The 922,746-nt window shown below is 51.0% G+C and carries 744 protein-coding genes, 12 tRNA genes, 3 rRNA genes, 1 other RNA gene, 7 pseudogenes, 1 riboswitch and 2 other annotated features (1 of these 770 cut by a window edge); of the genes and pseudogenes, 595 read left to right on the top strand and 172 right to left on the bottom strand.

From position 1 onward, the window contains the following. The 5 genes from PRIO_RS27130 to PRIO_RS27110 form a co-directional block, all read left to right on the top strand. Window positions 1–729: the 3' portion of an ROK family protein gene (locus tag PRIO_RS27130; protein ID WP_020426288.1), read on the top strand. It extends 204 nt beyond the left edge of the window; 729 of the gene's 933 nt are visible here — the last part of the coding sequence; its start codon lies off the left edge, out of view; its stop codon occupies window positions 727–729. Then, window positions 726–2,315: an FAD-dependent oxidoreductase gene (locus tag PRIO_RS27125; protein ID WP_020426289.1), complete on the top strand. Its 1,590-nt coding sequence runs from the start codon at window positions 726–728 to the stop codon at window positions 2,313–2,315. Before PRIO_RS27130 ends, PRIO_RS27125 begins: the two co-directional genes overlap by 4 nt. Before the next feature lie 196 nt (window positions 2,316–2,511). Next, entirely contained in the window at window positions 2,512–2,934 is a 423-nt protein-coding gene (locus PRIO_RS27120; protein ID WP_231869763.1) for an NfeD family protein, read from the top strand. Next, the gene (locus PRIO_RS27115; protein ID WP_020426291.1) at window positions 2,934–3,869 is read left to right on the top strand and encodes an SPFH domain-containing protein; all 936 of its coding nucleotides are present in this window, start codon (window positions 2,934–2,936) and stop codon (window positions 3,867–3,869) included. Before PRIO_RS27120 ends, PRIO_RS27115 begins: the two co-directional genes overlap by 1 nt. Before the next feature lie 181 nt (window positions 3,870–4,050). After that, entirely contained in the window at window positions 4,051–4,509 is a 459-nt protein-coding gene (locus PRIO_RS27110) for a cupin domain-containing protein (RefSeq protein WP_020426292.1), read from the top strand. Between the two features lie 140 nt (window positions 4,510–4,649). Here the strand turns inward: PRIO_RS27110 and PRIO_RS27105 are convergent, their stop codons facing one another. From PRIO_RS27105 to PRIO_RS27085, 5 genes are read right to left on the bottom strand one after another with little or no spacing between them, the layout of a single operon-like run. Then, a complete protein-coding gene (locus PRIO_RS27105; RefSeq protein WP_141639045.1) occupies window positions 4,650–5,291 on the bottom strand; it encodes a hypothetical protein in 642 nt (213 codons plus the stop codon). Then, the gene (locus PRIO_RS27100; protein WP_020426294.1) at window positions 5,221–6,477 is read right to left on the bottom strand and encodes an ABC transporter permease; all 1,257 of its coding nucleotides are present in this window, start codon (window positions 6,475–6,477) and stop codon (window positions 5,221–5,223) included. Before PRIO_RS27100 ends, PRIO_RS27105 begins: the two co-directional genes overlap by 71 nt. Then, window positions 6,474–7,193 carry an ABC transporter ATP-binding protein gene (locus PRIO_RS27095; protein ID WP_020426295.1) on the bottom strand — a complete coding sequence of 240 codons (720 nt, stop codon included), beginning with the start codon at window positions 7,191–7,193 and terminating at the stop codon, window positions 6,474–6,476. Before PRIO_RS27095 ends, PRIO_RS27100 begins: the two co-directional genes overlap by 4 nt. Before the next feature lie 13 nt (window positions 7,194–7,206). Then, window positions 7,207–7,473: a hypothetical protein gene (locus PRIO_RS27090; RefSeq protein ID WP_020426296.1), complete on the bottom strand. Its 267-nt coding sequence runs from the start codon at window positions 7,471–7,473 to the stop codon at window positions 7,207–7,209. Beyond that, window positions 7,463–8,011, bottom strand: coding sequence for an RNA polymerase sigma factor (locus PRIO_RS27085; RefSeq protein WP_046505563.1), 549 nt, complete (start codon window positions 8,009–8,011; stop codon window positions 7,463–7,465). Before PRIO_RS27085 ends, PRIO_RS27090 begins: the two co-directional genes overlap by 11 nt. A 233-nt stretch (window positions 8,012–8,244) precedes the next feature. On the opposite strand from PRIO_RS27085, the gene PRIO_RS27080 reads away from it, so the two are divergent. Then, a complete protein-coding gene (locus PRIO_RS27080; protein ID WP_039785650.1) occupies window positions 8,245–9,081 on the top strand; it encodes an aldo/keto reductase in 837 nt (278 codons plus the stop codon). A gap of 126 nt (window positions 9,082–9,207) precedes the next feature. Here PRIO_RS27080 and asnB read toward each other — a convergent pair whose 3' ends face one another. After that, the gene (asnB, locus tag PRIO_RS27075) at window positions 9,208–11,052 is read right to left on the bottom strand and encodes an asparagine synthase (glutamine-hydrolyzing) (protein WP_020426299.1); all 1,845 of its coding nucleotides are present in this window, start codon (window positions 11,050–11,052) and stop codon (window positions 9,208–9,210) included. A gap of 143 nt (window positions 11,053–11,195) precedes the next feature. Between asnB and PRIO_RS27070 the strand changes: the two genes are divergently transcribed. The 3 genes from PRIO_RS27070 to PRIO_RS37535 all read left to right on the top strand — a co-directional run bounded on the left by PRIO_RS27070 (window position 11,196) and on the right by PRIO_RS37535 (window position 12,174). Continuing rightward, a complete protein-coding gene (locus tag PRIO_RS27070) occupies window positions 11,196–11,552 on the top strand; it encodes a hypothetical protein (RefSeq protein ID WP_020426300.1) in 357 nt (118 codons plus the stop codon). Between the two features lie 226 nt (window positions 11,553–11,778). Then, a tRNA-Arg gene (locus PRIO_RS27065) sits at window positions 11,779–11,852 on the top strand. A gap of 229 nt (window positions 11,853–12,081) precedes the next feature. Beyond that, window positions 12,082–12,174, top strand: coding sequence for a putative holin-like toxin (locus tag PRIO_RS37535; RefSeq protein ID WP_407944471.1), 93 nt, complete (start codon window positions 12,082–12,084; stop codon window positions 12,172–12,174). Window positions 12,175–12,261: 87 nt separating this feature from the next. Here the strand turns inward: PRIO_RS37535 and ltrA (PRIO_RS27060) are convergent, their stop codons facing one another. The 3 genes from ltrA (PRIO_RS27060) to PRIO_RS27050 all read right to left on the bottom strand — a co-directional run bounded on the left by ltrA (PRIO_RS27060) (window position 12,262) and on the right by PRIO_RS27050 (window position 17,757). Next, window positions 12,262–14,058 (bottom strand): group II intron reverse transcriptase/maturase, encoded by a 1,797-nt coding sequence (gene ltrA, locus PRIO_RS27060; protein WP_046505559.1) that lies wholly within the window; start codon window positions 14,056–14,058, stop codon window positions 12,262–12,264. 1,006 nt (window positions 14,059–15,064) lie between these two features. Beyond that, the gene (locus PRIO_RS27055) at window positions 15,065–16,927 is read right to left on the bottom strand and encodes an arginine--tRNA ligase (RefSeq protein ID WP_020427179.1); all 1,863 of its coding nucleotides are present in this window, start codon (window positions 16,925–16,927) and stop codon (window positions 15,065–15,067) included. A 74-nt stretch (window positions 16,928–17,001) separates the two neighbouring features. Continuing rightward, window positions 17,002–17,222, bottom strand: a binding site (T-box leader). Between the two features lie 226 nt (window positions 17,223–17,448). Next, window positions 17,449–17,757 (bottom strand): hypothetical protein, encoded by a 309-nt coding sequence (locus PRIO_RS27050; protein WP_020427181.1) that lies wholly within the window; start codon window positions 17,755–17,757, stop codon window positions 17,449–17,451. 197 nt (window positions 17,758–17,954) lie between these two features. Here PRIO_RS27050 and PRIO_RS27045 point away from each other — a divergent pair, with 197 nt between their 5' ends. Further along, window positions 17,955–18,314, top strand: a complete 360-nt coding sequence (locus PRIO_RS27045; RefSeq protein ID WP_020427182.1) for a hypothetical protein — start codon at window positions 17,955–17,957, stop codon at window positions 18,312–18,314. A 169-nt stretch (window positions 18,315–18,483) separates the two neighbouring features. Here the strand turns inward: PRIO_RS27045 and PRIO_RS27040 are convergent, their stop codons facing one another. The 5 genes from PRIO_RS27040 to PRIO_RS27015 form a co-directional block, all read right to left on the bottom strand. Then, the gene (locus PRIO_RS27040) at window positions 18,484–21,837 is read right to left on the bottom strand and encodes a DEAD/DEAH box helicase (protein ID WP_020427183.1); all 3,354 of its coding nucleotides are present in this window, start codon (window positions 21,835–21,837) and stop codon (window positions 18,484–18,486) included. A 164-nt stretch (window positions 21,838–22,001) separates the two neighbouring features. Beyond that, window positions 22,002–26,021: a cadherin-like beta sandwich domain-containing protein gene (locus PRIO_RS35135; protein WP_020427184.1), complete on the bottom strand. Its 4,020-nt coding sequence runs from the start codon at window positions 26,019–26,021 to the stop codon at window positions 22,002–22,004. Window positions 26,022–26,211: 190 nt separating this feature from the next. Then, window positions 26,212–26,907, bottom strand: a complete 696-nt coding sequence (locus PRIO_RS27030) for a TetR/AcrR family transcriptional regulator (RefSeq protein ID WP_046505555.1) — start codon at window positions 26,905–26,907, stop codon at window positions 26,212–26,214. Window positions 26,908–27,177: 270 nt separating this feature from the next. Then, window positions 27,178–28,212 carry an ABC transporter permease gene (locus tag PRIO_RS27020; RefSeq protein ID WP_020427186.1) on the bottom strand — a complete coding sequence of 345 codons (1,035 nt, stop codon included), beginning with the start codon at window positions 28,210–28,212 and terminating at the stop codon, window positions 27,178–27,180. Then, on the bottom strand, window positions 28,209–28,940 hold the full coding sequence (locus PRIO_RS27015; RefSeq protein WP_020427187.1) for an ABC transporter ATP-binding protein: 732 nt from the start codon (window positions 28,938–28,940) through the stop codon (window positions 28,209–28,211). The genes PRIO_RS27020 and PRIO_RS27015 overlap by 4 nt, the downstream gene beginning before the upstream one ends. A gap of 431 nt (window positions 28,941–29,371) precedes the next feature. On the opposite strand from PRIO_RS27015, the gene PRIO_RS27010 reads away from it, so the two are divergent. From PRIO_RS27010 to PRIO_RS26985, 6 genes are all read left to right on the top strand, one after another. Next, on the top strand, window positions 29,372–29,815 hold the full coding sequence (locus tag PRIO_RS27010) for a hypothetical protein (protein WP_020427188.1): 444 nt from the start codon (window positions 29,372–29,374) through the stop codon (window positions 29,813–29,815). A gap of 213 nt (window positions 29,816–30,028) precedes the next feature. Continuing rightward, window positions 30,029–31,456 carry a stalk domain-containing protein gene (locus PRIO_RS27005; protein WP_020427189.1) on the top strand — a complete coding sequence of 476 codons (1,428 nt, stop codon included), beginning with the start codon at window positions 30,029–30,031 and terminating at the stop codon, window positions 31,454–31,456. 51 nt (window positions 31,457–31,507) lie between these two features. Then, the gene (locus tag PRIO_RS27000; RefSeq protein WP_020427190.1) at window positions 31,508–32,371 is read left to right on the top strand and encodes a phosphate ABC transporter substrate-binding protein; all 864 of its coding nucleotides are present in this window, start codon (window positions 31,508–31,510) and stop codon (window positions 32,369–32,371) included. A gap of 93 nt (window positions 32,372–32,464) precedes the next feature. Next, window positions 32,465–33,415, top strand: coding sequence for a phosphate ABC transporter permease subunit PstC (pstC, locus tag PRIO_RS26995; RefSeq protein ID WP_020427191.1), 951 nt, complete (start codon window positions 32,465–32,467; stop codon window positions 33,413–33,415). Next, window positions 33,412–34,287, top strand: a complete 876-nt coding sequence (gene pstA, locus PRIO_RS26990) for a phosphate ABC transporter permease PstA (protein ID WP_020427192.1) — start codon at window positions 33,412–33,414, stop codon at window positions 34,285–34,287. The genes pstC and pstA overlap by 4 nt, the downstream gene beginning before the upstream one ends. A 365-nt stretch (window positions 34,288–34,652) precedes the next feature. After that, the gene (locus PRIO_RS26985) at window positions 34,653–36,107 is read left to right on the top strand and encodes a transposase (RefSeq protein ID WP_046501121.1); all 1,455 of its coding nucleotides are present in this window, start codon (window positions 34,653–34,655) and stop codon (window positions 36,105–36,107) included. Window positions 36,108–36,452: 345 nt separating this feature from the next. Here the strand turns inward: PRIO_RS26985 and PRIO_RS26980 are convergent, their stop codons facing one another. Both PRIO_RS26980 and PRIO_RS26975 read right to left on the bottom strand, forming a co-directional pair. Further along, entirely contained in the window at window positions 36,453–36,947 is a 495-nt protein-coding gene (locus PRIO_RS26980; protein ID WP_046505548.1) for a hypothetical protein, read from the bottom strand. Between the two features lie 33 nt (window positions 36,948–36,980). Continuing rightward, window positions 36,981–37,054, bottom strand: a tRNA-Arg gene (locus PRIO_RS26975). A 110-nt stretch (window positions 37,055–37,164) separates the two neighbouring features. Here PRIO_RS26975 and PRIO_RS26970 point away from each other — a divergent pair. The 28 genes from PRIO_RS26970 to PRIO_RS36275 all read left to right on the top strand — a co-directional run bounded on the left by PRIO_RS26970 (window position 37,165) and on the right by PRIO_RS36275 (window position 70,818). Then, complete coding sequence (locus tag PRIO_RS26970) at window positions 37,165–38,121, top strand: hypothetical protein (protein ID WP_046505546.1); 957 nt, start codon at window positions 37,165–37,167, stop codon at window positions 38,119–38,121. A gap of 98 nt (window positions 38,122–38,219) precedes the next feature. Continuing rightward, window positions 38,220–39,560 (top strand): trigger factor, encoded by a 1,341-nt coding sequence (gene tig, locus PRIO_RS26965; RefSeq protein ID WP_020430251.1) that lies wholly within the window; start codon window positions 38,220–38,222, stop codon window positions 39,558–39,560. Window positions 39,561–39,849: 289 nt separating this feature from the next. Beyond that, on the top strand, window positions 39,850–40,440 hold the full coding sequence (clpP, locus tag PRIO_RS26960; RefSeq protein ID WP_039838062.1) for an ATP-dependent Clp endopeptidase proteolytic subunit ClpP: 591 nt from the start codon (window positions 39,850–39,852) through the stop codon (window positions 40,438–40,440). A 12-nt stretch (window positions 40,441–40,452) separates the two neighbouring features. After that, on the top strand, window positions 40,453–41,709 hold the full coding sequence (gene clpX / locus PRIO_RS26955; protein ID WP_020430248.1) for an ATP-dependent protease ATP-binding subunit ClpX: 1,257 nt from the start codon (window positions 40,453–40,455) through the stop codon (window positions 41,707–41,709). Between the two features lie 113 nt (window positions 41,710–41,822). Further along, on the top strand, window positions 41,823–42,962 hold the full coding sequence (gene ispG, locus PRIO_RS26950) for a flavodoxin-dependent (E)-4-hydroxy-3-methylbut-2-enyl-diphosphate synthase (RefSeq protein WP_039789803.1): 1,140 nt from the start codon (window positions 41,823–41,825) through the stop codon (window positions 42,960–42,962). A 309-nt stretch (window positions 42,963–43,271) separates the two neighbouring features. Then, window positions 43,272–44,981, top strand: coding sequence for an ATP-dependent protease LonB (lonB, locus tag PRIO_RS26945; RefSeq protein WP_046505542.1), 1,710 nt, complete (start codon window positions 43,272–43,274; stop codon window positions 44,979–44,981). Window positions 44,982–45,277: 296 nt separating this feature from the next. Further along, window positions 45,278–47,641 (top strand): endopeptidase La, encoded by a 2,364-nt coding sequence (gene lon / locus PRIO_RS26940; protein ID WP_046505538.1) that lies wholly within the window; start codon window positions 45,278–45,280, stop codon window positions 47,639–47,641. A gap of 12 nt (window positions 47,642–47,653) precedes the next feature. Next, window positions 47,654–48,319 (top strand): ribosome biogenesis GTP-binding protein YihA/YsxC, encoded by a 666-nt coding sequence (gene yihA, locus PRIO_RS26935; protein ID WP_020430241.1) that lies wholly within the window; start codon window positions 47,654–47,656, stop codon window positions 48,317–48,319. A 208-nt stretch (window positions 48,320–48,527) separates the two neighbouring features. Beyond that, complete coding sequence (locus PRIO_RS26930) at window positions 48,528–49,115, top strand: hypothetical protein (RefSeq protein WP_020430239.1); 588 nt, start codon at window positions 48,528–48,530, stop codon at window positions 49,113–49,115. Between the two features lie 105 nt (window positions 49,116–49,220). Next, window positions 49,221–50,003, top strand: coding sequence for a tyrosine-protein phosphatase (locus PRIO_RS26925; protein ID WP_039789794.1), 783 nt, complete (start codon window positions 49,221–49,223; stop codon window positions 50,001–50,003). A gap of 147 nt (window positions 50,004–50,150) precedes the next feature. After that, window positions 50,151–52,148: an S-layer homology domain-containing protein gene (locus PRIO_RS26920; RefSeq protein ID WP_231869762.1), complete on the top strand. Its 1,998-nt coding sequence runs from the start codon at window positions 50,151–50,153 to the stop codon at window positions 52,146–52,148. A gap of 159 nt (window positions 52,149–52,307) precedes the next feature. Continuing rightward, the gene (locus PRIO_RS26915; protein ID WP_020430234.1) at window positions 52,308–53,084 is read left to right on the top strand and encodes a YveK family protein; all 777 of its coding nucleotides are present in this window, start codon (window positions 52,308–52,310) and stop codon (window positions 53,082–53,084) included. Continuing rightward, entirely contained in the window at window positions 53,065–53,751 is a 687-nt protein-coding gene (locus tag PRIO_RS26910) for a CpsD/CapB family tyrosine-protein kinase (RefSeq protein ID WP_020430232.1), read from the top strand. The genes PRIO_RS26915 and PRIO_RS26910 overlap by 20 nt, the downstream gene beginning before the upstream one ends. 39 nt (window positions 53,752–53,790) lie before the next feature. Continuing rightward, entirely contained in the window at window positions 53,791–55,623 is a 1,833-nt protein-coding gene (locus PRIO_RS26905) for a polysaccharide biosynthesis protein (protein WP_020430231.1), read from the top strand. Between the two features lie 24 nt (window positions 55,624–55,647). Next, entirely contained in the window at window positions 55,648–56,412 is a 765-nt protein-coding gene (locus tag PRIO_RS34135) for a RodZ family helix-turn-helix domain-containing protein (RefSeq protein ID WP_020430230.1), read from the top strand. Window positions 56,413–56,414: 2 nt separating this feature from the next. Further along, a complete protein-coding gene (locus PRIO_RS26895; RefSeq protein ID WP_169316499.1) occupies window positions 56,415–57,458 on the top strand; it encodes a copper amine oxidase N-terminal domain-containing protein in 1,044 nt (347 codons plus the stop codon). 101 nt (window positions 57,459–57,559) lie between these two features. Beyond that, window positions 57,560–58,189: a sugar transferase gene (locus tag PRIO_RS26890; RefSeq protein ID WP_046505530.1), complete on the top strand. Its 630-nt coding sequence runs from the start codon at window positions 57,560–57,562 to the stop codon at window positions 58,187–58,189. Between the two features lies 1 nt (window position 58,190). Continuing rightward, window positions 58,191–59,054 (top strand): NAD-dependent epimerase/dehydratase family protein, encoded by an 864-nt coding sequence (locus tag PRIO_RS26885; RefSeq protein WP_046505527.1) that lies wholly within the window; start codon window positions 58,191–58,193, stop codon window positions 59,052–59,054. A 17-nt stretch (window positions 59,055–59,071) separates the two neighbouring features. Next, window positions 59,072–60,187 carry a glycosyltransferase family 4 protein gene (locus PRIO_RS26880; protein ID WP_046505524.1) on the top strand — a complete coding sequence of 372 codons (1,116 nt, stop codon included), beginning with the start codon at window positions 59,072–59,074 and terminating at the stop codon, window positions 60,185–60,187. 18 nt (window positions 60,188–60,205) lie between these two features. Further along, window positions 60,206–61,528 (top strand): UDP-glucose dehydrogenase family protein, encoded by a 1,323-nt coding sequence (locus PRIO_RS26875; RefSeq protein ID WP_046505521.1) that lies wholly within the window; start codon window positions 60,206–60,208, stop codon window positions 61,526–61,528. A gap of 2 nt (window positions 61,529–61,530) precedes the next feature. Next, window positions 61,531–62,535: an NAD-dependent epimerase gene (locus PRIO_RS26870; protein WP_046505517.1), complete on the top strand. Its 1,005-nt coding sequence runs from the start codon at window positions 61,531–61,533 to the stop codon at window positions 62,533–62,535. 39 nt (window positions 62,536–62,574) lie between these two features. Next, entirely contained in the window at window positions 62,575–63,777 is a 1,203-nt protein-coding gene (locus PRIO_RS26865; RefSeq protein ID WP_046505514.1) for a glycosyltransferase family protein, read from the top strand. Between the two features lie 28 nt (window positions 63,778–63,805). Beyond that, a complete protein-coding gene (locus tag PRIO_RS26860; protein ID WP_046505511.1) occupies window positions 63,806–64,876 on the top strand; it encodes a glycosyltransferase in 1,071 nt (356 codons plus the stop codon). A gap of 1,184 nt (window positions 64,877–66,060) precedes the next feature. After that, complete coding sequence (locus PRIO_RS26850; RefSeq protein WP_046507478.1) at window positions 66,061–67,245, top strand: glycosyltransferase family 4 protein; 1,185 nt, start codon at window positions 66,061–66,063, stop codon at window positions 67,243–67,245. Window positions 67,246–67,291: 46 nt separating this feature from the next. Beyond that, window positions 67,292–68,725 carry a flippase gene (locus tag PRIO_RS26845; protein ID WP_046505495.1) on the top strand — a complete coding sequence of 478 codons (1,434 nt, stop codon included), beginning with the start codon at window positions 67,292–67,294 and terminating at the stop codon, window positions 68,723–68,725. A 4-nt stretch (window positions 68,726–68,729) separates the two neighbouring features. Then, a complete protein-coding gene (glf, locus tag PRIO_RS26840) occupies window positions 68,730–69,851 on the top strand; it encodes a UDP-galactopyranose mutase (RefSeq protein WP_046505491.1) in 1,122 nt (373 codons plus the stop codon). Between the two features lie 27 nt (window positions 69,852–69,878). Next, a complete protein-coding gene (locus PRIO_RS26835) occupies window positions 69,879–70,475 on the top strand; it encodes a YdcF family protein (RefSeq protein ID WP_020427580.1) in 597 nt (198 codons plus the stop codon). Between the two features lie 193 nt (window positions 70,476–70,668). Continuing rightward, on the top strand, window positions 70,669–70,818 hold the full coding sequence (locus PRIO_RS36275; RefSeq protein ID WP_020427581.1) for a hypothetical protein: 150 nt from the start codon (window positions 70,669–70,671) through the stop codon (window positions 70,816–70,818). Window positions 70,819–70,880: 62 nt separating this feature from the next. On the opposite strand, the gene fliB is transcribed toward PRIO_RS36275, so the two are convergent. Together fliB and PRIO_RS34130 are read right to left on the bottom strand one after the other, a co-directional pair. Beyond that, the gene (gene fliB, locus PRIO_RS26830; RefSeq protein ID WP_231869980.1) at window positions 70,881–72,086 is read right to left on the bottom strand and encodes a flagellin lysine-N-methylase; all 1,206 of its coding nucleotides are present in this window, start codon (window positions 72,084–72,086) and stop codon (window positions 70,881–70,883) included. Between the two features lie 95 nt (window positions 72,087–72,181). Next, entirely contained in the window at window positions 72,182–73,291 is a 1,110-nt protein-coding gene (locus tag PRIO_RS34130) for an acyltransferase family protein (RefSeq protein WP_020427583.1), read from the bottom strand. 312 nt (window positions 73,292–73,603) lie between these two features. On the opposite strand from PRIO_RS34130, the gene PRIO_RS26820 reads away from it, so the two are divergent. The 9 genes from PRIO_RS26820 to PRIO_RS26780 all read left to right on the top strand — a co-directional run bounded on the left by PRIO_RS26820 (window position 73,604) and on the right by PRIO_RS26780 (window position 82,652). After that, window positions 73,604–74,704: a hypothetical protein gene (locus tag PRIO_RS26820; protein WP_020427584.1), complete on the top strand. Its 1,101-nt coding sequence runs from the start codon at window positions 73,604–73,606 to the stop codon at window positions 74,702–74,704. Continuing rightward, window positions 74,691–75,728 carry an acyltransferase family protein gene (locus tag PRIO_RS26815; RefSeq protein ID WP_020427585.1) on the top strand — a complete coding sequence of 346 codons (1,038 nt, stop codon included), beginning with the start codon at window positions 74,691–74,693 and terminating at the stop codon, window positions 75,726–75,728. Before PRIO_RS26820 ends, PRIO_RS26815 begins: the two co-directional genes overlap by 14 nt. Window positions 75,729–75,766: 38 nt before the next feature. After that, window positions 75,767–76,945, top strand: coding sequence for a WD40/YVTN/BNR-like repeat-containing protein (locus PRIO_RS26810; protein ID WP_020427586.1), 1,179 nt, complete (start codon window positions 75,767–75,769; stop codon window positions 76,943–76,945). Between the two features lie 162 nt (window positions 76,946–77,107). Next, on the top strand, window positions 77,108–77,695 hold the full coding sequence (locus PRIO_RS26805) for a CueP family metal-binding protein (protein ID WP_020427587.1): 588 nt from the start codon (window positions 77,108–77,110) through the stop codon (window positions 77,693–77,695). Window positions 77,696–77,964: 269 nt separating this feature from the next. Continuing rightward, a complete protein-coding gene (gene vanR, locus PRIO_RS26800) occupies window positions 77,965–78,660 on the top strand; it encodes a VanR-ABDEGLN family response regulator transcription factor (RefSeq protein WP_020427588.1) in 696 nt (231 codons plus the stop codon). 13 nt (window positions 78,661–78,673) lie between these two features. Further along, complete coding sequence (locus PRIO_RS26795; protein ID WP_063850491.1) at window positions 78,674–79,795, top strand: sensor histidine kinase; 1,122 nt, start codon at window positions 78,674–78,676, stop codon at window positions 79,793–79,795. A gap of 304 nt (window positions 79,796–80,099) precedes the next feature. Continuing rightward, window positions 80,100–80,348, top strand: a complete 249-nt coding sequence (locus PRIO_RS37530) for a VanZ family protein (protein WP_081487152.1) — start codon at window positions 80,100–80,102, stop codon at window positions 80,346–80,348. A gap of 157 nt (window positions 80,349–80,505) precedes the next feature. Next, complete coding sequence (locus PRIO_RS26785) at window positions 80,506–81,396, top strand: ABC transporter ATP-binding protein (RefSeq protein ID WP_020427592.1); 891 nt, start codon at window positions 80,506–80,508, stop codon at window positions 81,394–81,396. Beyond that, window positions 81,393–82,652: an ABC-2 family transporter permease gene (locus tag PRIO_RS26780; RefSeq protein WP_020427593.1), complete on the top strand. Its 1,260-nt coding sequence runs from the start codon at window positions 81,393–81,395 to the stop codon at window positions 82,650–82,652. The genes PRIO_RS26785 and PRIO_RS26780 overlap by 4 nt, the downstream gene beginning before the upstream one ends. Here PRIO_RS26780 and PRIO_RS26775 read toward each other — a convergent pair. Next, complete coding sequence (locus PRIO_RS26775; protein WP_020427594.1) at window positions 82,630–84,078, bottom strand: sensor histidine kinase; 1,449 nt, start codon at window positions 84,076–84,078, stop codon at window positions 82,630–82,632. The genes PRIO_RS26780 and PRIO_RS26775 overlap by 23 nt on opposite strands. Beyond that, window positions 84,078–84,785 (bottom strand): response regulator transcription factor, encoded by a 708-nt coding sequence (locus PRIO_RS26770; protein WP_020427595.1) that lies wholly within the window; start codon window positions 84,783–84,785, stop codon window positions 84,078–84,080. Before PRIO_RS26770 ends, PRIO_RS26775 begins: the two co-directional genes overlap by 1 nt. Window positions 84,786–84,955: 170 nt before the next feature. On the opposite strand from PRIO_RS26770, the gene PRIO_RS26765 reads away from it, so the two are divergent. From PRIO_RS26765 to PRIO_RS26710, 12 genes are all read left to right on the top strand, one after another. Continuing rightward, a complete protein-coding gene (locus tag PRIO_RS26765; RefSeq protein ID WP_020427596.1) occupies window positions 84,956–85,873 on the top strand; it encodes an ABC transporter ATP-binding protein in 918 nt (305 codons plus the stop codon). Beyond that, window positions 85,870–86,622 carry an ABC transporter permease gene (locus tag PRIO_RS26760; RefSeq protein WP_039787203.1) on the top strand — a complete coding sequence of 251 codons (753 nt, stop codon included), beginning with the start codon at window positions 85,870–85,872 and terminating at the stop codon, window positions 86,620–86,622. The genes PRIO_RS26765 and PRIO_RS26760 overlap by 4 nt, the downstream gene beginning before the upstream one ends. A 12-nt stretch (window positions 86,623–86,634) precedes the next feature. Continuing rightward, window positions 86,635–87,360 carry an ABC transporter permease gene (locus PRIO_RS26755; RefSeq protein WP_020427598.1) on the top strand — a complete coding sequence of 242 codons (726 nt, stop codon included), beginning with the start codon at window positions 86,635–86,637 and terminating at the stop codon, window positions 87,358–87,360. 772 nt (window positions 87,361–88,132) lie between these two features. Continuing rightward, window positions 88,133–89,746, top strand: coding sequence for a cache domain-containing sensor histidine kinase (locus tag PRIO_RS26750; protein WP_331709822.1), 1,614 nt, complete (start codon window positions 88,133–88,135; stop codon window positions 89,744–89,746). Further along, window positions 89,743–91,326 (top strand): response regulator transcription factor, encoded by a 1,584-nt coding sequence (locus tag PRIO_RS26745; protein ID WP_020427600.1) that lies wholly within the window; start codon window positions 89,743–89,745, stop codon window positions 91,324–91,326. The genes PRIO_RS26750 and PRIO_RS26745 overlap by 4 nt, the downstream gene beginning before the upstream one ends. Before the next feature lie 149 nt (window positions 91,327–91,475). Continuing rightward, entirely contained in the window at window positions 91,476–93,080 is a 1,605-nt protein-coding gene (locus tag PRIO_RS26740; RefSeq protein ID WP_020427601.1) for a type 2 periplasmic-binding domain-containing protein, read from the top strand. A gap of 201 nt (window positions 93,081–93,281) precedes the next feature. Continuing rightward, window positions 93,282–94,187: an ABC transporter permease gene (locus PRIO_RS26735; protein ID WP_020427602.1), complete on the top strand. Its 906-nt coding sequence runs from the start codon at window positions 93,282–93,284 to the stop codon at window positions 94,185–94,187. A 2-nt stretch (window positions 94,188–94,189) separates the two neighbouring features. After that, the gene (locus tag PRIO_RS26730; RefSeq protein ID WP_020427603.1) at window positions 94,190–95,059 is read left to right on the top strand and encodes a carbohydrate ABC transporter permease; all 870 of its coding nucleotides are present in this window, start codon (window positions 94,190–94,192) and stop codon (window positions 95,057–95,059) included. Window positions 95,060–95,111: 52 nt separating this feature from the next. After that, complete coding sequence (locus tag PRIO_RS26725; protein ID WP_020427604.1) at window positions 95,112–96,692, top strand: type 2 periplasmic-binding domain-containing protein; 1,581 nt, start codon at window positions 95,112–95,114, stop codon at window positions 96,690–96,692. A 54-nt stretch (window positions 96,693–96,746) separates the two neighbouring features. Then, window positions 96,747–99,410 carry a glycosylhydrolase-like jelly roll fold domain-containing protein gene (locus PRIO_RS26720; protein WP_020427605.1) on the top strand — a complete coding sequence of 888 codons (2,664 nt, stop codon included), beginning with the start codon at window positions 96,747–96,749 and terminating at the stop codon, window positions 99,408–99,410. A gap of 39 nt (window positions 99,411–99,449) precedes the next feature. Further along, a complete protein-coding gene (locus PRIO_RS26715) occupies window positions 99,450–101,039 on the top strand; it encodes a glycoside hydrolase family 43 protein (RefSeq protein ID WP_020427606.1) in 1,590 nt (529 codons plus the stop codon). 164 nt (window positions 101,040–101,203) lie between these two features. Then, window positions 101,204–102,859 (top strand): family 43 glycosylhydrolase, encoded by a 1,656-nt coding sequence (locus tag PRIO_RS26710; RefSeq protein ID WP_231869761.1) that lies wholly within the window; start codon window positions 101,204–101,206, stop codon window positions 102,857–102,859. A 71-nt stretch (window positions 102,860–102,930) separates the two neighbouring features. On the opposite strand, the gene PRIO_RS26705 is transcribed toward PRIO_RS26710, so the two are convergent. From PRIO_RS26705 to PRIO_RS26695, 3 genes are all read right to left on the bottom strand, one after another. Beyond that, window positions 102,931–105,357 (bottom strand): glycoside hydrolase family 2 TIM barrel-domain containing protein, encoded by a 2,427-nt coding sequence (locus PRIO_RS26705; protein WP_046505471.1) that lies wholly within the window; start codon window positions 105,355–105,357, stop codon window positions 102,931–102,933. Between the two features lie 120 nt (window positions 105,358–105,477). Further along, on the bottom strand, window positions 105,478–106,533 hold the full coding sequence (locus PRIO_RS26700) for an AraC family transcriptional regulator (RefSeq protein ID WP_046505468.1): 1,056 nt from the start codon (window positions 106,531–106,533) through the stop codon (window positions 105,478–105,480). A 12-nt stretch (window positions 106,534–106,545) separates the two neighbouring features. Next, on the bottom strand, window positions 106,546–107,526 hold the full coding sequence (locus PRIO_RS26695) for an AraC family transcriptional regulator (protein ID WP_020427611.1): 981 nt from the start codon (window positions 107,524–107,526) through the stop codon (window positions 106,546–106,548). 133 nt (window positions 107,527–107,659) lie between these two features. Between PRIO_RS26695 and PRIO_RS26690 the strand changes: the two genes are divergently transcribed. Together PRIO_RS26690 and PRIO_RS34120 are read left to right on the top strand one after the other, a co-directional pair. Beyond that, window positions 107,660–110,485: a family 78 glycoside hydrolase catalytic domain gene (locus PRIO_RS26690; protein ID WP_046505464.1), complete on the top strand. Its 2,826-nt coding sequence runs from the start codon at window positions 107,660–107,662 to the stop codon at window positions 110,483–110,485. A 16-nt stretch (window positions 110,486–110,501) separates the two neighbouring features. Beyond that, window positions 110,502–111,440 carry an alpha/beta hydrolase gene (locus PRIO_RS34120; protein ID WP_020427613.1) on the top strand — a complete coding sequence of 313 codons (939 nt, stop codon included), beginning with the start codon at window positions 110,502–110,504 and terminating at the stop codon, window positions 111,438–111,440. A 333-nt stretch (window positions 111,441–111,773) separates the two neighbouring features. On the opposite strand, the gene PRIO_RS26680 is transcribed toward PRIO_RS34120, so the two are convergent. Next, entirely contained in the window at window positions 111,774–112,991 is a 1,218-nt protein-coding gene (locus PRIO_RS26680) for a cytochrome P450 (protein WP_020427614.1), read from the bottom strand. A 151-nt stretch (window positions 112,992–113,142) separates the two neighbouring features. On the opposite strand from PRIO_RS26680, the gene PRIO_RS26675 reads away from it, so the two are divergent. Continuing rightward, window positions 113,143–113,673: a PadR family transcriptional regulator gene (locus tag PRIO_RS26675; protein ID WP_020427615.1), complete on the top strand. Its 531-nt coding sequence runs from the start codon at window positions 113,143–113,145 to the stop codon at window positions 113,671–113,673. Between the two features lie 107 nt (window positions 113,674–113,780). Here the strand turns inward: PRIO_RS26675 and PRIO_RS26670 are convergent, their stop codons facing one another. Then, complete coding sequence (locus PRIO_RS26670) at window positions 113,781–115,430, bottom strand: S-layer homology domain-containing protein (protein ID WP_020427616.1); 1,650 nt, start codon at window positions 115,428–115,430, stop codon at window positions 113,781–113,783. A 401-nt stretch (window positions 115,431–115,831) separates the two neighbouring features. Here PRIO_RS26670 and licT point away from each other — a divergent pair, with 401 nt between their 5' ends. The 3 genes from licT to ascB all read left to right on the top strand — a co-directional run bounded on the left by licT (window position 115,832) and on the right by ascB (window position 120,156). Continuing rightward, complete coding sequence (licT, locus tag PRIO_RS26665; RefSeq protein WP_046505460.1) at window positions 115,832–116,668, top strand: BglG family transcription antiterminator LicT; 837 nt, start codon at window positions 115,832–115,834, stop codon at window positions 116,666–116,668. 148 nt (window positions 116,669–116,816) lie between these two features. Beyond that, window positions 116,817–118,715, top strand: a complete 1,899-nt coding sequence (locus PRIO_RS26660; RefSeq protein ID WP_020433863.1) for a beta-glucoside-specific PTS transporter subunit IIABC — start codon at window positions 116,817–116,819, stop codon at window positions 118,713–118,715. Between the two features lie 28 nt (window positions 118,716–118,743). Beyond that, window positions 118,744–120,156 (top strand): 6-phospho-beta-glucosidase, encoded by a 1,413-nt coding sequence (gene ascB, locus PRIO_RS26655; protein ID WP_020433862.1) that lies wholly within the window; start codon window positions 118,744–118,746, stop codon window positions 120,154–120,156. A gap of 221 nt (window positions 120,157–120,377) precedes the next feature. Here ascB and PRIO_RS35115 read toward each other — a convergent pair. After that, window positions 120,378–120,773: pseudogene (locus PRIO_RS35115) on the bottom strand (transposase); the annotation flags it as partial. 129 nt (window positions 120,774–120,902) lie between these two features. Between PRIO_RS35115 and PRIO_RS26650 the strand changes: the two are divergent. The 4 genes from PRIO_RS26650 to PRIO_RS26635 all read left to right on the top strand — a co-directional run bounded on the left by PRIO_RS26650 (window position 120,903) and on the right by PRIO_RS26635 (window position 123,831). Then, window positions 120,903–121,325, top strand: a complete 423-nt coding sequence (locus PRIO_RS26650; protein ID WP_046505455.1) for a hypothetical protein — start codon at window positions 120,903–120,905, stop codon at window positions 121,323–121,325. A gap of 72 nt (window positions 121,326–121,397) precedes the next feature. Next, on the top strand, window positions 121,398–121,577 hold the full coding sequence (locus PRIO_RS26645; protein ID WP_046505452.1) for a hypothetical protein: 180 nt from the start codon (window positions 121,398–121,400) through the stop codon (window positions 121,575–121,577). 192 nt (window positions 121,578–121,769) lie between these two features. After that, window positions 121,770–122,009, top strand: a complete 240-nt coding sequence (locus PRIO_RS26640; protein WP_046505449.1) for a hypothetical protein — start codon at window positions 121,770–121,772, stop codon at window positions 122,007–122,009. Between the two features lie 775 nt (window positions 122,010–122,784). Next, on the top strand, window positions 122,785–123,831 hold the full coding sequence (locus PRIO_RS26635) for an HD-GYP domain-containing protein (protein WP_020426943.1): 1,047 nt from the start codon (window positions 122,785–122,787) through the stop codon (window positions 123,829–123,831). Here the strand turns inward: PRIO_RS26635 and hpt are convergent. The 3 genes from hpt to PRIO_RS26620 all read right to left on the bottom strand — a co-directional run bounded on the left by hpt (window position 123,828) and on the right by PRIO_RS26620 (window position 126,548). Further along, window positions 123,828–124,361 (bottom strand): hypoxanthine phosphoribosyltransferase, encoded by a 534-nt coding sequence (gene hpt, locus PRIO_RS26630; RefSeq protein WP_020426942.1) that lies wholly within the window; start codon window positions 124,359–124,361, stop codon window positions 123,828–123,830. The genes PRIO_RS26635 and hpt overlap by 4 nt on opposite strands. A 76-nt stretch (window positions 124,362–124,437) precedes the next feature. Then, window positions 124,438–125,952 carry an IMP dehydrogenase gene (locus PRIO_RS26625; protein WP_020426941.1) on the bottom strand — a complete coding sequence of 505 codons (1,515 nt, stop codon included), beginning with the start codon at window positions 125,950–125,952 and terminating at the stop codon, window positions 124,438–124,440. 35 nt (window positions 125,953–125,987) lie between these two features. Then, entirely contained in the window at window positions 125,988–126,548 is a 561-nt protein-coding gene (locus tag PRIO_RS26620; RefSeq protein ID WP_020426940.1) for a phosphoribosyltransferase, read from the bottom strand. A gap of 150 nt (window positions 126,549–126,698) precedes the next feature. After that, a riboswitch (purine riboswitch) is annotated at window positions 126,699–126,801 on the bottom strand. Window positions 126,802–126,972: 171 nt separating this feature from the next. Here PRIO_RS26620 and PRIO_RS36270 point away from each other — a divergent pair. From PRIO_RS36270 to PRIO_RS26575, 9 genes are all read left to right on the top strand, one after another. After that, window positions 126,973–127,146 carry a hypothetical protein gene (locus PRIO_RS36270; protein WP_020426939.1) on the top strand — a complete coding sequence of 58 codons (174 nt, stop codon included), beginning with the start codon at window positions 126,973–126,975 and terminating at the stop codon, window positions 127,144–127,146. A gap of 268 nt (window positions 127,147–127,414) precedes the next feature. Continuing rightward, window positions 127,415–128,806, top strand: a complete 1,392-nt coding sequence (hemA, locus tag PRIO_RS26610; protein WP_020426937.1) for a glutamyl-tRNA reductase — start codon at window positions 127,415–127,417, stop codon at window positions 128,804–128,806. A gap of 5 nt (window positions 128,807–128,811) precedes the next feature. After that, window positions 128,812–129,636, top strand: a complete 825-nt coding sequence (ccsA, locus tag PRIO_RS26605) for a cytochrome c biogenesis protein CcsA (RefSeq protein ID WP_039786443.1) — start codon at window positions 128,812–128,814, stop codon at window positions 129,634–129,636. 1,464 nt (window positions 129,637–131,100) lie between these two features. Continuing rightward, window positions 131,101–131,748, top strand: coding sequence for a precorrin-2 dehydrogenase/sirohydrochlorin ferrochelatase family protein (locus tag PRIO_RS26600; protein WP_020426935.1), 648 nt, complete (start codon window positions 131,101–131,103; stop codon window positions 131,746–131,748). A gap of 555 nt (window positions 131,749–132,303) precedes the next feature. Next, window positions 132,304–133,254, top strand: a complete 951-nt coding sequence (hemC, locus tag PRIO_RS26595) for a hydroxymethylbilane synthase (RefSeq protein WP_020426934.1) — start codon at window positions 132,304–132,306, stop codon at window positions 133,252–133,254. A 5-nt stretch (window positions 133,255–133,259) separates the two neighbouring features. Beyond that, window positions 133,260–134,807 (top strand): uroporphyrinogen-III C-methyltransferase, encoded by a 1,548-nt coding sequence (gene cobA / locus PRIO_RS26590; protein ID WP_020426933.1) that lies wholly within the window; start codon window positions 133,260–133,262, stop codon window positions 134,805–134,807. 95 nt (window positions 134,808–134,902) lie between these two features. Beyond that, window positions 134,903–135,901: a porphobilinogen synthase gene (hemB, locus tag PRIO_RS26585; RefSeq protein WP_020426932.1), complete on the top strand. Its 999-nt coding sequence runs from the start codon at window positions 134,903–134,905 to the stop codon at window positions 135,899–135,901. 147 nt (window positions 135,902–136,048) lie between these two features. After that, on the top strand, window positions 136,049–137,350 hold the full coding sequence (gene hemL, locus PRIO_RS26580; protein ID WP_020426931.1) for a glutamate-1-semialdehyde 2,1-aminomutase: 1,302 nt from the start codon (window positions 136,049–136,051) through the stop codon (window positions 137,348–137,350). A gap of 23 nt (window positions 137,351–137,373) precedes the next feature. Then, window positions 137,374–138,444, top strand: a complete 1,071-nt coding sequence (locus tag PRIO_RS26575) for an RluA family pseudouridine synthase (protein ID WP_020426930.1) — start codon at window positions 137,374–137,376, stop codon at window positions 138,442–138,444. 242 nt (window positions 138,445–138,686) lie between these two features. Here the strand turns inward: PRIO_RS26575 and PRIO_RS26570 are convergent, their stop codons facing one another. Further along, complete coding sequence (locus PRIO_RS26570) at window positions 138,687–138,920, bottom strand: hypothetical protein (RefSeq protein WP_020426929.1); 234 nt, start codon at window positions 138,918–138,920, stop codon at window positions 138,687–138,689. 433 nt (window positions 138,921–139,353) lie between these two features. On the opposite strand from PRIO_RS26570, the gene ypfJ reads away from it, so the two are divergent. Continuing rightward, window positions 139,354–140,202 (top strand): KPN_02809 family neutral zinc metallopeptidase, encoded by an 849-nt coding sequence (gene ypfJ, locus PRIO_RS26565; protein WP_020426928.1) that lies wholly within the window; start codon window positions 139,354–139,356, stop codon window positions 140,200–140,202. 770 nt (window positions 140,203–140,972) lie between these two features. Here ypfJ and PRIO_RS37240 read toward each other — a convergent pair. Both PRIO_RS37240 and PRIO_RS26560 read right to left on the bottom strand, forming a co-directional pair. Then, window positions 140,973–141,107, bottom strand: a complete 135-nt coding sequence (locus PRIO_RS37240; protein WP_269451277.1) for a hypothetical protein — start codon at window positions 141,105–141,107, stop codon at window positions 140,973–140,975. 78 nt (window positions 141,108–141,185) lie between these two features. Then, window positions 141,186–142,427, bottom strand: coding sequence for a GGDEF domain-containing protein (locus tag PRIO_RS26560; protein WP_020429327.1), 1,242 nt, complete (start codon window positions 142,425–142,427; stop codon window positions 141,186–141,188). A 163-nt stretch (window positions 142,428–142,590) separates the two neighbouring features. Between PRIO_RS26560 and PRIO_RS26555 the strand changes: the two genes are divergently transcribed. The 45 genes from PRIO_RS26555 to PRIO_RS26335 all read left to right on the top strand — a co-directional run bounded on the left by PRIO_RS26555 (window position 142,591) and on the right by PRIO_RS26335 (window position 187,796). Then, complete coding sequence (locus tag PRIO_RS26555) at window positions 142,591–144,006, top strand: glycosyltransferase family 4 protein (RefSeq protein ID WP_020429326.1); 1,416 nt, start codon at window positions 142,591–142,593, stop codon at window positions 144,004–144,006. A 142-nt stretch (window positions 144,007–144,148) separates the two neighbouring features. Then, window positions 144,149–145,528 carry a LysM peptidoglycan-binding domain-containing protein gene (locus PRIO_RS26550; protein WP_020429324.1) on the top strand — a complete coding sequence of 460 codons (1,380 nt, stop codon included), beginning with the start codon at window positions 144,149–144,151 and terminating at the stop codon, window positions 145,526–145,528. 401 nt (window positions 145,529–145,929) lie between these two features. Next, window positions 145,930–147,480, top strand: coding sequence for a right-handed parallel beta-helix repeat-containing protein (locus PRIO_RS26545; RefSeq protein WP_197545366.1), 1,551 nt, complete (start codon window positions 145,930–145,932; stop codon window positions 147,478–147,480). Window positions 147,481–147,949: 469 nt separating this feature from the next. Next, entirely contained in the window at window positions 147,950–150,634 is a 2,685-nt protein-coding gene (locus tag PRIO_RS26540; protein ID WP_046507471.1) for a valine--tRNA ligase, read from the top strand. Between the two features lie 6 nt (window positions 150,635–150,640). Then, window positions 150,641–152,017: a bifunctional folylpolyglutamate synthase/dihydrofolate synthase gene (locus PRIO_RS26535; protein WP_020429318.1), complete on the top strand. Its 1,377-nt coding sequence runs from the start codon at window positions 150,641–150,643 to the stop codon at window positions 152,015–152,017. 7 nt (window positions 152,018–152,024) lie between these two features. Then, on the top strand, window positions 152,025–153,401 hold the full coding sequence (gene murC / locus PRIO_RS26530) for a UDP-N-acetylmuramate--L-alanine ligase (protein WP_020429316.1): 1,377 nt from the start codon (window positions 152,025–152,027) through the stop codon (window positions 153,399–153,401). 259 nt (window positions 153,402–153,660) lie between these two features. After that, window positions 153,661–154,842: a glycosyltransferase family 4 protein gene (locus PRIO_RS34115; protein WP_020429315.1), complete on the top strand. Its 1,182-nt coding sequence runs from the start codon at window positions 153,661–153,663 to the stop codon at window positions 154,840–154,842. Between the two features lie 191 nt (window positions 154,843–155,033). Next, a complete protein-coding gene (locus PRIO_RS26520; protein ID WP_020429313.1) occupies window positions 155,034–156,209 on the top strand; it encodes a glycosyltransferase in 1,176 nt (391 codons plus the stop codon). Window positions 156,210–156,286: 77 nt separating this feature from the next. Continuing rightward, window positions 156,287–157,582 (top strand): SPOR domain-containing protein, encoded by a 1,296-nt coding sequence (locus tag PRIO_RS26515; RefSeq protein ID WP_141639125.1) that lies wholly within the window; start codon window positions 156,287–156,289, stop codon window positions 157,580–157,582. A gap of 288 nt (window positions 157,583–157,870) precedes the next feature. Further along, window positions 157,871–158,116, top strand: a complete 246-nt coding sequence (locus PRIO_RS26510; RefSeq protein WP_020429308.1) for a DUF4321 domain-containing protein — start codon at window positions 157,871–157,873, stop codon at window positions 158,114–158,116. A gap of 54 nt (window positions 158,117–158,170) precedes the next feature. Next, complete coding sequence (locus PRIO_RS26505) at window positions 158,171–158,764, top strand: Maf family protein (RefSeq protein ID WP_020429306.1); 594 nt, start codon at window positions 158,171–158,173, stop codon at window positions 158,762–158,764. Between the two features lie 15 nt (window positions 158,765–158,779). Then, window positions 158,780–159,469 carry a RadC family protein gene (gene radC / locus PRIO_RS26500; RefSeq protein ID WP_020429304.1) on the top strand — a complete coding sequence of 230 codons (690 nt, stop codon included), beginning with the start codon at window positions 158,780–158,782 and terminating at the stop codon, window positions 159,467–159,469. Window positions 159,470–159,510: 41 nt separating this feature from the next. Beyond that, window positions 159,511–160,545 carry a rod shape-determining protein gene (locus PRIO_RS26495; protein ID WP_020429302.1) on the top strand — a complete coding sequence of 345 codons (1,035 nt, stop codon included), beginning with the start codon at window positions 159,511–159,513 and terminating at the stop codon, window positions 160,543–160,545. A gap of 58 nt (window positions 160,546–160,603) precedes the next feature. Beyond that, window positions 160,604–161,482 carry a rod shape-determining protein MreC gene (mreC, locus tag PRIO_RS26490; protein ID WP_020429300.1) on the top strand — a complete coding sequence of 293 codons (879 nt, stop codon included), beginning with the start codon at window positions 160,604–160,606 and terminating at the stop codon, window positions 161,480–161,482. Then, window positions 161,482–162,012, top strand: coding sequence for a rod shape-determining protein MreD (mreD, locus tag PRIO_RS26485; RefSeq protein ID WP_020429298.1), 531 nt, complete (start codon window positions 161,482–161,484; stop codon window positions 162,010–162,012). Before mreC ends, mreD begins: the two co-directional genes overlap by 1 nt. An 81-nt stretch (window positions 162,013–162,093) precedes the next feature. Then, window positions 162,094–162,753 carry a septum site-determining protein MinC gene (minC, locus tag PRIO_RS26480; protein ID WP_020429297.1) on the top strand — a complete coding sequence of 220 codons (660 nt, stop codon included), beginning with the start codon at window positions 162,094–162,096 and terminating at the stop codon, window positions 162,751–162,753. A 5-nt stretch (window positions 162,754–162,758) separates the two neighbouring features. Further along, window positions 162,759–163,553, top strand: a complete 795-nt coding sequence (gene minD, locus PRIO_RS26475) for a septum site-determining protein MinD (protein ID WP_020429295.1) — start codon at window positions 162,759–162,761, stop codon at window positions 163,551–163,553. 243 nt (window positions 163,554–163,796) lie between these two features. After that, window positions 163,797–164,657, top strand: a complete 861-nt coding sequence (locus tag PRIO_RS26470) for a M23 family metallopeptidase (protein ID WP_020429293.1) — start codon at window positions 163,797–163,799, stop codon at window positions 164,655–164,657. Further along, window positions 164,650–165,492: a M50 family metallopeptidase gene (locus PRIO_RS26465; RefSeq protein ID WP_020429289.1), complete on the top strand. Its 843-nt coding sequence runs from the start codon at window positions 164,650–164,652 to the stop codon at window positions 165,490–165,492. Before PRIO_RS26470 ends, PRIO_RS26465 begins: the two co-directional genes overlap by 8 nt. Window positions 165,493–165,559: 67 nt before the next feature. Continuing rightward, entirely contained in the window at window positions 165,560–166,801 is a 1,242-nt protein-coding gene (locus PRIO_RS26460; protein WP_020429287.1) for an Rne/Rng family ribonuclease, read from the top strand. Between the two features lie 104 nt (window positions 166,802–166,905). Next, window positions 166,906–166,991, top strand: a sequence feature (ribosomal protein L21 leader region). A 14-nt stretch (window positions 166,992–167,005) separates the two neighbouring features. After that, window positions 167,006–167,317 (top strand): 50S ribosomal protein L21, encoded by a 312-nt coding sequence (rplU, locus tag PRIO_RS26455; RefSeq protein WP_020429286.1) that lies wholly within the window; start codon window positions 167,006–167,008, stop codon window positions 167,315–167,317. A 12-nt stretch (window positions 167,318–167,329) separates the two neighbouring features. Continuing rightward, on the top strand, window positions 167,330–167,665 hold the full coding sequence (locus tag PRIO_RS26450; protein WP_020429284.1) for a ribosomal-processing cysteine protease Prp: 336 nt from the start codon (window positions 167,330–167,332) through the stop codon (window positions 167,663–167,665). A gap of 18 nt (window positions 167,666–167,683) precedes the next feature. Next, window positions 167,684–167,995: a 50S ribosomal protein L27 gene (rpmA, locus tag PRIO_RS26445; RefSeq protein ID WP_020429282.1), complete on the top strand. Its 312-nt coding sequence runs from the start codon at window positions 167,684–167,686 to the stop codon at window positions 167,993–167,995. A gap of 233 nt (window positions 167,996–168,228) precedes the next feature. Beyond that, entirely contained in the window at window positions 168,229–168,969 is a 741-nt protein-coding gene (locus PRIO_RS26440; RefSeq protein WP_020429280.1) for a Spo0B domain-containing protein, read from the top strand. Window positions 168,970–168,984: 15 nt separating this feature from the next. After that, the gene (gene obgE / locus PRIO_RS26435) at window positions 168,985–170,295 is read left to right on the top strand and encodes a GTPase ObgE (RefSeq protein WP_020429278.1); all 1,311 of its coding nucleotides are present in this window, start codon (window positions 168,985–168,987) and stop codon (window positions 170,293–170,295) included. A gap of 189 nt (window positions 170,296–170,484) precedes the next feature. Further along, window positions 170,485–171,657: an SPFH domain-containing protein gene (locus PRIO_RS26430; protein WP_020429276.1), complete on the top strand. Its 1,173-nt coding sequence runs from the start codon at window positions 170,485–170,487 to the stop codon at window positions 171,655–171,657. Window positions 171,658–171,669: 12 nt separating this feature from the next. Beyond that, complete coding sequence (locus tag PRIO_RS26425; protein WP_020429274.1) at window positions 171,670–172,416, top strand: hypothetical protein; 747 nt, start codon at window positions 171,670–171,672, stop codon at window positions 172,414–172,416. A gap of 14 nt (window positions 172,417–172,430) precedes the next feature. Then, window positions 172,431–173,180 carry a hypothetical protein gene (locus PRIO_RS26420; RefSeq protein WP_020429273.1) on the top strand — a complete coding sequence of 250 codons (750 nt, stop codon included), beginning with the start codon at window positions 172,431–172,433 and terminating at the stop codon, window positions 173,178–173,180. Window positions 173,181–173,400: 220 nt separating this feature from the next. Continuing rightward, entirely contained in the window at window positions 173,401–173,838 is a 438-nt protein-coding gene (locus PRIO_RS26415) for an ACT domain-containing protein (RefSeq protein WP_020429271.1), read from the top strand. A gap of 142 nt (window positions 173,839–173,980) precedes the next feature. Further along, window positions 173,981–175,267 (top strand): homoserine dehydrogenase, encoded by a 1,287-nt coding sequence (locus PRIO_RS26410; RefSeq protein ID WP_020429270.1) that lies wholly within the window; start codon window positions 173,981–173,983, stop codon window positions 175,265–175,267. 56 nt (window positions 175,268–175,323) lie between these two features. Continuing rightward, window positions 175,324–176,304, top strand: a complete 981-nt coding sequence (thrB, locus tag PRIO_RS26405; RefSeq protein WP_020429268.1) for a homoserine kinase — start codon at window positions 175,324–175,326, stop codon at window positions 176,302–176,304. Beyond that, window positions 176,301–177,188 (top strand): prephenate dehydratase, encoded by an 888-nt coding sequence (gene pheA, locus PRIO_RS26400; protein ID WP_020429266.1) that lies wholly within the window; start codon window positions 176,301–176,303, stop codon window positions 177,186–177,188. The genes thrB and pheA overlap by 4 nt, the downstream gene beginning before the upstream one ends. A gap of 4 nt (window positions 177,189–177,192) precedes the next feature. Then, on the top strand, window positions 177,193–178,074 hold the full coding sequence (gene ilvE, locus PRIO_RS26395; RefSeq protein ID WP_020429264.1) for a branched-chain-amino-acid transaminase: 882 nt from the start codon (window positions 177,193–177,195) through the stop codon (window positions 178,072–178,074). Window positions 178,075–178,431: 357 nt separating this feature from the next. Next, window positions 178,432–180,117: a LysM peptidoglycan-binding domain-containing protein gene (locus PRIO_RS36460; protein WP_197545365.1), complete on the top strand. Its 1,686-nt coding sequence runs from the start codon at window positions 178,432–178,434 to the stop codon at window positions 180,115–180,117. A gap of 494 nt (window positions 180,118–180,611) precedes the next feature. Then, a 16S ribosomal RNA gene (locus PRIO_RS26385) occupies window positions 180,612–182,162 on the top strand. 338 nt (window positions 182,163–182,500) lie between these two features. Continuing rightward, a 23S ribosomal RNA gene (locus tag PRIO_RS26380) occupies window positions 182,501–185,428 on the top strand. Between the two features lie 149 nt (window positions 185,429–185,577). Further along, window positions 185,578–185,694: ribosomal RNA gene (gene rrf / locus PRIO_RS26375) — 5S ribosomal RNA — on the top strand. Together the 16S, 23S and 5S rRNA genes form the textbook arrangement of a ribosomal RNA operon. Window positions 185,695–186,123: 429 nt before the next feature. Further along, complete coding sequence (locus tag PRIO_RS26370) at window positions 186,124–186,723, top strand: AAA family ATPase (protein WP_020427265.1); 600 nt, start codon at window positions 186,124–186,126, stop codon at window positions 186,721–186,723. A gap of 93 nt (window positions 186,724–186,816) precedes the next feature. Continuing rightward, a tRNA-Glu gene (locus tag PRIO_RS26365) sits at window positions 186,817–186,891 on the top strand. A 189-nt stretch (window positions 186,892–187,080) separates the two neighbouring features. Continuing rightward, window positions 187,081–187,156, top strand: a tRNA-Val gene (locus tag PRIO_RS26360). Between the two features lie 29 nt (window positions 187,157–187,185). Beyond that, a tRNA-Met gene (locus PRIO_RS26355) sits at window positions 187,186–187,259 on the top strand. A gap of 30 nt (window positions 187,260–187,289) precedes the next feature. Further along, a tRNA-Asp gene (locus PRIO_RS26350) sits at window positions 187,290–187,367 on the top strand. A gap of 169 nt (window positions 187,368–187,536) precedes the next feature. Beyond that, a tRNA-Gly gene (locus PRIO_RS26345) sits at window positions 187,537–187,611 on the top strand. 6 nt (window positions 187,612–187,617) lie between these two features. Next, window positions 187,618–187,694: transfer RNA gene (locus PRIO_RS26340), tRNA-Arg, on the top strand. 23 nt (window positions 187,695–187,717) lie between these two features. After that, window positions 187,718–187,796 (top strand) — tRNA-Leu (locus tag PRIO_RS26335). Between the two features lie 785 nt (window positions 187,797–188,581). On the opposite strand, the gene PRIO_RS26330 is transcribed toward PRIO_RS26335, so the two are convergent. Then, window positions 188,582–189,529, bottom strand: coding sequence for an NAD(P)-dependent oxidoreductase (locus PRIO_RS26330; RefSeq protein WP_020426649.1), 948 nt, complete (start codon window positions 189,527–189,529; stop codon window positions 188,582–188,584). 90 nt (window positions 189,530–189,619) lie between these two features. On the opposite strand from PRIO_RS26330, the gene PRIO_RS26325 reads away from it, so the two are divergent. From PRIO_RS26325 to PRIO_RS26280, 10 genes are all read left to right on the top strand, one after another. After that, complete coding sequence (locus tag PRIO_RS26325; RefSeq protein ID WP_231869760.1) at window positions 189,620–190,594, top strand: LysR family transcriptional regulator; 975 nt, start codon at window positions 189,620–189,622, stop codon at window positions 190,592–190,594. 172 nt (window positions 190,595–190,766) lie between these two features. After that, window positions 190,767–192,026, top strand: a complete 1,260-nt coding sequence (locus PRIO_RS26320) for a HipA domain-containing protein (protein WP_020426647.1) — start codon at window positions 190,767–190,769, stop codon at window positions 192,024–192,026. Between the two features lie 268 nt (window positions 192,027–192,294). Then, on the top strand, window positions 192,295–194,994 hold the full coding sequence (locus tag PRIO_RS26315; protein ID WP_020426646.1) for a sensor histidine kinase: 2,700 nt from the start codon (window positions 192,295–192,297) through the stop codon (window positions 194,992–194,994). Next, a complete protein-coding gene (locus PRIO_RS26310; RefSeq protein WP_020426645.1) occupies window positions 194,987–195,694 on the top strand; it encodes a response regulator in 708 nt (235 codons plus the stop codon). Before PRIO_RS26315 ends, PRIO_RS26310 begins: the two co-directional genes overlap by 8 nt. 202 nt (window positions 195,695–195,896) lie before the next feature. Next, window positions 195,897–196,226: a hypothetical protein gene (locus tag PRIO_RS26305; protein WP_020426644.1), complete on the top strand. Its 330-nt coding sequence runs from the start codon at window positions 195,897–195,899 to the stop codon at window positions 196,224–196,226. A 130-nt stretch (window positions 196,227–196,356) separates the two neighbouring features. After that, window positions 196,357–196,437, top strand: a complete 81-nt coding sequence (kdpF, locus tag PRIO_RS37525) for a K(+)-transporting ATPase subunit F (protein WP_039786108.1) — start codon at window positions 196,357–196,359, stop codon at window positions 196,435–196,437. 32 nt (window positions 196,438–196,469) lie between these two features. Further along, entirely contained in the window at window positions 196,470–198,137 is a 1,668-nt protein-coding gene (gene kdpA / locus PRIO_RS26295; RefSeq protein ID WP_039786114.1) for a potassium-transporting ATPase subunit KdpA, read from the top strand. A gap of 23 nt (window positions 198,138–198,160) precedes the next feature. Continuing rightward, entirely contained in the window at window positions 198,161–200,188 is a 2,028-nt protein-coding gene (gene kdpB, locus PRIO_RS26290; RefSeq protein WP_020426641.1) for a potassium-transporting ATPase subunit KdpB, read from the top strand. 16 nt (window positions 200,189–200,204) lie between these two features. Then, entirely contained in the window at window positions 200,205–200,777 is a 573-nt protein-coding gene (gene kdpC / locus PRIO_RS26285; RefSeq protein WP_020426640.1) for a potassium-transporting ATPase subunit KdpC, read from the top strand. A gap of 24 nt (window positions 200,778–200,801) precedes the next feature. Further along, window positions 200,802–203,159: a histidine kinase gene (locus PRIO_RS26280; RefSeq protein WP_039786111.1), complete on the top strand. Its 2,358-nt coding sequence runs from the start codon at window positions 200,802–200,804 to the stop codon at window positions 203,157–203,159. On the opposite strand, the gene PRIO_RS26275 is transcribed toward PRIO_RS26280, so the two are convergent. Further along, on the bottom strand, window positions 203,119–204,357 hold the full coding sequence (locus tag PRIO_RS26275) for an MFS transporter (RefSeq protein ID WP_020426638.1): 1,239 nt from the start codon (window positions 204,355–204,357) through the stop codon (window positions 203,119–203,121). The genes PRIO_RS26280 and PRIO_RS26275 overlap by 41 nt on opposite strands. A 109-nt stretch (window positions 204,358–204,466) precedes the next feature. Between PRIO_RS26275 and PRIO_RS26270 the strand changes: the two genes are divergently transcribed. The 13 genes from PRIO_RS26270 (at window position 204,467) to PRIO_RS26210 (ending at window position 225,257) form a co-directional block, all read left to right on the top strand. After that, a complete protein-coding gene (locus PRIO_RS26270) occupies window positions 204,467–205,363 on the top strand; it encodes a helix-turn-helix domain-containing protein (protein WP_020426637.1) in 897 nt (298 codons plus the stop codon). 46 nt (window positions 205,364–205,409) lie between these two features. Then, a complete protein-coding gene (locus PRIO_RS26265) occupies window positions 205,410–206,108 on the top strand; it encodes a response regulator transcription factor (protein WP_020426636.1) in 699 nt (232 codons plus the stop codon). Window positions 206,109–206,111: 3 nt separating this feature from the next. Continuing rightward, window positions 206,112–207,125 (top strand): sensor histidine kinase, encoded by a 1,014-nt coding sequence (locus tag PRIO_RS26260; protein ID WP_046505424.1) that lies wholly within the window; start codon window positions 206,112–206,114, stop codon window positions 207,123–207,125. A gap of 99 nt (window positions 207,126–207,224) precedes the next feature. Then, on the top strand, window positions 207,225–207,992 hold the full coding sequence (locus PRIO_RS26255) for an ABC transporter ATP-binding protein (RefSeq protein WP_020426633.1): 768 nt from the start codon (window positions 207,225–207,227) through the stop codon (window positions 207,990–207,992). Continuing rightward, window positions 207,964–209,850 (top strand): FtsX-like permease family protein, encoded by a 1,887-nt coding sequence (locus PRIO_RS26250; RefSeq protein WP_046505420.1) that lies wholly within the window; start codon window positions 207,964–207,966, stop codon window positions 209,848–209,850. The genes PRIO_RS26255 and PRIO_RS26250 overlap by 29 nt, the downstream gene beginning before the upstream one ends. Window positions 209,851–210,000: 150 nt before the next feature. Further along, the gene (locus PRIO_RS26245) at window positions 210,001–211,788 is read left to right on the top strand and encodes a glycoside hydrolase family 36 protein (protein WP_167345669.1); all 1,788 of its coding nucleotides are present in this window, start codon (window positions 210,001–210,003) and stop codon (window positions 211,786–211,788) included. Window positions 211,789–211,864: 76 nt separating this feature from the next. Next, window positions 211,865–217,237 (top strand): sugar-binding protein, encoded by a 5,373-nt coding sequence (locus tag PRIO_RS26240; RefSeq protein ID WP_046505417.1) that lies wholly within the window; start codon window positions 211,865–211,867, stop codon window positions 217,235–217,237. 164 nt (window positions 217,238–217,401) lie between these two features. Beyond that, window positions 217,402–218,451, top strand: a complete 1,050-nt coding sequence (locus PRIO_RS26235) for a glycoside hydrolase family 88/105 protein (RefSeq protein ID WP_020426630.1) — start codon at window positions 217,402–217,404, stop codon at window positions 218,449–218,451. Window positions 218,452–218,917: 466 nt separating this feature from the next. Then, window positions 218,918–219,802 carry an ABC transporter permease gene (locus PRIO_RS26230; RefSeq protein ID WP_231869759.1) on the top strand — a complete coding sequence of 295 codons (885 nt, stop codon included), beginning with the start codon at window positions 218,918–218,920 and terminating at the stop codon, window positions 219,800–219,802. A 19-nt stretch (window positions 219,803–219,821) separates the two neighbouring features. Beyond that, on the top strand, window positions 219,822–220,697 hold the full coding sequence (locus PRIO_RS26225; RefSeq protein WP_020426628.1) for a carbohydrate ABC transporter permease: 876 nt from the start codon (window positions 219,822–219,824) through the stop codon (window positions 220,695–220,697). 92 nt (window positions 220,698–220,789) lie between these two features. Further along, complete coding sequence (locus PRIO_RS26220) at window positions 220,790–222,439, top strand: extracellular solute-binding protein (protein WP_020426627.1); 1,650 nt, start codon at window positions 220,790–220,792, stop codon at window positions 222,437–222,439. Between the two features lie 162 nt (window positions 222,440–222,601). Continuing rightward, window positions 222,602–224,458, top strand: coding sequence for a cache domain-containing sensor histidine kinase (locus PRIO_RS26215; protein ID WP_020426626.1), 1,857 nt, complete (start codon window positions 222,602–222,604; stop codon window positions 224,456–224,458). Continuing rightward, window positions 224,451–225,257, top strand: coding sequence for a response regulator transcription factor (locus PRIO_RS26210; protein ID WP_020426625.1), 807 nt, complete (start codon window positions 224,451–224,453; stop codon window positions 225,255–225,257). Before PRIO_RS26215 ends, PRIO_RS26210 begins: the two co-directional genes overlap by 8 nt. 93 nt (window positions 225,258–225,350) lie before the next feature. Here the strand turns inward: PRIO_RS26210 and fabV are convergent, their stop codons facing one another. Next, window positions 225,351–226,541, bottom strand: a complete 1,191-nt coding sequence (gene fabV / locus PRIO_RS26205; RefSeq protein WP_020426624.1) for an enoyl-ACP reductase FabV — start codon at window positions 226,539–226,541, stop codon at window positions 225,351–225,353. Between the two features lie 307 nt (window positions 226,542–226,848). Here fabV and PRIO_RS26200 point away from each other — a divergent pair, with 307 nt between their 5' ends. From PRIO_RS26200 to PRIO_RS34105, 15 genes are all read left to right on the top strand, one after another. Then, the gene (locus PRIO_RS26200; RefSeq protein WP_020426623.1) at window positions 226,849–228,018 is read left to right on the top strand and encodes a serpin family protein; all 1,170 of its coding nucleotides are present in this window, start codon (window positions 226,849–226,851) and stop codon (window positions 228,016–228,018) included. A gap of 108 nt (window positions 228,019–228,126) precedes the next feature. Further along, window positions 228,127–228,882, top strand: coding sequence for a BofC C-terminal domain-containing protein (locus PRIO_RS26195; RefSeq protein ID WP_167345668.1), 756 nt, complete (start codon window positions 228,127–228,129; stop codon window positions 228,880–228,882). A 372-nt stretch (window positions 228,883–229,254) separates the two neighbouring features. Further along, the gene (gene ruvC, locus PRIO_RS26190) at window positions 229,255–229,758 is read left to right on the top strand and encodes a crossover junction endodeoxyribonuclease RuvC (protein WP_020426620.1); all 504 of its coding nucleotides are present in this window, start codon (window positions 229,255–229,257) and stop codon (window positions 229,756–229,758) included. Further along, window positions 229,755–230,378: a Holliday junction branch migration protein RuvA gene (ruvA, locus tag PRIO_RS26185; RefSeq protein ID WP_020426619.1), complete on the top strand. Its 624-nt coding sequence runs from the start codon at window positions 229,755–229,757 to the stop codon at window positions 230,376–230,378. Before ruvC ends, ruvA begins: the two co-directional genes overlap by 4 nt. Window positions 230,379–230,406: 28 nt before the next feature. Further along, the gene (ruvB, locus tag PRIO_RS26180) at window positions 230,407–231,414 is read left to right on the top strand and encodes a Holliday junction branch migration DNA helicase RuvB (protein WP_020426618.1); all 1,008 of its coding nucleotides are present in this window, start codon (window positions 230,407–230,409) and stop codon (window positions 231,412–231,414) included. Between the two features lie 42 nt (window positions 231,415–231,456). Then, on the top strand, window positions 231,457–233,538 hold the full coding sequence (locus PRIO_RS26175; protein WP_046505411.1) for a SpoIID/LytB domain-containing protein: 2,082 nt from the start codon (window positions 231,457–231,459) through the stop codon (window positions 233,536–233,538). Between the two features lie 9 nt (window positions 233,539–233,547). Continuing rightward, complete coding sequence (gene queA / locus PRIO_RS26170; protein ID WP_020426616.1) at window positions 233,548–234,576, top strand: tRNA preQ1(34) S-adenosylmethionine ribosyltransferase-isomerase QueA; 1,029 nt, start codon at window positions 233,548–233,550, stop codon at window positions 234,574–234,576. Between the two features lie 21 nt (window positions 234,577–234,597). After that, window positions 234,598–235,734, top strand: a complete 1,137-nt coding sequence (tgt, locus tag PRIO_RS26165; RefSeq protein WP_046505407.1) for a tRNA guanosine(34) transglycosylase Tgt — start codon at window positions 234,598–234,600, stop codon at window positions 235,732–235,734. A gap of 44 nt (window positions 235,735–235,778) precedes the next feature. Beyond that, the gene (yajC, locus tag PRIO_RS26160; RefSeq protein ID WP_020426614.1) at window positions 235,779–236,093 is read left to right on the top strand and encodes a preprotein translocase subunit YajC; all 315 of its coding nucleotides are present in this window, start codon (window positions 235,779–235,781) and stop codon (window positions 236,091–236,093) included. Between the two features lie 441 nt (window positions 236,094–236,534). Next, entirely contained in the window at window positions 236,535–238,295 is a 1,761-nt protein-coding gene (locus tag PRIO_RS26155; RefSeq protein WP_046505404.1) for an ABC transporter ATP-binding protein, read from the top strand. 69 nt (window positions 238,296–238,364) lie between these two features. Continuing rightward, the gene (locus PRIO_RS37520) at window positions 238,365–238,559 is read left to right on the top strand and encodes a CLI_3235 family bacteriocin precursor (protein WP_081487258.1); all 195 of its coding nucleotides are present in this window, start codon (window positions 238,365–238,367) and stop codon (window positions 238,557–238,559) included. Between the two features lie 106 nt (window positions 238,560–238,665). Then, on the top strand, window positions 238,666–240,093 hold the full coding sequence (ccpM, locus tag PRIO_RS26150; RefSeq protein WP_052741522.1) for a Cys-rich peptide radical SAM maturase CcpM: 1,428 nt from the start codon (window positions 238,666–238,668) through the stop codon (window positions 240,091–240,093). 16 nt (window positions 240,094–240,109) lie between these two features. After that, the gene (locus PRIO_RS26145; RefSeq protein ID WP_046505402.1) at window positions 240,110–241,249 is read left to right on the top strand and encodes a TIGR04066 family peptide maturation system protein; all 1,140 of its coding nucleotides are present in this window, start codon (window positions 240,110–240,112) and stop codon (window positions 241,247–241,249) included. Window positions 241,250–241,297: 48 nt separating this feature from the next. Continuing rightward, window positions 241,298–241,594 (top strand): hypothetical protein, encoded by a 297-nt coding sequence (locus PRIO_RS26140; RefSeq protein WP_046505398.1) that lies wholly within the window; start codon window positions 241,298–241,300, stop codon window positions 241,592–241,594. A gap of 10 nt (window positions 241,595–241,604) precedes the next feature. Further along, entirely contained in the window at window positions 241,605–242,954 is a 1,350-nt protein-coding gene (locus tag PRIO_RS34105; RefSeq protein WP_052741521.1) for a S8 family serine peptidase, read from the top strand. Between the two features lie 54 nt (window positions 242,955–243,008). On the opposite strand, the gene PRIO_RS26130 is transcribed toward PRIO_RS34105, so the two are convergent. Beyond that, window positions 243,009–243,833, bottom strand: coding sequence for a phosphatase PAP2 family protein (locus tag PRIO_RS26130; RefSeq protein ID WP_020427890.1), 825 nt, complete (start codon window positions 243,831–243,833; stop codon window positions 243,009–243,011). Between the two features lie 105 nt (window positions 243,834–243,938). Further along, complete coding sequence (locus PRIO_RS26125; RefSeq protein ID WP_039787573.1) at window positions 243,939–244,331, bottom strand: TIGR04086 family membrane protein; 393 nt, start codon at window positions 244,329–244,331, stop codon at window positions 243,939–243,941. A 216-nt stretch (window positions 244,332–244,547) separates the two neighbouring features. Between PRIO_RS26125 and PRIO_RS26120 the strand changes: the two genes are divergently transcribed. After that, window positions 244,548–245,315 carry a YetF domain-containing protein gene (locus tag PRIO_RS26120; RefSeq protein WP_020427888.1) on the top strand — a complete coding sequence of 256 codons (768 nt, stop codon included), beginning with the start codon at window positions 244,548–244,550 and terminating at the stop codon, window positions 245,313–245,315. A gap of 4 nt (window positions 245,316–245,319) precedes the next feature. Here the strand turns inward: PRIO_RS26120 and spoVB are convergent, their stop codons facing one another. Continuing rightward, on the bottom strand, window positions 245,320–246,918 hold the full coding sequence (spoVB, locus tag PRIO_RS26115; protein ID WP_046505395.1) for a stage V sporulation protein B: 1,599 nt from the start codon (window positions 246,916–246,918) through the stop codon (window positions 245,320–245,322). 177 nt (window positions 246,919–247,095) lie between these two features. Here spoVB and PRIO_RS26110 point away from each other — a divergent pair, with 177 nt between their 5' ends. From PRIO_RS26110 to PRIO_RS26085, 6 genes are all read left to right on the top strand, one after another. Then, entirely contained in the window at window positions 247,096–247,350 is a 255-nt protein-coding gene (locus tag PRIO_RS26110) for a post-transcriptional regulator (protein ID WP_039835880.1), read from the top strand. A 216-nt stretch (window positions 247,351–247,566) separates the two neighbouring features. After that, on the top strand, window positions 247,567–248,820 hold the full coding sequence (secD, locus tag PRIO_RS26105; protein ID WP_020427884.1) for a protein translocase subunit SecD: 1,254 nt from the start codon (window positions 247,567–247,569) through the stop codon (window positions 248,818–248,820). Further along, a complete protein-coding gene (secF, locus tag PRIO_RS26100) occupies window positions 248,810–249,712 on the top strand; it encodes a protein translocase subunit SecF (protein ID WP_020427883.1) in 903 nt (300 codons plus the stop codon). Before secD ends, secF begins: the two co-directional genes overlap by 11 nt. A 119-nt stretch (window positions 249,713–249,831) precedes the next feature. Beyond that, on the top strand, window positions 249,832–250,794 hold the full coding sequence (locus PRIO_RS26095) for a cation diffusion facilitator family transporter (RefSeq protein ID WP_020427882.1): 963 nt from the start codon (window positions 249,832–249,834) through the stop codon (window positions 250,792–250,794). Window positions 250,795–250,823: 29 nt separating this feature from the next. Next, on the top strand, window positions 250,824–253,235 hold the full coding sequence (gene recJ / locus PRIO_RS26090) for a single-stranded-DNA-specific exonuclease RecJ (RefSeq protein WP_039787568.1): 2,412 nt from the start codon (window positions 250,824–250,826) through the stop codon (window positions 253,233–253,235). Window positions 253,236–253,439: 204 nt separating this feature from the next. Continuing rightward, complete coding sequence (locus PRIO_RS26085) at window positions 253,440–253,958, top strand: adenine phosphoribosyltransferase (protein ID WP_020427880.1); 519 nt, start codon at window positions 253,440–253,442, stop codon at window positions 253,956–253,958. 116 nt (window positions 253,959–254,074) lie between these two features. On the opposite strand, the gene uraA is transcribed toward PRIO_RS26085, so the two are convergent. Next, entirely contained in the window at window positions 254,075–255,379 is a 1,305-nt protein-coding gene (uraA, locus tag PRIO_RS26080) for a uracil permease (protein ID WP_020427879.1), read from the bottom strand. Window positions 255,380–255,679: 300 nt separating this feature from the next. Here uraA and PRIO_RS26075 point away from each other — a divergent pair, with 300 nt between their 5' ends. The 9 genes from PRIO_RS26075 (at window position 255,680) to PRIO_RS26040 (ending at window position 268,530) form a co-directional block, all read left to right on the top strand. After that, complete coding sequence (locus PRIO_RS26075) at window positions 255,680–257,860, top strand: RelA/SpoT family protein (RefSeq protein ID WP_039787570.1); 2,181 nt, start codon at window positions 255,680–255,682, stop codon at window positions 257,858–257,860. Between the two features lie 21 nt (window positions 257,861–257,881). Beyond that, entirely contained in the window at window positions 257,882–258,325 is a 444-nt protein-coding gene (dtd, locus tag PRIO_RS26070; RefSeq protein ID WP_046505388.1) for a D-aminoacyl-tRNA deacylase, read from the top strand. A gap of 225 nt (window positions 258,326–258,550) precedes the next feature. Continuing rightward, the gene (locus PRIO_RS36265) at window positions 258,551–258,706 is read left to right on the top strand and encodes a hypothetical protein (RefSeq protein ID WP_020427875.1); all 156 of its coding nucleotides are present in this window, start codon (window positions 258,551–258,553) and stop codon (window positions 258,704–258,706) included. A gap of 425 nt (window positions 258,707–259,131) precedes the next feature. Further along, window positions 259,132–259,578 (top strand): hypothetical protein, encoded by a 447-nt coding sequence (locus PRIO_RS34100; protein ID WP_020427874.1) that lies wholly within the window; start codon window positions 259,132–259,134, stop codon window positions 259,576–259,578. 1,308 nt (window positions 259,579–260,886) lie between these two features. After that, window positions 260,887–262,140, top strand: coding sequence for a histidine--tRNA ligase (gene hisS / locus PRIO_RS26060; RefSeq protein WP_020427873.1), 1,254 nt, complete (start codon window positions 260,887–260,889; stop codon window positions 262,138–262,140). 50 nt (window positions 262,141–262,190) lie between these two features. Continuing rightward, complete coding sequence (aspS, locus tag PRIO_RS26055; RefSeq protein WP_046505385.1) at window positions 262,191–263,969, top strand: aspartate--tRNA ligase; 1,779 nt, start codon at window positions 262,191–262,193, stop codon at window positions 263,967–263,969. Between the two features lie 25 nt (window positions 263,970–263,994). Beyond that, window positions 263,995–264,750 carry a tRNA threonylcarbamoyladenosine dehydratase gene (locus PRIO_RS26050; protein WP_020427871.1) on the top strand — a complete coding sequence of 252 codons (756 nt, stop codon included), beginning with the start codon at window positions 263,995–263,997 and terminating at the stop codon, window positions 264,748–264,750. A gap of 138 nt (window positions 264,751–264,888) precedes the next feature. Further along, entirely contained in the window at window positions 264,889–266,190 is a 1,302-nt protein-coding gene (locus PRIO_RS26045; protein ID WP_046505381.1) for an NCS2 family permease, read from the top strand. Between the two features lie 153 nt (window positions 266,191–266,343). Continuing rightward, window positions 266,344–268,530 (top strand): HelD family protein, encoded by a 2,187-nt coding sequence (locus PRIO_RS26040; protein WP_046505377.1) that lies wholly within the window; start codon window positions 266,344–266,346, stop codon window positions 268,528–268,530. Window positions 268,531–268,745: 215 nt separating this feature from the next. On the opposite strand, the gene PRIO_RS26035 is transcribed toward PRIO_RS26040, so the two are convergent. Together PRIO_RS26035 and PRIO_RS26030 are read right to left on the bottom strand one after the other, a co-directional pair. Then, entirely contained in the window at window positions 268,746–270,131 is a 1,386-nt protein-coding gene (locus PRIO_RS26035) for an IS4 family transposase (RefSeq protein WP_046505373.1), read from the bottom strand. Between the two features lie 991 nt (window positions 270,132–271,122). Then, window positions 271,123–273,141, bottom strand: a complete 2,019-nt coding sequence (locus tag PRIO_RS26030; RefSeq protein WP_046505370.1) for a methyl-accepting chemotaxis protein — start codon at window positions 273,139–273,141, stop codon at window positions 271,123–271,125. A 497-nt stretch (window positions 273,142–273,638) separates the two neighbouring features. On the opposite strand from PRIO_RS26030, the gene PRIO_RS26025 reads away from it, so the two are divergent. Both PRIO_RS26025 and PRIO_RS26020 read left to right on the top strand, forming a co-directional pair. After that, on the top strand, window positions 273,639–273,920 hold the full coding sequence (locus tag PRIO_RS26025; RefSeq protein WP_020427765.1) for a CD3324 family protein: 282 nt from the start codon (window positions 273,639–273,641) through the stop codon (window positions 273,918–273,920). A gap of 126 nt (window positions 273,921–274,046) precedes the next feature. Next, window positions 274,047–275,351 carry a replication-associated recombination protein A gene (locus PRIO_RS26020; protein WP_020427766.1) on the top strand — a complete coding sequence of 435 codons (1,305 nt, stop codon included), beginning with the start codon at window positions 274,047–274,049 and terminating at the stop codon, window positions 275,349–275,351. Here PRIO_RS26020 and PRIO_RS37515 read toward each other — a convergent pair. Next, complete coding sequence (locus PRIO_RS37515) at window positions 275,327–275,461, bottom strand: hypothetical protein (protein WP_407944506.1); 135 nt, start codon at window positions 275,459–275,461, stop codon at window positions 275,327–275,329. The genes PRIO_RS26020 and PRIO_RS37515 overlap by 25 nt on opposite strands. Before the next feature lie 667 nt (window positions 275,462–276,128). Between PRIO_RS37515 and PRIO_RS26015 the strand changes: the two genes are divergently transcribed. Both PRIO_RS26015 and PRIO_RS26010 read left to right on the top strand, forming a co-directional pair. After that, on the top strand, window positions 276,129–278,816 hold the full coding sequence (locus PRIO_RS26015) for a glycoside hydrolase family 9 protein (RefSeq protein WP_046507442.1): 2,688 nt from the start codon (window positions 276,129–276,131) through the stop codon (window positions 278,814–278,816). Between the two features lie 27 nt (window positions 278,817–278,843). Beyond that, window positions 278,844–281,825 carry a glycoside hydrolase family 48 protein gene (locus PRIO_RS26010; RefSeq protein ID WP_082118145.1) on the top strand — a complete coding sequence of 994 codons (2,982 nt, stop codon included), beginning with the start codon at window positions 278,844–278,846 and terminating at the stop codon, window positions 281,823–281,825. Between the two features lie 147 nt (window positions 281,826–281,972). Here PRIO_RS26010 and mnmA read toward each other — a convergent pair whose 3' ends face one another. Continuing rightward, window positions 281,973–283,094, bottom strand: coding sequence for a tRNA 2-thiouridine(34) synthase MnmA (gene mnmA, locus PRIO_RS26005; RefSeq protein WP_167345667.1), 1,122 nt, complete (start codon window positions 283,092–283,094; stop codon window positions 281,973–281,975). 303 nt (window positions 283,095–283,397) lie between these two features. Here mnmA and cymR point away from each other — a divergent pair, with 303 nt between their 5' ends. Continuing rightward, a complete protein-coding gene (gene cymR, locus PRIO_RS26000) occupies window positions 283,398–283,817 on the top strand; it encodes a cysteine metabolism transcriptional regulator CymR (protein WP_020427770.1) in 420 nt (139 codons plus the stop codon). A gap of 439 nt (window positions 283,818–284,256) precedes the next feature. Here cymR and PRIO_RS37065 read toward each other — a convergent pair whose 3' ends face one another. Genes PRIO_RS37065 through PRIO_RS37055 form a run of 3 tightly spaced genes read right to left on the bottom strand, consistent with a single transcriptional unit; the run spans window position 284,257 to window position 285,466 of the window. After that, window positions 284,257–284,781 (bottom strand): hypothetical protein, encoded by a 525-nt coding sequence (locus PRIO_RS37065; protein WP_231869758.1) that lies wholly within the window; start codon window positions 284,779–284,781, stop codon window positions 284,257–284,259. A gap of 17 nt (window positions 284,782–284,798) precedes the next feature. Further along, entirely contained in the window at window positions 284,799–285,134 is a 336-nt protein-coding gene (locus PRIO_RS37060) for a hypothetical protein (protein WP_231869757.1), read from the bottom strand. Further along, window positions 285,122–285,466, bottom strand: coding sequence for a hypothetical protein (locus tag PRIO_RS37055; protein WP_231869756.1), 345 nt, complete (start codon window positions 285,464–285,466; stop codon window positions 285,122–285,124). The genes PRIO_RS37060 and PRIO_RS37055 overlap by 13 nt, the downstream gene beginning before the upstream one ends. An 853-nt stretch (window positions 285,467–286,319) precedes the next feature. On the opposite strand from PRIO_RS37055, the gene PRIO_RS25990 reads away from it, so the two are divergent. Together PRIO_RS25990 and PRIO_RS37050 are read left to right on the top strand one after the other, a co-directional pair. Next, window positions 286,320–287,267, top strand: coding sequence for an IS110 family RNA-guided transposase (locus tag PRIO_RS25990; RefSeq protein ID WP_046501296.1), 948 nt, complete (start codon window positions 286,320–286,322; stop codon window positions 287,265–287,267). A gap of 62 nt (window positions 287,268–287,329) precedes the next feature. Next, complete coding sequence (locus PRIO_RS37050) at window positions 287,330–287,545, top strand: hypothetical protein (protein WP_052741404.1); 216 nt, start codon at window positions 287,330–287,332, stop codon at window positions 287,543–287,545. A 468-nt stretch (window positions 287,546–288,013) separates the two neighbouring features. Here the strand turns inward: PRIO_RS37050 and PRIO_RS25980 are convergent, their stop codons facing one another. After that, window positions 288,014–288,307 carry a hypothetical protein gene (locus PRIO_RS25980; RefSeq protein WP_046505366.1) on the bottom strand — a complete coding sequence of 98 codons (294 nt, stop codon included), beginning with the start codon at window positions 288,305–288,307 and terminating at the stop codon, window positions 288,014–288,016. 328 nt (window positions 288,308–288,635) lie between these two features. Beyond that, entirely contained in the window at window positions 288,636–289,319 is a 684-nt protein-coding gene (locus PRIO_RS25975; protein WP_020428073.1) for an SOS response-associated peptidase, read from the bottom strand. 85 nt (window positions 289,320–289,404) lie between these two features. Here PRIO_RS25975 and PRIO_RS25970 point away from each other — a divergent pair, with 85 nt between their 5' ends. From PRIO_RS25970 to PRIO_RS25930, 9 genes are all read left to right on the top strand, one after another. Next, window positions 289,405–289,884 (top strand): 2-thiouracil desulfurase family protein, encoded by a 480-nt coding sequence (locus PRIO_RS25970; RefSeq protein ID WP_020428074.1) that lies wholly within the window; start codon window positions 289,405–289,407, stop codon window positions 289,882–289,884. A 197-nt stretch (window positions 289,885–290,081) separates the two neighbouring features. Beyond that, window positions 290,082–291,227, top strand: coding sequence for a cysteine desulfurase family protein (locus PRIO_RS25965; RefSeq protein ID WP_020428075.1), 1,146 nt, complete (start codon window positions 290,082–290,084; stop codon window positions 291,225–291,227). 102 nt (window positions 291,228–291,329) lie between these two features. Beyond that, entirely contained in the window at window positions 291,330–291,851 is a 522-nt protein-coding gene (locus PRIO_RS25960; protein WP_020428076.1) for a PRC-barrel domain-containing protein, read from the top strand. Between the two features lie 14 nt (window positions 291,852–291,865). Further along, window positions 291,866–292,075 (top strand): hypothetical protein, encoded by a 210-nt coding sequence (locus PRIO_RS25955; RefSeq protein ID WP_020428077.1) that lies wholly within the window; start codon window positions 291,866–291,868, stop codon window positions 292,073–292,075. Between the two features lie 243 nt (window positions 292,076–292,318). Beyond that, window positions 292,319–292,621 carry a hypothetical protein gene (locus PRIO_RS25950; RefSeq protein ID WP_020428078.1) on the top strand — a complete coding sequence of 101 codons (303 nt, stop codon included), beginning with the start codon at window positions 292,319–292,321 and terminating at the stop codon, window positions 292,619–292,621. A gap of 133 nt (window positions 292,622–292,754) precedes the next feature. Then, window positions 292,755–294,143 carry a sugar ABC transporter substrate-binding protein gene (locus PRIO_RS25945; RefSeq protein ID WP_020428079.1) on the top strand — a complete coding sequence of 463 codons (1,389 nt, stop codon included), beginning with the start codon at window positions 292,755–292,757 and terminating at the stop codon, window positions 294,141–294,143. A gap of 74 nt (window positions 294,144–294,217) precedes the next feature. Further along, window positions 294,218–295,198, top strand: a complete 981-nt coding sequence (locus PRIO_RS25940) for a carbohydrate ABC transporter permease (RefSeq protein ID WP_020428080.1) — start codon at window positions 294,218–294,220, stop codon at window positions 295,196–295,198. After that, on the top strand, window positions 295,195–296,052 hold the full coding sequence (locus tag PRIO_RS25935) for a carbohydrate ABC transporter permease (RefSeq protein ID WP_020428081.1): 858 nt from the start codon (window positions 295,195–295,197) through the stop codon (window positions 296,050–296,052). Before PRIO_RS25940 ends, PRIO_RS25935 begins: the two co-directional genes overlap by 4 nt. A 28-nt stretch (window positions 296,053–296,080) precedes the next feature. Continuing rightward, window positions 296,081–299,053, top strand: a complete 2,973-nt coding sequence (locus PRIO_RS25930; protein ID WP_197545364.1) for a GH36-type glycosyl hydrolase domain-containing protein — start codon at window positions 296,081–296,083, stop codon at window positions 299,051–299,053. A 5-nt stretch (window positions 299,054–299,058) separates the two neighbouring features. On the opposite strand, the gene PRIO_RS25925 is transcribed toward PRIO_RS25930, so the two are convergent. Beyond that, entirely contained in the window at window positions 299,059–300,666 is a 1,608-nt protein-coding gene (locus tag PRIO_RS25925) for a response regulator (RefSeq protein ID WP_020428083.1), read from the bottom strand. Further along, the gene (locus PRIO_RS25920; RefSeq protein ID WP_020428084.1) at window positions 300,644–302,389 is read right to left on the bottom strand and encodes a sensor histidine kinase; all 1,746 of its coding nucleotides are present in this window, start codon (window positions 302,387–302,389) and stop codon (window positions 300,644–300,646) included. The genes PRIO_RS25925 and PRIO_RS25920 overlap by 23 nt, the downstream gene beginning before the upstream one ends. Window positions 302,390–302,506: 117 nt before the next feature. On the opposite strand from PRIO_RS25920, the gene PRIO_RS25915 reads away from it, so the two are divergent. Next, a complete protein-coding gene (locus PRIO_RS25915; protein WP_020428085.1) occupies window positions 302,507–304,087 on the top strand; it encodes an extracellular solute-binding protein in 1,581 nt (526 codons plus the stop codon). Window positions 304,088–304,425: 338 nt separating this feature from the next. On the opposite strand, the gene bglS is transcribed toward PRIO_RS25915, so the two are convergent. Further along, window positions 304,426–305,094, bottom strand: coding sequence for a beta-glucanase (gene bglS / locus PRIO_RS25910; protein WP_231869979.1), 669 nt, complete (start codon window positions 305,092–305,094; stop codon window positions 304,426–304,428). 252 nt (window positions 305,095–305,346) lie between these two features. Here bglS and PRIO_RS25905 point away from each other — a divergent pair, with 252 nt between their 5' ends. The 6 genes from PRIO_RS25905 (at window position 305,347) to leuS (ending at window position 312,387) form a co-directional block, all read left to right on the top strand. Further along, entirely contained in the window at window positions 305,347–306,414 is a 1,068-nt protein-coding gene (locus PRIO_RS25905) for an AI-2E family transporter (protein WP_020428088.1), read from the top strand. 48 nt (window positions 306,415–306,462) lie between these two features. Beyond that, window positions 306,463–307,467, top strand: a complete 1,005-nt coding sequence (locus tag PRIO_RS25900; RefSeq protein WP_020428089.1) for a helix-turn-helix transcriptional regulator — start codon at window positions 306,463–306,465, stop codon at window positions 307,465–307,467. A gap of 133 nt (window positions 307,468–307,600) precedes the next feature. After that, window positions 307,601–308,350 carry a CPBP family intramembrane glutamic endopeptidase gene (locus PRIO_RS25895; RefSeq protein WP_046505359.1) on the top strand — a complete coding sequence of 250 codons (750 nt, stop codon included), beginning with the start codon at window positions 307,601–307,603 and terminating at the stop codon, window positions 308,348–308,350. A gap of 725 nt (window positions 308,351–309,075) precedes the next feature. After that, on the top strand, window positions 309,076–309,369 hold the full coding sequence (locus tag PRIO_RS36455) for a hypothetical protein (RefSeq protein ID WP_046505352.1): 294 nt from the start codon (window positions 309,076–309,078) through the stop codon (window positions 309,367–309,369). Further along, window positions 309,357–309,599 (top strand): hypothetical protein, encoded by a 243-nt coding sequence (locus PRIO_RS36260; RefSeq protein ID WP_046505349.1) that lies wholly within the window; start codon window positions 309,357–309,359, stop codon window positions 309,597–309,599. Before PRIO_RS36455 ends, PRIO_RS36260 begins: the two co-directional genes overlap by 13 nt. A 340-nt stretch (window positions 309,600–309,939) precedes the next feature. Continuing rightward, window positions 309,940–312,387, top strand: coding sequence for a leucine--tRNA ligase (gene leuS, locus PRIO_RS25875; protein WP_020428093.1), 2,448 nt, complete (start codon window positions 309,940–309,942; stop codon window positions 312,385–312,387). Between the two features lie 93 nt (window positions 312,388–312,480). On the opposite strand, the gene comER is transcribed toward leuS, so the two are convergent. Then, a complete protein-coding gene (gene comER / locus PRIO_RS25870) occupies window positions 312,481–313,329 on the bottom strand; it encodes a late competence protein ComER (protein WP_020428094.1) in 849 nt (282 codons plus the stop codon). 141 nt (window positions 313,330–313,470) lie between these two features. Here comER and PRIO_RS25865 point away from each other — a divergent pair, with 141 nt between their 5' ends. From PRIO_RS25865 to PRIO_RS25855, 3 genes are all read left to right on the top strand, one after another. Beyond that, window positions 313,471–314,184, top strand: a complete 714-nt coding sequence (locus PRIO_RS25865; RefSeq protein ID WP_020428095.1) for a ComEA family DNA-binding protein — start codon at window positions 313,471–313,473, stop codon at window positions 314,182–314,184. Window positions 314,185–314,354: 170 nt separating this feature from the next. Beyond that, entirely contained in the window at window positions 314,355–314,873 is a 519-nt protein-coding gene (locus tag PRIO_RS25860) for a deoxycytidylate deaminase (RefSeq protein WP_020428096.1), read from the top strand. A 158-nt stretch (window positions 314,874–315,031) separates the two neighbouring features. Further along, window positions 315,032–317,677 carry a ComEC/Rec2 family competence protein gene (locus PRIO_RS25855; RefSeq protein ID WP_020428097.1) on the top strand — a complete coding sequence of 882 codons (2,646 nt, stop codon included), beginning with the start codon at window positions 315,032–315,034 and terminating at the stop codon, window positions 317,675–317,677. A 198-nt stretch (window positions 317,678–317,875) separates the two neighbouring features. On the opposite strand, the gene PRIO_RS25850 is transcribed toward PRIO_RS25855, so the two are convergent. Beyond that, on the bottom strand, window positions 317,876–318,475 hold the full coding sequence (locus PRIO_RS25850; RefSeq protein WP_046505345.1) for a TetR/AcrR family transcriptional regulator: 600 nt from the start codon (window positions 318,473–318,475) through the stop codon (window positions 317,876–317,878). A gap of 278 nt (window positions 318,476–318,753) precedes the next feature. Between PRIO_RS25850 and gap the strand changes: the two genes are divergently transcribed. Together gap and PRIO_RS25840 are read left to right on the top strand one after the other, a co-directional pair. Further along, window positions 318,754–319,764 (top strand): type I glyceraldehyde-3-phosphate dehydrogenase, encoded by a 1,011-nt coding sequence (gap, locus tag PRIO_RS25845; protein WP_020428099.1) that lies wholly within the window; start codon window positions 318,754–318,756, stop codon window positions 319,762–319,764. A gap of 40 nt (window positions 319,765–319,804) precedes the next feature. Then, complete coding sequence (locus tag PRIO_RS25840; protein WP_020428100.1) at window positions 319,805–320,101, top strand: hypothetical protein; 297 nt, start codon at window positions 319,805–319,807, stop codon at window positions 320,099–320,101. Window positions 320,102–320,201: 100 nt separating this feature from the next. Here the strand turns inward: PRIO_RS25840 and PRIO_RS25835 are convergent, their stop codons facing one another. The 4 genes from PRIO_RS25835 to PRIO_RS25820 form a co-directional block, all read right to left on the bottom strand. Beyond that, a complete protein-coding gene (locus PRIO_RS25835) occupies window positions 320,202–320,519 on the bottom strand; it encodes a hypothetical protein (RefSeq protein ID WP_020428101.1) in 318 nt (105 codons plus the stop codon). Window positions 320,520–320,674: 155 nt separating this feature from the next. Next, a complete protein-coding gene (locus PRIO_RS25830; protein WP_039787846.1) occupies window positions 320,675–322,477 on the bottom strand; it encodes an ABC transporter ATP-binding protein in 1,803 nt (600 codons plus the stop codon). Further along, entirely contained in the window at window positions 322,419–324,170 is a 1,752-nt protein-coding gene (locus PRIO_RS25825) for an ABC transporter ATP-binding protein (protein ID WP_046505339.1), read from the bottom strand. The genes PRIO_RS25830 and PRIO_RS25825 overlap by 59 nt, the downstream gene beginning before the upstream one ends. A 27-nt stretch (window positions 324,171–324,197) precedes the next feature. Next, a complete protein-coding gene (locus PRIO_RS25820) occupies window positions 324,198–325,220 on the bottom strand; it encodes a LacI family DNA-binding transcriptional regulator (RefSeq protein WP_020428105.1) in 1,023 nt (340 codons plus the stop codon). A gap of 376 nt (window positions 325,221–325,596) precedes the next feature. Between PRIO_RS25820 and PRIO_RS25815 the strand changes: the two genes are divergently transcribed. Continuing rightward, the gene (locus PRIO_RS25815) at window positions 325,597–326,622 is read left to right on the top strand and encodes a LacI family DNA-binding transcriptional regulator (protein ID WP_039787856.1); all 1,026 of its coding nucleotides are present in this window, start codon (window positions 325,597–325,599) and stop codon (window positions 326,620–326,622) included. A 117-nt stretch (window positions 326,623–326,739) separates the two neighbouring features. On the opposite strand, the gene PRIO_RS25810 is transcribed toward PRIO_RS25815, so the two are convergent. Further along, window positions 326,740–327,693, bottom strand: coding sequence for a sugar kinase (locus tag PRIO_RS25810; protein WP_020428107.1), 954 nt, complete (start codon window positions 327,691–327,693; stop codon window positions 326,740–326,742). Window positions 327,694–328,040: 347 nt separating this feature from the next. Here PRIO_RS25810 and PRIO_RS25805 point away from each other — a divergent pair, with 347 nt between their 5' ends. From PRIO_RS25805 to holA, 4 genes are all read left to right on the top strand, one after another. Beyond that, on the top strand, window positions 328,041–328,682 hold the full coding sequence (locus PRIO_RS25805; RefSeq protein ID WP_020428108.1) for a bifunctional 2-keto-4-hydroxyglutarate aldolase/2-keto-3-deoxy-6-phosphogluconate aldolase: 642 nt from the start codon (window positions 328,041–328,043) through the stop codon (window positions 328,680–328,682). Between the two features lie 258 nt (window positions 328,683–328,940). Beyond that, window positions 328,941–329,489: an RNA polymerase sigma factor gene (locus PRIO_RS25800; RefSeq protein WP_020428109.1), complete on the top strand. Its 549-nt coding sequence runs from the start codon at window positions 328,941–328,943 to the stop codon at window positions 329,487–329,489. Then, entirely contained in the window at window positions 329,486–330,733 is a 1,248-nt protein-coding gene (locus PRIO_RS25795) for an anti-sigma factor family protein (RefSeq protein ID WP_020428110.1), read from the top strand. Before PRIO_RS25800 ends, PRIO_RS25795 begins: the two co-directional genes overlap by 4 nt. 268 nt (window positions 330,734–331,001) lie before the next feature. After that, the gene (gene holA / locus PRIO_RS25790) at window positions 331,002–332,021 is read left to right on the top strand and encodes a DNA polymerase III subunit delta (protein WP_020428111.1); all 1,020 of its coding nucleotides are present in this window, start codon (window positions 331,002–331,004) and stop codon (window positions 332,019–332,021) included. A gap of 604 nt (window positions 332,022–332,625) precedes the next feature. On the opposite strand, the gene rpsT is transcribed toward holA, so the two are convergent. Then, window positions 332,626–332,898, bottom strand: a complete 273-nt coding sequence (gene rpsT / locus PRIO_RS25785) for a 30S ribosomal protein S20 (protein WP_020428112.1) — start codon at window positions 332,896–332,898, stop codon at window positions 332,626–332,628. Window positions 332,899–333,077: 179 nt separating this feature from the next. Here rpsT and gpr point away from each other — a divergent pair, with 179 nt between their 5' ends. From gpr to PRIO_RS25755, 6 genes are all read left to right on the top strand, one after another. After that, on the top strand, window positions 333,078–334,088 hold the full coding sequence (gene gpr / locus PRIO_RS25780) for a GPR endopeptidase (RefSeq protein ID WP_020428113.1): 1,011 nt from the start codon (window positions 333,078–333,080) through the stop codon (window positions 334,086–334,088). A gap of 280 nt (window positions 334,089–334,368) precedes the next feature. Then, entirely contained in the window at window positions 334,369–335,709 is a 1,341-nt protein-coding gene (locus PRIO_RS25775) for a stage II sporulation protein P (RefSeq protein WP_046505336.1), read from the top strand. Between the two features lie 27 nt (window positions 335,710–335,736). Beyond that, window positions 335,737–336,252: a hypothetical protein gene (locus PRIO_RS25770; RefSeq protein WP_046505333.1), complete on the top strand. Its 516-nt coding sequence runs from the start codon at window positions 335,737–335,739 to the stop codon at window positions 336,250–336,252. A 193-nt stretch (window positions 336,253–336,445) separates the two neighbouring features. After that, complete coding sequence (gene lepA, locus PRIO_RS25765) at window positions 336,446–338,260, top strand: translation elongation factor 4 (protein WP_020428117.1); 1,815 nt, start codon at window positions 336,446–336,448, stop codon at window positions 338,258–338,260. Between the two features lie 189 nt (window positions 338,261–338,449). Then, window positions 338,450–339,622, top strand: coding sequence for a radical SAM family heme chaperone HemW (hemW, locus tag PRIO_RS25760; RefSeq protein WP_020428118.1), 1,173 nt, complete (start codon window positions 338,450–338,452; stop codon window positions 339,620–339,622). A gap of 74 nt (window positions 339,623–339,696) precedes the next feature. After that, complete coding sequence (locus PRIO_RS25755) at window positions 339,697–340,206, top strand: N-acetyltransferase (protein ID WP_020428119.1); 510 nt, start codon at window positions 339,697–339,699, stop codon at window positions 340,204–340,206. A gap of 368 nt (window positions 340,207–340,574) precedes the next feature. Here the strand turns inward: PRIO_RS25755 and PRIO_RS25750 are convergent, their stop codons facing one another. Continuing rightward, a complete protein-coding gene (locus PRIO_RS25750; protein WP_020428120.1) occupies window positions 340,575–341,318 on the bottom strand; it encodes a hypothetical protein in 744 nt (247 codons plus the stop codon). Window positions 341,319–341,430: 112 nt separating this feature from the next. On the opposite strand from PRIO_RS25750, the gene PRIO_RS25745 reads away from it, so the two are divergent. The 5 genes from PRIO_RS25745 to dnaJ all read left to right on the top strand — a co-directional run bounded on the left by PRIO_RS25745 (window position 341,431) and on the right by dnaJ (window position 346,970). Then, window positions 341,431–341,970 carry an SDR family NAD(P)-dependent oxidoreductase gene (locus tag PRIO_RS25745; RefSeq protein WP_020428121.1) on the top strand — a complete coding sequence of 180 codons (540 nt, stop codon included), beginning with the start codon at window positions 341,431–341,433 and terminating at the stop codon, window positions 341,968–341,970. A 134-nt stretch (window positions 341,971–342,104) separates the two neighbouring features. Then, on the top strand, window positions 342,105–343,136 hold the full coding sequence (gene hrcA, locus PRIO_RS25740) for a heat-inducible transcriptional repressor HrcA (protein WP_020428122.1): 1,032 nt from the start codon (window positions 342,105–342,107) through the stop codon (window positions 343,134–343,136). Between the two features lie 48 nt (window positions 343,137–343,184). After that, window positions 343,185–343,775 (top strand): nucleotide exchange factor GrpE, encoded by a 591-nt coding sequence (gene grpE / locus PRIO_RS25735; protein WP_020428123.1) that lies wholly within the window; start codon window positions 343,185–343,187, stop codon window positions 343,773–343,775. Between the two features lie 100 nt (window positions 343,776–343,875). Continuing rightward, on the top strand, window positions 343,876–345,720 hold the full coding sequence (gene dnaK, locus PRIO_RS25730) for a molecular chaperone DnaK (RefSeq protein WP_039832751.1): 1,845 nt from the start codon (window positions 343,876–343,878) through the stop codon (window positions 345,718–345,720). A 128-nt stretch (window positions 345,721–345,848) separates the two neighbouring features. After that, on the top strand, window positions 345,849–346,970 hold the full coding sequence (gene dnaJ / locus PRIO_RS25725) for a molecular chaperone DnaJ (RefSeq protein WP_020428125.1): 1,122 nt from the start codon (window positions 345,849–345,851) through the stop codon (window positions 346,968–346,970). A gap of 205 nt (window positions 346,971–347,175) precedes the next feature. Here the strand turns inward: dnaJ and PRIO_RS37235 are convergent, their stop codons facing one another. Continuing rightward, on the bottom strand, window positions 347,176–351,291 hold the full coding sequence (locus PRIO_RS37235; protein ID WP_039787870.1) for a S8 family serine peptidase: 4,116 nt from the start codon (window positions 351,289–351,291) through the stop codon (window positions 347,176–347,178). Between the two features lie 656 nt (window positions 351,292–351,947). On the opposite strand from PRIO_RS37235, the gene PRIO_RS25715 reads away from it, so the two are divergent. From PRIO_RS25715 to PRIO_RS25695, 4 genes are all read left to right on the top strand, one after another. Further along, window positions 351,948–352,319: a hypothetical protein gene (locus PRIO_RS25715; RefSeq protein WP_020428127.1), complete on the top strand. Its 372-nt coding sequence runs from the start codon at window positions 351,948–351,950 to the stop codon at window positions 352,317–352,319. 50 nt (window positions 352,320–352,369) lie between these two features. Further along, entirely contained in the window at window positions 352,370–352,549 is a 180-nt protein-coding gene (locus PRIO_RS25710; protein WP_020428128.1) for a YfhD family protein, read from the top strand. A 237-nt stretch (window positions 352,550–352,786) separates the two neighbouring features. Next, window positions 352,787–353,161 (top strand): hypothetical protein, encoded by a 375-nt coding sequence (locus tag PRIO_RS25705; RefSeq protein ID WP_020428129.1) that lies wholly within the window; start codon window positions 352,787–352,789, stop codon window positions 353,159–353,161. Between the two features lie 514 nt (window positions 353,162–353,675). After that, window positions 353,676–354,491: a DUF2935 domain-containing protein gene (locus PRIO_RS25695; protein ID WP_020428130.1), complete on the top strand. Its 816-nt coding sequence runs from the start codon at window positions 353,676–353,678 to the stop codon at window positions 354,489–354,491. Between the two features lie 112 nt (window positions 354,492–354,603). Here PRIO_RS25695 and PRIO_RS25690 read toward each other — a convergent pair whose 3' ends face one another. Continuing rightward, window positions 354,604–356,682, bottom strand: a complete 2,079-nt coding sequence (locus PRIO_RS25690; protein ID WP_046505323.1) for an S-layer homology domain-containing protein — start codon at window positions 356,680–356,682, stop codon at window positions 354,604–354,606. 262 nt (window positions 356,683–356,944) lie between these two features. Here PRIO_RS25690 and PRIO_RS37230 point away from each other — a divergent pair, with 262 nt between their 5' ends. The 11 genes from PRIO_RS37230 (at window position 356,945) to ltrA (PRIO_RS25635) (ending at window position 370,400) form a co-directional block, all read left to right on the top strand. Beyond that, on the top strand, window positions 356,945–357,856 hold the full coding sequence (locus PRIO_RS37230; protein ID WP_020428132.1) for a methyl-accepting chemotaxis protein: 912 nt from the start codon (window positions 356,945–356,947) through the stop codon (window positions 357,854–357,856). Between the two features lie 167 nt (window positions 357,857–358,023). Beyond that, window positions 358,024–358,587 (top strand): RNA polymerase sigma factor, encoded by a 564-nt coding sequence (locus PRIO_RS25680; protein WP_020428133.1) that lies wholly within the window; start codon window positions 358,024–358,026, stop codon window positions 358,585–358,587. Then, window positions 358,547–360,205, top strand: a complete 1,659-nt coding sequence (locus tag PRIO_RS25675) for a DUF4179 domain-containing protein (RefSeq protein ID WP_020428134.1) — start codon at window positions 358,547–358,549, stop codon at window positions 360,203–360,205. Before PRIO_RS25680 ends, PRIO_RS25675 begins: the two co-directional genes overlap by 41 nt. 194 nt (window positions 360,206–360,399) lie before the next feature. Further along, entirely contained in the window at window positions 360,400–360,978 is a 579-nt protein-coding gene (locus tag PRIO_RS25670; protein WP_020428135.1) for a DNA-3-methyladenine glycosylase I, read from the top strand. An 84-nt stretch (window positions 360,979–361,062) separates the two neighbouring features. After that, complete coding sequence (gene prmA / locus PRIO_RS25665) at window positions 361,063–362,124, top strand: 50S ribosomal protein L11 methyltransferase (RefSeq protein WP_020428136.1); 1,062 nt, start codon at window positions 361,063–361,065, stop codon at window positions 362,122–362,124. 2 nt (window positions 362,125–362,126) lie between these two features. Beyond that, the gene (locus PRIO_RS25660) at window positions 362,127–362,819 is read left to right on the top strand and encodes a site-2 protease family protein (protein ID WP_039832739.1); all 693 of its coding nucleotides are present in this window, start codon (window positions 362,127–362,129) and stop codon (window positions 362,817–362,819) included. A 147-nt stretch (window positions 362,820–362,966) separates the two neighbouring features. After that, the gene (locus PRIO_RS25655) at window positions 362,967–363,746 is read left to right on the top strand and encodes an RsmE family RNA methyltransferase (protein WP_020428138.1); all 780 of its coding nucleotides are present in this window, start codon (window positions 362,967–362,969) and stop codon (window positions 363,744–363,746) included. Continuing rightward, window positions 363,734–365,077 carry a tRNA (N(6)-L-threonylcarbamoyladenosine(37)-C(2))-methylthiotransferase MtaB gene (gene mtaB / locus PRIO_RS25650; RefSeq protein ID WP_020428139.1) on the top strand — a complete coding sequence of 448 codons (1,344 nt, stop codon included), beginning with the start codon at window positions 363,734–363,736 and terminating at the stop codon, window positions 365,075–365,077. Before PRIO_RS25655 ends, mtaB begins: the two co-directional genes overlap by 13 nt. 185 nt (window positions 365,078–365,262) lie before the next feature. Continuing rightward, window positions 365,263–365,700, top strand: coding sequence for an NUDIX hydrolase (locus PRIO_RS25645; protein ID WP_020428140.1), 438 nt, complete (start codon window positions 365,263–365,265; stop codon window positions 365,698–365,700). 384 nt (window positions 365,701–366,084) lie between these two features. Beyond that, a complete protein-coding gene (locus PRIO_RS25640) occupies window positions 366,085–368,331 on the top strand; it encodes an Ig-like domain-containing protein (protein WP_020428141.1) in 2,247 nt (748 codons plus the stop codon). 776 nt (window positions 368,332–369,107) lie between these two features. Next, entirely contained in the window at window positions 369,108–370,400 is a 1,293-nt protein-coding gene (gene ltrA / locus PRIO_RS25635) for a group II intron reverse transcriptase/maturase (protein WP_020425999.1), read from the top strand. 794 nt (window positions 370,401–371,194) lie between these two features. Here the strand turns inward: ltrA (PRIO_RS25635) and PRIO_RS25630 are convergent. Then, window positions 371,195–372,184: a Na/Pi cotransporter family protein gene (locus tag PRIO_RS25630; RefSeq protein ID WP_020427197.1), complete on the bottom strand. Its 990-nt coding sequence runs from the start codon at window positions 372,182–372,184 to the stop codon at window positions 371,195–371,197. Between the two features lie 98 nt (window positions 372,185–372,282). On the opposite strand from PRIO_RS25630, the gene PRIO_RS25625 reads away from it, so the two are divergent. Continuing rightward, on the top strand, window positions 372,283–373,680 hold the full coding sequence (locus tag PRIO_RS25625) for a class I SAM-dependent rRNA methyltransferase (protein WP_020427198.1): 1,398 nt from the start codon (window positions 372,283–372,285) through the stop codon (window positions 373,678–373,680). Window positions 373,681–374,072: 392 nt separating this feature from the next. Here the strand turns inward: PRIO_RS25625 and PRIO_RS25620 are convergent, their stop codons facing one another. Further along, complete coding sequence (locus tag PRIO_RS25620) at window positions 374,073–375,527, bottom strand: transposase (RefSeq protein ID WP_046501121.1); 1,455 nt, start codon at window positions 375,525–375,527, stop codon at window positions 374,073–374,075. A gap of 744 nt (window positions 375,528–376,271) precedes the next feature. On the opposite strand from PRIO_RS25620, the gene addB reads away from it, so the two are divergent. Genes addB through PRIO_RS25600 form a run of 4 tightly spaced genes read left to right on the top strand, consistent with a single transcriptional unit; the run spans window position 376,272 to window position 388,778 of the window. Then, window positions 376,272–379,799 carry a helicase-exonuclease AddAB subunit AddB gene (gene addB / locus PRIO_RS25615; protein WP_046505317.1) on the top strand — a complete coding sequence of 1,176 codons (3,528 nt, stop codon included), beginning with the start codon at window positions 376,272–376,274 and terminating at the stop codon, window positions 379,797–379,799. Then, entirely contained in the window at window positions 379,796–383,878 is a 4,083-nt protein-coding gene (gene addA / locus PRIO_RS25610; RefSeq protein ID WP_020430254.1) for a helicase-exonuclease AddAB subunit AddA, read from the top strand. The genes addB and addA overlap by 4 nt, the downstream gene beginning before the upstream one ends. A 54-nt stretch (window positions 383,879–383,932) precedes the next feature. Then, the gene (locus PRIO_RS25605) at window positions 383,933–385,114 is read left to right on the top strand and encodes an exonuclease SbcCD subunit D (protein WP_020430253.1); all 1,182 of its coding nucleotides are present in this window, start codon (window positions 383,933–383,935) and stop codon (window positions 385,112–385,114) included. A 1-nt stretch (window position 385,115) separates the two neighbouring features. Continuing rightward, on the top strand, window positions 385,116–388,778 hold the full coding sequence (locus tag PRIO_RS25600) for an AAA family ATPase (protein ID WP_046505314.1): 3,663 nt from the start codon (window positions 385,116–385,118) through the stop codon (window positions 388,776–388,778). Between the two features lie 211 nt (window positions 388,779–388,989). Here PRIO_RS25600 and budA read toward each other — a convergent pair whose 3' ends face one another. Continuing rightward, window positions 388,990–389,706, bottom strand: coding sequence for an acetolactate decarboxylase (gene budA / locus PRIO_RS25595; protein ID WP_020426365.1), 717 nt, complete (start codon window positions 389,704–389,706; stop codon window positions 388,990–388,992). Between the two features lie 420 nt (window positions 389,707–390,126). Between budA and PRIO_RS25590 the strand changes: the two genes are divergently transcribed. The 25 genes from PRIO_RS25590 (at window position 390,127) to rnpB (ending at window position 413,735) form a co-directional block, all read left to right on the top strand. Beyond that, complete coding sequence (locus PRIO_RS25590; RefSeq protein ID WP_020426366.1) at window positions 390,127–390,486, top strand: histidine triad nucleotide-binding protein; 360 nt, start codon at window positions 390,127–390,129, stop codon at window positions 390,484–390,486. Between the two features lie 140 nt (window positions 390,487–390,626). Beyond that, entirely contained in the window at window positions 390,627–390,800 is a 174-nt protein-coding gene (gene rpsU, locus PRIO_RS25585) for a 30S ribosomal protein S21 (RefSeq protein ID WP_005547957.1), read from the top strand. A gap of 15 nt (window positions 390,801–390,815) precedes the next feature. Then, complete coding sequence (locus tag PRIO_RS25580; RefSeq protein ID WP_020426367.1) at window positions 390,816–391,259, top strand: GatB/YqeY domain-containing protein; 444 nt, start codon at window positions 390,816–390,818, stop codon at window positions 391,257–391,259. 317 nt (window positions 391,260–391,576) lie between these two features. Beyond that, window positions 391,577–392,893, top strand: a complete 1,317-nt coding sequence (locus tag PRIO_RS25575) for an NfeD family protein (protein ID WP_407944505.1) — start codon at window positions 391,577–391,579, stop codon at window positions 392,891–392,893. Window positions 392,894–392,932: 39 nt separating this feature from the next. Continuing rightward, window positions 392,933–393,934 carry a flotillin-like protein FloA gene (gene floA / locus PRIO_RS25570; RefSeq protein ID WP_020426369.1) on the top strand — a complete coding sequence of 334 codons (1,002 nt, stop codon included), beginning with the start codon at window positions 392,933–392,935 and terminating at the stop codon, window positions 393,932–393,934. Window positions 393,935–393,950: 16 nt separating this feature from the next. Beyond that, window positions 393,951–394,550: a hypothetical protein gene (locus PRIO_RS25565; protein WP_046505282.1), complete on the top strand. Its 600-nt coding sequence runs from the start codon at window positions 393,951–393,953 to the stop codon at window positions 394,548–394,550. A gap of 223 nt (window positions 394,551–394,773) precedes the next feature. Further along, a complete protein-coding gene (yqfC, locus tag PRIO_RS25560; protein ID WP_020426372.1) occupies window positions 394,774–395,067 on the top strand; it encodes a sporulation protein YqfC in 294 nt (97 codons plus the stop codon). Beyond that, on the top strand, window positions 395,064–396,245 hold the full coding sequence (yqfD, locus tag PRIO_RS25555) for a sporulation protein YqfD (RefSeq protein WP_020426373.1): 1,182 nt from the start codon (window positions 395,064–395,066) through the stop codon (window positions 396,243–396,245). Before yqfC ends, yqfD begins: the two co-directional genes overlap by 4 nt. Window positions 396,246–396,260: 15 nt before the next feature. Continuing rightward, entirely contained in the window at window positions 396,261–397,232 is a 972-nt protein-coding gene (locus tag PRIO_RS25550) for a PhoH family protein (protein WP_020426374.1), read from the top strand. Between the two features lie 17 nt (window positions 397,233–397,249). After that, window positions 397,250–399,505: an HD family phosphohydrolase gene (locus tag PRIO_RS25545; protein ID WP_020426375.1), complete on the top strand. Its 2,256-nt coding sequence runs from the start codon at window positions 397,250–397,252 to the stop codon at window positions 399,503–399,505. Beyond that, window positions 399,502–399,999, top strand: a complete 498-nt coding sequence (ybeY, locus tag PRIO_RS25540) for an rRNA maturation RNase YbeY (RefSeq protein WP_020426376.1) — start codon at window positions 399,502–399,504, stop codon at window positions 399,997–399,999. Before PRIO_RS25545 ends, ybeY begins: the two co-directional genes overlap by 4 nt. Next, window positions 399,999–400,394: a diacylglycerol kinase family protein gene (locus PRIO_RS25535; protein ID WP_020426377.1), complete on the top strand. Its 396-nt coding sequence runs from the start codon at window positions 399,999–400,001 to the stop codon at window positions 400,392–400,394. The genes ybeY and PRIO_RS25535 overlap by 1 nt, the downstream gene beginning before the upstream one ends. 251 nt (window positions 400,395–400,645) lie before the next feature. Next, the gene (gene cdd, locus PRIO_RS25530) at window positions 400,646–401,065 is read left to right on the top strand and encodes a cytidine deaminase (protein WP_020426378.1); all 420 of its coding nucleotides are present in this window, start codon (window positions 400,646–400,648) and stop codon (window positions 401,063–401,065) included. A 374-nt stretch (window positions 401,066–401,439) separates the two neighbouring features. Then, window positions 401,440–402,333, top strand: coding sequence for a GTPase Era (gene era, locus PRIO_RS25525; protein WP_020426379.1), 894 nt, complete (start codon window positions 401,440–401,442; stop codon window positions 402,331–402,333). A 107-nt stretch (window positions 402,334–402,440) separates the two neighbouring features. Beyond that, complete coding sequence (locus PRIO_RS35095; protein ID WP_020426380.1) at window positions 402,441–402,584, top strand: YqzL family protein; 144 nt, start codon at window positions 402,441–402,443, stop codon at window positions 402,582–402,584. Between the two features lie 36 nt (window positions 402,585–402,620). Continuing rightward, window positions 402,621–403,376, top strand: a complete 756-nt coding sequence (gene recO, locus PRIO_RS25520) for a DNA repair protein RecO (protein WP_020426381.1) — start codon at window positions 402,621–402,623, stop codon at window positions 403,374–403,376. A gap of 438 nt (window positions 403,377–403,814) precedes the next feature. Then, window positions 403,815–404,702: a glycine--tRNA ligase subunit alpha gene (gene glyQ / locus PRIO_RS25515; protein WP_020426382.1), complete on the top strand. Its 888-nt coding sequence runs from the start codon at window positions 403,815–403,817 to the stop codon at window positions 404,700–404,702. Next, window positions 404,695–406,773 carry a glycine--tRNA ligase subunit beta gene (gene glyS / locus PRIO_RS25510; RefSeq protein WP_020426383.1) on the top strand — a complete coding sequence of 693 codons (2,079 nt, stop codon included), beginning with the start codon at window positions 404,695–404,697 and terminating at the stop codon, window positions 406,771–406,773. Before glyQ ends, glyS begins: the two co-directional genes overlap by 8 nt. Before the next feature lie 195 nt (window positions 406,774–406,968). Further along, window positions 406,969–407,448 (top strand): YaiI/YqxD family protein, encoded by a 480-nt coding sequence (locus PRIO_RS25505; RefSeq protein ID WP_020426384.1) that lies wholly within the window; start codon window positions 406,969–406,971, stop codon window positions 407,446–407,448. Between the two features lie 39 nt (window positions 407,449–407,487). Continuing rightward, window positions 407,488–409,308 carry a DNA primase gene (gene dnaG / locus PRIO_RS25500; RefSeq protein ID WP_039785724.1) on the top strand — a complete coding sequence of 607 codons (1,821 nt, stop codon included), beginning with the start codon at window positions 407,488–407,490 and terminating at the stop codon, window positions 409,306–409,308. 40 nt (window positions 409,309–409,348) lie between these two features. Further along, window positions 409,349–410,482 carry an RNA polymerase sigma factor RpoD gene (gene rpoD / locus PRIO_RS25495; protein ID WP_020426386.1) on the top strand — a complete coding sequence of 378 codons (1,134 nt, stop codon included), beginning with the start codon at window positions 409,349–409,351 and terminating at the stop codon, window positions 410,480–410,482. Window positions 410,483–410,568: 86 nt separating this feature from the next. Beyond that, window positions 410,569–411,393 (top strand): hypothetical protein, encoded by an 825-nt coding sequence (locus PRIO_RS25490; RefSeq protein ID WP_020426387.1) that lies wholly within the window; start codon window positions 410,569–410,571, stop codon window positions 411,391–411,393. After that, window positions 411,390–412,166: a tRNA (adenine(22)-N(1))-methyltransferase gene (locus tag PRIO_RS25485; RefSeq protein ID WP_020426388.1), complete on the top strand. Its 777-nt coding sequence runs from the start codon at window positions 411,390–411,392 to the stop codon at window positions 412,164–412,166. The genes PRIO_RS25490 and PRIO_RS25485 overlap by 4 nt, the downstream gene beginning before the upstream one ends. Beyond that, complete coding sequence (locus PRIO_RS25480) at window positions 412,142–413,257, top strand: Nif3-like dinuclear metal center hexameric protein (RefSeq protein ID WP_046505275.1); 1,116 nt, start codon at window positions 412,142–412,144, stop codon at window positions 413,255–413,257. Before PRIO_RS25485 ends, PRIO_RS25480 begins: the two co-directional genes overlap by 25 nt. Before the next feature lie 62 nt (window positions 413,258–413,319). After that, window positions 413,320–413,735: RNase P RNA component class A (rnpB, locus tag PRIO_RS34295), an RNA gene on the top strand. A 93-nt stretch (window positions 413,736–413,828) separates the two neighbouring features. Here the strand turns inward: rnpB and PRIO_RS25475 are convergent. Beyond that, the gene (locus PRIO_RS25475; protein WP_020426390.1) at window positions 413,829–415,064 is read right to left on the bottom strand and encodes an aminotransferase-like domain-containing protein; all 1,236 of its coding nucleotides are present in this window, start codon (window positions 415,062–415,064) and stop codon (window positions 413,829–413,831) included. A 93-nt stretch (window positions 415,065–415,157) separates the two neighbouring features. On the opposite strand from PRIO_RS25475, the gene pdxR reads away from it, so the two are divergent. Then, complete coding sequence (pdxR, locus tag PRIO_RS25470) at window positions 415,158–416,600, top strand: MocR-like pyridoxine biosynthesis transcription factor PdxR (RefSeq protein ID WP_046505272.1); 1,443 nt, start codon at window positions 415,158–415,160, stop codon at window positions 416,598–416,600. On the opposite strand, the gene PRIO_RS25465 is transcribed toward pdxR, so the two are convergent. Further along, window positions 416,594–418,483: a S8 family peptidase gene (locus PRIO_RS25465; protein WP_020426393.1), complete on the bottom strand. Its 1,890-nt coding sequence runs from the start codon at window positions 418,481–418,483 to the stop codon at window positions 416,594–416,596. The two genes, pdxR and PRIO_RS25465, sit on opposite strands and share 7 nt — an antisense overlap. Before the next feature lie 208 nt (window positions 418,484–418,691). Here PRIO_RS25465 and PRIO_RS25460 point away from each other — a divergent pair, with 208 nt between their 5' ends. From PRIO_RS25460 to thiI, 6 genes are all read left to right on the top strand, one after another. Next, the gene (locus PRIO_RS25460; protein WP_020426394.1) at window positions 418,692–419,189 is read left to right on the top strand and encodes a YpuI family protein; all 498 of its coding nucleotides are present in this window, start codon (window positions 418,692–418,694) and stop codon (window positions 419,187–419,189) included. Between the two features lie 605 nt (window positions 419,190–419,794). Then, window positions 419,795–420,016: a DUF1540 domain-containing protein gene (locus tag PRIO_RS25455; protein ID WP_020426897.1), complete on the top strand. Its 222-nt coding sequence runs from the start codon at window positions 419,795–419,797 to the stop codon at window positions 420,014–420,016. A gap of 10 nt (window positions 420,017–420,026) precedes the next feature. Further along, window positions 420,027–420,428, top strand: coding sequence for a hypothetical protein (locus tag PRIO_RS25450; RefSeq protein WP_020426896.1), 402 nt, complete (start codon window positions 420,027–420,029; stop codon window positions 420,426–420,428). Between the two features lie 191 nt (window positions 420,429–420,619). After that, the gene (locus tag PRIO_RS25445) at window positions 420,620–421,330 is read left to right on the top strand and encodes a lytic transglycosylase domain-containing protein (RefSeq protein WP_020426895.1); all 711 of its coding nucleotides are present in this window, start codon (window positions 420,620–420,622) and stop codon (window positions 421,328–421,330) included. A 134-nt stretch (window positions 421,331–421,464) separates the two neighbouring features. After that, the gene (locus PRIO_RS25440; protein WP_020426894.1) at window positions 421,465–422,616 is read left to right on the top strand and encodes a cysteine desulfurase family protein; all 1,152 of its coding nucleotides are present in this window, start codon (window positions 421,465–421,467) and stop codon (window positions 422,614–422,616) included. Window positions 422,617–422,691: 75 nt separating this feature from the next. After that, on the top strand, window positions 422,692–423,918 hold the full coding sequence (thiI, locus tag PRIO_RS25435; RefSeq protein WP_051010609.1) for a tRNA uracil 4-sulfurtransferase ThiI: 1,227 nt from the start codon (window positions 422,692–422,694) through the stop codon (window positions 423,916–423,918). Between the two features lie 17 nt (window positions 423,919–423,935). Here thiI and PRIO_RS25430 read toward each other — a convergent pair whose 3' ends face one another. Continuing rightward, a complete protein-coding gene (locus PRIO_RS25430) occupies window positions 423,936–424,637 on the bottom strand; it encodes a TerC family protein (RefSeq protein ID WP_020426892.1) in 702 nt (233 codons plus the stop codon). Between the two features lie 161 nt (window positions 424,638–424,798). Between PRIO_RS25430 and PRIO_RS25425 the strand changes: the two genes are divergently transcribed. The 6 genes from PRIO_RS25425 (at window position 424,799) to PRIO_RS25400 (ending at window position 430,458) form a co-directional block, all read left to right on the top strand. Next, entirely contained in the window at window positions 424,799–425,458 is a 660-nt protein-coding gene (locus tag PRIO_RS25425; protein WP_020426891.1) for a TerC family protein, read from the top strand. Between the two features lie 202 nt (window positions 425,459–425,660). Next, window positions 425,661–426,173, top strand: coding sequence for a hypothetical protein (locus tag PRIO_RS25420; RefSeq protein ID WP_020426890.1), 513 nt, complete (start codon window positions 425,661–425,663; stop codon window positions 426,171–426,173). A gap of 251 nt (window positions 426,174–426,424) precedes the next feature. Continuing rightward, complete coding sequence (typA, locus tag PRIO_RS25415) at window positions 426,425–428,269, top strand: translational GTPase TypA (protein WP_020426889.1); 1,845 nt, start codon at window positions 426,425–426,427, stop codon at window positions 428,267–428,269. A 193-nt stretch (window positions 428,270–428,462) separates the two neighbouring features. Beyond that, window positions 428,463–428,759, top strand: a complete 297-nt coding sequence (locus PRIO_RS25410; RefSeq protein WP_020426888.1) for a YlaH-like family protein — start codon at window positions 428,463–428,465, stop codon at window positions 428,757–428,759. An 84-nt stretch (window positions 428,760–428,843) separates the two neighbouring features. Next, a complete protein-coding gene (locus tag PRIO_RS25405) occupies window positions 428,844–429,932 on the top strand; it encodes an LCP family protein (RefSeq protein WP_052741520.1) in 1,089 nt (362 codons plus the stop codon). 70 nt (window positions 429,933–430,002) lie between these two features. Further along, a complete protein-coding gene (locus PRIO_RS25400; RefSeq protein WP_020426886.1) occupies window positions 430,003–430,458 on the top strand; it encodes a PNPOx family protein in 456 nt (151 codons plus the stop codon). 135 nt (window positions 430,459–430,593) lie between these two features. Here the strand turns inward: PRIO_RS25400 and PRIO_RS25395 are convergent, their stop codons facing one another. Then, on the bottom strand, window positions 430,594–431,166 hold the full coding sequence (locus PRIO_RS25395; protein ID WP_020426885.1) for a YhcN/YlaJ family sporulation lipoprotein: 573 nt from the start codon (window positions 431,164–431,166) through the stop codon (window positions 430,594–430,596). A gap of 105 nt (window positions 431,167–431,271) precedes the next feature. On the opposite strand from PRIO_RS25395, the gene PRIO_RS25390 reads away from it, so the two are divergent. The 3 genes from PRIO_RS25390 to PRIO_RS25380 all read left to right on the top strand — a co-directional run bounded on the left by PRIO_RS25390 (window position 431,272) and on the right by PRIO_RS25380 (window position 436,252). After that, window positions 431,272–432,603 (top strand): PhoH family protein, encoded by a 1,332-nt coding sequence (locus PRIO_RS25390; RefSeq protein ID WP_020426884.1) that lies wholly within the window; start codon window positions 431,272–431,274, stop codon window positions 432,601–432,603. Between the two features lie 445 nt (window positions 432,604–433,048). After that, window positions 433,049–434,503, top strand: coding sequence for a transposase (locus tag PRIO_RS25385; protein WP_046501121.1), 1,455 nt, complete (start codon window positions 433,049–433,051; stop codon window positions 434,501–434,503). 516 nt (window positions 434,504–435,019) lie between these two features. After that, a complete protein-coding gene (locus PRIO_RS25380; protein WP_046505265.1) occupies window positions 435,020–436,252 on the top strand; it encodes an extracellular solute-binding protein in 1,233 nt (410 codons plus the stop codon). On the opposite strand, the gene PRIO_RS25375 is transcribed toward PRIO_RS25380, so the two are convergent. Further along, the gene (locus tag PRIO_RS25375; protein WP_020427862.1) at window positions 436,244–437,377 is read right to left on the bottom strand and encodes a coiled-coil domain-containing protein; all 1,134 of its coding nucleotides are present in this window, start codon (window positions 437,375–437,377) and stop codon (window positions 436,244–436,246) included. The two genes, PRIO_RS25380 and PRIO_RS25375, sit on opposite strands and share 9 nt — an antisense overlap. A gap of 168 nt (window positions 437,378–437,545) precedes the next feature. Continuing rightward, window positions 437,546–437,782: a DUF2626 domain-containing protein gene (locus tag PRIO_RS25370; RefSeq protein WP_020427861.1), complete on the bottom strand. Its 237-nt coding sequence runs from the start codon at window positions 437,780–437,782 to the stop codon at window positions 437,546–437,548. Window positions 437,783–438,125: 343 nt separating this feature from the next. Between PRIO_RS25370 and PRIO_RS25365 the strand changes: the two genes are divergently transcribed. The 39 genes and pseudogenes from PRIO_RS25365 (at window position 438,126) to PRIO_RS25170 (ending at window position 481,905) form a co-directional block, all read left to right on the top strand. Then, complete coding sequence (locus PRIO_RS25365; RefSeq protein WP_020427860.1) at window positions 438,126–438,776, top strand: RsfA family transcriptional regulator; 651 nt, start codon at window positions 438,126–438,128, stop codon at window positions 438,774–438,776. A 142-nt stretch (window positions 438,777–438,918) separates the two neighbouring features. Then, window positions 438,919–439,890 (top strand): ketopantoate reductase family protein, encoded by a 972-nt coding sequence (locus tag PRIO_RS25360; RefSeq protein ID WP_020427859.1) that lies wholly within the window; start codon window positions 438,919–438,921, stop codon window positions 439,888–439,890. 6 nt (window positions 439,891–439,896) lie between these two features. Then, entirely contained in the window at window positions 439,897–440,283 is a 387-nt protein-coding gene (locus PRIO_RS25355; RefSeq protein ID WP_020427858.1) for a DUF3397 domain-containing protein, read from the top strand. Between the two features lie 150 nt (window positions 440,284–440,433). Continuing rightward, complete coding sequence (locus PRIO_RS25350) at window positions 440,434–442,149, top strand: peptide ABC transporter substrate-binding protein (RefSeq protein WP_020427857.1); 1,716 nt, start codon at window positions 440,434–440,436, stop codon at window positions 442,147–442,149. A gap of 224 nt (window positions 442,150–442,373) precedes the next feature. Further along, complete coding sequence (locus PRIO_RS25345) at window positions 442,374–443,306, top strand: ABC transporter permease (protein WP_046507424.1); 933 nt, start codon at window positions 442,374–442,376, stop codon at window positions 443,304–443,306. Between the two features lie 3 nt (window positions 443,307–443,309). Further along, complete coding sequence (locus tag PRIO_RS25340) at window positions 443,310–444,257, top strand: ABC transporter permease (RefSeq protein ID WP_020427855.1); 948 nt, start codon at window positions 443,310–443,312, stop codon at window positions 444,255–444,257. 13 nt (window positions 444,258–444,270) lie between these two features. After that, complete coding sequence (locus PRIO_RS25335) at window positions 444,271–445,266, top strand: ABC transporter ATP-binding protein (protein WP_020427854.1); 996 nt, start codon at window positions 444,271–444,273, stop codon at window positions 445,264–445,266. Further along, window positions 445,263–446,183 carry an ABC transporter ATP-binding protein gene (locus PRIO_RS25330; RefSeq protein ID WP_020427853.1) on the top strand — a complete coding sequence of 307 codons (921 nt, stop codon included), beginning with the start codon at window positions 445,263–445,265 and terminating at the stop codon, window positions 446,181–446,183. The genes PRIO_RS25335 and PRIO_RS25330 overlap by 4 nt, the downstream gene beginning before the upstream one ends. A gap of 227 nt (window positions 446,184–446,410) precedes the next feature. Further along, a complete protein-coding gene (gene bshC / locus PRIO_RS25325; RefSeq protein WP_020427852.1) occupies window positions 446,411–448,042 on the top strand; it encodes a bacillithiol biosynthesis cysteine-adding enzyme BshC in 1,632 nt (543 codons plus the stop codon). 29 nt (window positions 448,043–448,071) lie between these two features. Continuing rightward, a complete protein-coding gene (locus PRIO_RS25320) occupies window positions 448,072–449,343 on the top strand; it encodes an adenosylhomocysteinase (protein ID WP_020427851.1) in 1,272 nt (423 codons plus the stop codon). Window positions 449,344–449,536: 193 nt separating this feature from the next. Next, on the top strand, window positions 449,537–449,974 hold the full coding sequence (gene mraZ / locus PRIO_RS25315; protein WP_020427850.1) for a division/cell wall cluster transcriptional repressor MraZ: 438 nt from the start codon (window positions 449,537–449,539) through the stop codon (window positions 449,972–449,974). A 39-nt stretch (window positions 449,975–450,013) separates the two neighbouring features. Continuing rightward, complete coding sequence (rsmH, locus tag PRIO_RS25310; protein WP_020427849.1) at window positions 450,014–450,967, top strand: 16S rRNA (cytosine(1402)-N(4))-methyltransferase RsmH; 954 nt, start codon at window positions 450,014–450,016, stop codon at window positions 450,965–450,967. A gap of 23 nt (window positions 450,968–450,990) precedes the next feature. After that, on the top strand, window positions 450,991–451,383 hold the full coding sequence (locus tag PRIO_RS25305; protein WP_020427848.1) for a hypothetical protein: 393 nt from the start codon (window positions 450,991–450,993) through the stop codon (window positions 451,381–451,383). Window positions 451,384–451,430: 47 nt separating this feature from the next. Further along, window positions 451,431–453,662, top strand: a complete 2,232-nt coding sequence (locus PRIO_RS25300; RefSeq protein WP_046505257.1) for a penicillin-binding transpeptidase domain-containing protein — start codon at window positions 451,431–451,433, stop codon at window positions 453,660–453,662. 94 nt (window positions 453,663–453,756) lie between these two features. After that, on the top strand, window positions 453,757–455,685 hold the full coding sequence (locus PRIO_RS25295) for a stage V sporulation protein D (protein WP_020427845.1): 1,929 nt from the start codon (window positions 453,757–453,759) through the stop codon (window positions 455,683–455,685). Between the two features lie 35 nt (window positions 455,686–455,720). After that, on the top strand, window positions 455,721–457,208 hold the full coding sequence (locus tag PRIO_RS25290) for a UDP-N-acetylmuramoyl-L-alanyl-D-glutamate--2,6-diaminopimelate ligase (protein WP_020427844.1): 1,488 nt from the start codon (window positions 455,721–455,723) through the stop codon (window positions 457,206–457,208). Then, the gene (locus tag PRIO_RS25285) at window positions 457,205–458,617 is read left to right on the top strand and encodes a UDP-N-acetylmuramoyl-tripeptide--D-alanyl-D-alanine ligase (protein ID WP_046505254.1); all 1,413 of its coding nucleotides are present in this window, start codon (window positions 457,205–457,207) and stop codon (window positions 458,615–458,617) included. Before PRIO_RS25290 ends, PRIO_RS25285 begins: the two co-directional genes overlap by 4 nt. 16 nt (window positions 458,618–458,633) lie before the next feature. Next, on the top strand, window positions 458,634–459,599 hold the full coding sequence (gene mraY, locus PRIO_RS25280) for a phospho-N-acetylmuramoyl-pentapeptide-transferase (protein WP_046505251.1): 966 nt from the start codon (window positions 458,634–458,636) through the stop codon (window positions 459,597–459,599). A 3-nt stretch (window positions 459,600–459,602) separates the two neighbouring features. Then, window positions 459,603–461,021: a UDP-N-acetylmuramoyl-L-alanine--D-glutamate ligase gene (gene murD / locus PRIO_RS25275; RefSeq protein ID WP_020427840.1), complete on the top strand. Its 1,419-nt coding sequence runs from the start codon at window positions 459,603–459,605 to the stop codon at window positions 461,019–461,021. A gap of 49 nt (window positions 461,022–461,070) precedes the next feature. Then, a complete protein-coding gene (gene spoVE, locus PRIO_RS25270; protein ID WP_020427839.1) occupies window positions 461,071–462,168 on the top strand; it encodes a stage V sporulation protein E in 1,098 nt (365 codons plus the stop codon). A gap of 5 nt (window positions 462,169–462,173) precedes the next feature. Further along, window positions 462,174–463,289, top strand: a complete 1,116-nt coding sequence (gene murG / locus PRIO_RS25265) for an undecaprenyldiphospho-muramoylpentapeptide beta-N-acetylglucosaminyltransferase (protein WP_020427838.1) — start codon at window positions 462,174–462,176, stop codon at window positions 463,287–463,289. Between the two features lie 221 nt (window positions 463,290–463,510). Beyond that, the gene (murA, locus tag PRIO_RS25260) at window positions 463,511–464,794 is read left to right on the top strand and encodes a UDP-N-acetylglucosamine 1-carboxyvinyltransferase (protein WP_020427837.1); all 1,284 of its coding nucleotides are present in this window, start codon (window positions 463,511–463,513) and stop codon (window positions 464,792–464,794) included. A gap of 64 nt (window positions 464,795–464,858) precedes the next feature. After that, window positions 464,859–465,623, top strand: coding sequence for a cell division protein FtsQ/DivIB (locus PRIO_RS25255; RefSeq protein ID WP_020427836.1), 765 nt, complete (start codon window positions 464,859–464,861; stop codon window positions 465,621–465,623). A gap of 176 nt (window positions 465,624–465,799) precedes the next feature. Further along, complete coding sequence (locus tag PRIO_RS25250) at window positions 465,800–465,982, top strand: hypothetical protein (RefSeq protein WP_020427835.1); 183 nt, start codon at window positions 465,800–465,802, stop codon at window positions 465,980–465,982. Further along, a complete protein-coding gene (gene ftsA, locus PRIO_RS25245) occupies window positions 465,969–467,234 on the top strand; it encodes a cell division protein FtsA (RefSeq protein WP_046505247.1) in 1,266 nt (421 codons plus the stop codon). Before PRIO_RS25250 ends, ftsA begins: the two co-directional genes overlap by 14 nt. Window positions 467,235–467,297: 63 nt before the next feature. Beyond that, the gene (gene ftsZ, locus PRIO_RS25240; protein ID WP_020427832.1) at window positions 467,298–468,413 is read left to right on the top strand and encodes a cell division protein FtsZ; all 1,116 of its coding nucleotides are present in this window, start codon (window positions 467,298–467,300) and stop codon (window positions 468,411–468,413) included. Window positions 468,414–468,529: 116 nt separating this feature from the next. After that, window positions 468,530–469,354, top strand: a pseudogene (locus tag PRIO_RS25235) (Rpn family recombination-promoting nuclease/putative transposase); the annotation flags it as partial. Between the two features lie 521 nt (window positions 469,355–469,875). Further along, window positions 469,876–470,823, top strand: coding sequence for a sigma-E processing peptidase SpoIIGA (gene spoIIGA, locus PRIO_RS25230; RefSeq protein WP_039787508.1), 948 nt, complete (start codon window positions 469,876–469,878; stop codon window positions 470,821–470,823). 61 nt (window positions 470,824–470,884) lie between these two features. After that, on the top strand, window positions 470,885–471,607 hold the full coding sequence (sigE, locus tag PRIO_RS25225) for an RNA polymerase sporulation sigma factor SigE (RefSeq protein ID WP_025707241.1): 723 nt from the start codon (window positions 470,885–470,887) through the stop codon (window positions 471,605–471,607). 78 nt (window positions 471,608–471,685) lie between these two features. Next, complete coding sequence (gene sigG, locus PRIO_RS25220; RefSeq protein WP_019909334.1) at window positions 471,686–472,468, top strand: RNA polymerase sporulation sigma factor SigG; 783 nt, start codon at window positions 471,686–471,688, stop codon at window positions 472,466–472,468. Between the two features lie 137 nt (window positions 472,469–472,605). Then, window positions 472,606–472,968: a YlmC/YmxH family sporulation protein gene (locus PRIO_RS25215; protein WP_231869754.1), complete on the top strand. Its 363-nt coding sequence runs from the start codon at window positions 472,606–472,608 to the stop codon at window positions 472,966–472,968. A gap of 94 nt (window positions 472,969–473,062) precedes the next feature. Beyond that, window positions 473,063–473,920 (top strand): peptidoglycan editing factor PgeF, encoded by an 858-nt coding sequence (gene pgeF / locus PRIO_RS25210; RefSeq protein ID WP_020427827.1) that lies wholly within the window; start codon window positions 473,063–473,065, stop codon window positions 473,918–473,920. A 3-nt stretch (window positions 473,921–473,923) separates the two neighbouring features. Next, entirely contained in the window at window positions 473,924–474,616 is a 693-nt protein-coding gene (locus tag PRIO_RS25205) for a YggS family pyridoxal phosphate-dependent enzyme (RefSeq protein WP_020427826.1), read from the top strand. After that, window positions 474,616–475,059: a cell division protein SepF gene (locus PRIO_RS25200; protein ID WP_020427825.1), complete on the top strand. Its 444-nt coding sequence runs from the start codon at window positions 474,616–474,618 to the stop codon at window positions 475,057–475,059. Before PRIO_RS25205 ends, PRIO_RS25200 begins: the two co-directional genes overlap by 1 nt. Before the next feature lie 7 nt (window positions 475,060–475,066). After that, window positions 475,067–475,333 carry a YggT family protein gene (locus PRIO_RS25195; protein WP_020427824.1) on the top strand — a complete coding sequence of 89 codons (267 nt, stop codon included), beginning with the start codon at window positions 475,067–475,069 and terminating at the stop codon, window positions 475,331–475,333. Between the two features lie 9 nt (window positions 475,334–475,342). Beyond that, window positions 475,343–476,125 carry a YlmH family RNA-binding protein gene (locus tag PRIO_RS25190; RefSeq protein WP_020427823.1) on the top strand — a complete coding sequence of 261 codons (783 nt, stop codon included), beginning with the start codon at window positions 475,343–475,345 and terminating at the stop codon, window positions 476,123–476,125. 321 nt (window positions 476,126–476,446) lie between these two features. Then, window positions 476,447–476,932 carry a DivIVA domain-containing protein gene (locus PRIO_RS25185; protein ID WP_025707246.1) on the top strand — a complete coding sequence of 162 codons (486 nt, stop codon included), beginning with the start codon at window positions 476,447–476,449 and terminating at the stop codon, window positions 476,930–476,932. A gap of 1,162 nt (window positions 476,933–478,094) precedes the next feature. Next, complete coding sequence (gene ileS / locus PRIO_RS25175; RefSeq protein ID WP_020427820.1) at window positions 478,095–481,187, top strand: isoleucine--tRNA ligase; 3,093 nt, start codon at window positions 478,095–478,097, stop codon at window positions 481,185–481,187. A 325-nt stretch (window positions 481,188–481,512) separates the two neighbouring features. Next, on the top strand, window positions 481,513–481,905 hold the full coding sequence (locus tag PRIO_RS25170) for a DUF5665 domain-containing protein (RefSeq protein ID WP_407944504.1): 393 nt from the start codon (window positions 481,513–481,515) through the stop codon (window positions 481,903–481,905). An 88-nt stretch (window positions 481,906–481,993) separates the two neighbouring features. Here the strand turns inward: PRIO_RS25170 and PRIO_RS25165 are convergent, their stop codons facing one another. Further along, the gene (locus tag PRIO_RS25165) at window positions 481,994–482,725 is read right to left on the bottom strand and encodes a TraR/DksA C4-type zinc finger protein (RefSeq protein ID WP_020427818.1); all 732 of its coding nucleotides are present in this window, start codon (window positions 482,723–482,725) and stop codon (window positions 481,994–481,996) included. A 240-nt stretch (window positions 482,726–482,965) separates the two neighbouring features. Between PRIO_RS25165 and lspA the strand changes: the two genes are divergently transcribed. From lspA to PRIO_RS25100, 14 genes are all read left to right on the top strand, one after another. Then, a complete protein-coding gene (gene lspA, locus PRIO_RS25160) occupies window positions 482,966–483,469 on the top strand; it encodes a signal peptidase II (protein WP_020427817.1) in 504 nt (167 codons plus the stop codon). After that, complete coding sequence (locus PRIO_RS25155) at window positions 483,462–484,436, top strand: RluA family pseudouridine synthase (protein WP_020427816.1); 975 nt, start codon at window positions 483,462–483,464, stop codon at window positions 484,434–484,436. The genes lspA and PRIO_RS25155 overlap by 8 nt, the downstream gene beginning before the upstream one ends. A 134-nt stretch (window positions 484,437–484,570) precedes the next feature. Then, on the top strand, window positions 484,571–485,824 hold the full coding sequence (locus PRIO_RS25150) for an LL-diaminopimelate aminotransferase (protein ID WP_020427815.1): 1,254 nt from the start codon (window positions 484,571–484,573) through the stop codon (window positions 485,822–485,824). A gap of 925 nt (window positions 485,825–486,749) precedes the next feature. Next, window positions 486,750–487,331 (top strand): bifunctional pyr operon transcriptional regulator/uracil phosphoribosyltransferase PyrR, encoded by a 582-nt coding sequence (gene pyrR, locus PRIO_RS25145; RefSeq protein ID WP_039787487.1) that lies wholly within the window; start codon window positions 486,750–486,752, stop codon window positions 487,329–487,331. 2 nt (window positions 487,332–487,333) lie between these two features. Then, window positions 487,334–488,242 (top strand): aspartate carbamoyltransferase catalytic subunit, encoded by a 909-nt coding sequence (locus tag PRIO_RS25140; protein WP_020427813.1) that lies wholly within the window; start codon window positions 487,334–487,336, stop codon window positions 488,240–488,242. Between the two features lie 103 nt (window positions 488,243–488,345). Next, entirely contained in the window at window positions 488,346–489,626 is a 1,281-nt protein-coding gene (locus tag PRIO_RS25135) for a dihydroorotase (RefSeq protein ID WP_046507419.1), read from the top strand. A 135-nt stretch (window positions 489,627–489,761) separates the two neighbouring features. Beyond that, entirely contained in the window at window positions 489,762–490,940 is a 1,179-nt protein-coding gene (gene carA, locus PRIO_RS25130; RefSeq protein WP_020427810.1) for a glutamine-hydrolyzing carbamoyl-phosphate synthase small subunit, read from the top strand. Between the two features lies 1 nt (window position 490,941). After that, window positions 490,942–494,163, top strand: a complete 3,222-nt coding sequence (gene carB, locus PRIO_RS25125; RefSeq protein ID WP_020427809.1) for a carbamoyl-phosphate synthase large subunit — start codon at window positions 490,942–490,944, stop codon at window positions 494,161–494,163. Between the two features lie 182 nt (window positions 494,164–494,345). Continuing rightward, the gene (pyrF, locus tag PRIO_RS25120; RefSeq protein ID WP_046507416.1) at window positions 494,346–495,125 is read left to right on the top strand and encodes an orotidine-5'-phosphate decarboxylase; all 780 of its coding nucleotides are present in this window, start codon (window positions 494,346–494,348) and stop codon (window positions 495,123–495,125) included. Further along, window positions 495,122–495,769, top strand: coding sequence for an orotate phosphoribosyltransferase (pyrE, locus tag PRIO_RS25115; protein WP_020427807.1), 648 nt, complete (start codon window positions 495,122–495,124; stop codon window positions 495,767–495,769). The genes pyrF and pyrE overlap by 4 nt, the downstream gene beginning before the upstream one ends. A 190-nt stretch (window positions 495,770–495,959) precedes the next feature. Further along, a complete protein-coding gene (locus tag PRIO_RS36255; RefSeq protein WP_019909365.1) occupies window positions 495,960–496,124 on the top strand; it encodes a hypothetical protein in 165 nt (54 codons plus the stop codon). Window positions 496,125–496,207: 83 nt separating this feature from the next. Beyond that, window positions 496,208–496,284: transfer RNA gene (locus PRIO_RS25110), tRNA-Met, on the top strand. A 46-nt stretch (window positions 496,285–496,330) separates the two neighbouring features. Next, window positions 496,331–496,404: transfer RNA gene (locus tag PRIO_RS25105), tRNA-Ile, on the top strand. 257 nt (window positions 496,405–496,661) lie between these two features. Then, window positions 496,662–496,955: a DUF3139 domain-containing protein gene (locus PRIO_RS25100; RefSeq protein WP_046505230.1), complete on the top strand. Its 294-nt coding sequence runs from the start codon at window positions 496,662–496,664 to the stop codon at window positions 496,953–496,955. A gap of 178 nt (window positions 496,956–497,133) precedes the next feature. Here the strand turns inward: PRIO_RS25100 and PRIO_RS25095 are convergent, their stop codons facing one another. The 4 genes from PRIO_RS25095 to PRIO_RS35090 all read right to left on the bottom strand — a co-directional run bounded on the left by PRIO_RS25095 (window position 497,134) and on the right by PRIO_RS35090 (window position 498,846). Next, window positions 497,134–497,523, bottom strand: coding sequence for a hypothetical protein (locus tag PRIO_RS25095; protein ID WP_020427806.1), 390 nt, complete (start codon window positions 497,521–497,523; stop codon window positions 497,134–497,136). Window positions 497,524–497,768: 245 nt separating this feature from the next. Beyond that, on the bottom strand, window positions 497,769–497,930 hold the full coding sequence (locus PRIO_RS36250) for a hypothetical protein (protein ID WP_020427805.1): 162 nt from the start codon (window positions 497,928–497,930) through the stop codon (window positions 497,769–497,771). A gap of 83 nt (window positions 497,931–498,013) precedes the next feature. Then, complete coding sequence (locus PRIO_RS25090; RefSeq protein ID WP_231869752.1) at window positions 498,014–498,538, bottom strand: ImmA/IrrE family metallo-endopeptidase; 525 nt, start codon at window positions 498,536–498,538, stop codon at window positions 498,014–498,016. A gap of 131 nt (window positions 498,539–498,669) precedes the next feature. Then, on the bottom strand, window positions 498,670–498,846 hold the full coding sequence (locus tag PRIO_RS35090; RefSeq protein WP_020427803.1) for a YjfB family protein: 177 nt from the start codon (window positions 498,844–498,846) through the stop codon (window positions 498,670–498,672). Between the two features lie 214 nt (window positions 498,847–499,060). On the opposite strand from PRIO_RS35090, the gene PRIO_RS36245 reads away from it, so the two are divergent. Next, a complete protein-coding gene (locus PRIO_RS36245; protein WP_157764361.1) occupies window positions 499,061–499,213 on the top strand; it encodes a hypothetical protein in 153 nt (50 codons plus the stop codon). A 48-nt stretch (window positions 499,214–499,261) separates the two neighbouring features. On the opposite strand, the gene PRIO_RS36240 is transcribed toward PRIO_RS36245, so the two are convergent. Together PRIO_RS36240 and PRIO_RS25080 are read right to left on the bottom strand one after the other, a co-directional pair. Continuing rightward, complete coding sequence (locus PRIO_RS36240) at window positions 499,262–499,399, bottom strand: hypothetical protein (protein WP_167345665.1); 138 nt, start codon at window positions 499,397–499,399, stop codon at window positions 499,262–499,264. A gap of 240 nt (window positions 499,400–499,639) precedes the next feature. Beyond that, complete coding sequence (locus PRIO_RS25080) at window positions 499,640–500,080, bottom strand: NucA/NucB deoxyribonuclease domain-containing protein (protein ID WP_020427800.1); 441 nt, start codon at window positions 500,078–500,080, stop codon at window positions 499,640–499,642. A gap of 265 nt (window positions 500,081–500,345) precedes the next feature. Between PRIO_RS25080 and PRIO_RS25075 the strand changes: the two genes are divergently transcribed. Beyond that, a complete protein-coding gene (locus PRIO_RS25075) occupies window positions 500,346–501,821 on the top strand; it encodes a glycosyl hydrolase (RefSeq protein ID WP_039787469.1) in 1,476 nt (491 codons plus the stop codon). A 17-nt stretch (window positions 501,822–501,838) separates the two neighbouring features. Here PRIO_RS25075 and PRIO_RS34095 read toward each other — a convergent pair whose 3' ends face one another. Beyond that, window positions 501,839–502,339 carry a zinc ribbon domain-containing protein gene (locus PRIO_RS34095; protein WP_020427798.1) on the bottom strand — a complete coding sequence of 167 codons (501 nt, stop codon included), beginning with the start codon at window positions 502,337–502,339 and terminating at the stop codon, window positions 501,839–501,841. Between the two features lie 204 nt (window positions 502,340–502,543). Between PRIO_RS34095 and PRIO_RS25065 the strand changes: the two genes are divergently transcribed. Beyond that, window positions 502,544–503,206: a hypothetical protein gene (locus PRIO_RS25065; RefSeq protein ID WP_020427797.1), complete on the top strand. Its 663-nt coding sequence runs from the start codon at window positions 502,544–502,546 to the stop codon at window positions 503,204–503,206. Between the two features lie 218 nt (window positions 503,207–503,424). Further along, window positions 503,425–503,760: a YolD-like family protein gene (locus tag PRIO_RS25060; protein ID WP_020427796.1), complete on the top strand. Its 336-nt coding sequence runs from the start codon at window positions 503,425–503,427 to the stop codon at window positions 503,758–503,760. Between the two features lie 522 nt (window positions 503,761–504,282). On the opposite strand, the gene PRIO_RS36235 is transcribed toward PRIO_RS25060, so the two are convergent. Next, window positions 504,283–504,444: a hypothetical protein gene (locus tag PRIO_RS36235; RefSeq protein WP_020430257.1), complete on the bottom strand. Its 162-nt coding sequence runs from the start codon at window positions 504,442–504,444 to the stop codon at window positions 504,283–504,285. Between the two features lie 178 nt (window positions 504,445–504,622). On the opposite strand from PRIO_RS36235, the gene PRIO_RS25055 reads away from it, so the two are divergent. From PRIO_RS25055 to PRIO_RS34090, 19 genes are all read left to right on the top strand, one after another. Further along, window positions 504,623–505,309: a M15 family metallopeptidase gene (locus PRIO_RS25055; RefSeq protein ID WP_020430258.1), complete on the top strand. Its 687-nt coding sequence runs from the start codon at window positions 504,623–504,625 to the stop codon at window positions 505,307–505,309. 71 nt (window positions 505,310–505,380) lie between these two features. After that, a complete protein-coding gene (locus PRIO_RS36450) occupies window positions 505,381–505,758 on the top strand; it encodes a WGxxGxxG family protein (RefSeq protein ID WP_020430259.1) in 378 nt (125 codons plus the stop codon). A 146-nt stretch (window positions 505,759–505,904) separates the two neighbouring features. Then, window positions 505,905–505,990 (top strand) — tRNA-Leu (locus PRIO_RS25045). 591 nt (window positions 505,991–506,581) lie between these two features. Then, complete coding sequence (locus PRIO_RS25040) at window positions 506,582–506,794, top strand: helix-turn-helix domain-containing protein (protein ID WP_046505225.1); 213 nt, start codon at window positions 506,582–506,584, stop codon at window positions 506,792–506,794. Window positions 506,795–507,461: 667 nt separating this feature from the next. Then, window positions 507,462–508,085: a restriction endonuclease gene (locus PRIO_RS25035; protein ID WP_046505223.1), complete on the top strand. Its 624-nt coding sequence runs from the start codon at window positions 507,462–507,464 to the stop codon at window positions 508,083–508,085. A 53-nt stretch (window positions 508,086–508,138) separates the two neighbouring features. Then, the gene (locus PRIO_RS35720; protein WP_144412134.1) at window positions 508,139–508,393 is read left to right on the top strand and encodes a metallophosphoesterase; all 255 of its coding nucleotides are present in this window, start codon (window positions 508,139–508,141) and stop codon (window positions 508,391–508,393) included. A 64-nt stretch (window positions 508,394–508,457) separates the two neighbouring features. Continuing rightward, complete coding sequence (locus PRIO_RS36445) at window positions 508,458–514,814, top strand: metallophosphoesterase family protein (RefSeq protein ID WP_197545363.1); 6,357 nt, start codon at window positions 508,458–508,460, stop codon at window positions 514,812–514,814. Window positions 514,815–515,314: 500 nt separating this feature from the next. Then, entirely contained in the window at window positions 515,315–515,566 is a 252-nt protein-coding gene (locus PRIO_RS37510; RefSeq protein WP_082118142.1) for a helix-turn-helix domain-containing protein, read from the top strand. A 223-nt stretch (window positions 515,567–515,789) separates the two neighbouring features. Beyond that, window positions 515,790–517,547 (top strand): sensor histidine kinase, encoded by a 1,758-nt coding sequence (locus PRIO_RS25015; protein ID WP_020430809.1) that lies wholly within the window; start codon window positions 515,790–515,792, stop codon window positions 517,545–517,547. Beyond that, window positions 517,547–519,124: a response regulator gene (locus PRIO_RS25010; RefSeq protein ID WP_020430810.1), complete on the top strand. Its 1,578-nt coding sequence runs from the start codon at window positions 517,547–517,549 to the stop codon at window positions 519,122–519,124. Before PRIO_RS25015 ends, PRIO_RS25010 begins: the two co-directional genes overlap by 1 nt. A 124-nt stretch (window positions 519,125–519,248) precedes the next feature. Then, window positions 519,249–520,550: an ABC transporter substrate-binding protein gene (locus PRIO_RS25005; protein ID WP_020430811.1), complete on the top strand. Its 1,302-nt coding sequence runs from the start codon at window positions 519,249–519,251 to the stop codon at window positions 520,548–520,550. Between the two features lie 86 nt (window positions 520,551–520,636). Continuing rightward, complete coding sequence (locus PRIO_RS25000) at window positions 520,637–521,578, top strand: carbohydrate ABC transporter permease (protein ID WP_020430812.1); 942 nt, start codon at window positions 520,637–520,639, stop codon at window positions 521,576–521,578. After that, complete coding sequence (locus tag PRIO_RS24995; protein ID WP_020430813.1) at window positions 521,578–522,411, top strand: carbohydrate ABC transporter permease; 834 nt, start codon at window positions 521,578–521,580, stop codon at window positions 522,409–522,411. Before PRIO_RS25000 ends, PRIO_RS24995 begins: the two co-directional genes overlap by 1 nt. A gap of 23 nt (window positions 522,412–522,434) precedes the next feature. Then, on the top strand, window positions 522,435–523,310 hold the full coding sequence (locus tag PRIO_RS24990; protein WP_020430814.1) for a glycoside hydrolase family 43 protein: 876 nt from the start codon (window positions 522,435–522,437) through the stop codon (window positions 523,308–523,310). Beyond that, window positions 523,307–524,590, top strand: coding sequence for a Gfo/Idh/MocA family protein (locus tag PRIO_RS24985; protein WP_046505215.1), 1,284 nt, complete (start codon window positions 523,307–523,309; stop codon window positions 524,588–524,590). Before PRIO_RS24990 ends, PRIO_RS24985 begins: the two co-directional genes overlap by 4 nt. Before the next feature lie 201 nt (window positions 524,591–524,791). Continuing rightward, on the top strand, window positions 524,792–527,239 hold the full coding sequence (locus PRIO_RS24980; RefSeq protein WP_046505212.1) for a GH39 family glycosyl hydrolase: 2,448 nt from the start codon (window positions 524,792–524,794) through the stop codon (window positions 527,237–527,239). A 195-nt stretch (window positions 527,240–527,434) separates the two neighbouring features. Beyond that, complete coding sequence (locus PRIO_RS24975; protein ID WP_020430817.1) at window positions 527,435–529,480, top strand: beta-glucosidase; 2,046 nt, start codon at window positions 527,435–527,437, stop codon at window positions 529,478–529,480. 38 nt (window positions 529,481–529,518) lie between these two features. Continuing rightward, entirely contained in the window at window positions 529,519–530,877 is a 1,359-nt protein-coding gene (locus PRIO_RS24970; RefSeq protein WP_046505209.1) for a glycoside-pentoside-hexuronide (GPH):cation symporter, read from the top strand. Next, on the top strand, window positions 530,837–531,823 hold the full coding sequence (locus tag PRIO_RS34090) for a helix-turn-helix domain-containing protein (protein WP_082118141.1): 987 nt from the start codon (window positions 530,837–530,839) through the stop codon (window positions 531,821–531,823). Before PRIO_RS24970 ends, PRIO_RS34090 begins: the two co-directional genes overlap by 41 nt. 303 nt (window positions 531,824–532,126) lie before the next feature. Here the strand turns inward: PRIO_RS34090 and PRIO_RS24960 are convergent, their stop codons facing one another. Then, window positions 532,127–532,471: a winged helix-turn-helix transcriptional regulator gene (locus tag PRIO_RS24960; RefSeq protein WP_046505206.1), complete on the bottom strand. Its 345-nt coding sequence runs from the start codon at window positions 532,469–532,471 to the stop codon at window positions 532,127–532,129. 259 nt (window positions 532,472–532,730) lie between these two features. Here PRIO_RS24960 and PRIO_RS24955 point away from each other — a divergent pair, with 259 nt between their 5' ends. Further along, window positions 532,731–533,615: an MBL fold metallo-hydrolase gene (locus PRIO_RS24955; RefSeq protein WP_046505203.1), complete on the top strand. Its 885-nt coding sequence runs from the start codon at window positions 532,731–532,733 to the stop codon at window positions 533,613–533,615. Window positions 533,616–533,646: 31 nt separating this feature from the next. Then, a complete protein-coding gene (locus PRIO_RS24950) occupies window positions 533,647–534,837 on the top strand; it encodes an MFS transporter (protein ID WP_231869974.1) in 1,191 nt (396 codons plus the stop codon). A 319-nt stretch (window positions 534,838–535,156) separates the two neighbouring features. Here PRIO_RS24950 and PRIO_RS24945 read toward each other — a convergent pair whose 3' ends face one another. Beyond that, window positions 535,157–535,741, bottom strand: coding sequence for a class I SAM-dependent methyltransferase (locus PRIO_RS24945; protein ID WP_020432790.1), 585 nt, complete (start codon window positions 535,739–535,741; stop codon window positions 535,157–535,159). Between the two features lie 230 nt (window positions 535,742–535,971). Here PRIO_RS24945 and PRIO_RS24940 point away from each other — a divergent pair, with 230 nt between their 5' ends. The 6 genes from PRIO_RS24940 (at window position 535,972) to PRIO_RS37225 (ending at window position 542,223) form a co-directional block, all read left to right on the top strand. Further along, on the top strand, window positions 535,972–536,946 hold the full coding sequence (locus PRIO_RS24940) for an ABC transporter permease (protein WP_020432789.1): 975 nt from the start codon (window positions 535,972–535,974) through the stop codon (window positions 536,944–536,946). Window positions 536,947–536,963: 17 nt separating this feature from the next. Beyond that, window positions 536,964–537,845, top strand: coding sequence for a carbohydrate ABC transporter permease (locus PRIO_RS24935; protein ID WP_020432788.1), 882 nt, complete (start codon window positions 536,964–536,966; stop codon window positions 537,843–537,845). A gap of 63 nt (window positions 537,846–537,908) precedes the next feature. Then, on the top strand, window positions 537,909–539,522 hold the full coding sequence (locus tag PRIO_RS24930; protein ID WP_020432787.1) for a type 2 periplasmic-binding domain-containing protein: 1,614 nt from the start codon (window positions 537,909–537,911) through the stop codon (window positions 539,520–539,522). Between the two features lie 100 nt (window positions 539,523–539,622). Then, window positions 539,623–541,368 carry a sensor histidine kinase gene (locus tag PRIO_RS24925; protein WP_020432786.1) on the top strand — a complete coding sequence of 582 codons (1,746 nt, stop codon included), beginning with the start codon at window positions 539,623–539,625 and terminating at the stop codon, window positions 541,366–541,368. After that, complete coding sequence (locus PRIO_RS24920; RefSeq protein WP_020432785.1) at window positions 541,365–542,117, top strand: response regulator transcription factor; 753 nt, start codon at window positions 541,365–541,367, stop codon at window positions 542,115–542,117. Before PRIO_RS24925 ends, PRIO_RS24920 begins: the two co-directional genes overlap by 4 nt. Further along, window positions 542,089–542,223 carry a hypothetical protein gene (locus PRIO_RS37225; RefSeq protein WP_269451276.1) on the top strand — a complete coding sequence of 45 codons (135 nt, stop codon included), beginning with the start codon at window positions 542,089–542,091 and terminating at the stop codon, window positions 542,221–542,223. Before PRIO_RS24920 ends, PRIO_RS37225 begins: the two co-directional genes overlap by 29 nt. A 2-nt stretch (window positions 542,224–542,225) precedes the next feature. Here PRIO_RS37225 and PRIO_RS37015 read toward each other — a convergent pair whose 3' ends face one another. Further along, window positions 542,226–542,450, bottom strand: coding sequence for a hypothetical protein (locus PRIO_RS37015; protein WP_144412132.1), 225 nt, complete (start codon window positions 542,448–542,450; stop codon window positions 542,226–542,228). Window positions 542,451–542,561: 111 nt separating this feature from the next. Beyond that, on the bottom strand, window positions 542,562–543,710 hold the full coding sequence (locus PRIO_RS24915) for a family 8 glycosyl hydrolase (protein ID WP_020432784.1): 1,149 nt from the start codon (window positions 543,708–543,710) through the stop codon (window positions 542,562–542,564). A 243-nt stretch (window positions 543,711–543,953) separates the two neighbouring features. Here PRIO_RS24915 and PRIO_RS24910 point away from each other — a divergent pair, with 243 nt between their 5' ends. Continuing rightward, window positions 543,954–545,381: a family 43 glycosylhydrolase gene (locus PRIO_RS24910; RefSeq protein ID WP_046507392.1), complete on the top strand. Its 1,428-nt coding sequence runs from the start codon at window positions 543,954–543,956 to the stop codon at window positions 545,379–545,381. A 74-nt stretch (window positions 545,382–545,455) separates the two neighbouring features. Here the strand turns inward: PRIO_RS24910 and PRIO_RS24905 are convergent, their stop codons facing one another. After that, window positions 545,456–546,349 carry an AraC family transcriptional regulator gene (locus tag PRIO_RS24905; RefSeq protein ID WP_020432781.1) on the bottom strand — a complete coding sequence of 298 codons (894 nt, stop codon included), beginning with the start codon at window positions 546,347–546,349 and terminating at the stop codon, window positions 545,456–545,458. Between the two features lie 119 nt (window positions 546,350–546,468). Between PRIO_RS24905 and PRIO_RS24900 the strand changes: the two genes are divergently transcribed. Next, a complete protein-coding gene (locus PRIO_RS24900) occupies window positions 546,469–548,895 on the top strand; it encodes a glycoside hydrolase family 31 protein (RefSeq protein ID WP_020432780.1) in 2,427 nt (808 codons plus the stop codon). 45 nt (window positions 548,896–548,940) lie between these two features. Here the strand turns inward: PRIO_RS24900 and PRIO_RS24895 are convergent, their stop codons facing one another. Continuing rightward, on the bottom strand, window positions 548,941–549,810 hold the full coding sequence (locus PRIO_RS24895) for an AraC family transcriptional regulator (RefSeq protein WP_020432779.1): 870 nt from the start codon (window positions 549,808–549,810) through the stop codon (window positions 548,941–548,943). 131 nt (window positions 549,811–549,941) lie between these two features. Here PRIO_RS24895 and PRIO_RS24890 point away from each other — a divergent pair, with 131 nt between their 5' ends. The 13 genes from PRIO_RS24890 (at window position 549,942) to PRIO_RS24820 (ending at window position 569,501) form a co-directional block, all read left to right on the top strand. After that, window positions 549,942–550,778, top strand: a complete 837-nt coding sequence (locus tag PRIO_RS24890) for an amidohydrolase family protein (protein WP_046505194.1) — start codon at window positions 549,942–549,944, stop codon at window positions 550,776–550,778. Window positions 550,779–551,011: 233 nt separating this feature from the next. Beyond that, window positions 551,012–551,971: an aldo/keto reductase gene (locus PRIO_RS24885; protein ID WP_020432777.1), complete on the top strand. Its 960-nt coding sequence runs from the start codon at window positions 551,012–551,014 to the stop codon at window positions 551,969–551,971. Next, window positions 551,971–552,990, top strand: a complete 1,020-nt coding sequence (locus PRIO_RS24880; protein ID WP_020432776.1) for a zinc-binding alcohol dehydrogenase family protein — start codon at window positions 551,971–551,973, stop codon at window positions 552,988–552,990. Before PRIO_RS24885 ends, PRIO_RS24880 begins: the two co-directional genes overlap by 1 nt. 21 nt (window positions 552,991–553,011) lie before the next feature. After that, window positions 553,012–555,258, top strand: coding sequence for a glycoside hydrolase family 95 protein (locus PRIO_RS24875; RefSeq protein ID WP_020432775.1), 2,247 nt, complete (start codon window positions 553,012–553,014; stop codon window positions 555,256–555,258). A gap of 1,380 nt (window positions 555,259–556,638) precedes the next feature. Beyond that, on the top strand, window positions 556,639–558,321 hold the full coding sequence (locus tag PRIO_RS24860) for a type 2 periplasmic-binding domain-containing protein (RefSeq protein WP_046505183.1): 1,683 nt from the start codon (window positions 556,639–556,641) through the stop codon (window positions 558,319–558,321). Window positions 558,322–558,432: 111 nt separating this feature from the next. Further along, a complete protein-coding gene (locus tag PRIO_RS24855; RefSeq protein WP_020427247.1) occupies window positions 558,433–559,419 on the top strand; it encodes an ABC transporter permease in 987 nt (328 codons plus the stop codon). Between the two features lie 14 nt (window positions 559,420–559,433). Then, window positions 559,434–560,345 carry a carbohydrate ABC transporter permease gene (locus PRIO_RS24850; RefSeq protein ID WP_020427246.1) on the top strand — a complete coding sequence of 304 codons (912 nt, stop codon included), beginning with the start codon at window positions 559,434–559,436 and terminating at the stop codon, window positions 560,343–560,345. Between the two features lie 28 nt (window positions 560,346–560,373). Next, a complete protein-coding gene (locus PRIO_RS24845; protein WP_081487127.1) occupies window positions 560,374–562,008 on the top strand; it encodes a response regulator transcription factor in 1,635 nt (544 codons plus the stop codon). Window positions 562,009–562,032: 24 nt separating this feature from the next. Further along, window positions 562,033–563,841, top strand: a complete 1,809-nt coding sequence (locus PRIO_RS24840; protein WP_046505180.1) for a sensor histidine kinase — start codon at window positions 562,033–562,035, stop codon at window positions 563,839–563,841. Next, on the top strand, window positions 563,834–565,348 hold the full coding sequence (locus PRIO_RS34085; RefSeq protein ID WP_052741518.1) for a response regulator: 1,515 nt from the start codon (window positions 563,834–563,836) through the stop codon (window positions 565,346–565,348). The genes PRIO_RS24840 and PRIO_RS34085 overlap by 8 nt, the downstream gene beginning before the upstream one ends. 126 nt (window positions 565,349–565,474) lie before the next feature. Further along, window positions 565,475–566,494, top strand: coding sequence for an endo-1,4-beta-xylanase (locus tag PRIO_RS24830; RefSeq protein WP_020427241.1), 1,020 nt, complete (start codon window positions 565,475–565,477; stop codon window positions 566,492–566,494). A gap of 43 nt (window positions 566,495–566,537) precedes the next feature. Continuing rightward, window positions 566,538–567,971 (top strand): glycoside hydrolase family 43 protein, encoded by a 1,434-nt coding sequence (locus PRIO_RS24825; RefSeq protein ID WP_020427240.1) that lies wholly within the window; start codon window positions 566,538–566,540, stop codon window positions 567,969–567,971. 18 nt (window positions 567,972–567,989) lie between these two features. After that, a complete protein-coding gene (locus PRIO_RS24820; RefSeq protein ID WP_046505176.1) occupies window positions 567,990–569,501 on the top strand; it encodes a glycoside hydrolase family 43 protein in 1,512 nt (503 codons plus the stop codon). Here the strand turns inward: PRIO_RS24820 and PRIO_RS24815 are convergent. Continuing rightward, window positions 569,486–570,388: an AraC family transcriptional regulator gene (locus tag PRIO_RS24815; RefSeq protein ID WP_039786780.1), complete on the bottom strand. Its 903-nt coding sequence runs from the start codon at window positions 570,386–570,388 to the stop codon at window positions 569,486–569,488. The genes PRIO_RS24820 and PRIO_RS24815 overlap by 16 nt on opposite strands. A gap of 125 nt (window positions 570,389–570,513) precedes the next feature. Here PRIO_RS24815 and PRIO_RS24810 point away from each other — a divergent pair, with 125 nt between their 5' ends. From PRIO_RS24810 to PRIO_RS24800, 3 genes are all read left to right on the top strand, one after another. Further along, the gene (locus tag PRIO_RS24810) at window positions 570,514–572,496 is read left to right on the top strand and encodes a glycoside hydrolase family 31 protein (RefSeq protein ID WP_046505172.1); all 1,983 of its coding nucleotides are present in this window, start codon (window positions 570,514–570,516) and stop codon (window positions 572,494–572,496) included. A 523-nt stretch (window positions 572,497–573,019) separates the two neighbouring features. After that, a complete protein-coding gene (locus tag PRIO_RS36225; RefSeq protein WP_039787625.1) occupies window positions 573,020–573,295 on the top strand; it encodes a hypothetical protein in 276 nt (91 codons plus the stop codon). Between the two features lie 43 nt (window positions 573,296–573,338). Beyond that, window positions 573,339–574,712 (top strand): hypothetical protein, encoded by a 1,374-nt coding sequence (locus PRIO_RS24800; RefSeq protein ID WP_046505166.1) that lies wholly within the window; start codon window positions 573,339–573,341, stop codon window positions 574,710–574,712. 36 nt (window positions 574,713–574,748) lie between these two features. Here PRIO_RS24800 and PRIO_RS24795 read toward each other — a convergent pair whose 3' ends face one another. From PRIO_RS24795 to PRIO_RS37005, 4 genes are read right to left on the bottom strand one after another with little or no spacing between them, the layout of a single operon-like run. Next, on the bottom strand, window positions 574,749–575,711 hold the full coding sequence (locus tag PRIO_RS24795) for a sugar ABC transporter substrate-binding protein (protein WP_063822381.1): 963 nt from the start codon (window positions 575,709–575,711) through the stop codon (window positions 574,749–574,751). Next, a complete protein-coding gene (locus tag PRIO_RS24790; RefSeq protein WP_020427929.1) occupies window positions 575,708–577,306 on the bottom strand; it encodes a response regulator transcription factor in 1,599 nt (532 codons plus the stop codon). The genes PRIO_RS24795 and PRIO_RS24790 overlap by 4 nt, the downstream gene beginning before the upstream one ends. A gap of 2 nt (window positions 577,307–577,308) precedes the next feature. After that, a complete protein-coding gene (locus tag PRIO_RS37010; protein WP_231869973.1) occupies window positions 577,309–578,103 on the bottom strand; it encodes a sensor histidine kinase in 795 nt (264 codons plus the stop codon). Further along, window positions 578,045–579,112: a cache domain-containing protein gene (locus PRIO_RS37005; protein WP_231869751.1), complete on the bottom strand. Its 1,068-nt coding sequence runs from the start codon at window positions 579,110–579,112 to the stop codon at window positions 578,045–578,047. Before PRIO_RS37005 ends, PRIO_RS37010 begins: the two co-directional genes overlap by 59 nt. Window positions 579,113–579,382: 270 nt before the next feature. On the opposite strand from PRIO_RS37005, the gene PRIO_RS24780 reads away from it, so the two are divergent. The 10 genes from PRIO_RS24780 (at window position 579,383) to PRIO_RS24735 (ending at window position 591,965) form a co-directional block, all read left to right on the top strand. Continuing rightward, window positions 579,383–580,423 (top strand): ABC transporter substrate-binding protein, encoded by a 1,041-nt coding sequence (locus PRIO_RS24780; RefSeq protein WP_020427925.1) that lies wholly within the window; start codon window positions 579,383–579,385, stop codon window positions 580,421–580,423. 72 nt (window positions 580,424–580,495) lie between these two features. Continuing rightward, window positions 580,496–582,019: a sugar ABC transporter ATP-binding protein gene (locus PRIO_RS24775; protein ID WP_331709821.1), complete on the top strand. Its 1,524-nt coding sequence runs from the start codon at window positions 580,496–580,498 to the stop codon at window positions 582,017–582,019. A gap of 7 nt (window positions 582,020–582,026) precedes the next feature. Then, complete coding sequence (locus tag PRIO_RS24770; protein ID WP_231869750.1) at window positions 582,027–583,067, top strand: ABC transporter permease; 1,041 nt, start codon at window positions 582,027–582,029, stop codon at window positions 583,065–583,067. Further along, entirely contained in the window at window positions 583,057–584,025 is a 969-nt protein-coding gene (yjfF, locus tag PRIO_RS24765; protein ID WP_020427922.1) for a galactofuranose ABC transporter, permease protein YjfF, read from the top strand. The genes PRIO_RS24770 and yjfF overlap by 11 nt, the downstream gene beginning before the upstream one ends. Before the next feature lie 89 nt (window positions 584,026–584,114). Beyond that, a complete protein-coding gene (locus tag PRIO_RS24760; RefSeq protein WP_231869749.1) occupies window positions 584,115–585,170 on the top strand; it encodes an ABC transporter substrate-binding protein in 1,056 nt (351 codons plus the stop codon). A gap of 205 nt (window positions 585,171–585,375) precedes the next feature. Next, window positions 585,376–587,295, top strand: a complete 1,920-nt coding sequence (locus PRIO_RS24755; RefSeq protein ID WP_020427920.1) for a carbohydrate-binding protein — start codon at window positions 585,376–585,378, stop codon at window positions 587,293–587,295. Between the two features lie 107 nt (window positions 587,296–587,402). Continuing rightward, window positions 587,403–588,296, top strand: a complete 894-nt coding sequence (locus PRIO_RS37355; RefSeq protein WP_331709820.1) for a glycoside hydrolase 43 family protein — start codon at window positions 587,403–587,405, stop codon at window positions 588,294–588,296. An 80-nt stretch (window positions 588,297–588,376) separates the two neighbouring features. Beyond that, window positions 588,377–588,985 (top strand): beta-xylosidase family glycoside hydrolase, encoded by a 609-nt coding sequence (locus tag PRIO_RS37350; protein ID WP_331709819.1) that lies wholly within the window; start codon window positions 588,377–588,379, stop codon window positions 588,983–588,985. Between the two features lie 39 nt (window positions 588,986–589,024). Then, on the top strand, window positions 589,025–590,107 hold the full coding sequence (locus PRIO_RS24745) for an endo-1,4-beta-xylanase (RefSeq protein ID WP_020427919.1): 1,083 nt from the start codon (window positions 589,025–589,027) through the stop codon (window positions 590,105–590,107). 1,177 nt (window positions 590,108–591,284) lie between these two features. Continuing rightward, entirely contained in the window at window positions 591,285–591,965 is a 681-nt protein-coding gene (locus tag PRIO_RS24735; protein WP_039786247.1) for a hypothetical protein, read from the top strand. Here the strand turns inward: PRIO_RS24735 and PRIO_RS35705 are convergent. From PRIO_RS35705 to PRIO_RS24725, 4 genes are all read right to left on the bottom strand, one after another. Beyond that, window positions 591,944–592,933 (bottom strand): hypothetical protein, encoded by a 990-nt coding sequence (locus PRIO_RS35705; RefSeq protein ID WP_144412130.1) that lies wholly within the window; start codon window positions 592,931–592,933, stop codon window positions 591,944–591,946. The genes PRIO_RS24735 and PRIO_RS35705 overlap by 22 nt on opposite strands. Before the next feature lie 53 nt (window positions 592,934–592,986). After that, entirely contained in the window at window positions 592,987–593,181 is a 195-nt protein-coding gene (locus PRIO_RS37000) for a helix-turn-helix domain-containing protein (protein ID WP_231869971.1), read from the bottom strand. Window positions 593,182–593,259: 78 nt separating this feature from the next. Further along, the gene (locus tag PRIO_RS36995) at window positions 593,260–593,475 is read right to left on the bottom strand and encodes an AraC family ligand binding domain-containing protein (RefSeq protein WP_231869970.1); all 216 of its coding nucleotides are present in this window, start codon (window positions 593,473–593,475) and stop codon (window positions 593,260–593,262) included. A 211-nt stretch (window positions 593,476–593,686) separates the two neighbouring features. Beyond that, the gene (locus tag PRIO_RS24725) at window positions 593,687–594,457 is read right to left on the bottom strand and encodes a helix-turn-helix transcriptional regulator (protein ID WP_020428068.1); all 771 of its coding nucleotides are present in this window, start codon (window positions 594,455–594,457) and stop codon (window positions 593,687–593,689) included. A 182-nt stretch (window positions 594,458–594,639) separates the two neighbouring features. Here PRIO_RS24725 and PRIO_RS24720 point away from each other — a divergent pair, with 182 nt between their 5' ends. From PRIO_RS24720 to PRIO_RS24710, 3 genes are all read left to right on the top strand, one after another. After that, complete coding sequence (locus PRIO_RS24720) at window positions 594,640–596,454, top strand: family 43 glycosylhydrolase (protein WP_039787799.1); 1,815 nt, start codon at window positions 594,640–594,642, stop codon at window positions 596,452–596,454. A gap of 29 nt (window positions 596,455–596,483) precedes the next feature. After that, window positions 596,484–597,470 (top strand): glycoside hydrolase family 43 protein, encoded by a 987-nt coding sequence (locus tag PRIO_RS24715; protein WP_020428066.1) that lies wholly within the window; start codon window positions 596,484–596,486, stop codon window positions 597,468–597,470. Window positions 597,471–597,591: 121 nt separating this feature from the next. Beyond that, window positions 597,592–598,419, top strand: coding sequence for an alpha/beta hydrolase (locus tag PRIO_RS24710; protein WP_231869748.1), 828 nt, complete (start codon window positions 597,592–597,594; stop codon window positions 598,417–598,419). Window positions 598,420–598,542: 123 nt separating this feature from the next. On the opposite strand, the gene PRIO_RS24705 is transcribed toward PRIO_RS24710, so the two are convergent. The 5 genes from PRIO_RS24705 to PRIO_RS34080 all read right to left on the bottom strand — a co-directional run bounded on the left by PRIO_RS24705 (window position 598,543) and on the right by PRIO_RS34080 (window position 605,732). Continuing rightward, entirely contained in the window at window positions 598,543–600,309 is a 1,767-nt protein-coding gene (locus PRIO_RS24705; protein ID WP_052741517.1) for a type 2 periplasmic-binding domain-containing protein, read from the bottom strand. A gap of 41 nt (window positions 600,310–600,350) precedes the next feature. Next, window positions 600,351–601,319 (bottom strand): carbohydrate ABC transporter permease, encoded by a 969-nt coding sequence (locus PRIO_RS24700; protein WP_020428064.1) that lies wholly within the window; start codon window positions 601,317–601,319, stop codon window positions 600,351–600,353. Beyond that, window positions 601,316–602,230, bottom strand: coding sequence for an ABC transporter permease subunit (locus PRIO_RS24695; RefSeq protein ID WP_020428063.1), 915 nt, complete (start codon window positions 602,228–602,230; stop codon window positions 601,316–601,318). Before PRIO_RS24695 ends, PRIO_RS24700 begins: the two co-directional genes overlap by 4 nt. Before the next feature lie 421 nt (window positions 602,231–602,651). Beyond that, the gene (locus PRIO_RS36990) at window positions 602,652–602,903 is read right to left on the bottom strand and encodes a helix-turn-helix domain-containing protein (protein WP_020428062.1); all 252 of its coding nucleotides are present in this window, start codon (window positions 602,901–602,903) and stop codon (window positions 602,652–602,654) included. Between the two features lie 378 nt (window positions 602,904–603,281). Next, complete coding sequence (locus PRIO_RS34080) at window positions 603,282–605,732, bottom strand: basic secretory protein-like protein (protein WP_020428061.1); 2,451 nt, start codon at window positions 605,730–605,732, stop codon at window positions 603,282–603,284. A 946-nt stretch (window positions 605,733–606,678) separates the two neighbouring features. On the opposite strand from PRIO_RS34080, the gene PRIO_RS24680 reads away from it, so the two are divergent. Both PRIO_RS24680 and PRIO_RS24675 read left to right on the top strand, forming a co-directional pair. Continuing rightward, window positions 606,679–607,839 carry a glycoside hydrolase family 27 protein gene (locus tag PRIO_RS24680; RefSeq protein WP_020428060.1) on the top strand — a complete coding sequence of 387 codons (1,161 nt, stop codon included), beginning with the start codon at window positions 606,679–606,681 and terminating at the stop codon, window positions 607,837–607,839. A 14-nt stretch (window positions 607,840–607,853) separates the two neighbouring features. Then, entirely contained in the window at window positions 607,854–608,051 is a 198-nt protein-coding gene (locus PRIO_RS24675; protein WP_197545486.1) for a hypothetical protein, read from the top strand. Here the strand turns inward: PRIO_RS24675 and PRIO_RS24670 are convergent. Continuing rightward, complete coding sequence (locus PRIO_RS24670) at window positions 608,048–608,836, bottom strand: AraC family transcriptional regulator (RefSeq protein WP_020428058.1); 789 nt, start codon at window positions 608,834–608,836, stop codon at window positions 608,048–608,050. The genes PRIO_RS24675 and PRIO_RS24670 overlap by 4 nt on opposite strands. 129 nt (window positions 608,837–608,965) lie before the next feature. Here PRIO_RS24670 and PRIO_RS24665 point away from each other — a divergent pair, with 129 nt between their 5' ends. Further along, window positions 608,966–610,537 (top strand): glycoside hydrolase family 43 protein, encoded by a 1,572-nt coding sequence (locus tag PRIO_RS24665; protein WP_020428057.1) that lies wholly within the window; start codon window positions 608,966–608,968, stop codon window positions 610,535–610,537. A 23-nt stretch (window positions 610,538–610,560) separates the two neighbouring features. On the opposite strand, the gene PRIO_RS24660 is transcribed toward PRIO_RS24665, so the two are convergent. Both PRIO_RS24660 and PRIO_RS24655 read right to left on the bottom strand, forming a co-directional pair. Continuing rightward, window positions 610,561–612,168 (bottom strand): response regulator transcription factor, encoded by a 1,608-nt coding sequence (locus PRIO_RS24660; protein ID WP_046505151.1) that lies wholly within the window; start codon window positions 612,166–612,168, stop codon window positions 610,561–610,563. Further along, window positions 612,169–613,956, bottom strand: coding sequence for a sensor histidine kinase (locus tag PRIO_RS24655; RefSeq protein ID WP_020428054.1), 1,788 nt, complete (start codon window positions 613,954–613,956; stop codon window positions 612,169–612,171). It abuts the gene before it with no gap. 188 nt (window positions 613,957–614,144) lie between these two features. Between PRIO_RS24655 and PRIO_RS24650 the strand changes: the two genes are divergently transcribed. The 10 genes from PRIO_RS24650 to PRIO_RS24605 all read left to right on the top strand — a co-directional run bounded on the left by PRIO_RS24650 (window position 614,145) and on the right by PRIO_RS24605 (window position 629,063). Beyond that, window positions 614,145–615,089, top strand: coding sequence for a carbohydrate ABC transporter permease (locus PRIO_RS24650; protein WP_020428053.1), 945 nt, complete (start codon window positions 614,145–614,147; stop codon window positions 615,087–615,089). Window positions 615,090–615,100: 11 nt separating this feature from the next. After that, the gene (locus tag PRIO_RS24645) at window positions 615,101–615,931 is read left to right on the top strand and encodes a carbohydrate ABC transporter permease (RefSeq protein ID WP_046505147.1); all 831 of its coding nucleotides are present in this window, start codon (window positions 615,101–615,103) and stop codon (window positions 615,929–615,931) included. A gap of 28 nt (window positions 615,932–615,959) precedes the next feature. Continuing rightward, window positions 615,960–617,303 carry an ABC transporter substrate-binding protein gene (locus tag PRIO_RS24640; protein WP_020428051.1) on the top strand — a complete coding sequence of 448 codons (1,344 nt, stop codon included), beginning with the start codon at window positions 615,960–615,962 and terminating at the stop codon, window positions 617,301–617,303. Window positions 617,304–617,337: 34 nt separating this feature from the next. Then, window positions 617,338–619,140 (top strand): beta-glucuronidase, encoded by a 1,803-nt coding sequence (gene uidA, locus PRIO_RS24635; protein WP_039787780.1) that lies wholly within the window; start codon window positions 617,338–617,340, stop codon window positions 619,138–619,140. Window positions 619,141–619,376: 236 nt separating this feature from the next. Next, window positions 619,377–620,702, top strand: a complete 1,326-nt coding sequence (locus PRIO_RS24630) for an ABC transporter substrate-binding protein (protein ID WP_020428049.1) — start codon at window positions 619,377–619,379, stop codon at window positions 620,700–620,702. Window positions 620,703–620,774: 72 nt separating this feature from the next. Then, the gene (locus PRIO_RS24625; protein ID WP_020428048.1) at window positions 620,775–622,847 is read left to right on the top strand and encodes an alpha-glucuronidase family glycosyl hydrolase; all 2,073 of its coding nucleotides are present in this window, start codon (window positions 620,775–620,777) and stop codon (window positions 622,845–622,847) included. A gap of 830 nt (window positions 622,848–623,677) precedes the next feature. Beyond that, window positions 623,678–624,640, top strand: coding sequence for a carbohydrate ABC transporter permease (locus PRIO_RS24620; RefSeq protein ID WP_039833200.1), 963 nt, complete (start codon window positions 623,678–623,680; stop codon window positions 624,638–624,640). Further along, the gene (locus PRIO_RS24615; RefSeq protein ID WP_020428046.1) at window positions 624,637–625,482 is read left to right on the top strand and encodes a carbohydrate ABC transporter permease; all 846 of its coding nucleotides are present in this window, start codon (window positions 624,637–624,639) and stop codon (window positions 625,480–625,482) included. Before PRIO_RS24620 ends, PRIO_RS24615 begins: the two co-directional genes overlap by 4 nt. Window positions 625,483–625,584: 102 nt before the next feature. Beyond that, entirely contained in the window at window positions 625,585–627,321 is a 1,737-nt protein-coding gene (locus tag PRIO_RS24610; RefSeq protein WP_020428045.1) for a sensor histidine kinase, read from the top strand. Between the two features lie 122 nt (window positions 627,322–627,443). Then, window positions 627,444–629,063, top strand: coding sequence for a response regulator transcription factor (locus tag PRIO_RS24605; protein ID WP_020428044.1), 1,620 nt, complete (start codon window positions 627,444–627,446; stop codon window positions 629,061–629,063). Window positions 629,064–629,184: 121 nt separating this feature from the next. On the opposite strand, the pseudogene PRIO_RS24600 reads toward PRIO_RS24605, so the two are convergent. Next, a pseudogene (locus PRIO_RS24600) lies at window positions 629,185–629,385 on the bottom strand (L-dopachrome tautomerase-related protein); the annotation flags it as partial. Between the two features lie 278 nt (window positions 629,386–629,663). Here PRIO_RS24600 and PRIO_RS24595 point away from each other — a divergent pair. After that, the gene (locus PRIO_RS24595) at window positions 629,664–631,133 is read left to right on the top strand and encodes an RNA-guided endonuclease InsQ/TnpB family protein (RefSeq protein WP_046505132.1); all 1,470 of its coding nucleotides are present in this window, start codon (window positions 629,664–629,666) and stop codon (window positions 631,131–631,133) included. A 202-nt stretch (window positions 631,134–631,335) separates the two neighbouring features. Here PRIO_RS24595 and PRIO_RS24590 read toward each other — a convergent pair whose 3' ends face one another. Further along, complete coding sequence (locus tag PRIO_RS24590) at window positions 631,336–631,617, bottom strand: hypothetical protein (RefSeq protein ID WP_020430146.1); 282 nt, start codon at window positions 631,615–631,617, stop codon at window positions 631,336–631,338. Window positions 631,618–631,829: 212 nt separating this feature from the next. Here PRIO_RS24590 and PRIO_RS24585 point away from each other — a divergent pair, with 212 nt between their 5' ends. The 5 genes from PRIO_RS24585 to PRIO_RS24565 are packed head-to-tail and all read left to right on the top strand — an operon-like array spanning window position 631,830 to window position 634,144. Further along, entirely contained in the window at window positions 631,830–632,072 is a 243-nt protein-coding gene (locus PRIO_RS24585; protein ID WP_039789735.1) for a hypothetical protein, read from the top strand. A gap of 12 nt (window positions 632,073–632,084) precedes the next feature. Then, window positions 632,085–632,471 carry a spore coat protein gene (locus PRIO_RS24580; RefSeq protein WP_020430144.1) on the top strand — a complete coding sequence of 129 codons (387 nt, stop codon included), beginning with the start codon at window positions 632,085–632,087 and terminating at the stop codon, window positions 632,469–632,471. Further along, window positions 632,468–633,604, top strand: a complete 1,137-nt coding sequence (locus PRIO_RS24575) for a zinc-dependent alcohol dehydrogenase (RefSeq protein ID WP_020430143.1) — start codon at window positions 632,468–632,470, stop codon at window positions 633,602–633,604. Before PRIO_RS24580 ends, PRIO_RS24575 begins: the two co-directional genes overlap by 4 nt. A gap of 31 nt (window positions 633,605–633,635) precedes the next feature. Continuing rightward, window positions 633,636–633,836, top strand: a complete 201-nt coding sequence (locus PRIO_RS24570; protein WP_020430142.1) for a hypothetical protein — start codon at window positions 633,636–633,638, stop codon at window positions 633,834–633,836. 11 nt (window positions 633,837–633,847) lie between these two features. Further along, window positions 633,848–634,144 carry a spore coat protein gene (locus tag PRIO_RS24565; RefSeq protein ID WP_020430140.1) on the top strand — a complete coding sequence of 99 codons (297 nt, stop codon included), beginning with the start codon at window positions 633,848–633,850 and terminating at the stop codon, window positions 634,142–634,144. A gap of 196 nt (window positions 634,145–634,340) precedes the next feature. Here PRIO_RS24565 and rarD read toward each other — a convergent pair whose 3' ends face one another. Beyond that, the gene (rarD, locus tag PRIO_RS24560) at window positions 634,341–635,219 is read right to left on the bottom strand and encodes an EamA family transporter RarD (RefSeq protein WP_020430133.1); all 879 of its coding nucleotides are present in this window, start codon (window positions 635,217–635,219) and stop codon (window positions 634,341–634,343) included. 129 nt (window positions 635,220–635,348) lie between these two features. Further along, window positions 635,349–636,191 (bottom strand): AraC family transcriptional regulator, encoded by an 843-nt coding sequence (locus tag PRIO_RS24555; RefSeq protein WP_046505128.1) that lies wholly within the window; start codon window positions 636,189–636,191, stop codon window positions 635,349–635,351. A 148-nt stretch (window positions 636,192–636,339) separates the two neighbouring features. On the opposite strand from PRIO_RS24555, the gene PRIO_RS24550 reads away from it, so the two are divergent. Beyond that, entirely contained in the window at window positions 636,340–638,316 is a 1,977-nt protein-coding gene (locus tag PRIO_RS24550) for a hypothetical protein (RefSeq protein WP_046505126.1), read from the top strand. Window positions 638,317–638,323: 7 nt separating this feature from the next. Here PRIO_RS24550 and PRIO_RS24545 read toward each other — a convergent pair whose 3' ends face one another. Next, complete coding sequence (locus tag PRIO_RS24545) at window positions 638,324–639,181, bottom strand: AraC family transcriptional regulator (RefSeq protein ID WP_020430130.1); 858 nt, start codon at window positions 639,179–639,181, stop codon at window positions 638,324–638,326. 233 nt (window positions 639,182–639,414) lie between these two features. Here PRIO_RS24545 and PRIO_RS24540 point away from each other — a divergent pair, with 233 nt between their 5' ends. The 7 genes from PRIO_RS24540 to PRIO_RS24510 all read left to right on the top strand — a co-directional run bounded on the left by PRIO_RS24540 (window position 639,415) and on the right by PRIO_RS24510 (window position 649,934). Then, on the top strand, window positions 639,415–640,752 hold the full coding sequence (locus PRIO_RS24540; RefSeq protein WP_046505123.1) for a glucuronoarabinoxylan endo-1,4-beta-xylanase XynC: 1,338 nt from the start codon (window positions 639,415–639,417) through the stop codon (window positions 640,750–640,752). A 235-nt stretch (window positions 640,753–640,987) separates the two neighbouring features. Beyond that, complete coding sequence (locus PRIO_RS24535; RefSeq protein WP_020430128.1) at window positions 640,988–642,544, top strand: response regulator transcription factor; 1,557 nt, start codon at window positions 640,988–640,990, stop codon at window positions 642,542–642,544. 12 nt (window positions 642,545–642,556) lie between these two features. After that, window positions 642,557–644,278, top strand: a complete 1,722-nt coding sequence (locus tag PRIO_RS24530) for a sensor histidine kinase (protein WP_046505120.1) — start codon at window positions 642,557–642,559, stop codon at window positions 644,276–644,278. Between the two features lie 137 nt (window positions 644,279–644,415). After that, a complete protein-coding gene (locus tag PRIO_RS24525; protein ID WP_020430124.1) occupies window positions 644,416–646,113 on the top strand; it encodes an ABC transporter substrate-binding protein in 1,698 nt (565 codons plus the stop codon). Between the two features lie 155 nt (window positions 646,114–646,268). Further along, window positions 646,269–647,186 (top strand): ABC transporter permease, encoded by a 918-nt coding sequence (locus PRIO_RS24520; RefSeq protein ID WP_081487240.1) that lies wholly within the window; start codon window positions 646,269–646,271, stop codon window positions 647,184–647,186. Window positions 647,187–647,201: 15 nt separating this feature from the next. Continuing rightward, the gene (locus PRIO_RS24515) at window positions 647,202–648,119 is read left to right on the top strand and encodes a carbohydrate ABC transporter permease (protein ID WP_020430120.1); all 918 of its coding nucleotides are present in this window, start codon (window positions 647,202–647,204) and stop codon (window positions 648,117–648,119) included. 300 nt (window positions 648,120–648,419) lie between these two features. Beyond that, the gene (locus tag PRIO_RS24510; RefSeq protein WP_046505116.1) at window positions 648,420–649,934 is read left to right on the top strand and encodes a carboxylesterase/lipase family protein; all 1,515 of its coding nucleotides are present in this window, start codon (window positions 648,420–648,422) and stop codon (window positions 649,932–649,934) included. A gap of 22 nt (window positions 649,935–649,956) precedes the next feature. Here the strand turns inward: PRIO_RS24510 and PRIO_RS24505 are convergent, their stop codons facing one another. Further along, entirely contained in the window at window positions 649,957–650,721 is a 765-nt protein-coding gene (locus tag PRIO_RS24505; RefSeq protein WP_020430115.1) for a helix-turn-helix transcriptional regulator, read from the bottom strand. A gap of 153 nt (window positions 650,722–650,874) precedes the next feature. Here PRIO_RS24505 and PRIO_RS24500 point away from each other — a divergent pair. Then, window positions 650,875–651,351, top strand: a pseudogene (locus tag PRIO_RS24500) (alpha/beta hydrolase fold domain-containing protein); the annotation flags it as partial. 255 nt (window positions 651,352–651,606) lie between these two features. On the opposite strand, the gene PRIO_RS24495 reads toward PRIO_RS24500, so the two are convergent. Then, window positions 651,607–653,967 (bottom strand): MMPL family transporter, encoded by a 2,361-nt coding sequence (locus tag PRIO_RS24495; RefSeq protein ID WP_046505113.1) that lies wholly within the window; start codon window positions 653,965–653,967, stop codon window positions 651,607–651,609. 28 nt (window positions 653,968–653,995) lie between these two features. Beyond that, window positions 653,996–654,613, bottom strand: coding sequence for a TetR/AcrR family transcriptional regulator (locus PRIO_RS24490; RefSeq protein WP_020433813.1), 618 nt, complete (start codon window positions 654,611–654,613; stop codon window positions 653,996–653,998). A gap of 193 nt (window positions 654,614–654,806) precedes the next feature. Between PRIO_RS24490 and PRIO_RS24485 the strand changes: the two genes are divergently transcribed. From PRIO_RS24485 to PRIO_RS24420, 14 genes are all read left to right on the top strand, one after another. Continuing rightward, a complete protein-coding gene (locus PRIO_RS24485) occupies window positions 654,807–655,472 on the top strand; it encodes a response regulator transcription factor (protein ID WP_020433814.1) in 666 nt (221 codons plus the stop codon). After that, window positions 655,469–656,818 (top strand): HAMP domain-containing sensor histidine kinase, encoded by a 1,350-nt coding sequence (locus tag PRIO_RS24480; RefSeq protein WP_020433816.1) that lies wholly within the window; start codon window positions 655,469–655,471, stop codon window positions 656,816–656,818. The genes PRIO_RS24485 and PRIO_RS24480 overlap by 4 nt, the downstream gene beginning before the upstream one ends. An 18-nt stretch (window positions 656,819–656,836) precedes the next feature. Then, entirely contained in the window at window positions 656,837–657,385 is a 549-nt protein-coding gene (locus PRIO_RS24475; protein ID WP_046505108.1) for a VanZ family protein, read from the top strand. Between the two features lie 260 nt (window positions 657,386–657,645). Then, on the top strand, window positions 657,646–658,557 hold the full coding sequence (gene murQ / locus PRIO_RS24470; RefSeq protein WP_020433180.1) for an N-acetylmuramic acid 6-phosphate etherase: 912 nt from the start codon (window positions 657,646–657,648) through the stop codon (window positions 658,555–658,557). A gap of 2 nt (window positions 658,558–658,559) precedes the next feature. Further along, window positions 658,560–660,029: a PTS transporter subunit EIIC gene (locus tag PRIO_RS24465; RefSeq protein WP_020433181.1), complete on the top strand. Its 1,470-nt coding sequence runs from the start codon at window positions 658,560–658,562 to the stop codon at window positions 660,027–660,029. Between the two features lie 39 nt (window positions 660,030–660,068). Beyond that, complete coding sequence (locus PRIO_RS24460; protein WP_020433182.1) at window positions 660,069–661,118, top strand: DUF871 domain-containing protein; 1,050 nt, start codon at window positions 660,069–660,071, stop codon at window positions 661,116–661,118. Between the two features lie 47 nt (window positions 661,119–661,165). Continuing rightward, window positions 661,166–662,035: a MurR/RpiR family transcriptional regulator gene (locus tag PRIO_RS24455; RefSeq protein ID WP_020433183.1), complete on the top strand. Its 870-nt coding sequence runs from the start codon at window positions 661,166–661,168 to the stop codon at window positions 662,033–662,035. Window positions 662,036–662,055: 20 nt separating this feature from the next. Further along, window positions 662,056–662,535: a PTS sugar transporter subunit IIA gene (locus PRIO_RS24450; protein WP_020433185.1), complete on the top strand. Its 480-nt coding sequence runs from the start codon at window positions 662,056–662,058 to the stop codon at window positions 662,533–662,535. Between the two features lie 352 nt (window positions 662,536–662,887). Further along, window positions 662,888–663,844, top strand: a complete 957-nt coding sequence (locus tag PRIO_RS24445) for a thiamine pyrophosphate-dependent dehydrogenase E1 component subunit alpha (RefSeq protein WP_046507369.1) — start codon at window positions 662,888–662,890, stop codon at window positions 663,842–663,844. Then, entirely contained in the window at window positions 663,841–664,812 is a 972-nt protein-coding gene (locus PRIO_RS24440; RefSeq protein ID WP_020433187.1) for an alpha-ketoacid dehydrogenase subunit beta, read from the top strand. Before PRIO_RS24445 ends, PRIO_RS24440 begins: the two co-directional genes overlap by 4 nt. Window positions 664,813–664,856: 44 nt before the next feature. Beyond that, complete coding sequence (locus PRIO_RS24435) at window positions 664,857–666,197, top strand: dihydrolipoamide acetyltransferase family protein (RefSeq protein ID WP_020433188.1); 1,341 nt, start codon at window positions 664,857–664,859, stop codon at window positions 666,195–666,197. A gap of 53 nt (window positions 666,198–666,250) precedes the next feature. After that, window positions 666,251–667,639, top strand: coding sequence for a dihydrolipoyl dehydrogenase (gene lpdA, locus PRIO_RS24430; protein WP_020433189.1), 1,389 nt, complete (start codon window positions 666,251–666,253; stop codon window positions 667,637–667,639). A 184-nt stretch (window positions 667,640–667,823) separates the two neighbouring features. Further along, on the top strand, window positions 667,824–669,098 hold the full coding sequence (rpoN, locus tag PRIO_RS24425; RefSeq protein WP_167345662.1) for an RNA polymerase factor sigma-54: 1,275 nt from the start codon (window positions 667,824–667,826) through the stop codon (window positions 669,096–669,098). Between the two features lie 31 nt (window positions 669,099–669,129). Further along, window positions 669,130–671,085, top strand: a complete 1,956-nt coding sequence (locus PRIO_RS24420; protein ID WP_020433193.1) for a sigma-54-dependent Fis family transcriptional regulator — start codon at window positions 669,130–669,132, stop codon at window positions 671,083–671,085. Between the two features lie 91 nt (window positions 671,086–671,176). Here the strand turns inward: PRIO_RS24420 and PRIO_RS24415 are convergent, their stop codons facing one another. Genes PRIO_RS24415 through PRIO_RS24395 form a run of 5 tightly spaced genes read right to left on the bottom strand, consistent with a single transcriptional unit; the run spans window position 671,177 to window position 674,794 of the window. Next, window positions 671,177–671,968 (bottom strand): energy-coupling factor transporter transmembrane component T family protein, encoded by a 792-nt coding sequence (locus PRIO_RS24415; RefSeq protein WP_046505103.1) that lies wholly within the window; start codon window positions 671,966–671,968, stop codon window positions 671,177–671,179. Window positions 671,969–672,011: 43 nt separating this feature from the next. Further along, window positions 672,012–672,887, bottom strand: coding sequence for an ATP-binding cassette domain-containing protein (locus tag PRIO_RS24410; RefSeq protein WP_046505100.1), 876 nt, complete (start codon window positions 672,885–672,887; stop codon window positions 672,012–672,014). Then, entirely contained in the window at window positions 672,872–673,714 is an 843-nt protein-coding gene (locus tag PRIO_RS24405; protein ID WP_020433201.1) for an ATP-binding cassette domain-containing protein, read from the bottom strand. The genes PRIO_RS24410 and PRIO_RS24405 overlap by 16 nt, the downstream gene beginning before the upstream one ends. Beyond that, complete coding sequence (locus tag PRIO_RS24400) at window positions 673,711–674,223, bottom strand: CD3072 family TudS-related putative desulfidase (protein ID WP_020433202.1); 513 nt, start codon at window positions 674,221–674,223, stop codon at window positions 673,711–673,713. Before PRIO_RS24400 ends, PRIO_RS24405 begins: the two co-directional genes overlap by 4 nt. Continuing rightward, a complete protein-coding gene (locus PRIO_RS24395; RefSeq protein WP_020433203.1) occupies window positions 674,213–674,794 on the bottom strand; it encodes a CD3073 family putative ECF transporter S component in 582 nt (193 codons plus the stop codon). Before PRIO_RS24395 ends, PRIO_RS24400 begins: the two co-directional genes overlap by 11 nt. Window positions 674,795–675,016: 222 nt before the next feature. Here PRIO_RS24395 and PRIO_RS37345 point away from each other — a divergent pair, with 222 nt between their 5' ends. The 8 genes from PRIO_RS37345 to PRIO_RS24360 all read left to right on the top strand — a co-directional run bounded on the left by PRIO_RS37345 (window position 675,017) and on the right by PRIO_RS24360 (window position 683,384). Beyond that, window positions 675,017–675,175: a helix-turn-helix domain-containing protein gene (locus PRIO_RS37345; RefSeq protein WP_331709818.1), complete on the top strand. Its 159-nt coding sequence runs from the start codon at window positions 675,017–675,019 to the stop codon at window positions 675,173–675,175. Then, the gene (locus PRIO_RS24390; protein WP_331709817.1) at window positions 675,172–676,422 is read left to right on the top strand and encodes a transcriptional regulator; all 1,251 of its coding nucleotides are present in this window, start codon (window positions 675,172–675,174) and stop codon (window positions 676,420–676,422) included. Before PRIO_RS37345 ends, PRIO_RS24390 begins: the two co-directional genes overlap by 4 nt. A gap of 1,107 nt (window positions 676,423–677,529) precedes the next feature. After that, window positions 677,530–678,468, top strand: a complete 939-nt coding sequence (gene nikB, locus PRIO_RS24385) for a nickel ABC transporter permease (protein WP_020427209.1) — start codon at window positions 677,530–677,532, stop codon at window positions 678,466–678,468. Window positions 678,469–678,508: 40 nt separating this feature from the next. Continuing rightward, window positions 678,509–679,315 (top strand): nickel transporter permease, encoded by an 807-nt coding sequence (nikC, locus tag PRIO_RS24380; RefSeq protein WP_020427208.1) that lies wholly within the window; start codon window positions 678,509–678,511, stop codon window positions 679,313–679,315. Between the two features lie 3 nt (window positions 679,316–679,318). Continuing rightward, window positions 679,319–680,104, top strand: a complete 786-nt coding sequence (locus PRIO_RS24375) for an ABC transporter ATP-binding protein (protein WP_020427207.1) — start codon at window positions 679,319–679,321, stop codon at window positions 680,102–680,104. A gap of 37 nt (window positions 680,105–680,141) precedes the next feature. After that, complete coding sequence (locus PRIO_RS24370; RefSeq protein WP_020427206.1) at window positions 680,142–680,957, top strand: ATP-binding cassette domain-containing protein; 816 nt, start codon at window positions 680,142–680,144, stop codon at window positions 680,955–680,957. Window positions 680,958–681,027: 70 nt separating this feature from the next. Further along, complete coding sequence (locus PRIO_RS24365) at window positions 681,028–682,632, top strand: nickel ABC transporter substrate-binding protein (protein ID WP_231869746.1); 1,605 nt, start codon at window positions 681,028–681,030, stop codon at window positions 682,630–682,632. After that, window positions 682,629–683,384, top strand: coding sequence for a class I SAM-dependent methyltransferase (locus PRIO_RS24360; RefSeq protein ID WP_039786722.1), 756 nt, complete (start codon window positions 682,629–682,631; stop codon window positions 683,382–683,384). Before PRIO_RS24365 ends, PRIO_RS24360 begins: the two co-directional genes overlap by 4 nt. Window positions 683,385–683,400: 16 nt before the next feature. Here PRIO_RS24360 and PRIO_RS24355 read toward each other — a convergent pair whose 3' ends face one another. The 3 genes from PRIO_RS24355 to PRIO_RS24345 are packed head-to-tail and all read right to left on the bottom strand — an operon-like array spanning window position 683,401 to window position 686,238. Continuing rightward, complete coding sequence (locus PRIO_RS24355) at window positions 683,401–684,072, bottom strand: LutC/YkgG family protein (protein ID WP_020427203.1); 672 nt, start codon at window positions 684,070–684,072, stop codon at window positions 683,401–683,403. Beyond that, window positions 684,069–685,496: a LutB/LldF family L-lactate oxidation iron-sulfur protein gene (locus PRIO_RS24350; RefSeq protein ID WP_046505093.1), complete on the bottom strand. Its 1,428-nt coding sequence runs from the start codon at window positions 685,494–685,496 to the stop codon at window positions 684,069–684,071. The genes PRIO_RS24355 and PRIO_RS24350 overlap by 4 nt, the downstream gene beginning before the upstream one ends. Next, window positions 685,477–686,238 carry a (Fe-S)-binding protein gene (locus tag PRIO_RS24345; RefSeq protein ID WP_020427200.1) on the bottom strand — a complete coding sequence of 254 codons (762 nt, stop codon included), beginning with the start codon at window positions 686,236–686,238 and terminating at the stop codon, window positions 685,477–685,479. Before PRIO_RS24345 ends, PRIO_RS24350 begins: the two co-directional genes overlap by 20 nt. 166 nt (window positions 686,239–686,404) lie before the next feature. Between PRIO_RS24345 and aldA the strand changes: the two genes are divergently transcribed. The 10 genes from aldA to PRIO_RS24295 all read left to right on the top strand — a co-directional run bounded on the left by aldA (window position 686,405) and on the right by PRIO_RS24295 (window position 698,338). Next, complete coding sequence (gene aldA, locus PRIO_RS24340; RefSeq protein WP_020427199.1) at window positions 686,405–687,850, top strand: aldehyde dehydrogenase; 1,446 nt, start codon at window positions 686,405–686,407, stop codon at window positions 687,848–687,850. Between the two features lie 779 nt (window positions 687,851–688,629). After that, window positions 688,630–689,577: an IS110 family RNA-guided transposase gene (locus tag PRIO_RS24335; protein ID WP_046502546.1), complete on the top strand. Its 948-nt coding sequence runs from the start codon at window positions 688,630–688,632 to the stop codon at window positions 689,575–689,577. A gap of 62 nt (window positions 689,578–689,639) precedes the next feature. Then, window positions 689,640–689,855, top strand: a complete 216-nt coding sequence (locus PRIO_RS36985; RefSeq protein WP_231869745.1) for a hypothetical protein — start codon at window positions 689,640–689,642, stop codon at window positions 689,853–689,855. Window positions 689,856–690,447: 592 nt separating this feature from the next. Next, window positions 690,448–691,524 carry a zinc-dependent alcohol dehydrogenase gene (locus tag PRIO_RS24325; protein ID WP_020429124.1) on the top strand — a complete coding sequence of 359 codons (1,077 nt, stop codon included), beginning with the start codon at window positions 690,448–690,450 and terminating at the stop codon, window positions 691,522–691,524. A 34-nt stretch (window positions 691,525–691,558) separates the two neighbouring features. Then, window positions 691,559–693,496 carry an alpha-amylase family protein gene (locus PRIO_RS24320; protein WP_046505089.1) on the top strand — a complete coding sequence of 646 codons (1,938 nt, stop codon included), beginning with the start codon at window positions 691,559–691,561 and terminating at the stop codon, window positions 693,494–693,496. 18 nt (window positions 693,497–693,514) lie between these two features. Then, on the top strand, window positions 693,515–694,660 hold the full coding sequence (locus tag PRIO_RS24315; RefSeq protein ID WP_020429122.1) for a sugar ABC transporter substrate-binding protein: 1,146 nt from the start codon (window positions 693,515–693,517) through the stop codon (window positions 694,658–694,660). 15 nt (window positions 694,661–694,675) lie between these two features. Further along, complete coding sequence (locus PRIO_RS24310; protein WP_020429121.1) at window positions 694,676–695,335, top strand: RibD family protein; 660 nt, start codon at window positions 694,676–694,678, stop codon at window positions 695,333–695,335. 21 nt (window positions 695,336–695,356) lie between these two features. Then, window positions 695,357–696,718 carry an MATE family efflux transporter gene (locus PRIO_RS24305; RefSeq protein WP_020429120.1) on the top strand — a complete coding sequence of 454 codons (1,362 nt, stop codon included), beginning with the start codon at window positions 695,357–695,359 and terminating at the stop codon, window positions 696,716–696,718. 179 nt (window positions 696,719–696,897) lie between these two features. Further along, window positions 696,898–697,431 carry a YceI family protein gene (locus PRIO_RS24300; RefSeq protein ID WP_020429119.1) on the top strand — a complete coding sequence of 178 codons (534 nt, stop codon included), beginning with the start codon at window positions 696,898–696,900 and terminating at the stop codon, window positions 697,429–697,431. Between the two features lie 130 nt (window positions 697,432–697,561). Next, window positions 697,562–698,338, top strand: coding sequence for a hypothetical protein (locus tag PRIO_RS24295; protein ID WP_020429118.1), 777 nt, complete (start codon window positions 697,562–697,564; stop codon window positions 698,336–698,338). Window positions 698,339–698,696: 358 nt separating this feature from the next. Here the strand turns inward: PRIO_RS24295 and PRIO_RS24285 are convergent, their stop codons facing one another. Further along, window positions 698,697–699,779 carry a hypothetical protein gene (locus PRIO_RS24285; RefSeq protein ID WP_020429117.1) on the bottom strand — a complete coding sequence of 361 codons (1,083 nt, stop codon included), beginning with the start codon at window positions 699,777–699,779 and terminating at the stop codon, window positions 698,697–698,699. 97 nt (window positions 699,780–699,876) lie between these two features. Between PRIO_RS24285 and PRIO_RS37505 the strand changes: the two genes are divergently transcribed. Continuing rightward, complete coding sequence (locus tag PRIO_RS37505) at window positions 699,877–700,143, top strand: leucine-rich repeat domain-containing protein (protein WP_167345661.1); 267 nt, start codon at window positions 699,877–699,879, stop codon at window positions 700,141–700,143. Window positions 700,144–700,173: 30 nt separating this feature from the next. Here PRIO_RS37505 and PRIO_RS24280 read toward each other — a convergent pair whose 3' ends face one another. Then, window positions 700,174–700,779, bottom strand: coding sequence for a TetR/AcrR family transcriptional regulator (locus PRIO_RS24280; RefSeq protein WP_046505083.1), 606 nt, complete (start codon window positions 700,777–700,779; stop codon window positions 700,174–700,176). A gap of 195 nt (window positions 700,780–700,974) precedes the next feature. Between PRIO_RS24280 and PRIO_RS24275 the strand changes: the two genes are divergently transcribed. From PRIO_RS24275 to PRIO_RS36215, 5 genes are all read left to right on the top strand, one after another. After that, window positions 700,975–701,754: a nuclear transport factor 2 family protein gene (locus PRIO_RS24275; protein ID WP_046505080.1), complete on the top strand. Its 780-nt coding sequence runs from the start codon at window positions 700,975–700,977 to the stop codon at window positions 701,752–701,754. Between the two features lie 13 nt (window positions 701,755–701,767). After that, window positions 701,768–702,925: a YhgE/Pip domain-containing protein gene (locus tag PRIO_RS24270; RefSeq protein ID WP_020429113.1), complete on the top strand. Its 1,158-nt coding sequence runs from the start codon at window positions 701,768–701,770 to the stop codon at window positions 702,923–702,925. A 103-nt stretch (window positions 702,926–703,028) separates the two neighbouring features. Further along, window positions 703,029–703,652 carry a TetR/AcrR family transcriptional regulator gene (locus PRIO_RS24265; RefSeq protein WP_020429112.1) on the top strand — a complete coding sequence of 208 codons (624 nt, stop codon included), beginning with the start codon at window positions 703,029–703,031 and terminating at the stop codon, window positions 703,650–703,652. Beyond that, a complete protein-coding gene (locus PRIO_RS24260) occupies window positions 703,652–703,990 on the top strand; it encodes a DUF1801 domain-containing protein (protein WP_039788762.1) in 339 nt (112 codons plus the stop codon). Before PRIO_RS24265 ends, PRIO_RS24260 begins: the two co-directional genes overlap by 1 nt. A 269-nt stretch (window positions 703,991–704,259) precedes the next feature. Continuing rightward, on the top strand, window positions 704,260–708,597 hold the full coding sequence (locus tag PRIO_RS36215) for an S-layer homology domain-containing protein (protein ID WP_167345660.1): 4,338 nt from the start codon (window positions 704,260–704,262) through the stop codon (window positions 708,595–708,597). Between the two features lie 769 nt (window positions 708,598–709,366). Here PRIO_RS36215 and PRIO_RS24250 read toward each other — a convergent pair. From PRIO_RS24250 to PRIO_RS24240, 3 genes are all read right to left on the bottom strand, one after another. Continuing rightward, a complete protein-coding gene (locus PRIO_RS24250) occupies window positions 709,367–710,821 on the bottom strand; it encodes a transposase (protein WP_046501121.1) in 1,455 nt (484 codons plus the stop codon). A 305-nt stretch (window positions 710,822–711,126) separates the two neighbouring features. Beyond that, complete coding sequence (locus tag PRIO_RS24245) at window positions 711,127–711,858, bottom strand: hypothetical protein (RefSeq protein ID WP_020426724.1); 732 nt, start codon at window positions 711,856–711,858, stop codon at window positions 711,127–711,129. Between the two features lie 186 nt (window positions 711,859–712,044). Beyond that, window positions 712,045–712,935: an ROK family protein gene (locus PRIO_RS24240; RefSeq protein WP_020426723.1), complete on the bottom strand. Its 891-nt coding sequence runs from the start codon at window positions 712,933–712,935 to the stop codon at window positions 712,045–712,047. Window positions 712,936–713,128: 193 nt separating this feature from the next. Between PRIO_RS24240 and PRIO_RS24235 the strand changes: the two genes are divergently transcribed. The 13 genes from PRIO_RS24235 to PRIO_RS24175 all read left to right on the top strand — a co-directional run bounded on the left by PRIO_RS24235 (window position 713,129) and on the right by PRIO_RS24175 (window position 728,880). Further along, window positions 713,129–714,592: a glycoside hydrolase family 32 protein gene (locus PRIO_RS24235; RefSeq protein ID WP_046505068.1), complete on the top strand. Its 1,464-nt coding sequence runs from the start codon at window positions 713,129–713,131 to the stop codon at window positions 714,590–714,592. A 51-nt stretch (window positions 714,593–714,643) separates the two neighbouring features. After that, window positions 714,644–715,978, top strand: a complete 1,335-nt coding sequence (locus PRIO_RS24230; RefSeq protein WP_020426721.1) for an ABC transporter substrate-binding protein — start codon at window positions 714,644–714,646, stop codon at window positions 715,976–715,978. A 91-nt stretch (window positions 715,979–716,069) separates the two neighbouring features. Beyond that, the gene (locus PRIO_RS24225; RefSeq protein WP_020426720.1) at window positions 716,070–716,945 is read left to right on the top strand and encodes a carbohydrate ABC transporter permease; all 876 of its coding nucleotides are present in this window, start codon (window positions 716,070–716,072) and stop codon (window positions 716,943–716,945) included. 1 nt (window position 716,946) lies between these two features. Further along, window positions 716,947–717,780 carry a carbohydrate ABC transporter permease gene (locus PRIO_RS24220; protein WP_020426719.1) on the top strand — a complete coding sequence of 278 codons (834 nt, stop codon included), beginning with the start codon at window positions 716,947–716,949 and terminating at the stop codon, window positions 717,778–717,780. 38 nt (window positions 717,781–717,818) lie between these two features. Continuing rightward, entirely contained in the window at window positions 717,819–718,907 is a 1,089-nt protein-coding gene (locus PRIO_RS24215; RefSeq protein ID WP_020426718.1) for a glycoside hydrolase family 172 protein, read from the top strand. A 43-nt stretch (window positions 718,908–718,950) separates the two neighbouring features. Further along, on the top strand, window positions 718,951–719,943 hold the full coding sequence (locus tag PRIO_RS24210) for a LacI family DNA-binding transcriptional regulator (RefSeq protein ID WP_020426717.1): 993 nt from the start codon (window positions 718,951–718,953) through the stop codon (window positions 719,941–719,943). A gap of 160 nt (window positions 719,944–720,103) precedes the next feature. After that, window positions 720,104–720,574: a hypothetical protein gene (locus PRIO_RS36210; RefSeq protein ID WP_046505059.1), complete on the top strand. Its 471-nt coding sequence runs from the start codon at window positions 720,104–720,106 to the stop codon at window positions 720,572–720,574. A 262-nt stretch (window positions 720,575–720,836) separates the two neighbouring features. Next, complete coding sequence (locus PRIO_RS24200) at window positions 720,837–722,444, top strand: response regulator (protein WP_020427967.1); 1,608 nt, start codon at window positions 720,837–720,839, stop codon at window positions 722,442–722,444. 8 nt (window positions 722,445–722,452) lie between these two features. Further along, window positions 722,453–724,240, top strand: a complete 1,788-nt coding sequence (locus tag PRIO_RS24195) for a cache domain-containing sensor histidine kinase (protein ID WP_020427966.1) — start codon at window positions 722,453–722,455, stop codon at window positions 724,238–724,240. Between the two features lie 172 nt (window positions 724,241–724,412). Continuing rightward, a complete protein-coding gene (locus tag PRIO_RS24190) occupies window positions 724,413–725,849 on the top strand; it encodes an ABC transporter substrate-binding protein (RefSeq protein ID WP_046505055.1) in 1,437 nt (478 codons plus the stop codon). 210 nt (window positions 725,850–726,059) lie between these two features. Next, complete coding sequence (locus tag PRIO_RS24185) at window positions 726,060–726,866, top strand: carbohydrate ABC transporter permease (protein WP_407944503.1); 807 nt, start codon at window positions 726,060–726,062, stop codon at window positions 726,864–726,866. Continuing rightward, window positions 726,863–727,696: a carbohydrate ABC transporter permease gene (locus tag PRIO_RS24180; protein WP_046505052.1), complete on the top strand. Its 834-nt coding sequence runs from the start codon at window positions 726,863–726,865 to the stop codon at window positions 727,694–727,696. The genes PRIO_RS24185 and PRIO_RS24180 overlap by 4 nt, the downstream gene beginning before the upstream one ends. Before the next feature lie 23 nt (window positions 727,697–727,719). Next, the gene (locus PRIO_RS24175; RefSeq protein ID WP_046505048.1) at window positions 727,720–728,880 is read left to right on the top strand and encodes a glycoside hydrolase family 172 protein; all 1,161 of its coding nucleotides are present in this window, start codon (window positions 727,720–727,722) and stop codon (window positions 728,878–728,880) included. Window positions 728,881–729,222: 342 nt separating this feature from the next. On the opposite strand, the gene PRIO_RS24170 is transcribed toward PRIO_RS24175, so the two are convergent. Next, window positions 729,223–731,499 carry a hypothetical protein gene (locus PRIO_RS24170; RefSeq protein WP_052741516.1) on the bottom strand — a complete coding sequence of 759 codons (2,277 nt, stop codon included), beginning with the start codon at window positions 731,497–731,499 and terminating at the stop codon, window positions 729,223–729,225. Window positions 731,500–731,753: 254 nt separating this feature from the next. On the opposite strand from PRIO_RS24170, the gene PRIO_RS24165 reads away from it, so the two are divergent. Further along, window positions 731,754–731,987, top strand: a complete 234-nt coding sequence (locus PRIO_RS24165; RefSeq protein WP_020428411.1) for a KGG domain-containing protein — start codon at window positions 731,754–731,756, stop codon at window positions 731,985–731,987. Between the two features lie 73 nt (window positions 731,988–732,060). Here the strand turns inward: PRIO_RS24165 and PRIO_RS24160 are convergent, their stop codons facing one another. The 4 genes and pseudogenes from PRIO_RS24160 to PRIO_RS24150 all read right to left on the bottom strand — a co-directional run bounded on the left by PRIO_RS24160 (window position 732,061) and on the right by PRIO_RS24150 (window position 734,925). Further along, entirely contained in the window at window positions 732,061–732,456 is a 396-nt protein-coding gene (locus PRIO_RS24160; protein WP_020428412.1) for a hypothetical protein, read from the bottom strand. 222 nt (window positions 732,457–732,678) lie between these two features. Continuing rightward, window positions 732,679–732,978, bottom strand: coding sequence for a fibronectin type III-like domain-contianing protein (locus PRIO_RS35695; protein WP_085981574.1), 300 nt, complete (start codon window positions 732,976–732,978; stop codon window positions 732,679–732,681). Window positions 732,979–732,982: 4 nt separating this feature from the next. Beyond that, window positions 732,983–733,503 (bottom strand): annotated as a pseudogene (locus PRIO_RS35690) (spore germination protein); the annotation flags it as partial. A 453-nt stretch (window positions 733,504–733,956) separates the two neighbouring features. Then, entirely contained in the window at window positions 733,957–734,925 is a 969-nt protein-coding gene (locus PRIO_RS24150; protein ID WP_020428416.1) for a bile acid:sodium symporter family protein, read from the bottom strand. Between the two features lie 458 nt (window positions 734,926–735,383). On the opposite strand from PRIO_RS24150, the gene PRIO_RS24145 reads away from it, so the two are divergent. The 4 genes from PRIO_RS24145 to PRIO_RS36975 all read left to right on the top strand — a co-directional run bounded on the left by PRIO_RS24145 (window position 735,384) and on the right by PRIO_RS36975 (window position 738,446). Beyond that, window positions 735,384–736,463 carry an LCP family protein gene (locus tag PRIO_RS24145; RefSeq protein WP_020428417.1) on the top strand — a complete coding sequence of 360 codons (1,080 nt, stop codon included), beginning with the start codon at window positions 735,384–735,386 and terminating at the stop codon, window positions 736,461–736,463. A gap of 451 nt (window positions 736,464–736,914) precedes the next feature. Continuing rightward, window positions 736,915–737,112: a hypothetical protein gene (locus PRIO_RS36980; RefSeq protein WP_046505033.1), complete on the top strand. Its 198-nt coding sequence runs from the start codon at window positions 736,915–736,917 to the stop codon at window positions 737,110–737,112. Window positions 737,113–737,220: 108 nt separating this feature from the next. Beyond that, entirely contained in the window at window positions 737,221–738,168 is a 948-nt protein-coding gene (locus tag PRIO_RS24130; RefSeq protein ID WP_046501296.1) for an IS110 family RNA-guided transposase, read from the top strand. A gap of 62 nt (window positions 738,169–738,230) precedes the next feature. Beyond that, window positions 738,231–738,446, top strand: a complete 216-nt coding sequence (locus tag PRIO_RS36975) for a hypothetical protein (protein ID WP_052741404.1) — start codon at window positions 738,231–738,233, stop codon at window positions 738,444–738,446. Between the two features lie 372 nt (window positions 738,447–738,818). On the opposite strand, the gene PRIO_RS24120 is transcribed toward PRIO_RS36975, so the two are convergent. Further along, window positions 738,819–739,529, bottom strand: coding sequence for a GntR family transcriptional regulator (locus PRIO_RS24120; protein WP_020427327.1), 711 nt, complete (start codon window positions 739,527–739,529; stop codon window positions 738,819–738,821). 369 nt (window positions 739,530–739,898) lie between these two features. Here PRIO_RS24120 and PRIO_RS24115 point away from each other — a divergent pair, with 369 nt between their 5' ends. From PRIO_RS24115 to PRIO_RS24095, 5 genes are all read left to right on the top strand, one after another. Beyond that, window positions 739,899–740,873 carry an SIS domain-containing protein gene (locus PRIO_RS24115; RefSeq protein ID WP_020427326.1) on the top strand — a complete coding sequence of 325 codons (975 nt, stop codon included), beginning with the start codon at window positions 739,899–739,901 and terminating at the stop codon, window positions 740,871–740,873. A gap of 39 nt (window positions 740,874–740,912) precedes the next feature. Then, window positions 740,913–741,779 (top strand): fructoselysine 6-kinase, encoded by an 867-nt coding sequence (locus PRIO_RS24110; RefSeq protein ID WP_020427325.1) that lies wholly within the window; start codon window positions 740,913–740,915, stop codon window positions 741,777–741,779. Between the two features lie 77 nt (window positions 741,780–741,856). Beyond that, window positions 741,857–743,176, top strand: coding sequence for an anaerobic C4-dicarboxylate transporter family protein (locus tag PRIO_RS24105; protein WP_046505030.1), 1,320 nt, complete (start codon window positions 741,857–741,859; stop codon window positions 743,174–743,176). 68 nt (window positions 743,177–743,244) lie between these two features. Beyond that, complete coding sequence (locus PRIO_RS24100) at window positions 743,245–744,075, top strand: sugar phosphate isomerase/epimerase family protein (protein WP_020427322.1); 831 nt, start codon at window positions 743,245–743,247, stop codon at window positions 744,073–744,075. A 52-nt stretch (window positions 744,076–744,127) separates the two neighbouring features. Beyond that, window positions 744,128–744,541 (top strand): hypothetical protein, encoded by a 414-nt coding sequence (locus PRIO_RS24095; protein WP_020427321.1) that lies wholly within the window; start codon window positions 744,128–744,130, stop codon window positions 744,539–744,541. A 171-nt stretch (window positions 744,542–744,712) separates the two neighbouring features. On the opposite strand, the gene PRIO_RS24090 is transcribed toward PRIO_RS24095, so the two are convergent. Next, window positions 744,713–744,940, bottom strand: coding sequence for a hypothetical protein (locus tag PRIO_RS24090; protein WP_020427320.1), 228 nt, complete (start codon window positions 744,938–744,940; stop codon window positions 744,713–744,715). Window positions 744,941–745,149: 209 nt separating this feature from the next. Between PRIO_RS24090 and PRIO_RS24085 the strand changes: the two genes are divergently transcribed. Continuing rightward, window positions 745,150–745,515: a hypothetical protein gene (locus PRIO_RS24085; protein ID WP_046505027.1), complete on the top strand. Its 366-nt coding sequence runs from the start codon at window positions 745,150–745,152 to the stop codon at window positions 745,513–745,515. A 12-nt stretch (window positions 745,516–745,527) separates the two neighbouring features. Then, on the top strand, window positions 745,528–745,701 hold the full coding sequence (locus PRIO_RS36205; protein WP_020427318.1) for a hypothetical protein: 174 nt from the start codon (window positions 745,528–745,530) through the stop codon (window positions 745,699–745,701). Here the strand turns inward: PRIO_RS36205 and PRIO_RS24080 are convergent. Further along, entirely contained in the window at window positions 745,688–745,996 is a 309-nt protein-coding gene (locus PRIO_RS24080; RefSeq protein WP_020427317.1) for a hypothetical protein, read from the bottom strand. The two genes, PRIO_RS36205 and PRIO_RS24080, sit on opposite strands and share 14 nt — an antisense overlap. 307 nt (window positions 745,997–746,303) lie before the next feature. Next, window positions 746,304–746,954 (bottom strand): GntR family transcriptional regulator, encoded by a 651-nt coding sequence (locus PRIO_RS24075; RefSeq protein WP_046505023.1) that lies wholly within the window; start codon window positions 746,952–746,954, stop codon window positions 746,304–746,306. Window positions 746,955–747,175: 221 nt separating this feature from the next. Between PRIO_RS24075 and uxuA the strand changes: the two genes are divergently transcribed. The 11 genes from uxuA (at window position 747,176) to PRIO_RS24015 (ending at window position 760,601) form a co-directional block, all read left to right on the top strand. Further along, window positions 747,176–748,252 carry a mannonate dehydratase gene (gene uxuA, locus PRIO_RS24065; protein ID WP_020427314.1) on the top strand — a complete coding sequence of 359 codons (1,077 nt, stop codon included), beginning with the start codon at window positions 747,176–747,178 and terminating at the stop codon, window positions 748,250–748,252. Further along, window positions 748,253–749,863: a mannitol dehydrogenase family protein gene (locus PRIO_RS24060; RefSeq protein WP_046505020.1), complete on the top strand. Its 1,611-nt coding sequence runs from the start codon at window positions 748,253–748,255 to the stop codon at window positions 749,861–749,863. Between the two features lie 76 nt (window positions 749,864–749,939). Then, a complete protein-coding gene (gene uxaC, locus PRIO_RS24055) occupies window positions 749,940–751,355 on the top strand; it encodes a glucuronate isomerase (protein ID WP_020427312.1) in 1,416 nt (471 codons plus the stop codon). Between the two features lie 369 nt (window positions 751,356–751,724). Continuing rightward, window positions 751,725–752,114 (top strand): YhfM domain-containing protein, encoded by a 390-nt coding sequence (locus tag PRIO_RS24050; RefSeq protein WP_046505016.1) that lies wholly within the window; start codon window positions 751,725–751,727, stop codon window positions 752,112–752,114. A gap of 178 nt (window positions 752,115–752,292) precedes the next feature. Beyond that, a complete protein-coding gene (locus PRIO_RS24045) occupies window positions 752,293–752,967 on the top strand; it encodes a response regulator transcription factor (RefSeq protein WP_020431092.1) in 675 nt (224 codons plus the stop codon). Further along, on the top strand, window positions 752,964–754,334 hold the full coding sequence (locus tag PRIO_RS24040; protein ID WP_020431094.1) for a sensor histidine kinase: 1,371 nt from the start codon (window positions 752,964–752,966) through the stop codon (window positions 754,332–754,334). The genes PRIO_RS24045 and PRIO_RS24040 overlap by 4 nt, the downstream gene beginning before the upstream one ends. Window positions 754,335–754,887: 553 nt before the next feature. Continuing rightward, on the top strand, window positions 754,888–755,856 hold the full coding sequence (locus tag PRIO_RS24035) for an SIS domain-containing protein (RefSeq protein ID WP_046505012.1): 969 nt from the start codon (window positions 754,888–754,890) through the stop codon (window positions 755,854–755,856). A gap of 15 nt (window positions 755,857–755,871) precedes the next feature. Then, on the top strand, window positions 755,872–756,684 hold the full coding sequence (locus tag PRIO_RS24030; RefSeq protein WP_020431099.1) for a fructoselysine 6-kinase: 813 nt from the start codon (window positions 755,872–755,874) through the stop codon (window positions 756,682–756,684). 96 nt (window positions 756,685–756,780) lie between these two features. Beyond that, window positions 756,781–757,494 (top strand): GntR family transcriptional regulator, encoded by a 714-nt coding sequence (locus PRIO_RS24025; protein ID WP_046505009.1) that lies wholly within the window; start codon window positions 756,781–756,783, stop codon window positions 757,492–757,494. Between the two features lie 90 nt (window positions 757,495–757,584). Then, complete coding sequence (locus PRIO_RS24020) at window positions 757,585–759,168, top strand: amidohydrolase (protein WP_020431107.1); 1,584 nt, start codon at window positions 757,585–757,587, stop codon at window positions 759,166–759,168. Between the two features lie 2 nt (window positions 759,169–759,170). Beyond that, window positions 759,171–760,601: a YfcC family protein gene (locus tag PRIO_RS24015; RefSeq protein WP_020431109.1), complete on the top strand. Its 1,431-nt coding sequence runs from the start codon at window positions 759,171–759,173 to the stop codon at window positions 760,599–760,601. A gap of 862 nt (window positions 760,602–761,463) precedes the next feature. On the opposite strand, the pseudogene PRIO_RS35050 reads toward PRIO_RS24015, so the two are convergent. Then, window positions 761,464–761,811: pseudogene (locus PRIO_RS35050) on the bottom strand (ABC transporter substrate-binding protein); the annotation flags it as partial. A 392-nt stretch (window positions 761,812–762,203) separates the two neighbouring features. Here PRIO_RS35050 and PRIO_RS24010 point away from each other — a divergent pair. From PRIO_RS24010 to PRIO_RS23980, 7 genes are all read left to right on the top strand, one after another. Next, complete coding sequence (locus PRIO_RS24010) at window positions 762,204–763,163, top strand: carbohydrate ABC transporter permease (RefSeq protein ID WP_020426109.1); 960 nt, start codon at window positions 762,204–762,206, stop codon at window positions 763,161–763,163. Beyond that, window positions 763,163–764,011, top strand: a complete 849-nt coding sequence (locus PRIO_RS24005) for a carbohydrate ABC transporter permease (RefSeq protein ID WP_020426110.1) — start codon at window positions 763,163–763,165, stop codon at window positions 764,009–764,011. Before PRIO_RS24010 ends, PRIO_RS24005 begins: the two co-directional genes overlap by 1 nt. A 98-nt stretch (window positions 764,012–764,109) precedes the next feature. Beyond that, on the top strand, window positions 764,110–765,867 hold the full coding sequence (locus PRIO_RS24000) for a sensor histidine kinase (protein ID WP_020426111.1): 1,758 nt from the start codon (window positions 764,110–764,112) through the stop codon (window positions 765,865–765,867). Then, window positions 765,842–767,140, top strand: coding sequence for a response regulator transcription factor (locus PRIO_RS23995; protein WP_020426112.1), 1,299 nt, complete (start codon window positions 765,842–765,844; stop codon window positions 767,138–767,140). The genes PRIO_RS24000 and PRIO_RS23995 overlap by 26 nt, the downstream gene beginning before the upstream one ends. Window positions 767,141–767,253: 113 nt before the next feature. Beyond that, window positions 767,254–768,612 (top strand): ABC transporter substrate-binding protein, encoded by a 1,359-nt coding sequence (locus PRIO_RS23990; RefSeq protein WP_020426113.1) that lies wholly within the window; start codon window positions 767,254–767,256, stop codon window positions 768,610–768,612. A gap of 673 nt (window positions 768,613–769,285) precedes the next feature. Further along, entirely contained in the window at window positions 769,286–774,505 is a 5,220-nt protein-coding gene (locus PRIO_RS34450) for an S-layer homology domain-containing protein (RefSeq protein WP_063850482.1), read from the top strand. A gap of 35 nt (window positions 774,506–774,540) precedes the next feature. Then, the gene (locus PRIO_RS23980; protein ID WP_039785486.1) at window positions 774,541–776,601 is read left to right on the top strand and encodes a glycosyl hydrolase 115 family protein; all 2,061 of its coding nucleotides are present in this window, start codon (window positions 774,541–774,543) and stop codon (window positions 776,599–776,601) included. 73 nt (window positions 776,602–776,674) lie between these two features. Here the strand turns inward: PRIO_RS23980 and PRIO_RS23975 are convergent, their stop codons facing one another. From PRIO_RS23975 to PRIO_RS23950, 6 genes are all read right to left on the bottom strand, one after another. Beyond that, complete coding sequence (locus PRIO_RS23975; protein ID WP_046505001.1) at window positions 776,675–778,426, bottom strand: ABC transporter substrate-binding protein; 1,752 nt, start codon at window positions 778,424–778,426, stop codon at window positions 776,675–776,677. Window positions 778,427–778,501: 75 nt separating this feature from the next. Further along, on the bottom strand, window positions 778,502–779,404 hold the full coding sequence (locus PRIO_RS23970; protein ID WP_020426117.1) for a carbohydrate ABC transporter permease: 903 nt from the start codon (window positions 779,402–779,404) through the stop codon (window positions 778,502–778,504). A 10-nt stretch (window positions 779,405–779,414) separates the two neighbouring features. Further along, window positions 779,415–780,371 carry an ABC transporter permease gene (locus PRIO_RS23965; RefSeq protein ID WP_020426118.1) on the bottom strand — a complete coding sequence of 319 codons (957 nt, stop codon included), beginning with the start codon at window positions 780,369–780,371 and terminating at the stop codon, window positions 779,415–779,417. 125 nt (window positions 780,372–780,496) lie between these two features. Next, the gene (locus PRIO_RS23960; protein WP_020426119.1) at window positions 780,497–782,056 is read right to left on the bottom strand and encodes a response regulator transcription factor; all 1,560 of its coding nucleotides are present in this window, start codon (window positions 782,054–782,056) and stop codon (window positions 780,497–780,499) included. Continuing rightward, window positions 782,049–783,836, bottom strand: a complete 1,788-nt coding sequence (locus PRIO_RS23955; RefSeq protein WP_020426120.1) for a sensor histidine kinase — start codon at window positions 783,834–783,836, stop codon at window positions 782,049–782,051. The genes PRIO_RS23960 and PRIO_RS23955 overlap by 8 nt, the downstream gene beginning before the upstream one ends. Window positions 783,837–784,516: 680 nt before the next feature. Beyond that, the gene (locus tag PRIO_RS23950; RefSeq protein WP_020429108.1) at window positions 784,517–785,431 is read right to left on the bottom strand and encodes a dihydrodipicolinate synthase family protein; all 915 of its coding nucleotides are present in this window, start codon (window positions 785,429–785,431) and stop codon (window positions 784,517–784,519) included. Window positions 785,432–785,589: 158 nt separating this feature from the next. Between PRIO_RS23950 and PRIO_RS23945 the strand changes: the two genes are divergently transcribed. From PRIO_RS23945 to PRIO_RS23935, 3 genes are read left to right on the top strand one after another with little or no spacing between them, the layout of a single operon-like run. Further along, window positions 785,590–786,348 carry an IclR family transcriptional regulator gene (locus tag PRIO_RS23945; RefSeq protein ID WP_020429106.1) on the top strand — a complete coding sequence of 253 codons (759 nt, stop codon included), beginning with the start codon at window positions 785,590–785,592 and terminating at the stop codon, window positions 786,346–786,348. Window positions 786,349–786,395: 47 nt separating this feature from the next. Then, the gene (locus tag PRIO_RS23940; protein ID WP_407944470.1) at window positions 786,396–788,372 is read left to right on the top strand and encodes a YjhG/YagF family D-xylonate dehydratase; all 1,977 of its coding nucleotides are present in this window, start codon (window positions 786,396–786,398) and stop codon (window positions 788,370–788,372) included. Continuing rightward, window positions 788,372–789,958: a glycoside hydrolase family 43 protein gene (locus PRIO_RS23935; RefSeq protein WP_020429099.1), complete on the top strand. Its 1,587-nt coding sequence runs from the start codon at window positions 788,372–788,374 to the stop codon at window positions 789,956–789,958. Before PRIO_RS23940 ends, PRIO_RS23935 begins: the two co-directional genes overlap by 1 nt. A gap of 41 nt (window positions 789,959–789,999) precedes the next feature. On the opposite strand, the gene PRIO_RS23930 is transcribed toward PRIO_RS23935, so the two are convergent. Then, entirely contained in the window at window positions 790,000–790,905 is a 906-nt protein-coding gene (locus PRIO_RS23930) for an AraC family transcriptional regulator (RefSeq protein ID WP_020429098.1), read from the bottom strand. A gap of 207 nt (window positions 790,906–791,112) precedes the next feature. Here PRIO_RS23930 and PRIO_RS23925 point away from each other — a divergent pair, with 207 nt between their 5' ends. The 18 genes from PRIO_RS23925 (at window position 791,113) to PRIO_RS23835 (ending at window position 813,892) form a co-directional block, all read left to right on the top strand. Next, window positions 791,113–793,344: a glycoside hydrolase family 52 protein gene (locus PRIO_RS23925; RefSeq protein WP_039788740.1), complete on the top strand. Its 2,232-nt coding sequence runs from the start codon at window positions 791,113–791,115 to the stop codon at window positions 793,342–793,344. Next, window positions 793,341–795,422 (top strand): alpha-glucuronidase family glycosyl hydrolase, encoded by a 2,082-nt coding sequence (locus PRIO_RS23920; protein WP_020429094.1) that lies wholly within the window; start codon window positions 793,341–793,343, stop codon window positions 795,420–795,422. Before PRIO_RS23925 ends, PRIO_RS23920 begins: the two co-directional genes overlap by 4 nt. A gap of 405 nt (window positions 795,423–795,827) precedes the next feature. After that, the gene (locus PRIO_RS23910) at window positions 795,828–796,622 is read left to right on the top strand and encodes a Nif3-like dinuclear metal center hexameric protein (protein ID WP_085981588.1); all 795 of its coding nucleotides are present in this window, start codon (window positions 795,828–795,830) and stop codon (window positions 796,620–796,622) included. Between the two features lie 190 nt (window positions 796,623–796,812). Then, window positions 796,813–799,101, top strand: coding sequence for an AraC family transcriptional regulator (locus PRIO_RS23905; protein WP_020429091.1), 2,289 nt, complete (start codon window positions 796,813–796,815; stop codon window positions 799,099–799,101). A gap of 155 nt (window positions 799,102–799,256) precedes the next feature. Then, entirely contained in the window at window positions 799,257–800,885 is a 1,629-nt protein-coding gene (locus PRIO_RS23900) for an extracellular solute-binding protein (RefSeq protein ID WP_231869744.1), read from the top strand. 84 nt (window positions 800,886–800,969) lie between these two features. Further along, the gene (locus PRIO_RS23895) at window positions 800,970–801,878 is read left to right on the top strand and encodes an ABC transporter permease (RefSeq protein WP_020429088.1); all 909 of its coding nucleotides are present in this window, start codon (window positions 800,970–800,972) and stop codon (window positions 801,876–801,878) included. A 13-nt stretch (window positions 801,879–801,891) separates the two neighbouring features. Next, a complete protein-coding gene (locus PRIO_RS23890; protein WP_020429087.1) occupies window positions 801,892–802,770 on the top strand; it encodes a carbohydrate ABC transporter permease in 879 nt (292 codons plus the stop codon). 35 nt (window positions 802,771–802,805) lie between these two features. Further along, on the top strand, window positions 802,806–806,294 hold the full coding sequence (locus PRIO_RS23885) for a glycoside hydrolase family 2 TIM barrel-domain containing protein (protein WP_046504993.1): 3,489 nt from the start codon (window positions 802,806–802,808) through the stop codon (window positions 806,292–806,294). Between the two features lie 172 nt (window positions 806,295–806,466). After that, the gene (locus PRIO_RS36200; protein ID WP_046504990.1) at window positions 806,467–806,739 is read left to right on the top strand and encodes a hypothetical protein; all 273 of its coding nucleotides are present in this window, start codon (window positions 806,467–806,469) and stop codon (window positions 806,737–806,739) included. A 323-nt stretch (window positions 806,740–807,062) separates the two neighbouring features. Next, window positions 807,063–807,404 carry a PadR family transcriptional regulator gene (locus PRIO_RS23875; RefSeq protein ID WP_020429079.1) on the top strand — a complete coding sequence of 114 codons (342 nt, stop codon included), beginning with the start codon at window positions 807,063–807,065 and terminating at the stop codon, window positions 807,402–807,404. Next, the gene (locus tag PRIO_RS23870; protein WP_020429076.1) at window positions 807,391–808,017 is read left to right on the top strand and encodes a DUF2812 domain-containing protein; all 627 of its coding nucleotides are present in this window, start codon (window positions 807,391–807,393) and stop codon (window positions 808,015–808,017) included. The genes PRIO_RS23875 and PRIO_RS23870 overlap by 14 nt, the downstream gene beginning before the upstream one ends. A 93-nt stretch (window positions 808,018–808,110) precedes the next feature. Next, a complete protein-coding gene (locus PRIO_RS23865) occupies window positions 808,111–808,716 on the top strand; it encodes a pentapeptide repeat-containing protein (protein ID WP_020429074.1) in 606 nt (201 codons plus the stop codon). Between the two features lie 145 nt (window positions 808,717–808,861). Beyond that, the gene (locus PRIO_RS23860; RefSeq protein WP_231869743.1) at window positions 808,862–809,338 is read left to right on the top strand and encodes a hypothetical protein; all 477 of its coding nucleotides are present in this window, start codon (window positions 808,862–808,864) and stop codon (window positions 809,336–809,338) included. Then, entirely contained in the window at window positions 809,338–809,871 is a 534-nt protein-coding gene (locus PRIO_RS23855; RefSeq protein WP_020429069.1) for a hypothetical protein, read from the top strand. Before PRIO_RS23860 ends, PRIO_RS23855 begins: the two co-directional genes overlap by 1 nt. A gap of 15 nt (window positions 809,872–809,886) precedes the next feature. Beyond that, complete coding sequence (locus PRIO_RS23850) at window positions 809,887–810,681, top strand: hypothetical protein (RefSeq protein WP_020429067.1); 795 nt, start codon at window positions 809,887–809,889, stop codon at window positions 810,679–810,681. A 102-nt stretch (window positions 810,682–810,783) separates the two neighbouring features. After that, the gene (locus PRIO_RS34070; protein ID WP_167345659.1) at window positions 810,784–811,131 is read left to right on the top strand and encodes a hypothetical protein; all 348 of its coding nucleotides are present in this window, start codon (window positions 810,784–810,786) and stop codon (window positions 811,129–811,131) included. Between the two features lie 29 nt (window positions 811,132–811,160). Continuing rightward, complete coding sequence (locus tag PRIO_RS23840) at window positions 811,161–812,669, top strand: spore germination protein (RefSeq protein WP_046504985.1); 1,509 nt, start codon at window positions 811,161–811,163, stop codon at window positions 812,667–812,669. Further along, window positions 812,666–813,892: a Ger(x)C family spore germination protein gene (locus PRIO_RS23835; RefSeq protein ID WP_020429061.1), complete on the top strand. Its 1,227-nt coding sequence runs from the start codon at window positions 812,666–812,668 to the stop codon at window positions 813,890–813,892. The genes PRIO_RS23840 and PRIO_RS23835 overlap by 4 nt, the downstream gene beginning before the upstream one ends. A 4-nt stretch (window positions 813,893–813,896) precedes the next feature. Here the strand turns inward: PRIO_RS23835 and PRIO_RS23830 are convergent, their stop codons facing one another. After that, window positions 813,897–814,982 (bottom strand): GerAB/ArcD/ProY family transporter, encoded by a 1,086-nt coding sequence (locus tag PRIO_RS23830; protein WP_020429060.1) that lies wholly within the window; start codon window positions 814,980–814,982, stop codon window positions 813,897–813,899. 121 nt (window positions 814,983–815,103) lie between these two features. Continuing rightward, on the bottom strand, window positions 815,104–815,994 hold the full coding sequence (locus PRIO_RS23825; RefSeq protein ID WP_020429059.1) for an AraC family transcriptional regulator: 891 nt from the start codon (window positions 815,992–815,994) through the stop codon (window positions 815,104–815,106). A 220-nt stretch (window positions 815,995–816,214) separates the two neighbouring features. Between PRIO_RS23825 and PRIO_RS23820 the strand changes: the two genes are divergently transcribed. From PRIO_RS23820 to PRIO_RS23740, 18 genes and pseudogenes are all read left to right on the top strand, one after another. Next, entirely contained in the window at window positions 816,215–817,573 is a 1,359-nt protein-coding gene (locus tag PRIO_RS23820; protein WP_020429058.1) for an ABC transporter substrate-binding protein, read from the top strand. Between the two features lie 103 nt (window positions 817,574–817,676). Continuing rightward, window positions 817,677–818,600 carry a carbohydrate ABC transporter permease gene (locus tag PRIO_RS23815; RefSeq protein ID WP_020429056.1) on the top strand — a complete coding sequence of 308 codons (924 nt, stop codon included), beginning with the start codon at window positions 817,677–817,679 and terminating at the stop codon, window positions 818,598–818,600. 3 nt (window positions 818,601–818,603) lie between these two features. Further along, window positions 818,604–819,461, top strand: a complete 858-nt coding sequence (locus tag PRIO_RS23810) for a carbohydrate ABC transporter permease (RefSeq protein WP_020429054.1) — start codon at window positions 818,604–818,606, stop codon at window positions 819,459–819,461. 50 nt (window positions 819,462–819,511) lie between these two features. Beyond that, window positions 819,512–821,473, top strand: coding sequence for a glycoside hydrolase family 127 protein (locus tag PRIO_RS23805; RefSeq protein WP_046504980.1), 1,962 nt, complete (start codon window positions 819,512–819,514; stop codon window positions 821,471–821,473). Between the two features lie 254 nt (window positions 821,474–821,727). Beyond that, a pseudogene (locus tag PRIO_RS36970) lies at window positions 821,728–825,558 on the top strand (DUF5695 domain-containing protein); the annotation flags it as partial. Between the two features lie 33 nt (window positions 825,559–825,591). Then, the gene (locus PRIO_RS36965; RefSeq protein ID WP_331709854.1) at window positions 825,592–828,147 is read left to right on the top strand and encodes an Ig-like domain-containing protein; all 2,556 of its coding nucleotides are present in this window, start codon (window positions 825,592–825,594) and stop codon (window positions 828,145–828,147) included. Between the two features lie 240 nt (window positions 828,148–828,387). Continuing rightward, window positions 828,388–829,818 carry an ABC transporter substrate-binding protein gene (locus tag PRIO_RS23795; protein ID WP_046504973.1) on the top strand — a complete coding sequence of 477 codons (1,431 nt, stop codon included), beginning with the start codon at window positions 828,388–828,390 and terminating at the stop codon, window positions 829,816–829,818. Beyond that, window positions 829,766–830,767 carry a carbohydrate ABC transporter permease gene (locus PRIO_RS23790; protein ID WP_231869742.1) on the top strand — a complete coding sequence of 334 codons (1,002 nt, stop codon included), beginning with the start codon at window positions 829,766–829,768 and terminating at the stop codon, window positions 830,765–830,767. Before PRIO_RS23795 ends, PRIO_RS23790 begins: the two co-directional genes overlap by 53 nt. Then, a complete protein-coding gene (locus PRIO_RS23785; protein ID WP_020429042.1) occupies window positions 830,764–831,597 on the top strand; it encodes a carbohydrate ABC transporter permease in 834 nt (277 codons plus the stop codon). The genes PRIO_RS23790 and PRIO_RS23785 overlap by 4 nt, the downstream gene beginning before the upstream one ends. A 15-nt stretch (window positions 831,598–831,612) precedes the next feature. Beyond that, the gene (locus PRIO_RS23780) at window positions 831,613–833,145 is read left to right on the top strand and encodes a response regulator (protein ID WP_020429040.1); all 1,533 of its coding nucleotides are present in this window, start codon (window positions 831,613–831,615) and stop codon (window positions 833,143–833,145) included. A gap of 29 nt (window positions 833,146–833,174) precedes the next feature. Further along, window positions 833,175–834,971 (top strand): sensor histidine kinase, encoded by a 1,797-nt coding sequence (locus tag PRIO_RS23775; protein WP_169316493.1) that lies wholly within the window; start codon window positions 833,175–833,177, stop codon window positions 834,969–834,971. A 592-nt stretch (window positions 834,972–835,563) separates the two neighbouring features. Next, window positions 835,564–839,037 (top strand): DUF5695 domain-containing protein, encoded by a 3,474-nt coding sequence (locus tag PRIO_RS23770; protein ID WP_020429035.1) that lies wholly within the window; start codon window positions 835,564–835,566, stop codon window positions 839,035–839,037. A 194-nt stretch (window positions 839,038–839,231) separates the two neighbouring features. Beyond that, window positions 839,232–840,845 carry a sensor domain-containing diguanylate cyclase gene (locus PRIO_RS23765; RefSeq protein ID WP_046504969.1) on the top strand — a complete coding sequence of 538 codons (1,614 nt, stop codon included), beginning with the start codon at window positions 839,232–839,234 and terminating at the stop codon, window positions 840,843–840,845. Window positions 840,846–841,345: 500 nt separating this feature from the next. Then, window positions 841,346–842,365: a LacI family DNA-binding transcriptional regulator gene (locus PRIO_RS23760; RefSeq protein ID WP_020429029.1), complete on the top strand. Its 1,020-nt coding sequence runs from the start codon at window positions 841,346–841,348 to the stop codon at window positions 842,363–842,365. A gap of 151 nt (window positions 842,366–842,516) precedes the next feature. Further along, window positions 842,517–843,479 (top strand): ABC transporter permease, encoded by a 963-nt coding sequence (locus tag PRIO_RS23755; RefSeq protein ID WP_231869968.1) that lies wholly within the window; start codon window positions 842,517–842,519, stop codon window positions 843,477–843,479. Between the two features lie 14 nt (window positions 843,480–843,493). Then, complete coding sequence (locus PRIO_RS23750) at window positions 843,494–844,381, top strand: carbohydrate ABC transporter permease (protein ID WP_020429027.1); 888 nt, start codon at window positions 843,494–843,496, stop codon at window positions 844,379–844,381. 115 nt (window positions 844,382–844,496) lie between these two features. Next, window positions 844,497–846,134 (top strand): type 2 periplasmic-binding domain-containing protein, encoded by a 1,638-nt coding sequence (locus PRIO_RS23745; RefSeq protein WP_046504965.1) that lies wholly within the window; start codon window positions 844,497–844,499, stop codon window positions 846,132–846,134. Window positions 846,135–846,398: 264 nt separating this feature from the next. Beyond that, entirely contained in the window at window positions 846,399–847,754 is a 1,356-nt protein-coding gene (locus PRIO_RS23740) for a glycoside hydrolase family 30 protein (RefSeq protein WP_144412129.1), read from the top strand. A gap of 112 nt (window positions 847,755–847,866) precedes the next feature. Here PRIO_RS23740 and PRIO_RS23735 read toward each other — a convergent pair whose 3' ends face one another. From PRIO_RS23735 to PRIO_RS23720, 4 genes are read right to left on the bottom strand one after another with little or no spacing between them, the layout of a single operon-like run. Continuing rightward, window positions 847,867–848,082, bottom strand: coding sequence for a helix-turn-helix domain-containing protein (locus PRIO_RS23735; RefSeq protein WP_020429023.1), 216 nt, complete (start codon window positions 848,080–848,082; stop codon window positions 847,867–847,869). A gap of 10 nt (window positions 848,083–848,092) precedes the next feature. Then, on the bottom strand, window positions 848,093–848,575 hold the full coding sequence (locus tag PRIO_RS23730) for a DUF2975 domain-containing protein (RefSeq protein ID WP_020429022.1): 483 nt from the start codon (window positions 848,573–848,575) through the stop codon (window positions 848,093–848,095). A gap of 55 nt (window positions 848,576–848,630) precedes the next feature. Further along, complete coding sequence (locus PRIO_RS23725; RefSeq protein ID WP_020429021.1) at window positions 848,631–850,265, bottom strand: response regulator; 1,635 nt, start codon at window positions 850,263–850,265, stop codon at window positions 848,631–848,633. A 14-nt stretch (window positions 850,266–850,279) separates the two neighbouring features. Next, complete coding sequence (locus PRIO_RS23720) at window positions 850,280–852,001, bottom strand: sensor histidine kinase (RefSeq protein WP_039788688.1); 1,722 nt, start codon at window positions 851,999–852,001, stop codon at window positions 850,280–850,282. Between the two features lie 315 nt (window positions 852,002–852,316). Here PRIO_RS23720 and PRIO_RS23715 point away from each other — a divergent pair, with 315 nt between their 5' ends. The 3 genes from PRIO_RS23715 to PRIO_RS23705 all read left to right on the top strand — a co-directional run bounded on the left by PRIO_RS23715 (window position 852,317) and on the right by PRIO_RS23705 (window position 855,896). Beyond that, the gene (locus PRIO_RS23715; RefSeq protein ID WP_020429019.1) at window positions 852,317–853,921 is read left to right on the top strand and encodes an extracellular solute-binding protein; all 1,605 of its coding nucleotides are present in this window, start codon (window positions 852,317–852,319) and stop codon (window positions 853,919–853,921) included. A 111-nt stretch (window positions 853,922–854,032) separates the two neighbouring features. Beyond that, window positions 854,033–854,956: an ABC transporter permease gene (locus tag PRIO_RS23710; protein ID WP_039834456.1), complete on the top strand. Its 924-nt coding sequence runs from the start codon at window positions 854,033–854,035 to the stop codon at window positions 854,954–854,956. Window positions 854,957–854,972: 16 nt separating this feature from the next. Beyond that, window positions 854,973–855,896 (top strand): carbohydrate ABC transporter permease, encoded by a 924-nt coding sequence (locus tag PRIO_RS23705; RefSeq protein ID WP_020429017.1) that lies wholly within the window; start codon window positions 854,973–854,975, stop codon window positions 855,894–855,896. 41 nt (window positions 855,897–855,937) lie between these two features. Here the strand turns inward: PRIO_RS23705 and PRIO_RS23700 are convergent, their stop codons facing one another. Then, a complete protein-coding gene (locus tag PRIO_RS23700; RefSeq protein ID WP_020429016.1) occupies window positions 855,938–856,219 on the bottom strand; it encodes a GNAT family N-acetyltransferase in 282 nt (93 codons plus the stop codon). A gap of 24 nt (window positions 856,220–856,243) precedes the next feature. Beyond that, the gene (locus tag PRIO_RS23695) at window positions 856,244–856,468 is read right to left on the bottom strand and encodes a (4Fe-4S)-binding protein (protein ID WP_020429015.1); all 225 of its coding nucleotides are present in this window, start codon (window positions 856,466–856,468) and stop codon (window positions 856,244–856,246) included. Between the two features lie 200 nt (window positions 856,469–856,668). On the opposite strand from PRIO_RS23695, the gene PRIO_RS34065 reads away from it, so the two are divergent. Next, window positions 856,669–857,190, top strand: coding sequence for a stalk domain-containing protein (locus PRIO_RS34065; RefSeq protein ID WP_020429014.1), 522 nt, complete (start codon window positions 856,669–856,671; stop codon window positions 857,188–857,190). 116 nt (window positions 857,191–857,306) lie between these two features. On the opposite strand, the gene PRIO_RS23685 is transcribed toward PRIO_RS34065, so the two are convergent. Beyond that, window positions 857,307–858,251, bottom strand: coding sequence for an AraC family transcriptional regulator (locus PRIO_RS23685; RefSeq protein WP_020429013.1), 945 nt, complete (start codon window positions 858,249–858,251; stop codon window positions 857,307–857,309). 153 nt (window positions 858,252–858,404) lie between these two features. Here PRIO_RS23685 and PRIO_RS23680 point away from each other — a divergent pair, with 153 nt between their 5' ends. From PRIO_RS23680 to PRIO_RS23665, 5 genes are all read left to right on the top strand, one after another. Further along, entirely contained in the window at window positions 858,405–860,387 is a 1,983-nt protein-coding gene (locus PRIO_RS23680) for a family 78 glycoside hydrolase catalytic domain (RefSeq protein ID WP_331709816.1), read from the top strand. Beyond that, window positions 860,291–861,067, top strand: a complete 777-nt coding sequence (locus PRIO_RS37340) for an alpha-L-rhamnosidase-related protein (RefSeq protein ID WP_331709853.1) — start codon at window positions 860,291–860,293, stop codon at window positions 861,065–861,067. The genes PRIO_RS23680 and PRIO_RS37340 overlap by 97 nt, the downstream gene beginning before the upstream one ends. 126 nt (window positions 861,068–861,193) lie before the next feature. Beyond that, window positions 861,194–861,592 (top strand): RrF2 family transcriptional regulator, encoded by a 399-nt coding sequence (locus tag PRIO_RS23675; protein ID WP_020429012.1) that lies wholly within the window; start codon window positions 861,194–861,196, stop codon window positions 861,590–861,592. A gap of 97 nt (window positions 861,593–861,689) precedes the next feature. Further along, window positions 861,690–862,595, top strand: coding sequence for a class I SAM-dependent methyltransferase (locus PRIO_RS23670; protein WP_046504959.1), 906 nt, complete (start codon window positions 861,690–861,692; stop codon window positions 862,593–862,595). Window positions 862,596–862,775: 180 nt separating this feature from the next. After that, window positions 862,776–863,228, top strand: coding sequence for a GreA/GreB family elongation factor (locus PRIO_RS23665; protein ID WP_020429010.1), 453 nt, complete (start codon window positions 862,776–862,778; stop codon window positions 863,226–863,228). Between the two features lie 286 nt (window positions 863,229–863,514). Here PRIO_RS23665 and PRIO_RS23660 read toward each other — a convergent pair whose 3' ends face one another. Further along, window positions 863,515–865,449 carry an NAD(+) synthase gene (locus PRIO_RS23660; RefSeq protein WP_020429008.1) on the bottom strand — a complete coding sequence of 645 codons (1,935 nt, stop codon included), beginning with the start codon at window positions 865,447–865,449 and terminating at the stop codon, window positions 863,515–863,517. A 164-nt stretch (window positions 865,450–865,613) separates the two neighbouring features. On the opposite strand from PRIO_RS23660, the gene PRIO_RS23655 reads away from it, so the two are divergent. Together PRIO_RS23655 and PRIO_RS23650 are read left to right on the top strand one after the other, a co-directional pair. Further along, entirely contained in the window at window positions 865,614–866,654 is a 1,041-nt protein-coding gene (locus PRIO_RS23655; RefSeq protein WP_020429006.1) for a LacI family DNA-binding transcriptional regulator, read from the top strand. Window positions 866,655–866,704: 50 nt separating this feature from the next. Next, on the top strand, window positions 866,705–870,025 hold the full coding sequence (locus PRIO_RS23650; protein WP_046504955.1) for an alpha-mannosidase: 3,321 nt from the start codon (window positions 866,705–866,707) through the stop codon (window positions 870,023–870,025). Between the two features lie 401 nt (window positions 870,026–870,426). On the opposite strand, the gene PRIO_RS23645 is transcribed toward PRIO_RS23650, so the two are convergent. From PRIO_RS23645 to PRIO_RS23610, 8 genes are all read right to left on the bottom strand, one after another. Further along, the gene (locus PRIO_RS23645; protein WP_020428999.1) at window positions 870,427–871,269 is read right to left on the bottom strand and encodes a sugar phosphate isomerase/epimerase family protein; all 843 of its coding nucleotides are present in this window, start codon (window positions 871,267–871,269) and stop codon (window positions 870,427–870,429) included. Between the two features lie 32 nt (window positions 871,270–871,301). Continuing rightward, a complete protein-coding gene (locus PRIO_RS23640) occupies window positions 871,302–872,030 on the bottom strand; it encodes a rhamnogalacturonan acetylesterase (RefSeq protein WP_020428997.1) in 729 nt (242 codons plus the stop codon). Between the two features lie 71 nt (window positions 872,031–872,101). Beyond that, window positions 872,102–873,526, bottom strand: a complete 1,425-nt coding sequence (gene uxaC, locus PRIO_RS23635; protein ID WP_020428995.1) for a glucuronate isomerase — start codon at window positions 873,524–873,526, stop codon at window positions 872,102–872,104. A 33-nt stretch (window positions 873,527–873,559) separates the two neighbouring features. Continuing rightward, complete coding sequence (locus PRIO_RS23630) at window positions 873,560–875,047, bottom strand: UxaA family hydrolase (protein ID WP_020428993.1); 1,488 nt, start codon at window positions 875,045–875,047, stop codon at window positions 873,560–873,562. A gap of 26 nt (window positions 875,048–875,073) precedes the next feature. Further along, on the bottom strand, window positions 875,074–876,495 hold the full coding sequence (locus tag PRIO_RS23625; RefSeq protein ID WP_020428992.1) for a tagaturonate reductase: 1,422 nt from the start codon (window positions 876,493–876,495) through the stop codon (window positions 875,074–875,076). A gap of 81 nt (window positions 876,496–876,576) precedes the next feature. Next, complete coding sequence (locus tag PRIO_RS23620; protein ID WP_020428990.1) at window positions 876,577–877,572, bottom strand: LacI family DNA-binding transcriptional regulator; 996 nt, start codon at window positions 877,570–877,572, stop codon at window positions 876,577–876,579. A gap of 562 nt (window positions 877,573–878,134) precedes the next feature. Beyond that, entirely contained in the window at window positions 878,135–878,344 is a 210-nt protein-coding gene (locus PRIO_RS23615) for a hypothetical protein (RefSeq protein ID WP_020428988.1), read from the bottom strand. 203 nt (window positions 878,345–878,547) lie between these two features. After that, window positions 878,548–878,766 carry a hypothetical protein gene (locus tag PRIO_RS23610; protein WP_020428986.1) on the bottom strand — a complete coding sequence of 73 codons (219 nt, stop codon included), beginning with the start codon at window positions 878,764–878,766 and terminating at the stop codon, window positions 878,548–878,550. Between the two features lie 276 nt (window positions 878,767–879,042). Between PRIO_RS23610 and PRIO_RS23605 the strand changes: the two genes are divergently transcribed. The 3 genes from PRIO_RS23605 to PRIO_RS23595 all read left to right on the top strand — a co-directional run bounded on the left by PRIO_RS23605 (window position 879,043) and on the right by PRIO_RS23595 (window position 881,466). Then, complete coding sequence (locus tag PRIO_RS23605) at window positions 879,043–879,669, top strand: hypothetical protein (RefSeq protein WP_197545362.1); 627 nt, start codon at window positions 879,043–879,045, stop codon at window positions 879,667–879,669. A 150-nt stretch (window positions 879,670–879,819) separates the two neighbouring features. Then, the gene (locus tag PRIO_RS23600) at window positions 879,820–880,218 is read left to right on the top strand and encodes a hypothetical protein (RefSeq protein ID WP_141639115.1); all 399 of its coding nucleotides are present in this window, start codon (window positions 879,820–879,822) and stop codon (window positions 880,216–880,218) included. 120 nt (window positions 880,219–880,338) lie between these two features. Continuing rightward, on the top strand, window positions 880,339–881,466 hold the full coding sequence (locus PRIO_RS23595; RefSeq protein ID WP_020428979.1) for a DNA alkylation repair protein: 1,128 nt from the start codon (window positions 880,339–880,341) through the stop codon (window positions 881,464–881,466). Window positions 881,467–882,306: 840 nt separating this feature from the next. Here the strand turns inward: PRIO_RS23595 and PRIO_RS23590 are convergent. Beyond that, on the bottom strand, window positions 882,307–883,209 hold the full coding sequence (locus PRIO_RS23590; protein ID WP_020427220.1) for a manganese catalase family protein: 903 nt from the start codon (window positions 883,207–883,209) through the stop codon (window positions 882,307–882,309). Between the two features lie 272 nt (window positions 883,210–883,481). Further along, window positions 883,482–884,045: a hypothetical protein gene (locus tag PRIO_RS23585; RefSeq protein ID WP_020427219.1), complete on the bottom strand. Its 564-nt coding sequence runs from the start codon at window positions 884,043–884,045 to the stop codon at window positions 883,482–883,484. A 76-nt stretch (window positions 884,046–884,121) separates the two neighbouring features. Here PRIO_RS23585 and PRIO_RS23580 point away from each other — a divergent pair, with 76 nt between their 5' ends. The 7 genes from PRIO_RS23580 to PRIO_RS36960 all read left to right on the top strand — a co-directional run bounded on the left by PRIO_RS23580 (window position 884,122) and on the right by PRIO_RS36960 (window position 888,562). Next, a complete protein-coding gene (locus tag PRIO_RS23580) occupies window positions 884,122–884,697 on the top strand; it encodes a TetR/AcrR family transcriptional regulator (RefSeq protein ID WP_046507329.1) in 576 nt (191 codons plus the stop codon). A gap of 153 nt (window positions 884,698–884,850) precedes the next feature. Then, the gene (rnhA, locus tag PRIO_RS23575; RefSeq protein WP_020427217.1) at window positions 884,851–885,513 is read left to right on the top strand and encodes a ribonuclease H; all 663 of its coding nucleotides are present in this window, start codon (window positions 884,851–884,853) and stop codon (window positions 885,511–885,513) included. A gap of 79 nt (window positions 885,514–885,592) precedes the next feature. Further along, the gene (locus PRIO_RS23570) at window positions 885,593–886,261 is read left to right on the top strand and encodes a uracil-DNA glycosylase (RefSeq protein ID WP_020427216.1); all 669 of its coding nucleotides are present in this window, start codon (window positions 885,593–885,595) and stop codon (window positions 886,259–886,261) included. Between the two features lie 31 nt (window positions 886,262–886,292). Further along, entirely contained in the window at window positions 886,293–886,697 is a 405-nt protein-coding gene (locus PRIO_RS23565) for a hypothetical protein (protein WP_020427215.1), read from the top strand. Window positions 886,698–887,030: 333 nt separating this feature from the next. Next, window positions 887,031–887,228: a hypothetical protein gene (locus PRIO_RS23560; RefSeq protein ID WP_046503097.1), complete on the top strand. Its 198-nt coding sequence runs from the start codon at window positions 887,031–887,033 to the stop codon at window positions 887,226–887,228. 108 nt (window positions 887,229–887,336) lie between these two features. Next, a complete protein-coding gene (locus PRIO_RS23555) occupies window positions 887,337–888,284 on the top strand; it encodes an IS110 family RNA-guided transposase (protein WP_046501296.1) in 948 nt (315 codons plus the stop codon). 62 nt (window positions 888,285–888,346) lie between these two features. After that, entirely contained in the window at window positions 888,347–888,562 is a 216-nt protein-coding gene (locus tag PRIO_RS36960; protein ID WP_052741404.1) for a hypothetical protein, read from the top strand. A gap of 332 nt (window positions 888,563–888,894) precedes the next feature. Here the strand turns inward: PRIO_RS36960 and PRIO_RS23545 are convergent, their stop codons facing one another. Next, complete coding sequence (locus PRIO_RS23545) at window positions 888,895–889,995, bottom strand: AI-2E family transporter (RefSeq protein WP_020431582.1); 1,101 nt, start codon at window positions 889,993–889,995, stop codon at window positions 888,895–888,897. 164 nt (window positions 889,996–890,159) lie between these two features. Here PRIO_RS23545 and PRIO_RS23540 point away from each other — a divergent pair, with 164 nt between their 5' ends. Next, window positions 890,160–890,633, top strand: coding sequence for a general stress protein (locus PRIO_RS23540; RefSeq protein ID WP_020431584.1), 474 nt, complete (start codon window positions 890,160–890,162; stop codon window positions 890,631–890,633). A gap of 18 nt (window positions 890,634–890,651) precedes the next feature. Here PRIO_RS23540 and PRIO_RS36955 read toward each other — a convergent pair whose 3' ends face one another. Continuing rightward, window positions 890,652–890,948, bottom strand: a complete 297-nt coding sequence (locus tag PRIO_RS36955) for a hypothetical protein (RefSeq protein WP_020431587.1) — start codon at window positions 890,946–890,948, stop codon at window positions 890,652–890,654. A 402-nt stretch (window positions 890,949–891,350) separates the two neighbouring features. On the opposite strand from PRIO_RS36955, the gene PRIO_RS23530 reads away from it, so the two are divergent. The 12 genes from PRIO_RS23530 (at window position 891,351) to PRIO_RS23475 (ending at window position 904,756) form a co-directional block, all read left to right on the top strand. Further along, window positions 891,351–892,112 (top strand): DeoR/GlpR family DNA-binding transcription regulator, encoded by a 762-nt coding sequence (locus tag PRIO_RS23530; protein WP_020431589.1) that lies wholly within the window; start codon window positions 891,351–891,353, stop codon window positions 892,110–892,112. 32 nt (window positions 892,113–892,144) lie between these two features. Beyond that, a complete protein-coding gene (gene pfkB / locus PRIO_RS23525; protein WP_020431591.1) occupies window positions 892,145–893,056 on the top strand; it encodes a 1-phosphofructokinase in 912 nt (303 codons plus the stop codon). A 39-nt stretch (window positions 893,057–893,095) separates the two neighbouring features. Then, on the top strand, window positions 893,096–895,036 hold the full coding sequence (locus PRIO_RS23520) for a PTS fructose transporter subunit IIABC (RefSeq protein ID WP_020431593.1): 1,941 nt from the start codon (window positions 893,096–893,098) through the stop codon (window positions 895,034–895,036). A 1,281-nt stretch (window positions 895,037–896,317) separates the two neighbouring features. Continuing rightward, on the top strand, window positions 896,318–897,163 hold the full coding sequence (locus PRIO_RS23515; RefSeq protein ID WP_046504945.1) for an STM4015 family protein: 846 nt from the start codon (window positions 896,318–896,320) through the stop codon (window positions 897,161–897,163). Further along, window positions 897,163–898,407, top strand: coding sequence for an STM4014 family protein (locus tag PRIO_RS23510; protein WP_046504942.1), 1,245 nt, complete (start codon window positions 897,163–897,165; stop codon window positions 898,405–898,407). The genes PRIO_RS23515 and PRIO_RS23510 overlap by 1 nt, the downstream gene beginning before the upstream one ends. Further along, entirely contained in the window at window positions 898,404–899,189 is a 786-nt protein-coding gene (locus PRIO_RS23505; protein ID WP_020431596.1) for an STM4013/SEN3800 family hydrolase, read from the top strand. The genes PRIO_RS23510 and PRIO_RS23505 overlap by 4 nt, the downstream gene beginning before the upstream one ends. A 36-nt stretch (window positions 899,190–899,225) precedes the next feature. After that, window positions 899,226–900,611, top strand: coding sequence for an STM4012 family radical SAM protein (locus PRIO_RS23500; protein WP_020431597.1), 1,386 nt, complete (start codon window positions 899,226–899,228; stop codon window positions 900,609–900,611). Then, window positions 900,608–901,480, top strand: coding sequence for an STM4011 family radical SAM protein (locus tag PRIO_RS23495; RefSeq protein WP_020431598.1), 873 nt, complete (start codon window positions 900,608–900,610; stop codon window positions 901,478–901,480). The genes PRIO_RS23500 and PRIO_RS23495 overlap by 4 nt, the downstream gene beginning before the upstream one ends. Then, window positions 901,477–902,010 carry an adenylyl-sulfate kinase gene (gene cysC / locus PRIO_RS23490; RefSeq protein WP_020431599.1) on the top strand — a complete coding sequence of 178 codons (534 nt, stop codon included), beginning with the start codon at window positions 901,477–901,479 and terminating at the stop codon, window positions 902,008–902,010. Before PRIO_RS23495 ends, cysC begins: the two co-directional genes overlap by 4 nt. 200 nt (window positions 902,011–902,210) lie before the next feature. After that, window positions 902,211–902,711, top strand: a complete 501-nt coding sequence (locus PRIO_RS23485; protein WP_020431600.1) for a Crp/Fnr family transcriptional regulator — start codon at window positions 902,211–902,213, stop codon at window positions 902,709–902,711. Window positions 902,712–903,062: 351 nt separating this feature from the next. Continuing rightward, complete coding sequence (locus tag PRIO_RS23480) at window positions 903,063–903,734, top strand: YitT family protein (RefSeq protein WP_039790603.1); 672 nt, start codon at window positions 903,063–903,065, stop codon at window positions 903,732–903,734. 230 nt (window positions 903,735–903,964) lie between these two features. After that, the gene (locus PRIO_RS23475) at window positions 903,965–904,756 is read left to right on the top strand and encodes a TIGR00266 family protein (RefSeq protein WP_020431611.1); all 792 of its coding nucleotides are present in this window, start codon (window positions 903,965–903,967) and stop codon (window positions 904,754–904,756) included. A gap of 362 nt (window positions 904,757–905,118) precedes the next feature. Here PRIO_RS23475 and PRIO_RS23470 read toward each other — a convergent pair whose 3' ends face one another. From PRIO_RS23470 to PRIO_RS23450, 5 genes are all read right to left on the bottom strand, one after another. After that, a complete protein-coding gene (locus tag PRIO_RS23470) occupies window positions 905,119–905,943 on the bottom strand; it encodes an NAD(P)-dependent oxidoreductase (RefSeq protein WP_020431612.1) in 825 nt (274 codons plus the stop codon). 66 nt (window positions 905,944–906,009) lie between these two features. Beyond that, the gene (locus tag PRIO_RS23465; protein ID WP_231869741.1) at window positions 906,010–906,399 is read right to left on the bottom strand and encodes a MerR family transcriptional regulator; all 390 of its coding nucleotides are present in this window, start codon (window positions 906,397–906,399) and stop codon (window positions 906,010–906,012) included. 167 nt (window positions 906,400–906,566) lie between these two features. Then, window positions 906,567–907,268, bottom strand: coding sequence for a hypothetical protein (locus PRIO_RS23460; RefSeq protein WP_046504936.1), 702 nt, complete (start codon window positions 907,266–907,268; stop codon window positions 906,567–906,569). Between the two features lie 33 nt (window positions 907,269–907,301). Further along, window positions 907,302–907,643, bottom strand: coding sequence for a hypothetical protein (locus PRIO_RS34060; RefSeq protein ID WP_052741514.1), 342 nt, complete (start codon window positions 907,641–907,643; stop codon window positions 907,302–907,304). Window positions 907,644–907,656: 13 nt separating this feature from the next. Continuing rightward, entirely contained in the window at window positions 907,657–908,391 is a 735-nt protein-coding gene (locus tag PRIO_RS23450) for a class I SAM-dependent methyltransferase (protein WP_020426541.1), read from the bottom strand. Between the two features lie 343 nt (window positions 908,392–908,734). Here PRIO_RS23450 and PRIO_RS23445 point away from each other — a divergent pair, with 343 nt between their 5' ends. Together PRIO_RS23445 and PRIO_RS23440 are read left to right on the top strand one after the other, a co-directional pair. Continuing rightward, the gene (locus tag PRIO_RS23445; protein ID WP_020426540.1) at window positions 908,735–909,433 is read left to right on the top strand and encodes a response regulator transcription factor; all 699 of its coding nucleotides are present in this window, start codon (window positions 908,735–908,737) and stop codon (window positions 909,431–909,433) included. Between the two features lies 1 nt (window position 909,434). Further along, window positions 909,435–910,409 carry a sensor histidine kinase gene (locus tag PRIO_RS23440; protein ID WP_020426539.1) on the top strand — a complete coding sequence of 325 codons (975 nt, stop codon included), beginning with the start codon at window positions 909,435–909,437 and terminating at the stop codon, window positions 910,407–910,409. Between the two features lie 47 nt (window positions 910,410–910,456). Here the strand turns inward: PRIO_RS23440 and PRIO_RS23435 are convergent, their stop codons facing one another. From PRIO_RS23435 to PRIO_RS23425, 3 genes are all read right to left on the bottom strand, one after another. Then, a complete protein-coding gene (locus tag PRIO_RS23435; RefSeq protein WP_231869967.1) occupies window positions 910,457–910,720 on the bottom strand; it encodes a PQ-loop domain-containing transporter in 264 nt (87 codons plus the stop codon). A 155-nt stretch (window positions 910,721–910,875) separates the two neighbouring features. After that, window positions 910,876–911,319: a MarR family winged helix-turn-helix transcriptional regulator gene (locus PRIO_RS23430; protein ID WP_020426537.1), complete on the bottom strand. Its 444-nt coding sequence runs from the start codon at window positions 911,317–911,319 to the stop codon at window positions 910,876–910,878. 122 nt (window positions 911,320–911,441) lie between these two features. Next, the gene (locus tag PRIO_RS23425) at window positions 911,442–912,479 is read right to left on the bottom strand and encodes an NADH:flavin oxidoreductase/NADH oxidase (RefSeq protein ID WP_039785928.1); all 1,038 of its coding nucleotides are present in this window, start codon (window positions 912,477–912,479) and stop codon (window positions 911,442–911,444) included. A gap of 219 nt (window positions 912,480–912,698) precedes the next feature. On the opposite strand from PRIO_RS23425, the gene PRIO_RS23420 reads away from it, so the two are divergent. The 6 genes from PRIO_RS23420 (at window position 912,699) to metE (ending at window position 920,762) form a co-directional block, all read left to right on the top strand. Beyond that, a complete protein-coding gene (locus PRIO_RS23420) occupies window positions 912,699–913,469 on the top strand; it encodes an ABC transporter ATP-binding protein (protein ID WP_020426535.1) in 771 nt (256 codons plus the stop codon). Continuing rightward, window positions 913,444–915,393: an ABC transporter permease gene (locus tag PRIO_RS23415; protein WP_020426534.1), complete on the top strand. Its 1,950-nt coding sequence runs from the start codon at window positions 913,444–913,446 to the stop codon at window positions 915,391–915,393. The genes PRIO_RS23420 and PRIO_RS23415 overlap by 26 nt, the downstream gene beginning before the upstream one ends. A 14-nt stretch (window positions 915,394–915,407) precedes the next feature. Then, complete coding sequence (locus PRIO_RS23410; protein ID WP_020426533.1) at window positions 915,408–916,031, top strand: DedA family protein; 624 nt, start codon at window positions 915,408–915,410, stop codon at window positions 916,029–916,031. Window positions 916,032–916,113: 82 nt separating this feature from the next. Further along, window positions 916,114–916,983, top strand: coding sequence for an undecaprenyl-diphosphate phosphatase (locus PRIO_RS23405; RefSeq protein WP_020426532.1), 870 nt, complete (start codon window positions 916,114–916,116; stop codon window positions 916,981–916,983). Window positions 916,984–917,070: 87 nt separating this feature from the next. Beyond that, a protein-coding gene (locus tag PRIO_RS35035) for an IS630 family transposase (RefSeq protein WP_197545359.1) occupies window positions 917,071–918,110 on the top strand; the annotation gives its coding sequence in 2 pieces (ribosomal slippage) (window positions 917,071–917,574 and window positions 917,577–918,110; 1,038 coding nt in all). A gap of 363 nt (window positions 918,111–918,473) precedes the next feature. Next, on the top strand, window positions 918,474–920,762 hold the full coding sequence (gene metE, locus PRIO_RS23390; RefSeq protein ID WP_046504930.1) for a 5-methyltetrahydropteroyltriglutamate--homocysteine S-methyltransferase: 2,289 nt from the start codon (window positions 918,474–918,476) through the stop codon (window positions 920,760–920,762). Between the two features lie 71 nt (window positions 920,763–920,833). Here metE and PRIO_RS35030 read toward each other — a convergent pair whose 3' ends face one another. Then, complete coding sequence (locus PRIO_RS35030; RefSeq protein WP_020429143.1) at window positions 920,834–920,986, bottom strand: DUF1540 domain-containing protein; 153 nt, start codon at window positions 920,984–920,986, stop codon at window positions 920,834–920,836. Window positions 920,987–921,334: 348 nt separating this feature from the next. Between PRIO_RS35030 and PRIO_RS23385 the strand changes: the two genes are divergently transcribed. Then, a complete protein-coding gene (locus tag PRIO_RS23385; RefSeq protein WP_046504927.1) occupies window positions 921,335–922,477 on the top strand; it encodes a DUF4349 domain-containing protein in 1,143 nt (380 codons plus the stop codon). The last annotated feature ends 269 nt before the right edge of the window (window positions 922,478–922,746 follow it).

Raw genomic sequence — 922,746 nt, 5'->3', positions numbered from 1 at the left:
GGGAGAGTGAATACGGATACGGGACAGGTGGTGTATGCCACCGATAATCTGCAGGGCTGGCAGGGGCTTCACCTTGCCGAGTGGGCAGCCGATGCCTTCAGGCTCCAGGCTGCCGCCGACAATGATGCCAATGCCGCGCTGCTGGGTGAAGCGTGGCTGGGAGCAGGGCGCGGACATCAGGACCTGGTTATGCTCACGCTGGGCACCGGTGTAGGCGGGGCTTATATGATACACGGTATTCTTGGCCGCGGCATCCATTGGAACGGCGGAGAATTCGGACACAGTGTTCTGGTTCCCGGCGGCCTCCCCTGCAATTGCGGCAAGCAGGGCTGTGTGGAGCAGTATGTCTCGGGTTCCGCCCTGCTGCGGCTCGGGCTGGAGCTGACAGGCCGGACCTATGGACATGGATCGGAGCTGATGGCCGATGCGCGGGCGGGGGATTCGGGCGCATTGCAGGTGCTGGAACGCTTCGCAGCAGATTTGGCGGTTGTGCTTGGCAATATCAGCGTCACATTTGATCCGGCACGCATCATCATTGGCGGAGGGGTTATCCATGAACGGGAAATATGGTGGCCGCTGCTGAAGAACAAGCTGCAGGATGAAGGTCTATCAGAGCTCCTTGCGGCGGCTGAACTCGGGAACCGGGCCGGTTGCTTTGGGGCGGCCAAGCTCGCGCTGGAACGCTTCGGGCAGCTGCCGGCCGGCTCCAGGAAGGAGGACACAGCATGACCTTTGAGCGCAGAAGACAAAGCGATGTGATCATCATCGGCGGCGGGCTTGGCGGAACGGCGGCGGCTCTCGCCGCAGCCAAAGCGGGGATGCGCGTAATTATGACCGAGGAAACCGATTGGCTCGGAGGCCAGCTTACCTCACAGGCGGTTCCGCCGGATGAGCACCGCTGGATCGAGAGCTCCGGCTGCACGGCATCTTACCGGGAGTTCCGCAGCAGGGTGAGAGATTATTACCGGCGGAATTATCCGCTTACGGAATCTGCCAGGAATAATCCGCTGCTCAATCCCGGAAACGGCTGGGTCAGCCGGCTTGCCCATGAGCCGAAGGTTGCGTTAAGCGTTCTGCACGAAATGCTGGCTCCCTATATAAATACGGGGCGGATTAAAGTGCTGTATCATACGGTGCCTGTCCATGCGGAGACGGCGGGAGATGAAGTGACGGAGGTGACGGTCCTGCATAAGGAGAGCGGGGCTGAAATCAAGCTGCATGGCGCATATTACCTGGATGCAACGGAATGCGGGGATTTGCTGCCGCTCGCCGGTGCAGAGCATGTGTGTGGTGCCGAATCACAGAAGGAGACCGGGGAGCCGCATGCGCTGGAACAAGCGGACCCGCTCGATATGCAGTCGATTACGCATGTGGCTGCTGTCGATTATGTGCCGGACGGCGATTTCACGATAGACCGCCCTGAGGATTATGACTATTGGCGGCAGTATGTTCCCTCCTTTTCCCGGTACCCGATCCTCAGCTGGTACGCCTCCGATGCAAGTGACACAACCAAGCTGAAGCAGTTCACCATGTTTCCCAATGAAGAGGGAATTATGTCCCTCTGGGATTACCGGCGGATTGTCGATCCTTCCATCTGGAGCCAGCCGCTGAATGACGGCGAAGTAACCCTGCTGAACTGGGCGCTGAACGATTATTACGCCGGTCCGCTGATCGGGGTATCTCCTGCAGAACGGGAGTCGCATCTGAAAGGGGCCAGACAGCTGACGCTGTCCCTCGTCTACTGGCTTCAGACGGAGGCTCCGCGCCTGGACGGCGGGAAGGGATACCCAGGGGTGAGGCTGCGCGGGGACGTGCTCGGGACAGAGGACGGGCTTGCGAAGTCCCCCTACATCCGTGAAGCAAGAAGAATCCGGGGGCTCTATACCGTTACCGAACAGGATGTAAGCAAAGAGCTGCGCGGCGCGTTAGGCCCTATGCGCTACGAAGACAGTGTCGGTGTCGGCAGCTATCATCTGGATCTTCATCCTACCACAGTGTCCCAGCGCACATTCTACATTCCGAATCACCCGTATGAAATTCCGCTGGGTTCGCTGATCCCTGTACGTATCACGAACCTGCTTCCGGCCTGCAAAAATATTTCGATGACCCAGATTGCGAACGGGTGCTACCGCTTGCACCCGACTGAATGGAACATCGGTGAGGCTGCCGGGCTGCTTGCCTCCTACGCCTGCACGCGGCGTGTCCTGCCCCGCGGGGTGTACGAGTCTGAAGCCCATCTAAAGGCGTATCAGCAGCTTTTAACAGAGCATGGTGTCCAGCTTCATTGGAGTGAAGCCGAACTTGAGATGCAATAGCGGATAGGATGATGAATAAGCTTGCAGCATGAGGCGATGCCTTCTCTGCGAGCTTTTTGTGTGGATTTTTAGCTGAAATATAATGGCTATGCCGTACTGTATCCGGATTTCCAAAAAAACTTATGCAACGTCATGCCGTTTTTTTCGTTATAGTAGTATATAGCGGAAGGTGGTGGGTTCACCGATGGTGGTCTGGGTGTTTTGGTTAATTGCAGCCGGTGTCCTGTTTGTCGTTGAAATGATGACGCTTACGTTTTATCTGCTCTGGTTAAGCATTGGCGCTCTGGCGGCTTGTCTGGTTTCGCTTTTGCTGCCGGATGCGATACTGCTGCAGGTTTTGGCAGGCTCGCTGGTTGCCCTGGTGTTGACGATTTTCTCAAAGCCGCTTGTGGCGAGATTCCGCAGTTCGAGGGGGTTCCAGGATACAGGCACGGATATTGTCGGCAGGCAGGGGTTGGTCGTAGCACCGATTGAGCCGGGACGGTATGGCCAGGTTAAGGTAGGCGGCGATACTTGGAGCGCAACCTCGATAGAGTCGCTGGGCAAGGATGAAGTGGTCAAAGTGGTCGGAAGAAGCTCCACAATTATTGAAGTAGTACGATGGGGGGATATGTACTGATGCAATGGGCTATTATTGGGATAATCGTTTTTGTTGTTGTCGTATTTGTGGCACTGACCGTCAAAATCGTACCGCAGCAGCGGGTAGGGGTTGTAGAGCGTCTTGGTAAATTCCACCGGCTGCTCACACCCGGTCTGAATGTTCTCATTCCGATCATCGACCAGGTGCGCACGTACCATGATTTGCGGATACAGCAGGCTAATGTGCCGCCGCAGACCGTGATTACCAAGGATAATGTGCAGGTGCAGATTGATACGATTATTTTCTATCAGGTAGTGGGACCGGAAGAAGCAACCTACGGCATTTCCGATTATGTATACGGGGTGCGCAACATCTCCACAGCCACCATGCGGCAGATTATCGGTAAGCTGGAGCTGGATGAAACCTTGTCCGGCCGGGAAAAGATTTCCTCGGATATCCGCCTGGCGCTGGATGAGGCGACGGAGAAGTGGGGCGTGCGGATAGAGCGCGTTGAGGTGATCGATATCAAGCCGCCGCTTGATATCCAGGAAGCGATGGATAAGCAGATGAAGGCCGAGCGCAGCAAGCGTGCGATTGTGCTGGAGGCGGAAGCCGCCAAGCAGGATATGATCCTGCGTGCTGAAGGTGACAAGCAGAGTAAGATCCTCAAGGCGGAAGGTGACAAGGAAGCGCGCATCCGGCAGGCGGAAGGCTTGCGGCAGGCACAGGAGCTGGAAGCGCTTGGGCAGGCCAAAGCGATCCAGGCGGTAGCGGAAGCCGAGAAATCGCGGATTGAACTGATCGGCAGTGCAGGGCTGGATGAACGGGTGCTGGCCTATCAATCCTTTGACGCACTGACCGAAATCTCCAAAGGCGCGGCCAACAAGGTGTTCCTGCCTACCAGCGCTGTTGAAACCCTGGGCACGCTGGGCGCCATGGCTGAGGTATTCAAGGCCAGCAAGGAAAGCAAGTAGGCTGGAGATTTTACAATTGCGGCACATTCCGTTAAAGTAAAAGCAAAACGAAGCGTAATGCTTACGAAGCAGTTTTGCCGCGCAAAACTTAAGCAAATGCTGACAACGCAAGTTTTGCGCGCATAACTTAAGCTTATGCTTACGATGCCAGTTTTGCTGCGCAAAACTTTAAGGAGAGAATATGGTGACGCAAAAAGAAATTTCGCCGCTGGTAGAAGCGCTGGGGCTGCAGCCTCACGTGGAAGGCGGCTGGTACAAACGGCTGTGGAACGCTCCCTTTGAAATCCCGCAGGAAACGCTGGGGGAGAGCTATTCCGGGCCAAGAGCCTCGGCCTCTTCCATTTATTTTTTGCTGCATGCGGATGAAGCCTCGGAGTGGCACACGGTGCTCTCCTCCGAAATCTGGCTGTGGCATTCCGGCAGCCCGATTGTTCTGAGCCTTGGGGGCACCGGCGACAAGCCGGAGAACGTGACCGAGGTGATTCTCGGCCTGGATGTTGCTGCCGGCCAGCAGCCGCAGGTTGTGATTCCGCCAGGGGTATGGCAGGCTGCCCGGCCGCTTGGGGAAGAACCGGTGCTGGTCTCCTGCATTGTATCCCCGGAGTTTCATTTCGATGATTTCAAGCTGATCGGGAAATAGACCTTTAAAAAACGGAAAAAACAGCAGAGCAGCGCTACTCACGTTTACTGAGAAGCGCTGCTCTGTGTTTTTGGGTCAGGGGCTGCTTGTTTTTTCTTTGTGGAAATCAGCGGATGAATCCATTTGATGTTCCTCTTACGCTATCTTACCTGCCTCACAATGGCCCTGTAGGCTGTACCGACGGCAAACAAGACTAGAGCCCCGCCCAAGAGCCAATATTTCTCATTCATACTCTCCTTGGACAGCGAAAATAAGTAGAAATTCCCCAGCTTCTCACCCGAAAACATATTCAGGATATAATACACTGTCGGCAGCATGTACCCCGCGACCAGGTTGTCCGACAACGAGTAGGCCAGGAACCCGAGGGAGCCCAAAAACAGGGCAGTGGCAAAGGTGCCAAGGATAAACGGCCCGGCTGCGAACTGGCAATGGTTCAACAGCATTACTCCAATAAAGCTGCTTACGAGGCATAGCAGGACCGTCAGAGCTAACATAAGCCTAATCAGGAGTACCCCTGTAAACGGGGTGTATTTAGACCCGATTAATTCTTTTACAGCATTGTCCTGCTCCGGGAAAAACAAGGGAGTACATAAAATAATTCCTGTAAACGTGAGAAAACGTTCCAATACGAAGCTGGAGGCCCTGCTGTCAAGATATTGTATGCCAAACAGGACGGGGGTTCCCAGGGCAAGCGCCAAGGCCAGCAAAAAATTAACCCAGAGTGTCAGCTTTAATTGGGCTTTTGCGATTTCTGAATATTTGGTGAAAATGGCCATAGACATCCAGCTTCCCCCTTCTCTTAAGCTCATACAGCACAATGGTTATACCTACCAGAAGCAGCGAAAACAGCACATAAAGGCTTCTGTTCAATATGAGGGCGGGTAATCCATCCAGCATGGCCTGCAAATTGTCCAACGTATTGTGGCGGATAGCTAACTGTGTACCGTAGTGTCCACCGTAAATATAGGAGCTGCCTGAGAGTAAATCCGTATAGCTCCAAAATAGCTGCACCGCTATGGCAATGGGGGTATCGGTCAGCGTTGTCAATACAAATGCTACCGCTGTGGTTGTCATCAGCGTGGGGAGCAGCCAGGCCAAAATGTATTTGGCAAAAGCCCATAAATCGACTGTGATATGGTGTCTGCTCCCATACAGAGCCAGCTGAGTCAGCGGAATGAGCGACAATAACAGGACGGGAAGCAGCAGCATCGTTACCAGTGCAAAATACCTCGCCAGAATAAAGCCTGCTGAACTGTATTTGCGGGAATAAAGCAGCTCCTTGACCCCGGCTTTTCGGTCTCTGATTAAGAAGGCCACGGGTACAAAAACAGAAAATAAAGAGATTACGATGCCCATATAATCACAAAATAGTCGGGCGTAGGCACCGGTTACCTGGTCAACTTGAATAAAATTATGGTATTCCGCCAGTTTTTCTTCGTAAGTAACAGGGGTGTTTCCATACTCTTGAAGTCTGCTTTCTTCGTATTTTGATCCTCCTCCCAGCAGGGTATCGAGCTCGGCCATTTTGACTTTAAACGATTCGTAAGTGATCAGAATGGGAAACTTGTCCTGCTTATTCATCAGATCTTCCGGACGTTGTCCTGTGATGTCTTTTACGATCGCAGCCACTTTCTCCTGTTGCTTCTGACTTAACTTCACATTCTTATAGAAGCCGACCGGATAGGTGGTGTATTGATTATTTGCATATTCGCTTAGCAATTGATTTAGGGCTGCCGGCATAACCTGTTCCGGAATTTCTGCTTCCCGGGACCCGTAATTATCAGCATCCGGCGGAGGCTTCATTAGAGGATTTTGGCTGTTGTACCCGGACGGGTTCTGCATTTCAGCGATATCACTTCCTGCAAAATCACTCAGTTGGGTGAAGTAGAACAGGAGCATGACGCCAATAAACACAAAGTAGATCATGCTTTTGGAGGTTTGCCGGCATTCTGTGAGAAATAGCTTCATCGTTGATGTTCTCCCATCTGTTTCATATAAGCTTCTTCCAGACCACGTTCATTTCCGATGAAATGCTGCAGTGCTCCCTGATAAATGATTTGGCCCTTGTCCAGAACAGCAATGTTCTGACAGGTCTTTTCAATGTCCTCTACAATATGGGTAGACAGGATAACGATTCTATTCTCTGCTATTTCACAGAGTAAATCGCGGAACCTTATCCGCTCTTCGGGGTCAAGCCCGGCGGTAGGTTCATCCACAATCAAGATTTGGGGATCATGCAGAATGGCCTGTGCAATGCCTAGCCGGCGTTTCATTCCTCCCGATAATGCTTTTACCTTGAGGTTCAGGCAATCTTCGAGGTTGACCCGTTTTAAGAGAGCGAATATCCGTTCTTTCCTTGCCGCTTTGGGTAACTCTGATAATATTCCCAGATAATTCATGGCCGCGTACACAGTCATACCGGGATAGATGGAGAAATCCTGAGGCAAATATCCGATGAGCTTCCTGACTTCCTTTGATTGTTCAATGGGAATGCCGCATACCGTAACCGATCCGCCTGATTTATGAAGCAGGGTCGCGAGTACCCTCATCAAGGTCGTTTTTCCGGCGCCGTTTCTGCCAAGGAGTCCGAACATGCCGGGTTGAATATGTAGTGAAACATCCCGTAGCGCTTCTCTTTTTCCAAAATTTTTAGATAGATGATCTATGATAATTTCAGGTTTCAAGGTTGTTCCTCCCTTATTTGATGAAGATTTTATATGAGAAGTCGTCCAATATGTAACCAAGCAGCAGATAAGCTCCGCAAATGCACGTTATAAATCCGGGGTTTGAGGGGAGCCAGAGGATTAGCAGCACAAATGTTACAAGCAAAGCGGTGTACATGATGATGTTTTTTTTCAGCAATCTCCGATTCCGTTCTCTTGCTTGTTTTTTTTGCAATTGTTCTGCTTCCGCAAGTTCAATGTTTCTCCACATACCGGCTAAAAAATCCTTTTCACTCCTCATTCACCATCAGCTCCTTATACTGAAGTTTGAATTTTTTGCGTGCTCTGTAGAGCAGGATTTTGATTTGGGGTACTGACTTTTTCATAATGCTGGCAATATCCTTATAACTGAAATCGGCTACAGCATACAGATACAAAGCTGTTTTATAATCGATCTGCAAATCGTCCAGTACCTCATAAATAAGTTTGGTGTTCTCGCGGCTGGCCAGGATTTCTTCGGGTGTAGTGTGGTCGCTGAGCTCAGGGACTGCTTCTGAGCTGAAGGACCGCGAGGCTTGTCTAGATCTTAAGTAATCAATGCAGCTGTTGCGGATAATGGTGAATAAATACGTATTAAAAGCATGGCTGGGCTGATAGGTTTCTCTATGGATATACACTTTTACGAAGCATTCCTGCACAATATCCTCGGCGGTATATAAATCACACACGAAGCTGTTTGCAAATGCGATAGCCTTAAGTCTGTGCTTCAGGACAAGCTCTTCGTACGCCCCTTTATCTCCAGCTTGCACCCGAGCCATAAGTTCATTGTCTTCATACAATCCTCTCCACCTCCTTCAGGCCCTTCTTACACGAAAAATAAAGATACAAGTTACACCTTAAAGCAAAAAAAGCCGGTGCACTGTGATTAACAGACCAGCTAACGCCTGCTTTTATAGAATTTTGGTAAGTTGTCAACGTTTTGCTATACTAAAAGCATTGTTATGTGCTTCTTATGCATCTTTTTCGGTTAAGGAAGAGTGATGAATTTAACCTATGGCTTGGAGGGAAAACGATGAGTCAATTGAACGGACCATTTACTGGAGGACCTACGTTAAACGATGGGGCAACCATGCCTTGGCTGGGGCTTGGCGTGTGGCAGGCGAAGGAAGGCGACGAAGTGATTCATGCTGTGAAGACGGCATTGGAGACAGGCTACCGCAGTATTGATACGGCTGCCGGATACAAGAATGAAGAGGGTGTCGGACAGGCTATCCGTGAATCCGGTGTGCCCCGGGAAGAATTGTTCATTACGACCAAGCTGTGGAACGGGGATCAGGGTTATGAGTCGGCACTGAAGGCTTTTGAGGTCAGCCGCAAGAAGCTTGGACTGGATGTTCTTGATCTGTATCTGATCCATTGGCCGGTGGCCGGCAAGTACCGTGAATCCTGGAAGGCACTGGTGCATCTGCAAAAGGAGGGGCTCGTCAAATCCATTGGCGTGAGCAACTTCCAGCCGCATCATCTGCAGGATATCATCGATGATACCGGAGTGGTGCCAGCCGTGGATCAGGTTGAGTTCCACCCGCTGCTGACCCAGCGCGAGCTGCTGAAGTATGCGAAGGCACATGACATTCAGGTAGAAGCCTGGAGCCCGCTGATGCAGGGCAATCTGGATCTGCCGGTGCTGAAAGAGCTGGCTGGTAAATACGGCAAAACCCCGGCGCAAATCGTGCTCCGCTGGGATCTGCAGCAGGGCGTCATCACGATTCCGAAATCCGTGCACGCCGAACGCATTGTGGAAAATGCCGGATTCTTCGATTTCACGCTCAGCGATGAGGACGTCAAGGTGCTTGAGGATCTGAATCAGAATCACCGCTTCGGCCCGGACCCGGATAATTTCAACTTTTAAGCTGCCGGACGGTATAGACAGCATGCAGAAAGCCAAAGAACAGGTCTCCCTCGCGTGACCTGTTCTTTGGCTTGAGTTTTTTAGGAGTAAAGGGCAGGTAGTAGCAGGAATCTGCCCAGCGCTATTTTACCCGATTGAAACGTTATATTTGCGCAGCCATAGGTTAACTTGGGCCAGGTAAGCAAACAGCTGCGGGCCGGACATCAGCTGACCGAACCAGGGCAGATTGCTGGACGATTCCGGGGATGCGGCGATCTCACGGATTTTGGCGGCGTCTATTAATGGAAGAATCGGCGACGATGAATCATCCAGGATGTTAAGCATCTGTGTCCGTACTGCGTTTAAGTAGGCTGGATTATGCGTTTTGGGGTACGGGCTTTTTTTGCGGTAGAGCACATCGTCCGGCAGAATGCCTTCCAGCGCTTTGCGGAGGATGCCTTTTTCCCGGTTGCCTACGGTTTTAATTTCCCAGGGAATGTTGAAGACATATTGCACCAGCCGGTGGTCGCAGTAAGGCACGCGGACCTCCAGGCCAACCCCCATGCTCATCCGGTCTTTGCGGTCCAGCAGGGTAGGCATAAACCGGGTAATGTTCAGGTAGGACATCACGCGCATTTGCGCCTGTTTGCCGGTCTCGCCGTCAAGCTTTGGCACCTCTGCTACCGCGTCGCTGTACCGGTCACCCAAATACTCCAGCGGGCGAATCCATTCCCGGATTTCCGGGGACAGCAGCTCTGCGCGCATTTTGGGAGCGACTGACCAGGGGAAGGTGCCGGAAGACAGCATTTCCTCACGGTGGAACCAGGGATATCCGCCAAAAATCTCATCAGCCGCTTCACCGGAAATAGCGACCGTGGCGTTCTTTTTGATCTCCCGGCAAAACAAATACAGCGAAGAATCCACATCGGTCATCCCCGGCAAATCGCGGGAGTAGAGGGCGTTATCCAGCGCCGTTACCAGCTCGGGGGTATCGAACGCCACATAATGGTGATTCGTCTTCAGCTCATCGACCATCCGCTTAATCCAGGGGCCGTCTGCGCCGGGCTGGAAGGAATGGCTTTTGAAATGTTTGTCGTTATCGATATAATCGACGGAATAGGTGTTGACCTGGCCCTGGCCGGTACGGTTGTAATAGTCCACGGCGAGTGCGGTCAGCGCGCTGGAATCCAGGCCCCCGGAGAGCAGCGAGCAGACCGGAACATCCGACACCAGCTGGCGCTCCAGTGTATCCTGCAGCAGGTCCCGGACCTTGGCCGCCGTTTCATCCACGTTGTCGGTGTGATTGTAGCTCTCCAGCTCCCAATAAGCATACTTGCGGATTCCATTCCGGCTATAAATCATGGCATGACCTGGACGAAGCTCGAATATATCTTTATATACCCCATGTCCCGGTGTACGGGCCGGACCGATGATGAAAACTTCCGCCAGGCCTTCCGGTCCGACATTCGGCTTCACCTTGGGATGCTGCAGCAGCGCTTTGGGCTCAGAGCCAAAGACAAATACGTCGTCCACCTGGCTGTAGAACAGCGGCTTCACGCCAAGACGGTCCCGTGCCAAAAACACCTGATCGCGCAAGCTGTCCCAGACGGCAAACGCAAAAATGCCGTTCAGCTTTTCCGTACAATCCGGTCCCCATTCGATATAGGCATGGAGCAGAACCTCCGTATCGCATTCCGTGAGAAAATAATGCCCGCGCTGCTGGAGTTCAACTTTGAGCTCAGGGGCATTATATAATTCACCGTTATACACAATTGCGTACACCTTGTCGTCATGGCGGGCGATCATCGGCTGTGCCCCGTTCTCAGGATCGATGACGCTAAGTCTCCGGTGTCCGAAGGCGCAGGGGCCGGAGATCCACGTTCCAGCCGCATCCGGTCCGCGGGTCTCCAGGGTTTCAGTCATTTTTACGAGCAGTTGCGAGTGCTGTGTGAGGTCGCCGCGCCACTGGATAAATCCGGTTATTCCGCACATGATGCTTCATCCTCTCTTTTGTGCGATTGTTGTCCTTTCTTTTTTGCCAAGTAATACAGATATATGCCGAAGGAAGGCATAAAATGTATGTCCTTATCCGAACACTAAGGGAGAGGGAAATTTGCCAGGAGGGATGATGACCAGTGTATTACATTAAAGACGCCAAAATCCGCAGAATGACCGAATTTGACGGGGCACCATGCGCAGAAGTTGGCGTATTGCCCGGGGCTGTAGGCGATTCCGCACTTTTGGTGTACATTGTTGAGGACCAGCGCGAGGAAGGTTATGAAATTGTGCGCATTCTGACGAATGATGCCGATACTGCCACAGACTGGTTTGACAACAATTTGCATGATGCGTTTCAGGATGTGACGGTCAGCGCGTTCACGGGAAGCGCCATTATGACTCCGGAGGACGAACGTTCGAAGTTCCAGCAGGAGCTGCTCATTTTTGGAGATTTGAAAAAACAGCTGGAGGCGCATTTTCATAAGCTGCCCTAACGGGCAGGTTAATGAACGGCAGGAGCGCTGCCGGATCTGCCCCGGCGGCGGAAGCTGGAGGAAGGGGGGCCTGGACTTCCTCTGCTTCCGCTCCGGGGGCAGAAATGCCGGAGTGGGGCGGACAGGCAAATTTTTGAGCAGCCCCTTGAAAAATTTGCCGAATACGTTATAATAAATAACGTTGCATTAATACATATGCTTTATGAGTCTTCTATTTTTCACATGTGTCCCGGTAGCTCAGCTGGATAGAGCATGCGCCTTCTAAGCGCACGGTCAGGGGTTCGAATCCCTTCCGGGACGTCACAAAACAGCCTTCCTTCGGGAAGGCTGTTTGTGCGTCCGGAGGATGAGAACACCTGAAAGGGGGGCGTTGGAGCATAGGCATCGGGAGGAATACTTCGCAATGTGAGTTGATTGGAAGCAGAATGTACATATGGTACATCTATCCATGCGGCTTAAAGCCATGATATAATAACTGGACAATAGAAGGCTTGCAAGGGCGGCTGGCTAATCTCCCGGAGGGGAGGTGATGCCTGTGGAAGTATACCAAGCATTGACGCTAATGATTTCATTTGCGACTCTGGTTGTGTTAATCCTGTCTTTCCACAATAGGAATAGGTAAGGCTTTGATGTGATCGCTACCTTTTCCCCTCCTCCACACCGTACGTGCGACTTTCACCGCATACGGCGTTCCATCTTCTTATAATTGTTAATCAATAAGTTCCAAATTACACCTTTTGCGGTACTGGTTTATCGTCATGATCATTTTGTCGGTTAAGTTCAGACGTTTACGTAGTTCCATGATCGTATGTTTTGCGGAGGCATGGATTAATTTATGGACATCTCTATGGAGGATGCGAAGGTTTTTAAACTGGTCGTTTCCTTTTAAATGGGTCGGCAGATAATGATGACAATGTACATTTTCTGCGTGCAAAAACAAACCTGTTATCTCGCATTTGCCCATTTTCATGCTGTATCTGCTAAGACGATTGTCCATATACTCAAGACTACGATCAGGTAGTCTGGACTTCATAAGCTTTGCTACTTCCCATTGAATGTCCGGTTTCATTCTTTCGATTATCAACTTTCGCCCTTCTTCTGTAAATGGGGTTATGCTCTGATTAATATTCATTGCAATATTCATCTTAACATTGGCCAAGGGGAAGAGATAAACATTGGCGATTTTGAATGTTTTGTAGTTAGAGCTATAAAATTTGTGGTAAACCGGTGGTGGGTTGCTGGGATGCTCATATTTGCCGACTTGTTTCAGACGATTGTAGAAGAACACGCGCAGTTCTCGGGCAAGACGGGAGAATTCGAGACTTACATGTGTCGCTCGGTTAAAGTAATTATGTAGAGCTAAGACATAGCTGTTGAACAGAAGGGCGTTTTGAGCGGTAGGCGATTGGCGGATCTTTCGAATCCGCTTCTTCGCTTCCTTCTTGATTTGCTGCTTCTTTTTGTTGTTGATCCCTGTGTGGGTGACTCGCTTATGCCCCTTTTTTGCGGCTCGGATCGTAAATCCGAGAAATTCGGAGCATCTCTTTCGAAGATTCAGAATCTGCGATTTTTCTGGCGAGATGTCCAATTTCAGACGCTCTTGAAGGTAGGATCTGACGGCATGGTACCACTTTTGGGCTGTCTTCCAATCTCGACACAAGATTTTGAAGTCATCAGCATATCGGACGATGTAGCCTTCTTTCAAATGGCTTTTCTTGAGGGCCATGTACTTATTATCATCTCTGTCATACTTGTGCGTGGTCGTAAAGTCCGCCCATTGTCCGGCAACCCATTGATCCAAGTCGTTTAGAACGATGTTGGAGAGCAAGGGAGACAGAATTCCCCCTTGCGGAGTTCCTTTGGTGGGTCTGCCTTCACCCTCAATTTCGGCTTTCAGCATTTTGCTGATAATCCGAAGAACCTTCCTGTCACGAATCCCCATGTTCCATAACTGTTTTATCAGTCTAGTGTGATTTACATTGTCGAAAAAGCCCTTGATGTCAATATCCACAATATAGTGGAGACGGTTAAAGTTGATTAAGTGCTGCACCCGTGCAATAGCGTGATGAGTAGCTCGCATAGGTCTAAAACCGTAGCTGTGTTTATAGAAGTGGGCTTCAGCAATGGGTTCAAGCACTTGTTTGAAACATTGCTGGACAATCCGATCTAAAATACAAGGTATGCCTAGAGGTCTTTGTTTGCCGTTTGGTTTCGGGATGAAAACACGTCTTACCTTTTTTGGTCTATAATTCAACAGCTTTTGTCTGATAAGATTTACAATTGCTTCATCAGTTTCGACTTTGATATCCTCAATGGTTTTGCCGTCTGTTCCGGCTGTGCGGGAACCTTTATTGGATTTGATGGTTCGATAAGCCAGGAGGATGTTTTCCCGAGATGTAACAATGTCGTTGAGTTTCGAGAATTTCCCCTTATTTTTGGCTCTTTCGTACAGCTCCGTGAAGGTTCCGGTCATGTTGTAGTAGTCCCAGTATCGTAGTGCCGACATTGTGGTATCCCCCTCTCTCTTTTTTTTTTTTTTTTTTAGAGAGAAAGATATTCCCCACATTCTTACCCGATCTTTGCCGTTCATTTTGGAAAATTGAATTCGTTTTCAAGAAGACTCGGGGCTGTTCCTTCATGCCCATTACAGGCATTTCATTGGTTGTTCCCCTACTCTCACAAGGATAAGTGCATTTCGGCGTATGCCTTATAGCAGCCGTCTAAGTTGACAGACTTTGTTCCGACGTTCCTTGCTTTCCTTGTTCCTTGTGCCCTAGCTATACATTCAAGCCTTAGGTGCTGCCTTTGAGCCTGTGGAGGGATACCGCCGTTGTCCGGTATAGCGAGGTTCCTATCTTCTATATCGTACTTTTCGCCGTCCACCTAGCCTACGCTAGCCCATTGGTTTCCCGATGGTCCTACTCTAGACCCGTACATTCGGCAGTTCGTCAGTCCGGTGGGACATTCTCACCATAGCCTGTTTTTCAGCCGTCCGGCATATCAGTTGGCATACCTTCTCGACCGAGTGGCTCCAGCTTTCCTTCTGCCGCCTTCACCTGGCTTCATACTCTATACGCTGTCCGGATAGAGCATGCAGGAGTATTATCGAGACCGTTTCGGGATACATGGTTCCATCATTCCGATCTTCGGATACAAAGTTAAATGCTTTCGCATTCTTGCTTTTCCTGCCGCAAGACAGTTATAGCAAAACAAGTCGCACAAAAGAAATAGGCCGCCCTCTGTCCAGGATTGCGGCCTATTTCTGTGGGTAGTACCTGTCTGAGCCTCCGCCCTTAAAAGCGGCTATTGCAAGGGAGTCGTGTTAGCCGCACGACTCTTTTTGCATTGTACGGCTTTTCTGACTCAAATATACCACATTTTATTTAATAAAGTAAAAATAAAAGTATTTATGCAAGCATCAATATAAGTACTTATGCAAGCATTAATAGTTCTACCTCAAGAGACAGGTTGTGCATCTGCTTCTGTATCGCTTTACAAGTGAGAAGAACAAGCTACATCCGCTCCGGCTTCGGCAGTCCGAGCAGCTCCAAGACCTCGCCGAGAGTGCTCTGGAAGCGCAAGGTGAGCCAGAGGCGGAAGCGGATGGAACTCTCCTCTCCCTTGAGAATCGGACAGGAGGAATAAAAGTTATTGAACAGCGATGCCAGGGTATGAGCGTAGCTGCAAATGGTATTTGGCGTCAGTTCGCGGCCCGCCGTGTATAGGGTATCCTCCCAGGTGCTCAGCTGTCTCAATAGAGCCAGCTCGGCGGTGTCCAGCTGTGCCGGGAACCGGGGGACTGCTGTTAGCTCGGCCGGGTCCTCCGCTTTGCTGAGCACACGGCCGGCACGCGCGTAGGTGTACATCAGATAGACCCCGGTATTGCCGGAAATCTCTGTAGCCTGCTTGAAGTCGAACACAATCTCCGTGCCCAGATTGAAACGCAGCAGGTAGTAACGGATTGCGGCGGTGGCGATGAGCCGGCTGGAGAGGCCGGTAACGTCGGAGCGGGCGGCTTCGATGCTGCTTTCCATAAGCTGGACGAGATCCGCCACCTTGACGCCGATCCCCTGACGGCCGGACATGGCGTAGGAGCTTTTGCCATCCGAGGTATCAATGCCAAGCCCGGCAGCAGAAGCCGGACTGAGTGAAACTACACCATAGCTGACATGATGCAGCTTCTCTGCCTGCGCAGTGAAACCAAGGACCTCCAATGCCTGCTTTACCATGGCCTGCGGATACTCCTGCCGGTAATCGATGACATTGACCACTCTGTCAGCCTTACCGAAGGATTTCGGTGCTCCGGTCAACCCGGTGGTCCACAGGCCTGCGTTAAATTCGCTGTAGGTGAAATCTTTATCCAGCAGTCCGAATTTCCAGAGATGATAGGCGATATCCTTAGCAGTGTAGGTCAAAATCCCGTTCGAACGCACCAGCACCTTGTCCTTCTGATGATCCTCCGAGCCGTTCTCCATCCCTTCAGCCGCCGGTTGTTTTAGTATCCAGCAGCCTGCCAGCTTGCCTTCCGTCTCCTGGACAAACATGTCGGTCTCTTTAAGCAGACCGGAAGCAGAGGACCAGAATCCCGCTTGTACAATACTGCTCTCCCAGACCAGCAGATCGTACTCTATGCCGAAGCTTCTCATTTCCGCGACATGCTCTCTAACGATCCGTTCAGCGGCGAGCTGGCCGAGCCAGGCTGTATTGCCGTGCCCCTCCTCAAGTTCATGGAGAATTTCTGTCCGTTGACGGATCATCTCAGGCTGCTCGGCATATTTCTTGTTAACCGCGGCATAAATATCCCAGCAGTAATCCCCGAAGCGGACATGCTCCCCGGCCAGCGGTACACGAAGCAGGCCGACCACCGTATCCGCCAGCTGGTTGCCGAGATCATCCACATAATTGTGGACTTCAACGTTGTGCCCTGTTTTCCGCAAAATCCGTACAAGCGCATCCCCAATGCAGGAGTTTCTCAGATGCCCGATATGAAGCGATTTGTTTGGGTTCACGCTTGTATGCTCGATGATGACTTTTTCCCCGCTGCCCGGAGGCAGCTTAAAGGTCTGTCCGGCCCATTCCTGCCAATTGATGTACAGATTGATGAACCCCGGATTGGCAATTTCGATCCGCTGCACAATCCCGCCTGCAGCTCCTATCCGCTGAAATTCTGCGGTGATCAGCCCGGCGACGGCCATGGGGGTTTTGCGCAGTTTTTTGGCCAATTGCATTGCGATATTACTGGAGTAATCACCGAAATCGGCATTCGGGGGCTGCTCCAATAAGACTGTAGCGGGTTCTGCAGAGGCCTCGCCGAGGCTGTTGATTACGTTAGCTGCACATTGTTCCAGCTGGTTTTTGATCCATTGGCTTAACATTGTATACTCCTCCTTAAAAATACAGCACAGCCGCCCATACAAGCGTCCCGGTAAACACAAAAAACCCCGTCTCTAAAAGAGACGAGGACATAAGCGCTCGCGGTACCACTCTCGTTGCCGAACACAGGGTTCGGCCACCTCACAGGTTAACGGCCTTCAGCCGGGGCTTCCTACTGTCAGTTCAGAAGTCCATCTCCCGGGTGCGCTTCATGACTGGATCTGTACCGGCTCACACTCTCCCGGCTCGCTGGGGACTAGGGTCCAAGGTCACTACTTTCCCGTTCATCGAATGTAGATTGATTTTTATTAGTATAGCGAATTTTTGGCAGAAAGCAATAGGGTTGTTGCAGATTAACCGATTAATCTGCGGTTGGCGCACCCGTCAGATTCTTAATGTCTGTCGAACCGTAAATCAGCAGGGCAATTACAATTACGAGCAGAATCCCCCCGGCAAATTCCTCTCCGTCAAAGCTGTCCATCTGTCAACGCGCCTCCCTTTTCATTTGTTTTCTCCCGGGCTTTTAGGAACTGTCGGCTTTTTTCTTCAGGGCGGTCATGATTTCGTTCAAGGTCAGGTTGCTGTTCTCGTCGAGAAAGCTGACCAGTTTATCCACGTTGCTGTTTGAATTTAAATCGCTCAAAGATTTATATTTACCAACCAAACTGACGAAGAGGGAAGCGTCTCTGTACATTTGGACAGAATCGACTCTTAGCTTGCCGGTTAACAGCAGAGCAGCTACTGTATACTCCAGACCTTTAGGGATTTGCGTTTTGGAATTGGCTGTTTTTTTTCTTGCACCAGTGTTCTTTCCTTTACCAGGAGGGGGCATGGTACTCCCTTCTTCCGTAAAACGATCTATGAATACACTTTATGCACCCCTGATGATATTGGTGATTGAAGCCTGTCTTCTGTCCACACCGTTAACAGTGCGCTCGAATATTAGTATAGTGTGCGATCAAGGTTCCACGAGCTAGAGTCTGAGCTTCATAGATTGGAAATGCAGGTGAAAAGGAGGAATGGGACAAGATGGCTATATTATCAACGGGACCGATAGAAAACAATGCGGTGCTCGGGGTCAGACCCACACAGCTGTTGACGGTAAAAGTGTTATGCCGGAATACAGTGGATGCTGTCTCCGTGACGATTCAGGGTTATGTGCTTGACGCGACAAGAACGCTGTATGTCAATGAAGTGCTTCATATCGCCCCTAATGAAGTAGTGACCAGGAATTATTTTGCTGATTTGGACGGCTTTGAATTTATATTTGCAACCGGTCCTGCAGCGGCGGAAGCCGTAGGCATCTCATTGTGGGGCAAACAATCATCCGGTCAGCTGGTGGATGCGCACCGGGTAGTCGAGCACGAGAACACTAGTCAGGATGCATAACTATAGGAAAAGCGGCTTTTTGCTTTCACAGATCAAATAGTAACAGGGATCTCTCTGGACTTAGGCTAAGGAGATCCCTGTTCTTTGTGCTATTATAACGGCTGAGTTGTCCAGTGAGGCCAAGGGGGTGAGTATATACTTTTGCTGTCCCTTGTCTATCTTCACAGGGTCAAATCATCAGAATCTCGCGGATATCCTGTTCGCTTAAGGCTGACAAGGCTTCCTGGCCCGGCTCTATAACTTCATCAATCAGGTTCTTTTTCTTCTGCTGCAGTTCGTACATCTTATCTTCTACCGTACCTTGGGCAATCAGCCGGATCACCTGGACCACCTTTTTTTGTCCAATCCGGTGTGCGCGGTCGGCAGCCTGCTGTTCAACGGCCGGATTCCACCACAGGTCATAGAGGATAACGGTGTCTGCTCCGGTCAGATTCAGCCCCGTTCCCCCGGCTTTGAGCGAGATCAGGAACAGGTCCCGCTCCCCTTCGTTGAACCGTCCGCAGAGCTCCACCCGTTTGAAGGAGGGGGTATGGCCATCCAGATAGAAATGCGGAACCGCCAGTAACCCGAGCTCGCGGCTGATCATGCCAAGCATCTCGGTGAATTGCGAGAAAATCAGCACCCGTTTGCCGGAGCTGCGGCATTCCCCGATGATCTCCAGCAATTGCTCGAATTTGCCGGAGCCTCCGGCATAGCCGTCAACAAAAAGCGCAGGATGGCAGCACAGCTGGCGCAGGCGGGTAAGCCCGGCGAGCACCTTAATCCGTCCTTTGCCGAAGCCGTCGCTGTCCAGATGCTTCAGCGCCTCCTTCCGCAGTCTGGCAAGATAGGCAACGTACAGCTTCTTCTGTTCCGGCAGCAGCTCAGAGGCCTGAAGAGTTTCAATCTTATCCGGCAGCTCTTTGAGCACATCGCTTTTCAGGCGGCGCAGCAGAAACGGCCGGATCCGCTTGGCCACGGTTTCTCTGGGCAGATCGTGGAAGGCTTTTTTGCCCGGGAACAGTCCGGGGAATACGACGCCGTAAATCGACCAAAGATCCTCCAGCGCATTTTCCACCGGCGTGCCGGTAAGGGCGAAGCGGTAGCGTGCCTGGAGTGCTTTTACCGCCTGCGCGGTCTGGGTAGCATGGTTCTTGATCATCTGCGCTTCGTCCAGAATGAGGGTATGGAAAGAACGTTTGACATACAGCTCCACATCCCGGCGCAGCAGCGGATAGGAGGTAATGAGGACATCACAGCCTGCGGCATTCCGCACGGTTTTGCTGCGCACAGCCAGGTTTCCGTCTACGATAGCTGCACTGATCTGCGGCGCGAAGCGCTTCAGCTCGTTCTGCCAATTGTAGAGCAGGGAGGCGGGGGCAACAATTAACGCAGGTTGTCCGGTCTGGCGGATATCCTCCAGCTCGGAGAGCAAAAAGGCGATGCTTTGCAGCGTTTTGCCCAGCCCCATATCGTCTGCCAGGATGCCGCCGAAGCGGTAATGGGCCAGGGTTTTCATCCACTGGAAGCCATACTGCTGGTAATCCCGCAGCACGGGGGCGAGTGTCTCCGGCACGGGAAAATCCAGATTCTCCGGACTATGCATATTGGCCAGCAGCCGGCGGAAGGAACGGCCAATGCTGACAGCATCGGTCCCCCCTTTGCCAGCTTCAGCGTTCATATGCAGTCCCCTGACCAAAGGCAGGGAGAATTCCGGGCTTTTGATATCCGCAGCATGGACCCCCAGCTCGTTCATCAGAGCGATGATTTCCTGAAGCTCGGCGGTTTCCAGCGGCAGCAGCGCTCCATCCGGCAGGCGGTAGTATTTGCGCTTTTCCTGCAGGGACTTCAGCACCAGCACAATTTCTGACTCCGGAATGCCGTCCATGGCAAATTTGAAATCAAGCCAGTCGGTTTTTTCATTCCAGGTTAAGCTGGCTTTGGGGGTATACATGCCGGTTACCAGCCTCTCCTTGACGGCAGTGGTGGCATAGACCTGCAGCAAAGGCTCCAGCAATGGAATCGTATGATACAGGAAGTCGTATTCCCCTTCTTCATCGCTCATGATATAGCCGCTTTCCGTTCTGGCAAAAGATTCATGCGCCATCAGCTCCAGAATCCGCCGCTCGGCTTCACCGTCCCGCATCAGAATGACTTCGTGCCCGCGTTCACGCGCCTGCTCGTCCAGCGGATTGATCACAATGGTCCCATACTGGAATTCCAGTCCGGCCAGCAGCCGGTCCCTTACCCGGTCCAGATAGAGCCGGGCTTGCAGCTGCGTCTGCACAATCCGGTCAGCGATTGAATCGGCGATATGAACCTGTCCCAGCTTTTTGAGGCCGGGAATCACCTTATCCATAAAAGGCTCCATCTGACCCGGCGCGATATCGATCCCGCTGGTTCTGGATTTGGCCAGCATCTTCTTCAGCTCCGAGAGACGCCTGCATTCCTGTACCGGCAGCTTCATCAGCCTGCCTTCAGACAGCACGAGCCCGTAATCCTCCATGACCGTAATCTGCGCCAGCCCCTGAATGTCCAGGTGGTAGCCGTCACTATCAGCCTGATCAAACTGGAAACTCAGCGGCAGCAGCTCGTCGGCAATCTGAATGCCTGGGGTGAGCGTGTCGCCAATCTGCAAATAGACAGAAGGGGATGCGGCGAGCGCAGGGAGAAGAGATTCCCAGAAAAAAGGCGGAATGGCCAGCAGCCGCTCCCCGCCCAGGTTTATTGAATATGACGAGTAGGGGCCGATGTTGTCACGGTACACCCGTTCGTTCAGAAGAATCTCAATCAGCTTCAGCAGCACCGCATTATCTTCCTTCGTGAAGCTGTGGAGGGCAGGATCATAGACGAAATGCTTGGAGAATTCAAAGGGCTCCCCACGGTGGACACGTTCCAGGAACGCTCTTATTTTCTGGACGATGTAGAGGCGTTTCGGGCCAACCTTCAGTTCAATGCCGAGCAGCCGGCTGCCAAAGTTATAGGAAAAGGGTCTGCAGATGACTTCCACCTGCAGCGGCGTTCTTATGTCTACGTAAGCTCCTGCACCGCTGGGGCGTTGGCGCGGGTTCTCGAACAACCCCAGCATGCTGCTTACCAGATGGCGGCTGCTTGGACCGGCAGTGGCCCCAGACGTGTTCCTGTCCGGTAAATCGCGGGGGAACAGTACGCCCGTCTTTCCGGTAAAGACCTCAGGCTTGTTCCGGCCGGCAGTTGTCCCTTGTGCCGATAATGGCCCGTCTCCGTCTTCCTCGTACAGAATAGCCACCAGAACGGCGGCAATATGCTTGCAGAACGGTCCCCCGTTACGGTACGCCGGACAGGAGCATTTCCCGTTAACATCCCCGTCGCTGTCTATCGTAAGCGTGATATCGTAAGGTTCCCGCCCGTAGACGGTCGCCTGATATTTGGAATATTCCAATCCTTCATAATTTTCTACCGCAGCCAGCCGGACTTTTCCCGCTTCGTAATCCTCGGAGCCCCGTTCAAAAGCAGCCTTGCCGCACAGCAGCCGGATTACCCGTTCCGGCACATAAAAACTCAACGCTGATCACTTCCTTATACATTTCCTTAAGTCCTAAGTTCGTATAGTACCCATATTAGCAGAACATGCGTACGCCTACAAAGCGGGAATAAAAAAGCCACCTCCACACCGCATATCTGCGGATAGGGGATGGCTGAAGGCGGGGTGAGCAGGAAGAATCCTTATCAGATGAGTCCGGATTTCTGCAGCAGTCTTTGCAGCAAGACGGCCACTTCGGCTCTTGTCACATGCGACTGGGGAGCAAGCCCGGTTCCGCTGCGGCCGGTGATGAGCCCTGCCTGCAGGCTGGCCGCAATGCTGTCCAGCGCCCAGGCGGAAGCCTGATCCGCATCCGTAAATTTCTTCATAAGATCAGCGGGGGGGCTGCTGACTTCCGAAGCAAGTCCGGTAAGCTGCATCGCCTGTGCAAGCATAGTCACCGCCTGCTCCCGGGTGATGGCATCATCGGGCCGGAAGCTGCCGTCTTCGAAGCCCGTGATCAGCTGGTGGCGGGAGGCGGTTTGGACTGCGCTGCTGTACCAGTCAGAGCTGCTCACATCCGTGAATGGAGAAGTGCCGCCGGTGGCTTGCAGGCCAAGTCCACGTACCAGAACCGCCGCAAATTCGGCGCGGGTGATCCCGCGGTCGGGCAAGAAAAGTCCGTTCCCGCTTCCGTTTACAACCAATCTTGTCCCCAGGTCATCTACGGCAGCTTGTGCCCAATGTCCAGCCATATCCTTGAACTCCACAGGATGGGAGACAATAGCATAGGTGCTATTGGTTAGACTGCTGATGACCGCAGCATATTCCCCATTTTGCAATACAAATCTGGTGGGAACATGACGCACGGTTCCGTCCGGCTCCATCACAATACCGGTAGCACGGCTTGTATCGGTTCCGGCTGGGAGAGAAAAGCTCCGTTGCACATAAGCGCTGAAACCGGCCAGGCCGGAGGTTTGACTGCCGCTAACGATTTTTACCGAGAAATCGAGCGGCCCGGCAAGGAATGTGACCCCGCCTTCGGCCGCAGCGGTGCGGGCGGTGCCGGCCAGGCTTGCATCCGGAGCTGCAATTTCAATCTGAATGCGCACATCCGCTGCGGATGCGTTTGTTCCGGGCTGTCCGGCTGCCGTATCCCAACGGATTAACTGTAAGGGAATGGTATACGCGGCTTTGGGAGTATGGACGGATATAGCCGCCTGCTTTTGCTGTAAATGCTGGAGCAGCAGTCCGTTAAGCTCTACCGTCTGTACTTCCGAAAGGTTATTGAATTCAACCGAGATCTTGGCGCCGGGTTGATGTTCCGCCAATATCCGGTCGAGTTTGCCCTGGTCCAGTGTGACGATGGAGTGCCGTCTGTTATCGGCCAGTACCGTGGACATAGCGCCCAAATCTTCGATTTTGCCGTTCACATATGTCAATACTTCCGGGGCCGGGTCCTCTTTTGCCGGAGCCGCCGGGACCCTTGAAATCACCGGCGGTGCGGGTTCTGCAGGATATCCTTCACCACTGGCCGGTGCCATAGGAATTACCGCGTTGGAAGGACCAGATGCGGGACCCGTACCTGCTCCGTTTTTGGCTTTTACAGTAAAAGTATAGGCTGTTCCGTTCACCAACCCGGTTACTGTAACCGGGCTGGCAGAGGCCGTGGTAACACTGCCTCCGGGTGATGCTGTAATTTCATAGGAGGTAACAGAACTTCCGCCGTTGTCCGCAGGAGCCGCGAAGGCAACGGTCACTTGGCCGTCCCCCGCAGTAGTGCTGAGAATAGCCGGTGCGGCGGGAACCGTCCTTGGCGTGGCGCTGACTTCATTGGATAGAGCGCTGCCGCCGCCAGGATTAGCCGCTTTGACAGTAAAATAATACGTGGTTCCATTGATCAGGCCTGCTGCGTTATAGCTGTATACCGATCCGGCAACTGTACCTGCTGGTTGATCATAATTTCCCGGCACCGTACTTTGGTAGACGGTATATCCCGAGGCACCGGCTGCCGGTTCCCAGTTCAGGCTCACCGTTCCATTGCCGGGAACGGCGGTCTGCAGCACCGGTGCACCCGGCGCAGGAACCTGAGGGGTGGCGCTGACTTCGGCGGAGGCCGCGCTGTCGCCGCCTCCGTTCACGGCTTTGACGACGAAATAATAGGTCGTCCCGTTAGTCAGGCCTACAGCATCGTAGCTGTAGACCGCAGCGGCAACCGTACCGGCAGCGGCTCCGTACTCGCCGGAGGTTGTGCTTGTATAGACGTTATATCCGGTGGCTCCGCTCACCGGAGCCCATACCAGGTGCACCTGACCGTTGCCTGCGGTCACGGCCTGGACAACCGGCGCACCCGGCGCAGGAACCTGCGGTGTGGCGCTGACTTCGGCGGAGGCTGCGCTGTCGCCGCCTCCGTTCACGGCCTTGACGACGAAGTAATACGTCGTCCCGTTCGTGAGGCCGGCTGCCGAATAGCTATCGGCAGCCGCGCCCAGGGTCGCCAGTGCGGTTCCGTAGGTCCCCGGCACCGTACTGGCGAAGACCTTGTACCCGGTCGCCCCGCTGACCGGGGTCCAAGTGAGCGTAACCGCCGCATCTCCGGCGGTTGGCGCGGCCAGAACCGGCGGTGTCGTGTCCTTCACCGCCACCGTGAACAGTGGATGGCTGCCCGCATCCATGACCAGCTCAAATTCATGCTCGCCTACCGCCAGGGTGGACAAGTATTCCTTGTGAAGAGCTAAGGTGCTGCCGGACAAAGTATAGGCGGCATTGTCCAGAACTGCCGTCCCCAGCTTCAGGCCGGTCAGCAGGTTGCCGTTCAGGTTAAGCACGGTTGCAACATCATGGTAATGGCCTGCTGCTGTATTCAAGGCATATTTGTCAAAAGTGCCGGAGACAGGAGAGAGTGTGCTATCCTGTACTCTTTTAACCGTAAGATGGTATACGTTGGTATAGCCGGTGTCCTCGGCGGACACTTTTACATGAATGGTGTGGGTTCCGGCGGCCAGCGGCACAGTGGCGTCCTGCCCATTAGATACAGGTGCATAACTCCCGTTATTAACGCTGATCTGCACCGAACCCTTAGTATCCGCCAGCGTTGGCGTTACCGTCAGGCTGTCTGTGGTGATATCTGCCAGAGTATAAGTGAACACATGGCTGTCGAAGCTCTCATTCAGACCGCCCGGCAGGACAGCGAGCTGGGACAGGAACGCATTGTCGCTTTTCCGGTACACACTCAGGCTGTAGAGCTTCTCGGTGATTCCGTCCTGGGCGGTTACCTTAATCACAATAGTATTGTCTCCCGGGCTTAATGACAGGGGAGCACTAAGAGAGCCGCTGGGTATAGGATCGTAGCCGCCTTGGCTGTTTTGAATGCTTATTGCTGCTGTTGAGTCGGAAGCGGTAGGGGTTACGGCGATCGTGCCGGTGTCATAACCAACATCCTGTAAGGCATAACTCGTCACACCGGATTGAAAAGCAGAAGAGAGGCTATTCCCGGGGACCGACAAGGCGCTTAAATCGGCATTGGTTGAGGGCAAAGCACGGGTGACGGTAATCCTATAGGTTTGGGTGACTGAAGCGTTATATGATTTGACCGCGATATAAACCATATTGCTTCCCACATTAAGCGGGACAGAAGAAGAGATACCGCCTTGGGCACTGCTCCCGGCAATACTAACAGCAGCTGCAAGATCATTCGCTAATGCATTTACATCCAGACTGCTTGTTGTATAAGGAACGTTTAGGGTGTATGCGGTAGTTGAAGGGTTAAAGGCAGGACTGATGCTGCCCGAACTTACGCTCAAATCCCAAAGGTTTGCATCATTCGTCTGCGGATAATAGACTTGAACGGTGTAGATTTTGCTTGTGGAGTTATCGGATGAAGTAACTTTGAACTGAAAGGTATTGTTACCGCGCTGGGTTGGAAGATATCCGGTCGAGGCGTAGTTGCCAATGGGGGTCCAAGGGCCTCCATTCATCGAATAGGCCAGAGCCGCGTCTGCATTGGACGGAATGGCTGCAGTATAATAGCCGAGTTCCGAACTGCGCATATGTACTGTGTATTCTGTAATTTCCGGGGAAAATGCAGGCGAAAGGGCCCCGGCTCCCTGATAAAAGTATATCAGCGTAGCATCTGAATTCGATACATCCGCCTTGGCAATCCAAGGCAGAATGACTACCAGTAGGGACGTAGCAAGAAAAGCTGCTGCCAGTCTCATGATTCTCATTTAAAAACCCTCCATATGTATAATATTGAAATCCGCTATGATTTTTATCATTATAGCATAGAGGGATTTTGAGAGGATTATATTTTTACAGAATTTTCTGTGCAGGTACAGTTCTTATTCCTTTCATATTATAAAAGCAGCGGCAGTCCGCCTTCTCCCTTAGGAAAATGCAAAACTCCCGCTGCTCCCTTTACTCCTCCCGCCGCAGTGCCGGACCTGCAATTCCATGCAGCATAAAGTCTAGAGTCAGGTTGATTTCCGCTGCATCGTCCCAGTCCTTATCCGGCAGCAGCAGCAGCCGCGCCAGCAGATACCCGATTACAGAGGAGATGGTGAAGCGTATAATCGAAGGCGTGGGCGCATCGATAACCTCGCCCTTTGCTTTGAAATGTTCAGTGATCGCAGTTACCCGCTCCAGCACCTTGCCAATAACATTTTCAATGAATTGTTCCCGGAGCGCTGGCTGGAAGGGGATTTCCTGCACGAAGATCCTCAGAATTTTGAAGTTCTTCCGGGCGAATTCCAGACGGTTCACCATAAAGGCCCGCATGAACGCTTCATAGCTGTCAAAAGGAACATCCAGCACCCCGTCAAAATTGCGCAGCACGAAAGGCGCGATCATCTTGGTCATCGCCGGGCTGACGATCGACAGCAGCAGGTCCTTTTTGGTCTTGTAGTAGCGGAATATTGTACCTTCTGCCACTCCCGCCCTCTGGGCGATTTCACTGGTGGCGGCAGCAGCGTACCCCTTTTCGGAAAAAACCTCAATTCCCGCCTGGAGAATGGCCAGCTGTTTGGGCGTCATTTTTTCTTCTTCGCTGATGGCCAGCAGTTCGGAGATCCACTCCTCTTGCCCCTGCTGCCCATCCGCATTATTCTTCTCCATCTACTTGTCCTCCCAAATCTTTTCCTTCCTTGTATATAGAGTGAACTTAAGCTCTTTACATAAGGGACTTCGTCGGGACTCCGGAGAATGTTTGGACTTCCGGCCGCTGTTGTCTGCAGATTTCTTGATTGTTACCGCTGTTCGTGGTGGAAATCCGCAGATAAAGGCGGACGCTACCGCTCCTCCAGTTCCAAACTTCTCCTCCATCCCTCCTCCCTTTGTTACTTTTTCAAGTTCGCTTTATATAGTTTACCATAGGGTGCCTGATGTTTACATTTTACGGTGCTTGCGCAGAGCCAGCACATTCAGCAGCATGAACAGCAGGGAGAAGCCGATCAGCGCATAGACATCCAGTGCGATGGCGCTCCAGCCTTTGCCGCGGATCATAATATTCATCAGCGCTTCGGAGCCATAGTAGATCGGGGTTGCCAGACCGACACGCTGCAGCCACAAAGGAAGGGTATCCAGCGGGAACAGCCCGCTCAAAAAGATCTGGGGCACGATAACCAGCGGAATGAACTGGATCATCTGCAGCTCATTGGAGGCATATGCCGAGAGCAGTGTGCCCAGCGTCAGCGCCGACATGGAGAGCAGCAGGGTCATCAGCAGCACGTAGCCAAAGCTTCCGGCCATCATAATGCCGAGCACCTGGATGGAGAACCAGGAAATCAGCAGCGCCTGGAACACGGTGAATATCCCGAAGCCGCACACATAGCCGAGCACAATCTCCCAGCGCTTCAGCGGGGTGGAGAGCAGGCGCTCCAGGGTTCCGGTGGTCCGCTCCCGCAGGAAGGAAACACCGGCAATCAGGAAAACAAAGAAAAAGACAAACACCCCGATCATAATCGGCCCGAAGCGGTCAATAGTCTTCATATCCTCCGCGCCGTACAGATAGCTGATCTTCGGCTGGATCTGGCCTTCTCCGCCAGCAGATTGCAGGTTCCGGGTTGCGGCAGTCAAGGCCAGCAGCACCGCGCGGTTTGCAGTCGGATTGCTGCCCTCAAGCATCACTTCGGGAGTCGTTCCGTTCAGTGTAATCAGCGCATCCAGCTCACTCTCTTGAAGGGCTGCTTTACCCTCGTCCGCTGACTCGTAAGCTATAACAGTGGCGTTCTGCGCTTCAAGCGCACGGGTGAAGGGGACGGCTCCGCCGGAGACGCCGATCTTCGGCTCATAGGCATCTCCATTGAACACCAGACTCATCAGGCTGAGTACGAGAAGCGGGGCAATGAACATCAGCGCCATCGTTCTTTTATCGTGAATGAATTGCTGCAGGATTCGCAGGGTAATCGCGCGTACTCTCATCGCCGGGCACCTCCATAATATAGAAAAGCCTCCTCCATCGAAGCTGCACCAGTGTTCTTAAGCAGATCAGCAGGGGTGTCCACGGCCAGCAGCTGCCCGTCCCGGATCATGGCCAGGCGGTCACATTTCTCCGCTTCATCCATCACGTGGGTCGTCAGGACGATGGTGGTTCCTTTCCCGTTTAGTGTCCGCAGCTCCTTCCAGATCGACTTGCGCAGCACCGGATCGATGCCAACGGTGGGTTCGTCAAGAATGAGCAGCGGAGGTTCATGCAAGAGAGCGATGGCCAGCGACAGCCGCCGCTTCATTCCCCCGGAATATTGGTCCACACGCTTGCGCAGATGCTCCTGCAGGTTAACTACCTCCATCACATCAGCGATCCGGCGGGTGCGGTTTCCATCTCTAAGACCATACAGGGACGCAAAGAACTCCAGATTTTCTTTGGCGCTAAGCTCGCTGTAAAGTGCATCCGACTGTGCCATATAGCCGATTTGCTGCAGCATGGAGAGTTTAGGCATTTGAACACCCAGCACCTCCACCTGGCCTGAGGTCGCTTCATCAATCCCGGTCAGCAGCTTTACAAGTGTAGTTTTCCCTGAGCCGGAAGGGCCAAGGATACCGAAAGTCTCTGCCTGCTCCACCTGGAGTGAAATATCCTTCAGTACCTCCTTTGTGCCAAATGCGCGGCGGACATGGGTTACAGCAATCACAGGATGTCCCTGATTCATGTCAATCTCCTCGATTCCATAATTATGAGTGAGTACTCACTCATTATATTAGATCAATTCCTTGCAGTTGTAAACCGCTTTTTCGGTAATGACGACTATATAGATTAAACTTGTGATTTTTCTATTTCGGGATTGGTCGTAACTCCAGAGAATGTTTGGACTTCCGGCCACTGTTGTCTGCAGATTTCTTGATTTGTACCGCTGTTCGCGGTGGAAATCCGCAGACAAAGGCGGACGCTACCGCTCCTACATTTCCAAACTTTTCTTCCGCCACGTTTCCCTGTTTGTATATTTTTAAGTTTAGTTTATATAAGTAAAGATTTTTTTAAAATTTTAGCAAATCGGGTTTTAATCCGTGGAAGTACAGGGTAATTATGGGTATGAACAAGTGTTCTGATTGTAATACAGACCATGGAGGAGGAGTTAGAAAGATGGCCGACAAGAAGGTTGCGCTTCCCCTGCTGGTGCTTGCGGCAGCCGTGGGGCTTAGTGCATGCGGCAATCCCGGAGGAGAAGCAGACGGTAGTCATTTCCGCACTTTGGCAGAAGAGAATGTGGACAAGCCGCAATATCTTCCCGGGGATTTGCCGATTCCAGCCGGTGCGGGGATTACGTTAACGGAAGGTAAGGCGGTGGACGGAAAGAAATCCTCCATGCTGGTCTATGAAACGCAGGAGAGCATGGATGCACTCGGGAGCACCTATCAGAAGTATGTAAACGACAAGGCTCTGAAACGCGGGACGCAGATTGTCGACAGGAACAACATGATTATTAACGGCAAAGTTCCAAACGCCTACTCCTATTCTATTATTGGCACCCGTTCGGATTCGAATCCAGGCAGTGCCGAAATTATCGTTACGTGGATTGAGAATTAACATTCCTCCGTTATTTTCCGCAATTCTAGCCCTCTTTTCATCTACAATTTACCTTGAGGCCGACTCTGATATTTCAGGGGCGGTCTTTTTTTGATGCAAGCTGTACGCCATTCATCATCAGTTAATATTTCCATAACATTCCTCTCGAACAGAATTGACATTCGTAGATGAAAATAGCATTAGCAGTTACCTATAGGAAAAGGGTGAGTCTAATTGAGAAATAGTAAATGGTTCAGCGCGGCTTTAGCTTCAGCAATTCTCGTTGCAGGAGGAGCGGGAAGTATTGCGGCAACAAGCAGCAGCGCTAATGCAGCCGCCGTAAATACTGCATCAGTCAAGGAAAGCAGCATGACCTGGTCTGTGAACGGAACGCCGGTTGCACTCAGTACCATTAACAGCGGCGGTTACAAGCTGTATTCGCTGAATCAGGTGGCCGGTGAGCTTGGAGCCAAGCTGATCTTAAGCAGCAGCGGTTTTGAACTGAACGACAGCAAAGGACTACATAATGTAATCATTAAGGCAGGTGCAAAAGGTTATCAAGTGGATGGTGCGGCACAGCAGTTCACCGTTGCTCCTGTAATTTATAATGGCAAGGCCTACGTAGAGCTGACCAAGCTGGTTACTGCCCTTGGCGGAGAACTACAGGCTGAAGACCAGACCATTCTGAGCTTTGCCCGTCCGGAAGGGCAGTTCGATACCCTTCATTGGAATGCAGACGGAAGCATCATTGCGAACAAAAGCGATTCCGAAACCGCCCAGCTTTTCAAATTCAACGCTTACCCTGGCGATTATGAAATTTTCTCTTCCAATAGCAGCGCATCGGATTTCGCGGTTTCTACCGATCAGAAATGGGGCGCGTTCACCGATGAGACAGGCCAGCTCAAGCTGATCAATCTCGCCAGTGGAGCCATCTCTTCCCTCGGGACCGACACCAGCGTGAAAACAGATCTGGTCTGGTCGGCGGACGGCAAGACAATCTACTTCATCCAGGGGGACAAGCAGGAGAAGATTGCTCAAATCTCCGTGGAGACCGGAGTCGTCAAAGCAGTGCTTGAAGACAAGGTAGAGAACAAATCAGAGCTGCGTCTGTCTTCCGATGCCAAAAGTGCCGTGTACATTGTGAACGTAACAGGCGTGGCTAAAAATGATGCCGACAGCACCGAAGATTCACTTACCGTAGACTTCAGCAAAGCTGGGGAGCAGATCTATAAGCTGGACCTTGCCGCCAAAGATGCGAAGCCTGCAGCCCTGACCACAGCACTGGACAACAAGCTGTATCCGGAAATTCTGGCGAATGGCAGCGTGGTGTACCTGAGCGCTGATCCGGACGGCAATGCAGCCAATACGCTAAAATCCATTGGGACGGACGGCACCATCAGCAGCATCGCCCTTGACGTTGAACCAACATGGGTTACTGGTATAGCTTCAGGCTTGATCGTTTCCGGTATCGCGGCAGACGGAAGCACATCTGTCTATTCCATCGACGGCAGCGGCGGTAAAACTGTGCTGTTCCACTCCACCGAAGATGTTTCGGAAGTAGCGGTATCGAAAGACGGCAGCAAGCTCGCTGTTATCAGCGACGGCAAGGTGCTGGCAATTCAGAGCGGCAAAGCTCTCCAGCTCTCGAGATCAACCGACTAAGGCATAACCTACACAATATAACGGCGCAATCGCCGAGAGGAGAAATTATTCATGAAGGTTTTCAAAAAATTAACAGTCACAGCATTGACCGCTGTCATCGCAGTAACTGCATCTTTTGCCGGAATCGCGGCCGCAGCTGACTCTCTAAAAGGTAAAATTACCGTCAACGGATCGACTGCACTGCTTCCGCTGACCCTGCAGGCCGCCAAGGAATTCCAGAAGCTGCACCCGAAAGTCAAAATCGCCGCTTCCGGTAAAGGTTCTGTAACCGGACCGCAGGCTGTGAAGAAGGGCATTGCCGACATCGGCGCATGCGACTGGGATGCCAGCATCGACGTTCCCGGTTTCAAAGCTTTTGACGGACAAGTGGCCAACAAGGTAGCCGTTATTCCTTTTGCCACCATCGTCAACAAAAATGTAGGTGTAGACAACCTGACCACAGAACAGCTGCAAGGTATTTACTCCGGTAAAATCACCAACTGGAAAGAAGTCGGCGGATCGGATGCCAGCATTGTAGTAGTTACCCGCGCCTTCGGTTCCGGTACCCGTGTCAACTACCAGGCCAAGGCCCTGGCTGGCGGAGATATCGTGAAGAAAGAGAAGAATTACAAGGAAACCGGCTCAAGCGGTGACATGAAAACAGCTGTTGCTACAACTCCTAACGCCATCGGCTACATTGACCTTGTCTATGTAAGCGGCAGCGACATCAAGGCTGTGAAATTCAACGGTGTGGCAGCAACTACAGATAATGTCATTAACGGTTCGTACAAGATTTGGGCTTACGGCTACTACATGACTAAAGGCCAGCCTACCGGCGCAACCAAGGAATTCATTGATTATGTGCAGAGCAAAAAGTTCCAGAACGGTTCTTTGAAGAAGCTTAAATTCATTCCGATTGCTGCAATGAAGGGTTAAGTGTAAGTCTCTAGGGATCATAAACATATATTGAACGGTAACAGCGGCCAGCTCCGATATCATGCGGGGGTGGCCGCTTACAGGAGGGAAAGTATGGGGGCACCGGTCCAGAACCTGGCATCGAGGGCACAGAAGGGCAGCCTTGCAGAAGGCGGCATAAGCGCCAAACGCCACAACAGGCACTTGTTCAGCAACACCATGTTTCGTTATTATTTTCTGTTCAGCATCCTTGCACTTTGTCTGGTGCTTGGACTTGTCATTGTATTCATCGGCAAAACGGCGCTGCTTCTATTCGACAACATCTCGCCGCTGGATTTCTTCTTCTCGTTCAACTGGAGCCCGGAAGAGGAAGCCTTTGGCGCCGCTGCCTTTATTGTAAATACATTATCGCTGACAGCCCTGACGCTGCTCATCGCGGTGCCAGTCTCGGTGGGAATGGCTGTGCTCTGTGCGGAGATCGCTCCGAAATGGCTCACTAGCTTTATCCGGCCGGTGCTCGATTTGCTGGTCGGCATTCCTTCTATTGTATACGGCTATCTGGGGCTGACCGTGTTATTGCCTTTTCTGCGCAGAGTCAGCGGTGAGGGGCTCGGGGATGGCCTGCTTGCTGCTGCGCTTGTGCTTGCCTTGATGGTGCTCCCGACCATTTGCCGGATCAGCGATGATGCCATCGTTGCCGTTCCGCGCAAATACCGCGATGCAGCCTATGCCCTCGGCTCCACCCGCCTGCAGGTTATTATGCGTGTTGTTCTGCCCGCGGCCAGCAGAGGCATTATCTCTGCAGTTATTCTGGGCATGACCCGTGCAGTCGGCGAGACGATGGCCGTGGTCATGGTGATCGGCAACACGCCGCAGCTGGCCAAGTCACTGTTCACACCATCTTCGGTGCTGACCAGCAACATCGTGATGCAAATCTCCAATGTCGAATTTGACTCCACCTGGAACTATGCGCTGCATATGATGGCCTTTCTGCTGCTGTTAATTTCGTTTGTGCTGATCCTCATCATCCGCATATTAGGCCGGAAAAGGAGGGATGCGGCATGAATTTCACCCGTACCCGCCATACGGCCCGTTCCCAGCGGAACAATAAAATCGCAAACATCGCTTTTTACACTTTGGGCGCTCTGGTCATGCTGCTGATTTTCTGGCTGCTCTTCACCATTCTGAGCAAAGGTCTGCCTTCGCTGAGACCGGACTTCCTGATCAAGCAGCCGGAGGAAATCGATGCCGGAGGCGGCATTGGCCCGGTGCTGTTCAACTCCTTCTATATTCTGTTCATCTCTCTGCTGATTTCGATTCCGATCGGTATCGGAGCCGGGATTTATATGGCGGAATATGCGCCGGACAACCGCTTTACCGGCGCGCTGCGCATCTGCGTAGAGTCGTTGTCCTCGGTTCCTTCTATTGTATTCGGGCTGCTCGGCCTCGCCATCTTCGCCGAATACTTCAACGTGGGACTGACCATTCTCGGCGGGGGAGTCAGCCTGGCGCTGCTCAACCTGCCTATGCTGGCCCGGGTCACGGAAGAAGCGGTGCGCGCCGTTCCCGGAGAGATCCGTGAGGCCGGCTATGCCCTCGGGATGACCAAGTTCCATGTCATCCGCAAGGTGGTGTTGCCGGTAGCCATGCCGGCGATTGTGACGGGTGTCTGTCTTGTGGCCGGACGCGCCTTCGGCGAGTCGGCTGTTATTATTCTGACGGCGGGTCTCAGCACCTCGGGAGAGATGTGGGATTTCAATCTGTTCTCGCCGGGTGAGACGCTGGCAGTGCATCTGTGGTATGTGCAGTCTGAGGCCATCGTGGAGGATGCGCGGCAGATTGCCGACAAATCTGCGGCTGTGCTGGTGTTTGTAGTGCTGCTGATCAATTTTATGTTCCGCTTCCCGCTGTGGCTCGGACGTCGCCGGGGACGCTGAACAGCTGAAGTTATCTGTTTTTCTTGAACCGGGTGCCGTCCTTGATAAAGGGGCGGCACCCGGTTTAGTTTACGGAAAATATACAATTGCTTAAAATTGTTGATAATACTAAAATGAAAGAATTCCATACATGCTACAAATTTCGACAGTTCTCTAGTGGATCTATTGCGCATGGAAGGGCGCATGCTCTCGGCATTGCCTTGTAGCCGCCCGGAAGGCGAATCTATTGCATTTTCGAGACAATTTCATAATTCAAAACCCTTGCTAGGATTGGTTTTTTTGAGCATAGAAAAGGGAGTACCTCCCCAAATCTCGAAGATATAGGTGACCAAACCAACATCCGAGAATGAAAAGAGGTAATCCCCATGTATTCTATTCGGCAAGAAGAGCTGTTTTCCTTTGAGGATTTGTTGCTGATGCGACCGGAAGATAAATACAGTCAGATCTTTGAACACTTAAATCTCGCTCCGGTCTTGCACGCGCTTGGAAAAAAGAACAACCGTGGGCGGCCGGAAGAACTAAACGTACCCGCGATGATCTACTCGCTGCTCATCGCAAAAATGGAGGGCATCGAGTTTGTATCCGCGTTGGTCCGGCGACTTCGATTCAGCGAGGAATTTCGGGTGCAGTGCCGGTTCACCGGTTCCAACCGCATCCCGAGCGAAGCCTCGTACTCCCGTTTGATTCATGTGCTTGAGCAAACGGGCATGCTCGAGGACCTTCAGGATACTCTGGTGCTGTCCGCCCTGGAGGAAGAGTTCGTTACGGGTATGCATCTCGCTTTGGATTCCTCTATCGTTGAGGCTTGGGATAGCCTATTTAGCGAAGCTGCATCCAAACGCCGCGCGGCCCGCCGTGCTAAAAAGCCAAGTGATGCTCCGGTGGCTCAGCAGCTGCAGCTAGAACTCACCGAGCCCGAGTCCGAGCCTGTGGACGAGCGGCCCAAAAAACCCGTCTACCCGCCTGGACGTCCTTCTGCTGAAGAAAAGGAACGTCGGCGCAAGGAACGGGAAGCTTATGAAGAGAGCCTAGGACCGTTTGAGAAAACCATTGAACAGATGCTGCCCTACACGTACGATGAATTGCTTGCAGCATTACCCCGGCATGCCGCGCGTTGTGACAAGAAAAATGCGAAAGGTAGACTTACCAGTTATTACGGGTTCAAGGCAAATCTGCTGGTCGATGCGGACTGTCAGTATATTCTTAGTGGCTTATGGAGTTCGGCGAATTTGAATGACCAGCGCATGGCGGTTATCCTTCTCAAAGGCCTGCTCCTGAAGTTTCCTAGGTTAAACGTAAAGCATGTCTTGGGAGACAAAGGGTACGACAGCGCAGCCATCTACCAGTTGATTCATTCGTTAGGCGCCTATCCTACGATTCCAATGATTCACCACAAAGAGCCGCCCAAGGGAATGAACTCGGACTACAATCCCGTATGCTCACAGGGGCATACCTACCGCTACGACAGTTTTGATGCCAAGTACGAAACGCTGAAGTATACCCAGCCGAGCCAGTGCAAAGACTGTCCACTTTCCGGTTCCGGCTGCCAAAAGGTGTTTAAAATCCGCATACAAACGGATTTACGCAAGCACACCTATCCCGCAAGAGGTAGCGAGAGCTTTACAGAGCTGTACAAGAAGCGTACGGCAGTGGAGCGAGTTTTTGCATATCTTAAAGAGTATTTTGGCATGAAACGTACGCGTCACCGCGGCGTCCGGGCAAGAGTTGATTTCCAGCTCAGTACACTAGCTTACAATCTCAGCAAGTTTGCGCTAGACAAGTTAAACCAGCGGTTACGCAACTCCCAGCAAGTGGCCTGATTTTTTAAAAAATGACCTTAGATTTTGGCCGAGTCTTGCTATTCAGCAAACTGAATTATGAAATTGACTCTTTTCTGCAATTGTTTGAGCTAAAAATCCGGCTTGTTTCATTTCTGCTGTATTATCTGCAATAGAAAAATACGTTTCGTCCATTTTGAAGCCGAATCGGTAATTTCTACTGTATGAAATACAATAGAATGCGCATCGAGCGTCAATTTGAACGATTCTATTGCAGAGAATGCAATAGAATTGTTTATAACCCATTGATCAGCGTCTTGTTGCCTCCGACGACAAACAGCCTCCCCGAGGGGAGGCTGTCAGGTGACGTCCCGGGAGGGATGCAGCCTACGGCTGATTGCGAAGCGGGCCCTCCCGAAGCGAATGCTCCAACGAACCCGCGCCCGGGTTCTCATCCCCCGGACGCACAAACAGCCTCCCCGAAGGGAGGCTGCCAGGTGACGTCCCGGGAGGGATGCAGCCCGCAAGCGGCTGATTGCGAAGCGGGCCCTCCCGAAGCGAATGCTCCAACGAACCCGCCCCCGGGTTCTCATCCCCCGGACGCACAAACAGCCTCCCCGAAGGGAGGCTGCCAGGTGACGTCCCGGGAGGGATGCAGCCGGCAAGCGGCTGATTGCGAAGCGGAAGCTCCCGAAGCGAATGCTCCAACGAACCCGCGCCCGGGTTCTCATCCCCCGGACGCACAAACAGCCTCCCCGAAGGGAGGCTGCCAGGTGACGTCCCGGGAGGGATGCAGCCGGCAAGCGGCTGATTGCGAAGCGGAAGCTCCCGAAGCGAATGCTCCAACGAACCCGCCCCCGGGTTCTCATCCCCCGGACGCACAAACAGCCTCCCCGAAGGGAGGCTGTCAGGTGACGTCCCGGGAGGGATTCGAACCCCCGACCGTGCGCTTAGAAGGCGCATGCTCTATCCAGCTGAGCTACCGGGACATAAGAGCATTACTGAAAAGCAAGCAAAAATTATGTTACCATATGTAGATAACTTTTTCAACCTGTTTTTTTGAAACCGCAGTGGGATATGCTATAATCTACAATTGATCATGGTTCGGAGAAAAGGAGGTGCCCTCATTAATCATTCGAATTCCCCCGCCAAAGAGAATATCGTGCTGTTTCCGAAGACGCTGGATTACTACCAGATCCAGTTAACGGTAATGCTGGAGAGTGAACGTTACGGGGAAGCGATGGAACTGCTGCGGTTTTTGCTGCAATGCCAGGGCCAGGACGAGCGGCACTATCAGGAATGGCAGTCGCTGCTGGACTGGCTGGAGGCTGCCTTCCCCTATGCATCCCGTGACGCGGAGGGAGACAGGGAACCCTCCGGGAGTGAGCAGGATCTGAAGGAAGAGGACATGGCCCGGATTTTGGCCAAGTCGAAGCTTGAAGAGGATGCGGATTATCCTGACAAGCTGCTGAAGAAGGTCATGAACGAGCCTTTATCAGAGTCGACGATACTCGCGCTTGAGCAGCTGTCCTATCTGGAAGGGGGACAAGTTGACGAGGCGCTTATAGGCTGGCTGGAGCAGGCAGCGGTTCACCCGCTTTTGCAGTTCCGCACGCTGCAGACACTCCGCCGCCGGGGAGCGCAGGGCACCATCGGACTTAAGCGCGGAGGGGAAGTCGCAGATGTCGAGATTGAGAAGGTGCCGCTGACGAATGAAGAATTTCCGCCGCAGGTGGGCCAGGTGCTGGAGCGGGTGGCCGAACAGGCGGAAGTGCATGAGCCGACGCTGTATTATTTTGCACAGGAGCTGTGGGGTCAGTTCATGATGTCGGTCTACGGCTCAGCGGAGTACCGCAAGCTTCTGGAGGGAGAGGACGAGCAGCTGGATATCTGGGCCGGTGCGCTGCACCAGATGGTGTCCGAGAGCCTGAACGGAACGCGGCAGGAAGAGGAAACGCGGGCCATGTACGGAATCACGGGCAGCATGCGCTTTCAATTCGAGGGGGCTTACCGCTCTCTCAAAGGATTTGTAAAGAGTTCTCTACTTGATAAATGAAGTAATGTTGTATATAATATAATGGTTATTCTGTGCGTGAATTACGTGAATTTTTTTAAAGAAAACATGTAACCTATTTTTGGAGGGAAAAGTATAATATGAAAGCAACCTGGGAAAAAATAGAGAAGAACCTTGGAGTTCTAGAAGTCGAAGTAGGAGCAGAACGCGTAGCTGCAGCGCTCGACAAAGCTTTTAATAAAGTAGTGAAGAAAGCCAACGTGCCTGGTTTCCGCAAAGGCAAAGTGCCGCGGCCGATTTTTGAATCCCGTTTTGGTGTGGAAAGCCTGTACCAGGATGCCATCGACATTCTTCTTCCGGAAGCTTACGGTGAAGCGGTTGAAGAAACCGATATCTTCCCTGTAGACCGTCCTGAAGTGGATATTGAGCAATTTGCCAAAGGCCAGCCATTCATCTTCAAAGCTAAGGTAACCGTTAAGCCTGAAGTGGTACTGGGCCAGTACAAAGGTCTCGAAGTTCCGGCTCAGAAGGCTGAAATTACGGAAGATGAGCTGAACGCTGAATTGAAGCGTCTGCAGGAGCGTCATGCTGAGCTTGTTGTGGTTGATGACGAGCCCGCAGCTAACGGCGACATTGCTGTGATTGACTTTGACGGATCTGTGGATGGCGTGCAATTCGAAGGCGGCCAGGCAGAACGCCACTCCCTGGAGCTGGGAAGCAATTCCTTCATTCCAGGTTTTGAAGAGCAGGTTGTGGGCATGTCTACAGGAGACTTCAAGGATGTTGAAGTGACTTTCCCAGAGGCTTACCATGCTGAGAACCTTGCCGGCAAAGCGGCAGTATTCAAAGTAAAAGTACACGAAATCAAACGCAAACAGCTTCCTGAGCTGGACGACGAATTTGCGAAGGATGTAAGTGAATTCGATACGCTTGAAGAATACAAAGCAGATCTGAAAGCACAGCTCGAATCCCGCAAGCAGGAAGAACTCAAAGGCGCACGTGAAACTGCGGTAGTTGACGCAGCGGCAGCTAATGCCGAAGTTGAAATTCCTGATGCCATGATCGCAAGTGAAGTAGCCAACATGGTTCGTGATTTCGATAACCGTCTGCGCCAGCAGGGTATGAACATGGATATGTTCCTGAGCTTCTCCGGCCAGACCCGTGAAGATCTGGAGCTTCAGATGAAGGGCGATGCTGAAAAACGCGTCCGCAACAATCTGGTTCTGGAAGTTATCGCAAAGGCAGAGAACATTGAGGTTTCCGAAGAAGAAGTGAATGCAGAACTCGCTTCTATGGCTGAATCCTTCAAACGTACTCCTGAAGAAATCCGCAGCATTCTGGCAGCCAACGGTTCCCTGAGCAGCTTGAACGATGAAATTTCGCTGCGCAAGACCATTGATTTCCTCGTGGAGAACAGTGTAGAAGTTGAAGCTCCAGCTACACAAGAAGAAGCTGCACCAGAAGAAGCAAGCGCTGAATAATCCTTTTCGGAGGCTGGACTCCATCTAGAACGGCCAGATAGGCGGCCTCCATAAACATAGATAAGGCACGTAATTTCTTTACGTGCCTTATTTTTTATCGACGGAGAACGAATACGATACATAGTCACAGTCAGAGTGATTGGCATTATCATGGGATTTGCGCTATAATGGCAGGCACATGTACAATGCGATACGGTGCAGAAGTGAAAAAATGACATCGCGCCTTGAACGTGTTAAAATATTTCTGAAACGGAAAGACTAATCTGTACAGAGAAAAGAGGTTGGTGGCATGAGTCTGGTACCAATGGTTGTAGAATCAACAAGTCGGGGAGAACGGTCATACGATATCTATTCCAGATTGCTCAAGGATCGCATCATCTTCCTAAGCAGTGCGATTGACGATGATGTCGCCAATCTGGTCATTGCCCAATTGCTGTTCCTGGCAGCAGATGACCCCGAAAAAGACATTCACCTGTACCTCAACTCGCCCGGTGGTTCTGTGACAGCCGGCATGGGTATATATGATACGATGCAATACATCAAGCCGGATGTCTCGACGATCTGTGTGGGCATGGCGGCAAGCATGGGATCGCTGTTGCTTACGGCAGGGGCTCCAGGCAAAAGATACGCACTCGCCAACAGTGAAGTGATGATTCACCAACCGCTCGGCGGCGTTCAGGGGCAGGCATCCGATATCTGGATTCATACCGACTGGATTCTGAAAACGAGACAGAAGCTGAATCAAATATATGTAGATCGCACAGGTCAGCCCCTTGAAAAAATCGAACGGGACACAGACCGCGATAACTTCATGAGCGCGGAAGAAGCGAAGGAATACGGGCTGATTGACCAGGTGCTCTCTTCACCGATCAAATCTTAAAGGGGTGGTAAGATGTTTAAATTTAATGATGAAAAAGGGCAGCTGAAATGTTCCTTTTGCGGCAAATCCCAAGAGCAGGTTCGCAAGCTTGTAGCAGGACCTGGCGTTTATATATGTGATGAATGCATCGAGCTGTGCACGGAAATCGTGGAAGAGGAGCTCGGCCATGAGGAAGAGCTGGATCTGAAGGATATTCCGAAGCCGAAGGAAATCCGCGACATCCTTGATCAATACGTCATCGGCCAGGAGCAAGCGAAGAAATCGCTTTCCGTAGCCGTATACAATCACTACAAACGTGTCAACAGCCAGAGCAAGATCGAAGATGTGGAGCTGACGAAGAGCAACATTCTGCTTCTCGGTCCAACCGGCTCCGGTAAAACACTCTTGGCGCAGACCATGGCGAAGATTATTAACGTTCCTTTTGCCATCGCAGATGCCACTTCCCTTACGGAAGCGGGGTATGTGGGTGAGGATGTAGAGAACATCCTGCTGAAGCTGATTCAGGCTGCTGATTATGATGTGGAAAAAGCAGAACGCGGCATTATCTATATTGATGAAATTGACAAAGTAGCCCGCAAATCCGAGAATCCGTCCATTACACGTGACGTTTCCGGTGAAGGCGTGCAGCAGGCTCTGCTGAAGATTCTTGAAGGCACTGTAGCTTCTGTACCTCCACAAGGCGGACGCAAGCATCCGCATCAGGAATTCATTCAGATCGACACCACGAATATTCTGTTTATCGTCGGCGGGGCTTTTGACGGCCTGGAACAAATGATCAAACGCCGTATCGGCAAAAAGGTCATCGGTTTCAATGCGGCAGTAGAAGGACAGAAGGACCTGAAGACTGGCGAATATCTGTCCATGGTATTGCCGGAAGACCTGCTCAAGTTCGGTCTGATCCCCGAGTTTGTCGGCCGTTTGCCGGTCATCTCGACACTGGAGCCGCTTGATGAGAATACGCTGGTCCGGATTCTGTCGGAACCGAAGAATGCACTCACCAAGCAGTATATCAAGCTGCTGGAAATGGACAATGTAGCGCTGAAGTTTGAGCCGCTCGCTCTTGAGGCCATTGCCAAGGAAGCCATCAAACGCAACACGGGTGCCCGTGGCTTGCGTGCCATTATTGAGAGCATTATGCTCGATGTAATGTATGAGGTGCCTTCACGTGATGACATCAAAGACTGTGTCATTACGGAACAGGTGGTGCAGGAGAAGTCCCTGCCTGAACTTAGCCTGAAGAAAGACAAGAAAAAAGAGGAAAGCGCCTAAGAGCCCTTTCCTTCACCATACAGTCATTAACAATACAAGTCATTGTCTCCACCTTACAACCGCCTGTATGGCGCGGGGAGGGTGGAGCTTTGATCGTTATGGGGGAGAAAACCATGTTCTTGAGACACCAGACCCGTCCCGTCAATGTTGGCGGGGTTATTATTGGGGGAAACAACGAGGTTGCTATTCAAAGCATGTGTACAACCAAAACAGCTGATGTCGAAGCAACGGTAGCCGAGATCCTGCGGCTGGAAGAAGCGGGCTGTCAGCTTGTACGCGTGACGGTCAACAATGAAGAAGCGGCAGCAGCTATTAAGGAGATTAAGGCGCGGATTCATATTCCGCTGGTGGCGGATATTCATTTTAATTATAAGCTGGCTTTGCTGGCGATAGAGAACGGCATCGACAAGGTGCGCATCAATCCGGGCAATATTGGGCGCCGGGACAAGGTGGAAGCAGTCGTCAAAGCCTGTAAGGAAAAAGGCATTCCGATCCGTATCGGCGTCAATGCCGGTTCTCTGGAGAGCCATCTCCTGGAGAAATACGGCTATCCGACCCCGGAAGCCATGGTAGAGAGCGCTCTGTACCATATCGGAATTTTGGAAGAACTCGATTTCCATGATATCATCGTATCCCTCAAAGCCTCTGATGTCCCTATGGCCATCGAAGCCTACCGCAAGGCCGCGGAAGTGATTCCCTACCCGCTGCACCTGGGGATTACCGAATCCGGCACGCTGTTTGCCGGTACAGTGAAGAGCTCGGCCGGGATCGGTGCGCTGCTCTCGATGGGCATCGGCAGCACCGTGCGGATCTCGCTCAGTGCGGATCCGGTGGAAGAGGTAAAGGTGGCCCGTGAGCTGCTGAAGACCTTCGGTCTGATTTCTAACGCGCCTACGCTGATTTCCTGCCCGACCTGCGGACGGCTGGATATTGACCTCTTCTCCATCGCTAATGAAGTGGAAGAGTATATCTCTAACCTGAAGGTGCCGATCAAGGTATCCGTGCTGGGCTGCGCGGTTAACGGCCCGGGTGAGGCGCGTGAAGCCGACATAGGTATTGCCGGTGCGCGCGGGGAAGGTCTGCTGTTCCGTTACGGCCAGATGATCCGCAAGGTGCCTGAAGCCGAACTTGTCTCCGAGCTGAAGAAGGAGATTGATGCGATCGTTGTTCATTTTGAAGCCACCGGCGAAATTCCGGGCCGCAAGCATGCAGGGCTGGCACCGGCGGTGCAATCAGGCAACACAGAGCAATAATTCCCGAGAGTGAAGCGGAATCCGGAGTTCTGTAAGCTATTATAAGATCTTAAGCGGACGTCCCGTCCTCCCGCCGGATAACCGGCAGGAGAGCGGGGCGTTTTATTTTATCATTTACCGGACAGCCCCCCAGCCCCCCTTGAGGTGTATCCGCCTGATTCAGCTCAGTCATAACGATGACTCTGTCTGCTAAGTATTTCCGTTTGCATAATTCTGTATGCAGGCGTTTACGAATGACCGAAAAGGCTATACTACCTAGTAGTAGCCAAATACAGGACAGGTAGACTGAAGCGAACAGGAGGATGACCTATGGAATTAAGTATATTGCTGATGATCGTGCAGCTCTTTTTCGCGCTGGTCATCGGCGTTTATTTTTGGAATCTGCTGCGGGGACAGAAGACCAATAAAACGGCGGTGGACCGGGAGTCGCGCAAGGAGCTGGACAAGCTGCGCAAAATGCGGATGATCTCCCTGACCAAGCCGCTGTCTGAGAAGACGCGTCCGGCTTCCATTGGAGATATCGTGGGGCAAAAGGACGGGCTGCGCGCCCTGAAAGCGGCACTGTGCAGTGCCAACCCGCAGCATGTCATTATTTACGGGCCGCCTGGTGTCGGCAAGACGGCGGCTGCGCGCGTGGTAATGGAGGAAGCCAAAAAAAATGGGCTCTCCCCCTTCAAAAGCGATGCGAAATTTACGGAGATTGATGCCACCACCGCCCGTTTTGACGAACGCGGCATTGCCGATCCGCTGATTGGCTCCGTGCATGACCCGATCTATCAGGGAGCAGGGGCAATGGGCGTGGCCGGTGTGCCGCAGCCGAAGCCGGGGGCGGTAACCAAGGCGCATGGCGGCATTCTTTTTCTGGACGAGATTGGAGAGCTGCATCCGATTCAGATGAATAAGCTGCTGAAGGTGCTGGAGGACCGTAAAGTGCTGCTGGAGAGTGCGTACTACAACTCCGAGGACAGCAATACACCTGCGTATATTCACGATATTTTTCAAAATGGCCTGCCGGCCGATTTCCGGCTGGTGGGTGCCACCACGCGTTCGCCGGAGGAAATTTCACCGGCACTGCGTTCCCGCTGTATGGAAATCTATTTCCGGCCGCTGCTGCCGGAGGAGATTGCCGTCATCGGGCGCGATGCGGTCCAGAAGATCGGGCTGAAGCCCAGTCCCGAAGCCATTGAAGTGGTGCAGCAATACGCTACCAATGGCCGCGAGGCAGTCAACATGATCCAATTGGCAGCGGGACTTGCATTAACTGAAGGACGGGATACCCTGAGTGCAGCTGAAGTCGAGTGGGTAGCCAGCAGCAGCCAGCTGCCCATGCGCACTGAGCGCAAGATTCCGTCTTCCCCGCAGATTGGCCTGGTCAATGGACTGGCCGTATATGGTCCGGGCATGGGGACGCTGCTTGAGATTGAGGTTTCTGCCGCACCTGCCAAAAGCGGGCAGGGAAGGCTTAATGTGACCGGAGTGGTGGACGAAGAAGAGACCCGCGGCGGCTCGCGAACGATTCGGCGCAAGAGCATGGCCAAAGGCTCGCTCGAAAATGTGCTGACAGTCCTCCGGGCCATGAACCTGGAGCCGGACCGCTATGATCTGCATGTGAACTTCCCGGGGGGAACGCCGATAGACGGCCCTTCCGCCGGGGTGGCAATGGCGGTGGCCATCGTCTCTGCCATCCGGCATCTGCCGGTGGATAACACCGTAGCCATTACCGGAGAGATCGGCATTCACGGACGGGTGAAGCCGGTAGGCGGCGTAATTGCCAAAGTGGAGGCAGCCTTCCAGGCAGGGGCCACCACGGTATTGATTCCCAAAGAGAACTGGCAGTCGCTGTTCGCCGATCTGGCCCCGCTGCAGGTGATTCCGATGGAAACGGTGGAGGAAGTGTTCCGGCATCTGTTCGGCGCTGAAACTGCAGATGTGCGCCTGCCGGCCGTATCCGGCGAGACCTTCTCGGCGGCTCCTTCGCTGCTGAAAGCGGATGCCAGCGGCGACAGCGCAACGGGTTGATTCAAGCTTGAAGGCGCTTAGCCATCTGCTGCTCCACGTTTCCTTTTATGATCAGCAGCTGTAATATCCCGGCAGGCTTCCGGCACACCATTTGGTTGTGTCTCGGAGGCCTGTTTTTGCATTAGGAGCGTGCAGACATATTCCGGGAATAAGCAGCGAATAATAAAACAGGTCTGGCAGAGCGGATTATATGGACTGAAAGCAGCAGGAGGGCTTGGCCTGTTGGTGTTTTGAAGCCGCTTTTGTTAGAATGAAGCATATGACACTACTTGAGAACCATGGGAGGTGCGAAAGCGATGATACAAAGCAAATCCAAAGGTCGTCGTTTTCCTTTATTGCCGCTTAGAGGTCTTCTTGTATATCCCAGCATGGTTCTTCACCTGGATGTGGGACGCGAGAAGTCAGTTCGGGCGCTGGAAAAAGCTATGGTTGAAGATAACCTGATTCTCCTCTGCTCCCAGTCGGAAGTGAATATCGAGGAGCCGGGACAAGAAGATATTTTTCGGGTCGGCACGGTCGCCAATGTGCGTCAGATGCTCAAGCTTCCCAACGGAACGATCCGTGTGCTTGTGGAAGGCGTGGAACGGGCCGAAATTATTAACTATACGGACAACGAGGAGTATTACGAGGTGATGGCGCGTGTGCTGCCTGAGGAAGAGGATGTGGACCAGCAGAGCGATGCCTTGATGCGCACCGTGCTGAACCAGTTCGAGCATTACATCAGCCTCTCCAAAAAAGTCACTCCCGAAACGCTCGCCGCCGTATCGGATATCGAGGAGCCGGGCCGGCTGGCCGACGTCATTACGAGCCATTTGGCGCTGAAGATCAAGGATAAGCAGGAGATCCTGGAGACCATCGATGTCAGCAAACGTCTGGAGAAGCTGCTGGATATCCTCAACAATGAGCGTGAGGTGCTGGAACTCGAACGCAAGATCAACCAGCGGGTGAAGAAGCAGATGGAGAAGACGCAGAAAGAGTATTATCTCCGTGAGCAAATGAAAGCGATCCAGAAGGAGCTTGGCGACAAGGAAGGCCGGGCCGGCGAAGCCGATGAGCTGCGCACCCTGATGGAAGAGAAGGAACTGCCTGAACGCGTAAAGGAAAAGATTGAGAAAGAGATCGACCGGCTCGAAAAAATGCCGGCAAGCTCGGCTGAAGGCGGCGTGATCCGCAATTATGTCGATATGCTGCTGAGTCTGCCGTGGACCGAGTCTACCGAAGATGACCTGGATATCCTGAAGGCAGAGCAGGTGCTGGATGCGGACCATTATGGTCTGGAGAAGCCCAAGGAGCGTGTGCTGGAGTATCTTGCAGTGCAGAAGCTGGTCAAGAAGCTGAAGGGGCCGATTCTCTGTCTGGTAGGTCCTCCGGGCGTCGGCAAAACCTCGCTCGCGCGCTCCATCGCCCGTTCGCTGAACCGCAAGTTCGTGCGTATCTCGCTGGGCGGCGTGCGTGACGAAGCTGAGATCCGCGGCCACCGCCGCACCTATGTAGGTGCTATGCCCGGCCGGATCATCCAGGGGATGAAGACCGCAGGGAGCATCAATCCGGTGTTCCTGCTGGATGAGATCGACAAGATGGCGGCGGATTTCCGGGGCGACCCGTCGGCTGCGCTGCTGGAAGTGCTGGACCCCGAACAGAACAACACGTTCAGCGACCATTTCGTCGAGCTGCCGTTTGACCTCTCGAACGTCATGTTCGTGACAACGGCAAATACCGTGCATAACATTCCGCGTCCCCTGTTGGACCGGATGGAGATGCTGTTCATTCCCGGCTATACGGAGCTGGAGAAGCTGCAGATTGCCAGCCGCTACCTGCTGCCGAAGCAGCGCAAGAACCACGGGCTGGAGGAAGGGCAGCTGTCCATTGAAGACGATACCCTGCTCAAAATTGTCCGCGAGTATACCCGGGAATCCGGGGTGCGCAATCTGGAACAGCAGATCGCGGCGCTGTGCCGCAAGGCCGCGAAGATTATCGTATCGGGCGAGAAGGAGCAGGTAAGTATCCTTCCCGCTGAGGTCAAGGATTACCTTGGCGCTTCGAAGTACCGCTACGGAATGGCGGAGCTGGAGGATCAGATCGGCACAGTTACCGGACTGGCCTGGACGGAAGTGGGCGGCGATACGCTGCTCATCGAAGTGACAGTGGTCCAGGGAACCGGCAAGCTGATCCTGACGGGTCAACTGGGCGACGTGATGAAGGAATCGGCACAGGCCGCCTTCAGCTATACCCGTTCGAAGGCCGAGGAACTGGGACTGGCACCCGATTTTTATGAAAAGAACGATATTCACATCCACATTCCCGAAGGCGCCATTCCAAAGGACGGACCGTCTGCAGGAATTACGATTGCAACTGCGCTGATCTCTGCACTTACGAAACGTTATGTCTCGAAGGATGTGGCGATGACCGGCGAGATAACGCTGCGCGGCCGGGTCCTGCCGATTGGCGGACTGAAGGAGAAGTCGCTTGCCGCCCACCGGGCCGGATACAAAAAAATCCTGCTGCCAAAGGACAACGAGCGCGACTTGAAGGACATCCCGGAGAGCGTCCGCAGCGATGTGGAGTTCGTGCCGGTTTCCCATATGGATCAGGTGCTGAAGCATGCACTGGTCGAACATCATAACGAAATCAGCAGTGAAGCGCCGAGTAGTGTGCATTAGAAAGGAAGTCCTATGAAAGTTAACAATGCCGAATTCATCATCAGCGCCGTAGGCCCTGATCAATACCCTGTTGACGCCTTGCCGGAGATTGCTCTGGCAGGGCGCTCCAACGTCGGGAAGTCTTCTCTGATCAACCGGATGATCAACCGCAAGAATCTGGCCCGTACCAGCTCCACACCGGGCAAAACGCAGCATATGAACTATTACCGGGTCAATGAAAGCATGTATTTTGTCGACTTCCCGGGCTACGGCTATGCGAAGGTGTCCAAAACCCAACGCGCCTCCTGGGGCAAAATGGTCGAGAAATATCTGGCCGAGCGCGATACTCTGAAGCTGGTCCTGCTCATTGTGGATCTCCGCCACCCGCCTACGGGCAATGACAAGATGATGTTCGACTGGCTGAAGCATTACGATCTGCCCCTGTGTGTTGTGGCTACCAAAGCGGACAAGATTCCCAAAACCCGCTGGCCGAAGCACATCAAGATTATGAAGCAGGAGCTGGGCGTGCTGCCGGGCGATAACTTCATTTCCTTTTCCTCCGAGATCGGTCTCGGCAGAGATGAATTATGGGAGCTGATTGAGCGTTATAATCAAGCTTCCGAAGAAGAGCCGGTCCTAGAGCCGGAGATTGAAGATGCTGGAAATAAAGCGCAGCCGGAAGATCCTTCCGAAGCTTAAATGGTAACCCGGTGATGCGTATTCCATAGGATCAGCGCGTATTACTCACAGAATAGTGAGGAATACATATGTATTCCGCAGCTCTTATCCTTTTCTCCCGTTATAAGATGAATTATCGGTCTATATCCTGTTCCCCCTGATGAGAAAACCTGCTGCTCTTCATTGTATAATCATGCTAAAGGCTGTTACAAAGAATTGAGGGATGGTCATGGCTCAGAGATTGGCAACAGAATATGTGAAGGCGACTTTGCAAATGACGGAATTTCAAATGAAACAGTTTCTGCTTACAGCCGATACCTGCTTTATCAGCCACCGGGTGAAAATTCTGGGCGGCGGGGAACAGGAAATCGTCCTGGAGGAAGCGGGAGGCGAGGAGGTTCATTTGTCCTTCCAGCAAAGAGGCAGCATCTACGTATGTACCTTGTCCTGCCGAATTGTGAACCCGCATCTGAATAACGCAATCCGCAAGCTGTTCGTCACCTACAAGGGAACCGGAACGGTAAATCGAATATATCAAGGCCTCACCATGGTGTATGTATACGAGAACGGCTCGGTCCGCAGAATCTCTGAGGTTACGCCGCTGGGCAGCAAGCTGGTCTATCAGCACAGGCATTCGCTTGCCGAAATGCTGCGTCTCTACAAGTCCGATGCGGTTGAGCAGGAGATTGAGAGCTTGCGTGTCAACATCGACCGTCTGCTTGATCAGCGTAACGGGGTATGCCGGAATGAGGAGATTCAAGAGATTGACAGGAGCCTTGCCGAGGTCACCCGGAAGCTGTTCGAGCTGGAAGCCTAGCAGGGCATACTATTTAAAAATTTAGCAATCATTTCCTAGCGAAATGGTTGTATTTTTTTTAGAAAATCTATAAATATACGCTAGAGAGGGACCGATAAAAAGCATATGATAGATATCCATAGTCACATTCTACCCTTCATGGACGACGGGGCTGCCGATTGGGACGCGGCTCTTGCTATGGCTCAGGCTGCCGGGAAGGATGGAATTTCCGCTGTTGTCGCCACACCTCATCATGCCAACGGAGTCTATTTGAACCCCGCTCCGAATATAGGACAAGCTGTGGAGCAGCTGAATCAGAGACTCCGGCAGGCCGGTCTTCCGCTGCAGGTGCTTCCCGGCCAGGAAATCCGCATTTATAGTGATCTGCTGAATGATCTGGAGCAGGGCCAGCTTCTGACGCTTGCAGGTTCACGGTATATTTTGCTGGAAATGCCTTCTTCCCGGGTACCGCGTTCAATGGAAGAGACCTGCCATGAACTGCTGATTCAAGGCTTTGTGCCCGTAATTGCCCATCCGGAGCGCAATGCCGAGGTAGCTGTCGATCCTTCCAAGTTGACAAGATTAATAGAGCTGGGCGCACTGGGCCAGCTTACTGCCCAGAGCCTGGCCGGAACATTCGGAAGCAAGCTGCAGAAGCTGTCACTGGACCTGTGCCGCAGGAATGCTGTACATGTGATTGCCTCGGACGCCCATGACAATCAGTATCGTCCTTTTGGTCTGAGTGAGGCATACGGGGTTTTGACCAAAGAATTAGGAACGACAGCATCCGATCTTTTTCGTCAAAATGCGCTAAGAATCGTTAATAATGAAGAGATTATTCGAGCAGATTATCTACAATCTCACAAAAAACTTCATAGATTGTTCGGATTTTTTTCTCGTAAAGGGTGACCTCGCGTCCTATTGATGGTAGAATGGGTATTACTGGTTTATTGTTATTTTTTATCAGAGTAGTGTAGTCATAGGGTTTCGGCTCTATCTATGCTAGAGTAGTACTAGAAATATAAATACATACAAAGAGGTGGATGAAAAGTGTCTTTGAAGAAAAAGTTAGCAGTATCAACATTAGCAGCAAGCATGACAGCAGCATCCTTTGCAGGTTTTCCGTTCAGCAGTACTGGTCTGGCTCAACATCTTGGACTGGTTGGAACCGCTGCAGCGGCTGAAGTTGGCCATCAGACCGTTAAGGACAAGATTACGACTATTTACAAAAACTTGACCGTAACAGAAGCAACATATTTGAAAAACTATTCAGATGAAGTTGCTGTACTTAGTCAACCGAAGTTCGAGGAAATCTTCCATCCGGTTCTTAAGAATATTAAACTGACTGATACAGAAAAAGCTACTTCTTTGAAATTGTTCAAAAGCGTTTCCAGTGTAGTATACGATGTGTATGCAAATGATTTCGATGTGCTTAAGGGTATCCGTTATGATGAGGCCAACGTTGCTTTGTTCAACTCTATTGCAGACCAGGCCAAAGTTCCAAATCTCAGCTTCGACGACATTCTGGATTTCTTCTTCGCTACTAACGGCGTGGAAGCAGAACTTCGCACTTTGCTGGCAAACAAATCCGGCGCAGACCTGGTCAACCTTGCTGATCCTGTTTACCAGAAGACTCTGGTGAAGGATGCTGTCTACAAGGTTCTCGATCGTAAGATTGGTACTGGCGCGTTAACTGTTAGTCAAGCATTTGCTAATTTGAACATTTCTGCTGATGATCTCGTACAGACCTTCGTTAATGTGAATACAGAAATTAAATCTTCCAGAAAAGCAGCACAATCACTTGCTTCGGCCTATCTTCGTGCTTATCCGTTGACTACTACTAACCCTGGAAGTGGTAGTGGTAGTGGTGGCGGCGGTGGCGGCACTGCTGTAGTAGTCACTAACCCAACTGCTACTCCTGGAATCTATGATGTTTCCAAATTGGTTAGCATTGTCGGCGACAAAGCAACCCTGAAGCTGGTTGACGCTGATGTGATCAAGGCATTTGACGCATTGCTGGCCGCGAACCCTGGCAAGACTGGTCTTACCCTTACTCTGAACTTGGGGACTGTCAACGCTAAGGTAATAGAAGTTCCACTGTCCAAAGTGATCATTGAAGCCGCCAAAGCAAAAGGCATTGCTAATATCGCAGTAACTTTCAACGGGCTGACAGTTACAATTCCGGTATCCCAGTTCAGTGATGCAGTAACACTGACAGTTACGAATGAAGATGACGCAACAGTAACTTCTCTGACAAGCCTGAAGCTGGCTTCGAAAGTGTACAGTTTCGATCTGACAGTAGGCGGCGTGAAGACATCAACCTTCAAACAGCCATTGACTATTAAGCTTCCTTTGGCTAATACAACAGGCCTGGATAAGGAATTGCTCTCCGTGTCGAAGGTGGTCTACAAAACTCTCGAATTCCATGGCGGCGTAGTTGATGGTGACTATATCGTTGAACCGCGCGATACCTTCTCAACTTATGCAGTCGTTGAGAACAAAGTGAACTTCAACGACGTTGCAAGCGTACAAGCATGGGCTGGAAGACAAATTCAAGTTGTAGCCGCTAAAGGCGCAATTGAAGGTGTTGGCGCAAGCAAGTTCGCTCCGAAGAGCAATGTTACCCGCGCTGAATTCTCCAAGATGCTGATCCGTGCGCTGAACCTGGAGAACAGCACAGCTACTGAAAGCTTCGGCGATGTTGCCTCCACAGCCTGGTACGCTCCTTATGTAGCCGTTGCTGCTGAGAAGGGCATCGTTACGGGCCGCAGTGCTTCCCAGTTCGATCCAAACGCAACCATCACCCGTGCTGAAATGGCAACGATGATTGCCCGTGCGGTTAAGACTGTTAACCCGCAAGCAACTGCAGGAGATGCTTCGTCGTTGACTAAATTCGCGGATGCTGCGAAAATCGCCGCTTCCCTGAAAGATGGAGTAGCCTTTGCAGCTAGCCATAACCTTGTTATCGGCAATGCCGGCAAGTTCAACCCGAACAACACAGCAACCCGTGCAGAAGCAGCTGTAATCATCTACCGTACCATCAACTTCAAGTAAAAGTTTTTATTATAAGCAAGTGGAGAGCCTCCTCTCGTCTCGGTGAGAGGAGGCACTTTTTTAGCTTATATACATTGAACTTGCGAACTCATATTCAAGATTCACGAGTTCACTGTGTATAGGATGAATATTACAGAAACAGCTTGGAGGGAAATTCACTTGTCAGCACAAGAATTGGATCTTCGCGATTATTTCCAGATCGTCAGGAAGAGACTGTGGATGATTGTAAGCATTGTGGTTGCGGTTTGTATTCTTGCCGGAGTATACAGCCTATATATTAAGAATCCGGTGTATGAAGCCTCCACCAAGATTATCGTTAATCAGACGCCTACACAGTCTACTGTGGCACAGCTTGACCTTAATCAGATCAATACCAATATTCAGTTAATTAATACGTACAAGGAAATTATCAAAACACCCGCTATTCTGGATGTCGTAGCCAAGAACTATCCGCAATTCAATCTTACTGCGGAAGATCTGCTCAAGAAGGTTAATGTGAGTTCTGTAAATAATACGCAGGTGATGACACTTGTCGTTCGAGATAATTCGTACCAGAGAGCTGCAGAAATCGTGAATGCCATTTCACTTGTGTTCAAGCAGGAGATTCCGTCCCTGTTCAATGTGCAGAACGTATCCATCCTGAATGAGGCTAAGGTTGATCCGCCGGTTGCGCCGGGACCTGTTGAGCCTAACGTTGTAATGAATCTGGCAATTGCTTTTATCGTTTCATTGATGATTGGTCTGGGCATCGCCTTCCTGCTGGAATACCTGGATGACACCTTGAAGACCGAAGAGGATATCGAGAAATATCTGGGTCTGCCTACGATCGCCATGATCACCAGACTGGGGCAAGAGGAAACGAAGTCCACAGAATTACAGGCCCAGAAGCTGACCAGAAAGGCAGGAGAACTCGAACATGTCACAGCAGCCAAGTAAACAACGCCATCTCATTACCGTGACCAATCCGCGTTCGCCTGTATCGGAAGCTTTTCGCGCTCTGCGGACGAACATTGATTTCTCTTCCGTAGACGAGCAGATCCAGATCATTATGGTTACCTCCTCCGGCCCTGAAGAAGGAAAGTCTACGGTTACGGCCAACCTTGCGGCAGCTTATGCCCAAGCGGACAAAAAAGTTTTGCTGATTGATGGGGATTTGCGCAAGCCTACAGCTCACAAAACATTTTCGTTAAGCAACCGTGCTGGACTGTCTTCGCTGCTGTCGCAGCAGGCTGATCTGGAGGATGTCGTTCAGGATTCAGGTGTAGCTAATCTCTCCATCATGACTTCAGGTCCAATTCCCCCAAATCCGGCAGAAATGATGGCCTCCAACCGGATGAGTGCTGTGCTGCAGGAGCTGCGCCAGCGCTACGATATGATTTTGTTCGATACTCCGCCCCTTTTGGCTGTCACAGATGCACAAATTATCGCCTCCAAGAGTGACGGAGTCATTATGGTGGTCAGCTATGGCAAAGTGAAGCGGGATATCGCAGCCAAGGCCAAGGCTAACCTTGACCGTGTTGGTGCGAAGATGCTGGGAGTCGTACTGAACAATGTGAAGCGCAAAGCCAGTGAAGGTTATTATTACTACTACTACGGGAATTAAGTTGTTTAGAGAAAAATGTTATTTTTGGAGGCACTGAAAATGACAGCGAAAACCAGAGTTTATTTATTATTCCTCATTGACCTTGCGATCATCTGGTTCAGTATCGTGACTTCTTATATGTTCCGGTTTTCCAAGGGCATACCTGACGAATATACGCTTCAGATGCTGGTGTTCGGTCTTATTGCGACAGTAACCTTTGGAGGCAGTCTGATCTATTTTGGCTTGTACCGCAGATTATGGCAGTATGCCAGCATTGATGAGATCATTTCTGTATTCAAAGCGATCGTTGTAGGAGCTGTTCTTTCCTTTGTGGCGGCATTTATCATTTTGCCGGAACGGGTCCCCCTCAGCATTGAGGTGCGCGCGATGGAAACGATCCTGCTCCTGGTGGGCGGAGTCCGCTTCTGCTGGAGAGTGTTCCGCAATGATCGTATTAACTCCAAGGATACAGAGACTCATACCCTGATTGTGGGTGCCGGTGACTGCGGAATACTGATCGCCCGGGAAATGATGGGTCCATCGTTTGCGCATACGCGAATTGTTGGCTTCATTGATGACAGTGCAGATAAATACCATCTGTCTATCTTGGGGGTACCCGTTCTCGGCAACCGTTATGATATTCCCCGGCTTGTGAAGGAACTCGAAATTCATGAGATTATTATCGCTATGCCTTCTGTATCCCGAACGGAAATCTCTGAGATTATTAACCTGGCGAAGGCCACCGGGGCCAAGCTGAAGATCATTCCTGCACTTAATGACTTGATTGCCGGCAAAATTTCGGTAAAAAAGCTGCGTGATGTCAGCGTAGAAGATTTGCTCGGACGCGAACCGATTGTGGCTGACATGAACAGCATTCTCGGGTATGTACATAACAAGACGGTATTAGTCACCGGAGCCGGAGGTTCGATTGGCTCTGAGCTATGCCGTCAGATCTCCCCTTTTGCCCCAGACAAGCTGTTAATTCTCGGACACGGCGAAAATAGCATTTACACGATAGAGATGGAATTGCGCAAGAGCTTCCCGGATCTGAACATTGTTACCGTAATTGCGGATGTTCAGGACCGCACGCGGATGATGGAAGTATTCCAGAGTCACAGCCCGCATGTAGTCTTTCATGCGGCAGCGCATAAGCACGTTCCTCTGATGGAACGTAATCCCTCCGAGGCCATTAAGAACAATGTCTTCGGGACCCGCAATGTAGCTGACTGTGCTGACAAATATGGAGCGGAACGGTTCGTGTTGATCTCCTCTGACAAAGCCGTAAATCCAACCAGTGTGATGGGAGCCACCAAACGTATCGCAGAAATGTATGTCCAGAGCCTCAATACCTCCAGCCCAACCAAATTCTCAGCAGTACGTTTCGGGAATGTCTTGGGCAGCCGGGGAAGCGTCATTCCCGCCTTCAAACAGCAGATCGCTGCGGGCGGACCGGTTACCGTAACCCATCCCGAGATGGTACGCTATTTTATGACGATTCCGGAAGCGGTCCAGCTGGTCATCCAATCCGGATCATTCGCAAATGGCGGAGAAGTCTTTGTACTGGATATGGGCCAACCAGTGAGGATTCTGACCTTAGCCGAGGACCTGATTACCTTGTCCGGCTATGAGCCTTACAAGGATATTGAGATTACCTTCTCCGGAATACGGGAAGGTGAGAAGCTGTACGAAGAACTGCTGACAGCCGAGGAGAATCTGGGTTCCACCCGGCATAACCGGATCTTCATCGGCAGACCCAACGTCCTTAGCCAGAATCAGCTGGAGCTGGAGTTCAAACGCCTGGAACGTGTATTATCCGAAGACGGAGACGCTATTCGTGAAGTCATTAACCAGATTGTGCCGATGCAGCCGGTAGCTCAAGCTGCGATTAGCTAATTCATTCCTATGGAGGTACCTGAAGTGTTCAACAAAAGATGGAAGAAAGTATTGTTCTGGACGCTGTCGGTGATTGTCGTGTTAGGAGTTGCGGGCCTGTTCGCTGCCAACTATGCAGTAGATAAGTTAATGAGTTCGATGGCTGACGGCTTCAACGTAGAAGCAGACGAGACTACCAGTAATGCAACCCAAGGAGAAATTGTTGAACCTCCTGTAGCTGCGGGGGACGCAACTGCGGAGCCAACGGCCTCAGCAGCACCAGGATCGAAAGTAGAGCCAACATCGAATGTAGAGCCAACAACCGCGGTATCACCTTCGAGTACTCCGGCTTCAGAGGGTGCCGGTGATAAAAAGGCGGATAATGATGGACAAACGGCTGCTAGTACAAAGAATCCAACAAGTGCTTCCGCTACTGATAAAGGACCTGCTAAAAACGGTTACACCGCCCAGGTTTCAACCGATAAAGCAAAGGAGATTCAAGAAAGTGTAACGGTTAAAGATAAGGCAGATGTGGCTGCAATTGTAATGGGCCAACTAAGCCTCTCAGATATCAAACGGCTTCAAGAGTTAGCCAAAGGTGGCTTAACAGTAGAAGAGAAACGAGAAGCCCGCAGTATTATTCTTAGTAAGGTTTCAGAAGAACAATATAATGAGCTTTCACAGGTCGCTAAAAAATATGGTGTTAGTCAAGGGAAAACACGTGACGAGATTCTTGCTTCAGAAGAAGCCAATGCCAAAGAAGAACAATTGAAAAATGAACAACAAGCTCAAAAGGAAGGAAGTGAATGATTGTGTCTAAAGCGAAATTTCCCGCTGTAGCATTGATGCTGCTGATGTTGATTGGGATAGCTCCACTAACTGCATCCGCTCCATTGTCTGCATCAGCATCTACAGTTACGGATTCGATCAAAGTTCCCACTATGAACGTGAAGATGGTCTTTGACGGAGTGACCATACAGCCGCCTGCCGGACAATATGTATTTATGTATAACAATACAACTTATGTACCTCTGCGCTTTATGTCCTACGCCTTGCAGAAGAGTGTGAGCTGGGACGCCAAGAATGTAAAAGTTACAGTGGCTGAACCAAGCAGTTCTGAATTGGTAGTGATCAAGGAGTACTTAATGAATGCCGGAAATGGGAGTGGCGCAGCTACTGCAAGCAAAAACATCGTACTCGGAAAAGTAAAAGCCAGCTACGTATTTAGTGGTTCCGCTAAGGCTGTTCCTTCCGGTCAAGGCAGCTATTTACTGAATGGATCGTTATACGTCCCCCTTCGCTTTTTATCGGAATCTGTAGGGAATTCCATTAGCTGGGATCAAAAAAATAAGACCATTACAGCTGCTTCCAAATCTTATCAAGAGCAATCGCCTGGGAGTGCTAATGGAACAGGCCAAGGTAATGTCTCTGCTCCAGGAGCAACAGCGAATCCTACAGCTACCTCTAAGCCAAATGCGACATCCACACCAGTTGCTTCGGCTGCACCCGGTGCTGCGGGAGGAGCCACAGGCGGTGGATCTTCCAATGGTAAGGTATCTTATGAGGCTATCACCAGTGAAACTGAAGATAGGTTGAATGCATTGAAATCCGAAGCCCAATCCTCACTCGGCGGTCTTGCTCTTGAATACTTTGCAGCAACAGATGATGCCACAAGGAATGCACTAAAAGCCAAAGGTAAGGAACAACTCGCCTCATTTACTTCCAGCTTTAATAGTATAGTAGCTGATGCTGAACAAAAACTAAACAATAATGGTTACAGCACAGCAATCATCGCTGAGTATAGAAAAGCATTTAATGACTCGGTTCAGCTAGGATTGTCGAAGCTTGGGGGATGAGTCACAATAGTTACCTTTGATTAATTACTGAAAATCCCATCACTTCATCTGGTAAGTGATGGGATTGCATAGTAAAGAGTTCATAAGGATTAGGTGAACAAATGAGACATTATATCGTAATAAAACAAATCGCAGATTTTATGATGGCTCTAATCGGAATATTCCTGTTATGGCCTTTTTTCTTGATTATCGCAGTGGTAATCAAGCTCACTTCAAAAGGACCAGTACTATTCAAACAAAAGCGGCTAGGGAAGAACAAGAGTGAATTTTATATTTTGAAGTTTAGGACCATGCGTACGGATACACCAAGTGATATGCCGACTCATTTACTGCAAGATCCTGACTTTTTCATCACTTCAGTCGGCAAATTTCTAAGGAAAACAAGCTTGGATGAACTTCCTCAGATTATAAATATACTTAAAGGCGAAATGAGTATCATTGGACCACGTCCAGCATTATGGAATCAGTATGATCTGATAGCTGAACGTGATAAGTACAGAGCGAATGATATTAAGCCCGGTTTGACCGGATGGGCACAGATTAATGGAAGAGATGAATTGCCTATTGAAGAGAAGGCCAAACTGGATGGTGAATATACTGTAAACATTACCTTTATTTTTGATTTAAAGGTTTTTGTAAGAACCGTATTAAGCGTTCTAAAGTCAGATGGTGTTAGAGAAGGTGCAGACGATCAAGATGTGACATCGAACACCAAAGGAGTTACTTTATAAGATGGATAAACGAAAAATATTAATAACTGGAAAAGGGAGTTATATAGGCACTAGTTTTATTAAATGGTTGCAGCAATGGCCAGAGCAATATGAAGTAGAAGAGATTTCTGTTAGAGGCGAAGAATGGAAGAAACATGATTTTTCGATTTATGATGTGGTGTTGCATGTAGCCGGGATAGCCCATGTATCTGCTGATCCGAGTAAGGAGTCAGAGTACTATAGAATTAATCGCGACTTGGCCATTGAGGTTGCAAATAAAGCTAAGCAGCAGAAGGTTAAGCAATTTATTTTTATGAGTAGCATGATTATATATGGTTCGGACGGTAAGATTGGTGAGACTAAGGTTGTCTCTAAAAATACAATCCCTAATCCAGTAGATTTCTACGGGAAAAGTAAACTAGAAGCTGATGTTGCGATCCAGAAATTAACTAATGCACAGTTCATGGCGGTTTCCGTAAGAATACCAATGGTGTATGGACCAAATTGTAAAGGTAATTTCCCTAGACTTAGATTGCTGGCTGAAAAATTACCTGTCTTTCCGGATATTCAAAATGAAAGAAGCATGATTTTTATAGATAATCTTTGCGAATTTTTTAGAGTAGTGATTGATAAAGAAGTCACAGGAATTTTCTTTCCACAGAATAAACAATATATTTGCACAACAGATATTATCAGAGTAATGGCTTCAACAATGAATAGGAGAATTAGATTGGTGAAATTTTTCAATCCATTACTGAAAATTATGTCTGGAAGAATCAACTTGATTAATAAGGTATTTGGAAACAAATCTTATGATCAAGAATTGATACCACCTTTTGATTATTGTGTTACTGATTTTGAAGAATCTATAAAAATAAGTATGTAACTAGGCGGAGAATATTAATGAAGAAGAAAGTTTTGTTACTCGGTAACCATGGATTTGTTATATATAATTTTAGAAAAGAACTTATACAAGAGTTATTAAGGCAAGACTATGAGGTGTACATTTCACTTCCTGCTGATGAAAAAGTAGATACAATGGTTGGCTGGGGATGTAAGTTTGTGGAAACAAAGGTGGATAGAAGGGGGACTAATCCATTTGCTGATTTCAAATTAATATTGCATTACATAAAAGTCATAAAGGAAATAAAACCTGACGTAGTACTTACCTATACAATTAAACCAAATCTTTATGGTGGATTAGCCTGCAGATTATTGAATATTCCTTGTATCAATAATATTACTGGATTAGGAAGTGGATTTGGGCATAATCCTCTGCTGAAACAATTTCTATCGTTGCTTTACAAAGTAAGTTTAAAACGATCTTATTGTGTTTTCTTTCAGAATACTGAAGATCAGAACACATTATTAAAAAGCGGAGTTATAAAAAGTAATCATGAGCTAATTCCTGGTTCAGGAGTTAATTTGAACGATTTTGATTTAAAGCCTTTCCCCCCAGAAGGGAATAATGTAACCTTTATTTTCATCGGGAGAATTATGCAGGACAAGGGAATTGATCAATATTTGGAAGCTTCCAAGAAAATTAAAGAGAAGTATCCTGAGACGATCTTTAATGTTATAGGTTTTATTGAAACAACTCACCCACACTACAATGAAATGATTGCAGAATACAGTAAGCAAGGAAACATACGCTATTTAGGATATCAATCGGATGTAAAGCCTTTTATAGAACAATCACATTGCATTATTCAAGCTTCTCATGGTGGAGAAGGTTTATCAAATGTCTTGCTGGAGACAGCAGCCACTGGTCGTGTTTTAATTGCTTCTGATATTCCTGGTTGCAGAGAAACTATCGATGTGGGAAGTAATGGATATACTTTTGGAGCTAGAAATACAGATGATTTAGTTGAGAAAATCGAGAGTTTCCTCCAACTATCTTATGGTGACAAAAAGCAGATGGGGATAAACGCACGATTAAAAGTGGAGAAAGAATTTGATAGAAAGATAGTCATAAAGGCATACATGGATAAAATTGAACAAATCTGTAATTATCAATAATGATATGGAGTGTATGAAATGTCCAAAATTGCTGTAGTAGGAACGGGATATGTAGGTCTAGTATCAGGAGCGATTCTTTCTGATTTTGGGCATACGATAACATGTGTAGATATTGATGAAACCAAGATTAATAATTTGAAGCAAGGGATTATTCCTATTTATGAGCCTGGCCTTGAAAATGTAGTTAAGAAGAATTACAAAAATAAGCGTCTTGATTTCACTACAAATATAAAAGAAGCAGTTGAGAATAATGATGTAATATTTATAGCTGTCGGTACTCCGCCAGCAGATGATGGTAGCGCAGATCTTCAATATGTCCTAGCTGTTGCCAAGAGTATAGCAGAGTACATGAATGGATATAAGGTTATTGTAGATAAATCAACAGTACCTATTGGAACCGGACAAAAAGTTAAAGCGATGATTCAAGAGACTCTTATAAGCAGAGGATTGGAATATGCATTTGATGTTGTTTCAAATCCTGAGTTTCTGAGAGAAGGATCAGCAGTTCAAGACTTCACTCATCCAGATCGTGTAGTAATTGGTGCAGAAAGTGATCGTGCTTTTGAAGTGATGAAAGAGGTATATAGAGTTCTATATATTAATGAGACTCCATTTGTTGAAACGAACATTGAGACAGCTGAAATGATAAAGTATGCCTCTAATGCGTTTCTAGCAATGAAAATCACCTTTATAAATGAAGTTGCAAATGTATGCGAACAAGTGGGAGCAGATGTTCAAAAAGTTGCAAAGGCTATGGGGCAAGACGGGCGAATTTCTCCTAAGTTTTTGCACGCTGGGCCCGGATATGGTGGGAGCTGCTTCCCTAAAGACACAATGGCATTAGCACGGATTGCCCAAGATGTGGGTGAACCAATCTCTCTTATTGAAACTACTGTCCAAGCAAATGAAAGACAAAAGAAGAGAATGGTGGATAAGATTGTGAGTGCGATGGAGGATGTTAATGGTAAGACTATTGCTGTACTAGGTATAACCTTCAAACCTAAAACGGACGATATGAGAGATGCTCCTTCATTAATAATTTTACCTGAACTTGTTAGTCGGGGTGCAAAACTGAAAATATATGATCCTGAAGGGAAAAAGGAAGGAACATGGAGGCTTAAAAACATTGAAGAGGCTATTGAATGGTCTGAAGACACCTACGATGCTATAAAAGATACAGAGGCAATTGTCCTGCTTACAGAATGGAATGAATTCAGAAATCTGGATTTTGATAAACTAAGAGACATAAATGGTGGGGAGTTTTTCTTTGATTTAAGAAATATTTACAATAAAGCTACAATGCTCGAAAAAGGCTTTAAATACTATGGAGTAGGGGTTTAACTATGCAACTAAAACCTATAGATAATACAAAAACATATTTAATTACAGGAGCAGCAGGATTTATTGGTATGCACCTATCATTGAGATTATTACGATTAGGTTGTAATGTTATAGGATTTGATAATATCAACGAATATTACGATGTAAATCTTAAATACGAACGTCTGAGCTTGTTGCAAAAATATGATAACTTTGTTTTCCATAAGGCTGATTTAATTGATAAAGAATATCTAGAGCAAATGTTCACGGATACCGAAATAGATATTGTAATTAATTTAGCAGCACAAGCAGGGGTTAGGTATAGTCTGGAAAACCCGGACACCTATATTCAATCTAACATAGTAGGTTTTTTAAATATACTTGAAATGTGTAGGCATCATAATGTAGAGCATCTTATATATGCATCGTCTAGCTCTGTTTATGGAGCCAATGAAAAAATTCCTTTTTCAACCGATGATATGGTGGATCGCCCAGTTAGTTTATATGCTGCTACCAAAAAATCTAGTGAATTAATGGCTCATACATATAGTCATTTATTTAGTATTCCTACTACAGGATTACGTTTTTTCACAGTATACGGACCTTATGGTCGTCCTGATATGGCGTACTTTTCTTTTACAAAAGCTATAATTGAAGGAGAACCTATAAAGATTTTTAATAACGGCGATATGTACCGAGACTTTACTTATATTGATGATATTATTGACGGCATACTACGTTTGGTTGACAATTCTCCTGCGTTGACTATGATACCACCTTATAAAATATACAATATCGGAAATAACAAACCGGAAAAATTAATGGACTTCATTGAAGTAATTGAAAAAGCAGTTGGTAAAGAAGCTGTTAAGGAATACTACCCTATGCAGCCTGGAGATGTGTATCAGACTTATGCAGATGTAAATGATCTTATTAATGATGTGGGATTTAAGCCAAATACTCCAATATTAGATGGGATTTTAAAATTTGTGGAATGGTACAAAAAAGAACTAACATTGAAATTATAAAATACAACAAAATGTTTTAGGGAATTAGGAGATTAAAACATGGAAGTGTTATTAGTAACAACAAGGAATATCTATCAATCTAGCGGTGAATATAAGTTGATAAAAAGAAGGGCAGAGGTACTTAATTCTGAATTTAGTATTAAAACAAAAGTGATTTCTTTTCAAAGAGAAATGCGTATTAAAAAAACTGATTTCTATAATTCGGAAGATTTTGAATATCTAATTAAGGTAGGTTTTAGAAAAAGGAGTTTTATAAAAGATTTACTTAACTTTAGAAAGGAATTGAGAGTGTATTTAAATGAGAATAAGCCTGAGAGAGTTATTGTTTCAGGACTTCACATTTTTTTTTATGATATTCTATTGAAGTATAAAAGCGAAAATGTATGTAAGCTGTTTATGGATGTTCATGGTTGCGATGAAGAATTAAGTGAATATGGAACATTATTGAAGAGAAGTATATTTAAGGTTATTGTCTATATTATAAAGAAAGAGACCAAGAACATAATTGTTAAGTGCGATGGTATATTGGTCGTCTCCGATGCTTTGAAAAATTATCTAATAGGAAATTATAATCTGGAGAATGATGTTTTTTTCCAAATACCATGCGGTAACTATGGATTAATTAAAAATTCGCAAGAAAGATTAATGCATAGAGAAGCATGGAGGAAGAAGCTTGGAATAAAAAAAGATGAAATAGTTTTTGTATATTCCGGAGGGATTTCTAAATGGCAAATGATAGATGAAACTCTAGGATTTTTAGAACGCATATTGAAAATCAATGAAAAATTTAGAGTTTGCATCTTTTCAACAAATATAGAATATATAAAAGATAGAATGATTGGTTCAGAGAAGATTATATTAAAGTCATTAAAGTCTGATGAGGTGCCTCTAGCGTTAACTGCTTGTGATGTCGGTGTTATACTAAGAGAGACTAACCTAACAAACAAAGTAGCGTTCCCAACTAAGTTTGCAGATTACTTAGAAGGTGGTCTTCACATAATTTTGTCAGGTGTGGATTCACAAATTGACATATTAAAAAAATATGACTTAGGAATAGATTTAGAAGATCTCGATAACTTATCAGGGGAAGAAATTTATGACCGATTAAATATTGTGGTGGAGAATAGAACGCAAAATTTTTTGAACTATTATGCTACTTGTGATATGTTAATCAACAATTTATTAGATTATAGAGAAAATATTGATATGTTTGGTAAAGAATTAATGAAGGATATTAAATGAAAACAAATAAATTATATGTGGTGATGAATTGAAAATATTACATATATTAGAGCCTTCGTCAATCGGGGGGGTAGAACGTATAGTATCTGATCTCTATAAAAATAATAGTTCAAATTTCGAGGTTTTTGTTGCAATACCTAAAAAATTCAAAAAGAGTTTTATGGAATCCTTTTTTCTTCAAGATTCAGTTAACCTAATAGAATTAGATTACGATAATCAAAGGAAGTTTAGTTTTAAAAGGATTTTATTTTATAGAAAAGTTGTTAGGGAAATTAAACCTGATATTATTCATACTCATTCTAGGAAAGCGTGTATAAATGTTGCTCTTTTCTTAAGAAACAGTATACATTTCAGGACTCAACACATGCAAGATAGGGATTCAATAGGTTTATTTGACAAGCTTATCTTAGCTAAAAACGTTGATCATTGGATATCAACCTCGAAAATTTTGAAAGAATATATTCAAGCGCAATATGGATATGTTTCGATTAATCATATTTATAATGGAGTTGAAATACCAAACGTAAAAAAAACAGACGTTAAAATCGAGGGTGTTACAAAAATAGGTTTTGTAGGAAGGTTGAATAAACAGAAGGGGTTAGATTTATTGATCCCCATCCTCAAGAGTATTGAACCACTCTTAATAAATAAATACAAATTTACTGTAATCGGTGAAGGTGAGGAAAAAATACATTTACTAGAATTAGTTAATAAACTTAAACTTAATGATTGTGTGGAATTTATTGGACCTAAATCTGACATTAACTCTGAGTTAATAAAGTTTGATTTTCTACTGCTACCTTCAAGAAAAGAAGGGTTACCACTAGTAATGCTAGAAGCAATGGCTTGTGGATTACCAGTAGTTGCCAATAACGTGGGTGCAATATACGAAGTTATACAAAATAAAGTGAATGGTTTTATTATTAATTCTGAATCTGATTGGTTAGATCTTTTGCCAAAATTAATTAACGGTAATATTGATTTAAATAAAATAAGTGTTAAGGCTACTAATTTGATTAGTAGTGAATTTTCAGTGAAAAGGATGTGTGACGAATATTGCAACTCATACCAAAGGCATAAAGCAACTAATTCTAAATGAAAAAGTGCTTTATTTAATATTTAACTTTATAGTTCTAACTCCATTTTTAAAAATAGGCTTTAATAATAGTTTTGTTGAATGTTTAGAATATCTTGTAATTCTATATTTGATAACATATATATTTGCGAATTTTAAACGCGTAAAGGTTACAAGTATATTTTTACATTATTTACTCATTTTAATCTTACTTTTAAATTTGTCGTATACTCAATATAATTTGGGTGATGCAATAAATGAAATAAGACAATTATTATTACCCTTTTTATTTTACTACTGTGTCCAATTTTCAGATAGGTATAATTTCAGTTACTTTTTACCTAAGATTGCTTTATTGATTTGCTATATAATGGGTACGATTCAGTTCCTTTTACCTAACTTAGTTAGAGGTTATTATCTTACATTTAGTGATCCGTATATTGTCAAAACAAATTTCGTGGTATTTTCTCAATACAATAGAATACTAGGAATTTATAATGATCCTAATGTATTCGGGTATTTTTTAGTAATGATACTTGCAATCAAAATTGCAAGTACTAGAAAGAAAACATGGTTATCATACGTCCTTATCTTTATTGATTTTCTTTTTATATTATTAAGTCAATCAAGATGGTGTATCCTTATTTCGGTAGTACTGCTAATATTCTATTTTGTGCAAATGAATAAGTTTTCTAAGGTGAGGTTTGCTGTTATAAGTATAATTTTGCTAATCAGTTTAATTTTTCTATATCCTAATATAGTGAATATAATTATAACAAGATTCAATAAAAATATTTCAGGAGATACAAATTTTACTGATCCTAGGTTTGTACATTGGGCGTACTATATTAATGATTTAAGGTCGGTTATTCCACATCTTCTATTTGGAAAGGGACTCGGAGCAACTGGTATGGGGAACAATTATATAATAATGGAGAACTCATATCTAGATATTATGTATAAGTTAGGTCTTATAGGGGTTTGCGTATATTATATAAATATTGGTATTTTATTTATTTATAAGTATAAAAGTAAGTTATACATAGTACCCTTGGTTGCATTTTGTGCGGGTTCTATAATGGCAGATTTACATCGTATACCTTCTATTACTATTATTTTATTTTCTTTCTATTCCATAAATAAAAAAATAAAGAATAATGAATGATGCCATAGGGGAAAATTGAGAGATTATGAAGGGTGAGTGTATTGTGAATTATATTGTATATTCTGGTGAATTAGACATAAGAAAGGGTGGACCAGCAGGTTATATTGCTAACTTGCAAAAAGGTTTGAACAATATTCAAGAGGACAAAATTAGGATTATTTCAAAAAAAAATTTAGGGAATGTGATTAGTGGTAAAAGTAGATTTGATTTTCTAAGAAGTATTATTGGGAAAAGTGATTTTATGGTTGAAATGCTATCAATGAAAAAATTCGTTCATAATAGAGACTCTAGTATAGCGAATGAACTAAATTTAATAGAATTCACTGAAAACGATGTAGTTCATGTTCATAGTGTCCTGGACTACCTTATTCTTAAAAAATATAATATTCGTGCCAATGTAATACTTACACCTCATACGCCTGAAAGTATCTCTGAAGAGTTAGTTGAAGCTGCAAAATTTAAATTCAGAAATACTAGATTAACTTTGGAAAAATATAAGCGGAAAATAAAATTAATTGAGGAGATGGCATTTGAAGAATGTGACCACTTTATTTTCCCCTCAAAAGAATCAATGGAAATATTCTCGACTTTTATTGAAGGATTCAATAAAAAAATGGAGAACAAAAATATCTATTTTAATCTTACGAGCTGTGACAAACTAACATATAATTTGAATAAAAATGAATTCAAAGAACAATTCAATATCACTGAAGATAAATTTATAATTTCTTATGTTGGTAGACATAATCGCATTAAGGGTTATGACTTATTCGTTGAAATGGCAAAAAAAGTTTATGAAATCGATGAAAATATTATTTTTATAGTTGGAGGAACAGGAGAAATAGAATCGGATAGTAGTAATATTATTGATATAGGTTGGACGAATGATCCTGGAAGTATTATTAATACTTCAGACATATTTGTACTGCCAAATAGGAATACATATTTTGACCTCATTCTATTAGAAGTCTTATCAATTGGGACCCCGGTTGTTGCTTCAAACACTGGTGGTAATAAAACGGTTAACTCAATGACAAATGGTGTAGCTTTGTTTGAAAATGGAAATGTAGAAGAATTGGTGTCTATTGTATTGGAGCTAAAATGTAAAAAAGATGTACTTATACAAATGAAAGAAGATAATCTCAACTGTTATCAGAATAATTTTACTTTAAATCATTTTGCTAGTAGATATAATGATATACTCTCTAAAATAAATGAGTTTAATTAATCAGGTGAATTAAAAAAACTATAATGCAATATATAAAAGGAAACTTATGAATAAGCTAATCTCTAACTATTTATTTAATTCAATATATCAGTTGCTGATTCTGATATTGCCATTTGTTACTATGCCATATGTTTCAAGAGCTTTGGGCCCAGAGGGTATTGGAATTAATGCATATTCATTTTCCATAATACAGATATTCATTTTATTTGCAGTCTTGGGAATACCGTTATATGGAAATAAAGAAATTGCTACGGTTAAAAATAGTGGGGTAAACAATATCTCAAAACAATTTTGGTCAATATATGTTATACAAGTTGTGAGTTCAATTATTATTTCAGTAGCATACTTTCTATTTGTTTATTTTTATATTGATGAAATGAGAATCATATATTACCTTCAATGGATTATGTTATTCGCTGCTATGCTCGATATATCATGGTTATTGATTGGTCTTGAGGAATTGAAAAAAGCAGTTTTGAGGAATATGATAATTAAACTACTTTCTGTGGTTTTAATATTTTCATTTATAAAAGATGAGAATGATCTAGTTAACTATATACTTATCATTTCCCTATCTAACTTAATTGGTCAATTGGCTATATGGACTCAAGCAGCAAAATATATAAAGAAAGTAAAAATTAATAAAAAGTTAATAAAAGCCCATTGTAAGCCAATGATGCTTGTTTTCGTTCCACAGGCTATTATTCAACTTTACATTATTTTAGATAGAGTAATCTTAGGAACGATGTCTACAGAAATAGAAGTTGCTTATTATGATCAAGCTTTGAAAATTGTAAAAGTAACTTTAGGACTTATTACTTCTATAAGTACGGTTATGTTACCAAGAATCGCATCAGAATATGCAGGTGGAAATCTGGACAAGATTAAGTCTTATAATACTTTAGTGCTTAAAATTGTTGTTTTTTTAACGTTGCCGATGGTATTTGGATTGGCAACAATATCATTAGGGTTTACGACATGGTTTTTCGGTTCGGGTTACGATAAAGTCGGAGTTCTTATATTGATATTAAGCCCTATAATATTCTTTATAGGCTTATCAAATGTTTTTGGAATGCAGATACTTTTGCCAACAAATCAACAAAAAAAGATGATTTTTTCTGTAAGTGCAGCTGCGGTTTTAAGCTTGTCTTTAAACATCATCTTAATTAATTATTTTGCTAGTATAGCAACTGCTTTTGCTACACTAATAGCTGAATTTACAGTTACATGCATTCAATTTGTATTTCTATATAAGTATTTGAATGTAAGAGATATGATGAGGAATATCTCTAAATATGGTTCAGTGTCAATTTTAATGGGTGGGATACTATTAATTGTAGGAAATTTATTTGATAATTCAATGTACTTAACCTTCATGCAAATAATTATTGGCATTATTCTATATTTAGGAGTGTTATTCTTATTTAAAGATAAATTAATATGGGATGTAATACTTAAACTTAAAAGAGGAAAAAGGTGATGTTATGTACGACTATTTAATTGTTGGAACTGGCCTTTTTGGAGCAATATTTGCACACGAAGCAATTAAGTGTGAAAAAAAGTGTCTTATAATTGATAAAAGAGATCATTTAGGTGGAAATATTTATACAGAAAATATTGAAGGAATCAATGTGCATAAGTACGGTGCGCATATATTTCATACTAGCGATGAAAGAATATGGAATTATTTAAATCAATTTGTTGAGTTTAATCGATACACTAACAGTCCAATTGCAAATTACAGAGGAGAAATCTATAATCTGCCTTTTAATATGAATACTTTTAATAAACTTTGGGGTGTGATAACACCCCAAGAGGCCAAGGAGAAAATCGAGCTTCAGAAAAAAAAAGCTGGGATAAAAGAACCGAGGAATCTGGAAGAACAAGCGATTTCATTGGTGGGAGTTGATATCTACCAAAAATTAATAAAGGGCTATACAGAAAAGCAATGGGGAAGAGCAGCTAAGGATCTGCCATCTTTCATTATAAATAGAATTCCAGTGCGCTTTAACTATGACAATAATTATTTTAATGATAAGTTCCAAGGTATCCCTATTGGAGGCTACAATCTAATAATAGAAAAAATGCTAGAGGGTTGCGAAGTCAGATTAAATACAGATTTTTTTTCCAATCGAAAAGAACTTGAAGGCCTCGCTCGTAAAACAGTATTTACTGGCATGATCGATCAGTTTTACGACTATAAATTTGGATTACTAGAATATAGAAGTTTAGACTTCCAAACTGAAGTAATTAAAGAAAATGATAACTACCAAGGTAATGCTGTAGTGAATTATACGGATAGAGAAACCCCCTATACAAGAATTATAGAACATAAGCATTTCGAATTTGGTACTCAAAAAGGAACAGTTATATCAAAAGAGTTCCCGTCTGAATGGAAAAATGGTTGTGAGCCCTACTATCCAATTAATGATCAACGAAATAATGAGCTCTATAGGCAATATAAAGTTTTGGCGGATAGTGAACAGAATGTTATCTTTGGCGGAAGGTTAGGGACTTACAAATACTATGATATGCATCAAGTAATAGCATCTGCTTTAGTTACCGTGGAGAAAGAACTGGGAGTCGAGATATTCAATGAGAAATAGAAAATGTTAAGAAGATATAGATTTACAATGTTTTTTTTATATTCATTAATTTTTTTTAGTATAATATTATTTTTCGGTGCAGGCCGATTGCTTCTCATCCATCAAGCTCCACGGCAAGCCGACATTATCATCGTTCTCAGCGGTGGAGCGGGAAGGAGTGAAAAGGGGGCAGAGTTATATAAGGAAGGCTACACTCAAAATATTCTCTTGTCTAACGCCAAAGAATCAGCAAGTAATTCCGGCGACATGCTCCAAACCGCCCTCGCTCTTGGAATCCCTAAAGATGCTATACTGACCGAAAAAGCGGCGCTAAGCACTTACCAAAACGCCAAGCTGACGCTTCCGATCATGAAGCAGCATGGCTTCACTTCGGCCATTGTTGTTTCTTCGGACTTTCATATGCGGCGGGCAAAGATACTTTTCGATCATGTCTATAAGCATTCCGGAATTGAACTTACGTATGTTGGCTCGGACTCCGGCTACAATGCCAAGCGTTGGTGGAGTGACCGGTACAGCCGGGAGACGACGTTTAACGAATATACCAAGATGATTGGCAATCTTTTTGGATATAACGGACCTGAGGCTAAAGATGCCTTGCAGCAGATCAAGCGCTGGTTCCGCTAGAATTCCATTATTACGGTTGCAATCTAACTTGACCATACAACTATATAGGATGAACTTGAACAATTATAAAAGGTAGTTTAGCCTATATACTAATAATTTTCCCATCCCCCCTCCCACAAACCGACAAACAAACTAGGTATCCCGGTCTATAATTAGGATTAAATCTATTTTGTTTCGGTAGGAGAGAGGTCTCATGCCAAATTATTATTTTAAGGAAATCTGGACGCCTTTGAGATGGGTACATATTTGGTTCTATCGGGATGATGCGAATCGGTTGTGGGTGAAGCGGGGATCGAAACGGCGGCGGCTGGTGGGGAAACAGGAAAGTGAAACGGAGGCCTAAGGGCCTCCGTTTTTTGGCTAACTCAAATTCTGATAATAACACTCCCGACTTGTATATCGTCGCTATTTTATCAATAAGGACATTCCCCCGAGGGTATAATATCCTTGATCTTTTATATCTTTCAGTATTGCGTTGAGGAATTTGTTGGAGAACTTGTAGTTTTTCGTATACGACTGGATAAGCTTGACGACCATATCGTCATTTAGCTCTTGTCTGTACGCTGCCATTCCAATGAGGTGAAGCCGAATGAAGGAATAATCTGCAACGAGCTTCACGAAGAAGTCGAATAGGCTGCCGCCTGCATAGATATCGGTCATGAAATTCTGGTACACATGATTAATCGCATAGTTCTCAAAAATGAACTCCTTCTCCCGGAGGTAGGGTTCATAGATTTCTTCGCGTACACTGCGGTAAGTATGTAACGATTCATTCAAGCTGCTCCCGTTGCTCTGTATGCCTTTGAGATATTCATTCTTGCATTCATTGTAGCGGGCATTCCATAAAAACTCACTTAGGTGCGCCATTAGGGTATTGTTCAGAACCTGGAATTGGATCTGATCATTTGAGGGAAATACGTCATAATCGCGCAGCTCCTCGTTAGTAACCAGCTCACCTCTGAATTCATCCACGAAAGAGAGAACATGATCATATGCCCCCGAACGCAGCAGCTCGTCAGTATTATCCAATAGTACTCCAATTATAATTAATCGGTGCTGAAGAGAGAACTGGCGATCGCTTAAAACCTCCAGCGTGATATCCCGCAAGTTCTGAATACATTGCTTTTTCTTGTTGGTGGCTCTGCCTAGTTGACTAATGCGCAGATTCGGTGTATGCAGTTCATTAGTCCGGGTAAAGCTCATGGCGTCTTCTGAGAGAAGCACCAAGCGGGCGATCTCTGGACAGGACAAGAGTGCAGACACTTCAATCTCATCGGCCTCATTCAGAATTCGCGGGTAGGTCGAGCAGGTCTGTGAGAGGAATGTTTCTCCTACCTTGGCTTGAATCGTGCAGAGGCCGTCACAGAGCATAGAACAGTTGCCGGTTTTTTGGTTCATTTTAAAAGAAGCGTATGACTCTATGCTTTTTTTATTACGCACAAGATTCTTGTTAATCTCTTCGTGAAGGCTCGCATCAGGAATCTGCTTGTATTTTTCATAGGTTGATCGGTCTATGGTTATTTCCCATAAAGAGCAGCAAGTGTCTTCGCAAACAGCCCCCGTACATTGGAATTGCCGTATATATTGAGGAGTCAGATACTCCTTCTGCATGACCTGCAAAAAAAAACCTCCTTGTGTCTCTGCTATAAGCAAGTGCATCACTTACTATATCGGGAAGAAGGAGGTAAATCTTTAATTGGCTAAGACTAGGAAGCGGCCCTCTCCATATAGCTCCTTCGAGGCGCAGCTTTCTTTCTTGTCCTCCCCAGCACAAAACCGAGCCCCGGCACCCGCTTCACCACCATACTCAGCAGCAGCGACCCTGCGACCGCAATAACTGTAGTCGGGAACCAGCTCAGGTAGCTGTCGAAGACGTAGCGTTCCACGAAGTTCAGCAGCAGGATGAAGATGCCGTAGTGGAAGATGAGGATGGCGAGTGATTCTTGGCCGATGTAGGTGAGGGTGGCGGCGAAGAATCTGGATGTGGAGAGAAGCTGGGTCATTTTGATGGCGAGCAGGCTTCCGGCGATTCCGGCGGTGTAGAAGAGAAATAGGTTGCCGTATTCTCTGTTGTTCATGTCGACATAGCTGTTGAAGTAGGCGGCTGTGAGGAAAAGCGCCATCCATACCAGGGTGCCCAGGTTGAAGACGCGGATCTTACGGAGCATTTGGCGCTGCTTGAGCTGGTAACCGATGAACACGAAGAGTTGGGCGACGAGCGCGACGTCGATGTTCCAGGGCAGGAAGACCACGGTGCTCAGAGCATAACCGGACAGGCTTAGGCCGAGCATGGCAGCAAGCTGCAGCAGCAGCGGGCCTCCGCTCAGATAACGCATGCTGAGGCAAAAGATGATCTGGGTCACGAACAGGCAGGTCAGAAACCAGATGGGAATATTCAGGAGCAGCCCCCCGGAATAGGTGCCGAGCGCAATAGCCTGCATAGGTTCATACCAGGCAATACCGGAATTGTGAGTGGGTTCAAGGGTGCGGAGAATGAGCCAGAGCAGGTAGCAGAGGAAACCGGCAGAAAGATAGGGAACCACGAGGGTAAGGATACGGGTACGAAGCAGTGCGGTAAAATTGTCAAAATATTTGGAGGCGCTGAACAGATAACCGGAGACGATAAAGAACAGCGGGAGCCGGAAATCTCTGAACATATCGTTCAGGACGACCGGGGTCAGACCGGCATGTCCCACAACGACGAGCAGAATGGTAATGCCTCTTACCATATCGATGACTTTGAGCCGCGGGGTCCTGGAGGCAGCGGAAACTGATTTCGCTGCAGTTGTCACTGAAGTCGTATCCGAAGCTTGCATGGCTTGGCGGCAGCCTCCTTCCATATAAGTTATCAATAGGTTATAGGAAATAATAGGCAAGAACAATGGTACAAACTAGTTATTTCAATTACTACCTTAGTTGATTGATAAACTTAGGTAATAGTTATATAAATAAGGGTAGTTTGTATGGCCCGGGCGGTGTAAATTGCATAATGATGCAGAATTCATGTGAAATCTTATACTTTAGAGGGGTGGGAGACCGCAGGATTCATTTTATAATCTATATACATAGAAAACACAGGTTTAATTTATATAGTGAAATCCATATGAACGGAAAGGAAAGTGAGGGGAATGAAGGAATATGACTATTCCTTGGATGCGATTAAGGGAATTAGCTGTATTTTGATGATCATGGCGCATATTCCGCTTTATTTTAACGGCAATGAACGGGTGTTCCAGATTGTTGCCGGTGTGGCCCCTGTACTATTCTTTGCGGTCTCAGGTGTGACTACCACCCTGCAGGTGAGAAGGCGCAGTTTCAGATCACTCCTTGGCTTCTATGTACTGTTCGCGGTCATCGGGTTTTCCTATAATCTGATGTGGAGGCCGGAGATCCAGGCGTTTCGGATCATGGACGTTCCCCAGATCATCGCGCTCGGAGTGCTTAGTGTATACCTCATAGAGAAATATCTCAAACCTCCACTCTATTTATATCTCCTGTTGTCGCTGCTAGTGTTTGCGGTACATTCGTTCATCGGCCACCGTCTGCCGGACTTCCCTCTTAAGTCTATATTGTTCACAGAAACGGTCGGGTTTACGTATTTCCCTTGGATGTTTGCGTTTGTTGCAGGAATCTTTGCCTACCGGTGCAGCAACCGGGTAAACCTCATGGCGGCTCTGGCTGCCGGGGTGCTGCTGGCTATCGTTAGTTTCGGAGGGGCGCGCGAGGCGGATTTTGTGAAATACAATATGTCTGTGCAATATCTGCTGCTGTCTCTGTTTGTGCTGTTCGGGGGCTTTTACCTCTTCAGAAGTAAAAAAAGCTACTCTCCCTCCAATCTGATGCTGTATTTCGGCAAACATTCGTTTTTATTTCTGTTTACCCATCTGTTCCTGATCCTTGCTTTTGACCGGCTGGGTCTGGGACGCCTGTATATTGTGTGGATGTGGGGGCTGGTTCTGGTCTGCACCTATGCGGGCATGAACGTTCTGCTGTGGCTTAACCGTTTCCTAGCACGTTACTTGGAACACCCGCTGCCTTGGGCGCTTGCCGTCATTGGTGTGGTTGCGGTTCCGCTGGTGATCCCAAACAGGGATCTGATTATTCTCGCGGAGGCTGCGCTGGGTATGCTGTTCGCGATGAATTACAAGCAGCTCTCCAGCCTGATGTCTGTCAAACCCTCTACCCGCCGCCAGCCGTCCCTTCCGGAGGTTGTCCATGAACAAGCTTAATTACAAAGCGATCAGCACGTACCGCACCCAGCTCATGGGACTGGCGATTCTGTGGGTGATGCTGTACCATTCGACGGTCGATTTTTCCTCTGTTCCGGTGCTGGGCACTTTGCAGGCCTATGGATACGGCGGGGTGGATATCTTCCTGCTGGTGTCGGGCTTGGGACTGTATTACGCCTATCGTAAAAATACTGGCACATTCACGTTCTACCAAAGAAGGCTGCAGCGGATTCTGCCCACGTACCTCCCGGTGGTGCTGATCTTTTGCCTGCTGTATTGGGGGATGGGGGAGATGCCCTTTACAGACATGCTTCTGAATCTGACTACGCTTAGCTTCTGGCTTGGGCTGGACAGCCGGTTTGACTGGTACGTTCCCGCCCTGCTGGTGCTGTATTTGCTTACGCCGCTGTTTATGTATTTTTTCAGGGAGAAGAACAAGCTTGTTACGGTTGCTGTGGCTAGCCTGATTGGACTTCTGCTAAGCGTGGTTCTATCTGGAACACCGCTGTCTTATTTGCTGATCTTTACGATAAGAATCCCGATATTCTTCGTTGGCGTGTGGGTAGGTTACCTGATCGACCAGAAACAGGCTGTCCCGCGGGTGAATGGGATGCTGTACCTGGGAATACTTCTGTCCGGTGCAGTGCTGCTGGCAGCAAGCCAGAAATATATGAGCGAATATGTGTGGAGCTATGGGCTGTGGTGGTATCCTTTTATCCTGATTACCTTGCCCTTATGTCTGCTTACGGCGGGTGGGCTGCACTGGGCGGCAGAGCGCAAATGGACCCGGTATCCCTTCCTTACGTTCTGTGGCACGCATAGTCTGGAAATTTACCTGATTCATGAACGGGTGTTGAAAATACTGGCGGATCTCCGGCGGAGCCTGGAACTGCCTGTGTACGATTTTGTCCTGAATGCGGCGGGCATTCTGCTTACCTTGGGAATGGCCTTTGTATTGAAAAAAACAGTCACCGGGTTCAGTGCCCGGATAAAACCCGGGACGACAGCGGCCGCCGCTTCGTGATTGCCGGGCAGGGTAAATATTCACTAGGAGGTGTCGTGATGAACTTTACTAGAAAATTACAGAAAAAAGCTCTAACCATTCTCTCAGCGGGCCTGCTCGCCTTTGCGGGCTGGGGAACTGCGGTGTCTCCGGCACAGGCGGCAGCGCCCGCCGTACCGGCATCGTCCTGCAGTACGGGAGATCACGGAATTCTGCAGGATTTGCAGAAGAATCAGACGGCTAAGGGGGCGGACCCGCTTACTTTTACCACCGTGGACTTTCTGAATGCAGATACGGGACGGGCGGCCGGCAACGGCTTTGTGATTGGGACTTCGGACGGCGGATGCCACTTCCAGGAGATTTATCAGGGACAGTGGAGCTTTCAGCAGATTGATTTTCCGGATAATGTGCATGGCTGGGCCCTCGCCTCTGTGAAGGGGGGGCAGGTCAAATATCTGATTCGTACCACGGATGGAGGTTCCACCTGGAAGCGGCTAAGCCAGAGTCCAGTGACCTTTGAACGTATAGAATTTGTAGACGGTACAACCGGATTTGGCTATAACCGCGCTTCTACCTATTATACAAAAGATGGCGGAAGCACCTGGACCCGGATTCCTACTCCGGCCAATACGCGCGGGGCGGACTTCACTACCCGCAGCAGCGGCTGGGCGGTCGTGGTTGCACAGGGCAGCGGCTACCAGATCATGAGAACCACTGATGGCGGGGCAAGCTGGAAGCAGCTGAAAAAGGTGGCCTATCCAAATCCGCAATACGCCCAGGTCTACGTTAACGCCTCTCAGGTATATACGGTGCTCTATGGCGGTTCGGGAATGTCGCAGACCTCGTACTCCCTTTATGGCAGCTCCGATGCAGGCGGCAGCTGGACCCAGATCATCGCCCAGGCAACAGCCGGCGGGGGTCCTGCTCCCGGAAGCGGACCAGCCAAACAGGAGAAGGGGCCGGCTTCAGGCAGTCCCGGAAATATGCAGGTGGTCGGCAAAACCACAGCCTTCCTGGTCGGCTATCAGCCCGCAGCCCAGATGGTCGGCACCGGCATGACTGAGAACAACGGCCGGACGTGGAGCAACTCCAAGACAGTCCTGGGCTTCGAAGGCGTGATCTCCTTCACCGATCGGAATCAGGGCTGGCTGGCGGTACGCAATATGAACAGCTCGACCCTGTATGCCACCAAAGACGGCGGCGCGAGCTGGAAGGCTAAGTTTTCTTTTGAGTTTTAGTGGCAGGGACCCTTAGGGTCCCTGTTTTTTTGTGGTTAAGGAAATTATGTGGAGTTGAACGGTGAATGAAGATTGCCTGGCCTATTTGTCACGCTTTCGTCTTGTCTACAATTGTGCTGACTCGATTATAATAGGGACATGAGACAGGAGGAGGATTCCCAAATGAAGAATAAAATGCTGGTAACCGCTGCCGGGGTGGTAGTTGTTATTGCCTTAGGAGCATACATGTTCGCGGGGAACGCAGACAAGAAAGAGCCGGGGCAAACGGATACACAAGCCGTCGGGGGGGATGTGCAAACTGCTGCAATGGATACGCCGGGCCTCAAGCAATTGGTGCATGATTTCAGCAGCCGCAGCAAAAAAGCGGAGTCCGCGTCCATTTCATCCACACAGCTGATTGTGAAGGAGAGCGATGGCAAGTCGGCAGCCTACGCATTGCCGGCCGATGAATTTTTTGTCTCTATCGCGCCTTACGTGGACCAAACCCATCCATGCGCAACCCACAGCCTGACCGGCTGCCAGGGCGAGATGACAGGGGAAGAGTTCAACATCTCGGTTACAGACTCGGACGGCACAGTAATCATGGACAACAAAACGGTGAAATCCCAGCCCAACGGCTTCATCGATCTGTGGCTGCCCCGGGACCGGACCTATCAAGTTACCATTGAACATGATGGCAAACAGGCGGAGTCCGAGCTTTCCACGTTTGAGAAGGACGATACTTGTGTGACTACAATGCAGTTGGGATGAAATCCAGACCCGGCAGTAATTGGAACAACGGTCCGTTTGCGGAGCAACCACATAAGTTCTGAAGTCCATCCTATTCAATCCAACGAGGGTTGTCCCAAGCCATTTCATGGCTACTGGGATAACCCTCGTTTTTATGGAACACTGCTGTAAGGGGAATTCAGGTTATCTTAGGATAATCTTAAGAATTTAACAAGAAAAATACCACATAAATTCCTGGGGTTTTCTGTTACAATGGCTATATTTCATGCAATAAAGGCAGGTGATACCACATGGTTGAAAATATCCTGGTGGTGGATGACGAGCAGGCCATCACCGATCTAATCGAAATCTACTTAAAAAATGAAAATTACAAAGTTACGAAGTTTTATAACGCGCAGGATGCCCTGAAGTATATTGAAAGCGCAAGGGTGGACTTAGCGATTCTGGATATTATGCTCCCGGATATGAACGGTTTTGCACTGTGCCGGCGTATCCGGGAAAACTACCATTTTCCTGTGATTATGCTTACGGCCAAGGATGAAGAAACCGACAAGATTACCGGCCTTACTATGGGGGCTGATGATTATATGACCAAACCGTTTCGTCCGCTTGAAATGGTTGCCCGGGTGAAGGCGCAGTTACGCAGATATAAAAAATATCAGACGATGCCAACACCAGATGAAGCGGTCATCTCTTATTCGGGGCTGGTTATGGATGTGAACACGCATGAGTGTTGGCTGAACGGGCAGCCTTTATCGCTCACGCCTACGGAATTCTCAATCTTAAGGGTTCTTTGTGAGAATAAGGGTAAAGTAATCAGCTCTGAACAGTTGTTCCATGCGGTATGGGGCAACGAATATTACAATAAAAATAACAATACCATCACTGTGCATATCAGGCATCTGCGGGAAAAAATGAATGACTCGGTAGATCAGCCGAAATGGATCCGGACGATATGGGGGGTGGGGTACAAAATTGAAAAGTAATAAACAGATCAATATGAATTATGCAAAGCTTAGAATGAAAGTATTCGTGCGAATGCTTAGCCTGATCCTCCTTGCTCTTATAGCGGTGGATGTACTGTATTCATTGGTTCGGGGGCGGCTGGGTGAGGCGGGGGTCCGGCTGTTGCAATATGTTTTTGGTTACGAATATGATCATGCGCTTTCCATTTATGAAAGTGTGCTGCGGGATCATTGGGAGATCATCATGCTGATAGCCATATCGGCATTTTTTCTTATATTCTTCTACTTTTCGTTATCGTGGTTCACCAAATATTTTAATGAAGTCAATGCAGGAATTGATGCCTTAATTACGGATGAAGCAGACATTAAGCTGTCGCCGGAGATGTCCTCGATGGAGCAGAAGCTGGTATTCGTTAAGCAAACCCTCCAAAAACGTGAGCTGGAGGTACAGCTGTCGGAGCAAAATAAAAGAGATTTGGTGATGTATCTGGCTCATGATATAAAAACGCCGCTTACCTCTGTCATTGGCTATTTGAGTTTACTTCACGAAGCCCCTGATATGCCTAATGAGCAAAAAGAGAATTATACGAAAATAACCTTAGAAAAGGCATATCATCTGGAGCGTCTGATCAATGATTTTTTTGAAGTCGAAAGATATAACCAGCAAACGATCCAGCTTAAGAAACAGAACGTTGATCTCTCCTATATGCTGATCCAAATGCCGGATGAATTTTACCCCTCTCTCACGCCTGCCGGAAAAAGGATGATTGTTAACGTGGAAGATACTATAACCGTGTATGGTGATTCCGAGAAGCTGGCGCGGGTTTTTAACAATATTCTCAAAAATGCAATTGCCTACAGTGATGATAACAGCACCATTGAGGTGTCGGCAAAAGTTCAGAAGGATATGGCAGCCGTTACCTGTACGAATACCGGAACAACGATACCGCTGGATAAGCATAATCAAATATTTGATAAGTTCTACCGGCTGAATGATGCCCGTTCAACAAACACGGGAGGTGCAGGTCTAGGCCTTGCCATTGCCAAGGAAATTGTAACTCTGCATGAAGGACAAATCGACATGCAGAGTGAAAACGGAAAAACCGTATTTAGTGTAAAGCTGCCGCTTATTTCACAAGGAGGTCACCATGGATGATTTAATGGGTTACTTTATTATAGGAGGCATTCTCATCGGAGCAGTCATTATATTGTATCTGCCGGTATTCTTTTTGCTGAAGGGACGGGTAAGTGTAATCCGGCAGTTGAGCATAGTATTGCTCGCTGCATGCAGCTGTATAGTGTTATATGCAACCATAATTTCAGCATGGGGACAAGACGCATTTCATCCGGCGCAGCATCACTTGAATCTGCTCCCTTTACGCATGTTAGATGAGTCCGGGGGGCATGTTAACGGATAAAATGGTGGTGCAGATTTTTGCCAATATTCTCATGTTTATCCCCTGCGGATTTTTGCTGCCCAGTGTATTTTCGCGGATGCGTTCCTTTGGGAGAACGGCATTAATGATTTTTTTGCAAGCTTTTCAATCGAATTTGTGCAATATTTTCTTGGAGCGGCTGCAGACATAGACGATGTTATCCTGAACCTTCTGGGAGGAATTCTGGGATATGTCCTATTTGCCGGGGGTTCCCGCTATTTGCAGCGTAAACAAGCACGGTTAAAGCTGTCAGGCGGTAATCACTACAGATAATAGAAAAACTTATTGCTTTCTTAGGATTTTCTAAATAAATAAACGGTTCAATCTTAAAGTTCAGTCTGCTTGCCAGCGGTAGAATAAATACCGGGCAGGCGGATTTTTTTGTATGCAATGGCAATGCGGATAGAGTACCAGAGAGGGAGGACGAGATATGGAATTAGTGCTGAATAAACTTACCAAACAATTTGGCCGCAAAACTGCGGTCGATCAAATGACAATTACGATGAAGCCGGGAGTGTATGGCTTGCTTGGTGCGAACGGGGCAGGAAAAACAACTTTAATGAGAATGGTCTGCGGGGTGCTGAATCCTACTGCGGGCGATGTTTATCTGGATGGAAAACGTGCCGCGGATTTAGGGGAAGAGTATCGCAGCCTCCTCGGGTATCTTCCGCAGGATTTTGGATATTATCCGGATTTCACAGCCGGGGAATTTATGCTCTACGTCGCTGCACTGAAAGGTATTTCACCGGAGAAGGCCAGAATCCGCAGCAAAGAGCTATTGGCGTTGGTCGGTCTAACTGAAGTGTCAGCGAAAAAAATCCGTACGTTCTCCGGCGGGATGAAGCAGAGGCTGGGCATTGCGCAAGCTGTTCTGAACGACCCCCGAATCTTGGTCCTGGACGAACCTACTGCCGGACTTGACCCGAAGGAGCGGGTCCATTTCCGCAATTTAATTGCAAACTTCTCCAAAGACAAGATTGTCATTCTTTCTACTCATATTGTATCCGACATAGAATATATATCCGACACGGTTCTAATGATCAAAGACGGCAAGCTGATTATCAACCGCCCAGCCGACAACATCGCGCACGAAATGGACGGTAAGGTGTGGAGATGTGTGGTTGCGAAGGAGGCGGCCCCTGCCATCAGCAGTTCCTTTTGCGTAGCCAATCTGCATCACGGAGACGATGATACCGTTATCCTTCGTGTTCTTAGTGATGAGCTCCCGATGGACGGCGCCATGAACGAGATACCTACGCTTGAGGATTTGTACTTGTACCATTTTCAGAATGACATTGCCGAATATAGGGGGACGAAATGAACAATTTATTCAAATATGAGTTTATGAAAATTGCCAAAAAGAGAATGAACATTGTTGTTGTTCTGGTCAGCTTGTTCTTAACCCTTCTGTTCTTTATCATGCCTGTCAAAAATTATATTGCGCTGGAGCGTGACGGCAGTCAGGTAAATGGTACGGCGGCAATCCGGCTTGAGAAAGAATACGCTAAAGAGCTTGAAGGAACGCTGACTGAGGAACGGGTTGCCAAAGATATTAAAGCCTATCAGGCATTGTTCTCTAATCCTGAGAATGTGGTGAAAGACGGGGATCAGGTGAATTTGAAGGATGACATTTATGCCCGTTCTGTATTGCCGCATTTCGCTTACTTTAAAATGATTGACGAAGCTTTTGTGAAGCCGCAGGTCACCGATAACGGACTTACCGCACTCAGAGATATGCGGCTCAACAAGGATACTGCGGGATTTTATCAGGCGCGCGCAGACAAAGTTAAGAGTTATTTGGATATGGACTATTCGGACTGGAAATATTCAGAGCAGGAAAAGCAATTCTGGAACACCCACAACAGCCAGGTTGAAACTCCGTATGAATACGGCTATCACGCCGGCTGGAAGAGCCTGTTCCAGTGTTTTGAATTGCTGATTGTTTCTATTATTGCCATCTGCATTTGTGTTGCTCCAGTATTCGCAGGAGAATATCAATCGGGTGCTGACAGTGTCATCCTGTCTACCCGGTACGGGAAATCAAAATTGATCCAGGCCAAAATATCAGCGGCCTTTCTGTTTGCACTGCTTGTCTTCACCGTAAATATTGTATTGGCTGTAGGCATTCAATTATATGCATTTGGGACCGGGGGCTGGAACCTGCCCCTGCAAATTTTGAATGTTACTGTTCCCTATAATCTATCCATGCTGGAAGCTGCAGTAGTATGTGTGTCCATCCTATATTTGGTTTTGCTGGGGATGGTCGCTGTAACCCTGCTTCTGTCCGCAAAAATGAAAACTGCATTTGTGGTGCTGGTGATTGATGTGCTAATCATATTGCTTCCTGTCTTTCTGGGGCTGAGCGGAACCAACGGCATCCTGAATCATATTCTGATGCTGCTTCCGTACATGGCAGTGCAGCCCGTTTTTCCAGCGGATTATACTTCATATTTTTCATACCCCCTTCCCGGCTTAACCTTGAGCATTATTACCGTGAGAATTGTCCTTTATGTGGTGATATGTTCAGTATGCCTGCCCTTTGTCGGGCGTGTATTTAAGCGTCACCAGGTGCAATAGGTCCAGGCCGGTGACGCCCCTGGCCCGCCGGGCCGGAGGAATCGGCTGGCCAAGCTGGAAACTGCAGGGTTGCATGCAGTCCTTGGGCGGTGCCGCTTTCCAGGATAAGCTTGCCCTTGTGGGCTTCGGCGATGCGGGCGACCATCGGGAGACCCAGTCCATGGCCCTGCCGGACCGGGTGTACCCGCCCTGCGCTATATGGCAGCAGAACCAGCTCGGGCAAGTGCTCTGGGGCAATTCCCGCCCCAGTGTCGGATACGGATAAGGAATAGCAGCAGTCTTCCGGACCGCGCGAGCTTCTGAGGACAATCCGGCAGCCGTCCGGGTTATGCTGAACGCTGTTCTGCACCAGGTTGCTTACCGCACGGTACAGCAATTTCTCATCGCCCATGACTTGCAGGCTCTCGTCGGTGATGCTGAGGTCTATAGGATAACGTTCATCCAAGCCGTTGTTGATGATGTCAGAAGCCACGGTTCTGGCCAGAGTGGATAAACGGACCGGCTTAAGCTGCAAGGGCTGCATGTCATACTCCAGCATAGAGACGAGGTTCAGGTCGCTGACCAGCGAACGGAGCTGTTCGCCCTGGCGGCGGATGATGGCGGCCTGCTGCCTTTGCTCCCCGGTCAGATTGACTTGTTCCTCCAGATTGCTGGCGTAGCCCAGGATCATCGAGAGGGGGGTGCGGATATCATGGGAAATCCCGGCGACCCAGTTGGAGCGTGCTTCATCCCTTGATTTAAGCGCAGTGTTCTTGGCCTGCAGCGTAGCGGAAGCCAAATTGATGCTCTCGGATAAGTCGCTGAAAATTCCTCCCGTCTCTACCCGCACCGGCTTGTCTTTCGCCAAAGCATGAATACCGTCGATCAGCGGACGGATGCCGCGGATCAGCCGGGTGCCAATGAACAGCGAGAGGGCAACAGCAAGTACAACGTTACATAATAATAGGAGCAGCACTCTTGAGGGAAGTGACTGCAGCCAATCCGTCAAGTATTCGAGCTGGTATTTTTCATATGAATGTTTGGGATAACCCACGACCAGCAGTCCTTCCGGATGCTCCCAGATATATACGGGATACCCCTGTAAATAGTAGCGTGAGAACTTCGCCACCTCCAAGATGCTGTACGAACGCGGAATCTCCGCCGGCAGTTGTTCACTCCACTGTACCTTGCCTTCCTGATTCAGCAGCATGGCCCAGGCCTGATGATGTTGAAGCAGCGCTGCAGCCTCGGGCTCTAGCGCATGCTTGCCGGCAGCCGTCTTTAGGCCGGCGGCAATTTCCCGCACAACCGTCTCCGGTGAGGTCTCTTGATGCGTTTCTTTGAAGATCAGGGAACCCAGCAGAATTAGGTTAAACAGCAGCAGCAGCAAAGAGACCATCAGGGTGGAGCCCACAAATTTGCGTAAAATCCGGACTGCGCTGTCCATTAGCGTGGCTCCTGCACAATGAGCTTGTAGCCGAGTCCCCTGACCGTCAGCAAATACGCCGGCTTGGACGGGTCTGCTTCAATCTTCTCGCGGATACGCCGCATATGCACCATTAAAGTATTCTCATATCCATAGCTGTCGTCCCCCCAGACAGCCTGGCACACCGCATCGCTGGTTACAATCCGGCCACGATCCTCATACAGCTTGATTAGAATGGCATGTTCCTTGGCCGTGAGCGGCAGCTCCCGGCCTTCTTTTTGCACAACTGCACCCTCCAGATCCACCACCTGCTCACCCAATCTGAAGACAGGAAGCCGCTCCGGTATTTGGGAGGCATACACCCGTTTCAGCACAGCCGTCAGCCGCAGCATCAGCTCTCTGGGCAGAAAAGGCTTGACGATGTAATCGTCGGCCCCCAGGCCCAGCCCCAGCAGCCGGTCCTCATCTTCGCCGCGTGCCGACAGAAAAAGCACCGGCATATCAGAGAAGGTCCGTATGGAAGACAGCAGCGAGAACCCGTCTCCGTCCGGCAGCATCACATCCAGAATGGCGACGTCCGGCTTCTCCAGACGGCAGAGTGCGAGGGCGGTCCTATAATCTCCAGCCGCGTATATGCGAAAGAAGCCTTCTTTTCGTAAGAACAGCTCGATCATTTCGCGGATTTTGGGTTCGTCTTCGACAATCATAACTTTTTTATTCTTCATCATATTCAATGTGTATCACCCGTAATTTAGTATACATGATCAAGCGGTAGACTTTTATAGGATTGGCCTTATTTAAGGCAGGCGTAAGGTTATCTTCAGCCCGGAGCAAGGGAAGCCCTCTATATTTAGAGGCAAGAGGCCAACTTGACAGAAACGGAGCTGAAGAGAAACCAATGAACGCTTACCCAATCATTGAGACACAGCATTTGACCAAATCCTATGGCGGTACGCCCAGAGTGGATCACATCAATCTGGCCGTTCAACAAGGAGAGATATTCGGCTTTCTCGGCCCGAACGGAGCCGGTAAAACCACAACGCTTAAGATGCTGCTGGGCCTGATCCAACCGACAAAAGGGTCGGTGAAGCTATTTGGAAAAGAGCTTAGGAACAACCGAGAGTCCATTCTGAACCAGACGGGTTCACTGATTGAATCGCCTTCCTATTACGGACATCTTACAGGCCTTGAGAACCTGCGGGTGATGCAGCGTCTGCGGAGCCTGCCTGCAAAGAATATCGATAAAGTCCTGCAGATCGTCCGTCTCGACAATCACAAGCACAAGCCCGCCCGGCAGTATTCCCTGGGGATGAAGCAGCGCCTGGGTCTGGCAATGGCTTTGCTGGCTTTTCCAAGCCTGCTGATTCTGGACGAGCCTACGAACGGTCTTGATCCGGCGGGAATTGGGGAGATCCGGGAGCTGATACAGTCGCTGCCTGCTCAGTACGGTATGACTATTCTGGTGTCCAGCCACCTGCTGTCTGAGATAGAACAGATCGCTACCTCCGTTGGCATTATCAGTGAGGGCAAGCTGCTGTTCCAGGGAACGATGGCCGCGCTTCAGGCGCAGAACCAGGCGGCGATACACTTCCAGACCCATGATCCCGCCATGGCGGTCAAAGTGCTGGCTGCGCACGGATACAGGCCCAGAATACAAGAGCGGCTGCTGGTGTTCGGCGCCATGCAGGATTCTGAAGTGGCCCGGATCAATGAAATTCTGGTGTCCAGCCGGATTTCAGTAAGCCGGATCGAGGCGTATAAAAAGAGCCTGGAGGATATCTTTCTTGACCTCACCGGAAAGGAGCGGAGCCTGTGATGAAAGCCTTGTCTTTGGAATATTATAAAATCCGCCGGAGAAAGGTATGGGCGATGCTTACGCTCTTTCTGGCCGCCGAGTTGGGATGGGCATCGATGTCCATGGGCATATCGATTTCGCGAAGTGCAGCCAATGCCACCTGGGAAGCGCTGATTTTCAGCCTCTCGTCCATGAACGGGCTGTTTTTGCCGATTCTCTCGGCCATTGTAGTGTCCAGAATTTGTGACATGGAGCACAAAGGAGACACCTGGAAAATGCTGCTGACTACGTCAGTCGGACGCAGCTCTATTTATGCCGCCAAATATATTTGTGCGGGCAGTCTGATGCTGTACGGCATTCTGGCCCAGGCCGTTTTTATTGTGGGCTTCGGCGTGCTGCACAAGCTGGACGGCCCGCTTCCGGTAGCACTGCTGCTGCAATTCGCTGCGGGTACGCTTTCTGCCAATCTGCTGATTACAGCGATGCAGCAATGGATTTCGCTGGCGGTGAAGAACCAGGCGTTTGCCCTGTGCCTTGGCATGCTGGGCGCGTTCCTGGGGACGACCGCCAGCCTGTTTCCTGCAGCTGTCCGGCATGTCATTGTCTGGTCCTATTATCTGGACCTCAGTCCGGTCACGTATGTCTATAAGGCTTCCTCCGGAACCTATATTACCGGGACAATGCCTCTCGTCCAGTTGAGTGTTGCTCTAGTACTGACGCTGCTTTTGTATGCTGCCGGGAATACTCATATCTCAAGACAAGAGATTTAAGGAGGGAATACAATGCTCAGAAGCGTTGCTGCCGAATGGCCCAAGCTGCGTCATTCCCGGATGGGGCTGGTGCTGGCCAGCCTGCCGGTGATCAGCCTGCTGATCGGCTGCTTTAACTTTTATTTTAATCAGGAGGCCTTGCAGAACGGCTGGTATAGCTTGTGGACACAGGTGAGCTTATTTTACGGAGAGTTTTTTTTACCGATTCTGATTGCGATCTGCTGCGCCTTTGTCTGCCGGCTGGAGCACGTGAACAGGAACTGGAATATGATTCTGGCTGCGCCCGTACCGATAACGAGTATCTTTTTGGCCAAGCTGGCCATTGTGGGCATACTGATCGCTGGAGCGCAGGTATCATTTCTAATCTTGTACTGGACCGCCGGGCAGATGCTGTCCATTATGGAGCCCTTTCCAATGGAAATCATCCTCTGGACCTTCCGCGGCTGGGTCGCTTCAATTACCATTGCCGCCTTGCAGCTCGGGCTATCCATACGCATCCGCAGTTTTGCCACACCGATTGGTATCAGCCTGTGTGCGGTTTTTATCGGACTGGGCCTGTATGTCCTGAAGCTGGGCCTGCTGTTCCCTTACTCACTGCTGACGATAGGTATGGGCGTACTCACTCAGCGCGGACTGACACTTGCAGAGAATCTGCTGTTCTTCATAATGAACGGGGTGTACATTGTGTTGCTGTCTGTCTGGTCTATCCGCCGGTTGAGGTATAGGGATGTGGGTTGAGGGGTGTTGGGGGATGCCTCATAGACGACAAAAGATCAAGATGCTTTGTGAGCGCATCAGCGATTGGTTTCAGGGATGCAGTCCAGTATCGGAAAAAATAAGCAACACCAACAAGAGCCGCACTCGATCCTGAGTGTAGGCTCTTTGCTATAACTCTCACGCCTCCCTTATCTTAAAATGTGACTAAATTGGTTTTGCTACATAAAATATAAAAAGATTGGAGGATGGATTGTGTGAAAAAGTAGCTCGCAAAGTTGGAAGTTGGTCAAATAGAAAGGTATGGTAAAATAATTTAGGAGTTTTATAAAGCGAAGCGGTGATGAAACAGAAGGGAAATAAACGGGCAGATACATTTGTCCGTTTTTTTGTGAGTGCTCGGGCCTACAGGCCAAAATTCATGTAAATGTCCTTAAAAAAAATTAAAAATGCCTATTTAATTATAATTTCCTTATAGTATATTTTGCATGTATATGACTGCAAATGGATCGTGTAATATAGATGGAATAACGATGAAGGTAGGTTAGCTATGGAGCAAAAACACTGGACACGAAGAATTGTTGTGAGAATAAGAAACATGAAGCTCCAAAATAAGTTAATGCTGGGTTATGTATTGGTATGCGTTATTCCGTTGTTATCTGTAAGCGCATTCATATTTCAGCAATCTGCTAAGGGGCTAGAGGACTCTTCCCAAGAATTCGCCTCTCTGTATACGTCGCAAATAAGGACGACTTTGAATGAATTTCTCAAAGAATATGAAGAGGTTACGAAATCAGTGTTGGTAGATAACGACATTATTTACAGCCTCGGTGAAGCTGAAAATTTGCCTTTTGACAAACTTATTGATCAAAGACTGGCTGTGCAGCGGCTGCTGATGCGGGTTGCCTTACTCAAATCAGAGATGAGCAGTGTGATGCTGGTCAGCAGAGATGACAGTGTGTATCAGTTCAGTACTTCCACCAATAAGGTAAATGAAAACGCATTATTGGCTCAAGAGTGGTACACAGGGCTCCGCGATTCTAATGAAACCTTCTTTATTACCGGGTTACATGACCGTTCCTACTACGAGGATAAAGGGGAGGGAGCGGTTGTAACGGCGGGAAGAGTGCTGTTTAGCTCAGACGGGGCATATGCGGGGATGCTGCTTATTGATCTGGACCCGTTTACTCTGCTGCAGCTTGATCATGAGTTCATTTTGGCGCGGGACAAGTACGGCATAAGTGTAGTTATCACTAATCGCCAGCAGCAAATTGTCTACCACTCCGATGCTGCCAGCGGACAGTTATCCTGGACGCAAGTGCTGGAGTCAGGCGAGGAATATATCCAGGATAAAGGAGACAAAGACCACATTGTTTTATTGGGAAGCACATCGCAAGGGGAGTTATTCATTAGGACGGATATTCCCCGCTCAAGGCTGCTGCAAAAAATTAATCAAATCAAGGTCATGACGGTCATCGTCATTTTGATGAGCTGTCTGATCATTACACTCTTCTCGTTTGGTCTAAGCTTTACGATTACCAGGCCTATAAAGGCGCTCCGTAGAAGTATGAAGCAGGCTGAGGTGGGTCAATATTTGGCTATAGAGAAGGAGCAGGCTAATGACGAAATCGGAAGCCTGGTACACAGCTACAACAAAATGATTACAACCATCCGTACTTTAATAGAGGACGTATATATCGGGGAAATCAAACAGCGCCAGGCCAAATTTATCGCTCTCCAGAACCAGATCAATCCCCATATGCTCTATAACACGTTAGAGTCCATCCGGATGAAGGCGCTGATAAAGGATGATTACGAAACTGCAGACATGATCAAAATTCTCGCACGCATGTTCCGGCTGGTATTAAATAAAGAAGGCAAGCAGCATTCCGTGAAGCATGAATTGGAGTATACAGCGAATTATCTGCAGCTTCAGAACATCCGTTTTGACAATATGTTCAAGCTTGAGATCAAGATTCCGGGTGAGATGCTGGAATGCAGTATTATCCCCCTGGTATTTCAGCCCATAGTTGAAAACAGCATTAACCATGGATTTGAGAACTACAGTCGTATAATGGACATCGTGATTGAGGGGAATTGGACGGAACAGGGAGAGATGTTATTCCGGATTACGGATAATGGGGTTGGTATGAGTCTGGATAAGCAGTCCGAGCTCCGCGCACTTTTGGATGGGGCGGATTCGCACAAATACAAATTGGAAAGCAATGGCGGATCAACAGAAAAAGGGCTGGGACTGCAAAATATTGCGGAACGCATAAAGCTTCACTATGGAGACAGGTATTATTTAACCATTGTTCCAATGGGTGCGCAAGGAGTGACAATTGAAATATTGATCCCAGGATTTGATGCCAGCGGCCATTTTAATGAGAACAGGAGGGGTTCGGAGTGAGACTTGTTTTAATAGATGATGAAAAAGGTATTGTGGAAGGGCTTAAAAAAATCATCGGCCGCTATCTTCCGGAATGCAAGGTTGTCGGTGAGGCTTATAACGGGCTTGAAGGATTCGAATTGATACAGAGGCTTCGTCCAGATATTGTAATAACGGATATCCGCATGCCCGTAGCAGATGGTCTCGATATGATCAAAATGCTGGAAGACAACAAGATTCAGACGAAATTTATTCTGTTAAGCGGATACGCAGATTTTGAATATGCCAGAAGAGGGATGAAGCTGGGCGTGCAGTTCTACATCAACAAGCCGGTTGAGGAAGAGGAATTGCACGACAGTGTCAACCGGGTCATGGAGACGATCCGTGCTGACAGGAGCAAATTACAGCGGTTAAACGAGTTAAAGCATGAAGTTCACAGCCGGATGCAGGAAGAGACCTTACGCGACATTCTTGATCTTGGGAATGAGCATACGAGTCTGGTGGAAGAACTGCTTCATAGCGCTCAAATTCCCACAGCAGGCACCTGGTTTAATTCTATAATCATCGAAATTGAAGGCAGTACCGAGCTGCTTAAGGAGATTGGCTTCCAGCCGCTGCTTCAGCATATAGATCAGACCTTGAGGAACTACTATAAAGTGTACCGGTTCCGGTATTTTGGCCCGCAAATTGCGATTGTGATTGCACATAACAGTAACATTGTATATGGGAGATTGCTCCATGTGATCCAAGGACTGAGACAGGCGGTGTACCAGAAGCTGAATCTGTCGATCAGCGTTGGCATAGGTACCGTGTATAAGCGGGGAACGGGAATTTGCCAGTCTTTTGAAGAAGCACGAAATGCACTTAGCTACAAGCTAATTAAGGAAGGAAACCCGGTGATCTCCTTTACCGAGATTAAAAAGATTACTGAACATAGTCATCCCGTCCCTGAAGAGTTGATTACCAGACTGGAAGATGGGCTCGATAACATGGACGAAGAGGAATGCGTAGCCGTTATCCGCGAAATGTTCCGGGGGATGGCAGCAGAATCGGGGATGAATCCGGCAGACCTGCAGCTGAGATGTTTAAACATCCTTCTGTCGAGTATCCGCAAGCTGTCTTTTCAGCAGCTGCAGCAGAATGAGCTGGTAGGCAGACATATTCTGTCTTTGGAGGGCTTCTCACGGTTCAGGACGCTTGAGTATCTGGAGGAATGGATGATCCAGGTCATCCGGGGAATTATCAACTTCAAGGTGGAGCATAATTTGTCCCAAAAAAAGGATATCATCTCAGAAATTAAGCTGTATGTGTCGAAGCATTTCAATGAACAGATTAGCCTTGCCGATTTGGCAGCCCGCTTTTTTATCAGCCCCTATTATTTAAGCCAGCTTTTTAAACGGAAGACGGGCGATAATTATTTGAATTTTTTGACACAGATGAGAATCGACAAGGCAAAGGAGCTGCTGGAAAATACAGATTTGAAAGTGTACGAGATCTGCCGGATGGTCGGGTATTTGGATGCGCAGCATTTTTCCCGGATGTTCGAAAAGCTTGCAGGATGTAAACCGAGAGAGTACCGTAAAAATCTGCCTAACAGCTAAACACACTTAGTCATTCCTTTGGGGATGGCTTTTAATTTATTGAATTTAGCCTGTTTATACTTAAAAATGCCTGATTGAGCGGCAGTGCAGCTGACGTTATATTTGTGATGTAAGCGGATTCAAAAAACAGGCGATTAAGGGGGAAAAGCATGAAATTCAAAAAGATTGGCCTATTATTAGCGACTAGTGCCCTTGCCATCACGATTGTTAACGGTTGTGGCGGCAATAACAACAACTCCGGGGATTCTATAGCCGCTAACCAGAACCACAGCCAAAATCAGAATCAGAACCAGACCGCCAGCGGGGACGAGATTGTCGATATTGAAGTCTGGGGCACAAACATCGGTTACAAGCCGATTACCAAGGGAAGCAAGCTGTACGAATTCTATAAGGAAAAGCTTGGCGTAGGAGTCATTCATCCGTATGTGGAATGGAACGGGGGAACGAACTATCTTAATCAGCTGAACCTGAAGATTGCCGCTAACGAAATGCCGGACTTGTTCCTGCCGCAGCAAGGACTTGAAGACAGCTTGGCGAGAAACGGTGCGCTTGCCGATCTGACAGAGCTGTTGCCTAAATATGCACCGAATTTATGGAATGCCATACCGCAGGATATGTGGGATATCGTTAAGGCAAATGATCCTACCGGCCAAGGCAAAATCTACTATATCCCTGGTATGGTGGACTACGGAAGATATGCCGGCATGATCCGCCAGGACTGGCTCGACAAGCTTGGCTTGCAAATGCCTACGACCCAGGAAGAGTACGTAAAAGTGCTGGAAGCCTTCCGGGATAATGACCCCAACGGCAATGGGCAAAAGGATGAGCTTCCTACAGGCGGTCGGGAGCAGGCACGCTGGATGGACCATTTGTTCGCGATGTATGGAGTAGCGATGTTTGAAGGCTATCCGGACTGGGACAATTATAACGGCGAGCTGACCTATGCCGCGGTAACTCCGAATATGAAAGCCTCGCTGGAGTTCCTGAACAAGCTGTATAAGGAGGGATTAATCGATAAGGAGTCTCTTCTGAATAGCAAAGACAAATGGGACGGCAAGATTCAATCGGATAAAGTGGGGAATTACTTCCATTGGGTGGAGTCGGGATATTTGCCATTAGAAAATTTATATAAAAATACCGGCGTGAAAGCTAATTTCACTGTGCTGCCTGTACCTAAAGTTGAGGGTTATGAAGGCTTCTACTCCTGGAAAAGATTCACGCCTCCTGCGTGGGTAGTGAAAAACAACAAGGATGAAAAGAAGCTGATGGCTACCCTGAAGCTGCTGAACAATATGTATGACGAGAAGGTATGGAAGGACTTGTATCTGGGTGTAGAAGGCATGCATTATACAGTGAAAGACGGCCAAGCAACCAGACTCCCGGATGACAAGAGTACACAGGAAAACCTGATCCTTGATCCATATTCCAAAATATCCACGCTTGATTTCATGATGGATCTCAACAAGAGTACAGCTTCAGAAGATAGAATGTGGGCGATTGATCAGGTTAACCGCAACATGCAGGAAGCCCAGAAATACGCCAAAGTCATTGCTGGAGACGGCATGCCGGCCAGTGTGTACGACGGCTTTCCGGACATTAACAACCGTACATTATACGTGGAGTACGCCTCCAAAATAATTCTTGGCCAATACCCGCTCAGTAAGTTTGACGAGTTCGTAGATAAATGGAACAAGTCAGGCGGTGAAGAGGTTACTAAGCGTGCCAGAGAATGGTATGCAAAAGTGAAGAAATAGGCAGGGAACGCCATTGGTCCGCCCGGCATGGTTTACAGTCGGGCGGATTTATTGTGTAAGACTTGTTGATGCAGTTGCTGCTCAGATGTTCCATTAAATGACCTGGTAGGAACTTAAAAATGACTGATTGAGCGATGTGCCTGCTAATAATATAGTTACAATGTAAACGAATTCAACAATGAGATATTGGGGGGGAAAACTTTGAAATCTATTGCATCTCATCAGATGAAGGTATATTGGCCGCTTTATGTGATGGCGATTCCGGGAATTATATTTCTCATCGTTTTTAAATTCATTCCGCTGGCCGGCGCTGTAATCGCCTTCAAAGACTATTCCGTGTTCCGGGGGTTTATTGATAGTCCCTGGGTAGGGTTCAAGCATTTTGAAACCCTGTTGCAGCATCCTGACTTCCTGCGTGTATTCAGTAACACGCTGCTGCTGGGGCTGTTCAAGCTTACGATTGTTTTTCCGATTCCTGTGCTGCTGGCGCTAATGATCAATGAGATCCGGAAATCGGCACTGAAGAAAGGAATTCAGACCGCACTGTATATTCCACACTTCTTATCCTGGGTTATCGTGGGCGGTATTCTCTTCGATTTCTTTTCATTAAGCGGCATGTTCAACATTATCCTTGGATGGTTCGGTGCCGAGCCTGTTCTGGCCATGCAAGAAAGCGCATACTTCAGGCCTGTTTACGTACTGGCCTCCATATGGAAGGATGCAGGCTGGGGAACCGTGGTCTACATGGCGGCGATCAGTGCGATCGACCCTCAGCTCTATGAATCGGCGATGATCGACGGTGCATCGAGATTCAGACAGATCCGGCATATTACCTTTCCGATTCTGCTGCCCACCGTGCTTGTTCTATTCCTGCTCGATATTGGGAATTTCCTGGATCTCGGATTCGACCAGGTCTATAACCTGCTGACTCCGATGACCTACAACGTTGGGGACATCCTGGACACGTATGTGTTCCGGACGGGTATACAGCAGGGGCAGTACAGTTTCGCAACAGCGGTAGGATTGTTCCAATCCGTCATCGGATTTATTATGGTCTACACCTTCAATAAGCTGTCCAATAAGGTTTCGGATGGGGGGCTCTGGTAGATATGCTTGCATCAAGAGGTGAAAAAGTATTCGTAGGAATCATTACCGGCTTGCTCATCCTGTTCTCTATCATAGCGCTCATACCGCTTGTGTCAGTAATTTCTACTTCCTTGAGCTCCAAAAGTGCCGTAGACATGAACCTGGTCACGCTGTGGCCGAAGCAATTTACATTAGACTCCTGGAAGTACATTGTCGACCGTCCAGATTTGTGGAAATCGTTCTTTTTGACGCTCAGCACGACGCTAATCGGCACTGTGCTGGCTCTTCTAATGACGGCCTTGTTCGCCTATCCACTGTCGAAGCCGGAGTTCCGCTGGGGCTCAGTCATTATGCTGGCTGTCGTCATTGCAATGATTTTTAAGGCGCCGATTGTGCCTTACTTCCTGACGGTACGCGGCATCGGTCTCTATGATAATCCGCTGGTCCTGATCGTGCCGCATATTCTGAATCCATTCAATCTGATCATTATGCGAACCTTCTTCAAGCAATTCTCCAAGGAGCTTGAGGAAGCCGCCTTTCTGGAGGGCTGCGGATACTTCCGGATGCTGTTCCAATTCGTGCTTCCGCTGTCCAAGGCCGTGCTGGCAACTCTTGCTTTGTTTTATGGTGTGGTGTTATGGAATCAGTTCCAGCATCCGCTGTTCTTCCTGCAGGATACCAACTGGTTCCCGCTGCAGATTAAAATCCGCCAATTCATTACCGACGATAGCGTCATTATGGCAGGTGCCGCATCTACAGCTCATCTGAACTATAATGAACGCACGTTAAGAGCAGCAACGGTAATCTTTGCAATTGTTCCGATTGTTGTGGTATATCCTTTCCTGCAGAAGTATTTCGTTAAGGGAGCTATGATCGGTTCGGTTAAAGGATAAGTTCTGGGCGGAGCAAGCTTTTCTAAACTTAAGAAATTCAGGAGGAGAATATATGAAAATAAAAAAAATGGGTTTATTGCTGGCGGCAAGCACGCTTGCCATTACCGCTGTAACCGGCTGCAGCGGAAACAAAAACAATGCCGAAGGTTTAGCGGCTGAAAATCAGAACCAGGCTTCCGGCGGAGATAAAGTTATTGATCTTGAAGTATGGGGGACGAACATCGGCTATCAGCCGGTCACCAAGGGTAGCAAGCTGTATGAATTATATAAGGAAAAGCTGGGTGTAGGCGTTATTAATCCTTATGTGGAATGGAACGGAGGGACCAATTACCTCAATCAACTGAACCTGAAGATTGCCGCTAATGAGATGCCGGATCTGTTCGTACCCCAACAGGGACTTGAAGACAGCTTGGCGAAGAACGGCGCCATTGCCGATCTGACGGAGCTGATTCCTGAATATGCGCCGAATGTATGGGCAGCCATACCGGAAGATATCTGGAAAGTCGTGAAGGCGAACGACCCCACGGGTCAGGGCAAAATTTATTATATTCCCAATGTGGTCGAATACGGCAGATACGCCGGTCTGATCCGTCAGGATTGGCTGGATAAGCTGGGACTGTCAATGCCTAAAACCCAAGATGAATATGTAAAGGTGCTTGAAGCTTTCCGCGATCAGGACCCTAACGGCAACGGCCAGAAGGATGAGATTCCAACCGGCGGCCGCGAGCAGGCGCGCTGGATGGACCATCTGTTCGCCATGTATGGTGTGGCGATGTTCGAAGGCTATCCGGAATGGGACATTTATGATGGCGAGCTGACTTATTCCGCAGTAACTCCGAATATGAAGGCAGCCCTGGAGTTCATCTCCAAGCTGTATAAGGAAGGGTTAATTGATAAAGAGTCGCTTTTGAACAGTAAGGATAAGTGGGACGGGAAAATTCAGTCGGATAAGGTAGGGAATTACTTCCACTGGGTAGAGCAGGGCAATCTGATTTTCGAAAATCTGTATAAGAACACAGGCGTAAAGGCCGAATTTTCCGTCCTGCCTATACCTGAGGTTGAAGGCTATAAGGGCTTCTACACGATGAAAAAAATCGCCTCCCCTCTTTGGGTCGTCAAAAACAATAAGGATGAAGAGAAGCTGATGGCTACGCTTAAGCTGCTTAACAATATGTACGATAAGAGCAATTGGAAAGATCTGTTCCTCGGTGTGGAAGGAATGCACTATACGATGAAGGACGGCAAAGCCGTCAAGCTTCCGGATGACAAGAGCACGCAAGAGAACCAGATTCTCAATCCGGCAACAAGCGTATCGACACTGGATTTCACAATAGATCTCTTCAACAGTACGGTCTCGGAAGACAGCAAGTGGGCCATTGATCAGGTTATCCGGAATATGCAGGAGGCCCAGCAGTATGCCAAAGTTATTGCCGGTGACGGGATGCCGGCCAGTGTATATGACGGCTACCCGGACATTAATAACCGGACGCTTTACGCCGAATATGCCTCCAAGATTATCATCGGGCAGTATCCGATCGAGAAATTTGATGAGTTTGTAGAGAAATGGAATAAATCGGGAGGCGAAGAGGTTACGAAGCGCGCCAGAGAATGGTACGACAAAGTGCAGCAGTAATCGTATGATCATCCGCCCGGTCCAGATAAGAATCAGCTTATACAGGAGGTAATTATGAGCAGTCGTGTAACGGAAGTGCTGCAAGGCCGGGAACACAATTATATTCTTCCTTTTCTCTGGCAGCATGGGGAGGAAGAAGCGGTGATCCGGGAAGAGATGGCCCGTGTCCATGAATCCGGAATCGGGGCGGTATGCATAGAGGCCCGGCCTCATCCTGATTTTCTCGGGCCGAAGTGGTGGCTGGATATGGATATTATTATGGATGAAGCCCGGAAGCGCGGGATGAAGGTATGGCTGCTTGATGACGATCATTTTCCGACGGGACATGCGGCAGGGAAGGTGAAGGAGGCACCTGAAGAGCTTCACCGCAGCTTTCTGGGCGAACGCTACATCGATACCATTGGTCCCGCCCAAGGGACCTCCCTGCTGGTGGACACCCTGCTGATGACCGGACTCCGGCCGACCATCTCCTTGAAAGACAATGCAAGCGGCAAAAACAAGCTGGTCTCCGTTACTGCGGTCCGCCGCGATCCATCCAGTGGAGCACTGCTTGGTGAATCCGTTGACCTCACTGAACTCGTACATGAAGGTGTCCTGTACTGGGACATCCCGGAAGGGTATTGGCGGGTATTTGTGATTTCGGAGGATAAGCAGGGCGGCAGCGAGAAGCAGGAGAATTATCTGAACCCGCTGGACCGTAATTCCGTCAGTATTCTGCTCGATACCGTTTATGAGGCCGTCTATGACCGCTACAAAGCAGATTTCGGGCATACCTTTGCCGGCTTCTTCTCCGACGAGCCCGGATTTTATAATGATACGACGACGTTTGACTTCAATTCCAGGCCCGGCAAAGCAGGAGTATCACTTCCGTGGAGCAGCGAAATGCCTGTCTTGCTTGAACAGGCCCTGGGGGGGGACTACCGTAAGCACCTGCCCCTCCTCTGGCATGATACAGGGGAACAGTCGGACCTTATCCGGTATACCTATATGAATATCGTCAGCAAGCTTTATGCGGAAAACTTCTGCAATCAAATCGGAGAGTGGTGCAGAGCCCGCGGGGTAGAATACATCGGACATGTACTTGAGGACAACAACGTGCATGCAAGACTCGGCTCTGGTGCCGGGCACTTCTTCCGCTCACTCTGGGGACAAGATATGTCCGGCCTTGATGTGGTGCTGTGGCAAATTGTTCCTGGTTTTGATCAATTATCTTTCCGCCAGCCAACAGGGGGAGAGACGGATAGTGAATTCTACCACTATGGCCTAGCTAAGCTTGGTGTGTCGCTCGGACACATTGATCCGAAAAAACAAGGCAGGACAATGTGCGAAGTGTATGGGGCCTATGGCTGGGCGGAAGGGTTAAAGCTGATGAAGTGGCTTACAGACCATATGCTTGTTCGCGGTGTGAACCATTTTGTCCCGCATGCCTTTACCCAAAAGGGGTTTCCGGACCCAGACTGTCCACCGCATATGTATGCGGGCGGGAAAAATCCGCAGTACCGCTACTATGGCTATTTAAACCGATATATCAACCGGATCAGTCATCTGATTTCAGGCGGAAGACATGTGGCGACCGCAGCTGTTCTGTACCACGCTGAAGCCGAGTGGTCCGGGGAATCGATGTATTTTCATAAACCTGTAAAGGCATTGATGCAGCATCAGATCGACTGTGAAGTACTTCCCGTTGATATTCTTCTGGAAGCGGCAAGTGTCAAGGACAACAAGCTGCAGGTTAACCGCGAGGATTACAGTTGCCTGATTGTGCCCTACGCGGAAGCACTACCGGCGGCAACGTTACAGCGGCTGCTCCAGTTCGCCGAGCAAGGTTTGCCCGTCCGGTTTGTTAACGGACTACCCAAGCGCTCAAGTGAAGGCATCGATGTCTCCGGGGCGTTATTGTCGCTTTCGGTGCATCCGAATGTGAAGACAAGCGGATTAGACAGGCTGGCGCAGGATCTGACTGCAGACGGCTATTATGAGGTCAAAGTGGACGGGTACGAGCCGCATCTGCGGAATTATCACTATGTTCATGAAGATGCAGAGGTGTTTATGTTTTTCAATGAAAGCCCTAATCAAATCATTACTACGAAAGTTGCTTTGCCGCTTGAGGGGGATGTGTATGCATATGACGCCTTCCTTAACAGAGTGACCAGAAAGGAAACAATTGGGGAGTCCGGTGCGGAAGTGGTGGAGCTTATGCTTCATCCGTATGAATCTGTCTTGCTGCTCCATGGTACTGCGCTTACAGATTATCCTGCCGGGCTGCAGTGGATTGCAGACGGAATCGGACTGGAATTAAAAGGAGAATGGACGGTCTCCATTGCAGATGCGGATCACTACCCTAATTTCGAAGCGCGGGGACAATTAACCTCTTTGAAAAATATGAGCGGGCGGGATGTATTGCCGGGCTTTTCCGGCACTTTCCGTTATGAAACGGAATTTGAATGGAATCATTCCTGTGACAAGGTACTGCTTGATCTGGGTGAAGTCTATGAAACGGCAGAAGTGTGGATTAACGGTCAACATGCAGGCTTAAACCTCTGCCCGCCGTACCGGATGGAAGTAACGGGCACAATCAGGAAAGGAACCAACCGCCTGGTTATTGAGGTTACGAACACGCTCGCTAAAGACCAGCGGGATTTCCTGTCCTCCTTCTCCCAGCAGGAACCAAGCGGGCTTATCGGTCCTGTGATCATTACTCCGGTGTCCGGCAGCTAAATATCATTAACGAGGGCTGAAGAGAAGGAGGTTTTAAGGATGAACACTATTGTTAATCCCGTTCTGCGCGGTTTTAACCCGGACCCTTCGATTGTCCGTGCAGGGGATGATTATTATATTGCTACTTCAACCTTTGAGTGGTTTCCCGGGGTGCAGATTCACCATTCCAGGGATCTCGTCCACTGGAGACTACTAAAGCGGCCGCTGGACCGGATATCGCAGCTGAACATGCAGGGGAACGGCGACTCTGACGGGGTATGGGCGCCCTGCCTGACTTATGATGACGGCCTGTTCTACCTAATCTACACCGATGTGAAATCCCATAAGGGAGCATTTAAGGATACCCATAACTATCTGGTGACGGCAGCCGATATCGAAGGACCGTGGTCGGAGCCGGTCTATCTGAACAGCAGCGGGTTCGATCCGTCCCTATTTCATGATGATGACGGCCGGAAATGGCTGCTCAACATGCGGTGGGATTTCCGTAAGGAGAAGAACAAATTCGGGGGCATTGTCATTCAGGAGTATTCGCAGACGGAAGGACGGTTGATTGGTCCGGTCACAACCATTTTTGAAGGCACCGGAATCGGCTTTACTGAAGGTCCGCACCTGTACAAACAGAACGGTTATTACTACTTGATTACAGCGGAAGGCGGAACGAGGTACAAGCATGCCGTTACTGTGGCACGTGCTGCCTTGCTTATGGGACCGTATGAGATTGACCCGCTCAATCCGATGCTGACCAGCAGCGGCAATCCGGCTCTGCTCCTTCAAAAAGCAGGGCATGCGTCTTTGGTGGAGACCCGGACTGGTGAATGGTATATGGCCCATTTATGCGCAAGACCCGTAGATGGATTTCATTGTACCTTGGGCAGAGAGACGGCTCTGCAGAAGTGTTACTGGGACGCGGAGGGCTGGCTCCGCCTCGAAGGGGGAGGGAACGCTCCGTCTGCTGCAGTGCAGGCACCGCAATTGCCGCCGCATCCCTTTGAGCCGGAACCGGAGCGGGATGATTTCGACGGACCCCTGCTGGGCAACCAGTGGAACACCCTGCGGATTCCTCCGGACCCTGACTGGCTTTCACTCAGTGAGAGGCAAGGTTTCCTGCGGTTAAAGGGAAGGGAATCTTTAAGCTCCTGCCACAGGCAGAGCTTGGTTGCCCGGCGGCAGCAGGTATTCAATATTGAAGCGGAGACGGTAATCGAATTTGAGCCTGAGAACTTTCAGCAACTGGCCGGTCTGATTTTGTATTATAACACAGAAGATTATGTGTACTTGAGGATTACCCATCTTGAGCAGCAGGGTAGAGTAATCGGAATTATCCAATCGGTGCATGGCATGTACGATGAGCTGCTTGCCGCTGATCTGCAGATCCCGGACTCCGGTCCGGTCCGCTTAAAGGCGGTTGTCAACCGGGATCGCCTGCAATTCTACTATGCTATTGAAGACAGCAGCTGGTGCCCGGTTGGTGAAGAGAGTCATATTTTGCATCTTTCGGACGAAGCCAAGGAGCCACTGCGTTTTACCGGAACCTTTGTTGGAATTTGTGCGCAGGATTTGAGCGGCACCCGCAAGCATGCCGATTTTGATTATTTTATCTACAGGGAAATGGAGTGGATTGAAGCTTGAACAATACACAATGTGAAGGGGAATAACTGGTGAAATATGTATGCAACCCCATGAATATTGAATATAAATATCAGTTTGTGAAATTAGAAAAGATGAGTATTTATAGAGAAGCAGCGGATCCATCGCTGATTATGTTTAAAGGGAAGTACTATCTTTTCCCATCTATGACGGCCGGATTTCTTACAAGTGATAATCTGGTAGATTGGGATTTTCATCCCCTAAAAGATGTACCGATTTATGATTATGCTCCAGATGTACGGGTAATCGGCGAATACATTTATTTTTCCGCATCATCCAAGAGTAAAAACTGCTCCTTTTTCAGGACAAAAGATCCAATACAAGAGGAGTTTGAAGAAATCCCCGGGGATTTTCCTTTTTGGGACCCGAATCTGTTCGTGGATGATGATGGCCGAATTTACTTCTACTGGGGCTGTTCCAACCTAACGCCGATTTATGGAGTGGAACTGAATCCTGAAGACATGAAACCGATAGGGATGCCGGTTGAACTTATTTTTGGCAAGCCGGCAGTGCATGGTTATGAAAGAAACGGTGAACATCATGTTTTCGGCAGAACTCCCGAACAAATTGAAGAAATGGTTCAAGCCTATGCGGAAAGCGGAAGCGTGCCCGAGGAAAAGTTGAAGCTGCTCAGGATTGCCCTCGGCAGTGATCCATACATCGAGGGAGCGTGGATGGACAAATATAACGGTAAGTATTATTTGCAGTATGCCAGTCCGGCAACGGAAGTGAATGTTTACTCAGATGGCGTTTACGTATCCGACAAACCGCTGGGACCGTTCGCTCTGGCCCGCAATAACCCTTACTCATACAAGCCGGGCGGATTTATACCCGGGGCCGGACATGGCTCCACGCTGGAAGATAAGCTTGGAAACCGGTGGCATGCCGCAAGTATGAGAGTCAGCGTCAATCACCCTTTTGAAAGACGTATGGGATTGTGGCCGGCAGGCTTTGACCAGGACGGGGAATTATTCTGCAATCAACGATATGGCGATTGGCCTATGAAGATCGAACAAGCAGCAATGAACCCGTGGAGCAATCCCGAGTGGATGCTGCTCTCCTATGGCAAGCCGGCGCGCGCTTCTTCCTATGAAGCAGGAAAAGAGGCTTCAAAAGCTACGGATGAAAGCATTCAGAGCTGGTGGAAAGCGGTGTCCAATCAGCCGGGCGAATGGCTTGAGGTTGATTTGAACCATGTATGTGATGTACATGCCGTACAAATTAATTTTGCCGATGACCAACTGAACCTTACTATTCCTGAAGGTGTAACTCCAATGGAAAACGGAGAATTGAGAAAAACAAAAAGATACATTGACGGACGGAAGCATGTTACCAGGTGGCTCCTGGAAGGATCGGTTGACGGAACAGATTATTTCGTAATTGAAGATAAATCAGGAGCAGATTCGGATTTGCCGCATGATCTGGTTGTAAAAGAAGCCGGAGTTACTGCGCGGTTTGTCAGATGCACCGTTAAGGAACTTCCCTATCATCAGAATGCTTGCATTTCCGGTCTGCGGGTGTTTGGGATAGGCGAAGGGAAACAGCCGGACAAAATAACCGGAGTCCAAACAAAACTCTTAAGCGAACTGGATCTTTCGGTATCATGGGCGAGTGTAAATGCTGTGGGATACAATGTGCTTTGGGGCTTCGCACCGGATAAACTGTATCATAGCTATATGGTTCTCGGTAAGAGTCAGGTTGATATTGGTGCATTGATCAAAGGCCAGTCCCTTTATGTTAGAGTGGATGCTTTTAATGAGAAAGGCATCACCGAAGGCGACGTATACAGGGTAATTGAATAATCAGCAAAGAAGCCGCATCTGATGTCGATGCGGCTTCGGTATGTTTTCCCATAGAATAGTGTTAAGAGTAACTATAGAGCTTCAATCTTAACGTTTTGAGCCGTACATCCTTCAGCTTCAATCAGCACGTTGATGATCCCGCTATTGGTGGGGCGGATAATGGCAAGTGCTCTTCCGTCGAAAGTCGTATGTTCCGTTTCAAAGAAATCTTCCTCACTCTTTGGATTGGCACTTCCAAAGCCCTGCAAGATTCCGGCACCCTCTACATGCACCGATACCTTGCGATCATCAAGCGGTCTTACAACACCATTATCGCCAACCAGCGATATGGTTACAAATGAAAGATCATTGTCATCCGACACAATCTGCGGGCGGTCGATTGCTACCTGCAGATTAACTCCGCCGACGGCGGTTAACAACGAAGTACGGCCTGATTCTTTCCCATTCGTGTAGGCGATGGCCACAAGTTCGCCGGGTGCATAAACGATATCAAACTCCGCCTTAAATTCATGAGCTTCACCAGCAGCGGCTCTGCCTGCCGTCTTACCATTGATCAACAGTTCAACTTCATCTGCCTCTGAATAGACTTCCACCTTCACAGGCTTGCCTTCATATCTGTCCCAGCTCCAACTTGCTATGGAATCACTCCAACTCCAAGGAGTCATGCCCGGTTTTTTACCATAATGTTCAGGACGCTGCACGGCGATAAAAGGCTGCTTGCGCAGACCGTATACGATTTCACGATAATAGGAGACCGGTCGACGGTAACCGGTGATGTCGATATCGCCACAGTATGCTGTTTTCCATGGATAGGATGCCGTTGCCCCTTGGGCTGCAGTTTCATCGTATACCGTTTTGCCGAGTCCAGCCTCTCCCAAATAATCCCATCCGGTCCAGGTGAAGTCGCCAATGACATGTCCGTTTTCTTTCACCAGCTTCCAGTTGTTGGCGATATCCCGGGGGAAGGTTTCACTGCCGCAGATCACGCGATTAGGAAACAATTCTTTATCGGTTTGGTATCGGTTATCGGCATAGTTATACCCTGCAATATCCACCGCCGCAAACGATTCCGCAGTGGAATGCGTAACGACATCCATGCCCATAATACCTTTTGTAAATGAGGAAAGATTTGCCATAAATGAATTGACATCGGTCCCCGTATCGCTGGAGTTGTTGTTTCCTTGAAACATCTCTTGCAGATGATTCATGACGGCTACCATTCCATTAATGGAATTCATCACATAACGAGTGCTATCCAGGCTGCGGATTTTCTCCGCTATTTTTCTACCCCAAGCCGTACCGTTTGCACTTCCAGTTTCGGGAATTTCATTTCCTATGGAGTACAAGATAACGCTTGGATGATTATAATCTTTATCTACCATCGCTTGGATGTCTTGCTCCCACCATGTCGGGAAATGAAGGGCGTAATCATAATCCGATTTATGATGGGTCCAAATATCGAAACTCTCATCCATCACCAGCATTCCTATGCGGTCGCATGCTTTTAGCAAGGCTTTGCTGGCCGGATGATGCGCGCTTCGAATGGCATTAAAGCCAGCCTGCTTTAAAATTTCGATCCGGCGCTCATCGGCACGCTCGATCGTAGAGGCGCCGATTACTCCATTGTCATGATGGATACACGCGCCACGCAGCTTAACGACCTCTCCGTTAATACGCAAACCGTCTTCCGCATCCAAGGAGAGCGTGCGGATACCAAATGTATGGGTTTCTTCATCCAGGACATGCTCTCCATCCATCACCTTGCTTATGCAAGTATAGAGATAAGGGGTCTCCACATTCCACAGTTTAGGTTCCCTTATATAAAGACGTTGGCGGGATGTCGCTTTTTCCCCGGCAAAGGCGGTAAAAGGCGCCGTATCCGAAGCTACGGAATTCCCATCCGCATCCACAATTTCAGTGACTATTCTTACGGTGCGCGGATTTATGCCTTCGTTTTCAACATCCGTAGCGACGACCACAACAGCATGCTTGCTTTCAATATCAGTAGCATTGATTTTCACGCCATCCACCGCAATATGCACGAGGTCAGCAACCATTATTTTAGTATTGCGGTAAATTCCCGTACCCGTGTACCAGCGGGAATCGTCATGACTTTTGGCTACCACTTTGATTTCATTTTCGGCGCCATATTTTAAGAACCGGTCCGCTTTGATATAAAAGTTGGTATAACCGAAGGGATGCTGTCCGGCAAAGTCGCCGTTGATGTACACCATCGCATGCATATACACCCCCTCGAATTCAAAGGTAACTCTTTTGTCTTTGTACTCTTCAGGCACATAAAATTTCTTTACATAATCGTAGGCCCCGTCTGAGAAATACCCTTTTTTGCTTCCGCTTACCGCTTGAGCGCTTCTTTTCTTTGCAATCATCGCATCGTGCGGCAAAGTAACCGCTTTGGGTTGTTCATTCGAATTCATGTTAAAAAAACCTGCAACAGGCCCAACCATCCAGCCTTGATTAAATGATTCTCTTATCATTTTCCATCCTGCCTTTCTTATTTTTAGTATGAATTATATAAAAAGCAGTCAGGGAGAAAAATTCCCCCTAACTGCTTGATTTTAAATTTCGGTTACCTAAACCGACTTTTAGCGTATTCATTAAATTTTGTGTCTGCTCCTGAACTCCTTAGGCGTAATGCCATAACGTTGCACGAATATTTTATAAAAATATCCTTTGTTCTGATAACCGACCTCATGGATGATTTGATGGACCGGAAGTTTGCTCGCCACAAGCATTTCTTCCGCTTTTGACAAACGTATGGTTTGCAGAAATTGCGAAAAAGACAGCTGCGTGTATTTCTTGATCAGCCGGTTAAAATAATCCGCATTGTAATGGTATTTTAATACCAATTCCTCAATGGTGACTTCCTTATATTTTTGATGCAGATACTTCTCTAATTCTTGAAATAATATCTCGTCCTTCCGCTGTTTTTCCAGCTTGGATAATTGAATTTGATAGGAATTGGCTAAGACATCCATAATTCGCATCATTAGCCCTTTGAGTAAATAATCGTATCCTTTTCTTTTTGACTCCGCTTCTTCAACGACCTGGCTGATTAAGTTATACATTTGATTGTTATCGCTTACAGGAGTGAAGCGCATAAACTGACGTATTCTTTTTTGCTTTTTCAAGCACATCCGGATGAACTCTTGGAGCGGCTCCTCTTGTAATTCGCTTAAGAAAATTTCATCAAAGAAAGTTTCCGACATGCAAAGAAACACCACGGCGCTATCTGTATTGGTTAAATCCTCCGAATGGATGCAATTCCGGTCGATAATAAATACTTCATCTCGTTGGAAAATATAGTGATTCCCTGAAATCTCCATAGGCAGTTGACCCTTGCAGACATAGGCCAATTCTACATAGTCATGCCTGTGTCGATCTTTGAACCTTCGGGTAGGATCGATATCCACTCGATAAGTTCTCTGCGCTAAATTTTCGATAACGAAACTGATACGCCCATTAGGGGTAACACGCCATAAAATAAATGAAAAGTTATCCTTAATATAATGAATATTACTATCCGAATCCTGAAGGTTATACAATTGCGTATTGTTCGGCATCTCAGGCATTTCCATTAATTCATCAAACGAATATACAGGAGTGCCCTGCATCTTTAACTCCATCTCGGCAATTCTCTCCATCAATTTCATAGTTCTCGTCACCTACTTGTTTGTTTTTCTGTACACCGATGGGGTCACGTCATGACGCTCTTTGAAATGATGATAAAAAAGCGTGATATTGGAGTACCCAACCTCGTAAGCGATTTCCCCAATTGGCATATTCGTAAACTTGAGCAGCATGGTCGCTTCTTTTATTTTTAAGTCTTGGACGATTTTCGTTAATCCGAAACCGAAATGACTTTTCAGCAGATTACTGAGATAGTTCGGATGATAGTTGAAATGAGAGGCTAAAGAATCCAGCGTGATAAATTTGAAGTTGTCATTAATGTACTGGACGATTTTGGTGATCGGCGCCCTGGATGTTGGACCTTTACGCTTAAATGCATTCGACTCTTTGTAGTCTCTCATGAGCTCGGTAAAGAGGAGAATGATATGGCAGTTAATCGCTTCTTCAGAACCGACCGCCGGATCGAAGGACTCACACAGAGAATGTTCCATACAAGTACGGGCATTGTGATTCGTTGAGGAGTGAAAAATCATATAATCGTTATGGTCTTGACTTCTATATATAGAGTTAATGAGGAACTCGGACATCAGGTCGTTTCCGGATAAGCGCTTCATAATGTCAATATCAAAGTACCGTTTACTCATTAACAGGTTAATGATGATATCGTTATCTCCCGGCTTCTCGATGGAATGGATCACGTTGGAGTCCATCATGCAAAATTCCCCGGCTGCCAGAATCACTGGTTTCCCGTTAATAACTTGCCTGCATTCGCCTGAATAAACAAAATTTATCTCTAAAAAATCGTGACGGTGTCCAGGGGCAGCGAGATAACGAGGATGTTTAAAAAAGGAAAAATGCTCTCCTGGCCGCAAAAAATGCTCGAGAATGGTACTGATTCCGTTCACTTCAATAATCGCTGCTTCATAACCTCCATAGATTTTCTCAGGTGACAGTAATGCCAGCGACTCAATTTCGTTACACTGCCGCAAATAGGCGTCAAGTTCACTGCGGTTCATCCTATGAATCGACCTCCCTTTCCTCTTCATTCTAACACCTTAAAAAACGATAAAAAAGTGCTTAAGTTTTGGGCTAAGAAAACAATCCTATCTATTGTAAATTTAATATGAAGGCGTTTACTAAAGGAGGGAAATGGTAATGTTAAGTACTTATGATTTAAAGACAGAACATTTGCGCAACCCCTTAGGATTGGATAACAAATCTCCCCGATTTTCTTGGAAAATCAATAGCGATGCCCGGAACATGACTCAAAATGCTTATCAAGTTCAAGCATCCGCCAGCGAGACGTTTGACTCTATCCTTTGGGATAGCGGTAAGGTAACGGGCCGAGCTCAGAGACTGGAATACAGCGGACCTGAATTGAAGTCAGCGGTGCGAATCTTCTGGAGGGTGAAAATCTGGGACAATGACGGGAACGAGTCAGCGTTTAGCGAGCCGGCGCTCTTCGAGATGGGACTGCTGAACGCTGCGGACTGGAAGGCGAAGTGGATCGAACCGGAGAGTGAGGTAGACCCGGACGCTTATAAGCCGGCGCCTTATATCCGTAAAGAATTCAACGTGAGAAGCGGGCTCGTTTCAGCTAGAGCTTACATGACGGCAAGAGGATTGTATAAGTTTTACATGAACGGCACGGAGGGCACGGACCATCTGTTTACGCCAGGTTTTACATCCTATTACGCTAGGCTGCAGTATCAGGTTTATGACATAACTCACCTTCTAAAGGAAGGCGCGAACGCCTGGGGAATCCTGCTCAGCGACGGATGGTGGAGAGGCTCTACAGGGGTTTTGCTGAAGAACAATTTCGGGTATAAAGTGGCCTTTTTGGGACAAGTGGTATTGAGCTATGACGATGGAAGCCGGGAGATCATTGCCAGCGACGGGTCGTTTACAACTTCGTCCGGTCCTCTGCTGAAGTCCGATTTGAAAGCGGGAGAAGTATATGATGCCCGTATCGACATCGAGGGGTGGAATACGGTCGGGTTCAATGATGCCGATTGGACGGCGGTACATGTTAAGGACTACGGGATAGATCATCTGGTAGCCTCAAGTCTTCCGGTTCGGACCAGGGAGGAGTTCACTCCCCGGATCATCGAAACGCCAAACGGAGAAACGGTGCTTGATTTCGGACAAAACATAGCCGGTTGGGTTGAAATGAAGCTGCAAGGCGATGCGGGGACGGAAGTCGTTTTGGTTCATGGCGAAACATTGGACAAAAACGGAAATTTTACGCTGTCTAACCTGGAACACACCGGACCGCTGAACGATTTCCAGGAAATTCATTACATTCTAAACGGACGAAGCGAGGAAGTATATCGGCCCTATTTTACTATATTCGGGTTCCGGTATGTCCTGTTGAAAAATGTTCCGGGTAAGCCGAAGCCCGATCATTTTACTGCCTTTGCCATTTACAGCGACATGGAGGAGGCCGGTGATTTTGCTTGTTCCAATCCGCTGATTAATCAGCTGGTTTCCAATTCCAGATGGAGCATGAAAAGCAACTTCATGGAAATCCCTACGGATTGTCCGACAAGAGAACGGGCGGGCTGGACCGGCGACGCTCAGCTATTCGCAAGGACGGCGGCGGATTTTATGAATGTGCATGCTTTCTATGAAAAGTGGCTGGCCGACCTGGCGGCCGAACAGTTTCCATCCGGCGCGGTAGGGTCTACGGTTCCTCAAGTACTGGGGTTCCACAGCGTGGATGAATATGAACGGGTCGTCAAAAACGCGAATGACCCGTTGCTGGCTATGCTCGCCTCCACCAAACCCGGAGAACCCGGTTATCTCGACGGTTCCGCGGGTTGGGGCGACGCGGCAGTAATCGCCCCGTGGACGATGTACTTGTGTTATGGAGACCAATCGATTCTGGAAAGACAATATGACTCTGCCAAAGCCTGGGTCGAATACATGAAAACGAATGCCGAAAACGACAGTGATCACTATAAAGATGCAGCCTACTACCATAACGATACGGATGGGGAACCGGATGCGAAGTTCATCTGGGATACGAAGTTTCACTATGGGGAATGGCTGGAAGCCGACATCGATCACAGTCCGGAACAAATGGGAGCTGAAATTCAAACGAGAATGTTCAAGGGCGATCCGCTAACGGCGACCGCCTATTATGGCTATTCCACCCGTTTGCTTTCCGAGATGGCCGCCGTCCTGGGAAAGCGGGAAGATGCGGAGCGGTACGCAAAGCTGCATGAAAAGATTAAGCGGGTTTACAACAAATATTTCATTCCGGAAAACGGCCTGATTCAGGAAGGCAGACAGGCTCCCCTTGTGCGTACTTTGGCTTTCGGCTTGGCCGGCGAAGACCGAAAACAAGCGATGGCCGATCGGCTGGCGGAACTTGTTATTGAGCAGGATTACCATTTAAATACGGGTTTCCTGTCCACGCCGTTCATTCTCCACGTCCTGGCCGATTACGGCTATCCGGATGTCGCTTATCGGCTCCTTGAACAGGATACATGTCCGTCCTGGTTGTACGCCGTGGCTAAAAGCGCAACAACTATTTGGGAAAGTTGGAACGGGATTTCGCCGGAGGGGGAACTGGCTTATTCGCTTAATCACTATTCCTACGGGGCGGTATGCAACTTCCTATTTGCCGGTGTGGCTGGTATTCGGCCTGTTCCCGAGCAGGCGGGATATGAGCATTTCATCATTAAGCCATGGATCGGCGGCACAATGACGCACGCATCCGCAACGCATGAATCTCCTTACGGCAAAATTGAATCCGGTTGGAGAAAGACCGAGGACGGAGTGGCCTATCGTTTTGTTGTACCTGCGAATACGACGGCCACCGTCATGTTGGAAGGAAGCGAGGAGGATGCGAAGCGCCTGTCGGCGGATTTCGAACAGGTTTCCTATAAAGACGGGCGCGTCACTTTGGAAGTGGGCAGCGGATCTTATCATATCAAGCCGGGTCAGCCGATTGGTTACGAGAATGTGTAAAAGGAGAGGTTAAACAATGATGATTTGTAAGAAGATTCCGATCTGTGAGAACAAGGAAGAAGTTTTTATGGAGGCCTATATTCTCCATAACTCAGTAGAATTCAACCATAATCTCAAACGTCCTGTCGCTCTGATTATCCCTGGTGGTGCTTATATATCGACATCTGACCGGGAGGCAGAGCAAGTTGCGTTGGCCTTCGCCACCCACGGATATCATGCTTTCGTGCTAAGATATTCAATTGGTAAAGAAGCTCTAATGCCGCAACCCATTTTGGAAGGATTTAAGGCAATATCCATCATAAGAGATCATGCGGATGAATGGTGTGTTGACGTAAATCGAATCGTTCCATGTGGATTTTCTGCAGGGGGACATTTGGCCGCAAGCCTTGCTACTATGTGGAATCTGCCGGAGTTTGCCAATGCGTTAGGCTGTTCTTCAGAGAGCATTAAACCCAATGCTGTAGTTTTATCCTATCCATGTGTAGTCGTACCTAATCATGCAGGCTCTCTCGATACTGGGATGCCAGCTGAAGCTTTGGAGGCCTTTAAGGCAAACCCAATGATGAGTGAATTAAATGAAGCGTTGGTCGTAAAGGACGGTACAATTCGACTAGATCTAATTGATGTCATGTATCGAAATATGACGGGGAAACCAGATTGGAAGGCGGAGGATCTACAATCGTATTCAACAGATTTGCTAGTTTCAGAGGATACGGTTCCTTCATTTGTTTGGGCGACTGAAAATGACATTCTCGTGCCCGTATCTGGGGCCATTCAATTTGTTCAGGCGATGCTTAAAAATGGAAGAAGGATAGAATTCCACCTATTTGCAGGTGGAGAACATGGTCTATCCTTAGCAAAGGCAACAACGGCAGGCTCACCTAATATGGTCAACGATGAAGTGGCCGTTTGGTTCAATATGGCAATAGCATTCCTTGCCAAAACCCTAGACTAGCCAAAAGGAAACTTAATTGGGTCATATTCCTTCGTCAAGAGCGAAATGAGCTGAATTAGTTAACCTTTTTCCACTTGGAATTACTGAAGGATCCATAAAGGAGCCTCCGGGCAACGCTAAACTGAAATTTAAAGCGGCTACGTTGCATGAAGGTCGGCGTAGCCATTTTGTTCTACCATAATATTTGTTTCCTCAATGATATGATTTTATGATCGGGATGCCACGGCAGCGCATATACATAATCCGAAACAAAAGCCGCCAGAGACTGTCCCTTACCAATGACTTTGGGATAGCCCCTGGCGGCTTTTGTAATCAATTGAAGCGCAATTTGTTTTATGCTGTCCCAATAGTAAGACTCTTCAAGGACTGACCCGTGGCCGAAGCGGTCAAATGCTCGTCAAGGTTGAACCCATCTGTCTGTTGAATATCAGGGAATCGTCTAACAAACGAGGCTAGTGCCATATTCGCTTCCAACCGCGCGAGCGGGGCGCCCAGGCAGAAATGCGGACCAGCTCCAAAGGTCATATGCTGCTGATTGCCGGGACGATGGATATCGAATACGTCTGCGCGGGTAAAGTGCGACTCGTCCCGGTTGGCGGCGCCAATCCAGGCCACAACGACTTGCCCCGCTTTCATCTCGGGCCCGAAGACGTTGGTGTCCTGGGCTACCTTCCGATCAATCGTCGCCCCGAAGCGGAAACGCAGCACTTCCTCGATCAGCTTGGGAACCAAGCTCAAATCGGCTCTTAGCTCTTGATAAACACCCGGTTGATCGAACAGCATGCAATAGAAAATGTTGGAGATCAGCGTCGTCGTTGTTTCGTTGCCTGCTCCGAGCAGCCCTATGGCTGACCTGACTACTTCTTCGTCCGTCAGCTTCTCGCCCTCCAGTTCGGCTTGGGTCAGGTCGGAGATGATGTCATCCGCCGGGTGCTTCCGTTTCTCCAAAACGATGGGATACAAAAACTCGGCGAACTCTTTCATGGCCCGGCCCTTTTGCTGTTCGATGTCGGTGTATGCTTTCTTATTATAAGGGAGAAAAAGGATGTCGGACCATGCTTTGATCTGCCCGCGAGCCCGGGAAGGGACCCCAAGCAGGTCCGCGATGACGGTAACCGGTAACGGAATCGCCAGCTTTTGCACGATATCGATGACCGGAGCGCCTTCCATATTTGTGATCAGTTCGTCGACGATCTCCTGGATCCGGGGCTCCCATTCTTTTAGGCTGCGGGGTGTAAAAGCCTGGGTGAGGAGCGCGCGCCGTTTGCGGTGTTCCGGCGGATCGACGAGATTGACGTTACTCCGGTTATCCAATTGGATGGGAGTCGGAATCAGGCTTCGTTCCTTTTTGTTGGAGAACAACTCATGGTCGAACAGCACGCGCTTGACGTGGTCATATGAAAATACGTTCCAAACATCCTGCTCGGCATCGTAGTAGACGGGATTACGGTCCCTCATGTCCTTGTACCAGGCATACGGTTCCCATTGCGCTTGTTTTGTTGCAAGCTTCGAAATTTCGTTCAGCAAGATCACTTGGCGATATGCGTTCATCATGTTCCCTCCCATACGGAATGATTTTGAGTGCTTCTAAATTAAAATAACTTATGTTAAATTAACCTATAAGAAATTTTAACACACAAAATACAAATTAAGTAAATTAAATTGAAACTATTCACAAAAAATTCACAGAAAGGTGATTTTAATGTATGCAGATATTTTGATTTTGGGGCAGCTTTTAAAAGGGCCTAAGCACGGTTATGAAATCAAAAAAAATATTCAGGAAGCGCTGGGGGAATCGTTCGAGATCAATAACAATTTATTGTACCCTGCGTTGCGGCGGTTTCAGGAAATGGGGGCTATGACGAAAGAGGTTGAGAAAGTGGACGGTAAGCCCGACCGCCATGTCTATCTGTTGACGGACACGGGAGAAGAAGTTTTTATTGAGCTCATTCGCGACTTTCCGCGGAAAGCGGCCGCCAATCCAATGGAGTTCCTGGTTCGCGTCGCGCTGTTCGACCGCTTGGAGCCCGAATTGCAGCTTGACATTTTGCAAAAGCGGCTGAGCGTGTTGGAAGAGGAGCTAAAGCACAGCCGCCAATACGATCTTGGCCAGTCGAGAAATCGGTTCATAACGGAAGTCATTCGTTTCAAAAAAACGCAAACCGAACATGAATGGGCATGGGTGAAGCAATTGATCGATGAAGTCCAGGGGACGGCTTCGGGTATGGAATAACTTAGCGAAGCGCAAGTAAAACCAAATACATGCGGGAATTTAGCAAAACAAAAAACCTGCAATTGTGCAGGTTTTTTGCAAGCTTCAATTGTATAATTACATTTTACTTATCTCATAGTAGCCAGCATTTCCGCAAACTTGGTTGCTTCCGCCCCGGTTACGAACCGATTCGGCGCAAAGCGGGTTGCGGAATCACCCTTCAGGATTCCAGCCGCAACGGAACGCGCAATCGCTTCGGAAGCCCAATGCCCGATTGGCACGTCGCTGAACTTTGCCGCGCTGGCTGAAGAGGAGGCATGCTCCAGTCCCGCATTCCGCACGATATTATCGGCGATCGCCGCGAGCTGCGCCCGCGTCACGGCCAATTTTGGGGCAAACCGGCTGCCGCCGATGCCTTTCATGATCCCGGCCGTCGTATTCTGACGAATAGCCAGATCCTGAGGCGAATTATCAGTATCCGTATAAATATCGGTGCCGATCACCTCGGCAAGGTTCAGCCGGTCCGCCAATAACGCGGCCAACTCCGCGCGTGTCACTTGAGCATCCTGCTGCAGCGAGACCGGTGTGTCAGCTGTTTTTTTCTGCTCAAACAACCAAGCCAACATGTTCTTATCGTTAAATACGGTTACCCAAGAACAGTGTCTAAAATCTCCATACAACTGTTGAGAGGCCATAAACGCATCGTCATAAATGCTCAGCTTGGCCTGCTTGTTGCCCAATCCGGTCAATGCCTCATACGCCAGCGTACTCGTCCGGCTATCCGTGATCGGGTCATTTTGTGCATGCACGAGCCATACCGGCACATCCGTCAGATCCTTCAGTTCCCGCTTAAACGTATCCACGGAACCGGTGTAATCGGCTACAGCGTCTTTCGCCGAAATGACAATGGAGCCGGCGAACAGCCCGGGATACTGCATCAGGAATCGAAGCGCGCCGCCTCCCCCGCTGGACACGCCTACGACATAAATCCGGTTCGGGTCCACCTTGCCGGAATCGACAAGCTCCCCGATTAGCTCCGCTTGCACCTCGAAATAATCCCGCATCAGCGAAAGTTCTTCGGGATTGTTATAGATTTTCCAGCCGTAGTTTTTGGGAAACTGTACGGCCAGTACGGAAGTATCGTAACCCGAGTCTATCCAGGCAACCGCGCCTTTGTTCTCGGTAAGCTGTTTCAGATTGTCCGTACCGACCTCCCCGCCGCCGTGCAGCCATACAATCAGAGGTTGCGGGGCCGCAGAATCGGTCAATTTTAACCGATAGTTCAACTTTTCCCCGTTAGTGCCCGTATATTTCCCTGCGACAAAATCGTCGACCGTACGCGTTTTCAACGCCGTTACGGCTGCCTGATTAAACGACAGCTCCGGGTAACGTCCGTTCGTCACGGCAAACTCGGACTTCGGTCCCCCTGGATATTTAAACGCCTTTACTTTAAGTGATAAAACGTTTTCATGCCAGCTCAATTCAACCCCGTCATCCGTATAATCCTCTTGCACTGTTTCGTTTTTCTCGTTCACCGGATATCCGTCGTAGTTGCCGGTAATCTCAAAATCGGTTGCTTTCAAATCGGCATATTCACTCGCGTTGCTTACTTTTAGATCAAACGATTCAACCATCCTTCCCGTATCGCCGATATACGTGTTTGCCGTAATTTGCGCAGGTGAAGCCGCTTCGGCTTTCGCAGGCAGCCCACCGGTCAGTATGGTGCCGATCGATAATACTAACGTTAGCATCAGACCTGTACCCTTTTTCAATTTCATCCTACGTACCTCCAGTTATAAATTTTGTTATGTTTTACATAGCGAGTCGGATTAAGCCGCTTAAAAAAAAACCTAACTCGAACCGACATGGGAAATCCAATGTCTGATTCGATTTAGGTTTTGCCCGGTTAAACGGTTACAATCCACATCGTATCTACATGAGAAATCATAAATACGAAAATTGTAAAAGTCAATATTTTTTTGCTTGAATATATATACATATTTTAGCATTATTTTTTTGTTGAAAACGTTATCTCCATCTTATATAATGAATTTACAATCAATATTAGGGTTGTTACTGCATTGCAGGCAAAGCCTAAACAAATCCGCGCTAAATTATATTTAGTTTTGGATTAGTTTAGGCTTATTTTGTTAGTAAAAAATAAAAAGTGGGCGAACTCATGAGGATAAAAAAAGTTTTTAACAATAATGTTGCACTGGTTGAAGGTCATAATCGATCTGAGATCATTGTTATTGGAAAGGGACTAGCCTATCAGAAAAATCCAGGTGAAGATATAGATCCATCAAGAATTGAGAAGACCTTCGTGATGGAGACTAAGGAATTATCTGAGCGGCTATCTACATTACTGAGTGAGATTCCTCCAAAGCATTTAGAATTAACAGATCAAATTATCCGTTATGCAGCAAAAGATCTAGGCACATCCTTTAGTAATAATATCTACCTGGCTCTGACAGATCATATCAGCTACGCAATTACGCGCTCCACACAGGGGTTGAATCTTAAAAATGCGCTGCTATGGGAGATACAGAAGTTCTATCCGAAGGAATATCACACGGCAACGCATGCATTACATTTAATTGAAAAGGAAACCGGTCTTAAACTGCCTGTAGACGAAGCTGCCTTTATCGCAATGCATTTCGTAAATGGTCAGCAGGATGGTCAGGAAATGGAACAGACCTTGCTGGTTACCCAGATGGTTCAGGGCATTCTTAATATAGTAACACTTCACTATGGGATTGAGCTGGATGAGAATTCACTGAATTACAGCCGCTTTTTGACCCATTTGAAATATTTTTCCTATCGTGCTATGCGTCATGAATCGATTCCTTCTGAGGATGATGAGCTTTACAAGCAAGTCGTTCTCAAGTATCCTGAAGCTTTTGCCTGCAGTGAGAAGGTAAGAGCCTATTTACGGGAAGAGTATCAAGTTGAGACAACCGAAGGCGAAATGGTCTATTTTATGCTCCATATTAGGCGTGTGACCAGCAGAGATTAGCCAATTACAATAAAGATCAGGGTTGTTACCATCAATTGGGCAAAGCCTGGATAAGTGATAAGTGTACTGTTACTCAGTGTACTTCATCGCCTATTCAGGCTTTTTTTATACCATATAACCAGAATGAGATCTAAAGGAGCGAGCACAAATGAAGTACGAAAGATTAGCCAAAGATATCGTGCAGAACATCGGTGGAGAAGAGAATGTTACCAATCTTGTCCACTGTGCAACAAGGTTAAGATTTAATCTCAAAGACAATCAGCTGCCTGACAAGGAGAAACTGAAAAGCTTAGAAGGGGTTTTGAGTGTCGTAGAAAGTGGCGGTCAATTCCAAGTGGTAGTCGGAAATGACGTTGCTCACGTATATCAAGAAATTATGAAAAACAGCAAACTAGGGGCAGGAAATTCTGCATCAGAGGATGCAAATCAACCTAAAGAGAAAATGATGTCCAGAATTTTTGCAGTGATTTCAGGAAGTCTTTCTCCCTTATTGCCTGCAATGGCCGGAGCAGGGATACTTAAAGCCTTTTTAACTTTATTTACAACTTTCGGTTGGATATCTGCAGAAAGCGGAACTTATCTCATTCTGGCTGCGGCAGCAAATGCCGTCTTTTATTTCCTGCCTATATTCCTGGGCGTCTCAGCATCGTTCAAGTTTGGCGCAAATCCCTATGTAGGTGGGGTCATTGGTGCAGCTTTAATGGAACCGAATTTTACGGGGTTATTAGCCAATGGAGATACTTCTTCTTTTCTTGGCATTCCAGTAGTCTTAATGGATTATTCATCAACCGTCTTTCCGGTATTCGTAGCAATTTGGATCTTCTCTTATGTAGAGAAATTTTTAAAGAAAATCATTCATAAAGAGCTCCAGACATTCATGGTTCCATTGCTGTCCTTAGTCATTATTGTACCGCTCACTGCGATGATCTTCGGCCCATTTGGAGTATATATCGGAAACGCGATTGCAGACGCGATTAATTATCTTATGGGAGTAAGCGGACTGTTAACAGGTGCTGTTATTGGTGGGCTGATCTTTTTCCTTGTGGTGTTTGGGCTTCACTGGGGTATTATTCCAATCGTACTGGCAAATTTGGCCAATGGAACCGATCCAATCCTTGCGATGTGGGCGGCTTCTAACTTTGCAATGGCAGGGGTGGCACTGGCTGTCTTCCTGAAATCCAAAGAGAAGTCTTTGAAATCAATTGCCGGTTCTTCTACGTTAAGTCTATTGTTAGCTGGTGTCTCTGAACCGACCGTTTATGGGATATTGCTGCGCCACAAGCGCACGATTCCATATGTTATTATTGCCGGAGCTGTCGGTGGGGCGATTAATGGCGGTTTCCATACGTATGCTACAGCATTTGTTTTCCAGAATATTTTCTCGATCGGTGCGTTTGAACCTGTGGGTTACTATTTAATCGGGATTGCTGCCGCTATGGGGATTGGTTTGATTCTGACGGTTCTGTTAGGATACCAAGACAAAAAAAAATCTGAAGCAGTAACAGAAATAAGTAATACCGCTCCTGCTGTAGAAAAAAAGGCTGTTCAACCGGGCGGAAGCACTCCCGCTTCTAATAAAGCATCAACCTCTAAGAAGGAAGTACTTCTGAGCCCCTTAACAGGAGAATTGAAATCTTTGACTCAAGTTCCCGATCCTGCTTTTGCAGAAGGGGCTATGGGGAAAGGCATTGCCATTATTCCGAGTGTTGGCCAAGCCGTATCTCCAGTGAACGGTACGGTTGGGACTATCCTCAAGTCAGGCCATGCTGTCATTCTGCTGTCCGAGAGCGGTGCGGAAATACTGATTCACATTGGGATCAATACTGTTCAATTAAAGGGGCAATATTTCACCCCTCGGGTTAAAGCAGGAGATCATGTACGCACAGGAGATGTACTGATTGAGTTTGAGCTTGAGAAGATCAAGGAAGCTGGATACAATCCGATCACTCCAATTATCATCTCGAATACCGGCGATTATCTGGATGTGATTGAAACAACAAACTCAACGGTTACCGCTCAAGATAAGTTGCTGACTCTTGTTGTCTAAGCAGAACTTTCCAGAAAGGAGACTCACTTTGCATTCCAACACACACAGTTTTCCGGAAAATTTCTTATGGGGCGGCGCAGTAGCGGCCAATCAGGTAGAGGGCGCTTTTTTAGAGGATGGAAAAGGTTTGTCCACAGCAGATGTATTGCCACGTGGCATTACAGGGCCGATCATGGAGATTCCTGAAGGTGAATATCCTTCTCATGAAGCTATCGATTTTTACCACCGGTATAAAGAAGACATCGCAATGTTCGCAGAAATGGGCTTTCGCTGTTTCCGGACTTCGATTGCCTGGACACGTATTTTTCCAGAGGGAGATGAAGAGATTCCTAACGAAGAGGGCATCCGCTTCTATGAACAGTTGATTGATGAGCTTCTCAAATACAATATAGAACCTGTCATTACAATCTCCCATTATGAAATGCCTTTGGGATTGGCAAAGAAATATGGGGGCTGGAGAAGCCGTAAGGTCATTGAATGCTATGAAAGGTATGCCAAGGTTTTATTTGAGAGATTTAAAGGGAAAGTAAAGTATTGGATGACTTTTAATGAAATTAATATTCTGGCCCATTATCCGTTCACAGGTGGTGGAATCATCCTCCGGAATGGAGAGAATCAGAAGCAGGTTCAATATCAGGCTGCACACCATCAGTTCGTAGCAAGTGCGCTCGCCGTAAAAGCTTGCCATGAAATTATACCTGACGCCCAAATCGGCTGTATGTTGGCTTATATTCCGGCATATCCGTTGACGAGTGCACCGGAGGATGTTTTTGCTGCTCTGCAAGGAGAAAGGGAAATCCTGATGTTCGGCGATGTACAGGCTATAGGGGGATATCCTTCATATGCAGCACAATTTTTTAAAGAGAATGATGTGGTGCTTGAAAAAGAATCCGGAGATGACCTTATTCTGAAAAGCTATCCTGTTGATTTTATTGGCTTCAGTTACTACATGAGCCGTGCCGTGAGTGCAAATCCGGAAGGGAAAGAGACTACGGCTGGTAATCTGTTCGGCGGTGTCAAAAATCCTTATTTGCCTTCATCGGAATGGGGCTGGCAGATTGATCCGCTGGGTCTGAGAATTGCTCTGAATCTATTATATGACCGTTATCAGAAGCCATTATTTATTGTGGAGAATGGTCTGGGTGCAGCAGACGTTCTGGAAGCAGACGACATAATTAATGATGATTACCGCATCAATTATTTGCGGGAGCATCTCTCGCAGGTATCGAAGGCTATTCAGGATGGTGTAGATCTGATCGGATACACCAGTTGGGGGCCAATTGACTTGATCAGTGCATCTACCGGAGAAATGAAAAAACGTTATGGATACATTTATGTCGATAAAAATAATGCGGGTGAAGGAACCCTAAGAAGAATAAAAAAGAAAAGCTTTGCCTGGTACAAGAAGGTAATTGCTTCAAACGGGTCTGACTTAGACTGAAGCTTGCACAGATAAAAGCCATCCTTTCATTAATAACGGGGTCCTTTTCGGGTGTGCAATTTGGTTAGATAATGGAATTGACCGTTAATTTAGTAGGGGATAACGAATAAAAGGACAGCCAATCGGCTGTCCTCAGATTGTCGAGAAACCCTGTACTTTTTTTTCAAAGTACGGGGTTTCTCATGTTCTAAGTGGGCGGTTCAAAGCGGAAATAGGGGAGATTACCCCCGTTTTCCTAGGCGATCCAGGTGGATCGTCATCTTCTTCATGTTCTGCACAGCTGCCCTCAACAGGGCCTGTTCCCTGACGTTTTGCAGTCCGCGCAAACGGCAATAGCGAAACCCATGGAGATATTTGGCATCCGCGAAGCTTCGCTCAATCGTTTATTTTCGTTTTCGGTAGAGATATTTCCCGGATCGACTCAACCGGTTGCCTCGCACCCACTCTTTGCTGTTCTCCCAGGCATAACGGGTCACCACCTTTCGGTGGTTGCGAGATCGTGTGCATTCGTTTAATAACGGGCAGTTCTTACAATGCTGTGGATCAGAAGCGTACTGCCGGTATCCCTCGCGGTTGGTCGTCTTATACTGTAATTCGTGCTTTGCCGGACAGGTGAATTTATAGTGATCCATCAGGACATCGTATTGCTGAGGATAAATATTGGAGCAAAGCAGACCAAAAGTTGATTGATAGATAAGTATACGGCTGAATTTAATAAAGCTTAGGCAGCAGGTAATACTGCTGCTATGCAAGCAGTACACGATAAAGCAATTGCAATAAGAGTAGCAAACGGTGCTGAAGTTATTGCAAGAACTGACTATTCGACTGGTACATCCATTTCCACAGGAAAAGGCGGAGTTCATGAGGATTTCGTTACAGAAGCTTTAACAGTTCCAGTATTAGCATTCGGAATTTATTCTTTGACGGCTACAACTACGTTAACAATAGGAACAGAAATATCGGGTTTAGGTACGGTTGTGGAGGCACCAGGGCAGACTATTACAAGTATTTCATCCCACGCTTTAAAAAGGGCAGCAGCACGTGGAGTAAACCAAGAATTAATGGAACAAACAGTTGCTAAGCCATTACTGGTACTAGAACAAGAGGTTACAGATACTTACTTTTATCTCTCAAAAGACGCAGTAGTAGTACTCAATAGGAGCTGGTAAGGTTGTAACAACTTATGGAAAGCAAAATTTTGATAAAGCTATTAAGGCTTTGTTGAAGGTGGTGAAGTAAATATGGAAGAGGATTATTATTGTCCTTTATTGAACAAGGTTATTCAACTAGGTCTTTGCATGGATATTAATTATGAGAGAACAAAGATTGCTAATTTCAACATACTGCCTGAACTTGGAATAAACAAAGAAGAAGCAGATCAGTGCTGTACAAAATGTCCACATCTTCCTTTTAAAAAATAGTATCATTAGCCACATGCGAGTGTAACAGCTCCATGTGGTTTTTTTGATAATTGTCCCCACCCAGATCTAAAGAATCGGGCGGCTGTGCCCAAAAGAATTTAACCCTCTTAAGTTACGTATGAACTTTTGCCTAAACATGAATGTACGGCACGAGTTTTAAAAATTCTGAATTTATAAAAGGAGAATAAAAGCATGCCGATTTCAAAATATGAATCTAAATTTCCACCTGTAGAAGTATTTCTGACAAGATTTTTTGATTTTGAAAGTGATATTCTGATCTTTGAACAAGAGACCAAAATCCCGATCCCAACAATCTCCAAGGGTGATATTATAGAATTATTTGAAGATGACTATGTGGTTAAAGAAAGAAAATTTGCATTTAATGAAGATGCTTTTTTTACTATATATCGTATAGAAATGTTGGATTTTTGAAAGTATGAAGTGCCAAAAGAACGTAGAAAGTCGCGTGGACGAATACGCAGCCGGGTTTAATGGTAGTCTTGACCGTTGGTAGAGCTTTATGGCATTATCTCTACACAGTAGACGGCTCGGCGTAGGGCCGCGGGCTACTTGCAACCTTAGAGCACTTGAATACTGCCTTTAAAAGACAGGTTCAGGTGCTTTTTGCATTTCATATAAAAATACATTCTATCTGCGCTGTATTATAAAATTGAAGTAGGATATTATTTCCAAAAATCAGAAAATGAAAAACAAAATGATCTTCAAAATTATCCAATTTATTATCTATACAATCAACTATGTCAAGAAACAGAAGTGGTTTGATGAGAACGTTAGGAAATAAGCAATGTACTTAATTAATTTTGTTGGATCCCTAAGCGATTCTAAGAATCATAAGCAAGCGGGACAAGCAACTAGTGGTGAATTCCCTTCCTAATTTTAAATCAATTCATGAAAAATTTGGCAATGTGAAAATATTTGTTGATAAAGCTGGAATGAAGCATGTATTAGAGAGACATACATTTAAATATTGGGCACGTATCGGTACAATATAAGATCATAGATATTATCCTCAACCTTAACAATTGAAATGGGTTATCCATATTATCCCAACTTTAAGAAAGCTTTCTTCAAAATGCGCTTTTAGTCATGTAGAATCAGCCAGAGAGGGGTGTTAAGAACTATTTATAAAACGTTGTGTTCTTACGATAGAATTATAAAGGCTTAATCCATTTCGGAGGGACACAAGGTGAGAATACATATTAAGAAATTGAAGATCGGCGATGTTCTGAAAACCGATATTTTTAACCGTCAGGGTCTTCATGTGCTGGCGAAAAAGACAAAAATCCGTCTTGAGGATATTGCGTTGCTGAATAAGCACAGCATTAAATTTGTGGATGTTGAGGGCAGTGTAGAAGATCGTATAGCCAGAGAGGTGTTTAATGGCACTGAACGTCCTCTGAGAGTCAAACCTAATTATGATAAGTCTCTTAGGGAATACCAAGCCTTTTTTCTGGAGGCTATAATCTCGGGAGAGATTGACCGGTCAAAAATAGAATGGACGCTGATGCCCTTGCTGGAACAGCTGGATGAGCAAAAAGACGTGCTTACCCTTCTGTTCAGTTTCCAAAAAGAAGATGAGACCATTTACAATCACTCGTTGCAGGTTGGTTTGTTGTCATACTATATTGCTGAGTGGCTAGGCTATCCGAAGAGCGAACGGTTTGAAATCTGCAGGGCAGGATACCTCCACGATATCGGGAAAAGCCGCGTCCGGTTATCCATCCGTAACCGGGTCGGCCACTTAAATGATGAGGAAGAAAAGGAGCTTCAGAAGCATACTTCGGCAGGTTATCAGATTATCCGCAATTCGTTGAAAGATGATACCGCTGCATTAGTGGCGCTGCAGCATCACGAACGGGAGGACGGAACAGGCTATCCGCTCGGAGTACATAAGGAAAAAATCCATCCCTATGCCCAGATTGTTGCTGTGGCCAATGAATTCATCAGCAAGACATTTGTTTCTGCAGAACAGCCAAAGCGAAACTTCTCAACAGTTTTGCAAGAAATGTATGAGCTTGGATTCGGTAAACTGAACGAGAAGCCCGTGCAAGCGCTAATACATAATCTGCTCCCTAATATGATCGGGAAGAAGGTACAGCTTAGCAATGGACACATAGGAGAAATTATATTGAACAATCCTATGGATTTTTTCAGACCCCTTGTGAAAGTAAAAGAGACATTCATAGATTTATCGAAAGAACGCGGTCTGGATATTCGGGAAATTATAGTTTAGTCCGCTTCCCCCGTCTTCACCACCCACACCTCCGGCAGGTTCCGGTATTGCTCGGCATAGTCCAGGCCATATCCGACGACAAATTCGTCGGGGATTTCGATGCCCGAATATTCAACTTCTACGTCGGCGAGGCGGCGGGAAGGCTTGTTGAGTATGGTGCAGATGCGCACACTGAGCGCGCCGCTGTTCAGGAAATGCTCCTTCAGATGCTTCAGCGTCAGGCCGGTGTCGATCAGATCCTCGACAAGCAGGATATGGCGGCCGCGGATATCGGTATCGATGTCTTTTTTGATAATGACCGCTCCTGAAGTGGTGGCCGCTGTGCCGTAGCTGGAGACGGCCATGAAATCAATGCCTACGGGGAAGCTGATTTCACGCATCAGGTCAGCCATGAACACGGCTGCTCCCTTAAGGATACCGATGAGGACCAGGTCCTTGCCTGCGTAATCACGGGAAATATCCGCGCCCAGCTCCCGGACTCTCTGCTGCAAAGCATCCTTATGAACAAGCACATTCTGTAATTCTGTCATCGTTTTTGCGCTCCTTAATCTGTCTGTTTCATCTCTAAGAAATAAGGCCGCGTACCCGGCGGCTTGCATTCCTCGCTCAGGAGGAGGATCTGTCCTTCTCCTTCAGCATAACATCATGTGCCCCTCCTTCGTAAATGGTGGTGGAGGAGACGAGGGTGATCTTCGCCTGCTGCTGCAGCTGCGGAATGGTCAGTGCGCCGCAGTTGCACATGGTGGATTTGATTTTGCTGATGCTGAGATCGAGGTTGTCTTTGAGGCGTCCGGCGTATGGAATGAAGGAATCCACACCTTCCTCGAACTCCAGCTTGCTCTCCTTGTCGGCGTTGCCGAAGTCGTACCGCTGCCAGTTGCGGGCCCGGCTGGAGCCTTCGCCCCAATATTCCTTGACGAAGTTGCCGCCGACCAGCAGCTTGCGGCCCGGACTCTCGTCGAATCGGGCGAAATAGCGGCCCAGCATAACAAAGTCGGCTCCCATCGCAAGGGCAAGCACGATATGGTAGTCATGCACGATGCCGCCGTCGGAGCAGATTGGGACGTAAATGCCCGTCTGTTCATAATATTCCTGGCGGGCTGCGGCAACTTCGATGACCGAGGAGGCCTGGCCGCGGCCGATGCCTTTTTGTTCACGGGTAATGCAGATCGAGCCGCCGCCAATGCCGACCTTGATGAAGTCCGCACCCGCTTCGACCAGGTAGAGGAAGCCTTCTTTGTCCACGACATTGCCTGCCCCAACCTTTACATTGTCCCCAAACGTTTCCTTAATATAGTGTATCGTTTCCGCCTGCCATTCGGAATAACCGTCCGAGGAATCGATGCAGAGCACATCCGCCCCTGCCTCCACAAGCGCCGGAACGCGTTCCTTATAATCTCTGGAGTTGATGCCTGCGCCGACGATCAGCTGCTTGTTGCTGTCATGCAGCTCCAGCGGGTACTCCTGGTGGCTGTCATAATCCTTGCGGAAGACGAGGTGTACCAGATTACCGCTGCTGTTCACAATCGGCAGACAGTTCAGCTTATGGTCCCAGATCATGTCATTGGCTTCGGTCAGGGTGATGCCTTCCCGGGCATAGATCAGCGAAGACAGTGGCGTCATGAACTCGGTGATCCTGCAATCCGGCGGAAGACGGTTCTCACGGTAATCACGGCTGGTCACGATGCCCATCAGCTGGCCTGTGGGCTCCCCGTTGTCAGTAATGGCGATGGTTGAATGGCCGCTGCGGGCTTTCAGCTCCAGCACATCCTTCAGCGTATCCTCCGGGCGCAGATTGGAGTCGCTGAGCACGAAGCCGGCCTTGAACTTTTTAACCCTGCGGACCATTTCGACCTGCTGTTCGACCGATTGCGAGCCATAGATGAAGGAGATGCCGCCGCTTTTGGCCAGGGCAATGGCCATGTTGTGGTCGGATACGGCCTGCATCACGGCAGAAGTTACAGGCAGGTTCATGGTTAGGGCGGGCGTTTCTCCCTTGCGGAATTTGGTCACCGGCGTTCGAAGATCCACATTTCCCGGAATGCATTCTTTGGTCGTTAGATTAGGTACCAGCAGGAACTCGCTGAATGTTCTGGACGGCTGATCATAATAGTAAGCCATTTGGGGTCACACCCTCTCTAGGTTTGTTTTTTTTGCTATACTTTGGATAAGAATCGTACGGGGACGCCAATGTCCGTTTGCAACTGTTTGTAATGATCGCCTTTAGCCAGGATCGCCTGAACGCCGGTAAGCTCAATTCCCATGCGGGCCATCTGCCGGGCGATGCAGCGGATCGTAGCGCCTGAGCTGATGACATCATCCAGAAGGAGCACCCGGTCTCCGGCAGTGAAACCGTCAAAATAAATATAGTTCTCATTATACGCCGTCTCGCGTTTAATGCTAACTTCATAGTTGTCGTATAATTCGGTGCTGAGACGCAGAATGTTCATCGGCTTCATCAGCTTGTAGGCGGCAAGCATACCCCAGGTATGTCCACCCGGCTCGGGAGATACGATATAATCAAAAGCAGGGAACTGTGCGGTGATGCTCTCAGCCAGGCTGTCTGTAATTTCGCTGATCAGCTCAGGATCGATATAGGTGCCCCGTTCACCGAAGGGATAGAGTTTGAAATCATAGGCAGTGTCCTTATCTTTATAAATTCTTACATTTTTGGCTTTGCTGATGGATTCGCTGAGCCTTGCATAGGATGCGCTCATGGTCCTCACTCCTTAAAAGTTTGGTTAGCCATACTTCTTTCCCCTGGCTGAATATACAAAAAAACCCGGGACACAAGAGACACCTGGAAGCTCAGCGGCATCACGGAAGAGCGCACATCAATCATGCGGACTCTGGCCTTGAAGATCCAGCTGCTTTGCGGTGCCTCCTGTAGCCTGGGGCAATTTACGGTTGCCTGTAGAAACGCTCAAACCAAATTAATGAGCTTATACAAGAGTTATACAATTAGGGGACATGGATGGAAAAGTAACATGTGGATGAGAGCTAACATGCTTTTGTTTAGTTTTATGTCAGGAACAATGACTTTAATCATTTGTTATATGCTATCACCCGCAATAAAGTGTGTCAATCCTTGAGTTATATGTTAGGTTTAATGACAATTGTGGCTTTGGGGAGGATAAAAAGATGCCAGAAGTTCCGTATTCGAAAATAGACACATATTCGCTTCAAGGTGACGGTGAGTGGAATAAGGATGCGCTGGTCATCCATGATGCAGCGTCTGTATATGGGGTTATAGATGGGGCGAGTTCCCTTTCGGCTTACCGGAATAAGACCTGTGTGGTGCTGCTCCTGGAGTAAGCGGAGTTCACGATGTGGACTGCTGATAAAAAATTTGAAATAACCGATCCTAACCATGTATTTAAGGACGACAAATCCGTGTTGCTTGATTATAATAATTATTATCTGGATTTCATAAATAGTTCAAAGGTTTTGTCAAATGCCGTATTTTCATGTGATATACTTAACACAGCGTTTATAGAACTTGTGAAAGTGGTACCGGTAAATTTACAGGTGAGCAGCAAGAGTACCTGCACCAATGAATAGAGATTAGGATGGTGAACAAACGATGCATATTGTCGTGGTTGGCCTGAATTACCGTACGGCGCCTGTAGAGGTCAGGGAACAGTTTGCTTTTGCCGAAAAGGATCTGCCTGCGGCGCTGCATCAGCTGATGCAGACCAAAAGTGTGCTGGAAGGCGTTGTCGTTGCCACCTGCAACCGGACGGAAATTTATGTGGTTGTGGACCGGCTGCATATGTGCGGGTATTTCATCCGCAGTTATATGGAGCAGTGGTTTGGAGTGAAAAGCGATGTATTTGCGCAGCATATGTATATATATGAAGACGAGCAGGCGATTGCCCACCTGTTCCGGGTAACCTGCGGTCTGGATTCGATGGTGATCGGCGAGACGCAGATCCTGGGGCAGGTGCGCAGTGCTTTTTTGACTGCCCAGGCGGAAGGCGTGACGGGCACCTGGTTCAACCGGCTGTTCAAGCAGGCGGTCACATTGGGCAAACGGGCGCACAGTGAAACGTCGATTGGCGAGAGTGCAGTGTCTGTCAGCTATGCGGCTGTGGAACTGGGCAAGCGGATTTTCGGCATGTTCACCGGCAAAAGAGTGCTGATTCTCGGCGCAGGCAAAATGAGCGAGCTGACGGTGAAGCATCTGTACAGCAGCGGTGCGGCTGAAGTGATTGTCGCCAACCGTACGCTGGCGCGGGCCGCAGAGCTGGCCGGGAAGTTCTCGGGCAAGCCAAGCACCATTGAGCACGCCCTGCAGCATCTCGACGAAGTGGATATTGTAATCAGCTCTACAGGTGCGGACGGCTATGTGCTGACAGCAGATCAAGTGGCCGATAACATGAAGCGCCGCCCGTCGCGGCCGCTGTTCATGATTGATATTGCCGTACCGCGTGACATTGATCCGGCGGCGGCAAGCTTGCCGGATGTGTTCCTGTATGACATTGACGATCTGGAAGGCATAGTGGAGACCAACCTGGAAATGCGCCGCAGCGAAGCCGCCAAGATTGAAGTCATGATTGAAGCGGAGCTGGAGGACTTCCAGATGTGGCTGAAGACGCTTGGTGTCCGGCCGGTCATCCGTGCGCTTCAGGACAAATCGAACGGGATTTATGAAGACACGATGGATAGCCTCTTTAACAAGCTGCCTGAACTGGACGAGCATCAGCGCAAGGTGATCCGCCGCCTGACCAAGAGTATTGTCAACCAGATGATGCATGATCCGATCAATGTGATCAAGGAGCTGTCCGGCGGCAAGCAGGGGAATGAAGCCCTGGAGTATTTCACACAAATCTTCGCGCTTCAGGAGCAGCTTGGCTCTGACCCTGACGGAACCAGCCCCGCGAAGCCGGAACGGGAGGAAGCTGAACGTCCCGCCGCCAGTGAGTTCACACTGCCGAAGTCGGTGTTCGCCCCGGCAGGCCTGCTGGGCGGGTGAACAAGATGCAACTGCTGAACGGAATATATGATGCCGCTCTGCTGCTATATGCCCTGAGCCTGCTGTTTGTTTTCTCGGATTGCCTTAAGCGGAGTCCGGGCGGGAAGCGGCTGGGCACAGGGCTTCTTGTTGTTGTCGGGATTTTGCAGGCTGCCGGGCTTGCGGTGCGCTTCTCCCAGGAGCAGGGATTGCCGATTTTTACGCCTTATGACTTCCTGTTCTGGTTCTCCTTCATCATTGTGCTGACCTCGCTTGCGGTTGCCTATACCCGCGGTGGAGAATTTACGATTCTGCTGCTCAGCATGGCAGGCTTCAGCGTTTTCCTGCTGAACCGGGTCTGGCTGACCGCCGAAGATCATACACTGCAGAGCTGGAGTGCGGTGCACGGATGGCTGGCGCTGCATATTATTTTGGCCAACCTGAGCTTTGCCGCACTGACACTGGGGACGGTGTTTGCGATAATGTATCTGTTCCTGCATACCCGGCTAAAGCACAAAAAATGGGATGACCGCATCCGCCGCCTGCCCAGTCTGGAGACGATGGACAAATACTCGTATACGGCAATTCTGGCCGGAGTTCCGCTGTTGCTGGCTTCGCTGGTGCTGGCCGGAATGTCGATTGTCGCTGAAGGGCGCACGCCGCTGTTCCAGGATACGAAGGTATTGACCACGCTGATCGGGCTTGCGGTATACATTATCTATATCCTCCTCAAGCGCTCCGCCCGCCGCAGCGGCACCTCCATGGCCCGCTGGGCCATTGCCGGCTATGGTTTTATTATCCTGAACTTCCTGCTGAACTCCTGGTCCGAGTTTCATGGCTGGGGTAGTTAGGGCAAGTTAGGTCAGGGTATGGTGCTGGACGTTGCTGGTGTAAGGCGGTATGAGAGTGAGTATGTGGAGTATAAAAAGCGGTTTTAGATGCAATTAAAGAAGCTGTATAAATTGCACTTGAAACCTCTAAGGGCAGTCATCGTTAGCGGAAAAAGGATCACTAATCGAACTCATTCGGCTTACGGAGTAACCTATGCGGGAAAAGGGTCACTAATCGAACTCATTCGGCTTACGGAGTAACCTATGTGGGAAAAAGGGTCACTAATCGAGCTCAATTCGGCTTACGGAGTATCCGATGTGGGAAAAAGGATCACTAATTCGGCCGAAAGCGGACGTATGGGATGATTATGCTTGAATTAGGTGTACAAAATCCCACTAAAGCCTTCAGCAGCCGGAATTTCAGCTCATTAGTTTTACTTTTTCCACTTAGCTACAGTTCCTGATTAACTTTATTGCTTCCCCTGCGCTTTCAAGTTCTCCAGTTTCATCTCATATAATCGGTAAAAGTAACTGTATGAGAATTTGTTAGGTGGAGTTTCAAAATAAATGGTAAAAATGGGTGTGGATAGATTTGTTGCGTGATGCTGCATAAGGAACGGAAAAAGTAAGTGTATATGGAGCTTGTCATGGGAAGTTGTATGAGAAGCGGAAAATGTAGGTGTAAATGGAGTTGTACGAGAGGTTGAATGAGCAGCTCAATAAAATGCTGTCGTTATGAGATGAGTTCGTGGGGACTGCAACTGTTTGTTTTTTTTAGGATAACCTCAGCAGACATGCATGCAAGAACAGATCTGGACTATAAATGTGAGACTGCTTCCCTTCGCTTCCGGTCAAGTCGCGTTGGTCCACTAACGGGAAGGTCAGGATTTGACAAAGGTGAATATCGGATTGGGGTAAGTATTAGATAGGATAGTACCGGACTGGAGTAAGTATCAGACGAAGCGAATTTCCCATAGAAGTTAAGTATAAAAAAGAGTGATAAGCTGAGGGGTTCTCTTCGGCGTTAACAGTAGTAAAATTGAGTTTGTGTTGACGGTATACTCGCTGGAGTGGCGCAGGAAATTGATGTACGGATGAGATAGAGATGGCGGTGGATTCCGGATGGAACGGTATAGTGAGAATGATGTGAGGTTGAGACAGAGTTTGCGGTGATCCGGCAGAAATGGTGTAGCGAGAATGATGCGAGTTGAGACAGAGTTTGCGGTGATCCTGGATGGAATGGTATAGCGAAAATGATGCGAGTTTGAGACAGAGTTTGCGGTGATCCGGCTGGAATGGTATAGCGAAAATGATGCGAGTTTGAGACAGAGTTCACGCTGATCCTGGATGGAACGGTATAGCGAGAATGATGCGAGGTTTAGACTGAGTTACGGTGATCCCGGCTGGAACTGGTTCGGGAGTTTAATGCAAGGATTACTCGTAGCTGAGTTTCCAGGTCAGTGGCAGGAGTGGGAGTGTGACTGCATGGTGAGGTATTTGCCTATTATGCTGGATGTGCAGGACCAGCGTGTGGTTGTCATTGGCGGCGGCGCGGTCGCGGAGCGCAAGGTGGGCGCCCTTGTCGAAGCCGGAGCGGCGGTGGTTCTGGTCAGCCCATTGCTGACAGAAGCGTTAGCTACACTGGCTGAAGCGGGGCGGCTGAGCTGGATCAGCCGCCCCTATGCCCCCGGAGACATACGGGGGGCATTCCTGGTCTACGCCGCCAGCAATGAGGCGGCGGTGAATGAGGCGGTGGCCCAGGAGGCGCGCAGCCTGGGCCTTCCGGTGAATGTGGCCAGCCGGTCCGAGGCTGGCAGCTTCATTACCCCTGGCGTGCTTCGCCGGGGGAGGCTGACGGTCGCCGTGTCCACTTCAGGCGCGGGACCGTCGGCAGCTGCGAGGATCACGGAGCAGCTGGCTGAGATATTGGGCGAGGAATACGAGCCCTACTTGGACTGGCTGCACGACCTGCGCACAGAAATCAAGCGCAGAGAGCTGTCGCCGGAGCTGCGCAGAAGCCTTCTGCGCAGGGTCGGAAATCTCGATGTGTTGAATGAGATGCGACGGGGCACCTTTATAGAGTGGAGCGCGGACGACATCGACAACTGGATCACCCGCAACCTTGAAGTGTAGATATGAGCTGCCCAGAGCCTGGGATAGTCTGGAAGTGTTGGCTACTTGAAAGGATAAGGATTTGTACCGACGTTACTGACAACTGTGTTGTGGAAGTGAACCGCCGATTTAGCTGGAACGGGTGAATCGAAGGTAGAAATACCTTTGAATGAGGCCTAAAGGCCTGAAGTAGCTAAATCAAAGGTAAAAATACCTTTGAATGTGGTCCAGAGGCCTGAAAGTAGCTGAATCAAAGGTAAAAATACCTTTGAAAAAGGCCTAAAGGCTGGAAGTGGCGAAATCAAGGGTAGAAATACCTTTGAATAAGGCCTAAAGGCTTGAAGTAGCTGAATCAAAGGTAAAAATACCTTTAAAAAAGGCCCGCAGGCCTGAAGTGGCTAAATCAAAGGTAAAAATACCTTTGAATAAGTTTCTAAAAGCTGACGCGTGCGAAACGTTGTATGGCCTGCAACTGGCCAGCACGCTGAAACAACGGCAGAAATGCCGTTGTATGGGCCGGAACCGGCCAGCACGCCTGAAACAGCGGCAAAGACAGGTTACCAGGAGGGGTGGAGGATGAGGAAGATTATAGTAGGCAGCAGACAAAGTGCGCTGGCGCTCACGCAGACGGGGCAAGTGATTGCGGAGCTGGAGTGGCTGAGTGGGGAGCATGGGTTTGGGTTTACTTTTGAGGTGCACAAGATTGTTACGAAGGGTGACCGGATTCTTGATGTAACGCTGTCCAAGGTGGGCGGCAAGGGATTGTTTGTGAAGGAAATTGAGCAGGCAATGCTGGCCCGTGAGATTGACATGGCTGTACATAGTATGAAGGATATGCCCTCCGAATTGCCGGAGGGCTTGATGAACGGTGCGGTTCCGAGGCGTGTGGACCCGCGGGACTGTCTGATTTCGAGCGGCGGACTTACGCTCGAAGAGCTGCCGCAAGGGGCGCGCGTAGGCACAAGCAGTCTGCGCCGCTCGAGTCAGCTTGCCGCGCTGCGGCCTGATCTGAAGATCGAGCCGGTGCGCGGCAATATCGACTCGCGGCTGCGCAAGCTGGAGAGCGGTGAATTTGACGCAATCCTGCTGGCGGTGGCAGGGTTATCGCGGATGGGCTGGGAGGACCGGGTGACGGCATATTTGCCGCCGGAGGTCTGCCTGCCCGCCGTGGGGCAAGGGGCGCTCGGGATCGAGTGCCGGGCTGATGACGACGAGCTGCGGAAGCTGCTGGCGTTATATAATGACGAGCAGACGGCGCTGACGGTGGCGGCGGAGCGGACTTTTCTCGGGGCGCTGAATGGCGGCTGCCAGGTGCCGATTGGCGCTTTTGCGGTACTGGACGCGGAAGCTGCGGAGCCTGCCTCCCCCAAGCTGATTACTTTGACAGGAATGGTGGGAACTCCGGACGGTTCGGTTGTACTGAAGGAAACCTGCAGTGGGCATGATCCGGTGCGGCTGGGTGCAGAGGTTGCGCAGAAACTTATTGCCAGAGGGGCAGAACAGATTTTGGCGGATGCAAGGGGATGAGGGGAATGACGGGGAAGGTTTATCTGGTAGGTGCGGGGCCTGGGGACGCGAAGCTGATTACGGTCAAAGGGCTGGAATGTGTCCAAAAAGCGGATGTGCTGGTGTACGACCGGCTGGCCAGTCCGCGGCTGCTGAAATGGATGAAGCCCGGCGGGCAAAAAATATACGTGGGCAAGCTTCCGGACCGCCACACGATGAAGCAGGAGGAAATCAATCAGCTGCTTGTGGATTTGGCGCTGGAGGGCAAGACGGTAGTGCGTTTGAAGGGCGGGGACCCGACGATTTTTGGCCGTGTGGGTGAAGAAGCAGAACTGCTGCGCAGACATGGCATCTTATATGAGATTGTGCCGGGTGTAACTTCGGCGATCAGTGTTCCGGCGTATGCCGGCATTCCGGTGACGCACCGGGATATGGCCTCATCGCTATCGATCATTACAGGGCATGAAAGTCCCGATAAGCTCGATCATTCTATTCACTGGGATAAAGTGACGAACGCCACCGGGACGCTGATATTCCTTATGGGCGTGGCTAAGATCGGCTACATCAGCGCCCAGCTGATCAAGCATGGGCGGCCGCCGGAGACACCGGTGGCGCTGGTCCGCTGGGGAACCCGTGCGGATCAGGAGACGCTGACGGGCACGCTGGCCGACATTGAGGCGAAGGTGAAAGCGGCGGATTTCCAGTCGCCGGCGGTCATTGTCGTCGGCGAGGTCGTGCTCCAGCGCGAGCAGCTCATGTGGGCAGAAGCGCTGCCGCTGTTCGGCAAGCGCATTGTGGTTACACGGGCCCGCAGCCAGGCGAGCGAGCTGGTGAACCGGATTGAGGAACTCGGCGGCGAGCCGTACGAGTTCCCGGTCATTGAGACGCGAATGCCCGAAGGCGACAGGCAGAGGGCTGACATTGCCGCCGCGCTGGCGGCGCTGGAAGAATACGATTACGTATTCTTTACGAGCGTGAACGGCGTGGAGTTTTTTTGGCGTCACCTGGCGGAGCTGAAGGTGGACGTCCGCAGGCTGCACCGCGCCTGTATCGGCGCGGTGGGCCCGGCCACAGCCGCGGCGCTGGCGCAGCGCGGGCTGATGGCTGAGGAACTGCCTGGACATTTCCAGGCAGAAGGGCTGCTTGAAGCCTTCGGACCCAGGCTGCAGCCTGGCCAGAAGGTGCTGCTCCCGCGCGGCGACCTGGCGCGCGAGTGGCTGGCGGACAAGCTGCGGGAGCTTGGCCTTGAAGTGACCGAGGTGGATACCTATGAGACTGTGGTGACTGGTGAGGACGATGTGGAGCTGCTGAAGCTGCTGGAAGAAAAGCGGATTCATGCGGTGACTTTTACCAGTTCTTCGACGGTGCGCAACTTCATCAGCATTCTGCGGCGTATGGGGCTTGAAGATCCGCTTCCGCTGCTGGCGGGCGTCAAGATTGCCTGCATCGGTCCGGTGACCGAACAAACTGCTGTAGAGGCCGGGCTGACACCGGGACTTCTTCCCGGGGAAGCGACGATAGAAGGGCTGGTGCAGGAGCTGTGCCGCTGGAACGAAAGCACAAGGCTGAGATAGATTCGGTTTGGTTTTTTATGACTGACGAAGATCGGTTGTTTTTGGGTTATCGTCCGATTTGTGTTTATGTATCTACTGTATAGGAGGATGAAAAGATGGGTTTTCCAATTACAAGACACCGCCGTTTGCGCGGGACAGCCGGAATCCGCGGCATGGTGCGGGAGACAATCCTGAATACGCTGGATTTCATCCAGCCGATATTTGTGACTTATGGAACAGGTGTAAAAAATGAAATCAGCTCCATGCCGGGGGTATACCATTTTTCGCTGGATACGCTGAAGGCGGAGGTAGACGAAATCGCAGCGCTGGGCATTCCGGCTGTACTGCTGTTCGGAATTCCCGAAACCAAGGATGCGGTCGGCTCCTCTGCCTTCGCTGAGGATGGCATCGTGCAGGAAGCCACTCGTTTGATCAAAAAATGGTACCCCGAGCTGCTCGTGGTTGCGGACACCTGTCTGTGTGAATTTACGGATCACGGCCATTGCGGGATGGTTCATACCCATACGGTGGACGGTGTCGTGCACGGCGATGTGATCAATGATGCTTCGCTGGACCTGTTGACCCGCACGGCGGTGTCGCAGGCCCGGGCGGGAGCGGATATTATCGCGCCATCGAATATGATGGACGGGTTCGTGCATGCGATCCGCGCCGGATTGGATGAGAACGGTTTTGAGCATGTGCCGATCATGTCGTATTCGGTAAAATATGCGTCGGCCTTCTACGGCCCGTTCCGTGAAGCCGCCGACTCCGCACCGCAGTTCGGAAACCGCAAAACCTACCAGATGGACCCCGCCAACCTGCGCGAAGCCATCCGTGAGGCGGATTCCGATGTGCTGGAAGGTGCGGATATGCTCATGGTAAAACCGGCGCTGGCCTATCTGGATGTCATCCGTACGATCCGCGACCAATTTGATCTGCCGCTGGTTGCCTATAATGTGAGCGGGGAATATTCGATGGTCAAGGCCGCAGCCCTGCAAGGCTGGATCGATGAAAAAGCTGTCGTGCTGGAGATGCTGACCGGGATGAAGCGCGCTGGTGCAGACATTATTATTACCTATTTTGCCAAAGATGCAGCCCGCTGGCTGCGCGGATAAAAGAGCTGGTCCTGCACCAGGCAGAAAACAGAACATGTTTCGAACTGGAGCGCAGCAGTCGTAATCAGCCGGAGAAGGATTGTGCCTGATCCGGTTCAGCAGTGCAAGTACAAGCCAAACCATACGAACAGAACAGGAGTGGTGACCATGAGCAATTTGCCTTTGGCGCGGCGGGAAGAGGCTTCCCGCAAGGCTTTTGAAGAAGCGAAGCAGTATATCCCCGGCGGGGTGAACAGTCCGGTCCGGGCGTTCAAATCCGTGGGTTTGACACCGGTGTACGCGGATCATGGCGCGGGTTCGCGCATTTACGATATCGACGGCAACAGCTTTATTGACTACGTCTGCTCATGGGGACCGCTGATTATGGGACATGCCCACCCTGAAGTGGTCAAGGCGCTGCAGGAGACGGCAGTCAAAGGGACGAGCTTCGGCGCGCCGACACTGCTGGAAACGGAAATGGCCAAAACCGTCGTCGGCCGCGTTCATTCGGTGGATATCGTGCGCATGGTTAATTCCGGTACGGAAGCTACGATGAGTGCAATCCGCCTGGCCCGGGGGTATACCGGACGCAGCAAAATCCTCAAGTTCGAAGGCTCCTACCACGGCCATGCCGACAGTCTGCTGATCAAGGCCGGTTCGGGTGTCGCTACGCTCGGACTGCCGGATAGTCCCGGCGTGCCTGAAGGTGTGGCTGTGAATACGATTACTGTGCCTTACAACGACCTGGAAGGGGTCAAAATCGCCTTCGAACGCTACGGCAACGAGATCGCCGCTGTGATTGTTGAGCCTATTGCCGGGAATATGGGGGTCGTACCGCCGCTGCCGGGATTTCTGGAGGGTCTGCGCAAGGTGACTACGGGGTATGGAGCGCTGCTCATTTTTGACGAGGTGATGACCGGGTTCCGGGTGAACCGGGGCTGTGCCCAAGGGCTGTTCGGCATAGAGCCGGACCTGACCTGCTTCGGCAAAGTGATCGGTGGAGGTCTTCCGGTTGGTGCCTATGGCGGCAAAAGAGAGCTTATGGAGCAGATCGCTCCAACCGGACCGATCTATCAGGCGGGAACACTCAGCGGCAATCCGCTGGCGATGGCTGCAGGGCTAACTACGCTGAAGCTCCTGACGCCTGAAGTGTATGACCGCCTGGAATCCCTCGGGGCGCGGCTGGAAGCAGGGCTTCGGCGTAACGCGGCGGATACGGGGATTCCGCTGACCATCAACCGGGTGGGCTCCATGGTCTGCCCATTCTTCACCGAAGGTCCGGTGACCAATTATGATACGGCCAAAGCCAGCAACTTAAACCATTTCCGTGCGTATTTTGGTAAAATGCTTGATCAGGGCATCAGTGTCCCGCCCTCACAGTTTGAAGGCATGTTCGTCTCTGCCGCACACAGCGAGCAGGATATAGATGATACGCTGGAGGCCCATTACCAGGCCTTGAAATCCCTGTGACGGCCTCGGAGGAGCCCCTCTCCGTGACCGGGGGCGGGGCCTGGACCCGCCGCGGGGAATGGCTGGAGGTTATGCCGGGCCGGGTGATTACCGCCGCCGGCGAGCCGGAAGCGGCCATTGACAAGTGGCTGCTGGCTACCGTAGGCATGCCTGTCAAACTCCATGAGCGCCTGCGCCGTGAAGGCGGTATCCAGTGGAAGGGAGACCGTTTGCGGCTGGCACTGTTCCCTTATCGTGAGGCGGGCATTGAGCCGGCATGGCAGGAGCTTGAGGTGCTGTTCGAGGATGATTTCTGCCTCGTTGTCCATAAGCCTGCGGGCATGGCGGTGCATCCGGATGGGAGCGGGACTGAGGTAACGCTGGATCATGTAGTTGCCGCCCATTATTCGGTTTCCGGCGGCGGGACCGCGGTGCGCCATCTCCACCGTCTGGACAAGGACACGACGGGTCCGGTGTTGTACGCGAAGAATGAGTATGCGCAGCTTGCACTCGACGAAGATATGCGCGCCAAAGCCGTCTCACGGCTGTATGCCGCAATCGTGGAAGGCGTCGTGCCGCCCGAGCTGAAGGTAATCGATGCTCCCATAGGCCGCGACCGCCATCATGCGGCACGCCGGCGGGTCTCGCCGGGCGGGCAGACTGCGGTTACGCGGATAATGGACCGCGAGGTCCTTCGAAGCGGCACCGTGCTGAAGGTGCAGCTGGAGACCGGGCGGACGCACCAGATCCGCGTCCACCTCAGCCACCTGGGCCATCCGCTGTATGGGGACACTTTATACGGCGGCCCGCCGTGGAGTGCTGCGGGCCAGCGTTCGCATTCCGGCGGCCCCACGATTAGTGAGTCCGCCTGGAGTACGGGCGTAGGACGCTTGGATCGGGAGAGCCCCGGCAGAACCGGGGGCGGGACCGGGGACAGTCCTGCCCGGCCCGGTACCGGTCCTGCCGGTTCCAGAGGTCCAGACCGCCAGGCATTGCATGGTGAGCTGCTGGCGTTCAGCCATCCATGGACCAGGGAACAGCTTGAAATAGCTGACCCATGGCCGGAGGATATGCTGCGTTTACGGATGCAGCTGGGTGAAGCGCCGCAGGCGTAATTCTGCTGATGGCGACATTTAGATAATCAGAAGCCGGGCTTCAGGCGGTTTCCATTCGCCTAGTCATTCCATAACAACACCCCCACAAGGCTGCGTTTCGGCACTGGCTTGTGGGGGTGTTTTTGGATAGGAAGCTATGCTTTCCTTTTGATATGGATAAAACGGCTGCACTGTCCAGTGGAGGACGGAGGCAGCCGTTTTATTCCTATGGGGTTGGCTTTGCCGGTTCGAACATACCCGGATTATGCCAGATCGCGCCGGGACACGTGCGAATTGGAACGAAGCCTGCGTTCATAGGCTTGGATATACTTTTGGCCCGACGGGGTCAGTCCGCCAGCGTCCGCATAGCCGGCCTCATGAATATGCTTAAGCACCGTCCTGAAATCTCTGGGGTCCATACCGATTTGCCGGAACTCCGGCCTTTGTTCTTGTTCCATCACTTTCAGAATTTCATACACTGGATCAATGCTGGTCATGTTACCGCATCCTTTCTCAAGGGAGTTCAATAAAGCAATGAGACAGTATATTCCCGCCAGTCCACATAGGTGACACCTTGAATTATAGGAACAAATAGGGAGTTCTGCCCGGACGGCAGGCGTAACCAAGGGCGTGTAAGAAACTGGATGCTGTGAAGACAAGCAAACTAAGAAATTTTGGGTATAACACTAATAGACTTTTAAAATGTTTTGCTAAAGGCCTATCTGCGTCATTGTAATTTTTTCAATAGATTGCTTAGATTGCTCATTGCACTGCTTGTAGCCGGCCTTTGCTCTATTGTATGCAATTGATTACTGGTACTTAGCTCCAAATAACTTTTCCGCTGGATTCTCTGTACTACGTGCATCGTGGCTTGGGATTATTGGCATTAATTGTTACATTTAAGTTGTAAAAATGACTGGGGGGTTACACATGAAGTGGCAGGGAAGAAGAGGCAGCTCGAATGTGGAGGACCGCCGGGGCATGGGCGGCGGCGGGAAGCTGGTTGGCGGCGGAATAAGCGGAATCATTATTGTGGTGATTGTTACGCTGTTGAGCGGCGGAAATATCGGAGATATTCTTGGGGGCATCACATCCGGCGGGACCCAGTCTTCGGCCCCATACGAACAGATGGCACAGGAGAAGGAACTGGCCGACTTTGTATCCGTCGTACTGGCGGATACGGAGGATGTGTGGTCTGAGGTTTTTCAGGAAGAGGGGATGACCTATCAGGACCCGACGCTTGTGCTCTATACCGGCAGTGTGGATTCGGCTTGCGGGACGGCGACGTCGGCGGTGGGGCCGTTTTATTGTCCGGGTGATGCCAAGCTGTACATCGATCTCAGCTTCTATGACGAGCTGCAGCAGCGCTTCCAGGCTCCGGGAGATTTCGCCATGGCCTATGTCGTTGCCCACGAGGTAGGGCATCACGTACAGACGCTGCTCGGCACCACAAAAAAACTGGATTCGCTCCGCCAAAGCCTGAGCGAAACCGAATACAACAAATACCAAGTACGCTTTGAGCTTCAGGCTGATTATCTGGCCGGGGTCTGGGCCAAACACGCCCAGGGGATGAATCTGCTGGAGGAGGGTGATTTGGAAGAGGCGCTGACGGCTGCGAGTGCGGTCGGCGATGATACGATCCAGAAGCAGGCGCAAGGATACGCGGTGCCGGACAGCTTCACCCACGGCACATCGGAGCAGCGTAAGCGCTGGTTCTACAAAGGCTTCAATTCCGGCACCATTGAAGGCGGAGATACCTTTAATGCAGCTGAACTTTAGACGAAGAAGACTATGCTTCTTCCCCGTACTCTATGTAGGAAGCTAAGTGGAAATAGTAGACTTAAATAGGCTCAAAGGCCTTCTATAGAGGAAATAGTGGGAAAAAGGACACTTAATTTAAGCGAATTCAGCTGTAAGTAGGCGAATCGGCCAGATTAGTTATACTTTTTCCAACTAGCAGCCATCGGAGAGCGGGAGCGGTACAATTTAAGTTTACTTTTTCCACTTAGACACTTGTGCTACGCACTCCCGCCGCACTCCCACCGCACTCCCGCTGCAGTCGACCGCAGTCCCGTTGCACTAAACCGCAGTTCTGCTGCACTCCGCCACACTCCGCCGAACTCCAATTGCACTCCCACTCCACCCCCACCGCAATCCATACGCATTCGGCCGATCCGCAAAGGACCGGGGGAAGCGCAGGGGTACCCGGCGGGCGGGACTACAGTGTTCCTGGCCTCTCTTAAACTTCAAAACGGCTGCGCTGTCCAGTGAAGGACGGTGCAGCCGTTTTGTTCTTGTATAGGAAATTATACAGTGTAAAAAAGTGTGGATCTCTTGGAAGCCTCAGAGGATATAAGCGATGCAGGAGGATGGGGCTCCGTCAGCGGACTGAAGCGGACTGAGGATCCCTTATTTTGCAAAAAATCTTAGTTTTTCAGTAGTTACGGACTCAGGAGCCGTTATATCGTTCGATGGAGCCTGGAATAAAGGAGAAAAGGACAAATAAAGGCATCTCTGTCCGCTGTCCTGCGGAATAGACGAATTTTCTATCAATAAGGGCTTTCCTGTCCGTAACGGCTGCGGATCGATCGCGAAGGAATAGGGCGATTCGTCTTCAGCATGCCCCCATTGATTTTGGAGCGGTTGGGAATCCCTGCGGCCATAGGCCCCGTGTTGCTAGTCACGCGTCAGTACCTGAATCAGCTTCCATGCAAAGGCCCCGCTTCGTGGGCGGATTTTAGCCACAGATATGTCTCGGCCCGCTATGCTTCCAGCTCATTTGTGGATGTGAGCCGGTTGCGGCCGAGTTTTTTGGATTCAAGCAGCAGCTGGTCGGCGTAGACATATGCTTTTTCCATAGAGGTCTTCTGTCCGGGGGCCGCTTGGTAATAATAGAGTCCAAAAGAAGCCGTATATTCAACATCGATCGTTTGATCCTCATACTCAGCGGTGACGCTGTGTCCGGCAATGGTGTCCAGGATTCCCTGGATCTGCGCACGGCAGTCTAAGAAGGATTTATGCCTCAGGAACATGGTGAATTCCTCGCCGCCGCTGCGGAACAAAATATCCTCATCCTGCATATGTGCCTGCAGCGTATGGGCAAAGTGGGTGATTACCCGGTCGCCGACGGCGTGGTTATAGGTATCGTTGATTTTTTTGAAGCGGTCGATGTCCGCTACAACGATGCCGATGTGCTCCCCGCTGTGATTCAGCTCCTGCATCATTTTGTCCATGTGGGCGCGGTTGAAGGTGCCGGTCAAAAAATCACGGTAGGCCATCTGCTCGAACTTGTCCCGTTCAAATTTATCCTGGGCGCTTTGAGATTTGGAGTAAAAGGAGATGCTGACGATGTAGTTCAGCAGGAAGAGCGCGATCAGCATTTCCCATTTTCCCATCTGCAGCAGGCGCAGGAGCAGGGCATTGGACAGGGCCACTTTACTGAAATCCAGAAGATTTCTGCTGCGCAGGAACATGTTCATGGCCTCTTTGCGGGTGGTAATATCACCGGACAGGGCACAGGTAATCGTCAGAAAACCCGATGACAGGAGCGTCGTCACACAGACTACAAGGAGAAACAGCAGCCAGTAGCCCAGCGGAAGCTGTGCGGCATAAGGATAGAGCAAGGTGTACAGGTAATACCCGGCAGAACCGCCTAGCGTAAAGGAACCAATATTGTAAAAGGTATCCAGGAATTCTCCGGGGTCCGATGTTTTCGTTTTCTTTTTATAGAAAAACACAGTGAACCGGTAGAGCACCTCGAACAAAAAAGTGCCCAGAGGTCCTGCAAATATACCAAAAGATGAAGTATAGCTGATCGCATAATCTATCGTGGAGTTGCCGCTTCGGGTGACAATGCGCAATTGAAAATAAAAACTGGAGAAAGCCCAGTAGAGAATCAGAGCTTTGAGATAAGTAGAGTCCAGCACCACAGCGTGCCTCGCGCCGAAGGCTATAGCCAGGGAGGCAACAAACAAAAATAGGTCAAATAGCCTTGCTTTGGACATCACAGTTGACTTCCTTTCAGGAGTTATCCCGATTATACCTGAAAATTTCAGGCCGTGATCAAAAGATATTTTGGAAAGTTTATCATTTATCCATGTCTGGCTGCGGCTTCTGTTCATATAATACTTTGTTCCATTTATTTTTCAGAGCCGGGGTGAGAGGTTGATGAAGATACTGCTGGTCACCTACTGGGGACTTACGAATATGGGCGGGATCTGGACGTATATGAAGCAGTTGGCTGACAAGCTGAGTGAGCAAGGGCATGAAGTGACGCTGATGGGTTCCCGTGCGGAAGATCATACGCTCTACCTGCTGGATCAAGGCATTTCCTTTGATAAAAAAGTCCTATACAACTCGCTGCTGCCTCAGTTCGATACCAGCCGGTTTCCGCATCTGTACCTGGAGCATGGGATTCTCAGCTTTGAGCTTGGCCGTTATGTCTTTGAGGGCGGGGCAGCAGTTCTCGGCCTGGAGAAGTATGATGTGATCCATGCGCAGGATCCGATCTCGGCCTATGCCATCCGGCGGATTATGAAGGTGCGGAAACCGCTGGTGGCAAGCTTTCACGGGGCGCTGGCTTACGAATCCTACTTCGAATATAAGGGGATTGAACCGGAGCTTACCCGAATAGATTATGAGAAACGGGCCATCTGGCGCTATTTCCGCCGCCTGGAGGGGCTGGGCGTCCGATCCTCCGACCTGATTTTGGTCTCTTCGAACTGGATTGGGCAGCTGGTGAACCGGGAAGGTGCAGGCAGAGCGGGGATTCACATACTGCCGTATGGAATGGATGTGAAGCAGTACGATGCCAAGGCCGCAATGCCTGCCCCGCTGAAGTTCGGAGACGGCCTCAAAGTGATTATGTACGCCGGACGTCTTGAATATATCAAAGGGGTGCATGTGCTGATAGGCGCTCTGGGAATTCTGCAGCACAGCCGCCGCGACTGGGTATGTGCGATTGCCGGAATTGGCAGTCTTACGGAAGAATTGCAGGAGCAGGCGCGGGAGCTGGGCATTCAGGACCGTGTGTTTTTTACCGGCAAAATAGACAATATTCCGGCGGCGCTGACCGCTGCCGACATTTATGTGCAGCCCAGCCTGCAGGATACACAGCCTTTTTCGGTGACGGAGGCCCAGCTTGCCGGAATTGCGCCGATTGTGGCCGGAACGGCAGGAATGCCGGAAATGGTGCAGCAGGGTGTGACGGGATTTGTCGTCCCGCCCGAGGACAACGCAGCTTTGGCGGCGCAGCTTGAACAGCTGCTGGGGGACGATGAGCTGCGGATGCGCACCGGGAAGCAGGCGCGAAGCTGGGCCGCGCAGAACCGTTCGCTGGATGGGATGGCAGCGGGCACACTGATGGCGTATCACAAAGCGGTCGCGCTGCAGAAGGGGCGGCGCGGCAATATCTCAGACAAAGGCTGGCGCAAAAGTGCAGTGTCCTCAAGACTGCCTGATGCCTTTCATCCTGCCGATGTGCTTGAGCTTATGAGGCCGGGAGATCCGCTGGCCCTTGCCTTGCGGGAGGGACTTCCACAGAATTATAGCATTCCCGATGCCCAAATGGTTATTGGTGAGTAAGCGCATAATCCCTTCAATTAAGCTGCGTCCAAAGTTGTCATGCCTTAGGGATTCAAGCATATACATGAGGGGAGTAACATTTTGGGCTTATGCTCTGGGCTTGTCTCAGGGTTAGATTATGCCAAGAAGGAGGACATTTCCCGTGTTTGACCAGTCCCACGGCTTGCGGTTTGATATTTATGAACGCATTCATCTGCCTGCTGAACTTCCGGGAATCGCTGAGCTGGAAGAGGTTGAGCTGATCCCGGATATTCAGGTAATTCAGCGGGAGGATCGTGCCGAGCTGTACGGTCAGCTGCTGCTTACCGGGCTTTACCGGGGAGAAGATGACCGGACCCAGCGTCTGGAGCATGCGATTCCCGTTGAAATCACAGTTCCGCTGACACGGGTCAGCTCGCTTGATGACATAGGGGTGGAGATCGAGAATTTCGATATTGACCTGCTTACGATGCGGACTGTCAATATCACCGGCGTGCTTTCGCTGCGCGGAATCGGCAGCGGTGAAACCCAGCCGGCCTGGCAGCAGGAGGAGTACACGGTAGCTTATTCTGCTGAAGAGGCAGGGCAGAGACAGGAAGCTCCAGCTGCCAAGCATGAGCATGAGAATGAAGCGCTCTATGAGAATTCACTGTGGACCTACGGTGAAGGAGCAACGGATATCACGGCCCATGAGCAGGTGGAGGCCAACTCTGTGGAATCTGCGGCTTCTCCGGTGAATCCGCTGTTTCCGGATGAAGCGGTATACACCGGGCCCGCTGCAACAGCCCAGCCGCCGCATAAGGACAATGAACCCAAGGCGCGGACCCACAGTTTTGATTCTCCAACCGGCTATGCTGCCGCTGAACCAACCGCACACCCGCAGAAGGCGGATAAGGCCCCCCAGGAACCGGTTGCCAGCCACGCTCTCACAGCAAACGACTTGAACCCTGCAGAAATCGCCCGGATTTCAGGCAGTACGGAAGCGCTGGGGGCGGAGTCCGGTGAGCCGGAAGCGGAAATCCATGCCGTGCATAAGGAAGAGCCGCAAGCTGTTGCGGAGGCTGTGGAGAACGCGGCAAATCCGCCTGCTGAAGCTGCTGCGGAAACCCTGCCAGCCAGTGAGAATGAGCTTATAACGGCGCCTGATGTCCAGCCGGTGCCCGAAGAGAAGCCTGATCTGAAGATCGCGCTCGGCAGCAAAAAAGAAGAGAAGGCTGAGGAACGGGAGCCTCTCACTTACTCTACGCTGCTCAGCTCCAGCAGAGCCCATAAGGAACAAGAGAATCAGCATGCCCAGGAGCAGGAGCCTGCGGTCCCGGCGGCAGCACCGGATGCCGGCAATGATACGGAATGGAAAAGCCGGTTCATCGGAGGCCGCGGCGGTACGGAGCTGTTCCGCAAGGTTCGGCTCTGCATTGTCCAGCGCGAAGAAACGCTGGATACGATTGCTGAGAAATACCAGCTAAGCGCAAGAGAATTAGTCATGTACAACCGCCTCTCCGGACAGAACGTGGAGGAAGGCCAGGTTCTGTACATTCCCTGACCGGTGGAGTGAGAAGTCCGGTGTGCCTCAAGCCACCAATCATACACAAACCAACAGATGTCCTGAGACCAGGACGTCTGTTGGTTTTTTGCTGCATAAGAAATTGTAAAAAAATGCGGATATCTTGGAAGCCTCCGGGGATATAAGCGATGCAGGAGGATTGGGCTCTATCCACGGACTGAAGTGGACAGAGGAGCCCTTATTTTGCCAAAAATCCTGTTTTTTCAGCAGTTACGGTAACGGCTGCGGATCGATCGTGAAGGGAGCTTATCGTGTGCGCAGAATGACCTACACCATACCGGAAGTGCCTGCCGCTGATCGATCTTCACTGCAGTTCCGGTTATAATGGGGCAAACGGGTATCATCCTGGTGAAGTTTATTTTTCAGGGAGCTGATGACTGGTGTTGAGGTTCGGGAGGACATTGATAGTAGGAGTAGGGTTAAGCCTGGCTGTGCTGGGTGCAGTAATCGGGGACATGAAGGCGCCTGCAGCTCATGCTGAGGGGCCTGACTATTATGTGGCGAGAACCGGCAGCGACACCAACCCGGGAACGAGCAGTGCGCCGTTCAAAACCTTGCAGCATGCTGCGGATGTTGCGGTGGCCGGAAGCACGGTTTATGTCCGTGGAGGCGTGTACCACCAGAAACTCAAAATTACCGGCTCAGGTTCGGCAGCGGCAGGACCGATTACGTTCACCAGCTACAATTCGGAGACTGCGGTTATTGATGGAACAGGACTGTCTGTAAGCGGGGCTGAAGGGATTGTAGACTTGACAGATGCGAATTACATTACCATTCAAGGCTTCGAAATCCGCAATTATACCACAGCCGCCAAGAATGTGATGCCGGCCGGCATATATGTCCACGGCTCCGGCAGTTACATTACGCTTGCTAATAACAAAATTCATGATATTAAGAATACCTCTACTCCGGCAGGCAGTGATCTGCAGGGACGGGATGCGCACGGCATCGCCGTATATGGCACTAAGGCGCCTGCTTCGATCAACAATGTCAGAATCAGCGGCAATGAGCTGTACAATCTGGTGCTCGGCTCCAGTGAATCGCTGGTTCTGAACGGCAATGTGGACACCTTTTCCGTGACGGATAATATCATCCATGACAATGACAATATCGGGATTGATATCATTGGTTATGAAGGCACAGCACCGAATCCTTCCTACGATCAGGCGCGCAATGGTCTGGTCAGCGGCAACCGGGTATACAATATTACTTCCAATCACAATCCTTCTTATGGTAAAAAGCTTCCTAACAACAGCAATTCAGCCGGTGGCATCTATGTCGATGGCGGCAAGGACAGTATCATTGAGCGGAACTACAGCTATAACAACGACATCGGCATTGAGATTGCCTCTGAGCATTCCGGCAAATCGACCAGCAACATCACCATCCGCAGCAACATGGTGTACGGCAACCGGCAGACAGGTATTGCCATGGGCGGATATGATAACCAGCGCGGCTCTACGGTTAATTGCACAATCGTCAACAACACGCTTTATAAGAATGACACCATTGGCGCTGGCGCCGGCCAGCTGTACGTGCAGTATGATACCAAAAACAATACGATCAAGAACAATATTTTCGCAGCCGGCTCCACTGATGTGCTAATCTACAACGAATACACGAAGAACTCGGGCAATGTCGTAGACTACAATCTGTACTATGCTCCAGGCGGCAGCTCCGGTGCGAATTGGACATGGAAAAATACCGGCTACACCGGCTTTACCGCTTATAAATCAGGAACCGGTAATGATGCACACTCACTGTTTGCCGATCCGAAGTTCGTGAACGTGAGCCTCAGTAATTTCCATTTGCAGACTGCATCTCCGGCGATTGATGCCGGTTCCGCGGATACCGCGGTTATCGGCACACTCGATATTGACGGACAAGCCCGCGTAAAGGGAGCTAAGGTGAATATCGGTGCAGACGAATAAGTGAATTCGGCTTTGCAAGGATAGAATTGAAATAGGGAAAGCCTTTTTGTTGACTAGGAATAGTACTAAATGTATTATGGGAATAAGTAAAAGCAAAAGACTGGGAACGGGAAGAGTAGGCGGTGAGCCCTTCAGAGAGCGGAATTTGTAATTGCTGTGAACTTCCGCAGGATGCAGCCCCCGAAGTCGCCCCGGAGTCGCCCCTCTAAGCCTGTATTCATCATATGAAAACCAGGGTAGGATGTGGCCGGACGCAGCCGTTATCTGCATGAGTGTCGCGTTAAGCTTCTGGAACCGTATGGGACCGGAGCGGAGGTTTATTTTGTATAGCGCGAAACAAAGGTGGTACCGCGAAAGAATGACCTTTCGTCCTTTGAGACGAAGGGTCTTTTTGTGTTTATAACATGTTATTCAATTGGAGGGTTCAACAATGGCTGATCACAAGAACAAAACGGCTGAACTGCCTGATATGCAGGATACGGTACAGGCTGATACGCCGGGCAGCAAACAGAACGACATGCCGACCACATATGATCCGAAGGCGGCAGAACAGAAATGGTACGCTTACTGGATGGAGCATGGCTTCTTTGAAGCCGGCAAACGGCCGGAAGCAGAACCTTATAGCATTGTCATCCCCCCGCCGAATGTAACGGGGATGCTGCACATTGGGCATGCGCTCGATTTCACGCTGCAGGATATTCTGATCCGCACGAAGCGGATGCAGGGTTTCGATACCCTTTGGCTGCCCGGAACCGATCATGCGGGCATTGCCACCCAGACGAAGGTGGAGCAGAAGCTGCGCCAGCAGGGGATTTCCCGGCATGATCTGGGACGCGAGAAATTCCTGGAGCAGGTGTGGGCCTGGAAGGACCAGTATGCCGAGACTATTCATGAGCAGTGGGCCAAGATGGGCCTGTCCCTTGACTATTCACGCGAGCGGTTCACCTTTGATGAGGGGATGGCAGCGGCGGTGCGCAAGGTATTTGTGGAACTGTACCAGAAGGGCCTGATCTACCGCGGCAAGCGGATCATCAACTGGGACCCGGCTGCGCGTACAGCTTTGTCGGATATTGAGGTGGAATACAAAGAGGTTAACGGCCATCTGTATCATCTTCGCTATCCGCTGAAGGACGGCAGCGGCTTCCTTACGGTTGCCACGACACGTCCGGAAACGATGCTGGGGGACACGGCGGTTGCGGTGCATCCTGAGGATGAACGCTATCGGAATCTGATTGGCAAAACCTTGATCCTGCCGATCATCGGCCGCGAGATTCCGGTGATTGCCGATGAATATGTCGAGAAGGATTTCGGCAGCGGTGCGGTTAAAATCACCCCGGCCCATGATCCGAACGACTTTGAAGTGGGCCTTCGCCACAACCTTCCGCAAATTAATGTCATGGACGAGAGCGGAACCATGAACGAGGAAGCCGGTCCGTATCAGGGCCAGGACCGCAGTGAATGCCGCAAGAATATTATCGCCGATCTTCAGGAGCAGGGGGTTCTGGTTTCCATTGAAGACCATGTGCACCAGGTGGGACACAGCGAGCGTTCCGGCGCTGTAGTCGAGCCTTATCTGTCCACACAGTGGTTTGTAAAGATGCAGCCTCTGGCCGAGAAGGCGATTGCCGCCCAAAAAGACGGCAGCGGCGTCAACTTCGTTCCGGAACGTTTTGAGAAAACCTATATGAACTGGATTGAGAACATCCGCGACTGGTGCATCTCCCGCCAGCTGTGGTGGGGCCACCGCATTCCGGCCTGGTACTCCGAATCCACAGGGGAAGTATTTGTTGCCGACAGTGAAGAGGAAGCCCGCAGAATCAGCGGTCTTGACGATCTGAGACAGGATGAGGACGTGCTGGACACCTGGTTCAGCTCCAACCTGTGGCCGTTTGCGACATTGGGCTGGCCGGATGAGAACAGCAGCGACTATCAGCGGTATTACCCGAACAATGTTCTGGTTACCGGATACGATATAATCTACTTCTGGGTGGCACGGATGATCTTCAGCGCACTTGAATTTACTGGGAAGAAGCCGTTCTCCGATGTGCTGATCCATGGTCTGGTCCGCGATGCCGAAGGACGCAAAATGTCCAAATCGCTCGGCAACGGGATTGATCCGCTGGATGTTATCGAGCAGTATGGCGCGGATGCCATGCGCTATATGATTTCCACAGGCATCACAGCCGGCCAGGACCTGCGTTTCCGCATCGAGAAGGTGGAGCAGGCGCGTAATTTTGCCAACAAAATATGGAATGCCTCACGCTTTGCCCTGATGAATTTGGAGGGCGTAAGCTTTGCAGATATTGACATTACCGGCGAGCTTTCGACAGCAGACCGCTGGATTTTACACCGCCTGAACGAAACTTCTCGCGATATTACGCGTCTAATTGACGCGTACGAGTATGGTGAGACTGGCCGCCTCCTGTACAATTTCATTTGGGATGATCTGTGCGACTGGTACATCGAGTTCTCCAAGCTTACGCTGTATGGCGAAGACGCTGCTGCCAAAGCCAAGACGCAATCCGTGCTGGCTTATGTGCTTGACCGTACGCTGCGCCTGATTCACCCGTTCATGCCGTTCATTACGGAGGAAATCTGGCAGCATCTGCCGCATGAGGGAGATACGATTACGCTGGCCGAGTGGCCGAAGTATGAAGCTGCACTGGAGCAGCCGCAGGCTGTGGCGGAAATGAATCTGCTGATGGATGTGATCCGTGCGGTCCGCAATGTCCGCGCTGAAGTCAATGTTCCAATGAGCAAAAAGGTGGAGCTGATCATTAAAGCCGCCAGTGATGAGACCCTGAACATTATTGCCAAAAACGATAATTACATCGGGCGCTTCTGCAACACCTCTTCCTTCGAAGCCGGACTTGAGCCGAACACGCCGGATAAGGTGATGTCCGCTGTGATTACCGGAGCTGAGCTGCTGCTGCCGCTGGCAGGGCTGATTGATATCGAACAGGAAATTATCCGTCTGGAAAAAGAAGTGCAGACACTGAATAGCGAAGTAGAGCGCGTTGAGAAAAAGCTTGGCAACCAGGGTTTTGTTGCCAAAGCGCCGGCTAAAGTCATCGAAGAGGAACGGGCGAAGCAGGCGGATTATTCCGCCAAGCGTGAAAAAGTGCTGGCCCGCATCGCAGAGCTGAGAGGATAAGGGACTATGGACGAGTGGATCGGGAGCGGCGGAACCGCTCCCTTAACTTCTTATACAGAAGCAGTGGATTGGATTAACGGCCTCATTCCTTTCGGCATCCGCCCGGGTCTCGAACGGATTGAACGGCTGATGGAGAAGCTGGGCCAGCCCCATCGCAGGCTCAAGTTCATTCATGTGGCGGGCACGAACGGCAAAGGCTCGACCTGCGCCTTTCTGACCAGTGTGCTGATCAGAAGCGGGTACAGCGTGGGGACTTTTACGTCTCCCTACATCACCAAATTCACAAACCGTTTTCAGTACAATGGAGTGGACATTCCTGAGAATGTCCTTACTGAACTTGCGAACAGGCTGCATCCGCTGGTTGAAGAAATGGCACAAACTGAGCTTGGCTCACCTACAATGTTCGAGGTTGCTACGGCTCTCGCCATACTCTATTATGCGGAAGTCTGCTACCCCGATGTTGTCGTATGGGAGACTGGTCTTGGGGGAAGGCTGGATGTAACAAATATCGTAACCCCGATTGTGTCTGTCATTACAAATGTCGGCCACGATCATACTGATGTTCTGGGCGATACGCTGGAGGCGATTGCCGGGGAAAAAGCCGGGATCATCAAGCCCGGTGTCCCGGCGGTTACCTGTGTAAGCCAGCCGGAGGCCATAGCGGTGCTTAAGGCCAAAGCGGCTGCCAGCAAATCCAAACTCTATCTTGCCGGAGAAGATTTCAGCTACGGCAGCGCCGTGGTCAGCGGCGGTCTTCAGACCTTCACCTTCAAGGGCCCTTTCCGTTCCCTTGAGCTTGGCATTGCCATGAAAGGCGAGCATCAGCTCAGTAATAGCGCTGCGGCGATGATGGCGCTGGAGGTCCTGCGTCAGTATATGGCTTTTATACTGGAGGACGAGGATGTGCTGGAAGGCTTCCGCAGCACCTTTTGGGCGGGACGTCTGGAGGAAGTGAGCACTTCTCCGCGGATTGTCCTGGACGGGGCGCATAATCCCGAAGGTGCAGAGAGCCTGGCCAAAAGCCTGCCTCAGTTTTACAAGTACGATAAATTAAATTTGCTCATGGGGATGCTGGCGAATAAGCATCATGAGTCATACTTCAAGCATATACTGCCTATAGTGGATACGCTCATCCTGACCGAACCGGATTTCCGGAAGAAAATGGACGCGGAAGATCTGCAGGCAATCGCAGAACGTCTGCGTGAGAAATATGCCAAAGAAAATTTGGTAATCAAAGTAGAACATGATTGGGGCCAAGCGCTGCAGCTTCTGCAGTCGATCACAGCGGAGCAGGACCTTGCGGTCGTCTCCGGAACGCTGTATTTGATTTCTGATGTGCGCAGTACGCTTTTGCGGCAACCCAATTCTGAAAAAGGCTGGTGACGAACTGTTGGATACTACTGAACGTGTGCATTTTATAGGGATCGGCGGCTATGGCATGAGCGCGATTGCCCGGGTAATGCTGGAAATGGGATATACGGTAACGGGCTCCGACGTGGCGGCTCAGGAATTAACCGAGAAACTAATAGCCAAAGGAGCCAAGGTGTATATCGGGCATACGGCTGAGCAGGTCAAAGGCGCAGACCTTGTCGTATACTCAACGGCTCTGGCAAGTGATAATGTGGAATGGGTAGAAGCGGAGCGGCTTAACATTCCGGTCTTGCACCGGTCTCAAATGCTTGCCCGGCTGCTGAATGAGCGCAAAGGTGTTGCGATTGCAGGCGCCCACGGCAAAACCACCACCTCTTCAATGATCGCGCTGATTATGGAAGAGTGTGGAGTGGACCCCACTTATATCATCGGCGGGGAAATTATGAATGTCGGCACGAATGCCAAGGCGGGACAAGGGGAGTACGTTGTAGCCGAAGCGGATGAGAGCGACGGCTCCTTCCTGCAATACCATCCTTGGCTGGGGATTGTGACGAATATTGAAGCCGATCACCTGGAGAATTACGGAGGCGATTTCGGACGCCTGAAGGCCGCCTACGTACAATTCATGAATCAGATGCAGGAGGACGGCACCGCAATTGTATGTGCGGATGATGAGACGGCTGCCTCACTTCTGCCTGAAGTCAAAGGCAACGTGATCACCTATGGCATTCATTCGCCGTCTGCGGATTACACGGCGACCGATATCGTGCTTGGCGACCGGCAGGTAGCCTACACCATGAACTTCGGCAGTGCAGTACTGGGGCGCATCGAGCTGTCCATCCCCGGCAAATACAATCTTTACAACTCGATGGCGGCAGTCATTGCCTGTCTGAAGGCCGGAATTCCCTTCCAGGGAATTGCGGAGTCCATCCTGAAATTCCACGGGGCAAAACGGCGGTTTCAAGTGCTTGGGGAGGCCAATGATATTCTGGTCATTGACGATTATGCGCATCATCCTACAGAAATCCAGGCTACGATCAGCGCAGCCAAGGCTACGGGCAAACGGATTATTGCCGTGTTCCAGCCGCAGCGCTATACGCGGACCTTTTTCCTGCTGGATGCTTTTAGCCGTGCCTTCAGTGAAGCCGATGAGGTGATTCTGACTGACATCTATTCCCCGGCCGGGGAGAAGCAGATCGAGGGTGTCAGCTCTGCCAAGCTGGTAGAGTTAATCGTGCAGAACAGCAATGCCAATGCAAGGCATCTGCCGACCAAAGACGCCGTATTAGCCGATTTGCAGGACCGGATTGCTCCAGGCGACCTTGTGATTACAATGGGCGCGGGAGACATCTGGAAGGTTGGGTATGCACTGGCTGAGGGACTGAAGAAGCACTGAGCCGGGGCCTGCAATCTAACAGAATTCACATCGAAATGGCACAGCACTCTTTGCATTAAAGAGTACTGTGCCATTTCTTCTTTTTATGTGATAAAGATTGATTAAGTTTAGAAACACGCTCTGGAAATACATTTTTTTGAAAATTATTTTTGGAAAATACATAAAACGACAAAACCGCAATGAAGTTTGGGGTAATATATGCTATGCACTTTACGACACAGCATAGACATAGACCATTTGAGATTAGGAGACGAAGACAATGAGGGAGAAATTGCTATTCATATCTGCGGAGAATCCTTTTCCACAGGATAGCGGAGGCAAGCTGAGAACTGGCAATATCCTGAATATTTTGTTGGGCAAATATGATATTGATCTGCTTACTTACCGCAATTCAAGGCCTGCAGATGACCAACATGAGGTGCCGGGGCTTGCAGTACACGAGGTCGAGCGAACGGTGAATTACCGCAAAGCCATGCTCCGCTCCTTATATAAAAGGCGCAACAGCTCCTACATGAGCCATGTGGATGTAGATATGCGCGGCAAGATCGGGGAACTGTGCCGCCAGAACAGCTACCGCCATGTTTTTATTTCCCACAGTCTGCTGGGAATCTGCATTGACATTGTGCGCGAGGTACTGCCGGGCACCGTGATCATCACGGATGCCCACAATTTTGAGAGCGGCTTGTCCGCACAACTGGCAGCCAAGAAAAAGGGCTTTGCCAAGCTGTTCTATTCCCTCAATGCGCGTTGGACGAAGAGGGACGAACTCAAGCTGATGGACAAGACGAATCTGCTGCTGACCACCTCGGAGCAGGACGGTCTGGCGTTCGAATCGCTGTCCATCCCGAATTCGCATAAAGTCCATGTGATCCCCAACTTTATCCGTATCGGAGATTATCCGGCAAATACGGGCATCCCCAAAGAGAATTGGATCATTTTACCGGGTAATATGAACTACTTTCCGAATATTAACGCAGCCTCCTACTTCTACCGCGAGATCTATCCGCTCATTAAGGCCAAGGTGCCGGAGATCAAGTGGTATATTGTGGGCCGGGATGTACACCCGGAGGTCGCTGCGCTGGCAGAAAAGGACCCCTCGATAGTGATCACCGGTTATGTGGACAGTGTTGCCGATTATGTGCGCAAAGCGAAGGTCGTCATTGCTCCCTTGCGGGAAGGAAGCGGAACCCGGCTGAAAATCCTGGAGGCCTGGGCGCTGAAAACACCTGTAGTCTCAAGCACGAAAGGAGCGGAAGGCCTGCTCTACGAGCATTCGCGGAACATACTGATTGCTGATGATCCTGTAACCTTTGCAGACAGTGTGATTCAGCTTCTTCATGATCACGAACGCGGAATAGTACTGGCGGACCGTGCTTATGAGACGCTAATGGGCAATTATGAGGCAGGAAGTGTACGTGAGAAACTGCTTGGTTTGGTCTAAATGGTTACGACTTTCAAAAAAGATTTATTTTATTCCATAAATCGACAGTCTTTAGGGTAGGAATAGGGTACTATTGATCTACATCTAAAGTTTCATAAAAAGCGGCGGGATGTGATCCGCTTGCTTTTTTTCTGCGTATATATGTGCATATCCCGTTTGATCTTTTCATAGAACACCAAGGAGACAGAGCCATGAGAGAAAGAATGCTGTTCCTTTCAGCCCAGAAAGAATGCAGTAAGGAAGAAGAACACCGGATAGAAAGTTTTCTTGAAATCCTATTGGAGAAATTTGATATTGACCTCATTGAATTCCGCCAAGGCGGGCGGGAACGGGCTGCGGATTCCGGTTATACGCTTACCGTTCACCGGGTAGAGCAGGCAGCGGCTTCCCGCAGTGCGCTGCTGCGGCCGCTGGACAAGCTGCGCTCCATAGCTGCCTTTGAAGACATCAGTAAAGATCTGCGGACTGAGATCAGGCGGCTCTGCAGCCGGCATACCTACAGTCATGTATTCATTTCCCACAGATTTCTCAACAACTGTATTGACATGATCTCTTCCCTGCTACCCGAAGCGGTCATTATTACGGATGCCCGCCGGACCTGGAGCAGGGCCGCGGAGAAGGGGGGGACTGTCCGGCGCAGGATCAAGTATCCTTACCACAAACTGAATGAAGCCCGGACCCGGCGGGATGAGCGGAGGCTGATGAATAAGACTGGCCTGCTGCTGACGGCTAACGAGCGGGATGCCCTGTCATTCAAGGCGCTGTCCTTTGCCGATGCCGGCAAGGTGCATGTCGTCCCGCCTTTTGTGGATCTTCAGCAATATCAGCATGACGAGCCGGTCTGCAAAGAGAACGGGATCATGCTTCACTGGGATATACATAACGTACAGGGCAGGAATGCAGCCTTATTATTTCATGCGAAGGTTTATCCGCTGATCCGGGCTGAGGTCCCGGAGGTTCAATGCTACATGGTGGGCAGCGCTGCAGATTCTTCAATCCAGGCCCTCTCCAAGACGGATTCCTCCGTGAAGATTATTGAGGATACCAGTCTTGCCGGGGAATACATACGCCGGGCCAAGGCGGTGATTGCTTGTCTGGATGAAGGCTGCGGGGGTCAGGAAAAGATTCTGGAAGCGTGGGCGCTCCGGACTCCGGTCGTAACCAGCCCGCGCGGCGCTGAGGCATTGATCTGCGAGAACGGCAGGGATATACTGCTGGCCGGAACGGCCATGGAGATTGCTGAACAGACGGTCATGCTGCTGCAGACCCCGGAGCTCGCCTCCCTCATATCTGACCGTGCTTACCGTACACTGCTTAACCATTATGAGGTGAAGAACGTGAAGGCCAAAGTGCTTAGTCTCGTGTAATTATATTAAAATAGCATATCTTTCTCTCGTCTATCATATATTGCTTATAGAATAGACGACAGTGAGGTGTCAGAGCGTTGAGTAACGGAAGAATGACTTTCAAGTTTGATACGGATACCGGGAATACAAGAACTGGGCCGCTCAACCGCAGATCAGGGTCCGGGCTGGGCACTGCCAGGGAATACGCGGAAGCAGAGCAGCGGCGGGAAGCGGAGCTGCTTCAGCAGCGCTACCCGGCGGACACCGGCATAGAGAGCACGCGCAAGGAGGTTTCTAAGGAACCGGAGGAGTATGATCCCGTCCTGCTATACCGGGAGGATCAGGAGGACCGGATCAGTACACAGGAGGATACAAGATCATTTTTCTTTCACACGGACCATCCGCCTGATTTATGGGACCAGCGCCCGCGTTATCCTCTTGCTCCTGCAGAGCAGGATGAAGATAGGCCGGAAGAACGCAGCTATGGTCCAGAGTGGTCCAATGAATACGGGCACTATGAAGATCCCCCGCTTCGTGGGGGCAGTTATGGCGGCGCCTACCATACCCGGCGTCCTTCCTATTGGTGGAAGCTCGCACTTTCCATCGCCGGAGCGCTCGGCACTGGCATCCTGCTTGGCTATGCGGCGCTGTCATTGATTGGCGGCGGAAGCCCCGCGGGAGGCAATAACACTCCAAATGTGGCCTCGCCGGCCGTACAGAGCGGAACGGACACTGCCGCTGCCCTGCCGCCGGACGCAGGCGGGGATGCAGGGGTGAACCGTATTCCGGTGAAGGTTGCAGCACAGACCTATTACCTGCTGCAGTACGGTGTATTCAGCACTCCTGCGGGGGCGGAGCAGGCCAGGCAGGAACTGCTTGCCGCCGGATTGGCCGCCGGACTGGATCCGGCGGACGGCAACCGGGTATACGCCGGCATGTCGCCTGACCGCGAACAGGCCAAGCTGCTCAGCAGCGGCCTCAAGAATCAGGGGATCGAGCTGTACGTCAGGGAGGTCTCGCTCCCTGCTGCGGAGCAGGCCGCCTTTGCAGGATCGGCTGAGACTATAGACAGCTACTTCACCGCCAGCGGGAAGCTGCTCGGCGAGCTCAGCAGGCTGTCCGCTTCGCAGTTGAGCGGGCAAGGAGGGGCCGCGGACAGCACTGCGGTCAGCGATCTCCATATGCAGTGGACCGAAGCTGTCCGGGCACTGGAGCCTGGCCTGCCGGCAGCAGCGCAGAAGCTCTGCGCCGGGCTGGAGAAATCCATGAGCCGGGGCATATCCGCGCTGAATGAGTATAATAAGAACCATGCCCAGGCCTTGCTGTGGGAGGTGCAGGAAGCGATGATGAGTTTTCTCACCACCCAGAAAAGCCTGATCTCTGCCTTGTCCTGAACGGGTCCATTCATAAATACTAGACACAGCAATCCCCCCGTTTTGGCTGTCTGCCGGGCAGGGGATTGCTGTTGTTTTTTAAGAGGTAAAATATTCATGGATGATCTGCTTCCGCTGCCTCCAAGCCCAGGTGGTGTAAGGACTCTGCAATTGCAGCAGGCTGGCTTTACCCCGGTCTATACTTGCCGGAGAGTGGTAATCATTTCCGTACCTGATTTTGCGTTTGTGTTGAACTCCGTTTCACCGTATAATAATTAGGGTGTCAAAAAATGGCGAGGGAAGACTTAGATGAAGAAGAAAAATGTGGGAATACTGCTGTTATTTCTTATTCTGGGCTGGCTGGCCGGGGCGTGGATCGCCAAACTGCTGGAACCTGTAAAAGGTCTGTCTTTTCTTACAGCCTCGACTGTACTTAAATGGTCGCCGCAAGCCGATTTGGACATCATAACCTATGACATCACTATTCATTTGAAACTGTGCTTGCTCAGTCTTGCCGGTATTATTACGGCCCTCTGGCTCTACCGCAGGCTGTAGCTTCGATGTTTGCTGAGAAGGGACGTTAATACAGTGGAGCATGACAACTCACGAATGATTATTCTTGCTTCGGGTTCTCCGCGCCGCCGGGAGCTGTTAGCTCTGCTGGGCTTGCCCTTCGAAGTCATCTCAAGCGATGCTGACGAGAGCACGCCGCCAGGCTTAGCGCCCGCAGAAATTGTGCGCCGCCTTGCGCTCCGCAAAGCGGAGGCTGTGCGGCCTTCTGTCGGAGAGCGTGGCGCCGTTATCGTCGGCAGCGATACGATCGTGGTGTTGGGGAACCAAGTGCTCGGCAAGCCGGCGGACAAGCAGGACAGCAGAAACATGCTTCAGCTCCTGCAGGGCCGGACACATCAGGTATACACCGGAGTAGCTTGCATAGGGCTGCCGGAAGGGAAGACCGTGGTGGAGCACCGGGTAACCTCTGTAACCATGAGAGCGATGAGCATGGATGAAATCTCCGCTTACATAGCGACCGGAGAGCCTGCCGACAAGGCTGGTTCCTATGCGATCCAAGGGCTGGGCGCCACCCTGGTGGAACGGATTGAGGGCTGTTATTTCAATGTGGTCGGATTGCCGTTGTCGCTGCTTGGGGAGATGCTGTCGGGTTTTGGCATCTCGGTGCTGGGCCGGCAGCGGAGCTATTAGGAAAGAGGGATAGGGATGGAGTCGCAAACATTTATGCTGCGGGACCTCCCCCATGAAGAACGACCACGAGAGCGCATGATGCATTATGGGGCGGAATCATTAAGCCAAGCGGAGCTGCTGGCCATTCTGCTGCGTACAGGTACGCGGGCGGAATCGGCTATTCATATTGCCCAGCGGATGCTGGGGGTGGCAGGCAGTCTTCGCGGGCTGGCGGACCTGAGCATTGAAGAACTGACGAATATCAAAGGCATCGGCCCTGCCAAGGCCGTGCAACTCAAAGCTGGCATAGAGCTGGGAAGACGAATGGCAAACTCCCGGCTGACCGAGCCGGTCATCATCCGCAGTCCCCAGGACGCGGCGGAGATATTGACCGAGCAGCTGCGTTACTTGCAGAAAGAGCATTTTGTCTGCCTTTTTCTGAATACGAAGAATCATGTTATTGCGCAGGAGACATTATCCATGGGCAGCCTCAACGCCTCCATCGTGCATCCCCGCGAGGTGTTCAGGGCAGCTATGAAATGCAGCAGCGCAGCAATCATATGCGCACATAATCATCCGAGCGGTGATCCTACGCCCAGTCCGGAAGACATCTCTTTAACTTCAAGACTGCTTCAGGCCGGGGAGATTGTCGGAATCGATGTGCTGGATCACCTGATCATTGGAGACAGCAGATTTATAAGTTTGAAGGAAAAAGGATTCATGTAATACAATGGGCTAGATATACAAGGGAAAAGGAGAATACAAGCATGTTAGGTGGTTTTACGAAAGATTTAGGAATTGACCTGGGGACAGCGAATACGCTCGTCTATGTACGCGGCAAGGGGATCGTTGTCAGAGAACCTTCCGTTGTGGCCATTAATACAGATACCAAGACAATTGAGGCGGTAGGCGAATCTGCCAAAAAAATGATCGGCCGCACGCCGGGAAATATCCGTGCCATTCGTCCAATGAAGGACGGAGTTATTGCCGATTTCGATACAACGGCGACTATGATTAAATATTTCATCCGTCAGGCCCAGAAGCAGCGCTCGATGTTCCAGCGCCATCCGAATGTAATGGTGTGCGTTCCATCCGGCATCACCGCCGTGGAACAGCGTGCTGTAGAGGATGCTACCAAGCAGGCAGGTGCACGTGAGGCTTATATTATCGAGGAGCCTTTTGCGGCTGCCATTGGTGCAGACCTGCCGGTATGGGAACCGACCGGCAGTATGGTCGTCGATATCGGCGGCGGTACGACCGAAGTAGCTGTTATTTCCCTGGGCGGTATCGTAACCAGCCGTTCGGTGCGGGTTGCCGGAGACGAGGCGGATGATTCCATCATTCAGTACATCAAACGGCAGTATAATCTCATGATCGGAGAACGCACCTCGGAGCAGCTCAAAATGGATGTGGGTTCCGCTCTGCCGCTGGAGAAGACGGAAACCATGGAGATCCGCGGGCGTGATCTTGTAACCGGACTGCCAAAGACCCTGACCATTACCTCAGATGAGATTTGTGAAGCGTTATCGGACACTGTTAATGCCATTGTGGAAGCTGTGAAGGTTACGCTGGAGAAATGCCCTCCGGAGCTGGCAGCCGACATTATGGACCGGGGCATTGTTCTTACCGGCGGCGGCGCCCTGCTGCGCAATTTGGATAAGCTGCTGGCCCGCGAGACCGGGATGCCTGTGATCGTCGCTGAGAATCCGCTGGATTGTGTTGTCATTGGAACAGGCAAAGCGCTGGAGAATATTCATCTCTTCAAAAGCCGCACCGGCTCCAGTCTCCGCTCCAAGCGTTAGAACCTGGCTTGTCTGTGAACGTCAACCCCTAATATGGGAGAAATACGTTTGTTAGAGGGTGTTGAAACTGTTTAAGCTGTTTAATAATAAACGTTTGTTCATATTATTGATTGCCTTGGTCATGTTTATTGTTGTCATGGGTTTTAGCCTGGGGACCAGGAAATCCTTGTCCTGGCCGGAGAATTTCCTGAGAGATACGACCGGTTTCGTGCAGAACCTGTTCTACAAGCCCGCTGGATATGTAGCGGGCTTGTTCCAAGATATCGGGAATTTGCATAAGCTGGCTGAAGAGAATAAGGAGCTCAAAATCCTCGCTGCCCAGTATGCGCGCGAAAAGGCCCAGTATAATTTCATCAAGGCACAGAACGATCAATATCAAATCGATCTTAAGTTTACGAATGCCCAGAAGAATTTGTACAAATATGACTACCGGATTGCAAATGTTGTCAGCTTGACGACGGAGCCAAGCAACAACACACTGGTTATTGACCTTGGAGCCAAGGACGGAATTAAGCTGAATATGTCCGTGACCTCTGTTGAGGGGCTGGTTGGCGTAATCAGCCAGGTAAGCAATTTCACTTCCACCGTGAAGCTGATGACCATGATGGATGTAAATGATCCGAACTCCCAGCCGCCCATTGCAGCGACCGCCTTCAATAAGGAAGGGAATACCTTCGGGATGATTGAATCCTACGACCAGCAATCCGGGATGCTGATGATGAATAAAATCCCTGTGGGAAATCCGGTAGCCAAAGGGGATACCATCATTTCCTCGGGAATTGGAGGGGTCTACCCGCGCGGGATGACCATCGGAACGGTTGAAAGTGTTAAGGTAGGGGAATACGGGTTGACTTCAACGGCAATCATCAAACCGGCGGCGGGTTTTCAGGACTGGAAGGAACTGTTCGTTGTCTTTACGGAGGAGCGTGCCGAATAGTGAAGATGCGCAGATCCGTCTTAGTACTGCTCTTATTTCTTTTATTCATCTTAGAAGGCACAATTATGCCCTGGCTGCTACCAAACGCCTGGGAGATGCGGATTATTCCGAATCTTGTTTTTATTGTGATTCTGTTTGTAACGGTATACCATCACCGCCATACAGCTCTGATCTTGGGCTTGACCTTCGGGATGCTGCATGATGTGGTGTTTTATGGCCGGATTCTCGGTGCCCATTCCTTCGCAATGGGAGTGTCAGCTTATTTGATCGGTTTGATATTCCAGCTGCCGCGTGCACCCTTGCCGCTGATGATGACGGTGGTCCTGCTGGGCAGTCTGCTTGAGGATAGTGTGCTATTTGCCATTTACAGCGTATTTAATTTAAGCCGGGTTTCTTATGATTGGGCATTGCTGCACCATATGCTGCCCACCATGTTATTTCATTTTGCTGTTGCCCTGCTCCTCTATGTGCCTCTCCGCAAGCAGATTGAACAGCTGAAGAAAGAGACACGCAAGGAAGAGGCTGCATAAAGCCGGACTGCATTTTCTTACATGGGAAAGAAGGAATTTGCCTGGCCCGGCACGAATGAATGAGAATGGGGGGACAGGCAAATGACAGTACAATCCAAGCATGTAAGGATCAAGGGCATCAAGGATGGCCTGGTATTCCTGCTAGACGACAAGTGCCCCTTTGAAGATCTCTTAAGCGAGCTTCGCTATAAGCTGGAGCACAGCCATCAGAATATATTAACCGGACCGATTGTGCATGTGGACATTAAGCTGGGCAACCGTTCGGTGTCCGAAGAAGAGAAGGAAGCTGTGCTGGACATTCTGAAGAGCCAGGGCAATCTGCTGGTCCGTTCCGTTGAAGCTTTGGAAGAGCCCGGCGGCAAGGATACTGATGCCTTGTTTATGGTCAGCGGAATGATTCGTTCCGGACAGGTCCTGCACCATGAAGGGAATCTTTTGTTCCTGGGCGATGTGAATCCCGGAGGGTCGATTACCTGCACGGGTGATATTTATATTCTTGGAGCACTGCGCGGTATGGCTCATGCCGGGGTGGGCGGCAATCAGGAATCTATTATTGCTGCATCCCTGCTGTCGCCAACACAATTGCGGATTGCTGACGTTATCAGCCGCCCGCCGGATGAATGGGGAACCCGGGAAAGCAGTATGGAATTTGCCTATCTATCGAGCGGTGCTATGCAAATCGACAAAATTCATAATATAGTCAAATTACGTCAGGGTTTAAATGTTTTTAAAGGGGTGTAGCCTCCATGGGAGAAGCGATTGTCGTAACCTCGGGCAAAGGCGGAGTTGGCAAAACAACCACTACGGCCAATATTGGCACCGCGCTTGCATTGCAGGGCAAAAAAGTATGTCTGGTCGATACCGACATTGGACTGCGGAATCTGGATGTGGTCATGGGGCTGGAGAACCGCATCATCTATGATCTGGTCGATGTTGCGGAAGGACGCTGCCGTCTGAATCAGGCGCTGGTCAAGGACAAGCGTTTTGATGAGCTGTACATGCTCCCTGCGGCCCAGACCAAAGACAAGACCTCCGTTACACCGGAGCAGGTGAAGGATATCATTCTTGAGCTCAAAAAGGAGTATGAATACATCCTGATCGATTGTCCGGCCGGGATTGAGCATGGCTTCCGCAATGCCATTGCCGGAGCAGACAAGGCGATTGTTGTGACTACGCCGGAGCATGCTGCCGTGCGGGATGCGGACCGGATTATCGGCCTTTTGGAGCAGTCGCACGTAGAATCGCCGAAGCTGGTAGTGAACCGGATTCGGCCTGGACTTATCAAAACAGGTGATATGCTGGATATTGAAGATATTCTGCAGGTGCTGAATATTGATTTGATTGGTATCGTTCCCGATGATGAGCTGGTGATCAAGGCAGCGAACAACGGGGAGCCTACCGTCATGAATCCCGATTCGGCAGCGGCAATCGCTTACCGCAATATCGCCCGGCGGATTTTGGGGGATGCAGTGCCATTGATGCAGCTGGACAAGAAGCCGGGGGCCTTCAAGAAGTTGAAGAAGTTCTTTGGTATGGGTTGAACGGACTCAAGGTTCTACCAGCATAGCAAACTACAGCACAAAGAGCCTGCCTGCAGATAGTCTGCAGCGGGCTCTTTGTGCTGTAGATCACTTGATTCGGATTCGTGCTGTAAAGCCACACCAAAGCGTATCTGAACCGTTCAGCTTTGTATGTTTCTGTTCTCTCTCCCGGCGGGGCTTGTTCTAAATCAGCCCCGGTCTTTCATAAAATAAAAGTAAAACAAGCCCGCCGGAGGGATCAACATGGAACAGAAATCAGGTATTAAAGGCCGCCGCAAGGAACGCATCCGCAGCCTGCTGGAGCTGGACGATTCTCCGCATACAGCTGTCCCGCCGCTGTATGCGCTGTCTGACCGGACAACAACGTTCAAGGAATGGGGAGAGGGAGCAGCCCATGATTATTCTACAGATCGCGAGCCTGACCCTGAGGCCCTATGGAAGCAGCGGCGCGGGGGCTGGGTGGATGAAGGGGGAGGGGACAAGCCGCGCTTTGCTTCGGGTTTTATGCGGAGAACCATCGCGAGCATTGTGGTGTTTGGCGCCGTATGGGGAATCTTTGCCATCCAGCAGCCCTGGGCGCTCAAAGTGCAGGCCTTCATTACCGATGCGCTCAGCAGGGATATGGATTTTGCCGCCGCGCAGGTCTGGTACGAGGAGCATTTCAGCGGAGCGCCGGCATTTATTCCGATCTTCGGCGGCGAAGATCAGCCGGCAGAGAAGGTAACCGCCGCGCATGGTCTGAGCACTCCGCTTGCAGGCAGTATTGTCCGGCCTTTTGCTGCTACAATGAATGGTGTGGAGATTATGCCTGCAGAAGCTTCTAACGGGACGCTAACAGTCAAAAGTGTAGATACGGGAAGGGTGCTGTCCGTTGCCAAAGAAGCGCAGGGCGGAATCCGGATCACCGTACGCCATACCGGGGATATAACGGCTGAATACGGGCATCTGAGCGGGACGAAGCTGGCAGCTGATGACTGGGTGCAAAGCGGGGATGCTGTGGGCTGGCTGGAGGAAACGGAGAATGCTTCAGTGCCGCTGCTTTTTTTTGCAATTATGAAAGACAAGACTTATATTGATCCCGCTGAAGTGGTATCGTTTGATTAGGATCAGGGGTATCCAGCTGGCGCTGCACCCGCTGTTTGTTCTGATCATGCTGCTCTCTGTGGTCACAGGCCAGTTTCTGGAACTGCTGACGCTGTTCACAATTGTGTTCATTCACGAAATGGGACATGTCTGTGCAGCGCTGCTCTGCGGGGTTCAGGTGAAATCGGTGCAGCTGCTGCCTTTCGGCGGGGTTGCCGTGATGGAGGATCATGGGCGTCTGACCGCTGTCCGGGAGATGGGCATCGCTATTGCCGGACCGCTGCAGAATGTGCTGCTGATCGTCATGGCCTACGGACTCCGGCAGACCGGATATGGCACCAGTGCGTTCCTGGATTATTTTATACAAGCCAATGCGATTATCGCGTTATTTAATCTTCTGCCTGTCCTCCCTCTGGATGGCGGTAAAATATTTCAGGCGATGCTTAGTCTGCTGCTTCCCTACTATGCTACTTTGCTATGGTGCGGCAGAGTGAGCATCGCGGCGAGTGTGCTGGTGGTCGGGTATGCAATGCTGCCATTGGGCACAGGGGGAGGGCTCCGGCTGAACCTGCTGATGATCGGGGCTTTTCTGCTCTATTCGAACCTTACGGACCAGCGTAATCTGCCTTACCGCTTTGTCTCCTTTTTGATGAACAGAGAAGCAGTATATGAACGATACCAGCAATCGGGAAGTGCCGCGCGTCCAATTGTTGCCTTTTCCGCGAAACCTTTGGATGATATATTGCGTCTATTTAAACGTAACCAGTATCATTTTATCTATGTGATGAATGAGGATAAGAGCATCGTGGCCGTTGTGCCGGAGCAGAAGCTGATCTCTTCTTATTTTGGAATGTAAAATATGGACTTGAACCATCCCGCTGATGGATGACGGAGAAAGATCGATTGAAACCAGAGGTGAAGCCATGAAGCAAATGATCGTTCATTGCATGCAGCATGTTACCCGGATGGCTCTTCTGGACAATGGGAGTCTGGTCGAATATGCAGCCGAACGTGATCAGCAGCAAGGGCTGGTCGGCAGTTATTACAAGGGGCGGGTCATGAATGTGTTGCCAGGCATGCAGGCCGCTTTTGTTGATATTGGACAGAAGAAGAATGCTTTTTTATATGTAGATGATGTGCTGCATCCCCATCTGGAAAGGCAGCCGGAGGTGAAGCCTTCCATTGAAACGCTGCTGCAGCCCGGCCAGGAAATTGTGGTCCAGGTGAGAAAAGAGCCGCGGGGCGGCAAGGGTGCGCGTGTAACGACCCACTATACGCTTCCGGGACGCTGGATGGTGTACATGCCCTTTGCGGATTATGTCGGCGTATCCAAAAAAATCAGCCGTGAATCCGAACGTGCCCGGCTGAAGGCCATCGGCGAGCGGCTGCGGCGGCAGGAAGAAGGAATTATTATGCGGACCGTCTCGGAGGATGAACCGGTGGAGGCCGTGGAAGGCGACCTTTCCTTCCTCCGGTCCCAATGGGAGATGATCACCCGCCGGGCGCAGGAGTGTGGGGCACCGGCTCTGCTTCACTCGGATCTCAGCATTGTCCAGCGATTCATCAGGGATGCCTTCAATCCGCAGCAGGATGAGCTGATGATTGACTCGGCGAAGGCGGTCCGGGAAGCGGAGGCTTTTCTGAATGATATGGCTCCGGGAAAGTACAAGCCCGTCCGCTTCTACCATGGACAGGAGTCGATCTTTACCGCGTACGGGGTGCAGGAGCAGCTGCACAAAAGCTTCGGGCGCAAAATCACCCTGGAAGGCGGGGCAACACTGATCTGGGATGAGACGGAGGCACTCACCGTCATTGATGTCAACACTGCACAATACACGGGCGGAACTTCACTGGAGGAGACGGTCACGCGCACGAATCTGCTGGCGGCGGAGGAAATCGGGCGTCTGATCCGCTTGCGGGATACGGGAGGCATTATTATCATTGATTTTATTGATATGCAGCGTGAAGAGCACCGGAAGATGGTTACGGAACGTCTGGAGAGGGTCATCAGCCGTGACCGCACACAGACGCATATTCTTGGATGGACCCATCTGGGACTGCTGGAGATGACCCGCAAGAAGGCGAGACATGACTCTGCAGGCTTCGCCCCGGCGATTTGCCAATGCTGCGGAGGCACGGGCAAAGTCGGCGCGTGGCTGGAATAGCTCCCGGTTTTACAGGAGCCCGGGTTTTAGTTTTTTTCTGCCATTGACTGAACGTAATATGTGTGATACTATCTTCAAGTATGTGTTTGGTTGTTCTAATCCTGCACATGCTGCAACCGCTCCGATCGGGTACATAAGCGCGGTTCCTCCGGGAATTTGCCACCTAGACTAGGCGAGTCTGAGACATGAGGAGGTGCAAGTACAATGTATGCAATTATCGAAACTGGCGGTAAACAATACAAAGTCCAAGAAGGCGACGTATTGTTCATTGAGAAGCTGGATGCTGAAGACGGCGCAAGCGTAACGTTTGACCGTGTATTGGCTGTTTCCAACGACGGCGGTCTGACTGCAGGAACTCCGCTGGTAAGCGGCGCGTCTGTAACAGCTAAAGTCGAGAAGCATGGTAAAGGTCAGAAGGTTGTAGTTTTCAAATACAAACCGAAGAAGAACTACCACAAGAAGCAAGGTCATCGTCAACCGTACACCAAAGTAACAATCGAGAAGATTCAAGCGTAAGAAGGTGCGTTAATGATTAACGTGCGGATTACACGGGCTTCTGCTCAAGGTGCGATTGTCGGTTTTGCTGTTAAAGGGCATGCGAAATACGCAGAGATCGGCAGGGATATCGTCTGCGCCGGTGTTTCCGCCGTCACGGTTGGAACGGTGAATTCGATTGAAAGTCTGACAGGCGTTGTTCTGGATACTTCGATGAAGGATGGTTTTCTAAGCGGAACCCTGGTTCCGGTGGACGATCCCGAAGTTTCCGCCAAGGTTCAGCTATTGCTGGAATCCATGGTGCTTATGCTCGGTGATATCGCAGATTCATACGGGAAGTATATTAAGATACAGGAAGTTATTATTTAAAGAAGGAGGTTGACCAACATGTTGAAATTGGATCTTCAATTGTTCGCATCGAAAAAGGGTGTAGGTTCCACCAAGAACGGACGTGATTCCCACTCCAAACGTCTTGGCGTGAAACGTGCTGACGGTCAGGCAGTTACCGGCGGCAACATCCTGGTTCGTCAACGCGGAACCAAAATCCACCCGGGCACAAACGTAGGCATCGGTAAAGATGACACCTTGTTCGCTCTGGTTGACGGTGTAGTGAAGTTCGAACGTTGGGGACGCGATCGCAAAAAAGTGAGCGTGTACCCGGTTGATGTCGCTCCGGTAGCAGCGGCACTGGAAGCGTAAGCTTTCGGAAATCGAATTGCAAGTAGAAGCCTCCGGCATGAGTGCCGGGGGCTTTTTTTCAAAATATAAGGATTTATATGGTTCACTCCACAAATCATCCTTATATTTCTCGCTTGGCTGAAATGCTGGTGATTGCCGGGAAAGCCTGTGTTATACTGGAAAATGGTAATTATCAGTGAAGAGGAACAGCTAAATATGCATGAATTTTGCGAACTGAGGGACGGGGAGAAAGAATGAAATCCTGGAAATGGTTGATCTGGGCAGTCATGTTATCCGTAATGCTTCCTTTAGGCCTCTTGTATTGGCATACTTCCCTTTTGACATGCCTGCTGCTTGCCGTATGGGTAGCTGCGGTGCTTGCTTACAGCTTTTTTTACAACCGGCGTCATTTTGAAGAGGAGCTGCGCCTACAGGAGAAGACTTTACAGCAGGCGGCGAACCGGACACTTAATCATCACCGGCATGACTGGATGAATGATCTGCAGGTGCTTTACGGATATATCCAGCTCGGCAAGCCTGATAAATCCTTGGAGTGTGTGGGAAGAATAAAGGAGCGGATTGCCTTGGACAGCCGTATCGCTAAGCTCGGCATTCCTTCGCTTGTGTTCTATTTGCAGTCCTTCCGCACCTTCAGAAGCAGCCTGGAGCTGGAAGTGCAGGTAGAAGAAGGACTGCAGCTGGAGAATAAGCTCAGCCCGGACACGGGGGAAGAGCTGACACAGGTGATCATGCAGACGGTGAGGGCTTATCAGTACAGCGGACTCGCCCCGGAGGGCGATACACGGAAGCTTCTGCTCGGTTTTGCACAGGATGGAGGAGACATTCTGATCTCTTTCGAAAGCGAGGGGGATCATGGCGATCCCGAGCTGCTGCAGGGGCAAATTTATAATATAGTACAAGGAAAAATTATCAAAGCAGAGCAGTCTGGAAGGGGTAAACCCAATGTAGAGCTTCGGCTGCCTCTGGGAATGTAAGGAAGGTGAACATGAATGTTCGTAGATAAAGCTAAGATTTATGTAAAAGGCGGCGACGGCGGCGACGGCCTGGTGGCTTTCCGCCGGGAGAAATATGTGCCGGAAGGCGGGCCGGCCGGCGGTGACGGCGGACGCGGAGGAGATGTGATCTTCCGTGTGGATGAAGGCTTGCGCACATTGATGGATTTCCGTTATCAACGCCATTTCAAGGCGGACCGCGGAGTAAAAGGGCGCAACAAAAGCCAGCACGGGGCGAACGCCGAGCATATGATCGTACGCATCCCTCCGGGAACCGTATTGATCGACGACGATACCAAGGAAGTTATTGCCGACATGACCCGCCACGGCCAGCAGGTAGTGGTTGCACGCGGCGGCCGGGGCGGCCGGGGGAATATCCGGTTCGCCACAGCGGCCAATCCGGCTCCTGAATTGGCGGAGAATGGGGAAGAAGGCCAGGAACGCTATATCGTGATGGAACTGAAGGTGATGGCGGATGTGGGGCTTGTGGGCTTTCCAAGCGTAGGCAAATCCACCCTGCTCTCCGTCGTTTCCGCTGCACAGCCGAAGATCGGTGCGTATCACTTCACGACCATTACTCCGAATTTAGGTGTGGTGGATGTAGGGGATGGCCGCAGCTTTGTCATGGCCGATCTGCCGGGACTGATTGAAGGAGCAAGCGAGGGTGTAGGTCTCGGACATGAATTCCTGCGGCATGTGGAACGCACCCGGATCATCATCCATGTTGTGGATATGTCCGGCTCCGAAGGGCGCGATCCCTTTGAGGATTGGGTGAAGATTAATGACGAACTGAGGCAGTACAACGCCGGTCTCATGGACCGTCCGCAGATCGTAGCAGCCAATAAGATGGATATGCCTGAATCGGAGGCGAATCTGGCTGCATTCCGCGAGCAGGTATCAGAGCTTCGGCCGGATCTGGAAATTATACCGATTTCTTCACTTACCCGTCAGGGAGTACAGGAGCTGCTCTACCGGGCGACGGATCTTCTCGACAGCATCCCGGTGGCTCCGGTTGTGGAAGAAGTAGCAGAGACCAAAGAACGCAAGGTCTACAAGCTCGAAGCGGAAGAGGACAACTCCTTCACTATTACGCGGGATAACGATGCCTTTGTGGTCAGCAGCCCGCGGATTGAGCGGATGCTGAAGCGGATGCAGCTCAGCACACATGATGCCATACTTAAGCTCGCGCGCACACTGCGCCACATGGGTGTGGATGCTGAGCTGCGCAAACGTGGAGCGGTGGAAGGGACTATTGTCCGGATCGCTGATTTCGAATTCGAGTTCGTAGAGAACAGCAGTTATTATTAAGCTGCTGCCGATTTGAGACTAAACCAAATGCCGACTGTGCTTTCCCGGATAAGGGAGGGCATGGCCGGCGTTTTTTTTGCAAAAAGAACCCAAATTATCCCTTTGTCGTATACAATAAAGTAGGGGAAATTTCCAAGTCAACAACCGATATATACTACATACCTATGATCAGGAAAGAAGGATAGGCAGATGGCAATCATTGAAGTTGTAAAATATGACGGGCCTCCTGGCGTATTTGCCTGGAAGTATCCGAACCAGGAACTGGGAACGTGGACGCAGCTGATCGTCAATGAATCCCAAGAAGCGATTTTGTTCAAGGGCGGTCAGGCGCTGGACTCATTTACCGCAGGGAGACACACGCTCAGCACAGCGAACATCCCGCTTCTCTCGAATCTGGTGAACCTTCCTTTCGGCGGCAAATCGCCGTTTACTGCGGAAATTTGGTACGTGAACAAGCTGAACTCCATGAACGTGAAATGGGGGACCAGCGCACCGCTGCAGCTTCAGGACCCGAAATATAAAATGATGATCGCTGTCCGCGCCTTTGGGCAGTTCGGTGTCAGAATCGAAGAACCGCGCAAGTTCTTGTTGAAGCTGGTCGGGACGCTGCCGCAGTTTGATCAGAGTACAATGCTTAGTTATTTCCGCGGGCTGCTGATGTCCAATATCAACGAGCTGATCTCTACCTACCTGGTCCACAAAAAAATCAGCATACTGGAGATTAATGCCTACGTATCGGAAATATCCAAGCATATTCAAGGCCGGCTGGCTTCAACCTTTCTGGAGAGCGGAATTGAGCTGAATAACTTTTATATTGATTCCATTAGCATTCCCGATGATGATCCGGCAACGGTCCGGCTGAAGGAAGCTTTGGCCAAAAAAGCGGAGATGGACATTATCGGCTTCACTTACCAACAGGAGCGCAGCTTCAATACCATGGAGGAGGCCGCCGGGAATCCGGGGAGTATCGGTGCCGGTATGGTGAATACAGGACTGGGTCTTGGGATGGGGCTAGGTTTTGCCGGTCCGGCCTCCGAGATGATGAACCGGATGACGAGAGGCATCATGGAAGGCGGGGCTTCTGCAGCGGGCAGCACAATCAAGACATGTCCAAGCTGCGGCGCAGGCAATTCCGCTGAGGCCCGTTTCTGCAGCGGCTGCGGCCGCAGCCTTCAGCAGCCGGAGCCGGAAGGCACTCCCGCTGACCGCACGGCTTGCCGGAATTGCGGGGAGCAGGTCGTGCCCGGCGCCAAGTTCTGTCCGCACTGCGGAACCAGCGTGATTATTCCATGTGCAGGTTGCGGGCATGTGCTGCAGCCGGGCCAGAAGTTTTGTCCGGAGTGTGGAACAAGGGCCGGATAAAAGGAGAGTCTCATGAAGAGAAACAGAAAATATGTTAGCTGGTTTACAGGGATTTACGCCGCAGTTGTCATTTTCACGTTAGGGTCTGTGGTTATGCTGGGTTTTGCGGATTCTGTATTCCGTACAGTGGTATCCATGATTGCTCTGCTTATTGCAGAAACAGCAGTGTATGCCTACAGCCTGTTCTGGCTGCGGACGGCCGGGACCGCCAAGCGGACCCCGCCAGTCCTCTTGAGCGGGGCTTTAATTATGGCCGTGTATACGGCAGTAGTCTTTTTTTCGACAATTGTGCTGGACTGGATGCTGGCGCTGCAGCCTTACTGGTATGCCGGGGAGCAGCTAATCGTGCTGATCCTGAGCGCCATAGCGCTGGGGGCGGTTGGGCTGTACGGGTGGAATGCCGGAGTACAGGAGCAGAGAACGGCTGATGCCAGCCGAAGTCTGCGCCTTCATCTGATGGAGATAACGGAGATTGCAGCTACCGCCCGAACCTGGAGTAACCCGGGTGCGGAAGAATTGAACCAGCTGCTCAAGGATCTGGAAGAACAATTCAAATACAGCGATCCCGTATCAGACCCGGCAATGTATGAGACGGAGGCTGTCATCAGCCAGCAGATTTCCCTGCTGCATGATCATGTAGCCCTGCTGCTTGTATTGCAGGACCCCCCGGCCGATTGGAAAAAAGAAACGGAAACATTGACCGAGAGTATTGCCAGTACGCTTCAGCGGCGAAACCGGGAGCTTGCGGCACTGAAATAGGAGGATTGCAGTTCATGAATATGTTGACCGGGCAAGAGGGCCAGAACACGCTCCGCTTGCCTAAATATGACCGGCCGGTGTTTGATTATGTGATTATCATTATAGGTTATCTTTTTATGCCGCTGGGGCTGATTCTTGCCTTGGTACGCTTTGCGGGCAGCCATTTCAAAAACTACCGTAAGCCGGCCAATATCAGCCTGCTGTACCACGTTTTCGTGGGCGGTTTTATGCAGATGATGGTATTTGTGATCTATATGGTGACTTCAGCGCCCATCGATACAGTTACCTTGATTACAATGCTGATATTGTTTACGGTGCTTCTGCTGCTGCCTGCTTCCGGCTTCGCTGCCAGTGCGGCTAAGGCCAGATTCAAATTTTCACAGCTGGCCCAAGCCTATGTGCAGCTGATCAATACTGGCGGCATACGCTACATCGGCAATCTTTCCGAACAAACCGGGCAAAGTGAAAGTGATGTGCGGCGGGATCTCCTGTATCTCCAAAGTCACGGGGTGTTATCTGCTGATCTGGTTATAAATGAGGGGCGTACCGCTGCAGCACCTCAGGAGCTTTTTCAGGAAGGCTTATCTTCGCTCCCGGGTTCAAGCGGCGGGCAGGCACAGCCTGTTCCACAGCCGGCAGCAGCACCGGCACCAACGCAATTGCCTAAATCTGTCCGCTGCCCGGGCTGTGGAGCGCAAAATACCGTTTCGCCCGGCCAGTCGAAGAATTGCGATTACTGTGGAACAACAATAGCTTATAGCTGAGCAGATAATGGTGTATTAAAGGAATTGCCCCCGGATATCCGGGGGTTTTGCTGCTTCTATACACAACGTCATCTATTCAGCTTGCAGCATGAGGAACGGATGTAAACGGGTTGAGATACGGCTTTGGCGGCTTTTAAATGAAAAGTTATTGCAATCTACAGCGGTCATCCCGTATAATGTCCACTATCTAAACACAAAAGTCTTTGGGGTGAGGACGTTCGTGAAAGAACGCTATTATTTGGTCCGTGAGGACATATTGCCTGACGCTGTGCTAAAGACCATGCAGGTCAAACAGCTGCTTGAGGCAGGTGATGCCAAGACGGTACATGAGGGTGTAGAACAGGTTGGGCTTAGCCGCAGTGCATTTTATAAATATAAGGATGGCATTCATTTAATCCATCAGCTGGAACGGGAGCGTATTGTTACGATCTCCATTGATCTGGAGCATGAATCGGGTATGCTGTCCAAGGTGTTGGGGTCAGTTGCTGTTCATGGCGCCAATGTGCTGACGATTCACCAGAGTATTCCCTTGCAGGGGCGGGCCAATGTGGTTATCTCTGTGGAAATTTCGCATTTGAACGAAGAATTAGGCGACATGCTGGACAGCCTGAAGGCAATACCCGGAGTGAAGCGGGCTTTGATTATCGGGCAGGGGTAATGCCGTTTCATGAAACTCAGGTGTATACTTTCAAAGTCATTTCAAGTAGTGTGCTCACACAACTTAAGTTTATGCTTTCGATGTAGTTTTGTTCGAAGCAATTCAGGGAAGTCATGCTCACAAAACTTTTAGGAGGATTCAAATGAAGCCGGTCAAAGTGGGGTTGCTGGGTCTGGGAACAGTGGGTACGGGTGTAGTCCGTATCGTGGAAGGGAATCAGGAGGATCTGAGCAGCCAGGTGGGCTCTCCGATTCTCATTGAGCGCATTGCCGTTAAGAATACTGACAAACCCCGGGATATCGAAGTGGATGCGGCTGCTATCACCGATGATCCCTGGGACGTTATCCGTGACCCGGAGATTGACGTCATCGTGGAAGTGATGGGGGGAATCGCGGGAACGAAGGAATACATTCTGGAGGCGCTGGAACGCGGCAAGCATATCGTGACGGCCAACAAGGACCTGATGGCGCTGCATGGCTCGGAGATTCTTGCGAAGGCGCAGGAGAAGCAATGCGATGTGTTTTATGAGGCCAGTGTGGCCGGAGGCATTCCGATTATCCGCACGCTTATCGAGGGCTTTTCCTCTGATAAAATCGTGAAGATTATGGGCATCGTAAACGGGACTACCAATTACATACTGAGCAAAATGAGCCAGGAAGGCGCGTCCTACCATGATGTGCTGAAGGAAGCACAAGAACTCGGATATGCTGAATCGGACCCGACCTCCGACGTCGAAGGCCTGGATGCTGCACGCAAAATGGCTATTCTTGGCACACTTGGCTTCCGGACCAATGTGGAGCTGAGTGATGTCAGTGTCAGCGGCATTTCCGGAGTGAGCAAGGAGGATATCGCTTTTGCCAAAAGGCTGGGGTACGAAATGAAGCTGCTGGGCATTGCCGAGAGTCATGAGGATGAATTCAGCATCAGCGTGCAGCCGACAATGATCCGGACCGGTCACCCGATCGCTTCCGTCAACGGCGTATATAATGCGGTATATGTATACGGTCAGGCTGTTGGAGAAACGATGTTTTACGGTGCAGGAGCAGGCGCTATGCCTACAGCTACATCCATCGTAGCGGATCTGGTCGCCGTTATTAAGAACCTGAAGCTGGGCGTTAACGGGCTGAAGCAGATTGTGCCGTACAAACAGAAGAAGCTCAAGAGTGACGAAGACATCTTCTATAAGAATTTTCTGCTGCTGCATGTAGATGACAAGGCCGGTGTACTGGCTAAAATTACACAGGTATTCGCGGAGTATGATGTCAGTCTTGATTCGGTGGTGCAGCAAGCCAATCCGAGTAATCCGGATGCGGAGATTATTATTGTGACGCACAATGCCAGCAAGGCGAGTATGAATAAAGTAATGCGGCATCTGGAGCAGCTTAAGGTCATTCACCGGATTAAGAGCCACTATCGGGTAGAAGGCTAAACCTTGAATTCGTGCTGACAGCTAGACGCAAAAATAATGAAGGAGATTTACCAGCTATGAGTATGTACGGAAGGTCTAGAGTTAAAGTACCCGCCAGCACTGCTAATCTGGGGCCGGGATTTGATACGCTGGGCATGGCGCTTTCATTATATGCCTGGATTGAAATGGAGGAATCTGCAGAGACCGAATTTCATCTTTACGGAGACGAGATGGCAGGTGTGGCCAAGGATAAAAGCAATTTGCTTTATCAGGTGGCACAAATGGTTTTTTCGGAAGCCGGGGTAGCCGTTCCGGAGCTTTCCATCACCATGTACTCGGATATCCCGCTTACCCGCGGACTGGGCAGCAGCGCTTCAGCGATTGTCGGCGGAATGGCGGCGGCCAATGCCATGATTGGTTCCCCCTTGAGTAACGCCAAACTGTTCGATATGGCCACAGCCTTGGAAAAGCATCCGGATAATGTGGGCGCCTCGCTCTTTGGCGGCATCATCACAGCCGTGTGGGACGGTGAACATGCGGATTACATCCGGATTGAGCCTCCCGAGGCGCTTGAGATTCTTGTAGTTATACCTGACTTCGAGCTTTCGACCACCAAAGCCCGCGGGGTGCTTCCATCTCAGATCACGGTGGGGGATGCTGTTCATAATATCAGCCGGACCTCGCTGTTAACGGCTGCCCTGGCGGCAGGCCGGCTTGATCTGATCGGCCGCGCCATGCAGGACCGCTTGCATCAGCCTTACCGGGCGCCATTAGTGCCCGGGATGGAGAAGCTGCTGGCCGAGGCGACAGGGCATGGAGCACTGGGCATTGCGCTGAGCGGTGCCGGGCCAACGCTGCTATGTATGGTTGACCGGCAGGAGAGCCGCAAGCCGGAGCTGGAGCTTTTTCTGAAGCAAACGATGGAGGAGCATGGTATCCCTGCGCGGACCTGCTGGCTGCCGCCTAGTTCATCCGGTGTGGCCGTAGAACAGATTGAACCAAACCAGATGCAAAACAGATCATTTTTGGATATGATAAAAGGAGAAAAACAGTTATGAAATCAATAGCAGTGTTGCCGCAGGGCTCGGTGTCGCATGAAGCGCTGCTGCATTTATTCGGTGATGAGCCTGTAAATATTGAGCATCATAAGCTAATCTCCAATGTTTTTCTGGCTACGGCCAATGGAGCGACGGACTACAGCGTGATTCCGATTGAGAATACTATTGAAGGTTCGGTAAGTCTGCATATAGACTGGCTCATCAATGAAGTGAACCTGCCTATGCAGGCGGAGTGGATTTTCCCTTCTATACAGAATCTTATCAGTAATCCCCAGGAATTTGTGGATGCTGAGGGCCATAAGGATTACAGTAAAGTGGTCAAAATCCTTTCTCATCCCGTTGCCATGGCGCAATGCCTGCAATTTATCCGCGATCACGCTCCCTGGGCCGAACTGGAGTCCGTCGGAAGCACATCTGAAGCCGTGGAGATTGTTTCGAACAATCCCGGCAAAGGCTGGGCTGCGATCGGCACAGCTCTTGGTGCGGCTACGCATGGGCTTGAGGTTGTAGAACGGCAGGTAACAGATCATAATAACAATTACACGCGGTTTGTGCTTGTTGGCCATCAGAAGCTGGAGCTTCCCCGGAAGAGCAGCGGTGACAAGACTAGCATCCTGGTGACCCTGCCGGAGGATTTTCCCGGAGCACTCCATCAGGTGCTGGCTGCATTTGCTTGGCGGCGGCTGAATTTATCACGTATAGAGTCACGGCCGACCAAGAAGAAATTAGGTACTTATTATTTTTATATTGATGTGATGGAACCGATCGAATCGGTCCTGCTGCCTGCGGCGATTGAAGAGATCAATGCCTTGGGCTGCCAGGTGCGGATTCTGGGCTCGTATCCCACATACACCTATGAGGAAGAGAAAGCGGAGGTGCAGTAAATTCATGGCTGAGCAATGGATCTATCTGGATGGACAACACGTAACGAAGGAAAATGCAAAGGTATCCGTGTTTGATCACGGATTTCTATACGGAGACGGTATATTCGAAGGCATCCGTATCTACAACGGCAATATTTTTAAATGCAAGGAGCATCTGGACAGACTCTATGATTCAGCCAAGTCCATTATGCTGGATATCCCGCTGACTTATGACGAAATGCTGGAAGCTATGGCTGAAACGATACGTCTCAATGACATGCGCAATGGATATATCCGCCTGATTGTTTCCCGCGGCCCCGGCAATTTGGGTCTGGACCCACGCCGCTGTCCCAAAGCCAGTGTCATCATTATTGTTGAACAGCTGGCCATTTATCCGGAGCAGGCCTATCTGAACGGACTTCGTGCAGTTTCCGTCTCCCAGCGCCGCAATATTCCGGATGCGCTCAACCCTAAGATCAAATCACTGAACTATCTCAACAACATCCTCGTCAAAATCCAGTCCAATCTGGCGGAAGCCGACGAAGCGATCATGATGAATGCCCAGGGGTATGTAACCGAGGGTTCAGGAGATAATATTTTTATTGTCAAAAGAGGCATAGTCTACACGCCGCCGTGCTACCTGGGCGCACTGGAAGGTATTACTCGTCTGGCAATCATCGAGCTATGCGGCAAGCTGGGACTGACTCTGAAAGAAGAGCCGTTTACTATGCATGACGTGTATATTGCAGATGAGGTTTTCTTCACCGGCACAGCTGCCGAAGTGATTGCGGCACGGGAAATCGACGGCCGCGTTATCGGTGCAGGGCATGCAGGCCCTATTACGCTGCAGCTGCTTGAAGAGTTCCGCAATGTTGTAGATAAGGACGGCTATAAAGTTTGGGAATGATCCTGGACTATGAGACAAGCTCAGGTTTACAAGCACAAATCCTTTCATGCTATGCATGAGAGGATTTTTTTTGTTTGAGGGATGTCAATCGCCCATAGCCTGCATAAGATGTAGTAACGAAGGAGGCGGCTGTACCGCATATCAAGATGCTGGAAGCAGGATAACCTGAGGAAGCTTTCGGCACCGGAGTTTGCAGCATAGCTGTACAGGATGCATGGCTTCAGGGGATTTAAGCCTATGCTTCTACCCAATTTTAGTACAACGCCGTTTACAAAAGTATAAGCCTACACCACTGGCGTATGCTTTCGAAGCAAGCTTTGAGGCTCACTAACAAAACTTTTAGGAGGTTATTGCTGCGTGAAAATACACATGGTCAAATCAGGCGATACGCTGTATGCCTTATCGCAAAAGTACGGGGTGCCGCTGCAAAAAATCATCGAGGCTAACCCGCAGATCAGCAATCCTGATGTGCTTGCCGTTGGGGATAAGGTGAAAATCCCTACGGCTACGGTACCCGTTCCGGAGAATAATGAGGTCTATTACAAACATACTGTCAAGCAAGGCGATACCTTGTGGAAGCTGTCCAAAGCATGGGGAATTAAACTGAAGGATATGATTGATGCCAATACACATTTAAAGAATCCAAATGCCCTCTTGGTTGGTGAAACTGTCAATATCCCCAAAAAGGGAGATCCTGTTGCTGTTGAGCCCCAATCCGCAGCCAATGCTATCATTGACAAAACAAAGCTGGGTGCTAAAGATTATACCGGAGTCAAAGAGCAGCCGCCTGCTGAGGTATCACCCGTTACAACCAATCTGCCGGCGCCTGCTCCAAACAAAGAGCCTGAAGTAGCTCCTATAATTAACAAAGAACCGGAAGTATCACCTGTCGTGAACAAAGTACCGGAAGTGTCACCTGTCGTGAACAAAGTACCGGAAGTGTCACCTGTCGTGAACAAAGTACCGGAAGTGTCGCCTATCGTGAACAAAGTACCGGAAGTATCACCTGTCGTGAACAAAGTACCGGAAGTGTCACCTGTCGTGAACAAAGTACCGGAAGTGTCACCTGTCGTGAACAAAGTACCGGAAGTGTCACCTGTCGCGAACAAAGCACCGGAAGTGTTGCCAGTTCATGAAATGATTCATGAATCCCAGAGTTTGTTTGTACAAATCTCAGTTCCGGCTCAGGAAGCGATGACCTATGAGATGCCTCCCCAGGGAAAATCCAAATCAGGGGTCGAGCCAGCTAATAAGCAGTCGTCCTGTGACAATTCATTCGGCTACCCGGGCTTAAGCACAAATCCATATTTCATGGATTCTCCAACGGCATATCCGTACTATGAACCCATGGCTGTAATGGGAATGAACCCGGCCCCGGGCTTTGTCCAGCCGGCGAGCTATATGCAGGATTATCCTTCCCCATATGGCCTGTATTCGGCAACGGAGTTCCCTGGAGCCTGGTACCCGAACACAGCGCCGGCTTATGAAAACATCAGTCCTGTCAGTGAAAATTCATCATATGTTATGCCTCAGTACAGCGAACCGTCCATGAATCTGCCATGGCCATCATGCGGTTGCGGTGCAGAGATGCCGGTACAATCAGTTCAACCGTATTCCTATGAGCAGCCCATGTTTAACAATTACCCCGGTTATATGCAGCCCATGCCAGGATTGAGCTCTCCATACGGAATAGATATGAGTCCGCAGGCGTATTCAGTGGCGCCAAGTACATTCGCAGCACCTATGGTTTCCAGTATTCCGGCGTATCCGGTGTACCCGGGAATGGAGAATCATGCGCATAACAGGGTGCCTGAAATTCAGGAGCCTGAATTTTTTCAGCAGGAGACAACTCCAGTGGCAGTGGCAGAACGTTCTGAACCTGCGGTGAGCAGTAAAGACAGCACCAAACCGCCTGCAGAAAAAGTTAAGACATCAGGTCTGCCCGCCAACACCAGCAGCAAAAGTTCTGCCAAACAGCGCACCAGCCAGAATACCCGTAAAAACAAAACGAAAAAAAGCAAAAATCCATGGATTTCGAACTGAATTATTTATAAGCTAGGCTCATCAAGCATGTAGTGACTGCATTAGTACAATGCAGTGCTGCATGCTTCTTGTAATTATTGGTGGGTAAATGGTCATGCAAAACTTAAGAGGGCATATGGCTCAGTTCATAATTGGTAATATTTGAGGTTGTATTTATCGGAAGATACGTGTTATATTATAAATCCGGTCGCAAACGTTATGTGAAAGTTTGTGGATGGGAATCATGGATATTTGGTTAATGAGCTAACTTGTTTTGAAAAAAAAGTTGCGATTGATCGATAAACATGGTATATTATAAAAGTTGCTGGTGACGAGATAATCATCGCCGACAACGAGTTTGATCTTTGAAAACTGAACAACGAGTGAGTGGGATTTCATGCAAGTGAGATCCAAAACAGATGAGTTTCACAGCGTGTTTCACGCTTTAGAAATTTCATCAGAGAATGCAAATTCTCGTCAGATGTTTCAAAATGAGCTATCGCTTTTTTCAATACCAATTGGAGAGTTTGATCCTGGCTCAGGACGAACGCTGGCGGCGTGCCTAATACATGCAAGTCGAGCGGAGTTTATCCTTCGGGATAAGCTTAGCGGCGGACGGGTGAGTAACACGTAGGCAACCTACCCTCTAGACTGGGATAACTACCGGAAACGGTAGCTAATACCGGATAATTCCTTGACCCACCTGGGATAAGGATGAAAGGCGGAGCAATCTGCTGCTAGAGGATGGGCCTGCGGCGCATTAGCTAGTTGGTGGGGTAACGGCCTACCAAGGCGACGATGCGTAGCCGACCTGAGAGGGTGAACGGCCACACTGGGACTGAGACACGGCCCAGACTCCTACGGGAGGCAGCAGTAGGGAATCTTCCGCAATGGGCGAAAGCCTGACGGAGCAACGCCGCGTGAGTGATGAAGGTTTTCGGATCGTAAAGCTCTGTTGCCAGGGAAGAACGTCCGGTAGAGTAACTGCTACCGGAGTGACGGTACCTGAGAAGAAAGCCCCGGCTAACTACGTGCCAGCAGCCGCGGTAATACGTAGGGGGCAAGCGTTGTCCGGAATTATTGGGCGTAAAGCGCGCGCAGGCGGCTGCTTAAGTCTGGTGTTTAAACCTTGGGCTCAACCTGGGGTCGCACTGGAAACTGGGCAGCTTGAGTACAGAAGAGGAAAGTGGAATTCCACGTGTAGCGGTGAAATGCGTAGAGATGTGGAGGAACACCAGTGGCGAAGGCGACTTTCTGGGCTGTAACTGACGCTGAGGCGCGAAAGCGTGGGGAGCAAACAGGATTAGATACCCTGGTAGTCCACGCCGTAAACGATGAGTGCTAGGTGTTAGGGGTTTCGATACCCTTGGTGCCGAAGTTAACACAGTAAGCACTCCGCCTGGGGAGTACGGTCGCAAGACTGAAACTCAAAGGAATTGACGGGGACCCGCACAAGCAGTGGAGTATGTGGTTTAATTCGAAGCAACGCGAAGAACCTTACCAGGTCTTGACATCCAACTAACGAAGCAGAGATGCATTAGGTGCCCTTCGGGGAAAGTTGAGACAGGTGGTGCATGGTTGTCGTCAGCTCGTGTCGTGAGATGTTGGGTTAAGTCCCGCAACGAGCGCAACCCTTGACTTTAGTTGCCAGCAGGTAAGGCTGGGCACTCTAGAGTGACTGCCGGTGACAAACCGGAGGAAGGTGGGGATGACGTCAAATCATCATGCCCCTTATGACCTGGGCTACACACGTACTACAATGGCCGGTACAACGGGAAGCGAAGCCGCGAGGTGGAGCCAATCCCAGCAAAGCCGGTCTCAGTTCGGATTGCAGGCTGCAACTCGCCTGCATGAAGTCGGAATTGCTAGTAATCGCGGATCAGCATGCCGCGGTGAATACGTTCCCGGGTCTTGTACACACCGCCCGTCACACCACGAGAGTTTACAACACCCGAAGTCGGTGGGGTAACCCGCAAGGGGGCCAGCCGCCGAAGGTGGGGTAGATGATTGGGGTGAAGTCGTAACAAGGTAGCCGTATCGGAAGGTGCGGCTGGATCACCTCCTTTCTATGGAGAATCGTTCTCTGCAATGAGAACATTCAAATCGGAAGTGTAAGCTTCCATTAGAACCCTTGGGTTCGAACACTCACTCGTTGCTCAGTTTTGAGAGTTTGAACTCTCAGTAACACTCTTGATCCTTGAAAACTGGATACCGAAACGAAAATGCGTTTTAGAACATCTTTTAGCTGAAACTTGTGTGAACAAGTTGAAATAGTTATTAGTATGCTGAGCGAAGATTTTCGATTGTGCAGCGACTTTTGAGTGGAGATCCCCTTGTGAATTGCGTAAGCAGTGAACAGGACCTACACTCAAGCGGAGCGAACAAGCGAAACGATCTACGCGATGGTTAAGCTAATAAGAGCACACGGAGGATGCCTAGGCGCCAGGAGCCGACGAAGGACGTGGCGAACAACGAAACTGCCTCGGGGAGCTGTAAGCAAGCTTTGATCCGGGGGTGTCCGAATGGGGAAACCCGGCTGTGGTAATTCGCAGTCACTCATACCTGAATACATAGGGTGTGAAGAGGCAGACCAGGGGAACTGAAACATCTAAGTACCCTGAGGAAGAGAAAACAATAGTGATTCCGTCAGTAGCGGCGAGCGAACGCGGAACAGCCTAAACCAAGGAGCTTGCTCCTTGGGGTTGTGGGACGTCTCACATGGAGTTACAAAAGGTTAGGTTAGGCGAAGAGGTCTGGAAAGGCCCGCGATAGAGGTAAAAGCCCTGTAGCCAAAAGTTTAACCCCTCCGAGACGGATCCCGAGTAGTGCGGGGCACGTGAAACCCCGTATGAATCCGGCAGGACCATCTGCTAAGGCTAAATACTACCTGGCGACCGATAGTGAAACAGTACCGTGAGGGAAAGGTGAAAAGCACCCCGGAAGGGGAGTGAAAGAGAACCTGAAACCGTGTGCTTACAAGAAGTCAGAGCCCATTTTAGGGGTGATGGCGTGCCTTTTGTAGAATGAACCGGCGAGTTACGTTTAACATGCAAGGTTAAGGTGAGAAGCCGGAGCCGCAGCGAAAGCGAGTCTGAATAGGGCGACTGAGTATGTGGACGTAGACCCGAAACCGTGTGATCTACCCCTGTCCAGGGTGAAGGTGCGGTAACACGCACTGGAGGCCCGAACCCACGTACGTTGAAAAGTGCGGGGATGAGGTGGGGGTAGCGGAGAAATTCCAATCGAACTCGGAGATAGCTGGTTCTCCCCGAAATAGCTTTAGGGCTAGCCTCGGTGAATGGAGTCGTGGAGGTAGAGCACTGATTGGGTGCGGGGCCCGCAAGGGTTACCAAGCTCAGTCAAACTCCGAATGCCATGGACTTCTTGCCGGGAGTCAGACAGTGAGTGCTAAGATCCATTGTCAAAAGGGAAACAGCCCAGACCATCAGCTAAGGTCCCCAAGTGTGTGTTAAGTGGGAAAGGATGTGGAGTTGCACAGACAACCAGGATGTTGGCTTAGAAGCAGCCACCATTGAAAGAGTGCGTAATAGCTCACTGGTCGAGTGACTCTGCGCCGAAAATGTAACGGGGCTAAACACACCACCGAAGCTATGGCTTGATGCTTTGCATCAGGGGTAGGGGAGCGTTGTATGTAGATTGAAGGTGTACCGGAAGGAGCGCTGGACTGCATACAAGTGAGAATGCCGGTATGAGTAACGAAAAGATCAGTGAGAATCTGATCCGCCGAAAGCCCAAGGTTTCCTGAGGAAGGCTCGTCCGCTCAGGGTAAGTCGGGACCTAAGGCGAGGCCGACAGGCGTAGTCGAAGGACAACAGTTTGAAATTACTGTACCACCGTAATCCGCTACGAGCGATGGGGTGACGCAGGAGGGTAGTGACGCGGACTGATGGATGTCCGTCCAAGCAGTGAGGCTGGTGTGTAGGCAAATCCGCACACCGTAAGGCTGGGCTGTGATGGGGAGCGAAAATTACAGTAGCGAAGGTCATGATCTCACACTGCCAAGAAAAGCCTCTAGCCAGGAGAAGGTGCCCGTACCGCAAACCGACACAGGTAGGCGAGAAGAGAATTCTAAGGCGCGCGGAAGAACTCTCGTTAAGGAACTCGGCAAAATGACCCCGTAACTTCGGGAGAAGGGGTGCCTCGGTAGGGTGAATAGCCCGAGGGGGCCGCAGTGAAAAGGCCCAAGCGACTGTTTAGCAAAAACACAGGTCTGTGCGAAGCCGCAAGGCGAAGTATACGGGCTGACGCCTGCCCGGTGCTGGAAGGTTAAGGGGAGCGGTTAGGAGGCAACTCCGAAGCTGTGAACCGAAGCCCCAGTAAACGGCGGCCGTAACTATAACGGTCCTAAGGTAGCGAAATTCCTTGTCAGGTAAATTCTGACCCGCACGAATGGCGTAACGACTTGGGCGCTGTCTCAACGAGAGATCCGGTGAAATTTTAATACCTGTGAAGATGCAGGTTACCCGCGACAAGACGGAAAGACCCCATGGAGCTTTACTGCAGCTTGATATTGAATTTGGGTACGATCTGTACAGGATAGGTGGGAGCCGTAGAAGCCGGAGCGCAAGCTTCGGTGGAGGCGCCGTTGGGATACCACCCTGATCGTATCTAGGTTCTAACCTGGTACCCTAAACGGGTACGGGGACCGTGTCAGGCGGGCAGTTTGACTGGGGCGGTCGCCTCCTAAAGAGTAACGGAGGCGTTCAAAGGTTCCCTCAGAATGGTTGGAAATCATTCGAAGAGTGCAAAGGCAGAAGGGAGCTTGACTGCGAGACCTACAAGTCGAGCAGGGACGAAAGTCGGACTTAGTGATCCGGTGGTACCGCATGGAAGGGCCATCGCTCAACGGATAAAAGCTACCCTGGGGATAACAGGCTTATCTCCCCCAAGAGTCCACATCGACGGGGAGGTTTGGCACCTCGATGTCGGCTCATCGCATCCTGGGGCTGAAGTAGGTCCCAAGGGTTGGGCTGTTCGCCCATTAAAGCGGTACGCGAGCTGGGTTCAGAACGTCGTGAGACAGTTCGGTCCCTATCTGTCGTGGGCGCAGGAAATTTGAGAGGAGCTGTCCTTAGTACGAGAGGACCGGGATGGACGTACCGCTGGTGCACCAGTTGTTCCGCCAGGAGCATGGCTGGGTAGCTACGTACGGACGGGATAAGCGCTGAAAGCATCTAAGCGTGAAGCCCCCCTCAAGATGAGATTTCCCAGCATGTAAGACCCCTTGAAGACGACGAGGTAGATAGGTTGGAGGTGGAAGTGCAGCAATGCATGGAGCTGACCAATACTAATCGGTCGAGGGCTTATCCAAAAAAACTAAAATGTAGATTTCGTTTCGGATTCAGTTTTCAGGAATCAAATTGGAAGTCATGAGGTCCAAGTGGCCGCATGATGTGACATTTGCTTTCAGCATTTGGCGATGCTGAGACCTGAATTATGCATTTGCACCGCAAGTGCCCGTTTGGTGGCGATAGCGGAGGGGTTCCACACGTACCCATCCCGAACACGACCGTTAAGCCCTCCAGCGCCGATGGTACTTGGACCGAAGGGTCCTGGGAGAGTAGGACGCCGCCAAGCACATGAAGCCATTGTTGAATAATCAACAGTGGCTTTTTTGTTTTGTGGGAAATCATGATATTCTAAAAAAGTGGAATTTGCCTGAATTGAAGGAAATCGTCAGCTGAGATATCTTTTCCTAACTGGTGCTTGCTCAACTGCTTTCTTGTAAGCGCTAGTTGGAAAAAGGGAACCTATTTCTCTGAAAAATCAATAATCGTGAGAAATAAGAGGAAAAAGGAATCTTAATTGGCAATATTACTATTCGAGAGGCGAAATGAGCTGAATTAGTTAACCTTTTTCCACTTGGAGCCGCCTAGGGGTTCATGGAGGGACCTTCAGCAACTCAACTGAAACCCCAAGCAGCTATGTTGACCAGAAGGGCGAGGGAGCTATTTTGTTTTTTTAGAATAGAGAGTAAGTAGAAGGCTAATCTTCGGAGGCGATGCCATGATTCTTTGGATAAATGGAGCTTTTGGTTCGGGAAAAACTCAAACGGCCTTTGAGCTAAATCGCAGAATCCCACATTCCTTTGTGTTCGACCCGGAAAATGCCGGCTACTACATACAGAAGAACATACCTTCAACACTGAAGAAAAATGATTTTCAAAATTACTCTCAGTGGCGTGAATTTAATTATTCCATGTTACGATATATTGCCTCCGAATTTGAGGGGATCATTATTGTTCCAATGACGATTGTCGAGCCTGATTACTTTAGGGAGATCGTTGGACGACTGAGAGAGGACGGGATCAAGGTGTATCACTACACCTTGTATGTATCGCGGGATCGGCTCCTGGCCCGGCTGAGAAGCCGTGGAGAAGGAAAACACTCATGGGCTGCCAATCAGATCGACAGATGCCTAAAAGGGCATCAGCACCCTATATTTGCCGAGCAACTGGTTACAGATAATATGAGTATTGAGCAGGTGGCAGAAGCCATAGCCGCCAAACTTCAGATTTCGCTGCTGCCCGCTGCACCAGGGAGGATGAGAAGATTTATTCAACGCTTAAAAGTGAAATATCAGCACATTCGTTTGCTTGACAGATGAAGCAGATCTCCCAACTTTTCTTAAGAAACTATTGCTATATACCTCTTTGTTTGATATAATATTTTTTGTTGTCAAATGTTAGTTCTACATTATGGCCCGTTGGTCAAGGGGTTAAGACACCTCCCTTTCACGGAGGTAACATGGGTTCGAATCCCATACGGGTCACCAATTACATCTTCGAATTTTGGGTTGAGAATCCATAGGGTTCGTTGAAGCTTACGCTTCGTAAGGAATACTTCGCAATCTCGAAACGGAGTGGAGAGTATCCCATACGGGTCATCATTTTATTCAACACACATTTTCACGACTTGCTTTTGTCAACTAACTGTGCTATGATCATTAAGTTGCTTCTTTCATGGAGGCTTAGCTCAGCTGGGAGAGCATCTGCCTTACAAGCAGAGGGTCGGGGGTTCGAACCCCTCAGCCTCCACCATGAGGCTCCAATTGAATATTTTTTACTGACGCGGGGTGGAGCAGCCCGGTAGCTCGTCGGGCTCATAACCCGAAGGCCGCAGGTTCAAATCCTGCCCCCGCAATTTAACCCCAAAAAGAGTAGTGCTTAATTTGGAACCGTGGTGTAGTTGGCCTAACATGCCTGCCTGTCACGCAGGAGATCGCGGGTTCGAATCCCGTCGGTTCCGCCATCAAAATTTGCTTCAGGGATGAGAATCCATCATAGGGTTCGTTGGAGCATAGACTTCGTAAGGATTACATCGCAATCTCGTAACGAAGTGAAGAGTATCCCGTCGGTTCCGCCATCAATAATTTGCTTCAGGGTTACAGCATAAGCATCAGCTGCTATACATACCGTGTGCGGACGTGGCTCAGCGGTAGAGCATCGCCTTGCCAAGGCGAGGGTCGCGGGTTCGATTCCCGTCGTCCGCTCCATAATTTGCGCCCTTAGCTCAGCTGGATAGAGCGTTTGACTACGAATCAAAAGGTCGGGAGTTCGAATCTCTCAGGGCGCGCCATTTTTATTCAATTATCAAATTTTGCCGGCGTGGCGGAATGGCAGACGCGCTCGACTCAAAATCGAGTGGGAAACCGTGGAGGTTCGAGTCCTCTCGCCGGTATCAAACAAAAGGCTCATGACATTGTACAAGATACAATGTCATGAGCTTTTTTTAAAAGATAAGAATTTATATGTTTTGGGGGAACTGACTTCCCCCTTATTTAACTGTAATCCAGTGTGAAAAAATGTGGATATCTTGGAAGTCACACAGGAATATACGCGATGCAGGAGGATAGGGTTCCATCCGCGGACTGATGCGGACCGAGGAGCCCTTATTTTGCCAAAAATTTTACTTTATCTACAGTTACGGACTCAGGAGCCGTTATCACGTTCGATGGAGCCTGGAATAAAGGGGAAAGGGAGAAATAAAGGCATCTCAGTCCGTAGTCCTGCGGAATAGCCGAATCTTCTATCCATAACGGCTCTCCTGTCCGTAACGGCTGCGGATCGATCGCAAAGGAATAGGGCGATCCGTCTTTACCGGCTTCTTCGCAGGTACTAGTTGGAAAAAGGGAACTTATTTTTCCGAAAATTAAGTAATCTTGAGATTGAAGTGGAAAAAGTAAACTTAATTGGGCTGCTTTTCTTGAAAAATGGGTAAATGAGCTGAATTAGTGTCCCTTTTTCCACTTTATCTGCCCGAGGGTAGGGTACTTCGGCAAATTAGTGTACCTTTTTCCACTTAAAAAGTTGCCGTAGGATTCATGGGGAGTCGTTCTCCAGGTAACGCTAGAACCAAGACGGCTGCGCTGTCCCGTGGAGGACGGCACAGCCGTTCTGGTTCTTGTTTGACTTCATCGTATGGAGCGTTTCTGCGCGTCGACTGCCATTTTTATTGCACCAAAACTATAATAGCTGATTGAGCTTGCTTTCAGGCTCTTCACCATTTTCTATACGTTTTATATTATTTATAAAGAAATCATATCTTTTTTTATGAAATTTTCGGCCATCAGGCATTCCTGCTGTATGGGGAGTAAGTATCACATTACCCAGATTCCGGAGCTCACTGTCAATAGGAAGCGGTTCAGATTCAAACACGTCCAGGCATGCGCCTGAAATATCCCCGTTTTTTAATGCATCAATCAAGTCTCTTTCGTTGACAATCCCGCCGCGGGCTGTATTGATAAAAAGAGTGGAATTTTTCATTTTCTTGAATACTGCTTTGTTGATCAACTGTTTGGTTTGCTGATTCAAGGGTATATGTACACTGATTATATCCGATGTGCTTAAAAGCGTATCGAAATCCGTCATTTTCACAAAACCGTCAGATTGTACAACGGCATTTCTCGCATAAGCCAGCACATTCATATCAAAAACCCTGCAAAACGCAGCTACCTTTTTTCCGATAGCGCCCAAACCGATAATCCCAATCGTTTTGCCCTTTAATTCACTCCCTGTATAGTCCAATTGGCTTTCATCCATCTTGTTTTTCATGAATGTATCAAGAAACGGTATGTTTTTATAATAAGACAATATCAGTGCCATTACGTGCTCGGCCACTGCCTGTGCATTCACTCCTGCTGCATTGGCCACCCAAATGCCGAGCTGTGTACAGGCAGGGACATCTACATTATCAAATCCTGCACCCGTCTGTACCAATTTTAATTTTTTTGCGATAGAAAGCAGGCTGTGATCCACTTTAATATGTTCAGGGATGATTACCTGGCAATCTTCAATATGATGCAGCATTTCTTGTCCGGGCGGGACAACTACAACGTTCCAGTCTTGCGGAAAATACCTTGCAATATTTGATTTTGAGGTTTCGTTAAAATAGCCAACGATGAGAATCTTCATTGCTAAACCACCTTTCATAACCTTTCCATTCTAGCGGCAATCAGGACGAGGACGCTCCAGTGAAAAACATTTGACCCCTCATCTTTATTAATGATAATTTTAAACATAAAGAATAATGTTGTAAAACTCAAATATTTTGTGAACTATATTAATTATTTCTATATATTGAGGAGATATTCTATGTATTTTCCTGGGATTGAAGCGTTTTTAGCTATCGTACGGACCGAGAGTATAAGCAAAGCGGCCGAATTGCTGCACCTGTCACAAGCTACGGTAAGCTATCGGTTAAAGACATTGGAGCAGGAAATGGGCGGCCTTTTGGTTGAGCGAAGAAAAGGGGCACCCAAAATCAGTCTGACCCCAAAAGGGGAAAACTTTTTTAGCATTGCGGAAAGATGGGAGGCTCTCTGGAGGGAAACACAAATCTTACAGGCTAGCGGTTCGCAGTTAAGTCTGGCAATAAGTGCTGCCGAAAGTATAAGCCACTTTGTTTTGCCTCCTGTATATAGAATGCTTAATCAGTATACCCCGTCAATCCGGCTGCAAATTCGTACGCAACATACTCAGGAAGCTTTTGATAGTATTGAGCGGCGCGAGATGGATGTGGCGTTTGTGGTGCGGGAAATCGTGTCGCCTAGTGTCACTGTTAAACCGTTTTTTACTGAAGAAATGGTGTTGTTGCGCCTGGCTGTGCCGGGGCGGCAGGCTGGAGATACTGTGGAAATGGAAGAATTGGCGGCAGAGCACGAAGTCTTCATAAATTGGAATAGAGAGTTTCAATTCAGACATGACCAGTGGTGGGACCCTCTTTGCCCGTCCCGTGTTCATCTGGACACAGCGGGACTCATCACTACTTTTTTGAAGGACGCCAGACAATGGACGATCGTTCCCGCTTCGATTGGCGCACATATGATACGGATGGGAGATTTTGTTCTTCAGAAACTATCCGTATCGGTGCCTCCTAGAACATGCTATAAGGTAACTCATAAGTTTCCAAACCAGGCTTTACACGAGCCCCTTCGTATTCTTGATAACTATCTGCAAGATATATTTGGAATACAATGATCTGACCTGTCGAGATATTAGTTGCATTTGATTATGGGCCTGCAAACTGAAACTTAAAAATGATTTCCCTTGCCAGGAAGTGGGAAATTCTGAAGTCTTCATGACGAAATCTTTGCAGGCTTGTTATAATAAAAGTAATGGAAGTAAGGAACTGAGAAATGGAGTGAACGGTATGGCGGATTCTTGGAATAAATCCTACACTCTCATGCACAAGAATGAACCCGTGGCTGAGATTGAACTGGATGAAGCAACAGTCTCCATTTCAGCAATTGGACAAGTGTATGCGAAGCAGCATGTACCCGTTGGGATACCTGTTAAGAAAGGTAAAATAGATCGTGCGGGATTGAATGAATGGTGGAGAGGCCGTGCAATTCCGGCTAGCCGGGACGGGATTAAAGAAGCGCTGCTTGAACTGAACTTGTCTGCGACACAAAAACTGCTGGATAAAAGCTATGGACTCAGCTTGTCCGATCAATATTGGATTCGCCCGTCTGCCCCGGAGTTAAAGTGGAACAACATTAACTTTTTCGGCAATCCCTTTTCGGAGGATGTGGGGAATGTGTTGTTCGGGAAAGTCTCGTCAGATGCTGTGAGCCTGGTGTCACCGGACAATACCTCAGATGGTTGGCTGAAAAAGAAATGGGCCATTATTAATGGCAAACGTTGTTTGATCAAAGGGGGAAGCGGGGCCACCCAGCAAGAACCATACAATGAGGTAATTGCCAGCAAGATCATGGAACGGCTCGGAATTCCCCATGTCCCCTATACCCTGATCGAGCAAGAAGATTACCCATATAGTGTGTGTGAAAACTTCATTACCCCTCAGACAGAACTTATTACCGCCTGGTATGTGATGCACACCCAGCAAAAGCCAAATCATGTTTCGGTGTATCAGCATTACGTGAGCTGCTGTGAGGAGCTGGGCATTCCCGGCATTGTTAAGGCGCTTGACCAGATGATGGTAGTGGACTACCTGGTTGCCAATGAGGATCGTCATCAGAACAATTTTGGTGTGATTCGCCATGCAGAGACGCTGGAGTGGATCGGGCCAGCGCCGATTTTTGATAGCGGTTCGTCGCTTTGGTTTTCCAAGCCGCTCGGCTTGATTCGTGCAGATGGTAAGCTGACCTGCAAGCCGTTCAAGCCGGATCATAATGAGCAGATCAAGCTGGTGACCTCTTTCGATTGGCTGGACTTGTCTGCACTGGACGGCATTGAAGAAGAGGTGCAAGATATTTTCCGTGATTCGCTTTTTGTGGATGAAGCTCGCTGTCATGCGATTTGCCAGGCTCTGCGCGGGCGAATTGAGCGATTGCAGGAAATCGTGCATTCCTGGCATTCGCAATCCTGGGTGGATGACCATAGTACCGATGTGAAAGAGAACATTGCATACAGTGGTCTGCAGGAGGAAGAAGATGAGTGGGAAAGATAGATATATGGTGGATTTTCGCTCCAAACCCTGAAGATAGGGGGAAGCAAGCGTACTGAATTCCGTTCCTTTGGAGCGGTTTTCTTTTTTCATAGCATGTCCCGCATTATCGGAGATTCAAGCTGTCAGTGTTGGTGTCCGGGGCTGAGCGGATCTTAATGCAATCTTAATGCGGCAGCCAAAGTCATAATACGATGCTGATTTTGCACATGTTATACTAAGTAGATGAAGGCGTGTACAACCAAAGTGATAAGCAGAAAGCGGGCATGGAATGGAGATCAATCAGACCGGTGACGGTTCCATACTTGAACAGTTAACAGGCATGAAGACAGGACAACGAAGAGGAAGGCTGAAAATTTTTATTGGATATGCGCCGGGCGCAGGAAAAACCTGTGCGATGCTGAAAGCGGCCCATGAGGAGCAAAAAGAGGGGACGGATGTGGTAGGCGGGTTTATAGAAACCCATGCCCGGCCGGATACCTTGGCTATGCTGGAAGGCCTGGAGCTTGTACCTCCAATAAAAATGTCCTATGAAGCTTCTGTCATTCCGGAGTTTGACCTGGACCGAGCACTCCAGCGCAGCCCTGAGCTTATTTTGCTGGACGATTTAGCTCATGCGAATACGGCCGGATGCCGCCACAAAAAAAGATATCAGGATGTGGAGGAGCTTCTCCGCGCGGGAATTCATGTCTATACGACGATTAATGTCCAGCAGATTGAGAGCCTGACGGACATTGTCTACTCTATTACCGGTATGACTGTTCAGGAACGCATTCCGGATAGCGTATTCGATAGTGCGGATCAGGTGGAATTGGTTGATATTGAACCTAATGACTTAATAGACCGTTTGCATAAAGGGAAAATATATCGTGACAATGCTGATGAACAGGCAATGGGGCAGTTGTTCACCAAGGAGAAGCTGACGGCGCTGCGTGAAATTGCTCTGCGCAATACGGCAAGCCAGCTAAACCGGATCGCCATACAAATTAGTGAACAGGCGAAAAAAAATGATTATGATACCAAAGATCATATTTTGGTCTGCCTATCCTCGGCCGCTTCCAATAAGAAAGTGATCAGGGCGGCTGCGAGAATGGCTGAAGCCTTCCATGGACAGTTTACGGCACTTTTTGTAGAAACACCGCAAACCCAAAAATTAACCCAAAAAAACAAAACCGAGCTGAGGGATAATTTAAGGCTGGCTGAGCAAATGGGGGCGAATATCGCGACGGTGTATGGAGAGGATGTCCCGGGACAGATCGCGGAATATGCCAAAACAAGCCGGGTTTCAAAAATTGTCCTCGGCCGCTCTCCCTTTAAAAAGAGAGGGTATGCTAAATCTAATCTCGTGGATAAGCTCACCACTCTGCTTCCCAATATTGAAATCTATATTATTCCCTATACTCAACCCTCTTTTTACAAAAGATTACCTTTATACGCGAGATATCCCAAGCTGTCGCTGGCAGATACCAACAAGACGATTGCCATTCTAGTGGTCTGCACCCTGATCGGCATCTGGTTCCGCTATCTCGGGTTTCTGGAATCCAATATTATTACTGTATATATTCTGGGGGTTCTGTTAAGCGCAATTGTAACCAAGGGAAGGGTGTACAGCGCCGTTTCGTCGGTGATGAGTGTGCTTGTGTTCAATTACTTTTTTACCGAGCCTTACTATTCTCTGAATGCGTATGAAGCAGGGTATCCGGTTACGTTTCTGGTGATGCTGGCGGCCTCGTTCATAACCAGTACACTGACCATGCGGGTAAGCGAGCAGGCCCGTCAATCCGCACAAAAAGCCTACCGGACGGAGGTTCTTCTGGAAACCAGCCGGAAGCTGCAGCAGGCGAAGGATTCCCCGGCGATCATTGATGAAATGGCCCGTCAGATGGTTAAGCTGCTGGACAGGACGGTTATTTTTTATTCGGTTCAGGAAGGGGCATTAAGCGCACCGCTGATTTTTCCAAAGGAAGGCTCTGAAGTTGATCCGCATACGTACACGGGCAGCAATGAACGTGCCGTTGCAGATTGGGTATTGAAAAACAACAAGCGTGCGGGAGCGACCACGGATACATTTTTTGGCGCAAATTGCCTGTACCATGCTGTGCGCGGAGGCGACACGGTTTTTGCAGTGGCCGCTATTGTGATGGAGCAGGAAGAGCCATTAGAGGTTTTTGAGAAGGGCCTGATGATTGCCATGCTGGGAGAATGTGCACTTGCGCTGGAAAAAGAAAAACTGAACGAAAAACAAAAAGAAATTTCCATGCAAATTCAGCAGGAGCATCTGCGTGCCAATCTGCTCCGCTCGATCTCTCATGATCTGCGGACCCCCCTTACCAGCATCTCGGGGAACGCAGGAATTCTGGTGGGAAATTCCGGGGTCCTTAGCGAGGAACAGAAAAAAGGACTGTACACGGATATTTATGATGACTCTATCTGGCTGATTCATTTGGTGGAAAATTTGCTGTCGATCAGCCGGATTGAAAATGGCACACTAAATCTTAATTTTCAGGCAGAATTAATGGAGGAGGTGATCTCCGAAGCACTCCTTCATGTGAACCGCAACAGTGAGAAGCATGTGATTCACACGAAACTCGATGATGAGCTGCTTATGGCCCGGATGGATTCCCGGCTGATTGTGCAGGTTCTGATCAATATTGTGGATAATGCCATAAAGTATACCCAGCAGGGTTCCCACATTACGGTTTCGGCCAGACAGGACGGGCATCGGGTCATTGTGGAAATCTCCGATGATGGTCCGGGTATTTCTGAGGAAGCCAAGGCCAGGCTGTTTGAGATGTTTTTTACGGCGGATAACATTCGCGGGGATGGCCGCCGTGGCCTGGGCCTGGGGCTGTCTCTGTGCAAGTCCATTGTGAATGCCCATGGAGGGACGATAGGCGTGAGGGATAATGTCCCCAAAGGTACGGTATTTTATTTCACCCTGCACGCTGAGGAGGTCAATGTTCATGAATAAGCCTTTAATTCTTGTCGTGGAGGACGACAAGCCGATCCGCAAGCTGATTACAACCACGCTGGAGACCCAAGGGTATAAATACCATACGGCTGAGACGGGCGAAGCCTCCATATTAGAAGCGGTATCCAGCCAGCCGGAGCTGATGATCCTCGACTTGGGGCTGCCGGATATGGATGGTGTGGACATCATCAAAAAGATCCGCACATGGTCGAATCTGCCGATTATCGTGGTCAGTGCACGCAGCGAAGACCGGGACAAAATAGAGGCGCTGGATGCGGGGGCGGATGATTATCTGACCAAGCCCTTCAGTGTGGAGGAACTGCTGGCCAGACTGCGGGTCAGTCTGCGGAGAATCCGGTATGACAGTGACAAGCTTCTCAAGGATGCATCCAGCTTCGTCAATGGAAACCTGAAGATTGATTATGCCGCCGGATGCGTATGGATCGGTGAAGAAGAAATCCATCTGACCCCAAGTGAATACAAGCTTCTGTGTCTGCTGGCCAAAAATGTCGGCAAGGTGCTGACCCATAATTATATCCTGCATGAAATTTGGGGCAGTCCTACCGTGGATATCCCTTCCTTGCGGGTATTTATGGCAACCTTAAGGAAAAAAATCGAAAAAACCCCCGTGCAGTTCAAGTATATTCAAACACATATCGGAATTGGCTACCGGATGCTTCAAGTCGGTGACGATAGCTGACCGGTTTTAATTTAACCTGCGTGATCAACCATGCTCTTTTGAGGGCATGGTTTTTTGGCGTTCCACTACCCATTTGAATCTTTAGATGATCTTAATACCTCCAAGAAAACCCTAACCCTAAACTTATGGCGGAAATGTTACTCTGAATCTCGGAAGCAAAAGCATAAGTCGGGCTGGCGGATCAGGAAAGAGGTGGTGGGGGATGGAAGGATTGTTAAGAAACACGGGGCTGATCTCAATTCTGCTGGTGGTGCTGTATTCGATAAAAAAACTATACGATGTTGCCGACATGCGGAAGGCGGGAGTTCAAGGCTGCTATGAAAATAAAGACATTTATAAAGCGGCCCGAAAGTTCGCCCAGGGAGCGCCCGAGGACGAGGTTAGAGAAATCCTGTCAGGCAGCTATGAGCTGGACGGCAGGCAAATCGAGCAGACGATGCTCTTGGCGCTGGCTTCCCGGCAGGATAGGGATGGAGGTTATGCAGCCTTCCTCAAGGCTGTGAACCAGGTGCTGGGCGAAGACAGATATTAGAGTTAAATAGAAGGAGGTCTATACACATGTTGGACATTTATATGATTGCCGCACTAATTATTCTCACCCTGCTCATGACCGGGCTGGCGCAATGGGCTTCCGGAACCATCGATAAAGGGAGTGACCAAGGATGATGTGGGTACTGGGAATAATCGTAGCAGCTCTCTTTGTGTACTTAACTTACGCGCTGATTAATCCGGAAAAATTCTAGTAACGATTTCAGGAGGGATTTAAGTGACCATGATTTCTTATATCGCAATTGCTATAACCTTATTGCTCTCCTTGCTGCTTGCCCGTCCTGCGGGACTGTATATGGCTCAAGTCTTCAATTATGAGCGAACAGGGCTGGACCGCTGGTTCGGCTGGCTGGAGAAACCGGTTTATGCGATTGGCGGAATACGTAAGGAGAACTATAACTGGAAGCAATACGCTCTGGCTGCGGTCCTCAGCAATGCAATGATGATGCTGCTGGTCTATCTGATTTTCAGGTTTCAGGGTGCGCTGCCGTTAAATCCAAGCGGGATTGCTTCGATGGAGCCGACACTTGCTTTTAATACGGTAATCAGCTTTATGGCAAATACTAATCTTCAGCATTACAGCGGCGAAAGCGGGCTATCCTATCTGTCGCAAATGCTGGCGATCGTATTTATGATGTTTACCTCCCCCGCTACCGGGCTTGCTGTGGGAATCGCCATTATCCGCGGTTTGACCGGGAAACCCCTGGGGAACTTCTTCGTGGATATGGTCCGGGCAATCACCCGGATTCTGCTGCCGGTCTGCTTTGTCCTGGCATTTGTTTTCGTGGCCCTTGGTGTGCCCCAAACGCTGGAGCCTACTGCTCTGGGCCATACGCTGGAAGGTGTGACACAAGAGATCGCGCGCGGTCCTGTAGCCTCTTTTCTGTCCATAAAAGAGCTGGGCAACAACGGCGGCGGATTTTTTGGTGTCAATTCGGCCCATCCTTTCGAGAATCCGGATGCGATCAGCAACCTGCTGCAAATTCTGCTCATGCTGCTGCTGGGTACGGGGCTTCCTTTTACCTACGGGAAAATGGTCGGCAATAAAAAACAGGGCCGGGTGCTGTTCGTATCGATGGCCATGATGTTCATAGTCTTCCTGGGGATTTCACTGGCCAGTGAAAATGCAGGAAATCCGGCCGTCAACGCTCTGGGTATTCAGCATCAGCAAGGCTCCATGGAAGGGAAGGAGGCCAGGTTCGGCGTTGCCCAGTCTGCCCTGTACTCGGTCGTTACGACAGCATCGGAGACAGGAGCGGTCAATACGATGCATGATACGCTGACGCCTATAGGCGGATTGATTACGATCGGCAATATGATGCTGAACACAGTATTTGGCGGTGTCGGGGTAGGATTTGTTAACGTGCTGATGTATACGATGATTGCGGTATTTCTATCGGGTCTGATGGTAGGACGAACACCGGAGTTTCTTGGTAAAAAAATAGAAGGTAAGGAAATGAAGCTGATTGCAGTCACGCTGATTATCAATCCGATGCTTATTCTGCTGCCTACGGCCCTGGCGCTGCTCACCCAGTCCGATACCCTTTCGAATCCCGGCTTTCACGGGCTGACACAGGCGCTGTATGAATTTACTTCCTCTGCTGCCAACAATGGCTCCGGCTTTGAGGGGCTTGGCGATGCGACGCCGTTCTGGAATATCTCCACCGGAATTGTGATGTTCCTTGGCCGGTATTTCTCCATCATTGCGATGCTGGCTGTAGCCGGTTCACTGGCAGCCAAGAAAACTGTACCGGAAACCTCAGGGACCTTCCGTACGGACAAGGCTCTGTTTGGTGCTGTTTTTCTGGGTACGGTACTGATTGTCGGAGCATTGACATTCTTCCCGGCGCTTGCCCTGGGACCGATTGCTGAATTCTTGACGCTGAAACCTTAGAGGTTATGGATGGAGGAAGAAAAATGAGTACAAAGAAAAGTGCAATCAATAAAGATATCGTCATTCAGGCTGCCAAGCAGGCGTTTATTAAGCTGGACCCGCGCGTTATGCTGCGCAATCCGATCATGTTTGTGGTGGAGATCGGCTTCATCATTACCTTATTTCTTGTATTTGTGCCTGATGCATTTGGCGGGGATGTCTCCACGGGCTTTAATCTTGCGGTAGCGTTCATTTTGCTGTTCACGGTACTCTTTGCCAATTTTGCGGAAGCACTGGCGGAAGGCCGGGGCAAGGCGCAAGCTGATTCCCTCAAAAAATCAAAAAAAGAGATCACCGCAAACAAGGTGAGCGGAAGCTCGGTCAAAGAAGTGCCTTCCACGGAACTGCGCAAAGGCGATGTGGTTATTGTGGCCCAGGGAGAAATGATTCCGGGTGACGGGGAAGTCATTGAAGGCCTGGCCTCGGTCGATGAATCGGCCATTACGGGCGAATCTGCTCCGGTGATCAAAGAGGCTGGCGGTGACTTCAGCTCTGTAACCGGAGGAACCAAGGTAATCAGCGACCGGATTAAGGTCCGCATTACCAGTGATCCCGGAGAGTCATTTCTGGACCGGATGATTTCTCTGGTGGAAGGGGCCAAACGTCAAAAAACGCCAAACGAGATTGCGCTAAATACCGTGCTGGTCAGTCTGACGATTATTTTCCTGATTGTAGTCATTACGCTGCCTTTCTTTGCCGATTATCTGGATATCCGCCTGGAAGTTCCTGTGCTGATTGCCCTGCTGGTCTGCCTGATCCCCACCACCATCGGAGGGCTGCTGTCAGCCATCGGTATTGCCGGAATGGACCGGGTCACACAGTTCAATGTATTGGCTATGTCCGGTAAAGCGGTGGAAGCATCGGGGGATATCAACACGATCATTCTCGATAAAACAGGAACCATCACTTACGGAAACCGCATGGCCAGTGAATTTATCCCGGTAGGCAAGCACTCCCGGCAGGATGTGGCGGCTTGGGCAGCCTTAAGTTCGGTTCGCGATGAGACGCCTGAGGGGCGGTCTGTGCTGGAGCTGCTGAAGAGTCAGAATCTGTCTTTTCAGGAGTCCGTTGCTGATGGTGCGGAATTCGTGGAGTTCAAGGCAGAGACCCGCATGAGCGGCATTGACCTGCCGGACGGGCGGCATATCCGCAAGGGGGCTGTAGATGCGGTAAAGCAATGGGTTGCCGGCCAGGGCGGGATCATCCCGGACGATTTGCAGGCTAACAGCAACGCGATTGCGTCGGCGGGGGGAACACCGCTCGCTGTCGCGGTCGATCAGACGATATACGGCCTCATTTACCTGAAGGATACTGTAAAACCAGGGATGCGGGAACGGTTCGAGCAGATGCGGAAGATGGGAATTAAGACCATTATGTGTACGGGGGACAATCCGCTGACAGCTGCCACCATCGCCGCTGAAGCCGGAGTGGATGATTTCATTGCTGAAAGTAAACCGGAGGATAAAATTGCTGTAATCCGCCGTGAACAAGCGGAAGGCAAGCTGGTAGCCATGACCGGTGACGGCACCAATGATGCCCCTGCCTTGGCCCAGGCCGATGTGGGGATTGCCATGAACAGCGGAACAGTTGCTGCCAAGGAAGCCGCCAACATGGTGGACCTTGACTCCGATCCTTCCAAAATTATTGAAGTGGTCTCTATCGGCAAGCAGCTGCTGATGACCCGCGGAGCATTAACTACATTCAGTATTGCGAATGATATCGCCAAATATTTTGCGATTATTCCAGCGATGTTCATGGTGGCGATTCCTGAAATGGAAGTCTTGAATGTGATGAGACTGCATTCCCCTCTGTCAGCCATCCTTTCGGCCTTGATCTTTAACGCGGTGATTATTCCGCTGCTGATTCCGCTGGCGATGAAAGGGGTAGCATATAAGCCGATGAGCTCGTCACAGCTTCTGAGCCGCAACCTGATTATTTATGGCTTGGGCGGTGTGATTGTCCCGTTTGCCGGCATTAAGCTGATAGACTTGGTTGTCCAATTCTGGGTATAGAGAGGATGAATGCGGTATGAAGACTATCGCTGTTTCAATAAGAACAACTGTCGCACTCATGATTATTATTCTGGCGTATCAGCTGGTTGTGACGGGAATTGCCCAGGCAGTCATGCCGGATAAGGCGGATGGAAGCCTGATCTATAATGATAAACATGAAGTCATTGGCTCCAAATGGATTGGACAGAATTTCACGTCCCCGGGTTACTTCCATGGCCGGATTTCTAGTATTGAATATAACGCGGTTTCCTCAGGTACGCCGAACTATGCGCCTTCCAATCCGGATATGCTTGAACGCACGAAGGCGTCAGTAGAGGCCTGGAAGTCGGAGAACCCCGGGATTCCCGTGTCTGAATTGCCGGTGGATCTGATCACCAATTCCGGCTCCGGCTTGGATCCGCACATCAGTGTGGAGGCGGCGCAGGTTCAAATCCCGCGCATCAGCAAGAGCACTGGCATATCTGAAGAACAATTGAAGGAACTGGTAGCTAAGCATACCCAAGAAAGAGAACTGGGAGTCTTGGGAGAGCGGGTTGTCAATGTGCTCCTGCTCAACATCGATGTGCAGAAGACGGTGAATGGAAAATAAATCGGAACGTGAGGAATGGACAAGGTGGAAAACTTCAAGCGGAAAAGTCCGGAGGAAATCTTGTTATCCATCTCCAAGCTGCATCGCGGACGGTTGAAAATTTTTATTGGTGCAGTAAGCGGGTCGGGCAAAACCTATCATATGCTGCGGGAAGGAACAGCGCTCCAGCAGCAGGGAATAGATGTCGTCATCTGTGCGGTATCCACGCTCCAGCGTCCTGAAACGATTGAACAAATCGGGCAGCTCGAACGGATCCCGAGCATTCATTGGGTCCACGACGGCACGGAAAAAAAGGATCTGAATGTGGAAGCCTTAATCCAGCGGAACCCGGAGGTGGTTCTGGTGGATGGCCTGGCGCACCGGAACCGTCCTGATGCAGTGCATAAGACCAGATTGGAAGATATCCACTTCCTGCTGGGTCACGGAATCAGTGTAATAACTACGGTAAACGTATATGAGCTGGAAGGCGTAAGGGAACTGGCCCAGAAATATATGGGGATTGAGGTGGAGGAGACGGTCTCTGCCCATACACTGGAGCTTGCAGATGAAATCCGTCTGATTGATGTAACGCCTGAAACGCTGCTCCAGCGTGTCTCGGAAGGGCATGTGCGCAACAGCAAAACCGCCGCACTGTTTCAGCGGGGAACGCTGGGGGTGCTGCGCGAGCTGGCTCTGCGGCTTGTGGCGGAAGGGGTGAATGACTCCCTGGAGAAGCACCGTGAGCAGATGGGAATGCTCGGTCCGTCCGGCGCGGCGGAACGCATCCTGGTCTCCACCCAATATCACTGGAACGGCTCGATTTATGTCCGGCGCGGCCAGCAGGTGGCGAAACGGCTGAACGGCGAACTCATTATCATTACTTTTACGAACCCAAAACGTCCGCTGACGAAAGAGCAGGCAGCTTTTAAGGAGTCGCTCGTTAAGCTTGTCCGGAAGGTCGGGGCAGCGTTCGAAGAACTGCCTTTCCATTCCCGGAGAAGATTGCCGGAGCGGCTGATCCAGTATGCGCTTGAACATAATGTTACCCGGATTATGCTGGGCCATTCCCGGCAGTCGAGGTGGCAGGAGTTCTGGCAAGGCTCTGTTGTCAATGACATCATCCGGAAGTCCAGGAATATGGATATCTTCATGGTTGCCGACCGGGCGGAGCACCAAGGGGAGCGGATTCTGCCCGCAAAACTGGCCGTTCCCGCAGATAACCCGCTGTATCACCGGTTAAGCTCACGGGAAGTAGACGAAAAAATCGGGCGGATCCGGCGGGGGCGGTTCAAGGTCTTTATTGGTGCGGCACCCGGAGTAGGCAAAACCTATACCATGCTGCGGGAAGGCAATCATCTGCTCAAGAAGGGAGTAGATGTTGTTATCGGTCTGCTGGAAACGCACGGCCGGCAGGAAACGGGCCAGCAGGTGGCTGAACTGCCGTTTATCGAACGGGCAAAAATCAAATATTCAGAAACTGTGCTGGAGGAAATGGATACCGGGGCCATCCTGAGGCGCAACCCGGAAGTGGTGCTGGTTGACGAACTGGCTCACACTAACGTTCCCGGGAGCAAGTACAAAAAGCGTTATGAAGATGTAATGGAAATTCTGAATGCCGGCATCTCGGTGATTTCAACCGTCAACGTGCAGCATCTGGAAAGCTTGAATGATGCGGTGGCCCAAATCACCGGGGTTCGGGTGAGGGAAACCGTCCCGGATTCCATTCTCCGCCTGGCGGATGAGGTGGAACTTATCGATGTGGCGCCACAGGCGCTGCAAGCCCGCATGAAGGACGGGAAGATTTATGCCCGGGAAAAAATCGATCAAGCGCTGGACAATTTTTTTAAAATCGGGAATTTGATTGCCTTGAGAGAGCTGTCGCTCCGGGAAATTGCCGATGACGTAGATGAACGGCTGGAGGCATGGGAGCGTGTCAGCTCTCTTCGCGGGCCCTGGAATAAGCAGGAGGTTATTTTTGTCTGTGTGAAGCTTAGCCAGAGTGCCGGGAAACTAATCCGCAGGGGATTCAGGACAGCTTTCCGGTTGAAGGCGGATTGGATTGTTGCTTATGTACATTCAGCGAAAGAACTGACCGAGGACGAGCTGAAAATGAAAGCAAGCATTGAGAACCTGACCCTTCGGCTGGGCGGAAAATTTGAAATGATCTCCTCATCAGGGCCTTCATCAAGGCTTGCAGAGGTCATTCAGGCAAAAGCTGACGAACACCATGCCACCCAGCTTATTATCGGCCAATGTGACCGCCCGGCATGGAAACGGTTATGGGAAGGCACGATCATCAAAAAACTGCTGCGCACCGCAAGGCATATGGATATTCTGATTGTCGCCAACTACGATCCTCACATCAAGCGTGATATTCTTCCAGAGGCTTCTGCGCATGAATAACTTTCCTATGCCTGGACTTGGCTAGGGCAATCAGCCCTGCACCGGTGATCGTGATGGCGCATAACAGGGCAAAGACGGGGAATCCGGCCTGTACTCCGAAATGGCCCAGCAGGCGGGTTCCAGCTAATGGCCCGGCGATGGTCCCCGCCTTGATCAATTCCGAGCAGCCGAAATACAGGCCTTTGACTTCTGTTGCGGCCAGCTCATCCACCAAGGCATCGAAGCGGGCGCCGATCAGCAGTTCTCCTACACTGAAGAGGACAATAAATGCAAGGAGCGGCAGCAAAGCAGGCGGTAAGATAAACGGCAAAAAGCTTAGGCCGATCAGCAAATTGCTGACAAGCACGACGGTAAAGGGATTCCAGCCGGAGATCCAGCGCAGCAGCACAAATTGGGCAGCGAGAATGATCAGGGCATTGGCAGATAGAAGGGTGGAGTACAGTTGAACACCATTCGTTAAAGCACTGGTGGTAGCCAGATACTGCGAGACGGTTGCATTCAGCTGGGAATAACCGAAGAAAGAGAAGCTCATGCCGGCCAACAGCAGAAGGAAAACATGATCTTTGCGGATTACGGTGAAGGCTCGCGGGCGGCGGAGCGGTAGGGGCGGCGAAGCTGGCGCTCCGGCCGGCATATCCCGGAAGAAAAACCGGGTCGATATCCCATATAGAATATACAGGATGCCTAGGATCACGTAAGGAAACAGTGTCAGCTTCATATTAAACAGCAAACTTAGGAGGGGGCCGATAAAAGCTCCCAGATTAATCGCGGAATACCTCAGGTTAAATACCAGCAGCCGGTTGTCCGGGGCGGTTTGGGCAGACAGCACTTTTTTGCTGGCAGGCTCAAAGATAGAATAGCACAAGCCGTTAAGGCCGCTAAGCAGAAGAAAATGCCAGAAGCTGCCGGCAAAATAGAACAGGATGAAGGCGGAACCCCAGACAAGCGGGATTCCGCCTATTATTTTTTTCAAGGAGAGCTTATCAGCAAGCCTCCCGCCAAAACTGCCGAACAACACATTGATGAGCGGGTTAATGCTGAGAATATAGCCGGTGTGGAGGAGGGAAATATCCTTTTGAGTCGTCAGAAATATGGCCAGAAAAGGTGTGCTCATAAAGAGTGCCGTTCTGGTAAAAAGCGTTCCAAGCAAGATATTCCATACTTTGCTGTTCAGCTTCCGGTTTGCCGGATTGTTCATACCGATCCTTCTTCCTGCATTGTATTTTTCATTGGCTCGAATGTAGCATACAATGGAAAATAGATAGAGAAATTGTGCTGTATACTCACATTTGCGGGAGTGAAGTGAAATGGGAAGGGTTCTGGGGGAGACGGTTAAGCGGATTCGAAAGTCTAAAGGGATGAATCAGTCGGATCTGGCAGGGGGAATTATGAGCCGCTCCAATCTGTCACGTTTTGAAGGAGGAAAGTATTTCCCCGGCTACGACAAGCTGATTCTGATTCTGGACAAGCTGGAAATGTCGCTGGAGGAGCTGTTATTCTTACATCATGACTATGCCCAGCCGGTCAAACGGACACTCCACCTGACCCTCGTTGAAGCGGGGAACCGCTACGAATTTGAGAAGGTCAGGGACGTCAGCTATGAATGCCATATGTTGTATAAGACTACGCGGACGGAAGCTTTTTACCATCTGTATTTGCTTGGACAGGGACTGCTGATTCAGTATGGCCACGGGGATCAAATCAGACAACTGAGTGAGATTGCCGATTACATCAAGCCCTATCTGCTTGGGGTAGATACCTGGTATCTGTATGAATTCAAGCTGCTTAACAACTTTTTGTTCACGCTGAACAGTGACGATGCCATCTTTTTTGGCCTGAGAGCTGTGCAGGAATTTAATAAATATCATTGCTTTGCCGAGAGCAGAACCATCCAGCAGCATTTGCTCCAGAACATCTCCAATATTTGCCTGGCGGAGCGGAATTATGAGAAAAGCCTGTTTTTTCTTACTAAGGCTCTGCCTTTGGCGGATAAAACCAATCTGCTCTACGACAAGATTGTGACCTTAGTGTTATATGAAATCACTGTAATCTGTCTGAAGCAAAGTCAGGACACGTCCAAACTATGCAGCTACTTGTCCATTCTGCAGCAGCTTGATTTCATGGACAGCTATCACGCGCTTATGGTTGTGTGCCGTAAGCATCTTTCTATGGGCCTGCCGCCAGTAAGCTTACATATGCTATAGTTTGTTATATATTTACACAGATGAACGAGACAAGGAGAGCGTGAATATGTTCAGAATCATGATTGTGGAAGATGATCCGAAGATTGCGGATCTCCTGCTGTCAGCGGTTAAAAAGTACGGATATGATGTGGTAAAGGTCGAGGATTTCACTCAGGTGCTCCAGGAATTTGAACAGATAAGACCGGAGCTGGTTCTGCTTGATGTGAATCTGCCCAGCTATGACGGCTATTACTGGTGCCGGCAAATCCGCAATATCTCTACTTGCCCTGTGCTGTTCATTTCCGCGCGTGACGGTGAGATGGACCAGATCATGGCGCTGGAAAACGGGGGGGATGATTATATCACCAAGCCGTTCCATTCAGGGATTGTGCTCGCCAAAATCCACAGCCATCTCCGCCGGGCTTACGGGGAGTATGCGGCCAAGCGTGAGGAGCTGATGCTGGAGAAGGAAGGGCTGGTCCTGTATCCTGAAAGGCTCGAATTGCTGTATGGGCAGGCGGTCGTGGCCCTCACCAGAAAGGAATCAGATCTTATAGAGAGTCTTATGGAGCGTTATCCGAGGGTGGCCAGCCGGGAGGCCCTGCTGGAGAAGCTGTGGGACCCGCAGGCTTTTGTGGATGAGAACACGCTTAATGTGAATATTGCACGGGTCCGGAAGAAATTTCAGGAGCTTGGGATTGAAGATGCCGTGCTTACTGTCAGAGGTTCGGGATACCGGCTGAACATCAGCTGGGCAGAGGGTTAAGCCATGAAGCTGTTTATCCGTGAGCATGCGCTGCTGTTGGCTGTTCAGATGGTGCAATTCGGCGCAATGTTGTCGATTTACTGGTTTGACGGCTATCGCAATCTTCCGACCGCGCTCTATTCAGTCTTTATTGGTTTCTTCTTTCTCAGCTGCTACATGATCTATCAATATATTAGCAGGCGCCGCTATTATCTTCGTCTCAGCAGACCTCTTGAGACGCTGGACGAATCCTTTCAGAAGATTGAGAATAACCCCGTTTCCAAAGCGCTGGAGCAGTTGCTGCACACACAATACCGCCACTATCAGCAGCAGCTGACTGCGGTGAAGCTGCAGCAGGAGCAGCACTTAACCTTTATTGACCAATGGGTGCATCAGATGAAAACTCCGCTGTCGGTGATTGAGCTGACTGTACAGAATATGGACGAGCCTGAGTTTGCCAGTATCCGCGAGGAGCTGGAGCGTATGCGCGGCGGTCTGCATACCGTTCTGTATATGGCCAGGCTGCGGGCTTTTGAAAAGGATTTTCACATCAAACCTGTCGTCCTGCCGAAGCTTATAGGCGAGGTCGTCCATGATCACAAACGGCTCTTCATCCGCAATCGTATCTTTCCCGAGGTAAAGGCCGCCTCTCCCGGAATTACCGCCCAGACCGATGAGAAATGGCTGTTCTTTATGCTGTCGCAAATTATTAACAATGCCATCAAATATTCGGCAGCGAAAAATACGGGGGGCGGACAGAAGATTACTGTATCCTGCTATCTCCGGGGACCGGATGCAGTCATTGAGGTTAAGGACCAGGGGATCGGCATCCAGAAGTCTGATCTCAAGCGGGTGTTCGACCCCTTTTTCACGGGCGACAACGGGCGCGGACTGCGGGAGTCTACGGGAATGGGGCTGTATTTGACGAAGGAGTCCGCCGACCGTCTCGGGCACCGGCTTGAGCTGGAATCGGAGGTTGGCGAGGGAACGGTGCTGCGGATTATTTTGGCGGCGAATCCTTTGCTTACAAGCGTGTAATAAAAGTGAAACCTAAATCGATAGTTGATGTGCTGCCGTCTCCGGTATATTGGTTACAGAACCAATGCTGTGCATACCAAGAAAGGGGCGTAAAGCCATATGCTTGAGGTAAGGCAGGTCAGTAAAATATATGAGGGAAACGTGGCTTACCGGGCTTTGACCGATATTGATCTAACCATAGAAGCCGGAGAATTCGTGGGCATTATGGGACCGTCCGGCAGCGGTAAAACAACCCTCCTGAATATGATTGCCACGGTTGACAGCCCGACTACCGGAAGTATTATGATCGATGGCAAGGACACCGGCAAGCTTGATAAAAACGAATTGGCGGTATTCCGCCGGCGGGAGCTGGGATTTGTCTTTCAGGATTTCAATCTGCTGAATACCTTGACTGTGGAGGAAAATATGGTCCTGCCGCTGACGCTGGATGGAACCCGGGTGAGTGAGATGAAGCAGAAGGCCCAGGAGATTGCCGGGAAGCTGGGGATCAGCGCCATTATGAAAAAACGCACCTATGAGATCTCCGGGGGACAAGCCCAGCGGACAGCGATCGCCAGAGCGATGATCCATTCCCCTAAGCTGCTGCTTGCGGATGAACCTACAGGCAATCTGGATTCCAAAGCAGCCAAGGATGTGATGGATCTGCTGGAAGCGATCAACCGGGAGCAGTCAACGACGATGTTGCTCGTGACACATGATGCTGTAGCGGCCAGCTATTGTCACCGTGTGGTGTTCATTAAGGATGGAAGATTCTATACAGAGATCCACAGCGGGAACAACCGCCAGAGTTTTTTTCAGAAGATTATCGATACACTTTCGCTGCTAGGAGGATACAGCAATGACGTTCCGCCAGTTCGCATTCCGTAACGTCACCCGGAACAAAAGGCTGTATACCGCTTATTTCCTCAGCAGCATGTTTACGGTGATGGTCTTCTTTACCTTTGCCATTTTTGCCTATCGTCCGGTGCTTAGCGCGGAAAACCTGCAATCGAGTGCGGTTTTAGGGCTTTCGGTCTCCAAGTGGATAATCTATGTGTTCTCCTTCTTCTTCGTGCTCTACTCCATGAGTGCATTTCTGCAATCGCGGAAAAGGGAGTTCGGGCTGATGATGATGCAGGGAATGACCACCCGGCAGCTGCGGGGGATGATTTTTTGGGAGAATATGCTGATCGGGTTAGGCGCAACTGCCGGCGGCATCGGTCTCGGGATGGTATTCGCGAAGGGGATTCTGCTTGCGGGGACAAATGCGCTTGCGCTTAAGGAGCCGCTGCAATTCTATTTTCCAATCAAGGCGATCCTGCTGACACTGATTTCGTTCATGCTGCTCTTCATTCTGATCTCCCTGTTTATTTCGGCGGTGCTCCGCAGCGGCAAGCTGATCACACTCATCAAGGCAAATAGTCAGCCCAAACAGGAGCCGAAGGCCTCGGTTCTGCTGTCTTTGCTGGTGGTATTGCTGCTGGGGACCAGCTACTTCCTGTCTCTTCGGGCGAGCGGTTTGAATGTGGTCATGCTGCTCGCTCCGGTTGCCGTTATGGTCATAATCGGCACCTATCTGCTGTTCACCCAGCTCAGCGTGTATCTGATCCGCAAGCTGAAGGGCCGGGAGCGTTTTTTCTGGCGCAGAACCAATATGCTGTTGCTCTCTGACCTTTCCTACCGGATGAAGGACAATGCACGTTCCTTTTTTCTGGTTGCCATCATCTCAACCGTTTCCTTCAGCGCGATAGGGGCTTTGTACGGGTTTCAGTCCATGCTGAACGGAGCGCTTACGCAGAAAAATCCCTATCTTTTTACGTATATGTCTGCGGACGGAGACAGCCAGGCCCAAGCCCATATACAGCTTATTGACCAGAGCCTCAGCAAAGCCGGGATTGCTGCCGAAAAAACGGGTTTGCAGCTTAACTATTACCAAGCTGCGGATAGCAGCCAGACACTAATTCTGGTGAAACAATCCGAATATAACCACGTCGCTAAGCTGATGGGGCTTAAGTCCATCCGGCTTACCGCAGGGAAAGCCGCAATTGTAGATTTCGGGCTGTCGCGCAAGGGGGAGGAGATGCTCCACCAGCCGGTGAAGCTGCAGCAAGGGATAGTCATCGAGGCGGATCAGGCCGTCGTGTCTCCGGCGGTACGGGCTTTCAGCGGTTATTACGTCGTCGCCGATGAACTGATTGACCGGCTTGCACAGCCGCTGAAAGTGAGCCGCTATTACGCTTGGCACGGGGCGATCGGACAGCAGGGAGTACAGAACGTGGGCGGCAAACTGACGAACGAGCTTCCCTATGATGAGCACTATAATTTCTATGCGCTGGAGTATCAGACCTCCAAGATTAATGAAAACTTTGGGCCGCTGATGTTCATGGGGTTTTTTATCGGGATCGTATTTTTTGTCTCGGCCGGCAGCTTTCTCTATTTCCGGCTGTACAGCGATCTGGATGAGGATAGACAAAAGTTCAAGGCTATTTCCAAGCTGGGGCTGAGTGACAAAGAGCTTGGCAAAATATTGAACCGCCAGATCGGCCTGCTTTTCTTCGCACCTATTGTGGTCGCGCTTGTGCATGGAGCCGTGGCCCTTACAGCGTTGTCACACATGTTCCAGTATTCTATGTTCCGGGAATCCCTGATTGTATTGGGCTTGTTCTTCTTCATTCAGGTCATCTACTTCTTCATTGTCCGCCTGTTCTATACCAGACAGATCCGATCGGCGCTGGCCGGATCATAAGGGGGATATTAATAAAACCTGTTACTCAAGTATTCCCCCCTGTAAAATATTCCTTATTTCCGGTTTTCACCTGTACCTCCATAAGGTAACCTTACTAGAGAAAGCCCTTTCATCGAAACGATGCGAGCGGATACATGGAGGGATACACGGATGCACCAACTACAGCAATCCGATCGTCATTATCAATTGAGCGGAGCAGGAGATGACTATCACGCGACAGTCACCTTGGAAACTCCCGAAGCTGGCATTGAGCTTGTTCATATTCGGCTGACCACGGAACGGCCGGCTGTTCCGCCGGTTATCCGGTTGGCTTGGGAGCAGCCGATAACCGATATCCATGGGGTATGGCATCCGAACGGCGGCAGGAACCGGGGGATCATTCCGGACTGGGGGGCCGGCTATGTCAGTAAGCTGACCGTCTCTTCACCGGTAGTCTGTCTGTTTAGCGGCGCTGGCCGGAACCGGATGACCTTCGCGTTCTCGGATACGCTGAACCCGGTTGAATGCAAAGCGGGTGTTCACGAGGAAACGGCGGTGTTTCACTGCTCGGTTACCTTATTTGAGGAACCGATGGCCCCGTTCAGCAGTTATGAAGCGACACTTCGGGTCGACTGCCGCGATTTGGCTTATTATGATAGCTTGAACCATGTACAAATGTGGTGGAGCGGATTGCCGGGTTTGTCACCTTCATCCGTTCCGGCGCCTGCCCGTGAACCGATGTATTCAACCTGGTACAGTTTTCATCAAAAGCTGGCTCCGGCAGAGGTAGAGGAGATGTGCCGCCTGGCGAAGGGAATTGGCTGCGAGTCGGTCATCATGGATGACGGCTGGCAAACCTCGGACAATTCGCGCGGCTATGCGTACTGTGGCGACTGGGAAGTATGCGTAGACAAAATACCGGATATGAAGGCTCATGTCCAGCGGGTTCACGGACTTGGAATGAAATATCTGTTATGGTACTCCGTTCCTTTCATAGGCATGAAAAGCAAGGCCTGGGGGGAGTTTGAGGACAAGATGCTGTATACGATTGAATCGCGCGGTTGGGGAATTGTTGACCCCCGCTTTCCCGAGATTAGGGAATATTTGATCGGTATTTATGAAACAGCTATGCGCAACTGGGACCTGGATGGCTTCAAGCTGGACTTTGTGGACAGCTTCAATCTCCCCAAGGAAGCTAAGCATGAATATGGGAATGGGCGGGACTATATCTCGGTGCCGGATGCGGTTGACCGGCTGATGACCGATATTCTAATGCGGCTTCGCAGGATCAAGCCGGATGTGATGATTGAATTCCGTCAGGCCTATGTAGGCCCGTATATGCGCAAATACGGCAATATGTTCCGGGCGGCGGATTGTCCGAATGATTCTGTCGAGAACCGGGTGCGGACTATCGATATCCGTCTCCTGTGCGGCAATACGGCAGCCCATGCGGACCCTATTATGTGGAATCCCGGGGATCCGGTGGAGTCTGCGGCGCTTCAATTGATCAGCGTGCTGTTTGCGGTTCCGCAAATTTCTGTGCGGCTTGACCTCCTTCCGGTCAAACACCGAGAAATGACCGCCTTTTGGCTGGACTTCTGGAAGGAGCACCGGGCTGTTCTGCTGGATGGACATCTGGAGCCTCATCATCCGGAGCTTTTGTACCCGCTTGTTGAGGCAAGCAATGAGGATACGCTGATCACCGCCGCCTATGAGCGAACAGTCGTTACGTTAAACCGGGAGCTGCCGGAAACGGTCATCCTTGTCAACGGCACGCGAACCGCCGGAATGGTTGTAGAACTGGATAGAAGCTCCGGGCAAAGGACCGTTGAGGTGTTGAACTGCACAGGTCAGGTTGTGGAACAGTTCACGCAGCATATGGAAGCGGGGATTCATCTTATATCTGTTCCACCGGGGGGTGTTGTCAGCCTGAGGGCAAGGAGGGCATTGTTCATGTGAAAACAAGTAAAAAAGTTGACTTACGGTATGAGAGGTACAAGACGAATTCAGGCAAGTACGAGGGGAGAATCCATTCATGAGTCACTCGTTCAAACGCTTGTCCACAGTCCTGCTTGCCATTCTTTTGCTTCCATGGTTTCCCGTTTATGCCGGAGCTGCTGAGCCTTCCCCGATGTTTGAGGACAGCTTCACAGGAGGATTGGACAACTGGGATTTATTCGGAAGCAACGCATGGTCCATAGGCGGGGCCGGAACAGAAGCGCAGCTGGAGGGCACTACATCCTTGACCTCTCCACAGCGTGCAGTGGTCAAGGCTTCCAAACTGCCCTACAGCTCCACCGATTACAACATGGAGTTCACCGCGCAGGGAGACCGGTTCCGGGTTATCTTCCGATATTTCTCCGGAACTGCCTATTATTTTCTGGAATTCAAAAGCACCAAGTCGGTTGAAATGTGGAAATACCCCAATTCCTCCACAACCGTCCAAGTGGGGACACCGGCCGATATCGGAGCGGCCATTCCCGGCTTCAGCCTGTCGAGTTGGCATCAATACCGGCTGGAGGTTAAAGGAAGCGCATTCAGTCTATATGTGGACGGAACACTGGTTACGACTTTCACGGACGCCACACTTTCTGCTGGGGGAGCCGGTTTCTCGTTGAAAAGCCTAAGCGCCAGCTCAAACGCAAATCTTAAGGTGAAGCAAGTCCGGGTTTCGCCTATTGAGGACCAGGCTGAATTCTCCATCGTTCACACACCGGCGGGAGAGATTCCTTACAATTCGGATCTTCCGCTTTCCTTTTCCGTTAAGGGTGGGGATTCTGTGCTTGACGCCTCGATTCACTATGCATACGGGGAAGCGGCTCCTGATCAGATCATTCAGGCGGCAGGAAGCGGGACAGGCCCCTATTCAGGTACCATTGCCGGGACGAACCAGTTCAGCAAGATCCGCTATTATTTGACCGCTCAGAATGATGAGGGAAGGACAGTGCGCTACCCGGAGTCGGGGGAAATTACGGTTCCTATCGGGGGAATCGTACCCTATATCAATGATTTTGAAGGAGAAACGCTGAATGTTGCCCCCGTTGGCTGGAACGTAGGCGGAAATACGAAGGTTATTCAGCTGCCGGACGGCAACAAGGTGTTCAATCTGAATGGGTCGGGGAGCGCCAGGCTGAATCTTCCGATGTACCTGAATGCGGACAATTTCACCGTCAAATTCAAGGTGAGATATGAACGAACGAGCGAAGCGGTTCAGAATACCTGGCGCTTTCGTTACCGGTCGGTAGACGATGGCAACAACAATGCCTTGGAATGGGCGACACACAACTCCAAATATTTTCTGATGCGAAAAACAACACTTGGCGGCAATTATTATTTAGCCAACTATGTCAAGTCGCTGCTTGATGAGTGGCATGATTACGAGCTTCGGGTAAGCGGAATTACGCACAAGCTGTTTATTGACGGAGTGGAAGTTGCCAGCGGAGACGATTCCGATCCACTGGCTCTGAAGAAAGGGTACTTTCAGTGGAACGTAGTCGGCGGCATTAACCTGATGATTGACGATTTTGCCATCGAGCCGATTCCGGTACCGCCTGTCATTGATCTGCAGCCGTCTGGCAATTATGCCGGTATCTATTCACTGGAGGAATCACCTGGATTCAAGCTTGCACTGGAAGCTGGAGCAGAAGCCCACAATTTTCAGATCGATTATACCGTGCGCCGAGCAGATGGGGACCAGGCGGTCGTTGCCTCCGGCACAAAGACGTACCAAATGGAGAAATATGCGAAGAATACCGATACCGTATTGTTTGACCCAAGGCTGAATACGATTGGAACCTATGAGGTAGCGGCTGATTTTAGGATTGATGGTGTCGCTCAGCCTGCCAAGTCCAAGAAGATGCGTCTGACTGTTATCAATGCGGCAGCCCCGGTCAGTCAGCCCGACCTGGATAATGAGAGTAAATTCGGCCTGAATACGCATTATGCCCTCAACTGGAACGATGATATTATCGACGGAGCCCGCAAGATGGGGGCGCGCCATCACCGCTCCGGCATCACCTGGGACAGCGTGGACAAGAATGTGAAGGATGCTTCGGGCAATACGGTCTACGATTACAGCGGAACAGATCCTCTGCTGACCAAGCTGTTCTCTTACGGCTTCAACCAGGTTACAGTATTAGGCATTGACAAGAATGCATTTTACCAGCAAGGCACCATCAATACGACCTCAGGTCTGAAGGCTATGGGCGACTTCGTAGCCAATACCGTCAGCAGGTACAAGGACCAGATCCGGCAGTGGGAAATGCCGAATGAGCCTGAGATTTTCTCCAAGCCCTATGTGCCCAGCGAGTTCGTGCAGCTGCAGAAGGTAGCTTATCTGAACATGAAGCAAGCGGACCAAAACGCCATGCTGCTGGCTGGTGATCATACCTCCAGTGTGCTCAGTGTTCTTCCGAAGGAGCTGGAGCTTGGTTCCTTTGACTATGCCGACGCTTATTCCTACCATCCATATGTGTACAATGCTATGCCGGACGACAATTTGCAGAACATTATAAATGGTGTGAAGGATCTTGTAAACGCATACGGCGGCTGGAAGGACTATTATTTGACGGAGGGAGGCTGGCCTACCGCCACGGCGGGTTATCCTTCCGTGTCGGAGGAAACGCAGCGGGACTACATCGTCCGCGCATTTCTGAATTACATGGTTACCGATCAGATAAAGGCGTATGAATATTACAATTACAAAAACGATGGTACGGATGACCGGTATTACGACATATTCTGGGGGCTAACGGATAATGACGGCCGGCCGAAGCTGGCTTACACCGCTGTCAATCAACTGATGACCACTCTGGATAAATCCCGGTATATCGGAACCTGGGATACCGGGAATCCGGACATTGCCATTCACGTGTTCCTGAACGATGGCGTACCCGTTATCACAGCCTGGAAAAAAGTAGACCACAAGGATGATCCGGCTGTCAAGCTTCCTGTCAGCACAATCACGCTACCCTTTAGATCAGAGGGTGTAAGCATCAAGGATATCAACGGTACTGCAGTGCCTGTAACACCGGCAGGCGGCGGAGACCTGCAGCTGGCTGTATCCGGATCGCCAGTTTACATCACGGGTGCATCAACCGATTTTGTGTATCAGTCGGCGGTCAAGCTTTTACAGGGCAAGCTGCAGGAAGCATCCACTAAGTTGGGCAAGGTGCAAACGGCAGGCAATGCTGCTCTTATCCAGGCTGATCTGACGGAGCTTTCACGCATAGAATCACTGATGGAGACAGCGTTGACGGGGGGGAGCCAGGCAGCAGGCGTAGAGCAGGGAATCAAGGATATTTACACGCTGATGGCAAAGATTGCTGGTCAAATCAAGAGCGGGTCTCTGGAGCAGGCTCCCGCTTATGTGGCGCTGGAGACGCTGTACAATATGGCGGAGAGCGCATCTGTGGCGTTGAGCTTCGCACTTGACGGCACAGATGCGAACAGTCTGGATTATGCCGTCTCCGTACAAGACGTAACAGCAGCGTTCAACGCCAAGAAAGGTGATTACAGCGTGATGCCAGTCGCCACATCGGCGGTGCTGCGCTTGAACAGGTACGGCAGGCTGGCGGATGCCGCCTACACACGGGGAAGATATGCGGACAGCTATGCCTATAATCTGCTGGCACGGGAGTTTGCTTCTGCGGCTGCCGCAATCTCGGATTCCGAGCCTGCGAAATTCATCGGAGTGATGGCCAATGCGGTGCCGACTCAGGCAAACGCAGAAGCGGGTTACGCTAATTCAATTACGCTCTCCCTCGTGAATAATACCAATATTCCTCAGCAGGTGACGGTGAAGCTTCATCTGCCGGATGGGTGGGAGTCATCACAAAATGTGCAACTGCTTGAGGCAGTGACTATCCCCGCCGGGAGCTCGATTGATCTGCCCTATTCGATTCTCGTACCGGAAAACACACTGAAAGGCCGCTACGATATCTCGTTTGAGATTTTGTACAATGGCGCGGTATTCGATACGAAGACGGTGCAGCTGACGGTGGAGGACGGTTTGGATGTGAAGCTGATTCCCGTCAAGAAGACCATTGAGGAACTGGATGTGCTGTCCGTGCAATTGACGGGAACCTCATCTTTTTCCAAGACGGGCAAGGTCATCGTGAAAGGCCCCGATGGAGTCCTTCTTGAGCCGTTAACCACAGACACCTTCAGCGGATTGCAAAAAGGCGGCAGCGTCCGTCTGGACTTCCTTTGGACTTACCATGACCGACTGCCATTTAATGAGTATACCCTTGATATGCAGATTGTAGAGACGGACAAGAACAAGCTTATTTACCATGATCCTTCCCTGCCCCTTGAGTTCAACCTGATCCAGCAGGCGCATGGTCTGACAATTGACGGAGACCTGAGTGATTGGGAGGATGCTTTTCCATTCCATCTCCGCAGCAAGTCCCAGCATGCAAGCGGTTACCGGGATCCCGGCAATTTGGAGGCGGCAGCATACGCCAAATGGAATGCTGAAGGAATGTATGTCGCCGTTTCGGTTCAGGATGACATTCACAAGCAGTCGGAGAATCCGGCGAACATGTGGAAGAACGACTCTGTGCAGGTCAGTCTGGATCCGCTGAACAACAGGGAGTCCCCTTATGGGCCGGATGACACGGAATGGGGCTTTGCACTGGCTAACGATGGAAGGCGGCTCATCAATATATTCAATTCGACGCAGCCCAATCCGAATGGGGATGTGAGCGGTCTAACACCGTTTGAGGCGGTCCGGGACGAGGCGGCGCACCGGACGATTTATGAGTTCCAGCTCCCTGCCTCCTATATCAAAGATCTGAAGCCGGAGCTTGAAGGCAGAATCGGATTAAACATCGCTGTTAACGATGCGGATCTTCAGAACGGGCGGGATGATTTTGTTCAATGGACCCAGGGGACGGCTGATTCTAAGAACACATCGCTGTATGATTCCTTTATTTTCATAGACTACACGCCTCCGGAGCCGTCTGCTGATTCGGAGTCTCCCACTTGGCCGGGGTATGCTGCAGTGACAGCATCGGATGTGACAACGAACAGTGTGACACTCAACTGGACGGAAGCTCAGGATAACACAGCTGTGACGGGATACCGGATCATCTGGGGGGACAGTGTATCTATGAGCGTGCACGGCAGTGTTACGGATGCGGTCTACGGTACAGTCACAGACAGCGTTTATGCCACAGCAACATCCGCCGTCATTACAGGCCTGAATGCGGATACGCCATATACATTCATCGTTTACGCCCGTGATGCTGCAGGCAACTGGAGTGTGAACGGTCTGGAGGTGAGGATGAGAACAGCGTCTATGCCTTCTGCAGCGGGTGTGATATGGACTCCATTTCAAGCGGATGCTGTTGCATCTCGGCAGGTGGCAAAATTCCGACCGGAGGAATACGGACATCATCAAACATAGGATATGTTCGAACGGGAGCCAAAGCCTTTCCCGGCTGCCGGATGGTGCAATAGACGTACATGGTCAACTGGATCCTAAGGAGAGCCAATAGATATGTTCCTGCTGATTTTACGCTGTGGCTTATGGAGTTGACCGGAATAACAATAGCCAAAGGAGTAGAAACCATGAAGCTGCAAACGGTTGCAAACAGGGTGTGGAAAGAAATGACCGGGAAACACGATAACAACTGGGGAATGAACATTGAGAATTGGGATTGGGTGCCGGGGGTCGGCGTTATCGCTCTGTTGGAGTACTATGAATCCAGCGGGGACCCGGAGGTGCTGGTCTTCCTGACGGAGTGGGTCGCCCGCAACAAGCACAAGGCGGAGGAAACCCGGGTCATCAACTCCATCGCTCCCTATGCAGTTTTTCCGGCGTTGTATCGCCTGACGGGGGACGAGTGGCTGAAGGAAGAGGCGGTTCGGATTGCGGATTGGCTTCTCAAGGAAGCGCCGAAGACCCGGGAGCAGGCCTTGGAGCATACGGTGACGGAGAAGGCGGATTTCTCGGAACAGGTCTGGGCAGACACTATCTTCATGGCTGTACTGTTTCTGGCCCGCACCGCGAAGCTCGTAGAGAACAAAAGCTATGCGGAAGAAGCGCTGAAGCAGGTACTGATTCATCTCCGTCTGCTAAATGACAAAGAACATCATGTGCTGTTCCATGGCTGGAACTGCAATTCCGGCGACCATATGTCGGGAGCACGCTGGACCCGGGCCAACGCTTGGATTGCAGCAGGCGTGCCGCTGATTGTGAAAGAAATTGCCCCCCTGATAGCGATCCCAGACGAGCTGGGCCAGCGGTATGGCTGCCTGTTGGCCGGTCTGGTCTCCTTCCAGCAGAAGGATGGCCTGTGGAGCACGGTAATGGATCAGCCGGGTTTCTACCGGGAAATCTCCGGAAGCGCAGGAATCGCCTATGGGTTGCAGATAGCGATGGAGCAAGGGCTGGTGGATGCCTCCCCAGTCTACGAAAGCGCTGCAGAGAGAGCACTGCAGGCTATCCTCCCTTATATTTCCGAGGCTGGAGTAGTGGACGGCGTATCCGGCGGAACGCCGGTAATGGATAGCGTGGAGGCCTACAACCGTATTCCGGTGTACCCGGCGCTGTATGGTCAAGGGCTGGTGCTTATGCTGCTTGCCAAGGCGCCGGGCCGAAAGGAGAGCCAGGAATAATGCTTGGAAATCGAGGCTTGATTTCCCGTGTGTAAGGCATCCTCTTTTTTTAAAATATAAGCGAATTTATATGTTTCCCGCTATAAATTATCCTTCTATTTCTCGCTGAAACGGTACCGTCCTTAAAAGGATGGTACCGTTTCTACTTGCGCCAGAAAGTATATATTGGGGTCCCCGCAAAGTACCTGAATCAGCTTCCATGCAAAGGCCCCACTTTGTGGGGTTATTTTGGGGCTGCTGCCCCGGGATTAGCTTGTCCGGGATGAGAAACGCGACTTTTCCCGGGTATTATTGTCCTTCGCTCCGGTTACCTGACCCGGTCATTTCAGCTAATATAGTAGATGTAAGCACTTACATGTTTTGAATAGACAGAGAGAGAAGATGACAGGAGGAGAGTTGGATGGGGATGGAAACTACTAGGATAGCTGAGAGAGTGGAACCGCAGTCCAGGTGGGAGTTTAGAAGGGTGTGGAAGTACAAGCTGCTATATATCCTGCTGCTTCCCGCATTTGCCTGGGTTTTTGTTTTTGATTATCTGCCCCTGAAAGGGATCAGCATAGCCTTTATGGACTATAACGTCATTCAGGGCTTTTCCGCAAGTGATTGGGTGGGGTTTAAGTATTTCCGCATGCTGTTTGAATCTGAAATGTTCCGTAATGCCTTCTTGAATACGCTGCTCATCAGCTTGTACAAAATGCTCAGCGGCTTTCTCAGCCCGATCGTGCTGGCGCTGGCATTGAATGAAATCCGCACAGTCTGGTTCAAGAAGACCCTGCAGACCGCGGTTTACTTGCCGAGATTCGTCTCCTGGGTGGTCTATGGCGGGATTATCTCCCTGCTGCTCTCTCCCGAGACCGGCGTGATCAGCTCAATTATTGAATTCTTTGGCGGAAAGCCTGCTTACCTGCTTGCTGAGCCTGCATACTTCCGGACCATTCTTGTGATCACGGATGCGCTCAAGGAGATGGGCTGGGCAGCCATTATCTATATAGCTGCTATTGCCGGGCTCAATCCGGAGGTTTACGAGGCAGCTACTATGGATGGAGCAACGCGCTTCAAGAAGATGCTGCATGTGACCCTTCCGGGCATTACGAGTACAATCATCGTTATCTTCATCCTCAGGGTGGGGACGGTCATGAGCGCCGGGCTGGACCAAGTGATTAATTTGTACAATCCCATGGTGTTTGAGGTAGGGGACATTCTCGACACCTACATTTACCGCATAGGTATTGAGCAGTTCAACCTCAGCCTGGCCGCGGCTGCTGACGTCATCAAGGGCTTGATCGGCTTCGTGCTGGTGCTCCTTACCAATCACATCGCTGCCAAAGTCAATGATTCAGGAATTTTCTGACAAGGGGGGAATAAAACCGATGAAAACGTCAAAAAGGGAGACTGGTTTTGCCGTTTCCAATTATATCATCCTCACCATCCTCACCCTGATTATCGTTCTGCCCTTCTGGTATGTGCTGTCCGTGTCCGTTACACCATATCAGATTTACAGCGAGAAGAACGGCCTGGTGCTGTTTCCTACCTCCTTCAGCCTCCAGTACTTTGATTATCTGCTGAAGGAAGGCTCTATGATTTATAATGCTTACGGCAATACCATCCGCAATACGGTGTGCGGTGTTGCGCTTGCCCTGGTGCTCACGGTTACGGCAGCTTATTCGCTGGCTGAGAAGAAGCTGCCTGGCAGAAGGGTAATCATGCTGTACTTTGTCTTTACTATGCTGTTCAAAGGCGGCATGATCCCGACCTATATCACAATCAAGCAGTTGGGCCTGCTGAATACCAATTATGTACTCATTCTGGTCATGGCATACAGTGCCTTTAATATGATCCTGATGAAATCTTTTTTTGAGGGCATACCGGAAAGCCTCAAGGAGTCCGCCTCTATCGACGGCGCCTCAGAGTTCAGGATTCTGTGGAGAATTGTACTTCCCCTGTCCATGCCGGTGATTGCCACAGTGAGCTTGCTCTACCTGGTTGTTTACTGGAATGATTTCTTCAACGCTCTGCTGTATACCAGCGAATGGTCCAAAGCGCCGGTGCAGCTAGTACTGCGGACGATCATTGCCAGTTCCAGCCTGCCGCCGGAGTTGCTTGAGACGGCCGGCTCCGCGCCGCCGCCGACAATCGGCATTCAGATGGCGGCGATTGTAATCGTAGCTCTGCCGATGATGATCATCTATCCGTTCGTCCAGCGGTTCTTTGAGCAGGGCATGCTGATTGGATCGGTTAAAGGCTAGAGGCCTGGCAACTCCAGGATGTCCTTCAACTTTGGTTTACTCTCTCAAGAGTAAATATACACACAGATTGATTCGAGGAGGTCTTATTGTTCATGCCTAAACAAAAAAGAATTTGGTCGTTTGGCGTACTTGCCGTCCTTCTGGCCGGAAGCGTAGCGCTTTCGGGCTGCGGCAAAAGCAATGAAGAAGGCAGTGCGTCATCCCTTACGTCACCATCCCCTGCGTCATCTGCACCGGGAACTGAACCGCTGGCTGCCGGGGAGCCTTATGTGCTCAATTGGATGAAGGCGCAGGACATTTCCAAGCCCTATGATCCAGCCAAAGACGTGGTCATGCATGCCATTGAGCAGAAGCTCAATATCAAGATTGTTCCTGAGATGGTGGACGTCCAGCAATATAAAACAAAGCTTAATCTGAAAATAGCCAGCGGCGCCATTCCCGATGTGGTCAGAATCGACTTTGCTGACGATTTTCAGAAATATGCGCAGCAAGGAGCCTTCGTGGATCTGACTGATCTGATCAATGAGCAGGATACGCCGAATATCATGCGGGAGGTTCCACAGGATGTATTCGAGAAGGCCAAGGTAAACGGCAAAATTTACGGTATTCCCTATCAGGGGGGACCGGGTGCCGGGTATCGCTGGAACTTGGATATGCGCAAGGATTATCTGGAAAAAGTAGGGGCGGACATACCCAAGACGCTCGATGAGTATTACAACCTGCTCAAGAAGATTAAGACGGAGATGCCGGATGTTATTCCGCTCGGCGGTTATACTGCCCAGATTGGCGAGCAGAAATACGCTAACAATTCCTTCGACCATATCTTTGGTGCTTTTGGCGTAACGCCGGGCTTTTTCACCGAGAAAGACGGCAAGTTCAGCAACTATGATATTGAGCCGCAAATGCGGGAAGCGCTGCTGTTCCTGCAAAAAATGTACGCGGAGGGCCTAATTGACAAGGAATTCCCCACGATCAAGGAGGAGCAGGAGCGGACGAAGCTATACAGTGGCAAGCTGTTCTCATGGATGGGCTGGTGGTCAACCCCCAATGGCTATGATACACAGATCGAAACAGGAGAGTTGATCAAGAGCGGCAGTCTGGCCAAGGATGGGACCTTGCCGGATCAGGCCAATGAGCCGTACAAATATTTGGCCTTGACCGATTCGCTTGTCGGTCCGGATGGAACGGCGGTTGCGCCAATGGGAGCCCCCTTCTCCCAGATGAATGCGATCAGTGTCAAAACAAAGGATCCGAAAAGAGTTTTGAAGATTATCGAGGACTCCCTGTCCCTGGAAAACCAGATGTTGACGGTATGGGGGATCGAAGGTGAGGATTACAAAATCGAGAACGGCGTGCTGAAGACCGTGACCGATCTGGTTGATCCGCAGACGATGAAGGACAAGGATGGCAACTACCGCGGCACGCAAAGTTATCTGTTCGCTCCTGGACTTACAGGCTGGCCCCGCTACCTGGAGTCGCTGCCGCTGCGCTTGTCCGAGTCGCTGGGCATTGCGATCAACAATAAGTTCCAGATTACCGATGCCTCCAACTATCTTGACTCGCCCACGAAGATCGCCAAGCTGGTAGAGCTCAACACCATGCGCGACTCCGTATTCACGCAAATAATTATGGGTGGAGACATTAAGAAATTCGATGAATTCGTCGAGAAATGGAAGGCTCAGGGCGGAGCGAAAATACTGCAGGAGCTGGAAGAGTCCTTCCAGAAGAAAGCGGGCAAGTAAAAGTTGTGCGTTCTGCTCCGAAATCTCCCGCCAGGGTACAATTCCCCGGCGGGGGATTTTTGAGCTGACAGGGAGCTGCCCCAAACCATGCTGACAAAGCGCCGGCGGTAGAGCATAATAATAGAGCCTAAACACTTAAGGATCAACGGAGGGGAGACAACGATGCGTATACGCAAATGGAAGGGCAGTTCCCGGCTATTATCCAGACTCAGCCTCCCGATTTTTGTCTTGATCGTTACGTTCATCGCCCTTTTTGCTACGGCTGCCAGCTACATTCTCATCCGGGTGCAGAACGATCACACGCTCAAACTGGCGGAGCAATCAATGAAATTTGTCTACATGAACGCGGGATACCAGTTTGACACGATGAACAATGTCGCCGCTTTTATTGCCACCAATCAATCCATTGAGAATTTGCTGGAGAGCACCTATCAGGAGCCCTTTGATGCTGTCGATGACTTTTACATCCTCCAGGCGAATCTGCAAAATCTGTCTCTGCTTTCCCTGCTGAACGATTTCCGGTCGCAAGAGGCTGTACAGCAATCCTATATCGTATCTGTGGCGCTGGAGCCAGGCAGCGGGTTATATGAAATGGCAACAAACCATTTTTATCCGGTGACGGGCATCTTCAAGTCGGATGATCTGAAGAACCAGCCCTGGTTTCGCAGCCTGAGCAGCAAGGAGCGGCAGACGGAGTGGTGGGGCGAGAGGACAGACCGGCCGGAAGGTGCCATGATCTATTCGGCGCGGCGGAAAACCAGCCTTAAGGATGGCCGGAGTATCGGCACGGTCATCGTTGGGGCCAGTATCAGGAGCATTCAGAGTGTATTCCGCAATGCGGAGCTGGAGCAGGGTTACCATTTGTTGCTTGATGAGGGCAACCGGGTCATTTTCAGTGAGCGGTACAGCTTTCTGGAATCTGCAGACGAATTGCCGGTTGTGCGCGCATTGGATGCCTCTAAGGAGTCGATGATCGCCAACATTGACGGAGAAAAGCAGCGGGTGATGTCCGAAACGTTCGAAAATGGCTGGCGGCTTTTAACCATCGTTCCGGAGAGCCATATCAGCCGGTACACCCTGGTCATATCGGCAATCGGTGCAGCGAGCGTCGCTGCAGCCTTGTTAATCGCCGGCTTTTGGCTGCGGAGAATTGTGGTGCGGGTGACCGTTCCGATCACCAGGCTGGTAACTACCATCCAACGCCTGGAGGTTAGCGGGTTTAAAGATACGCTTCCACAGCAGAAATCCGGCATCTATGAGGTTGATGAGCTCAGCCAGACGTTCGGCTCCATGCTGGTGACGCTGCATGGCCTGATTGAGAAATCCTTTGAGGAGGAGCTGGAACGGCGTGAGCTGCAGCTTGAGCTGCTGCATGCCCAGATCAATCCTCATTTTATCTACAACACATTGGATTTAATCAATTGCCGGGCTATTATGGCGGGTGATATGGAATCCAGCAAAATTGTCCGTTCGCTTGCTAATGTCTTTCGCTTCAGCCTTAACCGTGGGCAGACCCTGATCTCCCTGGAAGAAGAGATCAAACAGGTTGAAGCCTATCTGCACATTCAAAAAATGATGATGGATCATTTGCAGGTGATCATTCAAGTGCCGGTTGGGCTGCTGCAGGCGAGAATGGTCCACCTTACCTTGCAACCGCTTGCGGAGAATGCCATCGTTCATGGGTTTACCGACCGGCAGAGCGACTGCAGGATCACGATTACGGCCCGGCTTGAGGGCAGGCTGCTTCTGCTGCGCGTTGAGGACAACGGGACTGGCTGTGATGTGGAACGGATGAACGAGGCGCTTCAGGAGAAACCGGCCAGTGAACCGGGGATCAAGCTCCTCGAGCCGGGGAACGGATACGGTATGATGAATGTTCACCGCAGAATCCAGCTGCATTGCGGCAAAGCCTACGGCTTACGCTATTTGCCGGCTGCGAAGGGTACATGCGTTGAGGCTGTACTGCCTTTCTACTCAGATTCGATTCTGCCAGAAATGGAGGCTGTGCCCTATGTATAAGCTGCTGATAGCTGAGGATGTCAAAATGGTCCGCGATACGCTGAAGTACGCCATTGACTGGGACTCCTTGGACATCACTGTTCTGGGGGCCGTTGAGAACGGGGAGGAGGTGCTGGCGTGGCTGGAGCGGGAGGTACCGGATCTGATTTTAACGGATATTGGCATGCCCGTAATGAACGGCTTGCAGCTGATTGAAGCTGTAATGGCGAGCCATCCCGACATTCGCTGCATCATCCTGTCCGGGCTGAGTGAATTCGAGCATGCCCGCCAGGCGATCAAGCTGCATGTGCTTGACTATATACTCAAGCCTATCGATCCTGAAGAGATTGAGCGTGTGCTGGCCCATGCCGTGGGTGAGCTTAAGCTGCAGAGGGAGAAACAGCGTGGAATCTCCATGGCGGAGCAGGCCGTAAAAGAAAAGCTTCCGCATCTGGCAGATGTGTTTCCGGACGCAGGGTGGCCGGAAAACATCAAGAAGCGAAAGCTGGTTGAACAGGCGATCGGTTATATAAAGGAACAATTCACACGCCGGGATCTGTCCCTGGCGGAGGTGGCCGGGTCTGTCGGACTCAGCGACAAATATCTGAATCTGCTGGTTAAAGAGGTGACCGGGAATACCATCAACCAAATGATCATTTCCTTGCGGATGGAGGAGGCAGCCCGGCTGCTTAAGGACCCGTTGATCAAAATTTATGAAATCTGCGATCAGATCGGTTACGCGGACCAGGATCATTTCCGCGAGAGCTTCAAGAAGCAGTTCGGGCTGACGCCGACCAAATACCGAAATCTGTTCCTTTGATTACGCAAAAAGAGCGCACGCAAAGAAACCGCCCCTAGTTACTTCAAGGGGCGGCTTCTATATTATATTCAGGGCAGAATTACTACAAAAGCATTACACCTGATTCGGAATCTCTACCGCAGGATCGGTATCGGCTTCGTAATCCACACCTTCGGTTTGGAAGCCGAACAGGTGGAAGAAGTCTTCACGGTAGCCTTCCAGATCGGTAAGCTCAGGAACATTGCCGGTTTCGAGCTCGTTCCAGCGCCGTATAACTTCGATCTGCACATCCTCGCGCATTTCCCAGTCGTCGATACGGATCAGGTGGCTGCCGTCCGCAGACGCTTCACCGCCGTTATACAGATGATCCGTGAACAAACGGTACATTTGCTGGATGCAGTTTTCGTGCAGTTCCTTTTCCTTCATCACTTTATACAGAGTGGAAATGTACAGTGGAACTACCGGAATCGCGGAGCTCGACTGTGTAACAAGGGCTTTGTTGACTGAGACAAAAGCGCGTCCGCCCTTTGCACTCAGCTTCTCATGGAGCGCGATGGCGGTCTGCTCCAGATCATTTTTGGCCAGGCCAATCGTTCCATCCCGGTAGATCGGATGGGTGATTTTCGGTCCAACATAGGAGTAGGCTACGGTGGTTGCCCCGTCGGCCAGCACACCGGCCTCCTGCAGCTGGTCAATCCACATTGCCCAGTCTTCCCCGCCCATAACGGCGATCGTCTGGCGGACTTCATCCTCTGTTGCCGGCTCAATAGTGACCGTGGATACCTCTCCGGTATGGAAGTTCATTGTCTTATTCGTGTAGGCGGCGCCAACCGGCTTAATCACGGAGGAGAAGGTTTCTCCTGTTACGGGATGTGTGCGGCGCGGGGATGCGACGCTGTAGACCACAAGGTCAACGGTGCCGTATTCGGCTTTGATCAGGTCAATCGTTTTGGTCTTGATGGCATCGGAGAAAGCATCTCCAACAATGCTGTGAGATTTGAGGCCCTGCTGTGCAGCAGCCTTCTCGAATGCGGCCGAGTTGTACCAGCCTGCCGAAGCCGTCCGCGTACCTTCAGCGGCTTTGTCGAAGAAGACACCGATGGTATTGGCTCCTGCGCCGAAAGCGGCAGCAATCCGTGAAGCCAGCCCGTATCCGGTGGAAGCGCCGATAACAAGCACGTTCACTGGGCCGCTGAGCTTCTTTTGAGCTTTTACAAAATCAATTTGTTCCTGTATTTGTTTGGCGCACCCTTCCGGATGGGCGGTTGTGCAGATGAAGCCGCGTGTTTTTGGCTGAATGATCATCAAGGATTACCCCTTTATTTTAGTTTTTAACATTTTCGCTAATATAGAGTATAGCAAATGATGGCTTAGAAAGATAAGTATGAATGTATTTTTTATATTTTGAGGGCCAAGCACCGGCACGGGCTAGAGCATATGCAGTTAATTGAAACTTTTTCCAGACCTCTGCGTCAGTTACAGTACTTGCTGTGCTGTGCATATCATTCTGAGCGGATGATGAAGGGAGAAGTGTAACGATATGGTGAAAAGAATACCCGTGCTCCTGCTAGCTATCCTTCTGCTGTCAGGCTGCAGCCAAGGAGGGACTGTGATGAGCTATTCCGAAAGGCAAGCCGCTGCGTCCAAGCTGGATTTCCGGCTGGCGCAGCAGAGCAACCTGCTCGGGCTGAAGCTGTTCAGCCAATTGAGAGACAAGAGCGGAGGTAACCTGACGATTTCGCCCTACAGCATCGCCACCGCCCTGGCACTTGCTTATAATGGCAGCGCCGGGGAGACGGCGGAAGAATTGGGACAGCTGCTCGGCTATGCACCGGGAGAGCTCCAGAAACTGAACGCAAGCCATCAGGCACTGCTGCCGGTGATGCAGGATGCCGGGCCGGGGATTGAGCTGAAGCTGGCCAATTCCGTCTGGGGCACCTCCCGATTACCGCTGCGCGAAGATTACCTTAAGACCGGCAAAGCTTATTATAAGGCGGAGATCCGCACGATAGATCTTGCCGCACCGCGTTCAGTCACCGAAATTAACGGATGGGTATCCAAGCATACGGAGCATACGATTAAGGAGATGCTGGATCAGCCTCCAGGTCCCGATGCTGTGGCTGTACTTGTGAACGCGCTGTATTTCAAGGGCGGCTGGAAGGATGCTTTTCCTGAAGAAAATACCCGGCAGGCAGAATTTCATCTCCCGGCGGATGAGACGGTACAAGTGCCGATGATGAGTCGAACCGGGTATTTTCCGTACGCGGCGCATGAAGACTGGCAAGCCATACGTATCCCCTATGGAGATGAGCAGATGGATATGCTGGTTATTCTGCCAAGTGAGCGCTCTTCATTGGAGGATCTGGAAGCCAGGCTTGCGGGAGGGAGTTTTCCTGCTGAAGAGGATTTTGAGAACCGGCAGGGGACGGTAGGATTGCCGCGGTTTACCGCCAACTATGGAACGGATTTGAAGGACGCAGTACAAGCGCTGGGCGTGAAACAGGCTTTTGATCCGGCGAAAGGCGATTTCTCCAAGCTGGCCGATACTCCCGATCCCATCTATATCAGCAGGATCATTCATAAAACCTATGTCGATGTGAACGAAAAAGGGACCGAAGCGTCAGCCTCCACGCTTGTAGAAATGCTTGCAGGTGCTGCTCCTTCTGTGAAACTCCCCTTTCAAATGACAGTGGACCGGCCTTTTCTTTTTGTGATCGAAGACCGGCAGACAGGAGTCTGGTTGTTCCTCGGTGCGATTGAAAATCCGTTGTTGACTCATTAAAAACCGGGTCAATTCGTCAAATTTTCGGGGCTAAGCGCATAATTGATCCCTTTGCAGGTCACAATAGGAAAAAAGCAGAATGAAGGGATCAACGTGAATGCTTTTCGCTTGAAGAAACAATTGTGGCGGCGTTGGAGACGTTGGAAAAGAGCCCCCTGGGTGGGAGCGGCCTGTATAGCCTTGACGCTGCTTGCCTGGCGCGGTATGCAGGTCCCGGAGGAGCTCAGCGGCTTACTGAGTGATACGGCATGGAATGTGCCTGACCAACTGAGCGGGCTGCAGGAACAGGCCTCATCCGGTGATCCGGGTCGAAGCGTGCCGGCTGCAGCGGCTGCGTACAGCCAGGCTGAAGAAGAAGGGACTGAAGGGGCTTCAGCTCTGGATCGTAAGCAGCTGCTGGAGACCCTTAGTCAGGAACCGGTCAGCCGGACGGTTCACTTGAAGACAACCTATATTTCCGGGGAGGAGATCGTAACCCTTCCCGGGGACAAGCCCCTCGTCCAGCTCAAACAGGTCATCGCTGCACATCCGGGCTGGAACGGCTGGATCAGCGCAGACGGGGATCTCTGGCTGGAGCGTATGGTTAACGACTTATCGCCGCTGATTAAGAAGGACGCCTTTTTCGGTGTGGACGAGCAGGGCAATCTGACCTTGTTCAAAGGTCCGCCGGCGCAGGAGAAGGTGCTGAAAACCTTTTTTCAAATGGACATGGGCTCGATGAAGTCTTCGCTGCCGGATGAAATCTTAGAGCAGCTCCATGAAGGCATCCGCGTGCAAGATGTAGAAGAGTACAACAGCGTGCTGTCCACCTTCAGCGATTATGCGCGGGACTCGTCGGAACAGGTGATGCAAAGCGAAGAATAGCAATTTGGAATAGAGGCTGCCCCTTGAGCTGCTGTTATAGCCGGGGCGGCCTTTTTTGTGCTGTAGGGCGTGTGTCGGACACTCACTTTTATTGCGCTTGCAGAGGCCGGCCGGGAGGGGGAGCCGTGTTCTGAGACAGCAGTAATGAACGAGCAGGCCAGCTGTTGTGCTGTTCCGGACTCCAACCTCTGTCCGCAAGCCGGTGTTGAACCCGGAGATTCACCTTCTTTTCCCGGGCGGCAGCAAACTTTTATTCTCCCGGAAGAAGGTTTTTTGCTATAATGGTTAGAAGGAATACATATGTTCGCTTCACGGCAACGAAATGGATGAAACAGTAGGAATATGCTGCCTGCTTAAGAGGAGAGATTGGATTTGCGCATCCTGGGAATTGACCCGGGGCTGGCGATTGTCGGCTTCGGCTTCGTGGATAAGGTAGGAAACAAATTAACGCCGGTTCAGTACGGGTGCATCCAGACGGAGGCGCACACGCCGGAGGAGGAACGTCTGCTGCATGTCTACGAGGGTATGGTGCAGCTCATTGATAAATACCAGCCTGATGCGGTCGCGGTGGAGAAGCTGTTTTTCAGCCGCAATGTAACCACTGCACTGCCGGTGGCACAAGCAAGAGGTGTGCTGATCCTGGCTGCTGTCCAGCGCGGGCTTCCCGTCGCGGAGTATACTCCGATGATGGTGAAGCAGGCTGTGGTGGGCTATGGCAAGGCCGAGAAGAAGCAGGTGCAGGAGATGGTCAAGCTGCTGCTGAAGCTGGCGGCTGTGCCGAAGCCCGATGATGTGGCGGATGCGCTGGCGGTGGCGGTATGCCACGCCCATTCGGTGAGTCTTAATTCCAAATTAAATGAGGTATTGCGAAAATGATAGATTACTTAAGAGGTCCGGTTGTGCATTTGGAGCCGGAATATGTGGTGGTGGATGTCCAGGGCATAGGGTACCGGGTATTCTGCCCGAACCCGTATGCTTTTGCCAAGCTGGAGGGGCCGGTGACGATCTACATCCATTACCAGACACGCGAGGATGCTACCCTGCTCTTCGGGTTCCCGACAAGAGAAGAGCAGAAGCTGTTCCGCAAGCTGATTGAAGTATCCGGGATCGGCCCGCGCGTAGCTCTGGGGATTCTGACCGGCGGAACACCGGATCAGCTGATCTCGGCGATTTACCAGGAGAATATCACCTTCCTGACCAAGCTGCCGGGGATCGGCAAGAAGACGGCCCAGCGGATGATTCTGGATCTTCGGGACAAGCTGGACGGCCTGAGCGCGGTATCCATGCAGACCGGATTATTCGCTGTAGCGGCTGAAGCCCAGGCTGCGGCGGAGGCCCTGCCTTGGGAGGAAGCCCGCGACGGGCTGAGGGCGCTTGGTTATACCGAAGCCGAACTGGACCGGGTATGGCTGACCATGAAGAAGGAAGGTGCCGATTCAGGGCCGGTTGATGTGCTGATGAAGAAGGCGTTGGGGCTGCTGTATACAGCCAAATAGGCTGCTTGACAGAACGGAGTGATGGATAATGGATGACCGGATTATATCGGCAAACCTGATGATGGACGAGCAGGCTGTAGAATTAAGCCTGCGCCCCCGCTATCTGGGAGAGTATATCGGACAGAACCAGGTCAAAGAGAATCTGAAAATATATATAGAAGCTGCCAAAATGCGCAGTGAAGCGCTGGACCATGTGCTGCTGTACGGGCCTCCCGGTCTCGGCAAAACGACACTCGCGAATATTATCGCCAATGAGCTTGGTGTGAACCTCAGGACAACATCCGGGCCTGCCATTGAGCGGCCCGGCGATCTGGCCGCGCTGCTGACCAATCTCCAGCAGGGCGATGTGCTGTTCATTGACGAGATTCACCGGCTGCACCGGACGGTGGAAGAGGTGATGTATCCGGCGATGGAGGATTTCGCGCTGGATATTATGATCGGCAAGGGGCCGAGCGCCCGCTCGGTGCGCCTGGACCTGCCGCCCTTTACGCTAATCGGCGCCACTACCCGAGCCGGGCTGTTGTCTGCGCCGCTGCGCGACCGCTTCGGAGTGGTCAGCCGGCTGGAGTATTATACGATCGACGAGCTGAGCTTCATCGTGTCCCGCAATGCCGAACTGCTCGGCATTGAGATTCTGGGCGATGCTGCCGAAGAGATCGCCCTGCGGTCCCGGGGGACTCCGCGGATTGCCAACCGCCTGCTGAAGCGGGTTCGCGATTTCGCACAGGTGCGCGGCGACGGAATCATTACGCCGGAGATTGCCGGAGAATCGCTGAAGATGCTGCAGGTGGACCCGCGCGGGCTGGACAGCATCGACCACAAGATGCTTCATTCCATGATCAGTTCCTTCCGCGGCGGACCTGTCGGACTGGATACCATAGCTGCGACAATCGGAGAAGAGAGCCAGACCATTGAGGATGTATATGAGCCTTATTTGCTGCAGATTGGATTTCTGCAGCGGACGCCCCGGGGGAGAGTTGTGACTCCTGCCGCTTATCAGCATCTGGGCCTTCCGCTTCCTCCGCAGCCGCAATAAATCTTTTTTTGCTATCATCTCTATTAAATAGGAGGCATCAAGATGAATCTTGCCAGGTGGAAAAAGACAGGAATGAGCCTGCTTGCAGGCGCCCTGATGGCAGGCGGCCTGCTGCTTCCTGCCGCCGACAGCCATGCCGATCCGAACGCAACCATCCGGGTTGCGCTGTTTGCCGATATTGGCAGCAAATATAAATCTACCGTCCCTTTCGTGACGCTGAGTTCGACGACGGGCTTCAGCCTGATGTCCGGCAGTGCCCAGCTGCTGCCCATTCCGGCAAATAACAAAATCCGCGTCAGCCTCGACGGATACAAGGTTAAGGTGATGGACAGCCCTACATGGCAGGCGGCCGCAGAAGCCGCCAAAAAGCTTCAATCGACCTCCGATAAGCCGATGCTGTTTGTAGCTTCGCGGAATGGCGCGACGGTCTATCAGCTGTACACGGGTCCTTACACCAGCGAAAGTGCGGCGAAGGAAGGGCTGAACCGGGTAAGCAAAGCAGGCTTGACCCTTGCCGAGGGACAGGCTCCGGCCCTGGTTGGAAGCAAACATCTGTCCGCAGGCTCCTTTGCTACCCAGGAGGAAGCGGATGCTGTGGCCGGCACGATTACAGCGGCTGGTTTTGATGCCTGGAAGACGCTGGTAAGCGGATCAGACGGCAGCGCTCAAGTGGAAGTATGGGTCGGCGAAGCGGCAAACGACAGCGATCTTGCCGCGCTGCGGACTGCAGTTACGGCTGCGCTTCCGCAGCTTGCCGTATCCGCCGGAGCGGCTGCGACACCGGGGATGATGATCCGTACAGATGCGGGACTGGACTGGAGCAGCGAGAGCCAGGCGTTTCATTACCAGGTGTCTGGTACAGGAGCCAAATTCATAGTCTCCGGCAATTCCGCCGGGATTCAACTAGCTGAACGTTCCAAGCGCGTTTACCGCGGCAATCTGGAGCTCAGCGCACTCTCAGGATCACTGGCTGTCATTAACGAAGTTCCGCTGGAGCAGTACTTATATGCGGTTGTCGGCGGAGAGGTTTCTTCAGGCTGGCCCGAAGAAGCGCTTAAGGCCCAGGCTGTAGCGGCGCGGAGCTATGCGCTGTCGCAGGGCAACCGTTTTGATGTGGCGAATGTGGTGGATACCACACTCAGCCAGGTGTACTACGGTATTGGAGCTGAAGCACCTACAATTACAAAAGCAGTAGATGCTACCGCCGGCGAGGTGCTGATGAGCGGCGGCAAGATCGTGGAGGCAGTGTTCTCCTCCAACAGCGGCGGTGTGACCGCCGACCCTTCGGAGGTATGGGGCAACGGCGGTGCCACCTTTGTCAGTGTTGCCAGTGCTGAAGACTCCGCTGCAGCGGCATCGAAGAAATGGTATTACTTGCTGCTGGACAGCGGCGTCTCGGGTTATGCCCGGGAGGACAATATCCAATTGACCGGCGGCAAAACTGCGGCTGGCCTGGCTATAGCTACTGCGAGCACCAAAGATGTGAACATCCGCCCGCTGCCTGTCGTTGAGAGCAGTGCAAGTCCGCTTGGCAAGCTGAACCCCGGCGAAAATGCCGTAGTTCTGGATCAGTTCTATGAGAACGGAAGCTACAGCTGGGTTAAAGGGCCTTACACTTCAGCGGAGCTGCTCAAAAGCCTGTCAGGCAAGGTCAGCAATTCATTGCCCTCTTCCATCAGCAGTCTGCAGGTTTCGCAGCGCGGGCCTTCGGGCAGAGTCACGCAAGTAAAAGCCAACGGGGAGATTCTGCAGGTGAAATATCCCGATCTGTTCCGTTCGGCGTTCGGCGGATTACCGAGTACTTTGTTTGATATTGTACCTGCCGGCAGTTATACTGTATTAGGCGCTAACGGCTCTACGGCAGCGGTTAACAGCTCCCAGAGCGCTGGAATACTCTCTGCTTCCGGCAAAGGGACAGCGGGCGGCAGCGGTACCGTAGTTATGGGTGCAGATGCTTCGTCCAGAGTAGTCACGGCCAGCTCCGGATTCTATTTTATAGGCTGGGGCAACGGCCACGGGCTTGGCATGTCCCAATGGGGCGTGAAGGGCATGGCCGACAAAGGGTATGATTACAAGCGAATATTGCAACACTACTTTAATAACGTTACTATAAATAAGGAATGAAGACTGACCATGAATGTAGATGATTATGACTTCCATTTGCCGGAGGAGCTCATCGCCCAGACTCCGCTGTCCGACCGCAGTGCATCGCGGCTGCTGCTCGTGAACAAGGAGAATGGCCAACTGGAGCACCGGCATTTTACGGATATACTGGAGCAATTTCGGCCTGGTGATACGCTGGTTCTGAATGATACACGGGTGATTCCCGCCCGGCTCTTCGGCGTCAAGGAAGACACCGGTGCGAAAGCGGAGGTCCTGCTGCTGAAGAGTCTGGGCGAAGACCGCTGGGAAGCGCTGGTGAAGCCCGGCAAGAAGCTGAAGACCGGAGCTGTGATTATCTTCAGCGAGGAGCTCAAGGCAGTGATTGAAGACGAGGCTGACATGGGCGGGCGGACGCTCCGCTTCATCTATACAGGAATATTCCAGGAAATTCTGGACAGATTGGGAAGCATGCCGCTTCCGCCGTATATCAAGGAGACGCTGGATGACCGCGAGCGTTACCAGACGGTGTATGCCAAGCATGAAGGCTCGGCGGCCGCGCCGACCGCAGGCCTGCATTTCACCCGGGAGCTGCTGGAGCAGATCAAGGCAAAAGGTGTAACGATTGCCTATATTACGCTTCATGTCGGACTAGGCACCTTCCGTCCTATGTCAGTAGAGAAGGTGGAAGAGCATGTGATGCATGCCGAGTATTTCGTCTTGTCCCAGGAGACAGCGGATATGCTCAATGCTGCCAGAGCCCGGGGCGGACGGATCATAGCCGTGGGCACAACGTCCTGCCGGACACTGGAAACGGCCGGCAGACAGGCCGGAGGCGGTCCGATTCAAGAATGCAGCGGCTGGACGGATATTTTTATTTACCCGGGCTATACATTTACCGTTGTAAACGCACTGATTACCAATTTTCATCTGCCCAAGTCTACACTGGTGATGCTGGTGAGCGCTTTGGCCGGACGGGAGAATATACTTGCCGCCTATGAAGCTGCGATTCAGCAGCGTTACCGCTTTTTCAGCTTCGGCGATGCAATGTTTATCTATTAAGCAAGAGGAAGGGTTAAACCTATGGCAGCAATAACTTATGAACACATCAAGACCTGCAAACAATCCGGTGCGCGGCTCGGCCGGGTGCATACCCCGCATGGTGTAATTGAAACGCCTGCATTTATGCCTGTAGGTACACTCGCCACCGTCAAAACAATGAGTCCTGAAGAATTGAAGCAGATGGATGCGCATATTATTTTGAGCAATACATACCATCTGTTTCTCCGTCCGGGTCATGATATTATCCGCGAAGCCGGCGGCCTGCACAAATTCATGAACTGGGACCGGCCCATCTTAACAGACAGCGGCGGTTTTCAGGTTTTCTCGCTGAGTGACATGCGCAAAATTACCGAAGAAGGCGTGCATTTCCGTTCCCACTTGAATGGGGACAAGAAGTTCCTCTCGCCGGAGGTGGCGATGGAGGTCCAGAATGCGCTGGGCTCGGATATCATGATGGCTTTTGATGAATGCCCGCCGTATCCGGCAGAATATGATTACGTCAAAAAGTCACTGGAACGCACTACACGCTGGGCCGAAAGATGCCTCAAAAGCCATGCCCGTCCTGAAGACCAGGGACTGTTCGCCATCGTTCAGGGAGGCATGTATGAGGATTTGCGGCGCCAGAGTGCGGCTGATTTGACTTCCATGGATTTCCCGGGGTATGCTATTGGAGGGCTCAGCGTCGGAGAGTCCAAGCAGCTTATGTATGAAGTGCTGGATTATACGGTTCCGCTGCTGCCGCAAGGGAAACCGCGTTATTTAATGGGCGTAGGTTCACCGGATGCGCTGCTGGAAGGATCAATCCGTGGAGTGGACATGTTCGACTGTGTTCTGCCTACACGTATTGCCCGCAACGGGACAACGATGACCAGTCAGGGAAGACTTGTAGTCCGCAACGCGCAGTATGCACGCGACTTCGGGCCGCTTGATCCGGAGTGCGGCTGCTATACCTGCCGGAATTATTCCCGTGCTTATTTGCGCCATCTGATCAAAGCCGATGAAACCTTCGGCCTGCGGTTAACGACATACCATAATTTGTACTTCCTGCTGGAATTAATGCGTAAAATGCGTGAAGCCATCAGGGAAGATCGGCTGCTTGATTTTCGCGATGAGTTTTTTGCGCAATATGGATTATATGATAATCTAAAAGGATTTTAGGTAATGGGCAAGTGTTTCATTGTCTTTTGAAAGGGGGGAGAATTATGTTACAGTTTCAATATGCAGCAACAGCAGGGAGCGGCGGAAGCATCCTGGGTCTTGTAGGTCCTTTTGTGCTGATGTTTGTGGTGTTTTACTTCCTGCTCATCCGTCCGCAGCAGAAGAAGACCAAGACTCGCAACGCTATGCTGAAAGCTCTGAAAAAGGGCGATAAGGTAGTGACCATTGGAGGCCTTCACGGGACGATTATGGAAATTTCCGATGACATCGTAGTCCTGCGGGTAAACGATGTGACCAAACTGACCTTTGACCGGGGTTCCATCAGTCATTCGGTTGTGGATGTAGAAGATAAAGAGTAGCTATTTAGTACAGCCTTACATAAAAAGCGCCGTTTCTCACAAGAGAGACAGCGCTTTTTTCGTAGTAATAGGTCAGCCGTAAACTTCGGGTGGCCTATTTTTCTACGAAAAAATAGCGGGTTTTGTGCAATTTCCTGAAGTCCGAACCCGTGGGATAAAGAAATTTTCCGCTTTTGCAAATCCAGTATTTTACATATTTGCAAAAGCAAAAACACAGTAGTATATTGATTAATTGGATAAAAGAGGAATAAATTTAAATGTTCAACAATTATAGTTTAGTTTCCATAAATAAATATACTAAAAATTGAAATATAGTAAAAATATGTTTACAATTTATATCGAAAGATGTAGAATTGGCTTTGCAAGTGAAAGTTATTATAAAGTGTAAAAACATGAAATAACTAATTTATTGATTAAATATTACCATCAGAGGTATGGCTTATGAAATCCATAGTTAATACAAAGGATATTGGTTTGCTGAAAAGATGTTTGATGTATCTCTTTCCTTACAAATTGCGTATAATTACTACTTTTTTTTGTATTGTGTTTTGTCTGATTCTGCAAATTATTGAGCCATTGATATTAGGTAAGGTCATCGCGTTATTGTTCTCTAAGGAATTTGCAAAGCTCAGTGTAATGTTAATCTATCTGTTTATAACAGAACTTTTTGTAACCATTTTAAGTTTCTTTCAATCCTATTTATTTTCCTCATTAAGCGAAAATATTATTTATGACTTGAAAAGAGATATGTTTCAAAAGATCATTGAACTTCCTGTAAAGGCTTATGACCAAATGAAGGTGGGCGAATTTATATCCCGTTTGCAGGGAGACACTGCGACTGTTGCCAGCATCCTCACCAACCAATTGATTAATACTGCAATCGACATTCTTCGGGTGGTCATCATATGTATTGTTGTTTTTCAGATTAGTGTTCCACTATCTTTGGTGATTCTAATTAGCTTTCCGGTTACATTTTTTATTTTCACCTTCTCCGGCAAAAAAATAAGAAGGAGAAGTGAAGAGCTGGCTAAGTTAAATGACAACTATTTCAGTAATCTCCAACAGTCCATAACCGGGATCAGAGAAATAAAGAGTTTGGGCATCAAGAAGATAAAAATTAATCAATTTCTAAATCTGGCCAGCCTGCTTAGAGAAAAAAATATAAATATAAATGTTATAGGTACTGTGGCCCGGTCATTATCACAGTTCACTTCATTTCTCTCACAGCTTAGTGTTATGGCTATAGCAGGGTTTCTAATATATAAAGGACAGCTGAACATTGAATACTTTATTGCATTTACCTCTTACTCCAGCCAGCTCACGGGTTCATTAATGAACATTACCCAAATCAGCAGCAACATCCAGAAAGCGCTGACTTCGCTTGAGAGAATATTCAACCTGCTGGATGAATTTGGATATAAAAGAGAAAAGTTTGGGGACATGGCAATGCAGCACATTGAAGGGGAAATTAAGTTTTGTAATATTTCCTTCGGTTACGGAGACGATTTGCAGGTTGTTGACAACCTGAGCTTTACCATCGCAAAGAATAATACAACTGCAATTGTAGGCAGCAGCGGCGGCGGGAAAACTACAATTTTTAATCTGCTGCTCCATTTTTATGAGGCTGATACAGGAGCCATTCTGATTGATGGAATAGATATTAATCACTTTAATGAAGAAACACTGCGCCAGCATATATCGGTAGTGCACCAAACTCCATATTTATTTAATGCAACATTTGCTGAAAATATGCTCATCGCGAACCAAGCGGCAACTGAGGAAGAAATGATAGCCATTTGCAAACAGATAAAAATTCATGATTACATCATGAGTCTTCCGCATGGATATAAAACAGTCATTGAGGAGAATGGCGCGAATCTGTCAGGCGGCCAAAAACAAAGGATAGCCATCGCTAGAGCGATGTTGAAAAAATCCAAAATTATTTTATTCGATGAAGCAACCTCTTCACTGGATAATGAAACCCAGCAACTGGTCAAGGAATTAATAAGCTCCATTTCTCATGACCATACCGTTGTCGTGATTGCCCACAGGCTGTCAAGCATTATTGATTCAGATGAAATTCTGGTTATTGATGCCGGCAAACTGGTAGGCCAAGGAAGCCATAGAAATCTCTTGAATAACAATTTTACATATAAAAAGTTATATGAAAGCGAACTGGAATGCAGAGAACTGATTAGTTGATATACTTTTCGGAGTGCCTGTCACTCTGGAATTTATATAATCTATTACATACGAAGGGAGGCGAAATGAATGAGAAAATTAAATAAAAAGAATTTTTCGCAAATGCATACTGTTGAGGCTTATGCTGATTGTCATCTTTCTTGTGCATGTTATTGCGCCACTTGCAGCTGCTGGGGTCCTGATTTCTTGCATGTTAGCAATACTAGCGCTGATAGCGGATCGCAAAACTACACTCCGACTGCAACCGCTCAAGTGAGAGGTTAACCGAAAATGCTAGGGTTCTAAAGACAAAGCTACCTGTCAGCAGAGCCCTAGTCTTTTTATTCCTTAAGCAGAAGCATGACTACGAAACGGTAAAGGAGACAGTCCATTGTTGACCAAAGAAAATCCGTTGATCTATTCGTTCGAAAATATGGATAAGTATTATTTTTTTGATGTGAATAAAAATAAAATTATCAATGTCGATGAGGAAACTTATCAAATTATCAACGATCCTGACGCGGTACGTTCAAGCCAGCATCCGGTTATCCAAAAATTAAAGGATCAAGGCTATCTGTCAAACAACCGCGTAGAAGAAATAAAGCATAGCAATGGAAAAATGCTTGATGAGCTTTTAGGCTATAATTTAAAAAAAATCATTCTTCAAGTCACCCAAAATTGTAATTTCAGATGCAATTATTGTGTGTATTCCGGGTCTTATGTAAATCGGGTACATAGCAATAAACGGATGGATTTTGCCACTGCCCAAAAAGGAATAGATTTTCTGATCGAGCATTCTAAGGATGCCAAGGACATCGATATCAGTTTTTATGGCGGCGAGCCGCTGCTGGAGATGAACCTGATTATTCAATGCATGGACTACGCGATAAAAGCGGCAGAAGGGAAAAACGTTTCTTTTAGTCTGACCACAAACGGCAGCCTGCTCAATGAAACTAATGTGAAGAGATTGCTGGGCTACAATTTGAGAATTACCGTCAGTATGGATGGGCCTCAAGAAATTCATGATAAGCACCGTACGTTTGCCTCAACCGGTTGCGGAACCTTCAATGCTGTATATGATAACATCAAAAGAATTGTGGAAAAGTACCCGGACATCAAAAAAAATCTCTCCTTTTCTATGGTTATGGACCCAACAGCACAATTTAATTGTCTGGATGATTTCATCGCCAGTGAAGAAGAATTTTTCAATGAATCAGCGGTGATCGGAAGTTTTGTATCTAATAATTACCGGAATGACCGCGTTCAATTCAGCGAAAATTTTGTAGGGGAATGGGAATACAGCAAATTTAAATATTTGTTGTTTGTATTGGGCAAGGTTTCCAAAGCGAACAATTCACAATTAATCAGAGCCGCCTACCGGGAGCATTTTGAGTATATCAGCAACTCGCACCGGAATATTGCCCCATTAGCCAAACAGGATCACCATTCCGGACCTTGCGTACCGGGACAAATCCGGTTGTTTATGAGTACGGATGCCCACTTTTATCCATGTGAGAGGGTTAGTGAGACATCGGATATTATGAGAATCGGCAATATTGAAGAGGGGTTCTTTTTTGACAAAATAGAAAAATTATTGAATGTAGGACAACTTACGGAAGAAAGCTGTAAGGAGTGTTATGCATTCCGGAACTGCAGAGTATGTGCTTCATTGTCCGATGATGGAAATCAACTGAGCAAGGAAGCAAAACAAAAAGCCTGCCGGGATGTCCGCTACAATTTTGATGAAATGCTGAAGGACGTATGTACCCTAAAAGAATGCGGATTGAAAAAAGAAATGGTTCAGAAGATTACAGGATAATGATTTGGAGGGAAGTATGTTGAATAAAGAAAGTGTATTAATTTATCCTTACGACTCCCATTTTACTCCCTTGTTAAGAGACAAAGGTTTTGTTGACCATTATAGCGATATTCAGCTTTCCTCTTTACCGGGATGGGGGTTATGCGGCAAGGATGCCAGCTATGCTGATGGCGGCGGATTCCTTGGCATTACGGTGAGTCAGGAATTTGATCAGATTTTGGGTGGAATTGATACTGTAATCTTTGCTGAAGCCGACAATTCATATACGCTGGAAAAGAACATCTATCCCAAACTCTTGAGTGCAATTGAAGCAGGGAAAAACATTATTACCCTAATTCCATTGAATGAAAAATTAGAAGAAGTACAAGAAAAGTGCGGGAAGAAGGGCAGCTATTTTATAAATTATGGAGACGATCATCTGGGTCATGCAGATTTCTTAAATGATCTGGTGTTTGGACAAAAAGAAATTATAGATTGTACTACCCCGATCCTTGCAGTCGTTGGAATAGCCGAGAACACTCATAAGTTTCAATTGCAATTGGATCTAAAATCCGCCTTTGAAAATATGGGTTATAAAGTGAGTGTGGTTGGTTCCAGATCATATTGTGAATTTTTGGGGTTTCATTCGTTTCCGGGGTTCATGAAAGAATTAATCAGTGAGTCAGATAAAATCTTGTGCTATAACCGGTACATCAAACAGATTGAATCCACTGAGGAGCCTGACTTAATTATCGTAGCCGTACCTGGCGGCTTTATGCGCTATAACAACAAAATCACCAATGGCTTTGGAATTACGGCATATGAAATTTTTCAGGCGGTTGTTCCCGATGCTGTAGTAGTAAGTCTGTTTCACGAGAAGTATACAGCAGAATATTTGGATGGAATTATAAATTCTATCAAATATAAATTCGGCTTGGATATTGATGCCTTGAATATAACCAATAGGCAGATTGATTGGGTCGAAATGACGAACTCTAAGCCAAGTTCTGTAAACACATTAACGCTTAATCAAGATTTTATGCAAAAGAGTATTGAGGAATGCAGTGTTGTATCTTCAGTACCTGTATTTAATATTCTGGATAAAGGAGATACGGCGAAAATTGCCGGTTTAATTGTAGACAAATTATCGGAAGCTGAAATGGCAGTCAATTTCTAGAAGCTTAATTATTAGACATCGCAAACCGCCAGGAAAGGGATGGTACACTTGGGGATTATAAGCCAGGAAATCACTGTTAAAGAAATCGCAGAGTCGCTGGATAAAATATTAAAGAGCAAGCTGCTGATTGATACCGATTTATGGGGGCAAGACAAATATAACCGGAATTTTCTTGAACGGGACGTGAATATGAAAGCAAGGCATCTGCTTAAATTATATATTGAAATTGAAGAAAATTTCGGGATTTCTATTCCGGAAAAAGATATTGTTTCGGGCGGATTCAACACCATATCCAATATTTCTGCAATTATTCTTCGGGAAATGAAAAATAAAACTACTAGGTAGTGGTAGTGGGATGAAAGGGCACAATCCGATAGATGTCTGCCTCATTGATGACGGAGTAAATGAATACCCGTTTCAGATTGGCACTCTAAAATATAATAAAGAAATAAAAGGTAATTTAAAAATTATCGATCGAAAGCATTATGATAAGCATTTAAAAAGCCACGGTACGATTTGTGCAGGAATCATAAAAAAATATGCACCGACCGCCAGACTCTCCAGCGTTAAGATTTTAAATGAAAAAAATAACCGCAAAGGCACAACCAAACAATTGATCACAGCATTATACTGGTGTCTGGCTAACCATATCAAAATCGTCAACCTCAGTTTAGGGTCAACCTACTTTTTGGATTTTGCTGCCATTCGGGATTGTGTAAATGAAGTGGCGGAACAAGGCCTTATTATGGTAGCCGCATCTAATAATAACGGCCTCTTTACTTTGCCGGCCAGTTTAACCAATGTAATTGGAGTCAAAAGTTCTGACGACCTACACTCCAATCCATATGTTTTTGATCCTTATCCTTATGATGGAGTAGATGTGATTACAAGCGGTAAACATTCTATTCCATCAGAACAAGGTGAAGTTTTTGAGACGAACAGTTCCAACAGTTTCGCTGCTCCTTTTATAACCAGCAGAGTTCATGGGATACTCACTGAGAATCCCTTTTTTACTGTGGAAGATATCAAAAAAGAACTTTATACTCGTTCAACTGCAAATGAAAGCAGCTATAACCCTTACTTGATTATTAATACAGATTGTATGATGAAAAAAAAGGAATACAGTATAACTGCCGTAAAAGATGGTGTTCATGAAATAAGAATGCTTTCACCAGGGAACTTGAACGGGAGCGATCCAAAAGTTAGGCTATGGAGCAGTGAATTTTACGGAGCTTATATCCATAAGTTGCTGAAACAAATGAAAACGGTTGATCCTCCTGTTCCTGTAATATTAATTAGAGGTTACTTAAAAAAGGAATTCTCAATTATCCTTAATCATTTTTTCCATAAGGATAAATTTTACTCGGTGATTGTTTCAGATCATTCTCCCGATATCTTTGACGGGTTCGAATATTTATCTGAAGGTATCGGCTGCTCAGAATTTTTCGGATTCATTCACCAAAAATACAAATGTGATGTAATTATTTTTGCAAGTGAAGCCTCTGATTCAGAAGACGTTGAACATTACCAGTTTGATATTACAATTCATCTGTTGGAAAGAAATGCTTCGCATAAAAAACATTTTGTTTATGAATATAAACCACAAGAGGAAATTATGGATGTTTCGGTATATGCAGATCAGAAGTCATTAAGCAAAGACGTTAGAACCACTTATAAATCCATTCAAAAAGTATTAACAAGTTGAAGGAAAAAGGCCGGGAACCCATATATGGGCTCCCGGCCTTTTTCTATAAAGTAATCAGCGTGTATCCGTTGCCCGGCTGGGAATGGCCAGCCGTCCCTCGCTGCTGCGCAGCGTCAGCTTGGCGAGCTGCACGGCAACTGTGGTTGACAGCACGGCCAGCAGGGTGCCGCCAAGCATGTCAGTCAGCCAGTGAATGCCAAGATAGAAGATGCCGAACACTATAATGACTGCGGACACGGTCGTGATCGCTATCCAGCGGCGGTTGCCGGAGCGGAAGGCGAGCAGGGCGGTGGATACAGAGATTGCGGTGTGCAGGCTCGGGAAGCAATTGTCCAGACCTGAGAGAGGCCTGTACTCCTGCTCAAATCTCGGGAAGACATCCAGCATGGTAAACCGGACGCCTGCCGGCACATAGGACCATACTTCATTCACCGGGAAAAAGAGATAAAACGGAATAGCAATGGCATAGTTGAGGATAATCGCATAGCAGGTTGCGTAGAGCATGACGCGGTTCTTATCCAGCAGGTAGACCCCCAGAGAAGCAGCCAGCACGGCTTGAAGCATAAAAATGTAGAAGAATACAATGATTGGCGTCAGCCAGGGAGCAAAAAACAAATGCTGCAGATCCCTGACAAAATGGCCTTCAAGCCCAAAAACGAAAGACGTGTAATCAGAAGTAATATGAAGCTTCCGCTCAATTTGCAGTTCGTATTTATTCACGGCCAGCACACCGAACATTCCTGCTACAAGCAGCAGAAATTTATATGAGTGGATAAGTTCCTTTCCGATCTCCACAAAAGCCAGCAGAGGATTGCGACGGGCACCTAGCCACATCAATACAGCTACAATTACAACGGTGTACAGCACTACATAGTTCATAGATTGGTAAAGCAAAACAATCGAAGCCTCCTTGATCCCGCATGTAAAGTCAGATGAATCCAGTTTACCATATTTTCAGGAGCAGGATTCGATTATATTGAAATTTTAGGATTTATGTAAATTAACCCCGAATATTCCACCGAATGCAGCAATTCCCGCAGCTGCCAGAACCCACAAGCAATCGATGCCGGCAGGAGCACTGTCCAGCGCCAGAAAGCCAATCAGCAGAACAATAATACCGTATAACGCTCCCGTGATCCCCCCGTGATACCAGCCTTTGCCGGGGGCTCTCCGTCCTGCAGTCAATCCGCCGAAGGCAGCGGCAACACCGTGTACGATATAAGTGTACATAGTAAGATCCTGTTCTTCCAGTCCGCTTCCCCAGAGTAAAAGGGAGAGAACCATCGCCCCCAGCAGCATCCACAGAAAAGCGCGGCATAAGCCTGATAACACTGGACTCGATATCCTCCACGAGAATAGACGCCGGATTAAATACATGGTACGACCTCCTAAAAGTTTTTAGTACACAAGGAATGATTACTAACTATTGTATGGGGGGGCTTGCCCCAATAGTACACGAAAGGGGCTTTGAGCCCTTTTTACCATTAATTAATAAGCCGTCTGCCGAATGTTCCCTTGGTTGAGGGGCCAGAATAGGGGTACATTAATTTGCCCGCGGCGGCGGGTGACCACTGGAAGGAGAGCGAAGAGAATATGTTCCAGCATATTTCAGCCCATATCTTTTTGACTGTGCTGATGTATATCTTCATTTTCCTGTGCATGCGGATTATGGGCAAACGGGAAATCGGCAAGCTCTCGGTATTTGATTTGACGATCTCCATCATGATTGCCGAGATTGCCATATTTTCTATAGAAGATATTGAACGGCCGATTTATGATGGATTGGTGCCAATGGCAACATTGGTGCTGATTCAGGTCCTGGTGGCGCAGTTCAGCCTGAAGAGCAGAAAGCTGCGGCTCCTGATCGACGGCAAACCCAGCATTCTGATCTCCAATGGCAAGCTGCATCGCGGGGAAATGCGCAAGCAGCGGTATAATATTGACGATCTGCTGCTCCAGCTCCGCGGACAAAATATCGACAGTCCCGCCGATGTGGAGTTTGCAATCCTGGAAACCAGCGGACAGCTTACAGTTATTGAGAAGAACAAGGGGATATCCTCCAGCAATCAGAGCGGCAACAGCAGTTCAACTGCCGAAGCCAGAGATAAGGCCAAGCCTTCCGGCGGGGACGGCGAAGGTCGCGTTAAGCTTCCAAGCCATAAAATCAGATATGAAGGCCTGCCGATTCCGCTTATCATGGACGGCAAGGTTCAGGATCACAATCTGGAAATGATCGGCAAGACGCGATTCTGGCTGAGGACCCAGATTCGCCAAAAAGGCGTGTCGGACTTCAAGGATGTGTTTCTCTGCTCCATTAACCATAAGGGAGAAATTTATGTAGACCGTCTGGATATGCCTTGAAGCTTCAGCGCCGTTTTTTGATAAAAGGTACCCGGTCCAAATCCCGGATGGAGATTAGGCCCGATAGCAGGCAGATTCCGAAATAGAGCGCCATCCCGCTGCCGGCGGCGAACAGGAACTGGGCCCACTGCGCAGGGGCGATTGGCACAGAGGTATAGATATAAGACATTCCGGCAGCCATGATAATCATCGCAGCAAGTGTCTTGAGCAGATCGGCCAGCCTGATTGACAATGATATCAGCCGGACCAGGCTGTACCCATGAAGCATAGTCACCAGAATACTGTTGATGATAATTGCGATGATCGCCCCGTAGATGCCATACTCGGGCTGTGAGGCAAGCAGAAGGATAAGCACGATTTTGACGACCGCTCCAATCAGTGTGTTGACCAGTGCCCTGCCGGGGCGCTCCATAGCCTGCAAGGCAGCCTGCAAAGGTGCTTGGACATATAAAAACAATGCAAAAGGGGCCATCATCCGCAGCATCGGAGCCGTGTCGGCATTGCCGTACATCAGCGTACAGAGCGGTACGGCAAAAATGTACATAACCGCAGCAAACGGGGCGCCGGTTACCATAGCCAGGCGCAGCGCCTGGTGCATTCTTTTGTGAATCGTGGGCAGATCACGGCGCGCCGAAGCTTCCGACAAGGAAGGCACAAGCGATACCGCAAGCGAAGAGCTGAGCACCCCCGGCAGCAGCAGCAAAGGAATCACCATCCCCTGCAGTGACCCGTACTGTGCGGTAGCGGCTGCCGTGGCAATTCCGGCGAGGGCAAGACTGCGGGCGGTGATAATGGATTCCAGCAGATAAGAGAACGAACCCACCAGCCGTCCGGCAGTGACGGGCACGGAAATTCGGATCAGCCGCTTGAAGATGGAATGGCTTTTGGCAGAAGCGGCTGTTTTTTCCTCGTTTTCCGGCGCAGGGTCCGGTGTGCTTGCTGTAGGAGATAAGTCTGCTTTCTTGTCCCTTTTTACGATATAATAATATTGCCACAAGAGCGCCAGCATGCCGACAATCTCTCCAACCGTTACACCCAGCATGGCTCCTGCCGCCGCATAAGCAACCCCTCTGGGAAGCAGCAGCCAGGAGAACCACAGCATAAAAACAATCCGGATGACCGATTCCAGGACCGAGGACAGCGCCGAAGGAATCATGTTCTGTCTGCCTTGAAAATACCCCCTGTAGATCGCAGAAACGGCAACAATAGCAATCATCGGTGTCATGCTGACAAAGGTGTAATAGACACGGCTGTCTGTCAGAATCACATTGGAGACCCAGGAAGCGCTGAACAATGCGAGCAGCGTGAAAAAAACACCAAGTCCAAGACTAAGGGCCAGTCCGCTGTGCAGAATCCGCCGGGATTCCTCGGGGCGTCCTTCTCCTTCGGCTTCAGCGACCATTTTGGCAATGGCCAGCGGAATTCCGCCGGTGATGATCGTAATCAGCACAATGAAAAACGGATAGCCGAGCTGATACAGGCCTACCCCCTCGGCGCCGATCACACGCGGCAAAATAATTCGCGGAATAAAGCCGAGCATCCGGTTAATGATGCCTGCGGCCAGCAGTATCAAGGTTCCTTGAATAAAGCTCTGTTTCCTCAAAGGGCACTCCTTCTTCCCACAAGTAGTCTCTCTTACATTGATATGCGGATGATAGGCTTTTCCATGACAAGCTTTATCCGTGACAACTTTTCAGCCGGAAGAAGGAAACAAGGGAAGTCTGGTCGAATACCTATTTGTGAACATGCATAAGCGAGCGATCTTTGGAGGTGTCAACACGTGGAATCGGAAGAGTGGAGTTATGAACAGCTTAGTGATGAAATCGAAGCCATGTGCCGCAGCAAAGCGGAGGAATTTCGGCTCCTCGGCTATGAATATGTAACGGGCAAGGATATCTGGGACTGCGTCAGCCGCAATTATGACAAGGAAGGCAGACCCGCCCTGCATAAGCTGGTGAATGATATCTATTCACTCAAGGCTAATAGTTATATGAACTATTTGACTATTGCCGCTTATCGCGGTTTGAACGTATAAAAAGGAACGATTTACTTTTGCAAACAGGTTCAGGAAGCGTTAAAGTAAGAGAAGAGCATTCAGCATTTCCTATGATAAACGGATGGCATGCCGCTTGAGCAGAGCCGGCCGTTTCTTTGTGTGAGAACCGTAACGTCATTTCTGCCTGAATTGACGGTGATTTCGCACGTAGCTATAATAGGAATATTGAGTAATGAAAGGGGAACTAGCAAGAGCATGAAGAGAATGTTGAGCTTTATTATTACCGTGCTCGTATTAACCGGGGTTATGGTATTTACAACTCCCGGGCTGCTGGACAAGGTCCGTCTGGGGCTTGACCTGAAGGGCGGCTTCGAGATTCTGTATCACGCCGAGCCCATGGAGGCGGGAGCAGAGTTATCCCGTGCTTCGCTGCAGAAGACTGCAGAGAGCCTGGAAAAACGGGCGAACGCACTCGGAACAAGCGAGCCTGAGGTTACTACAGAAGGAACGGACCGCATCCGTCTGAAGATCGCGGGCGTTACCGATGAGGCCGAAGTCCGCAAGAAGATGAAAGAACCCGCAGTTTTGACCTTCCGCAGCGCTGCTCCGGGGGATCCGCAAGGCACCTTCAGCAAGATTGAGCTTGTAGGGAGTGACTTTGTTGAGGGAGCGGCGGAGGTTCAACGCAACAATCTGAATCAGCCTGAGATCAGCATCAAGATCAAAGACAAAGACAAATTTGCGGAAATTACCAAGCGTTTGCTTGGTAAAGAAATGGCTATCTATCTCGATGATCAGCTGTTAGGTAATCCGCCAGTCGTTAGAGCGGTATTAACAGACGGCACTGCTTCAATCTCCGGTAATTATACTATTGATGGAGCACGCGAACTGGCTGATACCATTAACCTTGGTGCTTTGCCGCTGAAGCTGACGGAGAAATATTCCCAAAGCGTTGGCGCAACCCTCGGTAAACAGTCTCTTGACCAGACCATCAAAGCCGGACTTGTAGGCTCTATAATTATTCTGATATTCATGATCGGCATGTACCGGTTGCCGGGTCTTCTGGCCAGCTTCGCGCTGATCCTTCATACCTGGCTGCTGATTGCGGTATTCGTCGTTGCCGACTTTACCTTGACTCTCCCCGGTATCGCCGCATTTATTCTCGGTATAGGGATGGCGGTCGATGCCAATATCATTACCAATGAACGGATAAGGGAAGAAATGCGCAACGGCAAGAGTATTTTGTCTTCTGTCAAGGCAGGGAACAAAACCTCTTTCCGCACAGTTATGGACGCGAACGTAACCACTATTATCGTTGCGGCCGTAATGTTCGCTTTTGGTACGGGTGCGGTTAAGGGCTTTGCCCTGATCCTGATCGTGGAAATTGTGCTTAGTATCGTGACGAACCTTTATTTTGCCCATTGGCTGCTTACCGTGCTGGTCAAAGCCGGCGCTCTGAAAAAGCCGAAGCAATTTGGGGTAAAGGAGAGTGACATCCGTGCGCTTTAAGAAAGAGCTTGATTTCGTACATCTGAGCAGATTTTTCTATATTTTCTCCATTGCAATTACGTTAGCCGGTCTGATCTTTCTGGCAACCATGGGTCTGAATTACAGCGTTGATTTCAAAGCAGGCTCCAATGTGGACGTGGCGCTGTCGAAGAACATCACGCTGGAGCAGCTTAAGCCGGCTCTGAAGGAACTGGGCATCTCCCATGAGCCGGACATTACCTTAGGTGAGAACCGGGTGAACATCCGTTATGATGAAGTGCTTGACAGTAATCAGGACGAGGCTTTGAAAGCTGCGGTAACCAAGCTGGATGACAAAGCTTCCTTCGAGATCAACACCGTCGATACGGAAATGGCCAAAGAGCTGGCGCGCAATGCCATCTATTCGGTTCTAATCTCTTGTCTCGGGATTATCATTTATGTAAGTATCCGTTTTGAATGGCGGTTTGCCTTGGCTGCGATCGTGGCGCTTGTGCATGATGCTTTTATCGTCGTAGCTGTCTTTTCGATCTTCCGCCTGGAGGTTGACCTGACCTTCATTGTCGCGGTGCTGACGATCATCGGTTATTCGATCAACGATACGATTGTTATCTTTGACCGGATTCGAGAGAATCTGCGTTTTGGCAAGCAGAAGACCTATGAGGATCTTAAGGTGCTGGTTAATAAAAGTGTGGCCCAGACGCTTATGCGCTCTCTGTACACAGCCTTTACGGTATTTATTGCCGCGTTCTTCCTGCTTGTTATGGGTGGAGAATCGATCAAAATGTTCTCGCTTGCTATGGTTATCGGTTTGCTCTTCGGAGCCTACTCATCGATCTTTATCGCAAGTCCGCTCTGGCTGCTGCTGAAGAAACGCCAGAAGCAGCCCGTGAAGAGCAATCCGGCGAAAGCCTAAAGCCGTCACACCCGAAAAGCCGCGTCAAAGACGACGCGGCTTTTCGAAATCTTTGGAGTGGGATGTCAGGGCGGAGCGGTCATCATGAGATACTTGCTAGTGGTAAGGAGGGCCTCGTAATGAATGACAAACAATCACCGCAAAGTGATAAAATGGTCTGGACGGGGGTTGCCAGTGATCTTGCGCTGGCTGCAGCCAAAGGAACCATGGGTTATCTTTCAGGCAGTAAGGCATTAATGGGCGATGCGTTATATTCAGGATCGGATGCAGCTGCCAAGCTGGCAGAGATTCTTCCGTTTCCGTGGCGCAGGGAACCAGAGAAGAAGAACAGGATAGCACCACGCAATCCCCAGAATAATAAAGGACCGATTATTGCCATACTTTTTTCCGTGCTGATTTTGATGGGGGGATTGCAAATTGCCTTCTCGGCGATTCGGGATCTGACCAGAGGACATCTGTCCGCACCAGGGCAGACAGCACTTATCACCGTTCTCATCTCTATTGTTGTGAAAGAGGCAGTTTTTCAGTACCAGTACCGTTATTTCAAAAAATTGGGCGATGGCAGTCATGCCGCATATGCAGATAACCACCGCTTCAGTCTATATACTTCTATCACTGTATTTATCGGGATATCACTGGCCATGGCCGGAGGGGCGTTCAACCTGCATCCGCTGCTGTACATGGACCCCATCGCAGCCCTGTTGACCGGATGTCTTATTATCCGCAAAGGCTATTCGCTTATAGCAACTTCTGTGTATGGCAAGAAGCTTCAGGAGCTTCCTTCCGAGGAGGCTGCAGGTTTCATTGAAACGGTACAGCGCGTACATGGTGTAATCCGTGTGGAATATCTGCAGGCTCTGGAGCAAGGGCGTTATGTAAATCTGCAGGTCAAAATCAGTGTGAATCCGCGCATCACAGTTATGGAGGCCCAGGACATTTCGGAATGTGCCAGAAAGCTCCTGCAGCACCGTTTTGTCCATGTGGGCGAGGTTCATATGGATGTTGTGCCGTATGATCCGGGTTATCCTTACAAAAGCAACCATGAGCTTGTAGATAATGAAATCCCTACGCTGCTTCAGTAGCCCGCTAAGGGAGAAAAAGGTGAAATCAATTGCTCCATTCAAAATCAAGATGGCAATCTCCGGAAGCCGATCCTGAAGTAGTCCGGAATTTGGCCCAGAGCCTTTCGGTTTCTCCACTCTTGTCGTCGCTGCTTGTCAAGAGAGGCATGGACACGCCTGACAAGGCGCTTCTGTTCATGGAGGGCGGGGAAGGCGAAGGGCATGACCCCTTCCTGCTTAAAGGGATGGCGGAAGCGGTTCCCCGAATCAGAAAGGCGCTGCAGGATGAAGAACATATTCTGGTATATGGCGATTATGATGCGGACGGAGTGTCCAGTACTGCGCTGATGATCTATTTGCTGCGCTACCTGGGCGCTTCTTTTGATATTTATATTCCACACCGAGCAAATGAAGGCTACGGGCTGCATAATCATGCTCTGGACTGGGCGAAGCAGCAAGGTGTATCGCTTATCATCACTGTAGATACCGGAATCAGTGCGTACCATCAGATTGCTTATGCAAATGGGCTGGGAATGGATGTGATCGTGACGGATCACCATGAACCGCCGGAGCTTCTGCCTGAAGCGTATGCCTTAATCAATCCTAAGCTGCCGGACTGCCCATACCCGTTCAAGGGATTAGCAGGAGTCGGAGTGGCATACAAGCTTGCTCAGGCGCTGCTTGGGGATAAGGTTCCGGTGGAATGGCACGAAATCGCTGCCATCGGCACGGTTGCTGACTTGATGCCGCTTCAGGACGAGAACCGGAGTATTGTGCGCAAAGGCCTCTCAAGCATGCGGAACTCCCCCTTCCCTGGTATCCGGGCCCTGCTTGGGGTGAGCGGAATCACGATGGAGACCGTAAGTGCGGTGAATATTGCTTTTGGCATGGCACCGCGCATCAATGCCAGCGGCCGTCTGGATCATGCCGGGCGGGCAGTTACTCTGCTGACTACGGAGAATCCGGATGAGGCTGAAGAGCTTGCCGGAGAGCTGGATTTGCTCAACAAGGAACGCCAGCTGGTCGTCGAAAGAATTGTAACGGAAGCTGCCGCCATGCTGGAGCTGCAGATTCAGCAGGATAAGCTGCCCGATATCATCGTGCTTGCCCAACAGGGCTGGAATGTCGGGGTAGTGGGCATCGTTGCCTCCAAGCTGCTGGAGCGTTATTACCGGCCGGTGATTATTCTGGATATTCACCCGGAGACAGGCATGTGCAAAGGGTCGGCCCGTTCCATTCCGGGTCTGGATATCTATGAGGCATTATCCTCATGCGCAGATTTAATGGATCATTTCGGCGGTCACCCGGCTGCTGCGGGCATGAGTCTCCATCAGGATAAGCTGGAAGAATTTGCAGCGGCATTAAATGACTATGCCGCTAAGGTACTGACGCCGGAGCATTTCCTCCCCGTGACGGAGGCTGACGAAGAGGCGGCCATTGCCGATTTGTCGCTGCAGGCCACGCTCGAAATGGATCGGCTGGCTCCATTCGGTATGGCTAATCCGGTACCAAAATTCATTGTCCGCGGCGCAGCTGTCAAAGAAACCCGCAAGATGGGGCAGGACGGCAAGCATTTGAAGCTTGTCCTCCAACAGGACAGCCATACGATTGAAGTGGTTGCCTTCGGCAAAGGAGGGCTTGCCGAACTGCTTCCGGGCGGAACGCTGATTGATATTCTGGCAGAGCTGTCGGTGAATGAATGGAACGGCTCGCGGAAGCCGCAGCTCATGCTGCAGGATTTGGCCGTGCCGAAGCCACAGCTCTTTGATCTGCGCGGTGCAGCGGATGCGGTGAAGCAGGCTGCACAGCTTCATGAGCTGCTCAAGCCTTATAGCGGTGTTAAGCCTCTCAGAACAGCGGCGGTCTTCCAGAACAGCCGTTTATCCCCTATGGGCGCTCTTCAGGGCATGTCCCTTTGGGTATATGATGAAGACGCTGGAATCTCCCCGGTTCGGCATCATCCGGCGGATTCAGAAGATGCACAGATATCTTTGCTCTGTCTGCTTGATATGCCCGAAACGCCGGAGCAGCTTGATGCGCTGCTTGCTGCGTTCCCGCAGGCGGACAACATTGCCCTGCTGCATTCGATCCGGGATGGCCGTGACCGGCTGCAGATGCCGACACGAGACCATTTCAAAGTACTTTATAAATCAATAGCCGCTCTAGCGACGGCTCCGGTTCCCGAGCATGAGCTGCTGCTGCGGCTTACCCGGCAATCTTCCATGGGGATGCGGATGCTGGCCAAAATGCTCGACGTGTTCGAGGAGCTTGAGTTCATAGACCGCAGCCGGGGGACGATTACGTTTGTTACGCAGCCCTCCGCTAAAAGCCTTACAGCTTCACAGCAGTTTGTGAGGCTGGGCAAAACTGCCGAAATGGAGCAGTATTTCATGGAGAGCAGCCGCAGTGAGCTGCAGGAGTGGATGTTATCCCGCCGCCTGGAGGTATCCCGGGTGGGATAATGCGGTATGCTTCCGATGCAAGTTTGTCCGAAGATCATTCAGTGAGGTAACGCTCACAAACTAAGCGTATGCTTTCGAAGCTAGTTTTGTACGAAGAAGATGCTGAGAAGCTATGCTAACAAAACTAAGCGTATGCTTCCGATGCAAGTTTGTCCGAAGATCATTCAGTGAGGTAACGCTCACAAACTTTTAGGAGATGACAATATGGATTTTAAAGACAATATTCGTGTGATTCCGGATTTCCCGCAGCCGGGCATCAGCTTCAAGGATATCACGACTTTGCTGAAGGATGGCGAAGCTTACCGCCGCGCCATTGATGAGCTGAAGGCTTTGGTAGCGCATCTGCAGATCGATGTGATTGCTGGACCTGAGGCCCGCGGATTTGTAGTGGGCGCACCTCTGGCATATGCGCTGGGTGTCGGTTTCGTGCCGATCCGCAAAAGCGGCAAACTGCCGTATGATACGATTGAGGTAGGTTATGATCTGGAATACGGCAAGGACACACTGGCTATCCACACGGATGCGGTCAAGCCTGGACAGAACGTACTTATTGCCGATGATTTACTGGCAACGGGAGGCACCATCGCCACTTCGGTCAGCCTGGTGAAACAGCTTGGCGGCAATGTGGTTGGAGCGGCCTTCCTGATCGAATTGACCCAGCTTGCCGGACGGAACAAGCTTTCCGGTATCGAGGTTCATTCGCTCCTTACTTACGAAGACTAAGCAGACCCGGTTATCTTTTCCCGGGAAATAAAAAGCGGACAGCTGTCGATTGTTGACAACTGTCCGCTTTTATATTGGAGCTTATAAATCAAATTAGCCTGTCGAAGTATTTATGGTTAATGTGCAGATTTTTCACTGTCCTGCTCGTTGGATAAGCCGAGAACCTCGATTAATTTGAAGAGCAGGGACAGAACCATTCCGACAATGGTGGCCAGCGCCATACCTTTAAGCTGGACACCGTAAATGGTGAGCGAGATGCCGCTGATGCCGACCACCAGCACCAAAGTAGCCAGGATCATGTTGGTCGCTTTGGAGAAATCAACCTTCTGCTCGACAAAGATGCGCAGACCGGATGCAGCGATTACACCGAACAGCAGGAGCGACACACCGCCCATAACCGGCTGGGGAATATTGGCTATAATCGAGGAGAAAGTTCCCGAGAACGAGAGCAGGATCGCAATTACTGCTGCACCGCCAATGACATAGACCGAATATACTTTGGTCAAGGCCATAACGCCGATATTTTCACCATAGGTGGTATTGGGTGTGGAACCGAAAAATCCGGAAAGAATAGTGGAAATCCCGTTGCCCATCAGCGAGCGGTCAAGTCCAGGCTCCTTGGTCAGGTCTTTGCCGACAATGTTGCTCGTAACAAGCAAATGGCCGATATGTTCAACAATGACAACAAGCGATACCGGAATAATGGTGAAGATAACCTGCCAGTCGAAGGAAGGAGTGATAATAGTGGGATGGGAAAAGAAGTGCGCGCTGGAAATCGCATCTGTGTTCACCACTTGCATAATATAAGCCAGAACATAACCGGTTACGATACCGATGAGGATATGAATGATTTTGGGAAAGCCGCGGAAGAGCACTGCACCAATAACAGTTACGCCCAGTGTTACCATGGAGAGGGTGATCGCTTTGCCATCCGGCGTCCAGTCGGTTGCGCCTTCAGGAGCAATGAGCCCCGACATGCGGGCTGCAACCGGCACCAGCTCCAGTCCTATGGTCGCTACGATAGCGCCCATAACCGCCGGAGGAAAAACAACATCAATCCAGCCGGTTCCGGCATAACGGACAATCAATGCGACAAGAATGAAGATCACGCCAGTTACGATAAAAGCGCCCAGAGCAAGCGAATATCCATGCTGATGATCACCCTGATGCTTTTCCAGCACGCCTAGCACCGGAGAGATAAAGGCAAAGCTTGAACCAAGATAGGCCGGAATTTTGCCGCGGCAGATCAGGATATAGAGCAGTGTGCCGATACCGTTCATCAACAGGATCATACCGGGGTCTACCCCGAACAGATTAGGAACAAGCACCGTGCTGCCGAACATGGCGAACAAATGCTGCAGACTCAGCAGAAAGCCCGGGCCCCAAGGGAGTTTCTCGTTAACTTGAATTTCGCGTTGCAATGGTGTTCACTTCTCTTTCGTCTCTATTTTAGGTGAGGTTCCAAAAAACCGCCTTTACTAGATTAAATAGAACGGCGTCTTTTTACAACAACATTTTTCAAGTGCCACGAAATTGTCTATTCTTGACACATTCTTTTCCCCTGGTGCCATGCTATGGCAAGTGTTGACGTAATCCATCGCAAGCGTCATAATTATAGACAACTTTAAATGCGCTAGCGCAGATTTGGACATATGGAACCTGCAAATTCTGCAATGCTTGCGGGTTCATTTTATTATAGAAAGGAAACGGATACGACGAGAATGGGCATAGAGCAATTAACCGAAAAGGCCGGCGCCTATATAAAAGAAAAAGATCTTCTCCGCATCCGGGAAGCTTATGAGTTTGCCGATCAGGCTCATCACGGGCAGGTTCGGAAATCGGGGGAGCCATACATCCTGCATCCGCTCGCGGTCGCAGATATTGTCGTCAATATGCAAATGGATGTCATCTCCATTATTGCTGCGCTTCTGCATGATGTCGTAGAGGATACCACTGTCTCCCTGGAGCAGATCCGCGAGAAATTTGGCGATACCTGCGCGATGCTGGTGGACGGTTTAACCAAGCTGGAACGCATTCGCTTCCGCTCCAAGGAAGAGCAGCAGAACGAGAACTACCGCAAAATGTTCATCGCCATGGCTCAGGATATCCGGGTGATTGTGATTAAGCTGGCGGACCGTTTGCATAATATGCGTACCCTGAAATATCAATCCGAAGAAAGCCAGCGCCGTATTTCTTATGAAACGCTGGAGATTTTTTGTCCCATTGCGGACCGGCTGGGGATTTCGGCAATCAAATGGGAGATGGAGGATATTGCCCTCCGCTATTTGAACCCGCAGCAGTATTACCGCATTGCCAACCTGGTCCACAAGAAGCGGGCGGAACGGGAGCAGTTCATCGATAGCGTGATCGGCCGCATCCGTGCCAAGCTGGACGAAATGGGGATCGAAGGGGATCTCTCGGGCCGTCCGAAGCATATTTACAGTGTCTATAACAAGATGAACACCAAGAACAAGCAGTTCAATGAAATCTACGATCTGCTTGCCATCCGCATTATCGTCGACAATATTAAGGATTGTTATGCCACACTCGGGATTATTCATACTCTTTGGAAGCCAATGCCTGGCCGTTTCAAGGATTATATTGCTATGCCCAAAGCGAACATGTACCAGTCTCTGCACACCACTGTGGTGGGTCCGGGCGGAGAGCCTACAGAAGTGCAGATCCGCACGTGGGAGATGCACCGGACTGCTGAGTTCGGGATTGCCGCCCACTGGGCTTACAAGGAAGGCAGCAGCAATAATGTCAATCCGGAGAACCGGATGCCGTTTTTCCGCGAGATTCTGGAGCTGCAGCATGAAGCCAAGGATGCCGAGGAATTTGTAGAGTCGCTGAAGATGGACTTTTTCTCCGATCTCGTGTTTGTTTTTACACCCAAAGGCGAGGTTGTGGAGCTTCCGGCAGGTTCTGTACCGCTCGACTTTGCTTTCCGGATTCATACTGAGGTAGGGAACCGGACGATCGGCTCCAAGGTGAACGGGCGGATCGTGCCGCTGGATCATAAGCTGAAGACCGGGGATATCGTGGAGATTCTGACCTCGAAGAACTCTTATGGCCCCAGCCGGGACTGGCTGAAGATTGCCCAATCTTCTCATGCCCGCAGCAAGATCAAGCAGTGGTTCAAGAAGGAGAAACGTGAGGAGAATGTTGAAAAAGGCCGGGAAGCGATCGAACGCGAGCTGAAGCGTCAGAACGTGGAGGTATCGGATTGGCTGACAGAGGATAAGTTGTCGGATGCGGCCAAGAAATTTGCTTTTAATGATGTCGAAGATATGCTCTCGGCCGTGGGCTTTGGCGGAATTACCGCCGCGCAAATCGCTTCCAAGCTTACAGAGAAGCTGCGCAAGGAACAGGAAGAAGCGGCAGGACATCTGGAGCTTACCACTCAAATGAAGGAGATCAAATCCAGCGGGGAGAAGCGCAATCAGCCGACCAACGGGGTTCGTGTAAAAGGCATCGACAATCTGCTTGTCCGCTTTGCCCGATGTTGCAATCCGGTGCCGGGCGATGATATTGTCGGCTATGTGACCCGCGGCCGCGGCGTTTCTGTCCATCGTGAAGACTGTCCGAATATTCCTGCAGATGGTGATGGGGAGGAGTCGGCACGGGTGATCGAAGTGGAATGGGAAGGCAGCATGGAGGCTAACTACAGCGTGGACATTGAGATTACCGGCCATGACCGCAACGGGCTGCTCAATGAGGTGCTGCAGGCAGTGTCGGAGAGCAAGACCAATATATCGGCCGTCACCGGACGAAGCGACAAGAACAAAATGGCGATGATTCATATGACGATTCTGATCCGCAACACCGATCATCTGCAATCTGTGGTTGATCGGGTGAAGCGGGTCAAGGATGTATACACCGTTAACCGCATTATGCAGTAAAGCAAGGAGCTGAAAGACGTAATGAGAGTAGTGGTGCAGCGCTGCAAGGAAGCCAGGGTAAGCGTAGAGGATACAGTGACCGGAGCGATCGGACAAGGATTGATGCTGCTGGTCGGCGTTACCCATGAAGATACAGAGCAGGACGCCAAGTATTTGGCTGATAAAATTACCGGACTCCGCATTTTTGAGGATGAAGTCGGCAAGATGAATTTCAGCGTCACCGATACAGGAGGCGCGATATTGTCCGTGTCACAGTTCACGCTGTATGGAGACTGCCGCAAAGGCCGGCGGCCGAACTTTATGGCTGCGGCTGCACCTGCCGAAGCAGAGCGGCTGTACGATTACTTCAATCAGGAATTGCGGAACGGCGGGCTTCAGGTGGAGACCGGTGTTTTTGGAGCGATGATGGATGTGTCCCTGACCAACTGGGGGCCGGTAACGCTTTTGCTGGACAGCCGTGGCTAACCCCTGTAGCCTTCAGCACGGACTTAACCAATCGATAGAACATATTTGCGATAAGAGTGTCATGCGAGATTCCTTGAGGGATCGGCAGAGGCACTCTTTTTTTGCTGTCCAGATAGCTCAGATCAGAAAGTTAAGGTCCCCTTCTCCGCATTTGTGCGGATAGGGCCACTACGGGGTGGGTAAACTACGGGGAGCGGGTATTTACGAATAACAGGGAGTCTGGGCATGAGACAATCAGAAAAAGCACGGAGCTGGAGCAGCATTCCGGCCTATAATGTTGGCTGCAGTTCAGAAGCGGTGAAGGCAGCGAAGGGTGCCGAAGACTATAAAGAGCTTCAAGTGTTAAAAGGAAACAGCCGCAGCCTTCTGCCGCGCACCTGAGAACTTTTGGGGATGGCGGCTTACTGTAAATAATGCCGGAGTTGTCCTTAAATCGTTAGAAAGCCTGTGAATGCGGGTAATAGAATGACGAAGACAGAATGTATCTATATAAGTTGAACTTGGAAAAATTCATAAAAAGGGTAGAAGTGCGGAGGGGAAGTTTGGAACTGGAAGAGCGGTAGCGTCCGCCTTTGTCACCGGATTTCAACCGCAAAAGGCGGTTCCAATCAAGAAATCTGGGGACAACAGCGGCTGGAAGTCCAAACATTCCCCGCAGTGACGACCATACCTCACAATGTGAAACTAAAGTTCAACTTATATTGAACAGAACCCGCAATAATGCGTGAGCTGCTCCAGGTGTTGTAATACATGATATCCAGGCTTAAGGATTCAATGATCTAACCATTCATAAGGAGGGAACGACCATGACTACAAGAATTCAGGCGTATTTCAGAACCGAAAGTGAAGCAGAAGGTGCGAAGACGGCTTTGATTCCTTACGGTGTGGAAGGCATTGAAGTATCCGAATTAACAGATCCTTTGGATAAAGGCGACCACCGGAGTCGTAATATCCTGCTGCCGTTTGTTCCTTACAACAATTCAGCCATGACGGGTGGTGCTTATGGCGTTGCAGGTGCAACAGGCACGGTCTCCGGAGCGGCCATTGTACCGGGCATCGGGGTAGACAATGATCTTGGCGACAATACCGACACAAGCCGTGCCGGAGATGTACGCAGTGCCACGGATGTGGATGACAGGGATTTGAGCGATGTACATTACGTCATGGACCTTAGAGTCCCTGAAGAGAAGCGCAATGAAGTCGTTGAGGTTCTGCGCGGCAAACAAGCTTTTGTGGAGATTTTTGAAGGGTAGTTAAGTCAATGTCAGGATAAGCAACAGTCCGCATATCTTGTCTATATAAGCACCGGATCAGTTTTGAGTGTGGTTATCAAAATTAAGCTCCAAGTAAACCTGGAAGGGTTTTCTTGGAGCTTTTTTGAATATAATGATTAAAAATTGTACTAAATTTCTGGACAGAGAATAATGTTGTAGTGTAAAGTGGTTTGTGGGCAGGAAACCGGGGAATGTCCCAAAAAATAAAACGCTTTCTTTTCTGTAATGTAACCGTAATAATTCATTCATGATTCCTTAATATAGCCTGTTTATAATAGAAGCATGACCCCCTTTTTTATAATATATGATGATGGACCTGCAGCAATCGGCTGCAGGTCATTTTTTTTGAAAAGATGAGAATTTATATGTTTTAGGGAAGCGACTTCCCCTTTATTTAACTGTAATACAGTGTAAAAAAGTGTGGATATCTTGGAAGCCTCCGGGGATATAAGCGATGCAGAAGGATGGGGCTCCATCAGCGGACTGAAGCGGACGGATCGTGAAGGAAGCTCATCGTGCCCGCAGAAGGACCCACACCATAATCATACGGTCCAGAATGCATGTCTTAACTGATTTCTGGACAGCATTGCACATGTGGTATAACAATAGGAGCTCTAAGCAAGCCAAAGGACACTAACAGAATTTATATGCAATAAATGTGCCTTCTATTTCTGGTGAATTGCTAGTTGGAGAGTAGGGTGCCCGAGTAAATTAGTGATCCTTTTTCCACTTGGAATTGCCGGAGGGTGCATAGAGTTATTTTCCAGGCGACGCTATCTAAAAGCCAAAGCGGCTACCTTATCCAGCCAAGGTTGGCGCAGCCGTTTGGTTCAAAGGATGGAATTTGCGGCTGTATTTTATTTTCATGCCTTGACTTTAGCGCAGTGGTTCAGTAGAATCTAACAGTATACGATATGTTATAGTGTTTTGATGACGGGACCAAGTAATCCGTAACCCATGACCCCAGAGAGGAATCCCACAGAACCGGCTGCACATCCAGTAGGGTGCGTGAACCGTTTCTGCCCAGGCTGTAAGGATTCTGTTAATGAACGGATGAATGACTTCCCCGAGAACGCACGGCGAAAGCAGGCAGCCGCAGGATTGCCCCAGTCAGTAGCCGGAGCGCGTAGGCGGGCGTTAACCGCTTAGAGCGGGTGTAGGGCAGTTGGCCTGAATCCGGAATGTGGGTGGTACCACGGGTGAATTATTGGTTATGATAATCCCTCGTCCCTGTTTGTGCACAAACAGGGTCGGGGGATTTTTTGTTATTTTCAGGAGGGATAGGCTGTGGCAAAGGAAAGATTCGAGAAACCTACGGGCACGCAGGATGTGCTGCCGGGTGCCGTGGAGAAATGGCTGGTTGTGGAGAGCAAGGCAAGAGATCTCTGCCGGCGTTTCAACTACCGTGAGATCCGCACACCGATGTTCGAGCACACAGGACTCTTCGAACGCGGCGTTGGGGAAACAACAGATATCGTGGAAGGCGAAATGTATACCTTCAAGGACAAGGGTGACCGCGATTTGGCGCTTCGTCCCGAAGGGACAGCAGGTGTAGTACGCGCCTACGTTCAGAACAAGCTTTATGGTGAACCCGATGTCAGCAAGCTGTATTATATCGGACCGATGTTCCGGTATGAACGCCCGCAGGCGGGAAGATACCGCCAGTTCCACCAGTTCGGGATTGAAGCTTTTGGAGCGGTAGATCCGGCCATTGATGCGGAAGTGGTTTCGATGGGATATCAGTTCTACAAGGATCTGGGGCTTAAGGACGTGAAGGTGGAACTGAATTCCGTAGGGAATGCGCCCAGCCGCGCGGCTTACCGGGAGAAGCTGCTGAATTTTCTGCGGCCGATGAGAGATACCTTGTGCAGCGACTGCCAGCGCAGAATGGAACGCAATCCGCTGCGTGTGCTGGACTGCAAAGTGGATCAGGACAAGTTTGGCGGTGCTCCGTCCATTCTGGACAGCTTGGACGAGGAATGCACTACGCATTTTGAGCAGGTCAAGGCCCACCTGGATGTTATGGGTGTGGAATACAGCATTAACCCCCGTCTTGTACGCGGACTAGATTATTACACGCACACCGCGTTTGAATATAAAGCGGCAGGCATCGGCTCCATCGACACGGTTGGCGGTGGCGGCCGGTACAATGGACTGGTGGAAGAAATCGGCGGACCCGATCAGCCGGGCATTGGCTTCGGAATTGGTCTGGAGCGGATTCTGCTGATTCTGGAGAATCAGGGTGTAGAGCTGGAGGCGGCCAAACCGCTGGATGTGTATTTTGTTGCTCTTGGAGAAGCTGCAGATAAGGAGATTACGAAGCAGCTGTTCACCCTGCGCAGTCTGGGGTACGCGGCGGAACGCGATTACCTCGGCCGCAAGATGAAGGCGCAGATGAAATCGGCGGACCGGATGAATGCACGGTATACGGCAATTCTGGGTGAAGATGAGCTGAACAGCGGCGTTATTGCCCTGAAATCCATGGCAACTGGCGAACAGCGGACGGTGAAGCTGGAAGACCTGGCTGCGTCGCTGAATTAGCATTTTTATGAGAAAATATGTATTTTAACCAAAAAGGGGTAGGATAAATAATGAGTAGAAGTCATAACTGTGGACAATTGACGCTGGGCCATATTGGCGAGACGGTAACGCTAAACGGTTGGGTCCAGACCCGCCGCGACCTGGGGGGCGTGCTGTTTATTGACCTGCGCGACCGTACCGGAATTGTGCAAGTTGTGTTCAACCCGGACTATTCCGGTGAAGCCCTGCAGATTGCTGACAAGGTGCGCAGTGAATACGTGTTGTCCGTTACGGGTAAAGTTGTAAAAAGAGATGAAGAAACCATTAACCGCAACCTGCCTACCGGTGAGATTGAAGTGCAGATTACAGAAATCGAAGTGCTGAATGCGGCTAAAACGCCTCCGTTCTTCATTGAAGATGGTGTGGAAGTTGATGAATCCCTGCGAATGAAATACCGTTACCTCGACTTGCGCCGGCCTGAAATGTACAAGACAATGCTGCTCCGTTCCAAGGCGGCTAAGATATTCCGTGACTTCCTGGACAGCGAAGGCTTTATCGAAATCGAAACGCCAATCCTGACCAAAAGCTCCCCGGAAGGCGCACGCGATTATCTGGTGCCAAGCCGTGTGCATGAAGGTGAATTCTTCGGGCTCCCGCAGTCGCCGCAGATTTACAAGCAGCTGCTGATGGTCGGCGGCATTGAGCGCTATTACCAGATGGCCCGATGCTTCCGCGATGAGGACCTGCGTGCTGACCGCCAGCCGGAATTCACCCAGTTCGATATCGAGACCTCGTTCATGCCTCAGGACGAACTGCTGTCTATGATGGAAACCCTCATGCAGCGCCTGCTGAAGGAAACCGTTGGCGTCGATGTGGCCGTTCCCTTCCAGCGCCTGACCTATGCCGAAGCCATGGGCAAATACGGCTCGGATAAACCGGACCTGCGCTTTGGTCTGGAACTGGTGGAAATGAACGATATCGTGGCCGCCAGCGGTGTGAAGGTGTTCGCCTCCGTCATTGAGAAGGGCGGAGAGGTGAAATGCCTGAACGCCAAAGGCTGCGGCACATGGACCCGCAAGGAAATCGATGACCTGGGACCTTACGCTGCACGCTACGGAGCGAAAGGCCTGGCCTGGATTCAAGTGAAGGACGGAGAATTCAAAGGTCCAATCGTGAAATTCTTTACGGAGGAAGAGATTGCAGCTGTGAAGGAGCGTACCGGCGCCGAAGAAGGCGACCTCTTGCTCTTCTCCGCTGACACTAAGAAGGTAGTGGCAGATGTGCTTGGGGCGCTGCGCCTTAAGATCGGCCGCCAGCTTGGCCTAATTGACGACAGTGTCTTCAAATTCGCCTGGGTGACTGAATTCCCGTTGCTCGGTTATGACGAAGACCAGAAGCGTTACGTGGCGGAACATCATCCGTTCACCCGTCCAATGGATGAAGACCTGCACCTGTTCGACACCGATCCTGGAGCCATCCGCGCACAAGCCTATGATATTGTGCTTAACGGCTATGAGGTGGGCGGCGGTTCCCAGCGTATATATAAACGTGAAATACAGGAGAAAATGTTCGATGCGCTCGGGTTCACAACGGAAGTGGCCTACGAGAAGTTCGGTTATCTGCTGGATGCCTTTGAATACGGCACTCCGCCGCATGGCGGGATCGCGTTTGGTTTCGACCGCCTGATTATGCTGCTTGCCGGCCGCACGAACCTGCGGGAAGCGATTGCCTTCCCAAAAACAGCAAGTGCAACCGACCTGCTGATGGACGCTCCGGCACCAGTCGATGCAATACAGCTGGAGCAGCTGCACATCAAGCTGGCGCCTAAGCCGGACAAAGAAAAGAAATAAATATATTTGTAGGAGGCTGTATATCATGCTGCATCAGTTCTCGCGTACAGAGCTGGCGATCGGACCGGAAGGTCTGGAGATAATGAAGAACAGCACCGTAGCAGTGCTCGGGATCGGCGGTGTGGGTGCCATGGCGGTTGAAGCTCTGGCCCGTACCGGAATCGGCCGCATTATCCTGATTGACAAAGATTCGGTGGATATCACCAATATCAACCGCCAGATTCATGCACTGACCACTACCATCGGCCAGAACAAAACGGATCTGATGGTCGAGCGAATCAAGCTGATTAACCCGGAATGCGAAGCAATTGCGCTGAACATGTTCTATACGGAGGAAACGTATGAGGAGCTGTTTAAGTACAAGCTGGATTACGTAATCGATGCTTCAGATACTATTATTTACAAAGTTCATATCATCAAGGAGTGTCTGGCTCGGGGGATCCCGATGATCTCAAGCATGGGTGCGGCTAACAAAATGGACCCGACCCGCTTTCAGGTTGCCGACATTTCCAAGACCAGCATGGACCCGATTGCCCGGGTCATCCGCCAGAAGCTGCGCAAGGAAGGCATCAAAAAGGGCGTAAAGGTGGTCTTCTCAACCGAAGAGCCGGTTAAGCCCCGTGAGGATGTTACAGAACAGATTGTCCCTGCCAATGCTCCGGACAGACGCAAGGCCAAACAGCCACCGGCAAGCAATTCATTTGTGCCGCCTGTAGTAGGACTTATTATGGTCAGCGTTGCCGTACGCGACCTCCTGGAGGCCGGCAGGATCAGCGAATAAATGAAGCGAATCAGATAAGCGGGAAATATAAATGAACAAAGGGCGTACAGCCGCCAGCCGGCGGTTTACGCCCTTTTATTGCGGCTTAGGAAACAGAGTGTCGTACCCGTGATTTCACTATGTAGTGGAGGTTTTTATATGAATTCGAAGGTGTGGCGAAACAGGGTAGGCCTGGAGCCGGGCGATAACTGGAAACGGGAACTCTCGGCAGGCATCCTGTCCTATTTTGCTTCTGTATATATTGTGATGGTTAATGCGGCGATTCTGCATGATGCGGGAATGCCGCTGCGGGCCGGAATGGTGGCAACGCTGCTGACGGCAGTGGCCGGGTGTCTGCTGATGGCTTTTGGCGGCAAAACACCGATTGTAGTGGTGCCGGGCATGGGAATTAATGCTTTTTTCACGTATACGCTTGTGCATTCCATGAAGCTGGACTGGCGTGAAGCACTTGCAGTAGTAGCCGTAACAGGTGTGCTGTTCGCCATTGTGGCGTTCACCTCGCTGTACCGGATTTTGAGCGACGCGATCCCGCATAATCTGCAGCATGCGATCACGGTCGGAATCGGCCTGTTTCTGACATTTATCGGACTGCAAAAAAGCGGGATTGTCATTGCCCACCGCACGACCTTCGTCGCCATTGGCCATTTCAGTGATCCGGCAGTCATCACCTCCTGTGTGACTTTGATTCTGGCACTGGTGCTGTTCATCCGCGGCACACGCGGAGGACTGCTGATCAGTATGCTGGCGGGCACAGGGATGGCCTATTTGCTGGGAGCGGCGCATGTACCGGAGAATACGGATTCCGGGCATATGTTCGCGGGTTACAGCGGTGTGTTTGCCGGCATGGATTGGGGCAGAGGCCTCAGCCTCGTCTTCTGGATTGCCGTGTTCCTGCTGCTGTTGATTGTGGTTTTTGAAAATATCGGTCTGATCTCGTCCCAGACGCTGATGGCGGGCCGGCCGGAACGCTTCAAAAGCAGCCTGCGCGCGCTATCCATTGCCAATATCGCAGCCGGGCTGTTCGGCAGCAGCCCCGTTGTCGCGGCTGCCGAATCCACAGCCGGGATCGCCGCAGGCGGGCGCTCCGGCCTAACCTCGCTGATCACCGGCCTGCTGTTCGGGGCCACGTTCCTGTTCATTCCGCTGCTGGCTTACGTGCCGGACAGCGCCATCGCGCCGATTCTGATCGTCATCGGCGGCCTGATGGTGCAGAATGTGCGTGAGATGGACCTCAGCGATTTGACCGAGCTGTTTCCGGCGTTCCTGATCATGGTGATGATTCCGTTCACCTACAGCATCGTGGACGGCATGGCTTTTGGCTTCATCACCTATCCGGTTGTCAAACTGGCCATGGGCAAAGGCAAGGAGGTTCCGCCCGCACTGTACGGCATTGCCGGCCTGTTCATAGCCAACTTTGTACTGCATGCTTTTATGGGATAAGCCTTCCAGTCACTATGTTATGGTATTCCAGAATCTGTTGTGATATGATAAATATCCTTTTTGTGTGACTGAAGCCAGTCTTGCACGAGGCAAATCAGGGTGCGCTTGGCAACACAGGCGTATGCCCGCATAACTTTTAGGAGGTAACTGAAATTGGAGGACAACTTTCAAAGTGCCTATCAAGAGGAAGAAGACAGGCTGAACAGCGCGCTTACGGAGATTGACACAGTTCTTGAGAGGCTGCGCGGCATTCCGGTGTACACAGGGCATGATTATACGGAGCAGGCGCTGGAGGTCTCAAGGGAACAGCGGCGCAAAGATCTTGCCAAGCTGCGGCAGGAGCCTTACTTTGGACGGCTTGATTTTCAGGGCAAGGATGAGGATGGGCGCAAGGCGCTCTATATCGGTAAAATCGGTGTAGACCGGGAACAGGTAAGCGACCGTCCGCTGGTCATTGACTGGCGGGCACCGGTGGCGAGCCTGTTCTATTCGTTTACTGGCGGCACGGAGCCGGCCTCCTACGAAGCCCCGGAGGGGCTGATCGAAGGGCTGGTCTATTTGAAGCGCAACGTGGTAATCCGCAAGCAGATCCTGGAGAGGGTGGCGGATACTTATAACCGCGACAGTGACGGGCCGGCTGTCTCGGATGAATTTCTCGTCTACCGGCTGGGGGAGAACAAGGACAACCGTCTTCGTGACATCGTCTCGACGATTCAGGAGGAGCAGGACAAAATTATCCGGGCGGCGAAGAACACCGCGCTGATTATCCAGGGCGTGGCAGGCAGTGGGAAAACCACGGTCGCGCTGCATCGTCTGGCTTTTCTGCTGTATCAATACAAGGAGCAGGTGTCAGCGGAGAAAATGATTATTTTCGCACCGAACCGGATGTTCCTCGATTATATTTCGGACGTGCTGCCCGAGCTGGGCGTCGGCAATATTGCCCAGAGCACCTTTCCCGACTGGGCTGCGGATGTGCTTGGGGTTGTGCTGCCGGAGCAGAATGCTGCAGAAACCATGAGTTATTGGTTCGAAAGAGAAGGCGGCATGCCGGAGATCACGGAAGAAACCCCGGGCCGCTTCAAGGGATCGACTGCACTGATGGGAATTATAGAATCGGTCATAGGCCTGCTGGAGAACGGTGCGGTGCCGGCAGGGGATTTTAGTCCATGGGAAGGCTCGGTGCTGCACCGCTCCATGATACTGCGCTGGCATAATGAGGAATACGCCCCATATCCGCCTGCCAAGCGCAAGGAGCGGGTGATGGCGCGGATTCACCGCTGGATCGAAATGGAGCTGAAGAAAAGCCCGTCGGCTGCGGCGATGAAGGACCGCAAGAAGAAAAGCGCTGCACGTGAGAAGGCCTACAGTGCCAAATGGCCGAAATATGACCCGCTGACGATATACAAGCAGATTTTCCGTGCAGTGAAGGTGCCTGAAGATTGGCCAGCGGAGGCCCCGGAGAGCATTCCGCCGGAAGTGCTGGCATCAACAGTCAAGGAGCTCAAAAAAGGCATTTTGCATGAAGAGGATCTGCCTCCGCTGCTCTATATTCATTATTTGCTGAACGGCAATGAAGGCGGCAGCGGCTTTGATCATATCGTGATCGATGAAGCCCAGGATTTCTCGCCTTTTCAGATAGCGGTGCTGGACCTGTATGTAAAAGGACATTCCTTTACCATCCTGGGCGATCTGTCACAGGGGATTCATGCCTATAAAGGCGTCCATGCCTGGGAAGAAATGCAGACCCTGTTCGCCCCGGAGCACACAGCTTACCACGCCCTGACGCGTAGCTACCGTTCAACGATGGAGATTATTGAATTTGCCAACGGCATTCTGTCTGCCGGAGTCGGCAGCAGCCTGCTCGCTGTGCCTGTCTTCCGCAGCGGAAATCCCGTGCGTCTGATATCCTACGGCCAGCCGCTCCCGGCGTCCGCTGCAGGCGGAGACCGCCGGATTCAGGCCGTTAGAACAGCGCTCGCATCGCTCTCGGGCCGGGAATACCGCACGTTGGCCGTATTAACCCGCAGCCTGCGGGAAGCCGCTGAGTTGTACACAGAGCTTGCTGGGCATTTCGAGGATATTCATCTGATCGACGGCAGCATGACTGAATACCGGGGAGGACTGTCCGTGCTTCCGGTTTATCTGTCCAAGGGGCTGGAGTTCGACGCCGTCATCCTCGCCGATGCCGATTCAGACCATTACGGCGGTGCAGCGTGGGATGCGAAGCTGATGTATGTAGGCTGTACCCGGGCCCTCCATGAGCTGTGGATACTGCACGGAGAAGGGCTTCCCCCATATTTGCAGAATGGAGAAGGAACCGTGCAGGGCTGGCCGGAGTAAGAAATCCCATGTACCGGATTAAGCTCTCATCTACAACAAGGACCGCCCCCGGTGAAGAGGGCGGTCTAAGTTATACATAATGCTATGGAATAATTGCATTTTGGACGAATTTGTAATGAACAACGGCAGAAATACCGTTGTTAGAGAGCCGAGGGCCGGCTAGCCCGGAAACAACGGCAGAAATACTAATCTTGTATCACCTAAATAGAAAAAAATTACATCAAATAATGGTAGGATTCATACACGTCCCGAAACCTTCGCAGACCTCTCCAAATCACTTTCGCGCCCGGGTCTCCGTCGCTCTTGCGTCCCAAAAATCCGCCGAGCTTAGCCAAAGCGAACACAACCTCTTTCAGCGTGGCTGGCTGCTGGGGCACGGTCTTGGTTCGATAGGCAATCCGGTACAGCACCTGCCATTCGTCTTCGCGGATGACTTCGGTCGCCGGGGCCTCCGGCTGCTCTCTGGACCGATACGTCAGATGCTGAATTTGTAGCGCAATGATCGAGTAGAACAAGATCAGCTTTTGGAGTCGATTAGCCTGATGTTCCTGCAGCTTTTCGACTTCGCATCCGTTCTTCAAAATGTAGTGGAACCGCTCAATTTTCCAGCGCTGCACGTACCACGCTACTTTTTCCGCCGCCTCGTCCGCATTCGTGGTCGAAACATTGGTGACCAGAAACCACTCGATGGGCGCTTGGTCCTCCAGCGGCGTCACTTCCACCACGTGGATGAGCGTACAGGATAGTGGCGAGTAATCGGCTCCTTTTTGTTGCAAATGAATGGGCACCTGGACCGTGCTGCTCGTAAACCGAAGGGCCAGTGTGGTCTCCCGTGCCGGTGTACCCCGGCGGGTATCCCGGGGGAGAGACACGCGGATTTCGCCCGCGGCGGGCTGGGCACGCACCTTGTCCCATAGGCGCTCGCCCCCATCCTCCGTGATCCGGTTTTGCATGGAACGAACGACATACGACTGCCCGTCTTGCTGCAGTTGGACCAAAAACTCAAAAAAATCGGCTTCCCGGTCGCCGATGTGAATCAGCTTCAGGGACGCTGGCACCGCAGCGGCGCTGACCTGTGCAGCTTCGGTCCAGCGGTAGTTTTCTTTTTCCTCATACGGACGGCTGACCTTGCGCTTCCCCTTCGCCTGAGGTTCCCGAGCCCAGATTTTCTGATACAGCAGTCCCAGCGGCAACCCGGTGGTGGTGAACACCACAGCGGAATGGGTCAGCAAGCCTTTGGTGTTAGACGTCGTGTATTGGCCCAGACCGGTGGTTTTGTCGCGTTGCCCGTAGCTGACTCCGGTGGTGTCCTGGACGCACAAAAACACCTGTTCTCCGGTCTCTTTCATCTGTCGAATCGTCTCTAGCCGATAGCAGTCCAACACATTTTCTTCCGTGATCGCTGCATTTTTGAGCAGACGGCCAATGGCTTGCCGCTCTGCATTGTCCGCACTGGCCGCAGAAATGGAGGAGCCAAGCCGAGTGGACAGCGTGGTCATGGTTTGAATCAACCGCTGTAAGAGAAGGGTATTGAACAGAAACATCCGTTTGAAAAATGAGAAATTCGGCGTCGCCAGAGAAGAAGCGTTCGACGTAGACATGAGAGAACCACCCTTTACACACAAGATTCTATTATTTTACTTCATGTCCCCATTTTCGGATACTCGCAAAAGAACATCCTTTAATTGGAATTTTGGTGATGCAAGAATAGCAGAAATACCGTTGTAGGAGAGCCGAGGGCCGGCTAGCCCGGAAACAACGGCAGAAATGCCGTTGCTAGAGAGCCGTCGGGGGGATTAGCCTGTCTAGATATCCTAATTCCAACCAGCACTCGCTTAACAGGCTTCTTCGCAGGCGCTAGTTGGAAAAAGGGAGCTTATTTTTCCGAAAATTAAGAAATCCTGAGGTTTAAGTGGAAAAAGTAAATCTAATTGGGCCACATTTCTTGAATAATGGCGAAATGAGCTGAATTAGTGTACCTTTTTCCACTTAGATCTGTCGAGGATGAGGATACTCTAGCAAATTAGCTAACCTTTTTCCACTTGGAGTCGCAATAGGATACCTTGGGGGGCATTCTCCAGGTAACGCTAGATCCAAAACGGTTGCACTATCTCGTGGAAGACGGCAAAGCTCTTTCCACTTGTCGTCGTTTAGGCAATAACGCCATACCCAAAAAACGTGGTCAACCTGGAAGTTTAGCATATAAGAAGCATGGGTTCCCCAGAGAGGGGGTAACCCCCGAACATCTTGCACGGAATACAACAAAGTGTGTCTTAAGCAGGCCGAATGGATGAATATCTTGCACGTTGTACAACAATCTGTGACCTAAGCACGCTAAATGGACAAAAATCTTGTAAATTGTACAACAATGTGAGCTTGACTGCACCAAATGGATGCTAATCCTGCATGTTGTACAACTAATGCGGACTTCGTAACCTCCAAGACCTTATTCACCCGCCAAGTGATTTTGTTCAAATATAAACTTGCTATGTTTCACTTTATTAATCATCCTTATATTTCTCACAGAAACGGCTGTCCCAAGCATTCATTTCATGCTTTGGGACAGCCGTTTCCACTTGAGTATGATGCTGTTTACTGGCCTTCGTGCTGTGCAGTGAACTGAAAGCGCTCCACCTGCTGCTGCATATCGGATGCCATCGCGGACAGCGCTGCGGAAGAGGAGGTGATCTCCTCCATGGAGGCAAGCTGCTCTTCCGTCGCCGCCGTAACGCTTTGGAAAGAATCCAGTGCCGCCTTCGCTATGTTGGCCATTTCCTGTACCGAAGCGGCTACCTCAGCGGAGCTGGCCGACATTTGTTCGGTAATCGCCGAGACCTCATGGATTTGCTCTCCCACGTGGCGGGTAGACTGCTCGATCTGGGTAAAAGCCTCACCGGCTTCAAGTGCCAGAGTCATGCCCTGCTCCACATCCGCAACCACTTGATGCCTCATTACATCGTAGACGCTCGCGATCAGACCGACCATCTCGGAGATGGTTTCCTGGATTTCTCCCGCGCTTACCTTGGAAGCTTCGGACAGCTTGCGCACTTCTCCGGCCACAACGGCAAATCCTCTGCCATGCTCTCCGGCCCGTGCAGCTTCAATCCCCGCATTCAGCGACAGCAGATTGGTCTGCTTGGCGATGGACGCAATAGCCGTGCTGGTCTCCGCAACCTTGGCGCTAAGCCCGTTCAGATCGGCGATCAGTCTGCTTGACTGCTGCACTGAGTGGTGGATCGTCTGCATCTGGTTCCCGACATGCTGCACCTTGGCGCTGCCGTTGTTGACATCCTTCTCTGTCAGGAGGGCCGCGCTGACAATGGACTGGGAGGCTGAAGCGATTTTGTGGATCGCTTCGGACATTTCATCCATCGTTGTGGCCACTTCGGCGGACGCGGAGGCCTGGGCCTCCACGCCCCGCGTGGAATCCTCTATCAGCTCGGTGACATACTCCACGGCCTTGCTGTTCTCTCCGGTGCTGGCGGTAAGCTGCTCACTGGCTGCCGCCAGATGCCCGGATGTCTCGGATACATCCTGCACCATGGTGCGAAGCGATTGCACCATGGCGTTATAATTCCCGGCAAGCTCGCCGATCTCATCCTTGCGGCGGGTCGTAACGGATTCATCGAGCTGGCCTTCACTTACCCGCTTGGCGGAACGGTTCAGCGCCTCCAGCGGTGCAGTGATCCGGCGGATTATAAGGAAGGTAACAGCAATCGCCACAATTAAGGCAACCGCCAGAACAATTGCCGATTTATACAGAATAGGATACACCGCCCGCGTGTATTCGTCTGCTGGAAGAACTCCAACTATTTTGAAGCCGGACAGTTCATTAGTCACGTAGTAGCCGGCCATTTGCATATCAGCCGTGGTGTCTTTGTACGACACCTTGCCCATGGGGGCAGCACTCAGGGCATCCAGCAAAGCCCCTGTGACGGGTGTGGCAACCTCCATCGCAGGATGGTAGATGACCTTGTTCTGGCTGTCCAGGATATACGCATAGCCGCTGGAGCCGAGGCTTACAGTCTTGGCCAGCTCCATAAGCCCGTTCATGCTGAGGCTGACGCTGATGGCACCCTTGCCGTCCGGGAAGGCCCGTGAGATCGGCATAATATAGGACCCCGTCACTTTGGAAAATATCGGGTCAATCACGGATGCGGACTCCGGAAATTTCAGTGCGTCGATGTACCAGTCCCGTACCCTGGGATCATAGTCCTTCTGATCGGATGTGGGGGACAGCATAAATTTGCCGTCAGTGTTGCCCAGGGAAACAATGTCGATTTCGGGATGCTCCGCCTTGAATTTGTCAATCAGCTTGCGGACCCTGGCGGAACCGCTTGTCACATCTGCTGCGGAAATCTGGTCAGCCAGCTCATTGACACTTGCACTTTCCAGCTGAATCAGCTGGGTCAGCGTTTTATCGAGGATATGGATGCTGGAGTTTGTGGTGTCCTCCATTTTGGAGCGCAGCTCTGTTTTGGAGGTTTCCGAGGAGATGACAGCCAGGGCAAGAGAAGGAATTACAATGGCGGTAATAATGAACAGCATCAACTCAGTTCTGAGTTTCTTGATGTGAAAAAAACGTGTTAAAGCGCTCCGGACAGCTGACATAGTAATTTCCCCCATATCTCAAAATAAATAGATAAATTATTATTTATTTCGACATTTATCGACTTATTATTTAGGGTTTCGTCAAAATATTCTTTTGCGCTTTGGTGGAAAACGATTATAACTATTCTTGAACTTGTAACTGTGGCTGGCCTATGGCTTAATAATAAGTGTCCGGCCGGGCAAGATTACTTCTGGAAGGAGGCTGATTGCAATGATTTCAGAATACGAGGTGGTTTCCGTCTAGTACGGAAGCCTGCATATGAGGAGGCCGCGAGGCCTCCTTATCATTTATGAACACAGGCACGGAGCTGGCGCTGGACAGAAGGGCCGCTGCCGTGAAATGACTTTGAATGTAGACGCTAACCACGGGTTTTTATATAATGAAATCACGGTTTTACCAAATATGAGGAGAAGAAAGGAGGCAGGTGACATGTTGCTGATGAACAGCGCAATGACCGGACTTAAGGGAACACACCTGTTGAAGGAGGAAACGTTAAGTGAGTTATGTAAATGGAAAGGATGTGCTCCCCCCGGGCCTGCTCGAAGAGCTGCAGGGATATATTCAGGGTGAGCTGCTCTACATCCCTAAGAAAACAGAGCAACGTGTAAAGTGGGGCGAAAACAGCGGCTCCCGGCAAGAGATTGCCAGCCGCAACGAGGAAATTTTCTGCAGTCACAGCAGCGGCTGCTCGGTGAACGAGCTGCAGAAGAGATACCATTTATCTGAGGAAAGCATCCGCAAAATTATCTCAAAAATGCGGCTGGCGATGAACCGCTAGTCTAAACTTTGAACAAAGAGCATGGCACCCGCCGGGAGGGCGAGGTCATGCTCTTTTTTAATGTGGTATGATAGAGAGCAGTAATGTCTGGTTTAGATTACAAGATTACAGCAAGGAAGTGGAATCATGGATTTATTTTCTTTCGGTGAGGATACGGCGGGAGGCCGTCTGCTGGCAGACCGGATGCGGCCGGAGAATCTCGATGAATATATCGGCCAGGAGCATATTGTTGGCCCGGGCAAGCTGCTGCGCCGCGCCATTGAAGCCGATCAGGTGTCTTCCATCCTGCTTTACGGCCCTCCCGGCTGCGGAAAGACAACCCTGGCCCATATCATTTCCCATCACACGCAGGGCGAGTTTGTGCGGCTGAATGCAGTGGAGGCCTCGGTCAAGGATGTGCGCGAGGTGATCGAGCGGGCCCAAAGCAATAAATCGCTGTACGGCTCGAAGACGATACTGTTCCTGGACGAAGTGCACCGTTTCAACAGCTCCCGCCAGGATGCGCTGCTGCCTGCGGTGGAGAAGGGCACGATTATTTTTATCGGCGCGACTACCGAGAATCCGTTCCACTATGTGAACGGGGCGCTTATGAGCCGCTCCACGCTGTTTCAGCTGGAATCCCTGACCAGTGAACACAGCCTGGTTGCGATGCGGAGAGCACTTGCCGACGAGAAGCGGGGGCTCGGATTCATGCAGCTGCAGGCCGATGAGGAAGCACTGCAGCATATAGCGGATATGGCGAACGGCGATATCCGGCGGGCGCTGAACGCGCTGGAGCTGGCGGCGATGACCACAGCGCCGGAGCCTGACGGCAGCGTGCATATTACGCTTGCGGTGGCGGAAGAGTCGATCCGCCGCCCGATTGTCAAAGCCGACGAGTCGACCCAGTATGACGTTCTGTCGGCTTTTCACAAAAGCATCCGCGGCTCCAGCGATGCCGCCCTGTTCTGGTTTCTCTATGCCGTAGAGAAGCTCGGCATGGACCCGATGACCTTCATCCGCCGCCTGATTGCGGCCAGCAGCGAAGATATCGGCCTGGCCAATCCGCAGGCGATGGTGCAGGCGGTCAGCGCGCTTGAGGCCTACCGCAACAATGGCTGGCCGGAGGCCAAGCTGAACATCGCCCAGGCGATCCTGTTCGCGGTCGAAAGTCCGAAGTCGAACGCCGTAGTTATGGCGATTTCCAGGGCGATGGACAGTATTGAGGAGCTGAAATCCGCCGAGGTGCCGCTGCATCTGCGCGATACACACTACAAAGGCTCGGCGGCGCTTGGGCATGAGGGATACCAGTATCCGCATAACTTTCCCGGCCATTATGTGAAGCAGGAATATTTGCCGAAGGCGATTAGCCGGAGGGAATTCTATCAGGCTACCGAGCAGGGGAATGAAGCCAAAATCCGCCATAATCAGGGCCTGCGGCGTGGACAGTAGCACTCAAAGAGAAGGAAAAAGCTATTGAAAAACCGCTTGTACTTAATAACCTGAAACCACGCGGTATCGGCCTCTGAATACTGTCGATATCCATTTTTGCCCTGTGATATTTCATGAATGGACCCGGTTTGCTTGTAATACCGTAAGGTGTGTGCGCTTAACCTGTCTCTTCAGCAGCTTGTTTGCTCGAAAATATCTTCTTCATACTTTGATTTATAGCATTGATATTGAGTTCACCCGATACTTTGGACGGTTCCTGGTGCTTGCCGGGGAATCGTCCTGTTTTATGTCCGGGAGACTCCGGGGTGTACTATCCTGCAAATTCATTTTCATGTTTATATTTGCGTCCTCTAGGATGCCGCGCGGCGGCATGAACGTTCTATTGGATCGGACATTAATGTTACAGATTTCAGGTTCAAGCTTCTATATAGAGCGAAAAATATGATCGAAATGGTAATTTTTTTACAAAAACTCCGGTTTCTTATATATTTTAGATGTAAATATATAGAATTAATTACCTGTATATGGTATTTATTGAGATGGGATGAGCTAATCCTGACATGACTATGGGAGGTGAAGGATGGATTTGGCGGTATTAGGAGGTAAAAGGTGGTAAAAGGCGGTAAAAGGTGTCCAAGCCTGAAATCTGGGGAGGTATCGGTACGTGATGATGTCGATGGAGCAGGAACGGAAGCAGGAAGATCAGATGGAGAAGGGAGCTGGGTGTGTATGAGTCCAAGGAAACGGAAGCAGGGCCTTATTTTATCCTTGAGTGTAATGTTAACGTGCACAATGTTCTCAGGAGCGGTATTTCACCCGTCTGTCGCCAAAGCGGAGGGAAGCGGATACAATTATGCAGAGGCACTGCAGAAATCTATCTATTTTTATGAAACCCAGCGGTCCGGCGAACTGCCGGATAACAACCGTGTGGAATGGCGGGGCGACTCCGGGCTGCAGGATGGTGCGGATGTCGGCCATGATCTGACCGGAGGCTGGTATGATGCGGGAGACCATGTCAAATTCGGGTTTCCTATGGCGTACACGGCGACAATGCTGGCCTGGTCGGTGTATGAGTACAAGGAGGGTTATGTGCAATCAGGACAGCTGGATGAGATTCTGGACAATATCCGCTGGGCAACAGACTATTTTATGAAAGCGCATACCGCACCCAATGAGCTGTGGGGACAGGTCGGCAACGGCACGGCGGATCATAACTGGTGGGGAGCCGCAGAGGTCATGCCGATGGCGCGCCCTTCGTATAAAATTGATGCGGCTCATCCCGGTTCTGATCTGGCGGCGGAAACTGCCGCTGCGCTGGCGTCGGCGGCGATCATTTTCAGGGATTCGGATGCCGCATATGCGGACAAGCTGCTGCTCCATGCCAAGCAATTATACAATTTTGCCGATACGTACCGGGGGGTATACTCCGAGAGCATCACAGATGCCACGCAGTATTACAAATCATGGAGCGGTTATGCCGACGAATTAAGCTGGGGCGGAGTCTGGCTGTATATGGCGACCGGCGACCAGACTTATCTGGACAAAGCCGTAACCGCGAGCAATTCGTGGAGCACCAATCAGTCGGGGCAATGGGGTTATCAATGGACACAATCCTGGGATGACAAGCATTACGGTGCCCAACTGCTGCTGTCGCGCATCACAGACGACCCCAAATTTATCCAATCCACGGAACGGAATATGCAGTTTTGGACCACCGGAGTGAACGGGACAACCGACAGGGTTGCTTATACTCCCGGGGGACTTGCACATTTGGACCAGTGGGGGGCGCTGCGCTATGCGGCCACTCAGGCATTTCTGGCTTTTGTCTATGCGGACTGGGTGGGCGACCCGGTGAAGCAGAATACAGCCCGGACATTTGCTGAACGGCAGATTACGTATATGCTGGGGGATAATCCGCGGAGCAGCAGTTATGTCATCGGCTTTGGCAGCAATGCGCTGCAGCATCCGCATCACCGGACCTCACATGGTTCCTGGAGCGACAGCCAGACGACCCCTGCCAACCACCGCCATGTGCTGTATGGTGCGCTGGTCGGAGGACCTTCCAAGACCGACAGCTATACAGATACGATCAGCGATTATGTTTCCAACGAAGTTGCAACCGATTACAATTCAGCCTTTACCGGCGCTTTGGCCAAAATGATGCTCCTTCACGGCCAGGGCCAGCAGCCGCTGGAGAATTTCCCTCCGGCCGAAACGCGTGAGGATGAGATGTTCACCGAGACTTCGGTAAATGCGAGCGGCAGCAATTTCGTGGAGATCCGCGCATTGCTCAATAACCGCTCGGGCTGGCCGGCACGTTCCAGCAGCCAGATGTCCTTTTATTACTATGTGGACCTTAGTGAAGCTGCCGCTGCCGGGTACGGGCCGGAGGATATCACGGTCAAGGCAGGGGGCTATAATCAGGGCGGAACCGTCTCGCAGCTGCTTCCCTTTGACGAGGCCAACCATATTTATTATACGAAAATTGACTTTACCGGGACACCGGTTTATCCTGGCGGGCAATCCGCCTACCGCAAGGAGATTCAATTCCGGATCAGTGCTCCGTTGAACACGGCCTTCTGGGATAACACGAATGATTTCTCCTTCAAGGGTGTGGCTTCCGGTGCCTCCTCTCCTGTGAAGAATCCGTACATTCCGGTGTTTGATGCAGGCGTCAAGGTGTATGGGGAACTGCCTTCCGGCGGCAATCCCGGTGAACCCCAGGTGCCGGGGCGTCCGTCCGGACTGCAGGCAACCGCCGGGAATGCCAGTGTCTCCTTGGCCTGGAATGCTGTCAGCGGTGCGACAGGCTACACGATCAAACGCTCGCTGGTAAACGGAGGGCCTTATGCCGCGATTGGGACAGTAACAGGAACGACCTACAGCGACAGCGGGCTGGTGAACGGAGTGGACTATTACTATGTTGTAACCGCTTCTAACAGTGTAGGGGAGGGTACCGCATCTGCACAGGCCGCGGCCCGGCCGCGTGAGACAACGCCGCCTGCCAAAGGAGATTTGCGTGTGCAGTACCGCACCAATGATACAAGCCCCGGTGACGCGCAGATCCGCAGCCAGTTCCGGATTGTGAACACGGGAAAAGAAGCGGTAGCGCTCAGCGGACTGAAGCTCCGTTACTATTACACCGTGGACGGGGACAAGCCGCAGGAATTTCATTGCGACTACGCGGTCCTTGGCAGCGGGAATCTGAGCGGAAGCTTTGTGAAGCTGGCTGCACCGGCCGCACTGGCGGATTCTTATGTGGAGATTTCTTTTGCCCCGGGTGCCGGAAATCTTGCTCCGGGCGCGGATACGGGAGAAATCCAGGTGCGCATCAACAAAACGGATTGGACGCCGTACAACGAGAGCAATGACTATTCCTACAGCGGAACTCAGCAGGCCTTCGCCGATTGGGACAAAGTCACACTTCACCGTGAGGGAACCTTGGTTTGGGGCTTGGAACCATAATTCATTCCAGAGAGGAAGCATGCCGAAATGAAGAAGCTAAGTTCAATCAAAAAACCTATTTCCTTAGCCATGGCTGCAGTCTTGACGCTCACCCTTGTAACCGGTATCTTTAATTTCAGACCCGCAACGGCACAGGCCGCTTCAGTCGAACAGACAAGGTTTCTGCAAATGTACAGCCAGCTGAAAGACCCGGCGAACGGCTATTTTTCGGCTGAAGGCGTTCCGTATCATTCGGTGGAGACCCTGCTCAGCGAAGCGCCTAATTATGGACATATGACTACCTCGGAGGCATACAGCTATTGGATGTGGCTGGAAGTGCTGTATGGCTATCATACGGGAGACTGGAGCAAGCTGGAGTCCGCCTGGGACAACATGGAGAAGTACATTATCCCGGTTAATGAAGGGGATGGTGTGCAGGAGCAGCCGACAATGAGCTATTACAACCCGAACAGCCCGGCGACCTATGCCTCCGAGTTCGGACAGCCGGATCAGTATCCAAGCCCGCTTAACGGCAAATACAGTCCCGGAAAAGATCCGCTGGATGCCGAGCTGAAGTCCGCTTACGGCAACAACCAGACCTATCTGATGCACTGGCTGGTGGACGTCGACAACTGGTACGGTTTCGGGAACCTGCTGAATCCTGCGCATACGGCTGCTTACGTGAATACTTTCCAGCGGGGCACCCAGGAATCTGTCTGGGAGGCTGTACCGCATCCTTCACAGGATGACAAATCGTTCGGCAAAACCAATGAAGGCTTCATGAGCCTGTTCACCAAAGAAAGCAATGTCCCTGCGGCACAGTGGCGGTATACCGATGCTACCGATGCCGACGCGCGTGCTGTACAAGCTATGTACTGGGCCAAAGAGCTTGGCTATAACAATACTGTATATCTGAACAAAGCCAAGAAAATGGGCGACTATCTGCGGTACGGCATGTATGACAAATATTTTCAAAAGATCGGCAGTGCCGCAGACGGCACACCGGAAGCCGGAACGGGCAAGGATGCCAGCCATTATCTGCTGGCCTGGTATACAGCATGGGGCGGCGGACTGGGCGCCAGCGGGAACTGGGCCTGGAGAATCGGCGCCAGCCATGCGCATCAGGGCTACCAGAACGTAGTCACAGCGTATGCCCTTTCGGATCCGGCCGGCGGACTGGTTCCGGCTTCGGCAACAGCAGGACAGGATTGGAGCAAATCATTAACCCGCCAGCTGGAATTCTACAATTGGCTGCAGTCCTCCGAAGGCGCTATAGCAGGCGGAGCCACGAACAGCTATAACGGGTCATACAGCGCTTATCCAGCCGGTACAAGCACTTTCTACGGCATGGCCTACGATGAAGCTCCCGTCTATACCGATCCTCCGTCCAACAATTGGTTCGGCATGCAGGCATGGAGTGTGGAGCGGGTAGCTGAGCTGTATTACATTCTGGCATCGGGCGGGGACACCACCTCGGCCAATTTCCAAATGGCCAAACGTGTGATAGAGAACTGGATAGACTGGTCCACCGATTATGCCTTTGCCGGCAGCCGTCCGCTCGCAGACGCCGAGGGCTACTATTTGAACAAGCAGGGACAACGGATTCTGGGCGGAGATGATCCCGAGGTGGCAACGGTATCCGCACCCGGCGAGTTCTGGATTCCAGGCAACGTCGAGTGGCAGGGACAGCCTGATACGTGGACCGGCTTCAGTACATTCAGCGGCAACAGCAATCTGAAGGCAGTTACCAAGAATCCGGGCCAGGATACAGGCGTGCTGGGCAGCTATATTAAGGCGCTTACGTTCTTTGCCGCAGGGAACAAGGCGGAGCACGGCAGCTATACTGCGCTTGGCGGAACGGCCTCGCAGCTGGCTAAATCACTGCTGGATACGGCATGGGGCTATAATGACGGGGTGGGCATCACCACAGTAGAGAAGCGCGGGGATTATTCCCGCTACTTCACCAAAGAAGTGTATTTCCCGGCAGGCTGGACCGGCACTTTTGGTCAGGGGAATACGATACCGGGCAGCACGACAGTGCCCTCAGATCCGGCAAAAGGCGGCAACGGAGTGTACGCAAGCTATACCGATGTGCTTCCGGCGATCAAAAATGATCCTAAGTGGAGTTATCTGCAAGGAAAATACAACAGCTCCTATAACCAAGCCACCCGAACCTGGGACAGTGGAGCACCTGAATTTACGTACCACCGTTTCTGGTCGCAGGTGGATATGGCAACGGCATATGCCGAATACGACCGTCTGATCAACACCCCCACCGAAGAACCGGCTGCCCCAAAAGCGCCTTCCAAGCCGGCAGCGGCTGCCGGAGATAAAGTGGTTGCGCTGAGCTGGAACAAGGTAAGGGGCGCGGACAGCTATACGGTTAAACGGGCCACAATCAGCGGCGGGCCATACACTGCATTAGGGAATGTCACGCAGGCCACCTACAGCGATACCAGAGTGGTCAATGATACGACCTACTATTACGTCGTAAGTGCCACTAACACAGCAGGGACCAGCCCGGACTCACCGGAAGTCTCAGCCAAGCCAACAGCTGTGCCCATACCAACGGTGGGTGATTTAGTGGTTCAATACCGCACAACGGATACGAACCCTGGCGACTCCCAGCTCCGGCCACAGCTGCGGATTGTTAATAATGGAACCACAGCGGTAGAACTCAGCAAGCTCAAGCTCCGTTATTATTATACCGTTGACGGGGACAAGGCGCAGCAGTTCAATGTGGATTATGCCACAGTGGGCAGCGGTAATGTGCTGGGCAGCTTTGTGAAGCTCGTTCCCGCTGCAACAGGAGCGGATTATTACGTGGAAATTTCATTCAGCCCGGCAGCCGGGAGCCTCGCACCAGGTGCGAACACCGGAGAGATCCAGCTGCGCATCAACAAAACGGACTGGAGCAATTACAATGAGACAGGGGATTATTCTTACAATCCGGCCAAAACCGCCTACACCGACTGGAGCCGGGTGCCCTTGTATTTGAACGGGGTGCTGGTATGGGGGCTTCAGCCTTAACTCAGCGGGTGGTCTGATACAGGCATGACCTAAGAGGCCCTGCATTTCCCAAGCCAAAGGATGAAAAAGAACCTTCAACTCCACTGTTTTTGTGGGTCTGAAGGTTCTTTGGTTTATTACCTATCGTCAGCTGCTGTAAAATGAAGTTTACAGCTGCGGCAGCGGGACAACTTTCTCGGCAGCCTCGATGGTTCCGCCGCCCAGGCATTGTTCGCCCAGATAGAATACTACGGCCTGGCCTGGGGTAATCGCCTTTTGCGGCACATCAAAGGCTACATGCACCGTTCCGTCTTCCTGCGCAGTCAAGGTCACGCCCTGATCCGGCTGGCGGTAGCGGAACTTCGCGGTGCATTTCAGGGGGGCAGTCCCAAGGGTGCCCTCTTCAATCCAGTTCACGCCCGAAGCGGTCAAGCTGGTGGAGTACAGGCTTGGATGCTTGTCGCCTTGAACCACATAGAGAATGTTGCGGTTTAGATCTTTTTCGGCCACGAACCAGGGCTCACCGGTGCCGGAGCCGCCGATGCCAAGACCCTGGCGCTGACCCAGCGTATAGTACATGAGGCCCTCATGCCGCCCTTTGACTTCGCCGGTGGCGATATCCACCATGTCACCGGATTGTGCCGGCAGGTACTGGCTCAGGAATTCCCGGAAGTTGCGCTCGCCGATGAAGCAGACGCCGGTGCTGTCCTTTTTCTTGGCGGTGTACAGTCCGGCTTCTTCGGCGATCCGGCGCACTTCAGGCTTCGGCAGATGTCCGATCGGGAACATGGCTTTGGAGAGCTGGTACTGGTTCAGCGCATTGAGGAAATAGGTCTGATCCTTGTTGCTGTCCACTCCGCGCAGCAGCTTGAAAACGTCGTCTTCTTCAATTACCCTTGCATAGTGGCCAGTGGCAACATAATCTGCGCCAAGCTGCAGCGCCTTATTCAGGAATTCCCCGAACTTGATCTCGCGGTTGCACATCACATCCGGATTAGGCGTCCGTCCGGCCTTATATTCATCGAGGAAATAGGAAAAGACTTTATCAAAGTATTCCTTCTCGAAATTAACGGTATAGTAAGGAATATCAATCTGCTCGCATACACGGCGGACATCCTCGGCGTCGGTCTCGGCTGTGCACACGCCGAACTCATCGGTATCGTCCCAGTTCTTCATGAAGATGCCGATGACGTCATAACCTTGCTGCTTAAGCAGCAGCGCTGTAACGGAGGAATCGACCCCTCCCGACATGCCGACAACGACACGTGTATCCTGATTTGCCTTTGTCATCGAAATCACCATTTTCTATGCAAAAAATACCGGTATCCTTGCAAAACACCCGGCTCATTGTGTATTATAACATACCTGTCTACCCCAGACTGCACACGACAGGGCAAATGGCAGCGGATCAGGCGGAAAATTTGACAATTTGTCCACCACTGGCGAACATTATTGCAAAAAGTTACAGTTTGCGCTCCAAATATGCCCAAGGATATGATAACATAAGCTGAGAGCAAACATCGGAATACGTTGATATGACATTTCTCATGTCAAGCCAGCGATACCAGCAACTAAACCGAAAGAGGTGCACCTTTGAAGATATCAACAAAAGGACGCTATGGATTAACCATTATGATGGAGCTCGCCCTGAAATTTGGCGAAGGTCCCACATCCCTTAAGAGTATTGCCGAGAAAAACGGGCTGTCCGAGCATTACCTGGAGCAGCTGATCGCCCCGCTGCGCAACGCAGGACTGGTGAAGAGTATCCGCGGAGCCTACGGCGGCTATATTTTGTCACGTGAAGCCGGTACGATTACCGCCGGAGACATCATCCGCGTGCTGGAAGGGCCGATTTCGCCTGTGGATTTCACCGAAGAGGACGACCCGGCTAAGCGCGACCTCTGGCTGCGCATCCGCGACAGCATCGCCGATGTCCTGGACTCCACCACTTTATCCGACCTGATCAACTTTAAAGAGGAGAGTCATGCGGATAATTACATGTTTTATATCTAGAGGGATTGTCGGGAACCCTTGGGGGACAAGGGCTTACGGCGGTTTGGGGGACTAGCGTTACCCGCACTTTACCCGCATTAGGTTAGTTATTGATTGCCCATTCAAAATCATCTGCCATAGACATCTGGCGTTGCTAAGCAACATGAAGATATATTTGCTCAGTGACTTTAGATCGTGTCTTATAACCGATCGGGCCTGAATAAGTTAAACGGCCTTCGTGGTAACACATGAGGGCCGTTGCTTTTCTTATTAAATAGAACAACGTTCCCGATATACCGGGAACGACGGTTGGTCTGCGGACTTCGCTGAACATAAAGGGCAGTGAAAACACTTGGAATCAAATTATTGCTGCACAGAAAGCTTCAACCACTACCGTAACCGTGGCCCATAGTTTGAACCAACATTTGAGTGCTACAGTTTGCTATGGAGTCGATAGTATCTACAAGTACTCTCCAATTTGAAGTTTGTATTGTTCTTTCTCTTTTTCATCTGCTTGGTGCCGATGCTGCCCAAACAGATCGACACATTTGATGACCGTACCTTCGTTATTGATTTTAGCAGATGATTCCAAACTTTGCAGGATGAAGTTAATCCCTTCTTTGCGCTTGTTATGTAAATAATAGGCTGCCAGTTCAACGAGGAATCGGGTGTGTTGGTCCGACATAACCTGCTGATTGTATTCGCCAAATTCTGTAGAATAGGTCCGGTAGGGGATATAGGCAGCAAACCGGTCCAGAATGTAATCAACATTCCAATCATAGCGGTTAGCCGATAAGATAATATTGTATAAAGCTATTAATATCTCATCTGTTCGGAGGGAGATATATTCGATATATTCAGAGAGCGCCTCATATTGTCCTGCCAACACCCGATAGAGCAGACTGTTCGCGGTGCCCCACTCCTGAAACTGGGCTACAGTTCGCTTCACTTCCTCATTGTTTTCCTGGATCCAGCTTCCATCCATATAGAGGGACACCCAATCTAATGCCGATTTGTAGTCTCCAAATTCATCACACACGGTTGAACGGATAATCTGCGCGTACAGAATATAGAAGTAAGGGTTTTCTCGGGGGGGTTCTCGTCACTCTCTCTACGGTCCGACTGGCGCTGTAGCTTATAGCGAATAGTTGCTAATCGCAGCATCTCCTTCGCTAGTTCATCCACCTTATGCCACCGATGCATTGAACCATAGACATGGGCCAAATGCTTCAAGCCATCCAACTGATCCGCTTCATCCAGCCGGTCCAGATAACATTCGAAGAGGAGAGCCGCCTGCAAATTCTGGGTCTGATCGTCGCCAAGGGCTATCCGGAACAAACGGAACTGGCCACTGCCAGCCGTTCGGAATTTTGATATTTCTCACTGGCGCTCACATTCTTATATAATAACGCTGCAGCCTGCCACAGCCCCTCCTGAAACAGCCCTTCCGCCACTTCGAACAGCATAGGGGCATACGTCAGATTCTCTAGCAGATTCTGAACGACCTGTTCAACGCAATCGAGACGTCCCAGCTCTGCCGACCGTAAAAGAAATGGCCGCAGACGCCGCCAAGTTGGTGACGAATAATAGAAGCATTCGTCCACATATAAGCTGTAGAAATGGTCCTCTGGAAGTTCCATCCCCTTGGTAATCCGCTCCAGGTGGTTCATGGCAATCGGCTGCTGGCCTTTAATTACCCGGCTGAGCGTACCTGATTAATTCCGTGGTCAATATTCAGATTAGTAGAAACAGCAAACTGGGGTAAGGGTTGCAATTAGTTCAGGAGGGAAGCCACAATGGTAACGACCTAATAAGGGCGGTGTAGCCGTTTCTACTTGAAAGAATTTATATGTTTTGGGGAAACTGACTTCCCCCTTTAACTGTAATATAGTGTGAAAAAATGTGGATATCTTGGAAGCCTCACAGGAATATACGCGATGGAGGAGGATAGGGCTCCATCCGCAGACTGAAGCGGACAGAGGAGCCCTTATTTTGCCAAAAATCTAACTTTATCTACAGTTACGGACTCAGGAGCCGTTATAACGTTCAATTGAGCCTGGAATAAAGGGGAAAGGGAGAAATAAAGGCATCTCAGTCCGTAATCCTGCGGAATAGCTGAATCTTCTATCCATAACGGCTCTCCTGTCCGTAACGGCTGCGGATCGATCGCGAAGGAATAGGGCGATCCGTCTTTACCGGCTTCTTCGCAGGTGCTAGTTGGAAAAAGGGAACTTATTTTTCCGGAAATTAAGAAATCCTGAGAGTGAAGTGGAAAAAGTAAACCTAATCACCCATGGCCTGGCGGCCACCGTCGGTCATGAAAATCAGGTGAAGTCAGAGTATATATTTGGTAAAATCGTGCTGTGGATCAGAGGTCGATTCAATATTGGTGAAACATCCCGTAACCTAATCTGACCAACTGCAACGACGAGGATCGCCGAGTGTTGCCACGAGCACGTGTATAAAATTTCACCTCTTTAGGTTGCATGATCCACGCATACTTTTAGCTTGGAGGTAGGGAATATGGATGCCATTCGTGAACGCTGTGCCGGGTTGGATATTCATCAGGAGACGGTGGTGGTTTGTCTACTGAGTGGCCCCCTGGAGAAGAAACCCAAGTCCGTGATCGAGACGTTTGGAACCACGACCCGCGAGCTTTTGAGATTACAGGAGTGGCTGGAGCAGCAGGGATGTACCGAGATTGCCATGGAAAGTACAGGGGTCTTTTGGAAACCCGTGTGGAACATTCTAGAAAGCACCTGTACGATCACGCTGGCCAACCCGCAACGCATCCGCAATATGCCCGGGAAGAAGACCGACGTCAAGGATGCCGAGTGGATCGCCAAGCTCCACCGCTGCGGCTTGATTGAGGGAAGCTTTGTCCCGGACGAGCCCATCCGCGATTTGCGTGACCTTACCCGGTATCTGCGCAAGCTTAAGCAAAACGCGACGCAAGAAAAGAACCGGATTCACAAAATTCTACAAGATGCCAACATTAAACTGACCACGTATGTCTCCGATCTTTTTGGCGTTTCCGGTCGTGCGCTACTGGACTCGATTGTGAATGGCGAAGTGCTGGAGGTGCATGAGGTCCGCAAGCTGGTGCATACCCGGCTGAAGATGAAGGTGCCTTCACTGGTCGAAGCGATGAACGGCCGACTACGTCTGCATCACCGGAAGATGATCCGGCGTCATTGGGATCATTTGCAGTATCTGGAGAGTGAAATGCAGACGTTGGAAGCTGAAATTGAGGAACTGGTGCAACCATACAGGAAGGAAATTGAACTGCTGGATACCATTCCAGGCGTGAGCACGGATGCCGCGGCGAGCATCGTGGCGGAACTGGGTACCGACGTGTCTCCTTTTCCAAGTGAAGCTCATCTGGCCTCTTGGGTCGGGGTGTGTCCAGCCAACCATGAGAGCGCCGGTAAAAAAAAAGTAAAAAGAACCAACGCGGGAACCGAGGTCTGAAAGCCGTACTCGTCCAGTGCGCTTGGGCAGCGAGCAAGTCCAAGAATAATCGGCTTTCCGCTATGTACAGTCGGATCGTGAAACGGGCAGGAAAACAGAAAGCCATCGTCGCTTTAGCCCATGCGATGATCCGAATCATGTATGTGATGCTTCGGGATAAAGTCCCCTATACCGAGCTGGGGACGGAATATCTGAACACCCCAGAGCAGACCGCAAATTACCTGATTAAAAAACTTCAAAAGCTAGGCTACCAAGTGGAACTGACACCTATTACATGATACCCACTTTTTAAAAAAATGAAGTTCCGATATAGGGGATCTTTAAAGCAAAATTTACTTTCGAGCTGTGAAGCGACAAAGTTATTTTCGTATAAATTGGGCCACATTTCTGGTCCAATGGCGAAATGAGCTGAATTAGTGTCCCTTTTTCCACTTCATCTGCCCGAGGGCAGGGTACTCCGGCAAATTAGTGTCCCTTTTTCCACTTAAAGAGTTGCCGTAGGATTCATGGGGAGCCGTTCTCCAGGTAACGCTAGAACCAAGACGGCTGCGCTGTCCCGTGGAGGAAGGCACAGCCGTTTTTGTTCTCTATGAATAGCCTCTTTGAAATTTCTAGTACATGTGGCGTAAAGTTCAACAGGTCCTTCTCCAAAAAATTTGGGGAGGACCTGTTTTTTTCGAGTAGATGTCACAGATTGTTATTGCTCCAGGATGAAGGATTCAAGGTGGATTGGAGTCCCTGCCTCATCAAATGAAAAATGGAAGCAAAAACAAAGAGGCAACGGAACCAAAGGGTATGCGTCTCGGAAAAAAGCGGCGTCTTGGGAAAAAACCTGGAAAGAATCCAAACTGTCTATAGGTAGATGCTTGCGCCGGCATTCCATTCATATGACCCATCATTTCGTTTGTGGGAATCGCGAGGGTAACATAATCCTGATCGACGTGTGCAATAAACCCATCGTGTGATTGACCATCAGTCGTAATTATTCCAACGTATTTATTCATGCAACTCCAACTGACTTGTTGATAATTTGTATCCATGGATAACCTCCTCAAATGATATCTCCACAACAGTCTATGGACTTCAACCCATTGTGTTCACGGCGAATGCCTATATTTCCAAGATATCGCCTGAGTCGATTAAAAAGAAAAAAGCCCCCGATTAAAGGAGGCCCATGAAGATTATAAAAGAGTCAAAGGTAATGCCTATTTTCTTTTATTGCGTTTTTTAATTCCTGACACATTACATCTTTAACAGTGCATTCATAAAAGTGTTGAGGAACCGGCACACAATGATGTTGTCTTATGATTTCAATCGGGTGAATCACTTGAACATAAGAAACCATTTATCATTGAAAATGACCACTTTTTAGCCAGCGCTTTCTTTCACCTCATCAACCAGTTCCTTAGCGTCATTCCGCACAGTGCCCACCGCTGACGACACAGGATACGCGCGCATCTGATCCGCAGAATAGGGCTGCAGCAGTTTCATCAGGTCGGGAACCTGACGGTTATTGCGGTCAAGCCACTCCGATTCTGCCTCGCGGCTGAGAATAACCGGCATCCGGTCATGGATATCCGCCATCAGACTGTTGGCCCCGGTGGTGATAATGGTGCAGGTGCTGAGCCTGTTGCCGCTGGCATCCATCCATATGTCGTACAGGCCGGCCATGGAAAAAAGCTCCCCGCTCTTCAGCGTAATCCGCATCGGCTGCTTCCTTCCGTTCTGCTGCTTCCATTCATAGAATCCGTCTGCCGGGATGATGCAGCGGCGCGTGCTGATCAGGTTTCTGAAGGCAGGCTTGTCCTGAAGCGATTCACTGCGTGCATTGATCATTTTGCTGCCGATTTTGTCTTCTTTGGCCCAGGAGGGCACAAGTCCCCAGCGCAGCTTTCCGAGCCTGTTCTGTTTGCCGTCATGAATGACCGCCGGGATAGACTGCATCGGGGCCGCGTTGTATTTCGGCGCATAATGGACAATCGTGGTGTCCTCAATTAAATACCACAGCATCAATTCTTCCATGCTTACGGTAATGGTATATCTTCCGCACATTTTGCAACACCCCCTTGTGTCTCTGAAGGTTATATTGTTTTATTATAAATGAAGTTATGGAATAAATGCGAAGGAGAGAAATTCCATGATCATCGTAAGCTCCTGCCTGGCAGGAATGAAGGTAAGGTACAACAGTACAGATTGCCTGGATGAGACCATTCACCAGCTGCTGGATAATAACCGGGCGGTGGCGGTATGCCCCGAGCTTCTTGGCGAGTTCTCCACTCCGAGAGAGCCGGCGGAAATTGTTGGCGGTGATGGGGGAGCCGTACTTGACGGAACTGCGAAGGTGATGGACCGGCTGGGTAACGATGTCTCCGAAATGTATATTCTAGGTGCCTATAAAGCGCTGGAGCAGGCACGGAACGCAGGAGCGTCGATTGTAGTTCTCAAAGAAAACAGCCCTTCCTGCGGGAGCTCCATGATCTACAATGGCGCATTTGCCGGCCAGAAAATTCCGGGTGAAGGTGTGACCGCTGCGCTGCTCAGACGAAATGGCATCGAGGTGATTTCTGAGGAACAGCTCCCTGCCAGATTGGGAGAACTGGGAGCCCTGGATAAATAACGGGCCGATTCGTACTAAAAGGCTGTTTCAGGTACACGTATACACGCAACAATTATTTGGATATTGCTCCCGGCAGCCCATGTCTACTTATTACAATATTGTGTTTATTGACAGGTGGTAAAAGAACTGGTTCGGCGTTATAATCGAGTAGTCCTGTATGAAAATCCTGAATAAAGAAGAAGCGGAGAACCATCGTCATGAAACCGATCTATTTGGACCACGCCGCCTCGACCCCGGTGCATCCGGAGGTGGCGAAGGTCATGTACAATATGCTGCTTGAGCAGTTTGGCAATGCGTCCAGTGTGCATACATACGGGCGTTCTGCCAAAAAGATGATCAATAGCGCGCGCGACACTATTGCGGGCTTTTTGGGCTGTGCGCCGGATGAATGGGTATTCACCAGCGGCGGCACCGAGAGTGATAATCTCGCCCTTTTCGGTGCGGCTTCGGCTTCGGCCCACAAAGGGAAGCATATCATTACGACAGCTGTAGAGCATCATGCGGTCCTGCACACCTGTGAAGCGCTGGAGAAGCAGGGCTTTTCGGTTACTTATCTGCCGGTCAATACGGAAGGGCGTGTATCTGCTGCCGATGTAGAAGCGGCTTTGCGCGAAGATACGGTGCTGATCAGTGTGATGTTTGCGAATAATGAGGTAGGAACTGTAGAACCTATACAAGAGATTGGCAGATTAGCCGCAGAGCGCGGCATCCTGTTCCATGTCGACGCCGTACAGGTGCTTGGTCTGCTGTCTATTGCTCTTCGCGAGCTTCCAGTGGATTATATGAGCTTCACCGCTCACAAAATCAACGGCCCTCAAGGGATCGGCGGTCTCTACGTCCGGCGCGGCGCTCCCTTGCAGCCCAGACAGCATGGCGGACTGCAGGAGCGCGGCAGACGGGCAGGGACCGAAAGCCTAGCAGGTGCTGCCGGATTTGCCAAAGCCGTAGAGCTTGCGGTTACGGGGCTGGAGCAGCGGAGGGAGAAGGCGTTAACGCTGAGGACAGTGCTGCTGCAGGAACTGGACCGCCGGATCGGCCGAGAGAGCTACGTCATCAACGGGGACAAGCAGCATTTTTTGCCGGGGATCCTGAATCTGAGTTTTCCTGGAGTGAGCACCGATGTAATGCTGATGAATCTGGATATGGAGGGGATTGCAGCCGCAAGCGGTTCGGCCTGTACTTCAGGCTCCCTGGAAATCTCGCATGTGCTTCGGGCGATGAAGCTTCCGGATGAACTTTTGAATTCGGCGATTCGTTTCAGCACAGGTATGGGTAATACTAATGAAGAAATGGAGTACGTGGCCCAAAAAGTTGAAACCATCCTGAAACGGCTGCGTAAGTAAGATTGGGCTGTTTTGCAGCCTTGTCGCCGGTTTAGGGTTTGAGTGTTCTTCAACTGTGAGGGAAACCGTAAGTACACTCAAAGTGAGGGGACATTAACAGCCATGAAACTTCAAGAAATGATCGGCTTGGCTGTATACGAGGTTGAAGAAGGTAACGAAATCGGCAAAATTGTCGACATATTACTGGATTCAAACTGGAATATTACGGGTATTGAACTGGAAAGCAAAGCTTTTTTCTCCAGTCATGTGAAAGTTGTGGCATGGGAAGATATTGTCGCTTACGGCGAGGATGCTGTCATGATCCGCAGTAAAGAGTCGATTGTCAAGGCCGATACTGACCATATACCCTATACATTCCTTCTGGGAAAAAAGAAATTGAAGGATCTTCAGGTGCTTACGGCATCCGGAACAATTCTTGGCCGGGTATCCGATGTTTATTTTGACCAGAAGTTGGGAAACACAATAGTAGCGCTGGAAATCAGTGACGGGTTAGTAACTGATTTGATCGAAGGCCGCAAATGGCTGCCTTGTTCTGAAGGAATGTCCATTGGGGAGAATTCGGTGCTGGTTCCCGCGATGAGCGAAGAACGGCTTCAAAAAGCCATTAATATTGTTAACGGATAGGTGGAATGTATTATATGAAGTGTCCAAACTGCAACTCCAAGGATATCGGCAAGATTGGTTCCCACCAGTTCTATTGCTGGGGCTGCTTCATCGAACTGACAGTCAACGGCGAGAAAATGTCGGTGTATCAGGTGGAAGAAGACGGTACACTCAGCTCGCTTGATGATCTGTTCTCCGGGGAAGAGATTGCCCAGGATTATCCGCAGATCCATGCATCTTCCTGATCCTTAGCCTGGTTCATGCTCCAAATGAGTTACATAGACTCATCGTGCCCAATTCCCGGGCGGCTGCTGCAGCCGCTTGAGGATTGGGCTTTTTGCTTTTTTTTTGCGAAAGTTGCATCTTTGTTATACGCCCTAAGGAATTGGTATGTTACCTGCAGGGAGCGGACCCTATACTGAAATCGACCGGCAGCAACGCCGGAATTCTATCAGGATCTTACCGTAAAGGAATATCCAAATTTCTAATTGCGGTTATGCTGCTGTCAGGGCTTCAGCTTCCGGAAACACGGGACCGGCACAAGCAGCAGCGGGGATGGACGGGTTTCCCGGATCAGCCGCAAGCGCAGGCGGCACTACTGCAGCCGGAACGGCAGCGTTTGCACGGACTACGCCGTTTATACCCTGGAATTTGACGTTACCGGAGGAAGCACATCCATCGGCCGTATTTCTTTCGAGCTGGGAAATATTGCGGACGGAGGCACAGGGCAGCTTGCGGTAGACGTTGATGATATTGTGCTGACGAACAACGGAACGGTGTCTGTACCTTGAGACAAGCTTTATAATTTGGTATCCAGGCTTGGGATTTGGTATTTAGACCGGCAAAAAACGCTTTTATAATCTAAATATGGAGGACGGGCGACCGTTCTCCGAGATCTTCAAACGACAATGGGGGAGATTTATTGTGAAAAAGACAGCAGTATCCATTAGTGCGCTGCTCCTGGCATTTTCAGTGGCTGTCAGCGGATGTGGGGGCAGCAATAATTCTGCTAACAACGGAGAAAAGAAAGAAAATTCCAGCGCAACTACGGCTTCTGCAGCTCCAAGCACAGAACCGGTTACCCTGAACGCCTGGGTGATGCCGAACAGTCCCAAACCGGATGCGGATTTCATGAAGACCCTTGATCCCTACCTGAAAGAGCATCCGAATGTCACCGTCAAGGTAACGGTGCTTGACTGGGGCTCCGCCTGGACTAAGATCACAACAGCGGCTACAAGCGGCGAAGGCCCGGACCTGCTTCAGCTTGGATCGACCTGGGTGCCGGCAATCGCCAGCATGGGCGGCATTGACAAAGTGACTGACAAAGTGGCCGATGTGGGCGGTGCTGAGGCCTTCTTGCCGGCGATCTGGAAAACAACATCCATCGCAGGCGACAGCGAGGTGTACGGAGTGCCTTGGTTCGTGGATGCGCGCGCCATTTACTACCGGACCGATGTATTCAAGCAAGCCGGGGTAAATCCGGAAACCGCGTTCAAGGATTGGGATTCCTTCAAAAGCGCGCTGGAAGCGGTCAACGGACAAACGGTCGACGGCAAGAAGATCGCTGCACTGGGACTTCCGGGCAAGAACGACTGGAACGTAGTGCATAATATTTTCCCTTGGATCTGGGCCGCAGGCGGCGATGTTCTCTCGGAAGACAACAAAAACGTAATCTTCAACGAAGAGAAAGGTCTTAAAGGCGTAATGTTCTACACAGGACTTGCACATGAAGGTCTCGTCGATAAGTCCTCGCTTGAAAAGAACTCGTCGCAGATCGAAAGTGATTTCGGCGACGGCAAATCGGCGGTGATTATCTCCGGACCGTGGCTGGCCAAAAACTTTGCTACACCGAAGGCAAACGGCGGCATGGACGACAAAAAGGCAGCGAAGAACTTCGCGGTGGCCCCGCTTCCAGCCGGTCCCGGCGGACAATCTACCTTTGTCGGCGGCAGCGAGCTGACGGTGTTCAGCGGCTCCAAAAACAAGGAAGCCACATGGGAGCTTATCAAATACCTGACCTCCGATGAAGCGCAGAAAACCTACGCCAATGTATCCGGCCAGCTCCCTACCAAGCTGTCCATTCTGGATGCGCCGGATCTCGATGCCAATATGAAAGCCTTCTCGGAAGCAACAAAATACGGAAAAACCTATCCATCCATTCCGCAATGGGGCCCAACGGAAACGGCACTGCAAAAGCATTTTGCTAACATTTGGGATATTGTCGCCGGTGTGAAAGGCAAATACAGCGAAGAAAGCGTCAAGCAAGAGCTGGACTCCGCAGCGTCTGAAGTCAAAGCGATTATTAATCAATAACTACTAAGATTCCGGGAGGCCGCCCCCTGAGTGGGCACGGCGGCCCCTTCCATTCATAAAGCGAGGGATAAGAGATGGGACTCCATACTGAGAATAACCTTCCCGCCAAAGCCCCATCCCGCAAGCGCGGGCTGTGGCGCAAACGGGTCAGAGATAACAAGTTCGCCTATATGCTGATGGTGCCGACCATCATCTTCATGATGCTGGTACATTTGCTACCGATGCTGCAGGGAATCTGGATGTCATTTTTGAAGCTGAACCAGTTTACGCTGGTCAAATATTTGAAGGCGCCGTTTGTCGGGCTGGACAACTATGTTGGCCTGTTGTTCAACTCCGATAATCCGGTCCGCCAGGGGTTGAATTTTGCAATCCGCAACACCGCGATTTATGCCGTCATCGTCACGATCGGGGTAATGATCATGGGGCTTATGATGGCCATGCTCCTGAACCGCGATTTCCCCGGCCGCGGCATAGCCCGTACGGCGATGCTGCTCCCCTGGGTCGTCCCGTCTTATGTTGTCGGCGTGCTTTGGGGCTTTATGTGGCAGCAGAATGGCATTATCAACTATATTCTGGTCGACGTTCTGCATCTCTTCGCGGAGAAGCCGTTCTGGCTGCTCGGAACGAATACCATCTGGGCGATCATTATCCCGACCATCTGGCGCGGCTGGCCGTTCCTGATGGTCATTTTCCTGGCTGGATTGCAGACCATTCCCGATGATATCTACGAAGCGGCTACCATTGACGGCGCGGGCAAGTTCCGCCAGTTCTGGAACATGACGCTGCCGATGCTCAAGCCGGTTATTGCGGTACAGCTTTTATTCCAAATCATCAACAATGTCTACTCTTACAATATCGTTTCCACGATGTTCGGCAACGGCGCCGGATATCCGGGGGAGTGGGGAGATCTGCTGATGACGGCCTTGACCCGCCAATCCTTCGGCTATTGGTCGTTTGGTTCCGGTTCTGCCGCTTCAATGATGCTGATGGTCGTAATGCTGATGGTAGTCGGCGTTTGGTACCGGGCCTTTAGAACGGAGTTGAATGCCCAATGAGTATACACCGCAAACGTTCTGTCACTTCGTTTCTGCTGACTTCGCTGACCTGGTTCATCGTTGTAGTGACCATCTTTCCGATTCTGTGGATGATTTTTACCTCCCTCCACTCGAACGACCAGATTTTGAACGGCATCACTACCTTCAGTTTGCCGAAGCCGCAGTGGGTCAATTATGTCAACATGTGGGACACGGTTAATTTCGCCATCTATTTCCGCAACAGCCTGCTGATCTGCGGCGCAACGACTCTGCTTGCCGGTGCTTTCGCCGTCCTGGCCGGATATGCGCTGGCGCGGTTTGATTTTCCGGGGTCGAAGCTGTTCAGCATGAGTATCATATCCACTCAGCTGATTCCGGGGATTATGTTCCTGTTCCCGATTTATCTGATGTTTCTGTGGATTAAGAATACGTTTGGTTTGCCGATGATCAACACGTACTGGGGAATGATTCTCGTCTATACGGCGTTCTATACCCCGATCAGTATCTGGATTATGCGCGGTTTCTTTGTCTCCATCCCAAGAGATCTGGAGGAGTCTGCGGTAATTGACGGCTGCTCGAAATTTCAGGCCTTCTACAAAATTATTCTGCCGCTGTCTGTGCCCGGCATTATTGCGACCGGCATCTTTATCTTCCTTACGGCGTGGGATGAGCTTCTCTTCGCCTGGGTATTGACGACCAGCTCTGATGTACAGACGATTCCAGTCGGCATCCGCCTGTTTGTCGGCCAGTACAACACCCGCTATGATCTGTTGATGGCGGCTTCCACAGTTGTAACTGTGCCGGTTATGGTGATATTTTTCATGACTCAGAAATACTTTATTAGCGGTATGACTGCGGGGGCCGTCAAGGGCTGATCCGTGAATGCCAGGAAAGGAGAAAGCAATGATGTTGAAATTTACTACCGCAAGAGAAGCAGCAGCATCGGCCGGAGATATCCTGAGACAAGCGTTTGCCGGCCGGATTGGCACGGGCACGCACGTTAGCGCCCTCTTTACCGATTCAGAACGCCGTGGAGCTGTAGGAATAGCAGGTTTGCCGCTTCGGCTGCCTGCCATTCAGGAGCTGCTCAAGCTGCCCGCCGTGGCCGCACTGCTGCCGGCTGAAGCCGGCGCATCCGCGCTGTTCACCGTTAACAGTGAGGGTACAGAACTGTCGCTCTATATCCGGCACGCCGGAAAAGAGGAACAGACCGCCCAAATCCCGGAGGCGGCTGTAAGCGAGGCTCTGGCACAGCTGCAAGCTGCACCGGGCTGGGCTGGGATACTTAACGCCGAGGGGGAGCATGTAATCGACCTGCGTTCACCCGTGCCGGGCCCGCATTTCGCGGTCAATCTGCTGCTCGGAAACCGCCTGCGGTTTCCACATCCGCTTCAGACCACGCCCAAGAGCGTTGTTGACCGCTTCGGCGGCGGCAGCTTCCGCTCGCACGCCGCAACCCAGGTGCTGGCCACCCGCTGGGATATGCGCCAGGAGGAGAACGGCTTCCCGGCCAACCGGCAATTTTACCTGTTTGAAGACGGCAAGCAGATTTTTTATTCCGCAGACCCCGGCGACGAAGGGATTGAATCGGCAGTCTGCACGCATTCGCAGAATGCAACCGTCATAAGCTACCGCACCCGCTGCGGACTGGAAATCACCCGTACCATCTTTATCCTGCCGCATGCCGAAGGTATGCCTCTGGCGACTGAAACGCAGCGGATTGAAATTGTGAACCGCGGAGACGCGGGCCGCCGTCTTCGGATAGTCTACACGGGGATGTTTGGTTCCGCCGCTCCGGGGGCGCTGTTCGAGGATGTGCTGTACAGCAACGTCATCATGCAGGGCGGCGTGCTTCAGGATGCTTCGGGAGCCGTAGCGGCCATCAGTCCCGATTATTATCCGGAAGGCGGCCGTCACGATCTGCGCTTCCACACGATGATCATACATGGGGAAGGCGGGCCGGTGCTGCCGCGCGAATACTGCGTCAGCTACAATGAATTCGTCGGTACAGGCTCCCTGCACCGGCCGGCTGGAGCGCTAAAGCTGAGCAGTATTCTGCACCGCAAGGGACCGGGCTTCTTCGCCGTAGCCGGAGAACTCCATATTCCTGCCGGAAGCTCGGCAGCGGTTGACCAGTTGACCGGACTTGTCTCCGATAAGAGCGGCGCGCCTTGGAACGACACGGTGCTGGCGGACGAAGTGGGCGCGCTGGTCGCCCGGTTCTCCGACCGCAAGGCGGCCGAATCGGCGCTGGCCGAATCGTCCGGCTTCGTGCGGGATTATGGCAAGTTCCTGCAGGTATTCACCGGTGACGAAAATTTTGATGTGTTTGTCAACCGCAATCTTCCGTTTCAGGTGTTCTACCAAACGTTCGTCTCCCGTTCCTTTTGCCAGACACAAAAAGGGTACAGGGAAATTGGTTTCCGCGAAATCCAGGATTTGTACGCTTCGATGTATTATTTTACCGGTATGGGACAAAGCGCTCTGGTGAAAAGCCTGCTTAAAGAATGGACCGGCATGGTGTTCGAACTGGGCTATGCTTATCATAATTTCTTCTGGGCCGGCAAGGAGCCGGGCAAATGGTCCGACGATGCGTTATGGCTTGTTCAAGCCGTCTACCGTTATGTCATGCTCACAGGAGATCTTGAATTCCTGGATGAGTCCTGCCCGGTGGCGGGACAAGAAACCAGCCGTCCGGTCTTCGAGACCTTGAAGGCGGTCATTGTCTATTCGGGGTGGATTTCGGTGGGCCGCCACGGCCTTCCGCTGCTGGACTACGCCGACTGGAACGACTGTCTGAAGCTGGATGACACGTATCTGAACGGACCGGCCAAGGAAGAGCGCTACCGGAAGCAGCTGCAAGCGGGCGGAGTCTTCGGTGATCCGCTGGACAGCGATTATTCCGAGAGCGTCATGAATGCTTTTCTGCTGAAGGTGGCGGTGGATGAACTGTCCATACTGGCCGCCCGGAAGGGAGAGCAGGACTATGCCGCGGAGCTGGACCGTTTCGGGGCAGAGCTGCGTGGACGTATTCAAGAGCATGCCTGGAAGGATAACTTCTTCGCACGCGTGCTGTTCAACCGGTATGCGGACGGCGAATACACATATTTGGGAGCCGCCGGGGACGGTCTGTCTTCAGATCCAGCCGCTGACGGTTCTTACTTCCTGAATTCTTTTAGCTGGAGCATCCTGTCCGGCTGCGCGGATGAAGCGCAGATCACTGTGATGCTGGATACCATGAAGTCGCATCTCATGACCCCTTACGGATTGAAGCTGGTCTCGCCTGTTGCACTGGGCCGGGTGTCCTCCCACACGGCTTCGGACGAATACTTTCCCGGCGACCGGGAGAACGGCGGCGTGTTCAAGCATGCCTGCATGATGGCCGCCGCAGCGATGTTCAAGGGGGCCAAGGAAGTGTCGGATGCGGGACTTGCCGCCGAACTGGGCCGTTTCGGCTACTGGCTGCTGGACCGGATCATGCCGTTTAAGACGATGGAAGATCCGTTCGCCATCTGCGGAAATCCGAGATTCTGCACCCAATACAATAACAGCGAGACCGGTGAGAACATTGGTCCGATGCTAAGCGGCACCTCGACCTGGCTCACCCTCTCGCTGATGGAAGCGCTTGGCATTGAATATACGGCGCAGGGCATTGCGCTCAATCCGATCCTGCGGGAAGAGCAGACGGAGCTCTCCTACACCCTGAAGCTCGGCGGCTCTTCGTATTGTATCCGGATCAGCAAGCCGGAGGGCTTCCGCCGGATGCAGAACGGCACAGCCCGTCTGACGCTGGATGGCCGGGCGCTTGAGAATGGTCTTGTCCCGACCCCGGATGACGGGCTTACCCATGAGGTGGAGCTGCATTTTGAAAATTAAGGACGTTACAAAGACCGATCACGGAACTCATGCGGGGTCATGCCGGAGTATTCCTTGAAGAGCTTAATAAAATAATGGGCGTTGGAGTAGCCAAGCTCGGCGGAAACTTCATAAATTTTCAGCGGCGTATGGATCAGCAGATACGCCGCTTTTTCCATCTTTGCCTGGCTGATATAGTCGCTGATCCGCTTGCCTGTCTCCAGCTTGTACATTTTGGACAGGTAGACCGGATGCATCTGGACATGATCGGCGATGGCCTGGAGTGAGACGTAGTGCAGATTGCTGTTGATATATTCATGAATGCTCCGAATCAGGACGGTCCGGCTGTCCCGGCGCTCTGACTCAAAATGCTCTCTCAGCAGAACGATGACCTCCAGCGCCCAATCCCGCAGCATGTCCGGCGTCTGAAAGGGAGCCTGCTCCAGCAGCGGATTGCCGACAATCTCGCTCAGCATTTTGTTGTTCTTGTGGGCAAAATAATAGAATGCCGTCTCCAGATGCAGGCGGGCTTCATGGATATGCTCCAGCGAGCGGTCCGGATTCCGGCCCAGCTCTGAAGCAATGGCATTGAGCTTATCTTCAATTCCCTGCCAGTTGTTCGCTTCGAACATATGAAAGAACAGCGGAGGCTCATAGAGCGGCTGAAGAATCTCCACAGGCTGGGAGCCGCTGTTGTCAGAAGCATCCAGATAGATGCCTGTTTCGCTGCCGATATGCTGGCGGATGGCCGAGATGGCGGATTGATAGAGCGTGTAGACCTGGTCTGGGAAGCCGCCCCAGCCTGTAGTCACCACGGAGAGGCCGCCTCCAATCAGCGTGCCGACATGGTTCTGCAGCTGATAGGCCGCCTGGGCGACATCATCCCCCGGATTGCCGCCGGCTTCAATGTCATCCCTGGGCTGCAGCAGAAATACGAGATAATCATGCACATCCTTGCAGGACCAGATGCGGAAACGGTTCTGGAACAGCTCCTGTGCGATATTGATGATCGCGTATTCGAACAGCAGCATGCTGTGCATGTCCTGGCGCCGGAAGAACTCCTCCGGTCTGACCACCGCAAGGCATACCGGCAGGGCGGTGGAGAGCGGCAGATCGAACTGGGCCAGCCGTTCCTCCAGCTGCGCCTTGGGCATCTTCCGTCCCTGCAGCAGCTCGCCGAGCAGGCGGTCCCGCAGGAGCGGAAGATGCTCGCGGAAGGTCTGCATCGTCCGCTGATAGGAAGACCATGCCTCCCATTCGCTGCGCAGCTCTTCCCGAAGCTTAACGATGACGGCGATCAGCTGGTCATTGGCAATCGGCTTAAGCAGGTAGGCGCTGGCTTGCTCCTCAATCGCCTTGCGGGCATATTCGAACTCGGCATAACCGGTCAGCATAACTACCCGGATATGCTTCCAGCGGCTGCGGATGGCGGCAATCAGTTCAATGCCCGAGATTTCCGGCATATTGATGTCAGTGACTACAATATCGATGGGATGACGCTGAAGCAGCTCCAGCGCCTCGTAACCGGAATAGGCTTTATGAACCTGTTCAAATCCCAGTTCTGCCCAAGGAAGCGAGATGGATAGGTCATCGACGACGTAGGGCTCGTCGTCAACCAGCAGAATTTGGTGCATAGGATTCCTCTTTCTTCTCCATGCGGAGAGTGATTTGTAGGCCGCCTTCAGATGAAGGGGCGATCAGAAGACCGGAAGAATCGCCATAATGCGTTTTGAGGCGCTGCTGGATATTCCATAGCCCGCAGCCTCCGTCCTCTCGCGTCGGTTCGGACATTCTCGCATGCAAAGAGGCAATGGCCTCACTGGTCATGCCCGCTCCATTGTCTTCAACGGTGACGGTGACCGTCTCTTGCGTCTGGCTGGCGGTGATCCGAATGAAGCCTTGGCCGATTTTTTTCTCAATGCCATGTATAATACTGTTCTCGACCAGGGGCTGAATCAGCAGCCGGGGAATGTGCAGACCCAGCAGATCATCGGCGATATCCATCTCGTAGCAGATGCGCTGCTTCCGCAAATTCTGAATTTCCAGATAGTTCTCCAGCAGCTTCAGCTCATCCTGAAGGGTGGTGAGGGAATGGTCGGCTTTGGTGATATACCGGTAATACTCGCCAAGATTAAGCGCCATGGCCTCCACTGAACCGGTGTCGCCAACAACAGCCTTGCTCTTGATAAAGAACAGGCAATTGTAAAGGAAATGAGGATTGATCTGCGATTGAAGCTGTTTCAAGTGGGCGTCCTTGGCCCGCAGCTGCTCCAGGTAGACCTGTTCAATCAGCGATTGAATCTTTTCCGCCATTTCATTGAACTCCTCGTTGAGCATCGTGAACTCAGGATTGGTCCTGGTATGGATGCGGGTAGACCAGCGTCCTTCCTTCATTCTGTTGAGGGAACGCAGCAGGAGGCTTACCGGACGCTGTACCTGACGATAGAGCTGCAGCGAGAACAGCAGGCTCATGGCCAAAAGGATGGCCGATCCCGTCAGGAAGGAATAACGGCTGCTCCGGATCGGCTGAAGAATCTGCTTTAGCGGCGAATAATGCACAACCTGCCAGTTAATGGCCGAAGATGGAACCGAGCTGACAAGAAAGCTGCCTTCCTTGAGGCTGAAAATATCCGAGCTCCCTTGCCCGGTTGAAGATGTCAGCGTTGCAACAATCCGCTCCGCCAATTCCCGGTCGGTATTGCGGGAGAGGATCACCCCGAATGCCGGGTGGAACAGGAAGGTGTCGCCCTTGTTTTGCGACTGGTAGGCATCGAACATCCGCTCAATATTGGATACGGGAAAATACATCGACATCAGCAGTCCCGCCTGGCGGGGATCATTCCTGCTCTCAATCGGGTCCGACAACAGCAGACGGAAGCCCGCTTCAGCGCTTCCCTTGTCCTCCGAAATATACTCCCAGCCCGCCGGTAAAGGCTTCCCAAGTATGGAGGAATTAAAGGAGAGAGAGGAATCCGACCCCAGGGTCTCGCCGCTGTGCGGCTTGTACAGGACAATCCGGTTCTCCCACGTGCTGGAGCTGGTCTGAAGGGAAAGCTTCTCCAGAACGGTCATAATGGTCTGGGCGGGATCGATGAGATGGCCCAATTGCCGGATCTGCTCATAGTCGCGGACGGTCGGATCTCTCTGCAGCGCATACATGCTGCCTGCCAATTGGTTGATATTATTGTCCATCTGCTGGGTCAGGAACTCAAGATGGTTCAAATCGGTCGTTTTGATCTGGCTCGTAATGACCCCGATATCCTTGCGGTAGGATAGTCCGTAGAATAAGAGCGTGACTGAAATAAGGGAAAGAAGAATCGCAACCATTTTAATAAACAGGTTCGGACGCCAGGCCATAAGATCATCCTTTTCAAAGACTTCGCTGTAATAGAAAAAAGTGTATCACACGATACTGAAGACGTTATGATACAATTTGTCCGATTCCCCAGAACTTTACGAAAAGCAGGTGGTTCCATGAAAATTCGATTATCGCTATTCATATTGCTCTTGACGTTGTCAGGCTGCGCGTTTCGCAGCACCGGCGAAAGTCTCCCGGCCGCCTCCCCGGAGAGCACAGCGCCTCATTTCGACGTCAAGACAGGCAAATATAATCCGCCTGTAGACCTGTATACGGTAGGCTCCGTGAACCCCAATCTGACCTTCAAAAAAGGCGAGAGCCTCGAACATAACGTGCATACAATCTGGGCCGAGAACCGGCTGGGCATCCGCATCCGTTATCTTTGGACCATCTCCGGCACCTCCGAGACCTACGCCAACAAGCTTAGGCTTGAGCTGGCCAAAGGCAATATGCCCGATGTCGTAACGACAAGGGATGCCAACGTCATCCAGGAGCTGATCGACTCCGGGCAATTCATGGAAGCTGGCAGTTTATTCGGGCAATTCGCTTCCAAGGTGTGGAAGCAGGCCGTGGCCGAAGATCCCTCGGCTTGGGACAGTTATGTGCGGGACGGGCACAAGTATGCGATTCCCATTATGGATTACGAGTACAACTCCGATCCGCTGCTCTGGATCCGCCAGGATTGGCTGGACAAGCTGCATCTGTCCGCGCCGCGGACTCTGGACGAGCTGGAACAGGTCATGGACGCCTTTGTCAACCGGGACCCGGACGGGAATGGTCTTAAGGACACCTACGGGCTTGCGGTTGGTTTCCGCAACGGTCCGAGTACCTGGATGGGGGACAGCAGCTGGATTTTTGGCGCGTTCGGCACGGTTCCCGAGCAATGGAACCGCCGGAGTGACGGAACACTGGAATACGGGTCCGTGCAGCCCGGCGCCCGCAAGGCTGTCGCGCTCATGAAGCAATGGGTGCAGCAAGGATACTTGTCCACCGACAGTGCGTGGCTTGATGAAGAGGGCGCCGCCAATCTGTTCGTCTCCGGCAAGGCCGGCATCATTGCCGGTCCGTACTGGATGGGCGGCTGGCCCTTGTCACATCTGACCAGCGCAGACCCGCAGGCGCGTATCAAGGCCGCCGCCATACCTGCCGGACCGGACGGTACGGTCATGAGAAGAGGCACCCTGCCTGTCAATGGCGCTATTCTGATCAACAAGAAAATGATGCATCCTGAAATCTTTTTTACCTATCAAAATTATTTGTTTGATTATTACGCCACCTCGACCGGCGAGTTCATCAATGGCCTTGCAAAAGACTATGATTGGACAATGGATGCCGGCCAGCCGACAATCAGGCCTTCCGCTCTGCCGCTGGGCGGCATCCGGGTCGCTTCCTATACGCTAACCTTCGATGGGGCAAGAATTCCCTCCAAAGTCATCAAGGAAATCCCAAAGGACATTGCCCCGGTGCTGCTTAGCCAGAAGGAGGCTTCCCGCAAGGAACAGTTCACGGGACCGCCAACCGCGACGATGAAGAGCGACGGCGAGCTGCTGAAGAAGCTGGAACAAAAAAGCTTTCAAAAAATAATCTTCGCGGACAGCGGCATCGGGGAATTCGATGAATTCGTCGACAAATGGAAAGCCTACGGCGGATTAACCGAAACCTCGGAAGTCAATGCCTGGGACCGCAGCCGCCGGTGAGTGCCGCAGGAACAAGAAACCGCCTCGATTAAGGCGGTTTCTTGTCGGAGAGGCGCCGGAATTTCTTGCTTGCCCGACGATTGCTCCGGAATATAGCGGAACTGGTCATAGTAAGCCTGGAGCGGGACTTTTCCGTTATACGGCTTCAGCCAGGAATCCTCGCCTGTCCCGTTCCAGATATTCATCATGATGCGGCCTGCGGACGCCTTGATTCATCTGCTGCGTATCCATTCTGTTCCTCCAGTGATGTCTTCTTTCTATTATCGTACTGAATGGCGGCGTCAGCCGCCATACCAATGTGTCAATTCAAATAACAAATTCTGAAGATAAACCCGCTTTTAGTTGCCTGTATATTTCAACCAGTCGTAATAGGCGTACAGCGGATTGGCGCCATTATATGAACCAAGCCAGGAGTCTACACCGGTTCCGTTCCAGAGGTTCATCATGATTTTGCCGGGCTCGGAGGGGATATTGCTGGTTGCCGTGTGCTTCAATACACCGTCCACATACCATTTAATGTAGCCCGGCTGCCAGTCGAAGGCGTACGTATGATAACCTGTGGAAGCGTCAAATCCAAGATTGACGACCTTCTCATGGCCGCCAACGCCGTTCGTAAAATAATTGAATTGGACCTTGGTGGTATCTTTGCCCAGAAACTCGATATCGATTTCATCCCAGGAGGTTCCTTCGGAAGGTCCGGTATAGGTGAAAAAGGAGGAGACGATTCCGCTGTTTTTGGCCGGCATCATGCTGACCTCATATTTGCCGTAGCCGTACTTGTACACAGACCGCATTTCTGCGCCGTCAAACTTATTGTAGCTGGAACTGGTCAGCGCCAGGCGGAGCTGTCCGCCGCCGGTAAACGAGATATTGTCGGCGCGCCAAGTACAGTTGAACATACCGCCATTGGAATAGCCGTCGGCTTTTTGCCAGGTTACGGGATTGAAGTAGGTCAGAGGCTCATAAAAGACGGTGGCTGCTGAAACAGACGGAATCCCTGCCAGCATTCCGGCAAGCAGCAGAGTCAGAGCAGCGCTGTACAATTTTTTCAGCATTCTCATAGAAAAACATTCCTCCTTAAAATGAAAGCGTTTTTATAATATGATTTTAGCCAGCGCCGGCTTCGTCCCGCCATACCATTTTCTGAACCTGGATAACAAAAAAACAACTTTTGTTTGAAAAAAAGGTTATTTCGCCACCCTCCCACACATACTGATATTGCATGCCTGTCTTAGGGTGAATACATCAGGAGGGATAATATGGAGGAGTGGTCCCACAGTAAATGGTTCCGCTGGATGATCGGAGTCTTGCTCGCCCTGATCATTTTATATTTTGTATGGCTGCTCCGTCCAATGCTGCAGGGAGTCTTCCAGTTTCTAAAAGCCATCCTTGCGCCGTTTCTGGCAGCTATGATCATTTCATATGTGCTGAACCCGGTGGTCAGTATGCTTGCCGGGCGCAAAATGCCGCGCAGTGTGGCCGTGCTGCTGATCTATGCTGTATTTCTGACCTCGCTGGCGGTTATCCTCATCAATCTGATTCCCATGTTCATCGAGCAGCTTGAAGAATTGAACGAGCATTTGCCGGAAATAACGCTACATGCGCAGGGCCTAATGCGGAACATGAATACCAGGCTGATTCCGCCGGGAGTCGGGATGGGTATGAATAATTGGTTCTTTCAGCTGGAAAACCGTCTAGCCGGCGGGATCTCCCATTTTCTCGATAACATTGGTTCGACTATCGGCGTGCTGTTTGACGCCTTTATCGTGCCTTTTCTGGTGTTCTATATTTTGAAGGATTTTGATGTCTTCGAACGGACCGTGGTCTCCTGTCTGCCGCGCTCGCGCCGTAAATTGATTGTTAAAATGCTGAGGGATATCGATGACGCGCTGGGCAACTATATCCGCGGACAGTTTCTGGTCTGCATCATCATCGGGGTGCTGGCCTATATCGGCTATGCGATCATCGGTATGCCCTATGCGCTGCTGTTCGCCTGTGTGGTGGCGGTGTTCAATATTGTTCCGTATATGGGCCCCTTTTTGGGGGCGGCGCCCGCGATTGTGATGGCTTCCACCCTATCGCTGCGCCTCGTGCTGCTGGTTGCCGTCGTGAATACCCTGTGCCAGATGCTGGAGAGCAATGTCATATCGCCGCAGGTGGTGGGGCGCAAGCTGCATCTGCATCCGCTGCTGATTATTTTTGCGCTGCTGGTGGGTGGAGAGGTGGCCGGGGTAATTGGTCTGATTCTGGCGGTGCCGGTTTTTGCGGCCGGAAAAGTCGTAATTCAGCACATAATGGCTTATTATATTAAGCGAAAGCCGGTTTAGGCGGAAAGGCCGAACGGTCATACGCTTTACCACAGAAGGGGAACACGTATGCAAACGTTGCAGTCCCTGCAGTACGAAGAGCTTCATTCCCATTACAACAGGTATTTATCTCCATTTCTCCCCTATAACTTAAAGGACCGGTACACCGACCGGATCATTCTGCCTGAAGCCATAGGAAACGGAAGCATCAGCCGGACACGACTGAGACCCGGCATGGAGGTTATCATGGCTGACTTCCAGATTACGGACGATCATATCATGCATCTCCACGGCAATCTTCCGATGGTCGATCTGACATTCTGGATTCAGGGCAATATAGAAATCTCTCATTCGGGAATACAGGAACAGATATCTGCAGGCCTGGGCCATCTGACGTTTGGGCAGGAGGAGCAAATCGAACTGAAGTATACCGCACATGAGGCCTTTGCGATCTGCGAAGTCCGTTTGGCCACAGCATTGTTTGACGCGTTTATGGATGAGCTTGGCCTTGCCCGGTATACCTACTCCGCGATTCTGGACGGCCGTCTGAATTGCATGTTTTCCCAATCCATCCTGCCAAAGGTGCAGACCATTCTGCAGGACATGCGCTCCCATCCTTTTGCCGGACCGCTGCGGAAAATGTTTCTGGAAGGAAAAACCCTGGAACTTCTTGCTCTCTGTTTCCAGCACACTTTGCTTGAAGACGAAGCGCCATCGCAGCGCCGCACAGGCCGGTTGCGCAAGGATGACATTGAGCGGGTGCGCGAGGCAGGCAGGATTCTGCAGCAGCGGATGGAGCAGCCCCCTTCTCTGCTGGAATTGTCCAGGCTGGCCGGAATCAGCGATTCCAAACTCAAATTCGGCTTCAGGGAACTGTATGGCACTACAGTCTTTGGATATTTAAAAGAGAAGCGGCTGGATAAGGCGAAGGAACTGCTCGAAACGGAACGCATCAACGTTTGTGATGCCGCGCTTATGGTGGGCTATTCCAATCCGAGCCATTTTGCCGCGATTTTCAAAGAAAGGTTCGGAAGCAACCCGCGTGAGTGGATTATAGAATCCAGAAGACTGTAAGCAGCGGACAGCAATAATCATTCATCAACCGTACACCGTTATCTATTGAACGTGCAGAGGCGGACACCCGCTATAAACGGATGATAGACTTAGTTTAACCGCGGTTAAATTATTATCATCCTGGAGGTCCGTCTTGAATACTCACCCGATCGACCAGTTAGAGACAGAGCAGCACTCACTTCTGAAAGCAGCAGCATTTCATCTTATCCCAGGTGCAGTCACATTTCTTTTTATTCTTTTTATTTCGCCATTATTACATAAAGCCGGTCTTACCATTGCACTTTCCATCAACATAGAAACGATAGTCTGGCTCACACCGGCCATGCTTGGGATTCTGTTCTATCAAGCCCGGAGGCAGACCGGCACATTTTCATTAAAGGGCATTATGCCATACCGTCAAAAGCTGCCTCTGCGGCACTATCTCATTCTCGTCCCCGTAGTGCTGGGCTGGGCAGTTTTGATTTTCTGGCTAATGGAACCGGTGAGCCGGTTTTTGCTGGAGCATGTCTTTTCCTTTTATCCGGACTGGTTCGATGCCGGTACGGATGATATGTCCCGGTATTCACATGGCATGCTGGCGGCGTCCTGGGCCAGTGATTTTATTCTGATCGGCTTGTTGGCGCCGGCCGTGGAGGAATTGTATTTTAGAGGATATCTCCTGCCCAGGCTGGGCAGATACCGGGGCTGGGGCGTAGTGATTAATGTGGTGTTATTTGTCGTGTATCATTTCTTCTCCCCCTGGATGATCATCACCCGGCTGATTGCAATCTTTCCCATGTACTACGTCGTATGGCGGACCAAAAACATTTACATCGGCATGGTTGCCCATGTACTGCTCAACCTGATTTCCGCTCTGTCGCTCTACAGCCTGTATTTCGGATAATTCCAACGTTGACTATAGTCAAAGCTTTTAGTTATAATGTTATGTAATATTACGATTAACATTTGAATAGTTGTTCGAAGAAGAGGATTATTAATTCGCGGAACGTTATGGCAGAGAGCCGGTGCTGTGGTGCAAGCCGGTTAACGGAACGGATGAACTCACCTCCGAGTAACGGCGCAAGCCGCAGGTCCCGCAAGGCAAATGATGCGGAACGGAAGCCAGCGCGTGAACTGTCGTCGCCTCACCCCCGTTACAGGGTGTCAAAGTGAGTGGCAGGTAAAGTATACCCGGCCGCTAACTAGGGTGGTACCACGGGAATTCAAACCTCTCGTCCCTAGCGATTATACGCTGGGGATGGGAGGTTTTTTTGAAATATAAGAATTTATATGCTTCACGCTATAAATTTTCCTTCTATTTCTCGCTGAAACGGTACCGTCCTTAAAAAGGACGGCAAAGCCGTTTCTACTTGCAAGAATTTATATGCTTTGGAGGAAGGCTTCCCCCTTATTTAATTGGAAACTGAGGTTTCCTATTGTGGGGAGAGCTAGGGAAGGTGAAGTGGAATTAGTACACTTAAATGAAACAAAAAAGCCCCTAAAAGAGGGAATGGTGGGAAAAAGTAAACTTAAAATGAACCAATTCCCGGGTAAGCGTGCGAATGGGGCAAATTAGTTGTCCTTTTTCCACTTAACATTAGCGGGGAAGCGGGATGGAGGGATTTAAGTTTGCTTTTTCCACTTGAATTAGTTACAGGCCCGGCCGGGAGAAGCGTGAGAGGAAATGTCTGGCATGGCGGATTGCGCTTCAACACCAGCAAAAATGCCGTTGTTGAAGCGGCGAAGGCCGGATGGCGCGGAAACAAGAGCAAAAATGCCGTTGTTGAAGCGGCGAAGGCCGGATGGCGCGGAAACAAGAGCAAAAATGCCGTTGTTGAAGCGGCGAAGGCCGGTTTGGACCAGGCCTCAGCCCCTGCCGGGGCTGAGATCGCGGGAGGTTACATGCCCGCATGGTCTGGCTGAGAAGATCGAGGGCAGACATCGCCAGCCGAGCAGCGAGTCCTGAGCTGATTCTTGGACTTTGCTGCCCGGCAGGCAAAACGGATAGGTATTTTAAATGTTTTGTAGAGATAAAGGAACGGAAAGAAATTTTGGAGCTGGAGCAACGAAGTGGCCGCCTGAAAGCTTTCCGCAGGAAAGCTCACATCGGAAGCATGCGCAATACTCGGATTTCAACCGCCTATACCAATTGAACTTGAAATATTACAATGATGGGAGAAGTGGCGGAGGAGAAGTTTGGAACTGCAGGAGCGGTAGTGTCCGCCTTTGTCTGCGGATTTCCACTGCGAACAACGGTATAGATTCAAGAAATCTGTAGACAACAGCGGCCGGAAGTCCAAACATTCTCTGGAGTCACGAACACTCCCGAAATCGAAGAATCACAAGTTCAGTTTATATAGTGTGAGATCAGAAATCCGGGTAAAACAGCGGGTGGAACCCCAGACATTTCTGGTAGTGACCCTCCTCTACAATATTTTTTTAAAAAATTAGCAGGTTTAACTAAGCAAGCAACACTCCAAGGAGGAGCATAAGATGAGCGACAACAACACACCAAACACAGCCGCAGGCTACCGTGCCCAAACCATCGAGCCTAAATGGCAGAAGTTCTGGGATGAGAACAAGACTTTTAAGACAGGTGAAGATGCAGGCAAACCGAAATTCTACGCACTGGATATGTTTCCGTATCCTTCAGGCGCAGGGCTGCATGTAGGACACCCGGAAGGCTACACGGCGACGGATATCGTCTCCCGCTACAAGCGGATGCGCGGCTACAACGTGCTGCACCCGATGGGCTGGGATGCCTTCGGCCTTCCGGCTGAGCAATATGCGATGGATACCGGGCAGCATCCGCGCGAGATTACTTTTAAGAACATCGATAATTTCCGCCGGCAGATCAAATCGCTGGGCTTCTCCTATGACTGGGACCGCGAGATCAGCACAACCGATCCGGAGTACTACAAATGGACACAGTGGATCTTTATTCAGCTGTATAACCGCGGACTGGCCTATGTGGCAGAGGTGTCGGTCAATTGGTGTGAGGCCCTGGGAACGGTGCTGGCAAATGAAGAGGTTATCGACGGCAAAAGCGAGCGCGGCGGCCATCCCGTGGTCCGCAGACCCATGCGCCAGTGGATTCTGAAAATTACAGAATACGCGGAACGCCTGCTGGAGGATCTGGAGGAGCTGGACTGGGAAGAAAGCATTAAGGATATGCAGCGCAATTGGATCGGCAAGTCAACCGGAGCTGAAGTGACCTTCGCCATTGCAGGCCATGATGCCAGCCTGGAGGTGTTCACCACCCGTCCGGACACCTTGTTCGGCGCAAGCTACTGTGTGCTGGCACCCGAGCATAAGCTGGTAGATCTCATCACTACAGAAGAGCAGAAGGCAGCAGTCGCAGAATACCGCGATAAGGCTTCACGCAAAAGTGACCTTGAGCGTACAGATCTGGCCAAGGAGAAATCCGGTGTCTTCACGGGTGCCTACGCGGTTAATCCGGTGAACGGCGCCCAGGTGCCGGTCTGGATTGCGGATTATGTGCTTGCCGGTTATGGAACGGGAGCCATTATGGCGGTGCCGGGACATGATTCCCGTGACTGGGAATTCGCCAAGCAGTTTGGCCTGAATATTCTTGAAGTGGTGCAGGGCGGCAATGTTGAGGAAGAAGCTTACAGCGGCGACGGCCCGCATGTGAATTCCGGCTTCCTGAATGGTCTCGATAACAAAGAGGCCATTGCGAAGATGATCGCCTGGCTCGAAGAAAAGGGCAGCGGCAAAGGAAAAGTAACCTACCGCCTGCGCGACTGGCTGTTCAGCCGCCAGCGCTATTGGGGCGAGCCGATTCCGATTCTGCACCTGGAAGACGGCACGATGAAGACAGTCCCTGTAGATCAGCTCCCGCTGCTGCTGCCGGAAGTAGATTCGATCCGGCCTTCAGGCACGGGAGAATCCCCGCTGGCCAATGTGACGGAGTGGGTTGAAACGATTGATCCGGAGACCGGCATGAAAGCCCGCCGCGAGACGAACACCATGCCGCAGTGGGCCGGCAGCTGCTGGTATTACCTGCGTTATATTGATCCCCGCAACGACAAGGAGCTGTGTTCGCCGGAGAAGCAGAAGGAATGGCTGCCCGTTGACCTGTATATCGGCGGAGCTGAGCATGCGGTATTGCATTTGCTCTATGCCCGTTTTTGGCATAAGGTGCTGTATGATATCGGTGTAGTGGATACGAAGGAGCCGTTCCACAAGCTGGTGAACCAGGGCATGATCCTGGGCAACAACAATGAAAAGATGAGTAAATCGCGCGGCAATGTCATCAATCCGGACGAAATTGTGGAAGCTTATGGCGCGGATACACTGCGTGTCTATGAGATGTTCATGGGGCCATTGGAAGCAACGAAGCCATGGAATGAAAAAGGCGTCGAAGGCATCCACCGCTTCCTCTCCCGCGTATGGCGTCTGTTCGTGAACGAGGACGGCAGCATCAGTGCGAAGATTACCCAAGGCGGCGGCACCGATGAGTTCAAACGGACCTGGCACAAGACGCTCAAGAAGGTTACCGAGGACTTCGAGCAGCTGCGCTTCAATACGGCGATCAGCCAGCTGATGATCTTCATCAATGATGCTTATAAGCAGGAGACCTTGTCCACCGAAGCGGCAGAGCATTTCGTGCAGATGCTGTCGCCGCTTGCACCGCATATTGCGGAGGAGCTGTGGCAGCTGCTGGGTCATGAAGGCAGTATCAGCTATGTGGCTTGGCCGGCTTATGATGAAGCCTGGACAGTGGATGCCGAAGTGGAAATCGTCGTTCAGGTGAATGGAAAAATCGTACAGCGCGCGCTGATCCCGCAGGACATGGGTCAGGAGGATATGCAGAACCATGCGCTGTCGCTTCCGAATGTGAAGACAGCTATAGAGGGCAAAACCGTACGCAAAATCATTGCGGTTCCCGGCAAGCTGGTCAATATTGTAGTGGGTTAAGCGAAGAACGCATTTTTGCCCGCAGCAACGGAGTCATCCGTGCTGCGGGCTTTCTTGGTTTGGGGCGTTTTACTCTATCCCCCTCGGTGGATTTTAGCGGTCCAGCGGAGCCTGAATGATGCCGCCACGGCCATATAATGCGTCCAGCTTTTCGACATCCTCATCATATTTATCATGTGTTGTGAGGATCAGCCGTTCAAAAACCCCCTCCAGACTGGTACGGAGATGGCTCAGCGCTTCCGCTGTAATGCCGCCGGGCACGGCGACCCTCTCCTGTAGCTCCTGCGGAGAGAATTCACCCTCCGTCAGCAGCTTGCCTGTGCCGAGCAGCATCTCTCCCGCCAGCCGGGTGATCAGCTCTTCATCAATGCCCGTAGCTTCTACTGCGGCTTCAATCCACCGCTCAAGAAAAAAACTGATGAATGCGGGACCGCAGCTGGAGAAATCAGAGGCAATCCGGGTATGCATCTCCTGAATTTCTATTGGCACGCCCATAAAAGACAGCAGCCGCTGCAGCAGGAGCCTGTCTTTTGTATTAAGCCTGCTGCCAAATATGCAAAGCGAAGTCCCGCTTTTGACACGGTGGGTGATACTGGGAATGACTTTGGCTATTTTGGATGGCAGAGCGGATTCCAGATGGTGGAGCATTACTGGGCTGGTGATAGACACGACAATCTGCTCGCTGCGTAAAGAAGACGAGATTTCATCCGTAAGTGTTTTGAATTCCAGCGGTTTTACACAGATGAAGACAATATCACTTCCTTGTGCAGTCTCTTGGTTGCTGCCGATGGAGATGCCAGGATGGCGCTGTTGAAGCTGCAGAAGCCTGTTCGGGCTGCGGTTGCTGGCCAGCACATCACATGGCTCAAGCGCACCCGAAGACAGAAAGGCGTCGATGAGCAGACTGCCCATGCTGCCTGTTCCGATAAATCCCACCTTCATCTAGGGTACCCTCCTTTCTGGTGTGGCTGTAGCCTTGCAGGAATACTCTTCGTTAAATGTATGCGCCGGAGTCTTGGACAAATGACAGGTTTCAATCATAACTTTGTATAAAATTCCAGTATGGTATAGGAGGACAGGTTCATGAATGTAAATAAGATAGCTACTATGATGGCTGCTGTACTGCTTGGCGGTGGATTGATCTGGGCGGCCGGCCGGGAAGAGGATAACGGAATTGCTGGCTGGGAGTCTTTGAACGTCAGTATGGCCCAGGCGCTGGGGGTGGCGGACAAGCCAAATACAACAGTAACCGCCGGGGTTGGAGGGGGAGAAGCAAGGAATCCGAAGGTAGCTGCCGTGGACAAGGACGCTGCCGTGGATAAGGACGCTGTCGTGGGCAAGGATACTGCCGTGGACAAGGGGGCTGCAGCTGGGGGAGGGGAGGCAGGCGACGGTTTGAAAGGAACATCCGGAGCAGCGGCGGCAGGGTCTGCGGGCGAGACTGTGAACGGAAATGCTGCTGGAGCCGCTGGGGGCGGCGGAGCAGTGTCAACCGCAGCAGGGAATGCGTCGCCACCCACAGCGGAGGCCGAAGACGCTACTGGAACCGTCTCCAGCAGCACGGCTTCCAGCAGCACAGCTTCTACCGGCCAGGCTTCTACGGACGGCAGAATCAACGTCAACACTGCGGATGCTGCAGCGCTGATGGATCTCCCTGGCATTGGCGGGAAGAAAGCGCAGGCGATAATAGATTACCGCAGCAGCAAAGGGGCTTTTCACAGCTTGTCGGATTTGGGTGAGGTGAAGGGGATCGGGCCGAAAATGCTGGAGAAGCTGAAGCCGCTGGTGAGTTTTTAAGCTGGATGGAGCAGCGCCCGGAGGGCAGCATTCATTCGTGAGGCTGCTAATGGATTAGCGTCATAAGCAGGTTTTCCATCTGTTTTTTTCCGTGCCGGATGTCCTAGTGAAAGCCTGCTGCAATATGCTACAATAATGAACAACTATTGAAGAGAAAGTGGAGAGTGCTGATGACTGTAGCCTACCGCAAGAATTGGGATACTTATTTCATGGATATTGCCTGCATGGTCTCCACACGCTCGCGCTGCCCCCGCCGGCATGTCGGCGCGGTCCTCGTACAGGGCAAGAAGCTGCTGGGCACGGCGTATAACGGTGCACCTATGGGTGTGCCGGATTGTTCTGAGGCGGGATGTATGGTTTCGGAGCAGTATGAACGGGAACTCGTTAACGGTGTGGAGACGATGGTGAAGAAGCAGCGCTGCATCCGCACCATTCACGCTGAGCAGAACCTGCTGCTGTTCACGGACCGGAGCGACCGGGAGGGCAGCACCGTCTATGTCACCGATGAACCCTGCTGGACCTGCGCCAATATGCTCGCCAACAGCGGGATTGTCGAGATCGTCTATCTGCGTCCTTACCGCAAGGACATGGAGAAGGTGGAAGCCATGCTGGCCTCCAAAGGCATTATTTTCCGTCAGTTGGAGAACTATGAACCGCCGAAGGAAACGATGATCACCGTATCGGAATAGCAGGCAGTCGCGTTAGCCGAAAGAATAAGCATCAAACTTCAGGGGAAGAACCTCTGCGCACACGACTTTTGTGTATGCAGGGGTTCTTTTTGCTGTATTCGGACTTTGGCCAATGAGCACTGTGTGAGATCGGCGGAATTAGGTAAGGAGGGGTATATATGAAAAAAAGGCCGTTGTTAAGCTTTACGGTGTGCTGGGTCATCGGGAGTGCGGCAGGCTGTCTGTTCTCAGGATATAAGCTGCTGATTTATACAGCGGGTTGTCTGCTGCTGCTTGCAATCTGTGCTGTCAGCGGGAGAAGCGGCTGGAAAATCTCAGTTATGCTGGGTCTGTCACTCGTTGCTGCCACCCTGTATTGGGAATGGAACGAAGGAAGAAATGTCAGCCTGCTTCCGTTGGCATTCGGGCAATCCACGGCTGAGCTGAACGAATCTTATGTAACGGCAGAAGGGCAAATTGTCTCTCCTGTGGAACGTGATGGGGACCGGGTGGATTTTACTGTGAAGCTGTCGCGGATGGGGCTGGACCGGAAAAAAGTTGAGGGCGAGCTCATCGCTGTACAAATCACGCTCCAGGCTGAGTCGGAAATCGCTGTTGCCGCCGGATGGAAGAGGGGAGACCGGGTGGCCGTCCAGGGAGAACTGAAGCAGCCGGGGGAAGCGCGAAACTTCGGCGGGTTTGATTACCGCGCATATCTGCTGACGCAAAGAATTCACTGGCTGCTCAAGGGGGAGGGGACGGCAAGCGTACAGGCTGTTCCGCCGGATTCCTGGGGTCTCTCCAGCATTCTGCGCTGGAATGACGACGTGCGGGCCGCGCTTGGAGCCGGGATGGACCGTCTGTTTCGTGAGCCGCATGCGGGGTACATGAAGGGGCTTGTCCTTGGCTTGCAGGATGATCTGGATGAAGAAACGTTCAAGCAGTTCTCGCAGCTGGGGCTGACGCATATACTGGCGATCTCGGGAATGCATGTGGCAGTGGTGGTCGGAGTGATTTTATTTATCCTCAGACGATTACACTTCACCAGAGAAACAGCACTGACTGTGACGATAGTATTGATACCTATATATGTGCTGCTGTCCGGTGCCGGGCCGTCCATTGTGCGGGCAGGAATTATGAGTATGATTGCCCTGCTCGCTGCGCGGTTTGGCATACTGAAGGACGGAATGAATATTCTCGCGGCCGCAGCGCTGATGATGCTGGTCTGGAATCCGTATCTGCTGCTCAGCGTAAGCTTTCAGCTGTCTTTTCTGGTGACCGCAGGACTCATGGTGTATGTTCCCCTGGTGAACCCGCTGCTGTGCAGGCTGCCCCGCTGGCTGAGCAGCACGGTTTCAGTCACACTGGTGGCGCAGCTTGTGTCCTTTCCGCTGACCGTCTATTATTTCAATCAGTTTTCCTTGCTTTCCTTCGCCGCTAATCTGCTGTTTGTGCCCTTTATTACCTTTCTGGTACTGCCGCTCGGGACGGCAGCCCTGCTGCTTGGCCGCTTTTGGCAGGCTGGTGCAGGTGTGCTTGCACATGCTGCGGAACTGATGAATGATGCTACATTTAGCGCGGTGGGATGGATGAACGGGTTTTCGGGCGGTGTGCTGATCTGGAGTTCACCCTCCTTGCTGTGGATCTGCAGCTATTATGGCTTGCTCTATGGAATACTCTATGCCATGAAGCGGCGTGCCGAGGCCCGGCTGGCCCCGCAGGTCATGGAGGATGAGACCAAACCGCTGACGAAGCTGGATCAACCGCAAGACAGCAGAGGGAGAAGAGTCCGGGATGCTGGGATATGGAGCGGAGCCGGAGGAAACCTGCAGCCTACCCCGTTTCAAATGCCAGAATCCATGCGCTGGAGCGGGCCGTCAGCTCTCCTATGTGCAGTTGGATTAGCACTGCTGCTGTACAGGGGTTATCACTCGGAGCAGCTTGGAGGTGCCGGAGCCATCAGCTACCTCGATGTGGGGCAGGGTGACAGTATTCTGATTACCACCCCCGGCGGAGCCCATATTCTGGTTGATGGCGGCGGCACGGTCAGCTTTGGCAAAAAGGAAGCGTGGCGCGTCCGCCGCAGTCCGTTTGAGGTCGGAGCCAAAACCCTGCTGCCGCTGCTGAAGCAGCGGGGCATTCACCGCCTGGACGCCATCATCCTGACCCATGGCGACCAGGACCATGCCGGGGGACTCCAGGCAGTATTGGAGGGAATGCCTGTTTCGGCGCTGCTGTTCAATGGAACGCTCGCCAAGGGAGATTCCTACAGCAAGCTGATGAATACAGCGCTCGCTGCAGGTGTCCGGCTGTATCCGGTGCAGCAGGGACAGGCGCTTGCTCCGGATGATAAGACGGAGCTGATGTTCCTGTGGCCGGACCCGCACAAGGCAGGGGAGGCCAAGCTACCGGAGGTGGAGGACCAGAATCACAAGTCGGTGGCCTTCCGGCTGGAGATGAACGGCCGGAGCTTTCTTTTTACAGGGGATATGGACAAGGCGGCGGAGGAAGCGATCCTGCTGGACGTGAAGAAGGCCGGAGCTATACAAGGTGGTCCGATAGATGTACTGAAAGTGGCCCATCACGGCAGCAAAACCGCAACAGGCGCAGACTGGCTGGAATTCTGGAACCCGGGCGCAGCCGTAATTTCGGCAGGCGTTAACAATCTGTATGGGCATCCCAATGGCGATGTGCTTAGGCGCCTGGCTGACAGCAGCACTGCTGTGTACCGGACCGATCTGCAGGGGGAGATTCAGATGGAGGTCCGGCGGGAGGGGATCGCGGTGCGTCATAAGCTGGAGCCGGAGACAGAGATGCAGGAATAAGACGGTGCAGTAAAGCAGCAAGCAATGTGGAAATGTGCAGTTACGCCAATTTAGTTGAAGGCGGTTTAACTAGTACCGACTTGGTGTAATAGTAAACTTATAAATCCAGTAAGGATAAGCTTGCAGCTTCACAAGCGCCGTGGGAAATTGAGCCCACAGGGCTATTGTTGACATGAAGTTGAGAAGCACAGCGGTAGATCAATGTACCTTTAGGCAACATTGCTGTAGGAAGGAAGAGAAACTGGCCATATTCATTTGCATGTGTCGGTTGCTGCCTTCCAACTTGCTCAGCAAAATGCCGCCTTCCAGCAAGGAAAGGGCAAACGAAGCCAAGGTGTCCGGATCCACATCTTCCTTGAATTCACCCGTTCGAATCCCCTCATAAATAATTTGCTTCATCATGTCCAAGGTGTTGTGCATTCCTCGTTGGGCCTTATCGCGCAATGAGGGATGAGTATCGTCACTTTCTGTGGCGGTGTTCTGCAAAGGGCATCCGCCGATGAACGGGGGGGTGTTCACAACATCTTCATAAACGTGGAAAAATGCGAGCAACCGGCCTGCCGCAGACTCCTCTTTATCGATCGCTTCGGAAAATCTTCCGTTAACCACATTGGCGGCGTAATTATAGGCTTCAAGCGCGATCTCGTCTTTACTGCCGAAATGGCGATAGATTCCGCCCTTCTTAATTCCGGTGGCGGCAATAATATCGTTAAGTGATGAACCGGCATATCCCCTCTGGTTAAAAAGTTCAGCCGATTTCATGATGATGTATTCCCGAGTTCTATCCCCTTTTTTCATGAGCCCTCCGTATGAACCTTATTCTGATAATCTATTATAACAAATTTTACGGTTGCGCCCTTGCCATTCGGTAGAATTATGTTAATATAAAAGATACCGATCGGTATCTTTTATATTATAAACAGCCAAGAGAGAGGCGGGATAGGAAATCAGGAGAGAGGGGATGTACGTACTGGGCGATGAGGCCTTTTTAATCGCTAGTGCAGGGGATTCAGTCAGAAGAGGTATTCACTTATTTCAAAATAAAATAAAAATACGGAATTATGGAGGACTATTCAATGAGTATAAAAGTAGGCATTAACGGTTTTGGACGTATCGGACGGCTCGCTTTCCGCCGTATTCAAAATGTGGAAGGTGTCGAGGTTGTAGCCATCAACGACCTTACTAACGCTAAAATGTTGGCCCATCTGCTCAAATATGATACAACGCAAGGCATTTTCAACGGAGACATTGAAGTTCATGACGGGTACTTCAAAGTTAACGGCAAAGAGGTTAAGGTTCTTATGAACCGCAACCCTGAAGAGCTCCCTTGGGGCGAGCTTGGCGTAGATATCATTCTCGAATGTACAGGCTTCCTCACCACGAAAGAAAAAGCCGAGCTTCACCTGAAAGGCGGGGCGAAGAAGGTCGTAATCTCGGCTCCTGCTACAGGCGACATCAAAACGATCGTATACAACGTGAACCATGAAACGCTAGACGGAACGGAAACCGTCATTTCCGGTGCTTCCTGTACAACGAATTGCCTGGCTCCTATGGCTAAAGCATTGCACGACAAGTTCGGTATCATATCCGGGCTGATGACGACAGTCCACGCTTACACGGGCAACCAAAACACATTAGACGCTCCGAATCCGAAAGGTGATTTCCGCGGTGCGCGCGCTGCTGCCGAGAATATCGTTCCGTACTCCACAGGTGCTGCAAAAGCGATCGGTCTGGTTCTTCCAGAGCTGAAAGGCAAACTGGATGGTGCCTCTCAACGTGTTCCTGTTCCAACAGGTTCTGTGACTGAACTCGTTTCAGTACTGAACACAAAGGTAACGGTTGATCAAGTCAACGCTGCCATGAAAGAGGCTTCCGATTCGGAAACTTACGGATACACTGAAGACGAAATCGTATCTTCCGATATCAAAGGCATCACATTCGGTTCTCTCTTCGATGCGACTCAGACTAAAGTTCTGACGGTCCAAGACCAGCAATTGGTGAAAACCGTAGCTTGGTACGACAACGAAATGTCTTACACATCCCAATTGGTCCGCACTCTGGAGTACTTTGCTAAGATCGCTAAGTAAAACCGGCATAAGAACAATGAATGGAAAGAAGGAAAATCCCGTGAAAGATGCGCTCAACAATACGATAGTCGAGAAAAACGAAGCGCTCCTTCTTCCCCATGAAGGCATCATTATTACGTTGCTGGGCATTACCGTTGTGTTGGTCACTATGAACACGGCCATGTTTAATTTGGCGTTAAACGATTTGAGCCATTATTTTAACTTGCTGCCGTCCACCGTTTCGTTGACGGTCACCGGTTATTCTATCGTGTTCGCTATCTTCTCGATCACCTACAGCCGGTTGTCTGATTTTGTTCCGTTGAACCGGTTATTCGCCATTAGTCTGGTTTTGCCGTGATCAGCAGCAGCGTCTCAAACGAAATTTCATGCATATTGCCGTCCTCCCAAATTGGTTCGGGCACGGGGTTGTTTCAACTGATCTGAATTTGTATCCGGCTTTAGACTTTGCGCACCCTGAGAAGATCCGGTTTGCTTTCTATGATTTCCAGCTGTTGCGGGGCGAGGCCGGGGGATTCATAGGAGACATGGATCACTTGATCCTTCGTTTGCTCCCATTCGCCCTTTATGATATCTGGAGCCTCACTGCGGCGGGGGACAAGTCTGGAGAAGGTTCCGTCCTGTCTGATTTCTATCTCTTCACGATCTTGGAAAGAAGCAAACGAATTGCCGGCTGGGCGATAGACTGCAATGCCATTGGCATCTTCCTCATAAGCATGCTGCCATGTACCAAACACCTCTAATGGGGGCTGTTCCATCTTCGTATCCTCCTCATAGGTTTAATAATGGATGGTCTAATCTGGCTTCGGAGCACTGCTGCTATAATCATCGCCTTTATTCATCCCTTCCGGACTGAAAAATATGCGGATTCCGGACCGGAAATTGACCTTCTATGGGGAGGCAATTTCTTCATTCACGAAGAATACACATGATCCCGGCTTTCCTGCAGCAGCTTCGCATAATACCCGCCGCGTTTCAGCAGTTCACGGGGATGACCGGATTCGGCGATTCTGCCGGCTTTCATCGCTATAATCAGGTCTGCACCTGTGATCGTAGACAGCCGGTGGGCGATAATTAAGGTCGTTCTTCCGCTCGCGGCATTGTCGATGGCCTGCTGGATCAGCTTTTCGGTGCGGGTATCGATGTTGGCGGTGGCTTCGTCGAGAACGAAGATGGCCGGATCATGGGCGATGGCACGGGCGAAGGAAATTAACTGCCTCTGGCCAGCGGATAAGGTGCTTCCCCGTTCGGTGACCGGTTCGTCGATTCCTTCGGGAGCGCTATGAACAAACGCCTCAGCGCAGGAAGCGCGCAGTGCGTCCAGTACAGTATCGTCGTCAATGTCGTCCCCAAGTGTGATATTGTCGCGGATCGTGCCCGAGAACAGGAATACATCCTGGAGCACAACGGAGATATTGCGCCGCAGATCATCCAGCCGGATATCGTTCACGTTGACACCATCAATGAGGATTTCTCCCTTCTGCACCTTGTAAAAGCCGTTGATCAAGCTGATGATCGTCGTTTTGCCGGCCCCGGTTTCCCCGATAAAAGCGGCAGTCTGCCCTTTTTCAATTACAAAGCTTACGTCCTTCAGCACCCAATCGGCCCCGTTATAGGAGAACCACACGCGGCGGAACTCGATCCTTCCGTTCAGGCGCTGCATGGGCAGACCGGCATCCGGCTCCTCCAGGTGCTCCTCCTCACGGATCAGCTCAAAGATACGTTCTGTGGACACGAATGCGGATTGAATGGAGGTATACTTGTCAGCCAGATCAGAGACCGGGGCAAAAAATTGCTTAATATAGGTCGTGAACGCATACAGCACACCAATCTGCAGGGTACCGCCGGCTATCCGGCCTACACTGTACCAGACAAGAATCGCAATCGCCAGGCTCTGAAACATATCTGAGGCCGGCTTCAGGATGCTGTTCAGGCGGACCTGAATCAGGGTTGTGTTGAAATACTCCCCGTTCAGCTTGAGGAACTGCTGCTCTTTTTCCTTTTCGGCGCGGAAGATCTGAATGACCCGCATTCCGGAGATGCTCTCGGCAATGAAGCCGTTGATCTGTCCGATGTAATGCTTCATATGGAAGAAGTTTTTTTTGATTTTGTTTTTGATAAAAAAAACGAGGAACACAATCACCGGAATTACGGTGAACGAGACCAGCGTAAGCTTGGGGCTGAGGACCAGCATGGCATATACAATGCCCGCCAGCAGCAGCACATCTTTTACCAAAGATATAATGACGTCGGTGTAGAGGTCGCTGATTTCAGAGGTATCGTTCGTCGCCCGGGTAATCAGCCTGCCGGAGGAGGTCCGGTCCAGGTAAGGCAGCGGAAGCCGCTCGATAATCGAAAAGACCCGGACCCGCAGCTCATGAATCAGGCTCTGTCCGGCTTTGCCGACAATCAGCGCCTGGAGATAGGAAAAAACCGCACTTGCCGCCGAAACCAGCAGGTAGAGCAGGGCCAGCCCGCCGATGGAATCAAGGCCGCGTTCCACGGCTCCGCCGATTAGAAAATGGTCGATTACGCGCTGCAGCAACAGCGGCTGAATCAGCAAAGCGCCATTGACAATGACTACGCACAGACAGGCGAGAATGAGCTGGAAGGTGTAAGGGGCGGATAAATGCAGCAGCAGTTTGACTGCGCCCGCCTCAGGCTTTTTTCGGATAGACTGACTGCCCGTCTTCATGCTGTTCGGTGTAGATATCATAATACAGGCCTCCTTCCTTGAGCAGCTGCGCATGAGTTCCTCTTTCAACGATCATTCCTTTGTCCAGCACAATAATCTCATCGGCTTCCATCACGGCGGAGACGCGGTGCGAGATCAGAATGTTGGTTTTGCCTTGGCGGGTCTGCCGCAGCCGTTCCAGAATCAGCCCTTCGGTGACAGCATCGACCGCAGACAGCGCATCGTCCAGGATGAGAATGGCGGGATCGCGGATCAACGCGCGGGCGATGGCGAGACGCTGCTTTTGTCCACCCGACAGATTGACGCCGCGTTCTCCCAGAATCGTATCATAGCCCTCAGGCAAGCCGCCGATACTGTCTGCGATCATGGAGAGCCTTGCGGCTTCACGCACCTCTTCCTCGCTGTACCCGTCTTTGAAAAAAACAATATTCTCTCTCACCGAAGCCGCGAAAATAAAGGTGTCCTGCGGCACATACCCGAGCCCTCCCCGCAGCGCCTCCAGCGTGTAGCCGTTAATGTCTCTCCCATTCAGCAAGATCCGCCCGGGTTCCACGTTGAAGAAGCGGAAAAGGAGGCTGGCGAGTGTGCTTTTGCCGGACCCGGTGTGGCCGATAATGCCCAGGGTATGCCCTTTTGGCAGCACAAGTGAGATGTCCTTAAGGGCAGGAGTCCCGGTTCCATCGTAATGGAACGTCAAATCCCGCAGCTCGACCGGACCCTCGGGTTGAATGTCTGCGGCTTGCGGGAGGTCCTGGATATCCGGCTGTATCCGCAGGATGTCATGCAGCCGCCCAAGGGAAGCCATGCCGCGCTGAAAAATCGTCACAATCCGCCCAATCGACACAATAGGGTTCACGATCAGACTCAAATAGCCGTTAAAAGCGACAAACATCCCAATGCTGATCTCCCCCCTCAGCACCATACGGCTGCCGAAAACCAGATTCAGCACAAAACAGATGGCGAACCCGAATTCGATCATGGCCGGAAGTGCAGCAGAGACGCGGATCAGATCCAGATTGGCCTGCTTCATGCGGCTGCTCAGTGCACTGAAGCGTTCCATTTCGGAACGTTCCTGCACATAAGCTTTAATAACGCGGATACCGGAGATATTCTCCTGCACCCGGTCAGACACGGCCCCGAATTGATTTTGTACAATGCGGAATCTGGTCTGGACCTTGCGGCCGGTGAACAGCATGAGCAGAATAATGAAGGGCAGCGGCGCTAAGGTAATCAGCGTAAGGCGGGCATCGACGGTGGCGAACATGAAGTAGACCGAGGAGAAGCAGATAACAATTCCGTTAAAAGACATCGCCGTCGCCGGACCAAAGGTCATGCGTACCGCTGAAATGTCGTTGATGGCATAGGCGATCAGGTCGCCGGTCTTGCGGGTATTGTAGAAGGCGGGGGACAGCTTCAAAAAATGCCGGACGAGCTCTTCGCGGAAATAGCATTCCAGGTTGCGCGCATTGGCGATAATAATATTTCTCCATAGAAAAGTGCAGGCGAAGACTGCGGCGGCGATCAGCGTCATCCACAGCACCTGGAACATGACCTGACGGACCGCAAATCCGCTCTCCTTCATCAGATCCACCGCACTTCCGAGCACCCTGGGAAACAGGGTCTGGATGAAAGAGGCGGCGAACATGAACGCAAACCCTGTCAGATAGCTGAATTTATGGGCTTTGAAAAAACGCAGCAATACCGAAAAATCCATGAATTCCCCACCTTTAAAAAGCGCTTATTAAAGTGTTCGTACAGACTCCCTCTCTACAAGGGTGCTTAATACCGCAATATTTTCCGCAGGTTTCCCCGGTTCGGCAATCCGCTTCAGCAGCGTGGAGACGACCGTACGGCAGGAGTATTCAATATTCAGATCCATTGTGGTGAGCGCGGGCAGCGAATAAGCCGAAACCTCCGTATTGCCGCTGCTGAGAATGGAAACATCCCCCGGAACTTTAAGACCGTGCCCCTGAAGCAGCCGGATCAGCTCCACCGCAGCGAAATCATGCTCACAAATAAAGGCGGTTGGCAGCAGCCCATCCGTGATTAACCCGGCCAGCCTTGCGGGGAAAGCTTCATTGCGCCCGAAAAAAAGAGCTTCATCCACAGTCAGGCCATGCTCTTCAAGGGCAGAGGTGATGCCTGTTTTCTTTTCCTTGTTCCGGTACGCACTGAGGTCGCCGAGGAACCCGATACGGCTATGCCCCCGGTCAATCAGATATTTGCACTGCTTGTAACCGGCATTCAGGAAGCTGAACCATACACTGTCGTAATCATAAGCAGGAGAATAGCCCACATAGAAGATTAGGCTCGGAATTTCCTGCTGAATGAAGGAGACATACTCCGGATTGAATCTGCCGATAAAAATCACACCATCGAACTTGAAGCCTTTACTTAAGCGGTAGGGCAGAATCAGCCGGCTCTGATTATCCTTATCCAGAAACTCTATGCTGTAGTCGGTATCGGCCTCCTGCAAGGCCTTCTCAATCCCTTGTACCATATAGCTGAAATTGCTGTTATCATGCTGATAAGGCTTCTGGTGCAGCACCAGAATACGGGCAGGCGTGTGCTTCCTTGGCTTGATATAGCCCATCTCTGCGGCCTTGTTCACAATCTTCGCCTTCAGCTCATCGCTGATTCCCGCCTGATTCGCCAGCGCCCTGCTGACGGATACCGGTGAGAGGCCCATAGCCTTGGCGATGTCCGTAATAGTTACCTTCTTCGTCTTCAGAACAATCCCCCGCTTTGCTGTGTCACACAGCATCTTATGGTTAACGGTTGTTATTATAGTCCTGTATTAAACATGAATCAACGAAAGAAAACGATAAAAATAACGATAAAAAATTATATTTTTTCGTAAATTTGCAGTAAGTCTATACATTTTACGAAAAAAATACATAGTTTAGCCCGCCACGAACGAATTACATAGAAACTCTTTCAATTCAATTATTCATACTGCGATTTTGGTGCAATGTCTAATCAATAGCCCATCCGCAACTTCTAATAATGATTACTAGATAATTTACTAAAAAAAAGCTATACTTTTTGATGAGTTCAGAAAGTATGGCTTTTCTGCGTAGTCGCTCTTGCCGGGCGGTTTGGGGGAGCCGGTGTTTTTTTATACAGAGTGGAGCGAAAAGATGAAGAAGCTGACGATTGAAGATGTCGCCCAAAAGGCGGGAGTGTCGAAAAGCACGGTCTCGCAATTTTTGAATAAACGGTTCAAATATATGAGTGAAGCGACCAAAAACCGCATCGCCGAGGTCATTGAAGAGCTGAATTATCAGCCGAACGGCCTCGCACGCAGCCTCAAGCAGAACCGCACACATATGGTTGGTATTATCGTGGCGAATATCGATTATTCGCTGTCGGTCCAGTGTATCCGGGCGATTGAGAATGAGCTGCAGCGCCATGGCATACAGGTGATTATCTGCAATAGCGACGAGAATGCGGACAAGGAGAACACTCACGTGGAGGCGCTGGTAGCCCGCCAGGTGGACGGGTTGATCATTTTTCCGGCCGGGGACAATCCGTCTCCCTATTCCCGTCTGATCGAAGCGGAGTATCCCCTTGTCTTTATGGACCGGCTGGTGGAGGGGATTACCACTCAGAGTCTGCTGCTCGATAACGAAATGGCCGTCAAAACAGCCATCAAAGAGCTGACGGGGAAGGGCCATGAGGCGATTGCTATTTTGTCGCTTCCCCTCGGCGAACATGCGATTACCCCCCGTAAGGAGCGGATGAGCGGCTACAAAAAGGCCATGGAGGAAGCGGGCCTCGCGATGAATGACCGGTACGTGCGCAGTGTGCCCAGAGAGGCGATTGCTTCCGCGCTGGACGAGCTGCTGATCCTGCCGCAGCCGCCGACGGCGCTGCTTGCAGCCAATGATCTGGTGCTGGGGGAAATCCTGAAATATGCGAACCGCCATTCCATAACGATTCCCGGCCAGTTGTCTGTGATCGGGATTGATGATGCCGAGTTTGCCCGGATCTACAATCCGGCGATCACAACGATCCGGCAGCCTGCCTATGAGATGGGGATGCAGGCTGCCAAAATCATGCTCTCCCTGATCGAGGCACAGGAAGCAGCTGTGCCGATTACCTACCGGTTTCCGCCTGCGCTGCAGCAGGGACAATCCGTGCAGGCTCCGCCGGGGACCAAGTAAAACCTATGTTTCAATGGCTCACAGTGCTCACCACAAACAAAAAGCCCTTCACAGTCTGGCTAAGACTGTGAAGGGCTTTTATCTGCCCCCATAAACAATGAGGGAGGTGTGGTTTGCTTATACGCTGGTCTTCATAAACTTTTCCAGGCTGTCCCGGTCTGGCAGTCCATCCATATCCCCAGGGGACATCACGGCGAGCGCGCCGATGGCGTTGCCGCGCTTCACGGCTTCCGCTACAGTCAGCTTCTCCAGCATAGCGCTGATCACGCCGACTGCGAATCCGTCTCCGGCTCCTACAGTATCGACTACAGTTTCAACCTTGAATCCGCTGACATACCCTTCTTCACCGGAGGAGGTTTTGTAATAAGCGCCCTCAGGTCCGAGCTTGATAACCACCAGGGATACGCCGCGTTCCAGATAATAGCCGGCAATTTCTTCGGGTGTATCCAGGCCGGTAAGAGTTTTGCCTTCGCTGTGGCCCGGCAGGAACCAGTCGCAGCGTGCTGCCAGATCGTTGATGGTGTTCACCATGGTTTCTGTATCCGGCCAGAGTACCGGGCGCAGATTCGGATCGAGAGAGACGGTTTTGCCGTTCTTTTTCATAAACTCCATAGCATGCAGGGAGAATTCATGGCAGGTCTTTGACAGTGCCGCAGAAATGCTGGTCACATGCAGATGCCCGGCGGAAGCGAAATAGGATTCATCAAAATCGGACAAGCTCAGCTTGGAGGCAGCAGAATTTTTGCGGAAATATTCAACCTTGGGATCTCCGGTAAGCACCTTGGATTTGATCAGCATACCTGTCGGGAATTCCTTGGTATAAGTGATGCTGTCGGTGTTAATCTGTTCTTTGTTCAGCGCACTGGCGATAAATTGGCCGAAGTTATCTTCGCCAAGCTTGGTTACATATCCGGTCTTGTGCCCCAGGCGGGATAATCCGGTTGCCACATTGCTCTCTGCCCCGGCCAGAGCTTTGGAAAAAGACGTCACCTCGTGCAGCGGGCCCGCCTCATTGGCATAAAACATCGCCATCGGTTCCCCGAACGTAACTGCATCCAGCTGTTTGCTCATGAATAGTTCCTCCTCAGGGTAAACATGCAACCCCTGTATAAATGAATTATGATTAGTAATTTGAAATTATCACATAAATCGGTTTTCTACAATAAGACATCCCTCATTCCGGTAAAATAAATTAGCCTTATGAAATCACGAGAAATGTGTTAATCCTTATTTTATAAGGGATATTTTATTTTTATGGAGATTCTACAGTCTGTTCACATAAATATATATTGACGGCAGGAGACATTGTTATTACTATTTTCTTAGAGGATTTTTGCTTGAGGTTAGTAAATTAGATAAAATAGTTTATCTAAATAAATATTCTTATTTCGGAGATTGACCAAGAAAGGGAGTTTATGATGAAGAAAATAAAAGTATTGCAGAACATTACATCCGTTGGTGTAGTAGCTGTAATCCGCGCCGACAATGCCGATGATGCTGTCAAGATGTCCGCTGCCTGTATTGAAGGCGGGCTGAACAACATTGAAGTTACGTTTACAACTCCGGATGCCGATGTGGCGATCAAACGCCTGGCAGCCGAATACGGAAGCCGTGCGGTGATCGGCGCAGGTACGGTACTTGATCCGCTTACTGCAAGAATCGCCATTCTGGCTGGTTCGGAATTTGTGGTCAGCCCTTCTTTTGAAGAAGAAACCGCCAAAATGTGCAATCTCTACGGTATCCCCTATATGCCGGGCTGCATGACATTAAATGAAATGAAGGAAGCGCTGAAGCTGGGCGTGGATGTGCTGAAGCTGTTCCCGGGAAGCGCCTTCGGACCGGATTATGTGAAGGCCGTCAAAGGGCCGATGCCGCATGTGAACATTATGCCTACCGGCGGTGTGGATCTGAACAACATGGAGAAATGGATTGCGAACGGCTGTATCGCTGTAGGCATCGGAGGCAACCTGACTGCTCCGGCCAAGGAAGGACGTTACGATCAGATCACCGAGCTGGCCGCCAAATATGTAGCGAAGTTCAAGGAAATCAAAGGTGCTTAAAATTCAGCTTAAGTGACAAAAGTTTTAAATGTTTGTTGAACAACAGCCGGTTTTCACCTGAAAAAGGTGCAATCGGCTGTTTTGCGTGCCATCTGATTTCATTATTGTAACCATCTTCACTAAAAGAGTATTTGAATGATTCGAGCTTCCCCTGTATGCTTAGTAAGGATTATGGATTAACAAAAATAATGATTACAGGCTTGCAACAATTTCGCAGTCTTGCGCGTCAGTAAGATTGCATAGAGAGGGGGAACCTTCGTGGTGGAGCAGGGACTCATCAGAGCCGCTCAATCGGGCGATCGCGACGCTCTAATCACCCTATTGCGAGAAATTGAAGGACATGTATATAAGACGGCCTTCTACATTCTTCATAATGAACAGGATGCTTTGGATGCTTCACAGGAGGCGCTTATCCGCGTGTATACCAAAATCGGTTCCTACGAGGAAAAAGCCCAGTTCAAAACATGGGTACAGCGGATTGTGACCAACATATGCATTGACAAGTTCAGAAGAACCAAACCTACAGTTTCCATTGATGAACATGAAATGGTGTTTCCGGATAAACATGATGTGGAACGTGAAGTGTTGTCCGGTTATCTGGCGGAGGATATACGAGAGGCGATTGACCAGCTTCCGGAACATCACCGGACAGTAATCGTTCTGCGGTATTTGCAGGACTTTTCTTACAACGAGATTGCAGACTCGCTGGATCTGCCTCTGAACACGGTAAAATCGTATTTGTTCCGGGCCAGGCAGCAGCTGCAGAACAGACTTCAGGAGTATCAGAAAGGTGGTGTATCAGGATGAAATGCGCGGAGGTGATGGAATGGATGCACCGCTATCTGGATCATGATTTGAGCCAAGAAGAAATAATTGAAATGTTCCGTCATATCGACAATTGTCCTTCATGCGCGGATGTCTATGACCGTCTGAGCACGCTCTCCCGGCAGCTTGAGCAGTTGCCGGACGTGAAGCCCCCTTTCAGTCTCGTTGACTCGATCATGCCACGGCTCGATGAGCTGGACCGCGGCGTTCAGGAACCGGTCATGACGGGCACCGATGAATCCAATGTCGTTCCGCTCTCTCGCAAAAGCAGCCATGGCAAAATCCCGAAGGGATCTTCAATGGCGGCACGGACAGGCATTGGCGCAGTGGCGGCGGCAATTATCCTGCTGATTGCTATTTTCAACATGCCTGAGAAGATGCCGGCGGCAGATGTCGAGCAGGCGCTTAATCAGAGTGCAGATACAGGTTCCTCTTTGCAAAAAAGTATAGGGTCCACTGAACCTTCCCAGGAGGCGGGGCAGGAGGGCAATGCGGACGGTGCGACAGGCTCCGCAGGTCAGGAAGGCCCGGCGCAGGACAACATGTTTTCAGCCGGCGGCAGCGGCGATAATACTTCCGGCGGGACTGAGGATCTGACTGCTCCATCCACGGCACCATCCCAGGATGCTCCGGCTGTGGCGCCTGAGACCACCAAGAAGCCGGACGCCTTGAAGAGACAGACGCAGAAGCCTGACAAGGCTGCGGCCACACCGGCGGCGACACCTGCGCCGCAGAATTCTGTAATTAGCAGTCCTGATGCCAACGGAGATACCAGTGCACAGGACAGCGCGCCCATGGAAGGCAAGATGAGGGCCGGTGATTCGAACTCCGGCAAGGATATCCAGCCTTCACCATCGGAATTCGGGATTATGAACATGATGCCCGCAATGGTTGCGGCTTCACCTGCAACATCGCCGGATGGACGTTTTGACGCCGAGCTTGCGGGGCAGCAGCTTGTAATCTATTCGATACCGGAGGGTGCTTCCAGAGACGACAGGAAGGCGCTGACGTCTCTCCCTCTGGAGGGGGAATGGGTTTCCGGTGAGTGGTCGGAGGACAGCCGTGAGTTCACCTATGTCACGACCCAAAACGGCAGTGAAATTAGAAAGACCTACACTGTGCCGGATTCAGCTGCGACCGGGGCTCCTTCTGCTTCGCAGACGGTTTCCCCTACTGCAACTACAACACCTGTGCCTACTCCGGACCCATCACCGTCTGCAAAATAATTGCAGAGTGGAACTTTTTATGCGGCAGTGGAATATGCTATGGTAAGAGGACAGGAGATACAGGGATCGTGAGAACCATCGGTATGACCGCCGGTCGGAAAGTTTCTAGAGCTTTTCCTTCCGTCGTTTATATAGATGCGCCGCGGGAACGGAGCAACTTTGGCCATAGCTGCCGGAGTTGCTCCGTTTTTGCGCAGAGATAAGACTTTGTATGCTTCACGCTTTTTGTTACAATAATCAGAGACGAAATGGAAAAGGAAGTGGCGGGATGGATGCCAAAGCGGCGGCCAAAGACATCAGACAAGGGAAAATTTCGCCGCTCTATGTGCTGTACGGGAGCGAGAAGTTCCGGATGAATGAATTTGCAGCCTTTCTGGAGGAGCACCTGATTGCCAAAGAGGACCGGGATTTTGCTGTCATTCCCTTTGATCTTTCCGAGACGCCGGTGCAGGCGGTCGTGGAGGAAGCGGAGACTGTACCGTTCATGGTGGAGCGGAAGCTGCTGCTGGTGCGTGATGCCTCTCTGTTCACCGCAGGAAAGGACAATGCCAAGATAGAACACCGGGTGGAGGTTCTCAGCGATTATATGCAGCATCCGGCGGAGTTTAGCGTGATCGTCTTCATGGTCAACAGCGACAAGCTGGATGAGCGCAAAAAAATCGTCAAGACGGTCAAAGCCGCAGGAACGGTGCTGGCGTTCAATCCGCTGGGAGCAGAGGAGCTGCTGCGCTGGGTTGAAAAGGGCGTGCGTGACCGCGGCTGCGAGCCGGCACAGGGAGCCGCTGCGGTTCTTGTAGCGAACGCCGGAACAGGACTGCAGGGGCTGTCGGCAGAGATGGACAAGCTGTGCCTGTTCGCCGGCAAGGGCGGAATTGTGGATGCCGCAGCCATAGAGAGCCTGGTGCACCGCGGGACGGAGCAGAATGTGTTCACACTGGTGGAGGATATCGCTAATCTGCGTCTCGACAAGGCGCTCAATACGCTCTATGAGCTGCTGAAGCAGCGGGAGGAGCCGATCAAGATTGCCGCGCTGATTGCCAGGCAGTTCCGGATTATTTTGCAGGTCAAGGATTTGTCTGCCCAGAGCTACTCGCAAGGCCAGATCGCTTCGCAGCTGGGGCTGCATCCGTACGCCGTCAAGCTGGCGGGGGAGCAGGCCCGCAAGTTTGAGAGCCAGCGCCTGCGGCAGATCCTCAGCTTCCTGGCCGATCTGGATTACCAGATGAAGACCGGCGCCATCGACAAGGTGCTGGGCCTGGAGATGTTCATGCTGCGTTTGGGTGCCTAGCAGCATCGTGATCTGTGTGAACAGCAAAGAGCCTGTCCGCAGCGTCGGTATGTGCTGCGGACAGGCTCTTTGATCTTTTCTATTATAGATAAGATGTATGTAAACTTAGGGGAATAGCATCGGCTAGTGTGTGCAGCGAAATAACGGCAGAATTGCCGTTGTTGGGGCGCCGGCGCAGAACAAAATCATCCTGGCGGGTAAATAGCAACACGGGGCTTATGCCCGCAGGGATTCCCCACCGCTCCAAAATCAGCGGGGTCATGCTGAAGACGGATCGCCCTATTCCTTCACGATCGATCCGCAGCCGTTACGGACCGGAAAGCCGTTATTGAAAGAAGATTCATCTATTCCGCAGGGACGGACTGAGATGCCTTTATTTGTCCCTTTTCCCTGTATTCCAGGCTCCAAGGTTTTTTACAAAATAAGGGTTCCTCTGTCCGCTTCAGTCTGCGGATGGAGCCCCATCCTTCTACATCGCTTATGTCCTGTGAGGCTTCTCCACATTTTTTTACACTGTATAATTTCCTATACAACAAAAAAACCTAACCGCATGCAGCATAACGGTCAGGTTCTTAAAGTGCGCATTATTAATGTCGCCCCTGGCTTAGGCTTGAGCCTTAAGAGCGTTCAATTTCTTCGCCAAGCGGGATTTTTTGCGGGCAGCCGCATTTTTATGAACCAGGCCTTTGGTTACAGCCTTGTCCAGCTTTTTGGAAGCAGCTTGGAAAGCAGCTTGAGCAGTTTCCACTTCTGTACCAGTCAGAGCTACATCAGCAGTTTTCACGGCTGTACGAAGCGCGGATTTCTGGGAAGCGTTCAGTGCACGGCGTTTTTCGGTCGTCTTGACGCGTTTTACCGCGGATTTGATATTTGGCATTGCATTCACCTCCTGAAAGACATTCGAAATCATCAAATGATTCACAACTTAAAATAGTTTAGCATGACCTCTCATAAAATGCAAGACTAAAGCTTTGAAATTTAACCTTTCCGGGCTGTATAAACCATGGCCTTCTCTCGCACACTATCACCAATATGCAAAAGGAGGCTGAACTTATAATGGAACTGGATCTTCAGCTGTATTCGGTACGCACAGATTTGGCGCTGGAAGCAAAGGAAATGGCTCAGGGACCGCAAAAAACGCCCATTCCCGGTGTGAACGAAGAGGTGGAAGAGGCGGATGGCATCAAGGTTACCCGTCTTGCCGTGGCTAATGATGCGGGTTCGCAGGCCATTGGGCGTGCCATCGGTAATTACGTAACCCTGGAGGTTCCCGCGCTGCGCGGCGGTGATACCGGACTGCAGCAGAAGGTGTCCGTGGTTTTTGCCCGTGAATTTGAGCAGTTCATGGACAGAATCGGCATTGGCCGCAACGCTTCTGTTCTGATTGTTGGTCTAGGCAACTGGAACGTGACTCCCGATTCACTGGGACCGCTCGTTGTGGAGAATTCGCTGATTACCCGCCAGTTCTACGAATTGGTTCCCGATCAGGTCTCCCCGGGCTACCGCAATGTAAGCGCGATTGCGCCGGGCGTGCTGGGTCTTACCGGTATTGAATCCAGCGAAGTGGTTCAGGGGATCATCGACCGTACCAAGCCGGATGTGATAATTGCCATAGATGCGTTGGCATCCCGCTCGCTGGAACGGATCAATACGACGATTCAAATCGCCGACATCGGCATCCATCCCGGTTCAGGAATCGGCAATAAACGCCGGGGGCTGACTAAAGAGATACTGGGTATCCCCTGCATCGCTATCGGCGTTCCTACCGTCTGCTATGCTTCGACCATTGTGAACAACGTGCTGGAGATGATGAGCAGGCATTTTGGGCAGGCTGGAGCCGGCGCCACGCAAACCAAAGAAATCATGGGCATGCTGGACGACATCTCTGAGCACGAACGGCTGTCGCTGGTCAAAGAGGTGCTGGAGCCGCTTGGACATGATCTCATCGTAACCCCAAAGGAAATTGATGAGTTCATTGAAGAAATCGCTAATATCGTAGCCAGCGGACTGAACGCTGCGCTGCATGAGGCTGTTGATCCGGGGAATGTAGGAGCGTATACCCACTAACCAGCCTAACGGTTCAGTCTTTCCTGCCCCCTGTTTGTCTTTTCCTGGGCCCCCTAACCGGGTCCGCAGTTCAAATCCGTCTGCCCCAGTCTGCCTATCCGCAGATTGAGGCGGGCTTTTTTACATATCAAAATGTATATATGTATATATTGGTTCCCCATCACATAGAGAGCGTCCGGCTCTTCTTTTTGTTCTCTCATTTCAGGTTCTAGCATTCCTTCTCCGCTCATAGATTGGGAGTATAAGAGATTACAGAGGGCTGGAGGAGGACATAACAATAATGAACAGAAAATGGTTTCAGCTATGGAATATCGGCCGGCTGCGGAGCAAGCTGCTGGATGTTCTGTCGCTGGGAAAAACGATGCTGCTGCTGGCCGGAGGTTCACTTGTATTTTTTATGCTGCTTGGCGCCGGCGGGTTGGCCGGACAGAAGCTGAACTCTTCGCCCGTTCCTTCAATGAAGGGTTTGGCGGCTTCCTTATCAAGCGGATTTTTTATGGAGCTGCTGGGCATGGAGGTTCCGCATCTGCCGAAAAGTGAAGAGCCGTCTGCATTTTCAGGCAGGAACGTAACCTCCTTCGTCTTTCGGATGCTGACCAGTGTCGACCCCGGGGACCCGAAAAGCCTGCTCTCCCGCGAGGTTCCGGGGCTGGCCGCCGATGATCCGTTTCTGCTGCGGCTCGGCTCGGGCGGTGCTAAAGATGCTCCTGCAGACTACCATCCGGGAACGGATGAACTGGCCGCCGGAGATTCAGAAGCCCATGGTACCGGAGACGATACGGCAGGAGGGGCCGGAACAGAACCTGCACATGGCGATGGGGTGGACGAGCCTGGCGGAGAAGAGACTGAACCGCAGCCTGAACCTACTGCAGCACCGGACGCGGCAGGCGGCAACGGCAGTGCAGCTACACCCGGCAGCAGCCAGGAGTCTGCGATGAAACGGATTTTAATCTATCATTCCCACCCCCGCGAGGCCTACAACCCGCTGCTGGGCGTAGAGAGTGACAACCCAAGTTCAGCTGTTCCTTCCAAAAATGTAATGCTGGTAGGCTCATATATTGCCAAAAGACTGGAGCAGCGCGGAATTGGTACGGTTCATGCGCAAGAGGATTACGCTACGACAGTGCCGGATTATAATTGGAACTTTTCCTATAAATATTCGCGCATGACTGTCAAGGCAGCGATGAGCACCCATCAGGAGATGACTGAAATGATTGATATTCACCGTGATTCACAGCGGCATGGCAAAACCACTGCCGTCATTAACGGAAAAAGTTACGCCCAGGTGTATTTTATCCTCGGACATGCGAATAAAAATTGGAAGAAAAACGAGGCGTTCGCCAATAAAATCCATCAGCTGCTGGAAAAAAGCTATCCCGGTGTTTCCCGCGGCATTTGGGGGAAATCTTCCGGCAACGGCAACAACGGGGAATACAATCAGACGCTTTCGCCTAACAGTGTATTAATTGAAGTGGGCGGAATCGACAATTCAGAGGATGAACTGAAACGGACAGCAGATATCCTGGCCGATGCCATTGCCGATGTCTACTGGAACAGCCATGATGCGGAAAAAGCGGCTGCGCCTGAGTCTGGTGCAGACACAGTGAAGCAGAGTAATTGATTATACGAGGCAAAGGGGGCGTCTGAAATGACGCGGTTCGGTAAAAATCTGGTTATGGTCGGCTTGTGGGCCGGCATCGGCATATTGATAGGCATGCAGTTCGGCAGCAGTGGAGGCGGCAGCGGCGGCGGAAGCGGAAGCCCCAGGGCTTCTACAGTTTTGCCGGGCTGGAGCAATGCAGCCGGGACGTCCCCGACTGCACCAGCCAGTCAGACGGCAGGTACCCGCACCGTTCCCCCGGCAGGCGGGGTACAAAGCGGGCAGGCTTATGTGTATGTTCCCGTGTCTGTAGATCCTGTAACAGGCGAATATACAATTGTGCCGGTGCAGCCGCAAGCCACGGCGGGACCTGCTGGGGGCGGGAGTCTGCCTCAGCAGGAGGTTGCGGACTACAGCAGGATGAGTCCCGAGCAGATTCTTATCCCTGAAGAGCAAAAGCCGACAGTAGACAAGCTGGCTGACAAAACAGCTGGGCTGCTGCAAGAGGCCTCGCAGAAGAGCATCCGTTGGGTGGTCTCGCTGTTCGACTCTGCTGAGAAATAAGCTGCTTACACCGTACTGCGCAGTAATTTTTGGAAAACAATTGGCGGCTGCGTCTCCCCCGGAGGGAGCAAGTCCGCTTTTTTTCTGTGCGCCGGACCTTTTCTTTACGTGTTCGGCGCAGGCGGGATTGATGGGTGAAGCGCGTACTGTTATAATAAGTGGATTAACATTAGGCTGTCTGTGGGGGTAAGGAATGACTGACGTTCAGAAAAGACAACAACAAATCCGCAATTTCTCGATTATTGCACATATAGACCATGGCAAATCGACACTGGCCGACCGCATTTTGGAATACACTGGTGCGCTTACTTCACGCGAAATGCAAGAGCAGGTGCTTGACCAGATGGACCTGGAGCGCGAACGCGGTATCACCATCAAGCTTCAGGCTGTGCGTCTGACTTATCGTGCTGACGACGGTCAGGAGTACTTGCTGAACCTGATTGATACACCGGGGCACGTCGACTTCACCTATGAGGTTTCCCGCAGCCTTGCCGCCTGTGAAGGCGCGCTGCTCGTAGTGGATGCAGCCCAGGGAATCGAAGCTCAGACACTGGCTAACGTATATCTGGCCTTGGATAACAATCTGGAAATTCTTCCGGTGATCAACAAAATCGATCTGCCGAGCGCTGACCCCGAACGGGTGAAGCAGGAGATTGAGGATGTGATCGGACTGGATGCCAGCGAAGCTGTGCTGGCTTCCGCCAAAGCAGGCATCGGGATTAAGGAGATACTGGAACAGGTAGTCAAGCAGGTTCCGGCGCCTTCCGGCACCTCCGACGCTCCGCTGAAGGCGCTGATTTTTGACTCCCACTATGATCCGTACAAAGGTGTTATCGTCTATGTCCGCGTTATCGACGGCAAGATCCGTGCCGGCTCGAAGATTAAGATGATGGCCACCGATAAGGTATTTGACGTTATTGAGGTGGGCGCATTTATGCCGCGCATGAGCATCGTGGAAGAGCTGAACATTGGGGATGTCGGCTTCATCGTAGCCGGCATCAAGCATGTCGGCGACACACGGGTCGGGGATACGGTAACGGATGCCAAGAATCCGACACCGGAGCCGCTGCCGGGCTACCGCAAGATTAACCCGATGGTGTACTGCGGGCTGTATCCGATCGAAACCTCGGACTACAACGATCTGCGCGAAGCGCTGGAGAAGCTGCAGCTGAACGATGCTTCGCTCAGCTTTGAACCTGAAAGCTCAAGCGCGCTGGGTTTTGGCTTCCGCTGCGGCTTTCTGGGACTGCTGCACATGGAGATCATTCAGGAGCGTATTGAACGTGAATTCAATCTGCCGCTGATCACTACCGCGCCAAGCGTTATTTACCGCATCAAGCTGACCAATGGCGAAACACTCCAGATTGACAATCCGTCACACTATCCGGAGATCGGAACCATTGATTATGTGGAGGAGCCATACGTCAAGGCCGGGATTATTGTCCCGAACGACTACGTAGGTACCGTAATGGAGCTGTGCCAGAACAAACGCGGCGAATTCGTCAATATGGAGTACCTGGATTCCAACCGGGTTACCATCACTTATCAGATCCCGCTGTCGGAGATTGTGTATGACTTCTTTGACCAGTTGAAATCGGGTACGAAGGGCTATGCGTCCTTTGATTATGAAATTTCCGGCTACCGGCAGTCCAATCTGGTGAAGATGGACATTCTCCTGAACGGAGAACAGGTTGATGCCTTGTCGTTCATCGTTCACCGTGACCGCGCCTATAACCGCGGCCGTATCATCTGTGAGAAGCTGCGCGGAATCATCCCCCGGCAGATGTTCGAGGTGCCGATCCAGGCTTCTGTCGGCACGAAGATTGTGGCCCGCGAGACCGTTAAGGCGATGCGCAAGAACGTGCTGGCCAAATGCTACGGCGGCGATATTTCGCGTAAGCGGAAGCTGCTGGAGAAGCAGAAGGAAGGCAAGAAGCGCATGAAGCAGGTCGGCAGCGTTGAGGTTCCGCAGGAAGCGTTTATGGCGGTGCTTAAGATTGATGAGTAAGTCAAGCTAAGCACCGGTGCGTAACGGCCGAATGCCGGAATGCCAGCTGTTAACATGCATGATGCAGATCTACCCATAAGCGAATGCCTATAAGGGAAGCCGCCAGGCTTCCCTTTTCCGGCTAGCTGTACCAGCACGGTCCAATTTGCAAATCTAAAGTTCAACTTATATAGAACAAAGGAGACAGCTATGACAAACCCGATTAATGGCCGTCCCCCTGAGGCCGTATACATTCACATTCCATTTTGCACGAATAAATGCTTCTATTGTGATTTCAACTCCTATGTCCTGAAGGATCAGCCAGTCATGGATTACCTGCGTGCGCTGGACCGGGAGATGGAAATGACGGTGAAGCACACAACGCCTGGTGTGATCAAGACGATTTTTGTCGGCGGGGGAACACCTACGGTGCTTAAGCCGGAGGAGATGGCTTATTTTCTGAAATCGGTCCGCACGCACTTTCCTCAGTGGGATGAGAATATAGAGTTCTCAATGGAGGCCAATCCCGGCACCACAGATAAGGATAAGCTCGCAGTTATGAAAGAAGGCGGCGTCAACCGGGTCAGCTTCGGCGTGCAGGCATTCCAGAATGAGCTGCTGAGCGGCATCGGACGCATCCACAATGTGGATGATGTCTACCGCAGTCTCGAGAATGCGCGCAGTGTCGGACTGCATAATCTGTCGGTGGATCTGATGTTCGGTCTGCCGAACCAGACTGTGGATATGCTGAGAGAGAGCGTCAGCAAAGCGCTGGAGCTTAATCTGCCGCACTATTCCATCTATAGTCTTAAGGTTGAAGAAAATACGCTGTTCCACACCCTGTTCAACAAGAACAAGCTTCCGCTGCCCAGTGAAGAGGATGAGCTGGAAATGTATCTCCTGCTGATGTCCACGATGGAGGCTGCAGGCTATGGGCAATACGAGATCAGCAATTTCGCCAAGCCGGGGATGGAGAGCCGTCACAATATTACGTACTGGCGCAATGAGGATTATTATGGCCTCGGTGCGGGAGCGCATGGATACGTGAAGCGGCAGCGGCATATGAATATCAAGGGTGTCAACCCGTATATCGAGGCTTCGCACAGCGGGCTGCCCCGTCTGGACACCTTCCGGATTTCCGAGCAGGAGGCGATGGAGGACTTCATGATGGTCGGGCTGCGGATGCGCGAGGGCGTGTCGGATCAGGCGTTCCGGGCACAGTTCGGGAAGTCTTTGCAGGATATTTTTGCGGGGTCGCTGAAAAAAATGCTGGCCGCCGGCCTGATTGAGCAGAACGGAGATGCCTACCGTCTAAGCAAGCAGGGCATCCTGTTCGGGAATGATGTGTTCGGTGAATTTGTCGGAGTTCTGACGGAAGTTTAATTTTAAAATACCTCTTGAATTGTAATTCACCCTGTTGTATATTTATTCATATTAACAACAAGGGGTGAGTCAAAGTGCTTGTCAAAACGGATGGGGTCCGCCAGCCAGCTCCTGCGGGAGACCATAAGGTGATATGCAGAAATGCTACAGTGGAGGATGTAGAGCCGCTGTATTTAATGATAGAGGAATACGCCCAGCGCGGTATTATGCTTCCCCGTTCCAGGCAAGCACTGACCCGCCAGATCGACCAGTTCGTGATCGCGGAATTGGACGGCAAATTCATCGGCTGCGGATCGCTGTTCAGACTGGGCGCTGATCTCGTAGAGGTGCGTTCCATTGGATTGCGTGATGAGGGCAAAGGCAAAGGCATAGGCTCGATGATTCTGGAGAAGCTGACGGAAGAGGCCAGACGCCAGAAGATTCCCAAGATCATGGCGCTGACCTATGCAGTGGATTTCTTCCTTAGAAACGGCTTTACCGTCGTGGAGAAGGAGATTTTCCCGGAGAAGGTCTGGACTGATTGTGTGAACTGCAAGAAGCAGCATGCCTGCGATGAGATCGCCGTGCTGAAGAAGCTGGATTAAGAACCGGAGCGGGCATCAGGCCTGCGGAATGGATGAAGCCTCCCAAATTAACGGATTTCGTGTCCGCATCAGCTGCGGATATCGGTCGTAAAGAGAGCTTATCGAGTCCGCAGAGAAACCCACGCAAAGTCGCCCAGTCAACCACGCATGTCTTAACCACGGTATATCGCCGAGAGTTAGGCATGCTGCAAAACAATGTGAACTCTAAGCAAATTAATAGACGCTAAAACAGCAACCACTTTTCAGCAGGGCATAAGCCCTTTGCGGAAAAGTGGTTTTTTTGAAAAGCTAAGGATAGCGGATCCATCTTCAGCATGCCCCTGTTGATTTTTGAGCGGTTGGGAATCCCTGCGGCCGTATGCCCCGTGTTATTGTGCATAAATCAGCTTGCGCTGCGCTTCCACCAGCCGGGCCAGCTCAGGTGTGGCATAGCCGGAAGGTTGGAACGCCGCAAACATCGCGTTGTAGACCATTCTTCTGCTCGAAGCGTCGTTCAGTTCCAATTCCAGCCAGTATTTATCTCCGACCCACTGTTTGGTTTCTTTGGCCAACTGGCGAAATGGAACATATTTCAGCTTAGGATATTCCCGGATGAATACGGCAGAGGCTTCCGGTGTAAAATCCTTCAGCGGACTCCCGTCCATGCCGCTGACAAAACGTACTGTTTTGATTTTTCCTTCAATATCCAGCAGATCGTTAAGGGTCCGGGCAGAGGGATTATCGGTAGCCTCATACAGCCTGTCCCCTGCCATCAGCAGGGCTGTGGCTTTGTAGCCCTTCACCTCGTAGAGCTGCGTACCCACTTCCAGCAGCGTGGCATCCCCATCCTGCATGGGATCACGCGGACAAGTATGGTCTGCTTTGCGGTAGCGGATTTTGCCGACCTTATCCCCAGTTTTCAACCCGCTGATATCTCCATCGCTATTATCCATATAGGTAATGCCGTTCCACCGGAGGACAGAGGCATAATCAACGTCCCCGTAATAGCACTTATATGGACCTGCTTTCTCCGGCATCCCGCCCGGCACCCCCTCCCGCATGGAGCCAGACAGCATAAGCACGGTCATCATTAGAATAGATGCAGCTAAGATCTGTTGCCTTAGTGACTTCATTGTACATCCCCCCTGAAAGAACAGACGAAGAAGCGGGGAATTGGTTGCATTATCCATCCGGGAAATATGGTTTTAGATTTACCACTATACATAAGAATAGGGGAGATAATGAATGGATCAGATTCAGCGGGTTGGAATCGTTACCGGGGGCGCTTCAGGGATTGGCAAGGCTTTGTGCAAGGAACTCCTTAAAAGAAGGGTGTACATTGTTATTGCTGATCTGAATGCAGAGGAAGGAGTTAAGACGGTGGCGGAGCTTGAGGGCTTGGGCGGAGCCTGCCGCTTTGTTCAGGTGGATGTCGCGGATGGTCCGGCGGTGGGGCTGACGGCCTCCCTTCACTATGAAGCTGAAGCTTATGGGGTTAAGGTAAGCTGCTTGTGTCCGGCGTTTGTCGACACTCCGATTTTTGACAGCGGCGAGGCGGTGCATATGGATAAGAAGAAGGTCCTTGCCCAGGTAAAAAAGCAAAAGCTGATGACTCCTGAACATTTTGCCGGTATTGCTTTTAAAGGAATAGAGAGGAATGAAGAGCTTGTCAATCCGATGCCGCTGCGCCGGACGATGGATGTTGTGTTCACCCTTTTTCCTTCTCTGCACCGTAAAGTGATGCGGCTGGTCTGCCGTACAACACGGGAAGCCCGCCTAAGCTGAAATGGGCGCAGCCAAGATACTGAACTGACTTGACAATGTCAAGGTCAGTTTGGTATTTTTGTATTAGTGGTTAGCACTCATCTAACCAGAGTGCTAACGAATCAGGAGCCGGAGCCGACAGGAGGGGATTTTGCATGTTAACCGAACGCCAGAAAATGATATTGAATGCCATCGTAGATGATTACATTACTTCTGCCGAGCCGGTTGGTTCGCGAAGCATTTCCAAACGGGGAGACGTGGGCTACAGTCCTGCAACGATCCGCAACGAAATGGCCGACTTGGAGGATTTGGGCTACCTGGAACAGCCGCATACTTCAGCAGGACGAATTCCTTCCCATAAGGGCTACCGCTATTATGTGGATCATCTGGTTCCGTGGAATTCCGCTGAATCGGCTGAATTGGACACGATCCGCGCCTTTTTTGCCGAGAAGCTTAATGCAACGGAGCAGGTTATCCAGCATGCGGCGATGATTCTTTCCAATATGACGAACTACACTTCCATCCTTTTGGGGCCGGAGGTTTTTCATACTTCATTGCGCCATTTCCAGCTGCTGCCGCTGGATGACAGAACCGCTGTGGCGATCATTGTTACCAGTACCGGCCAGGTAGAGAATAAGACCGTAAGCATCCCGCCGGAGATTTCTCTGTCCGAGATGGAGAAAGTGGTTAATCTGCTGAACAGCAAGCTGGTGAATGTACCGCTCTACAAGCTGAAGAGCCAGCTCTATTCCGAGCTTGGGGAGGAAATGCAGCGCCATATCTCCCACTACGAAGAATTAATGAAGGTGCTGGATACAGCACTGGAGAGTGACCATGAACAGCGCATCTATCTCAGCGGAGCGACCAATATGCTAACCCAGCCGGAGTTCAAGGACGTCGACAAGGTGAAGGATATTCTCGATTTGCTGGAAGAAACACCTACTTTGCTCAAAATGCTTGCTCCCGCATCCGGAGGAACCGGCATGCAGGTGCGTATCGGCATGGAGAATAAGCATGAGGCGTTTGCCAACTGCAGTCTGATTACAGCCACATATTCGCTGGACGGCAAGGCGCTTGGAAGCATTGGCATCCTGGGTCCGACCCGGATGGAATATGCACGCGTAATGGGTATACTAGGGATTCTGTCCCGGGATTTGACAGCGATGCTGGCACACTGGTATAAGTGAACAGAGCGTAAATGTTTTCGTGACTGATATTAAGGAGGTGAAGACAACTTGAAAGAGGAAGAGATTCAGGATTCCAATGAAATTAAAGATCAGGCAATACATGAGAATCAGGCAGCTGATGAGGCTGAAGCAGTCCGCGAGGACGGGGCGGCAGCTGCAGAAGAGGCCATCGGGGAGGCTTCAGGCAAAGGTGAAGAGGCCAAACGCCTGCAGGAGCTGGCAGATGAATATCAAGGGCGTGTGCTGCGTGTGCAGGCTGATTTTGACAACTTCCGCCGCCGTACCCAGAAGGAAAAAGAGGAACTGGCACAGTATGCCACCTCTAAGCTTGTAGGTGAGCTGCTTCCGGTACTGGACAACTTCGAACGTGCCATTGCCACAGTTCCGGCTACTCCGGAATTCGAAGCTTTTAACAAAGGCGTGAATATGATTTTCCAACAGCTGGAAGGGGTATTGAAGTCTGAAGGACTTGCAGCTATGGAAACGGTAGGACAGCCTTTCAACCCTGAATATCATCAGGCCATCATGCAGGTGGAGAGCGAGGAGCACGAGGAAGGCATCGTGACGGAAGAGGTCCAGAAGGGCTATCTCCTGAAGGATAAGGTGCTTCGTCCCGCCATGGTTAAAGTCAGCATGTAGTCCTGTCTATATATGCCGGATGTTAATGAAATGAACAAATTACTTAATCCAAAATCCAACTGGAGCCATGGCTCCATATCATTTTGAGGAGGCACTTACAGTGAGTAAAGTTATCGGTATTGACTTAGGAACCACCAACTCTTGCGTTGCCGTAATGGAAGGCGGCGAAGCTGTCGTTATTCCGAATCCGGAAGGCGCACGCACAACCCCTTCGGTTGTCGGCTTCAAGAAGGACGGCGAACGTATTGTCGGCGAAACAGCCAAACGCCAGGCGATTACGAACCCTGACCGCACCATCGCTTCGATTAAGCGCCATATGGGCACGAACCACAAAGAAAGCATCGACGGCAAAGACTACTCTGCACAAGAGATCTCGGCCATGATTCTGCAAAAGCTGAAATCCGATGCCGAAGCTTATCTGGGACAACCGGTTACGCAAGCGGTTATCACGGTTCCTGCGTATTTCAACGACAGCCAGCGTCAAGCTACCAAGGATGCGGGCAAAATTGCCGGTCTGGAAGTTCTGCGTATCGTCAACGAACCAACCGCAGCGGCGCTTGCTTACGGTCTGGAGAAATCCGAAGACCAAACGATCCTTGTCTATGACCTTGGCGGCGGTACGTTCGACGTATCCATCCTTGAGCTGGGCGACGGCTTCTTCGAAGTAAAAGCTACAAGCGGCGACAACCGTCTTGGCGGCGACGACTTCGACCAGGTAGTTATGGATTATCTCGTAGCCGAATTCAAAAAAGAGCAGGGCATCGACCTGAGCAAAGATAAAGCAGCAGTACAACGTCTGAAGGATGCTGCGGAAAAAGCGAAAAAGGAACTGTCCGGCGTACTGACCACGACAGTATCCCTTCCGTTCATCACGGTCGTTGACGGCGTGCCTCAGCACTTGGAAGTTAACCTGACCCGTGCCAAATTCGATGAGCTGACTGCAGGCCTGGTAGAACGCACGCTGGGACCTACCCGCCAAGCGTTGAGCGATGCAGGCATGACTCCGGCCGATCTGAACAGAATCGTGCTCGTGGGCGGTTCCACACGTATTCCAGCCGTACAGGATGCAATCAAGAAGCTTACCGGCAAAGAGCCTCACAAAGGCGTTAACCCGGATGAAGTGGTTGCCCTTGGTGCAGCCGTACAAGCGGGTGTATTGACCGGTGACGTAAAAGACGTGGTCTTGCTGGACGTAACTCCGCTGTCCCTGGGTATTGAAACTGCAGGCGGCGTGTTCACGAAGATGATCGAACGCAACACTACGATCCCTACAAGCAAATCACAGGTCTTCTCGACCTTTGCCGACAACCAGCCAAGCGTGGAAATTCACGTGCTGCAGGGTGAACGCCAGATGGCGAACGGCAACAAAACCCTGGGACGTTTCATGCTGAACGAGATCCCACCGGCACCGCGCGGTGTACCGCAAATCGAAGTAACCTTCGATATTGACGCCAACGGTATCGTAAATGTATCGGCAACCGATAAAGGCACTAACAAGAGCCAGAAGATCACCATCACTTCCTCCAGCGGCCTGAGCGACGCGGAAGTAGAACAGATGATGAAGGATGCCGAGCTGCATGCTGAGGAAGACCGCAAGCGCAAAGAATTGGTGGAAGCGAAAAACTCTGCAGACCAGCTCGTGTATTCTACAGACAAAGTAATCAAAGACCTGGGCGACAAAGCCGACGCTTCCGAAGTTGACAAAGCGAACGCTGCCAAGGATAAGCTGAAAGCAGCCCTGGAAACCGACAATCTGGAAGAAATCAACGCAGCTACAGAAGCGCTGACCGAGATTGTACAGCAATTGTCCGTGAAGCTGTATGAACAGGCTGCACAGGCAGAGCAAGGCGCAGAAGGCGGACAGGGAGCCGCTGAAGGCGCGAAGAAAGACAATGTCGTAGACGCTGACTACGAAGTTGTTGACGACGAGAAGAATCAAGGGTAACCTTAAACGATAAGTTTATTCTGTACAAAGGGAAGGTCAAGACCGGGGCATCCCGTGTTTTGACTTTCCTTTTAACATGTTACAGGGAAACCTGAGTATTAGAGTATTGATGTACGGAGGTGAAAGCAGTGGCAGAAAAACGCGATTATTATGAGATTCTAGGGCTTAGCAGAAATGCATCAGATGACGAAGTGAAGAAGGCATACCGCAAGCTGGCGCGCCAGTACCACCCGGACGTCAATAAGGCCAGCGATGCGGAGGAGAAATTCAAGGAAGTGAAGGAAGCCTACGATGTGCTCAGCGATGGCCAGCAGCGCGCGCGGTATGACCAGTATGGGCATATTGATCCTAACCAGGGTATGGGCGGCGGCTTTGGCGGCGGCGGAGACTTTGGCGGGCTTGGCGATATTTTCGATATGTTCTTCGGCGGCGGCGGACGCCGTGATCCGAACGCACCGCAGCGCGGCGGCGATTTGCAGTACACCATGACCATTGAGTTCAAGGAAGCGGTATTCGGCAAAGAGACCGATATCACCATTCCGCGCACCGAAACCTGCGACACCTGCTTTGGCTCCGGTGCCAAGCCTGGAACCAAACCGGAAACCTGTTCCGTATGCCACGGCAGCGGCCAACAGGAATTCGTGCAGAATACACCGCTTGGACAGATGCGCAACCGCAGACCTTGCTCCCATTGCTCCGGCACAGGCAAGATCATCAAGGAGAAATGCTCAACTTGCGGCGGTCAAGGGAAAGTCAAGAAGCAGCGCAAGATCCATGTGCGTATCCCGGCCGGAGTCGATGACGGCGCTCAGCTGCGCATGACCGGCGAAGGCGAAGGCGGTACACGAGGCGGCCCTCCTGGGGACCTGTACATTGTGATCCGTGTGAAGTCGCATGATTTCTTCGTCCGCGAGAACGATGATATTATGTGTGAGGTTCCTCTGACCTTTGCCCAGGCGGCACTTGGCGATGAGATCGAGATTCCGACACTGACGGAAAAAGTGAAGCTCAAGATTCCGGCAGGCACTCAGACCGGAACCTTCTTCCGGCTGAAAGGCAAAGGTGTTCCCCATCTTCGCGGCTCCGGAACAGGCGATCAGCATGTACGGGTGATTGTCGTGACGCCAAGCAAGCTCAGTGAGGAGCAGAAAGACCTGCTCCGCCAGTTTGCCTCTTATGACGGAGAGAATACACATGAGCAGGAGCAATCCTTCTTTGACCGCATGAAGCGTGCGTTCCGCGGAGACTGATGTGTGAGCCTAGGCTTATCCGGCAATAAATATAGATTACAGCCAAAAGGCTGTGCATCCTGTTTCAGGACGCACAGCCTTTTGGCTGGATATAATGATTCACCATAGGTCTTGAAGCCTTCGGATGCGCTTCAGGACTTTTTGTGTTGTATAGCGCCAGGGTTTCTCCGTTCAACCTGGAGAAACCCTGGGCTTATTTAACTTACTAGATCAACCCAACTTTGCTCAGCAATGAGAAGAGAGCGGCAGCTGCCGTCTCGCGTGTTGCCGGAGCAGTAGGATTGAAGGAGTTGCCCACATCACTGCCGATGACGCCAGCTTGGGACAGGGTTTGCAGGCTGTCCTTCGCATAAGGTGCTACTTTGGCACTGTCGGTGTACGTAGTGAATGAAGGGTTAGCAGCCTTCAGTTCTGTTCCTGTCAGCTTCAGGGCTCTGTCCAGAATGACAGCAAGCTCTTGACGGGTTACTTTTTGAGTTGGAGCAAATTTACCTTTACCAACGCCCAGGATCAGGCCTGCTTTGGAAGCAGCAGCAACGTCTTTGGCATACCAGTCAGATGATTTCACATCGGAGAAGGTTGCATTGGCATCGGTGCGCAGACCGAGTGCACGGGTCAACAGTGCTGTGAACTCAGCGCGTGTCAGATTGCTCTGCGGTGAGAATGTTGTGGCTGAAGTGCCTTGGATAATCAGCTTGTCGGCCAGAGTCTTAATGGCATCGGCCGATTTGGAAGAAGCGATATCCGTAAAGGCAGCAGCCGGCTTGCTCACTGCAGCGTATACTGAGAAGCCTGGACGGCTTACGGTAACGATTGTGGTTCCATCAGTCTGAGGTGTGAACACGGAACCAACCGGGGTAACCAGTCCATTGTCCTCAAATAGCACACCGGCAGTATTGTTTTGAATGGCACCAGGTACTGTAAAGGATCTCTTGATGAAAACATTATTTGGAACGTTCAAGTAAGTGCTGCTTGTAGCTGTAGACCATGAAGCTTCGAAGGATACTGGTGTTCCAATTACTTTTGAACCGGCAGTATTTGCCGTCAGCTTGCTTGCGGCGTCTGGCTCTTGCTTAATAACGAGCTTCAGGCTTTGGCCGGCAGGAGAAGCTGCCAGCAGGGATACCGGCAAGGATACTGCAGAACCGCTAATGCTTACAATGACCGAGCTGCCAGCTTGAATGCCGGCCAATAGTTTCACTTGATCTGCAGTCAGGCTCAGTTCAGCAGCTTTGTCAGTGATAGTGCCCACGGATATCACAACCGCTGTCTTGGAGGCAGCCGCTTTTGCCAGAGCGGTCTTCAGATCGCTGTCGCTAACGGTTACTGTTGTCACGCCATTCTTCGAGGAAGTTACAGGCGTTACAGTTACCTGCTGGGCTCCTGCTTCGACAAGGGATTTAACTGTGCTTGGGACCACAGGTGTGCTAGGCGTTACAACTGTACCGCCACCGCCACCGCCTCCACCGCCGCTGCCGCCACTGGAGACCGTTATATAGCGGAATGAGGTGTAGGTGCTGTAGTAAGTGTCATTGTTCAAATCAATCTTAATCGGCGTCTTCGTGTTGTCTTCTGCGGTGATACCGAGAATTTCAAGCTTGTAGACCCCGTCCGTAATGTTTGCTACTGCCGGGTTGCCGTTGGCATCAACGATAGGATCACCATTGAGGTCATAGGGATGGTAGGTGGCACCTATAACCGTGCTGTAGCTGCCCGGTGCAAAGAATTTATCCGGTGAACCCGTAGTGGATACCTGGAAGGAACCTCTCTTGACATCATCAAGACCAACCAGATTTACTTCATAGTAGTTAATATCTTTAGCTTTCAGTTGGTAGTTCAGAACAGCACTTGCATTGGAGTAGACGATCGGCTGGCTGATCACTGCCTCCTGTATGCCTGTGCCCCAATCCGGTTGTTCAGCCTTATCATTTACATGGACCGTAAATGGCAGATGCAGCGTCGGTTGTCCTTCGGCTGTCAGAATAACATTACCTTGATAAGGCTGTTCTGGATTAGCGTCGGGTGCAACAGCAACATTCAAATTGAATCCGGTTGTACCGTGTGCGGAAGCTGTCAGTGTTGTTTTATCCAATGCAGCAGTAACCTTTCCATCTCCATAGTTCCATTTAACGGAAGCGGTGTAAGCGACATCGCTGCTGCTGAGGTTCTTTAACTGCAGCGTTTTGCTGCTCTTCGAGCCTGGAGTCAACACCCCAAAACCTGTTGAAGGGTTGTAGTTGGTGACACTCTGGGCAACGTAATTTTTGTCCAGAATAGTAATTGGCTCAACAGCTTCGAGCAGAGCCGGCGTCAAAATTGCATTCTCAACATTGGCCCGTCCAGGACCTTGAATATACAGGTCTTCCGGAGCCTTATTGTACAAGATAGGATCTGCAGTGTTGGCCAGAACGGCACGAATGTCAAACGGTGTATATTCCGGATGTGCCTGCTTGATCAGCAAGGATAACCCTGCGACATGCGGAGTAGCCATGCTGGTACCGCTGCTGCGTTGATAAGCCTTGGAATAATCTCCGCCATAAGCAGGATAGGTGGACAGCACTCCGTCACCAGGAGCAACAATGTCCGGTTTGATGCTCAGATTGCCATCAACATTTGGACCCCAGGAGGAGAAGGTGCTCATTGTATCGCCTGTTGTCATTTCATGTTGATATTCTGAACCAAAAGTGAAATAAGTAGGTCTGTCTCCATTTGCAATAATCGCTCTGGCCAACTTACGGCCTTCCGAGCCTTTAATGTCGAACGTTGGAACATTCTGGTATCCATTTCCTAGATTAATTCCGATAAAACCGGAACGGTCTGTATAGCTCTCATCCAGAATAGCTTCACTCTTATTGTCCACCTTCCTGGCGTTACCGTTGAAGATTACGAGTGCCTTGACTCCATGTGCCTTGGCATTCGCTATCTTGTCCTGGAAGGTGAGATCACCACGTGATATTAGAACGATGGTCTTGCTGAGATCGCCTTCGGGATAATCTTCATCAGCTCCAAGGTTGGCATAAACGACCCGGACAGGATCGGTACCAATAATGTCGGCGCTAGCAAAATCGGATTTTTCCAGCTCATATGCCATTATGTGGAACGGAAAATAGGTATCATAAGTAACGGAGGTTACCGAGTTTGCAATTTCCGCCTTGAATTTGCCAGAGTAAGCATCGATAGGGCTGGTTACTGAACCTACAGAGATTGCCAGCTGGGAAGCCGCAGGGGAACCGAGCGAAAAATATCCGGCTTCCCCATTGTTGCCATTGGCAATAACGGCTGTTACGCCTGAAAGTACGGCATTATTAATGGCGATGGAATCCGGGGAGTTCACATCTTTTTCGGAATCAGAACCCAGGGACAGGTTGATAACATCCATGCCATCCTTGACCGCATGCTCGATGCCGTCAATAACTTGAGCGGATGAACCGGAGGATGTGCTTGGTTTATCAAGATTGCGTCCCAATACCTTGTAAACATAAAGATCCGCTCCGGGAGCCACACCCTTTTGAGCAGTATTCCCATTGGCGGCAAATTGTCCAATGATGGTGCCGGAAACATGTGTACCGTGAGAAGTTCCGCCATAGCCTACGCCATATGGGTCTTCTGCGGGGGTCAAAGGCTCTTCTTCATAAGGATCATTGTCCTGATAGAAGGAGTCATAGCCGCCTTTGTATGCCGCTGCGATGTCCGGATGCTTATAGTCTACACCGGTATCGATAACACCTACTTTCAGCCCGGCACCGTTAAATCCCTTAGCTTCGGCCCAATCCGCATGGATTTGCGTAAGTGGAGCGTTGTCGTTTCTGTAAGTGGTTTCGGTAACTGTCTGATCAGGGAGGGCGTACCAGGTGCTGTTAGGATAAATGGAAGTAACGCCGGAAATCTTAGCCAGCTCCGGAATCTTGTCCGCCGGAACAGTGACTTCGAAACCGTTCAGTATAGTGTCATACTTGTAGTTGACGGTCAGGTCAATGCCTTTGGCTTCTGCCTGGTCAAGCACATCAGCCTGTTGGCTCTTCACCGCAGCTTCGGTAGCTGTTTTGGCCAGAGCCGAGATTCCCTGCTTGGCGGCATATTTGCCCACAGCTGCAGGCTGGCCGCTTAATTGGACAATGACACGAACATTAATTGAGGATTTGGTGTTGATCTGTGGAGAAATAAAAGTCTGGTTTGATGGATTCAAAGATGCAAGATGATTGCTGGTTGATGGTGTCTGCAAGCTGCTGGCGGCAAATGCCGCTCCCGGAATCATACCGGCTGTCACGCCGAGTGACAATGCCAATATAGACAGCTTACGAGGTAGTCTTGTCCACTCCAAATGTAATCCCCTCCATGTTATGTTGTTGGTTCTGGCCACATCTCTCCTGCAACAGACAGCGGTTCGGATTCTCCTTTTCTATTGATCCATTTTATTTCCGTCTAATATACTAGGAAAAATATTAAGAAGATTTTACCACCGGTAAAATGTAAAATCTACATTAAATTTATAAAGTTTTTTGAGAGTGTTCTTTTTTTATGAAGCAAAATATGACATATAAATACGATATAGGACATTTGGGGGGCAGGAAAAACAAAGAAAAGCAAAAAAACAACAAATAAATTGCGACTTAAGTCATAAAATATGACATAAATTAGGGGTGTGAAATATTTGGAAAATGATATCGGGTGATACGGATTGAAGCTGTTTTCAGCGTTTATCATCTCCTTTGGCAGATTGAATGTCAGGGTAAAAATGTGGACTTCCCTGTTAAAAATTACATTTATTTTACAGTTTAGCGGCGGAATGTTATATACTACTTTTGTACCATATTAGGGCAGAATTGCAGCGGAAACCTGCTGGTCCAAGTCCTTTTGCAAACAAATTAAGATTTAGATGATGGCGCTTCATGGCCATGCGCATAATTTTCTCCCCGTGAATGCAAAATACAAAGACACATTTGTGTATGGTATTCCAGAAAGAAAGCAGGGGTAGAAATGTCCGAAAAAAGTATACTGGCTTATTTCAAAAGTCCCGAAGAAGCGGAGGCAGTATCCCGTAAGCTTCAGTCACTCCGGGTCATTGATATGTCGATTAACCGTTTCAGCAAATATCCGGGCAATGCTCAATATTCCGGCAATAATCCGCTGACGGGGGATATTCCCAGTCTGGCAACCATGACGCTTAATTCAACACCCGATACCCGCTCGGCCGGGATTCTGGCAGCTGCGGATGCGAGTGCCAGCGGCATGAGCCATGGCGGGGAGGGCGGACCCACGGGACGGGACATTTTGCTGACGGTTGTATTAGATTCGGGGGTTTTTGATCAGGCGTTATCGCTGATTGAAGAGGCTGGCGGGATGATCTGATGCCTGGAGTAAACTTCTCATATTAATAAAGCATGGAGGCTGGAGCTCAAATGGACAGAGAAAACTCAAAAATCTTCTCCAAAACTGACAAGATGAAAATGCTCTATGAAGCAAAAGCGGAGGATGTAGTCTACTCTGCCGCAGATGCGGACGAGGATGATCTCGAGGCACAGGACCGCTCACTGGAAGCGGACAAACGCCAGCTTCATGAAATTATGAAGAAGGAATAGCCTGAAGAGGCTTATCGATGCGTCAGGTTTGAATTTTTCCGGGTCAATGTAAAAGTGGATATAATGAAAGCGCCCCACGCCTGTGGGGTATTTTTGTGCTTAAGGCTGAGATTTCTGCCTATCAAAGTTCACCGCCGCCGAAGCCGTTCTTGATGGAGGAAAAAGAAGCTGAAGTTTCTGCTTGCCTGACGCTTGGGCGTGTATAATTGAGCAGAGAGGCTAAGTGGAGGGATAAATATGGATAACATGATGTTATGGGTCGGACTGGCGCTGGTTGTGGCGCTGCTCACTTTTTTGAACCAGAAGCAGGTGTACTCCCCGGGAGTCAAACGGGCGTATCGTGAGCTGCAGGAGCTTACGGGCAAGGTCCGCAGCGGGCAATCCGGGGACGCCGACGCGGACCGGTGGGAGAAGGCGCTTACTGAAATGAACAAGCATCCGAATGAATTCAATAAGCTGGAAGCGGAATTTGGCATTAGGCGGGCTTTTGTCACATATCTTGAGCAGCATTATCCGCAGGACCCGCGGCTTCCTGAACTCAGGGAAACGGCATCTTACCAGAAAGACTCTGTCTGGGGCATCAAAATCGGAGACTATAGCTCAAAAAAGTAAAGGAAATTCAGCCAAAGAGGACCGGCTGCCATGAGGGGCGGAGGGTCCTCTTTGTTACTGTATAGGAAATTATACAGTGCAAAAAAATGTGGATATATAAAGCGAACTTGAAAAAGTAAGAAAGGGAAAAGGGATGGAGGGGAAGTTTGGAACTGGAGGAGCGGTAGCGTCCGCCTTTGTCTGCGGATTTCCACCGCGAACAGCGGGTTATAATCAAGAAATCTGCAGACAACAGCGGCCGGAAGTCCAAACATTCTCCGGAGTCCCCCCGAAGTCCCTAATGTTAAGATCTTAAGTTCACTCTATATATTTTGAATGTCCGTTGTCCTGCTGAACTAGACGAATCTTCTATCAGTAACGGCTTTCCTGTCCGCAACGGCTGCGGATCGATCGTGAAGTAAGCTCATCGTGCCCGCAGAATCACCCACACAAGTAAGAGTAAAGATCATAGGGGACAAAAAGTATCCATATGCTTAGATGTAGGTGAATAAAATGCCCGCGGGGAGGGATTAAATTGAATGAATTTGTTGCCCGGTCGCTAGATGAAATACGCTTTTGGTCCAGGATCATGAAGGAGCATTCATTATTTTTGGGTCTGGGGTTTAGAGCGGAGGATACGCAGCTTAAGAATGAGGCTAACCAGTTTTACGCTATTTTTGAAGATATCGAGAGAAGAGCCTATGAATTTCAGCCCGATACTGACCCTCACATCATTCAGGCTTTTAACACAGAGGTTCGGGTTGCGGCTACTAACATTTGGGCATTCAAAAGAAAGGTGCTCGGCCTTATATTGCAATGCAAGCTTCCGGGACAAACCAACTTCCCTTTGCTGGTAGACCATGTGAGCCGGGAGGCTAATTATTTCCGTAACCGTTTGGAGGAACTTAACTCAGGAACACTCGAACCGCTGCCTGATGCCATTATTGACGAGAATGTCTTTTTCCTGAAGATCATGGCCGATCATGCCAAATTTATCAGTCATTTGCTTGACCCGTCGGAACGGAAACTGGTGGATCAAGCGCGGGAATTCAGCAATGACTTTGATAAGCTGGTGTTTCAGGCGGTGGATTTGAGCCACATGCGTCCTCAGTCCCAGACGGTTCCGCTTCTCAGCCAATTCGTGGACGAAAACCGGGTCTCTGTAAAATCGTTGCGTGACTTCAAGAAAACAGCACGTGACTTGATCGAGGAATGCCGGATAAAAAGCATCATCCATCCTTTGTTGGCGGACCACGTATTCCGCGAAGCCGAGCGTTTTCTCTTTATTCTTGATATGTTCGACCAATCCTTATCCGGGGTTAAAGTGAACAAGCGGGAAATTTTATTTTAGACATTCAGAAATTAATCAGATGAAGATCGGGGGAGCCCCATACGAGATGTTCAGACCCGTGGGACTCCCCCTGACTTTTGGTTTCTTTACGCTTGGAACCCTGGAGCTGTACTCAATTCGGAGAACCGGAAATTAAGGTAATATATTGCTCTTCCGAGAATACTTTGGCTGTTCCTGTTCCGTCAGCATCCGCTCTGTATTTAATCAAGTAAGTTCCAGCGGCGGGAATTTTCTTGCTTTGAAGCTCGAAGGAAATATCTGAAGTACCGGATGCGTTACCCGTGAAAGTGAGTGTGTGCCCGTCATTGCTGATCTGATCTGCGGTCGGATGAACCCAGCCGCTGATGTTATAGTAATCATTGGTGCTGAAGGTCAGCCCCTCCAAGGTTACTTCTATAATCGCATTGGTGAATTTTTCACTGCTGAAAAAATCGAAGCGGATCGTAGATGCTGTGCTTCCAGGTGTAAAATACTTCGTTTTGCTGCCACCGCCGCCATCAAATCCGTAGATTAGGGAAGGCAGGGTCGGAGCTGCCGATTTTTGCAGTGTGATTTCTATAACATGTTCCGCATCCTTCGCTGATTCGTTCCCGGACGCATCCGTGGCTGTAATCACAAAATGATAATTGCCTGCCGGAAGGTCACCGATGTTCGCTGCAGCCACAGAGCCATCTTCAGCGCTTGTGCCCACAGAAAGGGCAGCCCCTAATTCACCCTCGTCAACCTGACTGTTTTCGTTCACGTCATTCCAACTGTACACTTTCACTTCTGCGCCTTGTTCACTAATTGCGGCAGCGGCGCCGGTAAGCTGGTCCTGCGTCCCGTTATAGTTATCAACAGCCGTAAACTTGAGCACATCCACTTCAGGAGCGGTTATATCAGGTGCTTCATTTTTGGTCAATGAAAAGCTGAAAGCATGTTCCGCATCTTTGGAAGATTCATTTCCCTCTGAATCAGTAGCGGTAATTAGGACAGTATAGTATCCGGCTGATAGATCACCGATGTCCGCAGCAGGCACGGAGCCATCAGCAAGGCTAACACCCAGTGGCATGGCTGTGTAAAGCTCTTCCGCGTCAACCAGACCATTTTCGTTAAAGTCATTCCATGGATAAGCTTGGACCACTGCTCCTTCTTCACTTACGGCAGATTCAGCTCCGAATAATTGATCGAAGGTTCCGTTGTAGTTGTCAACGGCCGCGAATTTTGCTGCGTCAACTTCAGGCGCTGTTGTATCCGGCGTAGGAACAGGCGTCGGCTCCGGCGTAGGAACAGGTGTCGGCTCCGGTGTAGGAACAGGCGTCGGCTCTGGTGTAGGGACAGGCGTCGGCTCTGGCGTAGGAACAGGCGTCGGCTCTGGCGTAGGAACAGGCGTCGGCTCCGGCGTAGGAACAGGCGTCGGCTCTGGTGTAGGAACAGGCGTCGGCTCCGGCGAAGGAGTGGCGGTCTGCTCCGGATAATAAACAGATGTATACACTGTGGAAGGAGTGGCGGTCGGCTGTGGTGAAGCTGTAACGGTTGGTGTCGCAGTCACAGTAGGCGTAGCTTGGGGTGCAGGAGTTGCAGCCGCCTCTTTGACCTTAATGAACTTGGAGGCAACCAGGGCTACGCTTTGGCGGTCCGCATTTGCGGCCGGGTTGAATAAATTACCGCCCTCTCCCTGGATGAGGCCATATTCTAGTGCGGCAGCAACTGAAGCCTTGGCATAATCGGCGATTTTTGCGCTGTCGGCAAAGGGCAGGAAGGAGCTTTTGTCCGAAGCCTCAATACCCAGAGCCCTTACAAAAATTACGATCATATCCTGTCTGGACAGCGGGCTGCCGGCGGCGAACCGGCCATTTCCCGGACCATTAATCCATCCGGCCTGATAGACAGCCTCTACAGCATTGTAGGCATAACTGTTCTTAGGCACATCGGTGAATGTGGGAACGGAAGGTACAGTTGTGGTATCGAGGCTTAGCGCTTTTGCCAGAATAACCGCAAAATCCTGCCGTTTAAGCTGGCCTGCGGGATCAAACCTGTTGTCCCCAATTCCGCTGATGATGCCTTTATCAAGCAGCTCCAATATGGCTTCTTTTGCATAGGAGTTGTTGATATCAGAGAACAGGGCTGCGGCATTCGCCTTTGGCGATGCCAGAGGGGCCGCCAAAAGCGTGATGGCCAGCAAAGAACGTGCAATCTGTTGTTTGTTCAAAAAGCATCCTCCTCAGTAGTAGAAATAAAGTAGTAGAAATAAATTAGTAAGTGAAATCACTTTATCAGATGGCTCTAAACAAACTCTAAACAAATTTCGACAATGATAGACAAAAGTTTCGGCTGATCGGGTTTTAGTTAGAGAATATTCTTACTTTTGTAAACCAATCGGTCGAATTTACCGTTAATATGGAATATAGCCTGATGATGATAACAGGCGAACCGCAGTTATTTAAAATTGAGTTTACGGGGAGAAATCACAGATGGACAATGTATTAGCCCAGGAAGTTACAGATGCCCTCGTTGTAAAAGCCTTGGAGAAAAATCTGGCCCTGATCCGCTTCACTCTTGACCGCAGAGTGGCTTATGTCAATGAGGTGTTCGCCAGTACAATGAAATACAGATCAGAGGATATGTATGGGATGCAGCACCGGGATTTCTGTTTCCCGGCATTTGCGAACAGTCCGGACTATGAAATTTTCTGGCAGGACCTGCTTGCCGGCAAAAGCTTTCAGGATAAAATTGAGCGGATGGACTCGGAGGGCGGTTCGGTTTGGCTGGAAGCTACTTATATGCCTATTTTTGATGAGGCGGACAAGCAGATCATTGGTGTGACGAAGGTTGCTACCAATATTACCAACAGACAAACTAACATGAGCAATCTGGTGGAACGGATGCAGCAGATGGCCGACAGCCTGAATCAGCGCGCGGAACAAGGCATTGGCCGGAGCCGGGAGCTGCTGCTGAGCATTGACAAAATTGCCGGGGTCTCCAGTGAGAACAGCCTGACGCTGGCCAATCTGCAGAGTAAAGCCGGGGATATTCAAGGCGTGGTGCAAACGATCCGTGATATTGCCTCACAGACTCACCTGCTGGCTCTCAATGCTGCGATTGAAGCGGCTCACGCCGGAGAATTCGGCCGGGGATTTGATGTGGTGGCCAAGGAGGTCCGGAAGCTGTCGGCCATGGTGCAGGATTCCATCAGCGAGGTACGGGAGAGCGTCAAGGGGATCACAGAGGAGATCGGCAGAATGTCTACAGGAATGGACCAGGTCCAGGGTACAGTGGAAGAAAGCCAGCGGCAGATTGAAGTAGCTCTCCGCGAGTTTACAGAGATTGCCGCCTCCGCCCAGCAGCTGGACAATCAAGCGCGTGAAGTGCTGGATATCATCTGATGCTTCCGCAAAGTACTTAAATACGGGTTTTGAATCCTACATAGGCAGCGTGGGCCCTTTAACGAAAGGAGGCCATGCTGCTTTTTTCTTGAGCAAGACTTCTGAAATGAACCTTTTTCGAGCTTCAGTTGTTATATAGATACCTGAACAAGAGAGGAGGGCGACAATTGGAGAACAATCGGGAATTGTTCGAAACCTACAATAAGGATGTGTACCGGACCTGCTATTACATGGTGCATGATGCGGCGGATGCCGAGGATCTGTGCCAGGAAATTTTCATTACGGTTTTTCGCAGCAACTGGCAGAGTGTCGAATATCTCAAGTCCTGGATGATGAAGATCACGGTAAATACCTGTCTGAATCATTTGAAGCGGCGGCGGAGCCTGCAGCAGAAGGTGGCGGCGAATCTTCATTTTTTTCAAGGGAAAAGTGTGGTGAACACAGTGGAAGGATTAATTGAGCAAAAGGAAACCTCCCGGGAGTGGATGATCCATCTCTCGCGGCTCCCGGTGAAAATCCGGGCGGTGCTGACCTTAAGGTACATGCATGACTTCAGCCTGGCTGAAGTATCTGAGGCCCTGTCCATTCCGCTCGGAACGGCCAAATCAAGGCTGCATAAGGGTCTGAAGCTGATGAAGAATGTGCTGCTGGAAACTGGAATCCCGGAACAGGAATGGAAAGGAGAACACTATGAACAAGCTGGAGCATGCACTCAAGCATCAATTAAATGAAGATAAAGCTGTCAAATATCCCGATTTCGAGGAAATGTGGACACGCATAGAACAAGCAGAGCGCAGTTCTTCCGGGCTGCGGGGCAGCAGCACATCTGCGGGCTCCCGCCGGACCCGAAGCTGGAGCAAAATTGCTGCGGCTGCCTCGCTTAGTGTGCTGGTGGTTGCGGCTCCTGTATATGCAGCGATTCATTATAATTGGGGCAACCTTTTAAGCAGCAAAGAGGGAATTCAGACGGCATTGGACCAGAACCTGGGACAGAGGCTGGGTCAATCCATAACGAAGGACGGGGTAACGCTTACGCTTCAGACAGCCGTTGTGGATGAGAACCGCACGGTCATTCTTTATAGTCTGGATGTCGGAAAACATGTAAGCACCGATTTTTGGCATGTAAAAGGAATGACCTTACAGGGGACGAAGGAGACGGATAATGAGTATAACTATGAGCAATGGGATGAGGAGAACCAGCGTTACAACGGCTATTTCGAAAGTGACTGGGTACCCGGGCAGGATACAGAGCAGGTAACCTTGACAGCAGAAGCGGTGACAGCCACAAGCACGCAGGATCTGGAGATTCCGCTGGATATCGGGTCTCTGGAGATGCAGAGCTTTCCAATAGGCAAGGAAGGCATGAAAAAAGTGGAAATCCGGCCCTTTGCCCAAAGCAAAGACAAGCTGCTGCTCTCCTCGGCGGTTACATTCGATGATCCTATGAACCCGAAAGGGATATTTCCGCAGATTGTTGCCTACAACGGCACAACCAGGGTAAAAGATTTGTCTGGCGGCACTTTCGGTGAACCGGGAGAGCACGGGGAATACAAGATGAATCAGTATTTAAAGACAGACGATATTGCTGCTGGGCAGACGACCTTCAAGCTGGAGTACACTAAGCAGGAACAGAACATTTTCGGGCCATGGAACTTTGAGCTGGAATTAAGTAAAAAACAGATGGAAAGCGGAACGCATATACAGGCGCTGAAGCTTCCGCTGGAGACGGGCGACACTGATAACACCATTGAGAAATTGTCGGTTACTCCCACGCAAATCCGTCTCTCGATAAGAACTGAGGGCAAAAGCTTCAGACGGCAGATGCCGTATCAAAAATATTATTTAGAAGTAAGCGGCAAAACGCTTGAGGGGAGATACTTTGGATATTCCAAGGAGGACTCCAAGCTGCTTAATCTTCGTTTTGAGCGTCCTCCAGGATTGTTGGTTAACGAGAGCACGCCGATTACTTTTGTCGGCAAATATAAAGTCACGATTCATACCGAAGATAAAGCCCCGACACTTTTAACGAATATATCCACGGAGAAGCAGACCTTGATCCGCGAAGTTGGCGGTTATCCGGTGAAGTGGACGTATTACATGCAGGGAAAAGATCTGTACGTCGAAACGGGCAGTGAAGACCCTCATTTTGGCGGGATCAACCAGACCCATCTGGGCGAGAGCTACGACAATCTTCCCGGCAGACCTGTAACCCCCGGTTTCAGCGGGGACGGGAACAATAAATCCATTGATGTCTATAAGGACTTCAAAGACACAGAGGCTTCTGTCTATATGTACTATTACACGACTGACGATCCCGATAAAGAGACGCGGGTCCAGCTGCAGCCTTAAATTCTCAGTGAAGATTAGGATAAGGAAGAAACCGTTTTTTAAAAGCTTGGAGGTGTCCAGAACCCATGACGGGTGCGGACGCCTCTTTATTTTGCCACGAATCCCTGCTGCGTGCGTATGGTAAGGGAGGGTTTTGAACTGGTATTATTAATTTGATTCTGTGGCATATAGCTGAAAAAGGAGAGAGCCTAATTTTGCAGATTACACGCTGTGACTGGGTCAATGAAGACCCGCTGTATATTGCTTATCATGATGAGGAATGGGGCAAGCCCCTGTACGACGACCGAAAGCTGTTCGAGCTGCTGATGCTGGAGGGCATGCAGGCCGGGCTGAGCTGGTATACGGTTTTGAAAAAACGGGAGCACTTCCGTGAAGTGTTCGACGGATTCGACCCCGGGAAGATTGTGCTGTATGACGAAGCCAAAATCGAAGCTTTAATGCAGGACACGGGAATTATCCGCAACCGGCTGAAGATTCAAGCGGTCATTCAAAATGCTGTAGTGTTTCAGGAGATTAGCCGGGAAGCGGGCGGTTTTGCAAATTACCTCTGGAGTTTTACGGGCGGAAAGCCGGTGATTAACCAGTGGAAGACAAGATCCGAGGTTCCGGCTACAAGTCCGCAGTCTGACCAGATGAGCAAGGCGCTGAAGAAAAAGGGGATGAAGTTTGTCGGCTCCACCATATGCTATGCGTTTATGCAGGCGTCCGGCATGGTGGATGACCATACGGCGGATTGCTTTTGCCGCAGCAGTCAACAGGGTTCGGGGAACTGAGGGGCAGTTTGGCGCTACCCGGGCAAGAAATGGTATACTGTTAAATGTTCAATGGTTACAAAACTTTTAGGAGGACCCACACACATGTTATGGCACGAACTGACGGTACATACAACAGAAGAAGCACAGGAGATGATATCCAATCTGCTGTATGAAGCCGGAGCAGGCGGTGTTTCCATTGAGGAATCGGGGACGCTGAACAAAGCACGGGACACCCGTTACGGTGAATTATACGACGAACCGCTCAATGATATCCCTGAAGGGGAAGCTGTGATTAAAGGCTATTTTGCCGAAGCTGTCTCCATGGATGATATTATAGAAGAACTTGCTCCGAGAGTTGCAGAGCTGCGCGGGTTCGGGATTGATCCCGGCAAGGCGCTGATTTCCTGGAAAACGGTGGATGAGGAGGATTGGGCGCATGCCTGGAAGCAGTATTTCAAGCCGCTGCGTGTATCAGACAGGCTGACGATTAAGCCGACCTGGGAAGAATACACCCCTGTAGACGCTGCTGAAAAGATTATTGAACTTGATCCCGGCATGGCTTTCGGAACCGGAACCCATCCGACCACGGCGCTGTGCCTGCGCGCATTGGAGCAGCATATCGAAGGCGGCGAAGAGGTGATCGACGTTGGCACGGGCTCCGGCATCCTTGCCGTAGGTGCAGTTCTGCTGGGGGCAAAGTCGGTGCTGGCGCTGGATCTGGACCCGGTGGCAGTGAACAGTGCGCGCGAGAATGTGGCGCTGAACCGGCTGCAGGATAAGATTGCCGTTAAGGAAAGCGACCTTCTGTCGCTGCTGGGCGGCGGCGAACGGGCGCTGGATACGGCGGCCGGTGAGATGTGGCCTTCGGCCAGACCTGGCCATCCGGTGGATACCGGGGTGGATTCATCCGGTTTGGCGGGCGAAGCGGCGTATGGCGTTACTCTCCCGGTGAAGATTGTGGTCGCCAATATTTTAGCGGAGATTATTGTACTGTTCACGGATGATGTCTACCGTGCCCTGCAGCCGGGTGGAATCTATATTACCTCCGGTATTTATAAGGATAAGGAAGAGGTCGTGGCGAAAGCGCTGGTGTCTTCCGGTTTTGAGATTATGGAAGTATCCCGTGAAGAAGACTGGGTGGCGTTTACAGCCGGAAAGAGGTAAAGATGGATTCACTTGATCGAATTCTAGTATATCCCCTGCAGCAGCTTCCGTTTTTTCTGATTACGATTGTGATCGCATTTACTGTGCATGAGTTCGCCCACGCGTACTTTGCCAATAAGTTCGGCGATCCGACAGCTAGGCTGCTTGGCCGCATGACGCTGAACCCGGCCGTTCACTTTGATCTGTTCGGTATAATCCTGCTGCTCATTGCCGGATTCGGCTGGGCACGTCCGGTTCCGGTGAACCGCGACAACTTCAGCCGGCCCCGGCTGATGGGGGTTATTGTGTCCGCAGCCGGACCGCTCAGCAATTTTTTGCTGGGGATTATCGGTGCGCTGATCTATGCTGCACTTTATGCAACGGGGGTAATGGATTCCATTGCCAATGAACAATTGTTAAGAGCAGTTTACTGGTTCTTCGGCATGTTCATTCCGTTCAATTTCTTCTTGTTCTTGTTTAATCTGATTCCGCTGCCGCCTCTGGACGGCTACCGGATTGTAGAGGATATCGCACCGCGGCCGATCCGCGGCAAGCTGCAGCAGTATGAGCAGTGGACGGTCTTTATCTTTTTGCTTATTGTCTTTATTCCCGGATTAAGCGCTTATACGATCGGGCCATTGAATTCCTGGTCCCTGCAAATAGCAAATGATTTCATTAATATGTTTCTTAGCCTGTTTGGATATGGAAAGCTGTAACGGGGACTGTTCACAGCAAATCAAACGTTGTATGATGTAACGTGGTATTTTTAGCGGGGAATTGATGTGTGCAGAGCGGCGGCAGGGAACCTGGGAAGCAGGAACGCTGCCGCTTTAATGCTGAACAAGGGACAGGATGATGAGTAGATGCAGCGTTATTTTGTAACACCGGAGCAGTTTCATCCGGACACGGTAATGATCAGCGGGGAGGATGCCCGGCATATCGCCAAGGTTATGCGCGGCAAGGCCGGGGACAAGCTGATCGTCAGCGACGGAGTCTCCCGGGAGGCGCTGGTGGAGATTGCCGGGATTGAACCCGGTGAAGTGACCGTAAATATCCTGGAACTGCTGGATATGACGCATGAGCCGCGGATCAAAATCACAGTGGCCCAGAGTCTGCCCAAAGGAGACAAGCTGGAGACGGTGATTCAAAAATGTACCGAAATCGGCGCGGTAGCCTTCGTTCCTTTTCTCTCGGAGCGTACGATTGTGCAGTATGACGAGCGCAAGGAGAGCAAACGGCTGGAGCGCTGGCGCAAAATCTGCAAAGAGGCCGCCGAGCAGGCACACCGGAACATCGTTCCGGAAGTGCACTCGCCGCTCAGCTGGAAACTGCTGCTGAAGAGCTTCAGCGGGTATGACGCTGTGTATTTTTGTTATGAAAAAGAAGAAGGCCTGCAGCTCCGCAGCGCGGCTGCTCCCTGGTTGTCCGCCCTGCCGCCGCAGTCAACAGGGAAGGTTATGGTCGTAGTCGGCCCTGAGGGCGGCTTCAGTCCGGAGGAATGCCGTGCGGCTGAAGAGGCCGGGGCGGTGTCGGTCGGGCTTGGACGGCGCATTTTGCGCTGCGAGACGGCAGGCATGGTAGCCGCAGCCTGTATTTTATATGAATCCGGAGAAATGGGGGAGCTTGAACAATGCCATCCGTAGCATTTTATACTTTAGGTTGTAAAGTGAATTTCTACGACACTGAAGCCATCTGGCAGCTTTTCAAAAATGAAGGTTACGAGCAGGTTGACTTCGAAGGGCCCGCCGATGTCTATTTGATCAACACCTGTACAGTAACCAACACCGGCGACAAAAAAAGCCGCCAAATGATCCGCCGCGCCGTGCGCCGCAATCCGGAGGCGATTGTGGCTGTAACGGGCTGCTATGCACAGACCTCGCCTGGTGAGATTCTAGATATTCCGGGGGTTGACCTCGTGATCGGGAACCAGGACCGCGAGCATATCATGACCCATGTGAAGAACATCCAGGAATCCCGCCAGCCGGTGAATGCTGTCCGCAACATTATGAAGACACGGGAGTTTGAAGAGCTGGATGTGCCGGGCTTTGCCGACCGGACGCGGGCTTTTATGAAAATCCAGGATGGCTGCAACAACTTCTGCACCTTCTGCATCATTCCCTGGTCGCGCGGACTGTCGCGCAGCCGTGATCCGAAGTCGATTGTTGCCCAGGCGTATCAATTGGTGGAAGCCGGATACAAGGAATTTGTCCTGACCGGTATTCATACCGGAGGCTACGGGGATGATCTGGAGAATTACCGGCTTGCCGATCTGCTGTGGGAGCTGGATCAGGTAGACGGGCTGGAACGGGTGCGCATCAGCTCGATTGAAGCCAGCCAGATTGACGGGAAGCTGCTGGACGTGCTGAACCGCAGCTCCAAAATGTGCCGTCATCTGCATATTCCGCTGCAGGCCGGACATAACGAAGTGCTGAAGGCGATGCGCCGCAAATATACGACAGAAGAGTATTACGCCAAAATGGAGCTGATCCGGCAGGCGATGCCGGATGTAGGCATCACGACGGACGTTATTGTCGGTTTCCCGGGTGAAACCGAGGAAATGTTCCGCGCCGGCTACGATTTCATGAAGGCGGTCAACTACTCGGAGATGCATGTATTCCCGTATTCCAAGCGTACAGGGACTCCTGCAGCACGGATGCTGAACCAGGTGGATGAGGACATCAAGAATGCCCGCGTTCAGCAGCTGATTGACCTCTCCGAAGAAATGCAGCTGGCCTATGCCCGCAGGTTCGTTGGCAAAACGGTATCCGTCATTGCCGAGAGATCGGCCAAAAATGCTCCCGGCCGCAGCATACAGCACGGCTTCAGCGATAACTATCTGCAGGTATTCTTCAACGGCGATGACTCCCTGCAGGGAGAGCTCTGCCAGGTGAAGATTACGGAAGCGGGAGTGAACGAATGCCGTGGTGAGCTGGTCAGCGTGAACCGGAGCGGGCTCCGCCAGATTGTGCAGTAGGGCTTCGTCCACAATCTTTGGTATAACTTTTTCCACTTCGCTGCGTGGTTTTACGAAACGCCCCACATTGTGGGGCTATTTTGTTATTAGGGTAATATATTCAAGAAGAGCATAGGCTTACGAAGCAAGTTTTGCCCGAAGTAAATCAATGATGCAACACAGGCAAAACTTTTAGGAGGATGAAGATGGCATATAAGCAGATTTCAGCGGGCGGAGTGGTCTACCGGCAAGGGGCGGACGGTCTGGAGGTTCAGCTCATTGTAGACCGGTACGGCAGAATTGCGCTGCCCAAAGGCAAGATGGAGCAGGGGGAAACTGTGGAGGAAACCGCATTGCGCGAAATCCGTGAGGAGACAGGGACAGTCGGGGCAATCAAAGCGCCGATTGATGTGATTAAATATACGTTTCAGCATCCGGTTCACGGCTTAGTGAATAAGGAGGTTCATTATTTTCTGGTGGAGTCTGTAGGCGGTGAGACTAAGGCGCAGACCGAGGAGATAAACGCTGTGGAATGGCATGATCCGGCGGCTGCCTGGATACGGGGAACAGGCAACTCGTACTCGAATAATATCCAGGTTCTGCGCAAAGCTTTATCGCTGCTGGGAGTGAAGACGTCTATATAAAGCGAACTTGAAAAGCTAACAAAAGGGTAAAAGTGCGGAGGGGAAGTTTGGAACTGGAAGAGCGGTAGCGTCCGCCTGAAAGCTTTCCGTAGGAAAGCTCGCATCGGAAGCATAATCAGTCACCGGATTTCAACCGCAAAAGGCGGTTCCAATCAAGAAATCTGGGGACATACAGCGGCTGGAAGTCCAAACATTCCCCGCAGTTACGACCATACCCCACAATGTAAAACTAAAGTTCAACTTATATAGTTAGAAAGTCCCGAATTTGGCCGCTGCTGAAAAAAATTTGGAAATAGGGTAAACACTCAGGCCGTAATTGTCGATATAGGTGGAAGAGTGTGGAAAAATGAGCACCGACAATTTTAATGCCTAAGGAGAGAAACAATGACTGTGTACAGGAAAATGACGAAAATGATCCTCATTATGATATTGCTGACTTTTGCAGTTTTTCCGGTAAACGTCTTTGCAGCTACTGGCGACCTCAATTCCATTGAATTCGACAGCTCCGCAAAAGTAGAGCTTACCGTTGGACAGACACCCAAGCAGCTTAAGGTCTATGCCAGCCTGGAGGGGTCTTCTTCCAAAAGGGATATCACGGCTGCAGCCATCTGGACGTCTTCCAATACGAATGTTGTCAAAGTAGCCAACGGACTGCTAACAGCGGTAAACACTGGTACTGCGATGATTACAGCAACGTACAACAATGCGATCGCTACGCTTGAGGTATCCGTAACTCATCCCTTCAAGGAATTGACATTGGAGCGCAGCTCCGATGGCAACTATAAACTCGGCGACAGTGAAGAGTCTCTGCAGGTCAAAGCCAAAGTCGTTGGCGGAGAATCAGCCACTTCTGTAAAAGATGTGTCAGCCGATGCGGACTGGACCAGCTCCAATCCGAATGTACTTACGATTGAGGATGGCAAAATCACCCTTGTGGGTGAAGGGAAGTCGACAATTACAGCCAAATACAAAGGGTTGACTGCCACTTTCAAAGCCGTGGTGCAGCTCCCGTATTCAGCCATTGTGCTGAAGGATAAGGCGAAAGACACTGCCGTCAAGGAAATGGAACTGCTGGTCGGCGACTCACCTGTGCAATTGTCCGCAATGACCAAAGCAACCGAAAGCAGCCCGGAAAAGGATATTGCTGCGGATGCAAACTGGACAACCTCCAATGAGAGCATTGCCAAGGTAGATGCCGGTAAAATTACAATAGAAGGAACAGGCAAGGCTGTTATTACAGCGAGCTATCTCGGGGTTTCCAAATCAGTAGATATCTATGTGCGTGCGCCATATGAGGCGTTGCTGCTGAACCCTGAGGGCGATCAGACTCTTTTTCTTGGGGAAAGCCTTAGGGTTAAGTCTTTCGTCCGGGATGCCGTGAATTCGTCCCAAAATCAATCTGTACGTACGGTCTGGAGCTCTGACAATCAGCTGGCAGCGACAGTGACAGCCGATGCTGTGGCTTCAGAAGATGCCGCAGCTACCGTAATGGCCAAGGCAGTCGGGACTACAGTGATCAAAGGGGAGTATCTCGGTGTCAGCAAGTCATTCAAGCTTACGGTATTGCCGACCCTTACTGAATTAACTGCAGATAAAACCGAGCAGGAGCTCTTTACGGCGGACTCCGAGAGTCTGCCAAAAGTAACCGGAACAAAGTATGACGGCACCAAGCTTGAGATTAGTGATCAAATCGAGTGGACTTCCGCCGATGAAGAGATCGTCCGGATCAAGGACGGCAAGCTTGTCGGCGGCAAGGCAGGCACGGTTACCCTTACCGGTAAGATCAAGAATAGCACTGTTGCAGCATCCCCTTCGGCCATCCGCAGTAAAAGTGTGGAACTGAAAGTGACGGTTCTGAATAAAGTGCTTGTGTTGATCGGGCCTGAAGATCCGCAGAGTCTGGTCATTGGCGAAGAGAAGCCGCTGCCTGGGGTTAAGGCGGTGCTGGAGAACGGGGATGAGCTGGATGTCACCCCGACGATTAAATGGGAGTTCAGCGGCAGCAATGCAGTGGTCAAACAGACAGCCGCCGGCAAGACAATGAAGGGATTATCCAAAGGCTCGGCGACTCTGAAAGGTACGTATTCCAATAAGACCATCAGCATTCCGGTAACTATTGAGCAGAAGGTTGTGAAGCTGCTGGTAGAGCCAAGCGTGCTTGAAATGAACATTAAAGCCTCCAAATCGATCAAAGTGACAGGAACCTTCTCGAACGGCAGAACAGCGAATTTCTCCGGCGCTATGAACTGGGAGTCCTCCAATACAGCAGTGGCTACAGTTAGAGGAACTTCGGTAAAAGCGGTTGACGAAGGTACAGCGACACTGACGGGGTCCTACCAGGGAATTACGGCAACGGTCAAGATTACAGTTGTGCCTAAGCTGACCAAGCTTACGGTCAGCGAAACCAGACTGAAGCTGGCACCGGGCGCTTCGCAAGGGGTAGTGGTAACTGCTCTGTATGATACCGGCAATACAGCCACGGTCACAGGAAGCACGGTATGGACAAGCTCCAAGCCTTCCGTAGCCAAGATCAGCGCTTCCGGAATCATCACTGCTGTCGGTAAAGGCACAACCTCAATCAAGGGCAAATACAATAACAAAACGGTAACGGTATCTGTTACCGTGAAATAAACGGATTCTCCGTTCAATCGGTGAATCATTCACAAGAAATTTCGCAGACCCGCAGACCCGCCTTTAAGGGGGTGGCGGGTTTTTTCGTCGCTTACGTGCACCCGTCGATTTTGGAACGGTGAAGAAATTGCTGTGCTCATAAGCTCCGGGCTGTTATTCACCCGCCAGGGTGATTTTGTGCAAAGATAAGAATTTATATGTTTTGGGGGAAGCGAAGCTTACCCCTAATTTAATAGTATAGGGCGTGCCCAGAAAGCACGTATCTTCTAGCCGGTGAAAGTCCGGTCACGGGAGGGGCCAAGCCCCCGTGTAGCTGGGATGCCTGCGTACGGCGAAATCTGTGCGTAGAAGCGCATCGACAAAAGTCCGGTCAGAGACAGGGCGAGCAACCTGCTAGGCCGTAACATGAAGTGAATCCTGCCGCGTCGTCACAAAGGCCCCGCAAGGGGGGAGAGAGGAAGTCGAGCCTCGCCTATACGGGTGAAGACCACGGAAGCTGCAGAGAACTTGGAACGGCAGTGAAGAATCCTCCGGCGTATGGGGATCGGCATGGAAGGAAAGAAGACGCAGTGAACTGGGGAGACCCTCCCCCACACGGGAGGAATTTTTTTTTTAGAAACCCGTAAAGAGACGCTCTATAAGTCCAAAAGATGAAATGAACCGTCTGTGGGAAGGGAGTCCGAGGGGCTCATAATACCGAAGAACCTAAGGACAACATAACCTTAGGGAGGGAAGGAGCCCTGCTTTGTTTATGCTTTTGGAGGAGGTACGAGTGAGTGAATGCCAAAGGGCTAACGACACCAAAGGAAAAAGTTCAAGAACTCCAAGAAAAGCTAGGTCATGCGGCCAAGGAGAACAAGAAGCGTAAATTTCATGCGCTGTATGACAAGGTCTACCGCCCGGATGTGCTGTGTGAAGCCTGGAAACGGGTGAAAGCGAATAAGGGAGCAGCAGGAGTAGATGCCGTGACGCTCGCAGACATCGAGGAACGAGGAGAAACGAACTTCCTTAAGACCTGTGAGCGAGAATTGAAAGAAGGCAGCTACCATCCGCAGCCTGTGCGGCGGCACTATATCCCAAAGAAAGACGGGAAGCCAAGGCCGCTGGGCATACCCACCGTGCGCGACCGAGTCATACAGATGGCAACCAAACTCGTGATTGAGCCCATCTTCGAAGCAGACTTCGAAGAAGTATCCTTCGGATTTCGCCCGAAGCGAAGTGCGAAAGGAGCGCTGGAACGAATCCGGAAAGCCTGCAACCGCAAAGGAAATTGGGTAGTCGACGTCGATATCCAAGGTTACTTCGACAACATTAATCAAGAGAAGCTCATGAAACTGGTACAGATGCGTATCAATGACAGGAGAATCTTGAAGTTAATACGGAAATGGCTTCAGGCGGGAGTTATGGAAGAAGGAAACGTGAGGCGTTCCGATTTAGGGACACCACAAGGTGGCGTCATCTCACCGCTGTTGGCGAATATCTACTTGAACTACTTTGACCGGCTATGGGAGAAACACGGAAGTGGATTGGGGGAACTGACCAGGTATGCAGACGATTTCGTCGTAGTCTGTAAAACGAAAAAGGACGCCGAACATGCCTATGAGCTCATAAGCAGAATCATGGAACGTCTGGAGTTAACTCTACATCCGACCAAAACCCGCATTGTAGGCCTGTGGACAGGAGACGAAGGATTCGACTTTTTAGGAATGCACCATCGAAAAACGAAAGCAGAAACTTCCCAAGGGAAGGTATATTACACCACACAGCAATGGCTAACGAAAAAGGCAGAGGAGCGCATCCGAGGCGTGGTCAAAGAAAGATTAGCCCCTCCGAGCATGCGCTCAAGAACGTTGGCGGAACAGGTGGAATGGCTCAATCCAAAGATTCAAGGATGGAGAAATTATTACTACACGAACTACAGCCAAAAGAGATTAGCGAAACTGGATTGGTATATTTTGCAAAGATTAACCCGGTGGTACGCGAAGAAGAGACAACGCGGGAGATGGATGAGGTCCAGGTCAGAAGTTAAATATTTGACCATCCAATATGGACTAAAAACGCTATTGTAATCTGCATGCCCATGAATGACGAACATCGGAAAGCCGTATGAGGGAAAACCTCACGTACGGTTTGATGAGGAGGGGCTGGGTTGCACCAGCCCTTTACTCTAGAAACAATGATTACTTCCACATTGTGGATAAGAATATGCTTAAAGTTGTAGAATAAATACTTTGGCTGAATTTGTAACGAGCAACGGCAGAAATACCGTTGCTGAGACGGCGAAGGCTGAGTTCTGAGGGGGGGAGTCGGTCTAGATATCCTAATTCCAACTAGCACTTGCTTACCGGCTTCTTCGCGGATGCAAGTTGGAAAAAGGGAACTTATTTTTCCGAAACTTAAGAAATCCTGAGAGTGAAGTGGAAAAAGTAAACTTAATTGGGCCACATTTCTGGTCCAAAGGCGAAATGAGCTGAATTAGTGTCCCTTTTTCCACTTAGGACTATCGATGATAGGGTACTCCGGCAAATTAGTTAACCTTTTTCCACTTAAAGAGTTGCTGTAGGATTCATGGGGAGTCGTTCTCCAGGTAACCCAAGAACCAAGACGGTTGCACTGTCCCGTGGAGGACGGCACAGCCGTTTTTGTTCAAATATTTATATGCTTCATCCAATAAATTATCCTTCTATTTCTCGCTGAAACGGTACCGTCCCTTAAAAGACGGCGAAGGCGTTTCTGCTTGTTCCCCTGGCTGCTTCTCTGAATCAATCAGGGGAGGGGAGAATAGCATTAGTACTGCAGAGCGGATTGAAGTATAATGATACAGCATCATACAGCACCCGCATGCTGGCGGAAGCACAAGCAGTTACGGTTGCAGCCGTTCCTCCAGCCGGGTCCATACCGGCAGGTAGCACAGCGGCAGCACACCAAGGGAGCAGACGACATTGAAGATTGTCTGGGCATGGGCGAGCTGGGCGGCGGGACCGCCGCCCAGCCAGGCGGACAAGACCTGCAGCTGCTGAATAAAGGGCAGGAACAGCAGGGCGCCGCCGATATTAAGCGCTACATGCGACCCGGCGACGAATTTGCCGGAAGCCGAGCCGCCGATTGCGGCGATTACGGCTGTGACGCAGGTGCCGATGTTGGCGCCAAGCACAATGGCGATGCCAAGCCCGGGCGGCATGACACCGGAGCTGGCAAGGCCCATAGCCATGCCGATGACCGCCGCGCTGCTGTGCAGCATCGCCGTCAGGCAGGCTCCGGCAGCCAGCCCCCAGAGCGCGCTGGTTGCGGCATGGTCCAGGAACCAGCGGAAGAGGCCGCTGGCCTGCAGAGCTGGACCAATCGACTGCATGACCGCGATGCCCCAGAGGACAAGCGAAAAGCCGGCTGCGGCCAGGCTGATGAACTGCAGCGGTATGGACAGCTTGCGGCAGGAGGCGGCTATCCGTGTGCTTGGGGCAGGCAGCTCGCCGAGCAGGACGGCCGCCGCCCACAAGCACAGCGACAAGACCAGCAGCGGCGCGGCCATCCGGCTGATCTGCAGGCCGATCAGCTCTGTGGTCAGGCAGGTGCCGATGTTGCTGCCAAGGATAATGCCCAGTGTCCGGGCATACGTCAGCAGTCCGGCATTAACCATGCCGATGGTCAGCACCGTTACGGCGGTGCTGCTCTGCAGCAGTGCCGACAGCAGGCTGCTGGCGATCAGGCCTTTTAACGGTGTGGAGGTTGCTTTATGCAGGGTCCGCATGAGCAGGGGACCGGCGAGCTTCGCCAGCGCCGCTTCCATCAGCTTCATGCCGGCGAGGAAGATTACAAGACCATATATGACAGGGAACAGCACATCACGGATCATAAGGGCAGGCTCCTTTGAACGGGGTTGTACACCAATATATGAAAGCAGCGAAGTGGACATGTATAGAATCCATCAACAAGAACAGGGAGTTGAAAGTATTGGCATCAGTTATCTTGGAACGCAGCCGTAAAAAAAGACTGGAGCAGGGCCATCCTTGGGTTTACGCCAGCGAGGTAGCCTCTGTAGACGGAGATCCGCAGCCTGGCGGATTAGTGGATGTGCTTAATCATCAAGGGAGATATCTGGGGACGGGCTATTACAATCCCGCTTCGCAGATCCGGGTGAGAATTCTCGCCCGGAATCCGCTGGCGGCTATGGATACCGCTTTTTTTGCCGGGCGGTTGGCAAGCTGCCTGCGCCATAGACAGCGGTTTCTGCCGGGAGCGGATGCCTACCGCCTGGTATATGGCGAAGCGGATTTTCTGCCCGGCCTGATTATCGACCGGTTTGGCGAGGTCCTGGTAGTGCAGCTGTTGACGCTGGGAATGGACAAGTGCCGCGATCAGATTGTGCAGGCGCTGGTGGAAGTCGTTGCCCCGCGCGGCATATATGAGCGCAGCGATGTCAGCGTGCGCGAGCTGGAAGGGCTTGAACAGAGAACCGGAGTGCTGTACGGGGAGTGCCCGCGCCACATTACGGTGAGTGAGAATGGCCTCAAGGTGATCGTTGATATAGAAGAGGGGCAGAAGACAGGATACTTTTTTGACCAGCGCGAGAACCGGGCTTCCATTGCTCCGCTGATCCAAGGCTGGGGCGGGCGCAGCGGGATCACGCTGCAGGAGGTGGCGGCAGAGGATGGAACGGTTCAGACGCTTCCGGTCAACAAAAGCGGCAAGCCGGTTACCTTCCCTTATTGGGACGGTGCGACGGTGCTGGAATGCTTTGCGCATACCGGCAGCTTTACCCTCCATGCCTGCAAATATGGGGCCAAGAAGGTCACCTGCCTGGACGTTTCCGCACATGCCATCGAAAGCGCCAAAGCCAACGTAGAGTTGAACGGCTTCAGCGACCGGGTGGAGTTTGTGGTAGACGATGCGTTTGCCTTCCTGCGCAATCAGGTAAAAGGCCTCGAAGAGCGCTCCGAGCGGGCAACCGGAAAAACGGATGCCAAGCCAGGCGCCAAACCTGCTTCAAAAACAGATACCGCCAAGCCGATGACCGCCGGCGGCGGGCGCACCTGGGATGTTGTTATTCTTGACCCGCCTGCTTTTGCCAAGACCAAAAGTGCGGTGGCTGGAGCCTGCCGCGGCTACAAGGACATCAACCTGCACGGCATGAAGCTTGTCAATGAAGGCGGCTATCTCGTAACGGCAAGCTGCTCCTACCACATGCAGCCGCAGCTGTTCCTCGACACCATCGCCGAAGCGGCGAAGGATGCCGGCAAAGTGCTCCGCCTCATTGAGTGGCGGGCCGCCGGCAAAGACCACCCGCAAATTCTCGGTGTGGACGAAGGCCACTACCTGAAATTTGCCATTTTTGAGGTGCGCAGCAAATAAACGCCGTATTTTATATGAGTTCAACTGGAGAACCTGAAAGCTTGGGGAACGTGAGTGAGGCTCAGCAGGAACTAAATCTTAGTGGAAAAAGTAAAACTAATTCGCCGAAATTCGGGTGGAACCCGGAACCCGGGATCAGAACCTGTAATCCGGCCCACGGAACCGGAGCCCGATCCCCGGCCCACGAAACCCTATTCTACTGCACTTTCTGCAATAGATATCCTCCAAATCAGCCTAAAAACTGAATCTGTTGTAGTTTATACAGCAGATTTAAAGAAAAAGGTTCTTTTGACGCTAAATCCCCGAAATCTGTTGTATGAAAGAGTCAATTTCATAATTCAGTTTGCTGAATAGCAAGACTCGGCCAAAATCTAAGGTCATTTTTTAAAAAATCAGGCCACTTGCTGGGAGTTGCGTAACCGCTGGTTTAACTTGTCTAGCGCAAACTTGCTGAGATTGTAAGCTAGTGTACTGAGCTGGAAATCAACTCTTGCCCGGACGCCGCGGTGACGCGTACGTTTCATGCCAAAATACTCTTTAAGATATGCAAAAACTCGCTCCACTGCCGTACGCTTCTTGTACAGCTCTGTAAAGCTCTCGCTACCTCTTGCGGGATAGGTGTGCTTGCGTAAATCCGTTTGTATGCGGATTTTAAACACCTTTTGGCAGCCGGAACCGGAAAGTGGACAGTCTTTGCACTGGCTCGGCTGGGTATACTTCAGCGTTTCGTACTTGGCATCAAAACTGTCGTAGCGGTAGGTATGCCCCTGTGAGCATACGGGATTGTAGTCCGAGTTCATTCCCTTGGGCGGCTCTTTGTGGTGAATCATTGGAATCGTAGGATAGGCGCCTAACGAATGAATCAACTGGTAGATGGCTGCGCTGTCGTACCCTTTGTCTCCCAAGACATGCTTTACGTTTAACCTAGGAAACTTCAGGAGCAGGCCTTTGAGAAGGATAACCGCCATGCGCTGGTCATTCAAATTCGCCGAACTCCATAAGCCACTAAGAATATACTGACAGTCCGCATCGACCAGCAGATTTGCCTTGAACCCGTAATAACTGGTAAGTCTACCTTTCGCATTTTTCTTGTCACAACGCGCGGCATGCCGGGGTAATGCTGCAAGCAATTCATCGTACGTGTAGGGCAGCATCTGTTCAATGGTTTTCTCAAACGGTCCTAGGCTCTCTTCATAAGCTTCCCGTTCCTTGCGCCGACGTTCCTTTTCTTCAGCAGAAGGACGTCCAGGCGGGTAGACGGGTTTTTTGGGCCGCTCGTCCACAGGCTCGGACTCGGGCTCGGTGAGTTCTAGCTGCAGCTGCTGAGCCACCGGAGCATCACTTGGCTTTTTAGCACGGCGGGCCGCGCGGCGTTTGGATGCAGCTTCGCTAAATAGGCTATCCCAAGCCTCAACGATAGAGGAATCCAAAGCGAGATGCATACCCGTAACGAACTCTTCCTCCAGGGCGGACAGCACCAGAGTATCCTGAAGGTCCTCGAGCATGCCCGTTTGCTCAAGCACATGAATCAAACGGGAGTACGAGGCTTCGCTCGGGATGCGGTTGGAACCGGTGAACCGGCACTGCACCCGAAATTCCTCGCTGAATCGAAGTCGCCGGACCAACGCGGATACAAACTCGATGCCCTCCATTTTTGCGATGAGCAGCGAGTAGATCATCGCGGGTACGTTTAGTTCTTCCGGCCGCCCACGGTTGTTCTTTTTTCCAAGCGCGTGCAAGACCGGAGCGAGATTTAAGTGTTCAAAGATCTGACTGTATTTATCTTCCGGTCGCATCAGCAACAAATCCTCAAAGGAAAACAGCTCTTCTTGCCGAATAGAATACATGGGGATTACCTCTTTTCATTCTCGGATGTTGGTTTGGTCACCTATATCTTCGAGATTTGGGGAGGTACTCCCTTTTCTATGCTCAAAAAAACCAATCCTAGCAAGGGTTTTGAATTATGAAATTGTCTCTGAAATGCAGCAGAATATTATTTACTGCAGGATGCCAAGGAATTCTGTTGCAGATAATGCAATCAAGTCAGAACATCGGTGCAGTGAAAGCTTATTTATATCGACCGAGAAGATGAAATAACAGAGGAGGCCTGTGTTGATCATGGGGCTCTTCTTTTTTGACGCATATATGAAAAGAATGGCAAACATATGTTCTAGATGGAAGAGGTATGCTATACTATTGGGACGGATTCATATGATAATTTTCGAAATTAGACCAGCAATATATTAATATAGTATAAGTGTTCTACTTCTGAATGCAGAGGATTAGCAGGGGCGGGCAGCGGCGGAGGAATGAGCGGCAAATGTCGTTACATAGTCTCGAAGAAACTGCTGCGGTAAAAGCAAAAGCAGAAATATCGTTGAATAAACGAATAGACACATAGCACACATAACGGTGAGAGCAAATGTAAAAGTACCTTTACATTAAGTTGATAGGCGTGGCCGCCAAATACGGCCTCCTAAACTTGATTGTAGTTAAGATGCGCATATACCTACCTTACTCTCGTAAATAAATGCATAGTCATAGTAGGGTTAACCAAATCGATTGGATAATTTCGGAAGGAGTCTACTGTGATGACGGTACACTTTTTGATTGGCCGCTCGGGCAGCGGAAAGACTACGAAAATATGGAGGGAGGTAAACTCCGCTCTGGAGCGGGAGCCGCTGGGCCCCCCGATGATCATGCTTGTTCCGGAGCAGGGCTCCTTTGGTGCGGAGCAAGGGCTGCTGAAGACGGGAAAGAGTAGGGGCAGCATCCGTGCCCAGACGCTGAGCTTCTCGCGGCTGGCCTACCGGGTGAAGCAGGAGACTGGCGGCAGCGCCAGCCTGCCGATCAGCGAGGAAGGCAAGAAGATGCTGATCTACAAGATTATCAGCCGCCGCAAGGAAGAGCTGAAGCTGTTCGGGGCATCAAGCGACAGACCGGGTTTTGTGGAACGGCTTAGCCAGCTGCATACGGAGCTGAAGCGCTGCTGCCTCGGCGCAGCTGATCTGGAGGAACAGTTGTCGGGGATGCGCGATTCTACGCTGCGGAGTCCTATTCTTGCCAGCAAGCTCGATGATTTACATATCGTGTTCAGCGAGCTGGAACAGGAAATGTCCCAGCTGTATATTGATGAAGAGGACCGCCTCGCCGAGCTGGCTGAGCATATTAAGGATTCCTCATATATTCGTGGTTCGGAAATCTGGGTCGACGGCTTTCACGGGTTCACCACACAGGAATTTGCTGTGCTGCGGGAGCTGATGCAGTATGCCTCCAAGGTTACAATCTCACTGACACTGGACCGGATTTATCCTCCGGGATTGCAGCCGCATGATTTGGAGCTGTTCCATCCTGCCGCAGTAACCTTCATCAAGCTGCGCGGAATGGCTGAGGAAATGGGGCTGACGGTATGGGACGAGCTGCTGGCGCCGCCGGTGCTGCCGCGTTTTGCCGGGAGTCCGGTCCTTGCCCATTTAGAGCGGGGATTTGGACGCCGGGACCGCTGGACTGGTGCAGCTTCTGCCGTTGCAGAGGCCATTACCCTTACAGCGGCCGCTTCGCGCAGAGCCGAGGTAGAAGGAAGCCTGCGGGAAATGCTCCGGCTGGCCCGTGAGGAAGGGGCCAAATACGGGGAGATGGCTGTATTCATGCGCAATATTGCCGATTATGAGCAGCTTGCGGCCCCCCTGTTCCAGGATTACGGGATTCCTTTCTTCCTTGACCAAAAAATGAATGAGCTGCATCATCCGCTGGTGGAATTTATCCGCTCTGCCTTTGATGTGGTGCGCCGCCGGTGGCGGTATGAGGATGTGTTCCGCTGCGTGAAGACAGAGCTGCTGCTGCCATTGGACCGCAGTGTGACCCGTGCGGATATGGATGCGCTGGAGAATTACGTGCTGGCCTGCGGCATTCAGGGCTACCGCTGGACGGATGGCCGGTCCTGGAAAGGAATTCCAAGCCTTTCGCTGGAGGGCGCCCGAGTTGTGGATGAAGAGCTGCTGGCGAAAATGGAGGCGTGCCGTCGGGTTATTACGGGTCCGCTGCAGGCTTTTGAACAGCGGATCAAAAAAAGCCGCAGCGCTCTGGAGCTGTGCAAAGCGGTATATTTTTTATTGCAGGATATGGATGCCGCCCGCAAGCTGGAACAGATGAGTGCCCGGGCTTTGGAGCTTGGACAGCCTGAGGCAGCCCGGGAGCATACGCAGCTGTGGGGTGCGGTGCTGGACCTCCTGGATCAGATTGCGGAGATGATGGGCAATGAAAGAATGGAGTTTGAAGTTTTCGCCGGGGTGCTGGAGACAGGTCTGGCTGAACTGAAGATGGGGCTTGTTCCTCCCGCACTGGATCAGGTACTGGTTGGGAATATGGACCGCACCCGGGTATCGGGTGTCAAATATGCTTTTTTGCTGGGATTTAATGAAGGGGTTGTTCCTGCCCAGTTCAAGGAAGACGGCATTCTCTCGGAAGGGGAGCGTCTGCTGCTGGAGAATGCGGGAATGGAGCTTGCTCCCGGCTCTTCCCGCAAGCTGCTCGATGAGCGCTTTCTGATCTACAATACACTCACTACGGCGAGCCGCAAGCTCTGGATCAGTTACGCGACAGCGGATGAAGAGGGCAAGGCGCTGCTGCCATCGGAAATCATCCGCCAACTGCACGGCATGTTCCCTGGAGCACTGAAAGAGTCTTTCCTTTCCGGGTTTCCATCGTCTGCAGCTGGAGTCCCAGACGATGCAGAGACTTTAGAAGCGCTGCATCTGAGCTTTGTCAGCCAGCCGGAGCAGACGCTGCGCATGCTCATTATGCAGCTTCGGCAGTATCGCCAGGGTGTAGAAATTCCCGCGATTTGGTGGGATGTCTATAACTGGTTTATCACCGATGCGGAGTATGGACCGAAGCTGGAACGGCTGCTCGGCTCCCTGTTCTACCGCAATGAAGGAATCCGGTTGAAGCGGGAGACCAGTCTGCGCCTGTACGGCGGGACAACGCTACGCGGAAGTGTGTCACGCATGGAGAAGTTCGTGGCCTGCGCCTTCTCGCATTTCGCTTCGTACGGCCTGAGACTGAAGGAACGCCAGCTGTATAAGCTGAAGGCACCGGACATTGGACAACTGTTCCATGCCGCTCTCAGCGATATGGCTCTGCGGCTGCAGAAGCAGGGACGGAGCTGGGGAAGCATGTCCGCGGAGGAATGCCGCCGTGAAGCCGGCGAGACCGTGGACCGGCTCTCTCCGCTCCTGCAGGGCGAAATTCTTATGAGCAGCAAACGCTACGGATACATCTCCCGCAAGCTCAAAAACATTGTCGGCCGCGCCTCAGTCATCCTCGGTGAACACGCCAGAAGGGGCAGCTTTGAGCCGGTGGGGCTGGAGCTGGACTTTGGCCCGGGCAAGGATCTCCCGCCGCTGAGGATTACACTGCCGAACGGCTGTGTGATGGAGGTAGTGGGCCGGATCGACCGTGTGGATATGGCTGAAGGCGAACAGGGCATCCTGCTGCGGGTCATCGACTACAAATCAAGCCATAAGGATCTCAAACTGCATGAGGTCTATTACGGACTGTCCCTGCAGATGCTGACCTACCTCGATGTTCTGCTTACGTATTCGGAGCAGTGGCTCGGCCAAACCGCTCTGCCGGCCGGAACGCTTTATTTCCATGTGCATGATCCGCTGCTGACTTCAGCGAACGGCATGAACCGCGAGCAGGCAGAGCAGGAGCTGATGAAACGGTTCAAGATGAAGGGGCTGCTGACGGCGGACCGTGAAGTGGTTTCCCTGATGGATACCACTCTGGATAAGGGGCATTCCTCAATCGTGCCGGTGGCGCTGAAAAGCGACGGGAGCTTTTACAGCAGTGCTTCGGTGGCCACTCCCGAGCAATGGGGGCATTTGCTGTCCTCAGTGCGCAGCACCATTTCTGATATCGGGACACGCATTACTGAAGGGGATGTAGCGATCCAGCCCTACCGGATACAGCAGGAAACGGCTTGCACCTTCTGCTCTTTCCGGCCGGTATGCCAATTCGATGAGACCGTGGAAGGCAATGCCTACAACAATCTCGGCAAGCCGGGCAAGGAAGTCATCTGGGACCTGCTGTCCCGCGAAGGAGGAGAGAAGCCATGATACGGAGAGCGGAAATAGAACCCAAGCCGGAAGGCAGCCTATGGAGCGATGACCAGTGGCGCGCCATTGCCGAGAGCGGTGACGATATCCTGGTCGCGGCGGCGGCGGGCTCCGGCAAAACAGCGGTGCTGGTGGAGCGGATTATCCGTAAAATCAGCAATGAGGAGAACGGGTTCAGTGTGGACAGGCTGCTGGTAGCTACCTTCACCAAGGCAGCGGCTGCTGAAATGCGGCAACGCATCCGCGAGGCACTGGAACGGAAGCTGGAGGAAGAAAGCTCCGGGAAAGAGGAAGAAAGCCATGGCCATGAGCATCTGCGCCGTCAGCTTGCCCTGCTTGGCAGAGCTTCGATTACGACGCTGCATTCCTTTTGCCTGGAGGTGATCCGGCGTTATTACCAGCTCATCCCCATCGATCCGGGCTTCCGGATTCTGAATGAGCATGAGGCGGAGATGATGCGCCAGGAGCTGCTGGAAGAGCTGCTGGAAGAGAAATATGGAGAGGTTGCCGGAGACGGGGAGGATACGGTGTTTGTGCGGCTGGCTGACTGGTTCAGCGGCGAGCGCAGCGATGATGCGGTCCATTCCCTGGTGCAGCGGCTGCATGATTTTGCGCGCAGCCATCCCTGGCCGGCACAGTGGCTGCGGGACACCGCAGCGGATTTCTCGCTGCCGGATACGGAGGCCCTGAGCCGCACGCCATGGGTGCAGAGCATCCTGGCGGATGCGAAGCTCACGCTGGACGGCGCGGCGAGCCAGCTGCGCCAGGGCCGGGAAATTGCCCTGCAGCCCGGCGGCCCTGCTCCTTACGCAGACAATCTGGCTGCGGATCTGGAAATGGTGCAGGCGCTGCAGGAAGCGCTGGAATTCCGTCCGTGGGCCGAGCTGTATGATATTTTTATTGAAATATCGTTTGGGAAGCTGAAGGCCTGCAAAAAGGATTCGACCGACCCGGGGCTGCAGGAGCGGGTTAAGGAGCTGCGTGACAATGTGAAGAAAAGCTTGCTGGAGCTGCAAAAATCGCTTTTTGGCCGCCCCGCTGAAGCCTTTTTGGGTGAACTGCATGAGGCCGCTCCGCTGATGCGGGAGCTGGCTGAGACGGTCATCGAATTCGGGGAACGCTACCGGATCGAGAAGGCAGGCCGGGGAATGGTCGATTTCAGCGACCTGGAGCATTATTGCCTGCAAATCCTGCGGCATGCAGATTCAGAGCCCGGACATTCGCTGCCTTCGGATGCAGCGATGGAGTACCGGGACCAGTTCGACGAGGTACTGCTGGATGAATATCAGGATACGAACAGCGTGCAGGAGGAAATTGTGCGGCTGATTTCCCGGGAATCGCCGGGGAACCGTTTTATGGTCGGAGATATGAAGCAGAGCATTTACCGTTTCCGGCTGGCGGAGCCGGGATTGTTCCTGGATAAATATAAGAGCTTTGGTTCAGCCGCGGGCGGCGGCTCCGTAATTGATCTGGCCCGCAATTTCCGCAGCCGTCTGGAGGTCGTAAATGCCGTGAATATGATTTTCCGGCAGATTATGGACAGTACTGTTGCTGAAATAAGCTACGATGAGCGGGCGGAGCTGGTTTACGGAGCCCATTTTCCGGGTGCGGCAGAGAAGGGGCCGGACACTTATTTTGCCCCTGAGCTGCTGCTAATCGACCGGGGAACATCATCGTCTTCACGTACAGAAGAATCTGCTGAGGACGGGGAGCTTCCTCCGCAAGAAAATGAAGCAATGGAGAGTGAAACCGCACAGCTTGAAGCAAGAGCTATCGTCCGGCGCATCTCCCAGATGACCGGCATGAGCGGCGGTGAGCCGCTGATGATCTATGATAAAGCCTTGAAGATCATGCGTCCGGTTGTTTACGGGGACATTGTGATTCTGCTGCGGTCTGCCCGGATCTGGACTCCGCTGATGGTCGAAGAGCTGCGCCTGGAGGGCATTCCGGCATACGGGGATCAGAACAAAGGCTATTTTCAGGCTACCGAGGTGGAAATTGCCCTTTCACTGCTGCAGATTGTGGACAATCCCCGGCAGGATATTCCTCTGGCCGGCGTCCTGCGGTCGCCTGTGGTAAATCTGCGCGAGGAAGAACTGGCAGCGGTGCGTCTCTGCAGCGACGGTTCATTTTTGGATGCAGTGCTGGCGGCTGCCGGAGAGCAGACTGAGATAGGGGATGGGTCTGGCGGACATCATGCGTTCAAGTCAGACGCTTCCCGCGCTGCCGATCCGGCTGCACCTGATGAAGAAAGCCCGGCGGGAGACGTCCCGTCAGCAGACCATATGGCAGGAAAAGCGGCAATGCCGGAGATTTCCGGGAAGCTGCGGAAGAAGCTGCAAGTTTTCCTGAGGCAGCTTGAGGGCTGGAGAACTGCTGCCCACCAGGGAAGCCTCAGCACATTGATCTGGCGTATCTACACAGAGAGCGGTTATCTGGAATGGGTCGGCGGTCTGCCTGGCGGCTTCCAGCGCCAGAATAATCTTACAGCGCTGTATGACCGGGCTGTTCAGTTTGAGAATGATACCAATGCACGCGGCTTGTTCCGCTTCCTGGTATTCATTAACCGGCTGAGAGAAAACGGCGGCGACCTGGGTGCAGCGGGAGGAACCGGCGAGGAAGCCGGGGGGGTCCGCATTATGACCATCCACAAGTCCAAAGGTTTGGAGTTTCCCGTGGTCTTCCTGGCAGGAATGGCCAAGCCGTTCAACCGCCAGGATTTGCATTCTCCTTTCCTGATGCACAAAGAGCTTGGATTCGGGCCGCGTTTTGTAGAGCCCAAAACCCGGGTCACTTATCCAACACTGCCTTATCTGGCAATTAGCCGCCGTTCCCGTCTGGAATTGCTGGCCGAGGAAATGCGTGTACTCTATGTCGGATTAACCCGGCCGCGCGACAAAATGATCCTGGTCGGCACCGTGCGGGATTTGCCCCGCACCCTTGCAGGCTGGAGCAGTGTGCAGGGCCGGGAGCAAATGCTGCTGGAAGACCATATGCTGGCCCGGGGCCGCAGCTATTTGGATTGGGTGGGGCCGGCGCTGATCCGCCATCCCCGCGCGGCTATCCTGCGCAAGCTGGCAGGTGCCGATGGGCCTGTATCTGCGGTGCTCCATGGCGATGCTTCCAATTGGAGCATCTCTGCGGTGAACGCGCAGGAGCTCAGTTCCGGGTCAGCTCTGGCTGGGTCTGGTACTGCGGATCGTAATGAGGAACGGCAGGCTGTGCTTGAAGCCCTTCGGCACGGCCGCCGTGTTCCCAACGGGAGCGCTGCAAGAGAGGCCGAAGTAACCGGACGCTTGAAATGGGTGTATCCTTATGCAGCAGCATCCGGGATTCCCGCAAAAACCTCAGTCACCGAATTGAAATCGATGCTGTCCATGCAGGAGCAGCCGTCATACGATTTGCTGGAAGAATCCCTGCATGGTGATGCAGGGCTCAGCCTGACGCGCGGGGCGGCAGGGACGGACAGTCTGCATCTGCAGCGTCCGAAGTTTATGGAGAAGCGGGGCTTGTCGCCTTCAGAGCGGGGGACAGCCTATCATACCGTGATGCAGCATGTGCCGCTGGAGGGTGTGGTAGACCGGTCTGTTCTGGAAGCGACCATCGCGCGCCTTACGCGGCTGGCCATACTTACGGGCGAGCAGGCTGAGGCTGTAGAAATTAGTGATATTGAGGCGTTTTATTCAGGGGAAATGGGCCGCAGACTGATCGGAGCCTCCTGGAAAAGAAGAGAGCAGCCGTTCAGCTATATGGTACCGGCCGGCGAAGCCTATCATGGGCTTGAGTATCTGAATGAAGCGGCAGCGGGGCTTGAAGCTCCTGCAGGAAACGCGGCCTTTGGTGAATCTGTCCTGATTCAAGGCGTTATCGACTGCCTGTTCCGGGAAGAAGGGCGGCTGATTCTGCTGGATTATAAAACCGATGCTGTGCTGGAGCATCAGGGCGGATTGGAAACTCTCAAAGAGAAGTACCGTTTTCAGCTGGAGCTGTACAGCAAGGCGCTGCTGGACATTTTGGGGGAGCCGGTCTCCGAGATCTGGCTGTACTTTTTTGACGGCGGACATGCAGTGAAGCTATAAATCTATTTATTAATCTATCAAAGCCGCGTGACGGGCGGGGAAAAGAGGGCGTAAATGCGTATTTTGCATACGGGAGACTGGCATCTGGGGCGGACGCTGGAAGGAAGAAGCCGGCAGAAGGAGCAGGAGCAGTTCATCGATGAGCTGGTGGAGATTGCCGATGCAGCCCAGGCAGATCTTATCTTGATGGCGGGGGATGTCTATGATTCCGTGAATCCGCCGGCAGCGGCGGAGCAGCTGTTCTACGATGCAGCCGCCCGGCTGACTGCGGATGGCAGGCCGCTTGTGGTCATCTCCGGCAATCACGATCAGCCGGAGCGTGTCGCGTCCGTATCCCCGCTTGTCCGCAGACAAGGCATTGCACTGGTAGGCATGCCTACCTCCGAACCGGTGACGGTTCATGCCGCACGTACAGGCGAGGTTGCCAAAATCGCTGCGCTCCCTTACCCTTCCGAAGCACGGCTTGGCGAGCTCCTTGCCGGGGATGCGGGGGAAGATGAGCTTCGTCTTGCCTATAGTGCCCGGGTCGGCAGGCTGATGAATCTGCTGGGCCGGGAATTCACGCCCCAGACCGTTAATCTGGCGATGAGCCATATCTATGTGCTGGGCGGAGTGGAGAGTGACTCCGAGCGGCCTATTCAGGTCGGCGGAGCGTATACTGTAGATCCTTCAGCGTTGTCGTGCGGTGCACAGTATACAGCGCTTGGGCATCTGCACCGCGCCCAGCGCGTAAAAGGCGACAGCATGATCCGTTACAGCGGATCGCCGCTGGCCTACAGCTTCTCCGAAGCCGGCCAGGCGAAGTCCGTAGCATTGATAGAGGTTGCGCCCGGAGGCGAGCCCTCTTTCGAGGAAATTTATCTCCGCTGCGGCCGTCCTCTGGTGAACTGGAAGTCCTCCGGAGGCTTGCAGGAGGTCTACGGCTGGCTGGATGAAGGCCGGGACGCCACAGCTTTTATTGATCTGGAGCTCCGCCTCACGGAAGCGATGTCGCTGAATGATATCCAGCGGCTGCGCAAATCCCGCGAGGGGATTATACATATCCGCCCGGTTTATCCGCAGATGGAGCAGGAGCTTGAGGAGATGGCCCGCTCGCGCATGCCGGTGCAGGAGCTGTTCCGCAGATTTTATCAGCGGCAGACCGGCGGGGCAGAGCCTGAGGACAGCCTGATCGAGCTGTTCCTGGAGCTGGCGGAAGAAGAGCGGCGCGAGCCTGCGGAAGGGGAGGAGAACTGAAGTGAAACCAATTCTACTAAAAGTAGCCGGACTCCAAAGCTATAGAGAGCAGCAGGAGATTGATTTTGGAAGCCTGACGGAGACGGGGCTGTTCGGTATTTTCGGACCAACGGGAAGCGGCAAATCCAGCGTGCTGGACGCGATAACGCTGGCAATGTACGGAAAGGTGGAACGTGCGGTCAATGGGACCCAGGGTATCATGAACCATTCCGAGGACCAGCTAAGCGTTAGTTTTACTTTTGAGCTCACTTCCTCCTCAGGTCCCCGCCGTTACAGGGTCGAACGGAAATTCAAACGGACCGGAGACCAGTCAGTGAGCAATACGATCAGCCGTTTCATTGAAGTTGCCGCAGACGGTGATCATGTGCTGGCCGACAAGCTCGCGGATGTTACCCGGTGCGTGGAAGAGCATATCGGGCTCAAAATGGATGACTTCACCCGTGCCGTTGTACTGCCGCAGGGGAAATTTGCCGAATTTCTGTCGCTGCGCGGCGTGGACCGCAGACAAATGCTGCAGCGTCTTTTTCATCTGGAGCAGTATGGCGACGGGCTGGCGATGAAGCTCAGCCGCCGGGTCAAGGAGAATGAAGCCGCCCTGCGGGCGCTGGAAGCCGAGCAGCAGGGGCTGGGCAGTGCAGGCAAGGCGGATGTTGAGGCTGCCGCCGGACGGCTGCAGGAAGCGGTCCGGCAGGCGGCAGACTGCCGCAAGCGGCTGGATGAGGCGGTGCAGCGGGCGGAACGTTATGCCCGCATCCGCGAGCTGCAGGACGAGCGCGCCCGGCGCGAGGGGCAGCGCCAGGCTTTGCTCGCGCAGGAGGCGGACATTCTCCTGCTGGAGCAGAAGCTCGGCAAGTCTGACGAAGCCGAGAAAATGCTGCCCGCGCTGAAAGCCTGGCGCAGCGCGGAAGAGGCCTGGAAGAGCCGCCTGGCCCGCGCGGAGGGCCAGGAGGTGCAGGCCGCCGCCGCCGAGCGGAAGGCGGCGGAGCTGGCCGCAGCTGAAGCGGCCGCGCAGGCCGCGCTGGCTGCGGAGGAGCCCGCCCTCCGGCAGGGGGCGGATACGTACCGCCGCGCGCTCGAGCTGGAAGCTGAGCTCGGCGGGCTGCGGCGCGAGCGCGCGGCGGTGCTGGAGCGCCGCGACGAGGCCTCCCGCGGGCTGGCTGCCCGGCGGGAGAGCATGGCCCGGGAGCGTGAGCTTTTGGCCAAGGGCCAAAAGCGCCAGCACGAGCTGCAGCAGAGCCTGCAGCCGTTAGCGGTCCGCTCCCAGGAGCGGCAGTCGCTGCAGGAAGCCATGCAGCGGCTGCAAGGCCTGCGTTCCGCCTCCTCCCAGCGGGAGACGGCGGAACGTGAACGCGCCGAGCGCGCCGCGGTGCTCGCGGCGGCGGAGGCGCGGCTGGCCGCCGCCGGGGAGCGGCAGCGGTCGCTTGAGGCGCAGCGCGGCGGGGGAATCGCCGCCGCAGCGCTGCACCTGGAACAGCTGCGGGCCGGGGAGGCCGCAGCAGAGGCCGCCGCCGGTCAGCTGGAGCTTCATGGAAGTACGCTTGCGGCGGCGCTCAAAGGCCAAGAGCTGCACCGGCTCTCCCTGTCGCTCGCCAGTGAACTGCAGGACGGGCAGCCTTGTCCGGTCTGCGGCAGCCTCCACCACCCCGCGCCGGCGCTGGCAGAGGACAGCGCCGGGCGGGAAGAGCTGGAACGCCAGCTCGAACAGTCCCGGACCCTGGGCAGACGGGCGCTTGAAGCGCGGCATTGGTTCCGGAGCCTGCTGGAGCAAGACGTGGCCTGGCTGGAGCAGGTATACGGCGCAGAGGCGGCAGAATCCTTCGCAGCACCTGCGGCTGCAGGAATGGAGCAGCGCGGCGGTACCACGGCTTCTGCAGCCCTTTCCAGCCTTGCAGCTGCTCGGAACTCTTATGACCCATCGCGTTTAACGGCCCCTTCCAGTCATGAAGCTGCCCAGGACTCTCTTGACCCATCGCGTTCACCGGCCCCCTCCAGCCATGAAGCAGTCCAGGACTCTTTTGATCTATCGCGTCCGCCGGTCCATTCCAGCCTTGAAGCAGCCGAGGACTCGTTTGATCCATCGCAGGCTGCGGCTGCTTCGGGTCCCGATGCAGCTTCCGGTTCCCCCACAGTTCCTGATGAGCAGGCCCTGTCCCACTTGGAAGCTGAATTTTCTGCGCTGAAGTCCCGTTCCGGTGAATTGCGCCGGGTTGCAGCAGAGTGGCAGCGTTCCTTGCAGGAGCAGCAGCAGCTGAGCCACAAGGAAGCTGCGGCGGTGGAAGCCGAAGCAGTGTGGCTGCAAGGCCTGACAGCCAAGGCCGGAGAGCTGGACCGGCAGCTGGGAGAACTCCGGGAGGAATGGTCACGGCTGTTTCCGGAGCTGGCACCGGATGAAGCCGAACATGCCTACCGGGAAATGCTGAAGAAGGATGAGCAGGCTGAGGAAATCAGAGGGCGGCTGGAGATCAGTGTCAAGTTTCTGGATGACAAGAGCACTTCCGTGCAGGCGCTGCAGGAAGAGATTGCAGCTTTGGACAGAGACTTGGCCCAGTGGAACGCGCAGCTTGAAGGCAAAGAAGCACTGGAGCGGGAGAAGGAGCAGCGTCTGCTCCAGTGGACCGGCGGCCGGGCGGCCGCTGCATTGCTGGCAGAATGCGAGAAACGCCTGCAGGAGCTGCAGACAGGACTGGAGAGCAGCAGACAGGTTCACCGGTCGGCAGCAGAACAGGCACAGCATGCGGTGAAGGAAGCCGCTATCAGCCGTCAGGCGGCGGAGTCCGCCCGTGAGCATTCCGAGGCCGCAGTCTCGATTTGGCAGGATTGCCTCCAGACCTCAGCGTTTGAATCCGCCTCCGAGGTGGAGGGCGCAGCACTTGCGCCGGAGGAACGGGCAGAGGCTGCTGCCCGGGTGCGGGCCCACCGTGACGGTGAAGCTGAAGTTGCGCTCCAGCTGCGGAATATTGAAGAGAAGCTGGAAGGGGCTGTGCTCAGCACAGAAGAGTGGCAGGAAAGTCAGGAGACTCTGCGCAGATGCAAGGAAGACGATGAGACTGCACTGCAGGACCGGGCCCGGGCTGAACGCGATCTGGAAGATCTGCAGCACCGGCATATCCGCTGGATGGAGCTGGAAGGCGAGCGTGCGGAGCATGCGGCCCTTCAGGACCGGCTGTCCAAGCTGCAAACGGTGCTGCGCGGAAATGCTTTTGTGGAGTATATTGCCGAGGAGCAGCTGATGCAGGTCTGCCAGGCCGCTTCACAGCGGCTGCGTTTCCTGAGCAAGCAGCGTTATGCGCTTGAGGTTGATTCCGGGGGAGGGTTTGTGATTCGGGATGACGGGAATGGCGGAGTGCGGCGTCCTGTATCCACTTTGTCCGGCGGGGAGACCTTCCTGACCTCTTTGTCCCTGGCGCTGGCGCTTTCGGCGCAGATTCAGCTTCGCGGGCAGTACCCGCTGCAGTTCTTTTTTCTGGATGAAGGCTTCGGCACACTGGACCCGGATCTGCTCGATACTGTTATCACTTCGCTCGAAAGATTGCATAATGATCAGCTCTCTGTAGGCATTATCAGCCACGTTCCCGAACTAAGAGCACGTCTGCCCCGCAAGCTGGTTGTCATCCCGGCAGAGCAGGGAGGCGGGGGCTCGCGGATTATACTGGAAAAAATGTGATGTCCGGCATTTAGTGTGATAACTGTCACAGATACAGCATCATCCCGTTGTTATAATACAGCTAAGCCGACATCATTTGAAACACCTCGGCGGACGTATGACCGGGAGCATTTCTCCTTTTCATACGTCCGCCGCCGAATCAGCTTTCTAAGCTGAGCAGGGTGTTTCTTTTTTTTGTGCAAATAAACTTCGGGTTAAGCCATAAGCGTGCTTAGCGAGGGCCTTCGGCGGCTGCTATATCTTCATTTAGTGAAGCAGCAGCTAAATCGGCTTTTAAATAATCATCATTGTGCGGAAGCTTCAACCGGAGATCCTCACTGCTGCAAATCGATATCGTGCAGTGCTCCACTATAAAGTCGAGAACATGTCCTCCTCCGTTGCGGGCATCGTTAATATAATGCAAATGATATCCTGAGACTCCGATCCCCTGGGCAAACGCTGGCATCCAGAAGCCGGCGATCACTCCGTCTTCATTAGAGAAATGGAACGATGGCTCGTTCTCCGTCACTTCAACAAAGGGCTTGTAAGGCTTGTCTTGATGCGAAACAGTGCGTGTGTGCACCTCGCGGAAATGTCCGTCGATACGGATCGCATAAAATATATTTGGACTCGGCAGGAGCGTATGGATCACCTGTTCAAGCTCGCTCCGGGCCAGGGGGGTGTGCACCAGCAGCGTCTGATCCTGCTCAAAGAAGGTCACGGTAGAGAAGGGGGTGCTCTCTTCCAGACTTACTGGTCTGGCGCTGCCGTCCGGGTACAGATGGTAGAAGCCTCCGTCGAAGGCAATCATTTCACCGTCCAGCTGATGGAAGGTCCCGATGCCGAAATCTCCGTATTCTTTCAGTTTGCCAAAACTCACTGATCCGTCATACTGGCCGCTCAGCAGGGCAATCATTGTGGAAACCTGATAAATCACATGATTTTTCATGAGGGAAGAACTCCTTTTTGGAAGATGAAATCGGTTCATGGAATGAGGCAGCAGCTATTCACCGGGCTTGGTATTGTCCGAAAATAGCAGTATCTTCTGTTCCTGTACTCATTTCTAAACAACCCCCTTTATTTTATTACCATAAAAAGTAAAATCAACAGTTTTATTTTTAATTAACAAATGTAATAAATAACATATTATAGTTGATTTGAGGTCTTCAAATAATAATCCGGACGAATTATAGGCCCAGAAGTGACCTATACAGGGTATGTTCCCGGCGCCTTTCCCAATCGGGAATTATCCTGTATGATTATAGACATCAATTATGATGCCGCGACGAAAGCCATTCCCAAGCATAGCTTGCAGAGGCCAAATGTACTTGCTGGACTTTCACCAAAACTGACAGGAGGAAGCATTCCCATGGAAACTGTGTTTAGCAAAATTATTGAGGGTTCAATCCCTTCCAAAAAGGTCTTCGAGAATGAACGGATTCTGGCTTTCTATGATATAGAGCCTGCAGCCCCGGTTCATGTGCTGATCATTCCCAAGAAGTTCATTGCTTCCATGAATGATGTTGCACCGGAGGACCTGCCGCTGATCGGGGAGATTCACGCTGTAGCACAGCAAATTGCTGTAGAGCTCGGAATTGCGGACAGCGGGTACCGTCTGATTAACAATTGTGGACCGGACAGCGGACAGGCCGTGCCTCATCTCCATTATCACTTGCTTGGCGGTGCCAAATTAGGCGCGCTTGTCGGCAGCTCGACATCCCACGCCTGACAGAAATCAAATACGGAGCACCCGGCCCAAAAAAAGAATGACACGAAGGTTGACACCTTATTTCGCTTTGACCTATAATGAAATTTGATGAACCGTGTTGTTATGCTCTTGGACGGTCTGGTCGGAGGGAGGGAAAACTGGTGTCTGAAACGAAAGTTCGCAAAAACGAGACAATTGATGCTGCACTTCGTCGCTTTAAACGTTCCATTGCTAAGGATGGTGTCTTGGCTGAGGTGAAGAAACGCAAGCATTATGAAAAGCCAAGCGTAAAGCGCAAGAAGAAGTCTGAGGCTGCTCGTAAGAGAAAGTTTTAGGAGGATTACCCACGCATGAATCTTAGCGAACGATTGAACGAAGATATGAAGCAAGCGATGAAGAGTAAGGACAAGTTCACACTCTCCACGATTCGAATGGTTCGTTCTACAATAAAGTATCTTGAAATAGATTTGAAGAGAACATTAGACGACAACGAAGTGCTTGATATCCTTAGTCGTGAAATCAAACAGCGCAAAGATGCCCTCCAAGAATTTGAATCAGCGGGTCGCGACGAGCTTGCCGCGAGTACGAAGGCAGAAATCGAGATTATCATGAAATACCTTCCAGATCAGCTTTCCGAAGAAGAAATTAAAGTAATTGTACAGCAGACCATCCAGGAAACCGGTGCTTCTTCGAAAAGTGAAATGGGTAAGGTGATGAGCGCACTGATGCCTAAGGTCAAAGGTCGCGCCGATGGTAAACTCGTGAACCAGGCGGTTCTGCAATTTCTGCAATAATATAACGCTAGCACCCCTTTGATAAGGGGTGTTTTTCATTTTATTGAGAAATAACTTGGAAGCTTCAGATGAACATGAGATATTTATGGATATGTTTATCGGATTATTTTAGGGATACAGTATAGGATAGGCATATACTGTATCCCTTTTTCCGCTGTTCTGTCTGGTTTCGTTTATGAAACGCTTAGGCCTGCAGGGCGTACTATAGCATTATGGGCTGGAAATTGGGGAGGAAGGGAGAGGAGTCCTTGAACGGATTTCGAAAAATGGCTGCAGCGGGTATTTCCCTGCTTTTTCTGATGCTGTTTTTGTTGCCTATGGCGGGGAGGGTCAGCGCCGATAACACTGCACCCCGCGCACCGGGAACGGGTCCGGCAGAACCTAAGAGCGGTCCGGTATTTATCATACCGGTTGATCAGGAGATCGAGCGGGGGCTGCAGAGCTTTCTTGCGCGCGGGTTTCAGGAGGCGGCGAACTACGGAGCTGTCCTGATTCTGCTGGAAATTGATACCCCAGGGGGGCTGGTGAGCTCGGCCGAGCAGATCGGCATGATGGTGCGCGACAGTACAATTCCGACTGCTGCTTTCATTAACGGCGATGCGGCTTCAGCAGGCAGTTACATAGCACTGAATGCGGGCAGCATCATCATGAAGCCGGGCAGCATGATCGGTGCGGCTTCCCTGGTGGACGGCAAAGGCGGCAGTGTGGACGATGCCAAGCTGGTATCCTACTGGAAAGCAAAAATGGTCGGTGCCGCTGAGCTGAACGGGCGTGACCCGGAAATAGCCGCCGGAATGATGGATAAAAATATTGTGGTGAACAAGCCTGAGCTTGGTGTGAACAAGGCACATGGCCAGATTATCGCCCTTAGCAGCGATGAAGCGCTCAAAGCCGGTTACGCAGACAGCATCGCCAGTACACCTGAGGAGGCCATCACCTCGCTGGGCTATTCAACAGACGACATTTTTCGAGTAGAGCACACCGGTGCGGAAAAAATGTCGCATTTTCTGACAAATCCGATTGTGATGACGATTCTGCTCTTCGTCGGTATAGCGGGAATTGTCATCGAAATGCTGGTGCCGGGCTTCGGCGTTCCGGGGATCATTGGCACATTGGCTTTTGCGCTGTATTTCTTCGGCAACTATGTGGCAGGGTTTGCCGGTTCCGAAACCTGGCTGCTGTTCATTCTTGGACTTGTCATGCTGGTTCTGGAGCTGTTTGTGCCGAGCTTTGGCATACTTGGACTGCTTGGCTCAGTATTCCTCGTAGCAGGCGTAGTGAGGGCTGCTTACAACTATACGCATGCATTGTTCAGCCTGGGCATTGCTTTTGCCGCAGCGGCTGTGGTTATTGCGATAGTTGCAGTCACTTTTAAGGAGCGGGGGATCTGGAACAGGTTTATTTTACAGGACAGTCTTACCAAGGAGCAGGGATTTGTTCCCGTGCTGGAGAAGCTAAGTCTGGTCGGAGCCTCAGGCATCAGTATCACACCGCTCCGCCCGGCCGGCACAGCCAGTCTGAATGGTGAGCGGGTAGATGTGGTTACTGAGGGCTCTTTTATTGCCGCAGGAGCTTCCATTTCTGTGATCAAAGTCGAAGGCGGGCGTGTGGTCGTGAAGGAAGCAGCGGAGTAGGAGAACGGAATACAAATTGTAACGGAGGTCGGAAGAGGTATGATTGAAGCGTCAACAATTACTATTTTGCTGATCGCGGTTGTTGTGATTATCGTGCTGAGTGTGTTTTTCAGTTTTTTCCCGGTTATGCTGTGGGTTTCAGCTTGGGCTGCGGGTGTAAGAATCAGTATTATAACCCTGGTGGCGATGAGACTGCGGCGGGTTACGCCAAGCCGGATCGTCAATCCGCTGATCAAGGCCACCAAGGCGGGGCTGGGTGTGAACATCAATCAGCTTGAGAGCCATTATCTGGCGGGCGGTAACGTCGACCGGGTCGTCAATGCGCTGATCGCTGCACAGCGTGCCGATATTCCGCTGGAATTCACGCGAGCGGCTGCGATTGATCTGGCCGGACGCGATGTGCTGCTGGCTGTGCAGATGAGTGTTAATCCACGGGTTATTGAGACGCCGATTGTAGCCGCTGTTGCCAAAAACGGCATCGAGGTCAAGGTGAAGGCGAGAGTGACTGTACGGGCCAATATCGACCGTCTCGTCGGCGGTGCCGGTGAAGAAACGATTATCGCCCGTGTCGGCGAAGGGATTGTAACAACCGTAGGTTCGAGCAGCACCCATAAAGACGTGCTGGAGAATCCCGATTCCATCTCGCGGACGGTTTTGTCCAAAGGGCTTGATTCCGGAACCGCTTTTGAGATTCTTTCCATCGATATAGCTGACGTTGATGTGGGCAAAAATATCGGTGCTTACCTGCAAACGGAACAGGCTGAGGCAGACAAACGCATTGCCCAGGCCAAAGCTGAAGAGCGCAGAGCGATGGCGGTCGCGCATGAACAGGAAATGAAGGCCCGCGTCGTTGAGATGAAGGCGCTTGTCGTCGAATCCGAATCTCAGGTGCCGCTGGCAATGGCGGAAGCGCTGCGCTCCGGCAAGCTTGGGGTCATGGATTACATGAACCTCAAAAATATTGAAGCTGACACCCAAATGCGCGGTTCGCTCGGCAAACTAAATGATGGTGACGACAGCAGCCGTCCAACCAATAAATAAGGGGATGTGAGTTCCCATGGGCAGCCTGATCTACGTAGCCGCGATTATCATCATCGCAATCATTTCCAGCCTGAACAAGGCGGGTAAAAATAAAGGGGGGGCCGCTCCGCGCGGGGGAATGCCAACCTTCGGTGGAGGGGGCGGATATCCCCTGAATCCCGGCCGGCGTGCGAAGCGCGAGCCGGAATACGGGGACACCAATAAGCGCAGCGGATTCCCTGCTCCCGGAGGCAGTACCCCGTACCCGGGCCAGCCTGCCGCGTCCTGCGCTGAGGCGGATTATGACGCCTCTCCGGCTTGGCCGGAGTCTTCGGAGCGCCCCTCTCCCGACTATGAAACCGGCGAAGGCCTTTCGCTGGAGCAAGCCGGTGAAGAGGATGGGGTACAGGCCCGTGCCGAGCGGATGCAGCGTGAATTGGAGCGGCTGCATCTGCATTTTGACGGGGCTGCAGCCGGTGCGGACTCGGGAGAAAAAGGGGCCCGGCCTGATTCCAGTCCTGCCGGCAGCCGTGAATTTGCCGCTGACCGCAATGCGCTGCGGGAGGGGCTCATATGGGCGGAGATACTGGGTCCGCCACGTTCCCGGCAGCCCCGTTCTAACCGCAGGCAGATCTGACCGGCCTGATGAGAGTTTTGTGGTTCTAAAGCCCCGGTTGACTCCGGGGATAAGGTATCATTACAAGGGTGTCCCAAGCAGCTGTTTCTTGCCGCTGCTTGGGACACCTTTGTTGTTTTTGAACAAGGTTGCGATTTAAGTCACGAGTGTTCCCGCCTAATTCATAAACAATAGCGTTCCCGCATAAGGTGTACAGAAGGCAGGAAGGGGGAGAAGTCTACTTATGACCCGTATTGGCCGCAGGCTGCGGGGATGGACAAACGGGGTACTGGATCTTCCGCAGGATGTGCTGCAGGAGCTGCCCCGAATCACCCTGATCGGCAATAAAGAACTGTATATTGAGAACCACCGCGGCGTGCTGCATTTTTCTTCCGAGCAGCTGAGGCTTGCGTTAGTGAACGGCTCGCTGGAAATCTCCGGCGAGGGGCTTGTGATCCGGAATATTCTGGGCCAGGAGCTGGCAGTAGAGGGGATTATCGGGGAGATCAGATATAAGGGAAGCGAGGAGAACTCATGAAGCAGCCGCCTTTGGCATCACTGCGGGGGTTCGTTACACTGCATGTGACGGGACCGCAGGTGGAAAAGTTTATCAATGCTGTTACTGAAGCGGACATCGTCATCTGGGATGTGAGGCCTGCCGGGGACGGCGCTTCCCTGAACCTGCTGCTGGATGACTTTTTTGCCCTTCGGCCGCTCTTGAAAAAGACAGGCTGCCGCACCCGTGTCACGGCCAGAAACGGGCTGCCCTTTAATGCGGCCAAGCTGTGGAAACGGAAGTTTTTTGCTGCAGGATTGCTGTTGTTCGGCATTGGCCTGGTGCTGCTGTCTTCGATGATATGGACTGTCCAGATTGAAGGGAATGACCGGATTAACTCCGAGGATATTCTGCAGGCTGCACGCCATGAGGGGGTATATCCTTTCCAGTGGATTTGGCGCATGGATGATCCGGACAAGCTCTCCAAAAAGCTGACCTCAACGCTTCCGGGTGTCTCCTGGGTTGGGGTACAGCGGACGGGGACGAGCGTAAAAATCCATATTGTTGAATCCGACCAGCCGGAGAACAAGCCGCTGCTCAGCAAACGCCACCTGATCAGCAGGACGGATGCGGTGGTGACCGAAATCTACGCGGAGCAGGGCAGGCCGGTGGTAACCCGCAACACCCGGGTCAAAAAAGGGCAGATCCTGATCTCCGGTGCGATTGGGGATGAAGAAAATATGGAATATGTCGTTGCCAAAGGCGAGGTGAAAGGCCTGGTCTGGCACGAATACAATATAGAGGTGCCACTGAACCGGACAAGAAGCTCATATACAGGAGAGCGGAAGGACCGCACCTATCTGGTGCTGGGCAAATGGGCGGTCCAGTTATGGGGTTACGGTAAAGCAGACTTTGCGGAATCGCGTACACTGACGGAGCATGATCCGCTGACCTGGCGTTCTTTTCAGCTGCCGCTGGGGCTGCTGACCGAGAAGGAAATGGAGGTCCTGGATACTGCCGAAACATTGACGCCCGAGGCTGCACGCGAGGAAGGGATTACGCGGGCGAAGAATGATATTCTGGCCCGTTACGGCACAGACAGCGTTATTAAAAGTCAAAAAATTTTGCATGAGAAGAAAGAGAATGGTAAAGTTTATATGAAAGTGCTCTTTGAAGTGGAAGAGAGAATTACGCAAGAACTTCCAATAGTAAACAACTGAGGAGAATGAGGCTACTTGTCAGAACAGACTGCAAGCATTCGTATATCTTTGCAAAATGCGGGAGAAGCGCAATCCCTGTTCGGCCCGCAGGATGGTTTTCTAAAAATAATCGAAAGTGAGATTCCGGCTGTAATTGACTCGCGTGAAGCTGAAATTACGATTCGCGGTGCGGAGCGGGAAGTGGACATGCTGGGGCAGCTTTTTGGTGTGCTGCTCTCCCTGATCCGCAGCGGCTATATCCTCAGTGAGCGGGATATTCAGTATGCGGTGGAGCTGGCAAAGGATTTCCGGGCCGATCAGCTGCTTGATTTGTTCAAGGGTGAAATCACGACAACCTTCCGCGGCAAGCCCATCCGGGTCAAAACAATCGGCCAGAAGCATTATGTGACTACGATCAAAAAGCGGGACATCGTCTTCGGCATCGGGCCTGCCGGTACCGGCAAAACCTATCTTGCAGTGGTACTGGCCGTTACGGCGCTGAAGGAAGGGTCCGTGAAACGAATAGTGCTTACGCGTCCGGCAGTGGAGGCGGGAGAGAGCCTGGGCTTCCTCCCAGGGGATCTGCAGGAAAAGGTAGATCCATATCTCCGTCCGCTCTACGACGCTTTATACGACGTTATGGGCCCCGATCAGGTCGCCAAAGCGCTGGAGCGCGGGCTGATTGAGATTGCTCCGCTTGCATACATGCGCGGGCGCACGCTGGATGATTCTTTTATCATTCTCGATGAGGCCCAGAATACGACTCCGGAACAAATGAAAATGTTTTTGACCCGCCTAGGGTTCGGCTCCAAGATGGTGATTACGGGGGATGTGACCCAAATCGACCTGCCCCGCGGCAAAAAATCGGGATTGATTGAAGCCAAAACGATTTTATCCGGCATTGATGAGCTGGGCTTTGTCTATTTTGCAGAACAGGATGTAGTCCGGCATTCCCTCGTGCAGAAAATTATCGTCGCCTATGAACGCTCTGCCGAAAACCTCGAATAAAAAAGGGGACTGTCTTCATGGCCTCAAAGCAACCATCGAAATTAAGCGGATTTGTATACAATAGCAACGGGTGGAAGTATAGCGCGGTGACGCGCTATGCTCTTTTCCTGTTATTGGGGCTTGTTTTCTACTTCAGCCTGTCCTCGGACCTGGTACCCAAGAAGTATGACATCAAAGAGGGAACCCACAGTGCCAAGGAAATCACTGCACCCAAGCAAATCCTTGACACCAAAGCCAAGCTAAAAGCCCAGGAAGAAGCGGCTGAGAATGTGACCAACCGCTATGCGATTATTCCAATGAGAGCGGACACTCTTGTAACTTCTCTGCTGGACCGGATCGACCGCCTTAATCAGGATGACCTGATCTCGCAAAGTGACAAAACGGCGATTTACCGTGAGGAGATCCCGCAGCGGGCCAGTGATTTTATTCTGAATTTTGTAGCCTCCAGCCGGAATGCAGGCACCTATTCCGATACGCTGCTGGATGAGATGCAGTCCGTGATCAAGGATCAGACTTATGTTATTCCGGAAGAGACTTACATCAAAATTCCGCGTCTGACCTCGCAGGACATTATCGAGATGAAGCCGGTGGCCCGGGATATTGTCACCAAGCTGATGAACGACCAGATTACCGATGCCCAGTCCGCGCGCGCCAAGGTGGCCGAGCAGGTGAGCGTCAGTTCGCTGAGCCAGCGCACGGCCCGTGAGGTGGTGCAGGAACTGGTGCGGCTGGTGATTACGAGCAACAAGTTCTACGACGAGGAAGCAACCAAGGAAGCGAAAGTGCAGGCCCGCGAAAATACACCCGATGTGTTCATTGAGCAGGGGGATGTGCTTGTCGCGAAAGGGGAGCTGATCACTCCTGAGCTGTATACCCTTCTGGACGACAACGGACTGTTGAGCAACGAAGTCAACTACTGGCCGCAGTTCGGCCTGCTGATTTTATCTGCTTTGTTATCCTTTGGCCTGTTTACATTCATCCGGTATTCAGGCGGAGCTTCCGGCTTCAAGTATAATAACTCCCAGCTGCTTATGCTGGTGCTGGTATTTATAATTACGATTATTACGGTTAAGCTCGCTGCGTTTCTGCAGACGGATGCACGAGCATACGTCGGTTTCCTGGCGCCGGTAGCGATTGGCGCGATGCTGATCACCATGCTGCTGGATATGTCGCTGGCCTACTTCTGTTCCATTTTATTCAGCATTCTTGCCAGTATTATGCTCAATGTGCAGCAGAACACGATCTTTGATTTCACCTTCGGTTTCTTTGCGCTTATCGTTAGCTATGTCGCTATTTTTGCCACTCACCGTGCAGGGCAGCGCTCCACGCTCCTGAAAGGCGGAATCATGGTATCCCTGATTGGCAGCGTGACTGTATTTATGCTGAATGTGCTGGCCGGAGGTGTCTGGAACCAGACGCAGGCTTTATATGCGATTGGCTTCTCTTTTGCCAGCGGTCTGCTGACTGCAGTGCTGGTTATCGGTCTGATGCCTTTCTTCGAGGCTACCTTCGGTATCTTGTCGGCGCTGAAGCTGGTGGAGCTGTCGAATCCGAACCATCCCCTGCTGCGCAAGCTGCTTACGGAAACGCCGGGAACCTATCATCACAGCGTGATGGTCGGGAACCTGTCGGAAGCGGCGGCGGAGGCGATTGGCGCAGATGGATTGCTTTGCCGGGTAGGCTCTTATTATCACGATATCGGCAAGACCAAGCGGCCGTTTTATTTCATAGAGAACCAGAACAACATGGAGAATCCGCATGATTCGATTGAGCCGATGCTCAGTAAGTCGATCATTGTGGCGCATGCCCGGGACGGGGTGGAAATGCTGAAGGAGTACAAGCTGCCGAAGCCGATCCGGGATATTGCCGAACAGCATCACGGCACGACATTCCTGCATTATTTTTATCATAAAGCACTGAAGCTGGCTGAGGAAAAGGGTGTGGAGCCCGATTTCACCGAAGAGGACTTCAGATATCCGGGACCAAAAGCCCAGTCCAAGGAATCGGCCGTAGTCGGAATAGCCGACAGTGTGGAAGCAGCCGTCCGTTCGCTCCGCAAGCCTACAGTTGTACAGGTGGAGACGATGATTGAGAAAATCATCAAGAGCCGTCTGGACGATCATCAGTTTGATGAATGCGATCTGACGATCAAGGAGCTGGATATCATTGCGCGGACGCTGAAAGAAACGGTAATGGGGATTTTTCATTCACGGATCGAATATCCCGAGGATGTGAAAAAACCGAAAAAAGAGGAAGGGGCCGTAACAACATGAGCCTTGCAATCGTCTGGAATAACGAACAGGAAGAACACCCAATAAGCGATGAGCTGATTACTCTGCTGGAGAGTATTTTGCAAAAGGCCGGCGAAGCGGAAGGGATTGACGAAGGCGAAGTGGATCTTACTTTTGTCAATAACGAACGCATTCATGAATTGAATCTGGAATACCGGGGGATTGACCGTCCGACGGATGTGCTGTCTTTTGCCATGAACGAAACCGGGGAAGACGAGCCTGAAATTATATATGCTCTTGAAGAAGATGAAGAAGGAGAGGATGTTCCTTATGTATTGGGCGACATCATTATCTCCGTAACCCGGGCGCAGGAGCAGGCGCTGGAATATGGCCATTCGCTGGAACGGGAACTGGGCTTCCTGTTCGTCCACGGTTTCCTGCATCTGCTGGGCTATGATCATCAGGATGCGGTTTCGGAAGCCGAAATGATGTCCAAACAGGAAAAGGTGCTGGCTCAGGTTGGGTTGACACGCTAATGGTCAAGAATACGGCGGTAGGCCACAAAAAATTCTGGCACTCTTTTCGGTTTGCGGCGCACGGCATTGCCTCTGCGTTCAAGTCTGAGCTGAATATGAAGGTGCACAGCACTTTGGCTGTACTCGTGCTTGCTGCCGCCGTCATCCTCAGACTCCCCCCGTCAAGCTGGATGCTGCTGCTGCTCGCAATTACGCTCGTTCTGGCCGCTGAGCTGCTGAACACAGCTATTGAAGCGACAATCGATCTGGTCTCTCCGGAGATTCATCCCTTGGCCAAAAAAGCGAAAGACACCGCCGCAGGGGCCGTACTGCTCACGGCGGTCTTTGCCGCCATCGTGGGAATCTACGTATTTTATCATCCTGTGATGGACTGGATCACCGGACTTATGTCATAATCAGTTTACAACTTCAGCTTATGGGAGAGGCGGACCCGCGTTTTGCGCTCCGTCTTTCATTGTCTTCACTCTCGGTAAGCTTCACTCTATGGATTTACAAAACTTAAGCGTATGCTTCCGAAGAAAGTTTTGTAAGAAGCGATTCGGATGATGCATAGGCTCACAAAACTTAAGCGTATGCTTCCGAAGCGAGTTTTATTGCGTAGTAAAAACATGTAGCATAGCTTCATAAAACTTTTAGGAGGACAACAATGGAATCTGCTCTTCTTTTACAGGAAGCGATCAAAGCACGGGCCAATGCCTATATCCCCTATTCCCGTTTTGGTGTCGGGGCAGCCTTGCTGGACCAGGACGGCCATGTTCATCATGGCTGCAATGTCGAAAATGCCGCCTTCGGCCCGACGAATTGCGCAGAGCGGACCGCGCTTTTCCGCGCTATCGCCGACGGCCATAAGGCTGGAACGTTCAAGGCGATTGCGGTGATTGCCGATACTGACGGCCCGGTGTCTCCTTGCGGCGTGTGCCGCCAAGTCATGGTCGAGCTGTGCGCACCGGATATGAAGGTCATTCTCGGCAACCTGAGAGGCGATATTCAGGAGACTACCGTGCGGGACTTGCTCCCCGGCGCGTTTGGCCCCACTGATCTGGAACAGGGGCAGGCTCCCGAGTAATTCTGCGGTAAATTAATGGATTGAACCCATTAATGCTCTTAGTTCCTGTTAAAACACAGAAGCTCCATAAGTGCCTCTATTCTGGCAGAACTAACTGTGTTATATTGCGTGCTGTCTGGCTTAACTGCATATCGTACAGCTAAATAACGGATATTTGTGCTCCAAAAGACTATAATTGCAGTTAGTGCGGTTAAATTCGCTAAATGTAGGAAAAACAGCCTGTATTGGCAAAAATAATTGCGCGAAATACAGCTAAAATCGCAAAGTTGTAGTTATAGGCTGAAATAACTGCACAAAATACAATTAAGTTGTTGGAATAGCAGATGCTTTCAACTAATTTGGCTTTGCGCCAAGGAAGCAGGAAGGAAGATCATATGAAATTCAAATCAGGGTTTGTCGCCATTATCGGCAGACCAAACGTAGGCAAGTCGACCCTCATGAACCAGGTGATCGGACAGAAGATCGCCATCATGTCGGACAAGCCGCAGACCACCAGAAATAAAATTCACGGGGTATACACCGCGAACAATTCGCAGATTGTATTCCTGGACACACCGGGTATCCATAAAAGACAGTCCAAGCTGGGCGATTACATGAACCAGACGGCGATGAGCACATTGCATGAGGTGGAAGCCGTACTGTTCCTGGTGGATGCTTCTGAGGGCATGGGCGGAGGTGACCGCTATATTGCCGAGCAGCTCAAGGATGTCAAAACACCGGTCATTCTCGTAATGAACAAGATTGACAAAATCGAGCCGGAAGCCCTGCTTCCGCTGATTACCGAATACAATAAGCTGCATGAGTTCGCCGAAATCGTACCGATTTCCGCCAAGCTTGGCAGCAATGTAAATACACTGCTGGATCAGGTAGTGAAATACCTGCCTGAAGGCCCGCAGTATTATCCTGAAGATCAGATTACCGACCATCCGGAGCAGTTCGTCTGTGCAGAGCTGATCCGCGAGAAAATCCTGCATTTGACCCGCGAGGAGGTGCCGCATTCCATTGCGGTAGCCATCGAGGACATGCGTGTCGAATCCAATGGGGTTGTGCATGTGTCGGCCGTTATTTTTGTCGAGCGCGATTCCCAGAAGGGGATTATTATCGGCAAGCAGGGGGCGATGCTGAAGGAAGTCGGCAGACGGGCCCGTACCGATATCGAGAACCTGCTGGGTTCGAAGATTTTTCTGGAATTATGGGTAAAAGTGAAAAAAGACTGGCGCAATCAGGAACGCGTTCTGCGTGATTTGGGCTTCCACAAAGACCTTTAACCTCTGCATTTGCAGCTTTCTGGCAGGAATTGCAAGGATAGATCCTGGCCTATCGCACATCCTATTTCTGAAGAGACATCGTGTTTCCGAAGAAAGGATGAATACGAATGCGAGACTTTTCGTGGAAGTATTTTGCAATGACTGGGGATGTCGATGCATATCTGCTGTACAAACAAGCTGCAGATCCGCTTGAGGGCAGCCTGGAGCTGCCTGCGGAGGAAGAGAAGGTCCTGGATGAAGAAGCGCAATAAGGACTGGTTGCTTGCCGAATGGTTGGGGGAAGAGGCATGCTATACAGGGTGGAAGGGATCGTCATCCGCAGCATGGACTACGGCGAGGGGAACGCGATTATTACGCTTTGCACCGAAAACGCCGGCAAAGTAGGCGTCCTCGTACGCGGGGCCAAAAAGGTTAAAAGCCGCCATGCTGCCCTGATCCAGCTGTTCACTGCCGGGGAATATGTGTTTTTCCGCAACAACGGGGGGCTCGGAACACTGAATGCTGGTGAAATTACGAAGTCCCATCATCCGCTGCGGGAGGATCTGGTCAAAGCCGCTTATGCTTCATACGCCTGTGAGCTGCTTGACCGTGTGCTTCATGATGAGGAGACCGGCAGTTTTTGGTTCCGCCAGCTCACAGCCTGTCTCAATGCGCTAGAGGAAGACAAGGAGCCCGGCATCATTATAAATGTCTTTGAGATGAAAATTCTGCAGGCGGCAGGGTACGGTCCGCAGCTGGACAACTGCATTGTTTGCGGTCTGGACAAGCCGGATGAGGAACTGCGGGTAAGCCCCCGCCTCGGGGGCGTGCTCTGCCGCAGCTGCAGGCATAATGATCCTCCTGCAATGGAGATTTCTCCCCGCGCACTCAAGCTGCTGCGCTTGTTCGCTGCACTTGATCTCACACGGCTTGGCAATGTGAATGTGAAGGAAGGCACCCGTGCTGAACTCAAAAAGATCATGCGGGCCTTTATGGACCATCAGCTGGGGCTGAAGCTGAAGTCGCAGAATTTTCTCGACCAGCTTGATAAATACAATATTTGACGAAACGCCAAAAATCCGTTACTATAGGTTCAGTTTCTTGTTATAAATATGCCGTTATAGCTCCTAAGATGGAGAAACGTGCAGTGATCGGGAAAGTAATGAACAGTATTGCCCTTAAGCGAGCCGGGGAGAGTGGAAGCCTGGCAGGACAACGTTCATGAACATGGCACCCGGGAGTGCGAAAGCGGCGAATGAAAGTGGATTTCGTCATTTATTGATGAGATCAAGTAGGGTGGAACCGCGGGAGTATATTTCAGGCTCTCGTCCCTATGTCTGTATATCAGGCATGGGGGCGGGAGCTTTTTTGCCTTGTGGTCGGCAATAAGGATCTCATGTGAGACACCGCAAGGATAGAAGAGTGCCGCCTCCATCGACAGCAGGCAAGATGAACCATGGCAAGAGGCGCAGTTAAACTTGTGAAGCGAAGGAGTCGGTAGTATGAATTTTCAGCAGATGATTTTGACGCTGCAGCAGTTCTGGTCTGCCCAGAACTGTATTCTCGTTCAGCCGTATGACACGGAAAAAGGGGCAGGAACCATGAACCCCATGACCTTCCTGCGTTCGCTCGGACCGGAGCCGTGGAAGGTAGCTTATGTGGAGCCTTCACGCCGTCCCTCGGACGGACGTTACGGAGAGAACCCGAACCGCCTGTATCAGCATCACCAGTTCCAGGTGATTATCAAGCCATCGCCGGACAATATTCAAGAGCTGTATCTGGATAGTCTGAAGGCGCTTGGCGTAGATCCGCTTTTGCATGACATCCGTTTTGTTGAAGACAACTGGGAGAACCCTTCGCTGGGCTGCGCGGGCCTCGGCTGGGAAGTATGGCTGGATGGTATGGAAATCACACAATTTACGTATTTCCAGCAGGTCGGCGGCATTGAGACCAGTCCGGTGGCTGTCGAAATCACTTACGGCATGGAGCGTTTGGCCTCCTACATTCAGGAGAAGGAAAATGTGTTCGACCTGGAATGGGTGGGCGGCATGACCTACGGTGACGTATTCCATCAGCCGGAAGTAGAGCACTCAACCTATACATTCGAAGTCTCCGATGTCAAAATGCTGTTCACCCTCTTCAACACCTATGAAGAGGAAGCGCGCAGAGCGATGGAGCAGCATCTGGTGTTCCCGGCTTACGATTATGTGCTGAAATGCTCGCACACCTTCAACCTCCTGGATGCGCGGGGAGCCATTAGTGTGACCGAACGAACGGGCTTTATTACCCGAGTCCGCAACCTCGCCCGCACCGTAGCGGCGACCTATCTCGAGGAACGCGAGAAGCTCGGCTTCCCGCTGCTGAAGAAAGAAGGTGCTGACCTTGTCTAAGGATATATTGTTTGAGATCGGACTCGAAGAGGTTCCGGCCCGCTTCATCCGTGCTGCGATGGAGCAGCTTAAGGACAGAACCGTCAAATGGCTGGAAGCATCCCGCATTTCCCATAGCGGAGTCACCGCCTATGCCACACCGCGCCGTCTTGCCGTTCTGGTGAAGGATGCCGCCGAAAAACAAGAGGACATCAGTGAAGAAGTGAAGGGCCCCTCACGCAAAATCGCACTGGATGCCAGCGGCGAATGGAGCAAGGCTGCACTCGGTTTTGCCCGCAGCCAGGGGGTATCGCCGGAGCAGTTCACCTTTAAAGAGCTGGCAGGAGTGGAATATATTTATGCCACCAAAAACAGCGAGGGTGTAAACACCTCTTCGCTGTTGTCCGAAGGGCTTAGCGGCATTGTCAGCGCAATGACCTTCCCCAAGAACATGCGCTGGGGAGCCTATGATTTCAAATTCGTCCGTCCGATCCGCTGGCTGGTGGCCCTGTTCGGCCAAGAGGTGATTGATCTGGAAATCACCGGCGTCAAAGCCGGAAATGTAAGCCGGGGCCATCGTTTCCTGGGAACGGAAGCGGTTATTGCCGAGCCTGCGAAGTACGTGGAAACGATGCGCAGCCAGCATGTGCTGGTCGATGTGAAGGAACGCGAAGAGCTGATTCTGAGCCAGATCAACAAGCTGGCAGAAGAAAAGGGCTGGACGATTGCCATCAAAGACGATCTGCTGGAGGAAGTTTTGTTTCTCGTAGAAACGCCAACGGTGCTGTTCGGTACATTTGATGCAGCTTTCCTCAACATCCCGCAGGATGTGCTGATTACCTCGATGCGCGAGCATCAGCGCTACTTCCCGGTCTTTGACGCAGCGGGTGCGCTGCTGTCTTTCTTCGTCACAGTCCGCAACGGTAATGCGGAGTCGCTGGATGTCATCGCCAGAGGGAATGAGAAGGTGCTGCGTGCCCGCCTGTCGGACGCGAAGTTCTTTTATGAAGAGGATCAGAAGCTGCAGATCAGCGATGCGCTGGCCAAGCTTGAGAACATTGTGTATCACGAGGAACTGGGCAGCGTCGGGGACAAGGTCCGCCGGATTCGTGCGGTAGCTGACCGGTTAACGGTGAAGCTGGGGCTGTCCGCAAAGACAGCTGCTGAAGTCAGCCGGACGGCTGATATCTGCAAATTCGATCTGGTGACGCAAATGGTAAATGAGTTTTCCGAACTCCAGGGCACCATGGGTGAGGATTATGCCCGCAAAGCCGGTGAACCCGAAGCGGTTGCAAGAGGGATCTTCGAGCACTATCAGCCACGCTTTGCCGGAGACGCTGTTCCTGCTTCGGAAGTCGGCCTTGTGGTCAGCCTTGCGGATAAAATCGACACGATTGTCGGATGCTTTTCCATCGGCATTATTCCGACCGGTTCGCAGGACCCCTACGCCCTCCGCCGGCAGGCGGCAGGCATTGTGCAGATGGTCCTTGAGCATAAGCTGACGGTCTCTTTAGAGGAAATTTTTGATGCTGCCTTGGAGGTGCATGAAAATTTACGCACAGAGAAACCTTTTGCTCCTGACCTGCGTATAAACCTGTACGAGTTCTTCGGTCTGCGTGTAAAACGGCTGTTATCCGACAATGTCCGTTATGATGTTGTGGATGCGGTAATTGCTGCAGGCTTCGATGACATCGTGGCAGTAGTGGGAAGAAGCCGTGCGCTTATGGATACTGTAAACAGTCAGGCTGATTTCAAAATCACCGTAGATTCACTGACACGGGTCAGCAATCTGGCGGCTAAAGCCGCAGAAGGAACGGCCGTAGCGCCTTCTTTGCTGAAGGAAGAAGCGGAGCGCAAGCTATATGAGACTTGGCAGGCTATTCACTCACCGTACCAGGAAGCGCTCCGTGCCAGAAATGCGGAGGAAGCTCTGCGGATTCTGTCCGGCCTGAAGGATGCGGTTACCGGATTTTTCGATTCCGTAATGGTCATGGCCGAAGATGAGCAGATCCGTGCGAACCGCCTGGCGCTGCTGGCCGGCATCGATGCCGATTCCAAGGCGTTTGCCGATTTTGGCAAGCTGGTGTGGTAGTCTCTTTAGGAGATCCTGATGTCTGTATCCCCTAAAGTGTACGTTTTTGTACAGTTTATGGTATAGATCGATGGTTTAGGGTATAAATATACGGAACGGTGCCAATGCGTAAGTTGACATTCGTTCCGTATTTATGCTTTGTAAAGAAGGATTTCAGTTGGGCAAAGCGTATATATATTACACGGGAAATTGGTGATGAGCATGGAAAGATCACAGGAAAGGAAGATCGTGGTCGACGGGGATGCCTGCCCGGTGAAGGCAGAAATCATTGCCGTGGCCCGGAGCTTCGGCATCCCGGTAATCATGGTCTCTTCATACGATCATGTGCTGAGGGGTGAGGAAGGCGTCTCAATCGTTCAAGTGGATCGTGGGGCTGACAGTGCCGATCTGTACATTGCCAATCACATTACTGCAGGCGATATTGTCGTCACGCAGGATTACGGCCTGGCCGCGCTGGCGCTGGGCAAACGCTGCAGGGTTTTGTCTAACCGCGGACAGGAATATGATGATTTGGGCATGGATTTTATGCTGGAAAGCAGGCATGCCAGAGCCGTGGAGCGCAGGCGCGGCCATTATTCCAAGGGGCCGAAAGCGATCACCGCGGAAGAGAAAATTTATTTTCAACATAAACTGACAAAACTTTTAATGATTTTGCAGGAGAATGTCCAGCTATAGCGAATTATATTTATTTGTTAAGAGATGAAGGTGGTTGAAGTGGCTAGCGGACAAGGTAATATTCCGGAAGAAGTGATCGAGAGTGTCCTCGCACGGCATGACATTGTCGATACCGTCGGTAAGGTTGTCCATTTGTCCAAGCAGGGGAAATATTTATGGGGCCTCTGCCCGTTTCATTCGGAGAAAACACCTTCCTTCACTGTAACGCCCGAACGGGGCGTCTTTCATTGCTTTGGCTGCGGCATGGGGGGCAATGCCATCAAATTCAGGATGGAAATCGAAGGGTTATCCTTCCCCGAAGCAGTCAGAATAATGGCGGAAGAAAGTGATATCCCTGTTCCCGAGGGAACAGGAGGCGTTCTCTCCCCTCCTGATCCAGAGCGTGACCGGTTGATTCAGGCGTATGAACTGTCGGCCAAATTTTATCATTTTCTGCTGAAGAATACGGAATACGGCACTGCCGCCATGGATTATTTGAGATCCCGGGGCTTCAGCGGCAAGATGATCGACCAGTTCCAGATCGGCTATGCGCCGGACCGCTGGGATACACTGCTCCAGTTCCTGGACAAAAGGAGCTTCAATCTCGCCGAGATGGAGAAGGGCGGACTGCTGTCGGCCAGAGGCGAGGGCAAAGGATATATTGACCGTTTTCGCGGACGTGTCATTTTTCCGATTGCGAACCGCACAGGGAAGGTGATTGCTTTTGCCGGAAGAATTCTTGGAGACGGTCAGCCGAAATACTTGAATTCCCCGGAGAGCAGACTGTTTAACAAAAGCCGGATTCTGTACAACTTGCACCAATCCAAAGCATCCATCCGCAAAACGCGGCAAATCGTCCTTTTTGAAGGCTACGGTGATGTCATTTCGGCTTGGGAAGCAGGTGTGCATAACGGTGTGGCTACCATGGGAACCTCGCTGACAGAGGGGCATGTGGCTCTAATGAAGAGTCTGGGTGATGAGATCGTTCTGGCTTATGACGGCGATAAGGCAGGACAAGCCGCAGCAATGAAGGCGATCCCGATGCTGGAGGACAATGGCCTGCGGGTTAAGGTGGCTGTGCTTCCCAGCGGACTCGATCCAGATGAATTCATCTCCCGCCACGGGGGGGAGCGGTTTAAGGAGCAAGTCATTGATTCAGCGGTTTCATCCATTAAATTTAAGCTTATATATCTGAAAAAAAACCATATACTGCTAGAGGAAGACGGCAAAATAGCCTATGTCAAGGAGGCCCTGGAGATTATCGCCTCACTGCATTCCTCCACAGAGCGCGAGGTCTACCTGCGCGAAATCGCCTCCGAGCTGGAGCTGTCATATGATAGCTTGAAGCAGGACTGCAATTTACTTCGGGCGTCCATGCAAAAAAACCTTCCCGAAGGGGATAATAACGACAAAAGGTGGAATAATGGTAGGCATAAAAAAGGGCAGGTGCAGGCGCCGACTTTGCTGCCGGCTTATCATGTTGCCGAACGGCGGCTGTTGTCCTGGATGATACAGGACCCGGATGCCGCGGCATATGTAGGCGAACGCCTCGGAGAAGAGTTCAACATCGATGATCATGCGGCAATTGCCGCTTATCTATATGCCTATTACGCGCAAGGCAAACCCCCCGGCATCAGCCGGTTTTTATCATCGCTTCAGGATGACCGTCTGGAAAAAACCGCAACCGCGATTTCCATGATGGACACTCCTCCGGACTGGAATACACAGGTTCTGGATGACTGCATCCGTGAAGTGCGGAAATACCCCGTGCAACGCGGGATGGAACAAAAACGCGAAGAGATGATTCAGGCTGAGAAGTCGGGCGACTTTTTGCGTGCGGCACAAATAGCAAGTGAGATTATAGCCCTAGAGAGACAATGAGCAGTTGACAGGATGTACCTAGGGAGGAGGGAGTCGAATTATGGCGAACGATCAGCACACTGAACTGGAAGCGGAATTTACTCTGGATCAGGTTAAGGATCAGCTTATTGAGCAAGGCAAGAAAAGATCATCATTGAACTACAAAGATATTATGGAGAAATTGTCGCCGTTTGATCAGGACCCCGAGCAAATGGAGGAATTCTACGAGCAGCTGAGCGATTTGGGTATCGAGGTTGTGAATGAGAATGACGAAGAGGTCAATACCCTGCGGCCAAGCGAGGACAATGAAGGCAGCGACAATGATGACTTCAGCTTCGACGACGATTTATCACTCCCGCCTGGAATCAAGATCAATGATCCTGTCCGGATGTATCTGAAAGAGATCGGGCGCGTGCCGCTGCTGTCGGCTGATGACGAGGTAGAGCTGGCGATGAGAATCAAGAACGGCGATGAAGAAGCCAAACGCCGGCTTGCTGAAGCGAACCTGCGGCTCGTGGTCAGTATCGCCAAACGTTATGTTGGACGCGGCATGCTGTTCCTCGACCTGATTCAGGAAGGCAACATGGGTCTGATCAAAGCCGTTGAGAAATTTGACCACAACAAAGGCTTCAAATTCAGTACGTATGCGACTTGGTGGATTCGCCAAGCCATCACACGGGCGATTGCGGACCAGGCCCGGACGATCCGGATTCCGGTGCACATGGTGGAAACCATCAACAAGCTGATCCGGGTATCCCGCCAGCTGCTGCAGGAGCTTGGACGTGAGCCGTCGCCGGAGGAAATTGCCGCCGAGATGGAGCTGACGGTTGAGAAGGTCAGAGAAATCATGAAGATTGCCCAGGAGCCGGTATCGCTGGAAACCCCGATCGGTGAAGAAGATGATTCGCATTTGGGTGATTTCATTGAGGATCAGGAGGCGCTTGCGCCTGCAGACGCAGCTGCTTATGAGCTGCTGAAGGAACAGCTGGAGGATGTGCTGGACACGCTCACAGAGCGTGAGGAGAATGTGCTTCGCCTGCGCTTCGGTCTGGATGACGGACGGACGAGAACGCTTGAGGAAGTCGGCAAAGTGTTCGGTGTTACCCGTGAGCGGATCCGCCAGATTGAAGCCAAGGCGTTGCGCAAGCTCCGGCATCCAAGCCGCAGCAAACGCCTTAAGGATTTCCTCGAATAGTGTCATAAACCGGACCTTCTGCTGCACGGTGGCAGGAGGTCCTTTTAGCTTAGGCCGGAGTCAAGGTCTGAAAGAGGGATGAGCCATTGAATTTGGAAAAACGTGAAATTATTTTAAGAGAAATTCAGTACTGGAGAAGAAGCAAGGTTTTGCCGGAGCAGTATTGCGATTTCCTGACCAACCTCTATGATGATGAGGCCGGGGTGAAGGACAGCAATCCGATCTCACTCCGTAATCTTCAGCAGGGAAGCATCAAAGTATGGCTGTTTGGTTTTGGAATTATTTCCTTGATTTTCTTGATTAGTCTTTATTTTAGCGTTTTTCCCTGGCCATTGCAACTTGCTACCGCACTCTGTGTCCTGATTGTTTGTTATGGCTACTCATACATTTACCGGGACCGGAACAACATGATCAGCCTTGTGCTGGCAGGGATTGGAAGTGTGCTGACGCTAGGCTTCGGATTATGGCTTATTGCGCTGCATGACCTCGATCCGGATTTCTGGCGGCCTCTGCTGATAGCAGGCTGCGGACTGCTGTGGGTCGTTCTCGGATTTTTTCTGCGGATCAGCCTTTTGCATTTCTGCGGTTTTGCCTTTTGGGCCTTGCTGTATGCAGGGTTCTTCGGGCAGCAGCGGCCGGATGCCTCCATTCTTGAACTGGAGCTGCTGTATCTGCCGCTCTGCGTGCTGATGGTATGGCTGAGCTGGCTGCTGCATCACCGGGTGAATGGCGTTTCCGGAGTCTATCTGGGCGTAGGTGTCTCACTCTGGATTATGCCTGAAGTTGACGCTTTGCTGCTGAGACAGGATTTTCCCCAGTGGGTTTCGCTAATACTGATATTGAAGATTGCGGCAGGTCTTGCCCTGCTGTTTATTTTCCGCAAAAAATGGATAACGTGGGTGACCTCATGAATAACAATAAATTGTCAAACCGGCTTCAGCTTGTGCTGGAGCAGATTCCGCAGGGCAGCATTGTTGCTGATATCGGCTCTGACCATGCCCTGCTGCCAGTAGCGGCTGTAGCGAGCGGACGCGCACCTTCTGCTGTTGCCGGAGAAGTGAACCCGGGGCCGTTCGAAGCCGCCCGCAGAGGGGTAGCAGAGGCTGGACTGGGGAAGGTGATTGCCGTCCGCCGCGGAGACGGGCTTGAAGTACTGGAGCCTGGAGAAGCCGATTGCATTACCATCGCCGGGATGGGCGGCGCGCTGATCGCCTCGATTCTGGACCGGGGCTTAAGCCTCGGCAAGCTTGAAGGCGTGAAGACACTGGCGCTTCAGCCGAATGTAGGTGAGGATATTTTGCGCCGCTGGCTGTTGAACCATGGCTGGGTGCTTACCGCCGAGCATATTCTGGAGGAAGACGGCAAAATTTATGAAATTTTGACCGCCGTCAGGGAAGAGGCTGCTGAAGGGATCACGAATGAACAGTTGTACCGTGATTTGCAGCTGGCCGGAGGAATGGTGTGCGACCGTGAGCTGCTGTTGGAGATGGGACCCTGGCTGCTGCAAGCGCCGAATGCTGCGTTTTTCGCCAAATGGCAGGGAGAGATTGCCAAGCTGCAGGGGATTCTGACTTCGCTGTCCCGCTCCGAACAGGCTCCGGCCGAGGAGAGACGCAATCAGATTTCGGCGCAGATCAACCGAATTGTGGAGGTGCTGGCATGTTTGCCAAAGGACAAACTGTAATCGGATATATGGAGCAGCTTGCCCCCAAGCATTTGGCGGAGGAATGGGACAACGTCGGGCTGCAGCTTGGTTCTCTGCAGAAAGAGATCACCGGTGTTCTTGTGGCGCTTGATGTCAATGACGCGGTCGTGGATGAAGCCATAGCGCAGGGCTGCAATCTGATCATCGCCCACCATGCGATTATTTTCCGCCCGATTAAGGGCATCCAGACCGATACCCCTATGGGCAAGCTCTATGAGAAGCTGATCAAACATGATATTGCCGTCTATATCAGCCATACGAATCTGGATGTGGCCGAAGGCGGCATGAACGATTGGATGGCGGAAGCGCTGGGAATCCTGGAAGGGGCGCCGATTAAGGATATCCATACCGAGCAGCTGTCCAAGCTGGTGGTATTTGTGCCGAAGGACCACCACCAGAAGGTGCTGGATGCCATCCTGAACGCCGGTGCGGGCTGGATCGGCAATTACAGCCACTGCAGCTTCAATATTGAAGGCTATGGAACCTTCATCCCGAGAGAGGGATCGGACCCCTACCTTGGCGAGAAGGGCAAGCTGGAGCGTGCTGAGGAAATCCGGATTGAAACGATTGTACCTCAGCCGATCCGGAATAAAGTTGTGCAGGCGATGCTGAAGGCCCACCCTTACGAAGAGGTGGCGTATGATCTCTATTCCATGGACCTGAAGGGCCGCAGTTTCGGGCTGGGCCGCGTAGGGAAGCTTAAGGAGCCAACTACGCTGGGGCAGTTCATTGAGAAGGTGAAAAGCGGGCTCCAGGTGGACCATGTGCGTGTTGTTGGGGATTTGAACCGTCCGATCCGCAAAGCAGCCGTATTGGGAGGCTCCGGGGCTAAGTATTACAGCAGTGCCATCTTCAAAGGAGCAGATGTGCTTGTGACCGGGGACATTGACTACCATACGGCTCAGGATGCTTTTTTGGCCGGCATAACGCTGATTGATCCTGGACACAATGCTGAAAAGATAATGAAAGTGAAAGTAGCCGAGTGGATCACGGCTAAGCTGAACGAGCATAAATACCAAACCGCTGTACATGCCTCTAAGGTGAACACGGAGCCGTTTGCTTTTCTCTAATTTCCTCTTATTTACACTTGTGCCGCAGGATGCAAGTCTGTATAATATACAATGTTGATCGGAAAGTTTGACAGACAATCGCCGGCGCGCGTGAAGACGCCGCGGGAGGAAAGTCCGGGCTCCACAAGGCAGGGTGCTGGATAACGTCCAGTCGGCGCGAGCCGAAGGATAGTGCCACAGAAATGGACCGCCGATGGCCGCTTTCGGGCGGCACAGGCAAGGATGGAACCGAGGTGTAAGAGACCCCGAGGAACGCTGGTGACTTCGTTCCTGGTAAACCCCATCTGGAGCAAGACCTAATGAGACGCAGCTTCGCCTTAACCGGAAGAAGCAGCCTTCGCCTGAGGCGCGTCTAGGTTGGTCGCTGGAGCTGTGCAGTAATGTACGGCCTAGATAGATGATTGTCGCTTATGGTGGGAGGGTAGTTCCCGTTCGAACCACGACGAGCACAGAACCCGGCTTACGGCAAACTTTCCTAACTGACAACTCGTTAGCAATAATGTTGAATTGAACTGGTGTAATCATAAGACAGCGGCCCTCCGAGGAGGGCCGCTTTTAGGTATGCAATTGGTTATTTGGCTTGAGATATCTGCTGCGTAAGTTCTTCACTCTGCGAGTAAATCTTCAGGGCTTTGTCCAGCCGCTGTACAGCAGTCTGCATCAGTGCAGGAGGGGTATGCGTGAAATTAAGCCGCATCGTATTTTTCCGCGGCTGCTCGGAATAGAACACCTCGCCCGGTACAAAGGCTACCCCTTGTTCTACGGCATAAGGAAGCAGTCGTGCGGCGCTAACAGGTTCAGCCAGGGTCAGCCACAGGAACATGCCGCCGCGCGGCTCAAGAAAATGTGTACCCTCCCAGCTGCGGGCCGCCAGCTCGCCGGAGAGCAGCTTCATCCGCGAATGGTATTCGCGGGAGATCAGGCGGATATGCCCCTCAAGGTCAAAGGTCTGCAGCAGTTCAGCGAGTGCCCGCTGGTCAATCGTGCTGGAATGCAAATCCGCAGCCTGCTTGGCTTTGGCGATCACCCGGATCAATTCAGGGGGGCCGATGATCCAGCCTGTGCGCACTCCCGGAGCAACGATCTTGGAGAAGGTTCCTGTGTAGACCACACAGGATTCGCCTTCGCCGCTTCGGTCAATAGCTGCCAGCGTAGGGGGATAAGCGCCTGGGGATTCATCGAAGGTGATTTCGCCATACGGATTGTCTTCGAGAATGAGCACATCATAGCGCCGGCATAACTCTACAATCTGTTCACGGCGTTCTCTGCTCCAGGTGGCTCCGGACGGATTGTTGAAGGTAGGTACGGCATACAGCAGCTTGGGGCGCCGTATGCGCAGCTGCTCTTCCAAATGCTCCGGCAGCATGCCGTGCTCATCGCTCTGGACCGTGTGAATATCTGCACGGTAAGAGCCGAGCACTTGCAGCGCGGCCAAATAGGTAGGGGCTTCTACAAGCACGGCATCGCCGGGGTCGAGCAGAATTTTGCACAGCAGGTCCAGCGCCTGCTGCGAGCCTGTGGTCAGAATCATATCGGAAGCGGATACTGAAATTCCTTGCCCGGTCAGCCTGGCGGCGAGCTGTTCACGCAGCGGCAGGTAGCCTTCAGTCAAGCCGTACTGCAGGGCTGAAGTGTCAGCGGAGAGTGCCTTGTTATAGGCATCGCGGACAGCCTGCATTGGAAACAGGTCTTCACCGGGAAGCCCGCCGGCCAGCGAGATGATGTCTTTGCCCTGGGTAACCTTCAGAATTTCACGGACTGCCGAAGAACCCAGATGATCCGCTGCTGTAGAAAAATTTATCTTCATAAAAAGTACTCCCCGCCTTGGTTTTTGTTGTATCATAACGGCATAGCGGTATAACAGTAAAGCGGTGAATATAACAGTTGGGAGGACGGAAAAATGCATATCGATTTGCTTCGCAGCGGCAGCAAACCCCTGCCGCAGCAGATCAGCGACACGCTGGCCCAGCGGATTACTTCCGGGCTGCTGCAGCCGGGCTTCCGCCTGCCTTCTGTCAGAGGTCTGGCAGCTACGCTGAAGGTAAGCCAGGTCACCGTGAGCAAGGCCTACGCCGACCTGGAGAAGAAGGGACATCTTATATGCAGCCAGGGCAAAGGCTGCTTTGTCGCGGAGCATGAGCGGAGCGGGCCCGGTAACGGTGCAGACTGGCGGGACGGGTACGAAGATTATTTACCGCGCGCCCAGCTCTGGCGCAATTTCGGCTACTCTGAGGTGAAGTATCCGTTCCATCTTGCAGCAATCCATGAAGACCTGCTGCCGCTGGGGCCGATCAGCACAACCATGGCGGCACTCGTAACCGGCCAGCCTGAACTGATGGCCTCCTACGGCAACTTCCAGGGCGACCCGGAGCTGCGGGAGATCATGCGCAGGCATTTACAGCCGCGGGGCATCCACCTCGCTACTTCTGATCTGATGATTACCAGCGGAACACAACAGGGAATCGATCTGGTGGCCCGGACGTTTGTCGGTCCCGGAGATACGGTCTACCTGGAAGCTCCGAGTTATACCGGCGCGATTGACGTATTCGCCGGAAGAGGGGCGGAGATGATTTTTGTACCGATGGATCATGAAGGGATGCGTGTGGATGTGCTGACCAGGCTATGCGATGCGAGGCCGCCCAAACTGATCTACACGAACCCAACCTTTCAGAATCCGAGCGGCGTCACAATGAGCATGGCAAGAAGACAGCGGCTGCTGGAGCTTGCCCGCAGCTACCGCTGTCTCATTGTAGAGGATGATCCGTTCAGTGACCTCTATTTCCGCACGCCTCCACCCCCTCCGATCAAATCGATGGATGAGGACGGGCATGTGGTATATATGAAAAGCTTCAGCAAAGTTATTGCTCCGGGCTTCCGGATTGCCTGTGTTGCAGCCGAGGGCAATATCCTGTCCAGACTGATTGCCGCCAAGTCGGCCAGTGATCTGGGCAGTCCGCTGCTGACGCAAGGTGCGGTGCTTCCGTTCATTGCCCGCAAGTACGAGGACTATGCCCGTACGCTCCGGGCTGCCCTGCGGAGGCGCATGGAGAAGGCGGCCGGGCTGCTGAAGCAGTACGCCCCGCCGGGCGTGACCTGGGTGCTGCCCGAAGGGGGACTGAACCTTTGGCTGCAGCTTCCTTCCGCCTCCGGCATTGCACAGCTGCATGCGCTGGCGGAGCAGGAGGGCATTTCTTTTCTTCCCGGCGATGTGTGTTACGCCGGGGATCTGCCCTCACGGCATATCCGCCTGTGCTATTCGCAAATGACAGAAGCCGACATGGAGCAGGGCCTGCGGCTGTTCCTGATCCTCCTGGACAAGCACCTCCGCTCATTGAATCAATAACCGTTCTTCAGACTCTGCAGGAGGGTTTTGAGCTGGCGGCCGACATGCTGCGGGAACAGCTGCAGGGGAACCTCGCCTCCGCCTGCGGCCTGCAGCGTTTTGTAGATATCCACCTGGCCCCAGCCGTAATATTTGTCCTGGCCGGGATCGCCCAGATCCACGGCATTTGAAGTCATCAGCGCCATCACTTCTTTATTCGTCAGGTCCGGATTCAGGGAGCGGACCAGTCCGGCCAGCGCAGCCACATGCGGGCTGGCCATGGAGGTGCCAGACAGCGCAGCATACTGGCTATCGGGATAGGTGCTGGCGATGCTCTCTCCGGGAGCGGACACATCAATATAGTCACCGTAATTGGAAAAGGAGGCTCTATCGCCATTGGCGCTGGTCGCTGCGACGGCAAGCACCTCCGGGTAGGCGGCAGGGTACCCCGGACGCTCGGTGTTGTCATTCCCGGCAGCAGATACAAGCACGACATCGCGGTCATAGGCGTATTTAACCGCATCATGCAGGAACTGTGAATCGGCATAATTGCCCAGACTGAGGTTGATGACTTTGGCGCCTTTGTCGGTCGCCCAGATGATTCCTTCAGCAACGGAATAGGTGGTTCCTGCCCCCGAGCTGTCGAGCGCTTTTACCGGAAGGATCTTGTTGTACCAGCTGATGCCGGCTACACCTTCACCGTTATTGGTCAGTGCACCGATAATTCCGGCAACATGGGTGCCGTGGCCTACGTCATCATTAGGCGGCGAAGTGTTTGTAATCGCATTATATCCGGCAAGCAGCTGGCCTTTGAGGTCAGGATGATTGGCCTGCACACCGGTATCCACCACCGCTACAATGACCTCTTTGCTGCCTTTGGACAGATTCCAGCCCTGTTCGGTTTCGATAGCCGGCAGATTCCATTGGTATGTGGAGAACAGCAGATCATTTGGTGTAATTACTGCAGCCCCGGTATTTTCACCCACGGTATCATTGGTTAAATACATATAGTGGGGTTCTGTATATTGCGGGTTCCACTTCTGGTCAAAATAAGCTTTCAGCTGTGGGTAATTCAGCTTCCCGGAGCGGAAAATGTAGGCGTAGCCCAGCTTGCGAGGCTCCTTACAGCGGATATCGGCGGCGATGGTCTGCAGCTGTCCGGCGGTGGGATGGCCGTTTTTGAAGCGGACGACGATCTCATTTTCGTAATAATGGCTGGCGTTCTCATTATCGTGGCCGGTCTTGACGGTAAGCTCCTTCAGGGTATCGGCATGAACGGATTCCACCCGGTATTTCCCTTCCTTCGGATAGGGGATCAGCCGCAGGTTTTTGAGCTGATGCTCGGCCACCCGGTCGAGAATCCTCTGATTGATCAGGGCGATGACACCATAATGTCCCTCCCGGTCACGCTGGGCTGTGAAATAGTATTTTTTATTGCCGATGATAAAGGAAGGGGATTCATAGCTCTGATGCCTCTGAATGGCCGTTTTTGCGGTGTTCAGGTACTTCAGCAGCCGTTTATTCTCCTGGTCGCTTCCTTCGGGAAAAGATGATTTGAACGTGCTGGACTGCTTCGTGCGGAAATCAATCCACATCAGCATGGCAATATGTCCGTGTCCCTGCTGCAGCTGTTTGGCATATGCTGAAATATCCTCGGGCGTTTTGCCGTCCGTCTCGGATAACATGGTCCGCAGATGCTTGCTGACATCTGTTCTGTTCAGACGGTCGGTGGAGCTGACATCCTGGGTAAGGGCCTTTTTTTTAATTGTTTTTTCCTGATGCGGGTTCGGTACAGAGGCTTGTTTCAGCGCAGGGCCTCCATCCGGCCGAAGCGTGTACGTGAACACGGCTATAGTAAAAGCGGCGGTGATCAAACCGGCTATCATTGCATTTTTGCGTGACATATTTTCCGCTCCTTTATGGCATGGTATAGCTGTAGGTTTAGGAGAGAGCGCAGGTTTTATGCATTTCAGAAAAGGATACCGTCGTCCAAGGTTTTATGTTAATATCAGAAAGTAAGTGCTTACGATGTAAAAGCGCTTGGAAATGCCTCGCTGTGATTGTATGGGTTACAACTACAAGAGCTAGGACTAATAAGGGGGAGCAATCGCCATGTCAGCAGCCAATGTGCAGAAATTGTGTGAAACGACGAGAGAAAAGCTTAAATCCGTAATCGGAAAAATGGAGATATTCCTGAATCAGCATGCGCTGCCGCAGCTGGTCACGGAGGAAGATGAGGAAACGCTGCTCTTTTATCAGGGCTTTTTGTCCGATCTCCGCCATTTGCTGGTGTTCTCGGAAATGTCATATGAGAAACTTGGGGTTGCCCTGCGCCGTGCCACTTTTGATGATGCATTTGCGCAAAAAGCCCTTTATAACGTATACCACTTTGGTGTAAACAACTTCTTTTATCCTAAAAATGAAAGTTATTCCGAAGACGGACGTTATGCCTACACGGGCCAGGATGCGATCCGTTTCCGCAAAAAGCCGGTCCGCCCGGCACGGGACATTATTTTGGATATTACCAAGGTTTATGAAGAACTGCGGGATGACCTCAGTTATTATGAGAATGACTATCTGACCGAAAAACGCATGCAGAACCAGGTATAATCTGAGTTAAGCTGCTCCATTTCCAGAAGATCGCATTTGCCTTTTAGTTAGGGCGGATGCGGTCTTTTTTTGAAAGATAAGAATTTAGGGAGAAATAAAGGCATCTCAGTCCGTAGTCCTGCGGAATAGCCGAATCTTCTCTCAATAAGGGCTCTCCTGTCCGTAACAGCTGCGGATCGATCGCGAAGGAATAGGGCGATCCGTCTTTACCGGCTTCTTCGCAGGTGCTAGTTGGAAAAAGGGAACTTATTTTTCCGAAAATTAAGAAATCCTGAGAGTGAAGTGGAATAAATCTAATTGGGCCACATTTCCGGTTCAATGGTGAAATGAGCTGAATTAGTGACCCTTTTTCCACTTCATCTGCCCGAGGGTAGGGTACTTCGGCAAATTAGTGTACCTTTTTCCACTTAAAGAGTTGCCGTAGGATTCATGGGGAGTCGTTCTTCAGGTAACGTTAGAACCAAGACGGCTGCGCTGTCCCGTGAGAGGACGGCACAGCCGTTTTTCTTAACTTATCCCCGCTTAGGAAGCTGTAACGGAATTGGAAACCCTTGTGCAGCATAGGGTTCGCTTACAGCGGACATAATGAAGCCGAGGTGATAACTATGACAACCGCAAAAACGCTTGTGAAATGCAGTGTGAGCAACTGTCATTATTGGGGAGAACAGAACTTGTGCCGTGCAGACGAAATACTCATCGAGATCGACAAGCATTCGGGCAACGCCTTCAAGGAAGAATATGCCGAAGAAATGGCTGGTCAGGGCCATCATGATTATGCCGGCAATTCCTCTGCTACCTGTTGTCTGACGTTCAAGCCTAACGAGTAGGAGGCGCGCCATGGACAAGCAAGATGATGACTCCAATCTGGACCGCAACCAGCGTAGAAAAATTGTCCTGCGGCCGCGTCGTGTAGACTACCCCCGCCGGGACAAAGCGCACAGTGAGGAATATGCCGCTGAAATCAGCCCGCTGCCGAGCCATGTGCACCGGGGACACATCAATGGGGCAGAAGCCAAAACAGAAACAGAGGCCAGCAATGAAAGCCGCTCCATCGGTTATATAGGCTTAGGTTTTGGAGTAGTTTCTTTGTTTATCTGGTCGATTATTATGGGACCCATTGCTGCAGTCCTTGGTTATTATGCATATGCCAAAGGGCAAAAAACAGCCGGTGCCTGGGCCATGGGACTGGGGATTGTCTCTACACTCAGCTATTTTATCCTGATTCCTTTTGCCCGCTAGACGCCATAGAAGCTGTATATCCAGATTCAAAACAGGCTTTCAGACCTATCTATGCAGGTCTGAAGTCTGTTTTTGTATGTCCGTATATAGCATTTGCACCGAAAAAATTGTAAAATAAAGGCGCATTTTAAATTTTAACTGGCGATTCATTCACATATAAAAAACAACCCCTGAAAGAAGGAATGCTCAGCATGGCGATCAACCCCGCAGCTGGAACCGGGACCGGGCAGCTGAAATGGATTAACCTGCGAAGTTCCACCCGCGTTAACAACGGGACGGAGAACGCAAAACCGGAAGTGACAGGAAGCTCATCGGCAGAATTTGCCGCACTTCTGCAGGAGCTGGCGCTCCAGAATGCCAGCGGAAACCCGGGCAGCTCGGCAGCTTCGCTTGACAGCTCTGCCCTAAGCGGACTGCTGTGGCAGCAGCTTGGAGGGATGGATGAAGCTTACAACACCATTTCCGGGGAAATAACGGAGACCAGACCTACCGATTATGAAGAGCTGATTCAAAGTGCCAGCGCGAAATACGGTGTTCCCGTTGACCTGATCAAAGCCGTAATCGACACGGAATCTTCCTTCAATCCCAATGTTGTTTCTTCAGCCGGAGCCAAAGGGCTCATGCAGCTGATGGATGGAACGGCGAATGGACTGGGCGTATCCGATCCCTTTGATCCGGCGCAGAGCATCGACGGCGGAGTGCGTTATCTGTCTTATCAGCTGAAACGGTATAATGGACAGGAGAACATGGCGCTTGCCGCATACAATGCGGGTCCCGGACGGGTGAACAAGCTGGGAGTAAGCACTGATCTGGAGCTGCTCGCCAATCTGTCGCAGCTTCCGAAGGAAACGCAGGCCTATATCAGCAAAATAGAACGCGCCCGCGCCAAATACGCGGTATAATAAAAAGGATCAAACGGTAGACCCTAAGCCACAGGTGGCCAAGGACCGTTTGATCCTTTTTCGCCATTTGGGATGAAGCATGAGGATTCCCGCAGAAATGAACAAGCAGAAGACGCAAAGGAGACTTCCGATATATGCTTTATTGGGATTACGCTGCTGCCGCCCCGCCTTATGATGAGGTCGTGCAGACGGTGGAACAAATTATGAGGCTGCATTATGCCAACCCTTCTTCGCTGCACCGCGCCGGGATGGAAGCGGAGCGGCTCATCACGCGCGCACGGGAGGTATGTGCAGCCGCACTTGCTGTACAGCCTCACGAAATTTTGTTTACCTCGGGAGCGACCGAGAGCAATAACCTCGCCATCAAAGGCGCCGCCCTGCAGTATCAGGGAAGAGGAAGGCATATCGTGACAACACAGCTGGAGCATCCGTCGGTATATGAGAGCTGCCGGCAACTGCAGGAGCTGGGCTGGGAGGTATCGTTTGTCGCGCCTACGGGCACTGGAATTGTGGACCCGGCGGATATAGCCGCCGCCATCCGGCCGGATACCGTGCTTGTGAGTGTCATGCATGTCAATAATGAGATTGGGACGGTGCAGCCGCTGCGGGAAATTGGCCAAGGCATCAAAGCGGTGAACCGCCGGACGCTGTTTCATGTCGATGGAGTGCAGGGTTACGGCAAACTGGAGACACGGCTGAAGGAGTGGCAGGCCGAGCTGTACAGCCTGTCGCCGCACAAAATCCGTGGTCCGCGCGGGACAGGGATACTGGTGGTCCGGGAAGGAACTGCATTGTTCCCGCTGCTGACAGGAGGCTCCCATGAAAATGGAAACCGTGCCGGAACCGAAAATGTAGCGGGAATTGTCGCTTCGGCCAAGGCCGTTCGCATGAGCGGTGAACGGCGGGAGGAATTGGTAAGACGGCTGATTCCGCTCCGCAACCGGCTGCTGCATTTTATTGCGGCCATGCCTGAGCTTGTCCTGAACAGCCGGGAGGACGGCGCACCCCATATTGTCCATTTCTCCTACCCTGGCATGAAGGGGGAAGTGCTGGCGCGCAAGCTGGAAGAGCTGGGGATGACGGTTTCGACCCGTTCCGCGTGTTCTTCGCGGCTTGCTGAACCGAGCCGGATCCTGCTGTCGATGGGCAGAGACGTCCCGGCGGCTCTGGGCGGCATCCGGATCAGTCTGGGGGACATTCATACGGAAGCGGATGTAGCTCTGCTTGAACAAGCCCTGCTGACTGCTGTACTGTCATTGAAGAAAGCTGAAGGAGGCATGAAATAACGAATGAAAGAGATAGAGAACGGGTTCGCGGCCGGATCTGGGCCAGGAATCACAAGGAGTATCGAATATGCAGATATGCTGCTGCTGCGGTTCGGAGAGTTTACTTTAAAGGGGAAAAACCGTTCCCGGTTTGAGAAAACAGTGCTGCGCCATGTAAAAGAAATGATCAGGCCTTTTCCCAAAGTGACTTTAAGCAAGGAGTTCGGCCGCATATACGTGCAGTTGAACGGGGAGCCTGCGGAGGAGCTGGCCGATGTGCTGCGCAATGTTTTCGGCATTGCTTCGATAAGTCCTGTTAAGGTTTCGCTTTCGGACTTTGATGATATTTTATCAGTCAGCCGGAACTTCCTACGCATAGCAGCCCCGCCGACCGGCACAACCTTCAAGGTGAATGTGCGCCGGGTATGGAAGGGTTTCCCTTATGGCTCGATCGAAATGAACAAGCTGATCTCTACTCCGCTGCTTCAGAGCTATCCGGGGCTGCTTGTGGATGTGAAGTCGCCGCAGATGGAACTTAGAATTGAAATCCGCGAGGGGCATACGTACATTTTCAGTGAAAATATTGCCGGCGTCGGCGGTTTTCCGCTCGGTACCAACGGCAAAGCCATGCTGCTGCTGAGCGGAGGCATTGACAGCCCGGTAGCCGGCTGGTCGTCCATGCGCCGGGGACTTGAAGTGGAGTGTGTCCATTTCTACAGTTTTCCCTATACCAGCGAGCTGGCCAGGCAAAAAGTTGTTGATCTGACCCGGGTATTGTCCCGGTATGCCGGCGTCATCAAACTGCATCTCGTTCCATTTACTGAGGTGCAGACCTCTTTTACAGGAATCGGGCAGGATAACCTGATTATTACCCTGATGCGCCGGGCTATGCTGAAGATTGCTACGCGGCTGGCTGAGCGGGAAGGGGCACTGGCCCTCGTTACAGGCGAAAGTCTGGGCCAGGTTGCCAGCCAGACGCTGTCCAGCATGAACGTCATTGGCCGTGCGACTCCGCTTCCGCTGCTGCGGCCCCTCGTGATGATGGACAAGAGCGAAATCGTGGAGCTCTCCAAAACGGTCGGCACCTACGACCTTTCCATCCTCCCATACGAGGATTGCTGTACGCTGTTTGTCCCGAAATCGCCAACTACGAATCCTAACCTGCGGATTGTGGACAAAATCGAAGCGACCCTGCCTGGTTACAGTGCTCTGCTGGATGCGGCGGTCGCCGGTACGGAGACGGTCAACATAACCCCGTACGGGGATGAGAAGCCCAGCGATGTGGTACCGGCGCAAGCCGGGCTGCAGGAAGAATGGTTCTAACCTTGCGAACTCTTTTTTCATCCGCCGGCCCGTCTGCCGGTATGTGCTGCTTTTTGGTGGTCCCGGACCCGTTTCCAGTGCCCTGCCGCCAGGATTCCGCCAATCACCAGAATAATAAAAAGAATGCGCAGCAGCGGATGCTCCTCCACAAAAGGGGCAATCCGCTTTTCTTCTGTAATCATGCCGGAAGCGGTCAGCCCAAGCACGGCGGAGCCGATATAGATGATCCAGGGATACCGGCCCATCAGCTTGATGAACAGGGTGCTGCCCCAGACTACGATCGGCACGCTGATCAGCAGTCCCAGTACAACCAGTGCAATATTGTGGTTGGCAGCTCCGGCAATCGCAATCACATTATCCAGCCCCATGGCCGCGTCAGCGATGATAATCGTACGCACCGCCGCCCATAACGTCCCGCCTGCCTGAATATTGGGCCCTCCGCTGTCTCCGGTCAGCAGCTTATAGGCGATCAGAATCAGCAGCAGGCCGCCGAATAACAGCAGCCAGGGAATCTTCAGCAGCCAAACGACCAGAATAGTGGCGATAATCCGCAGTACCACAGCCCCGCCTGTGCCCAGCAGGATTGCTTTTTTCTGTGTCCGGCCCTGTAAATTCCGCGCAGCCAGGCCAATGACAATGGCATTGTCGCCAGCCAGAATCAGATCCAGAAAGATAATATTCAGCAGCGGCAATATGAAATCCAGAACGGATGTGTTCAAGAGGGGGTCACTCCTATTAGCGTTTTCTGAACGGTATAGTGTTGTATACGCAAAAAAAGCGCCGGACATTCCCCCCCTTGGAAAAAAGCCACAGACTGTAGCATAGCTTGCCCTGCTTGGACATACATGTAAATACATGCAGTTCAGGGAGGCTGAAGTCCATGGAATCTTTATTGCTGCTTGGTGAGATCCTGATGATCAATCTTGTGCTGAGCGGAGATAACGCAATGGTCATTGCAATGGCCAGTAAAAACTTGCCGGAGCAGCACCGCAGGCTGGCGGTCTGGTGGGGAGCCGCAGGTGCTGTCGTGCTGCGCTGCCTGCTGACCTTTGCTGCAGTGCTGCTGCTTAAAGTCCCTTATATTGAAGCCGGCGGGGGAATACTGCTGCTATGGATCGCGTTCAAGCTGCTGCTGGAGGAAGAAGAGGACATCCGGGTGGAAGAAAGCTCCAGCGTATGGAAATCCGTACGCACCATTCTGTTGGCCGACTTTGTTATGAGCCTGGATAATGTGCTGGCCATCGCCGGTGTCGCCAAGGGCGATCTCGCTCTGGTTGTAATCGGTATTGCCCTAAGCATTCCGATTGTGGTGTGGGGCAGCGGAATCATTGTGAGCTGGCTGCACCGGCTTCCCGTCCTGACCTACATTGGCGCCTATATCCTCGCCTACACGGCGGGGGATATGCTGCTTCAGGACGCCAAGTTTGGTGCGGTGATTTCCTTCCTGCTGCCGTCCATTCATTCTCTGCTGCCGCTGCTGCTTGGAATCATCGTGGTTTTGTCGGGCGTATTCAAGCGCAGGCCATTATCGGCAAAGTAAAATCCGGCAAAAAATGGAGGCTGAACCAGAGCTGCAGCAGCTTTGGCCCAGCCTCTTTGGCATGGCTGCCAAAAACAAAGAAGAATGATGGTGTTTTATTTGTTTTTCAGATAAAATATAGAGAGAATCCTGTCACGTGCTTATGTGGTTCAGTGACGGGGCTGAGCGAAAAGACGTGAATTTTTGAAGGGATGAGTGACATATGTCTTCCAAAAACGATGCGAAACTGGGTATATTTATCCTCGCCGCCGGCATAGTGATTCTGTTCGGAAAGCTGGGGGTGTTCGGATTTCTCGGACGGGCGCTGTGGCCGCTTGTGATTCTGGTACCCGGCCTGTTCTTGCATGTGCTTTTCTTCAGCCGCCGCGCTCCGGCATCGGTGCTGCTGCCCGCCGGGATACTGACCGTATACGGACTGCTTCTGGGCTTGTGCAATACCTGGGGCTGGGGACTGATGTCTCATCTGTGGCCGCTGCTGCTGCTGGGCATCGCCGTCGGACTATACGAATATTCACTCTATTCCCCCGGGCGAAACGGCGGACTTACCACAACAGCCGTCATTCTGGGCCTGCTTAGCGTTGTGCTGCTGGTCTTCAGCATGCTTGGAACGGGAGCGCTCTATGTACTGGGGGCCATACTGATTGCAGCAGGAGCTTGGCTGATCTTCGGACGCGGCAAACCGGGAGGCCGCAAAAAGTGGAACGGAGGCTGGTAAGCCAGCCATTCCGATGCATTTAACCAAAAGACGGTCCGGAAATTTGCCCGAATGCAACTTTAGCAAAATTAAACGGAGCTGGAAAGCGTTTTTTCATAAAAAGACTTGCTTTTCATAGTGCTTTCACTATAATATTAAGGATATGTTGAAGCGTCGGCTTTCTGCCTGGCGCTTCTTTTGTGAGACTGCCGCGACAAGCTATAAATTTAAACATTTTTAATTTGATAAATGAGAGGATTTGGATACAAATCATGCATTCAAGAAAAGATATCCGCAATATTGCGATCATTGCCCACGTTGACCATGGGAAGACAACACTCGTCGATCAGCTTCTGCAGCAGTCCGGGATTTTCAGTGCGCACGAGCACCTTCAAGAACGGGCCATGGACTCGAACGATCTGGAGCGGGAACGCGGAATTACCATCCTAGCCAAAAATACAGCTATTACCTATAAAGAGTTCCTGATTAACATCGTAGATACCCCGGGACACGCCGACTTCGGCGGTGAAGTGGAACGAATCATGAAGATGGTTGACGGTGTACTGCTGGTTGTAGATGCTTATGAAGGCTGCATGCCGCAAACGAAATTTGTTCTGCGCAAAGCGCTGGAGCAGAACCTGACGCCTATCGTCGTCGTGAACAAGATTGACCGTCCTGCAGCCCGTCCGAAAGAAGTTATTGATGAAGTGCTGGACCTGTTCATTGAGCTGGAAGCCAACGATGACCAGTTGGAATTCCCGGTTGTGTATGCTTCCGCATTGAACGGCACTTCCAGCATGGACCCTGAGAAGCAGGACGATAACATGCTTGCCCTTTATGAAACCATTACCGAGCATATCCCGGCTCCAACTGAAAAAGTGGACGAGCCGCTGCAGTTCCTTGTTACTTTGATGGATTATAACGAATACCTGGGACGCATCGCGATCGGACGTGTGAACCGCGGTGTAATCAAGCAGGGCCAATCCGTTACCGTCATCATGCGTGACGGCAAGAGCAAAACAGCCCGCATTGAGAAGCTTTTTGGCTTCCAGGGCCTGAAGCGGGTGGAAACCGAAGAAGCGGGTGCGGGGGACATCGTGGCGATTGCCGGGATCAAGGATATCAACATCGGTGAAACGATTGCTGATCCGCAGAATCCTGAAGCGCTGCCTGTTCTGAAGATTGATGAGCCGACGATGCAAATGACGTTCCTCGTGAACAACAGTCCGTTTGCCGGCAAAGAAGGCAAATGGGTAACTTCCCGCAAACTGCGTGAACGCCTCTTCAAGGAACTGGAAACCGATGTGAGCTTGCGTGTGCTGGAAACAGACAGCCCTGACGCATTCATCGTGTCCGGACGCGGTGAGCTTCACCTGGGGATTCTGATTGAGAATATGCGCCGTGAAGGTTACGAAATGCAGGTATCCAAGCCAGAGGTTATCGTTAAGGAAATCGATGGTGTCAAAATGGAGCCGCTTGAGCGTCTGATGATTGATATTCCGGAAGAAAGCATGGGCGCCGTAATGGAGAGCCTGGGTACCCGCAAAGCGGAAATGGTCAACATGATCAATCACGGGACCGGACAGGTTCGTCTGGAGTTCCTGATTCCGGCACGCGGATTGATTGGCTATAACACGTACTTCCTGACGCTGACACGCGGCTATGGTGTAATGAACCACGCCTTTGACAGCTACGCTCCTCTGATTGGCGGACAGGTTGGCGGACGCCATCAAGGCGTGCTGGTATCGAGCGAGACCGGAACAACCACATTCTACGGCATGATGGGTGTTGAAGACCGCGGTATCCTCTTCCTGGAGCCAGGTACTGAAATTTATGAAGGTATGATCGTAGGCGAGCATACCCGCGATAATGACATTATCGTCAACATCTGCAAGGAAAAAGCGCTGACCAACGTCCGCTCTGCGACAAAGGATGAAACTGTAAAGATGAAGACGCCTCGCCTGTTCTCACTGGAGGGTGCGCTTGAGTACCTGAACGATGATGAATATTGCGAAATCACGCCTAAATCTGTCCGTTTGCGTAAAAAAATCCTGAACAAGGGCGAACGCGAACGTGTAGAAAAGCAGCGCAAAGCGGCGCAAGCCAGCCAAGCCTAAGTTTCTGGGTGTAAGGATGTTCACTTTTGGAGAATGAACCGATTCTATGTCTGTATAAGCCGCCGGATGATATCCGGCGGCTGTTCTTTTTTGCCTGAGGGGGATATTTCAAATTCTAAGGATAAATTGCGGTATAATGTCCCGGCGGATGATATAATGTAAGCGAACTTATTCCCGGAGGGAGTGACGAGCTGTGCAGAGCTGGTTCGCAGAGCATCCTATTGTGGCTTATATTGTCATTTTTATTTTACTGACTTATGTGTATAACCGTGTTTTCCGTGTGAATCAAAAGCTGCTGATCGGCAAGGAGATTGTCCTCTATGTAATGATGGCGCTCGGCTCCGGAATGCTGCTTATCTTCCAGCATGACAAGCTGCCGATCATTCAATGCCTGCTGGTGGCTGTAGGCCTTATGCTGCTGGTGAGAGTCCGCTACATGGTGGAGGCCCGGCAGAAACGCAAGGCGGCGGCAGCGGGCAAACGGCAGTAACCGCAACTTTTGCGGCTTGATTTCGTCTAATAGAGAGAGCAAGCCATCTAATACCAGTTGAAACGAAAAGGACCTTATTCCATTATGAGTACAAGTAAAGGCAGTTTGCCGCCAAGATCCGGCGGGAACCCGAGAAATGGCAGACCGCAGCCGAACAGCGCGGCCAGAACCGTGCAGAAGAAAAAACCAGTCAAGAAACGCGGAGCATTGGCGAGAACGGGGAAAATGGTATTAACCCTTTTGATCATTGCCATCCTGGCCGTGCTGGGATATGCAGGGTATCTGTATTGGAAGTTTGATCATGGAAGCTTTGGCGTGGATAAGCCGGTTCAGGCAGGCCATTCTGCTGCTGAGAGGCCCATCACCATGCTGCTGCTGGGGACGGACAACCGGCCCAAACATCCATCCAATCTGACAGATGTCATTATGGTTGCGGCCCTCAATCCTACAACCCAGTCCGCTACAGTGGTCTCGCTTCCCCGTGACACGTATGTGGAGCTTAGCGGATACAAGAAGACCAAAATCAATGAATTTTACGCCCGCTTCAAGAGCAAGGAGAAGACTTCAGGTATTCCTGCCGAAGACGAAATGAAGAAGATGATGGGCAAGTATCTGGATATCGACGTAGATTATGCGACCGTGCTTGATTTTCAGGGCTTCCGTGATGTTGTGGATGAACTGGGCGGCGTAGATGTTAATATCAGTGAAAATATGTGCTATACCGATAGTGTGGATGGTACGGATATCAACCTGACCAAAGGTCCAGCCCGGCTGGACGGCGATGATGCGCTCGATTATGTGCGCTACCGCAAGTCGAACTGCAGGCCGAAGACGAAGGCGTCCGATGACTTTGACCGCAACAAACGCCAGAATGAAGTGCTGAATTCATTAGTCGGACAGATGCAGTCCCTGGGCGGCGTTCTGAAGATTGGCAAAGTGCTGGATGCCGTGGATGACAACATGAAGACGGATATCGAAAATGAGCAGATCAAAAATATAATCTCTGCCTATTGGAAAATATCGAAGGAGAATATTGAATTCAAGCCGGTGACCGGAACCTGGCGCAGTCCATATGTATATATTAACGATAAAGAGCTTGAGGCTGCGAAGCAGAGCCTGCATGACCGGATTGCGGGTGCTGTACCCGGCGGCACGGCTGCTTCCCAAAATTGAATGCAAGTTCGGGCATGTGCTATAATATAATAAATTGAATGCATTCAAGCGTTATAGGGGGCCTGTTCTTATGTCCGAAGCCGTTGCACAGCTTAATGAAACCCTGCTAACCATGCTGCAGTCAGAGACTTTTGTTCTGCTGAACACTGTGGATGCGGAAACCGGCGGGCCTACGTCCACCGCTATTTCCTGGATCTATGCAGTGAGCCCTTCTATAGTGCGCCTTGCGGTGGACCACCGCTCCAGACTTGTGAACAATATGAAGGTGAATCCGCTCGTGACCATAACGGTCTTTGGCGAGGGGACCGTACATGCGATTAACGGGCGCGCCTTGGTGAGGCAGGACCCGCTGCCCGATGTGCCATTCAAAATGTGCTGTTTTGATGTTGAAATTGAAGCGGTCCGCAATGCGCTGTTCTATGGCGCTCAGCTGGAGTCCGCCCCAAAATATGCTAAGGTATACGATGCACGTGCGGCTGAGAAGCTGGACGGACAGGTGTTTGCTGCCATGCAAAAAGCCCAGTGATGATCTCACTAGGCTTTTTTTAACAATAAGGATGTATTTTTCTTCTATCCATCATCCTTATTCGCGGGAACGGATGCCTTTTGAAGAATGGCTTAGCCGTTTCTGCATATCCAAAGATTCGCAGGTTCTGCAAGCCTACCGGTTGCCCCGAGGCTTGGTATCCCCCGGAAGCTGCGGTATAATGCGGCCGATAATGTCGGCCATCTCGGAGGCGAATCCGGATACCGGGTGCCCTTTGCTGATGTGGCGTCCCATTTCAGCAAGTCTGCTGGAGATATCCATATCAGCGGTGACAAGTGCTTTTACACCTCTCGGGTCCTTGCGGATGGCTTCAGCCACGGAATATTTGATGTTTCCTACCCGGGACCGGGTAAGTGTTCCGTCAACATCAATACCAACTACGGCAACGTTATTCATGACCACACAGTGAGCGCCCTTTACACCGGGAACTCTGCTGGCCAACTGCTCAAAATGGTCTTTGAGCGCAACATCGCTTACATCTCGAGCGTCATAAGGTTGTCCGGGCTGTGATTGGGGCACAAGCCCAGCATCACTTCCATCTGCCAAATTCCGCACTTCGCGGTTCCCCTGGGTGTTCAAAGCTTTTGCCGATTGTTTATCCTGAGGAGAGGGTGATGACGCTTTATTAGCGATACCGCAGCTTGTCAGCAGCAGCAGTACCAGCAACAGACACATTGATTTTCTCATATGTGCGTACTCCTTTCAGCCAATGGATCAGGTTTTATCTTAGCTTGCCCTTGCTGAGTGGAGTTATGTATGATCAATCAAACCAGGCGCTGTGGAGGGGATAACATGAAAAAGATATTTGTACTAGACACCAACGTGCTTTTGCACGACCCCAATTCGATTTTTGCTTTCAAGGAGCATGAAGTTGTCATTCCGGCTGTAGTCCTGGAAGAAATCGACTCCAAGAAGCGTAATGCCGATGAAATCGGCCGCAACGCCCGCACCGTGTCGCGCTTATTAGACGGACTTCGTGAACTGGGCCACCTGCATAGCGGTGTGGTACTCGAGCATGGAGGCACGCTGAAGGTAGAGCTTAACCACCGCAGCTTCGTTAAGGTACAGGAAATGTTCGGTGAAGTGTCCAATGACAACCGGATATTGGCTGTCGCGCTTAATTATCTTCATGAGGAGAATGAAAAGGCTGAACCGCGTCCTGTGGTACTCGTAAGTAAAGATGTGCTCGTCCGCATCAAGGCGGATGTGCTTGGCATTACACCGGAGGATTACCTGTCTGACCGCACCGGTGATTTGAACGAGCTGTACGCAGGGTATCAGTCGCTGATGGTACATCCTTCGCTGATTGATGAATATTACAGCCACCGTTCATTGTCCGTCAAACAATTGGCCTTGTCTTACCCGCTGTACCCGCATGAGTTCGTTATCATGAAGGATGAGATCGGCACCGGCAAGTCGGCTCTGCTCAAGGTCAACAGCGACGCCTCCCGCCTGGAGCCGCTCTATCTCGGAAATGATGCGGTATGGGGAATCAGTGCCCGCAACGCCCAGCAGCGGATGGCGCTGGAATTGCTGCTGAATGATGATATTCCGCTGGTGACCATCACCGGCAAAGCGGGAACCGGCAAAACCTTGCTGGCCCTGGCTGCCGGACTGTTCAAAGTGGAAGACGAGCATAAGTACAAGAAGCTGCTGATCGCCCGTCCGGTCGTTCCGATGGGGAAGGATATCGGATACCTGCCGGGTGAGAAGGATGAGAAGCTTCGTCCCTGGATGCAGCCGATTTATGATAATCTGGAATTTCTGTTCGATACGAAAAAGTCCGGCGATATCGATAAAATCTTGATGGGATTGGGCAGCATTCAGGTGGAGGCCCTCACCTATATCCGCGGACGTTCGATCCCGTCGCAATTCATCATCATCGATGAGGCCCAGAACCTGTCCCGCCATGAGGTGAAGACCATTGTCTCCCGGGCCGGGGAAGGCAGTAAAGTGATCCTCATGGGCGACCCGGAGCAAATTGACCATCCTTATCTTGATGCTGCAAGCAACGGGCTCAGCTACATCGTGGAGAAGTTCAAGCAGCAGGGCATCAGCGGCCACATCACCCTTGAAAAGGGCGAGCGTTCGCACCTGGCCCAGCTGGCAGCCGATCTGCTGTAGCTGCAGGCTTGCCTTATAGAGCCAGTTCCACCCATGTAGATACAACCGTTCGGCTTAGCCGCTCTAGCACAGCTAATCCAGATCGGTCGCGCTAGCTCAGTCGCGCTTGCTTAGTCGTAACTAGAACCAGAGTTAGTGTGATTGCACTTTATACAACAGAATGAGGGAGAAATAGCTGCCTCGACGCAGTCTGCTGTATTTCGTGCAACAGATTTTAAGAAATACTCCCTCTTTGAGTTAAATTTGGGAAATCTAGTGTACAAAGTGCAATAGAAATCAAAATGGGGCAGATTATTGCAAATTTGAGTGTATAAAGGAGACAATTTCATAATTCAAAACCCTTGCTAGGATTGGTTTTTTTGAGCATAGAAAAGGGAGTACCTCCCCAAATCTCGAAGATATAGGTGACCAAACCAACATCCGAGAATGAAAAGAGGTAATCCCCATGTATTCTATTCGGCAAGAAGAGCTGTTTTCCTTTGAGGATTTGTTGCTGATGCGACCGGAAGATAAATACAGTCAGATCTTTGAACACTTAAATCTCGCTCCGGTCTTGCACGCGCTTGGAAAAAAGAACAACCGTGGGCGGCCGGAAGAACTAAACGTACCCGCGATGATCTACTCGCTGCTCATCGCAAAAATGGAGGGCATCGAGTTTGTATCCGCGTTGGTCCGGCGACTTCGATTCAGCGAGGAATTTCGGGTGCAGTGCCGGTTCACCGGTTCCAACCGCATCCCGAGCGAAGCCTCGTACTCCCGTTTGATTCATGTGCTTGAGCAAACGGGCATGCTCGAGGACCTTCAGGATACTCTGGTGCTGTCCGCCCTGGAGGAAGAGTTCGTTACGGGTATGCATCTCGCTTTGGATTCCTCTATCGTTGAGGCTTGGGATAGCCTATTTAGCGAAGCTGCATCCAAACGCCGCGCGGCCCGCCGTGCTAAAAAGCCAAGTGATGCTCCGGTGGCTCAGCAGCTGCAGCTAGAACTCACCGAGCCCGAGTCCGAGCCTGTGGACGAGCGGCCCAAAAAACCCGTCTACCCGCCTGGACGTCCTTCTGCTGAAGAAAAGGAACGTCGGCGCAAGGAACGGGAAGCTTATGAAGAGAGCCTAGGACCGTTTGAGAAAACCATTGAACAGATGCTGCCCTACACGTACGATGAATTGCTTGCAGCATTACCCCGGCATGCCGCGCGTTGTGACAAGAAAAATGCGAAAGGTAGACTTACCAGTTATTACGGGTTCAAGGCAAATCTGCTGGTCGATGCGGACTGTCAGTATATTCTTAGTGGCTTATGGAGTTCGGCGAATTTGAATGACCAGCGCATGGCGGTTATCCTTCTCAAAGGCCTGCTCCTGAAGTTTCCTAGGTTAAACGTAAAGCATGTCTTGGGAGACAAAGGGTACGACAGCGCAGCCATCTACCAGTTGATTCATTCGTTAGGCGCCTATCCTACGATTCCAATGATTCACCACAAAGAGCCGCCCAAGGGAATGAACTCGGACTACAATCCCGTATGCTCACAGGGGCATACCTACCGCTACGACAGTTTTGATGCCAAGTACGAAACGCTGAAGTATACCCAGCCGAGCCAGTGCAAAGACTGTCCACTTTCCGGTTCCGGCTGCCAAAAGGTGTTTAAAATCCGCATACAAACGGATTTACGCAAGCACACCTATCCCGCAAGAGGTAGCGAGAGCTTTACAGAGCTGTACAAGAAGCGTACGGCAGTGGAGCGAGTTTTTGCATATCTTAAAGAGTATTTTGGCATGAAACGTACGCGTCACCGCGGCGTCCGGGCAAGAGTTGATTTCCAGCTCAGTACACTAGCTTACAATCTCAGCAAGTTTGCGCTAGACAAGTTAAACCAGCGGTTACGCAACTCCCAGCAAGTGGCCTGATTTTTTAAAAAATGACCTTAGATTTTGGCCGAGTCTTGCTATTCAGCAAACTGAATTATGAAATTGACTCTAAAGTGCAATAGATTGCTGGCGGCATATGCCAGTATATAAGATGTATGTTGGTTTGCAGGCTATCTCAAGCCTGCAGGCCGATCTGGTTTCAGCAAACAGCCGGGAGAGCACTCCCGGCTGTTTGCCATTGCGCCCCCAAGGAACGGCGAGGGATGGATTTTTTTGCGGCAAAAGAATGGAAAGAAAGTTTGGAACTGGAGAAGCGGCAGCGTTCGCCTTTATCCTCGGATTTCTACCGCGGCGGCGGTAATTCAAATCAGGAAATCTGAGGATAACAGCGATCGGAAGTCCAAAGCTTTCATGGAATGGCCCAATGCCGCAGAGTTTTCAGCGTTCGCCACCAACACCTATATAATAGAAAGAGAACGTTTTCAACCCGGCAGACAAGCGAAGAGGCTTCTGGTAAAATGGGGAAGACGAGTTATAGGCGGGAGGAGAAGAAACGTGCTGAGAAGGAGAAACTACTGGCTGCTGTTTGCTATATTATTGCTGTCGCTGACAAGCCTGTCCCCCAGCATGGAGCTGGATACCCGGGAAGATGCCCATCCGCTGAAGCAGCAGCTGAATCAATCGGAGCGTCCTGCTTCCGGGGATAAAGACAGGATTCAAAGTCTGAATATCAGGGTGTCCCTAAGCAATGAGGAATTTAATGAACTGCAGCGGATCAGCAACAATTACAGCTTGTCCAGCGGAACCCAAGTCAACCTAAGCAATGTGGACAGTGGTGAGGCAGACGGGGTTCTGAAGCAAGACCTGACGATTGGCAGCAGTCCGGATATTGTAATGACGGATGGCCGGAGCATCACGGATTTGGCTACACAGGGTTACTTGCTTCCGGTTGATATTTACCAGAGTGTCCCCGGAAGTGCTCCGCTAACCACACTGATCCCGCAAATGCAGTGGAATGGCTATGACTGGGGGGTTCCTCTTGATATTGACCCCTATGTGCTTGTATATTCGCCGCAGCATTTCTCGGAACTGGGAATCGCAGGGTTGCCCAGAAGCCTGGAGCAGTGGAATGCACTGCTTAAGGTCATCCGGGAGCATCCGGGTAAGCGGCAATATTTACTGGCGATGGATACCCGTAATCCTTATGGATATTCCGCTGTTCTGGAGAGCATGGGCGGCAGCCTGCAGTCTGTTAATCCGGCTCTGCTGGAATGGACAAAATACGCGGGCAGCCATTTCTATCTCACCAGGAATACGAATACGGAGATCTGGGATAAGCTGCAGGATGGCACAATAGCAGTTGCCGCTCTTCCATTGTCGGAATGGCAGCTCCACGGGAATTCATCCCTGGCTGCCGAAGCACCGCTCACTGACAGCAGCGGGCTAAGGTATGAGGCAATTCACAGCCGTTTCTTTGCTCTTCCGGCACAGTCCGGCAATCCGGAGGCCGCTGTCCAATGGCTTGCCTATGTCACTTCAAGCGCTGCACAGCTGGAATGGCTGAAGAATACGGGGCGGCTTCCGGCGCTGGATGAGCTGTACCGTTCCGGGCTGCCGGAGAGTGTGAAGCTGCCTTTTGACACCGCGCTGCTTTTCACTGACGAAGCTGACCTTGAGCATGAATCGGCAGGCGGCTGGGCGGAACTCTCGGCGGCAGTGACACAGCTGCTGACAGGCAAGCTTGACCCGGCGGGCTACACCGCAGCGGTGGCTGAAGCCTTAGAATGACAGAGAGAGCTTCACATGCAGTACACCGTCCGCACTGCTTACCTCGGTAGCACGCAGGAAGGAGACGATTTTTTCCGGATAAAAACCAAGGTCGAATTCTTCCTCCAGCGCTTTGCGGGTAGTGTCCGGGAGCTCCAGCCCGTTGAACAACACATGATCTACATGGAACATCAGCCCGTTGACCGGTTCCTCCTGGATCGTATAATGTCCGGTCAGCGTCATCGATAATCCACCGCTTTTGCCGGAGGCTGTGACTTCATTGTTATTGAAGTGAAAGGCGAAATCCTGAAACAAAGGGTTTTGCGACACCAGAAACTCGTTCAAATCCTCTTCCTTCAAGGCCAGATGATACGTCATGCCTTTACGGGTCAGAATGCCGTCACGGCTCTGCACGAACTGCGGCAGGTGCTTCATGGCGGATGACAGGGCTTTAAAATAGGTTTTGACTTCGTGAATCCCGATATTTTCCCAATACTTCGTGAATTCCTCTAATAAGGCGCTCATTCTTGCCGGATCACTGCTGGATTGAATGCCGCTTTCAATATCTTCATTCAGGATGGCCATCCGGGCCTTCTGCTCCTCCAACACAGCTTTAAGCTCTGCAAGCTCTTGTGTGCTGCGCTGCGCTGCAGTAAGGGTCGCTTTCAGCTTTTTGTACTCTTCTTCATATTGAGACAGGATATCCTGGTCCCGTCCGATCACAATCTCATAATAATCATACAAGGCCAGCAGTCTGCTAATGCTTTTGGCCGAGAGCACGGCTGCCAGGAGTCCATCTCTTTCTCCCATATAATAAGACCTGATGATGGCACCGGCCCGTTCCTGCTGGTCTGTAATGGCATTTTTTTGAGCAGAGGCTCTTTTCTCCAGCATACTTGCCTGTTGTTCCAGTGCCTTTTGCTCAGAGCTGATCCGGCCGATCTCCTGTTCAATTTCTGCTGAGGATAGGGTTTGTTCCAGCAGCCTGCGGGTTTCTTCGTTGTCAGGCATGTCAGGAGGAGCAGCCGTCAGGCCCGTACCGGGATCAGCGGACAAAAAGGCAGGAGGCGTCAGCGGCAGCACAGTGAAGCAGAGCAGGATCAGCAGCATAACTGTATAACGGCTTCGATTATTGCGGGGTTGCACCACTCCACCACCTTATAGGATCAGAATATGTATGTACTAATCTTATGATTAGCCCTGTTAAAATATCATACCCTCTTTTCTATCCGGGACCTAGTGTATTCGCACAAAAAAACGGAAGCGCTCCTTATGGAAGGAACAGCCTCCGTTTCCTGTTGGCAAAAAAAGAGCTTACAACGGCAGACCCATTTCAAAAATGGTCCAGTAGCTGAAGCCTGTAAATGTCAAAATCATATATCCCCAGAAAAGCAGGATGTAGGTCTTCTCCGTAAATTTCATATATCCCAGGATGACGAAAAAAGCGGTTTGCAAAAAGAAAAGCAGGGCCATTTCCTTCAAATCCCCGGCAAAAGCCATGAGTCCGATAACGAGCGTAAAAAAACCCAAGACACGAAACATGCGGTCCAAGAGAACATCCCCCTCCTGTAGTATCCGGCGATTCCTTATTTGAGCTTTATTATAACTGCTGAAACAAACGGTGTAAACGAATTCATTGAAAAAAAGTTGTGAATCGGAGATAAATATGATTTTTGTTATAGACTTCACGCCTGATGAAGAAAATGGAGAATTTATAGCATAACAAGTATGATGTCCCGTCAAAATGGAAATACAATTTAGTATCAAATAGATTCTATGAACTCTAATAGAGGCATAGAAATGGAGTAAGCAGCTTTTATCCTATTCACTATCCGGCGGAGCTGCCGGTTATGAAGATGGTTATTTCATGATGTTGTTAGGAGGGTTAGGCTTTATGACAGCCGTTAGACAGGACGCTTGGAGCGCAGAAGATGATTTGATATTGGCCGAAATAACGCTGCGTCATATCCGGGAAGGCAGCACACAGCTTGCTGCTTTTGAAGAGGTGGGTGAAAAAATCGGCAGAACCTCGGCGGCATGCGGATTTCGCTGGAACAGCTGTGTTCGCAAAAGCTATGAAGATGCAATCGGTATTGCCAAAAGTCAACGCCAGAAGCGGAGTTACTTGAAAAAGCAGCCTTCCGCCAGAGGCGCACAGGTTGCAGGTCTCATTCTCGGAGACATTGAAGAGGAATACAGCCGCAGCGAGGAGCTGGGTGAAAATTCATTGTCCATTGATGCCGTAATCCGGTTCTTGAGACAGTGGAAGGGCAGCTTTCAGGAAGCAGGCCGCCAGCTCAAAATGCTCGAAAGGGACCTGCGGGAGAAGGAAGATGAATTAACAGAGCTTAGACTGGAAAATGAAAGGTTATCCAAAGAGGTTAATCTTGCTCAGAGTGACTACCGTGTCGTCAACGACGATTACAAGGCGCTTATCCAAATCATGGACCGGGCGCGAAGGCTCGCTTTTCTTAATGAAGAAGAAGAGGAAATGAAGACCCGGTTCAAAATGGACGCAAACGGCAATCTGGAACGGATTGAATAAACTCACATGCTTCGTCAAATCCCGCACGCAGTGGCTTATGGCCCGTGTTTGCGGGTTTTTTGTATTTACAGGACCGGTTTTGCTTTTGCCGGAGAACGAAGGATATAATTAGGAAAATTGCGAAAAGGCGGCAGGTGTCAGCATGAAAATCGATATTATTGGCGCAGGCTCCCTTGGGCTTCTGCTGGCCGGGAAGCTTATTCACGCCGGTGCAGAGGTCAGACTGTGGTGCCGGAGTGACGAACAGGCGGAGGAATTATCCCGGCAGGGCATCACCATAAGCTATGAGGACGGAAGCCTTCCTCTTCATCTTACAGGCAGCAGCTTTCGGGCAGGCAATATAGACAAATTTGCAGAAACCGTAATCCGGGTCCCGGGAGACTGGACGGCGATTATGCTTAAACAGAATGCTTTTCACGATACATTGCCAAAGATTCTTGCCCCTCTTCGGGATGCCAGACTCTATGCGGTTTGTTTTCAGAATGGCAATGGCCATCTGGAGCTGCTTCAGGAGCTCTTGCCGCAGGCTTCGGTCTGGGTGGCAGTGACCACAGAAGCGGCCAAAAGAAAATCATTAACAGAGATTATTCATGCAGGGACCGGGGAAACCTTTATAGGAAAAAGAAGAAGTATAAATCCAGCAAAAGGAGGATTGGAGGAGGAAACAGCAGCAATTAGTTTGACTAAGGCACTTGTTGCAGCAGGATTCCGCGCATTGATGTCGAAAGAAGTGGATACCATGATTTACCGGAAGCTGCTATTCAACGCTGTGATCAACCCGCTTACAGCGATCTGGCGTATTCAGAACGGCGAACTGACGGCCTCCGGGGAACGTATACAGTTAATGAAAGAACTGTACCGCGAGGCTGCGAGCGTATATGATGCCTGCGGCATCGCTTATGACGCTGATGCGTGGGAAGGCATACTGGAGGTTTGCCGGGCGACCTCGGGCAACACTTCATCGATGCTGGCCGATGTTCTTGCTTCAAGAGCAACGGAAATTCGCTGGATTAACGGGAGCATTGTGGCGATGGCGGATAGAGCTGGTATCGCGGCCCCTTTACACCGCTGGATTTGCCGGTTGGTAGAAGGCATGAATGTGAAGGAGAGGTGAGGCTGTTTGGAATTGCTGCGGAATTCGTTCATTTCATTAAGCGTTATTCCGGTTGTTCCTTTTTTAATTGTATATTTCATAGGGGTAGGTCTCAGAAAAGAAAAGAGAAATACCTTGTTGCTCGCTATGGATATTACGACTGTATTTTTATTTTTTTCCGTGTCGGCCTTGTTCAATACCATTTTCAAAACGCAATTCGGGTTTTATCTTATACTACTTATTGTATTAATATCCGCTGGACTGATTGGAGGCGCCCAGAATCGCCTCAAAGGCAATGTGGACGGAAAACGGTTATTTCGGGCTGTTTGGAGACTGTCATTCTTTTTTATGGGAACGATGTACGTGCTGTTTATGGTCGTAGGCCTTATCCATTACATATCACAAGCCATGTAATGTTCCATTGCTCCGGTAAAGCGTCAATGTCACAAAATTTTTAACTTTTAAAAAAAATGTGTTTTCAGAAAATATTGCTCTAGATTTTTTTGACCACTGGTTGTATAATCATAAACCATATACCACATTCTATTTAGGGGGAACTGCTAGATGAAGAAGAGTAAAAGTCTATTACTCATGATTGCATTGGTTCTCGTGATCGGCACAGTGCTTGCTGGCTGCGGCGGAAACAACAATGCAAAAAATGGCAACGCTGCGGCGACTAACGCGCCAAGCAATGAAGGCAGCACGAACACTGGCACCGGTGACGAGAAATTGGCCGCTGACCAAACACTTAGAGTCAACCTGACTTCAGAACCACCTACATTTGATCCAGCGCAAGCTCAAGACAGCCAGGCAAATACTGTTTTGAAAACGATGTATGAAGGTTTGACCCGCATGAATGACGAAACTGGTCAAGCTGAGCCCGGAATTGCTGAGAAATGGGAAGTTTCCGCTGACGGTCTGGTATATACCTTCCACCTGCGTGATGCTCAATGGAGCAATGGTGACCCAGTAGAAGCAGCAGATTTCGTTCGCGGATGGAAAATCGTGCTCGACCCTAACACAAATCCTACTGCACCTTACGCCTATCAGTTGTACTACCTGAAAAATGCCGAAGAATATTACACTAAAAAAGTTACAGATTTCAGCCAAGTTGGCGTAAAAGCCGTTGACGCAAAAACTCTTGAAGTTACACTGAAAGCACCAACACCTTACTTCCTCGGATTGCTGTCCTTCTATACTTATTACCCTGTGCACAAATCCGTTGAGGGTAATCCGAAGTGGGCAACCAACAAAGACACAATGATCACCAATGGTGCATTCACACTGACTGAATGGACCACTGGTCAAGCCATTCAAGTGACTAAAAACGAAAAATATTGGGACGCAGCTTCCATTAAACTTAGCAAAATTGACTTCTCCATTGTTAACAGTGGCGCAACTGAATTGCTGAGCTATAAAAACGGCGAGCTTGATCGTGCCGGTAACCCTAATGGTGAAATTCCATCAGAGCAACTTCCTATAGTCAAAAAAGAGCTTCCTAATGAATTTGTTTCCAAAGGTATCGCAGCGACTTATTACTACTATTTCAACACTACCGAAAAACCTTTCAGCAACGTTAAGATTCGTAAAGCACTAACTATGGCAATCAACCGTCAAGCCCTGATCGATAACATCACTTTGGGCGGCCAGCTTCCTGCATTTGGTTTAGTGCCACCGGGTATTGCCGGTGTTGACGGTGAGTACCGTAATACTATTAAAGACAGCTACTTCACAGAAGATGTAGAGCAAGCTAAAACATTGCTTGCCGAAGGTCTGAAAGAAGAAGGTCTGACTGCTCTTCCTCCGGTTGAATTAAGTTACAACACAAGTGAAAACCACAAGAAAATTGCTCTGGCAATTGCTGATATGTGGAAAAATAGTCTTGGCATAACTGTGAACACTGTGAACCAAGAGTGGGCTGTATTTATCGATAACCGCCAAAACCAGAACTACCAGATCGCCCGTGCCGGTTGGACAGCGGATTACAATGATCCAATGACCTTCCTGGATATGTTTGTAACAGGCGGCGGTAACAATGATGCTGGCTACGCTAACCCTGAGTATGACAAGCTGATTGCTGATGCGAAAGCAAGCACTGACCTGGCTAAACGCCAAGAAGACTTTGCAGCAGCTGAGAAAATGCTGATCCAGGACGATATGGTTATTATGCCGATTTACTACTACACAAACAACTCCCTGACCAAAGAATACCTCAAAGGTGTAACTCTTGACTTCAGTGGTGCTGTTGACTTCACTCGCGGCTATCTGCTCGAGCACTAAGAATCAATCTAAGCATCCAAATTAAATAGATAGTTCATCTGAAGGTAGCTGTACACTTCGGGATATATATGTGGAATTCCATATATATCCCTTTTTTTTGTATTTGCGGCTTTTTGTTAATGTTTTCACAAGTTTACAAAATTAGAAAATAGACAAATCGCCGGTTTTTGAATAAAATTCAATTGTATGTCTACAAAAAATTGCCAGGGGAGGTGTTGATGGGGATGGTTCGTTATGTTGCCAATAAGTTTTTCTATATGCTTGTATCGCTGTTTGTGCTTGTCTCAGCGACTTTTTTTCTGATGAAAGCTATTCCGGGGGACCCGTTTACTTCCGAGAAAAAAGTTCCGCCGGAAATTAAAGCGCGTTTATACGAGCAGTATGGTTTGGACAAGCCGCTCTATCATCAGTATTTTAAGTATTTAGGTGAGATTGCCCAAGGAGATCTGGGCGTTTCGATGAAACGTCTGAATCAGGATGTAACGCATTTGATCGGACAGACCTTTTCAGCGTCCTTGAAGCTGGGAGTTGTCGCAATTATCGTGTCGGTTATTGTCGGGGTCATTCTCGGCATGCTGGCGGCACTCTATCACCGCAAATTTATTGATAGCGCCGCGATGGTGCTGGCGGTGCTTGGGATTGCGGTTCCGAGCTTTGTTGTCGCGTCTTTGCTGCAGTATGTGTTCGCTTATAAGCTTCATTTGTTTCCGGTTTCAGGGTTTAAGGGCCCCATGTATTATTTCCTTCCGGTAGCAGCGCTCTCGGCACAGCCGATTGCCTTTATTGCACGTCTGACCCGCTCGAGTATGCTTGAGGTGCTGCACGCAGATTATATCAAGACGGCTAAGGCGAAAGGCCTAAGCTGGTTTACTATTTTGAGCCGTCATGTTCTGCGTAACGGGATTTTGCCGATTGTAACTTACATGGGACCTATGACAGCTAACATCGTTACTGGTTCAGTAGTTATTGAGCAGATTTTTGGTATCGGCGGTATCGGTAAGCAGTTTGTGGAAGCCATCGGTGTTCGTGATTATACCGTCATAATGGGAATTACTATTTTCTATGGTATTCTGCTCATGGTGGCCCGTTTTATTACAGACATAGCTTATGTACTTATAGATCCGCGGATCAAACTAAGTGGAGGAAAGGAGGGCTAAAGATTGGCATCTGACAAAAATATAGGTTCGCTGGATGTGAACCTGAAACCGGAAGATTTTCAGAAAATCGGTATTGATGAGAAGCAGGCAGAGGTTATTCAGCGTGAAAGTCTTTCCGCTTGGAGGGATTCCTGGCAGCGGCTGCGCCAAAATAAAATGGCTATGACAGCATTGATTGTTCTTGGATTGATCGTTTTGGCTTCGCTGATTGGTCCGTTGTTCTCAAAATATAATTACTACTCCAACGATTTGCTCAGCACCAATAAACCTCCTTCATCCGACCATTGGTTCGGCACTGATGATCTGGGCCGTGATATCTTTGTCCGTACATGGTATGGAGCACGCATCTCACTGATTGTTGGTTTGGCGGCAGCGGCTATCGACTTGTTCATCGGCGTTATCTATGGCGGTATTATGGGCTTCTTTGGCGGCCGTGTAGATAATGTCATGAATAAAATATCGGAAATTTTGTATTCTATTCCTTACTTGCTGGTGGTTATCCTGCTGCTGGTAGTTATGGAACCAAGCTTGGGGACGATCATTCTGGCGCTGACCATTACAGGCTGGATTACTATGTCCTGGATTGTCCGTGGTGAAATAATGCAGCTCAAGAACCGTGAGTTTGTTCTGGCTTCCCGCTCCATGGGTGCCGGCTCCAAAAGACTCTTGTTCCGTCACCTGCTGCCAAATGCTGTAGGACCTATTATCGTAACGATTACTTTGTCCGTACCGAATGCCATTTTTGCTGAAGCGTTCCTGAGCTTCCTCGGTCTTGGGGTACAGGCTCCAATCGCTTCCCTGGGTTCGATGATCAATGATTCACTGACTGGCTGGCTTTATTATCCGTGGCGCTTCCTGTTCCCGGCTATCCTGATAAGCTTGACCATGCTTTCCTTTAACATTTTTGGTGACGGTCTACGTGATGCACTGGATCCTAAGCTGAAGAAATAGGAGGTGAATATTGATGGAACCCATTCTGCAAGTCAAAGATCTGCATGTTTCCTTTTTTGTAAAAGGCGGAGAAGTACAAGCTGTCCGTGGCATGAATTTTGAAGTGGGCAAAGGTGAAACAGTAGCCATCGTCGGGGAATCCGGCAGCGGCAAAAGTGTGACCGCACAATCGATTATGCGGCTGATCCCTTCGCCTCCTTCCAAAGTGAAAAAAGGCGAGATTATTTTTCAGGGACAGAATCTGCTGGACAAAAGCATGAAGCAAATGGAAAGTATTCGCGGCAAAGATATTGGCATGATCTTTCAAGATCCGATGACTTCTTTGAACCCAACGATCAAGGTGGGCAAACAGATAACCGAAGTATTGATCAAACATCAGAAAATGTCAGCGGCCGAAGCGAAAGAGCGTGGTGTTGAGATGCTTAAGCTAGTTGGCATCAAAAATGCGGAGGCTCGCTTTAACCAATATCCCCACGAATTCTCCGGCGGGATGCGCCAGCGTGTAATGATCGCCATTGCCCTGGCCTGCCGCCCGGCCCTGCTGATTGCAGATGAGCCGACAACAGCGCTTGATGTGACGATTCAGGCGCAGATCATGGAAGTTATGCAAGATATGCAGCAAAAACTGGGGACCTCCATCATTCTGATTACACATGATCTCGGCGTTGTTGCCGGCATGTGTGACCGGGTCATCGTCATGTATGCGGGTGAAGTGGTGGAAACGGGTACCAGATGGGAAATCTTTAAAAATCCGCAGCATCCGTATACCAAAGGGTTGCTGCGGTCGATGCCGCGTCTGGACCAAAAGAAGGGCGAGCCGCTGATCCCGATCATCGGTACTCCCCCGGATCTGATCAAACCGCCGGTCGGCTGTCCGTTCACAGCACGCTGCAGTGAAGCGATGCATGTCTGCGAACAAATCGATCCCGGTGCAACAGAATTCAGCGAAACGCACATGGCGCGCTGCTGGAATCTGCATTCGATGGCCAAGGAGGTGCAGTTCGTTTGAGTAAGAACCTGATTGAAGTTGAAGGCCTTAAGAAGTATTTTAATGTGGGCAAGGGAAAAGTTCTTAAGGCTGTTGATAATATTAATTTCACGATTCGCGAAGGCGAAACCCTCGGGATGGTTGGGGAATCCGGTTGCGGCAAAACCACTGCCGGCCGGACAGTGCTTCGTCTTTACGAACCTACTGCCGGAAGCGTGAAATATAATGGTACAGATATCTATAAATTGTCTGCGGGCAAAATGAAGGCTATGCGCCGCGATATGCAAATGATTTTCCAGGACCCGTATGCATCGCTGAATCCGCGGTTTACGGTTTCGGATATCATTGGTGAGGCGCTGGACATTCACGGAATGGCCGGAAGCCGCGCAGAGCGCAAAAAACGGATTGAAGAGCTGCTGGATATGGTTGGGCTCAACCATGACCATGCCACACGTTATCCGCATGAGTTCTCGGGTGGACAACGCCAGCGTATCGGGATTGCCCGTTCGCTCGCCGTGAATCCCAAATTCATCGTCTGCGATGAGCCGATCTCCGCACTGGACGTATCGATTCAGGCGCAGGTGGTCAATCTGCTGAAGGAATTGCAGGACCGTCTTGGACTGACTTATCTTTTTATTGCTCATGACCTGTCCATGGTTAAGCATATCAGTGACCGTGTGGCCGTAATGTACCTCGGTAAAATGGTCGAGCTGGCCGAGAGCGAAGAATTGTACGCTAACCCGATTCATCCGTATACGAAGTCGCTGTTGTCGGCGATTCCGGTTCCGGATCCGGAGGTTGAAGCGAACAAGAAACGCATTCATCTGCATGATGAACTGGGTTCTCCGATTTATGCTGCAGGCGAAAAAACCAATGACAGCGACTATCAATTGGTCGAAGTTTCAAAAGGGCACTTCGTTGCCAAGCAATACGCATAAGCTGACCGTTCAGGTCTGCAGTAATATCATATTTTAGCGCAAGCATCATCCAAGGCGGGAGCGTTCAGCTCTCGCCTATTATTTGAATATAAGGATGAATACACTTTTGGGATATTGAGGCATTGCGGGTTTCTTTGACGCCGCCCCTAACTTTGGATACAATCATAAAGAGTTTATCGGGCTTCATGATTACATATAGCAGTACATAGAACAGGAGGCAATTGCACATGAATGTAATACCCGAACCTCTCCCGGGCGGATCAGCACTCGCCCGCGACTATATACATCATTATGAAAAGGTAGGACATTTGTACGGTGGGGACTTCCGCAGTGCGGAGAGCAGAGCGGAACGTGCAGCATGGCTGGACAGCACTGAAGGGCTGCGGGCTGACCGTGCCGGGATTGCTGAGTGTTTACGGCAATATAATTTGAAGTGGAACCCCCATCCGGCAGTGATGGATTCTCTAGCGCTTTTGGAGCAGCAGGGTACGCTGGTTATTACCGCCGGCCAGCAGAGCGGTTTGTTCACGGGTCCGCTTTTTGTCATATACAAGGCCATCACTACCATCCAAGCGGCAAAAGAAGCGGCCGCGCAGCTCGGACGGCCTGTTGTTCCCCTGTTTTGGATTGCCGGCGAGGATCATGACTGGGATGAGGTCAACCATACCTTTATCCTGAACCGCACAGGAGAGGTTACCAAGCTTAAGCTGGACAAAGCCGGGGACCTCCGGTCTTCCGTCAGCAATATTAAGGTGGAGGAAGAGAGCTGGCAGCAAATCATTGAGCAGTTGGATGGCTTGCTGCAGGACAGTGAATTCAAACCGCAAGTTATGGAAGTTATCCGCGAATCTTCAGCTGCTGCAGGCAGCTTGAGTGAAGCTTTTGCCAAACTGATGGGTTCACTGTTCGGCAGATTCGGCCTTATTCTGCTGGATTCGGCAGATCCCGGGCTGCGCAGGCTGGAAGCCCCTATGTTCCAGACGTTGATCAAACACAACGATGAGCTGGAGGCGGCCTATCAAGCTGCGGCAGGTGAGATTACAGACAGTGGCTATGAGCTTCAGGCTGCGGTTGCTGCCGGCAGCGCCAATCTGTTTTATATCCATGAAGGAACGCGCCTGCTGCTGCATAAAGAGGAGGGGCGGTTCACCGACCGCAAGGGGACGGTTTCCTTCTCCCGGGAGGAACTGCTGGAGCAGCTGGAAGCCCGTCCTGAACAGTTCAGCAACAATGTGCTGACCAGACCGCTCATGCAGGATTATGTGCTGCCGGTACTGGCAACGGTGCTTGGGCAAGGTGAGCTCGCCTATTGGGCTATTCCACGGCTGGCGTTCAAAGTGGCCGGGGAGCAGATGCCGCTGATTTTACCGCGTATGTCGTTCACTGTCGTGGAAGGCACACTGCATAAGCATATGGACAAATATCAGCTTGTTTTTGGCGATGTTCTTCTGGGCCTGGACAGCAAAAGAAAAGAATGGCTCGCTGCTCAGGATGAGCTGGGGCTTGAACGGCGTTTTGAAGACACAAAGGCTGCTTTCTTAGCCATGTATGAACCGCTGATTGAACAGCTGGGCTCCATTCAGGCGGGACTGCTTAAATTGGGTGCAAACAACAAAGACAAGATTCTGGATCAGATTACATTTCTTCAAGCCAAGGCCCAGGATGCGATGGAGAAGCAGAATGAAGCTGCGCTCCGCCAGTGGGAGCGGATTGAGCTGTCGCTGATGCCGCTGGGCAAGCTGCAGGAAAGAGTGTACAATGTAATGTTTTATCTGAACCGTTACGGCCCTGCGTGGCTGGATGAGCTGATGAAGATCCCTGCGGATTACAGCGGAACCCACCGCATCATTTATATGTAAAAAAAGTATAACTTTCAGGAGGTATTATCATGAGTTCATTGTCGAAGGAAAACAGTATTGTAGCGGATATGTCGCTGGCCCCGGAAGGGCATCTCAAAATCGACTGGGTTCGCCAGCATATGCCGGTGCTGAACCGCATCCGTGAGCAGTTCGAAGCGGAGCAGCCGTTCAAAGGCCTGAAAGTATCGATCACCCTTCACCTGGAAGCGAAAACAGCTTATCTCGCCAAGGTTGTTCAGGCAGGCGGGGCTGAGGTTACGATTACCGGCTCCAATCCATTGTCTACTCAGGATGATGTATGTGCAGCGCTGGTTGAAGACGGGATTACGGTGTTCGCCAAATACAATCCGTCACCGGAAGAGTTCAAGGCGCTGAATATCAAGGCTCTGGAAAGTAAACCGGACCTGATCATTGATGACGGCGGTGATTTTGCCACACTGTTGCATTCTGAGCGTCCGGACCTGATGGAGAACATCCGCGGCGGTGCCGAAGAGACCACTACCGGGATTATCCGGCTGAAAGCATTGCAAAAGCAGGGCATCCTGAAATTCCCGATGGTAGCCGTTAATGATGCCTACTGCAAGTATCTGTTCGACAACCGTTACGGGACAGGCCAGTCAGCATGGGACGGCATCGTCCGCACCACTAACCTGATTGTGGCCGGTAAAACCGTCGTTGTGGTTGGTTACGGCTGGTGCGGCAAAGGTGTGGCGATGCGGGCCAAAGGTCTTGGCGCCAATGTGATCGTCACCGAAGTGGATGCGATTAAAGCGGTGGAAGCCCACATGGATGGCTTCCATGTAATGCCGATGCTGGAAGCTGCAAAACGCGGCGATTTCTTCGTTACGGTGACAGGCAACCGTTATGTCATCCGCGGAGAGCATTATGATGTGATGAAGGATGGCGCGATTATGTGCAACGCCGGCCATTTTGACGTTGAAGTGAATAAGCCTGAACTGTCCGACAGATCGGTATCCCAGCGTACCGTGCGCAAGAACATCGAAGAATATCAGCTGAAGGACGGACGCAAGCTGTATCTGCTCGCTGAAGGCCGTCTTGTGAACCTGGGAGCTGCTGACGGTCATCCGGCTGAAATTATGGATACGACCTTCGCGCTGCAGGCCCTTTCGCTTAAATATGTGAATGACAATTACAAGACTATCGGCGTCAAGGTTGAGAATGTGCCCTACGATCTCGACGAACAGGTAGCCCGCTTCAAGCTGGAGAGCCTGGGGATTTCCATTGACAGCCTGACTCCGGCACAGGTCGAATATCTCGACAGCTGGAATCTGAACGACTAACCCATAGAACTGAAGCAAGGTGTCCGGGCCATGTGAATGGTTCGGGCATCTTTTTTTGTTCTGACTTGACAAACAGGAAAATATTACTTTTCTTCGAAAAAAGGTTTTTGATTTTTAATGGCGAATCTATTATGCTTAGGTGGTGTAAAGTGGGGCAAAGTGGGGAATCGGTAATTAGGGGTGGGGAATAATCATGTTTATGGGGGAATACCAGCATAGCATTGATGACAAAGGCCGTATCATTATCCCGGCCAAGTTCCGTGACATGCTCGGAACCTCCTTCGTAGCGACCCGCGGCCTCGACACTTGTCTTTTTGTTTATCCCATGGAAGAATGGGGAATCATGGAGCAAAAGCTCAAAAGCCTTTCACTGATGAAATCGGATGCCCGTGCCTTCAGCCGCTTTTTTTTCTCGGGAGCGACCGAATGTGTATGGGACAAGCAAGGCAGGGTCAATCTGCCGGGGAATTTGCGGCAATATGCCAAGCTGGACAAGGACTGTGTAATTCTGGGCGTTTCGAACCGGGTGGAGATCTGGAACAAGGAGCTATGGGAACAGTACTTCGAACAGTCAGAGGAAACATTCAACGAGATTGCCGAGAAATTGGTGGATTTCAACTTCGATCTATAACACATACATTATTCGAATACTGCCCTGGAGGGATGCAGCTTGTTTCACCACATCACGGTGCTTAAGGAAGAAGCGACAGAAGGGCTGCACATCAAGAAGGATGGCATTTACGTGGACTGCACGCTCGGCGGAGCCGGACACAGCTCCCTGATTGCCGGGAGGCTCAGCGGCGAAGGCCGGCTGATCTGTCTGGATCAGGATGACTGGGCGCTGGAGAATGCAAGGGAGCGGCTGGCCGAATACGGGGAGAAGGTGGTTTTGGTCAAAACCAACTTCCGCGATCTGGAGCAAGTGCTGAAGGACCTCCCTTTTGTTCCGCAAAAGGACGGTATTCCCCAAGTAGATGGCATTCTGTACGATCTTGGTGTATCCTCGCCCCAGTTTGACGAAGGGGAACGGGGATTCAGCTATAATCATGATGCTCCGCTGGACATGCGGATGGATCAGTCGGCACAGCTGACCGCAGCCGAAATTGTGAATACCTGGCCTGAACAGGAGATTGCCCGTGTGCTTTTCCAGTATGGAGAAGAGAAGTTCTCACGGCGGATTGCCCGCAAGATTGTAGAGCGGAGAGAAGAACACCCTGTGGAGAGCACAGGAGAATTGGCGGAGCTGATTAAGGAAGGCATTCCCGCAGCTGCGCGCAGAACGGGAGGACATCCTGCCAAACGGAGCTTTCAAGGTCTGCGGATTGCGGTGAACGATGAGCTTGGTGCTTTTGAGGAAGGGCTTCATGCAGCGGTGCGCTGCCTGGCACCCGGAGGAAGAGTATCGGTCATCACCTTTCACTCGCTGGAGGACCGGATCTGCAAGCAGATTTTCAGCAGCTATTTAAGCAGATGCACGTGTCCGCCTGATTTTCCGTTTTGTGTATGCGGTGCGGAAGGCACCTTGAAGCTGATTAACCGCAAGCCGCTTGTGCCTTCAGAGGAAGAGCTGGAGCTGAACCCGCGCGCCCGTTCGGCGAAGCTGCGGATTGCAGAGAAATTGTAAATAACGATAAAGGAGAGTCAGAGATGGCCTATACCCGCGGCAACTTAGCAGTTCAACCCAAAAGAAAAGAAGAGGCAGACAGGCTTTACCGCGAGAAGACGAAAGTTGTCACGAGACGAATGGTGCTGCCGCTGCAGGAGAAGCTTCTGTACATGCTGACACTGGGCGTGTTCGTACTGGTGGCTGCCACCCTGATTTGGCGTTATGTGCATATTTACGATTTGAATTTGCAGGCGCAGAAGCTGGATGCCCAGATATCTTCAACCAAAAAGGATATTGCAACCTTCCAGATGGAGAAACAGACGCTTGAACAGTCGGTGGCCCAGCGGGCTGCAGAGCTTGGATACACCAAGCCGTCTGAGGATTCAACCATCTATGTTCCCTTGAATAGTACAGCCACTAAAGGCGACCATTAATCAGCGATTGGCGGCAATCGCAATAATTGAGTATGTGAGGTTGGTTTATGTTAAAAAGAATAAAACTTCGCACGCTGTTTATAGGAGGGTGTATTACCCTCTTTTTTCTTGTTTTAGTCGCCCGGGTGTTTTGGGTGCAGGTGCTGAATGGCGAGTACTGGCAGGAGAAGGCCGCCGCGCAATGGGCCCATTCTGCGACGATCAAGGCGGTACGCGGTGAGATTGAGGACCGCAATGGCAATGTTCTGGCCAGTGATGTCCCGGCGTATACCGTTGTCGTTAACCCTGAGGTCATTGCAGAACAGGGGATCGGGCAGGAAGTGATCGATGGACTGCATGCGCTGCTGGGCAAGCCGGTGGACGAGCTTAAGAAATTAGTTGAAGCCAAGGATGAGAAGAGCGGCAAATATCTCAAAAACCGCGAGATCCGCAATGAAGGCTGGAAGATTAACAAGGAGCTTAAGGATAAGGTAGTTGCTTTCTATGAGGAATTGGGCAAGAAACATGATATCCGGGAGACCGGGGTCGGTGTCGTCACAGAGCAGAAGCGCTACTATCCCAAAGATACGCTAGCCGCACATATCCTTGGTTATACAGACAGAGACGGCAAGGCGATCATGGGGCTGGAGAAATATTTTGACAAGCAGCTCAAAGGTACCGACGGCAAGTTGTCCTATCAAAGTGACGGCAAGGGGATCAAGCTCCCCAACTCCCAGGATACCTACCAGCCTGTGGTGAACGGGAGCAATTTCAAGCTGACGATAGACAGCACGATTCAACACTATATTGAAGCAGCGATGCAAAAGGCCTACGACAAATACAGGCCCAAGAGTATTAGTGTCATTGCCGCCGATCCCAATACGATGGAAATTCTCGGCTTGGCGAATATGCCTACCTTTAACCCGAATAAATTCTGGGACCCTAATCAGGATGCTGCAGGTTTTTATAACCATGCGATCAAATCCAGATACGAGCCGGGTTCAACCTTTAAGATTGTTACACTGGCTGGAGCCGTGGAGGAGAAGCTTTTCGACCCCAATGCCAAGTTCCAATCCGGTTCAATTCGCATCAAAGGCTACAGTAAAGCACTCCATGATATCAACAGAGTGGGCTGGGGGACTATTTCGTTTCTTGAAGGGGTAAAACGCTCCAGTAACGTAGCCTTCGTTAAGCTTGGTTATGAGATGCTCGGTCAGGAAAGACTGCTGCAGTATATTAATGATTTCGGCTTCAATGAAAAAACCGGGATCGACCTGCCGGGTGAAACAATCGGTATCGTCAACCCGGATCCTAGCATTGCAGCGGAAAATGCCACACTTGCTTACGGACACGGCAAGGTGTTGGTTACACCGATTCAGCAGCTGACGGCTGTGGCAGCCATCGCCAACGGCGGCAAGCTGATGGTTCCGCATGTTGTCAAGGAGATTACTGACCCTAATACCGGGAAGAAAACTGTTACCCAGCCTGAAGTGGTGCGCCAGGTCATTTCGAAGGAAAGCGCCCGGGAAACAGGGAGCTACCTGGAACAGGTGGTTGCAGACCAAGTCAAAGGAACCGGCCGCCATGCCTACATTGAAGGCTATCGTGTAGCGGGTAAGACCGGTACAGCGATTAAGGTCAGAGGTACGGATTATGACCGGAACAAGGTGCTGTCTTCCTTCATCGGCTATGCGCCGGTAAATGATCCGAAGATTGCGGTGATCGTTATTATTGACGAGCCGAAGGGCGAGGATGGCGGTAATGGCGGGGGTGCGGTTGCTGCTCCGGTATTCCAGGAAATCGTGTCCCAGGCGCTGCCTTATATGGGAGTGCCCAAGGCGAGTACGGAGACTGCGGACAGCACTTCCAAAACGGTTAAGGCTCCCGCTCCCGCCCAACGCTCCGCACCGGATCTGACCGGCAAAACGATGCAGGCGGCCAGACAACTGCTGATTGATCAGGGCTTTGATTTTGAAGCGGTGGGCGAGGGTACAACCGTTGTCAGTCAATATCCTGAAAAGGGGACGCCACTGGCATCAGGACAGCGCATTTATCTGCTGAGCCAGCAGGGGGATAAGCCCGTGATCCCGGATTTGAAAGGGCAGTCGCTGCGGGACGCCCTGGAAGTTCTCAGTCTGCTCAAAGTGGGGATTGCCGTAGAGGGCGAAGGTTATGTGTCTGAGCAAGCCCAAGGACTCAAGAATGGCAAGACCCTGGTTACACTCAAGCTCAATCCTGTAAATGAATACGGCGAGAACATTCCTGTTCCTGCTGTGGAGGAAGAAAAGCCGGAAGAATAGAGCCTGCGGCATAGGCTTGTTCTAACCCCTGTTTGTCCTGAATAGTCATGAAGATAAGAGCTCATGTCTAGAGCAGCGAAAGAGGGGGAACGGAATGAAGGTTTCAAAAGTCGTCACTCGCCGGAGAATGCTGTGGACGCTGCTGGGACTGGCCGTGTTGTTCGGCTCTCTGGCCGTGCGGCTGGCCTATGTGCAGCTGTCGGAAGGCGAAAAACTGAGTGCCAAGGCGGAAAGCCAGTGGCGCCGCAATATTCCCTTTACCGCCAAACGCGGTGAAATATTGGACCGGGAAGGGACTGCGCTCGCTTATAATATCAGCTCCCCGACGGTTTATGCAGTTCCCGTACAAGTGAAGGAAAAGGAAAAGACAGCACAGACTCTGGCTCCATTGCTCGGCATGAGCGAGATGAAGCTGATAACTTTGCTGTCCAAAAGTCAGTCATCGGTGAAGCTACAGCCCGGGGGCCGCAAAATTACGATGGAGCTGGCCGCGAGCATCCGTGATTTGCAGCTGCCGGGCATCGTTGTGGCTGAGGATAACAAGCGGTTTTATCCCTACGGCGATCTGGCGGCCCATATTCTTGGCTTTACCGGTATCGACAATCAGGGCATTACCGGGGTAGAGAGCATATATGACAAGCTGCTGCAAGGCAGCGCCGGCGATATCTCGTATCTGTCTGATGCCGGGGGCAGGCTGATGCCGGGTTCTTCGGAAAAGTATTCAGCTCCCCAGGACGGCCTTAATCTGCAGCTGACGATAGACAAGCAGATTCAGTCCATTATGGAACGCGAGCTGGATCAGGCGATGGTGAAATATCAGGCTCAGGGCAGCTGGGCGATTGCGATGAACCCTAAGAATGGCGAGATTCTGGCGATGGCCAGCAGACCGGGGTATGAACCTGGGGCTTACAAGGATTATGACGCCGGGGTCTATAACCGCAACCTGCCGATCTGGATGACTTACGAACCGGGGTCCACCTTCAAGATTATTACTTTGGCCGCCGCGCTCCAGGAGGGCAAGGTGGATTTGCAGAATGATCACTTTTTTGATCCCGGCTATATTGAGGTTGGCGGAGCCAAGCTGCGCTGCTGGAAAAAAGGCGGGCATGGCAGCCAGACCTTCCTGCAAGTGGTGGAGAACTCCTGCAATCCGGGTTTTGTGGCGCTGGGACAGCGGCTGGGCAAAGATAGCTTGTTCAAATATATCCGTGATTTCGGCTTTGGCGCCAAGACCGGCATTGATCTGAACGGGGAGGCAAAGGGAATCCTGTTCAAGCCTGCACAGGTGGGACCGGTTGAGCTGGCGACTACTGCATTTGGGCAAGGGGTATCTGTTACGCCGATTCAGCAGATAGCTGCGGTTTCGGCGGCCATTAACGGGGGGAAGCTCTACACGCCGCATGTCGCCAAGGCCTGGATCCATCCGGATACCGGAGAGACTGTATCGGAGGTGAAGCCGGAGATGGTGCGCCAGGTCATCTCGGAGGAAACCTCGAAGAAGGTGCGTGCTGCCCTTGAGAGCGTGGTTGCCAAAGGCACAGGCCGGCCGGCTTTTATTGACGGCTACCGTGTGGGAGGCAAGACAGGGACGGCACAAAAAGTAATTAACGGCCGGTATTCTCCTACCGAACATATTGTATCGTTTATCGGCTTTGCACCGGCGGATGATCCGCAGATCGTAGTGTATACTGCAGTGGATAATCCGAAGGGCATTCAGTTCGGTGGCGTTGTGGCAGCTCCAATCGTCCAAAATATCCTGGAGGACTCCCTGCATTACCTGAAGGTCCCGGAACGTAAAGACCAGCTCCCCAAAACCTATAAATACGGTGAAACTCCCATTGTGACAGTTCCCGATCTTACAGGGGCCACAGTCCAGGACATTTACGAGGATCTGAATATGAACTTTACACTGGCACGATCCGGAACAGGCAATACAGTAATCAACCAGGCGCCAAAAGCGGGTGCCAGAGTCGAACGCGGTTCGACCATCCGGATTTATATGGGTGCCGAGAATGGGAAATAATGTTGGATATCTTCTTTGAAGAGTGAGGGATGGCTATGAAAGTAAATGAATTTGCTTCTTGTCTTGCAGCATCGCGTCTATACGGGGATAAAGAAACGGAAATTACGGGCCTTCAGGCGGATTCACGCCGGGTCAAGCCCGGTGATTTGTTCATTTGCCTGCCGGGTTTTACGGTGGATGGGCATGATTTTGCCCCGCAGGCTGCCGCAAACGGCGCTTCTGCCCTTGTCTGTGAGCGCAAGCTTGATCTTGATCTGCCGCAGATTGTGGTGGATGACTGCCGGTTTGCGATGGCTGTATTGTCGAATGCTTTTTTCGGCTCACCGAGCAGCCGGATGAGAATGATCGGCGTGACCGGCACGAACGGCAAAACGACAACTACCTATCTGATTGAGCGTATTATGCAGGATCAGAACATCAAGACCGGTCTGATTGGAACGATACAGATGCGCTATGACGGGCAGACCTTTCCCGCATCAGGGACCACACAGGAATCACTTGAGCTGCAGCGCACACTTAGCGATATGGTGCAAAAGGGTGTACAGTGCTGTGTTATGGAAGTTTCTTCCCATGCGCTCCAGCAGGGGCGGGTGAAGGGGACAGATTACCGGACTGCTATATTTACCAATTTGACCCAGGATCATCTGGATTATCATCATACGATGGAGGAGTACCGCGCGGTCAAAGGGCTGTTTTTTTCCCGGCTCGGAAACGTAATTTCGCCCTGGAAAGAGGAGCGCAAATATGCCGTGCTGAACGCGGATGACGAGGCAAGCGCCTATTTTGCCGCACAAACTGCCGCAGAGGTCATTACATACGGCATCGACAGTCCTGCGAATGTCCGGGCTTCGCAAATTTCCATCACGTCCAAAGGAACTTTTTTCCATGTGGATACGTTTAAGGGAGAGGCTGACATTTCACTGCGGATGGTCGGCAAATTCAATGTGTATAATGCGCTGGCGGCAATTACCGCCGCTCTGCTGGAGGATGTGCCGCTTGAAGAGATTAAGGCCAGCCTTGAATCTGTAGCCGGAGTGGCCGGACGTGTGGAGTCTGTTAACGAAGGCCAGGATTTTGCAGTAATCGTAGACTATGCCCATACCCCGGATGGATTGGAAAATGTGCTGCGGGCGGTTTGCGAGTTTGCCGCCGGCAGGGTGCTTACCGTCTTCGGGTGCGGCGGGGACAGAGATACGACCAAACGTCCGCTGATGGGCAAAATTGCTGCGAAATACAGTGATCATGTCTTCGTGACCTCAGACAATCCGCGTACCGAAGATCCCCAGCTGATCCTGAAGGATATTGAAGCAGGGTTGCAGGAAGATGGAGTGGCCCAGGACCGCTACGACATGATTGTGGACCGCCGGGAAGCCATCAGAAAAGCTATTGAAATGGCAAGCCCCAGCGATGTAGTATTGATTGCGGGGAAAGGTCACGAGACCTATCAGCTGATCGGCGGTGTGGTTCATGATTTCGATGACCGCGTCGTCGCCAAAGAAGTTATAAGGGGCCGAAGCTATTGATTACAAGAACGCTGCGAAACATCGCTGCCATGTGCGGGGGAGAGCTGTCCTCCGCTTATGATATGGATAAGAGCATTGCGGGAGTCGTTACCGACTCCCGCAAAATTACGCCTGCCTGTCTGTTCGTTCCGCTGATTGGAGATCATTTTGACGGACATGATTACAGTGCCGCCTCCTTGGCGGCAGGCGCCGCTGCCACCTTATGGCAGCGGGATAAGGGGGCAGCTCCTGAGAATGGCAGTGTGATCCTGGTGGATGACACGCTCACTGCGCTGCAGAAACTGGCTTCCGCATATTTAAGCCAAGTCGCGCCGCAGGTGGTCGCCGTTACCGGCAGCAACGGAAAGACAACCACGAAGGATATGATTACAGCCTTGCTGGAGGGACAGTACAAGGTTCACAAAACCCAAGGGAATTTCAATAACCATATCGGTCTTCCGCTGACGATTCTCTCCATGAGCGGGGATGTTCAGATTGCGGTCCTGGAGATGGGGATGAGCTCGCGCGGCGAGATTGCTCTGCTGGCTGCTTTGGCGCCGCCCGATGTGGCTGTCATTACCAATGTAGGCGAATCCCATTTGCTGCAGCTGGGCTCCCGCAAGGAGATTGCCCGGGCCAAGCTGGAAATCGCCGAGGGATTGAAGCCGGGAGGTCTCCTGATTTATAACGGCGACGAACCGCTGCTTTCCGAGGTGATGGCGGAGTCTGCGTTCCGGGCTCCGGAGGGGATGAGAACCTTCCGCTTTGGCTTGTCTCCGGATAACACCGACTACCCTACAGGGATGATGACGCATATGGGAGGGATGACTTTTACTTCCCATCTTCATGCGGAGCATGCCTTCACCTTGCCGCTTCCTGGGCGGCATAACGTCGTGAATGCTCTGGCAGCGCTGGCGGTTGCCCGCCACTACAGCATATCCGAGGATAGCATTGAGGAAGCTTTAAGCAGGCTTAAACTGACCGGTATGCGGATTGAAATGATGCAGGCGGCTTCAGGCCTTACCATGCTGAATGACGCCTATAATGCGAGTCCCACCTCGATGAGGGCAGCCATTGATGTTCTGCAGGCCATGAAATGCAGCGGCAAAAGAATCGCTGTGCTGGGGGACATGCTGGAACTTGGGCCGGATGAGGTGCTATTCCATGAGGAGATCGGCCGTTACCTTGATCCTGCCCAGACAGATCTGCTGTTTACCTTTGGCCCTCTTTCTGCGCACACCGCCCGGAAAGCGGAAGAACGGTTTGGTCCTGAGCGCGTATTTGCTTTTACGGATAAGAAGGAGCTTACGGCAGCCCTGACCAGCCAGATCGATCCAAGGGATGTGGTGCTGTTCAAAGCTTCGCGGGGAATGCGCCTGGAGGAAGTGCTGCACAGCCTGAACGACCATTCTCAGACGGAATCAAACTAATGGAGGGGGTGTACCCATGGATTATCAACTACTTCTGCTGACTATTGCTGTGTCCTTTATCCTTGCGGTCATTGCCGCTCCGCTCTTCATTCCGCTGCTGCGGAGGATGAAATTCGGACAGCAGGTCCGTGACGACGGACCACAAACCCATTTGAAAAAAGCCGGAACACCTACGATGGGCGGCATTATCATCATGGTGGCCTTCACATTGTCTTTTCTGAAATTTTCAGTCGTGAACTCTGACTTCTATGTTCTGCTGGTAGCTGCGCTAGGCTATGGGCTGATCGGCTTCCTGGACGACTATATCAAAATTGCGTTCAAGCGTTCCCTGGGGCTGACGCCGCGGCAGAAACTGCTTGGCCAGCTGCTGGTCGGAGCGGTGATGTGCGGACTGCTGATTAACGCGGGGCATAATACCGGCATCAGTATTCCGGGCACATCCATCAGCTTTGATTGGGGCGGCTGGTTTTACTATCCGTTTATCATTATCATGATGATGGCTGTAACAAATGCCGTGAATTTTACCGATGGTGTAGATGGGCTGCTGTCAGGCGTCAGTGCGATTGCGCTTGCTGCCTTTGCCGTGGTGGCGATGCAGGCTACCTCGATTGCGGCTGGTGTCTGTGCGGCGGCAATGATCGGTGCGGTCCTTGGCTTTCTGGTGTTCAATGCGCATCCGGCGAAGGTATTCATGGGTGATTTTGGTTCTTTCGGGATTGGCGGCGCCATAGGGGCGATCGCCATTGTCACCAAAAGCGAGCTGCTGTTTGTTGTAATCGGCGGTGTGTTCGTTATTGAAATGCTGTCTGTCGTACTGCAGGTCGCCTCGTTCAAAACACGCGGCAAACGCATTTTCCGCATGAGCCCGATCCATCATCATTTTGAGCTGGGCGGCTGGTCGGAATGGCGGGTAGTCGTCTCCTTCTGGGCGGTTAGCCTGGTGCTGGCGGCAGTGGGATTAATCTTGAGCAAGGGGTTGTAAAGAATGGAGCATCCAGATCAATACCGCGGCAAGGAAGTGGTCGTCCTGGGCCTGGCCAAAAGCGGCGTTCAGGTGGCCAAGGTGCTGCATGAGCGCGGCGCGGACGTAACGGTTAACGACAAAAAGGAAAGAGATCAAAGTCCCGAAGCTTCCGAACTGGAGTCTTTGGGAATTTCTGTTATATGCGGCGGTCATCCTGAGGGATTAATTCATCCGGGTGTGAGCCTTGTGGTTAAGAACCCGGGGATCCCCTATTCCGTGCCTCCCGTTCAAAAAGCGCTGGAACTGGGCATCGAGGTAGTGACCGAGGTGGAGGTAGCCTACCATCTGTGCGCGGCGCCAATGATCGGCATTACCGGTTCGAACGGCAAGACGACGACAACCACCTGGGTGGGCCGTATGCTGGACGCTGCGGGAATGCACCCTATCGTGGCCGGGAACATCGGCACACCCCTCTGCCAGGCCGCACAGGAGGCTCACGCAGACAACTGGATGGTTGTCGAGCTTAGCAGTTTTCAGCTAAAAGGCACAAAAGCGTTCCGCCCCAAGGTGGGCTGTCTGCTGAATGTGGCCGAGACCCATCTGGATTATCATGGCGGAATGGAGGATTACATAGCCTCCAAGGCTAAGCTGTTTGCCAATCAGGGGCCAAGCGATACTGCGGTGCTGAACTGGGATGATCCTGTCTGCCGGGAGCTGGTGCCTTATATCAAGGCAGGCATTCTCCCGTTCTCCATGACTGAGGAGCTGGTTCAGGGGGTCTTTGTCCGTCCGGCCTTTGTTCCGGATACTGAAGATGACCTTAAGCGGATGATTGTCTACCGGGATTATTCCGAGAGTGAGACGGAAATTGCCGCTGTGGATTCAATCGGCCTGCCGGGCCGCTTCAATGTGGAAAATGCGCTGGCGGCCTGCGGAATAGCTATCGCTGCAGGCGCAAACCCTGCCGGGCTGGCGGAAGTGCTGGTGAATTTCAGAGGCGTGGAGCACCGGCTGGAGTATGTGGCGGAGAAGGCGGGGGCTGCTTATTACAACAACTCCAAAGCGACTAACTCCAAAGCGACCTCCATGGCGCTGGCTTCCTTCCGGAAGCCGGTGGTTCTGATTGCCGGCGGATTGGACCGCGGCTCTGACTATATGGAGCTGCTGCCTGTCCTCGGTGGTGTCAAAGCCCTTGTGGCGCTGGGGCAGACCAGGGACAAGCTGGCAGCCGTAGCGGGCATGGCAGGAGTAAAGCGCATTATCTCCGTCGATAATGGGGAGAGCGCCGCCGCCGTGCTGCAAGAAGCCGTGCGGGAGGCTTCCGCTCTGGCGGAAGCGGGAGATATCGTTCTCCTGTCTCCTGCCTGCGCCAGTTGGGATATGTTTACATCCTATGAGGAGCGCGGGCGTATTTTTAAAGAGGCGGTGCATAACCTTTAAGTAGGGGGGTGGATAAGCCCCTACTACCGAGTCAAGAGGTGTGCTCCTGATGAACAAATCCCGTCATGCGCCCGATATCTGGATACTGATGGTTATTCTGTCCCTCCTGGCCATCGGCATGGTGATGGTCTACAGCGCAGGGTCCGTATTGGGCTTCCGCAATTATGGCGATTCGTTTTATTTTGTCAAAAGACAGCTTTTGTTCGCAGGGCTGGGGCTTGGCGCAATGTTCGTCACTGCGAACACCGATTATCTGGTGCTGAAGAAGCTGGCCAGACCCGCGCTGATTGTCTGCTTCATTCTGCTTGTCCTGGTGCTGATTCCCGGCATCGGCGTTGTGCGCGGCGGAGCCCGCAGCTGGCTCGGCATCAGCTCCTTCGGGATTCAGCCCTCCGAATTCATGAAGATGGGGATGATTCTGTATCTCGCCAACTGGCTGGGGAAGGAGGATTATGATATCTCGACCTTCACGCGGGGGCTGCTGCCTCCGCTGGCGCTGATCGGCTCCGCCTTTGCCCTGATCATGATGCAGCCGGACTTGGGGACAGGCACCGTCATGTTTGGCGCCGCCCTGATGATGGTTTTTACAGCAGGAGCCCGGATGAAGCATCTGCTGTCCCTGGGCGCTCTGGGCGTGGCGGGTTTTGCGGCGCTGGTGGCGGCTGCACCTTACCGCCTGCAGCGGATTACGGCGTTTCTGGACCCCTGGTCCGATCCGCTGGGGGCCGGCTACCAGATTATCCAGTCGCTTTATGCGATTGGCCCGGGGGGGCTTGGCGGACTGGGGCTCGGCATGAGCCGGCAAAAATACAGCTATGTGCCGGAGCCCCAGACCGATTTTATTTTTTCCATATTGGCTGAGGAGCTTGGGTTTATCGGAGGGCTGATCGTGCTGCTCCTGTTTCTGATCCTGATCTGGCGGGGCATGAAGGTGGCGATGAGCCTCCCGGACCGTTTCGGGAGCTATCTGGCGGTAGGCATCGTCTGTATGGTGGCTGTTCAGGTGGTCATCAACATCGGCGTCGTCATCGGCCTCATGCCGGTTACCGGCATCACACTTCCGCTGATCAGCTATGGAGGCTCATCGCTGACATTGATGCTCACGGCACTCGGCATTTTACTCAACCTATCCCGTTATGCGAGGTGAAAGACATGCGTATCGTATTAAGCGGCGGCGGCACAGGGGGACATATCTATCCCGCTGTCGCCGTTGCCAGGCAGCTTCAAGCGGAAGACAAAGACCCGGCCTTCTTGTATATTGGCGGGAAGCGGGGTCTGGAAAGCAAACTGGTTCCTAATGAAAATCTTCCATTCCAATCGATAGATATTACCGGCTTCCGCCGCAAGCTTTCCATGGACAATGTGAAGACGGTAATGCGTTTTCTGAAAGGGGTCAAAGCCTCCAAGGAAATGCTCCGGGAATTCAAGCCGGATGTCGTGATTGGCACAGGCGGTTATGTGTGCGGGCCGGTCGTGTATGCGGCCTCCAAGCTTGGCATACCTACCCTGATTCATGAACAGAACGCGATTCCGGGGCTGACCAACCGTTTTCTCAGCCGTTACGCCGATACGGTTGCTGTCAGCTTTGAAGGAACTGAATCGGCTTTTCCCGGAAGCAAACATGTAATTTATACCGGCAATCCCCGGGCGACTACGGTGACTGCTGCGAGCCCCCAGCGCGGCTTTGCTTCACTCGGGATTCCCGAGGGCAGCACAGTTGTGCTTATGGTAGGCGGCAGCGGCGGAGCCCGGGCTATTAATCAGGCGATGATTGAGATGGCGCCTTTTGTGGGTAAGGGTAATGGTGTCCACTATGTATATGTGACCGGTGAAGCTTATTTCGAAGAAACCCGCAAAGCGCTGCGTGAGAAGCTGGGCAGCGAGCCGAGCTGGCTGCATCTTCTTCCTTACGTCCACAATATGCCTGAGGTGCTGGCCTGCACCTCTCTTATCGTGAACCGGGCGGGCGCGTCATTTCTTGCTGAAATTACAGCACTGGGCATTCCCTCCGTTCTCATCCCGTCCCCTAACGTGACAAATAACCACCAGGAAGCAAATGCAAGGCAATTGGAGCGTGAAGGAGCGGCAGTTGTGCTGCTTGAGAAGGATTTAAACGGCCAGTCCCTGATGGAAGCTGTCCAGAAGATTATCGGTGCGGAGCCTGTGCGCAGGCAGATGTCGGAAGCTTCCCGCCGCCTGGGCAAGAGGGATTCTGCTGCCCTTGTTGTGAGCGAGCTGCGCAGATTGGCGGCAAAACGGAAGCCGTAAGGAACGTCCTGCTCCTCCGGCTGGAAGGGGTTTCCTGCCCATTGCTCTTCACTGTCACACACCCGGGGCCACGAACATAGGATAATCCTATAATCGTGACAATCACCCAGAGCACTTCTTAGTCCATGCAATGCAGGACAGGAGAGCTTACCTGACCGTTCATTGATTCTTGTTCGGGAAGTGCCTAGTGGTGGGTGAGCGGTAATCTCGGAGGTGATACATTGGACAAATTGGTGATTGAGGGTGGAAATCCCCTGTCAGGCACCATACGTATCCATGGAGCAAAAAATGCGGCACTGCCGATTCTGGCGGCTAGCCTGCTGGCCGAAGGAGTTCACTCACTGCACAATGTGCCGAAGCTGCTGGACATCGAAACTATGCTGAACATTCTGGAACGGCTGGGGTGCAGGTGTGCTCATGAAGAAGAGACAGTAACGATTGATACTTCGCCCTTGGGCACATCGCATGTTCCAGAGGATCTGATGCGGCAGATGAGATCCTCCATTTTTCTGATGGGACCGTTACTATCCAGATTTGGTGAGGTGACGATTTACCAGCCGGGAGGCTGTGCGATTGGCGAACGCAAGATCGATCTTCACCTGCAGGGGCTCAAACAGCTTGGTGCGGAGATTGAGGAGTCTAATGGGCGGATTTCCTGCAAGGCGGCCAGACTGACGGGAAGCGAAGTTCATCTGGATTATCCGAGTGTCGGGGCGACAGAGAATATTATGATGGCCGCTGCCATGGCGGAAGGGACCACGACGATATCGGGCGCAGCGAGGGAACCGGAAATCCAGGATCTGCAGAATTTTCTGAACCGGATGGGTGCTCAGATCATCGGTGCGGGAACCGATACGATTACCATCCAAGGGGTGAAAAAGCTCTATCCGTGCAGCTATGAGGTTATTCCAGACCGGATTGTAGCCGGTACCGTGATGATTGCTGCGGCCGCGACCCGGGGTAATGTGACGTTGACCCATACCAATGCCGGTCATTTAACGTCGCTTATTCATGTACTCAGACGGGCTGGTGTTCAAATTACAGTTTGCAATGATATAATTAATATCAGCTGTATGGGAAGACCGCGCGCGGTTGAGAGAATCGTAACCTCCCCCTATCCTTCCTTTCCTACGGACCTGCAGTCCCAGGTTATGGTGCTGCTGTCGCTGGCCGACGGGTTCAGTGTCATTAAAGAGACTGTATTCGAAGGCCGCTTTAAGCATGTGGAAGAAATGGCGCGGATGGGTGCTGATATCTCCATTGACCTGAACCGGGCTTTCATCCGCGGGGTGCAGAGGTTATATGGAGCTACGGTGGAAGCAACCGACCTGCGGGCCGGAGCCGCCCTGGTGATCGCCGGACTCGCAGCTCACGGAACTACGGTGGTTGAGCAGGCCCATCATATTGACCGCGGCTATGATGGCATTGAAAAGCTCTTCCAGAAGCTTGGAGCGCGCATCAGCCGCAAAGTACCTGTGCCGGGTCCGTTAGATTTAGCCAATTAAAGCTCCCTGTCTCCTTCGGCTTGATGCGAGGAAGGAGACAGGGCCTTATTACGGAGATACGAGAATGCCTAAAACCCGTTTACCTCTGCTTAAAGAGGACAAGCCAAGCAAAAAAATGAGCCGGAAGGTTACGATCATTCTGCTGCTGCTGTTCATTGCACTGCTGGCCGTGATTTTTTTCCGTTCGTCGCTCAGCCGCATTACAGAGATTCAATTTGAAGGCAACAAATACACCACCCGGAACGAGCTTCTTGCCCAGAGCGGGCTGGCGGTAGGGGGACAATTTTTTGCCGTCTCCAAAGCTTCTGTGGAGGATTCTTTGAAGAAGCTGAAGACCATCCAGGAAGCTGTGGTCGTGAAAAGTTTTCCGGGCACAGTCACCATAAGCATTAAGGAATATCCTGCTGTCGCTTATGAGCTGGACGAGGCTGGTGTACTCGAAGCCATTTTATCCAGCGGGGCGGCCGTGGCTGTGAATGAAACCGGAATTGCGGTAGAGAAGCCCATCCTGACAGGCTGGAAGGAAGAGGACCCCTACAAGGCCAAGCTGTGCCAGGCGCTCGCCGGCATCCCGAATGAACTGACAAGTGATATTTCCGAGATCGTGCCATCGCCGACGCTGTCCTTTCCGGACCGGATCAAGCTTTATACACGCTCGCATTTTGAGGTTATCACAGCGATTTCCCTGCTTAAGAATAAGGTGGAATATTTGAATCAGGTCATTGAGACCGAGGAGCCCGGGCTGATCAAAATGCTGGAAGCTGATTCTTATGTCCCATTTCAGGACGCAGCGGCAGCAAATAAGGATAAACAAGACGCACAAGAGTAAATAGTCCCTACTATTAGGGCGGGAAAAATGCTACAATCGGATTTACGGGCAATAAGCTGTATCCTTCTTTTTTCTGCGGATTTTTTGTACTGAAGCCGTAAATATGGATGGTGTTTCTTAATTAAACTTATTTTTACTTCATAGTTTTCCTGTTTTACAGATTTTAGGAGGCATCTATGTTTATGCGGAATGCTTGTTATATTATTCCATTCAAAAAATTTGTAGAAAAAAGAGGGAAAGGATTAGGTATGTTGAATATGTACAGAGGAGTTTCCCGTGACCGGGAACAAGCTGTTTTACTGGCTTTACCATTTATTTTGATCATATCAGGAGGTGCCATAGGGCTTGAGCAACAATGACATCATTGTTAGTTTGGACATCGGTACATCCAAAGTTCGGGCAATAATTGGGGAAGTTACCAATGGAACCTTTAATATTATTGGCGTTGGATCTGCTGATTCAGAAGGAATACGCAAAGGTGCGATCGTAGATATCGACCAGACCGTACAATCGATCAAGAGTGCTGTAGACCATGCGGAGCAAATGGTTGGCATCCAAATTTCCGAGGTCTATGTAGGCATATCCGGCAATCATATCGGCCTGCAGTCCAGCCACGGTGTCGTGGCTGTTCAGAATGAGGACCGTGAAATCAGCGAGGATGACATTGAACGGGTAATCAAGGCGGCTGAAGTTATCGCACTGCCTCCTGAACGCGAAGTGATTGATGTTGTCGCCAAACAATATATCGTTGACGGTCTTGAAGGTATCCAGGATCCGCGCGGAATGATCGGCGTTCGTCTGGAAGTGGAGGCGACGATTATTACCGGAGCCAAAACGCCAATACATAATCTGCTTCGCTGTGTAGAGAAATCAGGGCTGAAAGTTAAAGATCTTGTGCTGATGTCTCTTGGAGCCGGTGGATTGGCGCTTTCCAAAGATGAGAAATCAATGGGTGCTGTACTGGTGGATATCGGGGCAGGTTCAACGACGATAGCTGTATATGAAGAAGGTTCCCTTTGTGCAACCTCCACGATTCCGATCGGCGGAGAATTTGTAACTAATGATATTGCCTACGGACTCCGGACACTTACGGATCAGGCGGAAAAGGTCAAGCTGAAATATGGCTGCGCCTGGATTGATGATGCTGCTTCTGACGTAGTGTTCAAGGTTTTGCGTATCGGCAGCAATGTGGAAAAAGAGTTCAACCAGGAAGATTTGGCTGCGATTATCGAGCCGAGAGTGCAGGAGATTTTTCATCTGATCCGGCAGGAAGTAAAACGGCTTGGTTACACAGAGCTTCCCGGAGGTTATATACTATCGGGTGGGACTGTATCCATGCCAGGCGTGCTGAAAGCGGCTCAGACCGAGCTGGCAGCGTCAGTGCGCATTGCTGTACCTGACTATATCGGTGTCCGTGACCCCGGTTTCACCGGTGGTGTAGGCATCCTGCATAATGTTGTCCGCAGCTTCCGGGGACGAAGCAACGGCGGGGGAAGCGGCAACAAAAAGACGGTCAACCGGAACAAGCAGAACGCTGTACCCAGTCAGGATACCGTGAAGAAGCCCGGTTTGGTGGAACGTCTAAAGAATATGTTCAGCGAGTTCATATAAGTGTAAGTCCAGATATACTTGGACCGGCCATCCAAGCACTATTCTAGGGGGAGATGGAACAATATGTTGGAATTTGATTTTGAAATGGAGAGCTTGGCGCAAATAAAAGTCATCGGCGTAGGCGGCGGAGGAAGCAACGCTGTCAACCGGATGATTGAAAATGGCGTTCAGGGTGTTGAATTTATCACAGTTAATACAGATGCCCAAGCGCTGCATATGGCCAAATCGGAGCATAAATTGCAAATCGGGGACAAGCTGACCCGGGGGCTTGGCGCTGGTGCCAATCCTGAGGTGGGTAAGAAAGCGGCCGAAGAATCCCGCGATCTGATTTCCAATACGCTTAAAGGTGCGGATATGGTATTTGTAACCGCAGGCATGGGTGGTGGTACTGGTACAGGCGCCGCACCCGTGATTGCTGAAATCGCCAGAGAATGTGGAGCGTTGACGGTCGGCGTTGTGACGCGTCCGTTTACTTTTGAAGGAAGAAAGCGCTCGAATCAGGCGGAGCTCGGCATTGAGGCATTGAAGGAAAAGGTAGATACGCTCATCGTCATCCCGAATGACCGTTTGCTTGAAATTGTGGACAAGAAAACTCCGATGCTGGAAGCCTTCCGCGAAGCGGACAACGTACTCCGGCAAGCGGTGCAGGGTATTTCCGACCTGATCGCTGTTCCGGGTCTGATCAACCTTGACTTTGCCGATGTGAAGACCATTATGACAGAACGCGGCTCAGCCTTGATGGGCATCGGGATTGCCAACGGCGAGAACCGCGCCTCGGAAGCAGCCCGCAAAGCGATTATGAGCCCGTTGCTGGAAACATCCATCGAAGGCGCACGCGGCGTCATTATGAACATCACAGGCGGATCCAATCTCTCCTTGTATGAAGTCAATGAAGCGGCGGAGATTGTTACTTCCGCTTCCGATCCTGAAGTGAATATGATCTTCGGGGCCATTATTGAGGAGAGCATGAAGGATGATATTAAAGTTACGGTGATCGCCACCGGCTTTGAGCATAAGCCATCTCCGATTGCGCCTAACCGCCGCCCGGCAGCGAGCAGTAGCAGTGAGCCTGCGGTTGACAAGAACGCCAACCTGCGTCCTTTTGGCAATCAGACGCCTTCTGACCAGCTGGACATCCCAACGTTCCTGCGTAACCGCACACGCGGCAATAACGATTAGTCTATAGTCACATACGAGTATACGGAAGCACCGTATCCCCATAGCTTTTGCTATGGAGTGATACGGTGTTTTTTGTTTTTTAAGCTGTTATAATACGGATAACGGGAGTGAATATTATGGAATTGCTCGATCCCCGGGTTGATTTTGTATTCAAACGAATTTTTGCCAGCGAGAATAACAAGGATGTGCTGCTGGCTTTTTTAAACCATATTTTTATGGATGCCGGTGATGCTCCCCTGGATGAAGTAATTCTGCTTAATCCTTATACAGATAAGGATGACCCGCAGGATAAGCTCTCCATCTTTGATATCTGGGCCAAAACCGTAGAAGGAAAGCTGATCAATATTGAAATGCAGCTGTTCAACAAATACGATATGGAGAAGCGGACTTTATATTACTGGAGCAAAAGGTACTCCGGGCAATTGCAGACCGGCGGCAGATACACAGAACTCAAAAAATGCGTAACGATTAATATCTTAAATTATAAGGTGCTGCCCAATGAACATACTCACAGTGTCTTTCATCTGCGGGAGGATATCAGCGGCGCACCGCTTACAGATGACATAGAGATTCACTTCTTGGAACTGCCTAAGCTGAATCAGCCGGCTGTTCCTGGTGAAGGCGGCTTAATCAATTGGCTCCTATTTCTGAAAGGGAGCGATAATTCGAATTGGGAGGTTTTGCGGATGAATGAACCGGCTTTGAGAAAGGCCATGGAGACGTTGGAATTTTTAAGTCAGGATTCTGAAGCGCGGCGTAAATACGAAGAACGCCAGAAAGCTCTGCATGACGAAGCCTCGCAAAGGGACGGCGCCCAAAGAGAGGGTTTTGCCAAGGGAATGCAGGAAGGACTGCAAGCAGGCATGCAAGCAGGCATGCAAGAAGGATTGCAGGCAGGAATGCAAGAAGGAATGCAAAAGGGCCTGCAAAAGGGACTAAAGGAAGGAATTAAAGAAGGCAAAATAGAAGGAATTAAAGAAGGCAAAATAGAAGGCATTAAAGAAGGAATCAAAAAAGGAGTTAAGGAAGGCAAAAAGGAAGGTTTGAGAGAAGGCAAGCTTGAAGTAGCAAAAAACCTGCTGGCTATGGGACTGGAGCTCTCCTCCGTACAGGCAGCGACGGGGCTAAGCAAGGAAGAAATACAATCCATCCAATAAATAAAAGACAATAGGTTTGTGCAAAGTCAGCCTTACAAAGGCTGGCTTTTGTGCGTTTAGCAGCGACTGAACCAAAGAACATTGAACCTATTCGGGTGCGGGACAAGAACGGTGGAAGAGGCTGCTGCCCCTATGTCTGAGAGAAGGGAATTGATGCTATAAACCGACAAAAAAACCTCAGGAATGCCCCCCAAGTTTAGACAGACTTTGGATGCGAGTCTTTCTATACTAATCATATCGTCCAAAAAGAGAGCTTGAACCTTAGTCTTTCGGATAGATCTCCCGCTAGCAGGCAGGTGAATCCACTGGTTGTTTATATTGACTTGATTTTCGCGGCCAATCTGCTGATTGACGGAATTCTTTTATGGCTCACAGGCTGGCTGGTCAAACTGAAAGTCTCTTGGTGGCGGCTCATTCTCTCCGCGCTGGTTGGCGCACTTTATGTGGTGATGATGTTTGTGCCTGAACTTTCGTTCCTGTACACCTTTCTCATCAAGTTTGGTTTGTCAGTAGTTATGCTGTGGATCGCTTTTGGTTTCAGGAATCTGCAAAGCTACCTTCGGGCACTAGGGGCATTTTATATGATTAATTTTGCCGCGGCCGGCGGAATTGTCGGCGTTCACTACTTGCTGCAGAGCTCTGGCGACATCTGGAACGGAATTCTGTTCACCTCCTCCGGCGGCCAAGCTTACCGTTTGAAAATCGGGTTTTGGTTCGTGCTTGCGCTTTTTCCGCTGGTGCTGCTTCTCTTCAAACTGGTCCAGTCCTCAAAAGTCCGGAGGGAACAACTGGAGACGTACATCGGGGAAGTATGCGTAGAGATTGAGGGGGTGAGCGTCTCATGCCCCGGACTGCTGGACACCGGCAACCGTTTGAATGATCCGTTAACCCGGATTCCGGTTATGGTGATGGAAGCGTCGCTGTGGGAGGGACATTTGCCGGCCTCCTGGAAAGGCAGGCTGACCGAGATTAGCAGCGACAAGCTCTTGCTGGAAGCGGACGGGCAGTCTTTTGCCTGGCAGGACAGATTACGGCTGGTGCCTTATAGGGGAGTCAACCGCGGAGCATCGCTTATGCTCGCGCTGAAGCCGGATCTGGTGACGATAAAGCTTGGAGAGGAAACCTTTTTCAGCAAAAGGGTCCTTATCGGGCTGGATGGCGGGACACTGTCGGGAGACGGCGCGTACCGGGCGGTCATACACCCTGACCTGACCCAAAGAGAGACCGCTGCGGAGGCGGCGGTGCCTTCATGATTATTCGCTGAAGGACAAAGAACCATCTCAGGGCAACTGTGCACTTCTTGAAGGAGGAACAATAATGGTCAAATGGAAGATTGCGCTGCAGCTGCAATATTACCGCATGCTGTTTCTGCTGGGGCTGAAGAGCCAGGAAATCTATTATATCGGCGGAAGTGAGGCTTTGCCCCCGCCCCTGACAAGAGAAGAAGAGGAATTCCTGCTGCAGCGGCTCTCCAGTGGCGATGCGGCGGTCCGTGCCATGCTGATTGAACGCAATTTGCGGCTGGTGGTCTATATTGCCCGCAAATTCGAGAACACCGGCATTAACATTGAGGATCTGGTATCCATCGGGGCGATTGGCTTGATCAAGGCTGTCAACACCTTTGACCCGGAGAAAAAAATCAAGCTGGCCACCTACGCCTCGCGCTGCATTGAGAATGAGATTCTGATGTATTTGCGGCGCAACAGCAAAACCCGGAGTGAGGTTTCTTTTGATGAGCCGCTGAATATCGACTGGGACGGCAACGAGCTGCTGCTCTCGGATGTGCTGGGCACGGAGAATGACACCATCTACCGCAACATTGAAGAGCAGGTGGACCGCAAACTGCTGCAGAAGGCGCTGGAGAAGCTGAGCGAGCGGGAAAGACTGATTATGGAGCTGCGTTTCGGGCTGCGCGGCGGGGAAGAAAAAACGCAAAAGGACGTTGCCGATCTGCTGGGAATCTCCCAATCCTACATCTCGCGTCTGGAAAAAAGAATCATCAAGCGGCTGCGTAAAGAGTTCAACAAGATGGTCTAAGCTTAAAAAGCCAAGGAATAAAATGCCGGACCGGGGAGATAATGTACAGTAATGTTTCTCCTTGGGAGGTAAATCATCATGACCCGAAATAAAGTCGAGATTTGCGGTGTGGACACCGCCAAGCTGCCCGTTCTGACGAACGTGGAGATGCGGGAGCTGTTCACTTCGCTGCAGCAGCAGGGCGAGCGATCCGCCAGAGAGAAATTGGTAAACGGTAACCTTAGACTCGTTCTTAGCGTTATTCAAAGATTCAATAACCGGGGAGAGTTCGTTGACGACCTGTTCCAGGTAGGCTGCATCGGGTTGATGAAAGCCATCGATAACTTTGACTTATCGCAAAATGTGAAGTTCTCCACCTATGCGGTGCCGATGATCATCGGTGAAATCCGCCGCTACTTACGTGACAACAACCCGATCCGGGTCTCCCGGTCCCTGCGGGACATTGCATACAAAGCGCTGCAGGTGCGGGACAGTCTGACGAATCAGAATTCACGGGAACCGACGATTTTTGAAATTTCCGAGGCGCTTGGCGTTCCCAAAGAAGATGTGGTATTTGCTCTCGATGCGATTCAGGACCCGGTCTCTTTGTTCGAACCCATCTATCACGACGGCGGAGATCCGATTTATGTGATGGATCAGATCAGCGATGACAAAAACAAGGATGTGTCGTGGATCGAGGAAATTGCGCTCCGCGAGGCGATGCAGCGGCTGGGGCAGCGGGAAAAAAGGATTCTGTCGATGCGTTTTTTTGAAGGCAAAACCCAAATGGAGGTCGCTGATGAGATTGGCATCTCTCAGGCTCAGGTATCCCGTCTCGAGAAGTCGGCTATTCAGCAGATGCAGAAGCATGTTAAGTCTTAAACACACATAGCAGAGTTGGACAAGGGTGTTCCGGGTGCGGTGAATAATCGCTATCCGGGCACCCTTTTGATTGGACAGGTACCTGAATTTAGGCATGTGGCCAAGCCTGCATAACATATATTGGACTATATGTCTGAATGTACAGGGGTGGCGAGGTGAACGACGATTCTATAGGTAGCGGTAAAAAAATGAAAATCTCTGATTTTCAGACGAAGGATGTGATCAATATTATCGACGGGAAGCGGCTGGGGCAGATCAGTGATCTGGAACTGGATCTCCGCCGCGGTGTGATCGATGCAATCATTATTCCGGGGTATACGCGATTTATGGGCCTCTTTGGTGGAGGCACGGATCTGATTATTCCCTGGCGGAATATCGTGAAGATCGGCGCCGATGTTGTACTCGTCAAGATGGAGGAAATCCGGATGCCGCAAAATCAGGAAGAGCGGGAACCGATGTATCTGGAGCGGGGAGACCGCAGTGACCGGCGCACTTATTGACAAGGTGCGTCTTTTTTTAAATATAAAAATTGATATGGTTCACGAAATAAATCTGTGAAGGCATCTTGTGGTACACTTAGGGCGAGGTGAAAATATGGAACCGTTTATGCAAAAGAACGGCGCGCCTATGCTGCTTCATTTGGAGCCTTGGCGTGCGGAGCATGCCGAAATTACTGCAGGATTCACAGGCAGACAGGGTGGTATAGGCAAAGCGCCTTATGACAGCTTTAATTGTGCTTTTCATGTTGGAGATGAACCGACGGATGTGCTCGGGAATCGTACTTTGCTTGCAGAGAGCCTCGGTTTTACATTGCAGGACTGGACCTGCGGAGAGCAAACCCACGGTAATGATATAGCTGTGGTCAAAGCGGATGACCGTGGACGGGGCAGTTTGGACAGAGCATCGGCGTTTCAAGGAACGGATGGTTTGCTCACGAATGTACCGGGTGTGCTGTTGACCTCTTTTTATGCCGATTGTGTGCCGCTCTACTTCTATGATCCCCTGAAGAAAGTGGTTGGACTCGCACATGCGGGCTGGAAAGGAACCGTGGCAGAGATTGCCGCTGCTATGGTAGCCCGTATGGAGACGGGGTATGGCAGCCGCCCGCAGGATATTCTTGCCGGGATCGGACCTTCAATCGGGGACTGCTGTTATGAAGTGGACGACTATGTCATGGATCATATCCGCCAGCTTGAGGATGGTCTGAAGGCGGCAGCGGGCTCCGGCCCCTCGCAGGACTTATACCGGACATCGGAAGCGGATGACCGTAAAAGCATGCTGAACTTGAAAGAAATGAATCGACGCATTATGATTAAAGCAGGAATATTGCCGACTCATATCGAATGTACATCTTGGTGTACAAGCTGTAATCAGGATTTATTCTTTTCGTACCGGAAGGAAAACGGAGTTACAGGAAGAATGACGAGCTGGATCGGAATAAAGGAGAGCTGAACGTTGACACTGCAGGAAAGAATAGCCGGCGTAGAGGAACGTGTAGCACGTGCCTGTGCAGCAAGCGGCCGGGATGTGGCGGACGTCAAGGTTATCGCTGTGACGAAATATGTATCATTGGAAACGGTATCCGCAGTGCTGGAGGCAGGCCTTGAGGATATTGCAGAAAGCCGCTGGCAGGATGCTGAGCCCAAATGGAATGCCCTGGGACATAAAGGAACCTGGCATTTCATCGGACATTTGCAAACCAATAAGGTCAAGGATGTTATTGGCAAATTTCAATATATACACTCGCTTGACCGTTTGTCGCTGGCGCGGGAATTGCACAAAAAGGCCGATGCTGCTGGAATTACCGTGAACGTCTTCCTCCAGGTGAATATCTCGGGAGAAGATACGAAATTCGGTCTGGCCCCCGGGGACGTGCCTGGGTTTCTGCATGAAATCGCCAGTCTGCACCGCATTAAGGTCATCGGACTGATGACTATGGCGCCTTATGAAGCGGAGCCGGAGCAGACCCGTCCGGTTTTCCGCGGGTTAAGGGAGCTTCGCGATAAGCTTAATCTGCTGGCCTTGACACCTGAGCCTATACAAGAGCTGTCGATGGGAATGTCGAATGATTTTGAAGTGGCGATAGAGGAAGGAGCCACCTGGGTACGCCTGGGTACGGTATTAGTAGGCCATGAGGAGGGAGCTTGATGGGCGTGATGAACCGGTTTATGAGTTTTTTGGGCTTGCAGGAGGAAGAGGAAATTGTAGAGCGGGAGCAAATTTCCCGCGATGAGGAAGAATATGAGCCTGCCCCTGTAGAAACCCGCAAAAATCAGCGGGCGAACGTCGTCAGTATCCATTCGCAAAAAAATGTAAAAGTCGTGCTGTATGAGCCCCGTTCTTATGAAGAGGCACAGGAAATCGCCGACCATCTCAGAGCCCACCGCACCGTAGTAATCAATCTGCAGCGGGTCCGAAATGACCAGGCGATGCGGATCATTGATTTTCTCAGCGGAACCGTTTATGCCCTGGGTGGAGGGATTTCCAAAATTGGGGGCAATATATTTATGTGCACACCGGATACCGTTGAAATCCAAGGCTCCATTTCGGAGATTCTGGGTGATGATCAAGACTACAACAGAATGAGGTGAACGGGCTTTGTCCCAAATCAATCTAATTATTGAAATTCTATACAATATCTACTTCGTGATGATCATCTTCTACGTCCTAATGTCCTGGCTCCCGAATGTACGGGACAGCTTCATCGGAGAATTGCTTGGCAAGCTGGTGGAACCGTACCTCACCCCCTTCCGGCGGATTATTCCGGCGTTGTTCGGAACGATAGACATCTCCCCGATTATTGCCCTGTTTGTACTGGAATTTGCCAAAAACGGATTGCAGTATATTGTGGCGTATGTATTTTAGGCTGCTGCGATGAAGAATGAAATTTACGGACATTTCCACCCCGACGAACGGCAATTTGTGGACAAGGCCTTGGAGTGGGTCACCGGTGCAGGAGAGTATCATGAATCCAAGCTGACCGAATTTTTGGACCCCCGCCAAGGTTTTATTCTGCAGACGCTGGTTAACCGCCACCCGGATGTTTCTGTAAGGTGGGATGGCGGATCGGCGGAAGCAGAACGGAAGCGGGCATTGGTGGCTCCCGATTACCTGGACCTTGAGGCCGAAGATATGGAACTGAAGGTCCTCGCCATTTCCTCTGGTGAACAAAAGTTTCTGGCCTTGGAACATGGCGATTATATGGGCGCAATCCTGGGGTTGGGAATTAAGAGGGGGAAAATCGGCGATATCCATGTGCTCGAGGATGGCTGTCATGTAGTTGTGGCGGCGGACATCGCCGATTATTTGGCGATGAACCTGACTGGTGTGCACCGGATGAATGTCAGTACAGAGGTATTGCCAGTATCCGGTCTGCGCAGCAGCCAGGTGAAGCTGGAGACCATAGACCTGACGGTTGCTTCGCTGCGGCTTGACGGCATTGCGGCGGATGTGACCCGGCTTAGCCGGAGTAAAATTCTTGCGCCCATCAAGGCCGGCAGGGTCCGCGTCAACTGGAAGGTTGAGGAAGACCCTTCCTGCGGACTTAAGGACGGGGATATGGTCTCCATTCAGGGTTTTGGCCGGTTCAAGATTCTGGAGATCGGGTCTCTGACCAAAAAAGGCCGCTATCGGGTGCAGGTCGGCAAATTTGTCTGAAATCCATGCAGGAATCCAGTGCTGTCTGTCGAAATTGAATATCTCTATAGGGAGCCAAACATTTTGAAAGCTGAACGCCGATACTTGTAGAAGAGGCGGCCCCAGCGGCAGCCGGGTGAAATTCCGTGATTCGCGTATATATGAACTATAAGGGCAGATAATATTTTGCAAGTGGCTGGTCTTATAGTTCCGCTAAAACGGATACTGTTCTCTTAAGGAGGGCACAGCTGCTTCTACTTAAATATAGTCTTTCTATTTTGTCTGCGGACAGATAAGGGTTCAGGGGCACAAGAGGTCCGAAATTTCTAGGAGGTGCACAGCATGCCATTAACACCACTCGATATACATAACAAGGAATTCTCCAGGAGAATCCGCGGTTATGATGAGGATGAGGTCAACGAATTTCTGGATCAGGTCATCAAGGATTATGAGAGCGTCATCCGTGAAAATAAGGAGCTGCACAACCAGCTTTTGTCCCTTCAGGAGCGGCTCGATCATTTTGTGAACATCGAAGAGAGCCTGTCCAAAACGATTCTCGTTGCTCAGGAAGCAGCCGATGACGTGAAGAACAACTCCAAAAAAGAGTCCCAGCTGATCATCAAGGAAGCGGAGAAAAACGCCGACCGGATCATTAACGAAGCATTATCTAAATCCCGCAAGGTTGCAATCGAGACGGAAGAGCTGCGCAAGCAGGCTTCTATCTACCGCACCCGTTTCCGGACGCTGCTGGAAGCGCAGCTGGAGTTGCTGTCCACCGACGACTGGAACGCCTTGGAGAGCCGCGAGGTAAGCGAGAACGCGCTCTGAGCGGCAGACAGCCTTTCGGGCCGTTCAATGTACACCGCAGTCCTCCCTGCTGCGGAGGGGGGCTTCCGTCTTCGAGATTGACATTTCTGCTTAAAACGTCTATAACTAGAACATATCTGTAATCTGTTCATATCTATTCGATGACGGGACAAGTACGATAAGGTAACGTTCTCCAGAGAGTCGGTGATTGCTGCGAGCCGATTGTTCACGCCTTGCTCGGAAGATCTTCCCCTAGAAGCTAAGCTGAAGCGTTCCATACGTGTGTAGGCCTAAGCCGTCTGCCGGACGTTATCCCGGACCCGCGCGGCCAGCATGCTGCGCGGAACTGAGATTGTACTAATTACACATCCCTTGCGGATGTGCATGAGGTACAGAATTAGGGTGGTATCGCGAGCGTCGTCTCGCCCCTTGGGGCGGGGCGGCGCCTTTTTTACGTTGAGCATCCCCCTAAATCCCCCTTACTAAGGGGGACCCCAAGGGCTGGCCGCCCTCTGGACACCCGCAACAAGGGATTGTTCGTGGAAAGAGGGGCGTCTGCGGAAGGGAAAGGATTTGTTCGGCGGGGGAGCGGCCCTTCTTAGGCTCCCCTGGCGGGGACGCCTGCGGGGCCTTCCATGCGGAAGAGCGAAAAGCAAAAGCGAGAGGCTCCCCGCCCCGCGCTGCCCTACGGGTTCGCAGGCGGGTCGCCCGGGCCAAGGCAGCGGCGGCTCCGCCCCGCCGCGGGAGGCTCCCCGCCCCGCGCTGCCCTTCGGGTTCGCGGGCGGGTCGCCCGGGCAAGGCAACGGCGGCTCCGCCCCGCCGCAAGAGGCCCCCCGCCCAGCGCTGCCCTTCGGGTTCGCGGGCGGGTCGCCCGGAGCAAGGCAGCGGCGGCTCCGCCCCGCCGCAAGAGGCCCCCCGCCCCGCGCTGCCCTTCGGGATCGCGGGCGGGGTCGCCAAGGGCAAAGCCAGGCCGTGGCGGGAGCTGGCCTGAGGTAAAGCGTGCCGCTTGCGGCGATAAGCGGGCACTACGACAACAGTAGATCAAAACCCGCCTCTCCCCGGAAGTTAGACAATGTTCCGGGTGTCCAGAGGGCGGAGCCCTTGGGGCCCTCCCTTGGCTAAGGGAGGGTTTGGGAGGGATCGAAGAGGTTTTAAGACAAAACCATGGAAGGATTGACCATCAATGCAAAAAGTAGATGTCAAAGAAAAAGCGCGGGCCAGAGACGTCCGCATTTTGAAGAAATGGAGCGACGAAAATACGTTCCGCAGATCCATGGAGAACCGTGAAGGCCGTCCGAACTATGTGTTCTATGAAGGACCGCCGACGGCCAATGGCGTACCGCATATCGGGCACGTGCTCGGGCGGGTCATCAAGGACTTTATCGGCCGCTACCAGACGATGAAAGGCTACCGGGTAGTACGTAAGGCAGGCTGGGATACTCACGGGCTGCCGGTAGAACTCGGCGTACAGAAAAAGCTGGGAATCTCCGGCAAGCAAGAGATCGAAGAATATGGTGTGGAGAAGTTCATCAAGGAGTGTAAAGAAAGTGTCTTCGGGTACGAGAAGCAGTGGCGGGAGTTCACGGAAGCCATCGGGTACTGGACCGATCTGGACCATCCATATGTTACCTTGGACAATACGTACATCGAGAGCGTATGGAACATCCTTGCTACGGTCCATGAGAAAGGGCTGCTGTACCGCGGACACCGGGTAAGCCCGTATTGCCCAAGCTGCCAGACGACGCTAAGCTCGCATGAAGTGGCGCAGGGCTACAAGACGGTCAAAGACCTTAGTGCAACAGCCAAGTTTAAGCTGAACGGCAGCGGCGACTATGTGCTCGCCTGGACGACCACGCCTTGGACACTGCCGGCGCATATGGCCCTGGCGATGAACCCGGACATGGAGTATGTCCGCGCCCGGCAGGAAGACGGCGTGTATGTGCTTGCAAAGAATCTTGCGGAAGAGGTATTGAAGGGTGAATATACGATCCTGTCCACGCACAAGGGCACGGATTTTATCGGCCAGAGCTATACACCGCCATTCGGATATATCCAGGCCGAAAAACATAATGTTATCGTTGGAGCTTCCTTCGTTACGGATTCCAGCGGTACAGGGATCGTGCACATGGCTCCGGCCCATGGTGAAGATGACTATAAAAGCTGCCGTGAGAATGGCATCAGCTTTGTCAACGTAGTGGACACTTCCGGTAAGTATACGGATGTGGTTTCTGATTTTGCCGGACGGTTCGTGAAGGATTGCGATCTGGATATTGTCAAGGTGCTATCCGAGAAAGGCCTGCTGTACAGCAAAGAGAAATACGAGCACAGCTATCCGTTCTGCTGGCGCTGCGATACCCCGCTACTCTACTATGCAACAGACAGCTGGTTTATCCAGACAACGGCAATTAAGGACCAGCTTATTGCGAACAACAACAGTGTGGATTGGTACCCGGATCACGTGCGCGAAGGCCGCTTCGGCAAATTCCTGGAGGAACTGGTGGACTGGAACATCAGCCGCAACCGCTATTGGGGGACTCCGCTGAATATCTGGATCTGCCAGGATACGGGCAAGGAATTTGCCCCGCACAGCATTGCTGAACTGAGATCGATGGCGATCGGAGAGGTGCCGGAGGATATCGAGCTCCACAAGCCTTATGTAGACAACATCAAGCTGCGCAGTCCATTCAGCGAGGGCGGAGTAATGGTGCGGACCTCAGAGGTTATCGACGTCTGGTTTGACAGCGGCTCGATGCCGTTCGCCCAAAGCCACTATCCTTTTGAAAATCAAGACAAGTTCGAGGACCAATATCCGGCAGACATGATCTGCGAAGGGATTGACCAGACACGCGGCTGGTTCTACAGCTTGCTTGCGGTATCGACGCTGTTCAAAGGCAAAGCTCCGTATAAGGCGGTTATTGCCCACGGCCACATTTTTGATGAGAACGGCCAAAAAATGTCCAAATCCAAAGGCAATGTCATTGACCCTTGGGAAATCATGAACGAATACGGCACGGATGCGTTCCGCTGGGCGATCCTGTCCGACAGTGCGCCATGGAACAACAAACGTTTCTCGCGCGGCCTGGTTGGTGAGACCAAATCCAAAATTGTGGATACGCTGGTCAACACCCATGCGTTCCTGACGCTGTATGCCGGTATCGACGGCTATGATCCTGCTGATCATCCGTTCAAAGTATCGGGGCATAAGCTGGACCGCTGGATTCTGTCCCGTCTGAACAGTCTGATCCTGCTGGTGGATAAGGGCCTGGCGGTTAATGATTTCGTCAATACGTCCAAGGCCGTTGAGAACTTTGTGGATGAGCTGAGCAACTGGTATATCCGCCGTTCCCGTGACCGGTTCTGGGGCAGCGGGCTGGGCGAGGAGAAGCTTGATGCATACCGCACATTGACGCATGTTCTGCTGACTACGGCTACGCTGATGGCGCCCTTTACACCGATGCTGTCCGAGGATATCTTTATGAATCTGGGCGGCGGTGAAAGTGTGCATTTGGCAGATTATCCTGTGGCCGATGAGAGTCTGATCGATCTGGAGCTGGAGCAGGATATGGAGAGTGCGAGACAGATTGTTGAGCTGGCCCGCAACGTCCGCAATGAGACCGGCATCAAGAACCGCCAGCCGTTGTCCGAGCTGATTGTATCGATTGACCGCAGCTTCCATTTGGCGGATTACGAAGAGATCATCAAGGATGAAATCAATGTCAAAGAGATTGTGGTGGAGCACAGCGACAGCGGATTTGTAGATTTTACATTGAAGCTCAATCTGAAGGTGGCCGGTAAAAAATACGGTAAAAACGTCGGCTTCCTCCAGGGCTTCCTGAAAGCTTTGGACAGTGAGGCTACCCGCAAAGCCGTACAGGAAGGCGTCATTGCGATTGTATCTCCGGAAGGGGAGGAGCTGCAGATTACCGCTGAGGAGCTGCTTGTAGAGAAGCAGGCCAAACCGGGTTTTGCTTCGGCATCCGGGTACGGACTTACAGTAGCGCTGAATACGGAGATCACACCGGAGCTGGAGCAGGAAGGCTGGGTACGCGAGATCGTGCGCGCGGTCCAGGATTACCGCAAACGCCTGGATCTGCCGATTGAGAAACGGATCGCGCTGACGCTTAAGGTGGACGGCGAGCTGAAAGCGGCAGTGACGGCATTTGAACATGTGCTCCGCGAGAATGTGCTGGTAACTACAGTTGATTTCGATGGAGAGCATGCGTTTGAGACCGTAGAAGCCGGAGGCAAATCGATCGGAATTCATATCGGAGCCTAAAGGTGTGCATTACCTGTCCCTAAATGGCATATACTAGCGGCAAAGGATAAGATTCTAGGGGTTAGCGGCAAAATGACGAGCCCGGTGCTTAAAGAGAGTCCTCTCTCTTTTGACCGGGCTCGTTTACTTTGTGGACCTTAAGTGACGCTAGGGAGGAGTCAACGCCATGGAGGGACGGCAAGAGGACAAGCACCGCTTCGGGAAAACAGGAAGAATCTCGATCAGAACATCCGGGGCGGGCAGCAGCACGCAGCAGGGCATAAGCAGTCAGGCGGACAGCAATACTCCAGAAAAGCATACACCGCGTCAGTTTGAGCGGGCGGCAATGAAGCAGGGGCGTTCTGTGCACGTGAATGCACATGGTCCGGACCAGCCTCCTGCAGATTTCCGCGGCATTAGCGGTGATCCTGGCGAAATTCCGCCGGAAGAAAAGCTGAATGCGGTCTACCGGCTGACAACCGGGCTGGTCCAGCAGATGGAGAAAGCGCGGATCGCCGAATATACGCAGCTCCTGAACTCACCCTGGCGTCTGGTTTGGCTGAATGTCCTGTCGGGAACGGCGCGGGGATTGGGGATTGCGCTGGGCTTTACTTTTTTTGCCGCAACGATCATTTATGTGCTTCAGGTTCTTGGGGCGCTCAATCTGCCGATCATCGGCGATTACATTGCAGACATTGTGCGGATTGTACAACATCAACTGGAGCTGAAGACTTTTTAAAAAAACCCGCAAAAGTTTGCCTTTGCATGGAAGCTAATTCACATACTTTGCGGGGCCCCTAATATATGTAAAAAAGAGCAGCCCCAGGCTACTCCCTTTCTTTTTTACTCAGCGGATCGAGAAGATAGCTGCCTTCCCCGCTGTCCATATAGTGGCGGTAGCTTGATCCCTTGATGACCATCATATGGTTCCCGGCGATGTCGGTAGCGATAAAGTTCTCCCAAGGCTCCACGAAGCCCTCGGTTTCGTCAGCTTCAATCTCCATATCATTATAAGAAGAAATGTCATTGCCCTCGGCCATAGCAGGTGAATTGGAGCTGCCCCAGCTCTCCACAATCTGCCAGGCGTCTTCACCGTCGAACCGGTTCTGTTCCCCGCGTTCATCCAGACTGGTGCGGCCAAAAGGCGGGGACAGAAATTCCTCTTCTGCAGGCCTTGTGAAAGGCGAGCTTTGGCGAGGGTTATGCTCTTTGCAGAAGCGGGTTAGCGGTACGGCATTCAAGCGTTCCAGGGGGATGGATTCGCCGCAGACTGCGCAGACCCCATAGGTTCCTTCATCCATGGCAGCTAAGGCTGCAGCGATGTTGTCCAGCTCATGCTCGTCACGCTCCAACAATGAAATATCCATGGACCGGTGATACAGCTCCGTGGCGGCATCGCCGGGGTGGTTGTCAATCTCCGTCAGATCTCCAGTCATGTCACGCATGGAGTCCTGCAGCCCGTAGTGGGCGCTGTTTTTCAATCTATGTTCAATATCTTCCCGCTGCTGAATGATCGCAGCCCGCAGCTTGGCGAGCTGCTCTGCCGGCAGATGGCTCATAGGGATCGCTCCTTTCGTATACATTCTCAGCATCGTTCGTTTGCGGTATGTTCCGGATGCTTATTGGATAGGTTGACCGGAGAACTGGTTTTTTAGCATGGCAAATACTCCCCGGTCTGGGGCGCGCGGCCCTGTCCTTGCAATAGACGGCTTCTTGAGGCCTGTGCTACAATATACAAGTCTTTATACAGTATTCGTACCGCCTGCAGCGGGAAAAATAAGAACGGAGTGACAACTTCTGTGGTGTACTATCTGATTGCGCTTATCGTATTTTTGGTAGACCAGGGTACCAAGTATTTGATTGCTACCCGGCTGGAGCTCGGCGAGCAGATTCCGGTTATCAAGGATTTTTTCATTATCACCTCCCACCGCAATCAAGGAGCTGCCTTTGGCATTCTTCAGGGACAGCAGTGGTTTTTTGTCGTGGTCACCGTTATTGTTGTGTCCGGAATTGTCTGGTATTTGAACAAGGCAAAAGCAACCCGCAAGCTGCTGCCCACTGCACTGGCGCTGGTACTCGGCGGAGCTGTAGGCAATTTTCTGGACCGGCTTTTGAACGGAGAGGTTGTTGACTTCCTGATGTTCAATTTCGGCAGCTACACCTTTCCGATCTTTAATGTGGCGGATTCCTGCATCGTGATCGGGGTGGGGCTGATTATTCTGGATACGCTGCTTGATATGAAGAGCGGAGAAGAAATCAACGAGGTTAAGGAAACCAAGGAAGTCAGGGAAGGGAATGAATGAGTTGAACAAGGACGTCAATCAGCAGGTGCCTTCCGGCGCCTTCGAAGAGGAAAGGGACGTCACGGAATGGACTGTTGCCGGAGAGAATGCCCGGGAGCGGATCGATAAATACATTACAGAGTCTTGGGAAGATGACATTTCACGCTCCCAGGTACAGCTGTGGATCAGCGGAGGACATGTAACCGTAAACGGCGCTCCGGTAAAAGCCAACTATAAGCTGGCCGAAGGCGATGTGGTTGCAGTTGCTGTGCCGGAAGCTGAAGCAACAGACCTGATTGCGGAGGATATTCCGCTTGAAGTGGTCTATGAAGACAGCGATGTTATTGTTGTAAATAAACCGCGCGGGATGGTGGTTCATCCGGCAGTCGGCCATCCGTCCGGCACACTGGTCAATGCGCTGATGTATCATTGCAAGGACCTGTCCGGCATTAACGGCGAGATTCGTCCGGGGATTGTGCACCGTATTGATAAAGACACCTCCGGACTGATTATGGCCGCCAAAAATGATGCCAGCCATGCTTCGCTCGCAGCCCAGCTCAAGGAGCATAGCGTAACCCGCCGCTACATCGCTGTAGTGCACGGTAACCTGTCCCATGACCAAGGTACGGTAGATGCGCCTATTGGCCGTGATCCGCATGACCGCAAGCTCTATACCGTAACAGAGAAGAACAGCAAACGGTCTGTGACCCATTTTACCGTGCTGGAGCGATTTGGGGATTGTACCCTGCTGGAGCTGCAGCTGGAGACCGGACGCACGCACCAGATTCGTGTGCATATGAAGTTTATCGGTCATCCGCTGGTCGGAGATCCCATCTACGGACGCAGCAAAGGGACGACTATGAACGGACAGGCCCTGCATGCCGCTGTTCTGGGGTTTGTGCATCCCTCCACCGGTGAATATATGGAGTACAGCGCGCCGATTCCGGCCGATATGGAAGAAGTGCTGTTTGCTCTGCGGAGCAGATAAGTACAAATCAAGTGATTATAAATCCATGGTTTTGAAGGCAGCTTTGCGGCATATTTAGAACATATACAAATTGAAAAAAAATCATAAGTTCAGTTTATGTAGGAACAAAAAAAGCAGGAGATGAGGCAAAGATTATGAGTATTGAACAATATCAGGAGACCTTCATTCAGACTAATTTTGCGGACCGCATCGGCGGTGCGAATTATGGCAAAGATACAGCCATCTACAAATTTGAGAAAATCAAACGCGCCAAAGCGTCGGCGAAACAGGATTTTCCGAATATTGAGCTGATTGATATGGGCGTGGGCGAGCCTGATGAAATGGCGGACGAAGGGATCGTCGCCAAGCTCGCGGTAGAAGCCGCCAAAGAAGAAAACCGCGGATATTCCGATAACGGAATCCCGGAGTTCAAAGCCGCTGCCGCCGCTTACCTGAAGGAAGTTTTCAGAGTGGACGGCATTGACCCTGTAACTGAGGTCGTGCACTCCATTGGTTCGAAGCCTGCGCTGGCGATGCTGCCATCCTGCTTCATTAACCCGGGAGACATTACCATTATGACAGTTCCGGGTTATCCCGTGCTGGGCACACACACGAAATATCTGGGTGGACAAGTGTTCACTGTGGAGCTGAAGAAAGAAAACAACTTCCTGCCTGACCTCAACTCCATTCCGGAAGATGTGGCCCGCAAAGCAAAGTTGCTTTACCTGAACTATCCAAACAATCCGACGGGTGCAAGCGCAACTCCTGAATTTTTCAGTGAAGTGGTAGCCTGGGCGAAAAAATATGATGTAGTCGTCATTCACGATGCGCCATACGCTGCCTTGACTTATGACGGTATGAAGCCGCTCAGCTTCCTGTCCGTACCGGGTGCGAAGGATGTCGGTGTAGAGCTGCATTCCTTGTCCAAGTCCTACAACATGACCGGCTGGAGAATCGGGTTCGTAGCCGGCAACCCGCTGGTAGTCAAGGCGTTCAGCGATGTGAAGGACAACAATGATTCCGGTCAATTCATCGCTATTCAGAAGGCAGCGGCTTATGGCCTGGAGCATCCTGAAATTACCGAAGCGATTGCCGCCAAGTATTCCCGCCGCCACAACATGCTGGTGGATGCGCTGAACAGTCTGGGCTTCTCGGCTGAGAAACCTAAAGGCTCATTTTTCCTTTATGTGGCTGCTCCAAAAGGCATTAAGGGTGGACGCCGTTTTGAATCCGGCGAAGACTTCTCGCAGTTCCTGATCCGCGAGAAGCTGATCTCCACCGTGCCTTGGGATGATGCCGGCCCGTTCGTCCGTTTCTCTGTAACCTTCATCGCCAAGGGCGAGGAAGAAGAGAAACGCGTCATCTCGGAAATTCAGAGACGCCTTAGCGACGTTGAATTTGAATTTTAATTAAGTTTAGTAATGTAGTTTTTAAGGCTGCTGCGGAGAAATCTGCGGCGGCTTTTTCTTCATGATAAGAATTTATATACTGAGCGGACTGAGGAGCCCTTATTTTGCCAAAAACCTTGTTTTTTCAGCGGTTACGGACTCAGGAGCCGTTATATCGTCCGATAGAGCCTGGAATAAAAGGCAAAGAGACAAATAAAGGCATCCCTGTCCGTTGTCTTGCGGAATAGCTGAATCTTCCTTCAATAACGGCTTTCCTGTCCGCAACGGCTGCGGATCAATCGTGAAGGAAGCTCATCGTGTCCACAGAATGCCCCACACGATAACATACGGTCCCCAATGCATGTCTTAGCGGACTTCTGGGCGAGCGTTGTGCACTCAGTCACCCTTCCTTCTTTCAGCCGTTAATTACCCTCCAGCTTCGTGATAAAGAAGCTGGATTTTTTGCTTTAAGCTATTGAACTAAAAGCCTGATTTTATGGTGCGAAGTAACGGAGGGGAAGTTTGGAACTGGAGGAGCGGTAGCGTCCGCCTTTGTCTCCGGATGTTGTCCGCTACCAGCGACTATATTCAGAACATCTGGAGACAACAGCGGCCGGAAGTCCAAACATTCCCCGGAGTTACACCTTTCACCATAACAACAGTTTTTTTGTTCACTCCCCTATTTGACACCCGCCGCAACATCTGTCATAATTCTCGTAGTTGAATATGCGCCTTTAATTCAGTCCCGTGAGGCTGGCAAGGTAACGTGAATCGAGGTTCGCGTCATGAAGAGAGGAATCCGTATGCCTACGGAGGGTTCTTTTATGCGCGCGGACACGCCATCTTTTTGAATCTGCGGATTTCACTCCTTGCCTGCTTCGGGCAAGGAGTTTTTTGTTATCCGGGGAACTTGAACAGGCGATCAAGCAGGAGGATGGCAGGGATGATGGTTACTGAAAAAAATGTGATTATGGACGAAACGGCAATCCGCCGCGCGCTGTCGCGCATTGCCCATGAGATTTTGGAGAAGAACAAGGGTATTGAGAATTGCCTGCTGGTGGGCATCCGCACACGGGGAGTGTATCTGGCGCAGCGGATTGCCGAACGCATCAAGGAGATTGAAGGCGTCGATATCCCATACGGCGAGCTGGACATCACGCACTACCGCGATGACCGTGAGGGGGGCGGCGATAACCGCGAAGCCATGGACCGTACGGTGGTGAACAGCAATCTTACTTTGCCCGCCGGTTCCTCAGGTATTAAGGACAAGAAAGTGATTTTGTTCGATGATGTCCTATACACCGGCCGCACGATCCGCGCTGCCATGGACGCCTTGATGGATTGCGGACGGCCGCGGATGATCCAGTTGGCTGTGCTTGCAGACCGTGGTCACCGTGAGCTTCCGATCCGGCCGGACTACATCGGCAAGAACGTACCTACCTCCAGACATGAGCAGATCGAAGTGGCGCTGACCGAGTTCGACGGCAAGGATGAGGTTTACATTATTTCCAACCGGGAGGAACGATGACAATGATGACAGCAACCAAGGTGAAGGAACGCAGTCTTCTGGGGATTAAGGAATTGGACCGGACGGAAATCCTCCAGCTTTTGAACAGAACGGCCTACTGGGACAATCAAGCCGAGAAGCTGACACCGGTGCTGAGATCACATTTTGTAGCGAACATGTTTTTTGAGAACAGCACGCGGACCCGGTTTTCCTTCGAAATGGCTGAGAAACGCCTGGGTGTTCAGGTCCTGAACTTTACGGCTGCGGCTTCCAGTGTAGAAAAAGGCGAATCGATCTACGACACCGTGCGTACGCTGGAATCGATGGGGATCGACGCTGGAGTTGTGCGTTTGAAGCCTGCCGGGGTGCTGCAGCAGCTGGCGGAGAAGGTATCCATCCCGCTGATCAATGCAGGGGACGGCAATAACGAGCATCCGACTCAGGCGCTGCTGGATCTATACACCATGAGCAAAAATTTTGGCGAACTGAAGGGCCTCAAAGTGTCAATTATCGGGGATATTATGCATAGCCGGGTGGCCCGCTCGAACCTCTGGGGACTGACGAAAATGGGCGCCAAGGTTCAGTTCTGCGCTCCCGATAATATGAAAGCTCCCGAGCTGGCCGAGTTCGCGCCTTATGTAACCATGGAGGAAGCGCTGAAAGCAGATGTGGTCATGATGCTGCGTGTGCAGCTGGAGCGCCATGCAACGGGTATCCTCCAATCCGCAGACGAGTACCGGAAGCAGTTCGGACTTACGGAAGAACGTGCCGCGAAACTGGACAAGAATACAATTATCATGCACCCGGCACCGGTGAACCGGAATGTTGAGATTGATGATGCTGTGGTGGAAAGCGACAAATCACGGATTTTCCCTCAGATGGCTAACGGCGTGCCTGTGCGCATGGCCGTAATTGAAAGAGCGATACACTAAAAAACCTGACACAATCTATTTAATAATTATACACAAAGATGAATTTTTATTATATAATAACTACAGAGCTCGCGGCCGAACGCCTGCGGGTAAAAGGAGAATCATAACCGTGATCATCAAGAACGCCAGTGTATTGAATGGGGAAGGCGTGCTAGAGCGCAAACATATCGTGGTGCAGGATGGAATTATCTCCGCAATCAAGGACGGCAGCGAGGCTGTGGATGAAGCCGGAGAGATTGTTGAAGCGGAAGGAAAGCTGCTGATTCCGGGGCTGATCGATATGCATGTGCATCTGCGCGAGCCAGGTTTTGAGCATAAGGAAACCATCGAAACTGGAGCACGTTCAGCAGCAAAAGGCGGATTCACTACAATCGCCTGCATGCCGAATACCCGCCCTGTAACGGACAGTCCGGAAATTGTACAGTTCGTGAAGGATAAAGCCGCTGAAGCCGGACTGGTGAAGGTGCTGCCCTATGCAGCCATTACGAAGAATGAGCTGGGACGCGAGCTGACTGATTTTGCCGCCTTGAAAGAGGCTGGAGCGATTGGCTTCACGGATGACGGTGTGGGTGTACAGAGCGCCCAGATGATGAAGGATGCGATGAAGATCGCGGCAGGGCTGGATATGCCGGTGATTGCCCACTGTGAAGACAACTCGCTGGTGGAAGGCTGCGCGGTAGCCGAAGGTACTTTTGCCGCCAAGCATGGATTGAGGGGGATTCCGAATGAATCAGAGGCCATTCATGTCGGACGTGATATTCTGCTCGCTGAGGCAACCGGGGTACACTATCATGTCTGCCATGTCAGCACAGAACAATCTGTTCGGCTGATCCGCCAGGCGAAGGAGATCGGCATCAAGGTGACCGCGGAGGTATGCCCGCATCATCTGCTGCTCTCGGAAGAAGACATTCCGGGGCTGGACGCCAATTGGAAAATGAACCCGCCGCTGCGCTCGCGCCGCGATGTGGAGGCCTGCATCGCCGGGCTCCTGGACGGTACAATCGATATCATCGTTACCGATCATGCACCGCACAGCGAAGAAGAAAAAGCCAAAGGCATGCAGCTTGCGCCATTCGGCATCGTGGGCTTTGAGACAGCGTTCCCGCTGCTGTATACCGCTTTTGTGGCAACCGGCAAATGGGACCTGTCGCTGCTGGTACAGCGCATGACGGCTGATCCGGCCCGGGTATTCCGGCTGAATACAGGCAGCCTCACGGTTGGGCTGCCTGCGGACCTGACACTGATTGATCTTACGGAAGAAAAGGAAGTTGATCCCGCTTCGTTTGCCAGCAAAGGACGCAATACACCTTTTGGCGGATGGAAGCTTAAAGGCTGGCCGGTCAAAACATGGGTAAACGGCACAGCTGTATGGACTGAAGAATAACGGACGGACGGGTAGGACGAAGCTGCCGGCTGTATGGGGCAGGTTGACATACGGCGGCGTTTTCGTGCGCCTGCTCCGGTTAATTGAGGCCAGACATAAGAACCAGACTACAGAAACCAGAAGGAGTGGAAGGAAATGCAGGCGAGATTGCTGCTTCAGGACGGAACGCTGTTCACTGGCACCGCATTTGGTGCGGAAGGCGAGAAGACGGGCGAGGTTGTTTTTAACACAGGGATTACGGGTTATCAGGAGGTGCTGTCGGACCCTTCCTACTGCGGCCAGATCGTGACCATGACTTACCCCCTGATCGGAAACTACGGCATCACCCGCGATGATTTCGAATCTGTGCGCCCATTCGTGCACGGCTTTGTCGTGCGCCGCCATGAGGCGGTGCCGAGCAACTGGCGCGCTGAATACAGCGTAGACGATTTGCTGAAGGAATATGGCATTCCCGGAATCAGCGAAATTGATACCCGGATGCTCACCCGCATTATCCGCCATTACGGCACCATGAAGGCGATCCTTACCACCTCCAATAAGCGTGTGGAAGAGCTCATGGAAATGATGGGGGATACGACCATTGAAGAGCTGCGCAACCAGGTGGCCCGCACCTCTACTACGGCAGCCTATAACAGCCCTGGCAACAAGGAGCGGATCGTGCTTGTCGATTACGGCGCCAAAACCGGCATCCTGCGTGAACTGAATAACCGCGGCTGCGATGTGGTTGTTGTGCCGCATGACGTGACCGCAGATGAGATCCGCCGCCTTAATCCCGACGGCATTCAGCTCTCCAACGGCCCCGGGGACCCGAAGGATGTGCCTTACGCCGTAAAGACGATCTCCGAGCTGCTCGGCGAATATCCGATCTTCGGCATCTGCCTGGGGCATCAATTGTTCGCACTGGCTTGCGGTGCGGATACGGAGAAGCTTAAATTCGGCCACCGCGGCGGCAACCATCCGGTAAAAGAACTCGAAAGCGGGCGCTGCTTCATCACCTCCCAGAACCATGGCTACACGGTTAACGAGGAGTCTGTGCGGAAGACCGACCTGGAAGTGACACATATCAACAACAATGATAAGACCGTTGAAGGACTGAAGCATACCCGTTACCCCGCATTTTCGGTGCAATACCATCCGGAAGCGGCGCCGGGACCGCATGACAGCAGCTATTTGTTCGACCGTTTCCTGCAAATGATTGCCGATCACAAGGCCAAGACACCGGCAGGCTCGCGCCAGGCGCAGCTTGCGGCCAACGCCAGAATCACGGAACTAACTATTACACCGCAGCTCGAAGCCGTGAAAGGAGCGCTATAACATGCCAAAGAACGAAAAGCTTAAGAAAATCCTCGTCATCGGCTCCGGCCCGATCGTCATCGGCCAGGCTGCCGAGTTCGACTATGCCGGAACCCAGGCCTGCCAGGCGCTGAAAGAAGAAGGCGTGGAGGTTGTGCTGATCAACAGCAACCCGGCTACCATCATGACCGATACCAATATGGCCGACAAGGTATACATCGAGCCGATCACCCTTGAATTTGTGACCGGGATTATCCGCCAAGAGCGTCCCGATGGACTGCTGCCAACTCTGGGCGGACAGACCGGACTGAACATGGCTGTGGAGCTGGCCCGCGCAGGCGTGCTGGAGCAGGAGAACGTGAAGCTGCTGGGTACACAGCTGGGATCCATCGAGAAGGCGGAGGACCGCGATTTGTTCCGCGAGCTGATGCGCGAGCTGGAGCAGCCGGTGCCGGAGAGCACGATCATCACCAGTGTGGAGGAAGCCATGGGCTTCGCAGCCGGGATCGGCTACCCGCTGATCGTCCGCCCTGCGTACACGCTGGGTGGGACGGGCGGCGGGATTTGCGACAACGAGGAAGAGCTGCGCGAAACCGTCAAAGCAGGTATCCGGTACAGTCCGATCGGCCAATGTCTGGTGGAGAAGAGCATCGCCGGCATGAAGGAAGTCGAATATGAGGTGATGCGCGACGCGAACGACAACTGTATCGTGGTCTGCAACATGGAGAACTTTGACCCGGTTGGCGTACACACAGGCGACAGTATTGTCGTAGCGCCAAGCCAGACCTTGTCTGACCGTGAGTACCAGATGCTGCGCAGCGCCTCCTTGAAGATCATCCGTGCACTGAACATCGAAGGCGGCTGCAATGTGCAGTTCGCGCTCGACCCGCAGAGCTATCAGTATTATGTGATTGAAGTGAACCCGCGTGTCAGCCGTTCCTCGGCGCTGGCGTCGAAGGCGACCGGTTATCCGATTGCCAAGATGGCGGCCAAAATCGCCCTGGGCTACACGCTGGATGAAATCGTCAATCCGGTTACCGGCCAGACGTATGCCTGCTTCGAGCCGACACTGGACTATATCGTCAGCAAAATTCCGCGCTGGCCGTTTGACAAGTTCATCTATGCGAACCGCAAGCTGGGCACGCAGATGAAAGCAACCGGTGAGGTCATGGCGATTGGCCGTACCTTCGAAGAGTCGATTCACAAGGCGATCCGTTCCCTGGAAATCGGCATTCACCGCTTCAAGCTTCCTGGCGCAGAGCAGCTGGAAGACAGTGTGCTGCGCACAAGACTTGCCAAGGCGGATGATGAGCGCCTGTTCCTGATTGCTGAAGCGTTCCGCCGTGGTTACGGCCTGCAGGAGATTCAGGATATTACCAGCGTGGACTGGTGGTTCCTCTCCAAGATCGAAGGCCTGGTGAACTTTGAAGAGGTGATCCGCAGCGAAGCGACACTGTCGCCGGAAACACTCTATCAGGCGAAGCGCAAGGGTTTCACTGACCGTGCGATTGCCGAGATCCGCGCTGAAGGCCGTCCTGGCCTTGAGCAGACGAAGGAATCCGAGGTGCGCGTGCTGCGTCTGCAGCAGGGGCTGGTCCCGGTATTCAAAATGGTGGATACCTGCGCCGCTGAATTCGAAGCCTCTACGCCATACTATTACTCGACCTATGAAACCGAGAACGAGGTTATTCATTCCGATAAGCAGAAAGTAATCGTGCTGGGCTCCGGTCCGATCCGCATCGGCCAGGGCATCGAATTCGACTATTCTACGGTTCATGCGGTTTGGGCGATTCAAAAAGCCGGCTATGAAGCTGTAATTATCAATAACAATCCGGAGACAGTTTCTACGGACTTCAATACCTCGGACCGGTTGTACTTTGAACCGCTGTTCTTTGAGGATGTCATGAATGTTATTGCCCAGGAAAATCCAATCGGGGTCATCGTCCAATTCGGCGGCCAGACGGCGATTAACCTGGCTGCACCGCTGGCTGCGGCCGGCGTGAATATTCTGGGCACCAGCCTGGACAGCATCGATGAAGCCGAGGACCGCAAGAAGTTCGAAGCCCTGCTGGCCCGTCTGGATATCGCCCAACCGAAGGGCAAAACGGTCATCAACATCGATGAAGCGGTAGAAACTGCTCAATCGCTCGGCTATCCGGTTCTGGTACGTCCTTCCTACGTGCTGGGCGGCCGTGCCATGGAGATCGTGTACAATGATACGGAGCTGCTGAGCTACATGGCTGAAGCAGTGAAGGTCAATCCGGAGCATCCGGTGCTGATCGACCGTTACATGCTGGGCAAAGAGGTTGAAGTCGATGCCATCTGCGACGGCGAGACGGTAGTCATCCCGGGTATCATGGAGCATGTTGAGCGCGCAGGGGTTCACTCCGGTGACTCCATCGCCGTATATCCTCCGCAGTATCTGGATGAAGGCCTGAAGCAGAAGATCGCTGACATCACGATCAAGATCGCCAAAGAACTGAAAACGGTCGGGCTGGTGAATATCCAGTTTGTCATTTATCAAAATGAAGTGTATGTCATCGAGGTCAACCCGCGCTCCTCGCGTACGGTTCCTTTCCTCAGCAAGGTGACCGGCATTCCTATGGCCCATCTGGCCACCAAAACCATTCTCGGCGGCAAGCTGAAAGAGGAAGGTTACACTGAAGGCCTGTGGCCGGAGAGCGACTATGTTTCGGTCAAAGTGCCGGTGTTCTCTTTTGCCAAGCTGCGCAGAGTAGAGCCTACACTCGGACCGGAAATGAAATCGACCGGCGAGGTTATGGGCCGCGATAAATTGTATGCCAAAGCCCTCTACAAAGGGCTGATCGGGGCAGGCATGAAAATTCCAACCACCGGAGCCATCATCGTAACGGTTGCGGACAAAGACAAGGCTGAAGCCGTAGAGCTGATGAAGGGCTTCCACGCCATGGGCTACAAAATCATTGCCACCGGCGGCACGGCGCTTGCGCTTGAACAAGCGGGCCTGAACGTGATGAACGTCAATAAGCTGGATGAGGGAGAGCCGACCATCCTCGATCTGATTCGCAGCGGTCAAGCCAACTTCGTCTTCAATACCCTGACCAAAGGCAAAACACCGGAGCGCGACGGCTTCCGCATCCGCCGTGAAGCGGTAGAGAACGGCGTCGTATGTATGACTTCGCTCGATACCGTAACTGCACTGCTGAGAATGCTTCAGACGATTAACTTCTCGTCGCAGTCGATGCCCGCTTTTGTCGGACAATAATTATGAAATGAACCAGGCTGCCTTATGGGGTGGCTACAGGGACGGTTTGCGTTAGCGCAGACCGTTCCGCTGTGCCCGGGGACAAAATCCCTGACAGAACATATCCTTATGCGAAAATAGAACATGCGGTGTACCGCATGGCAAGGAGCGTTGGATCGATGACAAAGGGAGAGGATCGGCAAATGGAGCAGACTGCCACGCAGCATGGGCATGAGACGGTTGCACAAGTTGAAAAGCGGGAGGAAATGGCCGGGCGGCTGATGGTTGCCCTCGATGTTCCGGATGTGGAACAGGCGAGCCTGCTAATCGATAAGCTGGAAGGCATTCCATGTTATATGAAGGTGGGCATGCAGCTGTTTTATGCTGCAGGCCCTGGCTTCATCAGAGAGCTGAAGGCGCGCGGCTACTCCGTCTTTCTGGATGTCAAAATGCATGATATCCCCAATACCGTGCGCGGCGGGGCAGAGAGCCTGACCCTGCTTGGCGTGGATATGTTCAACGTGCACGCAGCCGGGGGAACGGCGATGATGGCTGCTGCGCTCGAAGGTGCGGCCAAGGCCGTCAGCCTGCATCCGTCGCTGCATATTCCGCTCATTATCGCAGTCACACAGCTTACAAGCACCAGCCAGGAGATGATGAACCGTGAGATCGGCATATCCGGGACGGTAACGGATACCGTTGTGCGGTATGCCAAGCTAGCGGCTGAGGCGGGCCTGCACGGCGTTGTGGCCTCCCCGCAGGAAGCGGCAGTCATTGCTGCTGCCTGCGGCCCGGACTTCCGTACAGTGACGCCTGGGATACGTCCTGCCGGAGCTTCCCTTGATGACCAGTCCCGTGTCATGACACCTGGTCAAGCGATTCGCCAGGGCAGCCACTTCCTGGTCGTCGGACGACCGATTACGGCGGCGGCAGATCCGCGCCAGGCCGCACTTACCATTATTGAGGAGATGAGCCAAGCATGAGCCCGTTATTGAATAAAAGTGAACAGATTGCCCGTTACCTGCTGAAGATCGGTGCGGTAGCGCTGCGTCCGCAGGACCCTTTTACCTGGACCTCCGGCATTAAATCACCCATCTACTGTGATAACCGTCTGACACTGTCCTTCCCAGAAGTCCGGGGCTACATCGCCGACGCCTTCGTCGAGACAATCGCCAGCACCTACCCGGATGCTGAAGTTATTGCAGGCACAGCTACTGCGGGCATCCCGCATGCGGCCTGGGTAGCAGACAAGCTGAACCTGCCGATGGCTTACATCCGCGACAAGGCCAAAGGCCACGGCAAGCAGAACCAGATCGAGGGCCTGATCTCTCCGGGACAGAAGGTCATTATTATCGAGGACCTGATCTCCACCGGCGGCAGCTCTATCAAGGCCGCTCAGGCTGTACAGGAAGCGGGAGGCGTTCCGCTGGTCGTGCTGGCTATTTTCAGCTACGAGCTGGACCGCGCCACCGAAGCGTTCGCGGCAGCAGGTGTGCCGCTGCAGACCCTGTCCAACTACACCACTCTAATTGATGTAGCCCTGGGGCAGGGAACCATCGCCGACACGGATGTGGAGCTGCTGCAATCCTGGCGTAAAGATCCGGCATCGTTTGGAGTGCAGAAGTAAAAACCCAGGATACAGACATATAAGTATACGAATCCCTCACTTTAGCAGTGAGGGATTTTTAGTCTGAAGCAAACCCACACAGAATTTGGCAGCCCCTCTTGCCGGTTCGGCCTAAGGTTTTCGTCTGAAACGGGGTATAATAACTTCACAGCGGAAGGCCATCACTTGGTGAAAAGGAGAAGAGGGGACGATGAATTGGATCTACTTTGCGAAGCTGTTCAGGACAAGATTTCAAGCAGGCTGCCTGGCCAAAAGGCTGGAGCAGGACGGCTGGATTTACGGCTACCATGACCCGCGTTTTGTGGAAATATACCGTTCGCGCAAGGGCCGTTATGGGGTACGTTTCCTGCCCTGAACCCATTAACCAAAATCATCCTTGACTTTTGACCCGGATATGATGTATATTATCTATTGTCGCTGTTTGAATATGATTACTGACGCGGGGTGGAGCAGCCCGGTAGCTCGTCGGGCTCATAACCCGAAGGCCGCAGGTTCAAATCCTGCCCCCGCAACCAATTTTATTTTCTCAGACAGCCATTGTATATACGGAATCCTAGATCCGGGCCCTTAGCTCAGTTGGTTAGAGCGGTCGGCTCATAACCGATTGGTCACAGGTTCGAGTCCTGTAGGGCCCACTTCACTAAACCCCTTGCCTAGCAAGGGGTTTTTGCTATGTTTATGTCTATACAGGAGTTAGTATTTGTGAAGGAATAGACTTGATGAACGTTAATAATACCCCCGATCTTAGGGGATTTGTTACTCCATCAATGGTTATAAACTCACCTTTCGTAGTTGAAGAAAATGTTATATTAGGTTTATTGTTGAGAAGTATATGGAAAGTTAATTATTTGTTTTTTTTATTACAGGAGGTGCTTTTAAAATTAGAAAATTTGTGACCATCGCAGCATTGGTTATCATTTTGCTGGTTATTGGGATTTATGCAGCACTTCAGTTTAAATATAATTCACTTGAAAAAAGCCTAAAAGCATATTTAATTACTGTAGAGGGGTACTCTGAATCTGATATAGTGAGTATTAAAGCAAAGTTTGGTTCTATGCCGAAGTTTCCTGTGTATGTAATATTTGCTGATGACCCTAATACTAAATACATTTTTACAGACAGAGATGCGTCAGATTGGACACAGCTAGATCCTAAAGAACCGCAGCGATTAAAAAAGGATAATTAATGAACCTAAAATATTGTTTTTTAAGAGTTACCATGAACGAAATGTTTTAAAGAAATGGCAAAGCCCATCGTCTTATGATGTCCGAGCCGCTGTAAATGTCAGCTACCAGCGGGAATGTGGCGCCCATGCTGCTTCTTTTTCGGATATGACGCTTGGCGTTACTGTTCTTCGCGTATACCTACACTTCAATCCCTATATCCAGCAGCTGCAACTTTACAGGCATCACCTGCTTGAGATGATCCAGTTCAGCACGGAGGCTGTGATCAAGCTTTTCGGTTTCGAGGACTAATTCAGGCTGCCGGGATAAGGTATGCAAGAGTTCGAGAAGGATAGCAAGTCCTTTTTCACCGAAATTTCTAACCTGTCTCAGTTCTCCAATCGTGGCATTCTGCACTTTATCAATGGAAGAATAGCTGTTTTCGTTCAATGAGTTGAGGATTCTGGAGATGCTCTTTTCATAGGGGACGGGAGCGGCCAGGCGCAGAAAATAAATAGGGAAAGGGTAAAATACTTTGGCTACCGGAATATAAAGGTGCAGGGGGACATCGTGCGGAAGGGTTATTTTCAAAAGCTGTCATCTCCTAGTCTGGCTGTTTGCGGTATATATAATCACACCGAATGCATAATTATGTAAAAAGTATTTGGAGTTTGGCGATTATAGTATTATTTACACAGATTTAAGCTAACAAAAACATAATTATGTTATAAAATATGACAAACTATTGACGGAGGAAAAGATAATAGGCCCTGCCGGATTACGGCAGGGTCACTTTGTGGTTCGCCGGTCAGATTGTATGGCCTATAGTCAAGACATCAATCATCTTGCGGCTCCTGCAATAGAATGGAGAAGGTCTGGGTTTCATGGTCTACTTCAATGGCTTCGATGCCGACAAAATCCGGAATTTCGGGGTGTACTGCGTCCACGCTGTAATCCGGGTGGGTCAATAATAACTGGATAATTTGGATGGCTTCCATACTGCTCCCCCTTACGGGTAAATTTCGCCTTTTAGTCTGGAGGCTCTAGCTCTGCATGATGTGAATTATTATCCCCGCTGCATTCACCGAATATGTCTGTGGATTAATTTTCGGTCCTCGTTCCGCTCCATCACGGCAATCAGTTGTCCCTGGAATACCCGGCGCTGAATCTGGTCAATCCGCTGCAGAGCCAGCTCGCAAGGGACCTGAAAAACTGCGGCAAGCTCCTGAATCGCATCTTCCCGCAGCTCGGGCAGTCTCATCTTCGAGATCATAGAGTAAGGCATGGCCGCATACAAAATAAACCGCTCCGATTCATCCTTCTCTGCTTGCGTGAATTGCTCAGGCATCAGTGTATGGCTGCCGGCATGACGGAGCAGGTGGCAAAGCTCATGCAGGAATTCCAGGCGCTGCAGTTCTTCAGGAAGCCGATTGTCGATGAACATGCTGTACATCCCGGCAGAGGCCTCAATCCCTTTACTCCTCACATCGAGATAATGAACCCAGATATTCAGGCGCTCGGCAATGTATGCAATTGATATTTGTGCCGGCTTCACGATCTCCAGCCGTTCATACAAATCCTCCGTCCACTTCTCCAGAGCAGTCATTTGATAATAGGAATGCATGTGCTTCACCTCAGATATAAGATCGTATGTTCGTATTTATGGTCAAAAGAAAAGCCCGGAGGGCTTAGTGGGTTCTGCGAACCTGTGTTCTTATGTATCTAAGCATAAAGCAATCAAACCTTAATATCAAGTGTTTTTCCTAAGTTTGGGTCCAAGCTCTGTGAAAGCATTTGCGCTAAATTCTGACCCTGGATTTCTGCCTGGTTCTTGGCAATGCTGAGGACCTGGAGGCCTACAGCCTGTTTCAGACCGGCCTGGTTCATCGATACCGATAGAGCGGCAATATCCATTTCGCACCTCCTAAACAAAGTTAGTGAGCGTTATGCCCTGAATACCGTAAAACCTGCCCCCAAAGGAAAAATTAGGTTTATTGGCTTCCCTTAGTATATCGACTGCACGGGCAAAATTGATTAGGTGAATGGTATTTCTTTGCCGATTGGCCCATACGGCCTGTTTCCCTTCTACATATTCTGTGCTGTAGTCAATATTTGTGAGGAGGAATGAATGATGGGAGCAGAATATGGTTGCGGTTGTAATAATGTTGGTGGTGTGAATCAGGGTCCTCCGGTGCCGGTTTGCAGTCCTTTTACTTCCACAGGTGCAATTCTGGTATTGTTCATTTTGCTGGTTATTATCACTAAAGCCTGTATATTCTAACCATTTGATCAGTGAGTGCCGCCCTGTCTGGCAATGTGCCGGATAGGGCTATTTCTTTTTTCTGCGGGCAGAAGGTCCGATCTGGCGTTTGATTTTTCCTGTGGCCTCATCCGTTTCAATGATATACAGTTCCTTGACCGTTCCTGCAAGCGCAAACCATTCTTTTAAGGCCTCCTCTTCAGACATAGGGCCATACAGTTTTTTTCCCCGATAACAGATATAGAACACCCTGGCTCTCCGCGTGTAGAATAATACCCCACCTATTTTACGCCTATTATCTGCATAGTTGCATAAGGAACATTAGTTCGCATGTATTGCATACAACTATTCCTGTTTCTTTAGAGGAAGGGGCTAATGCTAGCACAATAGGATATGGTATGGAAAAGCTGACCGGGCAGGCAATCGGGATCGTTGACATCTCCCCCTTTATTTGAAGATGAATTCTACCTGCGTACCGTCGGGCAGTCCCTCCAGCTGGTTGCCAACCCAGCTTCCGGCACCCCGGTTGTCGCTAGGCGTTATGTATTCAATGTCGGCTCCGCTGCCGCCTTCCTCGCACATGGCCATCGGCCATTCGTCACGGTCATAACCTTTTTTGGTGGGCACCCCCTTCAGAGATTCCTTGCGGTTTTCGTCTGCTTCCTGCCGTTCAATAGTGCAGATACTGGCCTCCCCGCTGCGGATGGCGTCCTGAATGTGCCGGGCTGTCTCCGGGAAACGGTCGCTCGGGAACCTCAACTGGACAACGTCTGTATCTTCTGCAGCCGGCCGGCTGCCAGGCAGATCACCGTTCTGTTCGTACCAGTAAGCGGCAATCAGGAGCAGCACTGTGATGATGAGACTTGGGATGAATTTCTTGGACTTCACGTTGCTGCCTCCTAAATTTTTGATAGCTAAGCTGAAAGCATGGCTTAAGTGGGTGAGCCACTGCTTCCATAAGCGTAGACTTAATTAGTATAGCTTAATTATAGCTTCCTTTAGAATACTGAAATTAGCAAAAGAAGGGGGGAACGGGTATAACAGATTTTTAAAAGCGTGCTGTATATTTATGCCGGTTTTATGTCATTTCGCCGTGCACTTGTCCGACAGTTCCCCATAAGATGTAGAAAAAAGGGATAGGATGGTGGAAAAGATGGAATCGCGCATCCTTCGGGATTTACTGGAATCTGCATCACGGCTGGTCGGGGATGTACAATGGCAGGCGGCATTCCGGAATGTGCAGATGGCCCCTGCAGATGCTGCGCTTGCGTCTCCGGCCCGGAAGCTGCTGCAAACGTTATACCGCTTGCAGGGACAAGGAATGATCAGCGGGCAGCATGATTATCTGGAGAGCCCGGATGAATTCAGTGCCAGGCTGAATACGACCAGCGGACAATATGCCGCGCTCCACGGCTATGAGCTGGGGGCGATTGAGAATCAGTCGGAGCAGCAGATCAGCAGCCAGCGGCAGGCAGTGGTAGACAGCGCAATCCGGTGGCATCAGGCGGGCGGAATCGTCACCATGAGCTATCATGAGAATTTGCCAGGGACCGCTCCGGCCTGGTCGAATGTCTCGATGAGCCTTAGCGAGGCGGATTTTGCCAAATATATCACCCCGGGTACCGTTCAGTACAAAGCGCTGATCGCGGAGCTGGACAAGACAGCCCAGTCTTTGAAAAAGCTTTCTAATGCGGGCGTGCCGGTGCTCTGGCGCCCCTACCATGAGATGAACGGCGGCTGGTTCTGGTGGGGCCAAAAAAGCTCGTTCAGCAAGCTGTGGAACCTCATGTTCGACCGGTACACAGCGTATCACAAGCTGCATAATCTGCTGTGGGTGTGGAGCCCCAATGCCAAAAACGAGTGGTCCGATGAACCGGCAGACTATTACCCCGGCGCCGGCAAGGTGGATGTGTTGGCGCTGGATATCTATGAAGCGGATTTCAAGCAGAGCCACCATGATGCCATGTGGAATCTGGGACGCGGCAAGCTGATCGCCATAGGCGAGAACGGGGAACTTCCGTCCCCGGCGGTGCTGGCCAAAACCCAGCATAAATGGTCCTACCAGATGAGCTGGGGAAAGCTGCTGTATGAGAAGAACAGCGATGCGGTCATCAAGGCTTTTATGAACGATTCCTTCGTGCTCACCAGGAAGGAATACGCGGCGAAGGCGGCGCAGTATGCCTCTATGCCTGAAGCTGGCCCCATGCCGGGCCTGTACGGGCAATATTACAGCAATGCATCGCTCAGCGGCACGCCGGCGTTCACCCGGACCGATTCCGGCATTAACTATATCTGGCGGCAGGCGGCCCCCGATCCGGCTCTCCCTGCTGATTTCTTCTCGGTGCGCTGGAGCGGCAGGCTGAGTGCCGCATACACGGAGAGCTACACGATTTATTCGTCCTCGGACGACGGCATCCGCGTGTGGATTGACGGCGTGCTGGTGATTGACAGCTGGATGAAGCAGAGCGGACAGGAGCGGCAGGGACAGGTGAATCTGATTGCCGGGAAGCTGCATGAGCTGAAGGTGGAGTATTATGAGAACCAGGGGGATGCGCGGGTGGTGCTGATGTGGGAAAGCCCCAGCCAGGTGAAAAGCGTCATCCCGGCCGGGGCCTTCTATCTTCCTTAAACAGGTTGGCCAGCGGGTTAGATTTGTTCCCGGTAGCTGATATTGTTGGCGATTTTCTCATTGCGTACGGCTTGGCGCAGCACATCCTTCACCGATTGGGGCTGGCGGATCCTGTGGAAAAGCAGCTGTGGCGATGAAGCATCGTCCGAGAATACAGTAAGTGTTCCGATACCCAGTATACGCTGGGGTATGGACTGGGCCACAGAAAAATCATTGACCCGCAGCAGCTCGATTTCTTCCACGTCCTTCCCGATCAGCCCGGTTTTGACCATAATGCGCTGGCTGGTGATGGTGTATGTGGTTGTATTCAGGCCCACGATGCCTTTGATGCGGTCGGAGATACCGGCCGGCTTGCCCTGCCATAACTTTGTTTCAGGTCCGGAGCCGGAACCTGGTGCGGCTCCGGATGACGCCCGGCGTTCAGGTGCAGCTGCGCCTCCGGTAGTGCTTGCGCCGCATTCTCCGCAAAATTTGGCCCCTTGCTTGTACTCTGCGCCACAGCTTGTGCAGTAAGGCATAAGCTATCTTCCTCTCTATCATTCATGTTGACATCATTATAGTATAACAAGGATTTCCAGTCACTACTGGGGATCTTTGTTGTTTGTACCTGCCCAAAATACGCTTCAATTCTGCAAAAAGTTTCATCTCTGCTACTTTTACATTATTTTCAGTTGCACTTTACAAAACTCGCTATTATTCTGTTAAGTGGAGGGATACTTAATATGAGACAAGCCTTACTGGCGGCGTTGCTGATGATGGTTGGTATTCTAAGCGCCTGCAGCAATAATAGCTCCGCGCCTGCTTCCCATGAAGAGGTGCAGGAGAACGTGCAAAATTTTTATAATGAAATGTCAAAGTTCGATGAAATGGGCAAGTCCTCATTGGAGGCATTCAACACAGCCTTAACTTCGTATTCAACAGGAAAAGCCAGTGACAGTGAGATGGAGAAAGCAGTGGATGATTTTCAGGACACCGCTTCGGATATCGCCGATGAAGTCAAGGATGTGAAGATCTCCAAAAGCCTGCCGGAGAACATCCAGAAGCTGCTTAAAGAATCGGTAATTGCCTTCCAGAGTGCGTATTCCATCAAGGAGAAAGCCTCGAAAAGTGCGGTTTCTCCGGATGTTACTGCCGAGGAGTTCCAGGACATGAACCAGCAGGCGGATGTAGCGATGCTGTATGGCATCTCCAAGCTGAATGAGGCCAGAGTGGCGGCAGGGCTGATTGAACCGGGAAGTGCGGCCACGGACACACTGGCTGGTGCAGGGACCGGGACTGCTGCGGATTCTAAACCGGGTACAGACAGCCAAGCCAATACAGGCACAACAGATATCCAGGTACATCCGCAGACCGGTAAGGGAACTTCCGTAACAGAGATTAAATAAAGCGAAACCCTGCTAAGGTAGAAACAAAGCTTCCCTGTCATTGGACAGCAAAAGGCGCTGCACAGCGAACACTGTGGGCGCCTTTTGCTTACGGTTCTGTCATTTTTTTCTGATTGCTTAACAAGCGGAAACTCGCATATAATACAAACATACGTTCGCTTTGTGTGGAGCGCAATAACTGAAATGAATCAGGTCATCCTTGGAGGAGGAAAAGCACAATGGGCAAGAAGCTGGAAGAGTACGGCCTGTGGGAGAGCAGCAGAGTGCTGCTGCCAGAGCACAAAAGCCGGATACCGAAGGATGAACGGGAGATGCTGAACCGAGGAAAGCCCGTTCTGGATGAGCAGAAGCTGGAGGAGATTGAATGCACGCTGGCGCTGTCGCTGCGGAGCCATGTCCGGGTAACAGTAGTGATGCATGATCCTTGCGGGAACAAGCAGCTGAACGGCTTTGTGACTTCCATTCACACCCACTCGCGTGAGATCAAGCTGCAGTGGGCGGAGGAATGGAAGTGGATTCAGGTCGATGATATTGTCGAAGCTTACATTGTCTGAGCGGCAGACTATTCTCCAAACTCTGCTTGCGATGAAGCAGGTGAGCAATGCTATATAAGTTGAACTTAAAGAATTCATAAAAAGGGCAGAAGTGCGGAGGGGAAGTTTGGAACTGGAAGAGCGGTAGCGTCCGCCTGAAAGCTTTCCGTAGGAAAGCTCGCATCGGAAGCATAATCAGTCACCGGATTTCAACCGCAAAAGGCGGTTCCAATCAAGAAATCTGGGGACAACAGCGGCTGGAAGTCCAAACATTCCCCGTAGTTACGACCATACCCCACAATGTAAAACTAAAGTTCAACTTATATAGTTGGAAAAAGGGAACTTATTTCTCCCCAAAATTAACAATTGTGAGCTTGAAGTGGAAAAAGGATACTTAATTGTGCCATATTCCTTCGTCAGAAGCGAAAAATGGCCTGAATTAGTTGCCCTTTTTCCACTTCATCTGCGGAGAATAGGATGCTTGAGCAAAATTAGTGCCCCTTTTTCCACTTGAAATTCGAAGGGTTCATCAAAATCCTGGTTTTATTTGTTGGAGTTGGGCTCAGTTCTCTCATAAGCGATCAGAGTCACCGGTTTGTTCCCGTTGATTTGGGCTATGGCCGCTTCAGCCTGGCGGATAATCTCCACCGCGTCTCCCTGATTGCCCAAGGCTGCCACCTTGTAGCTGTCACTGTGAATTTCCATGAGGTCTTCCCACCTTTCGCTTTTATATTGGCCTGTTTGGGCGGGAACCATCCGGGAAAACGGTAATCCATAAAGATGCAAATGCCCCGGATGCCCGGGGTTTTTTCTTTTACAATCAGGGAAAAGCGTACAAGCAACGGCGGAGCAGAAGGCATCTACTAAACCAGGGGGTGAGTAAATGCTGACTTTGGATCAGGTGAACAGTAAATCGGCAGCCCGGCTCGGCGGTCTTCATCCCGTCCTGCTGGCGGCTGCCCATGTTTTGATACAGCGTTGTTATGCCCGGGGCATCCCGATTATCATCACTCAGGGCTTGCGGACCATAGCTGAACAGAATGCCTTGTACGCGCAGGGCCGAACCAGGAAGGGACCGATTGTAACCAACGCGCGGGGCGGCAGCAGCTTTCATAATTACGGACTGGCGATGGACTTTGCACTGCTGCTGCCGGATGGACAGAACATCTCCTGGGACATGAGCCGGGATGGGGACGGAGACAAGCTCGCAGACTGGCAAGAGGTCGTACAGGAAGCCAAAAAGCTGGGACTTGAATGGGGCGGAGACTGGACTTCCTTTAAAGATTATTCCCATTTGCAGATGGCTTTTGGACTGAGTATTCAAGAGCTGAAGGCAGGCCGCCGCCCGGGCGCAGATCAGGTAAAAGAGGCTCTGAAACGGATCAACGGGGGTGAGGATGAAGTGAATAAGAGTGTGGAGATTTCGATCACCCTGAACGGAGTGAAGCTTACAGTCGGAGTATTGGATAACGGGACTACTTACGTCCCCATACGGGCATTGGCTGAAGCACTTGGAGCCAAGGTGACTTATGATCCGGCCAGCAAGACAGTGAATGTGGTGACAATATAAAATTTCTTGCATAGATTCGACGCCGCAGGGGGAAATTATCAGGGACAAACCACACAAGGGGGTACAACATCTTGAAGAAGCTGATAACAACCTTTGCCTGCGGCACCGTATTGTCCATGAGTCTGCTTGGCGTAGGATATGCATCCACCGCCACCGGTACAACTGGCTTTGACGGAACCGGCACCCGTATGATGAATGAGCAGGGCAACACCATGATGAACAACACCACTGGTACAACAGGCACAACTGGTACTATGCATAACCGCGCCGGAGAGAACTACAACGTCACACCGCTGTCCAACAACACACATACAGGCAGATACCGGGCTACCAGCACCACGACTAATACAACCACCGGCAGGGGCTCCAATTGGGGCTGGCTGGGATTGGTCGGTCTGCTCGGACTGGCTGGCATGAGAAGCAGAAGCGGCGAACGCGATCGCCATTAGTCGATCTGTTCAAGCTGCACATGGCCCATCGGCTCCGGCTGACCGGGCCTTTTTTGTTAACCCCAAACGTTATGGAAAATTTAGATTGCGTATCCCCCGGATACGTGATATCATATTTCTTGTCGCGTTATCAACGCATCTACCATGCCGGGGTGGCGGAATAGGCAGACGCACAGGACTTAAAATCCTGCGGTAGGTAACTACCGTACGGGTTCGACCCCCGTCCTCGGCATCCTTGATTTATAAAAAGAAAGAGCACATCCTAAATGATGTGCTCTTTCTTTTTATCCACTTTACACGACAGGTCCTGGAATTGCGGGGTCTGTCTTTTTTAGAAGGCATGAAGAAGGATATGTAAGACTGAAGACGAATTAAATGGATAATGAAAGTACTACAACTAGAGTACTAATGAGGTGTATGAAGGTAATTAATTCCGAGAGGTAAACTGCAGTTCATTGAAGAAATGAAGCGCATCTTTGAACCCCTGCAAATAAATGCTGCATTCGAGAATGGCTTGAAGAGAAATTTGAGAATTCTGTAAAGAAATAACGTATGCTGAATATCTTCAGAAACTGCTTGGCGTATTTGCTGGAGACATTGATCGTATTCTGCGGATAGTTTGGTATAGTCAGGGTTTGATTTGAAAGTGTACGGTACAACTCTTCTAAGCGAATGAGGATTAGAGGCTGGGTTAAAACCTCAATCGAATCATACATTATTATAACCTACGTTTTTAACTCTGTAAGGTCATTACATAACTCTGAGGGGTTAATTGTAAAGTGGAAATTTATCCCTATAAGGTTAATGAATTGGAGGGGCAAATGTGTTAAAAAGCAACCTGAGAGTACTAATGGCTGAACACAAAATTGACGACATCGCCGAACTAATGGAACGGTCTGGATTAAGCCGCAACTCAATTAATAAACTGTACAGGGAAACTAAACTTGAATCCATAAAGCTTGAAACCTTGTTTAAGCTGTGCGATACGTTCAAGTGCATGCTTTCGGATCTGGTGGAGTATGAGCCTGAGGGTTAGGGGCGGGTTGATGAAAAAGAATAAAAGAAGAATGAATGATAGTTCCTGTTCAAAAAAGGGGGACTGTCTCCAGAACCATGACATGCTCCCCATATAATAGGGGTATTATAGAATACCTGATATTACATTTTTATTGAAAGCGAATATAAGAATCTGACAGAAGGAACTAATACTAAATCTTTCTTGATAAGAGGAAAAGAGATTATCAATAACAAAAATAAGTCAATTAAAGATTATTAGAGAGTCTTGTTTCCCAAGTGAATGAATGTAAGAATTTGGCATTGTCTGTTGTGCAAGAGACTGAAATTATTAATGGATTACAGAATCTATTTAAATTGTAGGACTAAAAGTCAGCTTAGATGTTACACAAAAGTAGGAACCTATTTGCTTAGGGGGTATCAACTCGTGGTCAAGTAAGATAGTTCTCTAACATATAATGATTAGTGAAAATTGGATGGTAAGAAATCCGATGCCTAATTCATCATAGTCGGATAGTGGTAGGCCCTCGGACTTATTCGAGGGTTTTTTCTATGCCAAATCTAACCATAATTATGATATGGTAGAGGTGATGCAACTGTAATATAGGAATTTTAGAATAATGATCAAATTGTATGTCGAATATTCTAGGTATATAGTACTTTTATATACTGCATGAGGTGGATCAATTATGGCCAAAACGAATTACGCAGAAGGCAGGCAGGTGGCACATATACTGCGAGGACTGTTTATTCTTGGAGGATTAGGGATTTATTTTAGTATTCCGGGATTGCACTGGGGATTTTTCTTTGGTATTTTATTTGGCTCTATCATTCTTGGAGAGGTCTTCGGCGGCATGTTGACCCGTAAGAGTCGGAGGGAAAAGAAGGCAAGGAAGTCTACCAAGAGTGCTAATGTGAGGCGGAGTAACACAATCAAAACTAAGAATAATGCTAATAGTCCTTCGGTTAAAACACCTACAAAAAAGTTAACAGATGCACAGATTATTAAAGCAGATGTAAGGACATTATCCGGTACTGATTTCGAAAGGTTAATGGAGCTGTACTACATAGATCAAGGCTATACCGTACAACGAGTCGGAGGTTCCGGTGATCATGAAGTGGATTTAATCCTCAAAGGCAAAGAGGGGTACAAAATCGCCGTGCAGTGCAAGCGCTGGAAACAGGATGTCGGAAATGATATTGTGCTGCGGCTTAAGGCTGGTAAGCAGGTTCATGGTTGTTATGATGCTTGGATAGTGACAACCAGTAATTTCACAAAGGCAGCTAAAAATACAAGGCGAGGTAAAGTGTAAGTATACAGTTTAAGGAATTTTTGAAAAATAATTAGTTGCAAGGTGGTCTGTTTATGGAACAAGTTATTCTACACCTATCGGATCTTCATTTTGGCTCTGAACGAGGAAACGTGTCGAAAATTGCAAAACGTGCTCTTTGCCTTAATAACTTGCTTGAATGCATAAAAGAGCGACCACCCGAATGGCAACCAACTTTAATATGTATTTCTGGAGATATTGGATATTCCGGTTCAGCTGAAGATTATGTAGAGGCCAGTGATTGGTTGTCGAGATTACTGGAAGTTAATATTATGTGCTGGAAATCATGATGTTAATCGTACAGAAACTAGAGGGTTATCTTATCCGTCTAATCCAGATACTGCTGATAAATGGTTGGAGTGGCCAGTCCCACCTCATATTTTAAAGCCTTTCGAACATTTTACTTCCTTTTGTAAATCGTTTGGTATTATTCCCTTTAAAATTCTAAATGACGAGCATTATCTTGTAGGTGCTAGAGAAGTAAATGGTGTACGTTTTGTAAGTTTTAACTCATCTTGGTTTTGTTTAGATAATGACGACAAGTCTAAATTATGGGTAGGACTTCCACATATTCAAGCGGTGGAAAACGATGGATTTCTTAAGCTTAAACGAGACTCGACTGATTTCCCATGTATTGCTCTCATCCATCATCCGCGCGAATGGTTAAATGATAGTGAACATACAGGATATGCTCTGGGAAATCGTCCAAGCACAATTGATTATCTAGCCGCAAGATGCGATCTTATTCTAACTGGTCATACCCATGGAGGCATCAGGAAACCAGATAAGATAGCAGATGCTGCATGGAATCTTACTGCTGGAGCTGCATTTGATAATCCTGGACATTTTAATAACTTTTCTATAATAAAAGTTAAAGAAAGTGGATTTTCTTTGCGGAGATTTGAATTTGATCCAAGAGCAAGTGATCGTCCTTGGGAAGAAAAAAGAACACCAGATTTCTTCAATTTTGGTGCTTATGTTTCTAATGATAATCCAACAAAAGATTCAGATGTCATAATCGGATCGCATGTTAGTGAAATTCAGCCAATAAATTCCCAGGTACTCTCTTTCTCTCAATTCCCTTTAGAACTAATCAACCAAAGAATAGAATATGAAGTTGATTTACTACGGAAATCTCGATATTTTATTGAGTTTGATACAGTGGAGTCTTCACTAGTTCTTTTAACAAAACTAATTGAAGGGGAACTTATTGGAGGGAGCAATAGTTTAAGAAGTCAAGCAATAGCCTTGTGTGTACGCTTTATGGTACGAACATATGATATATCTAAGTTGGAAGAATATCTTAAAATTGCAATTTCAATGGGTAGTTGTAAGGAAATCGAAATTGCGAAAGCATTTATTTACTCACAGAAAGGTGAACTGAAAAATGCTTTAAGTCTCTTAGCCGGTATTGATTCACCAGATTCTCGTTCAGCAGCAATGATGATTATTTCTCATCATGAAGGAGCTGAGAAAGCGGTTAATTGGCCCCAGGTTGCTGGAATAAAAATAGTAGATCTAGATTTAGCGGGCAAAGTATTTTTTCTATCCAATCTGCTTGAACTTGCACGTTGGAGTGACGCAATGGAGATTGTTGACAAATTAACTGAAAAAGATAAGGATGAATCACCAGTTCTCTATCATCTGGTGGCAATTGTATATCTCACAAGTGCGATTCCATTGGAATTAAAAGCCACAGTGCTTCATCAATTACCAATAGATGTTAGGAACTTTCCGTTAGCATCAGATGAAAGTGCTATTCAAGCTCGTCGGATTGCACATCGAAACTTTATCAAAGCTGCTGAAATTGAAGATCAACTTAAGCTTACCACTGCAAGAATGATGGACGATGAATATGCAATTTGGCTAGAAATGACTGAACCGGAATTTTATAACAAAGGGAGAAGACGCTTAGAGGAGAAATTACGTGATCCTAGAACTTCTCTTCGACTTGTGCCTTTAGGGCTTCAGTTCGGGATTAAATTGGATCTTATAATGGTCGAACAGGAGATCGAACGACAAATTGCTCTCAATGGTGGTATTACTCGTGACGCAGCGATGGCTCGCTTTGCGCTTGCTTTTACCCAAAAAAGTCCAGAAGACATTGCAAATTATGTGGTTCGACACTCTGAAGAACTTGAGACTTACTTTGATAGAAAATCACTTTGTTTTCTCCAAATTGATATGTTTTCAAAAGCTGGGTTTGCTGATAAGGCTAACGCTGAGCTAGATAGACTATTAAAAGAAGGACTTTCTACCGATGAGGAAAATCGTTTGCGCAGTATTATAGCTGAAGCTGAAGAAACAGATATATTAGAAATTCGAAAAGCTCAATATAAACAAACTGGTTCATTAAGTGATTTATATAGTTTAGTAGAGGAACTTGAAGCTAAAGAAGAATGGAACAGTCTCTGTATGTACGGGGAGATTTTGTTTCAGAAGACGCGTACTATCCAAGATGCAGAGCTCTATGCAACGGCTTTGAATAACGCACAAGAAACAAAGCTGCTTGTTGAGATGGTAAAAGCTAATATAGAGTTCTTGCCACAATCTAACAAATTGCATTTAATGTATTGCTGGGCTCTTTATTTTGAGGGGGAATTACTTGAGTCTCGTTCTGAATTCGAGAAAATAAGAAATTATATAAAGGATAGCAACTACCGTGCCTTACAAGTTAACTTAGGAATAGCTCTTGGTGAGTGGCACTATCTTACTGCTTTTGTGGCTAACGAATATATAGAGAAAGAAAATAGAAGTGCTCGTGAATTGATAAACACTGCTCAACTTGCTTTTCACATAACTTCACCCCATGCAAAGGAATTGATGTTTTCAGCAGTAGAAATGGGTGAGGACGATGCCAATGTATTAACTGCTGCATACTTTTTGGCCACTAATGCAGGTTGGGAAAATGATTTAAATATTTCTCAATGGCTACAGAAGGCTGCAGATGTTTCATGTGATGACGACGGTCCACTTCAACGAATGTCACTTAAAGATTTAATAGATCTAAAGCCTGAATGGGATTTGCGAGAATCAGAAACGTGGCAGTCATTAAGACGTAGAGAAATCCCGCAGTTTCTTGCAGCAGAATTGCTAAATAGATCATTAATAAGTTTAATGTTATTTCCAGCACTTTTAAATTTGTCAGAGGGAGATCCAAGACGTAAATCTACTATTCTAGCCTATAGTGGCAATCGACAATTAAGAGACTTCGAGAATGTTAAAGTTGTAGGCTTAGATGTTACTGTATTGCTCACTTTAGGTTTTCTAGATCTCTTGGAAAAAGTACTAGATTCTTTTCAAAAAGTTTATCTTCCACATTCAACACTCCACTGGCTGTTCGAAGAGAAACAAAAGGTCTCATTCCATCAACCAAGTCGGATCAGAGATGCTCATAAAGTTAATAATTTGATCTCAACGGGTGTTTTGGAGAAATTTGTTCAAACTACAATTATGGATAGTGATTTATCAAACCAGGTTGGCGATACTCTTGCGAAGCTAATATCAGAAGCTGAAAAAGAGCGAGAGGATAATACACAATGTATTGTAGTCAGGTCTTTCCCTGTCCATCGTCTCAATTCACTTATGGAAGAATATGCTGATTTGACGGGACATACAACTACAATGAGTAGTTGTAGAGCTATTGTGGATAAGTTACGACAGAAAGGACAAATTACTATTGAAGAATATAAAAGAGCAATTGCTTATTTACAATTTCAAGAGAAACCTTGGCCAGAACAGCCTGAAGTTAAAGATGGTGCGATTCTCTATTTAGATGATTTGACTGTTAACTATTTTCTACACCTTGGATTGCTTGAAAAAATTCAAAAGGCAGGATTTAAGATAATTGTATCATCTAGAGAAGCGCTAGAAGCTATCGAACTAATCTCTTATGAGAGTATTTCGAGTGATGTTATGGCAGTAATAGAGCGGATAAGATCTGTTGTGAGTTCAGGGATTCAAAATGGAAAAATTAAGATTGGAAGAAGACAGAATATTAGTGATTTGGACAAGCAATCAATATCTGATCACCCAACTGTGAGTGTAATATCATTGGCGAATTACTGTGATGCTATTATTTCTGATGATCGGTTTCTTAATCAACATGAGTCTATAGATAACGGCAATGCTCAAGCACTAGTCCTATCATCGTTGGACATACTGGACATGCTCGTCTCCAAAGAAATGATCAATTTCGACGAGAGATTGGAGCTAAGAACTAAATTAAGACAGGCAGGTTATTTCTGTGTGCCTATAACTGATCAAGAATTGGAAGCTTCACTCATTGGGGCTTCAGTCTTGGAAGGAGTTATTATAGAAACAGCTGAGTTAAAAGCCATCCGGGAAAACATTTTAAATGTTAAAATGTACGATTGGCTGCAGATTCCTGAAGAAGCTTTTTGGCTTGAAACCTATTTTCGAGTGTTCATTAGAGTGCTAATGAATTTATGGGAAAAGGAAGCGGATTTAGCCAATGTTAAGGCATACTCTAACTGGTTATTGGATTTGATAGACATTCGAGGATGGAGTCATTTCTACGAGAGTGAAAGTGCGGATGATCTTATTAGGAATGGACGAGGCGGATTTATCTTGATGCTACTCACCCCCACTTCCGACATGCCCAAAGAAACGAAAACAGCATATTGGGATTGGTTGGACGAGAGAGTTTCAATTCCTATCAAAGATGAATCCCGAGATCTATACTCATGGATTGTAGATTGGCAAAAAAATTGGATTTCAGAAGTGCCAGAAAAAGAAATAGAGCTAATCAGTTCAAAGAACCAGGTGAGTACTCATAACGTTAAATCATCGGTTGCGTTGTTAATGTTAAACCAAATGTCTCCAACATTACGTAATTCTATACTTGAAGATCAACTATTATGTAAGGAATACGGCATAGACGAGAACTATTATCTTATAGTAATTGATTCTAGACTTTCGTTTCAACGCTCCGAACTTTATCAAGCAATTCGGAAAGTTTACTTAGGAACATCAGAAGTGACGGTAATAGATAAGGATAGAACCGAATGGGTGTTAAAGTTGCAGGATCAAAAGTCTACTTCCCTCCTTGTGCTTTCTCAGGGTATACAGAGTTTTAGTTTGTCTCAGTTTACTGAGTTTTCTGAGGATAGAACAATCCGTTTGCAATCATTTGAAAAGGTATCGTTTAGAGTCAATTTACCAACTTATGAACGAGATACTTGGAGGCGAATTCTTTCAGAACGTGCTTTTAATGATGATGAAATAGAAAGGTTTCATAACGATCTTCACGATACGCCCTTTCATATAGCGCGTTCAATCCGAGAAACTTTTAAAAATGGTAATGTAAATGTGTCATCATTAGTTCCAACTTCTAGGATATATTATGAAAGAATGGTGGGATATTATGACGGTAGTCTATCAATTTTTGAATATGCCACAGGGGTAGGCAGACAACACTTTAAACAATTATTAGAATGGAATTCATACAATGGTCTTCTATTATGCTTATATCTGTCATTGCATGCAGACCTCACTGCTGAGATAAATTTAAAAAAAATGAATAGTGAAGAACTTATTCGGGCTTTTAATTTTATAGAAAAATATGGGGATATGGTCTCGCAAATAGGTGTTGTTGAAATTGGTTTGCGAGTCCTTTCAGAGTTACCTGAGATTGAACCAATTATTGCTCGTATTATTAAACGTATTAGAGACGATAATGTTTATGGTGAGGATAGCAGTTTTAAATTACTCTCAGCATTGTTTATTCTAGTGGATGGGGAATTGTCAAGAATTAAGCTGTTTTCAGAGGAGCCTCCTTTCTATAGAAGGTTAGCTTCATTATCACAAGCTGCATTAATTCATCGTCAACTTGTGAATTCCAATATTGATATTGAACATTTTTATAAGTGGGCTTTCTATATTCGTTCAGAGTATTATTACGTTCAAACACTTGCTGATATGCGTTTAGAGCCTCGTTGGAACCCTGATTTTGCTTCACCATCTCAATTCAAGGCTGAATTCATTGGAAGGATACTAAATGCAGTCAAGATTTACGAAAAAAATCTCAATAAGGGTGAACTTTATGATCTTGTAATTGGAAGTGATTCTAAGGCATTACTCAATGAAAAAAACAACTTGTTTTATCCAGGACCATTAGAGGGTATGCTTGACAGTTCAAATATTCTACCATTTGAGCTTGAAGAGTTGATACAGACACAACTTAGTAGAGAGGAAGTAGAACCTTCATCATTTATTGCCTTAGTAAACACTGCTTTTATTTTTAAAATTGAAAAAAAATATGCAGAACTTGCTGCTAGTACTTTAAAATTAGGCAGTTATCAGTTTGCTAACGTAGAAGGTAGGGAGCAGTTATTAGCTACATTAAATGGTTTATCTGTTGTTGCAGCTGTTGCTAGAAGTGAATCCCTAGCTAATGAATTACAGATTCTTGTGAGAAGGTATAGACATGATTCCCAGTATAAGTTGTCAATAGAAGAGGCTATTAGAACATGTCTGGTTGCTGCGGCAAGTTATGAGGACCTAAATAGCTGGAGAGAGTTTGTGGGGAAGTGGTTTACTGAAATGGCGTTTAGCCAATTGGAAGGTAATGAGGGAGAAGTTTTTCTTTCTTTTCTGCAAGATCTTTTTCATGTAGTGCCAGAACTATGGTTTACGTGTGGAAAAGTCGATGCTGCCTTGAGGGCATATATTTCTAGTCGTAGTTTATAATTTGAGTATATCTCTTTTAGGACAGTGCCCTGACCATCACGCCAGAGCGCATCACTGGCAGCGCAGGGTTCGCTTTCATACAACAAAGGGCAGTAACTCAAAGCTTCTACCATTCATTATTTTGCTAACATTTTTGCTAACATGGCTGCATATCCAAATCTCTGAACGTAGAAGAGTATAAAACTAAAAAAATCCGTTAACCCGCATGCCTAAAGGCTTTATGCCCGATTTTCCCGCAGTGTAGAACAGGGTCTATGAGCCTGTTTTAAAATCCTGCGGTACGTGAGTACCGTACGGGTTCGACCCCCGTCCTCGGCATCCTTGATTTATAAGGGTTTTACGACTGTAACCCTCAATACTCCTTTTCAGTGCTTGTCTAATCACAAGTTCTGGAGAGGAGTTTTTATTTGAAAGCCTATATTGAGCAAAACTACATGAAGGATATTTCTTTATCGGATGCGGCGCTATACTTGAATTTGCATCCAGTGTATCTTGGATAGATATTTAAGCGGGAGACCGGAGATACATTCGTGAAATACATTAACCGGGTACGGATTGGGAAGGCTAAAGAAATGATGGCGTGCATGAAGGAATTGTCTTTGGATAAGATAGCCAAAATGGTAGGGTATAAAAACCAGCGGACTTTTTTTAAAGTATTTCGCAAATTAATGATGAAACTCCGGGACAGTTCAGAGACCGGAAAGGTTGAAGTAATGACCTGTTTATCCATGAATTCTGTTCAATTTCATTGATTCGTTGTATACGAAATGTAAACGTTATATTTTATAATTTAGTTGAGCTTTGTGCATGTGCACATTATATGGTTGAAGCATCCTTCCGTTCCTAGGGCAAGGGTGCTTTTATTCTATAAAAACATAAATTACAACTGGATTTTCCGGTATTCAGATGCTATCCTTAAAGGCCATCTTCCATCAATTATGATGAAGTTAGGCAAACTTCAACTAGGGGGAACTCATGCGCAGCGGATGGTTCAAAAAACGTAAATTACAGCCCACGCTGGTTGTACTTCTCAGTATATTTATTTTATTGCTGATGGGATTGCTTAGTATCGTTATGTATTACTCCACCTCCAGGCTGATTTCCTCCAAACTTAGTGAGGCTTCGTTATCAGAACTGGAGCAGGTCAATTCTCTGCTGAACCAGCGGATGACCTCCATTAAATCGACCGCCCTTTCCATTGTCATCAATCCGGAAATCAAAGAAATTCTTGCCCGGGGAAGCGTAGCGGATACTTATGAACAGATTAGAAATAACGAAAGTGCATCGCGCATTCTCTCCAATGCCGCCTATTCCCGGTCAGATATCAGTGAAATTATGATTGTTACTGACCGACTGAGTATCTATAACTACTCCAATCCGAATGGTTTTTATGAACTAAGCAGAATTGAGGACAAGCCTATATGGGCTTATGTAGATGACCGCAAAGAGGGCTTCATCCCTCCCCGTCCCAATGATATGCGAAATGACGGATACAATCCAAAGATTCTGACCTATTTTCATGAAATCGCTTACGGTGGGAAGAGTCTCGGATATGTGTTTATCAATCTGCAATTCAGCAGCTTCAAGAACCTCCTGCAAGGGACCGCTACTGGAAACAGGTTGTTCTATACCGATGAGAATAACGAAATGTACAACGATGAAGGAGATCTGCTCTCCGGTTCAGCTATGGATGAAATGCTCCGCTCTTTTGCCGACCATCTGCAAGGTTATACCTATACTCATTTGGATAGTAGCAAGTATCTAAGCATATTCACTTCTCCCAATGACTTCGGCTGGCGTATTATTCTGTTCAAGCCATACAAGGATGTAGTAGAAGGCATCTCTGGACTGTTCACCCGGCTGCTCCTGGTTGTTCTCATCTGCTTTATATTGGCGGTTATCGCTGTTATTTATTTCTCAAGGTCCATTACCCAGCCGCTCAAGCGGCTGATCCGGCAGATGAACAAGATTGGCCACGGCAACTTCGATATTCAGCTGGACTCGGATTACACCAATGAGATCGGCCAGCTGAATGAGCGATTTCGCATTATGTCGGTCAAAATTCATGATCTGATGGAAGAAAGCGAGAGGGAGCAGAATCAGCTGCGAGAGATGGAACTGAGGGCGCTGCAGTCCCAGATTAATCCCCATTTTCTCTACAATACACTTGATGCGATTAACTGGATGGCAATCCGTCTGAAGGCACCGGAGATCAGCAAAATGACGTCAAACCTGGGCAAGTTTTTTCGGCTGAGTCTGAATAAAGGACGTGAGCTTACTACCATTGCTGCTGAGCTGGAGCATCTGAACTCATATATCCACATTATGCGGTACAAGCACAATAACCGCTTTGAATATGAGGAAGATATTGCACCTGAACTGTTATCCTGTGAGACGATAAAAATTATTTTGCAGCCGCTTGTTGAGAATTGCTTCGTGCACGGATTAGGTCCAAGCAAAGGGGAAGGGCAAATCCGGGTGACCGGCCGAATGTTGGAGGATTATATCCAGTTCGATGTATGGGATAGCGGCACGAGTGTAGATGTTGCTTGGTTGAACCAGGTGCTCCAGCAGGGCTTTGAGTCCAGACTTGGTTATGGCATTCATAATGTAAACCAGCGCATCCAGCTGCATAACGGATCCAATTACGGATTAACTTTTGTGGAGGTTGAGTGCGGAACACTGGTACAGATCAGACTGCCCATTAAGATTATTGAGGAGGGGACAGTATAATGCAGCTTCACGCATTGTTAGTGGATGACGAGGATTTTGTCCTGGATGGACTGAAGGAAGCCATAGATTGGAAGAAATACGGGATCAATATCGCGGGGGCAGTCAACAACGGCAGAGAGGCGCTTGAGTTTCTGGAGCATTCCGGGATAACGATTGATATCGTGTTCACAGATATAAAGATGCCCGTTATGGACGGTTTCGGGCTGACTGAAGCACTGAAATCCGCGGAGTATCCTTGTAAAATCATTGTGTTGACTGGACATGAGGAGTTTGAATTCGCCAAGAAGGCGATTCGTTACGGGATTTTTGACTACCTGCTGAAGCCGGTGGAGCTAGAAAGTATTGAATTGACGATAGATAGGCTAGTCAAGGTCATCCGCACAGAAAAGGAGCAGTCTCAGGAAACAGCGGAGGTGGAGCACCGGCTGAATGAGGGTCTCCCGCTTATTCATGAACGCCTGCTGTTCAGTCTTCTGAATGGGACGTATGAGCCAGAGTTGATGTGCTATATAGGCGTCCCTATGGATGCTCCTTATTATCAGGCTGTAATCGGCTATACCGGCAGCAGTAATAATACTTGGAATATTGAAATGGAGTCCGTCCGGCAAAGTGTCTCTGCTGCACTCCGCTCTGTCGGCAATCCCGTCAGCCTTGCTTATAATGAACGCGGTTTCATCCTGCTTATGAGCTACCGAAGCACCGAGGAAGCTGCTGAAGCACCGCTTATTCTGGAGAGAGTATCACAAGAGCTGCAGCGGAAACGGCAAATCGGGTTGAACTTTGCGCAAGGGAAGCCTTGCAGTGAACCGTACCAGATTCCCCAGTCCTTCCAGGAGGCACGCGAAATGCTGAAGCACAAGTTGTTCTCCGGCAATACAGAAGGCCAGGAGGGGAGCCACGGGCTGGAGGATTCTTTTGAGAGCGGACGGACAATGTTTCCGCGCAAAGAAAAGCAGCGATTGCTTAATGCCGTATATGCCTGTAACCGTGAACAGGTTATCGGGCAACTCGAGGATCTGCAGCGGCAGTACTCGACCGCACAGCATCTCTATCCGGCTGGGTATATCCGAAAGCTCAGCGCTGAGCTGATTATGTTACTCTCGTTGATTCTCTACGAACGGAATGAATCGATAAACCAGTTAATTCCCGGTGAGCCTGAATTTGTTACCAGTATTCAGAGTCAGAATGACCCAAAGCTTGTATTCGATGCGGTAAAGAGACTGTATTCCTTATTGCTTGATCTGCCCGTTCAGAGTGAGATGAAGAAGAACCGCCAGACTATACGTACTGTTCTGGATTACATCAACAACCACCTGGATGAAGAAATCAGGCTGGAAGAGCTGGCACAGAAGGTTTTTTTGACTCCTAATTATTTGGGCAGCCTGTTTAAAGAGTCAGTGGGTATTGGCTTTTCAGACTATTTAATGAAGCAGCGGATGGAGTTGGCAAAACGGCTTCTGCTGCAGCCGGGAAGCCGCATCTATGAAGTATCTCAGAAGGTAGGGTACAAAAATCCTCATTATTTTAGCAAGCTGTTCAAAGAATATGCCGGAATCAAACCCTCCCAATATAAGTGAAACTTAAAAAATCAATCTCCGTTGAATTGTGATGTTTATTGTAGAAGCGTTATCTACAGTCTGTAAGCGTTACCGATTACAATTTAAATGTAAGCGAATCCAACAATCTGATGGAGGTCACATTATGAATTTTAAAAAATGGTCCATTGCTTTGCTCTCAGCTGCAGTTCTGATTCTTCCAGCCTGTTCCAAGGCTGAACCGGATGCCGGAACTGCAAACAGCGCTGCAGACACAGTTGAGCTAAGATTTGCCTGGTGGGGTTCCGAAGATAGACATACAGCGACCCTTGAGGCGATCAAGATCTTTGAGGAAAAACATCCGGGTATCAAAATCCTGCCTGAATACTCCGGCTTTGACGGCTATGAATCCAAAATACAAGCGCAAATTGCTGGCAACAGTGCTCCCGATCTGTTCCAGTCAACAGGCGAAATCAACGTCCGTTTGGGCGCAGACTCCCTGCTTCCTCTAGATGGTGTACTGGATACCACGGGCATGAGCGATTCCATTATGGAATCAGTTGCTATGGACGGGAAGACGGTTGGCGCCTATATCGGATTAGCCGGAGACGCCTATCTGTATGACGAGACGCTGTTAAAACAGCTTGGTGTAGAGCCGCCGGTACCGCCATACAGCTGGGATGATTTGGCTGCCAAGTTCAAGGAAATTGCCGAGAAATCAGGCGGTAAGGTATACGGTGCTGTGGATTCCTCTGTTGCCTTCGACATTTTCAAAAACTATGGTATAACCGCACTGGATGCTTCGGCGCCCTTCCCTAATAGCGACAGTGCTTTCACCTTTACGGAAGAGCAAATCCGGTCGTACTACCAATATTGGGATGATCTGCGCAAAGCCGGGGCAGTAGCGCCTCCAGACTTGTCGGCAACCTCTGATGATTCCGCCAACTCTCTGCTAGTTAAAGGAAAGGCGGCCTTCGTGCCAATTGCCTCCAGCTCATTCAGCCGGCTGCAGAGCCAGACCAAAAACACGCTTAATATGATCATGCTGCCCCAGAGTGCGAAGACAGGTGTTACGGTAACGCCGGGAACCAGTCAAGTTCTCGTAGCCAGCGCCAAAACTAAACATCCGCAAGAAGTAGCGGAATTCATTAATTTCTTTGTTCATGACACAGATGCTGCTAATGCGCTGAAAACAACACGTGGTGTGCTCCCGACAACTCAACAGCAGGAAGCGTTGCTGGCTAATGCGGATTTGTCTGAAGGGGACAAAAAGAATATTGATCTGATTCAGCAGCTCAACAAGCTGGAAGGCGTTGTAGTTGTGCCACCGCCAAGCGGACCTCAAGTACTGGGCTGGAAGGGTCTGATTGAGAAGGTTGGGCAGGAGATTGCCTTTGGCAAAATTAGTGTAGACGACGGAGCAAAGAAGCTGATGAAAGAGGTGGACGCGGCTTACGGAGGCAAGTAACCTGCGCAACCTTATAAGGGAACAGAGCGGAAACCGCCTGTTTCCTGTTCCCAGGTTCACACTAGAGAAAGGAGGGCCTCCGCCCAATGGAAACTGTACAAACCCGGCCAGCTGTTACTGTTAAACCAACTAAAAAGGCCGGAAAATCCAAAAATGTCTTGATTGCCTACCTGTTTCTGCTTCCTTGGCTAATTGGACTATTCGTTCTAACTCTATGGCCCTTTATCAATTCTTTCTATTTATCGCTGACTGAAAGCAGCCTCAGAAGCACCACCTTTGTCGGTCTGCAAAATTATATAGATATGTTGAGCGATGCCCGGTTCTGGAAGTCCATGGAGGTTACGCTTAAATATGTTGTCCTTTCGGTCCCGCTTAAACTGGCTATGGCATTGTTTGTTGCCATCCTGCTATATAAGGCTTCGCTGGGAATGACGATTTACAGAACGCTGTTCTATCTGCCATCGCTTATTGGCGGAAGCGTTGCTGTAGCAGTGATGTGGCGTAACATTTTTGGTATGGAAGGTCTGCTGAACAGCTTTCTCAGCTTGATGGGGATTACCGGAAAAGAGTGGCTGGGCCAGCCGGACTATGCTTTGTATGTCCTGATCCTGCTTGTCGTATGGCAATTTGGTTCCTCCATGGTTATTTTTCTGGCGGGGCTCAAAAATGTTCCCGGAGATCTCTATGAAGCTGCACAGATTGACGGTGCAGGTTCTGTTGCCCGATTCTTCAAAATTACGCTGCCAATGATTTCTCCAATCCTGCTGTTTAACCTGATTCTGCAAACGATAAGTTCGTTCCAGGTCTTCACCCAGGGCTATATTATTACCAAAGGCGGACCTATGGACGAAACGCTGTTCTCCGTACTGTATATTTACGATCTGGCTTTCAAACAACAGCGTATGGGATATGCTTCGGCAGTCTCCTGGACACTGCTGCTGCTGATTGCGGCGGTGACAGCCCTTATTTTCCTGACTTCCAAACGCTGGGTTTACTATGAAAATGATACGAAAGCGAGGGGCAAATAATGGCGCTCAAAACCTCGGCTATCGCTAAAAATATTCTGCTGGTTCTGATGGCGCTGACAATGGTCTATCCGATTATCTGGCTGCTTCTGGGCAGCTTCAAGGCAAATGATGAGATTTTTACCGCAACCAGCCTTTGGCCAAGCCAGTTCTATTGGAGCAATTATTCAGACGGATGGGGAGCTGTGCCCGGATTCACCTTTGGCAAGTTTATTCTGAACTCGCTGCTTATTTCTATGCTCTGTGTGGCAGGCTGCCTGCTATCCAGTTCGCTAGTTGCATTCCCGTTTGCCCGTATGAATTTTCCGCTTAAAAAAATCTGGTTTGCCATTCTACTTGGCACGCTGATGCTGCCAACCCAGGTGCTGCTGATCCCAAGATATGTGATGTTTTCTAATTTTGGCTGGATCAATACGATTCTTCCGCTGATTATCCCTTATTTTGTAGCCAGTAATGCGTTTTTCGTATATCTGATGATCCAGTTTATGCGGGGAATTCCCCGGGAGCTGGATGAGGCTGCTCTGATGGACGGCTGCGGGCCGTTCCGGACGTTCTATAATATTCTGCTCCCCAACTGCAAGCCGGTTCTCTACACAATGGGGATCTTCGCCTTCTTGTGGAGCTGGGACGACTATTTTGACCAGCTGCTGTATCTAAATGAGGTTCGCAAGTATACAGTGCCGCTGGCGTTGCAGATGTTCGTTGACAATGCCGCCCAGATTAACTGGGGTTCATTGTTCGCCATGTCGATTATAGCAATCATCCCGCCGGTACTGATTTTCTTCGTCGCCCAGAAACACTTCGTAGAAGGTGTGGCTACCAGCGGAATTAAATAATTGTAATTGCGGAGGAGAATACAGTGTATCTGCTTAGTTATTTCAAAGAATCTGCCGAACAGTTTTTCCTTGCCGGAAGTATGGACGGGTTACACTATACAGAATGGAACGGCGGTCTGCCGCTGCATATATCCGGTATTGGGACGGGGCGGATTCGCGACCCCTTCCTGCTCATCGACAGCAGAGGACGTTATCATCTGCTCTGGACGGACGGCTGGAACAGCAGGAGTATAGGGTATGCATCTTCTCTTGATTTGAAGCAGTGGGAGAATGAACAGCTGATTCCGTTAATGGAGCATCTGCCTGAAACGCAAAATGTATGGGCTCCTGAGGCTTATTATGACAGCGCCTGCGAGGCTTACCGGATCGTTTGGTCATCAACAATAGGTGCAGGGCCGCGTAACCACCGGATCTGGTCAGTCACGACAAAGGACTTTGTCAGCTTTTCACCCGCCGAGCTGTTCTTCGACCCCGGATATAATGTTATTGATGCCAGTATCGCCGATACGGGCAGCGGGTATCTCATGCTCTTCAAGGACGAACGGGGCAGCAATGTCCAGGGGACAGAGTACAAGGCAATCCGGTCCTGCCCTGTCTACAGTACATCTGATGGCACGGTCACCTTTGGTCCTATCTCAGAACTTCTGACACCGGCCCTCACAGAAGGACCGACTTTATACGAGCTTAGCGTTAGTCACGCTTCAAGTTACAGATGGATCATGCTGGCAGATGGCTTTCAGGATGCCAGCTACACTGTGATGGGCTCTGCTGATCTGGAGCATTGGCAGCAGATCCCGGCTGCAGAGATAACCCTGCCGCCGGGACTGAGACATGCGTCCGTCCTCCGTCTCCCGGAACGATTCGTACAGTCTTTAGAGAAAGAAGGTATTCATAAATGAAGAACTATGCAATCTGCGGTGTAAGCAACCGGGCGCTGATTATGTTTATTGAGCCGCTGCTAACCACCTTTGCCGGGCAGCACCGCATTGTAGCGCTGCTGGACAGTGACCCGCTGCGCTTTGAAGTCGCCCGCTCGAAGTTCCCTGCGCTGGCCGGGGTGCCAGTGTATACTCCGGAAGCATTCGACCGGATGCTGAAGGAGACGGGAGCTGATACGGTGATTGTATCCAGCCGGGATGATACCCATCTGGACTATATACTCGCCAGCCTCCGGCATGACATTGACGTGCTTGCTGAGAAACCAATGGTCATTCATGCGGCTGATGCTGCTAAAGTGATGGCAGCAGAAGCAGCCAGCAAAGGGAAGGTAACAGTACTATTCAACTACCGGTACAATCCGATTCACCGCCGCATCAAAGAGATGATTCTAAGCGGCAAGGTCGGGCGTGTTACCTCTGTTGATCTGAACTGGTATGTTGATACCTTTCACGGCTCCAGCTATTTCCGCCGCTGGAACAGAAACCGTGAGCTCTCAGGCGGGTTGTCTGTCCACAAATCGACTCATCACTTTGATTTGGTCAACTGGTGGCTGGATCAGAAGCCTCAGGAAGTATTCGCCTTCGGAGGGCTGAATTATTATGGAGCAGATTCTGAACATAATCCATCCCGGCAGGATGGGCGGTACTGCGAAACGTGCCGGGAACGAGAGGATTGCAGTTATGTCATGCGCTGGTCTACCGTCGATGTACGGGATGACCACCTGCGGGCGGAAGACAACTCCACCCCCAAGTACACCAATTACCGTACAGATGCCTGCATATTTGACTCGGATATTTCAATTGAGGATACTTATGCGGCTACTGTTAAGTATGATCAAGGGGCGCTGCTCAGCTATTCTATTAATTTTTCAGCCCCATATGAAGGGTACCGTCTGGCCATCAACGGAACACTAGGTAGAATTGAGAGTACTGAATATCATGAGCCAAGCCGTGTCCCTTTTCCGATTCCTCAGCAGACGATTGATTATTACCCGTTATTTGGAGCGAAGGAGATCATTTATGTGGTGCGGGGAGAAGGCGGACACGGCGGCGGTGACCCGGTACTGCTCCGCGATTTATTTGATCATCCCGACAAGCATCGCGGTTATGAAATTCTTGCCGGAGCGGAAGCAGGCGCGTATTCGATTGCGGCCGGTGAAGCAGTGTGGCTGTCCAACCGGGAGGGCAGAGCCATAACGATTGAGGATTTGCTGCAACCGGTTGAACTATACAAGTTCTGAAAAAGGGGCTCACGGGCAAAGGACTTTCCATGATTCGAGAATGGCTTCCCCGTCCTCGGCACTAAAACAAAGGTTTCAGCTCATTTGCGCTGGAACCTTTTTTGTTTATAATTAGATGTCTCTACGACCACTTGTATATCACTTTTATTTGACTCGGCAACCAACCGGTTGGTTATAATTATTTATTAAGGAGGTGTTGGTTTGAAGTATTCCGTTATTCAGATTCCGTATCTGCCGGGGTGTCCGGTCCATGTCAAGATCAATGAGACTAATTCCGAAGAGCTGCATCGACACTCGGGGCTGGAGATCATCTGGCTCTTTACTGGAAAACTGAAGGTGACCATCGGCCAAAATGATTATCATCTGCATGAAAACAATCTGCTTTTAATTAACCATTTCGAATCCCATCGCGTAATTCCGCAAGCCTTAAATACCCGCTTTATTCAGTTGCACGTAGACAGCCTTTATATATATAAGCACAATCACGATTTCTATAACTTGAACTATGATCTGAAATCCTTCAAAAATAGTGAAGACAATCAACATCCGTATGATGTTGTTCGTATTTTATTCAGTCAATTGGTTGGGAAGGGGGAAGAAAATAAAGAGGTTCTCCGGTTGTTGGGCTACATAACGTCCCGTTTCAGTAAAAAGCTATCCTCGCCGGAACCGGACAATCGTGCTTCGAATAAAGAGTTTAATATTGTCCAGCAAATCTTGAACAGGGTTGAACTGGATTTCAAAGGGAAGGTTACGTTAAATCAAATTGCACAGGAACAGCATTACAATTCATCTTATCTGTCGGACATTTTCCGGAAAAACGTCGGGGTTACGTTTAAAGCTTATTTGGAAGAAGTCCGGATCAGGTATTCATTGTTTTTGCTGCAAAACCAGGAAACGTCAATTACGAACATAGCCTTATCCTCAGGCTTCAGTGATGAAAAAAGTTACTATAAAGCCATCAAAGATAAGTTTTCGTTAACCCCTCTGCAGCTGCGCAAAAAACATCTGGAGGAGAATCACGACGGCCTGGCTTTGACCGGCTCCTCCAAGGAGCAATTGATTCATCACTATGCCTCGCTTCCGCTCGAACTAAAAGCAATAGAGGAAAATACGATCCAATCCACCATTGTCAAGGATATTCAAGCGGATGGTTACGAATTAAAGCAGGTGTGGAACAAAATCATGAACATTGGATCTGCCAATACGCTGCTGAATCAGAATATACGCGATCAGATCAAAGAGATGCGGGAAGAAATCCCAATTGAATATTTACGTTTTGAAGGCGTATTCAATCAGGAATTGGATGTGATTCAGAAAGATCGGGACGGGTTAAAATTCAATTGGAAATTTATTAACAATATTCTGGATTATACCCGGGAGCTTGAACTCAAACCCTTTATTTGCCTGAGTTATATGCCGCTTTTATTTGCCAGCAAAAGCACCAGTTTTTTTAATTATCAGGGAAATACCTCGCCCCCAAAAGAAATGAGCCAGTGGCTGTCCCTGGTTCAATCCTTTATGATGAATTGCATTAATCGTTACGGCCTTGATACAGTTTCCGAATGGTATTTTCAAATATGGACCGAGCTTCCGGCATATGGGATTCATTGGAGCGGTACGCTTGAACAATATTTCGAATTATATAAGCAAACGGCGCTGCTCATTAAGGGAATATCTCCATCGCTCAAGGTCGGACCTGCAGCAGAAAATTTCCATACGGATGAGCAACTTTCTGAGAGACTGCTCGGGTTTTGCCGGGAAAATGCGGTACCCCTTGATTTTTACAGCTGCAATATCTACCATAACCGTGTCAAATTTAAAGATTGGCTGGAGCGGTCCCAAACAAGTCCTGTCGATATTAAGCTAATTCCGTTTCAATATGAAGCCAAAAATCATACCAGGCATTTGCTGGAAAAGATGCATCGCTTGCTGGAAACTCACTATAAGGAAGATATTGAATTCATCGTAACGCGCTGGAACTTTAGCTGGGATGTTACGAATTTCCTTCATGATACGGCTTTTATGGCCACCTTTATTATTGATCATATGCTTGATCACTCAGCGGCCCATGCCAAGGCCATCGGTTTTTTATCGGCTTCCGATATTCTCTATGAATGGGATATTAAAAGCAATCCCTTTTTTGGGGGGACAGGGCTGGTGAATACGGAAGGGATAAAGAAATCCGCGTATTATGCCTTCGTATTTTTATCTAAGCTGGGAAGCACCGTGTTTGCCAAAGGCAAAAATTATATCATGACCAAACGTGGAGAAAACATCCAAATATTAGCTTACAATCACACCTACCCTGACCAATTGTTCATGAAGGGAGGCCAACCGGATCAGCATTCGTATGATATTTTTGAGGAATCCAATGATTTACTGTTAAATATTCACCTGCAAAATATCTACGGAACCTATAAATGCAAACAATACAGTCTTAACCGGAACCATGGATCTGCTTATGACGAATGGATTCGTATGGGTGAATATGCTGATCTGAATCATGAAGAGACGGATTATTTGAAAAATATATCCAGACCTTCCCTGCAATTAAAGCAACTTACCTTAACCGGTGATTTTCATCTTACTCTGCATGTTCCGGTTCACGGGGTCGAATGCATCATCTTAAATAAGTTCTATAAGTAAGCCAAAGAATTCCCCATATCATTTGGGGGTAATTCTTTGGTTTTTTTCTTTTTTCTTGCGGATATCCGGGACAATTGCCCTTATCCTCCTATCACTTGCCCAAGAAATAGGAAGGAAACATGGACTGATCTGAACTACAATTTTAATGAAAGCGGTTTTATAGAGATTTGAAAAACAGACTGGAGGAGATTTTGGATGAAGACCAATAAACAGGTTCGCTTATCATATACTGCGAAGGCGAAGGAAATTGTAAGCCAAATGAGCTTGGAGGAAAAAATATATCTCATGAGCGGAAGAGTCTCCATGGAGGAGATGCTGGAAGATTTTAAGGAGAGACATTACAACTGGAGACCTTATCCCGCCGGCGGAAATGACCGCTTGGGGGTGCCGGAACTGAAATTTGTCGACGGCCCTCGCGGAGTGGTATCCGGCAACAGCACCTGCTTTCCGGTAGCCATGGCAAGAGGTGCTGCCTTTGACCCTGAACTTGAAGAGCGCATTGGACATGCTATAGGCCAAGAGGTCCGCGCGCAAGGCGGCAATTTTTTTGGCGGCGTTTGCATTAACCTCCCGTATAACCCGGGCTGGGGCAGAAGCCAGGAAGTATACGGCGAGGAATCGTTCCACCTGGGCGTCATGGGTTCCTCGTTGGTAAAAGGGGTTCAGGAAGAAAATGTAATCGCTTGCGTGAAGCATTTTGCTTTCAATAGCATGGAGTGGGCCCGGTTTAAGGTGAGCGTCATCGCTGATAAACGTACGGAACGCGAGGTTTTTTTGCCGCACTTTAAGGATTGTGTAGATGCGGGTGCAGGCAGTGTAATGAGTGCCTATAACTTGTACCACGGTGTTCATTGCGGGCATCATGATTATTTGTTGAATCAGGTTTTGAAGGATGAGTGGGATTTTGACGGTTTTGTCATCAGTGATTTTGCCTGGGGCATCAAAGATACGGTTGAAGCTGCAAATGGCGGCATGGATGTTGAAATGTGCCATACGAAATTTTTTGGCGGCAAGCTGGTTGAAGCTGTAAGAAACGGTCAAGTCAGCGAAGAAAAAATCGATGAGTCGGCAGTAAGAATTGTGCGTACCTTACTGGCATTTACCGAAGCGGACAAGGATACGTACGGCAAGGAACTGATCGCAAGCAAAGAGCATATCGCATTGGCGCTGGAAGCTGCCGAGAAATCCATGACCCTGATGAAAAACGATCACCATGTCCTGCCGTTCTCAAAAACAGAGACCAAGCGTATCGCGGTTATTGGCGAACTCGGCAGCAAAGGAAACATTGGCGATCATGGCTCAAGCCGGGTGTTTCCGCCTTACATTGTTACACCGCTGGAGGGAATTAAACGCCTGCTTCCAAATGCCGAGGTGATCTTCGATAGCGGGGAGGATCTGGAGCAGGCGAAGCAATTGGCGAAATCCGTTGATGCCGTTGTTTTTGTCGCAGGATATGACCACGATGATGAGGGAGAATCCGTCACGAACGAAGATGCCGATTTGAAGGCGGGCGGGGATCGTAAAAACAGTCTTGGTTTGCACACGAAGGATATTGAACTTATTAAAGCGGTTGGTCCCGTTAACCCCAACTCTGCTGCTGTATTGATCGGCGGCAATATGATCATGATTGAAGAATGGAAGCAGTCCGTGTCGTCCATCCTGATGGCCTATTATCCGGGAATGGAAGGCGGCACCGCCATCGCCAAAACGTTGTTCGGGGACGTCAACCCGGGCGGCAAATTGCCTTTTGTGGTACCGGTGAGCGAAAGCCATCTTCCCCAGGTGGATTGGGATGCAACCGAGATCAAATATGACTATTATCATGGGTATGCCAAATTGGAGAAGGAAGGAATCGAGCCTTCCCTGCCTTACGGATATGGTTTATCCTACACCAGCTTCGCACTGTCCAATGCTTCCTTCAAAACAGTGGATGATCATATCATCGCAGCTTGCGAGGTTGAAAATACAGGAGACGTAACGGGCGACGAAGTCGTTCAGCTGTATGTCGGTTTTGGCAACTCCGGACTGGACCGGCCTGTTAAAGTGCTGCGCGGGTTTAAGCGGATCACGCTGAAGCCGGGGCAAAAGGAGAAGGTTGAAATCGCCTGTCCGGTTGAAAAAATCAAATGGTTTAATCCTGCCGCAAACCGGTGGGAGCTTGAAGAGATGGCTTATGAGGTGTACATCGGAACCAGCAGCGCAGAAAAGCATTTAATCAAGGGAAGCATTAATTTACATTAGTTTTTCCCTTGAAAACGTTCCCAACAGGAGGATGCACAATGGCGATAAGAGAAGAGTCCAATCAAAAGTTATCCTTATTGGAAAAAGTAAGCTACGGTTTGGGAGATACGGCTTCAAACTTGATTTATGCGGTGGTTACCACTTATTTAACCTTCTATTTTACGGATGTCTATGGCATTGGCGCTGCCGCAGTAGGTACACTATTGTTGGTTGCAAGACTTGTGGATATGGTGGACAGTCCTATTTTCGGCATCCTTATCGACAAGACGCATACCAAATGGGGGAAATCAAGACCGTGGATTTTATGGTCCTGCTTTCCGTTTACCATCGTGACGATCCTGTTGTTTATGGGACCTGAGTTAAGCGCGTCCGGTAAACTGGTGTATGCTTACATTTTCTATATTGCTTCCAACATTCTGTATACAGCCGTTAACAATCCGTTAACTACCTTGCTTCCCAGCTTGTCCAGTGAAATTCAGGAACGAACGGTGGCCAACTCTTTTCGGATGTTTGGCGGGCAACTGGGCGGATTGCTGGTCAATCTGACGTTATTGCCGCTTGTCGCATTTTTCGGGAATGGGGATCAGCAAAAGGGCTTCTTCCATACGATGATTCTTTTTGGCGCAGTGGGGCTGGTGATGTTCCTGATCACATTTTTCAATACAAGAGAACGTGTTCAGGATAGATCCGGGGGCAAATCATTGCCTGTCAGGGAGAGCGTCAAAGCAATTAAAGGCAATATGCCATGGGTTGCCGGGGTTTTAATAGGCGTTGTATTTTTTATCTTGTACGTGGTGAAATTGTCGTCGGGCATTTATTACATTACCTACAATCTGAATCAGCCTGACCTCGTTACTACGGCCAATACGCTCGGCTCGTTGACCCTTGTGGGAATTATCTGTGTGCCGTTCTTAACCAAGAAGTATAGTAAAAAAACGTTGATGATCGCCGGAATGGCCGTCAGCCTGCTCGGTCAGCTGATTATTTATCTCGGTGGCGACAGTACGGCTATGGTGCTTACGGGTATAGTCGTTGGTGCCGTTGGTCTGGGATTGCCTGTCGGGTTATTGTTTGCACTTATTGCCGATACGGTGGATTATGGTGAATGGAAATCAGGCGTTCGCGCGCAAGGCTTGCTTGCTTCCACCGCTTCCGGGATCGCCATTAAACTAGGGTCCGGTCTAGGCGGAGCGATTCCGGCCTGGTTGCTTGCGGCAGGGGGATATGTTGCCAATCAAACCCAGACACCGACCGCACTTCGGATGATAGAAATCAGTTTCATCTGGCTGCCGATCCTGTTATGTATAGTGTCGATTCTCATTTTGGTTTTTCTATACCGTTGGGACAAACCCCATCATGAGATTGTTGCGGAATTGGAAGCGCGAAGAGCTCAATAGAATCGCAAAAATCAAAAATCACGCCAGGCTCTCTTTCCGAGGAAAGGGAGCTTTCTTTTATCATCACTCACTTTGGTTGTCTTTTCCTCAACAAATGAGTAATGGTGATTTGCATGCTGCTTGTAGTATCGTTTCTATAGAAGCTTCTAAAAAACTTAAAGGAGCAGTGATTATGCAAATCAGAATCGGTGAAAATCTTCGAAAACTTAGAATTAAGAACGAACTCACACAGGAAAAGCTTGCAGAGGTATTCGGTGTTTCCCCTCAAGCAATAAGCCGATGGGAGAATAACTCTGCTTATCCGGATGTTACTATGCTTCCAAGCCTTGCAAATTACTATAATACTTCCATTGATGAATTGATAGGAATGGATGATATTCGCAATGTTGAAAAAATTAACAGCACATTTTCTATTGTACATGAATATGAGTCAAAAGGGATGATTGACGAAGCTATTCATACGCTTAGAGAGGCCATAAAAGTATACCCTAACAATTGTGGATTTTTGTCTGAACTTGCATTAGCATTAACGATAAAAAATAATACGGATACAAACTCCGAGTTAGTTAATGAAGCTATTGCCCTATCTGAACGTGTGCTGTTGAGCAGCACAAATGAAAAAGTTCGATGCACAACTAAAGCAAATCTTTGCTTTCTTTATTTGAAAATAAATGAAAACGAAAAGGCAAAAAAATTAGCTAAGACACTACCTCACGTGTGGGAGTGCAGAGAAATTCTATTACCTGAAATGTTCAGTGAGGATGATTATATTATTGAATTGAAAAAAGGGGTAGACACTGTTTTATCTGTAATCTGTGAGAAAATTGAAAATTCCAAAAAACATAAGCATTCAAGTATTGATAAAATGATGGCTCTTGGACCGAATACAAATTCGAATAATAATTTAAAAGGAAAAATAGAATTGCTAACGCAATTCCTGATGTAACTTTGATCGGATGACTTTTTGACCTCTGCCTGAGTCTAATCGCAGTACCCATGATTCGCGAAAATATAACTTTTAATGATATGGCCAACACCCCATTTTTAGGCTCAAGGTTTTCCGAGAAATGGGGCAAAGGTGGATATACAAGCTTTTCTAAATTTGAATGTTAATATTTGACCATAAGAAAACCGCCTGCGTTAAAAGGCGGTTTATTTTATCGTGTCCCGATGGCGTAACATAGGAGAACCCCCGACAGTGTTGGTCTCCTGTAATCTCTGAGGAATCTATTTTTCCATTTGTTATTATTTAATGTATTTTTTTATACTCATCTCCCCATATTTCAAGTTCTTTTAGAGCAGGCAAAAGTTTCAATCCCATTTCGGCCAATGAATATTCTACTCGTGGCGGAACTTCCGGGTAAACTTTTCTATTTATGAGCTGGAAACTCTCTAACCTACGGAGTTCTTTTGTTAAAGTAGCTTGTGTTAATTCTGGCATTTGACGATTCAATTCTCCAAAGCGAAGTATTCCTGTACTTAAATTGTATAGTATTCGAAGAGCCCATTTCCCTCCGAGTATTTTCTGCGCAATTGCAATTGGGCAGTCTTCAAGATCGATTCTATTTATACTTCTCCACCTCCATACTATCATTTTAGATAGTACCTATTAAATTTAATCCTACTTGAGATATTTATTGTAACATTATAGTATGTACGTGTAAATGAGACCCAAGGGATAATAAATAAGTTTTAAAGTGAGGGAGATAAATGAATTAAATCATAAACATCATTACTGACGGCGTTTTTTCAAGCAAGTAGTTAGGGATGGCTAGAAATGTAACACATTGTAAAAGCGGGTTGAATGATCGGGGAAAATACCAAATGTAATTTTTCGAAGAAAGGTGATAATCATGATTACATCAACCGATTTCTGTAAGGTGCAAAAACTGGACGATGATTTATATATCATTACTGAAGCTGGACTTGTGCATTTTTATCTTGTCTTGGGGCAGAAGAAAGCGGTTTTAATTGACGCCGGCTTTGGCTTCGGAGACATAAGGCCTATCATCAGAAGTATAACCGATCTGCCGGTGATGCTGGTATTGACCCATGGCGATCCTGACCACAGCTACGGTAGCGAATACTTTGGAGATGTATGGCTGTACCAGCCGGACTACGGTCAGATTATGGGTTTTGACACAAAGCATGAAAGGCAGTTCGCGGCTGAGTTGGGAGTAAAATATCTGAAAGAAAATAACCCTGAAGCCATTGAACGTTTCGATAGCAAAGCATTTGCTGAAAAGAGCCTGCTCCGAGTCCTGACTCCGCATTTTGTAAAGGATGGAGAATTGTTTGACTTGGGCGGAAAGACTTTGGAGGTAGTATATACACCGGGGCATTCATATGGGCATATTATGCTGCTGGATAGGGCAAAAAAGAGACTTTTTTCAGGAGATATGATTTGTGATTACGTCATCATTTACTTTTTCGAATCGGATAGAAATGCCCCGTTTTCCATGGCACTGGACAGCTGGAAAAAGATAAAACGATTAGAAAAGGACATCAAAGATATTTATAGCAGCCATGGACAGTACCCCATTACAATGGAATGGGTCGACGCATACATCGAATGTTTTTCGGGAGAATTTCAGCAGAATTATTTAAAGGATAAACCGTTTTCCAGGGGACATTTAGGCCGCGGGTACCAGCATATCTATAAAACCGTCAATATCCAATACTCCGATAAGAGACTGGAGGAATTTTTAGGACACAAAGTGGAACGGATTGATATGTAGGAAGAGATTGGGGGGGCAATTTTTGCGTAAAGTGAAAATATGGACGAAAGATTTTAGTTTCATTTCCGCCACAATGTTCTTTGTGTCGATGACATTTTATCTGCTGATGACCATGATTCCGATTTATTCCATGGAGAGTTTCAATGCCTCCCAGGGCCAGGCTGGTCTTGCTGCCGGCATTTTTATTATCGGCGCCCTTGTTTCACGGCCTCTTACCGGCAGGTATATGGAGGTAATCGGTCGTCGCAAGATACTGCTGGGAAGTCTGATTCTATTTTTTCTGGCGATATTGTTATATTTTTTTGTCTACGATTTAAACATGCTACTGGTGGTGCGTTTTGTTCACGGCGTCATTTTCGGGGTTGCCACCACGGCAATCCCCACGGTCATCATGGGAATGATTCCGCGGGAGCGGCGTGGCGAAGGGGTTGGCTACTTTACGCTAAGTGGGACAATGGCTTCGGCAATTGGACCTTTCTTGGGTCTTGTCATCAGGGAACAGGCAAATTTCACGACAATGTTTGTTGTGTGCGCTGTTTTTTATGTGATAAGCATTATCGTGACAGCATTTGCGGACATACCCGAAGTGGTAATGACAAAGGAGCAACTGGAGGTGGTAAAAGGCTTCAGGTTGCAGGATTTCTTTGAAAAGACCGCCATGCCTGTCTCGATTGTCATGCTCTTCGTGGGGATGGCTTATGCCAGCATCTTGGCGTTTATCAATTCATACGCGCTCAGTCTTAGCTTAATGGACGCGGCGGCTTTTTTCTTTGTTATTTACTCGGCTTTTATTATTATTTCGCGGCTATTTACCGGACGATTGCTGGATAATAGAGGGGATAATATTGTCATGTATCCGGCTTTGCTGTCATTTGTGCTAAGTCTGGTATTAATCAGTAAAGCCGGGGACAGTTTTACTTTTTTGCTGGCGGGAGCGTTCGCCGGTCTGGGGTTTGGTACCATTATGTCCTGCGCCCAGGTCATCGCCGCCAATAATTCTCCGCAACACCGCATGGGAATTGCCACTTCGACCTTTTTCTTTTGCGCGGACTTAGGGGTGGGGGCGGGCTCTTTTTTCGCCGGCGAGATAGTCTCAATGACAGGCTTCCGGGACATGTATATGGTAATGGCCATTATTGTGGCTTTATCCATTCTTTTATATTATATATTGCATGGAAGAAAGACAGCCTCTGACAAGCATTCCGCGCCAGGCCGCCGCTGATAAAAACTGTATGAGTATCTGGTTTGCGACGTGAAAACGGAGATACATTATCAGACATAATAAGGCTCAATCTAAAAATTAGCGGTTGAACTTTTCAACCAGACAAACGGTGGCGATTGCATTCGATTAAAATGCCAGCTTTATAACACTTGCGATTGCGTGTAAAATAGTGCCAGCGTTGACTTCCGCGGTTTGTTGCGGCCATTCCGCTTGATGTATTGCACCGAGTGGCATACGGGACAGGGCTGTTTGTCGGTCACCGGCGATGCCTCCAGATGAACTTGATGAGTGTCTATATTTTCCCATTTTTAGCCTCGTTTTATTTCTTAACCACTAATTTCGGTTTTGAGCCGTTATTTTTTATTAGCAATGGCTTTTTTGCATCTATGATTATGGATACCATTCCTAATTCATTAATGGAATTCCTTGTATCAAATCGAAATGATCTCCCTATCTTCCCATCTGTTTCATTCCAGTATGTATAATAAAAATCTCCGTTATCATCGCAATACTCCAACAACGTTACTTCAAACCCTACCATTTCAAATACGGATACAAACGTTTTAGCATCGTATACTATTTTATGAGATGCCGCAGGATGATCCGCTGGTCCAGGACCTCCGACTTGAACCATCTGTTGATACCAATCGTTACGGAAATTTTTATCGGGAACCGCACAACGGATGTACCCGCCAGGTTTTAAAAACTGATAACAATGCTTCGCAGCAGTAACCCCTTCCTCGTAAGTTAAATGCTCCCACACATGTTCAGCCAGGAGTGCATCAATACTTTCTGGTGCAGATAATTTGATCCAACTGTCCAAAGCTAGTAAATTCAATTCATCTTCTTGGGTACTGAGCCAACCATCATACTTTGTCTGCCCTGCTCCAATGACCACTTTCATATAAATACCATCTCCATTTTGTTTGGAATAACACAACTTACATTATATGTTATTCAACCAATAAATCAATTGTAGTTGGGACGCTTGCAGAAACTGCAATCACACGGTGTGACCTTTTGTTCGTGGGTGCGGGGTCCCGGATATTCAAAAATGACAACGCTTTCTTAAGAATGTTGGCTTATGCTGCCGTTGTCCGGGAGGGTACACTACAAATAGAAGGAGGGTCGCATATGCAACTGGATACGCAGCTTACCAGCCCGCAGGCCGACAGCGGCCGATTATGGAAGCGGTTCAAAAAACAAAAGATGCTTCATTTATTTGTTGGACTCGGCATGGTGTTTTTGGTGATTTTTTCGTACACGCCGATGTTCGGGATTCTGATGGCGTTTAAAGACTACAGCATTTCAAGCGGCATCAAGGGGATTTTTACAAGTGATTGGGTGGGGCTGAAGTATTTCGATGAATTTGTGCACGATTATCAGTTCGGCCAAATTGTCCGCAATACGCTGATCCTGAGCTTTCTGAAGGTCATCTTCGCTTTTCCGGCGCCGATTCTGCTCGCGATTATGCTGAATGAAGTGAAGAACATGGCCTTCAAGCGGTTCGTTCAGACGGTCAGTTATCTGCCGCATTTTATCTCCTGGGTTGTGGTGGTCGGTGTTTCCTATGCCTTTTTGTCCGCAGATGTCGGTGTGGTCAACAAGGCTCTGATGAGCCTCGGCTTCATCCACGAACCGCTCAATATTCTGACAAGCCCGAATTATTTCTGGGGACTGGCAGTCGGAAGCGCCATCTGGAAGGAGATGGGCTGGTGGACGATTATTTTCCTGGCAGCCATTACCGGCATCAATCCGGCACTGTACGAAGCGGCTGAGATCGACGGGGCAGGAAGACTTGCCCGCATCCGTCATATTACGCTGCCGGGGATGAAGGGAACCATTGTGGTCGTGCTGGTGTTGACGATCGGCAGTATTCTTGGAGGCGGACTGGTGGGCTCGAACTTCGAGCAGGCGTACCTGTTCGGCAACAGCATCAACAATCCGACTTCGGAGATTGTGCAGACCTATGCGTTCAAGGTGGGGCTGAGGGACGGCCGTTTCTCATATGCAGCGGCTATTGATTTAATCCAGTCGGTGATCTCGGTAATATTAATCTTTTCCAGTAACTTTATCGCCAAACGGATGTCAGGCTCAAGCTTATTCTAGAGAAAGGAGGAAGAGCCGTGCTCAAGAGTCAAAGACAGAAGGATCTGCTGTTGGACAGCATTATTTATACCGTCCTCTTCTTGATCATGCTTACCATGCTGTACCCGTTCTATTATGTTCTGATTGCTTCATTCAACAAAGGATCGGATTCCCTTCTGGGGGGCGTCTATCTCTGGCCGCGGAGTTTTACTCTGGAGAATTATAAAATGTTTTTGGACGATCCTAAATGGTATCGTGCCTTCATAGTCACGGTTGTCCGGACGGTTTCGGGTACAGCACTGGGGCTGCTGCTGACAAGTCTGGTAGCTTACGGCCTATCGCACCGCGACCTGCTGTTCAGCAAATTGTATTTTGCAATCATCATTTTTGCGATGTATTTTTCCGGCGGCCTGATCCCTTACTACGTGGTGCTGCGCTCGATCGGTCTGCTGAATTCGTTTGGCGTCTATATCATACCGTCGATGCTCAGCACGTTCTTCCTGCTCATTGCCATCTCGTTCTTCCGGGAAATTCCCGGTGAGCTGAAGGAATCCGCCCATATTGACGGCGCCGGCGAATTCGTCATTTTCTTCCGGATTATCCTGCCGGTATCCATGCCGCTGCTTGCCACAATGGCGCTGTTCTTGGGTGTGGGCCAATGGAATTCCTGGCTCGATTCCGCCTATTTCGTCCAGTCGGAGAATCTGCGGACGCTTGCCTTCCGCATGATGGAGGTTATTAACAAGAGCAATTCTCCGATGGATGCGATTGCCGCTGCCAACAGTGCTTCGGCAGGCGTGACCAGCTTCTCCTTGCAGGTAACGGCGATGGTAGTCTCCATCGTGCCGATCATCTGTGTGTATCCATTCCTGCAGAAGTATTTTGTGCATGGCATTATGCTTGGTTCCGTAAAAGGCTGAGAAAGTAGTTTCAATATTAAAGCGCTTGCTTTAATATATTTAATTACAAATGGGGGAGTTAATTTGAAAACAATCAGAAGCTACAGGATGCTTACGGCAGTATTGGCGGCTATCATGATGATCTCGCTCCTGTCCGCCTGCGGCAGCGGCGGCGGGAACGGGAACCAGGGAAGCAAACCGGACAATGCGGCGCAGGGGGACAATGCCGGCAGCAAGGATAATACGGGCGCGGCAGGGAATTCAGGCAACGGCGAAGTGAAGGAATTGTCGCTGTTCATCGACGCCCCCTGGTATCCGGTGAAAGAATGGAAAGGACCCGTGGCAGATAAAATCACTGAGAAAACAGGGGTGAAGCTGAAGGTTACCGTTGCAACGGACGACAAGCAGCTTCCGCTGATGATCGCTTCCGGCGACCTGCCGGACCTTGTTTTTACCTATTCGAACGTAGGCCGGATGTCGGACTCGAAGCTCTCCTATCCATGGAATGAGCTGATCGAGAAATATGCGCCGGACTTCAAGATTGACAAGACGAGAATTGCGATCCATACCATGGATGACGGCAACTTCTATACGGTCCGGAATTCCTTCGCCACACAGGAGGAAATGAAACAGAACAAGTATTCAATCGGCAGCGACGGCAATCCGGGGATTGCTGTGCGGGAAGATATTCTGAAAGAGCTGGGCAATCCGCCGATCAACTCGCTGGATGATTTTGTGAAGGTGCTGGGCATGGTCAAAAAGAAATACCCGGACATGGTGCCGCTCATCATGGACAAAGACTGGCTGGAGCAATATTTCCTCCAACAGTTCGGCACGGGGGTCCTCCTGGATGGCTGGTATGAACAGGATGGAAAAGTCGATTATTCCATTAGACAGCCCAAAATGCTGGAGTTCTTCAAGTTTATGAACAGCCTGTACCGCAACGGATACATTCTGGCCGAAAATTTCGCGCTGGCGAACGATCAGATTGATGACCAGTACGCGACCAACGGCAAAGCGTTCGCCCACAGCCATACGGTGGCTACAGCAGATACGGACAACATAAAAATCAAAAGCAGCGGAAGCGGCTCATACAAATTCAAAATGCTGCCCAGCGCCTTGACGAAGGACGCAAAGGTTGTAAGTGCGGGGCTTGGCTTTGCGGGAACGTTCATCACCAAAAAAAATAAAGATCCGGAAACCTCGATCAAATTCCTGCAGTATCTGGCAAGCGATGAGGGCAAGAAGCTGACGATGTTCGGCGTCGAAGGGGAACATTGGACCTGGAACAATGAAGGGCATCCGGATCTGAAATACAACCCTTCCGATGCGGATTTCGTTAACGGCAATGGCATCAAGTGGTGGTACCTGTACAACGACGGGGTTACGGAAGGCATGCTGTCCTATGTTCCGGGCTTACAGAAGACCCAGGCCCTGATGGAAACCAAAGCCATCACTGTCTATAAGCCGCAAATCGGCTTAATCCAGGCACAGCCGGATTCCGAGGAGAAGACGATCAAGACGAAGATTGACGAGATGGTCAAAAACGAGAAGGTCAGAATTTACCTTGCGAACTCTGAAGAGGAAGCAGTGGCAAATTACAACAGCATGGTTAAGAAGGCAGAGGATATGGGACTGCAAAAGCTGGTAGATTGGGCCAATGCGACCTATAACAAAAAGAAGGATTTGTTCAAGTAAGCCACGAACAACCGGTAGAGGCGTCATGCCTCTACCGGATTTTGCTTGTTCATGGTACGTTTAGTGGACATCAATCCGGGATTCAGGAGGATTCGTCACCGTGAGCATCGTTCGTAAAATCACTTTGGGATATGTCATCCTGATTTTTATTCCAGTTGTCGTGTTCGGTTACTACTATTACTCCCAAATCTACGGCAACCTGACCAATCAATTTGTCCAAAGCCGTCAAAAAATACTGGAGCAGGCCCATGCCAATATGAAGATGGACCTGACCCGGATCGACTCCATCCAGCGTATGCTGCAATATAACCCGTATGTCACGGATTATCTGAACGGAGTATATGAATCGGATTCGCACAGCATTTACGCCTACAACCGTTACATCAGTCCGGTTATCACCCAATCGCTATTTATCAATCCGGAAATTGAGAGCTTCCGGATCTATAAAACCAAACAGCGGGTACTTCCGATTACTGACCGTTTTCTGGACATGTCATCTCTGAATCCGCAGGGCCAGGAGGTCGCGCACACGCTGAAGCCCGGTCAAGGAATATGGATGCTGACCGATCCGGGGGCGGCGGTGCCTTCGCTTATGTTCTACCAGAACATTTACAACTCTGATTTTACCGAGAAAATCGGAATTCTTGAGCTGCGCGTCGGCAGCAGTTTAATCGGGAAGCTGTACGAGGCGGCCGGGGGAAGAGACAATTGGCAAGCCTTCCTGCTTCCCGAGCAGGGGGTGCCGCCGGCGGAAGGCGCCCCGGCAGGCATTGACAAAGCAACCTGGAAGCTGCTCGGTTCCAAGGATGCCCGGCCTTATTTTATCAACAATAAAACTATTGTGAATCAGTTATACATTGAGGAACTGGACGTCCGGGTCGTCGTGACCGGTAAGGTTGACGATGTGTTCCGCACAATCAAGCGCAAGGAGATTATTCTGGTCTTTACGATCATCGCGCTTCTGGCGGTCTTGTCATTTGTTTATTATGCGCTCGCATCGACAATTACCAAACGCATTCTGCTCCTTGCCAGACATATGCGCAATCTGGACGACGATAATATGAAGCAGTTCATCAGCAAGCACGATAAACCGAACCACCTGGATGAGATCGGATTTCTGACCTCGACCTACAATTCGATGATCCGGCGCATGGACGAGCTGATCAACAACGTCCACCGGTCCGAGCTGCGGAATAAAGAAGCGGCTTATAAAGTGCTTCAGGCCCAGATCAAACCGCATTTTCTCTATAATACCCTTGAGACGATCCGGATGCTGGCTGAGTCCAATAATGACAAGGAAGTAGCGGATATTTCGTTCTGGTTCGGCAAGCTGATGCGTTACAGCCTGTCCTCGGAAGGGGACCGGACCGTTCTGGCCAGAGAAATCGAAACGGTCGTCTTCTATCTGAATATTCACAAGATGCGGCTTCAGCACAGACTGACCTACGAGATTGACGTCGCCATGGATGCGGAGCAGCTGGACTGTCCAAGATTCATGCTCCAGCCTCTGGTCGAGAACAGCATCGTTCACGGGGCGTCCGCGATACTCAGGCCCGTCCATATTAAGCTCCAGGTCCGGGAAACCGGAGATGAAATCCGCATCTCCATTACGGACAACGGAACAGGCATCCAGGAGGACAAGCTGCTGGCGATACGCTCCCAGCTGGCAAGGGGAGACGACAACAGAGCCGCCGCAGAGAACGGGGGAGGCGTGGGGCTGTTCAATGTCAGCGAACGGATCAAATCGTTTTTCGGCGGCTCCTCGCAGCTGGTTATTGACAGTGAGCAGGACCGGGGGACATGCCTAAGCATCATCATCTCAAAAGGAGGGACGGGTCCGACATGAGAGTATTGATTGTAGACGATGAGCCGCTTATCCTTAACGGATTGGTTAAGATCATCGGTGAAGCGGCACCGCTCGGGACAGAGGTATTCAAGGCGAACAACGCTTTTGAGGCACTGGATCTCATGAAAGACTACATGCCGGATGTGACCGTTACGGATCTTCATATGCCGGAGAAAAACGGATTCGAGCTGATCGAGGCAGCCAGGGACAGCGGGCTATGCGACCGTTTTATTATCCTTACGGGCTACGATGAATTCGAATATGTACGGAAGGCGCTCCGCACGGGAGTGGTGGATTATCTGCTGAAGCCGATCGACAAAAATGAGATTGCCTTACTATTGGCGCGTATTGACCAGGAGCTTCCTTCCGAAGCCGACCCGGAGTGCTCAGGGCATGCGAAACGCATTCTGGCTTATACCAAAACCCATTATATGAACGATCTGTCACTGGACCATCTTGCCGAATTGATGAAGCTTCATCCGAACTACATCAGCAGCCTGTTTAAAAAAGTGACGGGCGACACGTTTGTCAGTTATTTGAATGCATTCCGGATCAAGGAGGCCCAAAAGCTGCTCAGATCCCAGCGGCAGCTGTCCGTGAACGCCATCGGGAAAAAGGTCGGTTTTGAGAATAAGCATTATTTCACCAAAGTGTTCAAAAAGTATACGGGCATTACGCCGGGCGCCTACCGGGAAGAGGGCGAAGCGGAATGGAATGACGATGGCGGGGAAGTTTCCGTCGGGAAGTGAACAAAAGAGAGCGGCCAGTGCGATCGACAAGATATGCTCGTATATCGAAAAAAATCTCACCCAGGATCTGTCGCTGGTCCGTTTGGCGGATGCGCTCAGCGGGTAATACTAAATTTCTGCTCGCGGCGGCGCAAGACCGCTTGCTGCTGCCGGGAACAGATCAAAGACAATCGCTCCTTTGGGGATGGATGGCGGAGCCTCCATTGTATCCAAAAGAGCGATTTTTGGTGTCTGTTTATGAATATAAAAGATGAACTTAAAAATTTCATAAAAGGGTAGAAGTGCGGAGGGGAAGTTTGGAACTGGAAGAGCGAATGCGTCCGCCTTTGTCACCGGATTTCAACCGCGAAAGGCGGTTCTAATCAAGAAATCTGGGGACAACAGCGGCTGGAAGTCCAAACATTCCCCGCAGTGACGATCATACCCACAATGTGAAACTTAAGTTCAACTTATATAAATGCGGTAGTTTCCGCTTAGGGCCAGCAAGCTGAAGAAGTATAGGCAGTTATCGTAATACCGGCGGACACCGGTGCGCAGCGGGGTATTCCAGAACAGCTTGACGTAATGTCCGGCATCCGGCCCATCGGCAGCGAGCGAGGCCATAGCCAGGGTTGCCAGAAGGCCGACCGGATGCAGGGACGGCTCCTCAAACGGCTGGCCGTCAATGGTGTAGCGCCGGTAATCGGCGGCATCGATGTCGCGGAAAAAGGCCTGAATCCGGTTGGACTGCCCTGTCTGCCAAGGGTCGCAGCGGAACCATTCATAGTCCAGCCCGATGTTGGCCGCGACCCGGTAAGCATCACTGAAGAAGTGGCGGAAGTCTCCATGCGGCTGGGGCTCGGCCGGGGTTCCGTCATAGTTGGCATATTCGGGGGAAAGGCCGGTTACCGGATGACAAGCCTTGTGCAGATAGGCTCTGCTTCTGGCAGCGGCCTCTTTCCAGAAAGCCCTGTCCTGTTCATCTGCCTGCAGGGCAAATAATTCATAGAAATGGGGCAGATGGTAGGAGGGATCGCTGAAAGGGGTCTCAGGAACAAATTTAATCAGCTTGGTCGCCGGGTCCCACATCGGATCGCCATCTTCATTTTCCCCTTTATGCACACAGGCGCGGAGAATGATTCTGGCCTGCTCGGAATAGTTGAACGGTTCGGCGCCGTCGCCCCAGCGCTTGGAGGCAAAGAACAGCGCCATGGCAAAAAATTCTTCCCCGTCCGGCGCCGGACCGGGCGACAGCCGTGTTCCGTCCGGCTTGCAGTGCCAGGCGAAATAATCCTTGTAACGGCCTTCCGTATGCTGCATATATACTTTGGCGAACTTCCAGAGCCGGTCGAATTCCTCCTGCTTGTTCATTTGAACAGCCATCATCATTCCGTAGGACATGCCCTCTGTCCGCACATCGGTATTGCCGGTATCCACGATATAGCCCTTATCATCACCCATGGGATGGTAGATTCGGACATCGGGCGCGCCGTAGAATAATTCGTTCCAGGTGTCGTCAAGCTTGTGCCGGACGGCCTCTTCCGATATTCCGTTTTCGCGAAACAGGTTTCTGTATTTTCCCGTATAGAAGGAGCCTTCTGTGAAGATATTCATAACAATCCTCCAATGGATAGAGTTTTGCCCAAAGTATAACATAGGCGGAACTATAGAAATTAAAGCGTTTTCCTTAAAATTTATAGGTGATCCGGGCTGAGCCTATAATCTTAGAATAGATCAATGTTAAGTGGCTATATGTCATGGACTTCGGTCAAGGCGCATCCCTATACTGTAAGGGACAAACCGTGATGCCAAAAAAATATAAGGGTGATGGTTATGCGCAACAAGGGTGAAATTACGATGGCAAAAAAACAAGGCTTCAATCCGTATCTCCCGTCCTGGGAATATATCCCTGACGGCGAGCCGTATGTTTTTGAAGGCAGAGTATATGTGTATGGCTCGCATGACCGTTTTAACGGGCACGCTTTTTGCTTGAATGACTATGTCTGCTGGTCGGCACCGGAGGACAATCTGGCCGATTGGCGGTATGAGGGTGTAATCTACCGGACTACGGATGACCCGTTGAATCCTGAAGGCAGCATGTGCCTGTATGCTCCCGATGTCACCGTGGGACCGGACGGTCGGTATTATCTCTACTATGTGCTGGACAAGGTTTCCGTCGTTTCGGTGGCGGTCTGCGACAAGCCGGGCGGCAAGTATAAGTTCTACGGTTATGTCAGATATGCCGATGGAACACGGCTTGGCGAGCGGGAAGGCGACGAGCCGCAGTTTGACCCGGGGGTATTGACCGAAGGAGACACCACCTACCTGTACACCGGCTTCTGCGGATACGGCGACAAGTCCAGACACGGGGCGATGGCTACCGTACTCGGTCCCGATATGCTTACGATTATTGAGGAGTCTGTGTTCGTTGCACCGAGCCAGCCCTACAGCAAGGGGAGCGGATTTGAGGGTTTTGAGTTCTTCGAGGCCCCTTCGATTCGCAAAAGAGGGGATATCTACTACCTGATCTACTCCTCCATCTCCATGCATGAGCTGTGTTATGCGACCAGCAAGCATCCGACCAGAGGCTTCACCTATCAGGGAGTCATTGTCAGCAATTGCGATCTTCATATAGATACGTACAAGCCGGCGGATCAGCCGATGTATTACGGCGGCAATAACCACGGCAGCATCGTTGAGGTCAATGGAGAGTGGTATATTTTCTATCACCGTCATACCAACGGGACCGCGTTCTCACGCCAGGGCTGCATCGAGCCGATTACGTTCCGTGAAGACGGCACGATTCCGCAGGTGGAGATTACAACCTCCGGCCCGAACGGCGGACCGCTTGCAGGACGCGGGGAATATCCGGCCTATCTGGCCTGCCATCTGTTCACCAAGGACCAGGAGATGTACACCGGAGGCTTCGGCCCGATGGGAGCCTGGATGGACAGCCGGTTTCCGAAGATTACCCAGGACGGCAGGGATGGCGATGATGAGATTGGTTATATCGCCAATATGACCGACTCAGCCACAGCCGGATTCAAGTACTTCGATTGTCAAGGGGTTACCCGGGTCTCCATCAAGGTGCGCGGTTACTGCCATGGAGAATTCCAGGTAAAGACCGCCTGGGATGGACCGGTGTTGGCCTCAATCCCGGTAGGCTTCACCAATGTGTGGACCGAATATACAACAGACGTGGCTATTCCTGACGGGGTACAGTCCTTGTACTTCACTTATACGGGCGGCGGCGGAGCGCAACTGGGTTCCTTTACACTGGCATAAGCCTGGTTGAAAAATATAGACAGCAGGACCGCAGCATTCGCTGACGGTGCTGCTGTCTTGCTGTTTAGAGGCCATCACAGGCCGGAGGCGTACCGGGCCTTATACTCTGAGGGCGTCATGTCCATATAATGCTTGAACCATTTGGTGAAGTAGCTGACATGCTGGAACCCGGACTCCAGAGCAGCCTCCAGCACATTGTAAGCGCCGCTGCGCAGCAGGCTGGCCGCCTGGCTGATGCGAATATAGTTGAGATATTCCATTGGCCTCATGCCGGTCCGGTCCTTGAAAAACTTGCAGAAATGCGAGCGGCTCAGCGACACCACCGCAGCGAGCTGGTCCAGCTCCAGCTTCTCGCGCGAATGCTCCTCCATATAGCTCAGAACCTGCCGGATCTGCCGGTTGTCCTCGCGCGCGCGGCGGGCTCCAGGATCAGGCTCCATCCCCGTCTGTGCGAGCGGGTAACTGTCGGCAATGAACAGCAGCAGGAGCGCCTTCAGACTCATCTCATAGGCCGCAGCCTTCTGGTCATAACGTTCCAGCAACTCTCTGACCAGCCGGAGCAACGGTAGGTGGGCGCTATCCGCCGCAGATAATAGGACCGGCAGCCGGGCCGTCTCCTGCAGGAGCGGGTCCAGGTACTGCACCTGTACCCGGTCGGGATGGGGCGAGGACAGCCAGGAGATGCGGAAGACAATCGAATAGTAGCAGGTGCCCCCGGAGCCGGTGTCCATGCCGGAATGGAGCTCCCCGGGATGGACGATCAGGGCATCTCCGGCATGAAGGGCGTATTCGCGGCCCTCGATATAGAACATAGCCTGGCCGGAAGCCAGAGTGATAATCTCCATCTCATTATGCCAATGCACCGGAAGGATGGTATGCACGCCGGCCGGATGCTCCACCTTGTAGATATGCAGCGGGAATTCCGGCTGGCCATGCAGCTTATGCTCCCGGTAACGGTGTTCGTACATGTTGCCCTCCTGTGAATCGAAATATTGTGCTGATGAACCGCAAATATCTGCTAGAGAATCCGCTATCAATAATAATATCATTATAGTTATGGGAAGTCATAATGAAAGGTGGATGCATTGTGGAATTGAAGCATGTACATTCCGGCAAGGACGGGATCAGGCTGGAAACGACAGAGGGGCTTATGCAGATTGACTGGTGTACGCCGGACATTGCCAGAATCCGGTATACATTAAATGCGGAGCTAAGTGGCAAAGAGAGCCTGATGGTAGTGAGCTGCCCGGAAGCGGAGGCGGTTGAATATAAGGTGACGGACCTTCCGGGCCATCTGGAAATCGCAACCGCAGAGCTAACCATCCAGGTGGACAAAGCGACCTGTGCCTTCAGCTACAGAGCTGCGGACGGCACACTGCTCACACGGGAGCCGGCCAGAGGCGGCAAAACCCTGGAGCGCACAGAGGTCTATCATACGGTTTTCGATGCTTCAGCAGACACGATAGAGACTGGACAGGGTGCTGATGGGTTGCGTGCAAGAGCGGAAGGAGTGAACCGGAGGCTGGAGCGGGAGGCTTTTCATACGAAGCTGGAATTTGAATGGCAGGAGGGTGAAGCCCTGTATGGGCTGGGCTCCCATGAAGAGGGAATGATGAACCTCCGGGGCAAGCATCAGTACCTGTATCAGCAGAATATGAAAGCGGTTGTCCCGGTCCTGGTCTCTACGCGCGGTTACGGGATTCTCGTTGATTCGGGTTCGTACATGACCTTCCACGATGATGCCTTCGGCTCGTATCTCTGGACCGATGCGGATGAGGAGATGGATTACTACTTCATTCACGGACCGGAATTCGACCAGATTACAGCGGGCATCCGCTATCTGACCGGAGAAGCTCCGATGCTGCCGAAGTGGTCCTTCGGGTATGTACAGTCCAAGGAAAGGTACGTCTCCCAGGCGGAATTGATTGCCATCGTGCAAGAGTATCGTGAACGTTCGCTTCCCCTCGACTGTATCGTGCTTGACTGGCAGTCCTGGACGGGCAATCTGTGGGGGCAAAAGACCTTCGATCCTGAACGCTTCCCTGATCCCTCGCAAATGATGAACAGCCTCCACGCCATGAACGCCAAGCTGATGGTATCGATCTGGCCGATTATGGGCGCAGGCGGGGCTAATCATGAGGAGATGAACGAACGCGGCTTCCTGCTAGGTAATCAGGCTACCTATGATGCCTTCCGGGAGGAAGCGCGAGAATTGTACTGGAAGCAGGCCAATGAAGGACTGTTCGCGCATGGAGTCGATGCCTGGTGGTGCGATTGCACCGAGCCGTTCGAAGCGGACTGGAAGGGTCCGGTGAAGCCGGAGCCGGAGCAGCGGCTGCTGATTAATACGGCAGAGTCGAAGCGGTATCTCGATCCGGGCATGATTAATGCCTATTCCATGCAGCACTCCAAAGGGATCTATGAAGGCCAGCGCGCAGAGACCTCAGCGAAGCGGGTGATCAATCTGACACGCTCCGCTTATGCCGGGCAGCACCGGTATGCCACGATCACCTGGTCCGGTGACACCGCCGCCAACTGGGAGACGCTGCGCAGGCAGATTGCCGACGGTCTCAACTTCTGTGTGACCGGCTCGCCTTACTGGACGCTGGATATCGGGGCCTTCTTCGTGAAGAATCACAAGGAGCAGTGGTTCTGGAGCGGGGATTATGACGATGGTGTTGCCGATCTGGGCTACCGGGAGCTGTACGTCCGCTGGTTCCAGCTCGGAGCCTTCCTGCCGATGTTCCGTTCGCATGGCACGGATACACCAAGAGAGATATGGCAGTTCGGTGAAAAGGGCGAGCTGATGTATGATACGCTGGTGAACTATCTGAAGCTCCGTTACAGGCTGATGCCATATATCTACTCCCTGGCGGGAGCTGTGGCACACCGAAGCTATACTATGTTCCGCGCGCTGGCCTTCGACTACCGGGAGGATGTGCGGGTTCATGCCATCGGCGACCAGTTCATGTTCGGTCCGGCCTTCATGGTGGCTCCCGTGACAGAGGCTATGTATTACGGTCCCGGCTCCCGTGAGCTTGAGGGTATTCTTAAGCAGCGCAGGGTCTACCTTCCTGAAGGGGAATGGTATGATTACTGGAGCGATGAACGGCTGGAGGGCAGCGTGACGATTGAAGCCAAGGCGGATCTGGAGACGCTTCCCCTGTATGTCCGTGCCGGGTCCATTGTTCCGCTCGGACCCGATGTTCAATATACGGATGAACAGCCGGAAGCTGTGACCCGGCTCAAGGTATACGGAGGCAAGGATGCAGCCTTCACTCTGTATGAAGATGAAGGCGATAATTATAATTATGAGACCGGATCGTATTCGATGATTGAGCTGAGCTGGTGTGAAGCGGACCGCAGCCTGACTATCGGGAAGCGGACGGGAGAATATGCCGGAATGCAGGCGGTAAGACAATTTGCCGTAGAGCTGGCCGGTCATGCCGGAAGCTGTATTGTTACTTATGAAGGGGAAGCTGTTACCGTCCGCGAAGAGGACTTGCACTGCTGAGGCCTAATTGGATTTTTGACCAATTATACGCTGGATAGAAAAGCTTTAGTAAGCTCTGTTACTCTTGCGGTAGGCGGCGGGTGTCATGCTGGTGATTCTTTTGAACGTACGGTAAAAATGGGGCAGGCTCTCGAAGCCGCAGGCCATGGCAATCTGCTCGATGGTATAGCTTGATTGCAGCAGGCTGTCCTTGGCGGCAAAGATCCGCTTGGTCGCAATATAATCCGTCACATTCATGCCCAGACGCTGCTTGAAGACCCGGCTGAAATGGGCTGGTGAGATCGCCGCCCGTCCGGCCAGGGTGCCTAGCTCCAGCGGCTGATCCAGATGATCGTTGATATAGCTGAGCGCCTCACGGAACCACTCCGGCAGCAAGGGACTTGAAGCAACAGGCTCGGCGGTTTGCGGCAGGCAGTAGCGGTTCAGATGCAGCAGTGTAAGATGAAGCAGCAGCGTAAGCGCCTGCCCGCCATCCTGTTGATTCTGCTCGCGCTCCCGGTGGATCTCCTCGATATCATTTTGCAGAATTTCAGCATGTTCAGGAGACAGGGTATACTTATACTGCTTGTTTGTCTTGGCAGCGTCGAACAGCTTCAGATAGGGATAAGACTCACTGTAGGTATGGTTATGAATCAGAGCCGGGCTGAAAAAAAGGGCGGAGGAAGTCACCGGCTCCTCATTGTCGGGAAATCCCCGGTGCACCGTGTTCCCGGGAACGACAATTATGTCGCCCGGATGCATCTCATAAAAGGTCTGATCGATGAAAAAGCTTCCTTTGCCGCCATATACGTAGATGAATTCATACCAGTCATGCTGGTGGTCGGGCAGCTCGCGCTGCGGGCTTTTCGTTTCCTTATAGTCCAGCAGCAGCGTAAACGGCAATTGATGGTCAAAATGCCTGCGGATCGGTTCCATGACGTCGCCCCCTGAGTCAAATCTGAAGATTCTTACCCACATCATATCAAAATAAGGTATAGATTTGTTTGTTTTAGCTATTTTTATTCCTTTATCGGATGTTTACAATAAGGTGGAATGGAGGCGTTATCATGTATATTGATGCTCATCAGCATTACTGGAAGATAGACAGGGATGATTATGGATGGATTACGCCGGAGATTCCGGTGCTGTTCCGGGATTATCTGCCTTCAGACCTGGAACCGCATTTGCACAGGCACGGCATCAGCCGCACGATTGTGGTACAGGCTGCACCGACCGTGGAGGAGACGGAATACATTTTGGGACTCAGCGGGCAAGCGGAGTCCATCGCCGGCGTGATCGGCTGGCTGGACCTGGCAAGCCCGACCTTCAAGGAGCAGCTCCGGCAGCTTCGCGGGCACCGGAAGTTCACCGGGCTTCGCGTCATGATTCAGGAGATGGAGGACCCCGGCCTGCTTTTGACCCGGCCATATATAGAAGCGCTCTCATATCTTGCGGACGAGGATCTGCCCGTTGACCTGCTGGTTCTGGCGGACCAGCTTCCGCAGCTGATTGAGATGCTGGAACGGGTTCCGGGACTGCGGGGGGTCATTGACCATCTGGCTAAGCCGCCGATTGCTTCGGGTCAATTAGAGCCGTGGCGAAGCCGGATGGCGCAGATTGCGAAGCACCCGGGGATTTATTGCAAGCTGTCCGGGATGGTCACCGAAGCCGATCCCCAGGGCTGGACGCAGGAGGATTTCACTGCTTATGTTCATGCCGTGCTGGAGCTGTTCGGACCGGAGCGGGTGATGTTCGGCAGCGACTGGCCCGTGTGCCTGATGGCGGCAACCTATGACGAGGTTGTGGAGGTTCTGCGCAGCGCACTACAGGGCCGTTTGTCAGCGGAAGAGATGGAGCCGGTGTTTGGAGCGAATGCGGCGGGATTTTACAAGTTAGATAAGTAGCACTTAAGTCAGTAACGAGAAGGGAAAAGAAACGGAGGGGAAATTTGGAACTGGGGGAGCGGTAGCGTTCGCCATTGTCACCGGATTTCTACTGCGAATAGCGAGTTAAATTGAGAAATCTGGGGACAACAGCGACCGGAAGTCCAAATGTTCACCGCAGTGACGATTACGCCTCCAGTTCCAATCTTAAGTGCGGCTTATATAGATTCATAAACCATGGGAGGTAGTGCAATATGAAATACAGAAAGCTGGGCAATACGGGACTGGAGGTATCGGCATTAAGCTTCGGGGCCTCTTCGCTGGGCAGCGTGTTCCGGGAGGTTCCGAGGGATGAGGCCATCCTTACGGTTCATACGGCGATTGATCTGGGGATTAACCTCATTGACGTTTCCCCGTATTACGGTCTGATGAAGGCGGAAACGGTGCTGGGCGAGGCGCTGCAGACGGTACCGCGCGACAAGTATATCCTGAGCACGAAGGCCGGGCGTTACGGCGAGGGGGAATTCGATTTCTCCAGGGAGCGGATCATCCGCAGCGCGGAAGAGAGTATGGGCCGCCTGGGCACGGATTATCTGGATATTCTGCTGCTGCATGATGTTGAATTCGGCCCGGTAGAGCAGGTGATGGAGGAGGGAATTCCGGCGCTGGAAGAGCTGAAGCAGGCGGGCAAAATCCGTTACTACGGCGTCAGCGGCCTGCCTTTGAGCGTGTTCGAGAAGGTGCTGCCGCAGACCAGGCTGGATGTCATTCTGTCCTATTGCCATTATTCGCTCAACGATACCACGCTGCTCAGGCTCCTTCCGCTGCTGGAGAAGAGCGGCACAGGGCTGATGAATGCGTCGCCCATCTCGATGGGGCTGCTCAGCAACCGCAAGGTGCCGGACTGGCATCCGGCGGGAGCAGAGATTCAGGCTGCGTGTCAGCGCGCTGCTGAATACTGCAGAGACAAGGGAGAAGACATTGCCAAGCTGGCGGTCCAGTTCTCCACCGCGAACGAGCAGATTCCAACCACCTTGGTCAGCACGGCAACACCGGCTAATATCCGCAACAATATTAAGTGGACCGAAGAGCCAATGGACGAACAATTACTGACTGAAGTGCGCGACATTCTGAAGCCGATTGACGGGGCGACCTGGCCGAGCGGCCGGGCAGAATGGAACGAAGCACCAGGCCGGAACGGGGAGCGCTTATAATGAAGGGAATTATTTGTGAGGAAGTCGGAAAGTTCGTATTCCGCGAGGATCTGCCGGAGCCGGAGCTGCGGGACGGGGAAGCCATTATCAGCATCCGCCGCATCGGGATCTGTGGAACAGACCTGCACGCCTACCGGGGCAACCAGCCTTATTTCACTTATCCGCGTGTGCTGGGGCATGAGGTGTCCGGGATCATTGAGCGCATTGGCGACAATCCGCAAGGGCTGCGGGCCGGGGATCAGGTCAGTGTCATTCCCTATCTGCATTGCGGAGAGTGCCGGGCCTGTCTGAGCGGCAAAACGAATTGCTGCCAGAAAATGAGAGTATTCGGTGTTCATCTGGACGGCGGGATGCGGGAGCGGGTATCCTTGCCTGTCCGCAATCTGCTGAAGACAGACGGGCTGACGCTGGATCAGGCTGCCATGCTGGAGCCACTGGCGATCGGTGCCCATGCGGTGCGGCGCTCCGGCATCAGCGCCGGGGATCAGGTGCTGGTGATCGGAGCAGGCCCGATCGGGCTAGGCGTGATGGCAATGGCCCGGTACGCCGGGGGGAAGGTCATTGCGATGGATGTCAACGATGAACGTCTGGTCTTCTGCAAGGGCTGGGCGCAGGCGGAACATACGGTAAGCGCTTTGAAAGAGCCGAAGGAACAGCTATCGGCGCTGACGGACGGCAATTTCCTGCCGCATGTCATTGATTCCACCGGCAACATCTCTTCTATGGAAGGCGCCTTCGGACTGGTCGGTCATGGAGGAACATTAACCTATGTCGGTCTGGTCAAAGGCAATATTACCTTTAGTGATCCCGATTTTCATGCCCGCGAGATGACGGTGCAGGGCAGCAGAAATGCGACCCGTGAGGATTTCGAGCGGGTAATCAGCGCCATTAGGGACGGTTACATTGATGTGGACAGCTATATTTCCCACCGCTGCTCATTCGGGGAGATGATTGGGCAGTTCGAGAGCTGGCTGAAGCCTGAATCCAAGGTAATCAAGGCCCTGGTTGAGCTGAATTAACTGCGAAGGAGCGGAAAAGCGATGACAAGCAAGGAACACAGCCAGCGTTTATGGTACAGTGAACCGGCACAGAATTGGAATGAGGCGCTGCCGATCGGCAACGGGCGGCTTGGAGCCATGATCTTCGGCCGGGCGGCCGAGGAGAAGCTCCAGCTCAATGAGGATTCCGTCTGGTACGGAGGTCCGCGTGACCGCAACAATGAAGATGCGTTGCCCAACCTGCCGAAGCTCCGCCAGCTGATTCTTGAAGGCAAGCTGCGGGAGGCGGAGGAGCTGGCGGCCATGACGATGGTGGGTCTGCCGGAAGCGCAGCGCCATTATCTGCCGCTTGGCGACCTGCTGCTGTCGTTCGGCGGACATGAGCAGCCAGTGGAAGATTATAGCCGGGAGCTGGATCTGGAACGCGGCGTATCGCGGGTGAGCTATGTGACCGGCGGGGTACGATATACCCGTGAACTGTTTGCCAGCTACCCGGATCAGGCCATCGTGGTGCGGATTACCTCTGATCAGAAGAACGCAATCTCCCTGAAGGCCAGGTTCAACCGCCAGAACTGGAGAATGCTGGAGAAGACCGAGAAATGGAATGACAGCGGACTGGTGATGGGCGGAGAATGCGGCGGGCGCGGGGGCAGCTCCTTCGCTGCCGTATTGAAGGCCGTCACAGAAGACGGCACCTGCCGCAACATCGGCGAATATGTACTGGTGGAAGGGGCAAGCTTTGTCACGCTGCTGCTTGCCGCAGGAACCACGTTCCGCCATCCCGATCCGGCACTTCATGCCAAGCGGCAGCTTGAAGAGCTGAGTAGGGTTCCTTATGACAAGCTGCTTGCCCGTCATGTCGCGGATTACCGCAGCCTGTATGGCCGGGTTACGCTCACGCTCCCGGAGAACACCGAGCTGAACGCATTGCCCACCGGCGAACGGCTGAACCGCTTCCGGCAGGGGGAAGAGGATCACGGGCTAATCACAACCTACTTCCAATATGGCCGGTATTTGCTGATCGCCTCCAGCCGCCCAGGCTCCTTGCCTGCGAATCTGCAGGGCATCTGGAATGACAGCTTCACCCCGGCCTGGGACAGCAAATTCACGATCAACATTAACGCGCAAATGAATTACTGGCCGGCTGAAATCTGCAATCTGGCGGAATGTCATGAGCCGCTGTTCGATCTGATCGAACGGATGCGTGAGCCGGGACGGGTGACCGCCAGGGTGATGTATGGCTGCGGCGGCTTCACGGCACACCACAATACGGACATCTGGGCAGATACTGCTCCGCAGGATACGTACCTGCCCGCATCGTTCTGGCCGCTGGGCGCAGCTTGGCTATGCCTGCACATGTGGGAGCATTACCGGTTCAGCCAGAACCGCCATTATCTGGCGAATGCCTACGATACCATGAAGGAATCTGCGCAATTCCTGCTGGATTACCTGATAGAGGATGAGTCGGGCCGGCTGATTACCTGCCCGTCCGTCTCGCCGGAGAACACGTACCAGCTTCCCGGCGGAGAATCGGGTGTGCTGTGCGCCGGAGCCTCGATGGACTTCCAGATTATTGAGGCGCTGTTCAAGGCCTGTGTCCAGAGCTCGGAGATTATCGGGCGGGATGAGGTATTCCGCGAAGAGCTTCGCGCGGCGCTGGACCGGCTGCCGGGACCGCAGATCGGCAAATATGGGCAGATTCAGGAGTGGATGGAGGATTATGAGGAGATCGAGCCGGGTCACCGCCATATCTCCCATCTCTTCGCCTTGTATCCCGGGGACGCCTTCACGGTCCAGGGGACGCCTGAACTGGCAGCAGCCGCCCGGACAACGCTAGAGCGCAGACTGGCCAGCGGCGGCGGACACACTGGCTGGAGCCGGGCTTGGATCATTAACTTCTGGGCGCGGCTCCAGGATGAGGGCAAGGCCTATACCAATGTGCGGGCGTTGCTGGAGCATTCGACCCTGCCTAATCTGTTCGACAATCATCCGCCGTTCCAGATTGACGGGAATTTCGGAGGAACAGCGGGCATCGCGGAGATGCTATTGCAGAGTCATACAGAAAGTATCAGACTACTGCCTGCATTGCCTGCGGACTGGAGCGAGGGCAGTGTCAAGGGTCTGCGGGCAAGAGGCGGTTATACCCTCGATTTCACCTGGAGCGGTGGACTCGTTGCGGAAGCAGTGGTAACATGTACCGTATCCGGCCCTTGCCGGCTCGAAGGTCCGGGACTTGATTCCGTATCGTTCACAGGAGAAGCGGGAAGCACGTATACATTCACCCGCTGAAGCCGGTCAGCAGGCTGCCGGATTGACGAATACTATAAGATAGTACACTGGGATTGGCGCATTTGCGTCAATCCCTTTCTGCTGTGGTGGGCTAGAAAGCCAATGTGCTGAGGTGGCGGCACGTGGGCCGAATGTATGCGAAAAACCGAACACAATTTGCTGAGGGGACGGCGCATGGGCCGAATGTATGCGAAAAACCGAACACAATTTGCTGGGAGGCGGCACGTGGGACGAATGTATGCGAAAAACCGAACACAATTTGCTGGGAGGCGGCACGTGGGCCGAATGTATGCGAAAAACCGAACACAATTTGCTGGGAGGGGGCGCGTTGGCCGAATGTATGCAAAAAATCGAACACAATTTGCTGGGAGGCGGCACGTGGGCCGAATGTATGCGAAAAACCGAACACAATTTGCTGAGGTAGCGGCGCGTGGGCCGAATGTATGCGAAAAACCGAACACAATTTGCTGGGAGGCGGCACGTGGGCGAATGTATGCGGAAAACCGAACAGAATTTGTTGGGGGAAAGCGCGTGGGCCGAATGTATGCGAAAAACCGAACACAATTTGCTGGGAGGGGGCGTGTTGGCCGAATGTATGCGAAAAACCGAACACAATTTGCTGGGTAGGCGGCACGTGGGCCGAATGTATGCGAAAAACCGAACACAATTTGCTGGGAGGCGGCACGTGGGCCGAATGTATGCGAAAAACCGAACACAATTTGCTGGGGGACGGCACGTGGGCCGAATGTATGCGAAAAACCGAACACAATGTGGTGGGGAACGGCACGTGGGCCGAATGTATGCGAAAAACCGAACACAATTTGCTGAGGTGGCGGCACGTGGGCCGAATGTATGCGAAAAACCGAACACAATTTGCTGGGAGGCGGCACGTGGGCCGAATGTATGCGAAAAACCGAACACAATTTGCTGGGGGACGGCGCATGGACCGAATGTATGCGGAAAACCGAACACATTGTTCTGGGGGAAAGCGCGTTGGCCGAATGTATGCGAAAAACCGAACACAATTTGCTGGGTAGGGGGCACGTGGGCCGAATGTATGCGAAAAACCGAACAGAATTTGCTGGGGGACGGCACGTGGCCAAATGAAGAGCATTAGTGCCCCTGAATTCGCCTGAATTTGTCAAAATCCGGCCAACCCGAGGAGGCCGCAAGCAGGCTCAGGCGCCAGGCGCAGCCAGCTCAGGAAGAACGGCAATTCCGCTGCCGCGCTGCAAGCAACCGTTTTCTTTTTATGAATTTTCAGGGGGGAAGACCTATATTCTATGAATTGTAAGCGCATTCTGAAAACGTATAATTAAAGTTGTCACCAGGAGAAATTAGAAGCATAAGCGATTAGCCAAAAAGGGGAGGCATAACAACATGCACAAAACGGCAAAACGTTCAGCAGCAGCCGCTGCAGCCGGTGTATTAGCACTCACACTGGCACTGACAGGCTGTGGATCAAGCAATAACACCAGCAACACCGGCACCAAGGATACCGCTACTGGAGGAAATGCCAGCCCGGCAGCAGCCGGAGACGACACGGCTCCGGTAACCTTCTCGGTATTCATGAACGGTCCCGGACAACAGCCAACGCCTGACAATAAGATTCTGAAACTGATTAAGGACGAGACCGGGATCAGCTTCAACATGGAATTCCTGGTCGGCGACCTGCAGCAGAAGCTGGGTGTCATGATTGCCGGAGGCGACTACCCGGACATCCTGTCGGGCGACGACAAATTAATCAACGCCAAGGCGTACATTCCGCTTGAGGATCTGATTGAGAAATATGCTCCCAACCTGAAGAAGCATTATGGTGCTGTCTGGAACCAGATCAAGGATGAGAGTGACGGGCACATTTACGTACTGCCAAGCTATGGCGTCTATCAAGGTAAAATTACCGAGCCTACTTACCAGGGACCAGGCTTCTGGCTGCAAAAGGGCGTGCTTGAGGAAATGGGCTACCCTACTCCCAAGACCCTGGATGAGTATTTCGATATCATTGCCAAATATAAAGAAAAACACCCGGACATGATCGGGTTCGAATCACTCAACTTCGACTGGCGCGTGTTCCCGCTGCAGAATCCCCCAGAGCATCTGTCGGGGCATCCGAATGACGGGGCCGTTATTGTAGATAACAATGTAGCACAGATTTTTGCCGACAAGGATATCTCCAAGACCTATTACAAGAAGCTAAATGAGATTAACGCTCAAGGCTTGATGGATAAAGAAGCCTTCGTTCAGAACTATGACCAGTATCTGGCCAAGGTTGCAAGCGGCAAGGTAATCGGGATGTTCGACCAGCACTGGAACTTCCAGGACGGCGAGAAATCCCTGATCTCCCAAGGCAAGCTGGAAAATACGTATATCGGCTTCCCTCTGCTCTATCCGGGCGCAGAAGAATGGTACCGTGACCGCGGAGCGGTCGGCACTAACCGCGGATTCGGAATTTCGATCAATGCCAAGGACCCTGTCCGCATTATCAAATTCTGGGATAAGATGATTACCGAGGATTGGCAGAAGACGCTTCAATGGGGCGTGAAAGGCGAAGATTATGAAGTGAACGCAGACGGCTCCTTCTACCGTACGCCTGAGCAACGGGCGAATGCGGATCAGACTAGCTGGCAGGTTGCCAACAAAATCTCAGGGATGTTCGGTTACATGCCCAAGATTCAAGGTACGTACAGCGACGGTAACGCAGCAGATGCCGGTACACAGCCTCAGGAATTCTTCGACAGCCTGAAGCCTTACGACCAGAAGATTCTGAAGGCGTACAACAAGAAATCCTGGTCTGAATTCTTCAAGGAACCAAAAGAGAACAATATCTACTTCCCTGCGTATTCCATCGTGCTTAAGGATGGTTCACCAGCCCAGCTCGCACAGTCCAAACTGAATGACCTCCAGATCAAATATTTGCCGAAAGCCATTATGGCCAGCCCTGCAGAGTTCGACAGCGTGTGGCAGGATTATGTGGACAGAATCCACAAGCTGGACATTAAGGCCTATGAAGACCGGATGAATGAAGGCATTCAGCAGCGTATCGAAAAATGGAGTGTCAAGTAAGACATTCAGTACAGAAAAAGGAGCGGGAAATGCTATTTCCCGCTCTTCCTAAATAGGACTGCGTGAATAGGACTGCGTGGAGAGAATGATTTTTACAGGAGGGAATACAACATGTCTGATGCCGTACTGGACAAACAGGTCAAAAAACAGAAGACCCGAAAAAGCAAAATCGATCCGGAAATCGGTGTGAGTCTCAGCTGGAAAACACTGAAAGCACAGAAACAGCTTATTTTTATGTCTGTGCCCATTGCACTATATCTGATTATCTTCAACTATGTTCCCATTTGGGGCTGGCTTATGGCCTTTCAGAATTACCGCCCGGCGGTGTCCTTTGGCCAGCAGGAATGGGTAGGCCTGCAGCAGTTCAAGTTTTTATTCTCCGATGATACCTTTATGCTGGTACTGCGCAACACCATTGCCATGAGTTTTATTAACCTGGTACTGGGTACGGTTACGGCTATCGGTCTGGCTCTGCTGCTGAATGAGATCAAGCTCAAGTTCTTCAAGCGTGCAGTTCAGTCGATTTCCTATTTGCCGCACTTTCTGTCCATGGTTATCGCTGCGGGGATTGTGTCCACTTCACTCTCCATCGATGGCGGGATTGTCAATGTCGTTCTAATGAAGCTTCACCTGATTAAAGATCCGATTATGTGGCTCAGTGAAGGGAAATACTTCTGGGGCATTATCGGGGCTTCGAACGTGTGGAAAGAGGTGGGCTGGGGTACGATCATCTATCTGGCGGCCATTACCTCCATCGATCCTTCCCTGTACGAGGCAGCTTCCATTGACGGCGCGAAACGTTTTCAAAAGATGCGTTATATTACGCTTCCGGGAATCAAGGCTACATTCGTTATTTTGCTGATTATGAACATTGGACATATTCTGGATGCCGGCTTCGAGCTTCAATATCTGCTGGGCAACGGACTTACTGTGGACTATTCGCAAACCATTGATATCTTTGTAGTGAAGTATGGTCTGGCTATGGGGAACTACTCGCTGGCTACGGCGGCAGGGATCTTCAAAACGATTGTCAGTGTCATTCTCGTATTCATCGCAAACAATGTCGCAAAACGCCTCGGCGAAGAGCGATTACTATAGAGGAGGAAGCCCATATGAAAGCCGGGACCAAAGGTTCAAGCCGGATTGAGCCGGTTGTATTTCATACGATCAACACGATATTTATGCTCTTTGTGGTTACTGTCACGCTCTATCCGTTCCTCCAGACGCTGGCGGTATCCTTCAATGACGGCAGCGACACGCTGGCCGGGGGGATCTATCTCTGGCCCCGCGCATGGACGCTGGAGAATTACCGGGCGGTCTTTATATCAGGCACGATCTATCATGCCGCATTTATCTCGGTATCCCGTACGATCATCTCAACGGTGCTGGGTGTATTCCTTACTACGATGCTGGCGTATGCACTGGCGCAGCCGCAATATATTTTTCGCAAAAAGATCAGCCTGCTGTTCATCCTGACGATGTATTTCAATGCCGGGCTGATTCCGAACTACTTCCTGATCAAGAATATGGGCCTGCTGCATAACTTCATGGTCTATATCCTGCCGAGTCTGGTCAGCGCGTTCAACCTGATTATCATGCGGACGTATATCCGCGGGCTTCCGTTCAGTCTTACCGAATCGGCGAAGATTGACGGGGCGGGAGAATTCAGAATTTTCTGGAAAATCATCTTCCCGCTCTGTACGCCTGTACTGGCAACCGTTGCCCTGTTCATCGCGGTAGGTTCCTGGAATGCCTGGTTCGATACGTTCCTCTATGCCTCCTCGGATCTCAAGCTTAGCACCCTGCAATATGAAATGATGAAGATGCTGGGCTCTATCATGAGTGCGAACAATGATCCTTCGATGCTTGCCGGAAACCAGAACAATCAGGTCCAGTCACTGGTTACGCCAGCCTCCATGCGTTCAGCAATTACGATCGTTACAGCGGTTCCGATTCTGTTCGTCTATCCTTTTTTGCAGAAGTATTTCGTGGTAGGATTGAACCTGGGAAGCGTGAAAGAGTAATTGTCACTATGTATTATATAAGGAAAATATGTATACTATAACCGTTTCGGGTGCGGCCGAAGCGGTTTCTCCTGTTCAATCATGGGGAGTCCTGGCGGGCTCCAACTACTTATATAAAGATGGTGATCCCATGCTTAAGGTACTGTTTGCCGACGATGAGCCGATTATGCTGGAAGGACTCCGCTTCCTGGTCGACTGGGAGGCACTAAATTATGAAGTATGCGGCGAGGCGCTGGACGGGGAGGATGCGCTTGAGCTGATCGGCAGCACCCGCCCTGACCTGGTTATCACCGATGTGCGTATGCCGGTCATCGACGGCCTTGAGCTCATCCGAAGAACCTCTGAAAGCGATTTCCAGCCGAAATTTATTATTTTTAGCGGCTATGCTGACTTTGAGTATGCCAAGCGGGCCCTTAAATACGGAGTATCCAATTATTTGACCAAGCCTCTGGATGAAACGGAGCTGACGGAGGCGCTGCAGACGGTAACGGAACAGATCTTCAAAGAACGTAAGGCGTCCTCACGGCGTGATGCGCTCTCGGCTCTGATGCAGGAGGATATGGTATCCCGGCTCCTGATGCGGGAGAATACGGAGGAGGAGCGGGAGAAGGGGCTGAAGACGCTGGGGATCTCCCCCGCCTCGCGGCTATGCTGTGTTCTGGTCCAAGGAGCAGCTCCGGACAGCCTGCATATGCGTGAGCAGGTCGCTGCCATGAGCGGCAAGGAGCCGCTGCGCAGCATTACGGTCTATCCGTTCACCGCAGGCAGCGGGAAGCACGGGTATCTGCTGGTGTCCCCGCAGGAAGGGCCGGCGCTTGACCGGGCATTGCTTACCCGGTGGATGGAGGAGATGCGGCCGCTGTACAGCACGCCGGTCTTTTTCTCGGCAAGCCTTCAGCATCAGGGCCCGGAGACTCTGAATACGGCATACCATGAGGCGCTGGCAGCTGAGCTGTGCAGGCCGGATGGCCCGGGGGGCGGGGTGGCCGGCTTCTTCGAGAAGCAGGATAAGACGCAGATGGCCATGCTTCCGGCAGAGCTGAGACGGTCGTTGCTGCAATCCGTCACCGAAGGGAAGGTCGATCACCTCACGGATCAGCTTGGCGAGGTGTTCAAGATTTTCTCGGCGGAGGTGGCTTCCAGCTCCTGGATCGACGCTTTTCTGGCCAACGTCAAAGCTGAGCTGCTACGTGAAATTACCGCCAGAGGGGGAGACTATGCGCAGTGGGTGCAGAAATGGTTCCCGTCCCGGCATACGGCCAGCTGTCTTCCGCTGCTTGAGCGTCAGATAGAGGAGGAGCTGTGCGAGGCAGCAGAGTGGTTCGCAGCGGCTGCGGACGGCAGGGCGGAGGATCAGATCGTGGCCGCAGCGATCGAGTATGTCCGCGGGCATTATCAGGAGAAGCTGAAGCTGCAGGATATTGCCAAGCACCTGCATGTAAATTCCGCCTACCTGGGACAACGGTTCAAGAAATATTACGGCAGCTCCTTCAACGATTATCTCCATGAATTCCGTATTGAAGAAGCGAAGAAGCTGCTGCGCCGGACCGATATGGGAATATCAGATATTGCAAGCAGAGTGGGCTATTCAGACGCCGATGTGTTCGCCGCCAAGTTCAAGGCGCTTAACGGAGTGACGCCTTCTGTATACAAGAAGAGTTAATTCAACAGGGAGGAGGGGGCCTGCATGAAGGATAACCGGAAGCCATCTGCCTTCATCAATGATATTCCGCTCAAATACAAGTTTTTGTTTATCTACTTACTGTGTGTGCTCGTCCCCATACTTAGCATCAATGCCCTCTTTTATGTACAGATCAGCCGCAATGTGGAGGCACGGGAGAGGGAGAATCTGGAGATATCGGTAGACCGGGTGGTCTATGACCTGATGCAGATCGTGAACGAATGCGTGGCGATCAGCAACACGGTGGCTGCGGACCGGCCCTATATGGAGATGATGGATTACGCCTACCCGGATAATGAGGCTTATTATGATGCCTATAATGATTCTCTGAAGGATAAGCTGCGGCAGTACAGCAATCTTCACTCCTATATTTCCTGGATGGGCATATACACCTCTAATCCGACGATCCAGAACGGCAACAGCTACTTCATTCTGTCGGACGCGGATAAGAGAAGTGAATGGTACCGCAAAATCTCAAGCAGCACAGACAAAGTGCTGTTGACTTCTTATCAGGGAACCAACCCGCTGAATCCGCCGCAGCAGGAGGTGCTGGTCAGCCTGATCCGGAAACTGGATAACTTCACAGGCCAGCCCTACACGAAATATCTGAGGATCGATCTGCGGCTGAACAATATGCAGGAGGTGTTCCAGAAGGAGCGTGACTATCTGGATTTCAAGCTGCTGGATGAGAAGAACCGGGTCGTGCTGGCCTCGGACCGTTCCTTCTCCTCGCTGGATGCGAGTGCCTTGCTGAATGTGGACACCAGCCTTGACCAGCCGCCCAAGCAGATTGTCCGGGCGCTCAGCAGTGCAGCTTACACTACGGGCTGGCGGCTGGTCGGAACTCCGGAAGGGCGTAAGATCAACCATGAGATGGACCGCGCACTCAGGAACTCGCTGATTCTGGTCCTGCTGACGATCATCATTCCCACCCTGCTTATGATTGTTATTATTCGCTCCTACAATCTGCGGGTAAGGCTGCTCTACAAGCATATGAAGCTTGTCAAATACGAACAATTCGAGAGCATTGATATGTATGAAGGGAAGGATGAGATCGGCGGTCTGATCCGCAGCTTCAATCTGATGACCGGCAAAATCCGCAATCTGATCAATGATGTCTATAAGCTGGAGATCCAGAAGAAGGATCTGGAGCTGGAACGGGTGCGGGCGGAGCTGAAATATCTGGAGAGCCAGGTGGACCCTCATTTTCTGTTCAATACGCTGAATGCGATCCTGGTCATCTGTAAGAAGTATAAATATGAACAAGTTACCGATGTCATCCGGAATCTGGCCCTGATAATGCGCAGGCTGCTGAGCTGGAAGGATGATCTGATTACGTTGGAGGAGGAAGTATCCTTCATTGAGATGTATCTGCAGATTGAGAAGTTCCGCTTTCAGAACCGGTTCTCTTATGTGCTGGATATCGAGCCTGAGGTGCTGAACTGCCGGATTCCCAAGATGAGTATTCAGGCGCTGGTGGAGAATTCCTGCAAGCATGGCCTGCAGTCGGTCAAATGGGCAAGGGAAGTCCACGTGTCCGCTTCGCGGAATGGGACGGGGCTGCTGATTATGGTGACCGACAATGGCAAAGGAATTGAGAAGGAGAAGCTGGAATGGATCAAGTCCCATCTGGAAACAGAGGAGGATACGGGTCAGAATGTCGGGCTCCGCAATGTGTATAAACGCCTGATGCTGTATTACAACGGCAAAGCTACATTCAGCATTGAGAGCACCGAGTACGAACGGACGGTCATTACCATCCAGATTCCGGGGGAATTGAGTCTGGTTCCGGTAGAGGAGGGATCTCATGTATAAAGTAGTGCTCGCAGATGATGAGACCTTTGCATTAGAGGGGCTGCGGACGCTGACCGACTGGGAGGAGCTGGGCTTCGAGGTATGCGGCGCCTGCGAGAACGGGGAGGAGGCGCTGGCCGCCATTATCCGCAGCTCGCCCGATCTTGTGATTACGGATATCCGCATGCCCGAGATTGACGGACTTGAGCTGATCCGGCGCGTACGCAGCCTTGACATGGAGCAGCCGATCTTCATCGTGCTCAGCGGCTACGGCGAATTTGAATACGCCAGAACAGCCATTCGTTACGGGGTGAGACATTATCTGCTGAAGCCGGTCGTCGATGCGGAATGGGATAAGGTGCTTACCGATATTACGGACGAACTGGAGCTGCGCCTTAAGCAGACCATGCAGCAGAGTATGCTGGCCAGCCGGCTGCTGCCGCTCGCCATTGCGCGCATGCTTGAGGGGCACTGGGCGGAGCCGGATGAAGAGACTGCCGAGCAGATGGACCGCCTGGATGAGGAGGCCGCTGGCTGGACGTATGTGCATGTGGAAGGCCACAGCAGCAATATTACGGAGCTCTGCCGGGAGCTGGCCGGACCGGCAGGCGCCATGTTCATTGATCTGCCCGGAGATCAGGCCGGGCTGGTCGTGGAGAGCTCGTCACCAGCGGCGGGGCTGGCGGAGGAGCTGTACGCCAGGCTGACCCGCAGCGGAGTAAAGGGTTCGGTCAGCATTGGGCCAAGTGTGCGGTCCCTCCGCGAGCTGCCGGTCTCCTACCGCGAAGCGGCAGGCGCTGCGGCCCGCCATTACTTCTATTCGGACGGGTGCGGTCCGGTCGATTCAGCCAGTGAAGCCGAGGGCCAGGTGAACTACACGCTCCCATCCGCAGAGCTGATTGAAGAGATCATCAGCGCAGTGGAGCGGCTGCATGAGCAGAAGGCCGCGGAGAAGCTGGGCGAGTTGTTCAGCGTGTTCAGGGAGAACCGGACCGATCCGGGAGTCGTCCAGATGACGGGAATGGATATCATGCTACGGAGCATGGAGCTGCTGAAGGAATTCGGAGGTGCGGACGATCAGTGGATCGGCATGCTTGATTTTTTCAGAACAGAGCCCAAATCCCTGGAAGACCTGCAGATCACTCTGGAGACGGCGCTGGGAACCAGTATGAATTATATCCGGCAGCACAAGGAGCGTAACTCCGAGCATCCGCTGATCCGCGTTGAATGCTTCTTAAGAGAACATTATTCAGAGCATCTGACGGTAAAAGAGATTGCGGAGCATTTCTATATCAATCCGGTGTATCTGGGCCAGGCCTTTATCAAAAAGCACGGCATCAGCATTCTTGAGTACATTCATAATTTGCGGATCGAAGCAGCCAAGAAGCGGCTGATCGACACTCATGATACAGTCAGAAGCATTGTGGAGAGTGTCGGTTATGTACACTATCATCATTTCTTAAGAGAGTTCGAGAAACGGACGGCGCTGAAGCCTGTTCAGTTCCGGGCACAGGCTCAGGGCAGATAAGAAATAGGGTGCAATTATTTATTTGGGGTCCATCTATTTACTTTGGTGATGGTAAACGCATACAAATGCATTATGATAGAGAGAGTTGTCCCAAAAAATGTTGTCAAATACAGGAGGTTAGCAAAAATGAAGCAAGCCAACAGCGAAATTCCTGCATTACATGAAATGTTCCGGGAGGCCTTTAAAATAGGGGCTGCCGTCAGTACTGGCATTATAGCTGCCCAGGGTCCTTTCATCGCGAGGCATTACAACAGCATCACAGCCGAGAATGAGATGAAGCCGGCTCTGGTTCAGCCGGAGGAAGGCGAATTCACCTTCGAGGCTGCGGACGGTATCTTCGAATTCGCAGAGTCGCACGGGATCGGCGTCCGGGGGCATACGCTTCTGTGGCATAACCAGACCGGAGACTGGATGTTCCGGGAAGCGGAAGGCGGAACCTGCAGCAGAGAGCAATTGCTTGCCCGCCTGCAGACCCATATCAACACGGTAGTGGGCCGTTACCGGGGACGGGGGTATGCCTGGGATGTAGTGAATGAAGCGATTGAGGATAAAACAGACCAGTACCTGCGGGATACCCGGTGGCTTGAGATCATCGGCGAGGATTATCTCCGCCAGGCCTTTGAAATGGCGCACCAGGCTGACCCTGACGCTCTGCTGTTCTACAACGACTATAATGAGACCGATCCTGTCAAGAGCGGCAAAATCTACAAGCTGGTGCGCAGCCTGCTCGACCAGAATACGCCGATTCACGGCATTGGAATGCAGGGACATTGGAATATCTACGGCCCTTCCATTGAGGAAATCCGCAATGCGCTTAAGCTCTATGCGTCGCTGGGGCTCAAGATCCACGTTACCGAGCTGGATCTCTCCGTGTTCCGTCATGACGACAAACGTACGGATTTGAAAGCGCCAACAGATGAGATGCTGAAGCTCCAAGAGGAGCGTTATGCGGAGATTTTTGCCCTCCTGCTGGAATTCAGAGACTCCATTGATTCGGTGACCTTCTGGGGCGTGGCCGATGATTATACCTGGCTGGACGGCTTCCCCGTCCGGGGACGCAAGAACTGGCCGTTCCTCTTCGATGAGCAGAAGCAGCCGAAGGCTTCATTCGCCCGGCTGGCCGAGCTGGCCGCACCGCAATCCTAATTTATTTTAAGCTGGACACCTTATTATATCTGGAGGGAATCAAATGACAACTCAACTGATGCAGGCTGCCGGCAAGGTACAGCCCAATGGCAATCCGCTGGTGGCGCACAGATACGGAGCCGATCCTTATGCTCTGGTATTCGGGGACAGAGTCTATCTGTACATGACCAATGATGCACTGGAGTATGATGAGAACGGTGTGGTGAAGGAGAACTCCTACAGCAGCATTAATACGATTACTGTAATCTCGTCCGCTGACCTGGTGAACTGGACCGATCATGGTCCGATAGCCGTAGCCGGACCGGAGGGTGCAGCGAAGTGGGCTACCCAGTCGTGGGCACCGGCAGCGGTTCATACCGTGATTAACGGCCAGGATAAGTTCTTCCTCTACTTCGCTAATAATGCCAGCGGCATCGGCGTTCTGTCGAGTGATAGTCCTGTGGGACCATGGGTGGACCCGATCGGGGAGGCGCTGATTCTGCGCTCCACACCTGGGGTAGAGGATGTTACCTGGCTGTTCGACCCGGCGGTGCTGGTGGATGACGACGGCAAGGGGTATATCTACTTCGGAGGCGGCGTCCCGGAAGGACAGTTTGCGGAGCCTGGCACAGCACGGGTGATGCCGCTGGGTGAGGACATGACCAGCGTGGTGGGTACAGCGAAAGTGATTCCAGCCCCGTTCATGTTCGAGGATGCCGGAATCCATAAGTGGAACGGAGTCTACTATTATACCTACTGCTCGAACTTCTATGACGGAGAGCGGCCGGAAGGCAGCCCTCCTGCGGGAGAGATCGCCTATATGACCAGTGATCATCCGATGGGTCCCTGGACGTATCACCGCACGATCCTGAAGAATCCGGGACATTTCTTCGGCGTATCCGGGAACAACCATCATGCGGTCTTCCAGTTCCATGACAGCTGGTATATTGCTTATCACGCCCAGACCTTGTCCAAGGCCCAAGGGATTGCGAACGGTTACCGCTCTACACATCTTAACCGCCTGACTCATAATGAGGATGGGTCTATTCAGGAGATTCATGCGGATTACGAAGGTGTGCAACAGCTTGCCGCGTTGAATCCGTATGAACGTATCCCGGCGGCAACGATGGGCTGGAGCGCGGGAGTGAAGACGGAATTCCTTACTGCCGGAGGCGGGCAGGCGGTTACGGATATTGAGCGCGGCGGCTGGATCGGACTCTCCGGGTTAGACTTCGGCAGCGGAGCGGAGTCATTCCAGGCCTCGGTCCTGAGTCTGGAAGCGGGCGGCATGCTGGAGCTGCATCTGGATGACCCGGCAGGTCCAATCATCGGCAGACTGGCTGTTCCGGCGGCGGACGGCACGCAGGAATGGGTAGAATTGAAGACGGAGGTCCAGGGAGCGGAGGGAGTGCACAACCTCTATCTGGTATTCACAGGAGAGAGCGATAAGAGCCTGTTCAAGCTGGCCGCTTGGCAATTCACAGAGCAAGAGCACTAACTTCAGGGGGGCGGAACATTGAATACAGCCAAAATTACCAATCCAGTGATATGGGCAGATGTCCCGGATGTGGATGTCATCCGGGTCGGCCCTGTGTTCTATATGGTCAGCACCAGCATGCACTCCATGCCGGGCTGCCCGATTATGAAATCGGTGAATCTGAAGGATTGGGAGATAGTGGGTTACGTCTATGACACCTTCGAGGAGAATGAGGCCCACCGGCTGGAGGACGGCGAAGGCATCTATGGCAGCGGCTCCTGGGCCGCATCATTGCGTCACAAGAATGGGACCTTCTATGTATGCTTCTCCTCCAATGACATGGATCAGTTCTATATCTACCAGACCCGGGATATTGAGCACGGACCATGGGAGCGTTCGGTCATTCCGGGGCTGTACCATGACCCGGCGCTGCTGCTTGATGATGACGGACGCAATTACGTGATCTACGGGAACGGGGATATCCGGGTCCAGGAGCTGACAGCGGATCTGACGGCTGTGAAGCCCGGCGGAACGGATCAACTGCTGCTGGAAGGCGAGCGGAAGGACATCATGCTGAGGATAGAAGGCTGTCACGCCCATAAGCGGGACGGCTACTACTTCCTCTTCTTCATTGAATGGCCGTCAGCGGGGAATCAGCGCAGACGCCAGCTGTGCTACCGGTCCAGGGAGCTGCTGGGCCCTTATGAGCACAGGGTTGTTCTGGATGATGATCTGGGCTACCGCAATAACGGCGTGGCGCAAGGCGGGATTGTGGATACTCCGGACGGATACTGGTATGCTGTGCTGTTCCAGGATCACGGGGCTGTCGGACGCATTCCCTGCGTGTTCCCTCTGACTTGGGAGAACAACTGGCCAGTGATCGGGGATGGCGGCAAGGCTCCGCTGTCCTTCGAGACGAAGCTTCCTGCAGGGGAGCCGAAGCCGCTTGTGATCAGCGATGAGTTCGAGTATACGGAGAACCGGCTGGCGCTCCAGTGGCAGTGGAACCACAACCCCGACAACGGACTGTGGTCGGTCACGGAGCGGCCGGGTTATCTGCGGCTGCGCACAGGCCGGATAGCTGACGATGTTCTGCTGGCCCGAAATACGCTGACCCAGCGGACGGAGGGTCCAGCCAGCAGCGCCGAGACGATGCTGCATGTCTCCGGCTTGAGCGCCGGGGACAGGGCAGGTATGGTGGCCCTGCAGAACGGGTACGGCACGGTTGAGGTTGCCGCCGGAGAGCAGGGGCAGCTCGATGTGAATATGTGTATCAACGGTGACAAGGGCACCGAGGTGGTAGAGAGTGTCCCGTTCACGGGTGAGCGAATCGGTCTCAGAATCGATTTCAACTTCGAGGATGGCGTGGACGAGGCCCGGTTCTTCTATTCAGGGGACGGGGAGGTCTGGCATCCCATCGGACAGACGCTGCATATGAAATACACACTGGATCATTTCATGGGCTACCGGATCGGCTTGTTCAATTATGCGACCCGCCAGCCCGGCGGCTATGCTGATTTCGATTATTTCCGTTATCACAGAGAAGAATAAGTCCGGGTCTGGAAATGGGAAGCATATTCGCTGGGTGTCATCGACGTATGCTGCTTGAATATCCTTCCGAAATAAGTCAGGCCCGTGAACCCGACCCTGAAGGCAACCTCCTGAATCGAATACCGGCGAAGCTGGAGCAGGCGGCTGGCCTCATGCACACGCAGCATGTTCACATATTCGATTAAGGTCTTGCCGGTGTTCTTTTTGAACAGATGACAGAAATAGTTGGGGGTCACACAGCAGATCCGTGCGGCCTCCTCTACGGTCAGCGGTTCATGGAAATGGTTGCTGAGATGAATCAGCAGGGGCTGGATGCCCGTCTCCTGCCGGTCTCTTTTTGAAGGCGGTGCTGTGAACTCGGCCAGGGGATAAGCCAGACCCAGGGAAGAGAACAGGCCGCCTTTGATACATAGTTCGTACCCGGGGCTCTTGCTCTGGTAACTGTAGATAATCTGTTCAATACATCCTCTGATCTGCCGGGTGACCGGCTGGTCCGTATCATAGAAGGCGGGCAGCCGGATTTCACCGGAGAGCAGCGGCCGGATATGCTGAAGCTCGGTCAGGTCCCGCATGCCGTTCAGCAGCGCTTCGTTGTAGACAACCGCATACAGCTCACTGCCATCCTCGGTCGGGTAAGCCGCATGAATCTGCGGACGGCTGACGAAGGCAAGCTCGCCCTGCATCAGCTCTCTGGAATGGGGGCCAACCTGCACGCGGAAGCTGCCCTTGGTAATGAGAATCCATTCGAGATGATCATGCCAGTGAGGCGGAATAATACTGCGGTCCGGAAAGCAGATATGAAATACATTGATGGGAAACAGGCCCTCGGGAATTTCCGTGTGCTCTTTTTTCCATGGATAGGGCTTGTCCTCGAGTGTTCCACTCATCTTAATCCCTCCACACAATCGTAATATCGTATGATAGATGCGTACTTTCATGTATAGTATAGCGGCTTTGCACTCTTTATAATGTGGTTGCAACCTTATTATAGAACTGTTGGAGGGATCGCGCTATGTTTCGTGAAGAGAATGGCAGACTAATCAGAGAATATGACCATGAGAGAGTCTGGATAGAGCCTTGGGGAGAGCATTCGCTGCGTATCCGGGCTTCGTATGCGGAGATTACCGATGAGCAGTGGGCGCTTCTGCCTGCTGTGCAGACGCTGAGTCATATATCGATTACCAAAGAGCGCGCGACGATTGTGAACGGGAATATCCGGGCGGAAATAACGGACAAGGGGCAGATCTTCTTCTACAACCAGCATGGCAAGCTGCTCCTTAACGAGACGGAGGATACCTATCAGTTAAAATACGGGGGCAGAGAGCTTAGCGCCATTCCCGGCAGCAGCGACTTCTCCGTGAAGCTCCGGCTGGAAGCGGACCCGTTAGAGAAGCTGTACGGCATGGGGCAGTATCAGCACTCCTTTCTGAATCTGAAGGGCTGTTCGCTGGAGCTGACCCACCGCAACAGCCAGATCAGCATTCCGTTCGTGCTGTCCAGTGCCGGTTACGGGTTCCTGTGGCATAATCCGGCGATTGGACAGGCGCATTTCAGTCTGAATGTGACGGAATGGACAGCCCCATCCTCCAAGCAGCTGGATTATTGGATTACTGCCGGTGACTCGCCTGCCGAGATCGAGGAGGCTTATGCCAAGGCTACGGGAACCGTGCCGATGATGCCGGATTATGGAATGGGGTTCTGGCAGTGCAAGCTCCGCTACCGTACGCAGGAGGAATTGCTGGAGGTGGCGAGGGAGCATAAACGGCGGGGTCTGCCGATTGACGTCATCGTCATTGATTTCTTCCACTGGACGAATCAGGGGGACTGGCGGTTTGACCCGGAATATTGGCCTGATCCTGAGGCAATGGTGCAGGAGCTGCAGGAGCTGGGCATTGAGCTGATGGTCTCGGTCTGGCCGACTGTCCAGACGGAGAGTGAGAATTATAAGGAGATGCTGGAAAAAGGGTACCTGCTGCGCTCAGACCGCGGGGTGCGGACGCAATTCCAGTTCCTTGGACAGAATGCGATCTTCGATGCGACTAATCCGGAAGCCCGCAAGTTCCTGTGGGGACTGATTAAGCAGAATTATTATGACAAAGGGATCAAGGTATTCTGGCTCGATGAGGCGGAGCCGGAGCTGACGGTCTATGACCATGATATCTACCGTTATCATATCGGCTCCAGTAAGCAGATCGGCAATATCTATCCGATGAAATACAGCCAGACCTTCTATGACGGCATGGTCGCTGAAGGCCAGGAGAATATTATCAATCTGGTGCGTACCGCCTGGGCGGGCAGCCAGCGCTACGGGGCGCTTGTATGGTCTGGCGATATTCATTCCAGCTTCAAGGTGCTGGGCATTCAGGTGCGGGCCGGACTGAATATGGCGGTGGCCGGGATTCCATGGTGGACCACCGACATCGGCGGCTTCCACGGCGGCAATCCGGCAGATGCCTCATTCCGGGAGCTGATGGTCCGCTGGTTCCAGTATGGCGCGTTCTCTCCGGTATTCAGGCTGCACGGGGACCGCTCGCCTTTTGTTCCGCCAACCGGAACGCGCGGCGGAGGCGTATGCGGAAGCGGCTCGGATAATGAGGTGTGGAGCTACGGGGAAGAGGCGTATGCCATCTTCAAGGAGTTCATGCAGATGAGAGAGCGGCTGAAGCCGTATATCCGCGGGCTGATGGAGGCTGCACATGAGAAGGGCACGCCGCCTATGCGTCCATTGTTCTATGATTTCCCTCAGGACCCGGCGGCCTGGGATATCGAGGACCAGTATATGTTCGGTCCCGATCTGCTGGTCGCCCCGGTACTGGGTGAGGGTGAACGTGCGCGCAAGGTGTACCTGCCGTCCGGCTCAGAGTGGACCCATGTCTATACCGGCACAGCCTATGCCGGCGGACAGGCTATTAGGATCGATGCGCCGCTCACGCAGATTCCGCTGTTTGTGCGGGATGGTGCCGTGCTGCCGGTTCTTGGCGGGGCTGAGGAGTAAGTAATTCCTCACATGCTCACAACTGCATAAGTTAAACAGAGCAGCGGTTCTCCAGTTTATGGAGGGTCGCTGCTCTGTTATTTGGGTGAGATGTATGCGAAAAAGCGAACACAATGGGCGATGTGAATGCGTGTGGGCCGAATGTATGCGAAAAACCGAACACATTGGGCGGGCGCGAGTGTGCGTGGCCGAATGTATGCGAAAAACCGAACACATTGGCGGGCGCGAGTGCGTGTGGGCCAAATGTATGCGAAAAAGCGAACACAATGGACGGCGCGAGTGCGTGTGGGCCAAATGTATGCGAAAAACTGAACACAATGGACGGCGCGAGTGCGTGTGGGCCAAATGTATGCGAAAAAGCGAACACATTGGGCGGGCGCGAGTGCGTGTGGGCCGGATGTATGCGAAAAAGCGAACACATTGGGCGGGCGCGAGTGCGTGTGGGCCGGATGTATGCGAAAAACCGAATACATTGGGCGGCGCGAGTGTACTTGGGCCGAATGTATGCGAAAAACTAAACACATTGGACGGCGCGAATGTGTGTGGGCCGAATAACCGGGCCATAGACTGGCAAGGGAAGGACCGGCAGCTGTATGCCTCCCTGAAGCAGGAGCATATCATCGATTTCGAGAAGGAATACGGCAGTACCAGCTATCTGTCCGGCTGGCGGATTGTCGGCACGGTCAATGAGAAGGAGATCATCAAGGAGGTACTGAAATCCCGCTATTTTATCCTGTGGTCGGCCTGTGTTATACCGAAAGTACTAATATTTCCTTTACGGCTTCTTTTTTACAAATAATTAGTTTATCATTGCTTCATTCCAAAGATTAGGAGGATTCATCATGCATGGGGTAATAAATCATATAAGCCGGTTGTGTGCAGGGCTTATGCTGCTGGGTGCTGTATCTTATACGGGAGGGGGGCAGGTACTGGCTTCGTCTGTCCAGAGCGGGCAGGTTATCGGGGCAGAGGCTGCGGCTCCGACTGCGGCTCCGGCTGCGGCTGCTGCGGATGTCAGTTCTTCCATGACAGTGCTGGGCAGCCCGTTTAAGAAAGCACCTTACGCGCGTAATGTCTGGGACATGCAGCTTTTTGGCGGCAAAATCTATCTGGGTCACGGCAACAGCAGCAACAATGCGCCTTCGCCCAATGCGGGGCCGGTTCCAATCTATTACTGGGATCTTGCCCAGAATAAATTCTCTGTCCAGGATGTTACATATACCAACCCGGCGACAGGCAAGGTGACTACCAATGTCTATGTCATGGATGAGCAGATCGATACCTTCAAGGTGCTGAACGGGGAGCTGTATATTCCCGGGCATGACTCCAGAGTACCCGGGTGGGCTTATGGGAATTTTTATCGGCTGAACGGGGATCACTGGGACCAATACATGAACATTCCCGGAGGCATCCATGTGTACGATATGGCCTACTACAAAGGCAAGCTGTACGCAGCACTGGGCGCTAACGAAGGGCCCTTGATTTACGTGTCTTCGAACAGGGGAGCGACCTGGACCCGCCTCGGCTCGGTCTCCCAGTACGGTATTATGCGTGCGTATAATCTGTTCGAGCTGGGCGACACACTGTATGCTTCCTCCGCTACGGCAGGGAAGACCCAGGGGATTGCAAATGAGAAGGGGTATATGACCTCCATTAAGCAGAGCAGCAGCGGGGGGGTTCAGACGTCAAAGCTGACTTTTACCAGTACCCAGTTGTTTCCGGGGCTCAGCTTCGTTACCAAACCCGGTGAAGTGAATGTTCCCGGTGTCAGCGGCCAGCCTTGGCTGAAGCTCCTGCGCACGACCCCGGTCAACGACCGGCTGCTCTATATTGCCGGAGTGATCTATAATGATCATCAATCGATCCCGCAGGGGCTCTTCTCGGCCGGGGCTGACTTCCAGAATGTGCGCAAGGAACGGTTGCCTGACTCTGCTGTAGTGCCTATGGATATTCTGGAGCGCGGAGAGACGGTATATGTGCTCGGTTACGTAAAGGAAGCCTCAGGACAATATACGAATGTTGTCTGCCGCAAAAACACTGCCGGCTTCGCAGCCGGCGGAGATGGCTGGAGTGAAGTCTTCCGCTTCAGCGGGGATACGTTCGCCCGTTCCTTCGAGGAACACAATGGCGATTTCTATTTTGGACTGGGGAGTTATGCGGATGTCATTCCGGCTTCCACCGGTACGATTCTGAAGCTGAGTGCGGGGGCTTATTGAAGGATTCTCCCGGGAAGCTCTGCTTCCCGGGAGCAGCTACTCGCCAATAATTGAAATATCCGTGTTGATCCATTGCGCTGTATCTAAGCCTTTGGCCTGCAGGAGCAGCGTGTTGATGATATCCTCGCCCCAGTTCTGCTCGTTCTGTGAGATCACCCGTGTAATTTGGCCGTTCTCCACCGCTTGCTGCAAGGCAGGGGTCAGACCGAGGGCGAGATTATAACGCTTCAGCCCCTTGGCCTTCCAGACCAGAACAGAGCTGGTGCTGGAGACAAAATCCAGATTGACCAGCGCGCTGAAATGGGGGTGGTCCGAGATCATCTGCTCCAGCTGCCCGGCAGCCCGCTCCTCACTGCCGTCATTGTGGCGGATCTCCAGTACATCAATGTCCGTATGCTGAGTCAGGTAAGCCTCAAGTCCCAGCAGGCGTTCCCGGGTGCTCTGCATCCGGGACATCCCAGACTCGACCAGAATCATACCTTTGCCGCTTAGCAGACGTTCCACCGTCTGTCCCATCACTGCGCCGGTTGCCCGGTTATCCGCCCCGATATAGGCTGCTCTCCGGCTGGCAGGCGAATCCGATTCGAAGCAGACCACGGGAATCCCTTGGGCAGCCGCCTTGTTAATCATGGCGGTGAGCGCCTGTGAATCCACGGGTGCAATCGCAATGCCGTCTACGCCCCGCTTAATCATCATCTCCATAATCCGGATCTGCTGTTCCAGATTGGCCTCATCGGGAGCTTGCACCAGCAGCTCCACGTTATGCTTCCGGGCTACGGCCTCCGCCTTCCCGGTGATCATCTCGTAAGTGGCATTTACCATAGGGTAGATAATGCCGAAGGTCAGAGGAGGTTCTTCGTCCGCATGTAACGGGGATTCTCCCGCTCCCTTCTGAGGAGTATCCGCTGCTCCGGCTGACTGGAGGCAGCCGCCAAGCAGGAAGCCTGCCGTCAGCAGCAGGAGAACCACGGACCATCCCCGAAGCCTGTATATACTCACTCATTTCCCGCCCCTCTGCGGATCGTATGAAGCTGATCCTCCGTCTGGCCCTGCTTGCGGAATTCCATGGGCGTCATCCCCGTTACCTTTTTGAACAGGTTGGAGAAATAATGCTGATCGTTGTAGCCGACCAGATAGGCGATTTCAAAGGTTTTGTGTCCCGTTGATTTCAGCAGCTCCTTGGCCCGGTCCATTCGTGTGGCGGTCAGGAATTCCGTGATGGTCTGCCCAGTCGCCTGGCTGAAGGTCTTGCTCAGATGGCTGGGACTGACCCTGACCACTTTGGAGATGTCATTCAGGGAGAGCTGCTCCTTGTCGTATTGCTCACGGATATACTGCTTCACCCGGTCGATCAGCTCACGGTGCTTGTCCGCTCCCTCGGACCGCCATTCCCATAGCCGTTCGTATAACCGTTTGAGATACTGAAGGCCGTCATCGCTACTGGAGATTTGCTTCAGCTGTGTCTGCAATTCTTGGAGTATGCCGGCGTGGCCCGCGGCTGCGCGGAACCCGTTCTTCGCCGTCTGCACCAGCTCCAGGGTGATGTCGTTCATCAGGTAACAGGCGTACCCGGAATTCCAGTTCATCCGTTCAAGCTCCGTGGAGAGCTCCAGCAGGAAGTCGGACATCTGCCTGTGGTCGCCCGACTTCAGGAACTGGACGAGCCGGCTTCTGTCGAGCAGAACTCCATTGGCGCTAGGGTCATAATACACCTCAAGCATGGCGGCGGAATGCATTCTGGACATCTGCTTGAACATCCGGTCATTTTCGGCTTCCAGATAGGAGAGGTGAATGCCCTGAAGGCGTTCGCAGACCTTGCCCCGGCTGACGGACAGCTCCAGCCCGCAGACTTCCCTCAGCCGCTGCTTCGCCGCCGCGCACAACTCATCCAGGGCCTGGTTCATCTGGACCGGATCAGTGCCTTTATAGATCAGGACCGTCTCTGTGCGGCTGCGTTTGTAGATGAAGCTGTCGGCGGCCTCCTTCAACAGACCCGCTAACAGCTCTTCTGAATCCGGTGAAGCGGAGGGAGGCTCCGGCGACTCCTCTATATTAAGCGGATGCAGAGTGAATATGGCGGCGGCGTAATAAGGGGCTGTTAACTGCAGCTCAAGCTGTGCCGCCGATTCGTAGGCAGCAGCGGTGCTGATCAGGCCTCCGCACAGATCCGCGAACAGATTCTCGGGGGTATAGGCATATTTGTGCCTGATCCGCAATTCCTCGTCAATCCGGGCGCTGACGCTGCGCAGAAGCTGCAGCAGATCGGCAGCGCTGAACGGCTTCAGGCAGTAGTCCTCCACCCCCAGGCGCAGCGCCTTCTGGGCGTACTGGAAGTCATCATGGCCGCTGAGGATGATGATTTTGATCTGCGGGAATTTTTGGCGGACGACAGAGGTAAGCTCCAGGCCGTTCATGAACGGCATTTTGATATCGGTAATCAGAATGTCGGGCAGCTGCGCTTCAATGATAGGGAGCGCCAGCTCACCGTCGGGAGCGTCACCGCAATAGTGGAAGCCCTCCTTCTCCCAGTCGATGCATTCCCGGATATTCTCACGGATCAGGATTTCGTCATCCACCAGCATAATCTTCTTCATCACTAGACCCCCTTGTTCTTGGGTATGCGAACTGTAATTTGTGTGCCATAGCCTTCCGAGCTGTCCAGACGGATACCATATTCGGGCCCAAAATACAGCCGCAGTCGCTGATGCACATTCTGCAGGCCGAAGCCGCCCTGACCGGTGTCCTCGGTATCCTCCGACTGGATGGGATGCTCAATCGACTCCCGCAGAATCTCCAGCCGCCCGGCGGGAATGCCGATGCCATTGTCCGAGACTGTAAGCATAATGGAGCCCCCGTCGGTGTAGCCGCCAATGCGGATCAATCCCATGCCCCGCTTATTTTTAATTCCGTGATACAGGGCATTCTCGACCAGCGGCTGCAGGGTCATATTCAGAATCGGATACTCCTGCAGCTCCTCCGCCACCTCCAGCTTGAACTCCAGGATGTCATGGTAGCGCATCTGCTGGATGATCAGATAGCTCTGCACATGGGCAAGCTCGGAGCGGATCTGTATCCAGTCGCGCCCGTTGTTGAGGCTAAGCCGGAAGAACGCGGATAACGCCTTCACCAGCCGGATTACGCCATCGTGATTCCCCGCTTCGGCCATCCAGACAATTGAATCGAGGGTATTGTATAGAAAATGAGGGTTAATCTGCGCCTGAAGCGTCCGCAGCTCTGCCTTCTGCAGCTGCTGCTGCTTGCGGATGCTCTGGGCCAGCAGCTCTTTGATCTGCTCCACCATGATGTTGAAGCTCTGGCCGAGATCGGCAATCTCATCGGTGCCGTCCGGCTTGACTTTGGCTTCCAGATAGCCACTTGCGGTCAGGCGCATCTTGTGCTGGAGCAGCTGGATGGGCCGGGTTAGCCGCCGGGTCAGCAGATAATGGAGCGTGATCGCAAAAATAATGCTCAGCCCCACGCTGATAATAATCAGCTGTCTGATCCGGTTCGCCTCGGCCACAATCTCCTGCAACGGGGCTATGCCGATAATCGTCCAGCCTGTCGCCAGCGAGGAGGTATGGACGATGAACCGGGGCGGGCCGCCCGTCTGAAGCACGAAGCTGCCGCTTCGGCCCTTTTCCCCTGCAGGGATCAGGTTGTCCTGAACGAGAGCCAGCTCTCCCGCCTGCACAGGAGGAACATAGAGGGGGTTGTTCTGTTCGTCCAGCAGGTAGAAGAATCCGGTAGTCCCGATCGTCACCTTGTCGCAGAACTCTTTTAATGAAGGAATCGCTCAGATCCACAATGATATAGCCGATGACCTCATGCGTAATCCGCTGCTTGACCGCCGTCATAATCGAGATCACCCCCTGATCCCCGTAGGTGAATCCGTCTACCCGGTCGTAGCCGGTAATCAGCGGCGGGGGCACCCGGAGGATAAGCTCGGGATTCTGGGATAACGCCTGAAAATGCAGATTGCGCAGCGGGTTGCTGGCGGACTGAAAGATTCCCCGGCGCTCGCTGATGCCTTTGCCGTACAGGTTAATGAGGCTGATGTTGAGCACATTCTCATACTTATAGGTGTCCCGGTAGAGGGTGAAGGTCTGCAGGATGTCCTTGGCCTCCTGATAGGTCTCCGACTGTGAGAACAGAAAGTGGATGACCTGAGGATTATTGCTTAGCTCCAGCAGACGCTCGGTATCCTTGAACAGGTTGTCCATATTCGTTCCCAGCATATCGGCCTGAAGCATGCTTGAAGCCTTGCTGTGACTGGAGATGGATTGATAGGATTTCTGGTAGGAAATGAGGCCGACGGCAATCAGCGGTATGGTGGACAGCACTATGAACAAAGCCAGCAGTTTGGCTCTAAGACTGGAGGAGATCCAGCGTGTGATCCGCATTATCGGGAAGTCCCTTTCACAAGTAGAGTATATGCCGTTCCTAACTCTATTTTATAACAAATACTGGAATACCGAAACAAAAAAAGAAAGCGCAAACAAAATATCCACCTTTTGAATAAAAAAGTACACCAAAGCACCCGACTGGAGGGAACAAACCCAAAATTAGAAAGCAAACGCCAAAGGCTGCCCATATAATACCCTTCTGTAAGCGTTCTATAATGGGCACAACACCGGAACAAGGTGAACGTCAAGGGGGAGGAATAAGGAGATATGAAGAAGCTTGGGAAAGTAGGGGCTGTGCTTGCCCTGACCCTGTCCATGACCCTGTTAGGGGCTTGCAGCAGTAATAACGGCGGGAATACGGCGGCGAATGCAGGTAAGACAGACAGTGCAGCAACGAAGGCACCGGCGGCAAATGCCACCAAAGAGGCCAAGGACATCACGCTCGGCTTCTCACAGGTCGGGGCGGAGAGCGGCTGGCGCAGCGCGAATACGAAATCCATTCAGGATTCAGCCAAGGAAGCGGGCTACACGCTGAAATTCTCGGATGCCCAGCAGAAGCAGGAGAATCAGATCAAGGCACTGCGTTCTTTTATCCAGCAAAAGGTGGATGTCATCTCCTTCTCTCCGGTGGTCGAATCCGGCTGGGATACTGTGCTGAAGGAGGCGAAGGCGGCGGGCATCCCGGTGGTTCTGACAGACCGTGCGGTGGACTCCAAGGATACCTCGCTGTATGTTACCTTCCTGGGCTCCGATTTCGTGGAAGAAGGCCGCAAGGCAGGGAAGTGGCTGACCGAGCAGTATAAGGACGCTTCCGAAGACGTTAACATTGTGGAGCTGCAGGGAACTACAGGCTCTGCTCCGGCCAATGACCGGATGGCAGGCTTCGCCGAGGTCATCAAGGACAATCCGCACCTCAAGGTCATTGCTTCACAGACCGGCGACTTCACCCGCGCCAAGGGCAAGGAAGTCATGCAGGCCTTCCTGAAGGCTAATAAGGATATCGATGTGCTGTATGCCCATAACGACGATATGGCTCTGGGGGCTATTCAAGCGATTGAAGCGGCAGGGCTGAAGCCGGGCCAGGATATCAAGATTATCTCTGTCGATGCCGTGAAGGACGGAATGCAGGCGGCCAGTGAAGGCAAAATCAACTTCATCGTCGAATGCAATCCGCTGCTGGGACCTCAGCTGATGCAGGTCGTTAAGGATGTGGTCGATGGCAAGCAGGTAGAGGCCCGGATCGTGACCGAGGAGACAACCTTCACTTCTGAGCAAGCCAAGGAAGCTTTGCCTAGCCGCCAGTATTAATCAGCAAGCCAATAGAAACCTTGCTCCGGCGGTCCTTGAGCCGCCGGAGTGGTTGTCTATGGAGAATAAGGAGTGGATATAGCCTTGAGCACACAGCAGCCCATACTGCAAATGACCCGGATCCATAAACGGTTTCCTGGGGTGAAAGCTCTGACAGATGTGAGTCTGCGCCTGTTCCCCGGCGAGGTTCATGCCTTGATGGGTGAGAATGGCGCCGGCAAGTCCACCTTGATCAAGGTGCTGACCGGCGTTTATTCGATTGATGAAGGCCTTGTGGAGATGGAGGGCACAGCGATCTCCATGCGCAGCCCGCAAGAATCGCAGGCTGCGGGCATCAGCACCGTGTATCAGGAGGTGAATCTGTGCCCCAACCTGACCGTGGCCGAGAATATCTTCATCGGCCGGGAGCCGCGGCGGTTCGGCTGTATCCAGTGGAAGCAGATGAACCTGCGGGCGGCGGAGCTGCTCTCGGAACGGATGAATCTGCACATCGACGTCACCCTTCCCCTGCAGAGCTACTCTGTAGCGGTTCAGCAATTGGTTGCCATTGCCAGAGCGCTGAATATCTCGGCGAAGGTGCTGATTCTGGATGAGCCGACCTCAAGCCTGGATCAGAACGAAGTGGATCAGCTGTTCCGCATCATGAGGAAGCTCCAGCAGGAGGGGCTGTCGATTCTGTTTGTTACGCATTTTCTGGACCAGATGTATGAGATCTCCGACCGGGTTACCATTCTGCGCGGCGGTGAGCTGGTCGGTGAATACATGGCGAAGGAGCTAAGCCGCCTGGATCTCGTACTCAAGATGATCGGCAAGGAGCTTCATCTGCTGGATGAGCTGCCTGAGCTTGCGGCACAGGACAAGAACAGCCTGGGAGATGAACTGCTGAGGGCTGAAGGGCTGGGCCGCCGGGGCGGGATCGAGCCGTTCGACCTGGCGATCCGCAAGGGAGAGGTCGTCGGACTGGCCGGGCTGCTGGGTTCAGGAAGGACGGAGGCGGCCCGGCTGTTGTTCGGTGCCGACAAGCCGGACTTCGGGCAAGTGACACTGCCGTCATCTGGCGGCGGGGTTCACTCTCCCCGGGAAGCTATAGGACGGCGGATCGCCTTCTGCTCGGAGAACCGCAAGACCGAGGGGGTCATCGGCGATCTGACAGTAAGAGAGAACATTATTCTGGCGCTCCAGGCCAAGGACGGGATGTTCAGGACGATCCCGCGCAAGCGGCAGGAGGAGCTGGCCGGAGAATATATCCGCATGCTGAATATCAACCCGCCCAGCCCGGACCAGCTAATCAAGAACCTCAGCGGCGGCAATCAGCAGAAGGTGCTGCTGGCCCGCTGGCTGCTGACGGAGCCGGAGCTGTTCATCCTCGATGAGCCGACAAGAGGCATTGATATCGGGGCCAAAGCAGAGATTCAGAAGCTGGTGCTGACGCTCTCCCGGCAGGGGATGTCGTTCCTGTTCATCTCCTCGGAGCTTGAGGAAGTGCTGCGGGTCAGCGACCGGATCGCCATTCTGCGCGACCGCCGCAAGGTGAAGGAAATTTCAGAGAAGGACATGAGCCAGCAGCAGATTATGCAGGCGATTGCGGGAGGCTGAACCGATCATGAGCTCAATAATGAAGCATCATTTATTCTGGCCGCTGTGCGTTCTGGCTGCACTGCTGCTGTTCAACCTGTGTTATTCGCCGGATTTCTTCTCCATCACCGTCCATGACGGGCATCTATACGGCAGCTTGATTGACATTCTGAACTTCGGTGCCCCGCTGATTCTGGTAGCTATCGGGATGACGCTGGTAGTGGCTACCAAAGGGATCGACCTGTCGGTTGGTTCCATAGTAGCCATCTCGGGCGCTATTGCCTGCCTGAGCATCAGCAGAGGAGCGGATCAGAACAGTATGGGGCTGATCCTGACCTCGGTGCTGCTGGCGGCAGGCCTGTCGCTGCTGCTGGGGGCCTGGAACGGACTGCTGGTCTCCGGGGCCGGGATTCAGCCGATTATCGCCACGCTGATTCTGATGGTTGCGGGTAGGGGCATCGCCCAGCTCATTACCGGCGGACAGATTATTACGGTAACCAGCACCAAGTATGCGTACATCGGGTCCGGTTCACTGGCTGCGCTGCCTTTCTCTATTTTTGTCGTAGCGCTGGTTCTGGTGATTGCCCTGCTGCTTACCCGGGGGACGGCTCTCGGCCTGTTCATCGAATCGGTGGGCTGCAATCCGGCCGCCAGCAAGATGTCCGGCATCCGTGCCCACTTAGTCATTCTGGCTGTCTATGTGTTCTGCGGCCTATGCGCCGGCATCGCCGGCCTGTTGCTCAGCTCGAATGTCTCCAGCGCCGACGGCAACAATGCCGGTCTCTGGTATGAGCTGGACGCTATTCTGGCCGTGGTCATCGGCGGGACGTCGCTGAACGGCGGCCGCTTCTATCTTACCGGCACCGTGATCGGAGCGCTGATCATCCAGACGCTGACCACAACCATCTATATGATCGGCGTCCCGCCGGAGATAACGTTGGTTGTTAAGGCCTGTGTCGTTCTGGCCGTCTGCCTGATCCAGTCGGACACCTTCCGCGCCGCGATTGCCACCCGCTGGAAGTCGCGGCATTACCCCGCTGAGAAGGAGATGAGCCGTCATGCCTCTTAACCGCAAGTATATTCCGATTATAGTTACCATACTGCTGTTCATCGTCATGTTCACCGCCGGTTCCTTCCGGTACACGGGCTTCTTCTCCCTACAGGTGCTGATGAATCTGCTGGTGGACAATGCTTTTCTGCTAATCACGGCTGTGGGCATGTCGTTCGTTATTCTGTCAGGCGGCATCGATCTCTCGGTCGGCTCGGTGATTGCGTTATCCACAATGGTCTCGGCGAGCCTGGTACAGCAGCAGGGCTGGCCGCCCGCCGTGGTCATCCCGCTTGTACTCCTGATGGGCGCTGTATTTGGTACGGTTATGGGGGCGATTATCCATTATTTCTCCATTCAGCCGTTCATCGTCACACTGGCTGGAATGTTCCTGGCCCGGGGCTTGTGCTATGTCATCAGCATCGATACCATAACGATTGACAACACCTTCTATACCGCCATGGCCCAGACGCGAATTCCGCTGCCGGGCGGCAGCTTCCTCTCTATCAGTGCCGTCATCGCACTGCTTGCTGTAACAGCCGCTATCTTCACAGCCCACTATACCCGGTTCGGGCGCAATGTGTACGCACTTGGAGGCAGTGAGCAATCGGCGCTGCTGATGGGGTTGCCCGTGGCGAGAACCAAGGTGCTGGTCTATACGCTTAGCGGGCTATGCTCGGCGCTGGCAGGCGTGGTGTTCACCTTTTACATGCTGTCGGGATACGGGCTTCATGCCGTCGGCTTCGAGCTGGACACCATCGTGGCGGTCGTCATTGGCGGCACGCTGCTGACCGGAGGGGTCGGATATGTGCTGGGCACCTTCTTCGGTGTACTGATTCAGGGTGTGATTCAGACGATTATCAGCTTCGAGGGCACGCTCAGCTCCTGGTGGACCAAGATCGTCATCGGCCTGCTGCTGTTCATCTTCATCCTGCTGCAGCGGGTGCTAAGCTCCAGGCGGCTGACCTTAAAAGAATAAGCACTGCGGATGGAGAGACAAATTATACTTGTCTCTCCATTTTTTTGCTATATAATTGTAATCGCTATCATACGGAAGGGGGAATCTGCTTGCGAACAGTAAAAGGGTGCCTGGTGCTGCTGTTCTTCGTCCTAACACCGATGGTGCTGGGAGGCTGCACGGGTGGCGGGAATAACGGCGGGCCGCAGGCGCTGCCCATGCCCGAGCCTTCTCCTGCGGCGCTTACACTGCTGCCCTCCGCAGCAGAGATGGCCGCAGACAAGCCGGTCGTGCTGGGCTTCTCCCAGCTCGGGTCGGAGAGCACCTGGCGGGAAGCGAACACCGCATCGATCCGCGAAGCCGCCGGGGAGGCGGGGATTACGCTGCTGCTGAAGAACGCCGAGCAGGATCAGCAGAAGCAGTTCGAGGCGATCCGTTCTTTTATCCGCAGCGGGGTCGATGTTATTGCTATTGCGCCTGTGGTACAGACCGGCTGGGAGCCGATTCTGCTGGAGATTAAGCAGGCCGGAATTCCGGTGATTATCCTGGACCGTTCAGTGAATGTACCGGACAGCTCGCTCTATGTCACGTTCATCGGCTCTGACTTCTATGAAGAAGGGGTGAAGGCGGCCAAGTATGTGAGGGACAAGATGCGGCATCACAGCGAAGTGATCCGCATTGCAGAATTGCAGGGAACCGTTGGCTCAACGCCGTCCATCGACCGCGGGCGCGGGTTCCGCAAGATGCTTGCCGGTCAGCCGAACCTGCGGATTACCCTAAGTGCTACGGCGGATTTCACGCGCAGCGGCGGTCATGAGGTGATGAAGATCTTCCTGCAGCAGCCTAAGGAGCAGTGGCCGCAGGTGCTCTATTCCCATAATGACGATATGGCAATTGGCGCGGTGGAGGCTATCAAGGAAGCCGGGCTTGTGCCGGGGGAGGATATTATTATTGTGTCAGTGGACGGGACGCGGCGGGCGTTCGAGCAGATGGTGGCGGGAAGCATCAACGCTGTGGTCGAATGTAATCCGCTGCTCGGGCCGCTGCTGATGCAGGCCGTTAAGGAGGTTATGGCCGGCCGGACCCTGCCGAAGCGGATGGTGACACCGGAGGATATATACACCCGGGAGCTGGCTGCAATAGAGATCAACAACCGCAAATATTAAGACAAAAACACCAAAAAATTTCAACTTTTCAAACAAAAATCTACATTGTTCATTAGGCAGAAGTATATTAAGATGATCTCGAATAACAAATATTAGTAGATTCATTCAAGTAATTCTATAGGAGGGGAGGATTGTGAGCTTCCGGCATTAGTAGCGCATCCGATTGAAAGGGTTTACACAAAATTAGTAATGGAGGAGAATGCCGATGTTCAAAAAGCTCTCGGTGCTTGCGATGACCTTTGTTCTGCTGCTGGGCTGTCTGCCTATGCTGTCTGCTCAGGCGGCAGGGAATGCCACAGCCAAGCAGCCGGGAAATTCCAATCCGCTGATGGACCACAAGCTGGGTGCCGATCCCTTCGCATTAACGTATAACGGAAGAGTCTATATCTATATGTCGAGTGATGCCTATGTCTATAACAGTAACGGAACCGTGAAGGACAATGATTTCAGCGCACTGAACAAAATCAATGTCATCTCTTCGGCAGATATGGTGAACTGGACAGACCATGGCGCCATCCCGGTAGCCGGAGCCAATAATGTCAACGGTTCTGCGGGCATTGCCAAATGGGCCTCGCTCTCCTGGGCGCCTTCAGCAGCCGTCAAAAAAATCAACGGCCAGGATAAATTCTTCCTGTACTTCGCCAACGGGGCGTCAGGCATCGGTGTACTGACAGCCAACTCTCCGATTGGCCCGTGGTCCGATCCGCTGGGCAAAGCGCTGGTGACAGGCAGTACACCGGGAATGTCCGGGGTGACCTGGCTGTTTGACCCGGCGGTGCTGGTCGATGATGACGGCAGCGGCTACTTGTATGCGGGCGGGGGCATCCCCAACACTTCGGACCCGGCATCCATTGCGAGTCCCAAGACAGCCCGCGTGCTGAGACTCGGTGCGGATATGACCAGCATTGTTGGGAGCGCCTCCACTATTGATGCTCCCTATATGTTTGAGGATTCGGGCATCCACAAGTACGGCGGCAAATATTATTACTCGTATTGCTTCAACTTCTCCGGCACGCATCCGGCTGCCTATCCGGCAGGTGAAATCGGGTATATGGTCAGCAACAGTCCGATGGGGCCATATACGTACACCGGACATTTCCTGAAGAATCCTTACACCTTCTTCGGGGTAGGCGGCAACAACCACCATGCGGTATTTAACTTCAATAACCAATGGTACGTAGTCTATCACGCCCAGACTGTGGCGAAGGCTGTTCTTGGTGATGGCAAAGGCTACCGTTCTCCGCATATCAACAAGCTGGTCCATAATGCGAACGGAACCATCCAGGAGGTTCAGGGAGACATGGCGGGCATTGCCCAGATTGCCAATCTCAATCCGTACACCCGGGTGGAAGCCGAGACGATCGGCTGGAATGCAGGCATTACAACGGAACGTACGCAGGCTGCGGGCGGTCCTGTCAACAATATGAATGTGACCAATATTAACAATGGAGACTGGGTTGCCGTGGGCAATGCCGATTTCGGCTCTGGCGCTTCCAGCTTTAAGGCGAATGTGGCTTCAGCCACAGGCGGCGGTAAAATCGAAATCCGGCTCGACAGCGCAACCGGCCCGCTGGTCGGCACGCTGAATGTTCCTAATACAGGAGGAGCACAGTCCTGGCAGGAGGTACAGACTACGGTCAGCAATGCGACAGGGGTGCACAGACTCTATCTGGTCTTCACCGGATCAGGCTCCGGCAATCTGTTCAACTTCGATTATTGGCAGTTCTCTACGGGCGGCGATGGCGGCACGACGCCTCCTCCGGTGAGCAAGGTGGAAGCGGAGGACATGACGCTCAGCGGGACCTATGCGGGCAAGATCACGTCCCCTTTTAGCGGAGTGGCGCTGTACGGGAATGATGACGCTGCTGCGTTCAATCAATATTATGCCTTCGGCACGCATAACTTCTCGGTCCGGGGAGCTTCTAACAATTCCGCGACGGCCAGAGTGGATCTGCTGATCGGCGGAGTGAACGTTGGCTCCTTCTATTTCAGCGGCACAACCCCTTCTGTTCAGACGTTGACGAATGTGGCGCATGCCACCGGCAATCAGGAGGTCAAGCTGGTGGTTACCACGGATAATGGAAGCTGGGATGCTTATGTGGATTATATTGAATGGAGCCAGTGACGAGGCAAGCAGACGGGAGGGGGAGCGTGATGGCAAGTGGAAACGGCTTTGCCGTCCTTTTAAAGGACGGTACCGTTTCAGCGAGAAATAGAAGGATTAGTTATCGTGTGAAACATATAAATTCTTATATTTTAAAAAAAACAGGGCTGTACCTGCTGGCAATATCGCTCATGCTCGGTATCCTGTTCAATCCTTCTACGGCTGCGGCGGCGACCTTTACCAATCCGTTCATTTATGCCGATGCCCCGGACAATGACGTCATCAGGGTAGGCAATGTGTATTACATGACCAGCACCACCATGCATATGACCCCCGGAGTCCCCGTCATGAAGTCCTATGATCTGGTGAACTGGGAGATCGTGAACTACGTCTACGATACCTATGCGAACGGGGATGCCCAGAACCTGAATAACGGGCAGAACGAGTACGGCCGGGGCTCCTGGGCCAGCAGCCTCAGATACCATAACGGGATCTACTATGTGTCCTTCGGGTCCAATTCAACCGGCCGGACCTATATCTATCAGACCACGAATATTGAAAATGGCCCCTGGACCTCATCGGTCCTGGGCAGCTACTATCACGATGCGTCGCTGCTGTTCGACAATGGCCGGGTCTTCCTGGTGTACGGGGCCGATAATATCAGCCTGATTGAGCTGACGGCAGATGCCAAGGCCATCAAGTCCGGCGGGATCAGCCAGGTCATCATCCCGAATTCCAGCAATATTGCCGGTTCGAGCTTCATCGTGAAGGCCGAAGGCGCGCATATTCAGAAGATCAACGGCTATTATTATGTGTTCCTGATCTGCTGGCCTTCGGGAAGCGGACGCACCCAATTGACCTACCGATCCACCAGCTTAACCGGAGGCTATTCGGGGCAGGTGTCGCTTAACGACTCGGGCATTGCCCAGGGCGGCATCGTGGACACGCCATCGGGCTCCTGGTATGCGATGCTCTTCAGGGATAGCGGGGCGGTCGGACGGATGTCGTATCTGGTCCCGTAACCTGGTCCGGCAACTGGCCGGTCTTCGGAAGCGGGGGCAAGGCGCCGCGGACGCTGAACCTGCCTGTTGAAGGGTATCCGGTGAAGAAGGTGTACGCGTCTGACGAATTCACTGCGCCCTCGGGTGGAACCGGATTAGCCAAGGTCTGGCAGTGGAACCACAATCCCGATAACTCGAAGTGGTCCCTGACCCAGCGCCAAGGCTTCATGCGGCTGACCACCGGCAAGGTAAGCACAAGCCTGCTGGATGCCCGGAACACGCTGACCCAGCGGACGTTCGGACCTAAGAGCACAGGCGTGACGGCCCTGGAGACGGGCGGGATGAAGGACGGGGATGTTGCCGGACTGGCTGCTTTTCAGGCTAAATACGGCTTCGTCGGCGTGAAGATGTCCGGCAATTCCAAGTCCATTGTGATGGTCAATGCCAGCTCCGGGTCCACGACCGAGGTGGCCAATGTGCTGCTCAGCCAGAACAGAGTCTACCTGAAGGTGGTCTGTGACTTCACCAACCAGACCGATAAGGCGTACTTCTCCTATAGTCTGGACGGCAACAACTGGACATCATTGGGCAATACGCTGCAGATGTCCTATACGCTGCCTCACTTTATGGGCTACCGGTTTGCACTGTTCAATTATGCGACGAAGTCGGCGGGCGGCTATGCTGATTTTGATTATCTGCGTCTGGAGTAGGCGCGCTCAAGTCTAATAAGAAGAAGGAGATGTATTTCGTTGAAGAACACAATTAAAAAGGTTGTGGGCGGGCTCGCCTTAGCGAGTGTCCTGCTCACCTCTGTGATGGCAGGCAATGCCAGCGCAGCGATTACCAATGGATCGAAGTTCCTGGGGAATATCATTGCAGGCAGTGCTCCCGGCAACTTCACCACCTATTGGAATCAGGTCACCCCTGAGAACGGCACCAAATGGGGAGCGATTGAAGGCAACCGCAACCAGATGAACTGGGGCAATGCGGACATGATCTATAACTATGCGATTAGCAAGAACATCCCGTTCAAGTTCCATACCCTGGTCTGGGGAAGCCAGGAGCCTAACTGGGTCGCGGGCTTGTCGGCAGCGGAGCAGAAGGCGGAGATCAGCTCATTCATTACTCAGGCAGGCCAGCGTTATTCGGCAAAGTCAGCCTTCGTGGATGTCGTCAATGAACCGCTGCATGCCAAGCCTTCGTACCGCAATGCCATCGGCGGTGACGGAAGCACCGGCTGGGATTGGGTCATCTGGTCCTTCCAGCAAGCCCGGGCGGCGTTCCCGAATTCCAAGCTGCTCATCAATGAATATGGCATTATCGGTGACCCCAGCGCGGCCGATAAGTATGTAACCATTATTAATCACCTGAAGTCCAGAGGACTGATTGACGGGATCGGCATTCAGTGCCACTACTTTAATATGGATAACGTCAGCGTCTCTACCATGAATACCGTGCTGAATAAGCTTGCTGCTACAGGCCTGCCTATCTATGTCTCCGAGCTGGATATTACCGGAGATGACAATACCCAGCTTGCCAGATACCAAGCGAAATTCCCTGTGCTCTGGAACCATCCTTCGGTCAAAGGGGTCACCCTCTGGGGCTACATCCAGAATCAGACCTGGGCAGCGGGCACCCATCTGGTGAATTCCAACGGCACAGAGCGCCCTGCCCTGAAATGGCTGAAGCAATACCTGGGCGGCTCGTCAGCCCTGATGGAAACCACTGATGCCCAGGATCTCACGGACAGTGTGATCCAACCGGACAGTGTGGTCCAACCAGACCTTCAACCGGATCTCCAGCCGGTGCTGGAACCCGTTGCGGCCGAGTAAGCTGAAGCAGGCCTTCAGCATAAGGGCTGTTGCCAAAGTGTGAACAAGGCTGTTTCTGATGAGTGAATATGGCTGCTCCCCATGTGCGGTAAGACGCGCTGGGAGCAGCCTTTTTTTGGTGAGATGGGCAGTGCGGAGGTGGGCGGGCCAAATGTATGCGAAAAACCGAACACAATGGGCAGGCGCGAGGTGTGCGGGCCGATTGTATGCGAAAAACCGAACACATTGCGCAAGCGCGTGGGCGTGCGGGCCGATTGTATGCGAAAAACCGAACACATTGGGCAGTGCGGAGGTGGGCGGGCCGAATGTATGCGAAAAACCGAACACAATGGGCAGGCGCGAGGTGTGCGGGCCGAATGTATGCGAAAAACCGAACACAATGGGCAGGCGCGAGGTGTGCGGGCCGAATGTATGCGAAAAACCGAACACATTGGGCAGGTGCGAGGTGTGCGGGCCGAATGTATGCGAAAAACCGAACACATTGGGCAGGTGCGAGGTGTGCGGGCCGAATGTATGCGAAAAACCGAACACATTGGGCAGTGCGGAGGTGGGCGGGCCGAATGTATGCGAAAAACCGAACACAATGGGCAGGCGCGAGGTGTGCGGGCCGAATGTATGCGAAAAACCGAACACAATGGGCAGGCGCGAGGTGTGCGGGCCGAATGTATGCGAAAAACCGAACACAATAGGCAGGCGCGAGGTGTGCGGGCCAAATGTATGCGAAAAACCGAACACAATGGGCAGGCGCGAGGCGGTAGGGACAAATGTATGCGAAAAACCGAACACAATGGGCAGGCGCGAGGCGGTAGGGTCAAATGTATGCAGAAAACCGAACACAATGGGCAGGCGCGAGGCGGTAGGGCCAAATGTATGCGAAAAACCGAACACAATGGGCAGGCGCGAGGCGGTAGGGCCAAATGTATGCGAAAAACCGAACACATTGGGCAGTGCGGAGGTGGGCGGGCCAAATGTATGCGAAAAACCGAATACATTGTGCTTGTGCATACAGACCGTAAGGCAGCTTGTGATCTTTATCTTGCGTTCGCTGACCAAAAGTGGCACACTAGTAATAGATATAATAAACGTGGCAAAGAATGCCCTGCTCCCTTCTCTTGTAGAAGGAGGCGGGGTTTTGTGCGTTTAGAGTTTAATCTCATTGCAGAGCGGGGGAATTAAAGTGGGATTTACAGAAGAACATGACCAATGGTTAAGCAATCATTTGAAACGTAGAAAGGGGGAGCGACTCGATGCACTTAAGCGGGGCCATAGCTACGGTAACCGCTTATTCGTTGAATGTGTGTGGTGGCCACTTACCGGACATTTTCACGGACTCCATCCGGAATATGAAGTTAAGGACTGGCGCGGCAGATCCTATTTTATCGATTTACTGTGGAAGGCCGGTTCCTCGCGTATTGCATTTGAGATTATGGATTACGGATCGCATGGCACGGACCGGAGCAAATACCGGATGGACCTGAATCGCGGTCTCTTCCTGCAATCACAGGACTACACGGTTCTCTATATCTCGCTGGATGAGATGAAAGAGAATCCGACTTTTGTCCTCTCCACACTGCGGAACGTTCTGTCTCCTTATTTGTTGGCAGGAACTGCTAATAGAAGCACAGAGAAATCCTATTCCCGAATTGAACGAGCTTTGATGAGGTTAGCTATCCGTAACTATCGCGTTCTTCGTCCCGGTGATGCTGCGAGAGAGCTTGAATTACATACCACGACCGTTATTAAATACAGCCTCATGTTAGTGGATAAGGGGAAATTTCGCCCAGTAACCAGAGGAAAATCTCAACGAGTTACATACTACGAGTATATAGGTACCATTCAAAGCCCAGATTTGGTCTGAAGAATACGACCCAGAGTGTATGCTAAAGACCGAACACAATGGGCAGGCGCGAGGCACGTAGGCCAAATGTATACGAAAAACCGAACACATTGGGCAGGCGCGAGGCGGTAGGGACAAATGTATGCGAAAAACCGAACACATTGGGCAGGCGCGAGGTGTGCGGGCCAAATGTATGCGAAAAACCGAACACAATGGGCAGGCGCGAGGCGGTAGGGACAAATGTATGCGAAAAACCGAACACATTGGGCAGGCGCGAGGTGTGCGGGCTGAATGTATGCGAAAAACCGAACACATTGGGACGTTGCGGGGGCGCGTGGGTCGAATATATGCGAAAAATCGAACACAATGGGCAGGCGCGAGGTGTGCGGGCTGAATGTATACGAAAAACCGAACACATTGGGCAGGTGCGAGGTGTGCGGGCCGAATGTATGCGAAAAACCGAACACATTGGGCAGGTGCGAGGTGTGCGGGCCGAATGTATGCGAAAAACCGAACACATTGGGCAGTGCGGAGGTGGGCGGGCCGAATGTATGCGAAAAACCGAACACAATGGGCAGGCGCGAGGTGTGCGGGCCGAATGTATGCGAAAAACCGAACACAATGGGCAGGCGCGAGGTGTGCGGGCCGAATGTATGCGAAAAACCGAACACAATGGGCAGGCGCGAGGTGTGCGGGCCGAATGTATGCGAAAAACCGAACACAATGGGCAGGCGCGAGGTGTGCGGGCCGAATGTATGCAAAAAACCGAACACAATGCGCAAGCGCTGGGCGTGCGGGCCAAATGTATGCGAAAAACCGAACACAATGGGCAGGCGCGAGGTGTGCGGGCCGAATGTATGTGAAAAACCGAACACATTGGGCAGGTGCGAGGTGTGCGGGCCAAATGTATGCGAAAAACCGAACACATTGGGCAGGCGCGAGGCGGTAGGGCCAAATGTATGAGAAAAACCGAACACCCGCACCAGCATCGCTCACCCGCACAGGTAAGTTATCCTCGCGCCCGCCAAGGCACCCGCCAATCTCACCCCCCACCCCCCATTCGCCGCAGGAAGGGACACCTTCCCCTCCTATACACCTTCCTGTACTGTGACGGCGTGTAAGAAGTGACCTTCTTAAATATCTTCGAGAAGTACAGCGGGTCGTGGTAGCCGACTGAATAGGATAAGGACTTGATAGATAAGCGGGATTCAGCCAGCAGCTCGCAGGCCTGCCGGATGCGTACGGTGGTCAGGTAGCCGGAGATGGAGGTGCCCGTCTCTTTTTTGAACAGCCGGGCCGGAACAGGTAACTGCGCTCAATAGTCACATATTCCACTACATCCAGCACACCGATAAGGAAGACTTCCAATAGTTACTCTCGATATAGGGAACTCAATCCAGCAATACGCCCACGGGTCCTGCGGATCAGGATAGTAATACACCTCCATCTGCGGAAAAATCATAAAGCTCTCGCCCGCCTCCACAGGGTGTACCGCCTGGCCGGTCTTCAAGTAGCCCCTGCCGCTTACGATATAATGCAGAGCATATACATCCTGGACGCCGGGTCCCCATCTATGCAGATTGGGGGGCTGTACCCGTTTCCTTTTACCATTGGACCCTCACTGAGTCCGTATTCCCTAGAGTTCATAATCAGCACCTGTGCGACCCAATCGTCCGGCGGTTACGCCGATTTCGATTATTTCCATTATATTAGGCGGAAATAGGCCTGCCCGCCCAGTCTCTTTATAATCTGGAGGCATGCTTATCCCGGTAGGCCCGGGGGGAGCAGCCGGTATGCTGCCGGAACTGCCTGCAGAAATGCTCCACATTTGCATAACCGCAGAGTGAGGCAAGCTCGGCAATTTTGTGCGGGCCGAAGACAAGCTTTTCTTTGGCCAGCCGAATCCGGCAATGAATGACATCCTCCATGCAGGAAATACCGAAGGTTGATTTGTATATCGTTTGCAGATAGCCTGCACTTATGTGCAGGTATTCTGCCATCGAAGAAACGGTCCAGGGATGGCCCGGGTTATTATACAGAGCCTTGCGCAATTCCAGAAGTTTATAATATTGCGGGCTCAGCTTGTCCTGGGACGCTTCGTGAAGCTTATTAAATATGATTCTAAACAAGTAGTCGATGGAAAGCTCCCGGTAGTCATTGTGAAAAGTGTTCTCCAACGTCAGCAGCTGAAACAATTGGTGGCAATAACCGGGGTCCGGCAGCGAGAAAGGAACACCGGTAGGCAAGGCGGACTCTGTAATATAGGACTCGTCCGCATCAAAACGGACCCAGTCGTTAACATACTTTGCGGAGCAGGCACGGTAATGGATGGCATGGTTCGGCGGATATAGAACCGCAGAGTGGGCCGGAAACTCCTTCAATTCCCCGGCAACTTCAAACAGCGCTGCGGTCTGTGTGAGCACCAGAAGCCAGGCATCCAGGCCATCGGGTATACTGTACACAAAATCGTCAGGATGAGCAGCGTCAAATTCTACGTAGCGGATCTTGGGCATTGGCTTCCCCTTTCTTCGGATACATCAATTAATGAACAGGATATATCATTGTTTGGAATTCAGTATTTTTCTATAATTTATATGTGAGATAAGGGTGTTTGGGAAAATTCCTGAATTCAATTTCTGAGATACAGGGTTCTGGTTATTAGAAATTATCAATATGAAGGAAGGTCATTGGTTTCATGATACCACAACGAAACGAAGATCGGAATTATATCCTATGCTATACCCGGTTACCGCAGGAGGACATGGTGTACGCTCCGAAGCTGGCGCACAGCATGCATTTGGCTTACAGCAATGACGGGCTTCTATTTCAGGAATTGAACCATAATTCAGGAGTTCTATTTGCCAAGGCGACGGAGAACGAGGATGGTACACTCCGGGCCAAAAGCTTAAAGAATCCGTATCTGTTCCGCACCTCTGAAGGGAGCTTCGGGGTGATCGCCGTTCGTACGGAGGCAGAAGGCGAAGCCGATGCTGAGAGCAAGGGGGAAGTACTGCTGTTCTCATCCGGTGATTTGCTGCAGTATAGCGAAGTTGGATTGCTGGAGCTTAAGGCAGATACCTATGTAAGCGATGTCTCCTGCGAATACGATATCGGCCGGAAGGGCTACCTGATCCGCTGGACCGATGAGCTGGGGAACGGTTATCAGAATTTTATAGCCGATATTATGAGCTTGAAGGGGATCTCGGCACCGGAAGCGGCCCGGCCTTTTACTCTGGAACCAGTGCTTGCCGATATCGAGGGGATTCTGCCGCGCAACTATATCCCGGTACCCAAGGAAATAGCCCGCAGGCTCTGCTGCAAGCTTACAGTTCCTACCAACATCGCGATTGAAGTCCCGGACCGGGTGACAGCGGCATCGGAAGAGGATGTTACAGCCATCCGGGCCACTGCTCTGTACAGCGACGGCACCCAAGCGCTGAAAAGGGTGGATTGGAATACGGACGAAATCAATTGGAATCAGGCGGGAACCTACAGCATTACCGGTGAAGTCCATCAGGATCATTACCCGTTTCCGGTTGCTTTCGACCGTGCGGACCCTTGCATTGCGAAATGGAAAGGGAAGTATTATTTCATTGCCACCAACGATGCGGACCAAAACCATACATTATATATGCGGGAAGCCGACACCATCCCCGGTCTGGTGGATGCCGAGGAAGCCTTGATTCTGGATTCAAATACCTATGAGCAGATCGGCGGACTGCTGTGGGCGCCGGAATTTCATATCATTGAGGATGAACTGTATATCTTTCATGCGGCAACCCCGGGGGAATTTCTGTATGAAGAGTCGCAGGTCATGAAGCTGCAGGCAGGCGGAAATCCAATGTGTGCTGCAGATTGGTCGATGCCCCGGCGTGTAGTGAAGAAAGACGGAACATATTTGTGTGAAGCCGGCAAAACCATTTCCCTCGATATGACCGTCATTCAGTGGAACGGACAGTATTACGCCGCATGGTCGGAGCGCCAGTTCGTGCCTGTCGATCTTGGAGCCTGGATCTATATCGCCACAATCGACCCGCAGGAGCCGTGGAAGCTGACCAGTGATCCGGTGCTTCTGACCAGACCCGATTATGGCTGGGCTAATAATCATACCTTTGTGGATGAAGGGCCGTTCGCCCTCTACACCGATGATAAATTATTTTTGACCTTTGCCAGCGCAGCGGTGGATGCAACCTATGTTGTGGGTCTGCTGACAGCCGGCAAAGGGGCGGATTTGCTCGATATCCGCAGCTGGACCAAAGGGAATTATCCGCTGCTGACCTCCAGAAGCGTGCCGGGGGAATATGGGCCGGGCCACAATTCTTACGTGACAGACGAGGATGGAGTCATTTGGAACGCCTACCACGCAAGACCGGGCATTGACGGACCGAGAAGCTCCGGCCTGCGCCGCGTGCATTTTGACATTGACGGTAATCCGGTCCTGGATCTGACAGAGGATAAGGATCTGAACCGGGAGCTGAAGAAGGTATCCATCGAAGTGACCGTAGGCTAAATTATGCGATAACAAAAAGGAGAGGCAACATGAATTCAATTCCAAAACCTAATCAACCGCTCGTCACCCATATCTATACCGCAGACCCGTCTGCACATGTGTTTGAAGGCAAAATTTATATCTATCCTTCCCATGATCTGGATCATGACGGACCGAGCAATGACAACGGGGATCAATATGCTATGGAAGACTATCATATTTTATCGATGGATAACCTGGCTTCGCCGGTGGTAGATCATGGGGAGGCGCTTCATCTGAGAGACATTCCCTGGGCCTCGCAGCAGTTGTGGGCGCCGGATGCGGCTTACAAGAACAATACCTTCTATTTATTTTTTCCGGCCCGTGATAAGGAGGGCATTTTCCGTATTGGCGTAGCGACTTCTCCTTCTCCGGCAGGTCCGTTTCAGGCACAGCCTGATTATATTCCGGGGAGCTACAGCATAGACCCTGCCGTCTTTGTCGATGAAGACAACCGGGCCTATATGTATTTTGGCGGTCTTTGGGGAGGGCAGCTGGAGAAGTGGCAGACCGGGGAATTCAATCCCGGACAAGAGGGGCCTGCCTTGGACCAGCCGGCGATCGGGCCGCGTGTGGCGGTGCTGAGCGAAGATATGCTCTCATTTGCGGGGCAGCCGTTGGAAATTTCCATTGTGGACGCGGAAGGAAAACCAATTCTTGCCGGCGACGAGGACCGGAGATATTTTGAAGGGCCATGGGTCCATAAATATAACGGGCTGTACTATCTGTCGTACTCAACAGGCACAACACATACGCTGGTATATGCCGTCAGTGAGCAGCCTATGGGCCCGTTCACCTTCAAGGGAGAAATTCTGTCGCCTGTGATCGGCTGGACCACGCATCACTCCATTGTACAGTTTGAAGAGAAATGGTATCTGTTCTATCATGACTGCTCGCTGTCTGACGGCGTCAACCACAAGCGGTGCGTCAAATATACAGAGCTGAAGTATAACCCGGACGGCACTATTCAGCCCATCAATCCCTATCCGTCCAATTAAGCAGAGGGAGCGCTTCCTTGGCTTGAACCATGCAAACCGGGACTACATTAAATAGCAATTGAACCCTTGGCGCTCACACAGGCCGGGGGTTCCTTCATAAACAGGAGAGGAATGAGCGGGAATGAATGACAGCAATCCGAATTATAAGATGCAGACAGCTCCGGCCGGGTATGACAAGGAGAGGGAGAATATTGCCCGGGGAATGATTGGGACTATAGAATATCCCTCATCAACGGTAGGCAACACCCGGAAGGCAATGGTCTATACGCCGCCCGGTTACTCCGCCGGGCAGGAATACAGCGTCTTGTATCTGCTGCATGGGATTGGCGGAGATGAGACAGAATGGTACAATCACGGGCAGCCCCAGATCATTCTGGACAACCTGTATGCCGATGAAATGCTGAAGCCCATGATTGTCGTTCTTCCCAACGGCCGGGCGATGCTGAATGACCGGGCGGAAGGAGATATATTTGCGCCCGACAAGGTGCAGGCGTTCACAACCTTTGAAGCGGATTTGCTCCATGATCTCATCCCTTATATTGAAGCGAATTATCCCGTCCTGACAGACCGGACGCACCGCGCCCTTGCCGGGTTATCGATGGGCGGAGGGCAATCCCTGAATATCGGTCTGAATAACCTGGACCGGTTTGCCTGGATCGGGGCCTTCTCCCCGGCGCCCAATACTAAGCTGCCGGAGCTGCTGGTGCCGGAACCGCAGAGACCGCAGAAATGCTCAGCCTGCTCTGGCTGTCGTGCGGTGATCTGGACAGCCTCAAACATGTCAGCGACCGGACCCATGCCTATTTGTCTCAGCATTCCGTTCCGCATATCTGGGTGGAGGAAAACGGCGATCACGATTGGCCGGTCTGGAAGAACGGCCTGTATCAGTTCTCCAGGCTTATTTTTTAGCAGCCCTAACAACCGTCCATCCGCAGAGCGTCCACGGTAATCGTACAACGTATATCTTGCTATAAAAATAATGGGGCTGACCCAGGCCATTTCATGGCATTGAGTCAACCCCTTATCTTTGATTAGAGCAGGATATCTGCATGCGCCTTTTACAGCGGCGGTATTATTTATTGGCGACTGCATCAGCACGCAGCTTAACGATTTTTTGAGCTCTTTCTGTATCCACGGCAAGGACATCATTCCAACCGAGACCGACTACATCGCTCTTCAACTTGGTCCAGAGCTGATCGAACTCGGCCTGATCCTTGGCGAAGATCATCTTCCAGGAAGTGTTCTTGACATAATCCGAGATCTGGCTGCGTTTATTCTTGATATCCGACGAATCCGACCCGAGACTTGTATTGATATTGGGCACGATATCGATCATATTGTTTTTCTGATAGTATTCTGTCGGGGTGGTTGCGTTATACGCTTTCTGCCACTCCGTAGTCAGCACTGTTTTGTTCGCTTCTATGGTTGAACTCCAATAAGTGCTGTTGTAGAATTCCTTCGTTTCCGGGTCTATTACAAAGTCACTCATAATCATCGTGTTGAGCTTGCTCTGCCCGTCTTGATAGCCACCGCCACCGTACTCTTCAGGAACTGGAGTATTCTCCTGGAAGGCGGTTTGCCCTACTTCAGTCAGCTTAAACTTGCCGTCGGGAGTCTTTTCATAGTTGAAGCCTTCGAATCCATTGGTGTAGTAGCGCAGACCTTCAGGAGAGGACATCCAATCCATGAATTCCATGATTCTTTCCGGACTTTTCGCTTTTGAACCGATAGCAAACACCCTTCCGTTGCCGAAGTAGGCATCACTATTCTGGATAATATGGGTGTCGGCGATTGGAATGGCTACATTGCCGTCGCCTTGATTGCCTCTTTCAATGGTATTATAGAAACCTCTTTGCCAGGAATACCATAAGAGAAGAACCTGTTTGTTGGTCAGCTTTTCAGAGACCTTGTTCCAATCCTGGGATGGCGAGTCAGGGTCAACCAGACCCATTTTGTTGGCGTCATAATAGAATTGGAGGATTTTCTTATACATACTGTTGTCGTCAACGAGCGGAACGATATCGCCCTTTGCATTCAACTGAATGGTTGAGGTTCCGTTCGGCTGCTCATAACCGTACCAGTTGCTTAACCAACGAACGTTCTCCATACTTCCGTTGTCCCAGTCCTTCCACAGGGTAATCGGAACAATAGGTTTGCCGTCCGGTGTCTTGGGATATTTCTCCTGCATCTGCTTCAGGGCATTCATCAGATCCTTAAGATTGTTCAGCTTGGGAGAGCCAATCCCCTTGTAATAGTCCCAAGGCATAATCGGGCTGGAATAAGGGAGTTCTTCCGAGAAGGTTGTCGGAGAAGTGTCCGATGTAAAAGTCGGCAGCGCATAAATCTTGCCATCCGGATTAAGGCTCCCGAATGCAGCATTGAAAGGCTTAAAGTGATTGTCTACATATTGGGACAGGTATTTCGTATTCTTGATTTTGTCCGTGAGATCCATAATCATACCCGCCGGAATCAATTCCTCCAACTGGCTGTTCTCAATGATGAGCAGGTCTCCTAAATCTCCCGATGCCGACCTTGTCTTGTATAGCTGATCGCCGGCAACCTGCGGAGACAGAATGTTTATGGTGATGTTGAACTTATCCTTAATCAGCTTTCCGTACCATCCGGTCTGCTCGCCCTGGTAATTTGCCGCGTTGTCGAACACGGTAATGGTCAGCGGTTTGCTATGATCGATGCCTGCACCCGGATCGGCTGACTCAGCTGCTGTCCCTGCCGCATTGTTGGAATTGCCGCTGCATCCGCTGAGTGCCGTCGCTCCCAGAAGAAGCGTGGTGCCAAAGAGCAGCAGGGATTTTTTTGCCAGCTTATGATGTGTATTCATTTACAGCCCCCCATATGATTAATGTATTATAATAGTGCAAATTAACCTTTGACTGCACCGATTATAATTCCTTTTACAAAGAATCTTTGGAAAATCGGATAAACCAGCAAAATGGGTGCGACAACGATGATGGTAACGGTCATACGAATGGATGTAGTGGTCTGCTTGGTGGACAGACTGGCAATGGCGGTTGATCCGGCATTTTGCAGATTGACCATGGTGGACAAGGAGCTGGCCTGATTGATGTAGTTATACAGAATAAACTGCAAGCTATACAATTTGCTGTCCGTAACCAACAGCAGCGTATCCTGAAAGGAGTTCCACTGGTTCACTGCCGAGAATATGGCGACTGTAGCCAATATCGGTTTGCTGATGGGCAGGATCACCTTGTAAAAGATAGTGAAAGTTCCGGCGCCGTCAATGCTGGCGGCCTGCTGCAGTTCCTTCGGCGTGGATTCTACAAACGTCTTTACAAGAATGATGAAAAATGGAGCTACGATAGACGGCAGGATGTATGCCAGGAAATTGTTGGTCAGGTGCAGGGATCTCATGGTCAGATACCAGGGGATAATGCCGGCATTAAAAAACATCGTAATAATGGTAAACCTGTACCAGAATTTTTTCCCCCACATATCCTCCTGGGCAAACATGAAGCCTAGAAAGGCAGAGGCCCCGACCGTCAAAATGGTGCCTATTACCGTTCTCCCTATAGAAATGACAAACGCATTCCACAGTCCCGGTATTTTAAATACATCCACATAATTCTGGAAATGAATCCCCTTCGGCCAAAACACAATTTCGCCTTTGGCGCTGAGATCATTGGCGCTGATCGTATTGATAATAATCGAGTAAAACGGATATACGCAGATAAATGCAAAGAGCGAAAACACGATATAAATCGTAACAGAAATCATTTTGTCGGTTGCACTGACCTGCATTTTAATTTTTTTAGAGTAGCGGCTGTTATGATCTGCAGCATTCGGCGTCAGTCCTGTCAGGTTGTCACTCATACGATGCCCTCTCCTCTTAACATTTTAGACAGCCCGTTTACGGAAAAGAGAAGCACAACGCTAATCAGGCTTTTCAGCATACTGATCGCTACGGAAACGGAATAGCTGCCGCCGCCCATGGCGAGGTTGTATACATATAAATCCAATACCTGTATGGTGTCTTTGTTGAATGCATTCTGGAAAACAAAATACTGCTCCAATCCGTTGTTCAGGAAGCTGGCAATCTGGAGCATCAGCAGCACAAAATAAGTCGGCAGCATGCTTGGCAAAACCACATGCCGGATGACCTGCATTCTAGTCGCACCGTCTACATAAGCCGCTTCATATAGGGATTCATCGATGCTCATAATCGCCGCGATATAGAGAATAGCCGACCAGCCTAATGTTTTCCAGGTGGCCCATATCCACATCGTAATCCAGACATGGTCCGAGTTCTGAAGAAAGAGTACAGGAGAGTCGGTAAGACCTAACTGGCTCAAAAAGCCGTTGACGACACCTTCACTGGAGAACATGGAAAATGCCAGGGAATAGACGAGTACCCAACTGATAAAGTTTGGAAGGGTGGTTACGGTCTGGATAAATTTGCGGAAACGCACCGCTTTGATCTCTGTCAGGAAGATCGCAAAAATCATGGGCAGCCAAGAGAAAAGGATACTCAGCCCGCTCATGCCGAACGTGTTTTTGATGACTTGAAGCAGCTGGTCGACCTTCACCTGGTTTTCTACCAGGGAACGGAACCATTTGAGACCGACAAATGGCGCTTGTGACAGCGGAATCGGCGGCATATAGTCGAAGAAGGCATACACCCATCCATAGAGCGGATAGTATGCAAAGACAGCAAGTAAAACCATAAAGGGCGAAATATAAAGAAATTTTCGGATCGAGTTGGTTTTCATGCTGTAGCTGCGCATCGTTTCACTCCCCTTTGTATAATTGAAGCTTTCGCAGAGCTGCTATACCCTTAAACATACTGTCCGGTATGCCATCCTCCTTCCAATAGAAAAACAATTTTCAACTTGCCCGATGGGCTTTGCCGAACATTATTTCCCCTATCTCCCTCGAATGTTAGCGCTTTCATATCTATGCAACTATAATAAATTATCGTCTGTATTCAAACAATGACCGATCCTCACCAGTTATTGATCTATTATTAGATGAAATCCCGATGAGGTAACAGTTACCCTCTATTTTTTCAAATATTTTGAATAATTACAAATTATTGATGTGATTTTGCACGGCTGCATTGTCCAGTAAACGCCATGCAGCCGTGTGGTGATCCTTAATATTCATACCAGCCGATGGAAGCGGCTTTCCGGTTCAGGCCGTGATGAATCATTGCTTGCGGTATTCGTTGGCGCTCGTTCCCGTGTATTCTTTGAATTTTTTGTAGAACCAGTCTAATTCCATATAACCGACGGCGTCCGCAATCTCATAGATTTTCATTTCGGTGGTTTCCAGCAGCAGCTTCGCCTTCTCCATGCGCCGCAGCAGCCTGGCGGTATGTGCAGGAATATAGGGGCTATTGGGGGATTCAAGCTTCCATTTAACGGTTTCCAGGCTTGTAGCCAGTTCTTCCGGGTCCACAGGATCCTTTGAATAATCGGCACTGAACTTTCGCTGCGGATTTGCTCGCAGATCCTCATACCAGGCAAATGGGCGCCTCTAATGTTAAGGAGAACCAGTGAAATGCTCTCCTGGCGGATCATCTTGAGAAGATCGGACGTATAATTGGCATGCAAATGTATACTGAAATCCGTAATCAGAGCATCCGCCATATACGAAGCGATCTCCCTCAGAGGGCTGTTTCGCTCAATACACAAGATTCTGTACAACATGAAAACCGTTTGCGGAGTTGACACAATACATCTTGTTTCTTACCGATGTTCATTGCACCTGCCAAATCTAAGAATAAAGACAAAAAGGCCCAAGTTGATCTTGGACATTTTTGCTGCTGCAACTTGCTTATTTGTCTTTCCAGCGCTGAACGCTGATTGAAACGGTAGGAGCTCCAGCTGTTGTAGTCAATGAACGGTTTGCGATATCGCTTCCGTTGCTGTTTACTTCCACCGTTGCCCAGGAACCTCTGGTGATTTTGTATTGAATATTCGTACCGGCGGCAACGTTCAACTTGATGCTGTAGGTACCGTCAGCGTTTCGAGTCAGCTTATAATTGGCATCTGCGGTATTCCAGCCCGTAAGATTCGAAGTGAGATACAGATCCTCGTTTGCCGGTGTGTTAGCAGGAACTGAGATTACAATGGTAACACCGTCAGGATGCGGGAAGCCAGATGTAATTTTACCATTAATGAATGTTGATACGCCGGCCAAGAACTTATAATTAGCGCCTCCGTTGTTATCCCACATACCTGAACCGTTATTAAAGGCAGCTGTCAACCCGGTTGCGCTGCCCAAAGTGATGGTGGATTTACTGTAGCCGTTGTACTCGGAATCCGCCATCGCTACGCCTGGAGCGGTCGTCCACTTTTCCCCATCAGGCTGATAATGAATGTATGGGGTAGCAAATCCTTTCCGGTAATAAATTGTAGCAGTATTGCTGGCCTTGGCGATAACGGTTATCGTGTTGCTTGCTGAGGATTCATTTCCGGAATGATCCACCGCTTTAACCATAAAGGTATATGAAGATCCGGTTGTAAGTCCGTTTACCTTATAGTTGGTTGACTGTGTAGTACTGATTTTGATGCCATTAGAATAGATATTATATCCGGCAACCCCTAGATTGTCCGTTGATGCAGACCAGGATAATGTGACGGTGGTATCCGTAGTGTTTGTGGCTGTAAGATCACCCGGTGCCGTCGGCTGACTTTTATCCAGGGAAACTTGATATTCGTTCCACAAGGTGTCTACGTCAGTTCCGGTAATTTGCTGGAACACAGCCGGTGTCCAGGTTTGGCCGTCAAACGGATTTAAGCTCGCGTTCAGCTCACGCAGAAATCCGGTATGCTTCTTCTCATCGATCCAGCGAAAAAAGTTGCCGCTCGTTCCGTAGCCGTCATGCCAGGTGCCTCCCGGTGTCATGCTGTACCGGTCATGGTAGCCATTCTCAAAACGTACCGCATCGGCCATCCCTTCGATCATATAGCCGATATCCGGCGTACCTCGATCATCGAACTGGTACACATGTGTGAGTTCATGATATAAGATACCTAGAATCTCCTGACGGAGCGGTTTCCCGGAATCTGCATAACTTTTAAGATAGCGGGAGCTTATCGTGAGATCCGCATCTGTCGGACCTCCGCTAACACTTGCTACACCATCATAATTACCGATAGTTACATGCAGAGTTCTCGGACGAATCGGTACATCAGCCGGACTTGCGTATAGCGTATTGCAAACTTGACGAATGACGGCTAGGATATCGCTCTGCGGATCCGGAATGGCTTGATCAAATAAGTAGCCGTTGGTCGTATCCAAATTGTGCATGTCGATAATAGGCGCAACAGTATGCCATGCGTCATCTGGACGACTGAACGCAACATCCCCGATTTGAAGTGTGTCGCCGGAATGATTGTACAATTCAAAGCGGTAATAACGATACGCCTTTTGATTCGTCGGCAGCACATAGTGGTTGCGCTGGTGCCGATAACGGAAATCTTCGCTGTTTCTGGAGTCGATCGTAATCCAATTCACATTGTCGGTAGAAGCTTTCAAATCCCATATTTTCGGGTCGCTGTCCGGAGCACTGTTTGCAGCGCTAAACGCATAACCGTCGATGACGATCTGTTGTCCGAAATCAAATTGAAGCCATCCGCTGCTTTGCGGAGTCAGCCAATTTGAATTGCTGGTACCGTCAAAAGCATTGGCTTTGCCATGATCAGGGAGGGTTTCGCCACTTGCTGAAATGAGTGGATTCGGCTTTGCATAGGTTTCCTGCGATCCGTCGAACAACTCAATTTCCGACAGCTGCACAATAGTCCCGCTTAGGCATTGGAAATTGAATCGGTAATACTTGTAAGCAGTCGTGTTGCTAAATGAATAGGATTTCGATTGAAACCGGTAGGAAAAGTTCTCATTCTGCCGGCTGTCAACAGCGGTCCAAATCACGCCGTCGTTGGAAGCCTCCAATGTCCAGCCTTGAGGATCCCGCTCGGGGTGATCGTTAGCAGATGTAATCTTGTAAGAATTCAGAGCATATGTGGATTGGCCTGGGAATTCGTACTGAATCCAAGCTGTTGGCGAAAACACCAGCCATTTTGAGAAATAATTTCGATCCGACGCATTTTCTTTGGTTTCCGCGTCAGGACTCGACGTATCGCTTACAGTGATAGTGCCGATTGGAGCTAAGTTACGCGGATAGGAGGTATCCGCAGCGCGAGCAGGTATAGAAAAAAAGCTGGCGAAAAAAACAATTGTCAATAGAAACAGGGACAGCAGTATGGTTTGCTTTTTCAACATAATCTCTCTCCTCGTATATATCGTAATTGTAAGATCTTTTCGTTCTTTTTCCAGCTGATCCGGGCAGCTAAACAGGAACGGATTGAATTTCCATCACTCATGTTCTAACCTTTGGTTGCGCCGCCGCATACGTTCCGGGAAGTAGCATCCCATCAATTGTCGGACGCTTGCAGATGAGTGCTAATGACGAGGCTGAAGTCGGTGGTTTCCACGGGCACCCAGGTCCGGGTTTTGCTTGATTCTCTAAACAACGGGTGGTGATTCTATGTCACCAATGATGATTGGAATAGACGTAAGCTTATGCTCTCACCATGTGCATTTTATGGATAATTTCGCATATTCAACTACTTGACATGCTCGTATAGATGCAAAAAACTTATTATTTGTCAATGCCCCCCTTCTTTGTTTGGACCAATTGGTCATATTTTTTCCTTTGCAAACGCCCGCTAAATATATTGGGAGCTCACTCAGAGCAATGGCATGATTTCCATTCAGTCCGAGAATCCCCAAACTGTGGATACGAAATAAAAGCCCTTTCACTCTGCTGCTTTCCTCTGATTCAATTATTAGGTGGTTCAAACGTTTGCATTAATGAAAGAATATCACGGAATAAATGGGAATCATAGTCACTAAACGTATTTTTGTATAATAGCTCATAATATTCCATTATTCGACACGAAATAACCTATGTATTCGACAGGATTATCTATTTAACCATAGGTTGAACAAGCTCCACATATAAAGTCTGCAGAAGTTGTTCGGCAAAGTTTCGTTGAAGCACAGTGGGGGAATTTGATATCTTTTTTACGCAAAATGCAACAAATGTCGATATGAAAGCAACGTCACGCTATAGATTCAAAGAGTCGTGTATGATTAAATACGAAATGAACATCGGCCGCTGTTCTTGCACCTACTCTTTGGGTAACACGAAAGGACGAATCTTTGTATGAACAAACAACTGCTTGGTTTGAAGCCTCCAATGGGTTGGAATTCATGGAACACCTTTACCTGGGATATTAATGAGCAGTTAATCCGGGAAGCGGCAGATTCCATTGCTGCTGAAGGATACAAGGATGCGGGGTATGAGTACATTGTTATTGATGACTGCTGGAGCCTGAAGGAAAGGGACGGGGACGGCAGGCTGGCCCATGATCCAACCAAATTTCCGAATGGGATGAAGGCGCTTGCAGATTATATTCATTCCAAGGGATTGAAATTCGGGATGTATTCTTGTGTGGGGACACATACGTGCGCCGGGTATCCGGGGAGCTTTGAACATGAATTTCAGGATGCGGCCTCACTGGCTGAATGGGGCGTCGATTTTTTAAAGTATGATTACTGCTTTAAGCCCAGACATATGTCGGGAGAGCTGCTGTACAAACGTATGAGCCTGGCGCTGAAAAACTGCGGCAGAGACATTCTGTTCTCGGCATGCAATTGGGGAGAGGACAATGTATATCATTGGATTCGTGAATCCGGCGCGCATATGTACCGGTCCACAGGGGATATTCAAGATAACTGGGATTCCATCAAAAGCCTGGCTTTATCGCAGCTTGATAAAGCATGCTATACAGGAGCCTATTGCCATAATGATCTGGATATGCTGGTTGTCGGCATGTATGGGGGCAGTAACAGCGATTTTATCGGAAGCCAAATCGGCGGTTGCAGTGATGTGGAGTACAAGACCCATTTTTCTTTATGGAGCATGATGGGATCTCCGCTTATGATTGGCAGCGACATCCGTAAAGCCAGCCAGGCTACCAGGGATATTCTGATGAACCCGGATTTGATTGCCATTAATCAGGATGTGGAAGGACGCGGGGCTTATCGTATCAAGCCGGAGCCACAGTGGTTTCATACGGATGATGTGTTTATGCTGGTAAAAGTGTTAACGGACGGAGACCTTGCGATAGGGTTCTTCAATCTGAGTGATGGCCAGAGGGAAATGTCGCTGCAATTCTGGGATATGGGACTTCCCTATGCTTCCGGCAAATCGCTGTCACTGTATGACTGCTGGGAGCATAAAGAAATCGGTGTATTCAGAGAAAGATATGCTCCTGTAGTTCCGGCTCACGATTGTCTGATTGTGCGGGCCAAGCTGGTCTAAGGAAGAGCATGAACATGAATAGAACATGCCGACAATGCGGAGTTCCCCTGATGACGGACGATGTGGCAATTTACCTGAAGCTTGTTACACGGGGTGCGCAGGACTTCCTGTGTATAGGCTGTCTTGGGGAACAACTGAAATGCGGCCGCGAGCCTATTGAGCAATTGATCCAATATTTCCGCAAATCCGGGAATTGTGTGCTGTTTCGTTAAGTCGCCGTACTTCCGGCGTTGAATGCTTTTTTATATTCCGACGGGGTATACGAGGTTGCTTTTTTGAATACTTTTGAAAAATACATCGGGTCCTGATAGCCAACCGAGTAGGCTAACGATTTCACAGACAACTGGGAAGTTGTCAACAATTCGCAGGCACGCTGAATCCTGAAATCGGTTAGGTAGCCGGAAATGGATGTGCCGGTTGCCTCTTTGAACAGCCGGAACAAATAGCTGCGCTCAATCTTCACATATTCGACTACGTCCAGAACGGATAAGGAAGCCTTCCAAAAGTTGCTTTCAATATATTCCCTTGCTGATAATACGTAGTCTTTTTTGCGAAAAGCTTTGTTACTGGGGTAGTGCTCCATGTAGTATGACAATAAAAGATGTAGCCCTGCATCCGAACGCTCTCTTTCGAACGGCTCCAGTCCACCGGTTGTGACCATATGAAACAATGGCTTGAAATCTTGCGGAGATGCCTTCACAACCGGGGAATCGGGCGCAAAATCAATCATCGACAAGAGGCGTGCGGTCTCAGCACCGTTATTGAATTCAATCCAAAAATACTCCCAAGGATCCTGCGGATCAGGATAATAATACACTTCCCTATGTGGAAAAATAATGAAGCTTTCGCCTGTTTCCACAGGAAAGGTTGTATGGCCTGTCTTCAAATAGCCCTTTCCGCTTACAATATAATGCAGGGCATACACATCGCGGACACCCGGGCCCCATTTATGTAAATTTGGCGGTTTATAGCCATGGGCTTTACAAATTGATTTCATAGGCTGGACCGTATCCTTTGCATCAAGCTCATATTTTTACCGCAGAGCTGCGTCAATGCTCTCTAGCTGCAAACATCCCAATTATAACACTATCATCTATTAAATAAAGCCAATTGGAGGAGTTAAAGAATGACGACTGCCAGGAAACACGATTCAGTCACATATAATAATCCAATTATGCCTGGTTTTTATCCGGACCCGTCAGTATGCCGGGTCGGGGGAGACTATTATTTGGTGACATCGACCTTTGCCTATTTTCCGGGTGTGCCGATTTTTCATAGCCGTGATCTTGTGAATTGGAAGCAGATCGGCAATGTGCTGGACCGCCCTTCACAATTGAACTTACAGGGAGCCGGGCACTCCCAGGGGATTTTTGCTCCAACGATACGTTATCATGAGGGCAAGTTCTATATGATAACGACTAATGTCACCCATGGGGGGAATTTCGTTGTTACCGCAACCGATCCTGCCGGGCCATGGTCGGAACCTCATTTTATTCAAGGCGCGGTTGGGATTGACCCCACGATTTTCTTTGATGATGACGGGAGGGCATATTATTTGGGTACAAGGCCCAACTCAACTGGAGTACGCTACGACGGCAACTGGGAAGTATGGATTCAGGAACTGGACTTGGAGACCATGGAGCTTGCAGGTGAGAGCTATGTACTTTGGAGAGGCGCCATGGTGGATGTGATTTGGCCGGAAGGGCCGCATTTGTACAAGAAAGATGGCATCTATTATTTAATGATTGCTGAGGGAGGAACAGGACTCAATCACGCAGTGACCGTTGCACGCAGCCAGAAGCTGACTGAAGGCTATGCCGGGAACCCGAACAACCCGATCATTACGCACCGCCATCTGGGCAAGCATTATCCGATTATTAATGTGGGGCATGCCGATCTGGTTCAGGCTGAAGACGGTCAATGGTTTATGGTGATGCTCGCTTCACGTCCTTACGGGGGCGGCTATAGTAATTTGGGGCGGGAGACGTTCCTTGCTTCAGTGACCTGGGAGGATGGATGGCCTGTAGTCAATGAGGGCCGGGGAATTCTGGAGGAGCAGGGGGTTATGGGGCTGACGCCGGTTCCGGTGGAGCCGCAATTGCGCTGCGACCATTTTGACAGTGACAAGCTGGCACTGAAATGGATGTTCTTAAGAAATCCGCAGGCGGATTTGTATTCATTGACAGAACGCAAAGGATATTTGCGGTTGAAGCTAAAGCCTCAAACGTTCAAGGATCAGGATAACCTCAGCTTTGTCTGTTTGCGGCAACAGCATTTTGATTATACGGCTGCCGCTGTGATGGAGTTTGAAGCGCGCAGCATCCATGAAGCGGCAGGGCTTGCTGTCATTCAAAATGATAAGTTTCATATCCGGTTCGAGCGCGTATTGCACGACGGCAGGCAAGCCCTGCGTGTGGTGACCTGCGTCAATGGCGGGGAGACGAACGTTGCGCAGACAGATGTTGAGGCTCAGCGATTGTATCTAAAGATGGCTGCGAGAGGCCAGGAGCTGAGCTTCTATTACAGTACCGATGGAGATCAATATCATCTGGTTGCGGAACATGTGGATACGAGCAGTTTAAGTACCGAGGCGGCAGGCGGATTTGTAGGCTGCTGCATAGGAATGTATTGTACGGGTAACGGTACGGCCACTGATAATGTTGCGGATTTTGATTGGTTTGAATATGGTGCATATTAAAGCATCTATCCAAGTGCATTGAACTAGATGGATTTCCGGTATTCCACCGGAGTCATGCCAGAGAAGTTACGGAAGAGTTTTATGAAATAGCTGACATTATCATATGCTAACTGCTCTGCTATTTCCACTATTGTGCTGTTAGTTTGATTCAACAGATCCTGGGCACGCTCCATTTTTAGTTTGGTAACATACTCAATAAAGGTGAGACCTGTCTCGACTTTAAATAACCGGCTAAAATGGGTCGGGTTCAGGCCCAGACGTCTGGCCATTTCATCCATTCCGACCTTCTCGCCAATATGGTTCATCACATAACGTTTTGCTTCGGCCACTTCCTTTCTGACATTTTGTTTCCATATGGATCTCAGCATCAATATTTTGTCTTTTAAAAATTCTTCGAGCCATTCCATTAATTGGTCCAGCGTTTCGAACTCCCGTATAGAGCGCTGATGTCTTTCACTATTGAAATTGTTAACAAAGTTTTGCATCACTATATATTTTAATTCCAGCTCCATAACCATTTTGAGTAACCAGCTTTTTACGCTTTCTACCGGGTATTTCATGGCTCCGATATCATTTTTGATATCCGCGACAGCAGCAGAAACCCGGGAGCTATCCTCATTCTGGATACAGTCTCTTAGCTGCTGAAGGATTTCAGAGTAGTGAATAAACAGGTCTTCGTTGGTCGTCTTAACGGGTTCCAGCTTCATAATGGCTCCCTCAGCAGTATAAAAGCGCAGCGCATGGGAATCCAGTAACGCCAGAATCTGTTTCTTTATTTCGATAAGGCTTGGAGTGGCATCGCCGTAAAAAAATGAAATACCCATACGCAAGTGCAGCTTCGACATCTTTTGTACATGCAGGAATTTATTCCTGAAATCCTCATAGAGGTTTCGGATGAGAATGCGCGGAAAGGGTATGAATAGTATGAACTGCCGTTCTGTTAAAGCGAATTGGATGATTCCGTCAATCTCCAGAAATTCCTGTAACACATTATCCATTACAAACTGCATGTTCACGATCCCGCCAAAACGTCTTTCCAGTTCATAGGAGCGATCCGGGATTGCCAGCACAGGCAGGTATGGAATACCTTTTTGCAGCCGTATCCCCATAACCTCGGCTTGTCCGAACCACTCTGCTTCATCCCAGACCGGCTGCTCCACGAACATGCGGATGTACCTCGTCCGGATAGCGGAGTGATTTTGACTGACCAGCTTCTGCATCTGGAGGTAATTATTTTTGGATATCATTTTAACCTCTAAACGGGAGACCGCCTCAGTCAATACAGAAATCACTTGATCGATTTGCAGGTTTTCCTTCAATATATATTCGGCAACATTCAATTTCACCGCTTTTTGGGCATATTCAAATTCCCCGTGGCAGGACAAAATAATAGTCTGAAGCTGGGGATTCACTTCCCGGGCCTTCTGGATTAATTCCAATCCATCCATCGCCGGCATGCCGATATCGGTCAACAGAATATCAGGTTGATGCAGCAGGCAGGCTTCCCAGGCCTGTTTGCCATCAGAGCACGAAGCAGACAATTCAAGACCAAGAGTATCCCAAGGAATGGAGGCACATAAATATTCCAATACAGGAAAGTGATCGTCGGCCAATACTACTTTATATACCATTCAATTCACTCCTATTCGTTTAACAGGCAGTACTAATTGTACGGTTGTTCGGTGCCCATGAATGCTTTCGATGTCCATTTCAAAACGGTCCCCATAGATTAGCTTCAACCGCTGATAGACGTTAATCAATCCGATGCCTTGAAAAGGGGAGCTTCCATGGGTCCCGGCAATCTTCAAGGTATCTATCTCCGCATCCTTCTGTTTAATATGCTGCATTAACGCAGCCAGTGTATCCTCATCCATCCCGGTTCCGTTATCCTCCACTCTTATCTGAAGCATGGATTTAATCTTCTCGATAGAAATGATAATCCGGCCCCCGCCCTGTGCGAACCCATGCTTATAGGCATTCTCTATAATAGGCTGCAGAATAAATCGGGGAAGGGTTTCGAGCAGCAGGTCCATGTTCACGTTCACCAATGAGTCGGTGGGATATCTCATGGTAAATCTCATTAGCTCCATGTATTGCTTGGCGGACTCCAGCTCATAAGCGACGGATACAAATTCATCATGACTGGAAAAGGTGGATCTCAGCATGGATGATAGGGAACCGACAATAAAAGCATTTTCTTCATCCTGCTTCATCAGCAGCTTGAGCCGGATCGAGCTTAGGACGTTAAACAGAAAATGCGGATTAATCTGAGCCTGCAGCATGGCAATCTCCGCCTGGCGTTTTAATTCCTGCTCCGTTTCCACCTGTTCAAGCATGAGCTGTACACGGTCAAGCATTTTATCAAAAGAGAAGCCCAAGCTGCCCATTTCATCTGTTCCCCGAATGTTGGAGCGCACCATCATATCCCCTGATTCCACTCGGCGGGCAACCTTTCCAAGAACATGCACAGGCCTGGTGAACCTTCTCAAAAGGTAAGTTAAAGCAAATAAAAAGCTGATGGCAAAGACAGCTTGAAGTAGGATGCCTGTCCGGTTGATTCCGTTCAACCTTTCCGTCAATTGTTCATATGGAGCTACGCTGACCAGCCTCCATTTTGCGTATTTAAGCGGCAGTGAGAGCAGGAGCTGATTCTCATCCTTAAATTCTACAATGTCAGGGAAGACCAGCTCATCTATAGGCAAAAGAGTGTTGAAATTTGAACCAATCAGGGCCTGGTTCCGGTTAGAAAGAATGGTCTCCGTTTCATCCAGCAAATAAACATCTTCCTCCATAGAAGCGAAACGCTCCCGGATGGAAGCCTCACTGCGGCTCACAATAAGGTAAGCATACGGAGCCGTCGCCGTTCCCTCTCTTAAAGCCCGTGCAGTCATGAATACAAACGGTTTGTCAGACTCGGATGAAGACAGGTAATTCGCTTCCGCCCCCAAAAATAAAGTCCCGTACGGCGAGAGCCGCTCCAATGTTGAAAACCAGCTTTTCTCAATAAATTGGCGCGGATTAAAGTCATAGAAGGAATAATCGGAATAAGCATGTCCATCCTTGCCCAGAAGAGTGATGCGCAAATCCGCAGTCTCGCCAGCCACCTGCTCAAGCCGGCTGGTCAGGGTTCTCGCGGCAACCGGGTTTGTTTTGGCCTCTTCCAGCAAGGTTTTAATCTCCGGATCGAAATGGACAAAGTTCGAGACCGACACCATCTCTTCCAGGATAACATTGATTTGGGACTGGACAATCGTTAAAGATTGCGTGGCTTTTTCCAATGAATGCTCCCGGATAATGAGCTTGGAATAAGCATTGGTAATATAGAGCATTCCGATCGTTGGTATAACCAGACATGCGATAGACGTCAGTATTAGTTTTTGCCGGAAGGATAAGTGGTTTAATCTATATTTTTCTTTCATTCATATCCCCTCCAGTAATAGACTTCTCATGATTATGGTACTTTATTACGGAGCAAACCTCATCCAACAATTTTTTCATTTCAGAAAAAATAATGTTATACAAACTTTTCGGTATAGAAAAATTCGTTGCATGTGCGGGGAAAGGAGCACTCTTATAATGAAGATACAAAAATAAATGAGGTGGAAAAATGGAGGTTATTCCTACAGAGGGGACGGTTAAGCGGTTCGGCAAGCCGGGAACCGGGAGAATGCGTAAGCAATCTTTTTACGACAACATTGCGGGGTATTTATTTATTTCACCCATGCTCATTCTAACCACAACCTTGGTGATCATTCCAATTCTCTTATCCGGTGTGATTAGTTTCTCAGATTGGAATTTTGTATCCGGGATTGAAGGGTTTCATTTTGTTGGAGTAGACAATTACACACGGCTGATGCAGGACGAATCTTTTCATCGTTCGTTGATCAACAACCTTATCATGATTGCCGTGGTACCGGTAGCCATGTTTCTGGCTTTGGTATTGGCTGCTTTGATAAATAAAGCCACGTATTTCAAAACGTTTTTCAAAGTGATTTATTTTATGCCCTTTATTTCGAGTTTTGTGGCCATTGCTTTATTGTGGAGAGTGCTGTATCACCCCAACAATGGTCCTATCAATGGATTTCTTAGGTCTATAGGTGTGGAGAACCCTCCCCTGTGGTTGGCAGATCCCAAGTTTGCTCTAATCTCGGTCATGATTATCATGGTGTGGACTTCGCTGGGCTTTAATATGGTTATTTATCTGGCGGGACTGCAAAATATTTCGCGGGATTTATATGAAGCGGCTGATGTGGACGGTGCAACACCGCTCAGACAATTCTTCAGAATTACCCTACCCTTGCTATCGCCTACCTCCTTTTTCCTGTTGATTACAGGGATTGTTGGATCCTTCAAAGTGTTTGATCTGATTATGGTGCTGACCAACGGTGGCCCGGCAGGTTCAACCTCAGTGATTGTATTTTATTTATACGAGGTTGCTTTTATTAACCTGGAGTCGGGTTACGCATCTGCTATGGGGATTATTCTGCTGATTCTCATCCTGCTGGTGACCTTGATTCAATGGGTCGGACAGAAGAAATGGGTCAATTACTAGGAGGTTTAGACATGCGCTCGATCAAGCTTAGCCGCGTTATTGTTACACTGTTCATGGGATTTGCAGGGATACTGTTTATTATGCCTTTCTTATGGATGCTCTCGGCCTCCTTTAAGCCCGAGCTTGAGGTTATGACGTATCCCATCCGGTGGATTCCGACGAAATGGAATATTGTTGAGAATTATAAGCAGGTATGGGCGGGAGCCGTACCGTTCACACTTTATTATTGGAATAGTATAAAGGTAACCTTGATGTCGACAGCGTTATCTTTGATAATTTCCGCTATGGCCGCCTACGGATTCTCAAAAATCATCTTTAAAGGACGGGATGTTCTATTCCTTCTTGTATTGGCAACCTTTATGATTCCAACGCAAGCCATTCTTGTTCCGCAATTTATTATGTACCGCTGGCTTGGACTGTTTGACAGTCATATCGGGCTTGTGCTGCTTGCCGCTTCAGGTGTACTGGGAACCTTCTTGCTCAGGCAGTTTTTCCTGGGAATCCATGATGAAATTATTGAATCAGCCCGGATTGATGCAGCGGGCCATTGGACAATCTTTAGCCGGATTGCCTTGCCTTTGGTGCAGCCTGCCCTTGCAACTTATATGATTCTCCGCTTTATATGGACCTGGAATGATTACCAGAACCCGCTGGTTTTTCTTCGCTCCGATTCTTTGTTTACCTTGCAGCTCGGGATCCGGAAGTTCGCTGATTTCAGCGGTGAATTCTACTCCTTAATGATGGCAGGTGCTGTTTCCGCCATTCTTCCTCTATTAATCATCTTTATTATTGGCCAGAAACAGGTGATTGAAGGAGTTGCTATGGGAAGTGTCAAAGGCTAGACCAAATATAATATTGGGGGGTTTTACAATGTTTAAGGCTAAACGGAATTTATTCATCATTGTACCGCTGTTAGCATTGCTGGTTAGCGGGTGCGGAACGCCTGATTCGGAAGAAAAGGCGGCTTCAACTACCGGGGAGAAAACGAATGAAGTGGTGACCATTAAGCTGAGCAACTGGTATGCGAAAAAAATGGATAATTGGGACGTTGTTATTGAGGAATTTGAAAAACAGCATCCGAATATTAAAGTAGAGTTTGCTTCCGCTGAAGATAACAACTCCAACGAGTTTTATAAGAAGCTTGATCTTGCAGTTGCCGGTGGCGATGATTTGGATGTGATCATGTTCAGCAACATGACGTATCTGTCCCAACGGGCGGAGCTTGGGATGATCGAACCGCTGGATGATTTTTTGGCGAAGGACGGAATTAATTTTGCCGATGAATATAATGCCGATACTAAAATCGATGGTAAGGTATATGGATTGCCCGGCAAATCCTCCCAGGGTCTTGTTTTTATCAATGAAAATCATTTGAAGGAAGCCGGACTGGAGCTGCCTAAAGACTGGACCTGGGATCAGTATATGGAGTATGCCAAAGCAATGACTACAACGGATGGCGGAAAAACCCGGTACGGCACCTATTTTCACAGCTGGATTCAATATGGTTATCTTGTGCAGAACTTTGGTCAGTCGGTTAACGCTAATCTGACAACAGATGATGGAAAGACAGCTAATATTGACAATCCTTACATCCGCAAGTCGCTGGAGCTTCGACTTCAGGGAGAAACTGAAGGGTCCGCGACACCGTATTCGGAGGTTGTCAGTCAGAAGCTGAATTACAGACCTCAATATTTCAATCAGGATACAAGCATGATAGTAACCGGCTCATTCCTTATTCCGGAAGCAGGAGGAACCGACACCATTCCGGCAAGCTTTAAGACCGTGTTTGCTCCGCTTCCAAAGCTGAATGCTGGTGATCCGATGTCTTCAAATGTCAGCGGAGATGTATTGACCGTATACAGCAAGTCTAAACATAAAGATGAGGCGTACACCTTTATCCGTTGGTTTTCTACCGAAGGGATCGTTCTGCAGGGGAAAAATATCCCGTCCTGGAAAAAAGCCAATCTGAATGATGTGATCGACCGGATCATTGCAGGCAGCAAGAATCCTGAAATGATTGATAAAGAATCCCTGCTGTATGTTCTGGAGAATACCACACCTACTCCTACAGCCGTAGCTGTACCTTATCACGCTGAGCTTGAGAAGGTATTCTTGGAGGAGTTTGATAAAATGATGCTTTCAAACCATGATATCGAAGCCACTATTCAGAATTCACAAGCAAAGATTCAGAAGATCATTGATTCTAAATCCTGATCCGTAACAGCTATATAGATAAGGAGTGCTGCCTGTGCTTTATCCAATAATGACTGAAACCCGCGGTTTATATGATCTTAACGGGGTGTGGAAATTCAAGCTGGATCAAGGTTTAGGATTTGAAGAGAAATGGTATGAATCTAATCTGAGAGATACGATTGCCATGGCGGTTCCTTCTGCCTATAATGATCTTGGCGTTAATCCGCAGATCCGCAATCATATCGGCTGGGTGTGGTACGAGCGGGAGCTGACTCTTCCACGGAATGCCATGAATGAACGTCTTGTACTTCGATTCGGATCGGCAACACATGCAGCAAAGGTATTCATTAACGGAAGCTTGGTGATGGAGCATTCCGGCGGCTTTCTTCCATTTGAAGCTGTGATTAATGACTTTATTCACACTGGAACGAACCGATTGACGGTTGCCGTCAATAATGTTGTGGATTACACGACATTGCCTGTAGGTCTTTACACAGAGATTGAAGTTCCCGGAGGGAAGAAAAAGCTGAAAAATCAGCCGAACTTCGATTTCTTTAACTTTGCAGGTCTGCAGCGGCCGGTGAAAATCTACTCAACGCCCCAAATCTTCGTTCAGGACGTTACTATCGTAACCGATTACAGCGGAGAGAATGGCATAGTCCGTTACAGCGTGGACATTAGCGCAGAAGCTGATATTCTGGTCACTGTACTGGATGAAGAGGGGAACGCTGTCTCTTCAGGTACAGGAAGATCCGGCACACTCGATATTCCCTGCGTCAGACTATGGCAGCCTTTGAACTCTTACTTGTATACCTTGAAGATTGAACTTCTGCAGTCTGGTCAAATGATAGATGTCTACAAGCAGCCGTTTGGCGTGCGGACGGTCGAAGTGAAGGACGGCCAATTCCTGATCAACAACAAACCGTTTTACTTCAAGGGCTACGGCAAACATGAAGATACTCCTTTTCATGGCAGAGGCCTGGATGAAGCAGCGAACATCATGGATTTCAATCTGATGAAATGGACCGGAGCGAACTCCTTCCGTACTGCGCATTATCCCTATGCAGAAGAAGTGATGCGTCTTGCGGACCGTGAAGGCTTTGTTGTCATCGATGAAACTCCGGCTGTAGGTCTGGATCTCAATTTTCTGGTGATGTTGTCGGGCATATCCCAAAAAGAAACCTGGAAAGAAGTACAAACCTTCGAACATCACCAGCAGGTCATCAGGGAACTTATTCATCGGGATAAGAACCATCCATGTGTAGTGATGTGGAATGTGGCCAATGAACCGGCCTCCTATGAAGATGGAGCTTATGAATACTTCAAGCCGCTGATTGAGCAAATGCGGGAAGAAGACCCGCAGCATCGTCCGGTTACCCTGGTGACACATATTGAGGCTTCACCTGCGAACGATAAAATTTCCGAACTAATCGATGTGCTCGCCTTCAATCGTTATTATGGGTGGTATGTAGATGGTGGAGATCTTGAATCGGCTAAAGGCAAGCTGCGGCTGGAACTTGAAAACTGGATCAAGCGTTGTCCAGGCAAGCCCATGATGATGACCGAATATGGAACAGATACTGTAGCCGGACTTCATGATGTGGAGCCGATTATGTTCACGGAAGAATATCAGGTGGCGTTCTATAAGGCAAATCATGAGATCTTCGACGAGTTTCCTGATTTTGTGGGCGAGCAGGTATGGAATTTCGCAGACTTTGCTACAAGCCAGGGGATTATCCGTGTACAGGGTAACAAAAAAGGAATCTTCACCCGGGACCGCAAGCCCAAAGCGGCGGCTCATGAGCTGCGCAAAAGATGGACGGCTATACCCGATTTTGGGTATAAGAAGAAACAATAAGCCTAATAAATACAACATAACGCCCGCTACGATGTTCAACTGGTGCTTTACGCAGCCATGCTCATCGTTGGCGGGCTTTTTAGAATTATAGTTGAGTTATCCCTGTTTATTTCCAGAGTGCCGCATTTCCGTGAGATTTTAAAACAAATCGTGCATCGCTCTCATATAAACTTCTATATATAATTGTTACTATAACGGTGTAGCAAGATAATACAGAATAAATTGGAGGGTTAAAGATGTTGAAATGGAAGCGTTCTCTTACAGTCTTGGCCATGACAGCCTTGCTGGGGACGATGACAGCATGCGGCGGCGGGAACAATAACAATGCAGAATCTTCTGCAGAACCTGCCGGCACGAATACTGCCGCAACGGCTGCACCAAGCAATGAACCGGTTAAGCTGCGCATTATGTGGTGGGGTTCCCAGCCGCGCCACGAGGCAACCCTGGCTGCGCTGGACTTGTACACAAAAAACAACCCGAATGTTACGTTTGAGCCGGAGTATTCCGGCATGGATGGATACCTGGACAAATTATCGACTCAAGCTGCGGCTAATAACGCACCGGATATCGTTCAGCTTGATCCGGGCTGGGTGCCGGACTGGATGTCCCGTAAGCAATTAACTGAGCTGGCACCTGAGGTGGATGTCAGCAAATTCGACTCCAAATTACTGGCCGGAGGTCAGCTTGACGGCAAGCAATATGCGGTACCTCTGGGTTCGGTAGCGTTCGGCATGGTGTATGACAAAGCCGCTATGGATAAGCTCGGGATTGCGAATCCGGCCAATGGCTGGACTTGGGATGACTTCTTCGCTTTGGCGAAGGAATCCAAAGCCAAACTGCCGAGCGGACAATATTTTACCCTGGATTATGCAGGCAACTACTTTATGTATTCGGCCTACCAATACGCCAAAGGTAAAGGTCAGGTTATCACGGATGATGGTCATTTCAACGTAGATCAGGCTGCCTACCTGGAATGGACCAAGAAATTTGAAGAGCTGCGCAAGGAAGGGCTGGTTCCTCCGGCGGACGTAAACGCATCTGACAAGGAAAATGATCCGCAAATGGACTTGCTGGCAGCGGGCAAAGTGTTGTTCCGGTACAGCTTCTCCAACAACCTGGGGACATGGGACAGTATTAAACCAGGCGCTTACGCACTTGTAACTATGCCGCGTGCGGAAGAAGCAGGCGGATGGTTGAAACCGTCGATGTACCTGTCTGTCTCCAAAAACTCCAAGCATGCCGAAGAAGCCAAAAAATTCATCAACTGGTTTGTGAATGATCAGGAGGCGGGCAAGATTCTGCAAACCTTCCGCGGCCTGCCGGCCAACAAGGAAATTTCCACTTCCCTGGAAGCAAGCATGAGCGATCTGGACAAGGTTGGATTAGAACTCCTCCGTGCCACGGAAAAGGATGGCCAGACCTGGTCTGCTGGAGCAGGAGGCTGGACGAACTTTATTGACAAGGACTGGGTGCTTGTCCGGGATCAGCTTAGCTTTGGAAAAGTCACACCCGAGAAAGCCTTTGAGCAGTTGAAAGAAGCCGCACAATCTTACGAAAAATAATTTGAGGGACGAAGCCCGGAACAAGCCTTGTTCCGGGCCTTGCATTTGATTTGGCATAAGGAGGATTTAATCATGAGTAATTCTGTGTTGTATCACCCCGGAGACGGGTATCTGGCCTGGCAGCAGTACCGCCGGAACAGGGCGGGGGCGAATGTTGATCAATATGCGGTGTACAAACATATTGTAGTTGATGCGCAGGAGGATGTTGTTATTCGTTCTGCCGTGAACGAGCTGTCTCAAGGCCTGGAGGAGATCACGGGCACCAAGGTGTCCGTATCAGGTAATGCTGAGAATAATCCCGGTATTATAATAGGAACTTTTGGAACCGGCACCGGTATAGATGAACTGTTCAATGAAGAGGTAAGCAGTGCGGTCAAAGCGGAAGGCTATGCGATTCAAACCGACAGCCTTACCGGCAATATTGCCATCGGAGCAGTCACATCCGCTGGTATATTGTATGGAGTATTTCACCTGCTGCGGATCATGGGAACAGGCGGCTCTGTACAGCATTTAAATATAGTGGAGAATCCCGTCAATCAGCTGCGCATGATTAACCAGTGGGACAATATGGATGGGAGTGTGGAGCGGGGATACGCCGGGGAATCTATTTTTTATGAAGCTAACCGGATCACAGGCAATCTTCAGCGTATCCAGGATTATGCCCGCCTGCTGGCCTCCTGCGGGATCAATGCCATCGCGATCAATAACGTGAATGTCCACCGGGTGGAGAGCCGGCTGTTAACGGAATTCCTGCCGGATGTGGCGAAGTTGGCAGCGATCTTCCGCGCCTATGCAATCAAGCTGTTCCTGAGCGTCAATTATGCCAGCACGATGGAGATCGGCGGCCTGCTATCGGCAGATCCGCTGGATTCAGACGTCCGGGAATGGTGGAAGGCCGCAGCGTCGGAACTATATGCTGTAATCCCTGATTTCGGAGGATTTCTGGTCAAGGCCGATTCGGAGAACCGGCCGGGGCCGTTCACCTATGGAAGAGATCACGCCGACGGCGCCAATATGCTGGCCGAAGCGCTGAAGCCGCATGGCGGGATCGTCATCTGGCGCTGCTTCGTGTATAACTGCAAGCAGGACTGGCGCGACCGAACTACGGACCGGGCGCGGGCGGCCTATGACCATTTCCAGCCGCTGGATGGACGTTTCATGGATAATGTCATCCTGCAGGTGAAGAATGGACCGATTGATTTTCAGGTTAGAGAACCCGTCTCGCCGCTGCTTGGAGCCATGCCGCAGACCAATCAAGTCATTGAATTTCAGATTGCCCAGGAGTATACCGGACAGCAACGCCATGTGTGTTATCTGGTCCCCCAGTGGAAGGAAATTCTAAACTTTGATACCCATCTCCAAGGTGAAGGAGCTACGGTCAAACGCATTGTGGATGGAAGTGTTCACGGCAATGCCTACAGCGGGTTTGCCGCCGTCTCCAATATTGGAAATGACACCAATTGGACGGGCCATCTGCTGGCCCAGGCGAATCTGTTCGGCTACGGCCGTCTGGCCTGGAATCCGGAGATGTCTGCCGAGAAGATTGCTCTGGAATGGATTATGCTCACCTTTGGCACCCATGAGCTGCTGGTTCAGACCATACTGGACATCCTGATGAACTCCTGGGAGATTTATGAATCGTATACAGCCCCGCTGGGCGTCGGGTTCATGGTCAATCCTGACCATCACTACGGCCCTAATGTGGATGGATATGAATATTCAATGTGGGGTACCTATCATTTTGCAGACTGTTATGGGATTGGTGTGGACCGTACCACAGCAACCGGGACCGGGTATACCTCCCAATATGCCCGTATCAACATGGAACTGTACGAGTCGCTTGAGAGCTGTCCGGATGAGCTGCTGCTCTTTTTCCACCATGTCCCGTATACCCATGTGCTCCATTCCGGCAAAACCGTGATTCAGCACATTTATGATACACATTTTGCCGGTGCGGAGCGGGCAAGCCAGCTGGCAGCGGCCTGGGAGCTGGTGAAGGACCAGGTGGGTGAACAGGCCTACCGGCAGGTAGCGGACCGCCTGGCAGAACAGGCCGGGCATGCTAAAGAGTGGCGGGACCGAATCAATACGTACTTTTTTCGGAAGAGCGGCATTGCCGATCAATGGGGAAGAACCATCTATTAATGCTTTGGAATGAAGAGGCGGTGAATACCGCTTCTTTTTGAAGGATTGGGCTCCCATCCGCAGACTGAAGCGGACCGAGGAGCCCTTATTTTGCCAAAAATCTTACTTTTTCAGCAGTTACGGACTCAGGAGCCGTTATATCGTTCGCTGGAGCCTGGAATCAAGGGGAAAGGGACAAATAAGGGCATCTCAGTCCGTTTACCTCTGGAATAGACGAATCTTGCTGCAATAACGACTTTCCTGTCCGTAACGGCTTTTTCCACTTAAAGAGTTTCCGTAGTACTGGGGGCGTCGTTCTCCAGGTAACGCTAGCTCCAAAACGGCCGCACTGTCCCGTGGAAGACGGCAAAGCCTTCTCCGCTTATCGTCGTATAGGAAATTACGCCATACCAAAAAAATGTGGACAACCTGGAAGTATAGCATAAATAAGAAGCTTAGGTTCCCCTTAGGGAGGGGGTATCCCGCGAATATCTTGCACGGAATACAACAAAGTGTGTCTTAAGCAGGCCGGATGGTTGAATATCTTGTACGTTATACAGCAATCTGCGTCCTAAGCACGCGAAATGGACAAAAATCCTGCGGATGGTACAACAATGTGGGTCTGACCGCAACAGATGGACGCTAATCCTGCATATTGTACAACAAATGCGGACTTCGTAACCTCCAAGACTTTACTCATCCGCCAAGATGATTTAGTTCCATATCAGAAAGTACATATTGGTTTTTTTATCGTTATATTTTGAAAGAATTCGAGCATTCCCCTCCTTTAGCGGGCGATGGGCGGATTATATACTTAAAGTATAAAAATTGACCACAAGAGGTGACCACAGATGAACCGTTCCACAGCCGCTATAGCCCAATCTGCTGCCAAGACGAAAAAAAGCTCATACTTTCGCAGCAGATGGAACGCTCCGCTTGCAGGCTATTTGTTTATTTCGCCTTGGCTGATCGGATTTCTGGCGCTTACGGCGTATCCGTTATTCTTATCCCTGTACTATTCATTCACAGACTACACCTTGCTGCAGCCAATGAAGTGGATCGGGACCCGCAATTATGAGCGTATTTTTACAGCGGACCCCAAATTCATCCAATCCGCCAAGGTAACCTTCATGTATGTGCTGGCTTCCGTACCCTTGAAGCTTATAGCCGCTCTCTTCGTTGCTATAATTCTTAGCAGGGCCGTAAAAGGAATAAGCTTTTACCGCACGGCAATTTATTTTCCGTCGCTGATCGGAGGGAGTATCGGGGTATCGCTGCTCTGGCGCAACATTTTTGGGGTAGACGGGATTTTTAACAAACTGATTGGCGTCTTTGGCTTTGAAGGGAAGGGCTGGATTACAAGTCCCGATACGGCGCTTAGCACGCTGATCCTGCTGACGGTCTGGCAATTCGGTTCCACCATGGTTATTTTTCTGGCGGGTCTGAAGCAGATTCCAAACGACCTGTACGAGGCATCATCTGTGGATGGGGCCAACAAAATCACGCAATTCTTCCGCATCACACTGCCGATGCTTTCACCCATTCTTTACTTCAACCTGATTATGGCCGTTATCGGCGCCTTCCAGATGTTCACTTCAGCCTTTGTGATCACGAACGGCGGGCCGATGAACTCTACTTATGTGTATGCGATGTACTTGTATGAAAGGGCATTCAGCCGTTATGAGCTGGGTTATGCTTCGGCACTGGCCTGGATTATGCTGGTCGCCATTATTGCTGCAACGGTTCTGATCTCTTACACCTCGAAGTATTGGGTATTCTATGAAACAGACACTGGAGGGAAAAAACGTAAATGACCACTCTAAAATGGAAGCCGGCGTTCCGTCATCTGTTCATGATTCTCTTCAGCCTCATTATGGTTTATCCGGTGCTCTGGTGGGTCGGTGCTTCACTGAAGCACAGCACTGAGCTGGGTTCGCCGTCGATTTTTCCGACTGCCCCGCAATGGAGCAACTTCACCAAAGGCTGGACATCGGTTCCCGGACACACGTTTACCGATTTCTATCTCAATACCTTCGGACTGGAATTCGCGGTAATCGTCGCAACGCTGCTATCCTGTACCCTGGTGGCCTTCGGTTTTGCGAGACTGGACTTTCCGCTCAAGAACTTCTGGTTCTCCATCCTGATGCTGACCCTGATGATGCCCGGACAAGTGCTGATCATCCCGCAATATGCGCTGTTCCATCAACTGGGCTGGGTGAATACGTACTTGCCGTTTATTGTTCCGCATTTGCTTGCTACCGGGGCAGGCGGCAGCTTCTTCGTCTTCCTGCTGATTCAATTTATCCGCGGCGTTCCAAGAGAGCTTGACGAATCGGCCAAAATTGACGGCTGCTCCTGGTTCGGTATCTTTTGGAGAGTCGTTATGCCGCTTGCCTTTCCGGCAATCGTTACCGTGACGATCTTCTGCTTCCTGTGGAACTGGGACGATTTCCTCGGCCATCTCCTGTACATCAACAGCGTGGACAAGTATACGGTCGGACTCGCGCTGCGCATGATCAATGACTCGCAATCTGCGGCGGAGTGGGGCCAATTGCTTGCCATGTCACTGGTATCTATACTTCCGGCAACCATCGTCTTCATGTTCCTTCAGAAGTATTTCGTTGAAGGGATTGCAACCACAGGAATTAAAGGATAAGATGTAAAAAAACATCGGTCCGTTAACGGTAAAGCTTCGAATACCCTTCGCAGCTTTACCGTTTATTGTGTCTGAGCGGGAGTATGAAGGAAGGTAGAGCAATTGATCAATCCTTTTAAAAAGTATAGAATCGACCGTCTGTTCTTTCATAGCTTTGCCATCGTCCTTATTGCCCTTATCGTTGTTACCGCATGGACAAGCTACAGCAATTCATCCAAGGCGCTCGTACAGACCACCTCCCATTACCAGCAGCAGCTGCTGGATGAGCTGAATAATGAAATTACGACCAAGCTGGTCATGATTGAGCAGATTTCCCTGTCCAGCTCCCGCGACAGCGAGCTTACGAATTTCCTCCTGAACCGGCAGGATGAATTTGAGAGGTACCGCAGACGTGCAGGTGTTGAAAGCGCACTCGCGAATTTGACCTATGCGATTCCGCTGATTCAAGGGATTGACCTGTATATGGATAACCCTATCCCGAGTGAACGGCAAAGCTATATCCAGTTCCGGAACCTTGCGGATCTTAACAAGCAGGTAGGGGCCGGGTGTCTGGAGAAAAGCGATTTTTGCTGGTCCAGGGAATATAATTTTCCCAGCGCGCAAGGTGAGGTTCCGGTGCTCAGCTTTTCCCGGAAAATCATAAGTGAGAATGACTATTTAGGTGTCCTGGTCGTCCACATCAAGGCCAACGAGATCCGGAAGCTGCTGACCGGAAACTCCGACGGATCTAACCGGATTATGGCGGACAGCGAAGGACAGCAGATTATGAAAATAGGCGATGCTATGGACCAGAGTGACTGGTCCCGGTGGATTGATCTCAAAAGCAATAAATCGGGTTATGTCCATATCCCGGCCACCGATGGCTCCCGCGATACGCTGCTTGTCTATTCCAGGATGGATAATTCCATCTGGACCCTGATCGAATTCACCTCCTGGAAGCAGATCACGGCAAGCAGCCTGAAGCTGGCGGAGTGGATCGGCCTGATCGGTATTGCTGCAGTGCTGCTGGTATTGCTCCTGACCCATTTTTTGAGCAAACAGTTTACCAAGCCGATCAAAAACCTTGTAACTGCGATGCGCATGTACTCTGTTGGAGGCGATAATGTGGAACTTCCCGTGGATTATGAGAATGAATTCGGTTATTTATTCTCCGGCTACCGCAAGCAGAATGAACGGATTGAGGAGCTGTATCTCTCGCTTGAACGCCGTTATGAACAGCAGCGGAAAGCTGAAATTGAGGCGCTTCAGGCCAATATCAATCCGCATTTTCTATATAATATGCTGGATCAGCTTAACTGGATGGCGATTGAGGCCGGGCAGGATGAGCTTAGCCGTATTCTGGAGCTGATGGGACGTATGTTCCGGATCGGCTTGTCCAACGGCAACAGCTTTATCACGATAGCAGATGAACTGCTGCATATAGAGTGTTATCTGGAAATCCAGCAGCTGCGCTGGGGAGAAGGGCTTGAATACAGGATTGAGGCAGCGCCTGAGCTTCAGGAGTTATACATTCCCAAGCTTACACTACAGCCGTTCGTGGAGAATTCCATCGTTCATGGCTTCAACAAGCAGCGCAGCGGCTATGTGTCTATCGTTATGGAGAGACTTGATGATGCGCTGCACATTGTCATTGATGATAACGGAGCCGGACTGAAGCAGCCCGGTCTCAACTCCCAACAACGCCATACAGGCGGCTATGGAATACGCAATGTGCGGGAGAGAGTCGCCGGGTATTTCGGGGAGAGTTACGGGATTACGCTTAAAGAACGTGAAGAGGGCGGAACAAGGGTGGAAATTATGCTGCCGCTGCTGACAGAACCTCCTTCCAGGAAGGACTGATCCTTATCATTCAGATGCAGTGCTGTAGATAAGATACGAAACGGTGTACGGTAAGCGCTTCCTTGCTGTAGAGCAGATATTGTCATGCTTCGGTACTTACGGAGTTTAAGGAGGTAGGGGTAATGTGGAAAATCGCAATCATTGATGATGAGCGCCAAGTTCTAAAGGGGATGAAAGGGGCGATTCCCTGGGATGAGCTGGGAGCTGAATGGGTTGGGGAGGCTATGAACGGAGAGGACGGACTGGAGGTAATCCGCCGTACACAACCGGACATTGTGATCACTGACCTGTATATGCCCGTGATGAGCGGCCTGGATATGATGGAGCAGCTTAGGAAGGAAGGCTTCCAGGGCAAAATCATAATTTTGAGCGGTTATTCGGATTTTGAGCATGCGAGGGCAGCGCTAAGGTTCCATGTGACCGATTATGTCTCCAAGCCGATCAGTCTGCCGACATTGAAATCGATTCTAAGCAATGTCGTACAGGAGCTTGAGGAAGAAGAGGAGAAGCGGATCAGGCAGTGGGAGCTTGAGTTTAAAATAACGCTGTATGAGCCTTTTGTGGAAAAAGAGTGGGTTCGCTCCGCAGCTGTCGGTACTCTGGACCATGCATACAAAGACAGTACACGCCTTCCGCCGTCATACCTTTACTGGCAGGAACGCAAGCATGTCACAGTCGGCATCGAGCTGATCCGTGATGAACGGGCCAGATGTCTGTCCGTCTCCGACTGGAACCTGTTCCGGTTTGCGGTCAGCAATATTGCTTGTGAAGTAGCGCGCAAGCTGTTCCCGGAAATGGAATACACAGAGCTGCACAGCACCCGGGCGTTACTGATTATTCATCCGGGTTCAGGGCATCCCGAACAGTTAGAGGGGAAGCTGGAGGAACTGGGGATCAGGCTGAATGAAAGTATCGGCGGCTATCTTAAGCTGGTGACACGGATAGGGATCGGGGGAGTGAAGGATACATGGACGAAGCTCTCCGACTCCACGGAGGAAGCGTTCCGCGCAATGGATCAAAGAGCATTGCGGGTCGCTTCCGCACATGAAGTGTACATGTACCGGGAGAACAGCAGCAGTGAGCCGGGAAATGTCGCCCTCTTTCCGGTCAAGTTCTCGTATAAGCTGGCGACAGCGATGAAGGCCTCGCAGGAGGCCGAAGCCCACCAGCTTGTACTGGACTATATCACGGAAATGAACAAGCAGGAGGGACTTTCCCAAGGATACGTGCAAATGCTTGGAAGCGAGCTGTGGGGAATTATAACCTACTCGTTATATGAATCCGGATTGGTGCTGGATGACCTGTTCACCAATGACCAGATTGCCAAGGAGATCAGCAGCCTGATCGTACCGGACCAGCTGGCAAGGTGGCTGATGGATAAAATCACCAGGATCTGCAGCAGCAGGCAATGGAAGGGCAGCAGCAAGCATAGACAAGTTGTCGATTTCATGACCAGTTACATTCATGAGCACTATGCGGAAGAGCTGACGCTTGCCGAGCTTTCGGATAAGGTATTCATTTCGCGGAACCATTTGTCCATTATTTTCAAGAATATTACCGGCGAAACCTTCAATAACTACCTGACCCGGGTGCGGATCGAGAAAGCGCGCGAGCTGCTCATGGAGCGGAATATGCTGGTCTATGAAGTGGCCGAACGGGTCGGCTATAAGAACATTCCCTACTTCAGCACACTGTTCAAAAAAATCACCGGCATGAACCCTACAGAGCTGATAAAAAACTAGACACTGACGCAAGCCTTCTACTCCGGGAGGCTTGCGTTTTAAAAAAAGAAGGATGATAGACTGTGCTAAATATGCATTTTCTGCGCAAATAGAGTCAACTTTCTAAGGTGGGATATATCTATCAAAAGGTAGGAGCAGGTAATTCATCAATTTTATACAAAGTTTGATCCAGACCAATAGAAAAAGTATCCGGCCATAAAATTCTTGGATCATGTGCAATGGTCTCCAGTATTCCATTCGGCAAAATCTTCCGAATACTGTTGTTTTCATAGTCTCCAGCATCAACATTTCCTTGTGCATCCGTTATCATTCCATCAGAAGATAGGCTCTGAAAAATTTGGTGCAGCCGTATCCAGAACCCACAAGGTCCCCCTTCCATCAGCAATTACACTAACATAGGTTTTATGATAACCTCCCCAACATATTTGAATGATATTATCTATCAGCACTCGCCGAGAGGACTCCCGCTTCTGCAAGCGGTGAGGTCAATCGGCGACCTCCTGAACTTGCCCGCAAGATGTTCTTTCCTTCCATCTTTATTAGCGGTATAATAAAAATGGAACATACATTCGCATTGCGTGATTGGAAGGAGGTGAAGTCATGTCGGATTCAACGATGATGTACAGGACCCATCAAGTATGGATCAAACCGGGCCATCGGTTGTTTACGTATCTAAATGAAGCGTGTCAGAACGCCAGAAATCTGTACAATACGACCAACTTTTACATCCGGCAAGTGTTTACTTCTTTTGGACGAAATGAGCCCCTTCAGCCATTGCAACAACAAGTGATGAACACACTGGAAACAAGGCTCGAAGCAATGAATGAAAGACGGAGCTTTCAAAATCGTTCCCGCCTGTTCGAGCTGCCTTCACAGGAGAATCCCTTTGTGTCCTACCCCTTTCTGGACGCGTTGTTCAAAGTGATGGATCAACCCGATTATCGCGCACTTCCTACGCAGAGCAGTCAAAGCATCATGAAGGTGGTGTTTCAAAACTGGAACGGCTTCTTCACGAGTATGAAGGATTATCGTAAACATCCGGAGAAGTACACCGGCAAACCGAATATACCGGGTTACGCTCGCAGTCCGGTGAAAGAAGTGGTGTTCTCCAATCAGGATTGCGTGATCAAAGAACGGAAGTTTCTTAAGCTTCCCAAGACCAGGCTACAGCTTAACATCGGCAAGCTGGGCCGTGCCCACGGACAACTGAAACAGGTACGTGTAGTGCCCAGCCATGGACACTATGTCGTCGAATTGATCTTCGCTTGTCCAATGGAAGAGAAGGAAGCCGCGCAAGAAAACGTGCTAGACGTCAAACCTTCTGATTTACTTGTGGACGTGAATCGTTCTGATTACCTTATGGCCATTGATTTGGGTGTAGACAATCTTGCAACCATCGTCACGACAACGGGTTCGAAGCCGATGATCGTGAAGGGCAAGATCGTCAAAGCGATCAACCAGTATTACAACAAGATGAAAGCGCACTATACCGGAATTCTTCGTCAAGGCAAGGAACCGAGAGAAGGGTTACACACCTCCAAACGGATGGAACGTCTGCATCGGAAACGCTACCTCCGGATCAAAGACTTGTTTCACAAAGCCAGTCATCGCCTGGTTAGGTTGGCCGTGGAAAAACGCATCGGCACGATCGTCATCGGACATAACGATAGATGGAAGCAATCATCGGCGATCGGACGGCGAAACAATCAGTCGTTCTGCCACATCCCACACCAGATGCTGATCCGCATGATCCAGTATAAGGCGGCTGAACAGGGAATAGCGGTCATACTGACGGAAGAAGCATACACGTCGAAAGCCAGCTTTCTGGATCACGATCCCTTGCCGCGTTATGGCGAAGAGGGGACATGGACGTTTTCCGGCAAGCGAATTCATCGCGGGCTGTATCGAAGTAATAAAGGGTTCATCCATGCCGATGTAAACGGCGCTGCCAACATTATGCGCAAAGTATTCCCAAACGTAGTTGCCAAGAGTACGGATGGGATAGAGGAGTTGGACGGTAACCAGTCCGTCAACGTGTCAACTCCCCTGGTGTTAAGTATCCTGAAATAATTCAGGTTGAGACATCAGAAACCCCCACTTCAGCCGAAGCGGTAGCATCGGTAAGTGGCGGGAGTATTCATAGTATGTTGAAGGCTTTTCCTAATGCCGGAATAAAACAAAAAGCTTCGACATAAGCCGAAGCCTTCTACGGTGAATCTCCTTGTTTACCCGAATAAGAAGGACATCTCCGCCTATCTGCATCAAGACCGTTTTATTGTTGGTCTGGCAGACGTAATGCGTTTGCTGAAGTTTGTGCTTGATCTATAAATTCCTCAGCTTGGGTTATGTGTTGCCGGGCCGTCTCCAATGCCCGTGAATTTGTTGCCGAATTAGATTCACTTATCGAGCTTATCGCCTGATTTAAAGCCGTTTTTACCTGAGAAACCGCGTTAGATGCATGTTGCTCCAGCGTATTGCCGCTCGAGTTAAGTGAATCTTCTGCCGGTTTTTTTGCATTTTCAGTAGCTAGATTAATTTTCTTTTCATTGGCCAAAGCTAGCCCTCCTCCCTTGAGCAAAGATCATTATTTTAAACAGAAATAAGTATGTGTTTTACATTTTATTTATATTCCTGGGACTGCGTGGGAATATACTGGTCCCTGATTTCCGGCAATCTATTTTAGTATAAGATCGGATAACGCTGGAAAATATAACGCTGATGAAAAAAAGGAAAAAGTTGATGAAAAAAGGAGGTGAGAATATCTTCATGAATACGCCGACACTAGCGCCGCACGAATCAATGGAACTGCATGAAGCGTTAAACTTTAAAACGCTCTGCCTCGCTAAGTCAAAACTTATGCAAGGCTTGGTCTTTGACCAAGAGCTAAAAGCATTAATGCAGAAAGACGTAATTCAATCCACACAACAGATCGCCGAGCTGCAAACCATCTATGCAAGAGCTCCTTTCCAAGCGCCTGTTCCGAATAGCCCGACACCTATAACTCATTAAAGGGGAACGCCCATGAACGCCGATTATTTAGACCCGATTAATTCATTAAATATGCCGGAAATGGCAGATATGACTTTTGCAACGGACTTCCTTCTCCGTGCCAAAGAAGGTGTGCGTAATTTATCCATCGCCCTGACGGAAACGGCCTCCCCGGATGTTAGAGCGCTGCTGCACAATCATCTTAAACAAGGGATTGCAATGCACCAAGAAATCACAGAGCTCATGATGCGTAAAAAATGGTTCCATCCTTATGAGCTTAATGAACAGTACCAACTCGACCAGCTTTCAGCAAAAAACACAGTGATGATCGGGCAGATGAATTTGTTCCCGGATGATACGTCACGTAAAGGGATGTTTGACAGGACCCCAGATGGACATATTGGAGGACATAAAGCATGAAGGCGGTAACGTATCAAGGGATTAAAAATGTCGTGGTCAAAGAAGTGCCGGATCCGAAGATTGAGAAACCTGACGATATGATCGTAAAGATCACCAGTACCGCCATTTGCGGTTCAGACCTTCACCTTATTCACGGGATGATCCCTAACCTTCAGGAGAACTATGTCATCGGGCATGAGCCGATGGGGATCGTAGAAGAGGTAGGCCCCGGCGTGACAAAGGTAAAGAAAGGCGATCGTGTGATCATCCCGTTCAACATCGCATGCGGAGAATGCTTTTTTTGCAAAAATCAGCTTGAAAGCCAATGTGACAACTCAAACGAACACGGGGATATGGGCGCATATTTTGGCTACTCCGGAACGACCGGCGGATACCCTGGCGGGCAAGCTGAGTATTTACGGGTTCCGTTTGCAAATTTTACCCACTTCAAAATCCCTGAAAACTGCGAACAACCGGACGAGAAGCTAAGCTTGATCGCAGATGCCATGACGACAGCATTCTGGAGCGTAGATAACGCTGGCGTAAAGAATGGGGATACGGTCATCGTGCTCGGCTGTGGTCCGGTCGGACTTCTGGCCCAGAAATTCTGCTGGCTGAAGGGGGCAAAGCGGGTCATCGCTGTTGACTATGTCGATTACCGCTTGCAGCATGCGAAGCGAACGAACAATGTGGAAATTGTAAACTTCAAACAGGATAAGAATATCGGCAACAATCTCAAGGAAATGACCAAAGGCGGCGCTGATGTCGTGATTGATGCGGTAGGAATGGACGGCAAGATGAGCGATCTCGAATTTCTAGCCAGCGGTATGAAACTGCAAGGCGGCACCATGAGTGCATTTATCATTGCATCTCAGGCTGTCCGTAAAGGCGGGACCATCCAAGTCACTGGGGTTTACGGTGGACGCTATAACGGATTCCCGCTGGGTGACATCATGCAGCGCAACGTGAATATCCGTTCCGGACAAGCTCCGGTCATTCACTACATGCCGTATATGTACGAGTTGGTTACTTCAGGCAAAGTGGACCCTGGGGACATTGTTACGCACGTCATTCCGCTTAGCGAGGCCAAACGCGGCTATGAAGTGTTCGATACGAAAATGGACGATTGCATCAAAGTCATCTTAAAGCCTTGAATATGGATAGATACATGGGAGGACGATCCAAATGAATTCCAATTATGCTTTGCATGAGATGCTGGAGGTTCATGAAATAGCTGCGTTCAAGACCGTTTGTATGACCAAATCCAAAACCATGCAAGCTCTGGTGACCGACCCGGAGCTCATGCGAATTTTGCAGCAAGACGTGCAATTATCACAGCAGCAGCTTCAGGAGCTCAGTGGAGTGCTGTCTAAAGTGACCCAATAGGAGATGAATACATGAACCCAATCTTAGAACACATGACAGGGCTTCATACGTTGACTGACGATGTGATCGCCATGGATTTTTTGATGAATGCAAAGAGCGGAGTGAGAAACTACGCCATGGCCGTGACCGAATGTGCTACCCCAGAAATCAAGCAAATCTTGATGAAACAGCTCGACGAAGCCATAGACTCCCATGAAAAGATAACAATCTACATCATGCAGCGGGGCCTTTACCATCCCTACCATATTCCAGAGCAAATTCAGCTCGATCTGAAAAACATTCAGACCGCTATGAACATTCCGTCCTGACACCGTATTTCGTTCCGGCAAAACGCGCAAAACCACAATGGTTCAGGCGCGTTTTTGATTTTAGCCGGAACTTCAGAGAACAAAATGTTCTCCTTCTCCGTATGGTCAAACAGGTTCACGTCATGATTTGGGCAGCTCTGCATGAACCTACTGAATTATTCCGAGGGAGCTTAACCAATTGTATACACTTTATCCTTTAGCTCGCCTTCGCGAGTTTTGTGCCGCGAACCGATGACACGGCGTATACGACGAGCGCTGTCCAGATGAGCGCGAAGCCGACGAGCAGAACCGGCGAAACTGTTTCCTTAAACACAAACACGCTCAGTAACAGCATGATTGTCGGTCCGATGTATTGTACGAATCCGAGCGTGGATAGCGACATCCGGGCAGCCGCCCGTGCAAAAAACAGCAGCGGCAGAGCCGTTACCACGCCGGAGAGAAGCAGCTCAACGAAAAAAGATGGAGGCAGCGTCCATGCCGTCGACTGTCCTGCGGCCGCTAAATAGATCCAGTAGCCGAGCGCGATGGGCAGGACTACAGCCGTCTCCGACAGCAAACCTACAGAAGCGACTTGTACAGTCTTCTTCTTTGCAAGGCCATACAAGCCAAACGATGAGGCCAATGAGATCGCGATCCATGGGAAACGCCCGTAGTCTATTGCAATGATGAGCACCGCGGCACCTGCGATAGCAATCGCGATCCATTGGCCACGGTTTGGCTTCTCATGAAGAAAGACGACAGCTAATAACACATTCAGCAACGGATTCAAATAATAGCCGAGGCTTGTCTCGACTACATGCCCGTTGTTGACTGCCCAGATGAAAATTAGCCAATTCACGGCGATCAGCAGCCCGCTGGCTGCGAGCGACTGCAGGTGTGTGCGGTTAGCCGCAATTCGTTTCATGTCGCCCCAGCGGCGCTGGATAGTGATAAGAATACCCATGAAGACGAACGACCAGACAACCCGATGCGACAGAATCTCGCCTGCTGGCACATTATCAAACAACTTCCAATACAGCGGGAGAACCCCCCACATAATATACGCGATAATAGCGTTAAGCAATCCGTTGTTCATTTTCGATTCTCCTCTTCTCACTCCGGTGACTGAACGGATTATACGCCTCGATCCTCGTTAAGTAAAGAAAATAATAAAACGCAACCCTTTTCTACTTAGGTTCTATAACCTCATGACTTCAATGTTCTATCAAAGTTTTTTTACGAATCTGCCAGGTGAAATTCCGGCGATCCTGGTAAAACTGCGGATAAAATTGGCATAGTCGCTGAAGCCGGATTGATAACAGGCCTCGGTAATACTCAGGCCTTCACTGAGATAGGACTTGGCCAAGGAAACCCGGCGATCCAATATATAGGAACGGAGTGTTAAGCCCGTGTGTTTTTTGAACTGGCGGCTAATATAAGTGCTGTTCAAATGAAAGATTCCGGCAAGCTGTTCAAGCGTGATGTTCTGCCCGAGATGGGCTTCAATATAATCCATAGTTTTACGGACCAGTTCCGGCATGATATCAGCAGGAATAAAGCTCGCATTGTGAAAAATAGTGTTGGTCAGAACTAATAATTGAGCGATAGCGCTGTTGGCTATAATGTCTGATCCATATGCATCCGATGAGAGGGCCTCCTCCAGTGTGCCTGTGAGCCTGAGAAATTGCTGCAGCTGGGATTCTTCCAGGTGTACGATGTTGCCTTTCCCCTTCGGGCGGTAGTCAAAGCACCCGGATAGCTGCGTGGCCGGAGTAGAGAGGCGGTGCAGATAGGATTTCTGGAGGTTAATAGTAATCCGCTCATACTGGGATTCATCCAGGCTGAAGGAACGGTGCATTTCCTCAGGATTGATCACAAGCAAATCACCGCGTTCTAAATGGTAGCAGCTGTTTTCAATGTAAAAGTTGACGTTGCCGCGCAATAACAAGTATAGCTCGTATGCTTCATGCCGGTGATAAAAAGTTCCCATGTTATAAGTAGTAGTCCGGTGCAGGTAGAGAAAGTCTTTGTTGATGGGATCATAACGAAGTTCAAAAGGCTCGTTCATCTGGTACCTCCAGGTCAATTCGCGCAATAAATACTGCGGGATATGCAATGATTATTCTCTGGAACTACTTTAAAATGTCATTATCCTAGCATGCCGGGATAAATATTGCAAACGTTTTATGGTATACACCAGACTGGAGGATATGCATATGGAATTGATCATAACTGCAAGAAGCAAATTTCAGGAAGATACTGAATATACCGGATTAAATGGGCATGGACTACACGCATCCATAGAGATCACAGGCGGTACAGGCAGTGCCAAACAGCCGTTTCAGGCAATGGTGCGGATAACGAATCTAGGCGGCGCAACGTGGTCGGGAGTGATTCATGTGGAGCTGCCGTTTGCCAAGGCCAATCCGCGCTTTTTTCTGCCGGCTTTTATGTATGCCCGTAACTGCGGGGAAGCTCCGCAGAATGTTCCGAATGAGTTCCCCAGATTGCGGGAAGGCAGTCCCTCACGCCCTTCCTCTCCTTGGTGGATGGTACGAAGCGACCGGCTGTCACATCCGGCGGCGCTTGTATATGACAACGGCAAAATATTTGGCCTTTGCGCCAGTCCGTATTTTATAAGCAGGGAAGGGGACAAAACCCAATGGAAGCCGGAGCTGGCCGGTGAATTCTACCAATACAGCGGGTATACCTGCTCACTGGCCAAAGGAACAGTCGGGTATACACTCGGGTATGAGAACGCTCCGCTTTTGTTCATCAAATCGCGTCTGGTCAAGGAACGGGCTCCTCTTGATGAGAACTGTTTTGAACTGGCGGCTTCGGAGTCTGTAGAGTTCACACTGGATTTGTATGAGTACGAAGCTGAATCTGAGCTGGGCATCAATGCTGCAATTGAAGAAATCTATTCCCGCTATCATCAGCCTCCAAGACCGGGCAGTGATCTCCGGACGGCTGCAGCCGATCTGTCTCAGGCGATTTATCAATATGCATGGCTGCCGGAAGAACGCAATTATTCAACGTTTGTATATGAGGACAAGGAAACAGGCGGTTACCGGTACAATAAAATAATCTCGATCAGCTGGACGGACGGATTGCCTGTGGCCGTTCCGGTTCTAATGGCTGCCCTGCGGCTCAGGGACGAGCCTATGCGCTGCCAGGCGCTTTCCTGTATTCAAAATATTGCCGAAAATTCCTTGAACCCGGCTTCCGGGCTGCCTTATGAGGCGTATCAGAACGGGAAATGGAGCATTAACGGCTGGTGGTTTGACGGAATGCGCACACCTGGACATTCCGCTTATCTGTGTGCGCAGGCTTTATTTTATATTATGAAGGCCTATGAGTTTGAGAAACGGCTTCATAATATCCTCCACGGGGATTGGATGGTTTTCGTGAAGAAGGTTCTCCTGGTATTGGAGAAAAGCAAAAATTCGGATGATGAATACCCGTCCATCCTATCCGAGCGGACCGGTGCCGGGCTTGAATATGATTCCTTCAGCGGAACATGGTGCATGGCTGCTATGGCATACTACAGCTGGCTCACCGGGGACAGCACGCATCTGGACAGCCTGAAGCGCAGCGAGAAGCATTATTATGAAGCTTATGTGAGACGAATGGAATGTTATGGAGCGCCGCTTGATGCGGATAAAGCAGTGGACTCCGAAGGGATTCTGGCATACATCAAGGCAGTCAGATATCTGCACGCCCTCACTGGCGATGCTCTGTATCTTGATCATATGAGAGATGCGATCGGCTACGAGTTCACCTTCAAGTTCGCTTACAATTCACCGGTGAAGGTGCCGCCGCTCAGCACCGTGGGCTGGTCCAGCTGCGGAGGAAGCGTTACCTCTGTCGCTAATCCCCATATTCATCCAATGTCAAGCAACCTGGTGGATGAGCTGTATTATTTCGTGCAGCAGCGTAAAGATCCTTACGTCTGGCAGCGGATGCTCGATACCATCGGTTGGGGATGCCAGACCTATAACCGTTATGACAGGGAATTTGATCACGGGAAAAAGGGATGGATGTCCGAGAGATATTGCCATTCCGAAGGGCTGCTAACGGAGACCTACAGCGACGGTTCCCCGGCAAGCACCTGGTTCTGTCTGATGCCTTGGGCCAGCGGCAGTATTATTGAAGGCCTGGTTGGCGATTACTGGGAGGCGGATGTCAGGTAGCCGTTAGTTAGCATTTTATGGCTTTATATTTTCCCGGGGGCATGCCGGCTATTTTTTTGAAGCTTCTTATAAAATTGGCATAGTCGCTGAACCCGGATAGCTCACAGGCTTCGGCCACGGTTTTTCCGGCGGACAGGTGGTTCATGGCCAGTGAAATGCGCTTGTCAACAATATAGGAGCGTATCGTCAGTCCGGTATGCTCCCTGAATTGCTGGCTTATATATTTGCCGCTGTAATGGAACTCCTGCTCCAGCTGCTCAGAAGATATAGATTCGACCAGATGCTCCTTGATATAGGTCATCGTATTGCTGACCAGCTCGGGCATGAGATTATTCGATTTGTATGTGGAAGACTGATACAGGGAGTTAATAAATACAAGCAGCTGGGTAACATAGGATTCCGCCAGAAGATCCTGTCCGTATGCCTCCGAGTGGAGGCAGGAGATCAATTTATCTGCGAGCCCGCAATACAACGCAATCTGGTCCGGGGAGAGCCGGGTCAGATTGTTCTGCCCGAAGGGATGGGATTCGAAACAGGATAAAAGATTGGAGCGATGACTTGAAAGCCTCTGCAAGGCGGACTTCTTGATATTCAGCCCGATTCGTTCATACATTTGATTGTCGATACAGATACACCGGTGCATTTCGCTGGGACTGATGATGATTAAATCGCCTGGGGCCAATCTGTAGCAGGACTGCTCAAGGTACATGTAGGCATTGCCTCTTAGGAACAAATAAATTTCATAGGCATCGTGGCGGTGATAAGGCAAAGCCGGGTTGATAAGCTCCGTATCTGTTGCTTTATGAAAGCAAATCAATTCCTCTTTAATCGGGGCGAAAATATAGTTTAGATCCAGACTCATCATATCAAATCCTTTTTATTGTATCTTTTGGAATTATAAGTATCCACGCAATATAATGTTGTTTATTTGCAAGGATTATTCAGCAGATACTTAATATAATACAGGAAAAGGAAGCGCTTGCAAGTGCTGCAAGAAGTATAGACAAGCTTATTTTTGGTACAGCTGCCGCTTCGATCAGACAGGAGGTGACAAGAGCAGGTTTTTGGCGGAAATTACTTTATGAGGAGATGAGAAGAATGATTTCAGGGGTAAAAAAATCACTGTGTACATTATTGGCATGTGTTACTGTGCTGTCGGTAATGCTGGTACCCGCACCTCCAAAGGCTTCAGCAGCAAGCGATGTGACCGTTAATTTGTCAGCAGAAAAACAAGTGATCCGCGGGTTTGGCGGCATCAACCTCCCGGCTTGGATTGGAGATTTGACTGCAGCGCAAAGAGAAACTGCTTTTGGCAATGGACCGAACCAGTTAGGGTTTTCTGTCCTGCGGATCTATGTGGACGATAATAAAAATAACTGGTACAGAGAAGTAGAAACTGCCAAATCTGCTATCGCACACGGAGCTATCGTTTTCGCCTCACCCTGGAACCCTCCCAGCAGTATGACGGAGACCTTCAACCGCAATGGGGACACGTCCGCCAAACGGCTCAGGTACGATAAGTACGCCGCGTATGCGCAGCATCTGAACGATTTCGTTACGTACATGAAGAATAATGGTGTGAATCTATATGCGATTTCTGTACAAAATGAACCGGATTATGCACATACCTGGACCTGGTGGACGCCGGCGGAAATGCTTAATTTTATGAAAAATAATGCCGGTTCTATTAACTGCAGGGTTATAGCACCCGAGTCGTTCTCTTACATGAAGAATATGTCTGACCCTATCCTGAATGATACACAGGCTCTAGCGAATATGGATATTCTGGGTGCGCACACTTACGGCACTTCGTTCAGCAACTTTCCGTATCCGCTGTTTAAGCAAAAAGGGGCAGGGAAAGAGCTCTGGATGACAGAAGTGTACTATCCCAACAGTGACAACAACTCTGCCAACCGCTGGCCTGAGGCCCTGGATGTTGCTTATCATATGCACAATGCTATGGCAGAGGCAGATTTCCAGGCCTATGTATGGTGGTACATCCGCAGACAATACGGTCCGATGAATGAGGATGGGACAATCAGCAAGCGCGGGGACAGCATGGCCCAGTTCTCCAAATTTATCCGTCCGGGATATGTAAGAGTTGACGCCACGAAGAATCCCAACACCAACGTCTACACCTCGGCATACAAAGGCGACAACAAGGTTGTCATTGTTGCCATTAACAGAGGCACTTCAGCCGTAAGCCAAAACTTTGTCCTGCAGAATGGGACTGCATCAAGCGTATCCACCTGGATCACGGACGCCAGCAGAAAAGTTGCCGCCAGCGCATCTATTAATGTGTCGAACAACTCCTTTACCGCCCAGCTTCCTGCCCAAAGTGTGACAACCTTTGTAGCTGCACTTGGGAACGGCAGAAGCACTGTCAGCGAAACTACTTATGAAGCTGAAACCAGTATTACTGTGCCTGTCCAGTAAGAATATGTAGTACCATAAATGAATTTTATCTTGGCTTGTAAATCAGCAGCTTACCTAGTGCGTTTACAGGCCAAGATTTTTTTTACGGAAATATCGGAATTCACGCAATATATTAACGATAACTTACAAAGATACTATCGCGGACACTTAATATAATACAATAAAAAACTATTCAAGTTCCGCCGGCGGGGAACCACCGGCGGAATATTTTTTTGTCAGAAAGGGGACTTAAGTCGTGTTCAAAGTATTGCTGGTAGACGATGAGGTATTTGTCCGCAAAGGACTGCTGGAATTAATCCCGTGGGAATCGCTCAAATTGAGCATCGTGGGAGAGGCGAACAATGGCGCGGAAGCGCTGGACATGATCACGCAGCTTGAGCCTGACCTGGTGATTACAGATATCCGGATGCCTATTCTGGACGGGCTGGATCTGATCCGCAGCGTGAACGAACATGCCGGCTTAGATTTGATATTCATCATTATCAGCGGCTTCCACGACTTCAAGTATGCCCAGCAGGCATTGCGCTATGGTGTTCACGACTACATTCTGAAGCCCATTGATGAAGAGGAAATGACCGCAGCGCTGCGGAAGCTGTCCTATGCCATGGGCAGGAAGAGGATCGCCGCTCTGACGAATGAGGATCTCACAACCAGTGCCATCATGGAAGCGCTGGTGCAGGAGAATCTTCAGGCGGAGGATGCGGAACCTTATGCAGCAGCACTGGGACTGGAAGGAAAAAGCGGCTTCCTGTACGCTGTGACCGAGATTCATGCGGGCCGGCGGGACAAGCCAGCCACTGTGAAGCAGTTCCAGGAGGCGCTTCATTCCCTTGAAGAGGGAGGTGCCGGCATTCCTGTGTTTGAGCAGCAGCCGGGGACCTTCGGAATGCTGCTCTGTACGGACGGGATCACAGGCGGACACGGCGGTCTTATGCTTCATTTGGAGCGGCTTCGTGCGGCCCTATCGGAACGGCTGGATACGGGCTTGAGCCTCTATGCAGGCGATCCCGTTGACACGCTGGACCATGTTCACCGCTCGTATGCGGAGGCTAACGAAGCAGCCAGGCATAAGTATGCCGAGAACACCGGAGTCATTATGTATTCGGACATCAAAGATAAACCCCTATATGTATTTGATATGAGTCCGGTTCTCGCAAACCAGCTGATCATGCAGCTGGAAGAGGGAAACAAGAAGGACTACCTGGAAACCGTGAACCGCATGTTCCGGTTGTTCCATGAGCAGCGTTTCACCCCGCAAGCCGTGGCCGGCTCCCTCTCCCGGTGCATGACGGGAATCATTGGCGTAATGAAGGAGATGGACGGCAATGATGAGGAAATCCTGCGGCTGAAGGAACTGGCTGAACGGGGACACGGGCCTTGGAATCTGCAAATGCTGCAGGAGCATTTCCTGCGGGCGATACAAGAAGCGGCAGAATATATTGCCCGGCTCCGCAAGGAGTATTGCCTGGGAGGGATCAAGCTGGTCAAACGATATATCGATACCCGCTACCGCGAGAATATCAGCCTTAAGAGCATAGCAGCCGAGTTCTATATGAATGCTGTATATCTGGGACGGCTGTTCCGCAAAACTTACGGCGTCTATTTCAACGATTATCTCCTGGAGCTTAGGATACAGGAAGCCAAAAAGCTGCTGCGGCAAAGCGACCTGAGAATGTATGAAATTGCAGGCAGAGTCGGTTTTCAGAATGCCGATTATTTCGTGACCCAGTTCGAAAAGCTGGAACAGATAACGCCGTCTGAATACCGGAACATGCTAATGGACAAAGAATAGCGGGGCGGTTCTATGAAAAAATTCCTGAACTATTTGAAGCTGCGCGACAAGCTGCTGCTGATGTACGTGCTGTCGGTATTTATTCCCATAGTGCTGACCAATGTTGTGTTCTATAACGTGACCACTTCCAATCTGCGGAATCAAAAGATCCGCGATGCGGACATGGCGTTAGACAATCTGAAAAACGAACTGCGGGTAACTATCGACCAAGGGGTTGGCCTTGCTTACTCCCTGTATGGCGACTCCATTTTCAACAAAACCATTACCCGCAAATTTACCAGCGAAAAGGACTATGTGGAAACCTTCAATTCCTACCTGAGGGGGGCTCTTGCCGATCAAAATGTGCAGGGGGTCCGCTGGTATCAGGTGTATACGGATAATCCCACCGTATTGGCCTCCGGCTATATTGACCGGTTAACCGACAAGCTCCGCGATACCGGCTGGTATACACAGTCCAAGGCCTCTTCCTCCCGTTATCCGACCTTTATCTATTCTGAGCAGAAGTTCAGTCTGATTCAAAAATTAAACAATTACCACACCAGCGGCATCGAGCAGCTCGTCAAAATAGACTTGAACATGGAGCGGATTCACCAGATCTTTTTTGGAAGTGCATTTAATGGCATGGTCTATTTGGTGGACCCCCAGGGGAGAGTGCAGTACGGGAACGATACGGCGAAGCTGCCGGAAGGTGTTCCTTTTAAGGAGATCAGCTATCCCAAAAACTTTCTTGCATTCAAGAATGTTTACAGCGGAATTAATTATCTGGAGGGATGGACACTGGAGGGTGTCATTGATGAGGAAAACGTGCTGAAGGAGGTCCGGAAGTCGCGTTCTTTCGTCATTTGGCTGGCTTGCATCAACTTTGTGCTGCCTTCGATCATCATCGCGGCCATGTCGAGGTCAATCCACGTGCGGCTGGTACGGATTCTCAAGCATATGAAAAAGGTGAAGGCGCAAAATTTCCAGACGATTCCCCACGAAGAGGCCAGAGACGAAATCGGCCAGCTGACCATCGAATTCAACCGGATGACCGAGACGGTCAACAGTCTGATTAATGAAGTCTATCTGGCAGATATCCAGAAGAAGAATCTGGAGCTGAAGCAGCAGCAGGCGCAGCTTCATGCCCTGCACAGCCAGATCAATCCCCACTTCCTGTTCAATTCCCTGGAATCGGTCCGCATGCGAAGCCTCATCAAGGGGGAAAAAGAAACGGCGAAGATCATTCAGCATATGGCGAAAATGTTCCGCAAATCGGTCTCCTGGAGCCATAACTATGTTACTGTCCGCGAGGAGCTGGAGCTGATTGAAAGCTTTCTTACGATTCAGCAATACCGCTTCGGTGACAAGCTGGAATACAGTATCGTCGCTGACCCTGCAGCACTTGAGCACCGGATTCCCAAAATGGTTCTGCTGCCCTTCGTGGAGAACGCCAGTATCCATGGTATCGAATCGAGCCCGGATAAAGGGATTATCGTGATCTCAGTCGCCGTGCAGAGGGATAGGCTTATCTTCAGGCTGGAGGATAACGGGATCGGCATGTCCCCGGAGAAGCTGGAGGAGCTCAAGGGGTATCTGGAAGAGAATGACGACATCGGCGAGCGGGTCGGCATGAAAAATGCATATTACCGTCTGAAGCTTTGCTTTCAGGACCGCTTTATGTTTGCGATGGATGCCCGGGAAGGGACGGGAACCTATATTGAGATTTCTCTCCCGCTGCTGGAAGCGGCGCCTTAAATGCCGGCGGGATGGATATGCATTTCAAAGTACAAGGTATAGTTTGCCGGGTAATCAAGAAAGCGGTTTCTTGTTATATTGAAAGAGCTTACAAGACTGAAGGTGATTTAAGAAATCTAAAGGGGGATGAAGTCCAAATGTTTAAAGGCAAAATTCTAACCGCTGGATTGGCACTCGTCTTGGCTGCAGCTTTAGGAGGCTGCGGCAATGGCAGCAACACGTCTGACGGTGCGTCGAACAGTCCGGCAGCTAAGGGGAACTCCGCATCCGGAAGCGGGGATACCTCTCCTGTTACCTACAAGTATTTCAGCTTTGGCGGGCCGAAGAAGCAGGTTCTGGGCAGTGAAACCACTATTGGGAAAGAACTGCAGAAACAAACCGGTGTTGACTGGAACATTGAATATCTGGTGGGAGATGGCGACACTAAGGCAGGAGTCATGATTGCCAGCGGAGATTACCCTGATATTATCGATTCCAGTGGCCAGATGGCCAAGCTTATGGACGCAGGGGCTTTCATTCCGCTGGATGATCTGATTGAAAAGTATGGACCCAACATCAAGCGGGTATACGGCCCTTACTATGAGAAATTCAGACAGAAGGACGGCAAACTGTACTTTTTCCCGTACGGGGCCAATATCGGCTACCTTTCTGAGCCTAATTTCCAGACGGGGTTCTATATTCAGCGCTCTGTATTGAAGGAGTTCAACTACCCTAAAATCACCACACTGGATGAATATTTTGATCTGATCAAGCAGTACAAGGAAAAGCACCCGCAGGTAGACGGCAAGGATACCATCGGTTTTGCTACCTTTGCCGGTGAACAGGGAAGCTTCTTTACCCTCCAGAATCCGGCTATGCACTTGGCAGGCTCTCCTAACGACGGTGGCACCATGGTGGACATGAAGACCCATGAGGCCAAGCTGGTGGCGGGCTCTGAATATCAGAAGAGATGGATACAAAAGCTGAATGAGGCTAATGCCCAGGGCCTGGTCGACCCGGAGTCCTTTACCATGAACAGAGACCAGTATCTAGCGAAGCTGACCTCCGGACGCGTCCTCGGTTATTTCAGCTATTCCTGGCAGGTTGGGGATGCGACCAACAATCTAAAGAAAGCCGGTGACGATGATAAGCGCTATGTTGCGCTGCCTATCGTATTTGACAAAGGAATCAAGGATCAGTATATTGACCCGCCTGGATTTGTCAACAACTACGGGGTTGGCATCACCGTGAAAGCCAAAGATCCGGTCCGTATTATTAAGTACTTCGATAACCTGCTGAAAGAGGAAAATCAGATCCTGGTTCAATGGGGCATCAAGGACCAAAGCTATGCTGTTGACGAGAACGGCCGCTTCACGTATGCCAACGATGAACAACGCCAAATCCACGAAGATCCTGAAAAGAGCATGAAATTCGGCTTCGACTACTTCAATTACAGCTGGCCGCGTTACGGAAACAGCTCCGTTCTGCAGGACGGAAACGCCTATGGTCCCGGCAGCCAGCCGGAGGTGGCAACCTTCGGATATACGGGTGGTGACAAGCAGCTCCTTGCAGCATACGGTGTGAAGACCTTCAGTGAGCTATTCAGTAATCCGGATGAGCGTCCATGGTTTCCTGCCTGGTCCATCGCCCTTGAACAAGGATCACCTGAACAGATGTTTATCACCAAAGCAGATGATCTCCAGCGGAACCATCTGCCTTCGATGATTCTGGATACACCGGCCAATTTCAGCAAGAATTGGGACGACTACATGAACCAGTTCAACAAGCTGGATAAGAAAACGTATGAGGATTTCATTACGAAAAAGGTACAGGACCGCGTCGCAGGCAAATGGTAATGCAATGATTGTGAACGGTTGTTAGATACCCGGGGTCGGATGTCGAGAGGCTTTCGGCCCCGAGGTTTATTCTGTAAGGAGCCGGAAGGGAGTTAATGCAAGTGGAGAAACCATTATATTCTCGAAACTCGGACCCGCAAGCCAGCGGTACGGGAATGAATCAAACCCATTTATTCTTCAAACGCCTTATCCAGCAGAAGACACTGGCTTTTATGTGTATTCCTTTCGTAATTTGGGCCTTCGTGTTTAAATATCTTCCCCTTTGGGGCTGGACCATGGCCTTTCAGAATTATAAGCCGGCCAGAAGCTACTCGGAGCAGGAATGGGCGGGGCTGAAGCACTTTAGGATTCTGTTTGAGGACAGTACCTTTTATCGGGTGCTGCGAAACACCTTAGTGATGAGTACGATTCAATTGGTGCTGGGATTCGTTACAGCGATCACGCTGGCCCTTTTGCTGAATGAGCTGAAAAATCTTATTTTTAAACGTGTGGTTCAGACCGTCAGCTATTTGCCGCACTTTATCTCCTGGGTTGTAGCGTCCAGTATTGTGCTGACCGTGTTATCGCCGGACGGCATCATTAATCTGCTGCTGACGAAGCTGCATCTCCTGGATAAACCGGAGCTGTGGATGGGGAAAGGAAATTATTTTTGGGGGATTCTCGGTGTGACCCAGGTATGGAAAGATGTAGGCTGGAACACCATTATCTATTTGGCGGCCATTACTTCGATCGACCCTTCCCAATATGAGGCGGCTGAAATCGACGGAGCGAGCCGCTTTCAGCGGATGCTTAATATTACGCTTCCCGGACTCAAGCCGGTTATCATCATCCTGCTGATTATGAATTTGGGCAATATTCTTGAATCCGGATTTGAGCCGCAATATTTGCTGGGCAACGGGATGAACTTGGAGTATTCAGAAAACCTGGATATTTTTGTGCTGAAGTATGGTTTGGGGATGGGCAACTTTTCCTTGGGGACAGCGGCAGGCATATTTAAAACCGTAGTCAGCTTCATCTTCCTTTTCTCCGCTAATCATATTGCCAAGAGAATGGGAGAAAGCAGATTATTCTAAAAGGAGGTCTTAGTCATGCAATCCGGAAAAGCGTCCCGCTTGCGCAATTCCAGTCTGGGGGACCGGATATTTGATATATGCAATATCATTTTTATGGTGTGTCTGATGATCGTCACCATGTACCCTTTCATTAATATGATCGCCGTTTCTCTTAACGACGCCAACGATGCCGTGAGAGGCGGCATTTATTTGTGGCCCCGGATGTGGACCTTGAACAATTATAAATATATCTTCGGGGAATCAGATATTTACCATGCGACCTTAATTTCACTTCTGCGCACCGTGATGGGAACTGCGGTTTCCGTCTTCTGTACGGCAATGCTGGCTTTCACTGTCAGCCGCCAGGAGTTTGTGCTCCGCAAATTTGTCACCCTGTTCTTCGTGTTCACCATGTATTTCAGCGGAGGCCTGATCCCCGGGTATCTGCTTATCCGTAATTTGGGTTTGACGGATTCCTTCTGGGTCTATATTGTTCCCGGGGTGATCGGGGTGTTCAACATGATTGTCATCCGCTCTTTTATTGAAGGCCTCCCCGAAGGCATTCTGGAATCGGCCCGGATTGACGGAGCCGGAGAATTTACTACCTTTATCCGCGTCGTATTGCCGCTAACGATTCCAGCCATGGCGACCGTATCCTTGTTCGTGGCTGTGGGACAATGGAATTCCTGGTTTGATGTATTCCTGTACAATTCCTCGAATATCAAATTAAGCACGCTGCAGTATGAATTGATGAAAATTTTGCAGACCACCAACACCTCTGCAACGGCAGGAGCGGTGGAAGCCTACCAATCTGCGGAAAATACGGTTAGGGTTACGCCTACTTCGCTGCGGGCAACGATGACGATTATTGCCAGTGTTCCGATTCTGATGGTCTATCCGTTCCTGCAGAGATATTTTGTTCAGGGGATGACTGTCGGCGGGGTGAAGGGCTGATATTCCTCGTCCAATGGCGAAATGAGCTGAAGTAGTGCCCCTTTTTCCACTTGGAGTTGCCGTACTATTGGTGGGAGTCGTTCTCCAGGTAATATTAGAATACATCAATTATATTTCTGCTTAGATCATTGTTTTAGACAGGGGTGTAAATTACAATTTTTATTGTAAGGATAAAGATTGTTATAGAAATACATTTAATATTGCTTCAAACGCGTTTGAAAGCGATTGCTAAATGTAAAGAGCGTAATCCATGGATTTAAATGTACGCCAATTTATACACCTGTCAAAGGAGACGATACCATGCTAAGAGTTGTAAAAGTGGAAAATGGGACGGTCAAGGGGCTGCCGGCAGCCGACCCGCGGATTACGAGCTTCAAAGGGATACCCTTCGCTGCTCCGCCCACGGGCCAAAACCGTTGGCGTGCCCCGCAGCCGGCAAGTGACTGGGAGGGAGTGCTGCAAGCATACGAGTTCGCGCCGATTGCAATGCAGGTAAGACAAGAGCTCGACGACAACAACATCTATACCCGGGAATGGGCTGTGGAACCGGATATCGCCATGAGCGAGGATTGCCTTTACCTGAATGTATGGACACCGGCCAAACGTATAGATGAGAAACTTCCGGTATATGTATGGTATTTTGGCGGGGGCCTGCAGGTAGGCCATCCGGCCGAAATGGAATTCGACGGCGAACGCATTGCCCGCCGGGGCATCGTGGTGGTCACGATCAACTATCGCCTGAATGTCTTCGGATTTTTATGCCATCCCGAAATAACGGCGGAAGCGCCGGATGCACCGGCTAACTTTGGCAACCTCGATCAGCAGGCGGCAACAAGATGGGTCAAGCGCAATATTGCAGCATTCGGCGGCGACCCGGACAACATCACCATCGGCGGACAGTCCGCCGGCGGCGGAAGCGTCATGAGCCAGCTCACTTCGCCTCAGAACGAAGGCCTCTTTCAGAGGGCGATTGTTGAAAGCGGGATCTTTACGAAGCTTTACCCGGGAACGCTCATGCCGGCGCTTCGGAGCCATTTGGCAGAAGCTGAACAGGATGGGATCGCGTTTTTTAATGAACTGGGTGTATCCTCACTTGCGGAAGCCCGGCAGCTGGATGCGGTCTATCTTCGGGACAAGGCGGTGGAGTATGGGGGATTCTGGGGTACTGTCACAGATCAGGTGTTCAGCGTAGGCAATTCTTTTGATTTGTTCCTGCAAAACAAGCGCTGGAAGGTGCCGGTAATGTTCGGTCATACCTCCTCCGAGTTTTTTAGTGTCCCGGATGCTGAGACATTTGACGACTTCAAAAAGATGGCCGTCGGCATGTTCGGCGGTGATGCTGCTGCATTTCTGGAGCTTTGCGGCGTTCGGGCGGACAATATGGAGGAAGCCAGGAAAAGAGCTTCGGTGAGCGGAATAGAATATGCGATTCGCATAGCTGCGCAGGCCAATGCCGGCACCGGCGGCGAAACCCCGCTGTACTATTATAATTTCGATGCTGAAATACCTGGCTGGGACAACCCCGGCACCTTCCACTCGGTGGATCTCTGGTTTTTCTTTGAGACACTTGCCAAATGCTGGAGACCGTTTGTCGGTAAGCATTATGATTTGGCCCGTCAGATGTGCAATTATTGGGCCAATTTCATCCGTTCTGGAGACCCGAACGGCCAGGACTCGACAGGAGAAGAATTGCCTCGATGGGAGCCCTACACCCCTGAAGCGCCGTATGGGATGCTATTCGCCGATCGGGCCGAGTTTTCCAGACAACAGCCGGGTGAGATCATGAAGTTTCTTGTGCAGCAGTTTTTCAAGTAAGCGGTGCTGCCCAAATGGAACATTAACCTTTTATATGCTTCTGAAAGTTTCTCGGTGTATATCCGGTCAGTTTTTTGAATTGCCTGCAGAAGTGTTCCACGTTTTGATATCCGCACCGGGAAGCGACTTCAGCTATGCTTTGGGCGTTGTGAATCAAGTATTCTTTGGCCATACGAATCCGGCTGTTGATGACATCATCCATGCAGGAAATTCCAAATGTTTTTTTGTAGATGTTCTGTAGATAGCCCGGGCTGATTCCAAGAGAATCCGCCATTTTTGAAACCGTCCAGTATTCGCCGGGGTTGTTTTGAATAACGGTGCGCAGTTTCAGTAATTTGTAGTATTGAGGCGTAATATCATCATGGAAGTAGGATTCCCATAGCTTGTTGAACAGCGTCCGGAGCAAATAGTCGATGGAAGATTCTTTGCAATCCCGGTTAAAATGATGTTCGATGACAAGCAGTTCAAACAGTTTGTGGCAGAAGTCCGGGTCACTTAGGGCAAAGGGAACGCCGAGCGGAAGGGGGGATTCGGAAATATAAGGTTCATCGGACTCGAAGCGGACCCAGTCATTGATAAAACGATCGGTGCAGGCCCGGTAATAGACTTTCTGCAATGGGCGATAGAGGATTGCGCTGTGAGCAGGGTATTCCTTGAGCCCGCCATTTACCCAGAATTGCGCCGGAGTCTTGGTGATCACAAGGAGCCAGTGATAGCCCACGGGAACATCAATAACAAAATTGCCGGCATGCGTGGTGTTGGATTCAGCATAGTGAATATGGGCCATCTTTTCCCCTCCTAGCAAGAAATGTCTATATTATAATATAATGAAGAAATTTGATTGAATACAGCGAATTTCTTACATTTTTAAGGAGTGTCTTAAAGTGGATCGGACAGCGGCAGCCAATGAAATACCGGAAGGAACCCGGATTATTTTTGCCATACAGCAGCAAAGGGAAATGTGATAGCAAGCGTTGAAATCAGGGACACCGGCATCACAAAATTCCCAGCCGCTGTAGAGGACGTCAAATGTGCGATCCTGTTTATGCGTAAACATGCTGGAGAATACGGGATTGATCTGAACAGGGTCGCGGTATGGGGGGATTCCTCCGGCGGACACCTTTCATTAATGACCGGTCTTACCATAGGAGAATATGATAACGGCCTTTATAGTGAACAGACGGACGAAGTGAGTGCAATAATTGATTATTACGGAGTTTCAGATCTGCTTACCTTAGGTAAATATAATGATATTCTGGACCACGATGCCGCCGATTCACCATTCAATGGAATAGAGTCTGTGCGCAACACTCTATCGTACAATGAAGAAGGGAAACAGGTCTGGAAGCTGTCCCTGCTCGAACGACTTGAAGCTCAGACTGGGCTAGCCGACATTCTATTGTACTTTATACAATAGATGATCCCTAAATCAGCGGGAAAATGGAATCTGCTGCACGAAATGCAGCAGAATGCGATTCGGCGCAGAATGCCCGGCTTTCTATTGTACAAAGTGCAATTAAACAGAAAGTGCAGTCCTCATAAACACTCGACTATCTTCAGTTTGTAAAAAGAGCAGAGCCGGCAGACATTGTCCGCAGGCTCTGCTCTTTACATTGGGTCCCCGCAAAGTATCTGAATTAGCTTCTATGCAGGCTCCACTTTGTGGGGGATTTTATTTCGTATCTCCGCCCTCGGCATGAAGCTTGGCGATCAGCTTATCGCCTTCGACATCGAGGTTCGGCAGCAGGCGGTCCAGCCATTTCGGCAGCCACCAGGCTTTGTCGCCGAAGACTGCCATTACGGCCGGAACAAGCGTCATACGGATGATGAAAGCATCGATCAGGATGCCGAAGGCCAGCGCGAAGCCGATCTGTTTGATCATCGCGTCAGGGGCAAAAATAAACCCGGCGAAGACGGAAACCATGATTATGCCTGCGGCAAGCACAACGCGGCTGGCGAGATCGTAGCCGTGGACGACACTTTCCTTGCCATGGCGTCCGTGGACGTAAGCCTCGCGCATGGAGCTGACCAGGAAAACCTGATAATCCATTGCCAGCCCGTACAGAATGCCAGTGACCAGAATCGGCATAAAGCTGAGCAGCGGTCCTCCGGTATCAAAACCAAACAGAGAGTGCAGCCATCCCCACTGATAGACAGCTGTAGTCAGGCCGAAGGTGGCAAGGACGCTGAGAATAAAGCCGACCGTTGCTTTGATTGGAACGATGACCGACCGGAATACGAGCAGCAGGATGATCAGCGACAGGATAACGATAATACCGATGTATACAGGGAATGCGTCGGAAAGCTTGGAGGACATATCGATGTTGATGGCGGTGAAGCCGGTCACACCAAGCGTCAGTTCATTTCCGGATGCCAGGCTGGAGGCGGGATCACGCAGCTCCTGCACCAGCTCTCTTGTCTCTGTATCCGTCGGGCCGGTTTTCGGGATCAGACTGATGATGGCGATATCGCCGGTTGCGTTGACGCCCATTGGGGACACCAGCGTGACGTTATCATGCATTTGCAGCCCCTGAACCAGCTTGCCCAGCGTCTCCAGCGAAATTTTACCGGATGGGTTTTTCGGTTCAGCTACAAGCAGAAGCGGTCCGTTAAAGCCCTCGCCGAAGCCTTTGGAGATAATGTCATAGCTTTGGCGTGCCGGGGTGTCCAGATTTGCCGAAGCGCCGGATGGAATGCCCAGCTCCATTTTTGTTACCGGAATCGCCGCCGTTCCAAGAACCAGGACCACCAGAATAATGATGACCCAGCGGTATTTCACCGTAGCGTTTGCCCAGCGGTGTGAGAAGCCGTGGTGGGCATTGTTACCTGAAGCCGCTTTTTTCGTGCGGGCTTTGGCGGTGCAGATCCGTTCACCGACCAGGCCCAGCAGCGCAGGCAGCAGGGTCAGCGCCAGCAGGACATTGACCAGAACGCTGACAGCGGCAACCAGAGCCATCGTCGACAAAAATCCAATGCCGATGACCAGCATACCGCAGAGGGCGATAATGACGGTCAGTCCGGCGAAAAATACGGCGCTGCCGGCGGTGCCAACCGCCCGGCTTGCCGCTTCGCGGGCGCTTAATTTCTCATCAAGAATCAACCGGCGCTGCCGGTTCACGATAAACAGCGAATAGTCGATGCCGACCGCCAGACCGATCATGACCGCAAGAATCGGCGTAATGTCATTCATCTGGATGAGATTAGAGAGGGCAAAAGCGCCCCCAACGCTGATCGCAACACCGAGGAGCGCGGTGATCAGCGGCAGCCCGGCGGCAACAACCGAGCCAAGCGTAATAAACAGCACAACGGCGGCGACGACAACACCGACCGCCTCCGTCGATCCGATGGACGGCGTGCTTTTCAGCGAATCGCTCGGAATCGCAGTGATGCCGGAGCCTGCCTGCTCGACCGCAGTCACAGCTTTGATGACGTTATCCGGTACGGAAGAGGGCAGCGACGTCTGCTGTACGGTGAACTGGAACTGGAACAGCGCGATGCTGCCGTCGGCGGACAGCATGACACCGGGAACCGGAACGCCGTTCGCCATGAGCGGGCCGTACGGAGCCGCTTGTCCAGCAGCCGCCGGGTCCGCCGCCGCAGCCTGTCCGGCCGCTGCCGGGTTCGCCGCCGCCGCTTGTCCGGCCTCCGCCGGGTCTGCGGCTCCAGCTTGAGCCGCAGCAGCTGCCGCAGCTTCGGCGGCCAGTTCGGCGGGGTTGATGATATAGTCCATGCTGTAGACATCATTGATAGCCTTCTGGATCAGCGCTACCCGCTCGGGTGTGTCCAGACGTTCGCCATCCGGTGCGGTGAAGGCGACGCTCGCCTGTCCGCCGGCAGCGGCGGGAAGCTCCGCAGCCAGCTTATCCAGCACTTTTTGCGATTCCGTGCCTTCAATTTTCATTTCGGAGCTGGAATTTATGCCATTGGCGCCAAGCAAGGCTCCTACGACACCAAGAATGACGATCCAGGCCGCGAGGAAATACCACGGCTTGGAATAAGCCGATTTACCTAATCGGTACAGAAAAGTTGACATGTATTGGTTTCTCCTTTGTATCTCTGATTTAGAAGCCGTTGTGTAAATAAGCAAACATAGAATTTAAGTATTGGTCAAATGACATAGCGCCAGAGTCCTCTTCCTGTGATTCACCCGGCAGCAGCACGTTTAGCCGCCCGTCCAGAATAGGCACGAATGCTCCGTAGACAGCTCCGGCAAGCAGATGGGTATACCCGTCTGCATAGCGTCCATGGGAGAACTGTTCGAGCGTTTCCTGCGCGGCGATCTGCAAGCGGCGGAATACGCTGAGGATATAAGGCTCCAGAGATGGATACTGATTCGCGAGCAATACGAACTGCCGTAATTTATACAGAAACTCAGAGGTAAACTGCAGCTTGAGCAGGTTGTACAAGGCGTCCAGCGGTGTTGCATCCGGAGGCAAATCCTTGAGCAGCATATTCCTGTCCTCTTTTGAAGCGTTACCGATAAAATACTCCGCTACCGCTTCCTCTTTGCAAGAGAAGTAATTGGCAAAAGTCCGCCGGGAAAAGTTGGCCTTCAGGACAACATCGTCAACGATGAAGCCGTCCATTCCATGTTCAAGCGCAAGCTCAAAGGCAGCTTCAGCCAAGGCATAGGCAGTGGCTTCCTTTTTTTTGTCACGCAGCGTCGGCTTGGGATTCAAGTTCCATGCGTCCTCCTTTCTTGAGCACAGACAACTGCCTGGGCTCTTTTTTATATATTCTATTATTGCCCAAAGGGCAAAAATGCACAATGGGCAATCCGATATGCGCTTTGAGCGCTCTTGGGCGAAAAAAATCTTAAATCTACAGTCAAACTACAGATTACTGTGCTATCTTTTTTCAGGAGGGATATTTATGGGCATACGAATTCTGCTTGTCGAGGATGACGAGCATATATGTAATACCGTCAAAACCTTTTTAAGCGAAGCCGGATATAAAGTAGACGCCTGCCTAGATGGCAGCGAAGCGCTTAAAAACTTTTATGATAATGTTTACCACCTTGTCATTCTCGACATCATGCTGCCAGGCCTAAGTGGTCACGAGCTTTTACGGGAGTTTCGCAAGCTGAATAATACGCCTGTTTTGATGATGACCGCTCTTTCAGACGACGATAATCAAATCCGGGCGTTTGACGGCGAAGCGGACGATTATGTGACAAAGCCGTTCAAAATCCAGCTTCTGCTGAAACGTGTGGAAGCCCTGCTCCGGCGAAGCGGGGCGTTGGCGCGGGAAATCCGCTTTGGCAAGCTGACGCTTCTGCCGGAGGATTTTAAAGCAATCTACGGCAGCACGGAAGTGCCCCTGACATTAAAAGAATTTGAAATCCTTATGTTATTGGTTCAGAACACGGGGAGGACGCTATCTCATGAAACTATCTTATCCCGCGTGTGGGGTTATGATTTTGACGGTGACGGCAGCACCGTGCATACCCACATCAAAAACCTGCGGGCGAAGTTGCCTGATAATATCATCAAGACGGTTCGCGGCGTAGGTTACCGGTTGGAGGAAGAAGCGACATGAAGAGAAGCGGTATATTCATCAAGGTATTCATATACACCATAATTTTCTCGGCATTGTTGGTCGGTGCGACGGCAGCCCTGTTTTCGCAACAGCTTATGTTCTACTTCTCACGTCTCCGAATGGAGGGAATCAGCGACACCTTTCAGCGCATGGCCGACCAGTCGCAAGGGGAAGACGACATCACTGAATTGGCAAGACGCTTCTATGAAAGAGACCCATCTTTTCAATTTTATATCAGAGATAAAGCCGGACACATTATTTACAAAACGCCCGGTGCCGATATATCCGGCATCGCTATTGGCCAGCAGCCCCCTGGCGGCAAGAACTCCACGATTCTTGTGAATCTCAACAAAGACTATAATTTTCACGCTTTGAGAGATGACGTTTTTGCGGTGAACTATGATAAGTGGATTGCGCGTGCGCTTGTTATGTTGTCTGCCATGCTTGCCGTCTGCGTCATAGGCGCGTTTGTCTTTGCCCGGCAGATGACGAAACCAATCCAAACTTTGGCGAATAATACAAGCAAGATGTCTAATCTCGAAGAAGTCCCGCCCCTGCCGGAGCGTAAAGATGAACTTGGCACATTAGCCCGCGACATTCATTCCATGTACGACAAGCTGAAAGACACTATCTCCAAATTAGAGGACGAAATCTTACGGGAACGCGAGCTCGAGGAAACACAGCGGTATTTTTTCTCGGCAGCTTCCCATGAACTCAAAACGCCTATCGCAGCCACAAGCGTCTTGTTGGAGGGAATGCTTGAAAATGTAGGCGACTACAAAGACCACCCCAAATACCTGCGCGAATGCGTGAAGATGATGGATGCGCAGAGCAAAATGATTTCTGAAATACTGGAAATTATGAATCTGAACAATGGGAAAATCGTACCCGTTCCTGAAAGACTGGATATAAGACATATAGTTGCTGACATGCTGCCTAATTACCGGACATTGTCTGAGGCAAACGGTCAGCGTATGGTTATGAATATTCTTGAAGGTCAGACCTGCTTTACTGATCCTCAAATGTTAAAGAAGGTGCTTTCCAACATCATATTGAATGCGGTGCAGAATACTCCTGGAGGCGGCGAGATTCGGATATGGAGCAAGCCTGTTGCTGACCAATACCGCCTTTGCGTACTGAACACAAGGGCGAGGATTGACGATGCGGTTCTGCCGAAGCTATTTGCCCCATTCTACCGTGTAGATCAGGCGCGGAGCCGAAAAAACGGACGGAGCGGCCTGGGACTGACCATTGTTCAGAGAACGCTAGAAGCAATGGACATTGGTTTCGCTTTGGAAAACACCCCGGACGGCGTCTTATTTTGGATTGAATTGCCGAAGATGTAAGCAAAGAAAGCAGGTATTATGAATAAACGAGAGAGAATTGAAACGGTCTTTTTATCTGGAGTTTTCATTTGTTACATGCTTTTTTTAACTAAATTATTGTTATTATCCAGAGTTTCGCATTTGGATTTGTTTAATAGTCAAAGAACGATAGTCAGGTCAATCAATCTCATTCCTTTTAATAGCATAATGGAATATTTATTTAGCAGCTCTGCCGCTATTAAAAAATTCTCATTTGCTAATGTGGTTGGCAATATAGAGATCTTTATTCCTCTTGGCACCTATTTGACATTATTCAAAAAAGATAAAAGAGCAACAACCAATCTGCTATTAATATTTATAGTAAGTTTATTTGTTGAAATTACTCAGGGGCTTTTAGGCATCGGAGCAGCAGATGTTGATGATATAATTCTAAATTGCGTGGGTGGATTAGTTGGTGTAATAGGTTATAAGTTTTTACTGCTAATATTACGGGATCAGAAAAAAGTACGTGCTGTAATCACAATACTATCCGCAATAGGATTGCCTTATTTATTATATTTGTTATTCTTCGTGAAATTACGCCTCTGAGTAACCTTATTGAATATACAAGTTTGATCGGCAGGTATTCCTGCCGGTCTTTTTTATTTCTCGCCTTCCTTTCCCGCCGCTACAGACGAACTACAGATTGGCTGCATGCAAGCATGATGGAGGCCTTATCCGGTATTATAACCGGGTGAAAATTTTGAAATAATATTACATGAAGTTGACAAACATCTTGTAATAAAATTACACGCGAGCTATAATAGGGCCAGCCAAATAAATAAAGAAGGATTAGTTTAGAGGAAAGGATGAATATTTTGCTGGAGAATCTAACCACGGAAACACGGAATCAACGGACTTTGGAGCTGGACCAGTTATCCCCTGCAGCTGTACTCAAGCTCATGCAGGAGGAGGATGAGAAGGTATCCCTGGCAGTGAAAGAAAAGCTGGGGGAGATCGAAAAGGTAGTCACCTGTGTGGTACGAAGCTTCAAGCAGGGTGGACGTCTGATTTATACCGGGGCAGGAACAAGCGGAAGATTGGGGATTCTCGACGCCGTAGAGTGTGTGCCTACATTTGGAACCGGTCCGGACATGGTGCAGGGCTTGATCGCAGGTGGAGAAACGGCAATCAGACTGGCAGTCGAAGGTGCGGAGGATTCAGGGGAACAAGGTGAAGCTGATCTTAAACAGCTGAATCTGACGCATAATGATACTGTACTGGGAATAGCCGCCAGCGGGCGGACACCGTATGTCATCGGTGCATTGAAGTATGCTGCCCGGATTGGGGCGTCTACGGCCAGCTTGTCCTGCAATCCGGATGCAGAGATCAGTAAATATGCACAATACCCGATCGAAATTTTGACAGGGGCGGAGATCTTGACAGGTTCTACCCGCTTGAAGGCCGGAACCGCCCAGAAGATGGTGCTGAACATGATTTCCACCGCAGCCATGATCGGCATAGGCAAGGTTTACAGCAATTTAATGGTGGATGTGCAGCCGACCAATGAGAAGCTGGTGATCAGAGCCAAATCGATCATTAGCGAGATCACAGGCTGCGATATGGATACAGCCTCCATTTATTATGAAAGAAGCCATCATCAGGTCAAAGTAGCTGTAGTGATGCTGCTTGCGGGACTTGGGCTTGAAGAGGCGCAGCAAAGATTGCAGGAAGCGGGAGGATTTATTCGTCAGGCGGTACAACACCACAAGGGGGAATAACCATGTCAAAGGAACAGGATTTGGCACATGGCATTTTGAGTACGGTGGGAGGGATTCAAAATGTGGAATTGATTACCCACTGTATGACGCGGGTCCGGATCACTTTAAGGGACGAAAGCTATGCGAGCATTGAGGATTTGAAGCGTGTTCCCGGTGTAATAGGCGTAATCGAGGAATCTACACTGCAAATTATTGTCGGCCCCGGCCTGGTGGAGAAGGTCTCCCGGGTGCTTGCCGACATCAGCGGAGTGGAGCTGGGAGAACCCGTTCCCTTACAGGCTGCCCATGCATTCCCGAACCCGGATAGCCGGATAAACGGATTAAGCGACAAAGAGAAGGCAGAGCAGCTTGCGGCTAAGAATAAAGAGAAATATAAGGAAAAAAACAATACGCCTGTGAAAAACTTCCTGAAATCGATTTCAAACATTTTTATTCCGCTGGCACCTGCATTTGTGGCGGCTGGTCTGCTGGCGGGGATTACCTCCGTGATCGGCAATTTCATTACAGCGGGACATCTGTCCGGTGAAGGCTGGGCGCAATTTAACCTGATCCTCAATGTCATCAAAAACGGCATCTTCTCCTATATGGCGATTTTTGTGGGCATCAACTCTGCCAGAGTATTTGGTGCAAGCCCGTCATTAGGCGGTGTAATTGGCGGTGCGACGCTTCTTACCGGGATGAAGCCGGAGCTGCCTATCCACAATTTATTTACGGGAGAACCGCTGATCGCCGGGCAAGGCGGTATCATTGGTGTTGTGCTGGCGGTTTGGATTTTAGCCTTGATTGAAAAAAGATTGCATAAAATCATGCCTAACTCCATCGATCTGATTGTTACTTCTTTTCTGAGTGTACTGGCAACCGGCTTGCTGACCATCTTTTTGATCATGCCATTAGCCGGGTTTGTTGCCGACAATCTGCTGGTAGCCGTTAACTGGATATTATCTGTAGGCGGTGCGTTTGCAGGCTTTTTCCTCGGCGGAATCTGGCTGGTTATGGTTATGCTTGGTCTGCATCACATCATGACACCCATTCATATCGAATTGATTGCCCAGACCGGGATGACCATATTGCTGCCGATTCTGGCCATGGCCGGGGCAGGTCAGGTAGGTGCGGGGCTGGCACTTTGGATCCGCTGCCGTAAGAACAAGCAGCTTACGGGCATTATTAAAGGGGCTTTGCCTGTAGGTGTGCTTGGCATCGGCGAACCGTTGATTTATGGCGTAACCCTTCCTTTGGGCAAGCCATTCGTAACTGCGTGTCTGGGCGGTGCGTTTGGTGGTGCGGTCATCGGATATTTTGGCAATGTAGGCGCTATGTCCATTGGCGCGTCGGGTATCGAAATGCTGCTGCTGATTGCTGACGGTAAATGGTGGGTGTACCTGCTGGGATTGATTACAGCATACTTCTTTGGATTTATCTGTACCTATTTGTTCGGTACGCCAAAGGAAGCCCGTCAAGCAAAGGAAGCCTGAACCAATAAATAACGATCCGGCACAAAGGAGTGTGAGCAAGTGAGTGGTGTATTGGTATCACTAACTGAGCAGAGCCTTGATAAGACAATGGAATATTTGCGCTACATGCAGCTGAATGGATTCAATTCGATTTTTACTTCGCTGCAGATTCCGGAGGAGGACCCGCGGGAGCTGCTGGAGCCGCTGACGAGTATCGGGCAGTTTGCCCGCAAACACAATATGCTTTTCATGGTGGATGTGTCTCCAAGAACCTTTGAGCATTTCTCGCTGCAGCAATTGAAAGACAGCGGGGTTACCGGATTAAGAATTGATAACGGCATGGAGATTGCTGAAATTGCCGGGCTGACCCACGAATGGCGTGTTGCTTTGAATGCGAGTACGATCGATCAGGCATTTTTGGACGGCTTGCGCGGGCAGCAGGCGAATTTCGCTTCCCTGGAGGCTTGGCATAATTATTATCCGAGACCGGAGACAGGTCTTGAGCTGACCATTTTCCAGAACCAGAACCGCTGGCTGCAATCCCAAGGCTTAACCGTTGCTGCCTTTATTCCCGGGGACGGGGATTTAAGAGGCCCGCTGCATGAGGGGCTGCCAAGCCTGGAGAAGCATCGTCATCTGTCTCCTTTTGCCGGTTACTTGGAATTAGTGCAGGAGTGCTTTGTGGATCATGTTCTTATTGGCGATTTATCGGTAAGCTCCTGGACGATGCAGCAATTTCTTGCCTGGAATGAAGGAGCAGTGTTACTGGGCGTTGAGAAGCAAAGGCCATCACATGTATGGGAGGCAGTCCACCATAACCGTCCGGATATAGCACGTGACGTAATTCGTTCAGAGGAAGCGCGGCATCACTTTAGGGGAAGCATTCTACCGGAGCATACCGTGGAACGTCCAGCCGGAGCGCTAACGATCGATAATGATAAATATCTACGGTACCGCGGGGAATTTCAGATTGTCCTCCAGCCTTTGCCCGCCGATGAACGGGTTAACGTCATCGGCTATGTCGCCCAAAGGGATATTCCCCTGCTGCCGCTGCTGCATAAGCACAGGCTTCCCTTTCGGTTTCTTGCCACGGCATCCTATTGTGAATAATATTAAGGTATAAAATTTATTGTTCACGTCATTACGGAGGTGTTGGTATGGGTGTCGGAGTGGGTCAAATTTTATCAAGAATTGAAAATGTGATGCCAAAATTAACACAATCCGAGCAAAAGGTAGCGCGCTTTGTACTGGAGTCCCCGGAAGAAGCGATGATTATGTCCGTACAGGAAATGGCAGCACGTTCTCTTTCCAGCAGTGCGTCAGTCGTGCGTTTTTGCCGTTCAATCGGCCTGAAGGGCTTCCCCGAATTAAAGGTAGCTTTGTCGGCAGATCTGGCTCAAGGGCAAAAAACCGGTTACTTCGATTTAAATAAAAATGAAAATACGGCGGAGATCGTCGATAAAATTTTATCTAATGTGATCCAGTCTCTCAAGGATACCGTAGGGCAGCTTGACGTAGCTATGATTGAAAAAGTGGCGCACAGCCTGTACATGGCCCCCGTCATATTTGCCTACGGGATTGGCGCATCGGCACTGGTTGCAGAGGACATTGCCCAAAAATGGCTCCGGATGGGGAAAAATGTATATGCGTTTCATGATATCCATGTACTCACCATGAGTATGGCTAATGCACCCAAAGGAAGCGTATTTATTGGAATTTCGTATAGCGCTGCGACCAAGGAAGTGCTGGAGCTGATGAAATTTGCCCAAAAAAGCGGATTGACCACCGTTAGCTTTACCGGGTTTGGCCGCAGCGAGTTATCGGATATAAGCGATTTCAATCTGTTTACCTCACTTGCTCCTGAAGCAAAGGTGAGAAGTGCGGCAACCAGTTCCAAGCATAGCCAGTTTTTTGTCGTGGATGTGCTGTATTATGCATACGCCTCAATTAATATTAACGATTCTATTGATAAAATTACGAGAACCCGCAAGGCGACTAATGAATTGAAAAACTTGCCGGAGACCTAACTCAGCGAGGAGAGAATTAAATGTTTGGCTGGAGAAAAAACAAAATCGAAGAAAATACCCTGGATATTATCTCCCCAGTCCCCGGACAAGTAGTGGGTCTTGAGCAAGTCCCGGATGAAGCGTTTTCTACGAAAGCTATGGGGGAAGGGTTTGCTGTTCAACCTATTAAAGGAGAGGTGCGGGCACCCTTTTCAGGGAAAATATCCCATATCATGAATCGAAGCAATCATGCAATTTTGCTGGAAAATGAAGCCGGCATACAGATTCTCATTCATGTTGGGGTAGACACGGTATCGCTGAAAGGTGAAGGTTTTGTGCCCCATGTTGTGACAGGGCAGACGGTTGAGCAGGGGGAGCTGCTGCTGGAATTTGATATAGCCAGGATTCAGGAAGCAGGGTTATCCGACATCACCTCAGTAATTGTACCTGGCGGCCAAGAGAAGGTTCAGCGGATTGAAGGCTTGCAGGATGAGGATGCTGTATTACGTATTTATTATTAGATAAAATGAGTCCGAAAAAGCGGCCGTATGTGGTGAACAGGCAGGAATTAGGTGTACAAAATTCGCCAAAGTGCTGGTTAATTTAAAAGCTTTCGCATTCCCATTTCGGGAAACTTCCCGGAATGGGAAAACCCGTGCGCACCCTTTCCCTTTTTGGGAAAGGGTGCTTTTGTGCATCCGCCGTTCAACCGGCGGGTTAACCCCTCTGGCGGCTGTAATTTCAGAGAATCCGCATGAAAAAATAAAAATAGAGAATTTTGCAAAGTTGGCACGGAAATTGCTCTGTATATAGGTGAGGGCCAAATCAAGAGGAGGGATTCAATTGCGTATTTCAAAAGAATTGCTTAGCGGGATGTACCGGAAGATGCTGAGTATCCGGAAATTTGAAAAGACGGCATCCACCTTTTTTGCAGAAGGAAAAATACCGGGCTTTGTCCATCTTTACATCGGGGAAGAGGCCATCGCCGTCGGGGCCTGCGCCAATCTGCGGGATGACGATTATATTACGAGCACCCACCGGGGGCATGGACATATCGTCGCCAAGGGCGGAAATCTGAAATATATGATGGCAGAGCTGTTCGGCAAGGAAACCGGCTACTGTAAAGGCAAAGGCGGTTCGATGCATATCGCGGATGCGGAGCTGGGCATACTCGGCGCCAACGGAATTGTCGGTGCGGGCCACCTGATTGCAACCGGAGCGGCGTGGAGCGCAAGTTACAGGGGAAGCGATCAGGTCAGCGTGTGCTTTTTCGGAGACGCTTCCACGAATCAGAGCACTTTTCATGAAGCGATGAATTTAGCAAGCCTATGGAAGCTGCCGGTTATTTTTGTATGCGAGAACAATCTCTACGGGATATCGGTCAGCCAGGCCAGACATCAGACGATCAAGGACATTGCGAAACGGGGCGAGGGCTATTGCATGCCTTCCTTTACGGCGGACGGCAACGATGTGATTACGGTGTATGAACATGTACAAGAGGCGGTCCGGCGGGCGAGAAACGGCGAAGGCCCTACCCTGCTGGAATTCAAAACGTACAGACAGCATGGCCACTTCGAAGGTGATCCCGGAGCTTATAGACCGAAGGAAGAAGTGGAGGCCTGGCTGCAAAAGGACCCAATCCCCAGATTTGAAAAGTACCTTACGGAGAACAAGCTGATGACGGCGGACGAGTTAAAACAAATCGGGGATGAGGTTGACGGGGAGATCCAGGAGGCGCTTGATTTCGCTTTTGCCAGCGGTTATCCGGCTCTGGAGGCTTCGGTTCAAGGGATTTATTCCGATATCGTGGAGGAGGCTAGAAGCAGATGAGAAAAATGACCTATGGTGAAGGAATCCGTGAAGGAATGCGCAGCAAAATGCTGGAGGACCCGAATGTGGTATTGCTTGGAGAGGATGTCGGGCCGTATGGAGGAACCTTTGGGGTAACGAAGGGACTCTGGGAGGAATTCGGCGAGGAGCGGGTACGGGATACCCCGATTTCTGAAGGAATTATTGTCGGAGCTTCCGTGGGGGCTGCCGCAACAGGGCTGAGACCCGTGGCTGAGCTGATGTTCATTGACTTTCTGACCTTTGGCATGGACGGACTGGTAAATCAGGCTGCCAAGATGAGATACATGTTCGGCGGCAAAATCTCCGTACCGCTCGTGCTGCGGCTGCCGGCAGGCGGCGGAATCAGTGCGGGGGCACAGCACTCCGGGTCGCTGGAGGCCTGGGTTACGCATGTGCCGGGACTCAAGGTGGTCTATCCATCCAATGCCCAGGATGCCTGGGGCATGATGCTGACTGCGATTGAAGATGACAATCCGGTGGTTTATATCGAGAGCAAGGTTCTGTATTCGAAGAAATTCGAGGTGGACGACACGGTTGCTGCGGTTCCTTTTGGCGTGGCCAGTGTCAAGAGAGAAGGAAGCGACGTTTCCATTATTACGTACGGCAAGCAAGTGGATGATGCGCTAAATGCCGCAAAAGTACTGGCTGAAGAGGGGATTGAAGCAGAGGTTATTGATCTGCGCTCACTCTATCCGCTGGACAAGGAAGCGATATTCAGCTCAGTCGCCAAGACGCACCGGGCGCTTGTGGTAACCGAAGAAGTGAAGCGCGGCGGCTACGGGGGCGAATTGTCCGCTATGATCTCAGAGCTGTGTTTTGATGAGCTGGACGCTCCTGTTGTCCGGATTGGCGCATTGGACACCCCCGTCCCATATTCTCCGGCCCTGGAAGCTTATGTGCTGCCAAATGCGGATGATATTATTCAGGGCATCAAGAGCATGTTCTGACCCGGCCCAAGAAACGTCAATAAGCAAACTTGCGGAGGTGCACAATGGCTGAACTTATCGTTATGCCCAAATTAGGGCTCACTATGACCGAAGGGACAATCTCCAATTGGCGAAAAGCCGAGGGGGACACCGTGACCCAAGGGGAAATCCTGTTTGATGTGGAGACGGACAAAATCTCCAATGAAGTTGAAGCAAAGCTTGGCGGAGTGCTGCGGAAAATTATTGTAGAAGAAGGCACTGTGGGCATCTTCCAGCCGGTGGCGGTCATCGGCGATGCCAATGAGGACATCTCCGCTCTGCTTGGCGGCGGCGCGCCGGCGGTGGCGCCCGCACCTGAGCAGGCAGGCCCCCCGGCGGATGGGGCGGCTGCTGTAGGTGAGGCGGCGGTTCCAGCCGCCGGTGGCCGTATCATCGCTTCGCCGTATGCGAAGAAGACAGCCGCGCTGTTGTCCGTTGAGCTGCAGCAGGTGAGAGGGAGCGGGCCGCAGGGCAGAATTACCGCAGGAGATGTGCGCAAGCATGCCGCAGAAGGCGGCAGCGGAGCCGCGGCCAAAGTGAAAATATCTCCGGCGGCAGCCAAAGAAGCAGCAGCCCTCGGCATTGATCCTTCCGGGCTTCATAAGGAAGGAAGAATTATGAAGGAGGATATCCGTTCCTTCGCGGCAGCCTCTACTAAGACAACTGCACAGCCGGCGGTACAGGCAGCCATACAGGAAGTCACACGGGTGCCGATGAACAGCATGCGCAGAATTATCGCCAAGCGGATGCTGGAGAGCCAGGCGGTTTCTCCGGCTGTGACCTACAATATGAAGCTGGATACAACCGCCCTGGGTCTGCTGAGACAGCAGCTGAAGGATACGCTCAAGGTTACTTATACTGATCTGCTGGTCAGCATTGCAGCCAAGGTACTGCTGGAGTTCCCTCTCCTGAATTGTTCTGTTGAAGGAACGGAGCTTGTGCTGCGGAATTATGCCAACATTGGAGTAGCCGTGGGACTGGAGGAAGGACTTATAGTCCCTGTGGTCAAGAACGCCGCCCAAAAGGGACTGGCTGAAATATCGCAGGAAGTGAAACGGCTGGCGGCAGGAGCCAGAAATAACAGCCTGACCCCCGAGGAGTTGACCGGAGGCACGTTCACCATTACCAATCTGGGCATGTACGGCATGGAGTCCTTTTCGCCGATTATCAATCAGCCTGAGGTCGCCATTCTGGGCGTCAATGCCATCGTGGACACTCCGGTTGCCGTCAATGGTGAGATCGTCATCAGACCCTTGATGAACCTCAGCCTGACCGCTGACCACAGAGCTGTGGACGGGGCGGTTGCGGCGCAATTTATGCAAAAAATCAAAGCCTATGCGGAAAACCCGGCACTGCTGCTGCTGTGATAGGCCTAAGCTTCTGAAGTGGATGCTCACAAAACATAGAAGGAGAGAGAACCATGAGGATCGTTGTGCTTGGAGGCGGCCCGGGCGGATACGTGGCTGCGATACGGGCTGCGCAATTGGGAGCGGAAGTTACACTTGTAGAGAAAAAGGCTCTGGGCGGAACCTGCCTTAATGTCGGCTGCATTCCAACCAAGGTGCTGCTTCATACCACGGAACTGTACACTCATCTGAAGCGGGAGGGTAAGGCGCTTGGGATCGAGGCTGCGGACGTCTCTGTGAACTGGGGCCAGCTGCAGAAACGCAAAGACAAGATCATCAGAATGAACACCGGCGGCATTGAGGCGCTGCTCACCAAAAACAAGGTTGCCAGGCTGAGCGGCTCAGGCAAATTCATCAGCGCCCGCGAGCTGGAAGTCACCGCAGCCGATGGCAGTGTCCGGACGGTTGGCTTCGACCGGGCGATTATCGCCACAGGCTCAGAGCCGTCCTCCGTGCCTATTCCAGGTGCCGGGCTGGAAGGAGTCATTACAAGCGATGGAGCACTTTCGCTTCCTGCGGTACCGCCAAGCCTCTGCATTATTGGCGGAGGGGTCATCGGCTGCGAGTTCGCCAGTGTCTACAGCAGCCTGGGCTGCAAGGTTACGGTTATTGAGATGCTGCCCGAACTGATTGCAGCCATGGACGGCGATATTGTGCAATGCCTGCGGAAGGAATTCGCAAGCTCCGGCATTGAGGTGCACACAGAGACCAAGGTGGAGAGAATTGAACAGACGGCGGCGGGACTGCGGGTAGTCACTTCCTCCGGGAACGGCAGCCATGTGATAGAAGCGGATAAGGTGCTGCTGTCCATCGGCCGGCGGCCGGTGACTGCGGGCCTGGGACTGGAGGACATCGGGGTGCAGCTTACCCGCGGGGCAATCCAGGTTAACCGGAAAATGGAAACCTGCATACCGGGCATCTATGCGATCGGGGATTGCAACGGAGGAATCATGCTGGCTCATGTAGCCTCCGCCGAAGGGGTTATTGCTGCGGAAGCGATTATGGGCGAGCCTTCGCCGGTTGATTTCAGAACGGTTCCTTCCTGCGTCTACACCCGGCCTGAGCTGGCATCCGTGGGAATGACGGAGACGGAGGCCAAACAGCAGGGATTCCGGGTGAAGACAGGCCTATTCCCGCTTCAGGCCAATGCCAAATCCATGATTATGGGTGAGAGCAGCGGACTGGTGAAATACGTTGTGGACGCCGGCAATGATGAAATTCTGGGGCTGCACATTGCCGGCCCACGGGCAACAGACATCATTGTGGAAGGAGCGCTGGCGATTCGCCTTGAAGCAACACTGGAGGAAGTCGTGACCACCATTCATGCCCATCCGACTGTAGCGGAATCGCTGCACGAAGCCGCACATGCCGTTCATGGCCGGGCCATTCATCTTCACGAATAACGGATAGTCTTTCATCCTCAGGAGCAAATCCAATACGATGAACAAAGTATGCCGATCCCGGTTTGCCTGCGGATTGTCATATTAAGTTCATCGTATTTGTCTTTATTAGACTATGTGGCGTTTTATAATAGAGAAAGGATATGTAAGCGCATACAGTTTAAGGGGTGAGCAAATGAGGCTGGTTATGGATACCAAGCAAAAAATGGGTTTGTCTCCCGGGCTGCGGCAATCCGTCGAGGTGCTGCAAATGGATTCGCAAGAGCTGGACCAATATGTACACCGGTTGTCAGAGGAAAATCCGTTGATTGAGGTGCAGTATTCCTGGGGCGGCAGCAGCATTAAGGGCTCTAAAAGCACGCAGCATTTGCTGCAGTATGCGGCAGGTCCCCGGCACAGTCTGCAGGATCAGCTGCGGTCGCAATTGGCGCTGCTGCCGCTGACCAAGAGTGAACGGCCTCTTGCGGCCTATCTGATTGGCTGCTTGGATGACAACGGGTATTTTGCGGAACAGGTGGAGGTCGTTGCAGCCGGACTGGGAGTCGGCTGTCAGGTTATCGAAGCCGGACTGAGACGTGTCCAGTCCCTGGAGCCTTACGGAGTCGGCGCCAGGAATTTGCAGGAATGTCTGCTGCTGCAGCTGGAGCACTCCGGCAGATTGACGCCTTTATTACGGCTGCTGATCGAACACCATCTTGAGCAGTTGGGCGGCAATCAGCTGGTCCGTGTCGCCAAAGAATTGAACACTTCCCTAAAAAGGGTTCAGGAAGCATACAGTACGATTAAATCTTTAAACCCCCGTCCCGCGTATGCCTTGGATAACGGGGAATCAACGGTGTACATTGTACCGGATGTGTACGTTATGCAGAAGAACGGCGCGCACGAAGCCGCCGTGCATCCCTTGTCCTGCCCGCAGATTACCCTTGCCGAAAGCTATCAGCGCCTGCTCAGCCTGAGCGGTGACGAAGAAACGCGCCGCTATTTGCAGGAGAAGCATGAACAGGCAAGCTGGATCATGAGATGCCTCGAGGAGCGCAAGAAGACTTTGTGCCGCGTAGCCGGCGCCATATTGAAGCTGCAGCGGCCTTTTTTTGAAAGAGGACAGGATTATCTCGTTCCCTTAACACTCGGCAGGATAGCCGAAGAGCTGGAGCTTCATGAGTCCACGGTAAGCCGGGCGGTCCGGGGCAAATATATGCAATGTGTATGGGGAACCTTTGAGCTGAAATATTTTTTTCCTTCCGGAATTACGGGGGAAGACAGCGATTGGACGCCGGATGCCCTGAAGCGGGTCATCCGTGAGCTTATAGAGGGAGAGGATAAGCAGGCAGCCTACAGCGACCGCCGGATCGCTGAGCTTCTGCTTGAGCAAGGCGCGGTCATCTCCCGCCGGACGGTTGCCAAGTACAGGGAATCCATGCGGATCGCCTCTGCTCCCGGCAGACGTGAATATCCGGTATAGACACTGCGGGCGATGGAAAGGAGCTGTAGACATGCGAATCAGCAATACGGAATCGCTTGGAAACTGGAAACATTTCATATTCAGCGGTGAGTGTGCCGCCGGGACAAAGCCGGTCATAGCCGCTTCATGGAGAAGATGCCGTAAGGCCGGAGTCGATCCGATGTGCGGCAAGGGAATGCAGGTGTCAGAAGAGGAGCTGGCTTTCCGCCTGCAGGAGAAGAAGCAGCTTCTTTCCGTTGCCAAGCCGGTCATGGACAGCATCTATCAGATTATCAAGGATACGGTCTATGCAATTGTCCTGACCGATCAGGACGGTGTTCTTCTGCACACGGTACTCAATAAGGAGCTTAAACCGGAATGTGTCAAGGTGAATTTCGTGGAAGGGGCCAAATGGGATGAGCTCAGCGTAGGCACCAATGCGGTGGGTACCGCGCTGGCTGTCAATGATGCGGTTCAGGTGCTGGGCAGCGAGCATTACTGCACGTCGCATCATGCCTGGACCTGTTCGGCTGCACCGGTTCATGATAGCCGGGGCAACGTGATCGGATGCCTGGATCTGTCAGGCAAGGCAGAGGATGTTCATGCCCATACGTTCGGCGTTGTTGTATCGGCGGTCAGCAGTATCGAGAAGCAGCTCCATATGCTGGAGGCCAGCCAAATGATGCATGCCGTATTCCAGTCCATGCAGGACGGGCTGCTTGTTATTGATACCGAATACCGCGTGCGGCATTATAATGAAAGGCTGGCCTCGATCTTTATGCTCAGCCTGGAGCAAATGGAAACCTTGCGTATCAAAGAGCTGCTGGAAGAAGTCGATTTGGAGAGTGTGTTCGCCGGCGAACGGAATTTAAGCTACGCCGATTGTACGCTCACCGTAGGCAGCAACAAAATTGATTGTATGGTAAACATCTATCCGTTCACCTTCGATGACAAGATTCTGGGCGCTTCGCTCACGATCCGGGAAGCCGGGCAGGTGCGCAAAGAGGTCAATCAATTGGCCGGCTTCAAAGCGAACTACCGGTTCGCGGAAGTCATCACGGACAATTCCTATATGCAGGGGCAAATCGCATTTGCCCAGAGGATCGCGAAGACCAACTGTACAGTGCTGATCGAAGGGGAGAGCGGAACCGGCAAGGAGCTGTTTGCCCAATCGGTTCATAATGCGAGTCTGCGGGCCGGCGGTCCGTTTATTGCCATCAACTGTGCTGCGCTCCCCAAAGATCTGGTAGAGAGCGAGCTGTTTGGATACGAGAAGGGCTCCTTTACAGGGGCGCTCCGGGAAGGCAATCCGGGAAAGTTTGAGCTGGCGCACGGAGGGACTATTTTTCTGGATGAAATCGGGGAACTGCCGCTGGAGATTCAGGCAAAGCTGCTCCGTGTTCTGGATAACCATAAGGTCCGCAGAATCGGGGGCAAGCATGAGCGGACGCTGGATGTAAGAGTCATTGCAGCCACCAACCGCGATCTGGCGGAGGAAGTGGACCGGAAATCATACCGCAGCGACTTGTATTACCGCTTGAATGTAATCAATATCAAGCTGTTGCCGCTAAGGGAACGCAGGGAGGATATCGCCCCGCTGGCAAGGCTGTTCCTGCTGAAGTGCAACCGTGATCATCCCGGCCCGGCCAAGCGGTTCAGCCCCTCCTTTCTGGAAGCCTTGCAGAGCTATGAGTGGCAGGGAAATGCGCGCGAGCTTCAGAATGCCGTGCAGCGGGCTTATTATGTATGCAGCTCTGCGGAGATTACCCATCTGGATTTGCCTCCTGCACGGACCTCGCTTCTGCAACACTCCAACAGCGGTAATGCAGCGGTACCGGAGAAGCCTTCAGCGGAGGGGGCCGGCAAAAAAATGGAGCAGATAGAGATGGAAAGCATCTGCAGTGCGCTAAAAACATGCGGTGGCAATGTTGTCACCGCAGCCAAGATGCTGGGGATCGGAAAATCGACCATGTACCGGAAGATTGCCGGGTATGGAATAAGGAAATAGAACAAATAGCGGGGTTATCACGGGTTTTCAGTTCCGGCACAAGCAAAGAAGCGCCCCGGCAGCCATGCTCAGCACCGGGGACGCTCCCTTGTTACCCAATAAAAATAAACAACAAATTACAGACAGCGAAGCTAAAAACGGCATAATCACTTAGCTTAAACTGGTAGATCCGGATGGGGGTTCTTCCTTCCTCTCCCTGGTAGCAGCGGGATTCCATGGCGACCGCCAGGTCCTTGGCGCGGAGAATAGACATCACGAACAGCGGCATAAGCATGGGCAGCACTCCGCCAAAGCGGGAGGAAAGCCCCTTGCGGTGAAAACCGCCTCCCCGGGCAAGCTGGGCTTTGCGGATCTTGTCGAATTCTTCCACAAGAATAGGAAGAAAACGCAGGGCGATGGAGAACATCATGACAGCCTCATGAACGGGAAAACGCCATTTTTTTAAAGGCTTCAGCAAAAGCTCCAGTCCTTCCGCCAATACAATAGGCGAGGTTGTCCGTACCAGCAGCGACAGGAGCAGCACAATCCCGGCAATCTGCTCGCACATCATCATTCCGTTGACCAGGCCCCGGGTAGAGAATTGAAGGGGACCCCATTGAATCAGGGTGTCGGCCGGCTCTGACAGCAGAATCGCTTGATAAATCATTGTCGAGGCAAAAAATAACGATAGAGAAAGTAATGTAAGGACCAGAACGCGCCAAGGCAGCTTCGCGATCCCCCATAACAGGATCAGTATAAGCAGCTGTAAGGTTTTCAGCCCCGGATCATGGGTGAACAGCATAGCAGCGCCAAAAAGCAGCACCGCCACAATTTTCATCCGCGGGTCCCAGCGTTCCGGCCACGAATTCCGTTTTTGATAGAGTAAAAAGCTTGTGCCTGACATAACGCACTCCTCATTTACAATAAGCTGGTTGATTCTTCAAGTGTTAAGTGGATACTTGCCGGTTCTGGTGCAAAGCGAGAATGGCGCCGGCGGCCTCCAAGGCGGTAAGCGGCCGGTTGTCTTGAACAGCAGCCCCAAGCTCCCGCAGTATCCGGGATACGGCCAGCGCCGGCGGCTCCTCCCAGTCAAAGGCCTGCAGCAGCGCCGGATCTGACAGAAGCACGGAGGGGGCGCCATCCGCCACAAACTGTCCGGCCATAAGCGCAATCATACGTGCAGCATGCTCAAGAATCTCTTCCAGCTGATGACTGACCCATATGATCGTGATCCCCTGCTCACGGTTCATCGCATGGAGCAAATCAAACAGCGCGGTCCGTGATTGCAGGTCCAGTCCGGCTGTGGGTTCGTCAAGAATCAGCACCTCCGGTTCCAGGACAACCACTCCTGCAATGGCTACACGACGTTTCTCCCCTCCGCTGAGCTCAAACGGACTCCGGTCTTTAAATTTCCCGTAATCCAGTTGAACGGCTTGCATGGCCTTGCGCACCTTGGCTTCCTGAATTTCAGGGGACAGCTTGGCGCTCCGGAGCCCGAAGGCAATGTCTTCATACACGGTGGTAGAGAACAGCTGGTGTTCAGGGTATTGAAAAATAAATCCGATCCGGTCAAACTGCTCCGGCTGCCGGTTCAGATGGGGATCGGTCCCGTCCAAATAAAGGTTTCCTTCGGACGGTGACAGAAATCCCTTCAGCAGCTGGAGGAAGGTTGATTTGCCTGAACCGGATTTGCCGGCAACTGCCAGCATTTCGCCCTTGTCCACGGTTAATTGCAGCTTCCCCAGCACTAATGGTCCGGCCAAGGGTCTGTTCTTACGCCGTTTGCTATAGGTGAAGGAGACATGGTCTAAGATGATCTGCATAGCAATCCTCTCAATTCTTGTTCACTTAAAGTTGCAGGTGCGGGGATTCCGCTGCGGCGGAGCAATTCTGCAAGCTTATAATAATAGGGCAGCTCCAGTCCGCAATCGTGCAGCAGCTGTGTATCCTTCTGCAGTCCTGAAGGCGGTCCGGATGTGACGATCCTGCCTTCACGGAACAGCACCCAGCGGTCTGCGCCCATTACCTCTTCCAGATGATGGGTGATATAAATCAATGTAAAGGGAACCCGTTGTCTCACCTCATGCAGGGTTTCCACGAACCGGCGGCGGGCAACCGGGTCCAGCATGGATGTGGCTTCATCCAGAATGAGATAGCGCGGGGCAAGCGCCAGTACAGAAGCGAGTGCTAGCTTCTGTTTCTCACCGCCCGATAAACGGGTGACCGGACGTTCTTCATCGGCCTCTAACCCGACAAGCTGTAGCGCCCAGGCAATCCGGCTGCGGATCTCCTGCTGCGGCCAGCCGATATTGGAAAGACCAAAAGCAATATCCTCACCCACAGTAAGCCCAACCTGCTGATTCTCAGGATTCTGGAAGACGATTTGCACCGCCCTCCGGATCTCCTGTACTTCATGCGGCTCCGCAGTCCGGCGCCCGTCAACCGTCACCGTTCCCTCCGTCGGCAGCTCAATGCCGTTTAGCAGGCGGGAAAGCGAGGATTTGCCTGAACCATTGCGGCCCAGCAGTGCCACGAACTCTCCCGGCTGAATGTCGAGCGATACCTTCGATAACGCCGGCCTCAGACCGGCGTGCCCAGAGGCTTCATCGGGTTCATTATAGTAAAATGTGACATCCTGGATACGTATCATTGCTGCTCATCACCCTTTTGGGTTACAGGCGTACGGGTAGGGCCGTAGACACTATTTGAATCCCCGGGATTGAAGGTTCCGTCAGCGGTGTTGGGAATCTGCCAGAAGAAATCAATGGCTACCCCGTTCTCTGCGGCCAGCTCCAGAAAGTCGCGCATAAATACGCCTTTGCCCGGATCGCAGGAGGGGCTGCCCGAGATTCCGAGGCCGCCCACGATGGAATACCCGTGATCCTGATAGGTTTTCAGCTGTTCCACAACAGGCTGGAGAATGCTGCGGTTATGGCTGCGGAATTCCGGGGTATCGTACTCCTCGACCGTCATTGGAGGACGCTCCGGCCCCAGGAAGGTGAATTCCGGGCAGGGCAGCTGAAACAGCCCGTACCCCTGCTCATAAGTCCAGTCGACTGCCGCTTTCATCACGCCTGGACTTCGAGCCTCGCCTTCCACTACGGCATTCTGATTGATGACGCAGTGGGAGGCTACAATAATCTTTTTGCTACGCTGCACGGGAACTATCCTTCTTCTTAAGCGCCGGGCGCTTGATTAAAGAATGCGGCAGATTCTTGACTACGTAATATACAAGCAGGGCGGATAGAATTTTATCGATCAGGTTCTCGCCAAGGCGCGGCAGAAAAGCGGCAGCGAACAAGCTGGTTCCTGCCTGCTTGAGCCATAACACCGCAACATCCTGCACTCCGCCCGTTAATCCGCCAAACAATCCAATGGCGATCACTGAACCCACGGCGGGGCATAGAATGCCCAGAATAATACCCGAGACCAGGGCTGAAGAGAAGGTGAAGCCTTTCTTACGGGAGGCATAGCCGACCACCAGACCGACAATGACATTTACAAGAGCAAAAGGTATAGCTGTATACCCTGAGGTTACACCAAGCACAAGGTTTGTCAGCAGGCCGACGAGCGCTCCCCATAAGGGGCCAAAGACGGCGGCAATGAATATAGTGCCAACGGTATCCAGAAACAGAAAAGGAATTTTTAAATTGCTGACCACAGTTCCTGCAATGACATTAATGGCAATAGCAAGGGCTCCCAGCGTAATGACGAGCGTTTTTTGATTCATTTCATTCTCCTCCTAAAGATCATAATGCTGATGAATTTTTTCATTTCATGAATCCAGCTGATTATGAACCCGAAGCCCCCTTTGTACATAACGAGCGCCGCCGTACATGAACCGGCAAACACTACAGACGAATAAATAACCAAGTAAGTATATTGGTATTATTGTATATCATTTTATGCAGAATTTTAGGGTTGTCAATGGTATTAAACTGGAAGCTGGTTTATGGGGCGGGATGATGCCGGGGCTACAGCCACGATTCGCGATGCATTAGCAATGTATCTGTCACAGCATGGAATGTCCATTAATCAATTTGCCGGAATATCCGGAATTAATGCTGGAACACTTAGCCGGGTGGTTGGGGGCACCAGCCGATTGCCATGAATCATCTGGAGCGGATTACCAAGGGTATGCAATTACCGGAGGACCATTTTTACAGTTTATATGTAGATGAATGCTTCCATTATTCTTCCCCTACTTGGCGGCGGCTGCGGCCGTTTCTTTTGCGTTCGGCAGAACTGGGCCGTCTCGACTGTATTGAACAGGTAGTGCAGAATCTGCTTGAGAATCTGACCTACGCTCCCATGCTGTTTGAAGTAGCGGAAGGGTTGTTTCAACAGGGGCAGTGGCAAGCAGCAGCGTTATTGTATAGGAATGTGAGCGCCAGTGAGAAATATCAAAATTCCGAGCGGCTGGCGGCATGTCAATACCGCCTATTTAGAATTGCCCTGGGTGACGATCAGACCCAGAATTTGCAGGCGGCGCTCCTCTTTGAGTGTTATCTGGATCGGCTGGATGAAGCGGATCAATTGGATGGACTAAATCATTTGATCAATGTTTATTATTCCCTACGCAAGTGGCATAAAGTGGATGAACTGGCGCAGGAATTGCTCCGGTTGGCTACTCTTCGCTATAACCTTCAGCACTCAAGCCGCAAGCAGAACAACGAGAAAAAACCTGAGAAACCATTCTACCGCTATATCCTTTATTCACATCTGGTACGTTCAAGCGTTTGTGAAGAAAACAAAGACTACAAGTCAGCACTAAAATTCGTGGCCCTCTACATGGTTGCAAGCTGGATACAAGAAGACGATGAAAATGCCAAGAGAACTGTAGCTCAATATCAGGAATGGGGTACTGCAAACACCATGCTCTATCAATTAATGTCAGGACAACATGAAATACTGCCTGAATATGTAGAACATATTTCCCCTCAAAGTGACGAGGTATTTACTGCCTTATTTAATATCATCATATCGGCTAACCGGTACGACTGGAATGTTGATCACATTCTGGAACGGTTTGCTGCCTATATCCCTTATCGGACGAATTTCACAGAATTTGGTCAATACAATCGGCAGATTGTAGCAGACCAATATGCCCGTTTTCTCGTTGAATTGGCGGCCTATTATTTACATAATAATCGTAATGAAGGGATTAACTTCATCCTACAGGGTTTGGAATCATCTGCTAAAATCAATAACGAAAGTAATGTAATCAAATGTGTCGATCTGTTTGAACACTATCGGCATCGAGCAAATGAAGAAGAGAAAGAGCAATACAAACTTCTGATCAGAGAGGTGCAGAACGCAAATGAAAAGAAAACTTATCATGCTTCTAGCTTCGTGTAGCCTGGCTATCGCAATTATTGTACCTGTGGTAACCGTCCAACCTGTAACAGACGGAAATACTCAAATGTTAATTCAAGTTATGGGACACGGTATAGGTGGTGATTGAACCTTTATCATTCGACAATGGACTGATTCCATGTCCCTTCATTGCCATTCTTTTTCACCGGAATTCACAAACCAACCAGCCAACGCTCCCTGTATACCGGGAGCGTTTTCTTATTAAAGATAAAAATTTATATGTTTTTGGGGAAGCGACTTACCCCTTATTTCATTGTATAGGAAATTATACAGTGCAAAAAAATGAGGATATCTTGGGAGCCACAAAGGATATAAGCGATGCAGAAGGATAGGGATCCAACCGTGGGCTGGAGTTCCATCCGCAGACTGAGCGGACTGAGGAGCCCTTATCTAGTCAAAAACCTTGCTTTTTCAGCAGTTACGGACACAGGAGCCGTTATATCGTTCGATGGAGTCTGGAATAAAGGGAAAAGGGAGAAATAAAGGCATCTGAGTCCGTTGTCTTGCGGAATAGACGAATCTTCTATCCATAACGGCTCTCCTGTCCGTAACGGCTGCGGATAGATCGTGAAGGAATAGGGCGATCCGTCTTTACCGGCTTCTTCACAGGTGCTAGTTGGAATAAGGGAACTTATTTTTCCGAAAATTAAGTAATCATGGGATTTAAGTGGAAAAAGTAAACTTAATTGGGCCATATTTCATGCCAAATGGCGAAATGAGCTGAATTAGTGTTCCTTTTTCCACTTCATCTGCCCGAGGATAGGGTACTCCGGCAAATTAGTTAACCTTTTTCCACTTAAAGAGTTGCCGTAGAATTCATGAGGAATCGTTCTCCAGGATATGCAAGAACCAAGGCGGCTGCGCTGCCCCGTGGAGGACGGTGTAACCGTTGCTACTTCTACAACCCTTATCCCCTAAAATTAGAATGATTCTCTGCCTCTACCTCAAATCAAGTTGCAGTAAGCCCCTTTGGTATTATTCGTTGGCCGCTCCGCCTGGAGCGGCCATGTTTTATATGAACGTAAAATTTAGACTATTAATTTTAAAACTTTATGCTATAATCGTAATTATTACGAATAAGCATTGGGGTTGAACATCATTTTACGGTATCTGGTGCAGCGGCTGCTGCAGATTATTCCCGTGCTGTTTGGCATCTCCATAATAACCTTTGCACTGATGCAAATAACGCCGGGGGATCCGGCGGAGATTATGCTGCGTGCAGACGGCATCAAGCCCACGCTGGAGGCCATCCAGGCCACCAGACATGCTCTTGGCCTGGATGGGCCGATACATATGCAATTTGTGCACTGGCTGTACCGCGTGTTTCATCTGGATTTGGGAATATCCTACAGCAGCGGCTTGCCGGTGCGGGAGGAACTTATGAGCCGTTTCCCGGCTACAGCGCTGCTTAGCGGCTGCTCCTTGTTGACGGCAATGCTGATTGCCTTGCCGCTTGGCATCGGCTCTGCCCTCTATCCGGGAAGCCTGCTGGATCGTCTGGGAAGAGCCTGTGCGCTGTTCAGTGTTTCCGTACCAGGGTACTGGCTTGGCCTGCTGCTGATTTATTATGGTGCGGTGAAGCTGAAGTGGTTCCCTGTGATGGGCATGGAGGGATGGCCGAGTGTGGTTCTGCCTGCATGTACTCTCGGCTTTGGCATGGCGGGAATCTATATCCGTCTGATCCGTTCCAGTCTGCTGGAGGTTCTCGGCAAGCTCTATATCAAGGCGGCGAGGGCTAAGGGGCTGCAGGAATGGAAGGTGATAGGCGGACATGCGCTTCGCAATGCACTTCTTCCCAGCCTCACCTTGCTGGGGATTCACATAGGGGGGCTGCTGGGCGGTTCGGTGATTGTGGAGAGCATCTTTTCCTGGCCCGGTATCGGCAAATATGCAGTGGAAGCTATTTTTGCCAAAGACTACACGGTCATTCAAGGCTATGTATTAATAATGGCTGTTGTCGTTGTCCTGATTAACGTTGCGGTGGACTTGCTCCATCTGCTGCTGAACCCGCGAATCAGGATGCGGTGAAACGGCAGAAAGGGGGGCGTTGGTCTTGTATCGCCTTCATATGTTCAAGAGTAACGGGGCCAAAGCCGGCGGGATGATTGTGTTTCTGTTCGTATGTATTGGAATATTTGCCCCTTGGCTTGCTCCATCCGATCCGCTTCAGATTCATATGGAACACAAGCTAAGTATGCCGTCATGGGAGTATCCTCTGGGTACGGACCATCTGGGGCGCTGCGTTTTATCCCGTCTGATCTACGGGACGCGGACTTCACTATATTATTCACTGATGGTACTGGCGGCGGTTTTTTCTATTAGTATTCCGGTTGGCCTGCTCGCTGGCTATGTTGGGGGAATAATCGATCATTTGATCATGCGGGTGATTGACATCCTGCTGGCTTTTCCCAGTCTCATTCTCTCTCTGGCTGTTACAGCGGTGCTTGGCCCCAGCATGAAAAACCTGCTTATCTCTTTTGCAGCAGTGTGGTGGGCAGGCTATGCAAGAGTGATCCGCAGTATGGTCCTGCAAATAAAGGAAAGTGATTACATTATGGCAGCCAAGGCTGGAGGCTCCACGCATCTGCAGATTATTTTGCGGCATATTCTCTTGAATGCCACCCGTCCCATCCTGGTGCTGGCTTCCATCGAAATCGGTACACTGATGCTCTCGATCGCCGGTCTGTCTTTCCTGGGCCTGGGCGCTCAGCCTCCAACACCGGAATGGGGAGTCATGCTGAACGATAGCCGGCCCTACATCCAAACGGAACCCCGGCTGCTGTTATATCCGGGATTGGCGATTATGCTTTCGGTCCTGGGCTTCAATCTGCTGGGAGAGGGGCTGCGGAAACCGGGACAGAAGGAGGAATTATAGAACATGTTAACAGAGACCCCGCTGCTGAGAATCCGGCATCTGCGGACCAGCTTCTGTACCAAGGATCAGGCAGTCACGGCTGTAGATGATGTGAGCATGGAAGTGAGGCCCCGGCAGATTGTTGCGCTTGTCGGTGAAAGCGGCTGTGGTAAAAGCGTAACAGCCATGTCTGTCCTGGGACTGCTGGACCCGCCGGGCAGGGTGGAGAAGGGAGAAGTCTGGCTGGGTGGCAATAATCTTCGAGAATACTCAAAACGTGAGCTAAGGAAGCTGCGGAGCAAAGAAATAGCCATTATCTTTCAGGACCCCATGAACGCACTTCATCCGCTGCTCCCCATAGGCAAGCAGATCAGAGAGACGGTGATGCTGCATAAAAAGGTATCCAGAAAAGAGGCAAAAGCTCTGGCTTTGGAGCAGATGCGCCGGGCAGGCCTAAGCGATCCTGAGCTGCTGTACACTAAATATCCTTTTCAGATCAGCGGCGGGATGTGCCAGCGGGTGATGATTGCCATCGCTCTAATCTCAGGTGCGCGCCTTCTGATTGCCGATGAACCGACAACAGCACTTGATGTTATGGCTCAAGCCCGGATTCTGAAGGAGCTGGATCGGATCAGACATGCGGAGGGCCTGGGCATCCTGTTAATCACACATGACTTTGGCGTCGTCGCAGAGCTTGCGGATTATGTGTATGTCATGCAGTCAGGAAAGATTGTGGAAGCCGGAAATGTGTACACCCTCTTTGCCAATCCGGTGCATCCCTATACAAGACAGCTTCTTAGCAGCAGATAACAACCATAATAGTATATATCTGTTCAGGAGGGGAGACATGTATCTGCTCGAAGCAGTAGAACTGAGTAAAGTGTATGGCCGGGAAGGGAGGTGGTTCAAGCCGGATATCCAAAAGATAGCGGCTGTAAATCATCTGTCGCTCCGGCTGAAGCCGCATGAAAATCTGGGACTTGTGGGAGGAAGCGGCAGTGGTAAAAGCACGCTGGCCCGTTTACTGCTTGGATTGGAACGGCCGTCCTCCGGAAGAGTCCTCTACCAGGGTACAGATTTCACAGATTGGAGCTTAAGCAAAATGCGGAGGATCCGGGGCAAGCTGCAGGTCGTATTTCAGAACAGCCCCGCTTCGTTCAACCCGCTGTTTACAGTGGAGCAAATCATCGGCGAGCCGTTAAGAAATTACGGGATGGGAAATGTAAGGGCACGCAGGGACCGGGTTGCAAAAACGCTGGAGCTGGTGGGTCTCGAGGGGCGGTACTTGTACCGTTATCCGCATGAACTCAGCGGGGGCCAGCAGCAAAGAATCGGCATTGCCAGAGCGATTGCGCTTCGCCCGGAGCTGATTATCTGCGATGAGCCGTTCTCCAGTCTCGATGCCAGCCTGCGGAGGCAAATGATGAATTTGTTGCAGGAGCTGAAGGCCCAGCTGGGGCTGGCTTATATTTTTATTACACATGATCTGTCAGTCGTCAGCCGTTTCTGTGACCGGGCAGCTGTAATGCATCAGGGGCAGATTGTGGAGGAGCAAACGGGCGGCGGACTGATGAAGCAGGCGGTCCATCCGTATACCCAAAAACTTATCGCTTCGGTGCCTGTACAGGACCCCCGGCTAAGAAAGTCAGATGACCGAAATTAGAAGAAGGAGAGTTACATTAGAGATGGCAAGAAATTCAAAGCGAATCAGAGGCTTAACCCAATCTTTGGTAATGATCATACTGGCTGCATTCATAATGATTGCGGGGTGCAGCAGCAACAGCAATAACAGCGGTAACAGCGATGCAACAGGCCAACCCCCCGGAGGGCAGGAGAAAGCGGTCACTGTAGCCATATCGGCAGACCCTGGTATAGATCAGCTCGATGCCGGTGCCTATAAAGGTGCGATGAGTGTACATGCGATGATCTATGACGGATTAGTGGAGTATGGGGAAAAAGGCAGCATTCTGCCGGCATTGGCAGAGTCCTGGGACATATCCGAAGACGGAAAAGTGTATACTTTTCATCTTCGCCATGGGGTGAAGTTCTCGGATGGCACTGATTTTAATGCCGCTGCGGTTAAATTCTCTTTTGAACGCTGGATGAACGATCCGGCTAATTCGCTGAATGTAGCTGCAGCGTTGCAGTCTATAGATGTTATAGACGACCATACACTCACCATGACCTTCAACAAAACCTATTATCCGTTCCTTACGGAGTTGTCTTTTGCAAGACCGGTTCGAATCATCAGCCCTTCTGCCGTAGAACCCGCCGGAGCGGTTACCGGGAAATTTGTCAAAGCGGTCGGCACCGGGGCATGGATGGCGGAGAGCTATAAGACGGATCAGGAGGCAGTGCTCGTCAGAAATCCTTATTACTGGGGGGAAGCACCCAAGCTGTCCAAAATTATTCTCAAGGTTATTCCCGATCCGCAATCCAGAGTGCTGGCGCTGCAAAGCGGGGCTGCAGATATTGCAGGAGGCCAGCCCGGCAAGCTTCCGGTAGAAAGCGTACCGGTTATCGAAAGTGACTCCAGTTTGAGTCTGCAAAAAGCACCAGGAACAAATTCGCATTTCCTGATTTTTAATTACAACACTCCGGCTCTGCAGGACCTGAACGTGCGCAAAGCCATGAATTTGGCCATTAACAAAAAAAGCATTATCGATGATCTGCTGGATGGTATCGGCAGCGAAGCCAAAGGTCTATTCCCCTTAACTGTACCCTATGTGACGGATCAGAATAATACCTGGTATGGATTCGATCCGGATGAAGCAAAACAGCTTCTTGCAGAAGCCGGTTATAGCGATTCTAATGGGGATGGGATAGTTGAAAAGGACGGCGCGGCACTGGAGTTTAGTTTTGTACTGCAGCAAGCCGAGTTTCCGGAATGGAAATCCGTCAGTGAGCTGATCCAGTCCGAGCTGAAGGCGATAGGTATTGCCGTGAATCTTCAGATTCTTGAGCCTAACGCGTATTACGATGCATTATGGACCACTAAGGCATACGACCTTATTATGTACCGTACCTACGACGATGCTTATAATCCGCATGCCTTCCTCCTGTCCTTGTTCCATAAGACTGCGGAGGCACCGGCTGTTGCTTGGTCGGACGCTGAATTGGAATCATTCATTGATACAGCGGTAGGAAGTACGGATCTGCTGGTGAGGCAAAAGGCTTATGACTCGATCTTTGGCAGGCTGTATGAGGAAGCCATGTTTGGAGCCCTATACTTTCCGGACGAGGTCATGGCGGTGAATAAGCGGGTGAAGGGTTTCAAGCCCGGGTACACCACCTTCACACCGGTTTTCTGGAATCAGCTGGACGTAGGTGAAGAATGATGCTACAAGAAATCTCTAAATATTGGACCTCCAGCTCGGTTGGTTATGACAAGGTGATCCAGACTCAATTCCGCAGCAGGAAAACCGTCAGACTGTGGAAGCAGCTGCTTATTCAGGGAATGGGCCTCAAATCCCGTCAAAAAGTACTTGATGTGGGAACAGGTCCGGGATTTTTCTCTATCCTCTTATCACAGATGGGGCATCAGGCAACAGCAGTGGATGCTTCACTGGGAATGATTGAACGGGCTGCGCGAAACTTTGACCGCTATGGATGCAAAGTCCAGGCATATGTGGGCGATGCAGCGGATTTAACTGCCGAGCCGGATAACAGCTTCGACGCAGTCGTCTGCCGCGATATGGTGTGGACGCTGCCCGATCCGCAGAAGGCCTATGCGGAGTGGCACCGCCTTCTGAAGCCGGGCGGGACTCTGATTGTTTTTGACGGCAACTATATGTATAAGGAGAACAAGTCATTATTCCGCAGGCTCTGGTACGCTTTATCCTGGATGCTGATTCTGATTACAGAAAAAAGAATCCGGCAGCGCAGCAGCAAGGGAAAAAGCCTGCTCAGTGAACTGCCGTTCGTAAATGTACTCCGGCCTGAAGCAGATGAACAGGCTCTATTGCACGCAGGGTTCCGCATATTCGATACCCGCAGGAATTTCATTCCTGCCCGCAAGCTGCCGCTTAATTACCTGAAATATGGTTATGAAAATGTGAACCGGTTTATGATTATCGCCAAAAAGGAGTGATCTGCTAAATGAATTGCTAGATAAGCACATAGGCCGCCCGCAGCGGACCATGCACCCCGACAACGAGCTGCATTTCAATATCGGCCGAATTCGAAGGGCCGGAGATGAAATTGATCGAGGAACCCAGCGGCTCCCCCGCCTGAATCCGCCGGTTCAGATCTGCTGCAGCCTGGGTCGAGCGGAGCATGATCCGCTTTTTTTCAATCACCGCAATATAATGGGCAGGCAGAAAATGCAGGGCGCGCCCTTGATCCGGGCGGCTCCCGACAACAATCGTACCCGACTCGGCCAGCGCATAGTCGGCAAAGACAATCGCCGTATTGGCTGCTTCGGAGCGCAGAATATTCTGCTCCCTTCCTGCCGCTTCCTCCCAGACGGAAGCATTTGCGAATTCCAGCCCGTATTCGGCAAACCGGGCATCCCCGGAAGTGATTACAGCCCCTCCGCCATTCGCAGCGATCAGATCATCCAATGTTTTCTGCAAGATTTCCGCGTTCGATTCAATCACCTGCGTGTGAATGAAAAAGCACTGCTCCTTCAGAATCTCTATCAGCTCATCGGCTGTTAAATCGCCATAGCTGTCCGGAGCCATGGCCTGCAAGTCCGGCCGCTGAACGTCATAGATACGCTCCCGCCCCAGCTTGGAGGCAATTGTGTTTAGGAATGAATCCTTGTTGGATGCCGTCATTGGCCCTCCCTCCCTTTGCGTTTGTCAAACCAGGCCCGGAAGCTGTCCTGCTGTCTGACCGGCTGGCTGAGATCACGGGCGTTGATCCAGCCACGGACCAGCTGCGGTCCTCTTGCAATCCGTCCATGCCTGCTGATTAGCCGGCTGGCCGGGTTGGCAAACCGCAGGGCTTTGCCGAACAAAGCCTGGGAGGCCAGCAGCCTTCCGGCTGTCTTCATCTGGAGCCTTTCTGCAGCACCGGTGCGTTTTTGCTGTACAATATTCTGGCGGTGCAGAATCAGCTGCTCATGCAGCGGGATTTTGACCGGACAGACATCCGTACAAGCGGCGCACAGGCTGGAGGCAAAAGGCAGCTCTTTATAGTCATCGTAGCCGCCCAGCAGCGGGGTGATTACCGCTCCAATCGGACCCGGATAAATAGACCCGTAGGCATGGCCGCCGATATGGCGGTAGACCGGGCAGACATTAAGACAGGCGCCGCAGCGGATGCACTGCAGGGCTTCGTTGAATTCGCTGCCGAGAATCCCGGAGCGCCCGTTGTCCACGACTACCAGATGGAAGTCCTCAGGACCATCCGTCTCCCCGGACGCAGAGGGCCCGATGACGGAAATATAGCTGGTCAATTTTTGCCCGACCGCACTCCGGCAGAGCAGATTATCCAGCACTTCCATCTCTTCAAGCGTCGGCACAATGCGCTCCATGCCCATCACCGCGATATGTGTTTTCGGTATGGCGGCGGTGAGGTCACCGTTCCCTTCATTGGTCACCAGATTGATCGCGCCCAGGTTGGCGACAGCGAAATTGCAGCCGGTGATCCCGACATCCGCTTCCAGGAACTTCTGCCGCAGCACCGTCCGGGCATAACGGGCAAGATTCACGGGACTCTCGTCGCCGGTGTATCCAAGCTTCTCCGTGAACACTCTTTGAATTTGCCTCCGGTCCTTATGCAGCGCGGGGGCCACAATATGCGAAGGCGGGTCCCAATCATCCATCTGTAGGATGTATTCGCCCAGATCCGTCTCGGTCAGTTCACAGCCGGCTTCCATCAGGACATGGTTCATTTCAATTTCCTCGGTGACCATCGATTTGGATTTGACGATTTTTTTAGCTTTTTTCTGGACGATAATATCCCGGATATAGCCGCTTGCTTCTTCTTTGGTTTTGGCAAAATAAATATGTCCGCCCTTTTTCTCAATGTTATCCGCTAACTGCTCCAGGTAATAATCCAGATGCTTAAGTGTATGCTGGCGGATTTGCTGGCCTAGGGTACGCCACTGCTCCCAGTCTCCAAGAGCGGTTGCGGCGGACAGGCGCCTGGTCTTCAGGCTGTCCTGGGCTGAGCTTACAGCATTTCTCATAAAAGGATTGCCGATGCCGTCTGTAGTCCGTTCGTTGAATTCCCGCTTATCCGTTTGCAGGCTCATGTCCGGCTTCCTCCTTTTTAGTAGGGTTGTGATGATTCAGCACTTCTGCAATGTGCATGATTTTTACGGGTTCTCCCTTACGCGACAGGCGGCCCCCGATGTTCAGCAGGCAGCCCATATCTGCACTGATCAGGATGTCCGCTCCGGTTTCGGTTATACAACCGCATTTTTCATTGACCATCTGCTCAGAGATGTCCGGCATTTTTACCGAAAAGGTTCCTCCAAAGCCGCAGCAATTATCGCTGTTTTTCAGCGGCTCCATTTGCAGTCCCTGCACCTGCTCAAGCAATTGGAAGGGGGTTTCCCTTTCGCCCAGCAGTCTTGTCATATGGCAGGAGCGGTGGTAGGTTGCGGTACCCTCCAGACTTGCACCCACATCGGTAATGCCGAGCACCCGGACGATGAATTGTGTGAACTCATACGCTTTCTCCTTTAACGCAACCGCTTTCAACTCCCATTGGGGATCTCCCTTGAAAATTTTCGGGTATTCATGGAACATGGCGATGCAGGAGCCGGACGGACCTACAACATAATCGGAATGCTCAAAGGCCCGCATCATATTTTTCATTGCAAGCTTGGAATCTTCCAGATAACCGCTGTTGTAGGTAGGTTGGCCGCAGCACACCTGCGAAGCGGGAAAATCGATTTCACAGCCCAGCCTTTCGAGAACCTGAACCATAGCGATCCCGACATTCGGGGCCATAAGGTCCACTACACAGGTCGAAAAAATACTGACTTTCATTCCTATCCCTCCAATCGCAGCCTTCACAACAATAGCTTAACTCAAAAAGTCAATAAAAAACAACACAAAAACAAATAATAAATGTGAATCTTGTTGACAAAAAATATTGATAACGTTTACACTGTGGGAGAGCAAATGGAATGATCTACCTTAAGGGGGAGAAACAGTGGAAAAACATTTGATGTATATCGACGGCCAGTTTACCGAGTCAGAAGGCAAAGAGTGGATGGATGTCACCAATCCGGCAACAGATGAAGTCATTTCACAGGTCCCCAAAGCTACAAGGAATGACGTGGTCCGGGCCATCCATGCAGCGAATAAGGCCCAGACTGCCTGGGAAGAAACGCCTGCGGTGGAGAGAGGGAAGTATCTTCATGCCATTGCCGGAGGGATTCGGGCGGAGGCGGACAGCCTGGCCAGACTGATCTCCGAAGAGGTAGGCAAGACACTGGAACTATCCACGGTCGAGGTTAACTTTACAGCGGATTATATGGACTATATGGCAGAATGGGCACGCCGGTATGAAGGTGAGATTGTTCAGAGTGACCGGGATAATGAGAATATTTTTGTGTTCAAACGGGCGATTGGGGTCACTACCGGCATCCTCCCTTGGAATTTTCCATTCTTTTTGATTGCCAGAAAAATGGCGCCGGCGCTGATCACCGGAAATACGATTGTCGTCAAGCCCAGTGCTGAATCTCCAAACAATGCAGTGGCGTTTGCCCAAATTGTTGCCAAGGCCGGTCTTCCCCAAGGGGTGTTCAACCTGGTTACGGGCAAAGGCGGCGAGGTCGGCAATGAATTGGCCAGCAACCCTAAGGTTGGGATGGTTAGTCTGACGGGCAGCGTACCAGCCGGACAAAAGGTGATGGAGGCCGCAGCCGAAAATATCATCAAGGTCAGTCTGGAGCTTGGCGGCAAGGCACCGGCCATTGTAATGGACGACGCCGATCTGGATCTGGCGATCAAAGCGATTGTGGATTCCCGGGTGATTAATACCGGGCAGGTCTGCAACTGTGCGGAGCGGGTCTATGTGCATGAGAAGATCAAGGACGAATTCACCAGCCGTCTGGTTGAGGCGATGAAAGCGGTGAAGTATGGCGATCCGCTGAAAGACACGGATATCCAGATGGGTCCGCTGATCAATAAGGCAGCCCAAGAGTCGGTGCAGCAAAAGGTTGACCGCGCCGTACAGGAGGGAGCCAAAATCGCCCTTGGCGGTAAAAAAGTGGAGGGTGCAGGCAGCTTTTTTGAGCCGACGGTGATTACCGGTGCCACCAATGAGATGGAGATCGTCCAGGAGGAAATCTTCGGGCCGGTCATCCCGGTCATATCCTTCTCGAACCTGGATGAAGCGATTGCACTTGCCAATGACAGTGAGTTTGGGCTGACCTCTTCCCTGTACACCCGGAATCTGAACGTCGCCATGAAAGTCATCAAGTGTCTCAAATACGGTGAAACCTATATTAACCGCGAGAACTTTGAAGCGATGCAAGGCTTCCATGCGGGCTGGAGAAAATCCGGCATCGGCGGCGCGGACGGCAAACACGGATTGAACGAATATCTGCAGACCCATGTGGTATATTTGCAGTATGATCAATCTGTCAACTGAGATTGCGGAAAATGAATAATGAATCTATCCGATACGGTCCGAAAGGACCGTTTTTTTTGTGGAGAATTAATATGTTTCACACTATAAATGTTCCTTCTATTTCTCGCTGAAACGGGTACCTGAAAGCGATACTCTGTATCGCTGCATCGGAAGCATAGGCTCCTGATAAGGATGGCGTAGCCGTTTCCACTTGTTTGTATATGAAACTATACAGTGTAAAAAAGTGTGATACCTTGGAAGCCTCACAGGATATAAGCGATGCAGAGGATAGGGCTCCACCCACGGACTGAAGCGGACAGAGGAGCCCTTACTTTGCCAAAAATCTTACTTTTTCAGCAGTTACGGACTCAGTCCGTTAACCTGCTGAATTGACGAATCATCTATCAATAACGGCTTTCCTGTCCGCAACGGCTGCGGATCGATCGCGAAGGAATAGGGCGATCCGTCTTTACCGGCTTCTTCGCAGGTGTTAGTTGGAAAAAGGGAACTTATTTTTCCGAAAATCAAGAAATCCTGAGGTTTAAGTGGAAAAAGTAAACTTAATCACCCATGGCCTGGCGGCCACCGTCGGTCATGAAAATCAGGTGAAGTCAGAGTGTATATTTGGTAAAATCGTGCTGTGGATCAGAGGTCGATTCAATATTGGTGAAACATCCCGAAACTTAATCTGACCAACTGCAACGACGAGGATCGCCGAGTGTTGCCACGAGCACGTGTATAAAATTTTATCTCTTAAGGTTGCATGATCCACGCATACTTTTGGCTTGGAGGTAGGGAATATGGATGCCATTCGTGAACGTTGTGCTGGGTTGGATATTCATCAGGAGACGGTGGTGGTTTGTCTACTGAGTGGCCCCCTGGAGAAGAAACCCAAGTCCGTGATCGAGACGTTTGGAACCACGACCCGCGAGCTTTTGAGATTACAGGAGTGGCTGGAGCAGCAGGGATGTACCGAGATTGCCATGGAAAGTACAGGGGTCTTTTGGAAACCCGTGTGGAACATTCTAGAAAGCACCTGTACGATCACGCTGGCCAACCCGCAACGCATCCGCAATATGCCCGGGAAGAAGACCGACGTCAAGGATGCCGAGTGGATCGCCAAGCTCCACCGCTGCGGCTTGATTGAGGGAAGCTTTGTCCCGGACGAGCCCATCCGCGATTTGCGTGACCTTACCCGGTATCTGCGCAAGCTTAAGCAAAACGCGACGCAAGAAAAGAACCGGATTCACAAAATTCTACAAGATGCCAACATTAAACTGACCACGTATGTCTCCGATCTTTTTGGCGTTTCCGGTCGTGCGCTACTGGACTCGATTGTGAATGGCGAAGTGCTGGAGGTGCATGAGGTCCGCAAGCTGGTGCATACCCGGCTGAAGATGAAGGTGCCTTCACTGGTCGAAGCGATGAACGGCCGACTACGTCTGCATCACCGGAAGATGATCCGGCGTCATTGGGATCATTTGCAGTATCTGGAGAGTGAAATGCAGACGTTGGAAGCTGAAATTGAGGAACTGGTGCAACCATACATGAAGGAAATTGAACTGCTGGATACCATTCCAGGCGTGAGCACGGATGCCGCGGCGAGCATCGTGGCGGAACTGGGTACCGACGTGTCTCCTTTTCCAAGTGAAGCTCATCTGGCCTCTTGGGTCGGGGTGTGTCCAGCCAACCATGAGAGCGCCGGTAAAAAAAAAGTAAAAAGAACCAACGCGGGAACCGAGGTCTGAAAGCCGTACTCGTCCAGTGCGCTTGGGCAGCGAGCAAGTCCAAGAATAATCGGCTTTCCGCTATGTACAGTCGGATCGTGAAACGGGCAGGAAAACAGAAAGCCATCGTCGCTTTAGCCCATGCAATGATCCGAATCATGTATGTGATGCTTCGGGATAAAGTCCCCTATACCGAGCTGGGGACGGAATATCTGAACACCCCCGAGCAGACCGCAAATTACCTGATTAAAAAACTTCAAAAGCTAGGCTACCAAGTGGAACTGACGCCTACCACATGATATCCACTTTATAAAAAAATGAAGTTCCGATATAGGGGATCTTTAAAGCAAAAATCACTTTCGAGCTGTGAAGCGACAAAGTGATTTTCGTATAAATTGGGCTACTTTTCTTGTCCAATGGCGAAATGGGCTGAATTAGTGTCCCTTTTTCCACTTCATCTGCCCGAGGATAGGGTACTCCGGCAAATTAGTTAACCTTTTTCCACTTAAAAAGCTGCCGTAGGTTCATGGGGAGTCGTTCTCCAGGTAACGCCAGAACAAAGACGGCTGCGCTGTCCCGTGGAGGACGGCACAGCCGTTTTTTTGTGTTGTGCTGGCCCGAATTCTTCCGCCTAGGAAGAGGACAGGATCACATTTTATGAGGTGGATTGTAAAAAATGCGAGTATTGCTAAAATTCGACAAAATTTCCCTTACTTTTTAAAAAAAGTGTGCTAGGATAAAAAAGCAATTGCACAAACGTTTGCACAAAAATCAAAGGTTTCGTTATCCGGAGCTGAAGGAGATGTTTTGCAATTAAATGAAAAGAAAAGAAAGAGAAAGTAAGGGAATGTAAAAGAAAAGCGGATGTGAAAAAAGAAAGGATATGGAGCAATGAAATCAGAAAATGCTGAATGTGCAGAATCGCGTAAGATGCCGGCGTTGGTATGGAATTCTCAGAGGCTGAATCTGTCCGAACAGGACATCCCGGTGATCACGCTTGCAACTGATGTCAAAGTGAAGATCCAGATGACGGGCATCTGCGGAACTGATCTGGCAGTCATCACAGGTAAGGAGCCTGGTGTTCCCGGAGTGATACGCGGTCATGAAGCCGTAGGTACTGTTATTGAAACCGGCAGCAATGTAACAAGCTTAAAAGCAGGCGACCGAGTCGTTGTTGATCCCAATCACAGCTGCGGCAAATGCAGGTTCTGCCTTCAAGGCAAACTGCATCTCTGCACAGGAACGGATGGACAAGGTATGCCGATTGCCGGGTTGAATAAAAATGGAACTTTTGCTCCATGGTTCGTTTCAGAAGAAAAATTTTTACACAAATTACCTGAGCAGATGAGCTGGGAAGCGGCATTGGCCACTGAACCCCTCGCCTGTGTTCTCCATAACTTCCGGGAAGGCAGAGTTAAGACAGGGGACTCGGTATTAATCCTTGGTTCCGGACCAATGGGGCTATTATGTCAATTTGTTGCTAAACGCATGGGATGCACCACTGTTTCTATAGAAATCAACGCAGGACGACTGGCAAAGGCGCAGCAAATCTCTGACTATGCCTGCCCGCCGGAGGAGCTGACCGCAGAGCGGGTGTTCCGCATTCTGGGGGAGAAGAAATTTGACTTCGTCATTGATACGGTGGGGACACAGATGGAGATGGCGGAGCAATGGGTGGAGCGCGGCGGTACGATCATTCCCTTCGGGATCAACGGGCGATACCAGTATACCATTTCCCCTACTTACTATACTCAGCACGCCGTGCGGCTGCTGGGGGCCGGTGAATATTTGAACACCTTTGAGGATGCCCTGCAGTTTGCAAAAGACGTTCCGGAGGTAGCTTCCCTGATCACACGCAAGTACAGTTTGGATCAATTCGAGACTACAATTCAGGAGCTGCTGGGGAACAGCGGGAATTCTGCGGTTTCTTCGGAGCCCCCCGTTTTGAAATCGGCATTTGTTTTTTGAAAAACAATAATCCTGTATAGAGGAGATCTACTTGATGATCAGACATAACCATAGAGTAAACCGGATGCTTGACTATTTTGCAGACTGCCGGTTTCACAACACAGCACCCATCTGGATACCTGCGTTGTGGAACGAGTGCGGCTATGTATCGACATTGGATAGCAAGGATGGCGAAATTCTTGTTGAACCGGCAAGATTTATGGTTAAACATCTGCAGTACTTGCTGGAGTTGTCTTCTGATTATGCTCATATCGGCCAGGCAGATTTAGATGATAGTGTCATTTATTGCTCCTTGCTCCGTTATTCCTCGGCCTGGGATTATACTCATACCGGGAATATCCAATCCGGAACATTCCTGAAATTTATGATTCTGCTGCCTTTGCTGAAAAAAATGAATGTCAATATCCTGTATCTGCTGCCTGTCACCCGGTACAGCAATTTGAATCTCAAGGGGGATATTGGTTCACCGTATGCAGTGTACAACCTGTTTGATTTGGATGAGAATTTACATGACCCGTTGCTGGACGGCATGGAGAACCTGACCATCCACGATGAGCTGGCGACCTTGGTCGAGGCCTGCCATCTGCTGGATATCAAAGTTGTGCTGGATTTAATCCCCCGGGTGGGTGCCCGGGACAATGTTTTATTAGCCGAACACCCGGACTGGTTTTATTGGATTGATCTGAACGCGCTGCCCGGATTCCAGCCCCCGCATATTGCCGGATTGGAATTCTTCACAGAGTGCACACCGGACAAGCTGGAAACCATTTACCGCAGCAAGGATACCTTATCTTTTCTGAATCAGTTCCGTCTGCCGCCAAATGAACTGGACCCGGACCGCTGGAACGACCTCAAAAAACGCGCGCTTGAGTCCGGCGAGTCCCTGTTGCCATTGATCGAACAGGAGATGGGCATAACGCCGGCTCCCGCCCATTCGGATTGGATTAATGATGTTCAGCCGATCTGGACGGACATTGCCTTTTTTCGCCTGTACAAGGACCCCTCGCCATTGGTCCGGCCTTATTTGCCTGAGGGTCAACCCCCATATGTGCTCTTCGATACGATCAAGTGCAATATTTATCCGGGGGAAGAGCCGAATCAGGAATTATGGGACACGCTGATAGAGGCTGCCAGCTTCCAGCTGAAAACGTATAACATTGATGGTTTCCGGGTGGATATCGGACACACGCTCCCGGTCCCCTTGCTGCAATCTATGTTTAAGATGATCAAAGATATGAAGCCGGCAGCGATTCTGATCAGCGAGGATTTATTCAACCGCAATCACCGGGAAGCGGCAAAAACCGGATACAATGTGATGTTAGGCAGCGGCTGGAATATTATGACCGATATCCGTGTCGAACGTTTGCAGGATTACTTGCGGGAGCTTCCGGAATTGCAGATACATGTGTTTGCCTGCTCGGAGACGGCGGATACCCCGCGCATTACAAGCCGTGGCGGAACAGAACTGGCCCGGCTGATGACGGTGTTCAATTATTTCCTGCCGAACGGGATTCCCTATCTGACTACAGGAATGGAAGTTTATGAGGAGCAGCCCCTCAATTGCGGTCTCGGGGATAATACCGGCGGTGCGGATATTCCAAAAGCTTTTTTCAATACCATGGCTATCAACTGGGCCAGTAAATCAACATTACTGCCGCTTCTGGAGCAATTGCAGCAGATGAAGAGACAGCATGCTAATCTGCTGAAGCCTGCGAACTTCTATCTTTCCGACTCACAGGGCGATATTTTGATTTACTCATACTATTTGAAAGATGAACTGTTCAGCGCCTGTTTTAATTTGAACCCGGATCAAGAGCAAACCTTGCGGACTGAGCTGATCTATCCGGGCCACAAACAGACAAGCCTGCTGCTGGAAAGCGAACGGGGCGGCTGGAACCGGCTCAGCAGTGAAGGAATCTATGAAATGCGGCCATATCAAGCTTTGGTCCTGTATACGGAACTCATCAAATGACGAAGGAGGAAGACAGCTATGAACAAACAAGTTGCACAGCAGCTGAATATCTGGCATGAATTCGATGGGAAGGGAGATACATCCATAGAGGTGCTGGAGCAGCTCTGCCGTGCTTACACCTCTAAATCCGGAGTTTCCGTTATTCCCGAGGTCATGAATATCACCGTACTGACCGCCCGCCTGCAGCAGATAAAAGCCGGCGGGGCGGGTCCGCACATGGCACTGGTTCCGGCTGATATGGCCGGTTACGCGGAAGGCGCCATGTATTCAGAGATTCCTGAGAAATTCTGGTCAATGTCCGGCCTCCCCGATGTGGATATCCGTAGCTCCATGCAGTCCAACGGCCGGCAGTACGGTATTCCTATTCTAAAAGGCAATCATCTGGTTCTATATTACAATCCGGAGATCTACCCCGAGGCTCCCGCTTCCTGGGAGGCGATTGAACAACAGGCCGAAGCGTTATTGGCTAAAGGAATTGTTCCGGTCGCTGCCGATCTGGCGGACCCGTATTGCTTCATTCCGTTTCTGACCGCATTTGGAGGCTGGCCGCTGAAGGAGGGGAATCCCGATCTGGCGTCTTTTGAAATGGATGCGGCTCTGCGGTTCGTTCAGCGGCAAATAGCCCACAAGGTGCTCGGCAGTTTTCATGGTCCAACTGAACTCCTGGACCGTTTTATCGCCGGAGAGATTGGGGCGATCATTTGCGGGGAATGGATTTACAATTATTTGGACCTTCAAATGAGAGACAGATTGCTTGTAGGTCCGCTGCCGTCGATTAATGGCAATCCGGCGGCCTCGATGTCTTCATCCATCGGTCTGGTCTTTCCGCAGCATTCGCTGGAATCGGAGCAGGCGGACGAGCTTCTGTCTTTCGCGGCGTATTTGCTGAATGAAAGCAGCCAGCTGGAATGGGCCGAGCGGGTGCAGCGGATTCCTGTGCATTCCCGTGTATTGGATAACATCAAGGCAGCCGCCTCACCGGCCAGGGCTAAACTAATTACCTGCCTTGAAAATGCGCGTAACATGCCCATTGAGCCGGTTATGCGGAATATCTGGGATGCCATGGCTGTTGGCCTGCAACATTTAGCAGATGAAGATGCCGCGAGAATCATGAGGTTAATGAATGAGCATGTGAACAGCAGCCTCATTCAACAAACTTTATAGAGAAGAGGGAGAACGATGAAAACAACTATTTTTAGCCAAGTGTCAATCGACGGCAAGCTTACTTTGGGCGCGGGGAAGTCCAGCAAACAGTTGTTCAGTATGTTCGAGGAACCCGATATTAAATACATTCATCAATTCAGAGGTTTAATTGACGCTATCATGGTAGGTAAAAATACAATTCAATATGATGATCCGATGCTGACAAACCGGTATGAGGAGAATAAGAACCCGCTGCGGATTATCCCGACAACACATATGGATATTTCGTTGGACAGCCATGTCCTTGCTGACGACGGCCGGACGCTGATCGTTACCACCGAAAACGGCAAAAATCCTGAAATGATTAATATTTTAAAGGATAGGAATAAGGATGTGTTAATTTGCGGGAAGGACAAAGTGGATTTTGTGAATCTGTTCCGTGAATTGGAAGAGAACTATAACGTGCACAGCATTATGATCGAAGGCGGCGGATTTCTGAACTGGAATGTACTGGACCAGGATTTAGTTGATGAGATCATCATCATGCAGCTGCCGATTATTATCGGGGGCGGGACCAATATCACACTGGTTGACGGCACGGGATATACCGACCTGAATTTCGTGAAGAAATTCAAAGTTGTCGAAGTTCTCCCGAACAAAAACTATACACTGCTTCGTTATCAGAAGGCTGTCTAACAGCTATGGGAGGCCCTGCTAATGTTAAAAGATTCAAAGGCGGATTTTTATAGTAAAATCTATACCATTGCAATTCCTGTAACCCTGCAAAGCCTGATTATGGCACTGCTAACCTTAACCGATCAGCTGATGGTCGGACAACTCGGCGATGTAGCCGTTGCATCAGTAGGGATTTCCATTAAAATATACGGGATCATAACTGTAGTATTGGCAGGGCTGGCTACAGGAGTATCCATTTATGCCGCGCAGTTCTGGGGAAAGAAGGATGAGAAAAGCACTGCCCAGCTGCTGGGATTGGGATTGTTTTTTGGTCTGGGAATCTCCATTATTTTTACGCTGCCTGTTCATTTCTTCCCGCAATTCTGTCTCGGCTTGTTTACGAAGGACCAGCGGCTGATCACAGAGGGGGATATTTTTCTGGAAATCACCTCCCTGAGCTATATTCCTGTCATGCTGACGATGATATTTTCCGCAATATTGCGCGCTACAGGACATGTGAAGCTCCCTATGATGACCAGCATCGTTGCAGTATGTATTAACATTGTACTTAACTATCTGCTCATCTTCGGGAACTTCGGCTTCCCGGAATGGGGGATAAAAGGAGCAGCAACTTCTACTCTGATCGCCCGTTTATTTGAATGCTGCTTCATTATTGCGGCTGCCTATAAGCTTCGCCTGCCTGGAGTAACCCATATCCGTGACTGGTTCGGGGCTCCCACAGCCTTGCTGTCAAAGTTCATCCGCACCACCTATCCGATCGTATTAACCGAGCTGATTTGGGTACTCGGTGAAACGGTATATGCGATTATTTACAGCCGGATGGGAACTGTAGAAATAACCGCAATGACGATAACCTATCCGCTCCAAAGCTTAAGCATCGGGTTATTATCCGGGCTCTCCAGCGCAGCCGGTATTATGATTGGAAACAAGCTAGGGGCCGACGAGCAGGACGCAGCACTGGATTTTTCGAAGCGGTTCATTAAGCTGGGGATTTTTGTATCCCTTGGGATAGGTGTATTGATCGCCGCAATTGCACCTTTGTATGTATCCATCTTTCAGGTGTCAGAGGAAGCGCATCACATGGGCACCCGTCTAGTATGGGTATTCGCCGGGTTTCTGTGGGTAAAGGTTGCCAACATGATCCTGGCGGGCGGTATTCTCAACAGCGGCGGTGACAGCAAGTTCGTATTTGCAATGGAAGCCGCTGCAACATGGCTGATCGGTGTTCCTTCCGGATTATTAATGTCATTTGTCTGGAAGCAGCCTGTGTTTCTGGTATATATGATTTTGTCATTGGAAGAAGTGGTTAGGCTTAGCATCGGATTGGCGCGAATTCACTCCAGGAAATGGATGAAAAATCTGGTTGCTGAAATCTCTGCGTAAGCAATTGAATGAATCTATTGAAGTCTCAGGTACGGCCCGAAAGAAAAATGTTGAAACGCTGCTGACATTACGTTGTCAGTAGCGTTTTTGTATAGTCGGGGTATGCGAAGATCGCAGTGCTTAGGAGATGGGGCAACCTTTCTTTTCTTACAATCTTATCGTAGAGGTGGAATTTAATCGTGAGCAATGTTAATTGGGAAGTGGATCAGGACCACAGCTCCGTCGAATTTTCGGTGGCGCATTTAATGATTAATCGAATCAAAGGCGTATTCGGGCAATTTCAAGCAAACTTGAGCTTTGACCCCAATGATCTAACAACGATGGGTATACAGGCGTCCATAGATGCCAATAGTATCACAACCCGCCAGCCGCAGCGGGATGAGCACCTGAGGAGCGGCGACTTCCTGGATGCAGCCAAGTATCCAACCATTGTGTTTCAAACCACCGGCTGCATCCCTGCTGGTGAACGGCAATATGAACTTGAAGGCAATTTGACGCTGCATGGAGTAACGAAGCCGGTCACTTTTCATACCGTTTTTGAAGGACTTAACAAAGATCCTCGTGGCCGGGAACGTGCAGGATTTTATTCAACAGCTAGTATTAAACGCAATGAATTTGGTTTGACCTTTAACTCGCCGCTGGAAACTGGCGGGATGATCGTCGGAAATGAGGTGAGGATTGAGCTTTATATCGAGGCAGTAAAAATAGAATAATTCGATTGACAGCTATAATTAAGATGTGGTAACTTAACCATTGAAAATAAAGGCAATGCAACCTTTGGGTTCAACCTCGCTGAGAAGTGGGTTGGGCCCTTTTTGCATTGAATGCCAGGGGAGGATTCATGTGCTGAGAACAGAACTGCTGCTACAGCGGCTGGACGAGATCGGCCAGTCGCTTGAACGTATGGGGGGAGCTCTTTTATTATTAGGCGTTGGTTCCGTTGGAGCCGAGACAGAACGGCTGGATGAATATTCGGATTTGGATTTCTTTGTTATTGTGAAACCGGGGGAGAAAAGCAGATTTATCGGCCGGCTGGATTGGCTCGAAGGGGCACACCCTCTTGCCTATTCATTTAAGAATACGGATGACGGGTACAAGGTATTGTTCGAGGACGGAGTTTTCGGGGAATATGCTGTCTTTGAGGAATGGGAGCTGGCGGATGCCGCCTATACGGAAGGCCGGATCATATGGAAGGACCCGGCGTATAGCAATACGGCAATCGCCAAACCGGTAAATCCGATCCCCGGCCAAAAAAGTGATTCCCTGGACTTTCCTTTGAACGAAGCCTTAACCAATCTGTACGTAGGGCTCTGCCGCTATGCCAGGGGAGAACGCCTGTCCGCTACGCGGTTTGTTCAAGGTTACGCTATAGACCGGATTCTATCCGTGCTCCATCTACTGGAACAAGAGGAAGATTACTTTCCCGACCCCTTCGGGAATGAGAGACGGTTAGAGAAGAGATATCCCCGTTTTGCAGAAATCATCGGAGACATGATCCAGGGATACAACCATGTTCCCGAATCGGCACTCCGCATTTTAAATTTCTTAGAAGAGGTGTACCCGGTCAATCGGCGGTTAAGCGATGAGATCCGGCGCTTGGCTAATGTGAATTGCGGGTAGATACAATGCGGTGAACCTTAAAAAGGTCATCTTTTGGAGATGGCCTTTTTCTCGTTGTATAGGAAATTATACAGTGTAAAAAAAAGTGGATATCTTGGAAGCCTCACAGGAATATATGCGATGCAGGAGGATTGGCTCCATCCGGGGACTGAAGCGGACAGAGGAGCCCTTATTTTGCCAAAAACCTTACTTTTTCAGCAGTTACGGACTCAGGAGCCGTTATATCGTCCGATGGAGCCTGGAATAAAGGGGAAAAGGGGCAAATAAAGGCACACTTTTGTTTATTTGGATCATTTCCCTTTGTTCTAGCATATTTAATCATCTCATAGAACTTTAGTAGGTATTGCTTAGCTAACCATCAAAGAAATTCCCGATATATTTCCCGGGCGTTCTCATCGAACAGAGCCGTGACATTCGCATAGTTGTGGAGATCAATCCGGTTCTGCCACAGGATTTTCTGGATAAAGATTGTCTCGGTGAACATCCGGTTCACAATTACCCTGCACAGGGGTGGATCGTCCCGGAAAAACTCCACCAGTTCGACAATCTGGTCAAAGTCAAAATATAAAATGTAGCACACGTAATTGTGCAGCAGCATGCTGATAATGTGTTCGCGGTAAGGTGTGGAGGGCACACCCGTAAGCGTATCCTGCATGCATCCGAACACTTCAGACCTATTGCGGGCATAAGCGGCAAGAAATTCGTCCGCTTGGTTAATCAGACGCAGGGCTGGCTCCAGGCCGGCTTCGGGTGGAAGCTTCAGCCTGGAGGAACGTCCTTCGACCACTTCCAGCATTTGCAGGGTAAGCCGGCAGCAGGCTTCAATCTCTTGTGGCGAGAGAGTCAGGCAATCGTTATATGCTGTATGCTGGTGTGCGTAATGATCGTGGTACGCTTCGAAATAATCCTGAACGCGGATGCCGGTCTGCGTATGGATTAAGTCCGGGCCGCGAAAAGAAAAAGCATCCAGCGTTTCTCCGTTGACCGGGTGGGCGTACAGGTAGAACCAGAAGAAAAAATCCCGCAGTCCGGCTTTCTGCTCATCGGACAGCATAGAGAGATACGCCCACTGAGCCAGTTGGAAGAAGCAGTAGTGCTTCATTCGGTCATTCATCACGTTGTATGGGTGAATTGGAGCGATGGAGGTAGTTGCGTTGATCGTCAGCAGCAGATAGTCCAGCACCTGTTCGCCGTACACGTCCAACTGACCGAAACGGGACGCTAAGACGGGTGCTCTGCCCGTAGTATCCGTATAATGCGGGTCGGCGGGACGAAGATCGCTTGTCCACTCGGTAAACGACTCGTTCTTGCGGCCTACCAGAAACAGCTCCGTGCTTCCGTCTTCGCATAACGCATACTCAAAGCGGCCTGTTTTCAGTAACGGCAGCCCTCGGCCGAATTTGAGATTAAGGTAATTGTGGTACAGGGCATCAAGTTCCACTTCACATCTCTCCGATTCTGGCAGGATTGGACGACATGGATATTCATTCGCCCTTATGGTTTAACTATAGCAAAGACAATCTTGACCGCTGAGCAAGTTGAACAAGTTAACGTTTTTAGCTGTTGAGGGGAACCAGATTACTGATCTTTCACCGGTTTCCGGGCTAAGCGCTCTAAAGAAACTGGTTATCGACAATAACAAGATAAAAAGTCTAGTACCGTTAAAAAATCTAAATAAACTGACCGATCTTCTTGCCAGTAACAATCAGGTGGAGGATCTGAGTCCGGTTCAGAAATTGAAGTTAGAATGGCTTATGCTGAGGCGGAGCAGGTTATCCAACAGCTGGAGAACAATGGCGTCATAGTATATTTGAAAAATAACAATGAAACTCAGCCTATTCCTCGAAGGTAATGCCGGCAGCTTTCAAATGCCCGTAGACAACGATTCTACTGAACTGAGATGAAACTTCACCCGCAGGAAGAGGCAGATCGTTTTTAACCCACCAAATGATAATCCCCATGAAAGACGATACGAGGTATTCGAGCAGCAATTCCTTAGATATCGCTAAAGGGGAATTTCCCGCTGCAGGATTCCACCCCTCATTTAGTTTATCTTTAATGATATTCTCCATTTTCGTCCGGAACTGATAGATTCTATTCTCTTCAATTAACATGGCATAGTAAAAAGAGGTGTTGTGCGAAATGTGTTCCAGTATCGTTTGCATGACTGTCTTGAGTACAGAAATACTGTAAGGATTCATGCTGATTGGACAAAGGACGACTGCATTTTTTAATTCGCCCAACAGCTCATCCATATATGTATTTAATAAGTCAGGTTTGTTTTCGTAGTGGAGATAAAAAGTGTTTCGATTGATCATAGCCCGATCGGCAATATCCTGGATCGTTATCGCTTCATATCCTTTTTCCTGAATAAGCGCAATAAACGCCGTTCGAATCGATTGTTTAGTCCGGAGTATCCTTAAATCGGTTTTTTTGCTCATTGTTTTCGCTCTCCTTACTTAAATTTGAGTCGTTAAGCGACAAAGTGATCTGGACTGTATGTTATCTTTCAAATTCAAAAATATTGAATATTGAGCGTCATATTCATCTCTATTATAATGAGCGCATGATAAATAAACAACGAACCGTTCATTATTTATCTTTACAACAGTTGAGAAAATAAGGAGGATATTCTAATGGCATTAAACAATCAAAATGAGCTTGTACTTAAGGCAACCGCTGTGCTGGAAAGTTTAGCGAGCGGTGATCCCGGAGCGATTACGAATTACATTCATCCGGATCAATATATTCAGCACAACCAGGCTTTACCCGATGGCCGTGCGGCTATGCTGGGTGCATTTGATCATTTACAGGAAATCGGTACAAAGGTAAGCATTAAGCGCACTTTAGCCGACGGAGATTATGTTGTCCTTCATTCTGAATATGATTTCTTTGGCCCCAAAATCGGTATTGATATTTTCCGGTTTGAGAATGGACTGATCGTCGAACATTGGGACAATTTGCAAGCTAGTGTGGACAAGACACCCAGCGGTCATACGATGATTGACGGACCGGCGACGATTAAGGATATCGATAAAACGGATGCGAACAAAGTATACGTCAAAAGCTATGTCGAGAATATCTTGTTTGGGAAGAACCCGGACCTGCTTGCCTCTTATTTTGCCGGGGATCACTACATTCAGCATAGTCCGCATATTGCAGACGGCCTTTCCGGTGTCGTTGCCGCAATGCAGGGACTGAAGGAGAAAAATATAGAATTTCAATATACTCATCTTCATCAGGTTATCGGACAAGGCGATTTTGTGCTTACAGTGAGTGAAGGCCTCTTTGATGGTCAGCATACCTCTTTTTACGATTTGTTCCGCGTAGAGGATGGAAAGATCGCCGAGCATTGGGACGTAATCGAGGCGATCCTGCCGGCAGAAAAACGAAAAAATCAGAACAGTAGATTTTAAGTTTTGAAAACCTATGAGTTTATTAAAAAGCAAATTAATTGTTACTTTACCCGTTATCGTTATTGCAGTCATCTTCATTTTTAGTCTGGCCATGATTCCTAGCCTCAATCCGGCTCCCCGGAACTTGCCCATTGCCATTGTGAATGAGGATCAAGGCTTGGCAACTCCGGAAGTAAATACGGGCGGGATGATAGTGTCTGAAATTCAGTCAGAAACCTGGGCTAATCCGGATGGAGAGCCAGCAGTTAAGTGGATCGAAGTGGGCAGTGAAGCAGAAGTAAAAGCGGGACTTGATAACCAAAAATATTATGCTGCATTGGTGATTTCCAAGGGGTTCAGCGAGAAGCAGGCATCGCTTATGACGCCGGACCCTTCTTCACCCCGGGTGCAGATTTATATCAACCAAGGTATGAATGCATCAGCATCCAGTATGGCTGGGCAAATGCTGAATCAAGCGGTTCATGGCATGAATGAGAAGCTGGGTGCTGAGCTATTAGCGGCTATCGGACAGCAGGGCGGCATGCTCTCGACAAAACAAGCCGCTGCATTAGCTTCACCCATCGTTAGCGAAACCATTAATGTGAATGCAAAGGGTACGCGTAATGGAAACGGGAATTCACCGGTTTTGATGCTACAACCTTTGTGGATGGCGAGTCTAATCGGAAACGTGGTTTTCCTGCTTGTCAAAAATAAACAAAATTACATGAATCGTAAAGAGCGGGTCCGGGCGAATATAATCCAGATCATTTGGGGAACGGTCATCGCTTTGGCGGCTGGATTTAGCTTCACTTGGTTCGCCGGGAGCTTGGGGGTACACATTTCTCATTTCACGGATACCGCTATATTTTTGGCAATTGCTTATTTAGCATTTTTCCTCATGATAGCTGCTGTTTTCGCTTGGATTGGATTAAAAGGTATGATTATTTTTGTACTGCTCCTATTCTTCGGCGCGCCCCTCCTTAGTTTCGGTCCGGAGTTTTTATCTCCGTTTTACCGGGATTGGATACTATCGTGGCTGCCGATGCGTTACATGGTAGATGGGCTGCGTGAGTTGCTTTTCTTTGGGCAAAGGCTGCGTATGAACCATCCGACAGTTATCCTAATCTGGATCGGCATTGGCGGTCTGTTGGTCTTGCTTGCCTCTGCCTTCAGACGTTCCCGTGCGGCATGATTATGATTATACAGGCCCTTGACCGGAGGATAATTTTGGCTTATTATAATGACAGTCATTACTGACAGACATTGCAGCATATCCTACAGAAAGGGAACTGATCATGCGTCCGACTAAGCAAGGGAGTACGGAGAAATTGTTAAGTGCTGCGATTGATCTGATTTCAGAAAAAGGCTATAACGGCGTCACGACGCAGGAAATCGCCGCAGCCGCCGGATTAAGCGAAAAAACGCTGTTCCGGCATTTTGGAAGCAAGCAGAATCTGCTTGAATCCGCGCTTGAACGTTTCCAGTACGCCGAGGAGATGCGGGTATTTTTTAGCGGCAAGCTTGTATGGGAGTTAGAAAGTGATCTCTTATCCATAAGCAAAAAATACCATGAGATCATGAACCGTGACCGGAAGCTGATTCAGATAGCCATACAGGATGAGGGTCATATTCCGGGGTTTAAAGAACGCCGCTTGCAGCATCCCCGCCAACTGTTGGTGTTTCTGGCCGATTACTTCAACAAGATGAATGAAAAAGGGAAGGCAGCTTGTTCAAACCCAACCATGCAGGCATTCACGTTCATGATGGCGCAATATGGTGCGTTCATTAATGATTTGGAAGCAGGCAACAACTACCCTGGCATCAGTCTGGATCAATTCATACAAGAGAACGTGAAGATCTTCGTCAAGTCTCTATCTTTTCCCAAAGAACAATGCGAAAAGGAGCTGCAAAAGAAATGATGAACGAAGAGGTTTCTACATTTATCCAAAACCTTAGTCAAACCTGGCAAATTGAGGTCAGCAACCGGCTGCGGCAGATGGTGCATCAGGCAATTCCGGAAGCCGAAGAGCGCATTCAATACAAAAAGCCCCATTTTCTGAAAAATGGACATTATGCCGCGGTCATCTCACCATCGAAAGATGCCATTGCGTTTATGATCATGAATGCGTCCGGACTAACGGTTCCGAAAGGCTTTGAAGGGCCTGAAGAAAGGAAATGGCTAAAAATCCGTAAAGATGATACACCCGATTACGATCTCCTTTCCAATCTGTTGGTCCAGGCTTCCAGTACGCTGTAGCATTAACTGATTTTCGGAGTAGACACGTTCGATAAGATATATGCGAATAACGAAAACTGAAGATTGCAAAATAATCCTCTCCCAAGGTAAGCTCTACAACCATTTACCTTAGGAGGGGATTTTTTTGTGAATCCAACCGTTTAAGTTTCTCTATTCACCTTGGGAGATTTTTACGTAAAGCTATTCTTGTGTGAACATAATGAAAACATTTGCCAGTTAGAATAGACCGGTATGCAAATAATAATGTTTACGAATAAGGAGGCAATGAATTGAGGAAACTTATTAACAAGTCACTTTCAATGGCGCTGGTTTTGATCATGGTATTGGGCTTTGCGACCAATGGATTGACGGCTTTGGCAGAGAATACCGGCGCGGAAATGCCGCAGAGCCAAGCACAACAGCCTATTACATTGCTGGAAGGAAATTCAGTGTGGAAGTATGCTGATGATGGAACCGATCAAGGCACGGTGTGGCAGGCGGTCTATGACGATTCCAACTGGAATACGGGACAGGCTCCTTTGGGATACAAGGATAATGGCACTGGAGTCAGTACCACTGTATTTGGTGGTCTGAAGACCAATATAAGCTATGGCAGCAATAAATCGGATAAGTACCGGACTTCGTATTTTCGTACGAATGTCAATGTGAACTTGGAGCAATTAAAAGATTTTCAGAAGTTCGAAGGAACGATTGCATTTGATGACGGTATCGTCTTGTATTTGAACGGTACTGAAATCTACCGTGAAGGCATGCCTGCGGGAGCGATTGATTACTTAACCCAGAGCACTTACGCCAATGGTGATCCCAATGTCTCCAAGGTTAATCTGACAGACCTTGTGAAGGCGAATCTCAAGGATGGCAACAACGAATTTGCAGCCGAGGTTCATCAAGCAAATGCAACCAGTTCGGATCTGTATTGGGATATGAGCCTGACAGCCTATCCGGCGGCTGATCCTGTGCAGCCTGGTAAAGGCAAGCCGGAATCCATCGCACTGACCTTTAACGGGAATCCGCAGACCAGCATGGGGTTTGCCTGGTATACCCCGGAGACGGTGACAGGCACGAAGCTGGAAGTGGTGGAAGCCTCCAAAGTAACGGACAGCGGGTTTCCTGCGGATGGACTGCTGACCTTTGAAGGAACTTCGGTTGTTGCCAGCGTCTATCAGTCCAAAGCGGACAAATCCGCCGGGAACGCTTCGGCCATATCCAGCCATAAAGTAATTGCGGACAATCTTCGTCCGGGCACAAAATATGCTTACCGGGCCGGTGATGGACAAGACGGCAACTGGAGTGAGATTGGAACCTTCACAACAGAAGCTGCGGACAACTCTTCCTATCAGTTTATTTACACTACAGATTCCCAGGGTACCACCGAACCGGATTTTGACATCTGGAACCACACCCTGCAAGAGGGAGTCAGCAAATTCCCGGATGCAGAGTTTATTCTGAATTCAGGAGATTTGGTAGATAACGGAGATCTGGAAGAGCAGTGGGGCTGGTTCTTTGGGAAGCCGAAGGATATTCTGGAGAACATTCCGCTGGTTCCTCTGGTTGGCAATCATGAGAGCAAAAACTACAGCAATTTTACCGGACATTTCAATCTGCCCAATGTTTCCAATACCGGCGCTAAACCGGATGGTTCGGTATATTCATTCAATTATGGCCCGGCGCACTTCATGGTTCTGAACACAGAGTATTACGGAACAAGCTCCAATGCCTTGAATAATGAAATCTATTATAAGCAAGTGGAGTGGCTGCGCAGTGAGGTGGCAAAGTCAGATAAGAAATGGAAAATTGTGCTGCTGCATAAATCCCCATATTCAGTAGCCAATCACACCAATGATAAGGATGTTCTATTCTATCGTTCTGAATTGACGAAAGTCTTCGATGAGCTTGGCATCGATATGGTTATTGGCGGACATGATCATACGTACGCCAGAAGCTATCAGATGCTGAACAATGTGCCTTTAACAGACGTTGTTCCGGATTCAGCAGGTAAGGTTACAGACCCGGATGGGACGCTCTATCTGATTACCAATGCCGCAGGCAACAAGAAATATAACGTTGCTTCGGGGCCTTTCCCTTTTGCAGCTAAATACGGGCAGCCCGGCAAGGAAATGTTCACAGGGTTCACCGTTACAGAGAACGAATTAAGCTATAAGGCTTATACTACAACAACCGGAGGAACTACAGATCTTTACGACGAATACAGCATTCATAAATCGGATGCAGCCGTTCCCGGCGTCCGGAATGCGCAGATGGTTGCAGGCGCAGACGGCAAGATCACATTGACCTGGGACGCCCCTGATACGGAGCTGCCGGTATCGGGGTACCGTGTCTATGAGCAGAATGATCTCCTTGGAGCCAACTGGAATACGTTAGTGTCTACTGAATCCGGGAAAACCTCCTACAGCTATACGGTAGACAACTCGGATCCTGCACAAAACTACCAATTTGTTATTAAAGCGGTAAGCGGCAGAAATCATTCAGAAGCGGTCATTGCCGGCCAGCCAGCCGTGAGTAAAGTGACCGTTACCTTCCATGGTGATCCCCTCAGTTCAAAGGGTTTCACTTGGTATACACCACTGATCTCGAAGAATAGTGACTTGCAAGTGGTAGAGTTAACCCGGGATACACCTGATTTTACCAACGCAAAATCATTCAGCGGTCGTTCTGCCGTTTCTACCAATGCCAAGGAAGAGATGGTGCACAAGGCGGAAGCTACGGGGCTGAAGGCCGATACTTCCTATTATTTCCGCGTGGGCGACAATTCGCTGGGAATCTGGAGCACGGCTGGAACCTTCCGTACAGCACCTGAATCGGGGGCATTCACTTTCGTTGACCTTGCGGATACACAGGCGAAGTCTGAGGATGAAGCGGTTTTGTCGTCACAGACCCTTGCCAAAGCTCTGGCAACGGTGCCCGACGCACATTTTGTAGTTCATAACGGAGATATTGTAGACACTGGAACCAAAGAAACGCAATGGGACTGGCTGCTGGGTCATTCTCAGAACAGTCTGCTCCATACCACAATAGCTCCTTCTGCGGGCAATCATGAGGATGAAGCCAATGCGTTCTATGAGCATTTTAATATTCAGGAGGCACCAGGATCGGCGACCGAAACCGGAGCCTATTATTCTTATGATTACAGCAATGCCCATTTCGTAGTACTGAACAGCAACGAAGATTCCGATATGTATGCCAATTTCAGCGCAGACCAGGTTGAATGGCTCAAAGCAGATGTGCAGTCGGCCCAAAAAGCCGGTGCCCGCTGGATTATTGTCAACATTCATAAAGGCCCTTATACAACCTCCAATCACGCTACCGACAAAGACATTATCGGGGCCAACGGGGTAAGAACGAAAATTGCGCCGCTTATGGCGGAGCTTGGCATCGATTTTGTATTGCAGGGACATGATCATATCTATGCACGTACCAAACCAATCAAGGCAGATGGAACCGCTGCAGCCACACAGAAAATCACCGAGACCTTGAATGGTTCAACCGTGGAATACACGGTGAATCCGGATGGCTCAATCTATCTGATTCCAGCCACAGCCGGGGCAAAGGTGTATTACAAGAACCAGAAACCTGCGCTGGGAAAAGCCTATTATGATCTCTTTGAAGCCGCTGACGAAAACCATGCTGCACCGTACGGGCCGGACCCGAGCGACAGCTCGCGTCCGAAGCGTGGACAGATTCAGAACTTCGTGGGCATTACGGTCAATGGTGACAAGCTGACGGCAGTGTCCTATGAAATAGACCAGAACAAAAACGATGCAAAACCTTACATTATTGAACAGTTTGGCATCATCAAGAAAAAGAGCGACGGGGGAGGGACACCGACACCGGAGGTACCAACTCCGGCACCGGCAACACCGACGCCTGCTCCTGCTACGCCAACACCAACGCCGACGGCAACACCGGTACCTGGTGGTTCATCTGGATGGACACCAGCTTCAACACCGACATCAACACCTTCACCGTCTGCTTCTCCAACACCGGCACCAACAGCTGCTGTCCCATCATCTTCACCAGCCGGCAGCGTGGACCGTCCGTCGACGAATCCAGTATTAACGGATATAGGCACTCACTGGGCGGCTTCGGCTATTCAAAAAGCGCTTGAGGCCGGCTTTGTCAATGGGTATGCCGACAATACCTTCCGTCCGAACCGGGAGGTGAACCGGGCTGAATTCATCACGATGCTTGCCCGTGCGCTGAAGCTTCCGGAAAACAGCGGCACTGGAGCTTTTAAAGATATGGATAAAATCCCGTTGTGGGCGAGACCCTATGCGGCACAAGCCGTCTCAGCTGGAATTGTCAGCGGATATGCTGACGGAACCTTCCGACCGGAGCAGAAGCTGACCCGTTCAGAATTGACTGTGATGATTGTAAGGGCTCTGGGAATAAAGGTAGATACGCAAGCTAAGCTAACCTTTACTGATGCCGGCGATGTCCCTAAATGGGCAGCCCCTTATATAGCAGCCGCCGTAGATAAATCTCTGGTAAATGGCACCGGCCAGAACAAGTTTGCCCCCCACCGGGTTGCCACGCGGGCGGAAGCGGTGGCCTTAATCGTAAACCTGCTGGAGAATCCGATAGAATAAACTTTCCGTTGTTCACAGATACCAACCGCTACTAGCGGTTTACCCAAGTATCCTGCTACAAAATAACAGGGCTATCCCGGCAGCCATTTGATGGCTTAGGGGATAGCTCTTTTTTTCGTACTGAGCTATTGATTCAAAGCTCAATCTTTGTGATTTTCTTAGCATGTTTATCCTTTCCGAATTTTGAGGTAATACTCTTTTTTAAACATTATCCGGTTACTCTATCATGAAATCCACGGAGTCTAGTCTACAAAATAGAATTGATTTGTAATAATGAATATTCACATAAATCAAAGCACATCTATAAAAGGATGCTTATGTTACTAATACAGGAAAAATATCACAAAGTATCGGCGGGGGATATACGAATTAGGTAAAGAGGAAATAGCTGGCCGCATGATTGCAGAGGGTATGGATGATCAATTGATTGCCAAGATCACAGGCTTCTCCTTGAAAAAAGTTGAACAATTGCGTAAGCAGATACAGTAACATGTGCCGCTTCTTGTGAAGCGGTTTTTTTGTGCGCCACATGCAGCAATGGTTGACGCTAGCTCCGGTTTCGGGGGGAACTGTCCCCCTGCTGCTATTGCTGTTCAGTATCAAACATTGGGGAGTGATTCCAGTTGGTTTGGTTCTGTTGCACTTGATACAGCAGAATGCCGCCATCTCCCCTCTCAAATTGCATTCTGTTGTAGTTTGGAGTCAATTTCATAATTCAGTTTGCTGAATAGCAAGACTCGGCCAAAATCTAAGGTCATTTTTTAAAAAATCAGGCCACTTGCTGGGAGTTGCGTAACCGCTGGTTTAACTTGTCTAGCGCAAACTTGCTGAGATTGTAAGCTAGTGTACTGAGCTGGAAATCAACTCTTGCCCGGACGCCGCGGTGACGCGTACGTTTCATGCCAAAATACTCTTTAAGATATGCAAAAACTCGCTCCACTGCCGTACGCTTCTTGTACAGCTCTGTAAAGCTCTCGCTACCTCTTGCGGGATAGGTGTGCTTGCGTAAATCCGTTTGTATGCGGATTTTAAACACCTTTTGGCAGCCGGAACCGGAAAGTGGACAGTCTTTGCACTGGCTCGGCTGGGTATACTTCAGCGTTTCGTACTTGGCATCAAAACTGTCGTAGCGGTAGGTATGCCCCTGTGAGCATACGGGATTGTAGTCCGAGTTCATTCCCTTGGGCGGCTCTTTGTGGTGAATCATTGGAATCGTAGGATAGGCGCCTAACGAATGAATCAACTGGTAGATGGCTGCGCTGTCGTACCCTTTGTCTCCCAAGACATGCTTTACGTTTAACCTAGGAAACTTCAGGAGCAGGCCTTTGAGAAGGATAACCGCCATGCGCTGGTCATTCAAATTCGCCGAACTCCATAAGCCACTAAGAATATACTGACAGTCCGCATCGACCAGCAGATTTGCCTTGAACCCGTAATAACTGGTAAGTCTACCTTTCGCATTTTTCTTGTCACAACGCGCGGCATGCCGGGGTAATGCTGCAAGCAATTCATCGTACGTGTAGGGCAGCATCTGTTCAATGGTTTTCTCAAACGGTCCTAGGCTCTCTTCATAAGCTTCCCGTTCCTTGCGCCGACGTTCCTTTTCTTCAGCAGAAGGACGTCCAGGCGGGTAGACGGGTTTTTTGGGCCGCTCGTCCACAGGCTCGGACTCGGGCTCGGTGAGTTCTAGCTGCAGCTGCTGAGCCACCGGAGCATCACTTGGCTTTTTAGCACGGCGGGCCGCGCGGCGTTTGGATGCAGCTTCGCTAAATAGGCTATCCCAAGCCTCAACGATAGAGGAATCCAAAGCGAGATGCATACCCGTAACGAACTCTTCCTCCAGGGCGGACAGCACCAGAGTATCCTGAAGGTCCTCGAGCATGCCCGTTTGCTCAAGCACATGAATCAAACGGGAGTACGAGGCTTCGCTCGGGATGCGGTTGGAACCGGTGAACCGGCACTGCACCCGAAATTCCTCGCTGAATCGAAGTCGCCGGACCAACGCGGATACAAACTCGATGCCCTCCATTTTTGCGATGAGCAGCGAGTAGATCATCGCGGGTACGTTTAGTTCTTCCGGCCGCCCACGGTTGTTCTTTTTTCCAAGCGCGTGCAAGACCGGAGCGAGATTTAAGTGTTCAAAGATCTGACTGTATTTATCTTCCGGTCGCATCAGCAACAAATCCTCAAAGGAAAACAGCTCTTCTTGCCGAATAGAATACATGGGGATTACCTCTTTTCATTCTCGGATGTTGGTTTGGTCACCTATATCTTCGAGATTTGGGGAGGTACTCCCTTTTCTATGCTCAAAAAAACCAATCCTAGCAAGGGTTTTGAATTATGAAATTGTCTCGTTTGTACAGCAGATTTCTGCTCAGATGCAGCAAATTGACGAATTTGAACTTTTTGAGTGTATAAAGTGCAATAGAAGTGAAATTTCCCGGTGCGGGGCCTAATTCTATTGCAGAAAGTGCAGCAGATGGACAGGACAAGTTGGAGCACTTATGAATTTGACCATTATGCTTTTAATTAGAGCGGAACATTATTAACGACCTGAATCATGGCAGGCAGTTTCCGGCTTGATCCGCCCATAAAGGAATAGCTGGAATCCGGAACGTTCATCTGAGTGGCATTGGCACCGTCCAGAATAATTCCCTCAATTCCATTGGTAGTGTCTATGCCTAATTTGATTGCAGTACGGAACTGATCCAATGAGCATTTCGCTTCAGAAATGACAAGATAAACATTCAGCGAGGTTCCATACAAAAGAGCAGAACGATTATATTGAGCATTTGGAGATTGGTCACTGATATATTCACCTTTGGTAGGGGAGTTGATCAGGTTATTCCAAGAAGTGTCGTTCTTCAGGAACAGATTGACTCCGCCTTGTGCCCAGTAATTATCCGGATCGCCAATCGTTACTTCGTTCGCAGCTTCTATGGTTTGCAGCCGGTATGTTCTCCAGGGGTCATCCCATACCAAAGTACCCCGGGCTTTGGTACCGGCCGAGGTTACATTATAATAGCCGTTGTAAGTGTGCCCGCTAGTTACTGTGCTTGAATTTTGAATACAGATGGAATAGACATCTTGTGAATTGTCGTCGAAATATCCTGCGTTTATTCCCAGTAATCCCGACCCCGGTACAGTGCCTGAAATATGAGTGAGCTTAATATTTTTGGGCGATGTTTTAATATATCTTAAGCGGATATAACCTTTCCCAGTAACGTATGCATCAGCAGTTCCAAAAAAATAATAGGACATTTTCCCACACCCCATGAAAGTTAGATTGATGAATATAGTTTCTATCTCATAGATTGGATAGTGGGATAAGAAGCCGCGTTAAGTTGTATCCCTCAAATTAAAGCAGCTTCACTATCACATTTAGCATATTTTGCTAGGATCGGTTTTGAACCAACCAATAGTGGAAATAGTGAACAACAATAAAATCTAGATGTTCTGCGCAGGGCCCTGCAGAGCCTCGATCCCCAGCGCCAGCGCACCGCACAAGCCCGCATGGTCACCGAGGCCAGGCGGAACAATGTAAGTATCCATGGCCTCCAGGATTTCCGGTGCGGCCACGTACCCGTTCAGGGCCTGGCGGACTTCCTTACGGATCAGCGAAAAGAGCTGCTCCCGGTGCATTACGCCTCCGCCCAGGATCACACGCTTCGGAGACAACAGTAGGACCACGCCCGCGATGGCTTGGCCCAAATAATAGGCCTCCATTTCCCAGGCCGGATGATCCGCCGGCAGCGCAGAACCTTTGACGCCCCAGCGCTTCTCGATGGCCGGTCCTGCCGCCAAGCCTTCCAGGCAGTCGCCATGGTAGGGACACAAGCCTTCGAAGACATCCTCTGCATGCCGCCGGGTCAGCACATGTCCGCCTTCAGGGTGAACCAGCCCGTGGACCAGTCTGCCCTCTGCATACACGCCCACTCCGACACCTGTCCCGATTGTATAATAGACGCAGCTGTCTGATCCTTGAGCCGCTCCCCACTTCACCTCGCCAAAAGCAGCAGCATTCACATCCGTATCGAATCCGACCGGCACAGGGAAATGCCGTTTCATATACCCGACGAAATCGAATCCTCCCCAGCCCCGCTTGGGCGTAGTGGTCACATGCCCGTACAAAGGGCTGGAAAAATCCATATTCAATGGCCCGAAGGACCCGATCCCGATAGCCTCCACCCCTGTATCCTTAAAATAAGCAACCGCCTGCTGCAGGGTCTCCTCCGGTGTCTCCGTCGGAAAGCTGATCCTGTCGAGAATTTCGCCTTCCTCATTGCCCACTCCGCAGATAAATTTTGTACCGCCTGCTTCAATCGCCCCAATGATCATATGATGTTCTCCTCCTGCCGGGAAAGAATGGACTTCCCCTTTTCAATTATTGGTAAACGTTTTACAAAATCATATTTTATTATGAATGATATATATCTTTAATCCCACTATACAAATAAATGTAACCGTTGACAAGAATAAAAATTGTGTTACTATATGTTTGTAAAACGTTTGACTAATGGAGATGATGCAAATGAGAAAGGTATTCTACAGACCTGCAAATGGCTGGGTCGGTGACGTAATTCCGATGTATGACCAAGGGGAGTACAAGCTGTACTATCTTCACGATGAGAGAGTGGGGGGGGACTATGGCAACCATACCTCATGGAATTTGCTGGCCACCAGAAACGGGCTTGACTTTGAGGATTACGGAGAGGTTCTGCCGAACGGCGATGAAACCGCTTTAGACCGGAACGCATATACCGGCTCTGTGATCAGGGACAAGGAGGGCATGTACCACCTTTTCTACACGGGACATAACCCGGGCCCTGCGTTTTGCAAGGAGGGTAAGCCTTTGCAGGTTGTGCTGCGGGCGACGGGCACCGACGGGATTCATTGGACGAAGGATCACAGCTTCAAGCTTTACGGGGATGAAGTGATCTACGAGCAGTATGATTGGCGTGATCCCTTTGTGTTCTTCAACGAAGAGAAGCAGGAATACTGGATGCTGGTCACGGCCAGGGAAATGAACTCTTCCGAGAAAAGAGGCGGGTGCATCGCCCTTCTGACTTCGGATGACCTGCTGAACTGGAAATACCGTGAACCCTTCTACAGTCCGGACAAGTACATCACGATGGAATGTCCCGATTATTTCAAGATGGGGGAATGGCACTACCTGGTCTACTCCACCTTCAGTGAGAAGTTCGTCACCCATTATAAAAAGAGCAAAACAATCGATGGCCTGTACACCTCACCGGTGCTGGACACTTTTGACGGCAGAGGATTTTATGCGGCCAAAACAGCCTCGGACGGCGGGAAGCGGTATGCTTTTGGTTGGGTTCCATCGAAGAAGGGCTCGAATGATTACGGGGATTGGGAATGGGCAGGCACTCTCGTTGTCCATGAACTGCACCAGAACGAACAGGGAGAGCTGCTGGTGAGAATGCCGCCTTCCATCTATGGACATTTTAATAGGGAAGAACAAATTCTGCCGCAAGCGGAAAAAAATTGCCTTCAGCAGGAAAATGGTCTGCTGCTCTCTTCCCCGGACGGGCTGGCTTATAGTGTGCTTAACCCATTGCCTGCCCAGGTGCTGCTTGAAGCATCCTTTGCGGATTGGCAGCAGGTGAAGGACTTTGGGATCGCGGTTCGCACAGACAAGTCGCTGGACAACGGTTATTTCATCAAATTTGATCCTTTTCATAACCGGATAACCTTTGATATGTGGCCGAGAAGAGAGCCGGGATTTTTTCAATGGCAGATTGCCGGGGACAAGCCGCAAATGATTGAGCTGGAGCGTCCGTTTGATTTTGGGAGCCACAGCCGGATTCATTTCCAGCTGATACTGGAAGAAGATATTTTATGCCTCTATGTCAATAATGAAGTTGCGATGACTACACGGATTTATAACTTCAAAGACGGCCATTTTGGATTTTTTGCCAATGAGGGTGCTGTAAGCGTTCAGGACATTACCCTAAAAACGGCTGCAGAGCTTTGATCACAGGATGGTTTCACAGCATTTATAAGATAAATATTGGAGGGGTTTAGAATGACAAAGAAAATGTCAAAAGCGTTCACTGGGCTTGCAGTTTTCTCCTTGGCCGGGGCCGCTCTGGCGGGCTGCGGCAGCTCCGCAGGCAACAATAGCCCGGACCAGGCCGGTGCTTCGAACGCACCAAAGGAGCAAACCGTCACCTGGCTCTCGGCCAGACCGGAGAACGGGGCCATTGTCCAGACGGTTAAGGAGCTTGCGGACCGGTTCGCCGCCGATCATCCCGGCTTCAAGCTGGACCTTCAGGTCACGGCGGACAGACCTTCTTACCTGACCAAGCTCAGAACGCTGGTCGCTTCAGGACAGATGCCGGATTTCATTGACAGCGATGCCGATCCTTTTGCCCAGGAGCTCGTCAATGGGGGGTTGCTGGTGGACATGGAGAAATTCCTGAAGGACGAGGGACTGTATGATAAGTTTTATGAACCCGCGCTGAAATACCAGGAGCTGCCGGATGGAAGCCTGTATCTCCTGCCGATGGAATACCACATGGAAATGACCTGGTATAACAAAAAAATATTTGCCGACAACAACCTTACGGTGCCCAAAACCCTTGATGATCTGCTTGCAGTCAGCAAAGCGCTCAAAGACAAGGGGATTACACCTATCGCTGTAGACGGCGTTGATGTATGGCCGGTATTGCGTTATGCAGCCATGTACCCGTTCCGGACCACAGGCAATCAGTTCATCCGGGATTTGAGCCAGGGCAAAGCCAAAATGTCCGATGCGGCAGGCATGCAGGCGGCTAACTTCGCTTCGCAGATCGGGAAATACTTTCAGGATGGCTTTGCTACAACCGATTATACGACAGCTAAAAATCTGTTCCTGAACGGACAGGCTGCCATGTACAACATGGGAACTTGGGAAATACCGTCCTTCGTGGAAGAAAGCCTGCCGGAAGGACTCAAGGGCAATGTGGATTATTTCTATCTGCCGACAACAAGCAATGCGGTCACGCCGGATAATGAATTTTTCGGCAACAGCGGGATCGGACTCGGAGCTTCAGCGAAAACGTTCGATGGACTGCCTAAGGAATTCCTCAGCTATGTGCTGAAAAATTACAGCGACGTCTATGTGGCCAAACAACAAATGTCTCCGCTGAAATTCACCATTGATGACGAGTCCAAATTCTCCCCGCTGTTCCTGCGGATCAAAAAGGATATGGACAACTATGGCTCCGAGTTCGCCAAGCCTTGGGATACGCTGCTTGATCCGAACACCAACTCGGTGATGAGCGATCTGATTACTAAACTGACCATGGGCTTTGTGACTCCAGAGGATTTTGCCAAACAGATTGATGAGGCCATTGCCAAAAACACAGCAAGCAAATAAAATCCGGGCCTGACAAACCTCCGCCCGGCCCTTATGGGCCGGGTGGAGACCTTCAACGAATAGCGTGATTACAGAAGCGGGGTGACCCTATATGAATGTGCTAAAAGACAAAAAGGCATGGCTGGTTTTCATCCTGCCGGCTTTGATATTTTATCTGGGAACGGTTTTTGTCCCGATTATCCAGTCCCTGAAATACGGGTTTCAGCAGTGGAACGGCATTCAGGAGCCGCACTACATCGGCCTTGATAATTATATCGCGATGTTCAAAGATTCTTATTTCTGGAATTCTGTGCAAAACAATCTGGTCTACGTGGTGATTGTGGTATTTATGCAGGTGTTCATCGGCTTGTTTTTTGCCCTGATGCTCTCCTATGTCACCAAAGGCGCAGGAATTTTCAGAACACTGTATTATCTGCCGGCGGTTGTTGTAACCGTAGCTATTGCGCAAATGTTCCGTAATTTCTATTCCCTTCAGCCTCTCGGTCTGCTGAATATGTTCCTGGACTGGGTGGGACTCAGCCATCTTCAGTCCGCCTGGCTCTCCAATCCCCATACGGCATTGATCGCGGTGTCGATCCCTGAGGGGTGGCGGTTTATCGGGATGTATATGGTTATCTTTTATGCGGCGCTGATTGCAATCCCCAAAGAAATTGAAGAAGCGGCTACGATTGACGGTGTAAGCGGCTGGCAGCTGATTCGTTATATTAAGCTTCCGAGCATCATGCATGTGCTGAGCCTGTCTTTGATTATGTGTACCACAGGGGCTCTGCGGGGCTTCGATATTCCTTATATCATCGGTGTGCCGGGGTCGGCCACAGAGCTGGTTACCACCTACATGTATAAGCAAGCGTTCTCTACCATCCAGTATGGATACGGAAGTGCGATTGCCGTGTTCATCGTGATCGAAAGTCTGCTCGCGGTACTGATCATCCGGGCTATTTTTAATTCAAGGAAAGGAGATGCCTGACATGCTGGCGAAGAAAAAGCTCTCCTCTTCTCTGCTGTATATCCTGGTCATTGCGATTCTGCTGATTCAAATCTACCCCGTAGTCTGGCTGATGCTGTCCAGCTTCAAATCAAGCATCGAGCTGACGACACAGCCGTTTGCAATGCCTTCGTCCTGGTCGTTTGAGAACTATGCCAGTGTATTCCGGGAGAGCAGCCTGCTGCTGTATATCAAAAATACCGCTATTGTGACCTTTGTCTGTCTGGCATTGATCATCTTCCTGAGCGCGACCGCAGGTTTTGCCCTGGTCAAAATGATCAACCGGCTGAATTCGAAGCTGCTGCTGTTTTTTACGGTCGGCATTATGATTCCGATTCAGGTTACCCTGATTCCGCTCTTTATTATGTATAAAGATTACGGCCTGCTGAACTCGTATCCGGCATTGATCCTGCCGCAGGTGGGTTTCGCGCTGCCTTTGTCCATTCTGATCTTCACCAGCTTCTACCGGTATGTGCCGGGCGAGCTTATTGAGGCTGCAGTAATCGACGGCTGCAACATCTATCAGGTTTTCATCCGGATTATTTCGCCGCTTACCATCAATACAACCATTACGGTGGCATCGATTAACTTTATTTTTATCTGGAATGATTTCGTGTTCTCCAATACGTTCACCAATGATAAAGCGTACAAGACGATTGCCGTCGGGCTGCAGGAATTCATCGGCGCCTTTGGGGCTACAGATTGGGGCCAGACCTTTGCGGCAATCAGCATCAGCATTATTCCCATTATTGTTACGTACTTGTTCCTGAATAAATATGTGATGGCCGGTGTGTCGGACGGTGCAGTCAAAGGATAAAGATAAAGATTAAGATAAGGATAAGGAGAAGATAAAGCATGCAATCAATGAATCAGCTGTTTGGCCGAATGAAAGGCAAGAGCAGAGCAATTACAGCGGAGAATCCGCGGGGTCTGAAGGGGCAAGGCGGCCAGGCGGAAGGCCCTCTGGGTGTTGCCCGCAAAGGCAAGGCGTTCATCTCGCTCGCACAGGGAGAAACCGCGACGCTTGTTGATATTGAAGGACCCGGAATCATTCAGCATATCTGGATGACCGTTACCGATAAGACTGAATCCGGCTGGTTCGTCCTCCGCGACCTGGTGCTGCGCATGTACTGGGACAATGAAGAACAACCATCCGTTGAAGTGCCGCTGGGCGATTTTTTCTGCAACGGCTTTGGAGCGCGGGCGGTTGTCAATTCACTGCCGGTAGTGGTGAATCCGGTCGGCGGCATGAACAGCTACTTCGCCATGCCCTTCCGCCAGGCGGCCAAAGTAACCATTACGAATGAGCATCCCCAGAGCATTGAGGCGTTTTTCTATCAATTTGACTATATGCTGGTGGATGAATTGGATGAGGATACCGAGTATTTTCACGCCCAGTACCGCAGAGAAAATCCCACGGTCCTGAGGCAGGATTATACCCTGATTGATGGAATTAAAGGAAGAGGCAAATTTATCGGCACCTATATGTCCTGGACTTCTCTATCCCGTTATTGGTATGGTGAAGGTGAAGTGAAATTCTATATCGACGGTGACCGGGACTGGCCGACGATTTGCGGTACCGGGGCAGAGGATTATTTCGGCGGTGCCTGGGGTTTTGTGAAATATGACAACGGAAACCCGGTGCAGGAGCAGACGTATTCCACCCCGTTTATGGGTTTCCCTTATTTTGCAACGAGGGATGATACCCGGTCACACATTTATGACGGTGCGGCTTGCCCGATGCGGGGGTTCTACCGCTGGCATATTCTTGATCCGATTCTGTTCGAAGAGGACCTGCGGGTGACCGTACAGCAAATAGGACATGACGGCCAAGCCTTATTTGAACGCAGCGACGATATCAGCTCGGTCAGCTACTGGTATCAGACGGAGCCGCATCAGGCGTTTCCGGAATTTCCGGCAGTGATGGACAGACGTCCGCGGTAAGCGCTAAGGCAGGCTTCCAAGTAAATTCGCAGAGGTGCAGCACATGGCAAAACAAAGAGTTACTTTAGTACAGGTCGCCAAAGATGCAGGCGTGTCGCCGGCAACGGTCTCCCATTTCATGAACGGCAATTTTCACCGGATGAGACCGGAGACCCGCGAGAAAATAAGCGACTCGATTACAAAGCTCGGGTACCAGGCAAACCCTGTTGCCAAAAGCCTGATTACCGGCAAAATGTATACCATCGGCCTCGTTCTGTCAAACAGCACTTATGACGGATATTTCGAAGATTTATATTTCCTGCACTTCGCCAAGGTGCTGAAGCAGCAGCTGAAGACTATGGGCTACAAGCTGATCCTTCTGGACTTTGATGAGATCTTCATGAATATCCAGATGGTGGATGGAATTATTGTAAAAGCAACCCTGGAGACGGAGAAGTTCATGCCGAGGCTCATGGATCTCAACGTTCCGGTCATCACCATCGGCCGGCATAATTTATCCTACGGGGCGCATATTGTCCGGGTGAACGATTATCAGTGCGGCCAGACAGGAGTGGATCATTTAATGTCCCGGGGGTATCACAAAATTATTATTCTGACCTATCCGCATGGACAGGTCCCCGGATTCGACGACCGGTTGAACGGTGCCTCCCAGGCTATGCAGGAGAAGGGCAATCTCACAACGGTCATTACCGGAGATATGACGGAAAGCTTCGGTTATGATACGGTGATGCAGCTGCACTCCAATGGCCAACTGCCGCAGGCATTGTTCTGCCTGAACGATATCTCTGCCATCGGAGTGCTGAAGGCCTGCAAGGATTTGAACCTGTCCGTGCCGGAGAACCTTGCCGTGCTCGGTGTGGATGATATGCCGACCGTATCGGAGCTGCTCAGTCTGTCAACGATCCGGCATCCGATCAACGAGCTGGCACTGAATGCCTCGGAGCTAATAATTCAATCCGTTGAAACCAAGGGGGAGCCGGTCCAGCCTGTTGACCGGATGTTCCCCATTGAACTGATGGCAAGGCATACCAGCTGAGCAGGGATACAAGAAATAAATGCGTGAGGATAGAGAGGGGAGAGACTGTCGAGAGGTTTTCGGCAGTCTTTTTCTAAAAATATAAGACACCCATGCCGTTGTTGAGAGTGGAAGGGTGGTTTATTCAGAAACAACGGCAGAAATACCGTTGTTGGAGCGAATGAGAGGTAAAAGTACCTTTGATTTCGCCCCAAGCGAGCAAGATGAGCGAATGAGAGGTAAAAGTACCTTTGATTTCGCCCCAAGCGAGCTAGATGAGCAAATGAGAGGTAAAAGTACCCTTGATTTCGCCCCAAGCGAGCTAGATGAGCGAATGAGAGGTAAAAGTACCCTTGATTTCGCCCCAAGCGAGCTAAATGAGCAAATGAGAGGTAAAAGTACCTTTGATTTCGCCCCAAGCGAGCTAGACGAGCAAATGAGAGGTAAAAGTACCCTTGATTTCGCCCCAAGCGAGCTAAATGAGCGAATGAGAGGTAAAAGTACCTTTGATTTCGCCTCAAGCGAGCTAGATGAGCAAATAAGAGGTAAAAGTACCTTTGATTTCGCCCCAAGCGAGCTAGATAAAGCGAACTTGAAGAAAAACATTTGGAGAAGTGACGGAGGGGAAGTTTGGATACTTACGGAGCGGTAGCGTCCGCCTGAAAGCTTTCCGCAGGAAAGCTCACTATCTTCAGCATAAGCTGTCTGCGGATTTCCACCGCGAACAGTGGTATAAATCAAGAAATCTGCAGATGAGCAGCGGCCGGAAGTCCAAACATTCCCCGTAGTCACAATCAAATCCCCAAATAGAAAAATGACAAGTTCACTCGACGGAACTTGAAGATTGACAGGCGCAGCAGGCTGCCTTACTATCTTACTTACAATTTGGCTGTTCTGCGAGAGGAGAGATAGCGATGTACAACGTGCTTGTCGCCGATGATGAACCGCGTCACCGCCGGGGTATTGCAGACATGATTAAGCAGCTCAGGCCGGAATACCGGATTTTTATGGTGAAGGATGGTCTTGAGGCGCTGCGTATCATCGAAGATAACCGGATCGATATTATTCTCACAGATATCCGAATGCCCAATATGGACGGATTGACTTTGATTGAACGGATGGAGAGCCGCCGGGAGCGGGTCAAAATTGTGATTCTCAGCGTATACGGAAATTTTGAATATGCAAGGCAGGCCCTGCAGCTCGGAGCCTTCGATTACCTGCTGAAGCCGCTGGCATTCCCGGAGCTTTCCGGGATTCTGGACAAGCTTGATACCGCGCTGGAGAAAGAGCGGCTGAGTCTGCAGGATGGCGCGGTTCTCCGGCAGCGGCTCAGCTCGGCAGCTCCGGTCTATGAGCAGCATTTGCTCAGCCGGTGGATGCGTTCAGCTTCAAGCGAGGAGGAGCTTCAGGAAATACGAAGCCTATTTCCCGCTGTCAGCGGAGGTTTTGTTATGCTGGCCAAGTTTCAGAAGCGGGAGGTCGCGGAGTTCTATACGCTTGAGGATTTTGAGGAGCTCAAGACCAGCGTGATAAACTGGATGAAGGAAATCTATCAGACCGTGGGTCCGTCGCTTTCCTTCAACCTGGAAGGTGCGGACCCGATGATCGGGTCTATTGTGACCTCGGCACATTCCCTGGAATGGCTGCTGAAGCGGGATATGGAGCAGTTCCGGCAATTCATCCGCCAGGTCCGGGACGAATTTGGCCTGACCCTGACTCTGGGTGCAGGGAACTGGGTGGCGGATCTGTACAGTGAGGCTCCGCAGTCTTTTGAGCAGGCGCAGAAAGCGCTGGAGTACACCTTTTACACGGGGGCAGGGCAGCTTGTCCTCTTTGATGAAATCGCTTACAACCCGGATAAGCCAAGCCTGAAGATGGTTCCTGCCGATACAGGCATCACAGACGCTTTGGCACGGCTGGACAGAGACACAGTGGCCCAGGCCCTGAAGACGCTGATCGGGAGACTGCTCGAAGGGGACTGCCCGTCCCCGGCCCATCTCAAAGACTGCGTCCTATACGCTCTTGTTAATGAAGTCAAAGGAAGCGAACTGTTTCTCCGCCAGGAGGAAGTGAGCAACTTCATTTCCGAGATGGAATTTCAGATTCCCGCCTGTGAAAGTCTGGACGAAGTCGAGAAGCGGGCAGCTTTTTATTTGAACCGGATTATGGACAGCATCGGGGAGCGCAAGGAGAACAAAAGCGGACGGACCATCAGCCTGTGCAAAGCATTTCTGGAGGCCCATTACATGGAGGACCTGTCGCTGGAGTATGTTGCCCGGCAGTTCTTTTTCAGCCCCGCCTATTTCAGCAGCTTTTTTAAACAGCATACCTCCCTGACCTTCACCGAATATTTGCTGCGCCTGCGTATGGATAAAGCCAAGGAGCTGCTGCAGAACGGGGACCTGAAAATCTCAGCCATTGCCTTAAGTGTGGGATTCAGGGACGCCGGTTATTTTACCAGAGTATTCAAGCGGGAAACCGGGCTGTCACCGGAGGAATTCCGGAAGAAAGATGTATTGTAGGTGGGACGATGAAGCTGAAGAATAAACTGATCCTGTCTTATATTGTGCTGATTACCCTCCCTCTCACGATCCTCGGCTTTGGTTATTATTATGCGAGCAAGGAGATTATGCTGAAGCTGGCCCGTGACAACGTCAGTGAGATTGTGCTGAAGAACAACCAGATCATCAATGAACGCCTGAAAATTATTCAGGATGACAGCCTTTCGCTGATGGTGGAGTGCCAGTTGTATCAGATTTTTGACGGGAGCGGACCGGCCGGGGGACAGCAGCTGCTTGCTACCAATAAAAAAGTGACGGAGATTCTCGGGCGGTACTTTTCACCATCTGCCGATCTGTATTCCGCTGAACTGGTCACACGGGCCTTCGTGTATGGAAACAAGAACAAAAATACCTATCCCCCTGACCACTTCTACAGCTCTGAGCTATACCGGGCGGCAGCCGAAGGGAAAGGTCGTATCGCCTGGGTGCCGACCTATGATTATACCCGGATGCATGCGCTGCCTGAGCTTGCCGGAAGTAATATCGAATACCGGTATATGTTCTCGGCTGTCCGACAGATCAATCCCTCCTGTGTCCGTAATGATAGTATTGTCCGGGCAAGCCCAGGATCTGAGAAGCCGGTTCTGGTGATGAATTTCAAGGATGATGTGTATGCCAATATATTCAGGGACAGCATTCCGATTCAGGGGTCGGTATTCCTGGTAGCCAGTGAGAACGGTACGATGATCGCCCATCAGGATAAAATGCGTATTGGGACCGTGGAACCGGCAGCCTGGCTGAAGGAGCTGCGGAGCAAGGGCAGCGGAACGGCTTATGTGACTGCCGGCGGGAAGCGGATGATTGCCTGCTTCGCCTTATCTCCGGTGACCAACTGGCTGTCTGTTGTGCTGATTCCTCCAGGCGCATTGACTCATGATATTGCAGATACCATTTTGTTCTTTATTCTGGCGCTGGGCGCACCGCTGCTTGCCCTTTCGCTTCTGTTCGCCTATCTGATATCCGCGCGTATTTCTTCGCCGGTCAGCAAGCTGCTGCTGGCCATCAAGCGGGTAGGCGGCGGGGATTTCAATGCGCAGATTAAGGTGGAAGGCAGGGACGAGCTGGGCCATGTGCTGATGAAGTTCAACAGCATGAATGAGCAGGTCAGGGAGCTGATCAATGAGAATTATGTAGTCAAGCTGCGGGAGCGGGAGACGGAAATCCTCGCGCTGAACATCCAGCTCAACCCTCATTTTCTATATAACACACTCAATATTATTAACTGGATGGCTGTTTACGGCGAGAAGGAGCAGGTCAGCAATATGCTGATCAGCCTGTCCCGGATGCTGCATTACACTACAGACAACCGGAGAGACCTGATGCTTCTGAGAGAGGATATTGCCTGGCTTCAGGATTATATCGTGATTATGGCCAACCGCTTCGAGCACCGGTTCCGTGTGGATTTTGATATTCAGCCTGAGCTGCTGGAGGTGAGCGTGCCAAAGCTGTTCCTGCAGCCGCTGGTGGAGAATGCCATTATTCATGGTTTTCGAAATATGGAGAGCGGCGGGCTGATTACCATTTACGGACAGCGGCAGGGGGATGATATCCGGTTCTGTGTAGAGGACAACGGCAGCGGCATCGAGCCGGAGCGTCTGGAACAGCTGTTGAAGGCAGAGAGCCCCAATATCGGACTGAAAAATGTGGATAAACGGATCAAGCTGCTCTATGGCGGCAAACACGGTATAGAGATTGAGTCTGTCCCAGAATTCGGAACCCGGGTGAAGCTGGTTATCCCCTATCCCGGATCAGAGTAAAGACCGGATTATGATATATACCCCCGGCCCATGGCTTGTGGGGTTATCTTTTTATATTGACCGTAAAATCGTACAGAAAACGAAAGATCGTACCATAGGCTTTTACGGCGGGCCCATATACACTGGGTATAGGCGGCTGCAGCGCTTACATTCGAATCAAGGGGGATAAACAATGAGAAAATATACCGGCAGAACCAAGCTGATGTTACTCTTCCTACTGATTATGGCGTTAATTGTAACCGCTTGCGGGGCGGGCGGGAACAACACGAATACGGCGGCGAATACAAGCAAAGGAAATGCTAAGGAGGGAAACAGTCCCGCTGCTGGAGAAACCGGATCGGCCGGAGGGGATAAGGTTACACTGAAATTCACGTTCTGGGGCAGCCCGCAGGAGAAGCAGGCGGTGGAGGATGCCATTAAGGCTTTCGAAGCAAAAAATCCCAACATCACCATCGATTCCATCCATATCCCGGGCACAGACTTTTTACAGAAGCTGAATGCCATGATTGCCGGAAATGAAGCACCTGACCTGAGCTACTCTGCCGCATGGAAGCTGAAGATGGGTGAAGAAGGCCTGATCTATAATTTCTTCGATTTGATGAAGGATGACCCAAGCATTAAAAAGGAGGATTATCTCCAGTACGCCTGGTGGAACTGGGATACAGATAAAAGTGCCGGGCCTTATCAGGCCTCTGTCGTTCCTTCCCTGATGTACAATGCGGATCTGTTCAAGGAAGCAGGGGTAGAGCTGCCGCCGACCAAAGCGGAAGAAGCCTGGCAATGGGATGAATTCGTGGACACAGCCAAAAAGCTCACGCTTGACCGGAACGGCAAGCATCCCGATGATCCGGGATTTGATCCCAAGAACATCAAGCAATATGGTGTGAAGTTCAGCCTAAGCTGGCTGTCCTACATGCCGCTGGTACTGTCCAACGGCGGGGATTATTTGACAAAGGACGGCAAGGAGTTCGGACTTTCCAAGCCTGAAGCTACTGAAGCCATCCAAAGAATCGCTGATCTGATCAATGTATACCATGTTGCGCCTTCACCGGTTCAAGCCAGCAGCATTCCGGCACCGGCAACTGCGCTTCAATCCAGAAAGGTTGCGATGGTCATCGACGGAAGCTGGAACCATCTGGATCTGAGCAAAGCCAATATCAACTGGGGAGTCGGTGTACTGCCGGTTCTGAAGGACTACAAGACCTTCTTCCTCGGAGGTTCCCTGATTATCTTCAAGAGCTCCAAGCATCCGAAGGAGGCTTGGGAATTCTCTAAATTCCTCACGGACCCGCAGAATGTGCTGGAGCTTCATCAAGGGCTGTGGATGCCGCAGCTGAAGCAGTGGTATGAGGATCCGAAGCTGGTTGACAGCTGGGCCAACGAGAAGCTTCCGGGCCGCCCGGCCGGGTTCCAGGATGCCGTTATGCGTTCCACTTACGAGCATGCTGAGCCTTCGGCAGAGAATAATGTCAGAAACTTTGTGGAGATTGACGCTGCGGTAACGGCGGGGCTGGACCAGGTATGGCTCGGCACCAAAACCGCCGCAGAGGCAATGAAAGAAGTAGAAGCCAAAGTGAAGCCGCTGGTTAAGGGAACGTATTTGAAATAACGGGCTTTGCCGGAAGGTGGCTCTGCCGGATTCACGGGCAGAGCCGCTGCCGGCAGCAGCCCGAAGAAAGGAAGCATGTGTATGGAACCCGTTCCTTCCCTGAGCGTAAACCGTCCGAAGACGAAGCGCAGCTCCTACAAAAATGAGCTGTACGGCATCCTGTTTGCCCTCCCGGCCATTCTTGGGCTGCTGATTTTTACACTGGGTCCCATGATCTACAGCCTGTATATGAGCTTTACCGACTACTCGGGGTCCAATTCACCCACCTTTATCGGTCTGGACAATTACACCAGAATGTTCAGCGGGGAAGACCAGTATTTTTACAAATCGCTTGGGGTTACTCTGTACTTTGTGGTGCTTAGTGTGCCAACAGGCATTATCTATTCCTTTCTGCTGGCCATACTTCTGAACCGGAACATTAAGGGAAAAGCTATCTTCCGGACGGTTTTCTATCTGCCGTCCATCGTGCCGATTATCGCGATTTCGTTCATTTGGCTGTGGCTGCTGAATCCCGATTTGGGGCTGGCTAACGAGATGCTCCGGGCCATTGGCCTTCCCGGCAGCCAATGGATTTTTGGAGAGAAATCCGTGGTCCCTTCGCTGGCGCTGATGAACCTGTGGACAACGGGAGGGACGATGATTATCTTCCTGGCCGGCCTGCAGGATATTCCCCGCTCGCTGTATGAGGCGATTGAAATAGACGGGGGCTCGAAGCTTCATAAGCTGCGGAATATTACGATTCCCATGATGACGCCGACGATTTTTTTCAACCTGATTATGGGCATCATTAACGGGTTTCAGGTGTTCTCCCAGGCCTATGTCATGACCAGCGGCGGACCCAACAATGCCAGCTTGTTCTATGTCTTCTATCTGTACCGGGAAGCCTTTCAGTTCTCGCGGATGGGAAGCGCGAGCGCCATTGCCTGGGTGCTGTTCATCATCATTATGCTGTTGACCTATATGGTCTTCAAGTCATCGAAAAAATGGGTGTATTACGAAGGGGATGAAGCCAGATGAGGGCAAAGGCATGGGTTGAGAAGGGATTGGTATATTTGGTGCTTGTGGCCGGAGGCCTCTTCAGTCTGCTGCCGCTGATCTGGCTCATCCGCAGCTCCCTGATGGATATGGGGCAAATTTTTGAGCTGCCCCCCATCTGGATACCCGATCCCTTCCGGTTTGGCAATTTCAGCGAAGCGCTGACCATTCTGCCGTTTGGCCGTTATTTTATCAATACAACGGTTATTGTAATTTTTACGATGCTGGGTGTCCTTGTGACCTGCTCCATCAGTGCGTACAGCTTTGCCCGCATGTCCTGGAGAGGCCGGAACCTTGTTTTCGGCCTGCTCTTGTCCAGCATGATGCTTCCCTATGCGGTTACGCTGATTCCGACCTTTATCGGCTGGAGCAAGCTGGGATTAACCAATTCCTTCATACCGCTGATTGCACCGGCCTGGTTCGGCGGCGGCGCGTTCAATATCTTCCTGCTGCGCCAGTTCTATCTGAGTATTCCCCGCGACCTTGACGAGGCGGCTTATGTGGACGGTGCGAGTCATTGGCGGATTTTTATCTCCATCATCATTCCCCTGACCCGGCCCGCGCTGGTCGTTGTCGGCCTGTTCACCTTTCTGGCTTCCTGGAATGACTTTCTGGGGCCGCTGGTCTATCTGAACAGCGAGTCCAAATATACGCTGGCGCTCGGCTTGCAGCAATTTAAAGGCATGTACGCTGCGGAATGGCATCTGATGATGGCGGCGGCAACGGTGGTGCTGGCTCCGGCGATTGTTGTCTTTTTTATCGGGCAGAGGTACTTTATAGAGGGCATTACACTTACAGGCATCAAAGCCTGATTATCCTTAAGGAGTGAGGGATTGTGTTGAATTCATTATATTTGCGCAAGGAAGGGCTGTCCCGCAGACAGTCCAGTTGGGATCAGACGGGAGGCAACCGGGATTTCATCGTTATCGGAGCCGGCCAAACGGCAGCCATTGCTGAAATTGAAGGCTCGGGCATCATCCAGCATATCTGGATGACAATCGCAGCCAAAAATAAATATGCGTTCCGCAAAGTGCTGGTCCGCATGTTCTGGGATGGGGAGGAGGAGCCCAGTGTGGAATCGCCGGTTGGCGATTTCTTCGGGGTCGGCCACGGGGTAGCCAGCCACTATGTCTCCATGCCGCTGAATATGATAACGACCCAGGGGGTGATTGAGGACAAGGCGGCGATGAACTGTTTTTTTGAAATGCCGTTCCGCAGCAGCGCGCGGATCGAGATTATTAATGAGTGCGAAGATGAAATGGTCCTCTATTTCTATGTTGATTATGTGGAGAAGGAGATTCCGGAGGACAGCTTCTACTTCCATGCTTCCTGGCGCCGGGAGAATCCTACACAGGGGACGGTCGACTTGGCAGCCTTGAAGCTGGAGCATGACAGGCAGGACAAGGCCAATTATGCCGACCAGAAAGTATATGAGGTTAAAAATCTGACGGGTGACGGCAACTATGTGCTTATGGATGCCGTGGGTGAAGGGCATTATGTCGGCTGCAATCTCAGCATCGATCATTTGAATCCGATGCCGGGCTTCAGCTGGCCGGGAGAAGGGGATGACATGTTCTTCATCGACGGTGAACCGTGGCCGCCCCGCCTGCACGGCACAGGGACGGAGGATTATTTCTGCGCGGCCTGGGGCTACCCGTCCGGCAAATATGACAGCCCGTATCACGGGGTATCCCTGTATGCTCCGATCCGCGGCAACGGGGATGCCTGGAGAGAGAGCAATACGATTCTGTTCAATGATTATTCCGGCAAAATGACACAATACCGTTTCCATATCGTCGACCCCGTTATTTTCCGGGAGTCCCTGCGCTTCAGTATTGAGCACGGCCATGGAAACTCCCAGTCGAATGACTATTCTTCGGTAGCTTACTGGTATCAGCGCGAGCCCCACAAATCTTACCCTGAGATGCTGCCCGTCCACCTGCGGCTGCCGCTCCCCGAGAAGGAAAGCGCGAAGCAATTCTACCGGACGTTCTAAGCCTTAAGCCAGCGGCTGCTTGAAGCAGGAATACTGCCTCAGGCAGCTATTTGGGCTCAAACGAGGCATATGAGGGGGAATGAGGACAAATAGCGAATTCTCAGTCCGTAAGTTCGGCTGAACAGGAAGATTCCGGGAAATAGGGTCTTCTGTGTCCGCAACGAACGGGACGATTCCCGGATTTCGGTAGATTTTTGCGCTATAGCAATAATGGATGGCATTAGGAACCGTAGCGTAATGAATTTAGCCCCTGCTGTTGGAGCAGGGGCGCTTTTGGCGTTGGTTCCATCCTCGCCGGAGATTAAGGATGATTCCACTTGGCCGTTACTGGCGGTATTAAAGTCAACGCAATCCGAAAGTGACCGCCCTCCCCGGTTCAAGAGTCTTTTTGAAGCGGCGTGAAGCCGCGCGGTCAGACCACTCTGCATGGGCTGCCAGCTCCTTATCTCCTGTGCGGGCAAAAGGTTCAAGCCTTCTGGCATTATCATGCCGGAGCTCTACACAGACCGTGACCGTCTTGGTGCAAAGATTTTGGATGGAGGCCTCGACAGAGCTGTCCGTTTTCCGGTAGGCCACACTGAAGCTTCCGCTGCCCAGCTTGACGTGTTCCCAGGTGAAGGAGCTGCTTGGACTAAGGGGGCGGAAGGAGAGCTGCCGTGCAGAGGCATCGTAAGCCAGGCCTAGTATCTCGGAGACAAAAAGGCCAGCGAACACACCGGAGGCCCAGCCGCACTTGCCGCAGTTGTTATGGCGGACTACGTCTCCATAAGCGGCTCCGTTGTTGTACGGCCACCACCAGAGCGAACCGTCGGCGTCGGTCAGCTGGCGTATCCGGGTCAGGTAGCCGTCTTCGCCAGACAACGAAGCGGCATCTGTAATCATGCCCATGCCGCTCATATAGCCGGGAAAAGTGCAGGCGGAATGGTCGCCCCACTGAATGCCCCTGGACTCAGGGTTGTACGTCGGATTATGAGGGCTTAAAGAGAACTGCATATAATGTCTATAGGTTTCATTGTCATAGGAAGTATACCCGTATAGAGGCATCAGAATGGTATCCGATTCCTCTCCGTCGTGATGCAGCAGATTGATCTGGCCCTCTGCAGTTAGATTCTCGATGAACTGCATGCCGAAATCCGCATATTTCCCGGTGTATTTCCCGGCGTTATCCTTAAGCTTATCGCCGGAACTGCTGATCCCCTCGGCATACTGAAGGCCGAATGGACCTTCGGCCGTAGCCAGCCGCTCCAGATCCGCCCGGATTCTCCCGGCGATGGTCCGGTAACGTTCGGCTCTTGCCGTATCGCCGAAGACTTCCTCCGCAATGCGGGCATAATGGACGAAGGCAGTCCAGGCAATCACATTGGAGCCGGTATGATAATCTCCCAGGGAGTAGGCGTCAGACAGCCACACCGAAGGGAACAGCCACGGGTCTTCTTCCTTGCGGGTCAGAAGCGTCGCCTCCAGCAGACTGCAAATCGACTCGTGGATCCCGGACCGGTTCCAAAACAGCTGCTTGTCGCCGGTAGTCCGGTAGTACAGACCGGCCATCACGACCGAAGATAGGGAGTTGCTCAGAGAATGGGTGATTCCGCCTTCATACCGGTTGCCGGGCGGACGGACGCCATGCTCCAGGAACCATAACATACCTTGCTGGAACAGCTCCGGTTCAGCGGTGTGAAAGGGAAGCAGGGAATAGAACATATCCTTGTTCCAGGTGAACTGCGTTGGGGGCGATGTCCCCCAGTTGGCGCCTGCCAGGCTGCCGCGGCTGTCCATGGCGAGGGAGCCGAAGCACTGGAGAAGGGCACGCTCATAGAATTCCGCCGCGAAGGGGTCCTCCTCCATCGTCAGCCGCCCGGTGATGCCTCTGAAATAGGCCCAAGTTTCATTAAGCCAGTACAATGTGCCCTTCTCACCGATAATCCGGGGGCATGGATCACCCGCCGGATAGATAACAGCAGGGACCCATAGGGTTTGGCCGGGGGCGAGTGAAACAGGGACCGTGCCATTCACGTCTACCTTATGGCCGGGGACATGTACACAGAATTCCGGACCGGAGAATAACTGGTCCGGCAGGGTGTCCGCCGGAGGCGGCGTGACTTGGCCGGCAATGGTCTGGCCGGATTGATTCTCCAGCTGGAGTCCATAGACCAAGCCGCGAAGGCGCTGCGATCCGTCAGCCGAAACGGGAGTATAGACAAGGAGAGTGGCCTTGATTGCTCCCAGCTGATATTCCGTAACCGGAAATAAATTGTCGAGCAGTGAAGTGGAATATGCCAGATCATCGCTGCCCAAATGATAATGCAGCCCGCCCAGCTCCAAGCTATAGGCATATGGTCCGGCCTCCCTGAAATCCTTGCACATCCATACCCCGGGGATATTATCGCTAGAGTAGCTGCCATTATAAACCGTGACGTTTTTGATGGAGCCATTCATGTGAACATTCACCAGTGTTTTATTATTCGCGGTATCGAAGGTCAACTCAGGGTCCGGCAGCTTGCGCCCGAAAAAGCTCAGCGGATCATTTGCCGTAAACTTGCCGTTCTTATAGACAACTCCGAAAGAGCTGCTTCTTGACTGTGACAGGGCCTCGCTTATCGTGGTGAAAGGATGCGGCATGAATCTTCTCCTTTGCTGTGCATGGATTAGCGGCCTGCAGTGCCTTTCTTCATTATTCAAGAAACAGAGGGGGAAAGCTATGGGAGAAGTTTTGGATGATGGGAGAATTTATAGCGCTTTCATAACTGGCTTGAACTTGTGTACTGGACGGCAGGAGCAAGGGGTGATATATATTTAATGTTTCATGCTCAGGGGGGCGGGTAAGTTAAAAGTGCAACAAAAATACTCAATACCCGAAAAGGAGCGAATTCGAAATGGCACAAAACAACCAGAATGATCAAAAGATGAGCCGCGAAGAAGCAGGACGTAAGGGTGGCGAAGCCACGGCAAAAAATCATGACCGTGAGTTTTATCAGGAGATTGGAGAAAAGGGCGGAGAAGCCCGCAGCCGCAACCAATCAGGCAGCAACGGGAATGATGGCAAAATGAGCCGTGAGGAAGCGGGGCGCAAAGGCGGAGAAGCCCGGACCCGTCAACGTGACAATTAAGTAAGCAACCCAATTCATATATTATAAGTACAAGGCCAGGTTCTCTCAGGAGGACTTGGCCTTGTTTACTGTATTAGGCAATGTGGAACCGGTCCAGCCGATCCCTGTAGCTGAAGAGGGACTCATCCATAATGAAACGCAGAAAGGTGGGGTCTGCCTCTGTAAGCAAGGAAACAGCATATGCCCATGCATTTTCTTCGATTCTTAATCTGATTTCGGCTTCTTGCTTTTCTGTCAGAGGCCTGTCCAGTGCAGCCGCAAGGAGCTCCAGCTCCTGGTCTTCGGAATGCCCAAGCTCGTGGGCTAATACAACCGCAATGTATTCCTTCAGCCGGAGTGGTGAACCGAACAGCTCACAGCATTGTCTGACAATCTCTTCTTTATATAGGAAAATGGTATGGCTGGCTAAATGATATTTGCCGCCAACTAGCCGGTTATCTTGGAACCTGGGTTCCAGTATTACCTGCACCTTGCTGTTAGAGAGGGCCAGCAGCTCATTGACAGTCTGATGAAATAATTGGTCTTCCAGCTTGCCTCAACCTGCCTTATCAAAAAGTATAGCATTATATTAATCTAAAATTTTTAGTAACTCCAGTGATTTTGACAGAAAAATGTTACTGTTTATTGAAATTAAAAAGTTAGCCAACATGGTGCTGGCACTTTCGGCCATGCAGCCGCAGCCAGACGGAGGTCAACCGATCCAGATCCGCTGTGTTTCGTGGTCTCCGGAGTTTCTGCCGATCATAATATCGAATTCCCCGGGCTCGAAGATCAGCTGGTCATCCTTGACGTAGAACATCAGTAAGTCTCTGGTGATTTCAAACGAGACCCTCTGTTTCTCATGCGCTGCCAGGGATAATTGGCGGAAGCCCTTCAGCTCTTTGACCGGACGTACGACACTTGCGCTGACATCGCGGATATAGAGCTGGACGGTTTCTTTGCCGGCGATGTCCGATATCTCCTGTCGGCAGAAAACTGTACCTGAAATCATCCCGGATAAGGGTGATCAGGTTCGTGATGGATGGACCAATCGCACGGGGCATCCGGACGCCTGCTTCACGAATGACCTCAAAGGTTAATTCCATCAGCAAGGCTTCAAGCAGAACCGGAAAAGGAACCCCTTCCCGTTGGGCTGCCAAAGTGACTAACAGGATCGTGGGGATCATTTCCTGATGGAACGTTGTCAACGCAAAGAACAAGGAAGAAAGCCGCAAGGAAACCAGGAACGATATCAGACGGATCACACGCAAAAAAGTTGAAATATCGTAGCGCTGGTAATAGTCCTCGGCGGTTTGAAAAAAATTATAAAAAGTTACCGGGGCGATTAAGGCGAAAGGGGTCCCGTCCACCAAATACGGCTACTTGTCCATTCAGAAGGCTGCCGGCGACGGTGTACGGGCGTTCTGAATTTAACATGGTAGGAAAGGGAGTAAGCGGCGCATTCTTCAATATAGCCGCTTTCAAGGATACTGTCTGTATCAATGGCCTGAAGCCGCTTAGTGATCTCCTGAACCACACCGGAAACTAAGCTTTCTATAAGATCGTATAACAGACCGGAGTCAACCAGCCCTTCAATAAAACAAACGGCAAGCAGCCCGGCATGTAGGTAGATTAAAAGAGATATATCGCATGGATATGGAGGCTACAGAGCCGGGGTTAAAAGGAGTGCTTGTCACGTTGCAGATGATTGGCGGGAAATGGAAGCCGCTGATCAGTATCTGCTAGGGCTTCGATGGATGGTTAGGTGGAAAAAGGATCACTAATTCGCTTGAGCACCCTGCGCTCCGCAGGCTAAGTGGAAAAAGGATCACTAATTCAGCTCATTTTGCTCCTGGTGAGGTAATATTGCCCAAATAAGTTCTCTTTTTCCACTTAAATCTCTCAATTGTTGAGTTTTGAGAAGAAATAAGTTCCCTTTTTCCACTTGCTACCTGATGTTGGCCGGTGTGCGGCTGATCAGTAGCCAAACTCACGCCGCCGTAGTCTGCTCCGCAGTGTGTCTGACCTTGGCGCGGTGGCTGAGCAGAAAGCCTGCAAGTGAAGCCAGAAGCTGCTGGAACACCATGCCGAGTACAACGGGAACGGCCACTGGAGCGGGGAAATAGGATACCGCCAGGACAGCGCCGGCACTGATATTGCGCATGCCTCCATTGAAGATAAGGGCGACTTCATCCGCTTCATTCCAGCGTAATACCCTCGCCGTGAGAAAGCACAGGGCATAGCCGGTGGAAGCCAGGAGCACAATGACAAAGGCCAGGCCAACCAGGTGCAGGCTGATGTCAGCTAAATACGGGGAAATGACAGAGCCGTTGATCATAATCACTGCAGCCATGAAAAGCTTGGAGAACGGATTCAGTCTGGGGCTCCAGACGGGAGCAACCGCGCCTTTGGTCCATTCGTTAAGCACCATGCCGAGCAGGGAAGGGACGACAATCATCCAGAACAGACTGCTCATCATGGCGCCCGTGTCCAGCTCCACACTGGTTCCGATCAGCAGCGATAATACGCCCGGCACGACAAAAGGAGCCAGCAGCGTGTCGATCAGAATGATGGACAAGGTGAGGGCGGTATTGCCTTTGTAAATGCTGACCCAGATGAAGCTGCTTACCCCCGTTGGAATGACTGCGGCCAGCACAAGGCCCGTAATCGTGAATTCATCCGCGTGATACAGCACATTCCCGATACCTAAAGCAACCAGAGGCATGACAATATGCAGTATGAACAGACAGGCAAACAGGGGCAAAGGCTTTTTGAGTACATTCACGAAATCTTTAAATCCCAGGCTGATGCTTCCGGCAAACGTCATAAACGCAAACAGCCAGGGAGACAGATAGGTATAAGAGGACAGTGCACTTCCGCAGAGCACTCCGGTCAAGACGCTTAATGGAGTGATCAGCGGCATCATCCGGTTCAGTGTACGGTTCACAGCAAGAAGCATGTCAGGACATCCTTTTTCTAGAAGTTCTACTTATTATACACCTTTTGCTGGCTGGCGGATGCCGGAAACATCTATATATAGAGTGAACTTGAAAAACTAACAAAAGGGAAAAGGGACGGAGGGGAAGTTTGGAACTGTAGGAGCGAATGCGTCCGCCTAAAAGCTTTCCGTAGGAAAGCTCGCTATCTTCAGCATAGGCAGTCTGCGGATTTCCACCGCGAACAGCGGTACAAATCAAGAAATCTGCAGATGGGCAGTGGCCGGAAGTCCAAACATTCTCCGTAGTCCCGACGAAGTCCCTAATGTAAAGATCTTAAGTTCACTCTATATATTCTCAGGTTCTGCTGATTCATTTGAATGACCAGCTGCGGTTTCCTCCACTTTTGAGCATCAAGATAAGCCTATGTTATAATCATTTACAACTTATAACATTCATGAGATGAAGCAGGAGGAAAGGAATGGAGGAACGAAGCAAGAGAATGAAAGCCAAACGCGGAAAAGTCCGTACCCGAAAAACACTGCTCACTCTGTCGGCCGTGCTCGGCACTTGCCTGATCGCCGGCGCAGTCTATGCCGGAACGCTCTATTACAAGGCGGAACGGGCGCTTGACCGGATTTCGGCGGCAGGCTCTGCCCCGGGTGAAACAGCCGGACCGGCGTCACCCGTACCTACAGCTTCTGCAGCCGCTGCGGCTGTAGATGCAGAAGAGGAGAGCAAACCGCTCACCTTCCTGCTCGCCGGGGTCGACAACAGAAGCGGCAGCGGTGGAACGCTGAACACGGATGTGCTGATGCCGGTGGTCTATGAGCCTGTGAGCAGGAAGCTGTCCATCCTGTCGATCCCCCGGGATATGAAGATCGCAAGCAGTGAGATGGGGACACATAAAGCTAATTACTACTACGCTTATTTTTACGCGCATAACAAGGGTGAGGATTTAAGCAAGACCAGAGAGTTCTACGGCGATATTCTGCAGATGGATATCGATCACATGATTCTGGTCAACTTCGAGGCGTTCAGCAGTATTGTGGATGAGCTTGGCGGGCTGGATATCGATGTGCCGATGGATATGCGGTATGTGGATAATGCGGACGGCACGAACATTAACTTGACAAAAGGGCGGCAGCACTTAAACGGCAAGAAAGTGCTGGATTTCGTCCGCTACCGTAAATCCAACCGCGGGACCGCCGAATCCTCCGATTTCTCGCGCAACGAACGGCAGCAGGAGGTGTTGAACCTCATCCTGGATAAGCTGGATTCTGTAAGCGGAATCGCGAAGTGGGGAAATATCATCGATATTCTGGGTGACAATATCCGCACGGATATCGGCAAGGATCAGCTGCGGAGCTGGATTCTGAATTATCCGTCGATGAAGCCTGCGGCAAGTGAGCTGATTACCCTGGAATCGGGCTGGAAGAGTCCTTATGTCTATGCGAACAAGGAGGATTTGCTGGTCAAGCTGCAGAAGCTGCGCGAACCGCTGGCCCTGCCCGCATTGGATACCCGGAAATTGCTCCATGATTTTGGAATTGCCGAGTAGGCGGGGTTAACTTACATAGGGTCCATTCATCTATACTATACGGTTACAATACATCGCAAAAATAAACGCCTAACCATTAATTGGAGAGGCGTTTATTTTTGCGGTGAAGGCAGCCTTTCTTTGTTGCTTAGGAAATGATGCAAAGTGCGGATATCCTGAGCCTCAGAGGATAAGCGATGCAGGAGGATGGGCTCCATCCGCGGATTGAAGCGGACAGAGGAGCCCTTATTTTGCCAAAAATCTTGTTTTTTCAGCGGATACGGACTCAGGAGCCGTTATATCGTTCGATGGAGCCTGGAATAAAGGGGAAAGGAGCAAATAAAGGCATTCAGTCCGTCCTGCGGAATAGCCGAATCTTCTATCCATAACGGCTCTCCTGTCCGTAACGGCTGCGGATCGATCGTGAAGGAATAGGGCGATCCGTCTTCATCGGCTTCTTCGCAGGTGCTAGTTGGAAAAAGGGAACTTATTTTTCCGAAAATTAAGTAATCCTGAGATTGAAGTGGAAAAAGTGAACCTAATCACCCATGGCCTGGCGGCCACCGTCGGTCATGAAAATCAGGTGAAGTCAGAGTATATATTTGGTAAAATCGTGCTGTGGATCAGAGGTCGATTCAATATTGGTGAAACATCCCGTAACCTAATCTGACCAACTGCAACGACGAGGATCGCCGAGTGTTGCCACGAGCACGTGTATAAAATTTCACCTCTTTAGGTTGCATGATCCACGCATACTTTTAGCTTGGAGGTAGGGAATATGGATGCCATTCGTGAACGCTGTGCCGGGTTGGATATTCATCAGGAGACGGTGGTGGTTTGTCTACTGAGTGGCCCCCTGGAGAAGAAACCCAAGTCCGTGATCGAGACGTTTGGAACCACGACCCGCGAGCTTTTGAGATTACAGGAGTGGCTGGAGCAGCAGGGATGTACCGAGATTGCCATGGAAAGTACAGGGGTCTTTTGGAAACCCGTGTGGAACATTCTAGAAAGCACCTGTACGATCACGCTGGCCAACCCGCAACGCATCCGCAATATGCCCGGGAAGAAGACCGACGTCAAGGATGCCGAGTGGATCGCCAAGCTCCACCGCTGCGGCTTGATTGAGGGAAGCTTTGTCCCGGACGAGCCCATCCGCGATTTGCGTGACCTTACCCGGTATCTGCGCAAGCTTAAGCAAAACGCGACGCAAGAAAAGAACCGGATTCACAAAATTCTACAAGATGCCAACATTAAACTGACCACGTATGTCTCCGATCTTTTTGGCGTTTCCGGTCGTGCGCTACTGGACTCGATTGTGAATGGCGAAGTGCTGGAGGTGCATGAGGTCCGCAAGCTGGTGCATACCCGGCTGAAGATGAAGGTGCCTTCACTGGTCGAAGCGATGAACGGCCGACTACGTCTGCATCACCGGAAGATGATCCGGCGTCATTGGGATCATTTGCAGTATCTGGAGAGTGAAATGCAGACGTTGGAAGCTGAAATTGAGGAACTGGTGCAACCATACAGGAAGGAAATTGAACTGCTGGATACCATTCCAGGCGTGAGCACGGATGCCGCGGCGAGCATCGTGGCGGAACTGGGTACCGACGTGTCTCCTTTTCCAAGTGAAGCTCATCTGGCCTCTTGGGTCGGGGTGTGTCCAGCCAACCATGAGAGCGCCGGTAAAAAAAAAGTAAAAAGAACCAACGCGGGAACCGAGGTCTGAAAGCCGTACTCGTCCAGTGCGCTTGGGCAGCGAGCAAGTCCAAGAATAATCGGCTTTCCGCTATGTACAGTCGGATCGTGAAACGGGCAGGAAAACAGAAAGCCATCGTCGCTTTAGCCCATGCGATGATCCGAATCATGTATGTGATGCTTCGGGATAAAGTCCCCTATACCGAGCTGGGGACGGAATATCTGAACACCCCAGAGCAGACCGCAAATTACCTGATTAAAAAACTTCAAAAGCTAGGCTACCAAGTGGAACTGACACCTATTACATGATACCCACTTTTTAAAAAAATGAAGTTCCGATATAGGGGATCTTTAAAGCAAAATTTACTTTCGAGCTGTGAAGCGACAAAGTTATTTTCGTATAAAATTGGGCCACATTTCTGGCCCAATGGCGAAATGGGCTGAATTAGTGTCCCTTTTTCCACTTCATCTGCCCAAGGGTAGGGTATTTCGGCAAATTAGTTAACCTTTTTCCACTTAAAGAGTTGCCCGTAGGATTCATGGGGAGTCGTTCTCCAGGTAACGCTAGAACCAAGACGGCTGCGCTGTCCCGTGGAGGACCGCACAGCCGTTTTTGTTCAAATATATGAATTTCTATGCTTCACGCTATAAAATTTCCTTCTATTTCTCGCTGAAACGGGATTACACAATCAACTCGAACTTGTCCCCTAATATGAGCTGCTTGGAGCGGTGTATTTTTTGTCCGTCCGGACTGGACACCGTACTTCGGATGCTGAGCAGCGGATAACCTTCCTCTATATTCAAATAGGCGGCCACATCAAAGGAAGCATACTCCATGACAATATATTTTCTGGAATGCCCGAAGGTAACCTTGTACTTGCTCCGCAAAATTTCATACAGCGACTTGTCGTTCAAATCCTCCTGCAGCAAAAAAGAATAGGAAGAGGGAAAACGCGAATACTCCACCGAGATAGGGACGTTGTCGGCATAGCGGATACGTTCAATGTTAATCACTTTGTCTCCGGGGTTCAGCCCCAGATGCTCCTGATCCGCTGCGGTGGCTTCTTCAATGACGCATTTGATGACTTTGGCGCCGGGCGTTTTGTTCTGCAGCCTGCATGTATCGCTGAACCCGATCGTCTCGGCAACATTTTTTTGAATTTTGTCTTTCGTTATGAATGTGCCCTTACCTGGAATCCGCACCAGGTAGCCTTCCGAGGTAAGTGCATCCAGGGCAGCCCGGACTGTTACGCGGCTTACCTGATTCGTTTCGCTTAATTCCAGCTCTGTAGGGAGTTTATCCCCCGGCTTCAGTGTACCGTCATGGATGGAGTCTAAAATCTTTTCTTGCAGCTGCTTGTACAGCGGCGATGATTCGGAGTGGTCTAGCATTCGTTTTATACCTCCAGGTTCGAAAATCGGTTATAAAATTTGCAATATGGCTGGATGTGCCAGACCTAACTGGGGATCAGGATCGTCTGACATCTGACATCCGCCAAGTGAAATGTATTGAAATGTACTACATACATATCTCTATAGTATAACAATATGTACTATTTGTTAACAGTTTACATCCCTTTACATTCCAAATATTGTCGCAACTGTTCCGGAATAGGGCTTGAACAAGAAATTTTTAAAAAAATGAAAGCCTTCTCTTGATTCATGTATTATAATGTGTTAATCTCTGTTTAAGACATTCCCATACAAAAGCCGGCGCGGAATGGAATTCCAATAAATGTATCATACAAGGGGAGAAACAGAATGGATATCAAACAAATTATCGAGCAAATTACAGCGGATAAAAAAGAGGCTGGCGGCATCAAGCAGGTCTACTATGCAGCTTGCGGAGGTTCTTATGGAGCATTTTACCCGGCCAAGACGTTTCTTGAAAAAGAAGCCAAGGATATCAAAGTAGGCCTGTACAACAGCAATGAGTTCGTGCACAACACGCCTAAGGCATTCGGGGAAAATTCAGTGCTGGTTGTAGCTTCCCATAAAGGCAATACGCCGGAAACAGTAAAAGCCGCAGAACTGGGCAAAAAAGCAGGGGTACCGGTTATTGCGCTTACCTGGATTGAAGATTCTCCAATCACGGAATATGCGGATTATGTGGTCAAGTATACCTTTGGGGAAAATAAAGATATCGCCGGAGAGAAGACGATTCAAGCGCTGATGACTGCGGTGGAAATTCTGAAGCAGACGGAAGGGTACGGGAATTACGACAAATTCCTGGACGGTGTATCGAGAATTGACCGGATTGTGAAGCAGGCCTGCAAGCATGTGGCGAACCGCGCCCTGACATTTGCCCGGAACCACAAAGACGATTCCGTTATCTATACCATGGCCAGCGGAGCGGGTTATGGCGCAGCTTACATGGAAAGCATCTGCATCTTTATGGAAATGCAGTGGATCAACTCTGCGAGCATCCATTCCGGAGAATACTTCCATGGACCGTTTGAAATTACGGACGCCGAAATTCCATTCGTCATTCAGGTATCGGAAGGCAGCACCCGGGCGCTTGACGAAAGAGCGCTGAGCTTCCTTAACCGGTACGCCAAACGGGTGGAAGTGCTGGACGCGAAGGATCTCGGTTTGTCTACCATCGATAGCTCGGTCGTCGATTACTTCAATCACTCCTTGTTTAACAACGTGTATCCTGTTTACAATCAAGCATTGGCTGTGGAAAGAGAGCATCCGCTTACCACCCGCAGATATATGTGGAAGGTTGAATATTAATCTCTGCTTATTTCAGCAGTCTTCAGAGGGGATATTCTTATGAAACAGTATAAGGTAATCGGAATTGGCGACAATGTAGTGGATAAGTACGTCCACCAGGGCATTATGTACCCTGGTGGAAATGCCTTGAACTTCAGTGTATACGCTACCATGTGCGGCATGGAGTCTGCGTATCTGGGCAAATTCGGCAGTGATGAAGTCGCCGGGTATATCCGGCAGGTGATTGACGAGCTGAACATTGACCGCAGCTGCTGCCGCGAGTATGAAGGGGAGAACGGCTATGCGCGTGTCACCCTGGAAGACGGCGACCGCGTATTCCTGGGATCGAACAAGGGCGGAATCGCCAAAGAACATGCATGGCAGTTTACCAAAAAAGATCTGGACTACATCAAACAATTTGCTGTGATTCATACCAGCTTGAACAGCTATATAGAACAGGACCTGACCGTACTCCGGGAGAGCGGCGTCCCTATTTCGTATGACTTTTCGGTCCGCTGGAATGACGGCTACCTGGAGCAGGTATGCCCGAATGTGGACATTTCCTTTCTATCATGCAGCCATTTGACTGCAGAAGAGCGGGAGCGGGAAATGCGGAAGGCGCAGCGGTTCGGAGCTAAAATTGTAGTCGGAACAGTAGGGGAGAACGGGTCGTATGCCCTTTTCAGCGATCAATGGATCTACCATCCGGCAGTTTCGACCGAAGCAGTGGATACGATGGGAGCGGGAGATTCTTATATCACTGCATTTCTCGTGGAGCTGATCCGGAATTCGGACGGCAGGATCGAATTTGGCCAGGAGAGCGAAATGCTTGGCAAGATCAAAAGCAGCATGAGCAAGGGAGCGGAGTTTGCAGCGGAAATATGCCGGGTCAACGGTGCATTCGGCTTCGGCACCCCATTGGTATAACAGCCAATGGGGAGGCTCCCTTCCTTTTACCTTCAATTTGTAAGCGTGTTCAGTACAAACAAAAAGGGGACTTTTTTATGTTTTGGTTAGAACTCTTAATCATCTTTTTGCTCATTTTCTTTGGCGCCAGGGTCGGCGACGTATTTATGGGCTTGCTCGGCGGTGTCGGCGTTGCGATCTTCGTATTTATCTTTCATGTTCAGCCTGCATCCCCTCCTGTCGATGTTATGCTCATTATTCTGGGGGTTGTGCTGGCCGCCTCGGCACTCCAATCTTCGAGCGGGTTGAACTTTCTTGTTCACGTCGCGGAAAAACTGCTGCACAAATCACCGAAAAATATCACCATTGTCGCTCCCGTTATTTGCTGGCTGTTCACTTTCCTGTCGGGAACAGGGCATGTTGTTTACAGTCTGCTGCCCATTATCAATAAGCTGGCCATTGACAGCGGAATCCGTCCGGAACGGCCGATATCGAACAGCATCATTGCATCCCAGCAGGCTATCACCTGTTCGCCGGTGTCAGCGGCGACCGCTGCCATGCTTGGACTGATGGCTCCGCTTGGTGTAGGTCTCGGTACGATTTTGTCCATCGCCATTCCGGCTACCTTGCTGGGAGTCATTGTAAGTGCTCTGCTTACACTGCGCAAAGGGAAGGAATTGGCGGAAGATCCGGAGTATCTGCGCAGACTTGCAGAAGGTTTGGTTGAGAGCGCACCGGAAGAGCAACCGGAGAAAAAGGCGACTCCGAAGGGTGCCAAAGCTTCAGTAGTGCTGTTCCTGCTCGCGGTTCTGTCCATTGTCATTTTGGGGCTGTTCCCCGATCTGCGCCCATCCTGGACCGTTGACGGTGTAACGACTGTGTTAACGATGGCGCATACCATCGAAATTATTATGCTGGTCTGTGCTTCGCTGATTATTATCATCTGCCGTCCGGCGATTGAAACGATTCTTAACGGCACCATCTTCCGGGCCGGGGCGCTGGCCATGGTTTGTGCTTTCGGATTGGCCTGGATGAGCAACACTTTTATCGGTGGACAAACGGAGTTTATCCAAGAGCATGTGGCTGCGGTTGTTAACAGCCAGCCCTGGATGCTTGCTGTAATTATGTTTATCGTTGCCGCTTTAACGACCAGTCAGGGCGCTACGACATTAATTATGATCCCGATTGCCATTGGTCTTGATCTGCCGGCGTACATCATCGTTGGCGCGTGGATGGCCGTTAACGCTAACTTCTTTTTGCCGGTATCCGCCCAGTGCCTTGCAGCCATCTCCTTTGATACGGCGGGAACCACCAAAATCGGCAGGTTCGTGCTGAATCACAGCTTCATGCTGCCAGGGATGATCAACATAGTCGTATCTGTAGTCACCGCCACTTTAATTGGAAATGTTCTTATCTAGGTGTGTTCCGAATTCAGGTGTAGAAGTATGGATTATATGAAGGATAACAAGGGAGGAAGAAGATTATTATGATACAGCTTAATCAAGTTTCCGCTGCTAACTTTCATTACAAACGCTATTCACTGGATTATTTTCTGGATTCGGCCGCCCGGCTCGGATTTGAAAATATTGAGCTGTGGGCGTCGGGTCCTCATTTCCACCTGGATTATTACACCCCGCAGGATGTTCAGCACCTGAAGCGCAAAATAAAAGACCGGGGGCTCAAAGTCATTTGCCTTACCCCCGAACAGAGTGTTTACCCGATCAGTATCAGTCATCCGGACCCGGTGTACCGCAAGAAAAGCGTGGAATTTTTCTGCCGGCATATTGAAGTGGCCGCTCTTATGGAGTGTGACCAGATGCTGGTGACTACAGGACTTGCCTATCTGGATGAAGATGAGTCGGAAATGTGGAAATGGTGCAGGGAATCGCTTGGCGAGATCTGCAAAACCGCAGAAAAAGAAGGCGTAATTTTACCTGTAGAAGCGTTTACCTCATATTCTACCCATGTATTTAACAGCGCCGAGCATATCTCCCGAATGATTAAAGAGGTAGGGAGTCCGAATCTGAAGGGGCTGGCGGATACGGATGTCATGGCAGTTACAGGAAAAGATACGATTCACGACTTTATCAGAGAACTCGGCGGTAACCTGGGGTACGTGCACTTTGTAGACGGTAACCCCGGAGGACATCTGGTGCCCGGCGAAGGCGGGCTGCCGCTGGAAGAAGCACTGCAGGCGCTGAATGACAGCGGGTATAAGGGATATTTAGGCCTTGAGCTGCTGGACCGGAGATATGTGCTGGACCCGGAGAAAGCGATGCGCGATTCGCTGGCCTGGTTCGAGAAGCACCTGGGATGAATGGACGGAGTAAATATTATCAGCAGTAATAGCTGGGGAAGAGGGATTTGTGATGAAAGTTGACATTTATGCATATGACGGCATAGGCATCCAATGCGTTTATAAAAACGACGAATGGCTTGTGTGCATCAAGAACTGGAAACCGGATAACGACATCGACGGAATCCACCGTCTGGAGGTCCACCTGGAGACCGACGAACAGTTCATTCTGGTCAACGGAAAAGCCATACTCCTGGTAGCAGACCGGAAGAAGGACCAGTTCGATATTGATCTGATCGAGATGGAAATCGGCAAGGTCTACAATGTTCCGAAGAACACCTGGTTCTATACCATTGTCCAAAAAGACACCAAGCTTGCATATGTACAGCATGCCAATACCACGGAAGAAAACAGCAGCTATTGCGAAATGTCTGAATCCGAGCTGGCCGGTGTTAAGGAAAGAGCGCGTAAAATCTTGAAGCTGTAAAGTATTCAAGGGGAGGCCTATCTTCATTTTGCATGAGTAATGTATACAGGACTGCGGGTTGAAAGGAAAGACTTTCGATCCGCGGTCCTGTTTTTTTGGTTATCCAGCGGCAAGCGTGTCTTAAGAAGGGTTGAATTTTTCAATGTTGACATGAAGGATTAATAAATATAGTCAGTCTTTACTCTCCTCCTTTTTTTGTCCTTGTGGTGGGACACGTAAGGCAGACTGATGGAATGTTTTGACCAGCATATTCATTGTTTTCTCAAGCTGGGATAACCGCTTCTCTAGCCCTTCCACTTGACGGTTGAATGTGACCAGAATCGTTTGGAGAAGAATGATGGACAAAGCAATTGGAAATCCAACGTTGCCGACTAACTGTACAAGTGATTGCAGATCCATAATTTGCTCATCCTTTCAATAGGTTTATGCCTATATTATATTATATAACGTTGCGTTACGCTATATATAAAATACATTTTTCACCATTCTGTTGAACTTATGTGCATTAAAATCAAAAAAGGCAGAAAACAGCTCAAAACATGGAATAAATATTGTGCAACGTAACGAATCGCTATATAATAGCAAAAGATAATAAAAGGAGGCTGAATATGAAATACTCGATTAACTTGTTCGGCTACAGCGTTGATTGTGAGCTTAAGCTTGTGGGGGAAGGTTTGAGTATCGAAATAACGGAAGAGAATCAAAAAGCCCTAAAGCAATATCTGGTGCGTGTGCTGCCAAAGTACGGAAGAGAGGCCACTAGTGAATCTTCGTTTCAAACATTGCTGGAGCTTGCCATAGATGCTGAAAAAACACTAGATGGCCGGATGGTTGAACCTAAATTGAAGTTGCCTTATGAATTTCAGCCCGAGATTAAGGAGAAGTTGATCGAAGCGGCAGCTTTACAAGATGTGTCGGCCACCCAGCTGCTGATCCGGATTATTGAAAAGAAATATCAAGAAGTCATGGGATAGGAGGAACTTGCATTGGCGTACGGGAACAAGGTGAAGTTTCATTATGATGTACCGGCCTACATAAAAAAAGAATTGGCTGAAGCCGCCAAAAAGCTGAATATGACGGCAACCGAACTGCTCTCCAAAGCGATTGAAGAAGAATACGAACGCATCAAGAAAGAAAGAGAAGCTGCTAAAGGAGATTAAGCCGCGAAATAAACTCAGCAACGGCTTGAACATGTTCTACAGCCATGTTGTTGTACAGATAATCTTCTCCGATCTGGTCATAGGCATAGCAATGGCATGTTGTATAGGACTCCCCGGGATTATGTTCAATCAGAAAAACATTTACATTGGGTGCATGATGCTCAACTTTACAGTAAAAATGAGAGGTTGAATTCGATTCAAGAACATCTACGATATGCCGCTGTACATGAACAGGAAGCAGCTGTTGCAGTAAAAGGAAAGTATGGGGAGCCAGCTCGTCTTCATAGATAATCATAAGTTGAAATCCCTCCTAGCATAAGTATTTAACTGTAAAATATTGACTTGTACATTATACCGACATACGCTCGCATCTCAAGGGTATAATTTCCTTATCAGCATATACTTTACTATTATTACGAGAGATTTGTTACAGCTAATTAGTAGCTTATTGGTTACAAATGTGAAATCTTATCCAACCTAAATTTACCATAATTTTGCAGTATATTACAATGCGTTTTATCACGCAATATTTCAAAGCTTTCTCAAGCAGGAAGCTTTTTTCTTTGCGTTTGGTAATGCATTATTTTTAAAAAGAAGAATGCCTATTTCTTCAGATACTCCGAGAAATTCTCCTGAAAATCCAGCGAATGAATATCTTCCCGGAGATGGTGATGGATCAGCGGGCCGATCTTTGCGGTTTCCTTATGCACCATCAGCTCCAGCAGGGATTGATGCTCCTTCCAGATTCCCGCGAGCTTCTCTGTTTTTAGCATGTGCAGCCTGCGGTACCGGAGGTAATGCACGTTGGACTGCTGAATCAGATTCCACAGAAATTCCCGTCCGGCAAGCCGGTACAAGGCCCGGTGAAACGCGTCATCCTGATTGAGGAAGGAATCGATATCATTGTGCCCGATGGCTTCTTTCTGCCGCTCCAGAATGTCCTTAAGCTCGTGTACCCCGGTGAGCAAAAGCTGTGAAGAGAGATCCTTCAGGATCTCTTTTTCCAGTGTGCTGCGCAGATATGTAATTTGTTCAACGGATTCAAGATCAATATAGGAGACGATATTCCCTTTTTTCGGATAGATATCCGTATAGGATTCCAGAGCCAGCTGTTTCAGCACATCACGCAGCGGCGTCCGCGAAATCTGAAAGCGTTCAGACAGGGCGGTTTCGCTCAGAATGGTGCCTGGCTTCAAGGCCAAGGTAAGGATTTCATGCTTCAGTGTATTCATAATTTCAGCTTTGATCGACATTTCTCTTCCTGCTTTCCATAGGTATTGACAGATATGACTAGTATACATGATCTTTGGCGGTAATAAAAATATTTATCAAAATAAAGAGGCTGCTCTAGCGGACATGCTTATGAAAACTGTTTATTTTATTGTATTGACATTGGGGGATTCTTATTCTATGATCAAGAAAATCTTGTATACAAGATTGATTATGAGGATGACAATCATAGGAGGGTTTATCGATGAACATGACGTGGAGATGGTATGGTGAAGGCAATGACAATATTACGCTTGACCATATCCGGCAGATTCCGGGGGTTATGGGTATTGTCTGGTCTTTGCATGAGAAGGTAGCCGGTGAAGTGTGGGAAATGGAACGGATCCAGGAAGTGGCGGATCAAATCACAAGCAAGGGCTTCAGTACAGCTGTGGTGGAGAGCGTCAACGTTCATGATGATATCAAAATCGGCCTGCCGACCCGTGATAAATATATCGATATTTATATCGACACCATCCGTAAACTGGCGAAGGTTGGCGTGAAGGTTATCTGCTACAATTTCATGCCGGTGTTCGACTGGACGCGTACCGAACTGTACAAAGAACTGCCGGACGGTTCTAATGCCCTCTTTTATGAAAAGGCTGCCATTACCGATAATCCGCGTGAGATGGTGGACCGGATCTTGAAGGGAGCGGGGCAGTTCACTATGCCGGGCTGGGAGCCGGAGCGCCTTGCGAAGCTGGATGAGCTGTTCGCAGCCTATGCCGATGTGACTGAAGAAAAGCTGTTCGAGAACCTCAAATATTTCCTGGAGCGTATTATTCCGGTCTGCGAGGAAGTGGACATTAAGATGGCCATTCATCCTGACGATCCGGCCTGGCCGATCTTTGGCCTGCCGCGCATTATCCGCAGCCGCGATACAATCCGCCGTATGCTTGACGCCGTAGATAGCCCGTACAATGGCCTTACTTTCTGCACGGGGTCACTGGGCTCCAATCCGGAGAACGATCTGCCGGCCATGATCCGCGAGTTCCATGACCGTATTTATTTTGCCCATATCCGCAATGTGAAGGTGTTTGAGAACGGGGATTTCATTGAGGTCTCGCACCGCGGACGTGACGGCAGTGTCGATGTGGCAGAGGTTGTGAAGGCATACCATGAGAACGGGTATACCGGTTATGTGCGGCCCGACCATGGACGCCACCTCTGGGGCGAAGAGAAAAACTGCCGTCCGGGCTACGGACTCTATGACCGGGCGCTCGGCATCATGTATTTGCTTGGTGTCTGGGACAGCCTGGACAATGTCAAGGGGGCGAACTAAATGCTCCGCTTGACCAGAAGCAGTATCCAACAGGAACAAGCAGCCTGGACCGCAGCGGGAGTAGAACTGCCGCAGTTCGATTATGAGCAGGTGGCGAAGAATACACAGCAGAAGCCGGAATGGATTCATTTCGGGGCGGGCAATATTTTTCGGGGATTCGTAGCCAATGCCCACCAGAAGCTGCTGGACAGCGGTAAAGCGGCTACAGGCATCATCGCGGCGGAAACCTTTGATTTCGAGATGATCGATAAGGTCTACAAGCCGTATGATAATCTGACCCTGCTGGTGTTGATGAATGCACGGGGCGATTTTCAGAAAAGAATCGTAAACAGCATCGTCGAGGGAATTACTGCGGACAAAAGCCGTGAAGCAGATGACCGCCGCCTGACGGAAGTGTTCGAGAACCCCAGTCTGCAAATGGCGAGCTTCACTATTACGGAGAAGGGATACTCGCTGACGGGGCCTAACGGCAAGTACCTTGGCATTGTGGAAAAGGATATCGAAGGGGGACCGGAGCAGCCGGTTCATGCCATGAGCATCGTCGCTTCTCTTGCATACAAGCGTTATCTGAAAGGCGCCTTCCCGATGACCTTCGTCAGCATGGATAACTGTTCCCACAACGGCGACAAGCTGAAGAAGGGCGTCGTGACGATTGCCAAGGAATGGACGGCCAGAGGTCTGGTTGAAGAAGGTTTCGTAGCCTATCTGGAGAATGAGCAGCTGATTGCCTTCCCGCTGTCGATGATCGACAAAATCACGCCGCGTCCTTCGGAAACAGTCCAGGCGGCACTGCTGGAGCAGGGGATTGGCGGTATGGATGTGATCATTACCTCCAAAAACACCTATACCGCGCCCTTCGTTAACGCGGAAATAAGTGAATACCTGGTCATCGAAGACAAGTTCACGAACGGCCGGCCTCTGCTTGAGGAAGCGGGCATTATCTTCACCGACCGGGATACGGTCAACAATGTGGAGACGATGAAGGTTACGACATGCCTCAACCCGCTGCATACGGCGCTTGCCGTATCCGGCTGTCTGCTCGGCTATTCCCTGATTGCGGATGAAATGAAGGACGATACTCTGCGGAGATTCGTGGAGATTATCGGGTATAAGGAAGGTCTGCCTGTTGTAGTGGACCCCGGCATCCTCAGTCCGAAGCAGTTTCTGGATGAAGTGCTGACGGAGCGCTTCGCCAATCCGTTCATTCCGGATACGCCGCAGCGGATCGCCACCGACACCTCACAGAAGGTGGGCATCCGGTTCGGAGAAACGATTAAATCGTATATCCGCCGGGAGGAGCTTGATCCGGCGCAGCTGACGGCGATCCCGCTGGCCATTGCGGTCTGGTGCCGCTATCTGCTTGGCGTGAATGATGAAGGAGAAGCCTTCACGCTGAGTCCTGACCCGCTGCTGGAAACGCTGCAGGGACATCTGCAAGGGGTTGCCCTCGGCGACCGGAACGCCAGTGTGCGCCCGATTCTTGAAGATGAGCAGCTTTTTGGCGTTCCACTGTATGAGATTGGCCTCGGAAGCAAGATTGAGGGAATGTTCCTGGAAATGCTGGCAGGACCGGGAGCGGTGCGGAGAACCTTGGAGAAGTATCTGAAATAGTATCTGAAATTGTATCTGAAATAGTATCTGAAATTGTATCTGAAGTAGTATCAGAAGTAGGGAAGGGAGTATAGCGATGAAGGCTTTTATTCATGAGGATTTTCTACTGCAGACGGAAGAAGCGCGGGTACTTTACCATGAGTATGCCGAAGCTTTGCCCATTATCGATTATCATTGCCATCTTGACCCGCAAGCGATCGCCGAGAATAAGCGCTTTGGCAGCATCACCGAGGTGTGGCTGGGCGGGGACCACTATAAATGGCGGGCGCTGAGAACGTTCGGCGTCGAAGAGAAATATATTACCGGCAATGCATCGGATGAAGAAAAGTTCGCCAAGTGGAGCGAGGTGCTGCCCTATACGCTTGGCAACCCGCTGTACCATTGGTCCGCGCTGGAGCTGAAAACCTATTTTGGCGTAGAGGAGCAGCTCAGCCCGCAGAATTGGCGGCAGATTTATGACCACTGCAATACGCTGATTGCCCAGGACGGCTTCACAGCGCAAGGGCTGATTACCCGGTCCAATGTGAAATGGATCTGTACCACGGATGATCCCGCCGATGATCTCCGCTACCATGGACAAATCGCCGGGCAGCCGGGGTTCCAAACCGGAGTTACTCCAACGTTCAGACCGGATAAAGCAATGCAGATTGAAGCGGAGTCTTTCCCGGATTATGTCCGTAGTCTGGAACAAGCTGCCGGTTATGCCATCACGTCCTATGCGCTGATGGAACGCGCGCTGCTGGAGCGGATTGAATATTTTGACAAGCACGGCTGCAAAGTCTCCGACCACGGGTTCTCGCATCTTCCCTTTGCGGAGGCAGCGCCTTCTGTGCTGGAAGACATTTTCAGCAGACGCCTGAGCGGGGGAACCTTGAGCCGTCTGGAATCCGACCAGTACCAGACAGCGTTGCTTCTGGCCATGGGGCGCAAATATGCCGCCCACGGCTGGGCCATGCAGCTTCATATCGGAGCAATCCGCAATCCGAATTCACGGATGTTCCGCGAGCTGGGTCCGGATACCGGCTTTGATACCATCGGGGATAACAGCTATGCGAACAGCTTATACAAGCTGCTCGACGGGCTGGAGCGGACCGGCGAGCTTCCGAGAACGATCCTGTATAATCTGAATGCGGTGCAGAATGATGTGCTGGCTGCGATGGCGGGTTCTTTTCAGGGCGGCGGCATCAAGGGCAAAATCCAGTTCGGCTCCGGCTGGTGGTACAACGACCAGAAGGACGGGATGATCAAGCAATTGACATCTTTGTCGAATCTGGGCCTGCTCAGCTGTTTTGTAGGGATGCTCACAGATTCGCGGTCCTTCCTGTCTTATACCCGGCATGAATATTTCCGGCGGATTCTATGCAATCTGATCGGCGGCTGGGTTGCCAGCGGCGATGCGCCGGGGGATCTGGCTTTTCTGGGAAGCATCGTTCAGGACATTTGCTATCATAATGCTGAGCGGTATTTTGAGTTTCCTCTATCGCGGGGATGAGTTGAATAGATATTGAAAAAAAGCCTTCAAGACCGCTGACCAAGCGGCTTGGGGGCTTTTGCAGTTTCCCTGCTGTATTGGACTTAGTAGCCTGTATCCGGGGTTAGGAATTGTAAAAAAGAATATATTTTCTTTTTTTAAAAGGATCCACAAGGCCAGTATCAAATAGTAAATAGAAACGAAGGAACCTTTACACTGGATGAGGTGAATTCTGCAATTACTAATAGACCAGGAACTTTTATAACACGAGATAATAATGTTAGGGATAATTTACTTAATGAGATTTCCAACACATACTCAAATGAGTTATAAAATTATTTTGGAGACTGAATGATCAGTCTCCATCTTTCTTCAATAAGGAGGTAGTTTATGAAAAGGATCAGCATCCTTTCAATTTCATTGATAATTTTGTTGGTTGTAATATTTGTACTAGTCAGACCAAAGCAAGAGATTGTTAGCGTTAGCCTGGCTTCTGAAACAACGCAAATTACTTACACTGACACTGAAAGCATTCAAATATTCGAAGATGCTATAAGAAGTATAAAGAAAGTACGCGGGGCTGTTGATGTAGGTCCACCAACCTATCGAATGACTGTTACTTACGCTGATTCTGAGGTTGTTGAATTCAGCCTTTATATAGATTTAAAAACTAAAAATGGTTTCCTTATTAAAGATAGCGATAGCGAAAAGATGCTGGATTTAAGAGATAAGAATTCGGAAGAGCTAGCTGATCTGTTAAGTGAAGTAGAGAGAGAATAGGTAAAGATATGAGGATAGGCTCTACAAGTTATATCTCTTACCTAATCGATTCGGATAAAATGCATAATCCTATCCATTAAACCTAAGCAAAAGACAAATGATGAAGTGAGGGGAAGGAACATTATAGGTTATTTTTTTGTATAATGATTAGGATGGACAATAAGGAAAGAGGGAACGAATGCCTACTATATTGGTTGCTGACGATGATGCGAACATTCGCGAGCTCGTAAGTTTGTTTCTCCGCAATGACGGATTCCAGACAGCCGAAGCTGCGGACGGAGAGGAAGCGCTGAACGTATATGCCTCGACGCAAGCCGATCTTGTCGTGCTGGATATCATGATGCCGGTTATGGATGGATGGACGTTATGCAAGGAGCTCAGACGGATTAATCCTGATCTTCCGCTGCTTATGCTTACGGCGCGAGGCGAAACCTGGGAGAAAGTGAAGGGATTCGAGCTGGGGACGGATGATTATTTGACAAAGCCCTTCGATCCGCTCGAATTGACGGCGCGTGTCCGGGCATTATTGAAAAGATACCGGATTGGCTCCGCACAGAAGATTCAATTCGGCAATGTCATTCTTGATCGGCAGACCTATAAGGTGATGAGAGGAACGGAGTCGCTTACGCTGCCGCTGAAGGAGTTCGAACTGCTGTATAAGCTGGCTGGAACACCCGGACAAGTCTATACGCGCGGGCAGCTGATCGACCAGATTTGGGGGATTGATTATGCCGGTGATGACCGGACGATAGATGTGCATATTAAAAGGCTGCGCGAACGGTTCGCGGATACGCCTGATTTTCGGATCGAAACGGTGCGCGGGCTTGGCTACCGGCTTGAGGCTCACGAATGATCAGATCCTTATACACACGTGTCGTCCTGACCTATCTGGTCTCCGTAATCGGAGGCACGATCATTGCCCTATTGGTGGCAACTTGGGTATATTACGATCAGTTTAACGAAAACTTAAAAACCAACATACTTTATTATGGCCAGGATATCGTCCGGATGTACGAGTCATTCCCATTGCAGGAAGTAGACACTTACCTAAGTGGAATGAAACAGCTCAGTTATTATATTCGGGTTTATGATGAAACGGGGCAGTTCCAGTCTTACGGTACACTTAACGGAAGCCGTATTCCCACAATCACTATGGATCAAGTTAAGGCGGTACTGGATGGGGAAGTTGTTCAAGTATCTGGTGTGGATAAGAGCCTCTTAGGGTTGCCGTTGAAAACAGAAACGGGAAAAAAAGCGCTGTTTGTGAACTCGGTTGCTCCCCCTTCCGCTACTTTTTTCATCAAGTGGCTTTTGAACTTTGTGGCCTTCTCTTTGATCGCAGGCAGTCTAATTATTCTGGTTGCTGCCATGTTCCTGGTCAGACCGATCAAAAAGCTGACCAAAGCGACCAGGCAGATCGCCACCGGAGATTTCAGCGTCAACCTGAATATTAAGCAAAAGGGCGAGCTGGGCACTTTGGCCCGCAGCTTTGAAGACATGATGCATGACCTGCAGCAGCTTGAGCAGATGCGCCGGGACTTTGTATCGAATGTGTCTCACGAAGTCCAGTCGCCGCTCACCTCGATATCCGGATATGCTAAAGCGCTCAAGCAAGTAAACCTTGCAGAACAGGAGCGAAGCCGTTATCTCGATATTATCATCGCTGAGGCTGAGCGGATGTCCAAGATGAGCGATGGCCTGCTCAAGCTAAGTTTGCTTGAATCGCAGTCACTGCAGCTGCGGCTCAGCACGTTCAGCCTTGATGAACAGATTAGACGGGTCATCGTTGCAGTCCAGCCGCAATGGTCGGACCGGAACATCCGTTTCGAGCTCCATTTGGAGCCTGTCCGGCTAACGGCGGATCAGGATCAATTAAATCAGGTATGGACGAACCTTATCGGCAACAGCATCAAATTTTCCAAGGATGGCGGCGTGATTACCGTCAGCATCAGACAAGAGTTCAAAAACGTGACCGTTAGGGTTTCCGACACAGGCATAGGGATTTCTCTTGAGGACCAAAAGCGTATCTTTGAACGGTTTTTTAAGGCAGACCGCTCGCACAGCCGCAAATACGGCGGCAGCGGTATGGGACTTGCCATTGTGAAACAGATCATATCGCTTCATCAGGGAGAAATCCGGGTGGAAAGTGAGCCCGGCCGGGGAGCAACCGTCATTGTTATTTTGCCAACCACAACGCCCGCGGATAAGCCGGATAATTAGGTATCATTCGGATGGGCCTGCATGTTATGGAGTGTTTGCACGAAGCTGAGCAGCACAGTGAAGTGGAATTAGTACACCTAAAATGACAAAAAATCTTACTTTAGAGGAAATAGTGGGAAAAAGTACACTTAATATAGCCGAAATCGCCTGTAAGCGTCCGAATCGGTCAAATTAGTTATCCTTTTTCCACCTAATGCTTGCGGAGCATGGGAAGGGGAGAATTTAAGCTCCATTTTTCCACTTGGGCTGACCGGCTGAACCAGAAAATGGATTTGATACCCAGTAACCTAATTTTATATACGGCTGCGCTGTCCAGTGAGGACAGTGTGGCCGTTTTTTTATTAAAAAACAGAGCAAGGATACGGTAACTACGGGGTTCATCTGCTGCTCGAAGCAGCTGAGAAGACGTTATTTTGCTAAAAACTCACCGTTTCCGTTTCGCCCCCCCTTCGTTATAAATTATTGAACAAAGTCTTGACAGCTTCTTTGAAAGCGGTTATATTTATCTCGTAAACAATACGTTATATAACGTTATACAAAAGGAGAGAATCAAATGAACGTAAATCAGGTTGTTCAGAGTATCCGTGAAAAAGTGGCTGAAGGAATTTCAGAGGTATATTTTGTAGCTTGCGGGGGATCACTCGTCGATATGTATCCTTCCAAGTATTTTCTTGACAGTGAAGCGAAGAAACTGGTAGCAGGACTTTATACGGCGAATGAGTTCGTTCATGCCTTGCCTAAGCGTCTGGGTGCACAATCGGTAGTTATCGTATGTTCCCATGGCGGAAATACGCCGGAATCGGTAGCTGCGGCGCAAACAGCCAAAGAGCAGGGGGCCCACACCATTGGCCTGACCCATAACAAGGAAGCCGCGCTGCTGAATTACTCCGATTATTCCTTCCTGTATGAATGGGGAGATGACAGCAATGTCAAAAACAATCCGATGGCTATCATTTTGGACCTTGCCGTTCAATTGCTGCATGTGGCTGAAGGGTATGCGCATGTTGAAGCTTTTCAAAAAGGCCTGGAATCCATCAACGGCATTATCAACCAGGGTAAAAAGCAGGTTGCCCCGCGTGCCCGTGTGTTTGCCGACAAGTACCGCAATGAGGAGCTTTATTATATCTTGACGAGCGGAGCTTCGTACGGACATGCTTATGGTTTTGCGATCTGCTCGCTGATGGAAATGCAATGGCTGAATGCTGCCGCTATTCATTCCGGTGAGTACTTCCATGGTCCTTTTGAAGTGACGGATAAAGAAACACCATTCATCCTGATGATGAATGAAGGCCGTACCCGCGCGCTGGATGAACGGGCCCAGACATTCCTGAATCAGTATGCAGAGAAAGTCGAAGTGATTGATGCCAAAGAGCTTGGAATTGGTACGATTGCCGATGAAGTCGTGGAATTTTTCAATCCGGTGTTGTTCTACAGTATTATTTGTGTCTATCGCGAGGCTCTTGCCGAAGTCAGAAATCATCCGCTGGAAACCCGCCGTTATATGGGGAAAGTAGCCTACTAATCGGGAGGAACAACCATGAAAGTCTTAGGGATTGGCGATAATGTGGTCGACAAGTATGTTCATCAGCGTACGATGTATCCCGGCGGCAATGCGCTTAACTTCAGTGTTTTCGCCAAAGGAGAAGGTGCAGAAGCGGCGTTCCTCGGTGTTTTCGGCGATGATGACGAAGCACGGCTTGTGGAAAATACGCTGCAGCAGCTAGAGATCGATATCTCACACTGCAGACATCACAGCGGCGAGAACGGATGCGCACGTGTTACCCTGGAGAATGGGGAACGGATATTTCTGGGCAGCAACGAAGGCGGAGTCACCAGACTGAATCCGATTATGCTGAGCGAAGCCGACAGAGAATATATCCGGGGCTTTGACCTTATTCATACAGGGCTTTATAGCCACACTGGACATCTGCTTGCAGAGCTGAATGAACTGGGGATTCCCCTCTCCTTTGATTTCTCGGATGATTTTGAGGATGAGCAAGTAGAACGGTATATCGGGAATGCGGATTTTGCGTTCTTTTCCTGCAGCCATATGACCGAGGAAGAAACGCGGAATTTTATTCAAGCCAAACGCAGAAGAGACGGCCAGATTCTGGTTGCAACCCGCGGCGGCGACAGCTCCATTGCCTATGATGGAACCGCTTTTTATTACCAGGCCCCGGAGCTTATTGAAGCCGTGGATACCATGGGAGCAGGCGATTCCTATATTACAGCCTTTTTAATGAGTATGATCAAGGATGGGAATATTCAAGCGGCCATGCAGGAAGGCTGCAGATTAGCTGCCAAAAGCTGTATGGTAGAAGGTTCCTTTGGATTCGGGGCCCGTTACTGACAACGGCAACGTTCTATCTCTGCTTGTGAAAAAGAGAAAGGTTTGTTACTCTAACCTTAGAGTAATATAACGTTATATAACAAGCGAGGGTAAAGGATGTTAAATTCAGAACAGGTAGAGCCCCTATATATTCAGTTGAAAAAAGCGGTCCAAGCCGCCATTGCGAACGGAAGCTTTAATCCCGGAGATAAAATCCCTACTGAAATTGAGCTTAGCGCGACCTACAATGTCAGCCGGATTACGGTAAGGAAAGCTATCGAGGAATTGGTGAGTGAAGGATACCTGACGAAACGCCAGGGCAAGGGCACCTTTGTCAATGCGCATAAAATCGGCCGCAAAATTGAGCATATTATCAGCTTTACGGCTGCCTGCAGAGCCAATGGACTATCTTCGCACAGCGTCATAACCGAGAGGAAGAAGATTAAGGCCGACCAGGAAACCGCAGAGCGGCTGCAAATACAGCAGGGTGAGCCGGTGCTCTATATTCAGCGCAAAAGATATGCCGGTGAAAGACCGCTTATGCTGGAAAATAACTATTATCCGTTTGAGCGATTCTCCTTTTTAATGGAGGAAAGCCTGGAAGGCTCGGTGTATGAGCTGCTGCGGGACCGTTATCAGATTGATCCCAACCAGCCGGGAGAGACTGTATTGCAAATTACCCTGGCTGATGAGCAACAGGCGAAATTACTGGAAATTCCGATTGGCCAGCCATTGTTCTATATGAATACAATCATTTATGACCAGCATAGTAAGCCTGTTCATGTAGGCAAGCAGTACATTATCGGAGACCGTTATCAATTTACTTTGTAATTCATTCTGCTTCTTGCGGCAAGCGGGAAGCAGAAGTTTCGATATAACGTTATAAGTCGTATCTATATTCGGCAGAAAGGCGTTGAACTGATGGAAGCAGCTACACATGGTTTTGCAGACAGAGTACTGTTATCTAATGCAGTATTTACAGGAATAGAGGATAGCGTTTCACCGGCATTTGTTGCCCTGCAAGGTGAGCGCATTGCCGCGGTCGGCAACCCGGCAGAAGCCAAAGATTGGATTGGGCCAAAAACATTTGTTCATCATCTGAAGGATGCACTCATTATGCCCGGTGTGCATGATAACCACGTGTTTTTTACCGGTTACATGTCTATGCACCGTGGTGTGGATCTGACACATGCAGCTACGATTGACGAGGCCCTGCAGCTGCTTAGGCAAGACGCGGAAAATCGTCCCTCAGAGCAAAATGTATACGCTTACGGATGGAGTGAAGAGGGTTGGGGACAGCTTCCCGGGCAAAGCTTATTAGACGAAGCTTTTCCCGATAGGGCTGTAATCGCCATTAACCGGACCAAAAGCTATTGTTGGATGAATACACTCGCCCAGCATAAGTATCAGTTTGCTCCTGACGAATGCAGTGCGGAATCACGTGCCCATCTGCTGAAGGACATGATGCAGGACCGGGAATTAGTCAGACAGGAATTTCTGGACTTCGCCCGGATGCTTGCCAAGCGGGGAGTTACTTCTATAAAAGATATCGGCTTTGACCGGCACAGCGGTCTGCTTCCGGTCCTTGAAGAGCTGGAAGCTGCAGGGGAGCTGCCGCTGCGGGTTCATTTCGCACTTGAACCTGTATTGCAGCCGCTGGATATTCCCGCAGGACTGCAGTATAAAGAGCGTTACCAAGGGGAGTTTCTCCGTTTTCAGGGCTATAAGCTGATGCTGGATGGTGTAGTAGCCGATCATACGGGAGATATGCTGGAGCCTTATGCGGATATGCCGGGGGTAACCACCCTGCGGCCCGTTGATTACGAAGCGATTGAAACGGCAGTCCAGGCAGCGGACAGTCATGGAATCAAATGCTGCCTTACGGCTGAAGGGGATGCGGCCATCCGCAAGGCAGTGGATATCCTTGAAGGCTGCAGCCGCCGCCGGGGGGATCAGCGGATCAGACATTCGATCAGTGATTTGGAATATCCGCATCCCGATGATATCCGGCGGATGGGCGAAAACGGGATCTTTGCCGAAGTGTATGCGCAGATTCTGCTTTTAAATCCTTCCTATGAGGAAGCTTACATGTCGGCTGTGGCCGGTAAGGAAAATGAAAGCCGCTTTTATAATTACAAATCCATGCTGGAAGCTAATGTTCCGGTTACGATTGGCACGGATCTGCCGCTTTTCCTTACAAGTGTGCCTGATTCACTGTATGCGGCTTCATTCCGGCTGTTTTCGGATGGATCGCCTATGGGAGGATGGCAGCCGGAGCAGGGGATGCCTGCCGCAGAAGTCTTAAAGGCTTGGACCATTAACGGTGCCCGGCATAACGGCATGGAGGAGCGCACAGGAACTTTGGAAGCTGGAAAAGCTGCTGATATTGCTGTATTTGACCGTAATCTTTTGGATACAACAGCAACCGAGATTAGAGACGCACATGTGATCCTGACGATTACCGCCGGTCAGATCACCTATGATGCTGCCAGGAACGAGGGGTAAAAATGGAAACGGTTAAAAGCAAATGGAAATGGTCCCTTCCTCATAGCTATACGTTGATTTTCCTGATTATCATCGCTATTGCCGGTCTGACCTGGATTGTCCCGAGCGGGCAATTTGACCGGCAGGAGGTTGTTGTCGATGGTTCTTCCCGGACGGCTATCATTCCGGGAACCTACCACACCGTACCCAAGATCAGTGATCAAGGGGATTTGAGACAGGGTTTTGCCCAAATAGCCAGTGCGCCGATGGAGGGGATTATCAATGCTGCCGATGTTGTGGCCTTCGTTCTGATTGTAGGCGGAGCCTTCGGAATCATTCTGCAGACTGGAGCGATTGACCGGGCCTTGATGGCTTTAGCCGGCAGGCTCAAAACGAAAGGAATATTGCTGATTCCGATCGCCATGGTAATTTTCAGCCTGGGGGGTTCCACCTTTGGGATGAGTGAAGAAATCATTCCGCTGTATGCTATTTTTATCCCGTTAATGTTTGCCTTGGGTTTTGACTCCATTACGGCAATTCTCATCCTTTTCCTCGGCACACAGATCGGCTATGTCGGATCAACCGTCAATCCGTTCTCTGTACTGATTGCGCAAGGTGTAGCGGGAGTGCAGGGAAATCCGCAGTTATGGCTGAGATTTATCGAATGGACTGTTTTTACCGGGATATCGGTTGGCTTTACGATGTGGTATGCACACCGGGTCAAGAAGAATCCGGAGAAATCGGCAGTCTTCCAGAACGATATTCTGAACCGCCAGCACTTCATCAAGGAGAATGACGGGATCGAAGTAAAATTCTCGAACCGGGATAAATTGATTATTGGCGGCTTTATCGTTACCTTGGGGATTATTGTTTGGGGGATCTTGAGCAAAGGCTGGTATATGACCGAGATCGGAGCGCTTTTCTTTGTACTTGGCATTTTTTCGGGCATTGTGACCCGGATGAGCCAGAAGGAAATCGCCGAGAATTTTGTCAAAGGCTGTGGAGAATTTATCTACGCTGCGGTGATCATCGGCTTGGCCCGGGGCATTCTTGTCGTTGCCGAGAACGGGATGATTATCGATACCATTCTAAACGGGCTGGCAACCATGCTTGAGGGCTTGCCGAACTACTTGTTCACGACCATCATGCTGGTCGTTCACAATGTTATAACGTTCCTGGTCCCTTCTTCATCCGGGGAAGCGGCCTTAACGATGCCCGTGCTTGCACCTTTAGGCGATCTGGTAGGTGTGAACCGCGAAGCGGTAGTAACCGCATACCAATTCGGAAATGGATTAACGAATCTGATCTCTCCGACAGGCGGGGTGCTGCTGGCAGGTCTGGCTATTGCCCGGATCAATTTTGGACAATGGCTGAAGGTGATCCTCAAGCTGTTTCCGATCCTCTGGCTGGTGGCGGCAATTTTTGCGGCAATTTCCTCAGCAGTGGGCATGTAGTGCATAACGTAAAACAGGGGTGTTCCAAAAGCCGCGAAACGGCTTGGAACACCCCTTGTTTGATTTAAATACAAACATTTATATGCTTCACGCTATAAAATATCCTTTTATTTCCACTTGGAGATAAGAATTTATATGTTACGGGCGAAGCGAATCTTACCCCCTTATTTATTGTATGGGGAACTTCCGCAAGTGGATAAAATTATGCTTAAAGTTGTAGAGTAAATACTTTGGACGAATTTGTAACGAGCAACGGCAGAAATACCGTTGTTGGGTCGTCGAAGGCCAGCTTGCCCGAAAACAACGGCAGAAATACCGTTGTTGGAGTAGCGAAGGCCGAGTTCTGAGGTGGGATTCGGTCCAAATATCCTGATTCCAACTAGCAATTACTTACCGGTTTCTTCGCAGGTGCTAGTTGGAAAAAGGGAACTTATTTTTCCGGAAATCAAGAAATCCTGAGAGTGAAGTGGAAAAAGTAAACCCAATTGGGCCACTTTTCCTGAACAATGGCGAAATGAGCTGAATTAGTGTCCCTTTTTCCACTTAGATCTGCCGAGGATAGGGTACTCCGGCAAATTAGTTAACCTTTTTCCACTTAAAAAGTTGCCGTAGGATTCATGGGGAGTCGTTCTCCAGGTAACGCTAGAACCAAGACGGCTGCGCAGCCCCGTGGTGGACGGCACAGTCGTTTTAGTTTAAATATAATTTATATGCTTCACGCTGCAAATTATCCTTCTATTTCTCGCTGAAACGGGTACCTGAAAGTGATACTCTGTATCGCTGCTTCGGAAGCATAGGCTCTTAATAAGGACGGCGTAGCCGTTTCTACTTGATATGTTTCGGGGGAAGCGTAACTTACCCCTTACTTGCTGCTCCACAAAGCGACACGGTCCTGCACATATTTGGTATAGCCTTTTTCCATTTTCTCCACGCCGGCTTTGTCGAGGTCGGCCATGTAGTCCTCCCAGATTTTATCGAAATCCGCCGGTTTCGCCAGGATGGCCTGGGGAATCCGTTTCCACGTGATATCGAGTCCGGATTACTTGGTAAACGCCGTATTATCATTGTTGATGCGATCCTGAACTTCATTAATAACGACCCGTTTGCCGTTTTCCACCGTATAATGCTTGCCTTCAATGCCCCAGTTGTTCAGAATCTGGCCTTCGTCGGAAGCGAGGAAGTCCAGGAACTTGATCGTGCGGACCGGGTCTCATACTTGCCGAGAACGAATAATAACCATGAACGTTTCTTCCGCCAGACCAAGACCCGCCACCGCCGAATGACGGGACTCCGGAGTTAGAATCGCTATATCTGGCGTGGAGGCGAATTTGTCGTTTGGGTGGATGATGCCTTAAAGCAAAACGCCTTCACGAAGGCACAAATCGCCTGCGCTTCCGCCGAGATCCCCATCTGTATTTGAGCCGTTTTGAAAAACGTATTTGTTTGTTAATTGGGCAGACGTAGTTTTTTTAGAAAATAGCACTCGCGGAGAATTGATAAATAGTGAAAGAAAAGCATTCATTCCTCTCCTTCAAGCCAGCGTGCGGCAACTTTATAATGAAAGAAAAGTTCCGATACAGTTGGAAGATAGGAGTAAAATTCATGAACAATGCTGCTGTAAAGCAAGCACCCGCGGGTTCTCTGAAAACGGTTCCGTCCAGCAAAAAACGCGCCAAACGTTGGGAATCGCCGCTCGCCGGGTATCTGTTTCTCTCCCCATGGTTGATAGGCTTCTTCCTGTTGACCCTGGGACCAATGATTATGTCCCTGTATTACTCGTTTACGGACTACTCGCTGCTGACGGCTCCGAAGTGGACCGGACTGGCGAACTACACCCGAATCTTCACCGAGGATGATATCTTTCCGTCATCGCTGCGTATTACTATTACTTTCGTGCTGCTGACTGTGCCTCTGCGGCTGATGTTTGCGCTCGGGATTGCAATGCTGCTGAACCGGAAGATTAAAGGGATATCCTTTTACCGGACGATGGTCTACTTCCCTTCACTAATCGGGACAAGCATCGCGGTATCGATTCTCTGGAAAAATATCTTCAGCCGCAACGGGTTCATCAATGATTTCCTGGCGATCTTCGGAATCAAAGGTCCGGCCTGGATTGCCGATCCTAAATACGCGCTGGGCACGTTGATCCTGCTGATGGTCTGGCAGTTCGGTTCGTCGATGATCATTTTCCTGGCCGGACTTAAGCAGATCCCGGGGGATCTGTACGAGGCGTCTTCTGTGGACGGTGCGGGCAAGTTCCGCCAGTTTTTCTCGATTACCCTGCCGATGCTCTCGCCGATTATTATGTTCAATGCCATTCAGACGATGATCAACACCTTCCAAATGTTTACGCAGGCTTTTGTCATCACGGGCGGCGGTCCAGTCAAGTCCACCTTTGTCTATGTTATGTACCTGTATGAAGAAGCCTTTACCAAGTTCCACATGGGTTATGCCTCTGCGCTGGCCTGGGTGCTGCTGCTGCTGATCGGGCTGTTCACAGCCGTACTATTTGGAACTTCGAAATATTGGGTGTTCTACGAATCGCAAGGAGGGAAGAAATAATGGAAGCCACCCGTTCAAGCAAACGCTTTGTTACACATATTTCTCTCCTGGTCGTCAGCCTGATCATGATGTATCCAATCTTCTGGTGGCTGGGTGCCTCACTGAAAACCAATGAGGAGATGAGCTCTGCCAATCTGTTCCCGAAAATCCCTCACTGGGCCAATTTTTCCGACGGCTGGGTGTCGGTGCCGAACTTCACCTTTGCCCATTTCTACCTTAATACCTTTGAGCTAGTTGCAGGGGTGTTATTCACGAGTGTGGTCGCCTGCAGTCTGGTGGCTTTTGCCTTCTCGCGTCTGGACTTCCCGCTGCGTAATTTCTGGTTTGCCATTATGCTGGTGACCCTAATGCTGCCGACCCAGGTCACTATCGTGCCGCAATATGTCATGTTCAGCAAATGGGGCTGGATCAACACGTATCTGCCCTTTTATATTCCGCATTTGTTCGCAGGGGGCATCGGCGGTCCGTTCTTCATCTACCTGCTTGTCCAGTTCATGCGCTCTGTCCCCAAAGAGCTGGATGAGGCGGCCAAAATCGACGGCTGCTCCTGGTTCAGCATTTACTGGAGAATTATGCTGCCTTTAGTAAAACCTGCACTGGTTACCGTTGCGATCTATTGTTTCCTGTGGAACTGGGATGATTTCTTCGGACAGATGCTTTATATTAATACCATTGATAAATACACAATCAATCTGGCACTCAAGCTGTTCATCGATTCGCAAGGGTCGGTGCCTTGGGGACAAATGCTGGCCATGTCGCTGGTATCCATAGTTCCGTCGGTGCTGATCTTCTTCCTGGCACAGAAGCATTTTGTCGAAGGCATGTCGGCAGGTGCGTTGAAGGGCTAGGTTAAAATGTATAGCAGTAATGTAAAGCTGCGAGTTCTCGCGGCTTTCTTTCTTTATAATCTATGAAATAAACTTGTCGGATGTACGGAGGATACCATATGCGGGTGAACCCCTTTAAGACGCTGCGTATCGATGTTGTTTTCTTTTTCGGCTTCGCACTGATTGTAGCGATTCTGGTCGGCCTGATTGTCTGGTTCAGCTATATCAACGGGTCCAAAGAAATTGCGGGCAACACCTCCTACTATCAGCAGAAGCTGCTCATCGAGCTGCACAAGAAGCTGAACACCAACCTGGAGGATATTGAGCAAAGCTCCAATACCGCAGCGCAGAATTTCAATGACCAATATGAAGAGATGCTGGACGGGAATGCCTATGACCAGGTACGGGGACAGGCCAGCATTCGCTCCCAACTGAACAACTACGTATTCGGGATGCCGATTCTGCAATCCATCCATGTCTATTCCGATCTGACGCCGTCGTACAATGTGCAGGATTTTGTCCAGTTTCTGCCGATCGGACAGATGGAGCGGGAAGCCTGGTACGACGATCTCCGCAACTCCGATTATGCCTGGCTAAGCGAACGGACCATCAAAACCAACAGCGGGGACACTTCGGTCATCAGCTTTGCGCGCAAGGTATATAACCGCTTCAACAGGGCCTTTGCCGTAATGGTATTTAATGTCCGGGTCCCGGCCTTCCAGTCCCTGATCGCCACGGAAGACAGCCGCTCCAACCTGGCACTGCTCGATGCCACGGACAAGCTGATTACGAGTACCGGGGATGAGGCCTTTTTCCAGCAGCATGAAGCACAGATCAAGGCCCAGCTGGATTCCCGGACCAATGGCGCCAAACGCACCGGTGACGAATTCCTTGTCTGGTCTTCCTCACTTGATTCCCAATGGTCGCTGGTGGAGATCACCTCCTGGAGCCAGATCACGGCCGGGAGCCTGAAGCAGACCAAGGTTATTCTGGCACTTGGAATCGCTACCATAGTGATGATTCTGCTGCTTGCCGTCTTTCTCTCCCGCCAGTTCGTCAAGCCCATCGGTCTGGTGCTGAAGGCCATGAGCAATTTCTCGCTCAGCAAAAGGACGCCGCTGCCGGATGATTACAAAAATGAGTTCGGCCGTCTGTTCCAGGGCTACGAGAAGCTGACGTACAGAATTGAAGAACTCTACGACAGTCTGGAGCAGCAGCATGAGCAGCAGCGGGCGGCTGAAATTAAAGCGCTGCAGATGATGATCAACCCCCATTTTCTCTATAATTCGCTGGATCAGGTCAATTGGATGGCTATAGAGGCGTCCCAGCCGCAAATCAGCAGCATGCTGTCCCATCTGGGGCAATTTTTCCGGCTTGCGCTGTCCAACAGCGACAGCCTTGTCCCGTTGTCCGAGGAGCTGGCCCATATTGAGAGCTATCTGCAGTTTCAGAAAATACGCTGGGAGGACCGGCTGGAGTACCGCTTCATTGCCGCTGATGAGGTCAAGTCTCTGTTCGTGCCCAAGATCATCCTGCAGCCGTTCGTGGAGAATGCCTTCATTCACGGCTTCCATGGCAAGCGGCAGGCATCATTGATTATTACGGTGAGCATTCTGGAAGGTCAGATGCTGCAGATTACGGTTATGGACAACGGCCGCCAGCTGCAGGAGAACTGGATGGAGAAACGCAGTGCCAAGGGAGGCTACGGTCTGCGCAATGTCCGTGAGCGGATTACGGCAATGTTCGGCAGCACCTATGGCTTCACTCTGGGCAATTCGCCGGAAGGCGGCACACAGGCCGTCATCTGTCTGCCCGTACTTTATTCACCATCGGTTAAAGGAGGAACGCAGCATGTGGAAAGTAGTCATCATAGATGATGACTTCCAAGTCGTAAGAGGATTGCGCAAAGCGATCCCGTGGGAAGAGCTGGATGCGGAATTTGCCGGGGAAGCCATTGATGGTGAGTCCGGCCTGAAGCTGATCGGAGAGGTTAACCCTGATATTGTCCTGACGGATATTTATATGCCTGTGATGAACGGGATTCAAATGATTGAACAACTGAAGGCCGGGAGCTTCGCTGGCAGGTTTGTTATCCTTAGCGGATACAATGATTTCGAATACGCCCGTACGGCGCTGCGGCTCGGAGTAGACGATTATCTAACCAAACCTGTCACTGTGGATCAGATCCGTAAGGTATTGTCTGAAACCATAGAGAAGCTGGAAGAGACCTATCTGCACCGGCTGGAGCTTGGCGGCGGACAGTCCTCTGACCGGCAGGAAGCTCCAAGCCTTGCGGAATGGCTGGTGGCGGTGTTGAATGGCTGGAGCCAGAATCCTGGACTTCCGGCACCTCTGCAGCAACTGGACAAACAGAGATATACGGTGATGGTGATGGAGGTCTTATGGACAGAACGCATCCGCAGCGTTTCTCTGGCAGACTGGAATCTGTTCCAGTTCGCTGTGTCCAATATTGTCACCGAGGTATATGGCCGCGAATGGCCGGAAGCCTTCTTCGTCTGGCTGTTCGGCAATCATGCGGCGCTGCTGCTGCCATCGGCGGCCCAGGGGCCGGAGGGGCAGATTATTCAGGCTGCAGATGCCCTCGGGGCGCTTATTGTCAGCAGTATAAAGACTTTTCTCGGGCTGGAGGTCCGCTTCGGGATTGGAAATGTCAAGGATGGCTGGGATGAAATCAAAGCTTCAGGCGATGAGGCCATGCAGAGGCTGTTCGCCAAGCTGCCGCTGAATTTGAATCACGAGAAAGTATGGAGCGGCGGCGCGGAGACGCAAATCGACGGCCTCCGCAAGGCGCAGGGCCCGACCATCCACGATAAGCACCGCAAGGCGGTGCAGTTCATGATCGAATATATCCATACGCATTATGCCGAGGATATCACACTGGAGCATTTGGCCTCGCAGCTGTATATTTCCAAAAATTATTTGAACCAGCTGTTCAAAAAAGTAACCGGAGAAACCTTCACCAACTATGTGATCCGCGTGCGGATCGAGAAGGCCAAAACGCTGCTGCAGGGCGGCAGCCATCTGATCTATGAGGTCTCGGAGATGGTCGGCTACCAGAATGTCCCTTATTTCAGCACACTCTTCAAAAAGTACTGCGGCGTCAGCCCCAGCGAGCTGATGAAACGATAGTTTGTAGTCGATATTGAAAGATTTGTGTTCATTACTCTTCTATACGATGAATAGGGCGGGTGTTACTATCGAGCTATAAATGTTGGCTGAGCTGACAGAAGGGGGAAGTTACAATGCATAAAATGGCAAAGAAAAGTTTTCTTGCAATCGCTTTAATGGCGATGGTTGCGACGTCAGCCGCTTGCGGCAACAACAGCAATAACGGCGCGGCAGCAAACAATACGGAGGGGGGCAGCACCGCTGCCACGACTGCTCCTGCTGCGGGGGCCGGAGGCACAGGCTCTGGCTCAGGCGAACCGGTGACACTCACAGTGGCATGGTGGGGTTCCCAAGCGAGACATGACGCTACCTTGAAAGCGCTTGACCAATATAAGGCGCTCAATCCCAATGTTACGTTCCAGACGCAGTTTTCCGGCTGGGACGGCTATTTTGACAAACTGGCTGTGCAATACTCCGCGAAAAGTGCTCCTGACATCATCCAGATGGATGCCGCTTATCTGAATGACTACGCAGGAAGAGGCCTGCTGGCGGATCTGAAAGAGGTTAACGTGGAGAATATTGAAGCTACTACGATGGATGGCGGCAAAGTGAACGGCACCCAATATGCCGTGCCTCTGGGGGTTGCCGCACTTGGAATGGTGTATGACAAGACGGTTGTAGAGAAATTGGGTCTGGAAGCGCCTAAATTTGGCTGGACCTGGGATGATTACTACGCCTTCGGCGAAGCAGCCAAAGCGAAGCTTGGCGAGGACAAGTATGTGTTCGCCGATCAGAGCGCCGATTTGGTGGATTATACTGCCTACCAATACAGCATGGGCAAAGGCTATATTTTTGACGCGGAAGGCAACCTCAGCGTCGACAAGGATACCTGGATCGGCTTCATGACCAAGATGGATGAGCTGCGCAAGAAAGGGATTCTGACTCCGGCGGACATCACCACAACGGATAAAGAGCTTGATCCGCAGTTGGACAGTGTCATTAACGGCAACGCCGTCGTACGCCATCTGTTCTCCAACCAGGTCGGCTCCATTGAAGCGCTGAAGCCTGATGCCTTCGGATACGCCTCCATGCCGTATGGCACAGAAGCAGGCGGCTGGCTGAAACCGGGGATGTTCTGGAGTGTGAACGCCCAATCAGCCCATCAGGCAGAGGCTGTCAAGTTCGTGGACTGGTTCGTGAATAATGAAGAGGCTGGGAAAACTCTGGGACTGACACGCGGCACACCGGTCAACTCCAAAGTGGTGGAAGCCCTAACGCCTACCTTCAGTGATGCCGACAAAACCTCGCTTGATTTCCTGAATCAGGTAACACCGGATGCACAGAAGTTCATAAACGACCCTCAAGGCTGGGGGAATTTCAAAAACGATTATAAAACTATCGTAGAAAAGCTGCAGTTCGGGCAATCGACACCGGAAGAGGCTTACGCCGAACTGTTGAAGACCGCAGAGCAATATACGGCGGAAGCGAAGTAAAGGATGTTTTTAGGAGTGTTTTAGGGATGTTGGGACTGTTTATCGGTATATTTTAATGGGGCTGGCCGCATACGCGGCCTGTTCTTTTTTAGACATTGAATCAGCCTCCATGCAAAAGTCCCACACTTTGTGGGGTTATTTTGTACAGGGCCTGCTGGCATGGGGAAGATAACGGCTCACCCGGATGGGTGAGAATACGTAAGTGAGGATGTTCTCATCACGACAGATCGCGGGGAATCCTGTACAAAGTACAACAATGGAGAGTCTGATCCTATCAATGGGGCGTAAATCCTGCAGATTATACAACAATGTAGGTCCAGATCACCTCAAAGCGGCATAAATCCTGCAGAATGTACAACAAAGTGGCTCCAGATCATCTCAAGGCGACGTAAATCCTGTAGAACGTACAACAAAGTGTCCTGCCGTAGCCCAAACTTTGAAATCGGCGGGTAAGTCGTGGAGAAATGAGAGGTAGAAGTGCCTTTGATTTCGTGACAGGCGGGCTAAATGGGGGAATGAGTCGGGTAAAATGGACTTTTGTGTTCTAAAGTGAAAGATTCCTATTCTTTTCTCTCTCATGGAGGAGCCGCTTGATCCTTTATAATTGGCACAGTATTCGTGGTAACGCTTTCTTAAGGCGAGCGAAAACAGTATACGAGGAGGTAAGGCATTAATGAAAGCAAGAAGGCTGGGCAAGGGAAAAACATGGCTGTCCATACTGCTGATCGCGGTCATGCTGTTCGCAATGGTTCCGGGTGCGGATCAAGCGGAAGCCAGTTCCGCTACAGGCGTCACCTATTATCTCGACAGCGCAGCGGGCAATGACAGCAATACAGGGACAACTGAAAACCGTCCTTGGAAATCACTGAGCAAAGTGAACAGTACCGTTTTTCAGCCGGGTGACCGGATTTTACTGAAGTCGGGCGGGGTCTGGAATAATCAGACGCTTGCACCGCAGGGCTCAGGGTCGGCGGGAAACCCGGTAATTATTGACCGTTACGGCAGCGGGGATAAGCCGAAGATCCAGGCGGGCGGTCAATTTAAAGATGCCGTTACACTTAGCAACCAGCAGTACTGGGAGATCCGCAATCTGGATGTTTCCAATACGGCCCCGGTAACGGGGACCTTTGCAGAGTCGCTTGGAGATTTCCGCGGTATTCATGTGACTGGAGCAGATGCGGGTACGCTTGCGTACTTCCGCATCAGCGGCGTGGATGTGCATGATGTGTCCGGGGAGATCGCCTGGATCAGCGGAACCGTACCGGAGACACCGGACCCGGGAATACGCTTCAAAACGGGATGGGACGGATCGAAGAAGACCGGCGGAATTGTGTTTGATACCACGGTCGCCGATCCGCTGCACCCCCAGCGGGCGACTGTTTTTAACGACGTCATTATCGAGAATTCCACAGTCAAAAACACCTCGTTTGGCGGCATTATTTTCAAGCAGTATGCCGGGGACGGCGGAGGGGACAGCAGCAGCGGGGTGGTCAGCACCGGCTGGGGCACACGCGACAGCGAAACGGATGCCAAGTTCACTCCGCATACGAACATTATCATCCGGGGCAACTACATTACACAGAAGGCTACGGATTTTGGCTGCAACGCAATGTATCTGACCGGGGTGAGAGGTGCACTCGTTGAGCATAATGTGGTGGACGGCGCAGGCACCTCCGGGATCGAAGCTTATTATGCCGATGATGTGACCATTCAGTTCAATGAGGTTTTTGATACCTCGAAAAAAGCGGGCGGAGCAGACTCCAACGGCATTGACCCTGACAAGGGAACCACTAAAATTCTGATTCAGTATAATTATGTTCACGACAACGGGGACGGAATCCTGATCTGCCAGTTCAGCTTTGGGGATACGATCATCCGCTACAATGTGCTGGAGAGTAATACCCGGTATCCCGTGTATCTGCATTCCGACAAAAAAGCGGTTGCCGAGGTTTACAACAACACGATCTACAATGACGCCAGCGGATATATGATCTATGGCTATGGTACCTCACTGAACGCCACCTACAACATCCGCAATAATATTCTATATACCACACGGGCGGTTCAGGAATTAACGTTGAGTCCGACAATTATGTATGACAACAACAGCTACTATGCTTCTGCGGGAGCACTCACTCCCCCGGCTGGCGACAGCCACGCACGCACCGGCAACCCTCAGCTGGCGGACCCCGGCAAGGGAACCTCCGGAACTGAAACGGACGGACCGGCGCTGGACAGTCTGGGCGGTTATCAGTTGAAGCCCGAGTCCATGCTGATTAACCGGGGGCTCAACATTCTGGATCCTGCATCGGCCGGGGTAAAAGATTTTGCCGGGCAGCCTCTTTACAACGGTAACGCTGATCTGGGAGCCTTCGAATATTATGATCCGTCGCTGACTACAGCAACCTTGGCAGGCCGGATCACGAACAGTGCCGGGAAAGGCATGAGCGGAGTGCAGGTAAGTGACTCTTCCGGCAGCAGCCTGTCGGCGGTCACGGACAGCTCCGGCTATTATGTCATCCCGGGCGTGGCTGTCGGCAGCAGCATCAATCTGAAGGCGGTGAAGACCGGCTACGCTGACAGTGAAACCGGAATGTTCGCAGTTGCGGCAGGCAACGTCATCACCCGCGATCTGCAGCTCACCTCGAATGCGGCCACCGGCTCAGTAGCCGGAACAATTTTGGATGGAGAGCTGACTCCGGCAGCGGGGGTGACTGTAACCCTGACAGCGGAAGGAGCCGCAGTACAGACAGCCGTGAGTGATCTTAACGGCGGCTATAACTTCCCCGCTGTGGAAATAGGGGAGAATTATACAGTTTCTGCAGCTAAGTCTGGCTACAGAGCAGCAGAGGTATCTGGAATTCATGTAGAACCTGCACTGCTGACCAAGGTTGCCGACCTGTATGTAGTCAGCAAACAGGCTGTTTTGCTGAATGCTTCTGATTTCAATGAACTGGCTGCGGGTGCCCAGCCATCGGCACCTTGGACCGTGACAACTACCGGAGGAAGTGTTGGCGCTGCCGAATTGCCGGGTGCGGCTGACAAAAGCATCAAGCTGACCCGCAGCAGCAACAGCGGCAACACCTCTATGTCGCAGACCTTTGCTCCTGGCACACTGAAGGGTGTGGTCACCTTGTCTGCCGATGTGATGAAGCTGGATAATGCGGGCAGCACGAACTGGATCAGCCTGCCTTATATCTACAGCAGTGCCGGAACGGCGAGCACGAACGTGGGGGTATCCCTGGCTTTTTCCAAAGGACAGATTGTGGCTTATAAAGGCGGGACCTCGACCAATCTGATGCCTTACGAAACGAACAAATGGTATAACCTGCGGCTGGTGATGAACACCGGGTCGGGAAAGTTTGATCTCTATGTCGATGATGTCCTGGTTGTGGACCAGGCAGCCTTCCGCAACAAAATTCCTGATATCGGGCGGATTGACTATTATGCCAACAGCTCCAACTATGGAACGGCCTATCTGGATAATGTGCAGCTCTATCAAGGCATTCCTTACGAGCGCAATGATGCCGGACTCTCAGGTCTGACCGCTGACCTGGGTCCGCTTACGAAGCAGGGTGAGGATTACAGCCTGGATGTTCCTTATTTTATGGATTCTGTGCAACTGACCGCGACGGCAAGCAGTCCGAATATCGCTTCACTGACCATTAACGGCATCCCTGCTGTGAGCGGACAGCCAGCCGGGGAAGTGGCGCTGGCTGAAGGACTTACTACGATTCCTGTAGTGGTCACTGCCGAAGATGGGCTCACAACTCATACAGTAAATGTGATCATTAACCGTACACCTGCTGCGCTTGACTCTACGCTGCAAAACTTGCAGGTTGCGGCCAGCGGCGGTGAGGAGCTGCCGCTGTCGCCGGTATTCTCCTATAACAGGGATAGCTATACGGTAAATGTGGCGGACAGCGTCTACGGTCTGACTGTAACACCGGTTGCCGGAGCACCGGGCACCGAGATTCGAGTGAACGGTAATGTGGTGGGCAGTACACAGACCTCTGCAGAGATTCCGCTCAGAGCAAGCAGCAGCGAGATTACTGTGACAACCGCGTCAGCCGACGGGACAGATTACAGAAGTTACTCGATCACAGTGAACTGGGAAGGAACTTATCCTCCCGGTGAAGAAGAAGTCTCTGATTCGTCAGTGAGTCCAACCCAAGCAGTGTTTGATAAAAATACCGCGAACAGCCAAGCCGTTGCGCTTAAAGTACAAGCGAACGGCAATCTTTTAACAGCTATTCGGAATGGTGAAACTCCGCTTGGTGAAGCGGACTATACTGTAACCGGAAATGTATACAGCATCGGTGTTCCTTATCTGCTTCAGCAGCCGCTGGGCATGGTTTCGCTGGTCTTTGACTTCAATCAGGGCAAGGATCCAATCGTGGATATCCAGATTATTGATACTACAGATGAAGGCAATGGCGGCGGGACCGGCCCGGGGACAGGTACAGATCCGGGGGCAGGTACAGATCCAGGGACAGGCACTAACCCGGGAACGGACACTGATCCAGGAATTGGTACAGACCCGGGAACGGGCAACAATCCGGGAACAGGTGTAAATCCGGGAACAGGTGTAAATCCGGGGAATGGCACCTATCCGGGGACAGGAACCGGTGGCAATTCCAGCAGTGGTGGAGGCTCCGGCAGCAGCACTGCAGCGGTGCCGGCAGTAACTGTCAGCAGCGGTAAGCTGACAGTAAACCCGAAATACACTGCTGGTTCGGAAGCAGCGCAGGTTGCCGTTACGCAGGAAGCGCTCAATGAGGCGCTTGCGCTGGCGGCCGCTGAAGGTGCGGGCAGCAAGCGGGTAGTCATTGCAGTGAATCAGGCCGCAGGTGCCACAGCCTATGAGGTGTCGCTTCCCGCAGCAGCCTTGAGCGCAGCTGCGACTGGGCAGAGCCTGGAGATCCAAACCGTGGTTGGAGCCGTTGTGCTTCCCGGAGGCATGCTGACTGCGGAGCAGGCAGCGCAGAATGCGGCGGTGGTACTGCGGATTTCCGCAGCAGATGCCGGGTCTCTGCCCGCAGAGATAACTGCAGCGAGCGCAGGAAGACCGGTGGTTAAGCTCAGCCTCAGCATCGGCGGTAAGGAAATAAGCTGGCAGAAATCCCCGGCACAAGTTCAGGTCAGTATCCCTTATCGGCTCACCGCCGCTGAGCTGTTGAATTCCGACTATTTGACAGTCCGCTATATCGATGAGGCAGGAGTAAGCCATCCGGTTGCCAGCGGCAAATACGATCCTGTATCCGCAGCGGTTACGTTCACAGCCCGGCATTTCAGCACTTATGCAGTGGTGATGAACCGTATATCGTTCAACGATCTGGACGCTTCGCATTGGGCGAAGAAGCCGGTGGAAGTGCTGGCGGCCAAAGGGATAGTGAACGGCGTATCCGCCGGTTCCTATGCCCCGGCAGCGCAAATCAGCCGTGCCGATTATGCGGTGATGCTGGTCCGTGCCTTTGGCCTGGACGGCAGCGCGGAAGCGGCAGCAACCAGATTTACGGATGTGCTGCCCGGAAGCTACTACTACGAAGCTGTAAATACTGCCAAGGCATTGGGCATTGCCAGCGGCAATACCGATGGAAGCTTCAACCCTGCTGGAATTATCACCAGACAGGAAATGATCGTAATGACTGACCGGGCATTGACTGCTGCCGGAGTCTCATCTGCGGCTACCGATGGCAGCGGCACCGGAGACGCGGCAGCAGCGGCTGGATTCCGGGACCTTGCCGCTGTGGCGGATTATGCGGCTGAAGCAGTGAACCGCATGCTCCAGATCGGCTGGCTGCAGGGGAATAGCGGACTGATTCAACCAGAGGGCACAGCCAGCCGCGCGGAAGCGGCGGTTCTGCTGTACAGAATCTGTACTGAGCTGTAACAAAAGCTAAAGACAAAGGGAGTTGGAGCCAAATCATGAATTCTTGCAGATCGTTGAGCCTATCGGCCGCAAGTCTATACGATATCCAAACGGGCTGGACGCGGCCGATCGAGCATGCCTGGAGCATGATTGCGAGAGATCATGCCGCAGTCTTCGGACAGGCACCTGTGCAAGGGAGCGCAGCTTCCGTCGTGGTGCGCTATGCACAGGAGGAAGACGGATGTCCGGAGTGGCCGGAAGCTTTCAGCTTCCGGTTCAGCGGCAGTGAGGCCGCCCCGGTGCTGCATATTATCGGTCGTGATGAACTCGGAATCATCTATGGGCTGCTTCATTACAGCCGTTACATTCTTGGTGTGGACCCCTTCTGGTTCTGGTCGGAGCTGCCGCCGGCAAGGCGGGACAGCATTCTTGTGCCAGTGGAGAATGTGGACAGCTTCCAGCCCAAGGTGCGGTACCGGGGCTGGTTCGTCAATGACGAGGTCTGCCTGATCGGGTGGAAGGAGCAGTACCCTCCGGGTGAAGAGGTGTGGCAGCCGGTGTTCGAAGCCCTGCTGCGCTGTGGAGGCAATATGGTGATTCCGGGAACGGATTTGCCGCGGACCGGCATCCACCACAGTCTTGCCGCAGATATGGGGCTGTGGATTACCCATCATCATGCCGAACCGCTGGGTGCGGAGATGTTCCTGCGGGCCTTTCCCGGCAAACAGGCCAGCTACAAGGAATATCCCGGGTTGTTTGAACAGCTCTGGCGGGAAGCGATCCGCAAACAGAAGGATGAGAAGGTGCTGTGGGTCCTGTCTTTTCGCGGCCAGGGAGACAAGCCCTTCTGGGAGAACGATCCGGGATTCGATACGCCGGAGAAGCGCGGCGCTCTGATCTCCAGTGTAGTCCGTAAGCAGTATGACATGGTCAGCGAAGCCGTACCGCAACCGGTCTGCTGCATGGCGATGTACGGTGAGATTACAGAGTTGTATAAGCAGGGATACATTGAGGTTCCTCCTGGTGTGATCAAGATATGGGCCGATAACGGCTACGGCAAAATGGTCTCGCGGCGTCACGGCAATCTGAACCTCCGTGTGCCTGCTTTGCCTTCTGCTGGTGATAATGGCAAGAACGGGGTGTATTATCATGTTACCTTTCATGATCTCCAGGCCTCCAACCATCTGACGATGTTCCCCGCACCGGCAGAGCTGATTGCGGATGAGCTGGATCAAGCCTTCGCAGCGGGGGCAGACGAATATTTGCTGGTCAATTCCGGCAACATTCTGCCGCATCTGTATACCCTGGATCTGGTTGCGGAGCAGTGGGCTACCGGATGTGTGAAGCCGGAGCAGCAGCTCCAGAACTTTATCGGGCGGTATTATACACAGCAGCAAGAAGAGATCGCCGGGCTCTATAGAAGCTATCCGGAATGTACCATCGCCTACGGGCCGAATCCGGATGACCGGGCGGGAGATGAGTTCTACCACCATCCGGCGCGGCAGATCATGGGCTATTGGCTGCGTGGACAGACGGCAGGGGATGAGCGGCTGCAGTGGTCGGCGGGAAGCGGAACCTTCCTGGAGCAGGTCCGCCGGTTCCGGGAACGGGCCGAAGCGGCTGTTCCCGGATGGGATACCCTGAGGCAGCGATGCGTTCAGGTAATGGAGCATCTGCCCGAAGATGAGCAGCACAGGCTGAATCATCAACTGCTGGTGCAGATTGATCTGCATCTTAGCGGCTGCCGGGGGCTGGCTTCTATCTGCAGAGCCTATGAAGCATACTCCGGGGGCCATTATCCGCAAGCCTTCATCCATGCGTCTCATGCGGTATGGAATTACAGCGAAGGCAAAGCCGCGCTGCAGCGGGCGGAGCAAGGACGCTGGGAGCATTTCTACCGGGCGGACTGGCTGACCAATCTGGATAATACAATCCAGCATGCCGATACTGTACGCAGATTCGTCCGCATTCAGGGGGACAGCCCGGATATGTTCCTCTGGTACAAAGAATACTTGATGCCGGAGACGGAGAAACATATTTATCTGGAAAATACACATCGGAATCCGTTGTCTGACGATGAATTGGCACAAAGACTGGAAAGTGTATTTTTCCTTTAGTACACTTGTAGTACACAACGTAAAACAGAGCCGTGCGGATTTCCCGCACGGCTCTTGTTGTTATAGCGCACTATTATTTATTAGTCCACAAAGCGACACGGTCCTGCACATATTTGGTATAGCCTTTTTCCATTTTCTCCACGCCGGCTTTGTCGAGGTCGGCCATGTAGTCCTCCCAGATTTTATCGAAATCCGCCGGTTTCGCCAGGATGGCCTGGGGAATCCGTTTCCACGTGATATCCCTCATTTTATTGCCCAGAATGGAGACCTCATCCTCGCCGGGAATGGCGATGTTCCAGGCGGCTCCATAGGCTTTTTCCTTGAATTCTTCTTCCTTCGGGAACAGATCCTTCCAGGTGGTGGCTTTGTAGGCGGCCAGGGTTTCCTTCTCGACGTCGCTGTAGCCAAGCACCAGCTGTTCCGGGAAGTTTCTGGTGTAATAGTTGCCGGTTGAGTCTTTGGCACCGTCGCCGTAGTGTACCATTATGTTCCAATAGAAGCCGAGTCCGGATTCCTTGGTAAACGCCGTATTATCATTGTTGATGCGGTCCTGAACCTCCTTAATAACGACCCGTTTGCCGTTTTCCACCGTATAATGCTTGCCTTCAATGCCCCAGTTGTTCAGAATCTGGCCTTCATCGGAAGCGAGGTAGTCCAGGAACTTGATTGTGCGGACCGGGTCCGGGTTCGTGCTGGAGATCGAGATGCCGTAGCCGCCCATGAAGCCGGTAGGCCAGAAGCTGGTTTCCTTATATTCTTTTGTCAGCGTGACCGGATAGTGGCCGTAGGTCTGGTCAAATTTGCCTGCCGTCTTAAGCGCCTGCTGGGCATCATTGTAGTCCCAGTCCTGGTCAATCAGGCCGAGCACCCGTCCGGTGGCGACTTTGGCTTTGTATTGGTCATACTTCTGCACAAAGCTCTCCTTGTCGAGCAGGCCGATGTCATTCATGTGGTTCAGCCAGCGGAAATATTCCTTCTCCTCCGGGCGGCGGAAGTGGTACATGGCTTCATGCGTTTCCTGATTGATGTAATATTCGCCGTCATCCGAGCCGCCGGTCGTGGCTACGGCCGGGTTGGTGACGGAAATATACATATGCCAGTCATCTGCATTCAGGGAGAGCCCGATATTTTTGTTGCCGTTCTCATCGGTGGGATGCTTCTCCAGGTAGTCCTTGATCACTTTCTCATAATCGGCAACCGTCCGGATTTCCGGATACCCGGCTTCCTTCACCACTCGGTGCTGCAGCTCGAACCCGCCGCCGGCCACAAATTTCTTCTCATTCATTGCCGCCCAGGTCGGAATGGCATAGATGGACTGGTCTTCATTGGTATATTTCGCCCGGGCGAGGTTATCGCCGAGCACACGCTTGATGTTGGGAGCATATTTATCGATTAATTCAGTCAGATCAATCACGGCCCCGGCATCGACCAGCTTGCCGATATCCGCTTTGGCGGAGATGATGTCGGGATATTCGCCGCCGGCTGCGATCAGGGCGATTTTTTGCTGCGGGTCGCCCACGGCAAATTCCGCATCGAGCGTGACGCCTGTTTTTTCCGTAATGACTTTGCTGATATCATCCTTCATATTATTCCAGTTCGGATTCGGGTCTTCGGCGAAGAAGGAGAGTGTCAGCGGACTCAAATCTTCGGTTTTCGCCGTAGCCTCGGCGGTTGCACTGGCATTGCCTTCGCCCGCAGCTTTAGTCGCAGCGGCATTCTCCGCCGTATTCTTGGTATTGTTTGAACCGCTGCAGCCTGCCAGCATACTGAGGAGCAAGGTCAAGACCATCAGCAGCATGTACGGTTTCGCTGTCTTGCTTGTCATGAATAGAAACCCTCCCTTTTTCTGGTCAAAAATGTATTGTATACACAGGCAAAGCCTGATGATACCGGAAGCGGACTAGCTTTTTACCGAACCCAGCGTCATGCCCTTGACGAAGTAGCGCTGCAGAAACGGGTAGACAACCAGAATGGGCACCGTAACCACGATGGTGATCGCCATTTTGACCGATTCCGGGGAGATTTGCGCCATCACCTCGGTCATATTGCGGCCGCGGAAATTATCCGCATTGGTTGTTGTGCTCTGGATGACCTTCATCAGCTCAAACTGCAGGGTGGTCAGCCCATCCTTGGAGCCGTTGTAGAGATAGGTGTCGAACCAGGCATTCCACTGGCCGACGGCCAGGAACAGCGCAATCGTCGCCAGCGCCGGTTTGGTCAGCGGGAGAATGACACGCCAGTAAATCGTGAAATCATTGGCCCCGTCCAGCTTGGCGGATTCCTGCAGGGCGTAGGGCAGGCCGTCGATGAAGGAACGGATGACGAAAACATTAAATGCGCTGACGAGACCGGGGAGGACATAGACACCGAAGGTGCCCATCATATTGAGGTTTTTGATCAGAATGTAGACCGGAATCAGTCCGCCCGAGATATACATCGTCAGTGCCAGGAACGTGGAGACGAATCTGCGGGCCTGAAAGTCCACCCGGCTTAACGTAAATGCGAGCATGGAGGCACTGACCAGTCCGAGTATCGTGCCGATGATCGTGCGCAGAATTGAAATCTTCAGTCCGGTCATCAGCCCGGAATAAGCAAAAATCGTTTCATAGTTCTTGACCGTAAACACGCGCGGATAGACTGTAATTCCGCCTTTGATGCTGTCCGTGGAGTCATTAAAGGAAATCGCCAGCACATTCAGAAAAGGATATAACGTGGCAATAGTCACCACGGTAATCGCAGCATAGACTACCAAATCGAAGATACGGTCCGACCAGGATGCGGCGGCCAGTTTTTTACTCAGCATAAAGGGCCTCCTATATGATGCTTTCCTTCGTTATTTTTTTGAAAATGCCGTTGGCGACGAACAGCAGAAACACACTTACCACCGAGTTGAAAATGTTAATGGCCGTCCCGAAGGAAAAACGCCCCAGTCCCAGCCCGTAATTCAGCGCATACAGGTCAAGTGTCTGCGAATAGTCGCGCACCAGGTTGTTGCCGAGCAGGAACTGCTTCTCGAATCCGATGCTGATTAAATGCCCGATCGACATAATCAGAAGGATAATAACCGTAGTCCGGATACCCGGCAGTGTAATATTGCGTACCTGCTGGAGCCGGCTGGCCCCGTCTACTCTTGCGGCTTCATAGAGCTCGGGACCGATGCCGGAGATCGCAGCCAGATAGATGATCGTGTTCCAGCCCGTTTCCTTCCAGACATCCGAGGCGGTGACTATGCCCCAGAACAGATTGCCTTTGGCCATGAATTGTATGGGTTCGCTGATCAGGTGCAGGCTCATGAGCAGATCGTTCACCGCACCGTTGTCGGTGGAGAGCATCTTGGTAATAATCCCGGCCGCAACGACCCACGACACGAAGTGCGGCAGATAAGAGACGGTCTGGACAAAACGTTTCAGAAATATCTGCCGCAATTCATTCAGCAGGACGGCGAATACAATGGGAATAATAAACCCGGCCAGCAGGCCCATGAGGCTCATCGCAAGGGTGTTGCGCAGCGCATTGAAGAATTGCTCATCTTGGAACAACTCCCTGAAGTACTGCAGGCCCACCCACTTCTGCTCGAAAAAAGACTTGCCCGGCTTGTATTTCTGAAAGGCCATCGTCCATCCCCATAAAGGCAGATAGTTAAAAACAAATGCCCAGAGCACAAACGGGACAGCCATCATATAGAGGTATTTCTGCTGCAGAAACTTTGGCCAAAAGCGTGAAGCTGGCTTCTTCGGCTCCGGCTGGACTTTGGCAGTAATCGCTTTCATTTATGTCCCTCCTTCGATATGCCTTATCATAATCCGCAAGGAATGCTGGAAACACCCGAACATTTAAGTTAAAAAACAGGGGGAAATCTGCTTTTTTCGTAAGCGCTTTCTGAAAAGAATTCCGTCTATATGGAGTTTTTTCTGCGGTAATCGGAAGGGGAAAGGCCTTCAATCTTCTTGAACTTTTCCCGGAAATAATCCACATCGCTGAAGCCGACTTCGCTTGCGGCCTGATGGATTTTATAGCCCTGGTCCAGTAGTTCCTTGGCTTTTCCGATGCGGATATTGTCCAGATAGCTGTTGAAGGAGAGGCCCGTGCTGCTCTTGAACAGCTTGCCCAGATAGGCGCTGCTGTAGGTAAACACATCCGCCAGCGTTTCCAGCTTCAGATTCTCAGGGTAATGGCGGTGAATGAGGTCAAGCATCCGCTTTATTAACACCTCCATATCATCGCGCTTAATTCCGCCTGCATATTGCTCCAGGAGAACGTTGATATGGGATTGCAGTTTCGGCAGGGAGGTATGCTTGTAAATCTGCTCGACCTGTTCATCCATTCGGCTGTGCAGCAGCTCCAGCTCCCTGTACTGGAGCGACAGCTTGTTCATCAGATGGGTAACCAGGCGGACATAACGGGATTTTACGGCCATTTCGGAATAACCGGCGGCAATCATCAGCGCTCCGGCTTCCTGAATCAGCGAAGGCAGAAGGTTGAGGCTGCCGATATCCATGGCAAAATACAGCCGCTCCGTCACAGGCGCCAGACCCGGTTCCACTTCCTCCGGTTTGACCGGCAGACCGGTCTTCAGCTTAAGGGAGTCCGGTCCGATCATCCCCGGCTCATCGTAGAAAAAATGCTCCTTCATCCGCGCCAGCGCGGACTCTTTGGAAGCAGGAACTTCCTCCAGAGAGTCCACCATATCTCCTGCGGTGATGATGCATTCCAGCCCTTGGGCGGTTACGGCTTCCCAGATATTCCGGACCATCAGCTGGCGCACCAGCTCCTTCTGATACGAAGGCTGCAGCAATACGCCCAGATAGGAGTCCAGGGAGAAGACAATTCCCCATTCCTGTTCTTCAAAGCTGGCCGCAAGTCTCGTCTTGACAGCCGTTGACGGTCCGTTGTCCGCATTGTCCTGGAGCAGCAGCCGGATCAGAACCACCTGATAGGAATCCCAGAGCAGTCCGGACTCCATCGCCGGTCCCTCCAATGCCGCCGGTGCCTGCGGGCCGTTATCCAGCAGCAGGGATTGGACCAGCATTTCGCGGCTCCATATTTTGACGGCGGCATCCTTCTTCCGGTAGACGGCGCGCGCTGCCAGTTCTGCAGACAGATTCGTCAGATACAGGTGCAGTTCATCTTCATCCACCGGTTTCAGCAAATAATTGTCGATCCCCAAAGACATCGCGCGTTTGGCATAGCTGAAATCCGCATAGCCGCTGAGGATGATGATATGCAGCTCCGGATCGTCTTCCCGCAGCTCCTTAATCAGCTCGAGCCCGTCTCTGCCGGGCATGCGGATATCGATAATCATCAGATCCGGGGAATGCAGCTCATATTTATGCTTCGCTTCTATGGCGTTCGCCGCGGTATCAACGACCACATAGCCAAGGCTCTCCCAGTCCAGCAGGGTTGCAAGCCCCTCCCGGATCGCCAGTTCATCATCCACAATCAGCACACTATACATAAGAATCACTCCTTAAAGGGATTTCAAAGCTGATCTGCGTGCCGAAGCCCTCCTGGCTTGCCAGCGTAAGCCCGCATTCCGGGCCATAGGTCAGCTTCAGCCGCAAATGAATATTGCGCATTCCGATATTATTGCTTTCATAGTCATCCTTGCTCTCCAGCATTTGGCGGATTTCGTGCATCCGCGTTTTTGAAATGCCGGCTCCATTGTCGGATACCTGAACCTTGAGCAGTCCGTCTTCGATACGGATATCCACCCGGACCATACCGCCGTCAATCCGGTTCTCCAGCCCGTGGACAACGGAGTTCTCCACCAGCGGCTGAATAATCAGCGGCGGAATCTGTACAAGATTCGCCTTGGGATCAATATGCAGCTCATAAGCGAGCCGGTCATCATAGCGGAATTTCTGGATGACGAGGTAGCAGCTCACCGTCTCCAGCTCGCTTTGCAGGCTGATTCTCCGGTTGCCGACCTCCAGATTTTTGCGCATCATTTTGCCGAGCAGCCGCACGACTTGAGAAATATCGGCCTGGCCCCTGACATGGGCCTTCATCCGGATCGATTCCAGGGCATTGAAGAGAAAATGGGGGTTGATCTGGCTGGCCATCATTTTGAATTTGATCTCGTTCTGCTTCAGCAGGATGGCGTTTTTTTGCCGGTTGGATTCCTGAACCTCACTCATCAGATCATTAATGTTCCGTACCATATGATTGAACTGTCTGGCCAGCTGGCCGATTTCATCTTTACCGTCAATGACAAGCGTGGCCCCCAGATTGCCGGAACCGACCTTGGAGATATGCTTGCTTAGCTGGAGCATCCGTCCGGTGAGCAGCCGCGAGAAATAATAGATCAGCAGAATCGCCATAATCAATGCGGAGAGGATGACAGCAGAAGCCAGCATAATAATCCGGTTGGGCTCCTTGACAATACTTTCCACGGAAAAGATGGAGATGATGCGCAGGCTGTTCAGACTTCCTCCCGGCTGCCAGTCATCAATCAGCATTGTGAAGGGTTTCCCGTCAATCGATACATCATAAAACCCTGGACCGGCAGCGGATTCGGCCTTGAAGTTCAGGTCATTCAGGGTTTGGCCGAGGAGTTCCGTGCGGTTGGAAGCCACAATGTTGTCGTTCTCATCTACAATCAGAGTTTCAAAGGATTCCTGGTTCAGGATGCCATTCAACCTGTCTGTATTCACGTTCACCACCAGCACACCCGAAGTCCGCTGCTTAAAAAAATTGACTTTGCGGATCAGGCTGAGGTAATACCGCCCATCGCGGTTGTCGCGGATATAGTTCCAGCAGACCATCCCTTTCTGGGCCAACGCAGTGCGGTACCATGGCTCCTGTGTGACCGTCCCGTCTGCCTGCAGGAACTCCCAGTTGTCCAGAACCGTCGGGTTGTCGATATACAGGCGGATGCTGGAGATTTCTCTGTACAGCCGGACAAATTCGCGGAAATCCGGGTAATTCCAGTAGGCCTGCACCACATCATAGACCGATACGTAGCGGTGGTTGGCGGCTTCCTCCAGACGGCTGTCATTGGACAGCCGGTAAGCGATGTCGAGTGGAACATCCAGCAATTCGCCGGTCCTTTTTTTCACCCGGTCCACATTGGCCGTAATCTGCTTCAGGGCATTGTCCATTGCCATATTCCGCAGCTCACTCGTCAGGAACACTCCCACAATAAGCACCGGTATCAGGGCGACACAGCCAAAGGACAGAAAGAGTTTGGTCCGCAGGCGCAGGTTGTTCATCGAGGTGATGATCCGGGCATACATGAATATAAACGCCTCCATTCTTTTTGTTGATAACGCTTACACGAGAGTATACCGTTAATTGCGAGGCTAATATATGCAATCATTTATGCATTTATTGTCTTTCATTGGATACTTTTCATAAACCGGGGTGGGGGCGGAGAGCTGAAGGGGAGCGAGGTGGAAATAGTCCACTTAAATCGGCCCAAAAGTGTTCAACAGAAGGGAATAGTGGGAAAAAGTAGACTTAATTTAGTTGATTTTACCTGTAAGGGGGCAAATCGGCCGAATTAGTTATCCTTTTTCCAACTAGCATTTGCAGGGAAGCAGGATGGGACAAATTAGGTATACTTTTTCCACCTATATAAATTGAACTTGAAAATATTACAATTAGGGGAAAGTGGCGGAGGAGAAGTTTGGAACTGTAGGAGCGGTAGCGTCCGCCTTTGTCTGCGGATTTCCACCGTTAATAACGGTATACAATCAAGAAATCTGTAGACAACAGCGGCCGGAAGTCCAAACATTCTCTGGAGTCACGATCCATCCCAAATAGAAAAATCACAAGTTCAATTTATATAGGCGTGTTTCACCCCTGAAGGCGGACTCAGGAGTCCCGAGACAACCTAAACCACAAATTAAAAACGGCTATACTGTCCAGGGATGGACGGAGTAGCCGTTTTGTTTCGGGAACGAACGCGGTGGCATTATGCAAAGGGAATCCCCGCGTTGCTGAATATTTGTTTCAACTGCTGCTCCTTCTCATCGTTCCAGGGATTTGCCGGGGAATGGCTGAAGGCAGGAACGGGCACACCGGCCAAACGGACCGCTTCCTTGATGGCGGGAATGAAGGGATCATCCAGCGCATACAGCGGCGGAATTTGAATCAGCTTCCGGTGATATTCAAGCACCTCTGAGAATTGATTCATCTGAAAGCTGCTGAATAAGCCAAGCATCAGCTGCGGGGCAAAATTAGCACTGGCTGCGATGGCTCCGGCACCGCCTGCGGCAAGGGTTGGCAGTAAATATTCGTCAAAGCCGCAGAACACGGCGAACGCCGGGTTCACTTCTTGGACCAGCAGAATCATCTGGCGGATATGGCTTAGCTGGTCTACCGTTTCCTTGATGCCAACCACCTGGGAGTAGCGGGCTGCAAGGCGTCTGACAAAGGCGGGACTCAAATCCTGGCCGGTAAGCGCCGGGAAATTGTACAGCATCAGAGGGAGCTCTGCTGCTTCGGCAATGGCGGCATAATGCGTGAACAGGCTTTCCTCGCTTAGCTTGCAGTAGTAAGGGTTGATGACAACAACACCAGTGGCCCCGCTGCGGGCAGCATGCCGGGTGAGGCGCAGCGCTTCGGAGGTTGTATTGCTGCCTGTTCCAATCCAGACCGGGAGGCGCCCGTACGTATAATCAATGCAGAACTCTGCAATTTCTTCCCGTTCCCCCGCGTCGAACTGATTGAACTCCCCGGCAGTTCCCAGGAAGAACAGGCCATGAACACCTTTGTCTATCAGGCTGTCGATTAGAAGCTGCATTCCGCCACGGTCGAATTTCTGCTGTTCATTCAGGATGGTGGGAACGGGGGGAATAATGCCTGCATTTGTATGAATAATATTCATTTGTTTTCGCCTCCGAGTTTGATATTATAAACATAAGATTATTATATTGAACTCAAGGAAGTTTATCAAACAATGTTTTGCCAAACATTGTTTATCTGATCAGCCTCAAAGAGGTGATCAGATACTGTTAATAATCTTTAAGAAAGGGGATAGAGGGATTGGACCGTAAATATTGGGTTCCCGCCCTGGAACGGGCTGATTTGATTCTGACGGCGATTTCCCGGAAGCCCGGGGAATATAAAATGACCGATCTGTGTGATGCAACCGGCATCAACAAAAGCTCGATGTTCTCCCTGCTGCGGACGATGGAAGCCTTGAACTGGGTGACGAAGGATGAGAAGGAAGCCTATGCGCTTGGGGCAGGGGTGGCTTATCTCAATAAGGTGTTCAATGAGTCACACAAGCAGAACTACAATCTGGTGGAACATTTTCTCAAGGCTTCTGCAGAGAGTATTAAGGCCGTTGGCGAAACCTTTCAGCTATCGGTGCTGGACCGGAGTGAAATTATCTATCTGGCCAAGCTGGAAGGGCCATCGCTGGTGAAGCTGGAGTCCAGCCCGGGGATGCGGTTTCCGGCACATGCGACAGCGATGGGAAAAATGATGCTCGCGCTGCTCCCGCCGGATGAGCTGGACCGGAGGTACCCGGACAGAATTTTAACTCCGGTAACTTCACATACGCTAACAGACTGGAGTGAATTCACGGCAACATTGGCGGAAATCCGCAGCAGCGGATATTCGGTGGATCAGGAGGAGATTATTCAAGGAATCTGCTGTGTCGCCGCACCGGTCCTTGATGCTTCCGGGAATGCGGTTGCGGCAGTGAGTACCTCCATGCTGCGGCATGCCTACCTGGACAAGCAGGAAGCGGCGATTCAAGAAGTAATCCTGCTTGGGAAGAAGCTGTCCTTGGCTTAATGCTCTGCCGCTTGCGCCAGATTATATGAAGAAAGAAGGGTCCAACAGTGGAAATAAGCTTGCAAGAAATCATGAGGGAAGCTCCCGGACAGTCAGCTTCAGTACATACTGCTGCGGCGGGCCCTGCAGGCAGGCTGCCTATTACAGGTGAAATGCTGCGGAGTGCCCCAAGCGGTGAAATATTCGGGATGACGCAAAATTCGGGAATGGGCTGGAATCCGCTGCTCCTGAACAGGCCGCAATATCTCATCCTGGGTACAATGGGGGGAATACGGCGCGAGGACGGCAGTCCGCTTGCCCTTGGCTACCATACCGGCCACTGGGAAATTGGGCTGATGATGGAGGAAGTTGCGCAGGAAATTACTGAACAGCAGGGAATTCCGTTTGCGGGTTATGTCAGCGATCCCTGCGACGGGCGCTCCCAGGGAACAGCGGGAATGTTCGATTCCCTGCCGTACCGGAACGATGCGGCCATGGTGCTGCGCCGCTTAATCCGTTCGTTGCCTACGCGCAAAGGGGTGCTTGGTGTAGCCACCTGTGACAAAGGGCTGCCTGCAATGATGGTGGCCCTGGCTGGCATGCGGGACCTGCCGGGGATTATTGTGCCGGGCGGAGTCTCTCTGCCCCCTGTTCATGGGGAGGATGCCGGTAAAGTGCAGAGCATCGGGGCCAGATTCAGCAATGGTGAGCTGTCTCTGGAAGAGGCAGCGGACCTCGGATGCCGGGCCTGCGCAACTCCCGGCGGCGGCTGCCAATTCCTGGGGACCGCCGCGACGGCCCAGGTGGTTGCCGAGGCGCTTGGCCTGTCGGTTCCCCATTCCGCTCTGGCCCCTTCGGGACAGCCTGTATGGAAGAACATGGGGCGCCAGTCTGCCCGCGCGCTGCTGCATATGGAGCATAGCGGAATGGTCATGAAGGATATTCTGACCAACCAGGCAATCATGAATGCGATGGTAGTTCATGCGGCGTTTGGAGGGTCCACGAATCTGCTGCTCCATTTGCCTGCCATCGCCCATGCCGCCGGCCTGCGCATTCCAACCGTCCAGGACTGGAATGCCGTCAATCGCAGGGTACCGCGCCTGGTCAGTGTGCTGCCGAACGGTCCTGTTCCACATCCGACGATCCGGGTGTTTCTTGCTGGAGGTGTTCCTGAAGTGATGCTGTATCTGCGCCGGTTGGGGCTGATCGACGATTCGGTGCGGACGGTAACAGGCAGGACGCTTGGAGAAAACCTGGACTGGTGGGAAACTTCGCAGCGGCGGAAGGATATGAGGCAACGTCTCCAAGAGGCGGATGGCATTGATCCGGATACCGTCATTATGAGTCCCCGGGAGGCAAAGCGGCAGGGGCTTGCTTCCACAATGACGTTCCCCATCGGCAATCTGGCTCCGGAAGGCTCGGTCATCAAATCGGCAGCCATAGATCCTTCGGTTCTGGACAGTGAAGGCGTCTACCGGCATGTGGGAAGAGTTAAGGTTTTTACCGCAGAAAAGGATGCGATCCGGAGCATCAAGGACGGACTTATCCGGGCGGGAGATATTCTTGCGGTCATCGGCCGCGGCCCAAGTGGAACCGGAATGGAAGAGACGTATCAATTGACCTCCGCGCTGAAGCATCTGCCCTTTGGCAAGTACGTTACGCTCATTACCGACGCCCGTTTTTCCGGTGTGTCCACGGGAGCCTGCATCGGGCATATCGGTCCGGAAGCGTTGGCGGGTGGTCCGCTTGGCAGACTCCGGGATGGGGATTGGGTCGAGGTCATTGTCGATACGGTCAAGCTTGAAGGTAGTGTAAATCTGATTGGTGACGGCGAACAGCCCGGCTCGCCTGAAGCAGGGGTGGACATTCTGGCCGCCCGGACCGCTCACCCGCTCCTGGCTGTTGATCCGGGACTGCCGGATGATACCAGGCTGTGGGCAGCATTGCAGGCTGTAAGCGGCGGAACCTGGCAAGGCTGTGTCTATGATACCGATAAAATCATTACCGCGCTCGAAGCGGGCCGGCAAGCATTGGGGTGGAAATAATGAGCAGAAGTCTAATTCAGAATCCGATTCTCCGCGGCTTTCATCCGGACCCGTCCATCTGCAGGGCAGGAGAAGATTATTATATTGCTACATCTACCTTTGAATGGTTTCCCGGCGTCCGTATCCATCATTCCCGTGATCTTGTCCATTGGCGGATGCTGACGCATGCGCTTACACGCAAATCACAGCTTGATATGGAAGGGGATCTGGACTCCGGCGGGGTGTGGGCACCGTGTCTCAGCTACGACAATGGAATCTTTTATCTGATTTATACCGACGTAAAAAGCAGACAGGGGGCGTTCAAGGATACTCCCAATTACCTGGTCACTGCCCGGAATATCGAAGGCCCCTGGTCTGAGCCGGTTTATCTGAACAGCAGCGGTTTTGATCCGTCCCTGTTCCATGATTCGGACGGGCGCAAATGGCTCGTCAATATGCGGTGGGATCACCGGACGGACAAGAACAGCTTCGCCGGAATTGTTCTGCAGGAGTATTCGGCAGAGCTGGAACGGCTGATCGGTCCGGTGTTTCCTATCTATAAAGGGACAGCGCTGGGGCTAACGGAAGGCCCGCATCTGTACCGGAAAGACGGCTGGTATTACCTCATTACGGCTGAAGGCGGCACGCAGTACAACCATGCAGTGACCGTCGCCCGCTCAAGAAATATTGAAGGTCCCTATGAAACCGCCCCCCATAATCCGCTGTTGACTTCCGCCGGCAACAGCGAGCTGGAGCTGCAAAAGGCGGGGCATGGCTGTCTGGTCCACACGCATACGGATGAGTGGTATATGGTTCACTTATGCGGCCGGCCGGTGAAGGAGAAGTACTGCAATTTGGGCCGGGAGACTGCGATACAGCGCTGCGTGTTTACAGAGGAAGCATGGCTGGCCCTTGCGGATGGAACAAACCGGCCTTCCGTTACTGTCGAAGGCCCGGATATTCCGGCTCACCCCTTTCCGGCAGTTGCGGAGAGGGATGATTTTGACGCACCGGAGCTGGATGTGCGCTGGAGCACCCTGCGTGTTCCTGCCGATGAATCCTGGCTCTCGCTGAAGGAACGGCAAGGGTTCCTGCGCCTGAGAGGAAGAGAATCGATGAGCTCCCTGCACCGCCAGAGTCTGGTTGCCCTGCGCCAGCAGGCTTTTTGCTGCAGTGCTGAAACAGAGCTTGAGTTCGAGCCGGAGCATTTTCAGCAAATGGCCGGGCTGATTGTCTATTATGATACGAAGGATTATGTATACTTGCGGATCACTCATGATGAAGTGCTGGGCAAGTGCCTGGGGATAGTCCGGTCCGTGGACGGCGTATACGACGATTCTATATGTGCTCAGATTCCTCTGCTGCCCGGTGCAAGCTGCCGGCTGAAGGTGTTGATCGAGCGGGAGTCGGCGCAATTTTATTACAGCGTTGGCAGTACCCTCTGGGAAAAGATTGGCCCCAGCCTGGATATTTATCATCTATCCGATGATTTCCCGGCGTACATCAGGTTTACGGGGACCTTTATCGGGATGTGTGCCCAGGACCTCAGCGGCACCTTTCATGCTGCGGATTTTGATTATTTTGAGTATAAGGAGCTTTCGAGGTAACCTGAAACGGATACCGCCTTTCCCAAGGGCGGGTCCGTTTTTTATTTATCCGCTTCCCTGTACTCACGCGGCGATTTCCCGTACCAGCGTTTGAACTGGCGGCTGAAGTGGGCGATATCGCGGTAGCCCAGCAGGCTTGAGATCTGGCTTACGGACAGGCTTGAATCATCCAGCAGAACCTTTGCCTCATGAAGCATCTGTTCGGACAGGAATTCCCGGGGCGACACCCCGAATACCTGCCGGAACACGCGGTAGCAGTGGGAAGCGCTGATGCCCAGCTCAGCGGCTATATCATCAATGCCGTAATGGCTGTCGTAGGGCAGCTCCATTTGAAATTGCTGAAAAACCAGCCCCTGCAGGCGGCTGCGGATCTGGTGGGCAAGCTCTACCTTTTCGTAGGTGCCCGTTGTGGGTAAATTCGCCTCGATGGAAAAGGCTTCCCACAGCTGCCCGAACAGCTCAAACACCGCAGACTGCAGCCTCATCCGCTGCGACATGGTGATATCTCCAGAGATGGTGCTTGAAATCTCCACCAGCCTGGTGAAGACAGGGCCTAATTTATGGGCAATGGTGCTGCCGGATTCGAAGAGAACATGATTCAGGCGGCTGAGCAGTGAGATCAGAATCTTGTCATCGATGTCAAAATGAATGCAGAAATAAGTGAAGGGTTTGCCGTTGCCGCTTTTGCTGGAGTGGGAATCGCCTGGTCTTAACAAGACCAGGTCTCCAGCCTTCTGCATATAGCTGCGGTTATTGACGACAAGCTGCTGCTCGCCCTCAAGCACATAATTAAATTCGTATTGCGGATGGGCGTGAACGGGATACTCCCATTCTCCGCGCACCTTCCGCAGATGCATGCCGAATAAGTTCAGTGTTGTTTTCACATCGGGGATGATCGTCTCGCTGATGCTGTGGCCGTGGACAGGCGGTATAAAGGCTGATACCATACAGACTCTCCTTTTGATATGGTTGCATTCAATCTAAAGTATATCCTTTCTAACACTATAGCAGGATTCAGCTTGATTTGGGTAAATATCTGCTTGATTTGACAATGTTCGCACCCTGGAGGCCATGTTAGGATGAACATGAACCAAGGAAGTGAAGTAACCCAAGAAACCAAGAAAGCCAAGCTGAAGTTCCAGAAAGGAGTCTTTATGACAAAAACCAATTTATTCTATAATGTTCAACACTCACCTATCGGGGCCTTTGCCAGCTTCACCTTGGGCTTCAAAGGGAAAAACGGGGGGCTTGGACTGGAGCTGGGCAAGCCGGCGGACCAGAATGTGTATGTTGGCTTCCAGTCTGGAGATGGCGAAACGTATGACGTGCTGCCCTTCTTCGAGCGTGTGGAAGATGCAGGCGCCAGATATGATATAGAAAAAGCGGACGAAACCGCCAAGGAATTGCAGGAGGTGTTCCCGTCTTCGCCGGGCGGAAACGACAGGGATAAGCCAAGCGGCTGGTATCAGCCTTCCCGGATTGTTTTGCGGCCATATGAAGACGGGAAGATTACCAGAACCCTGCGTCCGGCAACGGATACCTGGAATGCGGGGGATCTGACGTTTACCATCTACTCGCCAGTGCGTTCCGTTCCCGATCCGGCCGCTGCGGATGAAGAGGAACTGAAGGCCGCGATTCTGCCAGCCGTATTCGCTGAACTGACACTGGATAATACCCAGGGCACCTTTACGAGAAAAGGCTTCTTCGGCTACGAAGGCGGCGATGCCTACAGCTCCATGCGCAGGCTCCGGGATACCAGCAACGGTGAATTTGAAGGCGTTGGACAAGGCCGGCTGACGGCTATAGCCTGTAAAGACGAAGGGGTGCAAACCGCCCTCGGCTTCACCATGGAGAAGATCCTTGAAGCCAAGCTGGAGCATAATCTTGCTTTTGGGCTGGGGGGAACAGGAGCCATTATGATGGAGGTTCCTCCGGGAGAAAAGCGGACCTACCGCTTTGCCATCTGCTTTTACCGGGGCGGGCTGGTTACGGCAGGTATAGATGCCAGCTATGCGTATACCCGCTATTTTAAAAATATCGAAGCCGTTGCAGGTTATGCCTTGGAGCATTTTGACGAGCTGACCGGTTCCTGCGCAGCCGGTAACGCCTGGATCGAATCTGCCCGCCTTACAGAGGACCAGTCCTTTATGCTGGCGCATGCGATTCACAGCTATTATGGCAGCACCCAGCTGCTGGAGGCTGACGGCAAGCCCCTTTGGATTGTGAACGAAGGCGAATACCGGATGATGAATACGCTCGATCTGACGGCGGATCAGCTGTTCTTTGAGCTGGTGATGAACCCCTGGACCGTGAGAAATGAACTGGAATTGTTCGTGGACCGGTACAGCTACGAGGACAAGGTCGTATTTCCCGGCGGGACGGAGGAATACCCCGGGGGCATTACCTTTACCCATGATGTTGGTGTAGCCAATGTATTCTCGCGGCCGCAGTATTCCGCCTATGAGATGGCAGGACTGGATGATTGCTTTTCATATATGAGCCATGAAGAGCTGGTTAACTGGCTGTGCTCGGCGCTGGTCTATATTGAACAGACCCGGGACCGGGAGTTCATCGGTCATATGCTGCCGACGCTTCGCGCCTGCTTTGACAGCATGCTGAACCGCGACCATCCCGAGAGCCATCTGCGCAATGGTCTGATGGGGCTGGACAGCACCCGCACTGAGGGCGGTGCCGAAATCACCACGTACGACAGTCTGGACACTTCCCTGGGACAGTCGCGCAATAATATTTACATGGCAGGCAAATGCTGGGCGGCTTATGTGGCACTGGAGAAATTTTTCAAGCAGGAGGGCCTGGCTGAGCTCTCGGCAGCGGCGGGACAGCAGGCTGAGAAATGCGCCGCGTCCATAGCCTCCAAGCTGAACAGTGAGGGCTATATTCCGGCAATCATCAATGAAGACAATACGTCTTGCATTATTCCGGCGATCGAAGGGCTTGTGTTCCCGCTGTTCACCGGCTGTGAAGCTGCGCTTGATCCCAATGGCAGGTTTGCCGGGTATCTGAGCGCGTTGAACACACATCTGGCAAATGTGCTCGTTCCGGGCGTATGCCTCTTTGAGGACGGAGGCTGGAAGCTGTCATCTACCAGCAACAACTCCTGGCTCAGCAAAATCTATCTGTCCCAGTTCATTGCCAGGGAGATTCTGCAGCTGCCTTGGGATGAAGCCGGACTTGCTGCAGATGCCGCACATGTCCGCTGGCTGCTCCATCCCGAGCTGTCCTACTGGTGCTGGAGTGATCAGATTTTATCCGGGCTTATCGGCGGAAGCAAATATTATCCGCGGGGAGTTACCGCCATCCTATGGATGCTCGAAGGCACAGGCAACCGTTCGCTAACCAAGATCAAGGAGGAAATCTCTGTATGAGCCACTCCCAAGCGTTCAACACCATCACGGCTGACGGCGGATATCATGCCTGGCTAAGCTATCCGGCGCTGCCGCCCGGTAACCAGCGTGATCTATATTTGAAATGGTGCGGGGCCGTAAAGGTGACCGAGGAGAACGACATCATCCAGGCTGCCCTCCAGGAATGGCGCAAAGGCATCCAATCCATGCTGGGCATCCAGGTCGGGTCTGAAGCGAATCCGCAAGGCTTGGCGGTGGCATTTGGCACCTTTCAGGGAGAGAACCCGCTGATTCGCAGGGTGTTCGGGGAAGAAACCAGACGTAAGGTAGGCCCGGAGGGTTTTGCGATCCGGACCAGCGGGGACGCAGGCTGCATCGCCATTGGCGCTGCATCACCGGCGGGAGTTCTCTACGGGGTCTTTCACCTGCTGCGCCTGATCGGGAGCCTGAAGAATATTGAAGGGCTGGACGAAGTGGTGAACCCGGTGAACGGGCTGCGGATGATTAATCACTGGGATAATTTTGACGGCAGCGTGGAACGGGGATATGCGGGAAGATCCTTCTTTTATGAGAACAACCAATTTACAGGCGAACTTGAACGGATCAGGGATTATGCGCGCCTGATGTCCTCCGTGGGAATTAACGCCATTGCCATCAATAATGTGAATGTCCATGCCCTGGAAACCTTGTTTATCTCGAAGTATCTGCCCGAGGTGGCGGGAATTGCTGACGTATTCAGACGGTATGGCATCAGGCTGTTCCTGAGTGTCAACTTTGCCGGGCCGATGCATGAAGGAGAAGTGGGGACCGCTGATCCGCTGGACCCGGAAGTACGCAAGTGGTGGCAGGATAGGGCAGCCGAAGTTTATGCGGCGGTACCGGACTTTGGGGGCTTTGTGGTTAAGGCCGATTCAGAAAACCGTCCGGGTCCGTTCACCTATGGCCGTGACCATGCCGATGGGGCCAATATGCTGGCTGAAGCGCTTGAACCGTTCGGCGGCCTTGTGATCTGGCGATGCTTCGTGTATAACTGCAAGCAGGATTGGCGCGACCGCAAGACAGACCGGGCTAGAGCAGCCTATGACCATTTCAAACCGCTTGACGGCAAATTTAACGACAACGTAATATTGCAGATCAAGAACGGGCCGATGGATTTTCAGGTCAGAGAGCCGGTATCCCCGCTGTTCGGGGCGCTTGAGCAGACCAATCAGGTGATTGAATTTCAGATTGCCCAGGAATATACCGGGCAGCAGCGCCATGTATGTTATCTGGTACCCCAATGGAAAGAGGTCTTGGACTTCAACACTTATGCCCAAGGAGAAGCCTCTCCGGTGAAGCGTATCGTGGACGGGTCCCTATGGGGCAGCCGCCACAGCGGCATTGCGGCCGTATCCAATACCGGCAATGACCGGAATTGGACCGGCCACCTGCTGGCCCAGGCGAATCTGTACGGCTACGGCCGCCTCGCCTGGAATCCGGAGCTGACGGCAGAGGCTATTGCCGCTGAATGGATCTCCCTGACTTTCGGTCCAGATCCGGCCGTCTCCGGCGTGATTAGCCGGATATTGCTGGATTCGTGGAATATCTACGAATCCTATACTGCACCGCTTGGAGTAGGCTGGATGATTAACCCCGAACATCATTACGGACCGAATGTGGACGGTTATGAATATTCCCAGTGGGGCACATACCATTATGCAGACCATAAGGGAATCGGTGTAGACCGGACGGTGAAGACCGGCACCGGGTACAGTGCCCAATATATAGGCACCAATGCCGAGCGTTATGATTCTGTGGAAGAATGCCCGGATGAACTGCTGCTGTTCTTCCATCATGTCCCTTATACCCATGTGCTTCATTCCGGCAAAACCGTGATCCAGCATATCTATGATACCCACTTCGAAGGCGCGGAGCGTGCGGCGGAGCTGCTGGCTGCCTGGAGCAGCCTGAAGGGAAGCATCAGAGAGGATTTGTACATTCAAGTAGAGGAGCGGCTGAAAGAGCAGGCAGACCATGCCAAAGAATGGCGCGATCAGATCAATACGTACTTTTACCGGAAAAGCGGCATTGGCGATGCCGGCCAACGCACCATATACTGAGCTTGGATATGCGGGGCTGGGATTTACTGAGCGTGGTTCATAGATATCTTCATGGATTCCCGGCCTGGCCCGGGTAACAATAGAGATTTTGCTGCATGATTGTACTTCCTGCAATAGAATGCTATGTGTGCTGCGCTGGAATTACGTTCTGTTGTATTTCGTGCAATTGATTTGTGGATTTTGGGTCAAAAGAAGCTTTTCCAGGGGGTTCTGCTGTACAAAGTGCAATAGATTTAGTTTTTCGTTCAATTTTGGAGTCATCTGCTGTACAAAGTGCAGTGGTTGCTCATACCGCTCTTTTGCGTCACCCATCAGATGCATCATCATTGAAGTCCATTCAAGTCTATTAAATCCTTTCAGTTCCATTAAAGTCCTTTCAAGTCCAATTCATACAAGGAGGATATGATCATGCTCACGTTCGGACAAGTCATCAGTTACCTGACAGCCGGAACCGCCGGGCCGGAACAGACCGTGGACAAGCTGGAGACGGGGTGCCCGGAGACCCCGGTACGGGGAGTTGTTACGGCTTTTTCGGCCTCACAGGCTGTTATCGAACAGGCCATAGCGCTTGGAGCGAACCTGATTATCACGCACGAAGGTGTATTTTACAGCCACCAGAAGCATGGGCCTGAGCTGGAGCAGGACCCGGTGTATAGGCAAAAAGCTGAACTGATTGCTGGCTCGGACCTCGGGATTTACCGTTTCCATGATTATCTGCACCGCTACACACCGGATGGGATCATGGACGGGCTTCTCCGGGAGCTGGGCTGGCAGGAATATGTGGCCGAGCACCGGCCGGCGGTTTCCATTCTGACCCTTCCTGAGATGAAGGTTGAAGAAATCGCGGAACATTTGAAACGGCGGCTGCACATTCCCTGCGTGCGGGTTGCGGGAAATCTGTCCGCTTCCTGTGCAAGAGTGGGGATACTCGTTGGCTACAGAGGGGGCGGCTCTACGGCAATTCCCTTGTATGATCAAGATTCCCTCGATGTCATCATCGCCGGGGAAGGACCGGAATGGGAGACACCGGAGTACATACGGGACGCTGCCCGTCAGGGCCGGAATAAGGCACTGATCATGCTGGGCCATGCAGAAAGCGAAGCACCCGGTATGAAACATCTGGCCGGGCTATTGTCCGCGCAGTTTCCCGGTGTGCCGGTTCATTTTATTGCGGACCCGCCGGTGTTCCGGGTTCTATAATGATCGAAACCTCTTTGGAGGCAAAAAGAGCGGGGAGAGCCTAAGCCTCCCTGCTTTTTCTTGCGGAAAAAGAGGTTTTTTGCAAATGGTCGATCAGGCTCATATTGTAGATTGCCCTCCGGGTCCCTTATAACATATAGTAGTATTCTAGCAAGGGTAGAGGCAAAGTCACCTTAAGGGAGTGCAGAAGATGAAGCACAAGAAATTGATGTTCAGCCAAAGCGTGGCCTTTAAATGGATTGTCTCCTATGCCGTAATTATGCTGATTCCGCTTGTTGTGAGCGCTATCATCTATCTGCAGACGAAGCAAATTGTCGAATACGAGATTGAGCGGGCGGGTCATGCGATGCTGAAGCAGATGCAGAACACGGTTGACAGCGAGATCAATCAGGCCGAAAAGCTGGCCATGCAATTGTCCATTCATAATGATGTGAACAAATACCTTAATCTGACTCCCGGGGAAGAAGGCACACAGGCGTTTGAGATCTACAAAACCCGGCAGGAGCTGAGCAAATATAAGTCCACCAATGACTTTGTTAGCGGGATCTATTTGTATTCCAGCCTTCTGGACAAAGTGCTGACGGATGAAACCTATACAGACAGTAAAACCTTTTATGAAATCAACCGCCAGATGATCGGGCTGTCTTATGAGGACTGGCTGTCTGCGCTTAAGGGAGATGCTGGGAAGGGAAAAGATGCGCTTCCGCTGATTGAATTTAAACGCTGGGGGACGAATGTCGTTTTAATGAAACCTTTTTCCAATGCCGGAGGGGAGCATACGCTCAGGGGAGCTCTCATCCTTCCGCTGAACGGCAGCAAAATTCAAAATATGCTCAAAAATGTGGACTGGGTCAACAATGGCGATGTATATATCGTAGACAGGAATCATCAAGTTTTATTTCAAAATAACAGTATGGCGGGCTTGGAAAGCGTGCCTTGGGCCGAAGAAGGCGGGAAGGGTGCGGGGACTTCTTTTATCGATATTGCCGGCACAGAAAACATGGTATCCTTCATCGCTTCAGACACAACGGACTGGAAATATATAAGCGTGTTTCCGTCGAGCATATTCTGGGAAAAGGCGCGGGAAATCCGTAATCTGAATCTGATCGGACTGCTGCTCTGCTTTTTTATCGGGGGCGGCGTGATTTCCTATTTTGCCCGCAAGAACTATAACCCGGTCCGTGAGCTGGTGAACTTGTTCTCGGGGGCCAAGGATGAACAGTCCCGGCGGGTGCTGGATGAGTTTGCTTTTATTAGAGAAAGCGCGCTGGCTACGATCCGGGAAAGAGATGATATTAACAGCCGGCAATTCCGGCAGCTGCGCGTGCTGCAGACCTATTATTTATCACGCCTGCTCCGGGGGCAAATTGAAGATGGCTTAACCGTAGGGGAAGCGGCCAGGCTGCATCACTTCGAATGGGAATCGGAGGACTTTGCCGTGCTGCTGTTTTATATTCAGGGGAGCAGCGAAGGCGGGCCTTCGCCAAGCCTGGCCAACTTTATTGTTTCTAATATTCTCAAGGATTTCACCGGCGGGCATCATGGCTTAAGCTTCACTGAAATGGACGGGATGCTGGCGGCTGTGGTGAACATTCGGGCCGGCCGTGCAGACAGCTGGAAAGAGGATATGGAGGAAGCACTGGCCCAAACGATGGAGTTCATCGCGCACAAATACCGTCTGCAGATCGTGATGGCCGGAAGCGAGCGGCACACCGGACTGAACAGCCTGCACCAGGGATATCTTCAGGCGTTGGAGGCTCAGGAATACCGGCTGGTTCTGGAGGAAAATGGTCCGGTCTGGTATGGGGAGATTCAACCGCAGCCGACCGATTATTACCTCTCCCTCAATGATGAGGTGGTCTTCATCAACCTGATAAAAAGCGGGGAGCTGGAGAAGGCCTCCGGGATGGTGGATGACATCCTTGCCCGGTTTTTTGGTTCCCAGGTTTCTGTGGAGCTTGTCAGGTATGCGATGATTGATATGACCAGCTCGATCATGAAGGCGGTTCCCCAGGAAACCCAGCGGTCGAAGCTGTGGGAGGAATGGCGTCCGATGAAACGGCTGCTCGTCTGCACCACACGCGGGGAATTCCGGCAGGAGCTGATGGAGCTGACGGCGATGGCCTGCGGCATGGCGAATGAGAAGCTCACACTGATCTCGAATACGGGAATCGGAGAAGAGGTATCGGCGTATGTAAAAGACAATTATGCGGACATTAACCTCAGTGTATCGATGATCGGCGCCCATTTCGGCATTACCCCCCAGTATGTTTCCAAGCTGTTCAAGGAGCAGACCGGACAAGGCCTGCATGATTATATCAGCCAGGTCCGCACAGAAGCGGCCAAAGCTTATCTGCAGGAAGGCATCACCATTGAGGAGATTTCCGCCCGTGTCGGTTTCTCCAGCAGCAGTGCGTTCATCCGGGTGTTCAAAAAATATGAAGGCATCACGCCGGGCCGTTTTAAGAATCTGCAATAAGTGAATGGGCTAGACCATTTCCGCAAAAGAGGATAGGGCACAAAATGCTGATCCTCTTTTTGCGTTTTGATCAATGGATTTTGCATATTGCACATTGCTTGCATACAAGAATCAGCTTACATTGTAGAGGCATCAAGCCGGTTAAATATCACTATATGGAGGTCGTCATCCTGATGAAATCATTTACCAAGAAAAAAATCCACAAATCCCTTCTCCTGCTATTCGGTCTTACACTGCTCTCAGCCGGGTGCAGCAATTCAAGCAATTCAAGCAACAGCAGCGGAAATAATGAAAGCGCTTTTAGTCCTGCATCAGATGAAGCAGCCGCAGCCGATTTCTCTTATCCGATGGCTGGAAATGTAGAACTCACCTTTATGAATGAAAAGCTGGGCGGAACCCCGGAACGTCTGCCGATTGATGATGAATATGAAAAACGTACAGGAATTAAAATCAAGCAATTGGGCGGCACGCCAATGACGGACCAGAAATTCAGCTTGATGCTGGCGTCGGGCGAGCTGCCGGATATTTTCCTGAATACGTGGCTGCAGTATCCGGGGGGTCCCGATAAAGCGGTAGAACAAGGTTATATCCTGAAGCTGAATGATCTGATGGATAAGTATGCCCCCAATTTGAAGAGGACACTTGAAGAGCATCCTGAAATCGACAAAATGATCAAAACGGACGATGGAACCTACTATGCCTTTCCGTTCATCCGTTCCGAAGCGGGACGGGTCTATGGCGGGCCGATTATCCGCAAGGATTGGCTGGACGAGCTGAAGCTGACGGTTCCGCAAACGATTGACGAATGGCATACCGTATTAACCGCTTTTAAAGAGAAGAAAAACGCCAGCGCACCGGTAACTTTCCGAACGATGTTTCTGGGTGAACGGACCGGAGGTTTTGCCGGGGCCTTTGGTGTAATGGGGAACTTCTATGTGAATGACGGAAAAGTGGTATACGGATACCTGGAGCCGGGCTACAAGGATTATCTGAAAACGATGGCCCAGTGGTACAAAGAGGGGCTGATCGATAAGGATTTCGCTTCCATTGATGCTGCTACTGTAGATAAAAAGATGACCTCGAACGAAAGCGGCGCCACCATCGGCTGGCAGTTCTATATCGAAAGCTACAATTCAGCTATGCAGGAAACCGACAAAAAGGCCAGCTTTGTAGCTGCCCCTTATCCTGCAGCCGCCAAGGGACAAACCCCTGAATTTGGCCAGCTTGACAACGCCTATGCGGGTACCAGCTCCGCTGCGATTTCGGCCACAACCAAGAATCCTGAAGCCGCTATGCGCTGGCTGGATTATGCCTATACCCCGGAAGGCAGCCTGCTGAATACGTTCGGAATTGAAGGCACCACGTACACGATGGAAAACGGTAAAGCCAAGTACACCGATCTTGTGGTGAACAACCCGGAAGGGCTCGGCAGCGACCAGGTGATGCTGAAATACTCGCACGGCACTAATTTCCCGATGATTCAACAGGACAACGATCTGCCGGCCAAATTTGCACAAACCAGCGAGGCTATTGATATCTGGAAAAAAACCAATCATGAAAGCCATCTGCTTCCGCCGATTACACCAACAGCCGAGGAATCCGATGAGATGAGCAGCATTATGAACGACATCAATGCACTTGTGAAGGAAACCGAGCTCAAGATTATTCTGGGGACGGAACCAGTTGAGAATTACGATAAATATGTTCAGCAGATGAAGGACATGGGGATTGAGCGGGCGCTGGAAATTCAGCAGGCAGCGTACGAGCGTTACATGAAACGCTAGAACCCGTTACAGCAAGGGCCGCTGTATAGAGCACTTATAGGCGGCCCTTGATATTGAGAGCATCGCGGCAAAGGAGAGAAAGATATGCTGAAAACCAGATTGCAAAAAGACTTACTGCGCAATAAATGGCTGTATGTGATGATTCTTCCTGTACTCATTTATTATGTATTATTTCATTATGTACCTTTATATGGCACGGTCATTGCGTTTAAGCAGTTTGTTCCATCCCAAGGCATCCTGAGCAGTGATTGGGTGGGATTCAAGCATTTTGAGGAGTTTTTCTCCAGCATTTATTTTTTTCGCGTCATCAAAAATACAATTTTGCTGAGTTTTTTCAACCTGCTGTTCGGCTTCCCCGCACCGATTATTCTGGCGCTGCTGCTGAACGAATTGAAGAGTCCAATCTTCCGGCGGATTACTCAGACGATTACGTACATGCCGCATTTTATTACGCTGGTGGTTGTGGCGGGAATCATACGTTATTTTACCTTATCCGATGGATTGATTAACGATGTCATTGCCTTCTTTGGCGGTGCCCGGATCTCCTTTATGCAGCAGCCGGAGTCCTTCCGCCCCATTTATATCGTCAGTGAAATTTGGCAGCAGATCGGATGGGGCACCATTATCTATCTGGCGGCCATCACCGGGATTGACCAGCAGCAGTATGAGGCCGCCAAGATAGACGGGGCAACGAAGCTGCAGCAGATCCGCCATGTGACACTGCCGGGCATTCTGCCAACCGTAATGATTATGCTGATTCTGGCCATCGGGAACATTATGAATGTCGGCTTCGAGAAGATCATTCTCCTGTACAGCGCCAGCATCTATGAGACAGCGGATGTCATCTCAACCTTTGTCTACCGGAAAGGGATATTGGAATTCAGCTACAGCTACAGTGCGGCGGTAGGGCTGTTCAACTCCGTCATCAACTTTACTCTGCTGCTGCTTGCCAATTCCTTCAGTAAACGCGCTACTAAAAACAGTCTTTGGTAAGGGGGGGACAACGATGATTAAAACGTCACTCGGTGAACGTATTTTTGATATATGCAATGTAATTGTAATGGTGCTGATGATTATCCTGACGTTGTATCCCATGCTGTATATTCTGTTCTCCTCCCTTAGCGAAGGGAACCGGCTGATTTCGTTCGATGGCATTCTGCTCTGGCCGCAGGGCTTCTCCCTGGAGGGATACAAGGCGGTGCTTAACAATCCCGTGATCCTCTCGGGCTTCAAGAATACGTTTTTTATTCTGGTGGTCGGGCTGGGGATCAATATGACGCTGACCTCGCTCGGGGCCTACTTTCTGTCCAGAGACGGGGTTCTGCTGCAAAAGCCGATCATGTTCTTCATCGTGTTTACGATGTTCTTCCAGGGAGGACTGGTTCCATTCTATCTGATCGTCAAATCCTACGGTTTGCTGGACTCCTTATGGGCACTGATTCTGCCTACGGCGGTCAGCACCTTTAATCTGATCATTATGCGCACCTATTTTATGGCGATCCCCAAGGAGCTGGAGGAGTCCGCCTTCCTGGACGGCGCCGGCCATTTCACGATTCTGTTCCGCATCTTCCTGCCGCTGTCCATGCCGGTTGTCGCCGTACTGATTCTCTATTATGGCGTGGGCCACTGGAACAGCTGGTTCAATGCGATGATTTTTCTGCGGGATCAGGATCTGTTTCCGATCCAGCTCGTGGTCCGCAACATTATTCTTGAGAATGACAATGCCAGCATGCTGGGCACTACGACGCTTATCCAGAGCCGCGATGTAGCCGAAACCCTGAAATATGCGGCCATTATCGTGACGACGGCACCGATTCTGCTGCTGTATCCGTTTTTGCAGAAATATTTTGTGAAGGGCGTTATGGTAGGAGCATTGAAGGGCTGATCGATTTCATAACACACACGGGAGGACCCTTATCCATGAGTATCAAAAGAAAACTGAACGGAGGCTGGGACTTCAGCAAGCAGCCGCTGGGTTCAAAGCTGGCAAACGTGGCGGCGGACACGGAATGGATGCCGGTATCGCTGCCTCATGATTGGCTGATCTACAACACTCATGCGCTCTATGAAAACGGAGAGGGCTGGTACCGGACCGTTCTCAGCTTGGATGAAGTGCCTGCCAACCAGTTAATGTCCCTGCGTTTTGAAGGCGTATATATGAACTCTACTCTATACGTTAACGGACATGTAGCTGGTGAATGGAAGTATGGATACTCCACCTTTGAATTCGATATTACCCCCTATCTGACCGTGGGAGACAATATGATTTATATGAGGGTCATCCATGAAGCTCCCAATTCCCGCTGGTATTCGGGGGCCGGAATTTACCGTCCGGTGTGGCTTAAGACCACTCAGAAGACACATATTGCACCGGATGGCATTTATATTTCGGCCCGGCCTGCCGGGGGCGGGTGCTGGACGGTGGATGTGGATTGTGAGCTGCGGGTGGAGGAAGGCCGGGAACCCTCCGGGCTGAAGCTGCGGCACACCATTCTGGATGCGCGCGGAACAGTGATCCGGCAGGAGGAATCCGTAGTTCATGCGGAGGCCGGACATCAGCCTGTACATACCCACAGCCGCTTGACCGTAGAACGGCCCCAGCTCTGGGATATTGCCAGTCCCCATCTCTACACCCTCCGTACTGAGCTGTGGGACCAGGACGAGACAACCGAAGTGGAAGAGCAGACCTTCGGATTCCGCACTGTGGCCTTGGACAGCCAGAAGGGCTTCTTTTTGAATGGGCGCCACGTCAAACTCTATGGCGTGTGCCAGCATCATGATCTGGGCTGCCTGGGGGCAGCCGTCAACAAAGCTGCGCTGCGGCGGCAGTTCGTTCTGCTGCAGGAGATGGGGGTTAACGCTATCCGCACAGCGCATAATATGCCGGCCGTTGAGCTGATGGAGCTGGCGGATGAGATGGGTGTGCTGATCGTCTCGGAAGCCTTCGACATGTGGGAGCGCAGCAAGACCGCTTATGACTACGCACGGTTTTTCCCGGAGTGGTGGACAAAGGATGTGGCCAGCTGGGTGCGTCGTGACCGCAACCACCCCAGCCTGATCATGTGGAGCATCGGCAACGAGATTTACGATACCCATGCCGGTGCCCGCGGGCAGGAGCTGACGCGGATGCTGCGGGATGAAGTGCTGGCCCATGATCCCCGGGTCAATGCTTTTGTTACCATCGGCTCTAATTATATGCCATGGGAAAATGCGCAGAAATGTGCCGATATCGTCAAGGTGGCGGGATACAATTACGGCGAGAAATATTATGACAGACAGCATGAGGAACATCCGGACTGGATCATCTACGGCAGTGAAACCTGTTCTACCGTGCAAAGCCGGGGGGTCTATCACTTTCCGCTGGCCCAGCCGGTATTGGCCGACGATGACCAGCAGTGCTCGTCTCTGGGCAACAGCTCCACCAGTTGGGGCGCCCCAAGCACGGAGGCCTGCATCACGTCTGACCGGGATGCGGCATATTCCCTGGGGCAGTTTTTGTGGACAGGGTTCGACTATATTGGCGAACCGACACCGTACCACACCAAGAATTCTTACTTCGGACAATTGGACACGGCAGGTTTTCCGAAGGATGCTTATTACATCTACCAGGCGGAATGGACCGATTACAGAACCCGTCCGATGATCCATATCTTCCCGTACTGGGATTTCTCGGAGGGGCAGCTCATTGATGTGCGGGTATGCTCCAATGCCCCGCGGATCGAGCTGTTCTTCAATGACATATCCCAGGGTATCTATGACATTGACCATGCCCACGGCGGCAAGCTGCTGGGCGAGTGGCAGCTGCCGTATACGGAGGGTGTGCTTCGTGCCGTTGCCTATGATGAACAGGGGAACGTGATTGCTTCGGCGCAGAGATCGTCATTCGGTGATGCGGCTTCCCTGGTTCTCACGCCGGACAAGCACGTACTGGCGGCGGACGGCCAGGACCTGATCTTCGTAACGGTTACCGCAGCGGACAGGCAGGGACTTCCTGTAGAAAATGCCAACAACCGGATTCACTTGAGCGTAGAAGGGCCTGGACGGTTGATCGGACTGGATAACGGGGACAGCACCGACTATGATCCTTACAAAGGCGTGAGCCGCCGGTTGTTCAGCGGCAAACTGCTTGCGGTTATTGCCGGCACGCTGGAGCCTGGCACCATCACCCTGCGCGCATCTTCACCGGAGGTTGCTTCCGCCGAGCTTATCCTGCAGGCGGCTGCTCCGGCGCCGGATGCAAAGAATGAAGATGAGCTGTTCCTGTATGCCGACTGTTCATTGGAAGGACAATCCGGGGAGGAACAGAGCAGGAAGGCTGGGGAAATTCCTGTGCGCAAGCTGGAAATCATCTGCCCCGGGGGCAATATCCTGACGCCGGAGCGTTCTTCGCTCCCGGTCTGCGTAAAGCTGCATCCGGAGAATGCCGCATACCAGGCTGTAGAGTGGCGGATTACCACCGCTGCGGGGATCGGTGCCAATATCGCTTCTATTGAAGTAAAAGGCCGCGAAGCCGTCATTACCGGCTTGGGGGATGGCGAAGTGTACGTCCGCTGCGGGACCGCGAACGGCGCTGATGGGATCAGGCTGTATTCCCATATGGAGTTCAAGCTTACCGGGCTGGGGCAGGCATATCTGGACCCGTATGAATTTGTATCCTCCGGCTATCACAGCGGTGCCAGCACGAACCTGACCAACGGAAATGAACGGGGAGTAGCTACCGCGCGGGAAGGGGAGAGCCGGATTTGTTTCGAGCGGATTGATTTTGGCGGCTATGGAGCGGATGAGATCATCCTTCCGATCTTCTCTCTGGACGATGAGGAGTTCCCGGTTGAAATTTGGGAAGGCATTGCGGGCGAGGCCGGAGCCAACTTGCTGATCACAGTAAGCTATCAGAAGCCTTCCAGGTGGAATGTCTATCAGGAAGAAACCTATAAGCTGCCCAGACGTCTGACAGGCGTTACGTCCCTGTCCTTTGTCCTGCGGCGGAAGATCCATCTGAAGGGCTTTCAATTTATCCAAAAGCGCAAGGCTTATGAGCGCTTGAGCGCACTTGAGAACAGCCGGATTTATGGAGATGCCTACACCGTGACGGAGGCAGCAATTGAAGGCATCGGCAACAATGTCTCGCTTATTTTTGAGGGGATGGACTTCGGGGAAGAGGGCAGCCCGCGGATCGTCATCTGCGGACGTTCTCCGCTGGAGAACAACACGCTTCACCTGCTGTTCAGCGGTCCCGGCGGCGAATCCAAGCAGCTTGTAGAGTTTGCCGGCAGCAGCAGCTACACGGAACGCGAATTTGTCCTGGAGCCGGTAAGCGGGAAACAGACCGTAACGTTCTTGTTCCTGCCAGGCAGCCGGTTCGACCTCAGGTGGTTTCAGTTCCTGCCATCAGCAGGTCTGGAGAATTAAACCGGTTATTGCTCCATATGCAAGATGTATGGTTGCCGGCTAGGCAGCTATCCTTTTGAGGGGATAGCTGCTTTTTTGTGCTGATTAGGGGGTTAAAGCCATCTCAACGTTAGGCATGCTTCGAGAAGTGGAGTTTACGACGTGTGCAGTCTCAATGATCGCGTAAAGTGAAATGAGAGGTATAAATACCTTTGAAATCGGGAAAAGTGGGCTGTTGGATGAAATGAGAGGTAAAAGTACCTTTAAAATCGGGAAAAGTGGGCTGTTGGATGAAATGAGAGGTAAAAGTACCTTTGAAATCGGGAAAAGCGAGCTGCTGGACAAAATGAGAGGTATAAGTACCTTTGAATTCAACAAAACTGGGCTGTGTGGCGAATACATCCGTTTTTCTACAGTAAGGGTAAATATACAGTTGAAATATACAGTCAAATTGTATATAGTTTAACTATACAGTTGAACTAAGTAGTTCATGGCTATATAGAGCGAACTTGAAAAACGAACAAAAGGGAAAAGGGATGGAGGGGAAGTTTGGAACTGTAGGAGCGAATGCGTCCGCCTTTGTCTGCGGATTTCCACCGCGAAGAGCGGTAATAATCAAGAAATCTGCAGATGGGCAGCGGCCGGAAGTCCAAACATTCTCCGTAGTCCTGACGAAGTCCCTAATGTAAATATCTTTAGTTCACTCTATATAAATGATTCTACTGAATTATTGAGAGCACTTGGAGTACCCGGAGTACCCGGATTCATTTCAAATAAAGGAGAAGAGGTATGGGGAGAGACAAACATCTGCCGCTGACGGAAACGGTATATTATATCCTGCTTGCTCTGCATGAGCCGGCCCACGGCTATTTGATCCTTCAGAAGGTAGAGGAGCTGAGCGGAGGGCAGGTGCGAATGGCAGCGGGAACGCTGTATGGCGCGATAGAGAATCTGATTAAGCTGAGGTTCATTGAACCTGTTGGCAGTGTCGACAGCCGCCGCAAGGTCTATGTTATTACGGAAGCAGGAAGAGCGGTTCTAAGCCTTGACTTCGAACGGATGAACCATATGATCGAAACGACACGGAGAATCTGGATCTCAGACGGGAGGGAACGTAATGCGGAAATTTAAGTTCTTTTTGAATTTTGACCAAGAAGAGAAATGGCTGAATCATATGGCCAGACAGGGCTGGGAATTTGTGGGGAAGTCTATCTGCTACCATTTTCAAAAGGCTGAACCAGAGGATGCTGTCATTAAAATGGATTACCGTCCTTTTTCCAGAAAAGCGGATTTCGAGGATTACCGGGCCCTCTTTGAGGACAGCGGCTGGAAGCATATCCAGGGCTCGAAGTCTTCGGGGTATCAATACTTCAGGAAGGTGAGCGGTCAGGGGAGCGAGGATATTTTTTCGGATGCCGATTCCAAAGCCGGGCGGTATAAACGTCTGTCAAAGATGTGGCTCTCGATTTCGGTGGCCTATTTTCCTGTCTGTGTAGCGCTGGGGACAACAGGCACTTTTAAGCCGTCCGCTCTGCTGAATCCTGAAGCCTTCTATTTGACACCCGGGTTATGGGAGAAGACAGGCAGTTCGTTTTGGCGGGCCTTTCTGTTCGAAACACCGTTTGCCCTTTTCAGGGGATTGGGCATATACCTCCTGCCCACGGTAATTATTCTTTATCTATTCTTCTTCTTCAAAGCAAACCGGCTATATAAAAAAATTCAGGGGGGAAACCTCATCCGATAATCACTCAGCAAATGACACAAACTGGTAAATGTACTTGACATGCATATGTTAAAATTAAGGATGTGTTGAACTTTTTATTATCGGAGGAATCATATGTATCAGTACAACGACCGGGAATTTGTGGATGTCCGATTTGACGGGCATGATTTACGTTATGGGGAGCTGATCCGCTGCACGTTTACAAACTGCACGTTCATGAATACCTCAATGGAAGAAATCGATACCAGCCATTGCCGTTTCATAGAATGTGATTTTAAAGGCGCTGCCCTGAACGCTTCTATCCATACTGAATCCGCGTTCGAAAATTGTAAATTCAGCGGTGCCAATCTCTTCGTCACCAAATTTATCTCCTGCAAAATGACCGGCTCGGACTTCTCGGGCGCTCAGATAGACGGCATTACGCTAAGCCAGGGCGACTGGTCGTATACGAATCTGCGGTATGCCAAGCTCGGAAAGCAGGATTTGCGCGGGGTCCGTTTCCATGAAGCTGATCTTTCGGAGAGTGATCTGACAAAGGCTGATCTGCGGGACTGTGATTTGACGCGGGTATCGCTGAGCAAGGCCAAGCTGAAGGGGGCCGATCTGCGGGGAGCCAAGCTGGATGGGATGAATTTGAAAGCTCTGGATGTTACCGGCGTCCGGATGGATATGGAGCAGGCTGTCCTGTTCCTGCGCTCTTATGGAGCGAAAATAGATTGAAGCGGATCAGCGAGCAGCATATCAGCAGAAGATAGAAGAGTGGAGTCCATGACGGCCTCCGCTCTTCTTTTTTTCGTGCATAGTCCATATGTGTATGGGGAAAATTAGAAGTCAAAGCTTGACAGAGAAGGGGAGGCTTTTTACGTTGGTCGTCATCATATTTCTCGTGTTTGCCTGGTTCTGTATTGGGGTTATGGCCTGCCTGCCGAGTAAGCTGCCGCTGGTGGCCAACCTTCTTCTGCTTATGGTTATTGAAATTATGCTGATCAACAAATTAACGGTTTTGACTTACAATCTAAATCTGCTCCAAATCAATACAAGGAGTATCCCTCACTACCTGTCCATGATCATGCACAATGACATCACCATTGCATTTGTCCTTCTTACCTTCGCCAATGTGTTTTTAACTACCTCCAAAGCCAGTATCCGCTGGGGAATATCGGTCTATGCTTTTCTCTTCCAAATGTTCACTGGAGCGCTGCTAAGGTGGAACTCCGTACTTATCTATACGGGGTGGAACTTAGGTTTGGAGGCGGTGATGATCATAACCTTAATGATCTATGCTTTGCTGATGGGGCGTCTCTTTCAACGAATCGCTTCAAAGGAAGGGTGGATGCGCTGATGGAGAAAATCGTCTATGACAATCATTTTAACGGGAATGAGTGGTTCGTCATCGGGGTTATTGTCCTGGGTTTCGCGGTGGCCTGGTTGTTGCCCCGGCGATATTCTCCCGCCCAGACAATCTTTAATCTGCTTATTGGCATTACCTTCGGGCACATTATCGACCATTCGATCGGGCTGCCGCCGTTTGATTTTTACGATGTGGGAGACCAGTCCACCTACCAGCTGTTTGATTTTTTTACTTATCTGATGTATTCGCCGTTTGGGTATTTGTTCATTTACGGTTATGAGCGGCTGCGGATGTTCGAACTGATGACGGTTGTGTATATTCTCTTCTGGGCGGCGGTGTCTGTCGGGTTCGAATGGCTGGCCTCTAAGGCTGGAGTGTTCCATTACAAACACGGCTACTATACCGGTTATTCCTTCCCCATCTACTTGTTCCTGATAAGTATTCAACTTATTTTGTACCGTATGGCATTTGCAAGGAGCCGGTGGCAGAGGAACCGCAGGGAAGAGGTTAAAAAGACATATTAAGCGGGGGCAATCCAGGTGGAGCATAAAACGGAAGCAAAGCATATCCGCAGGTATAACAGCTATATGGCGATATACAATAACAACCATATCTATTTAAGGAACCCTTGGGTTGTGGCGTGGTGGTCGGCGGCTTTTCCCGGTTTTGGCCATCTGAACCTGGGATATTATTTGAAGGGGTTTATGTTAATTGTTTGGGAAATCGTGATTAATAACGGTGCAGGGATTAACAAAGCGATGGTTTATTCCTTTAATGGAAGGTTTGATATCGCGAAAGGCGTACTGAACCCAAGATGGCTGCTTCTATATATTCCCGTCTACATCTATTGCATATGGGACAGTTACCGCAAAACGGCCGATCTGAACAAGCATTGCTTGCTGGCTGAACGTGAGGCTGCACCTATAACGCTATTCAAGATGAACGGGGTGAGCCTGAATATGCTGGATAAGCGGCTGCCGGAGGTTGCTCTGGTCTGGTCCTTGTTATTCCCGGGCTTGGGCCATCTATATTTGCAAAAATTGCTGAGCGGATCATTTCTCTTCGTGTGCTGCATCTTCATTTCTTATTATTCACATCTTGTTGAAGCCTGTATATATATGATTAACGGTTCCTTCGGGCAAGCCCAGGCTGTACTTGATCCGGAATGGATCTGTTACTATCCGTCGATGTTTTGTTTTGCGGCTTATGAGTCGTACAAAATAGCAGTCCAGCATAACAAATTGTACGAGCAGGAGCAGCTTCGATTTCTCCGGGAACATGTTCAGCCCCGGAGCTATAAGCTGCTTGAATCGACAGGAAATGAGGGATCTTAATTGCATGTGTTCTCTTCTTTTGAGTCCTCAGTGTATGTGGAATTGGCAATTCTGGCTTTGGAACAGGATGGGTTCGGCAGAGAGAGCATAGCTGCTGTTCCAATGGAACCGATAACGCGCAGCATAAGCCTGTCCGAGTCCATCTGCCGGGCCGAGGGAGTTAGCGTAATCGATATGGCTGCAATTCTGGGCACCATCTTTGCAGTATTGGGCGCTTCCTTCGGATTTGAACTGAGGTGGGGGCCTATTCCGTGGGGCCTTATCGGATTGGCGTTAGGGGTGTGCGCCAGTTTGATCCTCTTTCTTATAGCCGGAAAAGGGCTGAAACCTACAGCGGCAGGTACAAAAGCCGTTGTCATGCTGATTATTCTTTGCGAACAAGGCGATTCGCATAAGGCAATCGAGATCTTAAAGCAGTTCTCTGCGATAAGCATCGGGAAATTAGATTAGGCATCTTTTGAAAAAGATGGAGGGTAGCTATGCGTTTTACCGAATGGAGCACTGACCTCGCAATGAACGAACAGACACTTAGAGAAATTTTTCAGGATTGTTCCGATATCGTATTTCGGACATTCAACGTCGATCCGAGAGTCCTTTTGGTTTACATAGACGGATTGACCGATACACAAAACCTGGAAAAGGTTGTGCTGCAACCCATCCTGTCTGATAAGAACACTGACGGGTTGAACCACGCTTACACGCCGGGAGAAATCATTGAGCAGCAGCTTGTAGCCATTGCAAAGGTTCAGACGGTTTCTGCGCTTCATGAGGTGACCGATGGAATATTGAAGGCGAATATCGCCATATTGGTTGAAGGAGAAAAGCAGGTTTTACTTGCGGGTCTCAAAAAGTCTGAGAAACGCGGGATTGAAGAACCGGAGGCTGAGGTTTCTGTCCGTGGACCGAGAGACGGCTTCACAGAAACCTTACGAACCAACACCAGCCTGATCCGCAGACGAATCCGCAGTGTGGAGCTGAAAATGGAATCCGTTACAGTGGGTCAATTCTCTCAGACGGAAGTCGTAATTGCTTATATTCATGGAGTTGCCTCGGATACCGTCCTGGAGGAAGTGCGTAATCGAATCAGGCAAATCGAGATTGACGGAGTCATGGAATCGGATTTTATTGAAGAATTTATCGAAGATGTCCCTTGGTCTCCATTTCCGCAAATTCAAAATACCGAACGCCCTGACGTCGTGAGCGCAGGTCTGCTGGAGGGCAAAATTGCGATTATGGTAGATAATACTCCATTTGTGCTGATCGTTCCGATGAATTTTTGGACTGGATTACAGGCGGCAGAAGACTATTACGAACGGTCAATCTATAATACCTTTATTCGATTGATCCGCTATTCCCTGGTCAACATGTCATTGCTGCTGCCGTCTTTGTATGTTGCACTTTCAACCTTCCATCAACAGCTCATTCCAACCAACCTGCTCATCAGTATTGCCGATTCCAGGGAAGGCGTCCCGTTTCCAACCTTTGTTGAAACCTTATTGATGGAGTTTATGTTTGAGGGGCTCCGTGAAGCGGGGATTCGTTTACCCAAGGCCATTGGTTCAGCTGTCAGTATTGTCGGGGCGCTTGTCATTGGACAAGCTGCTGTGCAAGCGGGTATCGTATCTGCTCCTGTGGTGATTGTGGTAGCCGTAACGGGGATTTCCTCATTTGCTATTCCGCGATACAATTTTGGGACTGCGTACCGGATGCTCCGGTTTCCTATGCTGATTTTGGCGGGGGTGCTGGGTTTATACGGTGTAATCTGCGGATTATTCATTATGATCATACATCTTCTGGGTCTAAATTCATTTGGAGTTCCGTATATGAGCCCGGTCGCTCCACAAGCCCTCCGGGGCTTGAAGGATGTATTTGTCCGCGCACCCCGATGGAGCATGAATGTGCGTCCGGCATACCTCTCCGGGGCAAACAGAAGGCGCATCCCCAAAGGCCAGCAGCCCAATCCGAATCGAAAGAGGGGAGACAGATGAATAAAAAACGGATCGTTTCTTCCTGCCTGCTCCTCTCACTTATATTTACTTCAGGCTGCTGGGACAGTACAGAGGTAAACGAGCTTGCTATTGAACTTGCCTGGGGGATCGATAAAGGGCAGGACGGTGATGTAATGATTAGCGCGCAGGTCATTGTCCCGTCAAAAATCAGCGGTGGACAAAGCGGCGGTAAACCAGGAGGAGGGAAGGAGAAACCTTTTTTTGTCGTAACCAGCTCCGGCATGAACACGCTGGATGCTGTGCAGCAGATGCAGACCAAACTTTCCCGGAGGGTATTCCGCGGTCACCGGCGGGTCATTATAATTGGAGAGTCATTGGCCAGACACGGAATTAAGGATGTACTAGATACCTATACCCGGGATCCGAACCTCAAACTGCGGACCGATCTGTTTGTTGTCAAGGGAAGTACGGCGAGGGAGTTTTTGAACATATCGTATCCGCTGGAAACTATACCTGGTCTCGGGGCTTTAGGGGAATATGACCAGATCGGAACGCTAATGGAGATGGGGTTTATAAATTTTCTGGTATCAGCAAGCAGCAAAGGAAGCAGTCCGACCGTCCCTGTCCTGGTAAGCGGCTTGAACTCGGATTTATCACAGGAAGGAGAGGACCAGGATCAATCCGAAAAAGTGGATGCAGAAGGCTTCCGTATTGCAGGATCAGGGATTTTTGATCAGGACCTGAAATTGGTGGGATTCCTGGATGTAACAGAAGCACGGGCTTTGCGATGGATAACCGGAAAATTGCAGAAGCTGACCATTACCACCCAAATACCGGATCAAACAGGAAACGCCAGTATGGAGGTGATTAATCCGGGCAGCAAGATTCAGCCTGTAATCCGCGGAAACCAGATAAAAATCTTTGTCACGTTAACGGGGAAAGGAGACATCCGTGAAAACAATACACGTCTGGACCTGACACAAACGGGCAATGTAAACCTGCTGCAGGACACATTCAACAAACATATTGAAGAATCGGTTCTTCGAACCATTACCAAAGTGCAAAAAAAGTATGGGACAGATGTCTTTGGATTCGGGGATGACATTCACAATAAAATTCCATCACAGTGGAAATCCTTGAAGAATAAATGGGATCAGGAGTTTTCGAAAGCTGAAATATTTGTAAAAGCAGATTTGAAGGTCCGGCGGGTAGGTGTAACAGGGCCATCGGTGCATTTAATGGATGACGAAATAAAACGGTGAAGATTCATTTCTTGAATTGCCGGAACCAGGCAACCAGAAGCAGGACCGTTGGCAGGATAATAAACAAGGGGACCCACACATAGGGAACCAGTATTTTAAAATGATGATAATAAATGTGTTCAGCGATGTTTCGCGACATTGTCATTCCCAGCAGCCATGCGATGATGCATCCGGGGATCATTAGTGTATGGTAGCTCTTCAACTTCGTCAATTGCTGGACCCCTTTCAGCGCGGCATACATATAAATGGCACCTTTCAATAATGCCGTCATTAAAAAATAAAGCACTCCGAACATCTGCAGGTTTTCAATAAACTTTCCGACACTGATTAAACTCAATAAGGTGTAGAGGGGATACAGGAAACGCGAAAAGACGCCCCCAAAAACGGAAATCACAAATATATCTAGACAGGCTATCATGATTCCTGACAGCAAAGTGGAGAGAACCGTTATCTTCATCACTTTTGAGGGGGTTTTGGATAGAGGCCAGATCATGGCAAGAGCCAGCGTCTCTCCAAAGGGTTGAGTGATACCGGCTGGATAGACTACGTTCCAGATAGGGCCAAATCCGTGTTCCATCACCGGCTGTATATTCCTGATATGCATGACCCCGGAGCTGAAAAGCAGGATAATCTCAATACTAAAGATGAGGATAACAATGGGGAAAAATATTTCTCCCAGCCGGGCAATGATCAGAGCGCCGCCATAAACGCAATAGGCGATGATGATGACAAACAGCCCTGTGATCAGGAGCAGCGGTGTGTTGTTTAAAATGGTTGTTGAAACCATATCTCTAATATCCGCAACAACACGTCCTACAGTATACAGAAACAATAGAGGGTATAAAAATGCTATGGGTGTGCCGATCCAGCGGCCCAATTGTGCAGGAAACCACTCCACAAGAGATAGCCCCGGATTCATCCGCATTAAAGCGGTATAGATCAGAATAAGGATTACCCCCAGAGAACAGGAAATCAGTTCGGCGATCCACGCCTCCCGGCCGGCCGTACCCCCAAAGCCAAAAATAATCGTAGTCCCCAACTGGAAAATAAAGGTTATGGTAAATAACTGATAGGCAGAAATTTTTTGCACAGTATCCGCTCCATATGATCTGATTTCGCATGCCGTCAGTATGATTATTTCCATCGGAAGGCCGCGGCAAACCAAATCATGTATGGAAACATGGAGGTGAATACAACCCGGCTGCGGCGGGTTAGCGCTTCTGAATAAATTTGCTGCGGAAGCCTGAGGGAGAGAGTCCCTCTTTTTTGGAGAAGCAAGAGGAAAAATGGGAAACGTGATGAAACCCGACCTCCTCGGCAATCCGGGTTACAGACCAGGAGGTCTGCAACAGAAGACGTTTGGACTGTTCCACGCGGTAATTCTGCAGATAAGCCATAGGCGTCATGCCGTAGGCTTTGAGCATGCTTTTGGCCAAATAATTCGGGTGGTAGTTGAGTTCCCTCTGCAGCATAGGGTTGTTGATGTCGCGTGTATAGTTATGGCGGATGAAGAGCTCTACCTTCTCGGCCAGCTGAATGGCGGTGGCATCGGAGGGGGAGGCCAGATCACGGTCCAGGTGCTGGAGGAAGGATTGGAAGGAAGCCTGGCGTTTCCAGTTGCGCAGGGACTGCGGCTCATGCTCCTGTTCAAAAAACAGGTCCAGCACCTCCATCGCTTTTCCCGTGATTTTCATATGCTTGGGAATATAAATGGAGCAGACATCGGCATGATTGAGGTAGGCCTTTTGCTTGTGGCTTTCGATCAGCTCCCCCTGATTGTCCAGACATTCGTCCATACTGGCACATTCCTTCCAGCTGCCAAAAGTCTGAAAGTGAATCCAGATGATCTTCGTGTCCCCGGTGCAGGGTGCGGAGCCGTAGTGGTGGCCGTCAGGACGGAGAATAAGAATTTCTCCCTCATGCAGCTCCCACACCTTGCCGTCCTCACCGACCGGAAGAGTTCCCTTCAGCACAACGATCAGATCAAAGACACCGATGCAGTTACGGTTGATATGAAGATCCCCGGAGGCATAGGTGGCATGTCCGCAATCAACGAAGTAGGGGATGGGCGGCGAGATAAAGTGGAGAATAGGCGAGTTCATCTTAAATTTCCTCCAAGCAGGTTGAAATGATTAAAAATAAGGTTGGAATCCTGCGTTTTTTTTCATGATACAACATGTATTATTATTAATAAAGCGCTTTCTGAAATGTTGAAAAACTGATAGAATGAAACGGGTTTCCGGGCCCGGTCCTTTGGCGCAAGGGTAATGGCTGGCTTATTCCCGCAAGGGCTAAGTATATATCATTCAAGGAGGAAGCTGAATGAAAAAAGCATTTCTGTGCACGACGGTATTATTGTTGATTCTGGTTATGGGGCTCAGCGGCTGCGGTGGAAACGGGAATACAGAGACATCCCCGTCGGATCAGCCGGCACAAAACAACAGCGGCAGCAAGGCAACTGAAGGCAGTGAAACAGCAAAACCTCCTGCCGAAGCGGAAAAGGTAGTGTTCTGGACCTTTGTGGACGCGCATCAGAAGTTTTATGAGAGCATGGCGGCCAGCTGGAACGAGAGCCACCCGGACAAGGCCATTGCGCTGGAGGCAACGACCATCCCCTATGACGACATGCATACCAAGCTGCTCGTTGCCCTGCAATCGGGGGTAGGCGCACCGGATCTGGTGGATATTGAACAGAGCAAATTCCCGAACTTCATGAAGGGAACACCACAGCTCGTGTCCCTGAATGACATTGTGGAACCCGAGCTTGGAAACATTGTGAAGTCAAGAGTTGAGATTTATAGCAAAGACAATACGTATTACGGCATTGATTACCATGTAGGTGCGACCGTGATGTATTACAACAAAGAAATGCTTGACCAGGCAGGAGTGAATCCGGACACCATCAAGACCTGGGCTGATTTCGAAACGGCAGGCAAGCAGGTACTGGACAAGACAGGCAAGCCGATGATCACCTTTGAAGGCAACGGCAACTGGTCCTGGTGGCCGGCGATCAGCCAGCAGGGCTCCGACCAGGTGGATGAGAACGGCAATGTTACCGTGGATACGCCGGTCAATGTGAAGACGATGGAATTCTTCCAGAAGATGGTGAAGGAAGGCGTGGCTGCAGTCGCTCCGGGTGCCGGCCATGACACAGAAGAATACTTCGGTTATATGGATTCGGGCAGCGCGGCATCGGTCTTCATGCCTTTCTGGTTCATGAACCGCTTCACCGACCATATGCCGGACCTCAAGGGGAATATCATCATCCGGCCTATGCCGGCTTGGGAAGAAGGCGGCAACCGTTCGGCAGGGATGGGCGGAACCGCTACCTCGATCACTAATCAGGCGAAAAACCCCGGTCTGATCAAGGAGTTCCTGGCCTATGCGAAGCTGTCAAAGGAAGGCAACCTGCAGGTGTGGAAGCAGCTTGGCTTTGATCCGATCCGCACGGATGTATGGAGTGACCCGGCCATGAAGGAGTCGAACAAATTCACCGATTATTTTGGTACGGATATCTTCGATACGCTGCTTAGCGTCAAGGATGAAATTGCGCCCGTCCATATCCGTGAGAAGTCACCTGAAGTGTTCGATGCGATCCGCAACAAAGCCATGCCGCAGATCTTCATCGACATGAAGGACCCGGCACAGGTGCTCAAGGAAGTGCAGGCCAGCCTGAAATAAAAGCACATATGAAAGCGTGCACAGGCTGTGAAGGGAGCCCGCTCCCTTCACAGCCATATACTTACCGTACACATGTACCACAGAAAAGAGTGGAGGTTTGGTTATGCAGATAGAAAGAGAGTTGACCAAAAACCCTAGAAGGAGCTACCAGCTGGGCAATTCGCAAAAATTGGCACCCTATGTGTTCGTATTCCCGTTTCTGTTGTCATTCGCCGTCTTCTTTGCGTATCCGCTGATCAACGCGGGAGTGATGAGCTTTCAGGAAGTGCTCCCGGGAGAAGTTACGTTTACCGGACTGGATAATTATCGGGCGCTCTGGAATGAGGATTTCGGAGCGGCACTCTACAACAGCAGCCGTTACACCGTATGGACACTGCTGCTGCTGATACCCGTGCCGATGATTCTGGCTGTTCTGCTGAATTCGAAAAAGATGCCGTGGAGCAATTTCTTCAGATCTACCCTGTTTATTCCGGCGCTTACATCCGTAGTCGTCGCAGGTGTGGTGTTCCGCCTCATTTTTGGCGAGCTTGACGGCGCATTAATGAATTCGGTTCTGCATCTTTTCGGGATATCCAGCCAGCGCTGGCTCTACAGCTCCAGCCTGGGAATGTTTGCCCTGCTTGTACTGGCCGGCTGGAGGTGGATCGGCATCAACATTTTATATTTCCTGTCCGCACTGCAGAGCATCCCCGGCGAACTGTACGAGGCGGCTGAAATCGATGGGGCCGGAGCCTTCCGGAAATTGATCAGGATCACTGTTCCCCTGCTGAAGCCAATCACGATTTATGTCGTGACGATCACTATATATGGCGGTTATGCCATGTTCACCGAGAGCTATATGCTGTGGGCAGGCAAACCTTCGCCGCAGAACATCGGCCTTACCATTGTCGGTTATATCTATCAGCAGGGCTTTCAATATTTCAATCTCGGTTTTGGTTCGGCCATTGGGATCACCTTATTGGGGATTACCCTCCTGGTCAGCCTGCTGCAATTAACGCTCACCGGCATGTTTAAGAAGGAGGAATAGCGCATGCAGACTACAGAGAAAACCAAATTCAGCGTCCCCTCCCTGCTGCTAGTGCTTTTATTTGTGATGCTGGCCGCTCTGATGTTATTTCCGTTATATGCCTTGTTCCTTGCCTCCCTGAAGCCGGCTACAGAGTTATTCCGCTACGGCCTGAATGTCCGGCTGGATTTTAATCTGATGAGTCTTGACAATTATAAAAGCATTTTTTCCGGCCTGGGGGCGGCGGGCAATTATTTTGGATGGTATAAGAACAGTCTGATCATTACCGTTCTGTTCACCCTGCTCAGCCTGCTGTTTTCTTCCATGGTTGGCTACGGGCTGGGGATGTACCGCTTTCGGGGCCGGAATCTTATTTTTACCCTGGTGCTCGTGGTGATGATGATTCCCGTAGAAATTATTCTGCTGCCGCTCTATAAGTTAATGATTTCCCTGAAGCTGATCAATACGATCTGGGGCGTCATTCTGCCCTTTATCGTCGCGCCGCTGCCGATTTTCTTCTTCCGCCAGTTTGCGCTTGGCCTGCCTAAGGATTTCATGGATGCGGGCCGGATCGACGGCTGCTCGGAATACGGGATTTTCTTCAAAATTATGGTGCCGCTGATGGCCCCGGCGTTCGGGGCGATTACCATCCTGCAGGCGATGAACAGCTGGAACAACTTCCTGTGGCCGCTGATCGTGCTGCGGACGACCGAGCAATTCACATTGCCGATCGGGCTGGCTTCCTTTGTCTCCCCTTTGGGAAATAACTACGAGGCGCTGATCGCGGGAGCTGTACTAGCCATTTTGCCTATTTTAGTTCTATTCTTATTTTTCCAGCGCTTTTTCATGGAAGGCTTGACCGTCGGCGGAATCAAGGGGTAAGGCTGAACGGGCAGGTGATCTGTCACAGAGATGAGAGGAGAGTTCCATTAATGAATGATAAAACCACACCGGCTCCGGGCAAGGTTCAAATCCATGATCCCTTCTGGTCGGAATATGTCCGTCTGGTCCGTGAAGTTATGGTTCCGTATCAGTGGGAAGCATTGAATGACCGTATTGAAGGGGCCGAACCGAGCCATGCGATCCGTAATTTTAAGATTGCGGCAGGCCAGGAGGAAGGCGAGTTTTACGGAATGGTTTTTCAGGACAGTGATGTAGGCAAATGGCTGGAGGCTGTGGCGTACTTACTGGAAACGAAACGGGATTCCGCGCTTGAGGAAATTGCAGACGGCGTCATAGAGCTGCTTGCTCTGGCCCAGAGGGAAGACGGCTATCTGAATACCTACTTTATGCTGAAAGAACCGGGCAGGGAGTGGACCAATCTGGCCGAATGCCACGAGCTGTATTGTGCCGGACATTTAATCGAAGCCGCCACAGCCTATTACAGGGCCACCGGTAAAAGAAAGCTGCTGGATGCGGCCAGCCGGTATGCGGATTATATTGCCGATGTGTTTGGAACGGAGCCCGGCAAGCTGCAGGGCTACGACGGCCATCAGGAGATTGAACTGGCACTGGTGAAATTGTTCCATGCTACAGGCGAAGAGAAGTATCTTCAGTTAAGCCGGTATTTCCTGGAACAGCGGGGAAGCCAGCCGCATTACTTCGAACAGGAATGGGAAAAACGCGGCCGGACCCTGCATTTTCCGCAGCTCTCCATGGTTCATGACCATCCGTACAGCCAATCGCATTTGCCTGTCAGGGAGCAGACCACAGCGGAGGGACACGCGGTACGCCTGGTCTATATGTGTACGGCGATGGCCGACATTGCCCTTGAAACCAAGGATGCCGGCCTGCTGGAGGCCTGCCGGAAGCTGTGGGACAACATTGTAAATAAACGGATGTACATTACGGGCGGCATCGGGTCCATGGAGCAGGGGGAAGCCTTTACCGCTGACTATGATTTGCCGCCGGATCTGGCTTATGCAGAAACCTGCGCTTCCGTAGGGCTGATCTTTTTTGCCCGGCGCATGCTGGAGCTGGAGCACAACAGCAAATATGCGGATGTCATGGAGCGGGCGCTCTATAATACCGTCATCAGCGGAATGTCCCTGGACGGCACCAAGTTCTTCTATGTGAACCCGCTTGAGGTGTACCCGGAAGTGCTGGGTAAGAATAAAAACTACAATCATGTGAAGGCCGAACGCCAGGGCTGGTTCACCTGTGCCTGCTGTCCGCCGAATGTCGCCCGTCTTGTAGCTTCGCTCGGGGATTATATTTATACGGTGCAGGGGGATACCCTGTATGTCGAGCTCTATATCGGGGGCCGCATGGAAACGGTTGTTCAAGGCATTCCGGCAGTGGTTGAACAGTTCTCCAATTACACGTCGGATGGCACCGTCCGCCTGGTCGTAACCCCTGAACAGGCCGGGGAATTTACGGTTGCACTGCGCATGCCGGACTGGTGCGATGAGGCCCGGGTGGCGCTCAATCGTGAGACCGGGGTCCGGCATGGCGGGAATGAGGACGGATATATCCGCCTGACCCGCAGCTGGGTACCCGGCGATACCATTGAGCTGAGCTTCTCAATGCCGGTCAAACGGATGAAAGGGCATCCGCTGATCCGCCATACGTTTTCGAAAGTGGCGCTGCAGCGCGGTCCGTTTGTCTACTGCCTGGAGGAGGCCGATAACGGAAAAAGACTGTACCAGCTGCGGCTGCCCCTTGATAGTGAAAGTACACTAGGGGAGGAGCCGGGGTTTCCCGAGGGCATCCGGACGATTTCGGTTCCAGGTAAACGAATGCAGCCGGAACCGGGCTGGGGGGAGGAGCTGTATGGCAGTAGTTCATCCCTGAAGAGCCGGGAGGTGCAGCTGAAGTTCATTCCGTATTTTGCCTGGGCCAATCGCGGTATCGGTGAAATGTCCGTCTGGATTGGGGAAGAACAGCAAAGATGAATACGTATAACAACGATAATTTGTGATATGGGAAGTTTATAATGTACTCCGGGAGGCCAGTTCTGGACCTCGGCATGTCCCGGAGAGGAGGTGAAGCCGTTCTTATCTTACGGGTATCCGTGACAAACGCATAGAAGTCCACAACCTACACCGAAGGGGATGATCCAAGCATGATATTCAAGACTTCTGATGGAACACAACCAAGATTGACACCGAACAGGATACTTACAGGGGCGGTCTTTTGGACGCTGGCAGTGCTGTCTGTTATTCTTCTTCCGTCAAAGGCCGGCGCATATGAACTGACAAGCGACAAGCTGCTCATTGAAACCGGGCAATACGGTGAAATTTCATCGCTGAAAATCAAGGGAGACGCCTTCCCGACCGAGTATGTGATGAACAAGACAGTATCGCCGGAGCAGGATACAGCTGATCATCAGTGGCTTGGAGAGCTGCTCTTCACCTACCGCCTGGATGGAGGCGAATGGATCAAGGCGTCTACCAATCAGTCCGGGGATGTCCGGATCATAGACAAGGACGGCAGCAAGGTGACGGTCACCTACGAAAACTCCGCAAACGCTGGCGGAATACACCATTTCAAGCTGGTTGAAACCTATACGATGGAAGCGGACGGCTCACTCCAGTGGGATATTCATGTCGCCAACATCAGCGGCAAAAGCCTGGAGTTCGGAGATATTGGGCTTCCGCTTCCCTTCAATGAACAATGGACTTACGGGGATGCCATTTACGAGACCCGCGTGGTCACCCACTCCTTTGTTGGGGGCAGCGGTTCTTATATTACTGCAGGCAGACCCAGCGGGATTGGCTCCTATCTGATGCTGATGCCGGATGCCGTTACCGGCGCGGGCTTTGAGTATCAGGACCGCTGGCGCAATGAAGAGCATCCGGGCAGCAAGTGGGCCTGGAACCCTGACAATGAAGGCAAATGGATCGAAGGCCTGAATGTCTTTTATATTCATTCGAATGTGATCAAATCCACCAACCGGGGATATTTGCCTCATACCAGCCTGATTCTGGCTGCCGGGGAGAGCAAAACTTACGGCTTTAAGCTGTTTGCTGTTGCCAATGAGCAGGAAGCCAAGGACAGGCTGTATCAGGAAGGGCTGATTGATGTAACTGTGGTCCCCGGCATGATTGTGCCAATCAACCAGAAGGCCAAGTTCGATCTGCGCACCAAGGCTGACATTCACAGTGTGAAGCTGGATGACGGGACTGATGTTCCCCTGCTTGAGCAGAAGAGCGGAGATCACCATATTTATGAATTCAGCCTGGGCAAGCTGGGGCCGCAGCATGTCACGGTCCATTATGGAAGCGGTCTCACAACCGTGCTGCAATTTTACGGCATCGATGCGGTGGACCGGGCGCTGGAGGATCATGCGACCTTTATGGTCGAACAGACACAGTGGAATCTTCCCGGGGACATACGTGACAAAGTGTTTGACGACTGGATGATGAACACGAAGTCCAAACGGAACAACTTCAGCGGGTACTGGGGCTGGGGAGATGACTGGGGATTGACACATGGACAGTTTTTGGCCGAAAAAAATGCCCTGAGTCCTGTAGCTTCGGAAATTACGGCAGTGGATGAATACCTGGAAACGGCCATCTGGACCAATCTGATGAATGGCCATCATGAGGATTATCTGATCCATGACTTCCTGATGGAGGAGCCGAACACAACACCTACCTACCGCGGATACGCCTATCCTCATATCTATAATACGTATTTCAGCATGTACAAAATTGCCTCCAATTACCCTGAGCTGGTTGCCTACAAGCATCCCAAGGAAACCTATTTGTTGCGGGCCTATAATATTCTGAAGGCTCTGTATGAAGGCCCCGTTTCCTACAACTGGGAGACCGGACTTATGGGAGAGCTGACCACACCGGATATCATTCAAGCGCTTGAAGATGAAGGCTACGTGGATGAGGCCAATGATGTCAGGGCCAAAATGCTCCGCAAATATAATAATTTTAAAAATAACAAGTACCCTTACGGCTCGGAATACAGCTATGACAACACAGGGGAGGAAGCCGTATACACCCTGGCGAAGATGCAAAAAGACAACAGCTCGGAGCAGGCCAAGGCGCTGGAGATGATGGGCAAAATCAACGCCAAGACAAGAGCTTCGCGTGGACAGATGCCTGTCTGGTACTACTACGCCGATCCGGTAACCATTACGGGGGAAAACTGGTGGAACTTCCAGTACAGCGTGTCGCTGGCCGGTTATGCGATGGACGACTGGATCCGCTATCATGCCGCAGCCAACCGTGAAGAGGAGCAGCGGTTGTCCTATGCAGCCAAGCTGGCTAATCTCAGTGCCATCAACTCCGGGCAGATCAGCGATGATCCGGCGAATTACGGGGCTGCAGCCTGGACCTACCAGGCTGAGAAGGGCAATAACGGCACCAATGGAACCGGCGGCGGCCGGAACGTTCCGCTGCTGAACGGTTGGAAAGGCATGACCGGAGAAGCCGATCTGGGGCTGTTCGGTGCGCTGCAGATTCTCAGTGCGGACATTGCCGTCGATCCGATCTTCGGAGTAACAGGCTACGGGGCGGATGTTACGGTCACGGATTCCGTCTATTACAATATTACGCCTACGGACGGTCTCTTCAAACGGATCAATCTGATTACCGAAAAGCTCTATGCCGAGCTGGATAAGGATCAGTTTACGGAGGTCAGACTGTCTGCCAATAAGGATTATGCCAAGTTCAGCCTGCGCAATTTGACGCCTGGCTACGCACATGAAACGACGCTTACCCTGAATGGTCTGGTAAAAGGAGCCTATCTCATCACTATTGATGGTGAGCCTGCGGGCAAGCTGAATGCGTTCGGCGATGAAGCGAAGCTGACGATTGAAGCCGGACCGGCGGTTGCTTATACAGTAGAGCTGAGTGCAACGGAACCGGATGAGAATCAGGCCCCTGCCGTGGATGCAGGAGCGGATTTCACGTACACGCTGCAAGTGGACGATGCCATGCTTCGCGGCAAAGCTAAGGACGATGGTCTGCCGCAGGGGACGCTGAACCCGGAATGGACCCTTGTGTCCGGACCGGAAGACGGTGAAGCTGTGTTTGGCAATAGTGCGGCGCTGCTCACTTCGTTCACGGCAACGAAGCCGGGAACGTATGTGTTCAAGCTGGCCGTAAGCGATTCGGAGCTGGAGGGCAGTGATACGGTTGCGGTGACAGCCTTGTCGCCGCCGCCGCTGCCGGAGCTGCTTGCGCATTATAGCTTCGATGAAACATCCGGTACGGTGGCAGCCGATGATTCCGGAAGCGGAAATGACGGCAATGTGCTGGGAGCCGCCTCCTGGCTTCCGGGCAAAATCAATCATGCGCTTGAGCTGAGCGGACAGGACGCCTATGTGAAAATGCCCCAAGGCCTGCTGAGCCGTGCGGCTGAGGTAACGGTTTCTGCCTGGGTGAAGATGGACAGCGTTGGAACCTATTCGCGGATCTTCGATTTTGGCACCGGAACAAGCACCTATATGTTCCTGTCCCCCAAAGCGGGCTCCATTACCCGGTTCGGTATTTCTACAGGCGGGAATGCCCCCGGTCAAGAGCAGACCATTGACGGTCCCGCTCTTCCTGCCGGCGAGTGGAAGCATGTCGCTGTGACATTGTCAGGCTCTCTCGGGATCTTGTACATCGACGGGGTGGAAGCGGGCAGAAATAACCATATGACACTCAAGCCTTCGGATCTCGGCAAAACCAAAAACAACTACATTGGCAAATCACAGTTTGCCGACCCGTATTTTGATGGTCTGATCGACGACTTCCGGATCTACAGCAGAGCGCTAAGTCCGGACGAAATCACTGCACTTCTTGCACCTGCAGGCAACATTGTCTCGGTAGAGGATGTAGTGCTTACAACACCGGCCAAGCAGGCGCCGAAGCTTCCGTCAACGGTTACCGCCATCCTGGAGGATGGAAGCCAGTCTGTGGTCTCTGTACAGTGGGAATCGGTTGCTCCTGCACTCTATGATAAGGAGGGTTCTGCTTTTACCGTAAACGGAACTGTTATCGGAACACAAACGGCGGTTCAGGCTAAAGTTACAGTAACCAGGCGGGTTATCGCTCCTTTTCCCGAGCTTGTGCTCCGCTATAACTTCGACGAAGGGCAGGGAACTACTGTTGCCGATGCCTCGGGGAACGGACATGAAGGAAAAGTTCAGGGCGCTTTGGATTGGGAGGCGCAGGGGCATAAGAACGGGGCGTTGACCTTCAGTGGAGCAAGCGGCAATTACATCTCTGCCGGCACTGATCCGGCCCTCCAGCCAGGCAGTATGACGCTGTCCTATTGGGTCAAACGCACCGGAGCCATGAATGACAAGGAGAATGTGCTGCTGTGGTTCAAGCCTGAGGGCAACTACGCGGGCAACGGATTTTTTATCACCTACAACGGCAACTCCAGTATTGTGTACGTAGATGGAGTAAACGGCTTCTATGTGAAGCAGTCGCCTGAGGCGTTTTTGCCGCTGAATGAATGGACAAATGTGGTCTTCACCTTTGATGCGGCGACCAAGACCGGAGCAATCTACAGAAACGGTGTGGCCCAGCAGGTTGACACCGATGGTTCCCCAGGCTCCATTACAGCTACAAACGATGTGAAGAAAATCGGGGTCTCCGGTTATGGCAACGGGGCACAGCTGAATGCCGGACTTGATGATTTCCGCATCTACAGCGGGGTAATGAGCGCTTCGCAGGTAAAAGCGTTGTATGAAGACAAGGACATTCAAAGTGTAGAACCGGTCAGCGTAACGACGGCTGCAGCCGTTGCACCTGTCCTGCCGGACACGGTTCAAGTGAAATATGAGAACGGAAGCGAAGGGACAGCTGAGGTCAGCTGGAACAGTGTGCCGGAGGAGGACTATGCACTGCCTGGAGAGTTTACGGTTGCGGGACAAGTGGAAGGCACAGCATGGCCTGCTGCAGCGACGGTAACCGTAACTGACCCAGTGGAACGAACGATTGTTGAGCTGAAGGAGGTACACATTACCACAACAGCAGGAGTCGCCCCTGTGCTGCCTACGGTAGTTCAGGCTACGTACTCCGACCATACGATTGGCGAAACCTCTGTCATCTGGCCGGCCATTGACCCGGCTCTGTATGCGGCGCCGGGAGTCTTCTCCGTGACCGGAACCGCTGGCGGAACGGATCAGCCCGCTGTAGCCAAGGTTTCCGTGCTTGATGCAGAGGCCCCTGTCATTGTCAGCCTTCAGGATGTGGAGGTTGTGACCACAGCAGGGAATGCACCGCTGCTGCCGTCGGTAGTCACGGCAGTATACAGTGATTCGTCTTCCCGTGCGGTTCCCGTAGTCTGGCAGACGATTCCCCCGCAGCAGTATGCCCGCGCCGGAAGCTTCACCGTGAACGGTGCAGTGGAAGGTACGGATTTGGCGGCCAGAGCGAAGGTTACCGTGACAGGACCAACGGTCACACCGGCACCAACGCCGGCACCTACACCAACGTCAAACCCAAATCCGGCAACGACACCAACGCCAAAACCGGCACCGGCAGCGTCTGCAGCCCCGGCCTCCGGATTGAAGGTGGTTGGCGAAGAAGCATTCACCGCCGGGCCGGCGGCCGCTGCTGTAGAGATCACGCTGGGTCAGGGACAGGCCCGGGCCTCGCTGCCGGTGAATGCCGGAGCACTGCTGGGCACCAGAGCCTTGGTGATCCGGGACGGTGAAGCCTCATTGCAGATTCCGGCGTCTGTTCTGACAGAGCTTGGAACGAAGCTGGCAGAGGCTAAGCGCAGCGGAGCAGCAATTATGATCAAGCTTGCTCCGGTTCCGGAAGGAGCAGCCCCTGCCGGAAATGGCAGCGGCATCTACCGTCAGGAAGGGACGGCCTATGAATTCGGGCTGGTGCTGCGTGCTGCGGATGGATCGGAAATTACATTGTCTTCCTTTTCCCAGCCGGTCCGTGCCATGCTTCCCTACGCTGATTCGGCTGTGAACGTGGAACTGCTTGGGGTGTACCTGAAGCACGGAGACACCTCGCAGTGGAGCTATGTGGGAGGAACAGCAGACAAGACCAGCAAGAAGGTTGTGCTTATGCTGGACCATTTCAGCACCTATGCCGTGTTGTCCTATGATGCCACATACACGGATGTTCCTCCTGACCACTGGGCGTTTGCAGCATTGAAATCGCTCAGCGCCAAACATGTGGTCACAGGGCTCCCGGACAGCCTGTTTGCTCCTGCCCAAACGACCACACGGGCTGAGTTTACTGCTATGCTGGTCAGAGCGCTTAATCTGAAGAGCACTGGCGGGCAGCTTCCGTTCCAGGATGTGCAGGACGGCAGCTGGTACACCGGGTCCGTAGCGGCGGCCTATGAAGCCGGACTGGTTCAAGGGGTATCAGCAACCGCATTTGCACCGGATGCCAGGATGACCCGTGAGCAAATGGCTGTGCTTCTCATCAAGGCCTACGAATACAAACAAGGTCAGGCGGCTTCGCGCGGCGGATTAAAAAATCTGAGTGATAGTGCCCTAATCTCGGTCTGGGCTAAAGCACAAGTGGATCAAGCAGTCGCTCACGGCATGATGCAAGGGACAGGTGACGGGCGGTTTGACCCGCAGGGACCCGTGTCCCGGGCGCAGGGCGCGCAGGCAATGTATAACTTTTTACGTGCGGTGAACTAAACACAGGATATTTCCACAGAATGAAGAAGGTGCACATGGGTCCAGGGTCCAGGCACCTTCTTTTTTCTACCCTGCATCCGAAAAAATCCACCATTATAAAAAATTTGGAATTTATTATTGAAAGCGCATTTCCTATGATGGAAACAGGAATCCAATCAACGCATTTGAGCATATTTTTCCGAAGCGAGTTTTGCGAAGGGATTCAAGGAAGCGTATGCTACAAAACTTTTAGGGAGGGTTATGATGGAGCGCAAGGGAAAAGGGCGTGGAAAAGTATTCTATGGGCTGCTGACAGTAATTTTGCTGCTGGCCGCCCTGCTGGCAGGATGTTCAAGCTCTGAAGGCAAAAATGGGGCCGATTCGGGAAATGCAGCGAAGGATCAAGGAAACGCAGAGCAGTCGGGGAAGCCCGTAACGCTAAAATTTACGTTCTGGGGCAGTCCGCAGGAGAAGGCGGCCATAGAAAAGGCGACCCAGGCCTTTACGGAGAAATATCCGAATATTAAGGTGGACGCCATTCATATTCCGGAAGCGGATTATGATGCCAAGATTACGGCAATGGTGGCCGGTAACGAAGCACCGGATCTGGGCTATATGCATGGCGAGCTGGCAGATCCGTGGCAAAAGGACGGCAAGTTCGTCAATATGTTTGAACTGCTGGATGCCGATAAGGAGCTGAAGCGGAGTGACTTTCTGGATTATATCTGGTTCAAGTCCTCCGAGGATTTCGCATACGGAATCAGTACGGCCGGTGAAACCTTCGGCTTGTTCTATAACAAGGATCTTTTTGATGCAGCCAAGGTGGAATATCCCCCTGCCAAACCGGAAATGGCCTGGAGCTGGGATGAATTCGTGAAGGTCGCACAGCAGCTGACTCTCGATAAAAATGGTAAAAACGCCGCCGATCCGGGATTTGATCCTGATAATATCAAGCAGTTCGGCGTTTCCTTTGAAACTTGGCACGGACCTGTCCACGCCACAGTGATTAACAATGAAGGGGAATGGGTGACCAAAGACGGCAAATTCGGGTTCAGCCAGCCGGAAGCGGCGGAAGCGATCCAGCGCCTGGCGGATTTAATCAACGTGTACCATGTGGCCCCGTCACCGGTGCAAATGAAGTCGATTCCTTCCCAGGCGGTTGCCCTGCAATCGAAGCTGGCAGCGATGTCGATGCACGGCCAATGGATCAATCTGGATCTCGGTGCCGCCAAGGTCAATTATGACATCGGTGTGCTCCCCAAAATGAAACGCAGCGTTCCCATGGGAATCAGCGGAGCTTCTGTCATCTATAAATCAAGCAAGCATCAGGAAGAAGCCTGGCTGCTGACAAAATTTCTGGAGAATCCGGAAGGCGCCATTGATCTGTATAAAGGCGGATTGTGGATGCCTACAATGACCAAATGGTATACCGATCCTGAACTGGTAGCCAAATGGGCGGAAAATAATCCGGCTCACCCCTCCGGCTTCAAGGATGCGATGATGAATAATCTGCTGAACAACGGGGTACCGAACGGGTCGTATTACATTAAAAATTTCTCCAAAGTGAATGCGATTACCTTCTCCGGCATGGATGAGGTATGGCTGGGCAAGAAAACCGCTCTGGAGGCGATGAAGGAGCTTGAAGCAAAGATTCAGCCGGAAATCAGAGGGCGTTATGATGTCTCCCCTTGACCGGGCAGCGGGTGTGCCACAGACCCTGAAGCCTGTCCGGCGTTCACGCAGAAGACCGCATGCTGCCAAGGAGCTGCGTTACGGACTTCTGTTTGCTTCGCCTGTACTGGCGGGATACCTGCTGTTTGTGCTTGTTCCCATCGCCACAAGCATATATCTCAGCTTCACCAACTATAGTGTAGGAATGGTGCCGGAATGGATTGGGATCGGCAACTATAAGACACTGTTTACCGGTGCCGATCCCTTCTTTTATCCGGCCGTCAAAGCCACGTTCTATTATGTTTTTGCCAGTGTGCCGCTCGGCATTATCATTTCCTTTTTTGCCGCCGTGCTGCTGAACCAGAAGATTGTAGGCAGAGCTTTTTTTCGCGGAATATTCTATTTGCCGGTCATTATTCCGTTAGCCGCTTCTTCCATGGTATGGATGTGGCTGCTGCAGCCGGATTTTGGCATTGTGAACTATATGCTGGAGCAGCTTCATCTTCCGACTTCGCAATGGCTGGGAGATACGGGGTCGGTCGTGCCGACCTTGATTCTCTTCAGCTTTTGGACACTGGGCAATACCATTGTGATTTTTCTGGCCGGGCTGCAGGGCATCCCTTCCCAGTTGTATGAGGCGATTGAGATCGATGGGGGGAACCGGCTTCATAAGCTGTTTTATATCACCATTCCCATGACTTCGTCCATTATCTTTTTTAACACGGTGATCGCTTTCATCAACGGGTTTCAGGCGTTTGTCCAGCCTTCGGTCATGACGCAGGGCGGGCCGAATAATAAAAGCCTCTTTTATGTGCTGTATCTGTTCAACGAAGGGTTCAAGTCCTCCCGGATGGGCAGCGCCAGCGCGATTTCCGTACTGCTGTTTCTGGTCATTGCCCTGTTTACCGCTTTGATCTTCTTCTTTTCCAAATCGCTGGTGTATTACGAAGGGAAGGGGGAGCAGCGTTGAAACAGCAATCGTGGATTAGCAAAGCAATCATATACCTGCTGCTTGCTGCCGGGAGCTTCTTTTGCCTGTTCCCGATCTTTTGGATGGTCCGCACTTCCCTGATCGACATGGGGGAGCTGTATCAGATTCCTCCGGGACTCATTCCAAAAGTTTTGAATTGGGATAATTTCCGCACGGCGCTGGATGCCTATCCGTTTGGCCGCTTTTTTATGAACAGTGTAATTATTACTTCCCTGGCAATTCTGGGCGTGCTGCTTTCCAGCTCATTATGTGCCTACAGCTTTTCGCGTATCGACTGGAAAGGGCGGGACAAAGTGTTCGGGGTGATTTTAACCGGACTTATGATTCCCTTCTTTGTGGTCATGATTCCGCAATATGTATTCTGGAACGCGCTCCACTTGACGGATACCTTTGTTCCGCTAGTAGCGCCCGCCTGGTTCGGCGGTGGGGTGTTCAATATTTTTCTGCTCCGGCAGTTCTTCCTGGGCATTCCCCGCGAGCTGGACGAAGCGGCCAAGGTGGATGGAGCGGGGCATCTGCGGATTTATGCGGTGATTATTGTTCCGCTTGCCAAACAGGCGATGATTGTGATCGGCTTATTGACCTTTTTGGCCAATTGGAATGATTACCTGGGGCCGCTTGCGTTTATTACCTCCGAGAAAAACTATACGCTGATGCAGGGACTGACGTTATTTCAAGGCTCCTATTCAGCGCAGTGGAATCTGATGATGGCGGCGACGACAGTTATTGTGATCCCTTCACTGGTCATTTTTCTGATTGCGCAGCGGCATTTCATTGAAGGGATTGCCATGACCGGGATCAAAGGCTGATAAGGGGGGGACCTCATGTATGATATTTTGCTGGTAGATGATGAACCGGCACACCTGTCGGGCTTATCCGGCATGCTGCGCCGCTTGCGTCCGGATTATGGCATTGCCACGGCCAGAAGCGGCCGGGAGGCACTGGATATTTGCAGCGGGCGCTGCTTCCAGATTATCATCACCGATATCAGGATGCCCCAGATGGACGGACTGCATTTCCTGGAACAGATATCGCCTTCGGCCACTCCGCGGCGGGTCATCTATTTGAGCGGCTACAGCCGCTTTGAATATGCGCAAAAGGCGATGAGTCTGGGGTCGTTCGAATATATGCTGAAGCCGCTGGACCCGCAGAAGTTCATTGCCGTGCTGGAGAAGACGGAAAAAAGCCTGGAACAGGAATTTGCCGCCCGGCAGCAATATGAACGGCTTGCCGTCCGGTTGGATGTGGCGGAACCGGCATACCGTCATCGTCTCCTTAACGGATGGATCGAAGGCAAACAGCTGATGGCAGCCGAAAAAGCTGAAATTGCCGGCATTCTCGGTTTCAGCGGCAGAGGCAGCCTGCTGGTAGCCCATACGGAAGAGGAAGCGGCCCAGGAAAGGGGGATGGCATTATTGCGCCAGCAGGGCTGGTGCACTGCCTTTGCTTCACGGCAGGACCCCGGCCTGCTGGTGGCAGCGGGCGGTGCAGAGCCTGATTCCGGCCTGCTTCAGGGTCTTGTTCGGCTAGGGCTGACTGTCGGGGTTAGTGCTCCATTAGAGCACTTCATTGATGAGGCAGCCAATGCCTATGCCGGGGCCCGCCATGCGGCTGAGCGGCGCTTTTATGCGCGGCCGGCTGAGCCGCAGGTCTATTGGGCCGCGGAAGGCGGACTGGATGCAGGCCGGAATCTGACCTTCGACAAGCGGCTTCCAGGCAGATTAAGAGAAGTCATCGATGGCTGGGACGGGCATGAAGCGTTCCAGTCCGCAGCTGCTGAGGCGGTCCGCCGAATCCTTGGAGAAGGGGCTCCGCCGATGCCGGAAGAACTGGTGCGGGGAGTCCAACAGCTTTTGTACAAAGTGATTTATGACCTGGAAAGTGTACGGGAGGAGCTGCTGGCGGGTCTGCTGAAGCGTGCTTCCTGCTTTGCGGAGGGGATCACTGTATATCACGAGCTCATTGATTCCACAGCCGGGCTGTTGAAGGACATTGCCTGTGCTGTGGCGGAAGCGAAGCGGGAGAGGAAGGAGGGGGTGATGTCCCGGTGTCTTGATTATATTGACAGCCACTATATGGAGGACCTGTCCCAGGAAACGGTTGCCGCCATGTTTCATTTCAGTTCCAGCTACTTCTGCCAGTTTTTTAAGAGCCGGCTTCATATGACCTTTAATCAATATGTGACCCGTCTGAGACTGAATAAAGCCAAAGAAATGCTGAAAAGTTCAAATGTAAAGGTGTACCGGGTCGCGGAACAGCTCGGGTATCATGATGTCAAGTATTTCAACCGTGTATTCAAGAAAGAGACAGGGCTTACGCCGGAGGAATACCGCTCTTTAACGGGTACCCCCCGATGAACCGTGCGCTTCGCCATTCGTGGAAAAATATGAAGCTGAGAACAAAGCTGATCGTATGTTTTGTCTTGCTCATTTCGATCCCTTCGGTAACGAATGCCGTGATCAACTATAAGACAAGCTCGGACATCATAGTCAGCAATGCCGAAGACAGCATCCTGGAGATCGTCAAAAAGAAAACAGAGATCAGTGATCTGCTGCTGAACCATATCGAAGCCCGGACCATTGACCTGATTTCAGACCCGGATTTATTCAACCTGTTTGACCGGCAGCAGCCGCAAAATGATGATGAGCTGTTGAAAATGGACCGCAAAGCCACGGAGATTCTGAACAAATACTTCCGGAGCGGGCAGGATTTCTATACGGTGCAGCTTGTTACCAGCTACTACAGCTTCGGAGGAGGCGCTACAGGCTATACTACCAATCCCACGTTCGTATCGGTTCCTCCCAAGGGCTTCACACAATCCTATATTTATCAAAAGATAACAGAGGCGAAGGGGAGCCTGCAGTGGTTCCCCACCTATGATTGGACCCGGATATTCGGTCAGCCGGAATTAGGGGGAATGGACGCCAGATTCCGCATGGTTTTCTCTGCGGGGAGGGTGCTGAACATCTCACCCATCATTGACGGCATGAGCCGCAGCTGGCCTGAGACGGTGGAGCGGCCTGTACTGCTGATCAATTTCAACGAGGAGTATTACCGGCAAAATATGGCTCAGGCGCCTGCCGTGAAGGGCTCCTATTTCTATGTCGTATCCAGAGCGGGGCAGATCGTCACTCACCCGGACCATTCACTGCTGGGGATGTCTGACGGGAACAGGTGGCATCAGGATCAATTCAAGTCTGCTGCCGGCACTTCACTTGTCAAGGCGGGGAAGGAGGATGTGCTGATCGGCTATGCCGCATCCGGCGTAACCGGGTGGGTAACCGTATATGTTGTCCCGTACCGCCAGCTGCTGCGCAACTTGCCGACCGTGAACTATACGGATTTGTTCATTACGCTGGCGCTGCTGCTGCTGTCTGTTGCTGTTGCCTATGTGATTTCCAGCCATTTGACCCAGCCGATCAAAAAAATGATGGCGGCAATTCAATTAACCGGAGCCGGTAATTTCTCCACCAAAATTCCTGAACCGTCGCAATTGGAATTTCGCATTCTCGTGAAGCGGTACAACCAGATGAACGAAAGGATACTTGAACTGATCGAGGAAAATTACAAAAGCACCAGACGCGAGAAGGAGGCGGAGATGCTGGCGCTCAATCTCCAGCTGAACCCGCACTTTCTCTACAATACGCTTAATATCATCAATTGGATGGCTCTGGCGCGGGAGGAAACGGAAATCAGTCAAATGATTGTCAGTCTTTCTACCATGCTCCAGTACACCGTGAACAATGGCCGGGAGGAGGTTTTGCTGGAGGAGGATCTGAACTGGCTGAAAAGCTACACGCATATTATGGGGAAACGTTATGCAGGAGTGGTTGAGATTGGTTACGACCTGGAGCATTTGCCTCCCGGAATAGTGGTCCCCAAGCTGTTCCTCCAGCCTATTGTAGAGAATGCAATTATCCATAGTATGGAGACGGTTGAACGGGGCGGGCGGATTATAATCTCCGGGAGAAAAGCCGGGGAGCGGCTGCATTTTTCGGTCGCGGATAACGGAGGAGGGATGTCCAAGGCGCACATCGATGCGTTGTTTATCCGGGACGAAGGAGGTATCGGGCTTAGAAATGTGAAAAAAAGGCTGAATTTGATGTATGGCGAACTGGCGGAGCTGCAGATCCAATCGGAGCCCGGGGTGGGAACGGTCGTGACCGTAGTAATTCCTTATTGAACTACCGTATATCTCAGCCCGAATCGTTAGAATTCATCTTAATTATTTTTTTTAAAAGTCATCCATCGCTATATAGATTGAACCTGAAATCTGTAACATTGATGTCCGATCCAATAGAAGATTTGTTGCTGATTGTACTTTCTGCAATAGAATTCTCAGTATTCTGCGGCGAATCGCATTCTGCTGTATTACGTGCAATAGATTTAGGGATTGTGGGTCAAAAACACCATTCTCACGGGATTCTATTGTACAAAGTGCAATAGCTTCAGTTTTCCGGCCGATTAAGGGGACATCTGCTGCATAAAGTGCAATAGAACACGCCGAAACCTTCATTTGAAGTCATGACGCATTGTCAGTTAATAAGCTGTTTAACTCATATAGGTTGAAATAATTAAAAATGAGGTTGGAAATCACGATTTTCTTTTACCGCAGAGCATGTATTATTGTAGATGAATTACTATAATTTTGAAGTTTCGCGGAGGGAGGCAAAGAGCAGGCTGATAGAAGGGGACAACAGACTTTAGAGAGAGTGAGGCCAAGGGGAGGCGCAGAAACGTATTGTACATTCCGCTTTAACCAGGAGGTTAAATCTATGCTGGAGAAGTTTCGGGTCTCATCTGTGAAAAGGACAATTTTGAGTACTGTCTTCATAGCTTCAGCTCTGGGATTTCTGTGGGCTGCCCAGCCCGCCTATGCGTATGATCTTTCGAACAGCAATTTTCAGGTCAGCACAGGTTCAAATGGCGACATATCCAGCCTGAAGCTAACTGGAGACAATTTCCCCACCAACTACGTCATGAATGCAAGCAATGCCCCCAACCAGAACACAGCGGATCATCAATGGCTCGGTGAGCTGATGTTCACTTACCGGCTGAACAACGGGTCCTGGACCAAGGCCTGGACCAATAAGTCGGCCGATGCAAGGACCCAAAGCCAGTCCGGCAACACTGTCAACATCACCTATCAAAACTCTGCAAATACGGAGGGAATCCGCAATTTCCGGGTGAATGAAAGCTATTCTCTTGTGAGCGATTACTTGCTCTGGCAGATTCAAGTGACCAATACCAGCACTCAGACGCTGGAAATCGGAGACTTTGGCCTGCCGCTCCCCTTCAACGAATTCTGGACCGGAGGAGGCAATGAGCAGATTTATGAATCGCGGGTGGTCACGCAATCGTTCATCGGCAATAACAGCTCTTATGTTACCGCACAGCGACCAAGCGGCATTGGCCCGTCTCTCCTGCTTGTCCCGGACAGCACAACCGGCGCGGGTTTTGAGTATATGGATAACTGGCGCATCCAGCAGCATCCCGGCAGTAAATGGGCTGGCGACCAGGGCGGCTGGATCGAAGGCCTTTCCGTCTATTACATCCATTCCAATGTGATCAAAAGCACCGGCAGCGGATACCTGCCCAACAGCAGCTTGACTCTGCAGCCTGGAGCGAGCAAGACCTATGCCTTCAAATTTTTCAAAGCCGCCAGTGAGCAAGCCGTCAAGGACCGGCTGTATTCCGAAGGGCTGATTGATACCACTGTAGTCCCGGGCATGATAGTGCCGGTCAATCAGACCGCCAAATTCGATCTCCGCACCTCTAAGACCATTACTTCCGTGACTGCGCAATATCCTTCTGAAACGACCGTGACTTCGCTTGGGACAACCCCGGGTGACCACAAGCTGTATTCACTGCAGATGAACCACCTGGGTCCCAACAATATTACGGTGAATTACGGCAGCGGAGAAAAGACCACCCTGCAGTTCTACGCCATTGAAGCCGTGGATGCCGCACTTCAGCGCCATGCGACCTTTATGGTGAACAACCAGCAGTGGAATGTGCCTGGAGATATCCGGGACAAGGCATTTGACGACTGGATGATGCAGAATAACGCCAAACGCAACAACTTTGCAGGGTACTGGGGCTGGGGAGATGACTGGGGTTACACACATGCTCAATACCTTGCCGAGAAAAATGTCCAGAAGCCCGTCGCCTCGGAAATCACAGCGCTTGACCAATATCTGGACACCACGATCTGGACCAACCTGATGGCTGGCCATCATACCGATTATCTGGTGCCCGACTTCCTCATGGCGCCGCCGAATGATACTCCAACCTACCGGGGATATGCTTACCCGCATATTTACAACACCTATTTCAGCATGTATAAGATTTCCAAGCTCTACCCTGGACTTATCAGCTACAAAGAGCCGGGCAACACCTATCTGCTGCGGGCCTACAATATTATGAAAGCGCTCTATGACGGGCCAGTCGCCTATAATTGGAACACCGGCCTGATGGGAGAATTGACCACACCGGAAATTATCAAAGCACTGCAGGATGAAGGATTTACCGCCCAGGCCAATGACATCATTGCGAAAATGAACACCAAATACAACAATTTTGCGGGTACGACTTACCCGTACGGCTCCGAATACAACTATGACAATACTGGCGAGGAAGCCGTTTATATGCTGGCGAAGATGAAGAACAACAACGCGATCAAAAGCAAAATCAATACCAAAACCCGCGCTGTCCGCGGAAAAATGCCTGTCTGGTATTACTACACAAATCCGGTAACCATCAACGGGGAACCCTGGTGGCAGTTCCAGTACACGGCATCGCTGGCCGGCACGGCTATGGATGATTGGGTACGCAACAATTCTTCCACACCGGAGGTAGAGCAGCGGCTGAGTTATGCAGCCAAGCTTGCGAACATTAACGCCATCAACTCTGGCCAGATCAGCTCCGATCCGGCGGATATTGGGGCGGTATCCTGGACGTATCAGGCCATGAAAGGCAACAATGGCGCGCTTGGTCTTGACGGCGGCCCATTGTTCAACGGCTGGCGCGGAATGTCTGGAGAAGCCGACCTCGGTTTGTTCGGGGCCATCAAGATTCTTAGCTCCGATGTGGCTGTAGACCCGATCTTTGGCCTCTACGGTTACGGCTGCGAGGTCACCGAGAGCGGCGGCAATTATGTTGTTGTTCCCAAAGACGGAGTGTTCCAGCGCCTGAATCTGATCACGGAAAAATGGGGCATGAACCTGGAACGCGACAGATACAGTCTGGCAACAGTCGCCAAAGCGAAGAACAGTGTCAGCTTCACCCTAAGCAATGTAACACCGGGTACAGCCCACGTGACAAAGGTAGCGCTGAACGGCCTTGCCGCCGGCACCTATAATGTAATGGTCAATAATGTGGCCTCCGGCAGCTTTACTGCAGTAAATGGCCAGACGGCAACAGCCAGCCTGAATATCGGTACGGCTGCAGCCTATGAAGTGAAGATCGAGCAGGGAACAGTCACCCCGGTGCCAAGCATCATTGCCAATTACAAAATGAACCAGACCTCGGGAACGGCGGTTACCGATTCCTCAACCGCAGGAAATCACGCCACAGTAACGGGAACGCCTTCCTGGATTGCCGGCCGCTCAGGAGCAGGCAATGCGCTGAGCCTCGGCACCAACGCTTATGCTGCTCTGCCTGCCGGAATCGTCAGCCAGTTGAATGATTTCACGATCTCAGCCTGGGTGCGTATTACCACAAATAACGACTGGGCGAGAATCTTTGATTTTGGCTCGGATACGACTGCTAATATGTTCCTGGCTCCCCAGACCGGGGACGGAGGGGGCTTGCGCTTTGCCATTACCAACAGCGGCAACAGCGCCGAGCAGCGGCTTACGGCCTCTGCCCCGCTTGCAACCGGACAATGGAAGCATGTTGCGGTAACGCTGTCCGGCACAACGGGCCGACTCTATGTCGATGGCGTGCAGGTCGCCACGAATACCGGCATGACACTGAAGCCGTCCAGCCTTGGCAATACTACTCAAAACTATATCGGCAAATCCCAATACGGCGATCCTAATCTGGAGGGGGCCGTCGATGATTTCATCATCTACAGCCGCGCACTCAGCGCATCCGAGATCACCTCATTGTTCAATGGAACGATGATTCAGGGAGCCGGCACTGAGGAGGCAGATTTGCTGCAGGAAGAACAACTGCAGGAAGAACAACCACAGCCCGGGCTGCCGGGTGAAAAACCGGATGGCGGCAGCCTGCCGATCAATAAATAGCAGGAGTCTACGATTTCTTGAAGACCCGGTTACCTTCATAAAGCGTGTCAAATAGGATGACTATTTGCACGCTTTTTTGCATGTTGCTATATAAGCTGTGAAATGGGGAAATATGTTCATTTATTGTCGAATAACATTATGGTTTGTTGTATTATGGAACTAAGCCGTTTTCCAGTATCAAGGAGGGTAATAGTTTGCATATACAGAGAAAGGCCGGGCTGCGTCAAGGTAAAAAGCTCAGTCTAACATCGCTTTTTACGGGTCTTGTAACGCTGGTGGTTCTGCTAACCACAACTATAATTATGGTGGGTTCTTATGACTCCAAGAAACAATCGTTGATGGAAACAACGCTCCACCTGAATTTCTCCAATGCCGACCGCATGGCGAGGACCATGGATTCCTTATTTCAATCCATACGCAGCAGCCTGGCACATAATGCGCAGATGCTTTCCAATGTGGATGCTATGACACCTGAGCAAGTGGGGCATCAATTGGAGCTGATGCGTAACAGCAGCAATTATTTTAATTCCATTGTTGTGATCGGTAAAGACGGGCTGGTCCGCAACGTGGAACCCACCTCAATAGGGACTGCGGGCAAACATATCACTTCTCAAGCGGCCAAAGAAGCGTTGGAGCTCAAACAGCCTTACACTTCTGCTCCTTATATGACAAAGAACACCAACAGGCTAATCGTGTTCCTGAGTCAGCCGATCTTCAGCAATGACGGTACATATCTTGGTATACTGGGCGGTACCATTTATCTGCAGGAGAATAACGTTCTGTCCAGTATTTTTGGAAATAACAAAGTGGACGATTTTGGATCTTATTATTATATTGTGGATTCCGGCGGACATTTATTGTATCACCCGGACAAGCACCTCTTCGGGAAGGATGTCAGCGGCAACGAGGTTGTGCAGAAGCTGATGAAAGGGCAAAGCGGGGAACAGCAGGTCCGCAACCTTAATGGAAATGAACTGCTCGCCGGATACTCCAGTGTTCCAGAGAGCGGCTGGGGAATTGTGGTCGTTTCACCGATGGCGCTGATCCATCAGCAGCTGATCGGCCATATTCAGACCATTATCGCCTATTCCCTGATTCCGTTCATTATTCTGCTGAGCGCTGTGATTCTTATAGCCCACAGACTGGCTCGGCCGTTTGCCTATCTGGCCGATTTGGTGAGCAAGATGGGCAAGGAAAGGATCGTGCTTCCGCCGGTCAAGCCGCACTGGAGCCGGGAGGCCGATTTGCTGACGAAGGCTGTGTTTTTAGCGGTAGCGGACATCCAGAAGCAGACGGATCAACTGACACAGGAGGCAGCGACCGATACGTTGACCGGGCTGAAGAACCGGAGGTCGCTGGAATATACCTTGAGCCAGTGGATTGCCTCAGGGATTCCATTTTCACTGATTGTGCTGGATGTGGACCGGTTCAAGTTCGTGAACGATACCTACGGCCATGTCACCGGCGACGAGGTGCTGAAGCATGTGGCCGGAGTGATCGTCTCCTCGCTTCGCCCGGATGATGTGTGCCACCGTTTTGGCGGTGAAGAATTTGTCATTCTGCTGGCCCGCACCCGCCCGGCCGAAGCCTTCAATGTGGCGGAAAGAGTCCGCCGGGCGCTGGAGCAGAGGAAGGGGCCGATTCCCACGCAAGTTACCGTATCGCAGGGCATCGCCCACTATCCGCAGCATGCTTCAGAGCAGGCGGAGCTGCTGAAGAAAGCGGATCAGGCGCTATATCGTGCCAAGAGCAACGGAAGAAACAGAACGGTGGTCGCGGAGGACAACCCGGCGGCCCCATCGGCATAACCACTTGCGTGGAACATTGGCGGGATAAGGAGGCTGCCCTTTCAGCGGTACTAGCGGGGATTAGTGGGAATTTGTACACTTAATTTGGCTAGAAAAGCTTCCTGTAGAGGAAATAGTGGGAAAAAGGGAACCTAATATAAGCAAATTCGCCCGGGAGGGGTAGAATCGGCCAGATTAAGTGTCCTTTTTCCAACTAATGCCTGCGAAGTAGCGGGATGGGGAGGATTTAAGTTCACTTTTTCCACTTCAGCCATGCTGCCGAGTCCAAAAGTGTCCGGAAGGACCGGGAGAGCATAGGTTTGACCGGGGAGGGAGGACTGGAGGTTCTGGCCCAACCTCAACTTATATTGAAATATTGTTCAAACAGGCGAGGCACGGAGGGGAAGTTTGGAACCGGGAGCGGCGGCGTCCGCCTTCACAAGAAAAACTATTGTGCTGAAAACGGTTTTATGTTACTTTATAATCTATAAAAACGTTTTTATAGCGAAGGATAAATGAAGATGGGAAAAATTACAATCCGGGACGTTGCCAGGGAGGCCGGGGTTTCGATCTCAACCGTATCGAATGCGTTAAATGATGTGGATGTGCTGAATCCGGAGACCAAATCGCATGTGCTTAAGGTGGCGCAGCGGCTGAATTACGTCCCTAACCTGAACGGCAAACAGCTGAAGTCAGGAAAAACCATGATGCTTGGCTTTTTTACAACAAGTGTGGCTGGCCCCTATTTTTATAAGCTTGTGGAGGCCATGTCCCGGCAGTGCGACCGTCTGGGGTACGGGCTGAACGTATTTGTCACGAAGGATAAGCAGGTTGTGATGAGCAATATCCTCGGCAGGCGCGTGGACGGCGTCATTATTTATGAAGAGCTGGGCATCGGCGACAAAGACATTCAAGCGATGAACAAGGAAAAGATCAAAGCGGTGTTTCTGGACCGGGTGCTGGAGAACGAGAACATGGGCAGTATTATTTTTGACTCCTTTGAGGCCGGTTATGAAGCGACCAAGTATTTAATCGGGCTGGGGCATAAGAAAATCGCCTACATCTCCGGCGTGGATACGATGTTTGACAGCGTACAGCGCAGGGAGGGGTACCTGGCGGCATTGCGCCAGTACGGTCTGCCGGTGAGCGAGGAGTATATTTTGCAGGGATATTTCGAGGAGGAGAGCACCTATAACGTGGTAAAATCCTTCATCCGGGCGCAGCCCGAGAAGCTCCCGGATGCTTTTCTGGCGGGCAATGACCTTAGTGCGATCGGCTGCATCCAGGCGCTCAAAGCCCATGGCTACGAGGTTCCGGACGATATCAGCGTGGTCGGCTTCGATGATATTGATATCGCCCAGTACTATTCACCCCCGTTAACGACGGTGCGGAATCAGATCGCCAGACAGGGGATATTGGCCATCGACCATCTGGTCCGCATGATACAGAAGCAGGAGCAGGGCAATGCGCAAAAACTGAAAGGTGAGCTTATCGTCAGAGGCTCAAGCCATGTGAAGTTAGGCCGGAATGAGCGGATATAAGGCACCGGGCAACGGCACCGTCCTTAATAGGACGGAATGCCGTTCCACTTGTAATCATGCTTAGGGGGGATTTTTTTGCCAAAAATAAAAACGTTTTTATTGATTTGGGATGCTGATGGGGAGCGTGATGAACGTGGATAAACTGAACCTGATGCCTTCACCGGCACTGCAGCAAATGGGTAAAAGGCCTATCGGGCAAAGGATTAAGGAATGGGTGACGGATTTCAGAAGGCAATGGGAAATTCAGTCGATGGTCATTCCGGGCATTATTTTTATGATTGTTTTTTGCTACATTCCGATTTACGGCTTAACTATCGCTTTCAAAAATTACACGGTCATTGATACGCTGTCCTCGGCTCCGTGGGTGGGTCTGGATAATTTCAAAATCATCCTGTCCGACAAATATTTCTGGGATTCGGTTATAAATACGCTGGGCATCAGCTTCCTGAAGCTGGCCATCGGGTTCGTCATTCCGATTATCCTGGGGATTATGATCTACGAATTGAACAGGGGACGCTTCAAAAAAATAGTGCAGACCATCTCGTATCTGCCCCATTTTTTGTCCTGGATCGTGCTGGGGGGCATGCTGATTACCTGGTTCTCAACCTCGGGGCTGTTCAATCAGCTGCTGCTCGAACTGGGGCTGATCTCGAAGCCGTCCAACATTCTGCTGGATGCGGGGAAATACTGGTGGATCGCCACGTTGTCGGATATTTGGAAAGAGGCCGGCTGGGGAACGATTCTGTATCTGGCGGTCATGTCCAAGATTGATCCGACGTATTATGAAGCGGCCAGAATCGATGGTGCAAGCCGGATCAGGCAGATTTGGAATATCACGCTGCCCAATATGAAAACGATCATCAGCTTAAATTTGATCCTTACTGTAAGCGGTTTATTGGGCTCTAATCTGGATCAGACACTGGTGCTCATGAACTCCCAGAACCGGGAGAAGGCCGAGGTCATTAACTCCTATGTATACCGGATGGGGATGACGCAGGGTGATTTCTCGTATGCAACCGCTGTCGGACTCGGAGTCTCCATCGTTTCCGTGATCCTGCTGGTCGCCGCGAACAAGATCACCAGCAAATTAAATGACAATCAATCTGTGCTGTAAAGGAGGCATTCGCCGTGAATCGAAAAGTGGTTAAAGAGGATGTCGACAGCAGGATATTTGATGCCATTAATATCATCGTGCTGTTTCTCGTAACGGTAGTGATTGTGGTTCCGCTCTGGAACGTGATCATCTCCTCCCTCAGCTCAGGCAAGGCGCTCGCCGAAGGCGGATTCATCTTTTGGTCCAAGGAATTTTCCCTGGAAAATTACCGGGCGGTGTTCAATGACAACACGATCTGGCAGTCCTTTCTCGTCTCCATCTCCAAAACCTTTGTCGGCGTGATTACCCATGTGTTTTTCTGCGCGATGATCGGCTACGGACTCAGCAAAAGATACATAAAAGGCCGCAAACTTTACGTTGCCATGGGTGTTATTACGATGTTTTTCTCCGGGGGGATGATTCCAACCTACCTGCTGATCAAATCGCTGGGTCTGCTTAACAGCTTCTGGGTGTACATTATTCCCGCGCTGTTCAGTTATTACGATGTCGTGATTCTGATGAACTTCTTCCGTAATGTCCCGGATTCCCTGGAGGAATCGGCCAAGATCGACGGTGCAGGCGACTGGCGCATTTTCCTGAAAATCTTCATCCCGCTGTCGATGCCCGCCATGGCAACCATCGCATTGTTCAACGGGGTGGGGCAATGGAATGATTTTATGACCACCAAGCTGTACATCACCAATCAGGCGCTGTATCCGCTGCAGATGAAGCTGTACGAAATCATCGTCCAGTCGCAAACCCAGTCCATGCAGAACATCGGCGGTTCAGCGGTTATCGAAACGACCACCAAAGGGGTTCAACTCGCAACGATTGTCATTACGACTCTGCCGATTGTTGTGATATATCCATTACTGCAAAGGTACTTTATTTCCGGAATGATGCTGGGGGCGGTGAAGGAATAAGGGGGATAGGGGGAAATTATGAAAGCGCAAACAATAATGTGTGGAGTCCAAACATTCTCCGTAGTCACGATAATACCCAAATCGGAAATTTATAAACTTTGAGGAGGACTAATACATGAATAAAACATTCGGCAAAAAAGGACTCAAGCTCTGTACGGTGCTGATGGCGGCTGTACTCGTCATGCCGGGCTGTGGCGGCGGCAATTCGGCAAGCTCCGGCAAAGCCGGTTTGCCTTCGGCAGATGACCGCTATACGGTTGACGCGGAAACTCCGGCCTGGAAGCTGGACAAAAAAGAGGAGACCACTGAACTGACCTGGTACGTGAATGCGGACTGGTGGAATACCGATTTTGGCAAAGATGTGGTCACGAAAAAAATCAAAGAGGATCTGAACGTCAACATCAAATTCATCACCGGGGATGATACGAAGCTGAATACGTTTTTTGCCGGCGGGGATATGCCGGATTTGCTGACGATCTTCGATTCCAACTCGCCGGTGGTGCAGAAGGCTGCCACCTGGGCCCTGCCGCTGAATGATCTTGCAGAGAAATATGACCCTTACTTCAATAAAGTGGCGGCTGCCGATACGCTGAACTGGTTCCAGCTGGTAGACGGCAAAACCTATGGCTATCCGAACTATTCCAACACACAGGCGGATTATGACAGCGGCAACATCCCGGCCAAGACTGCCTTTGTGATCCGCAAGGACGTGTATGAAGCGCTCGGAAGCCCTGCGGCCGGCACGCCGGAAGAGTTCAAAAATGTGATGGGCCAGATCAAAGCCAAGTTTCCGGAGCTGATTCCATTCGGCTTCAACTCCATCGGTGAAGGCACCGGCTCGCTGGGGGATGTACTGCAGGATTTCCTCGGCGTGCCGATGGAAACCACGGACGGCGGATTCTACAACCGCAATCTGGATGAGGATTATCTGGCCTGGCTGAAAACGATAAATGCCGTGTATAGGGGCGGCGCAATCAGCGATGACAGCTTTGCCGATGACGGAACGGCTTTTGAAGAAAAGGTCAAATCCGGCAAATACGCCACCATGCTGCTTGACGGAACGCCTCAGCAGGGCGGCAATCTGCAGATCTACATGAGTGCGAATCCCGGCAAAGAGTATATTGCCATCGACGGGCCGCAGAGCACAGTGGGCCATGCGCCAACGCTGAACCAGTCCGGAATTACCGGCTGGATGATCAGCTTCATTACCAAGAAATGCAAAGACCCGGCCAAGGCCATGCAGATCTTCACCTACCTGCTCAGTGATGAAGGCCAGAAGCTGATGAACTACGGCATTGAAGGCGAAACCTACCAGGTCAACGCGAACGGCAAGGTGGAGCTGCTGCCTGCGGTGAAGGATCTGCAATTAAACAATGCTGACAAATTCAAAAAGGATTACCGGCTGGGCGAATTCATGTTCTTCGGGCATGACCGCGACAAAGCCCTGAGTGAAGATGCCTTTCCCGAATCCATCAAGCAGATGCAGGAATGGGGCAAAGGCAAGCTGAAGCCGCATTTTATTCTGGAGAACATCAATCCGGATCAGGGTACACCGGAAGCACGGGCCCTAAGCGCTATCAACACCAAGTGGAACACAACCATGGTCAGTATGCTCCGCTCCAAGGATGATGCAACCTTTGACAGCCTCCTGGCCGACTACAAAACCTTCCTCGATAATAACAACTGGGATAAGATTGTAGAAATCCGCACGGAGAAGATGAAGAAGAACAAGGAAAAGCTGGGGCTGAAGTAAACTGTGACGGAAATGCGCCCTCTTTGGAGGGCCTTAAATGTAAAGTTAAAAAATTGAGAATTTGAAAGGAGTAATGGAGGTGAAGTTTGGAACTGGAGGAGCGGTAGCGTCCGCCATTATGTTTGAATTTCTACCGCTACCAGCGGTTTAAATCAGGAAATTCAAACATAACAGCGGCCGGAAGTCCAAACATTCACCGTAGTTACGACTGTTCAAAATTCGAAAACTTTAACTTCAGTTTATACATTTGGAGGGGGAACCACATTGCAGGAGCTTATCATGTACAGGTCCACAGGCGAAAAGGGGCTGTTCATCGAGCAGCCGCCTGAGCAGCAGAAAGTAGGCGCTTCAGAGCAGGCGACCGTCACCGTTACCATTGATGAAAGTCAGACCTACCAGGAGATGGATGGCTTTGGGGCTTCTTTTACCGATTCGGCGGCGTATCTGATCAATCGGGTGCTGAGCCCGGAGCAAAGAACGGAGCTGATGAAGAGACTGTTCGATCCGGCAGCCGGAATTGGCTTATCCGTCTTGCGCAATCCGATGGGCGCCTCGGATTACGCCAGAACGGTGTACAGCTATAATGATCTCTCTGAAGGGGAAACCGATATGGAACTGAACCGGTTCTCTGTCGCCCATGATGAAGAGGACATCATTCCGCTGCTGCAGCAGGCGGTGGCGCTGAATCCGGCGGTTAAGCTGATGGCTTCGCCCTGGAGCGCGCCGGGCTGGATGAAGACCAGCGGGTCGATGATCACAGGCAGGCTGAAGCCGGAATATTACGGAGTGTATGCCGGTTATTTTGTCAGATACATTCAGGCGTACGCGGAGCACGGGCTTCCTGTTTATGCCGTCACTCCGCAGAATGAGCCGCTGTTCGAACCGCATCATTACCCGGGAATGCTTATGCTGCCGGAAGAGCAGGCCATGTTTGTTCGGGAGTACCTGAAGCCTGCGTTTGTAAAGCATAAGATCAACGCCAAAATTCTCTGCTATGACCATAACTGGGACCGGCCGGATTATCCGCTCGCCGTGCTTGCGGCTGCCGGAGAAGCGGTGGACGGGGTCGCCTGGCACTGGTATGGCGGCACGGCCCCGGCGCAGTCCCGGGTGAAGTTGGCTTTTGAAGATAAAGAAGTTCATTTCACCGAAGGCTCCGGCGGCGAATGGATTCCGCCTTTTGAACAGGCCTTCTCCAATGTGATCCGCACAGGGATAGAGATTCTGCGCAATCACAGCAAATCGTTTGTCCTGTGGAATATGGCACTGGATGAGCAGAACGGGCCGGCGGTGCCGGGTTTCGGCAGAAGCACCTGCCGCGGCATTGTCCGGATCGACCAGCAGACCCGGGAGCTAACGTATACGCTCGACTACTACGCGCTGGCTCATTTCAGCAAAGTCATCCGGCCCAAGGCCTTGCGGCTGGAGTCCCATTCTACTCATCCTGCAGTTACTACCGCTGCTTTCCGCAACCTGGACGGATCGGTGGGAGCAGTCCTGTTCAACGACGGGGAGGAGCTTGAGACCGTGGCGGTGAGATTGCCGGGAGAGGAACCGCTGACCTTCAGCATGGCACCCAAAAGTGCTGTGTCACTGCTGGTGAAGCATCCCAAGGAGTAGACTGATCTTATAAAAGAAACAGCGGAAGCCATGGACGGGAAGAAGAGTCCGCAGCTTCCGCTGTTTGTGTTAACCAATGGTGCCCTGTTAGCATATGTCCGCTTGTTAAGCGTTAAGTTTCTTCGTCGCTTCTGTATTCCAGTATATCTCCAGGCTGGCACTCCAAAGCCTTGCATATCGCCTCTAAAGTGGATAGCCGGACCGCTTTTGCCTTGCCGTTTTTGAGTATGGAAAGATTAGCCATCGTGATGCCAACCCTCTCGGACAGCTCGGTGACGCTCATTTTTCGCTTAGCCAGCATTACATCAATATTGATTATAATCGCCATGGTCTTCACCTCAGACTGTTAAGTCATTTTCTAATTTTAGTTCGATAGCCTCTTTTAACAGCTTCTGGAGAACAGCAGCAAAAACGGCAATTACCAGGGAGGCGAAAATGATGACCAAACCGATGACGATGATGCCCGGAGCATCATCCTTCTCCGCCATGAGATAGAAGAGAGGCAGGCCTGCCACATACAAGCCGCTGATGACGATGGCACAGTATTTTATATTCTTAAGGACCCGCACAGATAATTCGGAAAAAGCTTTGTTTCTGTCAATATAGCCTAACAGTCTAAAGGCTTGATACAGCGCGATGTAAAAGGGGACCGCTGACGCATACAAATCGATAAAAACCAGATATTTAATAAAAGTCATATCCGGATACAATTCGGCTGCAAAATCCGCGATTGCAGGCACCGCAAATATACACAAAGCAAGAACCGGAATGCCCATAAGAATCACAGCTGCCTTTAAAAAAAGTGTTGTTCCCCGTTGCATAAAATGCACCTCGTTTAGTTATTGTTACATTGAATTTAGCATAAAATTTATCGTTTTACAATATATTTTGATTGTTATGTAATGATGCAGGCTGATCGTGCCGCTCTTTTTTATACTCATTGGGCGACAGGCCCACTTCTTGCTTGAACAGCTTGGAGAAGTAGGAGTAGTTGGTGTAGCCCACCTTGTTCGCAATGGTGTACACAGACAGCCGGGTGGTCTCCAGCAATTGCTTGGCGGCGGCGATCCGGACTTGAATCACATAGCTGCCCAAGGCCACGCCGGTCTCCTTCTTGAATAGCCGGGCGAGATAATCGGGATTCAGATAGACGATCTCCGCCAGATCATTCCGCGTCAGCTCATCTCCGTAATGCGCATGGATGTACTGCTTGATCTCTTCGGCCACCGATTTGGGCTGCGCGGTAAGGTCACGGTATTTCATGGCCGTGTTCACCAGGTATTCCAGGTATTCCTCCATGTCCTCGATAGAAGTCAGGGAATGCAGCTGCAGGCGGTCATTCACCTTGCCACTGTACAATTTATGGACCTGAATGCCCTTCATTTTGAGAAAAGAATAGACGAGCTGCACAATATCCAGCCGGAACAGGCTGAGGATGGAGGTGTCGACGGTCCGGTTGACCAGCAGCCCCTTCAGATAACGGCTCACTTCCTCCAGAAAAGCGGCCAGCCTGTTCCGGTTCAGCAGCTCCTCCAGATGGGCCAGATCCGGGGGGATGTACGCGGCTTTACTCTGCTTCTGGTACATTTCTACCGTATAAGTATGATTTCGGCAGCGTGTGATTTCTTCATCCATCCGGGTCAGGCTTTGCAGGACCGTGCCGATCCCGCCCAGTTCGCCGTGCAGGCCAATATTGCAGCAGACATCGCATTTGAGATAAGGGTTCGTTTTCTGGATCAGGGAGGCGCAGATTTCCTCAAGCGTACCGGTATCCGGAATCTCATTCCATTTTAGGATGGCGATCCAGTGATAATCCTTAATCTCCAGAATGCTCTCGATCCCGAAGCCGGGATGCCGGAACAGCTCATACAGAATGTTAAGCAGGGCAAAATCGAACAGATCCTTCTCTTCCTTGCCCATGCTGCCATTGAAGGGAAAGACATTGAACAACAGCGGCTGAAGGGTATCGTCCATATGATAGGCGAGATTCTGCTCCTTGATGGCATAGGTGATTGCCGACGGCCTGATGGGGGAAGAGCTGCTTCCGCTCACCATTCTGCGCCAGAAATGCTCCAGATTTTTCGCCTGGTTCTTTTGCCAATAATAGCCTTCTTGGATGGCTTTTTCGTTATGCTGCTGCTCCTTGGCGCGCGCAACCGCTTTTTGGATAATAAGCATCAGCTTGTCAAATTCAATCGGCTTGAGAAAATATTCGAAGCTTTGCAGCTCGATGGCTTTTTGCGCGTAATTGAAGTCGGCATAATTGGTCAGGAGAATGGTCTGAATCGGATAATCGTTGTCCCGGATCCAGGCCAGGAGCGATAATCCGCTGCCCTGCGGCATTTCTATATCCGAGATTAGAATCTGCACGGAGTGGTTCTCCACAATTTCCCGGGCTTGGGCGACATTGTTGGCCGTATATACGGTTTCGATGCCCAGTGCTGTCCAGTCCATTTTCTTTTGCAGAGCCGCTACTACATAATAGTCGTCATCGACCAGCAATACGTTCATAGGAAATTCTCCATTCATGTTGAAGTAGCCGGAAGATCCGGAAGGGTTATGATGACAGAAGCGCCGCCGCCCTCTATATTGGAGAAGTGAACCGCCGCTTTTTTATAATACAGGTATTCCAGCCGTTTAAGCGTATTCATAATGCCGATGTGCGTTCCTTTGCTCTGATCCAGGGGCTGGCCCCGCACCAGCTTCTCAAGTACCTCGGGGGCAAAGCCGGGTCCGTTGTCCGAGATCTGAATCACCGTCACCTGTTCCTCTTCGGATTCACGCCGGGTAACCGTCAGGCTGATCTGGACTTCAGGGTCCCGGGAAATTGCATATTTGACGGAGTTCTCAATAAAGGTCTGCAGCACCAGCGGGGGGATCTGCACATCTTTCGCTGTTTCGTCCTGCACGATATGATGTCTGAAGGCATCCCGGTACCGGCTGCGCTGGATTTCAAGATAAATGCGGATATGCTCGATCTCATCCTCCAGCCGGACAAAGTTCCCGCCGTCCTGAAACGTATAGCGGAAGTATTTCGAGGTCGACATGGCCATATTCTCGATTTCTTCGTACATTTGGATCTGGGCCATACTGTAGATGCTGGTCAGGCAGTTCAGGAAAAAATGAGGTTTGATCTGCTGCTTCATATAGTCCAGCTGAATGCGCTGTTTTTCCAGCTCCTGCTCATAGATGGCGATTTTGAAGGTTTTGACCTGCTCCATCAGGTCCTTGAACTGGTCGCTTGCCTGCTCCAGCTCGATGATTTTACTGCTTTTGAAGCCGGCGGGCTGACCGTCCTCATTCATGTGCGCCAGATTCTCCGAGAAGTTCTGGATCGGACCCAGCACTCTTTTATTGAAGAATAGCATTACGGCGCAGAGGGTGGAGGTCACGATGAAGAACAGGAGCATAATCAGCAATTGGGCGATCATGATTTTCTCGAAGGCTCCGAATTGAATGACCATGTCCGCGCTGAATGTAGTATTGGAAAATTCACTGCTGATCGTCGTGCGGGACCGGAGCAGGCCCGGCCAGCCCTGCTCCTGCTGCACCAGCTTCCCGCTGCCCGATAGGGGACTTGAAATGCGGGTGCCGTTCTCATCCACAAGGGAGGCATAGCCGTTGGCCCCCAGGTTAATCTGCCGCAAAGGGCGGATCAGATTGTCGGCGGAGATCAGACCGATCAGATAGCGGTTGTAATACGGGACGATGTTGATAATATAGTATTTTCCGTTGACCAGGATAGGTGTCCACCGGGAATAAAACTCCGCATACACATCCTTATCTTCTATATAGGAATAGATCAGCTTCTTCAGCTCCAGATAATCCGTATAGCTGACGCTGATCGGTGCGCAGTTCAGAAAGAAAGACTGATTTTTCAAATAAAAAAAGAAGTTGTATTCCTGCCCGTAATTCTTCTGCAGCTCGGAAAACCGTTTGTACAGATTACTGTTCGATTTCAGGAACTCGCTGCTGTCCGGTTCATAGGCATTCATCATATTCAGGGTTTCATCGTTCGCCAGCGTCCAGCCCATATAATGATTAATATAGGCAAAATCATGGTTGATGCGGTCGATGTACAGCTTGGCTGTATCCTGCAAATACCGTGTGGACTGCTGCTTCACAATGGAAATGGAGGCCAGGCTGATGGCAAGGTCCAGCACCAGTACGGCGAACGAGACCAGGATCATGATTCGTACATAATGGCGGATGGGATACGGTTTGCTGCCTGCTTTTCGTTTGATCATAGTCTTACATGCCGCGTCCTTTCCTGCGCGTTCATTAGATGAAAGCGGTTGTATGGCTAACAAAGCCATTATAAGACCTCCCGGGAGAAATTACATGCACTATTCCCGGCAGTCCCTGACAAAGTCCGGAAACTGCAAGCGAAAGTCTGAATACCGTCATACCTGCACAGCTGAAATTACGGTAGAATCTTCAAATCGATGTAAGCGGATGCAGAAGTCCGAATACTGCCGCCAATGGGTCCGGAATGCAAAGATGCAGCAAGCTATCATTAGAGGTGTAAAGCGGATGCAACCAATGAAATGGGGGATTACAGAATGGGTATACACAGCAAAAGCAGAGCAGCCAAGAAATGGCCGCTGCTGCTGCTGTCGGCCGTAATGGTTATGGGAATGGCCGGCTGCAGCGGCAATAAGGAGAAAGCGGACGCTCCGGCGGATACCGGTGATTTCAACAAAGAAGGCCTGCCGATCGTCAACGAACCGGTCACCCTGAAGGTGCTGACTGTGCGTTGGGGAAGCATGGGGGATACCTTCACCCAGAACCAGTGGCTGAAGGACCTGGAGAAGAATACGAATGTCAAAATTGATTGGCAGGTCATGTCCTCCAATGACTGGGCGGAACAGAAGTCCATTCTGCTGGCCAGCGGCACGCTGCCGGATGTGGTAGTGGGCGACCAGACCTTTTCCGATTCCGATATCGTCAACAACTTAAGCTATTTCCGTCCGCTGGATGAGTATATCGATCAATATATGCCGAACCTGAAAGCCGCGATGGAAGAAACGCCGGAGATGAAAAAAATCAGCACCTTCCCCGACGGGAAGATATACTCTCTGCCGACCAGATTGCCTTCACGCCCGAAAAGCTCCCGCCAGCCGGTCATCAACAAGGCCTGGCTCGACAAGCTTGGCCTGAAGACGCCGGACACCTTGGATGATCTGTACAATGTGATGAAGGCCTTCAAGGAAAAAGACCCGAACGGTAACGGCAAGGCAGATGAAATTCCGTATATCGAAGTCAGCAATGACCTCATCAGCCCGTTCGGCATCACTGATCTCAACAGCAACAATATGCTGGTTAAGGACGGTAAAGCTGTATATTACCCTACTTCCGAAGAGTACAAGGAAGGCCTGAAATGGGAAAACAAATTATACAGCGAGGGCCTGCTGGACAAAGAGCTGTTCACCCAGGACGCCACCATGATCTCGGCCAAGTTCCAGAATCCTGACGCGCCGATCGTAGGCCTCTCGTACCAATGGACGCCGGACGCCGTCTTCGGCAAATGGAGCGAGCAGTATGAAACCATTCCGCCTGTGGCCGGGCCGGACGGCAAGCGCTATACCATCGGCAATCCCATCGGGATGAATCTCGCCCGCAACGAGCTGCTGATTACCACCTCCTGCAAAAATCCGGAAGTCGCCGCCCGCTGGGCCGACCAGTTCTATACCAATGAAGCCAGCATCCAAAATTTCTGGGGGGCTATCGGAACGGTGCTCAAAAAGAATGACGACAGCACCTACACGCTGATGGACCCGCCGGCGGGAACGAGTGCGGATGCCTGGTACTGGGACCAGTCGCTGCGTGATTTCGGGCCGAAATATGTCAGCCCGTCCTTTGAGAAGAATATTGTGCTGAGCCAAAGCAGCGGCGACGGATTGAAGCTGCAGCTGGATAAGCTGGGCAGCGATTACGTGACCACGCCGTTCCCTAACGTGATGTACACCTCCGAGGAATTCCAGGAGCTGCCAACCCTGACCACGGACATCGACAGCTATGTGACCACGATGCGTGCCCAGTTTATTACCAAAGGCGGGATTGATGAAGGCTGGGATGCCTATGTGAAGAAGCTGAACGATATGGGCCTGGAAAAGCTGCTCCAAATCCGCACCGACGCTTATGCCCGGTATATGAGCGTAAAATAACCAGTTTCGGAGAAGAGTATTCTTCATCGGTTTGAGCAAATGCCGTCCCGCGCCAGCTTTTTGCAGGACGGCATTTTCCATATAGCTCACAACACTTTTAGGAGGGGTTTCATGAAATCCGGTCATCGCCGTCCAGGTCGGACCTGGGGACAGATCAAACGGAACTGGGGGCTGTATGCGCTGCTTTTTCCTGCGGCGGTTCTCACGTTATTATTCGCGTATAAGCCGATGTACGGGGTGCTTATTGCCTTCAAGGATTATAGTCCGGCGCTCGGAATCACGGACAGCCCTTGGGCGGGCTTCAAGTATTTCGAGAAGTTTTTTCATTCCTATCAATTCTCGTCCACGATCAAGAATACGCTGATCATTAGCGTGTACAGTCTGATTACTTTCCCGATTCCGGTCATGCTGGCGCTGATGGTCAATCAGATGCGCCCGAACCGGTTCAGACGTTTTTTTCAGACCGTATCGTATATGCCGCATTTCATTTCCACAGTGGTTATGGTCGGCCTGATGATGATACTGCTCTCCCCAAGTACCGGCCTTGTCGGCAATCTGTACAGTCTGTTCGGCAAAGAAGCTCCCGATCTCATGGGTTCAGCCGGGTGGTTCAGCAGCGTGTATGTCTGGTCCGATGTGTGGCAGCATGTCGGCTGGGACAGCATTATCTTCATCGCGGCGCTGTCGGCGGTGGACCCGAGCCTGTATGAGGCTGCTACTGTGGACGGGGCCAGCCGCTGGCACAAGGTCCGCTACATCGATATTCCGATGCTGATGCCGACCGCCATCACCCTGCTGATCCTGCGCGTCGGCGGCCTGCTGGGCGTCGGCTTCGAGAAGGTCTATCTGATGCAGAATGACCTGAACGCCACCTCAAGCGAAATTCTGTCCACCTATGTCTACAAAATCGGGCTGCTCAGCAGCCAGTACAGCTTCTCCTCAGCCATCAACCTGTTCAATACAGTCATTAATTTCATCCTGCTCATTATGGTCAACCAGATTTCCAAAAAACTCAGCGAAAACAGCTTGTGGTAGAAAGGGGAGCAGCATCATGGGAGTACTACAGCCTGCGGCTCAAGAGAAAACAGGAAAAATAAAAAATAACCGCACCTCGGATGCGGTTATGGAGTTCGTTATGTATGTTATTGCAGCGGTGTTTCTGCTGATTCTGATCTATCCGCTGTTTTTTATTGTCATCGCTTCGTTCAGTGATCCGTCTGCTGTAGCGGGAGGACAGGTCTGGCTGTTCCCCAAGGGCTTTACCCTCGACGGCTACAAAGAGCTGCTGCGCCATGACAACATCTGGACCGGTTACCTCAATACCATTCTGTACACGGTCGTCGGAACGGTGATCGGTCTGGCCGTAAACATCTCGGCAGCCTATGCGCTGTCCCGCAAAGACCTGACAGGCCGCAAGTATATCTCGCTGTATTTCATCTTCACGATGTTTTTTAACGGCGGGCTGATTCCCACCTTCCTGACGATCCGCGACTTCCAGCTGTATGACACCTTCCTGGTGATGGTGCTGCCCTTCTCCGTGGGGGTCTACAACATTATTGTCGCCCGGACTTTTTTTCAGACGAGTATTCCCGGGGATTTATGGGAGGCGGCTCAGATCGACGGCTGCGGCAACCTCCGCTACTTTGCCCGGGTTGTGCTGCCGCTGTCCAAAGCAATTGTTGCCGTGCTTGGCTTATGGATTGCCGTCGGATACTGGAACTCGTATTTCAACGCCTTGATCTACCTGAAGAACCCGGACATGTATCCGCTGCAGCTGATCCTCCGCAATATTCTGATTACCAATCAGATGCAGTCCGGCATGGGAACGGGCGAAGCGGCGCAAATCGCACTGCGGCTGGCGAATATGATGCGCTACTCCGTCATTATTGTGGCTACAGTGCCGATCATGTGTGTATATCCTTTTGTGCAGAAATACTTTAATCAGGGCGTGATGATCGGCGCGGTAAAGGAATAGCTGAGGAATAGCTGATGAATAGCCGATGGGCAGGGCTGCAATTATTGATGGAGGACATCTCCAAATTCGGCACGCTGCTGGAATCTGCCTTTGGCAAAAGGGCATAAGGGCAAAATCTTGATCCCATTCTCCCTTGCGTATTCCACCATCGCTTCAACAAGCAGGTCTCCAAGCCCCTGTCCGCGGTAAGCGGTGTTTACGAAGGTATGATCGATAATATAAAGGCTGGCTGTTGAGGTTACATAAGTCATTTCAGCAGCGATGGAGTCCTGATCCCGGATCAGAAACCGCTTGTTGTCTTTATCGTGAACTACATTGTGCATTGTGACACCTCTTTCTGTATGTTATTATTCCTGGTCAAGAATCTCGTATCGGAGCGCGCCGCTCGGGCATTTGTCAATATGCCGGGCAATGGCCTCAGCGGCATCGGCATCGGGCTCAACCCAAGGACGTCTGCTAACATTAAAAACCGCAGGCAAACCTTTCACACAAACACCGGAGTGAATGCATTTTTCTGGCTGGAACTTCACCGTGATATTTTTGCCGTAATACAGCTTCTGATCGTTTGTCATACGTTCACACCTTTCATTTTAATTTCTTGATTGCGTCCCGCTGTTCTGACTATACCATACTCTTTTACAGAAAAGCTGACATGATTTCGCTAAAATTTGATATAAAAAGCTGGAAAAGTACAGTTTGCAGCAAGCTCGCTATCTATCGCCGTAAAATGGTAAACTAGGAAATATAGTATTTTACGGGGAGTGAACTTCTTATGAAAAAGCTTGCTGCCGGCTTCCTGGCCGGTGCGGTATTGATGATAGGCACCCAGGCGATCGGGGCTTCTACGAGTCTAGTAGGCAAGACAATTCAAGCAGAATACACCGTAAACGTGTACGGCAAGAAACTGGCGGTCCCGGCCATTGTAATTGACGGCAAAAGCTATGCACCGGTCCGGGCAATCGGGGAGCTGGCAGGATATAAGGTTTCCCTGTCAGGCAAGACCATCAGTCTGGACGAGAAAGAGGCGGCGGCTCTGCCATCGCTGGCTGATAGGAATGCAGGCATTACAATGGGCCCGGTGCCCACGCTGACACCAGACTCCGCAGCAGCTGTGACCAAAGGCAAGATCAAAGCGATTGACAGCAAGATAGATGCCGTTGTCGACAACATTCTGTCCACAAGCAGCAAGCTGAAGGCAGACCCTGACAGTGGCGACCTGAAGGACAAGCTGGAGCAATATAAAGCGGAATACGCTGATCTGCTCCAGCAAAAGGATGCCGAACTGCAGAAATAGAACGGGCATACATGTGAAGTGGCTATGCAGACTTCTGTAAAAAGTCGAATATAAGAGGCTGCTCCGTCATTGGCTGCAATGACATGGAACGGCCTCTTTTTTCATAAGGAAAGTTGCTATTGCGATTTGCTGTTAACATTTCTAGTACCGTTACTATTGCTGCTGATCCCGCCCGGTGCCGCCGCCGTAGCGGATTCCGCCTCTTGCCGGTACCCGCCGGGGGTTTTGCCGATAATCCGTTTGAAGACCAGGCTGAAGGTTTTGGTATCACGGTACCCCACCTGCTCGGCAATGAGCGCTATGGGGGTATTTGGTTGCCGGGCCAGCAGCCCGCAGCTTTTTTGAATCCGGACATTTTGCAGGAAATGGTGAAAGGTCTGGCCGGTGTGCGCCTGGAACAACCGCTGCAAATGACGTTCGCTCCAGTCAAAGGCCCGGGCAAGATGGGACAGGGTGATATCCCGGGCATACTCCTGCTGGATATAGCGGAGAACATGCAGGAATCGCGTTTGCTTGTTGACCGGAAACTGAAGCTCATCATGCTTGAAGCGGTAGAGGGTGACCACCAGTTGAATGAACAGGGACAATAAATAGGTGCCGGAGCCGGTCTGCGGCAGATTGTACTCCCGGTGCAGCGAGAGAAAAAGGCTCTCGATGGAACCATGAAGGTCGGTGACTGTGAACGGAGAAACCTGGTGGTTTTGGATCTGTGCCACGTATCCGGCAATCGCCGGGTCCGGAATAACCGGAGTCAATCCTTCCAGCAGCCCGGGGGTAAATAAGCAATTGTAGACCACAAGCGGTTCTTTAAGGGAAGCGGGCGACGACGGCCGGAAGACATGGGAGACGCCGACGGGAATGAAATACAACTGTCCTTTGAAGGCATGTTGAACCTCCTGTTCAATATAGTGGAACCCCTTGCCTTCCGCAACGAAGGCCAGCTCGATGAAATCATGGGAATGAAGCGGAAGCTGATAAGTCTCCGTAGCACGGTTCACATACAGCAGCAGATTATTTTCAAAAAAGCTTTCGCCTTTCAGCGTATGGTTTGCAGAGTTCACCCGTCCTCCCCTTTCTCCGCCGGACAAAAAGTCCTTTTTGCGCAGGTGAAATGTCTTTTTTACAGGTAATAGATTGAATTTGAATTCTTATAATTGTAATAGAAAGCGCTTCGAATTTATAGGGTGAATCCAAGAAAAGACGGGGTGGACAGGATGTTAACGGTTCAAAAGCTACGTGTGGAGTATAAAGAAAATCCGGTCGGGCTTGATGTGCGCTTCCCAAGAATCAGCTGGCAGCTTCAATCGGAGAAGCGGGATGTGCTGCAGCAGTCCTATGAGATCGAGGTCTCTGCTGAAGCGGACTTCCGCCGGAGGTTATGGAGTTCCGGGAGGGTGTATTCGGAGCAATCGTCTCATGTGGAACTGGCGGAACTGATGGTGCGTTCACGGCAGCGTTATTATTACCGGGTTAGAGTGTGGGATATGGAGGACCGGAGTACGGAATGGTCGGAAACTGCATTTTGGGAGATGGGGCTGCTGGCACAGGAGGAGTGGCAGGCTGAATGGATCAGCGCTCCGCTGTCACTGCTTGGTGTAGAATCGGAACAGTGTCCGCTCCTCCGGGGCAGCTTTCACACCGCTGCTAAACCGGTTAAAGCCAGAATGTATGCGACCGCCCTCGGACTGTATGAGCTGGAACTCAACGGCTCGCGCGTAGGCGATGGTTATCTGACCCCGGGCTGGACCAGCTACGGTCAACGGCTGCAGGTGCAGGCTTATGATATTACAGCGCAGATTGCAGCAGGAGAGAATGCTGTGGGCGCGTGGCTGGGGAACGGCTGGTATAAAGGTAACCTGGGCTGGGATAACCGCAGGCATCTTTTTGGCAGCCGCACCGCATTGCTGATGCAAATCCATCTGACCTATGAGGATGGGAGCGAGCAGATATTTGCGACGGGTGAGAACTGGACAGCGGCAGCCGGCCCGATTCTGATGTCTGAGCTTTATCACGGCGAAAGCTATGATGCCCGTCTGGAGTTAAGCGGGTTCAGCCGGGCCGGGTATGACGACAGCCGCTGGTCCCGGGTTGAGCTCATCACGCATTCCAAGGAAATGCTGGTCGCACAGGCGAATGTTCCAGTAAGGAAAATAGAACAGATCAAGCCGCTTAAGCTGCTTAAGACACCCGCCGGTGAAACCGTGCTTGATATGGGGCAAAACATGGTCGGCTGGATACAGTTTTCCCTGGATGCCCCGCGCGGGCGGCAGGTGGAGCTGGTTCATTTCGAGGTGCTGGACCGTGATGGCAATGTCTATACTGATAATCTGAGAGGCGCCAGACAGAAGATCACGTATATTGCCAAAGGCGGAGGCCCGGAAAGCTATGAGCCGCGGTTTACCTTCCAGGGATTCCGCTATGTGCAGCTGACCGGATTCGGCGAGGAGCCTTCGCTCCAGGATTTCACAGGCATTGTACTTCATTCGGATATGGAGCGCACAGGCTTCTTCGCTTGCTCCAATCCGCTGATCAATCAGCTCCAGCACAATATCCTGTGGGGCCAAAAAGGCAACTTTGTCGATGTGCCGACGGATTGCCCGCAGCGGGATGAGCGGCTGGGCTGGACCGGGGATGCGCAGATGTTCATCCGCACCTCTGCGTATCTGATGAATGTAGCCCCGTTTTTCACCAAATGGCTCAAAGACCTGTCTGCTGATCAACTGGACAACGGCGGTGTTCCGTTCGTGATTCCGAATGTCCTGGGAGAGAATGAGCATTCTTCTTCAGCCTGGGGCGATGCTGCCGTCATCTGTCCTTGGACGATCTACCAATGCTATGGGGATAAACGTATCCTGGAGGAGCAGTACCCGAGTATGCAAGGCTGGGTGGAGTATATCAGGAGGCAAGGGCATGACGGGCTTCTGTGGAACACGGGCTTTCATTTTGGCGACTGGCTGGGACTGGATGCCAAACCGGACAGCTACAAAGGTGCTACGGATACCGGTTTGATCGCGACTGCCTTTTATGCGTATTCCGTTCAGCTTCGGGGAAGACGGCCGGTGTACTGGGGAGAACTGAAGACGCCCGGCAGTACTCGAAGCTGCACAGCCGTATTAAAGAAGCTTTTAACCGGGAATTTATCACGCCTTCGGGGCGTTTATCCGTACCCACACAGACAGCCTGCGTTCTGGCCCTGATGTTCGGGCTGGTAGAAGGGCCGGCGAAAGAACGCACAACAGACAAACTCCTGAAGCTCCTGGAAGAAAGCGGCCATCATCTCACCACCGGGTTTGTGGGCACACCTTATCTCAACCTTGTGTTAAGTGAAGCGGGGCATACGGACGCGGCCTATAAATTGCTGCTGCAGACCGATTATCCTTCCTGGCTGTACCAGGTGACCCAAGGAGCGACGACCATCTGGGAGCACTGGGACGGGATAAAGGAGGACGGAAGCTTCTGGAGCAAGGATATGAATTCGTTCAACCATTATGCGTATGGAGCCATCGGGGATTTTTTGTACCGCCATGTTGCAGGTATTGAGTTGGATGAAGCGTACCCGGGCTACAAGGCATTTGTGATCAAGCCGCAGCCGGGCGGAGACCTGACCTGGACTGCAGCTGCGCTTGAAACGATGTACGGGCGTATTCGCTCCGAATGGAATATAACTGCGGATCAGCTGGAAATGTCCGTTTCGGTGCCGCCGAACACCTCTGCAACGCTGTATCTCCCGAAAGCCGATTTGCCCCGTGTGCTGGAGGGTGATGTGCCGCTTGAGCATGCCGCCGGCGTACATTCTACAGAGCAGCTGGAGCATGAGGTGAAAGTAATACTGGGCTCCGGGGACTATAAGTTTTCTTATAAGCTGGGCGCGCAATGAGCCGGGGATAACGAAGAAGGAAGCAAACGGATTCCGGCAGCGGGCGGCTGTTTAAGTCTCCGTTTGCTTTTTGCTTTTTTTAGCGCTATTATAGATTAATAAAGTCTTTGATTGAGGTGGGTGTTCATGAAGTACTCAAAGGCAACCAACTATGCGCTGCACACCATGCTCTATCTGGTGGCTGCTGCGCCGAACAAGCCTATAGGCGTACAGCAGCTGGCGGAACGGCAGGGGGTATCTCCCACATATCTGTCGAAGATCCTGACCAAGCTGGTGAAGGCGGATCTCATTGAGTCCGCATCCGGTGCGAACGGCGGATACCGGCTGAAGCGCAGGCAGGAAGAGATTTCTTTTCTGGACATCATTCATGCCATTGAAGGCACGGCATCGTTGTTCGATTGTACCCTCAACCACTCCAGCAAGTGTCCGATTCAGCAGGAGATGGTCGAAGCGGAGCGGCAGATGGAGCAGTATCTGCAGAACAAGAAGATGTCCGAGCTTGCCGAAAAAATAACGGTGGACTGATCATCCGCCGTTTTTGGCGGCATGATTATAGATATAGACAGTCTTTTAAATCTGTAAAAGCTTGAAAATTATTAAATCCGGGAAGGGATGAGCTGTAATGATGAACGATTTATTTAATGCCGATGTATGGGAAAAGGCCTGGAAGGAGGACCCGGCAGCGATGGGCAACAGGTTCAAGCAGTCGGGAATGGACATGGCACGCGCCTTTGACCATAAAGCGAAGTCGTTTAATGAAGAAGTGTTCAGTGAAGGGGGAAGACGCAGAAGCGAGCGGATTATCGGCTGGCTTGAAGGCCAGGGTGTCGACTTTGAAGGACTGTCTGTATTGGATGTGGGCGCGGCTTCGGGCGGGTTCACGGTCCCTTTTGCCGATAGAGGGGCGAAGGTTACCGCAGTGGAGCCGAACCATCCATTAGCCGGGCTGTTCATCGAGAATACCGCCAGGTTCGGTCCGGGGCAGGTGGAGCTGGTGCATGATTTGTTCGAACATGTAGATCTTGACGCCAAAGGCTGGAAGGGCGCTTTCGATCTTGTTTTTGCGTCCATGACTCCGGTGGTGGTTGATTGGGAGAGTGTGGAGAGTGTGCTTAGCTGTGCGCGCAAGTACTGTTACATCAGCCTGAATGCAGGAGGCAGAGAGTTCAGTCTGCTGAATGAGGTGCTTCCTTTGCTGAACGGGCAGACATTGCCTGCAAAAAGCTCGGATATGGCTTATTTGACTCACTTGCTCTATCTGAAGGGCTATTCGTTTGAGTCGCTGATCACACGCGAGATGAAAACCACCGAGCTCTCCAGCGGGGAGGCGATCGAGGAGACACTGATGCTGCTGAAGCATCATAAGCTGCCCGCAGATGAGGCGGCCCGCCGGACCGTTACGGAATATGTGCACCGCACGTATCCTGACGGCAAGGTGCAGGTTCAGCAGGGAGGACGCTTCGGCAAGGTGCTGATCCGGCTGCAGGAGCTGAATATGTACAGCAGAGCAGAAGCCGGTAAAAGGTAATCAATAGGCGGCAAGCGGTGGTAAAGGCGGATGGGCCTTGTATTTCTGACAAAAGATGATATGTTATAGATAGATCCCCATAGCGGGATCTATTTTACTATACGGAAGGAATGAGCGAAATGAGAGGACAAGTGCAGGTTTTCGAGCAAGACCGGATGAAGAAGGCGGGTGAAATCTACTATGAACCATAGTCTGATTACGGATTCCCTGCGTGAGGAACTGGTGCGCCAGCTTGTATATCTTGATGAGAATACCTATGGCATTCTGGAACGGACGGCAACGGAATCCCCTGCGGACCGTGCGGAGATCCGTGCTTTGATTGAGAGGTATCAGGCATGTGTGCAGCGTATTTTGACCGGAGCCAGCGATGAGCTTACACGCTCTGCGGTGCTGATCGGCTCCTGGATTTCGCTGAGGATCGGCCCGGAAACGCTGACGGATGCGTACCGTATTGTGATTCCCGGCGAATCCAGTCTGGATGAGTATTCGATCTCACTCTGCTCCCCTATGGGCAGGGCGCTGCTTCTGGCTGAGCCCGGTGAGACGGTAACGGTTCATACCCCGCTTGGCAGCGACCAGGTGCTTGTGCTGAACAACGTCTATGAGTATCCGGTCCGTGAAAAGCAGAGGTAACGAATTTGTCTACTTAATTTATGTGGATTCACTCTTCATGGAGCGAATCAGCCGGATTAGGTGTACTTTTTGCAACTAACGATGGTCCGGGTGCCGGATTGTCCCGGATTAAGTTCACTTTTTCCACTTAACTCCCTGCTTCCACTCCATGACCACGTGGCCCCCGTCCCCGGGCTCGATCCAAAAGTCATACTACATCACAACGGCTGCGCTGTCCTTATTGGACGGCGCAGCCGTTGCTGTTTGTATTCAGCACTTTCATGTGGTCCCGCGGCTGAAATGAAGCTTACAGCTGCTCGACCTCACGCAGCCAAAGCGCCGCAGAAGCATCGCTCGGCATACGCCAGTCTCCGCGCGGCGAGAGGCTGACCGTTCCGACCTTCGGCCCGTCCGGGAGGCAGGAGCGCTTGAACTGCTGGGTGAAGAAGCGGGTCACGAATACCCTGAGCCAGCTCACTAGCTGCTCCTTGGGGTAGGCGTCGCCAAAAGCATGCCGGGCAAGGTAGAACATTTTTGCAGGAGAAGCGCCTGTCCGCAGCATGTAATACAGGAAGAAATCATGCACTACATAAGGTCCGAGGATATTCTCCGTTAGCTGGACAATCTCGCCTGTAGCGGACGGCGGCAGAAGCTCGGGGCTGATTCCCGTGTCGATGATGTCATAGAGCAGCTTGTTCACAGTCTCGTCGGCCTCGTGATCGGCATACCAGCCGACGACATATTGAATAAGCGTCTTCGGAATTCCCGAGTTGACACTGTACATAGACATATGGTCACCGTTATAGGTACACCATCCAAGGGCAAGCTCCGACAGATCGCCGGTGCCGATCACAATGCCGCCATTCTTGTTGGCCAGATCCATCAGGATCTGCGTGCGTTCCCGGGCCTGAACGTTCTCATAGGTCAGATCGTGGACATCCTTGTCATGGCCGATATCCTCGAAATGCTGCAGGCAGGCGGCTTTGATGTCAACGACCTTAAGCGAAGCGCCGAGTGCCTTGATCAGGCCGACGGCGTTATCGTAGGTGCGGTTCGTCGTGCCGAAGCCCGGCATGGTGACCGCCAGCACATCGCTGGCCGGACGGCCGAGCAGCTCCATCGCCCGCACGGCGACGAGCAGCGCCAGCGTGGAATCCAGGCCGCCGGAGATGCCGATCACCGCCTGCCTGGTGCCGATGTGGCGGATGCGCTTCATCAGGCCGGAGGTCTGGATGGAGAGAATCTCCCGGCAGCGGTCGTCGCGCTGCTGCGGATTGCCGGGAACGAACGGGTTCACGGCGATGCTGCGGACCAGCTCCCGTCCTTCAAGCAGGGCGCCCGGTGCCGCATAGAGCACCTCACGGTAGTTGCGGCCGCCCTTGCCAGCCCGGAAGGTGCCCATCACCGTACGGGAATACTGGATTCTCGGCACATCAATGTCAGCGATGATGATGCGGCTCTCATGGGTGAAGCGCTCGGATTCCGCGAGCATCTGCCCGTTCTCGGCGATCAGCGAGTGGCCGCCGAACACGACATCCGTTGTCGATTCGCCGGTATTGCAGCCGGCGTAGACATAACCTGCCACGCAGGAGGCGGATTGGCTGGTGACCAGCTGGCGGCGGTAATCCGCTTTGCCTACCAGCTCGTTGCTGGCCGACGGGTTGAACAGCAGGACAGCTCCGGCCTGGGCGAGCAGGCTGCTCGGAGGAACCGGAACCCAGAGATCCTCGCAGATTTCCACACCAAAGGAGATGCCGCTGCCTTCACTCGTGAACATCAGATCATTGCCGACCGGTACAGCCGTTTCACCAATCCGCAGCTCTGATATCTCCAGCTCTTCGGCTCCGGCGAACCAGCGGGGCTCATAGAACTCGCTATAACCGGGGATGCAGGTCTTCACTACAAGACCCAGAATTTTACCCTGCTGCAATACGGCAGCGCAGTTAAACAGCCTGCTTTTTATCGAAATGGGCAGACCGGCAATGACGATGAGATTCCGCCCTTTGGTCGCGGCGGTGATCTTCTGCAAGGCTTCCAGTGCGGCTTCCTGCAGCACCGGCTGCAGAAATAAATCCGCGCAGCTATAACCGGTAATAGACAGCTCCGGCAGCACCAGGTATTCCACCTGCTTCTCATCCGCTTGTCCGATCACCTCCATAATTTGTGCTGCATTATACTCGCAGTCGGCAACCCGCAGTTCAGGGGATGCGGCGGCGACTCTTGCGAATCCGAAATTCTGCATTTGTTTCACCTATCCTTTGTATGATGACACCTGCTATTCATTAATTGTACCCATGATAGGGTATCCATAACAAGTAGAAAGGGCTGAATGGACCGGAGCCACCATTTCCATAAAAAGGTATACAACAAAAATAACACGTGTTATACTTTTGCCGAGGTGCTGATATGGACAAAAAAAGAGTAACCAGCCGCGATGTTGCCAAGCTGGCCGGTGTATCCCGCAGCGTCGTCTCTGCTGTGCTGAATGGCACGCCGGGCATCGGCGTCAGCGGGGAGACGCGGGAGAACGTGCTGGCTGCGATCCGTGAGCTGAACTACCATGTGGACGCCCAGGCGCGAAGCATGAAGACGGGCCGCACCATGAGTCTGGCCGCGTTCGGCGACACACGGCACCCGCTGTTCATGCGGCTGCTGGAGGGCATGCAGCGGGAATGTGAGGCGCACGGCTATCACATTCTGCTCTGCTCGCCGGGCCACCGGCCGGACGGCGAAGCCAGGAGTGAGCTGGTGGATCTCTACCACCAGCGGAAAATCGACGGCATCGTGACGCTGGATAATACCAGCTACCGCGATGAAGCATGGGCCGCCAAGGTCAGCGAGGCGGGGGTTCCGTATGTATCCGTGGAGGGTTATGCCGAGGCGGAGGGGGTATGCTCTGTGCTGGCCGACTACAAGGGCAGTGTGGAGCTGGCTCTGGATTATTTGCTGCGGCCGGGAACTCCGCAGCTCCAGACTCCGGTATATGCTGAGGTGTATCATGGCAGCATCCGGAGCTGGGCGGAGCGGACACGCCGGGACGCCTATATCCGCTGGTGCAGCGAACGGGGCATGAATCCCTTTTTCTTCCGCCTTCCCGAGCGGGAAGGGCGGGTGGACTGGGAGGAATGGCTCCTGAAGCTGGCGGATATCAGCAAGCCGCCGCCGCCGCTGCTGGTGAACTGGTCCAGCGGGGTCCCGGATTTGTACCGGGCCGCCCATAAGCTGGGCCTGCGCATCGGCGAAGAGCTGCGGGTGATGGCGGCGGACAACACGATCCAGGGCCACCGTCTGAGCCTGCCGGCATTAAGCTGTGTTGAAATTCCCTATGTGGGTATGGGAGTAGAGGCAGTAAGATGTGTGCTCAAGCAGATTGAAGGCGGAGCAGCACCGGAAGCGGCCGGGAAAATATGGCTGCCCGCGGTTTTAAGGGCGGGAGAAAGCGCGTAAGCGTGCTTTTTTTCGGGATATAACACGTGTTATAAAAGGAGGAAAAGCAAATGTTTTGGACGGAGGAAAAGCTGGGGGCGCGGCTGCGTGAACTGGAAGGGTATCGTTACCGTGATGTTGTCAAACTGAGTGACTGGCTGGCAGTAGAGGATAAGGATGGAGCGAACGGGAAGTACCCTCCGCAGCTCGAAGGAGACACCAGGCTTCAGCTGGGGGATTACTGGACCGGCCGGGATGCGTACCTCTGGCTGCATAGCACCATAGAAGTGCCTGCGGAGTGGAAGGGGAAACGCGTGGTCGGGCTTTTTGACTTCGGCCGGACCGGCGGGGGCAACAACAGCGGTTTTGAGTCGCTGCTGTATCTTGACGGCAAGCCTTATCAGGGGGTGGATTCCAACCACCAGGAGGTTTTTCTGGAGGAGGATGCGGCGGGCCGTGCGCTGGACTTCACCTTCCGCTTGTGGTCAGGGCTGGAGGGCGGGGGCCGTCCGGTTCCCCAGGAGCACCGGATTATGCGGTCAGAGCTGGCCTGGCTGGATGAGGCGGCGGATAATTTGTATTATACAGGCCGTGCTGCGCTGTCCACCTGCAAGCAGCTTGCAGACCAGCAGCCGGAGAAGCAGGAGCTGCTGATGGCGCTCAACCGGGCATTCAACAAGCTGGACTGGTCGAAACCGGGCAGCGCAGGCTTTTACCGTTCCGTCCGTGAGGCAGAATCGCTGCTGCTGGAGCAGCTGGCGCTGCTTGAGGCGAAGCCTCCGGTAACCGTAACCGCAATCGGCCATACCCATATCGACGTTGCCTGGCTGTGGCGGCTTACCCATACGCGGGAAAAAGCAGCCCGCTCTTTCTCCACAGTGCTCCGGCTGATGAAGCAGTACCCGGAATATATATTTTTGCAGACCCAGCCGCAGCTGTATGCTTACATCAAAGAGGATTACCCGGAAATCTATGCTGAAATCCGCAAGCGGGTGGAAGAAGGCCGCTGGGAAGCCGGAGGTGCGATGTGGCTGGAAGCGGACTGCAATCTGACCAGCGGGGAATCGCTGGTGCGCCAGATCTTGTACGGAACCAAGTTTTTCCGGGAGGAATTCGGCGTGGACTGCAAATATTTGTGGCTCCCCGATGTCTTTGGCTACAGCTGGGCGCTGCCGCAGATTTTGCGCAAATCGGGCATTGATACGTTCATGACCACCAAGATCAGCTGGAGCCAGTATAACCGTATGCCGCATGATACGTTTCGCTGGAGAGGTATTGACGGCAGTGAAGTGCTGACTCACTTTATCACCACGCCTGAAGGGCCTGACTCCGGCGCTTGGTATTATACCTACAACGGCCTGATTGAAGCCTTCTCCGTTCAGGGCATCTGGGATCAGTACCGGGATAAGAATCTGAACCGTGAGCTGCTGCTCTCCTACGGATATGGTGATGGCGGCGGGGGCGTCAACCGCGAAATGCTGGAAATGCGCCGGCGCCTTGACAAGATGCCCGGGATTCCCGCGGTCCGGACGGGGCGGGCGGATGAGTATTTTGAACGCCTGAATGAGGCGGTCCGCAGCACTGACCAGTATGTTCATACCTGGGACGGGGAGTTGTACCTGGAGTTCCACCGGGGAACGTATACCAGCCAGGCCTACAACAAGCGGATGAACCGGAAGCTGGAGCTGCTGTACCGTGAAGCGGAGTGGCTGCAGGTCCTCCTGGCTGTGGAAAAGGGCAGCTTCAGCAGCTATCCGGCACAGCTCCTGCTGGAGGGCTGGCACACCATCCTCCGCAACCAGTTCCACGATATTATTCCAGGCTCCTCCATCCGCGAGGTGTACGAGGATTCAAGATTGGAATATGCGGAAGCGGAGCGGATCGGCAGCACGGCGGCGGAGGCAGCGGCTGCGGGGCTGGTGGAAGGGCTGGTCGAAGAGCGGGCCGAAGAGCTGGCAGAAGGGCTGGCAGAAGAGCAGGCAGAAGAGATGACAGAAGGGCTGGCAGAAGAACTGGCTGAAGGGGCCGGTTTCCGGCAGGAGACTGAATACACAGTCTTCAATGGAGCTTTCTACGAGCGGACAGAGCTGGCAGCTATTCCTTATGAAGCAGCAGGTGAGGATATGGTGTGGACCACTGCGGCCGGCCGGCAGTTATCTTCCCAGCGTGTTGGCGGGGAGTGGCTGATCGAGGTCCCGGCGGTTCCGATGCTGGGCAGCACAGTCATTAAGGCCGGAACTGTGGCAGCATTTGCGGTTGAGGCAGATTCAGCGGGTTCTGCTGATTCTGCCGCAGGCAAGATTGAGGCGCGGGAAGGCAACGCCTTAACGCCCGGCGACCCGGTTCCGTTCGAATGGGAGGATTCCCGGCTTACGACACCGTTTTATGTGCTGGAATGGAACGATGCGGGGCAGCTGAGCCGTATTTATGACCGCCGGGAACAGCGGGAGGTGCTGGCTCCGGGTGAGAACGGCAACGTGCTCCAGGTTTTTGAGGATAAGCCGAAGATGTACGATGCCTGGGATATTGATCTCTTTTATCAGGAAAAAAAGAGAGAAATCACTGACCTGCGCTCGGTAAAGCTGACGGAATGCGGCGCGCTTGCGGCGGTGCTGGAATTCACATGGCAGTATATGGACTCCTCCATTGTCCAGAAGGTCAAGGTGTATAGCAGAAGCGCCCGGATTGACTTTGAGACGCTGGCCGACTGGCATGAGCAGCATCAGCTGCTGAAGACCGCTTTTCCGGTTGCGGTGCGGGCTACGGAGGCTACCTATGACATCCAGTTCGGGAACGTGAAGCGGCCGACGCATTGGAATACAAGCTGGGATTATGCGCGGTTCGAAAGTGTCGGCCATCAGTGGGCCGATCTGTCCGAGCGGGGTTATGGCGTCAGTCTGCTGAATGACTGCAAATACGGCTATGACATCAAGGATCATGTGATGCGGCTGTCACTGATCAAGTCGGCCACAGAGCCTGACTGGCAGGCGGACCAGGGGGAGCACAGGTTTACCTATGCTCTGCTGCCGCATAAAGGCGACTGGGTAGCAGCAAACACGGTTCAGGAAGCTTGGTCACTGAATAATCCGCTGCGTGTGGTCAAGGGCGGTTATTCTGCCGGGGCTGGCAGATCGCTGATCAAGACGGACTGCGGCAGCATTGCCGTTGACGCCCTCAAAATGGCGGAAAATGGCGAAGGCTTTATCGTCCGCCTGCATGAGTATACAGGCACCCGCAGCACCGTAACGTTCAGCAGCGATTATCCAGTCCATTCCTGGCAGGAATGTGACCTGATGGAGCGGCCGGTGGGCGAAATCAAGCCCGGCGGGGCGGTTACCTGTGAAATCAAGCCTTATGAAATCAGTACTTTTATTGTTAGGTTTTCCGGTTAATCTTGGAGTATTGGCGCTTGCATAGTTAGCCGCACGGACATTAAGAACAGGCATCCCATTCTCACGGCAGGTGAGGGGATGCCCGTTTGTTATGCCGCTTAGGCGCAGTGAATCGGGGGCGGTTCGCGCGGTCTGCGGCTCAGTTTTTTAACTATATAGAGTGAACTTAAGAGCTTTACATTAGGGACTTCGTCGGGACTCCGGAGAATGTTTGGACTTCCGGCCGCTGTTGTCTGCAGATTTCTTGATTTGTACCGCTGTTCGCGGTGGAAATCCGCAGACAAAGGCGGACGCATTCGCTCCTACAGTTCCAAACTTCCCCTCCATCCCTTTTCCCTTTTGTTAGTTTTTCAAGTTCAATCTATATATCGCTTCTTTCTGCCCCAGTTTCCTGCAGCAGGTCAGACTTCATCATACAGCCGCTGCAGAAAATCGATGCTGCTCTGCATATAGTCCTCGGGGGTACTCTCCAGAATGCCCTGAATATGCGGCCGCTTATATTTCATGTATTGGAGCAGCGGAGCAAAGTGAAGCAGCCCTTGGCCGACAGGCACAATCCCGATCTGTCCGTCATTGACTGTGAAGTCCTTCAGGTGCAGGACAGCAATCCGGTCCCCCAGCAGCTCCAGCGCTTCCCCAATCACGGCATCCTGCTGCCGGTAATTGTCCCCGGTCATTAGATTGGCACAGTCCAGAATAATCTGCAGATTATTGGAGGGAATCAGTGTGAGCAGCCGGTGTGCTAGCTGTGCAGTATAGAGCGGGTGATTGATCCCTGCTTCAATGCCTACTGTCACGCCAAATCGCTCCGCTTCTGCCACCATAGCTTGTACTGAGACCACAACCTGCTGGAAGGCTTCCTCCGTAAAATTTTCCGGGGTATAGCCGTTGCCTACACTGCCCGTTTCAGTACCGACCAGGCTGGCGCCGAAATCGCGGGCCAGGCGAAGATGGGTGCTGAATGCGTTCAAAGCCAGCTGTCTTTTGGCGGGATCAGGATCGGCGATATTTACATAGCAGCCGAGTACGGCAATGCGGACTCCTGCCTGGCGGAAGGCTTCGCCAAAATAAGCAGCGGTTCCCGGGCTTAATGCAGTCAGCGCAGGGACACTTTCGGGAAAGGATTTATGTACAGCGAGCTGAATATGCGAAAAACGATACCGGCTAAGCTTGGCGGTCAGCTCCGGCAAAGGCAGCCGTCCAAAGTCATGGGCGCGTACACCTAAATGAAGCGGGGCAGTCATGGTAAAAGCCTCCTTGTAATCAAATAAGGATTTTATACGGGAAATCCTAAGTATATGCGTGGACTCCAAGACCCTGGCTGCCGCAAGTGTGCATGCAAGGCGGCCAGCTCTGCCGACTGCGAGATCGCCTCCGCGACCAGGTCAGCTATGCGGGCGGCGCCTTGTTTGCAGAAATGCGTATCATCCGTGATGCCCTGCGGATAATTGGGATGCCCGCCTGCAGGCAGATGCATGAACAGCTGCCGCGAGCCGTCCACTCCCAGCCCGCGGTACAACTGCTGGGAGGAGGCAAAAATATCAAGCAGCGGCGTGCCGGTCTGCGCTGCAACCTCACGCACCGCTTCCGGGTACAGCCCGACCGCGAGCGGGTCAGGTTCGCCGCCTGCAGTGAACCGGCGGCGGCTGACCGAGGTCAGCAGAACAGGGGATCCGCCGCGGCTGCGGGCGAATTCGATGAACGTGAGCAGATTCCGGCGGTACTCCGCAGCGGGATCGGTATAACGGGCGGGGTCCTCTACCTTCTGGTCATTGTGTCCGAACTGGATCAGCAGGTAGTCGCCGCACTGGAAGTCCTTGCCGATATCTTCAAGCCGTCCTTCCGCCAGGAAGGAGCGGGTGCTGCGTCCGTTAACCGCCCGGTTGTCTACGGCAATCTCAGGGCTGAAATGCTCCTGAAGGAATTCACCCCAGCCGGCCATCGGCTTTTCGCCTCCGCCTTTCTGGGCAGCGGTGGAGTCACCGGCAATATACAGCGTAGGCATAATATACTTCCTTTCCTGATGCTTTGCGCCTTTAACGGATATCTTCAAAAGGGTGCCATGCCCGCTTCTGTCTACCTGTGCTGCAGCTTGGCTGCGCTGCGGGCTTCGAAGCCAAAGTAGCCGGCGGCATTGTTGTAGGCGATATCCTCGACCAACTGTCCAAGCAGGGCCAGATCGTCCGGCGCTTCCCCGCGATCGGCCAGTTCACCCAGCAGCTCACAGAGCACGCGCCGGAAATACTCGTGGCGTGTATACGAGAGGAAGCTGCGCGAATCGGTGAGCATGCCGACAAAATTGCCCAGCAGGCTGTTGTCGGCCAGCAGGGTCAGCTGGCGGCGCATCCCGTCGCGGGTATCGTTATACCACCAGCCGGAGCCGAGCTGAAGCTTGCCTGCGGTATCCTTTTGATAGCAGCCCATCAGCGCAAGCAGGGCAGGGTAATCCCCCGGATTCAGTGAATAGAGGATGGTCTTCGGCAATCCCTTGCCGCATTCGGCCCGGTCCAGCAGCTGCGAGAGCGCCTCAGCCAATGACAGGTCGTTAATTCCGTCGTAACCGGTATCCGGGCCCAGCCGCCGGAACATCGGCGTATTATTGTTGCGGAAAGCGTGCAGGTGCAGCTGCATGGTCCAGTTTTTATCATGGTACATTCCAATCAGCTCCGACAGCAGCTCTGTCCGGTAGACTGTAATCTCTTCCGGAGACAACACCGCGCCTTCCAGACGTTTGGTGAAAATCCGCTCCAGCTGTGAAGCTTCACCTGCCGCCTGATAACGCAGCACATCCAGCGCATGGTCGGACAGCCGGCAGCCGTTCTGATGGAAAAAATCCACACGGCTCCGCAAGGCTTCAACCAGCGCAGCATACGTGGTTACAGCTACTCCGGCAGCTTCCCCCAGCCGGGTCAGCCAAGTGGTGAAGCCATCGGCATCGATATTAAGCGCCTTATCGGGGCGGAAGGTCGGAAAGACCTGAAAGTCCTGCTCCGACTCCTTCAGCAGCCGGTGATATTCCAGGGAATCCGCCGGATCATCGGTGGTGCAGACGGTTTTAACCTTGGAATTCCGGATCAGGCTCCGCCGGGTGTACGCAGGCTCAGCAAGCTTGCGGTTCACTTCCTCCCAGATGGCAGGGGCGGAAGCCTCATTCAGCGTCTCGTTAATCCCGAAGAACCGGCGCAGTTCCAGGTGGGTCCAGCTGTACAGCGGGTTGCCGACAGCCTTGGGGAGCGTACGGGCCCAGGCCAGGAATTTGTCATAATCCGATGCCTCTCCGGTGATATGGGATTCCGGAATCCCGTTGGCCCGCATCAGCCGCCATTTGTAATGATCCCCGGCCAGCCAGGCTTCAGTCAGGTTGCGGAAGGCCTTGTCTTCATAGATTTCCTTCGGGTCGAGGTGGCAATGGTAATCGATGATCGGCATGGTTTTGGCATGATTATGAAAGAGCAGGCGCGCCGTTTCGCTGGTCAACAGAAAATCGTCATTTAAAAACATTGCAATTCTCCCTTTGCTTGGATTGGAATAGGATTAGAGCGTAACTCCGGTTTTGAAAATGGCCAGCTCGCGCACTTCGTTTTGCTCGTTGCGTGTTTTTTGGCCGCTGGCCACATCGATAATGTAGGCGATAAATTCCTCCAGCACATCGGCCATCGGACGCTCCAGCAGCGGTCCGGCATTGAAGTCCATCCAGTGGCCCTTTTTGGCAAAAAGGTCATTGTTGGTCGCCACCTTGACCGTAGGCACAAAGCTGCCGAACGGTGTTCCCCGGCCGGTCGTAAAAAGCACAAGCTGGCAATCCGAAGCGGCGAGGGCGGAGGCTGCCACCAGGTCATTGCCCGGGGCTTGCAGGAGACTGAGACCTTTGCGGCGCAGCTTCACCCCGTAATCCAGCACATCCACAACAGGCGAGCTGCCGGCCTTTTGCGTACAACCCAGCGATTTGTCTTCGAGCGTGCTGATTCCTCCGGCTTTGTTGCCGGGAGAAGGATTCTCGTACACCGGTTCACCGTATGAGAGGAAATACTGCTTGAAGTTATTGATCAGGGAAACGATGTCTTCAAAGACCTCACGGTTCTCCGCACGTGCCATGAGCATCTTCTCCGCTCCGAACATTTCAGGGACCTCGGTCAGCACGGAGGTTCCGCCTTGGGAGATAATGAAGTCGGAAAAAGCGCCCAGCAGCGGATTCGCAGTAATGCCGGAGAATCCATCGGAGCCGCCGCATTTCAGCCCGATGTTCAGCTCGCTGAGCGGAACGGGCTCGCGGACATCATTTTTTGCGGCCTCGTACAGCTCTTCAAGCAGGGCCAGACCGGCTTCTACCTCATCGCCCACCTCTTGGGCGACGAGGAATTTGACCCGGCTCCCGTCATAGTCGCCCAGCATGCTGCGGAATTCGGAGACGATATTATTCTCGCAGCCCAAGCCGAAGACAAGCACGCCCCCGGCGTTGGGATGGTTAACGGCATCCAGCAGGATACTGCGGGTCATGCGGTGGTCGTCGCCAAGCTGCGAGCAGCCGTAAGGGTGCTTAAGCACAGTGAAGTTGTCAAAACCGCCCAGGTCGGGGTGCTCTGCCTTGAACTCCTGCAGCATCTGCTCGGCAATGCCGTTCACGCAGCCAACTGTAGGGATGATGAACAGATCGTTGCGGATGCCGACCTTGCCGTTCGCCCTGCGGTAGCCCTGGAACGTCAGGCCGCGTTTTGGATAGGTAACCGGATGCAGGTCGGGAAGATATTCATATTCTTCTTCTCCGGACAGATTGGTTTTGATGTTATGTGTATGAATCCAGTCACCCGCCCGGATCTCCTCCACCGCATGCCCGATCGGGTATCCGTATTTGGTAATGACATCGCCCTCGGCGAAGCTTGTTAAGGCGATTTTATGGCCCTGCGGAATATCCTGGGCGGCTGTGAGACTAAGCCCTTCAAAGGAAAGTACTTCACCGGAGGCAATCGGACGCAGCGCGACGGCTACTGTATCCCGGGGATTCATTTTCATTAATCGTTTCATGCTGTCCCTCCTATAAAAATGATAAATTAAACTTCTGAACGGACCAACTGCTGCAGTGCGGCACGGCTGTCGGAGCTCTGGAGCTGGTGCAGCCGGGCATCAACAGCTTCAGTAAGACCAGGCACCTGTGTCAGATCCTGGCCCCACAGGCTGACTTCTCTAAGAATTGAAGCAGTGAAGGTGGAGGGCTGGCTCCAGGCCTGATCAAAAACCGCCAGCACCTCGGCACTGTCCTGACGCTTCACGCGGTCGCCCCGGTAGCTTAGCAGCAGCCCGGCAAAAGCCAGTGTAATCAGCGGCGGCAGCTGGCCGCGTTCCTGCTGATACCGGAGGAGCACAGGGAGAAGCCGTGTTTTAAACTTGGAGATGCTGTTCAGTGAAATCGAGGCCAGCTCGTGGCGGATGAACGGGTTTTTGAAGCGCTCCAGCACAGCGTCAGCGTAAGAGAGAAGCTCTTCTTGCGGCAGATCCAGCACCGGAATCAGTTCTTCATCCAAAAGCCTGCGCACAAAGCGGTAGAACGTTTCATCGTTCATCACATCCTCCACGGTTTCAAGCCCTGCCATCATGGCGAGGGGAACCATGGCCGTATGCGGCCCATTCAGCAGGTGAACCTTGCGCTCGCGGTAGAGGGTCATGTCATCCGTAACGACTACGTTAAGTCCGGCCTTCGCCAGCGGAAGCCGCTCGGACAGCCATGCCGGACCTTCAATGACCCAGAAGAGGAACGGCTCTGCGGTTACCATCAGCTTGTCGAGGTAGCCCAGCTCCGCTTCCAGCTCAGCGGCCTTGCCGCGCGGATAGCCCGGAACAATCCGGTCAACCAGACTGCAGCAGAAGGTGTTCTCGTCATCCAGCCACTGCAGGAACGCTTCACCCAGGTTCCATGCTGCGGCGTATTGCCGGACAATTTCCTTCAGCTTTTCCCCATTGCGGTCAATCAGCTCGCAGGGAATGATGACGAAACCTTTTTTGCCCAGCTCAAACCGTCTGTAGAGAAGGGCGGTCAGCTTGGCAGGAAAGCTTGAGGGAGGCGCATCCTCCAAACGGTCTTCCGGCTGATAGGCGATGCCGGCTTCGGTCGTATTGGAGGTGATAAACTCCAGCTCATCATTTTCGGCCAGAGCCAGATACGCTTCATAGTCGCTGTAGGGATTGATCACCCGGCTGACACTGGTGATGATCTCGCGCGAATTGACTGGCTGCTCCTGCATGATGCCGTTCAGCAGTACCGTGTAGAGATTATCCTGCTCGGCCATCAGTCCGCCGATTCCCTGGCCGATCGGCACGACAACCGCCGCACTTCCGTTGAACAGGCCTTGTTGGTTCATCTGCTGCAGCTGCCAGTCTACGAAGGCACGCATGAAATTGCCTTCCCCAAATTGAATCATCCGTTCTGGATATTGCGGCAGGCCGGGTTGAGTGGTTCTGGATAAACGCTGTGTCATAAGGTTCAATAATCTCCTTTTATAAGGTATTGGAATAATGCACACGTGAACATTTTATTCAAAAAAAGAGAGGCTCTTTTTTTATACCTCAGCTACTGTCTGGCGTATGACTAACGATGTGTTCACGAACAGCTGCTGGGGTTGGGTCTCCGGCTGCTGAAGCAGCTGGACCAGCATTTTGGTGCCAAGCTCGCTGATTTCCGTAATCGGTTTGCGGACCGTGGTCAAGGCGGGATTCGTATACCGGGAGAACATAATATCATCGAATCCAAGCAGGGAAATCTGCCCCGGAACATCGGCCTTGTGGGCGTAGCAGGCATTCATCGCGCCAATCGCCATGTCGTCATTGGAGCAGAAAACGGCTGTCGGCGGATCTTCCAGCTGGAGCAGCGCAGCCATAGCCGCATAACCGCTCTCAATGCTGTAGTCACCTGCCGCAAAATAACCGGAGTTCAGCGGGAGGCGATGGGCAATCAGGCTGTCCATGAAACCCTGCTTGCGCTCGCTCGAAGACTTGAAGCCGGGTTTGCCTTCGATAATAGCGAGTTTCCGGTGTCCCTGGCGGACGGCATAGTCAATGGCTTCCTTCACGCCTTCGCGGTCATTTGCCACCACGTTCATAATGCCGGGGTCTTCAAGCTGGCGGTTGAGCACCACTAGTGGAATGCCCATCTTCTTCACATGATAGATGAAGGCATTGTCCTCGTCGCTCTGGCTCATGACCAGAATGCCGTCAAAACGCTGCGGCTGAATATTGCCAAAGTTATGAACGCCGTCAATACCGTTGACCGTCAGGTTGAAGTTCTCATCCAGGATGTGGCTGATTCCCTTGATGGCATCCACTAGGAAGCTGGCCGAGGTCCCTTGCTCAATGCTGGAAAAGAACAGGCCAATGGTGAAGGATCTTTTGGTCACCAGGCTCTTGGCGCTGTAATTGGGGACGTAGTTCATTTCTGCAGCGATTTTTTCTATTTTGTCCCGGGTGACCTTCTTGATCAGCGGGCTGCCGTTCAGCGCCCGGGAAACGGTGGTATGGGAGACGCCGGCGACACGTGCAATGTCTTTGATGGTGATCATAATATCTCTCCGGAAAAATAGAATTGTTAACGATTTCAGTTTACGGCCTCCGCACTGTCAAGTCAAGAAATTATTAAAATGCACACGTTAAAATTTTGTGGCGGAATGCTGCCTCGGGCTTTATAATTTTTTGCTCGCCCGTGTCGGGGCAATGAATGTGAAGGAGATTGCACGACTACGGAGTAATTCTGAAAGGGCTCAAGCTGCTGCGTCTTCTTTGGCACAATGGGACCGGACACCTCTGGAGGCGCATTCTTCTGGCACAAAAAAACCTACCCGCACCTGGTATGGCTGGAAGGTCAGTATATGGGCACGGCTTTTTTGCTATGCTCGTGAAGACGCGCAGGGTGATTGCACTTTGTGCAGCAGAATGGCCAGTATTCTGTGAAAAATAGCATTCTATTGTATTTGCTGCAATTGATTTCTGGAATTCTGGCCTAAAGCACTCTTTACACAGGATTCTGCTGTACAGAGTACAATAGATCCAGTTTTTCGGACTATTTTGGGATGATCTGCTGTACAAAATACAATAGAATGGCCCAAGTCCCTTTTTAAATGTATTTTACTTGTCGCCGGTTTTCTCCCCGGCCGGATTCTTGCCGGAGTTCTCAGGGGAATCGCCGGTCAGGGTTTCCTGCACATTATCCATAATACCTCCGACGATATCGTCCAGCTTGTCCGTAGATGCGGTTTGTCCAGGCCTGATGCTGGCATCAGGAATCTGACTGAATCCGGGGGTTCGTTCGTCTCTGAAATCCGCTTTGTCGCTCATGTCTCTCATTCCTTTCTGCTCTGCAAAAGTTAAGATATGTCCATAATGCCCATCTTATGTAACGATTAACCAAATGGGCGGAACTGAACCACCATGCAGGGGAGAAAGGTATCAAGGCTGTGCCGTAATGCTAAGGGCTGGCAGCCTTTTATCTGGAGTAAGCAGGAAAATTATACTCAAAGCGGAATGTATTTAGGGATGAATTAGGCTTTGTTATGCTGGAATTTCGTGATTTCCCGGTCGTAATGGGAGACGCTGCCGTCGAACCTTTTGAGCCGTACATAGTCTTCAGCAAATTTCTCGACGATTCCGATGCCCACCTGAGAATACATGCCGTCCGGGTCGAGCTGCAGCGCGGACACATAGGTCTGCGATAGGGCGGCGACAAAAAAATCAACATTTTTGACAAGTGTCTGCGGCATGGCTGACATTCCTCCGTTCGTTCGCTTTAGCGCGGGTGTCTACAAAAGCTTTTTATCTATAATACGACAGGCATTGCATTTTGAAAACAAGATTTAATTTGCAAAATATGTGAAAATGACGCTTTCCTGTTGCAGACAAAGGCGGATTATACCTATTTTGCACAAATAGAAGTGCTGCTGAATTGAAGAATTTTAGGCGGCAGAAAGTAAATGTATGGAGGAATCCCAATGAGATTGCTGGTCTCCCAACCCAACCACGAGTCAGGGTTATTGAGGATGCAACAAGAACTTAAGCAGTGGTCCGAATATTGCGATGCAGTGCTCTACCCTGAAGGGTATGTAGCCGATACCGGCAGTGTGCAGACACTCCGCAGTCTTGCCGGGCAGTATAGGAAGCTGATGATTACCAGCTACAAAAATGATAACGGCCAAGACAGAGCGCTAGTGATCGGTCCAGACGGAGAGATTGTATTGGAACGGCCGAAGTCACCGATGCAAGGAGAGCTGTATGCTCCTTCTGTAGTTGCGGCAGGTGCTATCAGGATGGGTTATCTGCTGTGTGTGGAGATTTTACAGGGGCTGAACGGGCTGGAAGGGCATGCTGGAACTCTGGATTTCATCGCCCATCCGATAGGAGTGGGAATGTTCAGTGAAGAACAGTTCGCCTTGTGGACGGAGGAGGCAGCGCGGATCGCTGTGAAATACCAATGCCCCATCATTGGAACCAGCCATGCCGACGGCTCCTACCGGAACTGTGGGGTGTCTATCCCTATATCCTACTGTATAACGGCAAACGGGCAACCGCTGTACATATCACACGCTGACACACGAAGCCGCATTGTGGATTTGAAAAGTGGTACAGTTGCGATTGCTGGAACTGACTACAAGCCTGCTATGAGGTAACACCGCCAGTTGAAGGCTGGACCCTGGTGGTCCATTCATAAATGGGATTGGTTATAAATCGGGGAAAGAGGTGCCGGGATGCCTTTAATCACACCAGGAGGCAAGTACATATACGGCTGGCTTAAGGTAAAAGAAGACCGCACGCTGTTTTTGCCGGACGAGCCGCTTGAAGAGTATGGGATACAGAGATGCAGCAAGCTTTTTATAATGTCGGGGAGCGGAACCTCAGGAGGATTCAGTGTAATGTCGAGAGGGATGCTGGAAGTCCACAAATCCTACCTCCTTGATGTTTTGAAAAAGGATCCTGTCCTGTTTAACCAGACTGAGGAAGGCTACATATACCGTACCAAACAGAGAATATTCAGCTGGGTTTACCTGGATGAGCGAAATGTTATCTCGTTTCCTGAAAATGTTATGGAAGCCATGGGTATCAGCATACAGGATGAGCTGTTAAGCATCCGTTCCAGCAATGTTGCTTTTGTAAATATTTTGCAAGGTCCGATCGTGGACAGGGCCAGAAAAAGCACAGAGCTTAAACATTACTCATAATCCTGCGGACCAAATATGACATTCAGCTGTCCGGTTACTTATGTTACGCTGTGTTCTGGCTACACTTGTACCAGAAGTGCAATACACTGCGCAGGCAGTAACCGGCAGGAGGAGACAGAAATGGCGGAACCGTTAAAAGCAATGTACAATGAGGGATTTCTGCGCAGCTTCGGCACGAAGCTGCAGTCCGTATATAGCGGGTTTGATCTGGAGGGATTCGTCACTGCGGCGATGAAGGACCCTTGGGAGGAACTGGAGCTGAAGGGCCGGATGCGGCGGATCACGGAGACGCTGGGAACATTTTTGCCCCGGCGGTATGAGGATGCTCTGGAAATTCTGTTTGCGATAGATAAAGAATGTGTAGGCTTCCCGTATCTGATCTTCCCCGATTTCGTTGAAGTATTCGGAGGAAGCGAAGAGCACTGGGAGCTGTCGATGTCGGCGCTGGAACGCTTCACGCCCAAATCGTCGGCAGAATTTGCCGTCCGGCCGTTTCTGCTGCGGGACCCGCAGCGGATGATGGCGCAGATGCTGCGCTGGTCGCAGCACCCGGACGAGCATGTGCGGCGGCTGTCGAGCGAGGGCAGCCGGCCCCGCCTTCCCTGGGGCCAGGCGCTGCCCATGTTCAAGCATGACCCGTCGCCGGTGCTCCCGGTGCTGGAGCAGCTGAAGGCAGACTCTTCGCTATACGTGCGCAAGAGTGTGGCGAACAATCTCAATGACATCGCCAAGGATCACCCCGGTGTCGTGATTGATATTGTCCGGCGCTGGAAGGGCGTGAATGCGCACACGGACTGGATCGTGCGGCATGGCTGCCGCACGCTGATCCGCAAAGCGAACCCTGAGATTATGGCGCTTTTTGGTTATGCAGGCCAGGAGGACGAATCCCCGCTTGCCGTCAGCGCCGTCCTGTCTGTGGAGCCTGCGGAACTGCCGATAGGCGGGAGCTGTGAGCTGGCCTATGCCCTTGCCGTCCGCGAGGGGGATGAGGCCCGTATACGTATAGAATACGGAATTGATTTTGTAAAAGCCGGGGGCAAAACCTCGCGCAAGCTGTTCCTGCTCTCGGATAAAACGGTTCCGGGAGGCACCCGGCTATCCGGAAAACGGACCCACCGCTGGGTGGATCTGACCACCCGCCGCCATTATGCGGGGGAACATAAGATCACCCTGCTGGTGAACGGCCGGGAAGCCGCATCTGCAGTGCTTGTACTGAAGCCGCAGCGCAAAGGAGACTTGGAGCTATGATTACGAATAGACTCCGCTGCCCCGCTATGCTGCGAATCTAGGAGGAGTTATACGGAGCGAATGCGTCCGCCTAAAAGCTTTCCGTAGGAAAGCTCGCTATCTTCAGCATAGGCAGTCTGCGGATTTCCACCGCGAAGTGCGGGAATAATCAAGAAATCAAAATGTGGATATCTTGGGAGCCTCAGAGGATATAAGCGATGCAGAAGGATTTGGCTCCAGCAGCGGACTGAAGCGGACTGAGGAGCCCTTATTTTATCAAAAACCTTGTTTTTTCAGCAGTTACGGACTCAGGAGCCGTTATATTGTTCGATCGAGCCTGGAATAAAGGGGAAAGGGACAAATAAAGGCATCTCAGTCCGTTTAACCTGCGGAATAGACGAATCTGCTATCCATAACGGCTTCCTGTCCGTAACGGCTGCGGATCGATCGCGAAGGAATAGGGCGATCTGTCTTTACCGGCTTCTTCGCAGGTACTAGTTGGAAAAAGGGAACTTATTTTTCCGAAAATTAAGTAATCTTGAGATTGAAGTGGAAAAAGTAAACTTAATTGGGCTGCTTTTCTTGAAAAATGGGTAAATGAGCTGAATTAGTGTCCCTTTTTCCACTTCATCTGCCCGAGGATAGGGTACTCCAGCAAATTAGTGTCCCTTTTTCCACTTAAAGAGTTGCCGTAGGATTCACGGGGAATCGTTCTCCAGGTAACGCTAGAACCAAGACGGCTGCGCTGTCCCGGGGAGGACGGCGCAGCCGTCTCTACTAGCTGGACAAGTGGCGTTCTTTAATCATTGCGAGGCTGCTTCTGCTTGCCCATATCAGACTAACCGTTAGACTCATGCCGGCCTAATCATGTATATTCCCCGCCATCTTGAGGCGTTTGGCAATTTCCTTGAATTCCTCAGCGGAAATGCCCGGTGCGAACTCTTCCTTGGATTCTGGCGCTTCAGGGATAGGCACGCCTTCAGGTACCCCCTGAATTACCTCCAGCGGAAGGCCGTCTTCAGGATGGGTGCCCTTCCAGATCTGTCCAATAGAGCTGAAATCTTTGTTGCTCCAAGTGTACAGCTTGGTGTGCACCCCTTTTTCTTCATATTTGGCAGCTTCGGTAAATGACTTGTTGCTGAGGGAAGGGACGGGCACGAGCTTGGTTACGTTGACGCCCGTTGCAATCTCCAGCGCTTTGGCATAGGCCACCACATGGACTCCGCCGCGGACGAGCAGGAAACCGACTACCGCACGCGCAGCCGGATGATCCGTCATTTCATAGACCTTCATTTTGTGTGTTCTTGCTCCGCATTCCAGGAAGAAGTTATGCAGCAGATCCTCCACCAGGTTGCCGCTGTTGAACACGTTGGCCCCGGTCCATGGATTGCCCATGGAATCGAACGGCATCGCCCCCTGGGCTCCGGCCAGGAAGTGATAGGACAGACGGGCATCTTTTACGGCATGCAGCGGGGTAGAATCCGGTTGTTTGTACGCTGTCGAGCCTCTGAGGCATTTATTTACCGCATGCGATACCAGCTCGACGTGGCCCAGCTCTTCGGCCGTTATACTCATTACCAGATCGTAGAAGGGCTTCAGCTTGTCTTTGGAACGGAAGTTAAAAGATTGATAGAGATAATTGTTAAGTGTGGACATCTCGCCGAATTTTCCTCCGAGCAGTTCTTGTACGGCGGCTGCGGCATTAGGGTCCGGCTTCTCGACATCGGGAATCTCGATCATGATCTCATCCATGCGTTGGAACATTGAATAGTCATCCTTCTTAGCGCTTCAGCAGAAGTGTGTATCCTACCGCCCTAACTTAAACGCAATCCCCTGTTCCTAAACATTTTGATTTCCAACAACATCCATTCTCACAGCATAAAGACACCCGGAAATTCACAAATTTGTATTTATGTAGCAAAAATACTGGCTATAATTGTTGAAGCTTTGTAAATTCGTTAGCTCCCATAACCGTAAAGAGGTGCTCCCCCGGCAGTTAAGCCATGAGGAAGCACACCTTTGCGGTGATGTTGTAATTATTTTTTGACCTCGGTTACACCGGTTACTTTCCCCTGGTCTGCTGCACTGTAGGTGGCCTGGTATTTATCATCGGAGAAATAGACATTGCCCTCAATGGTGGCATTCACCACTTTGAAGCCGTTCGCTTCCACATAGACATCGCCAACAAAAGTGCCGCCTTGGATCTGGGTATTTTCACTTTTGATCGTAATTTTGGGAGCCGCCAGTCTAAAAGAGTTGGTGATATTGTGATCCGCATCCTGCGTGTACAGCGCGATTTTGCGTGCCGGTTTACCCTTGTTGCTGAATTCTCCTTCGACGACGAGATCCTCCGTAAAGCTCAGATCCTTCAGTGTGGCGGCAATCCAGGTGCCCTCCTTGCTGATCGCCTTTTTGAAATCCTCGCCGTTGTCAACCACGGAAGCCGAGGTTACAGCATCTGGTGCAGCGGTGGCAGTGCTGGTGTTCCCGTTGTTTGCCGGCGTATTTGTGCCTGCCGTGTTATTGTTGTTAGCTGAGCTTCCGCATCCGACAAGCAGGGTTAGAACGAATATCGCCGCTAAGGCTGCAAGCTTTTTCATGTGAATGTCCTCCCTCTGGTTAATATTTACCGAACGTTCTATAAATGATAAAATAAAAGCAGAAAGGGGCATGATCATGGCAAGAAGCAAAGAATTTGATGTCGACAACGTGCTGGGCAAGGCGATGAATGTTTTTTGGCAGCAGGGCTATGAGAAAACCTCGATGCAGGATCTGGTCGCCGGTATGGGCATTCACAAGCGGAGCATGTACGATACTTTTGGTGACAAGCATTCTTTATATATAAAATCCATGGAACGTTTTGCAGACATGACGGCCAGCAGAATGGAAGGGCGCGTAGAAGGCGTGGATTCCGCCAAAGAAGCCATCCGCCGGCTGTTCGATATGATCATCTATAAGCAGGAGATGGACCCCGCAGGCTGTCTGCTTGTGAACTCGGCTGTTGAACTGGCCAATCACGACCCGGAGACCACCTCCAGGGTAAACGATGCGTTTCTCAATGCGGAGCGGCTGCTGGAACAATTGATAACCCGCGGGCAGGCGAGCGGAGAAATCGCTGAACATCACCGGGCGGCTGACCTTGCGGTATTCCTGCATAATGCGCTGGTAGGGCTTCGGGTCATGGTCAAAATCAACCCGGACCCAAGCAAGCTGCAGAGAATTGCCGATACTACACTTGCGGTGCTGGACTAATTTCCATGGGGATATTATGAACCCCTAGCCGGGTTATTATCCGCCGGATTATGCTGCGGCTTCAGGCTTCGTTATTTTGGACTTCAAACTCGCCGCTGTTTGGATTACAATATTCTTTTGAGCTGCAATTGCGGGAGGAAGGGGGAAATCACAATGGCTAAGCAGAAATACTATGTAGTCTGGGAAGGCAAAAAGCCGGGTGTATACGGAACATGGGCGGAATGCCAGGCACAGACGGATCATTATACGGGTGCAAAATATAAATCCTATGAATCCAGGGCCGCAGCGGATGCCGCCTACAAAGCAGGCTGGAAGGGCAATTGGGGAAGCGGAGCAGCCGCAGCCGGAGCAGGCAAAAGCAAACCGGCAAGCTCCTATAAGCGCAGCACAGCCGAAGCCGCCCCGGCAGAGATTGAGTATGACAGCATTTCCGTGGATGTGGGGACGCGGGGCAACCCCGGGCCTGTGGAATATAAGGGTGTGGATACGCAGACCGGAGACATTATTTTTTCCTGCGGACCTATATCTAAAGGCACCAATAATCTTGGCGAGTTCCTGGCGATTGTCCACGCGCTGGCCCTGCTGAAGAAAGAGGGCAGCAGCCGGACGATCTACAGCGATTCCGTGAATGCCATGAAATGGGTCAAGCAGAAGAAGGTGGCCACCACACTGCCGCGCGATGCTTCCACAGAGGAAATCTGGACACTGATCGACCGCGCGGAACGCTGGCTGCAGACGAATACATATACCAACAAAATCCTGAAGTGGCAAACCAGAGAATGGGGAGAGATCAAGGCGGATTACGGGCGGAAATAATCTGCCGGGAGCCGGCTATATTTTGGGTAATAACAGGTAATGAATGAATAACACGCATGGGAGCGGAAGGAGAACGGAGATGTTTGGCAACGATTGGGATGATATCCTGCAGGAAGAAACGCAGAAGCCCTATTTTCAGGAGCTGCGTTATGCGCTGGCACGGGAGTACAAGCAGTACACGGTCTACCCGCCTAAGGAGGAACTGTTCTCGGCACTTAAGCTGACGCCATACAACAGCACGCGGGTAGTTATTCTGGGGCAGGACCCCTATCATGGAGCAGGACAGGCACATGGACTCAGCTTCTCGGTCAAACCGGGAGTGCGGGTACCGCCTTCCCTGCGCAATATCTACACAGAACTGCATGATGACATGGGTGTTTCCATTCCGAACCACGGCTCGCTGCTGCATTGGGCAGAGGAAGGGGTGCTGCTGCTGAATGCTGTACTGACCGTACGGGAAGGCCAGCCGAACTCCCATAAAGGGCTGGGCTGGGAGACTTTCACCGATGCGGTGATGGAGAAGCTGAATGAGCGGAAGGCGCCTCTGGTTTTTATCCTGTGGGGCAGCCATGCCCAGCAAAAAGGGGCCTATATCGACCGCAGCCGCCACCTGGTAATCCAGTCTCCGCATCCCAGCCCATTCTCGGCGCACCGGGGGTTTCTGGGCAGCCGGCCGTTTTCCCGGGCCAACCAGTATCTGGAGTCGCATGGCTTACAGGGAATAGATTGGTCCATACCGAATATATAGTCAGCTCAGACACAGCAAAGGGGGTGGGGCCATGAAGCATTGGGTAGGCAGGCCCGTCATTATGTACTGCGGCGAAGAACCCTACACGATCATGAAGGGTGTTCTGCGCAAATGGGACCCGGCGGCTTCGGTGGCAGTAATTGGCCATCAGGAAATCACGGTGCCTTTTCGTGACATTGTATTCATCAAGGCTCTGGCCCCCAAGGAGAGAGCCCTGGCCCCGACGCTGCATGCGGTCGGATACGTCATGAGAGAACGCCAGCAGTTCGACAATGCGATCTATTTCAAATCGGCAGTAACCGTCTGGAAGGGCGATCAGCTGATTGCTTACAATACAACAATTACTTCTCATACCAAGGGCTCCGTTACGCTGAAGGATGGACAGAATCTGCTGAAAGGCAGCCATGTCTTTGTAGTACGTTCCCTCCGGGGCTGAACGGTTCCAGCAGCAAAAGACGCAGGTTTCTCCGTGAGAGAGGCTTGCGTCTTTTTTAACCTAGGGTCTCCAAGGAGCCGACTGAAGCGGACAGAGGAACCCTTATTTTGCCAAAAATCTTACTTTATCTACAGTTACGGACTCAGGAGACGTTATCACGTTCGATGGAGCCTGGAATCAAGGGGAAAGGGACAAATAAAGGCATCTCTGTCCGTTAGCCCTGCGGAATAGCCGAAGCTTCTATCCATAACGTCTCTCCTGTCCGTAACGGCTGCGGATCGATCGCGAAGGAATAGGGCGATCCGTCTTTACCGGCTTCTTCGCAGGTGCTAGTTGGAAAAAGGGAACTTATTTTTCCGAAAATTAAGAAATCCTGAGATTGAAGTGGAAAAAGTAAACCTAATCACCCATGGCCTGGCGGCCACCGTCGGTCATGAAAATCAGGTGAAGTCAGAGTATATATTTGGTAAAATCGTGCTGTGGATCAGAGGTCGATTCAATATTGGTGAAACATCCCGTAACCTAATCTGACCAACTGCAACGACGAGGATCGCCGAGTGTTGCCACGAGCACGTGTATAAAATTTCACCTCTTTAGGTTGCATGATCCACGCATACTTTTAGCTTGGAGGTAGGGAATATGGATGCCATTCGTGAACGCTGTGCCGGGTTGGATATTCATCAGGAGACGGTGGTGGTTTGTCTACTGAGTGGCCCCCTGGAGAAGAAACCCAAGTCCGTGATCGAGACGTTTGGAACCACGACCCGCGAGCTTTTGAGATTACAGGAGTGGCTGGAGCAGCAGGGATGTACCGAGATTGCCATGGAAAGTACAGGGGTCTTTTGGAAACCCGTGTGGAACATTCTAGAAAGCACCTGTACGATCACGCTGGCCAACCCGCAACGCATCCGCAATATGCCCGGGAAGAAGACCGACGTCAAGGATGCCGAGTGGATCGCCAAGCTCCACCGCTGCGGCTTGATTGAGGGAAGCTTTGTCCCGGACGAGCCCATCCGCGATTTGCGTGACCTTACCCGGTATCTGCGCAAGCTTAAGCAAAACGCGACGCAAGAAAAGAACCGGATTCACAAAATTCTACAAGATGCCAACATTAAACTGACCACGTATGTCTCCGATCTTTTTGGCGTTTCCGGTCGTGCGCTACTGGACTCGATTGTGAATGGCGAAGTGCTGGAGGTGCATGAGGTCCGCAAGCTGGTGCATACCCGGCTGAAGATGAAGGTGCCTTCACTGGTCGAAGCGATGAACGGCCGACTACGTCTGCATCACCGGAAGATGATCCGGCGTCATTGGGATCATTTGCAGTATCTGGAGAGTGAAATGCAGACGTTGGAAGCTGAAATTGAGGAACTGGTGCAACCATACAGGAAGGAAATTGAACTGCTGGATACCATTCCAGGCGTGAGCACGGATGCCGCGGCGAGCATCGTGGCGGAACTGGGTACCGACGTGTCTCCTTTTCCAAGTGAAGCTCATCTGGCCTCTTGGGTCGGGGTGTGTCCAGCCAACCATGAGAGCGCCGGTAAAAAAAAAGTAAAAAGAACCAACGCGGGAACCGAGGTCTGAAAGCCGTACTCGTCCAGTGCGCTTGGGCAGCGAGCAAGTCCAAGAATAATCGGCTTTCCGCTATGTACAGTCGGATCGTGAAACGGGCAGGAAAACAGAAAGCCATCGTCGCTTTAGCCCATGCGATGATCCGAATCATGTATGTGATGCTTCGGGATAAAGTCCCCTATACCGAGCTGGGGACGGAATATCTGAACACCCCAGAGCAGACCGCAAATTACCTGATTAAAAAACTTCAAAAGCTAGGCTACCAAGTGGAACTGACACCTATTACATGATACCCACTTTTTAAAAAAATGAAGTTCCGATATAGGGGATCTTTAAAGCAAAATTTACTTTCGAGCTGTGAAGCGACAAAGTTATTTTCGTATAAAATGGGCCACATTTCTGCTCCAATGGCGAAATGGGCTGAATTAGTGTCCCTTTTTCCACTTCATCTGCCCGAGGGTAGGGTACTCCGGCAAATTAGATAACCTTTTTCCACTTAAAAAGTTGCCGTAGGATTCATGGGGAGTCGTTCTCCAGGTAACGCTAGAACCAAGTCGGCTGCGCTGTCCCGTGAGAGGACGGCACAGCCGTTTTTGTTCGCGTATAACCTGGCTGGCCCGGGTCAAAGCTGCTCTTCCTTGACAACCGTAACCTCTTCCACACGCTCAGCAATGATAATCTCGTAAATCCGCAGGAAAATGATTTTGAGGATCATATAGACCGGAAGCGCGATTAATACGCCGATGATCCCGTAGAAATCGCCTCCCACCAGCACCAGCACTACAGTGGTCAGCGGATGCACATCCAGCGATTTGCCGTAAATAATCGGGGAAAGCACATTATCCTGGATCTGCTGGGCGATGATTATAACCACCACCGACCAGATAGCCATCGTGGGGGATTCAATAAAGCCCACGATCACAACCGGGACAGCTGCCAGCAGCGAGCCGACATACGGAATGAAATTAAGCGGGATAGAAATGATGGCAAGCATCAGGGAATAAGGCAGCCCGATAATCAGGAACCCCACATAGAGCATGGCCCCCAGCACCACGTTCAGCAGCACTCTTGTAACAATAAATCCGCTGAGCGCACTGTCGATATCCTGCAGCATGTCCTGTCCTTCCTTGCGGTACTTTCTTGGCACCAGGCTGAGCAAAATGGGGGAGAGCTTATGTCCATCCTTCAGCATGTAGTAGAGAATAATAGGCAGAGTAGCAATGACCACTACAATGCTTGATACCACACTGATCAGATTGGACATGGAATTGGTCACCCAGGTGATGGTATCGCTCAAGTAACCCGATATCCGTGCTGTCAGATCGGCGTCCCCCTTGAAGAAGCGGGAAAAGTAAGGATCGCTTTGCAGCTTATTGAACTGTTCCTGAATTCCCTGTACAAGATAAGGAGTATTGTCGATAAAATTCTGGATTTGCTCGCGCAGCGTTGGCCAGACCAGCACCCAGAAGAGGACAAACAATCCGATGAACACGACATAGATCAGCAGAATAGACAGCATGCGGTTCAGTTTCTTGCTCTCCAGGAAATTGACGAGCGGACGCAACAAATAATACATAAAGCCTGACAGCATCATCGGCACAAGCAGCAGATTGAAGATAGCTACCAATGGTGTAATCAGAAAAACGACTTTGGAGCCCAGATACAGAATTGTCAAAAAAGCGATAATGGCCAGACATGTCCTAAAATATTTGCTTTGCAGCATAACGGCACCCCCTGATCTCTCAATTATAGCAATATGTATCGATTCTATCTTTATAACCGAATTCCGGTAGAATGATTCAGGGTATCGCTTGCCTGGAACCTGTGATTACTCTGGTTAGCCGCGGGAAGCTGAGGTTAATATCGCTTTAACAGGAGGAATGAGAGATGACGATACTGGTTGTGGGGATTTTTGAACATCCGAGCGACGCTGCATTGGCGATTGAGGCTGTCCGGGAACAGGGAGTCAAGCCGAAGCAGATCTCGGTGGTGACGAAGCAAAAGAATACGCTGAAGAGGATCAGCCACGACACGGGGATTGGCCGGACAGAATCCGGCGAGGGGAATGAAGGCTTGTTCGGAACCGCCAAAGCGCTGGGAGTCGGACTGGAAATGCTGCCTGATACAGCTGTAGCGGCCGGTCCGGCAGCCCGGAAGCTGGCGGGAGCCGATCTGGAAGGGGATGGTCTCGCCGTCAGTCTGATCAGCATCGGAATTCCGCAGGAGGATGCGGAAATCTACGCCCGCCATGCCGGCAAGGAACATATTATTGTCATTGTAACCCTGGAAGAAAAGCAGAACCAGCAAGCGGTAAGCACCTTGTTTGAACAGCATCACGCCATTCCGCCAGGCTCTCCCTGAGCACACTTGAACCGAAGATCAAAGCAGTGGACGGTTTTTCCGTTTCGCTGCTTTATTTTTTTTCGATCGTATGAACAGAAGCGGATCTATGCCGGCCTGGCCCCCGGTTTCTTTGGTTACCTGCTTGGCTTTCACGAGAGATAAGAAGGCGAAGATGTCGCCCAGTGCTGTCAGCCCGGCTGCAATAATGGCATAGTCTTCCGCATCCAGTTCCTCGGTTTCGGGGAGGGTGTCGCTGCTGCCCTTAGTACTATTGCCGTCTTTGCCGCCATTCCCGTTATTACTGGATCTAGAGTTATTGTTTTTATAGGCCATCTCCTGTTCACCTGCTTTTTCCCATATGTAATATAAAATATGTCTAACGGCGCCGGGGGGGAATAGGCGAATGAGAGGATATTTCTGAACAGAGTTTTTCTAAACAGCCGGACGGAAATGAGCAAAAATGAGCGGAAATGAGCAGCCTGATTTTTTGCATAAAAAAGGGATTCATTGCGCGGACAAACAAACTTTGGGGGCAGGGTATATTTGTGCTGCGTGAAGAGAAAATAAGCCAAAGAAAAATCACTTTACACCAGATGTAAACGCTGTTACAATCATAAATGAGCACAAACGGTCAATAATGATCACTTTGTGAGCGTGAATTTGATCATTTTGATTATCGATAGATAGCAAAACCGTTGTTTTCCTAATCTGTGCTGTTCACAAGGAGCGGGCACCATGTTTGAAGAAGAACGCAAAAGGAGCATCGTCCAGTTTGTCGAAAGGCATACCCGGGCGTCCGTACAGGAGCTTAGCCAGGATCTGGGCGTGTCTGAATCCACCGTCCGCCGCGATTTGAAGGAGCTTGAAGAAGCACGGCTGCTGAAACGCACGCACGGCGGAGCGGTTTCGCTGCAGAGTGTGAATTTTGAAGCGGCGTTTCCGGACAAAGCCGACCGGTTTCTTGAAGAGAAGCAGCGGATCGCCCGCAAGGCTGTAGAGATGATTCAGGAAGGTGACGCCATCCTCCTGGATGGAGGAACCACAACACTGCAGATCGCCAGAGCATTGAAGACGTTCTCGAACCTTAAGGTCATCACCAATTCCATGATTGCGTTGAATGAGCTGAAGGATTGCCGCAATATCGAGGTTTCGATCACCGGAGGGATGCTGCGGCCGGATACACTTGCTTTTGTCGGGCCGATGACGGAGCGTTCGCTGGAAATGGTCCGGGTAGACAAAGCTTTTATCGGGACGAACGGGCTGGATATACATGAAGGCATCACCACACCGAACATGCTGGAAGCCGCTACCAAACGCAAAATGATTTCTGTCGCCAAGCAGGCTATCCTGCTGGCTGACCACAGCAAGATTGGCCAGGTGTCTTTTTGCAAAGTGGGTGACCTGCAGGAAATCGATCACTGCATTCTGGATACAGGGGCACCTGAAGGCTTCATTCGCGGGCTGGAAGGCCTGGACCTCGACTATACCTTGGTGTGAGGGCCAGAATACCACAATAAAGAGGGATAACCATGATCTATACTGTAACGCTTAATCCTTCCATCGATTATATCGTGGAAGTTGAAGATTTGACGCTCGGCGGTTTAAACCGGATGCAACGCGATCTCAAGCTCCCCGGCGGCAAAGGAATCAATGTCTCCCGTGTGCTGAACCAGCTTGGAGTAAGCAATACCGCAACTGGCTTCCTGGGGGGCTTTACCGGAAGATATATCGGGCAATGGCTGGATGAAGAGCAAATCTCCAGTGATTTCGTAACGGTAGCCGAGGACACCCGGATTAACATCAAGCTGAAGGCTGCTGAGGAAACGGAAATTAACGGAACCGGACCTGTGATCCGTGAGGAGGAGGCGGAAGCTTTACTGGCTAAGCTTGAAGCGCTGCAGGCCGGAGATATTCTGGTTTTGTCGGGAAGCGCTCCGCCTTCGCTGGGCGGAAGCTTCTACAGCAGGCTGATTGCGGAATGCAAAAGCAAAAAGGCTGAGTTTGTAATCGACACAACAGGTCAGGCCTTGAAGGATGCGCTGGCTCAGGAGCCGCTGCTGGTAAAACCCAATCATCATGAGCTGGCAGAGCTGTTCGGTGTCAGCATCGGCTCCAGAGATGAGATTATTACCTACGGCCGCAGATTGATGGAATCAGGTGCACGATATGTTCTGGTGTCTATGGCAGGTGAGGGTGCGCTTTTCATTTCGGATCAGGGTGTGTACTGTGCCAATGCACCCAAGGGTCAGGTGAAGAACTCGGTAGGAGCGGGGGACTCCATGATTGCCGGATTCGTCGGTACACTGTCTCTTACCGGTGATGTGCTGGAGGCCTTCCGGACAGGCGTGGCTTCAGGCAGTGCAACGGCCTTCTCGGATGATCTCGCGGACAGAGCGCTTATCGGGCAGCTGAAGAGCCAGATTCAGATTGAACAGCTATAAGTCAAGCAGCACACTTGTGATTAAAGGGAGTGGATTGTAATGAAAATTACTGATCTGTTGGTAAAAGAAACGATGATCATGAATCTTCAGGCGGTGTCCAAGGAAGCGGCGATTGATGAACTGATCGCCAGCCTTGCGGCCAGCGGCCGGATTAATGATCCCGTTTTGTTCAAGAAAAAGATTCTGGAACGCGAAGCGCAGTCCAGCACCGGTATCGGCGGGGGAATCGCCATGCCGCATGCCAAAACCAGAGCTGTCAACGAACCGACTGTTGTATTTGCCAAAAGCGCAGCGGGCGTAGACTTTGCCTCTCTGGACGAAGAGCCTGCAAAGCTGTTCTTCATGATTGCCGCACCTGAGGGAGCGGGGAATATGCACATGCGCACATTGGCTGCGTTGTCGAGGCTGCTTATTGAAAGCGACTTCATCGAAGCATTGATGAATGCCGGGACACCGGATGAGGTGGTGGCTTTGTTTGATGCCAAACAGGCTGAAGCTGAAGCTAAGGCGAAGGCAGAGGAAGCAGCCAATGCAGCCAGCGCCGGCGGAACCAAACAGGAGGCACCCGAACGTGTGATTGTGGGCAACCCGGCTTCCCAGAGCTTCGTCGTTGCCGTAACTGCTTGTCCTACAGGGATTGCCCATACCTATATGGCGGAAGATGCACTGAAGAAAAAAGCCAAGGAAATGGGCGTCAATATCCGCGTCGAGACGAATGGTTCAGAAGGTGCCCAGAATGTGCTGACCGCGGACGAAATCGCCCGGGCGAGCGGCGTGATCATCGCTGCGGACAAAAATGTGGAGATGGCCCGCTTCGCCGGCAAGCCGGTGCTGCAAAGACCGGTAAGTGACGGCATCCGCAAGCCTGAAGAGCTGATCACCAAAGCGGTGAAGGGGGAAGCCCCGATTTACCGCAGCGAAGGGCGCGGCGGCGATGAGGCTCCGGCAGTCAAATCGGGCAGCATCGGCAGCCGAATCTACAAGGATCTGATGAACGGCATCTCGCACATGCTGCCGTTCGTAGTCGGCGGCGGGATCCTGCTGGCGATCTCCTTCCTGATTGAACAGGTGGCGAGTGTGGATAATCCGATCGTCAAGCTGCTTCAGACCATTGGCGGCGGCGACGGCGCCTTCCACTTCCTGATTCCGATCCTGGCCGGCTTCATCGCGCTCAGCATCGGTGACCGTCCGGCCCTGATGCCGGGTATGGTCGGCGGGTATATGGCCCTTAATTCCAACGCCGGCTTCCTTGGCGGTCTGGCTGCCGGGTTCCTGGCCGGTTATGTGGTCATCCTGCTCCGCAAAACGTTTGCCGGTCTGCCCAAGACACTGGACGGACTGAAGCCGATCCTGCTCTATCCCGTATTCAGCCTGCTGATTACCGGCGGGATTATGTTCTACCTGTTCGATCCGGTGTTCAGCTGGATTAATGAAGGTCTGATCGACGGGCTCAACCACCTGGGAACAGGCAATGCCGTTCTGCTGGGATTGATTCTTGGTGGAATGATGGCTATTGATATGGGGGGGCCGTTCAACAAAGCCGCTTACACGTTTGCCATCGGCGTATTTACCTCCAGCGGCAACACCAACGGACTGATGATGGCGGCAGTAATGGCCGGAGGTATGGTTCCTCCGCTGGCCATCGCACTGGCTACTACGTTCTTCAAGCATAAGTTCACCGAAACGGAACGCAAATCAGGCCTGACCAACTATGTGCTCGGATTGTCGTTTATTACCGAAGGGGCGATTCCCTTTGCTGCTGCCGACCCGCTGCGTGTCCTGACTTCCTGCATCATAGGTTCAGCCGTTGCAGGCGGCCTGACCCAGCTGTGGAATCTCAACGTTCCCGCACCGCACGGCGGTATCTTCGTGGCTGCGCTCTCCAGCAATGCCTTGCTGTTCATCCTTGCCGTGCTGATCGGCTCTGTCATCTCCGGTCTGACACTCGGCCTCTGGAAGAAGCCGCTCAAGACCGGCTGAGTATAATCAAATCTGAAGGGGCTGCCCATCGTCATCTTTATGCAGAGTTTATTCTGCGGGTGAGGGCAGCCCTTTTTGTTAACGTGTCAGAAAGCGTACAGAAAGCATACATTAGGGCCTCCGCAAAGTATCCGAAAGCATACATCTAGGCCCCGCAAAGTATCTGAAGGCATACATTAGGGCCTCGGCAAAGTGTCAGAAAGCAGACATTAGGGTCTCCGCAAAGTGTCAGAAAGCGTACATCTGGGCCTCCGCAAAGTATCTGAATCAACTTTCATGCAAAAGCCCCGCTTTGTGGGGTTATTTTATGCATAAGGCGCAAGGTTCTCCGCTTCAGTTGTAGAAGCAACGGCGGAAATGCCGTTGTTAGGCGATCCCATTGGCCAGCTAAGTGGAAAAAGGGAACTTAAATTCCTCAGAAATCAACAATCGCGAGGATTAAGTGGAAAAAGGGAACTTATTTCGATGATATTCCCTTGCCTGGGGTGAAATAGGCTAAATTAGTGTACCTTTTTCCACTTAGCTTGCCGGTTTACTGGAGGCTTAAGCAAATTAGTGATACTTTTTCCACCTGACCAACTGATGAAGCCAGCTAATGAAACGCTATAGGCACGTTCTCCCTTTACACACTACCTATACACCATCCCACCAACGAGCATATTGGTGAATGAGGTAAAAATACTTTTGAGTTAGGTGTTTCCGGGCTACGAAGTGAAATGAGAGGTATAAATACCTCTGAATTAGGTGTTCTTGGGCTACAGGGAGGAATGAGAGGTAGAAGTACTTTTGAATAGCTAGATATAAGCAGATTAGTGGCTTTAGACAAGACAACGGCATAGTGCCGTTGTTATAGGTAAAACCGGTGCTGAGGTGTAGAAATACAGGTGCAATCGGCCCAAGAGCAATTGCCGTAGTTGAGCGATTTAGGACGAGAAGTGTTGAAAACAACAGCAGAAATACCGTTCTTTGCGCGGGTTGCTGCTCAGGCAGGAAGGTGCCGCTTGCGCCCAATTCCCTCTACCCTAGTGACCAGCACAATGCCCGGACAGAACATAGCTTATACTAAAGTGTCAGAAACTCTCTCAGCTTTATCTGCATTATTCGCTACACGGACAGGAATAGAAGGAGCTAGATGCTCTTTTCACTGAAAAGGTACTTAACAACCAGTGTCTACCGGTTTGACAGAGCCGGCTTCACCGGCAGCAATTGGATTCATTTGACCAACCGTCCCCGAAGATGTTAGGGTGATTTATAGCCAAAATTTGCCGGGAGGGATTATTCATGTCGGAAGTAAAGCTTGCGATTGGGTACGATGAATTTGAGGATGGCCAGCGGATAGAAACAGCGATTGAAAGCTTAAGCGCAAGTCCCGAAGCTGCATCGCTGAGCAGCCTTATTATCGGAGACTGGGGCCAGGCATATGAGAACAGCTCGGAGGATGTTGTAAAAGCGCTCGTAAAACACAGCGCCAGCTTTCCGGCGCTCCGCAAGCTGTTCATCGGTGAGATGGGCTATGAGGAATGTGAGATTTCGTGGATTACGCAAAGTGATCTTTCTCCGCTGCTGCCGGCTTTTCCGGAGCTTCAATCGCTGACGATTCAGGGCGGGAACGGGCTGAGCCTGAGTAAGCTGCAGCATGACAAGCTGGAAGAACTAATTATTATTACCGGGGGACTGGGCAAAGCCGTTCTGGCCCAAATCGCGGCTTCTGAGCTGCCGAATCTGCGCAAGCTGGAGCTGTACCTTGGTGTGGAGGATTATGGTTTTGACGGCAGCCTTGCAGATCTTATTCCGCTTATGGAGCCGGGGAAATTCCCCAAGCTTACATACCTTGCCCTGAAAAACAGCGAAATCCAGGATGAAATTGCCATAGCGGTTGCTGATGCCCCTATTCTGGACCAGCTGGATACACTAGACTTGTCCATGGGAACGCTTAGTGACGAAGGTGCGGAGGTGCTTCTGGCCAGCGAGCGGATCAAAAGCTTGAAGGCGCTGAACCTCAGCCATCACTATATGTCTGATGAAATGCTTGCGCGCTGGCAGAGCAGCGGCTTGCCTGCCGATGTCAGCGACCGCCAGACCACCGATGATGACGAAGACTGGCGGTACCCTTCTATTACAGAGTGATGAAGGAGACCCGGCCGCTGATCGTCATCGGCATTCCCGGTGACAAGCGGACTGGCGGAATTCAACAGGCCAGAAGCCGTTTGGGGCTGCCGCCGGCGGTCATTCTGCCGTATACCGGCCTGCTGGCCGGCCGGACGCTGGCCGAGCTGCTGGAGGCGGCGGGGTACCCGCAGCGGACAGCAGCCTCTTGCGCCGGACCGTCCGCGCCGCTGCTCCGGCTGGACTCGCCGGGCGGCAGCTTTGAGGTAGAGCGGGCCTTAATTACGCTCGGAGCGCCGGATGCCGGGGATTGCAGTGATGCCCTGCATCCCTTTGGGCAGAGGCCTGATCCGTTTCCGCTAAGCTGCAGAACCGCCGGCAGGCTTCAGGACATGCCCGGTGTGCTGCATCATCCTTCCCAGTGGTTTCGCGGCTACTGCCGCCTGCTGGCCAGGCTTCGGAAGGACGCGGCTCTCCTTCTGCCGGATTCGCGGTGGCTGAATGATCCGCAGGATATCGCGGATATGACCGACAAACGGCGTACCCAGCAGCTTCTGGCCGCTGCGGGTGTCAGAATTCCGCGTCCGCTTAGCGCAGAGCAGACACTTGAAGACTACAGCTCCATCCGTGAACAGATGATCCGACAGCGGATGCACCGGGTTTTTATTAAGCTGGCCTGCGGGTCCGCTGCTTCCGGTGTCATTGCCTACCAGGTGAATCCGTCCACCGGGGCAGAGATTGCGGTGACTACCGTGGGGGTTGAGAATTATATTACCCGTCCCCCCATTTATTATAATTCCGGCAAGCTGCGGCGTTATACGGACAGCCGAACGATTGCCGGATTGATCAACTGGCTCTGCCGCCATGGGGCATATGCCGAGCAGTGGATTCCCAAAACAGGTGCAGAAGGTGCTTCGCTTGACATCCGCCAGCTGGTGGTACTGGGCGAAGCCTGCCACTCCATTGCCCGGGTAAGCACCACACCGATCACCAATCTTCATCTGCGCAGCCGCCGGATGTCCCCGGCAGCGGCCGGGCTTTCCGTGGAGACTCAGGAACAGGTGCGGAAGACGGCGGTCCGGGCGCTGGCGGCTTTTCCCGGATCATGTGTTGCAGGTATAGATGTGCTGGTATCCGCAGGCTCTCAACTAACCTATGCCGCGGATGTCAATCCTTTTGGAGATCTGCTCTATGACGTAGAGTATCAAGGATTTGGCACCTATGAATGGGAACTGAAGCAACTCATAAAGGAAGGACACTTATGACAGACATGAATGCTGTTGTCGGCAGCCACGATCTGCTGATGATTACACTCGACACGCTCCGCTATGATGCTGCGGTTCTGGAGGAAGCGAACTGCCCCAATCTGTGCGGGACCGGTTCCTGGGAAAAAAGGCATACCCCCGGGAGCTTCACCTATGCCGCGCATCATGCCTTTTTCGGCGGTTTTTTGCCTACCCCGGCTACCACGGACAAATCCCGGCATGTGAGGCTGTTCCACTCGCGGAACACCGGGATGAAGACCCATCCCGACACCTGGCTGTTTGATACGCCGGATGTTGTGTCAGGGCTTGCCGCTGCCGGTTATCGGACCCTTTGCATTGGGGGCGTGATTTTTTTTAGCAAAAAAGTACCGCTCGCCCGGGTCCTGCCGGGCTATTTCCAGCACAGCTACTGGCGGATGACGTTCGGGGTCACGAATCCCCGGTCCACAGAACATCAGGTGAACCATGCCCTGAAGCTGCTGAAGGACACCCCGCTGGATCAGAGGCTGTTCCTGTTTCTGAATGTCTCGGCGATCCACGGGCCGAATCACTATTTTGTGCCGGGTGCTCGCAAAGATTCCATAGACACCCAGCGCGCTGCGCTGCGTTATGTCGACGGCGAGCTGGGCCGGCTGTTCGGGGCCTTTCGTGAACGCGGCAATCCGGTCTTTTGCCTGGCTTTTTCAGATCATGGCGAGGCTTTCGGCGAAGATGGCTACCATGGACACAGGCTGGCGCATGAAACCGTGTGGAATGTCCCTTACCGGGAGTTTTTCCTTTAGCCATTCACCCGATTTTACCGAAAGGATGGAGACCGTATGACGTCAACACAGCCTCCCCTGCATCTCCGCGATGACGGAAGAACACCATTCCCTTCGGAGGACGTTACGCAGTGGAGAGAACACATTACCGCTGATCCTTACCGCAACTATCTATATTCCTATCCGCACAAAACCGCTTACCGCGACCTTAATCCGCCGGTTCCGCTGGAGCCGCTTTGGCGGGAGGAGCCTGCGGAGAGCTTTTTTCTGTATATGCACATTCCTTTTTGCGGCGCGCGCTGCGGCTTCTGCAACCTGTTCACCCTGCCTGACAAGCGGGCGGAGGTGCATACCGTGTATGTGGATGCTTTGGAGCGCCAGGCCAGGCAGTGGGCAGCATTCACCGGCGGCAAGCCGTTTGCAAGGTTCGCCATCGGGGGCGGCACCCCCAGCTTGCTTGCTCCAGCACAGCTCCGCAGGCTGTTCCGGATTGCTGAGGATATCATGGGTTTGGACCCGGCCTCGGCTTCGATCTCGGTAGAAACCTCTCCCGAGACGCTGACAGAGGACAAGCTGAATATCCTGAAGGAGCATACCGTGGACCGGGTCAGCATGGGCATCCAGAGCTTTGTCGCTGCCGAGTCGGCAGCCATTTACCGCCCGCAGAATCCCGATGAGGTATACCGGGCGCTGGAGCTGCTGAAGCTGTATGATTTTCCTGTTCTGAATCTGGATCTGATCTACGGTCTCCCGGGTCAGACTGTAGACTCCTGGCTGTATTCCCTGGAGCAGGCGGTTAACCATGAGCCGGAGGAAATTTTTATTTATCCGCTGTATACGCGTGATCATACGATCGTGAAACCGGAGGATATCCGGCGGCAGACGGACATCCGCCATGAATGTTATAGGGCTGCGCAACAGCTTTTGGCAGAGCATGGCTACACTCAATATTCCATGCGCCGCTTTGCCAGGGCAACCGCCGGAACGCACAAATCAATCATAGATTACAGTTGCCAGGAGGAAGGGATGGTAGGCTTGGGCTGCGGAGCCAGATCCTATACCCGGAATGTGCATTATGCGTCCCGTTACGGAGTCAGCCGCAAGGCTACGGAGAGCATTATCGCCGATTACGTTGCGGCTGAACGCTACGACACGGCAGATTATGGCATTGTGTTAAGCCTGGAAGAGCAGAAGCGGCGGTATATTCTGAAGGCGGTTCTGCACAGCGAAGGACTGAAGCTGGCGGACTACAGCGGGCGGTTTGGATCTTCCCTGTGGAGGGATCACCCGGAGCTGGGGCTGCTGCTGCAGAGCGGCCTGGGCAGGGAAGAAGAAGGCAGATTGCGCTTGACCCCGGAAGGCCTCGGCTACTCTGATTCAATCGGCGACTGGTTTATTTCAGGCGAAATCAGGGAACAGATGGAAAGGTTTGTTTTGCCATGAGAGCTGTTCTTTACTACCGGGGCGCACTCACCTCCTGCAACTATGATTGCCCTTATTGTCCATTTGGCAAAACCAGAGACAGTGCGGAGCGCCTTGCCAAGGACCGCGAGGAGCTGGAGGCGTTTGTCCGCTGGGCTTCCGCCCAGGGAGCCGAAGGCCACTGCCTGTCTATCTTCTTCAATCCTTACGGCGAGGCGCTGATTCACCGCTGGTATAAAGAGGCCATGATCACGCTCTCCAATCTGGACCATATCGACAAGGTGGCCATTCAGACTAATCTGTCGGCCGGGCTTGATTTCGCTGCCCGGCTGAACCCGCACAAGGCCGCCTTCTGGGCAACCTACCATCCGGGTCAGGTCACGGAGCAGCGGTTTCTTGCTCAATGTATGGCTGTGTATGAGCAGGGCATTCCACTCAGTGTGGGCAGCGTCGGGATTCGAAGCAGCTTTGAGGCCATAGCTTCCCTTCGTGCAGCCCTGCCGGAAGAAGTCTATTTGTGGGTGAATGCCTACAAGGATAAGCCCAATTATTATACGGGGGAAGATATAGCCTTCCTCAGCGGCATAGATCCGTATTTCATGCTCAATGCGAGGGACTACGAAAGCCTGGGCAAAGCCTGCGGTGCAGGCAGCAGTGTGTTCTATGTGCAGGGTCCCGGCCAGGTCAAACGCTGCTATAAGGACAGGGGAGTTATCGGCAACCTCTACCGGGACGGGCTGGAAGGCTTATCGGCGGAACGGAGCTGCCGCATGAAGGTCTGTGACTGCTATATCGGGTATATCCATATGCCTGAGCTGCAGCTGCAGCAGGTGTACGGAGCCGGGCTGCTGGAACGAATCCCCTGCGGGGTACGGGAGGGAAAAGAATGAGTGTCAACCGGGGAATTACCCTCTGGCTCACGGGGCTGTCCGGGGCCGGCAAATCTACGGTTGCCGCGCTGGTTACAGACAGGCTGCGGGCAGCCGGGCAGGCCGTGGAATGGCTGGACGGGGATGAGCTGCGGCGCAGCATCGGACGCGGACTCGGATTCAGCCGGGAAGACCGCTTCGAGAACATCCGCCGGGCGGTCTATGTTGCGGAGCTGCTGAACCGGCATGGTGTGATAACGGTGATCTCGCTGATCAGTCCTTATGCCGAAATGCGCAGCCATGCCCGGCAGCAGCTGCCCGGATTCGTAGAAGTGTACGTGAATTGTCCGCTGGAGATTTGCGAAGCACGGGATGTCAAAGGCTTATATGCCAAAGCCCGCCGTGGCGAGCTTCCCTCTTTTACCGGCATCTCCGATCCTTATGAGGCTCCTGCCAGCCCCGAGCTTACGTTATACACGGCCAAACATCCGCCGGAGGATTGTGCTGATGAACTGCTGGCTTGGCTGGAGAAACGGCAGCAGCAAGGGTAGGCCAGTCGGCATTGAACCGGCAGAGCGCACTATTAAGCGGGACGTTCAACTAATAAAAGGGCAGGAGTGAGTTTAGCTTAATATGGCTCAACTTCTGGTAAATTTGACTAAATCGTGCCCTGCCTGCAATTTGGTACAGGGTTTCTTTACATTTTGTAGAATAGAGTAATACATACTGAGAATATAAAGGAGAGAGCGGGATGATTTTGCATAAAGGAGAGGTCCTGTTCCGCCAAGGGGATGCCTGCCAGAATCTGTTTCAGGTGAAGAGCGGACTCTTTAAGGTAATCCGGCTGCATGAGAATGGGAACATGGTGCTGTTCAATCTCTTGTACCCCGGGGAGACCGTCCCCCATCATTCACTCATTTCACCGAAGGAGGCGCATGGAACGGCTGTAGCGATGATGAAAAGTGAAGTGGAGCTTGTCCCGGCAGCGGAATGGTACCGGGAGCTGCGCGAAGATCCGGATAAGGTGATGGAGATCGCCTTGCTGCTTCAAGAGAAGGTGCGTTTCATGCAGACCCGCCTGGACCACCTTACGGTTGGCACTCCCGGAGAGCGGCTGGATCTGCTGAAACGCTGGCTTCTTGAATATTCCCATGGCGCAGAGCTGACGGATTTATTGACACAGGAGGAGATCGGGCAGCTGATTGGCGTGCGGCGGGAGACGGTCAACCGTCTGCTGCGTAATCCGGGTTAAATGCCGTTTTTACAGAATTTTTACATGATTCTTTATGCTTTTTAATGGAAACTTGTTTAGACTGGTACTTCCGCGTGGTATAATCTATTCAGAACATATCAAATTAGAGAAAGGATCAGGATACCATGTGTCCCCGAAGGACGATTCCCCAAAGGACGATTTGGAAACGTTATGATCTGTCTTATACTTAGCTTCCCTGTAGAAAGTGCGCGAATCGTTGTTTATTGACGTTAGCCGCCTCTGCGAGGGAAGGGAGTATTGTATGCGAAGGAGTAACACTTCCTCCGGTCAGACCCGTCGTAGAGGCTTGGCAGATGTCTAAGCCGCCATATACGATAAGGGGAGACCTGTATGAGGAAACAAGACAGTGGCATGGGAATGCCGCTACGACTCACTATCATTTTGTCCGGAACATTGCTGCTTGCATTTACTTATTATCACATTAATTATCAGAATCATTTGACCGAGGGCGGATTTGTAGGCTTATCGCTGCTTGGCAAATATGTGCTAGGCATTTCGCCTTCTTTAACAATTCTAATCTTAGACATTCCAGTACTCTTAATTGCGATGATCTTCAAAGGGAGAGCGTTCGTCTTGAACACCTTCATCTCCGTAGGGGCCTTCACGGTATTCTACAGTCTGATGGAACGGTATTCCGGATGGGTGATCAATTTGCAGGATAACCTGCCGCTCGCGGCGCTGTTGTCCGGTGTACTGACAGGTCTAGGAGCAGGAATGGTCCTGCGCGGCGGCGGGGCAAGCGGCGGTGACGACATTTTGTCGCTGCTGATCAGTGAATGGAAGGGGATTAAGGTAGGAACCGTATTTATCCTGATGGATGTAATCGTTCTGGCATTATCGCTTTTCTACATGCCTCTCAAGGAAACGCTGTACACAGTAATGGCAGTAGTCGTAGCCGGCTACGTTATTACGTTTACAACCTCACTTGGCAGACCTAAGCTGGGCAAAGCTCCAACCATTCAGCCCACACTAAGCAAGCCGCACGACGGCACCGTAATGTGACAAGTTCAGAATCAGCCCCTGTTTCAGGGATAAGCGAAAAGGTCAGCCAAATGAACAACGGGCTGGCCTTTTTTGTATCAGGTTTTGGTGTGAAAATATTTTTGGAGTCATCCTGAAACCAGTGAAGAACGGGACGCGTATATATCTCAGCTGTTCAGACATAGGATTACATAGCAAAGTGAGAATAAGCTGATGAAGCAGTGCTCACCACAATTTTAGGAGGAATACTATTGAGCGCACATGAGATTGATTACGTGATTATGGGTGAGGAAATTCAGTGTGTTGAGGTGCAGCTTGATCCGGGCGAGAGCGTGATTGCCGAGGCTGGCAGCTTCATGATGATGGACCCGGAAATTTCCATGGAAACGATCTTCGGCGACGGCACAGGTTCACGCGGAGGCGGGCTGATGGGCAAGCTGATGGGCGCAGGCAAACGCCTGCTGACCGGTGAGAGCCTGTTCATGACTGTCTTCACCCACAGCGGAGCCTATGGCCGCAAAAGTGTAACCTTTGCCGCCCCGTATCCGGGCAAAATCATTCCCCTGGATCTTCAGCAGCACGGCGGCAAAATCATCTGCCAGAAGGATTCTTTTCTCTGTGCAGCCAAGGGAGTCTCGATCGGGATTGAATTCCAGCGTAAGCTGGGCGCGGGCTTCTTCGGCGGTGAAGGCTTTATTATGCAAAAGCTTGAAGGGGACGGACTTTCCTTCGTCCACTCCGGCGGCTATATTATGGAGCGTACCCTGCAGCCCGGCGAGACGATTAAGCTCGATACCGGCTGTCTCGTGGCGATGACTTCATCGGTAGATTACAACATTGAGTTTGTAAAAGGCGTAAAAACCGCGCTGTTCGGCGGCGAAGGCCTGTTCTTCGCCACCTTGCGCGGGCCGGGCAAGGTATGGGTGCAATCACTGCCGTTCAGCCGGATGGCAGACCGCATTCTGTCGGCTGCGGGCAATTCCGGCCGCAAGGAAGAAGGCAGCATTCTCGGCGGCCTGGGCAATCTGCTGGACGGAAGATAAAGCCTTGCGCCGAGTGCAGCATCCGGCTCTGTTATCGGGCTGTTTTGCGTGACGCCGACAACTGACTGTTTACGGGTACCAATGATTATGAACAATTCCGGTTGAGGCCGGTCCTATGGCGGCCAGGGAGGCTTTGGGCGATGAGTAGCCGTTGGTCGTTGGTGCCGGCTGCAGCTGACAATGAAATAATTTTTTGTTCCGGTCTGCACTTTATTAGCCTCCTCTCTTTCTGATGGTTGCTCGTCGCATCCATTTTCCAAAGAACGGTTTCATTTGGTTTTACAATGAAAAAAAGGGGTTGCCCTCAGGTCATTCACGTGACCTTGAGGACAGCCCCTTCTTATTTTGCGAATCGGTTCAAGCTATGGTCTGCTCCGGTTCCCGCTCTCCAGCATGTCAAGCAGCTGACCGGCGAGCGGGGCGGGGAACTGCGCGTTTTGCGCCGCCGCCAGAAAGAGGCCGACATCCTTCTGCGGAATTTTGCTTTCGGAGATATTTGCCGTCTTCTCAGCGATCATTTTGCCGTAGGATTGATAGATGGGGGCAGGAAACAGCGTGCTCGTAAGCATGTTGACCACCGCTTTGGGATCGAGCCCGCCGCGCTCGGCCATTCCCAGTGCTTCCTCCAGCGAGCGTCCCGCGGAGACGATGAGGAAGTTGCCGATCAGCTTGACCAGCACGGCCGCACCAGCCTCTTCACCGAAGTCAAAAATCCCTCTGGCTCCCATTGCCTCCAGCACCGGCCGCACCCGCTCCTTCGCTTCCTGCGGACCCGCTACGGGAATCCACAGCTGCTTGGCAGCCGCCGCCTCGGGCCGCCCGAAGACGGGCGCCTCGACATAAACGGAGCCGTGCCGCGCGTGCAAGTCCGCCAGCTTTCTGCCAGTATCCGGCGACACCGTGCTCATCGACACGTGAATGCCGCCCGGCCCGAGCCGTTCCAGGAAATCCTCGCTTCCGACGACGCTTTCCAGTGCTTCATCGTCCCACACCAAGGTGACGACGATGCCCCCCGTCGTCACGGCGTCGGCGGGACGGGCTGCCTGCAATGCGCCTTGGGCAACGAGCGGCTTTGCTTTGTCTGCGGTGCGGTTATATACGGTCAGCGCGTACCGCGCTTGGAGCAGATTGGCTGCGATGGGCAGCCCGAGCAGGCCGAGTCCGATAAATCCAATGTTTTCGCTCATTAATATCATTCCTCCTTCAAAATGTTCAAAACATTACGTTAACGTCATGTTTTGAATAAAAAAATTTTAGGCCCGATCATTGGTCTCGAGCCACTGTTCGAAGCGTTCGATGTGGGATTGCAGATCGTCGCGGAACTGCCCCAGTGCATCGAGCTTCTTGTCCGTGTCGGCCAGATGCCGGCGCAGCAGGCCGAGAACCTTCCGCTTCGGCTGCACCCCGCTAGGATCCGTAAAGTAGAGCTCGATTACGTCCCCAATCTCCTCGAGACTTAAGCCCAGCTTCTTCAACTGATCAATCTTCCGCAGACGGGCGACCGTCTCTTCCGTATAGTAGTGATGACCGTTGCCTTCGCGTTCGCCTGAAGGAAGCAGTCCGATGCTCTCGTAATAGCGGACCGTGCGTTGGGTAACCCCTGCTCGCTCTGTCAACTCACCGATGCGCATGCGGTCCATCATGGATCACTCCTTTCAAAATGAAATATAACGTTAACGTCATGTTCGTATCATAGCACTATGATTGGGTGGTGTAAAGGGCGAACAGGATCATTAGACTTCAATCTCTCAATGCACGTTGTCTTTGTGATAGTATTTCAGGGGTGTTTTTCCCTTAGCTCGTAGACTTCTTAGCTCCTTGTTAAACGAAAAAAAGCGGATTCCAAGATAGAAGTTGAAGGAGAGGTATAAATACCCTTGATTAGGCCGGAAGTGGGCGTCCGGGTGAAAGGAGAGGTATAAATACCCTTGATTAGGCCGGAAGTGGGCAGCTGGGTGGAATGAGAGGTATAAATACCCTTGATTAGGCCGGAAGTGGGCAGTTGAGTGGAATGAGAGGTATAAATACCCTTGATTGGGCCGGAAGTGGGCGGCTGGGTGGAATGAGAGGTATAAATACCCTTGGTTAGGGCGGAAGTGAGCGTCCGGGTGAAAGGAGAGGTATAAATACCCTTGATTAGGCCGGAAGTGGGCAGCTGGGTGGAATGAGAGGTATAAATACCCTTGGTTAGGGCGGAAGTGGGCAGTTGGGTGAAATGAAAGGTATAAATACCTTTGATTTGACCAGAAGTGGGCAGCTGGGTGGAATGAGAGGTATAAATACCCTTGATTAGGCCGGAAGTGGGCGGTTGGGTGAAATGAAAGGTATAAATACCCTTGATTAGGCCGAAAGTGGGCAGTTGGATGAAATGAAAGGTATAAATACCTTTGATTAGGCCGGAAGTGGGCAGCGGGGTGAAAGGAGAGGTATAAATACCTTTAATTTGGCCGGAAGTGGGCGACTGAGGACAAATGAGTTCCCCTTCTTCCACTTGCAGTTGCCGTAGATTCATGCGAGTCGTTCTCCAGGTAACGTTAGACTGAAATCAAAGACGGCAGCACGGTCCAGTGAAGCTGAAGGACGGCGCAGGTGCTTTGTGCCTGCGCCAGTGCTCTGCAACAATGTCTGCACCTACGTCTGCACCTACGTCTGCAACTATGACTGCACCTATGTCTGCACCTATGTCTCCACCTGTGTCTGCAACTACGTCTCCACCTATGTCTGCACCTATGTCTCCACCTACGTCTGCAACTACGTCTGCACCTATATCTGCACCTACGTCTGCAACTACGTCTGCACCTATATCTGCACTTATGTCTGCAACTACATCTGCAACTACGTTTGCAAATACGTCTGCATCTACACCTCCACCTATGTCTGCAACCACATCCGCAGCGCTGCTAATTTCGCACTGCCGAGAGCAGCAGGAACATGGGGCGGCGCAGTTCCTCATGCCAGGCGGCGTTCTGCTCCAGCATCTCCGGGGTCGGCTGAAGCTCGGAGAGCTTGGTGACTGTGAAGCCGGAGGTGATCAGCGTATTGAGGTAGGTCGCTATATTGCGGTGATATTTAATCACATCATCCTCAAGAAATCTGGCTTCGCGCGGGCCCTCATCATGATAATGGTCCAGCGGCCAATGGAGTTTCGCGCCATCCGGGCCGTAGTGCCAGTCCTGCGCGGCGAGCGCAGTGTAGATGGGATGCTCCACGGAGAGCACAAAGCTGCCGCCCGTCCGCAGGCAATGCTGAACCTCGCAGCAGAGCAGATCGAACCGCTCGACATAGTGGATGGCGAGTGAGCTGATCACCACATCAAATTCGCCCGCAGCGAACCGGATGTCCTCAATCGCGCCCCGGCGGTATTCAATCCCGGGATCATCGGTCATCGCCCTGGCCCGCTCCAGCATATTTTCGGACAGGTCGATGCCGACCACAGATTCCGCTTGCTGCTCACGGGCATAACGGCAATGCCAGCCGAAGCCGCAGCCGAGATCCAGTACTCTTGTACCGTGTAAATCGGGAAGCAGGGAGCGGAAGGTGCTCCATTCTCCGGCAGCCTCCAGTCCCCCGGTGGAGCGGGGCATAGCACTGTATTTGGCAAAAAATCCGGCCTCATCGTATTTGTTCTGTTTCATCTTAAAGCGCCTCCTGGCATGAGTGAATTAACACAGTGTAGAATTCCCGCCTATCCAGTGAAAAATTGAAAGGGTTAGGGTTAAAGCTGCTAAGTATTAATGTTTGTGATCTGTTCTATTGCAGTTTGTACAGCAGAATTTCCACCGCGAACAGCGGTAACAATCAAGAAATCTGCAGATGGGCAGCGGCCGGAAGTCCAAACATTCTCCGTAGTCCCAACTAAATCCATCATACTAGAAATCATAGTAAAAACTATACCCCTTATTTGACTACTACCCAGGGACTGTATATATTATGGGGCAAACCCCTAAACGGGCTTATGCTGCAAACCGGAGGCCTGAAATGTTCAAAATTTTTATTATCGAAGACGACCGTGGACTGGTAATGCTGCTTCAGGATTATTTACATAAATTCGGGTATGAGACGCAGGCGGTTCACGATTTTGAAGCGGTGCGGGCGGAGTTCGAGTCGTTTGCCCCCCATCTGGTGCTGCTGGATGTGAATCTGCCGAAATTCGACGGGTATTACTGGTGCCGCCAAATCCGCGGTCTCTCCACCTGCCCGATCCTGTTCATCTCTGCCCGTGAGGGCAAAATGGATCAGGTGATGGCGCTGGAAAACGGAGCTGATGATTACATCACGAAGCCGTTCGATTATGAGATTGCCCTCGCCAAAATCAAAAGCCATCTCCGCCGGGCCTACGGCTCCTATGCCGGGGGCGGCACGGAGCGCAGCCTTACGGTTGCGGGGCTGATGCTGGATGTTGAACGTCTGGTCCTGTCGCGGGGCAGCGCGAAGATTGACCTCAGCCACACTGAAGCCAAAATTCTCGACGAGCTGATGCAAAAAGCGGGCACTGTCGTCACCCGTGACCGGCTGCTGGAAAAAATCTGGGACGACCAGGCTTTTGTCGATGACAATACCCTGAATGTGTACGTGACCCGGGTGCGCAAAAAGCTGGCGGCGCTGGATATCGCGGACGGGCTCCAGACCGTCCGGGGTCAAGGCTACAGGCTGTGCGAGAACTGGGAGGAGGCTTAGCATGAAGCTGTTTTTGCGTGAACAGACGCCTCTCATTGTAATCTACCTGGCCCAGCTCCTGATGATCACCCTGGTCTACCGGCTGGACGGGGGCAGCGGAATGAACGTAAGCCTGTATGCGGGCCTGCTCAGCACCTGTCTGCTGCTGGCTTATTTAGCCTACCGCTATTTCTCCAACCGTTCCTTCTACGAACGGCTGCTGAATCTGCCCGCTTCGCTGGATGATTCCGGCGGACCTGCCCAGAGCTCTCCGCTGGCGGAGAGCCTGCGCGGCGTCCTGGCCCACCAGTTCCGCCTGTACCAGAATGATCTGCACAGCTACCGCCACAAGCTGGAGGAGCATATTCATTTTATTAACCAGTGGGTGCATGGCATGAAGACCCCGCTGTCGGTCATTCACCTCATCATCCAGGACAAGGACGGGCCTCCGTTTACGGCTATCGGGGATGAGCTGGACCGGCTCAAAAAAGGGCTGGATACCGTACTCTACACCGCCCGCCTGGATACCTTTGAGCATGATTTCTATGTCGAACGGCTGGAGCTAGCAGCCATTGTGCGGGGCGTGACCTCGGAGCAGAAACGGCTGTTTATCCGCAAACGCGTATTTCCGGCCATTAGGGTAGAGAACGGACTGTTCATTACCTCGGACGAGAAATGGCTGTCTTTTGTGCTGACCCAGCTTATTACGAATGCGCTGCGGTATACGGTGGAGGAGGGACGGTTCGTGCATTTTCACGGATACGCAGGGGAGCAGGGCAGACCTGTGCTGGAGGTGCGCGATGAGGGGGTAGGGATTCCGCCCGGCGATTTGCCGCGTGTGTTCGATGCCTATTTTACCGGGGTCAACGGCCGCAGCTTCCAGGAATCCACAGGGATGGGCCTGTATTTGGTGAAGCAGATCTGCGGCAAGCTGGGACATCAGGTGGAAATTTCCTCTGAGGTGGGGCAGGGGACGGCGGTGCGGATTATTTTTTGAGGCATGAAAAAACTCACATTCCTTGCATACATCAGCCAGTTCACGTCCTATCCCTTGCTCCGGCCCGCATATCGGAGGATCAGCACGATAACCGCGGATACCACACACAAAGACAAAGTATTCGTAATCAAAAAAGCCAATCCCGCTCCAGTCAACGTCAGGTTAACCGCATAGGCTTCCATAAGGGCTATTCCGAGCAGCATCAGCAGATAGGATTTCAGACTTAGATCGGCAACGGACTTTGTTTTTAAGATACGGGCAATTTGCGGAATCCAGCCCAATGACAGAATCATACCGCCCAACAGCTGCATCACTGAAAATAACATGCATACACCCCGCGTTCTTTTCTATTGTAGTATGCATGCAGCCTGTCTGAAGTTCACGGGAACGCAGCGGGAAAACAAAAAAAACCTGCCTCCTTAAGGGATAAGGGGCAGGCTGATTATAGGTAATCCTCAAGACTGGCTTAGGGTTGCTGCTGCGGCTTCAGCCTCAGCATATCCTCCAGCAGCTCTTTAACCTCCGTACGGGGAAAAGCTTCAAAAAGCACCTCGTTCACCGTCACCTGTGCACGGTCCAGCTTTTCTTGTCCGATCGGGGTTAGAGAGGTGTAGATGCTCCTGCGGTCGTCATCGCAGGTCGTCCGCTGCAGCGCTCCGCAGCCCTTCGCTTCAAAGCGGCTGACCAGTCTGGACACGGCACTCTGGCTGAGCCCGACCATCGACTCCAGCTGCTGCAGGCGCAGCTTTTTCTCCGGCGCTTCGGACAGGAAGTACATCAGATAGAATTCGTTGAGCGACCATCCGAAGGTCTCCTGCAATTTCGCTTCCAGTTCACCCGCGACCTTCATTTGTATATAAGTTAAGCTTAACCAACTGGTGATCAGCCCGCCTTCAAGGGGATTTTTCATCTAAACCATTCCTCTCCCGGATGTATGCCAAAGGATGACTAATAAATTTTGTCTATTATAACACCCCGGGCCCCGTTTTGTATAAGAAACGGCTTTAGAACTTTACCTTACCGGTGTAAGTCTTATCTCCGGGAACGGGGGAAGCCAAGCTCATACTGCTTCGGCAGACCCGCGTCTTTGCCCAGCTGTACACCGGCTTCCAGCGTCCAGTACGGGTTTCTCAGCATGCCCCGGCCGACAGCAACCAGATCTGCCTCATCGTTGCCGATAACGGCGTTAGCCAGCACAGCCTCATCCAAGCGTCCGACAGCGATCACCGGAACATTCAGCTCCTGCTTAAACGCACGGGCAAGCGGAATCTGATAGGCAGCGTGAGTTCCCGGTTTGCCTTCAGCAGCAATAGCACCTTCACCGCCGGCACTGACATGGAAAATATCAGCTCCGGCTTCCTTATAGGCTCTGCCGATCTCCAGACTCTCGCGGATGCCATAGCCGCCTTCCACATATTCCTGTGCGGAAATACGCATAATTAGAGGCATTCCCTCCGGCATTACTTTTTTGGCCGCCTGGATAACTTCTCTGCCGAAGAGCGTCAGGTCCTTTCCATATTCATCTGTCCGTTTATTGGTCAAAGGGGAATGGAACTGGTGGATCAGATAGCCGTGTGCTCCATGCAGCTCAATGACATCGAAGCCGGCCTGAACGGCCCGCTCGACGCCAGCCTGGAATTTCTGAACCATAGCCTTTACTTCTTCAGTGGTCAGCTCACGCGGAGTTTTGTACTCGGCACTAAAAGGAATGGCAGAAGGGGCCACCGGCAGCTGGGCATCCTCGGCTTTACGTCCGGCGTGGGCAATCTGGATGCCTACCTTGGCGCCATACGAGTGGCAGGCCTCAACGATTCTAGCCAGGGCTGGAATGTGCTCATCCGACCAGATGCCAAGATCATAATCGGTAATCCGGCCATCCGGATCGACATCGGTCATTTCCATAATAATGAGTCCTGTACCGCCGACCGCGCGGCTTACATAGTGATTGTAGTGCCAATCCGTGGCGATGCCATCCTTATCGGTAACGGAGTATTGGCACATGGGGGGCATAACGACACGGTTCTTCAGCTTCAAATTTTGCAGCGCATAGGGGGTGAATAGGTCCTTCATCATGATTAATCTCTCCTCCAAAATAATAAATGTATGCTCATGCATGTAATATAAGCGCTTTGTGGCGGGATGTCAACCAGTTTCCTCGACAGCTTGAATGTGATTATAATATTTCCGGCTTACAAAACTGTAAGGTGGTTGTAAGTTTCAGAAATGGCAGCTGCAGTTTACAGTTTTATATAATAAAAGCAATCCAGGCGAACGAAGGAGCGGAAGCATTTGCCCATATTAGACGTCCACAATTTATCCAAAATATATGAAGGCAAGGTTTCGATTCACGCCCTGAACCATATCCGCTTTGCTGTGGAGCAAGGGGAATTCGTGGGCATCATGGGACCCTCGGGCAGCGGCAAAACGACACTGCTCAACGTGATCGCCACCATCGATGAACCGACCTCAGGCGAAGTTATGATCAATGGCCGGGACCCGAGGGGGCTGGGGCGCAAGGACAGGGCACTGTTCCGCCGTAAAGAGCTGGGGTTTGTCTTCCAGCACTTCAACCTGCTGGACACATTAACCGTGGAGGAGAATGTTGTGCTGCCGCTGACGCTTGCCGGGTTCACCGTGCAGGAAATGGAGTATCGGCTTGGGGAGGTAGCGGACCGGCTTGGCATCCGTGCTCTTTTGGATAAGCGGACCAACGAAATTTCCGGCGGACAGATGCAGCGGGTGGCCATCGCCCGGGCAATGATCCACCGGCCTTCGCTGATTTTGGCGGATGAGCCTACAGGAAGCCTAGATTCGAAGGCCGCCGGCGAAGTCATGAACCTGCTTGCAGAAGTGAACGGCACCGAAGGGACGACAGTGCTTATGGTCACACATGACGCTGTAGCTGCGAGCTTTTGTCACCGGGTAATTTTCATCAAAGACGGGCGCTTTCACAGCGAGATGTACCGGGGCAGCAGCAGGGCAGCCTTCTTCCAGAACATCATCGACATGCTGTCGCTGCTGGGAGGCGGGGGACATGACCTTCCGGCAGTTCGCTTATAGGAATGTAGCACGGAACAAACGGAAATATGCCGCATATTTCGTCAGCAGCGCTTTTTCGGTCATGGTCTTTTTTCTCTGTGCGCTGTTTATCTACCATCCGGCAATTTCGCGGGATATGATTCTCGGAACTGCAGCGGATACGATGATGGCGGCCGAGGGGATCATTTATGTCTTTTGCTCCCTGTTCGTCCTTGTGTCGGTTGGCTCCTTCCTGCAATCGCGCAAGCTGGAATTCGGCATTCTGCTGATGCACGGCATGACCAAGCGGCAGCTGAAGCTGATGGTTTTTCTGGAAAATATGATGATCGGCGGTTCAGCCATCCTCACCGGCACGCTGCTGGGGCTGCTGCTGGGCAAGCTGTTCCTGATGATCGGGTCCGGCTTTCTGGGCATCGAACCTCTGGAATTCCACCTGTCCTGGCAGGCGCCGGTGCTGACGATCTGCAGCTTTGTCCTGCTGTTCATGCTGATCTCCCTGCTGACCTTTGCCTTCATCGGCAATGAATCGCCACGCGGCTTGTTCCGGGGCGGGGGCAGAGGGGAAGCAGAGCCGGAGGTATCGGGCGGACTTGCGCTATTAGCGGGTCTGCTGCTGCTGGCCGGCTATGGTCTAGCTGCTGTAACAACAGCCGCTACCATAGAGATCATGATGTTCCCGGTGGTGCTGATAACTATCTGCGGCACTTATCTTTTTTACACACAGCTCAGCCTGTATATTGTGGGGATGCTGCGGAAGCTCCGCCGCTTCTACTGGAAGCATACGCACATCCTGACATTCGCGGGACTGTCGTACCGCTGGAAGGACAATGGGCGGATGTTTTTTATGGTCACCATTGTATCTGCGGTCTCCTTCACCTCAGTCGGGGTGTTCGCCTCAATCCACACCTTGTCACGGGAGCTGAAGCTGGATTATCCTGCGGCTGTCGGTTATGTAGCTAAGGGAGGCGGGTACGCTTCCTCGGAAAAGCGGGACCTGCAGGGGATTACCGCAGCGCTGGAACGGCTGGGCCTGCCTTACGAAACCCTGCGGATTCCGCTCAAATACGCGGCTATTGTCTCACAGACCGGTCCTGACCATACGAAACAGCTCCCGCTGATGTCATACAGCAATTACAAGCTTGCCCTGCGGCATGCAGGCTTCAGCTCAGATGAGCCGCCGCTTGCGGGGAACCAAGGACTGGTGATGATTGGTTCCCAGCGTGACCGCAGCCTGACCGCAGCGCGGTTCAAGGCAACCTACACGCTTAAGCAGGGAACCCGGATTCAGGAGATTGGCTATACGCAGCATGTGCCCATTGCCGAATACCTGCTTCCGGAGCTGGACGGCAGAGGCGGCGGGGACTTCAGCGGACTGGTGGTCAGCGACAGCCTGTACAGCGGAATTGTCCCCGTGCACCAGGACTGGTATACCGGTTTTTATATGGAGGATTTTCCCCGGACGGCAGGGATAGCCCCGGAGCTGGCCGCCACAGGCAAAGTGCCCTATGAAGCGAAGTCTTCTTATGCTGTCGTAATCAGCGGCACATTGTTCGAAATTCAACGCACGCTGTACAGCACGATGCTGTTCGCTTCGCTGCTGGTCGGGACAGTGTTCTTCATTGCTGCGGGCAGCTTTCTCTATTTCCGTCTTTATGTGGATCTGGATCATGACCGTCTGCAGTATTCAACCCTGTCCAAAATGGGCCTGACCGACCGGGAGCTGGACCGCATTGCCACGCTGCAGCTGGCACTTATGTTTTTTGTTCCGGTGCTGCTGGCGGTTCTGCACAGCCTGTTTGCTTTTATTGCGCTGCAGCGGATGTTCTATCTATCCATCGCGGCCGAGACCGGAGCTGTACTGACCGGTTATCTGGCTGCCCAGACCCTGTACTTCTTCTTCATCCGCAGCCGCTATTTGCGCAACCTCAAGAAAAATCTTATCTAGACGGAGGGACTCGAATGAAAACATGGATTACAGATATCATGGAGCAGTTCGGATATGCCGGAATTTTTCTGATGCTGGCTTTGGAGAATATTTTCCCGCCGATACCATCGGAGGTCATCCTGCCGTTCGGCGGATTTATGACCACGACTTCCGGGCTCACCATTCCCGGTGTGCTGATCGCCTCAACGGCAGGTTCGCTGCTGGGTGCAGCCATCCTGTACTGGATTGGCCGGCTGCTGGAGGTCAGCAGAATGGAGCGGATCGTCGACCGCTATGGCAAATGGATCCGGATCAAAAAAAGCGATATCCGCAAAGCGGATGCCTGGTTTGATAAATACGGCTACTGGACCGTGCTGTTCTGCCGGATGGTGCCGCTGGTGCGCAGCCTGATCTCAATTCCGGCAGGCATGTCGGGAATGAAGTTCGGACTCTTCATGCTGTTTACGACGATCGGCACGCTGGGCTGGAATACGCTTCTGATCCTTCTGGGGGCGGCACTCGGCGAGTCGTGGGAGGATATTGGAGGTTATATCGGCACGTATTCCAGTATTGTATATATTCTGCTTGCCGGAGGAATCCTCGTGCTGGGCCTGCTGTACCTTCGCAAACGTCATACCGAAGGCAAAGCCCGCGGCTAGCAGACACGGGGCAAGTTAATGCTTCCGAAGGGAGTTTTGTCCGCAGCGATTTCATAGATCCACACTTTTAGGAGGAGAATTCATGGAACTGTTAACGATTATTAAAGCTATCATTCTCGGAATTGTAGAAGGGTTGACCGAATTTGCTCCGGTATCCTCCACCGGCCATATGATTATTGTCGATGATATGTGGCTGAAATCGCAGGAATTTCTCGGAAAATACGCCGCGAACACGTTCAAGGTAGTGATCCAGCTGGGTTCAATTCTGGCCGTGGTGGTGATCTTCCGCAACCGGTTCATCGATCTGCTGGGCCTGAAGCGCTTCAGCCGCAAGGAGCTGACAGCGGTGCCGGAGGGCCAGCCCGCAGTGGAAACTACGGGCCGGCTGAAGCTGGCGCAGGTCATTGTAGGACTCATTCCTGCCGGAGTGCTGGGATTTCTGTTCGAGGATTATATTGATGAGCACTTATTCTCGACATCTACGGTGCTGATCGGCCTGGTTGTTGGAGCTATTCTGATGATCTGTGCGGACCTGCTTGCCCCCAAAAAGATCAAAACAGAGAGTGTTGATCAAATTACATATAGACAGGCGCTATCGGTAGGACTGATCCAGTGCTTGTCGCTCTGGCCGGGCTTCTCGCGGTCCGGATCAACGATCTCCGGCGGCGTTCTGCTGGGCATGAGCCACCGGGCCGCTGCCGATTTCACCTTTATCATGGCGGTACCGATCATGGCCGGAGCCAGCCTGATTTCACTGCTGAAGAACTGGCAGTATTTCACGCTGGATGACTTGCCGTTCTTCATTGCCGGGTTCATCAGCGCCTTTCTGTTCGCGCTGCTGTCCATGCGCTTCTTCCTGAAGCTGATCAACCGGATCAAGCTGATGCCGTTCGCCATCTACCGGATTATTCTGGCTGCGGTGGTTTACTTCGTATGGTTCTATATAAGTTGAACTAAAGATTAGAAAACTATGGTAAGGATTTCGTTGCAACATGTCGAAGTAATATAGACAACGACTTCAGACAGGCAGGGGAATGTAATGGACCATACAGCATCCTTTCAAGAGATCCAAACCGCGATGAAGCAAGCCAAAAAACGTCGGATGTACGAACGATACCAGACCCTGTATTTGTATCTACAAGGAACAGAAATTGAGGAAATTGCCCATACCATCGATCGAAGTGCAAAAACCGTAAAAGGTTACATTGGGGCGTATGAAACCGGAGGGCTTTCAGGCCTTCAAATGAATCATTCTCCAGGAGCGCCTGTTCGATTAACCAAAGAACAACAAGAAAAGCTGAAACAGACCATTGTGGGTTCGGTTCCGCATGATGTTGGCTTTACGGCGCGGCACAACTGGACACTGGAGATCATTGCAGCCTTGATCAAACGGGAATTTGGAGTCACGTATTCGCTTCGGGGTATCTCCAAAATGATGCAGCGACAGGGGCTAAGCTACACCAAGCCAACGTATACCTTGGCCGCAGCGGACGAAGAAAAACAAAGATTTTTTACAGAAACCACGTTTCCCAACTTAAAAAAAGATATATGAAGGACGAAATTCACCATTTGCTATTCGAAGATGAATCCATGATTCGAGATTATCAAGCCATTCAGAAAACGTGGTTTCTCCGCGGTAAGCAACGGATCATTCCAACCACAGGTAAACATCGCGGCGTCAAACTGCTGGCAACCGTTGATTATGGAACAGGCAAAATCGTATGGCAGGAAGATGAACAGTATACCGCAGAAACCTTTTTGAGTTTTTTGAAAAAAGTCATCGATGAATACCCAACAGGTAAAATCGTGATGGTCTTGGACAATGCGCGAATCCACCATGCGGAGCTACTAACCCCGTTCCTGACGGAGATGAAAGAACGACTTGAGCTGGTGTTCCTACCTCCCTATAGCCCTCAATTCAATGCAGTCGAAGGCTTGTGGAAATGGCTTAAATCGGACGTGATTAACAACGTCTTCTACCACACGGTCACTGAAATTCGAACCAACGTACAGCAATTCATGGAGGAGATTATGAAAGTGCCTTTGACCATCATCGACCGACTCTGTGTCAGGTTCTAGTCAGTCGTTTCTTTAGTTCAAACTATATAGAATAGAAAAGAGCAAAAAAAGGCGGCACCCTCATCGCAGGGTGCCGCCTTTTTTGTATAAGTCTGTAACGGGGTCCCCGCAAAGTAGCTGAATCAGCATCCATGCAAAGGCAGCACTTTGCGGGGGGGATTTTGGTGCGGGTATCTGTCCAGGTTGAAAAGCATTTTCCTGCCGTTTTCTGTTTTGCTATAGCCAATGTGTATAACGCCGAGACGCCGGAATCTGTTGCGGATGGCGAAAGGGGTACAGTATGATGGCATCAGATTAAGGGCTGAAGTACAGCACACTTTGGATTGGATCGAACAAAAAGGGATAGATGAGGAGCAGAATATCATGACAAACAAGATTACAACCAGCAATCTGGGGTACCCGAGAATCGGTAAAAACCGCGAGTGGAAAAAAACGCTGGAGGCCTACTGGTCCGGCAAAATAGATGAGCAGGATTTCCTTGCCCAAATGGCCGGAATTCAGCTTCAGCATCTGCAGTCGCAGCAAAAGGCCGGCATTGATCTAATTCCGGTGAATGATTTTACCTTCTACGATCATGTGCTGGACACCGCTGTAATGTTCGGCATTATTCCACAGCGGTATGCTTATAACGGCGGGGCCGTTCCGCTCGATCTGTATTTCGCCATGGCCCGCGGCAACGCATCCGCCCCGGCCTGCGAGATGACCAAATGGTTCAACACCAACTACCACTACATTGTGCCGGAAATCGGCAGCCTTACCCCGCAGCTTACAGAGAACAAACCGCTGGCCGCCTACCGCTTCGCCAAAACGCAGGCCGGCATTGAAGGCAAGCCGGTTATAGTCGGGCTTTATACCTTCCTGAAGCTGTCTAAGGGATTCCCGGCAGCGGAAATCGGAGAAGTTGCCGAGCGGTTCCTGCCGGTTTATATTCAGCTGCTGCAGGAGCTGGAGCAGGAAGGTGTTGCCTGGGTGCAGATCGATGAACCGGCGGTTGTTACCGGGCTGACTCCAGAAGAGATTGCACTGCTGAAGACCATATATGGCGCGATCTCCGCTGCGGTGCCCGGGCTGAAGCTGATCCTGCAGACATACTTTGAAGCGGCTGAACCGCTGGAAGCGTTGCTGGAGCTGCCGGTACAGGCCATTGGCCTCGACTTCGTCCACGATGGCGGCGTCAACCTGGAAGCGATTGAGCGCCTTGGCTGGCCGGCCGGTAAGCTGCTGGGTGCGGGCATTATCGACGGGCGCAGCATCTGGCGCGCCGACCCTGATGCCAAGCTCGGCCTGATCCAGAAGCTGGCGGCACATGTCCCGCTGGACCGGCTGATTCTCCAGCCGTCCTCAAGTCTGCTGCACGTGCCGGTAACCGTGCAGAGCGAAGGCAAGCTGAAGCCTGCCGTGAAGCAGGCGCTGGCCTTCGCTGACGAGAAGCTGGCAGAGCTTGGGCTGCTCGCCGCAGCTGCCGGCGGCGGGAACAGTAACGCTGCGGCCCAGCTTGCGGAGAGCCGTGAAGCGCTGGCCGCGTTCCGCGCCCTTCCTGAACGCGGGCGCCAGGATGTAGCGGAGCAGGTCCGCCGGCTGGACGCGCTTCCGGACAGCCGCAGCCTGCCTTTTGCAGAGCGCGTGAAGCTGCAGCAGGCGAAGTGGAAGCTGCCGCTGCTGCCAACGACAACGATCGGCAGCTTTCCGCAGACGGCAGAGGTGCGGCAGGCGCGTCTTAAATGGCGCAAAGGCGTATGGAATGAAGAGCGCTATGACACGTTCGTCCGCCGCCAAATCGCGGAGGCGATTACCCTTCAGGAGGAGCTGGGCCTGGATGTGCTGGTCCACGGGGAGTTCGAGCGGACAGATATGGTCGAGTTCTTCGGCGAGAAGCTGGCCGGTTATCTGTTCACCCAGAATGGCTGGGTGCAGTCCTACGGCTCCCGCTGTGTGAAGCCTCCGGTGATCTATGCGGATGTCGCTTTTATTCAGCCCATGACCGTCAAGGAGAGCGTCTATGCCCAGTCGCTGACGAGGCTTCCGGTAAAAGGGATGCTGACCGGACCGGTAACGATTCTGAACTGGTCATTTGTCCGCGATGATCTCAGCCGGGAAGAGGTCGCCAAGCAAATAGCCCTTGCCCTCCGCCATGAAGTGCAGGCGCTGGAGGATGCGGGCATTGAGATGATCCAGGTGGATGAGCCGGCGATCCGGGAAGGGCTGCCGCTGAAGGCGGAGGACCATGCGCATTACCTCAATTGGGCAGTGCGGTCCTTCCGGGTAGCTACCAATCATGTGAAGGATACTACGCAGGTCCATACCCATATGTGCTACAGCGAGTTCAACGATATGATCGGAGCCATTTCGGCCATGGACGCTGATGTCATCTCTATTGAAACCTCGCGCAGCCATGGGGAGCTAATCGCCGCTTTTGAAGAGGATGACTATGATAAAGGCATTGGTCTGGGCGTCTATGATATTCACAGCCCCCGTGTCCCGGAGGTCGAGGAGATGACTCACAATATTGAGCGCGCCCTGCGTGTGCTGGATGCCGGACAATTCTGGATTAACCCGGACTGCGGATTGAAGACACGGGGCTGGGAGGAGACGGAAGCGGCGCTGCGCAACATGGTGCTGGCGGCGGCAAATGTGCGGAAGAATAACGCTTGATAATCATTCTCAATCTTGCTAGAATGGGAATAAGCAAGAAGGGACCGTGGAGGGTCCCTTCCAACCTTGACTTATTTTCTTTCAAAGGTTTTGCAGTCTGTTTCCTCAGCATTTGAAGGCTGTTTTGAGCTGTGGTAAGCAACAAAGATAGATTCGGCATTGCATTTGTTTTCCTCCGCCCAGTAGGTGCAGGAATTCACTGCGCATTGTACGTCTTTTGCCATGAGGGTTTCACCTCCCCTTGTTGTGGAATGGCAGCAGCCGAATTGAAGCCTGATCTGGCCGGCAAGGTGGAGCTTGTCCGGGCAGAACCTAACCCTTATTCCTTGCGGATATAGGGTTTTTTGGTGTTTTTCGTCTTCACAGACACCTTCATTTTAGCAAATAAGGCAAACGCCCGCAAACGGGGGAACTGGCACTGCCGGACTGGAAAAATTACCGCTTGACTGCAACCTTCCAGCTTTTGGAACGTCAAAGAGTATAACGCGGAGAGCCTAGAGATAAAGAGCTTACTGCGTCAGCAATCTGCACAAAAGAAGCGGAGTTTCCACTACACTTTTGGAGGAATGAGGATGCAAAAAAGGGGTCTGCATTATCTGTATTATCTATTGGGGTTACTGATGTTTGCTGTGGTTGTGGCAGGGTGCGGGTCTGGAGGAAACAACGATGCTGCGGGGAATTCGCTTATGAAGGCGGATACGGCCAGTACGGAGGCAAGCGTAGACGGCGGTGCGGCGCAGAATGCATCAGCAGACGTTGCAGAGCAGTCTATGGCCTCTAAAGCTGAGGCGCCTGCCGCTGAAGGGACCAAGGCCGGGGGCGGAAATTCAGCAGTCGGCAGCACGGACGCAGCACAGACGTCAAAGGGAACGGCTGGTTTTACAGGAAGCGACGTTGTGGCAGGACTGAACAAAAAACTGATCTATCACGCCAATCTCACCATGGAAGTGAAGGATTACGCTGCGGCGCAGACAGAGGTCCGGAATATGGTGACCCTTGCAAATGGCTATATTATTGAATTTTCGGAGAGCACATCCGGTTATGAGCGGGGCGGAACATTTATTCTTAAGGTGCCGGCGTCCGGGTTTTCTTCCTTTCTGAGCAGCCTGGAAAAAATCAAAAACGAAAAGCTTCAGCGTCAGATTCAGGGTCAGGATGTTTCAGAGGAATATGTGGATTTGGAGTCGCGCCTCAAAGCCAAGCAGCTGATGGAGAGCCAATACATCGAGTTTATGAAAAAGGCAACCAAATCCGCCGACCTTGTAGCGTTTGCCAACCAGCTCGGCGCCATCCAGGAAGAGATTGAGACGATCAAGGGCAGAATGCGCTATATTGACCAGAATGTCTCTTTTTCAACGGTTGAGCTTCGCTTGTATCAGACCGATGAAAGCTTGAATATTACAAAAGCCAAAGAGCAAGGCCCGCTGATGAACCGGGCTTCGGAGGCGCTTCAGGGCAGTCTGCATGCGCTGTCCGTAATGTTTCAGTGGATCATCATATTCCTGGCGGCAGCATTCCCGGTATTGATTATAGCTGCCATAGTGGTGTTGATTGTGCTCTGGTTCCGCAGAAAAGCCAAGCCGCGGGATCGCGGAAGGGCAGATCGTATGCAGATGGCCAACAGGGAGCTGAAGCAGCCGCTGCCGCTGCCGCAAAAGCCGGATGAACAGCCTGCTCAGGTTGAAGGAGAGCTTGAGGATAGGAAGCCGGAATAACTTTTGTGCAGAACTCCCGCAGTTAGTTTGTACGTCTGCACCGCCTCCCGGATAAGCTAGTTGGAATTAGTACACTTAAATTTGCGCAAACAGCTTACTGAAGAGGGATTAGTGGGAAAAAGTAGAGTTAATCCAGGCAAATTCGGCGATAAGGCCGGGTATCGGCCCAATTAGTGGTCCTTTTTCCAACTAACGCTTACGGGGAAGCGGGGTGACGGGCAATTAAGTTTACTTTTTCCACTTGAACTTGCCGCAGGGTCAAAGAAAGG

This window comes from Paenibacillus riograndensis SBR5 (assembly GCF_000981585.1).
Lineage (GTDB): Bacteria > Bacillota > Bacilli > Paenibacillales > Paenibacillaceae > Paenibacillus_AQ > Paenibacillus_AQ riograndensis.
This window is presented reverse-complemented; position numbering and strand designations above follow the sequence as displayed.

Coding starts and splice junctions, on each gene's coding strand:
- PRIO_RS27125 (WP_020426289.1), top strand. CDS start 726: ATGACCTTTGAGCGCAGAAGACAAAGCGATGTGATCATCATCGGCGGC.
- PRIO_RS27115 (WP_020426291.1), top strand. CDS start 2,934: ATGCAATGGGCTATTATTGGGATAATCGTTTTTGTTGTTGTCGTATTT.
- PRIO_RS27110 (WP_020426292.1), top strand. CDS start 4,051: ATGGTGACGCAAAAAGAAATTTCGCCGCTGGTAGAAGCGCTGGGGCTG.
- PRIO_RS27105 (WP_141639045.1), bottom strand. CDS start 5,291: ATGTCTATGGCCATTTTCACCAAATATTCAGAAATCGCAAAAGCCCAA.
- PRIO_RS27100 (WP_020426294.1), bottom strand. CDS start 6,477: ATGAAGCTATTTCTCACAGAATGCCGGCAAACCTCCAAAAGCATGATC.
- PRIO_RS27090 (WP_020426296.1), bottom strand. CDS start 7,473: ATGAGGAGTGAAAAGGATTTTTTAGCCGGTATGTGGAGAAACATTGAA.
- PRIO_RS27080 (WP_039785650.1), top strand. CDS start 8,245: ATGAGTCAATTGAACGGACCATTTACTGGAGGACCTACGTTAAACGAT.
- asnB (WP_020426299.1), bottom strand. CDS start 11,052: ATGTGCGGAATAACCGGATTTATCCAGTGGCGCGGCGACCTCACACAG.
- PRIO_RS37535 (WP_407944471.1), top strand. CDS start 12,082: ATGCCTGTGGAAGTATACCAAGCATTGACGCTAATGATTTCATTTGCG.
- ltrA (WP_046505559.1), bottom strand. CDS start 14,058: ATGTCGGCACTACGATACTGGGACTACTACAACATGACCGGAACCTTC.
- PRIO_RS27055 (WP_020427179.1), bottom strand. CDS start 16,927: ATGTTAAGCCAATGGATCAAAAACCAGCTGGAACAATGTGCAGCTAAC.
- PRIO_RS27050 (WP_020427181.1), bottom strand. CDS start 17,757: ATGCCCCCTCCTGGTAAAGGAAAGAACACTGGTGCAAGAAAAAAAACA.
- PRIO_RS27045 (WP_020427182.1), top strand. CDS start 17,955: ATGGCTATATTATCAACGGGACCGATAGAAAACAATGCGGTGCTCGGG.
- PRIO_RS35135 (WP_020427184.1), bottom strand. CDS start 26,021: ATGAGAATCATGAGACTGGCAGCAGCTTTTCTTGCTACGTCCCTACTG.
- PRIO_RS27030 (WP_046505555.1), bottom strand. CDS start 26,907: ATGGAGAAGAATAATGCGGATGGGCAGCAGGGGCAAGAGGAGTGGATC.
- PRIO_RS27020 (WP_020427186.1), bottom strand. CDS start 28,212: ATGAGAGTACGCGCGATTACCCTGCGAATCCTGCAGCAATTCATTCAC.
- PRIO_RS27015 (WP_020427187.1), bottom strand. CDS start 28,940: ATGAATCAGGGACATCCTGTGATTGCTGTAACCCATGTCCGCCGCGCA.
- PRIO_RS27010 (WP_020427188.1), top strand. CDS start 29,372: ATGGCCGACAAGAAGGTTGCGCTTCCCCTGCTGGTGCTTGCGGCAGCC.
- PRIO_RS27000 (WP_020427190.1), top strand. CDS start 31,508: ATGAAGGTTTTCAAAAAATTAACAGTCACAGCATTGACCGCTGTCATC.
- pstC (WP_020427191.1), top strand. CDS start 32,465: ATGGGGGCACCGGTCCAGAACCTGGCATCGAGGGCACAGAAGGGCAGC.
- pstA (WP_020427192.1), top strand. CDS start 33,412: ATGAATTTCACCCGTACCCGCCATACGGCCCGTTCCCAGCGGAACAAT.
- PRIO_RS26985 (WP_046501121.1), top strand. CDS start 34,653: ATGTATTCTATTCGGCAAGAAGAGCTGTTTTCCTTTGAGGATTTGTTG.
- PRIO_RS26970 (WP_046505546.1), top strand. CDS start 37,165: ATGGTTCGGAGAAAAGGAGGTGCCCTCATTAATCATTCGAATTCCCCC.
- tig (WP_020430251.1), top strand. CDS start 38,220: ATGAAAGCAACCTGGGAAAAAATAGAGAAGAACCTTGGAGTTCTAGAA.
- clpP (WP_039838062.1), top strand. CDS start 39,850: ATGAGTCTGGTACCAATGGTTGTAGAATCAACAAGTCGGGGAGAACGG.
- clpX (WP_020430248.1), top strand. CDS start 40,453: ATGTTTAAATTTAATGATGAAAAAGGGCAGCTGAAATGTTCCTTTTGC.
- ispG (WP_039789803.1), top strand. CDS start 41,823: ATGTTCTTGAGACACCAGACCCGTCCCGTCAATGTTGGCGGGGTTATT.
- lonB (WP_046505542.1), top strand. CDS start 43,272: ATGGAATTAAGTATATTGCTGATGATCGTGCAGCTCTTTTTCGCGCTG.
- lon (WP_046505538.1), top strand. CDS start 45,278: ATGATACAAAGCAAATCCAAAGGTCGTCGTTTTCCTTTATTGCCGCTT.
- yihA (WP_020430241.1), top strand. CDS start 47,654: ATGAAAGTTAACAATGCCGAATTCATCATCAGCGCCGTAGGCCCTGAT.
- PRIO_RS26930 (WP_020430239.1), top strand. CDS start 48,528: ATGGCTCAGAGATTGGCAACAGAATATGTGAAGGCGACTTTGCAAATG.
- PRIO_RS26925 (WP_039789794.1), top strand. CDS start 49,221: ATGATAGATATCCATAGTCACATTCTACCCTTCATGGACGACGGGGCT.
- PRIO_RS26910 (WP_020430232.1), top strand. CDS start 53,065: ATGTCACAGCAGCCAAGTAAACAACGCCATCTCATTACCGTGACCAAT.
- PRIO_RS26905 (WP_020430231.1), top strand. CDS start 53,791: ATGACAGCGAAAACCAGAGTTTATTTATTATTCCTCATTGACCTTGCG.
- PRIO_RS26890 (WP_046505530.1), top strand. CDS start 57,560: ATGAGACATTATATCGTAATAAAACAAATCGCAGATTTTATGATGGCT.
- PRIO_RS26885 (WP_046505527.1), top strand. CDS start 58,191: ATGGATAAACGAAAAATATTAATAACTGGAAAAGGGAGTTATATAGGC.
- PRIO_RS26880 (WP_046505524.1), top strand. CDS start 59,072: ATGAAGAAGAAAGTTTTGTTACTCGGTAACCATGGATTTGTTATATAT.
- PRIO_RS26875 (WP_046505521.1), top strand. CDS start 60,206: ATGTCCAAAATTGCTGTAGTAGGAACGGGATATGTAGGTCTAGTATCA.
- PRIO_RS26870 (WP_046505517.1), top strand. CDS start 61,531: ATGCAACTAAAACCTATAGATAATACAAAAACATATTTAATTACAGGA.
- PRIO_RS26865 (WP_046505514.1), top strand. CDS start 62,575: ATGGAAGTGTTATTAGTAACAACAAGGAATATCTATCAATCTAGCGGT.
- PRIO_RS26845 (WP_046505495.1), top strand. CDS start 67,292: ATGAATAAGCTAATCTCTAACTATTTATTTAATTCAATATATCAGTTG.
- glf (WP_046505491.1), top strand. CDS start 68,730: ATGTACGACTATTTAATTGTTGGAACTGGCCTTTTTGGAGCAATATTT.
- PRIO_RS26835 (WP_020427580.1), top strand. CDS start 69,879: ATGTTTTTTTTATATTCATTAATTTTTTTTAGTATAATATTATTTTTC.
- PRIO_RS36275 (WP_020427581.1), top strand. CDS start 70,669: ATGCCAAATTATTATTTTAAGGAAATCTGGACGCCTTTGAGATGGGTA.
- fliB (WP_231869980.1), bottom strand. CDS start 72,086: ATGCAGAAGGAGTATCTGACTCCTCAATATATACGGCAATTCCAATGT.
- PRIO_RS34130 (WP_020427583.1), bottom strand. CDS start 73,291: ATGCAAGCTTCGGATACGACTTCAGTGACAACTGCAGCGAAATCAGTT.
- PRIO_RS26820 (WP_020427584.1), top strand. CDS start 73,604: ATGAAGGAATATGACTATTCCTTGGATGCGATTAAGGGAATTAGCTGT.
- PRIO_RS26815 (WP_020427585.1), top strand. CDS start 74,691: ATGAACAAGCTTAATTACAAAGCGATCAGCACGTACCGCACCCAGCTC.
- PRIO_RS26810 (WP_020427586.1), top strand. CDS start 75,767: ATGAACTTTACTAGAAAATTACAGAAAAAAGCTCTAACCATTCTCTCA.
- PRIO_RS26805 (WP_020427587.1), top strand. CDS start 77,108: ATGAAGAATAAAATGCTGGTAACCGCTGCCGGGGTGGTAGTTGTTATT.
- vanR (WP_020427588.1), top strand. CDS start 77,965: ATGGTTGAAAATATCCTGGTGGTGGATGACGAGCAGGCCATCACCGAT.
- PRIO_RS26795 (WP_063850491.1), top strand. CDS start 78,674: ATGAATTATGCAAAGCTTAGAATGAAAGTATTCGTGCGAATGCTTAGC.
- PRIO_RS26785 (WP_020427592.1), top strand. CDS start 80,506: ATGGAATTAGTGCTGAATAAACTTACCAAACAATTTGGCCGCAAAACT.
- PRIO_RS26780 (WP_020427593.1), top strand. CDS start 81,393: ATGAACAATTTATTCAAATATGAGTTTATGAAAATTGCCAAAAAGAGA.
- PRIO_RS26775 (WP_020427594.1), bottom strand. CDS start 84,078: ATGGACAGCGCAGTCCGGATTTTACGCAAATTTGTGGGCTCCACCCTG.
- PRIO_RS26770 (WP_020427595.1), bottom strand. CDS start 84,785: ATGATGAAGAATAAAAAAGTTATGATTGTCGAAGACGAACCCAAAATC.
- PRIO_RS26765 (WP_020427596.1), top strand. CDS start 84,956: ATGAACGCTTACCCAATCATTGAGACACAGCATTTGACCAAATCCTAT.
- PRIO_RS26755 (WP_020427598.1), top strand. CDS start 86,635: ATGCTCAGAAGCGTTGCTGCCGAATGGCCCAAGCTGCGTCATTCCCGG.
- PRIO_RS26740 (WP_020427601.1), top strand. CDS start 91,476: ATGAAATTCAAAAAGATTGGCCTATTATTAGCGACTAGTGCCCTTGCC.
- PRIO_RS26730 (WP_020427603.1), top strand. CDS start 94,190: ATGCTTGCATCAAGAGGTGAAAAAGTATTCGTAGGAATCATTACCGGC.
- PRIO_RS26725 (WP_020427604.1), top strand. CDS start 95,112: ATGAAAATAAAAAAAATGGGTTTATTGCTGGCGGCAAGCACGCTTGCC.
- PRIO_RS26720 (WP_020427605.1), top strand. CDS start 96,747: ATGAGCAGTCGTGTAACGGAAGTGCTGCAAGGCCGGGAACACAATTAT.
- PRIO_RS26715 (WP_020427606.1), top strand. CDS start 99,450: ATGAACACTATTGTTAATCCCGTTCTGCGCGGTTTTAACCCGGACCCT.
- PRIO_RS26710 (WP_231869761.1), top strand. CDS start 101,204: ATGACGGCCGGATTTCTTACAAGTGATAATCTGGTAGATTGGGATTTT.
- PRIO_RS26705 (WP_046505471.1), bottom strand. CDS start 105,357: ATGATAAGAGAATCATTTAATCAAGGCTGGATGGTTGGGCCTGTTGCA.
- PRIO_RS26700 (WP_046505468.1), bottom strand. CDS start 106,533: ATGAAATTGATGGAGAGAATTGCCGAGATGGAGTTAAAGATGCAGGGC.
- PRIO_RS26695 (WP_020427611.1), bottom strand. CDS start 107,526: ATGAACCGCAGTGAACTTGACGCCTATTTGCGGCAGTGTAACGAAATT.
- PRIO_RS26690 (WP_046505464.1), top strand. CDS start 107,660: ATGGTAATGTTAAGTACTTATGATTTAAAGACAGAACATTTGCGCAAC.
- PRIO_RS34120 (WP_020427613.1), top strand. CDS start 110,502: ATGATGATTTGTAAGAAGATTCCGATCTGTGAGAACAAGGAAGAAGTT.
- PRIO_RS26680 (WP_020427614.1), bottom strand. CDS start 112,991: ATGAACGCATATCGCCAAGTGATCTTGCTGAACGAAATTTCGAAGCTT.
- PRIO_RS26675 (WP_020427615.1), top strand. CDS start 113,143: ATGTATGCAGATATTTTGATTTTGGGGCAGCTTTTAAAAGGGCCTAAG.
- PRIO_RS26670 (WP_020427616.1), bottom strand. CDS start 115,430: ATGAAATTGAAAAAGGGTACAGGTCTGATGCTAACGTTAGTATTATCG.
- licT (WP_046505460.1), top strand. CDS start 115,832: ATGAGGATAAAAAAAGTTTTTAACAATAATGTTGCACTGGTTGAAGGT.
- PRIO_RS26660 (WP_020433863.1), top strand. CDS start 116,817: ATGAAGTACGAAAGATTAGCCAAAGATATCGTGCAGAACATCGGTGGA.
- PRIO_RS26650 (WP_046505455.1), top strand. CDS start 120,903: ATGCAAGCAGTACACGATAAAGCAATTGCAATAAGAGTAGCAAACGGT.
- PRIO_RS26645 (WP_046505452.1), top strand. CDS start 121,398: ATGGAAGAGGATTATTATTGTCCTTTATTGAACAAGGTTATTCAACTA.
- PRIO_RS26640 (WP_046505449.1), top strand. CDS start 121,770: ATGCCGATTTCAAAATATGAATCTAAATTTCCACCTGTAGAAGTATTT.
- hpt (WP_020426942.1), bottom strand. CDS start 124,361: ATGACAGAATTACAGAATGTGCTTGTTCATAAGGATGCTTTGCAGCAG.
- PRIO_RS26625 (WP_020426941.1), bottom strand. CDS start 125,952: ATGGCTTACTATTATGATCAGCCGTCCAGAACATTCAGCGAGTTCCTG.
- PRIO_RS26620 (WP_020426940.1), bottom strand. CDS start 126,548: ATGAGCGCATCCTATGCAAGGCTCAGCGAATCCATCAGCAAAGCCAAA.
- PRIO_RS36270 (WP_020426939.1), top strand. CDS start 126,973: ATGCCAGAAGTTCCGTATTCGAAAATAGACACATATTCGCTTCAAGGT.
- hemA (WP_020426937.1), top strand. CDS start 127,415: ATGCATATTGTCGTGGTTGGCCTGAATTACCGTACGGCGCCTGTAGAG.
- ccsA (WP_039786443.1), top strand. CDS start 128,812: ATGCAACTGCTGAACGGAATATATGATGCCGCTCTGCTGCTATATGCC.
- PRIO_RS26600 (WP_020426935.1), top strand. CDS start 131,101: ATGGTGAGGTATTTGCCTATTATGCTGGATGTGCAGGACCAGCGTGTG.
- hemC (WP_020426934.1), top strand. CDS start 132,304: ATGAGGAAGATTATAGTAGGCAGCAGACAAAGTGCGCTGGCGCTCACG.
- cobA (WP_020426933.1), top strand. CDS start 133,260: ATGACGGGGAAGGTTTATCTGGTAGGTGCGGGGCCTGGGGACGCGAAG.
- hemB (WP_020426932.1), top strand. CDS start 134,903: ATGGGTTTTCCAATTACAAGACACCGCCGTTTGCGCGGGACAGCCGGA.
- hemL (WP_020426931.1), top strand. CDS start 136,049: ATGAGCAATTTGCCTTTGGCGCGGCGGGAAGAGGCTTCCCGCAAGGCT.
- PRIO_RS26570 (WP_020426929.1), bottom strand. CDS start 138,920: ATGACCAGCATTGATCCAGTGTATGAAATTCTGAAAGTGATGGAACAA.
- ypfJ (WP_020426928.1), top strand. CDS start 139,354: ATGAAGTGGCAGGGAAGAAGAGGCAGCTCGAATGTGGAGGACCGCCGG.
- PRIO_RS26560 (WP_020429327.1), bottom strand. CDS start 142,427: ATGTCCAAAGCAAGGCTATTTGACCTATTTTTGTTTGTTGCCTCCCTG.
- PRIO_RS26555 (WP_020429326.1), top strand. CDS start 142,591: ATGAAGATACTGCTGGTCACCTACTGGGGACTTACGAATATGGGCGGG.
- PRIO_RS26540 (WP_046507471.1), top strand. CDS start 147,950: ATGCAGGATACGGTACAGGCTGATACGCCGGGCAGCAAACAGAACGAC.
- PRIO_RS26535 (WP_020429318.1), top strand. CDS start 150,641: ATGGACGAGTGGATCGGGAGCGGCGGAACCGCTCCCTTAACTTCTTAT.
- PRIO_RS34115 (WP_020429315.1), top strand. CDS start 153,661: ATGAGGGAGAAATTGCTATTCATATCTGCGGAGAATCCTTTTCCACAG.
- PRIO_RS26520 (WP_020429313.1), top strand. CDS start 155,034: ATGAGAGAAAGAATGCTGTTCCTTTCAGCCCAGAAAGAATGCAGTAAG.
- PRIO_RS26510 (WP_020429308.1), top strand. CDS start 157,871: ATGAAGAAGAAAAATGTGGGAATACTGCTGTTATTTCTTATTCTGGGC.
- PRIO_RS26505 (WP_020429306.1), top strand. CDS start 158,171: ATGATTATTCTTGCTTCGGGTTCTCCGCGCCGCCGGGAGCTGTTAGCT.
- radC (WP_020429304.1), top strand. CDS start 158,780: ATGGAGTCGCAAACATTTATGCTGCGGGACCTCCCCCATGAAGAACGA.
- PRIO_RS26495 (WP_020429302.1), top strand. CDS start 159,511: ATGTTAGGTGGTTTTACGAAAGATTTAGGAATTGACCTGGGGACAGCG.
- minC (WP_020429297.1), top strand. CDS start 162,094: ATGACAGTACAATCCAAGCATGTAAGGATCAAGGGCATCAAGGATGGC.
- minD (WP_020429295.1), top strand. CDS start 162,759: ATGGGAGAAGCGATTGTCGTAACCTCGGGCAAAGGCGGAGTTGGCAAA.
- PRIO_RS26470 (WP_020429293.1), top strand. CDS start 163,797: ATGGAACAGAAATCAGGTATTAAAGGCCGCCGCAAGGAACGCATCCGC.
- PRIO_RS26460 (WP_020429287.1), top strand. CDS start 165,560: ATGAAGCAAATGATCGTTCATTGCATGCAGCATGTTACCCGGATGGCT.
- rplU (WP_020429286.1), top strand. CDS start 167,006: ATGTATGCAATTATCGAAACTGGCGGTAAACAATACAAAGTCCAAGAA.
- PRIO_RS26450 (WP_020429284.1), top strand. CDS start 167,330: ATGATTAACGTGCGGATTACACGGGCTTCTGCTCAAGGTGCGATTGTC.
- rpmA (WP_020429282.1), top strand. CDS start 167,684: ATGTTGAAATTGGATCTTCAATTGTTCGCATCGAAAAAGGGTGTAGGT.
- PRIO_RS26440 (WP_020429280.1), top strand. CDS start 168,229: ATGAAATCCTGGAAATGGTTGATCTGGGCAGTCATGTTATCCGTAATG.
- obgE (WP_020429278.1), top strand. CDS start 168,985: ATGTTCGTAGATAAAGCTAAGATTTATGTAAAAGGCGGCGACGGCGGC.
- PRIO_RS26430 (WP_020429276.1), top strand. CDS start 170,485: ATGGCAATCATTGAAGTTGTAAAATATGACGGGCCTCCTGGCGTATTT.
- PRIO_RS26425 (WP_020429274.1), top strand. CDS start 171,670: ATGAAGAGAAACAGAAAATATGTTAGCTGGTTTACAGGGATTTACGCC.
- PRIO_RS26420 (WP_020429273.1), top strand. CDS start 172,431: ATGAATATGTTGACCGGGCAAGAGGGCCAGAACACGCTCCGCTTGCCT.
- PRIO_RS26410 (WP_020429270.1), top strand. CDS start 173,981: ATGAAGCCGGTCAAAGTGGGGTTGCTGGGTCTGGGAACAGTGGGTACG.
- thrB (WP_020429268.1), top strand. CDS start 175,324: ATGAGTATGTACGGAAGGTCTAGAGTTAAAGTACCCGCCAGCACTGCT.
- pheA (WP_020429266.1), top strand. CDS start 176,301: ATGAAATCAATAGCAGTGTTGCCGCAGGGCTCGGTGTCGCATGAAGCG.
- ilvE (WP_020429264.1), top strand. CDS start 177,193: ATGGCTGAGCAATGGATCTATCTGGATGGACAACACGTAACGAAGGAA.
- PRIO_RS26370 (WP_020427265.1), top strand. CDS start 186,124: ATGATTCTTTGGATAAATGGAGCTTTTGGTTCGGGAAAAACTCAAACG.
- PRIO_RS26330 (WP_020426649.1), bottom strand. CDS start 189,529: ATGAAGATTCTCATCGTTGGCTATTTTAACGAAACCTCAAAATCAAAT.
- PRIO_RS26325 (WP_231869760.1), top strand. CDS start 189,620: ATGATAATTTTAAACATAAAGAATAATGTTGTAAAACTCAAATATTTT.
- PRIO_RS26320 (WP_020426647.1), top strand. CDS start 190,767: ATGGCGGATTCTTGGAATAAATCCTACACTCTCATGCACAAGAATGAA.
- PRIO_RS26315 (WP_020426646.1), top strand. CDS start 192,295: ATGGAGATCAATCAGACCGGTGACGGTTCCATACTTGAACAGTTAACA.
- PRIO_RS26310 (WP_020426645.1), top strand. CDS start 194,987: ATGAATAAGCCTTTAATTCTTGTCGTGGAGGACGACAAGCCGATCCGC.
- PRIO_RS26305 (WP_020426644.1), top strand. CDS start 195,897: ATGGAAGGATTGTTAAGAAACACGGGGCTGATCTCAATTCTGCTGGTG.
- kdpF (WP_039786108.1), top strand. CDS start 196,357: ATGATGTGGGTACTGGGAATAATCGTAGCAGCTCTCTTTGTGTACTTA.
- kdpB (WP_020426641.1), top strand. CDS start 198,161: ATGAGTACAAAGAAAAGTGCAATCAATAAAGATATCGTCATTCAGGCT.
- kdpC (WP_020426640.1), top strand. CDS start 200,205: ATGAAGACTATCGCTGTTTCAATAAGAACAACTGTCGCACTCATGATT.
- PRIO_RS26275 (WP_020426638.1), bottom strand. CDS start 204,357: ATGAACAATCCGGCAAACCGGAAGCTGAACAGCAAAGTATGGAATATC.
- PRIO_RS26270 (WP_020426637.1), top strand. CDS start 204,467: ATGGGAAGGGTTCTGGGGGAGACGGTTAAGCGGATTCGAAAGTCTAAA.
- PRIO_RS26265 (WP_020426636.1), top strand. CDS start 205,410: ATGTTCAGAATCATGATTGTGGAAGATGATCCGAAGATTGCGGATCTC.
- PRIO_RS26260 (WP_046505424.1), top strand. CDS start 206,112: ATGAAGCTGTTTATCCGTGAGCATGCGCTGCTGTTGGCTGTTCAGATG.
- PRIO_RS26255 (WP_020426633.1), top strand. CDS start 207,225: ATGCTTGAGGTAAGGCAGGTCAGTAAAATATATGAGGGAAACGTGGCT.
- PRIO_RS26250 (WP_046505420.1), top strand. CDS start 207,964: ATGACGTTCCGCCAGTTCGCATTCCGTAACGTCACCCGGAACAAAAGG.
- PRIO_RS26245 (WP_167345669.1), top strand. CDS start 210,001: ATGCACCAACTACAGCAATCCGATCGTCATTATCAATTGAGCGGAGCA.
- PRIO_RS26240 (WP_046505417.1), top strand. CDS start 211,865: ATGAGTCACTCGTTCAAACGCTTGTCCACAGTCCTGCTTGCCATTCTT.
- PRIO_RS26235 (WP_020426630.1), top strand. CDS start 217,402: ATGAAGCTGCAAACGGTTGCAAACAGGGTGTGGAAAGAAATGACCGGG.
- PRIO_RS26225 (WP_020426628.1), top strand. CDS start 219,822: ATGAAAACGTCAAAAAGGGAGACTGGTTTTGCCGTTTCCAATTATATC.
- PRIO_RS26220 (WP_020426627.1), top strand. CDS start 220,790: ATGCCTAAACAAAAAAGAATTTGGTCGTTTGGCGTACTTGCCGTCCTT.
- PRIO_RS26215 (WP_020426626.1), top strand. CDS start 222,602: ATGCGTATACGCAAATGGAAGGGCAGTTCCCGGCTATTATCCAGACTC.
- PRIO_RS26210 (WP_020426625.1), top strand. CDS start 224,451: ATGTATAAGCTGCTGATAGCTGAGGATGTCAAAATGGTCCGCGATACG.
- fabV (WP_020426624.1), bottom strand. CDS start 226,541: ATGATCATTCAGCCAAAAACACGCGGCTTCATCTGCACAACCGCCCAT.
- PRIO_RS26200 (WP_020426623.1), top strand. CDS start 226,849: ATGAGCTATTCCGAAAGGCAAGCCGCTGCGTCCAAGCTGGATTTCCGG.
- ruvA (WP_020426619.1), top strand. CDS start 229,755: ATGATAGATTACTTAAGAGGTCCGGTTGTGCATTTGGAGCCGGAATAT.
- ruvB (WP_020426618.1), top strand. CDS start 230,407: ATGGATGACCGGATTATATCGGCAAACCTGATGATGGACGAGCAGGCT.
- PRIO_RS26175 (WP_046505411.1), top strand. CDS start 231,457: ATGAATCTTGCCAGGTGGAAAAAGACAGGAATGAGCCTGCTTGCAGGC.
- queA (WP_020426616.1), top strand. CDS start 233,548: ATGAATGTAGATGATTATGACTTCCATTTGCCGGAGGAGCTCATCGCC.
- tgt (WP_046505407.1), top strand. CDS start 234,598: ATGGCAGCAATAACTTATGAACACATCAAGACCTGCAAACAATCCGGT.
- yajC (WP_020426614.1), top strand. CDS start 235,779: ATGTTACAGTTTCAATATGCAGCAACAGCAGGGAGCGGCGGAAGCATC.
- PRIO_RS26155 (WP_046505404.1), top strand. CDS start 236,535: ATGAAATCCATAGTTAATACAAAGGATATTGGTTTGCTGAAAAGATGT.
- PRIO_RS37520 (WP_081487258.1), top strand. CDS start 238,365: ATGAGAAAATTAAATAAAAAGAATTTTTCGCAAATGCATACTGTTGAG.
- PRIO_RS26145 (WP_046505402.1), top strand. CDS start 240,110: ATGTTGAATAAAGAAAGTGTATTAATTTATCCTTACGACTCCCATTTT.
- PRIO_RS34105 (WP_052741521.1), top strand. CDS start 241,605: ATGAAAGGGCACAATCCGATAGATGTCTGCCTCATTGATGACGGAGTA.
- PRIO_RS26130 (WP_020427890.1), bottom strand. CDS start 243,833: ATGAACTATGTAGTGCTGTACACCGTTGTAATTGTAGCTGTATTGATG.
- PRIO_RS26125 (WP_039787573.1), bottom strand. CDS start 244,331: ATGTATTTAATCCGGCGTCTATTCTCGTGGAGGATATCGAGTCCAGTG.
- PRIO_RS26120 (WP_020427888.1), top strand. CDS start 244,548: ATGTTCCAGCATATTTCAGCCCATATCTTTTTGACTGTGCTGATGTAT.
- secD (WP_020427884.1), top strand. CDS start 247,567: ATGAAGAGAATGTTGAGCTTTATTATTACCGTGCTCGTATTAACCGGG.
- PRIO_RS26095 (WP_020427882.1), top strand. CDS start 249,832: ATGAATGACAAACAATCACCGCAAAGTGATAAAATGGTCTGGACGGGG.
- PRIO_RS26085 (WP_020427880.1), top strand. CDS start 253,440: ATGGATTTTAAAGACAATATTCGTGTGATTCCGGATTTCCCGCAGCCG.
- PRIO_RS26075 (WP_039787570.1), top strand. CDS start 255,680: ATGGGCATAGAGCAATTAACCGAAAAGGCCGGCGCCTATATAAAAGAA.
- dtd (WP_046505388.1), top strand. CDS start 257,882: ATGAGAGTAGTGGTGCAGCGCTGCAAGGAAGCCAGGGTAAGCGTAGAG.
- PRIO_RS36265 (WP_020427875.1), top strand. CDS start 258,551: ATGAGACAATCAGAAAAAGCACGGAGCTGGAGCAGCATTCCGGCCTAT.
- PRIO_RS34100 (WP_020427874.1), top strand. CDS start 259,132: ATGACTACAAGAATTCAGGCGTATTTCAGAACCGAAAGTGAAGCAGAA.
- aspS (WP_046505385.1), top strand. CDS start 262,191: ATGAGTAGAAGTCATAACTGTGGACAATTGACGCTGGGCCATATTGGC.
- PRIO_RS26050 (WP_020427871.1), top strand. CDS start 263,995: ATGCTGCATCAGTTCTCGCGTACAGAGCTGGCGATCGGACCGGAAGGT.
- PRIO_RS26045 (WP_046505381.1), top strand. CDS start 264,889: ATGAATTCGAAGGTGTGGCGAAACAGGGTAGGCCTGGAGCCGGGCGAT.
- PRIO_RS26035 (WP_046505373.1), bottom strand. CDS start 270,131: ATGTCTACGTCGAACGCTTCTTCTCTGGCGACGCCGAATTTCTCATTT.
- PRIO_RS26030 (WP_046505370.1), bottom strand. CDS start 273,141: ATGTCAGCTGTCCGGAGCGCTTTAACACGTTTTTTTCACATCAAGAAA.
- PRIO_RS26020 (WP_020427766.1), top strand. CDS start 274,047: ATGGATTTATTTTCTTTCGGTGAGGATACGGCGGGAGGCCGTCTGCTG.
- PRIO_RS26015 (WP_046507442.1), top strand. CDS start 276,129: ATGTTAACGTGCACAATGTTCTCAGGAGCGGTATTTCACCCGTCTGTC.
- PRIO_RS26010 (WP_082118145.1), top strand. CDS start 278,844: ATGAAGAAGCTAAGTTCAATCAAAAAACCTATTTCCTTAGCCATGGCT.
- mnmA (WP_167345667.1), bottom strand. CDS start 283,094: ATGACAAAGGCAAATCAGGATACACGTGTCGTTGTCGGCATGTCGGGA.
- PRIO_RS37065 (WP_231869758.1), bottom strand. CDS start 284,781: ATGGATGGAAGCTGGATCCAGGAAAACAATGAGGAAGTGAAGCGAACT.
- PRIO_RS37055 (WP_231869756.1), bottom strand. CDS start 285,466: ATGAACCACCTGGAGCGGATTACCAAGGGGATGGAACTTCCAGAGGAC.
- PRIO_RS25990 (WP_046501296.1), top strand. CDS start 286,320: ATGGATGCCATTCGTGAACGCTGTGCCGGGTTGGATATTCATCAGGAG.
- PRIO_RS37050 (WP_052741404.1), top strand. CDS start 287,330: ATGTACAGTCGGATCGTGAAACGGGCAGGAAAACAGAAAGCCATCGTC.
- PRIO_RS25980 (WP_046505366.1), bottom strand. CDS start 288,307: ATGGATACAAATTATCAACAAGTCAGTTGGAGTTGCATGAATAAATAC.
- PRIO_RS25975 (WP_020428073.1), bottom strand. CDS start 289,319: ATGTGCGGAAGATATACCATTACCGTAAGCATGGAAGAATTGATGCTG.
- PRIO_RS25970 (WP_020428074.1), top strand. CDS start 289,405: ATGATCATCGTAAGCTCCTGCCTGGCAGGAATGAAGGTAAGGTACAAC.
- PRIO_RS25965 (WP_020428075.1), top strand. CDS start 290,082: ATGAAACCGATCTATTTGGACCACGCCGCCTCGACCCCGGTGCATCCG.
- PRIO_RS25960 (WP_020428076.1), top strand. CDS start 291,330: ATGAAACTTCAAGAAATGATCGGCTTGGCTGTATACGAGGTTGAAGAA.
- PRIO_RS25955 (WP_020428077.1), top strand. CDS start 291,866: ATGAAGTGTCCAAACTGCAACTCCAAGGATATCGGCAAGATTGGTTCC.
- PRIO_RS25940 (WP_020428080.1), top strand. CDS start 294,218: ATGGGACTCCATACTGAGAATAACCTTCCCGCCAAAGCCCCATCCCGC.
- PRIO_RS25935 (WP_020428081.1), top strand. CDS start 295,195: ATGAGTATACACCGCAAACGTTCTGTCACTTCGTTTCTGCTGACTTCG.
- PRIO_RS25930 (WP_197545364.1), top strand. CDS start 296,081: ATGATGTTGAAATTTACTACCGCAAGAGAAGCAGCAGCATCGGCCGGA.
- PRIO_RS25925 (WP_020428083.1), bottom strand. CDS start 300,666: ATGCACCAAATTCTGCTGGTTGACGACGAGCCCTACGTCGTCGATGAC.
- PRIO_RS25920 (WP_020428084.1), bottom strand. CDS start 302,389: ATGGCCTGGCGTCCGAACCTGTTTATTAAAATGGTTGCGATTCTTCTT.
- PRIO_RS25915 (WP_020428085.1), top strand. CDS start 302,507: ATGAAAATTCGATTATCGCTATTCATATTGCTCTTGACGTTGTCAGGC.
- bglS (WP_231869979.1), bottom strand. CDS start 305,094: ATGCTGGCAGGGATTCCGTCTGTTTCAGCAGCCACCGTCTTTTATGAG.
- PRIO_RS25905 (WP_020428088.1), top strand. CDS start 305,347: ATGGAGGAGTGGTCCCACAGTAAATGGTTCCGCTGGATGATCGGAGTC.
- PRIO_RS25900 (WP_020428089.1), top strand. CDS start 306,463: ATGCAAACGTTGCAGTCCCTGCAGTACGAAGAGCTTCATTCCCATTAC.
- PRIO_RS36260 (WP_046505349.1), top strand. CDS start 309,357: ATGGTCTGGCTGAGAAGATCGAGGGCAGACATCGCCAGCCGAGCAGCG.
- leuS (WP_020428093.1), top strand. CDS start 309,940: ATGAGCGACAACAACACACCAAACACAGCCGCAGGCTACCGTGCCCAA.
- comER (WP_020428094.1), bottom strand. CDS start 313,329: ATGAAGGTGGGATTTATCGGAACAGGCAGCATGGGCAGTCTGCTCATC.
- PRIO_RS25865 (WP_020428095.1), top strand. CDS start 313,471: ATGAATGTAAATAAGATAGCTACTATGATGGCTGCTGTACTGCTTGGC.
- PRIO_RS25860 (WP_020428096.1), top strand. CDS start 314,355: ATGACTGTAGCCTACCGCAAGAATTGGGATACTTATTTCATGGATATT.
- PRIO_RS25855 (WP_020428097.1), top strand. CDS start 315,032: ATGAAAAAAAGGCCGTTGTTAAGCTTTACGGTGTGCTGGGTCATCGGG.
- PRIO_RS25850 (WP_046505345.1), bottom strand. CDS start 318,475: ATGAAAAAAGGGGATAGAACTCGGGAATACATCATCATGAAATCGGCT.
- gap (WP_020428099.1), top strand. CDS start 318,754: ATGAGTATAAAAGTAGGCATTAACGGTTTTGGACGTATCGGACGGCTC.
- PRIO_RS25835 (WP_020428101.1), bottom strand. CDS start 320,519: ATGGAACAGCCCCCATTAGAGGTGTTTGGTACATGGCAGCATGCTTAT.
- PRIO_RS25830 (WP_039787846.1), bottom strand. CDS start 322,477: ATGATATCTACACCGAACAGCATGAAGACGGGCAGTCAGTCTATCCGA.
- PRIO_RS25825 (WP_046505339.1), bottom strand. CDS start 324,170: ATGGATTTTTCGGTATTGCTGCGTTTTTTCAAAGCCCATAAATTCAGC.
- PRIO_RS25820 (WP_020428105.1), bottom strand. CDS start 325,220: ATGCTGTGTGACACAGCAAAGCGGGGGATTGTTCTGAAGACGAAGAAG.
- PRIO_RS25815 (WP_039787856.1), top strand. CDS start 325,597: ATGAAGAAGCTGACGATTGAAGATGTCGCCCAAAAGGCGGGAGTGTCG.
- PRIO_RS25810 (WP_020428107.1), bottom strand. CDS start 327,693: ATGAGCAAACAGCTGGATGCAGTTACGTTCGGGGAACCGATGGCGATG.
- PRIO_RS25805 (WP_020428108.1), top strand. CDS start 328,041: ATGAAGAAAATAAAAGTATTGCAGAACATTACATCCGTTGGTGTAGTA.
- PRIO_RS25795 (WP_020428110.1), top strand. CDS start 329,486: ATGAAATGCGCGGAGGTGATGGAATGGATGCACCGCTATCTGGATCAT.
- holA (WP_020428111.1), top strand. CDS start 331,002: ATGGATGCCAAAGCGGCGGCCAAAGACATCAGACAAGGGAAAATTTCG.
- rpsT (WP_020428112.1), bottom strand. CDS start 332,898: ATGCCAAATATCAAATCCGCGGTAAAACGCGTCAAGACGACCGAAAAA.
- gpr (WP_020428113.1), top strand. CDS start 333,078: ATGGAACTGGATCTTCAGCTGTATTCGGTACGCACAGATTTGGCGCTG.
- PRIO_RS25775 (WP_046505336.1), top strand. CDS start 334,369: ATGAACAGAAAATGGTTTCAGCTATGGAATATCGGCCGGCTGCGGAGC.
- PRIO_RS25770 (WP_046505333.1), top strand. CDS start 335,737: ATGACGCGGTTCGGTAAAAATCTGGTTATGGTCGGCTTGTGGGCCGGC.
- lepA (WP_020428117.1), top strand. CDS start 336,446: ATGACTGACGTTCAGAAAAGACAACAACAAATCCGCAATTTCTCGATT.
- hemW (WP_020428118.1), top strand. CDS start 338,450: ATGACAAACCCGATTAATGGCCGTCCCCCTGAGGCCGTATACATTCAC.
- PRIO_RS25750 (WP_020428120.1), bottom strand. CDS start 341,318: ATGAAGTCACTAAGGCAACAGATCTTAGCTGCATCTATTCTAATGATG.
- PRIO_RS25745 (WP_020428121.1), top strand. CDS start 341,431: ATGGATCAGATTCAGCGGGTTGGAATCGTTACCGGGGGCGCTTCAGGG.
- hrcA (WP_020428122.1), top strand. CDS start 342,105: ATGTTAACCGAACGCCAGAAAATGATATTGAATGCCATCGTAGATGAT.
- PRIO_RS25715 (WP_020428127.1), top strand. CDS start 351,948: ATGTCCGAAAAAAGTATACTGGCTTATTTCAAAAGTCCCGAAGAAGCG.
- PRIO_RS25710 (WP_020428128.1), top strand. CDS start 352,370: ATGGACAGAGAAAACTCAAAAATCTTCTCCAAAACTGACAAGATGAAA.
- PRIO_RS25705 (WP_020428129.1), top strand. CDS start 352,787: ATGGATAACATGATGTTATGGGTCGGACTGGCGCTGGTTGTGGCGCTG.
- PRIO_RS37230 (WP_020428132.1), top strand. CDS start 356,945: ATGGACAATGTATTAGCCCAGGAAGTTACAGATGCCCTCGTTGTAAAA.
- PRIO_RS25675 (WP_020428134.1), top strand. CDS start 358,547: ATGAACAAGCTGGAGCATGCACTCAAGCATCAATTAAATGAAGATAAA.
- prmA (WP_020428136.1), top strand. CDS start 361,063: ATGTTATGGCACGAACTGACGGTACATACAACAGAAGAAGCACAGGAG.
- PRIO_RS25660 (WP_039832739.1), top strand. CDS start 362,127: ATGGATTCACTTGATCGAATTCTAGTATATCCCCTGCAGCAGCTTCCG.
- PRIO_RS25655 (WP_020428138.1), top strand. CDS start 362,967: ATGCAGCGTTATTTTGTAACACCGGAGCAGTTTCATCCGGACACGGTA.
- mtaB (WP_020428139.1), top strand. CDS start 363,734: ATGCCATCCGTAGCATTTTATACTTTAGGTTGTAAAGTGAATTTCTAC.
- PRIO_RS25645 (WP_020428140.1), top strand. CDS start 365,263: ATGGCATATAAGCAGATTTCAGCGGGCGGAGTGGTCTACCGGCAAGGG.
- PRIO_RS25640 (WP_020428141.1), top strand. CDS start 366,085: ATGACTGTGTACAGGAAAATGACGAAAATGATCCTCATTATGATATTG.
- PRIO_RS25630 (WP_020427197.1), bottom strand. CDS start 372,184: ATGATCCGTGATGTGCTGTTCCCTGTCATATATGGTCTTGTAATCTTC.
- PRIO_RS25620 (WP_046501121.1), bottom strand. CDS start 375,527: ATGTATTCTATTCGGCAAGAAGAGCTGTTTTCCTTTGAGGATTTGTTG.
- addB (WP_046505317.1), top strand. CDS start 376,272: ATGACGGTACACTTTTTGATTGGCCGCTCGGGCAGCGGAAAGACTACG.
- addA (WP_020430254.1), top strand. CDS start 379,796: ATGATACGGAGAGCGGAAATAGAACCCAAGCCGGAAGGCAGCCTATGG.
- PRIO_RS25605 (WP_020430253.1), top strand. CDS start 383,933: ATGCGTATTTTGCATACGGGAGACTGGCATCTGGGGCGGACGCTGGAA.
- budA (WP_020426365.1), bottom strand. CDS start 389,706: ATGAAAAATCATGTGATTTATCAGGTTTCCACAATGATTGCCCTGCTG.
- PRIO_RS25590 (WP_020426366.1), top strand. CDS start 390,127: ATGGAAACTGTGTTTAGCAAAATTATTGAGGGTTCAATCCCTTCCAAA.
- PRIO_RS25580 (WP_020426367.1), top strand. CDS start 390,816: ATGAATCTTAGCGAACGATTGAACGAAGATATGAAGCAAGCGATGAAG.
- PRIO_RS25575 (WP_407944505.1), top strand. CDS start 391,577: ATGGCGGGGAGGGTCAGCGCCGATAACACTGCACCCCGCGCACCGGGA.
- floA (WP_020426369.1), top strand. CDS start 392,933: ATGATTGAAGCGTCAACAATTACTATTTTGCTGATCGCGGTTGTTGTG.
- PRIO_RS25565 (WP_046505282.1), top strand. CDS start 393,951: ATGGGCAGCCTGATCTACGTAGCCGCGATTATCATCATCGCAATCATT.
- yqfC (WP_020426372.1), top strand. CDS start 394,774: ATGACCCGTATTGGCCGCAGGCTGCGGGGATGGACAAACGGGGTACTG.
- yqfD (WP_020426373.1), top strand. CDS start 395,064: ATGAAGCAGCCGCCTTTGGCATCACTGCGGGGGTTCGTTACACTGCAT.
- PRIO_RS25545 (WP_020426375.1), top strand. CDS start 397,250: ATGGCCTCAAAGCAACCATCGAAATTAAGCGGATTTGTATACAATAGC.
- ybeY (WP_020426376.1), top strand. CDS start 399,502: ATGAGCCTTGCAATCGTCTGGAATAACGAACAGGAAGAACACCCAATA.
- PRIO_RS25535 (WP_020426377.1), top strand. CDS start 399,999: ATGGTCAAGAATACGGCGGTAGGCCACAAAAAATTCTGGCACTCTTTT.
- cdd (WP_020426378.1), top strand. CDS start 400,646: ATGGAATCTGCTCTTCTTTTACAGGAAGCGATCAAAGCACGGGCCAAT.
- era (WP_020426379.1), top strand. CDS start 401,440: ATGAAATTCAAATCAGGGTTTGTCGCCATTATCGGCAGACCAAACGTA.
- PRIO_RS35095 (WP_020426380.1), top strand. CDS start 402,441: ATGCGAGACTTTTCGTGGAAGTATTTTGCAATGACTGGGGATGTCGAT.
- recO (WP_020426381.1), top strand. CDS start 402,621: ATGCTATACAGGGTGGAAGGGATCGTCATCCGCAGCATGGACTACGGC.
- glyQ (WP_020426382.1), top strand. CDS start 403,815: ATGAATTTTCAGCAGATGATTTTGACGCTGCAGCAGTTCTGGTCTGCC.
- PRIO_RS25505 (WP_020426384.1), top strand. CDS start 406,969: ATGAGCATGGAAAGATCACAGGAAAGGAAGATCGTGGTCGACGGGGAT.
- rpoD (WP_020426386.1), top strand. CDS start 409,349: ATGGCGAACGATCAGCACACTGAACTGGAAGCGGAATTTACTCTGGAT.
- PRIO_RS25485 (WP_020426388.1), top strand. CDS start 411,390: ATGAATAACAATAAATTGTCAAACCGGCTTCAGCTTGTGCTGGAGCAG.
- PRIO_RS25480 (WP_046505275.1), top strand. CDS start 412,142: ATGTTTGCCAAAGGACAAACTGTAATCGGATATATGGAGCAGCTTGCC.
- PRIO_RS25475 (WP_020426390.1), bottom strand. CDS start 415,064: ATGAAGATAAATTTTTCTACAGCAGCGGATCATCTGGGTTCTTCGGCA.
- pdxR (WP_046505272.1), top strand. CDS start 415,158: ATGCATATCGATTTGCTTCGCAGCGGCAGCAAACCCCTGCCGCAGCAG.
- PRIO_RS25465 (WP_020426393.1), bottom strand. CDS start 418,483: ATGTCACGCAAAAATGCAATGATAGCCGGTTTGATCACCGCCGCTTTT.
- PRIO_RS25460 (WP_020426394.1), top strand. CDS start 418,692: ATGTCAGCAGCCAATGTGCAGAAATTGTGTGAAACGACGAGAGAAAAG.
- PRIO_RS25455 (WP_020426897.1), top strand. CDS start 419,795: ATGACAACCGCAAAAACGCTTGTGAAATGCAGTGTGAGCAACTGTCAT.
- PRIO_RS25450 (WP_020426896.1), top strand. CDS start 420,027: ATGGACAAGCAAGATGATGACTCCAATCTGGACCGCAACCAGCGTAGA.
- PRIO_RS25445 (WP_020426895.1), top strand. CDS start 420,620: ATGGCGATCAACCCCGCAGCTGGAACCGGGACCGGGCAGCTGAAATGG.
- PRIO_RS25440 (WP_020426894.1), top strand. CDS start 421,465: ATGCTTTATTGGGATTACGCTGCTGCCGCCCCGCCTTATGATGAGGTC.
- thiI (WP_051010609.1), top strand. CDS start 422,692: ATGCTGCTGCTGCGGTTCGGAGAGTTTACTTTAAAGGGGAAAAACCGT.
- PRIO_RS25425 (WP_020426891.1), top strand. CDS start 424,799: ATGGAATCTTTATTGCTGCTTGGTGAGATCCTGATGATCAATCTTGTG.
- PRIO_RS25420 (WP_020426890.1), top strand. CDS start 425,661: ATGTCTTCCAAAAACGATGCGAAACTGGGTATATTTATCCTCGCCGCC.
- typA (WP_020426889.1), top strand. CDS start 426,425: ATGCATTCAAGAAAAGATATCCGCAATATTGCGATCATTGCCCACGTT.
- PRIO_RS25405 (WP_052741520.1), top strand. CDS start 428,844: ATGAGTACAAGTAAAGGCAGTTTGCCGCCAAGATCCGGCGGGAACCCG.
- PRIO_RS25400 (WP_020426886.1), top strand. CDS start 430,003: ATGTCCGAAGCCGTTGCACAGCTTAATGAAACCCTGCTAACCATGCTG.
- PRIO_RS25395 (WP_020426885.1), bottom strand. CDS start 431,166: ATGAGAAAATCAATGTGTCTGTTGCTGGTACTGCTGCTGCTGACAAGC.
- PRIO_RS25390 (WP_020426884.1), top strand. CDS start 431,272: ATGAAAAAGATATTTGTACTAGACACCAACGTGCTTTTGCACGACCCC.
- PRIO_RS25385 (WP_046501121.1), top strand. CDS start 433,049: ATGTATTCTATTCGGCAAGAAGAGCTGTTTTCCTTTGAGGATTTGTTG.
- PRIO_RS25365 (WP_020427860.1), top strand. CDS start 438,126: ATGACAGCCGTTAGACAGGACGCTTGGAGCGCAGAAGATGATTTGATA.
- PRIO_RS25360 (WP_020427859.1), top strand. CDS start 438,919: ATGAAAATCGATATTATTGGCGCAGGCTCCCTTGGGCTTCTGCTGGCC.
- PRIO_RS25350 (WP_020427857.1), top strand. CDS start 440,434: ATGAAGAAGAGTAAAAGTCTATTACTCATGATTGCATTGGTTCTCGTG.
- PRIO_RS25345 (WP_046507424.1), top strand. CDS start 442,374: ATGGTTCGTTATGTTGCCAATAAGTTTTTCTATATGCTTGTATCGCTG.
- PRIO_RS25335 (WP_020427854.1), top strand. CDS start 444,271: ATGGAACCCATTCTGCAAGTCAAAGATCTGCATGTTTCCTTTTTTGTA.
- bshC (WP_020427852.1), top strand. CDS start 446,411: ATGAATGTAATACCCGAACCTCTCCCGGGCGGATCAGCACTCGCCCGC.
- PRIO_RS25320 (WP_020427851.1), top strand. CDS start 448,072: ATGAGTTCATTGTCGAAGGAAAACAGTATTGTAGCGGATATGTCGCTG.
- mraZ (WP_020427850.1), top strand. CDS start 449,537: ATGTTTATGGGGGAATACCAGCATAGCATTGATGACAAAGGCCGTATC.
- PRIO_RS25305 (WP_020427848.1), top strand. CDS start 450,991: ATGGCCTATACCCGCGGCAACTTAGCAGTTCAACCCAAAAGAAAAGAA.
- PRIO_RS25300 (WP_046505257.1), top strand. CDS start 451,431: ATGTTAAAAAGAATAAAACTTCGCACGCTGTTTATAGGAGGGTGTATT.
- PRIO_RS25295 (WP_020427845.1), top strand. CDS start 453,757: ATGAAGGTTTCAAAAGTCGTCACTCGCCGGAGAATGCTGTGGACGCTG.
- PRIO_RS25290 (WP_020427844.1), top strand. CDS start 455,721: ATGAAAGTAAATGAATTTGCTTCTTGTCTTGCAGCATCGCGTCTATAC.
- mraY (WP_046505251.1), top strand. CDS start 458,634: ATGGATTATCAACTACTTCTGCTGACTATTGCTGTGTCCTTTATCCTT.
- murD (WP_020427840.1), top strand. CDS start 459,603: ATGGAGCATCCAGATCAATACCGCGGCAAGGAAGTGGTCGTCCTGGGC.
- spoVE (WP_020427839.1), top strand. CDS start 461,071: ATGAACAAATCCCGTCATGCGCCCGATATCTGGATACTGATGGTTATT.
- murG (WP_020427838.1), top strand. CDS start 462,174: ATGCGTATCGTATTAAGCGGCGGCGGCACAGGGGGACATATCTATCCC.
- PRIO_RS25255 (WP_020427836.1), top strand. CDS start 464,859: ATGCCTAAAACCCGTTTACCTCTGCTTAAAGAGGACAAGCCAAGCAAA.
- PRIO_RS25250 (WP_020427835.1), top strand. CDS start 465,800: ATGTTTATGCGGAATGCTTGTTATATTATTCCATTCAAAAAATTTGTA.
- ftsZ (WP_020427832.1), top strand. CDS start 467,298: ATGTTGGAATTTGATTTTGAAATGGAGAGCTTGGCGCAAATAAAAGTC.
- sigG (WP_019909334.1), top strand. CDS start 471,686: ATGACCCGAAATAAAGTCGAGATTTGCGGTGTGGACACCGCCAAGCTG.
- PRIO_RS25215 (WP_231869754.1), top strand. CDS start 472,606: ATGTACAGGGGTGGCGAGGTGAACGACGATTCTATAGGTAGCGGTAAA.
- pgeF (WP_020427827.1), top strand. CDS start 473,063: ATGGAACCGTTTATGCAAAAGAACGGCGCGCCTATGCTGCTTCATTTG.
- PRIO_RS25200 (WP_020427825.1), top strand. CDS start 474,616: ATGGGCGTGATGAACCGGTTTATGAGTTTTTTGGGCTTGCAGGAGGAA.
- PRIO_RS25190 (WP_020427823.1), top strand. CDS start 475,343: ATGAAGAATGAAATTTACGGACATTTCCACCCCGACGAACGGCAATTT.
- PRIO_RS25185 (WP_025707246.1), top strand. CDS start 476,447: ATGCCATTAACACCACTCGATATACATAACAAGGAATTCTCCAGGAGA.
- ileS (WP_020427820.1), top strand. CDS start 478,095: ATGCAAAAAGTAGATGTCAAAGAAAAAGCGCGGGCCAGAGACGTCCGC.
- PRIO_RS25170 (WP_407944504.1), top strand. CDS start 481,513: ATGAAGCAGGGGCGTTCTGTGCACGTGAATGCACATGGTCCGGACCAG.
- PRIO_RS25165 (WP_020427818.1), bottom strand. CDS start 482,725: ATGAGCCATCTGCCGGCAGAGCAGCTCGCCAAGCTGCGGGCTGCGATC.
- PRIO_RS25155 (WP_020427816.1), top strand. CDS start 483,462: ATGAATGAGTTGAACAAGGACGTCAATCAGCAGGTGCCTTCCGGCGCC.
- PRIO_RS25150 (WP_020427815.1), top strand. CDS start 484,571: ATGAGTATTGAACAATATCAGGAGACCTTCATTCAGACTAATTTTGCG.
- pyrR (WP_039787487.1), top strand. CDS start 486,750: ATGGTTACTGAAAAAAATGTGATTATGGACGAAACGGCAATCCGCCGC.
- PRIO_RS25140 (WP_020427813.1), top strand. CDS start 487,334: ATGATGACAGCAACCAAGGTGAAGGAACGCAGTCTTCTGGGGATTAAG.
- carA (WP_020427810.1), top strand. CDS start 489,762: ATGCAGGCGAGATTGCTGCTTCAGGACGGAACGCTGTTCACTGGCACC.
- carB (WP_020427809.1), top strand. CDS start 490,942: ATGCCAAAGAACGAAAAGCTTAAGAAAATCCTCGTCATCGGCTCCGGC.
- pyrF (WP_046507416.1), top strand. CDS start 494,346: ATGGAGCAGACTGCCACGCAGCATGGGCATGAGACGGTTGCACAAGTT.
- pyrE (WP_020427807.1), top strand. CDS start 495,122: ATGAGCCCGTTATTGAATAAAAGTGAACAGATTGCCCGTTACCTGCTG.
- PRIO_RS36255 (WP_019909365.1), top strand. CDS start 495,960: ATGAATTGGATCTACTTTGCGAAGCTGTTCAGGACAAGATTTCAAGCA.
- PRIO_RS36250 (WP_020427805.1), bottom strand. CDS start 497,930: ATGGAAGCCATCCAAATTATCCAGTTATTATTGACCCACCCGGATTAC.
- PRIO_RS25090 (WP_231869752.1), bottom strand. CDS start 498,538: ATGACTGCTCTGGAGAAGTGGACGGAGGATTTGTATGAACGGCTGGAG.
- PRIO_RS35090 (WP_020427803.1), bottom strand. CDS start 498,846: ATGGATATTGCCGCTCTATCGGTATCGATGAACCAGGCCGGTCTGAAA.
- PRIO_RS36245 (WP_157764361.1), top strand. CDS start 499,061: ATGATGGGAGCAGAATATGGTTGCGGTTGTAATAATGTTGGTGGTGTG.
- PRIO_RS36240 (WP_167345665.1), bottom strand. CDS start 499,399: ATGTCTGAAGAGGAGGCCTTAAAAGAATGGTTTGCGCTTGCAGGAACG.
- PRIO_RS25075 (WP_039787469.1), top strand. CDS start 500,346: ATGGAATCGCGCATCCTTCGGGATTTACTGGAATCTGCATCACGGCTG.
- PRIO_RS34095 (WP_020427798.1), bottom strand. CDS start 502,339: ATGCCTTACTGCACAAGCTGTGGCGCAGAGTACAAGCAAGGGGCCAAA.
- PRIO_RS25065 (WP_020427797.1), top strand. CDS start 502,544: ATGAGACAAGCCTTACTGGCGGCGTTGCTGATGATGGTTGGTATTCTA.
- PRIO_RS25060 (WP_020427796.1), top strand. CDS start 503,425: ATGGGCAAGAAGCTGGAAGAGTACGGCCTGTGGGAGAGCAGCAGAGTG.
- PRIO_RS36235 (WP_020430257.1), bottom strand. CDS start 504,444: ATGGAAATTCACAGTGACAGCTACAAGGTGGCAGCCTTGGGCAATCAG.
- PRIO_RS25055 (WP_020430258.1), top strand. CDS start 504,623: ATGCTGACTTTGGATCAGGTGAACAGTAAATCGGCAGCCCGGCTCGGC.
- PRIO_RS25035 (WP_046505223.1), top strand. CDS start 507,462: ATGGCCAAAACGAATTACGCAGAAGGCAGGCAGGTGGCACATATACTG.
- PRIO_RS35720 (WP_144412134.1), top strand. CDS start 508,139: ATGGAACAAGTTATTCTACACCTATCGGATCTTCATTTTGGCTCTGAA.
- PRIO_RS25015 (WP_020430809.1), top strand. CDS start 515,790: ATGCGCAGCGGATGGTTCAAAAAACGTAAATTACAGCCCACGCTGGTT.
- PRIO_RS25010 (WP_020430810.1), top strand. CDS start 517,547: ATGCAGCTTCACGCATTGTTAGTGGATGACGAGGATTTTGTCCTGGAT.
- PRIO_RS25005 (WP_020430811.1), top strand. CDS start 519,249: ATGAATTTTAAAAAATGGTCCATTGCTTTGCTCTCAGCTGCAGTTCTG.
- PRIO_RS25000 (WP_020430812.1), top strand. CDS start 520,637: ATGGAAACTGTACAAACCCGGCCAGCTGTTACTGTTAAACCAACTAAA.
- PRIO_RS24995 (WP_020430813.1), top strand. CDS start 521,578: ATGGCGCTCAAAACCTCGGCTATCGCTAAAAATATTCTGCTGGTTCTG.
- PRIO_RS24985 (WP_046505215.1), top strand. CDS start 523,307: ATGAAGAACTATGCAATCTGCGGTGTAAGCAACCGGGCGCTGATTATG.
- PRIO_RS24975 (WP_020430817.1), top strand. CDS start 527,435: ATGAAGACCAATAAACAGGTTCGCTTATCATATACTGCGAAGGCGAAG.
- PRIO_RS24970 (WP_046505209.1), top strand. CDS start 529,519: ATGGCGATAAGAGAAGAGTCCAATCAAAAGTTATCCTTATTGGAAAAA.
- PRIO_RS34090 (WP_082118141.1), top strand. CDS start 530,837: ATGAGATTGTTGCGGAATTGGAAGCGCGAAGAGCTCAATAGAATCGCA.
- PRIO_RS24960 (WP_046505206.1), bottom strand. CDS start 532,471: ATGATAGTATGGAGGTGGAGAAGTATAAATAGAATCGATCTTGAAGAC.
- PRIO_RS24955 (WP_046505203.1), top strand. CDS start 532,731: ATGATTACATCAACCGATTTCTGTAAGGTGCAAAAACTGGACGATGAT.
- PRIO_RS24945 (WP_020432790.1), bottom strand. CDS start 535,741: ATGAAAGTGGTCATTGGAGCAGGGCAGACAAAGTATGATGGTTGGCTC.
- PRIO_RS24940 (WP_020432789.1), top strand. CDS start 535,972: ATGCAACTGGATACGCAGCTTACCAGCCCGCAGGCCGACAGCGGCCGA.
- PRIO_RS24920 (WP_020432785.1), top strand. CDS start 541,365: ATGAGAGTATTGATTGTAGACGATGAGCCGCTTATCCTTAACGGATTG.
- PRIO_RS37225 (WP_269451276.1), top strand. CDS start 542,089: ATGGCGGGGAAGTTTCCGTCGGGAAGTGAACAAAAGAGAGCGGCCAGT.
- PRIO_RS24915 (WP_020432784.1), bottom strand. CDS start 543,710: ATGAATATCTTCACAGAAGGCTCCTTCTATACGGGAAAATACAGAAAC.
- PRIO_RS24910 (WP_046507392.1), top strand. CDS start 543,954: ATGGCAAAAAAACAAGGCTTCAATCCGTATCTCCCGTCCTGGGAATAT.
- PRIO_RS24905 (WP_020432781.1), bottom strand. CDS start 546,349: ATGTACGAACACCGTTACCGGGAGCATAAGCTGCATGGCCAGCCGGAA.
- PRIO_RS24895 (WP_020432779.1), bottom strand. CDS start 549,810: ATGGAACCGATCCGCAGGCATTTTGACCATCAATTGCCGTTTACGCTG.
- PRIO_RS24890 (WP_046505194.1), top strand. CDS start 549,942: ATGTATATTGATGCTCATCAGCATTACTGGAAGATAGACAGGGATGAT.
- PRIO_RS24885 (WP_020432777.1), top strand. CDS start 551,012: ATGAAATACAGAAAGCTGGGCAATACGGGACTGGAGGTATCGGCATTA.
- PRIO_RS24880 (WP_020432776.1), top strand. CDS start 551,971: ATGAAGGGAATTATTTGTGAGGAAGTCGGAAAGTTCGTATTCCGCGAG.
- PRIO_RS24875 (WP_020432775.1), top strand. CDS start 553,012: ATGACAAGCAAGGAACACAGCCAGCGTTTATGGTACAGTGAACCGGCA.
- PRIO_RS24860 (WP_046505183.1), top strand. CDS start 556,639: ATGCACAAAACGGCAAAACGTTCAGCAGCAGCCGCTGCAGCCGGTGTA.
- PRIO_RS24855 (WP_020427247.1), top strand. CDS start 558,433: ATGTCTGATGCCGTACTGGACAAACAGGTCAAAAAACAGAAGACCCGA.
- PRIO_RS24850 (WP_020427246.1), top strand. CDS start 559,434: ATGAAAGCCGGGACCAAAGGTTCAAGCCGGATTGAGCCGGTTGTATTT.
- PRIO_RS24845 (WP_081487127.1), top strand. CDS start 560,374: ATGTATACTATAACCGTTTCGGGTGCGGCCGAAGCGGTTTCTCCTGTT.
- PRIO_RS24840 (WP_046505180.1), top strand. CDS start 562,033: ATGAAGGATAACCGGAAGCCATCTGCCTTCATCAATGATATTCCGCTC.
- PRIO_RS34085 (WP_052741518.1), top strand. CDS start 563,834: ATGTATAAAGTAGTGCTCGCAGATGATGAGACCTTTGCATTAGAGGGG.
- PRIO_RS24830 (WP_020427241.1), top strand. CDS start 565,475: ATGAAGCAAGCCAACAGCGAAATTCCTGCATTACATGAAATGTTCCGG.
- PRIO_RS24825 (WP_020427240.1), top strand. CDS start 566,538: ATGACAACTCAACTGATGCAGGCTGCCGGCAAGGTACAGCCCAATGGC.
- PRIO_RS24815 (WP_039786780.1), bottom strand. CDS start 570,388: ATGAGTGGAACACTCGAGGACAAGCCCTATCCATGGAAAAAAGAGCAC.
- PRIO_RS24810 (WP_046505172.1), top strand. CDS start 570,514: ATGTTTCGTGAAGAGAATGGCAGACTAATCAGAGAATATGACCATGAG.
- PRIO_RS24800 (WP_046505166.1), top strand. CDS start 573,339: ATGCATGGGGTAATAAATCATATAAGCCGGTTGTGTGCAGGGCTTATG.
- PRIO_RS24790 (WP_020427929.1), bottom strand. CDS start 577,306: ATGAAGAAGATTATGCTGGTGGATGACGAAATCCTGATCCGTGAGAAT.
- PRIO_RS37010 (WP_231869973.1), bottom strand. CDS start 578,103: ATGCGCCTGACCGCAAGTGGCTATCTGGAAGCCAAAGTCAAGCCGGAC.
- PRIO_RS37005 (WP_231869751.1), bottom strand. CDS start 579,112: ATGCGGATCACACGCTGGATCTCCTCCAGTCTTAGAGCCAAACTGCTG.
- PRIO_RS24780 (WP_020427925.1), top strand. CDS start 579,383: ATGAAGAAGCTTGGGAAAGTAGGGGCTGTGCTTGCCCTGACCCTGTCC.
- PRIO_RS24770 (WP_231869750.1), top strand. CDS start 582,027: ATGAGCTCAATAATGAAGCATCATTTATTCTGGCCGCTGTGCGTTCTG.
- yjfF (WP_020427922.1), top strand. CDS start 583,057: ATGCCTCTTAACCGCAAGTATATTCCGATTATAGTTACCATACTGCTG.
- PRIO_RS24755 (WP_020427920.1), top strand. CDS start 585,376: ATGTTCAAAAAGCTCTCGGTGCTTGCGATGACCTTTGTTCTGCTGCTG.
- PRIO_RS35705 (WP_144412130.1), bottom strand. CDS start 592,933: ATGCTGGTGCGGGTGTTCGGTTTTTCTCATACATTTGGCCCTACCGCC.
- PRIO_RS24725 (WP_020428068.1), bottom strand. CDS start 594,457: ATGCCCAAGATCCGCTACGTAGAATTTGACGCTGCTCATCCTGACGAT.
- PRIO_RS24720 (WP_039787799.1), top strand. CDS start 594,640: ATGATACCACAACGAAACGAAGATCGGAATTATATCCTATGCTATACC.
- PRIO_RS24715 (WP_020428066.1), top strand. CDS start 596,484: ATGAATTCAATTCCAAAACCTAATCAACCGCTCGTCACCCATATCTAT.
- PRIO_RS24710 (WP_231869748.1), top strand. CDS start 597,592: ATGAATGACAGCAATCCGAATTATAAGATGCAGACAGCTCCGGCCGGG.
- PRIO_RS24705 (WP_052741517.1), bottom strand. CDS start 600,309: ATGAATACACATCATAAGCTGGCAAAAAAATCCCTGCTGCTCTTTGGC.
- PRIO_RS24700 (WP_020428064.1), bottom strand. CDS start 601,319: ATGAGTGACAACCTGACAGGACTGACGCCGAATGCTGCAGATCATAAC.
- PRIO_RS24695 (WP_020428063.1), bottom strand. CDS start 602,230: ATGCGCAGCTACAGCATGAAAACCAACTCGATCCGAAAATTTCTTTAT.
- PRIO_RS34080 (WP_020428061.1), bottom strand. CDS start 605,732: ATGTTGAAAAAGCAAACCATACTGCTGTCCCTGTTTCTATTGACAATT.
- PRIO_RS24680 (WP_020428060.1), top strand. CDS start 606,679: ATGAACAAACAACTGCTTGGTTTGAAGCCTCCAATGGGTTGGAATTCA.
- PRIO_RS24675 (WP_197545486.1), top strand. CDS start 607,854: ATGAATAGAACATGCCGACAATGCGGAGTTCCCCTGATGACGGACGAT.
- PRIO_RS24670 (WP_020428058.1), bottom strand. CDS start 608,836: ATGAAATCAATTTGTAAAGCCCATGGCTATAAACCGCCAAATTTACAT.
- PRIO_RS24665 (WP_020428057.1), top strand. CDS start 608,966: ATGACGACTGCCAGGAAACACGATTCAGTCACATATAATAATCCAATT.
- PRIO_RS24660 (WP_046505151.1), bottom strand. CDS start 612,168: ATGGTATATAAAGTAGTATTGGCCGACGATCACTTTCCTGTATTGGAA.
- PRIO_RS24655 (WP_020428054.1), bottom strand. CDS start 613,956: ATGAAAGAAAAATATAGATTAAACCACTTATCCTTCCGGCAAAAACTA.
- PRIO_RS24650 (WP_020428053.1), top strand. CDS start 614,145: ATGGAGGTTATTCCTACAGAGGGGACGGTTAAGCGGTTCGGCAAGCCG.
- PRIO_RS24645 (WP_046505147.1), top strand. CDS start 615,101: ATGCGCTCGATCAAGCTTAGCCGCGTTATTGTTACACTGTTCATGGGA.
- PRIO_RS24640 (WP_020428051.1), top strand. CDS start 615,960: ATGTTTAAGGCTAAACGGAATTTATTCATCATTGTACCGCTGTTAGCA.
- PRIO_RS24630 (WP_020428049.1), top strand. CDS start 619,377: ATGTTGAAATGGAAGCGTTCTCTTACAGTCTTGGCCATGACAGCCTTG.
- PRIO_RS24625 (WP_020428048.1), top strand. CDS start 620,775: ATGAGTAATTCTGTGTTGTATCACCCCGGAGACGGGTATCTGGCCTGG.
- PRIO_RS24620 (WP_039833200.1), top strand. CDS start 623,678: ATGAACCGTTCCACAGCCGCTATAGCCCAATCTGCTGCCAAGACGAAA.
- PRIO_RS24615 (WP_020428046.1), top strand. CDS start 624,637: ATGACCACTCTAAAATGGAAGCCGGCGTTCCGTCATCTGTTCATGATT.
- PRIO_RS24605 (WP_020428044.1), top strand. CDS start 627,444: ATGTGGAAAATCGCAATCATTGATGATGAGCGCCAAGTTCTAAAGGGG.
- PRIO_RS24595 (WP_046505132.1), top strand. CDS start 629,664: ATGTCGGATTCAACGATGATGTACAGGACCCATCAAGTATGGATCAAA.
- PRIO_RS24585 (WP_039789735.1), top strand. CDS start 631,830: ATGAATACGCCGACACTAGCGCCGCACGAATCAATGGAACTGCATGAA.
- PRIO_RS24580 (WP_020430144.1), top strand. CDS start 632,085: ATGAACGCCGATTATTTAGACCCGATTAATTCATTAAATATGCCGGAA.
- PRIO_RS24575 (WP_020430143.1), top strand. CDS start 632,468: ATGAAGGCGGTAACGTATCAAGGGATTAAAAATGTCGTGGTCAAAGAA.
- PRIO_RS24570 (WP_020430142.1), top strand. CDS start 633,636: ATGAATTCCAATTATGCTTTGCATGAGATGCTGGAGGTTCATGAAATA.
- PRIO_RS24565 (WP_020430140.1), top strand. CDS start 633,848: ATGAACCCAATCTTAGAACACATGACAGGGCTTCATACGTTGACTGAC.
- rarD (WP_020430133.1), bottom strand. CDS start 635,219: ATGAACAACGGATTGCTTAACGCTATTATCGCGTATATTATGTGGGGG.
- PRIO_RS24555 (WP_046505128.1), bottom strand. CDS start 636,191: ATGAACGAGCCTTTTGAACTTCGTTATGATCCCATCAACAAAGACTTT.
- PRIO_RS24550 (WP_046505126.1), top strand. CDS start 636,340: ATGGAATTGATCATAACTGCAAGAAGCAAATTTCAGGAAGATACTGAA.
- PRIO_RS24545 (WP_020430130.1), bottom strand. CDS start 639,181: ATGATGAGTCTGGATCTAAACTATATTTTCGCCCCGATTAAAGAGGAA.
- PRIO_RS24540 (WP_046505123.1), top strand. CDS start 639,415: ATGATTTCAGGGGTAAAAAAATCACTGTGTACATTATTGGCATGTGTT.
- PRIO_RS24530 (WP_046505120.1), top strand. CDS start 642,557: ATGAAAAAATTCCTGAACTATTTGAAGCTGCGCGACAAGCTGCTGCTG.
- PRIO_RS24525 (WP_020430124.1), top strand. CDS start 644,416: ATGTTTAAAGGCAAAATTCTAACCGCTGGATTGGCACTCGTCTTGGCT.
- PRIO_RS24520 (WP_081487240.1), top strand. CDS start 646,269: ATGAATCAAACCCATTTATTCTTCAAACGCCTTATCCAGCAGAAGACA.
- PRIO_RS24515 (WP_020430120.1), top strand. CDS start 647,202: ATGCAATCCGGAAAAGCGTCCCGCTTGCGCAATTCCAGTCTGGGGGAC.
- PRIO_RS24510 (WP_046505116.1), top strand. CDS start 648,420: ATGCTAAGAGTTGTAAAAGTGGAAAATGGGACGGTCAAGGGGCTGCCG.
- PRIO_RS24505 (WP_020430115.1), bottom strand. CDS start 650,721: ATGGCCCATATTCACTATGCTGAATCCAACACCACGCATGCCGGCAAT.
- PRIO_RS24495 (WP_046505113.1), bottom strand. CDS start 653,967: ATGTCAACTTTTCTGTACCGATTAGGTAAATCGGCTTATTCCAAGCCG.
- PRIO_RS24485 (WP_020433814.1), top strand. CDS start 654,807: ATGGGCATACGAATTCTGCTTGTCGAGGATGACGAGCATATATGTAAT.
- PRIO_RS24480 (WP_020433816.1), top strand. CDS start 655,469: ATGAAGAGAAGCGGTATATTCATCAAGGTATTCATATACACCATAATT.
- PRIO_RS24475 (WP_046505108.1), top strand. CDS start 656,837: ATGAATAAACGAGAGAGAATTGAAACGGTCTTTTTATCTGGAGTTTTC.
- murQ (WP_020433180.1), top strand. CDS start 657,646: ATGAATATTTTGCTGGAGAATCTAACCACGGAAACACGGAATCAACGG.
- PRIO_RS24465 (WP_020433181.1), top strand. CDS start 658,560: ATGTCAAAGGAACAGGATTTGGCACATGGCATTTTGAGTACGGTGGGA.
- PRIO_RS24455 (WP_020433183.1), top strand. CDS start 661,166: ATGGGTGTCGGAGTGGGTCAAATTTTATCAAGAATTGAAAATGTGATG.
- PRIO_RS24450 (WP_020433185.1), top strand. CDS start 662,056: ATGTTTGGCTGGAGAAAAAACAAAATCGAAGAAAATACCCTGGATATT.
- PRIO_RS24445 (WP_046507369.1), top strand. CDS start 662,888: ATGTACCGGAAGATGCTGAGTATCCGGAAATTTGAAAAGACGGCATCC.
- PRIO_RS24440 (WP_020433187.1), top strand. CDS start 663,841: ATGAGAAAAATGACCTATGGTGAAGGAATCCGTGAAGGAATGCGCAGC.
- PRIO_RS24435 (WP_020433188.1), top strand. CDS start 664,857: ATGGCTGAACTTATCGTTATGCCCAAATTAGGGCTCACTATGACCGAA.
- lpdA (WP_020433189.1), top strand. CDS start 666,251: ATGAGGATCGTTGTGCTTGGAGGCGGCCCGGGCGGATACGTGGCTGCG.
- rpoN (WP_167345662.1), top strand. CDS start 667,824: ATGGATACCAAGCAAAAAATGGGTTTGTCTCCCGGGCTGCGGCAATCC.
- PRIO_RS24420 (WP_020433193.1), top strand. CDS start 669,130: ATGCGAATCAGCAATACGGAATCGCTTGGAAACTGGAAACATTTCATA.
- PRIO_RS24415 (WP_046505103.1), bottom strand. CDS start 671,968: ATGTCAGGCACAAGCTTTTTACTCTATCAAAAACGGAATTCGTGGCCG.
- PRIO_RS24410 (WP_046505100.1), bottom strand. CDS start 672,887: ATGCAGATCATCTTAGACCATGTCTCCTTCACCTATAGCAAACGGCGT.
- PRIO_RS24405 (WP_020433201.1), bottom strand. CDS start 673,714: ATGATACGTATCCAGGATGTCACATTTTACTATAATGAACCCGATGAA.
- PRIO_RS24395 (WP_020433203.1), bottom strand. CDS start 674,794: ATGAATCAAAAAACGCTCGTCATTACGCTGGGAGCCCTTGCTATTGCC.
- PRIO_RS37345 (WP_331709818.1), top strand. CDS start 675,017: ATGGGGCGGGATGATGCCGGGGCTACAGCCACGATTCGCGATGCATTA.
- PRIO_RS24390 (WP_331709817.1), top strand. CDS start 675,172: ATGAATCATCTGGAGCGGATTACCAAGGGTATGCAATTACCGGAGGAC.
- nikC (WP_020427208.1), top strand. CDS start 678,509: ATGTTCAAGAGTAACGGGGCCAAAGCCGGCGGGATGATTGTGTTTCTG.
- PRIO_RS24375 (WP_020427207.1), top strand. CDS start 679,319: ATGTTAACAGAGACCCCGCTGCTGAGAATCCGGCATCTGCGGACCAGC.
- PRIO_RS24370 (WP_020427206.1), top strand. CDS start 680,142: ATGTATCTGCTCGAAGCAGTAGAACTGAGTAAAGTGTATGGCCGGGAA.
- PRIO_RS24365 (WP_231869746.1), top strand. CDS start 681,028: ATGATCATACTGGCTGCATTCATAATGATTGCGGGGTGCAGCAGCAAC.
- PRIO_RS24360 (WP_039786722.1), top strand. CDS start 682,629: ATGATGCTACAAGAAATCTCTAAATATTGGACCTCCAGCTCGGTTGGT.
- PRIO_RS24355 (WP_020427203.1), bottom strand. CDS start 684,072: ATGACGGCATCCAACAAGGATTCATTCCTAAACACAATTGCCTCCAAG.
- PRIO_RS24350 (WP_046505093.1), bottom strand. CDS start 685,496: ATGAGCCTGCAAACGGATAAGCGGGAATTCAACGAACGGACTACAGAC.
- PRIO_RS24345 (WP_020427200.1), bottom strand. CDS start 686,238: ATGAAAGTCAGTATTTTTTCGACCTGTGTAGTGGACCTTATGGCCCCG.
- PRIO_RS24335 (WP_046502546.1), top strand. CDS start 688,630: ATGGATGCCATTCGTGAACGTTGTGCTGGGTTGGATATTCATCAGGAG.
- PRIO_RS36985 (WP_231869745.1), top strand. CDS start 689,640: ATGTACAGTCGGATCGTGAAACGGGCAGGAAAACAGAAAGCCATCGTC.
- PRIO_RS24325 (WP_020429124.1), top strand. CDS start 690,448: ATGAAATCAGAAAATGCTGAATGTGCAGAATCGCGTAAGATGCCGGCG.
- PRIO_RS24320 (WP_046505089.1), top strand. CDS start 691,559: ATGATCAGACATAACCATAGAGTAAACCGGATGCTTGACTATTTTGCA.
- PRIO_RS24315 (WP_020429122.1), top strand. CDS start 693,515: ATGAACAAACAAGTTGCACAGCAGCTGAATATCTGGCATGAATTCGAT.
- PRIO_RS24310 (WP_020429121.1), top strand. CDS start 694,676: ATGAAAACAACTATTTTTAGCCAAGTGTCAATCGACGGCAAGCTTACT.
- PRIO_RS24305 (WP_020429120.1), top strand. CDS start 695,357: ATGTTAAAAGATTCAAAGGCGGATTTTTATAGTAAAATCTATACCATT.
- PRIO_RS24280 (WP_046505083.1), bottom strand. CDS start 700,779: ATGAGCAAAAAAACCGATTTAAGGATACTCCGGACTAAACAATCGATT.
- PRIO_RS24275 (WP_046505080.1), top strand. CDS start 700,975: ATGGCATTAAACAATCAAAATGAGCTTGTACTTAAGGCAACCGCTGTG.
- PRIO_RS24270 (WP_020429113.1), top strand. CDS start 701,768: ATGAGTTTATTAAAAAGCAAATTAATTGTTACTTTACCCGTTATCGTT.
- PRIO_RS24265 (WP_020429112.1), top strand. CDS start 703,029: ATGCGTCCGACTAAGCAAGGGAGTACGGAGAAATTGTTAAGTGCTGCG.
- PRIO_RS24260 (WP_039788762.1), top strand. CDS start 703,652: ATGAACGAAGAGGTTTCTACATTTATCCAAAACCTTAGTCAAACCTGG.
- PRIO_RS24250 (WP_046501121.1), bottom strand. CDS start 710,821: ATGTATTCTATTCGGCAAGAAGAGCTGTTTTCCTTTGAGGATTTGTTG.
- PRIO_RS24245 (WP_020426724.1), bottom strand. CDS start 711,858: ATGTCCTATTATTTTTTTGGAACTGCTGATGCATACGTTACTGGGAAA.
- PRIO_RS24240 (WP_020426723.1), bottom strand. CDS start 712,935: ATGATCATTGGGGCGATTGAAGCAGGCGGTACAAAATTTATCTGCGGA.
- PRIO_RS24235 (WP_046505068.1), top strand. CDS start 713,129: ATGAGAAAGGTATTCTACAGACCTGCAAATGGCTGGGTCGGTGACGTA.
- PRIO_RS24230 (WP_020426721.1), top strand. CDS start 714,644: ATGACAAAGAAAATGTCAAAAGCGTTCACTGGGCTTGCAGTTTTCTCC.
- PRIO_RS24225 (WP_020426720.1), top strand. CDS start 716,070: ATGAATGTGCTAAAAGACAAAAAGGCATGGCTGGTTTTCATCCTGCCG.
- PRIO_RS24220 (WP_020426719.1), top strand. CDS start 716,947: ATGCTGGCGAAGAAAAAGCTCTCCTCTTCTCTGCTGTATATCCTGGTC.
- PRIO_RS24215 (WP_020426718.1), top strand. CDS start 717,819: ATGCAATCAATGAATCAGCTGTTTGGCCGAATGAAAGGCAAGAGCAGA.
- PRIO_RS24210 (WP_020426717.1), top strand. CDS start 718,951: ATGGCAAAACAAAGAGTTACTTTAGTACAGGTCGCCAAAGATGCAGGC.
- PRIO_RS36210 (WP_046505059.1), top strand. CDS start 720,104: ATGAGAGGTAAAAGTACCTTTGATTTCGCCCCAAGCGAGCAAGATGAG.
- PRIO_RS24200 (WP_020427967.1), top strand. CDS start 720,837: ATGTACAACGTGCTTGTCGCCGATGATGAACCGCGTCACCGCCGGGGT.
- PRIO_RS24195 (WP_020427966.1), top strand. CDS start 722,453: ATGAAGCTGAAGAATAAACTGATCCTGTCTTATATTGTGCTGATTACC.
- PRIO_RS24190 (WP_046505055.1), top strand. CDS start 724,413: ATGAGAAAATATACCGGCAGAACCAAGCTGATGTTACTCTTCCTACTG.
- PRIO_RS24185 (WP_407944503.1), top strand. CDS start 726,060: ATGATCTACAGCCTGTATATGAGCTTTACCGACTACTCGGGGTCCAAT.
- PRIO_RS24180 (WP_046505052.1), top strand. CDS start 726,863: ATGAGGGCAAAGGCATGGGTTGAGAAGGGATTGGTATATTTGGTGCTT.
- PRIO_RS24170 (WP_052741516.1), bottom strand. CDS start 731,499: ATGCCGCATCCTTTCACCACGATAAGCGAGGCCCTGTCACAGTCAAGA.
- PRIO_RS24165 (WP_020428411.1), top strand. CDS start 731,754: ATGGCACAAAACAACCAGAATGATCAAAAGATGAGCCGCGAAGAAGCA.
- PRIO_RS35695 (WP_085981574.1), bottom strand. CDS start 732,978: ATGATTTCAGGTACAGTTTTCTGCCGACAGGAGATATCGGACATCGCC.
- PRIO_RS24150 (WP_020428416.1), bottom strand. CDS start 734,925: ATGCTTCTTGCTGTGAACCGTACACTGAACCGGATGATGCCGCTGATC.
- PRIO_RS24145 (WP_020428417.1), top strand. CDS start 735,384: ATGGAGGAACGAAGCAAGAGAATGAAAGCCAAACGCGGAAAAGTCCGT.
- PRIO_RS24130 (WP_046501296.1), top strand. CDS start 737,221: ATGGATGCCATTCGTGAACGCTGTGCCGGGTTGGATATTCATCAGGAG.
- PRIO_RS36975 (WP_052741404.1), top strand. CDS start 738,231: ATGTACAGTCGGATCGTGAAACGGGCAGGAAAACAGAAAGCCATCGTC.
- PRIO_RS24120 (WP_020427327.1), bottom strand. CDS start 739,529: ATGCTAGACCACTCCGAATCATCGCCGCTGTACAAGCAGCTGCAAGAA.
- PRIO_RS24115 (WP_020427326.1), top strand. CDS start 739,899: ATGGATATCAAACAAATTATCGAGCAAATTACAGCGGATAAAAAAGAG.
- PRIO_RS24110 (WP_020427325.1), top strand. CDS start 740,913: ATGAAACAGTATAAGGTAATCGGAATTGGCGACAATGTAGTGGATAAG.
- PRIO_RS24105 (WP_046505030.1), top strand. CDS start 741,857: ATGTTTTGGTTAGAACTCTTAATCATCTTTTTGCTCATTTTCTTTGGC.
- PRIO_RS24100 (WP_020427322.1), top strand. CDS start 743,245: ATGATACAGCTTAATCAAGTTTCCGCTGCTAACTTTCATTACAAACGC.
- PRIO_RS24095 (WP_020427321.1), top strand. CDS start 744,128: ATGAAAGTTGACATTTATGCATATGACGGCATAGGCATCCAATGCGTT.
- PRIO_RS24090 (WP_020427320.1), bottom strand. CDS start 744,940: ATGGATCTGCAATCACTTGTACAGTTAGTCGGCAACGTTGGATTTCCA.
- PRIO_RS24085 (WP_046505027.1), top strand. CDS start 745,150: ATGAAATACTCGATTAACTTGTTCGGCTACAGCGTTGATTGTGAGCTT.
- PRIO_RS24080 (WP_020427317.1), bottom strand. CDS start 745,996: ATGATTATCTATGAAGACGAGCTGGCTCCCCATACTTTCCTTTTACTG.
- PRIO_RS24075 (WP_046505023.1), bottom strand. CDS start 746,954: ATGTCGATCAAAGCTGAAATTATGAATACACTGAAGCATGAAATCCTT.
- uxuA (WP_020427314.1), top strand. CDS start 747,176: ATGAACATGACGTGGAGATGGTATGGTGAAGGCAATGACAATATTACG.
- PRIO_RS24060 (WP_046505020.1), top strand. CDS start 748,253: ATGCTCCGCTTGACCAGAAGCAGTATCCAACAGGAACAAGCAGCCTGG.
- uxaC (WP_020427312.1), top strand. CDS start 749,940: ATGAAGGCTTTTATTCATGAGGATTTTCTACTGCAGACGGAAGAAGCG.
- PRIO_RS24050 (WP_046505016.1), top strand. CDS start 751,725: ATGAAAAGGATCAGCATCCTTTCAATTTCATTGATAATTTTGTTGGTT.
- PRIO_RS24045 (WP_020431092.1), top strand. CDS start 752,293: ATGCCTACTATATTGGTTGCTGACGATGATGCGAACATTCGCGAGCTC.
- PRIO_RS24040 (WP_020431094.1), top strand. CDS start 752,964: ATGATCAGATCCTTATACACACGTGTCGTCCTGACCTATCTGGTCTCC.
- PRIO_RS24035 (WP_046505012.1), top strand. CDS start 754,888: ATGAACGTAAATCAGGTTGTTCAGAGTATCCGTGAAAAAGTGGCTGAA.
- PRIO_RS24030 (WP_020431099.1), top strand. CDS start 755,872: ATGAAAGTCTTAGGGATTGGCGATAATGTGGTCGACAAGTATGTTCAT.
- PRIO_RS24025 (WP_046505009.1), top strand. CDS start 756,781: ATGTTAAATTCAGAACAGGTAGAGCCCCTATATATTCAGTTGAAAAAA.
- PRIO_RS24020 (WP_020431107.1), top strand. CDS start 757,585: ATGGAAGCAGCTACACATGGTTTTGCAGACAGAGTACTGTTATCTAAT.
- PRIO_RS24015 (WP_020431109.1), top strand. CDS start 759,171: ATGGAAACGGTTAAAAGCAAATGGAAATGGTCCCTTCCTCATAGCTAT.
- PRIO_RS24010 (WP_020426109.1), top strand. CDS start 762,204: ATGAACAATGCTGCTGTAAAGCAAGCACCCGCGGGTTCTCTGAAAACG.
- PRIO_RS24005 (WP_020426110.1), top strand. CDS start 763,163: ATGGAAGCCACCCGTTCAAGCAAACGCTTTGTTACACATATTTCTCTC.
- PRIO_RS24000 (WP_020426111.1), top strand. CDS start 764,110: ATGCGGGTGAACCCCTTTAAGACGCTGCGTATCGATGTTGTTTTCTTT.
- PRIO_RS23995 (WP_020426112.1), top strand. CDS start 765,842: ATGTGGAAAGTAGTCATCATAGATGATGACTTCCAAGTCGTAAGAGGA.
- PRIO_RS23990 (WP_020426113.1), top strand. CDS start 767,254: ATGCATAAAATGGCAAAGAAAAGTTTTCTTGCAATCGCTTTAATGGCG.
- PRIO_RS34450 (WP_063850482.1), top strand. CDS start 769,286: ATGAAAGCAAGAAGGCTGGGCAAGGGAAAAACATGGCTGTCCATACTG.
- PRIO_RS23980 (WP_039785486.1), top strand. CDS start 774,541: ATGAATTCTTGCAGATCGTTGAGCCTATCGGCCGCAAGTCTATACGAT.
- PRIO_RS23975 (WP_046505001.1), bottom strand. CDS start 778,426: ATGACAAGCAAGACAGCGAAACCGTACATGCTGCTGATGGTCTTGACC.
- PRIO_RS23970 (WP_020426117.1), bottom strand. CDS start 779,404: ATGCTGAGTAAAAAACTGGCCGCCGCATCCTGGTCGGACCGTATCTTC.
- PRIO_RS23965 (WP_020426118.1), bottom strand. CDS start 780,371: ATGAAAGCGATTACTGCCAAAGTCCAGCCGGAGCCGAAGAAGCCAGCT.
- PRIO_RS23960 (WP_020426119.1), bottom strand. CDS start 782,056: ATGTATAGTGTGCTGATTGTGGATGATGAACTGGCGATCCGGGAGGGG.
- PRIO_RS23955 (WP_020426120.1), bottom strand. CDS start 783,836: ATGTATGCCCGGATCATCACCTCGATGAACAACCTGCGCCTGCGGACC.
- PRIO_RS23950 (WP_020429108.1), bottom strand. CDS start 785,431: ATGAATATTATTCATACAAATGCAGGCATTATTCCCCCCGTTCCCACC.
- PRIO_RS23935 (WP_020429099.1), top strand. CDS start 788,372: ATGAGCAGAAGTCTAATTCAGAATCCGATTCTCCGCGGCTTTCATCCG.
- PRIO_RS23930 (WP_020429098.1), bottom strand. CDS start 790,905: ATGGTATCAGCCTTTATACCGCCTGTCCACGGCCACAGCATCAGCGAG.
- PRIO_RS23925 (WP_039788740.1), top strand. CDS start 791,113: ATGACAAAAACCAATTTATTCTATAATGTTCAACACTCACCTATCGGG.
- PRIO_RS23920 (WP_020429094.1), top strand. CDS start 793,341: ATGAGCCACTCCCAAGCGTTCAACACCATCACGGCTGACGGCGGATAT.
- PRIO_RS23905 (WP_020429091.1), top strand. CDS start 796,813: ATGAAGCACAAGAAATTGATGTTCAGCCAAAGCGTGGCCTTTAAATGG.
- PRIO_RS23900 (WP_231869744.1), top strand. CDS start 799,257: ATGGAGGTCGTCATCCTGATGAAATCATTTACCAAGAAAAAAATCCAC.
- PRIO_RS23895 (WP_020429088.1), top strand. CDS start 800,970: ATGCTGAAAACCAGATTGCAAAAAGACTTACTGCGCAATAAATGGCTG.
- PRIO_RS23890 (WP_020429087.1), top strand. CDS start 801,892: ATGATTAAAACGTCACTCGGTGAACGTATTTTTGATATATGCAATGTA.
- PRIO_RS23885 (WP_046504993.1), top strand. CDS start 802,806: ATGAGTATCAAAAGAAAACTGAACGGAGGCTGGGACTTCAGCAAGCAG.
- PRIO_RS36200 (WP_046504990.1), top strand. CDS start 806,467: ATGAGAGGTATAAATACCTTTGAAATCGGGAAAAGTGGGCTGTTGGAT.
- PRIO_RS23875 (WP_020429079.1), top strand. CDS start 807,063: ATGGGGAGAGACAAACATCTGCCGCTGACGGAAACGGTATATTATATC.
- PRIO_RS23870 (WP_020429076.1), top strand. CDS start 807,391: ATGCGGAAATTTAAGTTCTTTTTGAATTTTGACCAAGAAGAGAAATGG.
- PRIO_RS23865 (WP_020429074.1), top strand. CDS start 808,111: ATGTATCAGTACAACGACCGGGAATTTGTGGATGTCCGATTTGACGGG.
- PRIO_RS23855 (WP_020429069.1), top strand. CDS start 809,338: ATGGAGAAAATCGTCTATGACAATCATTTTAACGGGAATGAGTGGTTC.
- PRIO_RS34070 (WP_167345659.1), top strand. CDS start 810,784: ATGGAACCGATAACGCGCAGCATAAGCCTGTCCGAGTCCATCTGCCGG.
- PRIO_RS23840 (WP_046504985.1), top strand. CDS start 811,161: ATGCGTTTTACCGAATGGAGCACTGACCTCGCAATGAACGAACAGACA.
- PRIO_RS23835 (WP_020429061.1), top strand. CDS start 812,666: ATGAATAAAAAACGGATCGTTTCTTCCTGCCTGCTCCTCTCACTTATA.
- PRIO_RS23825 (WP_020429059.1), bottom strand. CDS start 815,994: ATGAACTCGCCTATTCTCCACTTTATCTCGCCGCCCATCCCCTACTTC.
- PRIO_RS23820 (WP_020429058.1), top strand. CDS start 816,215: ATGAAAAAAGCATTTCTGTGCACGACGGTATTATTGTTGATTCTGGTT.
- PRIO_RS23815 (WP_020429056.1), top strand. CDS start 817,677: ATGCAGATAGAAAGAGAGTTGACCAAAAACCCTAGAAGGAGCTACCAG.
- PRIO_RS23810 (WP_020429054.1), top strand. CDS start 818,604: ATGCAGACTACAGAGAAAACCAAATTCAGCGTCCCCTCCCTGCTGCTA.
- PRIO_RS23805 (WP_046504980.1), top strand. CDS start 819,512: ATGAATGATAAAACCACACCGGCTCCGGGCAAGGTTCAAATCCATGAT.
- PRIO_RS23795 (WP_046504973.1), top strand. CDS start 828,388: ATGATGGAGCGCAAGGGAAAAGGGCGTGGAAAAGTATTCTATGGGCTG.
- PRIO_RS23780 (WP_020429040.1), top strand. CDS start 831,613: ATGTATGATATTTTGCTGGTAGATGATGAACCGGCACACCTGTCGGGC.
- PRIO_RS23775 (WP_169316493.1), top strand. CDS start 833,175: ATGAAGCTGAGAACAAAGCTGATCGTATGTTTTGTCTTGCTCATTTCG.
- PRIO_RS23770 (WP_020429035.1), top strand. CDS start 835,564: ATGCTGGAGAAGTTTCGGGTCTCATCTGTGAAAAGGACAATTTTGAGT.
- PRIO_RS23760 (WP_020429029.1), top strand. CDS start 841,346: ATGGGAAAAATTACAATCCGGGACGTTGCCAGGGAGGCCGGGGTTTCG.
- PRIO_RS23755 (WP_231869968.1), top strand. CDS start 842,517: ATGCCTTCACCGGCACTGCAGCAAATGGGTAAAAGGCCTATCGGGCAA.
- PRIO_RS23745 (WP_046504965.1), top strand. CDS start 844,497: ATGAATAAAACATTCGGCAAAAAAGGACTCAAGCTCTGTACGGTGCTG.
- PRIO_RS23735 (WP_020429023.1), bottom strand. CDS start 848,082: ATGGCGATTATAATCAATATTGATGTAATGCTGGCTAAGCGAAAAATG.
- PRIO_RS23730 (WP_020429022.1), bottom strand. CDS start 848,575: ATGCAACGGGGAACAACACTTTTTTTAAAGGCAGCTGTGATTCTTATG.
- PRIO_RS23725 (WP_020429021.1), bottom strand. CDS start 850,265: ATGAACGTATTGCTGGTCGATGACGACTATTATGTAGTAGCGGCTCTG.
- PRIO_RS23720 (WP_039788688.1), bottom strand. CDS start 852,001: ATGATCAAACGAAAAGCAGGCAGCAAACCGTATCCCATCCGCCATTAT.
- PRIO_RS23715 (WP_020429019.1), top strand. CDS start 852,317: ATGGGTATACACAGCAAAAGCAGAGCAGCCAAGAAATGGCCGCTGCTG.
- PRIO_RS23710 (WP_039834456.1), top strand. CDS start 854,033: ATGAAATCCGGTCATCGCCGTCCAGGTCGGACCTGGGGACAGATCAAA.
- PRIO_RS23705 (WP_020429017.1), top strand. CDS start 854,973: ATGGGAGTACTACAGCCTGCGGCTCAAGAGAAAACAGGAAAAATAAAA.
- PRIO_RS23700 (WP_020429016.1), bottom strand. CDS start 856,219: ATGCACAATGTAGTTCACGATAAAGACAACAAGCGGTTTCTGATCCGG.
- PRIO_RS23695 (WP_020429015.1), bottom strand. CDS start 856,468: ATGACAAACGATCAGAAGCTGTATTACGGCAAAAATATCACGGTGAAG.
- PRIO_RS34065 (WP_020429014.1), top strand. CDS start 856,669: ATGAAAAAGCTTGCTGCCGGCTTCCTGGCCGGTGCGGTATTGATGATA.
- PRIO_RS23680 (WP_331709816.1), top strand. CDS start 858,405: ATGTTAACGGTTCAAAAGCTACGTGTGGAGTATAAAGAAAATCCGGTC.
- PRIO_RS23675 (WP_020429012.1), top strand. CDS start 861,194: ATGAAGTACTCAAAGGCAACCAACTATGCGCTGCACACCATGCTCTAT.
- PRIO_RS23670 (WP_046504959.1), top strand. CDS start 861,690: ATGATGAACGATTTATTTAATGCCGATGTATGGGAAAAGGCCTGGAAG.
- PRIO_RS23665 (WP_020429010.1), top strand. CDS start 862,776: ATGAACCATAGTCTGATTACGGATTCCCTGCGTGAGGAACTGGTGCGC.
- PRIO_RS23660 (WP_020429008.1), bottom strand. CDS start 865,449: ATGCAGAATTTCGGATTCGCAAGAGTCGCCGCCGCATCCCCTGAACTG.
- PRIO_RS23655 (WP_020429006.1), top strand. CDS start 865,614: ATGGACAAAAAAAGAGTAACCAGCCGCGATGTTGCCAAGCTGGCCGGT.
- PRIO_RS23650 (WP_046504955.1), top strand. CDS start 866,705: ATGTTTTGGACGGAGGAAAAGCTGGGGGCGCGGCTGCGTGAACTGGAA.
- PRIO_RS23645 (WP_020428999.1), bottom strand. CDS start 871,269: ATGACTGCCCCGCTTCATTTAGGTGTACGCGCCCATGACTTTGGACGG.
- PRIO_RS23640 (WP_020428997.1), bottom strand. CDS start 872,030: ATGCCTACGCTGTATATTGCCGGTGACTCCACCGCTGCCCAGAAAGGC.
- uxaC (WP_020428995.1), bottom strand. CDS start 873,526: ATGTTTTTAAATGACGATTTTCTGTTGACCAGCGAAACGGCGCGCCTG.
- PRIO_RS23630 (WP_020428993.1), bottom strand. CDS start 875,047: ATGAAACGATTAATGAAAATGAATCCCCGGGATACAGTAGCCGTCGCG.
- PRIO_RS23625 (WP_020428992.1), bottom strand. CDS start 876,495: ATGACACAGCGTTTATCCAGAACCACTCAACCCGGCCTGCCGCAATAT.
- PRIO_RS23620 (WP_020428990.1), bottom strand. CDS start 877,572: ATGATCACCATCAAAGACATTGCACGTGTCGCCGGCGTCTCCCATACC.
- PRIO_RS23615 (WP_020428988.1), bottom strand. CDS start 878,344: ATGAGCGACAAAGCGGATTTCAGAGACGAACGAACCCCCGGATTCAGT.
- PRIO_RS23610 (WP_020428986.1), bottom strand. CDS start 878,766: ATGCCGCAGACACTTGTCAAAAATGTTGATTTTTTTGTCGCCGCCCTA.
- PRIO_RS23605 (WP_197545362.1), top strand. CDS start 879,043: ATGCAACAAGAACTTAAGCAGTGGTCCGAATATTGCGATGCAGTGCTC.
- PRIO_RS23595 (WP_020428979.1), top strand. CDS start 880,339: ATGGCGGAACCGTTAAAAGCAATGTACAATGAGGGATTTCTGCGCAGC.
- PRIO_RS23590 (WP_020427220.1), bottom strand. CDS start 883,209: ATGTTCCAACGCATGGATGAGATCATGATCGAGATTCCCGATGTCGAG.
- PRIO_RS23585 (WP_020427219.1), bottom strand. CDS start 884,045: ATGAAAAAGCTTGCAGCCTTAGCGGCGATATTCGTTCTAACCCTGCTT.
- PRIO_RS23580 (WP_046507329.1), top strand. CDS start 884,122: ATGGCAAGAAGCAAAGAATTTGATGTCGACAACGTGCTGGGCAAGGCG.
- rnhA (WP_020427217.1), top strand. CDS start 884,851: ATGGCTAAGCAGAAATACTATGTAGTCTGGGAAGGCAAAAAGCCGGGT.
- PRIO_RS23570 (WP_020427216.1), top strand. CDS start 885,593: ATGTTTGGCAACGATTGGGATGATATCCTGCAGGAAGAAACGCAGAAG.
- PRIO_RS23565 (WP_020427215.1), top strand. CDS start 886,293: ATGAAGCATTGGGTAGGCAGGCCCGTCATTATGTACTGCGGCGAAGAA.
- PRIO_RS23555 (WP_046501296.1), top strand. CDS start 887,337: ATGGATGCCATTCGTGAACGCTGTGCCGGGTTGGATATTCATCAGGAG.
- PRIO_RS36960 (WP_052741404.1), top strand. CDS start 888,347: ATGTACAGTCGGATCGTGAAACGGGCAGGAAAACAGAAAGCCATCGTC.
- PRIO_RS23545 (WP_020431582.1), bottom strand. CDS start 889,995: ATGCTGCAAAGCAAATATTTTAGGACATGTCTGGCCATTATCGCTTTT.
- PRIO_RS23540 (WP_020431584.1), top strand. CDS start 890,160: ATGACGATACTGGTTGTGGGGATTTTTGAACATCCGAGCGACGCTGCA.
- PRIO_RS36955 (WP_020431587.1), bottom strand. CDS start 890,948: ATGGCCTATAAAAACAATAACTCTAGATCCAGTAATAACGGGAATGGC.
- PRIO_RS23530 (WP_020431589.1), top strand. CDS start 891,351: ATGTTTGAAGAAGAACGCAAAAGGAGCATCGTCCAGTTTGTCGAAAGG.
- pfkB (WP_020431591.1), top strand. CDS start 892,145: ATGATCTATACTGTAACGCTTAATCCTTCCATCGATTATATCGTGGAA.
- PRIO_RS23520 (WP_020431593.1), top strand. CDS start 893,096: ATGAAAATTACTGATCTGTTGGTAAAAGAAACGATGATCATGAATCTT.
- PRIO_RS23515 (WP_046504945.1), top strand. CDS start 896,318: ATGTCGGAAGTAAAGCTTGCGATTGGGTACGATGAATTTGAGGATGGC.
- PRIO_RS23510 (WP_046504942.1), top strand. CDS start 897,163: ATGAAGGAGACCCGGCCGCTGATCGTCATCGGCATTCCCGGTGACAAG.
- PRIO_RS23505 (WP_020431596.1), top strand. CDS start 898,404: ATGACAGACATGAATGCTGTTGTCGGCAGCCACGATCTGCTGATGATT.
- PRIO_RS23500 (WP_020431597.1), top strand. CDS start 899,226: ATGACGTCAACACAGCCTCCCCTGCATCTCCGCGATGACGGAAGAACA.
- PRIO_RS23495 (WP_020431598.1), top strand. CDS start 900,608: ATGAGAGCTGTTCTTTACTACCGGGGCGCACTCACCTCCTGCAACTAT.
- cysC (WP_020431599.1), top strand. CDS start 901,477: ATGAGTGTCAACCGGGGAATTACCCTCTGGCTCACGGGGCTGTCCGGG.
- PRIO_RS23485 (WP_020431600.1), top strand. CDS start 902,211: ATGATTTTGCATAAAGGAGAGGTCCTGTTCCGCCAAGGGGATGCCTGC.
- PRIO_RS23480 (WP_039790603.1), top strand. CDS start 903,063: ATGAGGAAACAAGACAGTGGCATGGGAATGCCGCTACGACTCACTATC.
- PRIO_RS23470 (WP_020431612.1), bottom strand. CDS start 905,943: ATGAGCGAAAACATTGGATTTATCGGACTCGGCCTGCTCGGGCTGCCC.
- PRIO_RS23465 (WP_231869741.1), bottom strand. CDS start 906,399: ATGATGGACCGCATGCGCATCGGTGAGTTGACAGAGCGAGCAGGGGTT.
- PRIO_RS23460 (WP_046504936.1), bottom strand. CDS start 907,268: ATGAATCTACGGCAACTGCAAGTGGAAGAAGGGGAACTCATTTGTCCT.
- PRIO_RS23450 (WP_020426541.1), bottom strand. CDS start 908,391: ATGAAACAGAACAAATACGATGAGGCCGGATTTTTTGCCAAATACAGT.
- PRIO_RS23445 (WP_020426540.1), top strand. CDS start 908,735: ATGTTCAAAATTTTTATTATCGAAGACGACCGTGGACTGGTAATGCTG.
- PRIO_RS23440 (WP_020426539.1), top strand. CDS start 909,435: ATGAAGCTGTTTTTGCGTGAACAGACGCCTCTCATTGTAATCTACCTG.
- PRIO_RS23435 (WP_231869967.1), bottom strand. CDS start 910,720: ATGCAGCTGTTGGGCGGTATGATTCTGTCATTGGGCTGGATTCCGCAA.
- PRIO_RS23430 (WP_020426537.1), bottom strand. CDS start 911,319: ATGAAAAATCCCCTTGAAGGCGGGCTGATCACCAGTTGGTTAAGCTTA.
- PRIO_RS23425 (WP_039785928.1), bottom strand. CDS start 912,479: ATGAAGGACCTATTCACCCCCTATGCGCTGCAAAATTTGAAGCTGAAG.
- PRIO_RS23415 (WP_020426534.1), top strand. CDS start 913,444: ATGACCTTCCGGCAGTTCGCTTATAGGAATGTAGCACGGAACAAACGG.
- PRIO_RS23410 (WP_020426533.1), top strand. CDS start 915,408: ATGAAAACATGGATTACAGATATCATGGAGCAGTTCGGATATGCCGGA.
- PRIO_RS23405 (WP_020426532.1), top strand. CDS start 916,114: ATGGAACTGTTAACGATTATTAAAGCTATCATTCTCGGAATTGTAGAA.
- metE (WP_046504930.1), top strand. CDS start 918,474: ATGACAAACAAGATTACAACCAGCAATCTGGGGTACCCGAGAATCGGT.
- PRIO_RS35030 (WP_020429143.1), bottom strand. CDS start 920,986: ATGGCAAAAGACGTACAATGCGCAGTGAATTCCTGCACCTACTGGGCG.
- PRIO_RS23385 (WP_046504927.1), top strand. CDS start 921,335: ATGCAAAAAAGGGGTCTGCATTATCTGTATTATCTATTGGGGTTACTG.